We start from the raw sequence: 910,214 nt of genomic DNA, 5'->3' as shown, positions 1-910,214 counted from the left end.
AGCACGAGGTCTTCGGCCCGGACGGCTTCCAGGTCACCACCGACGCGAACGAGGACCTCGCGCGCACGACGGTGATCGCCAGGGTCAAGCCCGGCGAGACGCTGCGGATCGTGAAGTACCTGGCCTACGGCTGGTCCTCGCGGCGCAGCCTGCCCGCGGTCTACGACCAGGTCCGGGCGGCCATCGCGGCGGCCCGCTACACCGGGTGGGACGGCCTCGTCGCCGAGCAGCGCGAGTACCTCGACGACTTCTGGGCGACCGCGGACGTGGAGATCGACGGGGACGCCGAGCTGCAGCAGGCCGTGCGGCTGGCGACCTTCCACATCCTGCAGGCCGGTGCCCGCGCCGAGCGGCGCTGCATCCCGGCGAAGGGGCTCACCGCCGACGGCTACGACGGCCACACCTTCTGGGACACCGAGACGTTCTGCCTGCAGGTGCTGTCGTTCGTGGCGCCGGACGCCGCGGCCGACGCGCTGCGGTGGCGCAAGTCGATCCTGCCGCTGGCCTACGAGCGTGCGGAGACCCTCGGGCTGCAGGGCGCGGCGTTCCCGTGGCGCACGATCCGCGGGCAGGAGTGCTCGGGCTACTGGCCGGCCGGGACCGCGGCGTTCCACATCAACGCCGACATCGCCGACGCCGCGCGCCGCCACGTGCACGCCACCGGTGACACCGACTTCGAGCTCGAGGTGCTGGAGCTCCTGGTCGCCACCGCGCGCCTGTGGCGGTCGCTGGGCCACCACGACTCGTCGGGCAACTTCCGGATCGACGGGGTGACCGGCCCGGACGAGTACTCCTCGATCGCCGACAACAACGTCTACACCAACCTCATGGCCCAGCAGAACCTGCGCTACGCCGGTGAGGTGGCGGCCAAGCACCCGCGGTCGGCGGCCCGGCTGGGGGTGGACTCCGAGGAGATCGCGTCCTGGCGGGACGCGGCGTCGGCGATGCTGATCCCGTTCGACGAGCGCCTCGGCGTGCACCCCCAGTCCGAGGGGTTCACCGACCACCAGCGGTGGAACTTCGACGAGACCCCGGCCGAGCGGTACCCGCTGCTGCTGAACTACCCGTACTTCGACCTGTACCGCAAGCAGGTGATCAAGCAGGCCGACCTGGTACTGGCCATGCAGATCTTCCCGGACGCGTTCACCGAGGAGCAGAAGCGCCGCAACTTCGCCTACTACGAGGCGATCACGGTGCGGGACTCGTCGCTGTCGGCGTGCACCCAGTCGGTGCTGGCCTCCCGGACCGGGCACGTCGACCTGGCCTACCGCTACCTCGCCGAGGCCGCGCTGGTCGACCTGCACGACCTGGCCGGGAACACCGACCACGGCATGCACATCGCCTCGATGGCCGGTACCTGGTCGGCCGTGGTGCTCGGCTTCGGCGGGATGCGCTGCGAGGCCGACGGACTGTCGTTCGCTCCGGTGCTCCCGCCGTCGCTGTCGCGGATCTCGTTCGGGTTGAAGTGGCAGGGTCGCAGGCTGCGGGTCGCGATCACCTCCGACGAGGTCGAGTACCAGCTCCTCGACGGTGCCCCGATGCGGCTGCGCCACCACGACGAGCCGCTCGCGCTCGACGGGGACGCCCCGGTCGTCGCGCCGACACCGGCCCCGGCCTGGGTGGAACCGGTCGAGCAGCCGCACGGACGGGCGCCGCGCCAGCGCGGCTGACGTCCGGTCCACGACGGTCCGGCCGCGCCCACGGGCGCGGCCGGACCTCGGTGGTCCACCGGCGCGGCCGGGCTTCGGCGGCGCGGAGAAGATCGTGCACGACTGGTAGGTTGGTTCGTCGCGCCGCTCGACGACGGACAGGCCGCCGCCGGGTCGACGTGACAGTGTTCGTCCCCCGGTGGAGGATCCCCGCGCCGTGCCCGAGCCCACTCCCGATCCCACCCCCGACGCCTCGGTGGACACCGAGCCGGACCCCGAACTGGTCCGCGAGCGGGCCTACGTCGGCATGCTCTACGAGCAGCTGGAGGACCGTCGCCGGGACACGGCGAAGCGGCTCCACGACGCGTTGCACGACGAGACCGTCGGCACCCCGCAGGCGCTGACCCAGCGCGACGCCGAGGTGGCGCTGCTCGCCGACCGGCTGGCCGGTCTGCGTGCCGCCGAGCACGGCCTGGCGTTCGGCCGGCTCGACGCCGACGACGGCGAGGTCCGCTACGTCGGCCGGATCGGGCTGCTCGACGAGCAGAACGAGTACGAGCCGCTGCTGATGGACTGGCGGGCACCGGCGGCGCGGCCGTTCTACACCGCGACCGCGGCCAGCCCCGAGCAGATGCGCCGCCGCCGGCACCTGCGTACCCGGCTGCGCACGGTCGTCGCGATCGACGACGAGCCGCTCAACCTCGCCGAGCTGAGCGACGAGGAGCGGGCCCGGGCGGGTTCCGGGCTGACCAGCGAGGCGGCGCTGCTCGCCGCGGTCTCCGAGGCACGGACCGGCCGGATGGGCGACATCGTCGCCACCATCCAGGGCGAGCAGGACCGGATCATCCGCTCCAAGCCGTCCGGCGTGCTCGTCGTGCAGGGTGGCCCGGGCACCGGGAAGACGGCCGTCGCCCTGCACCGGGCGGCCTACCTGCTCTACACCCACCGCGACCGGCTGGCCCGGCGCGGCGTGCTCGTCGTCGGGCCGACCCCGACGTTCCTGCGCTACATCGGGCAGGTGCTGCCGTCGCTGGGGGAGACCTCGGTGGTGCTCGGCACCGTCGCCCAGCTGTATCCCGGGCTGGACGCCCGCCGCGACGAGGACCGGGCCACCGCCGCGCTGAAGGGCCGGGCCGACATGGCCCCGGTCGTCGCCGCCGCGGTCCGGGACCGGCAGCAGGTGCCGCGGGCGCCGATCGAGCTCGTCGTCGAGCAGCAGCAGGTGGTGCTCGACCGCGACACCGTCGCCCAGGCCCGCACCCGGGCGCGGCGGTCGCGCAAGCCGCACAACGAGGCTCGCCGGATCTTCCGCAAGGAGCTGCTGCGCCTGCTCGCCCAGCAGGTCGCCCGCCGGGTCGGCGGTGACCTGCTGGACCGGCGCGACGTCGAGGACATCCGCGACGAGCTGTCCGAGTCCCCCGACGTGCGGCGCGAGCTGGAACTGCTGTGGCCGACGCTGTCGCCGGAGCAGCTGCTCACGGACCTGTTCGCCGACCGCAGGCGGCTCAACTCGGTGGCCCGCCGGATCCCGGCCGCCGAGCGGGTGCTGCTGGAACGGGCCGCCCCCGGCGAGGACGTGCCCTACGACCGGCGCTGGTCGGCGGCCGACGTGGCGTTGCTCGACGAGGCCGCGGAGCTGCTCGGTGACGACGGCGCCGCCCAGGCCGCGGCCGAGGCGGCCGCGCTGCGGGAGGAGGTCGAGTACGCCCAGGGGGTGCTCGACGTGCTGGACCTGGAGGAGGACCTCGACCCGGAGCTGCTGCGCGCCACCGACATCATCGACGCCGACCGGCTCGCGGAGCGGATGCAGGTGCAGCGCTACGACTCGACCGCGGAGCGGGCCGCCGCGGACCGTGAGTGGACCTACGGGCACGTGATCGTCGACGAGGCGCAGGAGCTGTCCGCCATGGCCTGGCGGATGATCATGCGCCGGGCACCCACACGCTCGATGACCCTGGTCGGTGACATCGCCCAGACCGGCGACCGCGGTGGCGCCGGGTCCTGGCACGAGGTCCTGTCGCCGTTCGTGGAACGCCGCTGGCGGCTCGAGCAGCTGACGGTGAACTACCGGACCCCGTCGGAGATCGCCGACGTCGCCGACGACGTGCTCGCCGAGATCGACGCCTCGCTGCAGCCGCCGTCCTCGGTCCGGTCCACCGGCGAGCCGCCGTGGGCGACCCCGCTGCCGGGCACCGGTGCCGACGAGCTGGTCGTCGACCGGGTCCGGGCCGAGCGCGACGCGGTGGGCACCGGCCGGACCGCGGTGCTGGTGCCGTCCGCGCGGGTGGAGCCCGTACGGGAGCTGCTGGCGGGAGCCGGGGTGCTGGACCCGGAGGTCGACGCGGAGGAGCTGGACACCCCGGTGGTGGTCCTGCCGGTGACGGCGGCGAAGGGACTGGAGTTCGACGCCGTCGTGCTGCTGGAACCCCAGGAGATGCTCGACGAGTCCCCGCGCGGGATCAACGACCTCTACGTGGCGCTGACCCGCGCGACGCAGCGGCTCGGCGTCCTGTACACCGAGCCGCTGCCGCCGGTGCTCAAGCGGATCGGTCGCCGCTGAGGGCTCCCGCGCGGTGCAGGTCGCGCAGCAGTGCGACCTCCGCACCGTGGTGGATCAGCTCCCGGTGGATGTGCAGCACCAGCGTGGCCAGCGGGGCGTCCGCGTACGGGCCCTCGGCCGGGCCGCACGGCCGGGCGAGACCCTCGCTGCCGAGCGCGGCCACCCCGGAGGTCCAGCTGGCGTACTTCTCGTCGAGCTGGCGCAGCGCCTCGTCGGCGGTCGCCGCGTAGGTGTGCGTGGCGTAGTCGACCGGGGGTCCGCCGAAGTGGGAGTGGTTGCGCATCCCGAACACCCCGACGATGACGTGGGCCAGCCGCCAGGCGATCGTGGTGACCGGCGGCGGGTCCGGCTCGGGGAAGGCGAAGTCGACGACCAGCTCACCCGCCCCGGCGGCGTGCGACGAGACGGCCTCGCCGCGGGGGCGCACGCTCCACGAACCCGGAGCGGGCTCGTGGAGGTATTCGGCGTCGGTCAGGCCGGTCAGCCGGGGGCGCAGGATCGTCTCCCACTCGAACGTCAGCTGGGCCAGCAGCTCGGCGTTCCAGTCGACCGGTGTCGTGGTGGTGGTCATGCCCGCACCGTAGGCCCGAACCCGGACGACGGCGGTCCTCGACGCCCGGGACGGCCGGTCAGCCCGCCACGCGGATCCCCGGGCGCCCGATCGCCCGGTGGTGCTCCGCCGCCTCGACCAGCCCCCTCGCGAGCCGCAGATCGTCCGGACTGCGCTCGGGATGGGACTGCACCCCGACGACCCACGGTGCCCCGTCCGTCGCACCGTCGAGCTCCACGGCCTCCACCACCTCTCCGGCGCGCGCCGTCACCCGCAGCCCGGGCGCGACCCGGTCGATCGCCTGGTGGTGGTGGCAGCGGACGCTCAGCGGACCGGTGCCGAGGATCTCGGCGAGCCGCGACCCGGGCGCGACACCGATCCCGACCGGGCCGTAGACCCCCGGCGCCGACGAGTGGACGGCGGCCTCATCCGGGCCGACGGCGTCCGGCAGGTGCTGGTGCAGCGTGCCCCCGAGGGCGACGTTGAGCAGCTGGTGCCCGCGGCACACACCGAGCACCGGGATGCCGCGTTCCAGCGCCCGGCGCACGGTGGCGAGATCGGCGGCGTCCCGCTCGGTGCGCGGATCGTCGTCGTGCTCGCCGCGGGTGGCGCCGTAGCACCCCGCTCCGATGTCCGGGCCCCCGGCGACGAGCAGCCCGTCGCAGGACTCGACGGCGTCCGGCCCGTCGGCGGTCGGGGGCAGCAGCACCGGGATCCCGCCCGCGGTGGACACCATGTCGAGGTAGCCGCGCGGGATCAGCACGGTCTCCTCGTCGGTCACCACCCAGTACGTCGCGCGCTCGGTGTAGGTGGTGAGCCCGATCAGCGGCCTCACGCCCCGCTCCCGTGCAGTACGTCGATCACCTGGTCGCCGTAGCGGGCCAGCTTGCCCTCACCGATGCCGGAGATCGTCCCGAGCGCCGCGCGGTCGGCCGGTGCGCGGGAGGCGATCTCGCGCAGGGTGGCGTCGTGGAAGATCACGTACGCCGGGACCCCCTGCTCCTTCGCGGTGGTCGAGCGCCAGGCCCGCAGCCGCTCGAACAGCGGCGCCGCCTCCTCCGACAGCTCCACGGCGGGCTTGGACCCGCTCCCGCGCGAGCGGCTCGCCCTGGCCGTCCGCTCGGGTTCGGTGCGCAGGGTCAGCGGCTGCTCGCCGCGCATGGCGGCGGGGGAGTCGTCGGTGAACTGCAGCGTCGAGTGCGGGCCGCCGACGGCGAGCAACCGGCGTGCGACCAGCTGGCGGATCACGCTGCGCCACTGCGGTTCGGAGAGGTCCGACCCGACGCCGAACACCGACAGCTCGTCGTGCGAGAACTGCTCGATCTTCGTGGTGCGCCGGCCCAGCAGGATGTCGATGAGGTGCACGGCACCGAAGCTCTGCCGGCGCTCGTTCTTCAGCCGCCAGACCGCGGAGAGCACCTTCTGCGCGGCGACGGTCCCGTCCCAGGACGACACCGGCGTCAGGCAGGTGTCGCAGTTGCCGCAGTTCTCGGTGTCCGGCTTCTGCCCGAAGTAGCGCAGCAGCTGGGCCCGCCGGCACTCCGTGGTCTCGCAGAGCGCCAGCATCGCGTCGAGGTGCAGGCCGAGCCGCCGCCGGTGCGCGGCGTCGCCCTCGGAGTCGTCGATCATCTTGCGCTGCTGGACGACGTCGGCCAGCCCGTAGGCCAGCCACGCCGTCGACGGCTCGCCGTCCCGGCCGGCGCGCCCGGTCTCCTGGTAGTAGCCCTCGACCGACTTCGGCAGGTCCAGGTGCGCGACGAACCGCACGTCGGGCTTGTCGATACCCATCCCGAACGCGATGGTCGCGACCATGACCAGGCCGTCCTCCCGGAGGAACCGGGCCTGGTTGTCCCGGCGGACCGCCGCGTCCAGCCCGGCGTGGTACGGGCGGGCCGGGATGCCGTTCGCGGAGAGGAACTCCGCGGTCTGCTCGACGGACTTGCGGGACAGGCAGTAGACGATGCCCGCGTCGCCGGCGTGCTCGGTGCGCAGCAGCTCCAGCAGCTGCTTGCGCGGCTCGTTCTTCGGTGCGATCCGGTACTGGATGTTGGGGCGGTCGAAGCTCGCGACGAAGTGCCGGGCCCCGGTCAGTTCCAGCCGTTCGGCGATCTCGGTGCGCGTCGCGTCGGTCGCCGTGGCCGTCAGGGCGATCCGCGGCACGTCCGGCCAGCGCTTCGGCAGCTCGGAGAGCAGCAGGTAGTCCGGCCGGAAGTCGTGTCCCCACTGCGCGACACAGTGCGCCTCGTCGATGGCGAACAGCGCGATCCGCCCGCGTTCCAGCAGCCGGACGGTGGACTCCACCCGCAGCCGCTCCGGCGCGAGGTAGAGCAGGTCCAGCTCACCGGCCAGGAACTCCTGCTCGGTGAGGCGGCGCTCGTCGGCGTCCTGGGTCGAGTTGAGGAACCCGGCCCGCACGCCGAGCGCCCGCAGCGCGTCCACCTGGTCCTGCATCAGCGCGATCAGCGGCGAGACGACGACCCCCGTGCCGGAACGCGCCAGCGCCGGGACCTGGTAGCAGAGCGACTTGCCGCCGCCGGTCGGCATGAGGACGAGCGCGTCCCCGCCGCCGGTCACGTGCTCGACGATCGCCTGCTGGTCGCCGCGGAACGCGTCGTAGCCGAAGACCCGGCGCAGCACCTCGTGCGGGTCCGAGGAACGGACCGGCACCGGCGCCGGCTCCTCGGCAGCACCGCCCGGGTGGTACCCGTCCTCCTCCGGGGGCGGCTCCTCGCCGTACTCGTCGCCGGGCTCGGGCGGGAGCGGGATCTCGTCCGGATCTGCGGCGTCGAACACGCCGACGATCGTACGAGCCGCGCCCGCCGCCCCCCACCCGGCTCCGGAACCCGGCACCGTCCACCGCGCCGCGCCCGCCCCGCCGTCCACTCATGGAGCTTCGGCCTCGTCAGGCCGGGCTGAAGCTCCATGAGTGCACCGGGGGCCGGGCGGGGCGGGTGGGGTGGCGGAGCTGCGCCGGAGCGCGTGAGGGTGTAGCAAGATCTGCAGCAGGGGCACAGCGGCACGGGCGATGGGACTCATCGGGTGGATCTGAAGATCGGGTACAAGGCGTCGGCCGAGCAGTTCGGCCCGCGCGACCTCGTCGAGTACGCGGTGCTCGCCGAGGAGGTGGGTCTGGACAGCGTCTGGGCCTCGGACCACTTCCTGCCGTGGCGGCACACCGGTGGGCACGCCCCGGCCGCCCTGCCGTGGATCGCGGCCGTGGGGGAGCGGACGAACCGGGTGCAGATCGGCACCTCGGTGCTCACCCCGACCTTCCGCTACAACGTCGCGGTGCTCGCCCAGGAGTTCGCGACGATGGCGCTGCTCACCGGGGGGCGGGTCGCACTGGGCGTGGGCACCGGTGAGGCCCTCAACGAGATCGCCGTGTCCGGCCGCGAGTGGCCGGAGTTCAAGGAGCGCTTCGCCCGGCTGCGGGAGGCGGTGCGCCTGATGAAGGCGCTCTGGACCGAGGACACGGTCAGCGTCGAGGGCGACTACTACACCCTCGTCGACGCGACCATCTACGACCGCCCGGAACAGCCGGTCCCGGTCTACGTCGCGGCCGGCGGCCCGATGGTCGCCCGCTACGCCGGGCGCCACGGCGACGGGTTCATCTGCACCTCGGGCAAGGGGATGGACCTCTACACGGAGAAGCTGCTGCCGGGCGTGGCCGAGGGCGCGGCGAAGCAGGAGCGCGACGCCGACCGGATCGACAAGATGATCGAGATCAAGATCTCCTACGACCGCGACCCGGAGGCGGCCCGGGAGAACTGCCGGTTCTGGGCCCCGCTCTCGCTCACCGCGGACCAGAAGAACTCGGTCGACTCCTCGCGCGAGATGGAGCGGCTCGCCGACGAGCTGCCGATCGAGCAGATCACCCAGCGCTGGATCGTGGCCTCGGACCCGGACGAGGCCGTCGAGCAGATCCGGCCCTACCTCGACGCCGGCCTGAACCACCTCGTCGTGCACGGCCCGGGCGCCGACCAGCGCCGCTTCCTCTCGCAGTTCTCGACCGACGTGCTGCCGAAGCTGCGGGCGCTGGCGTGAGCGAGCCGGGCCCGGTGCAGCGCGACGGCCGGGTGCTGCGCTGCCGCATCTCGGCCGGCCGGCACGGCACCCTGGACGGCCCGGCGATGCAGGAGGTCACCGCCGCGCTGGAGCAGCTCGCCGGGCAGGACCCGGCCGGGCTGGACGCCGTCGGCGCCGTCCTGCTGCACGGCGACGGCGAGAACTTCTGCACCGGCGGGGACGTGCGCGCCTTCGCCGGCGCCACGGACCGGCACGACTACGTACACCGGCTCGCGGACACCTTCCACGCGATGCAGCGCCCGCTGGCCGCGTCCCCGGTCCCGACCGTGGCCGCGGTGCGCGGCTGGGCCGCCGGAGCGGGCATGAGCATCGCGCTGGTGTGCGACCTCGCCGTCGGCGGCCGGTCGACGCGGATGCGCCCGGCCTACCCGGGCATCGGGTTCTCCACCGACGGCGGCCTCACCTGGACCCTGCCCCGGCTCGTCGGCGCGGCCCGGGCGCGGCGGATCCTGCTCACCGACGAGGTCCTCGACGCCGCCACCCTGTCCGACCTCGGCCTGCTCACCTCCGTGGTCGACGACGACGGGGTGACCGACGAGGCCGTGGCGCTCGCCCACCGGCTGGCCCAGGGCCCGACGGCCGCGCTCGGCCGGATCCGGGACCTGCTGACGGGGACCTGGGAACGGACCCTCACCGACCAGCTCGACGCCGAGGCCGACGCGATCGCGGCCTGCGCGGCCGATCCGGAGGGCGCCGAAGGGCTCGCCGCGTTCGGCGAGAAGCGCCGGCCCCGGTTCCACCCGGAGGACTGACGGGCGACCGGCCGGCTCAGCGACCGCTGGCGGGGGTGCCGGCCGCGAGCCTGCGCCCCCGCTGCGGCGGCCGGGCGGCGCCCGGCATGCCCACGCCCCAGCGCTGTGCGGGCCGGTGCAGCCCCGGTCCGAGCGGCCAGCCCGGGTCGAGAGGGGCGAGCAGCCGGTCGAGCTCGGAGTCGGGGGTGGCGCCCACGCTGTTGCGCAGCAGCCGCTGGAACTCGTCGTACTCGGCGAGGGCCTCGGCGACCTGCCCGCCGGCGAGCAGCGCCTCGACCAGGGCCCGGCGCGAGCGTTCCCGGCTCGGGGCGGTGGCGACCGCGCGCCGGGCGACGGTCACCGCGTCGGCGTGCCGGTCGGCCGCGGTCAGCAGCCCGGACAGGCCCTCCAGGGCCGAGAGCCGCAGCTGCCGGAACCGCTCGCGCTCCACGGCGATCCACGGTGCCGTCCAGGAGGGCAGCACCTCGGCCTCGAGCAGTTCGGTCCCCGGTGAGCCGATCTCGCGCACCGTGCGCATCGTCTCGGCCGAGGTCAGGCCCCGCACGAGCAGCATCGCCTCGGCCAGGTCGACCACGACCTCGTCGGCGAGGTGCAGCCGGCCCCGGTCGTCGGCGGCCAGCAGGCCGGGCACGTCGACACCCGCGACGGCCTCGTCGAGCAGCCGCGCGGCCGGCGCCGGTGCGACACCGGGCCAGAGGTCCGCGGCGAGCGCGGCGGTCGGCTGCGGCCGGGGGTGCACGGCGAGGTAGGCGACCAGCCGGCGGGAGTCGACCGGCAGCGGGATCGCGTGGCCGTCGACCCGGAGTCCGAAGGCGCCGAGCACCCGTACCGCGATCGGTACCGGAGCGGTCTCGGCTGCGGCGTGCTGGATGATCTCACTGGATCGACAGTGATCGTCCGACATGACTCTTCCCCGGATCGGTCGTGGCGTGCGGCCCGCAGGCGGCCCTGCGCCGGGCCGGGGTGCGCCGCCCGGGCGGGAGACCGCGGGGCGCGAGAGGGGCACGGCGAGACCGAACCGGCGCGGACGGCGGGCGGCGTGTCCGCGCGGTGTCGACGACGGCCAGAGTAGCCGAGCCGCGTCCGCTGTGTGAGATCCGGGTGAGCGAATCGGCACTGGTCCGTTCGTCAGGCGCGGCTCAACAGCCGGACGTGGGTGCCGTCACCGGCCTGCCAGACGTGCAGGCTGTCGCAGAGCTGGCGGGCGATCCAGGTGCCCCGGCCGCGGGGCTGCGAGGGGTGCGGCGGGGCGAGACCGATCAGCGGGAGCGCGATCTGACCGGGATCGTGCACCTCGCACACCAGCTCGTCGGCCCCGACCCACACCGACAGCCCGGCCTCCGGGGCCCCGTGCTCGACGGCGTTCGTGGCGACCTCGTTGACGGCCTGCACCATGTCCTCGCCGCGCACCGGGTCGAAGCGGCACGAGCGGGTGGCCCCCTCGACGGCGTCGCGCACCCTGGCGAGTTCGAAGGTGTTGTACTGCAGCCTGACGTCCGGCGGGCCGAGCAGGTGCGGCGGCGCGAGCGCCCACTCGGTCAGGACCTCGCCGGGGGAACGGTGTGCCGGGTTGTGCACGAGCTCACCGCCGCGCAGCCGCACGGGGTGGGTGGCGAAGGCGCCGTCGCCGACCGCGCCGTGCAGCGGCAGCCGGGGGTAGACGCACAGCTGGGTGACCGGCAGCCCGCCGAGCGAGATGTTGAGCGCGGCCTCGAGCTCGATCCAGAAGCTGCCGTCCACCCCGTCGAGCTCGGCGTCGTGCTCGGCGACGACGAACACCGGGCGGTCCGCCGACGACAGCGCCCGCAGCTCCCTGGCCCGCCAGGCGGCGACGGTCTGCCCGGACTCCCGGGCAGGGCGGGTCAGCGAGGTCAGCCTGCCGATCGCGGCCCGGGTGCCGGACAGCTCCGCGCGCAGGGCCTGCTCGGCGGCCTCGGAGACGGCCAGTGCGAGCTGTGAACCGGTGTCGCGGACCGCCGCGACGGCCAGCGGTGCGACCCGCTCGACCAGCTCGTGGTGGTCGTCGGCATGGACCAGCCCGTGCACGAATCCCGGGGGCCGGGGTGCTGCGTTGACCTTCACGGGCTGCCTCCGCTCACCGGGGTGACGGGTCGGGCCCGGGTGCGCCGTCGGCGAAACCGAGCTGGGGGGAGAACGCGGCACCGCAGCGTTCCAGGATCCGCTCCACCCGGGGCCGGACCCGGTGCAGGACGAGGCGGTGGGTGACCGGGAACGACTCCGCGGCGTGCACGAAGGCGACGGCGGAGGCGACGTCGATGAACCGGACCGACGCCATGTCGAGTGCGATGTCGGCGGGAGCGTCGGGGGAGCGCAGGACCGAGTCCAGCTGCTGGTGCAGCAGCGACGTGATCTTGGGCCGGTTGCTGTGGTCGATCTGCCCGGCCAGCCGCGCCTTGCCGACCCCGATCCGGACGATCCGGAGCAGCCCGTCGTCGTAGGCGCCGGGGACCGCGAGATGGTCGCGGTGCAGCGCCCGCATGATGTCGATCTGGTCGTCCGGGAAGTGGTCGTGGTCGAACAGGCACAGCGCGGTGAGGGCCCGCTCGTTCTCCCGGATCAACCGGGCCAGCAGGCCGTCGTACTCCGGCAGCGTGCCGGACGCGCCGGGTACCAGCGCGGCGTGCATCTGACCGGTGAGCCGGGTGCCCCGCCAGCCGTCGTCGAGGGAGCGGATGACCTGACCGGTGATCCCGGCGTGGATGTCGGAGAGCGGGCTGCGGAAGGTCTGCCGGGTCTGCTCCTCGGGGACGATCTCGAACTGGCCGAGCCGCAACGGCTCCGCGACGTCCACGCCGTCCTCGTTCAGCCTGCGCAGCAACGCGTCCGCCGCGCCGTCGTCGTCGAGGTAGACGACCCGCTCGCCGCGGGCCAGGCCGTGCGCGACGTAGCCGGCCGAGATCTCGCCGAGGTGTTCCGCGCTGTCCGGGATCGCACACACGTGATCGCCGGACGACAGCTCGTCCGCCAGTCTGATCACGTGTCCCCTGCCGTGGCGTGCGCGCGGTCGCGCGGGCACGCCGAGTCACCTCGTCCCGGTACCGGCCCACCGTACGGATCTCCGAAGGGGGTGTCGCAGAGCGGTGGTCACCCCGCGCGCCGAACCGACCACATCGCGCGACGAACGGGAGACCACCGGTACCGGGCGCGTCCGGCCGTGCACGGTCCGCGTCCGTTCGGCGCACGCAGCCGTCCTCCGGCCGGGCCAGGAGATCAGGACGCGGTGATCACGTCCACCGACGTCGTCGCGCTGCCCTTGATCGTCTGGAGGACGACGCAGTAGCGCTCGGTCAGCTTCGTCAGCGTCGCGATCCGCTCCTCGTCGGCCCCCGGGGCGTCCAGCCGGAAGGTCAGCCGGATGTCGCGGAAGCCGACCGGCGCGTCCCGGTCGACGCCCAGCGTGCCGCGGAAGTCGAGGTCGCCCTCGGCCCGCACGGTGCCCGTCACCTCCATCTCCAGGGCGGTGGCGACCGCGCGCAGGGTGACCCCGGCGCAGGCGACGAGCGCCTCCAGCAGCATGTCCCCCGAGCACAGCTGGGTGCCGTCGCCACCGGTGGCCGGGTGCAGACCGGCCTCGGCCAGTGCCCGGCCGGTCGTCACCCGGCAGGCCACGCCGGCGCCCAGCTCGCCGTCGGCGGCCAGGGTGACGACGGCCGCCTCCGGGTCGTCGCGGTAGCGCTGCTTGAGCGGTGCCTGGATGGACTTCAGGGACGCGGAGGATGCGGGGTCGGTGTCCGTCACGACACCATCCTCACCCCACCGTGCGGGCCGGTGCAGCACGACGCTCCGTCTAGGCTGGCCACGTGGGCGGGGAGTCGGACACCAGCAGGGCGGCCGCCGTGCGCCGGGGGGCCCGGGACACGGTGCTGCAGGCCCGGGACACGGTGCGCGACACGGTCCGGGACTCGGTGCACGACGTCGCCGGGCCGCCGACCCCGGGGGACCGGCTCTGGACGGTGCCGAACGCGCTGAGCATGCTGCGGCTGCTCGGCGTGCCGCTGTTCCTGTGGCTCATGCTGGGTCCCGAGGCCGACGCGTGGGCGGTCGCGGTGCTCGCGATCGGCGGGTTCACCGACTGGCTGGACGGCAAGCTGGCCCGGGTCCTCGACCAGTACAGCCGGTTCGGCGCGATGCTCGACCCCGCGGTCGACCGCCTCTACATCCTGGCCGCGCTCGTCGGGCTGGCGTTCCGCGATCTCGTCCCGTGGTGGGCGGTCGGTGCACTGATCGCGCGGGACGTCCTGCTCGCGGCGTGCGTGTTCGTGATGCGCCGGCGGGGCTACGGCCCGTTCGAGGTCGTCTACGTCGGCAAGGCCGCGACCTTCGTGCTGCTGTACGCGTTCCCGCTGCTCCTGCTCGGCGACGGGACGGCACCGGCGGAGACCGTGGTGGCCGTGGTCGCGCACGCGTTCGTGATCTGGGGGGTGGCGCTCTACCTCTGGTCCGGCGCCCTGTACCTCGCCCAGTTCGTGCTCGCCCTGCGCCGCCCGTCGCCGGCCGCTCCCGGCGCGCGCACCCGGTTCGATCACGGTGGGGCCGGGGGCTAGGCTCGTCGCGTGAGCTCGGAGATTCCGTCGGACCTGACCTACACCGAGGCCCACGAGTGGGTGCGCGAGACGGGGGATGGGGTGGTCCGGATCGGCATCACCGACCATGCGCAGTCGCAGCTCGGTGACGTCGTGTTCGTGCAGCTCCCGACGGTCGGCGACACCCTGGCCGCCGGTGACGCGATGGGCGAGGTCGAGTCGACCAAGTCGGTCTCGGACATCTACGCCCCGGTCGCCGGTGAGGTGGTCGCCGTCAACGAGTCCCTCGACGGCAGCCCGGAGCTGGTCAACTCGGCCCCCTACGCCGACGGCTGGATCGTCGACGTCCGGCTGACCGACGGCACCCTGCCGGACGGCCTGCTCGACGCCGCGGCCTACCGGCAGCTCGCGGACGGGTCCTGACCGGCGGCGCCGAGACCGCCCGACGACCGGTGCCGCGCGGCGCGTGTTCTCCGTTCCGCCGCGACCGCCGGACCGGTAGGTTCGGTGCCCCGTCAGCACCGCCGCTGATCCACACCCGGACGACGTCCGGGATCCGTGTCCTACAGGAGGAGACCCCGAGGTGACCACGAACGACCCGCGCGACGTGCCACCGGAGCGCGCACCGGAGACCACGTCGGTCTTCCGGGCGGACTTCCTCGCCGACGTGGAGCAGCCGACTGCCGAGCCGGCCGTCTCCGGAGTCGACGGGCTGCCCGCCGGGTCGGCGTTGCTGGTCGTCCGGCGTGGTCCGAACGCCGGCTCCCGGTTCCTGCTCGACGTGCCGACGACGAGTGCCGGCCGGCACCCGGACAGCGACATCTTCCTCGACGACGTGACGGTCTCGCGCCGGCACGCGGAGTTCCGCCGGGACGCCGGGGAGTTCGTCGTCGTCGACGTCGGCAGCCTCAACGGCACCTACGTCAACCGCGAGCCGGTCGACACGGCCGTCCTCGCGAACGGCGACGAGGTGCAGATCGGCAAGTTCCGGCTGGTCTTCCTGACCGGCCCGCGCGAACCCGGCCAGGGCTGACACCGCCACCGGGCGGCGGATGTCGAGCCGACACGCCGCAGGGATCGGGCGTGTGACGATCGTCGAAACGACACCGTCACGCCCCGTCCGGCGGCGGGCGTCGACAGCCGCGTCCGTGTAGCGTCGGAACGTGTCGGTACCGGTGGTGCGAGCGACCGTGCCGACCAGGGCGAGCAAGGCGATCCGGGCGGCTGGGGTGGCAGGTCCACCCGGGTCGGCCGACAGGCCCGTGAGGGCCGGGGAGGCGGGCTGATGAGCGAGATGCGCGTCGTGGGCGTCCGGGTCGAACTCCCGGCGAACCAGCCGATCCTGTTGCTGCGGGAGACCAACGGGGATCGCTACCTCCCGATCTGGATCGGGTCCGTGGAGGCGACGGCCATCGCCCTGGAGCAGCAGGGGGTGAAGCCGGCCCGGCCACTGACCCACGACCTGTTGAAGGACGTGATCGGGGCGCTGGGGCGGCGGCTCGAGCAGGTACGGGTGACCGACCTGCAGGAGGGCACGTTCTACGCGGAGCTGATCTTCGACGGCGGCGTGACGGTGTCCGCGCGGCCCAGCGACTCGATCGCGCTGGCGCTGCGGACCGGGGTGCCGGTGCACGCGGACGAGAGCGTCCTCGCCGAGGCCGGGCTGGTGATCCCGGACGAGCAGGAGGACGAGGTCGAGAAGTTCAAGGAGTTCCTCGACTCCGTCTCCCCGGAGGACTTCCGGGGCGCGCAGCCCGGCTGACGGAACCGACCGCTCACCGGCAGCGGGTGGCCGCCGGTCGCGGACGGGCTACCGCGGGTGGCCCGTCACGCGCCGTCCGGTACGTCCGTGTCGGCGAGCCGCGTTGACCACCCTGCCCGCCGGGCCTACCGTTTGCGTGACTAGATGACATCCCGACCTAGGGAGACCACGCGGTGCAGATGCCACCACCCGAGGGGCCGGGCCAGGCTGAGCTGTTTCCGGACCCGCTGGTCGGTGAGGGTTTCGACGGGGTGGTCGACAGCCTCGTCGGTTTCCGTGGTCCCACGGCGTGCCAGGTCGTCGGCATCACCTACCGGCAGCTCGACTACTGGGCCCGCACGGGACTGGTGGTCCCCTCCATCCGCGGCGCCGCCGGTTCGGGCAGCCAGCGTCTGTACTCGTTCAAGGACGTGCTGGTCCTCAAGGTCGTGAAGCGGCTGCTGGACGCGGGCGTCTCGCTGCAGAACATCCGGATCGCCGTCGAGCACCTGCGCCGGCGCGGCATCCGCGACCTCGCCGGCGTGACCCTGTTCTCCGACGGCACGACGGTCTACGAGTGCACCTCCCCTGAGGAGGTCGTCGACCTGCTGCAGGGCGGTCAGGGCGTGTTCGGGATCGCGGTCTCCGGTGCGATGCGCGAGATCAGCGGCGTGATCAAGGACTTCCCGGCGGAGCGGGCCGACGGCGGCACCGTGGACGACACCCCGGAGGACGAGCTGGCCCGTCGCCGGGCCCGGCGCGCGATCTCCTGAGCCGGTCACGGCACTACGCCGCGGCCCGGAAGGGGTCGTGCTCGGCGAGCAGCTTGTCCATCCGCGCCTGGTCGACCCGGTTGACGACGGTCAGGCTCTCCTGACGGTCCCGGATGCACTTGGCGAGGGTGAACGCCGAGGTGATCGAGTACAGGACGGCGATCGCGAGGAAGGCCTTCACCCAGCCGTCGACCGGCAGGTAGAAGACCCCGATGACGACGGCGGCGAGCGAGACCCCGAAGGACAGGACCGCCTGCAGGTGGAACGCGGCGGTCGTGGCGGGCGTGGTGCTCGGGCTGGTGGTGTTCGACATGTCCGGAAGTGTGACCTGTACCGCGGCCGGACCGGCGCCGTGAAAGTACGGAGAAGACCGGTATCCTCGCAGCCGTAGTCGTTGACCCCGTGCGGGAGAGTCCCGGTGCAGGAAGCCGGGCGCCGAAGGAGCAAATCCCTTCCCGGAATCTCTCAGGCACACGGACCGTGCGGTCGAGACGCCTCTGGAAAGCGACGGGCCGCCTCGGGAGGCCCGTCCGCCGACGGGGAAAGCCCGAAGCCTCGGGTGAATCTCTCAGGCGCCCACCGGGCACGGACAGAGGGGGAGGGGCGAGACCGAGCCCTGTCCCGACCCGTGCCGATCCCGGAGGCGCCGTGAGCCACCCCCAGCAGGACCGTCCGACCCTCGCCGAGCTGGAGCGCGGGCTGCCGTTCGCCGAGCGCCACATCGGGCCCCGCCCGGACGAGCTGACCCGCATGCTGGAGGTGCTCGGCATCGACTCGCTCGACGCGCTGGCCGACCGCGCGCTGCCGGCGACGATCCGCGACGCGCAGCCGGTCGGCGGGTCCCTGCCGGACCCGGTGGGTGAGGCCGAGATGCTCGCCGAGCTGCGGGAGCTGGCCGACCGGAACACGGTGGCCGTCCCGATGATCGGGCTGGGCTACCACGGCACCCGCACGCCGTCGGTGATCCGGCGCAACGTCCTGGAGAACCCGGCCTGGTACACCGCGTACACGCCGTACCAGCCGGAGATCAGCCAGGGCCGGCTGGAGGCGCTGCTCGCGTTCCAGACGATGGTGGCCGATCTGACCGGGCTGCCGGTCGCGGGCGCGTCCCTGCTGGACGAGGCCACGGCGGCGGCCGAGGCGATGACCCTGCTCCGCCGGGCCGGCCGGTCGCGCAGCGCGCGGTTCGTCGTCGACGCCGACACCCTGCCGCAGACCCTCGACGTGCTGCGCACCCGGGCCGAGCCGCTCGGCATCGAACTGGACGTGGCCGACCTGTCCGGCGGTGAGCTGCCCGAGGGCGAGTTCTTCGGTCTGCTGCTGTCCTACCCGGGTGCGTCCGGGCGCGTCGCCGACCCGTCCGCCATGGTCGAGGCCGCGCACGAGCGCGGCGCGCTGGTCGCGGTGGCCGCGGACCTGCTGTCGCTCACCCTGCTCACCCCGCCCGGCGAGCTGGGTGCGGACGCCGCGGTCGGGTCGACCCAGCGCTTCGGTGTCCCGCTCGGGTTCGGTGGCCCGCACGCCGGCTTCCTGTCGGTGGGCCAGCGGCACGCCCGCCAGCTGCCCGGGCGGCTGGTCGGGGTGTCCCGCGACGCCGACGGCAACTACGCGCTCCGGCTGGCCCTGCAGACCCGCGAGCAGCACATCCGCCGGGAGAAGGCGACGTCGAACATCTGCACCGCGCAGGTGTTGCTCGCCGTGATGGCGGCCTGCTACGGGGTGTACCACGGCCCGGAGGGACTGCGGTCGATCGCCCTGCGGACCCACCGGATGGCCGCGGTGCTGGCCGCGGGTCTGCGGGCCGGTGGGATCGAGGTCGCGCACGACGCGTTCTTCGACACCGTCGCCGTCCGGGTGCCCGGCCGCGCCGACGCCGTCGTGTCGGCCGCGCACGACGCCGGGATCGCGCTGCGCCGGGTGTCCGGTGACGAGATCGGGATCTCGACCTCGGAGATCACCACCGCGGCGCACCTGCGCACCGTGTGGGCGGCCTTCGGGATCTCGGGCGACGCCGCGGAGCTCGACGCCGCGACCGTCGACGCGCTCCCGGCCGGGCTGGCCCGGACCAGCGAGTACCTGACCCACCCGACGTTCCACGACTACCGGTCGGAGACCGCGCTGATGCGCTGGCTGCGCCGGCTCGCCGACGCCGATCTCGCGCTCGACCGCACGATGATCCCGCTCGGGTCGTGCACGATGAAGCTGAACGCGGCCGCCGAGATGGAGCCGGTGACCTGGCCGGCGTTCGCCGACCTGCACCCCTTCGCGCCGGAGGCGGACAGCGCCGGGACCCGCGAGATGATCGGCCAGCTGGAGACCTGGCTGGCCGATCTCACCGGGTACGCCGCCGTCTCGCTGCAGCCGAACGCGGGGAGCCAGGGCGAGTTCGCCGGGCTGCTGGCGATCGCGGCCTACCACCGCTCGCGGGGCGAGTCCGAGCGGGACGTCTGCCTGATCCCGGCGTCCGCGCACGGCACCAACGCCGCGTCCGCGATCATGGCCGGGCTGCGGGTGGTCGTCGTCGGCACCTCGGGCCACGGGGACGTCGACCTCGACGACCTGCGGGCCAAGATCACCGAGCACGGTGACCGGCTGGCCGCCCTGATGATCACCTACCCGTCGACGCACGGGGTCTACGAGGCCGACGTCCGTGAGGTCTGCGCCGCGGTGCACGACGCGGGCGGCCAGGTCTACGTCGACGGAGCCAACCTCAACGCGCTGGTCGGCCTGGCCCGGCCCGGTGCGTTCGGCGGCGACGTCAGCCACCTGAACCTGCACAAGACGTTCTGCATCCCGCACGGTGGCGGCGGCCCCGGCGTCGGTCCGGTGGCGGTCGCCGAGCACCTCGCCCCGTTCCTGCCCGGCCGCGGCGAGGTGGGTGCGGTCTCCGCCGCGCCGCACGGGAGCCCCGGTGTGCTGCCGATCTCGTGGGCGTACCTGCGCATGATGGGACTCGACGGCCTGCGCCGCGCCACGCTGACGGCGGTCGCGGCGGCGAACTACGTCGCGACCCGGCTCGGGGAGCACTACCCGGTGCTGTACTCCGGTACCGACGGCGCCGTCGCCCACGAGTGCATCCTCGACCTGCGGACGATCACCCGGGACTCCGGCGTCACCGTCGACGACGTCGCGAAGCGGTTGATCGACCACGGCATCCACGCGCCGACGATGTCGTTCCCGGTGGCCGGCACGCTCATGGTCGAGCCGACCGAGTCCGAGGACCTCGCCGAGATCGAGCGCTTCGTCCGGGCGATGATCGCGATCCGGGCGGAGATCGACCGGGTCGCCGCGGGGGAGTGGCCGGTGGAGGACAACCCGCTGCGCGGGGCCCCGCACACCGCCGCCAGCCTGGCCGACGACAAGTGGGACCACCCCTACCCGCGTGAGCTGGCCGCCTACCCGACCGCGGTGGCACCCGGCGTGCACGACCGCAAGGTCTGGCCGCCGGTGCGCCGGATCGACGGTGCGCACGGCGACCGCAACCTCGTGTGCTCCTGCCCGCCGCCGGAGGCGTTCGCCTGAGCCCTGCCGGACGGCGGTGACGGTGGGGCCGGGTGCCCGGCCGTCACCGCCGCGGTCTCATCGCCCGGCCGGGCCGATCCGCGGTAGCGGCCGGGTCGGCTCGTCGTCCGGTGCGAGGACGGGCTCGGCGGCCCGGTCCCCGCTCCGGTGCTCCAGCACGATCATCCCGCCCACGAGCGCGGCGCCGAGCAGCACCGGGATGCCCATCATGTACCAGCCCGGGTCGGGCGCCAGCGCGGTCCGCACGTCGTCCTGCCAGGGCCACAGTGCCCGCAGCGCCCCGAGCAGCACCCCGGTCATGATCACCATGAGGGTGCGCCGGTGGTGTTCGAGCAGCCACTGCAGCAGCGAGACGAACGTCGCGAGGCCGGCGACGGCGCCGAGCCCGAACACGGCGATGTAGACCAGGTCCAGGTCCCGCACGGCGCGCAGGGTCGGCTCGTAGAGCCCGAGCACCAGCAGCAGGAACGAGCCGGAGAACCCGGGCAGCACCAGCGCGCAGATCGCCACCGCCGCGGCGATCGCCACGACCGGGTAGGCGGGACGCCCGTCCCCGGCGGCCGGGGGCAGACCGCTCACGAGATAGGTACCGGCGCACGCGACGGCGACGAGCGCCCACTCCCGGACGCCGCGGGGCAGGCCCACCGCCCGCAGCGGGACGGCGACCGAGGCCGCGACCATGCCGAGGAAGACTGCACGGGATCCGACCGGATGGGCCTCGATCAGGCCGGGCAGCACCTGCGAGGCCAGCGCGACCGCGAGCACCATGCCCGCGGCGACCGGGAGCAGCAGCCCCCAGTCGAGGCGGCGCAGCTCACCGGCGGCCCGGGTGGCCCGGCCGGGTCCTCCCGGCCGCAACAGGGTCCGCGCGGCACCGACGAGATGACCGGCCTGCGTGATGAGCCGTTCGTAGATCCCGACGACCAGCGCCATCGTCCCCCCGCTGACGCCCGGGATCGTCTCGACCACGCCGATCGCGGATCCACGCAACAGGTGCTTTACGGACATACGCGACAACACGTGCGAGAACGGTACGTGCACCCCCGGTTCGGGTGGCGTTCGGGTCGCGGGGCCGCGGAACGGGCAACCGGTCTCGGTGGCAGGACGTCCACACACGTGGACGCACCATGACGATCGGGGGAACGAAATGGATGGCGGACAGCGGATCCTGGGCCGCGGAGCGCGGTGGGCCGCGACGGTGCTGGCCTGCGGGGCGGTCCTCGCCGGTTGCGGCTCGGGCGGATCGTGGCCGGACGCCTCGGGCAGCGCGCCGGAGCCGGCCCCGGCCGCGGGCGCCGTGGCGCAGATGCCGGAGGAGCCCGCCGCGGCGGCACCGGCCGCGCCCGCTCCGGCGCAGGACGCCGACCGGTGCCACACCAGCGAGCTGGCCGGGACCGCGGTCGGCGACCCGGCCGGCGGTGCGGCGGGATCGAGCTACGCGACCCTGGAGCTGCGCAACCAGAGCGGCCGGACGTGCGTGATCCGGGGCTTCCCCGGGGTCTCCTACGTGGGCGGGGACGACGGGCACCAGATCGGCCCGGCCGCGGCGATGAAGGGCGACCACGGCGAGCCCGTCTCGCTCGCCCCCGGCGCCGTCGCCGGTGCCACCCTGCGCATGGTCAACGTGCAGAACTACGACCCGGCGGCCTGTGCCCCGGAGCCGGTCCGCGGGCTGCGGGTGTACCCGCCGGGCGAGACCGACTCGCTGTTCGTGGCGATGAACGGCACCGGCTGCTCCGGTACGCCGGCCGGTGACCAGCTCGTCATCGAGGCGTTCCGGACCCGCTGAGCCGGCCCGGCCCCGGTTCGGTGGCGGGGCGGCGGGTACCTACCGTGGACCGCCCCGCCCCCGGACCGCAGAGGATCTCCATGCCCCGCCCGCAGCACTCCCGCACCGGCTCCCGCAGCGGCGCGTCACCGGCGACCGTGCAGGGCGACGGCGACGCGCTCGCCGCCCGCCTGCACGATCTCGACGGTGCGAGCTACGGCGCCTACAAGGGGCTGGCCGGGCGGTGGACCTTCGACGGTGTCGAGCTGCAGATCCGTGCGGTGCAGTCGGACCCGTTCGCCCCGCCGTCGCGGCTGCGGGTGACGGTGCCGGCCGCGACGGCTGCGCTGCCCGCCGAGCTGTACGGCTCCGCGACGCGGGCCCGCGCCCTCGGCGGTTTCCTGGTGCGCGCGCTGCGGACCGCGCTGCGCGACACCCCGGTGACGGTCGACGCGGGCGGCCAGGAGGTGCTCGACCGCAGCGCCGTCCTGGTCTCCCGGGACGGGGACGACGCGGGCGCGGTGACGGTCGCGCTCGGGATGCCGATGCCCGGGCGCGGCCGCCGGATCGCCGGCCGCGACGCCGCCCGCACGCTGACCCGCGACCTCCCCGGCGCCGTGCTCCGGGCGCTGGCCTGGTCCGCGGTCGACCAGGCCGGGGCGCGCGGTTTCGTCGAGACCGTCGAGGACTCCTGCGCGCTGCGCGACGCGCTGCCCGGCCGGGGCCTGGTCGCGTTCGTCGCCGACGGTGCGGTCCTGCCCCGCGCCTCCGGTGTCGACGACCGCCCGATGCGCGACCCGATCCCGTTCGCGAGCCCGGAGTCGCTGCGCGTGACGCTGCCGGTGCCGAACCGTGGCGAGGTGACCGGGATGGGGATACCCGAGGGCGTCACGCTGATCGTCGGTGGTGGCTACCACGGCAAGTCGACCCTGCTGCGGGCGCTGGAGACCGGCGTCCACGACCACGTGCCGGGGGACGGCCGCGAACTCGTCGTCGCCCGGCCGGACGCGGTGTCGGTCCGGGCCGAGGACGAGCGCTCGGTGCAGCGGGTGGACGTGCGGGCGTTCGTCGGCGACCTGCCCTCCGGGCGGCCCACCGACGACTTCTCGACCGAGTCCGCGTCCGGGTCGACGTCGCAGGCCGCGTCGACGATCGAGGCACTGGAGTCCGGCGCGGACGTGCTGCTGATCGACGAGGACACCTCGGCCACCAACGTCATGATCCGGGACGCCCGGATGCGGGAGCTCATCGAGGCCGAGCCGCTGGTGCCGTTCGTCGACCGGGTCCGGCCGCTGCACCGTGACCGGGGGGTGTCGACGGTGCTGGTCATGGGCGGTTCGGGGGACTACCTGGACCGCGCCGACACGGTCGTGCTGCTGCAGGACTACGCCGTCTCCGAGGTGACCGCGCGGGCCCGCGGGATCGCCGGTGTCGCGCCGGAGGACGCCGACCTGCCGTTCCCGGAGTTCCGGCACCGCCGGTTCGCCCCGCGCAGCGTCGACCCGGAGACCCGCGGACGGCGCCGGATCACCGCCCGCGGGCGGGGCCGGCTGACCTTCGGTGGCGAGGACATCGACCTGTCCGCGGTCTCCCAGCTCGCCGACCCGTCGCAGACCACCGGCGTCGGGCTCGCGCTCGCCCACCTGGACCTCGACGGCCGGACCCTCGCCGAGGCGCTCGACGAGCTGGTCACCGACCTGCAGCGCGACGGCGCCGCCGCCGTCGCGCACGGGTCGCTCGCCGACTTCGCGGTGCCCCGCCGGCACGAGGTCGCCGCCGCGCTGAACCGGCTGCGGACGGCACGCGTCTCGGGGCACGGATGATCGGGTGAGCCGGCTACGTTCGGGCTTCCACCGGCCACTCCCGGTCACGTAGCCTCGTGTGCATGAGTGACGAGACGAACCCGACCCCCGTCCGGTCCCCGGGTTGTGGCTGCGGTTGTGCGAACTGCACCGGCCCGGGCTGCGGCTGCTGCGGCAGCTGCAGCTAGCCGGTCAGGCGCTCGGTCAGCCCGATCAGGCGCTCGCGCAGCGGGGCGGCCCGCTCGGCGAACGCGCTCTGGGCCCTGACGTACTCCGCGCGGCCCTCGGCCGTCTCGATCCGGACCGGCGGGAAACCGTGGCCGGCCAGGTCGTAGGGGCTGGCCCGCATGTCCAGCTCGCGCACGTCCGCGGCGAGTGCGAAGCAGTCCGCGACCAGCTCCGACGGCGTCGCGGGTGCCAGCTTGTAGGCCCACTTGTAGAGGTCCATCGTGGCGTGCAGGCAGCCGGGCTGCTCCAGGTCCACCTGGGTCTCCCGGGTGGGGCCCAGGGTGTTGCGGGGTGCGGCGGCCGGGGTGAAGAACCGGTAGGCGTCGAAGTGCGAGCAGCCGATCCGCAGTGACTCCACGACCGCGTCGGTGCCGGCGGCGCCGAGCCGCAGGCCGACGTCGTGCCGCGGGTCGTCGGTGCGGTAGACCATCGCCCACTCGTGCAGGCCGAAGCAGCCCAGCCGCGGCGCGCGGGACCGGGTGGCGGTGAGCAGCCGGTGCACGAACGCGGCGGTGCTCCGCAGCCGCTCCGGTGCGGCGGCCGGGTCGAAGCGGGCCCCGGGGCCGTCGGTGACGTAGCCCGGGCGGTCCAGGAACTCCGGCCCGTCCTCGACGAGCACGTCCGGGCCCGGATCCCACCGCTCCAGGGCGGCCGGCCGGTGCGAGTAGTAGGTGAACAGGAAGTCCCACACGGGATGCGGCTCGCCGCGGCGCCGGCGGTCGCGGTGCGGCCCGGTCCAGGCGCGCACCCGGTCCCGGTGCGCCGCGGCGCGGTCGCGCCACTGCCGCCCGGTCAGGACGACGGGGCTGCGCAGGGTCTCGCCGGTCACGTTCCCGACGGTACGTCCCCGCCGGCCGGGCGTGCCGCCACCCCCGGCGCGTGCGTCGCGTCCCGGACGGTGCCGACGAACGCCTCGGTCAGGTCCTCCATCGTGACCACCCCGACGGTCGTCCCTCCGTCGTCTACGGCCCGGGCGAGGTGCGCCCGCGCCGACCGCAGCACGCCGAGCGCCTCGTCGAGCCGGGCGCTCACCGGCACCGGGGGCAGGCTGCGGACGCGTTGCGGCGGGACGGCGACCGATCCGGCGTCCACGAGGTCGAGGACGTCCTTGACGTGCAGGTAGCCGGTCAACCGGCCCTGGGCGCTGCGGATCGGGAACCGGGAGAACCCGGTCCGGTCGACCGCGGCGGTGAGCGCGTCGACGGTGGGGTGCCGTCCAGGCAGACCAGGTCGTCCACCGCGACGACGACGTCGGCGACGGTCGCCTCGGCCGAGGACAGCGTGCGGGCGATCCGGGACGACTCGTCGTCGTCGAGCAGGCCCTCGCGCCGCGAGTCGTCGATCATCTCCGACAGCTCGCCGGGCGTGAACGCCGTCTCCAGCTCGTCCTTCGGCGTGACGCCGAGCAGCCGCAGGGTGCCGTTGGCCATGTGGTTGAACAGGTCGATGAACGGCCGCGCCGCGGCGGTCCACACCAGGAACGGCGGCACCAGCAGGATGGCGGCCCGCTCCGGCCCGGCGATCGAGATGTTCTTCGGCACCATCTCGCCGAGCAGCATGTGCGCCACGACGACGATCATCAGCGAGAGCGCGAACGCGATCGGGAAGGCCAGCGCATCCGGGACGCCGACCGCGGCGAGCGGCCCGTCGATCAGGTGCGCCACCGCGGGCTCGCCGAGCCGGCCGAGCAGCAGCGAGGCGATCGTGATGCCGAGCTGGGACGCGGCCAGCATCCGGGACAGGTCGTGCGAGGCCGCGAGCACCCGCCTGGCCCCGGCCGAGCCCTCCTCGGCCATCGCCTCGAGCCGGTCCTTGCGGGCCGAGATCAGGGCGAACTCCGCGCCCACGAAGAACGCGTTCGCCCCCAGCAGGGCGATCGCGGCGACGAGCGCGAACACGTCTCCCGACGTCATGCCGGCACCTCCTGGTCCGAGCCGAGCTGCGAGCCGGGCTGTGCGGTCCGTGCGACCCGGATCTCCGCGACCCGGTTCCGGTCCCGGCGCAGGACGGTCAGCCCCCAGCCGTCCACGACCAGGTCGTCCCCGACCTCGGGTATCCGGCCCAGCCGGGCGACGACGAGCCCGGCGAGGGTCTCGTACTCGCCCCGGGGCATGGTGAACCCGGTGGCCTCGTCGACCTCGTCGGCGCGCATCAGGCCGGACAGCGCCCAGACCCCGTCACCGATCCGGCGGACCCGGTTCTGCTCGGCCCGGTCGTGCTCGTCGCGGACGTCGCCGACGATCTCCTCGATCAGGTCCTCCATGGTGACCAGCCCTGCGGTGCCGCCGTACTCGTCGACGACGACGGCGGTCTGCAGGCCCGCGGCCCGCAGCCGGGTCATCAGCTCGTCGCCGTCCAGCGACGACGGCACGGTCTCCACCGGCCGGGCGAGCTCGCGGACCGTGGTGTCCGCCCGCCGGTCCGCCGGGACGCCGAACGCCTGCTTGACGTGCACCAGCCCGAGCGGGGTGTCCGGATCGCCGTCGATCACCGGGAACCGGGAGAACCCGGACCTGCGGGCCAGCGCGACGAGATCGGTGACGGTGTCGGCGGCGTCGATCGTCTCGACCCGGACCCGCGGTGTCATGACGTCCTCGGCGATCCGGTCGGTGAAGCGCAGCGACCGGTCGAGCAGGGCCGCCGTGCCGGCGTCGATGCTGCCGCTCTCCGCGCTCGCCCGGACCAGCGAGCTGAGCTCGCCGGGGGAGCGTGCCGAGCGCAGCTCCTCGGCCGGTTCGATCCCCAGCCGCCGCACGATCGCGTTCGCCGCGCCGTTCAGGCCGGTGATCAGCCAGCGGAACGCCGAGGCGAAGCCGGCCTGCAGCCAGACCACCGACCGCGCGACCTCCAGCGGGTGGGCGATCGCGAGGTTCTTCGGCACGAGCTCCCCGAACACCATCGACAGCGCCGTCGCGACGACCAGGGAGAGCACGGTCGCCGTGCCCGACGCCCAGCCGGCGGGCAGCCCGACCAGCTCCAGCAGCGGGCGGATCAGCTCGGCGATCGCCGGTTCGGCGATGTAACCGGTGGCCAGCGTGGTGACGGTGATGCCGAGCTGGCAGCCGGACAGCTGGAACGACAGCGTGCCGTGTGCCCGCTGCACGGACCGGGTGCGCCGGTCGTCGTTGCGGGCGGCCGCGGCGTCGATCCGGCTGCGTTCGAGCGCCGTGAGCGAGAACTCGGAGGCGACCGAGACGGCCGTCCCCAGGGTGAGGGCCGCCACGGCGACGAGGCCCAGCAGGGAGAACAGCACGGTCACCGGCGGGCGCTCCTGGATCGGTACGACGGGGCGAAACGCTGCACGACGATACGGCGGCCGGACCCGGCCCGCGCGGCGGGAGCTGCGAGTGACGTCACGGTCTGCACCGGCGTCATGACGTCTAGGTTGGTGTGCCATGACCACGGCGACGTCGCCCCGGGCCGACCAGTCACTGTCCGCGCGCCGCATCCTGGTGACCGGAGCGTCCGCCGGGATCGGCGCGGCGACGGCGCGGGCGCTGACCGCCCGGGGTGCCCGGGTGGCCCTGCTGGCACGGCGGGCGGACCGGATCACCGCACTGGCGGCGGAGCTGCCCGGAGCGGTCGCCGTCCCGGCCGACCTGACCGACGACGACGGTGCGACCGCCGCCGTGCACACCGCCGCCGACCGGCTCGGCGGCCTGGACGCGGTGGTGAACGCCGCCGGGGTGTTCCACGGCGGGCCGGTCGTCGGGGACGAGCCGACCACGCCGGACCAGTGGCGGCAGATGTTCGCCCTCAACGTGGTCGCCCTGCTGGTCGTGACCCGGGCCGCGGCCGGGTACCTGGAGGCCGGCACGGCACCGGCGGTGGTGAACGTCTCGTCGATGTCCGGGCGCCGGGTCCCGAACCCGGCGGGCGCGGTCTACGCCGCGTCCAAGCACGCGGTGCACGCCGTGTCCGAGGGGCTGCGGGCCGAGCTGGCGCCGCGCGGGGTCCGGGTGGCGACGCTCTCGCCCGGTTTCGTGCGTACCGGGATCGTCGACGGCTGGGAGCCCGGCCCGCTGCGGGACCGCTACACCGAGCGCCTGGCGTCGGTCGGGCTCGAGCCCGGCGTGGTGGCGGACGCGATCGTGCACGTGCTCACCAGCCCGGCGCAGGTCGTCGAGTACGCACTGACCTCGGTGGACCAGTGACGGCGCCGGCGCACCACGGCGGGCGGCGGCACTCGGGCCTGGCCCGGGGCACCGCGTCCCCGTTCGTCGACTTCGACCGCCGGTCCTGGTCGCAGCTGGCCTCGTCCACGAGGGTCCCGCTCACGGCCGAGGAGCTGGACCAGCTGCGCAGCTTCGGCGACTTCGTCGACCTCGACGAGGTGCGCGAGGTCTACCTGCCGCTGTCGCGGCTGCTGAACCTGCACGTCGAGGAGGGCGGGCGGCTCTACCGCGCGTACCGCCGGTTCCTCGGTGCCGGGGGTGCCCGCACCCCGTTCGTCATCGGGGTGGCCGGGTCGGTCGCCGTCGGGAAGTCGACGACGGCGCGGTTGCTCCGGCTGCTGCTGGCCCGGTCCCCGGAACACCGTGACGTGCAGCTCGTGACGACCGACGGGTTCCTCTACCCGACGGCCGAGCTGCAGCGGCGCGGGCTGATGGAGCGCAAGGGGTTCCCGGAGTCCTACGACCGGCGCAAGCTGCTCCGTTTCGTCTCCGAGATCAAGGGTGGGCGCCCCGAGGTGACGGCCCCGGTCTACTCGCACCTGACCTACGACATCGTGCCGGACTCCGAGCTGGTGGTGCGCAGCCCGGACATCCTCATCATCGAGGGGCTGAACGTCCTGCAGCCCGCGGCGGCGGGGGCGCTGACGGTGTCGGACTTCATCGACTTCTCGGTCTACGTCGACGCCGCCACCGCGGACGTGCGCCGCTGGTACGTGGAACGCTTCCTGCGCCTGCGGGAGACCGCGTTCCGCGATCCGCAGTCCTACTTCCGGCGCTACGCCGAGCTGGACCACGACGCGGCCGTCACCCGGGCCGAGACGATCTGGGCCTCGATCAACGCACCGAACCTGGAGCAGAACATCCTGCCCACCCGGTCCCGGGCCAGCCTGGTGCTCACCAAGGGTGCCGGCCACGACGTGACCCGGGTGCGGCTGCGTAAGCTCTGACCGGTACCTCCCGGATCCGGCGGGTCGATGCCATTGCTCAGGGAATATTTGGCATCATGGGCGGATGGGTGACTCCGGCGCACACGAATCCGCCAGGACGGCCGTGGCGGGCCGTCCCGACGTGCCGGACGACGAGATCGCGTCCCGGCTCCGCCTGGCCGTGGGCCGGCTGAACCGGCGGATCCGGATCGACGGCACCGACTCGCTGCCGCCGCTGCAGCTCTCCGCGCTGGTCACGGTGGAGCAGGCGGGTCCGTTGCGGCTGTCCGAGCTGGCCCGGCGCGAGGGCGTCACCGCCCCGACGATGTCGCGGGTGCTCTCCGCGCTCGACGAGCAGGGCATGGTCCAGCGGGCCCCGGATCCCGGCGACGCGCGCGGCGTGCTCGTCTCGGTGTCCGAGGCCGGCCGGGTCAAGCTGCGCGAGGTCCGCAACGAACGCACGGCCCTCATCGCGCGGCGGCTGGACCGGCTCGACGCCGGCCAGCGGGCCGCGCTGGAGGCCGCGCTGCCCGCGCTGGAGTCGCTGATCATCTGCGAGGACGAGGAGTAGCGGCGCGACTCAGGCGGGGTCGCCGTCCACGGTGACGGTGACCTCCGAGCCGTCGTCGCGCCGGCCGCCCGCGGTGCACAGCAGCCCGGCGATCCGGGCCGACTCCGGCAGCGGGTCGGGGTAGAGCCAGAATGCGTCGGTCAGCCGGGTCCCGCCCGGGAGGTCCGCGTGCCGGTAGTGCGCCTCGCCCTTGTAGGGGCACCGGGTCCTGGTCCGTCCGGCCGACAAGGCGACCGTCACGTCCTCCGGCGGCAGGTACCAGCGGTTCGGCAGTCCCGTCTCGGACAGCACGGACGGGCGGTGGGACTCGGCCAGCACCGTCGTCGAACCGTCCGGTGCGACGTGCGTGACGACGACGTGGCGGTGGGTGGGGCGCACGTCGACCCGGGTGCAGGGGTCGGTGAGGTGGGCGAACACCTGCTCGTCCTCGTCGTACCAGGCGTCGGCCGCGCCCCAGTACAGCGCGGCGAGGCCGTGCAGCCAGGACGCCGCCGGGACCGGTTCCGGGTAGTTCCACACCGTGTCGGCCCGGATCGTGTCGCCGACCTGGATCGACCGGTAGGCGGCGTCGCCCTTGAACGGGCAGTGCGTCGTGTGCCCGGACGGGACCAGCAGCCCGGTGTCGAGGTCGGCCTCGGGCACGTAGAGCACCGGGAGCAGGTTCGACTCGTGCAGCAGCGCGCCGCGCCGGGTGTCCAGCACGGTCCGCCCGGCGACCTCGGCCCGGACCCGGCGGGGGAACGGGTGCAGCAGCAGCTTGTGCGGCGGGCCGTCGATCGCGTAGTTGACGGTCGCCGGCGCGTACGACGACAGCGGGCCGTCGGTCCGGGTGAGTCCCACGGTGTCCCTCCTGGTGTCCGTGCCGCACGGCTGGTCCGGGGCGGCACGGACACCACGCAACCAGAGATCACCGGGACCGGCCAGTACGGCCGTCCGAAGCGCGTACCTTTCGATCCGCTTACGTGATTGCGATCCCGAATGTTGCGGTCCGCAACGTGTGTACCATGCGAAACATGACCGAAAGTCCGATTAGCCCGATTGGCGGCAGCGCAGGCGTCGCCACCGTCGAGCGCGCGCCCGTGCAGGAGCCGCGGCACACCGGAACCGACGGAGCCGCCGAGAAGTCCCTGCAGTCCCTGGAGAAGCAGGTCACCCTCCTGGTGCGCCGCACCATGGAGTCGGTGTGGGCACACGGCTACGGCCCGAACGACGCCGTCGACCGCTACACCTACCCGGTGCTGATGCTGCTCGACGACGAGGGCGCCCTCTCGCTGACCACGCTCACCGGCAAGCTCGGCGTGAGCAAGCCGACCGCCAGTCGTCAGGTGTCCCGGCTGTCCCGGGCGGGCCTGGTCGACGTGTCCCCGCACGAGCGCGACCCGCGTTCGGTGAGCGTCACGCTGACCCCGGCCGGGATGGCCGCCCGCGAGCAGGTGCGCGCCGCCCGGCTGGCCCCGCTGCGCGACGTCATCGCCCACTGGCCGCAGTCCGACCGGGAGGCGCTGGCCGGGCTGCTGGACCGGTTCAACACCGATCTCGACCTGTTCCAGCACTGATCTCACCCCCGTGCCGGCCCGCCACTCCCGGTAGGCGGAACCGTCCGCCGAACCGGTGATGCGATAGTGGGGGGCCCGGCCGTACCGGCCGGGTGATCGGGGTGCGAGGGGGAGTGCGCCGTGGACGCGCTGGTGGCGCTCGTCGCCGGGCTGCTGGACGGGATCCGGGGGCTCGGCGTACCGGACGCCTGTCCCGGTGACTGGGCGTGGTCGGTCACGGCACTCGGCGTGCTCACCGGTCTGCTGCCGACGGCCGGTGCCGTCGTGGTGTCGCTGCTGCGCCGCCGGATCGGATCCGGGTCGGGCAGCGGCTACGGGATGGCCGAGGGCGTGCTCCTGGGCGGCATCGGGGTGCTCGCCGGCGGGCTGCTGCCGCTGGCCGTGTTCGTCGGCGCCGGGGCGGTGTTCGCCCAGGCGACCCAGGGGGTGCCGGCCGTCCCGGGGCTGGACGCGCCGACCACCGAGTCGATCCGGGTCGCCACCTGCGACCTCGTCGGCACCCAGAGCAGCTACCTCGGCCGCGGCAGCGTGGCGGACTCCATCGGCGGCGACATCGTCACCTCGGTGACCGCGGTCGTGCTGCTGGGCGTCGTCCCGCTGCTCGCCGTGATGCTGGTGGCGGTGCAGGCCCGCACGGCGCTGCGCCGCGGTCCCCGCTGGCCCGCCAAGTTCTTCTGGCTGCCGTTCTTCGCGCTGATCCTGCTGACCGCCACCGTCCCGGCGGGGACCGCCGAGCACCTGTGGGTGGGGGTGCTCGTCGGCAGCCTCGCCGGTGTGCTCGTGGTGCCGATGGTCCCGCCGCCCTCGCGCGCCCGGATCGAGCAGCTCCGTGCCGGGCGCAGCGTGCCGCCACCCCCGCCGTCCCGGCCGGTCCCGGTCGCGACCGGCGGGTCGTCCCGGTCCGGGCGCGGTCCCGGTACCGGTACCCGCGGCGGAGTGAGTGCCACCCCGAGCGTCGCCGAGCGGCTCGCCGACCGCTTCGCCCAGCGCGAACCGGAACGCCCGGTCGACCTGTCGGGCCGGTCCGCGCACGCCGGCCCCCCGTCGGTGCAGCGCGGGGCGCCCTACGCCGGGTTCGGCTCGCTCCCCGCCCCGCCCGCCGCCCGCCCGCCGGGCCCGCCCCCGGGCGCCGTGGGGCGGCCACCGGCCGGGCCACCGGCGCACCCGGCCGCCGGTCCGTTGCGGGGTGCCGCCCCGTCGGGCGCCGGCCGGGTCCCGCCGCCGGGGCCGCCGCGCCGTCCCACGCTCGCCGCGCCGGCTCCCGGCGGGCCACCGCGGGCTCCCCGCTTCCGGTTGATGAAGCGGCTCGGCGCCGGTGGTTTCGGCGGGGTGTGGCTCGCGCACGACGCGAAGCTCGGGCACACCGTGGCCGTCAAGTCCGCGCACGCCGCCGACCCGGAGACCGAGGAGCGGATCCGGCGGGAGGCGGCCGCGCTGGGGTCCATGCGCCACCCGTGCTGCGTGGAGATCTACGACCTGCTGCACGCCTCCTCCGACCCGGGCCTGCAGGGCATGGACGGCCTGGTCATCGTCATGCAGTACGTCGACGGCCGGTCGCTGGGCGAGCTGGTGGCCGAGCGCGGCACGGTCGACGACATCTCCGCGGCGCGGATCTGGACCGGAGTCGCCGGCGCACTGGACACGGCACACCGGTCGGGTGTGCTGCACCGCGACATCAAGCCCGGCAACATCGTCGTCGACCCGCAGGGCCATCCGCACCTGATCGACTTCGGGATCGCCCGCAAGCAGGGCGACTCCACGCTGACCCAGACCGGCTACGTCCTCGGCACGCCCGACTACCTGGCCCCGGAGGCGGCGGCCGGCAAACCGGCGTCCCCGGCGTCGGACGGCTGGCAGCTCGCCGCCGCCGTGTCCTTCGCGCTCAGCGGATCGCCGCCGCGCGGTGAGTCGAGCGACGCGGTCGCCGGTCTCCGGGCGGCCGCCGCGGGGGCGAAGCTCACCCACCTGCCCGGCCGTACCGCGCACCTGTCGCTGCTCAAGCAGGCCATGCGGACCGAGCCGCACAAGCGCCCGGACCTGCGGACCGTCCAGTCGAAGCTGGACACCTGGCTGCACCGCCAGGGCTACCGGGCCGACGGACCGGTCACCGCGGTGTTCGACCGCCGCTGAGCTCCGCGGGGCCGGTCAGAGCCAGGCCTGGACGAACAGCCGCACCGCCAGGGCCAGCCCGGCGACGGCGATGCCGATCCGCAGTGCCCGGACCGGCAGCCGCCGGGCGACCGCGGGGCCGAGGTACGCGCCGGCCACCAGCCCGAGTGCGAGCGGCGGCACCGCGCTCCAGGCCACGTCGCCGAACAGCGCGAAGCCCACGGCCGCGATCCCGTTGGCCGACCAGGTCAGCACGTTCTTCAGGGCGTTGGCCCGGAGCAGGTCCGCCCCGGGCGCGGAGGCCAGCAACGCGAGCATGAGCACACCGGCGGCGGCGCCGAAGTAGCCGCCGTACACACCGACCGCGAAGACGCCGATACCGACACCCGGCCCCGGCGGGCGTGCGCTGCCGGCACGGGGCGGGACGAGCAGCAGCATCGCGGCCCCGCCCACGAGGAACGGCACGATCCGCTCGAACCCGCCCTCGGGTGTCAGCAGCAGCAGCCCGGCGCCGGCCGCACCACCGCCCAGCGCGGGGAGCAGCCAGCGCCGTACCCGGGGCCCGGCGCCGCGCAGCTCCGGACGGGAGCCCGCTGCGGCGCCGGCGCCCTGGAAGAACAGGCAGACCGTGTTGGTGACGTTCGCCGTGGTCGCCGGGAGCCCGGTCGCGAGCAGGGCGGGATAGGAGAACAGCGACGCCAGGCCCGCCACGGATCCGCTGAGACCGGCGGCGACCCCGGCGACCAGCAGCAGTCCGAACTCGACGATGAGTGGATCTTATCGGTGCCGGGGCCGCCCGCCCGCCACCGCTCGCACGCCCGCCCTCACGCGGCCGGCGCGCCGACCCGCAGTGCCGGGCCGAGCACGACGGCGGTCCCGGCCAGCGCGAGGACCAGCAGCACGGCCACCCCGAGCCGCCAGCCGGCCGTCCCCCCGCCGGTGAGCGTCCAGCCGAGCGCGGCGATCGCCGGCCCGACGGCGCTGCCGACCGTCCGCACGGTCATCGCGATCCCGCCGGTGGCGCCCTCGGACCCGGCCGGCGCGGCGGCCAGCACGGCCGCGTTCACCGCGGGGTTGAACACCCCGCCCGCGACGCCGACGAGCGCCATCCCCACGGCCAGCGCCGTCCAGCCGGATCCGGCCCCGAGCGGCACCAGCGCGCCGAGCGCCAGCACGCTCAGCACGCCACCGGCCAGGGTGACCCGCAGTGGCCCGATCCGGTCGACGAGCCATCCCGCGACCGGCGAGGTCACCGCCACCGCGGCGACGAACACCAGCAGCGCGGTACCGCCGGCCGTCGCGGTCCGGCCGAGCACGTCCACCACGAACCACGGGACCAGGAACGACACCAGCCCGCTCGTGGTGGACACGGCGAACAGGGCGGTCAGCGTCGGGCCGAACGAGGGCCGCCGCACCAGCTCCCGCACCGACCGCGCCGTCGGCAACCGGGTCCACACCAGGAACAGCACGATCGCGAGCACACCCGCGGCGGGTGCCGGCCAGCCCGCCGACCCGGCCCGGTCCAGCGCGAGCAGCAGGGCGGTCACCGCCCCGCCGAGCACGAGCGCCTCGACCAGCAGCGACCGCGCCGGGCGCGGCACGCCCCGGACCCGGCGCCGGTCCAGGAGCAGCGCCCCGGCGACGACCGCGGCCAGCACGGCGGGCACCTTGACCAGGAAGACCGCCCGCCACCCGAAGGCGTCCGCGACCAGCCCGCCCACCGGGGCTCCGGCCATCGTCCCGACGGTCATGACCGTGATGATCAGGCCGATGGCCCGGCCCCGGCGGTCGGGCGGGACCGACGCCGTCACGATCAGCATGTACACGGCGACGACCAGCGCGGCGGCGACTCCCTGCAGCACCCGTACCGCGACGAGCACGGGCAGCGTGGGCGCCAGCACGGTGGCCGCGGTCGCGGCCAGGATCCCGAACTGGGCGAGGAGGAACACCGGCCGCGGGTCCGCACGGTCGCCCCACCGGCCGGCCGGGATGCCGAGTGCGGCCATCGGGACGGTGTAGGCCAGCAGCACCCACGCCGTCGCGCCGGGCCCGACACCGAGATCGGCGCCGATCCCCGGCAGCGCCACCGACGCGACGGTGATCTCCGAGGTCACGGCGAGCATCGCCAGGCCGAGGGCCAGTACGGCGCCCCAGCGGGCCGGGGCGCTCACGCGACGAGCCCGTGGCTCGCGCGGCCGTCGCGCAGCGTGCGGCCCCACCAGACGAGCTGGTCGGTGAGGACGTGCGCGGCGGTCGCACCCGCGCCGCCGTCGGTGAGCCCGCCGTCGTCGTCGAACAGGTTCCAGAACTCGTGCAGGCTGACGGCGTCGCGCACCGGGGCGGCGTGCAGCTCGACGAACACCGGGCGCAGGTGCTCGACCGCGCGGATCCCGCCGGAGAGCCCGCCGTAGCTGACGAAGCCGACCGGCTTCGCCGCCCACTCCGCGTGGAACGAGTCGATCGCGGTCTTCAGCCCGGCCGGGTAGGAGTGGTTGTACTCCGGGGTGACGACGACGAACGCGTCCGCGGCCGCCAGCCGCCGTCGCAGCGGTTCGACGGGGTCGTGCGGGTCGTCGCGGTTCCCGTCGAGGGCGGGGGAGAGGTTCGCCTCGTGCAGGTCGACGAGATCGATCTCGACATCGTCGCGCCGGCCGGTCTCGCCGGCGAACCAGCGGGCCACGGTCGGGCCGAAGCGGCCGGCGCGGACGCTGCCGATGAGGACGGCGATGCGGACGGGTGCGTTGTTCATGGTCGCGCTCCTGGTGCCGGGCAGGTGATCGGTCCACCTGCACTGCGGCAAAGCTAAGAGCTGAAGTCAGCTTCATATCAAGCGTCCGCCGGGTGGATCGCCCATCGCCGGTACCCTCCGAACACCCGCGGTCGCTTCCGGTGACGAGTCCGACCCCGAACGGGGGTGGCCGACAACGGACATGTGGTCCACACTCGACGCTCTGTCACGTAGTGGTCACGGGAGGCGGCGGACACCGATGAGCGGCAGGCACCGGAGGACAGCGCGCGCGGGACTGCTGAGGCGGATCCTGACCGTCGTCGTGCCGTCGGTCGGGGCGCTGGCCCTCGCGGCGGCCGTCGTGGTCGGGAGCGGTCTCGGCGCCGACCGGTCGCTCTCCCGGCCACCGGCGCCCGGGGTGCCCGGCCCGGAGCCGTCCGGCGACCCGGCGCACGGTGGCGCGGCGGACGGTGGCGCGACCGAGGATCCGTCCGCGCTCGCCGCCCCGTCCACGGGCCGGCCCGGCACCGAACCCGGCGCGCCCGGGCCCCGCGAACCCGTCCGGACCCCGCAGGGCAAGGGGATCGGCATCGCACCGACCGCGGGGTCGACCGACCTCGGCCCGTGGCCCCGCAGTCCCCTCTCCGCCCCGTCCGGGCCGCGGCACGCCGATCCCGGGCGTACGGAGAGCTGGTCGGCACCCGCAAGTGTGCCCGCACCGCGGGACGCCGCAGCCATCCCACCCGCCGCGCCGGCACGGCCCGCCGCGCCGGCACCGTTGCCCGCGGTCCCGGTCCCGCAGCCGCGGGACCCCGCGGCCGCTGCGGTCCCGCAGCCGCGGTCGCCGGCTCCGGAGCCGGCTCCGGTGATCCCGCAGCCCCGCGACACCACCCCGGATCCCGCCACGACGGAGCCGGGCCCCCGCACCCAGCCGCGGTCGGCGGCTCCGCAGGCCCCCGAGCCGCAGCCGGCGGCGCCGTACGAGCGCCGGGTCGTGGACGAGCCGGATGACGAGCTCCGATCCCGCGACCGCGGTGAGCCGGGTGACGACACCCCCCGGGACAGCGGCACCGACGATCGCGACCACGGCGACGACCGCGTGGACGACGACTACGTGGACGACGACTACGTGGACGACCGTGCGGAGGACGGGGACGCCCTGCTGCGACTGCGGCTGCGGCTGCAGGAGGAGCCCGTCGTCGACGTCGGCGTCCCGGCGCTGTCCCTGCTCGGCCGTTGATCCGCGGCCCGCACCGCGGGCGTCCGCTCGCCGACGTCACCCGCTGACACCGCCGCCGACGGGTGCCGCACCCGATCGGCCCATGACGCGTCGTCGCCGGACGGTCACGATCAGGCCATGACTGCGCTGAACGGCCCACCGGGGTGGTGCTGATGGCGGCCCGTCATCGGCTCCCCGACGAGCCGGGCGCGGCCGGTGAGCCCGACCGGCCCGCACCCGCACGACCCGCGGAGTCCGCCGGTGCGGGACGGCTGCGCGCCGTCCTGGTCGGCACGGTGCCGGTCCTGTTCGCCGCGGCGGTGACGGTGGCCGCGGTGCTGGGCACCGGGCCGCTCGGCGCCGTCGCCCCGGCGGACCAGCGCACCGACGGGTCGGTGCCCATCCCCACGTTCGTCGGCGGCCCGGTCGCCGACCGCGCGGACGGTCCGCCGGACCGGATCCCCGTGACCGGCACGGCCGGGGTCCCGCCCGGGGCACGTGAGACCGCCGCCGCGGCCGCGGCGGACGACGCCGCCAGGGCGGTCGCCGTCCGGGACGCCACCGAGCGGGCCGCGGCCCGCGAGCGCGCCGAGGAGGCCCGGCGGGCCGAGGAACGGGCGGCCCGGGAGCGTGCGGCCGAGGACGACCGGCGGGCCCGGCAGCAGGTCGAGGAACGCCGGCAGGCCGAGGACCGGGCGCGCCGCGCCGCCGTCCCGACGACCGCGGTCCCGCCGCCGCCCGCACCGACGGCCCCGCCCCCGCCGGTCTCGCCGCTGTCGGCCGCGGACCGGCCCGGGGAGGTGACCGGTGACGCCCCGGTGTCGACCGAGGGTGTCCCGTGCGGTCCCGGTTGCGGGCGGCAGTGAGACCCGTGGGGGCAGGCCCGCACGGGTGAGCGGCCGCCCGCCGGATCGCGCCGGCGGCCACCGGCCCCCATCATCGCGAGTACGACCCGCCGCACGACCCGGGAGGACGCTCATGGGTGGACGCCATCGCACGCGCCGGCGTCGTCGTCGCGAGTCGTCGTGGACGGTCACCGCCGTCCTGCTGCCGGTGCTGGCCGCCATCGCCGGGGCCGCCACGGTCGTCGCGGTCGTGGCCGCGGGCGGCGTGCTCGGCGGATCGGTGGCACCCGCCGCGCCGGGAGCGGCGGCGTTCGTGCTGCCCCGGTCGGCACCGGTGGTCGCGCTGCCGGAGCCGGTCGACGCGCTACGGGCGGTGCGGGAGGCCGCCGGAGCCGCCGGGAGCGCCGACGGCGACGGCGGCACCGACGGTGCGAACGGCACGGCCGGGTGCGACCTCGACGGGCCGCCCCGCTTCGACGATCCGGCCGATCCGGACCGGATCACCGGCCGGGACTGCGGTTACCGCGACGAGCAGGGCCGGGACCGGTCCCGCGACCCGTGGATCGACGGGCAGCTCCGCGACGCGGCGGGCGACTGACCTCGGGACCGTTTCGTGCCGACCCCCGCTGGATACGGAGATCGGGACGGGAGGCGATCAGATGAGTGGACGACACCGACGGACCCCCATGACGCCCGGCCGCCGAGCGCTGCTGGGGACCGTTCCGCTGGTCGGCGGAGCAGGCCTGGTCACGGGGGTGCTGACCGGGGTGGCGCCGGAGCCGGAGACGACGGAGACCGTCCTGCCGGTCGCCGCGCCCACCGCCGCGGACGCTGTGGAGGCCGTCGCGGCCACCGGGATCCCGGGCAGGGGTGAACAGGCGATGGAGGTCGTCGCCGGTGCCCGCGATGCCGCACGGGCCCGCGAGGACACCGGTGAGCGGTCGGCCGACCGGGTCAGCACCGTGGCCCGCGAGCTGCGCGCCACCGCCGAGGAGCGTGCGGCCGAGGCCCGGGCGGAGGGCGATGCCGCGCTGGCCGCGCACCTGAGCCAGGAGGCGGACCGGCAGGACCTCGTCGAGCCCGGGTCCCGGCCGGTGCTCGCCGACGCCACGGCCGATCCGGGCGTCGAGTGCACCTCGGGGGACCTGTTGCAGCTCGGACCGCTCACGGTCGCCGGACCGGACGACCCGGAGTGCGACGTGGACCCGTGGGTCGCCGACCAGGTCGAGCAGGCCGCCGCCCGCGGCTGAACCTCACTCCAGGACGGTCAGGCCCAGCGCCTCGCAGATCGCCGCGGCCTGGACCGGGGACACGACGGCGCCGCGCAGCGCGCCGGGCGTCTCGGGTGTGACCTCGCCGAGGTCGCAGCCGCGCAGGTCGGCGGACTCCATCCGGGCCGCCCGCAGCACCGTGCCCCGCAGCCGGCACCGCTCGAAGTCCACGGTCCGCAGGTCGGCCCCGGACAGATCGGCCTCGGACAGGTCGCACTCGGTGACCCGCAGCCCGCGCAGCCCCGCGTTGCCCAGGTCGGCGAGCTGCAGGTTGCACCCGGTCAGCACGAACGAGGCCGCCAGCCCCCGCACCCCGCGCAGCGAGGTCCCGATCATCCGGCACCCCTCGAACCGGGTGTCGCCGAGCGTGGCCCCGGCGAACCGGGCGCCCGACAGGTCGACGCCGGTGAGGGTCGCGTCGGTGAGGTCGGCCTCCCGCAGGTCAGCCCCGGCCAGCGAGCACCGGCTGAGCACCGCGCGATCCAGCCGGGTGCCGCGCAGGTCGGCCCCGGCCAGCGAGCCGCCCTCGACGACCAGCCCGGCGAGGTCGGTCTCCCGCAGGTCTCCGTCGTCGAGCCGGACGTCGTGCAGCGGCTGCCCGGCCCGGGCCGCCGCGACCAGGTCCTCGGGCGTGATCACGTCGGAAGTCACCCGCGCACGGTCGCACGGGGCACCGACAGCGTGGCCGCGGGCTCAGGACGCGGTGGGGGCCTCCGGCCCGACCGGCAGGCAGCGGACCGGTCGTGCGTGCTCCGGGTCGAGCGCGTTGACGATGTGCTGCAGGGTCACCGGGTCGAACGCCACGGCGACGTGCTCGGCCAGGTCCGTCGGGCAGCCGTCCTGCAGGACGATGTTGTCCGCGCCGTCCATCAGGCCCGAGGTGTACGGCACGACCAGCTCGTCGTAGCGGGTGAGGATCATCGTGTAGTCCACGCCCGGGGCCCGGGGCCCGCCGTCGGAGTTCATCCGCTCCAGGAAGTCCGACCCGCGCAGGAACTGCCGGCAGGACGCGCAGAGCGGGTCCAGCGCGAGCCCGATCGCCGGCCCGAGGCCGAGCTGCTGGCCGGTCCGGTTCAGCAGGGCCAGGCCCGCGGTCTCCGTGCCGTCCCACAGCGGGGTCATACCGACGTAGCGGCCGACGTGCTCGGCGCCGCCGAGGAACCGGACGTAGTGGTTGGGCATCAGGGAGCCCTCGGAGTGCCCGACGATGTCGACCTTCCCGGCGCCGGTCGCCGCCAGCACCCGGTCGACGAAGTCCCCGAGCTCGGCCGCGCTGGTCTCCATCGGTGCGAGCCCGCCGACCTGGGTCAGCGGCGGCGGCGCGAGCGGGTTGCGGCCGTAGGTCAGGGCGAACACGCAGAACCCGCGCTCGGCCAGCCGGGGTGCGACGTAGGACCAGTTCAGTGCCTGGTTGGCGCCGAGCCCGTGCACGAGGACGACGGGGTCGGGGTGCTCGGGCGACGGCCGGCAGCCCCAGTCGTTGGCCCCGGGTGGCGAGGGATCGAGCAGGTCCTGCGCCGGCGCGGCCGGAGCCGCGGCCTGGGCCACCGGGGTCAGCAGCGCCATCCCGATCACGAGGAGCGCCATCGCGATCGACACGACCGTGCCCCATCGCCGTCGGTCCATCCCTGCCGCCTCCTCGGTCACAGCGCCGGGACGACCGGTGCCCCGCGGTACAACGACGCGCCGGCCGAAAGGTTGCGCGGCGGTCCGGTCAGGCGGCGGCGTCGACGAACACGCCGCCGGTCAGGACCGGCAACACCGGGCTGGAGTCGAGCTCGGCGGCGACGTCGACGTCCTCCTCCCAGCCGCGCCCGACGAGCTCGCGCCCGCTCACGCAGTCGTGCAGCGCCGCCGCCGGGTCCCCGAGCAGCGCCCCGGCCGCGGCGGCCACCGCCAGCGCCTCCGGGGAGAGCAGCCGTGACGGCAGCCCGGCCAGTACCGCACCCGCGCCCACGAGGTCCTCGACGGCCGGGCGCAGCGCGCCGTCCGGCCACCGCTCACCGGCCGCGACGACACCGATGCGCGCACCCCGGTCGCACCGCTCGCGCAGCAGGCGGACGGCACCCGCCCGGTTGCGCAGCGAGACGCCGAGCACCGGCGCGGAGGCTCCTGCCGCGATCGTGGCCCCGTTGGGCGAGGGGAGCACCAGCCGTCGCAGGCCGGGGGCGGAGCGGACCGAGACCGGCGACAGCGACACCGGGCCGGCGCCGCGCGGGGCGGCCAGCGTCGCGTCGTGCCGGCGGGCCAGCTCGCGGGCGTGGTCGTCCCGGCGGGCGCACGGCACGACCGGGACACCCCGGTCGAGCGCCACGGTCAGGGTGGTGGTGAAGCTGAGGACGTCGGCGACGACGAGCAGGTCGGCGCCGGTCATCGCGGCCGCGCCGGCGGGTCCCCACCCGATCCGGACGGGTTCGGCCCACGGCCTGGTGTCGGTCACCGGCCCATCCTGCCCGTCCGGTCCGTCCGTTGTGGCTCGCTCCCGGGCAGTGCACCCTGTGCATCCAGCCGGGAGTCGAGGAGGACGCGTGGCCGGAGCGGACGAGCAGACCTTCGTACGGGCACTGGGCCGGGCCGACGTGCTCGCCGTCGGGTTCGGCGCCATGATCGGCTTCGGCTGGGTGGTGCTGGCCGGGGAGTGGGTGTCCGGCGCGGGGACCGGTGGCGCCGCGCTCGCGTTCGTCATCGGTGGCGCGGTGATGGCGATCGTCGGGCTGACCTACGCCGAGCTGGTCTCGGCACTGCCCAAGGCGGGCGGGGAGCACCACTACGTGCTGCGGGCGCTCGGCTCGCGGTGGGCGTTCGTCGCGTCCTGGGCGATGGTCCTCGGTTACCTGTCGGTCGTGGCGTTCGAGGCCGTCGCCCTGCCGGAGACGGCGCTCTATCTCCTCCCCGACCTGCAGGCCGGGCTGCTGTGGACGATCGCCGGCTACGACGTGTACGCCACCTGGGTGCTCGTCGGGGTCGGCGGCGCCGTCGCGGTCACCTGGCTGAACTACGTCGGGATCCGGCCCGCCGCCGTCGCCCAGACGGTCGCGGTCGCGTTCCTGGTGGCCGTCGGCCTGGTGATGCTCACCGGCACCGTCGCCGGAGGGAGCGCCGCCACCGCGGAGCCGTGGTTCACCGGCGGCGCCGCCGGGATGCTCGGCGTGCTCGTCGCGGTGCCGTTCCTGTTCGTGGGCTTCGACGTGATCCCGCAGTCGGCCGAGGAGATCGACCTCCCGCAGCGGCACATCGGACGGCTGCTGGTCGTCTCGGTCCTGATGGCCATCGCGTTCTACGTGGTCATCGTGCTCGGGACCGGCGCAGCGCTCGACGACGAGGCGCTGACCGGCTCCCGGCTCGCCGCTGCCGACGGGATGGCCGTGCTCTGGGGGCACCCGGCGTTCGGCACGCTGCTCGTCCTCGGCGGCATCGCCGGCATCCTCACCAGCTGGAACGCGTTCCTGATCGGGGCCAGCAGACTGGTGTACGCGATGGCCGCGTCCGGGATGCTGCCGCGCTGGTTCGCCGCGGTGCACCCGCGGTACCGGACGCCGTCGCACGCGGTGCTGTTCATCGGCGGCCTGTCCGTGCTGGCCCCGCTGTTCGGCGACAACATGCTGACCTGGCTGGTCGACGCGGGCGGCATCACCATCACCATGGGGTTCACCCTGGTCGCCGTGACGTTCCTGGTGCTCCGCCGTCGCGAACCCGGTCTCGAGCGACCGTTCCGGGTCGCCGGGGGAGCGGTGGTCGGCGGGACCGCCGTCGTCGCCGGGCTGATCCTCTTCTCCTTCTACCTGCCCGGGATGCCGGCGGCACTCGGCACGGCCGAGTGGGTCATCGTCGGGGCCTGGTGGCTGGCCGGCGCCTGGTTCCTCACCCGGTTCCCGGAGGTCGGGCACGGCGCCGACGCCGAGGAGCGGCTGGTCCGGGCCACCGGCCGCTGACCGGGACCGGCCCTCACACCAGCGGCAGCTTGTAGCCCTCGTGGGAGGCGACGAAGCCGAGCCGCTCGTAGAACCGGTGGGCGCCGGTACGGGACCGGTCCGACGTCAGCTGCACCAGGACCGCGCCGCGCCGCCGGGCCTCGTCGGCGGCGTACCGGACCATGGTCTCGCCGAGACCGGCGCCGCGGCGGTCGGCGGCGACCCGCACGGCCTCGATCTGGGCCCGCAGCGCACCCCGCCGGGCGAGCCCGGGGAGCAGCGACAGCTGCAGGGTGCCGACCACGGTGCCGGCCGAGTCCGCGACGAGCAGCAGCTCCGAGGGATCGGCGTCGATCCGCTCGAACGCGGCGCGGTAGGGCGCCGGATCGGCCGGGTCCTCCCGGCCCGCCCCGAGCGGGTCGTCGGCCAGCATCGCGACGATCGCCGTGACGTCGTCGATCGTGGCCCGTCGTACCGTCACCGGGGTGTCGTCGGTCCGCACCGGGCCAGCATCGCACGCCGGTCGCGGACAGCTGATCATCACGGGGCCTGGCCGGGGCCGTCCGGAACGCGGCCGCTACCGTCGTTCGGTGCTCACCGAGGAACCGAGGATCGCGGAACGGGGGCAGGTCGACACCGCACGTGACCGGCGCCGCCTGCGCTGGGCGGGCAGGCTCGGCCTGCTGGCGTTCGTGCTGGCCGTGGCCGTTCCCTTCCTCCCCGTGGTGCAGCACGAGAACACCATCGTCTGGCCGTCGGCCGGCACCGGGACGCAGGACGTCAACGCGCCGCTGGTCGCCCTCCGACCGCAGTCGATGTCGGTCACCGTCCCCGCCGACGCGGTCCGCAGCCTCGACGGGCGCAGCCCGGGCCCGGCGACGGTGTTCTCGACGGTGCCGCCGGAGTCCCCGGAGGGCGCCCTGTCCGGGCTCGCCCTCACCGTCGCCGACGGACAGCTCGTGCTCGTCAACCGGGGCCAGCAGCTCGCGGCCGCGCCGCTGCGCGACCGGCCGTCGGAGATCCGGATCACCTCCGACGCGACCGCCACCACCGTCGACCTCGGCTCCGGCGCCCAGACCTTCCCCGGCGACGTGCGTCCGCAGTCGGTCGGGATCTACTCCGACCTGGACTCCGCCCTCGACCCGCTCGGCGGGACCGCCGTCCGGATCAGTCCGGACACCCGCTTCGACTCCAGCCCGTCGGTCTGGAAGTCCCTCGCCACGGCCGTCGCCACGCTGGCACTGATCGGCTCGCTGCTCGCGCTGGCCGGTGTGGACCGGCACCTCGGGCGGCGCCCGCACCGGGCCGGCCGCGAGGCGGGCGGGATGGCCGAGCGCTGGCACCCCCGCCTCCGCCGGTGGTGGACCCGGGCCCGGCCCCGCCCGGTCGACGTGACGGTCGTCGGCGTGCTGGGGCTGTGGGCCGCGATCGGTGGCCAGACCTCCGACGACGGGTTCACCCTCGGTATCGCCCGGGACGTCCCCACGTCGGGCTACGTCGGCAACTACTACCGCTGGTACAACGCCGCCGAGGCCCCGTTCGGCTGGTTCTACGACCTCTACGCGCTGTGGGTCCAGGTCTCGGACTCGCTGCTGTGGCTGCGGCTGCCGTCGGTCCTGATGGGGGTGACGGCGTGGTGGCTGGTCTCCCGCGGCCTGCTCCCGCGGCTCGGCCGCCAGGCCCGGCGCTCCCGGGCCGCGACCTTCGCCGCGGCGAAGGTCTTCCTCGCGTTCTGGATGGCCTACAACTCCGGCCTGCGGCCGGAACCGGTGGTCGTCGTCTGCTCGCTGCTGGCCCTGGTGTGCGTCGAGCGCGCGATCGCGCTGCAGCGGACGCTGCCGGTCGCGCTCGGGCTGTTCGCCGCCTCGCTGGCGGTCGGGGCGAACCCGGCGGGCCTCATCGCGATCGCCCCGTTCCTCGCCGGCATCCGCCCGCTGTGGCAGCTGCTGGCCGCCCGGGTCCGGGCGTTCGGTGCGATCCCGGTGCTCGCCCCGCTGCTGGCCTCCGGCACCGCGATCCTGATGATCGCCTGGGTCGACCAGAGCTGGGCCGCAGTCATCGACTCGACCCGGATCCGGTCCGACATCGGCCCGGACTGGCCCTGGTACTCCGAGATCGCGCAGCGCTACGCACCGCTGTTCGGCAGCCTCGCCGACGGATCGATCGCCCGGCGCTTCCCGATCCTGCTGGTCATCCTCTGCACGCTCGCCTGCGTCGTCGTGCTGATCCGGCGCAACCGGATCCCCGGCGCCGCGCTCGGCCCGGCCCAGCGGCTCATCGGCAGCACGGTGATCGCGCTGCTGATCTTCGCGATGACCCCGACGAAGTGGACCCACCACTTCGGTGACCTCGTCGGGCTCGGTGCCGGCATGGTCGCGCTCGCCGCGATCGCGACCGGATCGGACGCACTGCGCTCGCTGCGCAACCGGCTGGCGTTCCTCTCGGCCGCCTTCCTGGTCGCCGCACTGTCCGCGGCCGGCCCGAACACCTGGTGGTACACGAACAACTGGGGCGTGCCCTGGGCCGACGAGCAGGTCACGATCGGCGGGTTCGAGGCCTCCAGCGTGCTGCTCCTCGTCGCGCTGCTGCTGGCCGCCGGGGCCGGGGTCGAGCACCTGCGGGGGATCCGCGAGGAACGCCACCCCGACCAGCTGGCCGGGCTGGAGCGGGCCGTCGGCAGGCTCCCGCTCGTCGGCCGCTGGTGGCGGGCCAGAGACTGGCGCCGGGACGCCTCGGCCGCGCTGGACGCCACCCGGCGGCTGCGGCTCACCTCCGCACCGCTCGCGCTGCTGTGTGCCCTGCTGGTCGGCTTCAACCTGATCTCGATGACCGCCGCCATGCAGGCCCGGTCCGGTACCTGGTCGATGGGTGCCGACGCGCTGTCGCACCCGCTCGGCGGCTCCTGCGGCCTGGCCAGCCAGGTGCTCGCCGAGCGCAGGCCGGTCGACGGCGTGCTGCCCCCGGCACCGGAACCGGCCGGGATGGCCTCACCGGCCCGGCCGGACCTGCTGCCGACCGTCGCGCCCCCGCCCCCGCCGGGCGAGGCGACCGCGACGCCCGCGCCGCTCCCGCCCGGTGTGGTCCCGGCGAACAGCCCGGACGCCCAGCTGCGCGACCCGACCAGCGGGGGATCGGGGTTCCGTCGCGACGGCGTCCCGCCGACCGGTGGCGGTACCGGGGTGTCCGGCTTCGAGTACGTGCTCTCCGGCGGCATGGGCGGGGACTCCGCACCCGCCTTCGGCAGCTTCGACTCCTCCGGCCGCACCACCGGGATCCTGCGCACCCCGTGGACGCTGCTCACCGAGGACCAGCGGACGGGGACGACCCCACTGGTGGTGACGGCCGCGGGCCGGCTGGGCGGCGGCAACAAGCTGACCGTGCAGTACGCGACCCGGCTCGACGACGGCCGGGTGCGCGTCGTCGAGCAGACCACCCTCGACGACGGCCGCGGCGAGGAGATGCCGTGGCGGGAGCTGCGCTTCGACCTGCCCGACGCGGCCCGGGCCGCCACCGAGGTGCGCCTCGTGGCGCAGGACAACTCGCTCGGCGCCGACGGCTGGCTGGCCGTCGCGCCGCTGCGTGCCCCGCAGCTCGCGCCGCTGTCCACGGTGACCGGGGACCAGCCGCTGTTCCTGGAGTACCCCGTGTCGCTGGCGAGCCCCTGCCTGCGGCCGTTCACCACCGCCGGGGGGATCGCCCAGATCCCGGCCTACCGGCTGCAGGCCGACGGGAGCCGGATGCGGGTCGACGGGGAGGGCTGGTCCACCCCGCAGGCGGGCGGACCGCTGGGCTGGATCACGATCGTCGGCAAGCAGACCGAGCTGCCCACCTACCTGGAGGGCGACCCCGGCCGGGACTGGGGCAAGGTGCAGGCGATCCAGCCGTACCGCCCGAACGCGGTGGCGCCCACGCTGGAGCGGTCCGACGTCCTGCGCTCGGGCCTGTACAGCCCGGGGCCGCTGCCGGCCCCGCCACCGGGCATCCCGTCGCCGAGCCGCTGAGGTCGCGACCGGGATCCGGGGCACCGTCACCCGTCGCACTCATGGAGCTTCGGCCCGGCCGGGCGAGGCCGGTGCTCCATGAGTGCGACGGCGGCCGGCCCGGTCGACAGTCCGGCGGGCGGCGGGGCACCATCGGCGGCGTGACGATCCCGGCCTGCCGGCTCTGCGGCGCCCCGCGACCCGACGCGCCCGGTGCCGCGGCGGTCGCGGGCTGGGTGTCCGACCGCGACGAGCGCGGACGCGAGGGATGGTTCTGCCCGGATTGCGCGCGCCGCCACGTCCGCGACATCGAGTCCAAGCTCGACGTCGAGTGGTGGTGACCCGACGGGCCCCGGCGGTCTGACCGGCGGTCTTGCCCTCGGCCCAGCAAAGCTGTACCAATGGTCCAGCTTTCGAGGAGGGTCGATGAAGTACCTGCGGCTGCACGACGAGCTGCGCGAGCGGGTCGACGCCATGGCGGCGGGCGAACCGCTGCCGCCGGAGCGCGAGCTCGCCCGCGAGGTCGGGGTCTCCCGGACCACGCTGCGGCGGGCCGTCGACGAGCTGGTCGCGGCCGGCCGGCTGCACCGGCGGCAGGGGGCCGGCGTCTTCGCGGTCGGGCCGCGGATCGCGCACGGGCTGACCGCGACGTCGTTCTCCGCCGACATGCGGGCCCGCGGGCTGGAGCCCGGCACCCGGATCGTCGAGTTCGAGAGCGGCCCGGCCGGTCCGCGGCTGGGCCGGCGGCTGGAGCTCTCGCCGGACGCGCCGGTGGTCCGGGCAGTGCGCCTGCGCTCGGCCGGCGGCGAGCCGATGGCCCTGGAGACCCTGCACGTGCCGGGCGACCTGGTGCCGGGCCTGCGCGAGCCGGACCTGGCGGAGTCCTCGTACTACGAGCTGCTCGCCCGGCACGGCCACGCCGTGGCCGGTGGGCGCCAGTCGATCGAGCCGACCGTCACCGACGGGGCGGAGTCCGCCCTGCTCGGGGTGCCCGTGCACAGTCCGGCACTGCTGTTCGAGCGCACCACCCGCGACGGGGGCGGTCGCGTCCTCGAGTTCGTCCGCGCGGTCTACCGCGGCGACCGCTACCGGATCGAGACGGAGATCGCCCCGGTCGGAGTCCCGGCGGCGACCCGGTGAGCGCCCTGCTGGCGTTCGACGTCGGGCGGACGGTCTGCCGGGCCGCGCTCGTCAGCGACGGCGCGCGGGTGCGCACCGGGGACGTGCCGTGCACCGGAGGCGTCGCGGACCGGGACGGTGTCGCACGGGTGCTCGCCGCGATGTCCGCGGTCACCGCCGGATGGCCGGCCCCCGCCGCGGCCGCCGCCGGGGTGGCGGGCCTGGCCGCGGTGCCGCAGGCGGCCGGGCCGCTGGCCCGGGGCCTGCGCGAGCGGCTCGGCTCCGGGACCAGGGTGCTGCTGGCCTCGGACATGGTCACCTGGCACGCCGGGGCGCTGGGCGGTGTGCCGGGCGTCGTGCTCGCCGCCGGGACCGGTGCCGTCGCGCTGGGGATCGGCGCCACCGGGCACTCCGCCCGGGTCGACGGCTGGGGCCACCTGCTCGGCGACGACGGCAGCGGGCACGCGATCGGCCGGGCCGGGCTCGCCGCGGCGCTGCGGGCGCACGACGGCCGTCCGGACGGGTCGGTGGCGCTGCTCGCCCGGCTGCGCGAGCGCCACGGCGAGCCGGAGGCACTGCCCGGCCGGGTGTACGACGCCGCGGACCCGGCCCGCGAGGTGGCCGCGTTCGCCAGGGACGTGCTCGCCGTGGCCGCGATCGGGGACCCGGTCGCCGGGCGGATCGCCGACCGGGCGGCGACCGATCTCGCCGAGTCCGCGTCGGCGGCCATGGACCGGGTCGGTGATGCGGAGCGCGGCGGCCCGCGGACCGTGGCGTGCGCCGGTGGCCTGCTCGACGCCGGCCCGGTGCTGACCGACCGGCTCGACGCCGCGCTCGCCGCCCGCTCGCTCACCCGCACCCACCCGCTCGGTGACGCCCTGGACGGTGCCCGCCTGCTGCTGGAGGACCCCACCGTGCCGCACCACGCACTGCTCGCCCCGGCCACCGGGGTGCTCCGGTGAGCCGCGAGGACATCGGCGCGCTCGGCACCGAGCGGGTGCGCCCGGAACTCGCCGATCTGGACCAGTGGTCCACTCGGGCGCTGGTCGATCTCGTCACCGCCGAGGACGCGGGCGTCGTCGCGGCGGTGCGGGCCGAGGCCGGGCGGATCGCCGCCGTGGCCGATCTCGCCGTCGAGCGGCTGGAGCGCGGCGGCCGGATGATCTACGGCGGTGCCGGGACGGCCGGACGGCTCGCGGTGCTCGACGCCACCGAGCTGGCGCCCACCTACGGGGTCGGGCCGGACCAGGTCGTCGCCCTGCTGGCCGGCGGGCGCGCCGCGATGACCGCCGCGGTCGAGGGCGCCGAGGACGACACCGAGGCGGCCGTCGCCGATCTCGCCGCCCTCGGCCCCGGGCCCGGCGACCTGGTCGTCGCCGTGACCGCCTCCGGCCGGACGCCGTACGCCCGCGCGCTGCTCGTCGCGGCCCGCGCGGCCGGCGCCGCCACCGCGGCCGTCGCGAACAACCCGGACAGCCCGGTCGCCGCGCTCGCCGACGTCGCGATCACGCTCGACACCGGCCCCGAGATCGTCGCCGGCTCGACCAGGATGAAGGCGGGGACCAGCCAGAAGATGCTGCTCACCGCGCTGTCGACGGCGGTGATGGTCCGGCTCGGCAAGGTCCACGGCAACCTCATGGTCGACGTCGCCGCCACCAACGTGAAGCTGCGGATCCGCGCGGAGGCGATCGTCGCCGACGCCACCGGTGCCGGTCCGCGCGAGGTCCGGACCGCCCTCGACGACGCGGGCGGCCACGCGAAGACCGCGATCGTCGCCCTGCTCGCCGGGGTGGACGCCCGCGCCGCGACCGCGCTGCTCTCCGGTGCCGGCGGCCGGGTCTCGGCCGCGGTCGCCGCCGCCGCGGGAGGACGGTCGTGATCGTCGTCGGGCTGTCCTCGGGCACCTCGGTGGACGCCATCGACGTCGCCGCCGCCGAGCTGCGCCTCGACGACGACGGGGCGGTCGCGATGAGCCCGCTCGGCGGTCTGGAGGTGCCGTTCGACCCGGAGCTGCGCGCCGCCGTGCTCGCGGCGCTGCCGCCCGCGGCGACGACGCTGGCCGACGTCGCCCGGATCGACACCGGGCTCGGACGGGCGTTCGCCGCGGCGGCGGTCCGGGGCGTCGACGAGCTGACCGGTGGCCGCGCCGAGCTCGTCGCCAGCCACGGTCAGACGCTGTTCCACTGGGTCGAGGACGGGCACGTGCGCGGCACCCTGCAGCTCGGCCAGCCCGCCTGGATCGCCGAGGCCACCGGCCTGCCCGTGCTGTCGGACCTGCGGGCCCGCGACGTCGCCGCGGGTGGTCACGGGGCCCCGCTGGCGTCGGTGCTCGACGTCTTGCTGCTCGGCGAGCGGGCCGCGACCACGGGCGGGCCGGTCGCCGCGCTGAACCTCGGCGGGATCGCCAACGTCACCGTCGTGGGCGGGGCGGAGCCCGTCGCCCTCGACACCGGCCCGGCCAACGCCCTGCTCGACGCGGCCGTGCGGGCGGCCGGAGCGGGGGACCGCGACACCGGGGGCCGGCGCGCGCTGCGCGGCACGGTCGACGCGGCGGCACTGGATCGGCTGCTCGCCGAGCCGTACTACCGGCTGCCCGCGCCGAAGAGCACCGGCAAGGAGCTGTTCGACGGCGGCTACACGGCCCGCGTGCTCGCCGGGCACGCCGTGCTCGACCGGCTCGACGACCTGCTCGCCACCCTCACCGAGCTGACCGCGGCCACCGTGGCCGGCGCGCTCGCCCCGCACCGGGTGCGGGAGGTGCTCGTGTCCGGTGGTGGCGCGGCCAACCCGGCCGTCGTCGCCGCGCTGGAACGCCGGCTCGCCCCGGCGGTGCTGCGTCCCGTGTCGGACGCCGGACTGCCCGGCGACGCCAAGGAGGCGTTGCTGTTCGCCCTGCTCGGGTTCCTCACCTGGCACGGCGTGCCCGCCACCGTCCCGTCCTGCACCGGGGCGGCGAGGCCGACGCTCGCCGGCCGGATCAGCCCCGGAGCGGGCCCGCTGCGGCTGCCCCGGCCGGTGCGGCCGCCGTCCCGGCTCCGGATCACGCCCCCGGCCGCGCCGGGCACCTGACCACCCGTCCACCACCACCCCGGGAGCTGCAGTGCTGCGCACCCTCGACCTGATCGTCATCGTCGCCTACCTGGTGGTCTCACTGGGTATCGGGCTCTGGATGTCCGGGCGGCAGAAGTCCAACGAGGACTACTTCCTGGGTGGCCGGGAGCTGCCGTGGTGGGCCGTGTCGCTCTCGGTGGTCGCCACCGAGACCTCGGCGCTGACCGTGATCAGCGTGCCGACGGTCGCCTACCTCGGGTCGCTGACCTACCTGCAGCTGGCGCTGGGGTACCTGCTCGGCCGGATCGTCGTCGCGTTCGTGCTGCTGCCGCGCTACGCCGCGGGGAAGCTGACCACGGCCTACGGGTACCTCGGGCAGCGGTTCGGGCGCGGCATGCAGGGGACGGCGTCGGTCGCGTTCCTCGTCACCCGGCTGCTCGCCGACGGCGTGCGGATGTTCGCCGCGGCGATCCCGGTCAAGGTCATCCTCGCCGGGCTGGGGCTCGACGTGTCGTTCTTCTGGATCATCGTCGTGCTGTCGCTGGTCACCGTGGCCTACACCTACGTGGGCGGGATCAAGGCCGTCGTGTGGACCGACGTCCTGCAGATGGTCCTCTACGTCGTCGGCGGCATCGTGGCGGTGGCCGTGATCGGCCCGCAGCTGCCGGCGGGGTTCTGGGGCGACGCGGTCGCCGCCGGGAAGACCCAGCTGCTCGACTTCACCTCGAACCCGGTCTCCGCGCCGTACGCCTTCGTGACCGCCGTGGTCGGCGGGGCGCTGCTGTCGACGGCGAGCCACGGCGTCGACCAGATCATCGTGCAGCGGCTGCTCGCCTGCCGCAGTGTCCGGGACGGGCAGAAGGCGCTGATCGCCTCCGCGGTCGTCGTCGGGCTGCAGTTCGCGCTGTTCCTGGTCGTCGGGCTGTTCCTGTGGGGCTACTACGGCGGCGCCACCCCCGCCGCGCTCGGCCTGCAGACCGGCGACGAGCTGTTCCCGAGGTTCATCGTCGAGGGCCTGCCCCCCGGGGTCTCCGGCCTGCTGCTCGCCGGGATCCTCGCCGCGGCGATGTCGACGCTCAGCTCCTCGCTGTCCGCGCTGTCCTCGTCCACCGTGATCGACCTGGTGCAGACGGTGTTCCGGCGCGAGCTGTCGACCGGCCAGGGGATCCGGCTGGCCCGGATCACGACGCTGGTGTGGGGGCTGGTGTTCATCGTCTTCGCGAACCTGTTCACCTCCACTGAGAACCCGGTCGTCGAGCTGGGGCTCTCGGTAGCGGGCATCACCTACGGCGGCCTGCTCGGCGCGTTCGCGCTCGGCCTGTTCGTCCCGCGGGCCCGGCAGTCCGACGCGATCGTCGGCTTCTCGGTCGCGGTCGTCGTGATGGCCGCCCTGTTCCTACTCGCACCGACACTGGTCGGGTTCACCTGGTACACCGCGATCGGCCTGGTCATCACCGTGCTGCTCGGCTTCCTGCTGTCGCTGCGCCGGCCGGCCGGGCGCGGCACGGAATCCGCGGCGGGTGCCGTGCGTTCGGACGCATGAACAACGCCGACACGCAGGTAGGTTTACCGTATGGACACCTGGGCCCCGACCGACGTTCCCGCACTGGCGGGCAGCGGGCCACCGCTGCGACTGCACGACACCGCCACCGGATCGGTCCGCCCGACGGCTCCGGGCGCGGTCGCGACGATGTACGTCTGCGGGATCACCCCCTACGACGCGACGCACCTCGGCCACGCGGCCACCTACCTGGCCTTCGACCTGGTGAACCGGGTGTGGCGGGACCACGGGCACGAGGTCCACTACGTGCAGAACGTGACCGACATCGACGAGCCGCTGCTGGAGCGTGCCGCCCGCGACCAGGACGACTGGGTCGTGCTGGGCCTGCGCGAGACGGCCCTGTTCCGGGAGGACATGGAGGCGCTGCGGGTGCTCCCGCCGCGCGAGTTCGTCGGTGCGGTCGAGGCGATCCCGGAGATCGCCGAGCTGGTCGAGAAGCTCGTCGCCTCCGGCGCCGCGTACCGGATCGACGACGACGAGCACCCGGACGTCTACCACGACGTCTCGGCCACCGGCCGGTTCGGCTACGAGTCGAACTACGACCTGGAGACCATGCTGCGGTTCTCCCGCGAGCGCGGCGGTGACCCGGACCGGCCCGGCAAGCGCAACCCGCTCGACCCGCTGCTGTGGCGCACCGCGCGCCCCGGCGAACCCGCCTGGGACTCCGGGCTGGGCCGGGGCCGGCCGGGCTGGCACGTCGAGTGCGCCGCGATCGGGCTGAACCGGCTGGGCACGCAGATCGACGTCAACGGCGGCGGCTCCGACCTGATCTTCCCGCACCACGAGTGCGGTGCGCTGCACGCCGAGTCGCTGACCGGGCAGCACCCGTTCGCCCGGCACTACGTGCACACCGGCATGATCGGGCTCGACGGCGAGAAGATGTCGAAGTCCCAGGGCAACCTGGTGTTCGTCTCGAAGCTGCGCAACTCCGGCGTGGACCCGAACGTCATCCGGGTCGCCCTGCTCGACGGGCACTACCGCACCGACCGCTCCTGGACCGACGAGGTGCACGCGACGGGGGAGAAGCGGGTCGCGCGGTGGCGCGAGGCCGTGCGGCTCGACGCCGCCCCGGGTGCCGACGGCCTGGTGGCGGCACTGCGCACGTACCTGGCCGACGATCTCGACACCCCGGGTGCGCTGGCGGCTGTCGACGCGTGGGCGGACGAGGCGCTGACCCGCCGGGGCACCGACACCGCGGCCCCGGGGCTGGCCAGGACCGTCCTGGACGCGCTGCTCGGCGTCCGCCTCTGACCCCGGTTCAGGGCCGGAGCAGGATCGTGCCGGTCGCGCGGCGGCCCTCCAGGTCGTCGTGCGCCCGTGCGGCCTCGGCCAGCGGGTACTGCGCCCCGACCAGCGGGCGCAGCTCCCCGGCCGCGGCCAGGGCCAGCACCTCACGGACCCGGCGGGGGGCGTCCGGCCCGAACCCGGCGAGCTGGTCGATCGAGGAGACGGTGAGCCGCCGGGCCCGCTCCTCGCAGGGACCGAGTTCCGGCGGCGGGCCAGCCGCGGTGCCGTAGGAGCTGTACCGCCCGCCCTCGGCCACCAGCCACGCGGTCGAGCGGCCCGCCGGGCCACCGACGCCGTCGAACACCACGGCCGGTCCCCGGGGCAGCAGGTCGTGCAGCTCGGCGACCCAGCCCGGCCGGCTGTGGTCGACGACGTACTCGGCGCCGAGCGCGCGGACCCGCTGCTGCCGGGACTCGCCGCGGGCCGCACCGATCACCCGGCCGCCGGCCGCCGTCACCAGCTGGACCAGCAGGCTCCCCAGCCCACCGGCGGCCGGGAGCACCAGCACGTGCTCACCCGGGTGGACCGGGGTGCGTTCGAGCAGGCCCAGGGCGGTGCCGCCGTCGTCGAGCAGGGCGGCCGCGGGTCCGCTGCCGAGCCCGTCCGGGATCGGGACCAGCGACGGCACCGGCGCCGCCACCCGCTCCGCGTGGCCGCCGCCGGGGGCCCGGAGCAGCACCCTGGCGCCGTGCAGGCCCGGGTCGGCCCCGGCGCCGAGCCCGGTCACCACACCGGCGACGGCCCCGCCCGGCACGTACGGCGGGACCGGGGCGCACCGCGGTGGACCCTCGCCGCGGCGCAGTGCGGCGTCCAGCGACAGCACCCCGGCGTACTCGACGTCGACGACGACCTCCCCGGTGCCGGGCACCGGATCCGCCGTCTCCCGCAGCACCAGCACGTCCGGTCCGCCGAACCGCTCCACCACGATCGCCCGCATGACCCGCTCCTCCCCACGGCCAGGAGGCCAGCGTGCACCCTCGACCGGGCTTCAGGTCCAGACCGGACGCACCGGTCCGGGACGTGATCAGCGCCGCGTCCCGGCCGCCAGCACGGCCGGTGCCGCCACCGCGAGCAGCCCGGCCGGCGCGAGGAACGCCACGAGCGGATCGGCGTGGTAGACCGGGGTCAGCGCGACGGGGGAGGCCGCCGTCCCGGCGAAGCGGACCGCCTGCACCACCGAGACCGCACCACCGCCGTTGCGCCCGCCGGTGCCCAGGACCAGCGCGTTCACCCCGACCAGGACGAGCTGGCTGCAGACCCCGGCCAGCGCCCACAGCGTGACCACGGCCCACAGCGTGGGCAGCACCCCGATCAGTGCCACGAGGACACCGCCGGCGACGGCGCCGGTGAGCACGCACCGGCGCGGGCCGATCCGGTCGACCGCCCCGCCGATCAGCCGGGCGGTGAGGACGCCGGTGACGCCCAGCGCCGTCAGGACCAGGCCGCGCGGCCCGGACCCGAGGCCGAACACCTCCTCCAGCCGCAGTGCGAGCAGGAAGTTCAGCCCGGCCAGGCAGCCCCACCCGATCCCGGCGACCACACCGAGGCGCAGCACCGGTCCGGTCCACGCCGACCGCAGCGCCGGGCGCCCGTCGCTGCGGGCCGGACCGGCACCGCCCGGGATCCCGACGACGGCCAGCAGCAGCGCGACCACCGCGGCGCCGCCGAACGCCAGCCGCCAGTCGACCTCCGCGGCGAGCCCGCCGACCAGCGGCGCGGACGTCTGCCCGGCGGCCTGCAGCGAGCCCGACCAGCCGAGTGCGCGCCCCAGCCGCTCCGGTTCCACCGCGGCGGCGAGCGCGGCCAGCAGCAGGGGGGTGGTGAAGGCGTTGGCGACCCCCTGCAGCGCCCGGGCCGCGAGGAAGACCGTCCAGGACGTCGCGAGGATGCAGGCCAGCGAGGCCGCGACGTACAGCGCGTACCCGGCGACGACCGTGCGCGACCGGCCCCACCGCTCGCCCAGCGTCCCGGACACCAGCATCACCGCCGCGAACGGCAGCAGGTAGGCGGTGATCGACAGCGATGCGGTCGCGGTCGGGACGCGGAGGTCCGCGCCCAGCTCGGGCAGGATCGCGGCGGTCATGCCACCGCCGAACGGCCCGAGGAACGCACCGGCGAACAGCGCCCCGCGCCGCAGCCCGGCGATCACGGTGTGGCGGGCCGGGGCACCGGCCCGATCAGGAGTTCGGCCCGCGCCGGCGCAGGTACCGCTCGAAGTCGGCGGCGATCGAGTCGCCGGAGGTCTCCCGCAGCTCGGTGCGGGCCTCCTCCTCGTCGGTCTCGTTCGCCTGCTCCTCGAGCTGGCGGACGTACTCGCGGACCTCGTCGTCGGCGTCGGCCATCTCGGAGACGGTGCGCTCCCACTCCTCGGCCTTCTCCGGCAGCGCGCCCAGCGGGACCTCGATGTCGAGCGCCTCCTCGATCCGGTGCAGCAGCGCGACCGCGGCCTTCGGTACCTGGGCCTGGGAGACGTAGTGCGGGACCTCGGCCCAGTACGACACCGCCGGGATCCCGGCCTGGACGCACGCCTGCTGGAACACCGCGACGATCCCGGTCGGGCCCTCGTAGTTCGACGGCTCGGTGCCCATGTCCCGCTGTGAGTCCTCGTCCCAGGATGTGCCGTTCACCGGCGTCGGACGGGTGTGCGGGACCTCGGTCAGCAGCGCGCCCAGCGTGATGACCTTCGTCACGCCCAGGCGCTCCGCGTGGCCGACGAGCTCGGCGCAGAACGAGCGCCAGCGCAGGTTCGGCTCGATCCCGTTGACGAGCACGACGTGCCGGTCCGTGCCGGGCAGCGTCGCCCAGGACAGCCGGGTGGTCTGCCACTCGATCTTGCGGGTCACGCCACCGGCGAGCTTCACGTGCGGCCGCGTGACCTGGAAGTCGTAGTACTCCTCGGGATCGATCGAGGTCAGCGGCTCGGCGTCCCAGCTGAGCTCCAGGTGCTCCAGCGCGGTGCTCGCGGCCTCCCCGGCGTCGTTCCAGCCCTCGAACGCCGCGATGAGGACCGGCTCGACGAGGGTGGGCTCCTCACCGCTGCCCGTGGTGCTCGGCTCTCGGTCGGTCATCCGCCCAGCCTACGACCCCGGTACGACGTCCCGGTGCGCGCGCCGCGGGACCGCGAACCCGGCCGGGCATGATCCCGTCAGCGGGTAGCCTGGTCGACCGTGTCATCTACGACGGGAGCGGGTCACTCGGTGAGCACCTCTTCGGACGGCGACATCTCCACGCGCACGGTCGACCCCGAGCGGGTCCGGCAGGCGGAACGCAAGACCGAGCAGCTCAGGGAACTGCTCGGAACGCGGATCGGCGTCATCGACGGCGCATGGGGCACGGTCATCCAGGGGATGGGCCTGACCCCGGAGGACTACCGGGCGGACTGGCTGACGGACCACCCGAAGGACACCACCGGTGATCCGGACCTGCTGAACCTCACCCGTCCGGACCTGATCCTGGACAGCCACCGGCGCTACTTCACCGCGGGTGCGGACCTCACGACCACGAACACCTTCACCGCGACGACGATCGGGCAGGCCGACTACGCCCTCGAGGACCACGTCGTGGCCATGAACGTCGAGGCCGCGAAGCTGGCCCGCCGGGCCGCCGACGAGGCGGAGGCTGAGACCGGCGAGCCCAAGTGGGTCGCCGGGTCGATCGGCCCGCTCAACGTCACGCTGTCGCTGTCGCCGAAGGTCGAGGACCCGGCCTACCGTGCCGTGACCTACCAGCAGGTCTACGACTCCTACGCCGAGCAGGTCGCCGCGCTCGACGAGGGCGGGGTCGACGTCCTGCTGATCGAGACGATCTTCGACACGCTGAACTCGAAGGCCGCGCTGCACGCCGCGCACGACGTCGCGCCGCACCTGCCGGTGTGGATCTCGGTCACCATCGTCGACCGGTCCGGCCGCACCCTGTCCGGGCAGACCGTGGACGCGTTCTGGACCTCGATCCGGCACGCCGAGCCGCTGGTCGTCGGGCTGAACTGCGCACTCGGGGCGGACGAGATGCGCCCGCACGCCGCGGCGCTCGCCGAGATCAGCGACACGTTCGTCGCGACCTACCCGAACGCCGGGCTGCCGAACGCGTTCGGCGGCTACGACGAGACCCCGGAGCAGACCGCGGCCCTGCTGCAGGAGTTCGCCGAGTCCGGCCTGGTCAACATCGTCGGCGGCTGCTGCGGGACCGGGCACGACCACATCGCGCGGATCTCCGAGGCGGTGAGGGGCCTCCCGCCGCGGACACCGGCCGAGCCCAGTCACCGGACCCGTTTCTCCGGGCTGGAGCGGTTCGAGATCGGCCCGGACACCGGCTTCGTGATGATCGGGGAGCGGACCAACGTCACGGGGTCCAAGCGCTTCCGCCGGCTGATCGAGTCGAAGGACTACACCGGCGCGCTGGACGTCGCGCTCGACATGGTCCGCGGCGGCGCGAACATGCTCGACGTCAACATGGACGCCGACCTGCTCGAGTCCGCCGACGAGATGACGACGTTCCTCAACCTGTTGGCCACCGAGCCGGAGATCGCCCGGCTGCCGATCATGATCGACAGCTCGCGGTGGCCGGTGATCGAGGCCGGGCTGCGCTGCGTGCAGGGCAAGGGCGTCGTGAACTCGATCAGCCTCAAGGAGGGTGAGGAGCCCTTCCTGGCCCAGGCCGCCGTCGTCCGGTCCTACGGTGCGGGCGTCGTCGTGATGGCGTTCGACGAGACCGGCCAGGCCGACACCGCCGACCGCAAGGTCGAGATCTGCGGACGGGCCTACGACCTGCTCGTGCAGCGCGCCGGGCTGGCACCCGAGGACATCATCTTCGACCCGAACATCCTCGCCGTCGCGACCGGCATGGAGGAGCACAACAACTACGCGAAGGACTTCATCGACGCCTGCCCCCGGATCAAGGAGCGGTGCCCGGGCGCGCACATCTCCGGCGGCGTCTCGAACCTGTCGTTCGCGTTCCGCGGCAACAACGTCGTCCGTGAGGCGATGGACTCGGCGTTCCTGTTCCACGCCATCAGGGCCGGCCTGGACATGGGCATCGTCAACGCCGGCCAGCTCGCCGTCTACCAGGACATCCCGGCGGACCTGCTGGAGATGTGCGAGGACATCCTGTTCAACCGGCGCCCGGACGCCACCGACCGTCTGGTCGACGCCGCGGAGCGGTTCAAGGGCGAGGGCACCCAGCGCAAGGTGGACCTCTCCTGGCGGGAGAACGACGTCCGCCAGCGGATCTCGCACGCGCTGGTGCACGGGATCGTCGACTTCGTCGAGGCCGACACCGAGGAGGCCCGCGCCGAGGCCGCGCGGCCGCTCGACGTGATCGAGGGCCCGCTGATGGACGGCATGAAGATCGTCGGCGACCTGTTCGGCGACGGGAAGATGTTCCTGCCCCAGGTCGTCAAGTCGGCGCGGGTGATGAAGCGGGCCGTCGCCTACCTCGAGCCCTTCATGGAGAAGGAGAAGGAGGAGGCCAAGGCCCGCGGCGAGATCCAGTCCGAGCGGGGCAACGGCAAGGTCGTCATGGCGACGGTCAAGGGCGACGTGCACGACATCGGCAAGAACATCGTCGGCGTCGTGCTCGGCTGCAACAGCTACGAGGTCGTCGACCTCGGCGTGATGGTGCCCGCGCAGACCATCCTCGACACCGCGGTCGCGGAGAACGCCGACGTCATCGGCCTGTCCGGGCTGATCACGCCGTCGCTGGACGAGATGGTCGGCGTCGCCGCGGAGATGGAGCGCCGGGGGCTCAAGCTCCCGCTGCTCATCGGCGGCGCCACGACCTCGCGCCAGCACACCGCCGTGAAGGTCGCCCCCGCCTACGACGGCACCGTGCTGCACGTCCTGGACGCGTCACGCGTCGTGGGCGTGGTGTCCGACCTGCTCGACGACGACCGTGCCGAGGCGCTGGCCAAGCGCAACGCCGAGGACCAGGACCGGCTGCGCGAGCAGCACGCCAACCGCGAGGCCAAGCCGCTGCTGCCGATCGCCGACGCGGTGGCCAACCACGAGCGGATCACCTTCGGTGAGCTGCCGGTCCCGGAGTTCACCGGGATCCGGGAGTGTGCCCCGAGCATCGCCGAGCTGCGGGAGCTCATCGACTGGCAGTTCCTGTTCCTGGCCTGGGAGCTGAAGGGCAAGTTCCCCGGGATCCTGAACTCGCCGGTGGCCAAGGAGCTCTACGACGACGCCAACGCGATGCTCGACGAGATCATCGCGAACGACCGGTTCACCGCACGGGGGGTGTACGGGTTCTGGCCGGCGCACGCCGAGGGCGAGGACATCGTCATCTCCCCGGACTCGGGCGACGTCCGGCTGCCGATGTTGCGCCAGCAGACGGCCAAGCCGGAGGGCCGGGCCAACCGGAGCCTGGCCGACTACGTGGCGCCCGACGGCGACCACCTCGGGGCCTTCGCCGTCTCGATCCACGGTGCCGAGGAGATGGCGAAGGAGTTCGAGGAGGCCCTCGACGACTACAAGGCCATCATGGTGAAGGCGGTCGCGGACCGGCTGGCCGAGGCCTTCGCCGAGTACGCGCACCGCAAGGCCCGCCGCGAGTGGTTCGAGCCCGACGCCGACCAGCCGCTCGAGGAGCTGCTGGCCGAGCGGTTCCGTGGGATCCGCCCGGCGTTCGGCTACCCGGCCTGCCCCGACCACACCCTCAAGCGCCCGCTGTTCGACCTGCTCGGCGCCGAGGAGACCGGGGTGCGGCTCACCGAGTCGTTCGCGATGATGCCGGCCGCGGCGGTCAGCGGGATGATGTTCGCCCATCCCGACGCGCGCTACTTCACCGTCGGCCGGATCGGCCCGGACCAGGTCTCCGACTACGCCCGGCGGCTCGGCGTCGACGTCGCCGAGGTCGAGCGGTGGCTGCGGCCGAACCTGGGGTACACCCCCGATGCCTGAGCGCGGGCGCCCGGCGGCGGTGCTGCTGGACATGGACGGCACGCTGATCGACTCGGAGAAGGTGTGGGAGGTCGCGCTCGCCGACCTCATGAAGCACCTCGGCGCGCCGCCGCTGTCGCAGCAGGCCCGCCTGGAGTCGGTCGGTGGCTCGCTCGACTCGTCGCTGCGGATCTGCTTCCGCGAGGCGGGCCGGGATCCGGCCACGGTGCCCGCCGAGGAGTTCCGCGAGGCGGGGGAGTGGCTCTACGAGCGCACCGGTGAGCTGTTCGGGGACGGCGTCCCGTGGCGTCCCGGGGCCGAGGAGCTGCTCGTCGCGCTGCGCGACGAGGAGGTCCCGGCGGCGCTGGTCACGAACACGACCCGGGTCCTGGTCGAACGCGCGCTGGAGACACTGGGCCGGGACCGGTTCGCGGCCGTCGTCCCCGGCGACGAGGTGGCCGAACCGAAGCCGGCGCCGGAGCCCTACCGTCGTGGCGCGGAGCTGCTCGGTGCGGACCCCGCGGAGTGCGTCGCGGTGGAGGACTCGCCGACGGGCGCGCTGTCCGCGGAGCGGGCCGGCTGCGCCGTCCTCGTGGTGCCGTGCGAGCTGGCCGTGCCCCCGGGCCCCCGGCGGGTGCAGCGCAGCACCCTCGCCGGGATCGGCCCGGCCGAGCTGGGTGCCGTCCTCGACGAGGTGCGGGCCCGCGCCTGAACGGCCCCGGACCGGCCGATCACGGCGCGAGCGGTTGACGCCGGACGACGAACGGCACGTCGGCGAGGCGATGGTCACACCGGGTGAACCACCCGGCGCGGTGCGTTGCCCGCACGGCTCCCACCACCGGGTCCCCGGTGGTGTCGGCCGGGTCACCGTTCACACTGATGTCCGGAAGGGGCGATGTACGTGAAGACTTTCGACGGGTTGTTCGCCGAGCTGCAGGGCAAGGCCGTGGATCGGCCGGCCGGTTCGGGAACCGTCGCCGCGCTCGACGCCGGTGTGCACGCCCAGGGCAAGAAGGTGCTGGAGGAGGCCGGCGAGGTCTGGCTGGCCGCGGAGTACCAGGGCGACGACGAGCTGGCCGAGGAGATCTCACAATTGCTCTACCGCCTGCAGGTGATCATGATTCAGCGGGGCCTCGCCCTCGAGGACGTCTACAAGCACCTGTAGCCGGGGCCCTCGACGACCACCGACCGGACAGACATTTCAGGAGAGCGTGATGCTCCGCGTGGCACTGCCCAACAAGGGCACCCTGGCCGAGCCAGCGGCCACCATGATGCGTGAGGCCGGGTACCGCCAGCGGACCGACTCGCGCGACCTCAGCGTGGTCGACGAGGAGAACGAGATCGAGTTCTTCTACCTGCGGCCGAAGGACATCGCGACCTACGTCGGGCGGGGCGACCTGCACCTCGGCGTCACCGGCTTCGACCTCATGGAGGAGTCGGGCAGCCAGACCCAGCAGATCCTGCCGCTGGGCTTCGGCCGGTCCCGCTTCCACTTCGCCGCACCCGCCGACGCCGGCTGGAAGCTGGAGGACCTCGACGGGCACAAGATCGCCACGTCCTACCCCCGGCTGGTGCGCTCGTACCTGTCCGGCAAGCGGATCGGCGCCGAGATCGTGAAGCTCGACGGCGCGGTGGAGATCTCGATCCAGCTCGGTCTCGCCGACGCGATCGCCGACGTCGTCTCCTCCGGGCGGACCCTGCGCCAGCACGGCCTGGAGATCATCGGCGACGCCATCGCCACCTCGCAGGCGACGCTGATCGAGCGGGAGAAGCGTGCGGACCGTCCCGAGAACGGTGACGTGACCGCGATCAAGAAGGTCTTCGCCGACCGGCTGCAGGGCGTCGTGCTGGCCCGCGAGTACCTGATGATGGACTTCGACTGCCCGGAGGAGCTCCTCCCGGCGGCGGAGAAGGTGGCGCCCGGCCTGCAGGCGCCGACGGTGTCCCCGCTGTCGAAGAAGGGCTGGGTCGCGGTCCGCACCATGGTCCCGGCCAAGCAGACCAACCGGGTCATGGACCAGCTGGCCGAGATCGGCGCCACGGCCATCCTGACCACCGAGATCCGGTCCTGCCGCGCGATGTCGGCGAACGGCCACGCCGCCGGCTGAGACGTCCGCTCCCACGACGAGAGCCCGTTCCCGGACCTCCGGGGGCGGGCTCTCGCCGTGGCGGGGGCGTCAGCGGGGCCGGATGGTGAGCGCCTGCGCGCCCCGGCCGGCCTGGCCGTGCTCGTCGAAGAGCGCGGAGGTGCAGGTACCCAGTCCCTCGGGCCCGATGACGCTCGCGGCGTCGACACCGATCCACTCACCGGCCGGGACGCGGTGCAGGTGCACGGTGAGCTCGGTGTTGACGAACAGCCAGTGCCGCGCGTCGAGCGCCCCGGCGACCCCGTTGGCGCAGTCCGCGGCCACCATCAACCGCTGCAACGGCGTGGTCTCCTCGCCCTCGACGAGCGGGACCCGCAGCCGCACCCAGGCCCGCGCCGGGCCCTGCGAGCCGAGGCCGCGGCCGTCGAGCCAGGACCACTCGGTGGCGTCGAGGAAGCCGGGCAGCCAGCCGGGGGGCCGCTCGGTGATGATCGTGCCGGTCTCCGGGCCGGGGAGGGGCTCGGCCGAGCCGTGCGCCACCTCCGCGGTGTCCCCCGCGGTGAGCCGCCAGGCCCGTGCCCGCAGCACGTCCCGGCCGCCCGCCTGCATGGTGGCCGACAGCAGCTCGATCGTGCGCCCGGGCCGCTCCACCCGGGCGGTGACCGTGACCGGGCCGGCCGGGACCATCCCGAGCACCTCGACGGTCGCCCTGGCCAGCCGCCAGTGCTCCGGTGCCGCCTCGGGCCGCGAGGGGGCGAGCCGTTCCATGGCCCGCACCAGCAGGGCCGACGGGGGCCCCATGTGCTGGGCCTCGGCGTACCAGGGTCCGGTGGTCGAGGGGGTCGCCTCGAAGTCGGCGACGGTGCCGCCGTCGGGACCGGGGCGCTCGTCGCCGGGGAGGTAGAACGGGCCGGGCGGGATCGAGGTCGTCACGCCCGCGATCATGCCTGCCGGAGCGGACCGCCCCCGGAGCCGGGCCAGCCCGGGTACGGCGGGGGAGTGCCGTCCCACGCGGGGCACCGGGCCCGGTGGTCGCACGAGCGGCAGGCCGGGCCGCGGTTGGGGCGGAAGTCCCCGTCCGGCGCGGCGCGGCCGATCGCGGCCCACACGGCGTCCAGCAGCCGGGCGAAGCGGTACAGCTCGTCGGTGTCGGGACGGTAGCTCAGTGCGGTCCCGCCGGACAGGTAGAGCAGGCGCAGCTCCTCGGGCATCCGGCCACGGGCCAGCAGCACGGCCAGCGCGTAGAACTTGAGCTGGAACAGCGCCGGGCCCTCGAAGCCCTCGCCGGGGACGGCCCCCGTCTTGTAGTCGACCACCCGCAGGGCGCCGCCCGGCCCCTGGTCGAGCGGGTCCAGGATGCCGCGCAGCGGCACCGGCCCGGACGCGCCGTGGAGGACGGTCTCGATCCGCTCCTCGACCGCCGCCGCCGGTACCCGCGCCGGATCCTCCAGGGCGAAGTAGGTGTCGAGCAGGGCGGTCGCCGAGTCCAGCCAGGTGGCGAACGCCGGGTCGGCCGCACCGTCGAACAGGTCGCCGGCGGCACCGGCGGCGTCCAGCTCGTCCCAGGCGGGGCCGAGCAGCGCCCGCGCGGCCTCCGGGGTGCGGTCCGGGGCCGGCAGGGCGAACAGCCGCTCCAGCACCGCGTGCACCAGCGTCCCGCGGACCTGTGCCTTCGACGGCGGCTCCGGCAGGCGGTCGACCGCACGGAACCGGTAGAGCAGCGGGCAGCGCCGGAAGTCCGCCGCCCGCGACGGCGACAGCGCCGGCGGCCGCGGTGCCACGGCCGGATCGGCGGCGGGCGGTTGCTGCACGGTCACGGCTCGCAGGCTAACCGGAGGCACCGACGGTTCCGCGGTCCCGCCGCCGCGCCGTCCTCTGGTGCCCGGCCCCGGCCGCGGCGCACGGCGCGGGCGCGGATAGCGTCGTCGCCCGTGCACGACCCCCTGCTGCCGGTATCCGGCACCGACGAGACCGGCCCGGCCACCGATCCGGCGACCGCCCAGGACACCGGCTGGGAGCCGCCGCGGCGGGGCGGCCCGTTCCGCGAGGGCGACCGGGTCCAGCTGACCGACCCGAAGGGCCGGCACTACACGGTGGTGCTGGCCCCCGGTGCCGCCTACCACACCCATCGCGGCCAGATCGCGCACGACGACCTCATCGGGGCCCCCGAGGGCAGCCTCGTGCACTCCGCCGCGAACACGCCGTACCTCGCGCTGCGGCCGCGGCTCGCCGACTACGTGCTGTCCATGCCGCGCGGAGCGCAGGTGATCTACCCGAAGGACGCGGCCCAGATCCTGATGTGGGGAGACGTGTTCCCCGGCGCGCGGGTGCTGGAGGCCGGTGCCGGGTCCGGCGCGCTGACCTGCTCGCTGCTGCAGGCCGTCGGCCCTGCCGGACGGGTGGTCTCCTACGAGGTCCGCGAGGACCACGCCCCGCACGCGGTGAGCAACGTCGAGACCTTCTTCGGGCACCGGCCCCCGCACTGGGACCTCACCGTCGGCGACGTCCGGGAGCACCGCGGCGAGGTCGACCGGGTCGTGCTGGACATGCTCTCGCCGTGGGACGTGCTCGACACCGTCCGGGACAGCCTCGTCCCCGGCGGCATCCTGGTCGGCTACGTGGCCACCACGACCCAGCTCTCGGTGCTCACCGAGAAGCTGCGCGAGATGCAGTGCTGGACCGAACCGGAGGCGTGGGAGGCCATGGTCCGGCCGTGGCACGTGGTGGGTCTGGCGGTCCGCCCGGAACACCGGATGATCGCCCACACCGCGTTCCTGGTGACCAGCCGCCGGCTCGCCGACGGGGTGACCCCGCCGCGCCAGCAGCGCAGGCCGACCGGCCGCTGAGCCCGTCGTACCCCCGGCCCGGCGGGCCGCGACGCGCCCGGCGTGGAACGAGAACGTTACGAAGTCCCCTCCGTGTGGACGTGGCGGTGACGGGCGCGAAGCCGCAGAGTGACCGTCAGGTGCCGACCGGCTGAGGTCCGGATCACCGGTTCGCCGCACCGCCACGGTTCCCCCGCCCGGGTACCGTGGTGAGACGGAACACGGAGGGAGGCTGCCGTGAACCACCCCTACGACGACGGTCCCGGCAGGCGGGACGTCCATTCTGGTCACGACTCTGGTCACGACCTCGGCGGTGCCGAGGACAGCGAGCACATCCGGCACCTCGAGAGCGAGATCGCCACACTCCGTCAACGGCTGAGCGAGACGCCCCGGCACGCGCGCGTGCTGGAGCAGCGGCTGGCGGAGACCACGAGCCGGCTCTCCGCGCTCAACGCGCGGAACGAGAAGCTCACCGAGACCCTCAAGGAGGCCAGGGGGCAGCTGGTCGCACTCCGCGAGGAGGTCGACCGGCTCGCGCAGCCGCCGTCGGGCTACGGGGTCTTCCTCGGGCGCTACGACGACGACACCGTCGACGTGTTCACCTCCGGGCGCCGGATGCGGGTCCCGGTCTCCCCCGCGGTGGAGGGCGAGGAGCTGCGCAGCGGCCAGTCGGTGCGGCTCAACGAGGGACTCACCGTCGTCGAGGCGATGGGCTTCGAGCAGGTCGGTGACCTGTACTCGTTGCGGGAGATCGTCTCCCGGCCGGGCGAGGACGGCGCGGCCGGCCGCGGCCTGGTCGTCGGCCACTCCGACGAGGAGCGCGTCGTCTGGCTGGCGGCGCCGCTGTTCGACCTGGGGCAGGAGGAGGGCACCAGCCCGCTGAAGTCCGGTGACTCGCTCATGGTCGACTCGCGCGCCGGGTACGCCTACGAGCGGGTCGCGAAGGCCGAGGTCGAGGACCTCGTGCTGGAGGAGGTCCCGGACATCGCCTACGCCGACATCGGTGGGCTCTCCCGGCAGATCGAGCAGATCCAGGACGCGGTGGAGCTGCCGTTCCTGCACACCGAACTGTTCACCCAGTACGAGCTGCGCCCGCCCAAGGGCGTGCTGCTCTACGGCCCGCCCGGGTGCGGGAAGACGCTGATCGCCAAGGCGGTCGCGAACTCGCTGGCGAAGAAGATCGCGAGCCAGCGGGGCGACGACCCGGACGAGGGCCGGGCGTTCTTCCTCAACATCAAGGGCCCCGAGCTGCTCAACAAGTTCGTCGGCGAGACCGAGCGGCACATCCGGCTCATCTTCCAGCGGGCCAGGGAGAAGGCCTCGGCCGGTACCCCGGTGATCGTGTTCTTCGACGAGATGGACTCGATCTTCCGGACCCGTGGCTCCGGGGTGTCCTCCGACGTCGAGACGACGATCGTCCCCCAGCTCCTCGCCGAGATCGACGGCGTCGAGGGCCTGGAGAACGTCATCGTCATCGGCGCGTCGAACCGCGAGGACATGATCGACCCGGCGATCCTGCGGCCCGGCCGGCTGGACGTGAAGATCAAGATAGAACGTCCGGACGCCGAGGGTGCGCAGGACATCTTCTCCAAGTACATCACCGAGACCCTGCCCATCCACGACGACGACGTCGCCGAGTTCGGCGGCAGCCGCAAGGCGTGTGTCGACGGGATGATCCAGCGCATCGTCGAGCGGATGTACGACGAGTCGGAGGAGAACCGGTTCCTGGAGGTCACCTACGCCAACGGGGACAAGGAGACCCTCTACTTCAAGGACTTCAACTCCGGCGCGATGATCCAGAACATCGTCGACCGGGCGAAGAAGTCCGCGATCAAGTCGGTGCTCGAGTCCGGCCAGACCGGCCTGCGGGTCCAGCACCTGCTGGACGCGATCGTCGACGAGTTCGCGGAGAACGAGGACCTGCCGAACACCACCAACCCGGACGACTGGGCCCGGATCTCGGGCAAGAAGGGCGAGCGGATCGTCTACATCCGCACCCTGGTCACCGGCAAGAACGACGCCACCGGCCGCGCGATCGACACCGCGTCGAACACCGGCCAGTACCTGTAGACGCCCACCACGTCCGGCCCCGTCGCCCCTCCGGCGGCGGGGCCGTCGTGTGTCCGGTGCCGCGTCACGGGGCCGGTACGGGCAGTCTGCCGAGGGCGGCGTAACCGTTCGCGTCGGCATCGGCGACGTCGGCCGGGCCGGAGTCGTCCCGGCGCCAGGCCGGGAGCAGCACGACCCCGGGTTCGACGATCTCGTACCCCGCCAGCATCCCGGCCAGCTGCTCGCGGCTGCGCAGCGTCACCGGGGTGGGGGTCCGGTCGAGGACGTCGCGCACGACGTCGGTCTGCTGCTCGGAGAAGGTCGTCGCGGCCAGGTGCGACACGGCGAGGTGGCTGCCGGGTACGCACGCGTCGCGGTACGCCGCGAGGATCCCGGCGGGGTCGTCGGCGTCCGGCAGCGCGTGCAGCACGGCGACGGCCAGCACGGCCACCGGCCGGTCGAGGTCGAGCAGTCCGGCCACACCGGGGGCGGCGAGCACGGCGGTGGGGTCGCGGATGTCCGCGAGGGTGATCGAGGCGTACGGGTCGTCGGCCAGCAGCTCGGTCGCGACGCCGACGGCGACCGGCTCGATGTCGACGTAGGCGACCCGTGCGGTGGGACGGACCGCCCGGGCGATCTCGTGGACGTTGCCGACGGTCGGCACCCCCGACCCGAGGTCCAGGAACTGGTCGATCCCGGCCGCCACGAGGTGCCGCACCACCCGCCCGAGGAACGCCCGGTTGGCGAGCGCGAACGTCTTCGCGTGCGGTACCGAGCGCAGGGCCCGGTCCGCGGCCTCGCGGTCGACCGCGAAGTTGTGCGAGCCCCCCAGGTAGTAGTCGTACATGCGGGCGAGGTTCGGCACCGCGTGGTTCCCGTGCGTGTCCGCGACATCCACCGGCCCAGGATCACCCACCACCGGTGCACGGCGGAACCCGGCGTGTCCGATCCGTTCACGACGCCCGCCCCGCCCGGTCCCTAGCCTCGGCGCCCATGGACGACACGACGATCGGCGCCGAGCTCGACATGATCGGCATCCTGGTCACCGACATGACCCGCTCGGTGCGCTTCTACCGGTTGCTGGGGCTGGAGTTCCCGGCCGGATCGGAGTCCGGGGCGCACGTGGAGACGACCCTGCGCGGTGGGCTGCGGCTGGCGCTCGACCTGCAGTCGATGGTCGAGGGCTTCCATCCCGGTGCGGCGCCCGCCCGGGAGGGACGGATGTCGATCGCCTTCCGGCTCCCGGACCCCGCTGCGGTCGACGCGGCGTGGCGCACGGTCGTGGCGGCCGGTCACGAGAGCGTGCTCGACCCGTTCGACGCGCCGTGGGGCCAGCGCTACGCCACCGTCCGCGACCCCGACGGCGCCCCGCTGGACCTGTTCGCCTGGGCCTGAGCCGCGCGTCGGCGCACGACGGGGGCCGGGGCGCCCGGCCCGGCGCCGTCAGCGCGGCGGCGGTGCGGCGTAGAGGGTGGCGGGGGAGGCGCCGGTGAGGGCCCGCACCTCGCGGGACAGGTGCGGCTGGTCGGCGTACCCGGCACGGGCGGCGACCTCGGCGGGGGCGATCCCGTCGAATAGCAGCGCGCTCGCCGTGCGGAACCGCAGGATCCGGCGCGCCGTCGACGGCCCGTACCCGAGCGTCGCCAGGCAGTGCCGGTGCAGGGTGCGCGACGTGACGCCGAGGTCCTCGGCCAGGTCCGCGGCGGAGGCGCCGCGCGCCAGCGCACGCAGTGCGGGACGGGGGAGCGGCGCCGGCAGCGGGTGGCGGGCGCCCGAGCGCCACAGGGCGGCGGCGACCGCGAGCAGCAGTCGCGGGGCCCCGGGGCCCGGCGCGCCCGCGTCGCCGACCGTGCAGGCCGTGGCCTCGAGCGCCCCCACCAGGTCACCGGGCAGCGCCCCCGGGAGCACGTCGGACAGCGGGACCCGCAGGTCGCGCAGCGCCGCCGCCGGTGTCCCGAGCAGGGCGGGCAACGCGCCGGGACGGAAGCGCAGTCCGGTGGTGAGCGCCCCGGCCGGTCCGCTCGCCAGGTGGGCGGCGGTGTCCGGGCCCGCGACGGTCAACCGGCCGTCGTGCAGCAGCAGGTCCATGCAGCCGTCGGGCAGCACGCGCCGGCTGCCGGGATGGTCGCTCCACCCCTGCCAGGCGCACTCGACGAGCCCGGCGGCCGCCCCGGTGGGCGGGAGCTCGCGGTAGCCCGACATCCGGCGAGCCTACGACGCGCCGGAGCCCCGGCCGCAGGACGCGGACCGGGGCTCCCGGGGAGGTGCGGAGGTCAGGAGGCGCGCAGGACGGCCTGGATCTCCAGCTCGATACCGACCTTCTCGCTGACGACGGCGCCGCCGCCGTCCATCGGCAGGGCGATGTCGACACCGAAGTCGGACCGCTTGATGGTGGTGGTCGCCGTGAAGCCGGCGCGGGTGCCGCCCCAGGCGTCCGGGCCGAAGCCGTTCAGCTCGAGGGCGAACTCGACGGGCTTGGTCGCACCCTTGATGGTCAGGTCACCGGTGAGCACGAAGTCGTCGCCCTTGGCGGCGAGCCCGGTGGACCGGAAGCTCCACTCCGGGTACTTCTCGACCTCGAAGAAGTCTGCGGAGCGGATGTGGCCGTCCCGCTGCTCGTTGCCGGTGGTGATGGAGGAGGCGTCGACGGTGGCGGTGACGGTCGAGTCCTCCAGGGCGTCGGCGGTGACGAGCTCGCCGGTGACCTGCTCGAAGCGGCCCCGCACCTTGCTGACCATCATGTGGCGGACGACGAACGAGACGTCGGAGTGCACCGGGTCGATGTCCCAGGTGCCCGCGACGTAGCCGGGGATCTTCGTGGCGGCGGTCATGATGTTTCCTCCGAGAAATAGTTGAACTCTCATTGATTGAGAGCGACACTAGGGCCAACAAGGTGAGCACTCAATCATTCCGGAGGGTGACGTGGCCCACACTCGGTGGCTCGACGACGACGAGCAGGCGACCTGGCGGGCCTTCCTCGCGGCCCAGCGACTGGTCTCCGACAAGGTCGAGCGCCGGCTGCAGAGCAGTGCCGGGATGCCGCAGGCGTACTACGAGATCCTGGTCCGACTCTCCGAGGCCCCGGACCGGACGCTGCGGATGAGCGTGCTCGCCGACTCGGCGCTGGCCTCGCGCAGTCGCGTGTCGCACGCGGTGGCCCGGATGGAGGAGTCCGGCTGGATCGATCGCCGCTCGTGCCCCACCGACCGCCGCGGGCAGCTGGCCCACCTGACCGACGCCGGGTTCGCGGTGCTGGCGGCGGCCGCGCCGGACCACGTCGAGAGCGTCCGGGAGGCCGTGTTCGACGGCCTGACTCCGGCCCAGCAGCAGGGCCTGCGGGCGGCGTGCGAGGCGATGGTCACACACCTGTCCGGTGCGGCGGAGTGGCCGGTGACCGGGGACGCAGGACCGGACGGCCCGGGTCCGGCACGGGCGTCCTAGGCTGGGCGCATGCCTCATTTCGACGTCGTCGTGCTCGGTGCCGGACCCGGTGGATACGTGGCGGCCATTCGTGCCGCCCAGCTCGGCCGCAGTGTGGCGGTGATCGAGGAGAAGTACTGGGGCGGCGTCTGCCTCAACGTGGGCTGCATCCCGTCCAAGGCGCTGCTGCGCAACGCGGAGATCGCCCACATCGTGACCAAGGAGCAGAAGACCTTCGGCCTCTCCGGCGAGGTCTCGCTGGACTTCGGTGCCGCCTTCGACCGGAGCCGGACCGTCGCGGACGGCCGGGTCAAGGGCGTCCACTTCCTGATGAAGAAGAACAAGATCACCGAGCTCGACGGGTTCGGCCGGTTCACCAAGCCGGGCGAGATCGAGGTCGAGCTGTCGAAGGGCGGCAGCGAGACCGTCACCTACGACGACGTGATCATCGCGGCGGGCTCCACGGTGAAGCTGCTGCCGGGCACCGAGCTGTCCGAGCGCGTGGTGACCTACGAGGAGCAGATCCTCACCCGTGAGCTGCCGGAGAGCGTGATCATCGCCGGCGCCGGGGCGATCGGCGTCGAGTTCGCGTTCGTGCTGGCCAACTACGGCGTCGACGTCACCATCGTCGAGTACCTGGACCGGCTGCTCCCGCTGGAGGACGCGGACGTGTCCAAGGAGCTGCTGAAGGCCTACAAGAAGCTCGGCGTCACGGTGCGGACCTCGACCAAGGTGGAGTCCATCACCGACGACGGCAAGGGCGTCACCGTCTCGGTCTCCTCCTCGAAGGGGAACGAGGACCTGCGGGCCGACAAGGTCGTCCAGGCGATCGGCTTCGCCCCGCGGGTCGACGGCTACGGCCTCGACAAGCTCGACGTCAAGCTGACCGAGCGCGGCGCGATCGAGATCGACGAGCGGATGCGCACCAGCGTCGACCACGTCTACGCGATCGGTGACGTCACCGCGAAGCTGATGCTGGCCCACGTCGCCGAGGCGCAGGGCATCGTCGCCGCCGAGACGATGGCCGGCGCCGAGACCCAGGAACTCGACTACAAGATGATGCCGCGGGCGACCTTCTGCAACCCGCAGGTCGCGTCGTTCGGCTACACCGAGGCCGAGGCCCGTGACCTGGCCGACGAGAAGGGGTGGAAGGTCAACGTCGCCACCTTCCCGTTCACCGCGAACGGCAAGGCGCACGGCATGGCCGAGCCCGCCGGCTTCGTCAAGCTGATCGCCGACGACACCTACGGCGAGTTGCTGGGCGGGCACATCATCGGCGCCGAGGCGACCGAGCTGCTGCCGGAGCTGACGCTGGCGCAGAAGTGGGACCTGACCGTGCACGAGATGGCGCGCAACGTGCACGCCCACCCGACCCTGTCGGAGTGCCTGCAGGAGGCGATCCACGGCCTGGCCGGCCACATGATCAACTTCTGACGGTCCGCGGGGGCCCCGGCCCGGGGTCCCCGCTCCGGCCCGGCCGGAACGGGGTGCTGGCCGCGGGCCGCGCTCAGTCCGAGCGGGCGTCCGGCTCGCGGCGGGCGGTGTGCTCGCGCCGCCCGGCCGGTCGCTCGGTGCTCCGCTGCTCCTGACGCTCCGCGGCCAGTGCCGCCTCCACCGCGGCCTGCACGGCCGCGGTGTTCACGTCCGGATCGATCAGCCGGGCGGCGGCGAGCGAGCGGGCCGAGACCGAGATGCTGACCATGGGTACTCCTGAGCCTGTCTGGGGCGTGGTGGGGGGCGTTCGGACGGGTCACGACACCGTGCGCCCGATCGGGCGGGGCGGCACGCGACCCGCCGACGGTGTACCGATCCAGACACCGCTGTGGGTGATCTGGGTTACTTCAGGGTAAATGCGTCGGGACGGGACTCTAGTGTCCTGAGTCAGTGATTCGTTTGCAGTAGTGAGCGACGCTGTCGAGGATCTCGTCGGCGGTTTTGGTCCAGACGTAGGGCTTGGGATCGTCGTTCCAGGTCTTGATCCAGGCTCGGACGTCGGCGTTGAGCGCGCGGACCGAGCGGTGGGTGGAACGCCGCAGCTTCTTCGTGGTCAGCTCGGCGAACCAGCGCTCGACGAGATTGAGCCATGACGAACTGGTCGGGGTGAAGTGCAGGACGAACCGCGGGTGAGCGGCCAGCCAGCGGCGGATCGCCGGGGTCTTGTGGGTGGAGGCGTTGTCCAGCACCAGGTGCACGTCGAGCTCGGCGGGGACTTCGCGGTCGAGGGTGCGCAGGAACTTGCCGAACTCGACCGCCCGATGGCGGGCGTGCAGGGAGCCGATGACCTTGCCGGTGGTGATGTCGAGGGCGGCGTAGAGGCTCGAGGTGCCGTTGCGGACGTAGTCGTGGCTGGCCCGCGCCGGGCTGCCGGGCAGCATCGGAAAGACGGGCTGGGTGCGATCGAGAGCCTGGATCTGGGTCTTCTCGTCCACACACAGCACCAGCGCGCGTTCGGGCGGGTCGAGGTAGAGACCGACGACGTCGCGGACCTTGTCCACGAACAACGGATCTTTCGACAGCTTCCAGGAGTCGGTCTTGTGGGGCGCCAGTCCGAACGCCCGCCACACCCGCGACACCGTCGTCTGCGACATGCCTAGGTGGGCTGCCATCGAGCGGGTCGACCAGTGAGTCGCATCCGCCGGTGTCGTCTCCAAGGTCAGCACGACCAGGCGCTCGACCTGCTCGTCGGTGACCGTGCGCGGACGCCCCGGCCGCGGCTCGTCGACCAACCCGTCGAGGCGGTGCTCGGCAAAACGGGACCGCCACGTCGTCACCGTCGGTCGCGACACCCCCAACCAGGCCGCGACCTCGGTGTTCGACCTACCCTCGGCGGCAGCTAGGGCATGTCTCCCAATAGGCGTGACCAGGTGATGCAGGCGCTGAGGACGGTGGCGGCGCGATAGGTGATGGCGAGTTTGTCGTAGCGGGTGGCCAGCCCGCGCCACTGCTTGGTCAGGGCGAAGTGGCGTTCCACGACGTTGCGGCCCTTGTAGGTCTCAACGTCGAGTCCGGGTGGTCTGCCGCCGAGGGAGCCGCGGCGTTTGCGGGCGGCGATCTCGTCGCGTTTCTGCGGGATGACGGTGGTGATCGAGCGGCGGGCCAGTGCGCGCCGGTTGACCCCGGATGAGTAGGCCCGGTCGGCCACCACGGCGTCGGGTCGGGTGCGGGACCGTCCCGCGCCGAGGCGGGGGACGCGGATGTCGGCCAGGACCTGCTCGAGCATGGCGCCGTCGTTGCGCTGCCCGCCGGTCACCACCACCGCCAGCGGCCGGCCCCGCCGGTCGACCGCGGCATGGATCTTCGTCGTCAGCCCGCCACGGGAACGGCCGATGCCGTGACCTGCGGGTTCTCGCGGTCCGCCGAGCGGGCTGGGCATGAACCCGTCAGGGGATTTCGTGTAGTTCGACCGTGCCCCCTGTGTCCTGCTCGGGGCGGGTGGTGTTCGTGGCGTGCTGGTGCGCCCGGTTGATCGTGGCGTCCACCGACACCTGTCAACACCGTCCAGTCGATCTCGCCCTTGGCGTCGGCCTGGGCCAACAGTGCGGCCAGCACGGTGTCCCAGGTGCCGTCAGCGGCGTAGCGGCGGTGTCGCTTCCACACCGTTTGCCAGGGCCCGAACTGCTCCCGCGGCAGATCTCGCCAGGGGATCCCGGTTCGGTATCGGAAGATGATCCCCTCCACCACGCGGCGATCCTCGCCGAACGGGTGCCCACGCCGCCCGGCGTTGGAGGGCAGCAGCGGCCCGATCAACTGCCACTGAGCATCCGAGAGCAGCGCGAACCTCGACGAACTCACCGGCTCATCCTGCCGGCAGTCCGGACACCCATATGGGAGACACGCCCTAGCCGACACGGAGTTGGCGACGCTGCGCGCGCTGCCCTGCCCATCCGGATGGGGCGTTCGCGGGCCGGACTCCGATGGTCGGATCGCGATCGGCACCGCCGGAGAGCTGCTCTACGACGGCGACGTCGGTCCGGCAGTCCTATCCGGCTGGGGCGCGGCCGTACGTTCCCAGCGCAACCACCTGATCGTCTGCGTGACCGCCTCCGCGGCCCACCTCTCCGACGCGGTGGGCCGCGGGCACGTCGTGGCGGTCCGACTCCCCGTCACCTCACCAGGACTCCCCTAGGGCGTGTCTCCCAGATAGGCGGAGCGGGGTGCGCGATGCTTGATCGGTGCCGCGTACCGCTGTCCTGACTGATGTCCAGTGGGCCCGTCTGGCGCCGCTGTTGCCCTCCTCCGAGGGTCGTCGCGGGTGCCCGTTCCGCGATGACCGCCGGGTGCTCGAGGGGATCATCTACCGGTATCGGTGCGGGCTTCCCTGGCGCGACGTCCCAGCCGAGTTCGGGCCGTGGCAGACGTTGTGGAAGCGGCACCGCCGCTACAGCGGCGACGGCACCTGGGACCACATCCTGGCTGCTCTTCTGGTCGAGGCCGACGCCGCCGAGGTGCTCGGGTGGGCGGTCAGCGTGGACTCCACGATCATCCGTGCCCACCAGCACGCCGCGACCCTCAAGCGCGACACAGGGGGCCGGATCGAACTACACGAATCTGCTCGCCGAACCAGCAGATCACGCGCTGGGACGGTCCCGCGGAGGGCTGTCGACGAAGATCCACCAGCTCGTTGACGGGCACGGCCGCCCGCTGGTGGTCCTCCTCGGCCCCGGCCAGGGCGGCGACTCGCCAATGTTTCCGCACCTGATGGCGCGCCTGAGCATCGCCCGACCGGGCCCGGGACGACCCCGGACCCGGCCCGAACGCGTGCGCGCGGACAAGGCCTACTCCTCACGCGCGATCCGCCGGCACCTGCGCGAGCGCCGGATCATCGCTGTCATTCCGGAGCCCTCTGACCAGCAGGGACACCGCAAACGACGGGGCTCACGCGGTGGCCGACCGCCCGCATTCGATCCGGTCGACTACCGAAACCGCAACGTCGTCGAGCGCGGGTTCTGCCACGTCAAGCAGTGGCGCGGGCTGGCCACCCGTTACGACAAGCTCGCCCTGACCTTCCGCGGCGGCGCCGTCCTGAAGGCGATCGTCACCTGGCTCCGCGCATTGGGAGACACACCCTAGCACGATCTTGCTCCGGGTGGCCAACCCGGCCGCGCTGGTTCGTCGCCGCGCCCACGACTCAAGCTGGGACCGCTCGTCGTCGGTCAGGATGATCCGCGCCGGCTTCGGTCCCCGAGTCGCCATGCCGCAGCCTAACAACCGACAGCGATTTAACAACTCAGGACACTAGACCACGCCTGTCGCGAGCCAGCGACGGGTGATCCAGAGCCCGTCGGGCACCCACGGGTACTCCGGTGTGCCGAGCCGGGCGCGCAGCTCGTCGAGCGTCCACCAGGCGCCCTCGGCGACCTCGGAGGCCTGGTGGCGGACCGGGCCGTCGTGGAACGCCTGGTAGGCGTGCACGTGCGACCGCAGCCCGTGCGGGCCGGTCCCCGGTCCGGTGTCCACGCCGACCGCGGACGCGTCGAACGGCAGCACGAACAGCTTCGTCAGCCCGGCCCCGGTGACGCCCAGCTCCTCGCCGAGCTCGCGCACCGCGCCGTCGTCGGGATCCTCGCCCTCGCCCACGACGCCGCCGGCCCAGCAGTCCCAGAGTCCGGCCATGACCAGCTTCGTGTCGGTCCGGCGGTGCACGTAGATGCGCTCGGAGTCGGTACTGCGCAGCGCGACGGCGGTGGAGGCGTGCCACAGCGAGCGGGCGTACACCTCGCCGCGCTCGGCGGCGCCGGTCGCCCGCCCCGCCGCGTCGAAGACGGTGAGGCGCTCGCGTGCGGGATCGGTCATGCCCGTCGATGATCGATCACCGCCCGTGGCACCGCGCGGCGGGGGTGCGGCACCGGCACCGGCGGCTAGGCTCGGGGGATGCAGTCTCGCGCAGGGGGCCGGTCGTGACGGCCCGCCGGATCATGGGCACCGAGGTCGAGTACGGCATCGCGGTCCCCGGGGACCCGACCGCGAACCCGGTCGTCACCTCCACCCAGGTCGTGCTCGCCTACGCCGCGGCCGCGGACGTACCGCGCAACCGGCGGGCCCGCTGGGACTACGAGGTCGAGTCCCCGCTGCGCGACGCCCGCGGCTTCGACCTGTCCGCCCCGTCGCTGGCCCCGCAGATGGACACCGACCTCGACGACCTCGGCGCCGCCAACGTCATCCTCACCAACGGCGCGCGCTTCTACGTCGACCACGCGCACCCCGAGTTCGCCACCCCCGAGGTGCTGACCCCGCGCGACGTCGTGGTCTGGGACAAGGCCGGCGAGCGGGTCATGCTGGAGGCCGCCGACCGGGCCGCGACGGTGCCCGGCGCCCCGCGGATGCAGCTCTACAAGAACAACGTCGACGGCAAGGGTGCGAGCTACGGCTCGCACGAGAACTACCTGATGGCCCGGTCGACCACGTTCCCGTCGATCGTCACCGGTCTCACCCCGTTCTTCGTCTCCCGCCAGGTGGTGTGTGGTGCCGGCCGGGTCGGGATCGGCCAGCAGGGCGACGAGCCGGGCTACCAGATCGCCCAGCGCTCGGACTACATCGAGGTCGAGGTCGGGCTGGAGACCACCCTCAAGCGCGGCATCATCAACACCCGCGACGAGCCGCACGCCGACGCCGACAAGTACCGGCGCCTGCACGTCATCATCGGCGACGCGAACCTGTCCGAGATCGCCACGCTGCTCAAGGTCGGCACCACCGCGCTGGTGCTGGACATGATCGAGCACGGGCGGTTGTTCGACGACCTGCGCCTGGCCGAGCCGGTGAAGTCGGTCGCGCGGATCAGCCACGACCCGACGCTGCGGGCCACGGTCCCGCTGGCCGACGGCCGGCGGCTGACCGCGTTGCAGCTGCAGCAGGAGTACCTGGCCCGGGCCGTCGCCCACCTCGAGCAGACCGCGGGCGTCCAGCGGGCGGACTGGGACCCCGACACCCGGGAGGTCGTCGAGGAGTGGGAGTCGGTGCTCGCCGACCTCGACCGGGACCCGATGCTCACCGCGGACCGGCTGGACTGGACGGCCAAGCTCAAGCTCCTGGAGGCCTACCGTGAGCGCGACGGGCTGAGCTGGGCGTCCGGCCGGCTCGGCATGGTGGACCTGCAGTACTCCGACGTCCGGCTCGCCAAGGGCCTCTACAACCGGCTGGTGACCCGCGGCTCGATGCGGCGCCTGGTGACCGAGGAGCAGGTCGTGGCGGCGATGACCGAGCCGCCCGAGGACACCAGGGCCTACTTCCGCGGCACCTGCATGGGCCGGTTCCCGGTGGAGGTCGCGGCGGCGTCCTGGGACTCGGTGATCTTCGACCTGGGCCGCGAGTCGCTGGTCCGGATCCCGACCCTGGAGCCGTTGCGGGGCACCCGATCGCACGTCGGCGAGCTGTTCGACGCCGTCGCCACGGCCGAGGAGCTGGTGGACAAGCTCACCGCGTCGTGAACCCCTGCCCGTACGGACGGGGACGCACCGGCTCGTTGCGGGCGAATTTGTCGGGGCCGGTCGGTAGGGTGAGGACGCACCGTGGCCCGGTGCGCGCAGGTGGCGGGGCAGAGGAGGAGACGTCATGTCGCAGGAGCAGACGAAGCGCCAGGGCGGTGGCGACGGCGACGACGAGTCCGGTGACGAGGCGTCCGGCTCGGGTCAGGAACGCCGGGAGAAGCTCGGCGAGGACGTCGACACCATCCTCGACGAGATCGACGACGTGCTGGAGGAGAACGCGGAGGACTTCGTCCGGTCCTACGTGCAGAAGGGCGGCGAGTGACCGCAGTGCGGTCACCGCGGCCGAGCTGACACCGCTCCGGCACTGACACCGGCACTGACACCGATCCGGCACCGTCCGGTACCGCCGCGGCCGGGTTCGCACCGGCGGACCCGGCCGTACCGGGGAGACCGTCGCAGACGGTGGCCCCGGTGCACGCAGCTCGAACGAAAGGCACGTCGAAGCAGATGGAGTTCCGGCCGTCGGTCAGCCCCGGGCTGGTGCCCGGTCACCACACGGGTCAGCTGGGTGCGTTCCTCACCGGCTCGCAGTCGTTCTCGGAGTTCGTCGGGGCCACGGCGCCGCACCTGATGCCCGGTGCGGGCGTGGGCCAGGTCCCGGCGCACGGGACCGCGGGGTCCGCCGCCGACCGGCTCGGGGTGCCGCACGGCACCACGATCATCGCCCTCACCTTCGCCGGTGGTGTCGTCATCGCCGGTGACCGGCGGGCGACCGCGGGCAACGCGATCGCCCAGCGCGACATCGAGAAGGTGTTCGTCACCGACACGCACTCGGCGGTCGGCATCGCCGGCTCCGCGGGCATCGCCCTGGAGATGGTCCGCCTGTTCGGCGTGGACCTGGAGAACTACGAGAAGCTCGAGGGCGTCCAGCTCTCGCTCGACGGCAAGGCCAACCGGCTGGCGGGCATGGTCCGGCAGAACCTGGGTGCGGCGATGCAGGGCTTCGTCGTCGTCCCGCTGTTCGCCGGCTACGACACGGCGGTCGCCGACCCGGCGAAGGCCGGCCGGATCGTCACGTTCGACCCCACCGGCGGGCGCTACGACGAGAACCTCGGCTTCCACGCCGTCGGATCGGGTTCGGTCTTCGCCAAGTCGTCGCTGAAGAAGCTGCACGATCCGGCCGCGGACCTCGACGGCGCGGTGCGGACCGCGGTCGAGGCGCTGTACGACGCGGCCGACGACGACACCGCCACCGGGGGGCCGGACACGGTGCGGCGGATCTACCCGGTCGTCGTGGGGATCACCGCGGACGGCGCGGTCCGCCGCGGCGAGGACGAGCTGGCCGCCGTCGTCGAGCAGGTGATCGCCGGGCGCACCGAGCGCCCCGGTGGCCCCACCCGCTGATCCTCCTCCCGCACGAGCACGAGCCCTGGAGCACCAGACCATGACGATGCCGTTCTACTCCTCCGTCGACCAGCTGCTGCGCGACCGGTCGGAGCTGGCCCGCAAGGGCATCTCCCGCGGCCGCAGCGTCGTGGTGCTGACCTACGCCGACGGGGTGCTGTTCGTCGCCGAGAACCGCTCGACGGCGCTGCACAAGGTCTCCGAGATCTACGACAAGATCGGCTTCGCCGCGGTCGGCCGGTACAACGAGTTCGAGAACCTGCGCACCGGCGGCATCCGGATGGCGGACTTCCGTGGCTTCACCTACGACCGCCGGGACGTGACCGGCCGGATGCTGGCCAACGCCTACGCGCAGGCGCTGGGCACGGCGTTCGTCGAGCAGCAGAAGCCCTTCGAGGTCGAGCTGTGCGTGGCCGAGGTCGGCACCGACTCCGACGGCGACCAGCTCTACCGGATCACCTACGACGGCTCGATCACCGACGAGCCGCGGTTCGTCGTGATGGGCGGGCAGACCGAGCCGATCTCGACGAAGCTCGGCGAGACCTACACCCGCGGGCTGGACCTCGACGCCGCGATCGGGGTGGCGCTCGGCGGTCTGCAGGTGCCCGGTGCGGACCCGGCGACCCCGGGCAACGGGGCCGGGGCGCAGCCCCGGGTGCTCGGCCCGGAGGCCCTGGAGGTCGCGGTGCTGGACCGGGCCCGGCCGCGGCGCACGTTCCGCCGGATCGAGGGGGCGGCGCTGGCGGAGCTGCTCCCGGCGGCGAACCGCGGCACCTCCGAGCCCGAGCCGGAGGTCGCCGGTGGGGACGACGCGCCCGCCGCCGGTGGCGCGCTCGGCGAGGGTGGCGGGTCCTGACCCGCTTCTCCGCCACCACCGCCTCGGAGGCGGTCGTGACCGCCGACCGGGCGGCGGTGTGGCGGGTCCTGACCGATCCGGACATGCTGCCCCAGCTGACGCCGCTGCTGCACCGGATCGACGCCGACGGCGAGCACTGGCGCTGGCACATGGTGCGGCTCGCCGTCATGGGGGTGGGGATCCGCCCGGTGTTCACCGAGCGGATGACCTTCACCGAGGGCACCCGCATCGACTTCACGCACGCCCCGCCGTCGGGCGTCACCGAGTGGGCGGGCGCCGAGGGGTACTACGCGCTGGCCGACGCCGAGCCGGACACCGACGGCGTCCCGGGCACGCACCTCGAGATCTCCCTGACGCTCGACGTCGATCTCCCGCTGTCCCGGCTGGCGGCCCCGGTCGTCACCCGCACGATGCGGGCGACGATGGACGCCACCGGGGACCGGTTCGCCGCCAACCTGCTCCGGCACCTCGACGCCCGTCCCCGCTGAAACCTCCGTTGCTGGAATATTGAACGCTCAACGGAGTTGCACGCGGTATGACTGACATCGTGTTCGGCCTGGACACCTTCGGCGACGTCCCGACCGGTGACGACGGCCGGCTGCTGACCCACCCGGAGGCCATCCGGCAGGTCGTCGACGAGGTCGTGCTGGCCGACGGCGCCGGCGTCGACGTCGTCGCGCTGGGGGAGCACCACCGGCCGGAGTACTCGATCTCGACCCCGGAGACGGTGCTGGCCGGGATCGCCACCCGGACCTCGCGGATCCGGCTCTCCTCCGGGGTCACCGTGCTCAGCTCGGACGACCCGGTGCGGGTGCACCAGCGGTTCGCGACGCTCGACGCGCTCTCCGGCGGTCGGGCCGAGGTGATCGTCGGGCGGGGTTCGTTCACCGAGTCGTTCCCGCTGTTCGGCTACTCGATGGACGACTACGAGAAGCTGTTCGACGAGAAGCTCGACCTGTTCGTCAAGCTGCTCGACGAGCAGCCGGTCACCTGGCACGGGACCACCCGCGCGGGGCTCGACGGCGCCGAGGTGTACCCGCGGACGGGGCACCGGCTCCCGGTCTGGGTGGGTGTCGGCGGCTCGCCGGAGTCGGTGGTGCGCACCGCCCACCACGATCTCGGCCTGATGCTCGCGATCATCGGCGGGCAGCCGGCCCGCTTCGCCCCCTACGTGGACCTCTACCACCGGGCCGTCGAGCAGTTCGGGAACGCACCGAAGCCGGTCGGCATGCACGCACCCGGCTTCGTCGCCGACACCGACGCCGAGGCGCGGGAGATCTTCTTCGCCCCCTACAAGGCGCAGATGGACCGGATCGGTGCGCTGCGCGGCTGGCCGCCGATGACCCGGGAGCGGGCCGAGGCGGAGATGGAGCACGGCGCGCTGCACGTCGGCTCCCCGGAGACGGTGGCCCGCAAGATCGCCGACTCGGTGCGGGCGGTCGGTGCGGGGCGGTTCGACCTGATCTACACGGTCGGTCCGCAGCCGGTGTCCGCGCGGCTGCGCGCGGTCGAGCTGTACGGCACGAAGGTCGTCCCGCTGGTGCGGGAGCTGCTCGCCTGACCGGTGGTCACGGCGGGACCGGAGCGCCCGGTTCCGCCGTGACCCGGGCCGCGACGGTGCGCAGGGCGTCGGCGAGCGCGACCAGCGCGGGGAGCTCGGCGTCGCCCTCGCGGGTCGCCAGCACCAGGGAACGCTCGACCGCGGGCCGGCAGGGCACGAACCGCACGCCGTCGGGCTCGGCGTCGCCACCGGGGACCACTGCCATGGCCGGGACCAGCGCCACGGCCAGGCCGCCCCGGACGAGCGCGATCTGGGTGGCGAAGTCGGCGAACAGGTAGCGCACCTCCGGCTCGATCCCGGCCGCCCGCATCAGCTGCAGCAGTGCCCCGTGGGACTCCGTCCCGACCGGGCAGGAGGCCCACACCTGGCCCCCGAGGTCACGCAGCGACACCGACGCCCGCCCGGCCACCGGGTGCGCTGCGGGGACGGCGAGCATCACCGGCTCGGTGACCAGCGTCGTCACCCGGATCCCGGCCGGCAGCGCGGCGGGATGCTGGGTCCAACTCTCCAGCAGGACCGCGTCCAGGTCCCGGCTCCGCAGCTCCGGGAGCAGGCCGACGCCCTCGCCGTCGGCGACCATCGGGACCAGCCGGGGATGGGTCGAGACCAGGGTCCGCAGCGCGTCGGGCAGCAGCGCCCGCAGCGCGCTGGCGACCGAGCCGATCCGCACCGGCCCGGCGACGTCGTCGTGCAGGGAGGTGAGATCCCGCTCGGCGTCGGCGACCGCGGTGGCGACCACCCGGGTGTGTCCGGCCAGCACGTGACCGGCCGCGGTCAGCCGGATGCCGCGTCCGTCCGGTTCGACCACCCGGATCCCGGCCTCCCGCTCCAGCTTGCGCAGCTGCTGGGTCACGGCCGGGCCGGTGATGTGCAGCGCGGCCGCGGCGGCCCCCACCGACCCGTACTCGGCGACGGCCGCGAACACCCGCAGTCTCTCCCATCCGATCACGCAGCACAGCTTATCGGTATGGCGTAACAACAATCATTAGATCTTCGTGGTTGAATGCGGAACCGTAGTGCTCGTGACCGCGCACCCGACGACCACGACCACCGACCCGCGCTCCGCCGGGATCCTCCTCACCGGGGCGGCGATCCTCGCCTGGACCGGCATCCTCGTCGCACTGGCCGACACCGATCCGGCGACGGCGTCGTTCTGGCGATGTGTGCTGGCCCTGGTCGTGCTGGGGCCGTGGGCCCTGGCCGAGCAGCGCCGCTTCGGCGGGGTGCCGCTCCCGGTCGCCGGGTGGGCGCTGCTGTCCGGTGTGCTGCTCGGCGCGGACTTCCTGCTCTGGACCCGCGCCGTGCTCGACGCCGGGTCCGGCATCGCGAACGTCGTGCTGAACGTGCAGGTCGTGGCGCTGCCGTTGATCGCGTGGATGGTCGCGGGGGACCGGGTGCCGCGGCGGCTGGTCCTGGCCGCACCCGTCCTGCCCGGCGGGATCGCGCTGGCCGGCGGGGTGCTCGGCGCCGGAGCGGGCGGGCCCGAGCCCGTGCGCGGCGCGCTGCTCGGCACGCTCGCCGGGATCGCCTACGCCGGGTTCCTGCACCTGAACCGGACCGCGTCCCGCCGGCGCCCGCGGCACCTGGTCACGCCGGTCGCACTGGCCACCGTGGGTGCCGCGGTGACCTGCGGCACGGTCGGCACGCTGGGCGGGGGCATCGCGGTCGACCTGCCCGCGCACACCTGGGCCTGGCTGATCGTCCTCGCGCTGTCCGGGCAGGTGCTCGCCTGGGTCCTGATCGGCCGGGGCTCGGCCGGGCTCGCCCCCGGGACGACGGCGGCGCTGCTGCTCCTGCACCCGGTGCTGTCGGTCCTGCTCGGGATGCTGGTGCTCGGGGAGACGCTGACCGTCTGGCAGGCCGTCGGCTGCGTGCTCGTCGTCGGGGCGGTCGGCTGGGTGGCCCGGCCGGGGCGCCGCTCCCGGCGCCGGGCCGCTCAGAGCTCGACGCGCTCGGCGCCGGTGTAGACGTTCCCGGTCTCCCCGCGCAGGAACCCGACCAGGGTCATGCCCGACTCGTCGGCCAGCTCGACCGCCAGCGACGACGGCGCCGACACCGCGGCCAGCATCGGCACCCCGGCCATCACCGCCTTCTGGACCAGCTCGAAGGACGCCCGCCCGGACACCATCAGCACGGTGCCCGCGGCGGGGATCCGGCCGTCCATCAGGGTGCGCCCGAGGACCTTGTCGACGGCGTTGTGCCGGCCGACGTCCTCGCGGGCGGCGATCAGCCCGCCGTCGGCGTCGAACAGGCCCGCGGCGTGCAGCCCGCCGGTGGAGCCGAACACCTTCTGGTGCTCCCGCAGCCTCTCCGGCAGCGCCAGCAGGGTGCGGCGCGGGATCCGCAGCGGGTCGGCGGCGGGGGAGTGCCGGGTGCGCAGCCGGACCGCGTCCAGCGATGCCTTGCCGCACACCCCGCACGAGGACGTGGTGTAGAAGTTCCGCTCGATCGAGGTGTCCGGCGGGTCGACGCCGGGGGCGAGGTCGACGTCGAGCACGTTGTAGGTGTTGCGGCCCTGCTCGTCGACCGAGTCGCAGTACCGCGCCGAGGACAGGTCCGCCCCGGACCCGATCACCCCCTCGGTGAGCAGGAAGCCGTGCGCCAGTTCGACGTCGTGCCCCGGGGTGCGCATGGTGACCGTCAACGCCCGGCCCCCGACCCGCAGCTCCAGCGGTTCCTCGGCGACGAGGCTGTCCGGGCGGGCCCGGGTGCTCCCGTCCGGGTTCATCCTCAGCACCGGCCGCCGGACCGTGAGCCGTCCCATCGCACTGCCTCCCTCGCGGCCGCCACGCGTGCGGTGACCGTCCCCCCAGCCTAGGTCGGGTCTCCGTAGGCTCGCCGCCGTGCGTGGGTACGGGGAGCGACGGCCCGCCGCGGCGGTCGTGCTGGCGGGCGGCCGGTCGTCGCGGATGGGCCGGCCGAAGGCGGAGCTGGACTGGCACGGCAGCGCGCTGCTGACCCGGATCGTGGCCCTGCTGGCCCGGGCGGTGGACGGGCCGCTGGTCGTCGTGCGGGCCGCCGGGCAGGCGCTGCCCGCACTGCCCCCGGGCACCCTGGTCCGGGAGGACCCGGTCCCCGGTCTCGGCCCGCTGCCGGCCGTGGGGGTCGGCCTCGCCGCCGTGCCGGGGCACCCGGCGGCGTTCGTCGCGTCCACCGACCTCCCGCTGCTGCACCCGGCCTTCGCGGCCCGGATGCTCGACCGTCTCGACGCGGACACCGACGTCGTGCTCCCGGTCGCGCACGGCCACCACCAGCCGCTGGCCGCGGCGTACCGCACCGCCCTCGCCGGGCCGATCGCGGACCTGACCGCGGCCGGGCGGGGGCGGCCGCCGTCGTTGTTCGCCGGGGTCCGGACGCGCCGGGTCACCGAGGACGAGCTGCGCGCGGACCCGGTGCTGGCCCGGCTGGACCCGCGGCTGGACTCGCTCACCAACGTCAACACGCCGGCGGAGTACGCCGCGGCACTGGCCCGGCCGCTGCCCGCGGTGACCCTGCACGACACCACCGGGACCCGCGTCGTGCGGGCCGCGACGGCGGGGCGGCTACCCGGCCCGGTCCGCCCGGTGGGCCCGGCGCCCGGCGGGGAGCTGCCGGGCTGGTTCCCGCTGGTGCCCGGCGACGAGGTGGTCGCCACCGGCTGAGGTCACTGGTCGCGTCCCTTCCAGCCGGCCCGGCCACGCAGGACCACCCGGGCCCCGTCGGCGAGCACGGCACCGAACACTGCCCCGGCGAGCGGGGCCAGTACCGCCAGTGCCGCCGGGGCCCGGTGGACGCGCATCAGCCGGCCCGTCCGGTCGTGCGCCACCGCGGCGGCCACCCAGCCGAGACCCCCGGTGAGGACCGGCCACGGCCGCCGCCGGCACATCCCGAGCACGACGGCGGCCGGGGGCGCCAGCGACAGGAGCATCTGCCCGAGCCCGCCCCCGGCCAGCACCGGGACGGAACGGCCGGTGGCGGCGACGAGCGTCTTGCGGAACGAGCCCCAGCCCGCGCGGAACGGGTCCAGGCCGGTCGTGGTCACCAGCCCGCCCGCGTCGACCAGGCGGGTCCGTCCACCGGAGTCCCGCACTCTGGTCGCGAGCAGCACGTCTTCGGTGCGGCGGTCCCGCAGGGCGGCCCAGCCGCCGGCCCGCTCCAGCGCGGTGCGCCGGACCAGCAGGCACTGGCCGATCGCGAACGCCCGGCGGCCCCGGCCGTCCGGGTCGGCGTGCTCGCCGATGAACACGATGCCGGTCGGCATCAGCAGCGGCCAGGCGATCGAGCCGCCCGGCGGTGCGGTCCCGGCGGCGGAGACGAGATCCGCACCGGTGCGCCGGGCGGTGGCGACCAGCCGGACCAGGACGTCGGGGGCCAGCAGGGTGTCGGCGTCGACGAAGAGCAGCCACTCCGGCGCCGGGCCGCCGGCGTCGGCGTCGAGGCCCGCCTGCAGGGCGGCGACCTTGCCGTTCCAGCCGGGGGGCGGTCCCGTGCCCCGGACCACCCGGACCCGCGGGTCCGCACCGGCCGCCCGGCGGGCGACGCCCTCGGTGCCGTCGGTGGAGTCGTCGTCGACGACGAGAAGGCGCAGCGTGGCACCGGTCTGTCCGCGCAGCGCCGCCACGCAGGGGCCGATCCGGGAGGCCTCGTTGCGGGCCGGGACGACGACCGTCACGCTCGCCGCCGTACCGGTTTCGTCGGCGGGGGCCAGCGGCGTGATCCTGCGCACCCGCTCCACGGTGGCGGCGGCCCGCCACGCGGTCACCAGTGACGCCGCTGCCAGCACCGATCCGGCCGTTCTCCAGAGCACGACGCCGATCGTGCCGTATCGCGGGACGGTCACCGCACGGGGAACGGGACATCACGGTCCGCCACGACGCCCGGCGGATGATCGACCGAAGGGGTAGAAAACGGACGTGGCCGACTGTCCGGAGGAGTGTCGATGAAGGTTCTCGTTCTGGGTGGCGACGGCTACCTCGGCTGGCCGACGGCGTTGCACCTGTCGGACCGCGGGCACGAGGTGGCGGTGCTCGACAGCGGTGTGCGGCGGGGCTACGACGTGGAGCTCGGGGTGGAGAGCCTGGTCCCCATCCGCAGCCTGGAGGAGCGGGTGGCGGCCTGGGCGGAGGTCTCGGGCACCCGGATCCCGGTCCACCACACCGACCTGCTCGACGCGGACGCCGTCCAGCAGGTGCTCGCGGACCTCCGCCCGGACGCGGTGGTCCACTACGCCGAGCAGCGCTCGGCCCCGTACTCGATGCTCGACCGCGCGCACGCGGTGCACACCCAGCACAACAACGTCATCGGCACGCTGAACCTGCTCTACGCCATCGGTGCGGTCGATCCGGACATCCACCTGGTCAAGCTCGGCACCCTCGGTGAGTACGGGACGCCGGACATCGACATCGAGGAGGGCTGGCTCACCGTCGAGCACAACGGGCGCAGCGACCGGATGCTGTTCCCGAAGCGGCCGGGCAGCTTCTACCACCTGTCCAAGGTGCACGACAGCCACAACATCGAGTTCGCCTGCCGCGCCTGGGATCTGCGCGCGACCGACCTGAACCAGGGCGTCGTGTACGGCCACCACACCGAGCAGACCGCCCGCGACGAACGGCTGGCGACCCGGTTCGACTACGACGCCGTGTTCGGCACGGTGCTCAACCGGTTCACCGTGCAGGCGGTGCTCGGCGAGCCGCTGACCGTCTACGGCTCCGGCCGCCAGACCCGCGGCGTGATCGACATCCGGGACACCGTGGAGTGCATCCGGCTCGCCGTGGAGAATCCGGCGGACCGCGGCGAGTTCCGGGTGTTCAACCAGCTCACCGAGTCCTTCTCGGTCGCGGAGCTGGCCCGGCTGGTGGCCGGCACCCATCCCGGCGGCGCCGAGGTCGTCCATCTCGACAACCCGCGGGTGGAGGCGGACGAGCACCACTACCGCGTGGTGTCGACCGGGCTGCCGGCGCTCGGGCTGCAGCCGCACCTGCTGGCCGACACCCTGCTCGACTCGCTGTTCGACCTCGTCCGGCGGCACACCGGCCGGGTGGACCGTTCCGCGCTGCTGCCGACCGTGCAGTGGCGGCTCCCGGCGCACGCCACGGCGCCGGCCGCGGAGCCTCCGGGACTGTGACGACGGTCTCGTCGTTGCTACGGTGAGGGCGACGCGAGGACCCACCACGTCCCACGGAGGTCGACGATGACCGCCATCCGCCCCCACACGCGCCGCGGCTCCCGCCCGCGCCACGTCCGGCTCACCGAGCCGCTGGTCCGCGAGCACGGCGTGCTGCGCCCCGCCTCCTGGCCGGAGGCCCTGGACCGGGCCGCCGCCGGGTTCCGGGACGTGCCCGGCGAGCGCTTCGGCATGTTCAGCTGCTCGAAGGCGACCAACGAGATGAACTACACCGCCCAGAAGTTCGCCAGGGCGGTGATGGGCAGCAACAACGTCGACAGCTGCAACCGCACTTGACACGCTCCCAGCGTCGTCGGTCTGACGGCGGTGTTCGGTGCCGGCGGCGGCACCTCCTCCTACGTCGAGGCGGAGAACGCCGACCTCCTCGTCCTGTGGGGCAGTAACGCCCGCGAGACGCACCCGATCTTCTTCCACCACGTGCTGCAGGGGCTGCGGCGCGGGGCCCGGATGTTCTCGGTGGACCCGCGGCACACCTCGACCGCGCACTGGGCGGACTCCTGGCTCGGCCTCGACGTCGGCACCGACATCGCGCTCGCCAACGCCGTCGGCCGGGAGATCATCCGGGCCGGGCTGGTGAACCGGACCTTCGTGGAGCGTTCCACCACCGGCTACGACGACTACGCCGCGGCCGTCGAGCCGTACACCCTGGAGCGGGCCGAGGAGATCACCGGCGTACCGGCGTCGTCGATCCGGGAGCTGGCGCACGCCTACGGCCGGGCCGACCGCGCCCAGATCTGCTGGACGCTCGGGATCACCGAGCACCACAACGCCGCCGACTACGTGTTCGCGCTGATCAACCTGGCCCTGCTGACCGGCCACGTCGGCCGCTACGGCTCCGGGCTGGTCCCGTTGCGCGGGCAGAACAACGTGCAGGGCGGCGGGGACATGGGCGCCATCCCGGCGAAGCTGCCCGGCGGCTACGACGTGTCCGACGACGACGCCAGGGCCCGGTTCGAGGCGGTCTACCGCGGCCGGCCGATCCCGCCGGCCAAGGGCATGCACCTGTCGGAGATGTTCGAGGCCATGGAGCGCCGCGAGCTGACCGCGCTGTACTGCATCGGGGAGAACCCGGCCGAGTCCGAGGCGAACGCCACCCACGCCCGGAACCTGCTGCGCGGCCTGGACAACCTCGTCGTGCAGGACATCTTCCGGACCGCGACCGCCGAGCTCGCCGACGTCGTGCTGCCCGCGGCCGCGGACTGGTGCGAGTACGAGGGCACCGTCACCAACTCCGAGCGGCGGGTGCAGCGGGTCCGCAAGGCGCTCGACCCACCCGGCCTGGCCCGCCCGGACACCCACGTCATCGGCGACATCGCCCGGCGGCTCGGGCAGGACTGGGGCACCCCGACCGCCGAGCAGGTCTGGGACGAGCTGCGCTCGGTGTCACTGAACTGGCACCACGGGATGAGCTACGCCCGGCTCGACGAGCTCGGCGGCATCCAGTGGCCGTGCCCGGACGAGGAGCACCCGGGTACCCCGCTGATGCACGCCCGGCTCTGGGAGACCGATCCGGACCTGCGCGGCGCGCCGGCACCGTTCACCCCGGTCGCGCACGTCCCACCGGTTGACGAGCTGTCCGCGGAGTTCCCGGTCCGGCTCACCACGGTGCGGCTGCTCGACGCCTACAACTCCGGGGTCCAGACCGGTGGCTACTCCTCCCCGCTGCGCCGCAGGGAGTCGCTGCGGATGGACGCCGCCGACGCCGCGCACCTCGGCATCGCCGACGGCGACCGGGTCCGGGTGACCAGCCGGCGCGGCTCGGTCGAGGCTCCGGTGTGGCTGGACCCGTCGCTGCGGCCCGGGCTGGCCTCGTTCACCCCGCACTTCACCGAGGAGGTCGACGTGAACGTCCTGACCAACGACGCGTGGGACCCGAAGTCGGGCACCTCGGAGTTCAAGGCGACCGCGGTGCGGATCGAGCGGGTGGCCGGCGGCACGCCGGTCGCCGGGGAGTAGCCGATGGACCTGCACCTGTCCACGGCCGAGCCCGCCGCGGCCGAGCGGGAGGCGATCGACGCCGCCTTCGCGTTCCACGCCCCGGCCGCGGCCGGGCTCACCGCCGACGACCGGCCGACCCGGTCCCGGCACGCCGGGCACGCCGCGCGGTCCCGGCGGCACCTGCTGCTCCCGGTGCTGCACGCCGTGCACGACGCCGTCGGGTGGCTCTCGGAGGGAGCGCTCAACCACGTCGCGCGGACCCTGCAGGTCCCGCCGGCCGAGGTCTACGGCGTCGCGACCTTCTACGCCATGTTCGCGGTGGAGCCGCGGGCCCCGCGGGTCGTGCACGTGTGCGACGACGTCGTCTGCGGGCCGAACGGCGGCGAACGGATCGCCGCGGAACTCGGCGCGGCGCTCGGGCCGGAGGCCGGCGCCGGGGCCACCGACCGGCCGGACGCCTGCTGGGTGCGCAGCCCCTGCCTGGGGCTGTGCGAGCGGGCACCGGCGGTCCTGCACCAGCGGGCCGGCGAGCCGGACCTGTCGCAGGCGCCGGCGTCGCCGTCCGTGGTGCTCGCGGCGGCGACCGCACCGGCCGACCCGGCCGGTGCGCAGGCGGCGGCGGCCGACCGGGCGTTCGCCGACGCCGCGGTCTCGGCCCCGCAGACCACCACCGGCGAGCCGCTGCGGCTGCTGCGCCGGGTCGGGACCGTCGACCCGGGATCGCTCGACGACTACCGGTCCCGCGGCGGCTACGCGGCCCTGCGCCGGGCGGTCGACCTGGGGCCGAGCCGGGTGATCGCGGAGCTGAAGGACTCGTCGCTGACCGGACGGGGCGGCGCGGCGTTCCCGACCGGCGTCAAGTGGGAGAGGGTCGCGCAGTCCCCGGAGCGCCCGCACCACCTGGTCTGCAACGCCGACGAGTCCGAGCCGGGCACGTTCAAGGACCGGGTGCTGATGGAGGGTGACCCGTTCGGCCTCGTCGAGGCGATGACGATCGCCGGCTTCGTCACCGGCGCGACCGTCGGGCACCTGTACGTGCGCGGCGAGTACCCGCTCGCCACCCGCCGGCTGCAGGACGCGATCTCGGCCGCCCGTGCCCGCGGCTACCTCGGGCCGGACGTGCTGGGGGAGGGTTTCGCCTTCGACATCGACCTGCGGCGCGGCGCGGGCGCCTACATCTGCGGCGAGGAGACGGCACTGCTGGAGTCGATCGAGGGCCGCCGCGGGGAGCCCCGGAACAAGCCGCCGTTCCCGGCCTCGGTCGGGCTGTTCGGCAGGCCCACGGCGATCAACAACGTCGAGACGCTCTACAACGTCCTCGAGGTCCTGAACATCGGCGGGGAGGCGTTCGCCGCGGTCGGCGGCGGCCGTTCCACCGGGTCGAAGCTCTTCTGCGTCTCCGGCGCGGTGGCGGCGCCCGGCGTCTACGAGGTGGACTTCGGCACGACGCTGCGCCGGCTCCTGGACCTCGCGGGCGGCGTCCGGGGGTCGCTGCGCACCGTGCTGCTCGGCGGCGCCGCCGGTGGTTTCGTGCTCCCGGCCGATCTCGACGTCCCGCTCACCCTGGAGGGCGCCCGCGACATCGGCGCGACCCTCGGTTCCGGGGTCGTCCTCGTGTTCGACGACCGCGCCGACCTCACCGCGACGCTGCGCCGGATCGCCGCGTTCTTCCGCGACGAGTCCTGCGGGCAGTGCGTGCCCTGCCGGGTGGGCACCGTCCGGCAGGAGGAGGCGCTGGCCCGGCTGGAGCGCGACGCGCCGATCGGGTCCCGGGAGACCGAGCTGGCCCTGCTCGACGACCTGGCCAGGGTCATGCGGGACGCCTCGATCTGCGGGCTCGGCCAGACCGCCCCGTCGGCCGTCGCGTCGGCGATCGACCTGGGCCTGATCGCGGTGCCCACCCGACACCAGGAGGACGGGCGATGACGACCACCAGCGTCCCCGGGGCCGACGGCGCTCCGGAGGCCGACGCGGCGACCGGACGTCCGGGGACCGAGACGCCGGGCCCCGGGCCCGCGGCCGGTGAGCGGACGGCCGAGCTGCGCCCGCCCGCCGGGCGGGGACCGGTCGGGGTCACCGTCGCCGATCCGGCGGGATCCGCCCCCGGCCCGGCCGAACGGCTGGCCGGCGGGCCGGTGCTGCTCGGCCCGATCCGGCGCACGGTCACCCTGACCCTGGACGGCACCGAGGCCCGGGTCCCGGAGGGCACCACGATCCTGGAGGCGCTGCACCGCGAGGGGACACCGGAGCAGGCCGACACCCCGACCCTGTGCTGGGCACCCAACATGGACCCGGTCAACGCCTGCCGGGTCTGCGTGGTGGAGGTGGAGGGCTCCCGGGCGCTGGTCCCGTCGTGCGCCCGCCGCTGCGAGGACGGCATGGAGGTGCGGACCGGCACCGAGAAGGTGCGGCACAGCCGAAGGATGGTGCTGGAGCTGCTGGCCTCGTCGGTGGACATGGACCGGGCGTCCGCCGACGTGCAGCGCTGGATGGGGGACTACGGCGTCGATCCGCAGCGGTACGGGCCACCGGCACCGCCCGCCGCGGCGGGGGAGCGGGACCGCCGCCACGCCGGGCACCACCGGGCGCCCGACGGCAGCACCCGGGCCACCGTCGCCCAGCCCGTGAAGATCGACAACGACCTCTACGTGCGCGACTACTCGCGGTGCATCATGTGCTACAAGTGCGTCAACGCCTGCGGGACCGACGCCCAGTTCACCTTCGCCATCGCCGCGGCCGGCCGCGGGTTCGACGCCCGGATCGCCACCGAGCACGACGTCGAGCTGCCCGGGTCGGCCTGCGTGTACTGCGGGAACTGCATCGGCGTCTGCCCGACCGGCGCGCTGGTCTCGGTCGCCGAGTACGACCGGCGCGAGGCGGGGCGGTGGCGTCCGGACGAGGAGACCGTGACGACCACGATCTGCGCGTTCTGCGGGGTCGGCTGCAACCTGGAGCTGCACGTCCAGCAGGGCGAGATCGTGAACGTGACCAGCCCGGCCGACCACTCGGTGGCCCACGGCCACCTGTGCATCAAGGGCCGGTTCGGCTTCCGGCACGTGCAGAACCTGCCGGAGGGCTGAGCACCCGGTCCAGGAAGCCGGTCAGCTCCCGCTCGACGTGGGCGGTCACCGGCTCCCGGGGGTCGAAGCCCCACCAGGTGAGCGTCCCCTGCCAGTAGGTGGCGACGACGTCGCCGAGCCCCGGCGGCCCGCCCAGGCAGGCGTCGAGCACCTCGGCCAGCGCGCCGCGCCACGCGGTACCCCGGCGGCGGGACTCCGGGTCGATCAGGTCCTCGCGCAGGACCAGCAACGCGTCGGCGTAGTCGTCGATCCGGTCGCCGTACTGCGCGGAGAGCCCGACCAGGAACGTCACGGCGCCGGCCGGGGTGCGGTCCACCTCGGCCGCCAGGCTGGCGGTCCGGTGTTCCAGCCGGTCCCAGGCGTGCAGCAGCACCCGGCGCAGCAGTGCGGGCTTGCTCCCGAAGCGCTGCACGAGCGTCGCCGGGGCCAGCGCGCTCGCCTCGGCCAGCGCGGCGAACGTCAGTGCCTGCGGGCCGCGGGTGTGCAGCACGTCGAGGGCGACGTCGAGGACGTCGGAGTCGGGGACCTGCTTGCGGCGGGGCACCCCGGCATCGTATATAAACGAATGCACGTTCACAAACGAGGGAGGACCTCATGGGACTGTCCGGACGGGTGGCGCTGGTCGCCGGGGCGACCCGGGGAGCCGGTCGCGGGATCGCTGTCGAGCTGGGTGCGGCCGGTGCGACCGTCTACTGCACCGGTCGCAGCACCCGCGCGCAGCGCTCCGAGTACGACCGCGCCGAGACGATCGAGGACACCGCGGACCTGGTGACGGCCGCCGGTGGCACCGGTATCGCGGTGCCCACCGACCATCTCGACCACGGGGCGGTCGCGGCGCTCGTCGAGCGGATCGAAGGCGACCACGGCCGGCTCGACGTGCTGGTGAACGACATCTGGGGCGGCGAGCTCATGGTCGAGTGGGACACCCCGGTGTGGGAGCACGATCTCGCCAACGGCCTGCGCACCCTGCGCCTGGCGATCGACACCCATCTCGTCACCGCGCACCACGCACTGCGGCTGCTGTCCCGCACGCCGGGCGGCCTGGTCGTCGAGGTCACCGACGGCACCGCCGAGTACAACGCGGAGAACTACCGGCTCAACGTCTACTACGACCTCGCCAAGGCCGCCCCGATCCGGCTCGCCCGGTCCTGGGCGCACGAGCTGCGCGAGCACGGGGGCACCGCCGTCGCGGTCTCGCCGGGCTGGCTGCGCTCGGAGATGATGCTGGAGCTGTTCGGGGTGACCGAGGAGACCTGGCGCGAGGCCTGCGCGCGGGAGCCGCACTTCGCGATCTCCGAGACGCCACGGTTCGTCGGGCGCGGGATCGCCGCGCTCGCCGCGGACGGGGACCGGCACCGCTGGAACGGCCGGTCGACGTCGTCGGGCGAGCTGGCGCGCGAGTACGGCGTCGACGACCTCGACGGGTCGCGGCCGGACGCCTGGCGCTACATCGTGGAGGTGCAGGACGCGGGGAAGCCGGCGGACGTCACCGGGTATCGCTGAGCAGGGCCTGCTCAGCGGGTCCGGCGCCACCAGTACCGCTAGGGTGTGTCTCCCAATGCGCGGAGCCAGGTGACGATCGCCTTCAGGACGGCGCCGCCGCGGAAGGTCAGGGCGAGCTTGTCGTAACGGGTGGCCAGCCCGCGCCACTGCTTGACGTGGCAGAACCCGCGCTCGACGACGTTGCGGTTTCGGTAGTCGACCGGATCGAATGCGGGCGGTCGGCCGCCGCGTGAGCCGCGTCGTTTGCGGTGTCCCTGCTGGTCAGAGGGCTCCGGAATGACAGCGATGATCCGGCGCTCGCGCAGGTGCCGGCGGATCGCGCGTGAGGAGTAGGCCTTGTCCGCGCGCACGCGTTCGGGCCGGGTCCGGGGTCGTCCCGGGCCCGGTCGGGCGATGCTCAGGCGCGCCATCAGGTGCGGAAACATTGGCGAGTCGCCGCCCTGGCCGGGGCCGAGGAGGACCACCAGCGGGCGGCCGTGCCCGTCAACGAGCTGGTGGATCTTCGTCGACAGCCCTCCGCGGGACCGTCCCAGCGCGTGATCTGCTGGTTCGGCGAGCAGATTCGTGTAGTTCGATCCGGCCCCCTGTGTCGCGCTTGAGGGTCGCGGCGTGCTGGTGGGCACGGATGATCGTGGAGTCCACGCTGACCGCCCACCCGAGCACCTCGGCGGCGTCGGCCTCGATCAGAAGAGCAGCCAGGATGTGGTCCCAGGTGCCGTCGCCGCTGTAGCGGCGGTGCCGCTTCCACAACGTCTGCCACGGCCCGAACTCGGCTGGGACGTCGCGCCAGGGAAGCCCGCACCGATACCGGTAGATGATCCCCTCGAGCACCCGGCGGTCATCGCGGAACGGGCGCCCGCGACGACCCTCGGAGGAGGGCAACAGCGGCGCCAGACGGGCCCACTGGGCATCAGTCAGGACAGCGGTACGCGGCACCGATCAAGCATCGCGCACCCCGCTCCGCCCATTTGGGAGACACGCCCTAGGTGACGAGCTCGTCCAGCGCGTGCAACCGCTCCGCGGCCATCCGGGTGTGCTCAGCGGGCTGCCGGAACGCGACGCACAGGTCGGAGACGAGGTGGGCGGCCTCCCGGACCTCGCACCCGGCGCGCACCGCGTCCGGCTGGACCGCCGCCGCCCCGGCGACGACGTCGAGCACCGTCCCGGCGTGCCGTCCGCTGAACCGGACGAGGAAGAACCAGTCGTCCACGGGTTCGCCGAGACGGGCCCACTCGAAGTCCAGCAGGGCGGTCACGGTCCGATCGTCGGCGAGCCAGTTGTCCCAGTGGCAGTCCGCGTGGACCGGGACGGCCGTTCCCGCGACGGGCGGCGCGTGCTCGGCGATCGACCTCAGGCCGTCGAGCGTCTGCCGGGGGACGATGCCGTCCCGGTCCAGCGTCGCGAGTCGATCGATCCCGGCGATCAGGTCCGCCCGTCCGGTGAACCCGCCGTGATCGAGAGGCTCACCCAGCAGCCGTCCGACGGCGTCCGCAGGCCTCCAGTCGTGCAGGCGACGGAGCCGATCGACCGCCGCCCGCGCCCACGCGCGGGCCTGTGCGGCGTCGGCACCGGGCAGGCCCATACCGGGAGCGGTCCCCGGTACCCGGGCGCAGCACGCGTAGCGGACCGCCCGCGCACCCAGCGGGTGCACCCCGCTGGCGAGCAACGGGGCGGTGAGCCCGGCGGGGAGGTGCGGCGCGAGCGCGATCTCCCGGTGCAGGCGAGGGTGCTCACCGGCGACCGGCGCCGTCGGGCCACACGGCCTCGACCGGGACGCCCCGCTCCCGTGCGACGGCCACGGTGTCCCCGGTCCCGCCGCGGCCGTCGGGCTCCGCCCCGTCCCACACCGCGACCAGCAGATCGACGCCGGACAGGACGGCGTCCCCGGCCGCGGCGTAGGCGTCCCGCCCGGCGTCGGGGAACGGCAAAGTCCGGACGGCGGCGGCCCGCCCGGCGAGCGCGTCGAACACCTGCCGGTTCTCCTGCTCCACCTTCTCCGACCGGTAGTTCTCCGACGGCAGCACCACCTCGATCGTGCCCCCGGTGTCGAGGACGGCCTGGGCGAACAGCTGGTCGGCGCCCCGGGCCAGGCAGGTCACGCCGACCACCGGTCCGGGCTGGGCGGCGAGCAGCGTCCGCAGGGCGTGCAGGACGAGCCCCTCGGATCCGGGAGTCAGCTTCGAGTGCCCGGTGACACCGATGCGCGGCACGGTCGGAGGTCCACCTTCCTCGATGATCGACTTCCTGGTGGCGTCGAGTGCCACCAGCGGCACGGTACGCAGCCAGGGATCCGATCATCGTGACCACCGGACGACCCTGTCCACGCGCCCGCGCCCGCGCCCGACCGGGGTGCCGCGCTCAGATCCCGTCGCGGTGGGTCCACCGGCCGCCGACCAGGGTCCCCGCGACCGGCATCGTCCGCAGGATCACCGGATCGCAGGTCGTCGGGTCGGCGTCGGTCAGCACCAGGTCGGCCCGTTCACCGGCGCCGATCCGCCCGGTGGACCCCGGGACGACACCCCAGGACGCGCCCAGCGCCACCGACCGGTCGATCTCCTGCTCCGGGTGCCAGCGTTCCCGGCCGTCGGCGGAGCGGTGCACCGCGGCGGCGAGCGCGACCCACGGGTCCAGCGGCGCGACCGGGGCGTCCGAGCCCAGTGCCAGCCGGGCCCCGGCGGCGTGCAGCGACGCGAACGCGAACGCCCGCCCGGTGCGGCCGGCCCAGAGCCGGTCGGCGACGTCGCGGTCGTCCAGCGCGTGCTCGGGCTGCACGCTGGCCACCAGGCCGAGCGCGGCGAAGCGGGGCACGTCGTCACCGGTGAGCAGCTGGGCGTGCTCGATCCGGCCGCGCGCCCCGGTGGCCGCGAACGCGTCCAGCACCAGGGTGTTCGCGTGGTCACCGATCGCGTGCAACGCCGCCTCCAGACCCGCACCGTGCGCCGTCGCCAGCAGCGGGCGCAGCTCGTCGGGGGCGACGAGCAGCAGCCCGCACGGGGAGTCGAGCGCCGCACCCGGCGGGGCCGGGTACGGGTCGTAGCAGTAGGCGGTGCGGGTGTTCAGCGAGCCGTCGGTGATCACCTTGAGCGGACCGGCGGTGAGCAGCCCCGCGCAGTCCTCGACCGGGTCACCGGCCCGCAGCCCGGTCGCCACCATGTCGTCGAGCCGGTCCGGCCACACCGACGCCTCGACCCGCAGCCCGGTGGCACCGGCGGCGATCCGGCGCCGCCAGTCCGGCAGCGACCACGGTGCCTCGAAGTCGACGACGCCGACCACGCCGCGGGCCGACGCCGCCCGTGCCGCGTCGGCGACGAACCCGTCCAGGGTCGCGTCCGGGACGTCCTGCAGCGCCACCGTGACCGCGAAGAACTCCGACTCCCGGATCCGGCCGGTCGGATGCCCGCGGTGCCCGAAGCGCTCCAGCGCCGGGCCGTTCAGCCAGCCCTGGTGCAGGTCCCCGGACACCAGGACGACCGGCACGTCGCCCGAGACCGGGTCGAGCAGCTCGCGGTGGGCCTCGTCCGGCCACAGCGAGTCGCGGAAGCCGAAGCCGACCAGCGTCTCCCCGGGGGCCGGTGGCGCCGTCGCCAGCCGGTCCGCGACCAGCCGGGCGCAGTCCGCGGCGGACCGGGTCCCGGCCAGGTCCAGCCGGCGCCGGGCGAGCGCCCACTGGGCCATGTGCACGTGGTGGTCCCACAGCCCGGGCAGCAGCGCCCGGCCGTCGCCCTGCACGATCTCGGCCCCGCCCGGGTCGAGGTCCCGGCCCACCGCGGCGATCCGGTCACCGGACACCAGCACGTCCACCGGCTCGCCGAGCGCCGTCCGGTCGCCACGCAGCGGCCGGACCGCGCGCAGCAGCATCGCGCTCATCCCTGGTACGGGCGGTCGCGACCGGTCCAGCGGTCCTCGTCGCGGCGGTAGACCGGGATCGGGCGCTCGGCCACCCGGAAGGTGTAGCGCCCCGCCTCCTCGACGACCTCGCCGTCGGTGGCGAGCATGCTCGGGGCGAGCAGTTCGACGTCGACCCGGGCGACCTCGCGCTGGTGGTAGACCCGGCTGTGACCGAGCGCGCCGAGGATGAGCGCGGCCACGACCCGCAGCCGGGAGAACCGCACGTCGGCCCGCAGCCAGCGGACGTCGAGCAGCCCGGAGTCGAGCGTCGGGCGCCAGGCCGGCACCGCGCCGCGCGGGTAGTAGGGGCCGTTGCCGACGAACAGGAACCAGACCTTGTACCACTTGTCGTCGATCTTCACCGAGATCCGCTCGGACCGGCGCAGCACGGTGACCAGCGCCGCGGCGAACGCCGGCCACTTGCCGTAGCGGGGCTGCCACTGCTCGCGCAGCCGCACCAGCTCCGGGTAGGACCCGATCGAGGCGGTGTTGATGAAGTAGCGGGTGCGGGTGACCGAGATGTCCTGCGGGTCGTCCAGCCGGCCCGGGTGCGCCTCGACCAGCGCGAGGTCCACGGCGACGGCCTCACCGGCCTGCGCCGCGTCCACCGCCTCCTGGGTGTCGTAGACGCCGACGTCGCGGGCGAAGTGGTTCAGCGTCCCGCCCGGGACGACGACGAGCGGCAGCCCGTGCCGGTCGGCCACCGACGCCGCGGTCGCGACCGTCCCGTCCCCACCGGCGACGCCGACCGCGCGGACCCAGCGGCCGTGCTGGGCGATCGCGTCCTCCAGCATGTCCTCGACCTTGATCCCGTCGCCGACGACGAGATGGTGCGCGGCCGGGAGCCGTTCGCGGACCTCGTCGGAGACGTCGTGGTCCGGGGGACCGGAGAACGGGTTGGACACGATGACCAGGCCGTCGCCCTGCGGCAGCACCGGCACCGTGTCCATCGGGCGGGCCCTGGCCTCGTCGCTCGGGCGGACCGGCCACCAGCGGCGGGTCACCTGGGCGACCCCGGCGCCGATCGCCGCACCGGCCAGCACGTCGGAGGTCCAGTGCACGCCGACGTGCACGCGCGACCATCCGACGATCGCGGCGAGCGGGACGACCACCGACGCCGCCTTCCGGTGCTCCAGCACGACCGCGGTCGCGAACGCCGCGGCCGACGCGGCGTGCCCGGACGGGAACGACGAGGACGACGGCGGGTCCGCGACCGTGCGGTAGGCCGGGAGCTCGGCCGCGGCCGGACGGCGCCGCGGCAGCAGCGGCTTCAGCAGCGCGTTGGCGGTGAAGCTGGTCAGCGCGATCGAGGCGACCCCCCGCAACGCGGCCTGCCGGCCCGCGCCCCGCCGGACGGCCAGGACCCCGGCGATGGCGAACCACAGCAGGCTGTGGTCGGCCGTTCGGGTGAGTCTGCGCAGCGTCCGGTCGACCCGGCTGGGTGGCCGGCTCGCGACGAACTCGGTGATGACCCTGTCCACCTGCGAGACGGTGGCGATCCCTCCGTCCACTCGTCGGGACCGTCGTGCGACGCGCTCGAACCATCCGCTCACAACCGTGACAGTAGAGGGGGTCCGGCGCCTACCCTGAACGGCATGCAGCGTCGGATCTTCGGGGTCGAGACGGAGTTCGGTGTCACGTGCACCTTCCACGGGCAGCGCAGGCTGTCCCCGGACGAGGTGGCGCGCTACCTGTTCCGGCGAGTGGTGTCCTGGGGCCGCTCCTCCAACGTCTTCCTCCGCAACGGTGCCCGTCTCTACCTCGACGTCGGATCCCACCCCGAGTACGCCACCGCCGAGTGCGACTCGCTGACCCAGCTCATCGCCCACGACAAGGCCGGCGAGCGCATCCTCGAGGACCTCCTGGTCGACGCGGAGCGCCGGCTGGTCGACGAGGGCATCGGCGGCGACATCTACCTGTTCAAGAACAACACCGACTCGGCGGGCAACTCCTACGGCTGCCACGAGAACTACCTGGTGGCCCGGCAGGGCGAGTTCTCCCGGATCGCCGACGTGCTGCTGCCGTTCCTGGTCACCCGCCAGCTGGTCTGCGGTGTGGGCAAGGTGCTGCAGACCCCGCGCGGCGCGGTGTACTGCCTGTCCCAGCGGGCCGAGCACATCTGGGAGGGCGTCTCGTCGGCGACCACCCGGTCCCGGCCGATCATCAACACCCGCGACGAGCCGCACGCCGACGCCGAGCGCTACCGGCGGCTGCACGTCATCGTCGGGGACTCGAACATGTCCGAGGTGACGACCCTGCTCAAGGTGGGCACGGCCACCCTGGTGCTGGAGATGATCGAGGCGGGCGTCCAGTTCCGGGACTTCACCCTGGACAACCCGATCCGCGCGATCCGCGAGATCAGCCACGACCTGACCGGGCGCAAGCCGGTGCGGATGGCCGGCGGCCGCGAGGCGAGCGCGCTGGACATCCAGCGCGAGTACCACGCCCGCGCGGTGGAGTACCTGCAGGCGAACGGGCACATCGACAAGACGATGGACCGGGTCGTCGAGCTCTGGGGGCGCACGCTGGACGCCGTCGAGTCCCAGGACCTGTCGCTGATCGACCGCGAGATCGACTGGGCGATCAAGCACCGGCTCGTCGAGCGGTACCGGGCCAAGCACGACCTGGAGCTGTCCAGCGCCCGGATCGCCCAGCTCGACCTCGCCTACCACGACGTCCGGCGCGGCCGCGGGCTGTTCGACATGTTGCAGCGCAAGGACCTCGTGGACCGGGTGACCGACGACGGCGAGATCGAGGCCGCCAAGGACACCCCGCCGCAGTCGACCCGGGCCAAGCTGCGGGGCGACTTCATCGCCGCGGCCCAGGCCGCGGGCCGGGACTTCACCGTGGACTGGGTGCACCTGAAGCTGAACGACCAGGCGCAGCGCACCGTCCTGTGCAAGGACCCGTTCCGGGCGGTCGACGAGCGCGTCGACCGGCTGATCGCCTCGCTCTGACCCGTTCGCGCGTCGCCGCACCCCTCCCGCCGTCGCACTCATGGAGCTTCGGCCCCGTCACACCGGGCCGAAGCTCCATGAGTGCAGCGGGGGCGGGCGAGGGGGAGGGGCCGGCGGCGGGTCAGGGGGTGTCGGGCTGGGCCACGCGGCCGAAGCGGGACTCGGCGGGGTCGGCGAACACGTGCAGGCCGAAGCGCTGCGACAGCTCCCGGCACACGGCGACGCCGCGGACCGAGTTGCCGTGCCGGTCCAGGCCCGGTGAGTAGACCCCCAGCCCGAACCACCGGGGGAGCACGCCCATGATCCCGCCGGACACCCCGCTCTTGGCCGGGATCCCGACGTCGTGCGCCCACTCCCCGGCGGCGTCGTACATCCCGCACATGCTCATCACGCTCACCACCGTGCGGATGTGCTCGCGCCGTACCGCCTGCTCCCCGGTGACCGGGTTCCGGCCACCGTTGGCGAGGGTCGCCGCCATCAGCGACAGCTCCGGCGCGGTCACCGCGATCGAGCAGGCGGCCAGGTACACGTAGAGGTTGTCGTCGATGTCGCCGTCCAGCATCCCGAGGCTGCGCATCAGGTAGCTCAGCCCGAGGTTGCGGTCGTTGGAGACCAGCTGCTCGTCGAGGATCCGAGGGTCGACGACGAGATCCGGGTTGCCGGTGTAGGCGCGGTTGCGCTCCAGCAGCCGCTCGACCTTCTCCTCCTTGGTCGCGCCGTGCACCAGGTTCGCCGCGACCAGCGCGCCGGCGTTGATCATCGGGTTGAACGGCCGGTTGTTCACCTGGTCGAAGGTGATCGAGTTGAACGGGTCGCCGGACGGCTCCACACCGATCCGGCGCAGGGTCTCCTCCAGCCCGTTGTCCTCCAGCGCCAGCCCGTAGGTGAACACCTTGGACACCGAGTGCAGCGGGAACCGCACCTCGCAGTCGCCCACCTGCCACCGGGTGCCGTCGATGTTGGTCCCGGCCAGCCCGAACTCGTCGGCCCGGGCCTCCATCTCCGGCGGGTAGTAGCTGACGACCTCCTCGCCGGGCAGCAGGCTCCCGTCACCCGTCGTGCACGTGCTGCGCAGGTGCTCCAGCTGCTCCTGGACCAGTTCCCGTTCGGCCTCGGCGACCATTCCCGTCCCCTCCCGTCGACGACGTGCAGGGGCGAACCTACGGCGCGGGCGGGCGTCAGAGCCCGTCGGGCAGCCAGCCGTCGCCCGAGGGGTACATCTCGGTGGCGTCGTCGCGCCGGGCCGGGCGGACGATCCGGCCGAGCCGGGACTCCGACGGGTCGGCGAACACGTGCAGGCCGAACCGGTCCGACAGGGCCCGGCACACCGCGACCCCGCGGGCGGAGTTGCCGTGCCGGTCCAGGCCGGGGGAGTAGACGCCGACGCCGATCGCGTCCGGGATGGAGGCCAGGATCGCGCCGGACACGCTCGACTTCGCCGGGATCCCGACCTCGTAGGCCCACTGCCCGGCGGCGTCGTACATCCCGCACATGCTCATCACGCTGAGCACGTCGCGGGTGTAGGTCCGCGGCAGCGCCGGGACACCGGTGAACGGGTTCGCCCCGCCCCTGGCGACCGTCGCGGCCATCGTCGACAGCTCGAGCGCGGTGACCGTCACCGAGCAGGCGGCCAGGTAGACGTAGAGGTTGTCCTCGATGTTGCCGTGCAGCATCCCGAGGCTGCGCATCAGGTAGGACAGCGACACGTTGCGGTCGTTCGACACGAGCTGGTCGGCCAGCACGTCCTCGTCGACGGCGAGATCGGGGTTGCCCGCGTAGATCCGCAGCCGGGTGAGCAGCCGCTCGACCTTCTCCTCCTTGGTCGCGCCGTGCACCAGGTTCGCCGCGACCAGCGCGCCGGCGTTGATCATCGGGTTGAACGGCCGGTTGTTCACCTCGTCGAACGAGATCGAGTTGAACGGATCGCCGGACGGCTCCACCCCGACCCTCGCCACGACGTCGTCGCGGCCGTTGTCCTCCAGCGCGAGCCCGTAGGTGAACACCTTCGAGATCGAGTGCAGCGGGAAGCGCACCTCCGCGTCACCGACCTGCCACTGGGTGCCGTCGACGTCGGTGGCCGCGAGCCCGAACAGCCGCGCCTGTGCGGCCATGGACGGCGGGTAGTACGCCACCACCCGCCCGTCCGGGATCGCGCCGGGGGCACCGAGGGTCCGGTGCAGCTCCTCCAGCTGTTGCTGGACGATCTCCCGCTCGGTCTGCTGTTCCATCCCCCCGCCCTCCGCCACGGCCATCCGGCGCAGCGGAAACTAGGGCGTGTCTCCCAGATAGGCGGAGCGGGGTGCGCGATGCTTGATCGGTGCCGCGTACCGCTGTCCTGACTGATGTCCAGTGGGCCCGTCTGGCGCCGCTGTTGCCCTCCTCCGAGGGTCGTCGCGGGCGCCCGTTCCGCGATGACCGCCGGGTGCTCGAGGGGATCATCTACCGGTATCGGTGCGGGCTTCCCTGGCGCGACGTCCCAGCCGAGTTCGGGCCGTGGCAGACGTTGTGGAAGCGGCACCGCCGCTACAGCGGCGACGGCACCTGGGACCACATCCTGGCTGCTCTTCTGGTCGAGGCCGACGCCGCCGAGGTGCTCGGGTGGGCGGTCAGCGTGGACTCCACGATCATCCGTGCCCACCAGCACGCCGCGACCCTCAAGCGCGACACAGGGGGCCGGATCGAACTACACGAATCTGCTCGCCGAACCAGCAGATCACGCGCTGGGACGGTCCCGCGGAGGGCTGTCGACGAAGATCCACCAGCTCGTTGACGGGCACGGCCGCCCGCTGGTGGTCCTCCTCGGCCCCGGCCAGGGCGGCGACTCGCCAATGTTTCCGCACCTGATGGCGCGCCTGAGCATCGCCCGACCGGGCCCGGGACGACCCCGGACCCGGCCTGAACGCGTGCGCGCGGACAAGGCCTACTCCTCACGCGCGATCCGCCGGCACCTGCGCGAGCGCCGGATCATCGCTGTCATTCCGGAGCCCTCTGACCAGCAGGGACACCGCAAACGACGCGGCTCACGCGGTGGCCGACCGCCCGCATTCGATCCGGTCGACTACCGAAACCGCAACGTCGTCGAGCGCGGGTTCTGCCACGTCAAGCAGTGGCGCGGGCTGGCCACCCGTTACGACAAGCTCGCCCTGACCTTCCGCGGCGGCGCCGTCCTGAAGGCGATCGTCACCTGGCTCCGCGCATTGGGAGACACACCCTAGTTCATGGCGAGACGGTCACTCGATCCCGGGCATCATCCGGCGGCGCAGCTCGGCCAGTTCCTCCTGCACCTCCGGATCGGCCGGGCCGGCCTTCTCCGGGGCCGGGGCGATCCCCAGCGTGCGCAGCAGCTCGGTCGCCGCCACGGCCGGATCGCCGGTCTCGCCGAGCACCGGGTGCAGGCCGGCTTCGGCCAGCTGGTGGAACACCAGGTTGACGACGGTCCACGGGTTGAAGGTCTCCTGCTGCCCGACGGTCATGGCGCACCTCCGCACACGCGGGCGCGGCCGCGGTACCGCGCCGGATGCGTCCGAGCCTTTCCCCGGCGGGCCCGGACGTCAACGGTGCGGTCCGGGGATGTCGCAGGATGAGACGCCCCGGCGCGGCGCGCGGTGCCCGACGGTGCGGGTCGCCCGTCCGGTGCGGGAGTGCCTGGATACGATGCCCGGCGTGTCCTCAGCCCGCGCCGAGCGACTGGTCAACCTGGTCCTCTGCCTGATGTCGACGCGGCAGTACCTGCCCGCCGACCGGATCAGGGCGACCGTGCCCGGGTACGCCGAGGCGGCCACCGACGAGGCGTTCTTCCGGATGTTCGAGCGCGACAAGTCCGAGCTGCGCGAGCTGGGCGTCCCGCTGGAGACCGGCTTCACCTCGGCCTTCGACACCGTCGAGGGCTACCGGATCGCCCGCGCGGACTACGAGCTGCCCGCCGTCGAGCTGGCGCCGGACGAGGCGACCGCGGTCGCGCTCGCCGGCAACCTGTGGAACTCCCCGGACCTGGCCGGGGCCGCGCACGGCGCCCTGGTGAAGCTGCGCGCCGCCGGGGTGGAGGTGGCCGAGACCCCGGCCGCCACGGTCCGGCCCGGCCCGCACGCCGGGGAACCGGCACTGGCGCCGTTGCTGGCCGCCACCCGGGCCGGCCGGGCGGTCACGTTCGACCACCGGCGCGGCGGACCGGCCGACCCCTCGTCGGCCCGCACCGTCGAGCCCTGGGGCGTGGTGTCCTACCGGGGCCGCTGGTACCTGGTCGGGCACGACCGCGACCGCGACGACGTCCGCTGCTTCCGGCTGTCCCGGATCACCGGCGCGGTCCGCGCGACCGGCCCGGAGGGCGCCGTCCGGATCCCCGACGGCGTCGACCTGCGCGGCGTGGTCCGGGACTCGGCGGGCCCGCGCCCGGTGTCCGGCACGGCGCGGGTGTGGGTCGCGCAGGGCCGTGCGGCCGGCCTGCGCCGGACCGGCCGGGAACGCGCCCCCCACTCCCACGACGGGCACCCGGGGACGCTGGTCGAGATCGACGTCCGGGATCCCTCGATCGTCGCCCGGTGGCTGGCCGGGCACGGGCCGGACGTGGCCGTGCTGGACCCGCCCGAGCTGGCGGACGCGGTCCGCGCACTCTGGGCGGGCGCCGCGGAGCTCGCCACCGACCGGACCGCGCCGTGAGCCGCCAGGGCGTCGCCCAGCGCCTGCCCCGGCTGCTGTCGCTGGTGCCGTACCTGCGGGCGCACCCCGGCGTCCAGGTGGCCGTGGCGGCGGCGGACTTCGGCGTCGAGGAGAAGCAGCTCCGCAAGGACCTGGAGCTGCTGTGGATGTGCGGGCTGCCCGGTTACGGCCCGGGCGACCTGGTCGACCTCTCGTTCGCCGGGGACACCGTCGACGTCGTGTTCGACGCCGGTCTCACCCGGCCGCTGCGGCTCACGACGAGCGAGGCGACGGCGTTGCTGGTCGCGCTGCGGATGCTGCACCAGACGCCGGGCGTCGTCGACTCGGCCGCGGTCGCCAGGGCCATCGGCAAGATCGAGACCGCGGTGGGTGTCGCCGGCGAGACGGCGGGCCCGGCAGCGCTGGACGGCGTCGTCACGGTGGAGCCGGGATCCGCGGAGCGGGCCACCACGGCCGTCGTCCGCCGTGCCCTGGACCGGGGACGCGCCCTGCGGATCGTCTACTTCACCGCGGGCCGGGACGCCGTCTCCCGCCGCGACGTGGACCCGATGCGGCTCGTCGTGGCGGAGGGCCGCGGGTACCTGGAGGCGTGGTGCCGGCGCGCGGAGGGCGTGCGGATGTTCCGGCTGGACCGGGTGGAGCAGGCCGAGGAGCTCGACGAGCCCGCCCTGCCACACCCGGACGCCCGCCCGACCGACGTCTCGCAGGGGCTGTTCGGGCCGCGGGAGGGCCAGCGGCACGCCGTGCTGGAGCTGGAGCCCGGGGCGCACTGGGTCGCCGAGTACTACCCGGTCGACGACGTCGCCGTCCCGGACACCCGGGACGACCCGGCGCCGGGGCGGATCCGGGTCCTCCTGCGCTTCGCCGACCCGGACTGGCTGGTCCGGCTCGTGCTCGGTCTGGGCGGTGCCGCGCGGATCCTCGAACCGGCCGATCTCGCCGGTGCCGTCCGGGCCAGGGCCCGGGAGGCGCTGGACCGGTCGGCGCGGGGCGGCGGTGGCGGACCGGTGAACGGCGGATGACGACGAACCGGGTGCCCGACCGGGCGCGCGGAGTTCCCCGGAGGGCGTGCGTAGACTCGGTCACGTCCGCTGAGAGCGACGGAGGAGGCCCCCATGCCCGGTGGCTACGAGTGGCTGATCATCATTGCGGTGGTCCTGCTGCTGTTCGGTGCGAAGAAGCTTCCCGAGATGGCCCGGTCCATCGGCCAGTCCGCCCGGGTGTTCAAGGGTGAGATGAAGGGCCTGAAGGACGACGAGTCCCGCTCGGCGAAGGACCCGGCTCCGGAGGCGCAGGCCCCGCAGGAGCTGCCGTCCGCGACGCCGGCCCCGCAGGCCCAGGCCGAGCGCACGCCGTCGCAGCAGCCGCAGGACCGCGGCACCCTCAACTGAGGTAGCAGGCACGTGAAGTCACCGTTCCGTCGGAGGCGCAGGCCCAACCCCGACGGGACCATGACCCTGATCGAGCACCTCTACGAGTTCCGCAACCGGCTCGGCATCGCCCTGGCCGCGATCGCGATCACGACGGTGTTCGGCTACATCTGGTTCGAGGTCCCGTTCTTCGGGCTCCCGAGCCTGGGTGAGCTCCTGAAGGAGCCGTACTGCTCGCTCCCGAGATCGTCCCGGGCACAGTTCAGTGCGGATCCGACCGCCTGCACCCTGCTCGGCACCACGCCGTTCGACCAGTTCATGCTGCGGCTCAAGGTCGGTGCCACCGCCGGTGTCCTGCTGGCCTGCCCGATCTGGCTCTACCAGCTCTGGGGCTTCATCACGCCGGGCCTGCACAAAACGGAGCGCCGCTACGCGCTGAGCTTCGTCTCGGTCGCGGCCGTGCTGTTCGTCGCCGGGGCGGTGCTCGCCTACCTGATCATCCCGCAGGCCCTCGGCTTCCTGCTGACGATCGGTGACGAGATCCAGACGACGGCGCTGACCGGCGCGTCGTACTTCTCGCTGGTCGTCAACCTGATCGTCATCTTCGGCGTCAGCTTCCTGATCCCGCTGCTGGTCGTCGCGCTCAACGCGGCCGGGGTGCTCACCTACGAGGTGCTGCGCAAGTCCCGCCGCGGGCTGATCTTCGGACTGTTCGTGTTCGCGGCGATCGCGACGCCCGGCCAGGACCCGATCTCGATGCTGGCCCTCGCCGCGGCGCTGACCCTGCTGTTCGAGGCCGCCATCCAGATCTGCCGGTTCAACGACCGCCGCCGGGCACGCAAGCGTGCGGCCGAGGGCTGGGACAGCTGGGACCCGGACAGCCCCTCGCCGATCGACACCACGCCGTCGACGATCGACGGGCCGTCCGAGGTCCCCCTGCCGGTCTCGGTGGCCACGGAGCCGTCCCGCCCCGCGGCGACCGCCACGGCCCCGGCCCCGGCCGCCCCGGCTCCGGCGTCGACCGAGGTCACGCCCGCCCGCCCGGCCGACTCCGGCCCCGCCGTCCGCTGGGACGACATCACCTGACCCTCCCGACCTGCGCCGGGCCCGGAGGCGACCCGCGGCGAGGGCGGCGCCGGGCACGCCCGTACCCTCTCTCGCGTGAAGTACAACCGGGTGGTCATCAAGCTCAGCGGCCAGGCGATGGCCGGTGACGACGGCTTCGGCTTCGACACGACGGCGCTGACCCATCTCGCGGAACAGATCCGGCAGGTCCGGGCGCTGGGCGTGCAGATCGCCGTGGTCGTCGGGGGCGGGAACGTCTTCCGCGGGAACCGCTCGGACTCCTGGGGCATCGACCGCGTCGAGGCCGACAACATCGGCATGCTCGGCACCGTGATCAACAGCCTGCTGTTGCGCGGCAAGCTCGCCGCCGGCGGCGAGGAGAACGTCCGGGTGATGACGGCGCTCCCGATCAACGCGGTGGCCGAGCCGTTCCTGCGGCTGCGGGCCAAGCGCCACCTCGACAAGGACGCCATCCTCATCTTCTCCGGCGGCAACGGCCAGCCGTTCATCACCACCGACTACCCGAGCGTCCAGCGGGCGCTGGAGATCGGTGCCGACGCCCTGCTCGTCGCCAAGCACGGCGTCGACGGCGTCTACGACACCGACCCCCGCAAGGACTCCTCGGCCCGCCGCTACGAGCGCCTCCCGTACGACGAGGTCCTGTCCCGCCGGCTGGCGGTGATGGACCAGACGGCGTTCATCCTGGCCCGCGACCACGGGCTGCCGCTGCACGTGTTCGACATCGAGAAGGACGGCCTGATGGCCGACATCTGCCGGGGCGAGCACCACGGCACGGAGATCAACGCCGAGATCACCGAGGCCGAGTACGCGAGCTGAGCGGCCGGGTCACAGCAGGCCCACCCGTTCCAGGCGCTCCTCGAACAGGTCCCTGGTCTCCTCCTCGTCGCTGCCGAGCCGCTCGGCCTCGGCGTAGAGCGCGACGGTGTCGACGCCGGACTCCGCCTGGCGGCGGCGCCACGCCTCGGCGTCGACCCGCCAGTAGCCGATCACCCCGTAGCTCCCCGTGGACAGGCCCAGCCCGTGCCGCAGGTGCTTGCGGGTGAGCCGGGTCGCCGACACCTCACCGGCCACGTAGACGTAGCCGGGTCCCTCGGGCAGCGTCGTCGCGGCCAGCACCTCGTGCAGCGTGCTGCCCGCGCCGAGTTCGGGATTGTCGATCCACCGCGTCGGGACGCCCAGCTCCCGGCGGTCCTGCGGGTGCGGGATCTCCACGACCGCCGTCGTGGGGACCCGCCCGGCCGACTCCTCGGCGATCCGGGCGATGGCGGGCAGGGCCGTCACGTCACCGGCCAGCAGCTGCCAGGCGGCCTCCTCGGGCCGGCGGAACCAGCTGTTGTGGTGGGTCAGCCGCAGCCGGTCACCGACCCGGGCGGCGCGTGCCCACTCGCCGCCGATGCCACCGGGGTGCAGCACGATCTCGACGTCCATCTCCGCGGCCACCGGATCGAACCGGCGGACGGTGTACCAGCGGCCCGCGTCCGGCACCGGCTCACCGCCGGATCCCGGCTCCGGGAAGTTGAACACGCAGCCCTCGTCGGGCACCCCGTGCGGCTCGAAACCGGCCAGTTCCGGGCCCGCGACGGTGACGCGGACCAGGCTCGGCGACACGCGGGTGACCGCCGTGACCTCGGCGAGGCGGTGGGTGATCTCCTTGGTCATCGGATGACCCTTCCGTTTCCGGGTGGTGGGCCGGGGCGCGGTGGCGGAGCCGCCGGTTCGGGGATCGGCGGGATCGGGACCAGTCTCTCCCGCCCCGGGGCGCGCGTCGAGCGTCCGTGCACCCGGCGGAGACGCGTCACACACGTCGGCGGGGCGGGGGGTCGGTGCGGTGTGACAGCCTGGAGCAGTGAGTACCCGGTCCGGCGTGAGCGATCAGGCCCCCGATCCGGCCGCCGCCTACGCGGCGGCGAAGGCCCGCGCCGCGCATCCCCGGCTGGCCGAGTTCGCCGGCCTGCTGCCGTTCGAGCTCGACGGCTTCCAGCGCGAGGCGTGCGAGGCGCTGGAGGAGGGGTACGCGGTCCTGCTGTGCGCGCCGACCGGCGCCGGGAAGACCGTGGCCGGGGAGTTCGCCGTGCACCTGGCGCTCGCCGAGGGCCGCAAGTGCTTCTACACCACGCCGATCAAGGCGCTGTCCAACCAGAAGTACGCCGATCTCGTCGCCCGCTACGGCCCGGACGCGGTGGGCCTGCTCACCGGCGACACCGCGGTGAACGGGGACGCGCAGGTGGTCGTCATGACCACCGAGGTGCTGCGGAACATGATCTACGCGGACTCGGACAAGGCCGCGAACCGGCGCCTGGACCTGCTCGGCTACGTTGTGATGGACGAGATCCACTACCTGGCCGACCGGTTCCGCGGCGCGGTCTGGGAGGAGGTCATCCTCCAGCTTCCCGACCACGTCACCGTGGTGGGGTTGTCCGCGACGGTGAGCAACGCCGAGGAGTTCGGGGACTGGCTCGTCGAGGTCCGCGGGGACACCCGGGTCGTCGTCGACGAGCACCGGCCGGTCCCGCTCTGGCAGCACATGATCGTCGGCAACCGGCTGTTCGACCTGTTCGGTGAGCTGCGCACACCGGGCGGCGGCGCGTCGACCGAGCTCGTGGTGGATCCGGAGCTGGTCCGCCACACCCGCGAGATGCAACGCCGGGACGCGGTGGGCGCCCGCTCCGCCGACCGGGCCGGGGACCGGGGGCCCCGCGGCCGGGGCCGGGGCAGGCCCCGCTCCGGCGGCCGCGCCGGGGGACCGGACCCGACGGCCGTCGTCGGGCGCGGGCCGCGGCCCGGCGGTCCCGGGCGCAGCGGCTTCCGGCCGCCGTCGCGGGTGCAGGTGATCGACCGGCTCGACCGCGAGGGCCTGCTGCCCGCGATCACCTTCGTCTTCTCCCGGGCCGGGTGCGACGCGGCCGTCGGGCAGTGCGTGCGGGCCGGCATCCGGCTCACCGGTCCCGACGACGTCGCGGAGATCCGCCGGATCGTCGCGAAGCACACCGGGGACCTCCCGCAGGCCGATCTCGGCGTGCTGGGGTACTGGGAGTGGCGCGAGGCCCTGGAGCGCGGCGTCGCCGCCCACCACGCCGGGATGCTGCCCGCCTTCAAGGAGACCGTCGAGGAGCTGTTCGTCGCCGGGCTCGTGCGGTGCGTGTTCGCCACCGAGACCCTGGCCCTGGGCATCAACATGCCGGCCCGGACGGTCGTGCTGGAACGGCTGGTGAAGTACAACGGCGAGGCGCACGTCGACCTCACGCCGGGGGAGTACACGCAGCTCACCGGGCGGGCCGGGCGGCGCGGGATCGACGTGGAGGGGCACGCCGTCGTGCTCTGGACGCCGGGCATGGACCCGGCACAGGTCGCCGGGCTCGCCTCCACCCGGACCTACCCGCTGCGCAGCTCCTTCCGGCCGGTCTACAACATGTCGGTCAACCTCGTCGGGCGGCTCGGCACCGACGCCGCCCGGGACCTGCTGGAGCGCTCGTTCGGCCAGTTCCAGGCCGACCGCTCGGTGGTCGGCCTGGCCCGGCGCATCGACCGCAACGCCGAGGCGCTGGCGGGCTATCGCGAGTCGATGGCCTGCCACCTCGGTGACTTCACCGAGTACGCCGACCTGCGCCGCAGGCTCTCCGAGCGGGAGAAGTCGCTGCGCCGGCAGAACACCGCGGAGTCCAGGGACTCCGCCGCCGAGTCGTTGCGCGAGTTGCGGGCCGGCGACGTCATCGCCGTCCCGTCGGGCCGGCGCGCCGGGATCGCCGTCGTGCTCGACCCCGGGATCGGTGCGGTCTCGGCCCAGGGCCGCGACGCCGACCCGCGCCCGCTGGTGTGCACGGAGGACCGCTGGGCCGGCCGGCTCTCGGCGGCGGACTTCGTCGACGCGGTCGAGGTGCTCGGCCGGATCAAGCTGCCCCGCCACGTCGAGCACCGCTCACCCCAGGTCCGCCGGGACCTGGCGTCGTCGCTGCGTAACTCCCGGCTCGGCGAGGGCCGGGCACCGCACCAGCGGCGCCGGCACGGCGTGCAGGACGATCCGGAGCTGGCCACCCTGCGCCGCGCGCTGCGGTCGCACCCCTGCCACGGCTGCGACGACCGCGAGGCGCACGCCCGGTGGGGCGAGCGGCACGCCCGGTTGGAACGCGAGACCGAGACGTTGCGCCAGAAGGTGCGCGCGACCACGAACTCGCTCGCCCGGGCGTTCGACCGGATCCGGGCCCTGCTGACCGAGCGTGGCTACCTGGTGCCCGCCGGCGAGGTCGCCCGCGGTGGCGACGAGGTGACCGCGCACGGCCGGGTGCTGGCCCGGTTGTGGGGCGAGTCGGACCTGCTGGCCGCGGAGTGCCTGCGCGCCGGGTCCTGGGAGGGGCTGGAACCCGACGAGCTGGCGGCGGTCGTCTCGGCACTGGTGTACGAGTCCCGCCGGGACGACGCGCCGATGCCGCGGCTGCCGCAGGGGCCGGTCGCCGACGCGCTGGAACGCACCGTCCGGATCTGGGAGGAACTGGACGCCGACCAGCGCCGGCACAAGGCCGAGCGCACCCGGGCCCCGGACCTCGCCTTCGCGTGGCCGATGCACCGCTGGGCGCGCGGGGAGTCGCTCGCCGAGGTGCTGGCGGCCGCTGAGCGCAACGGGCACGAACTCTCCGCGGGGGACTTCGTACGCTGGGCCCGGCAGGTGCTCGACCTGCTCGACCAGATCGCCGGCGTGGCCGGCCGGTCGAGCGGCGTCGGGCGGGCCGCGCACCGGGCATCCGGTGCCGTGCGCCGCGGCGTGGTCGCGGCGGGGATGGAATGACGTGAGCACGATGGCGAGAGGTCGGCGATGAGCAACCCGCAGGGTCCCGGTCGGTACCCGGACGACGACGCGGATGCCACCGAGCGGACGGGGGAACTGCCCGCATGGGGTACTCCGCCGCCCGGCGGGTGGGGCGCGGCCGACAGCCGGGACGGACTGGAGCACACCGGAGCGTGGGCCCCGGAGCGCGACGCGCGGGACGGCTGGGCCGACCGCAGCGGGCCCGACGCCGGGTGGGACCCGGCCGGTCCCCGCGACACCGGGGCGGCCACCACCGGCGGCTGGGCGGCGCAGGAGACCCGGCGTCCGGACGACACCGGCGCCTGGCGGCCGGAGGACACCGGCGGATGGCGCCGGGAGGACACCGGGGCGTGGGGCCCGCAGGACACCGGCGGGTGGGGTGCACAGGGCGGTGACCGGACCGCACCCCGCGACGGCGGCCGCCGCGGCGACGACGACGCGACCCGGGCCGCTCCGCTCTGGGGTGACGACGCCCCGCAGGACCAGGGCGACACCTGGGCGGTGCCGACCGGACGCCGGGCCGCCCGCCGGCGGGCCCGGGAGGAACAGACCGACGCGGTCCCCGCCGGTGCCGGGGACTGGGGCGCCCCGGCGCCCGCCGCCACCCACGGCCGCGGCGACGGCGGCGGCTGGGGAGCGGTCGAGGAGGGTGACGAGCCCTGGGCGCCCCGGCAGGCCGTGCGCCGCCCGCCGAGCGCGGGCAAGAAGTGGGGCGTGATCGGCGGGGTCGTCGCGCTGCTCGTCGCGCTCGGGCTGGTCGCGGCGCTGGTGTGGCCGGGCTGGCTGCTCCCCAGCTACTTCGACCAGACGGCGCTGCAGACCGGCGTCGGGCAGGTGCTGTCCGAGGACTACGGTCTCGAGGTCGGCGCCGTCCAGTGCCCGGACGACGTGGTCGTGTCCACCGGGACGACGTTCTCCTGCCAGGCCGTGGTGGACGGCGAGCAGGTGGAGGTACCCGGCGTGGTGACCTCCGACGACGGCGACTACCAGGTCAACCGGGTCTGACCGGTGAATCCGGTGGCGCCGCGGGCGCTGCGGCGGCAGGCTGCCCGGGCGTGAGCATTGATCACGATGTCCGGGACCTGACCGATCCGGCCGACCGCCGAGCCGCCTACGCCGTCTTCGAGGGCTCGCTGCTGCGCGGGTCGTCCAGTGACGAGGACTGGGCGGCCCACGGCCAGGCCGCGGACGAGCACTGGCTGGGCGTCTACACCGCGGACGGTGAGGTCGCCGGGTGCGCGAACTCGTTCCCGACCCGGCTCACCCTGCCCGGCGGCGACCGGGTCCCCGCCGCGGCGGTGAGCGCGGTCGGTGTGCGGGCCGACGCCACCCGGGCCGGGCGGCTGTCCGCACTGATGCGCGCGCAGCTGACCGCCGCCCGGGACCGCGGCGACGTCGCGACGGTGCTGCACGCCAGCGAGTCGGCGATCTACGGCCGGTTCGGCTACGGCGTGGCGTCCCGGGCCGAGCGCGTCCGGCTCACCTCCCGCCCGGACTGGCGGCCGGAGGCCCCGGCCGGTGGCCGGGTGCGGATGCTCGACCGGTCCGCGGCCCGGCAGGTCCTGCCCGCGCTGCAGGAACGTCTCGCCGGGGCCCGCCCGGCGGGGATGACCGCCACCGCCCGCTGGTGGGACCGCCTGTTCTCGACCGGCCCGACGGCGACGGGGTTCCTGGGTACGGCCGTGCACCGCGGCCCGGACGGCGACGACGGCTTCGCCGTGTGGTCGGTGGCCGCCGGTGACCCGGTCCGCGACGAGCCCGAGGAGATCGCCGTCGCGCAGCTCTGGGCGGCCACCCCCGCGGCGACCGCCGGGCTCTGGCGGTTCCTCGCCGGCATCGACCTCGCCGGGGCCGTGCGTGCCTGGGGCCGCCCGCTCGACGAGGACCTCGACCTGCTGCTCGCCGATCCGCGCCGGCACAAGGTGCTCGCCCGGACCGACGACCTGTGGTTGCGCGTCGTCGACGTGGCGGCCGCCCTCGGGGCGCGGACCTGGGGCGACGCCCGGCCGGTCGTGCTGCGCCTGCACGACCCGGTCCTCGGTGGTTCCGGGACCTGGAGCGTCGGGTCCGGCGGGGCCCGCCCCGCCGCGGACGCCGCCCCCGACATCGAGTGCTCCGTGGCCTCGCTCGCACCGGCGTTCCTGGGGGACCGGGCGCCGTCGTCGCTGGTGGCGGCCGGTCAGTGGAGCGAGCACACGCCGGGTGCCGCGGCCCGGGCGGACGCGGTGTTCGCCGTGCCCGGGCCGGTCCCGTGGTGCGGTACGCCGTTCTAGCCCGGGGATCAGGGCACGAGACCGTGCACCCGGTCACCGGCGACCGCGTCGGCGCACGCCCGCTCCGCCCCGGCGGAGAAGCCGTCGCGGGCCGCGGCCACCGCCGCGTCGAGATCGGCGAGGAGCAGGTCGCGGGTGATCGCGGCGGCCGCCTGTGCCCCGGCGGCGACGGCGGCCGGGACGGTCGCCATCGGGTCGGTGACGTTCCCGGCCGCGTAGACCCCGGGTACCGCCGTCGCCGCACCCGGATCGGCCGGCAGGTGGTCGCCCAGCCCCGACGGGTGGGCGGCCACGGCGAGCCCGAGGCCGTCGAGGAACCCGGCCCGCGCCCGGGCCACCGGTGACACGGTGAGGGCGTCAACCGGCACGACGACGCCCGACCCCAGCCGCATCCCGGTCAGTGCGCCGTCCGCACCGGTGGTGACGCCGGTGACCGTCCCGTCGACGACGGAGATCCCGCGCGCCGCGTAGCCGGCCCACTGGTCGGCGTCCGGTTCCGGCCCGGTGTGCAGGAACAACGTCACCTCGGTGCTCCACCGGGTCGCGATGTGCGCCTTCATCAGGTCGTGCGGGCCGGTGGACAGCACCCCGATCCGGGTGTCGCGGAACTCCCAGGCGTGCCAGAACGGGCAGGCGAACACCGCCCCTCCCCAGTGCGCCGCCAGCCCGTCGACCGGCGGGAGCTCGTCGGTCAGTCCGGTCGTGACGAGGACCCGGCGGGTGGTGACCTCGTCGCCGTCGGCGGTCGTGACGGCGAACCCGCCGCCGGGCAGCGCTCGGGCGCCGACCGCACGGGTGTCGCGCACCCGGCCGCCGTACCCGGTCACCTCGGCCCGGCCGATCCGCCCGATCTCGGCCGGCGGGAGCCCGTCGCGGGTGAGCCAGTTGTGCACCCCGTCGGCGGGGGCGTTGCGCGGGGTGCCGTCGTCGAGGACCAGGACCCGCCAGCGGGACCGGGACAGGACCAGCGCACCGGACAGGCCGGCCGCACCACCGCCGATGACGATCACGTCGTACTCAGTCATGACACCACCGTGCGCCGCACGGAGCGAAACTGGCAAACATCGTTGCTGGAATGGCAAACTGCTCGGCATGGACGACGCGATCGCCGACACCCTCGCCGGGGTCGGCACCCGGTTGGCGGGCCTGCGCAGTGAACGCGGCATGACATTGGGCGAGGTGGCGGCCGGCACCGGGATCTCGGTCAGCACCCTGTCCCGTCTGGAGTCCGGTGGCCGTCGGCCGACACTGGAACTGCTGCTGCCGCTGGCGGCCGCCTACCAGGTCCCGCTGGACGAGCTGGTCGCCGCGCCGCCGGTCGGCGATCCCCGGGTGCGGCTGCGGGCCAGGACGGTGCACGGCACCACCGTCGTCCCGCTCACCGAGCGCCCCGGTGGTCTGCAGGCGTTCAAGATGGTCGTCCCGTGGCGCGGCGATGACCCGTCGCCCCAGGTGCACGAGGGCTACGAGTGGCTCTACGTCCTCGACGGCAGGCTCCGCCTGGTCCTGGGCGAGCACGACATCGTGCTCGGCGCCGGGGAGGCGGCCGAGTTCGACACGCACGTCCCGCACTGGTTCGGCGCGGCCGACCGGAACCGGCCGGTGGAGGTGCTCAGCCTGTTCGGGCCGCAGGGCGAGAAGATCCACACCCGGGCCGCGCCCCGGTCGCGGCGCTCCGGCGCCCCTGACTGAGCGATCCGGGCCGGGCGCCGCGGCCCGGCTCAGCCCGCGGCGGCCGCCAGCGCCGTCCGCAGCCGGCCCACCGACGACTCCAGGCCCCAGCGGGCGGCCAGCTCGTCGAGCCGCCCGGGGTCCACCGGCTCCGCAGGCAGCACCGTGTCGGCCCGGCTGAACTCGACCGGTGCGTCGGTCACCACCCGCACCACGGGCTCGACGACGTCGAGATAGTCCCGCGCCGCGGTGAGCTTCGCCCGGGGCCCGGCCGCCAGGCGCGGGTCCCCGTCCCGGACCGCCGCCAGCAGCTCCGCCCACGAGCCGAACCGGCCGACCAGCGTCGCCGCCGTCTTCGCCCCGACCCCGGGCACACCGGGCAGGCCGTCCGACGGGTCACCGCGCAGCATCGCCATCTCGGCGTACGCCGCACCGGCCCGGTCCCGCGGCAGGTCGTACTTGGCCGCGAGCTCGTCCGGCCCGAGGTTCTCGGCCTTGTTCAGGCCGCGGCCGATGTAGAGCAGGCGGACCGGGGCCCGCCCGGCGGCACCGTCGCGCACGATCTGCATGAGGTCCCGGTCCCCGGACACGGCGAGGACCGGGTCGGTCGCCTCGCCGTCGGCCAGGGTGCCGATGACGTCGTCGGCCTCGTGCCCGACCGCTCCGCCGGTGCAGATCCCGGCCGCGGCCAGCACCTCGGTGATGATCGGCACCTGCGGCGCGAGGGTGTCCGGCACCTCCTCGGGCACCCCGGCCGGTACCTCGTCCGCGGCCCGGGCCGTCTCCACCCGGTGCGCCTTGTACGACGGCAGCGCCGCCACCCGGAACGCCGGCCGCCAGTCCAGGTCCAGGCACGCCACCAGCCGGGCCGGCCGGTGCTCGGTCACCAGGCGGGCGATCATGTCGGTGAACCCGCGTACCGCGTTGACGGGTGTGCCGTCGGGCGCGGTGATGCTCTCCGGGACCCCGAAGTAGGCGCGGAAGTACATGCTGGCGGAGTCCAGCAGCAGCAGCGGGCGGTCGCTCATGGCCGCAGAGTCTTGCAGCTCCGGCCCGGGTCCGCGGCGCGGTCCCGGCGGTTCCGTGCATCATGTTCGGTGTGGAGCACAGCGGTACGGCGCCGGTCGGCGAGAGCGAGCAGGAATGGGCCGAGGACCGCGCGCGGTTCGTCGCCGCCGAGGACCGGGGCGGGCTCGCCGAGACCGGGCTCACCGACTTCGGGCCGCTGGCCCGCGAGTTCGCCGGCCTGACCGGCTCGCTCCTGGCCGCCGGCAGCATCGCCGACGTCCTGGCCAGGGTGGTGGGCGCGGCCCGCCGGGTGATCCCGGCCGCGGACCTCGTCAGCGTCACCCTCCGGCAGGACGACGGGAGCTTCCACACCCCGATCGAGACCGGACCGGCGGCGTCGGACATCGACCAGGCCCAGTACCGCAGCGGCCTCGGCCCGTGCGTCGCCGCCGCGAGGGCCGACGGCCCGGCCCTGGCGGTCGCCGACGACCTGCGGATCGACCCGCGCTGGCCGGAGTTCGCCGGCTCCGCCGTCCGGCACGGGTACCTGTCGGTCCTGGCGTGCTCGCTGGTCCCGGACTGCGAACCGCCGCACCTCCCGGGCGCGCTGAACGTCTACGCCGGGACCGCCGGCGCCTTCACCCCGGCCGACCGGGACCGGTTGCTGCTGCTGTCCACGCACGCGTCGTTGGCGCTGGCGACCTGTGCCGCCGTCTCCGCCGCCGAGCTGCAGGAGACCCAGCTGCGGCAGGCCGTCGCCTCGCGCGACGTGATCGGCCAGGCCAAGGGGATCCTGATGGCCCGCCGCGGGATGGGGGCGGACGAGGCGTTCGACGTGCTCCGCCGGACCTCGCAGGACCTCAACGTCAAGCTCGTCGAGCTGGCCGGCACCGTGACCGCCCATCCGGACGCCTTCGACGGGGAGTGATCCCGCCGTTCGCTCGCCCGGGTGGCGGTCGTACACCCTCCGTGCGCGCATACGCTGCGGACCATGACCCACGCCGTCCCCACCGAGCTGCTCGCCGACCGGCTGCGCCGGGCGGGTGAACACGCCGCCGACCAGGGCACCGACGTCCTCCTGCTGACCCCCGGTACCGACCTGCGCTACCTGACCGGGTTCGACGGCTCCTCGCACGAGCGCCTCACCTGCCTCGTCGTGCCGGCCGCCGGGCACCGGGCCCCGCCCGCCCTGGTCGTCCCGGCCCTGGAGGCGCCCGGGTTCGCCGGCATCCCGCTGGAGGCGCTCGGCGTCGAGCTGGTGACCTGGACCGACGGGGAGGACCCGTACCGGCTGGTCACCGACCTCGCCGGCGGCCCCACCCACACCTCGGTGGACGACGACATGGCCGCCCGGCACGTGCTCGGGCTGCGCGCCGCGTTCCCGGACGTCCCGCAGGCGCTCGCCGGCTCCGTCCTGCGCGAGCTGCGGATGCGCAAGGACGCCGGCGAGATCGCCGCCCTGCGCGACGCCGGTGCGGCCATCGACCGGGTGCACGCCCGGATGGGGGAGTGGCTGCGTCCGGGCCGCACCGAGGCCGAGATCGGTGCCGACGTGTCCGCCGCCATCCTCGCCGAGGGACACACGGCCGCCGCGTTCGTCATCGTCGGCTCCGGGCCGAACGGCGCCAGCCCGCACCACGACGTCTCGGAGCGGGTCGTCGAGGCCGGCGACGTGGTCGTCATCGACATCGGCGGCCCGCTGCCCGGCGGGTACAACTCCGACTGCACCCGCACCTACGTGGTCGGGGGCGCACCCGCGCCCGAGGTCGCCGAGACCTACGCCGTGCTGCAGGAGGCCCAGGAACGCGCCGTCGCGGCCGTGCGGCCCGGCGCCACCGCGGCCGACATCGACCGGGCGGCCCGTGCGCACATCGCCGCCGCGGGACACGGCGAGCACTTCATCCACCGGACCGGGCACGGCATCGGGCTCGACGTGCACGAGGAGCCCTACATCGTCGACGGCAACGACCTCGTCCTGGAGGCCGGTATGGCCTTCTCCGTCGAGCCGGGCATCTACCAGGCCGGCCGGTGGGGCGCCCGGATCGAGGACATCGTCGTCGTCACCGACGACGGCGTCGAGCGGCTCAACCGCAACCCGCGCGAGCTCGTCGTCCTCTGAGCGTCCGGGCCCTCGGGGTCCGAACCCGGGGCGGTCTCGGGGTGTCCCCGAGCGGAACCACCCCGGGACCTGACAGGCTGGAGCCGTACCACCCGAAGTGATCGAAGGAGAAGCCCGGTGAACATGCCGCAGTCCCGCCGACTCGTCCGACCGCGCAACGGGACGGTGATCGCGGGCGTGTGCGCCGGTCTGGCCGAGCGGTTCGGCATGGGCCGCGGCACCGTCCGGTTCCTGTTCGTGCTGTCCTGCCTGCTGCCCGGCCCGCAGTTCGTGATCTACCTGGTGCTCTGGATCATCATGCCGAAGGCCGACTACTGAGCCGACTACTGAGCCGACTACTGAGCCGACTACTGAGCCGACTACTGAGCCGACTACTGAGCCGACTACTGAGCCGACTACTGAGCCGGCCACCGATCCGTCCCCGCGCCGCCCCACAGCGGCCGGGGATCTGTGAGCGGTCTCGCACCCCCCGCCGTGGCATCCGGCGGGGGGTGCTGTCATGATGCTCCGCGTGATCGACCCGACGACCCCCGCCGCGCGCGCCGTCCTGCGCGCCGCCGCGTGGTGCTGTCGTCCGGGTCCGTGCCCTCGACGCTGAGCCCCCGCGCGTCCGCCGGCACGTGACCCGTACCCGGTCCCGTCCGATCGGCCGCCCCGGCCCCGCACGCGAAGCGATCACCCCGTGCCCCTGCACCACCCTTCCGGGTCCCGTACCCGTGACCTCTCCGGCGAGACCGTCCTCGCCCTGCACGCCCACCCCGACGACGAGTCCATCTTCACCGGCCTGACCCTGCGCCGGCTCGCCGACGCCGGGGCCCGCATCGTCCTGGTGATGGCGACCGGCGGCGACCTCGGTGGCTCCCGGCTCCCGCTCGCGACGGGGGAGTCCGTCACCCACCGCAGGCTGCGGGAGCTGGAGGACGCCGCCGCCCTGCTGGGGGTCTCCCGGCTGGTGCTGCTCGGCCACCGCGACTCCGGGCTGCCCGGCGGCCCCGGCACCACCCACCCGCACGCACTGGCCGGTGCCGACCCGGTCGTGCTGGGCCGCCGGGTCGCCGAGCTCGTCGACGCCGAGGCCGCCGGGACCGTCCTGCACGACGACGACCACGGCATCTACGGCCATCCCGACCACCGGGCCGCGCACGCCGCCGGTGCGGTGGCCGTCGCCCTCACCGGGACCACCGGCTACCGGATGACGGTGGACCGCGAGCACCTCGCGCTCTCCGCCCGCGACCGGCACCTCGTGCACGGTGCGGCCCGCGCCGCGGGTGGCCCCTTCGGCCGGGTCACCGCGGAGATCGCGGTCGCCGTCGGCGGCACCGGCGCGGATCTCGCCGTCAAGCGCGAGGCGATGCTGGCCCACGCCAGCCAGATCGATCCGGCGAGCGTCCCGGACGACGCCTTCGCGGCCGCCTACGGCTACGAGTGGTTCCTGCGCGGCGAGCGCGACGGCGTCCCGGCCGCTCCCGGCGTCCTCGACGCGCTCGGCAACGCGCACCTGCTCGCCGGGGCGCGCTGAGCCCGCGTCCCGGGCACGCCGCGGCCCGGTCTTCCCAGGCCGACTAGGCTGTCCGGACGACCGTGCACCGGCGGACGGGCGGGTGCCCGGCCGGGCCGAGCCGCCCCGGCTTCCCGTACCGGGCCCCGGGGAGCGCGGCGAGGCAGTAGGGTCGGTCGCCGTCGCCGGAACGGCGTTCGGGGTCGTGGAAGGACGATAATGGCGGAACCACCGGGTGCGGTGCTGGTCGTCGTGCCGACCTACGAGGAACGCGAGAACCTCGGTCCTGCGGTGGCCCGGGTGCATGCGGCGGTCCCGCACGCCGACGTCCTCGTGGTCGACGACGCGAGCCCGGACGGTACCGGTGAACTCGCCGACGAACTGGCCGCCGCCGACCCCCGGGTACGGGTGCTGCACCGGGGGGCCAAGGCCGGTCTCGGTGCCGCCTACCTCGACGGATTCCGGTACGCGCTGTCCGGCGAGCACCAGGTCGTGGTGGAGATGGACGCCGACGGCTCGCACGCCCCCGAGGACCTCCCGGCCCTGCTCGCCGCGCTCGACAGCGCCGACGTCGTCCTGGGGTCGCGGTACGTGCCCGGCGGCGAGGTCCTCAACTGGCCGTGGCACCGCGAGGTGCTCTCCCGCGGGGGCAACCTCTACTCGCGGCTGGCGCTCGGCGTCCCGATCCGGGACATCACCGGGGGCTTCCGCGTCTACCGGCGCGCCGTGCTCGAGGCGCTGCACCTCGAGACGATCGCCTCGCAGGGCTACTGCTTCCAGGTGGACATGGCCTGGCGCGCCGTCCGGGCCGGCTTCACCGTCCGCGAGGTCCCGATCACCTTCGCCGAGCGCGAGCGGGGCGCCTCGAAGATGAGCAGCTCGATCGTGGCCGAGGCGCTCTGGCGGGTGACCTGCTGGGGCCTGTCCTACCGGTTCGGGCGTGGTGACATCCCGCAGGAGCCGGCCGGGCCGGTCACCGAGGGCGCCCGCTCCTGACCGTCCGGCCCCGCACACACCGGAGCCCGGACCCCCGTGCGGGGGATCCGGGCTCCGATCGTGCCGTGTCCGAACTCAGGCGATCTCGGCGCGCCGCTCGCGCAGCAGCTCCAGTCGCTCGTTGAGCAGTTCCTCGAGCTCGGCGATGGAACGCCGCTCGAGCAGCATGTCCCAGTGCGTACGCGGGGGCTTCTGCTTCTTCTGCTCCGGCTCGATGCCGTCGACCCGGCGGCCGACGCCCCCCTGCGGCGACTCCCAGGTCGCCGGGGCCTCGGCGTCGTTCGCGAACGGCACCTCGAACTCGTGACCGGACTCGGACACATAACGGACCATCTGTCGCGGCGCCAGGTCATGGTTGCGGTCGGTCTCGTAGCTGACAGCCCCGAGCCGGCTGCCACGCAGAACGCGGTCGGCCATGCGTCGTCACCCTCCTTGCGGTCTGTCGAGGCGGCGGCACCTCGACCGGTTACGTCGCCGCCACCGGGTGTAACGTTCGCGGCGCTACACTATTCCGGCGGCGGGGCAGGCTGGTTCCCCCTGATTCTACCCAGGGGTAACCCTCGTTGCGCCCGATGAGCCAGTGTTCCCTATTGCGCGCCGTTACACACGCTGATGTGACGTGTCAGCCATGTGTGTCGCTAATCACACAGCCGTCGACCACTGTTCACCTGGCGGAATGCGAACGGGCGAGTGCGGGGGACCGAACGCCGGACAGCGCCACGACCCCGGCCAGCAGCACGAGCACGATCCCGGCCATCCCGGCCCGGTCGGAGCCGAACAGGTACGTGAACAGGCCGATCAGCGCAGGCGCGAGGAACGAGACGGCCCGCCCGGTGGTGGCGTAGAGCCCGAACATCTGACCCTCCTGGCCGGCCGGGCACATCCGCAGCAGGTAGGACCGCGAGGACGCCTGCGCCGGGCCGACGAACACCCCCAGTACCAGCCCGAACACCCAGAACGCCGTCGGCCCGCTCACGAACAGCAGGACGGTCCCGACCGCGACGAGGCCCACCAGCGAGCCGAGCACCACCGCCTTCGGGCCGATGCGGTCGTCGAGCCGGCCGCCGACGAACGCGCCGAGGGCGGAGACCACGTTGATCGCCACGCCGAACACGAGCACCTGGCCCGGGGCGAGGCCGTACACCGTCACCGCGAGCACCCCGCCGAAGGCGAAGATGGCGTTCAGCCCGTCCCGGTAGAGCGCGCTCGCCCCGAGGAACCAGACCGTGTGCGGGCTCGACCGGTAGAGCGCGCGCAGGTCCCGCACCAGCGCCCGGTACGCACCGGCGACGCCGAGCCGGGGCGCCCCGGGGGCGACCGGCGGCGTCTCGGGCAGCAGCACGAACATCGGGACGGCGAACACCGCGAACCACCCGGCCGCGACCAGGACCGAGATCCGGACGTCGAGCCCGTCGCCGGTGGGGACGCCGAGCAGACCGCCGTCGCCGGAGAGGAACGCGAGGTAGACCCCCAGCAGCAGGACGATCCCGCCGACGTAGCCCATCGCCCAGCCGAATCCGGACACCCGCCCGACCGTCGACGGCGTCGAGACCTGGGCCATCAGCGCGTAGTACGAGACGTAGGAGAGCTCGGCGAAGATCGACGCGGCGCCGAGCAGGAGCAGGCCGAGCCAGAGGTAGGACCAGTCGTCGCGGACGAAGAACATCGCGGCCATCGACAGCACGACCAGCGCCGTCCACCCCCCGGTGGCCCGCAGCCGCCGCCCGGCGCGGTCCGCGCTGCGCCCGATCACCGGCGCCAGCACCGCGATGAGGACCCCGGCGGCGGCGGTGGACCAGGCCAGCCAGCTGTTCGCCGGGACGTCGCCCGGCAGGTCCGCGCCGACCGAGTCGGTCAGGTACACCGAGAAGACGAAGGTCAGGGCGATGTGCTGGAAGCCCGAGGAGCCCCAGTCCCAGAGCCCCCAGGCCCAGACCCGAGATCGCCGGGACGGGACGTCGGACAGTGGCGGTGCGGTCACGCCGGGAGCGTATCGGCGGGACACCGGGCCGGCCTCCGTGTGATCACGCAGATCCGGACCGCTCGCCGAGGACCCCCAGCAGCAGGTCGGGCCGGTCGGACAGGATCCCGTCGACGCCGAGGTCGAGCAGCCGGTTCATGCCGGCCGGCTCGTCCACCGTCCACACGTGCACCTCCCGGCCCGATGCGTGCGCCGCCGCGACGAACCGCCGGTCGGACGCGACGGGCACCACCCCGAACGCCGGTGGGACCTGGGCGAGCACGCCGGCCGGTGCCGGGAGCAACCGGCCCGGCACACCCCACGCCCTGGCCCGGAGCACGGTCACCGCGGCGCGGCCCATCGAGGTGCACAGGCGCGGCCCGGCGGCCGAGCGGGCCGCGGTCAGCCGCCGGTCCTCGAACGACCCCAGGCAGACCCGGTCCCAGGCGTCCGCCGCGTCGAGCACGGCGAGGGCCGGGGCGACGACCGCGTCCGACTTCAGCTCGATCGTCATCCGGACCCCCGGCACGGCGGCCAGCACGGCGGACAGCCGCGGCAGCGGTTCGCGCCCGCCGACCCGCACGGTGTCGAGTTCGGCGGCGGGGAGCCGGTCGATCCGCCCCGTCCGGTCGGTCGTGCGGTCCAGTACCGGGTCGTGGTGCACGAACGGCACGCCGTCGGCGCTGGCGTGCACGTCCAGCTCCACGTAGCCCAGCCCGTGGTCCGCGGCCGCGACGAACGCGGCGAGGGTGTTCTCGCAGTCGGCCAGCTCGCCGACGTGCCAGCCCCGGTGGGCGTAGGCACGGGGATGGGGACCGGCGAGGTACGGGTGGGGCACCCGCTCAGCCTCCCAGCCTCGTGACCGCCCCACCACGGGGCAACCGGAAACCCGTGGTGTCGAGCAGCGGTCGCATGAGATCCCCGTGGGTGTCCAGCCGCGCGGGCAGGTCGGCGCAGGTGAACACCAGATCCTCCGGGTCCCGGCAGGCCTCCACCTCGTCCCAGGTGATCGGGGTGGCCACGGTGGGGCGCTCCCGCCCGCGCAGCGAGTAGGACGCGATGGTCGTCTTGGCGGTGTTGTTCTGGCTCCAGTCGACGAACACCTTGCCCCGGCGCCGGGCCCGGGCCATGACCGCGGTCGTGTCCTTCGGATCCTCGGCCGCGAGCCGCTCGGCGACCTCCCGAGCGAACTCCGCGGTCCGCTCGGCCTCGGTGACCCGGACCGGGACGTAGAGCTGCATCCCCTTGCCCCCCGACGTCGAGGGCCACGCCTGCAACCCGAACTCGTCCAGCACCGCACGCAACCGCAACGCGATCCGGCAGCAGTCGAGGACCGTCGTGCCCTCACCGGGGTCGAGATCGAACACGACGCGGTCCGGCGGGTGCCGGCCGTCGCGGGGACCGAGCCGCCACTGCGGGACATGCAGCTCCAGCGCGGCCAGGTTCGCCGCCCAGGCCAGTCCCTCGGCGTCGGCGAGCACGGCGAAGTCGGCGGTCTCCGAGCGGCCGCCGGGCGTCCCGACCCGGGCCGTACGCAGCCACGACGGGGCGTGCCGGGACACGTTCTTCTCGAAGAACGACGATCCCTCCACCCCGTCCGGCCAGCGCTTGAGCGTCGTGGGACGGCCGTCCAGGTGCGGCAGCATCGCCTCCGCGACGGTGAGGTAGTGGCCCAGGACGTCGGCCTTGGTCGTCCCGGTGGCGGGGTAGAGGACCTTGTCCGGGTTGCTCAGTGCGGCCCGGCCGTGGCCGTCTCGGTTCGCTGCCGTTCGCTGGCGCCGGTCCACCAGCACCTCCTGCCAGTCGCCGGTGGCCCCCGCCGGGTACGCCGACCCCTCCCGCAGCGCCACGGCGCCGGGCAGTCCCTGGCGCCGGACGGCGTCGAGCAGGGACGCCCCCGCACCCGGGTAGAGCGGCGCCCGGCGACGCTGCGGTCCGTCCACCGGCAGGGCGTCGAGCAGGGCCCGGCGCTCGTCGAGGGGGAGCGCGCGGACGTCGCGGCCTCCGGTGTGCAGGACGTCGATGATCCACAGCTCGCCCCGGGCGGTCAGCTCCGCATCGAGCAGGTGCCCGCCGGAGCCGAGGTCGTACCCCAGCGTCCGCAGCCCCTCCGGCGCCGCGACCGGGTCGCCCGGGATCCCGTCGGGTCCGGCCGGGAGCAACGAGACCCGTCCACCGTCGCTGCGGACGAGCACCCGGCGGCCGCCGAAGACCGGACGCACCCGCCAGCCCTCGCCCTCGGGCAATCGGTCCGCCGGTGTGGCGACGGCGAGCACGAGATCGTGGGGGAGCGGTACCCCGGCCGGGGCCGAGCCCTCGGGCTGCTCGCGCGTCCGCCGCAGCAGCCACCGGTCGGCGCGCTCCGCGGGCCGGTGCAGCAGGACGTAGCGGCCGCGGGCCCGCTCGCCGTGCAGGACGACGGCGACCTCCCGGTCGTTCCACTTCTCGGTGTCGTAGCGCCCGGAGTCCCAGACGGTCATCCGGCCGCCGCCGTACTCGCCGCGCGGGATCTCGCCGTGGAAGTCCAGGTACTCGATCGGGTGATCCTCGGTACGCACCGCCATCCGCACCGTCTCGGGGTCCTCGGGCAGCCCCTTGGGCACCGCCCAGGACGCGAGGACGCCGTCGCGCTCCAGGCGCAGGTCCCAGTGCAGGGCGGTGGCGCGGTGCTCCTGGACGACGAATCGGCCGCCGGGTCCGCCGGGATCGGGTTCGGACTCCGGAACGGGCTCCGGGGTGCGCCGCGCATCGCGTCTGCGGCGGTACTCGTCCAGCGGCACTCCTGGAGCCTAGCGATCCGGTCCGCACGGGACCCGGCCGTCGTTATGACAGTTTGCGCGACCGGGCGGCGCCCACCGAGCGGGGAGACCGGATCGAAGATACGTTCGACCCATGACGAATGACCACACGAGCGACACCGTGGACCCGACGGCGGCCGAGAAGGACCCCGCCGACTGGACGACCGGCGACGAGCCGATGACCGGTCCGCAGCGGTCGTACCTGGAGACGCTGCTGCAGCAGGCGGGCAAGGACGCGCCGGACGACCTCGACGGCCTCAGCAAGGCCGAGGCCTCCCGGCGGATCGACGAGCTGCAGGAGGCCACCGGCCGCGGCGGCGGGAGCTGAGCGACGACGGGGTCGGTCCGGCCGCCGGGCCGACCCCGTCTCGCTGCCATCTCCGGCGATCAGTGTTGAGCCGATAATGAACGTTATGACAGTTTGAGTCCGGTGCCACCGCGTCGGGCTGGGCGAACGGCACCCCCATCCCCAGCCTCGAGACGTGCTCGGTGTGCCGCGTCGGCGCTCCCGGGAAGCGCGCACTGCCGGGCGGCGTGTGCTCGACGGCGAACAGGACCTACGAGGGTCCGGTCGCCGGGCCGATCGGATCGAGGGCGTTCGCTCCGCCCGGGCGGGATTCCTCGAGACATCCGGGCAGCGGTGCGGAGGGCGATCCCGCTCCCCCGGCTCCATGATCGGCTGTGCGACCACGAGTCGAACACGTCGGTCGCGCACGCCCTTCCGCGATCAGTCTCTGCCGATTTCGCCGATTTCTCCAACGGAACGGCGTCAGTCGAATCCAGGGCGCATTCCTGGCGACACAGTAGCAGAACTGCGGATTCCCGCCCCTGCGACGACGCGCGGTGTCACACACCCGCGAGACGCGACGTCTGTTTCCCGCCAGACGCTGATCGGTACGACGATCGATGATGAACGCGACCATTCGAGGCCTCGCAGGAGCCGGACAGAAGCGCTCCTCCGAGGGAGACGAATGACCTGGATTCCGACGCGGCTCCCCGTCTGGACCGATCGCGTCGTGGAATCGATCGCAACCGAGAGAGGACACCCTCCCGTGACCGACACGGATTCGCGCGTGGCGCACGTCTGCGCGGCGCTCTTCGACCTGGACGGCACCCTCGTCGCCACCGAACACCGCAGCAGAGCCGCCTGGACCCGGATGTTCGGTGCCCACGGGGTGGAGGTGAACGACGACGTGCTGGCCACCTTCGTCGGCCGGCGTGCCCAGGAGTCGCTGGCGGACCACGTGCACAAGTTCCCGGGCAGCACCGTCCAGGGCCTCCTCGACGAAGCCGTCGGCCATCTCGACGGCCCCGACATCCCTCCCCCGTATCCGGTGCCGGGCGCGCGTGCCCTCGTCGAGGAGCTGCACTCCCGGGGCACGCCGATCGGCGTGGTGACCTCCGGTCTCCGAGCGCACGCCTCGGCGCTCCTCGACCACGTCGGTGGAGCGGACCTCTTCTCCGTGATGATCACCGCGGAGGACGTGCGGCGGGGCAAGCCCGATCCCGAGGGGTTCCTGGCCGGTTGCGCGGCGCTGGGTGTCGTCCCCTCGCAGACGGTGGCGTTCGAGGACGCGCCTGCGGGGGTCGCCGCGGCGAAGGCGGCGGGGCTCCTGTGCGTCGGCCTGACGACCACCCACGACGCCTCCGCACTCGGCGGCGCGGACGTGGTGACCACCGACTACACGGAACTCGCCTGACCACCGCGGCGCACGAGCATCGCCTGACCCGCCTGCAGGACGGACACGACGATGCACCGCGAGCAACCAAAGTCGAGGCGTACCCGGTCCGGCACCGGCACGGGAGTCACGGGAAGCCGGGGTACCTCCCCACCGGCCGTCCACCGGTGGAGGCTGCTCGCGGTGCTGCTGGCAGCGCAGTTCGTGGCCAACATCGACACCGCGATCGCGAACATCGCCGCGCCCGCGCTGCAGAGCGAGCTGGGTGCCTCCGGAGGGCAGGCCGGCCTGGTGGTCTCCGGCTACGTGGTGGCCTACGCGGTGCTCATCATCACCGGCGCACGACTGGGAGCGAGCCACGGCCACCGGCGGATCTTCGTGCTCGGCACCGGACTGTTCACCGCTGCGTCGCTGGCCTGCGCGCTCGCTCCGGATCCGGTCTTCCTGATCGTGTCGCGCATCCTGCAGGGAGCGGGCGCCGCGCTGATGGTGCCCCAGGTCCTGAGTGACATCCAGCAGCACTTCACCGGCCGCGAGCGGGTCCGGGCCCTGGGGTACTACGCACTGGCGCTGTCCACCGGCGCGATAGCCGGCCAGGCACTGGGCGGGGTCCTGGTCGCGGCCGATCTGTTCGGAACGAGTTGGCGGCCCATCTTCCTCGTGAACGTGCCCGTCGGGCTGGTGCTCGTGTGGGCTGCCACGAGGACCATGCCTCGCGACGGGCCCACCGGGGACGCAGCGGACGTCGACCTCCGCGGGATGGCGCTGCTGGCCGTCACCGTCCTCCTGGTCGTCGTCCCGTTGCTCCTCGGCCCCGAGACGGGATGGTCGGCCTGGACGTGGGCGAGCCTCGTGGCCGGGATCCCGGCTGCGGCCGCATTCCGACGGAGCCAACGCCGCCGGACGACGCGGGGGGAACGGCCGCTCATCGCGATCGACGTGGTCCGCTCCCCGGTGATCCGCTGGTCCCTCGTGGCCCACGGCGCGACCACCATGACCTACGTCGCGCTGCTGTTCGTCCTGGCGCTCTACCTGCAGGAGGGCCTGGCGCGCGGGCCCGCCTACGCCGGCTCGGCCATGGTCGCCTGGGTCGGGGCCTTCGGGATCGCGGGGCCACTGCTCACCCGGATACCGGCGCGCACGCTCCCGAGCATGTCGGCACTCGGTTGCGTCGTCCTGGCGGTGGGCTACGCATCCGTATTGCTGTACCTGATCGCAGGGAATCGTACCGGCCCCGCTCTCTTCCTCCTCCTGGGAATCGGCGGACTGGGTCTGGGTATCAGTTCGAACGCACTGATCGGCCAGATGACGTCGGTTCTGCCGGGCCGCCACGCAGCCGATCTCTCCGGTGTCATCAGTACCAATGCACAGCTGTGCGGAGCACTCGGCGTAGCGGTTTTCGGCGGAGGCTATCTGTTCCTGAACGGGCCGGGGTCGGCCGAATCCGCAGCCCGCGCGTTGCAGGCCGTACTGGCCGCATTCGTCGTGACCTCGCTCCTCTCGGCGTTCGCGGCGTATCGGGGCCGCGCTCCCGGACACGGGGCGCACGGCGCCGGGCCGCGAACGTCCGGATGACGCCGACGACCGTCCCCCGGCCCCTGAGATGATCGGCCGATGGCCTCCGACGGAACCACCGCGACCGACGACCTCCTGGCGCGGACCCGTGACGGCGTCCTGCTCTACGGACTGACCCCGCCGCGGGCCAGCAGCACACCGGAACAGGCGGACGCCGTCGCCGCGGCGGCCCTGGCCCGGCTCCGTGACGTGCGGGTCGACGGGCTCGTCCTGTACGACGTGGACGCCGAGGCGGACCGGTCGGCGACTCCGCGGCCGTTCCCGTTCCTGCCGATGATGGACCCGGCCGTCTTCCTCGACCGGCACCTCACCGGCTGGGCCGGGCCCGTCGTCGTCTATCGGGCGGTCGGCAAGTACGCCCCGGACGAGCTGGACCGCTGGTTCACCCGGACGGACGACGGTCGGGTGCTGACCGTGCTCGTCGGCGCGGCGTCGCGGCACCAGGCGGTCCGGACGAGCCTGCCCGAGGCCCACCGCAGGCACGCCGCCGCCGTGCGGGCGCCGCGGATGGGCGGCGTCGTCATCGCCGAGCGGCACGCCGGTGCGGGGACCGAGCACGAGCGCATGCGGCGCAAGCAGGATGCGGGCTGCGAGTTCTTCGTCTCCCAGGTCTGCTACGACCTCGACCACACCCGCAACCTGCTGTCCGACTACGTCTACGGCTGCCGGGACCAGGGCGTGGACCCGCGACCGGTGGTGCTGACCGTGGCGCCGTGCGGGTCGGTGAAGACCCTGGAGTTCATGTCCTGGCTCGGTATCGACGTGCCGGGCTGGCTGCGGGCCGAGATCACCCGCTCCCCCGACCCGCTGGCGGCGTCCTACGAGCAGTGCCTCGTCAACGCCAGGGTGCTCATCGCGTTCTGCCGCCGGCTCGGCCTGCCGTTCGGCATCAACGTGGAGAGCCTCACCAACCGGAAGGTCGAGATCGACGCGTCCGTCGATCTCGCCGGGGAGATCCGCGCCCTGCTCGGGTGACGCCGCTCCCGCACGGGCCCCGGCGCGGCATACTCGGGGGAATGCGCGTACGGCAGGACATGATCGATCCCGAGCTGCGTCGCCGCGGGCAGGTGCTCCGGCGCGTCATCGGCTCCGCCCGCTCCGAGGACGACCTGCGCCGGGCACGGTCCCTGCCCGGCATCGTCGACCGGATGCTGCGCGCCAGGGTGCCGCGCGGCCTGGTCCGGCATGAGGAGCGGATCCCGCGGCCCGACGGGTCGCAGCTGCGGGTGCTGGTCTACCGCGCCGCGGCGTCCCGGCCGGACGCACCGGGCCTGCTGTGGATCCACGGCGGCGGTTACGTCTCCGGGGCGGCCGAGATGGAGGCCGCGGCGCTGGCGCCGCTGATCCTCGGCAGCGACGCCGTCGTCGTCACGCCGGACTACCGGCTCAGCACCGAGGCGCCCTACCCCGCCGCGCTGGACGACTGCTACAGCACGTTGCTGTGGCTGCGCGACAACGCCGGGCGCCTCGGCGTCCGCCCCGACCAGATCGCGGTCGGCGGGGGCAGCGCCGGTGGCGGCCTCACGGCCGCGACCACCCTGTACGCCCGGGACCGGGCCGAGGTCCGGGTCGCGTTCCAGATGCCGATCTACCCGATGATCGACGACCGCGGCCGGACCCCGTCCGCGCTGGACAACGACGCACCGGTGTGGGACTCGGTCACCAACCGGTCGGCGTGGAAGCTGTATCTCGGCGACCTGTCCGGCTCCGCGGACGTGCCCGCCTACGCCGCTCCGGCCCGGGCCACCGACCTCACGGGTCTCCCTCCGACGATGACCTACGTCGGGAGCATCGAGGCGTTCCGGGACGAGACGGTCGACTACGTCGAGGGTCTGCGTGCCGCCGGGGTGCCCGTCGAGTTCCGCGAGTACCCCGGTGCCTTCCACGGCTTCGACGCCGTGGCGCCCCGGGCGACCGTCAGCCGGGCGGCGACGGCCTTCCGCAACCAGTGGTTCGGCCACGCGGTACGGACCTTCTTCGCGCCGCAGGCGTAGGGCGGTACCCCGTCCACGACGGTGGAATGCGTCGCCCTCCTGCCCCGTTCCCCCGGCCCCGGGCATAGGTTGGACGGCGTGAAGGTCCTGTTGCTGGAAAACATCCACCCCGGCGCCGCCGAGGCGTTCGAACGCGCCGGCTTCGAGGTCGAGACCCGCGCCGGATCCCTGAGCGGGGACGAGCTGCTCGAGGCGGTGTCCGGTGTGCAGGTACTCGGCATCCGGTCGAACACCACGGTCACCGCCGAGGTCCTCGACGCGGCGAAGGACCTCCTGGCCGTGGGCTGCTTCTGCATCGGCACGAACCAGGTCGACCTCGGCGCGGCCGCCGACCGCGGCATCGCCGTGTTCAACGCGCCCTACTCGAACACCCGCAGCGTCGTCGAGCTCGTGATCGGGGAGATCGTCGTCCTCGCCCGGCGGCTGACCGAGAAGACCCAGCGCATGCACGAGGGCGTCTGGGACAAGTCGGCCCGTGGCAGCCACGAGTTCCGTGGCCGCACGCTGGGCATCGTCGGGTACGGCAACATCGGCACCCAGCTGTCGACGATGGCCGAGGCCATCGGCCTCAAGGTCGTCTTCTACGACACCGCCGACCGGCTCGCCCACGGCAACGCCCGCCGGGTCGCCTCGCTCGAGGCACTGCTGGCCGAGTCCGACGTCGTCTCCATCCACGTCGACGGGCGGCCCGGCAACGCCGGCCTGTTCGGGGCCGAGCAGTTCGCCGCGATGAAGCCCCGGTCGATGTTCATCAACGCCTCGCGCGGCATGGTGATCGACGAGCAGGCGCTGCGGGAGAACATCCTGTCCGGGCACATCGCCGGGGCCGCGGTCGACGTCTTCCCGGTGGAGCCCAAGGCCCAGGGCGACGAGTTCGAGTCGCCGCTGCGCGGGCTGGACAACGTGATCCTCACGCCGCACATCGGCGGCTCCACCCAGGAGGCGCAGGAGGGCATCGGTCACTTCGTCTCGACGAAGCTGCTCGACTTCGTCGCCGGGGGTGCCACTCCCCTGTCGGTCAGTCTCCCGAACGTCGGCGCGCCGAGCCCGCAGGGCGTCTTCCGGATGGCCTACCTGCACACCAGCACGCCGGGCGTACTCGCCGACATCAACCGGCTGCTCGCCGATGCCGGGGTCAACGTGGTCGGGCAGTCCCTGTCCACCACGGGCGACCTGGGCTACGTCCTGACCGACACCGACCGGGTGCTGCCCGACGACGTGCTGTCCGCCCTCCGCCGTGCGGCGCAGACGGTGTGGCTGCGGTCCTTCGAGCTCTGAGTCAGGCGCACGCGCCGTAGGTCGCCACGTCGCTCGGGTGCATCGGCCCGTGCTCGCCGTGGTGGACCACGAACTCCACCCGCGACGGGCGGCGGAACAGTCCGCCGCCCGTCGGCCTGCGGTAGACCAGCGGGGCACAGCGGTAGCCGAACAGCGCCCGGGCCCAGCCCTCGGCCTCGCCCCGGGCCAGCACGGCGCCGTCCCGGCTCGCGATCAGCAGCTCCCAGATCCCGACCCCGGCCGCCGGCGCCGCGGACTCCGGTGCCGTCGAGGCCACCATCATCAGCTGCCCCGGCCCGCGCACCGCGGCGACGGTGATCTCGCTGCGCAGCCAGTCCGGCACCGGACGCGGGTACGGGAACGCCAGGAGGGCGGTCCGCAGCCGGGTCACGTCGTCGCCGTGGCGTTGCTGGATCTCCTGCGCGAGATCCACCGACCGCTTGCGCCGCAGGTCGGCGTTGACCAGGCCGGTCTCGACCCTCATTCCGGTGGCCCCATTTCCGCCCCCGCTCGCCGTGGCGGTGGCGGGCCCGCGCGAGGTGGTGCCGCCGCGCCGGGACGGGCGGGCGACCCACCGCAGGGACCGGCCGGCGCCCCGGTGGGAGGACCGTCGAACGGTCTGGCGTCGGCACCGTGTTCTACGGCTCGTAGAGTATTCTAGATCACAGACCGTGTGCAGGCGAGAGCGGGATCACAGCGGGCTCATCCGGCCGGTGTCGCGGCCCGTTCTCCCAGGTCGAGACGCATGAAGACGCTGTTGGGGTCCTCGGTGTAGTCACCGAAGGGCGGGCACGGCACGAAGCCGTGACGGGCGTAGAGCCTGCGGGCGGGAGCGAAGAACTCCATCGATCCGGTCTCCAGCGACAGGGTGCGGTAGCCGCGTTCCCGGCCGGTCGCGACGAGGTGCTCGAGCACGCCGGCCGCGATCCCGCGGCCGCGGACGTGCGGTGCGGTCCGCATGGACTTGATCTCGCCACCGGCCGGGTCCAGCTCCTTGAGCGCTCCGCACCCGACCAGGACGCCGCTGCCGTCGCGGACCGTCCACACGGTGACCTCCGGTGCCCGCAGCGCGGCGAGATCGAGTGCGTGCACGCTGTCCGGGGGCGACTGCGCGTGCATGTCGGTCAGGTGGCCCGCGAGGAACTCCGCGATCTCGGGGCCGGCGAGGTCGTCGATCACCATCTGCACGGATCCGATCCTTCCCTACCCGAACCGGGGCCCGGCCCGCCGGATCACCCGTCGTTATGCTCGCCCGCGAGGGCGGAGTGATCTCCGTCCCGGCAACGCGGGAGGAACTGCAGTGGCGAAGGTCGAGAGCGTCCGACTCGTCGACGACATCACCGGTGACGAGGCCGACGAGACCGTCGCCTTCGGTCTGGACGGGCGACGGTTCGAGATCGACCTGACCGCCGCCAACGCGGGACGGCTGCGGGAGGACCTCGCCCGGTTCGTGGCCGCCGCCCGGTCCGCCGCGGGTCCCGGTCGCTCCGCGGGGCCGTCCGACCGCACGGGTGCCGCGGCGTCCGGCTCCGCGGACCGGGAGCACAACCGTGCCGTGCGGGAGTGGGCCCGCGAGCACGGCTACAGCCTGTCCGAGCGGGGCCGCATCCCGGCCGAGGTCCTCGCGGCCTACGACCGGGGCGAACCGGCCGCGTCCGGTACGGCGCAGGCGGGCCCCGCGGCGCCCGCCGAGCAGCCCGCCGCGGCGGACCGGTCCGGGCCCCCGGAGGCGGCCGGTGCCCCCGCTGAGCCGGATCGGACGGCGCCGGCCAAGGCTCCCGCGGTGCACTTCAGCGGCTGAGCCGCTCCGGCCCCGGGCCGGTTCAGTCCCAGTACGCCGCGGGATCCAGCTCGTCGATCGGGATCCGGCTGCGGTCGGTCACCGGGCGGGGCGGTCGGCCGCCCCGCAGCAGGACCGCGAGCTCCGGTGCCTCGTCGGCCCGGCGCGCGGTCTCGATCAGCACGGCGAGCACGTGCCGGCACCGCCCGTCGCGGCGCCGGCAGTCGCACGCGGTGTCCAGCTCCGCCGCGGTGGGGGCGACCGGGGTGCCGGCCGTCGCCAGCCGGTCGACGAGCTCGTCCGCGAGGTCCGGCCCGTCGAGCCGGGGCGGGTCCGGCCACACCGGGAAACCGATCCGCACGGTCCGGGGGCCGCCGTCGTCCACGGTGGCGGTGATCGTGCCCGGACCGGTGCCCAGGTCACGGACGCGGTCGGCGCGGGCCAGCGACCGCGCCGGTGGCAGCTGCGGGTCCGGCCGGGTCACCGACAGCGGTTCGGCCAGCCGCAGCCAGGCCCGGCCCCAGGCCGTCGTCCCGAAGGCGTTCACCGGGCACCGCCCAGGGCGGCGCGCAGCTCGTCGTCGCCCAGCCGGGCCAGCGACCCGACCGACGCGCCCTCGGACTCGCCGAGCGCGGCTCCGGCGAGCCCGCGCTTGCCGCGGTGCAGGTCGGCGATGAGCTCCTCGACCGTGCCGCGGGTGGTGAACGTGTGCACGGTGACCGTGCGGGTCTGCCCGATCCGGTGCGCCCGGTCCGAGGCCTGCGCCTCCACCGCCGGATTCCACCAGCGGTCGAGGTGCAGTACGTGCGAGGCCCGGGTGAGGGTCAGTCCGCTACCCGCGGCACGCAGGCTCAGCAACAGCACGGGTGGGCCGTTCGCGTCGCCGAACTCCTCGACCAGCCGGTCGCGGGCGGCCCGGGTCAGGCCGCCGTGCAGGAAGGGAACCGGCCGCCCGAGCACCTCGGCGAGACGGTCGGCGAGCAGGGTCCCGGCGGCCCGGTACTGGGTGAACACCAGCGCCGCCGCGCCGTTGTCGACGATCTCGGTGACCAGCTCGACGACCCGGTCGAAGGACGCCGACCGGCCGTCCGCACCGGCCAGCGACGGATGCACGCAGACCTGTTTCAGCCGGGTGATCAGGGCCAGCACCCGGCCGCGGCGGTCGGCGCCGGCACCGAGTCCGCGACCGAGCGCGCCGTCCAGCGCCGCGGTGTAGGCCCGGCGCTGCTCGTCGGTCGGGTCGACCTCGTGGTGCACGTCGATCCTGGGCGGCAGCTCGGTGGCGACCTCGGACTTGCGCCGCCGCAGCAGGTGCGGCCCGACCAGCGCGTGCAGCCGGGCCGCCGCGGCGCCGGGGTCCCCCGCCGTCGCGAACCGGCGGCGGAACCGGGCCCGCGGCCCGAGGACGTCCGGGCTGGTGAACGCGAGCAGCGACCACAGGTCGTCGAGCCGGTTCTCGACCGGGGTGCCGGTCAGCGCGATGCGGCCGCGGGCGGGCAACGCCCTGGCCCGGCGCGCGGTCGCGGTGGCCGGGTTGCGGACGTACTGCGCCTCGTCGAGGACGACCACGTCCCAGCCGGTCGCGGTCAGCGCGTCGTCCCGGGCGAGCATCCCGTACGTCGCGACGACGACCCCGGCGGCCGGTGGCGGGGTCCCGCGGACGTGGTCGGCGACGGCGAGACCGGGCGCGAACCGGGCCAGCTCCCGGTGCCAGGTCCCGACCACCGAGGCCGGGCAGACGACCAGGTGCGGGCCGGGACGCCCGGTGAGCACCGCGATCGCCTGCACGGTCTTCCCGAGCCCCATCTCGTCGGCGAGCAGCGCCCCGCCGTCGGTGTCGATCCGGTCGGTCAGCCACCGGACGCCGGCCCGCTGGTAGGGCCGTAGCAGGGCCACGAGCTCGTCGTCGTCCGGATGTTCCGCGGCCAGGGCCGCCCGCACCGCGACCTCGGCGGACCAGATCGTCCTCCCGTCACCGGCGACGGCCGCGTGCGCCGCGACCGGCAGCCGCGGCGCCGGTTCCGTGACGGCGGCCGTGGCCGCCGCCCGCCAGGCCCGGACCGATCCGGACCAGTCCCCGGCCGGGGAGCCGGTTCGCAGCGCGTGCAGGGTGTCGCCGGTGCCGGTGAGTGCGGCGGGCACCGGGTCGGTGACGAAGCCGGAGCCGGCGGGGCGGGCGATCCGGACCTGTTCGGCGGTCGTCCCGAGCCCGAGCCCGGCCGCGGCGGCCGCCGGGTCGGGACCGCCCCACCACGCGAACACCTCCCGCTCGACGAGGTAGGTCAGCTGGGTGCGCCGGGGGTCGTTCACGCGGTAGTGGATAACACCAGGGGCCCTCTGACACATAATTTCCGGCTCCGGTACCGCCGTCCGGCCGGGTAGTGTCACGCCGTGCGACGACGCCACGGGATCCTGTGCTCCGCCCTGCTCGGTGCGGCCCTGCTCGCCGGGTGCGGCGCGCCCGAGGGCTCGCCCACGCTGGCCCGGATCGCCGACTCCGGCGAGCTGCGGGTCTGCTCGACCGGGGACTACCGGCCGCTGACCCATCTCGCGCCGGACGGCCGCTGGTCCGGGATCGACGTCGACATGGCCGGTGACCTCGCCGGTGAGCTCGGCGCCCGGGTCACGATGGTCGAGACCACCTGGGCGACGCTGCTCGACGACGTGGTCGCCGACCGGTGCGACATCGCCGTCGGCGGCGTGTCGATCACCCCGGACCGGGCCGAACGGGCCGCCTTCACCATCCCCTACCTGCAGGACGGCAAGACCCCCATCACCCGCTGCGCCGACGCCGGCCGGTTCGGGACCCTGGCCGAGATCGACCGGCCGGGCGTCCGCGCCGTGGTGAACCCGGGCGGCACGAACGAGCGGTTCGCCCGCGAACACTTCACGAAGGCGACCATCGTGCCGCACCCGGACAACAACACGATCTTCGACGTGATCGCCGACGGCGGTGCGGACCTGATGGTCACCGACGCGATCGAGACCCGCTGGCAGGCCGCCCAGCGCCCCGGGGAGCTGTGCGCCGTGCACCCCGAGGCGCCGTTCACCGAGTCGGAGAAGGCGTACCTGACCCGGGCCGGGGACCCGGACTTCACCGCGCGGGTCGACGACTGGCTGCGCACGGCCCGCACCGACGGCACCTGGGACGGTTTCGCGCGGCCCTGGCTCGGCTGACGCGCACCCGGCGGTCGCTGTCGGGGGTCCGTGCCACCGTGCGCGCATGCGGATCGTGACGACGACCCCCACCGGCAACGTCGGCTCCCGGGTGGTGCGGCTGCTGGCCCAGGCCGGGGTCCGGCCGGTGGTGCTGACCCGGGACCCGGCCCGGCTGCCCGCGGACCTGTCCGGGCTCGTCGAACCGGTGGCGGTGGACCAGACCGACCGGAGCGGGGTGGTCCGGGCGACCGTCGGCGCGGACCGGGTGTTCTGGGTGAACCCGCCGGCGCCACCCGGCGGGGACCCGCTCGCCGGGCACGCCGCCTGCGCGGCCGCGGTGGCGGCCGCCGTCCGGGAGAACGGCATCGGCGGGGTCGTGTTCCAGAGCAGCGGGGGCGCGGAGCTGCGCCACGGTGCCGGCGAGATCGACGGGCTCGGCGCGACCGAGGAGGCGCTCGACGCCACCGGCGCCCCCGTGGTTCACCTGCGGTGCGGCTACTTCATGACGAACCTGCTCCCGGCGGCCGAGGAGATCGCCGACGGTGTCCTGTCGACCCCGTGGGCGCTCGACCACCCGCTGCCCTGGGTGGCCCCGCGCGACATCGGCGAGGTCGCCGTCGCCCGGCTGCTCGGGCCGCTCGGGCCGGGCCGGTCCGTGCAGGCCGTGCACGGACCGGAGGACCTGACGTTCGACCGCGTCGCCCGGATCCTCGGCGAGGTGCTCGGGCGGGCGGTGACCGCCCGGCACGTGCCCGGGCCCGCCTTCCGCGCCGCGCTGGGCGCGCTCGGGATGAACGCGGCCGAGGTCGACGCGGTCGCCGGGATGTCGGCGGGGCTCGGCGCCGGGTTCCGGCCGGAGCAGGTACGGGACGCCGTGTCGACCACCCCGACCACGCTGCGGTCCTGGGCGGTCGAGCACCTGCGGCGCTGAGTCCCCGGTGCCCCCGGCGGTGTCGTGGCCGCCCGGGGGCACCGGGCCGCTGCTCAGCCCCGGCGCCGCCGCAGGTAGTCGGCCACCACCTCGGCGCCGAGGCCGTCGAGGTCGGGATGGACCACCCGTCCGCCGGCCCGGCGGGCGAGCCGGTCGGTGAACGCCGCCAGTCCGGGGTCGTCGCCGAGCACGAAGAACGTGAACCGGGCGTCCATCCCGATCAGGCGGTCCAGGCCGTCCACGGTCGCGCGCAGCGTGTGTGGGCTCGGCGGGTAGTCGAAGTAGGCCTCCCCGTCGCGTTCGAGGTGCGCGGTCGGCTCCCCGTCGGTCACCACCAGCACGACCGGCGTGGCGTCGGGCTGGCGGGCCAGCCGTTCCCGGGCCAGGAGCAGCGCGTGGTGCAGGTTGGTGCCCTGCATGTACGTGCCCTCCAGGCCGATCAGCTCGCCCAGCTCGACGGTCTGCGCGTGCCGGCCGAACGTGATCAGGGAGAGATCGTCGCCCCGGAACCGGGTGGAGATCAGCTGGTGCAGGGCCAGCGCGGTGCGCTTCATCGGCACCCACCGGCCCTCGGCCACCATCGACCAGGAGGTGTCGACGAGCAACGTCACCGCCGCGCGGGTCCGCTGCTCGGTCTCGACGATCTCGACGTCGGCCACGTCCAGCCGCCGGTCGTCACCGCCGGCCCGGCGCAGCTGGGCGTTGAGCAGGGTGCGCGGCACGGACCAGGACTCGGTGTCGCCGAACGCCCACGGCCGGGTGGCGCCGGTCGCCTCGCCCGCCGCACCGGCCCGCCGCGTCTCCCGCTGGCCCTGGCGGCCGGCGATCCGGTCGGCGACGTCGCGGAGCACGGACTGACCCAGGGTCCGCAGCGCCTTCGGCGAGAGCAACAGCGTGCCGTCCGGGGCCCGCCGGAACAGGTCCTGGCGTTGCAGCTCCCGTTCCAGCTCGGCCAGGGTCCGGGCGTCGGCCGCGGCCTCCGGGCCGAGCATCTCGGTGAGGGTGTCGAGATCGACGTCCTCCATCCGCGCGCCCGGATAGGACTGCGAGAGCTGCTCGGCCAGCGCGTCGAGCCGGCCCAGCTCCTCCAGGGCCCGGGTCGCCTCGCCCATGCCCATCGGGTTGTCCCCGCGGAAGTCGCCCTCCCCCGACCAGTCCTCGCCCGGGCGCAGCCCCTGCAGCTGGGCGTCGAGCCGGGACAGCGACTCCGCGAGCCGCGGGTCACCGAAGGCCTGCTGGGCCAGCTCGGCCAGCTCGGCCCGCTGCTCGGCGGACATCGAGTTCATCATCCGCTGGGCCGCGGCGGACCGGGCGGCGAGCGCGTCGACGAGCTCCTCGGTGTTCTGCGGGTTCTCCGGGAAGTGGTCGCCGTGGCGACGCATGAACTCGGCGAACCGGTCGGTCGTGTCCTCGCCGCGGGCGTGCTGCTCCAACAGGTCGTTGAGGTCGTCCAGCATCTCCCGGATGGCCTCGACGTCGGATGGGCCGGCGTTCTCCATCGCCTGCTTCATGCCCTGGAACCGCTGGTCGAGCAGTTCGCGGCCGAGCAGGTCGCGGATCTCCTGGTAGGCCTCCCGGGCGTCGGCGGAGCGCCAGTCGTAGGAACCGAGCTCGCGCACGGCACCCCCGGTGTCGGTCGGCAGCGCGTCGAGCTGCATCTCCCGGAACCGGGCGTCGTCGGAGTCCTCGTGGCCGAGGGAGTCCCGCTCGGCCTCCAGCGCCCGGGCCAGCAGCTCCCGCACCTCGCGCAGGGTGCCGTCGATCCGGTTGTCCCGCTGCAGGTCGCGACGGCGTTCCCACACCCGGCGGGTCAGGTCGTCGAGTCCGCGTCGATCGTCGAGCCCGCGCCGCATCAGCTCCTGCAGGGCCTGCCGGGGCGACGAGCCCTCCATCACCTCGCGGCCGATCTCGTCCATCGCGGACCGGATGTCGAACGGCGGGGCCAGCGGATCGGGCCCGCCGACGAAGGGTCCGTACGCCCAGCGCCGGGTCCGGCGCCGCCGATCAGCCATAGGACACCGTGTCACCGTCGTCGGAGGAGTCCTTGGCGAGCTTGCGGGTGAGGAACAGGTACTCCAGCGCCAGCTCGGCGGCCGACGCCATCGGCCCCGGATCCTCCGTCCCGGACGCCCCCAGCTTCGCCGCGATCTCGGTCAGGGCCCCGACCCGGGGCAACGCGGCCACGACGTCGCGGGCGGGGATCCGCTCCCCGGTACGGACGGGCCGGGTGGACACCTCGACGGCCAGCTCGTCCAGGTCGATGCCGCGCAGTGCGAAGCGGGCGGTGTCGGCCGTGGCCCGCCGGAGCAGGTGTTCGAGGACCTCGTCCTCGCGGCCCTCCTCTCCGGAGGCGAACTCCAGCTTGCCGCGCAGCACCGCCGGCACGGACTCCAGGTCCACCGGGCGGGCACAGGGATTGTCCTCGCCGGTCAGGGCGGCCCGGCGCAGTGCGGCCGCCGCGACCGTCTCGGCGGCGGCGACCGAGAACCGGGCGGAGACGCCCGAGCTCTGGTCGATGGCCGAGGACTCCCGCAGGTGCCGGGTGAACCGGGCGACGACCTCGATGAGGTGCCGCGGCACCTCGGCGGTCAGTCGGGCCTCCTGCTGGACGAGGTCGATCTCCGGAGCGAGCTCCAGCGGGTAGTGGGTCCGGATCTCGGCACCGAACCGGTCCTTGAGCGGGGTGATGATCCGTCCGCGGTTGGTGTAGTCCTCGGGGTTCGCGCTCGCGACGAGCAGCACGTCCAGCGGCAGCCGCAGCGTGTAGCCGCGGACCTGGATGTCGCGCTCCTCCATCACGTTGAGCAGCGCGACCTGGATGCGCTCGGCGAGGTCGGGGAGTTCGTTGATCGCGACGATCCCGCGGTGTGCCCGCGGGACCAGACCGAAGTGGATGGTCTCCGGGTCGCCCAGTGAACGGCCCTCGGCGACCTTCACCGGATCGACGTCGCCGATCAGGTCGGCGACGGCGGTGTCCGGGGTGGCCAGCTTCTCGGTGTAGCGCGCCGAGCGGTGCACCCACTCCACCGGCAGCTCGTCGCCCAGCTCCGCGGCCCGGCGGACCGAGGCGGGGGCGATCGGCTCGTAGGGATGTTCGCCGAGCTCGGAGCCGGCGATGACCGGGGTCCACTCGTCGAGCAGGCCGGCCAGCGAGCGCAGCAGCCGGGTCTTGCCCTGGCCCCGCTCGCCCAGCAGGACGAGGTCGTGGCCGGCGATCAGGGCCCGCTCCAGGTACGGGAGCACGGTGTCGTCGAACCCGACGATGCCGGGCCAAGGGTCGCGGCCCGCGCGCAGGGCCGCCAGGAGGTTGTCTCGGATCTCTTGCTTCACACCCTGCAGTTCGTGGCCCGACGCGCGCAGCGCGCCGAGGGTGCGGGGAAAGTCAGGTGTGACGGGCACGATTTCCACGCTACGCCCGGACGGCGGACCCGGCGCGCGCTCGCGACGGCCGGGCACCGGTCAGGGTGCGAGGAGCAGCCAGAGCGGCCCGGCCACCAGCAGCACCGCGACCAGCCGCACCAGCCCGCGCACGAGCAGCGGCAGCGGCGGCGGCGGGTTGCCGATCCGGTCGATCCGCGCCTCCAGCGCGGCGGTGAACGACGACAGCACCGCCGCCGGGGCGGACCCGCCGACGGCCTTGAGCGCGGTCACGAGCTCGGTCGGGTCGCAGAGCCTGCGGGCCACGTCGTCGGCCCGCATCTCGATCAGCCGGGCGACGGCCAGCTGCGCGCACACCATGCCGCGCACGAACGGCGCGGTGGCGCCCCACGCGACGAACGGGAGGACCACGAGGTCGTGGCGTTCCCGCAGGTGGGCCCGCTCGTGGGCGAGGACGGCGACGACCCCGGGCGTGTCCAGCGCGTCGAGCACGCCGGCCGAGACGACCAGTCGCGAGCTGCGTCCGGGCAGGCAGTAGGCGACCGGGACGGGATGGTCCAGGACCCGGGTACCGGCGGCGTGCGGCCACGGCGTGGCCAGGATGTCGAGCAGGTCACGGTGGCGGCGCCGGGCCCGCAGCGTCCGCGCAGTGGTGACGAGCAGTACCGCCAGCAGCCGGGCCAGCACCCCGACCGCGATCAGCAGGGCGCCGACGTGCAACGGGTCCATGGTGTCCGGCCAGCCGCCGGTGGCGAGCTCCGCCCGGAACGCTGCCACCGCGGACGGGAGGCTCCCGCCCATCGGGGAGAGACCGAACGCGACCCCGGCACCGAACAGCGAGATGCCACCACCGAGCCCGACGGCCTGCCACAGCAGCAGCGCGCCGACCGGGTCGCGGCCCGGCCAGCGGGCCGTGGCCAGCGCACGGCTGGCCGGCTCGGCGAGCACGACGCCGAGCAGGACCAGCCCCAGTGCGGTCAGCTCCATCGCATCACATCGTCGCCGACGCGGCGCGGTCGTGCCGCCCGACCCCTCCACCGGGGTGACGGGCGACGCCGCCGCCGGTCAGTCGAGCAGGTCGCGCAGCCGGGAGCGTTCCTCGTCGGACATCGTCCCCAGGAACCGGGCGAGGGCGGCGCCCCGGTCCGACGCGTCGTCCAGCGCGTCGCTCATCAGCTCGGCGACGTGGTCCTCCCGGCTCGCGAGCGGCCGGTAGTGGTGTGCCCGCCCGTCCCGGATGCGGTGCACCAGCTGCTTGCGCTCCAGCCGCCCCAGCACGGTCAGTACCGTGGTGGTCGCCAGGTCGCGGTCGGCGAGCTGGTCCTGCACCTCGCGGGCCGTCATGTCCCGCTCGGTCTCCCAGAGGACGTTCATGACCGCCCGCTCCAGCTCCCCCATACTCGTCACGCCAAGTATCTTACGCGAACGCTTCTACTCCACGTAGAAAGCGGTAGGGAGACACGTCACAACCCGGTGACGACGGCCGGCCGGTGCTACTCAGTGCACCTGGACCTGGTCCCCGACCTGGAGCGCCTCGAACCAGACCGGGGCGTCGGACGGCCGGAGCTTGACGCACCCGGCGGACGGTGTGTCCATCCGTCCCTGGTGGAACGCGACGCCGCCGTCGGCGAAGAACACCGAGTACGGCATCGGGGTGTAGGACTCCCGGCTCGTCCACTGCTCGGCCTTCCACTGGACGCCGAACACGCCGCGCGGGGTGGGATCCTCGGCGTCCCCCGGGCGGACCGGGACCGGGCCGGCGACCACGGCGCCGTCGCGGATCATCCACGCCGTGCGGGCCTGCAGGTCCACACACGCCCGGGCCGACGCCGTGCACGGCGTACCGGCGACGATCGCGCCGGAGGCGACCTGCGGGGCCGGCTCGGCCGCCGGCGGATCGTCCGGTGCGGCGACCGCGATCCCGGCGGTGGCCGTGGCCACGAGGGCGAGGGCACCGACCGACCTGCCGTGCCACGTTCGTCGCCGCATCCCGTCCGCCCTTCCGCCGAACGCCACCGGGCCGCGGCACGACCGCCGCCCGGAGACGACCACCGTTGCCGTTTGCGCTCGTCCGAACCCGGACGGTAGCGGAAGCCGATCTTGCTCTCGTCGGCAGGGCCGGGTCCCGCGCGTGCGTACCCGGCGCCACGCGCCCCTGGTCGGCGTGCTGCGCCCCGCCCGACCGCTCGCCGGATCCACCCCGCGGCTCGTCGTGCCGAGATGCATCGCAATGGGCTCGACGCGCTCCCGGAGCCCGCTCACACACACCTCGGCGCCGACGGCCCGGTCCGGACGGATCCCGTGGGGCGAACGCCCCGCACGCGCGGTCCGGCGCGCCCCGGTCCGGCGGGCCACGCCCGGCGCGCGGCACGCCGGGCGAGGGTGCGGCTGCCGTCAGGGGTCAGGACCGCCGGAGCGCGGGGGCCCTGACGCGGTCACGTCCGGACGTCGTCGCTCGGGCCCCCGGTGGCCGTCCGAGGGGACTGGTCGGCGGATCCCGCCGTCCCGGAGCGAGACGTCCGCTCCGGCGGGTCACCGCACAGTTCCCGCGCCAGCCCGACGGCGAGCTGGTCGACCCGCCGCAGCAGCCGGGCCGCGGCGAGCCTGCGGAGCCGGTCCCCCGGCGGGGCACCGGCGGCGGCGTCGCGGATCCGGGGATCGGCGGGGGCGATCCAGCCCGCCGTGTCGGTCGGCCCGGTGATCCCGGCGGCGGAGGTGGCCGCGGACGCCTCGGCCTCCGCTGCGTCGACGAGGTCCTCCGCCGAGACGACCCCGTAGTCGGCCGGGCAGGCGCCCGCGGGGTGTTCGCGACGGGCGGCGGGACCCCAGCCGTCGGCGAGGATCCGGCGCAGGCCGTCGACGTTGGCCCGGACCCGCTCGGTCGCCGGATCCAGGGTCGGGGCCCACTCCGGTACGTGCGCGACGGCGGCCTGCGCGGCGAGCAGCCGGGTGTAGTGGTCGAGCGCGCCGATCACGCGCACCGTGTGGTGCACCCCGCGCCGCAGCGGCCGCCGCGCGACGGGGTGTTCGAGCGGCCGGGCGCGATCGCGCACGGTCGCGACGGCCTCGTCGACCTCACGGGCCTTGAGCAGGGGATCCTCGGCCGGCCTCCCGAGTGCCCGGTCCACCGAGGTGTGCAACGAGGCGTCCACCGCGCGCAGGGCGTCGGAGAGCGCCTCGGCGAACGCCGTGCGGGACCGGGTGGGGAGGATCAGGTAGGCGGCCAGCATGCCGAGTGCCCCGCCGGCGACGGTCTCCTCGACCCGCAGCAGCATCGTCTCGACGCTGAACTGCCCGATCAGGCCGTAGAGCAGGGCGAGCACCGCGGTGAGCCAGAAGGCCATCATCGTCTGGGAGATCTGCACCAGGTACAGCGCGAGGAACACGCAGACGAACAGCAGCACCAGGCTGGCGACGACGTCGCCCCCGACGAGCAGCGCCAGCAGCATGCCCGCGACGACGCCGCCGGTCGTGCCGACCGCACGGGACCAGCCCCGGCTGAGCACGTCCCCGCGGCTCGCCGTCCCGGCGAAGACGATGAACGCCGCGATCACCGCCCAGTACCAGCGGGCCGGGGAGATCAGCTCGCCGACGACGACCGCGCACGCCGTCGCGACCCCCACCTGCACGGCCTGCCGGGTGTGCAGGGCGAGGCCGCCGGGCCCGTCGTCGGGCACGGACGGGGCGTCCTCGGGCCGGATGGTGCCGGGCTCGTCGCGGCGCCGCGCGATCCCCCGCCTGGCCTGCTCGATCGTGGACTGGACCGCGTCGGCGAGCCGCAGCACCGCGAACCCGATCCGCTGCTCCCGGGCGTCCGGGCCGGACCCGCCGGGGCGCTCGACGATCGGGCCGACGGCGTCGCGCGCGTCCTGGTAGAGCCGCCGCGCGATCGGCTGCGGGGTCCCGACGGCGGTGGCCGCGGCCAGGGCCCGCACCCCCTCCGCGAGCGCCTCCCGTTCCGGTCCGGGGATCGTGTCCCCGTGCTCCACGGAGCGGCGGATCCCCATCGCCACCCGCTCCGCGGCGAGCTCGGAGTCCACCACCCACTGCCGCAGCCCGGCGATCTCGGTCTCCGCGTCGTCCGGCCCGCCGGGACGGGCACCACCGGGCAGGTAGGCCGGGCGGCGGGCGGCGGGATCGTCGTCGGCCTCGTCGAGCCGGTCGGCGACGGCCAGCGCGGTGGTGTTCAACCGGGACTGGGCCCGGACGAGGTCGTCCAGGTCCGCCGAGCGGCGGGGCCCGTCACGGTCCTCCAGCACGTCGGAGGCGGCGAGCAGCACGGCGTGCAGCCTGGCCTCGAACGCCCGGACCAGCGCGTCCAGCACGGCCTCGGTGCGCCGGGTGAACACCAGGCACCGCAGTACGAAGGTGCTGCCGATCCCGATCGCCGCCCCGGCCAGGAGGTAGGGCAGGTCGGCGATGCCCGCGTGCAGGAACTGGACGAAGAAGAACGGCATGAACGCGGCCATCCCGAGCGCCACGCCCCGCGGGCCGTACCGCCGGACGGCCACCGCGACCATCATGACCAGGACGAACACGATGTCCGCCGCGAACCGCTGGCCGGACAGGAGGGCCGACAGGCTCGCCGACGCCGTGGCGGGGACCAGCATCAGGGCGGTCGTCACCCGTCGCCGGGCCAGCGTCGGCTCGTTCACCGCCAGGTTGCTGACCATCGCCAGCACGACCGAGAACAGCACCGTCGTCACCGGCTGGCCGGTGAGCGCCCGCAGCCCGCTCGCGAGCAGCGCCGCGGTGATCATCGCCGCGGTCGCGACCGACGCGAGGTGCAGCCGGGTGTGCCCGGGGTCGGTCGCGGCGAGCCGGGACCGCAGTCCGCTCCACCGTGCGGGCCGGAGCCCGCCGTCCCGTCCGGTCACGGGACGAGTCTGTCACGCAGGCGCGACGGCCCGGGCAGGATACGCGCTCAGCGGTCCGATCGGGCAGCGTCCGCGCCCAGTGGCTGCGAGGACGGCGGGGCCACCCCGATCCCGAGGACCGCGCCGGTGGCGGCCGCCATGGCCCGCATGCCCTGGGCGTTCGGGTGGACCGGTGCGGCCGGGGAGGTCGGCACCAGGCCCTCGACCCACTTCACGCCGGGGAGCTGGCAGATGTCGTGCCCCACGGTGGGCCCGTAGGTGTCGACGTAGTCCATCCCGGCCTCGGCGGCCTGCTCGGCGAGCATGCCGTTGAGCCGCTTCTCGGTCTCCCGCAGGTAGGCGGTGTCCCCGGCGCTGAACGGCGCGACCGGGTAGCAGCCGGGGCCGGTGTCGGGGAGGATCGAGGGGTAGCCGACCACGGCGACCCGCGCCGCCGGCGCGCGGTCCCGGATCTCGGAGAGCACGTCGGCGACCTTGTCCCCGGCCTCGTCGATCCGCTCGACGAGCTCGTCGGACCCGCCGGCGGTGAAGAAGTCCCGGCAGGCGGCGCCGAGCAGGTTGGTCGAGGACCGGGCGGTGCACTCGGTGATGATCGAGGCGAACCCGATGTCGTTGCCGCCGACCGTGATCGTCACCAGCGACTCGGACCCGTCGAGGGTGTCGAGCTGCGGTGGGTTCGGGCCGAGCTTGACCTCCTGCGGCGCGGTCATGTCCTCGGTGACCGCCCCGCTGCAGGTGACGTCCGTGACGTCGGTGAACCCGGCCGAGCGGGCCAGCACCGACGGGTAGTTCTGGTCCGAGCGCAGGCAGCCGACCGGCGTACCGGTCTGGACCGGGATGAGCGGGCCCGCGGCGTAGGAGTCGCCCAGCGCGACGTAGCGCCCGATCGGGCCGCGGTCGAGGTTGCGGGCCGACAGGGTCGTCTCGCGCAGCGTCGTCGGCGCGTCGGCCTGGGCGGGGGCGAGCGCACTCGTCCCCGCCGAGGTCAGCAGCGTCATGGTGGCCACGGCGAGCCACCGGGCGGGGCGGGGACGGCGCACGGGTTCTCGGACCTCCGGTCGGGACGGCACCGGCGGACACCCACCGGTCTGCCCACCCAACGAGCCCCGTCACGACGGGTTACGCCCCGATCGGCGGACCGTGACCGCGGACCGTGGACGGTGGACTCAGCCCCCGTCCCGGCGCAGTGCGAACGGCGCGACCAGCCGGTGCCGCAGCGACTCCTCGTCCCACAGAGTGGGAAGCGAGCGGACCCGCGCGAGGTGGGCGACGGCCGTCGCACCCGGGTCGTCCAGCGGCTCGCGCACCCCGGCGAGGAACGCCCACTCGTGCTCCTCGCAGCCGACGTAGACCCCGCGGCCGCCGGAGGGCTCGAACACCGACCGGAACCGCTGCCACGCCGAGCGCAGGGTCGCGTCCCGCCAGACCGCCGGGCTCCCGGCCTGGAACACCAGTACGCCACCGGGCGTGAGCCGCTGCGCACAGGCCCGGACGAAGTCCTCGGCGTAGAGCTGGTTGATCTGCGCCGCCGGCTCGTCGGGCCGCTCGTCCGGCAGGTCGACGACGACGAGGTCCCACTGCTCGGTGGCGTCCAGGACGTACTGCCGCCCGTCGCCGTAGGTCAGCCGGACCGGGCCGTCGCCGCGCTCGGCGGCGGCCAGGGTCCCGGGGGTGTAGCCGTAGGGCAGGTGCTCGGCGCAGATCCGCACGGCCTCGGCGTCGATGTCGACGTGGTCGACGTGCTCGGCACCGGCGTCGAGGGCCATCTCGCAGGCGACACCCTCGGACGACCCGATGATCAGCACCCGGCGCAGCTCACGGGCCAGCAGCGCGCCCGGCCAGACGAGCGCCTCGTGGTAGGCGAGCTGGGTGTGCTCGGCGGACTGCCGTTCGTCGCCGCAGAACAGGGTCACGCCGTGCGCGGTGTCGGCCACGACCACCCGCTGGAACCCGGTGTCCGCGACGTGGTGCACGGCGCCGAGCCGCCAGTGCCGGGTCAGCCCGTCGGAGATCGGCTCGGTGACGCTGCGCGGTGCACCGCCCCGGTCGACGACCTGCAACGCGGTGTCGGTCGCCGCGACCCGCTCGGCGAGCGACCGGACGGCGGCGACCGGGTCCGCGGCCTGCCCGCAGGTGAACACGTCGACGTGCATCCCGCCGTGCTCCGGCCAGGTGTGGATCGACGCGTGCGACTCGGCGAGGACCGCGACGACGGTCGCGCCCTGCGGCTCGAACCGTTCGGTCACGACCTGCCGGACCTGAGCACCGGCCCCGGTCAGCGCCGCCGTGAGCTCGGCACCGAGTCGTTCGGCGTCGTCGAGCAGCGCGGGGTCGATACCGCCGAGCTCGGCGAGGACGTGTCTGCCGACCGGCGATGCGGTGCTCGGCAGGGCGGGTGCCCCGTCGAGCACCCCCGTGGCGGACGGCAGGGGCAGGGGCGGCATCGGACGTGACACGTCCGGACACGTTAACCGTCCAGCCCGGTCCGCGGGACGTTCGTGGCGTGGCTCATGCCCCGTCCGCCACGACCACCTCCAGCGGCCCGAACCCGTTGAACCCGACCGAGGCGTAGCTGGAGGTGTAGGCGCCGGTGTGCAGCAGGTCGACGACGTCGCCGGCGGCCAGGTCGAGCGGCAGCGCGACCGGCGTGCGCCGGTAGATCACGTCGTCGCCGTCGCACGTCGGGCCGGCGAGCACGCACGGGCCCGCGGCGCCCGTCCGGCCGGGCACCCGGACCGGGTAGCCGATGGCCTCGCCCTCGGTCTCGGCGAGTCCCTGGTAGCGCCCGACGTCGAGGTAGACCCAGCGCCGGTGGTCGATCCCGGGGCGCCGGGAGACCCGCAGCACCGTTGCCCGCAGGACGCCGGCGGGCGCCACCACCGCGCGCCCCGGCTCCAGCAGCAGGGTCACCGCCTCCACCGCCCCGCCGGCGATCGCGGCGTCCACCGCGCCGCGCACGGCCGTGGCGAACTCCCCCGGCCCCGCCACCTCCGACCGGTACCCGACCGGCCACCCGCCGCCCAGGTCCAGTTCGGGACGGCGCAGCCCGGCCCGCCCGGCCACCGCGAGCGCCAGCGCGACGGCCGTCGCGTAGGTCTGCGGCCGGGTCTGCTGCGACCCGGCGTGGAAGGTGACCCCGGCCGGCTCCAGGCCGCGCTCCGCTGCCCGCCGCAGCAGGGCGACCGCCGTGCCGGGCAGCGCACCGAACTTGCCGTGGAACGGCGTCGCGGAGCCGGTGTCGTCGACCGAGAGCCGCACCTGGACCCGGGCGCCGGGCACCTCCGCGGCCAGCGCGTCGACGTCCTCGGCGCTGTCGGTGACGAACCGGCGCACCCCCGACGCCGCGGCCAGCCCCGCCGCTCCGGGCCCGCGCACCGGGTTGCCGTGCTGCAGGTCGGCCGGGTCCGCGCCGGCGGCGAGACACAGCGCGATCTCCCCCTGCGACGCGACGTCGAACCCGGCGCCCTCCCCGGCGAGTGCCCGCAGCACGGCGGGCTCCGGGCAGGCCTTGACCGCGTACAGGATCCGGGCCGCGTCCCCGAACGCGGCGCGCAGCGCCCGGTAGCGCTCGCGCGCCACCCCGGGGTCCAGCGCGAGGAACGGCGTCGGGCGCGGGCGGGCGAGGATCGACTCCAGACCGGGGCTCAGCACGGGCCGATGCTCCCCCGGGCCGCCGTGCGGTGTCCGGCGGGTCCCGTCCGGTGATCTAGCGTCGGGTCATGACCGCACCGAGACCGCAGCGCCGCGCCCGGAGGATCGCGATGACCCCGGAGGAGGTCACCGCGTTCCTGCACGAGGAGCGGACCTGCCGGGTCGCCACCAACGGCACGCACGGCCCGCACGCCACCCCGCTCTGGTATCTCTGGGAGGGCGGCGACGATGGGGCGTTGTGGCTCACCTCGCTGGCCCGGTCCCAGCGCTGGACCGACCTGGAGCGCGACCCGCGGATCGCCGTCGTCGTCGACGCCGGGCACGACTACGGCGAGCTGCGCGGTGTGGAACTGCGCGGCTCGGTCGAGGTGGTCGGCGAGGTGCCGCGGACCGGGGAGCCGCACCCGGACCTGGACCGGGTGGAGCAGGGGTTCGCCGACCGCTACACCGGCGGGCACGTCGTCGTCGACGGGCGGCACGCGTGGCTGCGGCTGCGTCCGGAGAAGATCAGCAGCTGGGACTTCCGCAAGCTCTGAGGATCCGGCTCAGCCGGTGACCAGCGGCCAGAGCCCGTCCGGACCGGCGGCGAGGGCCGCAGTGCCGACCCGGTCGTTCCAGTACGACTCGTTGCCGTCCTCGTCCCGCCAGGCCCAGAGCCGGGTGGTGAGCAGCCGCAGGTCGTGCTCGCGGGTGAACCCGATGGCCCCGTGCACCTGGTGAGTGATCCGGGCGACCGCGGTCGCCGCCTCCCCGCAGCGAGCCTTCGCCGCGGCGACCGCGAGCGTGGTCCCGGCGGCGGCGAACCCGGCGGTCCGGGCCGTGTGCGCGGCGGCCGCCGACGCCGCGGCCGCGGCGGCGACCTCGGTGCCGGCCTCGGCGAGCATGTGCTGCACCGCCTGGAACCGGGCGATGGGACGTCCGAACTGCCGGCGCTCGCCGGCGTAGCCGACCGCGCGGGCCAGCGCCCCGCGGGCGGCCCCGGCGAGCAGCAGCGAACGGCCCAGTGCGGCGCGCAACGCCAGCTCGTCGGCGGCACCGTCCGGCGCCGGCCCGGTGGCGAGCGGGACGACGCCGGTGGCGTCGAGGGTGTCGCGCGGCTCCTCGGCCAGGTTCGTGCCCTCGGTGACGGTGAGGGCCGCGGCGTCGAGCACGAGCACCCGGTCGCCGTCCAGGACGACGACCCCGGCCAGCGCCCGCCCCCACGGCACCCGGGGCAGCACCCCGGCCACGGTGTCGCCGGTGGTGTCGCCGGTGGTGTCCCCCGCCGGTCCCAGCGAGCCCCGGACGGCGGCGAGCGGCCCGTCCGGCACCGGCAGCCCGGCCGAACGGGCCAGCCACCCGGCGAGCAGGTCGGTCTCGGCCAGCGGCACCCGGGCCGCCCACGCACCGGCCGTCTCCAGCAGCACCGCCGCGTCGTCCAGGGTGCCGCCGGTGTCCGGTGCGGTGAGCGTGGTCAGTCCGGACTCGGCACACGCCCGCCAGGCCGTGGTGTCGAGCCCGGTCGCGCCCGGGTCCCAGGAGTCGGAGAAGATCGACTCCGCGAGGTCGGCCAGGTCGGTGTTGCGCGCCATCAGCGCAGTCCCATCCCCCGCGCGACGATGCCGCGCAGGACCTCGTTCGTGCCACCGCGCAGCGTGAAGCCGGGGGCGTGGAGCACGGCGTCGGCGAGCAGCCGGGCGAACCCGTCCGGGGCCCCGGGGTCGGGCGGGACATCCACCAGCAGCCGGGCCGCGTCGACGATCTCGTTCTCGAAGCGGGTGCCGAGGTCCTTCACCAGCGCCGCGGCCAGCTCCGGCGCCTCGCCGGACTCCAGCGCCCCGGCGACCGCGAGCGACATGCTCCGCAGCGTCCACAACCGCGAGACCAGCGAGCCGATCCGGCGGCGGGTCCCGGCGTCGGTACCGGTGCCCGCCGTCAGCTCGCCGACCAGCGCCGCCAGCAGCGGGTAGGTCGACAGGAACCGCTCCGGGCCGGAGCGTTCGAACGCCAGCTCACCGGTCACCTGGGCCCAGCCGTCGCCGATCTCGCCGAACACCCGCTCGTCGGGGATGAACACCCGGTCGAACCGGACCTCGTTGAAGTGGTGCGCCCCGGTGAGCAGCGGGATCGGCCGGATCTCGACCCCGGGCCGGTCGAGCTCGACGAGCAGCTGGGACAGCCCGGCGTGCCGGTTCCCCTCGTCGACCGGCGCGGTCCGGACGAGCGCGAAGAACGCGTGCGCCAGATGCGCGCCCGAGGTCCACACCTTCGTCCCGGACAGTTCCCAGCCGCCGTCGACCCGCTCGGCCCTGGTCCGCACGGACGCCAGGTCGGATCCGGAGTCCGGCTCGGACATGCCGATGCCGAAGAACACCTCGCCCCGGGCGATGCCCGGCAGGAACGCCTGGCGCTGCTCCTCGGTGCCGTGGCGCAGCAGCGACGGCCCGATCTGCCGGTCGGCGATCCAGTGGGCCGCGACCGGCGCGCCCGCGGCGAGCAGCTCCTCGGTCACGACGTAACGCTCCAGCGCGCTGCGGCCGTGCCCGCCGTAGCGGGTGGGGATCGTCATGCCGAGCCAGCCGCGCTCCCCGAGCCGGCGGGAGAACCCGGCGTCCCAGCCGGAGAGCCAGACGTCGGCACGCGGGGTCCAGGCACCGGCCGCGCGCTCGGCGTCGAGGAAGGCCCGGACCTCGGCCCGCAGCTCCGCGAGGTGCGCGGGGAGCTCCACCGGCTCGGGGACGAGCGCGGGCAGCCGGGTGGTCCTGGCCGGCCCGGCCGACCTGGTCGCCGTCGCCGGTGCTGAAGGGGTTCCTGCCACGCCGCCATCATGACCGTTCCGGGGCCGTCTCGCCCATGTCTGCGCGCCGCCGCCCCGGGGTAGGTTGCGACCATGACCACGAATGCTGACGAACGCAGGGTCACCGATGCCGTACCGACCGGCCTGTTCATCGGCGGGACGTGGCGCTCGGCCGAGAACGGGGCCACCGCGAAGGTCGAGGATCCCGCGACGGGTGAGGTGCTGACCGAGGTCGCCGACGCCTCCCCGGCCGACGGCATGGACGCGCTGGCCGCCGCGCACGCCGCCCAGCCGACGATCGCCGCGCTGGCGCCCCGCAAGCGCAGCGAGATCCTCTACCGGGCCTACGAGCTGCTCCACGAGCGGGCCGACGACCTCGCCCTGCTCATGACGCTGGAGATGGGCAAGCCGGTCGCCGAGGCACGCGGCGAGGTCGTCTACGCCAGCGAGTTCCTGCGCTGGTTCGCCGAGGAGGCCGTCCGGATCAACGGTGGCTACCAGGTCGCGCCGAACGGCCAGACCCGGTTCCTGACGATCCGCCAGCCGGTCGGCGTGTGCGTGTTCGTGACGCCGTGGAACTTCCCGCTCGCCATGGGAACCCGCAAGATCGCCCCGGCGATCGCCGCCGGATGCGCCTCGATCATCAAGCCCGCCCCGCAGACCCCGCTGACGATGCTCGCGTTCGCGCAGGTGCTCGCGGACGCCGGCCTGCCCGACGGCGGTCTGAACGTGATCAACGCGACCGACGCGGGCGCGGTCATGGAGCCGATCATCCGCGACGGCCGGGCCCGCAAGATCTCCTTCACCGGCTCCACCCCGGTCGGCAAGAAGCTGCTGGAGCAGGCCGCGGACAAGGTGCTGCGCAGCTCCCTGGAGCTGGGCGGGAACGCCTCGTTCATCGTGCTGGACGACGCCGACGTCGACGCCGCCGTCGAGGGCGCGATGATCGCGAAGATGCGCAACATGGGCGAGGCCTGCACCGCGGCGAACCGCTTCTACGTGCAGCGCGGCGTCGCCGAGGAGTTCACCCGCAAGCTGGCCGAGCGCATGGGCGCGCTCAAGGTCGGCCGCGGCACCGAGGACGGGGTGAACGTCGGCCCGCTGATCGACGCCAAGGGCCGGGACAAGGTGACCGACCTGGTCGCCGACGCCGTCGCCAACGGTGCCGGTGTCGCACTCGGCGGGACGGCGCAGGACGGCCCCGGCTACTTCTACCCGCCGACGGTGCTCACCGACGTGCCCGCCGACTCCCGGCTCAACCACGAGGAGATCTTCGGCCCGGTCGCGCCGATCACCGTCGTCGACTCCGAGTCCGAGGCGCTCGACGCGGCCAACGCCACCGAGTTCGGCCTGGTCAACTACGTCTACACCCGCGACATCGACCGGGCACTGCGGATCTCGGAGAACCTGGACAGCGGCATGATCGGGCTGAACACCGGTCTGGTGTCGAACCCGGCCGCGCCGTTCGGCGGGGTCAAGGAGTCCGGGCTCGGCCGCGAGGGCGGCAACGTCGGGATCGAGGAGTTCCTGGAGACGAAGTACGTGGCGATCGGCTTCTCCGGCTGACCGGTCGCTCCCCCGGGACGCACACGACGGCCCCGGTACCCCCTCCTCCGAAGGGGTGCCGGGGCCGTCGGCCGTCTCCGCTCAGTTCGCCGGTGGCGCGGGCGCCGCGGGCGGTGGTGCGGCCGGATCACCGGCCGGTGCGGGCACCTGGTCGCCCGCCGGCGGGACCGGCACGGCCGGGTCGGTGCCCGGCAGCGGCTCGGCGGGCGCGGTGATGTCGGTCTGCCGGTTGATCACCAGCTCCGCCAGCGTGGCGCCGCCGTTGAGGACGAGCAGGACGAGCAGCGCCGCGATCGCCCCGACGACGGCCACGGTCAGGCCGCGCTGGGCGGACCCTCCCGTGCTGAGCCGCCCGCGGTTCGTCTCGACCACCCAGGCCCTGGCGCCGAAGAGCGCCAGGACCAGTGCGAACACCAGCCAGGTCAACGCGAATCCGGTCACGGTGCCGGCACCTCCTCACCCGCTGCCGGAGCGGGCGGCGGGACCGCAGCTCCGGGCGGCGGCGCCGGTGCGCCGGGGGGAGGCGGGGCGCCCGGGGGCAGCGGAGCGCCGGGGACGCCCGGTGCCGCGACCCGCACGAGGATGGCGTTGAAGCCGTTCTCGTAGGTGGCCCGGTACTGGCCCGAGGCCAGGAGCTGCTGGCGGATCGCCAGCGTCCAGCCCGGCTCCCGGTCGTTGAGCACCACGCCCTGACGCTCCATCGAGCCGTAGAACAGGATCGTCTGCGGTTGGACGACGTCGATGCACCGGAACTCGTCCGCGGCGAGGATGGCGCACCCGTCGCCGCCGGAGGCCATGTTGTTGTTCTCGCCGACCCCCTCCAGCGCGTACGGCCCGATCGTCGACAGCGGCTGCACCGTCGCACCCGGCGGGGCCTCGTCGTAGGCCTTCCGGGTCATCTGGACGTCCTCGGTGGTGACGTCGGTGTAGGCCTCGTTGCCGCCGCGGATGAAGATGAGCAGGCCGAACACGACGATCATCGCCGCGGCCAGTATCCGTTCCCGCTTGCGGTTGACCCGGACGAACGCCCGCAGGGCGTCGACCGCGAGGATCGTGAGGATCGGCAGGCCGTAGAGCAGCACGCGCAGCAGCAGCTCGCCGCCGTAGCTCTGCACGACGGCCATACCCATCGGGATCACGGCCAGCAGGATCGGCACGAGGTCACGCCGGCGCTTCCAGTAGACCCACGCCCCGGCGAAGCCGATCACGTAGATCAGGCCGGTCATGACGATGCGCAGGGCCTTGCCGACGATCTGGCCGGTGTCGCCCTGCAACCGGTCGGCGACCCCGGCCTGGAGCGCGCTGCCGTCGTCGGAACTGCCGATGATCATGCTGATCTGGGTCATCCAGAAGTCGCGGGCCGAGATCAGGATGAACACCGCGACGGTGAGGACCGCGATGAAGATCAGCCCGCGGCCGCGGAACCGGCCCACGATGGCGAGCACGGCGAGCTGGCCGATGATCGCGAACGGGGTCAGCTGGTGCTCCGGCGCGATGGCCATCACGCACAGGGCGGCACAGAAGTAGATCAGCAGCAGCTGCCGGGGTGGCAGCGTCGGCTGGTTCGGTGGCGTCATCGCGCTGACCAGCCAGCGCCGCCAGCGCGGCAACGGCGGTGCACCGCGGTGCGACCGGGGCCATCCCGGCACACCGGCGTTGTCGACCCGGCGGGTCGCCAGCGGGCCGAGCGCGAAGGTCAGGACCGTCAGCTGCAGCACGATCGCGGTCGCCTGCGGGGAGAAGTAGTCCTGCTCGATCCAGTTCAGGCCGATGAACAGCCACGCCGCCACCCAGGGCGCGCGGGTGCCCCCCAGCATCGAGCGGGCGAGCGCGTAGACGCCGATCGCCCACACCGCGGTCACCGCGGGCGGGTACCAGCGCAGGATGACGTCGAGCTGGTCGGCACCGGCGGCGTCGCGGAACCAGGCCCACTGCGCGAAGAACGCGGGCCAGTAGAACCGGGCGTCGACACCGGTCGGCGGCACGCCGTTGTTCGACGACACCGCGTCGACGAACCCGGAGATGAGCCACGCCGTGGTGAACCGCGCCTGCGGCTGGACGACCGAGGGCAGGCCGGTCGAGCAGAGCACCAGCACCGTGGTGGCGGCGCCCAGCATCGGGATCCGCGGACGCGGGGACCAGAGTTCGGTGACGCAGCAGGCGATCGCCAGCAGCACCGCCACCCAGGCGAGCGGGCTCAGCGCCGGGGCCAGGCCCCAGCCGCCGAGCTGGGTGAGGTCGGTCGTCGCCGCGGCGAGCGGCAGCAGCACGACCGCGCCCACGGCGAGCGCCGGTGCGCCCCACACCCACAGCGGGGAGAGCGGGCCGGTCGGCGCGGGCGGTGGGGGTGGCGGTGGCGGCGGTCCCTGACCGGCCGGTCGCGGAACGGGCCCGCGCACCGCCATGGTGGGCGAGTCCGGGCCGGGCGGACGCACGTACTGCGTCTGCTCGCTCGGGCTCGCCTCGGGCGGCTGGGTCCGCCCGCCCCGGCCCGCGTCGGTGCGCGACCGGGCGGACGGGTCGGGGCCGCCCGACCGGCGGGTCTCCGACGTCACGACTTCACCTCCGAGGGTTTCCGGCGACTCCACGCCGGCACGAATCTGAGGGCCAGGGCGCACACGAACTGTGCGCCGACGTAGCCCAGGACGACCGGCAGCATGGTCATGCTGACGGATGCCGTACCGGGCTCCGGCAGCGGGACCAGGCCGGCGAACGCGAGCACCAGCGCCGTGTTCATCAACTGGATCTTGGCGTAGCCCATGCCGTCGCCGTCGGCCTGCCTCCTGGCCAGCTCGAAGACGACCAGCAGACGGAAGAGCAGGCCGACCATCAGCACGGCGAGCGCCGGTGCTCCGGCCGAGTACCCCTCGCCGAGCAGCGAGAGGACCGGGTAGCCCAGCGCGGCACCGACCCCGAGCGTCGGCAGGAACAGCAGCAGCATCCGCCGCCGCGCCGTCCGGGCGAACTCCTCGGCCCGGTGCGGCTCGCGCGCGGTCTGCACCGCCAGCGAGTTCGTGAAGAACGTGGCCGCGAGGTCGATCACCGTCACGGCCTGCCAGCAGATGAAGAAGACGGCGCCGATCTCGTTGCCCATCCGCAGGTTGGCGAACAGCGGCACCTGGTTGTAGAGCAGCGCGTTGCCGCACTGGGCCAGTGCGGTCGGGGCGAGGAAGGCGATGGCCTCCGCGCGGCTCGGCACGATGCCGGGCCCGCCGGAGGCGGCGTAGCGGCGCGTCAGGTACCAGAGCACGGCGGTGCCCGCGGAGATCCACAGCACCACCGGGATCGCCCAGGACAGCACCATCGCCTGCGAGTACAGCGACGATCCGAGCGCCAGCAGCAGGACGATCCGGAAGATCGCGAACGTGCCGTTGCGCCAGACCGCGATCCACGGCTTGCCGATCGCCACCATGACGAAGTCGTGGACGACGAACACGACCCAGCCCGCGCACGTCAGCACGAGCACCAGCAGGCCGAGCCCGAAGTCACCGCCGCCGGCGGTCTCGGCGATCTGCGGCACGATCACGCCGTAGACCAGCCCGATCAGACCGGACAGCGGCATGATCAGCAGCATCGAGCCGAAGACCATGCGGACCGACTTGCGGCCGGCCCCGGGGAGCCAGCGCAGGAGCCCGAGCCCCAGGTTCAGCTGGGCCATCCCGCCGATCAGCTGGAACGCGGAGACGAACTCCGAGGCCCGGCCGACCTCCTCCTGCGGCATGATCCGGGCGGCGATGAGCACCCCGAGGAGCCCGGCGATGGAACCGAAGCCGGAGCACAGCGTGAGCGCGATGCCGTCGCCGATCCCGCTGTTGCGCGACCGCGTGCCGTCCGGGTCGTCGCCGCCGGTGGCGTCCGCGGCGGGCGGCTCGTCGGCCGGTGGCGGGGGTGGGTTCTCCCCGGGGCCCCGCAGGCCGACGGTCGGGAGGTACTCGGTGCGCTGCTCGGCGTTCTCCCGGGACCGGACCCGCTCCCGGGCGGCCTCCAGGCGCACCGTCGGTGCGTCCGGGCCGGCGTCCGGGGCCGGGGATGCCTCGCGCGCCGGCATACGGCGGGTCGCCGGGTCGGCGTAGGGGTCGTGCGGGCCGACGTTGCCGGCCGGCCGGGCGGGCATCGCCCGGGTCCCCGAGTCCGAGGCGTGCCGGCCGGGTTCCGGCGGACCGGCGGACGGCGGACCGGCCGGTGACGGACCGGCGGGCGGCCGACCGGCGGGTGGTGGACCGGCAGGTGGTGGACCGGCGGGGCCGACGGGCGGCGGGCCGGGTGCGGGACGTCCGGGCGGGGGCCCGGCCGGACGGGGGGGCTGCGCGGAGGCCTGGCCGGGACCGGGGACACCCGCACCGCGGCGGGTGTTCGCCGGCCCGACCGGCCTCACTGCGCGACCACCGCGTGCCGGAGCAGGAACGGGACGCTGAGCAGGGTGACGATGAACAGGGCGACGCTCGGGTACCACAGGCCGAGGCTCACCATCAGCTGGCCGCCGATGAGGGTGACGGCGGTGCCGACACCGACGGTCAGCAGCCACACGTGTGCCGCGGGGGCCCGGCGGAGGAAGCCCGCCGCCGCCCAGCCGGGGCCGAGCAGCAGGAAGCCGATCGTCACCAGCAGGCGGACCTCACCGAGGGCACCACCGCTGATGTTCGCCAGGTTGAGGGCACAGGCGGCCACGCCGGCCACCACGAGCACGATCGCCACGTAGCGGCGTGCGGTCCTCGCCCGGGTCAGCTCCGCTGCGGACGGCACGCTCACTGCGCCACTCCCCTTCTTCCGATCAACGGCGCCTGCCCGATGATCGGGGCAGGCGCCGGTGGCAAGCTGACCCGCTCGTCACGGGTCGTCGGTCTGTGGGCCGGAACGGCCCGGGACGTCAGGACGCCTCTTCCCCCCATGCGTACCGCACGCGGGCCTGCTCGGTGCGGGCGGACCCCTCACGGTCACCGGCGGCCGGTGCGGCACCGGCACGGGCGGCACCTGCGGTCGCGGCGCCGTCCTGACCACGGCGGTCACCCGCGACGGCGTGCGGCGCGGGCTGCTGCCGGTAGCCCGGCAGCGTCGGCGAGTCGACCGGCGCGGGACGCGCGGCGGGACGCTGCCACTCCTGCGTTGCGGGGGACGGGGCCCCCGCAGCGACGGGCGGCGCCACGACCGGGCGGCCCGGACGGGGTGCGATCGGGTGGTCCGCCGGCGGGGTCACCGCGGACGGCGCGGCCGCAGCCGCGGCCTCGGCACCCTCACGACCGGCGCGCCGGCGCTCCGCGGCCAGGGTGCGCAGCACCCGGGTCCCGTCGGCGAAGGTCCGCAGGTTCGTCTCGCCGAACATGCGCTCCTTCTCCACCGAGGGCACCTCGGTGATGGCGAACCCGGCTGCGGCGACCCGGCAGTTCAGCACGGTCTCGATCTCGAAGCCGTCGCCCCAGTACATCCCGTCGTCCGGGTGCGGGGGCAGGTCCACCGGCGGCAGGTCGAGCTGCGGCAGGATGTCGGCCCAGAACGCGTTGTAGCCGTAGCACAGGTCGGTGTAGCGGGTGCCGAACAGCGTGTTCGCGACCAGGTTCAGCCCGGCGTTGCCGCTCTTGCGCAGCAGAGTGATGTCCTCGCTGCCGCCGCCCCGGGTGAACCGGCTGCCCTTGGCGAAGTCGGCGCCGTCGACGAGTGCCTGCACGAACCGCGGGATCTCCTGCGGGTCGGCCGAGCCGTCGGCGTCGAACATGACCAGTGCGTCGCCGGTGGCCGCGGCGAAACCGCAGGCCATGGCGTTGCCCTTGCCCTTGCGGGTCTGCCGGACGATCCGGACCTCGGGCAGTACCCGCAGGGCGGTCTCGACCGTGCCGTCCTTGGAGTTGCCGTCGACGACGATGACCTCGTGGACGGCCGGCCGCACCGCCGCGATGGCAGGCAGGACGACCTCGAGGTTGCGTGCCTCGTTGCGGGTGGGCACGATCACCGAGACCCGCGGTCGTTGTGGACGACTGGTTCCATGGTCAGGGCGCTGGTTCACCGGTCTCTCCCCCGAATCGATCGGTCTGGGCGCGCGCAGTTCGGCGTGCAGTTCGTGGTGTCCGACGGTGCCGGACCCACCGGATGTGTCTCCCCCACAGCGGGGGGCATACGGCATATCTCTGCGGCCACCGCTCGCGTTACGTGACCCGTACCGCAGCGGGTGTCCCCCGGACGGCGCAACGCCGTGCCGACGGCGGCCGTCCGTCGGCTCGTCGACCCCACGGACACGCCCGCCGATAGTACGGACGGTGCGCCGTTCGGTGGGCCGCGGGACCGCTCCGACGCCACTCCGTAGCGGATCGGACCGGCACACTCCGACGAACGGCTGGTCGATCACGACGAACGGAGGGTCCGCCGGTCGTCGCACGACGGAGGTCCCCGCACCGGTGGGCGGAGCTGGTCGCCGCCGCCGTCCTGGCGCGGACGGGGTGGGGGTAGCGTTGCTCGCCGCCCTACCCGTCACCCGTTCCCGATCCCGCGAGGTACCCGATGAGGCCCGGCGGCTTCCTGCCCAGCGTGTCCGTATGCATCCCGGTCTACGACGGAGCGGCCTACCTGGCCGAGACCATGCGCAGCGTCCTGGAGCAGACCTGGCGGGACTTCGAGCTCGTCGTCCTGGACAACAACAGCTCCGACCGCACCTGGGAGATCGCGACGTCGTTCCGCGACCCGCGGATCCGGGTCGAGCGCAACCGGGAGACGCTGCCGCAGGGCGAGAACTGGAACCGCGCGGTGCAGCTGTGCCGCGCGCCGCTGATCAAGCTGGTGTGTGCCGACGACCTGCTGCACCCGCGCTGCCTGGAGCTGCAGGTGCCGCCGATGCGCGACGACCCGGCGCTGGCGCTGGTCGCCTCCCGGCGGCACATGATCGACGAACAGAGCCGGGTGCTGGTGCCCCGGCGCGGGCTCGGCGGGGGCCTGGTCGGGCTGCACTCGGGCAGCGAGGTGGCCCGGCGGGTGATCCGCAACGGCGCCAACCCGATCGGCGAGCCGGGCAACGTGCTGTTCCGCAAGGAGCAGTTCGTCACCGCGGGCGGCTGGCGCTCCGAGCGCCGCTTCATCATGGATCTCGACCTGTGGATGCGCCTGCTGCAGTACGGCGACTTCCTGGGTGTCCCGGAGACCCTCGCCGCGTTCCGGATCGCGCGGGGCTCGGTGTCCTCGGAGTTCGAGCAGCAGATCTCCGAGGAGCAGCAGATGCTGTTCACCGAGGTCGGGCAGTCGGGGGCGTTCGACGTCCGGCCGGTGGACCTGCGCATCGGCCGGCTCGCGCTGCCGCTGGGCCGGGCCCGCCGCAAGGCCCTGTTCCGGGTCTCCCGGATCGCGGCACGCAAGGACGCGAAGCTGATCGCCGAGCAGGAGGAGACGGCGGCCCGCTGAGCCGCCACTCCCCCGGACCACGCACGACGGCCCTCCGCCCTCCCACGGGAGGGACGGAGGGCCGTCGTCGTCGGTCCGGGTGGGTCAGCCCCGGGGCTCCTCGGCGCCGTTCGGGTGCGCCTCCGGCGTGACCAGGCCGGGTGCCGCACGCGGCGCCTCGATCTGGGAGGCCGCGGCCCCGCCGTTGCCGGCCGCCGGACGCTGCTCGCCCACCGGCGGCACCTCCTTCTGCGCGGCCGCGGTGGCCTCGGCGACCTGGCGGGCGATCTCCGGGTCGGTGGAGGTGTCGAACCACTCCTTGATGGACTCGTCGTCCTCGGCGGGCTTGGAGACGGCGCCGTCGTCCGGGCTCGGGGTGTAGCGGAAGACCCCGTCCTCGCCCGGCGCACCGAGCATCCGGGTGAAGCCCTCCAGCGCCTTCCCGAAGTCGGAGGGGACCACCCACATCTTGCTGGCCTCGCCCTCGGCCATCAGCGGCAGCGTCTGCAGGTACTCGTAGGCGAGCAGCTCCGGGGTGGGCTTGCCGGCCTTGATCGCGGCGAACTTCTTCTCGATCGCCTTCGCCTCACCCTGGGCCTCCAGGTACTGCGCGGCCCGGCGACCCTGCGCCCGCAGGATCTCGGCCTGCCGCTCGGCCTCCGCGGAGAGGATGGACGCCTGCTTGGCACCCTCCGCCGTGAGGATCTGCGACTGCTTCTGGCCCTCGGCGCTGCGGATGGCCGACTCGCGCTGGCCCTCCGCGTTGAGGATCATCGCCCGCTTCTCGCGGTCGGCCTTCATCTGCCGCTCCATCGACTCCTGGATCGAGGGCGGCGGGTCGATCGCCTTGATCTCCACCCGGCCGACGCGGATGCCCCAGCGCTCGGTGGCCTCGTCCAGCTCGCCGCGCAGCACCGTGTTGATCCGGTCCCGCGAGGTCAGCGTCTGCTCCAGGGTCATGCCGCCGACCACGTTGCGCAGCGTCGTGGTGGTGATCTGCTCGACACCGGCGATGTAGTTCGCGATCTCGTAGACCGCGGACTTGGCGTCGTTGACCTTGAAGTAGACGACCGTGTCGATGTTGACGGTCAGGTTGTCCTGCGTGATGACCGGCTGCGGCGGGAACGACACGACCTGCTCACGCAGGTCGACCCGCTCGCGGGTGCGGTCCACGAACGGCACCAGGATGGCCGGGCCACCCTCGCGGGTGCTGTGGTAGCGGCCGAGCCGCTCGATGATGTACGCCCACTCCTGCGGGACGATGACGATCGACTTCACGACGATCGTCACCACCAGCACGAGCAGGACGATCGCGATGATCACACCGGCGTCCATCCGGTCTCCCCTCGATGTGCGCCGGAAACCCCCGGCGCTCACGTCCGCCCCGGCGTACCCGGGGCTGATCGCCGCTCCGCGCTCAGGCGGGCGGCAGTTCCCCCCGGCCGGTGACGAGCACGGCCGCGCCGGTGACCTGCAGGACGGTGACGGTGGAGCCCTCGGCGATGACCTCGGTCCCGTCCATGGACCGGGCCGTCCACAGCTCCCGGCCGATCCGGACCTGCCCGCCCTCGCCGTCGACCTGGCGGACGACCTCGGCGGACGCGCCGACGAACCGGTCCTGGTGCCGCTCGAGCGACCCCATCCTCTCCTGCAGCTTCCGTTTCGCGGCCGGCCGCACGGCCAGCAGCAACAGCACGGACACGATCGCGAACAACCCGGCGCTCGGGAGCGCGCCCAGTCCGAGCGCGGCGCCGCCGGCCGCGGCGAGTGCGCCTCCACCGAGCATCACGAGAAAGAGCTCGCCGGACACGAACTCGACCCCGATCAGCACGGCTCCCACGAGCAGCCAGATCAGTGCCGGTGTCATACCGACAGGGTGCCAGAATCGGACATTCGGCGGAGCCGATTCGCCGGGAACGCCCCACCGGGTGGCCTGATCGTTACGGGATCATCCCTCCGGCGGTACCGTCACGAAATCGATCAAGCGCTCGACGGCGCCGATCATCGGGGTCTCCAGGTCCCGGTAGCTGCGCACCGCACCGAGCACCCGGCGGGCTCCGTCGGCCGGTTCGCCCCAGCCCAGCCGGTCGCAGATCCCGGTCTTCCAGTCCGTCCCGCGCGGGACGACCGGCCACTCCCGGATCCCGACGACGGACGGCTTCACCGCCTGCCACACGTCGACGTAGGGATGGCCGGTGACGAGCACGTGGTGCTGCGCCTCGCGGGTGGCCCGGTACGCCTCGCGGGCCTGGCGGGTCTCCTTCGTACCGTCGACGAGGTGGTCGACCAGGATCCCCAGCCGGCGCTGCGGCCCGGGACCGAACTCGCGGACGGCCGCGGCGAGGTCGTCGACGCCGTGCAACGGCTCGACGACGACACCCTCCACCCGCAGGTCGTGACCCCACACCCGTTCGATCAGCTCGGCGTCGTGCAGGCCCTCGACCCAGATCCGGGCGGCCCGCGCGGTGCGCGCCGTGACGTTCGCGACGTGCACCGACCCGGATGCCGACAGCCCGCGCCCGGCCGCGGCGGGCGGTGGCCGGACGAGCGTGGCCGGTGCACCCTCGAACAGGAACCCGGCGGGGCGCAGCGGGAACACCCGGCGTGCGCCGAACCGGTCCTCCAGGGTGACCTCGGCCCCGGTGATCCCGACGACGGCACCGCAGAACCCGCTCGCCGGGTCCTCCACCACGAGGCCGGGTTCGGCCGGTACCTCGGCGATGCGGCTGGGGCGGGCGGCCCGGGTGCCTGCGGAGTCGAAGGCGCCGCGGTAGTCGTGGGTCCGGCTCATGGTGGTCGAGTATCCGGCCGGCGCACCCCGGCCCCGGGGCACGACACGCCCGCCCGGTGACCGTCACCGTCCGCTGAACCACCGGTACGCGGCGTCACCCACGTGCCGGGTGCGCGCGGCAAGATCGGCCGCTTACCCTGGCCGCCGTGTCCAGTGCGTCCGCGACCCTCGCCGTGTGGTCCTCGGCCTGGCTGGCCGGGACCGCCGCGCCCGACGACGTCCTCGACGCGCTCGCGCCGTGGTCGGAGGCCCACGACGTGCTGGCGGCCGACGACGCCAGCGCCGTGGCCACCGAGCTGCCGGGACCGGGTGCCGCCCCGACGTCGACGGCGATGCTGCTCGCCGCCGTCCGCCGGGGTGCGCCCCGGGGACAGGCCCGGGTGGTGCTGCCGGCCGCCGGCGACGTCCGCGGCCTGCCCGGCCCGGGACCGTTCTCCGAGGAGGCGATGGTCGCCGGTGAGGGCGTCCTGTTCCCCGACGCCGGGTTCGGCGTGGTCCCGGCGCCGATCGCGGACGGTGTCGTGCGGTGGAGCGTGCACGCCGTGCCCGATCCGGGCCCGGTGCCGGAGTACGTCCCGCTCAACGACGCCGAGCGCGAGCTGCGGGCCCAGGTCCGCAACGCCGCGGCGGCGCTGACCGATCTCGGGGTGGCCCGGCACCGTCCGGGTGTGCGGGAGGAGATCGCGGCCGCGCTGCGCGGCCGGCCGCAGGCACTCTGGCCGGCCGGCATGCCGCCGCAGGCCCTGCGGGTGCTGCAACAGGCCGACGAGGTCGACGCGATCCTGTCCGCGGCCGCCGGTGACGAGCCCGGTGGTGCGCTGTCCGCCACCGCGGCGATCGCCCGGTCCGACGCGCTGCGGCCGATCGCCGCCGCGGTCCGGGTGGCCCGGCGGGCGGCCGTCGCGGAGGCGGTGCGGGTGCTGGTGTCGGTTCCCCGGCACTGAGCCGGTCCCCGTCACCGCTCCAGGAGCTGCTCCAGCAACGCCCGCGCGGCCGGTCCGCCCGGCCCGCCGGCGCGCCACACCAGGTGCAGCCGGGTCCGTACCGCCGGTCGCAACGGCAGTGCCACCGGCGGCCGGTCGAGGGCGCGCACCGCGGCCGCCTGCAGCGCCGGGGCCGGGACGACCGCGATCCCCGCACCGCGGGCGGCGAGGCGCAGGAGCAGGCTCATGGAGCCGGACTCGAACCTCACCCGGGCCGTGAGCCCCTGCGCCGCGACGGCCGTGTCCAGCGCGGTACGCAGGCCGTGCCCGCGGGGCAGGCAGATCACCGGCCGTCGTACCAGCTCCGGCAGCGTCAGCTCGGAGCGCCCGGCCAGCTCGTCGTCGGCGGCGACGGCCGCGACCAGCTCGGCCTCGATCAGCCGGTGCCCGGTGAGCCCGTCCGGGAGCGCTCCGGGCAATCCGATCACGGCGAGATCCACCCGGCCGGCCCGCAGCTCGTCGACCAGCTCGTCGGTCGTCCCCTCGCGCAGGGTCACCTCCACCGCCGGGTGGGCGGCGGCGAAGTCCCCGACCGGATCGGCCAGGACGGTGTCCGGCAGCGAGCTCGCCATGCCCACCGACACCCGGCCGCGCAGGAGGCCGCGCAACCCGGCGACGGCGTCGCGGGCGGCCTCCACCGCGGCCAGCGCGGCCCGCGCGTGCGGGAGCACGGCCCGGCCCGCCTCGGTCGGCACGACGGCCCGGGGCCCGCGCTCCAGCAGCGTCTCCCCCAGCTCGCGCTCCAGCTGCCGCAGCTGGGCGCTGACCCCGGGCTGGGCGACGTGCAGCTGTTCCGCGGCGGCGGTGACGGTGCCCGCGTCGACGGTGGCGACCAGGTAGCGCAGGTGCCGCAGTTCCATAACGCTGAATGCTACCCATCAGACGATCCAGCTCTTCGACTTCTGTCTCCGTGAGCTCGATGCTCGACGTATGACCACCACGACACAGCCGCTGCACACCGCGCTCACCGCCGCCGTGGACGGCCGGGTGACCACCGGCGCGGCACCGGGTGCGAGCTTCCAGACCGGTATCGAGCACCGGCCGGAGGTGACCGTCGCCGCCACCGGCCCGGCCGACGTCGCCGCGGTCCTGGCCGTCGCCGACCGGCACCGGGCACCGGTGACGGTGCACGCCACGGGGCACGGGCTCCGCTCCCCCGCCCCGGGCGGCGTGCTGCTCGACACCTCGGCGATGAGCCGGGTCCGCGTCGACCCGGCGACCGCGACCGCCCGGATCGACGCCGGCGCGACCTGGGCCGACGTGCTGGCCGTCGCCGCGCCGCACGGGCTGCGGCCGCCGAACGGGAGCGCACCCTCGGTCGGGGTCGTCGGCTACCTGTTCGGTGGCGGGCTGGGCCTCACCGTCCGGTCCGACGGCTGGGCCGCCGACCACGTGCGGTCGGTCCAGGTCGTCGACGCCGGCGGGCTCCGCGAGCTGACCGACGGTGCCGACTTCGCCCGGCTGCGCGGCACCGGGCCGGTACCGGGTGAGGTCGTCACCGCCGTCACCCTCGGTCTGCTGCCCGCGGGCCCGCTCACCGGCGGCGGCCTGCAGAAGGTGCTGGGACCGGCCGACGAGCCGGGAGACCCGGCCGCCCTGCGCGCCTGGGTGCGCTGGACCGAGGGCCTGCCGGACTCCGTGAGCTCCGGCGTCGCGGTCGTGCCCTACCCGGACCTGCCGTTCCTGCCGCCGCACCTGCGCGGCCGCCGGGTGCTGCGGGTCGCGGTGGCCGCCACGACGGACCCCGCCGCGACCGACCGGGTGCTGGCGCCGCTGCGGGCGGCCCTCGCGTGGGACGAGGACACGGTCGCCCCGCTGGAGCCGGTCGACTCCGCCCGGGTGTACGCCGAGCCCGAGACCCCGCACGCCTACCTGGGCGACGGACTGCTGGTCGACGGGCTCGCCGCGGCGGGCCTGGAGCACGTCGCCACCCGGACCGGGCCGATGGTGGTGACCGGGATCCGGCACCTGGGGGGTGCAGCGGAACGGTCCCCGCGGGTTCCGGACACGGTCCCGGGCCGGGACGCGGCGTACGTCGTCGGTGCGCTCGCGCCGTTCGGGCCGGACGTCCTGGCCGCAGGGGACGCCCACCGGGAGGTGGCCCGCACCCTGGACGGTTTCACCGCGCGGTCGACCGGGCCGATGCCGGCGTTCCGGTTCGGGCCGCACCCGGTCTGACCGGGCCCGCCCGCGGCGGTTCCGCACCGTCGGCGGGCGGGGCTCAGGCCCGGCCCAGCAGTTCCGCCAGCGCCGCGAGGTCGTCCGGGTGCAGACGGGGCGGCTCCTGACCGGGTGCACGGCCGTCGCCGCGCAGCTCGTCGAGCTGCCCGCGCAGGTCGGCGGTCTCGGCGCGCGCGGCATCGGCGGCCGCTCGCTGCTCGTCGCGTTCCTGCCGGGCCCGCGCCAGCTCCACCCGGGTCTCCTCGAGCGCGGCCCGCCCCTCCTCCAGCGCACCGCGGGCGGTGCCGGTCTCCGCCCGGGCGGTCACCAGCTCGGCCCGGGCCGTCTCGGTGAGTCCGCGGGCTCCGGCGAGCTCACGGTCCAGCCGCTCGGTCTCGGCGCGCGCGGCGTCCCGGGCCCGGTCCGCCGACTCGCGCTCCCGGTCCGCCGACTCGCGCTCCCGGTCCGCCGCGGACGCCCGCTCCCGTGCGGCGTCCCGGTCGTGCTCGGCGCCGCGGGCGGCCAGGACCGCCGACTCGCGCTCCGTGCCCGCCGCGGCCGCGGCGTCACGGGCGGTGCGGGTCTCGTCGAGTGCCCGGTCGCGGGCGGCCACGGCCTCGACGGCCTCCTGGCGCGCGGCACCGAGAGCCTCGGTCGCCTGCAACGCCGCCACCGACGCCTCCTCGGCCCGGGTGACCGCCTCGGTGCGTTCCCGGCGGGCGTCGGCCGCCGTGGCCTCGGCGTCCCGCGCCCTGCGGACGGCCTCGTCCCGGGCGGTCTCCGCCTCCTGCCGGGCCCGGTCGGCCTCGGCCGCTCCGGCCCGGGCCCGTTCGGTGGCGACGAGCGCGTCGTGCTCGACCTCGTCGAGCCGGTGCTGCACGGCGTCCAGCGCCGCGACGAGATCAGCGACCGGCCCGGCGAGTGCGCCGACGTGCTCGCGCAGCCGGTCCGCGTCGAGCGTGAACCCGCCGGCGCCCGTGTCGAGTCCCAGCGCGCCCAGCGCGTCCCGTTCGGTGCGGGCCATCTGGGCGCAGGTGCGCCCGCCCTCCCACCGGGTCTCACGACAGAACGACCGGGGCCGCCCGCCCTGGGGCCCGGGCGGCGGGAGTTCGGCACGGCAACGGCTGTATCCGAAGCGTACGGCGCTGTCCAGCATGTCGATCAGGCTATCAGTGCCTATGTTCTCAACCAACAAACCGGTTTTGGGTGTTTAGAACGTTTTCCACGTACCAACGGAACCATCGTTTCGTTGGTACGTTGAGACCGGTGCTGCGCCGGAACCGGGAGCCCAGCGGTGCGCCGGGCCAGTAGCCGTGTGACACGATGACGCTTTCCCGGGTCGGACCCGTACGGCCCCCGAACGGCCGGACGCCGATGGAGGAGGTCGCTGTGGAGGCGTCGGTCGCCGCTCGCGCCGTCGAGGCTGCGAGGGTCACCGCCGTCGCACAGGGTCTCCGGGTCGACGATGCCGCGGTCCTCGCCGACTCCAACCGGATCGTGCTGCGGCTGCTCCCGGCCGACGTCGTCGCTCGCGTCTCACCGGCGGCAGAACGCAGTGAGGCCCGGTTCGAGCTGGAGGTCGGTCGCCGGCTCGCCGGGCTCGGCGCTCCGGCCGAGGCGCCCGACCCCCGGGTCTCGCCGCGGGTCCACGAACGGGACGGCTTCGTCGTCACCCTGTGGACCCACTACGAGCAGAGGGCTCGGCCGGACGTCACGGCAACCGGCTACGTGCAGGCCCTGCTCCGGCTGCACGACGGACTGCGGCGCATCGACGTCGCCGCTCCGCACGCCACGGACCGCGTCGTCCTGGCGCGGGCCTGCCTCACCGACGAGGAGCGGACCCCGGAGCTCTGCCGTGACGACCGCGGACTCCTCATCGACGTGCTCGATGGCGTCGGCGCAGCGGTGTTCCGCGACGGGTCCGGCGATCGGCTGCTGCACGGCGAGCCGCACCTCGGGAACGTGCTGAGTACGCCGGCCGGGGTGCGCTTCGTCGATCTCGGCACCTGTTGCCGCGGCCCGGTCGAGTTCGATGTCGCGCACAGCCTGGGCCCGGACCCCGGCCGACGCATGCTCCGGTGGATCGACGAGATCCGCGAGCACTGTCCGGGTCTGGATCCGGAGCTGGTCGAGCAGTCCCGGATCCTCGTCCTGGCGATCGTCACGACCTGGCGCTGGTGCCGGGGTGACCAGCTACCCGACGGGCGTCGCCGGGCCGCGGAGGGCCTGCACGGGATCCGGACGGCACTGGGTGCCTGAGTCGCCGCCGGTCGCACTGCACGCCGGCGGCGACCTGAACCGGTGGCCGCGCCGCTGGCCGTCCGGGCCGGCGGTCAGGACTGCCGGTGCGCCGCGATGAACTCCCGGCCCGGGGTCGGGTCGACGCCGAAGCGCTCGGCGTACCGCTCGTGGTCGGCCTCCCACGACTCGTGGACCTGCGCCTCGGTCACCGGGTGGCCGTCCAGCAGCGGCTGCAGGCGGGCCAGGTAGGCGTCCCATCCGGCCGCCGTCTGGGCCGCGCCGGAACGGTCGTCGAACACGTGCACGAACACGAGCAGGCAGCCCTCGGCGTGTGCGCTCAGGTCGATGCTGTACTCGTCCCCGGCGAACGTCCACCTCAGGCGGTGCGGCGGCGTCGCCTCGACGACGCGGCCGGTCATGCCGAAGGCCTCGAACGTCTCCCCCGTCGCCGGGGTCCACTGCGCGCCCGCCGGGAACCACTGCGCCAGCTCCGCGGGCTCGCTCACCGCGCGCCACACCCGTTCCACCGGGTGCGTCAGGACGCGTTCGAACCGCAGCGCGGGCCGGCCGTCGATCGTTTCCAGGGTTCCGTCGGTCACGGGTTCTCCTCCAGGTGTCGTTCGAGCGAGTCGAGGCGTGCCGACCAGAGCGCACGGTAGGGCTCCAGCCAGCGGTCGACCTCGCGCAGCGGTCCGGGCGCGAGCGCGTAGATCCGCTGCTTGCCGTCGGCCCGCACCCGCACCAGGCCGCTCTCGCGCAGGACGCGCAGGTGCTTGGAGACCCCGGGCTGGCTGAGGCCGACCGCGCGCACGATGTCACCGGCCGGTCGCTCCCCGCCCCGCAGGAGGTCGAGGATCTCCCGCCGGTGTGGTTCGGCCAGGGCCGCGTACGCGCTCATGGAAGTCATATTTCCATACAGTGATATGAGACGTCCACCCGGCGCACGACGCACGGGGGCGCCGTCGACCGAGTCGACGGCGCCCCCGTCCCGTTCTCCCGGAGCCGGCCAGGGGTCAGATCACGTGACGAGCCCGGGAGCCTCCGCGATGAAGGTGTCGAGCACCCCGTCGGCCACCTTCACCGGGGTCACGCCCAGCTGGACGTCGACCACGGTCGCCTCGGGGATGGTCGTGATCTTCCCGGCCTCGACCGCCAGCCGGTTCGCCTCGGCGAACCGCTCCTGCGCGACGGCCGGGTCCTGCGCCGCGAGCCCGTCCGCGGTGGCCTGCAGCGCCTGGCCCCACAGACCCGTCGCGTCCAGCCACGGCTTCGCCTGCTCCGAGAACGCCTTGTCCGCCACGCCGCTCCGGATCCGCTCCGGTGCCGCGGCGAGCACACCGGCGTAGCGGGTCAGCTCCTCCAGCGCCTCCCCGCTCGGGTTCGCACGCACGGCGTCGAGCTTGGCCGCCAGGGCCGGGGCCTGCGGCTGCCACGGCTTGGTCCCGTCACCGTCGTGGCCGGGGGCCAGGTGCTGGGTGTCGAGGAACGCCAGCAGCGACATGGTGGTCAGCGGCTCCCAGTCGGCCAGGTAGGCCGCGGTGGCACGCCAGGTGCGCCCGGCGTCGTAGGCCGCGTCGTTCCAGGCGAACGACGCACCGGTCGCGATGGCGAGCTTGCTCGGCGACGCCTGGTTCATCGGGTTCAGCACGATCCCGTTCAGCGCCTCGCTGAGGCCGGCCTCACGCTTGTCGTAGGGCGCCAGCAGCAGCCGCCCCGCGGTGTTCTGGAAGTCGTTGACCGGGTAGTTGTCCCAGAGGAAGAGCTTGCGGCCGTAGTCCTGCGCGGCCTTCTGCGCGTCGGCCACCTTGATCGACGTCGCCACGGTCTGGATCCCGGTCCACTGGACGACGATGCGTTCGTCGAGCGTCTCCCGCAGGGTCTTCTTGTACGGCGAGTCGTTGATGCCGATGTACTCGGTCGGCACCATCTGCAGGGGCTTCGCATCGATCGTGTCGATGTAGTCGCGCTGGATCGTGTTGAGGAACTCGGCCTGTGCGCGGGCGGCGATCTCCTTGCCGGGCTTCCCGTACTTCTCCTCGTCGGCCGTGCAGTTCCACTTGTCGTAGGAGATGTCGTCGAGAGCGACGTAGAAGCTGTCGGCGCCCTTCTCGTGGACGGCGGCCAGCTTGTTCCGCAGCGCCTCGGTGTCCTTCGGGTCGCTGTAGCAGATCGACGCACCGGGCGAGATCGCGTACGTGAACTGGACGTGGTTCCGGTTCGCGGTGGTGATCAGCTCCCCGATCCGGTCCAGGTCCTCGGCCGGGTGCGGCTCCCGCCACTTGGCGCGGAGGTACTCGTCGTCCTTCGGGGTCTAGATGTAGGTGTTGGCCTTGATGTCGCCGTAGAAGGCGAGCTGGTCGAGCCGGTCCTCGTGCGACCACGGCTTGCCGTAGAAGCCCTCGATGGTGCCCCGCAGCGCCATCGACGGGAAGTCGGTGACCTTCGTGGCCGCGATCTTGCCCGGCAGCCCGAGCTGGCGCAGGGTCTGGGCGGCGTAGGGCGTGTCTCCCAGATAGGCGGACCGGGGTGCGCGATGCTTGATCGGTGCCGCGTACCGCTGTCCTGACTGATGCCCAGTGGGCCCGTCTGGCGCCGCTGTTGCCCTCCTCCGAGGGTCGTCGCGGGCGCCCGTTCCGCGATGACCGCCGGGTGCTCGAGGGGATCATCTACCGGTATCGGTGCGGGCTTCCCTGGCGCGACGTCCCAGCCGAGTTCGGGCCGTGGCAGACGTTGTGGAAGCGGCACCGCCGCTACAGCGGCGACGGCACCTGGGACCACATCCTGGCTGCTCTTCTGATCGAGGCCGACGCCGCCGAGGTGCTCGGGTGGGCGGTCAGCGTGGACTCCACGATCATCCGTGCCCACCAGCACGCCGCGACCCTCAAGCGCGACACAGGGGGCCGGATCGAACTACACGAATCTGCTCGCCGAACCAGCAGATCACGCGCTGGGACGGTCCCGCGGAGGGCTGTCGACGAAGATCCACCAGCTCGTTGACGGGCACGGCCGCCCGCTGGTGGTCCTCCTCGGCCCCGGCCAGGGCGGCGACTCGCCAATGTTTCCGCACCTGATGGCGCGCCTGAGCATCGCCCGACCGGGCCCGGGACGACCCCGGACCCGGCCCGAACGCGTGCGCGCGGACAAGGCCTACTCCTCACGCGCGATCCGCCGGCACCTGCGCGAGCGCCGGATCATCGCTGTCATTCCGGAGCCCTCTGACCAGCAGGGACACCGCAAACGACGCGGCTCACGCGGCGGCCGACCGCCCGCATTCGATCCGGTCGACTACCGAAACCGCAACGTCGTCGAGCGCGGGTTCTGCCACGTCAAGCAGTGGCGCGGGCTGGCCACCCGTTACGACAAGCTCGCCCTGACCTTCCGCGGCGGCGCCGTCCTGAAGGCAATCGTCACCTGGCTCCGCGCATTGGGAGACACACCCTAGAAGACACCGGTGTCGTCGTTACCGGCCAGTGCCACCGTGCCGCCGGCACCGGCGGCACGGGAGGCGAGCGAGTAGCCCTCCGGGCGCGGGTCGCCGGTGGGCGGTTCGCCGCCCGCCTCGGTGAGCGCCGCGGCGACCTCGGGGTCGGAGTGCAGCCCGACCACCACGGTCAGGTCTGCCCGCTGCCCCTCGACGACCTCCTTCGCCCCGGCCTTCTCCAGGGTGCTGCGGACGACGGCCTTCGTGGCCTCGTCGGCGCCGTCGCCCAGCATCAGGCCGACCCGCGCCGGAACCCCGATCGCCGCACCGTTGGCCTGCATCGACTGCGGGGTCGGTATGACGACCGGCAGCTCGGGCTCGGGTGGTGGCGGGGGCTGGGCCGCCGCGGCCCAGCCCGGCGTCAGCCCCATGGTGAGGCCGAGAGCGACGGCCACGGCCGCCGCACGAAGTGTTCGAGCTGTCATCGGAACTCCTTGTGGACATCTCCGTCGGGGGGCGCGCAAGAACCACGCCCCCACTGGTGTGGAAGTGACGGGAGCAGGCATGGAAGCCGAGATCGACCACGCCCGTACGGCAATGGTCACGAATGGGCCGAGCCTGTCGCCGGAACTCGAAGCTCCCGTGGCGGGCGGCTCGACTCTCCGTTCCGAGACGGCTGATCTGAGGCTTTTTGCAGCCCAGGAGTACTGGTACGAACCAGACGGTACCCAACGGGTGATTGCTGCCGCAAGGGTTGACCGCGTCCGTCGGGTAAACAACAGGAGTGGAGCCGGATCGAGGACCGGCGTGCGGATCGTGCACGACCACCGATGGTGATCGGCCGCGGACGCGGTGTTTCGGGCGATTGCGGTCGCCGGAACGGAGCACGATCCGAATACGCGGAATCCACGCTGGTGGAACCGGACCGTCGGTGCGGTGCCCGCACCGGGCGCCGATCGGGACGGATGACCACGTCCGATCGGCGCCCTCACGGGGCCGTCCGGAGGCCCGCCGTCCGGGAGACGCCGGTGGGGCTCCCGGGCGGCGGGGCCGCTCAGCTCGTGCGGGAGAAGCGCAGGGTGCGGATGTCGAACGCCCGCACGTCGACCACGACGGCACCGTCCGTGCCCTGGCCGACCGGCGTCGCCGCAGCGTCGTCCTCGGTCAGCGGGACCTCCCGCGCACCACCGAAGGGCCCGTTCACCCGCACCGACGCCCGGCGACGACGCCCGGAGGGCTCGTAGACCCGGACGACGAGGTCCCCGGACCGGTCGTCGGCCTGCTTGACCGAGGACACGACGACGCCGCCGCCCACCGTCACCAGCGGCTCGAACCCGTGGTCTCCCCGCACGGTGCGCAGCGGCAGGTTCGTCCCGATGCCGGCCCGGGTCGCCTCGTCGAGGTCGGTACCGACCACCATGCCGTAGCGGTGCGTCTGCGGACCCTGGTCGGTGCGCGGGTCCGGGAACCGGGGCGCGCGCAGCAGCGAGAGTCGCAGCGTCGTGGTGATCTCGCCGTCCTCGGCGTCGCGGGTCACGTCGAAGCCGTAGCTCGAGTCGTTGACCAGCGCGACCCCGAAGCCGGGCTCCTGCACGAGCACATAGCGGTGCATGGACGTCTCGAACTTCGCCGCCTCCCACGACGTGTTCGTGTGGGTCACCCGCTTCGTGGCGCCGAACTGGGTCTCGGCGACGGTCTCCTCGGCCCGGACGTCGAGCGGGAAGGCCACCTTGAGGAACTTCTCCGTCTCGTGCCAGTCGGCGGTCTGCTCCACCTCGACCGTGCGGGAGCCGGGCGCGAGCGACAGGACCTGCACGACCGTCGAGGCCGAGAACGACCGGGCGACGCGCACCCGGGCGACACCGGCGTCTTCGACCGTCACGGTGAGCTCGTCGAGATCGACCAGGTCGTCGACCCGGTTGCGGTAGAAGCGGTCGACGTCCCAGGCGTCCCACATGTTCGGGAAGTCCGGGTGGAGCTGGAGCAGGTTCGCGGGGCGGCCGGCGCGGACCGCCTCCCGGCCGGTGGTGTGGTCGACGATCGAGGTGAGCAGCCCGCGGTCGTCCACGACGACCCGCAGCACCCCGTTGTCCAGGACGTGCGTCCCGTCCACCGCCTCCACCGCGACGGCGGGGCCGGTCCACGGCTGCTCGGCGGTACCGCCCAGCGGGTCGATCCCGTCCCGCGGGTGCGACACGGGATTGATCCGGACCGGCCGGTCCCCCTCGCCGGTGAGCGCGGCCAGTGAGCCTTTTTCAACCTGCCGTTCCGGCAGCTCAGGGGCCTGGTTGTGTGGGTGCAGACGCCGAGCTGGCGAGCCGGTGACCTGTGCAGCTGTGGTCAGAGCAGTTGCGCTGCAACCTTCGCGATCTCCTGACGCAGAAGCTCGCTGGTCAGGTTGAAAAAGGCTCAGTGCCGACCCGATGATGCCGTCCAGGCGGTCCAGCACGCGGGCGTACTCCGCGACGGCCTCGCGGTGTACCCAGGCGATCGACGTACCGGGGAGGATGTCGTGGAACTGGTGCAGCAGCACGGTCTTCCACAGCGCGTCGAGCTCGTCGTGCGGGTAGGTGAACCCGGTGCGGGCGGCGGCGGTGGCGCACCACAGCTCCGCCTCGACGAGCCGGTGCTCGGTGCGCCGGTTGCCCTGCTTGGTCGTGTGCTGGGAGGTCAGCGTCGCCCGGTGCAGCTCCAGGTAGAGCTCGCCGACCCACACCCCCGGCGACGCGAACTCCTCGCGGGTGCGGGCGAAGAAGTCGTCCGGGTGCTCCCACTCGACCCGGGCGCTGCCCTCCAGGTCCGCCAGCCGGGCGGCGGTGGCGACCATCTCCCGGGTGGTGCCCCCACCGCCGTCGCCCCAGCCGACCGGTGCGATCGACCCGCCCGCACCGCGGTTGTCCCGGAACTGCCGGGACGCCTTCGCGACCTCCTCCCCGGAGAGCCGCGAGTTGTAGGTGTCCATCGGCGGGAAGTGCGACAGGATGCGCGACCCGTCGATGCCCTCCCAGAGGAACGTGTGGTGCGGGAACTTGTTGACCTGGTTCCAGGAGATCTTCGTCGTGAAGAACCACTCGAACCCGGCCCGGCGCATGATCTGCGGCAGCGCCGGCGAGTAGCCGAAGCTGTCGGGCAGCCAGACGCCGCGCGGCCGGACGCCGAACTCCTCGGCGAAGAACCGCAGCCCGTGGGTGAACTGGCGGACGAGCGACTCACCGGTCGGCATCACGGTGTCGCTCTCGACCCACATGCCACCGAGCGGGACGAACCGCCCGCTCGCCACGGCCGCGACGACCTTCTCGTACACCTCCGGCCGGTGCTCCTTGATCCAGGCGTACTGCTGGGCGCTGGACATGCCGTACCGGAAGTCGTCGGTGGAGCCGATCAGCTCGGTCATCGACGCCGAGGTCCTGGCGACCTTGCGGATCGTCTCGCGCACCGGCCACAGCCAGGCCGAGTCGATGTGGGCGTGCCCGATGGCGGAGATGCGGTGCGCCGACGGCTCCGCCGGGGCGGCGAGGACCGGGCGCAGCCGCTCCCGGGCGGCCGCCGCCGTCGCGCCGATGCGCTGCAGGTCGAGCTCGTCCAGCGCCTCGTCGAGCGCCTGCAGGATGCGCATCCGGCGGGGCCGGCCGGCAGCTCGTCCTGCAGCTGGATCAGCACGTCGAGATCGGCGGCCAGCTCGAACACCGTCTCGTCGAACACCGCCAGGTCGGCGTGGCGCAGCGTGTAGAGCGGGTGCGGCGAGGAGGTGCGGATGTCCCCCTGCTCGGTGGGGAGGAACGGGTGCCGATCCAGCACGACCGGGTTCGACGCGGCCTCGACGAGGAACTCGACGTGCTCCGCGCCGGTGGCCCGCTCCGCGGCGAGCACCCACTGGTTGCGTGGGTTGAGCGACTTCAGCGGCGTGCCGTCCGGGTCGTGGACGAGGCCCTCGCACTGGAAGCCGGTCATGTCGACGTCGAACCCGAGATCGACCAGGAGCTCGACCCGCCGGCCCTGCCAGGCCTCGGGGATCCGGCCGTCGATCCGGAACCAGGTGGTGCCCCAGGCCGGACCCCAGGTCGTCCCGGTCTCGAAGGGCGCGTACTCCAGGGCCGCGGCCTCCGCGAACGGCACCGGCTCGCCGGGCAGCTCGCAGAACCGCACCCGGGCCGGTTCGCGCTCCGGATGTATCGCCGGGACGACCCGTTCGGTGAGGACCCGGCGGGCCCGTCCGACGGTCAGCGGGATGTCGTCGTGCATGTATTCCTCTCCGGTGGGCCCCGGCCCTCAGGCCGGGAGGTCCACCGTCTCGGTGATGCCGCGTAGGTGCAGGTGCTCGGCCGTGTACCGCGAGCGCAGGACGACCTGTGGCCCCCGGCCGGTCTCCTCGGCCACCCGCAGCCAGGTCCCGGCGAACGAGCCCCCGGGGGCGCACGACGCGCGGTGGCCGGGCACCGGGGATCCGGTGGCGTCGATGTCGTCGAGCACGACCGCGGTGGACGCGGGCCGGGGCGCCGGGCGCCGGGCGCGCAGGTCGGCGACGACCTCGGCGAAGCGCCGGCCGGACGGCTTGAGCCGCCCGGTCTCGTCGAGCAGGCCCAGGCTGTGCTCGAAGACCGGGAAGTCGGCGAGCGTGCGCGGGACGTCGTGCGAGCACCACCAGGTGACCCCGAGCAGCTCGCCGACGTCCATCGCGTGCCGCAGCGTCCGCTCGACGAACTCCGGCTCCTGCTCGACGGCCAGCACGTTGTTCGGCGCACCCACCTCCTGCAGCCAGCTGGGCCGCGCCGGGTCCGGGCTCCAGGCCGCGGCCAGGGTGAGCAGGTACTCCGCGTGCCGGACCGAGCCGGCGCCGAGCGGGCCGTGCACGGCGGCGGCGCCGTTGAAGACCCAGGAGTGGACGACCGTCGCGTCGCCGTGCTCGGCGGCCTGGCGCGGGCCGAAGGGCTGCGCGTCGTCGTACCAGGCCGCGTCGTACTGGGCGAGGGTGGCGAGCACCGAGGGCGCGGCCCCGCCGTCGCGCAGGCCGGCCCGGATCGCGGCGATCATCCGCCGCAGCCAGGTGTCCCCCTCGGTCTCGTGGATCCGGTACGGGTCCGGGTGCGGGTCGTGCGCGAACTGGTTGACCTCGTTGCCGACGGTCACGCCCATGAGGTTGTCCCGGCCCGCGACGGCGGTGGTGAGCGCGTGCACGTAGCGCTCGGTCGAGGTGACCACCTGCTCGTCGGTGAAGAGGTTGCGCCGGTGCCAGGTCTGCAGCCACGACGGGACGAAGTCGAAGCTGGACAGGTGCCCCTGCAGCGCGTCGACGTTGACGTCCAGCCCGGCCGAGCGGGCCAGGTCCACCACCGTGACGACGTCGTCGATCCCGGCGGAGCGGATCAGCGACCGGTTCGGCTGGATGACCGGCCAGAGCGGGAAGATCCGGACGTGGTCCACGCCCAGCTCCGCGATCCGGTCCAGGTCGCGGGCCACCCGCTCCGGGGAGAAGTCGAGCCAGGAGAAGAACCAGTCCCCGGACGGCGTGTAGTTGACCCCGAACCGCATCAGCCCTTGACCCCGCCCTCTTCGACGCCCTTGAAGAAGTACCGCTGCATCGCCACGAAGAGCACCGCGATCGGGACGAACGCGATCAACGTCCCGGCGGCCACGGCCCGCTGGTCGGCCCCGAACGTCCCCTGCAGGTACTGCAGGCCGACGGTGAGGGTGAGGTTGTCCGGCGACTGCAGGACGATCAGCGGCCACAGGAAGTCGTCCCAGGCGGCGATGAACGCGAAGATGGTGATCACCGCGAGGGTCCCGCGGACCGCGGGGAGCCCGATGAAGCGCAGCCGCTGCCACGCGTTCGCGCCGTCGACGATCGCCGCCTGGTCGATCTCCAGCGGGATCTGCCGGAACGCGTTGTACATCAGCAGCACGTTCAGCGTGGCGACCATGCCGGGCAGCGCGACGCCGACCAGCGAGTCGGCCAGACCGAGGTCCCGCACGACCAGGAACTGCGAGATGATCGTCGCCTCCGGCGGCAGCACGAGCGTCGCGATGAACAGGGCCAGCACCGCACCCCGCCACGCCCAGGACAACCTGGCGAGCGCGAACCCGGCCAGCGTGGCGAACACGATGTTCCCGCCGACGGTCAGCGCCGCGACCGTCAGCGAGTTGCCGACGTACTGCCACACCGGGATCGCGTCGGCGACCGCGGCGTAGTTGCCGAGCGTGGGCTGCTCCGGGACGAACGAGGGATCCGGGGTGTAGATGTCCTCCCCCGGGCCCTTCAACGATGTGGAGAGCTGCCAGAGGAACGGCCCGATCGCGACGAACAGCACGACCAGCAGCAGCCCGTAGCGGACGACCGTCTGCGCCGGTGACGGGGCGTCCCAGGCGCACGGCCGGCGCGGGCGGCGCTGTCGCCGGTGCCGGGGCGGGGCGCCGGGCCGGGCGCGGCCGGCGGCGGGGCGCGACGGTGTGGAGAGGTCGGTCATCGGTCCGCCTTGTTGTTGACGCGGGCGAGGACGAGCAGCGGCACCAGGGTGACCACGAACAGCAGCAGGCTGATCGTCGCCGCGTAGCCGAGGTTGCCGGTGAAACCGCGGGCGTACTGCTGGATGAGCATCACCAGCGAGTTGTCCTGGCCGCCGGGACCACCCGTCCCGCTGGTCAGCACGAACAGCTCGGTGAAGACCCGCAGTGCGGAGACGCTGACCAGGATGGCGACGATCATCATCGTCCCGCGCACGCCGGGCACGGTCACCGACCAGAACCGGCGGGCGGTACCGGCGCCGTCGATGGCGGCCGCCTCGTGCAGGTCCCGGCCGACGTTACCCAGCGCCGCCAGGTAGATGATCATGTAGAAGCCGAGCCCCTTCCACACGGTGAGGCTGATCGCGCTGAACAGCAGCAGCCACCGGTCGGTGAGGAAGGGGATCGGGCCGTCGATGAGCCCGGTGGCCGCGGCGAGCCGGTTGATGATCCCGCGGTCGTCGAGCAGCCAGGTCCAGATCAGGCCGACGACCACCGCGGAGGCGATCACCGGGGTGTAGAACGCGGTGCGGAAGAACCCGATGCCGGGCAGCCTCTGCTCCACGAGCACCGCGATGAGCAGCGGCACGATCGTGAGCAGCGGCAGGCAGACCAGCAGGTAGACGACGCTGTTGAGCAGTGCCTCCCACACCTGCGTGTCGGCCAGCATCCGTTCCAGGTTCCTCGTGCCGACCCACTTCGACGTGCCCCCCAGCGGGCTCGTGTTGGTGAACGTCAGCCGCACGGTGTTGATCGCCGGCCAGACCTGGAACAGCAGGACCCAGGCCAGTGCCGGGGCCACGAACAGCCACGGCGTGATCCTCTTGGTGGCGCGCATCCCGATCCCCTCCGGCTCAGCTGTCGGCGAGCATCGCGTTCATCCGGTCCTGCGCCTCCCGCAGCGCGTCGCCGGCCGGCTTGTCCCCCCGCATCGCCTGCGCGACCTGCTGGTCGAGGAACGTCCGCATCGCGAGGTTGGCCTCCGGCGGGTCGAGGACGCGGGCCGACCCCAGCGCCGTGTTGGCGAGCACCCTGGCCTTCGACCCGACCGAGCCGTCCTCGGTGGAGAAGTACGGGTTGCCCGACGAGGACAGGGTCGACGGGAAGATGTTCACCTCGCGGGCGAACGCCTCCTGGTTCTGCGCGTCGGTCATGAACCGGGCGAACTCCTGCGCCGTCGCCGGGTTGGCGCTGTTCGCGGACACGGCGAGGCCCTGCACGTACAGCGGCGGTGTGTCCAGGGCGGGTGAGACGGCGATCCTGCCCTTCAGCGACGGGTTGTCCCGCTCGATGTCGGCGAGTGCGGAGGCGCCCCCCGTCGTCCAGGCGACCTTGGACTGGGTGAACAGCTCGGAGTTGCCGAGGTAGTCGCTGTTGAGCACCGACGGCGGCATCAGCCCGTCCCGGTACGCCGCGGCGTACCGCTCGACGAGCGCGACAGCCTCCGGGGCGTCGGCGAAGACGTACTGCTCCCCCGCCGGATCGAGGATCTCGACACCGGCCCGGCTGAAGTCGGTGATCGTGGGCTTGCGGCTCATCAGGTAGGTGTCCGGGCAGGCCTCCGCCATCCTGGCCGCCTGGGTGAACAGCTCGTCGGTGGTCGACGGTGGTGCGTCCGCGTTCAGCCCGCACCGCTGGAACATGTCCCGGTTCCAGTAGTTGATGTCGGTGTTGAGGTACCAGGGGTAGGCGAACACGCCGTCGGTACCGCGGAAGCGGAACGCGTCCACCGCCCCGCCGACGTAGGTGCCGGTGAGCGCCTCCTCGTCGAGCGGCTGCAGCAGGTCCCGCTTCGCGAGCGGCAGCGCCAGCTCCGGGTCGAGGTTCACGACGTCGGGCAACGATCCGGAACTGGCCTGGCTGAGCAGCTTGACCGGGTAGCCCTCGCCGGGCTGGTCGAGCAGGGTCACGTCGGTACCGGGGTGGGCGGCCTCGAACTCGGCGATCACCCCGTTCAGGTACTCCGTGTAGGTCGGCGTCAGCGCCCACGTCTGGAGCGTGATGGGCCCGGTGACTGGCCCGTCGGCCGCGCCGCCCGACCCGCCGGTCGAGCAGCTCGTCACCACCAGCGCGATCGCCATCACCGCCGCACTGCAGATCGTGCGGACAGCACGTACTCGAACCCGTTCGTTCATCGGTGCGGGACTCCTCCGGGACACGGTCTCAACGCTGAAGCGCGTGACCAATCGAGGCGAGCAATCAGGAAAGACCCTCGTGCGAAGGGATGCTGTGCCACTAAAGCGTTATAGTCAAGGCGTTCGCGGGAAGGTGGCACATGGAAGCTGAGGCCGGGGCTGCGTCGTCGCAGCACGACCCGGGCGGAGGTCGCGTGACCATCGCCGACATCGCGGCCCGCGCCGGGGTGTCACCGAGCGCGGTCTCGTTCGCGCTGAACGGGCGCCCCGGGGTCTCGGCGGAGACCCGGGCCCGGATCGTGGCGCTCGCCCGCGAGCTGGACTGGCGGCCGCACCCGGCGGCCCGCGCCCTCAGCGGCGGTCGGGCCGGTGCGATCGGGTTCGTGCTGAACCGCCCGGCCCGCACGCTCGGCACCGACCCGTTCATCGGGGACCTCCTGTCCGGGATCCACGTCGTCCTCACCGACTCCCGCATCGGGATGACGCTGCTGGTCGCCCGGGACGTCGAGGAGGAGGTGCGGACCTACCGCGACTGGGCCCGCGACCGCCGGGTCGACGGGGTGGTCGTCATCGACCCGCTGGCCGACGATCCGCGGACGGCGCTGCTGGCGGACTCGGCCCTGCCGACCGTCGTGATCGGCTCCCACCCGTCCCCCGCCGGGGCGTGGCCGACCGTCTGGGTCGACGACGACCGGGCCGCCGAGACCCTGCTGCGCTACCTGCGCGCCCTCGGGCACCGGCGGATCGGGCACGTCGCCGGCCGCCCGGACCACGAGCACACGGCGATGCGCACCGCGGCGGTGCGGCGGTTCGCCGAGAGCGGTGCGCTCACCTGGGCCCGGTCGGTGCCCACCGACTACTCGACCGGGGCCGCGGCCGCGGCGACCCGCGACATGCTCTCCGAACCGGACCCGCCGACGGCGCTGATGTTCGAGAACGACGTGCTCGCACTCGCCGGCTACAAGGTCGCCGCGGAGATGGGGCTGGCCGTGCCCGCGGACCTGTCGGTGGTCTCCTTCGACGACTCCGTGCTGGCCCGGACCGTCGGCCCGGCGATGACCTGCCTGACCAAGGACACCGTCGAGCTGGGGGCTCGGGCCGCGCGACTGCTCGTCGAGCAGATCGACTCGGGTGCGCGGCTGACGTCGCAGCCGGGGCCGGAGCCGGGCCTCAGCGTGCGGGACTCGACCGCGCCGCCCCGCTCGCGGTAGCCGGAGGGCCCCGTGCGCCCGCCGGGCCCCGGTAGCGTCGTGCCGTGCCCTCCCGCCGTGCCCTGGTGATCGGCCACGACCACGTCGCCGGCCTCGGCCTGCTCGGGCCGGTGCTCCGGGCCCGGGGTGTCGGGATCGACTGGTTCCGGGTGGTCCCGGCCGAGCGCTTCGGCACGCCGGACGTCGACGTCCGCTTCCCCGATCCGGCGCGCTGGGACCTCGTGGTCACGCTCGGGGCACCGTGGCCGCGGGAGCGCATCCGGGGCTGGGCGGGCGCCGAGGCCGCGTTCCTGCGCCGCGCCCATGACGGCGGCGTCGGGGTACTGGCGATCTGCTTCGGCGCCCAGCTGCTCGCCGAGACCCTCGGCGGCGGCACCCGCCCCCTGGACGAGCCGCGGATCGGCTGGTTCGACGTGGCTCCGTCGCCCGGGAGCGGGATCGGGGCCGGGCCGTGGTTCTGCTGGAACTCCGAGCAGCTCGTGCCACCGCCGGGCGCGACCGTCCTCGCCACCGGGCGGGACGGGTGCGCCGCGTTCGCCGTCGGCCGCAGCACCGGGCTGCAGTTCCATCCGGAGATGGACGGCGCCCTGCTGACCCGCTGGCTCGGCCTCGGCGCACCGGACGGGGTCGATCCGGACGGGCTGCGCGCCGCGACCGCGGAGAACGAACACCGTGCCGCGCCGGCCGCGGCGGCGTTGCTGGCCGCCCTGCTCGACGACGCCTGAGCCCGCCCGGGCTCGCACCGGCTCCCTGCGCACCCGACGGACCCGTGCGGGCCCCGGTCCGGTGGTGCGGGACCGGACCGGGGTGCGGTGTGGATCAGTCCAGGAGCGTGCGCGGGGTCAGGTCCGGGACCGTGCGGCCGGCACCGGCCGCGGTCAGCGTGGCCGCCGCGGCGGTGTTGGTGACCCCGACGATCGTCCCGACCCCGGCGGCGGCCAGCGCCCGCACCCCCGACGGCGAGTCCTCGAACCCGACGCACCGGGAGGCGTCGACGCCGAGGCGCCGGCACGCGGTCAGGTAGCACTCCGGATCGGGTTTGCCGGTGCGGACGTCCTCCGCCGTCACCGTCAGCTCGACCATGGCGCCGACGCCGAGGGCGTCGACGATCCGGCCCGCCCACGACCGCCCGGCGCTGGTGACGATCGCGATCCGGTGCCCGCGCGCGTGCAGCTCCGCGATCATCTCCCTGGCCCCGGCGACGATCTCCACCTCCGCGGCGAGCTCGTCGGAGTAGGCCACCAGCCGGGCGTTGAGCTCGGCCGGATCCGTCTCCCGCCACGGGCCGTCGACCTCGGCGAACACGTCCAGGGCGCGGCGTCCCATGTACGTGCGCTCGTACGTCGCGTCGTCGACCGCGAGATCCCAGCTGTCGAAGAACCGGGCCCACGACCGGCGGTGCACGTGCTCGCTCAGCACGAGCGTGCCGTCCATGTCGAGCAGCACCGTGTCCCCGGACGCGACCGCGGGCCCGGCCGCGCTCATCCGGGGAGCGTGAACAGGGTCTCCCCCGTCCGGATCGTCGACCCCGCGGACGGCGTGACCGACCCGGCCTCGGAGTCCAGGAGGATCACCGGGCACACGGTCGACAGGCCGGCCGCACGCACCGCGGCAAGATCCACGTCGAGCACGGGCTGGCCCTGTTCCACGGTGTCGCCCTCGGCCACGTGCAGCTCGAACCCGGCGCCGCGCAGACCGACGGTGTCGATCCCGACGTGCACCAGGATCCCGGCCCCGTCGGCACCGAGGACGACGAACGCGTGCGGGTGCAGCTTGGCGACGGTGCCGGAGACCGGCGCCACCACCGTGGCCCGCTCGTCACCGTCGCCCGGTGCCACGGCCGCGCCCGACCCGACGAGCTCGCCGGCGAAGACCGGGTCCGGCACCGCCTCGAGCGCGAGGACCGATCCGCCGAGCGGGGCCGCGACGGCCGCGGTCACAGGATGTCCTGGATGTCGTCGAGGAGCCCGTCCGCCTCCGGCCCGACGACGACCTGGACCACCTGCCCGGCGATCAGCACGCCGTGCGCGCCGGCCCGCTTCAGCGCCGGCTCGTCGACCAGCCCGGAGTCCTCGACCTCGGTGCGGAGCCGGGTGATGCAGGACTCGATCTCGGTGATGTTCGCAGCCCCGCCGAGACCGGCGACGATGTCTTCCGCCTTGCTCATCTTCCACTCCCTGCATTGTTCGACAGGCCGGCACGGTAGCGGATCGGACGAGTCCGCCGCGCGCACCACCCGATATGAAACTGGTGGTTGACATGACCTACGTGCCTGCTCAGACTAACTGGTCATAACCAGAAGCTACCGGCATCGACAGGCTCGCCACAAGAGCGTCACGGTTGGCAGAACATCGGCCCCGGTGCGGCTTCGCCGTCTCATTTCCCCAGGCAGGAGAATTACGTCATGAGTGCTGTCACCTCGGCACCGGAGTCCCGGAAGCGGGTGGGTCTCGGCGGGCTGCAACGCCTCGGCCGGAGCCTGATGCTCCCGATCGCCACCCTCCCCGCGGCCGGTCTGCTGCTGCGTCTCGGCCAGGACGACCTGCTCGGCCGCTTCGAGTCGCTGACCCAGGTCGCCGCGGTGCTCGCCGCGGCCGGCGGGGCTCTGTTCGACAACCTGCCGATGATCTTCGCGCTCGGTATCGCGATCGGCTGGGCCCGCAAGGCCGACGGCTCCACGGCGCTCGCCGCCCTGGTCGGATACCTCGTCCTGGACGGCGTGTTCACCGCGATGAGCCCGGTCGTGCTTCCCGGGGTGCTGGACTCCGACGGCGAGCCGGCCGTCATCAACTTCGGCGTCCTGGGCGGCATCGTCACCGGCATCATCGCCGCGGTGCTGTGGCAGCGGTTCTACCGCACCAAGCTGCCGTCGTTCCTGGGCTTCTTCAACGGACGGCGCCTGGTCCCGATCCTGACGGCAGGCACGATGATGATCGTCGCCGTCGTCCTCGCCTTCGTCTACCCGCTGTTCAACACCGGCCTCACCGCCCTGGGCGACGCCGTCAGTGCGAACTCGGTCCTCGGCGCCGGTGTCTTCGGTGTCGCCAACCGGCTGCTCGTCCCGCTCGGCCTGCACCACATCCTGAACTCCGTCGTCTGGTTCATCCTCGGCGACTACAACGGTGTGCGGGGCGACCTGAGCCGGTTCTTCGAGGGCGACCCGACCGCCGGTGTGTTCATGACCGGCTTCTTCCCGATCATGATGTTCGCGCTGCCCGCCGCGGCGCTGGCGATCTGGCACGAGGCCCGCCCCTCGCAGCGCAAGATCGTCGGCGGGATCATGGTCTCGGTCGGCCTGACCTCGTTCGTCACCGGCATCACCGAGCCGCTCGAGTACTCCTTCGTCTACGTCGCCTGGCCGCTCTACGTCATCCACGCGTTCCTGACCGGCACCTCGATGGCGCTGACGAACGCGCTGGGCATCCACGACGGCTTCATCTTCTCCGCCGGCGCGATCGACTACGTGCTCAACTTCGGGCAGGCGACCCGGCCGCTGTGGCTGATCCCGATCGGCCTCGTCTACGCCCTGATCTACTACGTGGTGTTCCGGTTCGCGATCCGCCGCTGGAACCTGCGCACCCCCGGCCGGGAGGACGAGACCACGACGGCCGAGGTCGCACCGGCCGCCGAGGAGACGACCGCACCGGCCGTCACCGACGTCCCCGGTGACACCACCGGTGGCACCGGTTCTCCGGCGCCCGCACCGGAGAAGCCGTGAGCACCGCAGCCCGACCCGACGAGGAGACCGTCGTGCACAGCCGTACCGCAGTCGTCGCATCGAGCGTGGGGCTGCACGCCCGCCCCGCCGCCGTCTTCGCTAAGGCCGCCGCGGCGGCCGGGGTGCCGGTGACCCTCGCGGTCGCCGGCCGGGACCCGATCGACGCCCGCAGTGTCCTGCAGGTCATGACGCTCGGCGTCGAGCACGGCCAGGAGGTCACGTTGTCGGCCGAGGGCGACGACGCCCCCGCCGTGCTCGCCGACCTGGCCGGGCTGCTCGAGTCCGACCTCGACGCGTGATGGCCGCGGCACCGGCCCCGACCGTCCTGCACGGTCGGGGCGTCAGCCCCGGAACGGCGTGCGCCCCGGTCGTGCGGCTCGGTGCCGCGATCGGCACCTCGCCGTCCGACCCGGTCGGCGCCGAGCCCGAGCAGGAGTGCGCCCGGATCGATCGCGCGCTCGCCGCGGTGGCCGCCGAGCTGGAGCGGCGCGCCGCCGCGGCGGGCGGCACCGCGGCCGAGGTCCTCGAGGCCGCGTCCGGGATGGCACTCGACCCGACGCTGGCCGACCGGGCGAAGGAGCTGGTCCGGGGCGGTTCACCGACCGGGCACGCGGTGACGCTGGCCGCCGGGAGCTTCGCGGCGCAGCTGGAGGAGCTGGGCGGCTACTTCGCCGAGCGCGCCGGCGACGTCCGCGACATCGGCGTCCGCGCCGTCGCGCAGCTCGCCGGTGTCGAGCCGCCGGGGATCCCGGCGCCGGGGCACCCGGTCGTGCTCACCGCGCCGGACCTGTCCCCGGCCGACACCGCGACCCTGGCCGGGAGCGACGTCGTCGCCCTGCTCACCGAGCAGGGCGGCCCGACCAGCCACACCGCGATCCTGGCCCGCTCGCTGGGGCTGCCCGCGGTCGTCGGCTGCCCGGACGCGGCCACGATCGCGGCCGGGACGGTCGTCCTGCTCGACGGCACCACCGGCGAGGTGGAGCTGGAGCCGGGCGACGAGTCGATCGCCCGGGCCCGCAGCCGGACCCCCGCCGACGGCGCGGCGGACGATCCCGGGGCCACTGCCGACGGGACCGCGGTCGCGCTGCTCACCAACATCGGCACCGAGCCCGACGCGCTGGCCGCCGCCGCGGGCCCGACCGAGGGTGTGGGGCTGTTCCGGACCGAGTTCCTGTTCCTGAACCGCACCGACCGGCCGACGCTCGCCGAGCAGCGCGACATCTACACGAGGATCCTGACGGCGTTCGGCGACCGCCGGGTGGTCGTGCGGACGCTCGACGCCGGCTCGGACAAGCCGCTGCCGTTCCTGCAGCTCGACGAGGAGGAGAACCCGGCACTCGGCGTCCGCGGCCTGCGGACGGCCACCCGCGACCCGGAGCTGCTCGACGAGCAGCTGCGCGCGCTCGCCGAGGCCTCCCGGGCCGCCGGCCGCCCGGTCGACGTCATGGCCCCGATGGTCGCGACGGTGCAGGAGGCGCAGCGGTTCGCCGACACCGCCAGGGCCGCCGGCCTGGACCGGGTCGGGATCATGATCGAGGTCCCGGCGGCGGCCCTGCGGGCGGCCGAGCTGATGGCGGCGGTCGACTTCGTCAGCATCGGGACGAACGACCTCGGGCAGTACACGATGGCGGCCGACCGGCAGTCCGGACCGCTGGGCGACCTCCTCGATCCCTGGCAGCCCGCGCTGCTGGACCTGATCGACGTCGTCGGGCGGGCCGGCCGGGAGACCGGACGCCCGGTCGGGGTGTGCGGCGAGGCCGCGGCCGACCCGTCGCTGGCCGCGGTGCTGGTCGGGCTCGGGGTGCGCAGCCTGTCGACGGCGGGCGTCGCCCGGCCCGCGGTGCACGCCGCGCTCGCCGGGGTCACCCTCGACGACTGCGTGCACGTGGCCGGGCTCGCCCGGTCCGCACCGTCGCCGGAGCAGGGGCGGGCCGCCGTGGCAGAGTTCCTCGGGACGATCCGGTGAGTACCAGGGCCGGTGCGACGATGCCCCGGCCTGTGGAGAGGAGCGGCCGGTGAGTACCGGCGGAATGATCAACAACGGCGCGCAGCCCAAGCACGAGCAGCTGCGGCACCTGCTCGCCGGGCAGATCGCAGACCGGTACTCCCCCGGCGACCCGTTCCCCAGCGAACGCCAGCTCTGCCAGGACCACGGGCTGAGCCGGGTCACCGTCCGGGCCGCGATCGGCCAGCTGGAGCGGGACGGCCTGCTGAGCCGGGTCCGCGGCAAGGGCACCTACGTCGCGGCCCGGACCGCCCGCTCCCGCCTGCACCTGGCGTCGTTCCACGACGACATGCGCCGGCTCGGGCTGGCCCCGACCACCGTCGTCCTGGAGCTGGAGAGTGCCGTGCCGCCCGCGGGCACGCTGGCCGCGCTGTCGGTGCGCTCGGACCAGGTGTGCACCCGGGTGCGCCGGCTGCGGCTCGCCGACGGCGCACCGATGTCGGTCGACGACGCCTGGTACAACGGCGCGCTCGCACCCGACCTGGCCGAGCGCGACCTCAGCGGGTCGCTCTACGAGCTCCTGCGCGCCGAGTACGACCTGCCGATCGACTCCGCGGAGCAGACGGTCGCCGCCCGCGAGGTCGACGCCGTCTACGGGGTGCTGCTGGGGATCCCGGTCCGGCACCCGATACTGGAGTTCGACCGCATCTCCTTCAGCCGCGGCCGGCCGGTCGAGCACAGCATCTCGCGCTACCGCGGAGACCGCTACGAGCTGTTCGTCGAGCTGGACGACACCCAGACCTGATCCGTCGACGACGAGGTGGCAGCCATGGTCCGCAGAACGGTGACGACGGCGGCCGCCGTGCTGGCTCTCGTCACGGGGCTCGGCGCGTGCAGCGGCGCCCCGGCGGCGCCCGCGCCGGCGCCGCCGGCCCCGACGGCGGTCACCACCCACGACCGGGTCACCGGCCTGATCGCGGAGGCGAAGACCGCGTTCGACGCCCCCGAGCGGGACTCCACGTCCGCGCAGACCGCACAGACCGAGGACAACCTGCAGACCGTCGCGGACCGGCTGACCGCCGCGCACGCGCTCGCCCCGTACCGGTCGGACCTGCTGTTCAGCGCGGCGTCCGCGCAGATCGGCCGGGGCGACGTCCCCGCGGCCGTCGCGCTCTACCGCCGGATCCTGGAGCGGGCCCCGCGCGACGTCGACGCGCTCAGCTACCTCGCCGGATGGACCCGCCACCTCTGCGACACGGCGGGCGCGACCGCGCACCTCGCCCGGCTGCGGGAGCTGGACCCGGACCGGGCAGCCGACCTGGATCTCATGTTCCGCAGCATCGACCGGGCCGCCGCACCCACCGACCGGCTCCCGGACGTCCCCGCCGACGGCCTGGTGATCCTCACGCTCGGCTACAAGCTCAACGACGACGGCACGATGGCCGAGGCACTCGTCGGGCGGCTGCAGAAGACCCTCGAGGCCGCCCGCCGGTGGCCGGACGCCCCGGTGGTCGTCACCGGCGGGGTGGAACGGGCCGGGCGGACCGAGGGCGAGTCGATGAAGGAGTGGCTGGTCGCGAACGGGGTGGCGGCCGAACGGGTGCACGCCGAGGACTTCGCCCGGACCACCCTGGAGAACGCCGCCTACGGCGTCGACCTGCTGGCCGAGCTCGACGCCGCGCGGGCCGTCGTCGTCAGCTCGGCCGGTCACGTGCGCCGCGCCCAGGTCATCTTCGAGCTGACCGCACCGGGGTCGCTCGGCTCCGGCTTCGGATTCGTCACCCTCGCCCACCCCGACGAGCCGCTGCCGGCGCTGCGCGCCCCGGACGCCGACGAGCTGCGCTCGATCTACCGGGACGCCTTCAGCGCGCTGGGTCTGTGGGCCTACCGCAGCGCCCCGCTCGTGCAGCAGTGACCGCGCACCGGGTCACTCCCGCTCCTGGTTGTTGGCGTCGCACCAGGCCGATCCGGCCTGGTCGACCGGGTGCTCGGACCGCAGCTCGTCGTTGACGAAGATGCGGCAGACGGTGCCGGGCGCCGCGTCCTCGACGGCCAGGTCGTTGAACCCGAAGCCCACGTTGCGGCTCTCCGAGAACGGCAGTGTGGCGCTCTGCCTACCCTGCCCGTCGGCGGACAGGTCGGGTTCGCCGGCGAACTTCGTGCCGACCTGCGCGGTGCCCGGCCCGGTCACCTCCATCCGGACGTCCCAGCTCTCGCCGAGCAGGCCGCACCCACCGACCAGGCCGAGGGCGGCGACGGCGGCCGCCAGCGCGCCGGTGCGGGTGATGGTGCGGACGGTGGTGCGGTGCACGGGTACTCCCTGTCGGATCTCGGTCGGACCGGACCAGCATGGCGGGACGATCACCGCCCGCGGATCGGTCGTCCGGACGAATCCGGCGGCCACCGTACGTCCGGACGACCGATACCCGGCGCCGGGCGCCGCTCTACGGTGAGCACCGTGACTGCCGCTCCCCCGTCCCGGCCCCGGGTGCTCGACGTCGCGGTCACCGGCCTGGTGATCGGCGGCGCCGCGCTCGCCGACCTGTCGGTGTTCACCCCGCACACGCCGACCGGGCGGATGCTGATCGGGGAGGCGGTGCTCGTGACCGTCCTCGCCTGGGCGGTCCGGCGCCACACGCCCGCCCACCCCGCCCGCGGTGCCGCGCTGGGCCTGGCGGCGGCACTCGTCTCGGTCGCGGTCTCCGCCGTCGTCGCCGTGACGGTGCTGCAGCGCTCCCCCGGCCTGCTGGCCGGGCTCGGGCTCGCCGCGGTGGTCGTGACCCTGTGCCGCCACCTGCCCGGGCGGTGGCTGGTCGCGGTGCCGGTGGTCGCGGGGGCACTGCTGGCGCTGCCCGTCCGGCTCCCTTCGGACTACCTGGACGACCTGCCCGCGGGGGCGACCGGCCCGGCCGGGGCCGTGGCCTGCGCGGCCGTCGCGGTCGGGCTGCTGCTGCGGTCCGGGGACGTCGCCCGGCGGGCCGCCCAGGACGCGGTGCTGCGCGGGGAACGGCTCCGGCTCGCGCACGACCTGCACGACGACGTCGCGCACCACGTGACCGGCGTGGTGGTCGCCGCGCAGGCCGGGGCCCAGGTCGCGTTCCGGGACCCGGAGCAGGCGCGCGTCCTGTTCGAACGGATCGAGTCGACCGGGCAGGACGGGCTCGTCGCGATCGGCCGCGCCGTCCGGCTGCTCCGCACCGGCCCGGACGGCGCACCGGCCACGCCCCCCACCCTGGACGCCGTGCGCGATCTCGTGCACCGGTTCTCCCGGGCCGACGTCCCGACCACGCTCGACGTGGCCGACGGGTTCGACGACCGGGTGTGCACCGGCGCCCGATGGGCGCTGGGGGTGCGGGTCGTGCAGGAGGCGCTCACCAACGTGCGCAAGCACGCCGCGGCGGCGACCGGCGTCCGGGTGGCGATCGACGGGACCGCCGGTGACCTGACCGTCGCCGTCCACAACGACGGGGCCGGGACCCCCCGCCGCCGGGGCCGGCCGCTCCCGTCCGGCGGCGCCGGGCTGCCCGGCCTGGCCGAGCAGGTCGGCGCGTTCGGCGGCGAGTTCGTGCACGGCCCGGACGGCGCCGGCGGCTGGACCGTCACGGCGCGGATCCCGGGTGAGCACCGGTGACCACCGTCGTCCTGGCCGACGACCAGGACCTCGTCCGCGACGGTATGGAGCTGATCCTCACCGCCCAGCCCGGGGTCGAGGTCGTCGGCACCGCGCGGGACGGGGCCGAAGCGGTGGAGCTGGTCCGCAGGCTCCGGCCGGACGTCTGCCTGCTCGACATCCGGATGCCCCGCGTCGACGGGCTGGTCGCCACCCGCACGCTCAAGGCCGACCCGGCGACCGCGGCGACGGCCGTCGTCGTGGTGACCACGTTCGACCTCGACGAGTACGTCTACGGCGCGCTCCGCGCCGGGGCCAGCGGCTTCCTGCTGAAGAACTCCGGGCCGGCGCTGCTGGTCGAGGCGGTCCGGGCGGCGGTGCGCGGGGACTCGCTGATCTCCCCGTCGGTGACGGTCCGGCTGCTGCAGCGGCTCGCGGAACCGGCCGCCGACCGGGCCGGGGACGTGCTCACGCCACCGGAGCACCGGGTCGTCTCGCGGGTCGCCCGCGGCCGCACCAACGACGAGATCGCCGCCGACCTGCACCTGGCGGTGAGCACGGTGAAGACCCACCTCGCGCGCGTCCAGCAACGGCTGGGTCTGCGGAACCGGGTCGAGATCGCCGCCTGGGCGTGGGAGCACGGGATCGTCCGCCTCCGGTGACACGCGCCCGCCTCCCGCGGCGGAGTCCCGACGTGCGGCACGATCGACCCCGATGACCGGTCCCGTCCCGCCCGCGCACGCCGCACTCTCCGTCCTGTCCGGGCTGCCCGGCCGGCCGGACGTGGGGCCGCCCGGCCCGCACGACGACACCGACTGGCCCGGCGTCGAGGATCCCGCGGCGCTGCGCGCGCTCGTCGCCCGCTGGCTCGCCGGGTACGGGACGGCACAGACCCGCCGCACCTACGCCTACGCGCTCGGGCTGCCGCCCGAGTGGGCCGACGCCGTCACCGGCACGGCACCGCCGCAGCGCCCCGCGCCGGTCCGGACACCGCCGCCGGCCCGGCGCGGCCGGCTGCACCACCTCGCCTACTTCCGCTGGTGCGCCCGGGTCCCGGTGGACCCGCGGGCCGCGACCGGCACGCTGGTCACGACGTGGCTGCACGCCCTGGACTCTGCGGGCGCCGGCACCCGCACCCGGGCCCGGATGCTGTCCACGGTGTCGGCGTTCTACGCGTTCCTCGCCGAGGAGGGGATCGTCGACGGCAACCCGGCCGCGCTGCACCGCGGACGGCTGGGGCTCGCCGGGACCTCCCGCGACCCGTCGCCGACGATCCGGCTCACCGCCGCCCAGGTCCGTGAGCTGTGGACGGCCGCGGCCGCCCTGCCCAACCGCACCCGGCACCGCGAGCTGTACGCGGCCCGCGCGGTCGCCTTCGTCGCGTTGCTCTGCCTCGGCCTGCGGATCTCCGAGATCACCGGGCTCGACCGCGACGACCTGATCGTGACCGGCGGGGAGCGGGCGCTGCGGGTGCTCGGCAAGGGCGGCGCCGTGCGCGAGGTCTTCCCCGGTGCCGCCACGATGGACGCCCTCACCGGCTACCTGCTGCTGCGCGACCGCGAGTACGGCGACCCGCTGCCCGCCCGCGGCACCGGGGCCCGGCGGTCCCCGCTGCTGGCGACCCGTGACGGCGGCCGCTGCTCCCGCCACGACCTGCACCACCTGCTGCGCCGGATCGCGCGGCAGGCCGGTCCGGCGCTCGCCGACGTCGCCGAGCGGGTGCACCCGCACACCCTGCGCCACGCCTACGTCACCCTGGCCCTGGAGGCCGGTGCCCCGATCCAGCACGTGCAGGCCGACGTCGGGCACGCCAGCATCGCCACCACCCGGCACTACGACCGCTCGCTGCGCAGCCGGGCCGGGAGCGCGGCCGACCTGGTCACCGGTCTGGTGACCGACGGCGATCCGGCCGGTGCGCACGACTGAGTGCTGTGTGTCACATCACGGCCGGATCTCTCTTGACCTCGAGTCAACTCCAGCCCGGACGCTGGTCGGGTCGGTCCGCGACGGAGGAGGACGAGCATGGACATCAGCATCCCGGTCTCCCGGTTCGACCAGGCCTACCGCGACGGTGAACCGCCCTGGGTGATCGGTGAGCCGCAGCCCGCGGTGATCGCCCTCGCCGACGCGGGGGCGTTCACCGGTACCGTGCTCGACGTCGGCTGCGGCACCGGCGAGCACACGGTGCTGCTCGCCGCCCGCGGCGTCGACGTGCTCGGGGTGGACGGCTCCCCGGCCGCGGTGCAGCGGGCCGGGGCGGTGGCCGCCGCGTCCGGGGTCGACGCCCGGTTCACCGTCGCCGACCTGCTGGACCCGGCCGGCCTGGGACCGGCCGACACCGTGCTGGACAGCGCCCTGTTCCACGTGTTCGACCCCGCCGGCCAGGCCCGGTACGCCCGGGCGCTGGCCGGTGTCGTCCGCCGCGGCGGGACCGTGCACCTGCTGGACCTGGCCACCACCGGCTCGGACACCGAGTTCGGCCCGGTGATCGACGAGTCCGCCATCGGGGTCGCGTTCGCCGAGCCCGATTGGACGGTCGAGTCGGTGCGGCCCACGACCTACCGCGGGATCGTCACCGCCGCGCAGAGCGAGTCGTACCACGAGCCCGTGGGCACCCGGGTCGACGTACCCGCGCACCTGGCCCGGATCGTGCGCGGCTGAGGCTCAGCTCGGCCGGGCCGGACGGCGCTGCGGCAGGCAGCAGTCGACGGCGCACGGGGCGCCGTCCCGCGTGCACCCGGCGGCCGGGACCGTCCCGAGCCGCCGGGCGATCGCGCCGCCGGTGTGCTCGCGCACGAGTTCGAGCACCATGTCGGCGAACCGCGGGTCCGGTCCGGCCGTGGCGGCCCTGGCGAACCCCATGCCGTGCTCGACGGCCCGCTCCGCCGCCTCGTTGTCGAGGTCCCAGATCACCTCGACGTGGTCGGACACGAACCCCACCGGCACGACGACGACCGCCGGCACACCCTTCGCGTGCAGGTCGTCGATGTGGTCGACGATGTCCGGCTCCAGCCACGGGACCTGCGGCGGGCCGGACCGGGACTGCCAGACCACGTCGAAGTCGTCGACGCCGAGATCGGCCGCGACCAGCGCGGCGGCCTCACCGACCTGCCGGGAGTACCGGTGCCCGCCCTCGGCCGGGACCCCGGCGGCGGCGTCGGCCGCGTCCGGGATCGAGTGCGCGGTGAACACCAGCCGGGCGTGCTCGGCCTGCCCGGCCGGGAGCCGGTCCAGCGCGGCGCGCACGGCGTCCGCGTTCGCCCGCACGAACTCCGGGTGGTCGTGGAAGTGCCGCAGCTTGACCAGCTCCGGGGCGGAGTCCCCGACCGCGTCCCGGGCCCTGGCGATGTCCTCGTGGTACTGCCGGCAGGCGGAGTACCCGCCGTAGGCGCTGGTGGCGAACACCAGCGCGCTCCGGACGCCGGCCCCGGCCATCTCCCGCACGGTGTCCTCGGCGTACGGGTGCCAGTTCCGGTTGCCGAAGTACACCGGCAGCGTGGTGCGGGCCGCGATCGCCGCGACCAGCTCACGGTTGCGGGCGTTGATCGGCGACACCCCGCCGAAGTGCTGGTAGTGCTCCTCCACGGCGTCCAGCCGCTCCGGCGGCACCCCGCGGCCCCGGGTCACGTTCTCCAGGAAGGGACGGACCTCGTCGGGGGCCTCGGGGCCGCCGAAGCTGAGCAGCAGGATGGCGTCGGGTTCGGTGCGGGACTGTTCGGGCACGCGTCCGATTATCGACCCCGGCTCCTGCGTGCGCGCGGGCGGCGTCAGACGCCGACCGCATGCACCCCGCCGTCGGCCATCACCATCGAGCCGGTCGTCGTCGGCATCCAGTCCGACAGCACCGCGCAGACGGTCTTCGCGACCGGCACCGGGTCGTTCATGTCCCAGCCGAGCGGCGCCCGGTTGTCCCACACGTCCTCGAAGCGGGCGAAGCCCGGGATCGACTTCGCGGCCATCGTCTTCACCGGGCCGGCCGCGACCAGGTTGACCCGGATGCCGTCGGCACCCAGGTCGCGGGCCAGGTAGCGGGTGACCGACTCCAGCGCCGACTTCGCGACGCCCATCCAGTCGTAGGCCGGCCAGGCCTGCCGGTTGTCGAAGTCCATGCCGACGACCGACGCGCCCGGTCCCAGCAGCGGCTTGCACGCCACCGCGAGGGACTTGAACGAGTACGCACTGACCTGCAGCGTGGTGGCGACGTCCTCCCAGGACGCGCCCAGGAAGGCGCCCTCACCGAGCGCGCCGGCCGGGGCGAACCCGATGGAGTGCAGCACGCCGTCGAGCCGCGGGTCCTCGCCGAGGTGCGGGGTGATCCGCTCCACCAGGGTGTCGAGCTGCCCCTGGTCGGAGACGTCCAGCTCCACGACGGGCGCGGGCTTCGGCAGCCGCTGCGCGATCCGCTCGACGAGGCGCATCCGGCCGTACCCGGTCAGTACCACCTCGGCGCCCTGCTCCTGGGCGATCTTGGCGGCGTGGAAGGCCAGTGACGCGTCCGTGATCACCCCGGTGATCAGCAGGCGTTTGCCGTCGAGCAGTCCCATGGTGTCCTTTCGAGCGTTCTGCGAACTAGTGGCCCATGCCGAGACCGCCGTCGACCGGGACGACCGCCCCGGTGACGTACGCGGCGCCCGGCGAGGCGAGGAAGGTGACGACCGAGGCGACCTCGGCCGGATCGGCGTAGCGCGACAGGGGGATGGTGCCGAGGATCTCCGCGCGGCGCTTGTCGCCCAGTGCGCGGGTCATGTCGGTGTCCACGAAGCCCGGGGCGACCACGTTGGCGGTGATGCCGCGGCTGCCCAGCTCCCGGGCCACCGAGCGGGCCAGACCGACCAGCCCGGACTTCGACGCCGCGTAGTTGACCTGGCCCGCGGACCCGGACAGGCCGACCACCGAGGAGACGAACACCATCCGCCCGGCCTTGGCCTTCAGCATCCCGCGCGACGCCCGCTTGGCGACCCGGTAGGCGGCGGTGAGGTTCGCGTCGACGACCTTGGTGAAGGAGTCCTCGGACATGCGCATGAGCAGCCCGTCGTCGGTGATCCCGGCGTTGGAGACCAGCACCTCGACCGGGCCGTGCGCGGCCTCGACCTCGGAGAACGCGGCGTCCACGGAGTCGCCGTCGGTGACGTCGCAGTGCACCGGTAGCAGCCCGTCGGGCACGTCGTCCTTGCCGGAGCGGTAGGTCACCGCCACCTTGTCCCCCTGGGCCGCGAACGCCGTCGCGATCGCCAGGCCGATGCCGCGGTTTCCTCCGGTCACGAGCACGCTGCGTCCCACGGGAGCAGAACCTAACGCACTACCGCCGGGTACCCGCGGCCCCCGCCGCGGGACGTCGGTCACGGCAGGCGCCGCCCCAGCAGGATCCCGGCGCCGAGCCCGCCGATCAGCAGCAGGAACCCGCCGATCATCCAGGGCCGGCTGGCGTCGACCTCGCGCTCCTCGTAGCCGAGTTCCTCGGACAGGTCGGAGTACACGGCCCGTAGCTCGGACTCGGTCGCCGCGGTGAAGAACCGCCCGCCCGAGAGCGCCGCGATCCGTTCCATCGACGCGTCGTCGACCGCCACCGGGGTCCGCCCGCCGTCGAGCTCGATCGTGCCGTAGCTCGTGCCGAACGAGATCGTGGAGACCGGCACGCCCCGTCGCTGGGCGTCGGCGGCCGCGGTGAAGGAGCCCCGGGGCTCGTTCTCCCCGTCCGGACCGGGCACGGTCTGGGTGCCGTCGGACAGCAGCACGACCCGCGCCGGTGGGGGCACCCCCTCCTGGTCCGGGCCGCCCTGCAGGGTGCGGGAGAACGTGTCGATCGACTGCATCGCGGTGAAGATCGCCTCGCCGGTCGCGGTGGACTCGGCGAGCTGCAGGTTGTCCACGCCGGCCTTCACCGCGTTGCGGTCGGTGGTCGGGGAGACCAGCACCGCCGCCGTCCCGGCGAAGGAGACCAGCCCCAGGTTGACGCCCGGCGTCAGCTGGTCGGCGAACTGCTTGGCGGCCGCCTGGGCCGCGGCCAGCCGGGTCGGCGCGACGTCGGTCGCCTTCATCGACAGCGACACGTCGATCACCAGCATCACCGTGGCCCGGTTGCGCGGTACCTTCGCCATCGCCTGCGGCCCGGCGAGCGCCACGGTCAGCACCGCGAGCGCGGTGATCAGCCCGATGGCCGGAAGGTGCCGCCAGCGCCCCTGCCGGCGCGGCACCACCGTCTCCAGCAGTTCGAGGTTGGTGAACCGCACGACGTCGCGACGGCGCCGGCGCAGCAGCCACACGTACCCGCCGACGAGCCCGGCCACGGCGAGCAGGCCCAGCAGCCACCAGGGGCTCGCGAACGTCATGCCGTCCTCCCGCCACCGGACCAGGCCTGCTTGCGGGCGACGGCGAACCGGACGATGTCGGCGACCCAGTCCCGGTCGGTGCGCAGCGTGAGGTGCGCCGCACCGCAGCGGCGCAGCGCGTCGGCGACCCGGTCCCGGTGCGCGGACGCGGCGGCGGCGAACTCCCGGCGCAGCAACGGCGTCGTGTCGACCTCGCGCTGGCGTCCGGTCTCGGGATCGGCGAGCACGACGGTGCCGACGTCGGGCAGCTCCAGCTCCCGCGGGTCGAGGACCTCGATCGCGAGCAGGTCGTGCCGCCCGGACAGCGCTCGCAGCGAACGCTCCCAGGCCGGCTCGCCGAGGAAGTCCGAGATCACCGCGACCAGTCCGCGCCGCCGCGGCGGGCGGCGCAGCTGGTCCAGCGCGGCCGTGAGGTCACCGCGCACCCCCTCCGGTGCGGGCCGGAGGGTGGCGACCCGGCGCACCATGCCGCGGGCGTGCGCCAGCCCGCCGCGGGCGGGCAGCCGCAGCGTCTCGGCGCCGTTGGTGACGACGGCACCGATCCGGTTCCCGCCACCACCGGTCAGCTGGGCCACGGCGGTGAGACCGGCGAGCGCCAGGTGCCGCTTGTCGGTGTGCGCGGTGCCGAAGTCGAGGCTGCGCGACAGGTCGACGACGGCCCAGGTCTCCAGCTCGCGGTCGGCGACCGTCTCGCGGACGTGCGGGCTCGTGGTGCGGGCGGTGACCGACCAGTCCATCCGGCGGACGTCGTCCCCTGGCTGGTAGGCCCGGGCCTCCCCCGGCTCGCTGCCGGGGCCGGGCAGCAGGCCGATGTGGTTGCCCTGCAGCAGCCCGTCCAGCCGGCGCCGGACGGTCAGTTCCAGCGACCGCAGCGACGCCTCCAGCCGTCCCGTGTCGCCGTCGGGGTCCGGGGAGCCGCCGGGGCCGGTCGTCGGGTCCCCCGTGGTCACGCCGGGCCGCTCGGCGGCGCCGAGCCGGTCGCGTCCGGGCCGGGCCAGGCCGGTCCGGCCGGCGCGGGTACCCCGCCGGGCCGGGCACTGACCTGCGGCAACGGCACCGTCTGCAGGACCCGGGACACGATGTGGTCCACCGGGACCTGGTCGGCGACGGCGTCGTAGGACAGCACCAGCCGGTGCCGCAGCACGTCCGGGGCGACCTCCAGGACGTCCTGTGGCAGCACGTAGTCCCGGCCGCGGACGAGCGCCAGCGCCCGCGCGGCCGCGACGATCCCCAGCGACGCCCGCGGCGAGGCGCCGTAGGCGATCCAGGACGCCACGTCGGACAGGCCGTGCTCGGCGGGCAGCCGGGTCGCGACGACGAGGCGGACCACGTAGTCGACCAGGGCGTGGTGGACGAACACGTTCGCCGCGACCCCCTGCAGCCGGACCAGCTCGGCGGGTGAGAGCACCTGGGCCGCCTGCGGCACCACGGCGCCCATCCGGTAGATGATCTCCCGCTCCTCCTCGACCCCCGGGTACTCGATCAGGAGCTTGAACAGGAACCGGTCGCGCTGCGCCTCCGGGAGCGGGTAGACGCCCTCGTTCTCGATCGGGTTCTGCGTCGCGAGCACCAGGAACGGGTCCGGCATCGGGTGGTCGCGACCGCCGAGGGACAGCTTGCGCTCGGCCATCACCTCGAGCATGGCCGACTGGACCTTGGCCGGGGCCCGGTTGATCTCGTCGGCGAGCACGAAGTTGGCGACGACCGGGCCGAGCTCGATGTCGAACTCCTCGCGGCCCTGGCGGTAGATCCGGGTACCCAGGATGTCCGCGGGGACGAGGTCGGGGGTGAACTGCAGCCGGGAGAAGCTCCCGCCGACCACCCGGGCGAACGTCTCGACCGCGAGGGTCTTCGCGACGCCGGGGACGCCCTCGAGCAGCAGGTGCCCCCGGGCCAGCAGACCGACGAGCATCCGCTCGACGAGCCGGTCCTGGCCGACGATCACCCGTTTCACCTCGAGCACCGCGCGTTCGAGCCGCTCCGCCTCCGCGGCGGGGGTGCTGGGGGTGGCGGGATCGGCGGGGGTCTCGGGTGACGCGGGCGAGCTCACCCGCCCATCCCACCGTGCGGGCCGTGTGACGCCGGTGAAACGACCGCGCCCCGTCTCACGCCAGCCGGTGCAGCAGCGCCGCGGTCAGCGCCGTCTGCCGGACCATGCCGCTGACCAGCGCGTGCTCGTGCCGGGCGTGCGCGCCGTCGCCGAGGGCACCGAGCCCGTCGAGCACCGGGACGCCGTGCGGGGCGAGGAGGTTCGCGTCGCTGGCCCCGCCCACGGCGGTCTCGGCGAGGTCCACCCCGAGCGTCGCGGCCGCCGCCGCGGCCTGCTCGTACAACCCGGCGATCGCCGGGCTGCGGGTCATCACCGGGCGGTTCCACTCGCCGGTGACCCGCACCGACGCGCGCGGCGAGGCCGGCTCCAGCGAACGGAGCACACCGTCGATCCGGCCGGCCTCGGCGGCACTGGACACCCGCACGTCGACCTCGGCCCAGGCCCGTCCGGCGGTGACGTTCGACCGGGTCCCGCCGCCGACGACGCCGACGTTGACGCTCGTCCCCGCCGCGAGGTCACGCGCGCCGTGCAGGGCGAGCACGACCCGGGCCAGCTCGTCGACCGCGCTCGCCCCGGCGGCCGGATCGAGCCCGGCGTGGGCCTCGACGCCGGCCACGTCCACCCGGAAGATCCCGACGCCCTTGCGTGCGGTCTTCACCGCACCACCCGGGGCCGCGGCCTCGAAGACGAGTGCCGCGCCGACGCCCTCGGCTGCCGCCTCGATGACCGGGCGCGATGCGGTGGACCCGATCTCCTCGTCGCCGGTGAGCAGCAGCCGCAGCGGCGGCAAGTCCAGCCCGGCCTCCCGGGCGATCCGTACCGCCCACACCGCCTGCACCAGGCCGGCCTTCATGTCGAACACCCCGGGCCCGGTGATCCGGTCGTCCTCGACGGTGAACGGCATGTCGGCCAGCGTCCCCAGCGGCCACACGGTGTCGTAGTGCGCCAGCAGGAGCACCGGGGCCGCCCCGGAGCCGTCGAACTCCAGTAGCCGGGCGTCGCCGTAGGGGCCGCCGTCGGTCGTGGACACCGTCGCCGCGGGGCCGAGCCGGTCGGCGATCAGGCCGTCCAGCCAGGTCAGCCCCTTCTCCAGGGCGACACGGTCGTCGCTCGGGGTCTCGATCTCGACGTAGCCGCGCAGGTCGTCGAGCATCGAGGGCAGCGCCGCCTCGGCGGCGTCGAGCAGGGCGTGCGGCACGGGCTTCTCCTCGCCGGCGTGGATCTCGGGAGGGCATCGTGACCCCGGCGGGGCGGACGGCGCGCGGCGGGAGGGCCCGCGTCACCCCGCCGGTGGGTCCCGCTCGACGAACCGCAGGGTCATCGCCAGGTAGTCGCGCAGCGAGACCGTGTCCGGGGCGTGCCGGTGCCGGACCCAGATGGCGTTGGCGAGCGCCGGGGTCAGCGCGTGCGCCCGCGCGACGACCACCCGGGCCTCGACCGCCCCGATCTCGCGGCCTGCCAGTGCCGCGAACGCGACCGCCAGCTCGGCCGCCCGGTCGTCGTCCACGCCGCGGTGTCCCTTCGTCCGGTGGTGCTCGCGCTCAGCAGAGCACGGACCACCGACAGTGACCGCAGCCGGCGATCGCCGGCACCGCCGCGCGCGGGTCGCTACTCGACGAGCAGGAAGACGATGGCGGCCAGCCCGATGACGACGATGACGCCGCGGAGCACCGTCGGCGGCAGCCGGCGGCCGATCCGGGCGCCGAGCAGACCCCCGACGATCGAGCTCACCGCGATGATCCCGACCACGGCCCAGTCCACCGGCGCCACGACCGCGTAGATCGCCCCCGCGACGATGTTGACCACCGAGGCGAGGGTGTTCTTGAAGGCGTTGAGCCGCTGCAGCGGGTCGGCCACCAGCAGGCCCAGCACGCCCACCAGCATGATGCCCTGCGCGGCGGTGAAGTAGCCGCCGTAGACGCCGACGAGGAAGACCAGCAGGTAGACCACCGGTGAGGACGACCGGTCCGGTCGCTCGCGGTTCTTCAACCGCCGGGCGAGCAGTGGTTGCACCGCGACCAGCAGGACCGACGTCCCGACCAGCACCGGGACGATCGTCTCGAACGCGTCCTGCGGGAGCGACAGCAGCAGCGCGGCGCCGACGATCGCGCCGAGGAACGACGCGACCCCGTAGCGGGCCAGCCGGCGGCCGTGGCCGGCCCATTCCTTCCGGTAGCCGATCGCGCCGGTGATCGAGCCGGTGATCAGCCCGATCGCGTTCGAGGTCGTCGCGGTGACCGGCGGGAAGCCGAGCGCGACGAGCACCGGGAACGTCACGAGCGTGCCGGACCCGACGACGGTGTTGATCAGCCCGGCCCACAGCCCGGCCAGCGCGATGACCGCGACCTCCCACCATTGCATGCCGAGCACCCTACGTACCTGCGGTAACGCCGTCCGCAGCGTGTGACGGGTAAGCCTTACGCCCCGGGCGTAACCCGGCCCACGCTCCGCGTGTCATGATCATCTCGTGATCGCCGACGTCCGGTGGGCCGCGCCCGCCGTCCCCGCCCGCCGGCTCGACCGGGCGTCGATCGTCGCGACGGCACTCGCGATCACCGACGACGCCGGCCTGGCCGCGCTCTCGATGCCCCGCCTGGCGCGGGCACTGGGCACCGCACCGATGTCGCTGTACCGCCACGTGCCCGGCAAGGACGCCCTGGTCGACCTGGTGCTCGACGCCGCGCTCGGCGCCCCGCCCGCGCTCGGCGGGTACGACCTGCGACCGGGTTGCGAGCGGTGGGCGACCGCGCTGCGCGCCGTCCTCGACGAGCACCCGTGGGCGGTGCCGCTGATGGCCGGGGACCGGACGGCCGGCCCGGCCGAGTGCGCGTGGGCCGAGGCGTTGCTCGCCCACGTGCTGGACCGCGGGCACCCGCTGCACGCCGCGGTGGAGGTCCTGCACCTGGTGCACGGCTACGTCCGGGGTGCCGCGGCGCTGGCCGGGGACCGGCTCCCCACCGCCGCGGACCTCGAACGCTCCGGCCGGGCCGGGGACCTCCCGGTACTCGCGCGGCTGCTCGGCGGTGCCGTGGCAGGTGGCCCCGGCACCGCCGAGCCGCTGTTCGTCACCGGACTGCGCCGCACCCTCGACGCCGTCGAGGCCGCGCTGTAGCCCCCGTCAGCCGCCCACCCGGAGCACCGGCCAGTCGGCCAGATCGGCGAGGAGCTGCCGGTCGTGCGTCGCGACGACGACGGCGGCCCCCGTCGCGCGGACGGCGGCCGTCAGGTCGTCGACCAGTACCGCCGAGAGATGGTTCGTCGGCTCGTCCAGCAGCAGGGTGCCGGGCCGGCCGGCCAGCACGAGCGCGAGATCGAGCCGGCGCCGCTGCCCCTGTGACAACCGGCCGACCGGGGTGCCGGCGGCCGTGGCGTCGAGCAGGCCGAGCGCACCGAGCCCGACGGCCGGGCCCGGCCGTCGGGCGTCACCGGCCACCAGACGGCCGAGATGCCGCTCGTAGACCTCGTGAGCCGTGCGCTCCCGGTCGTCCTCGGGGGTGTCGGTCTCCTGGGCGAGCCGGGCCACCCGGGCCCCCGGGGCCCGCCACACGGTGCCGGTGGTCGGCTCCAGCTCGCCGGCCAGCACCGCCAGCAACGTCGACTTCCCGGCACCGTTCGGGCCGGTCACCACCAGCCGGTCGGCACCGGCGAGCGCGATATCCACCGGCCCGGGCAGCCGACCGGCCACCGTCACCGCCGACGCCCGCACCTGCGCGGCTCCCGGCCGGACCGGGAGGTCCGGCCAGCGCAGCGCCGGTGGCGGGACCGGCACGTCGAGCCGGTGCGCCGCGAGCTCCTCCTCCTGGCGGTGCAGGGCCCGGACCACCCCGGGTGCCCGGGACTGGCGCTGGTGTTTGCCGGTGCCCTTGTCCGGGCGCCACCCGGTCCGCAGCCGGTCCCGGGCCGCCGAGACCGCGTCGTGCAGCCGCCGGTGCTCGGCCTGCTGCTCGGCGGCGTCGTGCTCCCACCGCTCCCGGTCCCGGCGGCGCGCCTGCTGCCAGGCGTCGTAGCCACCGGCGTGCAGCCGGGCGGTCCCGTCCCGCGACGGGTCGAGGTCGAGGAAGCGGCCGGCGACCGCGCGCAGCAGGGCCCGGTCGTGGCTGACGACCGCAACCCCGCCCGGACGGTCGCGCACGGCCCGGGTCAGGAAGTCGAGCCCGCCCGCGTCGAGATGGTTGGTGGGCTCGTCGAGCAGCAGGATGTCCTGCCGGGCACCGAGCACGCAGGCCAGCCGCACCCGGTGCCGCTGGCCGACCGACAGGGTCGCCAGCTCGCGCGCCCGGTCGGTGCACGCGCCGAGCGCCTCCAGCGCGACGTCGACCCGGCGCTCGGCGTCCCAGGCGTCGAGCCGGGTGGCGGTCTCCAGGGCGGCGACGTACCGGTCGGCCGCTGCCGCGTCGTCGTCCGCCATCGCCGTGGCTGCCTCGTCGAGCGCGTCCAGTGCGGCGCGGGCCGGCGCAAGCACCCCGCCGGTCAGCGTCCCGACGGTCGTGCCGCCGGTCGAGGGCAGGTCCTGACGCAGGAGGGCGATCGATCCGGCGCGGGAGACGGTGCCCGCGTCCGGCCGGACCAGACCGGCCAGGACGTGCAGCACCGTCGTCTTGCCGCGGCCGTTCTCGCCGACGACGGCGAGCCGGGACCGGGCCGAGACGGTGACCGTGAGATCGGTGAGGACCGCACGACCGCCACGGGTCAGGGAGACGCGGTCGGCGCGGACGTGCGCACCGCCCTCGGCGGACGGTGCGGACATCAGGGTGTCGGGGTTGGGGTGGATCAAAGAGGGCTCCGCGGCTCGCAGTGGAGCCGGGCAGCACGGGACGGCCGCCCGGCAGGACCGGGACGGCGGACGCGCGTTCAGCAGGAAGGGGCGCCGCCGTCAGCCGGCGGTGCGCACCCGCTGCGACCAGATACCTCGTGCCATACCTGTCACCCTACCCAGGGCTGCGGCGGCGGTTCGACCGGTGTGCGGAGGATCGGGTGGGCTCAGCGCTCGGCGGCGCCGGCGGGCCCGTCCGGCTCGGGGACCTGCGGGGCCGGATCACCGGCGGCGGACGCCGGGATCGCGACGGTCTCCTCCGCCCCGTCGATCACGTCCGGTTCGTCCGGCGGCTCGCTGTCCGCCGCGACCTCCTCGGCGAACCGCTGGTCCCGCACGTCGATCTGCTCACCGAGGTAGCGCAGCACGACCGCGAGGACCGCCGCGACCGGCACCGCGAGGAACGCGCCCGCGATGTTGAACAGCGAGCCGCCCGCGGTGACGGCGAGCAGGACGACGGCACCGTGCAGCTGCAGGCTCTGGCCCTGCAGGAACGGCTGCAGCACGTTCCCCTCGATCTGCTGGACCGCCACGATCAGCACCAGGACGAGCACCGCGGTGGTGAAGCCCTGGGTCACCAGCGCGATGAGCACGGCCAGCGCCCCGGCGACGAACGCGCCAACGATGGGGATGAACCCGCCGATGAAGGTGAGGACCGCCAGCGGCAGGGCGAGCGGAACGCTCAGCAGGACCAGCCCGATGCCGATGAACACGGCGTCGATCAGGCTGACCAGCGCCTGGACCCGGATGAAGCCACCCAGCACCGCCCAGATCCGGGACAGCACCTCGGCGATGTGCCGCCCCGCCGAGCGCCCGGTGATCGCGGTCAGCCATGGCAGGAAACGCGGGCCGTCCTTGACGAAGAAGAACGTGAGCACCAGGGCCAGCACCAGCGAGACCAGCCCGGACGCCACCGTCGACACACCGGTCAGCACCCCGCCCGCGATGGACGTCGCACTCGCCTGGAGCTGCTGGGTGACCTGGTTGATGATGTCGCCGACCTGCCCGGCCCCCAGGTTCAGCGGCGGGCCGATGATCCACTGCTGGATCTGGCCGAGTGCGGCGACCACCCCGTTGGTGATCTGCTGGGTCTGACCGGCCACCGACGGCGCGATCGCCACGAACAGCCCGCTGATCGCCCCGAGCGCCACCAGCAGCACGAGCATCGATGCCAGCGCCGGCGGGAACCGGTAGCGGATCAGCCACGCGGCCGGCGGACGCAGCACCGTCGCGACGAGCACGGCCAGCACGACCGGCCACACGACGACCCAGAACGTGCCGATCAGCCAGCCGATGAGGAGCAGACCGACGGCGATCAGCGCGATCCGCAGGCTCCAGGCGGCCATCCAGGTCAGGCCGTTGCCGATGACCGTCCCGCGGCTCGCGACCGTCGCCACCGGCACCGGGCTCAGCACCGACCCGCCGGCCGGGTCCCGGCGCACGGATACCCGGCCGCCCTCTCGGACCGCCGGTTGCTGGGACCGCGACTCCATGATCATCCCCGTTTCGTGCCGATGCTGCTGCCGCGCACACTAACGCCGCCCGGACGCCCCCGCCCGCAGGTGACGACGTCGGGTCCGCCACGTGTGAGTGACGCCGCCCGGCCACGTTGGCAGGAAGTTGTCGCACCGCGTCCTTCCCGCCCCTGTCCGGGGGGCCCGGACCGGCGGATCCTCGACGTCATCGGTGGTCACCGGCCCGGATGCCCGGGACCGCCGCACACCGTCGCATCCCGCGTGCCGCCCGGAGGAGATCCGCATGCTGACCCAGATCCTGCTCGCCGCCGTCGTCATCCTCGGTTCGGGTGCGACCTTCCGCGAGGTGCTGCGCGGCCGGCCGCGCCCGGTCCGCACCCGCCGGGCCTACAACACGCGGACGCCCTCGCTGCGGTGAGACGCCGGGCCGTGCTCAGTCCGCCGGGAGCGCCCGTCGCAGCACCTCGACGGCGGTGTCCGACCGCGAGCCCCCGTCGGCGGCCGCGTCGAGCCGGCTGACGAGATCGGCCGGCAGTTCGAGTTCCAGCCGGACCGACGCCGGCGCGGGCTCCGTGCCGGCCGGGCCGCGCAGGACCAGCACGAGCACCGGCAGGGCGATCGTGCCGAGCGCGTCGACGATCGCGGCGACGCCGAACCAGCGCCAGTACCCGTCGTCCGAGGGACCCGGGACGGCCCCGTCGGTCAGCACCGGCAGCGCGAGCATGACCGCGACGACGGCGATCGCGGCCAGCGCCACCGCCAGCCCGGCCCGGATCGCCCGGTGCGGCCGGTCGGCGAGCGGGAGCAGCAGGTTGCCGTGCGCGAGTGCGACCGCCGCGATCGTCAGCAGGCCGAGCGATTTCCACCAGTACTCGCCCGGGTCGGCCCCCATGCTGTCCTGCCAGATGAGCACGAGCGCGCAGACGGCCGCCCCGAGACTGGCCGCGAGGCCGCAGAAGCCGATCGCCCGCACCGCCCGGGTGACGACGGCGAGATCGCACAGCGCGGTCGTCCCGAACGCGGCGACGACCAGTGTGCTCAGCACGATGCGGCCCTGCAGCTCGCCGAACTCGCCGCCGAGCAGAGCGGCGATCCCGAGCAGCGCCGCCACCACCAGCGCGCCGACGACCAGCACGATCATCGCCCGGCGCACCCCCCGGACGGTGCTCCGGGCGTGCCGGGAGGTCCCGGGCCGGGTGGTCTGCGGATCAGCGGTCATGCGGCGACGGTAGGCCCCGGGGACCGGTCACGGCCTGAGTAGCGCTACCGAGATCCGTGTACGTCACCCGACGGGGGCGAGTCAGTCGTCGGTCCACACCGGGCCGTCCCGCTCGGACACCCGGCCGTCCCGGCGGAACAACAGGAACCGGTCGAACGCCCTGGCCAGCCACCGATCGTGGGTCACCGCCAGCACGGTGCCGTCGAACGCGCCGATCGCCGCCTGCAACACGTCGGCCGAGTACGGATCCAGGTTGTCGGTCGGCTCGTCGAGCAACAACAGGGTCGCGCCCTCCAGCTCCAGCAGCAGAACCTGGAAACGGGCCTGCTGCCCGCCGGAGAGCGACCCGAACCCACGGTGTGCCGCCCCCGCGAGATCGTAGCGGGCGAGGGCGCGCATGGACCGTTCGTGATCGACACCCGGTCGGCGCTCGCCGCCGGCGAGGAGCAGCTCCTGCAGCGTGCGGTCCGCGTACTCCGGGTGCCGATGGGTCTGGGCGAACCAGCCCGGCCGCACCCGGGACCCGAGACGCACCGTGCCGCGGTGTGCCACCGGTTCGATCCCGCCGGCACCGCCGTCCCCCAGCCCGGCCAGCAACCGCAGGAAGTGCGACTTGCCGGTGCCGTTGAGTCCGAGGACCGCGACCCGGTCGCCGTAGTGGATCACGGTGTCGAACGGTGCGGTGAGTCCGTCCAGGGCGAGCCGCTCACAGGTCACGACGCGCCGGCCGGTCCGTCCGCCGGTGAGCTGCATCCGCAGCTGTGGCCGCCGCGGCACCGCCTCCGGTGGCCCGGCCGCGTCGAACCGCCCCAGCCGGGTGCGTGCGGCCTGGTAGCGGCTCGCCATGCCGTCGTTGTAGGACGCCTTCTGCCTCAGCTCGTGCACCAGCCGGACCAGCCGGGCGCGGTCCTCGTCCCAGCGCCGGCGCAGCTCCTCCAGGCGCTCCAGGCGGTCGGCGCGGGCCGCATCGTAGGTGTCGAAGCCGCCGCCGTGCGTCCAGACCGTGTTGCCTGCCGGGTGCAGCTCGATCGTGACCACCCGGGTCGCCGTGCGCCGCAGCAGCTCGCGGTCGTGCGAGACGAACAGGACGGTCTTGCCGGTGTCCCGGATCCGGCGCTCCAGCCACTCCTTGCCGGGGACGTCGAGGTAGTTGTCCGGTTCGTCGAGCAGCAGCACCTCGTCGGGGCCACCGAGCAGGACCTCCAGCGCCAGCCGCTTCTGCTCGCCGCCGGAGAGCCGGTCGGTCTCGCGGAACCGCATCCGGTCGTAGGGCAGTCCGAGTACGGCGAGGCAGCACCGGTCCCACGAGGCTTCGGACTCGTACCCTCCGGCGTCGCCGTACTCGGCCAGCGCCTCGGCGTAGTCGAGCTGGCGGGCGACGGTGTCGGACTCGATGAGCGCGTCCTCGGCGGCGTCGAGCCGGCGCCCCGCGGTGCGGAGTCGCTCCGGCGCGAGTTCGAGCAGGAGCCCACGCACCGTCCGGCCGCCGAGGAACTGCGGCATGACCCCGAGCCCGCCGGACCGGTGCACCGAGCCGGCCCAGGGGACCGTCCGCCCAGAGACCAGGCCGAGCAGTGTCGTCTTCCCGGTGCCGTTCGCCCCGACCAGCGCGGTCTTCGTCCCGTCACCGACCCGGAACGAGACCCCGCTCAACAGGACGCGGCCGTCGGGCAGGACGTGGTCCACCTCCTGCAACTCCACGTGCCCCATGACCGGAACCCTCGCAACCGGACAGCTACCCGGCGACCGGATTTCCCCGCCCGGTGATCACGGATCGGGAAACGGGGCGGCCACGGACGGCCGGATCCCTTCCCGATCCGTGATCACCGCACAGGTCTTTGTCTTGACATATTAGGCGCGCGGCACGGAGACTCGTCCGCGCGCTCCGAGCGCTGTTCGACGGGGAGCCGAGCCGAGGAGGGTTCACGTGGGCGTGACGTCCGTGGCCGGAGACAGGGTATCGGCAACCGCGCCGGGCCCGGTCCGGGAGTCCACCGGTCGCCCGCGTTCCCGCTCCACGGTTCCGGCGCCGTCCCGCACCCGCGCGGCCGGGGTCCCACTCCCCCACCCCCCGATCTCGCCACCACGCCGGGTCCGCGCCGTGCGGGTGGAACGGGCGGGTCGGACGGGGGCACGCCCGCCGTCCGGGGAGCACCCACCGAACCCGGCCACGAACCCGACCCGACCGGCCACCACGAACGACACGAGGGAACCAACATGAGGATCGGACTGATCGGCCTGGGCCGGATCGGCGCGTTCCACGCACGGACGCTGGCCGGCCTGGAGGGCGTGGACCAGCTGCTGGTCACCGACGTGCGCCCCGAGATCACGGCGCAGGTCGCCGCCGAGGTGGGTGCCGAGCCACTCGCCTCCCCCCGGGAGGTGTTCGACGCCGCTCCGGACGGCGTCGTCATCGCCGCGGCCACCCCCGCCCACCCGGAGCTGCTGCTGGCCGCCGTCGACGCCGGGCTGCCGGTCTTCTGCGAGAAGCCGATCGCCGGGCTCGTCGACGACGCCGTCGATCTCGCGGGCAAGCTGGCCGGGCGCGACGAGCGGGTGCACGTCGGCTACCCGCGCCGGTTCGACGCCGGGTTCGCCGCAGCCCGGGCGGCGGTCGCCTCCGGCGAGCTGGGCCGGGTGCACACGGTGCGCTCGACCACGCTGGACCCCGCACCGCCACCGGACGACTACGTCCGCGTCTCGGGCGGCATCTTCCGGGACTGCCTGGTGCACGACTTCGACGCGATCCGCTGGGTCACCGGCCGCGAGATCGTCGAGGCCTACGCGACCGGCGACCAGCACGGCGCACCCGTCTTCGCCGAGACCGGTGACGTCTCGACCGCCCAGGTACTGCTCACCCTGGACGACGGCTCGGCCGCCCTGGTGACCGGTTCCCGCTACAACCCGCGCGGTTACGACGTCCGCCTCGAGCTGCACGGTGACCGCGACTCGATCGCCGTCGGGCTCGACGACGGTCTCCCGCTGCGCTCCGTCGAACCGGGGGTGAGCTTCCCCGCCGGAACGCCGCACCGGTTCTTCATGGACCGGCTGGCCCCGGCGTTCCAGGCCGAGCTGACCGCGTTCACCGAGGTCGTCGACGGCACCCGGCCGTCGCCCTGCACGGTGGCCGACGCCATGACGTCGGGCTGGGTCGCCGAGGCCGCGACCCGCTCGATGCAGCAGCGCCGGCCCGTCCGGATCGAGGAGGTAGTCCGATGAGCGACAAGATCGCCGGTGCGCCCATCTCCTGGGGGGTCTGCGAGGTCCCCGGCTGGGGATACCAGATGGCGCCGTCCCGGGTGCTCGCCGAGATGCGTGAGGTCGGCCTGACCGCGACCGAGTTCGGGCCCGACGGGTTCCTGCCCGACGCGCCCGCCGAGAAGGCGGCGACCCTGGAGCAGCACGGCCTGCAGGCCGTCGGCGGCTTCACCCCGACCCTGCTGCACGTGCCGGGCCACGATCCGCTGCCCGGGGTCGAGCGGCTGCTGGCGGGCTACGACGCCGCCCGGGCCGGGACGCTGGTGCTGTCCGCCGACTCCGGCGGGACCGGCTACGACTCCCGCCCCGAGCTCGACGAGACCGGCTGGGCGCTGCTGCTGTCCAATCTCGACCGGATCACCGACTACGCCGCCGGGCGCGGGGTGAGCGCCGTGCTGCACCCGCACGTCGGCACCATGATCGAGAGCGGGGACGAGGTCGACCGGGTCCTGGAGGGCTCCACGATCCGGCTGTGCCTGGACACCGGTCACCTGCTCATCGGCGGTACCGACCCGGCGGCGCTCGCCCGGCAGGCGCCGGAGCGGATCGCGCACACGCACCTGAAGGACGTCGACCTCGGGCTGGCCCGCCAGGTGCAGGACGGCCGGCTGACCTACACCGAGGCCATCCGCAAGGGCATGTACCGGCCGCTCGGTGAGGGCGACGTCGATCTCGACGGCGTCCTGACCCACCTCAACCGGATCGGCTACGACGGCTGGCACGTGCTGGAACAGGACACCATCCTGCAGGGCCCGCCGGCCGGCGACGGGCCGGTCGCCGACGTCCGGACCAGCGTCACGAACCTGCTCAGCGCGCTCGTCGGGTGACCGATCGGGGCCGGTGCACCCGCACCGGCCCCGATCAGACCTCCAGGCCGACCAGGACGCCCACGGTGACCAGAGCCAGCACGACGGCGCCGTTGATGATCGGGTGTTCGGCGAGGATCGCGACGAACTCGCGCAAGGTGGCGCTGGGCCAGTAGTAGCGGGCCGTCGGGGAGCCGACGACCTGGCCGTTCACCCCGGCCCGCCGGGCCATCAGCGCGGCGCGGAAGGCGTGGAAGTTGTTCGTCACCACCACGCAGCGGTACTCCGGCCGCTGCTCGGTCATCAGCGTCCGGCTGAACCGCAGGTTCTCCTCCGTGGTCCGCGACCGGTCCTCGCAGAGCACCTGGTCCGCGGGCACCCCCTGCCCGACGAGGTAGTCGGCCATCGCGCGGGCCTCGGGCAGCGGCTCGTCCGGACCCTGGCCGCCCGAGGTGACCAGCAGCGGCGTCGACCCGCCCCGCAGCTCGCGGTCACGGACCGCGATCGCCCGGTCCAGGCGGCTCGCCAGCAGTGGCGGGACCTTCCCCCGGATCAGCCCCGACCCGAGCACCACCACGAAGTCCACGCCGGTCCGGGGCTGCAGCCTGCCGTAGACGGCGGCGTAGATCAGGAAGCTGCAGAACAGGAAGCCCAGGTAGACCGCGACGAGCAGCAGCGCGTACACGACGGCCACCACGACCTTGCCGCTGGTGTACTGCGCCACCACCGGCGAGGCCAGCACGGCGAGACACCCGAGACCGGCGAGCAACGACAGCAGGTTGGCCGGCCGCCGCCCCTCGCGGCGCAGCATCGTCGCGCCGTTCAGCAGCAGGAACCCCGCCAGCACGAGCACCGCGAGGCAGGCGAGGATCGCACCGGTCACCGTCACCGCGTCCAGCGCTCCGACGTCGAGCCGGTAGATCTCGCCGAACAGGCCCAGCAGCAGGCACACCAGGGCCAGCCCGAGCAGGACGGCGTTGCGGAACCGCCGCGGTTCCCGGTACACGCCGATCCCGACGAACACCGCGAGTACCGCCGCGACACCGTAGAAGATCGCCATCCGGTCAGCCCGTCCCGACGGTGCTCGCGGCCCGCCGCCGCTGCAGCAGTCCGGCCGCGACGGCCACGAACACCAGGATCACGACGAGGAACGCGACCTCCGCCGCGGATGCCCCGTCGTCCGGTGCGCGGTCGCCACCCGCCCCGCCGGACAGGACCGCGGGGACGGCGTTCCAGACCGTGTGGAAGGTGCACGCCGCCCACAGCCCGCCCTCGATCAGGGCGATCAGCGCGAGCAGGGCGCCGAGCGCGGCCGTCGTCGCCACGTAGACGACGTCGGCGTCCGGGTTCAGGGAGTGGCACAGGCCGAAGACCAGCGACGTCAGCAGCACCGCCGGGTACGTGCCGATCCGGGGCCGCACGGCACCCAGCAGGTAACCCCGGAAGAGGATCTCCTCCGCCGACGCCTGGACGGCGACCGTCGCGACGATCAGCAGCAGGACCCAGGCCGCGGGGAACTCCGGCTCCGGGCCGTCCGGTCCGTCGGCACCCGGAGTGCCGACGACGCCCGCGGCGACCTGGGCGACGACGAAGACCACCAGGGCCGCGGCCACCGCGAGGAGCACCCGCCGCGCCGGCCGTTCCGAGCGGAACCCGAGATCGGCCAGGGTGCGGCGTTCCCGCACCCGCATCCACACCAGGAGCAGCAACACCGGCGGGAGGAACGCGATCACGTTCGACAGCGTCAGCGCCTGCCAGCCGTCGGCGGGCAGGTCCGTCGCCCGCTGCAGCCCGATCCAGAGCAGCTGGCCGGCCAGCACCAGTGCGACGACCAGCACGACCGCCCCCGCCACGCGCAGCGCGGCGCCTCCGGCCGTGCGCTCCCGTGCACCGGGGCCCATCGGCGTACCTCCGTCGGTCGTGCTTCCGGCGCCCGGGACCGGGCGCACCACGGCGGGAAGGTAACGGCGGATCCGCGGTGCGGCCGCCCGACACCCTGGCGCCGGGGTGAGCCCCACCCGGTCCGGTGAGCGCCGGACGCCCGGACGTGGCTCAGACGACCAGGGACGTCTGCACGGTGTAGCGGTCCGCACGGTAGAGGTGGCGGCCGAGCTCGACCAGCACACCGGCGCCGTCGTACACGGCGAGCTCGGCGGTCACGCAGGCCAGCGGCGTGACCCCCTCCAGCAACGCCGCCTCGTCCTCGGTGGCCAGCCGGGCGCCGATGGTCTGGTGCGCGATCGCGACCTGGGCACCCTGCTCGCGCAGCAGGGCGTACAGCCCGCGCTGGCCCAGGACCGCGTCGTCCAGCTCGAACCGGGCCGGGAGGTAGTTCGTCATGATCGAGAGCGGCCGGCCGTCGGCGAGCCGCACCCGGCGCAGCATCTGCAACGGCTCGCCGGCGGGGAGCAGCTCGGTGAGGGCCGGTACGCCGGCCGTCGCCGGTGTGCACGGTTCGTGCGCGAGCAGTCGCGTCTCGGGCGTCCGGCCGGCGTCGGTCAGGTCCTCGTAGAGGCTGGTGAGCCGGACGTCGCGGTGGATCGCGGGCTGCACGACCTGGGTACCGAGACCCCGGCGCCGCACCAGCAGCCCCTTGCGCACGAGTTCCTGGATCGCCTGCCGCGCGGTCGGCCGGGCGAGGCCGAGCCGTTCGGTCAGGGTGACCTCGTTCTCCAGCCGGTCCCCCGGCCGCAACGAGCCGCCGTCGATCGCCGCCTCGATCGCCTGCGCGAGCTGGTGGTACAGCGGCACCGGGCTCGCACGGTCCAGCACGACGTCGATCTGGACGGCCTCGGAACGAGTGGCCATGCAGTCACTGTAGCGGGATTTCGGCGGTTGTCCTTATGTCTGTACAAACTATTGACCGGAACGCGGTTGGCGTCCTACCGTCGTCATCGTCATCACCGCAGACAGACGAGAGGTCACCGAGGACCATGACCGATCCCGCAGAGATCCTGACCTTCGGACGAGCCGGCGTGGACATCTACCCGCTGCAGGTCGGGGTCGGCCTGGAGGACGTCACCTCGTTCGGGAAGTTCCTCGGCGGGACGACCGCGAACGTGGCCGTCGCCGCCGCCCGGCTCGGTCGCCGCACGGCGATCGTCACCGGCGTCGGGGACGACCCCTTCGGCCGCTACGTGCGCCGGGAGCTGCACCGCCTGGGCGTCGACGACCGGCACGTCGTCACGAACTCCACCTACCCGACGCCGGTCACGTTCTGCGAGATCTTCCCGCCGGACGACTTCCCGCTGTACTTCTACCGCAAGCCGAGCGCCCCGGACCTGCAGGTCACCCCGGCCGACCTCGATCTCGGCGCGATCGCCGCGGCCGGTCTGTTCTGGCTGTCGGTGTCGGGCCTGTCGGAGGAGCCGTCGCGGTCGGCGCACCACGAGGCGCTGGGCGCCCGGGAGCGCGGCCACACCGTGCTCGACCTCGACTACCGGCCGATGTTCTGGGACACCCCGGCCGCGGCGACCGAGCAGGTGCAGAAGGTCCTCGGGCAGGTCACGGTGGCCGTCGGCAACCGCGAGGAGTGCGAGGTGGCGGTCGGTGAGACCGACCCGGAGCGCGCCGCGGACGCGCTGCTCGACGCCGGTGTGCAGCTGGCCGTGGTGAAGCAGGGCCCCAAGGGGGTCCTCGCGAAGTCCCGCACCGAGCGCGTCGTCTCCCCGCCGCTGCCCATCTCCCCCTACAACGGTCTCGGCGCGGGGGACAGCTTCGGCGGCTCGCTCGCGCACGGGCTGCTCGCCGGCTGGCCCCTCGACCGGGTGCTGAGCCGGGCGAACGCGGCGGGCGCGATCGTCGCATCGCGGCTCGAGTGCTCCACCGCCATGCCCACCTCCGCCGAGATCGACGTCCTGCTCGCAGGCGGCGACCCCAACCAGGACCGGTGACCACGATGAGCCCGACGGAACAGGCATTCGCCACGTCCTACGACGAGGTGCGCGAGATCCGGGCCACCGCGCCCGAGCGCATCCCGGCGCTGCTCGCCGCCCGGCGGCGACGCCCGTTCGTCCCGTCCGACGGCCGGCTGATGATCGTCGCCGCGGACCACCCCGCCCGCGGGGCGCTCGCCGCGCGGGGCCGCACCGACGCGATGGCCAGCCGCACCGACCTGCTCGACCGGCTCACGGCCGCCCTCTCCCGCCCGGGTGTGGACGGCATCCTCGGCACCGCCGACATCCTCGAGGACCTGCTCCTGCTCGGGGCGCTCGAGAACAAGGTCGTCATGTCGTCGATGAACCGGGGCGGCATCCAGGGCGCCTCGTTCGAGCTGGACGACCGGCAGACCGGCTACGACGTGCAGTCCACCGTCGACGCCGGGTTCGACGCGATCAAGACCCTCACCCGGGTCGATCTCGACGACCCCGGTTCGCTGCGCACGCTGGAGCTGTGTGCCCGGGTCATCACCGAGGCGAACCGGGCCCGGATCGTTGCCATGATCGAGCCGTTCATCTCCCGCCGGCTGCAGGGCCGGGTGGTCAACGACCTGTCCCCCGAGGCCGTCATCCGCTCGATCCACATCGGACAGGGGCTCGGCGGTTCCAGCGCCTACACCTGGCTGAAGCTGCCCGTCGTCGAGGAGATGGAGCGGGTGATGGAGGCGACCACGCTGCCGACCCTGCTGCTCGGCGGGGACCCGGCCACCGGGCCGGACGAGACCTACGCGTCCTGGAAGAAGGCGCTGGACCTCCCGTCGGTGCGCGGGCTCATCGTCGGGCGGACGTTGCTGTACCCGGAGGACGGCGACGTCGCCGCCGCCGTCGACACCGCCGTCTCGCTGGTCCGGCCGCAGGTGGTGCACGCGTCGTGAAGGACCTCGTCATCCCCGCCGGCGCCGCCGACACCGACGTCTACGAGCTCGAGATCACCCCCGAGAACGCGGGGTGGGCCCACTCCGGGCTGCGCGTGCTCGCGCTGCGCCCCGGCGGCTCGCACACCCTCGACACCGAGGGGGACGAGTACTTCCTCGTCCCGTTGTCCGGGTCCGCCTCGGTCACCCTCGGCGACACGACCCACGAGCTGACCGGCCGGGCGTCGGTGTTCGAGGGACCGACCGACTTCTCCTACCTGCCGGTGCGTTCCTCGGTCACGATCACGTCCCGCAGCGGCGGCCGGTTCGCCCTGTGCAGCGCCCGTACCGACCGGCCGCTGCCGTTTCGCTACGGGCCCCGTGAGGAGGTCCCGGTGGACCTGCGCGGCGCCGGGGGGTCCAGCCGTCAGGTCCGCAACTTCGGCGCCGCCGGGGTCTTCGAGGCGGCGTCGGCGATCTGCGTCGAGGTGATCACGCCCGGCGGCAACTGGTCCAGCTACCCGGCCCACAAGCACGACGAGGCCGGACCGCACGAGTGCGAGCTGGAGGAGATCTACTACTTCGAGATCGCACCGGGCCCGCAGCGCCAGCCCGGCCTCGGGTTCCACCGCACCAGCTCCTCCCCCGGGCACGAGATCGACGTGACCGTCGAGGTGCACGACCGGGACACCGTCCTCGTCCCGTGGGGCTGGCACGGTCCGTGCGCCGCCGCACCGGGGCACGACATGTACTACCTCAACGTGATGGCGGGGCCCGGCGAGGAACGCGCCTGGAAGATCACCGACCACCCCGACCAGGCCTGGATCCGCGACACGTGGGCCGGCCAGGAGACCGATCCGCGCCTGAGTGGAGGGCAGTGATGGCAGCGACGACAGGGACGGCGGGGGCGTCGGCGCCGGAGGGCACCGTCCGGCTCACCGTGGCGCAGGCGACGATCGCCTTCCTCGGCAACCAGTACTCCGAGCGCGACGGTGTGCGGCAGAAGCTGTTCGAGGGCTGCTTCGGCATCTTCGGCCACGGCAACGTGGCCGGTCTCGGCCAGGCGCTGCTGCAGGCCGAGCTGCAGGAGCCCGGACTGCTCCCCTACGTGCTCGGCCGCAACGAGCAGGCGATGGTGCACACCGCCGTCGCCTACGCCAAGGCCAAGGACCGCCTGCAGACCTGGGCGGTGTCGACGTCGGTCGGTCCCGGCGCGACGAACATGGTCACCGGGGCCGCGCTCGCGACGATCAACCGGCTGCCGGTGCTCCTGCTGCCCGCGGACACCTTCGCCGACCGTGCCGCGTCGCCGCTGCTGCAGGAGCTGGAGCTCCCGCACGCCGGCGACGTCACCGTCAACGACGCCTTCCGCCCCGTCTCGGCCTACTTCGACCGGGTCTGGCGGCCCGAGCAGCTGCCGGCCGCGCTGCTCTCGGCGATGCGGGTGCTCACCGATCCCGCCGCCACCGGCGCGGTGACCGTCTGCTTCCCGCAGGACGTGCAGGCCCAGGCGCACGACTGGCCGGTGGAGCTGTTCGCCGAGCGCACCTGGCACGTGGCCCGGCCCCGGCCGGAGGTCCGGGCGCTCGCCGCGGCCGCCGACCTGATCCGCGCCGCCCGCCGTCCGCTCGTCGTCGCGGGGGGCGGGGTGCACTACAGCGGCGCCGCCGACGCGCTGGCCGCCTTCTGCGCCGCCACCGGCATCCCGGTCGGGCAGACCCAGGCGGGCAAGGGCACGCTCGTGCACGACCACCCGCAGTGCCTCGGGGCGATCGGCTCCACCGGCACGACCGCGGCGAACGCGGTCGCCGCCGAGGCCGACGTCGTCATCGGCATCGGCACCCGCTGGTCGGACTTCACCACGGCCAGCCGCAGCGCGTTCCGCCACCCCGGCGTCCGGTTCGTCAACATCAACGTCGCCCCGATCGACGCGGTCAAGCACTCCGGGGTCTCGGTCGTCGCGGACGCCCGCGAGACGCTGACCGAGCTGACCCCGCTGCTCGACGGCTACCGGGTGCCCGAGGAGTTCCGGACCGGCTACACCGGCCTGGACGCCGAGTGGGCGGCCACCGTGCAGGCGACCTTCCACCCGACCGGTGGCGACACGGCCACCGCACCCGGGGTGCTCACCCAGGGCGAGGTGATCGGGCTGGTCAACGAGCTGACCGACCCGCGCGACGTCGTGGTGTGCGCGGCCGGTTCGATGCCCGGTGACCTGCACAAGCTCTGGCAGACCCGGGACGCCAAGGGCTACCACGTCGAGTACGGCTACTCCTGCATGGGCTACGAGGTCGCCGGCGGTCTCGGGGTCCGGCTCGCCGCCCCGGACCGGGACGTCGTCGTCATGGTCGGCGACGGGTCCTACCTGATGATGGCCACCGAGCTGGCGACCGCGGTGCAGGAGGGCATCAAGATCATCACGGTGCTGGTGCAGAACCACGGCTTCGCCTCCATCGGCGCGTTGTCGGAGAGCCTCGGCTCCCAGCGGTTCGGCACCAGCTACCGCTACCGGTCGGCGGGCTCCGGGCGGCTCGACGGCGACAAGCTGCCGCTCGATCTCGCCGCCAACGCCGAGAGCTTCGGCGTCCGGGTGCTGCGGGTGAGCACGGCCGCCGAGTTCGCCGACGCGCTCAAGACCGCCAAGGCCGCCGACGACAGCACCGTCGTCCACGTGGAGACCGACCCGCTCGTCGGGGCGCCCAGCTCCCGCTCGTGGTGGGACGTCCCGGTCTCCGAGGTGAGCGAGCTCGACTCGACCCGGGCGGCACGCACCACCTACGAGGAACGGAAGACCGACCAGCGCCCGTTCCTGCGTCCCAGCAGCTCCTGAGGAGGAAGCACCCATGACCAGCACGCTCAGCAGCCCGGCCGCCGCGTCCGGCGACACCGTCCGCACCCTGCACCACTGGTCCGGCGGGCAGCGCCTCGACGGCGCCTCCGGCCGGTTCTCCGACGTCACCGACCCCGCCACCGGCGCGGTCACCGCTCGCCTGCCGCTGGCCTCCGCCGAGGAGACGGCCGTCGTGATCGAGACGGCGAAGGCCGCCTTCCCGGCCTGGCGCGACACCTCGCTGGCCAAGCGGACCCAGATCCTGTTCCGCTTCCGCGAGCTGCTCAACGCACACGCCGGTGAGCTGGCCGAGATCATCACCAGCGAGCACGGCAAGGTCGTCTCCGACGCCGCCGGCGAGGTGGCCCGCGGCCAGGAGGTCGTCGAGTTCGCCTGCGGGATCGCCCACCTGATGAAGGGGTCGGCGACCGAGAACGCCTCCACCCGGGTCGACGTCCACTCGATCCGCCAGCCGCTCGGCGTCGTCGGGATCATCAGCCCGTTCAACTTCCCGGTCATGGTCCCGATGTGGTTCTTCCCCGTCGCGATCGCCACCGGCAACACCGTGGTGCTCAAGCCCTCGGAGAAGGTGCCCACCGCGGCGCTGCGGATCGCCGAGCTCTGGGCCGAGGCCGGCCTGCCCGACGGGGTGTTCAACGTCGTGAACGGGGACAAGACCGCGGTCGACACCGTGCTCACCCACCCGGACATCGCCTCGGTGAGCTTCGTGGGGTCGACCCCGATCGCGCAGTACGTCTACGAGACCGGGACCGCGCACGGCAAGCGCGTCCAGGCGCTCGGCGGCGCGAAGAACCACATGGTCGTGCTGCCGGACGCCGACCTCGACCTCGCCGCGGACCAGGCGATCAACGCCGGCTTCGGTTCGGCCGGTGAGCGCTGCATGGCGATCTCGGCGCTGGTCGCGGTCGGCGACATCGCCGACACCCTCGTCGGCAAGATCGCCGACCGGGCCCGCGCCCTGCGCACCGGCGACGGGCGGCGCGGCTGCGACATGGGCCCGCTGGTCACCGACGCCGCCCGCGAGCGGGTCTCCGGCTACATCGACGCCGGTGTCGGCTCCGGGGCGACCCTGGTCGTCGACGGCCGCGAGGGCGAGTTCGACGCCGACGGGTCCGGCTTCTTCGTCGGCCCCACGCTGTTCGACCACGTCTCCACCGAGGCCTCGATCTACACCGACGAGATCTTCGGCCCGGTGCTGTCCGTGGTCCGGGTCGACACCTACGACGAGGCCGTCGACCTGGTCAACAGCAGCCCGTACGGCAACGGCACGGCGCTGTTCACCAACGACGGCGGTGCCGCCCGGCGGTTCCAGAACGAGGTCGAGGTCGGGATGATCGGCATCAACGTGCCGGTCCCGGTCCCCATGGCCTACTACAGCTTCGGCGGCTGGAAGAACTCGCTGTTCGGCGACACCCACGCGCACGGCACCGAAGGGGTGCACTTCTTCACCCGCGGGAAGGTCGTCACGACCCGCTGGCTCGACCCCAGCCACGCCGGCGTCAACCTCGGGTTCCCCACCAACGCCTGATCTCCGGCACCACCCCCCACCGACCCCCCACGGGCGCCGCACGCGGCCGACGCCCGGCGGGCTGACATGTCCAGATAACGGCCGCACCTCGATGAGGAGGAAGTGCATGAGCGCTCACGGCGCTACCAACACACCAGCGGGCTTACCCCCGGACGTGCGCGGACCGCATTCGTCCCGGCTGGGGCTCATCGCCGTCGTCGCCACGTTCGGTGGTCTGCTCTTCGGTTACGACACCGGCGTCATCAACGGCGCGCTGGAAAGCCTGAAGGTCGATCTCGGCCTGACCGCCACGACCGAGGGCATCTCGGTCGGGATCCTACACATCGGCGCCGCGGTCGGGGCCTTCGTCGGCGGGATGATGTCCGACCGGCACGGGCGCCGGCACAACATCCTGTTGCTCGCGATCGTGTTCATGGTGGGCACGATCGCCTGCACCCTCGCTCCGAACTGGCAGGTCCTCACGGTCGCCCGGTTCATCCTCGGCCTCGCGGTCGGCGGCGCCTCGGCGACGGTCCCGGTCTACCTGGCCGAGATCGCCCCGGCGGAACGCCGTGGCCCGCTGGTCACGCGGAACGAGGTCATGATCGTCGGCGGCCAGTTCGCCTCGTTCGTGGTCAACGCGATCCTGTTCCAGATCTGGGGTCACGTCGACTCGATCTGGCGGGTCATGCTGCTGGTCGCGGTCCTGCCGGCGATCGCGTTGTTCGTCGGCATGCTGCGGATGCCGGAGAGCCCGCGCTGGCTGGTGGCCCAGGGCCGCACCGACGAGGCGCTGGAGGTACTGCGCCAGGTGCGGACGCCGGAACGGGCCGAGGCCGAGATGGCCGAGGTGCACCGCCTCGCCGCCGAGGAGGCGGAGAGCAGGACGGCGGGCTCCACCGACCTGGGGGTGCGCTGGATCCGCCGGCTCATCTTCATCGGAGCCGGGCTGGGCATCTTCCAGCAGCTGTCCGGCATCAACGCCGTCATGTACTACGGCACCGGGGTGCTGGCCGACGCCGGCTTCTCGGCGAACGCGTCGATCGCGTTCAACACGCTGAACGGGCTGTTCTCGCTGCTGGGCATCACCGTCGGCATCCTGCTGATCGGCAAGCTCAGCCGCCGGACGATGCTGGTCGGCGGGTTCTGCCTGACGACGTTCTTCCACCTGCTCATCGCCGGATCGGCGTTGCTGCTGCCCGAGGGCGACACGAAGTCGTTCGCCATCCTGATCTTCATGGTCCTGTTCGTGTTCTGCATGCAGGGCACGCTCGGCCCGCTGACCTGGCTGATCCTGTCCGAGATGTTCCCGCTGAAGATCCGCAGCCTGGCCATGGGCGTGTGTGTGCTGGCGCTGTGGCTCGGGACCTGGTTCGTCGCGACGTTCTTCCCGCCCTACACCGAGGCCGTCGGACTGGGCTACGCGTTCCTGACCTTCGCAGTACTCGGCGTGTTCGCGATCGCGTGGTGCTACAAGGTGGTCCCGGAGACCCGCGGCCGCTCGCTCGAGCAGCTGGAGAAGTACTTCCGTGAACGCTACAGCTGAGTCACCGACCCGATCGCAGAGGAGATCGTCATGTCCGTCCTGGTGACCGTCGCCGAGGGGGCGGAGGGGCAGGCCTCCCTCGCCGCCGGCGCGGAGGAGGCGAAGCTGCTCGGCACCGAACTCGTGGTGCTGAACCTGACCCTCGCCCCGCTGGACCGCAGCGGGCCGCTCGCCGACCCGTCGGTCGTCGTGATCGAACGCCGCGGGCCGGGGGACAACGACCCGGTCGACGCGGTGCTCGACGAGATCGCCGACCGCGGCGACGTGCAGCGCATCGTCATCGGGCTCCGCCGGCGGAGCCCCGTGAGCAAGGCGCTGCTCGGCAGCATCTCCCAGCGGTTGCTGCTGGAGAGCCCGGTCCCGGTCGTCGCCGTGAAACCGGGCGCCTGAGGTGGCGGCCGAGGAGATCGGGGTCGGCGTCGTCGGTGCCGGCTGGATGGGCCATCTGCACGCCCGGGCCTACGCCCGGGTACCCCACCACGTGGCCGGGCTCGCCCGCCGGCCGCGCCTGGTGGCGGTGGCCGATCCGGTCGCCGCCGCCGTCGACGACCACCGGCGCCGGTACGGCTTCGCGCGGGGCGTCGACAGCTGGGAACAGCTCGTCGCGGACCCGGAGATCGAGGCGGTGAGCTGCGCCGCGCCGAACAGCCGGCACCGGGAGATCGGTGTCGCCGTCGCCGAGGCGGGCAAGCACCTCTGGATCGAGAAGCCGGTCGGGCTCTCCTCGGCCGACACCGCGGCGGTGGCCGAGGCGGTGCACCGCTCCGGGGTGTGCGCCACGGTCGGGTTCAACTATCGGATGGTCCCGGCCGTCGCCCGGGCGAAGCGGGTGCTCGACGAGGGGTTGCTGGGCACGGTCACGCACGCCCGGTTCCGCCTGCTGACCGACTTCGCTGCCGACCCGTCCGGGGTGCTGAGCTGGCGGTTCACCGCCGAACACGGCGGAACGGGGGTCCTCAACGACCTGGCCGTGCACGGCGTCGACCTCGTCCGGTACCTGGTCGGTGACCTGGCGTCGGTCGTGGCGGACGGCGAGCGGTTCGTCCCGCGCCGGCCGCTCGCGGCGGCCGGATCGAGCCAGTACGTGAAGGGCGGCGACGACTCGCCCACCGGTGAGGTCGAGAACCTGGACTTCGTCTCGGTCCTCGGGCGCACCGGTGCGGGGGCGATCGTCACCCTGGAGGCCAGCCGGGTCGCGGTCGGCGACCAGAACGACTACGGGTTCGAGATCCACGGGACCCGCGGGCTGCTGTCGTTCGACTTCCGGCGGCCCGGCGAGCTGGTCGTGGCGGCCGGGGACCGCTACGTCGACCAGTCCGCCACGACCTGGGCGTCGGCTCCCGGTGACGGCGACTTCGCCCTGTTCCAGCCGGGTGCCGGGAATCCGACCAGCTTCGACGACTCGAAGGTCTCGGAGTGCGCGGCGTTCCTCGACGGGATCGCCCGCGGGCGCAGCGGCGGCGCGACGATCGACGACGCGCTCGCCGCGGCCCGGGTGCTCGACGCCGTCGCGCAGTCGATCGACAAGCGCGGCTGGGTCGATCTCGGGGCCTGAGGCCGGAACGCACGGAGCGCCTCCCCGGACACCCGGCGGGTCCCCCCACCCGCCGGGTGTCCGGGGACGGTTCGGGTGCGGCGCAGGTCGGCTAGAGGACGGTTCCCGGGATGGCCTCATACAGGTCCTGCAGCCGCCCGAGCAGCGGGTGCCCGGGATCGAACCGGTGGGTGTCGATCGACGCGATCGGCCGGACGCCGGTGGCGCTGGTGGCGAACACGGCGTCGACCCCGGTCAGGTCCCCCGCGCCGACGGTGGCGTCACGCTGCTCGATCCCGGCGTCGTCCAGCACGCCGCGCAACAGCGCCCGGGTGGTCCCGGCGAGCACCGGGCCGTCCGGCCAGACGATCCGGTCCCCCGTCACGAGGCCGACGTTCCAGGTGCTGCCCTCCAGCAGCGTTCCGTCGCCGGTGGTGAGCAGCACGTCGTCGACGCCGTCGCGGACGGCGAGGCGGCGCAGGTGCAGCGTCGCGAACAGTCCGGTGCTCTTGACCTCCGGCAGGTAGCGCCGGTGCACGGCCGTGCGCACCCGCAGCGCGGCGGCCGGCCCCGGCGGCGCCGCCCGTGTGGTCACGACCGGCCGCGGCGCCGCCGCGGCCCCGATCGTGCCGATCCCGAGTGCCGGGTCGGCGACGGTGACCCGCACGATCCGGCGGCCCCGGGCCGGCGCGGCGTCGCGGATCCGGGACCGCACCGCCGGCCCGTCGACGCCGGCCCCGAACACGGCGCGGCCGTCCCGGGCCAGCCGGTCCAGGTGCAGCTGCAGGCCGCGGACCCGGCGATCGGTGACGAGCATCGTCGTGAAGTGCCCGTAGCCGGTCGTGGCCAGCGCCTCGAGCACCCGGGCGTCCGCGTCGTCGGTCACCGCGGTGACGCTGCCACACCCGGTCCCGGCCGGGCCGGGCGCGGCGGTCACACTCGACGGGCCCGCAGGTCCGTGCGGACCGCCCGAGGAGGACGACACCCGTGAGCACCGTGCCGGTCCCGCTGTCCCCCACCCGCTGACGGCGATGCGCACCCTGCTGGTCGACAACCACGACTCGTTCACCTTCAACCTGTTCCACCTGCTGGCCGAGGTGAACGGCACCGAACCCGAGGTGGTCCGCAACGACGACCCGCGGTGGCGGCCGTCGATGGTCGGGGCGTTCGACAACGTCGTCCTCTCCCCCGGCCCGGGGACCCCGCACCGGGCCTCCGACGCCGGGATCTGCGCCGAACTGGTGCACGAGCCACGCGTGCCGGTGCTGGGTGTGTGCCTCGGCCACCAGATCATCGGCCTGGCCCACGGAGCCCGGGTCCGGCACGCGCCGGAGCCGTGCCACGGGCGGGTCCGGGACGTGCACCACGACGGCACCGGCCTGTTCGCCGGGCTGCCGCGGCCGATGCCGGTCGTGCGGTACCACTCGCTGCACGTCACCGACCTGCCCGCCGATCTGCTGGCCACCGCGTGGAGCACCGACGGCGTCCTGATGGGCCTGGAGCACCGGGACCTGCCGCTGTGGGGGGTGCAGTTCCACCCGGAGTCGATCGGCACCGGCGCCGGGCGTGCCCTGCTGCGCAACTTCCGGGACCTCACGGCGCCGCGAACCGGTGCCGTCCGGCCCGCCGCCACCACCGGATCGCCCCCGGAGGTCCCACGCCCGCCGCGGCGGCTCCGGGTGCTGGCCGAACCGGTCGGGCCGGGCGTCGACACCGAGGCCGCGTTCGACGCCGTCTTCCGCACCGGGTGGCACCCGTTCTGGCTGGACAGCAGCAGCGGCGGTGCGCTCGGCCGGTTCTCGGTGCTGGGCGACGCGTCCGGGCCGCTGGGCCGGACGGTCACCGCCGACGTCCACGACGGTACCGTCGTCGTCACCGGCCGGGACGGGGCCCAGGTCCTGAGCACACCCTTCCTGCGCTGGCTGGAGCACGATCTGGCCGGCATCGAGACCGAGACGCCCGACCTCCCGTTCGACTTCGCGCCGGGCTGGGTCGGGTACCTCGGGTACGAGCTGAAGGCCGAGTGCGACGGCGGTGCGGCGCACCGCTCACCGGAGCCGGACGCGTCGATGGTCTTCTGCGACCGGGCACTCGTCGTCGACCACCGCGACGGGTCCGGGCACCTGCTGGCACTGACCGAGGACGGCGACGACACCGCCGCCCGGGTGTGGCTGGACCGGACCGCGCGCCTGCTCGCCGGTCCGGCCGGACGGGCCACGGCGCCCGAGCCGCCGCAGGAGCACCGGGCGGCGGCCGTCGGTCTGCGCCACGACCGGGGCGCCTACCTCGATCTGGTGCGGGCCTGCCAGTCCGAGATCGCCGACGGCGAGACCTACGAGGTCTGCCTGACGAACATGGTCGAGGCCCGGACCGACCTGGATCCCTGGCAGGCCTACCGGCGGCTGCGCCGGGACAACCCGGCGCCGTTCGCGGCGTTCCTGCACTTCGGCGACACGGCGGTGCTCAGCACCTCACCGGAGCGGATGCTGCGGATCGCCCCGGACGGTCGGATGGAGGCCCGGCCGATCAAGGGCACCCGGCCGCGCGGCGCCACCCCGGCGCAGGACGAGCTGCTGCGCGCCGACCTGGCCGGCTCGGAGAAGGACCGGGCGGAGAACCTCATGATCGTCGACCTCGTCCGGCACGATCTCGGGCGCTGCGCGGTCGTCGGCAGCGTCGTCGCCGATCCGGTGTTCGACGTCGAGTCCTACGCCACGGTGCACCAGATGGTGAGCACGGTGCGGGCGCGGTTGCGGCCGGGCACCGGCCCGGTCGCGGCGATCCGCGCCGCCTTCCCGGCCGGGTCGATGACCGGTGCGCCTAAGGAGCGCACCATGCGGATCCTCGACCGGCTGGAGGGCGGGCCGCGCGGGGTCTACTCCGGCGCGATCGGGTACGTCTCGCTCACCGGTGCGGTGGACCTGAGCGTGGTCATCCGGACCGCGGTGCTGCGCGGCGGCCGGCTCCGCTACGGGGTGGGCGGCGCCGTGATCGCGCTGTCGGACCCGGCGGCCGAGTTCGAGGAGACCGCGGTCAAGGCCGCCCCGGTGCTGCGGCTGCTCGGTGCGCGGTTCCCCGGGCACGAGCCCGCGGAGCCGGTGCGGTGAGCGCGGCGGCCGGGCCGGGTCACCCGGCGTCCGCGCAGACCAGCGCCGCCTCGACGAAGTGCCGCACGGCCGGCGAGCGGTGCCGGCGCCGCCACGCCACCTGCAGGGCCACCGTCGGCACGGTGCCGGACAGCGGCCGGAACACCACCCCCGGCGGCCGCAGGTTGGCGTAGTAGGACGGCTGCAGCGACACCCCGATCCCCGCGGCGACCAGGCTCAGCTGGGTCTCGATGTCGGCGCCCTCGGCCACGATCCGCGGGCTGAACCCGTGGTCACGGCAGTAGCCGGTGATGATGTCGAAGAACTCCGTGCCGAGCGGCCGCGGCCACAGCACGAACGCCTCGTCCGCGAGAGCCGCGGCGTCCACGGTCGCGCGCTCCGCCAGCGGATGGTCCCCGGGCAGGACCACGAGCAACGGCTCGGCGACCAGCTCGGTGACCGCGACCGCGGCCGTCGGTGCCGCGGCCCGGACCAGGCCGACGTCGAGCCGTTCCTCGGCGAGGGCGGTCATCTGCGCGGCGGTGTCGTGCTGGGACACCTGCAGCTGCAGGTCCGGGAACCGGGCCCGCACGGCGCGCAGGATCCGTGGGGCGATCGAGGCCAGTGCCGTGCCCACCGAGCCCACCACCAGCAGGCCGCTCGCGCCCTCGGCCGCCTGCGCGACCCGGGTCGCGGCCCGGTCCGCCTCGAACAGGACCCGCGGCGCCGCCTCCAGCAGCACCCGGCCGGCCGGGGTGAGGTCGGTCGACCGGCTGCTGCGGTCGAACAGCGGCGTCCCGAGCGCCCGCTCCAGCGTGCGGATCTGCTGGCTCAGCGCCGGCTGGCTGACGTGCAACCGGGCCGCCGCCCGGCTGAAGTGCAGCTCCGAGGCGACGGTGAGGAACACCCGGAGCTGGCGCAGCTCGACGTCCATGCCGGCATCATAAGGTTCTCCTTATCCCAGCATCGCGGGCTGCGATCGCCGATCCGGCCCGCGGCGGGATCCGCCGGGTCAGGGTGGGGTCCGACCTCGTCGACCGCACCGAGAGCGCAGCAGACGTGAACTCCGACCACCACTTCGTCGTCGTCGGGTGCGGCGGGCTCGGCTCGGCCGCCCTCTACTGGCTGTCCCGGGCCGCCGCCCCGTACTCCTCCGTGCTCGGGCTGGAACAGCACGCCCTGGGCCACGAGCACGGCGCGAGCCAGGACCACAGCCGGATCATCCGGCTCGCCCAGCACCAGGACCGGTACGCCGCGCTGGCCCCGGCCGCCTACGAGGCCTGGCGGCAGGTCGAGGCCGTGTCCGGACAGAGACTCGTCACCGAGACCGGCGGCCTGGTCATCGAGGACGTCGAGGCCCGGCGCGGCCTCAGCACCGCGGGCCGGGACATCGACGGCTACCTCGCGGTCGGGGCCCGGCACGGGACCGAGCTGGAGGAGCTCGATGCGGCCGCGCTCACCGCCCGCTGGCCACAGTTCCGGCTGGGCGGCGGCGAGCGCGCGGTGTACCAACGCCGGTCCGGCATCGTCGATGCCCGCCGGGCCACGGCCACGCACGTCGCGCTGGCCCGCGGGCACGGGGCGCAGGTACTCGACCACACCCCGGTCCGTGCGCTGCACGACGCCGGGCGGCACGTCGAGGTCGTCACCGACGACGAGGTCTACCGGGCCGAGCACGTCGTCGTGGCGGCGGACGCCCGCACCAACGAGGTGCTCGACGGGGTCCTCGCACCGCTGCCGCTCACCGTCACCCAGGAGCAGGTGACGTACTACGCGACGCCGAACCTCATCGACTTCTCGCCGGAGCGCTTCCCCGTCTTCATGTGGCACGGCGCGGACAACTTCTACGGCTTCCCGGTCTACGGCGAGGTCGCGACCAAGCTCGGCCAGCACATGGGTGGGCACGAGGTCACCGCCGACACCCGGACCTACGAGCCGGATCCGGTGCGCCGCAAGCGCCAGGAGGCGTTCCTCGCCGAGCACGTGCCCGGGATGGGCGGTCCGGAGCTCTACACCAGGACCTGCCTCTACACGGTGCCGCCGGACCAGGACTTCGTGCTCGGCACGGTGCCGGGGGCCCCGCGGGTGAGCGTCGCGGTCGGGGCCGGGCACGCGTTCAAGTTCGCCTCGCTGCTCGGGCGGATCCTGGCCGAGCTGGCCACCACCGGCACCAGCCGGTACCCGATCGGGGAGTTCGCCGTCGACCGGGCCGCGCTGACCGACCCGGCGTTCCCGAGGTCGTTCCATGTCTGAGCCGGCCTCCCCGCTGCGCAGCCCCGGCCGCTCGCTGCCCCAGGCCGCCTACACCGACCCGGCGGTGTTCGCCGCCGACCTCGAGCACGTCTGGGCCACCGGATGGCTGTTCGCCGGGCACAGCTGCGAGCTGGCCGGCCCCGGCGAGTACCTGACCCGTGAGATCGGCCGGGACCGGGTGATCGTCGTCCGTGGGACGGACGATGCGCTGCACGCCCACCACGACGTGTGCGCCCACCGCGGTTCCCGGCTCACCACGGCCGACCGCGGCTGCGTGCGCGCCTTCGTCTGCCCCTACCACCAGTGGGTCTACGACGTCGACGGCCGGCTGCGCTCGGCCCGGCTGATGGGTCCCGGCTTCGCGACCGGCGACCACGGGCTCGCCCCGGTGGCCGTCCGCGAGATCGCCGGCCTGGTGTTCGTCAGCCTGGCGCCCGACCCGCCGGACGTCGACCGGCTCGCCGCCGCGCTGGCGCCGCAGCTCGCCCCGCACCGGCTCGACGACGCCCGGGTCGAGACCCGGCTGCGCTACCGGGTCGCCGCGAACTGGAAGACGCTCGTGGAGAACAACCGCGAGTGCTACCACTGCCGGGGCAGCCACCCGGAGTTCACCCTGTCCAACTTCGAGGTCGGGGTGAACGGCGACGTGCGGACCGACCCGCGCTTCGACGCGGCGCTGCACCGGGCCAGGGACCGGTGGGCGCACCGCGGCCTGCCCGCCGAGGACGTCAGTTTCCCAGGCGGGGCCTGGTTCCGGGTCGCCCGGCTGCCGCTGCGGGACGGTTTCGTGACCGAGTCGCTCGACGGCCGGCCGGTCGCGCCACTGCTCGGTGAGCTGGGCGAGGCCGACGCCGGGAGCCTGCGCGTCATCGGGCTGCCGGACTTCTGGGCGCACGCGAACTGCGACTACGCGGTCACCACCCGGCTCACCCCGGTCGACACCGGGACCACCGACGTGGAGGTCTGCTTCCTGGTGCGCTCCGACGCCGGCCCGGTGGACGTCGACGCGCTGACCGCGGTCTGGCGGGCGACCTCGGAGCAGGACTGGGAGCTCTGCGAGCAGAACTACGCCGGGATCGCCTCGCGCGGGTACCGGCCGGGCCCGCTCTCCCCCGTCGTCGAGTCCTCGGTCGAGGCGTTCCTGACCTGGTACACCACCGCGCTGGACCGGGCCGCGGCACCGCTGGGCTGAACCCGGCGGCCGCGCTCCGGCGCCGGATCGTGCCTGCCGGGTCACACACGGTCTCCGCGACCCGGCCGGACTGCCTACCATCGCCCGATGACCGAGATGTGCACCGCCGTCGACACCCCCGCCGGGACCACCGGTTGACCGCTGCAGGGCCGGCGGGCACCGACCTCGCCGGGACCCCGGGCAAGGGACTGCGCACCGGAGCGATCGGGCTGTGGGGCAACACGGCGATCGGGCTCGGCGCCACGGCACCGGCCTACAGCCTCGCCGCGACCCTGGGCTACGTCGTGCTCGCCGTGCAGGACAAGGCGCCCGCGATGTTCCTCGTGGCCTTCGTGCCGATGCTGTTCGTCGCGCTCGCCTACCGGGAGCTGAACCGCGATCTCCCCGACTGCGGGACCACGTTCACCTGGGGCACGAAGGCGTTCGGGCCGTGGGTCGGCTGGATGGGCGGCTGGGGCATCGCGGTGTCGGCGGTGATCGTGCTGGCCAACGTCGCCGAGATCTCCGCGATCTACACCCTGCGGGCGCTGGGACAGCCCGGCCTGGCTGAGGACCCGCTGGTCAAGATCGGGATCGGGGTGGCCTTCATCGCGGTGATGACCTGGGTGAGCCACCGGGGGATCGTGTTGTCCGAGCGCTTCCAGAACGTCCTGATCGTGCTGCAGATCGCGGTGCTCGGCCTCCTGGCGATCGGCGCGCTGGTACTGGTGGCGACCGGTGACGCCGGCCCACAGGCGGTGCCGCCGAGCTGGGACTGGTTCAACCCGGTCGGGCTGGACGGCTCGGCGCTGGCCGAGGCCGTCATCCTCTGCATCTTCATCTACTGGGGCTGGGACGCCTGCCTCGCCGTCGGCGAGGAGACCCGGGACGCCGACTCCACCCCCGGCCGGGCCGCGCTGCTCGCGACCGCGATCCTGCTCGCCGTCTACCTGCTGGTGGCCGTCGCCGTGCAGTCCTACGCCGGTCTCGGCACCGCCGGGATCGGCCTGGCCAACCCGGCCAACGCCGAGGACGTCCTGACCGTGCTGGGCGCACCGATCGGCGGACCGGTGCTGACGACGGTGCTGCTGCTCACCATCGCCGTCTCGGCCGCCGCGTCCACCCAGACGACGATCCTGCCGACCGCCCGGGGCGCGCTGGCCATGGCCGTCTACGGTGCCGTGCCACCGCGGTTCGGCCGCACCCACCCGCGCAACCGCACGCCGGACTTCGCGACCCTGGTCATGGGGATCTCCGCGATCGCGTTCTATCTCGTGCTCGGCCTGGTGAGCGACGACGCGCTGCAGGACACGATCGCCTCGCTCGGGCTCGCCGTCGCCTTCTACTACGGCATCACCGCGTTCGCCTGCGTGTGGTGGTTCCGGCGCACCCTGCTCGGCTCGGTCCGGCACCTGCTGCTGCGCGGGGTGCTGCCGTTCCTCGGCGGCGCCGTGATGGTCTGGGCGTTCGTGCAGAGTGCCGTCGACATGATCGACCCGGAGTACGGCGAGACCAGCTTCGGCCCGGTCGGCGGGGTGTTCGTGATCGGCGTCGGGATGATCGTCCTCGGGGTGCCGCTGATGCTGGCCTGCGCGATCCGGTTGCGCGCGTTCTTCCGCGGGGAGCTGCTGAACGCCGACACGCCGGTGCTCGTCCCGGAGTCCGGCGATCGGCCGTTCGGCGGCTCCTGACCGGGCCGGGCGATACGCCCGGCGACCCACTGTGGACACCCGGACCCGGTTCGTCGTCTACTCCGTCCGGGCCGCGGCACCGGCGCCGCGGCCCGTCGACCCGGGAGAGGATCCGATGAGCCTGCCCTTCCATCCGCGCACCGGGGACCCGGTACCACCGGCGCTGCGCGGGTTCGCCCACGCGCACGCCGATCTCGTCGAACCCGTCGAGTCACCGGCCCATCTGCTCGCGCGGCACCGGAGCCCGCAGCGCCGGGTCGGGATCGTCTCCGGCGGCGGCTCCGGGCACGAACCGCTGCACGCCGGTTTCCTGGGGCGCGGGATGCTCGACGCCGCGGCGCCGGGCAAGGTGTTCGCCTCGCCGCACAACGTGCAGGTGCTCGCCGCCTCACGCGCGGTGGCCGGCCCGGAGGGTGTGCTGCACGTCGTCAAGAACTACACCGGTGACCGGATCAACTTCGGGATCGCCGCGGAGCGGCTGCGGATGGAGGGCATCGAGGTCCGACGGGTGCTCGTCGACGACGACCTCGCGACCGACTCGGCCGACACCGCGACCGGACGGCGCGGCACCGGTGCCACGGTCGTCGTGGAGAAGATCCTCGGCGGCGCGGCGGACGCCGGGCTCGGGCTGGAGGAGCTGGCCCGGCTCGGCACCGACGTCGCCGGGGCCTCCCGGAGCCTGGCCGTCGCCTCCCGGGCGCAGACGTCGATGCACACCGGCCGGCCGGCGTTCGAGCTCGGCGACGGCGAGCTGGAGTACGGCGTGGGCATCCACGGCGAGCGGGCGCAGCGGTCGATCGACCGGCCGGGCACCGAGGAGCTCGTCGACCGGATGCTCGACGAGCTCGTCGCCGCGCTCCCCGGCACCGGCGGCGAGGTGATCACCGTCGTCAACGGGCTCGGCGGTACCACCCAGATGGAGCTCTACGGCCTGCACGAGCTGCTCACCGCCGGGCTCGACCGGCACGGCCTCGGTGTCGCCGGGCAGCTCGTCGGGACCCTGGTGCCGGCGCTGGACATGACCGGCTTCTCGCTCACCCTGACCCGTGCCGATCCCGGATGGATCCCCTGGTGGGACGCCCCGGCCCACACACCCGCGTTCTCGACCGTCCCGCAGGAGGCGTTCCGGTGACCTTCGACCAGGAAGCGGTGCTCCGCACCTACGCACGGGCCGTCGAGGACGGCCACGGAGCACTCACCGCGCTCGACCAGCACAGCGGCGACGGCGACTTCGGTGACAACCTGCGGGGTGGCCTGCGGGCCGCGCTCGCCCGGCTGGGCGCGGGTGACGCCCCGTTCGAGGCGCTCGGCACCGTCTTCCTCGACGAGGTGGGCGGCACCAGCGGCCCGCTGCTCGGGCTGCTGTTCACCGAGATCGCCCGGGCGCTCGACGCCGGCGACGACCCGGTCGCCGATCTCGGCGCGGGCGCACGTGCGGGGCTCGCCGCGATCCAGCGGGTCGGCGAGGCGCAGGTCGGCGACCGCACCCTGGTCGACGCGCTGGCCCCGGCCGTGGAGGCCGCGCCGGGCGGTCTCGCCGCGGCGGCCCGGGCCGCGATCGACGGCGCGCAGCACACCGCGACGCTGCGGGCCCGGATGGGCCGGGCCAGCTACGTCGGGGACCGCGCGGTCGGCGAACGCGATCCCGGGGCGGTCGGGGTGGCCATGCTGTTCCACGCCGCGGCGTCGGTGGCCGAGCCGGACACGGAGCTGCCCGCCGTCCTCTGAGCCGGGCGGTCAGTGGGCCCGGCCGGCACCACCGGTCCGCACGGTGTCCCCGGGTGGGGCGTCCGGCGGGTCCGGGGGGCCGGCCGGGTCCTCCGCCGGGGCCCGGTCCACGATGGCGCGCAGGGCCTCGACGTGCGCCTCGAACGCGGCCCTGCCCTCCGGGCTCAGCCGCACGTGCATCCGCTTCCCGCGCCCGACGCCGTTGCGGTGCACCACCACGAAGCCGGCCTGTTCGAGCGTTGTGATCTGCTTGGACAGCGCGGAGTCGGTGAGCTGCAGGCTCTCCCGCAGCCGGCCGAACTCGATCCAGCGGGTGGCCGAGCACAGCGACATCAGCGACAGCCGGGTCGGTGCGTGGATCAGCTCGCTGAAGCCGGGCGGCTGGGCCGGGAGGGTCACCGCTGCCGTTCCGCGCGCCGCAGGTCGGCCCGGCGCACGGCCAGACCGATGACCAGGACGACGGTCATCGCGGCCCCCGTGGACAACGTCTGGTCCCACGGGACGTCGTTGGACCGCAACACCATGCCGATCGTGATGGTCAGCAGCAGGAAGGTGAGCGCGAGTCCGCCGAGCACGGAGTACGCCCGGCCGGCCGCGCCGTTCGGGGCCAGCCCGAGTCTGCGCCGCACCAGCACCAGTACCGCGACGATCGCCAGCAGCGTGAGCCCGGGCACGGCCCACTTCAGCAGCACCCCGTTCCACTGCGGGAACTGGGTCCGGACGTCCTGCGCCACCGACGACGCGGTGTACAGCACGGCCACCGTGCCCATCAGCCAGGCCGGCATCCCCTGCCGCCAGACGAGCACCCCCACCTGCTGCTGCCGGTCGCGTACCTCGGCGAGCGCGTCCCGCGCCTGTCGTGCGTCGGTCATCGATCCCCCTCGATTGTTTCCGAGAGAGAAAGTATCAGGAAGGCTTCCGCGCGGGCAAGTTTCCCGGGCTCACGCCTCGCGGGTCAGCGACTCGTCCAGGATCGCGAGCCCGCGGTCGATCTCGGCGTCGGTGGCGGTGAGCGGCGGGGCGATCCGGAACGTCCCGCCCATGCCCGGCAGCTGGACGATGTTCATGTGCAGCCCCAGCTCGGCGCACCGCCGGGTCACCGCGGCGCCGAGCCGGTCGGCCCCGGTGCCGCCGCGTTCGCCGTCGTCGACCAGTTCCAGCCCGACCAGCAGGCCCCGGCCGCGGACGTCGCCGATCGCGGGGTGCCGCTGCGCCAGCTCGGTGAGCCCACCCTGCAGGCGCTCGCCCAGCTCCCGGGCGCGCAGGTCCAGCCGGTCGCGTTCGAGCACGTCGAGCACGGTGAGCCCGACCGCCGCCGGCAGCGGGTCGTTGACGTGGGTGGTGAGGAACAGGAACCCGCGCTCGTGCGCTGCCTGCTCGATCTCACCGCTGGTCAGCACCGCCGACAGCGGCAGCCCGGCGCCGAGGGTCTTGGACACGGTGAGCAGGTCGGGGACGACGCCGTCGCGCTGGAAGGCGTACCAGTCACCGGTACGGCACAGGCCGGTCTGCGCCTCGTCCAGGATCAGCAGCATGCCGCGCCGGTGGCAGTGCTCCCGCAACGCCGCCAGGTAGCCGGGCGGCAGGTCGATCACCCCGCCGGAGCTGAGGATCGGCTCGACGATGCACGCGGCGAGGCTGCCGTTGGACTGCGCGTCGATCATGCCGAAGCCGAGGTCGAGCTGGCGGCGCCAGTCGAGCTCGCCGTCCGCGTCGACGATGTCGGGCCGGAACCGGTCCGGCACCGGGAGCGCGAAGTTGCCCGGCGCGGCCGGGCCGTACCCGCTGCGGCCCGCGACGTACGTGGCGTTCGCCGCGGCCCCGGTCATCCCGTGCCAGGACCGGGCGAAGGACACGATCTCGTGCCGCCCGGTCACGAGCTTCGCCATCCGGATGGCCGCCTCGTTCGCCTCGGCTCCGGTGCTGAGCAGCTGCACCTTGTCCAGCTCGGGCACGCTGCCGGCCAGTCGCCGGGCCAGCTCGATGACCGGGCGGGACAGCATGCCGCTGAACAGGTGGTCCAGCCGCCCGACCTGGTCGCGGACGGTCGCGACGATGTCCGGGTGCGAGTGCCCGAGGATGGCGCTCATCTGGCCGGAGGTGAAGTCGAGCAGCTCGCGGCCGTCCTCGGTGAACACCGAGCTGCTCTCGGCCCGCTCGATGACGCCGGGGCTGAAGGTGCCGTGCCCGAAGTAGCGGACCAGATGCCGGTCTACGGCGGTGCCGTCGCTCGACACCGCGGCGGGGCCGTCGGTCGGTGCGGGGGCGGCGGGCGCGGGCACGGTGTCCGTCATGGCTCCGACGCTACGAACCGCGCGTGTGCACGTCCACCGCACGATTCTGACACTGCTGTTCGCCGGAGTCGTACAACGGCGGCGCACAATGGCCGGGTGCTGAACCCCTGGCGACTGCGCATGCTCGCCCTACTCGACGGGCTCGGGACCGTGCGTGCGGTCGCGCAGACCCTGCACGTCAGCCCGTCGACGGTGTCCCAGCAGCTCGGTGTGCTGGAGTCCGAGACCCGCAGCAGGCTCCTGGAACGCACCGGCCGCCGGGTCCGGCTGACCCCGACCGGCATCGTCCTCGCCCGGCGCGGCCGCGAGATCCTGGACCGGATGGCCGACGCCGAGGCCGAGCTGCGGGCGCTGCACGACGAGCCGATCGGGACCGTCCGGCTCGGCGTGTTCCAGAGCGCGATCCACACCCTCGCCGTGCCCACCGCGGCCCGGCTGGCGAGCACCCATCCGCACCTGCACGTCGAGCTGGTCGAGTCCGAGCCGCACGAGAGCGGACCGGCGCTGGGGACCGGGGAGCTGGACGTCGTCGTCACCACGACCGACCACGTCACCTTCCCCTGGGACCGGGACCTGGAGATCGTCCCGCTGGGGGCGGACCCGGTGGTGCTGGTGCTGCCGCAGGGGCATCCGCTGGCCCGGCGGCGGGTGGTCGATCTCGCCGCCTGCGCCACCGAGAGCTGGGCGTGCGACCGGCCGGGCACCTACATGGCCGAGCTCACCGCCCGGCTGTGTCACGAGTCCGGGTTCGAACCGAAGGTGGCCTGCCGGTTCGGGAACTACCTGCTCCTGGTCCAGCACGTCGAGTCGGCCCGGTCGGTCGCGCTGCTCCCCGCGCTGGCCGTCCCGCCGGGGCCCGCGGTCGTCACCCGGGACCTGACGACGCCGGTGCACCGCAACGTGGCCGTGGTCCGCCGCCGGACGACCGGGCTCCGCTCCGCGGTCGACGCCGTCGTCGAGGCGCTGCTGGACCACCCGGAGCTGCCGGCCCTGTCACCCCGTTCGGCGCAACCGGCCCCGGGCCGTGCACCGTCGGCCGGTCAGGACGCGTTCCGAGGTGCGGATCATCGGGCCGAGGACGGCGGCGGACCCCGCTGAGCTGCATCTCGGCACGGACCGGGGTGCGGGTGCGTGCGGCGGAGCGGGTGCTGCGACCGGCCGTCGCGGAACGGATCTATCGTGGCGCGCGCGGTACCCGCGCGGATCCGGCGCCGCGCCCGCCGACCCGATGGAGATCTGATGGACTGCTGCTCCGGACCGGCGCAGCGAGGTGGACCGGCCGCGGCCACCGGCGCGCCCGCGCCGCGCTCGACCCGCGGGCAGGTCGCGATCCCGGGCGGCGGGTTCGCGATGGGCGACGCCCTCGGCGAGGGCTACCCGGCCGACGGGGAGACGCCCGTCCACCAGGTCGTCCTCTCGCCGTTCCGGATCGACCCGACGCCGGTGACCAATTCGGCGTTCGCCACGTTCGTCAAGGACACCGGGTACCGGACCGACGCGGAGCGCTACGGCTCGTCGGCGGTCTTCCACCTCGCGTTCGACGGTGACCGTTCCGACGTGCTCGGCGCGGTGCGCGGGGCACAGTGGTGGCTCGACGTGCGGGGCGCCTGCTGGCGGCACCCGGCCGGGCCGGGGACGCACGCGTCGGACCGGGCGAACCATCCGGTCGTGCACGTGTCCTGGAACGACGCGCAGGCCTACTGCGCCTGGGCGGGCCGGCGGCTCCCGACCGAGGCCGAGTGGGAGTTCGCCGCCCGCGGCGGGCTGGACTCCGCCCGCTTCCCGTGGGGGGACGAGGAGCTGCCCGGCGGCAGGCGCTGGCCGATGAACATCTGGCAGGGCCGGTTCCCCGAGCGCAACACCGTCGACGACGGGTTCCTCACCACGGCACCGGTGAAGTCCTTCCGGCCCAACGGGTACGGGCTGTGGCAGATGGTCGGCAACGTCTGGGAGTGGTGCTCGGACCGGTTCTCCCCGGACTACTACCGGCACTCCCCCGGCCAGGACCCGACCGGGCCGACGGAGGGCACGAGCAGGGTGATGCGCGGCGGCTCCTACCTGTGCCACCGCTCCTACTGCTACCGCTACCGCAACGCCGCCCGGTCGTCGAACACCCCGGAGTCGAGCTCGGCGAACCTCGGGTTCCGCTGCGCCAACCCGGACGCCGGCCCCGACCCGGGGGTCACTGCGACGTCATGACCCGGTGCGCCAGGTCGGCGTCCGGGACCGGGGTCTGCTCCCCCAGGTCGATCCGGACGGTCGCGATCGTCCCGGTGAACGCGTTGTCGCCGGCCCGGTAGTCCTCGGAGACCGGTGTGCCCAGGTCGACGCCGACGTCGAGGGTCTCGTCGAAGGAGAAGTAGAACGGGATCGTCCGCTCGACCCGGCCGGTTCCGACCTTCTCCCCGTCCACCAGCAGGCGGACCGTGCCGCCGGCGCCGACCCCGCCGTCGTAGGCGAACTCCATCCGCACCTCGTGCGGGCCGGGGGCGAGCGGCGCCGGGGAGCGCAGCGTGCAGCGCTCGAGGCCGAAGTAGTTGTACTCGTAGCAGGGCCGGCCGTCGACGCAGTACACCGCCCAGCCGCCGAACCGGCCGCCCTGGGCGACCACGACCCCGTCGACGGAGTCGGGCCCGGTCGTGAGGTGCGCGGTGACGGAGTGCGAACGGTTCTTGACGTTCGGGGTCATCTCCTCGATCAGCCGACGGGTGCCGGCCCGGTAGGTCACCGAGGTCCGGCCGTGCATCGGGTCGATCCGGCCGGCCAGCGCGGGGTTCTCCCGCTCGGTGACGCGGTCGTCGAGCGGCAGGACGTGGTAACGGGCCGCCTCGGTGAGGAACAGGTCCTGCAGCATCCGCAGCTTCTCGGGCCGCTGGGCGGCGAGATCACGGACCTGGGACGGGTCGGTGCGGATGTCGTAGAGCTCCCAGACGTCGGCCCGGAAGTCCGGTCGCCCGCTCGGCACCATCTCCCACGGGACGCCGTGCCGGGTGACCGCGGTCCAGCCGTCGTGGTAGATCCCGCGGTTGCCGCACATCTCGAAGTACTGCGTACGACGGCGGTCCGGCGCGCCGGCGTCGTCGAAGGAGTACCGCATCCCGACGCCCTCGACCGGCTGCTGCGCGACGCCGTCGACCGAGACCGGCGCCGGCACGCCGGCGCACTCCAGCACGGTCGGCAGCAGGTCGATGACGTGGTGGAACTGGTCCCGGATCCCGCCGCGGTCGGCGATCCCGCGCGGCCAGTGCACGATCAGGCCGTCCCGGGTGCCGCCGAAGTGCGAGGCGACCTGCTTGGTCCACCGGTACGGCGTGTTCATCGCGAGCGCCCAGCCGGCCGGGGCGATCGGGTAGGTCTCCGGGCCGCCGATCCGGTCGAGATCGGCGATCATCGCCTCCGGGTCGTCGACGACGCCGTGGCCGAGCCGGTGCTCGACGGTCGTCCCCTCCAGGCCGCCCTCGCCGGAGGCGCCGTTGTCCCCGAGCAGGTAGACGACGACCGTGTTCTCCAGCTCGCCCAGCTCGGCGAGGGTGTCGACGAACCGGCCGAGCTCGGTGTCGGCGTGCTCGGTGAACCCGGCGAAGGTCTCCATGAACCGCGCGGACAGCGCCCGCTGGGTGTCGGTCAGCTCGTCCCAGTGCGGGACGCCGTCGGGCCACGTGCCCAGCTCGGTGTCCGGCGGGACCACCCCGAGTGCGCGCTGGCGCTCCAGGGTCCGCTCGCGCTGGCGGTCGAAGCCCTCGTCGAACTCGCCGCGGTAGCGCCGGACCCACTCGGGAGCGACGTGCAACGGCGCGTGCGCGGCGCCGAACGCGAGGTAGGTGAGGAACGGCCGGTCCGGGCTCATCGTGCGCTGCGTGTGCACCCAGTCGATCGCGTGGTCGACCAGGTCGGTGGTCAGGTGGTAGCCGTCCCCGGGCCCGCGCTCCGGCTCCACCGGGACGGTGTCCCGGTAGAGCAGCGGGTACCAGTGGTTCATCTCGCACGCCATGAACCCGTAGAAGTGGTCGAAGCCCTCGCCGGTCGGCCAGCGGTCGAACGGGCCGACCGGGCTGATCTCCGACGGCGGGGTCTGGTGCCACTTCCCGAACGCCGCCGTGCTGTAGCCGTTGCCCTGTAGGATCTGCGCCATCGTGGCCGCGCTGCGCGGCCGGAAGCCGTGGTAACCCGGCGCGGACGTCGCCATCTCGGTCGTGGCGCCCATCCCCACCGAGTGGTGGTTGCGGCCGGTCATCAGGGCCTGCCGGGTGGGCGAGCACAGCGCGGTGACGTGGAAGCGGTTGTACCGCAGGCCGTCCGCGGCCAGCCGGTCCGCGGTGGGCATCCGGCACGGGCCGCCGAACGCGCTGGAACTGCCGAATCCCAGGTCGTCGAGGACCACGACGACCACGTTCGGCGCGCCGTCGGGGGCCGCGGTCGGCCGGACCGGCTCGAACCCCTCGGGCTGCTCGTCGATCCCCAGCGCGGTGACGACCGGGGTGCTGCGCTCCGGCTCGGGCAGCACGTGCCGGCCACCGGCGAACTCGGGCATGGGTCCTCCTCGTCCGGACGGCGACACGGCGGACGTGCCGCCGGTACCCGACACCCCGTCGACCGTCCTAACACGAGGGTCGAGAACCGGTCAACGCGCCACGGACCGCCAGGGTACGGGCGGGCAGGGACACCGTCCGTGACGGCGGTACCCCTCTCGATCGGGGCGGGCGGCGCCGTCTGTACTGGTGCTCACGGCGGTCGGTGGCAGAGGACGGAACCCATGGCCTGGAGCACCCGCGAGATCGCGGAGCTCGCCGGCACCAGCGTGCGCGCGGTCCGGCACTACCACGAGATCGGGCTGCTGCCCGAGCCCGGCCGCCGCCCGAACGGCTACAAGCAGTACGGGGCCGACCACCTGATCCGGCTGCTGCGGATCACCCGGCTGACGGCGCTCGGGTTCCCGCTGTCCCGCATCCCCGCCGAGGACGACAGCGGGGCCCCGGACACCGACGCCGCGCTCCGCACCCTCGACACCGAGCTGGCCGCCACCCTCGACCGGCTGCACCGGACCCGTGCGGAGCTGGCGGCGATACTCCGCCACGAGACGGCCGTGGACCTGCCGCCGGAGTTCCGGCCTGCCACCGGGGTGAGGTTCTCCGACGCGACCCGGGCGACGATCGCGGTGCTGGCCCGGACGCTGCCGCCCCGGGACCGCGCGGCGTACGGCGCCGTACTGCGCGGCTACCGGCCGGATCCGACCGACCGGGAGTTCGAGGACCTCCCCGACGACGCCGGCGTCGACGCCCGCCAGGACCTCGCCGAGCGGATGGCACGGCACGTCCGGGCCCTGTACGCGTCGCACCCCGAGCTCGTCGCGCCGCACCGGGACGCACCCGTCCGGGACCGTGCGGTCGCCCGGACGGCGGCCGTCGCCCTGCGCGGGCTCTGCCGGCCCGTCCAGCGCGACGTGCTGCGCCGGCTCGGGCGGGAGCTGCACCGTGACCCGGTGCCGGGCGGGGAGCCGCACACCCCCGGGGACTACGCCCCGGCAGCGGTCCCCGCGGGCCGCGGCGGGGCACCGGGCGGGACGGCCGGACGGACCCGGGCCGTCGCCGCCGGACGCACCGGGACCGGCGGTCCGCCGGCCGGAGTGGGCCGGGGCCGCGCGGTGAGCTGGGCGACCAGGGTGGCGACGAGCGCGTCGACCGACGGGTAGCGGCCGTCCGGCAACGGCGCGAGCTGGTTGCGCAGCATCCCGCTCACCCCCCAGGCCTCGGCCTCGGCGATCACCTGCCAGCGGTACGCCGGCCAGTGCAGCCCGGCCAGCACCCGGCGCAGGTTCTCCTGCAGGTGCTCGAACTCCGCGGCGAGGGCCGGCCGGGAGCGGGCCGGTACCGCGGCGCCGGGGGACGCCGTACGAGGGTCGGGGTACTGCACCATTCACCGCCAGGGCCGGTCCGGTCGTGCCCCACCCCGGGGGGCGGGGGAACTCCGCAGGTCAGCGGGACACGTTCGGCGATTGTGGCTCAGAACACACCAGGGCGCCAGTCTCCGCGCCCAACCCCGGGGGTTCTCCCCACTGCCCGGGCTGGGGCGAGCCGGAACGATCGACGCCGTGACCGCTTCCCCGGCTGCACCGCGTGACCTGTCCGACCGTCTCCGTCATCCCGTGCCGCACCTGTTCGTGTACGCGTTCGCGATCGTCCCGGCACTCGCGCTGGTGGCCGCGATCCCGCTGGCCTGGGGCTGGGGCCTCAGCCCGCTGGACGCGGGGCTCGCGCTCGGCATGTACGTGATCTCGATGCTCGGCGTGACGGTCGGGTTCCACCGCTACTTCACCCACCGCTCGTTCACCGCCACCCGCCCGCTGCGGATCGCGCTGGCCGTCGCCGGGAGCCTGGCCGTGCAGGGCCCGGTCCGGCACTGGGTGGCCGATCACCGCAGGCACCACGCGCACGCCGACGAGGAGGGCGACCCGCACTCCCCGTGGCGCTACGGCACCTCACCGGCCGCGCTGGTCCGCGGGTTCTGGCACGCGCACATGGGCTGGATCTTCGACCGGTCGCTCACCGACCAGCGACGGTTCACCCCGGACCTGCTGGCCGATCCCGACATCGACCGGGTGCACCGGTGGTTCAGCGCCCTCACCGTGCTGTCGGTGTTCGGGCCGGGCCTGGTCGGTGGCCTGGTGACCGGTACCTGGTGGGGCGCGTTCACCGCGTTCTTCTGGGCCGGGCTCGTCCGGGTCGCCGTCTCGCACCACGTCGCCTGGTCCACGAACTCCATCTGCCACCTCGTCGGGGAGCGGCCGTGGCGGTCCCGGGACCGCTCCACCAACGTGTGGGCGCTGGCGATCCCGAGCATGGGCGAGTCGTGGCACAACCTGCACCACGCCGATCCCACCTCCGCCCGGCACGGCGTGGGCAGGTGGGAGATCGACCTCTCGGCCGAGACGATCCGGCTCTTCGAACGGCTCGGCTGGGCCACCGACGTCAAGTGGCCGACCGAGCAGCGCCTCGCCCGGATCGCCGCCCGCCCGGAGCCCACGGGACCCGCCCGGAGCTGACGCCGGGAACCTGCAGGATGTGCGCAGTAGCACTCTCGGCAAACTTGCGCGGTGTGCAGGTTTGCCGCGTACGATCGTTGCGTGACGTCAAGTACCCGCTCCCCGGAGGAGACCGCCGCCCACCGCCGTTCCGTGCTGCTACCGCTCAGCGGTCTGCTCATGGCCCTGTTCGTCGGCGTGCTGTCCAGCACGATCGTCTCGAACGCCCTCCCCAGGATCCTCGGTGACCTGGGCGGGACGCAGGCCGAGTACACCTGGGTGGTCTCGGCGTCGCTGCTGGCGATGACGGCGTCCACCCCGATCTGGGGCAAGCTCGCCGACCTCTACTCCAAGAAGATCCTGGTCCAGTCGGCGATCGGCATCTTCCTGATCGGCTCGCTGCTGTGCGGGCTGGCCACGGCGACGTCGCAGCTCATCGGCTTCCGGGTGCTGCAGGGGCTGGGGATGGGCGGGCTGCAGGCGCTCACCCAGGTCGTCATCGCCGCGATCATCACCCCGCGCGAGCGCGGCCGGTACATGGGCTACCTGTCGGCGATCATGTCCGTGGCGGTCGTCGGCGGGCCGTTGCTCGGCGGCGTCATCGTCGACTCGCCGCTCGGCTGGCGCTGGTGCTTCTTCGTCGGCGTCCCGCTGGCGGCGATCTCGCTGCTGGTCCTGCAGCGGACGCTGAACGTGCCGACCGAGCGCCGTGACTCGGTCACCATCGACTACCTCGGTGCCTTCCTCATCGCCGCCGGCGTCTCGGCGCTGCTGCTGTGGACCTCGCTCGGGGGCAAGCAGTTCGCCTGGTCCTCGCCGACCTCGCTCGGGCTGATCGGCGGCGGGATCGTGGCCCTGGTGCTGGCGGTCGTCGTCGAGCGGCGGGTCAAGGACCCGGTCGTGCCGCCGTTCCTGTTCCGGGACCGCACGTTCGTGCTCGCCACCGTCGCGAGCCTGTTCGTCGGCGTCGCGATGTTCGGCTCCACGATCTTCCTCTCGCAGTACTTCCAGCTCGCCCGCGGCGCCACGGCGACCGAGGCCGGTGTCCTCACCCTGCCGATGATCATCGGTATGTTCCTGGCCTCGAACGTCGCCGGACAGCTGATCAGCCGCTACGGGCGCTGGAAGCGGTACCTGGTGCTCGGCGCCGCGCTGCTCACCGCCGGTCTCACGGTCGGTGCTCTGGTCATCTCCTCGACCGTGCCCTACTGGCAGGTCGCGGTCGCGATGGGGCTGGTCGGCCTCGGCGTCGGCATGACCCAGCAGAACCTGGTCCTCGCCGTGCAGAACACGGTCGCGATGCGGGACATGGGCGCGGCCAGCTCCACGGTGACCTTCTTCCGGTCGCTCGGCGGCTCGGCCGGTGTCGCCGGGCTGGGTGCGCTGCTGGCCTCGGTGGTGGCGAGCCGCACCGCGTCCGGGCTGGCCGACGCCGGTATCGACGGCGGCGGCGCCACCCAGGGCGGCCAGGTGCCGAACCTGGCACAGATCCCCGAGCCGGTGCGCTCGATCGTGATGGACTCCTACGGGCACGCCATCGCGGAGATCTTCCTGGTCGCCGCCCCGCTGGGGCTGCTCGCGCTGATCGCGATCCTGTTCCTGCGCGAGCGTCCGCTGCGCGACACCCTGGACCTGGAGCCCACCCCGGACGAGGGCGCAGCCGCCCCCGCGGCCACGGCGCCGGTCCCGGCCGCCGCCGCGTCCGCACCGGCCGGTGCCGCGGCGCCGGCGGGGCCGATGCTGCACGGCGTGGTCCGCGCCGACGGCGTCCCCGCCGCGGGCGCCGTGCTCACGGTCCTCGACCGGAACGGCGGCGAGCTCGGCCGGACCCGCGCCGACGACGGCGGCAACTACCGGATCTGCGTCGCCACCGGCACCGTCTCCACGGTGTACCGATGGGCCGGACGGCCCGCCGCGCACCGGCTGACCGTTCCGGACCAGGGCCTGCGTTTCGACGTCGACCTGGCCCCGGCACCCGGTCCCGCGCGTCCGGAGATCGTCTCGGTCATCGACTCGCCAGCCCGGACGAACGTGGGGGCCGACCGTGGGTGAGCCGCAGCCGCCCGGTCGGCGGGAGCGCAAGAAGGCCGCCACCCGGGCCGCACTCGCCGCCGCGGCGCTGCGGCTGTGCAGCGAGCACGGTCTGGACCAGGTCACCGTCGAGCAGATCGCGGACGCCGCCGACGTCGCCCCCCGCACCTTCTTCAACTACTTCACCTCGAAGGAGGAGGCGATCGTCGCGGGGAACGCGGCGGCCGCGAGCACGCTCGTCGCCGCGTTCACCACCCGGCCGTCCGGCGAGCCGGTCGCCGAGTCACTGCGCCACGCGCTGCGCGCCGTCGTCACCGACCCGGGCTACCTCGACCGGGTCCGGCTGCTGCGGGCACTGAGCGGGCACCCCACGGTCGTCGCCCACCAGCTCGCCGCGTTCGCCGCCCAGGAACGGGCCCTGGCCGCCGCGGTCGTCGACCGCACCGGCATCGACCCGGCCCGGGACCTGTTCCCGACGCTCGCCGCGGCGGCCGCCGTCACCGGGCTGCGGGTCGCCGTGCAGCACTGGCTGGGCGACCACGGGACCGATCCGCGGGCACCGGAGCTGGTCGGGCTGGTCGACGAGGTCATGGCCGTGTTCGACCGCGGCCTGCGGACCGTCGACCCGGTTCCGGCCGCCGTCTGACCCCGGCCCGGTGGTTCAGCCGCCCGTCGAGCGGACGAAGTCCAGGACCCGCTCGCGGAGCAGCTCCGCGGCCACCGGGTCGTACTCGGGTGCGGCGGGCTCGGCGAACAGGTGCCCGGCGCCCGGTTAGCGGACGAGTGCGCCGTCCGCCGCCGAGGCGAGCAGAGCGCGGGCGGCGTCGGCGTCCCCGTCGTCGTCGAAGTAGGGGTCGGCGTCGCCCGCGTGCACACGCACCGGGACGCCGGCCGGCCACCCGGCGGGCTCCGGTGGGGGCAGGCAGGCGTGGCACAGCACCGCCCCGAGGACACCGGGCCGGGTCGCGGCGAGCTGCTGGGCGGGGACGACGCCGAGGGAGAACCCGAGCAGTACCTGCTCCGGCGGGAGCGTCGCGAGCACGGACTCCGCGCGCTCGAGCAGCACCCCGGAACCGACCGAGGCGGCGTGCGCCACCCCGTCGGCGACGGACCCGAAGGTCCGGCCGGCGAACAGGTCCGGCACGGTCACCTCGTGACCGGCCCCCGTCAGGGCCTCGGCGAAGCCGAGCACACCGGCCGTCCGGCCCAGTGCGTGGTGCAGGACGACGATCCCGGTCATGCCGCGCGACCCTACCGGTCGGCCCTCAGGTCGTCCGGCGGCCGGACCAGCGGGGTTCGACGGCGGCCCAGTCCAGCTCCCAGGCCCGCGCGTAGCGCAGGGCGGTGCGCCGGAAGCCGGCCCGCCCGAGGACCACCAGAAGCACACCCCACGCCACGCTCGTCAGGAAGCCGGCGCCGACGGCGACGGTCATCGCGTCCGACGCGGTCGCCGGCGCCACGGTGAGGCGGCCGTCGCGGTCCAGCCAGACGGTGACCTGTTCGCCGGCACCGTAGAGACCCGGGAACGACGTGGCCCCGGTCTGCCGGGTGCCGTCGCGTGCGGTCCATTCGACGGCGAGGGTCTGCTGCCCGGTGTACATCTCACCGGCCGGGCCCACCGGGCCGGTCACCACGGCCGGGACCGCCGTGCGCTCGGCCGCCTCGGCGGCGCCCCGGTCCAGTACGGTGCCGTGTGCGGACGCACCGGCGCCCCAGGCGCAGACCAGCCCCAGCACCGCGAGCAGCCCCAGCACGACGGCGAGCACGTCCTCCCGGCGGGAGGCGGAACATCGCAGGGCGGCGGCGCTGACCGGTACCGCCCGCGGGCCGGTCCGGTCCGGGCCGTCGGCAGTGCGCATCGTTCCTCCTGGACCGTGACGGGGGTGGGGCCGCACCGCTGAGCGGACCCACCCCCGACGACTACCCGGGTTCGTTGCGCTCGGAAATACCCCCGGGACCGAGATCACGCGTGACGCGGTCCACGCCACCCGGCCGGCCCAGCGGCCGGCTCAGGCCGTCCCGGCCGTGCGCCGCGGCAGCACCCAGTTCGGGCGCGGGAAGTGGCAGGTGTAGCCGTAGGGGTACTTCTGCAGGTAGTCCTGGTGTTCCGGCTCGGCCTCCCAGAAGTCCCCGGCGGGCTCGACGTCGGTCGTCGCCCGGCCCGGCCACAGGCCGGAGGCGTCGACGTCGGCGATGGTGTCCAGCGCCGTCCGCCGCTGCTCGTCGCCGTCGTGGAAGATCACCGACCGGTAGCTGCGCCCGATGTCGTTGCCCTGCCGGTCCTTGGTGGACGGATCGTGGATCTGGAAGAAGAACTCCAGGATCTCCCGGTAGCCGATCTGCTCGGGGTCGAACACGATCTCCACGGCCTCGGCGTGGTCGCCGTGCCGGCGGTAGGTCGCGTTCGGCGTGTTCGGGTCGCCCGAGTAGCCGACCCGGGTGGAGACGACACCGGGGCGTTGCCGGAGCAGCTCCTGCACCCCCCAGAAACATCCACCGGCCAGGATGGCGGTCTCGGTCATCGGTCCCTCCCTCTCGTCGGTTCCGGTCGCTTCAACGTGCGGTGCCGCGGTGGTGTTCCGCCGGGCGGGGGCCCGAGCCCCGGCCGAGGCCGTCAGCACCCCGGCGACCACCACCACGCCGGCGGCCAGCTCGACCGCCGACGGCCGCTCCCCCAGCACCAGTACGGCGAGGCTCATCCCGACGACCGGGACCAGCAGCGAGTGCGGTGCGACCAGCCCGGCCGGGTAGCGGCGCAGCAGGGCGGTCCAGATCCCGGTCGCGACCACGGTCGCCGCCACCGAGAGGTACACCAGCGCACCGAGCGCGGGCAGCGCCGCCGTGGCCAGTGCACCGCCGAGCGCCACCCAGCCGGTGGCGGGCCCCTCCACCACCGCGGACGCCGCGAGCAGCGGGACCGGCGGGACGACCGTCATCCACATCGTCAGGTGCAGCGGGTTGACCTCGGTGCCGTCGCGCTGGGCGAGCCTGCTGCACAGGTTGCCGGCCGCCCAGCAGAGGGCGCCGAGCAGGGTCAGCAGCACCGGCAGCACCGGGGCCGACTGCGCGCGGGCCAGCGCGATCGTCGCCAGTCCGGCGACGGCGACCAGCACGCCGAGCCACTGCCGCCGCGAGGCCCGCTCGCGCAGCAGCAGCGCGCCGAGCACGAGGGTGAACGGCCCGGACGCCTGCAGCACCAGCGACGCCAGCCCGGCCGGCATCCCGGCGTACATCCCGAGGAACAGGAAGAGGAACTGCAGCGTCCCGAAACCGAGCCCGAAGCCGAGCAGCCAGCGCAGCGGCACCCTGGGGCGCGGTACGAGCAGCAGCGTCGGCACGGCGAGCACGAGCATCCGCACCCCGGCGAGGAACACCGGCGGGAAGTACTCGAGCCCGACGTCGATGGCGATGAAGTTCGCGCCCCACAGCACCGCGACGACGACGGCGAGGGCCCGGTCCCGGACGGTCACCTCCCGAGCCTGCCGCACCACGCCCGGCGATCGCGAACCTGATTCCCTTGATTGCGCAACGACACATCGCCCGTCACATCCGGATTCGCGCAATCGGTTGTCCAGCAGTTCCTACCACAGGGCCGTCGCATGAAATAGACGACGATCCGGCACAGTGAGGTGTTCTCAGTAGCGTGGTGATCATGTTGTGCGGTCGTATTCGGTGTGGAGTAACACGAGCGCGGCTGCGGTGATCGCGCCGGTGCGCCAGGGACAGAGGGTGACTCGCTGTAGCGTTGCGAAGGTGGTCTTGAGCAGGGCGTTTGCTCGTTCGGCGAGTGCTCGGGTGGCTGAGTGCAGGCTGTTGACGGTGCGCTGATCGACTGTTCGGCCGCCGGCGGGGATGGGTTTGATCGGCACGGTGAGTCGGTGGGCCTCACCTTCGTAGCCGAGATCGCCCAGCGCGGCGTGGTCATCATCGATCCAGTGATCGAGGTCTTCGAGCAGACCGGGGTGGGCTCGGGCACAGGTCACGTCGTGTTCGCGCCCGGGTCTTCCCGGGGATGTCCATAGCGGCCATCCATCCGGGGCGGACACGACCTGGACGTTCCCGCCGTGGCGGTGGTGTTTACCCGACCACCACAGGTCGACCCCCGCGGTGGGGCCGAGCGCGCGGCAGCGGTCGGTGGCGATCAGGGTGCCGTCCAGGTGAACGTGGGTGTGTCCGGCGAGGCGGGCGGCGAGCAGGGCACCGTGCAGCCCGGGTGCGGCGCTGGCGAGGACGTCGATGCCTTCGTGCAGGTAGCGATAGGTGGTCGCGGTACTGATCGCGTTGTCGCGGGCCAGGTGCCGGACCCGGGTGGCGTCGCAGAACCAGCGGATCACCAGCACTGCCTGGGCGAACGGGGTCAACGCCCGCCGCCGGGGGCGGGTACCGCGGCGACAGCGTTGAGCGGCCAGAAGCCGAGCCAGGTAGGCCACGGTGTGCTCCCCGATCGGGAGGACAGCGGTGTAGGTGACAGGATCGGACATGCGGGGCCTCGGAGAGTTCGTTGATCTTGGTCGACCAACTGCTCTACCGGGGCCCTGCCCCATGTCCTAGACATCTCCACTCCCTCGGCGTGTCGCAGCGGAACGACCACCACTACTGAGAACACCTCAGTGTCGACTACCCAGCAGACACACACTCCGACGTCCGGAGTGGATTTACATTTCCGGTGGCCCTGCCGACAGTTCTTCGCCAGGCTGGAGGAGATATATCGAAGCTCGTCAGAGGAGCGCTCCGTGCGTACGCACAAGATCGACATCGATCGCGAACCGACCATGGTCCGACTGCTCGACGAGTCGGGTGCACCCGCGCCCGGTGCCGAACTCCCACCTCCCGACGATCTGCTCGACGGGTACCGGCGACTCGTACTGGCCCGCCGGTTCAACGAGCAGGCGAGCGCGCTGGCCCGACAGGGACGGCTCGCGGTGTACCCGTCGTCGCGCGGGCAGGAGGCGTGCCAGGTCGTGGGCGCCCGGGTGCTCGCCGCACGGGACTGGCTGTTCCCCACCTACCGCGACTCCGCCGCGGTCGCGGCACGCGGGGTGGATCCGGTCGAGACGCTGACCCTGATGCACGGTGACCGGCACTGCGGCTACGACCCCGGCCTGCACCGGGTGGCGCCGCAGGCGACCCCGCTGGCCACCCACCTGCTGCACGCGGTCGGCGTCGGCCAGGCCGCCCGGATGCGCGGCGAGGACACCGTCGTGCTCGCGTTGTGCGGGGACGGAGCGACCAGCGAGGGCGACTTCCACGAGGCGTGCAACTTCGCCGCGGTGTTCGCCGCGCCGGTCGTCTTCCTGGTGCAGAACAACAAGTACGCGATCTCGGTACCGATGGACCGCCAGTGCGTCGCACCGTCGCTCGCCGCGAAGGCCGTCGGGTACGGCATGCCGGGCGTCCTGGTCGACGGCAACGACCTCGCCGCGCTGGAGACGGTGCTCGGAGCGGCGGTCCGGCGGGCCCGCGACGGCGGCGGCCCGACCCTCGTCGAGGCCGACACCTACCGCCTCGACCCGCACACCAACGCCGACGACCCCGGCCGCTACCGCAGCGCCGAGGAGGTCGAGACGTGGCTGGCCCGGGACCCGCTGGCCCGGCTGCGCAACCGGCTGCGCGGCACCGGCCGGCTCGCCGACGCCGACGAGGAGCGGGTGCACGCCGAGGCCGAACGAATGGCCACCCGGCTCCGCGCCGGCTTCGCCGAGACCGTCCCGGCGGATCCGGAGGACCTGTTCGCACACGTCTACGCCGTACCCACCACCCAGCTGATCGAGCAGCGGGCGCTCCTGCGGGCCGAGCTGACCGCCGAGGAGGCATCGTGACGACCACGACCACCGGTCCGGTGGACACGGCCACCGGACCGGCCACGATGACGATGGCCCAGGCGATCAACGCCGCCCTGCGCGACGCGATGACCGCCGACGACGCGGTGGTCGTCTTCGGTGAGGACGTCGGCCCGCTGGGCGGGGTCTTCCGGGTGACCGACGGCCTCGCCCGGGATTTCGGCGAGCACCGGTGCTTCGACACCCCGCTCGCCGAATCGGGCATCGTGGGCACCGCGGTCGGAATGGCGATGAACGGCATGAAGCCGATCATCGAGATGCAGTTCGACGCGTTTGCGTTCCCGGCTTTCGAGCAAATCGTCAGCCACGTGGCCAAAATGGGGAACCGTACGCACGGACGCACCCGGCTACCCTTGGTCATCCGCATTCCCTCGGCTGGCGGAATCGGTGGGGTCGAGCACCACTGCGATTCTTCGGAGGCCTACTACGCGCACACGCCCGGCCTGACCGTCGTCGCCCCGGCGACCAACGCGGACGCCTACGGGCTGCTGCGGGCGGCCGTCGACCATCCGGACCCGGTCGTCTTCCTCGAACCGAAGAAGCTGTACTTCGGCCGCTCCGAGGTCGACACCGGCGTGCCCGTGCCACCGATCGGACGCGCCGTCGTCCGTCGGCCGGGGCGGGACGCGACGCTCATCGCCTACGGCGCCTCGGTGCCGGTCGCGCTGGCGGCCGCCGCACAGGCCGCCACCGAGGGACGCGACCTCGGTGTCGTCGATCTGCGGTCGATCGTCCCCTTCGACGACGAGACCGTCTGCGCCGAGGTCGCCCGGACCGGGCGGGCGGTCGTCGTGGCGGAGGCGCCCGGCTTCGCCTCGGTCGCCTCCGAGGTCGCCGCCCGGGTGACCGAACGCTGTTTCCACCGCCTCGAGGCTCCGGTGCGGCGGGTCACCGGCTTCGACGTCCCCTACCCTCCCCCGGCGCTCGAACGGCTCCACCTGCCCGGCGTCGACCGGGTCCTCGACGCGGTGGACACCCTGCAGTGGCCGTCGGGCGCGCGGTGAGCACCCGGATCTTCGCCCTTCCCGACCTGGGCGAGGGACTGACCGAGGCCGATCTCGTCCGCTGGCTGGTCGCACCGGGCGACACGATCGCCGTCGACGCCCCGGTGGCCGAGGTCGAGACGGCCAAGGCGACGGTCGAGGTCCCGTCCCCGTTCGCCGGGGTCGTCGCCGGGCTGCACGCCGACGAGGGCAGCACCGTGGCCGTCGGGGCCGCGCTGGTCTCGGTCGACGACGGCTCCGGGGCGGACGGCGCCGACGGAGCGGAGCAGGAGGGGTCCGGCAGCGTCCTGGTGGGCTACGGCACCTCGGCGCCACCGTCGTCGCGACGCCGGCGCGCACCGGTCGCCACCACGACCGGGCCGGGCCGGCCGGCCGTGCAGTCCCCGTCCGTGCGGAGCCTCGCGCAGGACCTCGGCGTCGATCTCGGCGCCGTCGCCGCGACCGGGCCCGGGGGGCTGATCACCCGGGGCGACGTCGAAGCCGCCGCCGGGACCGGGACGGATCCGGGGACGGACCGCCGCACCGGGCTCGCCGTCCGCCGCCGGGTGCCGTTGCAGGGGCCCGCGGCGCCGCGGCCGAAGCGCTCTCGCGCAGCCGGTCCGAGATCCCCGAGGCCACCGTCTGGGTGGACGTCGACGCGACCGCCCTGCTGGAACTCCGCGAGCGCACCCGCGTCGACGACGGGGCACCGGGCCTGCTGGCACTGCTGGCGCGCATCGTGCTCGCCGCCCTGGCCGAGCACCCGCAACTCAACGCCCGGGTCGACACCGCGGCACGGGAGATCCAGGAGCTCGACGGGGTCAACCTCGGCGTCGCCACCCCAGACCGGCCGCGGCCTGCTCGTCCCCGCCATACGCGGTGCGCACGCCATGGACCTCGCCGGCCTGCACACCGCGATCACCCGGGCCGTCGCCGCGGCCCGGGCCGGCACGGCCACGCCCGGGGACCTGACGTCGGGCTCGTTCACCCTCAACAACTACGGGATGCTCGGCGTCGACGGCAGCGCAGCGATCATCAACCACCCCGAGGCCGCGATCCTGGGCGTCGGCCGGATGTTCCCCCGTCCCTGGGTCGTCGACGGCGCGGTCGTGCCCCGCCGCATCACGCAGCTCTCGCTGGTCTTCGACCACCGCGTCTGCGACGGCGACACCGCCGGCGGCTTCCTGCGGGCCGTCGCCGACGGGATCGAGACGCCCGCCACGGTCCTCACCGAGCCCTGACCGCCGGCCCGGCCCACGCGTCCGGCCGTCCGCCGGGCACCGCCCACACCCCAGGAGCGACACCATGAACGGAGCCACGCCCACCGTCAGCACCACCGTGCGGGACGGGGTCGCCACGATCCGGCTCGACCGGCCGGACCGCAACAACGCCATCGATCCCGCCATGTGCCGGGACCTGCGGGAGGCCACCACCCGACTCGCGGAGGACCCGTCCGTCCGGGTCGTCGTGCTGGGCGGGAACGGACCGCTGTTCACCGCCGGCGGGGACATCACGGTCTTCGCCTCGACGCCGGGCGGGCAGCTGCCCGGCGTGCTGCGCCGGATGGTCGACGACTACCACGCCGCCCTCGACCGCCTGGCCGGCCTGGAGATCCCGCTGGTGGCGGCGGTGCACGGTGCCGCAGCCGGTGGCGGGCTCGGCATGGTCTATGCGGCCGACGTGGCGATCGCCGCCGAGGACGCCGTGTTCACCGTCGGGCACGGCAAGCTCGGGCTGACCCCGGACGGCGGGCTCACCTGGTTCCTCCCGCGGCTCGTCGGGCTCCGCCGGGCCCAGGAGATGCTGCTGCTGCACCGCAAGCTCACCGCGGCCGAGGCGCTCGGCTGGGGGCTGCTCACCCGGGTGGTCCCCGCCGACCGGCTGGAGGACGAGACCGCGACACTCGCCCGCCGGCTCGCCGACGGCCCGTCGGGGGCGATCGGCGGGCAGCGCAGGCTGCTGCGCCACAGTTTCGACACCGGGCTGCGCGAACAGCTCGCCGCCGAGCAGGCGACGATGGTGCACGCGGCGGGCAGCCGGGAGGTCGCGGAGGGGATCCGCGCGTTCACCGAGCGCCGGGCGCCCGACTTCGTCCGGGCGATCCCGGCGCAGGACGCCGGTCAGAGCAACCGGGTGACCTTGTCCAGCCCGGCGTAACGGACCGGGGAGATCTTCACGCTCGCGCCGGAGTACGGGGCCTCGATCATCTTCCCGTCGCCCAGGTACATCGCGATGTGGTAGGTCCGGCCGTTCTCCGCCCAGGAGATCATGTCGCCGCGGCGCATCTCCGAGACCGGCACCTGCTGCCCGGCGTTCGCCTGGTTCCCGCTGTAGCGCGGCAGGTCGATGCCGACCCCGGCGAACGCGTAGAGCATGAGCCCCGAGCAGTCGAAGCCGATCTTGCGGTAGTCGCCGTGGGAGTCGGCGACGCCGCCGTCGCGGATGCCCTTCGTCGGGCCGCGGGAGTTGCCGCCGCCCCAGGCGTAGATGGTGCCGATCTGGGCCATCGCCCGGTCGATCGCAGTCTCGACGGCCCCGGACCCGGTCCGGCGGGGCAGCGGGCCGGCCGACGGCGCCTCCTCCCTGGCGACCCGGGACCGGGCCTCCGCCCGTGCCCGGGCGTCGGCCTCGGCCTGCAACCTGGCCTGCTCGGCCTGCCAGGCGTCGAACCGCTGCCGCTGGGCGCGGAGCCCCGAGTCGGCGTTCTCGGCGGCGTCGAGCCGGGCCTGCACCGCGGCCCGCTCGGCCTGCACCCCGTCGAGGCGGGCCCGCTGCTCGTCGGCGGCCGCCGCTGCGGAGCGCAACGCCTGGTCCGCGGCGGCCGACGCCTGCTCCGCCGACTCCCGCCTGCGGGCCGCCTCCTCCTCGGCCGCACGGGCCAGCGAGTCGGCGTTCGCCTGCGCGATCCGGGCCTGCTCCAGCTGTTCCAGCACGGCCGCCTGGTCCTCGCTGAGCGCGTCGGTCAGCCGGGCGCGGTCCATCAGGTCCTGCGGGTCCGTCGCCCGGGACAGCAGCCCGAGCGCGCCGAGATCCAGGCCGTGGGTGTAGACGTCACCGACGAACGCGTCGAGCCGGGCCCGGGCGGCGTCGACCTCACGACCGGCCTGCTCGGTGGCGCTGCGTGCCTGGAGCGCACGGGCGGCGGCGGCCTCGGCCTCGCGTCCGGCCGCGTCCGCGGTGTCGCGTGCCTCGAGTGCCTCCTCGTTGCGGGCCGCGACCTGAATCTGCAGCTGCTCGGCCTGCGCGTCGAGCTCGGCGAGCCGGGCGGTGAGCCGGCCGACCTCGGCCGAGCGTTCCTGCACGGTCTGCCGGCTGCGGTCCAGCTCGTCGTCACCGGGGTTGGGCGGCGGGGGTGGCGGCTGCGCCGGGAGCACCTCGGCGGCCCGCACCGCGATCCCGGGAGCGGCGGTGGCCGCGGCGCCGACCCCGGGGAGTGCGAGCAGCACCGCCAGCACGGCGACACCCAGGCCCAGCGGGCGACGAACACGCATCGGACGGCCTCCGGACCCGGGTGAAATGGACGGAAATCTGCCGCACTGTGCCACTCGCGTCCCGTTCGCACCGTCCGACACACCGGACACGAGCGGGTGTCGCACGAGCGCGTCAGCCGGCCCACACCCGGGTCGCGCCGCATATAGGACACGCGTACTATTTGCGCCACGAGGGTCCGCACTGCCGCGCCGGACGCGGTGCGCGAGACTCCCGCACGACGCTGGTGAGCACCCGGAGAAGCACCACCCGGCAGGACGCTCACCGCACCGGACTCCGGACACGCCCACCACCACGGGAGGACCACCAAGTGGCCAGCACCGACAGCTTCGGCGCCAGAGGACAGCTCGACGTCGGGGGCACGGGTTACGAGATCTTCCGGCTCTCCGCGGTGGAGGGCTCGGAGCGCCTGCCGTTCAGCCTCAAGGTCCTCCTGGAGAACCTGCTCCGCACCGAGGACGGCGCGAACGTCACCGCCGACCACATCACCGCGCTCGCCGGCTGGGACCCGACCGCCAAGCCCGACACCGAGATCCAGTTCACCCCGGCCCGGGTGATCATGCAGGACTTCACCGGTGTCCCCTGCGTCGTCGACCTAGCGACGATGCGCGAGGCCGTCACCGAGATGGGCGGCGACCCGGCGAAGGTCAACCCGCTCGCCCCCGCCGAGCTGGTGATCGACCACTCGGTGATGATCGACTTCTTCGGGACCGCCGACGCGTTCGAGAAGAACATCGAGTTCGAGTACGGCCGCAACAAGGAGCGCTACCAGTTCCTGCGCTGGGGCCAGGGAGCGTTCGACGAGTTCAAGGTCGTCCCGCCCGGTACCGGCATCGTGCACCAGGTCAACATCGAGAACCTGGCCCGCGTCGTCATGCCCCGGGGCGGGCAGGCGTACCCGGACACCCTGGTGGGCACCGACTCGCACACCACCATGGTCAACGGCATCGGTGTCCTCGGCTGGGGCGTCGGCGGCATCGAGGCCGAGGCCGCGATGCTCGGCCAGCCGGTGTCGATGCTCATCCCCCAGGTGCTGGGCTTCAAGCTCACCGGGGAGATCCCGACCGGTGTGACCGCCACCGACGTGGTGCTCACGATCACCGAGATGCTGCGGCGCCAGGGTGTGGTCGGCAAGTTCGTCGAGTTCTACGGCGAGGGCGTCGGCTCGGTCCCGCTGGCCAACCGCGCCACCATCGGCAACATGAGCCCCGAGTTCGGCTCCACCGCGGCGATCTTCCCGATCGACGCCGAGACCGTGCGCTACCTGAAGCTGACCGGCCGTTCGGCCGAGCAGATCGCGCTGGTCGAGGCCTACGCCAAGGAGCAGGGGCTCTGGCACGACCCGGCCCACGAGCCGGTGTTCTCCGAGACCCTGGAGCTGGACCTGTCGACGGTCGTCCCGTCGATCGCGGGCCCCAAGCGCCCGCAGGACCGGATCGAGCTGTCCGAGGCCAAGCCCGCCTTCCGCAAGTCGGTCCACGACTACACCGACGACGAGGGCGCCCCGCTGACCGGCGTCGACGAGGCGAGCGCGGAGTCCTTCCCGGCGTCCGACGCCCCGGCGCTGTCCTTCGCCGACGACGACGCCGCCCCGGTCGTGCACTCCGCCGCGGACGGCAACGAGGGCCGTCCCTCGAAGGCGGTCACCGTGCGCTCGGAGTCCCGCGGCGAGTTCGTGCTCGACCACGGCGCGGTCGTCATCGCCTCGATCACCTCCTGCACGAACACGTCGAACCCGAGCGTCATGCTCGGCGCCGCCCTGCTCGCCAAGGCCGCGGTCGAGAAGGGCCTGACCACCAAGCCCTGGGTCAAGACGTCGATGGCCCCCGGCTCGCAGGTCGTCACCGACTACTACGAGAAGGCCGGTCTCTGGCCCTACCTCGACAAGCTCGGCTACAACCTGGTCGGCTACGGCTGCACCACCTGCATCGGCAACTCGGGCCCGCTGCCGGAGGAGATCTCGGCCGCGGTGAACGAGAACGACCTCACCGTCGTCTCGGTGCTGTCGGGCAACCGGAACTTCGAGGGCCGGATCAACCCGGACGTCAAGATGAACTACCTGGCGTCCCCGCCGCTGGTCATCGCCTACGCGCTGGCCGGGACCATGGACTTCGACTTCGAGGCCCAGCCGCTGGGCCAGGACCAGAACGGCGACGACGTCTTCCTGCGCGACATCTGGCCCTCGACCGACGACGTCAACGCCGTCGTCGACTCCGCGATCGACTCGGACATGTTCGCCAAGAGCTACTCCGACGTCTTCCGCGGCGACGACCGCTGGCGCGCGCTGCCGACGCCGGAGGGCCGGACGTTCGAGTGGGACCAGAAGTCCACCTACGTGCGCAAGCCCCCGTACTTCGAGGGCATGGCCTCCGAGCCGGCGCCGGTCACCGACATCTCGGGCGCCCGGGTGCTCGCCCTGCTCGGTGACTCGGTCACCACCGACCACATCTCGCCGGCCGGCGCGATCAAGCCGGGCACCCCGGCCGCGCAGTACCTGGACGAGAACGGCGTCGAGAAGAGGGACTACAACTCCTTCGGCTCGCGGCGCGGCAACCACGAGGTGATGATCCGCGGCACCTTCGCGAACATCCGGCTGCGCAACCAGCTGCTCGACGACGTCTCCGGCGGGTACACCCGGGACTTCACCCAGGACGGCGCACCGCAGGCGTTCATCTACGACGCCGCGCAGAACTACGCCGCGGCCGGCACCCCGCTGGTCGTGCTCGGCGGCAAGGAGTACGGCTCGGGCTCGTCCCGGGACTGGGCCGCCAAGGGCACCAGCCTGCTCGGGGTGCGGGCGGTCATCGTCGAGTCGTTCGAGCGGATCCACCGTTCGAACCTGATCGGCATGGGCGTCGTCCCGCTGCAGTTCCCCGAGGGCGAGTCGGCCCGGTCGCTGGGCCTCGACGGTACCGAGACCTTGGACATCACCGGGATCGCCGGGCTGAACGAGGGCACGACGCCGAGCACGGTGCACGTCACCGCGACGAAGGCGTCCGGTGAGACCGTCGAGTTCGACGCGACCGTCCGGATCGACACCCCCGGCGAGGCGGACTACTACCGCAACGGCGGCATCCTGCAGTACGTCCTGCGCGGCATGCTGAAGAGCTGACGCGCACACCACCACGGACGGAGCCCGTCGACCCACCAGGGTCGGCGGGCTCCGTCGTGTCCGGGCGCTCCGCCCGGCGACCCGCGCCGGCGTGCCGCACCCTGCGCGTGGGGCGCGGCACGCCGCGAGCAGGTGCACCGACGAGCGGAGGGTGCGGGGTCAGTCCCGGGCGCCCAGCTCCCGGGAGATGCGCCCGGCCGCCTCGGCGGCGGCCCGGCCGTGCGCGTCGAAGACCTCGTCGGTCATCCGGACGGTCGGGCCGGAGACCGACAGCGCGCCCACCGGACGGCCGTCGGCGCCCCGGATCGCCGCGCCCACCGCGGCGATGCCGTCGGTGAGTCCCTCGGGGTTCACCGACCAGCCACGGTTCCGCACGTCCCGCAGCCGGGCGCGCAACGCGTCCGGCCCGACGACGGTCCGGCGGGTCGACGGCGCGAGCGGGCCGTCGAGGTAGTCCTCGATCTCGGGGTCCGGGCAGGCGGCCAGGAACGCCTGCCCGGTGGCCGAGGCGTGCAGCGGGATCCGCTGGCCGAGCGGGAGGAACGCGCGCAGCCGGTGCGCGGTGTCCAGCCGTTCGACGAGCACCAGCTCCCGGCCGTCCGGCGCGGCGAGATGGACCGTCTCCCCCGTCGTGAGCTGCAGCTCGTGCAGCACCGGCAGGGCCCGCTCACGCAGGCCGCCGGCGTCGCGGGCCTGGTTGCCGACGGCGAACGCCCGGTAGGTCAGCCGCCAGCGCGACCGGTCGTCGGCCCGGCACCAGCCGACCTCGGCGAGCGTCTGCAGGGTCCGCTGCACCGTCGACTTCGGCAGCCCCACCGCACGGGCGAGCTCGGACAGGCCGATCGGCTGCCGGGCGCCGACCGCCTCGAGCACGCGGATCGCCGAGACCACACTGTTCGTCGCCGCCACGAGCTTGACCCCTCCGGAACGGGTGACCTAGCGTCCTGCAGGGTCGGTCCACATGGTGAACCACCGTGCCACCTGGTGGACCGATCGACAAGAGCTCACCGACGGGAGAACGACGTTGTTGCTCACCTCGCTCACGGCCGGGCACGATCTCGACCGCGCGGTCGTCGTCGGCGACGATGCGCTGTCCCGTTCCGAGCTGCTCGACCGGGCCGGCCGGTTCGCCGCCGGGATCCCGGGCGACGGTCCGGTGGCGGTGCACGCCACCGCGTCGCTGGACACCGTCGTGGCGGTGACCGGGTGCCTGCTCGCGGGAGTACCGGTCGTCCCGGTGCCGCCGGACTCCGGCCCGGCCGAGCGCGGGCACGTGCTCCGCGACTCCGGCGCGACGGCGTGGGCCGGGGCGTGCCCGGACGACGTGTCCCTGCCGCCGGTCGTACCCGGCTCGCAGCCGGTCACGGCCCGGGAGACCGATCCGGAGCGGACCGCGATGCTGCTCTACACCTCGGGGACCACCGGTGCACCCAAGGGGGCGCAGCTCTCCGGCGGTGCGATCGCGGCCGGGCTCGACGCCCTGTTCGAGGTGTGGGACTGGACCCCCGACGACACCGTCGCGCACGGCCTGCCGCTGTTCCACGTGCACGGCCTGATCCTCGGCGTGCTCGGGTCGCTGCGGCGCGGGTCGCGGGTCGTGCACACCGTGAAGCCCCAGCCCGCCCGCTACGCCGCGGCGGGGGGCACCGTCTACTTCGGGGTGCCGACGGTGTGGAACCGGATCGTCGAGGAGCCGGAGTCCGCCAGGGCGCTGGCCGGGGCCCGGCTGCTCGTCTCGGGCAGCGCGCCGCTGCCGGCGTCGTTGTTCGAGCGGATCGCCGGCCTCACCGGCCAGGCTCCGGTCGAGCGGTACGGCATGACCGAGACGATGATCACGCTCAGTGCGACGGCCGGTGGCGAACGTCGCGCGGGCTGGGTCGGGCTGCCGGTGCCGGGGGCCACGACCCGGCTGGCCCCGGCCGAGGAGGGCGAGACCGGTGCCGTCCCGGACGACGGCGAGACCGTCGGCCGGCTGGAGGTACGGGGCCCGATGCTGTTCGGCGGCTACCTCAACCGGCCGGACGCGAACGCCGAGTGCTGGTCCGCCGACGGCTGGTTCCGCACCGGCGACCTCGCGGTGCGTGACGCCGGCGGGTTCCACCGGATCGTCGGCCGCGAGTCCACCGACCTGATCAAGTCCGGCGGGTACCGGATCGGTTCCGGCGAGATCGAGGCCGTGCTGCTGGACCACCCGGCGGTGGCCGAGGTCGCCGTCGTGGGCCTGCCCGACCCCGACCTGGGCCAGAAGATCGTGGCGTTCGTCGTCGGCGAGGGCCCCGGCGAGGCGTTGATCGACCACGTGGCCGCCCAGCTGTCGCGGCACAAGCGCCCGCGGGAGGTCGTGTTCGTCGACGCACTGCCGCGGAACCCGATGGGGAAGGTGCAGAAGAAGCTGCTCGGGACCTGAGCACACATTGTGCTCGCCGGCCACCGGGGCTCGCTGCTAGCGTCCCGGATGCGCCCCCGATGGGCCCAGCGGAAGGAGTCATCGCACCGCCGACGCCATGCGTCGGCATCCCGCACGGGCCCGCGGGTGCAGCTCCTTCTCCGGTCGTGTAGTCCGGTCGTGTCGCGCGGTCCCGCAGTTCGTCCTGAGGAGACCCATGACCTGCACGTTCAACCACACCATCGTCGCCGCCCGGGATCGCACGGTGTCGGCGGAGTTCTACCGGCACGTCCTGGAGGCGGCCGACGCCCCGTCCTGGGGGCCGTTCACCAACCTGATGCTCGACGGCGGCGTCCTCATCCAGTTCGCCGACCTGCCGGCGGACGCGTTCCCGGAGATCCAGCCGCAGCACTACGCCTTCCTCGTCGACGACGAGCTGTTCGACCGGGCGTACGCACGGCTGGTGGCCGACGGCGTCGAGCACTGGGCCGATCCGCACGGCCGCCGGCCCGGCGAGATCAACCACGGGCACGGCGGGCGCGGGGTCTACTTCCGCGACCCGGCCGGGCACGGCCTGGAGATCCTGACCCGGCCGTACCTGTAGTCCCGGCGGGGCCCGGCCGGGGAGCATGATCGACGGTGTGACCGACGACGACCCGGCACTCGCCGCGGCCCGCGCCTGGCTGGCCGCCGCCCATGCCGACCCCGGCCGGGCCCCGGCCTGGATGGCTCCGCTGCTGACCGGCCTCGCGTCGGCCGGGGCCGGCGACATCAGCCGCAACGACCATCCGGCCGACCACGTCGACGCCCGCCAGTCGGCGGTGCTCGTCCTGCTCTACCGGGACGACGACGGGCCCGGTGTCGTCCTGCAGCGCCGGGCCCGCCGGTTGCGCCACCACCCGGGCGAGATCTCCTTCCCCGGCGGCCGGCGCGACGACGGCGACTCCGACCCGGCGGGGACCGCGCTGCGGGAGGCCGTGGAGGAGACCGCGCTCGATCCGGCCGGGGTGGACGTCGTCGCGCTGCTGCCCCGGCTCGTCCTGCTCAGCGGCTTCCACGTGACCGGGGTGCTCGCACACTGGCACTCCCCCGGCCCGCTGGCCCCCGCCGATCCGCGGGAGACCGAGGCGGTGCTGCGGGTCCCGCTCGCCGCGCTCGCCGATCCGGCGCACCGGATCCGGTTGCAGGCGGGCGACGGCGCCTGGCGCGGACCCGGTTTCCGGATCGGCCCGGACGTGGTCTGGGGCTTCACCGGTGAGGTCCTCGACGCCGTGCTGCGGCTCGGCGGCTGGCACCGGCCGTGGCCGCCGGGCCCGGAGCTGGACCTGGCCGATCTCCTCCGGCGCTGACCGCCGGGGTGTCCGGCACCCACGTCGACGCCGCCCGATGCCGGTCGGTGCGGATCCGGCACCGGCCGATCAGGAGCCGTCCGCTGCCGATCTGCGCTCGCCGAGTGCCGGGCCGGCGACCGGGACCGCGAGCAGCACCAGCCCGAGCGCGGCCCACAGCGGCCCGGCCGGCCCGGCGACGGCCAGAGCCGCCCCGCCCAGCAGCGGTCCGAGCGTCGCGCCGAGGTTGAGCGCCGCCGTCGCCGTCCCACCGGCCAGGGCCGGGGCGCCGGTCGCCAGGGCCAGCGTTCGCGCGACGAGCGTGGAGCCGACGGCGAACGCGGCGGCCGCGACCGGTCCGAGCAGCAGGATCCGGATCGCGCCGTCCGCCGTCGCGAGCGTGGTCCAGCCGAGCACCAGGACCACGAGCCCGGTCGTGACGAGCCCGCGGGGACGGGCGTCCGCGAACCGTGCGGCCACCGTGACCCCGGCGAACGCCCCGACGCCGAACACGGCGAGTCCCGCCGGGACCGGAACGCCGGCCGCGTCAAGGACCGAGGCCAGGTAGGTGTGGGCGGCGAACGTGCCGCCGTTGACCAGCGCACCGGCGACCAGTGCCGCGACCACCGGTGCGCGCCGCAGGGCGATCAGCTCCCGCCCGACGCCGGGCGTGGTGCCGGTCGTCCCCGTCTCGCGCGGCACCCCGGCCGGGACCGCGAGGAGCGCGACGGTGGCGACCGCGGCGACGGCCCAGAACGTGGCCCGCCACCCGAGGGCGTGGCCGACCGCCGCACCCGCCGGTACCCCCACCACCAGGGCCAAGGTCGTGCCCGCGAGCAGGGTCGCGGTCGCCCGCGCGGTCCGGCCGGCCGGTGCGATCCGCACGGCGACGGCGAGGGCCACGGCGAGGAACCCCGCGTTCGCCAGCGCCGCGACGATCCGGGTCGCGAGCAGCACGCCGAACGAGGGGGTCAACGCCCCCACCACGTGGGCGAGCACGAACAGTGCGAGGAACGCGGTCAGCGTGGGGCGCGCGGGCCACCGGCGGGCGACCAGGGCCATCGAGGGGGCCCCGACGACCATTCCGGCGGCGAAGGCCGAGGTCAGCGACCCGGCCGCGAGCGGAGGGACACCGAGCTCGGTGGCGATCACCGGTACCAGGCCGGCGAGCATGAACTCCGAGGTCGCCTGGGCGAACACGGCGCAGGCGAGGACGAGCAGAGGGAACACGGGACGACTCCGTGGTGGAGCGGGCCGGTACGGCCCGCTGACCGGTGCGGACGGCGGAGCCGGTCACGTCACCGGGAGCGGGCAGCAGAGGGCGCCGCCACCGGGAGGACCGGTGGCTACGCCCTGCTCGCCTCGGGAGTGCCCATCACCGCCGACCGTACCCCGGCCGGCCCCGCGCTCCGAGCCGGGTCAGCGGCGCCGGTGGAAGAGGCGCTCCACGATCTCGCCGTGCTGCGCCGCCGTGATCGCCGGCACGTCGGGCGGTGCCGGGGCGCCGGTGGGCCGCAGCCCGTTCAGGACGAACGTCAGCTGCCGGCGCCACGCCCCCGGCGTCACCGCCTCCATCGCCGGGATCAGGACCGTCAGCGCGGTGATGGCGATGTGCACGTCCCCCGACGTCAGGTCCGGGTGCACCGCGCCCTGCCGGTGGGCGCGGGCCACCACGTCGTCGATCAGCCGGTGGGACCGGTCGTGCCGGCGCCGCTCGGCGCAGTCGTCGCCGGCGTTCTCGATCGCGAACAGCTCGCCGAGGGCGCGGTCGGCGACCGTGAGCTCACACGCCCGCTCGAACGTGGTGACGAGCGCGGTCCACCCGTCCTCGATCGACTCGATCTCCTGGTGGATCCGCTCCAGCGACTCCCGGGAGTCCTCGCGCAGCGCGTCGTGCAGGTCGGCCCTGGTCGGGAACCGGCGGTAGAGCGTGCCGTCCCCGATCCCGGCCCGCCGGGTGATCTCGACCAGGGGTGCGTCCAGCCCCTGCTCGGTGAAGACCTCGCGGGCCACGTCGAGGATGCGGCGCCGGTTGCGCTGCGCGTCCTGTCGCAGCGCCACCGGTGGACGTGATGCGTCGCTGGCCACGCCGCTCACGATAGCAGTAGCGGAGACCCCTCTCCGGTAACGTACAGTGTCGGCAGAAGCGGAGTTGGCTCTCCGGTTCATCCCGGGCGGTCGACGCCGACCCCGCCCCGACGGCCGGAGGCAGTCCCGGCATCTGCGCACCCAGACAGGAGAGACGTATGGAGATCACCGGTTCCGAGCCGGCGGCCAGGACCGGACCCCGCGCGACGGAGTCCGAGTCGACGGCGGTGCCGCTGGTCATCTGGCTGCTGGCCGCCTCGGCGTTCGTGATGATCCTGAACGAGACCATCATGAGCGTCGCGCTCCCGGTCCTGGTCCAGGACCTCTCGATCACCGTGGGCACCGCCCAGTGGCTGACCAGCGGGTTCCTGCTCGTGATGGCGGTGGTCATCCCGATGACCGGCTACCTGCTCGACCGTTTCAGCCCGCGGCACATCTTCCTGGCCGCGATGACGCTGTTCGTGCTCGGGACGCTGGTCTGCGCGCTCGCGCCGGGCTTCGCGGTGCTGATGCTCGGCCGGATCATCCAGGCGTCGGGCACCGCGGTGATGCTCCCGCTGCTGATGACCACGGCCGTCCGGCTCATCCCGCCGCAGCGCCGTGGCGCGACGATGGGCACGGTCTCCCTCGCGATCGGCGTCGCACCCGCCATCGGCCCGACCGTCTCCGGCATCATCCTGACCTCGCTGAGCTGGCGCTGGATGTTCGGGATCGTCCTGCCGATCGCGCTGCTCGCGCTCGTCGCGGGCGCCCGCAGGCTCGAGTCGACCCGGCGGGGCCCGGCCGCTCCCCTGGACCTGCCCTCGGTCGTGCTCTCCGCCCTCGCCTTCGGCGGCCTGTTGTTCGGCATCAGCAGCATCGGCGAGTCGGTCAACGGTGAGGCCCCGATCGCGCCGTGGATCCCGATCGTCGTCGGTGCTCTCTCCCTGGTCCTGTTCGTGCTGCGTCAGGTCCGCCTGCAGCGCGAGGACCGGGCACTGCTCGATCTCCGGGCCTTCACCCACCGCCGGTTCACCGTGTCGCTGGTCCTCATCGTGCTCAGCATGATGGGACTGATCGGCTCGTTCGTCCTGCTCCCGCTCTACCTGCAGAACGTGCTGCACGCGTCGACGTTCGTCACCGGTCTGGCGATCCTGCCGGGCGGGCTCACGATGGCGGTGCTGGGAACGGTCGTCGGGCGGCTCTACGACCGGTTCGGCGCGCGCCCGCTCGTCATCCCGGGGACGGCGCTCGTCGCGATCGCGCAGTGGCTGTTCACCACGCTCGGCGCGACGTCCGCGGTGTGGGTGGTCGTCGCGATCCACCTGGTGCTGATGATGGTCGGGGTGGCCTTCATCCTCACGCCGGTCATGTCCGACGCGCTGGGGAACCTGCCGTCGTCACTCGACTCGCACGGCAGCGCGATCCTCAGCACCCTGCAGCAGTTCGGTGGCGCGGTCGGGACCGCGCTGTTCACCACGGTCACCGTCGCCGCGTCGGCCTCGGTGTCCACCGGGGTGGACGCCGGTGGCACGCAGGCCGCGTTCGTCTGCGCCGCCGTCGTCGCCACCGCCGCCGTCGGGGTGGCCCTGGCGGTCCGGCGCCGGAGCGGGGCCGCCCGGCCCGTGTCGGTCGGCGTGCACTAGTCCCAGCAGATCGCGTCGAACAGCGATCTCAGCACCTCCGCCCGCCTGGGCCGGCCGCCGCCGACCCAGGCGATCCGGCCGGCCAGGTGCTCCCGGAACGCCGGGTGCCCGGCCCGGTTCTGCGCCGCGGGACCGGTCCGGGCCGCGTTGTGCAGCAGGGCCCGCAGGTCGTCGTAGTCCCGCCGGGACGCCGCGGGCGAGCCCGAGTTCACCACCAGACCGGTCACCCGCTGCCGGTGGTGGGCCGGCGCGATCCGGGTCTTGCCGGGCCGGACCCGGAACCCCTCCTCGCGGGCGATCGCCGCGACCCGGGCGGCGAGACCGTGCACCGGGAGGTTCGCGGCACCGCTGAGGACGAGATCGTCGGCGTAGCGGCCGTACCGTGCCCCGACGGCGGCGGCGAGACCACTGAGCCGCCGGTCCAGCCGGTGCGTGAGCAGGTTCGCGACGGCGGGCGAGGTGGGTGCGCCCTGCGGGAGGTGCGGCGCGGCGAGCCGGTCGAGCAGGCGGCGGCGCGGCTGCGGATCGGCCGCGGGCGGGCAGGCCCGGAGCACGGCCGGCGGGGTCGCGGTCACGAGCAGCCCGGCGAGGGTGGTGGCCACGGCCTCCGGATACCCCGCCGTGCGCAGCAGACCGGCGATCCGAGCCCCGGTGACGTGGCTGAAGAAGCCCTCCAGGTCCAGCCGCAGCACCATCGGCCGCGCGGCGTGCAGCAGCGCGAGGGTGCGCGGGCCGCGGCCCGGGACGTACCCGTGGGCGGCCGGGTGCACCGGGATCCGGTCGAGCACCCGCCGGAGCAGCCTGCGCTGCAGCTCGGCGAGTCGCGGGGCCGGAGCCTCGATCAGCCGTGGGGTGCCCGGCCGGGACGCCGTCCAGCGCCGCCGGTAGTGACCCAGCGGCCCGTCCGGAACGTGCCGGAGCCAGCCGCCGGTGTCGGCGAACCAGGCCAGCTCTCCCTCGTCGAGGTGCAGGCCGCGCGCCACCATCGCGACGTCGGTCCACCGCGCCACCGGCCAGCGCCACACCGGCTCCGGTGGCGCACCGACCCGCAGGTGCCTGCGGGGCAGCGCGAGCAGTTCGGCCACCTGCGCGGCGAACAGGTCGTCGGGCACCGTCGGTTCCCGCCGCCAGCGGCCGACGAGGTGCCCGACGACGCCCGCGATCTCCTCCGGCCCGGACCAGCCGGAGGCCACGGCGAGCCGGTCGGTGAGCGACACCGTGTCCCACCGGCCCTGCCGGGCGAGCGCCGCGACGACCTGCGCGCCCGGGGCCACTAGGGCGTGTCTCCCATATGGGTGTCCGGACTGCCGGCAGGATGAGCCGGTGAGTTCGTCGAGGTTCGCGCTGCTCTCGGATGCTCAGTGGCAGTTGATCGGGCCGCTGCTGCCCTCCAACGCCGGGCGGCGTGGGCACCCGTTCGGCGAGGATCGCCGCGTGGTGGAGGGGATCATCTTCCGATACCGAACCGGGATCCCCTGGCGAGATCTGCCGCGGGAGCAGTTCGGGCCCTGGCAAACGGTGTGGAAGCGACACCGCCGCTACGCCGCTGACGGCACCTGGGACACCGTGCTGGCCGCACTGTTGGCCCAGGCCGACGCCAAGGGCGAGATCGACTGGACGGTGTTGACAGGTGTCGGTGGACGCCACGATCAACCGGGCGCACCAGCACGCCACGAACACCACCCGCCCCGAGCAGGACACAGGGGGCACGGTCGAACTACACGAAATCCCCTGACGGGTTCATGCCCAGCCCGCTCGGCGGACCGCGAGAACCCGCAGGTCACGGCATCGGCCGTTCCCGTGGCGGGCTGACGACGAAGATCCATGCCGCGGTCGACCGGCGGGGCCGGCCGCTGGCGGTGGTGGTGACCGGCGGGCAGCGCAACGACGGCGCCATGCTCGAGCAGGTCCTGGCCGACATCCGCGTCCCCCGCCTCGGCGCGGGACGGTCCCGCACCCGACCCGACGCCGTGGTGGCCGACCGGGCCTACTCATCCGGGGTCAACCGGCGCGCACTGGCCCGCCGCTCGATCACCACCGTCATCCCGCAGAAACGCGACGAGATCGCCGCCCGCAAACGCCGCGGCTCCCTCGGCGGCAGACCACCCGGACTCGACGTTGAGACCTACAAGGGCCGCAACGTCGTGGAACGCCACTTCACCCTGACCAAGCAGTGGCGCGGGCTGGCCACCCGCTACGACAAACTCGCCATCACCTATCGCGCCGCCACCGTCCTCAGCGCCTGCATCACCTGGTCACGCCTATTGGGAGACATGCCCTAGCCGCTCCGGGTGATGCGGCGGCGGCCGACGACCCGTGTTCGCTGTCCGCCGCGCGCCGCAGGCAGCGCTGTCCTGCCCGACGCGCGCGGGACGCCGTGCTGCGCAGTACCGGTGCACCCCGGGGTCACCCCGGAGCCGCGGGCCCCGGCCGGAGCCGGGACGACCGCCCACTCGTCCGTCCGCCGCCGCATCGTCGGCGACGCTACAACAGCGCCGGGGCCGTCACCGGCCAGGGTGCGCGCGGCCGTCCGTGGGCCCGGTGCCGGGCTCGGCGACGCCGTCGACGTCCAGGCTCACGACGATCGGGGCCTGCCCGGACCGGGTCAGCACGCACTCCAGCGGCTCGTCGTCGAGCGCGTTGATCTGCTGGCGCGGCACGAACGGCGGGACCGAGATGAACGCACCGGGGCCGGCCTCGGCGGCGAACTCGCGGTTCTCCCCCCAGGTCATCCGGGCCCGGCCACGGACCACGTAGAACACGTCCTCCAGGTCACCGTGCCGGTGCGGCCCGGTACCGGCCGCCGGACGGACGGCGAGCGCCCCGGCCCGGCACCCGCCGGGGACGTCGGTGCCGCTCGGGTCGAGCGCGTCGCGCTGGATCACGCGGACGCCGTCGTGGCGCCGGTCGGTGGACATGGCGCGACGATAACCGTCAGGACGGCCGGGCGGCCCGGAACCGGAAGGATCGCTGTCCCAGCTCGGTGGCCGGTGCCGCCAGCCCGGCGGCCGAGAGGCGGTCCGGCAGCCCGGCCGGGTCGACCACGGTCATGGTGTCGCCGACGTGGATCAGCCGGAACCGCAGCGACAGCCGCGAGTCGATCCCGGCGAACGTCCCGCCGGGCCGCAGCACCCTGGCCGCCTCGGCGAACAGCCGGTCCTGCTCCGCCGGGGTCGGGACGTGGTGCAGCATCGTGAAGCAGACGACGGCGTCGAAGCTCCCGTCCGGGAACGGCAGCGCCGCACCGTCGCCGTGCCGGATGTCGACCCCCAGCTCCCGGCCCAGGCCGTCGCGCAGGTCGGCGGCCAGCACCGGATCGACCTCGAGCGCGGTGAGCGCTCCGGCGCGGGGCGCCAGCCACCGGGTGGTGACGCCGTAGCCCGGGCCGATCTCGAGCACCTCGCCGTCGAGCTCGACGTCGCGGGTGGCCCACGGGAGCGTCGTGCCGTGCATCCGGTCCGCCCACGAGTCGGAGCGGCAGATCCGCTGGTGGAGCACGTTCATCGCCATGGTGGAGGACGCTAGGCCGGATCCGGCGCGGCCGGGAGCCGCTAGGCTGCCGGTTCGTGTCGCGTTCCGGCCTCCCGGTCCACGCGCCGGACCTCCCCGGCGCGGCGGTCGTCGTGTCCCGGATCCCGCTGGACCGCGGGCACGTGTTCGGCGAGCACAGCCATCCCGCGCACCAGCTCGCCTGGGCCGCCCGCGGGGTGCTGCGGATCGGGCTGGGTGCGACCAGCTGGGTGCTCACGCCGGGCCGGGCGCTGTGGATCCCGGCCGGCGTCCCGCACGTGACGACGGCGACCGAGGCGTCCGCGATGCGCGGGGTCTACCTGTGGCCGGACCGGGTACCGGACGGCGGGGACGAGCCCGCCGTGCTCGGCGTCGATCCGCTGCTCGCCGCGCTGATCGACCACCTCGCCGACACCGGCCTGGACCCCGGCGAGCGCCGGCGGGCCGAGGCCGTCCTGTTCGACCGGCTCCGACCGGCCCGCGACGCCGGTGGCCCCGGCACCGCGGTCCGCCTGGTGTGGCCGCGCGATCCGCGGGCCCGCCGGGTGGCCGACGCGCTCGCGGCCGATCCCGCCGACCCGCGCGACCTCGCCGCCTGGGGACGGCTGACCGGGGCCGGCGAACGCACGCTGTCCCGGCTGTTCCGGGCCGAGACCGGGCTCGGCCCGGGCCGCTGGCGGGCCCAGCTCCGGGTCCGGGCCGCACTGGAGCTGCTCGGATCGGGCCTCCCGGTCGCGACGGTCGCCCGCCGGGTCGGCTACGCCACCCCCAGCGCGTTCGTGGCCGCGTTCCGCAGGGCCACCGGGGTCACCCCGCCGGCCGCCCGCGGCAGCACCCGCTGAACACCCGGCTCAGGCGAGCGCCGCCGCCACGACCACCGCCGTCAGCGTGCCCGCGCCGACGAGCACGGCGAGCACGGCGCCCCGCCAGTCGCGGTCCCCGGGTTCGACGTCGTCGCGGCGGGCCACGGCGAGCCCCAGGCCGGCGCCGAGCACCGCGCACCCCAGCACCCAGAACGGCAGCACGGCCCACCCGATCTCGCCCCGGCTCCAGGCGACCGTCAGGAAGAACACCGCCCAGCCGAGGGCTCCGACCAGCTCCGGGAGCCGGAACGGGCCGCGGCGCAACCAGCCCCCGCGCGCGGTGACGAGCACGGCGAGCCCGGCGTACACCGGGAACACCACGGCCAGCGCGAGCTGCAGCCAGCCGGTCAGGTCCGGGCCGTCGGACCCGCCGCCGAACAGGTCCGGCGCCTCCAGCAGCGCGAGCGCGATCCGGTCCACACCACGGTCGGAGTTGCCGAAGACGACGACCGCGCGGTCCCGGCCCGGTTCGGCCAGCACCGACGTCGAGATGCCGCCGGAGCCGCCGTTCTTCCAGAGGAACGTCCGCCCGTCGCCCTCCAGGGTCTCCCAGCCGTACCCCATCCGGCCCTGGTCGGAGTCGAACCGCGGCCGGGCCGCCGCGGCCACCGCGGACCCCGGGTCGTCCAGCGCGCCGACGTAGCGGACGAGATCGTCCACCGTGGACCACACCCCGATCCCGGCCGGCGCGTCGCCGGGGCTGATCCAGGCGTGCAGCGGCCGGTCCTGCCGGCCGTGGCCGAGCGCGGCACCGGCCGGGCGGGCGTCCGGCAGCACCGTCGAAGCCATCCCGAGCGGGCCGGTCACGACCCGCTCGACCAGCTGCGGGTACGGCGTCGACGTCCGCTCGGCCAGCAGCTGGCCGAGCAGGGCGACGCCGAGGTTGGAGTAGACGTCCTGCCCGCGCGGTCCGAGGTCGGCGCCGTCGGCCGCCGCGAACACCTCGTCGGGCGTGCGCCGCTCCGGTGCGGTGCCGAGCAGGCCGTTGCCGTAGCGGGCCAGCAGGTTCGCGAACCCGCCGGAGTCGACCGGCAGGCCGGAGCGGTGTGACGCCAGCTCGGCGAGGGTCACCTCGCCGACCCGGCCCCACGACCGCTGTGGCGCGACGTCGCGGACCCGGTCGGTGCCGCGCACGACGCCCCGCTGCTCCAGGTCGGCCAGCACCGCGCCGGTCACCGTCTTGGTGACCGACCCGATCTCGAACGGCGTCGTGGTGTCCAGCGGAGCGCCGTTCCCGTCGTCCCCGATGCCGGCCGCCCGCACGCTCCCGCCGTCGACCACCGCGGCCACCAGGCCGTGCCGGCCCTCCCCCGCGAGCCCGCGCAGGCGCTCGGCCAGCGCCGGGTCGCCGCTGGTGGCCGGCCCGGGACTCGCGGGGACGGGGGCGAGCAGGGCACCGAGCGCCCCGCACAGGAGAGCACCGGCCAGCATGCCCGCCAGGACACGCCGGCCGGTCGAGGTGTCCGCAGCGGTCATGCCGCTACGTTATTCCGGAATTACGGTTGACTGCAACTCAGCCGGCGGTGAGCAGGCTCAGTGCGAACCGCTCGTCGGGATCGGTCCACCGCCGGGTCGTCGTGAACCCGGCCGCGGTCGCGAACTCGTCGATCGCCTCCGGCCGGAACTTCGCCGACACCTCGGTCACCAGCTCCTCGCCCGCGTCGAACGCGACCTCCAGGTCCAGCTCGGCGACCCGCACCCGCAGGTCGCGGGCCGCGCGCAGGCGCATCTCGATCCACGAGTTGGCGGGGTCCCAGTGCGCGACGTGGTCGAACGCCGCCACGTCGAAGTCCGCCCCCAGCTCCCGGTTGAGCACCCGCAGGACGTTGCGGTTGAAGTCCGCGGTGATGCCGTCGGCGTCGTCGTAGGCGGGCACCATCACCGCGGGATCGGTGACCAGGCCGGTCCCGAGCAGCAACTGCTCCCCCGGCGCGAGGATCTCCCGCACGTGGGTGAGGAACGCGTGCCGCGGACCCGGGAGCAGGTTGCCGATCGTCCCGCCGAGGAAGGCGATCATCCGCCGCCCGCCCGGATCCGCGCCGGGGAGCCGGGCCAGGTCGGTGGTGAAGTCGCCGACGACACCGTGCAGTGTCAGGTCGGGGTACTCCCGGTGCAGCTCCTCGATCGCACCCTGCAGGGCGGACTCGCTGACGTCCTGCGGGACGTAGCGGCGCAGCGTCCCCGCGGCGAGGAAGGCGTCGAGCAGCAGCCGGGTCTTGGTCGAGGACCCCGACCCCAGCTCGACGACCGTGTCCGCCCCGGACGAGCGCGCGATGTCGGCGACCGAGTCGGCCAGCAGCGCCCGCTCGGTCCGGAACGGGTAGTACTCCGGCAGGTCGGTGATCCGTTCGAACAGCTCCGAGCCCCGCGCGTCGTAGAACCACTTCGGCGGGAGCTCCTTGGGTACCGCGGTGAGCCCGCGGGCCACGTCGGCGCGCAGGTCCGCCCTGGCGTCGGAGTTCGTGAAATGGACGTCGAGCCGGGTGGTGCCGGTTCCGCCCGCCGCGGACACCGTGCTTCCGGCCGGGCTGCCTGCTGGACTGGTCACTGCTCTCCTTCGCGTCGCCGGTGGGGTGCCACCGGGTACAGCTCGTGACGGCCCGGTCGGGCGATCACCAGGTGCCGGTCGGGCACCTGAGTCCAGTCGGGGAACGCGTGCGTGGGTTCGGACGCGACGGTCGTCGCCCCGGCGGCCGAACGGACGGCCAGCGCGTGCCGCCACGCGGTCGCCCACACCGTGCCGCCGTCGGTCAGCAGCAGGTTGAGCCGTGATCCGGGTGCGTCCCGCTCGACGTCGGCGCACACCCCGGCGAGCACGTCCGCGGGATCGGCACCGGTGGCGAGCCGGTGGCGCACCAGCGCCCACAGCACCGCGGCGTCGGTCGGGGCGTCCAGGGTCAGCAGGTCGGTGACCGGCAGCCTGCCGGCGAGCGCCGCGAGCGACCCCGGCCACCCCCGGACGACGCCGTTGTGGCTGAACAGCCACCGGTCCCCGGTGAACGGGGCGGCGGCCGTCTCCACCACCGGCATGCCGACCGTCGCCGAGCGGACCGCCGCCAGCACCGCCCCCGACGACGTCGCCCCGGCCAGCGCGGCGAACGACGGATCCGCCCACATCGGCTTCGCCGAGCGGACCCGGACCGGCCCGGCCGGGCCGCCGGCGGTGGCGGGCGGGTACCAGCCCACGCCGAACCCGTCGGCGTTGATCGTGCCGCCGCCCCGCATGTCGGCCGGGGCGTAGGACTGCGCGAGCAGCCCGTGCTCCGGTTCGAGCAGGAGCGCGGCCAGCGTGCGCGGGGGACCGAGATGTGCCAGGTGCCGGCACACCTCAGCGGTCGCGTTCGGCGGGCGAGGCGTCCCGGGCGAGCCGGAAACCCGAGAAGATCTGCCGGCGCACCGGGTGGTCCCAGTTGCGGAACGTCGCGCGGACCGCCGCCGGGTCCGTCCCGAACGAGCCGCCGCGCAGCACCGCGTAGTCCCCGCCGAAGAAGACCTCGGAGTACTCCGGGTACGGGAACATCCGGAACCCCGGGTACGGGTGCCAGCCCGAATCGCACCACTCCCAGACGTCGCCGAGCAGCTGGTGCACCCCGAGCGCCGACGCGCCCGCCGGATAGGCGCCCACCGGGGCGGGCTGCAGGTGCCGCTGGCCGAGGTTGGCGTGCGCGGACGTCGGGTCGTCGTCCCCCCACGGGAACCGCCGGGAGCGGCCGGAGGCCGGATCGAACCGGGCCGCCTTCTCCCACTCGGCCTCGGTGGGCAGCCGGGCACCGGCCCAGCGGGCGAACGCCTGGGCCTCGTGGAACGTCACGTGCACGACCGGCTCGTCGAGCGGCAGCGGCTCCACGACGCCGAACCGGCGCCGCCACCAGCCACCGCCGGAGTCGCGGGACCAGAACCGGGGTGCGACGAGGTCCTCCGCGACCCGGTGCGCCCAGCCGGCCTCGGTCCACGGCCGCGGGTCGTCGTACCCACCGGCGTCGACGAACTCCGCGTACCGGCCGTTGGTGACCGGGTAGGCGCCGATCCGGAACGCGGGCAGGTCGACGACGTGCGCCGGGCGCTCGTTGTCCAGCGCCCACGGCTCGGCCGAGGTCCCCATCTCGAACGGGCCGGCCGGGACGAGGACCTCCGCATCGGCCGCGACCGGGCCCGGTGCCCGCGGCGGGGCGGGTGCGTCCAGGACCGCGGCACCGCTGCGGAGCTGGTGGGTGGCGAGCATGGTCTCGTCGTGCTGCTGTTCGTGCTGCACGATCATCCCGAAGGCGAAACCGTCGTCCTCCAGCGGGCGGCCACGCAGCGGGCTGCGGTGCAGCGCGTCGAGCGCCTTGTCCCGGACCTCCGCGACGTAGCCGCGGGCCTCGGCCGGGGTCAGCAGCGGCAGCCCGACCCGGGACGAGCGGCTGTGCTGGAACGCGTCGTAGAGCCCGTCGATCTCCGGGCGCAGCGGCGTGCGGCCGCCGACGTCGCGGACCAGCCAGAGCTCCTCCTGCGAGCCGATGTGCGCGAGGTCCCAGACCAGCGGGGACATCAGCGGCGAGTGCTGCGCGGTCAGCTCGCCGTCGTCGAGGTCGGTGAGCCGGGTGCTGCGCTCGCGGGAACGCGCGAGCAGCGCGGCGACCCGGTCACGGGTCGTCTCGGGTGACTCGCCGGGCACGGCGGGTCCGGTGGTCGGCTGCACGGTCATCGCACGCCCTCCTCGATGCGGGACGGTTCGGTTCCGGTGCCGGGTCCGGGTCGCGGATCCGCACCGGTGCGGGTCGCCGTCCGGTCCGGACCGGCGTCTCCCAGGTACAACCCCCGCGGGAACCCGACGGCCGGCGGTCCGCCGCTGTCGCGTTCCAGCGGGAACGGCTCGTCGGCCGGGCACCGGCCACGCAGCACGCGGTACTCGGTCACCTCGGCCAGCCGGGACAGCACCGCGCCGGGGGCGGTCACCAGCGGGGTCCCCGCGGCCCGCAGGACGCCGTGGGCCAGCGGGAACAGCGCGGCGGCCGCCGCGCCGAGTGCCGGGTCGGCCAGCGCGTCGCGGGCGGCCGTGACCCACGCGTCGCGGACCGGCTCGCAGATCTCCCTGGCCCGGTCGACGATCGCGGGCGAGGACGTCAGTGCGAGCAGCACCGCCGCGGGCAGCGTCCAGTCGTCACCGGGCTGACCGTCGACGTAGCGGACCTCCAGGTGGCCCTGCGGCCGGACCGGCGGGAACAGCGTCGACACGTGGTAGTCGAGATCGGCCCGGGTCGGGGGCCGGGCGAGCACCCCGTCGCGGACCTGTCCCGAGGCCCACTGCCCGAACGTCACCCCGGGCGGTACGTCCCAGGAGCCGGCGCGGGGCACGCACAGCAGCGGGGTGTCGACGACCCGCCGGGCCCAGGTCGTCGCCGGGTCGGTGTCCCCGACCGGCGGTGGGGCGGTGCGTGCCGGGTCCAGGCTCAGCCAGCACGCCTGCCGGGAGGACTTCCAGCCGGTCCGCCGCCCGTGCTGCACCGGCGAGTTCGCGAACGCGGCGAGCAGCACCGGACCGATCTCGTGCAGCACCGCCCACCGCTCGGCGACCGACGCCGCGGGTCCGGCGTCCAGGCTGAACTGCACGGCGGACGTGGAGCACATCCCGCTGCGGCCGTGCGGGCCCACCCGGTCGAATACGCATTCCATGGCCGCGTAGCGCGGAAGATCGAGTACCCGCCGGGCGGGACGTACCGGGTCGGCGGCACGCGCGTGCGGACGCAGCCCGTGCCGGGCGAGGAGACGATGGAGGTGCGCCGTGTCGGCGGAGACGTCGCCGACCAGCGACGTCAGCCCGGACGCCGGGGCGCTGGAGATCTCGACCTGGCCGCCCGGCTCGACGGTGACCGCGCCCCCGGCGGGAAGTGGCCGCCCGTCGGAGCCGGGATCCAGGGCGGGTGGGGCGTGCGCGCCGAGCGCCGCACGCAGGGTGTCCGGGTCGATCGGCTCGGCCGGCCGGGCGGGCCGGTGGAGCATCCATTCGATCTCGACACCCACCAGGGCAGGGGGACCGTGTTTGAAGCAGACCGAGGCCACGTACGCCTCGGCCGCCGCCCGGCTGCGGAGGACACCGTCACCCCGGCCGGCGCTCGCGTGCGCTGTCACCGCGAAAACGGTACCCCTGTCGGGTGACGACCGCAGGTCGTCCGCGGGCGGTTCCGGTGCCCCGCGGGCGCGGTTCCCGGCATGCCGGACAACCGTACGGAATACTGGCGGGCATGCCCCGCGTCAGCACCGACCAGCTCACCGCCCGGCGTCGGCAGATCCTCACCGGTGCGCGCACCTGTTTCGCCGACCACGGCTACGAGGGCGCCACCGTGCGGCGCCTCGAGCAGTACACGGGGCTGTCCCGCGGGGCGATCTTCCACTACTTCCGGGACAAGGAGGCGTTGTTCCTGGCCCTGGCCGAGGACGACGCGGACCGGATGGCGGCCGTCGTCGCCGAGCAGGGGCTGGTCCAGGTGATGCGGGACCTGCTGGACGACCGCTCGGACCGCAGCTGGCTCGGCACCCGGCTGGAGGTCTCGCGCCGGCTGCGGACCGATCCGGACTTCCGGGCCCGCTGGCAGGAGCACTCCGCGGCCCTGACCGCCGCGACCCGGGCCCGGCTGGAACGACAGGCCGCGGCGGGCGCGCTGCGCGACGACGTCGCGGTACCGGTACTGGCGCAGTACCTGGAGCTGGTGCTGGAGGGCCTGGTCTCGCACCTGGCGATGGGCCTACCGGTGGACGACCTTGACGCCGTCCTCGACGTCGTGGAGAACGGGGTGCGCGCCCGCACCCACAGCCCCTGACCTGCGGACCCGCCAGCGGGCCGACCCGCGGGCGGCGAGCGCCGCCAGCCCGCCGGCGACCAGCACGACCGCGAGCACCCCGGCGGCGGGCACGAGCCAGAACGCGTAGACCCACGCCGTCGTGCTCACGACCCCGCTCGCCGCGGCCACCGCCGGGAGCAGGACCAGCCCGGCGAGCACGGCCAGCACCGGCAGGGACACCGTGCGCCGCCGCCCGGCGAGCCGACGGGCACGCCCCGGGGCGCGCAGAACCGCTGCGAGCAGACCGGCGGCCAGCAGGACCGTCACCCCGAGCAGGGTCAGGTCGATCCGGCGCATCGGGTCCGTCACCGGCGGGCCCGGATCGACGCCGTCCGCCCCGTCGACGAACTGCCCGGCGAGCAGCGCGGGAGCGCCACGCCCGTTGGTCAGCACGAACGCACCGGAGCCGGCCGAGGAGATCGTGATCGCGCTCGACGCGGTCCCGATCGCGCCGCTGTGCGCGGCCAGCACCCGGCCGCCGGCGCGGTCCTCGATCCCCCAGCCGAGGCCGTAGCCGCCGGTCGCGGGCGCCGGGGTCACCGCATCCCGCATCGCCGCGGCCCCGACCAATCGCGCCCCGCCGGGGACGGTCCCGTCGCCGAGCCGGAACCGCAGCCATCGGGTGAGATCGTCAGCGGTGGTCACGATGCCACCGTCACCCGCGCACAGCGACGGGATCTCCGGGGCCGGTACCTGCACCCCGTAGGCGCCGACGTGGCCGCGGGCGAGCCCGGGTACCGCCGCGTCACAGCGGTCGGTGGCCACGGTGCGGTCCATGCCCAGTGGACGGAACACGGCATCCGCCAGATGGTCGCCGAACGGGCGCCCGGTGACGACCTCGACCAGCCGGGCCACGACCACGTAGTTGGCGTTGAGGTACTCGAACCGGGTGCCCGGCTCCGCGGCGAGCGGCAGCCCCCGCAGCCGCTGCACCAGCGCGGCCGCGGACTCCTGCGGGGGCAGCGCGAACTCGTCGACGTCGGCGTCGGACAGCCCGGAGGTGTGCGTCAGCAGGTGCCGCACGGTCATCCGCTGCCCCCGTGGGTCGGCGACCGCGAAACCGGGCAGCGCCGCCGCGACCGGCCCGTCCAGGTCGAGCCGGCCCTGCTCGGCGAGCCGCTGCACGGCGAGCGCGGTGAACGCCTTGCTCATCGAGGCGATCCGGAACGGGGTGTCCCCGGTGACCGGGTCGCCGTCGGAGGTCCGGCCGTACGGGACGGTCGTGGCCCGGCCCTGCGGCCCACCCGTGACGACGACGGCGACCGCACCGGGGACGGCGAACTCGGCGGCGTAGTCGTGCAGCGCGCCGGGGCCGGCCGCGGTCACCGGTGCCGCGACGGCCGTACCGGCCGCGGCCACCGCGACGACGACCGCGAGGACGAGCCCGCGGAGCACGGTCGACGGCCTCCCCCGGCCTGGACCCGGTGCGGGACGGGACGGACGCATGGCTACTCCTCGTGGCGATCGGCGCGACACCGCCGACACTCCTGCGTCCGGTCACGTACCGGCTCCGGGGTTCCCCGGGTCCCGGACCCGGGGTAGCCCTCAGCGCGCCGGGCGCTCCCGTGGTTCGGCGACCAGATCGTCCTGCGTGTGGCGGCGCCCACCGGCCACCACCTCGACCGGGCGGTGCAGCCGATCGAGGTCGTCGCGGGGATCGCCGTCGACCACGACGAGATCGGCGGCGAGACCTGGACGGACGGCGCCGGTACGGTCGCCCAGCCCGAGCCGGGCCGCGGCACCGGACGTCGCGGTCCCGATGATCCAGTCGCGGTCGAAGCCGAGCTCCTCGAACATCTCCAGACCGGCACGGAACCCGTCGAAGACGGCGTTGGGCATGCCCGAATCGGTCCCGATCACGATGGGGACGCCGTGTTCGTGCATCCAGACCCACTGGTCGCCGAACCGGGTCCCCTCGGGGATCGGCGTCCTGGCTGCCATGTCGCGCCACTGCGGAGCCGTGGTGTTACCGGCGACGATCCCGTGGCGGGCCATCGACCGGGCGTGGGAGTCGGAGCGGTCGGTCCGGCCGGCACCGGAGTGCCAGCCGCAGTGCTCGACGGTCGACACCCCGGCGTCGACGCATCGGATGATCGGAACGGTGCCGTGGGCGTGCGCGGCCACCGGGAGCCCGTGCTGCGCCGCGTGCTCGACGACGACCCGCAGCAGCTCGGCCGGGTACTGCGGTTCGTACTGGCTGGGCCCGCCGGGGGTCATCTGCCCGCCGCCGGCCATGATCTTGACCAGGTCGGCGGTCCCGGCGGTGCGGTCGATCGCGGCACGCAACTCGGACTCGGTGTCCGCCACTCCGCCGAGGAACCAGCAGTGCCCTCCGGTGATCGTCAGCGGGGTCCCGGCGGTGAGGATCCGCGGCAGGTCCGCCCCTCGCGGGTCGTCCCGGACCTCGGCGACGACGCCCGCGGCATCGCCCAGGTCGCGCACCGTCGTGCAGCCGGCCCGCAGGCACGCCCGGGCGTTCCGCTCGACCAGCGCCCTGGTCACGGGCCGGTCGCCGGCCCGGACCGTGCCGAACGGGTCCCGGCTGAGGTCGGCCGCGAGATGGACGTGCGAGTTCACCAGCCCGGGGAGGAGGGTCCGGCCGGGGTGCGCGGACCGCGGCACGCCCGGGTGTCGCCGCAGGATCTCCTCGACCGGGCCGACCTCCGCGATCACGGCACCGTCGACGAGCACCCCGGCACCGGGGAGCACCTCGCCCACCGGCCCCACCAGGATCCGGTCGGCATCGACGATGAACACGCGTGTCGGCCCTCCGGCTCGGGTCCGCGACCGGGAGCCGTCAGCGGACGGCCGCCGGCGCGAACTGGGTGCGGTAGAGGGTCGCATACCTGCCCCCGGCGGCCAGCAGCTCCTCGTGGGTACCCGTCTCCACCACCCGTCCCGCCTCCAGCACGGCGATCCGGTCGGCGGAGCGGACCGTCGACAGCCGGTGCGCGATGACGATCGCGGTCCGCCCGACGAGTGCCTCGGTCAGCGCCTCCTGCACCGCAGCCTCGGACTCGGAGTCGAGGTGGGCCGTGGCCTCGTCGAGGATCACCACCCGGGGCCGGGCGAGCAGCAGCCGGGCGATGGTGAGGCGTTGGCGCTCGCCGCCGGAGAGCCGGTAGCCGCGCTCCCCCACGACGGTGCCGAGCCCGTCCGGGAGCGTGTCCAGCAGGTCGCCGAGCCGGGCCCGGCGCAGCGCGTCGACCATCTCGTCGTCGGTCGCCCCGGGGGCCGCGTAGCGCAGGTTCGCGGCGATCGTCTCGTGGAACAGGTGACCGTCCTGGGTCACCATCCCGACGGTGCCCCGCAGCGTCGCGAACGACAGGTCGCGCACGTCGACACCGGACAGCTCGACGGCACCGGAGCCGACGTCGTACAGCCGCGGGACCAGCGAGGCCAGCGTCGACTTGCCGGCGCCGGAGGTCCCGACCAGTGCGAGCAGGCCGCCGCCGCGGATGTACAGGTCGACGCCGTGCAGCACCTCGGCACCGGCCCGCTGGTCGAGGACGGCGACCTCCTCCAGCGAGGCCAGCGAGACCTCCGACGCGGTCGGGTAGGTGAACCGGACCCCGCGCAGCGCGACGTCGACCGGGCCGGCCGGCAGCGGGCGCGGGTCGGCGCGCTCGGTGATCGAAGGCCGCAGGTCCAGCACCTCGAAGACCCGCTCGAACGCGACCAGCGCCGTCATGATGTCGACCCGGGCGTTCGCGAGCGCCGTCATCGGCGTGTAGAGCCGGGTCAGCAGCAACCCGAGCGCGACGACCGTCCCGGCCGGGATCCGCCCGGTCACCGCCAGGTAGCCGCCGAGACCGTAGATCAGCGCCTGGGCCAGCGCGGACACCAGCTGCAGGGCGGTGACGAACAGCCGTGACACCATCGCCGACCGGACCCCGATGTCGCGCACCCGCGAGACCTGCCCACGGAACACCGCGGCCTCGTCCGCAGGGTCACCGAAGAGCTTGACCAGCGTCGCGCCGGGTGCGGAGAACCGCTCGGTCATCTGGTTGCCCATGGTCGCGTTGAGCTCGGCAGCCTCCCGCCGCAGCTCGGCCAGCCAGGTCCCCATCCGCCGGGCCGGCAGCACGAACACCGGCAGCAGCAGCATCGCCAGCACCGTGACCTGCCAGGCGAGCCCGATCATCACCGCGACGGCCAGTACGAGCTGGATCGAGTTCGCCAGCACCGTGGACAGGGTGCTGGTGATCGCCGACTGGGCGCCGATGACGTCGTTGTTGAGCCGGCTGACCAGCGCACCGGTCCGGGTGCGGGCGAAGAACGCCAGCGGCATCGCCTGGACGTGGGTGAAGACCGCGACGCGCAGGTTCTCGACCAGTCCCTCGCCCAGCCGGGAGGAGAACCAGCGCCCGGCGAGACCGACGACCGACTCCAGCACGGCCATCCCGGCGATGGCCGCGGCGATCACGATCACCACCCGCGCCGCGTCGGGCAGTTCGTTCGCGGCGACGATCGTGTTGACGATCCGGCCGGCCAGCAACGGCGTGACGACGCCGATCACCGCTGTCACCGTGGTGAGCCCGAGGTAGGCGAGCAGCCAGCGCCGGTACGGCCGGACGAAGCCCCAGATCCGGGGCCAGGTTCCGGGTGCGATGGAGCCACGACGGACGGACGGCGAGTCCGCCCCCCGGATGACCCCGCGCATCAGGGTGAGCGGGCGATCCAACGGTGTCCCTTCGCCGGTGGTGGACGGCGAGGAACCACGTTACGACGGCACGGCGCGCCCGGCGCGACGGCCGGGCGGCCGTGCCCGGGGCGGACGAGACACGTCGTCGCCCCGGGCACCGGCCGCAGCCCGGCCAGGGACCGGCCTGCGGCCGCCCCCGGCTACTTCTTCTTGGTCCGGGTGGCGCCGCCGCGCCCACGCAGCGTCACGCCGGTCTCCGAGAGAACGCGGTGCACGAAACCGTACGACCGGCCCGTCTGCTCGGCGAGCGACCGGATGCTGGCGCCCTTCTCGTACTTCTTCTTCAGATCCGCGGCCAGTTTTCCGCGCTGCGTCCCGGTGATCCGGGCGCCCTTCTTCAACTCGGCCATCGGCCCCTCCTCATCCCACCGCGGATGCCCCCGCGGACCGTCGCATCCGTCGCGACGATCAGGCCATGATGATCCAGATCCCGATTTCTGGCCAGAACGCGGAAAACGCGATCGGTGAACGGTTACCCCGAACGGCGCACTCGGATCCGTGACCGGGCGAACACAAACTCCCCGCGGAAGCGAAGATCGTCACCCGGTGGAATCGCTGTCACACAATGCGATCAACGGTTCCTCACCACCCGCCGCGCAATGGTCGATCACGGTGGTCCGGTCGGGTGATCATCGACGCGGTGCGACGACCGGCAGTGGCGACACCACGCACGGTGCGCCCGCCGGACGGCGCCGCGCGGTGCAGGGGGCCGGTCAGGCGAGCTGGACGAGTTCCAGGTACTCGGCGGACCAGTGGTCCTCGGTGCCGTCCGGCAGGACGATCACCCGGTCCGGCTCCACGGCCTCCACAGCGCCGGGATCGTGCGTCACCAGCACGACGGCACCCTCGAACCGGCGCAGCGCGTCCAGGACCTGCTCGCGGCTGGCGGGATCCAGGTTGTTCGTCGGCTCGTCGAGCAGCAGGACGTTGGCCGCCGAGGACACCAGCCCGGCGAGCGCGAGCCGGGTCCGCTCACCGCCGGACAGCGTCCCGGCCGGCTGCTCGAGCTGCTCGCCGGAGAACATGAACGACCCCAGCAGCGTCCGTAGCTGCTGCTCGGGGGCGTCCGGTGAGGCGTGCCGGATGTTGTCCCAGACCGAGCTGTTCATGTCGAGCGTGTCGTGCTCCTGGGCGAAGTAGCCGGTCCGCAGGCCGTGCCCGGGGACGACCCCGCCCGCGTCGGGCTCCTCGGTACCGGCCAGCAGCCGCAGCAGGGTCGTCTTGCCCGCGCCGTTGAGCCCCAGCACGACGACCTTGGACCCGCGGTCCACCGCGAGGTCGACGCCGGTGAAGACCTCCAGCGAGCCGTAGGCCTTGGTGAGCCCCTCCGCCGTCATCGGGGTCCGCCCGCACGGTGCCGGGTTCGGGAACCGGATCCGGGCGACCCGGTCGGACTGTCGCTCCTCGTCCAGCCCGGACAGCAGCGCGTCGGCCCGGCGCGCCATGTTCTTCGCGGCGACCGCCTTCGTCGCCTTCGCCCCCATCTTGGCGGCCTGGGCGTGCAGCGCCGACGCCTTCTTCTCCGCGTTGGCCCGCTCCCGCCGACGACGCTTCTCGTCGGTCGCCCTGGCCTCCAGGTAGCGCTTCCAGTCCATGTTGTACTGGTCGGCCTCGCCGCGCGTCGCGTCGAGGAACCACACCTTGTTGACGACCGCGGCGAGCAGGTCGGTGTCGTGGCTGATCACCACGAGGCCGCCCTCGTGGCCCTGCAGGAACCCGCGCAGCCAGGTGATCGAGTCGGCGTCGAGGTGGTTGGTCGGCTCGTCGAGCAGCAGCGTGGTGGCCGACCGCGAGCCGCCGTCGGACGCGGCGAACAGGATCCGGGCCAGCTCCACCCGGCGGCGCTGGCCACCGGACAGGGTGCGCATCGGTTGCGCCAGCACCCGGTCGGGCAGGCCGAGATGGGTGCAGATCCGCGCGGCCTCGGACTCCGCCGCGTACCCGCCGAGCGCGGAGAACCGCTCCTCCAGCCGCCCGTACTCGCGGACCGCGCGCTCGTTCTGCGGGCCGTCGACGATCTCGGCCATCGCGGTCTGTGCCTTCTCCATCTTGGCGATCAGCACGTCCAGCCCGCGGGCGGAGAGCACCCGGTCCTTCGCCGCGACCGACAGGTCGCCCTCGCGCGGGTCCTGGGGCAGGTAGCCGATCGGCGAGTTCGAGACGACCTCGCCGGAGTACGGCTCGCCCTCGCCGGCCAGCACCCGCATCGAGGTCGTCTTGCCGGCGCCGTTGCGCCCGACCAGCCCGATCCGGTCGCCGGGCTGGACGCGCAGGTTCGCCCCGGAGAGCAGGATGCGGGATCCGGCGCGCAGTTCGATGTTGCTCGTGCTGATCACGTGGGAGTGCTCCAGACGGAGTGCGGGGATCGGTGCTGAGAGGCCGGCTCCGGGCACACGAGTGCCCGGGAACGCCGCTACTCGATCAGGACCACGCCGCCAGGCTACCGGCCGGGTCCACGGGATTCCCGATGCGGGTGCACCGTCATGAGCGATCTCACCACGACCCGGGGCCGGGCGAGCCGGCCCGGCTCAGGACGGCCGGGCCCCGGCCGGAGCGCGCCGGATCCAGCGCGGTGAGCTCCGGAACGCCCTCCCCCGTCGCGATGCGGTCGGCCAGCACCCGGCCGGTGACCGGGCCCAGCGTCAGCCCCCACATGCCGTGCCCACCCGCGACGAACACCCCCGGCAGCCGGGCCGGGCCGATCACCGGGAGGCCGTCGGGGGTCAGCGGGCGCGGGCCGACCCACGGGTCGCGCACCGACTCGGGGTCGAGCCCCGCGAGCAGCGGGGTGACCGACCGGACGACGGCGTCGAGGCGGCGCCGCCGGAACGGCGCGTCGCTTCCGGTGATCTCCATCGTGCCGGCGAGCCGGGCGGCGCCGCGGTAGGGCGTCACGGCGACCCGGGCCTCGGGCAGGTAGACCGGCCCGTCGAGCGGCGCGCCCAGGTCCACCGTGCAGGAGTAGCCGCGGCCGGCCCGGACGGGGACCCGCAGCCCCAGTGCGCGGCCCAGCTCCGGCAGCCAGGCCCCGGTCGCGACGACGACGGCGTCCGCCGGGTGCGGCGCGCCGGACCAGGTGTCGACCTGCAGCCCGTCCGGACCGAAGCCGACCGTCCGCACCGCGGCACCGGGCACGATCCGCCCGCCCCGGTCCCGGACCGCGCCGGCGAGCGCGGCCAGGACCTGGCCGGGGTCGACGTAGCGCTGCCCGTGCAGGTCCACGACCCGGCCGATCCGCTCGGAGAACGGCGGGCCGGTGGTGCCGGGACCGTGCTCGACGGCCAGCCCGGACGCGCGGACGGCGGCCAGCTCGTGCGTCAGGCCCGTGGTGTCCGCGCCGGGGCGGAACCCGACCCGGACCGTCGCCGGATGGGTCCGCACCTCGACCCCGGCGTCGGCCAACTCGTCGAACGCGCCCAGCGCCCCGGCGGCGAGCGGGGCCAGCGCGGCCAGCGCCCGCCGCCACCGCGGCGCGGTCGAGTTGCGGGCGAACGCCGCGAGGAAGGCCACGGTGCCCGGATCCGGCCGCGGGTCCAGGGCCAGCGGGGAGTCGGCGTCACCGAGCCCGCGGATCCCCTCGCGGAGCAGCGCCGGCTCCGGCAGCGGCACGGTGAGCGCCGGCGTCAGGTAGCCGGCGTTGCCCCAGGACGCACCGGCCCCGACGGTGGACCGGTCCAGCACCGTGACCTCGGCACCGTGCCGCTGCAGGTGCCAGGCGCAGGACAGGCCGACGACGCCGGCACCGATGACGACGGCACGGCGGGGTGGACGGACGCTCACCGGAACTCCTCACGACGGGTATCCGCATGGTCACCGCTGTGACGACCGGTGGCACTCGTGCGATCCGACGAACGACGCCCGCGTTCCTCGGTCGATCGCACGAACCGCGCCAGGTGGGTCCCGGCGGCACAATCCCCTATCGCCCACAGCACGGGGAGGCGCACGAGTGAGTACGACCAGCACGTCACCCGCGACCGTCCGGCGGACCGGACGACGGACCGTCGGCCTGCTGGTCGGCGTCTACATCATCGACTACATCGACCGCGTCATGATCGCCGTCGCGCTGCCGCTGATCGGCGCCGAGTTCGGCCTCACCCGCACCGAGCAGGGGCTGGTCGTCTCCGCGTTCGCCATCGCCTACATGGTCACCCAGCTGCCCGGCGGGCTGCTGGCCGACCGGGTCGGCGCCAAGCCGCTGCTGCTGGCGTCACTGGTCGGCTGGTCGGTGTTCACCGCGGCCACCGGGTTCGCCCCCGGCCTGGTCACCCTGCTCGTCCTGCGCGCGCTGTTCGGGGTGGCGCAGGCGCTGTTCCCGGCCGCGTCGTTCAAGGCGCTCGCCGAGCGGACCACCCGGGAGGCGCGCACCCGCAGTGCCGGGCTGATGCTGTCGTCGAACTTCGTCGGTGCCGGGCTCGGGCCGCTGATCGTCGCCCCGCTCGTCGTGCTCACCGGCTGGCGGCACACGTTCTGGATCGTCGCCGTCGGCGGGCTCGTCCTCGGCGTTGTCCTGTGGAAGCTGCTGCCGCCGCCGCTGCCCCGGGAGCTGACCGAGCCGGATGCCCGCACCGACGCACCGGCCATGCCGCTGCGCCACGTGCTGACCAACGGTCTGGTCCTGCGCTGCGCGCTCATGTTCGCCTGCTTCAACATGCTCAACTACGGGATGATCACCTGGGTGCCGTCCTACCTGGTGGAGGCCAGGGGGCTGTCCCTGGTGGCCGCCGGGGTGTCGGCGTCGATCCCGCTGCTCGTGACGGCGGCCGGCGTCATCGTCGGCGGCACGCTGATGAGCCGCCGGTTCGACGCCGACCCGCGCCGGCTCGTCGTCCCCGCGCTGGTGGTGTCCGCGGTCCTGCTCGTGCCGATGCTGCTGACCACGTCCACGACGACGTTCACCGTGCTGCAGAGCCTCGCCATGTTCAGCAGCGCGCTCGCCGCGATCGGCATCGTCGGCATGCCGCTGCGGTCACTGCCGCGCGATCTCGTCGGGTCCGGGATGGGCGTGGTGAACACCGGCGGCCAGCTCGCCGGGGTGCTCGCCCCGCTGGCCATGGGCTGGCTGGCCGACCGGGCCGGGTTCGGCGCCGCGTTCGGGCTGCTCGCCGCGACCACGCTGCTGGCCGCACTGATCTCGCTGGTGACCCGCCCCCGCCGGGCGGACGTGCCGGCCACCGCGACGGAGGGAGCATCATGACCGAGCACGACCTGGTGATCACCGGTGGACGGCTCGTCGACCCCGGATCGGGGGTCGACGCCGTCCTCGACGTCGGGATCACGGCGGGCACCGTCACCGAGGTCGGGACCGGGCTGACCGGCCGGCGGGAGATCGACGCCCGCGGGCTCGTCGTCGCGCCGGGCTTCGTCGACCTGCACAGCCACTGCGAGGACATCCCCGGGATGCGCCTGCAGGCCTTCGACGGCGTGACGACCGCGCTGGAGCTGGAGGTCGGCATGTACCCGGCGGCGGCCGCCTACGAACGCGCCGCCCGGGCCGGCCGGCCGATCAACTACGGCTTCGCGACGAGCTGGGGCGCGGCCCGCCTGCAGGTCGTCGGCGGGGTGCCCGCGACCGGCCGGCTGGCCGACGTCTTCACCGCGATGACGGTGCCGCAGTGGCAGCGGGCCGCCGAGCCGGGCCTGATCGACCGGGTGATCGGGCTGGTCGAGGACGACCTCGCCGACGGCGCGCTCGGGGTGGGCATCCCGGTCGGCTACGCGCCGGGCATCGACGCGCAGGAGTACGTGCGGATCGCCGCCGCGGCGGCCGCGGCCGGGCGGCCGACCTACACCCACGCGCGGGACCTGGTCGAGCAGGACCCGGGCGGGGTCGTCGACGGCGCCGAGGAGATCGTCCGGGCGGCCGGGGAGACCGGCGCCCACATGCACTACTGCCACGTCAACAGCACCTCGGGCCGGCACCTCGACCGGGTGCACGCCACCGTGTCCCGGGCGGTCGCGGCCGGGTCGCCGGTCACCACCGAGGCCTACCCCTACGGCAGCGGGATGACCGGGATCGGGGCCGCGTTCCTCGCCCCGGACCTGCTGCACCGCCGGGGTCTCACTCCGTCGTCCATCCAGCACCTGGCCTCCGGCCGGCGGATGGCCGACGCCGGGGAGCTGTCCCGGATGCGCGCCGAGCACGGTTCGGAGTGGGCGTTCGTGCACTTCCTCGACGAGGCCGATCCCGCCGACCGGGAGCTGATCCGCAAGGCGATGGTCTTCGGCGAGACCGCTGTCGCCTCCGACGGCGGCGAGCCGTTCCGGCCCGGCGGGACCGTGGACCCGCTGGCGTGGCCGCTGCCCGCGGACGCCGTCGGCCATCCGCGGACCGCGGGGACCTACAGCCGGACCCTGCGCACGCTCGTCCGCGAGTCGGGTGCGCTCGACCTCGCCGAGGCGGTCCGCCGGTGCAGCACGGTGCCGGCCGGGATCGCGGCCCGCGGGGTGCCCGCGATGGAGCGCAAGGGCCGGCTGTCGGTCGGGGCCGACGCCGACGTCGTCGTGTTCGACCCGGGCACCGTCACCGACAACGCGACGTTCGCCGACCCGGTGCGGCCCAGCTCCGGCTTCTCCCACGTCGTCGTGGCCGGGACCGCCGTCATCCGCGACGGCGCGCTCGTCCCGGACGCGCTGCCAGGACGCGCGGTCCGCGCGGGGTAGCGCTAGCGACCGCGCAGGCGCAGCAGCCGCAGGTCGATCAGGGCACCGAGCCGGACGTCGGGATCGCCCAGGTCGGCGCCGGTGACCTCGGCCAGCCGGGACAGCCGGTAGCGGAACGTGTTCGGGTGCACGTGCAGCCGGGCCGCGGCCCGGCCGACGTCGCCGAACGCGTCGAGGTACGCCGACAGCGTCCCGGTCAGGTCGGCGCCGTGCTCGGCGTCGTAGCGCAGGGCGCCCGCGACCAGCGTGTCCTCCGGCAGGTCCCGCTCCCCCGCCGCGAGCCGCAGCACCAGCAGGTCGGTGCGCACGGTGCGCACCGACGCCGTCGTCGCGCCGGTCCGGGCGAGCAGGTGCAGGACGTCGTCGGCGTCGGCCCGGGAACCCGCCACCGCGGCCGGGTCCTCCACCACCCGGCCGACCGCGGCCCGCAGCGACGTGCGGGAGCCGGACCGCTCGACGAACTCCTCGACCACCCGCAGCGCCGCGGACTCGCCGGTGATCGGGAGCAGGCCGTAGACGGTGGCGTCGAGCGCGACCACCGCGGTGGACCGGTGCACGAGGCGCAGGTGCAGCCCGAGCGCGTCCGCGACCCGGTGGGTCTCCGCCACCTGCCCCGCGCCCCCGGCCGCGTCGACCTCGACGGCGACCACGCACACCGGCGTCCCGGACAGGCCGAGGCGCCGGACCGCGTCCGCCGGGTCCCCCTCGCGGGCCAGGAGCGCGGCGAGGAACTCCGCGCGGATCCGGGACCCGCCGGAGAGGGTGGCCCGCTCGCGCAGCAGGTGCGGGACGACGATCTCCGCCGCCGCCCGGAACGCCGCCGCCCGTTGCCCGGTCGGTGGCCCGCCGACCACCGCCCACACCGAGCCCAGGACGGTGCTCCCCGCGCGCACGGCCACCGCCACCCGGGGCCGTTCGCCGGGGAACACCGCGGGCACGAACACCGGACCCGTGGTGGCGGCCAGCTCGCGGAAGACCCCGGACCGCACGAGCCGGTCCTGGTAGCTGCCGGGCACCCGGCGGCCGAGCACCGTCGCGACCCGGCCGGCGTCGGTGTCCTCCTGGCCGGCGGAGAACGCCAGCACCCGGAACGCCGGGTCCTCGATCGTGACCGGGGCGTCGAGCAGCGCGGCGATCTCGTTGGCCAGCTGGAACAGGTCGCCCGTGCCGTCGTCGCCGACCACGGTCACCGGGTCCAGGGTCCGGCGCAGCAGCAGGAGCAGCTGCTCCCAGGCCACCCCGGGGGCCACCTCGACCACGGTGACCCCGGCCGCCGTCGCCGCGTCGGCGACCGCGGGGTCGGTCGCCGCGGGCGGCTTGAGCAGCAGCGCGGCACAGCCCGCCAGCCGGGTGAGGGCGTCGGCCGCCGTCGCGGGGACGAGCCCGACCCCGAGGACGGCGAGGTCTCCCGCCGGCCCGCCGGGCTCGGCCGGGTCCAGGATCGTCAGCCCCTCCACCGGCCGTTCCGCGGGGCCGGTCACCACCCGCAGGACGGGCCCGAGATCGGCGACGAGGCGGGCCAGCCGGGTCGCGGGCCGGTGGCCGCCGGCCCCTACCGCGGAGTCCACCGGTCCCGCACCGCACGGTCGCAGCCACCGGTGACCGCGCCCGGCGCGGAGGGAGGGAACGGCACGCCGGAACCCTACCGGCCACGACCGGCACCGGCTGCCGCCCAAACCCGCCGGGCGCCCGGCGGCCCGGCTGCCTACGGTGACGGGAGGACGTGCCGACAGGGCGCGAGAGGGGGGTGCGGACGTGCCGGACGTCGACGTGCTCGTGCTGGGCGCGGGCCCCGCGGGGCGGGCACTCGCCGGGGCCTGCGCGACCCGCGGGCTGCGCACCGGGCTCGCCGATCCCGATCCGGACCGGCCGTGGACCGCCACCTACTGCGCGTGGCCGGAGGAGCTGCCGCCCGGGCTGCCGGAGTCGGCCGTCGCGGCCCGCCCCACCGCCCGGGCGGTCCTCCCCGGCCCCGGCGGGCAGCGCACGCTCGGGCCGTACGCCGTGCTCGACACCGCCGGGCTGCGTGCGCACCTCGACCGGGCCCTGTCCACGGTCACCGTGCTGACCGGCCGGGTGGGCCCCGGCGACGTGGCACCGGACGACGACGGGCACCGGGTCCGGCTGCACGGGGCCGGGGCGGAGCGGGCGATCACGGCCGCCGTCGTCGTGGACGCGACCGGGGCCCCGTCGCGACTGCGCCCGGTGGCCGGCGTCGCCGCCGAGCAGACCGCCTACGGCGTCGTCGTCGACCAGGAGCGGGCGGCGCCGGTCCTCGAGCCGGGGGAGGCGGTGTTCATGGACTGGCGCTCCCCCGCCGGGACACCGGGACCGGGCTGGACGGACTGGCCGACGTTCCTCTACGCCGTGCCCTACGGCGACGGCACGGTCCTGCTGGAGGAGACGTCGCTGGCCCGGCGGCCGGGCCTCCCGCTGCCCGAGCTGCGTGACCGGCTCACCGCCCGGCTGTCCGGGCTGGGCGTCGAGGTCCCCGCGACCGCCCGGGTGGAGCGGGTCCGCTTCCCGGTCGACTCACCCCGCGCGGCCCGGCACCCGGTGCCGTTCGGCGCGGCCACCCCGCTGGTGCACCCGGCCACCGGGTTCAGCGTCGCCCCCGCCCTGCAGCTGGCCCCCGAACTGGCCGTGGTGCTCGTCCGGCACCTGCCGGGGGACCCGGCCCGCGCGGTGGACGCCGCGCACCGGCTGCTCTGGTCGCCGTCGGCGCGCGCGGTGCACCGCCTGCGCCGGCACGGCCTGCGGACCGTCCTGGACCTGCCGGCCGCGCTCACCCCGGCCTTCTTCGCCGCGTTCTTCGCCGGGCGCAGCGGCCGGTCGTTCCTCACCGGCCGGGACGATCTCGCCGGGACACTCGCCGGGATGGCCGGTGTCTTCCGGGCCGCACCGTCCCGGGTCAGGCTGCACATGCTCCGGTCGGGTACGACCCCCGCCCGGACCCCGTCCCACCCGAACGGGCGATGACGACCGCGCCTCATGATCGGTCCGCGCCGGACCAGTAGTACCGTCGGCCGACGCGGCTCGCGAGCTGCGCTCACCGTCGAGGACCGTCCGGGCGCGCCGGCGCGCGGGTCGGGGCGGCCCGCTCCCCCACGGAGGCTGCCATGCCCGCTTACCGGACCATCGTCGTCGGCACCGACGGCTCGTCCACCTCGTTCGCCGCCGTCGAGCGTGCGGCCGGTGTCGCCGCCGACAGCGACGCGACGCTGGTGATCGTCTCGGCCTACACCCCGGCCAGCCGGGAGGACACCGCGGCCGCCGAGGACGCGCTGAAGGACGAGGCGTACCTGGTCACCGGCTGGACGCCGGCCGAGGAGGCGCTGCGCGAGGCCGCCGACCGGGCCGCCGCCGCCGGCGCGCGCACGGTCTCGACCCACGCCGAGGACGGAGCCCCCGTCGACGTCCTGCGCAAGGCCGTCCGCGACCACCACGCCGACCTGCTCGTCATCGGCAATCGCGGCCTCAACACCTTCTCCGGCCGGCTGCTCGGATCGGTCCCGGCCGACGCGACCCGCCGGGCCGGCGTCGACGTGCTGGTCGTCCACACCACCTGATCGCCGTGCCGGACGAACCGAGGGCCCGCCCGCCACTGCCCGACCCGGCGTCCGTCGACTGGAGCGAGGTCGACGGCGCGGTCCTGGACGAACTGATCCTGGGGTCACCACGCGAGTTCACCCGCGACGAGCTGGTCGCCAGGATCGGGCTGGACCCCGACGAGTCGGGCCGGCTCTGGCGGGCGCTGGGCTTCCCCGACTCCGGACCGGACGAGCGTCTCTACACCCGGGCCGACCTCGACGCGGCCCGCAAGGTCCAGGCGCTGTCGGGCACCTGGCTCCCGGACCCGGCCGCGCGCGAGGCCGTGGCCCGGGCCATCGCCCAGTCGCTGTCGCGGCTCGCGGAGTGGCAGATCGGCATGCTCGCCCAGGTCGCCGCCGCCTACACCGACGAGCTGAGCGCGCGCGACGCCGCCCGGACGGCCGCCGGTGTGCTCCCCGAGCTGCAGGAGCTGCAGGCCTACGTCTGGCGGCGGCACCTCGCCGCGACCGCGGCCCGCTGGGCGGCGGGCGCACGGGAGTCCGATCCCGAGAACATCGCCGCGGACACCTGGCCGCTGTCGGTCGGGTTCGCCGACATGGTCGGCTTCACCCGCACCACCCGGCGCCGCTCCCTGGACGAGCTGGGCGAGATGATCGAGCGGTTCGGCGCGGTCACCACCGAGGTCATCGCCGACGGGCGCGGCCGGATCGTCAAGACCGTCGGCGACGAGGTGCTCTGGGTGACCGAGCACCCGGCCGACGCGGCGGCGATCGCGCTCGGCCTGCGCGACCGGGTCCGGACCGAGCCGTCGCTGCCCCAGCTGCGGATCGGGCTGGCGCACGGCATGGTGCTGGCCCGCTACGGCGACGTGTACGGCGAGGTCGTCAACGTCGCCGCCCGGCTGACCTCGGAGGCCCGGCCCGACACCGTGCTCGTCGACCGGGAGGTGCACGAGGTGCTGCGCGACGACCCCCGGTTCGACCTGCGCCGTATCCCGCCGCTGCACACCCGGGGCTACACCCACCTGCGGGCGTGGGCACTGCGCGGTGCCCGCGAGCGATAGTGCCTTGACCTCGACCCGTGTGCAGGGACGACAGTGACCGGTATGGAGACCACCCTGGCCGACTACCTCGACCGGATCGGCGTCGCACCGGGCCCGGCCGACGCGGAGCTGCTCGCCCGGATCGTCGGGGCGCACATCGCGGCGATCGCGTTCGAGAACCTGGACCCCTTCACCGGGACCGAGCCCCCGGTGACCGGGGACGCCATCGCCGCGAAGCTGGTGCACGGCGGTCGCGGCGGCTGGTGCTTCGAGCACAATGCGCTGCTGCACGACATGCTGCGCGAACTCGGCTATCCGGTGACCCCGCTGCTCGGCCGGGTCCGCATGGGGATCGCCGAGGACGCCCCGCCGACGCAGCGCACGCACCGGGTCACCCTCGTCGAGACCGGCGACGGCCCGGTGATCGCCGACGTCGGTTTCGGCGGCCCCGTACCGACCGCGCCGCTGCGGCTGGTCGACGGCTCCGTCCAGCCGACCACGTTCGCCGACTACCGCTACCTGCGCCGGGAGCCGGACCGGTGGCGGCTGCAGCGCCGGGGTTCCGGCGACTGGATCACCCAGTACGACATCGAGCTGACCCCGGTACCGGACGTCGACTACGCGATGGGCTCCTGGTACCTGGTGCACCACCCGGACTCGCACTTCCGGGCCGGGCTGAACGCGGCGCGCTCGTTCGCCGACCGGCGGATCACCCTGAGCGGCACCCGCTACACCGTCCGGCACACCGACGGCCGCGCCGAGGAGCGCGACCTCGGGTCGGTCCCGGAGGTCCTGGCGGTGCTGCAGGAGGCGTTCGGCATCGACACCTCCGGCGTCACCGGTCTCGAACAGCGCATCCGGGACGTGCACCTCTCCTGACAGACCACGGGCCGGGCACCCGCGTGCTGCGGGGGCCCGGCCCGGTGCCGGAGGTCCTCAGACCCGGAATCCGAGGGCGCGCAGCTGCTCGCGGCCGTCCTCGGTGATCTTCTCCGGGCCCCACGGCGGCATCCACACCCAGTTGATCCGGATGTCGGACACCAGCCCGCCGTCCGGGCCCGAGGTGAGCGCCGAACGGGTCTGGTCCTCGATGACGTCGGTCAGCGGGCAGGCCGCCGAGGTCAGCGTCATGTCGATGACAGCGGTGTCGCCGTCGCGGTCGATGCCGTAGACGAGCCCGAGGTCGACGACGTTGATCCCCAGTTCGGGATCGACGACGTCCTTCATCGCCTCCTCCAGGTCGTCCACGCTCGCACCCTCGGCCGGTGCCGGCGGCTCGGGCATGCCGGCCGCCCCGCGGACCACGTCCTCGGTGCTCTCGGTCGTCTCGCTCATGCCGGGCTCCCCTCGGGGTTCGCAGTGTTCGCAGTGTCGTGCGCGGCGATCGTCGCGTCCGTGCGGCTCACGGCGTCCTTGAACGCCATCCAGCCCAGGAGAGCACACTTCACCCGGGCCGGGTACTTCGCGACACCGGCGAAGGCGACGCCGTCGCCGATGACGTCCTCGTCCGGTTCGACCTGGCCGCGGCCCTGCGCCATCTCCTGGAACGACGTCATGATCTTCCAGGCCTCGCCGACCGACCGGCCGGCGACGAGATCGTGCAGGACCGAGACCGACGCCTGGCTGATCGAGCAGCCCAGCGACTCGTAGGACACGTCGGTCACGGTGTCCCCGTCGACCTTGACCCGCAGCGTGACCTCGTCCCCGCAGGTCGGGTTCACGTGGTGGGTCTCGGCGTCGTAGGGCTCACGCAGGCCGGACCCGTGCGGGTCGCGGTAGTGGTCCAGGATGATCTCCTGGTACATCTGCTGCAGCTGCACGCCTCACACCGTCCCGAAGAACTTCTGGGCGGCGCGCACGCCGTCGGCCAGCGCCTCGACCTCGTCGAGGGTGTTGTACACCGCGAACGACGCCCGGGCCGACGCCACGATCCCGTAGCGCCGGTGCAGCGGCCACGCACAGTGGTGGCCGACCCGGATCGCGACGCCCCGGTCGTCGAGCACCTGGGACAGGTCGTGCGCGTGGATGTCCGCCACCACGAACGACACCGCTCCCCCGCGCTCGCCGGGCGTCGGCGGGCCGACGATCCGCACCCCGTCGATCGCGGTCAGCTGCTCCAGCGCGGCCGCGGTCAGGGTCGCCTCGTGCGCGGCGACGACGTCCATGCCGATCGCGCCGAGGTAGTCCACGGCCGCGCCCAGGCCGACCGCCTGCGACGTCATCGGCACGCCCGCCTCGAACCGCTGCGGCGGCGGGGCGTAGGTCGAGCCCTCCATCCGCACCAGCTCAATCATCGATCCGCCGGTGAGGAACGGCGGCAGCGCCGCGAGCAGCTCACGCCGCCCGTAGAGCACCCCGACCCCGGACGGCCCGAGCATCTTGTGCCCGGAGAACACCGCGAAGTCGACGCCGAGTGCGTGCAGGTCGACCGGTGCGTGCGGCACCGACTGGCAGGCGTCGAGCACGGTGAGTGCGCCGACCGCCCGGGCCTGCCGCACCAGCTCGGCCACGGGCGCCACCGCCCCGGTCACGTTGGACTGGTGGGTGAACGCGACGACCCTCGTCCGCTCCGACAGCTCCAGGGAGCCGGGATCGATCCGCCCGTCGTCGGTCACCGAGTACCAGCGCAGGGTCGCCCCGGTGCGCCGGCACAGCTCCTGCCACGGGACCAGGTTGGCGTGGTGCTCCAGCTCGGTCACCACGACCTCGTCACCCGGTCCGAGCGCGAACCGCTCGGACTCCGGCCCGAGACCGGTGCGGACCGAGGCGTTGCCGAACCCGTACGCGACCAGGTTGACGCCCTCGGTCGCGTTCTTGACGAAGACGACCTCGTCGTCGTGCGCGCCGACGAACGCCGCGATGCGGGCCCGGGCGGACTCGTAGGCGTCGGTGGCCTCCTCGGCGAGCTGGTGCGCACCCCGGTGGACGGCGGCGTTGTGCCGCTCCAGGAAGGTGCGCTCGGCGTCGAGGACCTGACGCGGCCGCTGCGACGTCGCACCGGAGTCGAGGTAGACCAGCGGCCGGTCCTCGCGCACGGTGCGCCCGAGGATCGGGAAGTCCGCCCGGATCCGGGCCACGGCGTCGGCGTCCAGGCCGGCCGTGGTCCCGGTTCCGTTCGTGAGGGTCATGTCAGACCGCTGCCTTCGCACCCTTGGTGAACCGGACGTAGCCGTTGGTCTCCAGCTCGTCGGCCAGCTCGGGACCGCCGGACTCGACGATGCGGCCGCCGGAGAACACGTGCACCCGGTCCGGCTTGATGTGGTTCAGGATCCGGGTGTAGTGCGTGATCAGCAGGACGCCGGTGTCGCCCTTCGCGCGGTACCGGTTCACGCCCTCGGAGACGACGCGCAGGGCGTCGACGTCGAGGCCGGAGTCGGTCTCGTCGAGCACGGCGAACTTCGGGTTCAGCAGCTCCAGCTGCAGCACCTCGTGCCGCTTCTTCTCACCGCCGGAGAAGCCCTCGTTGACCGAGCGGTCCGCGAACTCCGAGGAGATGTCGAGGCCCGCCATGGCGTCCTTGACCTCCTTCACCCAGGTGCGCAGCTTCGGCGCCTCGCCGCGGGTGGCGGTGGCCGCCGACCGCAGGAAGTTCGCCATCGACACGCCCGGGACCTCGACCGGGTACTGCATGGCCAGGAACAGGCCCGCCCGGGCCCGCTCGTCGACGGCCATCTCCAGCACGTTCTCGCCGTCGAGCAGCACCTCACCGGAGGTGACGGTGTACTTCGGGTGACCGGCGACCGCGTAGGCCAGCGTCGACTTGCCCGAGCCGTTCGGACCCATGATCGCGTGCGTCTCGCCCGCGCGGACGGTGAGGTTCACCCCGCGCAGGATCTCCTTCGGACCGTCCTCGGTCTCGACCGAGGCGTGCAGGTCCTTGATCTCCAGAGTGGACATGTTCTCTTTCCGTGGTGGTGGGGGCGCTCAGGCGCCGGTGATGGCGAGCTCGGCCTCGACGGCGGCCTCGAGCCGCTCCTTGAGCTCCGGCAGCGTGATCTTGTTCAGGATCTCGCCGAAGAACCCGCGGACGACGAGCCGTCGCGCCTGGTCCTCCGGGATGCCCCGGCTGCGCAGGTAGAACAGCTGCTCGTCGTCGAACCGGCCGGTGGCGCTGGCGTGCCCGGCGCTCACGATCTCGCCGGTCTCGATCTCCAGGTTCGGCACCGAGTCGGCGCGCGCGTGCTCGGTGAGCACCAGGTTGCGGTTGAACTCGAACGTCTCGGTGTTCTCCGCGGTGGCCCGGATCAGCACGTCACCGATCCACACCACGTGCGCCTGGTCGCGCGAGTCGCTCTGCAGCGCGTTCTTGTAGAGCACGTTGGAGGTGCAGTTCGGCACCGCGTGGTCCACCAGCAGCCGCTGCTCCAGGTGCTGACCGGCGTCGGTGAACCCGAGGCCGAGCAGCTCGGCGTCGCCGCCGGGGCCGGAGTAGCGCACCGTCGAGCTGACCCGCACCAGGTCACCGCCCAGCTGGACAGCGGTCCCGCGCAGCGTCGCGTCCCGGCCGATGCGGTAGTGCTCGGCGCCGACGTGCACCGCGTCGTCCGCCCACTCCTCGGTGACCACCAGGGTCAGCCGCGAGCCGTCGGCCAGCACGACCTCGGTGTTGTCGGCCAGCGCACCCGAGCCCCGGTGCACGACGACGACCGTCGCCTGCGTGTGCGGGGTGGTGCGGATGTGCAGGTGACCGGCGGCCGTAGCGCCCGCTCCCGGGCCCTCGACGGTGATCGTGACCGGCTCGGGCTCGCCGTCCAGGGTGACCACGGTGGCCTCCCGGAACCCCGACCACGCCGCCGCGGCGACCCGGTCGAACGGCGTGCCGCCCTCGCCGAGCCGCGCGTCGTCACGACCGACGGTCTCGGTCGTCACACCGGCGGTCCCGGTGACCGTGACCTGCGCGGTGCCCTCGAACGTGGCGGAGCCGTCGTGCAGGCCCTTGAGCCGGCGCAGCGGCGTGAACCGCCAGTTCTCCTCGCGCCCGCCGGGAACCTCGAAGGCGTCCACGTCGAACGACTGGAACCGCTCGCCCGCCGAGGCGATCGGCACCTCACCCTGGCCCTCCTTGGCCCCCTTCAGCTCGGGGGCGAGGCCAGCAACATCCGACGTCATCCGACGGAACCCTCCATCTGCAGCTCGATCAGCCGGTTCAGCTCCAGCGCGTACTCCATCGGCAGCTCGCGCGCGATCGGCTCGACGAACCCGCGCACCACCATGGCCATCGCCTCGTCCTCGGACAGACCGCGGCTCATCAGGTAGAAGAGCTGGTCGTCGGAGACCTTGGAGACGGTGGCCTCGTGCCCCATCGACACGTCGTCGTTGCGGATGTCGACGTAGGGGTACGTGTCCGACCGCGAGATCGTGTCGACGAGCAGCGCGTCGCACTTCACCGTCGACCGCGAGTTCCGCGCCCGCGGGTTGACCTGGATCAGGCCGCGGTACGAGGTACGGCCGCCACCACGGGCCACCGACTTCGAGATGATCGTCGACGACGTGTTCGGCGCCAGGTGCACCATCTTCGCCCCGGCGTCCTGGTGCTGGCCCTCGCCCGCGAACGCGACCGACAGGACCTCGCCCTTGGCGTGCTCGCCCATCAGCCACACGGCCGGGTACTTCATGGTCACCTTGGAGCCGAGGTTGCCGTCGACCCATTCCATGGTCGCGCCCTCCTCGGCCTTGGCGCGCTTGGTGACCAGGTTGTAGACGTTGTTCGACCAGTTCTGGATCGTGGTGTAGCGGCAGCGGCCGCCCTTCTTGACCACGATCTCGACGACGGCCGAGTGCAGCGAGTCGGTCTTGTAGATCGGCGCGGTGCACCCCTCGACGTAGTGCACGTAGGCACCCTCGTCGACGATGATCAGCGTCCGCTCGAACTGGCCCATGTTCTCGGTGTTGATCCGGAAGTAGGCCTGCAGCGGGATGTCGACGTGCACGCCCGGCGGCACGTAGATGAACGACCCGCCGGACCAGACCGCGGAGTTCAGCGCCGAGAACTTGTTGTCCCCGGCCGGGATCACCGAGCCGAAGTACTCCTTGAACAGCTCCGGGTGCTCCTTGAGCGCCGTGTCGGTGTCCAGGAAGATGACACCCTGCTGCTCGAGGTCCTCGCGGATCGAGTGGTACACGACCTCGGACTCGTACTGCGCGGCGACACCGGACACCAGGCGGGCCTTCTCGGCCTCCGGGATGCCCAGCTTGTCGTAGGTGTTCTTGATGTCCTCGGGCAGGTCGTCCCAGGTGGCGGCCTGCTTCTCCGAGGAGCGCACGAAGTACTTGATGTTGTCGAAGTCGATCCCGGACAGGTCGGATCCCCACCGCGGCATCGGCTTCTTGCCGAAGAGGTCGAGCGACTTCTGACGGAACTCGAGCATCCACTCGGGCTCGTCCTTCAGGCGGGAGATGTCGGCGACGACCTCCGAGGAGAGGCCGCGCTTCGCGATGGAGCCGGCCTCGTCGGAGTCCGCCCAGCCGAAGTCGTACCGGCCGAGCGCCGCGATCGTCTCCTCCTGCGTGAGCTCGGTGCGCACTTCAGGAGTGGTCGTCATCGGGTACTGCCTCCCTTTCGGGGACCGTGGTGGGAGATGGTCCCGCCTTCGGCGGGGCCGTCTTCTTCTTGCATCTTCCGCAGCTTCGGAGGTGGTTGCTGACCAACGGTGCGGGACGATGGCGTGCCGTTCGTCTCGCTGCTCCGCAGCTTCGGAGGTGGTGCTTCCGGTCGGGGGACGTTCTCCCTCTGCAACCGGTGTCCGGGGTGCTCGATTCCGTTGCGGGAGGCGGGCACCTCGATCCTTCCTCCTCCTTGCCGTACCCGGCCGAGGAGTTCGGGATCCTCCAGCGGGACGTGTGTGGTGCACGCGGCGTCGCCGCGGGCGATCGTCGCCAGGCGCTGCACGTGGGTGCCGAGCAGGTCGGCGAAGGCCCTGGTCTCCGCCTCGCACAGCTCCGGGAACTCGGTCGCCACGTGGGCCACCGGGCAGTGATGCTGGCACAGCTGGACCCCGAACCCGCCGCGGCGGGTCTGTGCGGCGTAGCCACGGGAGCTGAGCACGCTCGCGAGCGCCTCCGCGCGGTCCTGCGGGTCACCGGCGGAGACCACGGCGGCCATCTCGGCACCGAGCAGGTCGTGCACGCGGCGGCGGGCGAACGCGTCCACCGCGGCCTCCCCCGCCGTCTCGGCCAGGAACCGCAGTGCCGAGGTGGCCAGGTCGTCGTACCCGTGGCCGAACCGCACCCGGCCCGCGTCGGTGAGCAGGTACTCGCGCGCCGGACGGCCGCGGCCCCGGGGACGGGTGGACCGGGCCGGGGCCCGGACGGCCGCCTCGCCGTCGGCGATGAGCGCATCGAGGTGCCGGCGGACGGCGGCCTCGGTCAGCCCCAGCTCCCCCGCGACGACGGCGGCCGGGACCGGACCCTGCTCCAGGAGCACCCTGGCCACCGCGGCCCGGGTACCGGATCCGGACGCGGGCACGGCCGGCTCGGACCCGTGCCCGCAGGCGGGGTCCGTGCGCGGCGGCGCGGTCCGGTTCGTTTTCACAACACCAGTGTTGCGGATATGTCCGACGGCAGCAAAACCGCCCCCTCCCGTCGTGACGCGGCTCACCCGTCCGAACGGTCGCGGCCGGTGAGGACCGGTCACCGGGGCCCCGGACCCGCCCCACTAACCTGCGGAGTCATGGTGACGCCCGAGGTCGCCCCACCCGGGCGCGACGAACCTCCGACGAGAGCGGAGCCAGCGGACCCGGCGGGGTCCGCCGGATCCACCGGCCGGCCGCCGACCGCCCGGCGCGGCCTGCGCGAGCAGGCCCGCATCGCGCGCATCCTCGGGCTGACCGGCGCGATCCTGATGGGGATCAGTGCGCTGGGCTCCGGCGCGTTCCCGGCCCCGCACCCGTTCAACGGCCTGCGGGTGCTCGGACTGCCGGCCCGCAACGTCACCCTGGCGATCGCCGTCACCTACGCCGGGCTGCTGATGGTCGTCACGGCGTGGCTCTGGATCGCCCGGATGCTCACCGCCCGCGGTGCCCGGCACCCCGCCCCGGAACGCCGCGAGCTGACCCGCACCGCGTTGCTGTGGGGGCTCCCGCTCGCGCTGGCGCCGCCGATGTTCTCCAAGGACATCTACAGCTACCTCGCCCAGAGCGCGACCCTGGCCAGGGGGATCGACCCGTACACGATCGGACCGGCCCAGGCGCTCGGCGTCGACGACCCGCTGACCCGCGGCATCCCGACGATCTGGCGGGACACCCCGGCCCCCTACGGACCGCTGTTCCTCGGTCTGGGCCGGGTCATCACCGCGTTCAGCGGCGAGAACGTCGTGCTCGGGATCTTCCAGCACCGGCTGCTCATGCTGGTCGGCGTCGCGATGCTGGTGTGGGTGCTGCCGCGGCTGGCCCGCCGGTTCGGGCTCGACGCCGGGCTCGTGCTCTGGCTCGGTGCCGCGAACCCGCTGGTGCTGTTCCACATGATCAGCGGCATCCACAACGAGTCGATCATGATCCCGCTGATGCTGGTCGGCCTGTACGTCATGCTCGGGACCGACGACACCGTCCAGCCGTGGTGGCGGATCACCGGGGGTGCCGCGCTGATCGTCGCCGCGGCCGCGGTGAAGCTGCCCGCGCTGCTCGCGCTCGGCTTCGTCGGGGTGTACCTGATCCGGCGCCGCGGCGGTCGGATCGCCGACTGGGCGGTCATGACCGGCTGGCTCACCGCGGTGGCCGGGGTCGTCCTCACCTTCTTCAGCCTCATCACCGGGCTCGGCTTCAACTGGCTGCGCGGGCTGTCCGCGCCGAGCGAGATCCTCAGCTGGATGTCGGTGAGCACCGACGTCGGCCTGGTCGCCGGCCAGGTCGGTCGGGTGGCCGGGCTCGGTGACCACACCGAGAGCACCCTGACGATCGCCCGCGGGCTGTTCGTGGTGCCGATGGTGATCATCGTCGTCGTCCTGCTGCTGGGCTGCCTGCGCGGCCGCATCGATCCGGTCACCGGGACCGGCGCCGGGCTCGGCGCGGTGCTCCTGCTCGGACCCGTGGTGCACCCCTGGTACCTGTTCTGGGCGCTGCTCCCGCTGGTCGCGACCCGGGCGATGCCCCGCTACCGCCGGGCGATGCTGCTGCTGTCGGCGTTCCTCGCGCTCGTCGTGCCGCCGACCGGGGCCGACTTCATCTTCCGGGGCTTCCAGCTGCCGCTGGCCATCGTCGCCGGCCTCGTCATGTTCGCGCTGGCACTGCTCGTCGTCCGGCGCTGGCTGCGGGCCCCGGCCGAACCGGCCGTCCCGACCGGGGTGACGGCCTCGTGAACGCCGCGCTGCAGCTGCGTGGGCTGGTCGTCCGCTACGGGACGACGACCGCCGTCGACGGCGTCGACCTCGATCTCGCCCGTGGCGAGGTGCTGGCGCTGCTCGGCCCGAACGGCGCCGGGAAGTCGAGCACCGTCGAGGTGTGCACCGGCTTCCGGAGGGCGTCGGCCGGCGAGGTCACCGTGCTCGGCCACGCGCCCGACGACGAGGCCGTCCGGGCCAGGGTCGGCGCCATGCCGCAGGGCGGCGGCGCCTACCCGGCGGTGCGGACCGGCGAGATGCTGCACCTGGTCGCCGACTGCTCGGCGAACCAGATCGACCCGAACTTCCTGATCGACGTCCTCGGTCTCCGGCCGCGCGCGAGCACGCCGTACAAGCAGCTCTCCGGCGGTGAGCAGCAGCGGCTCGCGCTGGCCTGCGCCGTCGTCGGGCGCCCGGAGCTGGTCTTCCTCGACGAGCCGACGGCCGGGCTCGACCCGCAGGCCCGGCACCTGGTGTGGGACCTGATCCGGGCGCTGCGCCGCGACGGCGTCGGGGTCCTGCTGACCACGCACCTGATGGACGAGGCCGAGCAGCTCGCCGACGACGTGGTGATCCTCGACCACGGCCGGGTCGTCGCACACGGGTCACCGGCGCAGCTCACCGCGGGTGACCAGACCGAGCTGCGCTTCCGGGCCCGGCCGCGGATGGACGTCCGCGGTCTCGCATCCCGGCTGCCCCGCGGGTACTGGGCGTCGGAGACCGCCCCGGGCCGCTACCGCGTGCAGGGCCGGATCAACCCGGCCGCGCTGGCCGCGATCACCGCCTGGTGCGCCGACCAGGGCGTCATGGCCGACGACGTCCAGGTCGTGCGGCGCAGCCTCGAGGACGTCTTCCTCGACCTCACCGGACGGGAGCTGCGCTCGTGAGCGAACTCTTCCCCCAGGGGACCTTCACCCCCGACCCCGGGCGCGGCAGCACCCTGGCGATGCTGCGGGCCCAGGGCGGCCTGGAGGCCCGGCTGGCGTTGCGCAACGCCGAGCAGGTGTTGCTGACGCTGCTCATCCCGGCCGCGCTGCTGGCGGCGCTGACGCTGATCCCGGCGCTCCCGTCCCCGGAACCGCGGGTCGACTGGGTCCTCGCCTCGATGCTGGCGCTGGCCGTGATGAGCTCGGCGTTCACCAGCCAGGCGATCGCGCTCGGGTTCGACCGCCGCTACGGCGCGCTGCGCCGGCTCGCCGCGACCGCGATCCCCCGGTGGCTGCTGGTGTGCGGGCGGCTGACCGCGGTGGCCGTCGTCGTCGTGATCCAGGTCGTGGTGCTGCTCGTACTGGCCGCGGTGCTCGGCTGGACACCGTTCGGGGCCCGGCTCGACGGCGCCATCGTCGCGGTGGCGCTCGGGGCGGCCGCGTTCGGGGCGCTCGGCATCCTCGTCGGCGGGACGCTGCGCGCCGAGATCGTGCTCGCCGTGGCGAACGTGGTCTGGTTCCTGCTGCTGCTGGCCGGCGGCATCGTGGTCCCGGTCGCGGACCTGCCGGGGCCGCTGGCGGTCGTGGCGACCTGGCTGCCCTCCGGTGCGCTCGCCGAGGCGTTGCGGGCGGCGCTCGGGACCGGGGAGTTCCCACCGGCCGGGCCGCTGCTCGTGCTCGCCGGATGGGCCGTGGCCGCCGGGCTGCTCGCGGCGCGCACCGTGCGCTGGACCTGACTTCCGGCACATGTGGGCGGACCGGGCGACCGGTCACGATCTGCGGCGGTCCGTCCGCTCCGATCCGACGAGGTTCCCGTGGCCGTCGCCCCTCCCGCACCCCCCGTCCGCAGGCTCGGGCCCGACCTGGCCCGGGGCGTGATGCTGCTGCTCATCGCGATGGCCTACGCCGGGGTGTACGCCGGCACCCCGTTCGGCACCGGTGTCGCGGAGGGCCCGGTCCGCGACCGGGTGGCCGCGGTGCTGACCACCGTCGTGCTGGACAACCGCGCGTTCCCGATGTTCGCGATCCTCTTCGGCGGTGGACTCGCCTGGTCGGTGGCCCGGCTCCGGGCCCGCGGAGCCGGCGACGCCCACGTGCGGACCCTGCTCCGCCGTCGCGGCGGGTATCTCCTGCTGTTCGGCGCGGTGCACGCGTTCCTGGTGTTCCCCGGCGAGATCCTCGCCTCCTACGGGCTGGCCTGCCTGCTCACCGGGTGGCTGCTGCTGCGCCCCACCCGCACGATCGTCCGGGTCGCCGGCTGGTTCGGCGCGGTCTCACTGGTCACCGTCCCGCTCGTGATGACCGTCGCGGCGGGCTCCGCCGGGGACGCGTCGGAGGTGGTCCCCGGCTACCGCTCGGTGGGCGACTGGATCGCCCGCGCCTGGTCGGTTCCGGTCGCACCGGTGTTCGTCGCCGTCGGCTACCCGCTGTTCGTGCTGGTGGTGCTCGGGTACCTGGCGGCGCGGGCCGGGCTGCTGGACGACCCGGGAGCGCACCGTGCGCTGCTGCGCCGGGTCGCCGCCGGCGGGATCGCGGTCTCGGTCGCCGGGGCCGTCCCGATGGTCCTGCTCGTGCTCGGGGTCGTCGCGGCCGGACCCGTGGCCGCGGGGCTGCTGGCGGCCCTGCAGATACTCACCGGGGTCGCGGGCGGGGCGGGGTACGCCGCGGCGTTCGCGCTCTGGGGGCTGCGGGCCGAGCGGGCGCCGGGCCGGGGTGTGCGCGTGGTCGCCGCGGCCGGGCGCCGCTCGCTGACCTGCTACCTGCTGAACTCGGTGCTGGTGGCGGTGCTCCTGCACCGCGACCTGATCGGCCTGGGCCCGCAGGTCGGGGCGGCCGGGGCACTGGCCGTCGCCGCCGCCGTCTGGGTGCTGACCGTACTGCTGGCGGACCGGCTGGACCGGGCGGGCCGCCCCGGTCCCCTGGACGCCGTGATGCACCGTCTGGTGCACCCCACCCCGCACCGGCCCGGCGGGTGATCGGGCGCCGGAGCGGAGACCGGCGACGAGGGGTGGGCGGGCGTTCTTCTACCATCCGTAGTGTGTCCCGCCTGACCGGTCTCCTCGCCCGCGTGCCGTCCGCCCCGCCGGTGCTGGTGCGCCGCCTGGCGATCGCGAACCTGGTGGCGCAGATCGGCATCGGGGTCACCGGGTCGGTGGTGCGGGTGACCGGCTCCGGCCTCGGCTGCTCGACCTGGCCGCAGTGCGAGCCGGGCAGCATGGTGCCGGTCTCGCACGCCGAGATCGCACCGCTGCACATGTGGATCGAGTTCGGCAACCGGCTGCTCGGGATCCTGGTGGTGCTCGCGGCGGGGGCGACCCTGCTCGGCGTCCTGTTCACCCGGCCCCGGCGGCGCCGGCTCACCGCGCTGGCCCTGGCGATGCCGCTGGGCGTCGTCGCCCAGGCGGTGATCGGCGGGATCACCGTGCTCGCCGGTCTGGTCTGGTGGACGGTGATGCTGCACTTCCTGGCCTCGATGGTGCTGGTCTGGTTCTCGGTCCTGCTGGTCGACGCCACCACCGAGGCCGACGGCCCGGTCACCCGCACGGTCCCCGCCGCCGGCCGGTGGCTCGTCGCGGTGTCCACGGTCGTGCTCGCCGCACTCCTGGTCGCCGGCACGCTGGTCACCGCGGCCGGCCCGCACGGCGGCGACCCGGAGACCCCGCGGCTCGACATCGGCATCCCGTTGCTCGCCCAGCTGCACGCCGACCTGCTGTTCGGCTACCTCGGCACGCTGATCGGGCTGGGCTTCCTGCTGCACGCGACCGGCGCTCCGGCCGCGCTCGTCCGGCGCTTCCGGCTGCTCGTGGTGATCGTGCTCGCCCAGGGTCTGCTCGGCGGCGTGCAGTACGCGCTCGGGGTCCCGGAGCTGCTGGTGTCGCTGCACGTGCTCGGCGCGGGTCTGGTCGCCGCCGCCGCGGCGGGAGTCTGGGCGGCCACCGCGACCCGCCCGCCTGCGGCCGCGCCCGTCCCGGACGGGTCCGCCGCCACCGCGGACCGCCCGCTCGCCGGGGCCACCGACCGTTCCTGACCGGCCCCGCGGCGGTTCCGGCCGGACGGCCCTGCACGACGACCCCCGTGTACGGCACTCTGGTGTCATGACCTCCCGATCCCGGTCGCTGCGGCGCGGTGCCGTCGCCGCGCTCGCCGTCACGCTGGCCGTCGCCACCACCGCCGGGATCGCCGGGGCACGGAGTGCCTCGGCGGCGCCGGAGCTCCCGCCGGTCACCCCCGAGGAGCTCGTCGCGTCGGTGCTCGACGCGGAGCCGGTGGCGCTGGCGGGCACGGTGGCCGTGGACAACCGGCTCGGCCTGCCCGCCATCCCCGGTGCCCCCGAGGGTGCGCTCACCGACGGCGCGTCGACCGCACGGGTGTGGTCCGACGGCACCGGCCGCGGGCGCCTCGCACTCCCCCGGCCCGACGGCGAGCGCACCTACGTCCGCGACGGCGCCGTCACCTGGGCCTACGACTCCGGCGACCGCACCGCCACCCGGATCCCGGCGAAGCCCGGCGGGGAGTCCACCGACGCGCAGGGCGCGGACCCGCAGGCGCGGGCCCGGGAGATCGTGGCGTCGCTGCGCGACAGCAGCGTGGTCACGGTCGACGGCACCACCGAGGTCGCGGGCCGGCCGGCGTACACACTGGTGCTGGCCCCGCGGCCGGGCGAGCGCACCGTGCTGCGCGAGGTCCGGGCGGCGGTGGACGCCGAGACCCGCATGCCGCTCGAGCTGAGCGTGCTCGGCGCCGGGCCCGAACCCGTCCTGCGGGCCGGGTTCGACGACGTCACCGTCGGGCCGCAGGACCCGGCGCTGTTCACCTTCACCCCACCGCCCGGCGCCACGGTGCAGGACGCACCGGCCCGCGAACCACGCCCCGACGGCCGCCCCGGCGACCGCGAGCGGCCCCGCACCGTCGGTGACGGCTGGGACGCCGTCGCCGTCGGGAGCGTGCCGTCCGGCGAGGGGACCGAGCGGGTGGACCCGGCGGCGGTCGGCGCCCCGGTATCCGGGCCGTGGGGCAGCGGGCACGCGATCACCACGGCCGCCGGATCGGCGATCCTGACCGACGACGGCCGGTTCGCCGCCGGTGCCGTCGGGACCGACGTGCTGGGCGCGGCACTCGCCCGGTGAGCAGTACCGACCTCGACCCCGCCACGGCCGGGCCCGGCACCGATCCCGTACCCGCCGCACCCGCCGCCCGGGTGCGGGACCTGCGCAAGGTCTTCGGCTCCGTCACCGCGGTCGACGGCGTCGACCTCGACGTCCCCGCCGGCTCGGTGTTCGGGATGCTCGGGCCCAACGGCTCCGGCAAGACCACCCTGATCCGGATGCTGCTCGGCCTGACCCGGCCCACCTCGGGCACCGTGGAGCTGCTCGGCCGTCCGGTCCCCGAGGGGCTGCCCGCGGCGCTGCCCGACGTCGGGGCGCTGGTCGAGGGGCCCGGGTTCCATCCCTTCCTCAGCGGCCGGGAGAACCTGCGCCGGGTCGCCGCCGTGGAGCCACGACTGGCCGCCGGGCAGATCCGCCCGGCGGTGGAGACCGCGCTCGACCGGGTCGGTCTCACCGCCGCCGCCGGTCGCCGCTTCCGCGGCTACTCGCTGGGGATGAAACAGCGCCTCGGGCTGGCCGCCGCCCTGCTGGTGCCGCGCCGCCTGGTCGTGCTCGACGAGCCGACCAACGGCCTCGACCCGGCGGGCACCCGGGAGGTGCGGGCCGTCGTCGCCCAGCTGCGGGACGCCGGTGCGACGGTGCTGCTGTCCTCGCACCTGCTCGCCGAGGTCGAGGCGGTCTGCTCGCACGTGGCCGTGCTCAAGCACGGTTCGCTGCTCGCGTCCGGCCGGCTGGACCGGCTGCTGGACGCCGTGGCCGGCGGCTGGGAGATCGCCACCGCCGACGTGCCCGGGGCGCTGCACACCCTGCAGGCGCTCGGCGCCACCGCCCGCGCCGACGCGGCGGGCGTGCTGGTGTCCGACGGCCCGCCGGCGCCGGAGATGTTCGCCGCACTGGTCCGGGCCGAGGTCCCGGTGCACGGGCTGCGGCGGCACCGTCCGGACCTGGAGACGCTGTTCACCCGGATCACCGAGTCGTGACCGCCGTCGACGCCGCGCCGCGCCCGGCCTCCTGGACCCGCCTGCTCGGCGCCGAACTGCGCTGGGTGCTGCGCCGTCCCCGCACCTGGGTGATGCTCCTGCTGCTCACCGCCGTGCCGGTGCTGATCGGGATCGGGATCGTGCTCTCCGACCGGCCCCGGCGCAGCCTGCTCAGCGAGGTCACCGGCAACGGCCTGACCCTCCCCGTCGCCGCGCTGTCGATCCTGCTGACCCTGCTGCTCCCGCTCGTCGTCGCGGTGGCCGCCGCGGACGCCATCGCCGGGGAGAGCCAGCACGGCACCCTGCGCGGGCTGCTGCTCGCGCCGGTCGGCCGGCTGCGCCTGGTCGCCGCGAAGGCGTTCGGGGTGCTCGTGGTCGCGGCCGTCGCGGTCGGCCTGGTCACCCTGTCCGGGCTGCTCACCGGCGCGACGCTGATCGGTCCGCCGGTCGTGCTCGCCACCGGCGACGGCGGGTCGCTGCTCACCCTGTCCGGCACCGTCCTGTCGCTGCCCGACGCGCTGGGCCGGGTCACGATCGCGGCGGGCTGGACGCTGGTGCAGCTGGCCGCGGTCGGGGCCGTCGCGCTGGCGGTGTCGGCGTGCACCAAGCATCCGCTGGTCGTGGTGTCGTCGGTGCTGGGCGGGCTGATCCTGTTCGGGGTGCTCGCCGCCGTCCCGGCGCTGGAACCGCTGCGGCCGTGGCTGCTCACCACCGGCTGGGGCGCGGCGGCGGACGTGCTGCGCGACCCGTTGCCACCGGGCGAGCTGGTCCGCAGCGCCCTGGTCGCGCTCGGCTACCTGGCCACCGGGGCGGTCGTGCTGGTGCTCCGGATGCTGCGCCGCGACGTGTGAGGGCATGATCACGGGCGTCAGCGGAGCCGATCGAGGAGGACACATGCGTGCGGTGCGGGTCACGAAGGCCGGCGGGCCCGAGGTGCTGGAGGTCGCGGACGTCGACGTCCCGGCCCCGGGCCCGGGAGAGGTGCTCGTCGAGGTCGCTGCGGCCGGCGTGAACTACATCGACACCTACCAGCGCGAGGGCATCTACCCGATGCCGACGCCCTACACCCCCGGCCTGGAGGGTGCGGGCCGGGTGACCGCGCTCGGCGAGGGGGTGAGCGGGGTCGCGGCCGGGGACCGCATCGCCTGGGCCGAGACCCTCGGCAGCTACGCCGAGCAGGTCGCGGTGCCGTGGGACAAGGCCGTCCCGGTTCCGGACGCGGTGCCCGACGACGTCGCGGTCGGGTCCCTGCTCCAGGGGATGACCGCGCACTTCCTGGTCAACGACACGTTCCCGCTCTCCGGCGGCGAGACGGTGCTGGTGCACGCCGCGGCGGGCGGGGTCGGGCTGCTGCTCACCCAGCTGGCCGCCGCGAAGGGCGCCCGGGTGATCGCGACCACGTCGAGCGCGGAGAAGGCCGAGCTGGCGCGCGGCGCCGGTGCCGCCGAGGTGATCGACTACACCCGGGTCGACGACCTCGCCGCCGCCGTCCGCGAGCTGACCGGCGGCGAGGGGGTGCACGCCGCGTTCGACAGCGTCGGGGCCACGACGTTCGACGCGAGTCTCGCCACGCTGCGCAAGCGCGGCATGCTGGTGCTGTTCGGCGCCGCGTCCGGTCCGGTGCCGCCGGTGGACCCGCAGCGGCTCAACTCCGCCGGATCGGTGTTCCTGACCCGCCCGAAGCTGTTCGACTTCGTGGACACCACCGCTGCGCTGCGGGCGAAGGCGGCCGCGGTCTACTCCGAGGTCGCGGCCGGCCGCCTCGACGTCCGGATCGGGCACCGCTACCCGCTGGAGCAGGCCCGCACCGCGCACGAGGACCTGCAGGGCCGCCGCACGACCGGCAAGGTGCTGCTGCTGCCGTCCTGACCGGGGTGGTAGGAACGGGTGTGCCGAGCGCCGCGGACACCCCGCAGACCCCGTTCCACGATCTCGACGCCTACGTGGCGCTCCCCCGGCTCGCCGGCCTGGCCCTGTCCCCGGACGGCACCCGGCTGGTGACCGGGGTCGCCGAGCTGGAGGCCGACGGGGCCCGCTACCGGACCGCGCTGTGGGAGATCGACCCGTCCGGCACGGCACCGGCCCGCCGGTTGACCCGGGGCGCGGCGGGCGAGTCGGGCCCGGTGTTCACCCCGGACGGGGACCTGCTGTTCCGTTCGGCACGACCGGATCCGGACAGCACGTCGGACACCGACCCGCCGGCCGGGCTGTGGTGCCTGCCCGCGGACGGCGGGGAGGCCCACCCGGCGGGCGGGCGGCCGGGCGGGATCGACGACGCCGTCGTCGCCCGGGACTCGGGCACCCTGGTCGTGTCGTCGCCGACCCTGCCCGGAGCCGTCACCGGGGAGGACGACGAGACCCGCCGGTCGGCCCGCAGCGACGCGCGGGTGACCGCGATCCTGCACACCGGCTACCCGGTGCGGTACTGGGACCGCGATCTCGGCCCCGCGCAGAACCGGCTGCTCGTGCGGGACGGGGACGACTGGACCGACCTCACCCCCGAGCCGGGACGGGCGCTGGACCAGGCCCGGTTCGACGTCACGCCGGACGGCACGCAGGTCGTGACCGGCTGGTCCTTCGCGGCCGGGTACGGCCGGACGCGGCCCGGCGTGGTCGTCGTCGACGTGGCGACCGGGCAGCGGCGCGAGCTGCTCCGCGACGACGAGCACGAGTACTCCGGCCCGCGGATCGCCCCCAGCGGCGGCGCCGTCGTCGTGGTCCGCGAGCGGGTCTCCACCCCCTCGGCCGCACCGCGGGTGGACCTGGTCCTGGTCCCCCTCGCCGGTGGTGCCGTCCGCCCGGTCGCGCCGCACTGGGACCGGATGCCGTCGGCCGTGCGCTGGACGGCGGACTCCGCGGCGCTGGTCGTCACCGCCGACGAGGACGGCCGCGGCCCGCTGTTCCGCATCGACCTCGGTGGCACACCCGGTGCGGACCGGGTCACCCGGCTCACCGACGACCACGGCTGCTACACCGACCCGGTCCCGAGCCCGGACGGGCACTGGGTGTACGCCCTGCGCAGCGCCTACGACGCCGCACCCGCACCGGTCCGGGTCGACGCCGCCCGTCCGGGGACGCTGCCGGTCCACCTGCGCGGGCCGATCCCGCCGGTCGAGCTGCCCGGCACGCTGACCGAGACCGAGACGACCACCGCGGACGGCACCCGGGTCCGGGCCTGGCTGGTGCTCCCGCACGGTGCGGGGCCCGACGCCCCGGCACCGCTGCTGCTGTGGATCCACGGCGGCCCGATCAGCAGCTGGAACGCCTGGACCTGGCGGTGGAACCCCTGGTTGATGGCGGCCCGCGGGTACGCCGTGCTGCTGCCCGACCCGGCCCTGTCCACCGGCTATGGCTACGAGTTCGTGCAGCGCGGCTGGGGCCGCTGGGGCGGCCCGCCGTACACCGACCTGATGGCCGTGACCGACGCCGTCGTCGCGCGGCCGGACGTCGACGGCACCCGCACGGCGGCGATGGGCGGCTCGTTCGGCGGCTACATGGCGAACTGGGTGGCCGGGCACACCGACCGCTTCGCCGCGATCGTCACCCACGCGAGCCTCTGGGCCCTGGACCAGTTCGGCCCCACGACCGACCACGCCGGCTACTGGCTGACCGAGATGACCCCGGAGATGGCGCTGGCGAACAGCCCGCACCGGCACGCCGACGCCGTCACCACCCCGATGCTGGTGATCCACGGCGACCGCGACCACCGCGTCCCGATCGGCGAGGGCCTGCGGCTGTGGTGGGACCTGGTGTCCCGCCGGCCCGACCCGGAGGCCAACCCGCACCGGTTCCTGTACTTCCCGGACGAGAACCACTGGGTGCTCGCGCCGAACCACGCGAAACTCTGGTACGAGACCGTCTTCGCGTTCCTGGCGGTGCACCTGCACGGAGCGGAGTGGGAGACGCCGGACCTGCTGCGGTGAGCACCGGTCCGGACGCGGTCGCCGCGGCCCGGGAACGCCGTGACCGGGCCGATCCGTGGCTGCGGGCGTTCGTGTCGGTCGAGGAGCCCCGCCGCACGGCCACCGCCGCGTCCGGTGGTGCGCTCGACGGCCTGCCGATCGCCGTCAAGGGCACCGGCGGGTACGGCACCCCGGCGGTACGCCGGCTGCTCGACGCCGGAGCGGTGCCGGTCGGGGCCACCTCGGTGCCCCGTGGCGCGGGCCACCAGACCTGGGGCTGGACCGACCGGGGGCCGACCCGCAACCCGTGGCGCGGCGACCGCTCCCCCGGTGGGTCCTCGGCGGGGTCCGCTGCGGCGGTCGCGGCCGGTGTGGTGCCGCTCGCCACCGGGTCCGACGGAGCCGGGTCCGTCCGGATCCCGGCCGCCTGGTGCGGGGTCATCGGCTACAAGCCGACGACCGGTCTCGTCCCGGGCACCGACGCGTCCGGTCTGGCGACGCCGGGGGTCCTCGTACGCGATCCCTCGTTGCTGACGGCCTGGCTGGATGCGGTCGGACCTGGTGCGCCGGCACCCGGCCCGGCGCGCGACGAGCCCGGGTGCGGCCGCAGTGCGCACCGCCACCGGCCGCACGACCCCGCGCGACCCGGCCCGACCCGCAGCCGCTGCACCGCCGACCGGGACGCCGGGTGCGATCCGGGACCTGGTGCGACCGGGTTCCGGGTGGCGGCATGGTCGGCGGACCTGGGGTTCGCCGCGACCGACACGGACCCGGCGACGTGCGCCGTCGCACGCGCGGCGGCGGTCCGGCTCATCCGGGCGGCCACACTCGCCGAGCCGCCGGACCCGGCCGCCGGTGACGCGGACGGCGGCAGACCGGGACCACCGGCTCCGCAGGAGATCCCCGGGTCCGCATCGGGCCCGGCCCCGTGCGCGGACCCGGATCCCGTGCAGCGGGCGGGGGCGGGATCGCGGTCGGGGGGTCCGACCCTGCGTGACCCGGCGGCCGCGTGGTTCGCGCTGCGCGAGCCCGGGAACCCGGATCTCCGCGCCGCCCGCGCACTGCGCGCGGCGAACGACCGGGCGCTCGACGAGCTGTTCACCCGTGTCGATCTGCTGCTCACGCCGACGACACCGGCCGGTCCGCACGGCCACGACGGCCCGGGCGGGCGGATGAACGTCGCCCTCACCTGGGCGTTCAACCTCTCCGGGCACCCGGCCGTGAGCATCCCCGCCGGTCTCGGCCCGGACGGCTGCCCGGTCGGCCTGCAGCTGGTGGCCCGCCGGGGCGCCGACCGGGCGCTGCTCGACCTCGTCGTGCGGCACGTCCCGATCGCGGCACCGGCCCCGGACTGAACGCCCGGATCAGAACAGCAGCGGCAGGCCCAGCGCGGCGTCCACGGCGATCGCCGCGAACAGCACGCACAGGTAGATGTTCGACAGGTGGAACAGCGGCATCGGGGACACCTCGCCACCCGCCTTCACCGCCGAGTGCAGCCGGTGCGCGCGGAAGACGAAGTACGCCCCGCCGAGCAGCGCGGCCGCCAGGTACACCCAGGACGTCACCGGCAGCAGGAGCAGGCTCCAGGCCACCATGACCCAGCTGTAGACCACGATCCGGACCGACACCGCCTGCGCGGGGGCGACGACCGGCAGCATCGGTACCCCGGCGGCCGCGTAGTCCTCGCGGTAGCGCATGGCCAGCGCCCAGAAGTGCGGCGGCGTCCAGAAGAAGATCACACCGAACATGACCAGGGCCGGCCACTCGATCCCGCCGGTCACCGCGGCCCAGCCGATCACCACCGGCATGCAGCCCGCGGCCCCGCCCCAGACGATGTTCTGCGACGTCCGCCGCTTGAGCAGCAGCGTGTAGACGAGCACGTAGAACGCGATCGCGGCCAGCGACAGCGCCGCGGCCAGCCAGTTCGTGGTGAGACCCAGCCACACCGAGCTGAGCGCCGACAGCACCAGTCCGAAGATCAGCGCGTTCCGCGGCGGGACCTGGCCCTTGGCCAGCGGCCGTCGTGCGGTGCGCTTCATCTTCTGGTCGATGTCGGCGTCGGCGACGCAGTTCAGCGCGTGCGCGGCGGCCGCGGCCATGGCGCCGCCGACCAGGGTCGCGACGATCAGCCACAGCGACGGCACGCCGCGCTGGGCGAGGAACATCGCCGGGACGGTGACCACGAGCAGCTGCTCGATGATCCGCGTCTTGGTGAGGCCCAGGTAGGCCTGCACGGTCGCCCGCACCCGGGCCCAGCGGCCCACCGGCGGAGCGGCCGGCGGGGTGGCCGGCCGGGCCTCGGCCGCCGGGGGCCCGTCGGGCCCCTCGGTCGGCGGGACCTCGGCGGGCGCGAACCCGGCCGTCGCGGTGTCGACGGCTCGGTTCCGCCGGGAGGCGGGTGCGCTCACCTGTTCGTACCTCGCTCGGCTCGACGGTGCGGGAACCTGCGCCGGTGCGGTGGTCGACCCTCCGGCCCAGTACCGAGAACCGAGGTCGGCGACCGGGCCGGCGACGCTCTAGTTCTACAGCGCGTCGATGCTAACCGGTCGCATGCACCGGTGGCCTGCGGGGTACGCCCCGGAGAACACCCGGTGCGGTGATCGTGACCGGCGCCAAAGCCGCCGGTCCCGGTACCCGACGCAGTAAGGTGTTGCCAGCCGGGGGCGGCGACGGTGCCGCCGGGCGATGGTCCGGCTCACGTGGTGGGCTGATCCACCCGCGGGGTGTTCCGGTGGCGCGGTGCCGGTGTGGCACCGTCCTCCTGCCGCGGCACCCACCCGTCACCCGCGGCACGACCGTCACATGCCGACGCGAGCAACAGGAGTCATCGTCTTGTCCGAGACCAGCACGTCTCCCCACGCCGGGGACGACGCCGTCGCCGCGCTGACCCGTGCGCACGTGCCCGATGACTGGACCGACCTGGACCGCAGGGCGGTGGACACGGTCCGCGTGCTCGCCGCGGACGCGGTACAGAAGTGCGGCAGCGGCCACCCGGGCACCGCGATGAGCCTCGCCCCGCTGGCCTACACGCTGTTCCAGCGGGTCATGCGGCACGACCCGGCCGACCCGGACTGGATGGGCCGCGACCGGTTCGTCCTCTCGGCCGGGCACTCCAGCCTCACCCTGTACATCCAGCTCTACCTCGCCGGCTACGGCCTGGAGCGCGAGGACCTGGAGCAGCTCCGCACCTGGGGCTCGCTCACCCCGGGGCACCCGGAGTACGGCCACACCCGTGGTGTCGAGATGACGACCGGCCCGCTGGGCCAGGGGCTGTCCTCCGCCGTGGGCATGGCCGTCGCCGCCCGCCGGGAGCGGGGCCTGTTCGACCCGGAGGCCCCCGAGGGCGCCTCGCCGTTCGACCACCAGATCTACGTCATCGCCTCCGACGGCGACATCGAGGAGGGCGTCACCTCCGAGGCGTCCTCGTTCGCCGGTCGCCAGGAGCTCGGGAACCTCACGGTCGTCTACGACGCGAACGAGATCTCCATCGAGGACGACACGAACATCGCCCTCAACGAGGACACCGCCAAGCGCTACGAGGCGTACGGCTGGCACGTCCAGGTGGTCGACGGCGGCGAGAACGTCACCGGCATCCTCGCCGCGCTCGAGGCCGCGAAGGCCGAGACCGGCCGGCCGTCGCTGGTCGTGCTGCGCACCGTGATCGGTTACCCCTCGCCCAAGAAGATGAACACCGGTGCCGCGCACGGCTCCGCGCTGGGCGACGAGGAGGTCCGCGGGGTCAAGGAGGCGCTGGGCTTCGACCCGGACCAGGACTTCGAGGTCGCCGACGACGTCATCGCCCACACCCGCTCGGTCGGCGAGCGCTCCCGCGCCGTGCACGACACCTGGCAGGGCACCTTCGACGACTGGTCCGCCCGGGAGCCGGAGCGCAGGAAGCTGCTGGACCGGCTCGTCGCGGGCCGCCTGCCCGAGGGCTGGGCGGACGCGCTGCCGGCCTTCGACGTCGACGAGAAGGGCCTCGCCACCCGCAAGGCCTCCGGCGCGGTGCTCGCCGCCGTCGCCGACGTGCTGCCCGAGCTGTGGGGCGGTTCGGCCGACCTGGCCGAGTCGAACAACACCACGATGAAGGGCGTCGACTCGTTCGGCCCGAAGTCGGCGGCCACCAGCACCTGGACCACCAGCCCGTACGGCCGCACGCTGCACTTCGGTGTCCGCGAGCACGCCATGGGTGCGGTCCTCAACGGCATCGCGCTGCACGGCCCGACCCGGGCCTACGGCGGCACGTTCCTGGTCTTCTCCGACTACATGCGCCCGGCCGTGCGGCTGGCCGCCCTGATGAAGACCAACCCGATCTACGTGTGGACGCACGACTCGATCGGCCTCGGCGAGGACGGCCCGACCCACCAGCCGATCGAGCACCTGGCCTCGCTGCGCGCGATCCCGGGCCTCTCGGTCGTCCGTCCGGGCGACGCGAACGAGACCAGCTACGCGTGGCGCGCCACGATCGAGGCGGTCGACGGCGGGCCGGTCGGGTTCGCGCTGACCCGCCAGAACGTGCCGACGCTGGAGGGCACCTCGGCCGAGGGCGTCGCCCGCGGTGGGTACGTGCTGGCCGACGCCTCCTCCGGCACCCTGCAGGTGGTGCTCATCGCCACCGGCTCCGAGCTGCACCTGGCGGTGCGGGCCCGGGAGGCCCTGGAGGCCGAGGGCATCGGTACCCGGGTGGTCTCGATGCCGTGCGTCGAGTGGTTCGAGGCGCAGGACGCCGACTACCGCGAGTCGGTCATCCCGTCCGGCGTGCGGGCCCGCGTCTCGGTCGAGGCCGGCATCGCCATGCCGTGGCGGTCCTACGTCGGCGACGCCGGCCGGTCGGTCTCGATCGAGCACTTCGGCGCCAGCGCCGATGCGGCCACCCTGTTCGAGAAGTTCGGATTCACCGGCGACACCGTCGCCGCCGCCGCGCGCGAGTCCCTCGCCGCGGCCGAGAAGTCCGCCTGAACCCGGCATCGATCGCAAAGGAGACGTCCATGAGCAACGATCGACTCGCAGCGCTCGCCGCGGCGGGGGTGTCCATCTGGCTCGACGACCTGTCGCGCGAGCGCCTCAGCAGCGGCAACCTGGCCGGGCTGATCGACGACAAGCACGTCGTCGGCGTCACGACCAACCCGACGATCTTCGCCGGGGCGCTGGCCGACGGCGCCGCCTACGACGAGCAGGTACGTGAGCTCGCCGCGCGCGACGCCGACGTCGACGACGCGATCCGCGAGATCACCGTCGCCGACGTGCAGCAGGCGTGCGACGTGTTCTCCGGTACCTGGGAGCGCACCGGCGGCGTCGACGGCCGGGTGTCGCTGGAGGTGGACCCGCGCCTGGCGCACGACACCGAGCGGACCACCGCCCAGGCCCAGGACATCTGGAAGGCCGTCGACCGGCCCAACCTGCTGGTGAAGATCCCGGCCACCGAGGCGGGCCTGCCCGCCATCACCCGCGCGACCGCGGAGGGCATCAGCGTCAACGTCACGCTGATCTTCTCGGTGGAGCGGTACAAGGCCGTGATGGACGCCTACCTGACCGGTCTGGAGCGGGGCCTGGCGAACGGCCAGGAGCTGGCCCGGATCCACTCCGTCGGCTCGTTCTTCGTGTCCCGTGTGGACTCCGAGATCGACAAGCGGCTGGAGGGCATCGGCGGGGACGAGGCGCTCGGCCTGCGCGGGAAGGCCGCGGTCGCGAACTCGCGGCTGGCCTTCGCCGCGTACCGGGACGCGTTCTCCGGTGCCCGGTGGGAGGCGCTCGCGGCCGAGGGTGCGAACGCCCAGCGGCCGCTCTGGGCCTCCACCGGCGTCAAGAACCCGGACTACCCGGACACCCTCTACGTCTCCGAACTCGTGGTGGACAACACCGTCAACACCATGCCGGAGAAGACGCTGGAGGCCTTCGCCGACCACGGCGAGGTCGAGGGTGACCGGGTGACCGACACCGCCGGTGCCTCCCAGCAGGTCTTCACCGACCTGGAGGGCGTCGGCATCGACCTCGACGACGTCTTCCTGGCCCTGGAGAACGAGGGCGTCGAGAAGTTCGAGAAGTCCTGGACCGAGCTCCAGGACACCGTCCGCCAGCAGCTCGACGCCGCGAAGTAGTTGGCCGACATCACTCCCGGCGGCGACGGGGCCGAACTCGGCTCCGCCGCCGCCGGTGGTTCCGCCGCCGTCCCGGCCACTCCGCTGCGGGTGCTCCTGGACGGTGAGCCGTTCGCCGGTGCGGCGCGCCGGATCGCCGGCGAACTCGCCGGCGGCACGGTCGCCTCCCGGCTGGCCGACGGCGACCCCAGCGTCTGGGGACCGGCCGCGACCGGCCGGACCGGCTGGGTGGATCTCGCCCGCACGTCCCGGCCGGTGCTCGGCCAGATCGCCGCCCTGCGCGAGCGGTTCGCCGTCGCGGGCGCGCACCGGGTGCTGCTCGTCGGCACCCCGGACGCCGTCGCGGCGGCCCGGCTGTGCGCGGAGCTCGGGTCGGGCACCCCCCGGCTCACCGCACTCGACTCCGCGGACCCGGTCCAGATCGCCGAGGCCCTGTCCGGCGAGCTGACCGAGACGGTCCTCGTCGTCGCGGACCCCGCGGGTGACGACCCCGTGGTCGACGCCGTCCGGCGCGCCGTCACCGGCGTCCTCGCCGACGAGATCGGGCCGGACGAACTGGCCGCCCGCACCGTCCACCTGACCGAGCCCGGGTCACCGCTGGACCGGCCGACCCCCGGCGGTCCACTCGACGTCACGGTCGTCACCGTCGACGCCGACGTCCCCGGGCGGTTCGGCGCCCTCGGCCCGCTCGGCCTCGTGCCGGCCGGGCTGGCCGGGGCCGACGTCACCGATGTCCTGGCGGGGGCGGTCGCCACCGCCGACACGCTCGCCGCCGACGACCCGGACAACCCGGCCCTGCTCCTGGCCGGCGCGCTCGCCGCGGCCCGCGGCTCGGTGCTGGTGCTGCGCGACGAGGAGCGGGCCCCGGCCCGCACCGCCTGGCTGGCCCCGCTGCTGACGGCGGCCGGGCTGGTCGTGCTGCCCGCCGGTGTGGACACCGCCGACGGGGTGCCGGTCGACGCCGTCGACGTCCACGCCGCGGGGACCGGTGCGGTGCCCGTGGCGGGCGCCGGGGCCGTGCGGGCCGACGCCGGGCCCGGTGCGTCGGTCGTGCTGTGGCAGGCCGCGGCGGCGCTCGCCGCCCGGGTCCTGGGCACCGACCCGTTCGCCGCCGTACCCGCCCGGCCCGACGGGGGCCCGGACCCGGAGCCGCTGTTCGTCGACGACGGTGTCGCGGTGCACGCCGGCGACTGGCTCCCCCGCGACGTCGACACGGTCGCCGGTGCCCTCGACGCGCTCTGCGCCACCGCCGGGGCCGACGGGCATCTCGCGGTCTCCGCCTGGCTCGACCCCGAGTCCGACGCCTCGGTCGCGGTGCTGCGCGGGCCGCTGGCCACCCGCAGCGGGCTGCCGGTCGCGTTCGGCTGGGCGCCCGGGTGCCGCAGCGGTGACACCGGGGCGCCCGACCGGGCCGTGCACTGCCACCTCACCGGGGGCGGTCTCGACGGCGCCGGTGACCCCGGCGACGACACAGGTGATCCGTTCGGTGTGGATACCGCGCCGGAGCCGTCCGGACTGACTAGCCTGCACACGGCGCAGGCCCGTGCGGTCGCCTCCGACCAGCGGCGCCGGGGCCGGCCGGTGTTGCGGCTGCATCTCACCGACCGGCTCACCGGGCTGGTCACGCTGGCCCGCGCCGTCCAGGACTGACACCCAGGCGCACCCCTCACAGGAAGGCACGGAGCAGCGATGCCCACCGCGAACGGAAGCCAGGTCAACCCGCTGCGCGACCCCCGGGACAAGCGGCTCCCCCGGATCGCCGGCCCGTGCGGCCTGGTGATCTTCGGCGTGACCGGGGACCTGTCCCGCAAGAAGCTGATGCCGGCGATCTACGACCTGGCGAACAGAGGTCTGCTCCCACCGGGTTTCGCCCTCACCGGGTTCGCCCGCCGGGACTGGAAGGCCGAGGACTTCGGGCAGGTCGTGCACGATGCCGTCCGCCAGCACGCGCGGACCCCGTTCCGGCAGGAGGTCTGGGACCGCCTCGCCGAGGGGTTCCGCTTCGTGCAGGGCTCCTTCGACGACGACGCCGCGTTCGACGAGCTGGAGCGCACCGTCCGCGAGCTGGACGAGAAGCGCGGCACCGGCGGCAACCACGCGTTCTACCTGTCCGTCCCGCCGTCGGCGTTCCCCGTGGTCTGCAAGCAGCTCGCCCGCTCCGGGCTGTCCGCGCAGGAGGACCCGGACGTCTGGCGCCGGGTGGTGATCGAGAAGCCGTTCGGCCACGACCTGGCCTCGGCCCGTGAGCTCAACGCGATCGTCAACGACGTCTTCCCCGAGGACTCGGTGTTCCGCATCGACCACTACCTCGGCAAGGAGACGGTGCAGAACGTCCTGGCCCTGCGGTTCGCCAACCAGCTGTTCGAGCCGATCTGGAACGCGAACTACGTCGACCACGTGCAGATCACGATGGCCGAGGACATCGGGCTCGGCGGCCGGGCCGGCTACTACGACGGCATCGGCGCCGCCCGCGACGTCATCCAGAACCACCTGCTGCAGCTGCTCGCCTTCACCGCGATGGAGGAGCCGACGTCGTTCTCCTCCGACGAGCTGCGCGCCGAGAAGGTCAAGGTCCTCAAGGCCGTCCGGCTGGCCCAGCCGCTGGACGAGACGACCGCGCGCGGCCAGCACGAGGGCGGCTGGCAGGGCGGCGAGGAGGTCCCCGGGCTCAAGGAGGAGGAGGGCTTCAACCCCGAGTCCACCACCGAGACCTTCGCCGCCATCACCTGCGAGGTCGAGACCCGGCGGTGGGCCGGCGTGCCGTTCTACCTGCGCACCGGCAAGCGGCTCGGCCGGCGGGTCACCGAGATCGCGGTGGTGTTCAAGCGGGCCCCGCACCTGCCCTTCGACGAGACGATGACCGAGGAGCTGGGGCAGAACGCCCTGGTCATCCGGGTCCAGCCGGACGAGGGGGTGACGATGCGGTTCGGCTCCAAGGTGCCCGGCAACCAGATGGAGGTCCGCGACGTCACGATGGACTTCGGCTACGGCAACGCCTTCACCGAGTCCTCGCCCGAGGCCTACGAGCGCCTGATCCTCGACGTGCTGCTCGGCGAGCCCTCGCTGTTCCCCGTGAACGAGGAGGTCGAGCGGTCCTGGGAGATCCTCGACCCGGTGCTGGAGCACTGGTCGTCGCTCCCGCAGGGGCCGGACGGGTACCCCGCCGGTTCCTGGGGCCCGGACTCGTCCGCCGAGATGCTCGCCCGTACCGGCCGCCACTGGCGCCGGCCCTGACTCCGAGGAGCCGATCGAAATGATCATCGATCTTCCGTCGAGCAACACCTCGGCGGTCAACCGCAAGCTGGTCGAGCTGCGCGAGTCCGGCGGGGTGTTCGCGCTCGGCCGGGTGCTGACCCTCGTCGTCGTCACCGAGGACGGGCCCGACCTGGAACGCTCGATAGACGCCGCCAACGCGGCCAGCCGCGAGCACCCCTGCCGGGTGATCGTGCTGGCCAGGGGGCAGCGCAAGGCGTCCCCGCGGCTCGACGCCCAGATCCGGGTCGGCGGTGACGCCGGTGCGGCCGAGGTGATCGTCCTCCGCGGCTACGGCGCGCTCACCGCCGACGAGGCGGGGGCCGGCATGGTGATGCCGCTGTTGCTCCCGGACACCCCGGTCGTGGCCTGGTGGCCCGGCGAGGCGCCGTCGACGCCGTCGCAGGACGCCGTGGGCAAGCTCGCCCAGCGCCGGATCACCGACGCGCTCGCCTCCCGCAACCCGGGCAAGGCCCTGGACGCCCGCCGCCGGGACTACGCACCCGGCGACACCGACCTCACCTGGACCCGGCTCACGCACTGGCGGGCCCAGCTGGCCGCCGCGCTCGACGTGCCGCCGCACGAGGCGGTCACCGCGGCCCAGGTCGCCGGGGAGACGGTCTCGCCGTCCACCGAGCTGATCGCGGGCTGGCTCGCCGCGGCGCTCGGGGTCAAGGTGAAGCGTTCGCCCACGGACAAGGAGGCCGGGTTGTCGCTGGTCCGGCTCACCCGCGCCTCCGGCACGGTGGAACTGTCCCGCCCGGACGGGAAGACGGCCCGGCTGACCCAGCCCGGCCAGCCCGAGCGGCTGATCGCGCTGGCCCGCCGCGAGGTCTCCGACTGCCTGGCCGAGGAGCTCCGCCGGCTCGACCCGGACGAGGTCTACGCCGAGGCGCTGGCGGGCGTCTCCCAGGTCAGCCGCGGCCGTACCCCGGTCCGGGTGCAGGCATGACCGGGGACGTGCAGGTCGCCGTCCATCCCGGCCCGGACGCGCTCGCCGCGGCGGTGGCGGCGCGGTTGATCACGGCGCTGGTCGACGTCCAGGCGCGGGGCCGGGTCCCGCGGGTCGTCCTGACCGGTGGTGGCGTCGGGATCCAGCTGCTCCGCGACGTCGCCGCGTCCCCGGCCCGGGACGCCGTCGACTGGGGCTCGGTGGACGTCTTCTGGGGCGACGAGCGGTTCGTCGGCGCCGACGACGGCGACCGCAACGAGAAGCAGGCCCACGAGGCCCTGCTGGACCACGTGCCGCTCGACCCGGCCCGGGTGCACCCGATGCCGGCCGCCTCGGCCGACGGCGGCACCCGCGAGGAGGCCGAGGAGGCGGCGCGGGACCACGCCGCGGTCCTGGCCGGCCTGGCCGGCCCCGGAGAGGACGGCATCCCCGCCTTCGACGTGACCCTGGTCGGGATGGGCGAGGAGGGCCACACCCTCTCGGTGTTCCCGGACTCCCCCGCCGTGCACGAGCAGGCCGCGACCGTGGTCCCGGTGTTCGACTGCCCGAAGCCGCCGCCGACCCGCATCTCACTGACCCTCGCCGCCGCGCGGCGGTCCCGCGAGGTGTGGGTGGTCGCCGCCGGAACGGCGAAGGCACCGGCGGTGGCCGGCGCGCTGACCGGGACACCGGAGACCGAGCTGCCGGTCGCCGGGGCCCGCGGGACCGAGCGGACCCGGTGGCTCCTCGACGCCGACGCCGCCGCCCGGCTCCCGGAGGGTGTGCGGCCCGCCCGCTCCTGACCGCCGCACCCGCCCCGGCTCGCCGCACCCGCCGAGCCGGGGCCGGTACGCGCCGGCGGGGCGGGGCGGGTCCGGTCTAGGGAACCAGTGCGGCCAGTGCGGTGGCGCTGGGGCTGCCGGGTTCGGCGGTGTAGAGGTGCAGGCGGAGTCCGGTGCCCGGTACCTGGAGTATCTGCAGCTCCAGGTCGAGCGGGCCGAGCTCGGGATGGTCGAGCTGCTTGCGGACCGCCGGCGGGGGCCGGACGTCGTGGTCCCGCCAGGCGGCGGCGAACTCCGGCTCGTGCGCGGCGTAGGCGTTGACCAGCTCGCCCAGCCTGCGGTCGGCGCGGCGCCGGGCGCTCGACGCCCGTAGCTCCGCGGCGAGTGCACGGGCGAACCCGCCCGGTGCCGGCTCGGCGCAGAGCGTGCCGCCGAACCGGATCGACAGCGCGGTCACGTTGCGCTCCTCCGGCGCGAGCAGGGCGAAGTCGGTGATCAGCGCGACCGCGGCCCGGTTCCACGCCACGATGTCCTGGCGCTCGTCGACCAGGTACGCCGGCAGCGGGCCCAGGCGGTCGAGCAGCCGGCGCGCGTCGGCGGGCACCGGCGCCGGACCGCTGTCGGGCGCGAGCCCGGCGAGGCGCGCCAGATGTTCGATCTCCGGCGGGGTGAGCCGGAGCGCCTGGCCGAGTGCGGTCACGACCTGCGCGGACGGCCGGGGCGCACGGGCCTGCTCCAGCCGTTCGTAGTAGCTCACCGACACCCCGGAGCGCTCGGCGACCTCCTCCCGGCGCAGCCCAGGGGTGCGCCGACGGGGCCGCGCCGGCCCGCCGTCGGGGCGCAGAGCCTCCCGCCTCCGGCGCAGGAAGTCCGCCAGTTCCACCCTGCTCACGCTCCCAGGGTGGCACGGCGTCGCGGCCGGAGCCACGGACCGGTGGTCCGGGGCTCGCCGGTCCGTTCCGCCGCCCGGACGTCGCGCACAGGCTGGTACCCATGACACGAACCCCCGAGGAGACGCTCCGCCACCTGCTGGACCGCCTGCTCGCCAAGGACATGGACGCGGTCGCCGACCTGTGGGCACCCGACGGGACCGCGGAGTTCCCCTTCGCCGTCGGTGCCTCGCCGCGACGGCTGGACGGGCGTGAGGCCGTCCGCGGCTACCTGGCCGGCTACCCGGACCACTACGACGTGCGGTCCGTCCCGGCCGTCACCGTGCACACCACCGGCGATCCCGCCACGATCGTGGTGGAGCTCACCGCCGAGGGCAGGACGGTCGCCACCGGCGCGGCCTACCGCATCGACTACGTCACGGTGCTGACCGTCGAGGACGGTCTGATCACCCGCTTCCGCGACCACTGGAGCCCGGTCGCGGCGGCCGCGGCGGCCGGCACGCTGCCCGAGCCGGTCGGCCGGTGGGCGGCCGCCCGATGACCGGCGTCCTCGTCACCGGCGGCACCGGGAAGACCGGGCGGGTGCTCGCCGCGACGCTGCGCGCCGGGGGCGTCCCGGTCCGGGTGGCCAGCCGGCACCCGGACCCCGGCGCCGGTGGCGGTGCAGACGCCGATGCCGTCGTGTTCGACTGGGACGATCCGGCCACCCACCGCGCCGCGCTCGCCGGGACGGACCGGGTGTATCTCGTCGCGCCCCCGCTCGAGGTCGATCCGCTGGTCCGGGTGGCGCCGTTCCTCGACGAGGCCGACCGGCAGGGCGTCCGGAAGGTGGTGTTCCTGGGCTCGGCGATCGAGTTCCCCGGTGCGCCCGGCATGCTGGAGCTCGCCGACCGGGTACGGAACCGGCCGGGTGGGGTGGTGCTGCTGCCGTCCGCGTTCATGCAGAACTTCCTGCGCCCGCACCCGATGGCCGTGCGGATCAGGGCCGACGGCGAGATCCGGACCGCCGCCGGTACCGGTGGCGTCGGGTGGATCGACGCGGCGGACATCGCCGCGTCGGCGGCCGCGCTGCTGTCCGACCCGGCACCCGATCCGCACGACGAGTACCTGCTCACCGGTCCGCGGGCGCTGAGCTACCACGATGCGGCCGCGATCGTCACCGCCGGGACCGGCCGCCCGGTCCGGGTGGTCGACGTCGAGGTCGCCGAGGTGGCCGCGGCCAACCGGGCCGCCGGGCTGCCGCCCGCGTTCGCCGAGAGCCTCGCCGCCGTCGAGATCGGTATCCGGGCCCACGGCGACGAGCGGATCAGCACGTCGGTCCTGGAGCTGACCGGGCGTGCGCCGCGCAGTTTCGAGGACTTCGTCCGCCGGCACGCGGACGAGTGGGCGCCGTGACCGGTACGCCCGGTTCGACGGATCGGCCTCGCGACCATCGGCCGGTGTCGTTCTTGCGTGATCAACCGGTTCGCGAGTGGAACTCCTCCTCATTCGTGTCCCGGTGCCCGTGCACCCGTTGCGCGGCAACGCCAGGCGTTTGATTCGTCGTGCACGACCCAGTCGATCGGTCTGGTGGTCGGACCGATCGGACGACAAGGGGACGTGTGCTCCGCTCCCCCGGATGCCGCGTGCGCTCGTGATCGCACGACGACCGGCGTGGAGCCGAGGGCCGGTGTCGAGCAGACGTCCGCGAGCAGGCCGCCGCGGCTGCATGGGGAGAGCGCGTGAACGGCAACGTCGGAGTCGACCACTCCCGGGGTACGGCGGCCACCCGTGCCCGGCCACCGGAGGTCGACCCGGTCGTTCCCGCTCTCCCGCCGGGTGCGGCACCCGTGCCCGCCGGGCGCCCCGTCCGGCTGCGACGGGTCCGGGCGGCCCTCAAGCACCCCGGGCTGAGCCCCTACGTCCGGCTCGGCGCGGCCGTCGCCACCGTGAACGTGGTGCTCGCCGTCGTGCTCGGCCCGTCGTGGGCCGGTGCCGGGGCGGTCCGGGTGGCGGCCGCGACCTCCGACCTCGCCCTCGTCAACCTGGCGCTCGCCGTCCTGATGCGCCAGCGGCTGGTGGTGAACGCGCTGTTCCGCACCATGCTGCGGATCCCGCGGAGCTGGCCGTACACGGTGCGCTGGTCGGCGGGCAAGGTGTCGCACTTCGGCGGCGTTCACGTCGGGGCCGCGAGCTCGGGCGTCGGCTGGCACGTCGTCTCCACGGTCGCCCTGTTCGTCGCGGTGGCGCACGGTACGGCGCCGGCCCCCGCCGCCGTCCTGCCGGGGATGATCGCCGTGGCCCTGGTCGCGGTGGTCGCCTGCGCCGTGCGTCCGGTCCGGGAGCGGTGGCACGACCTGTTCGAGCGCACCCACCGCTGGCTCGGGTGGGGACTGCTGATCCTGATGGTCGGCAACACCGCGGTCGTCACCTGGGCCGTGGCGGGCGGGTCGCTGCTCGCCGTGCTGGGTGCCTGGCAGGTGTGGGTCGTCGCCGTGGTCGTGCTGAGTGCGGCGTGGCCGTGGACGACGCTGCGGCGCGTCCCGATCACCACGGAGCGGCTGTCGTCGCACGCGATCTCGGTCCGGTTCCCGCAGGACCGCTGGACGCCGCTGGGCTCGTTCGTCTCGTTCAGCCGGTCCCCGCTCACCGAGTGGCACTCCTTCGCCATCATCGGGCCCGGCGACTCCGGTGAGGGCCGGGTCGTGGTCTCCCGCGCCGGGGACTGGACCGGGGCGTTCATCGAGTCCCCGCCGACGCACCTCTGGCTCAAGGGACGCCCGACCGCCGGGATGGGATCGGCGTCGTCGCTGTTCGACCGGGTCCTGTTCGTCGCCACCGGCAGCGGGATCGGGCCGCTGTTCAGCGTCATGGAGCTGCGCGAGCTGCCGTTCCGGCTGCTGTGGGTGACCCGCGACCCGGTCGCGACCTACGGCGCGGAGTTCGTCGAGCACGTGCGCCGGATCGATCCCGGCGCGGTGGTGTGGGACACCACCCGCGACGGCAAGCCCGACACACTGGCCCTGACCCGCCGGCTGCAGCTCGACTTCGACGCCCACGCCGTGGTCTGCGTGTCCAACAAGAAGCTGACCTGGGCGGTCGTCGGCGGGATGGAACGGCAGGGCGTCGCCGCCTACGGGGCGATCTTCGACTCGTGAGTCACGGCTGCACCCCGGACGCCGCGAGCCCCAGCAGCGCCGTCGTCAGTGACAGCCGGACCGCCGGGTCCCGCACGTCGCGGCCCAGCGCCGCGGACAGCCGGTCCACCCGCGCGTAGGCCGCGGCCCGGCTGACCCCGGCCCGCTCGGCGAACGCGGTCACCACGCCGTCCGCGCCGGTGTAGGCGCGGGCATCGGCCAGCAGTCCGGCCCGGCGCCGGGTCGGCAGCCGCAGCAGCGGCCCCAGCTCGCCGTCTACGTAGGACAGCAGCCGGTCGTCGTCCCGCAGGTCCCACAGCAGACCCCGGACACCGAGGTCACCGGCCCGCCACGGCCGGTGCGCCGCCGGGTCGGGCCCGGCGGCCGCGGCACGGGCGACCCGGGTCACCTCGGTGACAACCTCCGGCAGCTCGTGCGCCGTGGCGGCGGACCCGGCGGCGACCGTCGCGGCGTCCGGTGCCACGGCGCCGAGCACGGCGTCGACGGCGGTGGCACCGGCGAGGACGACCAGCACGCCGTCGGCACCCCGCCCGGCGAGCACCGGCGACCGGACCGCATCGACCGCCGTCCGCAGGGCCGCGGTCGCGGCCGGTCCGGCCACGAGGACCAGCACGGCCAGCGGGCCGTCGGGGATCCCGCAGGCGCGCAGCCGGGCGGCGAGATCCGCGCGCCGGGCCGGCGGGCAGTCGAGCAGGTCGGCGAGCACCCGGTCCTGCGAGGCCCGCTCCGGTCCGGCGTGCAGCAGAGCGGCGACCGTGACGGCGTCACCCGCGTGGTCGAGGACCATCCGGACCGCGGCGTCGTCCTGGGCCCGCAGCGGGACGACCAGGCGCCCCCACCGGCGGTCCGGCCGCCCCACCGGCACCGACGCCCAGCCCTCGGCACCCGCCCCCTGCGGCGGGGCGCCGGTCGGGGTCCGCCGGGACCGCGCCGTCCAGTCGCGCAGCACGTCGGCCGCCCCGCCCCCGGCGAGCTCCAGGACCCGGTGCGCGGCGTCCTCCAGCACCACCGGCAGCCCCAGCAGGGTCGCCGCCTCCCCCACGATCCGGCCGGGCCCGGCGCCCTGCACCGACAGCCCGCGGAACACCCCGGCCACCCGGTCGGCGAACTTCAGGCGGCCGTACTGCTCGGTCACGACCCGGGCGTGCACCGCCTCGGTGACCTCCAGGAACCGCACCGTGCGGCGCAGCTCCACCAGCGGGAGGTCCAGCGCGCGGGCGGCCTGCACCCAGTCCGCGGGCAGCGACCGCAGGTGCTGGCCCAGCTCGATGACCAGCGCCACCGCCCCGGCCGCGCGCAACGCGCCGAGGTAGGCCGACGGCGCCACCGACGGGTCACCGGCCGGCACCCCGATCGACAGCACGAGGACCCCGCTCGCGAGCGTGCCCGCCGGATCGCGCTGCTCGCTGACGTGCACCCAGCGCACGGGCTCCCCCAGCCCGGACCGCCCCGCCCGCACGGCCGGACGCCCGGCCCGGACCGCGGGCAGGTCGAGGATCTCGGCGACCGTCGGATACACGGACGCAGGATGGCAGAGAACCCGGACGGATCGTCGGATCCGCAACGGATTCCGGACGGATCGGAGGGTGTCGGGCGGGCCTGTCGGTCGTGACACTGCTCGCATGACCGGTGGCACGCTGCAGCAGACCGACGTCGAGACGCTCACCCACTGGGTCGGCGGGTCCGGGCTCGCCGGGACCTCGGGGCGGTTCGCCGAGGTCACCGACCCCGCGACCGGCGCGGTGACGGCCACGGTGCCGATGGCCTCGGCCGAGGACGCCGACCGGGCCGTCGCCGCCGCCCGGTCGGCGTTCCCCGCCTGGCGGGACACCTCGCTGGCCCGGCGCACCCGGGTGCTCTTCCGGTTCCGGGAGCTGCTCGACGCCCGCGCCGGCGAGCTGGCCGCGATCATCACCGCCGAGCACGGCAAGGTGCTCGCCGACGCCGCCGGCGAGGTCGCCCGCGGCCAGGAGGTCGTCGAGTTCGCCTGCGGCGCGCCGCACCTGCTCAAGGGCTCGGCCACCGAGAACGCCTCGACCGGCGTCGACGTCACGTCGCTGCGACAGCCGCTGGGCGTCGTCGGGGTCATCAGCCCGTTCAACTTCCCGGCCATGGTGCCGATGTGGTTCTTCCCCATCGCCATCGCCGCCGGCAACTGCGTCGTGCTCAAGCCGTCGGAGAAGGTGCCGTCGGCGGCGCTGTGGATCGCCCGGCTGTGGGCCGAGGCCGGGCTGCCGGACGGCGTGTTCACCGTGCTGCACGGCGACCGGACCGCCGTCGACGCCCTGCTGACCCACCCGGACGTCGCCGCGGTCTCCTTCGTCGGGTCGACCGCGGTCGCCCGGCACGTCTACGAGACCGGGACCGCGCACGGCAAGCGGGTGCAGGCGCTCGGTGGCGCGAAGAACCACATGGTCGTGCTGCCGGACGCCGACCTCGACGTGGTCGCCGACCAGGCGGTCAACGCCGGGTTCGGGTCCGCGGGTGAGCGGTGCATGGCCGTCTCGGCACTCGTGGCCGTGGGCGGCGTCGCCGACGCGCTGGTCGAGCGGATCGCCGCGCGGGCCACGGCGCTGCGGACCGGCGACGGCCGCCGCTCCTGCGACATGGGCCCGCTGGTCAGTGCGGCCGCCCGGGACCGGGTCACCGGCTACGTCGAGGCCGGTGTCGCCGACGGCGCGACGCTCGTGGTCGACGGGCGCAGCACCCCCGTCGACGCCGACGGTGCCGGGTTCTTCGTGGGCCCGACCCTGTTCGACCACGTCACCACCGACATGTCGATCTACACCGACGAGATCTTCGGCCCGGTCCTGTCGGTGCTGCGCGTGGACACCTACGACGAGGCCCTCGCGCTGGTGAACGCGAACCCCTACGGCAACGGCACGGCGATCTTCACCAACGACGGCGGCGCCGCGCGCCGGTTCCGCACCGAGGTCGAGGTGGGGATGGTCGGCATCAACGTGCCCGTCCCGGTGCCGGCCGCGTACTACTCCTTCGGCGGGTGGAAGGGCTCGCTGTTCGGCGACACCCACGCCCACGGGGCGGAGGGGTTCCACTTCTTCACCCGCGGCAAGGTCGTGACCAGCCGCTGGGCCGATCCGGCCGCCCGGGGCGGCACCGGGGGCACCGGCGTCGATCTCGGCTTCCCGCGCAACGTCTGACACCCGAGGACAGGAGCGACCATGACCACGCTGGACGACGACCGGACCGCACCGACGGCGCACACGACCTCGGCCTCCGACGCCGCGGCGCGCCACCTCTGGATGCACTTCGCCCGGATGGGCGGCCGGGGCCCGGACAACCCCGTCCCGGTGATCACCCGCGGCGAGGGCGTCCACGTCTGGGACGACCGGGGCCGCCGGATCATCGACGGCCTCTCCGGACTGTTCGTGGTCCAGGCCGGGCACGGCCGGCGCGAGCTGGCCGAGGTCGCGGCCCGCCAGGCGTCGGAACTCGCCTACTTCCCGGTCTGGGGGTACGCGACCCGCCCGGCCGCCGAGCTGGCCGAGCGGCTCGCGCACCTCGCACCGGGCGACCTGAACCGGGTCTTCTTCACCTCCGGCGGCGGCGAGGCCGTGGAGAGCGCCTGGAAGGTCGCCAAGCAGTACTTCCGCCTGCGCGGCAAGCCGGGCAAGCACAAGGTGATCAGCCGGGCCACCGCCTACCACGGCACCACCCACGGTGCGCTGGCCATCACCGGCCTGCCCGCGATGAAGAAGGACTTCGAGCCGCTGGCCCCCGGCGGGTTCCGGGTCCCGAACACCAACCGCTACCGCAACCCCGCCTTCGACGGCGACGACGAGGCCTTCGGCCGCTGGGCGGCGGACCGGATCGAGGAGGCGATCCTGTTCGAGGGGGCGGACACGGTCGCCGCCGTCGTCCTGGAGCCGGTACAGAACTCCGGCGGCTGCCTCACGCCGCCGCCCGGCTACTTCGCCCGGGTCCGGGAGATCTGCGACGCCCACGACGTGCTGCTCGTCTCCGACGAGGTCATCTGCGCCTTCGGCCGGCACGGGCACGTGTTCGCCTGCGAGAAGTTCGGGTACGTGCCGGACCTGATCACCTGTGCGAAGGGCATGACGTCGGGGTACGGCCCGCTGGGCGCGCTGATCGCCTCCGACCGGGTGATGGAGCCGTTCCTGGCCCCCGGCGTCACCTTCCCGCACGGCTACACCTGGGGCGGGCACCCGGTGTCGGCGGCGGTCGCGCTGGCGAACCTGGACCTGCTCGAACGCGACGGCCTCTACTCCCGGGTGCTCGGCCACCAGGAGGCGTTCGGCGCCACCCTGGACCGGCTGCGCGATCTCCCGATCGTCGGCGACGTCCGCGGGGACGGCTACTTCTGGGCGATCGAGCTGGTCCGCGACGCCGCGACGAAGGAGCGGTTCGACCCGCAGGAGCGGGAACGGCTGGTCCGCGGGTTCCTGCCCGGGGCGCTGCTGGACAACGGCCTCTACTGCCGTCCGGACGACCGCGGCGACGTCGTCATCCAGCTCGCCCCGCCGATGGTGGCCGGGCAGGCCGAGTTCGACGAGATGGAGGCGATCCTGCGCGCGACGCTGACCGAGGCGATGGCCTCGGTGGTGTGAGGCCCGGTCAGGAGGAGCGCAGCTGCTCCCGGGTGGGGATCGGCGTGGCGGTGAAGACGTGCCCCGGGTCGTAGCGCTCCTTCACCGCGACCAGCCGGGACGCGTGCGCGCCGTAGGCCCGCCCGATCTGCTCGTGCCGGTCCGGGCCGAGGAAGTTGGGGTAGCCGCCGGGCAGGGCGTGCGGGGCGACGGCCGCGTCCGTGGCCTCGGCCCACGCGCGGTACGGCGCGGGATCGTCGTCCGGCCCGTGCCCGGCGGAGATCTCCAGCGCGACGTGCGCGGTGCGCGTGCCGAAGGCGGTGTCGTCGGCGCCGACCCGGGTGGCCGCCCCGTGGAACTGCCGCAACCCGATCCCCGCGCCCGGGCCCGGCCGCGCGGCGGCGGACGCGAGCACGGCGTCGATCACCGCGGGGGTGAGCGCCGCGACGGAACGGGTGCGGATCTGCCAGTGCATGCCGTCCGGGACGGCCGCGTCGAACCCGGCCAGCAGCTGCGCCTGGGTGGCGGACGCGACACCGCTGGTCAGCGGGGTGCCGAGCCGCTCGACGCGGGCGAGCGCGGCGTCGGCCCCCGATGCCGGGCCCGACCACACCGGGACGGCGAGCAGGCACGGCCCGACGTCCGGCACCACAGTCATCTCGATGAGCAGGGTCAGCCCGTCGGGCGCGTCCGCGACCAGCTCGGCGTAGCGGGTCAGCACCGAGGCCGCCTCGGACCACGGGAACAGGACCATGCCACCGACGAGCCCGCGGTCCTCGTGCAACCGCACGCGCAGGCCGGTCACGACGCCGAAGTTGCCGCCACCGCCGCGCAGCGCCCACAGCAGCTCGGGATCGTCGTCGGTCGAGACGACCGTGCCGTCGGCGAGGACGACCTCGGCGCCGAGCAGGTTGTCCGCCGCCAGCCCGGCGGTGCCGAGCAGCGGGCCGTATCCCCCGCCCATGGACAGCCCGGCCATGCCGACCACCCCGGCGGTACCGGTCGCCACGACGTACCCACCCGCCGCCGCGGCGGCCACCACGTCGGCCGACCTGCTGCCGCCACCGGCGGTCGCCACGTCCCCCGCGACCTGCACCGCGCGCAGCTCACCGAGGTCGAGCACCAAGCCGCCGTCGTTGAGCGCACGCCCGGCCCAGTCGTGTCCACCGCCGCGTACCGACAGCCCCACCCCGGCCTGCGTGGCCGCGACCACGGCCGCCGACACCTCCGCGGTGCTGCGCGGGCGGACGACCACCGCCGGCCGCGTGCGCACCGCGCCGTTCCAGAGACGGGTCGCGGTGGCGAACCCGTCGTCGCCGGGCCGCAGGACACGGTCGTCGCCCCACTGCGCGGCGAGCCGCTGCGCCACGTCCTGCACCGGTGTCATCGTCCACCCTCCTGCCGATCGGAGGGCAGAGCACACCGCTTGACGTAGCGGCACACTCAAGCCGATGTGACCGCCGCCATGATCGCCACGACGCCCGGTCGCGGGCCGCTCAGCTCGGGGCGGGCTCGCCGTCCGCAGCCGGCGCGTCCCGGAGTGCGGGCGCGGCGACCGGGCGGCCCGGCACGCCGTCGTGCGGACGACGCGGACCGCCGGACCGGGCCGAGCGACGGCCGAGCAGGGTCTGCACGGCGGCCGCCGTCGAGGGGTAGCAGGCCGTCGACGACAGCGCGGTGCGGCCGCGCAGCGGCAGCATGGTGAACCGGGAGCTGCACCCGGCCAGCGCGACCGGGACCGGCAGGAACCGCAGGCCGGCGCAGAGCTGCTCGGTGGCCGCCGGGTCGTAGGCGGACACGTTGGTGACGTCGAGGACGATGTGGTCCAGCTCGCGGCCGGTCTTGCACTGCGAGTCCAGGAACCGCAGCACCAGCGCCGCGGACGCCCCGTCCAGCTCACCGGCCACGTCCACGACGCGGACACGGTCGGCCGGGCGGCGGGCGGACAGTTGGACGCTTCGGGCTGGCATGAGGATCTCCTCGCACACGATCGGCTCTTCCCCCGTTCAGTAGCCGCTGGGGCGGTGATCACCCCCCCGGGGGGAACTTGATCGATACCGGAGGTGCGTGGCGCCGGCCACACCACCGGGTTCAGGACTCGGTGAGATCCCGATCGGGCAGCGGCCCGACCAGCGCGAACGCTTCGAGGTAGGGCTCGACGTCGCCGCGTTCGACCCAGGACCGCAGCTGGTCGGCGGAGCGCCGGGTGACCAGCGCCCTGGCCAGCTCGAAGTCCGTCGTGCGGAGCACGAGGGCGGCGTCGGACTCGGACCCGGCGGACACCCAGCGCCAGCCGTCGCCGACCAGTGCGACCGGGCCCCGGTCACCGAGGCGGCCGGCCAGGCGCCCCGCGAACCGCTCCCGGACCGCGTGCAGCCCCGCGGTGTGCTGCGCACCCGGCTCGCCGAGCGCGCCACGGAGGTCCTGCTCGTGGATGATCACGTCGCCCAGCGGGCGGGTGGTGTGTGCGGCCATCCAGGTCCGCAGCGGGCCGGTCAGCGACTCCCACTCGGCCACCAGCGTCGCGACGTCGTCGTCCGCGCGCCGCTCGATCTGCCGGGCGGTCCACTCCTCGTTGTGGTCGTCCGGCTCGTCACCGCGGACGACGTCCGCCCCCAGGCCGACCATGTGCGAGAGCAGGTCGCGGACCGTCCAGTCCGGGCACGCCGGGACCGCCAGCCCGGAGCGCTCCGGAGGCAGGTCCCGCACCAGGTCGATCACCCGGCGCTGGGCCCGGGTCCACTCCTCGATCTCGTCGATGCCGCTCACGACGGAATCCCACCACGGGTCCGGACCGCGCGCAGGGCGTCACCTCCGGGCGTTTCGCCTGGACCGCGGGCGGACACACCGGGGATCATCGGCGTCGACACCGTCAGCAGCACCGCCCGGCCGCGTCACGGTCCGGGCGGTCGGGGGAAGGACCAGCGTGAGCAGCCCACCGCCGTACCCGGGGCAGTCCGGGAACCCGCAGGACCCGAACCAGCAGAGCCGGCCCGAACAGCCCACCGAGCAGTACGGCCAGCAGTACGGGCAGTACGCCCAGCAGCCGGGCGGCTATCCGGACCGGCCGCAGTACGACCCGCAGGGGTACCCGGGCGGGTACGGCGGGCACCAGCCGCCACCGCCCGCCCCCCGCAACGGGGTCGGCATCGCGGCCCTCGTGCTCGGCATCCTGGCCGTGCTCAGCTTCTGGCTGGTCGTCGGCGGCGTGCTCGGCCTGATCGCGATCGGGCTGGGCATCCTCGGGATCGTCCGGGCGGGCAAGGGCATCGCCTCCAACCGCGGGGTGGCGATCACCGGTCTCATCCTCGGCATCGTCGGCGTGCTCGCCACCGTGGCCTACGTGGTGTTCGTGACCAGTCTGTTCACCAGCCTCGGCGGCGGCGACCTCGTGCAGTGCATCCAGTCCTCGGACGGCAGCCAGTCGGCGATGGAGCAGTGCCAGCGCGACTTCGAGGACCGGCTGATGCAGGAGAGCGACCGCCTCGGCGGCTGAGACCGGGCACGGCGCGGTCCCGGGTCGCCGTGCGGCGGCCCGGGACCGGGGTCAGGCCCGCCCGGCGAACAGGCCGCCGTCGCCGAACGCGAGCCCGGTGAACCGCTCCCCCATCAGGGCGTGCGTGGCGGCGTCGGGGTGCAGGGCGTCGGGCAGCGGCAGCTCCGCGGCGTCCGGCTCGCCGTAGAGCGCCAGACCGTCGAGGTAGCCGAGGTTCGGGTCGTCGGCGGTACGGGCGGCGACCACCGCGGCGAGCTGGTCGCGCACCACCCGCAGGGTGAGCTGCCCCGTGGCGGCCCCGGCCGGGTCACCCGTGGCGCGGAAGCGCAGCGTTCCGTCGGACATGTCGGGCGCCAGCGGGCCCGGGGTGTCCTCGTGGATCGGGCACAGCACCGGGGAGACGACCAGCAGCGGCGTGTCGGGATGGCCGTCGCGGATCGTGTCGAGCATCCCGTGCACGGCGGGGCCGAACGCCCGCACCCGCATGAGATCGGCGCCCACCACGTTGATGCCCAGTTTGAGGCTGATCAGGTCCGCCGGGTTGTCCCGGATCGCCCTGGCGACGAACGGGTCGAGCAGGCACGAGCCGGAGAAGCCCAGGTTCAGCAGCTCCACCCCGGCCGCCCGGGCCGCGAGCGCGGCCCACGTGGTGCTCGCGCCGTCGGCGTTCGAGCCCTGGCTGATCGAGCTGCCGTGGTGCAGCCACACCCGCCGGCCGGTCGCCGGGACCGGGGCCACCGGTGCGTCGGTGCGCAGCGCCACGACCTCGGTCAGCTCGTTGTGCGGCAGCCAGATCTCGACCACCGCGTCCCGGCCCGGCAGCGGGAAGCGGACGCTGCCGGGCGGCCCGTCGGTCGTCTCACCGCGGCCGTTCGCGGGGTCGATCATGTGCAGCCGGCCGCCAGAACTCGCCGCCGACCCCGCGGGACGCCCGTCGATCACCAGGTCGTAGGCGCCGTCGGGGCGCAACGGCGCACCGACCAGCCCGATCCTGGTGCGCACCGTCTCCAGCTCGACGACGGTGGCCGCGGTCCGGAAGACCACCCGGACGCCGGACGGCTGGGCCTCGGCGCCCGCGAGCTGCGGATCGGTGTTGCGGGCCCTGGCGGCGGCGGGCAGCCGGTGCGGGAGCAGGCCGACCGGACCTGGCGTGGTGTCCAGCGCACCGCGCAGCAGTTCGGGCCCGACCGGTGTGGTGATCGACGACGACACACCGCACAGCCTGCCCGGCGGCGCACCGGGCCTCGCGACCACCCCGGTCCGCCCGCACGGCCCGCCGGGCGGTGCCCGATCATGGCCCGGTGACCGACGACGAGCGCACCGCCACCGACGACGGCAGCCACACCCGCATCGAGCGGGCGCTGGTGATCGCCGCACACCCGGACGACATCGACTTCTCCTGCAGCGGCACCGTCGCGGTCTGGACCGACGCGGGCGTCGCCGTCACCTACTGTCTGGTGACCGACGGCGACGCGGGCGGGTTCGACCCCGCGGTGCCGCGCTCGGAGATCGGCGGCATCCGGCAGGCCGAGCAGCGGGCCGCGGCGGCCGTGGCCGGGGTGCACGACCTGGTGTTCCTCGGGTACCCCGACGGCCGGCTGACGGTGACCCTGGAGCTGCGCCGGGACCTGGCCCGGGTGATCCGGCAGGTCCGGCCGGACCGGGTGGTCGTCCCCCCGCCGGTCCGCGACCTCGCCAGCACCTACGGCAGCCACCCCGACCACACGGCGGCCGGCGAGGCAGCGCTGTGCGCCGTGTACCCGGACGCCCGCAACCCGTACGCGTTCCCGGAACTGGCCGCCGACGGGTTCGAGGCCCACACCGTGCCCGAGGTCTGGGTGGTCGGCGGGGCCGGGGCCGACGCGGAGTCCGCCCGGCACGTCGACATCACCGGAGTGCTCGACCGCAAGATCGCCGCGCTGCGGGCGCACGAGAGCCAGACCGCGCACATGACCGGTCTCGACGACATGATCGGCCAGTGGGCCGGTTCCCAGGCGAAGGCCGCCGGGTTCCCGCACGGGCGGCAGGTGGAGTCCTTCCGGGCGCTCGACACCCGCTGACGGGCCGCCGGGGCCGGTTCAGGCCGCGGCCCGGATACGGACGTGGGTGCCCCGGTCGTCGCTCCAGACGTGCAGCAGGTCGCAGAGCTGGCGGGCGATCCAGATCCCGCGCCCGTGCCCGTCCCGCGGATGGGGTGGGACGAGGCCGGGCAACGGATCTGCCAGCCGGCCGCCGTCGTGCACCTCGCAGACGATCTCCTCGCCCGGTGTCCAGATCATCAACCGGGCGGTGCCGCTGCCGTGGTGCACCGCGTTCGTCGCGACCTCGTTGACGGCGACGACGACGTCGTCGATCCGCGCCTCGCCGAAGCCCTGCTCGCGGAGGACGTCGCCCACCGCGTTGCGCACGTCGCGGAGCCGGATCGCGTCGAACGGCAGGTCGGTGACCGGCGGGCCCATCTCCGCCGGTGCGGCCGCACCGCGCCCGTTCAGCATCACCCTCGGTTCCTGGTAGGACGGGCAGGCGACGACGACCCCGCCGCGCAGCTCCTGGGCGTGGGTGACGCCGGCCATCTCGGTGATCCCGGGCGGCGCCGCCTCCGGGAACCAGCAGTACAACCGGAGCGGGAGATCGGCCAGCGCCACCGCGGCGGCGGCCTCCACCTCCGCCCAGTAGCTGCCGTCCGGGTCGTCGTACATGCCGACGTACTCGCACACGACGGTGATCGGGCCCCCGGTCCGCCGGACGTGCTCGCGCAGCACGCGGGCGGCCCGGACGATGTCGGTCTGGCCGGACGGCCCGTCCGGCCCGGGGTCGCGGCGCAGCCGGACCAGCCCGGCCACGGCGTCGGCGCCGAGCTCGGCCGCCACCCGGGCGCGCAGCGCACGCTCGGTGCACGGGCGCAGCTCGATGCCGACCCCGGCGCCCTCGCGCAGCGCCGCCAGCACCGTGTCAGCGAGCCGGTCGCGCAGGTCCGCCTCGTCGGTGTACCAGCAGAGGACGTGCTGCAGGCCGCTCACGCCGCCGGCCCGCCCGGTCCCATCACGTCGGAGATCCGGATCCGGGGCCGGTCCCGGACCTGCACCTCCAGCTGACCGGCGAACGACGCGCCGCACCGGTCGAGCAGCCGTGCCACCCCGGGCCGGACGTTCTCCAGCCGCAGCCACATCGTGGCGGGCAGCTCCTCGGCCGCGTGCACCACGCTCACCGCGGCGGCGACGTCACAGAACCGCAGGGCCGAGAGATCGGCGACGACGGTGTCGGTGTCGATCTCGCCACGGGCCACGCGGTCGAGCACCCGGCCCAGTACCCGGCGGACCTGCGGCCGGTTCCCGTGGTCGACCTCGCCGGCGAGGCGCAGGTGCGCCGGAGCCAGCTCGGTGATCCGCAGCAGCGTGTCGTCGTGCAGCGGGTTCGACGCCAGCTCCACGTCGTGCATCGCCCGCATCTGGGCGATCAGCTCGTCCGGGCAGCGGGCGTGGTCGTAGATGCACAGCGCGTGCACCGGGTGCCCGCGGATCGTGTCGGCGAGCACCCGGTCGTAGTCGGCGGGCTGCGGGGCACCGATCCGGTGCTCCCCGTGCTCCATCTGGCCGGCGACGCGCAGCCCGGCCCAGCCATCCTCGACGGCGGCGGCCATCGCGTGCGTCAGCACCCCGCCGAACTCCTCGGGCGGGGAGAGCATGGCGGCCCGGGTGCCCTCGTTCGGGAGCTGGAACTGGCCGGTGCGCAGCGGGCCGATGATCTCGACCCCGTCGTCCTGCATCCGGGACAGGACGGCGTCGGCGGTGTGGTCGTCGAAGTAGGCGACCCGCTCACCGGCTTCCAGGCCGTCGGCCAGGAAGGAGGAGACGACCTCGCACAGCTGCTCGTCGCTCACCGGGACGGTCAACGAGTGCGACGACGGATCGCCCGTCATCGGTTCCACCGTCACCATCGCCCCCGTCCGGCCGTGTCGTCACACGACCAGGTGTGATGTGGCCGACACAATAGGTGACGCCGATCCTACTGCGCGACCCGGGGGCACGGGGCGCTTTCACACAGGCGCGGCGAGGCGTAGAGTTAGCCGGACCGAACTTCATGGTTCGGCCGCTCTTGGTCCGAGGAGATGGTCCCGTGTTCCGCGCCGCACCCGCCACCCGCCCGGTCACCGCGGTGCGCCCGGTCGTCCTCGCCGCCGTCCTCATGGTCCTGCTCGCCGCCGCGACGATCGCCTCGGTGCCGCTCGCCCCGGCCCCGGTCACGCTCCTGCTGGCCGCCGCCGCACTGGCCGTCCGTCCCCTGGTCGTCCTGCACCACCGCCGCGCCACCGCACGCGTCTGACTCGCCCCTGACCCCACTCCCGGCCGGGCTCCACTCATGGAGCTTCAGCCCGGGCCGGTTTCCACTCATGGAGCTTCGGCCTCGTGTCACCGGGCCGAAGCTCCATGAGTGACGTGTCCGGTGGGGTGCGCGGAGCCGGTGGGGTGTGCGGGGCCGGTGGGGGTCAGAGCGTGGACAGGTCGAGGACGAAGCGGAACCGCACGTCGCCGCGCGCGAGCCGGTCCAGTGCCTCGTCCAGCCGGTCCGCCGGGAGCACCTCGACGTCGGCGGTGATCGCGTGGGCCGCGGAGAAGTCGAGCATCTCCCGGGTGACCGCCACCCCGCCCGAGCCACTCCCGGCGATCCGCTTCTCCCCCACCACGAGGCTCATCGGGTCGATCCGCAGCGGCTCCGTCGGGATGCCGAGGAGCACGTAGGTCCCGTCCACCGCCAGCGTGTTCAGGTAGGGGGCCAGGTCCAGCGCCACGCCGGTGGTGTCGAGCAACAGGTCGACCGAGCGGAACGCGGCGGCCATCGCGGCGGCGTCGCGCGTGAGGACGACGTCGTGCGCCCCGAGTGCGCGCGCCGCGTCGCTCTTGGCCGCGCTCGTCGTGAAGGCGACGACCCGGGCACCCATCGCCCGCGCGTAACGGACGGCGAGGTGACCGAGGCCGCCGATGCCCACGACGCCCACCGTCGTGCCCGGGCCGGCGCCGAAGCGGCGCAGTGGGGCGAACGTGGTCACCCCGGCGCAGAGCAGGGGCGCCGACGCGGCCGGGTCGAGCGCATCGGGAAGGGCGTAGGTGAAGCGCCGGTCGACCACGATCGTCGCCGAGAACCCGCCCCGCGTCGTCCCGCCGAGGTGCGGGTCGGCACCGCCGTAGGTCAGGGTCGGGAACCGCGCGCAGTCGTTCTCCCGGTCCGCGAGACACGCCGGGCACTCGCCGCACGAGCCGACGATGTTGCCGACCGCGACCCGGTCACCGGGACGCAGGTCCCCGACGGCGGAACCGACGTCGGACACCACGCCGGTCATCTCGTGCCCGGCCACCACCGGGAACGCCGCCGGGTCGGTACCGCGGAGCACGTGCAGGTCGGTCGCGCAGACCCCGCAGTGCGTCACCCGCACGACGACGTCGTCCGGCAGCGGGTCCCTCCGGGGGAACGCCCAGCGCTCCGGGCTGCCGCCCGGGCGGGTCACCGCGAGTCCGGTGGTCTCGATCATCCGTGCCTCTTTCGGAAACAAACCAGTTGGTTACTACGACCGTAGCCGCGTTCCTCCCCCGTCGGCAACTGAACGGTTGGTTACAGTGGCGGCGTGCCCAAGGACGGATCAGCGACCAGGCGCCGTCTCCTCGACGCGGCGGCGGCCGAGTTCTCCCGGCACGGCATCGCCGGCGCCCGCGTCGACCGGATCGCCGACGCCGCCGCGGCCAACAAGGCGCAGATCTACGCCTGGTTCTCCTCCAAGGACGGGCTGTTCGACGCGGTGTTCACCGAGCACCTCGCGCTGATCATCGGCACCGTCCCGTTCGACGCGTTCGACCTGCCCGGCTACGTCACCGGCCTCTACGACGCCTACCTGGACCGGCCCGAGATCGTCCGGCTGGCGGTGTGGGCCCGGCTCGAACGGATGCCGACCGGTGACCTGCTGGGCGCGGCGGCCGACCAGGTCGCCGCGAAGACCGCCTCGGTGCGGGCGGCCCAGGAGGCCGGGGTGGTGGATCCCGAACTGGCCACGGAGGACGTCTACCCCCTGGTCATCGGCCTGTCACTGGCCTGGTCACCGGCCTCGCCGACGATCGCCGCGGATCCCGCCGACACCGCGGCGGAGCACGACCGCCGCCGGGCCGCGCTCGCCGCGGCCGCCCGCCGCGCGTTCCGGCCCGGGACCTGACCGCACGCTTCCGCAGAGCGGGAGCGCCGTGGCGGAGCGGGGTGCGCCGTGCCTAGCGTGTGGCGTCCGACGACGCGAGGGGGCGGCAGCGATGGCGACGATCGGCGACGCCGGCTGGGCGGTACTGCGGGCACACGGGATCGACACCGTGTTCGGCAACCCCGGATCGAACGAGCTGCCGTTCCTCGCCGCGATGCCGGCCGGCACGCGCTACGTGCTCGGCCTGCACGAGGGCGTCGTGGTCGGCATGGCCGACGGGTACGCCCAGGCCACCGGCGGTCCGGCGCTGGTGAACCTGCACGCCGCGTCCGGGACGGGGAACGCGATGGGTGCCCTCGCCAACGCCGTCCACGCACACTCGCCGCTCGTGCTCACCGCGGGTCAGCAGGTCCGCTCCACCGTCGGCCAGGACGTCATGCTCGCCAACACCGATGCAGCGCTGCTGCCACGCCCGCTCGTGACGTGGTCGTCGGAACCGGCGGACGCCCAGGACGTGCCCCGCTCGCTCGCCGAGGCCGTGCACACCGCGCTGCTCGAACCACGCGGTCCGGTGTACCTCTCGATCCCCTACGACGACTGGGCCGCGCCCGCCGGTCCGCACACCGACCACCTGCCGGCCCGGCGGACCCGGTCGGCCGCGGCACTGGCGCCGGAGCAGCTCACGGAGCTCGCCACCGCACTCGGCACGGCCGCCGCCCCGGTACTGGTGCTCGGCCCGCAGGTGGACGCCGCCGGGGCGAACGCCGACGCCGTCGTCCTCGCCGAGAAGCTGGCCTGCCCGGTCTGGATCGCGCCGTCGGCGTCGCGGTGCCCGTTCCCGACCCGGCACCCGGCGTTCCGCGGCGTGCTGCCCGCCTCGGTCCGGGACGTGAACCGATCGCTGGCCGGGCACGACGTCGTCCTCGTCGCCGGGGCCCCGGTGTTCCGCTACCACCAGCACCTGCCCGATGACCTGCTGCCCGGAGGCACCCGGCTGCTGCACCTGACCGCCGATCCGGCCGAGGCCGCGCGCGCCCCCGTCGGCGAGGCGTGGGTGGCCCCGGTCGGTCCGGCGCTGGCCGGGCTGGCCGCGGCGGTGACCCCGGCCGCCCGCCCGGCGCCGCCCCCGCCGCCGCCGTTCCCGGCCCCCGGCGGAGCCGATGGCCACGTCCCGCCGGAGCAGCTGTTCGCGCTGGTGCGGGCGGCGGCCCCGGCCGGGACGGTGCACGTGTGCGAGTCGACCTCGACCGTCGACGCGTTCTTCGCCCAGGCCGACCTCACCGAACCGGGCAGCTACCTGTTCCCCGCCGCCGGCGGCCTCGGCTTCGGCCTGCCCGCCGCCGTGGGGGCGCAGCTGGCCCACGGCTCCCGGCGGCGGGTGGTCGCGCTCGTCGGGGACGGGTCGGCGAACTACGGGATCACCGCGCTGTGGAGTGCGGCCCGGTACCGGATCCCGGTCGTCTTCGTGATCCTGCGCAACGGGACCTACGGCGCGCTGCGCGGGTTCGCCGAGCTGCTGGGCACCGGGGAGACCCCGGGCCTGGACCTGCCGGGCCTGGACTTCGTCCGGATCGCCGAGGGGTACGGGGTGCCTGCGGAGTCCGTCCGCGACGCGGACACGCTCGCCGCGGCGCTGGCCACGGCGTTCGGTGCCGACGGCCCTCGGCTGATCGAGGTGTTGACGGCGCCAGACGCGGCCGGATAAAGGTCGCCGAACGCCGAATTCTCCCCGCTCCCGACGACACATCGATCTTGCCCGGTAGCGCGGCATCGACCACCCTGGATGATCGAGGCCGAACACGGCGATCGGTTGTACAAGACGGATCCGCCTATGGACGACCTCGGTGACGGAGCAACGATCGGGAGCCCGGTGATCGATCCCCACAACGAGGCCGTACTCGTCCACAACCCGTCGAAGAACGTGTTCGAGGACAAGACCGCGGACATATCCAGCTATACGATCGACCCTCCACACGCAAGAATCCACATCACCTACCGGAGCGGTCGCACCTATGCCTTCAGGCAGAACCGTGTGCGCATTCTCGGCTGTGCCGGGGTCCGTCCGCTGACCGAGGACACCGTCGTCGAGGTGTCCGGGACCGTCTGGTCGAGCGCCGTGCGCGTCGCCGACTTCGGGCCTCCGGGATTCCCCTGGACACGGGTGTTCTACCGCAAAGGAGGGCGGGAGGGCCACGCTCTGTTCCCGACCGATCGGGTACGTACCGTCCGATGTGCGACGAGTGACCAGGGCGCCCTGGACGTACTGCGCCACTGGCGGTCGGTGGCCTCCGCCCTGCCTGCCGACGACCCGCTGAAAAAACAGTTCGCCAGGATGACGTTCGTCCACCCGGAGAGCGCACTCGGCGCCTACCTCACCGGCGCACCGATCGCGTCGCGTGCCGCCGAGCGCGCTCCGATCTTCCCGTTCCGCTGCAATCTGAGAGCGTGTTTGAGAAGGGTCGGCGTGTCTGCGCTGGATGCGTCCGGGTGTGGTCCATCGTGGAGGAGTGGCTCGGCGTAGGCGGCGGTACCCCTCGGACACCAGCGATGAGCAGTGGGCGTTGATCGAGCCGCTGCTGCCAGCGGCGGGGGCGGGAGGCCGGCCGGAGAAGCACGCGCGCCGTGATGTGGTGGATGCGATCCTCTACGTCGTGCGCGCCGGGTGCGCGTGGCGGGCTCTACCAGTGGATTTCCCGCCGTGGCAGACGGTGTACTGGTACTTCAACCGGTGGGAGCAGCAGAGGGTCACCGAGCAGATCCTCCCGATCGTGCGCCGTCAGCTACGCGCTGATGAGGGCCGCGACCCCGAACCCAGCGCGGGGATCATCGACTCGCAGTCGGTGAGGGGCGCTGACACGGTCGGGCGGGACACCCGCGGCTATGACGCCGGGAAGAAGGTCAACGGTCGGAAGCGGTTCATCGTGACCGACACCCTCGGCCTGCTGCTGACCACGATGGTGTGCTCGGCGTCGGTGCAGGACCGCGATGGCGCCAAGTCGATCCTGCTCGACCTCTACCTGCGCACGAGGGTGCGGTTCGTCTACGCCGACGCCGGGTTCGCCGGGCGCCTGCTGGACTCTTGGGCGACCACGATCCTGCACACCAGCGTCGAGATCGTGCGCAAACCGCCTGAACAGCGCGGATTCGCCGTCCTCCCGCGGCGGTGGGTGGTCGAGCGGACCCTGGCCTGGGTCACCGCACACCGCCGCCTGGCCCGCGACTACGAACGCCACCCCGCAGTGTCCGAGGCCATGATCCGCTGGGCGGCGATCAACACCATCACCCGCCGCATCGCCCGTGGCGAACCCGCCCGACGCCAGCAGAAGTACGTAGTCACACCCTCAACATGATCTTCTCAAACACTCTCTGAGTCAGCGTGCGGCGGTCGACAACGCCCTGCGCCGGTCGCTCTCCGTCATCGAGGGGCCGCCCGGGACCGGGAAGACCGAGACCATCCTCAATCTGATCGCCTCCGTCATCGCCGACGGCGGTAAGACCGTTGCGGTGGTCTCGTTCAGCAACGCGGCGGTCGACAACGTTCGTGACAAGCTCGACGAGCTGGGCTTCGGACACGTCATCGCCAGCCTGGGCCGGAAGGACAAGCGGGAACAGTTCCTCGCCAACCAGGGCGTCCGCAACGGCACGGTGGACACGTTCACGGCCGGGGCACCACCCCGGCCGTCGGACGGCGAGTTGGCCGGTATCGACCGCCGGTTGCGCGGACTCCAGGACGCCGAACGGATCCGAGCGGTGCTGCGTCAGGAGATCGACGCCCATCGCCTGGAGATGCGGCACTTCGACGGCCACCTGGAGCGCGACGAGCTACCCGAACTGACCGAGTTCCCCCTTCTCCACCGATCGGCCGACCGGATCCTCGACTTCCTCGCGGAGACCGCGTGGGACGGCGACAGACCGAGGCCAGGCGTGATCCGCCGCATCCGTCGATACTTCCGGTACGGATCCTTGCGCGGACTCGACCCCGGCGACACGTCGGTGGTCCTCCGTCTCCAGCAGGCGTACTACCAGAGGCACATCGCCGATCTGGACGAGCAGATCAGCCGGCTGGACGAGCAGTTGCGTGCCGGTGACTTCGATCGCCTGGCCCGGGAGCACCAGCGGCTGTCCACCGAGATCCTGCACGCCGAACTCGCCTCCCGGTACCGGGGCGTCTCGCGAGACGTCCCGTTCCACGAGGACACCTACCGGCTCGGGACGAACTTCACGAAATTCGTGGCCGACTACCCGGTCGTCCTGAGCACCTGCCATTCGATCCGGAACTCCATTCCGCCCGGGTATCTGTTCGATTATCTCGTCATCGACGAGGCCTCACAGGTCGATCTCATGACAGCGAGCCTGGCACTCTCCTGCTGCCGCAACCTCGTGGTCGTCGGCGACCGGCGCCAATTGGCACCCGTGACCCAGGAGGTGGCCACCGATCTCGTCGCTCCGGACCCGGCGTACGACCACCGGCAGAGCCTGCTGACCTCGTTGACCGCCGTTCACAGGGACTCCCTGCCACAGGTCCTGCTACGCGAGCACTACCGCTGTGCCCCGGCCATCATCGGGTTCTGCAACAAGAAGTTCTACGACGGAGATCTCGTTCCGTACACCAGCCACGGCGGTGACCGGCCCATGATCGTCGTACGGACCGTCCCCGGGCAGCACATGCGCCGGCACCGGCAGGGCGGGAACTCCAACCAGCGCGAACTGGACGTGATCCTCGAGGACGTCATCCCGCAGTACTGCTCGGGGGTGGCACACGAGGACATCGGCGTCGCGACCCCGTACCGGCTGCAGGCCGACAAGGCCGCCGACCTGCTCGACCAGTCGATCGAGGCCAACACCGTGCACAAGTTCCAGGGCCGCCAGAAGGACACGGTGATCATGACGACCGTCCTGGACCAGACCAGGTGGGGGAGGATGGGACTGAGGTTCGCCGACGACCCGCTCCTGGTCAACGTGGCGGTCTCGCGGGCGGTCCGCCGGTTCGTGCTGGTGATCGAGCACGGCCTGTTGCCCGCCAGCCGCAATCTCCGCGACCTGATCGGCTACATCCGTTACCACGACCCGGATCACGAGGTCGAGGACAGCACCGTGGTCTCGATCTTCGACCTGCTCTACGACGCCTACTCCGCCCGGCTTCGGAGACTGGCTGCACGGGTCGGGACCGCATCGACCTATCCGTCCGAGAACATCGCCTCGACCGTCCTGGACGACATTCTCGCCGAGGACCGTTACGCACACCTGCGGATGCGCGCACAGATCCTGCTGCGGAACCTGCTGCCCGACACGAGCAGGCTCGACGAGCGTCAGCGCGCCTTCGTCCGACGTCGAGCGTCGGTCGACTTCGTGGTCTACAACCGGATCTCCAACGCGCCACTCCTGGCCATCGAGGTGGACGGGTTCGCCTATCACGAGAACGACCCCGTCCAGCTCGCCCGGGATGCGATCAAGGACGCCATCCTGGAAGCCCACCGACTGCCGCTGCTGCGGCTGCCGACGACGGGCAGCGGCGAGATCGACCGCATCCGGCGGGCGCTGGATCGGGCCGAGGCGGTGTGAACGCGGCGGCCGGACTCACGACGTCGCACCCGCCGCCAACCGCCACACCCGGTCCCGGGAGAACGGCTGGTGGTACGGCCGCACCCCCAGCGCCCGGCGGATCGCGTTGCCGACGGCCGGGGCGACCGGGTTGTACGGCGCCTCGCTCATCGACTTCGCGCCGAACGCGCCCAGCTCGTCCGACGTCGTCGCGAACAGCACCTCGACCGGCCCGACGTCGGCCATCTGCGGCACCCGGTAGGTCCGGAACACGGGGTTGAGCAGCTCGCCGGACGGCCCGACGTAGACCTCCTCGTAGAGCGCGCTGCCCAGGCCCATCGCGGCGCCGCCCTCGACCTGCCCGCGCAGCTGCTCCGGGTTCAGGACGGTGCCGGCGTCGACGGCCTGCACCGAGCGCAGCACCCGGACCTCACCGGTCTCGACGTTCACCGCGAGCCGAACACCGTGCACCGTGGCGGTGATCGCCCGCTCGGTGCCCGGTTCGCCCCCCTCGCAGGTCAGACCGTCGGGGTGGGCGGCGAGCAGGGCCGGGAAACCGATCTCGCCGTCCGGGGTACGGACGCCGCCGGCGAACGGCTCGGAGCCGGGACCGGCCAGCGCGACGATGCGTTCGCGCAGCGCGAGCGCGGCCCGGTAGAGCGCCTTGCCGGCCACCGAGGTCCCGGCGGAGGCGAACGCACCGGTGTCGTACCCGCAGGCGTCGGTGTCACCGTGGTGCAGCCCGATCCGGTCCGGGGTCGTGTTCAGGACGGTCGCGACGACCTGGCGGTGCGTCGTCGTCGTGCCGTTGCCGAACTCGACGGTGCCCACGCCGAGCCGGTACCGGCCGTCGGGGAGCAGGGTCACGGTGGCCCGCGCGGCGTGCCCGAACGGGGCCATCGTCGTCATCATGCCCAGTGCGGTGCCGGTACCGGTCCGCCACTGCGGACCGTGCGGCGCCGGCTCACCCGGGTCCCTGGCCAGCGCGTCCTGTACGAGGTCCAGGCACTGGTCCATGCCGTAGCTCGTCCAGTGCAGGTCGTGCTCGGGCTCCGGGTCGTGCGCGACGTGCAGCGGGTCGCCGGCCCGCACCATGTTGACCCGGCGCAGGTCGAACGGGTCCATGCCCAGCTCGAGGGCGAGCTCGTCCATCGCGGACTCGACGCCGAGCATCACCTGCCCCAGGCCGTAGCCGCGGAACGCGCCGCTGGGCACGTTGTTGGTGTAGACGACCTCGGCGTCGAGGTGCTTGACCGGGCAGTTGTAGACGCTGACGGACTCGGCGACCGCGTGGAACAGCACCCCGCGGGAGTGGTTGCCGTAGGCGCCGGCGTCGGACAGGACGTCGAGCTTCATCGCCGTGAGCCGGCCGTCGCGGTCCGCGCCGAGGGTCACCCCGACCCGCATGGGGTGCCGCAGCGAGGTCCGGGAGAACTCGTCGGTACGGCTGAACTCGTGGACGACGGTCCGCCCGGTCCGCAGCACGGCGAGCCCGACCAGGTCCTCGGCGAACATCTCCTGCTTGCCGCCGAAGCCGCCACCGACCCGGGGCGCGCGCACCCGGACCCGGTCGGGATCCAGCCCGAGCACCCTGGCCAGCTCGCCGCGGGTGAGGAACGGGACCTGGGTGCCGGCGCGGATCTCCAGCCGGCCGTCCTCGTCGAGCGAGCCGATCGCGCCGTGGCACTCCAGCTGGGCGTGGCTGACCCGCGAGGTCCGCCAGGTCCCCGAGACGGTGACCGGCGACGCGCCGAGGACCGCGTCGACGTCCCCGCCGTGACCGCCGTGCACCGCCAGGACGACGTTGCGCCCGGCGTCGTCGACCCGGTCGGCCGGGGTCAGGTCCGGGTGGACGAGCGGGGCCCCCGGCTCGCGGGCCCGTTCCGGGTCGAACACCGCGGGCAGTACCTCGTACTCGACGTCGATCAGCCGGCAGGCGGCCGCCGCCCGCCCGGGCGTGTCGGCGACGACGGCGGCGACCCGCTGCCCGACGTGCCGCACGACGTCGTCGAGCATCCGGGTGTCGTCGGGATCGTCGGTGCGGTGCTCGTGCCGGGCCGTCGAGTACCGCAGGTCCGGCACGTCGCGGTGGGTCAGCACCAGCACCACGCCCGGTGCGGCCTCGGCCCGGGTCACGTCGATCCGGGTGATCCGGGCGTGCGCGTGCGGCGAGCCGAGCACCCGCAGGTGCAGCGCCCCGGTCAGGTCGGTGTCGAAGACGAACGGCTCGCTGCCGGTGACGACCCGCTCCGCGGCGGCCGGGCGCACCGAGCAGCCCACGGACGGCGCGTCCGGGCCGGTGGGAGCGGTGCGGCGGGCCGGGCACGGCGCGACGTTCGCCCGTACCCCGGCCTCGATCGACTCCCGGACCGAGCGGTAGCCGGTGCACCGGCAGAGGTTGCCCTTCATCCGGCGCGGGAGGTCGTCGAGATCGTCCTCGGTCAGCGCCGAGGCGGTGACGATCTGCCCGGCGGTGCAGAAGCCGCACTGGAAGCCGAAGTGTTCGACGAACGCCTGCTGCACCGGGTGCAGGACGCCGTCGGGCCCCTTCAGCCCGGCGACGGTGGTGATCTCGGCACCGTCGAGGCGCTGGGCCGGGATGAGGCAGGAGTGCACCGGACGGCCGTCGAGCAGCACGGTGCAGGCGCCGCAGTCACCGGCGTCGCACCCCTTCTTGACCTCCAGGCTGCCGTGCTCGCGCAGGAAGGTGCGGGTGCACTGGCCGGGCCGCGGCTCGGAGTCGTGCTCGACCTCGTTGACCCGGAACTTCATGCCGCCAGCTCCTCGTGGATCTCGGCCAGCAGCACCGCACTGACCTGACGGCGCCAGTCGGCGCTGCCCAGCGGGTCGGTGTAGTAGCCCGGCAGCGCCCCGGCGTCGGCACGCAACCGCCCGGTCCCCGGGAGTGCGGGGTACCGCAGGACCGACGGTGCGGCGGTGGCCGCGGTGATCCCGAAGACGCACCCGCCGCCGGCGTCGACCCGCCCGGTCAGGACCGCCCCGGAGCGACCCAGCTCGGCGAGCGCGATCTTGCGGAACCCGGTGCGGCCGGCGAGCGCGTGCGCGGGCAGCTCCAGCGCGCGCAGCACCTCGCCCGGGGCCAGCGCGTTGGTCCCGTTCCCGGTCACCAGGCCGGCGACCGGGACCCTGCGGTCGGTGCCGTCCGGCGTCCAGACGTGCGCGACGCCGTCGAGGGCCACGCAGAGTGCGACCATCCCGGCCGCGGCGAAGGACCGGCAGACGTTGCCGCCGACCGTCGCGGTGTGCCAGATCTTCCAGGACGCCAGCAGCGCGTGCGCGCACTGCGCGAACAGTGGCCGCCCGGTGCTCTCCCCGAACGCGGCGAGCTCGGCGATCGTGCAGGTCGCGGCGATCTCCAGCCCGCCGTCGGGACGGACGACGATCGGCTCCCAGTCCATCGTGGTGAGATCCACCAGCCCGGTCACCTCCGGCTGCGGCTCGGAGAACAGCCAGGTCCCGCCGCCGAGGATCCGCTCCCCCGGCGCGAGCAGCAGGTCCGCGCGGTCGCGGGCCCGCCGGAACCCGGTGACGGTGTCGATGTCCATCCGCTCACCCCGCCTTCGCCACGAGCGTCCGGTGCACGTCGGCGCACGCCGCGGCGACCGCCGCGCCGTCCACCGTGCGCACCTCGCCCGCCTCCACCACCGGCCGGCCGTTGACCAGCAGCAGTTCCAGCGGCGGCGGCGCACCGAGCACGAGCGCCGCCACCGGGTCGGCGACGTCGGCGTGCAAGGGTCCGTCGAGCCGCCACACCGCGAGGTCGGCGAGCTTGCCCGGCTCGATGGAGCCGATCTCCGCCGCCCGGCCCAGCACCTGCGCCCCGCCCAGGGTGCCCAGCTCCAGCGCGCGGCGCACGCCGAGCGCCGTCGGCCCGCCGACCGCCCTGGCGAACAGGACCGCGTGCTTGACCTCCTCCAGCAGGCTGGTGCCCTCGTTCGAGGCGGCACCGTCGACGCCCAGCCCGACCCGGGCTCCCGCGTCGAGCAGGTCACGGACCCGGGCGATGCCGGCGCCGAGCCGGCCGTTGGAGGTCGGGCAGTGCGCGACCCCGGTGCCGCTGGTGCCGATCGTCTTCACCGCGGCGTCGTCGAGGTGCACGGTGTGGGCGAACCACACGTCCGAACCGGTCCAGCCGAGGTCGGCGACGTACTCGGTGGGGGTGCAGCCGAACCGCTCCCGGCAGAAGTCCTCCTCGTCCGCTGTCTCGGCGAGGTGGGTGTGCAGCCGCACGCCCAGCTCCCTGGCCAGCGCGGCGGACTCGCGCATCAGGTCACCGGTCACCGAGAACGGCGAGCACGGGGCCAGCGCGATCCGCAGCATCGAGTCCGGGGACGGGTCGTGCCAGCGGGCGACGGCGTCGGCCGACGCGGCGAGGATCGTCGCGGTGTCCTCGACGACGTGGTCCGGCGGCAGCCCACCGGCGCTGCGACCGAGGTCCATCGAGCCGCGCGTCGGGTGGAACCGCAGCCCCACCTCGGCGGCCGCCCGGATCTCGGCGCCGAGCACGTCACCGCCCTCGCGGGGGAAGACGTAGTGGTGGTCGGTGGTGGTCGTGCAGCCCGAGCGGGCGAGCGCGGCGAGCGCACCGGTCGCACCGGTGTGCACGGCGTGCTCGTCGATGCCCGCCCACACCGGGTAGAGCGTCGTCAGCCACTCGAACAGCGTGGCGTCGACGGCGAGCCCCCGGGTGACCCACTGGTAGAGGTGATGGTGGGTGTTGACCAGACCCGGGGTGAGAAGGCAGCCGCGGGCGTCCACGACGCGCGCGCCGGCCCGGTCCGGTGCCGGGCCCGGCCCGACGGCCGTGATCCGGTTCCCCTCGACGACGACGTGCCCTCCCGCGAACTCCTGCCCGGTGACGGTGACGACGTGCGCCCCCTCGATCACGATCCGGTCGACGGCCCGGTCCACGCTCCGCTCCATGTCGCAAGACAACCGCGTCGCGGTCACCGGGAGAAGGCGCCGCCGTGACGAATCGCGGTCCCGACGGGTGGGAACAGGTTGTAGGTTCCTCCAATGTTGCTGTCCGACCTGGTGGCCCGGCCCGAGCTGCGACTGCGGGTGCTGCACGGCGGCCCGGCGGACCTCGACCGGCCGGTGCGCTGGGTCTACACGACCGACCTGCCCGACCCGTCGCGCTACCTCGGGGGCGGCGAGCTGGTCGTCTCGGGGCTGCTCTGGCGGGACGGGCCGGCCGACAGCGAGCGGTTCGTCGCCGCGGTCGCGGCGTCCGGTGCGACCGCGCTGGTCGCCGGGGAGGCGGTGTTCGGCGAGGTGCCCCCGGACGTCGTCGACGCCTGCCGGCGGCACGACCTGGTGCTCATCGCGGTGCCGACCGACGTCTCCTTCGGGGCGGTCACCGAGACCGTCGTCGGGACGCTGTCCGCGGCCCGCGGCGACCGGCTCGCGCACACCCTCGGCCGGCACCGGCGGCTGCTCGCGGCGTTCGCCGACGGCGCCGACCTGACCGAGCTGGCCGGGTCGGTCTCCTCGGGCACCGGTCTGACCTGCCGGATCCTGACCGCGAGCGGGGCCCCGCTGGCCGGTCCGCCGCTGTCGCCCCCCGACCGGGACGCCGTGGTCGCCGCCTTCCTCAGCGCCGAGCGACTGCCGGCGACGGCCGGCCGGCACCTCGTCGTCCCGGCGGCGCCCGGCACCATCCGGCCCACGGGATGGCTGGTCGCCGCCGAGGTGCCGGCCGGGCGCGAGCCGGACACCGACGCCGTCGACGCGGTCGGTGAGCTGGCCGCGATCGCCGCGCTCGACCGTTCGCGGCGGCGCGAACGCGCCGCGGTCGCCCGGCCGATCGCCGACGACGCGCTGGCCCGCATCGTCGCCGGCGACGGGGACCGGCCGGAGACCCGGGTCCGGCTCCGCCAGGCGGGTACCCCGACCGACGACGACCTGGTGGTGCTGGTGCTCCGCGCGGACGGCAGCCCCGATCCCGGCGGGACCGCGCACACGGTGCTCACCGACGCGCTGGCCGGATCCGGCCCGGCGGCGATCGGAGTGCACGACGGCGCGGCGGTCGCGGTCCTGTCCGCCCCCGCCGCCGCTCCGGACCCGGCCACCGGCGTGCTGGCGACGCTGCACCGGCTGGGCCCGGGACTGAGCGGGTGGCGGCTGTGCGCCGGCGTGTCCCGTCCCGCTCCGGCGGAGGCGCTGTCCGGGGCGCTCTCCGAGGCCGCGCACGCCGCCGGGCTGGCCGCCGGCCGGCCGGGCCCGGTGGTCTCGGCCCGCGCCGGGGAGATCACCTCGCACGTCGCCCTGCTGGCCGGGGTGCCCGACGACGTCCGGCGCGGGTACGCCGCGCAGGTGCTCGGGCCGGTGCTCGACCACGACGCGCGGTCGGGCACCGGCCTGCTCGCGACCCTGGACGCGTTCCTCGACGAGTCCGGATCGTGGAGCCGCACCGCGGCGCGACTGCACCTGCACGTCAACACGGTCCGCTACCGGATCGGCCGGATCGAGGAGCTGACCGGGCGGGACCTGGCGTCGTTCGCCGACCGGGTCGACCTCTACCTGGCGCTGCGGTCGCGCTGAGCCCGCAGCGGCTTGGCACCCGGCTCGGGCTTGGCACCCGGCTCGGGCTTGGCGCCGGGCCGGGGCTTGGCGCCGGGCCGGGGCGCGGCGGCGGGAGCGGGTGCCGGGGCGACGATCGCCTCGGGCCGCCGCCGGTCCAGCAGCCGGGTCAGCACCAGCTGCTGGACCAGCGTGGCCAGGCTGCCCGTCATCCAGTAGAGCAGCAGCGCGACCGGTGCCGGGAACAGCAGGCCCCCGGCCAGCACGCCGGCCGGGGCGATCCACGGCATCGCCGCCAGCACCCGTCCGATCCCGGCCGGTCCACCGGCCGGGATCGCAGCCGGGTCCATGCGGGCGAAGCGCAGGCTCAGGTGCGTGCACACGGCCGCGAGCACCGCCAGCGGCACGACGACCATCGCGACCGCCGCGCCCGAGACCGGCGTCCCGCCGAACGCCGCCAGCTGGTCCGCGGGCATCGTCAGCCACGCCGACAGCGGCGCACCGAACAGCCGGGCCCGCAGGAACGAGGCGACCTGGTCCGGGGCGAACGCGTAGTTCGCGACGGCGGCGTTCTGCTCGAACGTCCAGCCCGGCCGGTTGAATGACCGCAGGACGTGCAGCAACGCCACGAACACCGGCAGCTGCAGCACCGCCGCCCCGAGCCCAGCGACCGGGGAGGAGCCGTGTTCGCGGTGCAGGGCCGCGGTCGCCTCGGCGAGCGCGCGGGGGTCGTCGGCGTGCCGGGTGCGCAGGGCGCCGAGCCGGGGCGCCAGCGCCCGGGTGATCCGGGCGGCGCGCATCCGGGTCCAGGCCGGGCGGATCAGCAGGGCCCGCACGGTGAGCACGAGGAACACCACCGACAACGCCCAGGCGAGGCCGGAGCCGGGGCCGAGCAGCGCGCCGAACAGCTCGTGCCACAGGCGCATGACGAGGGAGACGGGGTAGTAGAGGAAGTCGAGCACGGTGTCGCTCCAGGGGACGTCCGGTCGGTGGACACGGAGTCCGGAGCAGGAGGCGCGGGCGCGGGTCCGCACGGCGCGACGGCACCGGGCCGGCGCCGTGCGGTGACGACGCGGCGGTGCCGGGCCAAACGCGACGGACCGCCGCGGGCGGCGCGCCGGTCGCGGGCTGGCGGGACCCACTGCCACCCGGGACCCGGTGCGCGTCCGGCGGTCCGGCCGCACGGCACCGCTCGGGTGCCGCTCGGTCCGGTCAGCCTGCCTGCTCCGGCCGGAGCCGTCCCGGCGCCCGGGGACGCGGGCGGCCCGCCGCGTCGGGGTCGCACTGCCGGATCGCCCCGGCCCGCCGGGCGATCCGCCGGGCCTCCCGGGCGGGCGTGGTCGCCGCCGTGGCGACCCGCACGACGTCGGCGAGATCCCCGCGCCCGGCCCAGGCCAGCAGGGCCAGCGCGACGACGGCGCCGACGAGGCCGGTGTCGCCGTCGGGCAGGACCAGCACCGGGACCAGGACCAGGACGGCGGCCAGCGCCGTCGCCGTCGCGGCGCGCACCGGCGCCCAGGTCCCCTCCCGCACGAGGGCAGGGTACCCCGTGCCGTCAGCCGACGAGGTCGTCGAACCGGTGCCCGGCCACCTTCGCGATCTCCACCAGTGCCGCGGCGTGCTCCTGGGCCGGCGGGTTCGTCAGCCGCCGGCGGACCGTCGTCAGCAGGGCGGACCGGCCACCGGCGTCGCGCAGGCAGACGATCAGCGGGAACCCGAGACGCTCCCGGTAGGCCGAGGCCAGCTCGGCCAGCTCCGTGCGGTCGTCGCCGCCCAGCAGCGCGAGCCCGGCCCGGTCCCGGCAGACGGCGCGGTCGCCGAGCGCGCCGTGCCCGTCTCCGTCACCGGGCGTCACCGAGCCGGTGGGTGCCGTGGCCGGCTCCGGCACCGTGACCAGCCCGCCCAGGTCCGGGTAGTGCGCCATCAGCTCGCGCTGCTCCCCCACCGGCGCCGCGAACAGCTCGTCCTGCAGGGCCGCCCGGACCGCGGCGGCGTCGGCGAACGACCCGCGCGCGTGCACCCGGTCCGGGATCGCCGTGGGTCCCTCGAACAGCCGCCCGAACAGGTCGGTGAACTCGGCCCGGTCCAGGCCCGGCACCCGCCCGGCGGGCACCGGGGTGAGGACCGGCTCGTCGGAACGGCGCCGCCCGGTGTGGAAGAACAGCAGGTTCAGCCCGATCGCGACGACGCTGCCCGCGGTGATGCCCGAGCCCAGGATGATCTGGGCCCAGCCGGGCAGGGCCTGGGCGATGTCGGGCTGCACGGTCACGAACAACGCGACGCCGAGCCCGGACCCGACCACCACGACGTTGCGGTGGTCGGTGAAGTCGACCTTGGACAGGGTCTGGATGCCGACGACCGCGACCGTCGCGAACATCGCCAGCGCCGCGCCGCCGAGCACCGGGTGCGGGACCGCCGCGACCAGCGCACCGGCCTTGGGCACCAGCCCGATCAGGATCATGAAGACGCCCGCGGCGGCGACCACCCAGCGGCTCGACACCCGGGTCAGCCGGACCAGGCCGACGTTCTCGGCGAAGCAGGTGTAGGGGAACGAGTTGAGGACGCCACCCAGCGTGGTCGCCGCCCCGTCGGCGCGCAGGGCCCTGGCCACGTCGTCGCGGCCGACCCGCTTGCCGACGATCTCGCCGGTGGCGAACACGTCACCGGTCGTCTCCACGGCGGTGATCATCATGACCACGATCATCGACAGGATCGCGGCAAGCGAGAACTGCGGCCAGCCGAAGTGGAACGGCGTGGTGACCCCGACCCAGGCCGACTCGTCGACGCCGGAGAGGTCGACCATGCCGAACGGCACCGACGCCAGCGTCCCGACCACCAGCCCGGCGAGCACGGCGACCGTGGCCATGAACCCGCGGAAGACCCGCTGGATCAGCACGATCACGGCGAGCGTGCCGAGCGCCAGGCCCAGGTACAGCGGGTTGCCGGGATCGGGCGCGTTGGCGCCGCCGACGGCGTCGGTCGCGGCGACCGGCAGCAGTGCCAGGCCGATCACCGTGATGACGGTGCCGGTGACGACCGGCGGGAAGAACCGGAGCAGCCGGGCGACGTAGGGCGCCGCGAAGAAGGTGACCAGACCGGCCACGATCACCGCGCCGTAGATCGTCGTGAGGCCCTCCGTGCCGCCACCGGCGGCGAGCCCGATCGCGATCATCGGCGACACCGCGGTGAACGTGACGCCCTGCAGCAGCGGCAGTCGCACGCCGATCCGGCGGCCCAGCCCGACCGACTGGATGATCGAGGCGATCCCGCAGGTGAAGAGGTCGGCGTTGATCAGGTGGATGAGCTGGCGCTCATCCAGCCCGATGGCGTTGGCCAGCAGGATCGGGACGATGACGGCGCCCGCGTAGAACGCCAGCACGTGCTGCACCCCGTAGACCGCCAGCCGCCCGGGTGGCGGTACGGCATCGACCGGATGGACGGGTTCGGTGGACGTGCGGGGACGGCGCAGACGCATCGGGGGACCTCGCTCTGGGACGGACCGTGTTGCGATCTGCATCACCATGCGCGCCCCGTCGGCGGGCCGGGCACGGCCACGGACGACGAACGCCCGCCCGTTCACCGGCCCAGATTCGTGCGATCCCACAGTCGACCGGAGCCGGGACCGCCCGTGGCGCCACCGGTGCCGACCGGCGCGCCGGCCAGCCCCGCGGCGGTACTCCGGCCGGTCCGACCAGCGAGGCATCCTGTCCGCGACGTGACCCTTGACACGCCATCGACCAGAACGAACACTGACCGAAGTTCGGAATCACGATTCCGCAATGCGGAATCACTCGCACGGAAGCAGGGCCCATGCCGGACGTACTCACCCTCGACCGCCTCAACACCGCCCCGCCGGACGAGCTCACCGCCGTCCTGCGTGCCTGCAACACCTCCCCGGCGTGGGCCGGGCGGTTGCTGGCCGGGCGGCCGTACCCCGGTGTCGCCGCCGCCGTCGCAGCGGCGGGCACGGCCGTCCTCGACCTCGACGACGCCGAGACCGCGGCCGCGCTGGACGGGCACCCCCGGATCGGTGAGCGCCCGGGCGGCGCGCACGCCGACGGGGCGGCGTTCTCCCGCGACGAGCAGTCCGCGGTCGGGTCGGACCGCGACACGACCGACCGGCTGGCCGCCGGCAACGCCGCCTACGAGGACCGGTTCGGCCACGTCTTCCTGATCCGGGCCGCGGGCCGCGACGCCACCGAGATCCTGGCCGAGCTCGAACGACGGCTCGGCAACGACCCGGCCACCGAGCGGGCCGAGGCGGCCGGGCAGCTCGCCGAGATCACCGAGCTGCGGATGCGGCAGGTGCTGGCCGGATGAGCAGCTTCTCCACCCACGTCCTCGACGCCGCCCGCGGCCTGCCCGCCACCGGGGTCCCGGTGGTGCTCTCCCGGGGCGACGGCACCGTCCTCGCCTCCGGCACGACCGACGACGACGGCCGCTGGCGCGCACCGGACACCGCCGCGCTCACCGCCGGCGTGCTGCACCGCATCACCTTCGAGGCGCCGAGTCCCTTCTTCCCCGAGGTGTCGATCGCGTTCCGCCCGGAGCGCACCGACCGGCACCACCACGTCCCGCTCCTCCTGTCGCCGTACTCCTACTCCACCTACCTCGGGAGCTGATCCACGATGCCCGTCCTCGGCCACACGCAGTACGGCAAGGCGGAGGTCCGCGTGGTGCGGATCTACCGTGACACCGACCCGCACGAGATCGCCGACCACAACGTCTCGGTGGCCCTGTCCGGGCAGTTCGCCGACACCCACCTGACCGGGGACAACACCCGGGTCCTCACCACCGACGCGATCAAGAACACGGTGAACGCGTTCGCCAAGGAGGCCGGGGACGCCGCCCGCACCCCCGAGGTGTTCGGCCGCGAGCTGGCCCGGCACTTCGCGGACGTGCCGCAGGTCGAGCGGGTGCGGGTCGGTATCGAGACCTACCCGTGGCGACGGCTGGAGCACGCCGGTGCGCCGCACCCGCACGCGTTCGCCCGCGACGGCGGCCACGTCCGCACCACCACCGTCACCCGGACCACCGACGGCGACGAGTGGGTCGTCTCCGGGGTGCAGGGCCTGGTCGTGCTCAAGACGACCGACTCGGAGTTCCACACCTTCTACACCGACCGCTACACGACGCTGGCCGAGACCACCGACCGCGTGATGGCCACCGAGGTGACCGCGCAGTGGTGGCACGCCGACCACCCGGCCGACTGGAACGCCGCCCACGCGAGCGCGATCGCCACGATGACCTCGGCGTTCGCCGGGCACCACAGCCTCGCGCTGCAGCAGACGCTCTACGAGATGGGCACCCAGGTGCTCGGCGCGCAGCCGGGGGTCGGCGAGATCCGGTTCTCGCTGCCCAACAAGCACCACTTCCTGCTCGACCTGTCGCCGTTCGGGCTGAAGAACCCGGGCGAGGTCTTCCACGCCGACGACCGGCCGTACGGCCTGATCGAGGGCACCGTCCGCCGCGACGACACCCCCGATCCCGGGCCGGCCTTCGACCCGGGCCAGGGCTGGTGATCCGGCTGCGGCGCCCGTCCCGCGGACGGCCGGCGGCCGGGGTGCACCCGGTCGACGAGGTACCGCCCACTCCCACCCTGCTGCTCTACGGGCTGCAGCACGTCATGACGATGTACGCGGGACTGGTCGCGGTCCCGCTGATCGTCGGGCAGGCGCTGGGGCTGCCGTTCGCCGACATCAGCTACCTGCTGGCCGCGACCCTGCTCGTCGCCGGGATCGCCACCGTCCTGCAGACGGTCGGCGTCTGGCGGATCGGCGCGCGGCTGCCGCTGGTGCAGGGCGTGTCGTTCGCCTCCGTGGCGTCGATGATCGCCGTCGGGACGGGTGCCGGCGGCGGCCGGGACGGGCTGACCCTGATCTTCGGTGCGACGCTGGTCGCCGGCGTGATCGGCTTCCTGCTCGCGCCGCTGTTCCACCGGCTGATCCGGTTGTTCCCGCCGGTCGTGACGGGCACGGTGATCACCGTCATCGGCGTCTCGCTGCTGCCCGTCGCGGTCCGCTGGGCGTCCGGTGCGAGCGAGGGCCAGCCCGGGGACCCGGCCGCGATCGGCCTGGCCGGGTTCACCCTGCTCGTCATCGTGCTGGTGTACCGGTTCCTGCCCGCGTTCTGGTCGCGGATCGCGATCCTGCTGTCCCTGGTCGCGGGGACCGGCCTGGCCGCCGCGCTCGGGATGGCCGACTTCTCCCGCGTCGGGGAGGCCGCCTGGTTCGCGGTGTCGACCCCGCTGCACTTCGGGACCCCGCAGTTCTCGATCGCGGCGATCGTCTCCATGACCGTCGTGATGCTGGTGATCATGACCGAGACGACCGCGGACCTGCTCGCGGTCGGCGAGATCGTCGACCGCAAGGCCGACGGGCCCCGGGTCGTCGCCGGGCTGCGCGCCGACACCCTCTCGACCGCCGTCTCCGGTGGGCTGCTGAACAGCTTCCCGGCCTCGGCGTTCGCCCAGAACGTCGGGCTGGTCGCGATCACCGGGATCCGCAGCCGGTTCGTCGTCGCCGCCGGTGGCGGGATCCTCATGGTGCTCGGCCTGTTCCCGAAGCTGGGTGCGGTGATCGCGTCGGTGCCGCAGCCGGTGCTCGGCGGTGCGGGTCTCGCGCTGTTCGCGACCGTCGCCGCGTCCGGGATCCGGTCGCTGGGCGGCGTGGACTTCGACGGGCACGCCAACCTCGTGATCGTCGCGGTGGCCCTGGGGCTCGGGGTGCTGCCGATCGCGGCGCCGGAGTTCTACGAGCACTTCCCCGAGTGGTTCCGGACGGTGTTCGACTCCGGGATCAGTGCCGCGGCCGTCGCGGCGGTGTTGCTGAACCTGCTGTTCCACGGGGTCCGGGATCGGAGCACGAGCCCGGTCGCCGATGCACCGGCGCCGGTGGTGGACTCCCACTGACGCCCGTTCGATCGGATCCTCGGCTGCGTCCGGTGCCGTGTGTGGCACCGGACGCAGCCGTTCCGTCGATCAACGCCGCTGGTCGATCGCCCGCCGGATCCGGCGCACGGTGTCGTCCGGGCGGTCGGTGAGATCCGGCCAGGTGAACCGCAGGACCGTCCAGCCGCCGGCGACCAGCGCGTTCTGCTTGCGGCGGTCGGCGCGGAACCGCTCGGCATCGGTGTGCCAGGCCCAGCCGTCGACCTCGACGGCGACCCGGGCGGCGGGGAACGCCACGTCCAACAGCCAGGGACCGACCCGGTAGCCGGGGACGAAGCCGTCGAGCCCGGCGTCGCGCAGCAGCCGGAACAGTCGTCGTTCGGCGGCGGAGTCGGCCCGGTCGGCGGCCGCGACGAGGAGGTCACCGGCCCGGCGCATCCCGTGCGCTCCGGCGTTGCGGTGCAGGGCGGCCAGCAGGTCCTCGAACCGGACGTGCCTCTGCAGCGCCCGGTCGAGGAACTCCGCCCCGGACACGCTCACGGCCGTGGTCTCCAGAACCGTGAGGTGGACACCGGTCACCGCGACGCCGGCCCGCTCGGTCCGATCCGCCGGGTACAGGTCCCTGCGCCGGATCCGGACGCCGGCCCGGCTCCGTACCCGGCACGTGCGGGGCACCGTGACCGCGACCGGTGTCGGTACCCAGTCGAGCATGCCGTGCCAGAACGCCGCCGCCGGGCCGTGGACCGTGGCGCGCGGCCCGGCGGACAGCCAGGCCGCACGGACCCGCCCGGCCTCGGTGGGGCGGTGCCCGGCGACGAGATAGACCCCGCGCGCGAGCACCGTCCACCGTCCGTCGGAGGCGTGGCGCGCGACCGTACGCACCGGGATGCCGCAGGCGATGGCCTGGGCGCGGCTGATCACGCCGTCCTGGGCGGCGAGCAGGTCCTCGAAACGCACCGTGACAGGATCCGTGACCGTCGGCGACGGTACCGGGCATCGCGACGGAACGGTTTGCAGTCGCGAGCGATCCGGCGCGGAGGCAGCCGGCACACGGGCGGACCGAAGTGGGACTCACCGGCCTCCGGGGTGATGGGCCGAGCGCGGCCGGCGAGGCGACAAGCCACCGAACGATCGAATCCTGGGCTGCGTCCGGTGCCGCAGGTGGCACCGGACGCAGCCCAGGATTCGATCAGCACACATCTGGCATCCCGCGGCCGGATCGGCCCGCCGTCGGCCACGCTGCCCGGCTACGCGCCGGCCTTCGGCTGTCGGCGGGCCCTCGGAGTAGACGCCGTCCCCTCCCCGGGCGTTGCTGGGCCGCCACGCGGGATCCGTTCCCCCGCAGAAGCATCGCCGACCACCGGCCGGCCGTGCACGACCAACCCAGCCGCGGTGGGCGCACCGACCCGGTCGCTCAGGCTCCGGCGGCGTCCTGCCGGGCCAGCTCCGCGACCAGGGCGTCGGCGGCCGCCCGGAGCCTCGGCACCGCCGAGTCGAGCAGGACGTCGGTCATCCGGGTGGTCGGGCCCGAGATCGACACGGCGGCCGGCAACGGCCCCTCCAGCGCGACCGCGACGCAGCGCACCCCGAGCTCCTGCTCGCCCTCGTCGACGGCGTACCCGGCCGTGCGGACCTTCTCCAGCTCGGCGTCGAACGCCTCCAGGGACGTGATCGTGTTGTCGGTGTGGGCGACGAAGTCGGTGTGCCGCAGGATCTCCCGCGCCCGGCCGGCCGGCATCCTCGCCAGCAGTGCCTTGCCGACCGCGGTGCAGTGCGGGGAGACCCGGCGCCCCACCTCGGTGAACATCCGCATCGAGTGCCGGCCCGGTTCCTGCGCCACGTACACGACCTGGCTGCCCTCCAGCAGGGCCAGGTTCGCGCTCTCCCCCAGCTCGTCCACCAGCCCGCGCAACCGGGGCTGCGCCCAGACCCCGACCAGCCGCCCCGCGGTGTCACCGAGGCGGACCAGCCGGGGGCCGAGGGCGTACTCCCGGGAGGACTGCTGGCGCACGTAGCCGCGCCCGGCCAGGGTGCGGACGAGCCGGTGGATCGTGGGCAGCGGCAGGCCCGACGTCGCCGCCAGGTGCGACAGGCTCACCGTGCCCCCGGCGTCGGCCATCGCCTCCAGGAGGTCGACCGCCCGCTCGACGGCCTGGACGGTCCCCGAGCGGGCGGGAGCACCGGCGGGCCCGGCCGCGTCGAGGTCGCCACCGATGTCGGAGTCGTTCTTCCGCATGACGGAAGCCTAGCCCTCCTCCGGGACCGGTCCGGGGACCTCGGCACGCACCACCGGGCCGGTGACCCGCTCGACCGAGCCCCGTCGCAGCAGCCGGCCCCGCGGCTCGGCGTCGGCGGCGGTGTCGACGTCCACGCCGGCCAGGATCGTCCGGCGCACCACACCGGCGAGCGACCGGCCGGAGTAGGCGCTGACCTTGTTCTTGTGGTGCAGCCGCTGCGGGTCGACGACGAACGCCTCGTCCGGGGCGAAGACGGCGAGATCGGCGTCGTAGCCCAGCGCCACCCGGCCCTTCGAGGTCAGGCCGACCAGCTCGGCCGGCTTCGCCGCCATCCAGCGCACCACCTGCTCCAGGCCGATCCCGCGCCGCCGGGCCTCGCTCCACACCAGCGAGAGTCCGAGCTGCAGCGACGACACCCCGCCCCAGGCCAGGCCGAAGTCACCGGACTCGAGCAGCTTCAGCTCCGCGGTGCTCGGCGAGTGGTCGGAGACGATGCAGTCGATCGTCCCGTCCAGCAGGCCCTCCCACAGCAGCTCGCGGTTGGACGCCTCGCGGATCGGCGGGCAGCACTTGTGCGTCGTCGCGCCGTCGGCGATCTCCTCGGCGAACAGCGTCAGGTAGTGCGGGCAGGTCTCGGCGGTGATCCGGACGCCGTCGCGGCGCGCCGTCGCCAGCATCGGCAGCGCGTCGGAGGAGGACACGTGCAGCACGTGCGCCCGCGCCCCGGTCCAGCGGGCCCGCTCGATCACCTCGGCGATCGCCAGGTTCTCCGCGCCCCGTGGCCGCGACGCCAGGAACGACGAGTACGCCGACCCGTGCGCGGTGGGTGCCTTGTCGATGGCCCTGGAGTCCTCCGCGTGCACGATCATGACGGCGTCGAACGTGGCCAGCTCGGCCATGTCGCGTTCCATCTCGTCGGCGTCCAGCGGCGGGAACTCGTCCACCCCGGAGTGCAGCAGGAAGCACTTGAAGCCGAAGACGCCCTCGTCGTGCAGGCCGCGCAGGTCGCCACGGTTGCCGGGCACGGCACCACCCCAGAACCCGACGTCGACGAACGCCTGCTCGGCGGCGACCTTGCGCTTGACCTCCAGCGCGCCCACGTCGACCGTCGGCGGGATCGAGTTCAGCGGCATGTCGACGATCGTGGTGACCCCGCCCGCGGCGGCCGCCCGGGTCGCCGAGGCGAAGCCCTCCCACTCGGTGCGGCCCGGCTCGTTGACGTGCACGTGCGTGTCGACCAGGCCGGGGAGCAGCACCTCGTCGTCGGTCAGCTCGATCACCCGGGTGCCGTCGAGGTCGTTGCCCAGCGGTTCGATCGCCACGATCCGGCCGTCGGTGATCCCGACCTCGCGGGGCTGCTCCCCCGCCGTCGTCATGATCCGCCGGCCGCGGACCACCAGGTCGTAGCTCATGAAGCCTCCAGGGGGAATCCGGTGACGCGTTTGGTCCGGGGTGCGGCGTAGGTCCGCACCTTCGAGGTTCGCAGACCGAGCCGCACCAGCGACTCGGCGATGGTGACGGCGGCCGGGACGCCGTCCACGACCGGGACGCCGGTGGCCTCCCGCACCCGGTCCTGCAGGCCGGCCATCCCGCCGCAGCCCAGGCAGATCACCTCGGCGTGGTCCTCGGCGACCGCGCGGCGCGCCTGCTCGACGATCGCCGTGACCGCCCGGTCCGGGTCCTGCTCCAGTTCCAGCACCGCGAGCCCGGAGGCCCGGACCGAGGCGCACCGCCGGTCCAGCCCGGCCAGCAGCAGACGGTCGGCGATCAGCGGCACCGTCCGGTCCAGGGTGGTCACCACGGAGTAGGAGTGCCCCAGGTAGAGCGCGGTGGTCGCCGCGGCCTCGGTGATGTCGACGACCGGGACGTCGAGCATCTCCTGCAGCCCTTCCCTCCCGTGCTCGCCGTAGCCGGCCTGGATCACGGCGTCGAACGGGCCCTCGTAGCGGGCCACCGCGTCGGCGACGCCGACCGCGGCGAGGTAGCTCTCCAGGTTCCCCTCCACCGACTCGGCCCCGAACCGCGGTGTGAGCCCGACGATCTCGGTGCCCGGCCCGGCGACGGCACGGGCCGAGGCGGCGATCGCCTCGGTCACCGAGACGGTGGTGTTGACGTTGACGACGAGGATCCGCACGACGAACCTGCTCCCTAGTGTTCGGAGGACCGCACCGCGATGTGCTCGCCGGAGACCGACCGGTACTCGATCCCCCGGGGTGCGACCGCGACGGTGAGGACGGCGGCGACCGCGGCGCCGAGGAACCAGGAGAACGGGGCGACGGGCTCCCACGCGGGCACGAACCCGGCGGCCACCGCGAGCGCCGCCGAGGGGACGAACACCGCCACCGCCCGCGGGTTGACCCCGCTGCGGTAGTGGTAGGCGTCGCCCGGGTCCTCGGAGTAGAGCGCGGGGACGTCGATCCGGCCGCGCCGCACCAGCCAGTAGTCGGCCATGACGATGCCGAACAGCGGGCCGAGCAGCGCGCCCAGCACCCCGAGGAAGTAGACGATCACGACCGGGTTGTCGTAGAGGTTCCACGGCAGGATGACCAGGCCGATCACCGCACTGACGATGCCGGCCCGGCGGAAGTTCAGCACCGTCGGCAGCAGGTTCGACAACGCGTAGCAGGGCGCCACGAAGTTGGCCATGAGGTTGACCGCGACCGTCAGCACCAGCAGTGCGGCCGAGGCGAGCAGCAGCAGCGCCGTGTTCGGGATGGTGTTGACGACGTCGCTCGGGCTGGAGATCACCTGCCCGTCGATCCGGAACTGGCCGCCGGCCAGCACGACCACGACGAACCCGAAGAACAGGGTGTTCGGCAGGATGCCCCAGAAGCTGCCCCGCCGGATCGCCGCCCGGCTGGTGGAGTTGCGGGTGAAGTCGCAGAAGTTCAGGACGAACGTGCCGTAGATCGCCGTCCACAACGAGGCCCCCGCGAGGATCTGCACCCACATCGATCCGCCGGTCAGCGGTTCGGGCACCGACCACGCGATGTCCCCGCCGGTCTGCCACAGCATCCACCCGGCCAGCACGGCCAGGGTCACGAGCACGACCGGCCCGGCGAACGCCTCGTAGCGCCGGATGCCGTCCATCCCGTAGAGCAGGATGCCGACCTGGACCACCCACAGCACGACGAAGCACACCCAGCCGAGCGCGGACAGGCCCAGGAACGAGACGTCCTCCCACGCCTGCGCGCCCGGCGCGACGGCCAGCACCATCACGGTGAGGACCTGGGTCGCGAGGTAGGTCTGGATGCCGAACCAGGCGATCGCGACGACGCCGCGGACCAGGGCCGGGAGCTGCGCCCCGCGGACCCCGAAGGAGATCCGGCTCATCACCGGGAACGGCAGCCCGGTCCGCCAGCCCATGTATCCGGCCACGGTGAGCAGCACGAACAGCAGCAGTGCCCCGATGCCCAGCGACACGAGGATCTGCCAGTCGCCCAGGCCGAGCGCGAACAGGCCGAGCGCGAAGCCGTAGTTGCCGAGGCTGTGCACGTCCACGGCCCACAGCGTGAAGATGTTGTAGGCCCTCCAGGACCGGCCCTCGACCTGGGTCGGGGCGAGATCGTGGTTGTAGAGCCGGGGACTCAGACCGGCCGGGGCGTCCTGCTCGGCCGGGGTCGTGTCGGGGCGCGTCATCGGGCCACCTCTTCGCTGGTTCCGCGATACGAAACCGTTCTCTTGTCTGGCGGAATAAAGCTAGGACGGCGATCGCGACCGCGTCAAGGGGTCGCGCCGGAGCGCCGACGCTTGACAGCCTCGAACGGCCGTGCTGCGATTCTCGTCGCACTACGGAAACGTTATTCCGTATCGTGAAACTTGCTCGGGAGGTCCCGGTGACCGCACTCTTCTGCTCCGGCGATGCGATGCGCGGCGGGCGGCTGCACCACAACGTGTCCGCCCACCCGTTCCTCGGGTCCGTACGGACCGCACCGCACTACCGCATGTACTCCGTGGGCGACCGGTTCCCGGCGCTGGTGGAGGACGCCTCCGGCGGCACCCCGCTGGCCGGGGAGATCTACGACGTGCCGCTGTCGGCGATCCGCACCGACTTCCTGCCCGACGAGCCGCCGGAGCTCGAGCTCACCGTGATCGAGCTGGACGACGGCCGCGACGTCCTCGCCGTCGGCCTGCGTCCCGGCGTCCTGGAGAACCAGGCCGGCGAGCTGACCGACATCACCGGGCACGGCGGCTGGCGGGCCTACCGCGGCCTGCCCGATCCCGCCTGACCCGCCCGCACCCGAAGGAGGCCGTAGTGCCGATCCCCCAGCCCCTGTCCCTCCCCCTGCCGACGACGGTGAACTGCTCGATCGTCTTCGGTGACCTGCCACTGCTCGACCGGCCCGCCGCGGCGGCCGCCGCCGGGTTCGACGCCGTCGAGTTCTGGTGGCCGTTCGACGGCCCGGTGCCGTCGGACCGAGAGGTCGAGGACTTCGTCTCCGCCGTCGCCGACGCCGGGGTCGTGCTCTCCGGCCTGAACTTCGACGCCGGGGACATGCCGGGCGGTGACCGCGGCATCCTGTCCGACCCCGCACGGGCCGCGGCGTTCGCCGAGAACGTCGAGGTCGCCGTCGAGATCGGCGCCCGGCTCGGCACCACCGGCTTCAACGCCCTCTACGGCAACCGGATGCCCGGCCTCGCCCCCGAGGCCCAGGACGAGCTGGCCGCGACCAACCTCGCGCTCGCCGGTCGGGCGGCCGCCGGGATCGGGGCGGTCGCGCTGCTGGAACCGGTCAGCGGCGTCGACGCCTACCCCATCCGCACCGCCGACGACGCCGTCACGGTGCTGGACCGGGTCGGGTCCGGCGACGTCGCGCTGCTGCTCGACGTCTACCACCTCGCGGTCAACGGCGACGATCCGGCGGCCGCGATCACCCGGCACGCCGCGCGGATCGGGCACGTGCAGATCGCCGACGCCCCGGGTCGCGGCGAGCCGGGTACCGGCGAGCTGCCGATCGGCGCCCTCGTCGAGCAGGTGCACGCCGCCGGCTACCGCGGCCGGATCAGCCTGGAGTACAAGCCCGCCACCGCCGAGCCGTTCGCCTGGCTCGCCCACCCTCAGGGAGCACGCGCATGAGCAGTCCCGTCAGCCGATCGATCGCCTTCGTCGGGCTCGGCATCATGGGTGGGCCGATGGCCCGCCACCTCCTCACCGCCGGACACGACGTCACCGGGTTCAACCGCAGCCCCGAGAAGACCCGACCCCTCGTCGACGCCGGCGGGCGCGCCGCCGGGTCCGTCGCCGAAGCCGCCGAGAACGCCGACGTCATCGCCCTCATGCTGCCCGACTCCCCCGACGTCGAGACCGTCCTCACCGACGGCATCCTGGACGTCGCCAAGCCCGGCACCCTGATCATCGACTTCTCCACCATCCGCCCCGACGTCGCCAAAGACCTCGCCACCCGGGCCGCCGAACACGGCCTGCGGATGATCGACGCCCCCGTCTCCGGCGGACAGACCGGCGCCGAGAACGCCACCCTGTCGATCATGGTCGGCGGCCACCACGACGACGTCACCGAAGCCCGGCCCCTCCTCGACATCGTCGGCAAGACCGTCGTCCACGTCGGACCGTCGGGTGCCGGGCAGACCGTGAAAGCCGCCAACCAGCTCATCGTCGCCGGAAACATCGCCCTGCTCGCCGAAGCACTCGTCTTCCTCGAAGCACACGGCGCCGACCTGCCGGCCGCCGTCGAGGTGCTCGGCGGCGGACTCGCCGGCTCGGCGGTGCTGAACCAGAAGGCCCAGAAGATGCTCGACGCCGACTACACACCGGGCTTCCGGATCGACCTGCACCACAAGGACATGGGCATCGTGTCCGAGTCCTCGCGCAACGCCGGGGTGGTCACGCCGGTCGCCGCGCTGGTCGCCCAGCTCGTCGCCGCGACCCGGGCCGCCGGCGACGGCGACCTGGACCACTCCGCCCTGCACCGCACCATCGCGCGCCTGAACGGGGCGGCGCAGTGACCCGCATGCGGGCCGTGGACGCGGCCGTGCGGATCCTGGAGATCGAGGGCGCGACCCAGGCCTTCGGCGTCCCCGGGGCGGCGATCAATCCGTTCTACTCGGCGATGCGAGCCCGCAGCGCCGACGGCCCGGCGGGCGCGGGCATCCGGCACGTGCTGGCCCGGCACGTCGAGGGCGCCGCGCACATGGCCGAGGGCTACACCCGGTCCGGGCCGGGCAACATCGGCGTCTGCATCGGGACGTCCGGGCCGGCCGGTACCGACATGATCACCGGGTTGTACTCCGCGGCCGCGGACTCGATCCCGATCCTCGCCATCACCGGCCAGGCGCCGGTGGCCCGGCTGCACAAGGAGGACTTCCAGGCCGTCGACATCACCGCGATCGCCGCGCCGGTCACGAAGATGGCGATGACCGTGCTGGAGGCCGCGCAGGTGCCCGGCGCGTTCGCGCAGGCGTTCCACCTCATGCGCTCGGGGCGGCCCGGACCGGTGCTCATCGACCTGCCGGTCGACGTGCAGCAGACCGAGATCGAGTTCGACCCGGACACCTACACCCCGCTGCCGGTGCACCGCCCGGCGGCGACCCCGGCGCAGGCGGCCCGGATCCTCGACCTGCTCGCCACCGGTGAGCGGCCGCTGATCGTCGCGGGCGGCGGGATCGTCAACGCCGACGCGAGCGCCGAGCTGGTCGAGCTGGCGGAGATCCTCGGCGTCCCGGTGGTGCCGACCCTGATGGGCTGGGGCACCATCCCCGACGACCACCCGTTGTCGGCCGGCATGGTCGGTCTGCAGACCGCGCACCGCTACGGCAACGCGAGCTTCCTGGCCTCCGACGTCGTGCTCGGCATCGGCAACCGGTGGGCGAACCGGCACACCGGCGGCCTCGACACCTACCGGCGCGGGCGGCGCTTCGCGCACGTCGACATCGAACCGACCCAGATCGGACGGGTGTTCGCGCCGGACTACGGCGTCGTCTCCGACGCCGGGGCGGCGCTGCGGGTGCTGCTCGACGAGGCCCGGCGCCGGCGCGACGCCGGGACCCTGCCGGACCGGTCGGAGTGGGCCGGACAGTGCCGGGATCGGCGCTCGACCATGCTGCGCCGCACCCACTTCACCGAGATCCCGATCAAGCCGCAGCGGGTGTACGAGGAGATGAACCGGGTGTTCGGCCCGGAGACCCGCTACGTGACGACGATCGGGCTGTCCCAGATCGCCGCCGCCCAGTTCCTGCACGTCTACCGGCCCCGGCACTGGGTGAACTGCGGGCAGGCCGGCCCGCTCGGCTGGACCATCCCGGCCGCCCTGGGTGCGGCCGTCGCCGACCCGTCGACGCCGGTGGTCGCACTCTCCGGCGACTACGACTTCCAGTTCATGCTGGAGGAGCTGGCGGTCGGGGCGCAGTTCGGTGTCCCGTACGTGCACGTCGTGGTCAACAACTCCTACCTCGGGCTGATCCGGCAGGCCCAGCGGGCGTTCGAGATGGACTTCGAGGTGCAGCTGGGCTTCGACAACATGCACGCCGACGAGGAGGTCACCGGGCTGCCGAAGGGCTACGGCGTCGACCACGTCCGGGTCGCAGAGGGGCTGGGCTGCGTCGGGCTGCGGGTCACCGACCCGGAGCTGCTGGAGTCGACGCTGCGCCGGGCGACCGGGCTGGCCCGTGAGCACAAGGTGCCGGTCGTCGTCGAGGTCGTTCTGGAGCGGGTCACGAACATCGCGATGGGCGCGGCCGAGATCGACGCGGTCACCGAGTTCGAGGACCTCGCGACCACCCCGGAGGACGCCCCGACGGCCGTCGCGCACCGGCGATGAGCCCGATCCTGCTGGCCCCGGACTCGTTCAAGGGCTCGCTGGACGCGGCCGGGGTCGCCGCCGCCCTCGCCGCGGGCGTCCGGGACACCGCGCCGGGCGCACCCCTGCGGTGCTGCCCGATCGCCGACGGCGGCGAGGGCACGGTCGACGCCGCGCTCGCGGCCGGCTGGTCGCCGGTCGTCGTGGCCGCGTCCGGGCCCACCGGGGCCGGGCTGCGGGCGACCTACGCGCGCCGCGGCCCGGTGGCGCTCGTGGAACTGGCGGCGACGGCCGGGCTGGGCCTGCTGCCCGGCGGCGTCCCGGCGCCCCTCGACGCCGGGACCGAGGGGCTCGGCACCGTGCTCGCCCACGCCGTGGACGCCGGGGCGGAGGAGATCGTGCTCGGGCTCGGCGGCAGTGCCACCACCGACGGCGGGGCGGGCGTCCTGCGCGGCCTCGGCGCCCGGATCCTCGACGCCGAGGGTCGCGACCTGCCGCCCGGCGGCGGCCACCTGGCCGCGGCCCGGCGACTGGATCTGACCGGCCTGCATCCCCGGCTGCGGCCGGGCTCCCGCTCGCCGGTGCGGATCGTCCTAGCCGCCGACGTCGACAACCCGCTGACCGGCCCGGCCGGCGCGGCCGCGGTCTACGGCCCGCAGAAGGGAGCGGATCCGGAGCAGGTCGCCCTGCTCGACGCGGCGCTGGCCCACTGGGCCGAGGTGCTGGCCGTCGCGGCCGGTACCGCTCCCTCGGCGCTGGCGGCGGGTACCGGCGCCGGGGCGGCCGGCGGGGCGGGCATCGGGCTGACGGCCCTGTTCGGGGCCCGGTTGCGCCCCGGGGTCGGCACCGTGCTGGAACTGACCGGGTTCCACGACGCGCTCGCCGGGGCCGGGCTGGTCGTCACCGGTGAGGGCCGCCTCGACGCCCAGACCCGGCACGGCAAGGCTCCGGCCGGTGTGGCCGCCGCGGCCCGGGCCGCGGGGGTGCCGGTCGTCGCCGTCGCCGGGGAGGTGGCGCTGTCCCCGGCGGAGGTCTCCGAGGCCGGGTTCGCCGCCGCGTACGGTCTCACCGACCTGGTGGCGGACCGGGCGGCGGCGATCGGCGGGGCGGCGGACCTGCTGCGCCGGATCGGGGCCCGGATCGCCCGCGACCACCACCGGCCGGCGGCCGGTTGAGGCGGCGCGTCACCCGTCCGACGCGGACACCAGCTCGTTGACCGCCCCGACGCCGAGGATGCGGTCGAGGATCAGCCGGACACCGCCCACCGCCTCGGCCGACCGGCCGACCCGGGAGACGGTCAGCTCCACCGATCCGGCCACGATCGGCAGGCAGGCGCGGAACATCTCGGCCCGGACGGCGCCCACGTAGACCCCGACCTCGGCGAGGCCCCCGCCCAGCACGACCAGCTCCGGGTTGAAGAAGTTCACGAACTCGGCGAGCCGCTCGCCGACGAGTCCGCCGGCGGTCCGGAGGGCGGCGACCGCGTGCGGGTCCTCCGCACCGGCCGCCGCCGCCAGGTCCGCCACCGAGCCGACGTCGTGGCCGTCGCGTTGCAGGCGGGTCACCAGGGCCCGTCCGCTGGCCACCGACTCCAGGCAGCCCGGGACCGCGCAGGCGCACCCGATCACCGACGGTGCGCCGGTCGCCGAGTGGCCGATCTCCCCGGCCGCCCCGCGCGCGCCGGTGAACAACCGGTCGGCGGCGACGATGCCGGCGCCGATCCGCTCGCCGAGCTTGACCGCGATCAGGTGCCGGACCGGCGCCGGGGTGTGTTCGTGCTCGGCGACCGCCAGCAGGTTGGCGTCGTTCTCCAGGATCGTGGGCGTCGGGGTGCTGTGCCCCATCAGCGCGACGAGATCGGCCCGCTCCCAGCCGGGCAGCTGCGCCGACGCCGACACCGTCCGTCGTTCCGCGTCGACCGGGGCCGGCAGGCCGACGGCCCATCCGGCCAGCTCGCCCGCGGAGTCGGCCACCGTGCCCGCGACCCGGCCGGCGTGCGACCGGAGCTCGGGGAGCACGGCGTCCGGGCCCCGGCCGACGTCGATGTCGATCCGGTCGGTGGCCCGGGTCCGTCCCCGGAGGTCGGCCAGCACCAGCTCCGCCCCGGACGGACCGAGCACCACCGACGCGACCAGCGGGCCGTCCGCCCGGACCTGCAGCGTGCGGGGGGTGCGGCCGGTGCGGCGCCCCGGGGCCCCGGACTCCTGGAGCAGACCGGCCCGGACCAGGCTCTCCACCCGCAACGAGACCGTCGACGGTGCGAGACCGGACCAGCGGGCGATGTCCCGTCTGCTCGCCGCGAGCCCGCTCCGGACGAGGTGGAAGATCGCACCGGGCGAGGTGTCGACGGCACCCCGCAGCGGCGATGCCGTCGTGGTCATGGCACCGAGCGTAACCACTCGACGGTCGTGGAGGTCGAGCGACGCACAGGTGGATTCGAGAATCGCCTGTTAGAGTTTGACATTCAAACACAAGTCGTTCGAGACACCCGGGCAAGGAGTTCCATGGAGATCATCATCGTCCCGTCGGCCGAGGACGTCGGCCCGGCCGCGGCGGCACGGATCGCCGCCGTCGTGCGGGAGGACCCGGGTGCGACGATCGGTCTCGCCACCGGCAGCAGCCCGCAGGGCGTCTACGCGGACCTGGCAGCGCGGGCCGCCGCCGGGGAGATCTCGTTCGCCGCCGCGTCCGGATTCGCGCTCGACGAGTACGTCGGCATCCCCGCCGAGCACCCCGAGTCCTACGTGCAGGTGCTCGCCACCTCGGTGGTCGGGCCGCTCGGCTTCGCCCCCGACCGGGTGCACGTCCCGGACGGGCGGGCCACCGACCTGGCCGCCGCCGCCCGCGCCTACGAGGACGCGATCGTCGCGGCCGGCGGGATCGACCTGCAGATCCTCGGCGTCGGCACGAACGGGCACATCGGCTTCAACGAGCCGACGTCGTCGCTGTCCTCGCGCACCCGGATCAAGACCCTCGCCGAACGCACCCGCGCCGACAACGCCCGGTTCTTCGCCACCCCGGAGGAGGTGCCGACGCACTGCATCACCCAGGGCCTCGGCACCATCCTCGACGCGGGCGAGCTGCTGCTCGTGGCGAACGGAGAGGCCAAGGCCGCCGCCGTCGCCGCGGCGGTGGAGGGTCCGCTCACCTCGTTCGTCCCGGCCTCGGTGCTGCAGCTGCACCGCCGCGCCACCGTCGTCGTCGACGAGGCGGCGGCCTCCCGGCTCGCGCTCGCCGACTACTACCGCTTCACCTACGACAACAAGCCGCAGTGGCAGCGGTGGTGACCGAACCGCCCGACGGAAGCCGGGTGGTGGCCGCCGGGACCCTGGTGACCGGCGACGCACCTCCCGGGCCCGGCTGGGTCGCGGTCGACGGCGACCGGGTCGTGGCGACCGGCTCCGGGGCCCCGCCGCGGGAGCCGGAGCGGACGGCCGCGGTGGTCGTCCCCGGCTTCGTCGACCTGCACTGCCACGGCGGCGGCGGGGCCTCCTTCGGCGCCGACCCCGACGGGTCCGCCCACGTCGCCGCGGTGCACGCCGCGCACGGCACCACGACCATGCTCGCCTCCCTGGTCACCCTGGCCCCGGAGGAGCTGCGCAGGGCGGTGGACGGGCTGGCCGGCCTCGTCGCCGACGGTGTCGTCGCAGGGGTGCACCTCGAGGGTCCGTGGCTGTCGGCGAGCCGGTGCGGGGCGCACGACCCGGCGCTGCTGCGCGACCCCGACCCGGCCGAGCTCGGACCGCTGCTGGACACCGGGCTGATCAGCATGGTCACGCTCGCCCCCGAACGACCGGGCGGAACGGCGGCGATCGGCGCCGTCGCCGGGTCCGGGGCACTGGCCGCGATCGGGCACACCACGGCGACCTACGACCAGACCCGGCGTGCGCTGGACGCCGGGGCGCGGGTCGGCACCCACCTGTTCAACGCGATGGACCCGCTGCACCACCGCGACCCCGGACCGGTCGCCGCGCTCCTGACCGACCCGCGCGCGGTGGTCGAGCTGATCTGCGACGGCGTGCACGTCCATCCCGCCCTGTGGCAGATCGTCGCCGGGGCCGCACCGGGCCGGATGGTCGCGGTCACCGACGCGATGGCCGCCGCGGGCAACGGCGACGGCTCCTACCGTCTCGGCCCGCTGCCGGTCGAGGTGACCGACGGGGTCGCCCGGGTACCCGGCGGCTCGATCGCCGGGTCGACGGCGACGGCGGACGTCCTGTTCCGCAACCTGGTCCGGAACCATCCCGGCTCCCGCGAGGAGGGCCTCACGCACGCCGTCGCCTGCACCTCGGCGACCCCGGCCCGCACCCTGGGCCGCGACGACATCGGCTGCCTACGGCCGGGTGCCCGGGCCGATCTCGTCCTGCTCGACGACGATCTCGCGGTGGTCTCGGTGCTGCGCGGCGGCAGTCCGGTCGGCACCGGCGGCTGAGGCCACGCACCGTCGCGCAGGGTGAGCGTCTGGTGCACTGGGTAATACGATCGCCGGTGCCGACGTGCGCGTCGCGGGCGGGCGAGGAGCAGGAGGCGGGTACGCATGGGTGTGGATTCGGCGACGGGGCCGGATGAGGCGGCGGCGCAGGAACGCCGGGACCCGCCGTCCACCGTGCTGCACCGCGGACTGCTCGTGCTCGAGGCGGTCGCCCGCGCGGGCAACCGGCACGGGGTCGGCGTCACCGCGATCTCGGCCGAGACCGGCCTGGACAAGTCCACCGCGTCCCGGCTGCTGGCCCAGCTGCGCGACACCGGGTACGTGCGCCAGGACGGGTACCGGCGGTACCGGCTCACCGCGAAACTCGGCGAGCTCGGCGCCGGCTACTCCGAGGTCGAGGACCTCCGCGTCGTCGCCCGCCCCCATCTGGAGATGATGCACGAGCGCTTCGACGAGGAGATCCACCTCGCGATGCTCGACGGCGGCATGATGACCTTCATCGACTACATCGGCTCGTCCCAGCTGGTCCGGTCCCACCTCACCAGCCGCCAGCGCCCGGTGCACGAGACGGCCGCGGGACGGGCGATCCTCGCGCACCTCCCGCACGGAACCAGGGTCGAGGTGCTGCGCCTGTCCGCGGAGTGCGCGGGCCACGCCCTGTCCGACGAGGAGGTGCGGGCCACCGTGGCGACGCTCGACGAGGCACGTGACCGGGGCTGGGCCGGATACGACCGGGCCGACGACGTCATCCGCTACGCCAGCGCGGTCTTCGCCCCGAACGGCGACCCGATCGCGGCCGCCTGCATCTCGGGGCCCAGCTTCCGCCTGCTGCCCCGCGGCGAGGAGGTGGCGGCCGCGGTCATCGAGGCGGCGGCCGCGACGTCGAGGGATCTGGCCGGCGAAAATCACTGAATAAAACGCTGTTGCGTTCAATGAGATAGGTTTGTACGGTCGTGGTGGCCGCCGACGAGGGCGGCCGTCCGACGGGTGCAGCACGCTCGCCCGGGTGAGGAGGGCGTGCTGATGCCCCGTGCGGAGGCGATGTCCCCGGCTGCGCTCGACGTCGATCCGGCTCCTCCCGATCCCGTTCCGCGGCGATCGTCGCCGGCGGGGCGCGCACCGGCCCCGCCGTGAGTGGTCCCCCGCCGCCGGCGCGGTGCGCAGTGCGCTGCTGACCGGCGCACGACGACCGGATCCCTGCCCACGCCCCTCCCCGCAACGAAGCGGAGACACCTCGTGAACACACCTGCACGGCGCCGTACCGGCGCCCGCCGGATCGCGGTCGCCCTGGCCGCGATCCTGACCCTCACCGCATGCGGCGGCGGTGGCGGCGGACCGACCGACACCCTGTCCATCGGCTACTCGTTCGCCACCGAGACGTTCGACCCGGTGTACGCCATCGCCGGCGCCCAGGGCAGCGCCCACATCGACGCGCTGTACGGCTCGCTGCTGGAGCGCGACGCCGAGCAGGAACTCACCGGCGGCATGGCGGAGTCCTGGGAGTGGACCGACCCCACCACCCTCGTCCTGCGCATCCGCGAGGGCGTCAGCTTCACCGACGGCGAGGTCTTCGACGCGGCGGCGGTCAAGACGTACTTCGACTACTTCCGCGAGGCGCCGAACGCGCCCTACGGCCGGCTGGACGCGGTCGAGGAGGTCGTCGTCGAGGACCCGTACACCGTCCGGCTCGACCTGAGCAGCCCCGATCCGACGCTGCTGAACTCGCTCGTCGGGCACGCGGGCTCGGTGCCCAGCCCCCGGGCGATCGCCGCCGGGGACCTGGAGATCAACCCGGTCGGCGCCGGCCCGTACACCCTGGACCAGAGCCGGACCACGCCGGACAGCGTCTACACCTACACGAAGAACCCGGGCTACTGGAACGCCGAGGCGTTCGAGTTCGAGACCCTCGAGCTGCGCATCTACACCGACGCCAATGCGATGTACAACGCGCTGGTCTCCGGCCAGGCCGACGTCGGCTACGGCGACGCGTCCAACGTGGCCGCCGCCGAGGGCACCGACCTGGGCATCCACTCCCAGCCGCACAACGCGAACGGGATCCAGATCTTCGACCTCGCCGGCGAGGAGTTCCCGCAGCTGGCCGACGTGCGGGTGCGCCGGGCGATGCAGATGGCCGTCGACCGGCAGGCGATCATCGACACGACCTTCCAGGGCCGCGGGACACCGAGCGTCCTGACCTTCACCCCCGGCACCGGCCCGGGCTACGACGAGTCCCTGCTGGACCGCTGGCCCTACGACCCCGACGAGGCGCGCCGCCTGCTCGCCGAGGCGGGCCAGGCCGGTGGCTTCGCGTTCGAGGCGGTCACGCTGGCCAAGGACCAGCCGATGGCCGAGGCCGTCGCCGGCTACCTGTCCCAGGTCGGGATCACGATGAACCTCGTCGTGCGCCCGCCCGGCGAGACGGCGAACACCGACATCGGTGCCTACGCCGCGGCCGCCGCGGCACGCGGTCTCTCCGACGGCTACTCGACCCCCGAGCTGCTCTACCTCGGCCCGGTCAAGGCCTCCAACCAGCGGGGCTACGAGGTCCCCGAGATCCGTGAGCTCTACGACGCGATGCTCACGGCCCAGGGCGAGCAGCAGGACCAGCTGATGCGCGACATCGCCAGGGCCTCGGTCGAGGGCGCCTACAGCATCCAGGTCGGCTACGTGGACTCGATGACCTACTACGACCCCGAGGTGGTCCGGGGCGTGCACGTGCTGCCCGGCCACGGCGGCCCGTACCTCCTGGACGGTCTGCGCCGCGCGGACGTCACGTGATCCGGTACGCCGGGCGGCGGCTGCTCTACTCCGTCCCGATGCTGTTCGGGATCGCGTCGCTGGTCTTCGTCCTGCTCAACGCCCTCCCGAACGACATCGCCGAACGACGCGCGGGCGAGGAGGCGTCCCCGGAGGCCATCGCGGCGATCCGGGTGGAGCTCGGGCTGGACCGTCCACTGGTGGAGCGCTACGGGGAGTGGGTCGGCGCGGTCCTCAGCGGCGATCTCGGTGTCTCCTGGCACAACGGCCAGTCGGTGCTCACCGGGATCGTCCAGACGGCGCCGATCACCCTGTCCATGATCGTGCTGTCGCTGATCGTCGCGCTGGCGCTCGGCGTGCCGATCGGGGTGCTGGCCGCGACCCGTGGCGGGCTGGTCGACCGGGGACTGGTCGGGGCCACCGTCGTGGCCATGGCGGTGCCGAACTTCTGGCTGGCGCTGCTGCTGGTCCTGCTGTTCGGTCTGTCGCTGGGCTGGTTCCCCGCGACCGGCTACGTCGACCTGGCCGAGTCGCCGGGTCAGTGGCTGAGCCACCTCGTGCTGCCCGTGACGGCGGTCGCCACCGTGTCGATCTCGGTGATCGCCCGCCAGACGCGCTCGGCCATGGCCGAGAACCTGGACCGCGACTACGTCCGGACGCTGCGGGCGGCCGGTGTCGGCGAACGGTCCGTGGTCTACCGGCACGCGCTGAAGAACGCGGCCACCCCGGTGCTGACGACGTTCGGCATCCAGTTCGTGGCCCTGTCCGGCGGCTCGATCATCGTCGAGCAGGTCTTCGCGGTGCCCGGCCTCGGGCAGCACACCCTGACCGCGCTGGCGCGCGGCGACGTGCCGGTCGTGCTCGGGATCCTCGTCCTGACCGCCGCGGCCGTCGTCCTGATCAACCTGGCGGTGGATCTCCTGAACGCCGCGGTGAACCCGAAGGTGAGGCTATGAGCACCGACGCCACCGCGTCCTCCGGCGGGGAGCCGGCCGCGCGCCGCGCCGCGCGTGTCGCCTGGCTGCTGCGCCGCCCGGGGATCCTGGCCTGCCTGGCGTGGATCGGGCTCGTCTTCCTGACGAGCAGCGTGGCCCGGCTCCTGTCCCTCGGGGCACCGCTGGAGCAGGATCTCGCGGACTCCCTGGCCGGCCCGAGCGCGGAGCATCCGCTGGGCACCGACCAGCTCGGCCGTGACGTGCTGGACCGGCTGCTGTTCGGCGGCTGGGAGACCCTGCTCAGCGCCGCCCTCGCCGTCGTCATCGCGGTCGCGCTCGGCACCGCGCTCGGCCTGCTCGCCGGCTACGTCGGCGGGATCGTCGACACCGTCGTGAACTGGCTGCAGGACATCCTGATCACCCTGCCCACGATCCTGGTGCTGCTCGCGGTGGCCACGGTGCTGGGCAACGACATCTGGGCCGCGATGACGGTGCTCGGCGTGCTCATGTCGGCCACCTTCATCCGGTTGGTCCGCTCGCTGACCCGGTCGGTACGGGAGGAGCTCTACGTCGACGCAGCCCGGGTGTCCGGACTGTCGAACGTGCGGATCCTGGGCCGGCACATCCTGCCCAACGCCGTCGGCCCCGTGTTCATCCAGGGCTCGGCGGCACTCGGGACGGCGGTCGTGGTCCAGGCCGGGCTCGGCTTCCTCGGGCTGGGTGCCCCGCCCCCGTACCCGAGCTGGGGCGGGATGATCTCCGAGGCGGCGAGCTCGATCAGCCTGCAGCCGTGGCTGCTCGTCCCCTCCGGCCTGATGATCGTGCTGACGGTGCTCGCGCTCAACCTGCTCGGGGACTACCTGCGCGACGAGATGTACGCGTCCCGGCGCGGCCGCGGTGACGCCGCGCAGCGCACCCGGGCGCACCGTCGGGCGGCCGAGGAGCTGGCCCGGCGCGAGGTCGTGCCGGACCCGACCGACGACACCCGCCACGGCGGCGTGCTGCGGGTTCGTGACCTGCGGGTCTCCTTCCCCCGCGACGGTGGCTTCGTCGACGTCGTCTCGGGACTCGATCTCGACATCGCCCCCGGCGAGGCGGTCGGTCTCGTCGGCGAGTCCGGCTGCGGCAAGACGATGACCGGGCTGAGCCTGCTCGGCCGGGTGCCCTCCCCGGGGGTGATCAGCGGTCACATCGAGATCGACGGGCGCCGGGTCGCCACCCACGACGGCTCGTTCGCCGCCCGGCGCGGGCGCGACGTCGCGCTGATCTCGCAGGAACCGATGGTGGCGCTGGACCCGGTCTTCACCGTGGGCAGCCTCCTGGAGGAGGTCCTGCGCGGGCACGGGCACGATCGCGCGGGTGCCCGCGCCCGGTCCGCCGAGCTGCTGGAGCTGGTCGGCATCCCGCGGGTCGGCGCCGTCCTGCGGTCCTACCCGCACCAGCTCTCCGGTGGCATGGCCCAGCGGGTGTCCATCGCCGTGGCGCTGGCCGGGGAACCCCGGCTGCTGGTCGCGGACGAGCCGACCACCGCCCTGGACGTGACCGTCCAGGCCGAGATCCTCGAGCTGCTGCGCCGGCTGCAGACCGAGCTCGGGATGGCGCTGCTGTTCATCACCCACGACCTCGGCGTCATCGCCGACATCTGCACCCGCACCGTCGTCATGTACGCCGGCGAGATCGTCGAGCAGGGGCCCGTCGAGGACCTGTTCGACGCGCCGCGCCACCCGTACACGGGCGCCCTGCTCGCCGCGACCCCGCAGGTGGACGACGAGCACGACCCGGTCGGCATCCCCGGTGTCGTCCCGCCGCCCGGCCGGTGGCCCGAGCACTGCCGCTTCGCCGGTCGCTGCTCCTTCGCGACCGAGCGGTGCCGGTCCGGGCCCGCGGTCCTGCAGCCGGCCGGTCCGCAGCGCCTGCACCGCTGCCTGCGCTCGGCGGAGCTGGTCGCCGAACGGGGCGATGTGGCGCCGCACCGGTCACCGATCCCGACCGAGCCGGGTCCCGCCCCGGTGGAGGTGAGCTCGTCATGACGCCCGATCCGCTGCTGGACATCCGCGGCCTCGACGTCGACTACCGCATCTCGCGGCGGGAGACGCTGCGCGCCGTACGCGGGGTCGACCTGGACGTGCACGCGGCCGAGACCGTCGGCCTGGTCGGCGAGTCCGGCTCCGGCAAGTCGACGATCGGCCGCGCGGTCCTCGGCCTCACCCCGGTGAGCTCCGGCTCGATCCGGTTCGACGGTCAGGAGATCGCCGGGCTCGGGGGCCGGCGCCGGGCCCGGCTCGCCCGGGACCTGCAGGTGGTGTTCCAGGACCCGCTGAGCTCGCTCAACCCGTCGCTGAAGGTGGGAGATCTCCTCCAGGAGCCGCTCCGGGTGGTGCGGCGCGTCTCGCGCAGCGAGGCGGCGGCCACCGTCGGCGACCTGCTCGAACGGGTGTCGCTGCCCCGCGACGCGGCCGACCGCTACCCGGGGGCGTTCTCCGGCGGGCAGCGTCAGCGGATCGCCATCGCCCGGGCGCTGTCCATCGACGCCCGGCTCATCGTGTGCGACGAGTCCGTCAGCGCCCTCGACGTCTCCACCCAGGCCTCGATCCTGGCGCTGCTGAAGCGCCTGCAGCGCGAGCTGGGCGTGGCCTACCTCTTCGTCTCCCACGACATCGCCGTGGTGCGCCACATCTCCCGGCGGATCGTGGTGCTCTACAAGGGCGCGGTCATGGAGCGCGGCCGCACGGCCGACGTCGTCGACCGGCCCTACCACCCCTACACACGGACCCTGCTCGACGCGATCCCGGTCCCCGATCCACGGGCCCAGCGGGAACGACGGGCCCGGCGGCTGGCGGCACGCGGGGCGGCCCCGGTCGCAGCCACGACGGCTACGGGATGCCCGTTCGCGTCCCGCTGCGCGTTCGTCGACGACGCCTGCCGGACCAGGACACCCCTCCCGATCGCGATCGCCGACCGGACGGTCGCCTGCCACCTCTACGACCCGGCGTCGGGCCACCCCCGAGCCACCGGCAGCACCGGGGATGCGGCCGACCCCCTCGCCCGGCTCGCCGCCCCCCGATGACCCCCGCCCACCCGACCACGGCATCACGCACCACGACGATGAGGACAAGCATGCAGATCCAGCTCGACCGTGACGGCCTGATCGCGCTGACGCCCCAGTGGACCGGTGACCGCGACGACACCGGACGCCCCTACGTCGGCGACGACGTGATCGACCGGCTGCGCGGCATCTCGACCGAGCAGGCGTGGAAGCCGATGAAGCACGCCGGCTACGAGCGGCAGTTCGTCGGGCACTGGTGCCAGACCCGGCCCGGCCAGCCGCTGATCGGACGCGCGGTCACGGCCCAGTACGTGCCGCACCGGCCGGACTTCGACGCCGTCGTCCTGGAGTTCGCCCGGGCCCGCGGCTGGGCGGCCGACGGGATCGTCAAGCAGAACTGGTGGGCCGTCGAGGCCGTCGTCGCCGGTGACGTGATGGTCGTGGACATGTTCGGCAAGATCGAACACGGCACGTTCATCGGCGACAACCTGGCGACCGCGCTGGCCAGCCGCACCGCGGGCGGCGGCGCCGTGATCGACGGCGGCATCCGCGACGAGACCGGCATCGCCGAGCTGGAGTCGACGAACGTGTTCCACCGGGGCGCGCACCCGACCGGGATCGCCGACGTGACGATGGCCGGCCTCAACGTGCCGGTGCGCGTCGGCGGGGTGACGGTGCTGCCCGGCGACATCGTCATCGGCACGCCGACCGGGGTCATCTTCGTGCCGCCGCACCTGGCCGAGCCGGTCGCCCGGCACAGCGAGGACACCCGCCTGCGGGACGCCTTCGGCAAGTCCCGCCTGGCCGAGCGCGTGTACACGAGCGCGCAGATCGACATCGGGACCTGGGACGAGGAGATCCAGGCCGACTTCGACTCGTGGCGGCTGACCCGGCAGTGACCGCTCCCCCGCACCACCCCAGGACCGGCGACACCGCGACCCCACGGAGGACCCCATGACCGAGGTCGGACTCGAGGACCGGATCAACACCCGGACCCGCTCCAGCGACCTGCGCATCACCGACCTGCGCATCGCGAAGCTGGACGGCGTGCCGATGAGGCACACCGTCATCCGGCTCGACACCAACCAGGGCATCACCGGCTGGGGCGAGGTGCGGGACCAGGCGAGTGCGACCTTCGCGCTGATGCTCAAGTCGCGGCTGGTCGGGGAGAACCCCTGCAACGTCGAGAAGGTGTTCCGCACGATCCGGCAGTTCGGCGGGCACGGCCGGCAGGGCGGCGGCGTCTCCGGCGTCGAGATGGCGCTGATGGACCTCGCCGGCAAGGCCTACGACATCCCCGCGTACATGCTGGCCGGCGGGAAGTACCGCGACCGGGTCCTGGTCTACGCCGACACCAAGTCCCAGCCGGACCCGGAGGAGATGGGCCGGGTCCTGCTGGAGCGCATGGAGCGCGGCTTCCGGATGCTCAAGATGGACGTGGGCCTGTCGCTGCTCATGGACGTCCCCGGCGCGGTGATCGCCAGCGACGCCCAGCGCGCCCGCCGGCCGAAGGACCGGCCCTTCACGATGCACCCCTTCACCGGGGTGCACATCACCAGGAAGGGCGTCGAGCACCTGGTGGACTACGTCGCCCGGGTGCGCGAGATCATCGGCGACGAGGTTCCGGTCGCGGTCGACCACTTCGGGTACATGGACGTGGAGTCGGCCATCCGGCTCGGGCGCGGTCTGGAGCCGTTCGGGCTGGAGTGGCTCGAGGACCTGATCCCGTGGCAGTACACCGAGCAGTGGCGCCAGATCACCGACGCGGTCGCGATCCCGACCTGCACCGGGGAGGACATCTACCTCGCCGAGAACTTCAAGCCCCTGCTGGACCGGCAGGCGATCCGGGTCGCCCACCCGGATCCCGCGAGCGCCGGGGGCATCCTGGAGACCAAGCGGATCGCCGACCTCGCCCAGACCTACGGCGTACCGACCGCGCTGCACCTCGCGGCGACCCCGATCGCCACCATGGCCTGCGTCGCGATCGGCGCCGCCTCGGAGACCTTCTACGCCCTGGAGCACCACGCGGCGGACGTCCCCGAGTGGAACGGGCTGGTGACCGGCCTGCCCGACCCGATCATCCAGGACGGGCACATCGCCGTCCCGGAGGCGCCCGGGCTCGGCTTCGGTGACATCGACGAGGACGCCTTCAAGGCCGCGCTCGATCCCCGTGACCCGGTGTTCTTCGCGGAGACGAGCGCCTGGGACGACGAGGCGAGCTACGACCGTCAGTGGGGCTGAGCCGATGCGCGGAACACCCGTGACCGGCGGCCTCCCGCTCCCGGTCACCGTCAACTGCTCGATCGTCCTCGCCGGCCTCCCGCTGCTGCAACGCCCGGCCGCGGCCGCGGCCGCCGGGTTCGACGCGGTCGAGTTCTGGTGGCCGTTCGACCGGCCGGTCCCGTCCGACCGTGAGGTCGACGCGTTCGTGACCGCGGTCGCCGACGCCGGTGTCGTGCTGTCCGGCCTGAACTTCGACGCGGGCGACATGCCCGCCGGTGAGCGCGGCATCGCGTCCGACCCGCGGCGGGCGGGCGCCTTCGCCGACAACGTCGACGTCGCGGTCGGGATCGGTGAGCGACTCGGCACCACGGGGTTCAACGCCCTGTACGGCAACCGGATCGACGGTGTCACCGCACAGGAACAGGACGAGCTGGCCGCCGCGAACCTGGCGCTCGCCGGGCGTGCGGCCGCCCGGATCGGCGCGGTCGCACTGCTCGAGCCGGTCAGCGGGATCGACACCTACCCGCTGCGGACCGCCGCGGACGTCGTCGCCGTACTGGACCGGGTCGGCTCGGACGACGTGCGCTTGCTGCTCGACGTGTTCCACCTGTCCGTGAACGGTGATGATCCCGCCGCCGCGATCGCCGCGTACGGCGACCGGATCGGGCACGTCCAGATCGCCGACGCACCCGGTCGCGGCGAGCCCGGCTCCGGGGACCTGCCGGTCGTCGCACTGCTCGACCAGGTCGCGGCCACCGGCTACCGCGGACGGGTCGGCCTGGAGTACAGGCCCACGACCGAGGACCCGTTCGCCTGGCTCGCCGGCACGACCACCACAGCAGGAGGCACCGCGTGACCACGATCGGCTTCGTCGGGCTCGGCATCATGGGTGGGCCGATGGCCCGCCACCTCCTCACCGCCGGACACGACGTCACCGGGTTCAACCGCAGCCCCGAGAAGACCCGACCCCTCGTCGACGCCGGCGGGCGCGCCGCCGGGTCCGTCGCCGAAGCCGCCGAGAACGCCGACGTCATCGCCCTCATGCTGCCCGACTCCCCCGACGTCGAGACCGTCCTCACCGACGGCATCCTGGACGTCGCCAAGCCCGGCACCCTGATCATCGACTTCTCCACCATCCGCCCCGACGTCGCCAAAGACCTCGCCACCCGGGCCGCCGAACACGGCCTGCGGATGATCGACGCCCCCGTCTCCGGCGGACAGACCGGCGCCGAGAACGCCACCCTGTCGATCATGGTCGGCGGCCACCACGACGACGTCACCGAAGCCCGGCCCCTCCTCGACATCGTCGGCAAGACCGTCGTCCACGTCGGACCGTCGGGTGCCGGGCAGACCGTGAAAGCCGCCAACCAGCTCATCGTCGCCGGAAACATCGCCCTGCTCGCCGAAGCACTCGTCTTCCTCGAAGCACACGGCGCCGACCTGCCGGCCGCCGTCGAGGTGCTCGGCGGCGGACTCGCCGGCTCGGCGGTGCTGAACCAGAAGGCCCAGAAGATGCTCGACGCCGACTACACACCGGGCTTCCGGATCGACCTGCACCACAAGGACATGGGCATCGTCGCCGACGCGGCCCGGGCCGCGGGGGTCGTGACGCCGGTGGGCGCGTTGGTCGCCCAGCTCGTCGCCGCGACCCGGGCGGCGGGCCACGGCGGGCTGGACCACTCGGCCCTTCACCGCACGATCGGCGAGCTGAGCGGGGGGACGCGGAGCACGGACGGCGCGGGGTGACGGACGGCGCCGCCGCCCCTCGCGGCGGCGCCGTACCCGCCCGCGCGGCGCCACCTCTTGTGCGCACCCCTGCGGCAGTGCCAGCATGCCTCCTGCTAATCCGAATTAGCAGAACGAGGGAACCCCATGCCGCACCGCACTGCCCCGTACGAGACCGACGTCGCGATCATCGGCGGCGGACTGGGCGGGATCGCCGCCGCGCTCGCCGTCTGCCGCTCCGGGCGCCGCGCCGTCCTGACCGAGGTGACCGACTGGCTCGGCGGGCAGCTCACCTCGCAGGCCGTCCCCCCGGACGAGCACCCCTGGATCGAGCAGTTCGGTGCGACCGCGAGCTACCGAGAGCTGCGCGAGGGCATCCGCGCCTACTACCGGCGGGCCTACCCGCTGCGCCCGGAGGCCGCCGCCTCCCCCACGCTGAACCCGGGGGCCGGGCGGGTCTCGAAGCTCTGCCACGAGCCGCGGGTGGCGGTCGCGGTGATCGAGGAGATGCTGGCCCCGCTGCGCAGCGCCGGACTGCTGGAGGTGCTGACCGAGCACCGGCCGGTCGCCGTCGCGATGGCCGGGGACCGCTGCGAGTCGGTGACCGTGCGCGGGCCGGACGGGACCGACGTCGTGGTGCGGGCGCCCTACGTGCTCGACGCCACCGAGACCGGTGACCTGCTCGAGCTCGGCGGGATCGAGCACGTCACCGGCGCCGAGGCCCGCTCCGAGCACGACGAGCCGCACGCCCCGCCGGTCGCGGCGCCGGGCAACCAGCAGGGCGTCACGGTGTGCTTCGCCGTCTCCCACCACGAGGGCGAGGACCACCGCATCGAACGGCCGGCGGACTACGACTTCTGGCGCTCCTACCGTCCGGAGTTCTGGCCCGGCCCGCTGCTGGGCTTCCTCGCGCCGGACCCGCGCACGCTGGAGACGACGGACCGCCGGTTCGTCCCGAACCCCGACACCGACCCGCTCGACGTGGCCGCCGACCAGAGCGCCGACGCCGGGGACAAGGAGCTGTGGGGCTTCCGCCGGATCCTGGCCCGGCGGCTGTTCACCGACGGCGCGTTCGACTCCGACATCTGCCTGGTGAACTGGCCGATGAACGACTACTGGCTCACCCCGTACGTCGACGACGACCCCGCGGTGGTGGCCACGGCCGAGGAACAGGCCCGGCAGCTGTCGCTGTCGCTGCTGTACTGGCTGCAGACCGAGGCACCGCGCCCGAACGGCGGCACCGGCTTCCCCGGCCTCCGCCCGCGCGGCGACGTCACCGGCACCGTCGACGGCCTCGCGAAGGCCGCCTACGTCCGGGAGGCCCGCCGGATCCGGGCGGTCACCACGGTGACCGAGCACGACGTGTCCGCCGACCTGCTCGGGTCCGGTCCGCTGGTCCGCAAGGACTCGGTCGGGGTCGGCAGCTACCGGCTCGACCTGCACCCGTCGACCGGCGGGGACAACTACATCGACGTGCCGAGCATGCCGTTCGAGATCCCGCTCGGGGCGTTGCTCCCGGTGCGGGTCACCAACCTGCTCCCGGCCGGGAAGAACCTCGGGACCACGCACGTCTCCAACGGCTGCTTCCGGCTGCACCCGGTGGAGTGGAACGTCGGCGAGGTCGCCGGGGCGCTCGCGGTGCACGCGCTGGCGACCGGCTCCACCCCGCACGAGGTCCACGCCGACCCGGACCGTTTCGAGCAGTTCAACCACCGGCTGGACCGGCTCGGCGTCGAGCGGCACTGGCCGGTCGTCGGCTCGTACTGAGCGGACCGGCACCGACACATCCACCTCTCACGAAGGATCACGACGACGTGACCGACGATCCCGTACCCCACCCCATCCGGATCGGCATCGACGTCGGTGGGACGTTCACCGACGCCGTCGCCGTCGACGCCCGGACGCTCCGGCTCATCGGGCAGAACAAGACGCCGACCAGCCACGACCATCCCGACGGGGTCGCGCACGGGATCATCGAGGGGCTGCACCGGCTGCTCGACGACATCGGCCGCGCCCCGGAGGACGTCGTCTTCCTCGCCCACGGCACCACCCAGGCGACCAACGCGCTGCTGGAGGGCGACGTCGCGCCGGTCGGGCTGATCGGGATCGGTTCCGGCGTCCCGGCGCTGTTCCTGCGCCGGCTGGCGGCGATGCGCCGGATCGAGCTGACCCCGGGCAGCACGCTGCCGCTGGAGTACGGGCACCTGCGCCGGGCGTCGGACACCGCCGGGCTGCACGCGGTGCTCGACCGGTTCGCCGGGGCCGGGATCAGCTCGGTGGTCGTGACCGAGCCGTTCAGCGTGGACGATCCCGCCGGCGAGGAGACGGTCGCCGCCGTGGCCCGCGAGCGCGGCTTCCTGGTCACCGCGACCCACGACATCACCTCGCTGTACGGGCTGAGCAAGCGGACCAGGACGGCGGTGCTCAACGCCGTCATCCTGCCCCGGATGTTCGCCACCGCGGACCTGGTGCAGCGGGCCATCGAGAAGGCCGGGATCACCGCGCCGCTGATGGTGATGCGCTGCGACGGCGGTGTCATGTCCCTCGACGAGATGCGCCGCCGGCCACTGCTCACCGTGCTGTCCGGCCCGGCGGCCGGCGTCGCGGGCGCGCTGATGCAGGAACACCTCGGCGAGGGGATCTTCCTGGAGACCGGCGGCACGTCGACCGACGTGTCGGTGGTACGCCGCGGGAAGGTCGCGGTGCGCTACACCAGCTTCGGCGGCAGCACCACCTACCTGAACGCGCTGGACGTGCGGACGGTCGGCATCGGCGGCGGCTCGATGGTGCGGGCCCGGCTCGACGGGTCCCCCGGCGTCGTCGCGGTCGGGCCGCGGTCGGCGCACATCGCGGGCCTGCCCTACGCCTGCTTCGCCGGGCCGGGGGATCTCGCGGGCGCCGAGCTGGTCACGGTCGCGCCGCGGCCCGGCGACCGACTCGACCACGTCGCGCTGGACGCGGCGGGCGGCCGGTACGCGATCACCCTGACCTGTGCGGCGAACGCGCTGGGCGTGGTCCCGGCCGACGCCTACGCCCGTGCCGACCCGATCTCCGCCCGGCTGGCGCTGGAGCCGCTCGCCCGCGCGCTCGGTGTCGACGTGCCGGCCGCGGCCCGCCGCGTGCTGGAGACGGCGGCGGCGCCGGTCACCGAGGTGGTGGCGGCCCTCGTGCGGGACTACGGCCTCGAACCGGACGCCGTCCGCCTGGTCGGCGGGGGCGGTGGCGCGGCCGCGGTGATGCCGTTCGTCGGCGAGCGCGACGGCCGGGAGTGGTCGATCGCCGGGCACAGCGAGGTGATCAGCCCGATCGGCGTGGCGCTCGCGCTGCTGCGCGAGCAGGTCGAACGGATCATCCCGGGCGCCACCGACGAGCAGATCCTCGGCGTGCGCCGCGAGGCGGAGCAGGCGCTGCTGGCCCAGGGCGCGGCAGCGGGCGCGATCTCGGTGGACGTGACCGTGGACCCGCAGTCGAACACGGTGCGCGCCATCGCCACCGGGGCGACCGAGCTGCGCACCCAGGACCTGACCGACCGGCCCGGGCTGGACCGGCTCGGGCCGATCGCCGCCCGCAGCCTGCGGATCGACCCGGAGCATCTCGAGGTGCTGGCCCAGACCCCGTACCACGTGGTCTACGGCGCGCCGGTGCGCAAGCGCCGCTTCCGGCGGCCGCGGCGCGCGGTCCGCATCGTCGACCGGGACGGCGTGGTCCGGTTCGCCTCGCCCGACGCACACGTCGTGCGGGGCACGGTCGGGTCCGGCGCCGACCTGCTCGCGTCCGCGGTCACCCGGCTCACCAGCTACGGCGACGGGGGCGCCCGCGCACCCGCCGTCCAGCTGATCGCCGGGCCCACCGTCGCGGACCTGTCCGGGGTGCTCGACGAGAGCGCGCTGATCGGCCTCGCCCGCTCCGAGCTGGACGGCAAGGACCGCGACGACGATCTCGTCGCCGTGCTGGAGGTGCGGCGGTGACCCCCGGCGACGTCGACCGGGTCGACGACGTGACGCTCGGCGCCCGGCTGCTGCACGGGATCCCGACCAACGAGTCCCGCGACGCCTGCGCGCTGCAGCTGATCAGCCGGCGGGCGCAGGAGTTCGGCCACCGGCTCGCCGACCGGGACGTCCCCGGGCCCGGCACCGGACCGTCGCACCGGGTGGTCGAACGCACCGGGGGCCTGACCCGCGAGGTCCCGGTGCTGGCCCGGTTCCTGCACCGCAGCGGCACGGTGGAGCTGTTCACCGACAGCGTCGCGTTCTGCGAGGACCTCGTGGACCGGCACGGGTGGCGGGCCTGGTTCCCGGGCGGCAGCGTCCGGGCGGCGGCGCTGCTGCACGAGCACGCGCACCATCTGCTGGCCGGGCCGCACGCCCGGGAGCTGCGCGTCGCGGTGGGGGTCCCGGCGCTGCGGATCGGGCGCCTGGTCCGCTGGGCGCACGTCGCCGGTGCGGCCGAGCTGGCCGCGCACGCCTACGCCGAGCGACGGCTGGGCCTGGGCCGGTCCCCGCTGCTGCTCACCGCGGCGGCCGCCGACGCACTCGATACAGCACTCGACACCACCGTTGCAGGCAAGGGGGCCCGGACATGGGCATCGTGATCCTTCTGATCATGGCGGCGGGCGTCGCCGTGATCCTCAGCGGGAAGGTGCCGACCGCGTTCGTGCTCGTCGGGCTCGCGGTCGGGATCGGGTTCGCCGCGGGCGCCCCGCTCACCGGTGACGACGGCGTCCTGGACGCGGTCATGCAGGAGGGGGCCACGAAGCTGGCCGCGACGATGATCGCCATCCTCCTCGGCTCGTGGCTGGGGTCGCTGATGCGCGACACGGCGATCGCGAAGACCCTGGTCCGCAAGACCGTCGAGTTCGCCGGGGACCGGCCGGTGGTCGTCGCGCTCGGGATGCTCGGTGTGGCCGCGATGGTCGGCACCGTGACCGGCTCGGCACCGGCGGCGCTGCTCGCCGGGGTCGTCGGGATCCCGGCGATGGTCGCGGTCGGGGTGCCGAAGGTGACGGCGGCCGGGACCGTGCTGATGGGGATCGCCGTCGGGGTGCCGTTCGAGCTGCCGATCTGGCAGTTCTTCTCCAGCGCCCTGGACCTCACGATCCCCGAGGTCCGCAGCTTCATGATCATGCTGTTCCCGTTCGCGCTGGTGGCCGCACTGGCCTACGTGCTCGTCGAGACCAGGCGCCGGGGCACCGTGCACTCCTGGTCGCTGACCATGCCCGGCCGGCGGGAGGACCGTCCGCCGTCGCGCCGCGAACGCCTCGGGGACGCGCCCTGGTACGCGCTGCTCACCCCGCTCGTCCCGATCGTGCTGGCGCTGGGGTTCGAGGTGCCGATCATCCCGTCGCTGCTCGGCGGCGTGCTCTACGCCGTCGTCACCACCACCCGTCCGCGGGACATGGGGACGACGATGCTGCGCTCGCTCTACGACGGGTTCACGGTGGCCGCGCCCCCGATCACCCTGTTCGTCGCGATCGGGATGCTGCTGGCCGCCGTCGGGCTCCCGGGCGCGGTCAGTGCGCTCACCCCGATCGTGCAGGTGCTCGCACCGAGCGAGCCGTGGCTCTACGTGCTGGTGTTCTCGGTGCTCGTACCGCTGTGCCTGTTCCGCGGGCCGATGAACATCTACGGGCTCGGCGCCGGGATCGCCGGTGCGCTCACCGCAGTCGGCGCCTACCCGACGATGTGCGGTGCTCGGCCTGATGGCCTCCTACAACCAGGTGCTCGGGGTGTCCGACCCGACGAGCACGCAGACGGTGTGGGCCGCGCAGTACTCGGGTGTGAGCCCGCAGCAGGTGATGCTCCGGACGTTGCCCTACGTGTGGGTGGTCGCGATCGGCGGTGTCGTGACCTCCGCGGTGCTCTACCTCTGAGCCGGTCGCCGGGACGGTGCCGCCAGCGTCGTCCCGGCGACGGTCTCGCAGGTCAGCAGGGTGCGGCGGGCGGCGGCGGGCAGATCGTCGGCGGGGTCGAGGATCCGGCCGAGCAGGCGCAGCGACTCGGCACCGAGCCGGGTCCGCGGCGGCCGCAGCCGGGTGAAGTCCGGCAGCTCCGGTCCCGGGCGGGCCGGCTCGGCCAGCACGACGACCGAGAGGTCGGCGGGGACGGAGATCCCGGCCGCGGCGGCCGCCGTCCACGCCCGGACGGCCTGGTCCGCCGTCTCGGCCACGACGGCGGTCGTCCCGGCGGCCACCAGGTCCGCCACCAGGCCGGGGGTGATCGCGTCCCCGTCGGCCCGCACGGTCTCGAGCCGGGTCCCCGGCACGCCGGCGCACCCGCGCTCGACGCCCCGCATCCGGTCCACGATGGACTCACCGGCCTGCTCGGAGTGCAGGTAGGCGACCGACCGGTGCCCGGCGTCGAGGACCTGCCCCAGCAGGGTGGCGCTCCCGGCCACGTAGTCCAGCCCGACGTAGGGCACGTCGGGGACGTCGCGACGCCCGACGGCGACGAACGGGAAGCCCTCCGCCAGCAGCCGGGTCAGCTCGTCACCGTCCATCCGGACGCCGAGCAGCAGGCACCCGTCGGCGAGCCGCAACCGGCTGTTGCCGTGCAGCAGCCGGCGCCGGCCGCCCTGCATCCGGGCGCTGGTGAACATCAGCAGGTCGCAGCCGAGCTGTTCGGCCTCGGCCTCGATCCCGGCGAGCAGCGGCGTGTAGAAGTCCTGCGCGCCGGTCGGGAACGCCGGCTCATAGGTGAACACGCCGACGATCTTGTTCCCGACGCCGGCGAGCCGCCGGGCCGCGGCGTTCACGGTGTACCCGGTCTCGGCGATGACCCGCTCGACCCGCTCGCGGGTGCGCTCCGGGATCCGGGTGACGTCGTTGGCCTTGCCGTTGAGCACGAGCGAGACGACCGCCTGGCTGACCCCGGCGAGCTCCGCGATCTGCCGCTGGGTCACCTTGCCACCGGAGCCACCGGAGCCACCGGGGCCGCTGCTCCCGTCGTGCTCACGCACGCTGCGCCCGTTCACGACGTCCAGCCTAGGTCCATCCGCGCCCGGCGGGCGGACGCGTTCCGACGCCCGGTGACGACCGTCGCCCTGCTCACCGCGACCCGCCGCCCGTCACGCCCGGCACCGAGGAACCGGGTCCACCGAACCCGGGAGCGTGCATCTCGCCGCGGTGGTGGGGCCCGTGGATCAGGTGGCGGGCAGGTCGTAGTAGAGCTCGTAGCGGTCGCCGAGCATGGTGATCTCGTTGACCTCGACGATGTGCTCCGCGGTGGAGGCGAGGCGGATCAGGCGCAGCAACGGCGCCCCGGTGGTGGTGTCGAGAGCAGCGGCCTCGTCGGGGTCGGCGCGCCCGATGCGGACGGTCTCATGGAACCGGACGAGGTGAACCGTCCCGGCTTCTCTGCCGCTCCGTTGTGAGCAGGCTGAGAGGATGGGTGTCGTGCCCAAGAAGATCGACCCAGCGGTTCGGAGCCAGGCTGTGCGTCTGGTGACCGAGCATCGTTCGGCGTACTCGACCGAGCGTGCCGTGCATGTCCAGGTCGCTGAGTCACTCGGGGTGTCGCGTGAGTCCGTGCGTCGCTGGGTGTCCCAGCACGACGTCGACACCGGCGTCGTAGCGGGCGTGACCAGCGATGACCGCGAGGAGCTGCGGCGGTTGCGGGCGGAGAACAAGCGCCTGCGCGAGGTCAACGAGGTCCTCAAGTCGGCGACGATTTTCTTCGTGGGGGAGCTCGACCCCCGAAACCGCTGATCGTCGCGTTCGTCGATCAGATGCGGGCTGCTGGTCATGCCGTCGAGTCGATCCTTGCTGCCCTCAACACCCTGGGGCTCACGATCGCGGCACGAACCTTGCGGGCCTGGTGCGCTCGGACCGGCACCAGGAACGGCGCCGCCGGCCGGGTCGCGGCCCGGACCGTCACCGACGCCCTGGTCGAAGACGCCGTCCGTGCGGCGGCGTTCACCACCAACCGCGCCGGCGAACCGGTGCTGGCCCCAGAGGGACTTTATGGGCGTCGCAAGATGCTGGCCCTGATCCGTCGAACGGTGCTGCCCGAGGCTGGGTTCGGAGCGGTCGACCGGGCGATGCGCTCGGTGGGGCTGGCCGGAGTGGTCCGCGGGAAACGGCCGCGCACGACCATCCCGGACTCGACCGCCCAGCGGGCCGCTGATGCGGTTCCCCCGAGATCGTGGAGGGTTCTTATGCCGCGTCTCGGGTGAGGGCGGCGTTCTCGTAGTTGATCGGTGAGAGCCCGGCGGCGGCACTGTGTCGCCGCCGGTGGTTGTAGAAGCCGTAACACCAGTCGATGACCGCCGCCCGCGCCCTACTGATGGTGTCGAAGTCGTTGCGGGACAGCACTTCCCACTCCAGGCTGGAGAAGAACGCCTCCGCCGCGGCATTGTCGAAACACGACCCGACCCGGCCCATCGACTGACGGATGTCGAGCCGCCGACACAGAGCGGTGAACGCGCCCGCGGTGTAGGTCGACCCGCGGTCGGTGTGGAAGATCACCCCGGCGATTCGGTCCGCCCCGCCGCGGGCCGCCACCGCCATCCGGATCGCCGCACACGCCAGCTCGGCGTTCGGGTGCAGCCCCGTGGCCGCGCCGAGCAGCCGCCGCGAGTACAGGTCGATCACCGTGGCCAGATACAACTTCCCGGCCGCGGTGGGGATCTCGGTCATGTCCCCGACCCATCTGCGGTTCGGCTCGGCCGCAGTGAAACCCCGACGAAGCAGGTCCGGGAACTTCGGCGCCGTGCGGTCCTGGCGGGTCAGCCCGTTGTGCCGCTTGATCCGGCGGGCGACCAGGCCCTGGCGGCGCATCGAGTCCGCCACGGTCTTCTCCGACACCCGCCATCCGGCCTCACACAGGTCGGCGTGCAGACGGGGTGAGCCGTGTAGCCGCTGGGCGTCGTCGAACGCCACGGCCACGGCGGCGTCCAACGCGCAGCGGCGCTTCTCGGTCGCGGTGGCACCACCGTCGGAACGCGCGGCGCGGTCGAGCCACTTGTACAACCAGGAGATCGACACCCCCAACAGGGCGCAGGCCAGCGTGTGCGGCACCCGGTGGAAGGTCCTCTGGTCGGCGATGAAACGGGCCACGCTCACTTCGTCGCCTCCTTGACCCACAGGACCACGGATCGCTTGAGGACATCACGCTCCATCCGCAGCTCGGCGTTCTCCGCGCGCAGCCGCTTGAGCTCCTCGACGCCGCCGCGAGACAGGCCCTCGGTGTCCTCGCGGGCCTCTCGTGCACGGGCCACCCAGTTGCCCAGCGTGCCCTCGTTGACCCCCAGGTCACGGGCGACCTGGGCGATCGGCTTGCCCGTCTCCTCCACGACCCGGACCGCTCCGTCACGGAACTCCCGGTCGTAGCGCTTCCGTACCTCTGGCATCGCTACCCCTTATAGCTGATGCCTCCCCGATCATGGGGGAACCGCAGCATCACCGGAACCCGCTACATCGTCCCCACCCACCCGTTCGACGTCGTCGGCTGGGACGGCTGCCTCTACCCCTACACCTTCAACATCAACGACTTCGAACCCATCACCGGCCGAGTCCACCAGCCGCCACCGGTGCACCAGGTATTCGAGGGGCAGAACTTCGTCATCTGCAACTTCGTGCCCCGCAAAGTCGACTACCATCCGCTCGCCGTGCCGCTGCCGTACTACCACGCCAACGTCGACTCCGACGAGGTCATGTTCTACTGCGGCGGCGACTACGAGGCCCGCAAGGGCTCCGGGATCGGGCAGGGCTCGATCTCGCTGCACCCCGGCGGACACAGCCACGGGCCGCAGCCGGGCGCCGTCGAACGCGCACTCGGCGCCCAAACCTTCGACGAACTCGCCGTCATGGTCGACACCTTCCGCCCCCTCGAACTCGGCGAAGGCGCCACCGCGTCGGAGGACCCCGGATACGCCTGGACCTGGTCCGGCCGCGGCCCCGCGGGCTGAGCGGGGCTCACCGGTTCCGGTCCGGCAGCGCCGCGAGCATCCGCCACAGTGACGCTGCAGGAACTCCGGCACGCCCTGCACTGCGAAGTCGTAGTCGTGCGCGACGTTGATCCGGGCCAGCCTGCGCAGTGGCGGCATCCGGCCGGCCTCGGCCAGGGCCCGGAACTGCTCCTCCAACGGGCCGGCCGGGGTCTCCGCCATCCGGATCCGCACCGGCCGGTCGGTCGGGTTCGCGAACGCGTGCGTGACCCCGGGCGGCACCGTGACGATCTCGCCGACGGTGAGGAGGCGGTGCTCGCGGCCGACCCGGACCCGGAGCTCGCCGTCCAGCACGGTGAACGTCTCGGACCGGCCACGGTGCCGGTGCGCCGGCGGGCCGGACAGGCCGGGCGGCAGGACCGCCTCGACCTCGAAGGCTGCCCCGCCCGAACCGGCGCCGTCACGCAGCACGGTCACCGACTCGCCGGTGGGCAGCTGGATGCGGTCGAGACTCATGGGTCACCCTCCGGTACGGGTCTCAGTGCCAGGTCGTCGCAGTGCCAGGTCGATGAAGACGCCCACCGCCGCGTCGGCCCCGGCCATGTCGCCGGTGACCAGAGCGTCGTGCAGCAGGCCGCGCGCGACACCGAGCCCGAGCCGGGCCCGCAGCAGCGCCTCCTCCGGCGGGACACCGACGCGCCGGAACAGCGCGGCGAGCGGCTCGAGCCAGGGCTCGACCACTGTCCGGGCCAGCGGCTCGGCGTGCGCACGCCCGTGCATCGCGTGCGCCGACAGCTCGAAGAACAGCGGGCCGTAGCGGGCGGCGTCCGCGGTGATCGTCGTCCAGAACCGGCGCACCACCTCCGCCGGCTCGGCGTCCGGGTCGGCGGTCAGCGCGGCGAGGGTCTCCCGCTGACCGCTCTCGACGGCGGCCACCACCGCGGCGAGCAACCCCTCCCGGGACCCGAAGTGGTAGATCAGCATCCGGTGACTGGTACCGAGCGCGGCCGCGATCGCCCGCAGGCTGCGGTCGGCCACTCCCGCCTCGGCGAAGTGCTCGACGGCCGCGTGCACCAGCCGGTCCCGGGGCGCGTCCACCGGCATCGTCATGTACCGAATGGTACGCGACGGGCCGCGCTCACGCCGGTGGCGACGCCCCGTTGACCGACAGGCGGATCGCGTAGACCGACGAGGTCGCCGTGACGAACAGGTGGTTGCGCCGCGGTCCGCCGAACACGAGGTTCGAGCAGACCTCCGGGACCTTCAGCTTCCCGAGCAACGTCCCGTCGGGATCGACGCAGTGCACCCCGTCGTGGGCGGCGAGCCAGAGCCGGCCCGCGTCGTCCACGCGGACGCCGTCGAAACCGCCGGCACCGCCGGTGTCGGTGCTGACGACGACCTCGCCGCCGCGCAGGGCCCCGTCGCCGGTCACGGTGAAGCGGCGCACGTGGTTCGGCGCGGTCCCGCTGTCGACGACGTACAGCTCGGAGTGATCGACGGAGAACGCCAGCCCGTTCGGACGGTCGAGATCGGTGGCGACGGCGTCGACCGCGCCGGTCACGGGGTCGACCCGGTACACGTGGCAGCCACCGATCTCGCTCGCGGCCCGGTACCCCTCGTAGTCGGAGTCGATGCCGTATCCGGGGTCGGTGAACCAGATCGAGCCGTCCCGCCGCTCGACGACGTCGTTCGGGCTGTTCAACCGCCGGCCGCCGAACCGGTCGGCCAGCACCGTGACCGTGCCGTCGTGCTCGGTGCGGGTCACCCGCCGGTTGCCGTGCTCGCAGGTGACGAGCCGCCCCGCGCGGTCGAGCGTGTTGCCGTTGGCGTACCCGGACGGGGAGCGGAAGACGCCGACGGCGCCGGTGGTCTCGTCCCAGCGCAGCATGCGGTCGTTCGGGATGTCGTCGAAGAGCAGGTAGCGGCCGGCCGGGACGTAGACCGGGCCCTCGGTCCACCGGCACCCGGTGTGCAACCGTTCCAGCCGGGCGTCCCCGCGACAGCGGAACCGCTCGTCGTGGACCTCGAACCGGGCCGGTACGCCAGCGAGCCCGTCCCCTGCCGTCACGTCTCCTGCCGCAGCCGGCGCAGGGCGATGTCGATACCGCGGTGCATCGCGGCCCGCACCGTCTCGGGCGGGTCGCCGCGCCGCAGCGAGACCAGACCGGCCGCATAGAGCGCGTCCATCACGGCCGCGGCGACGACCGCGGCGCCCAGCTCGTCCAGCTCCGCCGGGAACCGCTCGTGCAGGAACGCCGCGTACTGCGCCTCCGCGGCGCTGCGCCGGCGCGACATGCCGGCCTGGAAGACCGGGTCGGCCGCGGCCAGCCGCAACCGCAGCCACGCCAGTCGCGCCTCCCGCTGCGGGTAGTCGTCGACCATCGTGTGTGCCGCCCGGGCCAGCAGCTCGGTCCCCGTCTCACCGGGCCGGGGTGACCCGAGCACGTCGAACACCAGCGCGACACGGGCCGCACCGCCCTCGGTGAGCACGTCGGCCTTCCCGGCGAAGTGCAGGAAGAACGTCCGGGTGCTGACGTCAGCCCGCTCCGCGATGCCGGCCACCGTCGTCGCCTCGAAGCCCTGCTCGGCGAACAGCTCGACCGCCGCGTCGACCAGCGCCTGGCGGGTCGCGAGCTTCCTGCGCTCCCGGCGACCCGGCTCCGCGCCGGCACCGGGCTGCTCATCCACTGCGGCGGGTCCCCAGTATCGCGATGTCGACCGCACGGTGCATCGCCGCGCGCACGGCGTCGAGGCCGGCCCCGGAGCGCAGGGCGGTCGTGGCCGCCGCGTGGGTGGCCGCCATGACGGCGGCGACGGCCGCGCTCGCGTCGACGTCGTCGAGATCGTCCGGGAACGACCGGAGCAGGCCCGCGGTGAGCATCCGCTCGGCCTCGAACCGGCGGCGCATGATGTTGGCCTGGACCGAGGGGGCCGTCCTGGCGATCTGCTGGCGCACCCGTCCGAGACCGAACTCCCCCGGCCGGCGGTCGTCGATCATCAGTCGCATCGCCCTGGCGAGCGCGTCGTCCGGCCGTTCGCCCGGGACCCGCTCGGCCAGTGCCCGCAACCCGATCTCCAGGCGCTCCTCGCTGCTGCCGACGAGGACGTCCTCCTTCGTGGGGAAGTGCAGGAAGAAGGTGCGGGTGCTGACGTCGGCCCGCTCCGCGATCTGGGCCACGGTGGTCTCGTCGAAGCCGTGCTCGGCGAACAGCTCCACCGCCGCGTCCACCAGCGCCTGCCGGGTCGCCAGCTTCTTGCGCTCCCGGCGCCCCATGTCCTCGCTCACGGTAGTGAGTATCGCAACCACTATCCGAGCAGACGCGCCCGCCAGGGTGAGCTCGCGCCGAGCCCGTCGGCGAGCATGCGGTGCCGGATCTGCCGCCACGGTTCGCGGGGCGCGGCGGCCCAGTCCAGCGGACCCTGCGGCGGCTGCGGGTCGTACTCGATGCCGAACTGCACGGCCCGCGCCGTCGCCTCGTCGGCCAGCTCCGCGACGAGATGGAGCGCCATGTCGATCCCGGCCGACACCCCGGCCGCGGTGATGATCCGGGGGTCGTGGCCGCCGTCCACCCAGCGCTCCCCGACCGGGGTGGCGCCGAAGACCGGCAGCGCGTCCAGGAAGGCCCAGTGCGTGGTCGCCGGGCGCCCCTCGAGCAGGCCCGCGGCGCCCAGCAGCAGGGACCCGGTGCACACCGAGGTGAGCGTCGCCCCGTTCCGCCCGGAACCCGCGAGGTAGGCGAGCAGGGTCCGGTCGTCCATCGCGCGGAACGTCGGTGCCCCTCCCCCGGGCACCACCACGACGTCCGGCTCCGGGACGTCGTCGAAGGTCGCGGTGGCCGCGACGTCGAGCCCGGCGTCGGTCTCGACCGGGGAGGTGCCGGCACCGACGGTGTGCACGGTCCACCCGCGCGCCGCACCCGCCGTCCGCAGCACCTGCAGCGGGCCCACCAGATCCAGCAGGGTCATCCCCGGGTACACGATGCACGCGACGATCATCAGGTCTCCTCCCCACGGGCCCGATCGCCCGCACTTCGATGCACTCTTTGCATGTGTACATCTACTGCACGATCGTGGCACTCCGCCGGGGAGCCCCACCGGCGAGCGGGCCGGTGGGGTCGCCACGCTGCGGACGGATCAGCGCTGCAGCTCGTGGGAGAGCTCGGCGAGCTCCTGACCACCGGCCATCTCGGTGGTGAGCTCCTCCAGGGTGACCTCGTCACGGGTACGGTCGAGCACCCGGCGGCCCAGCTTCAGGATGATGAAGTGGTCGCCGACCATGTAGGCGTGGTGCGGGTTGTGGGTGATGAACACGACGCCCAGGCCCGCGTCGCGCGCGGCGGCGGTGTACTTGAGCACCACGCCGGACTGCTTGACGCCCAGTGCGGCGGTCGGCTCGTCGAGGATCAGCACCCGGGCACCGAAGTACACCGCGCGCGCGATCGCGACGCACTGGCGCTGCCCGCCCGAGAGCGTGCCGATTGGCTGGTTGATGTCCTTGACGTGGATGCCCATCTTCTTCAGCTCGGCGTCGGTGATCTCGCGCATGGCGGCGATGTCGAGCGGGGCGAGCGGGTAGTTGCCCTTGCGCAGCTCCGAGCCCAGGAAGAAGTTGCGCCAGACCTCCATCAGCCCGACCACGGCCAGGTCCTGGTAGACGGTGGCGATCCCGCGGTCCAGGGACTGGCGGGGCGAGCCGAACGTCGTCGGCTCGCCGTGCACGGTCAGCGTGCCCTCCGAGTGCGGGTGCAGCCCGGACATGATCTTGATCAGGGTCGACTTGCCGGCGCCGTTGTCGCCCAGCACGCAGGTGACCTCGCCGGCGTTGACGGTCAGGTCGATGCCCTCGAGTGCGCGGATGGCGCCGTAGGTCTTGCCGACCCCGGCCATCTGCACGAGCGGTGCACCCGCGCGTGGATCGGCCATGGTGTCGTCGGCGATGGAGTCGGTCATCGTGGGTCGTCCTTCCTCACTTGCGCCGGGTGGCCGAGTTCTTGATGTAGAGGTTGACCAGGACGGCGATCAGCAGCATCACGCCCAGGAAGGTCTTGAACCAGTTCGGGTCCCAACCGGCGTAGACGATGCCCTGGGTGGTCATGCCGAAGATGAACGCGCCGATGGCCGAACCGAGCGCGGAGCCGAAGCCGCCGGTGAGCAGGGCGCCGCCGACGACGGCGGCCACGATGTAGATGAGCTCGTTACCCACGCCGAGACCGGCCTGCACGGTGGAGAAGTTCAGCAACAGGTGCTGGCCGAGGAACCAGGCGCAGAACGCGACGCCCATGAACAGGCCGATCTTGACGCGGGTGACCGGGACACCGACGGCCCGCGCGGAGTCCTGGTTACCGCCGACGGCGAAGATCCAGTTCCCGGTGCGGGTGCGCAGCAGCAACCACGACGCGATGGCCACGAACACCCCCCACCACAGCACCGAGGCCTTGAGGGTCATGAAGCCCAGCGGGATGTCGCCGGCGAACAGCGCACGGGCGGAGTCGAAACCGTCCAGCTCGTCGATGTTGGTGGTGGCGACGGTCCCGGTGATCAGCTTGGTGACACCGAGGTTGACGCCCTGGAGCACGAAGAAGGTCGACAGCGTGATGAGGAAGCTCGGCAGCCTGGTGCGGACGAGCAGCCACCCGTTGGCGAAGCCGATGGCGAGCGCGAACAGCAGGCTGATCAGGACGCCGGCCCACACGTTGAGCGAGAGCTGGTAGCTGATCATCGCCGAGGTGAGCGCGGCCGAGGTGACCGCGACACCGGAGGACAGGTCGAACTCGCCGCCGATCATGAGCAGCGCGACGCCCAGGGCGACGATGCCGATGGTGGAGGCGGAGTAGAGGACCGTGGACAGAGCCTCCACGGTCCGGAACGGCGGGGCGACGACGCAGAAGAAGACGAAGATGACCAGCGCGGCCAGGGCGGCGCCGATCTCGGGTCGGGACAGGATCCGGGCACCCAGCGAGCGCTGCACGCGAACCGGCTCGTCCGGCTTCTGGGTGGCGGTGGTCGAGGTCGCGACGGTCGGGCTCATCGCATGCACTCCTGAGCAGGGGACGGGCCTCCCCGTCGCCGCGACCCGGGGCCGCGGCGACGGGAGAGGGGTCAGCGGGTGTTCTTCTCCGCGAACGGGGCGATCTGGGCGATGTTGGAGCTGTCGACGAACGACGGCCCGGTCAGGACCGGCTTGCCGCCGCCGAGGTCGTTGCCGTTGGTGATGTTCAGCCAGAGGGTCTGGACGGCCATGTAGCCCTGCACGTAGGGCTGCTGGTCGATCGAGAACTCGATCTGGCCGTCCTGGACGGCCTTGGCGATCTCGGCGTTCAGGTCGAAGGTGATCACCTTGGCCTGGCTGCCCGAGGAGGTCTTGGCCTGCAGCGTCGCCTGGGCGACCGGGGCGCTGAGGGTCACCACGTGGGTGATCGAGGGGTCCTGCTGCAGCTTGGCGCCGATGGTCTGCTGGACCGACGGCAGGTCGGTGCCGTTGACCTGCAGGTTCTCCGTGTCGGGGTCGGCCGACTTCACACCGGCGCAGCGTGCCTCGAGCGCGACCGAGCCCTGCTCGTGCACGACGCAGAGGGTCTTGCCCCCGCCGTCGGCGGCGATGCGCTGCCCGGCGGTCTGACCGGCCAGGTTCTCGTCGGAGCCGAAGTACATCTTGACGTCGTAGTCGGTGTAGACGTCGATGCCCGAGTTGAACGCGACGGTGGGGATGCCCGCCTGCGCGGCCTTCTGCACGGCCGGGCCGACCTGGTCGGCCTGGGACAGGGTCACGGCCACGCCGTCGACCTGGGAGTCGATCGCGCTCTGGACCAGGGTGGCCTGCCGGCCGCCGTCGGGGTCGTTGGAGTAGCGCAGCTCCACGTTCAGGTCCTGGGCCGCCTGCTCGGCACCGGCGCGGACCTTGTCCCAGAAGGAGTCACCCGGGGACTCGTGGGTGACCATCGCGACCACGTAGCGCTGACTGGTGGCATCGGAGTTCTCTGCCTGTGCCCCGCCCTGGCTGCTGCACGCAGCGAGGGCCAGGACGCTCACCGCGGCGATCGCGGTGGCGAAGATCGTACGACTACTCCTCATCGAGCATCAGTTCTCTCTGTGTCTCACGGCGACCGTGCCGCGAACCGGTGGCGGTCGGGCCCTCCCCACCTCCACTGAACGAAAGTGATGTGAGCCACGCACAGGTGTACGCTGCCGACATCGCTGGGTCAATGCTTTGTTAGTACAAATCTTCGCCGCACGGGGTCTCGAGGAGCCCTGCGGCCGCCGGCGGCGCCCGGCCGATGCCTCCCCCGCTGTCGCCACCCCGGGCGGACGTCCGGGTCGGATTCCCGCCAGTACCGCCGCTCGTGCCTCCTTACGGTCGCTCGGGTGCAGACAGACACCGACGCTCAGCCGCCCCCGCTCCTCAGCGGGCCCGTCATCCTGTTCATGTCGATCGCCGCCGCCCTCGGGACCTCGACGATGTATCCGCTGCAGCCCGCGATCGCGGACGTGGCGGGATCGCTCGGCGTGCACATCACCGGCGTCGGGATCGCACTCGCGTGCGGCCCCGTCGGATACCTGGTCGGTCTCGTCGTCCTCGTGCCGCTGGTCGACAGGTTCGCTCCGTCGCGGATCCTCGCCGCACAGTTCGGGGTCCTCGGGGGTGCGCTCGCTCTCGGCGCGACGGTGGGTGGCGCCGCCGCGCTGGGCCCGGTCGTCGCGGTGGTCGGGATGTGCTCGGCCGTCGGAGCGGGCCTCAGCTCGGTCGCCGGCAGGCTGGCCGCTCCACGGCGGCGGGCGACGGTCCTGGGGATGGTGACCGCGGGGATCCCGGCCGGGATCCTCGTCGGCCGGATCGTGGGTGGGTGGCTCGCCGACCAGCTCGGCTGGCGCGGGATGCTGCTCGTCTTCGCCGCCGCCTGCGGTCTCGCCGCCGCCTGCTGCCTGACGGCCCTTCCGTCGGCCACCGCCGGGAGCAGCGGGCGCGGTTATCTGCCCACGTTGCGGTCGGTGCCCGGCCTGGTCGTCCGCCACCCGGCCCTGCGGAGCGCGGCACTGCGCGGAGCACTGTGGTTCTTCGCGTTCTGCGCGGTGTGGGCCGGCATCGCGGTGGCGCTCTCCGAGGCCCCGTACTCCTACTCGGCCGAGCAGATCGGCCTCTACGCACTGGCCGGTCTCGCCGGGATCCCGGCGACCCGGATCGCGGGCACGTGGACCGACCGTGTCGGCGCCCGCCGGGTGATCCTCGTCGGGCTCGCTGCGGCCGCGGCCGCAGCCGTCGCGGTGGGGTTCGGGCTCGCGAGCACGGTGGTGACGCTCGTGTGCCTGGCGCTGTTCGACGCGGGCCTGTTCGCTGCCCAGGTGGCCAACCAGAGCACCGTGCTGGCGATCGACGCGGCCGCACCGGCCCGGTTCAACAGCGCCTACATGGTCGTCTACTTCGTCGGCGGGAGCCTCGGGACCGCCTTCGGTGCCGCGGCCATCTCCTGGATCGGCTGGACGGGCCTCGCGCTGGTGGCTGCGGCGGCCGTCGCGTCGGCGGCGGCCGCCACCGGTCTCTCGCAGCCGACGGATCCGCCTGCTCCACAGCCGGCCCCGCCCGGATCCGGCGCGCGCGGACCCGGCCGAGCACGACCGTGACCCCCGATCATCCGCCCAGCGGCAGGACGGCGCGCAGGTGCCCGCGCCCGGCCCCGGGCACCACGACGAGGCTGCCACCGTGCCGCTCGGCGATCTCCCTGGCGATCGCCAGCCCCAGCCCGGACCCGCCGGCGTCGCGGCTGCGGGCCTCGTCGAGCCGGGTGAAGCGGTCGAACACGGTCTCCCGGTCCGCGTCGGGCACCCCGGCGCCGTCGTCGAGGACGTCGAGCGTCGCGGCCTCGCCGTTCCCGCTGAGCCGCACCTCGACCTCCCGGGTGGCGTGCCGGACGGCGTTGTCGACCAGGTTGGCCGTCAGGCGGCGCAGCTGCGGCGCCGAGCCGGGCACCACCGGACCGGGCTCCACCCGCAACCGGACCTCGACCCCCGCCCGGCCGCGGGGCCGGGCCGCCTCCTCCGCGACGACCTGACCGAGCTCGACCGGGCCGCGCTCCGGCGGCTCCCCCGCGTCGAGCCGGGCGAGCAGCAGCAGGTCGTCGGCCAGTCGCGAGACGTGCTCGACGTCGGCCAGTGCCGCCCGGGTCGGTGCGATCTCCAGCCGGGCCCGCAGCACGGCCAGCGGGCTGCGGAGCTCGTGCGCCGCGTCGGCGACGAAGCGGCGGTGCCGGTCGACGGCGTGCTCCAGGCGGTCCAGCGTGGCGTTCGTCGTCGACGCCAGTGCCGCGATCTCGTCGCCGCCCGCCGGGACCGGGACCCGGCGGTGCAGGTCGGTCGTGGTGATGGCGGCCAGCTCCCGGCGGATCGCGGCGACCGGGGCGAGCGTGCGCCCGACCGTCAGCCAGGTCAGGCCGCCGACCAGCACCAGCAGCGCCGGGATGCCCGGCAGCAGGATCGACCACAGGGTGTCCAGGGCGACCTGCACCGGTTGCAGCGAGGCCCGCGCCTCGACCACGACCGGGCCGGAGGGCAACGTGACCGGCTCGGACCGCGACACGTACCCGGCAGCGGGCTCCCCCGGTGACTGCGCGGGATCGGTGACGACCCGCACCCCCGGCACGGCGGCACCGGCCGGGGACCGCTGGATCTCCACGGCCGTGGCCCGGGCCCAGCGGGCGGCCTCGTCCTGGACGGTCGCGGTCAGGCTCGCCGACAGGACGCCGACCAGGACGGCGGCCGCGGCACCCAGCGCGACGGCGACGACCGTCGTCGCCAGCAGGGTGGTGCGCACCCGCACCGACCAGCCGCGCACCTCAGGCGTCCAGCCGGTAGCCGGCACCGCGCACCGTGACCAGCGACGATCGCCCGAACGGGGCGTCGATCTTGCGGCGGAGCGCGCTGACGTAGACCTCGACGATGTTCGGGTCGCCGGTGTAGGCGAAGTCCCACGCCCGCTCGATCAACTCCTGCTTCGACACGATCTCCCCCGGCCGCCGGGCCAGGCCGTGCAGGACGGCGAACTCCTTCGGCGTGAGCGGGATCGCCACGTCCCCGCGCCGGCACCGGCGCCCGGCGGGCTCCAGCGTCAGATCACCGACGACGAGCGCCACCGGGCGGGCCGGGGCACCCCTGCGGACCAGGGCGCGCAGCCGGGCCAGCAGGACCACGTAGGAGAAGGGCTTGGCCAGGTAGTCGTCCGCGCCGGTGTCGAGCGCCTCGGCCTCGTCGTGCACGCCGTCCTTGGCCGTGAGCATGAGCACCGGCGTCCAGTTCTCCGCCGCGCGCAGCCGGGCGCACACCGTGTAGCCGTTGAGCCGGGGCAGCATCACGTCCAGCACGATGACGTCGTAGGCGTGCTCCCCGGCCAGCCAGAGGCCGTCCCGGCCGTCGTGGGCGACATCGACGGCGAAGCCCTCACCGGCGAGGCCGCGGTGCAGCAGTTCGGTCAGTCGTCTGTCGTCGTCGACCAGCAGCGCCCGCATCGGCACAGCCTGGCAGGCGCGGCTGTGGTGAACCTGAAGACGCGTTCGGCGATCTTCAGGGTGGGCTCAGGCCGGCCGGACAGGCTCGGTGCACACCACCGGTCCGGTGGTCGTCCACGACACGAGAGCGAGACATCATGCGCAGCAGGATCCGGTCCACACTCGGCGCCGTCGCCGTGACCACGGCGATCACCGGGCTCGCCGTGCTCGGCACGGCCGCCGCGGCGCACGCCGACCCCGCCGGGCCGCAGCCGGTCGACGCCACCGTGTGCGCCGACGGGGTGGCGCTGACCCGCGGCGACCTCGAGGCCGTTCCGGCCGGGCCGGCCCGCCCGGCGGAGCCCGTCCGCCCCGGCGAGCCGTTCCGCCCGGCCGGTCCCGCCGTTCCCGGGGAGCCGGTGCACGCGGCACCCGGCGGGCCCGTGACGAGCGAACCGATCCGGGTCTGCGCACCGGCCGGCGAGCTGCGGCCGACGTCCCCCTGACCCACCGGCCTCCCGCCCGGGTGGCCCCCGCGGGGGTGGGGCCACCCGGGCGGGCACCCTCCGGCGTCAGAGATCGATCCGCAGCAGCGGGCAGCCCGCCTCGGCCCGGGACACGCAGATCATCAGGCAGTCCTGGGCCCCCTGTTCGGAGCCGGTGAGCACGGAGTCCCGGTGCTCGGCCCGGCCGCCCAGCATCGGGACCTCACAGGATCCGCAGGTGCCCTCCCGGCAGGACCAGTCGGCCAGGATCCCGGACTCCTCCGCCACCGTGAGGATGCTGCGGTCCGGCGGCACCGTGACCGTGACACCGCTGGCCACGAACTCGACCTCGAACGCCCCGTCCGGGCCGGTGGCGGCGGGAACGACCGGGCTGAACCGTTCGACCCGCAGGCTCCCGGGCGGCCAGCCGGGCATCCGGGCGTCGACGGCGTCGAGCAGCGCCGCCGGTCCGCAGGCGTACACCAGCGTCCCCGGCACCGGCACGTCGAGCAGCGGGCCCAGGTCCAGCAGTCCGGACTCGTCCTGCGGGGCGATCCGCACCCGGTCGCCGTGCCCGGCCAGCTCGTCGACGAAGGCCATCGACGACCGGCTGCGGCCGCCGTAGAGCAGCGTCCAGTCCGCACCGGTGCGCACGGCGTGGGCGATCATCGGCAGGATCGGGGTGATCCCGATGCCGCCGGCGACGAACACGTAGCGCGGGGCCGGCTCCAGCGCGAAGTGGTTGCGCGGCTCGCCGACCTCGACGATGTCGCCCCCGTGCAGCTTGTCGAAGACGTGCTCGGACCCGCCGCGCCCGCCCGGCTCGCGCAGGATCCCGAGCCGCCACCGGCCGGGATCATCGGGGTCCGAGCACAGCGAGTACTGGCGGACGAGGCCCTGGTCCGGGTCGAGCGTGACGTCGACGTGGGCACCCGGCCGCCACGGCGGCAGCTCGCCGCCGTCGGCCCGTTCCAGCCGCAGTGACACGACGCCGTCGGCCTCGTCCCGGCGCTCGGTGATCATCAGTTCCACGGGGTGCCTCCGTTCGGTGGGTCCGGTCGGGTCGCCGCACGGGCGGTGCTCACGACGTCGGCGCGATCCGGGCGACGACGGTCTTGAGGGTCAGGTAGCTGTCCAGGGCGACCAGGCCCCGTTCGCGCCCGGTCCCGCTCAGGCCGGTGCCGCCGAACGGGACGGCCGTGCCGCCGCCGAAGTACTCGTTGATCATCACGTAGCCGGCGTCGACCCGGTGGGCGATCCGCAGCGCCCGGTCGACGTCGCGGGTGTGGATGCCGGTGCCGAGCCCGTAGTCGGTCGCGTCGGCGAGCGCGACGGCGCCGTCCTCGTCGTCGAACGGGAGCACCGCGAGCACCGGGCCGAAGATCTCCTCCCTGGCGATCCGCATGTCCGGGGTGACGTCGGTGAACGTCGTCGGGGCACAGAAGTACCCGTCCGGCGGCAGCGGGCCGGGTGTCCCCACCACGACGGCGCCCTCCGCGACGCCGGTGTCGACGTAGTCCTGGACGCGCCCGCGGTGCGCGGCCGACACCAGCGGGCCCAGGTCCGGGTCGTCGATCCCCGGGCCGATGCTCAGCGCCGCGGCCCGCGCGACGATCCGTTCCACCAGCTCCGCCTGGACCGGCCGGGCCACCAGCAGCCGGGAGCCGGCGTCGCAGTACTGGCCGGTGTTGGCGGTGAACCCGGTGACCACCTGGGCCGCCACGTCGTCGAGGTCCGCGTCGGCGAACACGATCTGCGGGGACTTGCCCCCGAGCTCGGTGACCACCGGGGTGATGTGCTCGGCCGCGGCCCGCAGCACCGCCCGCCCGGTCGCGACGGATCCGGTGAAGGTCAGCGAGCCGATGCCGGGGTGCGCGGCCAGCGCGTGCCCGGCCTCGGCGCCCAGCCCGGTCACGACGTTCACCGTCCCCGGCGGGTACCCGGCGGCCGTCACCAGCTCGGCGAACCGCAGCGCGGTGAGCGGGGTCTGCTCCGCAGGCTTGACGACGGCGGCGTTCCCGGTCGCCAGCGCCGGGGCGACGCTGCGGCACAGCATCGACAGCGGCGCGTTCCACGGGACGATGTGCCCGGTCACCCCGACCGGCTCGCGGACGGTGTAGGCCAGCGATCCGGGCCCGAGCGGGATCGTCTCGCCCTGCACCTTGTCCGCGGCGCCGGCGTAGTAGTCGAGGTAGGCGACGCACCCGGCGATCTCGGAGCGGCTCAGCGAGAGCGGCTTGCCGGTGTCCCGCGTCTCCAGCAGCGCCAGCTCCTCGCGGGCGCCGTCCACCTCCGCGGCGAGGGCCCGCAGTGCCCGGCCACGGTCGGCCGGAGCCGTGGACCGCAGCCGACGGGCCGCGACCGTCGCGGCGGCGACCGCCCGGCCGACGTCGGTCGCGTCCCCCCGGGCGACGTGCGCGACGGTCGAGCCGGTCGACGGGTCCTCGACGGCGAGGGTGCGGTCGTCGTGCCCGTCCGCCCACTCCCCCGCGATGTGGTGCCCGGCCCCCGCGGGCGCCAGGGCCGGTGCGTTCCCGGTGCTCGGCACGGCGCTCACGGCTCCGGGAACATCGGGGTCATGGTCTCGGCGTCACCGTCCGGGACCCGGTCGACGCCCACCATCCGGTCGATGACCATGTTCTGGAAGCGGTGCAGCGGCTCCTCGAACCGGAAGCACATCCGGCCGCCCCGGTAGGCGGGGTTGGCGACCCCGGCCTGCACCCGTTCGATGATCTCCAGGTCCTGCTGGTTGACCAGGTCCCAGAACCGTTCGAGCTGGTCGAGACCGGCCTCGGCGTCCGGGTCGTCGAGCGACTCCGGGTGGGCCAGCAGTACCGCCGTCTCGACCGTCCGGTCGGCCGCGACCGGCCTGTTGAGCAGGACGAACGCGTGGTTGGGCAGCACCACCAGCGCGGTGCTGGGGAACAGCCACACGAAGCGGCCGCTGTCGGCGTCCTGCGGGCCGAGCGAGCTCAGCGGGCGCAGCCCGTCCCAGCCGCCGGCGTCGGTGTTGCGCGACACCGGCGTGGTGCACATGCCGGTGTACATCCCGGGGCCCTGCCAGCGGTAGTGGTCGGAGATCTTGGAGACCAGGCTGAGCTCCGGGTGCACCCAGGGCAGGTGGTAGTACTCCATGAAGTTCTCGCCGACGAGCTTGTAGTTCGCCGCGACGTCGTAGGACCGGCGGCGCTGGGGCACCCAGTGCTCCAGGCCGTAGTCGGCGAACCGCTGCGGGAGGTCACCGAGCTGGGTGGCCAGCGGCGCCGGATCGGCGGCGAGGTTGACGAACAGCAGGAAGCCCCAGGTCTCGACGGCCACCGGCAGCAGGCCGTAGTCGGCCCGGTCGAAGCCGCGCGCCTCGGAGGTGTCGAAGATGGCCTCCTGTCCCTCCGGCACGTCCGAGCCCTCGAACAGCGGCGTACCCAGGCACGCTCCGTCGGTGTCGTAGGTCCAGTTGTGGTACGGGCACCGGATCCGGCCCCGCCGGCCGACCTCGCGGGTGTCCGGATCCAGCAGCGCGGTGGCCCGGTGCCGGCAGACGTTGTGGAAGCCGCGCAGCGCGCCGTGCCGGTTCCGGGTGACGATCACCGAACGCCCGGCGACGTCGACGACGACGCAGGCCCCCGGCCGGTCCACGTCACCGGCGAACCCGGCCGCCACCCAGCCGTTCGCGAAGATCCGCTCCTGTTCCAGCGCGAAGAACTCCGGGGAGGTGTAGGCGTCGGGGATCAGGGTGGAGGACAGCTCCACCGGGCGCCGGGTGGCGGCGTAGGTGGACTCCTCGGTGAACAGCGCCGGATCGACGGGACGGGCCGGCAGGGCGGTGTACGGGTCGGTCGCGGGAGCGACGGTGCTCTCGGCGGTCATCGCGGGTCTCCTCTCCGGGACGGTGCGGTGCGGTGCGGGGTGGCGCGGCTCAGGTGTGGAAGGTGCGGCCGAACGACGGGTCGGTCAGCGCGGGCCGGTCGAGGGCGAACCCGTCGACGGGATGGGCCGGTGCGCGGTCCAGGGCGAGGTCGGTGAGCAGCCCGCCGATCAGCGCGGCGAACTTGTAGGCGTGCCCCGCCCCGATCGCGACGACGATCTGCGGGTGCCCCGGCACCCGGTCCAGGACGAAGTTCTGGTCCGGCGGCACGGTGTAGAGGCAGGTCTTCGAGTACAGCTCGGGTCCGCCGAACCGGGGCAGGTGCCGGTCGACGAACGCGGCGTAGCGCTCCTGGCGCACCGGGTCGGGTTCGAAGGACCGGTCGTCCGCGGTGGTCTCGTCGCCACCCATGTGCTGCCCGATCTTGGTGGCGACCTCGCCGTAGACCGGGAACCCGTAGAAGTTGTGGCTGCCGTGCCACATGAACACCGGGAACCGCGACGGCGAGAACTCGGCGAGGTGCGGGGTCGCGTAGTAGGTGACCTGCTCGCGCAGCACGGTCAGCGGCAGCCGCAGCCCGGCCCCGGCCAGCACCTGGTTGGTCCAGGCGTCGGTGGCGACGACCGCGCGGTCGGCCAGCACGGTGCCCTCGTCGGTCACGACGGCGACGCCGTCGCCGTCGGGGCGCAGCTCCCGGACCGGCGTGCGGGCGCGGACCTCCGCGCCGTGCGCCCTGGCCAGCGCGACGTGCACGGCGTTCGCCCGCGCGGCGTCGACGATGCCCGACTCGGACTGGTACAGCGCCTGCTCGCTGCCCCCGGCCCGGAACTGCGGCCAGCGGGCGACCAGCTCGTCGGCGTCGAGCAGCTCGTACGCCACGCCGTACCGGTCGAACATCGCGGTGTAGCCCTCGATGTTGCGGCTGCCGGTGGCCGCACCCCGGCGCGCGGCACGGTCCTCGATCACGAGGCCGCCGGTGCGGGTGACGAGCGTCTGACCGGACTCGGACTCGACCTCGTCCCACGCCTTGTAGGCGGGTGCCGCCAGTGCGGCGTAGTCGTCCTGGTGCTGGGCGAGACGGATGATCCGGGAGTGGTCCTGGGAGGCCCCCCGGACGTGGCCGAGGTCGAACTGCTCGATGCCGAGCACCCCGGGGCCCAGCTCGACGGCGAGCCGGTGCAGCGCCGCCGAGCCGAGTCCGCCGAGTCCGACGACGACTGCGCGGTATCGGGACATGGCTTCCTCCTGCGGGATCGGTGGGGTCGGTGGTTCGGTGGGTGACCCGCTCCGTCGGCGCCTGACGGTCGTGGTATATGAAGTGTCGAGCACGGGGAAGCTACGCGTCCATCGCAGATTCGAACTCGCGATCTTGCAAAGCGCGTACACGGTCGGGCGGAGCGGGCGCCGGTCACCCACTGCCCCGACGCCCCCGGGCGACACGCTCACGCATCCGATCTCTCGCTCCGGGTGCACGCTTCGGTCGCACCGTGGTCGAGCCGTACGCCGTGGGATATGGTTCGCACGTGAAGTACTTTCCGCGTCGGGACACCGGTCGTGCCCCGTGCTGCACCGCCCCCTCGCGGGCCGTGTCCGGCACGGGCGGCGACCACCGGCCGGGCACCGTGCGCAGCGTCGGCGCGCCGCGCCCGCCCTGGTCCGGGCCGGGGACCGATCGGCTGCGCTCCTAGCCCGCCAGCAGCACGTCCGGCGCCGATGCACGGCGTCCGGGCGTCCACCCGAGTCGTCGTCCGGCAGGAATGGGAACGCAGCACATGCCGAAGAAGCAGATCGGCCCCGCTCCGTGTGAGCGGTTCTGGCTGCACGGCCCCGACGGCCGGTGCCCGCACTGCGACGCCGCACCGCCGGTGGACGCCACTCAGCCGGAGGACGCCCCGCGGCGGGAGATCGCCGGACCGCCACCGGTGACCGCGGTCGATCTCCCGGCGATCTCCGCGGACGAAGATCCGACCACTGTCGTCGCCGCGCCACTGCTCCCGCCCACGGTCGTCGCGCCGTTGTGGGGCACCGACGCCGAGCTGCCGACGTCGATGGTCCGGACCGTGCCCGCTGGGACCGACGTCGACCTCCCCGCGCTGCTGCGCACCGGCGACGGCCCCGGCCCGCGGCGCCGGCCGGACCGGTCCCGCTCGATCGGCGTCGCCGCCGGTGCCGTCTGTGCCGGGCTCGTCCTGTGGTCGGCGGTGGCGATCGCACCACCCGTGCCCTCGGCCGATCAGCAGGCGCCGGCCGGTTCGCCACCACCGGGCACGTCCACCACCACGGACGCCGCACCGCCGTCCGGATCCGGCGCGGAGGCCGCTCCACCCGCCGGCGACGGGCCCGCCCCGCCGTCCGGGGGCCGCGGCGGGCGGTCGTCGATCGAGCCGGTCGCCGCGACGTCGGCGCTGCCCGACCAACGGGCGAAGATCGCCGTCGACGTCGCGATGAAGCAGATCGGCCTGCCCTACGTGTGGGGCGGCGACGGCCCGGAGAACGGGCACCGGGGCTTCGACTGCTCCGGCCTGACCACGTTCGCCTACGAGAAGGCCGGGGTCACGCTCCCGCGCACGGCGCACACCCAGTACCGGCACGGGCCACGGGTGCCGGCCGGTTCCCCGCTGCAGCCGGGTGACCTGGTGTTCTACGGCACCGTGAAGAAGGTGCACCACGTCGGCATGTACATCGGGTCGGGCCGGATGGTGAACGCGCCGACGTTCGGCAAGCCGGTGCAGACCGCCTGGTACCGCTACCCCGGCGACGACTACCTCGGCGCCAGCAGGCCCGCCGCGACGGGCACCGGGTCGCTGCCGGCGCCCGACCCGGCCGTCCCCGAGCGCCCCGACCCCACGATCCCCGACCAGCCCGAGTTCCGGGCGCCAGCGGCGCCGCGCCCGGCCACGGTGCCGGACCCGCGGGCGCCGCAGCCACCCGAGTCGCGCTCCGCGGCCGACAGCGTCGCGGCCGCCCGGCCGGGCACGCCCCGGTCCTCCACCGCACCGGGGACCTCGGACCGCTCCGTGTCCCGGCCGTCCACCGCCCGGCCGTCCGCGGCCGGTCCGTCCGCGACCCGGCCGTCCGCGAGCAGGCCTTCTGCGGGGGCGCCGTCCGCCGGGGCGCCGTCCGCGACCCGGCCGTCCGAACCCCGGCCGTCCGAGCCCCGGGCGGTCCGGCCGCCCGCACCCCGGCCGGAGGGCGGGCCGGACGCGCCGCCCGCCACCGGCGACCGGACCGCACCGGCTCCGCGGAACCCCGGAGGATCCAGCCGCCCGGTTCCGCCGGGGACCGGCGCCGCCGGTCCGCCCGAGGCCCGGCCGGCGCCGCAGCCGTCCGCCGGTCCGCCCGCCACCCGTCCGGCACCCGCACCGTCCGGCCCGCGTACCGGCGGTGGCCGACCGGCCCCCGACGGACCACCCCGCGCGCATCCCCGGGCCGATCCGTCCACGTCCGCCCCGCCGGGGTCGACGCCGCCGAGTGCACCGGCGGAGGGCACGTCGCGGCCGGGACCTCCGCCGCCCCCCGGATCGGCTCCGCCCGCCCCGGCACCACCGGCGACCGGGGGCCCGCCACCGCCGCCCGGCCCGCAGCCGGCCGATCCGCAGTCGGCCGATCCGCAGTCGGCCGATCCGCAGTCGGCACCGAGCGACCGCGCCACGGAGACGACCGCTGCGCCGGCACCGCCGCCGACCGCCGGCACCGGACCGCCATCCGAACCCACCACGCCCCCGCCCACCACGCCCCCGCCCACGACGTCGGCGGCGCAGCCGCCGACCCCGGCCGCGCAGCACCAGTCCGCGCGGGTCCGGGTGATCGCCCTGGTCGTCGACGGCACGACCCGGCCGGCTCCGCAGGTCCCGGTCGCCGGCGACGGCCTGCCCACCGCGCCGGGCTCGACCCCGAGCGCCGCGGGCTGGACGGTCCGGCTCGACGCCCCGGTCCCCGCGGACCCGGCCACCGACCTGGTCCTGCGGCTCGACGACGGGAGCACCCGGACGTTCACCGTCGAGGCGACCCGGACCGTCCCGGCACCGGAGGCGGCGGGGACGTCCGCGGCGCTGGTCGTCGTGGTGCCGGTCGGCGACGGCCGGTGGCAGGTGACCACGGCACGTCCCTGACCGGGTCTCAGGCGTCGGCGAGCTCCACCGGGCCGAGCCGCTCGACGAGCTCCGGCCGGGAGATCCCGTGCAGCTCCCGGGCCCGCACCCCGCCCGGGCCGACCTCGAAGGTGCCGAGGTCGGTGTAGACCCGGTCGATGCAGGCGAGCGCGGTGAGCGGGTAGTCGCACCGCGGCACGATCTTCGGTGTCCCCCGCTTGTCGAACAGGGTCATCATGACCCACACCCGCTTGGCCCCGATCGCCAGATCCATGGCCCCGCCGACGGCGGGGATCGCCCCGGGTGCACCGGTGTGCCAGTTGGCGAGATCGCCCGCGGCCGAGACCTGGAAGGCGCCCAGCACGCAGACGTCCAGGTGGCCGCCGCGCATCATCGCGAACGAGTCCGCCTGGTGGAAGTACGCCGCCCCCGGCAGCTCGGTGACCGGGACCTTGCCCGCGTTGATCAGGTCGGGGTCGACGTCGTCACCGTGGGCGGCGGGGCCCATGTTGAGCATCCCGTTCTCGGTGTGCAGCACGATGCCCGAACCACCCGGCAGGTGGTCCGCGACGAGCGTGGGCTGGCCGATCCCCAGGTTGACGTAGGCGCCACCGGGGTGCTCGGCCGCGATGTCGCGGGCGATCGCCGCGGCGATCCCGTCCTTGGAACGGGGCTGGGACCGGGGCTGGGGATCCGGGCTCACGAGGCGGCCTCCACGGTGGCGGGGACGATGCGGTCGACATGGATGCCCGGGGTCACCACGGCCTCCGGATCGAGCACCCCGGCCTCGACGACCCGTTCCACCTGCACCGCGACGGTGCGGGCGGCGGTCGCCATGACCGGCCCGAAGTTGCGGGCGGTCCGGCGGTAGACGAGGTTGCCCATCCGGTCCGCGACGTGCGCCCTGATCAGCGCGAGATCCCCGGTGATCGGGTACTCCAGTACCTGCGTGCGACCGCCGAGCTCGCGGGTCTCCTTGCCCTCGGCCAGCAGCGTCCCGGCACCGGTGGGGGTGAAGAAGGCCCCGATCCCGGCACCGCCGGCGCGCAACCGCTCGGCCAGGGTGCCCTGCGGCACCACCTCCAGCTCGATCCGGCCGGACCGGTAGAGCTCGTCGAACACCCAGGAGTCGGCCTGCCGGGGGAACGAGCAGACCACCTTGCGCACCCGGCCGGTGGCGAGCAGCGCCGCCAGACCGGTGTCGCCGTTGCCCGCGTTGTTCGACACGACGGTCAGGTCCCCCGCGCCCTGGCGGATCAGCGCGTCGACCAGGTCGACCGGCATGCCCGCCATCCCGAACCCGCCCACCAGCACGGTCGCGCCGTCGGCGGTCCCCTCGACGGCCTCGTCGCAGCCGTCGCACACCCGCGGCGTCATGACCGGTCCCCGGCGACGTTCTCCAGCACGACGGCCAGCGCCTGGCCCACGCCGATGCAGATCGCGGCGACGCCCCAGCGCTGCCCCGACCGGGCCAGCCGGGCCGCCAGGGTGCCGAGCACGCGGGCTCCCGAGGCGCCGAGCGGGTGCCCGAGCGCGAGCGCCCCGCCGGTGGCGTTGACGATGCCGGGGTCGATCCCCCAGGCGTCGACGCAGGCGAGGGACTGCACCGCGAACGCCTCGTTCAGTTCCACGGCGGAGACGTCGTCCCAGCCGATCCCGGCCCGGGCCAGCGCCCGCGCGGCCGCCTCGACCGGGGCGAACCCGAACTCCTGCGGGTCGAGGGCGGAGACCCCGCGACCGGCGATCCGGGCCAGCGGATCGGCGCCGATCGCCGCGGCGGCGGCCTCCGAGCCCAGCAGCACCGCCGCGGCGCCGTCGCTCAGCGGGCTGGCGTTGCCCGCGGTGATCGTGCCGTCCGGGCGGAAGCTCGGCTTGAGCCCGGCGAGCGTCTCCGGGGTGGAGCCGTCCCGGATGCCCTCGTCCCGGCCCGGGGTGACACCGTCGACCGGGACGACGAGGTCGTCGTAGAAGCCGTCCGCCCAGGCCAGGGCGGCGAGCCGGTGCGAGCGGGCGGCGAACTCGTCCTGGCGCTCGCGCTCGATGCCGAAGCGGTCCGCGAGCTGCTCGTTGCACTCCCCCAGCGACACCGTCCACTCGGCGGGCATGCGCGCGTTCACCAGCCGCCAGCCCAGGGTCGTCGACACCGCGGTGACGTTGCCCGCCGGGTAGGCGCGCGACGGCTTGGGCAGCACCCACGGCGCCCGGGTCATCGACTCCACGCCACCGGCCACGACGACGTCGGCGTCACCGACCTCGACCGCGCGCGAGCCCTGCATCGCGGCGTCGAGCGAGGAGCCGCAGAGCCGGTTGACCGTGGTGGCGGGCACCGTCGTCGGCAGCCCGGCGAGCAGCACCGCCATCCGGCCGACGTTGCGGTTGTCCTCACCGGCCTGGTTCGCACAGCCCCAGGCCACGTCACCGATCCCGCCCGGGTCCAGCCCGGGGACCCGGGCCAGCAGCCCGGACACGGCGGCCGCGGACAGGTCGTCGGGCCGCACGCCGGCCAGGGCACCACCGAACCGCCCGAACATCGTCCGGCTGCTGGTGTAGAGGAAGGAGGAGGGCACGGCGCCACGGTAGGCAGACGCACCGATCACGTCCAATACTCATACGCGACCGATTCATAAGCAGCATGCATATACTCACCGTCGTGGAGCTGCGCCATCTCCGGTCGTTCGTCGTCCTCGCCGAGGAGCGCCACTTCGGCCGGGCGGCGGCCCGCCTGCACATCGCCCAGCCTGCCCTGTCCCAGCAGCTGCGCCAGCTGGAACAGGAGACCGGGGTCCGGCTGCTGGACCGGTCCACCCGGCGGGCCGAGCTGACCGGGGCCGGTCGCCTGCTGCAGGAGCGGGCCACCGAGATCCTGCGCGCCGTGGACCGGACGGCGGCCGATCTCGCCCTGCTCGCCACCGGCCGGGCGGGCCGGGTCCGGGCCGGGTTCGTCGGCACCGCCACCTACGACGTGTTGCCGCGGGTGTCCCAGCGGGTCCGGGCCGAGCTCCCCGATCTCGACCTCGACCTGCGCGGCGAGCTGCTCGGCCCGTTCCTGCTCGACGCCGTCCGCTCCGGGGACCTCGACATCGCCGTCGTCCGGCCGGGTCCGGTGCTCCCGGACGATCTCCACGTGCGGGTGCTGCGGGAGGAACCGCTGATGGCCGTCCTGCCCGCCGGGCACCCGCGGGCCGGGGCCGAGGTGGTCGAGCTGGCCGGCCTCGCCGGGACGCCCCTGGTCACCCACCCGTCCGGGCGCCGCTCGACCATGCAGCCGCTGACCGTCGACGTCTGCCGGCGGGCCGGCCTCGACCCCGAGATCGTGGAGGTGGGCGAGACCGGGACGCTCGTCGTGTCGGTGGCCGCCGGGCTCGGCTTCGGCCTGGTCCCCGCCTCGGTCACGGCGTTGCGCCTGGACGGGGTCGCCTTCGTCCCGCTGGCCGACCCGGTGCACGTGCCCCTGGTGCTCGTGCACCCACCGGACCCGGGCCCGGCCGTCGTCCGGGTCGCGGACCTCATCGGGGCCGTCGTGGGATGACCGGGGTTCAGAAGCCGATCGGCAGGCCGGCGTAGTTCTCGGCGAGCCCGGTCGCGGCCGCGGTGCTCGCCGCGATCCACTCCAGCTGGGAGCGCTGCAGCCGGTCGTCGAACGGGTCGGAGGAGGTGTGCAGCATCGTCGTCATCGACCAGGAGAAGTGGGTGCAGCGCCAGACCCGCCGCAGCGCGGTCTCGGAGTACCCGTCGGCCGGCGTGGTGTCCCCGCGCCGGAGCAGTGCGGCCAGCGCCGGCGCGAGCAGCGCGACGTCGGCCACCGCGAGGTTGAGCCCCTTCGCCCCGGTGGGCGGCACGATGTGTGCCGCGTCCCCGGCCAGGAACAGCCGCCCGTGCCGCATCGGCTGCTGGACGAAGGAGCGCATCGGCAGCACCGACTTCTCGGTGATCGGGCCGGGGGTCAGGCTCCAGCCGTCGTGTCCGTGCCCCAGCCGGGCGGCCAGGGCGTCCCAGATCCGGTCGTCGGACCAGGTCCCCGGATCGGTGCCGTTCGGGACCTGCAGGTAGAGCCGGGACACCGCGGCCGACCGCATGGAGTGCAGCGCGAAGCCGTCCGGGTGCCAGGCGTAGATCAGCTCGTCGGTCGACGGCGCCACGTCGGCGAGGATGCCGAGCCAGGAGTACGGGTAGGTCCGCTCCCACGTCCGCGGCTCCGGGACGGCCGCCCGGCTCGGCCCGAACGACCCGTCGCACCCGACGACGACGGCGGCCTCCAGCCGCTCGGTGCGGCCGTCCTTCGTGTACGTGACCGACGGCCGGTCGGTCCCGATGTCGTGCACCGCGGTGCCGGAGACCTCGTAGACGATGTGCTGACCGGCCGCCTCCCGAGCCCGGCCGAGGTCCTTGGTCACCTCGGTCTGCCCGTACACGGTCACGCTGCGGCCGACCAGGTCCTGGAAGTCGAGGTGGTGGCGCCGGCCCGGCCACTGCAGGTGGATGCCGCGGTGCACGTCACCCTCGGAGTCCAGTCGTTCCCCCAGCCCCACCGACCGCAGCAGGTCCACCGTGGACTGCTCCAGGATCCCGGCCCGGATCCGGGACTCCACGTACTGCCGGGAGCGGGTCTCGACGACGACGGACTCGACACCGGCACGGTCGAGCAGGTGGGAGAGCAGGAGACCGGCCGGGCCGGCGCCGACGATGGCGACCTCGGTACGCATGCCACGAGCGTGGCCGCCGGACGCACCGCGATCCAGCGCGCGCTCTCACTGAGCGGAAAGGGAGCGCCCGATCCCGGCGGCCGCCACCGTCAGGGCCGCCACCGGGCTCGCGTGTCCCCGCCGCAGGTCGGGCAGGACCAGCCCGAGCGCGGCGACGACCTCGCCCCGGCGCCGCACCGGGACGGCGACCGAGCAGGCGCCGACGCTCATCTCGTCGACGGTGCGGGCGAACCCGTCCCGGCGCACCCGCTCCAGCTGTTCGGCCAGCAGCGCCGGCCGGGTCAGGGTGTAGGGGGTGAGCCGGGGCAGGTCGGCGAGCACCGCGCGGCGCACGTCGGCCGGGGCGTGTGCGAGCAGCACCTTCCCGACCCCGGTGGCGTGCAGCGGGAGCCGGCCCCCGACCCGGCTGAGGACCGGGACGTCGGCCCGCCCGGACAGCCGGTCCAGGTAGAGCACCTCGTGCCCGGCCCGCTCGGCGAGGTGCACGGTCGCGTGCGCGGCGGCGAAGAGGTCCTGCAGGAACGGGGCCGCGACGTGGCGTAGCTCGGCCTGCACCGGCGCCAGCAGGCCGAGGTCCCACAGCCGCCGCCCGATGACGTACTCGTCGCCGCGGCGTTCCAGCCCACCGAGCGCGACCAGCTCCGTGACGAGCCGGTGCGCGGTCGCCAGCGGCACCCCCGCCCGCCGGGCCAGCACGCTGACCGGCATCGACCGGTGCTCGGCGTCGAACGCCCCGAGCAGGGCGAACACCCGGGAGGTGACGCTCGCTCCCGGGGTGGACAGGTTGCCGGGCACCGCTCACACCAGCCCGAGCACCCGGACGGCGTTGTCCTTCAGGATCAGCGGGCGCACCTCGTCGCGCAGGTCCAGCTCGGCGAAGTCGGCCAGCCAGCGGTCCGGGGTGATCACCGGGAAGTCCGAGCCGAAGAGCACCTTGTGCCGCAGCACGGTGTCCGCCGCGCGCACGAGCTGCGGCGGGAAGTACTTCGGCCGCCAGCCCGACAGGTCGACGAACACGTTGGCCTTGTGGGTGGCGATCGAGATCGCCTCGTCCTGCCACGGCACGCTCGGGTGGGCCATGACGATCGTGAGGTCGGGGAAGTCCGCGGCGACGTCGTCGAGCAGCATCGGGTTCGAGTACCGCAGCTTGATCCCGTGCCCGCCCGGCAGCCCGGCCCCGATCCCGGTCTGGCCCGTGTGGAACAGCGCGGGCACCCCCGCGTCGGAGATCGCCTGGTAGATCGGGTAGTAGGCCGGGTCGTTCGGCTCGAACGCCTGCAGCGACGGGTGGAACTTGAAGCCCCGGGCGCCGCGGGCGGCGAGCCGGCGCACCGCCGGGACCGGGTCGCCGTGCGGGTCCACCGAGCCGAACGGGACCAGCACGTCCGGGTACCCGGCGGCGGCGTCGAGGATCTCCTCCGACGACAGCGCCGGGTGCCCGGTGCCGGAGGTGGCGTCGACGGTGAACACCACGGCCATCATCTTCCGGGCGCGGTAGTGCTCGGCGATGTCGGCCACCGTCGGCGTCCGGTCCTGACCGGCCCGGAAGTAGGCGGCCGAGGCGTCGAGCAGCTCCTCGTCCAGCGCGAAGCAGCCGTGGCCGTCCTGCTCGACGTGGGTGTGCACGTCGACGGCCACGACGGAGTCCAGGTCCATGGTCACTCCTCGGCGAGCGCGCCGTACCCGAGCTCCAGGCTCTGCCGGAACAGCGCGTGCTGCACCGTGGGCACGGCGTCGAGCATCTCCGCCTCGATCCGTTCGACGAGCGGGTCGCAACGCTCCAGGAGCGTGCGGCCGGCGTCGGTCAGGCTCAGCAGCAGGACGCGGCGGTTGTCGGGATCGCGGTGCCGGGCGATGTGCCCGTGGCGTTCGAGCCAGCGCACCATCTCGTTCATGGTCTGCGGGGTGACGAAGGACCGCCGGGCGAGCTGCGCGGACGACAGCCCGCCCCGGGCGCGCAGCGCGGTGAGCGCGGTGAACTGCAGCGTCGAGAGGCCGTGCGGGCGCAGCGCGTCGTCCATCCGGGCCCGGATCGCCAGCTCCAGGCGTTTGACCAGGTACAGCGTCAGGGGTTCTTCCGCCACACCGGGATCCTGCCGCACCGCCGGAGCACTCACGCGTACCGCTCCCGCACCGCGGCCTTGCGCACCTTCCCCGACCCGGTCCGCGGCAGCGCGTCGGTGAACTCGACGTGCTTGGGCACCTTGTACCCGGCGAGGCGTTCCCGCAGGAAGGAGATCAGCTCCGCGGCGGTGACCGGGGACCGCACGACGACGACCGCCCGCCCGACCTCGCCCCAGCGCTCGTCCGGAGTGCCGACCACGGTGCACTCCGCGACGGCCGGATGCGCCGCCAGCACGGACTCCACCTCGGCCGGGTAGATGTTCTCCCCGCCGGAGATGATCATGTCCTTGATCCGGTCCACCACGGTGACGAACCCGTCCGGGTCCATGACCGCGACGTCACCGGAGTGCAGCCAGCCGCCCGCCAGCGCCTCGTCGGTGGCCTCGGGCCGGTTCCAGTAGCCCGGCGTGACGTTCGGGCCCCGGACCAGGATCTCGCCGCGCTCCCCCGGCGGGACCGGGTCCCCGTCCGGCCCCGCGATCCGCACGTCGGTGAAGAACGACGGCACCCCGGCGCTGCCGGCCTTGGCGTGCGCGGACTCCGGGGCCAGGATCAGCACCCCGGGCGACGCCTCGGTCATCCCGTAGCCCTGCACGAACACGCAGCCCCGGTCCAGGTACCGGCGGATCGTCGGTTCCGGCACCGGCGAGCCGCCGCACAGCAGGGTGCGCAGCGACGACAGGTCCGCCGTCGCGAAACCCGGCTGGGCGGCGATCGCGTCGTACATCGCGGGGACCCCGAACAGCGTGGTGATCCCGTGCCGGGGGATCAGCTCCAGGGTGCGGGCGGGATCGAACGACTCCTCCAGGACGCAGGTCCCGCCCTTGAGCAGGGTGGGCAGGCAGGTCATGCCCAGCGCGGCCGCGTGGAACAGCGGGGCCGCGACCAGCGCGACCTGGTCGCCGGTCACGTCGCTCTCCACCAGCACGTTGACACAGTTCCAGGTGAGGTTGCCGTGGGTCAGCACGGCGCCCTTGGGCCGCCCGGTCGAGCCGGAGGTGTACATGATCAGGCAGGGGTCCTCGAGCGTGACGGGCTCGTCGGCGGCCTCGGCGGGGCCCGCCGGCAGCTCACCGGCCACCAGCTGCTCCCGCAGTCCCCCGACCGCGGTGAGCACGCCGTCCGGGATCTGGGTGCCCGGGGCGTGCACGAGCACCGAGACCCCGGCGTCGCCGAGGACGAACGCCAGCTCGGGCGGCGCGAGGCGGGCGTTGAGCGGCACGAACACCGCCCCCAGCGACGCCGTGGCGAACAGCGTCTCCAGGTACGCCGGGTGGTTCGGGCCCAGGTAGCCGACCCGGTCCCCCCGGCGCACGCCGCGTTCGCGCAGCACCGACGCCAGCCCGGCCGTGCGGGCCGCGAGCCCGGCGTAGGTGATCGAGGTCGAGCCGTGCACCAGCGCGGTCCGGCCCGGCGTCATCCGGGCACGGCGCGCGGGCCACGAGCCCAGTCCGGCGTCGCGCACGTCAGTCGTGGGTGTAGGCGGAGAGGCCGGGGCGGTAGGTCTTGTCGTCGAGGAACTGCGACAGCCCCTTCTGCCGGCCCCGCTCCGCGTCGAGGAACTGGGACTGCTCCAGCTTGGCGTAGAGGTAGTCCTCGGCCTGCTCCCAGGGCATCTCCTGGGCGAGCTTGTAGCCCACCTTCGCCGCGCGCAGCACGACCGGGTTCATCGACGCCAGCTTGAGCGCGAGCTCCCGGGTGCGCTCGCGCAGCCGCTGGGCCGGTACCGCCTCGTTGACCAGGCGCATCTCGGCCGCGCGGCGGCCGTCGAAGGACTCGCCGGTCATGATGAAGTAGAGCGCGTCGCGCTGGCTGACCGTGGCGGCGAGCGCCCGGGACACCACGCCGCCGGGCGGGATCCCCCAGTTGATCTCCGACAGGCCGTACTGCGCCTGCTCGTCGGTGATGGCCAGGTCGCAGGCGACGAGCGGGGTGAAGGCACCGCCGAAGCACCAGCCGTTGACCATCGCGATCGTCGGCTTCGACCAGTTCGCCAGGCGCTTCCACTGCCACTCGGCGCTGGCCCGCCGCACCCGGACCTGCAGGGCCGGGTCGCCGGACTCGTCGACCTCGCGGAAGTACTCCTTGAGGTCCATCCCGGCGGAGAACGCGTCACCCGCGCCGGTCAGCACGAGCACCGAGCAGCGGGGGTCGGCCTCCAGCTCGTCGAGGGTGCGGACCATCTCGTCGTTCAGGGTGGGGTTCATCGCGTTCCGCTTGTCGGGGCGGTTGAGCGTGACCCAGGCGATGCCCTCGTCGAACTCGACGAGAACGGTGTTCTCCGGCATGGCGTGTCCTTTCGGGGAAGTGGTCAGAACGGGTAGCGCGCGGACTCGGCGCGCACGGTGACCCACTGGGTCTCGGTGAAGGCCTCGAGGTTGGCGCGGGCGCCGCCGACCCGGCCGACACCCGACGCCCCGACCCCGCCGAACGGGGCCGACGGGTCGTCGTTGACGGTCTGGTCGTTGATGTGCACGAGACCGGACGGGATGCGGTCAGCCAGTGCGAGCCCGGCCGCGGGGTCGGCGGTGAGCACCCCGAGGGACAGGCCGTACTCGCCCTCGGAGGCCAGGGCCGCGGCCTCGTCGAGGGTGTCGAACGGGCGCACGCAGGCGACCGGGCCGAACACCTCCTCGGCGTACGCCGGGACGGACGGGTCGCAGTCGGCCAGCACGGTCGGCGCGAAGAACGGGCCCCGCGCCGTACCGCCGGCGACCAGCCGGGCGCCGGCGGCGACGCTGCGGTCCACCAGGTCCTGCACCTTCGCGAGCTGGCCGCCGTCGATGATCGGGCCGAGCGCGACCTCGGCGGTGTACGGGTCGCCGACCGGCAGCTGCTCCGCCTTGCCGGCCAGCAGCTCGACGTAGCGGTCGTAGCGCGAGCGGTGCACGAGGTGGCGCCCGGTCGCCATGCAGATCTGGCCCTGGTGCAGGAACGAGCCGAACGCCCCGCAGGAGGCCGCGGCGTCGAGGTCGGCGTCGGCGCACACGATCAGCGCGCTGTTGCCGCCCAGCTCCAGGTGCGCCCGCTTGAGCAGCTCCCCGGCCCTGGCCCCGATCGCGCGCCCGGCCCGGGTCGACCCGGTGAAGGACACGACCGGCACCCCGGGGTCGTCGACCAGCGCGGCACCGGCCTCCGCCCCGCCCGGGAGCACCTGGAGCACCCCGGCCGGGAGCCCGGCCTCCTCGAACACCCGCCCGATGACGACACCGCCGCAGACGGCGGTGCGCGGGTCCGGCTTCACGATCACCGCGTTGCCGAGCGCGAGTGCCGGGGCGACGGAGCGCATCGACAGCAGCAGCGGGAAGTTGAACGGCGAGATCACCCCGACCGTGCCGACCGGCACCCGCCGCTCCAGGCTGATCCGCCCGGCGTCCGGCAGCAGCTCGCCGTAGGGCGCCGACGCCAGCGCCGCGGCCTGCGTGCACTCCCCCGCCGAGCCCTCGATCTCGATCCCGGCCTTGAGCCGTACCGAGCCCGACTCACGGACCAGCCAGTCGCCGATCTCGCCGGCGTGTGCGGTCAGCAGGTCGGCGGCCCGGCGCAGCACCGCGGCGCGCTCGGCGTGCGGACGGGCGGCCCACTCGCGACCGGCCGCGGCGGCCCGGCCGGCCGCCGCGGCGACGTCGGCGGCGTCGGCCAGCCCGACCGAGCCCAGCACCGCACCGGTGGCGGGCTCGTGGACCTCGCGGGTGCCCGCACCGCCCGGTGTCCAGCCACCGGCCAGCACCCGGTCCTGCCAGGTCGTGGGATCGAGGAAAGCCACGTGCACTCCTTCATCAGGTTTCTTGATGAATGTGGCGGCACCGCGCCGTTGCAGCAAGCCGGTTCACTCGATCAGCGTAAGGAATCCTGACGATCAGGAGCGACGGATCTCCGCGGCCCTGCGCGCGGCGAGCGCCCGCTCGAAGGGACTGCCACCACCGGGTCTGCGTTCGCCCAGCCCGGCGTGGAGCTGCTCGATCCGCACGCTGTCGTGGTGCGCGGCCAGCTCCGCGAGATCCGGGTGGGACTCGGCCAGCACCTCCCGGAAGCGCTGCTCGGCGAGCGGGCCGAGGCGGTCGTAGATGTCCTGGAACAACCGCTGCGCCTCGGTGCGGCACCAGTCCACGGGCAGCAGCGCGGCCGGCAGATCGGGGTCGCGCTCCGGGAACCGGCGCCAGTCGATCCGCAGCTCGGTCCGGGTGCGCAGGGCCTCGGCCGGCCCGATCCGCCCGGCCGTCAGCCCGTCCCGCAGCGGTGTGTACCGCGCGACGAAGCCGGCGTACTCCGCGGCCAGCGGTGCGAGGTCGAACGCCGCCGACAGCGGAGCACCACCGGGCAGCTCGTCGGCCCGCAGCACGGTGACCCGGTCGACCCCCAGCTCCCCGGCCAGGACGAGCACCTCGTCGCCCAGCACCCGGGGCGAGACCCACAGGCCGTCGTAGAGCGGGGCGAGGCCGAGCAGCCGCAGCCGGGAGCGGAACGCGGTACGAACCTCCCGGGCGTCCTCCGGCACCGAGAACGCGACGAGCGTCCAGCGGCCGTCCCACTCCGGGGGCTCGGCGGCGAAGGCGAGCATGTGATGGGCCCGCTCGATGATCACGTCACTGCTCCGCGGCGGGATCCCGTAGGCGGTGGTGCGGCCGGACCGCGACGAGGTAAGCAGTCCCTTCGCGGCGAGCCGGCGCATCGCGGCCCGGGCGTTCTCCTGGCCGATCCCGAACTCGGCCAGCAGCCGGACGAGTGCGGCGGAGGGGATGTGCTCGTCGCGCCAGTACCAGAAGTCGCCCAGCAGCGAGGTCAGCAGCAGCTGCGGTTCGGCGCGTGCTCGCCCGTCGTCGGACACGGTCCCACCTCCGGGGCGCAGCCTACGGGCGACGCCGGTGTTGCTTTAGGCGACATCTTCTGCGACGCTCGTCGCCATCGTCGTCGGCAATGATCGTTCTGATCCCGACGCCTCACGCCTGGCACGACCCAACGCAGGGAGCCACCCGCCATGCGCCACCATCCCGTCACCGGCGCGCGCCGCCTCGCGGTCGCCGTCATCGGCCTCACGGCCCTCCTGCTGAGCGGCTGCGGCGCCAACGTGGGCGACCCCGACTCGGCCACCTCCGCGGACACCCCCGCCCCGGCCGGGGCGTCCGCCCTCCACGACACCCTCCCGGACGCGATCGGGCAGGCCGGGGTGATCCGGTTCGCGGGCGACTCGCACCCGCCCTACCGGACCGTCGCCCCCGACGGCTCCATCACCGGCATCGACGCCGACTTCCAGGCCGCGCTGGGCGAGGTGCTGGGGGTCCGGACCGAGACGGTGGTCGTCGACAGCCTGCCCGCCGCGCTGCAGGGCATGCTCGCGAACCGCTACGACGCCTTCAACGGCCCGGTCAAGGTCACCGCCGAACGCGAGAAGCAGTTCGACACGATCACCTGGATGACCACCCGCACGTCCTACGTGATCCCGGCGGGTGCGCCGGTCACCGCGACCGACCAGCTCTGCGGCGAGCGGGTCGCGATCGTCACGGCCAGCGTCGTCGAGCAGCAGCTGGCGAACCTGTCGGCCTACTGCGAGCGGACCGGCAAGGGAACCATCGAGTCGATCGGGCTCGCCGACACCAACGCGACGCTGCTGGCCGTGCAGTCCGGGCGCGCCGAGGCCGCCGGGATGACCCAGGCCGCCGCGATCGACGTCACCAGCCAGCAGGCCGACACCTACACCTCGGTGACGCAGACCGAGGAACAGGGCGCGACCGCCGACAAGCTCGCGCTCTACGTGCCGAAGTCCAGCGGCCTCGGCCCGGCACTGCAGGCCGCGTTCGAGGAGCTGTTCGCCAGCGGGAGGTACGCCGAGATCATGCAGAAGTGGGGCCTGAGCGACGTCACGGTGCCCGCGCCCGAGTACAACGCGGGGACGCCGGCATGACCGTGACCGCACCCGGCACCGACACCGGCACGACGCACGACGTCGCGACCGCCCACGCCCGGTTCCGGCCGGGGCGCTGGGTCGTGGGCGTGCTGCTCCTGCTCGTCGGCGCGCAGCTCGTGGCGTTCCTGATCACCAACGAGCGCTTCCAGTGGGACGTCGTCGCCGCCAACCTCGTCCATCCCTCGGTCCTGCAGGGACTGGGCACGACGGTGCTGCTGGCGGTGTGCGCCATGGCGATCGGCTCCGTCGTCGGCGGGCTGCTCGCCGCCGCGCAGCTGTCCGACCTCGGGCCGCTGCGCTGGGCCGCCACCGCCTACGTCGGCGTGTTCCGCGGGATCCCGCCGCTGGTCCAGCTGATCTTCTGGTTCAACCTGGCCTACCTGCTGCCGCGGCTGTCGATCGGCATCCCGTTCGGTCCGACGCTGCTGTGGTGGGACACGAACTCCGTGATCACACCATTGTCCGCGGCGGTCATCGGGTTGTCGCTGGTCGAGTCCGCGTACCTGGCGGAGATCATCCGGGCCGGTGTCCTCGGCGTCAACCAGGGCCAGCGCGAGGCCGCATCGGCGATGGGCTTCACGCCCGTCCAGACGTTCTTCCGGATCGTGCTCCCGCAGGCGATGCGGACGATCATCCCGCCGGCCGGGAGCCAGTTCATCAGCGTCCTGAAGGGCACCGCGCTCGTCTCGGTGATCGCGATGAACGACCTGCTGCACTCCGTGCAGGTCATCTACAACCAGACCTACGAGATCGTCCCGATGCTGATCGTGGCCTGCTTCTGGTACCTGACCGTCGTCACCCTGCTGACGCTCGGGCAGCGCCGCCTGGAACGCCACTTCGCGCGCGGGCACCTGCGGAGCGACTCATGAGCGTTCTCGAACTCCGGGCGCTGACCAAGCGCTTCGGCCCGCACACCGCGCTCGACGCGGTCGACCTCGACGTCGCCGAGGGCGAGGTCGTCGTGGTGATCGGGCCGTCCGGGTCCGGCAAGTCCACCCTCGCCCGCTGCGTGCACCAGCTGGAGGCGATCGACGGCGGGGCGATGTACCTCGACGGCGAGCTGCTCGGCCACGAGGAGCACCGGGGCGGCCTGCGCCCGCTGTCCCCGCGCGGGACGGCCGCCCAGCGCAGGCGGATCGGCATGGTGTTCCAGCAGTTCAACCTCTTCCCGCACTTCACCGCCCTGCGCAACGTCACCGAGGCGCCGCGCCGGGTGCACGGCCGCTCGCGGGGGCAGGCGGAGGAGACGGCACGGTCGCTGCTGGAGCGCGTCGGGCTCGGGGACCGGGTGGACCACTACCCGCGACAGCTCTCCGGCGGCCAGCAGCAACGGGTCGCGATCGCCCGCGCGCTGGCGACCCGGCCGCGGATCATGCTGTTCGACAAGCCCACCTCGGCACTCGATCCCGAGCTCGTCGAGGAGGTGCTCAGCGTCCTGCGCGGGCTGGCGGCCGAGGGTCTGACCATGATCGTCGTGACCCACGAGATGGCCTTCGCCCGCGAGGTCGCCGACCGCGTCGTGTTCATGGAGTCCGGGCGGATCGTGGAGACCGGCACCCCCGCGGAGATCTTCGGGAACCCAGCGAGCCCACGGCTGCACGCGTTCCTGTCCCGCCACGCCCGTGAGGTGACCGCATGATCACGATCGCGTCCGTCGGGGACCTGATCCTCGACGAGCCGGACCCGGCGTCCTTCCTCGTCCCGTCGGCGCCGGTGCTGCGGGCGGCCGACGTGACGATCGGCCACGTCGAGGTCCCGCACTCGACGACCACCGTGCAGGTCAGCACGGACGTCCCCGCCCCGCCGGCGGACCCGGCCGCCCTGACCGCGCTCACCGGAGCCGGCTTCGACGTGGTGACCCTGGCCGGCAACCACATCGCCGACGCCGGCGAGACCGGCGTGACCGACACGGTCACCCACGCCCGGGCGGCCGGGCTGGTCCCGGCCGGAGCCGGCGCCGACCTCACCGAGGCCCGCACACCGGCGGTCGTCGAGCGCGACGGGCTGCGGATCGGGGTGCTGTCCTACAACTGCGTCGGTCCCCGGGAGTCCTGGGCGACCTCGCGCAAGGCCGGCTGCGCCTACGTGCACGTGCTCACCCACTACGAGCTGGACCACGCGAGCCCGGGCGGCCCGCCAACGATCTACACGTTCGCCGATCCGGACTCGCTCGCCGCCATGGCCGCCGACGTCGCCGCGCTGCGCGCCGAGGCCGACGTCGTGCTCGTCGGGCTGCACAAGGGCGTCGGGCACACCCCCGCCGCGGTGGCGATGTACGAGTCGCCGGTCGCCCGCGCCGCGATCGACGCCGGGGCGGACGCCGTCTTCGGTCACCACGCGCACATCATGCGCGGGATCGAGGTGTGGCGCGGCCGGCCGATCTTCCACGGCCTCGGGAACTTCGTGACCGTGACCCGGGCGCTCACCGTGGCCACGGACAGTCCCGAGCGGGCGGCCTGGGCCGCGCGGCGCCAGGAGCTCTACGGCTTCGCCCCCGACCCGGACATGCCCTACTACCCGTTCCACCCCGAGAGCCGGGACACCGTCGTCGCCACCTGCACGTTCGACCGGGACGGGCTGGTCGACGCGGGGATCGTGCCGTGCCGGATCGACGACGCCGGACGCCCGGTACCGCAGGGACCGGACTCACCCGTCGTCGGCTACGTCCAGGACATCACCGCCCGCGCCGGGCTGAACGCCACCCTCGTCCGCCGCGGCGACCGGGTGCTCATCGAGGAGATCTCGTGACCGACCAGCCGCTCGCCGGCCGCACCGTCATCGACCTGACCACCGCGCTGGCCGGTCCGTACGCCACCCTGCTGCTGGCCGGGCTGGGCGCGACCGTGATCAAGGTGGAGAACCCCGGCACCGGCGGGGACACCTCCCGCAACAACGCGCCCTACCTCGGGCGGGACGGTCTCGCGCTGGCCCGCCGGCACGACGACGACATGTCGGTCTCCATGCTGGTCCGCGGCCGGGGCAAGCAGTCGGTCACGCTGAACCTGAAGGACCCGCGGGCGCGCGAGGTCTTCGCCGATCTCGTCCGGGACGCGGACGTGGTGGTGGAGAACTACTCCCCCGGCGTCACGCAGCGGCTCGGGATCGACTACGCGTCGGTCCGCGAGATCAACCCGCGGCTGGTCTACACCTCGATCAGCGGGTTCGGCGCGCAGGGCGGGCCCGGCTCGGGCAAGGCCATGGACTCGATCATCCAGGCGCTGTCCGGCGTGATGATGACGGCCGGCGAGCCGGACGGCGACCCGGTCCGGTTCGGGCTGCCGGTCGGTGACCTGCTCGCGCCGCTGTTCGCGGTCGTCGGGACGGTGTCGGCACTGCTGCAGGCCGAGACCACCGGCGAGGGCCAGCACGTCGACGTCTCGATGCTGGGGGCGCTCACATCGCTGGTCGCCTGCGAGCCGTTCGACGCGTTCGACGCCGTCGGGCTGCCGCAGCGGACCGGCTCGATGGTGCCGCGCCTGGCGCCGTTCGGGATCCTGGCCGCCGCCGACGGGCACATCGCGCTGTGCGCGCCCACCGACGCGTTCGCCGCCGGGGTGCTGCGGGCGATGGACCGCGACGACCTCGTCGACGACGCCCGCTTCGCCACCCGCGACGAGCGCGTACGACGCGCGGACGAGCTGCACGCGCTGATCGGCGACTGGTGCGCGACCCGATCGGCCACCGAGATCGTCGACCGGCTGGCCGAGTTCGGGGTGCCCGCGGCGCAGGTTCGCGACCCGCGCCAGGCGGTGCGGGACCCGCTGGTGCGCGACCGCCGCGAGGTCGTCCCGATCGCGCACCCGGTGCACGGCGCCGTCGCGGACCTGTCCGCGACCGGGGTGCCGATCGTCTTCTCCGGCTCGTCGGTCGGGCTCGACGCGCCGCCGCCCGCGCTGGGCGAGCACAACGACCACGTGTACCGCGAGCTGCTCGGCTAAAGCCCGGAACGGCTGGCCGAACTGGCCGACGGGTCGGTGATCTGATGCTGCCCGGACCCGTGCACCCGGTGCCGGGGCCGGTGGCCGGCTACGTGGGCGCCGACGTGCCCGTCGAACTGCTGACGGCGGCCGGGTACACCCCGGTCCGCCTGGCCGGATCCCCGTCCGAGGACGCCTCCCCCGGGCGTGCGTACCTCGGTGGCGGGCTCGACCCGGTCGCCTGCTCGATCCTGACCCGGCTGCTCGCCGGGACCTACGGCCCGCTGGACGTGCTGGTCGTGTCGCGCGACTGCGAGGCGTCGCTACGGCTGTTCTACGTGCTCCGGGAGCTGCACCGGGTCACCGACGTCGCGCTGCCCCCGGTGCACCTGGTCGACGTCCTGCACCTGCCGCACCGCACGACGACGCGGTACGTCCTGGCGAAGGTGCGGGAGTTCCGGTCCTGGCTCGGCGGGGTGGACGACGCCGCGCTCGCCGACGCCGTCGTCGCGCACGACCGGCTGCGGGCGCGGGTCCGCGAGATCGGTGCGTTGCGCGCGCAGCGGCGGCTGACCGGGACCGAGATGCTCGACGTGGTCCGCACCGCGTGCACCCGCCCCGTGGCCGAGGTGCTCCCGCTGCTCGACACGCTGCTGACCGAGCTGGCGGAGCGCCCGGCCCGGCCCGGCCACCCGATCCACCTGACCGGCAGCAGCCACGACGATCCCGCGGTCTACGCGGCGCTGGAGGACGCCGGACTGCTGGTCGTCGGGGAGGACCACGACCGCGGGGACCTGTGGGCGCTCGGTGACGTCGGGCTCCCGGACCCGGGGCGGCTGGAGCTCGCACTGGCCGAGCGCTACCAGTCGGCCGGCCCGGCGGCGCCCCGCGCGTCCATCCGGGACCGCGCCGCGCACACCGCGGCGGCCGTGCGGGACCGCGGAGCCGAGGGCCTGCTGTCCTACGTGCGCCGGTTCGACGACGGCCCGCCGTGGGACTTCCCCGCCCAGCGCGCCGCGGCGGGCGTCCCGGCCGTGCTGGTGGACCGGCAGGACTACGGCGGCGTCGACGCCGCCCGGGTGGTCCGGGAGCTGCACCTGGCGGTGGCGGCGTGACGCGGCTGCCCAGCGCGACGGCCGCCACCGCCCACCAGCGCCGGTGGTTCGCCGAGCTGCAGGCGCAGGTCGCGGCGGGGGCCCCGCTGGCCCTGGTCAACGCGGACGCGCCACAGGAGATCTTCCGGGCGATGGGGATCCCCTACGTCGTCAACCAGTGGTGGGCCTCGATCGTCGCGGCCAAGCGCCGGACCCAGGACCACCTGGCCCGGCTGCGGGAGCGCGGCTACCCCGACTACACCGAGCAGTACAGCTCGACCGCGCTCGGCAGCGCGTTCGACACCGACCCCGGCACCGCCCCGTGGGGCGGGCTGCCACAGCCCTCGATCGTCCTCGCCGAGACCACCGGCGACGCCTCGCGGAAGATCTTCGACGTCTGGGGCGAGCAGCCCGGGGTGGAGTTCTACCCGCTGGAGAGCGCCGCCGCCGCCACCGTGCCCGAGCGCTGGTGGGAGCTGATGCCGCACCGCTGGGAGGAGGCCGTCGGCACCGACCGGCTCGACCTCATGACCGGCGAGCTGGAGGGGCTGATCCGGTTCCTCGAACAGCGCACCGGGCGGCGGTTCTCCGAGCAGCGTTTCGCCGAGGTGATGGCGCTGGTCAACGAGCAGGAGGAGCGGAACCGCCGCACCCGGGACCTGATCGCCGCGGCCCGGCCGTGCCCGGTCGCCGTCACCGACTCGATCCCGGCGGTCATGGTCCCGCAGTGGCACCGCGGCACCGGCTGGGGCCGCGACGCCGCCCGGAACCTGCACGACGAGGTGGCCGAGCGGATCGCCGCGGGCTCCGCGGTCTGCCCCGGCGAGCGCGCCCGGCTCATGTGGGTGGGCCGCGGACTGTGGTTCGACCTGGACTTCTACCAGCGGTTCCAGGACCGCTACGGCGCGGTGTTCGTGTGGTCGATGTACCTCGCGATCGCCGCCGACGGCTACGTCCGTCACGGCGACGACCCGCTCCGGGCACTCGCCGCGCGGTTCGCCGCGTTCTCCGACCAGCTCTACACCCCGCCGTGGTCGGCCGAGTGGTACGTGAAGGAGGCCCGCTCGCACGGCGTCGACGGCGTCGTCCATCTCGTCTCCGACGACGCCCGGGGCAGCTGGGCCACCACCCGCGCGTTGCGCGCCGCCGGGATCCCGGTGCTCGAGCTGCACGCCGACAACGTCGACGCCCGCCGCTCCGATCCCGCCTACCTGGACGGCACCGTCGGCGGCTGGCTCGAGGCCGAGGTGCTGCCGGCCCGCGCCGATGCGTGAGTACTCGACGCCCGCCGTGCTCGGCGGCGCGCTGGTCGCCCTGTTCACCGGCTCGCTGACGAACACGATCATCGGCATCGCCCTGCCGACGATCGCCGGCGAGCTCGGCGGGCAGGACCAGGTGGCCTGGGTGGCGGCCGCGGCGCTGCTCACGATGACCGCCGCCACTCCGGTGTTCGGCAAGCTCGCCGACCGTCGCGGGGCCCGGCCGATGCTGATGGTGTCGATCGGGCTGTTCGTCGTGGCGTCGCTCGTCGCGGGCCTCGCGCCGTCGACGGGCTGGCTGATCGCCGGGCGGGCGCTGCAGGGTGCGGCCTCCGGCGGCATCCTGGCCTGCACGAACGCGCTCGTCGCGGGGCTCGTCCCGGCCCGCGAGCGCGGCCGCTACACGGGCTGGTTCGGGTTGTCGTTCGGCACCGCGTCGGTCGCGGGACCCCTGGTGGGCGGGCTGCTGGTGAGCCCGGGCGGGCCGGGCTGGCGGTGGTGTTTCCTCGGCGTCGTCCCGGTCACGCTGGTCGCCGCCGCGCTGGTCCGGCTGGCCCCGGACGTCCGGCCCGGCCGCCGGGCGGCACCGCTCGACGTCGCCGGGGCCGCCCTGATCGCCGGTGCGGCGGGCGGGCTGGTGCTGGCACTGTCCGCCGGCGGCACGGCCTGGCCGTGGGCCGGCCTCGAGACCGCGGTGCTCGCCGCGCTCGTGGTCGCCCTGACCGGCGCGGCGGTGCTGCGCGAGCGCCGCGCGGCGGACCCGATCCTGCCACCGCACCTGTTCCGCAGCCGCACGGTCACCATCGCCTGCGCCACCAGCCTGCTGGTCGGCACCGTCATGTTCGGCGGGATCATCTATCTCCCGCAGTTCCTGCAGGTCGTGCACGGCCACGACGCGATGACCGCCGGTCTGCTCATGCTCCCCCAGATCGGGACCATGATCCTCACCTCGGCCGTGGTGGGCCGCCGGATCGTGCGGACCGGGCGCTGGAAACGGTTCCCGGCGACCGGGTGCGCCCTGCTGGTCGCCGGCCTCGCGGTCCTCGCCCCGCTCACCCCGCAGACCCCGGCCTGGCAGGTCGCGCTCGGCATGGCGGTGCTCGGGGCCGGCACCGGCATGACCCAGCAGGTGCTCGTGCTGGCCGCGCAGAACGCCGCCGGACCCCGCGACGTCGGCGTCGCCGGTTCGTCGGTCACGTTCACCAGGACGCTGGGCGGCGCGGTCGGGGTCGCCGTGTTCGGCGCGCTGATCACCGCCCGGCTGCGGGCCGAGCTGCCCGCTGCGCTGACCGCGGCCGGGCTGCCCGCCTCCGACGACGGCGTCCGCCGGCTGCTCGGCACGCCGGCCCAGGTCGCCGCCCTGCCCGGGCCGCTCGCCGACGCCGTCCGGAACGCCTACACCGGCGGCCTGCAGCTGGTCTTCCTCCTCACACTGCCGATCGCCGCGCTCGCGCTGGTCGCGGTGCTCGCGATCCGCGAGAACACGCTCGCCGGGGCGCCCGCCGCGCGCTGACCCCGCTCTCGACCCGACTCCCGCCCGACCGCTGCACCACCGACCGACTGCTGCACGGAGGTTCCCGCATGCCCGGAAGATCCCCCCGACGACGGTTCACCGGCCTCGTCGCGCTCGCGACCCTGCTCGTCCTGACCGCGTGTACCGGCCCCGCCGCGGCGCCGGCGGCGCCCGACGGCGCCGGGTTCGGCACCTACCGGCCGGAGAAGCAGTTCACCGAGCGCGTCACCGAGTCCTTCTACCTGCCGATGCGCGACGGCACCCGGCTCGCTGTGAAGCTCGACCGCCCGGCGGTGGACGGCCGGGCCGCCGAGGGCAGCTTCCCGGTGCTCTGGCAGCACAGCCTCTCGATCGACCGCAAGCCGGAGGACGGCGCCGGACCGAAGACCGGCGGCATCCAGACCATCCCGACCCTGACCGACGACGGCTACGTCGTCGCCCAGGTGGCACGCCGCGGCAACGGCCAGTCCTTCGGCGTCCGCCGCGGGTACAACGACCGGCTCGAGGCCGGCGACGCCTACGAGGTGACCGAGTGGCTCGGCACGCAGCCCTGGTCGGACGGCAACGTCGGCATGTACGGCTGCTCCAACACCGGTGACGCCGCGATGCACTCGCTGACCGTGCGGCCGCCGCGCCTGAAGGCGGTCCTCGCCGGCTGCTTCTCCTGGGACAAGTACGACGCCTGGCGGGTCGGCGGGATCTCCGCGCAGTGGGGGTTCGGCCCGTCGCGCACCGTCGAGCAGGACCTCGCGAACAACCCGGTCGACGGCGACGCCGACAAGACCCTGCTGCGCGAGGCCGCCGTCGAGCACCAGAAGGCGGCGCCGCTGGCCGACATGTGGCGCGGCATGCCGTTCCGGGACAGCTTCTCCCCGCTGGTGGCGTCGAAGTTCTGGTCCGAGGGCAGCGTCGGCAGCTACGCCGACCAGATCCGGGCCGCCGACGTCCCGGTGTACGTGATCGGCGGCTGGCGCGACGAGCTGCGTGGCCAGGGCATCGCCACCCTGCTGAACGTCCCGGGCTCCCGGCTGCTCGTCGGGCCGTGGAAGCACTGCGAGAACGCCGGGTTCGGGCTGGTCGAGGAGGCGCACCGGTTCTTCGACACCCACCTCAAGGGGATCGACACCGGGATCGACGACGAGCCGCCGATCCGCTACGCCACCCCGGCCTCCGACCTGCCCGACGCCACCGGGCTCCAGTGGAAGTCCGCGGACACCTGGCCGCCCGCCGGCACCACCGCGACGCCGAGGGCGCTCGGCGGGGACGGCGTGCTCGGCTCCACGGCGCCGGGCGCCCGCCCGTTCACCGTCGACACCGCGGCCGGCTGCCCGCAGGACCCGGGCTCCGGCTCCACGATCCAGCCCTGCCACATCCCGGGCGCCGGGACCAGCTTCACCGGGGCGGCCGCGGAGCGCGACACCGAGATCACCGGTACGCCCGTCCTCGACCTGACCGTGTCGGTCGACCGCACCGACGCGCACGTGTTCGCCTACCTGGAGGACGTCGCGCCGGACGGCAGCACCACGGTGATCACCGAGGGCCGCCAGCAGGTGTCGCTGCGGGCCACCGCCCCGGCCCCGTACGCGCTGCCCGACGGGGTGCCGTGGCACCGCGCTTTCGCCGCCGACGCCGCGCCCGTCGCACCGGGGGAACCGGCCCGGCTGCAGTTCGCGATGCTCCCGACGTCCTACCTGGTCCCGGCCGGGCACCGGATCCAGGTCACCGTCACCGGCCACGACCCGCGCGAGACCGGCGAGCTGCCGGACGCCGACGGTTCCCGGATCGAGGTCGCCGGCGGCACCTCGACGATCACCCTGCCCGAGCGTTCCTGACCCGTGGGCCGGGCGCACCGCGCCGGGCGCCCGGCCCCGTCCCTCGTGAAAGGTCTCCCGATGCCCGTCCGGACACTGCTGTCCGTCATCGCGCTCGCCGCGCTCCTGCTCACCGGGTGCGCCGCTCCGGCCGCCCCGGCCGCCGCTCCCGCCGACGGCCCGGTCCTCGCCACCGTGCGCGAGGCCGCGGCCGGGCTGCCCGGCCACACCGTCTACCGCCCGGCCGACCTCGACGCGCTGCCCGAGCGTGGTGTCCCCGTGATCGCGTGGGCCAACGGCGCGTGCAGCGACAGCAACCTGTCAATCAGCGGGTTCCTCACCGGGCTCGCCGCGCACGGCTACATCGTCGTCGCCAACGGGGCACCGGAGGCCCTGCCCGTCGAGACCCGGCCGGAGACCACCGTCGCCCGGCCGGAGCTGCTGACCGGTGCGCTCGACTGGGTGCTCGGCGGCGACGCGCTGCAGGGCCGGGCCGATCCCGAGCGGCTCGCCGTCGCCGGCACCTCGTGCGGGGGGATCGAGGCGCTGCTCGCCGCACCGGACCCGCGGGTCGGCTCGGTGGTGGCCCTAAACACGGGCTTCTCCGAGCGGCCCCGCTTCGGCGGGCACACCCGCGACGCGATCGCCGCGCTGCACTCGCCCACGCTGATCGTCAACGGCGGGCCGTCCGACCAGGCCCACGCCAACAGCCGCGGCGACTTCGCGGCGATGACGGTCCCGTCCGCGCTGGTCGAGGTGGCCACGGCGGGCCACAGCGGCCTGTCCCGCGGGATCAGCGACGGCGACGGCGACCAGCAGATGATCGTGGCCGGGATCCGGCTGACCGTCGGCTGGCTCCGGTTCACCCTCGACGGCGACGACCGCGCCGGGGCCCGCTTCGTCGGCCCCGGCTGCGGCCTGTGCACCGAGCCGGGGCGCACGGTCACGACGAAGGGACTGTGACCTCACGGTCGTGGCGGCCGGCGTGGGTACGGACCAGCTCCGCGACCCGCGCCGGCGCCTCGGCCGGCGCGAGGTGGGCGACGCCGGGCAGCACCTCCAGGTCGCCGTGCCGCACCCCGGAGGCGATGCCGGCCAGCGAGTCCGGCGGGGTCGCGACGTCGTGCGCACCGGCCACGGCGAGCACCGGCGTGGTGATCTCGCCGAGCCGGTGCCGCACGTCGAACGTCGCGAGTGCGCCGCACACCGCGGCGTAGCCGATGTCGTCCGCGGCGGCCAGCGCGTCGAGCAGGGCCGCACCCACCGCGGGCTCCCGGTCCAGGAACCCGGGCCCGAACCACCGTTGCGCCGAGGCCTCGACCAGGGCGGAGGTGCCGCCGTGGCGGACGGTGTCGATGCGCTCGTGCCAGGAGCCGGGCGTCCCGATCGAGGCACCGGTGCAGAGCAGCGTCGCGGTGCGCACCCGCTCGGGTGCGTCGAGCAGCAGCTGCAGCCCGACGGCGCCGCCGACCGAGTCACCCGCGTAGTGGAACGTCCGCGCGCCGCCGTCCGTCCGGTCGAGGGCGGTGCGGACGCCGGCGGCGAGCGTCGGCATCGTGACGGCGGCGCCCGGCTCCGGGGCCGGGCTGCGGCCGTGCCCGGGCAGGTCCCAGGCCAGCACCTCGAAGTGCGCGGCGAGCCGTTCGGCCGCCGGGCCCCAGAGCGTCTCGGCCGAGGTGCCCAGGGACGGCCCGAGCACCAGCAGCGGGCGGCCGGGCGCGCCGCCGAGGTGGACGAGTTCGATCATGGGCTCTCCTTCGGTGGGCGTCGCGTGCACGCTAGGCCGGTGTCCGCGGGCCGTCAGGGGTGCGCTGCCACTGAGTGGAACACGACGGGGCACACCTGACCCGCACCCGGCCGGTCGGAGGCGCCGTCACGGCAGCCGCAGCACGTCGTGCTCCGGGTCGAAGACGACCGCGCCGGACGCGGCGAGCTCGCGCAGCCACGGCTCCATCGGCCACCGTCCCCACCGGCCGTGGAACCGCCGGGCGTTCGCGACGATCCCGCCGGCCTGGCCCGGATCGGTCCGGCTGGGCGGGTGGTACTGGTGCAGCGCGTGCGCGCCGCCGACCCAGTACAGGGGCAGCTCGCAGGCCAGCGCGAAGTCGGTGTCCTCGGCGCCGTAGCCGCGGTAGCCCTCGTCGAAACCGCCGGTGCCGGTCCACGACCCGGCGGCCAGGGCGAACGACAGCGACCAGAACAGCTCCCGCCGCGGCTCGGGCCGCAGCGCGCCGTCCGGTGGGTCGGGGCGGCCCGGGTGCGGGTCGACCCACCGGGCCAGGTCGCGCTCGGGTACGCCGGCCGGGCCGGGTGGCGGGAGGAAGGTGACCGGCCCGGCGAGCAGCGCGGGACCGGTGCGGGCGGCGGCCGCCCGGTACCGGTCGACCAGCACCGGGCCCGGCAGGCAGTCGACGTCGAGGAACACCAGCAGCCCGGCACCGGCGGTGAGCGCGGCGCGCGCACCGGCGTTGCGGGCGGCCGCCAGCGGGAGCGGTCCCGGGGCCGGGACGGTGACCGACCGGGTCGACGGGGCGGGACCGCTCAGGTCCGGCTCCTCCCCCATCCCGACCACGACGTGCAGGACCGGCGGCCCGGCCGCCAGGAGCCGCCGCTGCCGGGCGAGATGGTCCGCCCGGCCGCGGACGATCGTGACGACGGCGACCGCCGTCATCGCCCGGCCCCGCCGGCCACCGGCATGGCGGCGAGTGCGTCGAGCACCCCGGCCGCGCGGTCCGCGGCCCCGCCGTCGGACCACTCCCGCCACCGCTCGCCGCCGCGGGCGACGGCGCCCGCCAGCACCGCCGGCCACTCCCGCGGTGCGGGCCACCGCGCCGGGACCGTCGCGAGCCCGGCCCGGTCGAGGGCCGCGGCCGTCGCCAGCTGCTCGTCGTGCGGGCGCGGCTGCGGGATGATCACCGCGGGCCGGCGGGCCGCGGCGATCTCGGCGACGACGTTCTGCCCCGCGTGCCCGACGACCACGTCGGCGTCGCGCAGCAGGCTCCACACGTCCGCGCTCCAGCCGGCCCGGCGCAGGCCCGGCGGGTCGGCGAGCCCCGGGCCGGTGGACGGGCCGGCCACCGTCCAGGTCCAGTCCGGGGTGCCCGCCGCGGCCGCCCGGACCGCGGCGGCGTCGATCCCGTCCCCGCCGCTGCCGGACAGCACCAGCACCCGGCGCGCACCCGGCACGGCCGGGCCGGCGGGCCGGTCGTCGTAGCGGGACAGGCCGCCCAGGTACCGGGTCTTGGCCGGCCACTCCGCCGGCCAGCCGTGTTCCGGCCGCCGGGGCCACGGCGCCAGCAGCACGTCGGCGAGGTCGTAGGCGGTGCGGTGCGGCCGGTCGAGCCGGTCCCCCGGCTGCGCCATCACCGCGACCGGGACGCCGTGCAGCCGGGCGAGCAGGGTCATCTCCACCGAGACGTCGGCGACCAGCAGCCGGGCCGGGCCGGACCGGAGCAGCTCGGAGACGATCCCGGTCCGCTCCCGCAGCCCCTCGTGGTGGCGGGGCACCCAGTGCAGCGTGCCCCCCGCGGTGACGTCCGCGGTGCCCGGGCCGGTGTCCCCGCCGGTGTCGGGCGGCAGCCGGTGCCAGGCGCCCGGCCAGCCGGACGGTGCGGGCCCGCTGCCGACCCCGACGACCGGCGTGCGGCACCGCGCGGCGACGGCGACGGCCCGGTGCGCGTGCCCGCTGCCGTGGTGGTGCACGTAGTAGACGATCACGCGGCCACCGTCCGGTACAGGTCCTCGTAGCCGGTGACCATCGACGCGACCGAGCAGCAGGTCTCGGCCCGCCACCGGGCGTCGTCGCGGGACAGCTCGGCGGCGGAGCGGATCGCGGCGGCGAGCCCGTCGACGTCACCGGCCGCGGCCAGCACCCCGCAGCCCGCGTCGACGATCTCGGGCAGGGCCCCGCGGGCGAACCCGGCGACCGGTGTGCCGCAGGCCAGTGCCTCGGCGACGACCAGCCCGTAGGGCTCGTCCCAGCACGGGGACACCACCGCGACGGCCGCGCCGCCGACCAGCTCCGCGAGCGCGCGGTGGTCGAGGTGCCCGACGTAGTCGACCCCGTCGCCGAGCGGCGGGGCCACCTCGGTCTCGAAGAACGTCCGGTCCGGGCACGGCCCGGCCAGCCGGAGCCCGGTGCCCGCGATCCGCGCCGCGCGGATCGCCTCGACCGGGCCCTTCTCCGCCACGATCCGGCCGGACCAGACCGGCGTCCCGCCGCCCGGGCCGGGCCGCCAGACGGCGGTGTCCACCCCGTTGCGGACGACCGTGGCCCGGGCACCGGTCTCCGACCAGCGCCGGGCGGTGTGCTCGCTGACCGCGGCGAAGCGCAGCCGGTCCGGGTCGCCGAGCCGCACCGCGGACTCCATCCACGGGGTCGGCGGGGTGTGCAGGGTGGTCAGCACCGGGGCGTCGAGGATGTCCGCGAGCGCGAGCGGCAGGTAGTGCAGCGAGTTGTTGTGCACCACGTCGTAGCGCCCGCGGTCGTGGGAGAGCCCGACGAGCAGGGCGAGGTAGGCGTGGTGCTCGGCCAGGAACCAGCCCGGCGGCATGCCGACGTCGCTGCGGGCGGCGGCCGAGATGACCGGGAGCGGGGCCATCTCCCGGACCCGCAGCTCGGGGTCCGAGCCCGGTGCGCCGAAGACCGTCACGTCGTGACCACGGTGGCGCAGCTGCTGCGCCAGGCTCGCGGTGTGTGCCTCCAGCCCGCCGGGAAACGGTTCGCGGATCGGGTAGCGGGACGAGGCGATGAGGGCGATCCTGCTGCTCACCGGCTTGCGGTGGGGTGGTTCACGGGCACACTCCGGCGCTCGGGGACAGGACACCGCGCGAGCTGTGGCTGAACCCGGACGTCCCACGATCATGCGGCTGGTCCGGCGATGCCACAACCGGACGGCCGCGGACCGTCACAGGCCGAGGATCTCCAGGGTCGTGGCGTGTCGGCGGAGACCGGCCTCGACCCAGCCCGGACGGTCCCGGTACCAGTGACGTTGCTCGTCGTGTACCCGCGCCTCGGGGATCTGCACCTCCCCGGCGAGCCAGTGCGGCCGGGGCACCGCGGACAGCCCCAGCGCGCCGACGACGTCGGGACGCAGCGGTGCCCGCAGGCCGCCCAGCAGCTCCCGGCCCGGGTCGCCCGACGCTGCGGGCACCCCGGCGGCACCGAGGACCCGGTCGGCGAGCAGCCGCAGCACACCGTTGCCGGGGTGGTTGAGCGTGTGCGCGGCGTCGGCCCCGAAGGAGGCGATGGCGTCGGCGACACCGACGTCGCACGAGCGTGCCTCCCGCCGGGCCAGCTCCGCGACGCCGCGCTCCCCCACCTCCCGCAGCGCGCGGGCCGGTGGCGCTCCCCCGGGGCGGCGTCCCGCGGCCGCCGCCAGCGCCCGCAGGTCGTGGTAGGGCACCGGCGGCGGGACGAGCGACGGGTCGTCGGGATGGCGCACGATCGCCGACCAGGGGTGCAGCGCCGGATGGCGGACGACCGGCCACCGGACGACGCGGGCGCCGCCGGGCAGCGCCGCGCCGACCTCGGCGGTGCCCAGCGGCAGCCCGCGGTAGCCGTCGCGGACCGGCTGGGACGCCAGCAGGGCGGTCCGGGCGAGCACCCGGCGCAGGTGGGGCAGGTCGGCGTCGACGATCTCGTGCACCGGCGGGATCCGGACCGGGGCGAACGGCAGGTCCGGCACCGTCGCGAGCAGCACCCGCAGCGACTCGGCCTGGCAGTTGCCCCAGACCAGGGCGAGCGGGCCGGGCGGCGGCGCGGAGAGGCCGTAGAAGACGCCGTAGTGCCGGCGGCGGGGGTCGTTCACGTCGCCATCCTCACCACGACGGCACCGGCGCGCGCGGTTGGACGGCGCGGTGGCGGGCATCCCGGGGCGACGAGAGGAGTCCCGCGTGCGCGTCGCGTCCGTCCCGGCCGGCCATCCCTACGTGCTGTCGCTGGCCGATCCGGGCACCCACCGGCTGCCGGACCCGCCGGTGCCCGGCGCCCCGGCCGGGCAGTGGTGGCCCGCACGGTGGCTGGACCCGCGCCACGTCCGTGCACACGCCGCGGAGTTCGACGTGCTGCACGTGCACTTCGGGTTCGACGACCGCACACCGGCCGGGCTCGCCGCCCTGGTCGCGACGCTGCGCGAGCTGCGCCGCCCGCTCGTGCTGACCGTGCACGACCTGCGCAACCCGCACCACCCGGACCCGGCCCGGCACGACGCGATGCTGGACGTGCTGGTGCCCGCCGCCGACGCCCTGGTCACGCTGACCCCGGGCGCGGCCGCCGAGATCCACCGCCGGTGGGGACGGCGGGCGCGGGTGCTGCCGCACCCGGGGGTCGTGGGGCCGCGGTGGGCGCGACGGCCCCGTCCGGAGCGGTCGGGGTTCACCGTCGGCGTGCACGCCAAGAGCCACCGCACCAACGCCGACCCGGCCGGCGTCGCCCGTGCACTGGCCGAGACCGTGCGCGGGCTCGCGGCGACGACCGTGCGGGTCGACGCGCACGACGACGAGCGGGGCCGTGCCGTCGCCCGTTCCCTGGACGGGGTCGACGGGCTGGACGTGCGCGTGCACCCGCCGTTCGACGACGACGCGTTCCACCAGTACCTGCAGGAACTCGACGTGTCGGTGCTGCCCTACCGGTGGGGCACCCATTCCGGCTGGCTGGAGGCCTGTCACGACCTGGGGACGACCGCGCTGGTCCCGGACGTGGGTCACGTCGCGGAACAGGGGCCGTGCCTGGTGTACCGGCTCGGCCCGGACGGCCCGGACCGGGACTCGCTGGCCGCGGCGGTCCGGCTGGCCCACCGCGACCGTCCGGTGTGGCGGGCCGACCCGGACGCGCGGGACGCGCAGCGCCGCCGGGTCGCGGCCGCCCACACCGCGCTGTACCGGGAGCTGGTGGCCCGGTGCTGACCGCACCGACGGCACCGACGGCGCTGACGGTGCGGACGCTCGCTCCCGGACCGGCCGGGCACGGCGTCTTGCGGCACGCGGACGCGGTCGCCTCCGCGGTCGCCGGGCACGGGGTGCGGACCGTCCCCGGCGGGCCGGCCGACCTGACCCACGCCCAGTTCACCGACTCGCTGTGGGGCCCGGACATCGCCTCGGCCGCGGCCGCGTTCGTCGCCGCGGCCGGGGCGGTGCCGCGGCCGCTGGTCGTCACGCTGCACGACCTGCCGGGCGCGGATCCCGATCCGGCGCGCGACGCCCGCCGGGCCGCGGGCTACCGCCGGGTGATCGCCGCCGCCGACGCGGTGCTGGTCTCCGCCGGGCACGAACGGGTCAAGGCGCGGGCGCTGGGCGCGGCCGCGCCGCATCTCGTCCCGCTCCCGCTGCCGCCGGTCGCGGTGGCCGGGACCGCACCGGACTGGGCCGCCCACCCCACGCTCGGGGTCCTCGGTTTCGTCTACCCGGGCAAGGGCCACGACGACGTGATCGCCGCGGCGGCGGCGCACCCGGTGCGACCGGCGGTCGTCGCCGCGGGCGCCGTCGCCGACGGGCACGCCGGGCTCGCCGCGGCGCTCGCCCGGTCAGCGCGGGGCGCCGGCGTGCGGTGGATCGTCACCGGTGCCCTGGACCCGGCCGGGCTCGCCGCCGCCGCAGCCGCGGTGACCGTCCCGGTCGCGCCGGGGCGGACGGTCAGCGCGAGCGGGTCGCTGCTCGCCTGGCTCGGGCACGGCCGGGTCCCGCTGGCCGCCGCCGGCGCCTACGCGTGCGAGGTCGCCGCGGCGGTCCCGGACGCGCTGCGCTGCTACGACGGCCACGCCGGGCGCGACACCCTCGTCGCCGCGGCCCTGGCCGACCCGTCGCTCACCCGGGGACCGGTCCCGGCGTGGCCGCAGGCCGGTCCGGCGCACGCCGCGCTGTACCGGGCGCTGGCCTGCGGGGTGCCCGCGTGACGGCGGTACCGGGCAACCGCTGGGACCTGCTGCCGGAGCCGTCCGGACCGGTGCCCACGGTCGGGGTGGTCGTCTGCCACTACGAGCAGCCGGAGCAGCTGGCCCGCACCGTCGCGGCGGTGCACCGGCAGACCCGCCCACCGGTGGCCGTCGTCGTCGCCGACGACGGGTCCGCCCGGCCGCCCGACCCGGCGACGCTCGCCGGGCCGGTCCCGCTGCAGGTCCTCGGTCAGGACGACCGCGGGTTCCGCGCCGCCGCGGCCCGCAACCTGGGCGCCGCCCGGTGCGACGGCGACGTCCTGGTCTTCCTCGACGCCGACACGGTCCCCGAGCCCGGCTTCATCGACGCGCTGACCCGGCGCATCCGGGCCTGCCCCGACGTCCTCGCGGTCGGCAGGCGCCGACACGCCGACCTCTCGGGCACGGAGCCGGGCACCGACCCGGCCCGGGCCCCGCGGCTGCCGGAACCACGCTGGCTGGCCGACGGCTACCGCGGCTCCCGGGACCTGCTCGACGCCGACGGCCGCAGCTTCCGGTTCGTCATCAGTGCCGTGCTCGCACTGCACCGGACGCTGTTCGACGACATCGGCGGGTTCGACGAGCGGTTCGTCGGCTACGGCGGGGAGGACTGGGACCTCGCGTACCGGGCCTGGAACAACGGCGCCCTGCTCGTGCACGAACCCGGTGCGGTGGCCTGGCACGACGGGCCGGACTGGGCCGGGCGTCCCGGTCCGGGCAAGGACGGCGAGGCGATGCGGCTCGCGGCGCTGGTCCCGGAGCCGGGCACCCGCGGCGCTCCGTTGCCGGGGGCGGTGCCCGACGTGCTCGCCGACCCCGGCCCGGGACTCACCGGTACCGCCCTGGTCCGGACCGTCGACTCGGTGCTGCGCCAGACCCACCGCGACGTGCGGGTCCGGCTGCCCGGTGGCGACGACCGGATCACCGAGCTGTACCGGGGCGTCGCGGACACCGCGCCGTGGAGCGCCGACCGGGTCCGCCGGGCCCGGGCCCGGCTGGAGGTGCACGCGCCGCTGCCGCCGGACGCGCTGGCCACGGCGATGGACCTGATGGTCCGGCACGACCTCGGCCGCGTCGAGATCGTCGGCGCCGGCCACGACCGGCTCGCGGTGCTCGGTGCCGCGCGGGCCGCCGGGCGGGCACGCCGCCACGGAGTCGGTGGGGCCGAGGCCCAGTGGCGGGAGGGGACGGCGACCCTGCGGGTCGACGACCGCACCGGCGGTTGAGCCGGCGGCTCAGCCGAGCGCCACCGCCAGCCTCTGCGCGGCCCCGATCACCAGCCGCCCGAGCGCCTCCTCGTCCTCGACCTCGAACACCGACAGGCCCAGGCTCAGCCCGGACCGGCCGCCGGCACGCACCAGGGCCGAGATACCGCTGATCCCCGCCGCGATCTCGCCGTGCGACACCGCGAACCCCCGCTGCCGGGCCCGGCCGACCGCCGCGCGCTCGCCCTCGGCCGGCGGCTCCCCGGCCAGGATGGCCAGACCGGCCGAGCCCCGGTCGATCGGATCGACCTGGCCGCTGCGGAACGCCACGTGCATCCGGGCCCGCCGGGGCTCGACGATCATCAGCATCCGCACCCGCTCCTCGTCCTCGCGGACGACGAGGTGCGCCGTCGCCTCGGTCGCGGCGGCCAGGTCCTCGAGCACGGGCCGGGCGAGGATGCGCAGGTCCTGCTCGACCGGTTCGGCGAGCCGCACGAGACCGGCCCCCAGCACGACCCGCCGGTCGTCGAGCCGGCGGCACAGATGGTGCTCCTCCAGCGTCCGTACGAGCCGGTGGGCCACCGTGCGGTGCACGCCGACGCTCTCGGCGATCTGCGTGACCGACAGCCCCCGCGGCGCACCGACCAGGGCTTCGAGCACCTGCAGACCGTGGTGCAGCGTCTTGGAGGTACCGGGCCGATCGGCCGCGCCCCCGCTCCCGGACGCACCGGCCGCTTGACGCGGACCCATTCGCTACCTACCTTCGCACTCATTAATCGCACACTGCGTGCGATAATCGCACACTCAATGGCGGGAGGCAAGAAGCGATGGACGTCCCAGCAGCCGACGTACTGGCGGTGCACCAACTGCTCGGTGCCCAGAGTCATGCGATCGACTCCGGCCGGGCCGCCGACTGGGCGGCCACCTTCACCCCCGACGGTGAGTTCCACTCGCCCAGCTATCCGGAACCGGCTCGGGACACCGCCGGGCTGATCGCGTTCGCCGAGCGTTTCCACGCGTCCTGCCGCGAGTCCGGCGAGGTGCTCCGGCACGTCGTCGGCACCGTCTCGGTCACGGCGGACGGCCCGGACCGGCTGCGAGCGCGTTCCTACCTGCAGATCGTCGGTACCCCGAGCGGTGCCTCACCCCGGCTGCACCGCCTGACCACCCTCGTCGACGAGCTGACCCGCACCGCCGACGGCTGGCGCGTGCGTCGCCGGACCGTCCTGCGTGACGCCTGACCGAACGGAGCCTGCTGTGCCCAGTCCTCACCCCACCGGCCCGGGCCGGGTCCTGCACGACCCGGTCCGTACCGAGTACCCGGAGCTGCGCGACACGGTCGCGGTCGTGACCGGGGCCGCCCGCGGCATGGGGGCCCGCTTCACTGCGGCGCTCGCGGCCCGGGGGGTGCACGTGATCGCCGGTGACCTCGCGGCCGAGCAGATGGTCGCCACCGCCGGGACGCTGTCCGCCGAGGCCGAGGGCCGCGCGGGTGCCGGGGGGCCGGGCCGGATCGTCCCGGTCGCGGTCGACGTCACCCGCGTCCCGGACCACCAGCGGCTGGCGTCGCTCGCGATCGAGGAGTTCGGGCGCCTCGACCACTGGGTGAACAACGCGGGGGTGTTCCCGTTCGCCGAGGTGGCCGACATCGGGGCCGAGCAGATCCGGTCCACGCTCGCCGTCAACGTCGAGGGGGTGCTCTTCGGCGCCCAGGCCGCCGCGGAACGGATGGGCCCCGGCGGCGCGATCGTCAACATGTCCTCGGTGTCGGCCGTCCGGGTGCGGCGCGGGCGCGGCGCCTACTGCAGCTCCAAGGCGGCGGTCGCGCACCTCACCGAGTCGCTGGCCGTGGAGCTGGGCGACCGCGGCATCCGGGTCAACGCGATCGCCCCCGGCTTCGTCGACACCGAGATGACCCGCTGGATCCAGGACGACCCGCCGGCGCTGGCCCGCGCGCTGGACGCGGTCCCGCTGCACCGCATCGGTTCGCCGGAGGAGGTCGCCGGTGTCCTGCTGTTCCTGCTGTCCGACGGCGCCCGCTACGTGACCGGGCACAGCATCGCGGTCGACGGTGGCTCCCGCCATGTCTGAGCACGTGGCCGAGCACGCCGAGCAGGTGCGCTACCCGCGGACGGTCCTGGTCACCGGCGCGGCGGGCGGCATGGGTGCGGTGCACGCGCGGGCACTCGGTGCCCGCGGGGTGCACGTCTGCGTCGCGGACGTGGCCGATCCCGGTCCGGTCGTCGACGCCGTCCGCGCGGCGGGCGGTTCGGCATCGGGGCACGAGCTGGACGTGACCGACCCGGCGGCCTGGGCCCGGGTGACCGGCGAGATCGGCTCCGCGCGGGGGGACCTCGGGGGGCTGGTCAACAACGCGGGGATCTCGCGCCGGCGGCTGTTCCTGGACACCGACCGGGAGACCTGGGACCGGGTGCTGCGGGTCAACCTGGACGGGCCGTTCCACGGTATGCAGGCGGTGGCGCCGCTGCTGCGCGACTCGGGCGGCGGCTCGATCGTCAACATCTCCTCGATCTCGGGGCAGGTCGGCTACTTCTCCCCGTCGTACTCGGCGAGCAAGTGGGGGCTGACCGGGCTGTCGAAGTCGGCGGCCGGAGCGCTCGCCGAGTGGGGGATCCGGGTGAACTCGCTGCACCCCGGTCTGGTCGGCACCGGGTTGCTGGACGGTGCCGACGAGTTCGTCCGGGCGTCGCTGCGCAGCGTCCCGCAGGGCCGTACGGCACGCCCGGAGGAGATCACCGACGCGCTGCTCTTCCTCCTGTCGGACCGGTCCGCGTACCTGACCGGCAGCGAGATCACGGTGGACGGCGGCCTGGTGTCCAACGGCCTCTACCACCGCATCGTCGCCGACGCCGGGGACGTCCGGTGAGCGCCCACGACGCCGACGGTGCCGACGGTGCCGAGGCCGACGTCGTGGTCGTCGGTGGTGGCGGGGCCGGTCTCGCCGCCGCGGTCGCCGCGGCCGAGGCCGGGTCCTCGGTGCTGCTGTTCGAGGCCGAGCGCGAGCTGGGCGGGTCCACCGCCCTGTCCGCCGGGATGCTGACGGCGGCGGGGACGGCCGTCCAGCGGGAGCTGGGGATCGACGACAGCGCGGAGAGGTTCTTCCAGCACTACATGGACCTCAACCAGTGGCTGCTCAAGCCCGGGCTCGTGCGCACCTTCTGCGAGCAGGCGGGTCCGGCCGTCGAGTGGCTGATCGGGCTGGGGGTGCGGATCCCCGCCCGGATCTCGCACGACGCGCACACCCCCGGCCTGACCCGGGCCGGGGTGGAGGACGTCTGGCGCGGCCACGTCCCGGCCGACCAGGGCTACGGCGTCGTCCAGGTGCTCGACCGGGCGCGGCGCCGGCTGGGCGTCGAGGTCGTGCTGAACACACGGGTCGAACGCCTGCTGGTCGAGCAGGGCCGGGTGTGCGGGGTCGTGGCCGACGGCGTCGAGGTCCGGGCCGGTGCGGTGGTCGTCACCACCGGTGGCCTGGCCCACGACGCCGACCTGCGCCGACGCCACTATCCGGCCGCCGACCGGTCCGGCGAGGACCTGTTCGTGGTGGCCGCCCCGGGCGCCCGTGGTGACCACCTGCGTCTCGGCGCGCAGGTCCGGGCCGCGGTCGCCGGGGACGGCTGGGGCCTGCTGCTCCCGACCGCGTACTTCCAGCGCATGCACCACTGGCAGTCCGGTTTCCCGCCGGTGTCGCGGGTGGTCGTCAACGGCACCGGCCGGCGGTTCATGGACGAGGACGCGTCCTACGCCGTGTCCTCCGGCCTCATCGACGCCCAGCCGGGTCCGGTGTGGATGGTGTTCGACGAGACGGCCCGCGTGGGGCTCCCGCCCGGTTACGCGCACTGGTCGGCCGAGCATGTCGAGGCGGAGGCCGCGGCCGGCCGGACCGTGCGGGCCGGCTCGGTCGGCGAGCTGGCGACGGCGATCGGCGTCCCGCCGGCCGCGCTGGCGGCCACGCTCGACCGCTGGAACGCCGGCCTGCCGGCCACCGGGTCCGACCCCGACTTCCTGCGGCACCGGTCGCTGGCCGCCAAGAGCGCTGCGCCCCGGCCGGACCCGGTCGCGCGGCCGCCGTTCTACGCCGCCCGGTTCCTCCCGGCGGAGCTCGTCTGCACCCATGCGGGCCTGGAGATCGACGAGCACGCCGCCGTGCTCGACGACAGCGGCGTGGTCGTCCCCGGCCTGTTCGCCGCCGGGGAGGCCGGGGCCGGTGTCCTCGGTGCCCGCTACGTCGGTGGCGGTAACGCCGTCGCCAACGCCGTCACCATGGGCCGCGTCGCCGGCCGGTCCGCAGCTCGTCCCCCCTGCTGATTCTCACCGTCGAGGAGCACCCCATGTCCGTTCCCGGATCCGGCACGGCGTCCGCCGACATCGGCCGGCGCACGATCCGCAAGGTCGCCGTCCGCATCATGCCGCTGGTCGGCCTGCTCTACGTGTTCAACTACATGGACCGGGCCAACATCGGCTACGCCCAGCTCAGCATGGGTGCCGAGCTCGGCATCACGGCAGCGACCTTCGGGTTCGCCTCGGCGGTGTTCTTCCTCGCGTACGTGGTGTTCGAGGTCCCGTCCAACATGATCATGAAGCGGGTGGGCGCCCGGCTGTGGCTCGCCCGCATCGCGATCACGTGGGGCATCGTCACGGTGGCCACCGGGTTCGTGGCGAGCGTGACCCAGCTCGTGATCGCCAGGGTGGTGCTGGGGATCGCCGAGGCCGGGTTGTTCCCGGGTCTGCTGCTCTACATGACCTACTGGTTCCGGGGGCGGGAGCGGGCACGGGCGATCGCCGCACTCGCCCTGGCCCAGCCGATCGCGCTGATCCTCGGGAGCCTCACCGGCGGCTGGATCCTCGACCACGTGCACTGGGCCGGGATGAGCAGCTGGCAGTGGGTCTTCATCCTGCAGGGTGCGCCGGCCGTGCTGCTGGGCGTGCTCACCCTGTTCGTGCTGCCCGACCGCCCGGCCGACGCCCGCTTCCTCACCCGCGAGGAGAGCGGCTGGCTGCAGTCCGAGATCGACGCCGAGTACGCACCGGAGGCGGCGACCTCGCTGCGCCACGAGCTGGCCGTGGTGAAGGACCGCAGGGTCGTCCATCTCGCGGTGGCGAACCTGTTCATCGCGTGCGGGCTCTACGGACTGGCCTTCTTCCTCCCGCTGATCGTGCGCCAGCTCGATCCCACCTACTCGGCGACGAACATCGGGCTGCTGGGGGCGATCCCGTACGTGGTCGGTGCCGTCGGCATGCTGCTGATCGGCCGCAACTCCGACCGCACCGGCGAGCGCAAGTGGCACGTCATCACGCTGGTGCTGGTCGCGGCGCTCGGGTTCCTCGGCGCGATCGTGTTCAAGGACGTCCCGGTGCTGTCCCTGGTGAGCCTGTCGCTGGCGGCCGTCGGCGTGCTCGGGTACCTGGCGCCGTACTGGGCCCTGGCGGCGCGGGTGCTGTCGAAGGAGCAGGCGGCCGTGGGACTCGCCGCGATCAACTCGATCGCCGCGCTCGGCGGCTTCTTCGGGCCGTACGCGATCGGGCTCGCGGCCACCGACACCGACGTGACGGTGGGGCTGTACTTCCCGATCGGCTGCCTGGTCGTCTCCGCGGTGATGCTGGCGTTCCTGCGTGTGCCGCGCGAGACGGTCCCGACCACCACCCACTCCTGAGAGGAGCCGACCGTGGCGTTCTGCGGTTCCCCCATGATCGGGGAGGCATCAGCTATAAGGGGTAGCGATGCCAGAGGTACGGAAGCGCTACGACCGGGAGTTCCGTGACGGAGCGGTCCGGGTCGTGGAGGAGACGGGCAAGCCGATCGCCCAGGTCGCCCGTGACCTGGGGGTCAACGAGGGCACGCTGGGCAACTGGGTGGCCCGTGCACGAGAGGCCCGCGAGGACACCGAGGGCCTGTCTCGCGGCGGCGTCGAGGAGCTCAAGCGGCTGCGCGCGGAGAACGCCGAGCTGCGGATGGAGCGTGATGTCCTCAAGCGATCCGTGGTCCTGTGGGTCAAGGAGGCGACGAAGTGAGCGTGGCCCGTTTCATCGCCGACCAGAGGACCTTCCACCGGGTGCCGCACACGCTGGCCTGCGCCCTGTTGGGGGTGTCGATCTCCTGGTTGTACAAGTGGCTCGACCGCGCCGCGCGTTCCGACGGTGGTGCCACCGCGACCGAGAAGCGCCGCTGCGCGTTGGACGCCGCCGTGGCCGTGGCGTTCGACGACGCCCAGCGGCTACACGGCTCACCCCGTCTGCACGCCGACCTGTGTGAGGCCGGATGGCGGGTGTCGGAGAAGACCGTGGCGGACTCGATGCGCCGCCAGGGCCTGGTCGCCCGCCGGATCAAGCGGCACAACGGGCTGACCCGCCAGGACCGCACGGCGCCGAAGTTCCCGGACCTGCTTCGTCGGGGTTTCACTGCGGCCGAGCCGAACCGCAGATGGGTCGGGGACATGACCGAGATCCCCACCGCGGCCGGGAAGTTGTATCTGGCCACGGTGATCGACCTGTACTCGCGGCGGCTGCTCGGCGCGGCCACGGGGCTGCACCCGAACGCCGAGCTGGCGTGTGCGGCGATCCGGATGGCGGTGGCGGCCCGCGGCGGGGCGGACCGAATCGCCGGGGTGATCTTCCACACCGACCGCGGGTCGACCTACACCGCGGGCGCGTTCACCGCTCTGTGTCGGCGGCTCGACATCCGTCAGTCGATGGGCCGGGTCGGGTCGTGTTTCGACAATGCCGCGGCGGAGGCGTTCTTCTCCAGCCTGGAGTGGGAAGTGCTGTCCCGCAACGACTTCGACACCATCAGTAGGGCGCGGGCGGCGGTCATCGACTGGTGTTACGGCTTCTACAACCACCGGCGGCGACACAGTGCCGCCGCCGGGCTCTCACCGATCAACTACGAGAACGCCGCCCTCACCCGAGACGCGGCATAAGAACCCTCCACGATCTCGGGGGAACCGCATTCTACCGCAGCGTCGGATCGGTGCCGCCGAAGCGGCACACCCAGCACCGTCGTCCCGACGGCACGCTCTACCACGAAGAACTCATGGGCGAGGAAGGCTTCTCCTCCGACTCCTCCCTCCTCTACCACCGCCACATCCCGTCCGCCATCGTCGACGCCACCCCCTGGGAGCTGCCCGACCAGGCCCTGACCCCGAACCACCCACTGCTCCCCCGACACCTGCAACTGCACCACCTCGGCGCACCTGACCCGGCAACGGTCGACCCCGTCACCGGGCGGCGCCTCGTGCTCGGCAACGCCGACGTCCGCATCTCCTACACCGTCGCGGGCGCGCCCTCCCCGCTCTACCGCAACGCCGTCGGCGACGAATGCATCTACATCGAATCCGGCACCGCCACCGTCGAAACCGTGTTCGGGACGCTCGACGCCCGGGAGGGCGACTACGTCCTGCTCCCCCGCGCCACCACCCACCGCTGGATCCCCACCGGCCCCGACCCGCTGCGGCTCTACGCCATCGAGGCGACCTCACACATCGCCCCACCCAAGCGCTACCTGTCCCGCTACGGACAACTCCTCGAACACGCCCCCTACTGCGAGCGCGACCTCCACGGGCCGCACGAGCCGCTGCTCACCGACGGCACCGACCTGGAAGTACTCGTCAAACACCGCGGCGGACCACACGGCATCACCGGAACCCGCTACATCGTCCCCACCCACCCGTTCGACGTCGTCGGCTGGGACGGCGCCTCTACCCCTACACCTTCAACATCAACGACTTCGAACCCATCACCGGCCGAGTCCACCAACCACCACCGGTGCACCAGGTATTCGAGGGGCAGAACTTCGTCATCTGCAACTTCGTGCCCCGCAAAGTCGACTACCACCCACTCGCCGTCCCCCTGCCCTACTACCACGCCAACGTCGACTCCGACGAAGTCATGTTCTACTGCGGCGGCAACTACGAAGCCCGCAAAGGCGGGTCTGTAACAGGAACGGTGGTTCCGGCGTTGTTGGTCAGTAGTGCTCGGCGGACGGCCAGCGGTCACCGAACGTGATCGCGAAGGCGTTGATCACCGGCTTCCATCGGATCGTCCACCGTGCGCGGCCTCGCCCGGTCGGGTCGAGGCTGCGGGTCACAAGGTACAGGCATTTCAACGCGGCCGCCTCGCTGGGGAAATGCCCTCGCGCCCGTACCGCTCGGCGGTAGCGGGCGTTGAGTGATTCGATCGCGTTCGTCGAACACAACACGGCACGGATCTCGGCATCGTAGTCGAGGAACGGAACGAACTCGGTCCAGGCGTTGCGCCACAACCGGATCATCGCCGGATAAGTGCGACCCCATTTTTCGTCGAGGTCATCGAGAGCAGCGAGAGCGGCGTCGGCGGTGGGGGCCGTGTAGATCGCCCGAATCCCTCGCTTGATCGCATCGGTGTCACGCCGCGACGTCAACCGGAACGAGATCCTGATCAAGTGCACGATGCATGTCTGCACGATGGTCTGTGGCCACACGTTCTCCACCACCTCGGGCAGGCCTTTCAACCCGTCGCAGACCAGGAAGAACACGTCCCGCATGCCGCGGTTACGCAGGTCGGTCAGCACCCCCAGCCAGAACTTCGCGCCCTCACCACCGGAGCCGGCCCACAGGCCCAGCACGTCCTTGCGGCCGTCGACGGTGACCCCGATCGCCGCGTAGACGGGCCGGTTGGCGACCTGCCCGTCGCGGACCTTCACCATGATCGCGTCCACGAAGACCGCGACGTACACCGCATCGAGTGGCCGCGACACCCATTCCTGCATCTCGGCGATCACCGAGTCGGTGATCCGTGAGACGGTCTCCTTCGACACCGACGCCCCGTAGATCTCCGAGAAATGCGCCGAGATCTCCCCGGTCGTCAAACCCTTCGCGTACAGCGACAACACGATCTCATCGACATCCCCCAACCGCCGCTGTCGTTTCCGAACGATCTGGGGTTCGAACGTCGAGTCGCGGTCTCTCGGTACCTCGATCTCGACCTCCCCGACAGCATCGGAGATCACCGTCTTCGACCGGTGACCGTTCCGGTTGTTCGTCGATTCCCGGTCCGGGTCGGCCCGGTTCTTTGCATGCCCGAGGTGCTCGGTCATCTCCTCCCCGAGCGCAGTCTCCAGAACGTTCTTGGTGAACAGCTTCAACAGCCCATCCGGGCCGGTCAGCTCCAGGCCGCGTGCTCGCGCGTCGGCCACCATCGCCGCCGCGGCGGCCTGCTCGGGCGAGAGCTGACGCCCTGAACCCGTCTCATCCTTGGCTGAACCCACAAGGTCCGATGTCATCACTCACAGTGCCCATCCCACCGGACCCGAGCCCGGCGTGTCGGACCGGAACCACCGTTCCTTGCACAGGCCCGCAAAGGCTCCGGCATCGGGCAAGGTGAACCGTCCCGGCTTTACTGCCGGTGGTTTGGTGGCCAGTGATCATCTGGCCGATGGTTCTGTGTCAGCGTAGTGGGCTGCCTCGAACTCGGTGGGGCTGATCATGCCCAGACTTGAGTGCAGTCGGCGGTTGTTGTACCACTCGACCCAGCTGGCGGTGGCGTACTCGACGTCGGCGATCGTGCGGTAGGGGCCGTCGTGGAAGACTCGGGTGCGGATGCATTCGGCCTTGTAGAGGCCGTTGATGGTCTCCATCAGGGCGTTGTCGTAGGCGTCGCCGACGCTGCCGACCGAGGGCTGTATGCCCTCGAGGTGCAGGTGCTCGGTGAACCGCAGACTCGTATATTGCGACCCGGCATCGGAATGGCAGATCAGCTGGTCCCGGGCCACGGCTTTGCCCTCGTGGGCACGTCGCCACAGCGCCATCCGTAACGGCACGTCCACCAGCTCGACGTCACGAGTGAGCGCGGCGTGCCAGCCCACGATCTTCTGCGAGAAGCAGTCCACGATGAACGCCACGTAGGTGAACGACTGATACGTGCGCACGTAGGTGAAGTCGGTGACCCACTTGCTGCCGGGTGCTGAGGCGGTGAAGTTGCGGTCGAGCAGATCAGCGGCCCGCTGGGCGGTCGAGTCCGGGATGGTCGTGCGCGGCCGTTTCCCGCGGACCACTCCGGCCAGCCCCACCGAGCGCATCGCCCGGTCGACCGCTCCGAACCCAGCCTCGGGCAGCACCGTTCGACGGATCAGGGCCAGCATCTTGCGACGCCCATAAAGTCCCTCTGGGGCCAGCACCGGTTCGCCGGCGCGGTTGGTGGTGAACGCCGCCGCACGGACGGCGTCTTCGACCAGGGCGTCGGTGACGGTCCGGGCCGCGACCCGGCCGGCGGCGCCGTTCCTGGTGCCGGTCCGAGCGCACCAGGCCCGCAAGGTTCGTGCCGCGATCGTGAGCCCCAGGGTGTTGAGGGCAGCAAGGATCGACTCGACGGCATGACCAGCAGCCCGCATCTGATCGACGAACGCGACGATCAGCGGTTTCGGGGGTCGAGCTCCCCCACGAAGAAAATCGTCGCCGACTTGAGGACCTCGTTGACCTCGCGCAGGCGCTTGTTCTCCGCCCGCAACCGCCGCAGCTCCTCGCGGTCATCGCTGGTCACGCCCGCTACGACGCCGGTGTCGACGTCGTGCTGGGACACCCAGCGACGCACGGACTCACGCGACACCCCGAGTGACTCAGCGACCTGGACATGCACGGCACGCTCGGTCGAGTACGCCGAACGATGCTCGGTCACCAGACGCACAGCCTGGCTCCGAACCGCTGGGTCGATCTTCTTGGGCACGACACCCATCCTCTCAGCCTGCTCACAACGGAGCGGCAGAGAAGCCGGGACGGTTCAAGAGAAGCCGGGACGGTTCAAGGCTCCATCTCGCTGCACCCCGGCGGACACAGCCACGGACCCCAACCCGGCGCCGTCGAACGCGCACTCGGCGCCCAAACCTTCGACGAACTCGCCGTCATGGTCGACACCTTCCGCCCCCTGGAGCTGGGCGAGGGCGCCGTCGCGTCGGAGGACCCCGGCTACGCCTGGACCTGGTCCGGCCGCGGCCCCGGCTCGTGATCCCGGAGCTGGTACGGCGGCTGCTCGACGACGCGGCGGTGTTCCCGCCGGGTTCCGCCCTGCTGTCCGACGCCGTCGCCGCCCACCGCCGCCACCGCGCTGCCGGGTACGCCGACCTCGTGGGCCCGCTGGTCCTGCCGGTCGGCGCGCTCCGTGAGCTCCACCCGCTCCTGGCGGGCGGGGAGCCCCTCCCGATCTCGGTCACCCTGCCCGGTGGCCCCGGTGATCTGGACGAGGCGCTGACCCGCACGGCCGGGCTCCCGGTCGAGCTGCACGCCCTCGAGGTGGCACCGGTGCCCGGGGAGGACGCACCGCCCCGCCTGGCAGCCGTCGCCGCACCGACCCTGGTGTACGTCGAGATCCCCCGCGACGAAGGCGGGCGGCGGGTGGTCGACCTGGTCGCCGGATGCGGCCTGCGGGCCAAGCTGCGGACCGGCGGCGTGCGCGCCGACCTCCACCCCGGCGAGGACGAGCTGGCCGGATCGCTGTCCGCGCTCGTCACCGCGGGGGTCGCGTTCAAGGCCACTGCGGGGCTGCACCACGCGATCCGCAACACCGACCCCGGCACCGGGTTCGAGCAGCACGGCTTCCTCAACCTCCTGCTCGCCACCGCGGTGCTGCTCGACGGGGGCGACCGGACCGACGCGCGGGCCGTCCTCGCCCTGCGCGACGGACCCGCCGTCGCCCGACGGCTGCAGGCGCTGACCGCGCCGCAGGTGGCCGCCGCGCGGGCCGCGTTCGTCTCCTTCGGGACCTGCAGCATCGACGACCCCCGCACCGAACTCGCCGGGCTCGGCATCCTCGCCGAGCGGAACGGAGCCCGACCGTGACCATCCCGACCGTCCCCGACGGGTCCCCGTTCGGGCCCGACACCCTCCCCCTACGGCGTCTACTCGGTCCGCGGCGGCGAGCGCCGGGTCGCGACCCGGCTCGGCGACCACGTCATCGATCTCGCGGTCCTGCTGGACGACGCCGCCTTCGCCACCGCCACCCTGGACACCTTCCTGGCCCAGGGCCACGAACGGTGGGCCGCGGTACGGGCCCGGATCGGCGAGCGCATCCGGGGCGACGTCCCGGACGGGGCCGTCGTCCCGCTCGCGGACGCGACGCTGCACCTGCCGTTCACCGTCGGGGACTACGTCGACTTCTACGCCTCCGAGCACCACGCCACCAACCTGGGGAGGCTCTTCCGGCCCGACGCCGAACCGCTCATGCCGAACTGGAAGCACCTCCCGGTCGGCTACCACGGACGCGCGGGGACCGTGGTCGTGTCCGGCACCGACATCGTGCGGCCCTGCGGCCAGCGCAAGGCACCGGACCAGCCGGCCCCGAGCTACGGGCCGTCGCAACGACTGGACATCGAGGCGGAGCTCGGCTTCGTGATCGGGACCGGATCGGCGCTCGGGGACCGGATCGGCGTGGACGACGTGGACCGGCACGTGTTCGGTGTCGTCATCGTCAACGACTGGTCGGCCCGCGACCTGCAGGCGTGGGAGTACGTGCCGCTCGGCCCGCACCTGGGCAAGAGCTTCGCGACCTCGGTCTCGCCGTGGGTGGTCCCGCTCGCCGCGCTCGATCACGCCCGGATCCCGTTGCCCGGCCAGGATCCCCTCCCGCTGCCCTACCTGCGGGGCGCCGACGACTGGACGCTCGACATCGACCTGACGGTCACCTGGAACGGCGCGGAGGTCGCCCGGCCCTCCTACCGCGACATGTACTGGTCCCCGGCGCAGATGCTCGCGCACCTCACCGTCAACGGTGCCGCCACCCGCACCGGGGACCTGTTCGCCTCCGGGACCGTCTCCGGTCCACTGCCGCACCAGCGGGGCGCCTTCATCGAGCTGACCTGGAACGGCCGGGACCCGGTCACCCCGAACGGCGCCGAGCGCAGCTTCCTGCTCGACGGCGACGAGGTCACCATCGCCGCGACCGCGCCGGGGCCGGGCGGCACCCGGATCGGGCTCGGTGAGGTGACCGGGTCCGTGGTCGCCGCGCGGGAACCGTGAGCACCCGTCAACCCAGCCGGTCCGCGGCGAACCGTGCGTACCAGCGCAGGACCTCGGGATCGTCCACGGACGCGGTGTTCGCGGCCGTCTCGAGGGGACGGCCGGCGAGGAGCCTCTTCACCGGCACCTCCAGGCGCTTGCCGTTCAGCGTGTGCGGCACGGCCGGTGCCTCGACGATCTCGTCCGGCACGTGCCGCGGCGTCAGGCGCGTCCGCAGCGTCGCGGTGATCCGCTGCCGCAGGTCGTCGTCGAGCGCGTGCCCGGGCGCCGGGACGACGAACAGGCCGAGCCAGTAGCCGTCGTCGGGCAGGTCGACACCCACCACCAGGGCCTCGGTGACCTCCTCCATCGTCTCCAGCACGTCGTAGAAGTCGCCGGTGCCGAGCCGCACGCCGTGCCGGTTGAGGGTGGAGTCCGAGCGGCCGTGCACGGAGACGCTGCCGTCGCCGTGCAGGGTGATCCAGTCACCGTGCCGCCACACGCCGGGCCAGGTGTCGAAGTAGGACCCGGTGTAGCGCTCGGCGCCGGGGTCGTCCCACAGGTACACCGGCATCGAGGGCATCGGCTGGGTGACGACGAGATCGCCGACGTCGTCGACGACCGGGTTCCCGTCGTCGTCCCAGGCGGCGCAGTCGACGCCGGCCAGCCGGCCGCCGATCCGGCCGGGCCGGGCCGGGGCGTACTCGTTCGCCCCGACGAACGACCCCGAGATGTCGGTGCCGCCGCTGGTCGAGTCGATCCGCAGGTCGGGGTCGACGTGGTCGTGCAGCCAGCGGTAGCCGTCGGGCGGCAGCGCCGAACCGCTGACCATCACGTGCCGCAACCGGCCCAGGTCGTGTTCGGCACGCGGCGAGACCCCGCTGTTCGCCGTCGCCGTCACGACGGCGGCGCCCAGCAGCACGAGATCGGCCCCGGTCCGCGCCGCGACCTCCCAGACCGCGCCCGGCGGGTGCCCGGGGCTGCCCTCGTAGAGCACGATGCCCGCGCCCTGGGTGAGCGCGCCGAGCTGCATGTTCCACAGCGCCCAGCCGGTGGAGGTGTAGGTGAACATCCGCTCGCCGGCGCGCAGCCCGCAGTACAGGCCGGACCACTTGAGCCCTTCGAGGGTGATCCCGCCGTGGCCGTGCACGAGCCCCTTCGGCAGGCTGGTGGTACCGGAGGTGAACAGCACCCACAGCGGGTGCGAGAACTCGACCGGGTCGAACGACGGCTCCTCGTCGCGGGCGAGCAGCTCGTCCCACGGTGTCGTGCCCTCGGGCGCCGCGCGGTCGAACGCGTAGGGCACGTGCACGACGTGACGCAGGGTCGGCAGGTCCGCCCGCAACCGGTCGACGACGTCGGCGCGATCGACGGTCCGGCCGTTCCAGTGGTACCCGTCGGCCGCGATCAGCACGGTGGGTCCGAGCTGCGCGAGGCGCCCGATGGTGCCCTCCGCGCCGAAGTCCGGCGAGCAGCACGACCAGACGGCGCCGATCGCGGCGCTCGCGAGCAGCCCGATGACGGCGTGCTCGGTGTTCGGCAGGTAGGCGCAGACCCGGTCCCCCGGGGCGACCCCGGCGCGGCGCAGCCAGCCGGCGGCCGCCGCGACCGACCGGCGCAGCTCGCCCCGGGTGATCTCCCGGGCGGGGTCGCCACCCTCGCGGACGCACACCAGCGCGACGTCGTCGTCGGCACCGCGGCGCAGCGCGTGCTCCGTCCAGTTCAGCCGGGCACCGGGGAACCACCGGGTGTACGGCATCGGGTCGGGAGTGCGCACCTGCTCCGCCGGCTCGGCGAAGGCGACCTCGTAGTAGTCGACGACCGAGCACCAGAAACGGTCGAGATCGGCCACCGACCACGCCCACAGGGCGTCGTGGTCGTCGAACGACCGGCCCTCGCGCTCGGACAGCCAGTCCAGGTACGCCCGCAGTGTGGAGCCGGCGATGCGGTCCGGCGTCGGGGTCCAGACGATCTCGGACATCGGGCGCAGCCTCTCCTGACGGGCGTCGGCGGGCCCGCACGGAGCGGACCCGCCGACGGGGGTGGAGCTCAGACCAGCGACGCGGACAGCCCGCCGTCGAGGACGTAGGCACTGCCGGTCACCCACGACGCCCGGTCGGAGGCCAGGAACGCCGCCACCTCCGCGATGTCGCCCGGGGTGCCGAGCCGGCCCTGCTTCTGCGCGACGAGGTCGGTGAACGGGACCTGGGTCGCCGCCTCGAAGTCCGGGACCAGCCGCTCGACCATCGCCGTGTCGGCGAAGCCCGGGCACACGGCGTTGAACCGCACGCCCGTCGGCCGCATCTCGACCGCGGCGACCCGGGTCATCTGGACCAGCGCCGCCTTCGTCGCGCAGTAGGAGCCCAGCAGCGGGCTGCCACCGAGCCCGGCGATCGAGGAGATGTTCACGACGTTGCCGGTCGACTCGATCAGGTGCGGGATCGCCGCCTTCATCGCGACGAACGGCCCGCGCACGTTGACCGCGTAGATCCGGTCGAAGCTGTCGGTCGACTGCTGCAGCAGCGGTGACGACACCTCGATCCCGGCGTTGTTGACCAGCACGTCGAGCCCGCCCAGGATCTCGACCGCCCGGGCCACCGCCGCCTGCACCTGGGCCTCGTCGGTGACGTCGCAGTTCGCGACGCCGACCGCCCCGATCTCCGCCGCGGCCCCCTCGGCCGCGTCGGTGTCGATGTCGCTGACCACGACCCGGGCGCCGCGCTCGGTGAACAGCGCCGCGATCGCCTTCCCGATCCCGGCGCCGGAACCGGTGACCAGGACCCGCTTACCGTCCAGTTCTGCCATCGGTCAGGACGCCTCGACCTTCGGCATGATGTCGTTCTTGATCCGCTTGAGGTCGTCGAGCGTCTTGGCGACCGGGACGTCGGCGAACGGCGGCCAGATCAGCGCCATCGTCATGCCCGCCTCCTTGTAGGCCTTGAGCCGGTCGGTGACCTGCCGCTCCGAGCCCACCAGCAGGTTGGACGCGACCCCGTTGACGGTCTGGTCCGTGTCCTCGTCGGTGATGACCGTCCAGATCATGCTGCAGATCTCGAGGTCCTTCGACCGCTTCTCGCTGCCGATCTCCTCGAACTGCTCGTCGATCGCCGTCCGCCACTTCTCCAGGCCCTCCGGGGAGTCCTGGATGCCGATCCACCCGTCGAGGTCGTACTTGGTGATCCGCCGGGCCGAGCGCAGCGGGTCCTTGAGGCCGCTCATGAAGATCGGCGGCCGCGGCTGCTGCAGCGGCTTCGCCCCGAACCCGCAGCGCTCGAAGTCGGCGAACTCGCCGTGGTACTCGAAGTGCTCGTTCTCCGCGGCCCAGACGCCCTGCATGATCTCGATCGACTCACGCACGTGCTTGTGCCGCTTCGGGAAGATGTGCGCCGCGCTGGCGGCGGCGAACTCCTCCGACATCCAGCCCGAGCCGACGCCGACGTTGAGCCGCCCGTTCGACAGGTGGTCGATGGTGGCCAGCTCCGTCGCGAGGACGCCGGGCGAGCGGAACGGGGTGTCGATGATGCTCATCCCGATCCGGACCTTCGACGTCTTCGCCGCGAGCCACGGGATCAGCGGATAGCCCTGGAACCACTGACCGCGCGAGGACACCGGCAGCGCGTTCGGCAGGCCCTCCATCATCCCGAACGACGACGACAGCTCCTGGCGGTCCGACGACTCCGGGACGACGATCCGGTCCAGCGTCCACACCGAGTCGAAGTCGAGTTCCTCGGCCAGCTCGGTGAGGTCCTCCAGCTCCTTGATGGTCACCTTGTCGCGGAAGTTCGGCAGGTACAGGGCGAGTTTCATGTGCTGCGCCTCCTTGCGGCAGTACGGGCTCTCGGACGGTCAGCGGGTCTCGGACAGTGTGATGCGGATCTCGTTCTTCAGGACCTTACCCACGGTCGAGCGCGGAAGATCGGTCCAGAGTTCGATCTGTTTCGGGGCCTTCACCGAGCCGATGCGCTCCTTGACGAACGCGGTCAGCTCGTCGACGTCGATCTCGGCCCCGGGGTGCGGCTGGACGACCGCGGTGACCCGCTCGCCCCACTTCTCGTCGGCCAGGCCGACCACCGCACAGTCGCGGACCGCCCCGTGCGCCATGAGCGCCTGCTCGACCTCGGCGGAGTAGACGTTGAACCCACCGGTGATCACCATGTCCTTGGCCCGGTCGACGATGAACAGGTAACCGTCGACGTCGAGGTAGCCGATGTCGCCGGTGTGGTGCCAGCCGTGCGCCGACACCTCCGCCGTGGCCGCGGGATCGCGGTGGTAGCCGGCCATCACCAGCGAGCCGCGCACGCAGATCTCACCGCGCCCGCCCGGCGGGACCGGCCTGCCGTCGGAGTCCAGGATCGCCACCGTGACCAGGGGTGAGGGACGCCCGGCCGAGGTCAGCCGCTCGGTGGCGATGGTCCCGTCGGCCCTGCGGTGCTCGGCGGGCGACATCGTCGAGACCATCATCGGCGCCTCGGACTGGCCGAACAGCTGGGCCATCGGCCCGATCCGGTCGAGGGCCTCGGCCAGCCGCACGGCCGACATCGGCGCCGCGCCGTACCAGAAGCACTGCAGCGCGGACAGGTCCGTGGTGTCCAGCGCCTCGTGGCCCAGGACCATGTAGATCAGCGTGGGCGGCAGGAACGTGTGCGTGACCCGGTGCCGCTGCGCCAGCTCCAGGAACCGGCCGACGTCGGGCTTCGCCATGACCACGACCTCGCCGCCGCGGGCCATGACCGGGAAGCAGAGGACGCCCGCGGCGTGGGTCAGCGGAGCCAGTGCCAGGTACACCGGACGCCCGTCGAACGGATAGCTCATGAGCGTGATCGCCGACATCGTCTCGAGGTTGCGGTCGGTCAGCATCACGCCCTTCGGCCGGCCCGTGGTGCCACCGGTACCGACGAGGGCCACCACGTCGTCCGGCGGTGCCGCCTCGGCGGACGGATCGTCGCGGGCGGCGTCGAGCCAGCCGCGGAACTCGTCCCCGCCCAGCCGGACGACCGTCCTGAGCCGCGGGAGGTCCGGGGCGATCGCGGCGACCAGGTCGTCGAAGGACGGCTGGACGATCAGCGCGGCGCAGTCGAACAGGTCGAGCAGCTCCGCCGTCTCGGCCGCGGCGTTGCGCGGGTTGACGGGACACCAGACGGCCCCGGCGCGGGCGATCCCGAACACGCAGGAGAACGCGGTCGGGTCGTTCGCCGAGAGGATGCCGACCTTGTCGCCCGGCCGCACGCCCGAGCGGCGCAACGCCCGCGCGACCGCGTGCGACAGATCGACGACCTCGCCGTAGGTCAGCGACTCCCCGTCGAGCGTCAAACAGGGTGCCTCCGGGTCCAGCGAGGCACCCTTGTCCAGGTAGAAGGTCAGCGACATCGTCGTCCCCCGATCCGGTGTGGTCTCCCGGCCCCGACGACCGTGGCCGGATCCTGGACGGTTGTCAAGATTTTCCTGGACGTGTGGTCAGACGACGCGCCCGCCGCGGACGACCGGTACGGATCGGCCCATGCTGCGCTACGGTCGGGCGGTGCGCTCGCCGTGGCCCGGATCACACATCGGCCTGCGGATCACCGGTCTCGTACTGACCGGGTCGCTGGTGGGGGCGTGCGGGGCGGCGGGACCCGCGACCCCCGCGGACGGCGCGGGGTTCCCGGTCACCGTCGCCCACCGCTACGGCGAGACGACGGTGCCGCGGGCCCCCGAGCGGATCGTGGCGCTGAACCGGGGCGACCGGGACGTGCTGCTCGCGCTCGACATCGTCCCGTACGGGATGCCGGACGCCGGACCGGACCTCCCGGCCCGGATCGCGGACCGGCTCGCCGAGGTGCGCCGCCGGACGGGCTCCCCGACGGTGCCGGTCGAGGCGTACACCCAGCCGAGCGTCGTGGACGTCCTGCCCGTCGCACCGCCGCCGGACCTGCTGCTCGCCACGGCCGGAGCGCTGGGTCGGGAGGACTTCGACGCCGACCGGGCCGTCGCGCCCGTCGTCGGCCCGCCGCCGGGGTACGGCGACTCCCCGCCGCCCCCGGCACGGTTCGGTGACGGCGACGCCCCGTGGCAGGACAGCACCCGGCTCGTCGGCCGGGCGGTGGGCCGCCCGGCCCAGGCCGAACGGCTGGTACTCGACACCGAGGCCCGGTTCGCCGACACCCGGGCCCGGTTCCCCGCGCTCTCCGGCGTCACCGCCGCGTGCGTGCACTTCGGCAGCGGCCGGGCGACGGAGTCCCACGCCGTGCCGGCGGGGCCGCGGACCGCCTGCTCCCGGTTCCTGGCCGGGCTCGGCATGCGCGGGCTCCCGGCCCTGGAGACCGGTCCCGGGGAGCCGGGCCGCACCGTCGCCGACCGTCCCGACGACGTCGGGGAGCTCGACCTCGTCGTCATCGACGACACCCCGGAGGGGCGGGTGGCCGTCATCCGGGACGCGCTGCCGCCCGGCCCCGTCGTCGTCGGCCTCGACGAACGGGAGAACGCCGTCCTGGCCGCACCGACCGTGCTCACCCTGCCGGGCGCGCTCGACATCCTCCCGGAGAGGCTGGCCGGGGCCCTGCGGTGAGCCCCGGCCCCGGGGCGCCACGCCGCCGGACCACGATCTCGAGTTGCCGATACCGGGCCGTCACCCATACTGGAATAGGCGGTTCGAGAACGGGGTGCCTGCAATTGTTCGGGCACCCGAGGATCGGTGCTGCCCCCATTCAGTGCGGGTCGGACCGCGCACTTCTGTGACCTCCTACGAGAGCGAAGGCCCTCCTATGCCCGCCATTCTCTTCGGTTCCATCGGAACGCTCGCCGACACCTCGGAAATCCAGCGCGCCGCGTTCAACAGCGCATTCGAGCGGCACGGCCTCGACTGGCACTGGGACCGGGAGGACTACGTGTCCATGCTCGGGTCCAGCGGCGGTGCCCAGCGCATCGCCGACCACGCCGAGCGGTCCGGCGAGCAGGTCGACGCCGACGCCGTCCACGCCACCAAGTCCGAGATCTTCCGCGAGAACCTGGTCGCCGGCGGGGCGTCGCCGCGGCCGGGGGTCGTGACGGCGGTCCGCAACGCCCGGCGCGACGGGATCCACGTCGCGCTGGTCACGACGACCTCGCCGGACAACGTGCGCGCCGTGCTGGACGCCCTCGCCCCGGACCTGCGCGCCGAGGACTTCGACCTGGTCGTGGACGCCACGACGGTGCAGGCGCCCAAGCCGGACCCGGCCGCCTACCGCCATGCCCTCACCTCGCTGCAGGAGACCCCCGGCGGCTGCGTGGCGGTCGAGGACAACCTCGGCGGGGTCGACGCCGCCGTCGCGGCCGGCCTGCGCGTCATCGCCTTCCCGAACGCCAACACCACCGGCCACGACTTCGCCGCCGCCACCGAACGGGTCGAGTCCCTCGACGACGCCGCGCTCGTCGGCGACGTCGCGCGGCGCTGACGCCCCGTCGCCGTCCGGCCCCGCAGCACCGCCCGATCGGAGACCCAGCACATGACCGACGCCGATCCGGTACGGCCACCGGCCGTCGCGCCGTCGGGACCGGCGCCGCACCGGCCGGGCCCCGCGGGGCGGTGGCGGGCCAGGGCCCGGTCCGCTGCCGCACTGGCCGTGCTCGCCGCGGCGCTGCCGGCGAGCGCGGCGCTGACCGCCGGGGCCGCCGTGCTCGGTGCGCTGCGGCCGCCCTCGGCTCCGGCGGCCGGCCGGGCACTGACCGTGCTGGTCAGCGGCGGGAAGATGACCAAGGCACTGGCGCTGGCCAGGTCGTTCCACCGGGCCGGACACCGCGTGGTGCTGGTCGAGCAGCACCGCTACCGGTTCTCCGGCCATCGCTTCTCCCGCGCCGTCGACGCCTTCCACGTGGTCCCCGCGCCGGACGACCCGCGGTACGCACAGCGGCTCGCCGAGATCGCCGTCGCCGAGGGCGTCGACGTCTACGTCCCGGTCTCCAGCCCGCTGGCCAGCCGGTACGACGCGCTGGCCGGGTCGACGCTGGAGCCGTTCTGCGAGGTCGTGCACCCGGACGCCGACACCGTGGCGATGCTCGACGACAAGCACCGGTTCACCGGCCGGGCCGCGGAACTGGGCCTGCCGGTGCCCGACGCGCACCGGATCAGCGACCCGCAGCAGGTGCTCGACTTCGACTTCGCGGCGGCACCGGGCCGGTCCTACATCCTCAAGAGCATCGCCTACGACCCGGTCCGCCGGATGGACCTGACCCGGCTCCCCCGCCCCACCCGGGCCGAGACCGCCGCCTTCGTGGCCGGCCTGCCGATCTCCCCGGACAATCCGTGGATCCTGCAGGAGTTCGTCGAGGGCACCGAGTACTGCACCCACTCCACGGTGCGCGACGGCCGGGTGCAGCTGCACTGCTGCTGCCCGTCCTCGGGTTTCCAGCTGAACTACGAGATGGTCGAGCATCCGGCGATCGAGGACTGGGTCCGCCGCTTCGCCGGTGCGCTGGGGGTGACCGGCCAACTGTCGTTCGACTTCATCGAGGACGACCGCGGCCGGGTGTTCGCCATCGAGTGCAACCCGCGGACCCACTCCGCCGTCACGATGTTCTACGACCACCCCGGGGTGGCCCGGGCCTACCTGGAGTCCGACGTCGCGACGGTGCTGCCCACGCCGCGCAGCCGCCCCACCTACTGGCTGCACCACGAGCTGTCCGAGCTGCTGCGCGACCCGGCGTCGCTACCGGAGCGGGTGCGGATCGTGCTGCGCGGCAAGGAGGCGTTGCTCGAACCGGCCGATCCGCTGCCGTTCCTGCTCGTCCCGTACCTGCAGATCGCCGGACTGCTGCTGGGGGCGCTGGTGCACGGCCGCGACTGGGTCCGGATCGACGTGAACATCGGCAAGCTCGTCGAGCCGGACGGTGACTGATGCTGCGCGTGCTGCACCTCGCCGGGTCACCGGTCGACGAGTTCTTCTGCGACCTGTCCCGGCTCTACGCCGCCGACTGCCTGGAGGCGACCGCCGATCCCGCCCGGTTCACGTTCCACGTCGCGTACGTGACCCCGGACGGGCGCTGGCGGTTCCCGTCCCGGCTGACACCCGAGGCGATCGGGGCCGCTCCGGCGCTCACGGCCGGGCAGGCGATCCGGACCGTCACCGGTCTCGGTATCGACCTGATGGTGCCGCAGATGTTCTGCCGGCCGGGCATGACGCACTACCGGGCGCTGTTCGACCTGCTGCAGATCCCCTACGTGGGCAACCCGCCCGACGTCATGGCGCTCGGCGCGGACAAGGCACGTACCAGGGCGGTCGTCGCCGACGCCGGGGTCGCCGTGCCGGACGGCGAGGTGCTGCGCGCCGGTGAGCGGCCCGCACTGGCCCCGCCCGCCGTGGTGAAACCCGTCGACGCCGACAACTCCGTCGGGGTGTCCCTGGTGCACGACCGGGCCGGCTACGCCGAGGCGCTGGCGCAGGCACACCGGCACGGCGAGCGCGCGCTGGTCGAGACGTTCGTACCGCTGGGCCGCGAGGTGCGGTGCGCCTTCGTCGACACCGGGGACGGCCCGGTCTGCCTCCCGCTGGAGGAGTACCGGATGGACGCCGCGGACAAGCCGATCCGGCTGGCCGCGGACAAGCTCGCCCGCGACGACCGCGGCGATCTGGGACTGGTCGCGAAGGACTCCCGGTCCTGGATCGTCGACCTCGGCGACCCGGTCACCGCGCCGGTGCACGAGGCGGCGCTGCGGGCGTACCGGGCGCTGGGGTGCCGGCACTACGGGCTGTTCGACTTCCGGGTGGACCCGGGGAACCGGCCGTGGTTCGTCGAGGCCGGCCTGTACTGCTCGTTCGCGCGCACCTCGGTGGTCGTCACCATGGCGGAGGCCGCCGGTATCCCCGTGGACGAGCTCTTCACCTCGCTCGCCACGCGCGCCCTCGACGGGTGATGCTCACGCCGCCAGCGGGACTCCCCCGGCGACCATGCCCCGGTGCAGCACCCGGTCCCCGACGACGTCGGAGTGGTCGGCACGGTGCAGCACGCACGCGTTGTCCCACATCACGACGTCCCCCGGGGACCAGGCGTGGCGCAGCACGTTGCCGGGCCGTGTCGAGTGCGCGAACAGCTCCGCGACGATCCGCCGCGACTCCCCGTCGGTCAGCCCGCTGATCGCCACGCACCGGGCCGGGGCCGACAGGTACAGCGCGACCCGCCCGGACTCGGGGTGGCGGCGGAACACCGGGTGCTCGGCCTCGGTCTCCGGGCCGGCGTCCTGCGGTCCGAGCCCGGTGACGACGTGCCGGATCGTCCGCCCGGCGAGCCGGTCCCGCAGCTCGTCCGGGAGCGTGTCGTAGGCCCGGTACTGGTTGCTGAACTGGGTGGCACCACCGCGGGCCGGCACCTGCACGGCGCGCAACGCGGTGTAGGCGGGCGGCCGGGCGAGGTAGCTGGTGTCGACGTGGAAGGTGCTGCGCGGCGGGGTGGTACGCCCGACGTTGCTCACCACGTTCAGGTCCGGGAAGCCGGGGACCGGCGTCTCCCCCGCGGTGAACGCGAGACCACCGAACCGCCGCAGGTAGGCCACGAAGTCGTCGTCGCCGAGTCCGTGCTGACCGGGCAGGACGACCACCCCGTGCTCGGCCAGTAGCCGTCGCACCGACGCGACGGCGGCCGCGTCGGCATCGGGCACCGCGAACCCCCCGACGACCGCGCCGACCGGCTCCAGAACAGTGTGCTCCATGGACCGAGTCTGCGGGCGCACGGCACCGGGCGCCCGTCGGGCGGCTAGGACCGGGCGACGGTGTGGTGCCGTCCCAGGGGCAGCATCAGCGGCTTGTCCGAGACCGGATCGGTGATGATGCGGCTCTCCATGCCGAACACCGCCCGGACGACGTCCTCGGTGAGGACCGCGGCCGGCGTGCCGGCCGCGTGCACGCCGCCGTCGGCGATCGCCACCAGGTGGTCGGCGTAGCGCGCGGCCAGGTTCAGGTCGTGCAGCACCATCACGACGGTGGTGCCGCGCCGCCGGTTGAGATCGGTCAGCAGGTCCAGGACCTCGATCTGGTGGTTGACGTCGAGGAAGGTCGTCGGCTCGTCCAGCAGCAGCAGGTCGGTCCGCTGGGCCAGCGCCATCGCGATCCACACGCGCTGGCGCTGGCCGCCGGACAGCTCGTCCACCGGCCGTTCGGCGAGCTCGACGGTGCCGGTCACCTCCAGCGCCTCGGCCACCGCGAGGTCGTCGGTCCCGCTCCAGCGCGACAGGATCCCCTGGTGCGGGTGCCGTCCCCGGCCGACGAGATCGCTCACCGTGATCCCCTCGGGCGCGGACGGGGACTGCGGCAGCAGGCCGAGCGTGCGGGCCAGCTGCTTCGCGGGCATCCGGTGCACGGCCCGGCCGTCGAGCAGCACGTGCCCCGAGCGCGGTGCGAGCAGCCGCGACATCGAACGCAGCAGCGTCGACTTCCCGCACGCGTTGGCGCCGACGATCGCGGTCACCGCACCGGGCGGGACGGTGAGGTCGAGCCCGGAGACGACGGTCCGGTCCCCGTAGCCGAGGGTGACGTCCCGGACGGCGAGGGTGTGGTCGGTGGTCACAGAGCGGCTCCGGCGCGGTGGGAACGGACGATCAGGTAGAGCAGGTAGGGCGCACCGAGCACGCCGGTGACCACCCCGACCGGATAGCGCAGCGCGAGCGCGTGCTGGCCGAGCAGATCGGCACCGAGCACCAGCAACGCGCCGACCAGGGCCGCCGGGACCATCAGCGAGCCCCGGTTCCCGACGATCCGGGCCGCGATCGGCCCGGACAGGAACGCCACGAACGCGATCGGCCCGGTCGCGGCGGCGCCGAACGCCACCAGCCCGACGGCTGCGACCACGACCACCAGCCGGGCCCGGCCCACCCGGACGCCCAGGGCCGCGCCGGTGTCGTCACCGAGCTGGGTCGCGGACAGGTCGCGGGTGCGGGACAGCAGCACCGGCCCGAGGCACCCGAGCGCGATCAGCACGGGCAGGACCCGGCCCCAGCTCGCCCCGTTCAGGCTGCCGGTCAGCCAGCGCAGTGCCTCCTGCAGGTCCCACTGGGCCGCTCCGGCCAGGATGTAGTCGGTGAGGCTGGTCAGCATGGCCGCGATGCCGATACCGACCAGGATCAGCCGGGTCCCGGCGACACCGCCGCGGAAGGCCAGCAGGTAGATCAGCAGCGCGACCGCGAGGCCCGCTACGATCGCGAACACCGAGACGGCGGTCGCCCCGAGACCGAGGACGACGATCGCGAACGCGGCCGCGGTGCTCGCCCCGGCCGAGATCCCGATGATGTCCGGGCTGGCCAGCGGGTTGCGCAGCATGGTCTGGAACGCGACGCCGCCGAGGCCGAAGCAGGCCCCGACCAGGATCGCGAGCACGCCGCGCGGCAGACGCAGCCGGCCGACGGTGAAGCTCGTCCCGGGGAGATCGGCTCCGGCGACGACCGCGAGGACGTCGCCGAGGGGGACGAACCGGTCGCCGACCATCAGGCCCACGGTGAAGACGACGATGACCGTCGCGGTCAGCACACCGACGACGACCCGCCGGTGCCGGGACCGGCGACGGCGCGCCCCGGCGACGGCCGCGACCGTCGCCGGGGCCGGTCCGGAACGGGTGACGGTCACAGCTCTCGCACCTTCTGCCGACGGACGATCCAGATGAACACCGGTGCACCGAGGAACGCGGTGACGATGCCGACGGCGACCTCCGACGGCGGGGCGACGACCCGTCCGGCGACGTCGGCGAGGGTCAGCAGGGCCGCCCCGGCCACCGCGGAGAACGGCAGCAGCCAGCGGTGGTCGACACCCACGAGCAGCCGGCAGGCGTGCGGCACGACCAGACCGACGAAGCCGATCGGCCCCGTGACGGCGGTGACCGCTCCGCAGAGCACGACCGCCCCGGCCGCGGCGACGGCCCGGGCCGCCACCACACGCTCCCCCAGGCCGGCGGCCAGCTCGTCGCCCAGGGCCAGCGTGTTCAGCGCCCGCGCGGCGAGCAGGCACACGAGCAGGCCCACCGCGAGGAACGGCCAGATCCGCAGGAGCGCCTCCCAGGTCCCGCCGCCGACCCCGCCGACCTGCCAGGACCGGACGTTCGCCGAGATGTCTCCGCGGGGCAGCGCCACCGCGGTGACCAGCGACGCCAGCGCCGCCGTCGTCGCCGCTCCGGCGAGTGCGAGCGTGAGCGGGGTGGCGCCGCCGCGGCCCATCGACCCGACGACGTAGACGAACACGGCGGTCACCGCCGCGCCGCAGATGGCCACCCAGACGACGCTGCCCGCGGAGGCCAGCCCGAAGAACGCGAGCCCGGTCACCACCGCCAGCGAGGCGCCCATGGTGACCCCGAGGATGCCCGGGTCCGCCAGCGGGTTGCGGGTGACGCCCTGCATCACCGCACCCGCGACGCCGAGCGCCGCCCCCGCGGCCATCGCCAGCACCGTGCGCGGGATGCGTTTCGCCACGGCCGCCTGGTCGAAGCCCTCGGCCGACCCTCCCAGCGCGGCGAGCACCGCGTCGGTGCCGACGACCCGGGCACCGACGGCGACCGAGAGCCAGCCCGCGGCGAGCAGCACGACGAGGACACCGACCAGGCCCGCGACGCGGATCCGCCGCGGTCGCCCGGCCCGTGCGGCGGCCCGGGCCGCGGCCTCCGGGGCCGCGGTCACCGCCCGGCCGACCCGGCCCCGGCGAGAAGCCCGACGTACTCGTCGAGGATGTAGGGGATCGCCAGCGGCGTCGGGTTCGCGGCGGTACCCACCGGCGCCGCGCCGGGCAGGGTGACGATCGCGTCCTGCGCGACGGCCGGCATCTGCGACAGGACCGGGTCGGCGCGCAGCGCCTGGCGCAGCTCGTCCCCGCCGTAGGTGACGATCACGCCGACGTCGGAGAACGCGTCGGCCTGCTCGGTGCTGACGGTCGAGGAGAACGCCTCGGTCTCCGCCGACGCCGCGACCAGGCTCTCCGGCAGCGGGATGCCGAGGTCGGTGAAGAACTGCGTCCGGGTGTCGTGCGTGGTGTAGAAGCTGACCTGGCTCAGGTCGGTGGTGTCGACGTGGGTCAGGAACATCGCCGGCCGGCTCGCCAGCTCCGGCGCCGAGGCGGCCGCCTCGGTGATCCGGCGCTCCAGGTCCGCGACGAGCTGGGCGCCCTCGGCCTCCCGGCCCATCCCGGCCGCGTTGATCCGGATCGTCTCCCGCCACGGGGTGCCCCACGCGGTCTCCGGGTAGGCGACCGTCGGTGCGATCTCGCTGAGCCGGTCGTACTCCTCCTGGGTCAGTCCGGAGTACCCGGCCAGGATGACCTCGGGCCGGGTCTCGGCCACCGCCTCGAAGTCGATGCCGTCGGTCTCGTCGAAGAGCACCGGGGCCGGCGCGTCCAGCTCCCGGAGACGGTCGGCCACCCACGGGAGCAGGCCGTCGCCGTCGTCATCGCCGAAGTTCGCGGCGGCCATCCCGACCGGGACGACGCCGAGCGCCAGCGGGACCTCGTGGTTGGACCAGGCGACCGTGGCGACCCGGGTCGGGTCGGCCGGCACCTCGGTGCTGCCGAGCGCGTGCTCGACGACCCGGGTGCCGCCGTCACCACCCGCGGCCGGGTCCGGGCCGGGCGTGGAACAGGCGGCGAGTAGTCCGACGGACACCACCGAGACGGCGGCGACGGCCAGTCGACGTGCGCAGATCATGAGGTCCTTCCGCCGGGGGGACGGTCGGCACTCGTCGACCATCAGGTGTGCCTAACCTAAATGGCACGCCCGTACAGAAGGAAGATCGATCAGTGTCGTTCCGGACACACCGGACATCGACGCCGCCCGGTCAGCCCGTCCGTTCGGCCAGGCTCCGCGGTCGGAGGTCGGTCCAGTGCTCCTCGACGTGGGCCAGGCAGGCGGCCCGGCCGGCCGGGCCGTGCGCGACGTCCCACCCGTCGGGGACGGGGGCGAACTGCGGCCACAGCGAGTACTGCCCCTCCGCGTTCACCAGGGCGTAGAACGTTCCGTCCTCGTCGTCGAACGGGTTCACGGACACGGGCGACTCCTCAGCTGTACCGGCACCGGCCTCACTGAGGAGAGGCTAACCAACCCCGGACGACCGGGGGTGGTGGCGTGCTCCGGGTCACGGGCAGGGATCCGCAGCGCCCGGCGCCAGCGGGCGGATCGCCGCGGACGGTTCGGGCGGCACGACCCGGCACACACCCGCCACCCAGCGCTCCGGATCGACCGAGAACGTGACCGGCAGGTTCCCGAGCCGCGCGTCGTAGCTCAGCTCCCGGCCGTGCGCGACGACGCCGGCCGGGGGCGCCGGGAGCGCCGCGACCACCGCACGCCGGTCGAGGTCGTGGACCAGCGTGCGGCCCGGCGCCGCTCCCCCCGGCTTCGTCACGAGCCGTCCGTCGGCCAGGAACCCGTCCGGCTGCTGACCGTCGGCCAGCGGCAGGACCGACGGCTCCCCGGGACCGCTCCCGGCGTCGACGGCGGCGAGGTCCCAGACCCGCATCGTGCCCGGCCCGCCGGCGGCGACCACCCGGTCGTCGCCAACGACGACCGGGTCGGTGGGCCGGATCGGGAACCGGGCCAGCTCCCGGCGGCCGGGGACGTCCCAGAGGGTCATCTGGTCACCGGCGGTACCGACCAGCGCCTGGCCCGGATGACCGGGCCGCCCCACCACCCGCGCCGACGTGCGGTAGCGGTCGGCGTCCTCCGGTGTGGCGGCGATCGGAAACGGGGCACCCAGTGCGGTGCCCGCCGCGTCCCACGCGGCGAGGGTGCCGCCGGCGACACCGACGACACCGGTGGTCCGGCCGTCGCCGTCGGCCACCACCGAGGTGAACACCCCCAACCGTTCGGTCGGGACCGGCGGCAGCCGCAGCACCCGCTCCTCCCGGAGCGTCCCCGGGTCGTAGGAGGTGGCCGTCCAGCCCCGGGGATCGCGGTCGAGCAGCCAGAGGTCCTCGCCGACCTGCCACCGGGCCGCGCCGCCGACCAGCCCGGGCCGCCGGGCGAGCTCGCGACCGGACGCATCGCGCGAGACGACGTCCCGGCGCCCGGTCGCGTCCTCCGCGACGACGGTGACGACCGTGTCCGATCCGGTGACCGGGTACCGGGTCCCCCGCTCGACGGGCGCCGGCACGGTGGGGGCCCGCAGCACCGCCGAGCCCGCGGCGACGAACGCGACCGGACTGCCGTCGGCGCCGGGGGCCAGGGTGATGCCGAGTGCCGTGTCCGGGTTGTTCCAGCTCGTCGCCTCGAGCTGCGGGACCGCGAACTGCACGGCACGGCCGGTGCCGAGCTCCACCGCCCGCCACCGCTGCAGGCCCGCGGCCACCGGTTCGGCGGTGAGCAGCCAGCGGCCCTCGGCGCTGACCCGCAGGAAGTCGCAGTCCCGCCGGCTCTCGTCCAGCGCGATCGTCCGGACCGGCGGATCGACACCCACCTCCCGGACCGTCACCCGCGTGACCGAGCCGGGATCCGCCGACGCCGGGGTGCAGTCGAGCCGGTAGGGCCGGCCGTCCGCCGGATGGACCCGGGTGTCCGCGGGCACCGACGCCAGTTCGGCGCCGCTGCCGAGGTCGAGGAGCCGGGCGGGGCCGCCCGCGGCACGGACGATCACCTGCTCGGGGCGGGCGAGCGGGTAGACCGTGACCGGTTCCGGGCCGAGCGGTGCGGGCACGGTCCGGACCGTCCGCGTGCCGACGTCGTAGCGGTGTACCCGCGGGCCGTCGGGGGCACGGTCGGCCCAGGCGAGGGTCCGGCCGTCCGGGCCGAAGCGGGCCACACCGGCGTTCCCCGGCCCGGCCAGCACGACCGGGGCGGCGTCCGGTGGCGCGGTCAGGTCGAGCAGCTCGATACCGCCGTCGGTGCGGTGCAGTGCGAGGTGACGGCCGTCGGCCGAGAGGTGCCAGCCGTCGTACCGGTCGGCGGGCAGGGGCCTGCGCTGCGGGTGCGGGCCCAGCACGCCGCTCACCACCGCGTCCACACCGGACGCCGCCGGATCGGCCCCGACGACCAGCAACGCGGCTCCCGCGCCGGACCCCGCGGCGGAGACCGACGCGGCGCCACGCCCGGAGCCGGCGGGGGCGACGTACCCGTCGACGCCGGTGGTCTCGACGTAACGGTCGACCAGTGCCGCCCGGGCGCCGGGCTCGTCCGGATCGGTGGCCCACGCCGTCGCGGCCAGCTCCGCGGCCAGTGCCGGGTCCGCCGCGGCACGTGCGCCGGACTCGGCGGCGAGCGCCGCCGCCGTCGCCCTGGCCCGTTCGGCGACCGAACCCTGCACGGCGACGACCGTCAGCGTCACGGCCACGGCGACCGCGACGGCGAGCGCACCGGCCCCGATCCGGCGGCGCCGGACCTCCCGGCGGCGCCGGTCCCGGCTGCGGTCCAGGTAGTCCGACTCCTCGCCGGTGAGGTCGGCGCGCCGGTCGTGCCACCGCTGTGCGGCGCCCAGCGCCGAGCCACGGAGCAGCGCGTCGTCGTCGCGCTCCGCGGCCAGCCAGCGCTGGCGGGCCGCGTCCAGCTCGGTGCGCCAGGTCAGGAAGTCGCGGTCGTGCTCGACCAGCCGGCGCAGCCGCGGCCAGTGGGTGGCCAGCGACTGGTGCGCGGTCTCCACGACGGCGGCATCGCCCTGCCCGGACAGTGTCACCAGCCGGTGCGCCGCCAGCGGGGCCACCAGCGCACGCTGCCCGCCGGGCAGGTCGCGGTAACGGACCGCACGCCGGATCGGCACCCCGTCCCGGCCGACCGCCACCAGACGCACCAGCAGCGCGTCGAGCTCCCGGTCCGCCGCCGGCCCGACGGCGACGGCGCCCGCGGCCCGGTCCGCGTGCCGGGCGAGCGCCCCGGCGACGCCGCCGGCGGTCTCGTAGGCCGCCCAGGTGAGCGTCCCTCCGTCGCGCCGGTGCCACAGCTGCACGAGCAGCGACTGCACCAGCGGCAGCTGACCGGGCCCCGGATCGGCGTCGGCCAGGATCCGGTCGACCAGGCCGTCGGCGAACCGCAGCCCGGGGGCGACGGCCGCCGGGCGTTCCACCGTCTCGCGCAGCCGGGGCGGGTCGAGCGGCCCGACCAGCACCGTGCCCGAACCGAGCAACGCCGCGGTGTCCGGCGTCAGCACCTCCTCCAACGCGCTGGCGCGGACGGTGAGCAGCACCCGCAGCCGGTCCGCGCCGGGCGCGCCGACCAGCGCGGCGAGCACGTCGAGCACGTCCCGGGCGCGCTCCGGGGCGATCTCGATCAGCTCCTCGAACTGGTCGAGCAGCAGCACGACCCGGTCGCTGCCGGACAGCGCCGCGGCGAGCTCGGTGACGCCGCCGGCCCGGGTGGCGGCACCGGCCAGTGCCCCGCCGATCCGGGTCGCGTCCAGCTCCAGCCGGGCCGGGGCGGTGCCCGGCGTGGCCAGGAGCTGCACCGCGGCGGCGAGCGCCACCAGCACGTCCTCCGGCGGGTCCGGGGCGACCGCCGCCACCGGCACCCCGGCGCGCCGCAGCCCTGGCACCAGCCCGGCCCGGACCAGCGACGACTTGCCCGCCCCCGACGGGCCCGCGACGGCCACGACCGGGCCGTCGTCGAGGGCCCGGCGCAGCCGCTCCAGCTCGCGGTCACGGCCGAAGAACACCTCGGCGTGCTCCTCGTCGAACGGCTCGGCCCCCCGGTACGGGCAGGGCAACAGCTCCGGGTCGAGCCCGAGCACGTCGGCGGCGGGGACGACGTAGGCAGTGGTGACCCCGGTGACCCGGTCGACCGCGACCGTCATGCCGATCACGGCACCGGTCTCGTCGTCCCACACCGGGGAACCGGAGAACCCGCCCTCGACCGGGTGGTCGCCCGGCGTGCCCTGCAGCTGCAGCCAGCCGGTCCCCTGCACGGCGCGGATCCGGCCGGTGGTCCAGACCCCGTCGTCCTGCCCCTCGGGGAACCCGAAGATGCGGAACCGGTGGTCCCAGCGCGACCCGTCGCCACCGCGCAGCGGCGGCATCAGCGCACCGGGCGGCGCCGGCTCGTCGAGGCGCAGCAGGGCGACGTCGCCCCGGCCGTCGGGAGCGATCGGCGACCAGCGGGTGATGCGCGCGGTGCGCGAGCCGGGCTCCTCCCCCAGGATCGCGAAGTCCAGTGCGACCATCCCGGGCGGTGGCTCCGCGGCGTCGGCGCGGCCACCGAGGGCCTCGGCGACGACGTGCGCGCAGGTCGCGACGAGATCCGGCCCGACGAGGAATCCGGTCCCGACCACGGGGCCGCCCGGGCCGCCGTCGCAGATCCGCACGCACGCGCTCGCGAAGAGCCCGGCCCGCCCCCCGGCGGCGACGGCGCCGTCGACCGTGCTCACCGCTGGGTCACCGGTCCTCCTCCTGGCGTGCGCTGCACGTATCCAACCAACAGCGCCCCGTCCGCGGTAGCGGGATCGCACCCCGGCGGTGACGACGATCACCCGGCGCAGGCTTGAGGCCGACCCGACGTCGGAGTCTTCACTCGGGATCGTCCACGACGCCCAGCAGGAAGGCCCGATCACGATGGCACCGGCACCGCTCGTCACCGCCGAGGAGTTCTTCGACCTGCCCACCCGCTCCCGCGCCCGGCTCTCCCCGGACGGCACCCGGGTCGCCTACCTGGCGCCCTGGCGGGACCGGCTCAACGTCTACGTCCGCGACGTGGACTCGGACTGGGACGCCGGCACCCCGGACGCCGACGCCCCGGACGCCCGGCGGGTCACCTCCGACGCCCACCGCAACATCGACACCTTCTTCTGGACCGCGGACTCGCGCTACGTGCTGTTCACCCAGGACACCGACGGCGACGAGAACCACCACCTGCACCGGGCCGACATCGACCGGCCCGACGAGCCGACGGTCGACCTGACGCCGTTCCCCGGGGTCCGCCTGCTCGCCATGCAGCTGCCGTCCGACCGCCCGGGCACGGTGCTCGCCGGGCTGAACGCGCGCCGCCCGGACCTCATCGACCTGCACGAGATCGACCTGGCGACCGGCCGCGTCACGCTGCTCGCGGAGAACCCCGGCGACGTGCTGAACTGGATCGTCGCGTCGCAGGGCCGGATGTTCGTCTTCACCATGGAGGACGACGGCGACCACGTGCTCTCCGCCTGGGACGGTGGCATCGGCGCCCCGATCGCCCGCTTCTCCGGCCGGGACCACCTGTTCGGGATCGCCCCCGGCGTCCTCACCACGGACGGGAACGGGCTGCTGATCGGCTCGGCCCGGGGCTCGGACCGGACCCGGCTGGTCCGGGTGGACCTGACCACCGGCGAGCAGACCGGGGTCGACAGCCACCCGGTGTACGACCTGGACACCCCGCGCCCGGAGGCGGACACGCGGTTCCCGACCTCGCTGATCCTGCACCCGGTCTCCGGGGCGCTGCTCGGTGCGCGCTATCTGGGCGCGCGACAGGTGATCCACGCCCTGGACCCGCAGTTCGCCGAGATCCTGCCGCGGCTCGAGGAGCTGTCCGACGGCGACCTGGCCCACGTCTCCTGCGACTCGACCGGGACGCGCTGGGTCGCGGACTTCAACCACGACCGCGACCCCGGCGTGACCTGGTTCTACGACCACGACAGCGGCCGGGCGCGGCGGTTGTTCCGGCCGTACCCGCACCTGGACCCGGCGCACCTCGCCCCGGTCACCCCGGTCACCGTGCCCGCCCGCGACGGGCTGGGTCTGCCCTGTCACCTGACGCTCCCGGTCGGTGTCGAGCCCCGCGGGCTGCCGACGGTGCTGCTCGTGCACGGCGGCCCCTGGTACCGCGACAGCTGGTGCTACGACCCGGAGGTGCAGCTGCTGGCGAACCGCGGGTACGCCGTGCTGCAGGTGAACTTCCGGGGCTCCACCGGGTACGGCAAGGCGTTCACCCAGGCCGCGATCGGGGAGTTCGCCGGGCGCATGCACGACGACCTGATCGACGCCGTCGACTGGGCCGTCGAGCAGGGCTACAGCGACCCGGCGCGGGTCGCGATCTACGGCTGCTCCTACGGCGGGTACGCAGCCATGGTCGGGGCCGCGTTCACCCCGGACCGGTTCGCCGCCGCGGTCAGCTACACCGGGATGTCCGACCTGACCGACCTGGTGCGCTCGGTGATCCCGGCGGCCCGGCGCAGCGTGCAGAACTCCTACATCCGCTACATGGGCGACCCGGACGACCCGGCGCAGAAGGCCGACATGCTGGCGCGGTCCCCGATCAGCCGGGTCGACGACATCACCGCACCGATGCTGTTCATCCACGGGGCCAACGACGTCCGCGTCACGCCCCGCAACTCCGAACGGGTCGTCGAGTCGCTGCGGGCCCGCGGCTCCGAGGTGGAGTACCTGCTCAACGAGCGGGAGGGACACTGGTTCATCAACGCGGACAGCAACATCGAGCTGTACCAGACCCTGGAGCGCTTCCTCGCCAAGCACCTGGGCGGACGCAGCGGCAGCGTGGCCGGCAGCGCGGGCTGACCCGGCTCAGCCCTCGCCGGGCTCGCTCAGGCGCTCCTCGATCCGGCGGACCACCCGGTGCTGCACCGGCTTCAGCGAGCGGGCGTCGAGCTCGTTCAACAGGCTCGACGCCCGCCGGTCCAGCTCGGGGAGGTCCGACAGGCGGGCGAGGATCGGGCGCAGGTGCGCGACCCACTCCTCGATCAGCCGGTCCACCTCGGCGTCCGGGGCGTCGTGGTCGAGTGCGTAGAACCGGGCGGTCAGCGGGCCGGCCACCGCCGACTCCTCCGCGGCCGCCCCGAGCAGGGCCCGGAGCCGCGCCCGGCCGGCGTCGTCACCGAGCAGGTGCTCCACCAGGACCAGCTGCTCGCGCTCGTAGCGGGCCATCTCGGCCGGCAGCCCCGGGCCCGACGCCGAGCGGAACGCCGCGAGATCCGGGTCCATGTCCGGCGGGGACCCGGTGCGCCGCAGCGCCGCGATGCTGTCCCGGCGGGCCGTCAGCAGCTCGATCCCGGCGGCCGCCTGCCGGTCGAGGTCGTCGAGCAGCTCCTCCGCCGCGGCCGGGTCGTCGAGCACCGACGACAGCGCCGACAGCGGCACACCGAGCGCGGTCAACCGGGTGATGCGCAGCAGACGGACGAGATGGCCCACGTCGTAGCGCCGGTATCCGCCGGCCGAGCGCGGCGGCTCGGCCAGCAGCCCGATCTGGTGGTAGTGCCGGAGCGTGCGGACGGTGACCCCGGCCAGCTCGGCGAGTTCGCTGCTCAGCACCCGAGGGTTCCTTCCGGTCCGGCGGTGGAGGGCCACCGTACGGGGCCCGGGATGCGGCGGGATCTGCTCCCCTCGTGACCGTTCACGGCGTGGCCGGGTCCGCGACGGTCCCGCCAGGCTGGGTGCATGACCACCACGCTGCTCGTCGTCGACGCCCAGGAGTCCTTCCGCGCCCGCCCGGACGACTGGGCGACCGTGTCCGACCCGGACGTCGCCGACCGCATCGGCGAGCTGGCCGGGCGGGCCCGGGCCGGCGGTCACGACGTGGTGTGGGTGTTCCACACCGAGCCGGGCACCGGCACCGTCTTCGATCCCGCGCACGGGTACGTCCGCCCGCTGGCCGGGCTGGTGCCGGAGCCCGGGGAGCCGTCGCTGACGAAGACCGTGCACAACGCGTTCACCGGGACCGATCTCGACGACCGGCTGCGCGCCCGGGGCACCGACGAGGTCGTGGTCTGCGGGCTGCGCACCGAGCAGTGCTGCGAGACGACCGCACGGGTGGCCTCCGACCTCGGCTACCGCGTGACCTTCGTCCTGGACGCGACGGCGACCATGGCGCTGCCCCGATGGCACGGCTCGGGATCGCTGGACCCGGGCGAGGTCCAGGAACGCACCGCCGCGGCGCTGCACGGCCGGTTCGGCCGGGTCACCACGACCGCCGGGCTCTCCGGGTTCTGACGCGGCACCCTCACCGCTCGCCGATCGCGCCGGACGGCAGCCCCAGACGCCCCCTCGTCAGCACCACGACCAGCAGCGCCAGGACCACGTAGAACGCGTTCCACGTGTGGACGAAGAACAGGAAGTCCGGCGAGCCCGGATCGAAGAGCAGCGCGAACGGGCTGCCCATCCAGGTGTTCTCCCCCGCGTGCAGCAGCGCGACCAGCAGGACGCTGCCCCCGGTCCGGTTGAACAGCCAGGCGTAGACGACGGCCGCGGAGGTGATCCCGGCGACCGTCCACCCGAGGTTCGCGGCGGACCAGCCGTTCTCGGCGATCCGCAGCGGGACGTGCCAGACCGCCCACATCAGGCCGGTGAGCACGGCCGCCGCGAGCGGGCCGTGCCGGTGCTGCAACCGGTCCTGCACGAACCCGCGCCAGCCGAACTCCTCCCCGAGTCCCACGAGCACGAACAGGACCGGGAGGTTGAGCAGCGCCGTGAGGACCAGTTCCGTGACCGGCCGGGGCACGAGCTGCTGCGGGAACAGCAGCGCGGTGAACGCGCAGACCGTCCCGAGCAGGTAGGCGCCCAGCCCGGCCACCGCGAACGCGTAGTAGCGGCCGGGAACCCGCCACCGCAGCACCCGGCCCCACAGCTCCCGCACGCCCGCACGGCCTCCGGCGACGGCGACCACGACGAACGCACAGACGCTGGGTCCGACGAGGGCGACCGCGAGCGGCAGGACGAGCTGCGCGGGCCAGCTCAGCGCGACGAGCAGGACGGAGTAGGCCGTCAGCGGGTAGCGCCGGACGACGGCCGCCGGTCCCCGGCGCGTCCGGTGCTCGTGCCCGGCCGGCTCCGCCATCCGGCGCCCCCTCGGTCCGTCCCCCGCGCCCACCCTGGCAGCGGACGTCGCGGCGGGCAACGGACCCGGGGCCCGGCCGTCACACCCGGGCCGCTCCCCCCGACCCGGCCGCGTAGCGGGACACGTTCTCCCCCACCGCGTGCAGCGGCAGTGCGCCGGGACCGAGGACGACCTCGTGGAACTCCCGGACGTCGAACGACGCGCCCCGCTCCCGCTCCGCCCCGGCCCGCAGCTCCTGCAGCCGGAGACACCCGAGCCGGTAGCCCAGCGCCTGGCCGGGGATGTCGGTCGCGTACCGCAGCGTCTCGGTGCGGATCTGCTCCTCGGACTCCATGGTCGTCGCACGCATGTAGTCCGCGGCCCGCTCCAGCGACCAGCCCAGCGCGTTCACCCCGGTGTCGACGACCAGCCGCTGGGCGGTGAACCGCTGGTGCACGTAGTGGCCGTAGCGGTCCCACGGGTCGTCGTAGAGACCCATCTCGGCGCCGAGCGCGGCGGCGTACTCCGCCCAGCCCTCGGTGAACGCGCCCAGCAGCAACGGCGCGTACCGGCCGCGCAGCGGGTGCGCGGCACGGTCCTCGGCCTGGCGGGCCAGGTGGAAGTGGTGCCCCGGGACGAGCTCGTGGAAGATCAGCGTGGCCGCGTTGACCTGGGACCGGCTCGACAGGCCGGAGCCGTTGAACCGGTAGCGTCCGACCGGGTCCTGCGCACGGGGCGGCTCGTAGTAGCCGTAGGACATGCCGGCCTCGAGGGCCGGATCGAGCCGCCGGGTCTCGTACGGCGCCTGCGGGAGCACGGAGAACCAGCGCCCCAGCAGCGGTTCGATCCGGCGCAGGTGCCGCGCGTAGGTGTCCGCCACCTCGGCGGGCGAGCGCGCGTGGAAGCGCGGGTCGGCCTCGACGGCCCGGCGGTGGGCCGGCTCGTCGGCGGCGGCGCCGGCATCGGCCCGCAGCTGCGCCATCCGCTCGGTCAGCTCGGCGACCTCGTCGAGGCCGATCCGGTGCACCTGTTCCGGGGTGACGTCGTAGGACGCGTAGGAGCGGACCAGCCGGGCGTAGATCTCGGCACCACCCGGGTGGTGCGCCATCCCGGCCCCGTCGACCGCCGAGTCCGCGCCGGGCCCGTCCAGGTACCGCAACAGCCGGTCGAACGCGGGGAGCACCTCGTCGCGGTGCAGGCGTCCGGCGCCGTCGACCAGTGCACCGCGGTGCGCCGCGGCCAGCGATGCGGACCGCTCCTCGTGCGCCCGGGCCCAGGTGGACGTCAGGTCGCGGATCCGCGTGACGGTGCCGGTGAACCCGGGCAGCGCGGCCCGCGGGACGCCCAGGCCGCGCTCGACCTGGCCGGCGAGCGTGCCCCGCGCCTCGTCCGCCCACCGCGCGACGTCCCGCAGCAGCGACAGGTAGCGGTCCACATCGGACGCGGGATCGTCGAAACCGACCGAGCCCAGCGCCTGCGGGGCGGACGTCAGCATCCCGTAGGACCGGTACGGGGCGATCGGGAAGCACGACCAGCGCAGGTCCTCGGCCGCGCACCAGTCCTGCGCGACGTGCTCCAGCAGGGCGGCCGTGTCCCGCCGGTCCGGGGTGAGCGCGGCCCGGTCGATCCGGGCGAGGCCGTCGCGGACCGCCCGCCCGACCGCCGCGTCGGCGACCGCCTCGGCCGCGGAACCGTGCGGCAGCCGTTCGACCGGCACACCGCTGCCCAGCGCGAGCTGGGGTTCGGTCGCCACGACGTGCTCCCACACCCGGTCCGCGAGACCGTCGACGGTCCCGTCGGGTCCTGTCGTCCGCACCGTCATGATCGACTCCCGTCCCCCGCTGCCCGGACGCAGCGTAGGCAGGCGCCGCACCGGACCGGACCCGCCGGACGTCGCGTCCCCGGCGGCCGGGCCCCGACATCGGTCGCGCACCGGCCGGGGCGCTCAGCCGGGGCACTCCCCGGGCCCGCGGGGCCGCTCCGCCCCGGTGTCCGCCACCAGGTCGGCGAGCACGCCCCCCACCGTCCGCCGTTCCAGCTCGGCGACGACGACCGCGGCCAGCGAGTCGTCGAGGTCCCGCAGCGTGTCCCGGACCGTCCGGCCCACCGGACATGCCGGGTCCGGCCCGTGCAGGCCCAGCACCGGCTGGTCGTCGGCCACCAACCGCCAGACCGTGGCGAGGGTCAGGTCGCAGGGCCCGGCCGCCAGCTCCCATCCCCCGCCCGGACCGGAGCGGGACCGCACGATCCCCGCGTCCCGCAGCGGGCCCAGCACCCGGCGCACGTGCACGGCGTTCACGTTCGTGCTGGCCGACAGCTCGTCGGAGCTGACCGGCCGGTCGCGCACCCCGGCCAGATAGGTCAGGACGTGCACGGCCACCGCGAACCGTGTGCTCGTCGACCCCGCCATGCCGGACATCTTGCCATATCGCCACTGTGATGGTTACGGTTTATTCGTAACCATCACAGCAACAGATTGGATCGCCGTGAGCATCGCCGTCTCCGGAGCCTCCGGCGCACTCGGCCGGGCGACCGCCGAACTGCTCCTCGACCGGGTCGACCCGGGCGAACTCGTCCTCACCACCCGCCGGCCCGAGGCACTCGCCGACCTCGCCGGGCGCGGCGCGCGGGTCCGTGCGGCCGACTTCGACGACCCCGCCTCGCTCGTCGAGGCACTGCACGGGGTGGAGAAGCTGCTCCTGGTCTCCACCGACGCGGTCGGCCGCCGGGTGCCCCAGCACCGGGCCGCGATCGAGGCGGCGGAGCGGGCCGGGGTCGGGCACGTGGTCTACACCTCGGTGCCCTCCCCCGGGCCGGACAACCCCGCGCTCGTCGTCCCCGACCACCTGGGCACCGAGGCCGCGCTCCGCGAGTCGTCGGTGGCCTGGACCTTCCTGCGCAACAACCTCTACAGCCACCTGCAGGAACCGACGGTCGCCGCCGCGGCCCGCACCGGGCGGCTCACGACCAACGGCGGGACCGGCGGGGCGGCCTACGTCGACCGCCGGGACTGCGCCGCCGTCGCCGCCGCCGTGCTGACCCAGGACGGCCACGAGGGCCGGGCGTACGACGTGACCGGGCCGGACGCCGTCACCGCCGCGGACCTGGCCCGGATCGCCGGGGAGATCGCCGGCTCCGAGGTGTCCGTGGCCGACCTCGACGACGCCGCGTTCGAACGGCACCTGCTGGCCGCCGGCCTGCCCGAGGTGCTCGCACAGCTGACGGTGTCCTTCGGTGCGGCCACCCGGCTCGGGTACCTGGGCACCGTCACCGACACGGTGCAGCGGCTGACCGGGGTCGCGCCCCGGGCCGCCGGGGACCTGCTGCGGGCGGCCACCGTGAGCTGACCCGCGGGCCGGCTGCCGGTGCCGTCCGGCGGTCTGCGACGGATCTGCGACAGCACCGGGACCCGGCGACCGCACCGGAGCGCCACCGTGGTCGCCGTGCCCGCAACCACGCATTCCGCCGCCGCGCCGCCGGTGACCTCCACGAACCGGTCCGCGGCGCTGGACGGGCTCCGCGGTGTCGCGGTGCTGGGTGTGCTGGCGTTCCACACCGGCCTGCTGCCCGGTGGGTTCCTGGGCGTCGACCTGTTCTTCGCGCTCTCCGGCTACCTCATCACCGACCTGCTGCTGCGGGAGGTCGCCGCGACCGGGACCGTGTCGTTGCGGGCGTTCTGGGGCCGCCGGACCCGCAGGCTGCTGCCGGCCACGGCGGTGCTGCTGCTCGTCACCGGGGCGGGCACCGTCCTGTTCGGCCCGCCGGACCTGGCGCGCTCGACCCTGTCCGACGGCCCGTGGGTCCAGCTGAACCTGCAGAACTGGCACCTGCTCGCCGAGTCGGCGAGCTACTGGGACCGGTTCGGGCAGCAGCGGGTGTTCGAGCACCTGTGGAGCGTCGCCGTCGAGGAGCAGTTCTACCTCGCGTGGCCGCTGCTGGTGGTGTTGCTCGCACGCGGGGCGGACCGGGCAGGGAGCCGCGTGCTCCTGGCCGCAGCGCTGCTGTCGCTCGGCTCGGTGGTGCTGATGGCGGTGCTGGCCGACCCGGTCGATCCGACCCGGGTCCACACCGGCACCGACACCCGGGCGTTCTCGCTGCTCGTCGGCGCGGCCGCGGCCACCGGCCCGGTGCGGGCGTTCCTCGCCCGTCTCCCCGGACGGTGGCCCGGCGGGTCGGCGGCGGCCGCGGCCGCCGGGATCGCGGCGGCGCTGCTGCTCGTCGACGGGGAACGGGCACCGCTGCTGTTCACCGGCGGTCTCGCCCTGTTCTCGGTCGCGGCGGCCCTGCTGATCGCGCTCTGCGTGCAGGCACCGCGGTCGTGGGTGGCCCGCCTGCTCGCCGTGCGGCCGCTGACCGGGGCGGGCCGGATCTCCTACGCCCTCTACCTGTGGCACTGGCCGGTGATCGTGCTGCTCCCGGGCGGCCCGGGGGACCCACTGTGGACGGTCACGGTGTGCGCGGTCTCGGTCGGGGCGGCCATCCTGTCGACCGTGCTGGTCGAGGACCCGGTCCGGTTCCGCGCGGGCTGGGCCCGCGGGCGGAGCGGTCTCGCCGCCGTGGTCACGGTGACGATCGGGCTGGCCGTGCTGTGGGCGGTGTTGTGGGTGGTGCTGCCCGCCCCGCCGCCGGTGGTGGTGGACGTCTCCCGGCTGGGCTGAGCGGCCGGGCCGAGCGGACGGGCTCAGCGGATCACCGGGCAGCGACGCCGCACGTCCGACTCGGGCGTCGGCTGGACGAAGTCCACCCGGACGGTCGTGTCCCGGGCCCCGCCCCCGACCACGTGGACGGCGAGCGCGGTGCAGACGATCTGGTCGACGCCGGCCGGCGTCACGTCCCCGATCGTCAGCGGCACGCGGACGTCGATGCCGGCCGGGGTCAGCACGACACCGGCCCGTTGCACACCGGCCGGAGCGATCCCGGTGCCCAGACCCGAGCCGCCCGGACCGGCGAGCAGCAGCGCGAGCGCGTCGGAGATCGTGCCCAGGTGCCCGATCGGGCGCACCTGTCCGCGCAGCTCCCCCGCCGGCCCCAGGAAGAACACCGTCGGCCCCGGTGCCACCCCGGTCGGGGCCGGGCCCGCATCGGTGACGCCGGCGGGCGTCACGCCGCACCCGGCGAGCACCAGGAGCAGCAGCCCGCAGGCCGCCCGCCGGGCGCCGCTCACCGGTCCCCCGCCTCGCGCGGCAGCCACAGCACGAAGCGCGTCCCGCGGGCCCCGGCCGTCCCCACCGTCAGGTCGCCACCGTGCAGGCGGGCGTTCTCCCGGGCGATCCCGAGGCCGAGGCCGCTGCCCGGGGTGCGGCCACGGGCCGGGTCGGCCTTGAAGAACCGGTCGAACACCTGCGGGAGCACGTCGTCGGCAAGACCGGGCCCGTGATCGACGACCTCGACCAGCAGCCGGTCCGCATCCCCGCCCACCCGTACGACGACCGGCGGGGCCCCGTGCCGCAGCGCGTTGCCGACGAGGTTGGCCACGATCACGTCCAGCCGGCGACGGTCGAGCAGCAGCGGCGGCCCCGGCGGGGCGACGAGCTCGACCTCCGCGGCCCAGCCCCGGGCGCGCAGGCTCTCGCCCACCGCCTCGGCCACGTCCACCGGTTCCCGGCGCAGGGTGGCGGTCCCGGCGTCGAGGCGCGAGATCTCCATGAGGTCCTCCACCAGCCGGACCAGCCGCTGGATCTCGGTCACGGCGAGCTGCACGGACTCGCGGCCGTCGGGCGGCAGGTCGGCGGCCGCGGCGTCCAGCACGTCGGCGACCGCCGTCAGCGTCGAGAGCGGGGTGCGCAGCTCGTGCGAGACGTCGGCGGCGAAGCGGCGCGCGTCGTCCTGCATCCGTTCCATCGTGGCCATCGACGCCTGCAGCGAGCTTGCCATCTCGTCCACGGTCCGGGCGAGGTCGGCCAGCTCGTCGGCACCGGTCGGGGCGGCCCGCGCGGTGAGGTCACCGGCCGTGAGCCGCCGGGCGGTGTCCCGCAGGTCGCGGACCGGCCGCAGCACGCTCCCGGCGGCGAGCACCGCGAGGACCACGGCGAACGGCACGGTCAGCGCCGCGGCACCGGCCGCGGCACCGGCGACGCCGCCGACCTCGGTGTCGACGGCGGTGAGATCGCGCGCGGCGTAGACCTCGACGCCGGAGGCCGTCCGGGCACCGTCCAGGCCGGTCCGCACGACCGGGACGCCGATCACCAGCCACGGCCGTCCGCCGTCGACGACCCGCTCGGTGAGCGTGCGGTCGCCGCCCCGGACCCCGGCGCGCAGGGCGTCGGTGACGACCCGGCCGGCGGCCCCACCCGCGGACTCCCGGTCCCCGGCGACGACGAGCGCGTCCGGGCCCACCGCCGTCCGGAGCCGGTCCAGCGCGTCCCGGTCGGGCGGGAAGGTCAGGGTCGGGGCGAGGGCGGCGACCGAGGAGCCGACGTCGGTGACCAGCCCGCTCTGCAACGACCCGGTCAGCGCCGCACCGGCCGCACCGGCCGCCGCCCACGCCGCCGCACCGGCACCGGCCACCGTCACCAGCACGAACGCGACGACGAACCGGACGCGCAGCCCACGCGTCCGCGGCCGGGTCCGCGTCCCGGCGTCACACCGGCCCGAAGCGATAGCCGAACCCCCGCACGGTCTGGACGTACTCCGGCTCCGCCGGGACGGTCTCGATCTTGGCCCGCAGCCGTTGCACGCTGTTGTCGACCAGGCGCGAGTCGCCGAGGTAGTCGTGCTCCCACACCTCCTGCAGCAACTGGCGCCGGCTGAACACCCGGCCCGGTGCCCGCAGCAGGGTCAGCAGCAGCCGCAGCTCGGTGGGGGTCAGCGCCACCGGCTCGTCGCGCACCGACACCGCCAGCGAGGCGGTGTCGACCCGCAGGTCCCGGTGGACGTGCACGGCGCCGTCGGCGGGGGTGGTACCGGCCCGCCGCAGCACGGCGCGGATGCGCGCGTCGAGCACGGCGGGCCGGGCCGGCTTGACCACGAAGTCGTCCGCCCCGGCGGCCAGGCCCCCGACGACGTCGGTGTCCTCGCCGCGGGCCGTCAGCATGATCACCGGGGTCTCCCCGGCCGCCCTGATCCGCCGGCAGACCTCGAACCCGTCCATCCCGGGCAGCATCAGGTCGAGCACCACCAGGTCGGGGCGGCGCGCGCCGAACTCCCGCAGCCCGTCCTCGCCGGTCCCCGCCAGCTGGACGCCGTGGCCCAGGCGGCTCAGCGCGAGTTCGAGACCACGCCGCACCAGCGGGTCGTCCTCGATCAGCAGTACCGCGGCCACGACGCCAGTATCGGGTCCCGGACGCGGCCCCGTCGCGGTGACGCGCAGGCTGCGACACGACCGCGACACGACGGTGGAGCCGCCGCGACGCACGGGCGGGACGGTCGGCACCGTGACCACGACCGCGAGACTCATCGCCCTGCTGACCTGTGCACTCCTGACGACCGCGGCCTGCGCCGACCGGACCGCCGGACCGGCGGAGGGGGCGGCCGGCGCCGGCGGACCGGAGACGGTGCTGCTGCTCGGCGACTCGGTGGCCGAGGGACTGGCCCTCCCGCTGGGCGCCGCGCTGGACGCCGCCGGGGCGGGGTTCGAGTCCCTCGCCGCCGACGGGGGCGGCAACGTCGTCGGACCGTTCGCCGACCGGCACTGGCCGGAGCTGCCCGGCCGGATCGCCGCCGCCGCACCGACGGTCGTCGTCTACCAGGTCACGACCTACGACTGGGGCACCCCGCAGGAACAGCGGGACGCCTACCAGCGGCTGGCCGACACGGTGTCGGGGACCGGGGCCGTGCTCGCGCTGGTCACGGCGCCGCCGATCCGGCCCGACGACTTCTACGCCCCGCACATGGGCGAGCTGGCCGCGACCCGCGACGCCGTCCTGTCCGTCGCCGACGGATCCGGTGGCCGGGTCGTCGCCCTCGACGCCGAGACGGTCTGGGGCCCGGCCTACCAGCAGACCCGGGACGGGCTGCCCGATCGCAGCGCCGACGGCATCCACGCCTGCCAGCAGGGCGCGGCCCGGTTCGCCACCTGGCTCGTCGAGAAGCTCGCCGTGGTCCGGCCGGGGATCGTCCCGGCCGCCCCCGAGCAGTGGGCGAACGCGGGCTGGTCCGCCGACCCGCGGTTCACCGGCTGCTGAACCGGGCGCCCGCGCCCGCCGCGGGCCCGAGCGGCACCCACCCGTGCGCCACCCGCCACGTCCGCCCCGCCCGGCGGTGCCCGACGATCGCACGCTGCAGCGCGGTGTCCTGCGGCGGGTGCGCCGGGAACGCCCGGCCGGGTGGGATGTCGAGGACGAACTCCAGGATGTCGGCGTCCCCCGCGGCGGACCGGCCGACCGGGGTGAACCGGCGCTGGAAGTCGACGATGTTGCTGTCCGGGCGCAGGTACTCCGCGAGCTGGTCGTCGAGCAGCCACGAGCTGCAGGTGGCGAACCGGGGGCGGGCGGCGGGCGGCTCGGCGGCCACGGCGGCGTGCGCGGCCCGGAACGAGTCGTCGCAGTCCCCGGGACGCATCGGCCCGTCGCCGGGTATGTGCACCGCCAGTACCGGGTCGCCGTCGGCGGGCCCGGCGGGCCCGGCCGGGCCGCCGACCGCCGCCGCGGCGAAGCGGGCGCGCTCGAACTGCAGGCGCCCGAAGCGGTGCAGCGTGCCCCGCAGGTGCCGGACGACCCAGCGCTGCCGGTCGAACCCGCCGGTCCCGTGCGCCCGCCGGTACATGGTCATCTTCGCGCCGACGTCGGCGAACGTGGCGTCCGCGACGTCGTCGGTGACGCCGGCCCCGTGCTGCCGGTCCCGCGCGGCCGGAAGGGCCAGCAGGCAGAGGTGGACGTAGAAGTAGCGGCCGGCGGCGCCGAGCCCGGCCGGGGCGTCGGGCCAGTCCGGCTCGCGTCCCGGCGGCCCGGAGAACAGCGTCCGCAGGCACCCGCACAGGGCCCGCCACCGGTCGGGGTCGTGCCGCGGGTCCGGCAGGGTCGCCAGTACCGCGGCCCGGTCCTCCTCCGGTACCCCGAGCGGTCCGAGCCGGTCGCGGGCCTGCGCCGCCGGGAGCGGGCCGGGGTCCCAGGCGAGTGCGGACCGCGGGTCGTCCCCGGTCAGCGTCGCGAGCCAGTCCCGCACCGGCGCGGTCGCGGCGGCGGTCATCGGGCGGCCGCCCGCAGCAGCTCGTGGCGGAGCCCGTCGATCCGCCGGATGCTGTCGTCGAGCCCGCCGGGGCGGGCGCGCAGCAGCCAGCAGGCGCGCTGCTCGGCGAGCAGCGGATCGAGCCGGTTCAGCAACCGGCGGGCCGTGTCCGCGCCGGGACCGTCCGGGCCCGCCGCGGCGCGGGCGGCGAGGACGTCGACGGCGAACTCGGCCAGCGCGACCGCGTGCTCCAGCTCGCGGCGCACCACCGGCCCGTCCGCGGACGCCGGGTCGGCGGCGGCCAGGTCGCGGCGGCACCCCGCCAGGACCGCGGACACCCGGTCCAGCGCGTCCGCCGCCGGCAGCTCGGGCAACGGCAGGCCCGGCTCGCCGAACAGCACCCGGGCCACCGGCGAGCCGTTGAGCAGCGGCACGCCGAAGTGGCGGTACACCCCGCCGAGCCGGACCAGCACGCCGCCGAGCAGACCGGCCGGATCGCCCAGCACCCGCTCGTCGAGGACGGCGGCGACGTCGAGGTCCCGGTTCGCCTCCAGGCACCAGCTCACCGCCCCGCCGAGCACCGCGGGCCCGAACGCCACCGGCGGCGGGTCCCACATGCCGTGGTCGCCCCAGGAGGTGAGCAGGAATCCGGCGGCGCCGTGCTCGATCCCGGCTGCGGCGGCGTCCAGGATGTTCTCCACCGCGTTGTCGAACCGGCCGAGCACGCTGTTCCAGTTCGCCGCGCCCGGCGCCACCCAGTACGGGACGCCCGCGGCCCGCAGCCGGCGGGCGGCGGCGCCGAAGCCGTCGCGCAGGCGGTGCAGGTCCGCCCCGCGCCCGGACCAGGCACCGGCCTCCGCGCCGTCCGCGGCGAGCACCTCCGCGGTGTGCCGGGGGCCGTCGTACTGCCACACCACCGGCACCGCGCCGGGCGGGACCCGGTCCAGCAGCTCGGGATGGTCGAGGAACACGTCGGCCCAGAACTCGACCGTGTAGCCCTCGGCCAGCCAGGGCGCCATCACCGCGGTGATGTGGTCCATGTAGACCGGGCCGCGGCCGTCGCGGCGTACCCGCTCGGCGGAGTGGCCGGTGCCCAGCTCGAACGGCTCGTCGGCGCCGATGTTCACCCGCCGGCTGCGCACCTGCGCGGTGACCTCGGCGAGCAGGCCGTGCGCGAACGCGGCGTTGTCCGGGGTCGGGGCCAGCGTGCTCGGGGGATGGTGGCCGCCGCCGCGCTCGAACCCGTCGGGGTTCTCCGCGCGCGGCGCGTACTCCGGGTGGGCCAGGAAGCGCTCCATGTGGCCGAACGTGTTCTGGTTGGCCACCAGCTCGATCCCGGCGGCGGCGCAGACCCCGTCGAGCCAGTGCAGGTCGGCCGCGGTGAGCGGGGACGCGTCCTGCCACACCGCACGGTGCTCGGCGAAGGCGTAGGTGTGCTCGGTGTAGAGCTCCAGCTGGGTGAAGCGGGCGAGCGCGAGGATCTCGACCCACCGGGCCAGGGTGGCCCGGGTGGGGACGCGGTCCCGGCTGACGTCGAGCAGGAACCCCCGGCACCCGATGTTGGGATGGTCGGCGATGTCGTAGCCGACGTCGGTGTAGTCCGGCGACGCCCGTAGCTGGTCCAGGGTCTGCAGCGCGTAGCGCAGCCCGGCGGCGTCGGAGTACCGGACCGCCACCCCGTCCGGCCCGGTGCGCAGCCGGTACCCCTGGGCGGGGATCGCGGTGTCGGTCTCCGCGGTCACGGCCGCGTCGAGCGCGGCACCGCCGGGTGAGGTGACCAGCGAGCGCGGTACGGGGAACGGGGTGGCGGGCACGGGGCCCTCCTTCCGAGGTTCGTCGGATCGGGCGGACGACTCAGAGGTCGGCGGGCCGGGTGGTCGACACCCGCAGGTCGTCGTACCAGATGTAGCTGTCGTGGGCGGGTGCGAAGGTCTCCTCGGCACCGCCGGCGAAGCTGGAGAGGTAGGCGCGGTCCACCTGGTCGGCGTTGGTCACGAAGCGCAGGTCGGTGACCAGCGCGGCGGAGACGCCGTTGAAGAAGATCTCGATCTCGCCGTCGGGGTTGGCGGCGCCGTTCGTGACGGTGTTGACCTTCAGCCGCTGGGTGATGGTGACCCACTCCCCCCGCGGCCAGTGGATGTCGGCGCCGTCGCGCTTGAGCACCGTGTAGTCGCCGTACTCGCCCTCGTGGCCCATCGAGTAGTAGTAGATCGCGGCCTGGCCGTTGTTCTGCCGCCAGATCGGCCGCGAGCTGAAGCCGTTGGTCCCGTCGCAGACCTGGCCGCCGGAGCACGACTTGCCCCCGGCGAGGCCGAGCCCGACCTTGCCCGCGTACTCACTGGTGCCCCAGCTGAAGTTCTCGTCGAACCGCACCGCGTAGGAGAGGTAGTACTCGGGCGCCTTCGGCAGCGTGAAGGGCGCGGAGGCACCGGAGTTCTCCGGGCCGATCTTCCCCTCCGGGTACAGCACCCGCAGTGACTTGTCGCCCTCGTACGCGGGCGCCTCGGCGTCGACGACGACCCGGTCCTCCATGCCGAGCGCCCACGGCGCGTTCCAGCCGTCCGCGATCCACTCCGACAGCGGGTAGGCACCACCGGCGGCGGGCCGCTCGAAACCGTTGTCCGGCAGCGTCGCGGCCTGGGCACCGACCGCCTGCGGGGCCAGGACGACGGCGGCGAGCAGCGCCGCCGTCGTCGCGCCGGTCACCAGGGACAGGGTCCTTCTGCGATGTCTCACTGTGTTTCCTCCGTGGTTCGCTCGGATGGGTCGGCAGAGCACGTGCGGGCCGTACGACCGGAGCCGGGCTCCGGCAGCCACCGCGCCAGACCGTCGGCGACGAACCGGGCCTCGGCGGACAACCAGGGGTAGGACGCGTGCACCCGCGCGATCTCGGCGGCCTGGCCGGGCGAGAGGTCCTCGGCGGGGTCGAGGCACCAGGTGCCACGCAGCAGACCGTGGGTGCGCAGCACCTCGTGCACCCCGGCGATGCACCCGGCGAAACCGCCCCGCACGTCGTAGACGGCGGCGTTGGCGTCGGTGTCACCGGCGAGCCGGGCCAGTGCGCGCGCCCGCGCGCCGGCGTCGCCGTCGCGGGCGGCGTGCGCGTCACGGAGCAGGTCGACGGCCGAGCGGGTCCACACCGCCCAGTGCCCCAGCAGGCCCCCGACGAAGTGCCGCACGACCGGCCCGTCCGGGCCCGTCACGTGGTAGGGCGTGAGCAGGTCGGCGACGATCGCGTCGTCGTTGCCGGTGTAGAGGGCGACGTCGGCGCCCCGGCCGGACGCGGCGACGCCCGCCACCAGCTCCAGCGTGCGGTAGCGGTCGAACGGGGCCGCCTTGACCGCGACCGTCGACGGCTGGTCGGCGAGCCGCCGCCAGAATCCCGCGGGCAGGTACCGCCCGCCGACGGCCTCCTGCAGGTAGAACCCGACGACCGGGAGCACCTCACCGACCGCCGCGCTGCGGTCGAGCAGGCCGTCGAGGTCCACGTCGTCCAGCCCGGCGGGTGAGACGAGCACGGCGTCGTACCCGAGTTCGCGGGCCGTGGCCGCCTCCGCGACCGCCTGGACGGTGGGTCCGCAGACGCCGGCGACCAGCACGAACGGCCGCTCCCGTGCGGCGGCGCGGGCCTCCTGCGCGGCGAGCCCGAGCACCGTGGGCAGCAGCCCGTGCTCGCGCAGCGCGAACTGGGTGGTGTGCACGCCGACGGCGAGCCCGCCCGCCCCGGCCGCCAGGTAGTACCGGGTCAGCGCGCGCTGGCGATCCTCGTCGAGCACCCGGTCCGCGGTCAGCGCCAGCGGGTGCGCCGGGATCACCGTCCCGTGGTGCAGCAGCCGCGCGACGGCGGGATCCAGGACGGCCGGCATCAGAACCGGCCGTCGCGGCGCTCGAACTTGGTCGGGAGATCCCAGACCTCGCCGCCGGCCAGCAGCCAGCGGGCCTGCAGGTCCACGAGCTGGCCGAGCGTGCGGTCCGGGTAGCCGAACAGCTCGTGGCAGCGCGTCGCGTCGCTGAGCAGGCTGGTCTGCGGCGGCGTCCCGGTGAGGTGCGCGGCGACGCCGAGCCGGTCGGCCAGGCGCCGGGCGAGCGTCCCCACCCCGGCCGTCTCCGGGCCGGTCAGGTTGAGCACGAACGGTTCGCCGCCACGGGCGTGCCCGATGCTGCGCAGCACCACCTCGTTCGCATAGCGCTGCCAGACCACGTTGACCGCCCCGGTACCGACCTCGATCGGGGCCCCGGCGACCAGGGCGCGGGCCAGGTCGGCGAGCACCCCGTAGCGGGGCTCGACCGCGTAGTTGAGCCGGATCAGCGCGACCGGCGTGTCCCGGGTGCGGGCGGCGTGGGTGAAGACCTGCTCCCGCCCGAGGCAGGTGACGGCGTAGTCGCCCTGCGGGGCGGGCGCGTCGTCCTCGGTCGCCCCGCCGGTGACCGGCGCCGTCATCGGGTAGACGTTGCCCGTCGACAGGGCCACGGTGGCCGCGCCGGGCCACCGCCGGGCCACGTACGCGGGCAGCACGGTGTTGGTCATCCACGCCCGTTCCGGGGCGCTGCCGGTGCCGAACTTGGCCCCGACGAGGTGCACGACCACGCCGGCGTCGGGCAGGGCGGCCACCGCCTCCGGGTCGGCCAGGTCGGCGGTCACGGTCTCGACGCCGTGCGCGGCGAGCCGGTCGCGGGCCGCGGTGTCGGTCCAGCGCGACACCGCCAGCACCCGGGTACCGGTACGCCCGGCCGCCGTCAGCGCGCGGGCGGCCGAGTTCACGCTCGAGCTCGGCCGAGTTCGCCGACGCTCCGTTCATGGCACCTCCTCGTGCGCATTCATTCCTACAGAACGGAATGAATTGCCATATCCGTTCGCTGGAATCAGCAGAACATCACCCATCGGGTTGACACAAGAGGATGTTTTCCCCGATTCTCTGCCCATGAATTCGGCAGCGACGCGCGATTCATTCCCTCTGCGACGCAAATACCTGCATGTCGCCGAGCAGCTGCGGTCCCACATCGAGGACGGCACCTGGCCGGCCGGCAGCCGGCTGCCGGTCGAGCGCGAGCTCGCCGACTCGCACGCGGTCAGCATCAACACCCTGCGCCGGGCCGTCCGTGACCTCGTCGCCGAGGGGCTCGTCCAGCGCCGGCAGGGGTCCGGCACCTAGGGCGTGTCTCCCAGATAGGCGGAGCGGGGTGCGCGATGCTTGATCGGTGCCGCGTACCGCTGTCCTGACTGATGCCCAGTGGGCCCGTCTGGCGCCGCTGTTGCCCTCCTCCGAGGGTCGTCGCGGGCGCCCGTTCCGCGATGACCGCCGGGTGCTCGAGGGGATCATCTACCGGTATCGGTGCGGGCTTCCCTGGCGCGACGTCCCAGCCGAGTTCGGGCCGTGGCAGACGTTGTGGAAGCGGCACCGCCGCTACAGCGGCGACGGCACCTGGGACCACATCCTGGCTGCTCTTCTGGTCGAGGCCGACGCCGCCGAGGTGCTCGGGTGGGCGGTCAGCGTGGACTCCACGATCATCCGTGCCCACCAGCACGCCGCGACCCTCAAGCGCGACACAGGGGGCCGGATCGAACTACACGAATCTGCTCGCCGAACCAGCAGATCACGCGCTGGGACGGTCCCGCGGAGGGCTGTCGACGAAGATCCACCAGCTCGTTGACGGGCACGGCCGCCCGCTGGTGGTCCTCCTCGGCCCCGGCCAGGGCGGCGACTCGCCAATGTTTCCGCACCTGATGGCGCGCCTGAGCATCGCCCGACCGGGCCCGGGACGACCCCGGACCCGGCCTGAACGCGTGCGCGCGGACAAGGCCTACTCCTCACGCGCGATCCGCCGGCACCTGCGCGAGCGCCGGATCATCGCTGTCATTCCGGAGCCCTCTGACCAGCAGGGACACCGCAAACGACGGGGCTCACGCGGTGGCCGACCGCCCGCATTCGATCCGGTCGACTACCGAAACCGCAACGTCGTCGAGTGCGGGTTCTGCCACGTCAAGCAGTGGCGCGGGCTGGCCACCCGTTACGACAAGCTCGCCCTGACCTTCCGCGGCGGCGCCGTCCTGAAGGCGATCGTCACCTGGCTCCGCGCATTGGGAGACACACCCTACGTGACGCCCGGGACCCCCGAGCCGCCGGCCGCGGGCACCGGCGCGGTCCGGCGCCTGGTCGGCGTGCTCGTCCCGTCGACGACGTACTACTACCCGCGGGTGGTCGACGGGATCGAGCGCGTGCTGCGCGACGCGGGCCACGGCGTCGTCCTCGCCTGCTCCCAGTACGACCTGGGCGTCGAACGCGACGAGCTGCGGGCGATGCTGGCCAGCGGGGTGTCCGGGCTGCTGCTGGTGCCCAACCTGCACCTGCTCGAGGACCCGCAGGCCCACCTGGACCGGCTCCGCGAGCTGCCGGTGCCCTACGTGCTGGCCGAACGGGTGCCCCCGGCGCCGGACCCCGACGACCCGACGTCCTACGTCGCCACCGACCACGTCGGGGGCGTGCACCTGGCCCTGCGTCACCTGCACCGGCTCGGGCACCGCCGGATCGGGCTGCTCGGCCGGGAACGCACCGGGACCTCCGAGATCATCGCCGCGGGGTTCGACCGCGCGGCGGCCCGGCTCGGCATCGACGTCGTCGAGGGCGCCGTGGCCCGCCGCGAGGTGTGGGACACCGCCGGTATCGCCGCCTACGCCGCACACTGCGCCGACGCCGGGGTGTCGGCCGTGTTCTGCCACGGCGACCGGGACGCCGCCGCCCTCGTCGTCGAGGCCCGGCGCCAGGGGGTGTCGGTGCCCGGCGACCTCGCGGTCGTCGCCTACGACGACGAGGTCGCCGAGGTCGGGGACCTGCCCCTGACGGCCGTCTCACCGCCGAAGACCGAGGTGGGCGCCCTCGCCGCACAGCTGCTGCTGAGCCAGCTCGGCGGCACCGGGGCGGCCCCGCTCACCCACCGGACGCAGATCCTGCCGCGGCTGGTGGTCCGCGCCTCGTGCGGCGCGGCCGGACGGCCCGCGGCCCCTCGTGCCTCCGAACACGTGACCATCGACCGACAGGGAGTGCTGTGAACGACCGAGCCCCGGACGACCGGGCCCGTATCGGCGTCGTCGGAGCGGGTGGTTTCGGCGCCGCGCACGTCCGGGCCGCCGCCGGCGCCCCGGGCCACCGGATCGCCGCCGTCTGCGACGTGCGCCGGGCGGCGGCCGCGGAGCTGGCGGGGGACGGCGCAGCGGTGTTCACCGACCACCGCGCCATGTTCGCCACCGCGGCGCTGGACGCCGTGGTCGTCGCCGCACCGCACGCCCTGCACACACCGATCGTCCTCGACGCCGCCGACGCCGGGCTGCCGGTGCTGGTCGAGAAGCCGATGGCCACCACCGTCGAGGACTGCACCGCGATGATCGCGGCCTGCGCCCGCGCCGGCACGCTGCTCGCCGTCGCGCACATCCTGCACTTCGATCCGGTGGCCCGGCACGCCCGCGACATCGTCGCGTCCGGGCGCTACGGCGAGCCGGTGCTCGTGACCCACCGCCGGTCCGCGCACTACGACCCGGGTTCCCGGCCGGGCTGGTTCTTCGACCCGCAGCAGGCCGGTGGCGGGATCGTGCTGAACGTCGGCACGCACGGGCTGGACCGCATCCAGTGGCTCACCGGTTCCCGGATCGGCCGGGTGACCGGGGTCGTCCGCGGCCGGCCCGGGGTCGCCGTCGAGACCGACGCCATCGCCCTGCTGGAGCTGGCCGACGGCACCGCCGCCGGTCTCACGCTCACCAGCCGGGGCGCGCCGTACTTCGACGAGACCGAGATCGCGCTGGAGGGCGCCACCCTGCGGGTGTCCGGGACCGAGGGCCTGTTCCTGTTGCAGGGCGGGCGGTCCGAGCTGCTGCGCCCGGCCGCGCCGGACCGGATGCACCAGGCGCTGCGCGCCCAGCTCGACGGCTTCGTCGCCGCCGTCCGCGGTGAGCCGGGGGCCCGCCACGTCGACGGCGACTACGGCAGGTCGGTGGTCGCGGCGGCGCTCGCGCTGTACCGCTCGGCCGCCGACGGCGTCGCCGTCGACCTGCGCACCGACCCGGTCGTCGCGTGACGCCGCACCACCCCGTCCGCGCCGCCCGGCCCCGCCCGATCCGCAGGAGGTCGTCGTGCCACCGACAGCCACGACTAGGGCGTGTCTCCCAGATAGGCGGAGCGGGGTGCGCGATGCTTGATCGGTGCCGCGTACCGCTGTCCTGACTGATGCCCAGTGGGCCCGTCTGGCGCCGCTGTTGCCCTCCTCCGAGGGTCGTCGCGGGCGCCCGTTCCGCGATGACCGCCGGGTGCTCGAGGGGATCATCTACCGGTATCGGTGCGGGCTTCCCTGGCGCGACGTCCCAGCCGAGTTCGGGCCGTGGCAGACGTTGTGGAAGCGGCACCGCCGCTACAGCGGCGACGGCACCTGGGACCACATCCTGGCTGCTCTTCTGGTCGAGGCCGACGCCGCCGAGGTGCTCGGGTGGGCGGTCAGCGTGGACTCCACGATCATCCGTGCCCACCAGCACGCCGCGACCCTCAAGCGCGACACAGGGGGCCGGATCGAACTACACGAATCTGCTCGCCGAACCAGCAGATCACGCGCTGGGACGGTCCCGCGGAGGGCTGTCGACGAAGATCCACCAGCTCGTTGACGGGCACGGCCGCCCGCTGGTGGTCCTCCTCGGCCCCGGCCAGGGCGGCGACTCGCCAATGTTTCCGCACCTGATGGCGCGCCTGAGCATCGCCCGACCGGGCCCGGGACGACCCCGGACCCGGCCTGAACGCGTGCGCGCGGACAAGGCCTACTCCTCACGCGCGATCCGCCGGCACCTGCGCGAGCGCCGGATCATCGCTGTCATTCCGGAGCCCTCTGACCAGCAGGGACACCGCAAACGACGGGGCTCACGCGGCGGCCGACCGCCCGCATTCGATCCGGTCGACTACCGAAACCGCAACGTCGTCGAGCGCGGGTTCTGCCACGTCAAGCAGTGGCGCGGGCTGGCCACCCGTTACGACAAGCTCGCCCTGACCTTCCGCGGCGGCGCCGTCCTGAAGGCAATCGTCACCTGGCTCCGCGCATTGGGAGACACACCCTAGTTCGTTCGCGTTCCTGGATTTCCCGCAAGCACCGCATGGCGGTGAGGTCCTCGAACCGCCGCTCGTCTACGCCGAGACCCTGACCGGGGCGATGTACCTCAACAAGCCCGAGGAGGTCGCCGCCTACCACCTCGTGTGGAACGACCTGCAGAGCCGCGCGCTCGACGAGGACCGGACCCGCGACAGACTGACCGTAGCCCGGGAGGAACTGGGAAATGAATGAGATCGACGGCGCCATCTGGCGCAAGAGCACTCGTAGCAACAACGGCGGCAATTGCGTCGAGATCGCCGACAACCTGATCGACGCGAACGGGCTCGTCTACGTCCGCGACAGCAAGGACCGCACCGGCCCGGTCCTGAGCTTCGCCCCGGCCGAGTGGCGGGCCTTCGTCGGCGGCGTCTCGAACGGCGAGCTCACCGGATAGTGCCCGTCACCCGTCCTCCGGCTGCACCTCGAAGGTGAACGACAGCTCCCGCCACTCGCCCCCGGGATCCGTCCCGTCGGGCATCGGGCCGGTGCGCGGCACGAAGTCGACGATCAGGTCGTCCTTCACCCCGAAGACGGCGTCGGAGTCCAGGTGCCGCCCGCCGCGCACGAACAGCTGCGTCACCAGCCTGCGGTGGCCCGGGGCGTCGATCAGGACGTGCAGGTGCGGCGCCCGGTACGGGTGCCGCCCGGTCGCCGCCAGCAGTCCGCCGACCGGGCCGTCGGTCGGGATCGGGTACTCCGAGGGCAGGATCGACCGGAAGCGGAGCCGGCCGTCGCCGTCGGTGCGCAGCCGTCCGCGCAGGACGGGTCCCTCCAGGTCGGGCTGCTGCACGTCGTAGAAGCCGTCGTCGTCGGACTGCCAGACGTCGACGACCGCGCCCGCCAGCGGTGTCCCCCGGGTGTCGGTCACGGTGAGGTCGGCGTGCAGCGGCACCCCGGGCAGCCCCGCCGAGATGTCGGTGCCCTGCGCGAGCTCCGGCGGGTCCGCCACGTAGAACGGGCCGAGCACCGCCGACGACGTGCTGTCCGGCGTCCGGGAGTTCGTGAGCAGGTCGATGACGCTGGACAGGCCCAGCGTGTCCGACAGCAGGATGAACTCCTGGCGGGTGTCGGTGGTGATGTGACCGGCCCGGGTGAGGAAGTCGATGCCGGTCTGCCACTCCTGCTGGGTCAGGTCGTTGTCGACGGCGAAGCCGTGCAACCGGCGGACGAGGTCCCGCAGCAGGACCGTCGCGCGGGGGGCGCGGTCCGCGTCGAACGATCGCGTGACCTGCTCGGTGAGGCCGGCGACCGCGCCGCGGAGACCGGGGACCGCCGCCGGGCGGTCACCGCGCTGGGCCCGGTCGAGCAGCGCGCGGATCCCGTCCCGGGTGACCGGGGCCGGGTTCGGGTACGGCGCGGCCGTGGCCAGCTCGGCCGCCCGGTCCAGCCCGTCGGCGGGCATCCCGATCGCGGCCAGCGACGTCGGGCCGCCCGCCGCCCGGACGAGGTCGTGGACCGCGCCGGGGGCGTCGGCGACGCCCATGCGCGCCGCGATCCGGTCCATGACCTCCGGCACCGCGGCGGCGTTGTAGGCCATCGCGTGCGGCAGCACGACGGTGTGCACCGGCGCGTGCGGCAGGTCGAAGGAGCCGCCCAGGGTGTGGCAGAGCTTGTGGTGCAGCCCCATGCCGACCGTCCCGAGACAGGTCCCGGCGAGCCACGCGCCGCGCAGCAGCCCGGACCGGACGCCGAGATCGTCGGTGCCGTCGGCGAGCGCCCGCAGACCGCCGGTGAGCAGCTCGACCGCGTCGAGCGCCATCCCGTCGGTGACCGGGTTGGCCTGCGCGGAGTACAGCGCCTCGACGGCGTGCGCCAGCGCGTTGACCGCGCTGGTCACCGCGATCGCCCGCGGGAGACCGGCCGACAGCTCCACGTCGTAGACGACCGTCTCCGGCAGGACGGCGGGATCCGACCGGGTCGTCTTCACCCCGTCCTCGGTCTCCCCGAGGACCGGGGTCACCTCCGAACCGGCGTAGGTGGTGGGCAGCACGACCTGGTCGACGCCGGTGCGGACGGCCAGCGCCTTCGCCAGCCCGGTCGTCGAGCCGCCGCCGACCGCGACGACGCAGTCCGCGCCGGTCCGCTGCAGCTCCAGCAGTGCCTGCTCGGTGACCGCGACCGGGGTGTGCACGACGGCGCCGTCGAAACGCCCGGCGAGCAGCCCGCCCAGGACCGCAGCCACCCGGTCGCCGGTCGCGGCCAGCTCCGGGGTGGCGAGCAGCAGCACCCGGGACCGCCCCAGCCTGCGCACCTCCTCCGCGGTCCGGTCGAGCGTCCCGCGGCCGAACACGATGCGCGACGGGAGGGTCGTGAGGTCGAACTGGTCCATCGGAGATCCTTTCCGTACGCGGCCGGGCGGGTCCGGGCCGGTCAGGGCCGGGCGAGGACGGCGGCGAGTGCCGCGCCCAGCTCGGCCGCCGGGTCGTCGGGGAGCCGGTGCGAGCGCCAGGCGACGTGGGCGTCCGGGCGCACGAGCACGCAGCCCGACTCGGTGACCTCGCGCAGCCGGGACCAGTCGTCGTAGAGGTCGGTCAGGTCCCGGCCGGGGCCGATCACGTGGGCGTCGATTTCGATGCCGAACCGGGCCGACACCTGCGCCGCCGCCGGGATCCAGTCCTCCCCCGAGATGCCGGTGAGCAGCGCGAAACGGCCCTTGCCGGTGACGTCGTGGGTGCTCACCCGGTCCTGGCCGCGGCCCAGCCAGCAGTGCGGCAGCCGGGCCCCCGGCCAGGTGGTGGCGTGGTAGAAGAGTTCCGGGTCCCGGTCGTGGGCCGGCTCCTCCGTGCCGTCCGGGACCACCGCGCCCGACCGGTAGCGCTGGCCGAGTTCCACGCCGTGCGCGTTGAACTCGTAGTCCTTCGTCTCCAGCGCCGTGCGCAGGGCGACCCGCTGCGCGGCCGCCTCCGGGGTGTTCTCGCCGCGCGCCGCCATGGCGGCCAGCTGCTCCCCGGGGTCCGAGGTACCGGTGACGCCGAGCGCGTCGAAGATCGGCCCGAACTCCTCGATGGACCGGTTGGCCCGCAGCACGATCTGCCTGCCGACCGGGGCCCGCTCGGCGTCGTAGCTGTCGAGCAGCGCCTCCCCCGCCTGGCCCTTCAGGACCAGCGCGAGCTTCCAGGCCAGGTTGTAGGAGTCCTGGATCGAGGTGTTCGAGCCGAGCCCGTTCGACGGCGGGTGCCGGTGCACCGCGTCCCCGGCGCAGAACACCCGGCCCGCGCGGTAGCGGGTCGCGTACATCTTGTTGTTCCCCCACAGCGAGGTCGACCGGATGGTGACCGGCACGGTGTCGTCGCCGATGAGGTCGTGCACCACCTTGGTCGCCATGGCGTCGTCGACCTGCGGGGGCGGCCCGTCGATGTCGTAGCCCCACACGATCAGCCACTCGTCCCAGGGCCGGACCATGCGGACCAGGCCCATCCCGATCCCGCCGATGTCCGAGCCCGGCTGCACGACCCAGTAGAGGACGCTCGGGCGCTTCTCCACGAACCGGCTCAGGTCGGCGTGGAACACGATGTTCATCGACCCGGCCACGTCCATCCGGCCCTCGAACGGCAGCCCGACGTCCCGGGCGATCACGCTGCGCCCGCCGTCGGCGCCGATCACGTACCTCGCCCGGATCGCGTAGGTGTGCCCGGACAGCCGGTCCCGGACGGTGACCACGACCCCGGTGTCGTCCTGCTCCAGCCCGACGTACTCGGTGTCGAAGCGGATCCGGCTGCCCCGCTCCGCGGCGTGCCCGATGACGATCGGCTCCAGCAGCGTCTGCGGCAGGTCGCAGTTCTCCACCGGGCTGGCGAGCGTGTAGTCCGCCCGGCGCGCCGGATGGTTGCCCCAGGAGCGGACCCGGCCGATCTCGTCGCCGGTCAGGCTGGTGCAGAACACCGTCTCGCCCATCATGTGCGACGGCACGCCCTGGGAGCGGACGTCGTCCTCGACGCCCATGTCGCGGAAGATCTCCACGGTGCGCTGGTTGGTGATGTGCGCGCGCGGCGTGTTCGCCGTCCACCGGTACTTGGTGACGACGATGTGGTCGATCCCGTAGGTCGCCAGGAACAGCGCCATCGACGCTCCGGCCGGGCCGCTGCCGATGATCAGGACGTCGGTGGTCAGCATGTCGTCCGCGGTGGTTCGGCTCTCGTTCATGCTGCCTCGTCTCTCCAGCTGCGGTGCTGTGGGTCGAGTGTCGGGCCCCGCCGACGTATTCGTCCAATACCGATCGCCGCGGGCGGCCATAGGCTGTGCGAATGGATGTCCGCGCGCTGGAGTGCTTCTTGGCCGTCGCCGACGAGGGGTCCGTCAGCCGCGCCGCGGTGGCCCTGCACATGACGCAGCCGCCGCTCACCGTGCGGTTGCAGAACCTGGAGCGGGAGCTGGGCGTCGCGCTGCTGGTCCGGCACGGCCGCGGGATCGAGCTGACCGCCGCCGGTCGCGAGCTGGCGCTGCGGGCCCGCCGGGTGCTGGCCGAGATCGGCGACGCCGCGGAGACCGTCCGCACCGTCGGCCGGGGGACCCGGGGGCGTCTGGCCGTCGTCGCGGGCCACTCGACGTCGCCGCACCTGCTCGCCCGCCTGACCACCGGCGGTGAGCTGGGCCCCGGCGTCGACGTCCGGCTCGACTGCGGCCCGGACCGCTACGCCGTCGAACAGGTCCACCAGCACCTCGCCCACGCCGGGCTGGTGCACCTGCCGCCGTCCGCGCCGGGAGCGGTACGGCACCCGCCGGCCAGGGCCCGCGGGCTGGAGATCGCCGTCGTCGCACGTGAACCCCTGGTCGCAGTGGTGCCCGCCGGCGGGGACGCCGCCCCGCGGGAGCCGCTGGACCTCGCGGCCGCGCCGTCGCTGCGGGTCGAGCTGGGCGAGCAGGCGGGCGAGGCCCTCGCCGCGCACGTGGGCGCCGCGGGCGGCACCGCCGCCCGGTCGGTCCCGGTCGGATCGGTGGTCCAGGCACTCGCGATGGTGCAGGCCGCAGGCGACGCCTACTGCCTGCTCCCCGCCCAGCACGCCGCGCACCTGCCCACCGGGCTCGTCGCACGCCCGCTGCGCCAGCACACCGGCGTCGTCGAGACCGGGGTCTGCTGGCGCCCGGACGATGACAACCCGGTCCTGCAGCGGTTCCTGCGCGCGGCGCTGTCCACCCCCGAACCGAACGTCCTCGGCGGGTAGGGCCCCTGCTCGTCAGGCGCGGGCCGGGTCCGTCCGCCCGGCCAGCACCCGCCGGGTCAGCGCCCCGGCCGACGCCGACACCTCCGGGGTCACGAACCGCAGCAGGTCCTGCGACGGCACGCCGTCCGGGCCGAGCACCAGGCCCGCCCGGCCGTCGAACGCCGGGTCGACCGCCGCCGCGACGATCGGATCGACGACCTCCGACGCGGGCCGCAGGCCGTCCTGGATCTGCTCCCACAGGTGCCGCAGGGCCGGCGGCAGGATCTCCGGGGTCATCTCCGCCGCGTTCGGTGTCGCCGCCGCGGCAGGACCGAGCGGGTCGGCGGCGAGCACCGTGACGCCGTCGGCCGCCAGCTCCCGGGCCAGGTCCTGGTTGTGCGCCAGGTGCGCGAGCTTGGCCCGGCCGGCGACGGCCATGCCGTGGTGCTCCCCGTCCTGCTCCACCGCGTCGTAGGACGGCAGCCCGTCGAGCACCGCCGTCGTGATCGACGACGACGTGACGTCGACGATCCGGCTGGGCGCGCCCGCCCGGAGCGCGTCGAGCAGCGTCGCGGTGAGGACGACCGGTGACAGGTGGTTCAGCGCGAAGCTCGCCTCGAACCCGTCGACCGTCTCCCGCCGAGCCGGCCACATCCCGCCCGCGTTGTTGACCAGTACGTGCAGCGGGCCCTCCGCCGCGATGCGCTCCCCGACCCGCTCGGCCTCGCGCAGCGAGGACAGGTCGGCCTGCAGGAACCGGGTGTCCCCGCCGATCTCGCGCACCGCGTCCGCGCCGTGGGCCGCGTCCCGGCCGATGACGGTCACGGCCAGACCGTGCTCCCGCAGCCGGCTCGCGACGTGCACGCCGATACCCCTGGTCCCGCCCGTGACGACCGCCCTGCGCATCGTTCTCGTCTCCCTCGTGGATCGCTGGAGACCCCAGGGGACCGCGCCGGGGCCGGTGCGTCCAAGGCCCGCCGGGTCCGGACCCATGCCCTGCGGGCATCGGTGCACGGCACGCATGATGGAGGGCATGGAGACCGGCATCGAGCTGCGCCACTTCCGGTACGTCCTGGCCGTGGCCGAGGAGGGGACCTTCACCGCCGCCGCCCGGCGCCTCGGCATGACCCAGCCCGCCCTGTCCCGGGCGGTCCGTGCCGTCGAGGCGACGGTGGGCTCGCCGCTGTTCGAGCGCGGCCGGCGCGGCGCGGTGCTCACCGAGGCGGGCGTGGTGTTCCGCGACGACGCCCTCGCCCTCGACCGGCTGGCCCGCACCGCGATCACGCGGCCGGGCCGGCACAGCGGGGCCACGAAGCACCTGCGCGTCACCACGCGCGGCTGTGACATCGAGGCGCTCGACACCCTCGTCACCTCCTACAACGCCGCCCGCGGCACCCGGCTGCCCGCCCGCGGGGCCGTCGTCGACGGATCGGTGCAGGTCGAGGAGGTCCGGACCGGCGACGCCGACGTCACCCTGGTCCGGTCCCCGCTCGACCGCACCGGGCTCGACACCGAGCTGCTCCGCTCCGACGCCCGCGTCGCCCTGCTCCCGGCCGCGCACCCGCTGGCGCACCGGGACACGGTCGACCGCGCCGAGCTGGCCGGGGCGGCCGTCGTCGTCCTGGCCGGGAACACCGCGTCGGAGACCGCGTTCTGGACCGCGACGGACCTGGCGCCGCACGAGTGGACGCCGGGACCGGCGGTGTCGGACACGGCCCAGTACACCGCGTCCATCCGGCTCGGTCACGGGATCGGGTTCGTGGCGGAGTCGCTGCTGGCCGAGATGACGACGACGGGGATCGCGGTCGTCGGGGTCACCGGGGTCTCCGCCAGCGAGCTGCACCTCGGCTGGTCGGAGAGCGCGACCTCACCCGACGTCGCGCACTTCGTCCGGCACGTGGCGGACGTCGCCGGGGACCGGGTGCCGTGACCGGACTCCCCGGGGGCGGCTACTGCGCGCGGCCGCCCCGCCGCCCGCCCAGGTGTTCGGCCAGGTGCCGGTCGACCGCGTGGTAGAGGCGGAGCCGGTTGCCCTCGTTCTCGAAGCCGTGGCCCTCGTCCTCGGCTAGGGCATGTCTCCCAATAGGCGTGACCAGGTGATGCAGGCGCTGAGGACGGTGGCGGCGCGATAGGTGATGGCGAGTTTGTCGTAGCGGGTGGCCAGCCCGCGCCACTGCTTGGTCAGGGTGAAGTGGCGTTCCACGACGTTGCGGCCCTTGTAGGTCTCAACGTCGAGTCCGGGTGGTCTGCCGCCGAGGGAGCCGCGGCGTTTGCGGGCGGCGATCTCGTCGCGTTTCTGCGGGATGACGGTGGTGATCGAGCGGCGGGCCAGTGCGCGCCGGTTGACCCCGGATGAGTAGGCCCGGTCGGCCACCACGGCGTCGGGTCGGGTGCGGGACCGTCCCGCGCCGAGGCGGGGGACGCGGATGTCGGCCAGGACCTGCTCGAGCATGGCGCCGTCGTTGCGCTGCCCGCCGGTCACCACCACCGCCAGCGGCCGGCCCCGCCGGTCGACCGCGGCATGGATCTTCGTCGTCAGCCCGCCACGGGAACGGCCGATGCCGTGACCTGCGGGTTCTCGCGGTCCGCCGAGCGGGCTGGGCATGAACCCGTCAGGGGATTTCGTGTAGTTCGACCGTGCCCCCTGTGTCCTGCTCGGGGCGGGTGGTGTTCGTGGCGTGCTGGTGCGCCCGGTTGATCGTGGCGTCCACCGACACCTGTCAACACCGTCCAGTCGATCTCGCCCTTGGCGTCGGCCTGGGCCAACAGTGCGGCCAGCACGGTGTCCCAGGTGCCGTCAGCGGCGTAGCGGCGGTGTCGCTTCCACACCGTTTGCCAGGGCCCGAACTGCTCCCGCGGCAGATCTCGCCAGGGGATTGCGGTTCCCCCATGATCGGGGAGGCATCAGCTATAAGGGGTAGCGATGCCAGAGGTACGGAAGCGCTACGACCGGGAGTTCCGTGACGGAGCGGTCCGGGTCGTGGAGGAGACGGGCAAGCCGATCGCCCAGGTCGCCCGTGACCTGGGGGTCAACGAGGGCACGCTGGGCAACTGGGTGGCCCGTGCACGAGAGGCCCGCGAGGACACCGAGGGCCTGTCTCGCGGCGGCGTCGAGGAGCTCAAGCGGCTGCGCGCGGAGAACGCCGAGCTGCGGATGGAGCGTGATGTCCTCAAGCGATCCGTGGTCCTGTGGGTCAAGGAGGCGACGAAGTGAGCGTGGCCCGTTTCATCGCCGACCAGAGGACCTTCCACCGGGTGCCGCACACGCTGGCCTGCGCCCTGTTGGGGGTGTCGATCTCCTGGCTGTACAAGTGGCTCGACCGCGCCGCGCGTTCCGACGGTGGTGCCACCGCGACCGAGAAGCGCCGCTGCGCGTTGGACGCCGCCGTGGCCGTGGCGTTCGACGACGCCCAGCGGCTACACGGCTCACCCCGTCTGCACGCCGACCTGTGTGAGGCCGGATGGCGGGTGTCGGAGAAGACCGTGGCGGACTCGATGCGCCGCCAGGGCCTGGTCGCCCGCCGGATCAAGCGGCACAACGGGCTGACCCGCCAGGACCGCACGGCGCCGAAGTTCCCGGACCTGCTTCGTCGGGGTTTCACTGCGGCCGAGCCGAACCGCAGATGGGTCGGGGACATGACCGAGATCCCCACCGCGGCCGGGAAATTGTATCTGGCCACGGTGATCGACCTGTACTCGCGGCGGCTGCTCGGCGCGGCCACGGGGCTGCACCCGAACGCCGAGCTGGCGTGTGCGGCGATCCGGATGGCGGTGGCGGCCCGCGGCGGGGCGGACCGAATCGCCGGGGTGATCTTCCACACCGACCGCGGGTCGACCTACACCGCGGGCGCGTTCACCGCTCTGTGTCGGCGGCTCGACATCCGTCAGTCGATGGGCCGGGTCGGGTCGTGTTTCGACAATGCCGCGGCGGAGGCGTTCTTCTCCAGCCTGGAGTGGGAAGTGCTGTCCCGCAACGACTTCGACACCATCAGTAGGGCGCGGGCGGCGGTCATCGACTGGTGTTACGGCTTCTACAACCACCGGCGGCGACACAGTGCCGCCGCCGGGCTCTCACCGATCAACTACGAGAACGCCGCCCTCACCCGAGACGCGGCATAAGAACCCTCCACGATCTCGGGGGAACCGCAGGGTTCCTCGCCGGCGTCGACGTCGTGGACGACCGGGCCTACTCCGGATCGGGCCCGGCGCAGCTGCGCAGCCTGCTCCCCGAGGACTACGAGGAGGACTTCCTCTTCGTCGCCGACCGGACCGCGCTCGCGTCGGACGGGTACCCGATCCTGGTCGTCCCGGTCCCCGACGAGGACGAGGACGAGGACGCGCGGCCGCGCACCGAGTTCCGGGTGGTCGCGACCGAGCTGTGGTCGGTGGAGAACAACCTGTCGATCGCGAACATGGACTGGGGGGACTTCAGCGACAACGTCGGCGACGACGGCGTCTTCCGCGGGTTCTGACCGTCCGGCCGGCCTGCCGGGTGGCGGTTCACGGGCGGCCCGCCCGGCCCGTCCCCCGGTAGGCTGCGCCGGTGCACCGCTTCGACGAGGCCGATCGCACCCCGCCCGCCTATCCCGTCGCGGCCGTGGACCGCACGCTGCAGCTGCTGCAGCTGCTGGGTGAGATCCCCGAGCTGCGCCTCGCCGACGTGCGGGAGCGCCTCGGGGTCGGCCAGTCCACCGCCCACCGGCTGGTCGCGATGCTCGTCTACCGGGGTTTCGCCGTGCAGGACCCGGTGTCGCGGGCCTACCGGGCCGGGCCGGAGCTGCTCGCGGCGGGTTCGGCGGCCGGGCGCGGCGCGACCCTGCGCGACGCCGCGGCCCCGGCGCTGCTCACCCTCGCCCGTACCTGCGCCGAGACCGTCCACCTCGGGGTGCTGGAGCCGGCCGGCGTCCGGTACCTGGTGGGGATCGAGAGCGAGCGGGCGCTGCGCGTCGCCGACCGGACCGGCGGCACCCGTCCGGCGCACGCGACGAGCATGGGCAAGTCGATGCTCGCGACGCTCACCGACGACGAGGTGCGCGCACTCTGCGGCCGCCACCGGCTGTCCTCGCCGACCGACCGGACCATCACCGACGTCGACGCGCTGCTCGCCGAGCTCGACGCCACCCGCCGGCGGGGGTACGCCCGCAACTCGGCGGAGATGGAGCCGGGCGTCTCCTCGGTGGCGATCGCGCTCCCCCGCACGGTGCCCGGACCGCCCGCGGCACTGAGCGTCGCGGCTCCCGAGGTCCGGTGGACCGGGCACGCCGAGCAGCAGGCCGTCCGGGCACTGCGGGCGGCGGCCGCGACCATCGTCGAGCGTTCTTCTGTGCAGAACAACTAGTCTTCAAGACAGACATCACGGCTCCTACGCTGCGGGTATTCCCCACAGCAGAGGAGACCGCCCGATGACAGCGGACCCCCGACAGCTGGTCGCCCTCGCCTCCCGGGTGCTCGCCGACCAGGGCCAGGACGACTTCATCTGGGGCCACGCCTCGGTCCGCGACGAGCGCGGGTGCTGGATCAAGTCCGCCGAGTGGAGCCTGGCCGAGGTCACCGCGGACCGGGTGCAGCTGGTCGGTGGTGACGGTGCCGTCCTCGACGGCGACGGCCCCCGGCACAGCGAGTACCCGATCCACACCGAGGTCCTCGCCGCACGCCCCGACGTGGGGGCCGTGGTGCACACCCATCCCCCGCACGCGGTGGCACTCGCCGCCGCCGGGCAGGAGCTGCTGCCGGTCAGCCACGCGGCGACGATGTTCGTCCCGCCGGCCGTGCCGCGGTTCACCGACACCGCCGACCTCATCCTCACCCCGGAGCTGGGCGCGCGGGTCGCGGCCGCGCTCGGCGACGCGCCCGCACTGTTCCTGGTCAACCACGGCATCGTCGCGGTCGGCCCGGACCTGCAGACCGCGACGGTCCGCGCGGTCGTGCTGGAACAGGCGTGCCGCCAGCAGTTGCTCACCCGGTCCTTCGGCGGCCGGCCGTCCTGGTCGCCCGACGAGGAGGCCCGCGCGAAGCGCGAGCACGTCTACAACGACCGGGCCGTGCACGCCGTGTGGGACCTCCTCGTCCGCCGGTTGCCGGCCTGACCGCCCACCCAGGGAGACTCCGATGACGCCCCCCATCCCCGTCGCGGCCCGTCGCATGCTGATCGGCGGCGAGCTGCGCGACGCCCTCGACGGCAGCACGCTCGACGCGCTCGCCCCCGCGACCGGCGCCCTGCTCGGCACCGTCCCGGCCGGCGGCCCCGCCGACGTCGACGCGGCCGTCGGCGCCGCGGCCGCGGCGTACCCCGCGTGGCGGGCCGCCGGTCCGCTGCCCCGGGCCGCCGCCGTCGAGGCACTCGCCGCGGCCGTCGCCGGGCACGCCGAGGAGCTGGCCCGGCTCGACGCGGCGGACAACGGCAGGCTGCTCACCGAGATGCGCCGGGACGTGACCAGCGCGGTCGCGGCACTGCGCTACTTCGCGGGCCTGGCCCTGCAGCTGCGCGGTGAGACGGTGCCCTCCCCCGGCGGGGAGCTGACCTGGACCACCCGCATCCCGTTCGGCGTGGTAGGACGGATCGTCCCGTTCAACCACCCGCTGATGTTCGCGGCCGCCAAGATCGCCGCGCCGCTGGTCGCGGGCAACTGCGTGGTGCTCAAGCCGAGCGAGCACACCAGCCTGTCGGCCCTGCGGCTGGGCGAGCTGGCCCGCGACGTCCTCCCGGCCGGCGTGCTGAACGTCGTCACCGGTCTCGGGACCACCGTCGGCGACGCCCTCGCTGCGCACCCCGCGGTGCGCCGGCTCGCCTTCACCGGATCGGTCGCGACCGGCCGGGCCGTGCAGCGCCGGGCCGCCGAGACCGGCGTGAAGACCGTGACCGTCGAGCTCGGCGGGAAGAACCCGCTGCTGGTGTTCCCGGACGCCGACCTGGACGAGGCCGTCGCCGCGGCCGTGCGCGGCATGAACTTCACCTGGCAGGGCCAGTCCTGCGGCTCCCTGTCGCGGGTCGTCGTGCACGAGTCGGTGCACGACGAGTTCGTCGAGCGGCTCGTCGCCCGGGTCGCGGCCCTGCGCCCCGGGCTGCCCGAGGACACCGGCGCCGACACCGGGGCCATCGTCAACCGGTCCCAGCTGGAGAAGGTGCTCGGCCACGTCCGGATCGGCGTCGAGGACGGCGCCCGGCTGCGGACCGGCGGGGAGCGGGTGGGCGACGAGGGGCTGGCCGACGGCCTGTTCGTACGGCCCGCCGTGTTCACCGACGTCGAGGCGGGTTCGCGGCTGGCCCAGGAGGAGATCTTCGGACCGGTGCTCGCGGTGCTGCGGTTCGGCACCGAGGCGGAGGCGATCGAGATCGCGAACGGCGTCTCCTACGGGCTCACCGCGAGCGTGTTCACCCGCGACCTCGGCACCGCCCACCGGGTCGCCGAGCAGGTCGACGCCGGCTACGTGTGGATCAACGAGGTCTCCCGGCACCTGCCCGGGGCACCGTACGGCGGTGTCAAGGACAGCGGCGTCGGGCGCGAGGAGGACTTCGAGGAGCTCCTGTCCTACACCCAGACCAAGACCGTCCACGTGAGGTTCGGATCATGAGCACAACGGTGTGGGGCAGCGACCGCATCGCCGAGGCCGTCGCCGCCACCGGCACGCCCTACGTCGCGCTGACACCGGGGGCGAGCTTCCGGGGACTGCACGACAGCCTGGTCAACCACCTGGGCCCCGGCGGCCCGCAGCTGCTCCTGTGCACCCACGAGGAGCACTCGGTCGCGATCGCCCACGGCTACGCCAAGGTGACCGGTGAGCCGCTGGCCGTCGGGCTGCACGCCAACGTCGGCCTGATGCACGCGACCATGGCCGTCTACAACGCCTGGTGCGACCGGGTCCCGGTGCTGCTGATCGGGGCCACCGGCCCGGTGGACGCGCACCGCCGGCGGCCGTGGATCGACTGGATCCACACCTCGGCCGACCAGGGCGCGCTGATCCGCCCGTTCGTCAAGTGGGACGACCAGCCGGCGTCGGCGGGGGCGAGCGTGGACTCGGTGCTGCACGCCGCGCGGGTGGCCAGGACCCTGCCCGCCGGGCCGGCCTACGTCTGCCTCGACGTCACGGTGCAGGAGGAGCCCGCCGAGGGGGTGCCGCAGCCGGATCCCCGGGCCGCCGAGCCCGTCGGCGAGGCCGCGCCGCGCCGCCACCACCTCGACCGGGTCGCCGCGCTGCTCGCCGGCGCGGCCCGCCCGGTGCTGCTGGTCGGCCGGGTGGGCCGGTCCCGGCGGGCCTGGGACCGGCGCGTCGCGCTGGCGGAGCGGCTCGGTGCCCGGGTGGTCACCGACGCCAAGCTGCCGGCCGCCTTCCCCACCCACCATCCATTGCACGGGCACGCCCCGGCGTTCTTCCTCGCCGAGGAGAACAAGGCACTGCTCCGCGACGCCGACGTCGTCCTCGCACTCGACTGGACCGACCTGGGCGGCACCCTGCGGGCCGCCGGTGCGACCGGGGCGACCGTCGTGTCCGCGACGGTCGACCACCAGGTGCACAACGGCTGGAGCAAGGACGGGTACGGCCCCGCACCGGCGGCGCTCACGCTGGCCGCGACCCCCGACGTCGTCGTCGAGGAGCTGCTCGCCGGGGACGGCGACGCGCCCGCCGTCGCGGAGCCGGGCCCCCGGCGCCCGGCCGCGCGCGCCGACGCACCACACGGAGCCGGCCACATCGCGGTCCCGGTACTGCAGACGGCCCTGTGGGACGCCACCCGCGGCTGCGCGCCGTGCCTGATCCGCACCCCGCTGTCCTGGGACGCGGAGCTCTGGCCGCTCGAGGACCCGCTCGACGCGCTCGGGTACGACGGCGGCGGCGGGATCGGCTCCGGCCCCGGCATGGCCGTCGGCGCGGCACTGGCGCTGCGCGGGACCGGCCGGTTGCCGGTCGCCGTACTCGGCGACGGCGACACCCTGATGGGCAACGGTGCCGTGTGGACCGCGGTCCGCCACGAGATCCCGCTGCTCGTGGTGGTCGCCAACAACGCCTCGTTCTACAACGACGAGGTCCACCAGCGCGCCGTCGCCACCCGCCGCGGGCGCCCGCCGGAGAACGCCACCGTCGGCGTCGCGCTGGACGGCCCGGTCACCGACTTCGCCGGGCTCGCACGGAGCATGGGCGCCCAGGGGATCGGGCCGGTCACCGACCCCGGTGCGCTGCCGGAGGTGCTCGCCGACGCGGTAGCCCGCGTCGTCGCCGGCGCGCAGGTGGTCGTCGACGTCCGGGTCGACCGCGGCTACTCCCCCGCCTTCGCCTCGACCGTCGGCACGAGCTGACCGATCACCGGCGGCGCGCGCGGACCACCCGGTCCCGTCGTCACGCGCTGTCCTCACGCCCGGAGGGCCGATGTCGTCCCACATCCTCGCGGTAGCCGTCCTGTTCCTCATCTTCGTCGTGGGGACCGTCCGTCAGGTCAACCTCGGAGCGCTGGCGCTCGTCGCCGCGTTCCTGGTCGGTCCCCTGGTGTTCGGCGTCCCGGTCGACACCGTCTTCGCCGCCTTCCCCGCCAATCTGTTCCTGCTGGTCCTCGGCGTGACGCTGCTGTTCGCCGTCGCCACGGTCAACGGGACGATCGGCTGGCTGGTGGACCGCTGCACCGGCCTGATCGGCGACCGCCGGGCGCTGCTGCCGGGCGTGCTGTTCGTCGTCACCGCCGTGCCGGTCAGCCTCGGTGCCCTCGCACCCGCCGGCGTGGCGATGCTCGCGCCGATCGCTCTGCGCCTGGGCGAGCGCTACGCCGTGCCCGCCCGGCTGGTCGCGCTGATGGTCGTGTTCGGCGCGACGGCGGGCAACTTCTCCCCGCTCAATCCGCTCGGCGCGATCGTCGAGGGGACGATGCAGCGGGCCGGGCTGGCCACCTCACCGCTGTTCCTCTACCTCGCCGGGTTCGCCGTCAACGTCGGCGTCGGGGTGGCCGCGTACCTGCTCAACGGCGGGCCGGCCCTGATCCGGGAGCAGCGCGCCGTCGCCTCCCGGGCACCGGTGCCGGCCGGACCGCCCACCCCGGACACCGCCGGCACCGCGGACGCCGGGGACGCCCCGGCCGATCCGGCACCCGCGCGCCCGGACGACGCCCCGGCGCCGGGGAGCGTCGCCGACCGGACCCTGACACTGGTGCTGCTGGTCGCCGTCGCGGTCGCGGCGCTCGGCTTCGGCGTCGACATCGGCATCTGTGCACTGATCGCCGCGGTACTGCTCACCCTCGTGACGCCGCGGTCCAGCGCCGGGGCGATGAAGCTCGTCGGCTGGAACATCATCCTGCTGATCTGCGGCATCGTCACCTACCTCGACGTGCTGCAGGAAGCCGGCACGCTCGACGTGTTCGGGCAGCTGATCACCGGCATCGGCAGCGTGGGGCTCGCCGCCGTGCTGATCTGCGCGGTGGGCGGCCTGACCAGCGCCTTCGCCTCCAGCGCCGCCGTCATCGGGGCGACCGTCCCACTCCTGGTGCCGCTGCTCGCCCAGTCCGGCGCCGACCCGGTCCCGGTCGTCGCGGCACTGGCGATCTGCGTGACGGTCGTCGACGCCGCCCCGTTCTCCTCCATCGGCGCGCTGGTACTGAGCAACGCCGCGGACGCCGACCGGCCGAGGGTGAACCTGACGCTGCTGCGCTGGAGCGCGGCCATGGTCGTCGTCGGGCCGGTCCTGACCGGGCTCGTCCTCGTCCTGCCGGCCACCGGCATCTGACCCCCCGCAGCCACGACCCCCGGACCTCTGGAGCACCCGTGCAGTTCTACCTCGACGGTTACCGGCCGGGTGACCCGTTCGTCCACCCGCCGCACCCCTCCGTCGCCGACCGGCCCGACGGCCTGCCCGCGACCACGGACGTCGTCGTCGTCGGCAGCGGCCCCGCCGGCCTCGTGCTCGCCGCGCAGCTGGCGGCGTACCCGGAACTGCGCACGGTCGTCGTCGACCGCCGCGACGAGCCGCTGGCCGTGGGGCAGGCCGACGGCGTCGCGTGCCGCACGATGGAGATGTTCGAGGCGTTCGGGCTCGCCGACCGCGTCCTCGCCGAGGGCTACCAGGTCAACGAGGTGACGTTCTGGCGCCCCGATCCCGGCGACACCGGCCGGATCGTCCGGACCGGACGGGTCCCCGACGTCGAGGACGGCCTGTCCGAGATGCCGCACATGATCGTCAACCAGGCACGCATGCAGGCGTTCCTGCGCGAGTACCTGGACCGCTCCGCCGCGCGGATCGCGCCGTACCACGGTCTGCAGCTGAGCGGGATCGACCGCGCCGACGACCCGGACGAGCCGTACCCGGTGACGGTCACGCTGCAGCACGTGCACGGCTCCCGGCCGACCGGGGAGACCAGCCGGATCCGCGCCCGCTACGTCGTGGGGTGCGACGGGTCCCGCAGCGCCACCCGCGCCGCGATGGGCCTGCGGCTGGAGGGCGACGCGACCGACCGCTCCTGGGGCGTGCTCGACGTCCTCGCCGTCACCGACTTCCCCGACATCCGGTTCAAGTCCGCGGTCACCTCCGAGAACGGCAGCCTGCTGATCATCCCGCGCGAGGGCGGGCACCTCGTGCGGCTCTACATCGAGCTGGACCCCGAGCGCGACGCGCAGATGCTGCGCGAGCGCTCCGCCGACCCGGAGAAGCTGACCGCGGTCGCCAACCGGATCCTGCACCCGTACACGATCGACGTGCGCGACGTCGGGTGGTGGGCGGTGTACGAGATCGGGCAGCGGTTGTGCGACCGGTTCGACGACTCCGCGGGTGGCGACGCCCGCGGGCCCCGGGTGTTCATCGCGGGCGACGCCTGCCACACCCACAGCGCCAAGGCCGGGCAGGGTATGAACGTCTCCATGGCCGACACCTGGAACCTGGGCTGGAAGCTCGGCGCCGTGGCCGGCGGGGTGGCCCGGCCCGAGGTGCTGGGCACGTACTCGCGCGAACGCCAGGCCGTGGCGCGCGAGCTCATCGACTTCGACCGGGAGTTCACCGGCCGGTTCAGCGCGCACGGCGGTGATCCGGCGGAGTTCCAGCGCTTCTTCCGGCAGCAGGGCCGGTTCACCGCGGGCGTCGCGGTGCGGTACGCGACGTCGGTGCTCACCGCCGGCACGGCGCAGCAGGAACTGGCGACGGGCTTCCCGGCCGGGATGCGGCTGCACTCCGCACCGGTGGTCCGGGTGGCCGACGGCAGGCGGGTCCAGCTCGGGCACGTCGCCCGCGCCGACGGGGCGTGGCGGCTCTACCTGTTCGCCGACCGCGCCGCCGGGGCCGCTCCGGCGGCGTCGGTGTCACGGCTGCGGACCGCGTGCGACCTGCTGGACTCCGCGGACTCGCCGCTGGCCCCCTACCGCGGCGCCGGTTCCGAGCCCGACGCGGTCGTCGACGTCCGGGCGGTGCTGCAGGCGGGCCACCGCAGCGTGTCGGTGGCCGACCTGCCACCGGTGCTGCTGCCCCGCAAGGGCCGCTTCGGCCTCGTCGACCACGAGAAGGTCTTCTGCGCGGACCCGGCGGCCGACGTGTTCGACCTGCGCGGCGTGGACCGCGACCGCGGAGCCGCCGTACTGGTCCGGCCGGACCAGTACGTCGCCCACGTCGTCGCGCTGGACGCGCTGTCCGAGCTCGGTCCGTTCCTGTCCGAGGTGCTGGTGGCACGGGCCGGGGCCGGGCCGGTGTGAAGAACCGTCCCGCCTACGGTCTCGACTCGGTCGACCACGCCCTGCACCTCGCCACCATCCTGGCGCAGGAGGGGTCGCTGGGGGTCAGCGAGGCGGCCCAGCGGCTCGGCGTGGCCCGGTCCACGGCGCACCGGTTGCTGTCGATGCTGGTCTACCGCGACTTCGCCGCCCGCGACGACCGTCGCCGCTACGTGGCCGGCCCGGTGCTGCGCACCCCCGGCGTACCCGAGCCGGTGGCCGCGCTGCGCCGGCTCGCCCTGCCCCACCTGGAGGAGCTGACCGCACGCACCGGCGAGACGAGTCACCTGGGGGTCCTGGTCGGCTCGCAGGTCCGGATGATCGCCACCGTGGAGTGCCGGCACACGCTGCGCGTCGGGGAACGCGAGGGCCGCGTGCTGCCCGCGCACCTCGCGTCGCTCGGCCGGGCGATGCTCGCCGACCTGTCCCCCGGCGAGGTCCGCACGGCGCTGGCCGAGGTCGAGGGGCTCGACGTCGACCGGTTGCTCGGCGAGCTCGCCCGGGTCCGTCGCGAGGGCGTCGCCACCAACCACGGCAGGACCGAGACCGGTCTGGTCGCGATCGGGAGCCGGCTGGAGACGGGGACGGCCGAGCTGCGGGCGGCCGTCTCCGTCGCGATGCCGGTCGCCCGCTACGACCCCGCCCGCCGGTCCGCGTGGATCACCGAGCTGCGCCGCACCGCCGACGCGATCGATCTCAGCCTGCGCGTGCTCGACCTCGCGTGACCACCTGCCCCGGACCGGCCCGTCGTGCGACGGCGTGCCCGGCGGCCGCCACCCCGAGCGTCGCGACGGCGGCGAGCATGATCCCCCAGCCACCGTCGAGCCGCAGCGACAGCGCGCCCACGCCGGCACCGGCGACGAGCAGCAGGACGGCCAGCAGCCGCCGGACCCACGGCTGCCCGTGACCCCGGGCGGCGTCGGCGGCCAGCCCGGTCAGCGTCGAGGTCACGACGACCGTGGTCACGTCCTTCACCGCGAGGTGCCGGGCGGTCCCGGCCTGCAGGCCCATCGCAGCGGCCAGTCCGCCGGCGGCGACGGCGCCGGTGACCGCGTCGCCGTCCGCGGTGACGAGCAGCAGCACCGAGACCGCTCCGAGCAGCCCGCCCACGAGCGTGAACAGCACCGTGTGCCGCAACGCCCAGGTCGATCCGGTGCTGCCCCGCAGCACCCGCCCGGCGCCGAAGGCACCGGCGACGAACGCGGCGAGCGCGACACCGGGGCCGAGCACGCGCACCTCCGCGCTCCCGGCGAGGGCCATCCCGAGGATGACCACGTTGCCGGTCATGTTGCCGGCGAACACCTGGTCCAGCCCGAGGAACCCGACGGCGTCGACGACGCCGGTGGTGAACGTCAGCACCAGCATCGCCACGAGCACCGGTTCCGCCCGGCCGCGCACCGTCCGCACCGCTCAGGTGGCCGCGTCGCCGAGGCGGCGGGCGCCCACGGCCCGGCGGCGCATGGCCGCCTCGGCCAGCTCCGCACTGATGCCGACGTAGACCGTCCCGTCCTCCTCGCGGACCGGGAAGACGGTGATCGGACGCGTCGCGGGCGGGCAGAGCGGTTCCCCCGAGACGTAGTCGAAGACGCTGCCGTGGCACGAGCACAGCAGTCCCTCGTCGGTCACCTTCCCGCTGGAGAGCAGGCAGTCGAGATGGCTGCAGTAGTTGGAGGTCGCGTGCACCTCGCCGTCGGAGCGGGACACCGCCACCTCGACCTCGCCGGCGAAGAAGCGCCGGACGACGCCCTCCGGGATCTGACCGGACCTGGCGATCCTGTGGTACTCCACGTCGTCTCTCCTCACGCGGTGATGCTGTCGAGCAGGTCGAACAGGTCGTGGTCGTCGTCGGCCAGCCGGTCGGCAGGCACCGGGGCGCCGAGTGCGAGCAGCTGCCGGGCCGCGGCGACGTCACCGCCGCGCTCGACGGCGAACGCGGCGCGGACGCACCCGTCGGTCAGGTAGAACGCGGTGAAGTCCCGGTCCTCGACGCTGCCCCGGACCACGATCTCCGCTCCGGCCGGGGCGTGCCCGACGAACTGCAGGTTGAGATCGAACTGGTCCGACCAGAACCAGGGGGCGTCCGGTGCGGGCGCCGGCTTCCCGAGCAGGACGCGCGCCACGACGCCGCCCTGGGTCGTCGCGTTGTCGACGTGCTCGGTACGGGCGAACCCGGCGCCGGTCGCCCTGGTCGCGACGTCACCGGCGGCGAACACGCCGGCGGCCGAGGTCCGGCAGGCGTCGTCGACGACGATGCCGCCGCGGACCGGGTCGGTGGCGATACCCGCCGCGCGGGCCAGCTCGTCGTTGGGCATCGAGCCCACGGCGACGACCAGCAGATCGGCCTCGACGGGCCCGGACGAGGTCGGCACGACCACCCCGGACGGGCCCTCCTGCACCGCGCCCACCTCCTGGCCGCACCGCAGGTCCACCCCGGCGGAACGCTGCAGATCGGCGCAGAACCCGGCCATCCGCTCGCCGAGCTGGGCCAGCATCGGCTGCTGCCCCGCCTCCAGGACGACGACCTCCACCCCGCGTTCGCGGGCCGCCGAGGCGACCTCGGCCCCGATCAGCCCGCCGCCGACGACGGCCAGCCGGCGGACTCCCGCCAGCGCGTCGCGGAGCCGGACCGCGTCGGCGACGGTGCGCAGGTGGACCACCCGGTCACCGGTCAGGCCCGGCAGGGTCCGCGCCCGGACACCCGTCGCCAGCAGGACGGCGTCGGCGACCACCGACGAGCCGTCGCCGAGGGTGACCGCACCGGGCGCGACGGCGGTGACCGCGGTCCCGGTGCGCAGTACGACGTCGTTGGCCGCCGCCCACGACTCGTCGAGCAGGACGAGATCGGACGAACCGGTCTCGCCCCGCAGGAACTCCTTGGACAGCGGGGGCCGCTGGTAGGGCAGGTGGGGTTCGTCGGACAGCACGGTGACCGCGCCGTCGAACCCGCGACGGCGCAGCGTCCGCACCGCGGCGACGGCCGCCTGGCCGGCCCCCACCGTGACGATGCTGCGGGGCAGCTCGGGCATCAGATCTCCTCGGTGCGACGGGGGTGCGGGTCGACGTGCACGACACCGTCGATCACGGCGACGTCGTGGACCGGCTGGCACTCGTCGCGTCCCTCGGCCCGGCCGGTCCCGGGGTCGAAGGCCCACTGGTGCGCCGGGCAGACCACCCGGCCCTGCCAGACGACCCCGCGGGACAGGGAACGTCCCTTGTGGATGCAGACGTCGTCGAAGGCGAACACCCGCTCCCCCACGAGGAACAGGGCGACCGCCCGGTCGCCGATCTCGACCCGGGCCCGGCGGCGGCGGGCGAGTGCGGTCAACGGGACGGTGGCGACCCAGCCGGTGGTCCCGGCGCCGGCCGCCGTCGTGTCGGTGTCGGTGTCGCTCACGCGGGCTCCCGGGCGTCGGGGCCGCGGCGGGTGCGGAGCGCACCCGCCGCGGCCGTTCGGTCCGAACGCGATCGGATCGCGGTCAGGTGGTGGGCGCGACGTAGGTGTCGAACAGGGCACGGGTGTAGGAGAACCGCATCTCCGCCCCCCACCGGACGAACCGGAGGCAGCGCTGCTGCAGCTCCACGGTGTCGGCGTGGTCCAGCACGATCTGGAATCCGCGCTCGCCGTGCACCTCGTCGGAGGTGATGTGCAGGTCGAAGAACTCGATCTCGTCCTCGGTGAATCCGTAGGTCTCCCGCAGCGGCACGATCTGCTTGCGGTAGATCCCCGGTACCTGCGACTCCAGTCCCACGACCAGGGCGGCGGTGGCCACCACGAAGTGCTCCCGCATCGCGACGGCGTAGCACCAGGACTGCAGACCGCGGGTGACCGCGTTCATGTTGTCCGGGTCCTCGATCCGCTCCTTGCTGGTTCCGCACGCCTCGCCGAACCGGATGAGGAGATCGGTGTGCCGGATGTCGGCCAGTTCCTCCTCGTACATGTTCTGGAGGGTGAAGTCCTTGGCGTCGGTGAAGTGGTCCGGGGTGTTGCCGTAGATGTAGCCCAGGTAGTCGGCGAACGGTCCGACGTAGTGGTAGTGGTTCTCGGCCCAGCGGGCGAAGTGCTCGCGGGTCAGCGAACCGTCCGCCCACGCCTTGGAGAACGACGCGTTCTTGGCCTCGCGGCCCTTGATGGCGTCCTCCAGCGCGGCCCGGAAGTCGTCTCGGTCGAGCAGTTCCGGAACGGTGGCGCCGGTGGCGCCGGTGGTGCCGTCGACGGTCAGGGTCATGACGAACCCTCCAGATGAATGGTCGGGCGGGTGAACGGGCCGGAAGAACCGGAGCCCGTAGGAAGAAACGTATGCGGGCGGAGCGGAAATCTTGTCGGTCATGCAGCACAAGAACCGGCGGTTCCTTGCACTGATCTGCACTGATCTGCACTCCTCCGTACCGCGGCACGGACGACGACGGCCCCGGTGTCCGCAGGCGGGTGTCACCTGGGATACCGGGGCCGGTCCGGGCCGCCGTCGGGATCAGAAGAAGAACGCGGCCACCAGCGTCGACACCGCGAGCCCGGCCATCACCGGCAGGAAGCACCGCCGGGCCAGCTCAATCACCGGGACCCGGGTCACCCCCGCCACCACGAGCAACGACGACCAGGCGACGAGCACACCGCCACCGGCCCACACCGAGCCCATCTGGCCCACCGCCGCGAGGGTCGCCGGGTCCATCCCGACACTCGGGCCGAGCGCACCGGCCAGCGACCCGGTCAGCGGCAGGCCGGAGAACCCGGACCCCTCCAGCCCGCACAGCAGCCCGATGAACAGCACCCCGAAGCACATGACGACGGGATTGCCGGGGATGTGGTGCTCCGCCGCGACGACCAGGTCGACCAGCAGCGCGGGCGCCTGCGGCCCCCCGTCCTCGAGCCCGAGGATCTCCCCCGCGAAACTCTCGTTGCCGATGAAGAAGAAGCCGGCGATGGGCAGCACGATCCCCATCGCCCTGAAGGCGAACACCAGGCCGTCGGTGACATGGTTGCCGACCGACGTCAGCGCCTCCTTCGGGCCGTCCAGCGCGACGCAGGCGATCACGACGAGCACGGTGGCGAGCCCGCCGACCAGCGCCGCGGCCGAACCCTCCTTGACCGACGGGACGTAGCCGAGCCCGCCGAGGACGAGGTAGACCATCATCAGGCCGAACGCCACCGGCACGGCGACGGCGAAGAACCGCGCCAGCCGCTCGGTCCGCGGGGCGGCGGTCCGCTCGTCGCCCGCTCCGCCGGCGCCGGCGTCACCACCGCCACCGTCACCACCGCCACCGCCGGTCGGGGGCGGGGTCGCGCCGGGCCCGCCCGCGCCGTGGTGCGGCGGGCCGCCGGTGGTGGCGCCGACCACGACGCGCTCGTCGACGTCGCCGGGCACCGGGACCGGGGCGGGCCCGGTCAGGCGGGCCCGCAGCCGGCGCAGCAGGCCGACCGCGGGGCGGGGGCCGGAGACGACCCCGTTCTCCCACGCCTCGAGCAGGGCGGCGGACGGTATGCGCATCTCCCGCCGCAGCATCACACCCATGATCGCCAGCGCGACGGCCCCGGTGACGAGCGCGAGGACGAGCGCGACGTCGGCGACCCGGCCGGCGTCGGCCCCGGCCGCGGTGGCCGACAGCCCGGGAGCCACCTGCATGACGTAGTCGCTCGACAACGCCATCCCCTGCCCGGCCACGGCGATCGCCATCGCGGCGCCCATCGCCGGCAGTCCGGCCCGGATCGCGGCCGGGACCAGGATCGCGCCGATCAACGGCACCGCGGGCGTCGGCCAGAAGAACAGGCTGATCCCGTAGGTGGCGACGATCAGCACCAGCCAGGCCGACCATCCGCCCCGCATGACCTTCTGGAAGGGGGTGACCATCCGCTGGTCGGCGTTCATCGCCCGCAGCGTGCCGAGCAGCGCGGTGACCATCGCGATGATCAGGAAGATGTTGAACAGCTCGGACGCGGCCGTCAGCGTGGCGTTGAAGACCGCCTGGACCGCGACGATGGGGTCGCCGGTCAGCGTGGCGGCGGTCGCGATCGTCGCCAGCAGCGCGGGGACGACGACGTTCCGCCGGACGATCGTCGTGCCCAGGATCAGCACGATCCCGGCGAGATAGACCCAGTGCGCGGCAGTCAGGCCCACTACGGCCTCCTTCCCGCCGGTCAGGGCGGTGTGGTGGGTGGAGGTGTCGTTCGCAGAGCTTCGGGGGTGTGGCGGAACACACTCACACTCCGCCGTGGGCACCGGCCAGGCCAACAGTGCACAGCACGCGGGTTTCGGATTGTGCATCGTGCCGTTACGTCAGATCGCCCATCGCGCGGCCCGTCCCCTGTGCACGATCGACATGGCGGTGCGGTCGCCGGGCGCGGGACCGTCGCGCGCATGACCGTCTCCGCGCGCACGTTCCCGCAGTCCGGCCGCGTCTCCGCACTCGGAGCGGACGGGATGGTGTCCGCCAGCCATCCCGCGATCAGCCGGGCCGGCGCCGACGTCCTCGCCTCCGGCGGGAACGCCGTCGACGCGGCCCTGGCGATGGCGGCCGTCGCCTGGCTCGCCCTGCCCGGTCAGTGCGGCATCGGCGGTGACGCCTTCGCACTGGTGCGGGAACCCGGCGGAGCGGTGCGGTCGTTCGGCGGGAGCGGGTTCGGTCCCGACGGCGGTACACCGGGGTTCTACCGCGCCGCCGGTGGACTGCCCCGGTACGGGGCGCTGTCGGTCGCCGGTCCGGGCGCGGTCGCCGCGCTGTCCGCGCTGCACGCGGCGGGTGCGACCCGGTCGCTGGAGCAGCTGTGGGAACCCGCGGCACGGCTCGCCACGACCGGGCTGCCGTGCACGGCACGCACCCGCGGTGACATCGACGAGCACCGGGAACGGCTGGCGACCGACCCGTCGACGGCATCGCTGCTGCGCGACGGCCGCGCGCCGGCGGTGGGGACCCGGCTGATCCGGCCGGAACTGGCGGCGACGATCGCCGCGCTGTCCCGTGACCCGGGCGACCTCTACACGGGCTCCCTGGCCGAGCGGACGGTCACGGCACTCGTCGCGGGCGGCGCCCCGTTCTCCGGCGACGAGTGGGTCGCGGGCGGCGACGTCCACGCCGAGGAGCCGCTGAGCTGCAGCTACGCCGGGCACGTGGTCCACCAGACGCCGCTGCCGACGCCCGGCTGGATGGTCCTCGACCAGCTGGCGATCTGCGACGGCGAGCTCGGCGGGCACGAGCCGCTCGGTGCGCCGGCCGTCCACTGGCTGGCCGGCGCGGCCCGGATCGCGTTCGACGAGCGCTACCGCTCGGCCGGCAGCGACCGGCCGGCCCCCGACCTGCGCGGAGCCGCCGACGCGCTCGCCGCGGCCCGCGAGCGGATCCGGGCCGGGGACCTGCCGGCCCCGGCGGGCGCCCGGCCGGACGGGGACACCACGTCGATGGTCGCCGTCGACGCGGACGGGCGCGCGGTCGGCCTGATCGAGTCGCTGGCGTTCACCTTCGGGGCCGGTCTGGCGGTGCCGGGCACCGGGATCGTGCTCAACAACCGGCTCGCCCGCGGCGCCTACCTCGTCCCCGGGCACCCGAACGAGGTCGCCCCGCGGCGGCGGCCGCTGCACACCCTCAACAGCTGGATCGTCACCGACGCCGAGGGCCACCTGCGCCACGTCGGCAACACCCCCGGCGGCGACGGCCAGGTGCAGTGGAACGCCCAGCTGATCTCGCACCTGCTCGACCACGGTGCCGGTCCGCAGGACGCGGTCGACGCGCCCCGCTTCTCGGTGTTCCCCGGCAGCGACGCCGGTGACCTCGGCTCGCCGGCCGAGCTGCGCTGCGAGGACCGGCTCGGCGCGGGCGTGCTCGCCGATCTCGCCGCTCGCGGGCACGACGTCGTCCGAGCCGGTGACCTCGGCGGGGGCGGCAGCGCCCAGGTGGTCTCGGTCGACCGGGACACCGGCGCGCTGGCCGGCGGCGCCGACTCCCGTCAGGAGGGGGTGGCGCTCGGTGTCTGAGCCGTCGTCGGGCGGGGCCGTCCACCCGGCGGGGCCCGCACCGGTACCGCAGGGCAGCTAGGGCGTGTCTCCCATATGGGTGTCCGGACTGCCGGCAGGATGAGCCGGTGAGTTCGTCGAGGTTCGCGCTGCTCTCGGATGCTCAGTGGCAGTTGATCGGGCCGCTGCTGCCCTCCAACGCCGGGCGGCGTGGGCACCCGTTCGGCGAGGATCGCCGCGTGGTGGAGGGGATCATCTTCCGATACCGAACCGGGATCCCCTGGCGAGATCTGCCGCGGGAGCAGTTCGGGCCCTGGCAAACGGTGTGGAAGCGACACCGCCGCTACGCCGCTGACGGCACCTGGGACACCGTGCTGGCCGCACTGTTGGCCCAGGCCGACGCCAAGGGCGAGATCGACTGGACGGTGTTGACAGGTGTCGGTGGACGCCACGATCAACCGGGCGCACCAGCACGCCACGAACACCACCCGCCCCGAGCAGGACACAGGGGGCACGGTCGAACTACACGAAATCCCCTGACGGGTTCATGCCCAGCCCGCTCGGCGGACCGCGAGAACCCGCAGGTCACGGCATCGGCCGTTCCCGTGGCGGGCTGACGACGAAGATCCATGCCGCGGTCGACCGGCGGGGCCGGCCGCTGGCGGTGGTGGTGACCGGCGGGCAGCGCAACGACGGCGCCATGCTCGAGCAGGTCCTGGCCGACATCCGCGTCCCCCGCCTCGGCGCGGGACGGTCCCGCACCCGACCCGACGCCGTGGTGGCCGACCGGGCCTACTCATCCGGGGTCAACCGGCGCGCACTGGCCCGCCGCTCGATCACCACCGTCATCCCGCAGAAACGCGACGAGATCGCCGCCCGCAAACGCCGCGGCTCCCTCGGCGGCAGACCACCCGGACTCGACGTTGAGACCTACAAGGGCCGCAACGTCGTGGAACGCCACTTCACCCTGACCAAGCAGTGGCGCGGGCTGGCCACCCGCTACGACAAACTCGCCATCACCTATCGCGCCGCCACCGTCCTCAGCGCCTGCATCACCTGGTCACGCCTATTGGGAGACATGCCCTAGTAGATCTCGGCCCAGACAACCTTGCCGTCCCGGCCGAAGCGCACGTTGATCCGGTCGGAACGCAGGTCGTCGAGTGCGGTTCCCCCGAGATCGTGGAGGGTTCTTATGCCGCGTCTCGGGTGAGGGCGGCGTTCTCGTAGTTGATCGGTGAGAGCCCGGCGGCGGCACTGTGTCGCCGCCGGTGGTTGTAGAAGCCGTAACACCAGTCGATGACCGCCGCCCGCGCCCTACTGATGGTGTCGAAGTCGTTGCGGGACAGCACTTCCCACTCCAGGCTGGAGAAGAACGCCTCCGCCGCGGCATTGTCGAAACACGACCCGACCCGGCCCATCGACTGACGGATGTCGAGCCGCCGACACAGAGCGGTGAACGCGCCCGCGGTGTAGGTCGACCCGCGGTCGGTGTGGAAGATCACCCCGGCGATTCGGTCCGCCCCGCCGCGGGCCGCCACCGCCATCCGGATCGCCGCACACGCCAGCTCGGCGTTCGGGTGCAGCCCCGTGGCCGCGCCGAGCAGCCGCCGCGAGTACAGGTCGATCACCGTGGCCAGATACAACTTCCCGGCCGCGGTGGGGATCTCGGTCATGTCCCCGACCCATCTGCGGTTCGGCTCGGCCGCAGTGAAACCCCGACGAAGCAGGTCCGGGAACTTCGGCGCCGTGCGGTCCTGGCGGGTCAGCCCGTTGTGCCGCTTGATCCGGCGGGCGACCAGGCCCTGGCGGCGCATCGAGTCCGCCACGGTCTTCTCCGACACCCGCCATCCGGCCTCACACAGGTCGGCGTGCAGACGGGGTGAGCCGTGTAGCCGCTGGGCGTCGTCGAACGCCACGGCCACGGCGGCGTCCAACGCGCAGCGGCGCTTCTCGGTCGCGGTGGCACCACCGTCGGAACGCGCGGCGCGGTCGAGCCACTTGTACAACCAGGAGATCGACACCCCCAACAGGGCGCAGGCCAGCGTGTGCGGCACCCGGTGGAAGGTCCTCTGGTCGGCGATGAAACGGGCCACGCTCACTTCGTCGCCTCCTTGACCCACAGGACCACGGATCGCTTGAGGACATCACGCTCCATCCGCAGCTCGGCGTTCTCCGCGCGCAGCCGCTTGAGCTCCTCGACGCCGCCGCGAGACAGGCCCTCGGTGTCCTCGCGGGCCTCTCGTGCACGGGCCACCCAGTTGCCCAGCGTGCCCTCGTTGACCCCCAGGTCACGGGCGACCTGGGCGATCGGCTTGCCCGTCTCCTCCACGACCCGGACCGCTCCGTCACGGAACTCCCGGTCGTAGCGCTTCCGTACCTCTGGCATCGCTACCCCTTATAGCTGATGCCTCCCCGATCATGGGGGAACGGGTCTGTAACAGGAACGGTGGTTCCGGCGTTGTTGGTCAGTAGTGCTCGGCGGACGGCCAGCGGTCACCGAAAGTGATCGCGAAGGCGTTGATCACCGGCTTCCATCGGATCGTCCACCGTGCGCGGCCTCGCCCGGTCGGGTCGAGGCTGCGGGTCACAAGGTACAGGCATTTCAACGCGGCCGCCTCGCTGGGGAAATGCCCTCGCGCCCGTACCGCTCGGCGGTAGCGGGCGTTGAGTGATTCGAAGCTCTCTTGTCAAGCAGCAGCTGCGGAGCTGGTCGGTGTGGTCGCCGTGGAGCGTCTTGCGTCGGTCCACATGTGTCTGATGATGATGTTCGCGAGCTGCCGCTTGTGGCTTCGCCGAGCCTCACGTTTTGTCTTGTTGTCGGTGACCCGTTTCGCCATGTACTCTTTCGCCGGCGGGTGGCATCGGACTTGCGTGACGTGCACGATGTGCAGAACAGAGTTGACAGCTCGATTGCCGCCGAGGTCGAGTCGGTGCCGACGGGCCGGCCCGTGACCTTCACCCGACGAGAGGGCGACGGGCGCGATTCCGCACCAGCGTGCAAACTGGGCCTCGGTCGTGAACCGGCACGGATCGCCGATCTCGACCAGAAGATCCATGGCTGTGACCACGCCGACACCGCGGACCTCTGTGAGGGTGCAGCCAAGGTCGCTGAGGAGGGCGGGAATCTGTCGGTCGAGTTCCTTGATCCGCGCCGTCAGGGTGATGATGTCGTTCAGGCTGGCCGCGAGCCGGTCGAGCTTGAGCCGCTCGGCTGGGCTGAGCAGATCGGGGTTCGCGACGCCGTCGACCAGGGACTGGAGCTGCGGGAGAACGCGGCTGGTCGAGGGCAACGTGGCGCGGATGGCGACGGGGAGCGTGACGAGTACTGCTTCGGACTCGGTGAGCAGCCGAACACGCTGCAGGACAAGAGATTCACGCCAGTCGCGGATCACCGTGAGCGTCTGCCATGTCGGGCTGGGCGCGGTGTGCTTCCCGGCCGGAGGCAGCTCGGGGTCGCTGAGGGCCTCTCGGGCGATGGCCTCCGCGTCCTCGGCGTCGGTCTTGGCCCGACGACGACGCTTACGCCGCTCCGCGGTGCGGTTGGCTTGGACTTCGCGCACGTCGTAACCCGCGGCCGCGAGCGCGAGGACCAGCGGCTGGCCGAGAAATCCCGATCCTTCGATGCCGATCCGGTCGATCGTCAGCTCGACACCGAGCAGGAACGTCAGCAGCTCATCGATACCGCCCTTGGTGATGGAGAAGGACTTGTTGTCGACCACGCCGCCTCGATGATCGAGGACTGCGATGGTAGCCGTATTCTTGTGAGGATCGATCCCCGCGACACCGTGTTCGTGCGTCAACACTTGTTCCCGTCTGCGTGGCCTATCGTGGACAGCGCAGGCCCGCGGTGTCGGCAGATCTGGGTTGAGTCAGGCAGGCTCTCTTCAAGCCAGGCACCGCGGGCCTGCGCTCACGCGGCCAGCCCGACACTTCGAATCGAAGACAGCCTCACGGCGTCAATAGCGTTCAGACTCGAATCCGCGAGTAGGCTATGAGCTGATCTTGGTCGGCCAAAGTTGATGTTGCTTGGGTCGGGAGTTGGGTGGTGGGCAAGCGGGCGGCCCGAGTGTCGCCTCGGGTGGCGGGTTCCTGTGCTGGTCGGGGCCGGTGCGGCCGGGTCAGGACGGAGCGGGCAGGGCGCGGACGCGGGCGAGGACCTCGGCGAGTAGGTGCTCGCCGGGTGGTAGGCGCAGGGTGAGGCCGCGGGCGTGGCGCACGAGGCGGGCGGGGATGGTGATCAGCCGCCGGCGCAGGGTGGCGATCATGGCCTGGCCGCCGCGGACGCCGTGCCCGACCAGGCGCCCGTCGCGGGTGCGGGCGGTGAGGTGGTGCAGCCACCCGCTGGTGGTGGCGGCCAGGAGTGCGCCCCACATCCAGGCTCGGTTCACCGCGAGGTGTCCGGAGGGGAGGTGGCGCAGCGCGGCGCCGTGCTTGGTGTCGCGGAACAGGTTCTCCACCTTCGTGCGGTGGCGGTACCAGTACTCGGCCTGCGCGGCTGCGGCAGGTGTGGAGACGTCGAGGTTGGTCACGATGAACGAGTAGGCGAACACCCCGTCGACCTTGGCCACCGTAGCGAGGTCGTCGAGCGGGAGCGCCCGCTGGGCGGGGTGCAGGGTGCGTCGGCGCCGCGCTCGCGGGTCACCGGAGACCTGGCCGTGGTCCAGGTCGAGCCGGACCCGACGGATCAGCAGCTGGGTCGCTGCGGGCCACCAGTTCGGGCAATAGTCGGCCACCGCGACCTGCGCGCCGGTCATGTCGATCGCGTCGGTCCACCCGTCGGCCGCGACGCCGTCGAGGATGCGCCACAGCGGCGCGATGCGTCGGGCGCCGATGGCGAACTCCACGCCGACGAACAGGGCTGCGCGGGCGAGCTGCCCGGCGAAGTAGCCCGCGTCCGCACGCACGCGGACTCGCCCCGCCCGCGCCTGCGCGGGGAGCGCGGCCAGCGCCCGGTGGAACAGCTCGGCGCTGGTGGCGCGGGGGTCATCCCGGCCCGAACCGAGGTCAGCGGCCAGCACCACCGCGGTGTCGGCCCAGGTCGCGACGTGCGGGCGGGCGACCCGCTGGCCTTGGTGGTTGAACGCCACGCCCTGCTTGAGCCGGCCGTAAACCTCGACATCGGTGGTGTCCAGATCGATCGTCACGTCCGCCGTCAGCTGCTCGGCCCGGTCCGGGTCGACCTGGGCGAGCAGGTCCAGCGCGGTGGTGTGCACGTCACCGAGCCCGGTCTCCACCGCCGCCCACTGCCCCTCGATGAACTTGCGCGCGAGCCCGGCGGCGGTCGTGGACGCCAACCCCGGCACCGGCGTGAGTGCCTGCCCGGCGGTGTCGGCGCGGTGCCGGTCCAGCCCGACCAGGAAGTCCTCCCCGCACAGCTGCGCCGCCGACATGCCGACCAGCATCTGCCCGGCGCTGCACCCGCGGTCGCGGTCCTTGATGGGCCCGACCGCGGCGTCGAGCTTGTCGATGATCCCGAGCCGGTCGATCAGCTCGGTCACCGCGGCCAGCCCGGAGAACCTGGTCAGCGCCGCGTCCGGCGCGCCGAGACGCACCCGCGCACACCGCGGGCGTCGCTTGCGTACTGTTCGCACCTGATAGGTGTCCTCTCAACCCGCAATGTCGTGTCGTCGCAAACACGATCATCGCAGGTCAGCGGGCACCTATCGCCATCTCCCCAGTCCGGCCACCAGCGCAACTCGCGGATTCGGGTCAGAGTCAGGGCTGGCCGCCTCGAGCATCGGCCGGGGAAGCAACGCCCTGACCGACTCCTTGATCTAAACACCCAGATCGCGTTCGTCGAACACAACACGGCACGGATCTCAGTGTGGTAGTCGAGGAACGGAACGAACTCGGTCCAGGCGTTGCGCCACAACCGGATCATCGCCGGATAAGTGCGACCCCATTTTTCGTCGAGGTCATCGAGAGCAGCGAGAGCGGCGTCGGCGGTGGGGGCCGTGTAGATCGCCCGAATCCCTCGCTTGATCGCATCGGTGTCACGCCGCGACGTCAACCGGAACGAGTTCCTGATCAAGTGCACGATGCATGTCTGCACGATGGTCTGTGGCCACACGTTCTCCACCACCTCGGGCAGGCCTTTCAACCCGTCGCAGACCAGGAAGAACACGTCCCGCATGCCGCGGTTACGCAGGTCGGTCAGCACCCCCAGCCAGAACTTCGCGCCCTCACCACCGGAGCCGGCCCACAGGCCCAGCACGTCCTTGCGGCCGTCGACGGTGACCCCGATCGCCGCGTAGACGGGCCGGTTGGCGACCTGCCCGTCGCGGACCTTCACCATGATCGCGTCCACGAAGACCGCGACGTACACCGCATCGAGTGGCCGCGACACCCATTCCTGCATCTCGGCGATCACCGAGTCGGTGATCCGTGAGACGGTCTCCTTCGACACCGACGCCCCGTAGATCTCCGAGAAATGCGCCGAGATCTCCCCGGTCGTCAAACCCTTCGCGTACAGCGACAACACGATCTCATCGACATCCCCCAACCGCCGTTGCCGTTTCCGAACGATCTGGGGTTCGAACGTCGAGTCGCGGTCTCTCGGTACCTCGATCTCGACCTCCCCGACAGCATCGGAGATCACCGTCTTCGACCGGTGACCGTTCCGGTTGTTCGTCGATTCCCGGTCCGGGTCGGCCCGGTTCTTTGCATGCCCGAGGTGCTCGGTCATCTCCTCCCCGAGCGCAGTCTCCAGAACGTTCTTGGTGAACAGCTTCAACAGCCCATCCGGGCCGGTCAGCTCCAGGCCGCGTGCTCGCGCGTCGGCCACCATCGCCGCCGCGGCGGCCTGCTCGGGCGAGAGCTGACGCCCTGAACCCGTCTCATCCTTGGCTGAACCCACAAGGTCCGATGTCATCACTCACAGTGCCCATCCCACCGGACCCGAGCCCGGCGTGTCGGACCGGAACCACCGTTCCTTGCACAGGCCCGGCAGCTTGGCGTCGCCGCCTGTGGCGGGGGCTACGGTGGGTGTTACCAGCGGTATGGTGTACAGTGTGTGAGCGTAGGAAGGCTCTACGAGTGCCGAGATCACTGTACGTGCTGGCGGGTGTAGAACGTTGGGGCGTTTTCCCAGGTGCCGGGACGGCGAGGAGGGGCGCCATGTCGGCGGCGACGGGTTCTGGTTCGGCGAAACAGCATCAACGGTCAGTAGACTTCGACGGCGGTGCTCCAGGAGGGCCTGCAGCTCGAGCGCGGGGGTGCGTGTGCTCGGTTCTGGCTAACGCGGCTTACCGGGCCGGAGCCGAGGATTTGCCGTGTGTCAATCCTCTTTGCGAGCTTCACACCGGTGACATTCCGGCCGCCGAACGGCCCTCGTCGAGTAATCAGCGATAGCGCAGCAATGCAGTATCCATGGCCGGTGCTTTGATTCCGGGGTGCGCGTGGAAGTCTCACGGTACTGTTCGCTGGACGATCGCTATGAGATTGCCGGGCGCGTTATCTAGTTTTTTTACTGCTAACGAGAAGGCGTAGGCGTGGTCGATCCCGTGCAGGTGACTAGCGAGTTACATCAGATGCTGTCTGACGTGCAGGACGACCGTCCGTCGATTGCGCGAGCGATTGTAGCGACAATGGTTCGCGTAAACGGCGATGTCCGCTTCGTGGATGGTGACACGGTAATCCGTGTGGAGTGTCCGGTACTGGAAGCGACGTGGCTGTTACGTCGTCTGGTCGACGGCATCTACGATCGCCCGCTCGATATGAGCGTGGTGCCGGCCGACGATCGTGCGTTACGTTACGTCCTTCGAGTGCGGGCCCGGGGCGGCGACTTGGCTCGGATGGTGGGCGCGCTTGATCGGCGGGGACGACGGGTGCAAGGGCTGGTGCCGGCAGTGGTGGCTGGGGGGCCGCTCGTGGCTGGCGGGGTGTGGCGGGCGGCGTTGTTAGCCGCTGGTCGAGTCGTGCTAGCGCATGGAGTAGCCCGGCTACAGGTGGATTGCCCGACGATGCCTGTGGCGATGGCCCTAGTGGGGGCTGCGCGTTCACTCGGGGTACGCGCTATGGCACGCGAATTGGCGACCAGCCACATGGTGGTCGTCAGCGATGCCGCGTCGGTGGATACGCTGCTCAGCGTGTTGGGGGCGCGCTCGGCGTCTGAGGCGCTGCGCCAATGGCGGCACAGAACCGCGCATCCCGCAGCGATTACAATTTCGCTCCAGGCTGTCAACGCTGAGCGGGCTACGGTTGCCGGTCATGCCAGCGCGGCGCAGATCCGCTGGGCATTGCAGGTCCTCGGCGACCGGACGCCAGAGCACCTGCAGACGATCGGGAGGCTTCGAGTGGACTATCCGTCCCTATCGCTGTCCGAGCTCGGTCGGCTCGTCGAACCGCCCCTTAATAAAGACACCGTCGCAGGGCGGCTACGCCGACTTCGCGAACACGCCACCCAGTTGCTCGACCCCGAGTCTCAGCTATGACAAGCAGTCGCTGAGCCGAACCGTCGTTTGGCGACCCGGAAGACCTGGGGTAAGCCCTAAGCCGGGGCTCCGGTCCATAGGGCGGTGATCAACAACATCGCTACTACCAGAGCGCAACCGAGGATCAGTAGCACCACCCAGCCTCCATAGCTGACCGGGTTAACGGCTAAGACTTCCGCCTCGGTCACATCCCCCGCGCAGTTCTCACGTAGGCGATGTCGGCCGGATCTTAGCTCGGACTTCCTAGATACGAGGGAGATAGGACCGGTCACGTCGCTAGCGTTCGTCTCCACACCTGGATCAACGACCGGTCGACACCGCTGGCGTGCATCATACTTCGATCGGGGAGAACCCCTAGTTCGGCAATCACCGAACGTTACCAACGCCGACTCGTGCTGGACACTGAGCCTTTCCCAGTAGTGGGGAGCGGCTGGCGGCGACACGCCGGGGGCGTGGAGGTGCTCAACGAGGGTGCGGGACCCCGGTAGAAGAGGTCGGTCCGCTCAAAGATCGACTCACCACCGAGGTCCCGCGTGCCCGATCCTGTCACCTACACCGCCGTGCTCCCGATCGGGGAGCCCACCGCGTCCATGTTGTCGCGGCTGTTGGCCGAGGAACGCCTCCGGCGCGGGACTCGCAGCGGGCGTCGGGCGCTGGACTGTGACCGCCACGCGGTGCTGGTGCTGCGCTGGTTCCTCGACGCGACCCGGGTCGCCCAGCTCGCCGCCGACAACCAGCTGAGCCTGTCGAGTACCTACCGCTACCTGCACGAAGGCATCGACGTTCTGGCCGCCGCCGCGCCTGGACTGCCCGGCGCGCTGCTCGCGGCCCGCACCGCCGGGCACACCCACGTTCACCTCGACGGCACCGTGATCCACACTGACCGCTCCCGCACTCCCGGACCGACCCCGGGAGTGGATCTGTGGTGGTCGGGCAAGCACCACGTCCACGGCGGGAACGTTCAGGTCCTCACCGCGCCTGACGGGTGGCCGTTGTGGACATCCCCGGTGCGCCCGGGCCGCGAGCACGACACCACCTGCGCCCGCGGCCACCCCGGCCTGCTCGACGCGATCGAGGACTGGACCGACGACACCCACGTCGTGCTCGCCGACCTCGGCTACGACGGTGAGAACACCCGCCTGACCTGCCCGTTCAAGACCCCCACCGGCGGTGGGCTGTCGGTGGACAAGCGCACCGTCAACACGCTGCACTCCGCCGTCAGGGCTGTGGCCGAACGCGGGAACTCCCTGCTCAAGACCACCTTCAAGGCGCTGCGTCGGGTCAGCTTCTGCCCCTGGCGGATCGGCGCGATCACCGCCGCCGCGCTCGTTCTCCTCCACGTCGAGCACGACCGAACCACATGATCAACCAGCACCTACTGGGAAAGGCTCACTGTTGAACCGCCCGTGACCTGCTTTAACGTAAATGCCGATCTGCGGTTCCCCCGGGCCTGTGCAAGGAACGGTGGTTCCGGTCCGACACGCCGGGCTCGGGTCCGGTGGGATGGGCACTGTGAGTGATGACATCGGACCTTGTGGGTTCAGCCAAGGATGAGACGGGTTCAGGGCGTCAGCTCTCGCCCGAGCAGGCCGCCGCGGCGGCGATGGTGGCCGACGCGCGAGCACGCGGCCTGGAGCTGACCGGCCCGGATGGGCTGTTGAAGCTGTTCACCAAGAACGTTCTGGAGACTGCGCTCGGGGAGGAGATGACCGAGCACCTCGGGCATGCAAAGAACCGGGCCGACCCGGACCGGGAATCGACGAACAACCGGAACGGTCACCGGTCGAAGACGGTGATCTCCGATGCTGTCGGGGAGGTCGAGATCGAGGTACCGAGAGACCGCGACTCGACGTTCGAACCCCAGATCGTTCGGAAACGACAGCGGCGGTTGGGGGATGTCGATGAGATCGTGTTGTCGCTGTACGCGAAGGGTTTGACGACCGGGGAGATCTCGGCGCATTTCTCGGAGATCTACGGGGCGTCGGTGTCGAAGGAGACCGTCTCACGGATCACCGACTCGGTGATCGCCGAGATGCAGGAATGGGTGTCGCGGCCACTCGATGCGGTGTACGTCGCGGTCTTCGTGGACGCGATCATGGTGAAGGTCCGCGACGGGCAGGTCGCCAACCGGCCCGTCTACGCGGCGATCGGGGTCACCGTCGACGGCCGCAAGGACGTGCTGGGCCTGTGGGCCGGCTCCGGTGGTGAGGGCGCGAAGTTCTGGCTGGGGGTGCTGACCGACCTGCGTAACCGCGGCATGCGGGACGTGTTCTTCCTGGTCTGCGACGGGTTGAAAGGCCTGCCCGAGGTGGTGGAGAACGTGTGGCCACAGACCATCGTGCAGACATGCATCGTGCACTTGATCAGGATCTCGTTCCGGTTGACGTCGCGGCGTGACACCGATGCGATCAAGCGAGGGATTCGGGCGATCTACACGGCCCCCACCGCCGACGCCGCTCTCGCTGCTCTCGATGACCTCGACGAAAAATGGGGTCGCACTTATCCGGCGATGATCCGGTTGTGGCGCAACGCCTGGACCGAGTTCGTTCCGTTCCTCGACTACGATGCCGAGATCCGTGCCGTGTTGTGTTCGACGAACGCGATCGAATCACTCAACGCCCGCTACCGCCGAGCGGTACGGGCGCGAGGGCATTTCCCCAGCGAGGCGGCCGCGTTGAAATGCCTGTACCTTGTGACCCGCAGCCTCGACCCGACCGGGCGAGGCCGCGCACGGTGGACGATCCGATGGAAGCCGGTGATCAACGCCTTCGCGATCACGTTCGGTGACCGCTGGCCGTCCGCCGAGCACTACTGACCAACAACGCCGGAACCACCGTTCCTGTTACAGACCCCCCGCCAGGGCCGACTCATCCTTCTCCGCGCCAGCGGTCTAAGAGCGTGTTTGAGAAGGGTCGGCGTGTCTGCGCTGGATGCGTCCGGGTGTGGTCCATCGTGGAGGAGTGGCTCGGCGTAGGCGGCGGTACCCCTCGGACACCAGCGATGAGCAGTGGGCGTTGATCGAGCCGCTGCTGCCAGCGGCGGGGGCGGGAGGCCGGCCGGAGAAGCACGCGCGCCGTGATGTGGTGGATGCGATCCTCTACGTCGTGCGCGCCGGGTGCGCGTGGCGGGCTCTACCAGTGGATTTCCCGCCGTGGCAGACGGTGTACTGGTACTTCAACCGGTGGGAGCAGCAGAGGGTCACCGAGCAGATCCTCCCGATCGTGCGCCGTCAGCTACGCGCTGATGAGGGCCGCGACCCCGAACCCAGCGCGGGGATCATCGACTCGCAGTCGGTGAGGGGCGCTGACACGGTCGGGCGGGACACCCGCGGCTATGACGCCGGGAAGAAGGTCAACGGTCGGAAGCGGTTCATCGTGACCGACACCCTCGGCCTGCTGCTGACCACGATGGTGTGCTCGGCCTCGGTGCAGGACCGCGATGGCGCCAAGTCGATCCTGCTCGACCTCTACCTGCGCACGAGGGTGCGGTTCGTCTACGCCGACGCCGGGTTCGCCGGGCGCCTGCTGGACTCTTGGGCGACCACGATCCTGCACACCAGCGTCGAGATCGTGCGCAAACCGCCTGAACAGCGCGGATTCGCCGTCCTCCCGCGGCGGTGGGTCGTCGAGCGGACCCTGGCCTGGGTCACCGCACACCGCCGCCTGGCCCGCGACTACGAACGCCACCCCGCAGTGTCCGAGGCCATGATCCGCTGGGCGGCGATCAACACCATCACCCGCCGCATCGCCCGTGGCGAACCCGCCCGACGCCAGCAGAAGTACGTAGTCACACCCTCAACATGATCTTCTCAAACACTCTCTAACACCAGCCGGAGGTGATCTATTGAGGTCAGCCCCGCACGGCTGATCGGCTCCACGCCCCCGCCAGGCAGAGGACGACCGACCCAGGTCGGTGAAGGCGGTGAGCAGACGCGGTCGGAATCAGCTACTCGGGCAGGCATACTCCCGCTATGCGCGAACGTAACGACATCAGTGATCCCGAAGCGATCGACCTGAATCAGCCGAACGCCGCCCGGGCCTATGACTTCCTGCTCGGCGGCTCGCACAACTTCGAATCCGACCGCCAGCTCGCCCGCACCGTGCGCGACGCCTACCCCGGCGCCGTATCCTTGGCTCAGGCCAACCGGGTGTTCCTGCGCCACGCCGTGCGCCACTGCGTCCGCGACCTCGCCATCACCCAGCTCCTCGACCTCGGCTCCGGGCTGCCCACCGTCGGCAACGTCCACGAGACCGCCTGGACCCACAACCCGGCCGCGCGCGTCGCCTACGTCGACATCGAACCGGTCGCGGTCACCTACAGCCGTCACCTGCTCGGCGACACCGACCAGGTCACCGTCACCCAGGCCGACCTGCGCCACCCCCGAGCAGTCCTGACCAGCCCCGGCGTGGCCGACCTGCTCGACCTCACCCAGCCGGTCGCGGTCCTGCTCATCGGGGTACTGCACTTCGTCTCCGACACCGATCAGCCCGCCCAGATCCTGCGCGCCTACCGCGACGCCCTGGCCCCGGGCAGCGTCCTGGTCCTCGCCCAGTCCAGCACCGACTACCCCGACCACCCCCAGCTCGCCGCCGAGATCGCCGCCGCCAACAGCCACTACGCCTCCACCCGCACCCCAGGCACCATGCGCAACCGCGCCGAGATCCACGCACTACTCACCGGCTGGGACCTCGAACCCCCCGGTCTGATCGACGTCGCCCAGTGGGCCCCCGGACAACACCACGCCGACCCCCTCGGCGGCTACGGCGCCATCACCCGCCCACTGACCCGCCCGGCCACAGCGCCGCAGACCAGGCCCAGAGCAGCCGGGCTGACCGAGTAGCGTCACCGCGTCGGCCCCTCCCGGACCACGCGGATCCCGGGCAGGGGCCGACCTGCCTCCCCCGGCTACGGGATCCACACCTCGAGTCTCCGTGGCCGTCCACGCCGCCGACACACTGCTCCGCTCAGTGCGTTCCAGGGCTCCCGCCCCGGCCGTCGGCGGCGAGCAGCGCGTCGGCGTAACGGTGTGCGGACGCGGTGTAGCGGGGAAGGTGATCGGCGAGCGCGTGCACCAAGGACGCGGTGGCCTCGGGGTGGCGGCCCAGGTCGGCGAGTGCGAGCGCCCGGAACACGACGACGGCGTCGTCGAGCCCGTCGCCGACGGTCGTGGACTCGGGATCGAGCAGAGCGAGGCTGTCCTGCGGCCGGCCGAGGTTGCGCAACGAGCTGGCGAGCTGGATGGTCGCGCGCCGCGCCTCATAGCCGCCGAGCCCGTCATCGAGCGCCGCGCAGTTTCCCGCGGACCACTCCGGCCAGCCCCACCGAGCGCATCGCCCGGTCGACCGCTCCGAACCCAGCCTCGGGCAGCACCGTTCGACGGATCAGGGCCAGCATCTTGCGACGCCCATAAAGTCCCTCTGGGGCCAGCACCGGTTCGCCGGCGCGGTTGGTGGTGAACGCCGCCGCACGGACGGCGTCTTCGACCAGGGCGTCGGTGACGGTCCGGGCCGCGACCCGGCCGGCGGCGCCGTTCCTGGTGCCGGTCCGAGCGCACCAGGCCCGCAAGGTTCGTGCCGCGATCGTGAGCCCCAGGGTGTTGAGGGCAGCAAGGATCGACTCGACGGCATGACCAGCAGCCCGCATCTGATCGACGAACGCGACGATCAGCGGTTTCGGGGGTCGAGCTCCCCCACGAAGAAAATCGTCGCCGACTTGAGGACCTCGTTGACCTCGCGCAGGCGCTTGTTCTCCGCCCGCAACCGCCGCAGCTCCTCGCGGTCATCGCTGGTCACGCCCGCTACGACGCCGGTGTCGACGTCGTGCTGGGACACCCAGCGACGCACGGACTCACGCGACACCCCGAGTGACTCAGCGACCTGGACATGCACGGCACGCTCGGTCGAGTACGCCGAACGATGCTCGGTCACCAGACGCACAGCCTGGCTCCGAACCGCTGGGTCGATCTTCTTGGGCACGACACCCATCCTCTCAGCCTGCTCACAACGGAGCGGCAGAGAAGCCGGGACGGTTCAGGCCTGACCCCATTTCCCACCGTGGCGCAACGTGCGCCACGATTGCTCCACGATAAGACCACAGTGGACGCCAGCATGATCATTTAAGACGATCGTCAGAGGATCATGGTTGTTCGCGCGCTCGCAGGTCAGACACGAAAAAGGCGGCGCCACCCGGAGGTGACACCGCCTACTTCCGACCGTCGGGACGACAGGATTTGAACCTGCGACCCCTTGACCCCCAGTCAAGTGCGCTACCAAGCTGCGCCACGTCCCGGCCGCCCCTCACGGGGACGAGCAGAACCCTACCGCACGACTACCGCACGGCCCCCGGGGGCCCGCTCACGCACCGCCGTCCGCGAGGTCGAGGACGATCTTCCCGACGGCCCCACCGGACCGGAGCAGATCGGGCACCCTCGCCGCGTCGGCGGCCGGCACGACCCGGTCGACGGTCGCCCGGACCCGGCCGTCCGCGACGAGGTCCAGCACCGGGACGACGGCCGCCGCCACCGCGGCACGCTCGTCCGCACTGCGGACGCTGAAGGTCGTCCCGATCAGCCGCAGCCGCCGGAACGACAGGGTGTCCAGGTCCAGGGTCGCCGCCGGACCGGCGAGCCTGCCGATCTGGACGGCGGTCCCACCGATCCGCAGACCGCCCAACGCCGCGGCGAGGTGGTCCCCGCCGACCAGGTCGAGGACGACGTCGACGCCCGCTCCCCCGGTGGCGTCGCGCATCGCAGCGGCGAGCCCGCCGGTCCCGACGACGGCCTGCGCCCCGGCGGCACGCAGCGCGTCCCGCTTCACCTCCGACGTCGTCGTCGCCAGCACCGGGGACGCCCCGAGCGCGGCCGCGAGCCGGATCGCCACCTGGCCCACACCGGTGGTGCCGCCGAGCACGAGGACCGAGCCGCCGCCGAACCCGGCCTGGGTGACCAGCGCGTCGTGCACCGTCTCGAGCGCCACCGGCAGCGCGGCGGCGTCGGTCCAGCACAGGCCGGCCGGTACCGGCAGCGCGCGCCGGGCGTCGACCACGGCGTAGTCGGCGAACGCCGCCGACGCGGTGGCCAGGATCCGGTCGCCGAGGTGCCGTCCGGGGGCTCCGCCGGTGCCGGGGCCGGCGGCGACGACCTCGCCCGCCAGTTCCATCCCGGCGGTGTAGGTCCCGTCGGGACCGGCGTGCGGGACCGGGTAGCCACCGGCGAGCGCCAGCAGGTCGGCCCGGTTGACCCCGGCCGCCCGGACCCGGACGAGCAGTTCACCGGGGCCGGGCTCCGGGGCCGGGATCTCGGTGAGGTCCCAGGTCCGGGCGCCCGGACGGCCGCCTCGCAGGGCACGCATGCGCTACTTCCTCCTCGGGCGCTTCTCCCGCACCCGGACCGAGACACGGATCGGCGACCCGCCGAACCCGAACTCCTCACGCAGCTTCCGCTCGACGAACCGGCGGTAGCCCGCCTCCAGGAAGCCCGAGGTGAACAGCACGAAGGTCGGCGGCCGGGTCTGCGCCTGGGTGGCGAACATGATCTTCGGCTGCTTACCGCCGCGCACCGGCGGCGGGGTCGCCGCGACCAGGTCGTTGAGCCACTGGTTGAGCCGGCCGGTCGGGATCCGGGTGTCCCAGGACTCCAGTGCCCGCCGCAGGGCCGGCGCCACCCGCTGGGTCGCGCGTCCGGTCAGCGCGGACACGTTGACCCGCTCCGCCCAGCGGACACTGATCAGGTCGCGCTCCAGCTCCCGGGTGAGCTGGTCGCGGCGCTCGTCGTCGACGAGGTCCCACTTGTTGAACAGGATGACCAGGGCCCGGCCCGCCTCGGCGACCATCGTCAGCACCCGCTGGTCCTGCTCGGCGATCGGCTGCGAGGCGTCGATCAGCACCAGCGCCACCTCGGCGGCCTCCACGGCCGAGCTGGTCCGCAGGCTCGCGTAGTACTCCATGCCCGACGCCATCTTGACCCGCTTGCGCAGGCCCGCGGTGTCGACGAACCGGAAGACCTCGCCGTCCAGCTCGACCAGGGAGTCGACCGGGTCGACGGTGGTGCCGGCGACGTCGTGCACGACCGAGCGCACCTCGCCGGCGAGCTTGTTCAGCAGGCTGGACTTGCCCACGTTCGGCTTCCCGACCAGCGCGATCCGGCGCGGACCACCGGCCGAGCCGAGCGCGTCGTCGCGCGGGGTCTCCGGCAGCACCTCCAGGATCGCGTCGAGGAGGTCGCCCGATCCGCGGCCGTGCAGGCCGGACACCGGGCGCGGCTCGCCGAGACCGAGCCGCCACAGCTCGGTGGTGTCCGAGGTCAGCCGGTCGTCGTCGACCTTGGTCGCGGCCAGCAGCACCGGGACGTCGGCCCGGCGCAGCACCCGGGCCGCGGCCTGGTCGGTCGCGGTCGCGCCGACCGTGGCGTCGACGACGAGCAGGACCGCGTCCGCCGTGCGCATCGCCGTCTCGGCCTGCTGGGCGACGAAGCCCTGCAGACCCTCGGCGTCGGGTTCCCAGCCGCCGGTGTCCATCAGCTTGAACCGGCGGCCGTTCCACAGGGCGTCGTAGACGACCCGGTCCCGGGTCACCCCCGGCACGTCCTGCACGACCGCCTCGCGCCGGCCCAGCAGCCGGTTCACCAGCGTCGACTTGCCCACGTTCGGCCGCCCGACGACGGCGAGGGTCGGCGTGGCCAGCACCTCGTCCGGGTCGATGCCCGCCGCCACTCGGCCCTCGTCGTCGACGGCGACGAACTCGGCCGGGTCCAGGCCCAGCCGGTCCATCTCCAGCCGGTCGGCCGCGCCGACCACATCGGCGGCGGTGCCGCCGCCGTTCTCGTTCTCGCTCACCTGTCACTCACGTCCCCGGCCGGATCGATCCGGCCGCTCTGCTGTCCCTCTCGGGACGTCTCCAGTTCGCGGACCAGTGCCCGCAGTGCTCTCGTGACGTCGGCGGTCGCCGTGGCCAGCCCGTCCCGTCCCGGTGCCGACGGCGCCGGCAGCGGCGGACCGACCAGCACGTCGACCCGGGGGCGAAACCGGCGCCGGGCGCCGTCCGCACGGCGGGTGCCGCGCACCGCCACCGGCAGGAGCACCGCCCCGGCCGACCGGGCCAGCCAGGCCGCGCCCTGCCGGGCCGCCGCCACCTCGCCCGTGCCGCGCGTCCCCTCCGGGAACACCGCGACCATCCCACCACCGCGCAGTACGCCCAGCGCGGCGGTCAGCGGCCGCCGGTCGACGACGTCCCGCCGGACCGGGATCTGTCCCAGTGCCGGCAGGAGCACCCGCAGCGGGCCGACGAACATCTCGGCCTTCACCAGGAACACCGTCCGCCGGCCGAACATGCCGAACAGCAGCGGCCCGTCGACGAACGCGCTGTGGTTCGCGACGAGCACCACCGGACCGGACGACGGTACCCGCTCACCGTGCCGGAGCCGGACCCGGTAGAACGGCACCCACAGCCAGGTCCCGATCCAGCGGGCCAGGTCGTGCAGCCACCCGAGGCCGTCCTCGGGCAGCGCACGCGCACGGCTCACCCGATCAGCCCCCGTTCCGCGACCAGCTCGTGCAGCCGTTCCAGCACCGCGTCGGCGGAGAGCCGGTCGGTGTCGAGCACCACGGCGTCGGCCGCGGCGTAGAGCGGCGAGATCCGGCGGGAGGAGTCCAGGCGGTCGCGCCGCTCGACGTCGGCCAGGGTGGTGTGCAGGTCGGTCTCGCGCCCGGCCCGCGCGTCCTGCCGGTCCCGCCGGGCCGCACGGACCTCGGGCGACGCGGTCAGGTACACCTTCAGCGGCGCGTCCGGCACCACCACCGTGCCGATGTCGCGGCCCTCGACGACGATCCCGCCGTCGGCGGTCGCCGCGCGGATCAGGCCGTGCTGGCGGGCCACCATCTCGGTGCGGACCTCCGGGACCGCCGACACCGCCGACACGAAGCCGGTGACCTCCGGGCCGCGGATCTCCGCGGAGACGTCGACCCCGTCCAGGGTGATGGTCGGCGCCGCCGGGTCGGTGCCCGACTCCAGCCGGGCGCCCGTCGCGGCCCGCGCGATCTCCTCGGCCGGGGTCCGGTCGGTCAGACCGGCCCGCAGCGCGGCCAGCGTCGCGGCCCGGTACATCGCCCCGGTGTCCAGATAGGCCGCCGAGCAGGCCCGAGCCAGCCGCCGGGAGACGGTCGACTTGCCCGTCCCGGACGGACCGTCCATCGCGACGACGCCCCGCAAGGCCACCTGTCCCCCTGTGTGGTCGAGCCGAATGGTTCCCGGGCATTCTCGCCGGTCCGGACCCCGGAGCCCGGGGCGGGGTGTCCTACTGGGGCAGATCGGTCCGCAGGGCGCGGGCCCCGTGCAGGTAGACGTGCCGCATCTCGGCACGCGGCCGCGGCGTCTCGACGTGGGCGAGCAGCCGGAGCACCCGGGGCAGCGCACCCGGCACCGACATCTCGGTGGCGCACATCAGCGGGACGTCGGTCAGGCCCAGCAGCCGGGCCGCGTAGGCCGGGAACTCGGCGGTGAGGTCCGGGGTCGCGGTGAACCAGATCGAGATGATGTCGTCGGAGACCAGCTCGTTGCGTTCCAGCACCGCACCGACCAGCTCGGCCGAGCGGTCGAGGATCTGGGTCCGGTCGTCGGCGTCGACCTGGGTGGCACCCCGCAGCGCACGTACCGCCACTACAGTCCCACCGCCCGGTACAGCGAGCCGACCTCGACCCGATCGAGCGGACGGAGCTTGCCGGGCCGCTGGTTGCCCAGCCGGACCTCGCCGACGGCGGTGCGCACCAGCCGCTGCACCGGGTGCCCGACCTCGGCCAGCATCCGGCGCACGATGTGCTTGCGCCCCTCGTGCAGGATCAGCTGCACGGTCGAACGGCCGGGCACCGAGTCGACGAGCTTGAACGAGTCGACGGTCGCGATGCCGTCCTCCAGCTCGATGCCGTCGCGCAGCCGGCGCCCGAGGTCGCGGGCGATCTTGCCCTCCACCTCGGCCAGGTAGGTCTTGGGCACCTCGTAGGACGGGTGCATCAACCGGTTGCCCAGCTCGCCGTCGTTGGTGAGGAGCAGCAGTCCCTCGGTGTCGGCGTCGAGCCGCCCGACGTGGAACAGGCGCTGCGCCTCCTTCATCAGCTCGACCCGGTCGGCGAGCAGGTCACCGACGCACGGCCGGCCGAGGTCGTCGGACATCGTCGAGTGCAGGCCGACGGGCTTGTTCAGGGCCAGGTAGACCTGGTCGTCACGCAGGGTCACCCGGGCGCCGTCGACGTGCACGACGGCGGTGTCGGGGTCGATCCGGCGGCCCATCTCGCGGACGGTCTCGCCGTCGACGCTGACCCGGCCCTGGGCGATCAGGTTCTCCGCGGCGCGCCGGGACGCGACACCCGCACGGGCCAGCACCTTCTGCAGGCGTACGCCGTCGGGGTCGTGTGCGGTACTCATGTCTATCCGTCCAGGTCGTCGATGGCGTCGATGTCGGGCAGCAGCGGCGCCAGCGGCGGCAGCTCCTGCACCGAGGAGAGCCCGAGCCGCTCGAGGAACAGCTCGGTCGTCCGGAACAGTGTCCCTCCCGTCTGTTCCTCGGTCCCCGCCTCCTCCACCAGACCGCGGGTGAGCAGGGTACGCAGCACGCCGTCGCAGTTCACGCCGCGGACCGCGGAGACCCGTGCGCGGGTCACCGGCTGGCGGTAGGCGACGACGGCGAGGGTCTCCAGCGCGGCCCGGGTCAACCGGGCACGCTGGCCGTCGAGCAGCAGTTTCTCGACGTACGGCGCGTACCGGTCCCGGGTGTAGAGGCGCCAGCCCTCACCGGCCCGGCGCAGGTCGATGCCGCGCCGGTCGGCGGTGAACGCCAGCGACATCCGGTTCAGGGTCTGCCGGACCCGCGACGGCGTCTGGTTCAGGGTGCCGGCGAGCGAGCCCTCGTCGATCGGTGCGTCCACGACGAGCAGCAGCGCCTCCAGCGCCCGCTCCAGCTCGGCGTCCTCGGCGAGGTCGTCGGGATCCGGCTCCTCGGGACCGGCCTCGCCCGGCTCCGGCTCGCTCCCCGCGTCTCCCCCGCCGTCGGCGTGCACGGAACGACCCCCGCCGGGCTCGTACCGTGCCGCTCGATCATCGTCCGGGGCCTCCGGGGCCTCCGGGGCCTCCGGGGCCTCCGGGGCGTCGGCGTCCGGGGCGGGCGGTGGCGTGGGGCGGACGGTGTCCGGGAAGGTCGCGTGCGGGCTGCGGGGCACCGTGCGGCCGATCAGGCGCCGCAGCTCGGACGGGCTCTCCGGGTCGTCGGAACCCGGGCGGTCGTCCGGATCAGTCACCGATGGTCCCGGGCGCCTCGTCGGCCTCGTCCGGGTCCTCGGGGTCCGGATCGTCCTCCGGCGGTCCGGTCTCCGGGTCGCCGGGGCCGGTGCCCTCGTCGGTGCGGTTCCGACGACGCCGGCGCCGGTTCCGCGCCCGCACGGCCTCCTCGGCGGCCGCGGCCTCGTCCTCCAGCGCCGCGGCGTAGGCGACCGGGTCGTCGGCCCGGTCCGCGGTCCAGGTGACCGTCAGGTCCCCGAACGGCTCCGGCTGGTCCAGTGCGACGGACCGCTCCCGGTACAGCTCCAGCAGCGCCATGAACCGGGCGATGACCTCGATCGTCGCGACGCAGTCCGCGGTCAGCTCGGCGAAGCTCGCGACCCCGCGCTGCGCCAGCCACTCCCGCAGCAGCTGGGCGTGCTCGGGGACCGAGACCTGCGCCGCGTGCAGGTGGTCGACCCCCACCTCCTCCGGCGGCCGGGGCCGGAACACCGCGGCCGCGAGCTCGGCGAACGCCTGGGCGTCCACCCCGAGCAGCACCTCGGGCAGCAGGTCGGCGTAGCGGTCCTCGACCGACACCGACCGCGGGAACCGGCGCATCGCGCCGTTCTCGAGCTCGACGAACAGCTCCGCTGCCTGCTTGTACGCCCGGTACTGCAGCAGCCGCGCGAACAGCAGGTCGCGCGCCTCCAGCAGGGCCAGGTCCTCCTCGTCGTCGACCTCGGCGCCGGGCACCAGCCGGGCCGCCTTCAGGTCGAGCAGGGTCGCGGCCACGACCAGGAACTCCGTGGTCTCGTCGAGATCGAAGTCGTCGCCGAGGTCGGCGAGGTGCGCGATGAAGTCGTCGGTGACCTTGTGCAGCGCCATCTCGGTGACGTCGAGCTCGTGCTTGCCGATCAACTGCAGCAGCAGGTCGAACGGGCCCTCGAAGTTCGCCAGCCGGACGGTGAAACGCCGGCTCCGCGGCGAGGCGACGTCACCCGTGCCGAGGGTGTCGGTCGGGCCCGTCGGATCGTCGGCGAGCAGAGTCACCGGGCGATGACCTCGCGGGCGAGCATCCGGTACGCCGCGGCCGCGTGCGAGGCCGGGGCCCACGTGGTGATCGGCTCGCCGGCCACGGTCGTCTCGGGGAACTTGATCGTGCGGTTGATGACGGCGTCGAACACCTTGTCACCGAACGCCTCGACCACCCGGTCGTGCACCTCCTTGGTGTGCAGCGTCCGGGTGTCGAACATGGTGGCGAGCACGCCGAGCAGCCGCAGGTCCGGGTTCAGGCGCTCGGTCACCTTGCCGATCGTGTCCATCAGCAGGGCGACCCCGCGCAGCGAGAAGAACTCGCAGGCCAGCGGGATGAGCACCTCGTCGGCGCAGGCCAGCGCGTTGATCGTCAGCAGCCCGAGCGACGGCTGGCAGTCGATGAGGACGATGTCGTAGTCCGGGAGGAACCGCTTGAGCGCCCGGCCCAGCGCCTGCTCCCGCCCGACCTCGGTGACCAGCTGGACCTCGGCCGCCGACAGGTCGATGTTCGACGGCAGCAGGTCCATGTTCTCGACGCCGGTGTCCTGCAGGACGTCCGACGGGTCGGCGTCCCGCTCCAGCAGCAGGTTGTGCACCGTCGACTCGAGCTGGTGCGGCTGCACACCGAGGCCCACCGACAGCGCGCCCTGCGGGTCGAAGTCGACGAGCAGGACCCGGCGGCCGTACTCGGCCAGCGCGGCACCGAGGTTGATGGTCGACGTCGTCTTGCCGACGCCGCCCTTCTGGTTCGCGACGGCGATCACCCGGGCCGGGCCGTGCACGGCCAGCGGCGCGGGCTCGGGCGCACGGTTGCTGCTGGTACCGGGAGAGCCGGCCGGGGGTTCGGTCGCCGGATCGTCGTGCCGGGCCTGGGATTCCGGTGTCGGGTTCATGCGCTCTCCGGTCTCCTCGTGAGGTCCGTACCAGGTCCGGACCAGCGGCGGCGATCCGGCACCCGCGTCCTAGGAACCGCCCCCACGTGCGGCAACGCGCCCCGCCGTGCACGGCGCGAACTGATGTGCGATCACCCTACCCGCGGCGGGCGGAGGCTCCGCGGCGCCCGGCGCGGCGTGTCGCGGGGCTCAGCCCGCCGGGACGACCGAGACGCTGCCCGCCGAGCTCTTCGCGGTGATGCGGTGGTCGGCGCCCGGCTGGTCCGGGACCTCGACCTGCACCGATCCCGCCGAGGTCTCGGTGGTGACCTCGTAGACCGGACCGACCGGGACCCGGACGTCCACCCCGCCCGCCGACGACTCGGCGGTCACGTCCGGAGCGGCGGCGGCGAACGTCAGGTCCACCCCGCCCGCGGAGGAGTTCGCCGCGACCGGGCCGGGCCCGAGACCCGTCCCCCTGACCGAGCCCGCCGCCGAGCGCAGGTCCTGCTCCCCGGTCAGGCCGCTGACCTCGATCCCGCCCGCGGCCAGCTCGACCCGGGACGACGACGCCGCCGGGACGGTGACGTCCAGGCTCGCCTGGCACTGCTCACCGCCGTCGTCCGGGCAGCGGACGGTGATGCGCAGGACCCCGCCCTCGACCCGGTGCTCGACCTCGGGCCGCGCGTCGCCGGTCCAGCCCAGCTCCTGGGTCACCGAGGCCTGCTCCCCCGCGGTGAGCCGCAGGCCACCGGCGTCGGAGTCGACCTCGACCCGGGTGATCGCGCCGTCGACCCGGTCGGTGACGGTCTCCCGCTGCTCGGTCCCGGAACCGGCGCAACCGGCCATCAGCATCCCCGCCGCCAGCGCGGCCATACACGTTCCGTATCGCATGAGGACCGCAACGTAGCGGTCCGGCGACCCCGGCCCGCGCCGGGGTCCGCCGCTCAGCCCAGGGCGCGCGGGTGCGACGTCGCGTAGACCTCACGCAGGGTGTCGACGGTGACGTGGGTGTACACCTGCGTGGTCGCGACCGAGGCGTGCCCGAGCAGCTCCTGCACCACCCGGACGTCGGCACCGCCGGAGAGCAGGTGGGTCGCGAAGCAGTGCCGCAGGGTGTGCGGGGAGACCGACGCGACCACCGACCGTTCCAGGCCGGAGGCGTCCGCCGCGGCACGCAGCACGTGCCAGGCGCTCTGCCGGGACAGCCGGGCCCCCCGGGCGTTGAGCAGCAGCGCCGGAGATCCGGGCCCGCGACCGGCGAGTGCGGGGCGGGCGCGCACCCGGTAGGCGTCGACCGCGGCCAGCGCGGGGCGCCCGACCGGCACGATCCGCTGCTTGGCGCCCTTGCCGTGCAGCAGGATCGTCCGCGCGTCGACGTCCAGGTCGTCGAGATCGGCGCCGACGACCTCGGAGATCCGGGCGCCGGTCGAGTAGAGCAGTTCCAGCAGGGCCCGGTCGCGCAACCCGGTCGGGCCGTCCGCCACGCACCCCGCGAGCAGCTGGTCGACCTGGTCGACCGACAACGTCGACGGCAGCCGCGAGGGCGCCGACGGCGGGGCCACCGCCGCGGCGACGTCCACCCCGACGATCCCCTCCCGCACCGCGAACCGGTGCAAGCCGCGGACCGCGGCGAGCGCCCGCGCCGCCGACGACGCGGCGAGCGGGCGCTCCCCGGTCCGCAGTGCGGTGACGAACCCGGCGACGTCGGACTCCCGCACCCCGGCCAGGTCGGTGACACCGGTACCGGCCAGGTGTGCGGTGTAGCGGTCGAGATCGAGGCGGTACGAGCGCAGGGTGTTCTGCGCCCGCCCGCGCTCGACGGCGAGGTGGCCGAGGTAGTCGGCGACCACGCGCTCCGCGCCGGGCACCGTCCTCAGCCCCGCAGCGCCGGCACGACCTCGCGCTCGAACAGCTCGATGCCGGACCGGTCGTAGGCCGCCTCGGGGAAGTAGAAGATCCCGTAGCTCATCCCGACGTCCTGCAGCGCGCCGAGCTTCTCGACGATCTGCTCCGGCGTCCCGACCGCGGGCAGCCCGCGGTAGGCGCCCAGCGCACCCTCCGCCTTCTCGGCACCCACCACGGGCTCCAGCCGGGCCTTGAGCTGCTGCAACCGGTCCTCGACCTCGGCCTCGGTGCTGCCGATCGCGACGTTGTAGTTGGCGGACCGGACGATCGCGTCGTAGTCGGTACCGACCTCGGAGCAGTGCCCGGCGAGCACCGAGGACTTGTGCCGGAACCCGTCGAGGCTGCCGTCGAAGTTCGTGTACTGCGCGTACTTCGCGGCGATCTTCAGGGTGACCTTCTCTCCGCCGCCGGCGATCCACAGCGGGATGCCGCCGTCCTGCAGCGGCCGGGGCGCCACGATCGCGTCGTCGACCCGGTAGTGCTTCCCGTCCAGGGTTGCCCGGCCCTCCCGCCACGCCTGCGCGAAGATCTGCACCCCCTCGTCGAGCATCGCCAGGCGCTCGCCCGGGCGCGGGAAGCCGTACCCGTAGGCCCGCCACTCGTGCTCGTACCAGCCGGCGCCGATGCCCATCTCGACCCGCCCCTTGGAGACGATGTCCGTGGTCGCGGCGACCTTCGCGAGGTAGGCGGGGTTGCGGTAGGCCATGCAGGTGCACATCTGGCCGAGCCGCACCCGCTCCGTCGTCGCGGCGAACGCGGCCATCAGGGTCCACGCCTCGTGGCAGGCCTCGTCCGTGGGCTCGGGCACCGTGTGGAAGTGGTCGTAGACCCACACCGACTCCCACACGTCGCCGCGGTCGGCGTGCTCGGCGACGCCGCGCATCACGTCCCACTGCGCCGCCGGGTCGATGCCGACCAGATCGAGCCGCCAGCCCTGGGGAACGAACAGTCCGAATCGCATGGACCGACCCTAGGACGACGACCGCCGGACGGCCCGTCGGCCGCGCCGCGCCCCGGAGCGATAGCGTCGCGGTATGGGAGCGATCGACCACGACGAGCAGGAGGAGGCGGTCCGGGCACTGACCCGCCACCGCACCGACGGACGCCTCTCCGCCGACGCCCTCGCCGACCGGGTGCGCCGGGCGCGGTCCGCCACGAGCCACGCCGAGCTGGCCGAGCTCTTCTCCGACCTGCCGGAACCGCATCCCGGCGGGGCGGTCGCCGGGGCCGGCACCGATCCCGAGGCGACGACCCGGCTCCCGACACCCGCCACCCCGGACCCGACCCTGGCCACACCGGCGGAGACCGACCCGTCCGGGCATCCCGCCGCGGGCCCCTACGGCGACGACACCACGCCGACGGACCACCTCACCCGGCCGGCGCCGGGCCACGAGCCGACGTCCACGGGCGGAGCCGCCCACGGTCCCGGCACGACCGGCGGGGACCGGGATGTCCCCTGGTACGGGGCACCGGGCGCAGCCGGGTACGGCGCGTACGCGGCGGGGCCCGGCTATGGCGGCCCCGGCGGGTACCCGCACTCCGGGTCCGCCGAGGGCGGATACCCCGGCCCCGGGTTCGCCCCGGGAACCGGGCACCAGGGGGCCGGCCACGGTCCCGCCTACCCGCCGCACCCCAGCCCGCCCGTCTACGGGCCGTACGGCGGCGTCGACCCGTACGCGCCGTTCGGCCGGGAGATGTACTCCGGCCGGCCCTACTCCGAGCGGCAGAAGGTCGTCGCCGGGCTGCTGCAGCTGTTCCTGCCGATCGGGATCGGCCGCTTCTACACCGGGCACACCGACCTGGCGATCGCGCAGCTGCTCGTCACGATCGTCACCTTCGGGTTCGGCTTCCTCTGGTCGTTCATCGACGGGATCGTCATCCTCGCCGGGAACCCGACCGATCCCGAGGGCCGTCCGCTCCGACCGTGACCCGGGGGGACGCGGGCGGTGCCGGGGCGGCGGTCAGTCGTCGCCGTCGCGGCGGCGGGCGAAACGCTCCGGCCGGTCCGTCCACTCGACACCGGTCGGCCGGGGCTCGAACTCCCCCGCCAGCACCGAGCGGGCCGTGAGCAGCCCGGCGCAGGTCACGGCGTTGACGATCTCGCCGGTGAACACCATCCCGACGGCCTCGGCCAGCGGGATCCAGCGCAGCTCCAGATCGGCTTCCTCGTCGTCGCCCAGGTCCGGACGCTGCTTCTCGGTGAGGTCGCGGGCCAGGAAGATCCGCACCGACTCGTCGGAGAACCCTGGCGAGGGCACGACGTCGAGCAGGACCGACCAGTCGGCCGCGGACAACCCGGCCTCCTCCGTGAGCTCGCGGTCCGCCGTCACCGCCGGGTCCTCACCGGCCACGTCGAGCAGTCCGGCCGGCAGCTCCCACAGCCGCCGCCGGACGGCGTGCCGGTACTGGTGCAGCATCCGCACCCGGTCCCGCTCGTCGACGGCGACGACCGCGACCGCCCCGGGATGCTCCAGGATCTCGCGGGTGGCGACCCGGCCGCCCGGCATGACCACCCGGTCCGACCGCAGGGCCATCACCCGGCCCGAGTAGATGTCGGTGGCCGACCGGACCGGGAAGTCGTGCTCCCCGGGCCGGATCACCGGGCCACCAGCGGGCGGACGACGGGCTGCGGTACACGGCGGGCGGAGGTCACCGTCGTACCGTAGCGGCCCGTCCGGCGCCGGCCGCCGCACCGCGGCGGTGGCATCCGGGCGACACCGTACGGCGCTCCGGCGGTGCCGCCGCCCGCACCGCTCCGCCGGGCGCGGCCGGGCTGCGGTCAGGCCCCGGCCGGTGTCCCGGTCGGCTCCGCACCGTTCGCGCTGGCGACCTCCTCGGCCACCGGCCCGTCGGCCCCGTCGGTGCTCTGCGTCCCGTCCCGGCCCGGGAGCTGCACGGGCAGCCGCTCCTCGGCCCGGTAGCGCAGCGCCGCCTTCACGAACGCGGCGAACAACGGGTGCGGCCGGGTCGGGCGGCTCTTGAGCTCCGGGTGCGCCTGGGTCCCGACGAAGAACGGGTGCTCGGAGGCCGGCAGCTCCACGAACTCGACGAGCGAGCCGTCCGGCGAGGTCCCGAACACCAGGCCGGCGTCGGCCAGCTGCTGCCGGTAGTCGTTGCTGACCTCGAACCGGTGCCGGTGCCGCTCGGAGATCTCCCTGGTCCCGTACGCGGCCGCCGCGACCGATCCGGCCGCGAGGACGGCCGGGTAGGCCCCCAGGCGCATGGTGCCGCCCATGTCGCGCTCCCCGGCGACGACGTCGCGCTGGGTCGCCATCGTCGAGACGACCGGGTGCGCGGTGTCGGGGTCGAACTCCGAGGAGCTGGCCCCCTCCAGCCCGGCCACGGAGCGCGCCGTCTCGATCACCATGCACTGCAGCCCGAGGCAGAGCCCGAGCGTCGGGATCTTCCGGGTCCGGGCGTGGGTGATCGCGCCGAGCTTGCCCTCGATGCCGCGGATCCCGAACCCGCCGGGGATCAGGACGGCGTCGACCCCGTCGAGTGCCTCGGCCGCTCCGGCGGGCGTCTCGCAGCTGTCGGACGGGACCCAGCGGATCGCCACCTTCGCGTGGTGGGCGAACCCGCCGGCACGCAGCGCCTCGGTCACCGAGAGGTAGGCGTCGGGCAGGTCGACGTACTTCCCGACCAGCGCGATCGTCGCGGTCTCCTGGGGGTGGTGGACCCGGTCGAGCAGGTCGCCCCAGACCGTCCAGTCGACGTCGCGGAACGGCAGCCCGAGCCGGCGGACCACGTAGGCGTCGAGTCCCTCGCCGTGCAGCACCTTCGGGATGTCGTAGATCGACGGGGCGTCGGCACAGGCACCGACGCCGTCGAGCTCGATGTCGCACATCAGCGAGATCTTGCGCTTCATCGCGTCCGGGATCGCCCGGTCGGCACGCAGGACGAGCGCGTCGGGCTGGATGCCGATGTTGCGCAGCGCCGCGACGGAGTGCTGGGTCGGCTTGGTCTTCAGCTCACCGGACGGCGCGAGGTAGGGCACCAGCGAGACGTGCAGGAAGAAGCAGTTGTCCCGCCCGACCTCGTGCCGGACCTGCCGAGCGGCCTCCACGAACGGCAGCGACTCGATGTCGCCGATCGTGCCGCCGACCTCGGTGATGACGACGTCGGGGGCGATGCCCTCGGCGTCGGGCTCGGCCATCGCGAGGACGCGGTCCTTGATCTCGTTCGTGATGTGCGGGATGACCTGCACGGTGTCGCCGAGGTACTCGCCGCGGCGCTCCTTGGCGATGACCTCGGAGTACACCTGCCCGGTGGTCACGTTGGCCCGGCCCTGCAGGTCACGGTCGAGGAAGCGCTCGTAGTGACCGATGTCGAGATCGGTCTCCGCCCCGTCCTCGGTGACGAACACCTCGCCGTGCTGGAACGGGTTCATCGTCCCGGGATCGACGTTCAGGTACGGGTCGAGCTTCTGCATCGTGACGCGGAGGCCGCGGGCCGTGAGCAACTGGCCCAGGCTCGACGCGGTGAGTCCCTTGCCCAGTGAGGAGGCAACCCCACCGGTGACGAACAGATGACGGGTGGCGCGAGTCTGCACGGAGCTTCAGCCTACCGACCGGATTCAGAGGGTGGGAACCGGGCCGGTCGCACCGTCACCCGATCCGTACTGGCCGGTCCGCCCGTCGCGGCGTTCGGCCAGCGCGAGCACGGTGGCGACCCGCCCCGCTGCGGTGCCGACGCCGTCGACCGTGGACAGGGTGACCGGTGCTCCGGTGCCGGACGGAGCGACGCCGGAGCGGGTGACGCCGACCGCGGACGCCGGTGACGCGTCCCGTCCCGCGAGCACGGACGGGGCCCGGCGGTCGAGCTCCGCCGCCAGCCCGGCCGCGGTCCCGGCCGAGCCCGTCGCGTCGACCCCGCCGTACCCGCCGCCGGTGACGACGACGGCCAGCCGGCCGGCGGTCACGGACCCCGTGGAGGGCTCCGCGAACCCGCCACCGGCGAGGCCGGCCAGCACCCCGGCCGCCTGCTGCGGGTCCGGCGCGGGCCGCTCGGCCGGGGCGAGCAACGCCGCCCCGAGGAGTCCACCGGCGAGCGTGCCCGGATCCGACGACGGCGGCAGCTGGGCCCCCGCCGGGAGGAGCCGGGCCGACAGGTCGCGCAGCTGGTCGGCCCGGGCCGGGTCGGTCACGGCGGGGGTCAGTACGACCTCACCGGCGACGGTGCCGCCGGCGGTGGTCACGAGCTCCGCGACCGCACGGGTGTCGGCCGGGTCGGCGCCGAGCGCGACGACGGTGACCGGAACGCCGTCGAGACGGCCCCGGACCACGCCGGGGGCGATCCGGGCCGCGAACTCGTCACCGGCGCGCTGCCGCGCGGCGAGCTCGTCACGCTCGGCGGCCGTCCGGTCGAGCTCCCCGGTGTCGCCCGGAGCCGACATGACCGCGGCGACCCGCTGCGGGACCCCCACCGTCGCGACGGCGACGCCTGCGGCCAGCGCCAGCACGAAGACGGCGACCAGCGCGATCCGGTGGTAGCGCCGGGAGATCACGCCGGGAACCAGGACCGTACGGTCTCGACCAGCCCGCGCAGCCACTCCAGCGCCGCCGGTCCCGCGCCCGACACGAGCACCGCGACCACCACGGCGACGACGGCCGCCGCCACCAGCAGCAGCAGCGGGGCGAACGCGGTCCGGCCCCGGTACATCTGGGCGATCATCGTGCCGTCGACGACGGTGCCCCCGGCCTGCAACCGGGTCAGGAAGGTCGACGCGTTGCTGCCCGAGCGGCCGCGGTCGAGGAACTCCCCCATCGACGCGGACAGCCCCACCGTGACGATCATGCTCGCGCCGTGGTGGTGCGCCAGGAGCAGCGCGAGATCCTCCGGGTTGGCCATCGACGGGAACGTCACCGCGCTGGCGCCCAGGTCCTGCACGCGGTGCAGGCCGGGTGCGTGCCCGTCCGGGAAGGCCGGCACCACCACGTCGGCGCCGCTGGTCAGCGCCTGGTTCGAGACCTCCGACGGGTCGGCCACGATGAGGTCGGGCCGGTACTTCGCCGCGACGAGCGCGTCCGCGCCGGCACCGACCCCGACGAGCACCGGGCGGTACTCCTTGACGTAGGCCCGGAGCCGCTTGAGCACGTCCGCGTGGTCGAACCCGGCGGCGACGACGAGCACCGGCCGCCCGTCGAGCACGACGTCGACGTCCGGCACGCCGTGCCCGTCGAGGAGCAGCGAGCGCTCGCGACGCATGAACTCGATGGTGTTCGCGGCGAACGCCTCGAGCTGGTGGGTGAGACCTTGCTTGGCCTCGTCGAGCGCGTCCGCGACCGTGTCCTCGGTCTGCGTCCGCCCCTCGCCGAGCGGCTGTTCGCCGGAGTACAGGACGCCGTCGTGCAGCCGGACCCGGTTCCCCTCCTTGACCGCGCGCATGATCTCGGCGCCGCAGTCGTCGACCAGCGGGATACCCGCCTCGACCAGCACCTGCGGGCCGAGGTTGGGGAACCGGCCGGAGATCGACGGTGCCGCGTTGACGACCGCCGCCACCCGCGCGGTCACGAGGGCGTCGGCGGTGGCGCGGTCGAGATCGACCTCGTCGAGGACGACGACGTCCCCCGGCCGCAGGCGGCGCAGCAGGGACTCGGTGCGGCGGTCGGTGCGGACCGGGCCGGCCAGGCCGGGCAGCTCCGGTCGCGAACGGTGCAGCAGGCCGGACAGCTTCATGGGGCGCACTGTCGCACCCCGGAGCACCGGTCCGCCGCAGGCACGCCGCAGTCGGTCGCGGTGTCACCACGCAGAGTGGCCGTTCAGCCCGCCTTGGCGACCTTGCCCCGGCGGGCAGGGCCGCGCCCGCTCCCGGACCGGGCGGCCCCCGCGCGCCGCGACCGCGCCTGGGCCAGGTCGGCCGGACGCAGGGCCGCCCGATCGGCCTCGCGATGGGTCGTGGCGGCGTCCCGCAGCTCCTCCGCGTGCGCCCGCCCGGTGTCGGTGTCGTCCATCCCGGCGAGCATCCGCGCCAGCTCCTGGGTGCGCTCCTCCTCCGACAACCGGCGGACGCTGGAGCGCGTCACGCCCTCCCCGGACGCCTTCTGCACCACCAGGTGGCGGTCGGCGTACGCCGCGACCTGCGGCAGGTGGGTCACGACGATGACCTGGTGCCGGGCGGCGAGCCGGGCCAGCCGGCGGCCGATCTCGACCGCGGCCCGACCGCCGACCCCGGCGTCGACCTCGTCGAACACCATCGTCGGCACCGGGTCGGCGCCGGCGAGCGCCACCTCCAGGGCCAGCATCACCCGGGACAGCTCGCCGCCCGAGGCGCCCTTGTGCAACGGCCGCGATGGCGCGCCGTGGTGCGGCACCAGCCGGATCTCGACCTCGTCGACACCACTGGTACCCGCGTGGCAGCCGCGGCCGCCGACCGTCAGCGCGGGGCCGCCGTCGCCCGCGGGCCGGAGTGCCACGCCGACCTGCAGCCGGGCGTCGGCCATGGCGAGCCCGGCGAGCTCGGCGGTGGTGGCCTCGGCCAGCCGGCCGGCCGCCTCGGTCCGGGCCGCGGTGATCTCGGCGGCGTGTCCGGCGAGCTCGGCGGCGAGCTCGTCGCGCCGGGCGGCGAGCGCGGCCAGCGCCTCGTCGGAGGTGTCGAGCCCGGCGAGCCGGTCCCGGGCCGAGGCCGCCCAGTCGAGCACACCGTCGGTGTCCGCGGCGTACTTGCGGGTGAGCGACTTCAGCTCGGCCTGCCGGGCGAGGACCTGGGACAGGCGTTCCGGGTCGTCGTCGAGCCGGTCCAGGTAGACGGACAGCTCGGCCGCGGCGTCGGCGAGGACGGCGACGGCGTCGGCCAGCCGCGGCCCGAGGTCGGCGAGCTCGGGATCGCCGCTGCCCTCGGCGAGCCCCTTCGCCCGGCCGGCCAGGCCGACCGCTCCGGGCAGCTCCCCGTCGTCCGAGCCGGACAGCGCGGCGTGCGCTCCCTCGGCGGCGGCGCGCAGGTCGTCCGCCTCGACCATCCGGCGGGCCTGCTCGACGAGCTCGCGGTCCTCCCCCGGCTGCGGGTCGACCGCCTCGATCTCGGCCAGCCCGTGCCGCAGCAGATCGGCCTCCTGGGCGAGCCGGCGCGCGTTGTCCCGGCGCTCGGCCAGCTCGGCGACGACATCGAGCCACGCCGACCGCACCGACCGGTAGGCGGCCAGGGGCGTGGCCACCGGGTCGCCGGCGAACCGGTCGAGCAGGGCCCGCTGGTCGGCGCCCCGCAGCAGCCGGAGCTGGTCGTTCTGCCCGTGCACCGCGAGCTGTGCCTCGGCCAGCCGGCCCAGCACGCCGTTCGGGACGGACCGGCCACCCAGGTGTGCCCGGGACCTGCCGTCGGCCGACACGGTGCGGGCGGCGATGAGGGTCCCGTCGTCGTCCGCATCGGCGCTCACCTCGTCGGCCAGCTCCAGGGCCGCCGGTGAGGCCGCGAACCGCCCTTCGACGACGGCCCGCTTCGCCCCCGCCGACACCCGGGACGCCTCGGCCCGGCCACCGCCCAACAGGTTCAGCCCGGTCACGACCATGGTCTTCCCGGCCCCCGTCTCGCCGGTCAGCACGGTCAGGCCCGGGTCGAGTTCCAGGGTCGCGTCGTCGATCACACCGAGGCCCTGGATCCGCATCTCGGACAACATGGGGCGACCATACGTTCGAACCCCGACGGGGAACACCGTCGACACGCGCCGGATCCGAACGGGTGTTCGTGCGGTCGTCCCGTTGCGCCGAACGGTCGATCAGGCGTTCGAACTCCGGCCGCGCCAGCTGCGCACCGGGAGATCGAACTTGCGCACCAACCGGTCGGCGAACGGTTGTGCGGCGAGCCGGATCATCCGGACCGGCTCCGTCGCACGTCGCAGCTCCACCCGGGCGCCGGGCGGCACCGAGACGGTGCGCCGGCCGTCGCAGTCGAGCACCGCGGAGGGGCCGTCGGCCGAGACCTCGATCGCCACCGCGCTGTCCGGCGCGATCACCATCGGCCGGGCGAACAACGCGTGTGCGTTGCTCGGGACGACCAGCAGTGCCTGCACCTGCGGCCAGATCAGCGGTCCACCCGCGGAGAAGGCGTACGCGGTGGAACCGGTCGGCGTGGAGCAGAGCACCCCGTCGCAGCCGAACGAGGACACCGGCCGGCCGTCGACCTCCAGCACGACCTCGAGGATCCGGCCGCGGGTGGTCTTCTCGACGACGGCCTCGTTGAGTGCCCAGGTCCGGCCCAGCACCGTGCCATTCGACCGGACGAGCGCCTCCAGTGTGGTGCGTTCCTCCACCTCGTAGGCGCCCGCCGCGAGCTTCTGCAACGCCTCGTCGAGGGTGTCCTCCTCGGCCTCGGCGAGGAACCCGACGTGCCCGAGGTTGACCCCGAGCAGCGGCACACCCGCCGGCCGGGCCAGATCGGCGGCGCGCAGCAGGGTGCCGTCGCCACCGAGCACGAGCACCGCCTCCGCACCGCGGGCGCACTCCGGGGTCCCGGGGACGAGCCGCGGCGCGAACTCGGCGGGCAGGTCCGGCCCGAGCTCGGCCCACTCGTCGGCGAGCACCCGGGTGTGCAGGCCCAGCCGCCCGAGCTCGCTCATGACGTACAACGCCGTCCGGCGGGTGGCCGGGCGACCGGTGTGCAGGACGAGCAGGATCTCCCTCATGCCGGGCCGTTCGCGACCGCGGCGGCCAGCAGGGCCTCCGGATCGGGTCCGGCGGGCTCGTCGGCCCCGGCCGGTCGACGCAGGTGCAGGAAGTACTCGACGTTGCCGGACGGCCCGGGCAGCGGGCTCGCCGTGGCGTCGAGCAGGTGCAGCCCCAGTGCGGCGGCGGCGTCGGCGACCTCGCGCAGCGCCTCGGTGCGCAGCGCGGCGCTCCGCACCACCCCGCCCGATCCGAGGCGCTGCTTGCCCACCTCGAACTGCGGCTTCACCATCGGCAGCAGGTCACCACCGGGCGCGGTGCAGGCGAGCAGCGCCGGGAGGACCGTGCGCAGCGAGATGAACGACAGGTCGGCGACGGTGAGGTCGACCGGCCCGCCGATCGCGTCCGGCTCCAGCGAGCGCACGTTGGTGCGGTCGTGGACGGCGACCCGCTCGTCGGACTGCAGCCGCCAGACCAGCTGGCCGTACCCGACGTCGACCGCGACCACCCGCCGGGCGCCCCGGCCGAGCAGGACGTCGGTGAACCCCCCGGTGGAGGCTCCGGCATCGAGACAGCGGCGGCCGGCCGGGTCGACGCCGGTGAAGGCCTCCAGCGCGCCGACCAGCTTCCGGGCGCCGCGCGACGCCCATTCGGGCTCGCCGTCGTCGCCGGGGCGGACGACGACCGGTGCGTCCCGGTCGACGACCGTCGCGGCCTTCGCCGCCGGCATGCCGTTGACCGAGACCCGGCCCGCGGCGATGAGCTCCGCGGCCTGGCCCCGGGAGCGGGCGAGCTTGCGCCGGACGAGTTCGGAGTCCAGCCGGGAGCGGACGGGAGCCACCTCAGTCCCGCTCCGACCCGGCGGTGAGCGCCCGGCCCAGCGCGGCGTGCACCCGCTCGAACGCGACCGGGTGCTCGGCGACCGGGCGGTCGGCGAGCTCGTCGAGACCTGCCAGGGCGTCCTCGACGTCGGTACGCAGGTCGGCGACCGGCCGGGGTCCGGGCGGTCGCGGGTCACCCGGGCGCGGGCCGGGCGTGGGGACGGTCATCGATGATCTCCGGGGACGGGGTTCTCGCCGCCACGGTAGCCGAACCCGCCGACGGCGGTGGGCGTTCCCACCCGGCCGGCCACGGACGTCCGCACGCTGCCGGACACGGGCGTTCCCGCGCCGCCGCCCATGGACTCCCGCGTCCGGCCGGCGGCCGGTGTACACACCCCGTCGGCCACGGGCGTCCGCATCCCACCGGCGACCGGTGTCCGCGCAGCACGGCTGCGGGCCGGAGCCGCCCCGCGGGCGGACCGGCGCGGCGGAGCGGCGCCACGCGTCACCGGACCAGACCCAGCTCCCGCAGTGCTGCGGCGGCGGGATCGCCCTCGGCGGTGACCCGGTCCGTGCCGTGCTGCCAGGCCGCCGCACACAGCGTGCGCAGCGCGTCCAGCGACGGCTCGGCGCCGGCTCCCGACCCGGACAGCACCAGACCGTCGGCACCGGGCGTCGCCCGCCAGCCCGGCCGGGGCTCCGGTGTGAGTTCCGCGGGATCCCGGGCGAGCGCGGCCAGATCGGCCCCGATGTAGGTCGGGCGCAGGTCCGGTGGGGCGGCGAGCAGGTCCGGAGCCTGGCTGACCCCGGTCAGGACCAGCAACGACGGCTCACCGAGCGCGTGCGCGCCGGCGATGTCGGTGTCCAGACGGTCGCCGAGCACCAGCGGGCGGCGGGCGGACCCCTGCCCCTCGCGGAGCAGTCGCGCACCGGGTTTCCCGGCGACGGCCGGCTCCACCCCGGTCGCGTTCCGCACGACCTGGACCATCGACCCGTTCCCGGGCAGCGCCCCGCGATCTGTCGGCAGGGTCAGGTCCACGTTGGTCGCCACCCAGACGGCACCGGCCCGCACGGCGACGACGGCCTCGGTCAGCTGCCGCCAGCCCGTGTCGGGCGAGTGCCCCTGGATCACCGCGTCGGCGCCCGCGGCCGTGCCGACGACGACCAGGCCCTGCGCCCGGACCTCCTCGGCCAGCGCCTCGGTCCCGAGGACGAGCACGGACGCCCCGGCGGGCACCCGCTCGGCGAGCAGGGCCGCTCCGGCCTGGGCGCTGGTGCGGACGTCCGCGGTGCGGACCGGGAAGCCGAGCTCCGCGAGATGCTCCGCGACGTCGGCCGGGCTGCGGGAGGCGTTGTTGGTGACGTACGCGGTCGGCACCCCCCGCTGCGCGGCGTCACGAACGGCGGCGACCGCACCGGGGACCACCACGGGTCCCCGGTACAGCGTGCCGTCGAGATCGGCCAGCAGGATGTCGTGCCGGGCCAGGAGGTCCTCGGTCACGCCCGGTCCGCTCCGCCGGAGCCGTCCGGGGAGTCCCCGGGGTCCGTGCCCGAGGGTCCGGCGTCCGGGTCCGTCGTCCGGGCGGTCCCCGGGGTGTCGGGCCCCTGGCCGGTGTGGAGCTGTTCGGCGTCCGGCCGGTCGGCCGGGGCCGGGGGCTCACCTGCCGCGTCGCCACCCGCGTCCGCCGGGGCGTCGTCGACCGTCGGCACCGTGGGGGCGTCGTCGGTCGTGTCCTCGGTCGCGTCCTCGGGATCGAGGGTGCCGAGCGGCCCGCCGGTACCGCTCACCGGCTCCTCGTCGGGCGCGGGGCGTGCCGCACCGTCGGCGGTCCGGTCCCGGTCGGGGTACGCGACCTGGTCGGCCGGGACGTCCTCGTACCCGATCGACAGGTCGTCGTCGGCCGTGCCGGGGAGCTCGTCACCGGTCAGCTCGGCGATCCGGGCGCCCGCGTCGGTCAGCCCGTCGGTGTCGGCGTCGTGTGCGTGGACGAACCACTGGACGGCTTCGGACTCGCGACCGGCGGCCAGCAGGTTGTCGGCGTAGGCGTAGAACAGCCGGGCGCTCCACGGGTCACGCCGGGCCGCGTCCAGCTCGGACACCTGCAGTCCCACGACGGCCGCGCCGAACTCACCGAGGTCGCGCCGGGCGCCTGCGGCCACGATCAGCAGCTCGATGCGCTCCTCGGCACCCAGGTCACGTGCCTCGGGACTCCGCGCGAGGTCGATGGCCCGCTCCGGACGACCGAGGGCACGCTCGATGTCGGCCATCACGTGGACATGGCCGGGGCCGCCACCCATCCGCCGCGCGGCCCGGAACTCACCGAGCGCCTCGTTCCACTCCCCCGCGTGGTAGGCGACGATCCCCGCCGCCTCCCGGACCACGGCGATCCGCGACGCCCGCCGGCGCGCGTAGCGCGCGTGCTCCAGGGCGAGCTCCGGGTCGTCGTCGACCAGTACCCCGGCCGCGACCAGGTGCCGGGCGACGGTCTCCGCGGTCTCCTTCTGCAGCCCGCGCAGGTCGCGCCGGACGTCACCGTCGAGGTCCGACGCCGAGATGGAGTCCGGCAGCTCCGGCCCGTCGATGTGCGGGCGGTCGACGGTGTCCGCACCCCGGTCCGGACGGCCGGCACGGTCCCGGCGGTCGTCACGTCCGCCCCGTCGCTCGTCGCGGCCGCCACGGCGGTCCTCACGTCCCCCGCGGTGCCCGTCGCGCGCGCCCCCGCGGTCGTCACGTCCGCCGCGGTAGGCGTCGCGCCCATCCTGGCGATCGTCACGGCGCCCGCCCCCGTGATCGTCGCCCCCCGGACGGCGGCGGTCGTCGCGCTCGGACGCCCCGCGGCGGTCCTGCAGCTCGGAGACCGTGCGGTCGTCGCCGGACGGCTCCTCCCGCTGCTGTGCCGCCGGCACGTCGCCGGGGGCAGGGTCGTGCGTGTCGTCGCTGCCCGCACCGGGCCGATCGATGACCGGTGTGGACACGGAATCCGTGACGAGGTCCGCCCCGGAGCCCGCCGGGGACGCCTCCGTTCCGCGCCCGTCCGGCAGGAACGGGGTGTCCGCCCCGGTCCCGGCCTCGGACGGGCGGTCCGTGATGGCCCCGTCCGGGACCTCCCGCCCACTGTCGGGCTGCTGCACCCCGGCCGCGGTGCGTTCGTCACGCTCACGCGGGGAACGCCGGTCGCGGTCGTCCCGTCCGCGGGACTGGTACCCGGAACGGTCGTCGCGTTCCCGGGACGTGCGCGCCGGCCGGTCGTCGCGCCCGCGGGCCGGACGGCCGGCGCGATCGTCACGTCCTGCGGACGAACGGCCGCCACGGTCGTCCCCGCCCCGGAAGCCACCTCCCCGATGGTCGTCGCGATCGCCGGAAGGGCGTCCCGGGCGGTCGTCACGGTCTCGGTAGGGACGAGCCCCACGGTCGCCGTCCCGATCGCGGAACGAGCGCCCGCCACGGTCGTCACGGTCGCGGGCCGGACGGCCGCCACGGTCGTCGCGATCACGGAAGGGACGGCCGCCACGGTCCTCGCCGTCACGGAACGGACGGTCGCGACGATCATCCCGATCACGGAACGGACGGCTCCCGCGATCCGCGGGAGCCCGGTCCCGGCGGTCGCCGCCGTCCGCGCGCCCGGGGCGGCCCCGGAACGAGCGGTCGCCACGGTCCTCGCCTCGCTGGGCCGGCCGACCGCCGCGATCATCACGGCCCCGCGCGGAGTACCCGCCACGGTCGTCGCGATCGCGGCGGGGCCGGGACGGGCGGTCGTCGGTGGACCGGGTCCCGCGGCGCTCCTCGTCACGACCGCTCCGGTCGTCGCGGCCCCGGAAGGTCCGCTCGCCCCGTCCCGCTGCCTCCCGGTCCCGGTACGGCCGCCCGTCCCGGTCCCCGTATCCGGAGCCGCGGCCGTCGTCGTCCCGACGGGGGCTCCGCCCACGATCGTCGAACGAGCGTTGCCCGGAGGGACGCCCGCGATCCTCGTCGCGCCCACGGCCACCGCGGTACCGATCGCCATCGGGTGCGCCACGCCGGTCCCGGGACGGGCGGTCGTCCCGACCACGACCGGCGCCCTCACGCCGGTCGGAGAAGGACCCGCGACCCGAACCGTGGTCCCGGTCCTCGCGACCATGATCGCCGTGCCGGTTGTCGCGAGCGCCCCGATCGCTTCCGTCGGGACGGCCGCGGTCGCGCCGGTCGCGATCCCCGCGCTCGGGCCGGCCGCCTGCCGGACGCCGGTCGTCCCGGGATCCACGGTCGTCGCCGGACCGCCACGAGCCGCCCGACCTCCGGTCATCGCCTCCGCGACCACCCCGGTCCCGGCCCGGCCCGTCGTCCCGCTGCCGGCCGTCCCCGCTCCGGGACCAGCCCGCACCGGTTCGCGGGCCACCGCGTCCCCGGTCGGACCTCCGGTTGTCCTCGCCTCCCCGGCCGTTGCCGGGACGATCCCCGTCCGTCACGTGGTCAGGGTACAAAGGAACACCGTCGCTTCCGCGGTCGACGACCGCACCGGGCGAGCCGAGCCGGACCACCGGTACGACCGCACACACGAAAGAAAGGGGAGCCCGCCCGGTCTCTTACACCGCAACGGACTCCCCTTCCTGAAATTGAATGTCGGCGGCGACCTACTCTCCCACACCCTGACGAGTGCAGTACCATCGGCGCAGGAAGGCTTAGCTACCGGGTTCGGAATGGGACCGGGCGTTCCCCTACCGCCATAACCACCGACAACACTATCAACTTATCCCCCACCACCCCCGACACGCGCACAGCGCGAACAAGGGTGTGGGAGCCGTGAACACACAAACAATGGTTGTGGACTCAGGGTCACACAGTGGATGCGAACAACATGTTGTGGCAAGCCCTCGGCCTATTAGTACCGGTCAACTCCACCCCTCACAAGGCTTCCATCTCCGGCCTATCAACCCAGTCATCTACTGGGAGCCTTACCCACTCAAGGTGGTGGGAGACCTCATCTTGGAACAGGCTTCCCGCTTAGATGCCTTCAGCGGTTATCCCTCCCGAACATAGCCAACCAGCCGTGCCCCTGGCGGGACAACTGGCACACCAGAGGTTCGTCCGTCCCGGTCCTCTCGTACTAGGGACAGCCTTCCTCAAGTCTCCAACGCGCGCGGCGGATAGGGACCGAACTGTCTCACGACGTTCTAAACCCAGCTCGCGTACCGCTTTAATGGGCGAACAGCCCAACCCTTGGGACCTACTCCAGCCCCAGGATGCGACGAGCCGACATCGAGGTGCCAAACCATGCCGTCGATATGGACTCTTGGGCAAGATCAGCCTGTTATCCCCGGGGTACCTTTTATCCGTTGAGCGACACCCCTTCCACCAGGAGGTGCCGGATCACTAGTCCCGACTTTCGTCCCTGCTCGACCCGTCAGTCTCACAGTCAAGCTCCCTTGTGCACTTACACTCAACACCTGATTGCCAACCAGGCTGAGGGAACCTTTGGGCGCCTCCGTTACTCTTTAGGAGGCAACCGCCCCAGTTAAACTACCCACCAGGCACTGTCCCTGAACCAGATCATGGCCCGAGGTTAAGACACCCAATTCGACCAGAGTGGTATTTCAACAACGACTCCACACCCACTAGCGTGAACGCTTCACAGTCTCCCACCTATCCTACACAAGCCGAACCGAGCACCAATACCAAGCTATAGTAAAGGTCCCGGGGTCTTTCCGTCCTGCCGCGCGTAACGAGCATCTTTACTCGTAATGCAATTTCGCCGAGTCTGTGGTCGAGACAGCGCCCAAGTCGTTACGCCATTCGTGCAGGTCGGAACTTACCCGACAAGGAATTTCGCTACCTTAGGATGGTTATAGTTACCACCGCCGTTTACTGGCGCTTAAATTCTCCGCTTCGCCCCCGAAGGGACTAACAGGTCCTCTTAACGTTCCAGCACCGGGCAGGCGTCAGTCCGTATACATCGTCTTGCGACTTCGCACGGACCTGTGTTTTTAGTAAACAGTCGCTTGGGCCTGGTCTCTGCGACCACCCACCGCTCCACCAGCACATGGCTTCACGACAGATGGCCCCCCTTCTCCCGAAGTTACGGGGGCATTTTGCCGAATTCCTTAACCACAGTTCGCTCGATCGCCTCGGTATTCTCTACCTGACCACCTGTGTCGGTTTGGGGTACGGGCCGCAACAGCACTCGCTAGAGGCTTTTCTCGACAGCATGGGATCACTCACTTCGCCTCAATCGGCTACGCGTCACCTCTCACCCTTCACGATCCTCCGGATTTACCTAGAAGACCAGGCTACAGGCTTACACCACGACAACCACCGCGTGGCGGAGCTACCCTCCTGCGTCACCCCATCACTTGCCTACTACCGGATCGGATCCCACGCTCCCCCACAAACACAGCTCCCGAAGGAACCGAGGTAGGTTCGGATGGTTAGCATCACCGGCCTCAGCATGGACGCACTATCACGAGCACGGGAATATCAACCCGTTGTCCATCGACTACGCCTGACGGCCTCGCCTTAGGTCCCGGCTCACCCTGGGCGGAACAACCTGGCCCAGGAACCCTTGGTCATCCGGCGGAAGAGATTCTCACTCTTCATTCGCTACTCATGCCTGCATTCTCACTCCCACACCCTCCACCCGTAAATCACTCCCGGGCTTCACCAGATGCAGGACGCTCCCCTACCCAACAACACACTCAAGTGTCATTGCCACGGCTTCGGCGGTGCGCTTGAGCCCCGCTACATTGTCGGCGCAGGACCACTTGACCAGTGAGCTATTACGCACTCTTTCAAGGGTGGCTGCTTCTAAGCCAACCTCCTGGTTGTCTCTGCGATCCCACATCCTTTCCCACTTAGCGCACACTTAGGGGCCTTAGCCGGTGATCTGGGCTGTTTCCCTCTCGACCACGAAGCTTATCCCCCGCAGTCTCACTGCCGCGCTCTCACTCACCGGCATTCGGAGTTTGGCTAACTTCAGTAAGCTTGTAGGCCCCCTAGGCCATCCAGTGCTCTACCTCCGGCGAGAAACACACGACGCTGCACCTAAATGCATTTCGGGGAGAACCAGCTATCACGAAGTTTGATTGGCCTTTCACCCCTACCCACAGCTCATCCCCCAGGTTTTCAACCCTGGTGGGTTCGGGCCTCCACGACGTCTTACCGACGCTTCACCCTGGCCATGGGTAGATCACTCCGCTTCGGGTCTACACCCCGCGACTCCACCGCCCTATTCGGACTCGCTTTCGCTACGGCTACCCCACAACGGGTTAACCTCGCCACGAAGCATAACTCGCAGGCTCATTCTTCAAAAGGCACGCCATCACCCTGCAGTACAAGACCACTTCAGGCTCTGACGGCTTGTAAGCACACGGTTTCAAGTACTATTTCACTCCCCTCCCGGGGTACTTTTCACCTTTCCCTCACGGTACTAGTCCGCTATCGGTCATCAGGTAGTATTTAGGCTTGACGGGTGGTCCCGCCAGATTCACAGCAAATTCCACGAGCTCGCTGCTACTCGAGAACAATGCCCACAACCACAACTGCATTTTCGCGTACGGGGCTCTCACCCACTACGGCCGACCATCCCAGAATCGTTCCGCTAACACAGTCATCAATTGTCCCACCCTCGGCAGAAGATGAACGACACGCCTCACAACCCCGCACCCGCAACACCTGCCGGCTTGACACGGACACGGTTTAGCCTCTTCCGCTTTCGCTCGCCACTACTCACGGAATCACTATTGTTTTCTCTTCCTGTGGGTACTGAGATGTTTCACTTCCCCACGTTCCCTCCACGCACCCTATGAATTCAGGTACGGGTAACACCCCATGACGGGTGCTGGGTTTCCCCATTCGGACACCCTCGGATCACAGTTCGGTTGACAACTCCCCGAGGACTATCGCGGTCTCCCACGTCCTTCATCGGCTCCTGATGCCTAGGTATCCACCATGTGCTCTTAACAACTTGACCACAACAAGATGCTCGCATCCACTATGCAACACTCAACCCACAACCACACAAGACCAGAAGCAACCACCACCCCCACCAAGGAAGGCGTTAGGACAACCCCCGACCAACGCGGCCAGAGAACACCCGCCAACAGCGGTGTCTTCTCAGGACCCAACAGTGTGTCGAACCACAAGCCTGACGCCCATTGCGTTCCACCCAGTCACACCCGACCCACATCCGGGGCCGACAGCATGATTTCAGTTAAGGAACCAACACATCTCAGAAGAAACAGTTGGCGCCCCACCACATGGTGGGACTCCTTAGAAAGGAGGTGATCCAGCCGCACCTTCCGGTACGGCTACCTTGTTACGACTTCGTCCCAATCGCCAGTCCCACCTTAGACGACTCCCTCCACAAGGGTTGGGCCGCCGGCTTCGGGTGTTACCAACTTTCGTGACGTGACGGGCGGTGTGTACAAGGCCCGGGAACGTATTCACCGCAGCATTGCTGATCTGCGATTACTAGCGACTCCAACTTCACGGGGTCGAGTTGCAGACCCCGATCCGAACTGAGACTCACTTTAAGGGATTCGCTCCACCTCACGGTCTCGCAGCCCTCTGTATGAGCCATTGTAGCATGTGTGAAGCCCTGGACATAAGGGGCATGATGACTTGACGTCATCCCCACCTTCCTCCGAGTTGACCCCGGCAGTCTCCCATGAGTCCCCACCATTACGTGCTGGCAACATGGAACAAGGGTTGCGCTCGTTGCGGGACTTAACCCAACATCTCACGACACGAGCTGACGACAGCCATGCACCACCTGCACACAGGCCACAAGGGAAACGACATCTCTGCCGCGGTCCTGTGCATGTCAAACCCAGGTAAGGTTCTTCGCGTTGCATCGAATTAATCCACATGCTCCGCCGCTTGTGCGGGCCCCCGTCAATTCCTTTGAGTTTTAGCCTTGCGGCCGTACTCCCCAGGCGGGGCGCTTAATGCGTTAGCTGCGGCACAGAAACCGTGGAATGGTCCCCACACCTAGCGCCCAACGTTTACGGCGTGGACTACCAGGGTATCTAATCCTGTTCGCTCCCCACGCTTTCGCTCCTCAGCGTCAGTATCGGCCCAGAGACCCGCCTTCGCCACCGGTGTTCCTCCTGATATCTGCGCATTTCACCGCTACACCAGGAATTCCAGTCTCCCCTGCCGAACTCAAGTGATGCCCGTATCGACCGCACGCTCAGAGTTAAGCCCCAAGTTTTCACGGCCGACGCGACACACCGCCTACGAGCTCTTTACGCCCAATAATTCCGGACAACGCTCGCACCCTACGTGTTACCGCGGCTGCTGGCACGTAGTTGGCCGGTGCTTCTTCTCCAGGTACCGTCACCGAAGCTTCGTCCCTGGCGAAAGAGGTTTACAACCCGAAGGCCGTCATCCCCCACGCGGCGTCGCTGCGTCAGGCTTCCGCCCATTGCGCAATATTCCCCACTGCTGCCTCCCGTAGGAGTCTGGGCCGTGTCTCAGTCCCAGTGTGGCCGGTCGCCCTCTCAGGCCGGCTACCCGTCACCGCCTTGGTAGGCCATCACCCCACCAACAAGCTGATAGGCCGCGGGCCCATCCCCCACCGAAAAAACTTTCCACCACCCAACATGCGTTGAGAGGTCCTATCCGGTATTAGACCCAGTTTCCCGGGCTTATCCCAGAGTGGAGGGCAGGTCACCCACGTGTTACTCACCCGTTCGCCGCTCGTGTACCCCGAAGGGCCTTACCGCTCGACTTGCATGTGTTAAGCACGCCGCCAGCGTTCGTCCTGAGCCAGGATCAAACTCTCCAACAAAAACCCTGACTTGCAAACAACCGGCAAACCCGGCACGACGGGGTCGCACCGAGTTCAACCAAACAAACAATCTGGCACAAAAACGCCAAACCATAATATAGCTCGACACACTGTTGAGTTCTCAAAAGACACCTGCACTCGGGGGTCGAACCTTTCGGCCGTCGCCCCGGGGCGTCTGAGTTGCTCCTGCTCGGAGGCAACTTTCTTATGCTACTTGGTCCGAAGCTCAGGGTCAACCCTAGCTTCGGGCGTCACGATCATCATCGAAATGCTGATCAGAGACTGTCGCCCGCGGTGGCTCGAACCCCGTGCCTTTCGGCCGGTCTTGTCCGTCCGTCCCGTGTTGGCGACGAGGAGAAAGTTACAGGACGCCCCCGTGGGCCCCTGCACGGGGGTCCTGTTCCGGCGTTGGTGCAGGTCAGGAGCAGATCATTCGGTCACGCGGACACCGGCGAGATTCCGCTTGCCCCGACGGACGACGAGCCAGCCACCGGCCAGCGCCTCCCCCGGGCCCGGGATCCACTCCTCGTCGGTCACCTTCACGTTGTTCACGTAGGCGCCGCCCTCGTTGACCGCTCGGCGTGCTGCGCCACGGCTGTCGGTCAGTCCCGTCGCCACGAGCAGGTCGACGATCGTGTCGGTTCCACGACTGTCGGCGGTCGGTACCTCGGCCAGCGCGGCGCCGAGCGTCGGGGCGTCGAGGTCGGCCAGCTCCGCCCGCCCGAACAGGGCCTGGCTGGCGGTGGTCACCTGCCGGGTCTGCTCGGCACCGTGGACGAGTGTGGTCAGCTCCGCGGCCAGTCGCCGTTGGGCGCTGCGCAGGTGCGGCTTCTCGGCGAGTTCGGTCGCGAGCTCGGTGATCTCGTCGCGGTCGAGGAACGTGAAGAGCTTGAGGTAACCGACGACGTCGGCGTCCGCGACGTTGACGAAGTACTGGTACCAGGCGTACGGCGACGTCCGCTCCGGATCCAGCCAGATGTTGCCGCCCCCGGTGGACTTCCCGAACTTGCGGCCCTCGGAGTCGGTCACCAGCGGCAGCGTCATCCCGTGCACCGACCGCCCCTCGATCCGGCGGATCAGGTCGACACCTCCGACGATGTTGCCCCACTGGTCGGACCCGCCGATCTGTAGCCGGCACCCCAGATCCCGGTGCAGCTGCAGGTAGTCCTGGGACTGCAGGAGCAGGTAGCTGAACTCGGTGTAGGACATGCCGTCCGCGGCCAGCCGTCGCTTGACCGTGTCCCGGGCCAGCATCGTGTTCACCGGGAAGTGCTTGCCGAGGTCGCGGAGGAACTCCAGCACCGTCTGCTGCCGGGTCCAGTCCAGGTTGTTGACGGTCAACGCCCCCGTGGGCGACCCGTCGAACGAGACGAACCGCTCGAGCTGTCCCCGGATCAGACCGGTCCACTCCGCGACCGTCGCCTCGTCGTTCAGCGTCCGCTCCCCCACGTCGCGGGGATCACCGATCATCCCCGTCGCGCCCCCGGCGAGGACCACGGGCCGGTGTCCGGCCTCCTGGAACCGGCGGAGGGTCAGCATCGGGATCAGGTGCCCCGCGTGCAGGCTGGGGGCGGTCGGGTCGAACCCGGCGTACAACGTGATCGGTTCGCCACCCGAGAGTTCCGTCGCGAGCGCGTCACGGTCGGTGCTCTGCGCGATCAGGCCGCGCCATTCCAGGTCGTCGAGGATGTCCGTACCCACGGCCACCATCATCGTCGGCCGCGGCGGCCGGTCGCATCCGGGTTCGGCTCCCCGGCCCCGGACGCCGGTCCCCGGCGACGCCGCGCACGCGTACCCGGCCGGTAGGTGCTCACCGCGTCCGAGTCCGCGATCCAGTACCGCCACGGCGTCTCGACGGCGGCCGCCACGCCGACCCGCGGTCCCGTCCGAACGTGCGCCCCGGGGACGGGTTCGCCCGCGAGGAGCCTGACCCGGCAGCCCGGATCGGTGACGTCGAGCCCGTTGTCGTCCCGGCCCAGACCGAGCAACGACGCCAGCCGCGCCGGACCGCGCGCGAGGTCGGGGTCCCGCCGAGCGGTCGGCCGTCGCGCCCGGGCGACCCCGGGATCGGTCAGGACCTCGCCCGCCCGGAGGAGGACCGCACCGGCCTCCCCGTCGGACAGGCAGGTGACGTTCGCGCAGAAGTGCATGCCGTAGACGAAGTACACGTAGAGATGGCCGGGCGGGCCGAACATGACGGCGTTGCGCGGGGTTCGGCCCCGGTAGGAGTGCGAGGCCGGATCGTCGCGTCCGCGGTAGGCCTCGACCTCGACGATCCGCACGGCGACCACGCCGTCGGGGGTGTCCGCCGCGAGCACACAACCGAGCAACCGTTCGGCGGCGGGGAGGACGTCGGTCGCCAGTTCGGACCGGTCCAGCATCGTGGCGGGGTACGGCAGCTCCTGGCCGCCGTACCCCGCCACGGGGTGCTCATCGGTCACTCAGCGAGGCGAGAGTGCGAGCTGCACGCAGGTCACGACGCCGGCCATCGCCTTCTCCACCTCGTCCTGCGGCGGCAGGGTCGGGGCGAGGCGGATGACGGCGTCCTGCGGGTCCTTGCCGTAGGGGTGCGTGGCACCGGCGGGGGTCAGCACGATGCCGGCCTCCTTGGCCAGGCGTACCACCTCGGAGGCGAGACCGTCGGGGACGGTGAGGCTGACGAAGTAGCCACCCTTCGGCGTCGTCCACGACACACCGTCGACGCCCGAGAACGCCTCGGTCAGCAGCCGCTCCACCGCCGCGAACTTGGGGGCGATCAGCTCACGGTGGGCGGCCATGTGCGCCAGCAGCCCGGAAGTGTCCTTCAGGAACCGCGCGTGCCGCAGGTGGTTGATCTTGTCCGGTCCGATGGTCTTCTTCGAGACCAGCTTCAGCCACCACTGGAGGTTCGTCTCCGAGCAGCCCAGGAACGAGACACCCGAGCCGGCCACGGTGATCTTGGACGTCGACCCGAACACGAACGGCCGGTCGGGGTTACCCGCTTCGGCCGCCAGCGTCAGAACGTCGGCGATCTCGACCTCCTCCGCGGTCAGGTGGTGCACCGCGTAGGCGTTGTCCCACATGATCCGGAAGTCCGGCGCCGCGGTCGGCATCGCCGCGAGACGGCGCACGACCTCGTCGGAGTAGACGACGCCGTCAGGGTTGGAGTACTTCGGCACGCACCAGATGCCCTTGATCGACGCGTCGTCCGCCACCAGGCGCTCGACCTCGTCCATGTCCGGGCCGTCGGCCGTCATCGGCACGGTGACCAGGTCGATCCCGAGCCGCTCGCACACGCCGTAGTGCCGGTCGTAACCGGGCACCGGCGCGATGAAGGCGACCCGCCCGGCGTTGACCCACCGGGTCGGGGCCCCCGGGAGCGGGCTGAGCAGGGCGTGCACGAGCGTGTCGTGCATCAGCTCCAGGCTCGAGTTGTTCCACGCGACGAGCTGGTCCACCGGCACCTGCAGCGCCGGGGCGAAGATCTCCCGTAGCTCCGGCAGTCCCTGGAGCCCGCCGTAGTTGCGGGTGTCGGTACCTGCGGCGGCGCGGAACTCTCCGGCGCCCGGCAGCCCGAGCAGGGCGTGCGACAGGTCCAGCTGCTCGGACGACGGCTTGCCCCGCGTCAGGTCCAGCGCCAGGCCGGCGCCCTTGAGCTCTTCGTACGCTGCGGCTGGGTCGGTCATGCGGTTCCTCCGGTGAACTCTCTCGCTGCTGCGGCGGCGGACCGCAGTTCGGTGAGCTGCTCTGCGACCCGCTCACCGGCCGTGCCACCCCGTGCGTTACGCGACGCGATGGAGCCTTCCACGCTCAACACCTCGCGCACGTTCGGGGTCAGGGCCGGGTGGACGGCACGCAGCTCGTCGTCGGTCAGGTCCTCGAGTCCGGCCCCCCGCGCCTCGGCGGCGCGGACGCAGCCGCCCGCCGCCTCGTGGGCGACCCGGAACGGCACCCCCTGGCGGACGAGCCACTCCGCGACGTCGGTCGCGAGGGTGAACCCGGCGGGGGCCAGCTCGGCCAGCCGGTCGGTGTGGAAGGTCAGCGTGGCCACCATGCCCGCGACCGCCGGCAGCAGGAGCTCCAGCTGCGCGACCGAGTCGAACAGCGGCTCCTTGTCCTCCTGCAGGTCCCGGTTGTACGCCAGGGGCAGCCCCTTCAGCGTCGCCAGCAGCCCGGTGAGGTTGCCGATCAACCGGCCGGACTTGCCGCGGGCCAGCTCGGCGACGTCCGGGTTCTTCTTCTGCGGCATGATCGAGCTGCCGGTCGAGAACGCGTCGTCGAGCGTCACGTAGCCGAACTCGGCCGTGGCCCAGAGGATGACCTCCTCCGAGAGCCGGGACAGGTCGACCCCGACCATCGCCAGGACGAACGCGGCCTCGGCCGCGAAGTCCCGGGAGGCCGTGCCGTCGATGGAGTTCGCCGCCGATCCGGTGAACCCGAGCTCCGCGGCCACGGCCTCGGGGTCCAGACCGAGCGACGACCCGGCCAGCGCACCCGAGCCGTAGGGCGAGTAGGCGGTTCGCGCGTCCCAGTCCCGGAGCCGGTCCACGTCGCGCAGCAGCGCGTGCGCGTGCGCACCCAGCTGGTGGCCCAGCAGCACCGGCTGGGCGTGCTGCAGGTGCGTCCGCCCCGGCATGGCGGCCCCCGGGTGCGCGGCGGCCTGCGCGACCAGGGCGTCGACGACGTCGAGCACCCCGTCGGCGACCCTGCGGGTCGCGTCCCGCAGCCACATGCGGAACTGGGTCGCGACCTGGTCGTTGCGCGACCGGCCGGCCCGCAGCTTGCCACCGACATCGGGCCCCGCACGCTCGATCAGACCGCGCTCGAGAGCGGTGTGCACGTCCTCGTCGCCGGGGTCGGGGCCGAAGGCGCCGGAGGCGACGTCGGCGGCGAGCTCGTCGAGTGCCTTGTGCATGCCCGACAGTTCCTCGTCCGACAGCAGACCGGCCGCGTGCAGCACGCGGGCGTGCGCCTTCGAGCCACGGATGTCGTACGGGGCGAGCGCCCAGTCGAAGTGCGTCGACTTGCTCAATGCGGCCAGTGCGTCGGCGGGCCCGGACGCGAACCGGCCGCCCCACAGCGCGGCGCTCACGACGGCACCCCGACCCCGGTCGGGGCGTCGTCCGCCGGTGGGTTCCCGTGAACCGGTACGACCCGGTCCGCCATGTCAGCTCCCCTTCGTCACGCCCACCGCGGGCAGAGCCGCGGCGTTCGGCAGTTCCTGCAGTCGCTGCGCGAGTTCCGCCCCGCTGCGGGGCTCTCGGGCGACCACGATGATCGTGTCGTCGCCGGCGATCGTGCCGACCACGTCGTGCAGTGCGGCCCGGTCCAGGGCGCTCGCCAGGTAGTGCGCCGCGCCCGGCGGTGTCCGCAGCACCGCAAGGTTCCCACTCGCGTCCGCGGACACGAGAAGCTCCCCCAGCAACCGCCCGAGCCGGGTGGTGCCGCCCTCGATGTTGCGCACCGGGCTGCCGTCCTCCGGCACGCGGTACACGGGTGCACCGCCGTCCGGGCCCCGCAGCTTCACGGCACCGAGCTCGTCGAGATCGCGGGACAGGGTCGCCTGCGTGGTATCGATGCCGTGCAGCTGGTCGAGCAGCACCAGGAGCTCGGTCTGGCTCCGCACGGCCCGGTTCCAGAGCACGTCGACGATCTTCGCCTGCCGGGTCACCCGGCTGGCGTTGCCCTGGCGTCGGTCGCGCTCGGCGTCGCTCATGCCCGCAGGAGCCAGGTCAGCAGGGCCTTCTGAGCGTGCAGCCGGTTCTCGGCCTCGTCCCAGACCGCGCTGGCCGGGCCGTCGATCACCTCGTCGGTGATCTCCTCCCCGCGGTGAGCCGGCAGGCAGTGCAGGACGATCGCGTCCGGCGCGGCCCGGTCCATCAGCTCGGCGTTCACCTGGTACGGGCGGAACGGCGCCACCCGGTCCAGGCCGTCGTCCTCCTGCCCCATCGACGTCCAGGTGTCGGTCACCACCACGTCCGACCCGGCGACGGCGGCCACCGGGTCGGCCACCACGGTCGCCGAGCCCCCGGTCTGCTCCGCCCGGCTCTTCGCGTCACGGACCACGTCCGCATCGGGGGTGAAGCCGGCGGGCGCCGCGATCCGCACGTGCATCCCGGCGGTCGCTCCGCCGAGCAGCAACGAGTGCGCGACGTTGTTGGCGCCGTCACCGAGGTAGGTGAGGGTCACGCCGGCGAGACGCCCGAGCCGCTCCCGGACCGTCTGCAGGTCGGCGAGGATCTGGCACGGGTGGAACGCGTCGGTGAGCGCGTTGACCACCGGCACGGACGCCACCGCGGCCATCTCCTCGATCCGGGCCTGACCGGTGGTCCGCCAGACGATCGCGTCGACGTAGCGCGACAGCACCCGTGCCGTGTCCGAGATGCTCTCGCCCCGCCCGAGCTGGCTGGTCGTGCCGTCGAGCACGATCGCGGTGCCACCGAGCTGGGTGACGCCGGACTCGAAGGAGACGCGGGTGCGGGTGGAGGACTTGTCGAACACGACGGCGACCGCCCTGGGCCCGGCGAGCGGACGCTCGGCGAACCGGTCGGCCTTGAGCCGGTCCGCGAGATCGAGGATCTCCGTCTGCTCGGCCTGGGTCAGGTCGTCGTCGCGCAGCAGGTGGCGGACCATCAGTTCCCCTGCCCCTCGTGCTCCGCGGCCGCGGCGTCGAGGATCCCGGGCACCGCGGCGACGAACCCGTCCGCCTCCTCCTCGGTCAGGGTCAGCGCCGGGACCAGCCGGAGCCGGTCCGGTGTGGCGTTGTTGACGAGGAAACCCGACTCGCGCGCCGCGGAGGCGGCCTGGGCGGCGACCGGCAGGGTGAGCCCGATCCCGATGTGCAGTCCGGCACCGGAGACGTCGCCGATCAGCGGGTGCCCCAGCCCGGCGAGCCGGTTGCGGATCTCCTTGCCCAACCGGTCCACGTGCTGCAGCAGCCCCTCGCCGGCGATGGTGTCCAGCACCGCCAGCGCCGCGGCGCAGGCGATCGGGTTGCCGCCGAAGGTCGTGCCGTGCTGTCCCGGTTCGAGCAGTGCCCCGGCGGCACCGATGCCGACACAGGCCCCGATGGGCAGGCCGCCCCCGAGCCCCTTCGCCAGGGTGACGACGTCCGGGACGACACCGTGCGCCTGGTGGGCGAACCAGTGGCCGGTCCGCCCGATCCCGGTCTGCACCTCGTCGAGCACGAGCAGCGCCCCGCGCTCGGAGGTGATCCGGCGGGCCTCCGCGAGGTATCTCTCCGGCGGCACGATGACCCCCGCCTCGCCCAGGATCGGTTCCAGGAACACCGCGGCGGTGTCCGTGGTCACGGCGGCGTCGAGTGCGGCGACGTCGCCGAACGGGATGTGCCGCACCCCGGCGGGCATCGGCTCGAACGGTGTCCGCTTCGCCGGCTGCCCGGTCAGTGCCAGCGCGCCCATGGTCCGGCCGTGGAACGCGCCCTCGCAGGCGATGATCTCCGGACGGCCGGTCCGCCGCGCGATCTTGAACGCGGCCTCGTTCGCCTCGGTGCCCGAGTTGCAGAGCAGGGTCCGCGCGTCGTCGCGCCCCAGCAGCCCCTGCAACCGCTCGGCGAGCTGCAGTGCCGGTTCGGTCACGAAGAAGTTCGAGGTGTGACCGAGGGTGCGTACCTGCTCGGACACCGCCTCGACCACGGCCGGATGGGCGTGGCCCAGCGCGTTCACCGCGATACCCGCGTACAGGTCGAGGTACCGGCGGCCCTCCGCGTCCCACACGTGGGTGCCCTCGCCGCGGACCAGGGCCAGCGGCGGTGTGCCGTAGTTGTTCATCAGAGCGGCCTGCCACCGCTGCGCGTACGTGCTCATCCCACCGTCACTCCGTCCACCGGCGCGTCGGGCAGGACCATCGTCCCGACGCCCTCGTGCGTGAAGACCTCGAGCAGCACCGAGTGCGGCACCCGCCCGTCGATCACGTGTGCCTGCCCGACGCCCGAACGCACGGCACGCAGGCAGGCCTCCATCTTCGGCGCCATCCCGCTCTCCAGCCGCGGCAGCATGGGTTCCAGCTGGGCCGCGGTGAGCGAGGTGATGATCGAGTCCGGGTCGGGGTAGTTCGCGTAGAGCCCCTCGACGTCGGTCAGCACCACGAGCTTCGCCGCGTCCAATGCGCCGGCCAGCGCGGCCGCCGCGCTGTCGGCGTTGATGTTGTGCACCTGACCGTCGGCGTCCGGCGCGATCCCGGCGACCACCGGGATCCGGCCCGCGGCGATGATGTCCAGCACCGCGTCCGGATTGACCTCGGTGACGTCGCCGACGAGACCGATGTCGACCGGCTCGCCGCCGACCAGGGCGGTCCGCTTCTCCGCCGTGAACAGGCCCGCGTCCTCGCCGGAGAGGCCCACCGCCAACGGCCCGTGCTGGTTGATCAGCCCCACGAGCTCGCGGCCCACCTGACCGAACAGCACCATCCGGACGATCTCGACCGTCTCCGGGGTGGTGACCCGCAGGCCGCCCCGGAACTCGCCCGGCATCCCGAGCCGCTTCAGCATGGCGCTGATCTGCGGCCCGCCCCCGTGCACCACGACCGGATGGATGCCGGCCAGCCGCAGGAACACCATGTCCCGGGCGAACGCCTGCTTCAGCTCCTCGTCGATCATGGCGTTCCCGCCGTACTTCACGACGACGATCCGCCCGTGGAAGCGCTGGAGCCACGGCAGCGCCTCGGCCAGCACACCCGCCTTCTCCCCCGCCCGCTTCAACCGGGCCGGGGTCTCCGGTGACGGCGCCACCTGCGGTTGCGGGCGGCTCTCCGCCGACGCCGTGTCCTCAGGAGGAGTAGGCACTGTTCTCCTCCACGTAGGCGTGCGACAGGTCGGTGGTCCGGATCTCGGCCGTGTGGCCGGCCGCACCGCCGGAGAGCCCCAGCTCGACCTCGATCAGGACGTCGGGGCCGGAGAGATCGCAGTCGGCCCGGTCGCCGGCGACGACGGCACCCTTGCAGAGCAGCACGCCGTTGATCGTGACGTCGAGTGACTCCGCGACGACCTGGGCCTCGGCGTAACCGGCCGCGGCCGCCACCCGGCCCCAGTTCGGGTCGGAGCCGAACATCGCCGTCTTTACCAGCGCGTCCCGCGCCACGGTGCGGGCGACGGTCACCGCGTCGTCCTCCGAGGCCGCCCCGGTGACCCGCACGGTGATCCGCTTGGTGACGCCCTCCGCGTCCGCCTGCATCTGCGCCGCGAGGTCCCGGCACACCTGGATCAGGGCGGCGGTGAACACCGCCGGGTCGGCCGCGACCCCGGAGGCTCCCGACGCCAGGACGAGCACCGTGTCGTTGGTCGACATCGACCCGTCCACGTCGAGCCGGTCGAAGCTGTAGCGCACCGCCTCACGCAGTGCGGCGTCGAGCACCGGCTGTTCGACGACCGCGTCGGTGGTGAGCACCGAGAGCATCGTCGCCATCGACGGTGCGATCATCCCCGCGCCCTTGGTCGTGCCGCCGACCGTCCAGCCCGAAGGGTCGGTGACCTGTGACTCCTTCGACGTGGTGTCGGTCGTCATGATCGCCTCGGCGGCGGCCCGGCCGGCCTGCGCGGTGGCGGCGAGCCCCGCGTGTGCCGCCACGACCCCGCCCAGCACGGACTCACGCGGGAGCTGCTCACCGATCAGACCGGTCGAGCAGACGGCCACCTCCACCGCGCCGCAGGCCAGGACCTCGGCCGCCTTCTCGGCGGTGGCGTGCGCGACCTGGAAGCCCTCCGGCCCGGTACACGCGTTCGCACCGCCGGAGTTCAGGACGACGGCCCGCAACGAGCCCGACGCCAGCACCTGCTCCGACCAGAGGACGGGTGCGGCCTTCACCTTGTTCCGGGTGAAGACCCCGGCCGCCTCCGAACGCGGCCCGTCGTTCACGACCAGTGCCAGGTCGGCCCGGCCGGACTTCTTGATCCCGGCAACGACCCCGGCGGCCCGGAATCCCTGTGCGGCCGTCACGCTCACGGTGCCACTCCCGTCGTCGGCAGCCCGGTCGTCTCGGGGATCCCCAGGGCCAGGTTCATGCACTGCACGGCACCGCCCGCGGTGCCCTTGGTCAGGTTGTCGATGGCGGAGACCACCACGAGGCGGCCGGCATCCGGGTCGACCGTCACCTGCAGGGCGACGAGATTGGACCCGAGGGTCTGCCCCGTCGTCGGCCACTGGCCCTCCGGCAGCAACCGGACGAACGGTTCGCCGGCGTAGGCCTTCTCGTAGGCCTGCCGGACCGTCGCGGCATCGGTCGTGGGGTCGGCCAGGCGCGCCGAGCAGGAGGCGAGGATGCCCCGGGGAAGCGGTGCCAGCACCGGCGTGAAGCTCACGCCGACCGGGGCCCCGAGCGCGGCCGACAGGTTCTGTGCGATCTCGGGCGTGTGCCGGTGGACGCCACCCACCCCGTAGGCGGACAGCGATCCCATCACCTCCGCGCCGAGCAGGTGCGGCTTCAGCGACCGGCCCGCCCCGGAAGTACCGGTGACGGCGGTGATGACGACCTCGGGCTCCACCAGCCCGGCGACCAGGGCCGGGAACAGCGCGAGGCTCGTGCCGGTCGGGTAACAGCCGGGCACCGCGATCCGGTTCGCCCCCACCAGCGCCTCCCGGCCACCGGGCAGCTCCGGCAGCCCATAGGGCCAGTGCCCGGCGTGCTCCCCGCCGTACCAGCGGTCCCAGGCCGCGGGATCGGTCAGCCGGTGGTCCGCCCCGCAGTCGACGACCAGCGTGTCCGCCCCGAGCCGGGCGGCCAGCTCGGCCGACTTGCCGTGCGGCAGGGCGAGGAACACCGCATCGTGCCCGGCCAGCACCTCGACGGTGCTCTCCTGCAGCACACGGTCCGCCAGTGGCGTGAGGTGCGGCTGGTGCTCGCCCAGACGGGTTCCGGCGTTACCGCCGGCCGTCAGCGCGCCGATCTCGACCTCGGGATGTGCGAGGAGCAGGCGGAGGAGCTCGCCCCCGGCATACCCACTGGCTCCCGCCACTGCGATGCGTACCACCTGGATGATTATGCAGATCCGCGGAACGTCATGCAACGCGATTCGCGATCGCGATCGAGGGAACCCGATCGGCGGTTCCCGCGCGCTGCCGGACCCTAGCCTTCCGCGGGTGTGGATGCAGTGGACGGCCGGGCGCCGCCGGGGCCGGATCGTCGCCGCAGGTGTGACCGGGCTGACCGCACTCGCGGTGGCCGGGTGCGGCGGGAACACCGTCGACGGCACCGCGTGGCCGGCCGGCGAGGGCCCGGCCCTGCCGTCGGAGACCGTCGCGTCCGCGCCGCCGGGAACGGCGCCGCCCCGGACGACGGGCGGGCCGCCGACCTCGTTCCGGGTACCGGGGACCCTGCCGGTCGATCCGCCCGCCACCGGCCGGACGACCACCGCGCCGTCCTCGGTGTCCCGGCCGCCCGGTAGGGACGCCCCCGGTACCGAGGAGACCAGGGTCGTCCCGCCGGACCCGGTCGAGGGCGGTACCTCCGCCCCGTCCGGTCGTGACCGGCCGGCCCCGCGCGACGGGGGCGGGGCCCCGCCCGCGCGCCCGCAGGCACCGGCCGCACCGCCCGCCCAGCCGGATCCGCTGACCTCGGACGTCCTCGCCGACGAGTGCCTGCTCGACGAGCCGGCCCTGACCGGGCTGCTCGGGACCGCGCCGGTCGTCCCGGCCGAGGACGCCGACATCCGCCGGCCCGACGGGAGCACCGCCCGGTCCTGCTTCGCCGTCGGCGGGTCCGCCTCGGTCTCGGTGAACGTGTACACGACCAACCGGGTCACGCCGACCCGCTACGTGAGCGACGTCCCGGGCGGCCGGGCGCTGACCGGTACCGGGGACGGCACCGCCGCGGTCCTGGTCGACACGGTCGCCGGTCCGACGCTGCAGGTGGGCACCGCCCGGCACCTGGTGACGGTCGCGGTCGCCGGCCGGACACCGTCCGACGAGCAGTGGCGGACCGCCGCCCGCCGGGCCGTCGGCGCGCTACCCCGCTGACGGCACCGGCCGGGCGCCGCTCAGCGCAGGGCCACCCCGTGCCTGACCCCGGCCTCGGCCACCGCGGCGTCCCGCGCCGCGTTCGCCTCCTCGCTGGTCAGGGTGCGGTCGGCGGCACGCAGCCGCAGCGAGAACGCGAGCGACCGCTTGCCGGCCTCCACCTGGTCACCGGTGTAGACGTCGAACAACCGGACCGACTCCAGCAGCTCCCCTGCCCCCGCGGTCAGCGCCTCGGCGAGGTCAGCAGCGGGCACCCCGTCGTCGGCCACCAGCGCGACGTCGACGGAGACCGGCGGGAACGCCGACACCGTCGGCACCGGCAGGTTCTCCCGCAGCGGGATCGCGTCCAGGTCGATCTCGACGGCGGCGGTCCGGGCCGGCAGCCCGAACGCCTCGGTCACCTTCGGGTGCAGCTCGCCCGCGTACCCGACGACGACCCCGGTACCGGAAACGACCAGTTCGGCACACCGGCCGGGATGCCACGGGGCCCGTTCGGCCCGGCGCGGGCGCAGCTCCACGCCGGCCGCGGAACCGATGAGCCGGGCGGTCTCGACGGCGTCCTCCCAGGCGGCCGGACGCCCGCGGCCCCACCAGCCACGCGGCTCACGGTTGCCGGCCAGCACCACTCCGACGTGCACCGGCTGGTCGGGCAGAGCGGCCCGGATCGCGGCGTACTCCTCGTCGGACGGGCGGCCGGTGACCACCGGGTCCGGCATCGCCGGAGTGTCCTCCGAGGGCTGGACGATCTGCGCGATCGCGTACAGCGCGAGATCGTCCGCGCCGCGGGACCGGTTGCGCACCAGGATGTCCAGCAGCTCGGGGAGCAGCGTGGTCGTGAGCCGGGACCGCTCCGCGTCCAGCGGGTTGGTCACCGCGACGGTGCGCCTGCGCTCGTCGTCGGCCGCCAGCCCGAGCGCGTCCCACGCACCGGCGGAGACGAACGGGAACGGCAGCACCTCGACGTGGCCGGCCTCGGCCAGCGCCAGCGAGACCGCCCGGCGCCGGCGCTGGGCCGCCGTCAGCCCGCGGCCGGCGGGTGCAGCGGGGAGGACGGACGGGATCACGTCGTAGCCCTCGAGCCGCAGCACCTCCTCCACCAGGTCCGCCGGCATCCGCAGGTCCGGGCGCCAGGTCGGCGGGGTCGCGACGACCGACACCACCGAGCCCTGCCCGGTCGAGGAGTCCGCCCCGGCGTCGAGCTCGACCGTGCAGCCCACCTGGGTCAGCCGCCGGACGGTGGCCCCCCGGGCGTAGGCGATGCCCGCGACCCGGTCCGGCAGGTCGAGCGGCATCCGCACCGGCGCCGTCGGGGGGACGCCCCCGGCGTCCGTGCGGCCGTCGGCCGGGGTGCCGCCACCGAGCTCGACGAGCAGCTGGGCCGCTCGCTCGGCCGCCGCCGGCGGCAGCGCCGGGTCCACGACCCGCTCGAAGCGCCGGGACGCCTCACTCGGCAACTTGTGCCGGCGTGCACCGCGGGCGATCACGGTCGGGGCGAAGTGCGCCGCCTCGATCAGGACGTCGACCCGCGTGCCCTCCGCCAGGTCGTCGAGGGCGGGGATCTCGGTGGAGGCCCCGCCCATCACACCGGCCAGGCCGATCGGCCCGGACCCGTCGGTGATCAACAGGTCGTCCGGGTCGAGGGTGCGGGTCTGGCCGTCCAGGGTCTCCAGCCGCTCGCCCGCCGCGGCCCGGCGCACCTCGATCTCGCCCGTCACCCGTGAGGCGTCGTAGGCGTGCAGCGGCTGGCCGAGGTCCAGCATGACGAAGTTGGTCACGTCGACGATCAGCGAGATGGGCCGCATCCCGGCCGACAGCAGCGCGCGCTGCATCCACCACGGGCTGGGCGCGGCCGGGTCGACCCCGTCCACCCGGCGCACGACGAACCGGGGACACCCCTCGGTGTCGGCGATCCGGACCGGCCACGCGTCACCCTCGGCCGGGGGGACGGCGATCCGGGCGGCCGGGTCGGTGTAGTCGGCGTCCAGCGCGGTGGCGAGCTCCCGGGCCAGGCCCCGGACCGCGAAGCAGTAGCCGCGGTCCGGCGTGACGGCCAGCTCGACGACGGGCTCGGAGAGGCCGAGCACGTCGAGGGCGTCGTCCCCCGGCTCGGCGGTACCCGGCGGGAGCACGAGGATGCCGGAGTGGTCGGCGCCCAGGCCGAGCTCCTTCGCCGAGGCGATCATCCCGTCGGAGACCTTGCCGTAGGTCGAGCGGGAGGCGATGGCGAACCCGCCGGGCAGCACCGCACCCGGCTCGGTCACGACCACCAGATCGCCGACCGCGAAGTTCCGGGCCCCGCAGACGACGTGGCGGTACCGGTCACCCTCGAACCCCACCCGGCAGTACCGGATCGGCTTCTTGAACTCGGTGAGCTCCTCGATCTCCTGCACCCGGGCGACGGTCACCGGGCCGGTGATCTCCGGCGCGGGATGGATCTCCTCGACCTCCAGCCCGACCCGGACGAAGGCCTCCCCGATCTCCTCGGGCGAGGCGGGCAGGGTCGCCGCGTCGATGTGACGGGCGAGCCAGGAGGCGGACACTCGCACTGCTCAGAACTCCTCAGATGGTGGGTCGGGGTGGCTCAGACGCCGAACGCGCCGGAGAACCGGACGTCGCCCTCGACCATGTCGCGCATGTCGGGGATGCCGTTGCGGAACATCAGCGTGCGTTCGACACCCATGCCGAACGCGAAACCGGAGTACTCGTCGGGGTCCACTCCACAGGCCCGCAGGACGTTCGGGTTGACCATGCCGCAGCCACCCCACTCGACCCAGCCGGCGCCGCCCTTCTTCTGCGGGAACCACACGTCGGGCTCCGCCGACGGCTCGGTGAAGGGGAAGTAGGCCGGGCGCATGCGGATGACGGCGTCGGCACCGAACATCGCGCGGGCGAACGCGTCGAGCGTGCCCTTCAGGTGCGCCATCGTCAGGCCGCGGTCGACGGCGAGCCCCTCGATCTGGTGGAAGACGGGGGTGTGGGTGGCGTCGAGCTCGTCGGTGCGGAACGTCCGCCCGGGGCAGACGACGTAGACGGGGAGGTCACGCTCCAGCAGCGACCGCACCTGCACCGGAGAGGTGTGCGTCCGCAGCACCGTTCCGGAGTCCTGCCCGCGGGCCGGGTCACCGAGGTAGAAGGTGTCCTGCATGGTGCGGGCCGGGTGGTCCTTGCCGAAGTTGAGCGCGTCGAAGTTCAGCCAGGAGGCCTCCACCTCCGGCCCCTCGGCGACCTCCCAGCCCATCCCGACGAAGATGTCGGCGATCCGCTCGGACAGCTGGGTCACGGGGTGCCGGGCACCGCGGGGCCGACGGTCCCAGGGCAGGGTGACGTCGACGGCCTCCTCGCGCAGTGCCCGCTCGTCGCGCTCGGCGACCAGGGCGGCACGGCGCTCGTCGAACGCCGCCTGCGCCTCCTGACGCGCGGCGTTGACACGCTTGCCCGCCTCGGCCCGCTCCGGCCCGGGCAGCTGCCCGAGCGAGCGGCGGGCGAGCGGGATCGGCGCCCGGTCGCCGAGGTGCGCCGGCTTGACCGCGGCCAGCGCGTCGAGGTCGGTCGCGTCGTCGAACGCCGACCGCGCGGCCTCCACCGCGGCCTTCAGCGCGTCCGGGTCCAGCGGGTTGCCCGCGTCGTTCTCACTCATGGTGCCCCGATCGTAGAGGGGGTGCCCGAACGGATTCCCGGCCAGGTCAACCCGTCGCGGGCGACCGGCCGGGCGCGATCCCGGCCCGCGCGGCGACCGTCGCGTACAGGCAGATCGCCGCGGCCGTGGCGAGGTTCAGCGACTCGGCGCCGCCGTGGATCGGGACCCGGACCCGGTGGTCGGCGGCGGCGTACACCTCGGGCCCCGGCCCGTGCGCCTCGCTGCCGAGGATCCAGGCGACGGGGCCGGCGAGCAGCGGCGCCGCGGCCGGGTCGTGCAGGTCGAGCTCGCCGCGGCCGTCCGCGACCAGCGTGGTCAGCCCGGCCGCCCGGCAGGTCCCGACGACTCGGGCGGCGTCCCGCCCGCGGGCGATCGGGAGGTGGAACACGCTCCCGGTGGACGCCCGGACGGCCTTGCCGTTGTGCGGGTCCACCGTGTCCCCGGCCAGCAGGACGGCATCGCAGCCGGCGGCGTCGGCGACCCGGACCACCGTGCCCAGGTTGCCCGGGTCGGCGATGCCCGCGCAGACCGTGACGAACCCGGGTGCGCCGGCGAGCGCCCGGTCGACCGGGACGTCGACGAGGTCGCAGACCGCGACGAGACCCTGCGGGGTGACCGTCTCCGACAGCGTCGCGGCCGCCCGGTCGGTGACCGTGAGCGTGCGGACGCCCCGTTCCCGGGCCCGTGCCACGAGTTCCGCGTTCCGCTCCGCGGCGGCGTCGGTCACGAACAGCTCGTGCACCCGGGCCGCGGCGAGCGCCTCGCGCACGGCCTGGGCACCCTCGACGAGAAAACGCCCGGCCCGATCACGCCCGGCGCGTCGCAGCAGCTTGCGGGCGGCTGCGACGCGCGGGGAGCGTTCGGTGCCGGGCGTCTCGGTGGTGCCTGGGGTCACCTCAGGCCGCGGAGCCCTGCTCGGACTGCGCCGGCAGGTTCTCCTTGGCGACGGCGACCAGCGCGGCGAAGGCCGTCGGGTCGCTGACCGCGAGCTCGGCCAGGATCTTGCGGTCGACCTCGACACCGGCGGCCTTGAGGCCCTGGATGAACCGGTTGTAGGTCATGTCGTTCGCGCGGGCCGCGGCGTTGATCCGGGTGATCCACAGCTGCCGGAAGTCGCCCTTGCGCTGGCGACGGTCCCGGTAGGCGTAGGTCATGGAGTGGAGCATCTGCTCCTTGGCCTTGCGGTACAGCCGCGAACGCTGTCCGCGGTAGCCGGCGGCCGACTCCAGCGTGGTGCGGCGCTTCTTCTGGGCGTTCACCGCGCGCTTCACGCGTGCCATGGGGTATCTCCTGGGGTGGTGCGGCGCAGCCCGATGGGGGCGGGCACGCCGGGTTCAGACAGGGCGGAAGGTCAGCGACCGAGCAGCTTCTTGACGCGCTTCACGTCCGGCTTGGCCACGTCGACCACGCCCGACAGGTCACGCTTCTCCTTGCGGGACTTGACCTCCAGCCGGTGGCGGAGGCCGGCCTGCTGACGCATCAGCTTGCCGCTGCCGGTGGTGCGGATCCGCTTCGCGGTCCCCTTGTGCGTCTTGTTCTTGGGCATGACGTATCCGTTCGGTGTCGGCCTCCGGGCGGACCGGAGGTCGTTTCGGGCACTGCGTGTCCATCCCGTACCCGCGGCCTGGCCGTGGGTACGGGACCGACGCTCACGCCTCGGCTTCCGCCGGGGCGTCGGAGCTGGTGGCGGCCGCGGACTTGCGCGGCGCCGGCTTCTTGGTCGGTGCGAGGACCATCGTCATGTTCCGGCCGTCCTGCTTGGGAGCGGCCTCGACGACGGCGATGTCACCGATGTCCTCGGCGAGACGCTGGAGGAGGCGGTAGCCCAGCTCGGGACGCGACTGCTCACGGCCACGGAACATGATCGTGACCTTGACCTTGTTGCCGCCTTCGAGGAAGCGGCGGACGTGGCCGCGCTTCGTCTCGTAGTCGTGCTTGTCGATCTTCGGCCGGAGCTTCTGCTCCTTGATCACCGTGAGCTGCTGGTTACGCCGGGACTCCCGGGCCTTCTGCGCGCTCTCGTACTTGAACTTTCCGTAGTCCATGAGCTTGCAGACCGGCGGGCGGGCCTGGCCGGCGACCTCGACGAGGTCGAGATCGGCGTCCTGGGCCAGCCGCAAGGCGTCCTCGATGCGCACGATCCCGACCTGCTCCCCGTTCGGGCCGACGAGGCGGACCTCGGGCACGCGGATGCGGTCGTTGATGCGGGGCTCTGTGCTGATGGGGTCTCCTGTGTGACTCGCTGTGTCGCTTCTACCTGCTACCGGCGACGACAAGCGAAGACCCGTTGATCGACCCCACGGCACGTGATCGCCGCGAAGCCGGACCATGGACCCGGCATCGCCACGTACACGGTGCGGGTGGGAGCGGGGCTCCACTTGACGCCCGGAACACACGTGTCAACGCGAGCCCGGGAGGTCGCATTCCCCAGAGTAACAGGCCGCTCTCCGGGGGCCGATCCGGCCCGTCGCCCGGGCCGGATCGCCGTCAGTTCGCCGCCGCGACCTTCCTGCGGCGCCGCACCGGGGCCGGTGGCGCGGCCGCGGTGACCAGCGAGCTCAGGAACCGGCCGGTGTGGCTCTCGGGGACCGCGGCGATGTGTTCGGGTGTGCCCTGGGCGACCACCGAGCCGCCACCGGACCCGCCCTCCGGGCCCATGTCGATGACCCAGTCCGAGGTCTTGATGACGTCGAGGTTGTGCTCGATGACGATCACCGTGTTGCCCTTGTCGACCAGGCCCTGGATCACCGCGAGCAGCTTGCGGATGTCCTCGAAGTGCAGACCGGTCGTCGGCTCGTCGAGGACGTAGATCGTCCGGCCGTTGCTGCGCTTCTGCAGCTCGGAGGCGAGCTTGACGCGCTGCGCCTCGCCACCGGACAGCGTGGGCGCCGGCTGGCCCAGCCGCACGTACCCGAGGCCGACGTCGACCAGCGTGCGCAGGTACCGGGCGATCGAGGTGATCGGCTCGAAGAACTCGGCGGCCTCCTCGATCGGCATGTCGAGGACGTCGGCCACGGTCTTGCCCTTGTAGTGGACCTCCAGGGTCTCCCGGTTGTACCGGGCCCCCTTGCAGACCTCGCACGGGACGTAGACGTCCGGCAGGAAGTTCATCTCGATCTTGATCGTGCCGTCGCCGGTGCACGCCTCGCAGCGGCCGCCCTTGACGTTGAAGGAGAAACGGCCCTCGGCGTAGCCCCGGACCTTCGCCTCGGTGGTCGCCGCGAACAGCTTGCGCACCTTGTCCCAGACCCCGGTGTAGGTCGCCGGGTTCGAACGCGGGGTGCGCCCGATCGGCGACTGGTCGACCCGCACCAGCTTGTCGAGCTGGTCGACCCCGGTGATCCGGGTGTGCCGGCCCGGCACCTGGCGGGCGCCGTTGAGCCGGTTCGCCAGCACCGTGGCGAGGATGTCGTTGATCAGCGTCGACTTGCCGGAGCCGGACACGCCGGTGATCGACACGAGCCCGCCGAGCGGGACGTCGACGTCGATCCCCCGCAGGTTGTGCTCGCGGGCGCCGACGATCGTCAGCTTCCGGGCCGGGTCCAGCTCGCGGCGCTGCGGGAGCGGGATCGACTTCCGCCCGGACAGGTAGGCGCCGGTCAGCGAGGTGTCGTGGGACTCCAGGTCGGCGACGCTCCCGGAGTGCACGATGTACCCGCCGTGCTCGCCGGCCCCCGGACCGATGTCGACCGCCCAGTCCGAGGCGCGGATCGTGTCCTCGTCGTGCTCGACGACGATCAGCGTGTTCCCGAGCTCCTTGAGCCGGGTCAGCGTGTCGATCAGCCGCCGGTTGTCGCGCTGGTGCAGGCCGATGGACGGCTCGTCGAGCACGTAGAGCACGCCGACCAGGCCCGACCCGATCTGGGTGGCCAGCCGGATGCGCTGCGCCTCCCCACCGGAGAGGGTCCCGGCCGCGCGGTCCAGGGACAGGTAGTCGAGGCCGACGTCGAGCAGGAAGCCCAGCCGGGCCTGGATCTCCTTGAGCACGGCGCCGGCGATCATCGCCTGCCGGTCGTCGAGCACCATGCCGTTCAAGAAGCCGGAGCACTCGGCCACCGACATCGCCGAGACCTGGGCGATCGAGCGCTCCCCCAGGTCCCGGTGCGGCAGCGTGACCGACAGGACCTCGGGACGCAGCCGGGCACCACCGCAGGCCGGGCACGGGATGTCCCGCATGTAGCCCTCGTAGCGCTCCCGCTGCGAGTCGGACTCGGTCTGCTCCAGCCGCCGCTCCAGGAACGGCATGACGCCCTCGAAGTTCGCGTAGTACGACCGCTCCCGGCCGTACCGGTTCCGGTACCGCACGTGGACCTGGTCGTCGCTGCCCTGCAGCACCGCCTTCTGCGCGGCGGCCGGCAGCTTGCGCCACGGGGTGTCCATCCGGAAGCCGATCGCCGTCGACAGACCGCTGAGCAGCCGGCCGAAGTACTCGGCGTTGTGCCCGGCCGACCACGGCGCGATCGCGCCGTCGCCGAGCGAGCGGTCCGGGTCGGGGACGACGAGCTCCGGATCGACCTCCTTCTTGATGCCGATACCGGTGCACGCCGGGCACGCGCCGTAGGGCGAGTTGAAGGAGAACGTGCGCGGCTCCAGGTCGTCGACGGCCAGCGTGTGCCCGTTCGGGCAGGCCATCCGCTCGGAGAACCGGCGCTCACGGGAGGGGTCGTCGTCGGGCAGGTCCACGAAGTCGAGGACGACGAGCCCGTCGGCCAGCCGCAGCGCCGTCTCCACCGAGTCCGTGAGCCGCTGCTTGGCGGTCGCCTTGACCGAGAGCCGGTCGACGACGACGGAGATGTCGTGCTTCTCCTGCTTCTTCAGCTTCGGCGGGTCCGACAGCTGGTGCACCGTGCCGTCGACCAGGACCCGGGAGTAGCCCTGCGACTGCAGGGTCGAGAACAGGTCGACGAACTCACCCTTGCGGGTGCGGACGACCGGAGCGAGCACCTGGAACCGGCTGCCCTGCTCCATCTCCAGCACCTGGTCGACGATCTGCTGCGGGGTCTGCTTCTCGATCCGCTCGCCGCAGGCCGGGCAGTGCGGGATACCGGCGCGGGCGTAGAGCAGGCGCAGGTAGTCGTGGATCTCGGTGATGGTGCCGACCGTCGACCGCGGGTTCCGGTTGGTCGACTTCTGGTCGATCGAGACCGCGGGCGAGAGCCCCTCGATGAAGTCGACGTCGGGCTTGTCCATCTGCCCGAGGAACTGCCGGGCGTACGCCGAGAGGGACTCGACGTAGCGGCGCTGCCCCTCGGCGAAGATCGTGTCGAACGCGAGGCTCGACTTGCCCGAGCCGGACAGCCCGGTGAAGACGATCATGCTGTCGCGCGGGAGGTCGACGTCGATGCCCTGCAGGTTGTGCTCGCGCGCACCGCGCACGACCAGCTTCGGACCGCTCGGGACCGGCGACGCCCCCGGGGACAGGGTGGTCCCGGCGTCACGCGGGTCGGTCGTCTGGTCGCTCACGATGCGCGCCTCCTGGAACGGCGGGTGGCCGAGGATCGGACCTCGGATGGACGCCCACGACGGTCGGGACATCCGGGACCGGGCCACCGGCGCGGACCGTCTCCACGTCCGGTGACCGATGCTAGGTCGACCCACCGACAGGAACCCGTCGAGCGGGGGTCCGTGCGGGCCCGCCTCGGTGGATGCACCCCGGCACGCGCCGGTCGGTACGCCGCCACCGTACTCGTACGCATGTTCGACCTGTGAGCGGGCCCGCCGGTGCGACCGGCGGGTTCTCCCCAGGGTCGATGTCGGTCCCGGCCGATACCCTCACGCCGTGGACGTCCTGGAGAACTACACCGGTCACACCGAGCCGGGTGGCGCAGCCACCCGCCGGGACCTGGCGAAGCTCAGCATCAGCAAGATCTCGGTCGGCGAGATGGACAACAACGCCTACCTGCTCGTGTGCAAGACCTCGGGCGAGGCGCTGCTGGTCGACGCCGCCGCCGAGCCCGGCCGGATCGCCGACCTGATCGGCGCCACCGACGAGCGCCCGGACCTGCGGCACCTCGTGACCACGCACCGGCACCCCGACCACTGGCAGGGTCTGGGCGCGATCGCGGGGATGTTCGAGCCGCGGCTGATCGCGCACCCGCTCGACGCGCCGGAGCTGCCGGCCCCGATGGACGAGTTCGTCGAGGGCGGCGACACCGTCGAGTTCGGGGAGATCCAGCTCGAGGTGATCCACCTGCGCGGGCACACCCCGGGCTCGATCGCCCTGCTCTACCGTGGGGAGGACCGGCCGCACCTGTTCACCGGGGACAGCCTGTTCCCCGGTGGTCCGGGGAAGACCTGGTCGCCGGAGGACAACGTGCAGCTGCTGTCGGACCTGGAGCGCCGGGTGTTCGACGTGCTGCCGGACGAGACCTGGTTCTACCCGGGCCACGGCGACGACTCGACACTCGGCGAGCAGCGACCGAGCTTCCCGGAGTGGAAGTCGCGCGGCTGGTGACCGTTGCCGACATGTCCGCGGCCGGGACCGTCTACGCCAGGTAGGCGGTCCCGGCGGGCCGGCCGCTTTACTCGGTGTCAATTACGGCGCAACGGTCACCCATAGCGTTCGTCTGGTGCCTGTCGATGCGTGCGCAGCGTTGTTCGTCGCCCGTGAGCCCGGTCTGCTCGATGCGCTGCTCTCCGAACACGTGGACGACGGCCGGGGCCGGTGCTCCGGGTGCTTCACCCAGGCCCGCGGCTTGCCTGCGTGGCCGTGTGGGATCCGCAGGCTCGCCGACGCGGCATCGTCGCTCCGGGCGACGTGGGAGGACCGAGGCGTGCTGGAGCGCGTCACGCCGGAGCGCTACGACGATGATCCGGATCAGGCCGGAACGAGCCCCGCCCGGTAGGCGAACCCACGCAGCTCCCGATCGTCGGCCGAGTCCCGGCGAACTCCACGCAGCAGCTCGCCCGCGACCGAGCGGGCCCACACGTTCGCGCGGGTCCGCACCGGTGCCAGACGCTCGGCGGTCAGCAGCTCACGCACGGCCTCGGGACGTCGGCGGCGGTCACCGGCCAGCGCCCGCGCCAGATCGGCATGCAGCGCACCGCGGCGAGACCGGGACGGGTGGGTGGCGGCGACCGGGTCCCGGCCGAGTTCGAGTGCGCGGCCGTGATCCCCTTCCTCGACGGCGAGCGCGGCCGACCAGATGGCCACGTTGGCACGGCTGAAGGCGAGACCCGCGAACCCGGTCCCGGACGCGTCGTCGTCACCGGAGAGCCGGGCCGCCTCGGCCAGGTGGTCGCGCGACCGATCGGTGTCGCCGAGAGTGCTGGTGGACAACGCCGAGGACAGGTGCAGCGCCCCGGCCACCTGGCGGTGCGCGTCCCCCGCCGCCGGGTCCAGGGCGTCCAGCGCCGCACCGGTTACCTGGAGGGCGCGGGAGCGGGAGCCACCGGCACCCAGGCCGAGCGCCCGGCCGTAGGCCGCGACGCCGGACCACAGCGGGTCGTCCAGCCCGGCGGCGGCCTCGCGCATGTGCGACACGGCGAGCGCAGCCACGCTGTTGGCACCGATCGCTCCGGCGGAGTTCGAGATGTCCAGCGCCAGCCACACGATGTCGGCGAGCAGCCCGGACGTGGGCGCCTCCGCGGCGTGGGCGTTGACCTCCCGCCACAGACCCGGGTAGACCGCCATCTGACCGGGCAGGTCGGCGTTCGGCTTCAGGTCGGTGCGCAGCCGGTGCAGGTCCGCGGCGACCGCGGTCCACGGCCGGGGCGTGACCGTCCGTTCCCCCACGGCTGCCTCGGTGAGCGCGGTCTCGACGTCGTTCAGCGACGTCCGGGCGCGGGCCACGTCGGGGTCTTCGGCGCCGCTCACGGGCACGGCGGCCAGCTCGGCAGGGTGCACCCGAAGGGCCCGCGCGATGGCCTCCAACGTCTCACGCCGGTTGACGCTGCGCTTCCCGTTCTCGATCAGGCTCAGGTAGGAGGCCGAGATGCCGGCCAGGTCGGCGACCACGCGGGCGTCCATGCCCCGCCACGTGCGCAGCTCGACGATCCGCGTGCCCACGTCACCGGTGCCTGCCATACGACCAGGGTAACCAGGACGACAGCGGTTCCCGAGGAGACGACAGGACGGCGAGCCACCGCAGCCGCCGCTCGGGTGCACAGGTCCGACGTCGAGGGTGCCGCTGCGGATCGAGTGCGACGGTGCTGTCCAGCGGGGCGGCTAGCGTTCTCCCGTGGCACCGCCGGCACCGGACCCACGGGTCCAGCAGGACCAGGACCGGTGGCGCTCCGTCCGGCGGGCGATGGGCAGCCGGCGGCGCGCACTCGCCGTCGCCGCGGAGTCCCTGTATCCGGAGTACCGGCTCCCCGGTTGCACCGGCACCGGCGTGATCGCTGATCGTCGTGGATCCCTGCGTCACCGATCCCGCTGGGACACATCGTCCTGGACCTGCTGGCCGACTCACCCCGGCCGGTCAGCGGTATCGAGCCCGAGAGTGCACCAGCCCGGCCGTTGCGCAACGGCGAGCACCGGTACAGGCGCTACAGCCACGCCGTCCGCGACCTCGCTCGTCCGGCCCTGTTCGAGAACCGGTTGACCTTCCGCCTGCTCGACGTCGACTGGTCATTACCGGATCGGCAGCTCTCGTTCGGCACGATGGGGTTCTTCGACGGGCTCGACGTGAACGAGGCCCTCGCCCACGAGACCGCGCACGAGTTCCTGACCCGTGGCCCGGCCGGGGAGGTGCGGATCGCGCGGCCGTCGTGGCGACGACTCGCGTTCCGCTCGCTCGTCGGCGACCCGTTCGATCTCACCCGTCACCCCGTGATGGGCGCGATCGGTACCTTGACCATCCGCGGCGGGGAGAGTCCCAGCGTCGTCCTGCACGCCCGTGACGGTCTCCGGGTCGCCGCGGGCGGGAGCATGATCCACCTGCTACCGGCCGGGATCTTCCAGCCGAGCAGTGTGCACCCCGAGTCCGTGGCCAACGACTTCTCCGTGTGGCGCAACACCCAACGCGAGTACGCGGAGGAGGTCCTCGGCCACGACGAGTACGACGGCACCGGCGAACCCGTCGACTACGACCGCCCGCCCTTCGCCGGGATGGACGCCGCCCTGACCGACGGCCGGCTCCGTGCCCACTGCCTCGGGGTCACGCTGGACGCGCTCACGCTGGCCGGGGACATCCTCACGGTCGTCGTGCTGGCGCCCGAACTGCACGACGAGCTGTTCGCCGACGCCGTCGACCAGAACACCGAGGGGACCGTCCCCGCCCACCGCATCCCGTTCGAGCAGAACACCATCGACCGCCTCACCGCGTCCGGGCGGCTCTCCCCCGGAGCCGCTGCCGCGCTCCGGCTGGCCTGGCAGCACCGGGACGCGCTACTCGGCTGAACGGCCGAGGTGGCGGCCCCGGCGGACCGGTCAGCGGGTGCGCGTCCCGGACCGGGCGTACCGGCCGGGCGTCACCCCGAGCAGGCGCACGAACCGGCGGTGCAGGTGCGCCTGGTCGTGGAATCCCGCCGTCGCCGCGGCGGCGGCGGGCGGCAGCCCGTCGAGCAGCAGCGCCCGTGCGTGCTCGACCCGGCGGGCGTCGAGATACCGGTGCGGCGGCAGCCCGAACCGGCGGGAGAAGCTGCGGACGAGATGGCCGGGATGGGCGTGCAGCAGGCGCCCGGCCTCGTCCAGGGTGACGCCGTCGACGGTGCGGGCGTCGAGCAGCTCCCGCAGCCGCCCGGCGAGACCGTCGCCGGGCCCGGTACCGCCGGATCCGCGGGCCGGGGCGAGGTGCCGGGTGAGCCGCTCGACCACGAGCGCGAGCCTGCTCTCGGCGTGCAGGCCGGCGTCCGGATCGGTGAGGATCCGGTGCAGCTCGTCGAGCCTGCGGTGCAGCACCGGGTCGGCGATCGCGGGCCGGTCGACGGCCGGGCCCACCCCGTCCTGGCCCAGGCGGGCGGCATCGAGCTGCCCCGGGTCGAGGTAGAGGACCCGCTTGCGGAAGCCCGATCCGCTCGCCGCGCGCCCGTCGTGCGCGATACCGGGCGGCAGCAGCGTGACCGGCGCCTCCTCGGTGCCGTGCGGGCGCCGATCGAGGTCGTAGCGCACGGCGCCGTCGTCGACGATCAGCAGGGTCCACGTGGAGTGGGTGTGGACCGGGTAGCCGTGGGTGCCGAACGAGGCGTGCAGGACCTCGGAGATCCCGGGGACCCGGGGCGGGCGCCAGGCGACGACCTCGTCGGTGGCACCGGGGCCGCCCGCGGCGCTGGTCCGGGCCATGTGAGGAACGTACAAGAACCGTGGGCCCGGCCGGAGCAGGATCTCCCGCGTGACCGCAGTACAGACCATCCCGACCGAACGCCCCGCGACCAAGATCGTCGTGGTGCTGCGTGACGATCTCGCCCCGTGGCAGGTGGCGAACGTGACCGCCTACCTCGCCGCCGGGGTGGCGGCCGACGTCCCGGAGCTGGTCGGCGAGCCGTACGCCGACGCCGACGGCAACTCCTACCTGCCCACGCTCGGGCTGCCCGTGATCGTCCGGGCGGCGGACGCGGCGACGCTCGCCGGATGCCGTTCCCGGGCGAGCGCCCGCGGGCTGCCGACCGCGATCTACACCGCGGCGATGTTCGGCACCGGCAACGACCGGGACAACCGCGCCGTCGTCGCGGCGGAACGGGCCGACGCACTGGACCTCGTGGGCCTCGCCGTGCACGGGCCGCGCAACGCGGTGGACAAGGTCGTGAAGGGGACCGGCGCGCACCCGTGACCGGTCAGGCCGGATCCGGCCCGCCGGTCTGCGGCGGGACGCCGAGTCCCGCGGCGGCGAACAGCTCGCGCCACCGTCCGGCGTCCAGCCGGACGAGCGGACGGTCCGCACCCTCCCAGGCCGTGCGGACGGCGGTGGGCAGCAGCTCCGGGGTGAGCAGACCGGCGTCGTCGAGCTCGGCGAGCAGCAGCGGGGCCCGGTCCCGCCCCACCCGGGCGACCGCCGCGTCCCACTCCCGGGGTGCGAGCGGGCGGCCGCGATCGAGCAGCGCGTTCACGGTGATCTCGTAGAGGGCCTGGCTCACGCCGCCAGCATGCCGGGCGCACTCCGCGCGGCGGCGGGTACCGCCCAATGGCGGGCCGGGTGGGAGCACCGTCCTGGTCGGCGACAGGCGAGGCCCACGCGGCGTGCGGTGCCCCGGCGACGCCGGTGGGTCCGCTCGGCGCGGTCACGAACGGTCACCGTGAGGAGGTGACCGGCGGGCGTGACTGCTCCGAACGGCCGCTGCGCGGGTCCGGTTCCGCGAGCTAGGGTGTGTCTCCCAATGCGCGGAGCCAGGTGACGATCGCCTTCAGGACGGCGCCGCCGCGGAAGGTCAGGGCGAGCTTGTCGTAACGGGTGGCCAGCCCGCGCCACTGCTTGACGTGGCAGAACCCGCACTCGACGACGTTGCGGTTTCGGTAGTCGACCGGATCGAATGCGGGCGGTCGGCCACCGCGTGAGCCCCGTCGTTTGCGGTGTCCCTGCTGGTCAGAGGGCTCCGGAATGACAGCGATGATCCGGCGCTCGCGCAGGTGCCGGCGGATCGCGCGTGAGGAGTAGGCCTTGTCCGCGCGCACGCGTTCAGGCCGGGTCCGGGGTCGTCCCGGGCCCGGTCGGGCGATGCTCAGGCGCGCCATCAGGTGCGGAAACATTGGCGAGTCGCCGCCCTGGCCGGGGCCGAGGAGGACCACCAGCGGGCGGCCGTGCCCGTCAACGAGCTGGTGGATCTTCGTCGACAGCCCTCCGCGGGACCGTCCCAGCGCGTGATCTGCTGGTTCGGCGAGCAGATTCGTGTAGTTCGATCCGGCCCCCTGTGTCGCGCTTGAGGGTCGCGGCGTGCTGGTGGGCACGGATGATCGTGGAGTCCACGCTGACCGCCCACCCGAGCACCTCGGCGGCGTCGGCCTCGACCAGAAGAGCAGCCAGGATGTGGTCCCAGGTGCCGTCGCCGCTGTAGCGGCGGTGCCGCTTCCACAACGTCTGCCACGGCCCGAACTCGGCTGGGACGTCGCGCCAGGGAAGCCCGCACCGATACCGGTAGATGATCCCCTCGAGCACCCGGCGGTCATCGCGGAACGGGCACCCGCGACGACCCTCGGAAGAGGGCAACAGCGGCGCCAGACGGGCCCACTGGGCATCAGTCAGGACAGCGGTACGCGGCACCGATCAAGCATCGCGCACCCCGCTCCGCCTATCTGGGAGACACGCCCTAGCGTGCTCGACCGATGAGCGCTCCCCACGCTGACGACCGTCCCCCCGCCCGCCCCCGCAACGGCCACCGCGCCGCCGACGTCCTCGACGGGCCGGCACTGCCACACCCCAGGCCGGCCCCGTCCCCGCGGGGCGGGGAGGGCACCGCCCCGGACGCTCCCGGCCCCGGGACGACCGGGAACGACCCGGGACACGGCACCGCTGCGACGGCCCCGGCGGGCAGCCACCGCGCACCGGAACCCGACGCGGGCGAGCCGAGCCCGGCCGCCGCCGCTCCGGACCGAGGGACGGGCCCGGCGACGGCAGCGCCCGCGAGGGAGGCCGGGAGCTCCACGCCGGAGGCGCACCCGGACACACCGGCGCCCGGCGCCCCGCCCGCGCGGGCCGACCGGTCCGCGGACACCTCGGCGCCGGATGCGCCGCCCCTCCCCCGTCCGGTGAACGTGCCCGGCCCCCGGCGGTCGGGCGGCCAGGAGCAGCACCCCGCCGGGGGTGGGCGTCCCGACCGGGTCGAGCACCCGCCGGGTGCCCGCCAGCCGCGCGCCGCGACGCCGGACGGTCTGCGGCCCGCACCGACCGCGTCACCGGCCCAGCCCGTCCCCGGCCGTGGACAGGCCCCGCCCGGCCCGGTGCCGGGCCCGGGATCGGGCGTGGGCGCCACCGTCCCGGTACCCCGGGCAGCGGTCGGTGCCCCTCCTCCACACCCGGGTGGCGGGCTGCAGGGGCCGGCGCCCACCCGCACCCCGTCGATGCCGTGGCCGCAGGTACCCGCCCCGTCGCCGTCCCCGGGGACCGGGGTGCCACCCGCTCCGGGCGTAGCGGGCACGGCCCGGCTGCGGCTGCCGGGGATCGACGTCGCCACACGGCTCGGCGGACGGGTCCGCGCGGTCGTCACGCACCGGACCGCGGCGGTCGCCGTCGGGGCCACGCTGGCGCTGGCCGTCGGCGCGGTCGCCGCCACCGCGGGTGGCTCCGAGCCGGAGCCGGGACCCGCTGCGGCCGAGGCCCCGCTGCCGGTGCCGCCCGATCTCGTCGCCGGCAGCGTGCCCGCCGACCCGGCCGTGTTCGGCGTGCCGGCGGGCGGCGGGACGGCGTTCGTCTCGCCCAGCGGCAACATCGCCTGCCGGATCGACGCGTCCGGGGCACGGTGCGACGTCGGGAACCGGCAGTGGACGGCCGACGCCCCGCAGGGCTGCGACGAGCCCGGCCTGGCGGTGGGCGGCGCACCGGGATCCCGGGCGACCTGCGACGGCGACGCCGCACCCGCCGACGGCTCCGAGCTGGGCTACGACACCCACCTGACCCGGGGCGCGGTGACCTGTGTCAGCCGCCGTACCGGCGTCGAGTGCCGGGACGCCGGGAGCGGTCACGGCTTCACCGCCGCCCGGGCCTCACACCGGCTCTACTGACTCCACAGGTCGATGCCCGCGACCGTCCGGGCGGGCACTACCGTCCGTCCGATGACGGAGGCACCCCAGGTCGTGGAGATCTTCACCGACGGCTCCTGTGCCCCGAACCCGGGCCCGGGCGGATGGGGTGCCGTGCTGCGCTACGGGGAGCACGAGCGCGAGCTGCACGGCGGGGACCCGGGGACCACGACGAACAACCGGATGGAGCTGACCGCCCCGATCCGGGCGCTGGACGCGCTGACCCGGCACAGCGTCGTCCGCCTGCACACCGACAGCACCTACGTCCGGAACGGGATCACCCAGTGGCTGCCGCGCTGGAAGACCCGCGGCTGGCGGACCGCCGCCGGGGAACCGGTGAAGAACGACGACCTGTGGCGCGAGCTGGACGCCGCGGTCCGGCGCCACGACGTGACCTGGTTCTGGGTCAAGGGGCACGCGGGGCACCCGGAGAACGAGCGCGCCGACCGCCTCGCGGCACAGGGCTGCGCGGAGGCCGGCGGGGGCGGCGGAGCGGCCGGACCGCGGTCCCGGGCGAAACGCACGCGGCGGAGCACCCCGGCCTGACCCGCCGCGGCCGGCCGGGTGCCGGAGCGCGGGCGGACCGCGGCGCACACGGAGGGCACGGGATCGTCGGATAGCGTCCGGGACGTTCCCCGACCTGCGGAGTACCCGTGACCGACTCGTTCCCCCGCCTGCACGCCCGCACCCGGCGCTTCACCCTCGGTGTGCCGCGTGGCTTCACCGTCGCGCCGGACGGCTCCCGTGCGGTGTTCCTGCGCAGCCGCTCCGGCACCGACCCGGTCACCTGCCTCTGGTCGATCGACGCCGCCTCCGGCGCGGAACGGCTGCTGGTGGACCCCGCGACGGTGCCCGGCCTGCCCGGCGAGGAGGACCTCCCCGCGGCCGAGCGCGCCCGCCGGGAGCGGGTCCGGGAACAGGCCGGCGGCGTCGTCGGCTACACGGTGGACGCCGCCGTCGAGCACGCCGCCTTCGCGCTGTCCGGGCGGCCGTTCACGGTCACGCTGACCGGGGAACCGGTCGTCCGCGCGCTCGACGTCGGCGCGGCCGAGGCCGTCGTCGACCCGCGGATCGACCCCGGCGGCACCCGGGTCGCGTTCGTCGCCGACCGGGCGCTGCACCTGCACGACCTCGGCACCGGTGACACCACCCGGCTGCTCGTGCCGGAGACCCCCGAGGTGTCCTACGGGCTGGCGGACTTCGCCGCGGCCGAGGAGATGGGCCGGACCCGCGGGTTCTGGTGGTCCCCCACCGGGGACGCCTTGCTCGTCGCCCGGGTCGACGAGTCGCCGGTCGCCCGCTGGTACATCGCGGACCCCGCGCACCCGGACCGCACCCCGGCCGAGGTGCGCTACCCGGCGGCAGGCACCCCGAACGCGGTCGTCGGGCTGGAGATCGTCACCCTCGACGGCGGGCGCACCCCGGTGAGCTGGGACGCGGGCACCCACGAGTACCTGGCCACCGCCGGTTGGGACGCGCACGGGCCGCTGCTGTCGGTGCAGCCGCGCGACCAGCGCGAGGTGCGCACCCTGGCCGTCGACCCGGAGTCCGGGCGGACCCGGGTCCTGCACTCCGAGACCGACCCGGTCTGGGTCGAGAACGTCCCGGGGGTTCCGGCCCGGACCGCGTCCGGGTCGCTGGTCCGGGCCACCGACGCCGGGGGCGCCCGCCGCCTCGTGGCCGGGGACACCGTGCTGACCGGGACCGACCTGCAGGTCCGCGAGGTCCTCGGCATCGACGGCGAGACCGTCCTGTTCCGGGCGTCGGCCGAGCCCACCTCCGTCGCGCTCTACTCCGTGACCCCCGGTGCGGAGCCGGTCCGGCTCTCCCCGGCCGCGGGGCTGCACTCCGGGACGTCGGCCGGGGGCACCCTGGTCCGGGCGTCGCAGGACCTCGGGGCCGCGCCGCACGCGGTGCTCGTCACGGCGGACGGGACCGAGCACCCGGTCGCCGGGCACGCCGCCGATCCCGGCCACTCCCCCGCCCCGGCCCTGCACGTGTTCGGCGAGCGTGCCCTGCACACCGCCGTGTTCCTGCCGTCGGGTCACGTGCCGGGCACCCCGTTGCCGGTGCTGCTCGACCCCTACGGCGGGCCGCACGCCCAGCGGGTGCTGCAGGCCCGCAACACCCACCTCACCAGCCGGTGGTTCGCCGAGCAGGGCTTCGCGGTGCTGGTGACCGACGGCCGGGGCTCCCCCGGCCGCGGCCCGGAGTTCGAGCGCGCGGTGCACGGCGACCTCGCCGGACCGGTCCTGGAGGACCAGGTCGCGGCCCTGCAGGCGGCGGCCGCGGAGTACCCCGACCTGGACCTGACCCGGGTCGGCATCCGGGGCTGGTCCTTCGGCGGGTACCTCGCCGCGCTCGCCGTACTGCGCCGGCCCGACGTGTTCCACGCCGGCATCGCGGGTGCCCCGGTCACCGACTGGTCGCTGTACGACACCCACTACACCGAGCGCTACCTCGGGCAGCCGGGCGAGGAGTCCTACCGGCGCTCCTCCATCCTGGCCGACGCCGCGACGCCGCCGACCGCCGACGCCCCGCACCGGCCGTTGATGGTCGTGCACGGCCTCGCCGACGACAACGTCGTCGCCGCCCACACCCTGCGCCTGTCGTCGGCTCTGCTGGCCGCGGGCCGTCCACACCAGGTGCTCCCGCTGTCCGGCGTCACCCACATGACACCGCAGGAGGTCGTCGCGGAGAACCTGTTGCTGCTGCAGGTCCGGTTCCTGCACGAGGCGCTCGGGACCTGACCGGTCGGCAACACCTGTTTCCACCCGCCCCTTGCGGCCCGGGGCCCGGTGTGGCTCCCTGGTCGGACGGGGCGGCCCGGTTCCGGCCGGTCGCCCGGCACGTGTGACGACTCCAGCGCGGGGGCCTCATGACCACGCACGCACGGCGCCCGCCGGGGAGCGGGGCGTGAGCCCGGCCGCCGCGACGGCCCGGCTGTGGATCTGCGAGCCGTGCGGTTTCGTCTACGACCCCGCCGAGGGCGACCCGGACGGCGGCATCGAGCCGGGGACGGCCTTCGAGGACATCCCCGAGGACTGGATGTGCCCGATCTGCGGCGCCACGAAGGCGGACTTCCGGGAACTCGAGCCGGGCGACGCGATCCCCGGCGGGTGAGGACGGTGCGGGCATGGCCATGATCGGCAACTTCGAGCACTTCGTGACGCTCGCCGCGTCACTGCAGTGGGACGAGACCGCGATCGACCTCTCGGCCGACCGGGCGGCCTGGCCGCGGCTCGGCGAGGCCGAACGCGATCGGGTGCGCGGGCTGCTCGCGGGCTTCTGCATCGCCGAGACGGCGGTGGCCGGGCAGCTCGGCACCTACCGGGAGGCGGCGAGCGACGAGTCGATGGCCGAGGCCTTCCGGGCCCAGGCCCGCGACGAGGCCCGCCACGCCCGGTTCTTCGACCTCGTCGCGGCCGAGGTCGCCGGGGTCCCCGGGGCGAACCCGGCGGAGCGCCGGGACGCGCTGCGCCCGCAGGTCGGGTCCGAGCTGGTCGACCTGTTCGAGCAGCGGCTGCCGGACACCGCGCGACGGCTGGCCACCGACCACAGCGGCCTGACCTCGGCGGTCGGGCTCTACCACATGGTGATCGAGGGCGTGGTCCTGCTGGCCGGTCAGCACGCGATGCTGTCCGCCCTGGACGAGCTCGGGGTCCCGCTGCCGGGCGTGCACCGGGGCATGGAACTCGTCCTGCGCGACGAGCGCTGGCACATCGGGTTCGGCTCCCGCATCGTGCAGAGCTCCGACATCGGCCGGGACCAGGCCGACCAGCTCCTCGAGCAGGGCGAGCACGCCGCGAAGGTCTGGGGCGACCTCATCACGACCGAGGCCATCGAGACCGCGGTCCGCCAGCACCGGCGCCGGCTCAAGGCGGCCGGCATCAAGTTCTGGTGAGCCGGCCGCACCGTTCTGGAGAAACACATGTTTCATCCGGCCGGAACGCCAGAACCACCCTGCGGAATCACCTGCTCACCGAACGCGCCGGGCCGTCCACAGCGGAACTCCCGGGCCGGGAGTGATCGCCCGCCGGCGCCGCCGTCGCACGTCACGCGCCCGGCCGGCACCGGCCACCCGGACCGCCCACCTCTCGGGCGAACGGGCACCAGCACCGTCGACCCAGCATCGGCGACGCATTCCATCCATTTAACGATCCGGCCCGACATCACCACGAAAGAGCCCGGAAGAAGTGTCCGATAAATGTCCGCTCAAGCACCGTCGACATTCGCACGGTGACATCGGATCGCCGACCTCACCCTCCGGTCAGGGTGCGTGACATGCACAGGGAGGGTGCCGGTCGACGCCGCAGCGGTCACGGTCCGACCCGATCAATTCGGTTCCGATCATCGGTGATCATCCGCAGGGAATCGACGACAACGCGGGGTTGACGACGCCCGGCATCCGGTGTGAAAGTGATCACGTCTCCGCCGACAATTTCGCGCTCGGGAGGAATGTCCATGACGACCACCGAAGGAGACCGCGCGGCCGAACTCGCCGCCGCGGGCCTCGACGGGCAGAACCGGACGGCGCTGGGCCGCCTGATCAACACCGGGAGCATCGGGTACGCCGAGGAGGACGCCGACGGTGTCCTGCGGGCCACCGTCCGGATCCCGGAGGACGAGCTGCGCTACGACCCGGCGATCCTCATCCTCCCGCACGGCGGCGACATCGTGCTGACCCTGATCAACGACGACAAGAACACCCACTGCGCGGTGCTGCCCAGCAACGGGGACCCCAAGTTCATCTGGCTGGTCAACCACGCGAAGGGCACCGCGACCCTCAACCTGGACGGTCCCGGCACCTACTACTACGGCTCGGCCAGCGGCAACGACGAGGGCCGCGGCCTGACCGGCGCCATCGTCATCGGCGGCGAGGTGCCCGACCACGCCAAGCTCGACCGTCCCCCGCAGCCGCGTCCGTGAGGAGCAACCGATGACCGACTACGTCGACGCGGGCGAGGCGATCCCGCACGCCCAGCTGAGCAACGTCACCGGGGAGGCTCCGGCCACCGGGAACGTGGACCACGAGCGCATCCGCGGGGCCCGGTCGGAGCCGGAGAACTGGCTCACCTACTACGGCACCTACGACGGCAAGCGGCACAGCGACCTCGACCAGATCAACACCGGAAACGTCCGCCGGCTCACCCCGGCGTGGGTGTTCCAGGCCGGGGCGGTCGGCATGCAGTCCGGGGCCTCGACCTACTCGTTCGAGGCGGCGCCGATCGTCGTCGAGGGCGTCATGTACGTCTCCGGCCCGGACGGCAAGGCCTGGGCGATCGACGCGCGCACCGGTCAGGAGCTGTGGCGCTACAAGCACGCCTCGCCCTACGACGTCTCGCTGTGCTGCGGCAACGTCAACCGCGGTCTCGCCGTGGCCCACGGCAAGGTCTACATGTACACGCTCAACGCCCACCTCATCGCGCTCGACGCGCGGACCGGGAAGCTGGTCTGGGACACCGTGAACGGCGACGTCCGGGCCGGGGAGAGCGGTTCGGTCGCCCCGCTGGTCGTCAAGGACATGGTCATCTGCGGCAGCGCGGGCGGCGAGTTCGGCGTCCGCGGCCACCTCGACGCCTTCGACGCGGAGACCGGCGAGCGCCGCTGGCGCTGCTACACGGTGCCCAAGCCCGGCGAGCCGGGGTCCGAGACCTGGCCGGACGACGGCGAGGCCTGGCAGCGCGGCGGCGCGAACTGCTGGGTCACGCCCACCTACGACCCGGAGCTGGAGCTGCTGTTCCAGGGCACCGGCAACCCGGCACCGGACTTCGACGGCGCGGTGCGGCCCGGCGACAACCTCTACACCGACTCGACGGTCGCGGTGGACGTGAACACCGGCGAGATCCGGTGGCACTACCAGTTCACCCCGCACGACCTGTGGGACTACGACTCCACGATGGAGAACGTGCTGTTCGACGCCCCGGACGGGCGCAAGCTGCTCGCGCACGCGGACAAGAACGGCTACTTCTTCGTGCTCGACCGGACCAACGGCGAGCTGGTGCGGGTCTTCCCGTTCGTCGACCGGATCACCTGGGGCGAGATCACGCCGGAGGGCAAGGTCACGCCCAAGATCTATCCGGACGAGGAGGGCGTCCCCGTGCACTTCTGGCCGGGCCCGGCCGGCGGGAAGGAGTGGACGCACATGTCCTACAACCCGCAGACCGGTCTGATCTACATCCCGGTGCAGGAGGTGGGGGCGACGGCCACCCGCCGCCGTCGCGAGTTCAAGGAGTCGATCCCCTACTGGGGGGCCGGCGTCGCGGTGGACATCGAGGACTTCTACGGCTTCGTCTCCGCCGTCGACCCGCTGACCGGCGAGGAGAAGTGGCGCTGGAACAACGAGTACCCGATGTGCGCGTCGAACCTGTCGACGGCCGGCGGACTGGTGTTCCAGGGCACGCCGACCGGGGAGTTCGTGGCGCTGGACGCCGCCACCGGGGAGAAGCTGTGGTCGTTCCAGTGCGGCAGCGGCCACCACTCCAGCCCGACCACGTTCAGCGTCGACGGCCGGCAGTACATCGCCGTCCCGACCGGCTGGGGCGGCTGGATCGAGGGGTTCCTGCCCGGCCTGCTCGGCGCCGCCGCCGGGGACGCGTTGTTCTGCTTCGCGCTGCCGGAGAGCTGACCGCGCACCACACTGGAGGGACGCGGCCACCGCAGAGAGGAGGTGAACGCAGTGGAGTCGACCACCGAGTGGGAGGCACCCGAGTTCGAGGAGATCGGGTGTGCACCCGAGGTGACGATGTACATCGCCCGCACCGAGGCGTGACAGGGTGACGTCCGGGGGCGCCGGGAGCCGAACGGCTCCGGCGCCCCCGCGGCGTGCCGGGAGAGGAGGGACACCGCGTGCGGATCCGGATTCTGGGCTCGGCGGCGGGTGGTGGGTTCCCGCAGTGGAACTGCGGCTGCCCGGGGTGCCGCGCGGTGCGCGACGGCAGCCGCCCCGCGACGCCGCGCACCCAGTCGTCGATCGCGATCAGCCCGGACGGGCGGCGGTGGTGGCTGGTGAACGCCTCACCGGACGTCCGGACCCAGCTCGCCGACACCCCGGCGCTGCACCCCGTCTCCGACCGTGGCACCCCGCTGCAGGGCGTGCTGCTCACCGACGCCGAGATCGACCACACCCTCGGCCTCGTCCTGCTCCGCGAGGGCGGCGGGGTGACGCTGCACGCCACCGCGTCCACCGAGCGGACGCTGCGTGCCGGCACCGGGCTGCTGGACACCCTCGAACGGTTCTGCCCGGTGCGGTGGACCCCCGTCGACCCCGGGGTCCCGCACGACCTCGGCGGGCTGCGCTACCGCGCCTTCGACGTCCCGACCGGCAAGCACGACCGGTTCGGGACCGGGACCGGCAGCGGGCGCGTCGTCGGCTACCGGTTCACCGACACCGGATCCGGACGGTCCGCGGTGTACCTGCCCGGGGTGCAGGAGCTGACCGGCGCCGTGCTCGACGAGCTCGACGGCGCCGACCTGCTCCTCGTCGACGGCACAACCTGGCACGACGACGAGCTGGTCCGGCTCGGGCTCGCCGCGAAGACCGCGCACGACATGGGCCACCTGCACGTCGGCGGTCCCGGCGGCAGCCTGGACGTGCTCACCCGGCCCGAGCGCCGGCTCGGCCGGGTGGTGTACGTGCACGTCAACAACACGAACCCGATGCTGCTGGAGGACTCGGCCGAACGCGCCGAGGTGACCGCGGCCGGCCTCACGGTCGGCACCGACGGACTGGAACTGGAGGTCTGACCCATGACGGCCACCGACCACCGCACCGGCACCTCCCCCGAGGAACTGGTGGCCCGGCTCCGGGCGCACGCCCGCAGCTACCACAGCCTGCACCCGTTCCACCTGCGGATGAACCAGGGCACGCTGACCCCGGACCAGATCCGCGGCTGGGTCGCGAACCGGTTCGCCTACCAGGAGGCCATCCCGCTCAAGGACGCGGCGATCCTCGCCAACTGCCCGGACGTCGCGGTCCGCCGCCGCTGGATCCGGCGGATCACCGACCACGACGGCACCGCCGCGGACGGCCCGCAGAGCGGCGGCATCGAGGCCTGGCTGCGGCTCGGGCAGGCGTGCGGGCTGTCCCGCGAGGAGATCCTCGACCGGCGGCACGTGCAGCCGGGCGTCCGGTTCGCCGTCGACGCCTACGTCACCTTCGCCCGCACCCGGCCGTGGGTCGAGGCGGTGGCCTCGTCGCTGACCGAGCTGTTCGCGCCCGATCTCATGGCCGAGCGGCTGGCCGCGTTCGAGCGCTACTACACCTGGATCGACGGCGACGGCCTGCAGTACTTCCGCAACCGGCTCGTGCAGGCGCCGCGGGACTCCGAGCACGCACTCGAGGTCGTGACCGCGCACTGCCACACGATCGCGGAACAGGACGCCGCCGAGGCCGCCCTGTCCTTCAAGTGTGACGTGCTCTGGGCCATGATGGACGCGATCGACCATGCCTACACGTGACGTGACCAGGCACGGGACCACCGCGGTCCCCGCGTCCCGGCACGTCGAGGGAGGCGCGATGCCCCCGATCACCGGTGCGTCCCGGCCGCGGCTGGGTCGCTACGTGCGGATGCGCCCGGACCGGCCCACCGGCGGATGGGTGCTGCTCGGGCCGGAGACGGTCGTCGTCCTCAACGTGACCGGGCACGCGGTGCTGCAGCTGTGCGACGGCGAGCACACCGTCGACGAGATCGTCGGGACACTGGCGGCCGGTTACGACGGCGCGGACACCACGACCGTCGACGACCAGGTGCGGGACTACCTCACCCGGCTCGCCGAGCGTGGTCTGGTCGCGCTCTCGTGACCGCCCCCGCGCCCCGTCCGTTCGGGCTGCTCGCCGAGCTCACCTACCGCTGCCCGCTGGCCTGCGCCTACTGCTCGAACCCGATCGAGCTGGCCCGCTACGACGACGAGCTGGGCACCCGGGACTGGCAACGGGTGTTCACCGAGGCCGCCGAGCTCGGCGTGCTGCAGTGCCACCTCTCCGGCGGGGAACCGCTGCTCCGCCGCGACCTGCTTGAGCTGGTCCGCACCGCGGCCGGGCTCGGGCTCTACACCAACCTCGTGACCAGCGCGATCGGGCTGTCCCGGCCCCGGGCCGAGGCCCTGCACGCGGCCGGGCTCGACCACGTGCAGGTCAGCGTGCAGGCCGACGAGCCGGGGACCTCCGACCGGATCGCCGGCGTGCGGTCCTTCGACCGGAAGATCGAGGCCTGCCGGCTGGTCCGGGAGCTGGGCTGGCCGCTGACGGTCAACGTGGTCCTGCACCGGCAGAACATCGACCGGGTCGGCGAGATCGTCGCCCTGGTCGAGGAGCTGCAGGCCGACCGGGTCGAACTGGCGAACACCCAGTACTACGGCTGGGCCTGGCGGAACCGGACCGCGCTGCTGCCCGGCCGCGACCAGCTGGACCGGGCCGAGGAGATCGTGGCCGCCGCGCGGGAGCGCCTCGCCGGACGGATGGAGGTCGTCCACGTGCTGCCGGACTACCACAGCCGCTACCCCAAACCCTGCATGGGCGGCTGGGCCCAGCGCCAGCTGACCGTCGCCCCGGACGGCAACGCGCTGCCCTGCCCCGCCGCGCAGACCCTGCCGCTGCCGCCGGCCTCGGTGCGTGAGTCCTCGCTCGCCGACATCTGGACCTCGGCCCCGCTGTTCACCGCCTACCGCGGCGAGAGCTGGATGCAGGACCCGTGCCGCAGCTGCGAGCGTCGCGAGCTCGACCACGGCGGCTGCCGCTGCCAGGCGTTCCAGCTCACCGGCGACCCGGCCGCGACCGACCCGGTCTGCCACCTGTCCCCGGAGCACCACCTCGTCGAGTCCGCGGTCGAGGTCGCGAACGGGCCTGGACCGGTGGACGTCGAGCTGGTGCCGCGGCCGCACCGGTGAGGCTCAGTCGTCGTCGGCCGGGACGACGCCGAACACCACGAAGCTGACGATCCAGTAGACGACGTAGGCGGCCAGCAGCACGACACCGTGCCAGCGGCGCAGGCGCCCGGTCCACAGCGCGTAGGTCGAGAACGCGACCAGCAGCACGAGCGCGGGCAGGTGCCAGACGAAGACGTCGGGGGTCACCTCGATCCCGCCCCCCGCGAGCACGATGATGCCGAGCTTCGCGGTCACCGAGAACACGACCGACCCGATGACGTTGCCGATGCCGATCAGCGGCGTGCCCCGGCGGGCCGGCTCGACGGTGAGGAAGACGTCCTCCAGCGTCAGCACCAGCGTGGCGATGGTGGCGCCGAAGACCGTGCCGGCGATCCCGAACTCGTCGAGGATGCCCTCGGTGCCCTCGGTCATCACCCAGGCGCCGACGACCAGCCCGGCCAGCGCGAGCACCGCCAGGCCGAGCAGCGCCCAGCCGGGCAGGTGCCGTTTCGAGGTGATCTCCATGTCCCCGGTACCCGGCGAGCCACCGATCTCGGTGTCCCGGAAGACCGGCACCGCCCGGCTCCGCTCCCGCACCGCGACGTAGGCCACGAACGCGACGAACAGCGCGACGAGCAGGATCGCGATCCCGGTGCCGATCTCCCCGACCAGCGCGAGCCCGACCAGCACCACCGGCGACACCGCGAACAGCACGAGATAGTCGCGCGGGACGTCGACCCGGCACGGCACCAGCAGCGCGGCCAGCGCCAGCACCACGCCGACCATCGAGATCACGGTGCCGAAGACGACGCCGAGCGCGACGTCCTCCAGTCCCTCGACGTTCAGCGCGACGCCGAAGACGAGATCGTCGAACTCGATCCCGGTGAAGATCACCGCGAGCAGGAACACCGAGACGGCGAGCCCGCGCGCGGCGCCGACCAGGTAGGTGATCAGCTTCTCCGCGCTGTAGATCAGCAGCGCGGCACCCGCCGCGAAGACGAGAACGGATGTCAGCGCGCTCATCGCCGGGTCGACCTCCCTGTCGTCCACGGGTCGCCGGTGCCAGAGTGGACGGCACGACGACGGGCCGTCACCCGTCCGTGGACGGCGACCGTCCGATGCTCGCAAGAATGTGATCTGGACAACAGGGTTGATTTCCCGCCGGGGCGGGCGCACCATGCCCGGCTCAGCGCAGCTGCGGGAGGTCCCAGAACAGGTACACCGGCCGGTCGTCGCCGTCGTGCACCTCGGGGACCGGAAGGACCGACGCCGTCAGCCGCCCGAGGTAGTCGACGAGACCGCGACCGACCCGGCGGCGCTCGTCCTCGTCCGGCCCGGCGACGACGATCTGCCCGGGGTCCCCGCCCGGCTCCGGCACCGTGTCCACCACCAGCGCGTTGCCGCCGCCGTCGACGGCGAGCGGCCACCAGCCGGGGTCCCAGTAGTGCGCGCGCACCGGATCGCCCGCACGGACGGTCACGTGCTCGTGCCCGACCATCTCGACCACCTGCAGCCAGTCCCGGTACTGGGCGGCGGCCTCGGCCAGCGGGAGCATCCGGTAGGTCGCGGGGAACAGGCTGGTCATCCGCTCCGGCTTGTACCCGGGTGACCTCGGGTGGTCGTTCCACTGCCCGTCGTGCAGCAGGTAGGTGGCCCGCAGCTCGTCCGGGAACGGCCGGCCGAACACCTGCTCGGCCGCCGCGACCTCGGACGGTCCCGCCGGCGGACGGGTGTTCGCCGCACCGGGGAGCCCGGCGTCGTCGAGGGCGGCGAGCCAGGCGGCCCAGGCTGCGCGGGTGGCGGGCTCGGTCACGACGACGAGCCTGGCACGTCGAGCGGGCGTCCCGCTCCCCCACGGGGTCCGCCGTGGGGAGCACCGGCCGTTCTGGCAGGGTCGACGGCGACAGCCGACCGAGATCGGACACCCGTCCGCTGGGAGCAGCACCGTGACCGCACCGCAGAAGCCCGCCGTCGAGATCGTCGACGGCCCGCTGCCCACCGAACTGGTCGCCGAGGACCTGAACCCCGGCGAGGGCCCCGAGGCCAAGCCCGGTGACACCGTCGCCGTGCACTACGTCGGGGTCTCCCAGTCCACCGGCCGCGAGTTCGACAACTCCTACGACCGGGGCCAGCCGCTGCGCTTCGGCCTCGGCGCCGGCCAGGTCATCTCCGGCTGGGACACCGGCGTCGTCGGCATGAAGGTCGGCGGGCGCCGCCGGCTGGTCATCCCGCCGCACCTGGGCTACGGGGCGCAGGGCGCCGGTGGCGTGATCGCCCCGAACGAGACCCTGGTCTTCGTCTGCGACCTGGTGGGCGTGAACTGACCTCGCTGGTCCTGATCTCCGACACCCACTTCCCGGCCCGGGGCGGCGCGCACGACGGCGGCCTCCCCGGGCCGGTGTGGGACGCGGTCGACGCCGCCGACGTCGTCGTGCACGCCGGGGACTGGTGCACGACCGAGCTGCTCGACCGGGTCGAGGCCCGCGCCGCCCGGCTCGTCGCCTGCTGGGGCAACAACGACGGCGACGACCTGCGCTCCCGGCTGCCCGGGACGGCGCGGGTGGTGATCGACGGCGTCCGGATGGCCGTCACCCACGAGACCGGGGCGAAGCAGGGCCGGGAGAACCGGGCGCTGCGTGCCCACCCGGACACCGACCTGCTGGTGTTCGGGCACTCGCACATCCCGTGGGACACCGCGGCCGGCGGGCTCCGCCTGCTCAACCCGGGCTCGCCCACCGACCGCAGGCGGATGCCCACCCACACCTGGATGACCCTGGTGCTGGACGGCGGCCGGATCGGCGACGTCGTCCTGCACCACCTGGAGGGCTAGGGTGTGTCTCCCAATGCGCGGAGCCAGGTGACGATCGCCTTCAGGACGGCGCCGCCGCGGAAGGTCAGGGCGAGCTTGTCGTAACGGGTGGCCAGCCCGCGCCACTGCTTGACGTGGCAGAACCCGCGCTCGACGACGTTGCGGTTTCGGTAGTCGACCGGATCGAATGCGGGCGGTCGGCCACCGCGTGAGCCCCGTCGTTTGCGGTGTCCCTGCTGGTCAGAGGGCTCCGGAATGACAGCGATGATCCGGCGCTCGCGCAGGTGCCGGCGGATCGCGCGTGAGGAGTAGGCCTTGTCCGCGCGCACGCGTTCAGGCCGGGTCCGGGGTCGTCCCGGGCCCGGTCGGGCGATGCTCAGGCGCGCCATCAGGTGCGGAAACATTGGCGAGTCGCCGCCCTGGCCGGGGCCGAGGAGGACCACCAGCGGGCGGCCGTGCCCGTCAACGAGCTGGTGGATCTTCGTCGACAGCCCTCCGCGGGACCGTCCCAGCGCGTGATCTGCTGGTTCGGCGAGCAGATTCGTGTAGTTCGATCCGGCCCCCTGTGTCGCGCTTGAGGGTCGCGGCGTGCTGGTGGGCACGGATGATCGTGGAGTCCACGCTGACCGCCCACCCGAGCACCTCGGCGGCGTCGGCCTCGACCAGAAGAGCAGCCAGGATGTGGTCCCAGGTGCCGTCGCCGCTGTAGCGGCGGTGCCGCTTCCACAACGTCTGCCACGGCCCGAACTCGGCTGGGACGTCGCGCCAGGGAAGCCCGCACCGATACCGGTAGATGATCCCCTCGAGCACCCGGCGGTCATCGCGGAACGGGCACCCGCGACGACCCTCGGAGGAGGGCAACAGCGGCGCCAGACGGGCCCACTGGGCATCAGTCAGGACAGCGGTACGCGGCACCGATCAAGCATCGCGCACCCCGCTCCGCCTATCTGGGAGACACGCCCTAGGCGCTACTCGCCGGACCGGCCCGTCGCGTGCTCCTCGTCGGGCTTCGCCACGTGGTGGTCGGCCTTCTCGTCCTCGGCCACGATCCGCGCGGCCTCCTCCTTGGTCCTGGCCAGCGGCGGCGCGGTGATGGCGCTGCTCTGCTCGGCCAGCTCCGGCTTGATCCGCACCGCGACCAGGCTGGCGATCGTCGTGATCGCGAGCACGCCGATGATGACGCTCAGCGACAGCCCGATCCCGATCTCGGGCACCGGGAGCGGCTGCCCGCCGTTGAGGAACGGCAGGTCGTTCTCGTGCATGGCGTGCAGGGCGAGCTTGACGCCGATGAACGCCAGCAGCACGGCGAGGCCGTAGGACAGGAAGACCAGCTTGTTCAGCAGGCCACCGAGCAGGAAGTACAGCTGGCGCAGCCCCATCAGCGCGAACGCGTTCGCGGTGAAGACGAGGTAGGCCTCCTGGGTCAGGCCGAAGATCGCCGGGATCGAGTCGAGCGCGAACATGATGTCGGTGACGCCGATCGCGATCATGACGATCAGCATCGGGGTCAGCCAGCGCTTGCCGTCGATCTTCACCGTGGTCTTGGCGCCGTGGTAGTCGTCGGTGACCGGGAAGGCCTTGCGCACCCAGCGCAGCAGCCTGCCCTCCTCCCACTCCTCGTCGTCGCCCCCGGCGGCCTGCTTCACCAGCGAGACCGCGGTGTAGACCAGGAACGCGGCGAACAGGTAGAAGACCCAGCTGAACTCGTTGATCACCGCGGCGCCGGCCGCGATGAAGATGCTGCGCATGAGCAGCGCGATGACGATCCCGACCAGCAGCACCCGGTGCTGGTGGATGACCGGCACCTTGAACGCCGACATGATGATGAGGAAGACGAACAGGTTGTCGACCGACAACGAGTACTCGGTGAGGTAGCCGGCGAAGAACTCACCCGCGAAGGTGCCGCCGACGACGAACCAGAGACCGATCCCGAACGCGACGGCGAGCGCCACGTAGAACGCCACCCAGCGGGTGACCTCGCCGAGGGTGACGGCGTGCGGCTTGTGGTCGTTCAACCAGAGGTCGGCACCGATCACCACGACGAACGCCGCGATCGTGACCAGCCAGACCCACAGGGGGACGTTCACGTATTCCTCCAGACCAGGGCAGCATCGATGGCCCCGAGGTCTCTCCCGCCACGACGCCGGAACGTCTGGCGTGGCCGATGGTGCCGGGTCCGGCACGGGACGATGCTCCCGGCGGGACCGTGCTGACGACACCACCGCGATCGGGATACTCCCCTGCGGTTCGCGTGAAGTGTCCTCCCTGCACCGTTGTGTGGCGAGACGAGGTGACTCACAGCACCCGGTATCACCCGAACGAGTAACCGTTACGTCCGGTTTGCCGCTTCGCTCGCATCCTGACGGACGTCGCAGAGCCTCCTCCGACCTCGCAGATCCTGCGACCGCTGCGGGGTCCGACCGCGTGCTGCGACGTCCGGGCCCGAGGTGGGCGGGGTGGCGGCCGGGGCGAGGGGAGGGTGGGGTGGCGGCGACGGTGCGGGGATCTGCGTAGTTTCGGTGGTGTGCACGTCCTACCCGGGTCCCGTGGCCGCACCGGACCGCTGGTCGCCCTCCTGTCCGCCGGTCTCCTGCTCGGCACCGCCCCCGTCGCGGTCGCCGCGACCGGTGACGACGGCGGGTCCGTCGCGGTCACCGAGGAACGGGTCGCGGTACCCGCCGGCGGCGGTGCCCCGGGGACCGTCGATCTCGACACGTCGCTCTACGTCCCGGCCTCGGCCGCCGCCGACCCCGCGCCCGCGGTGCTCGTCGCGCACGGCTTCGGCGGGTCCAAGCGCTCCGTCGACCGGGACGCCCGCGAGCTCGCCGCCCGCGGCTACGTCGTGCAGACCTGGACCGCCCGCGGGTTAGGCGGCTCCGGCGGCACCATCGGGCTCAACGACCCGGACCGCGAGGTCGCCGACGCGTCCCGGCTGGTCGACCGGCTCGCCGCCCGGCCGGACGTCCAGCGCGACGCCGACGGCGACCCCAGGGTCGGGGTGACCGGTGGCTCCTACGGCGGCGGCCTGACGCTGTCACTGGCCGGCCGGGACGACCGCATCGACGCCATCGCACCGGTGATCACCTGGAACGACCTCGGGCAGTCGCTGTTCCCCAACAACGCCGTCCCTGCCGGCACGGAGCTGCCCGGCACCCCGGCGGCCGGTGCGGGCGCCCCGGACGGGGTGTTCAAGAGCGGTTGGGCCGGGGTCTTCTTCGGCTCCGGCGGCGAGGTCGCCGGCGGGGGCGACGCGGGCGCCGCCGCGGGCCAGGGATCGGGCGCCCCGGGCTCCGGGACGGCCGACGACGGGACCGGCGGCAGCGACGACGGGTCCGCGGGCGGTACGGACACCTCGGGCGGTGGCCCGGACGGCGCTGCGGGGGCCTCCGGCAGCGGTCACCCGGGTGGGACCGGGGCGGCCGCGGCGGGCCCGGGCGGAGCCTCCGGGCCGGGCACCACGGGCCCGGACACCCCCGGTGCCACCGGACCGGGCGCCGCCGACGGTGCGCCCGCTCCCGGCGGGGGGCAGGTGACCTGCGGGCGCTTCGCCCCGGACGTCTGCGCCGCCTACACCGAGGCCGCGCGCAGCGGCCGCGCATCACCCGAGCTGGACGCCCTGCTGCGCCGCTCCTCCCCCGCCACGGTGACCGACCGCATCACCGCCCCGACGCTGCTGGTCCAGGGCGAGCAGGACACCCTGTTCGGGCTCGACCAGGCCGACGCGAACGCCCGGCAGATCGCCGCGCACGGCACCCCGGTCTCGGTCCTGTGGTTCGCCGGCGGCCACGACGGATCCGCACCGGACTCCGGTGTGCGGGACCGGATCGGCGACTGGTTCGACCGGCACCTGCGCGGGCTGCCGGCCGCCGACGGCGTCAGCGGCGCCCTGGCCGAGGCACCGTTCGCCTACCAGGTCCGCAGCACCGTCCGCACCCGCGGCGACACCCCCACCGGCCGGACCGTGCTCGCCGACGGCTATCCCGGGCTCACCGGTGCGCCGGTGCCGTCGGTCGCGGTCCCGCTCGCCGGGGACGAGCAGATCGTCGCGCACCCGCCGGGCGGCAACCCGGCCACGGTGACCTCGCTGCCGGGTCTCGGATCCGCGCTCGGCTCGCTCGGTTCGCTGTCCGCACTCGCGGCGCCCGGCCAGTCCGCCCGGTTCGTCTCCGAGCCGGTCGCCGAGGCGTTGCAGCCGTCCGGGGCACCGCAGGTCACCGCGCAGATCTCGCGGGTGCCCGGGCAGCAGGCGCCCGAGACGGCGGTGCTGTTCGCCTCGGCCACCGCCCGGTCCCCGGAGGGCCGCAGCACCCTGCTCGGCAACGCGGTGGCCCCGTTGCGGGTCGCCGTCCCCGCCGACGGCAGCCCGGCCACGGTCCGGGTGACGCTGCCCGGCGTCGTCGCCCCGGTGACGGCGGGCAGCCGGCTGGAGGTGCAGCTCGCGACGACCGACCAGGCGTACGCGTCCGGCACCGATCCGGCCGTCTGGCGGGTGGGCCTCGGCGACGGCGGCACGCTGTCGGTCCCGCAGGTGCCCGGGCGCACCGAGTCCGCGGGGACCGTCCCGCTGTGGCCGGTGCTCGGCATCGGCGGGGTGCTGGTCGCGGCGCTGGCCGCATGGCTGGTACTGCGGGCCAGGGCCCGCCGGGCCGACCCCGGGAATCCCGCCGAGACCACCGGCCCCGGGCCGGACGATACGCCGCCGCTGCAGGTCACCGGCCTGGCCAAGACCTACCGCAACGGCTTCCGTGCCGTGTCCGACGTGTCGCTCACCGTGCCGCGAGGCGCCGTGCTGGGGCTGCTCGGCCCGAACGGGGCCGGCAAGACGACGGTGCTGCGGATGCTGCTCGGCATGATCGCGCCGACGTCGGGCGAGATGCGCGCGTTCGGGCGGCCGATCCGGCCCGGGGCGGCCGTACTCTCCCGGATCGGCGCCTTCGTCGAGGGCCCCGGGTTCCTGCCGCACCTGTCGGGCGCGGAGAACCTGCGGCTGTACTGGGAGGCGACCGGCCGCCCGATCGGGCAGGCCCGTATGGACGAGACCCTGGAGATCGCCGGCCTCGGTGACTCGGTGCACCGCCGGGTCGGCACCTACTCCCAGGGCATGCGGCAGCGGCTGGCGATCGCCCAGGCGATGCTGGGCCTGCCGGAGCTGCTGATCCTCGACGAGCCCACCAACGGGCTCGACCCGCCCCAGATCCACGCCATGCGCGAGCTGCTGCGGCGCTACGCCTCGGGCGGACGGACCGTGCTGGTCTCCAGCCACCTGCTGTCGGAGGTGGAGCAGACCTGCACCGACGTCGTCGTGATGCACCGCGGGACGGTCGTCGCCGCCGGCACCGTCGCGGAGCTCACCGCGTCCGGTGGCGGCTCGTCGTTCACGGTGGACGCCACCGCGGCGGCCGCGACGGTGCTCGCCGGGATCGAGGGCGTCAGCGAGATCGTCGTCGGTGACGAGCCCGGGGTGGTGCACGCGCACCTGGAGGACGTCGCCCGGGCCGACGCCGTCGCCGCGCTCGTCGGCGCCGGCATCGCGGTCAGCGCGGCCGGGCCGCGCGGGCGGCTGGAGGACGCGTTCCTGGAACTGGTCGGCCCCGAGGGCCGTGATGTGGGGAGTGGCTCGTGAGCAGCGGCGACGAACGGCAGCTGTCGACCCGCCGCGGGCACGTCGGCGATCTCGTCGACGGCGGCGCGGCGCCACCCGCCGTCCCCGGCCGCACGCTGCCGCTGCGCACCGAGCTGGCCCGCCAGCTGCGACGGCGTCGCACCCAGGTGGTGTTCGCGCTGGTCGTGGCCATGCCGATCATCCTGTGGGCCGCGTTCTCCCTGGGTGGCGGAGACGACGACGGCGCGGCCAGCGGGCCGAGTCTGGTGGACCTGGCGTCGGTCTCGGCGACGAACTTCGCGGTGTTCACCCTGTTCGCCTCGGCGAGCTTCCTGCTCGTCGTGCTCGTGGCGTTGTTCTTCGGCGACACCGTCGCGTCCGAGGCGTCCTGGTCGTCGCTGCGCTACCTGCTCGCCGTACCGGTGCCGCGGGCCCGCCTCCTGCGGCAGAAGGCGATCATCGCCGCGGCGCTGTCGGCCGCGGCGCTGCTCCTGCTCCCGGTGGCCGCGCTCGTGGTCGGCTCGGTCGCCTACGGGACCGGTGACCTGGTCTCGCCGGTGGGTGAGTCGCTGCCGTTCTGGTCGGCGGTGGGCCGGGTACTCCTCGGCGCCTGCTACGTGACCGTGCAGCTGAGCTGGGTCGCCGGGCTGGCCCTGCTGCTGTCGGTGAGCACCGACGCACCGCTCGGTGCGGTCGGCGGGACGGTCATGGCGTCGATCGTCTCCCAGATCATCGACCAGATCGACGACCTGGGGGCGATCCGGAACGTGCTCCCGACCCACTACGGCGACGCCTGGTCGTCCCTGCTGTCGCGGGACGTCGACTGGGCCGAGATGACCTACGGCGCCTTCTCCGCGGTCTGCTACGCGACGGTCTTCCTCGCGCTGGCGGCCTGGCGGTTCACCCGCAAGGACATCACGAGCTGAGCCGTCCGGGCCCGCCCGGACGGGCCCGGACCACGGCAGGCCCGGGGTCAGCGCCCGACGCGGAGCAGGTCCGGTTCCGGGGCCTGCGGCCCGCCGGGCCGCCCCGGACCACGGGTCACGTACCAGCAGCCGAGCCCCAGCGCGAGGGCGGCCGGGAGCACGTAGCTCGCGCCGAGCACCTGCTCCCACAGGCTCCACTTCACCTCGACGCCCCACACGTTCGGCATCCAGCGGAACGGCGCGACGTAGAAGATCGCCGCGAACACGGCGGCGACCAGCAGCCACACCGCGGACCGGTGGCGCAGCGCGTGGGCGCAGAACCCGATGAGCGCCGGCACCACCCACACCCAGTGGTGCGACCAGGCCGTCGGCGTCGCCATCAGCACGACCGCGGCCGTCGCCGACATCGCGATCACCGGCTCGGTCCGCCGGATCACCGGGACGGCCAGAGCGAGCAGCCCGGCGACGATGCCCAGCCACAGCACCGTGAACCAGGGTTCCGGCACCTCCTGCCGGGCCAGCACCGCCTGCACGGTCTCGTTCGAGAAGAACGTCGAGCCGCTCACCCCGGCCGCGGGCCCACCGACGAACCAGTACCGGACCGAGGAGTCGACGTCGACGAGGAAGCCGATCCCGGTGGCGACGATCCCGGTGGCGACGGCCACCCCGGCCGCCTTCCAGTCCCGGCGCACCAGGAAGAAGAGGATCATGCCGCCCGGCGTCAGCTTGATCGCCGCCGCGAGCCCGAGCAGCAGGCCCCGGGGCCAGCGGGTCCGCGGGGCCAGGCAGTCGACGGCCACCAGCATCATCAGGACCAGGTTGATCTGGCCGAACGCGTAGGTCTGCGCGACCGGCTCGATCAACAGCGTCGCGGCCAGCACCGGGACCCCCAGGACCAGCGGGGCCCGCCGGCCGCCGGCCGGCCAGGCGATCCGGATCGCCAGCGCGATGCAGATCGCGAGCGACACCAGCGACGCGACGAACTGGACGGTGAACGCCACCGGATAGGGCACAGCGGCGAGCGGCACCATGGTGATCGCGGCGAACGGCGGGTAGATGAACGGCAGCAGCGGCCCGTTCATCGGGGCGGGCAGCACGCCGTACATGTCCCCGCCGGCCAGCCACACCTCGACGCCGATCCGGTAGATGTCGAGGTCCAGCGCGTAGTTGCCGAGCCGGGTCCAGGACCAGAACAGCGACACCACGAGCAGCGGCACCGTGACGCACAGCGAGATCCACGACAGGGCCGCCGCGCGCAGCCGGGACACCGGTGCGGCCCACCCCGCAGCGGGCACGGCGGGCACATCCGGGTCGGGCGTGGTGCGGGCGACGGTCACGCGGGCTCCTCCGCTGCGCGCAGGGCCGGTCCCGCAGAACTTGGGACGGCCGGGTGGTGGAAACGGAGGACCACGGTAGCGGTCCCGGCCCCGGCTACTTCACCCCGGCCGCGTCCATCCCCCGCAGCTCCTTCTTCAGGTCGGAGATCTCGTCGCGCAGCCGCGCGGCCAGCTCGAACTGCAGGTCGCGGGCCGCGGTCAGCATCTGGTCGCTCATCTGCTGGATGAGGTCGGCGAGCTCGGCACGCGGCATGCCCGCCGTGTCCCGGGCGGGCACGCCGGAGCTGCCCGCGGCAGCGGCCCGGCCCGGCTCCCCCGCAGCACGCTTGCCGCGCGAGGCGTTGCGCCCGGAGCCGCCGACCGGGACGGTCTCGGTGTCCTCGGCCTCGCGGTAGACCTGGTCGAGGATGTCGGCGATCTTCTTGCGCAGTGGCTGCGGGTCGATGCCGTGCTCGGTGTTGTAGGCGACCTGCTTGGCCCGGCGCCGATCGGTCTCGTCGATGGCGTACCGCATGGAGTCGGTGATCCGGTCGGCGTACATGTGGACCTGGCCGGACACGTTGCGGGCGGCCCGGCCGATCGTCTGGATCAGCGACGTGCCGGAGCGCAGGAAGCCCTCCTTGTCCGCGTCGAGGATCGCGACCAGCGACACCTCGGGCAGGTCGAGTCCCTCACGGAGCAGGTTGATCCCGACCAGCACGTCGTACTCCCCGGAGCGCAGCTGCCGCAGCAGCTCGACCCGGCGCAGGGTGTCGACCTCGGAGTGCAGGTACCGGACCTTGATGCCCAGCTCGAGCAGGTAGTCGGTGAGGTCCTCGGCCATCTTCTTGGTCAGCGTGGTGACCAGGACCCGCTCGTCGCGCTCGGTGCGGTCGCGGATCTCGGCGACCAGGTCGTCGATCTGGCCCTTCGTCGGCTTCACGACGACCTCGGGGTCGACCAGGCCGGTCGGCCGGATGACCTGCTCGACGAACTCGCCGCCGGTGCGGTTCAGCTCGTAGGGCCCCGGGGTCGCCGACAGGTACACCGTCTGCCCGATGCGGTCGGCGAACTCCTCCCAGGTCAACGGCCGGTTGTCCACGGCGGACGGCAACCGGAAGCCGAACTCCACCAGGTTGCGCTTGCGCGACATGTCGCCCTCGTACATGCCGCCGATCTGCGGGACCGTCACGTGCGACTCGTCGATGACCAGCAGGAAGTCGTCCGGGAAGTAGTCGATGAGGGTGGCCGGGGCGGTGCCGGCGCCGCGGCCGTCGATGTGCCGGGAGTAGTTCTCGATCCCGGAGCAGAACCCGACCTGGCGGATCATCTCGATGTCGTACTGGGTCCGCATGCGCAGCCGCTGGGCCTCCAGCAGCTTGCCCTGGTTCTCCAGCTGCTCCAGCCGGGTCTCCAGCTCGGACTCGATGTCGCGCACGGCGCGTTCCATCCGGTCCGGCCCCGCCACGTAGTGGGTGGCAGGGAAGATCCGGATCTCGTCGACCTGCTCGACCGTGTCACCGGTCAGCGGGTTGAGGTGGTAGAGCGCCTCGATCTCGTCGCCGAAGAACTCGATCCGCAGCGCGAGCTCCTGGTACGCCGGGATGATCTCCACCGTGTCCCCGCGGACCCGGAAGGTGCCACGGGTGAAGGACACGTCGTTGCGCGTGTACTGCACGTCGACCAGCAGCCGGAGCAGGCGGTCGCGCTCGACCTCCTCCCCGACCTGCAGCGACACCGACCGGTCGAGGTAGGACTGCGGCGTGCCCAGGCCGTAGATGCACGACACCGAGGCGACCACCACGACGTCACGCCGGGACAGCAGGTTCATCGTCGCCGAGTGGCGCAGCCGCTCGACGTCGTCGTTGACCGAGCTGTCCTTCTCGATGTAGGTGTCGGTCTGCGCGATGTACGCCTCGGGCTGGTAGTAGTCGTAGTACGACACGAAGTACTCGACGGCGTTGTGCGGCAGCATCTCCCGCAGCTCGTTCGCCAGCTGCGCGGCCAGCGTCTTGTTCGGGGCCATCACCAGCGTCGGCCGCTGCTGCTGCTCGATCAGCCACGCCGTGGTGGCCGACTTTCCGGTACCGGTGGCGCCCATGAGGACGATGTCCTCCTCGCCGCCGCGCAGCCGCCGGTCCAGATCGGCGATGGCGGTCGGCTGGTCACCGGCCGGGCGGTGCTCGCTGACGACCTCGAACCGCCCGCTGCGGCGCTCGACCTCGCCGACCGGACGGTGCTCGGAGTGGGCCAGCGGGGTGCCGGTGGGGGTGGTGCCCGCGTCCGGGTGCGCGTGCGCGTCGTCCTCGGGGTTCGCCGTGGGTCTCGCCGCGGAGCCCGGGACCTCGGTCGCGAATGCCATGACCCCAGGGTACGAGCGACCCCCGACAGTCTCACCTCGGCGGCGCCCCGGCGGCCTCGCGCCGCGCCGCCGGGCACCGGCAGGATGCTCGTCGTGCACCCACCGAAGATCCAGACCTTCGATCCCGAGTCCCGCGCCCAGTTCGACACCAAGGGTGTCCGCCGCGAGATCGAGACCCTCCGGGAGGAGGAGTGGGGGCTCTACCTGTCCCGGCCGATCGTCGCCCGGCCCGGCGCGTGGTGGGTGGAGTCCTGGGTGGTCCCGGACCTCGGGGTCTGCCTGTCCGACTGGCGGTGGCACCCCGGCCACGAGCGGGACCAGGACATGTACCTCGACATCGCCTCGTTCACCCGGGACGGCAGGCTGATCCGGATGACCGACCTCTACCTCGATCTCGTCGTCCGCCGCGGGCGGGAGACCGAGGTGCTCGACGTCGACGAGTTCGTCGCCGCCGTCGCCGAGGGCCTGCTGGCCCCCGGCCTCGCCGAGTACGCCCTGGAGCGGTCGCACGCCGTGCTCGACGGCCTCGCCCGGCACGGCCACGACCACGAGGCCTGGCTCGCCGCGCACGGGATCGAGCTGGGCCCGCGCAGCCGCCCGGTCGCGCCCGCGGCGCCCTGACCCCGGCCGGTCACGGCCGGGGCGGGAGCGGTCAGACCGCGGGGTGCCCGGCCGGGCCGAGCCCGACCGCGCTGGTGGACGACGACGAGGAGGTCTCGCTGGTCTCCGACGTCGGGCTCGTGGTACCCGGGTCCGTGGTGTCGGAGGTCCGGGTCGTCGTCGGGGCCGCCGAGTTCGAGGTCGAGGTCTCGGTCGGGTCCGGCGTGCCCTCGCCGTGCGACGTCGACGGCGGCGGGGTCGTCGGGTCCTCGGTCGGGGTGGGGTCCTCGGTCGGCGTCGGGTCCTCGGTGGGCTGCGGCGGCCGCGTCGTCGTCGGGTCCGGGTCGCCCTCCGGCGGCCGGGGCCGGGTCGGCTCGTCGTCGCCGCCGTCGTCCGGCGGGGTCGTCGGCCGCGTCGGGTCGGCGGCCGGCGGCGGTGGCGGGACCTGCCCACCACCGGCCGGCGGGGGCGGCGGCGCGGGCGGGAGGACCGGGGCCGGGCCGGGGGCCGGCGCGCCGCCCACCCGGCTGCCCTCGGAGGCCGCCGTCGTCGGGTCGAACGCGGGCGGCAGGGTCGGGTCCGCGGACTCGGCCGAGCCCGGGGCGGCCGCGGGGACCGGCTCCGGCGTCGGCGCCGAGGTCTGCGGCGACGCGATGGCGAACGGCGCCCCGACGAACGAACCGTCCGGCGCCGCCGCGGTCGCCACGGCGGTCAGACCGCCCAGCGACCCGACCGTGAGCACCGCGGCGGCCGCGGCGGAGGTCGCCCGCCGGGCACCCGCGGCACGGGCGATCACCTCGTCGATCGGCGGCAGCGGCACCGCGGCCGCCAGCACGTCGTCGAGCCGGTGGAACTCCCGGTCGATGTCCCCGAAGCCGCTCATGCCCGTCCCCCCTCGACGGCGTGCGGGTACCCGCCGTCCCTGCCACGGGGCTCAGGGGCCCCGATGATCTCCTCCAGCACCTCGGCCATGCCCTCGGTGACGATCTCGCGCCCCCGGGCCAGCCTGCGCCGGACGTCGTGCTCGCTCGCGCTCTCCAGGTCGGCGACGGCCCGGACCGGCAGCCCCGCCATGTGGTGCAACACGACCGCCCTGCGGTCCGCCGCGACCAGCCGGCCCAGCGCCTCCAGCAGGGCACCGGTGCGCGGGTCCGTCTCCTCCGCGGCCGGACGACGGCGGCGCCGGAAGAAGCGGTGCCGCATCGACGTGCGGAGGGCGACCCGGCGGACCCAGCCGACGGCCGGGTCCTCCGCATCCGGCCCCGGGTCGGCGGCGCGCAGCGTGGACCAGCGGCGCCAGGCCCTGGAGTAGGCGTCCTGCACGACGTCGTGGGCTTCCTGCGGGTTCAGCGTGATCGCGTAGAGCTGGGCGACGAGCCGCGGGTAGTACGCCTCGAGGTGCGCGCCGAAGTCCGCGCGGAGCTCGCCGTGCGGCAGCGTCCGGTGCTGTTGCACCATCGCGCCGCTGATCGGGGGCGCCTCCTGGCCACCGGTCCACGGTCCGTCGCCCGCCCCGGCGTCCCACCCGTCGGCGCCGGTCCACGAGCCGTGGCCCGATCCGTACGGGTCCGGCCCGTACTCGTCCGGACGAGTGAGGCCGGACGCGCGCACGGGCCCGGCGTGGTCGCCGTCCGCCCCGTATCGCTGCGCCACCGTGCTCAACCCCGTGTCCTCTCGTCGCCGTACCCGGGTACCCCCCGGCCGGGTGCCGTGTCCGGTCCGACCGGCGGACGACCGCCGCTGCTCGGCGGAGCCCGCGCGTCGACGCTCTCCCCCGCCTGATCGACCAACGAGCCGACACCGTTACAGGAAACGGGCGGATCACGACCTGTTCGTGACGGACTGCGTCACACAACGGTCACATCGTCACTCCTTCGGGTCGCCCCGCCACGCTGCGAGATGCGCGGTGTAGCGCAGGGTGTCCGGGTCGGCGGCGTACAGGGCGGCACCGGCGTGCTTCCGCTCGACGTAGCCGTCACGGGCCCGGACGTCGGCCTGCATCCGGTCCCGGAAGTCGAGTGCGTACCGCCAGGCGGCGGAGTCGAGGACGCGGAGCAGGACGGTCGCGGCACGTCCCGGGTCGGCCGACCGGTGCACGCCCACCGTGCCCGCGCCGTCCGCCACCGCAGCCGGGTCCGGCGGGAGCCCGACGTCGGCGAGCGCACCGGCGACGGCTTCGGCATCGGCCCGCGATCCGACGGCCAGCTGGAGGTCGATCTCGTCCCGGGCGGGCAGGCCGGGGACCGCGGTCGAGCCGACGTGCTCCACCCCGTGACCGAGCCAGCCGGCGGCCGTCGCCACCCGGTCCGCCAACCGCCGGGCCTGGCCCGGCCAGGCCGGGTCCCACGGCACCAGGACCGGTGCGACGGGGGCGGCCGGCCGGCGGGCCCGGAGGTTCTCCTCGAACGGCACCAGCCGGGACTCCCACAACCCGTCCGCCCGCCGCAGGGCGGTGCTCTCGTCACCGGAGTTGTCGAGCCAGACGTCGGCGGCGGCCCGGCGCTGCGCGTCGGTCGCCTGGGCGGCGATCCGGGCCCTGGCGTCGGCCTCGCTCATCCCGCGGGTGGCCACCAGGCGCCGGACCCGTTCCGGCTCGTCCACCCCGACCACGACGACGATCGGGAACGCCGGCGCCATCCCGCCCTCCACGAGCAGCGGCACGTCCTGCACGACGATCGCGTCCGGCGGAGCGGCCGCGACGAGCTCGTCCGACCGGGCGCGGACCAGCGGGTGCACGATCCCGTCCAGCCGCCGCCGGGCCGCCGGGTCCCCGAACACGACCGCGGCCAGTGCCGGACGGTCCAGCTCGCCGTCCGGGCCGACGACCTCGTCGCCGAACTCCGCCACGACCGCGGCCAGTCCCCCGGTGCCGCGCGCCACCACCTCGCGGGCGATCCGGTCGGAGTCGACCAGCACCGCCCCGCGTTCGACGAGACGGCGGGCGATGGTCGACTTGCCCGCCCCTATTCCTCCGGTCAACCCTGTCCGCAGCACCCGGCCACGGTAACCGGGCGTTCTCGCCCCGGCCCGGCGCCCGACCGGACGCTAGGGCGCGGGTACCGCCGGCGGCCGCGCCGACGGGGGCTGGGTCGGGGTGAGCGCCGGGATGATCCGCTGGGCCAGGTCGGGCAGCGTCTCGGCCGCCGACCGGTTCTGGCCGGGCGCCGAGACCGGGAGCACGAACGTCAGCGTGTCCACCCCGTAGACCATCGCGAGCGTGGTCTCGTCCGGCCGTTCGATCAGCACGCCGGGCGCGGTGCCCACGGTGATGTCGCGGGACGCCGTCGCGTCCCCGCGCTCCGCGTTGGCGTTGAGCTGCCACTGGCGGGTCGCCGACGCGGTGTCGCCGTAGCGCCCGATGTTGAGCTGGTAGAGGACCGGCCCGTTGTTCCGCGCGCCGAACGCCTGCTCCTGGCCGCCCGCCCGGTAGGTGCACGCGGTCCGCTCCGTGCGGTTGACCGCCGGCTCGGGGACCCCGCGCACCGACTGCACCGACACCGTGCCGACGATCTGCCCGAACAACGCCCCGGCCTGCTCGGGGTCCATCAGCCGCCCGCAGTCGGTCGGCAGCGCGATCGGGACGGGCTCCGCGCCCGCGCCCGCGGCACCGGACTGCTCCGCGGAGAACGTCGGCACCGCGATCCCGGGGTCTCCGGAGGCGGTCCCGCACCCGGCCAGGACGACGGTCGCCAGCAGGGCGCCCGCAAGGAGCGCCACCCGCCCACGGCGGGTGCGACGGGTGGACTGCGCGGACGTACCGGATCGCGTCCGGCGGACGGATCGGCCGGTCATGTGCATCATGCTAAGCCGCCGCGGAGATCGACTTCCGCTACGCCACCGGTACGGGTGTCGACCGGTGCCGAACCGTGATCTCGACCCGGTGTGTCCACTCCGACACGCCGGGCGACGTCCCGAAGGGACGAAGAACGACCCGGAACGCACCGGACCCCGGTGACCGTGAGGGTCACCGGGGTCCGGTGTGGTATCTACCGGTCCACGAGGACCGGGTGCGGATCAGGCTCCGCCGGAGAGCTTCTCCCGCAGCGCGGCGAGCTGCTCGTCGCTCGCGAGCGAGCCGCCCGACTCGGCCTGGCCACCACCGGTGCTGGTGCCGGCGCTGGAGGAGCGCTCCTCACCGCCACCCGAGGAGTAGTTGGCCGGCGCGATGTCGTCGCCACCCTCCGCCTCGGCCTCGGCGGCCTTGCGGATCTGCCCGATGTGCTGCTCGAAGCGGGCGTGCGCCTCGGCGTACTGCTTCTCCCAGGCGGCGCGGGCCTCGTCGTAGCCTTCCTTCCAGTCGCCGGAGTCGACGTCGAAGCCCTCGGGGTAGATGTAGTTCCCCTGGTCGTCGTACTCAGCGGCCATGCCGTAGCGCGTCGGGTCGAACTCGGTGTCGACCGTCATGCCCTCGTTGGCCTGCTTCAGCGATAGCGAGATCCGCCGGCGGTCGAGGTCGATGTCGATGACCTTGACCATGGCGTCGTCGCCGACCTGGACGACCTGCTCCGGCACCTCGACGTGGCGCTCGGCCAGCTCGGAGATGTGGACCAGGCCCTCGATGCCCTCCTCGACGCGGACGAACGCACCGAACGGGACGAGCTTGGTGACCTTGCCCGGCACGATCTGGCCGATCGCGTGGGTCCGGGCGTAGAGCCGCCACGGGTCCTCCTGGGTCGCCTTCAGCGACAGGGAGACGCGCTCGCGGTCCAGGTCCACGTCGAGGACCTCGACGGTGACCTCCTGGCCGACCTCGACGACCTCGGAGGGGTGGTCGATGTGCTTCCAGGACAGCTCGGAGACGTGCACCAGGCCGTCGACCCCGCCCAGGTCGACGAACGCGCCGAAGTTGACCACCGAGGAGACGACGCCCTTGCGGACCTGACCGCGCTGCAGCTGGTTGAGGAACTCGCTGCGGACCTCGGACTGGGTCTGCTCCAGCCAGGCGCGGCGGGACAGGACCACGTTGTTGCGGTTCTTGTCCAGCTCGATGATCTTGGCCTCGATCTTGCGGCCGACGTACGGCTGCAGATCGCGGACGCGGCGCATCTCGACCAGCGAGGCCGGCAGGAAGCCCCGGAGCCCGATGTCCAGGATGAGGCCGCCCTTGACGACCTCGATGACGGTGCCCTCGACCGGCTCGTCGGCCTCCTTGAGGGCCTCGATCGTGCCCCAGGCGCGCTCGTACTGCGCGCGCTTCTTGGACAGGATCAGGCGGCCTTCCTTGTCCTCCTTCTGGAGGACGAGGGCCTCGACGAACTCGCCGACCTCGACGACCTCGGCGGGGTCGACGTCGTGCTTGATCGACAGCTCCCGCGAGGGGATGACGCCCTCGGTCTTGTAGCCGATGTCGAGCAGGACCTCGTCACGGTCGACCTTGACGATGGTGCCCTCGACGATGTCGCCATCGTTGAAGTACTTGATCGTCAGGTCGATGGCTGCGAGGAAGTCCTCCTCCGACCCGATGTCGTTGATAGCGACCTGCGGCGTGGTCGGGGCGGCGGTGGTGTCGGTGGACATGTAGTGGGGTGCTCCGATGGATGGCTCTGGCGTGGTCGGTCCGGGTCCCGCTGCTGCAGCAACGCTCGCCGGTTCTGGTGCGTGTAGCTGTGACTGTGTGATGTTCCGAGTAACAGTCACCCTCTGGCGTCGATTCCCGTGGTCGGGATGTCGGTGCAACGGACGCCCGCGAACCGGCGCTGGAGTGGCGCCGCGCGGTCGGCCGACACGTTGACCACGGTGCGAAAAGGATGGTACGCGGCTGCGAAACACCCGGGCAATGCGGGTCCGTCGATCCGGCAGCCGCCCGCGCTGCGACGATCGGGTGATGAGGATCGGACGGCCATGAGCAGCCGCGACGAGTACTTCTCGGCCGAGGCGGCCGTCGGCACGTCCGGGGTCGCCCGGCGCCGGGTCTCCAGCGCCGAGTCCGAGTCCGCCGGGCGCCGGTGGTGGGACGCCGACGCCGACGACTACCTGGCCGAGCACGGCGCCGACATCGGCGACGAGGCGTTCGTCTGGTGCCCGGAGAACCTGCACGAGGACGAGGCGGAGCTGCTGGGCCCCGCGTCCGGCCTGGCCGGGCTGCGGGTGCTCGAGATCGGTGCCGGGTCGGCCCCGTGCAGCCGCTGGCTGGCCCGCCGCGGGGCCCGCCCGGTCGCGCTCGACGTCTCCGGCGGGATGCTGCGGCACGCCGCCCGGCTGAACCGGTCGCTCGGGATCGACGTGCCGCTGGTCCAGGCCGGGGCCGAGCACCTGCCGTTCGGGGACGCGACGTTCGACCTCGCCTGCTCGGCGTTCGGCGCCATCCCGTTCGTCGCCGACCCGGGACGCGTGATGCGCGAGGTCCACCGGGTGCTCCGCCCCGGCGGCCGGTGGGTGTTCGCGGTGAACCACCCGATGCGCTGGATGTTCCCGGACGACCCCGGGCCGGACGGGCTCACCGTCGTCCAGTCCTACTTCGACCGGACGCCGTACCTGGAGGTCGACGCCGGCGGCCGGGCGACCTACGTGGAGCACCACCGCACGGTCGGTGACCGGGTCCGCGACGTGGTCGCGGCCGGCCTGGTGCTGACCGACGTCGTCGAGCCGGAGTGGCCGGAGGGCCACGAGCGGGTGTGGGGCCAGTGGTCCCCGCTGCGGGGGGAGCTGTTCCCCGGCACCGCGATCTTCGTGACCCACCGGCCCCGCTGACCCGCGGGGGCCCCGGTCAGAGTTCGACGACGGCGCCGGTCTCCAGGTCGTAGCGGGCACCACGGACCGTCAGCCGGCCGTCCCCGACGAGACTGGCCAGGGCCGGTTCGGTGCTCAGCTGCTCGACCTCGCGCCGGACGTTCGCGTCCACCGCGGCGGCCACCGTCTCCTGGTCCGTCCCGTCCCCGCCGGTCCCGCACACCGCGGTGATGGCGCCGACCAGGCCGCCCAGCGGGGCGGGCTCCGGGCTGGGTCCGCCGGCCGCCACCGACAGCGCGGCCTTCACCGCACCGCAGTGCGAGTGGCCGAGCACCACCAGCAGCTCGATCCCGAGCGCACCCGCCCCGTAGGCGAGGGTGCCGCGCACCGCGTCGTCGACGACCTGACCCGCCGTCCGGACGACGAACAGGTCACCGAGACCGACGTCGAACAGCAGCTCGGTCGGGACCCGCGAGTCCGCGCAGGACAGGACCATCGCGACGGGCGCCTGCCCGGCCACCGCGGACGCGCGGTCGGCGGAGGTGCGGTGCGGGCCCCGGCAGTCGTCGCGCTGCCAGCGCTCGTTGCCCTCGAGCAACCCCGCCCAGACCTGCGCCGCGGTCGGCCTGCTGTCGTTCGCCATGAACCACTCTCTCCACTCGGGTGCGGTGTCCGCTTTCAAGATCCCGAAAGTCGGGCGGAACCGGCAAGTGCGCACCCCGCGATGTGTCGAGCGCCGCGCCCCGGGCCCCGCCGGGCGTGGCTCAGACGATCCGGTCGACACCGCCGGTGGTCAGGTCGTAGCGGGCGCCGACGACCGTCGGCACCTGGGCCGGGCCACCACCGGTCAGGTCGGGCTCGGCGCGCAGGTCGGCCACGATCCGCCGGACGTTCTCGTCCACCCCGGCGGCGAGCCGCTCCTCCCGCGTCCCGGAGGCCTGCAGCGCCGGTGCGATCGCGTCGACGAGGTAGCCGAGGTGTGCCCCTCCGGCCGCGACGCCTCCCCCGCCGCCGTCGCGTCCACCGCGGCCGCGACCGCGCCGCAGGAGGTGTGGCCGAGGACCACGATCAGCGGGATCCCCAGCTCGGCCCGGCCGAACTGGAGGCTGCCGTACACCGCGTCGTCGAGGACCTGCCCGGCCGTCCGGACGATGAGCAGGTCGCCGAGCCCCTGGTCGTAGACGAGCTCCGGCGGCACCCGGGAGTCGACGCAGCAGAGCACCGTGGCGAACGGGTGCTGGCCGCTCACCAGGCGGGCCCGCACCTCGTCCCCCTCGTGCGGGTGCTCCGGGTGCAGCTCCCGCCAGCGCCGGTTGCCGTCCTCGAGCCGGCGCAGCGCCTCCGCGGCGTCCGGCATGCCCTCCGGCGGGGGCGGTGGCGCGGCGGGCGGTGGCGCGGCCGGGGCGGCCCCGGTCGAGCAGGCCGTGCCCGCGACGCCCGCCCCCACCAGCGCCAGCCCGCCACCCATCGCCGAGCGCAACATCTGGCGTCGTCCCATCGCACGCATCCGCAGCTCCCTCGCCGTCACCTGCCGGCAGTGTTTTGTGCGGCGCAACGCTAGACCCGCGGCCGGGCGGGCACAGCGTTGCGATCGTCACCACCGCCGCGCCGCGGGCGTGCACTCCGTGGCCGTAGGGTCGCGGCGTGCCGATCGATCTCGACCAGCTCCCCGCGATGTCGCCGGAGCACTCCGCCGAGCAGCTCACCGACCGGCTGGGCATCGAGCTGCTGAGCGCGACCGCCGACGAGGTCGTGGGCCGGATGCCGGTCGCCGGGAACCGGCAGCCGTACGGCCTGCTGCACGGCGGGGCCAGCGCGGTGCTCGCCGAGACCCTCGGGTCGGTGCTGGCGGCGCTCGGGGCGCTGCCCGAGCGGTTCCGGTCGGGCTGGAGCTGGCCTGCACCCACCACCGGTCGGCGACCTCGGGACACGTCACCGGGACCGCGCGGCCGATCCACCGGGGACGGACGACGTCGACCTCGGAGATCGTCCTGCTCGACGACGACGGGCGCCGCGTCTGCACCGCGAAACTGACCTGTCTGCACCGCGACACACAACCGCTCGTGCACTGATCGTCGCGCTCCGGTACTGCCGCGTTACGTCTCGGCTACGGCCTGGTTCGGGACGTTCGTACCAGTCCGTTCCTCGGCTACGTTCGCCCCGATCACCCACCCGGGTGGTCGTCCGACGCCCCACGAGGACGGTCGAACGTTGTCACCACCCCGCACACCGCTCCATGGTGGCGCCGGATACGCGGGTACCGTCCGCGCCGGCGTCCCACGGCGGTCTCCGACCCCGGCAGCGCTCCGCTGGCTGATCGGGCTGATGATCGCGCTGATCGGCACGATCACGCTCTCCGGCACCGCGATCGCCGCGACCCTTCCGGCGCCCGCCGGCGCCCCGGCCGCACCGGCCGTCGTGGCACCGGCACAGCAGCCGGACGGCATCGACGTCAGCGGCACGCTCCGTGACCAGAACGGCCAGCCGCTCGCGAACGTGAAGATCGTCGCCGAGCGCGACGGCGCACCGGCCGCCGAGGCCACGTCGCAGGCGAACGGCCGCTGGCAGCTCACCGTCCCCGCGGCCGGCAGCTACACGTTCCGGCTCGACGAGACCTCGCTCCCGCCCGGCACCGAGGTGCTGCAGGGCGAGACCACCCGCGAGGTCACCGACGGCTCGCTGAACACGGTCGTCTTCCGGTTCGGCGAGGAGGTCTCCGGCTCCGCCACCGGCGGGTTCGCGACCTTCCTGCGGCTGCTCGTGGACGGCATCCGGTTCGGGCTCGTGATCGGCATCTCCGCGGTCGGCCTGTCCCTGATCTTCGGGACGACCGGGCTCACGAACTTCGCGCACGGCGAGATGGTCACCATCGGCGCGGTCATCGCCTGGTACGTCAACGTGATGGGCGGGGTCCACCTGATCCCCGCGACGATCATCGCGATGCTGATCGGAGCGCTGCTCGGGGCGGCCAACGAGCTCGGGATCTGGCGCCGCCTGCGGCGCCGGGGAGCCGGGCTGATCGCCCAGCTCGTGGTCTCGATCGGCCTCTCGATCGCGCTGCGCTACCTGGTGCTGATCTTCTTCGGCGGCCGGTCGGAGTCCTTCGCCGACTACACCGCGCAGACCGTGCGCAACTACGGCCCGATCGCGCTCACCGACAAGGACCTGTCGGCGATCGTCATCGCGGTCGCCGTGCTGCTCGGGGTCGCGCTGCTGCTGCAGCGGACCCGGATCGGCAAGGCCATGCGCGCGGTCTCGGACAACCGGGACCTCGCCGCGTCGTCCGGGATCAACGTCGACCGCGTGGTGCTGTTCGTCTGGATGCTCGGCGGTGCGCTGGCCACCCTCGGCGGTGTGCTGTTCGCGCTGTCGGAGCTCTCCAGCACGGTGCAGTACGAGATGGGCTTCCGGCTGCTGCTGCTGATGTTCGCCGGAGTCATCCTGGGCGGGCTCGGCACCGCCTACGGCGCGCTCCTCGGCTGCCTGATCGTCGGCATCCTGGTGCAGCTGTCCACCCTCGTGCTCCCGCTCGACCTCAAGTACCTCGGCGGCCTGGCGGTGCTGATCGTGATCCTGGTGTTCCGTCCGCAGGGCCTGCTCGGGTCCAAGGCCCGGATCGGTTGAGGGGGCGCACGTGATCGACATCGGGCAACTCCTGACCGTCGGGTTCTCGCAGCTGATCGGCCCGTCGGCCATCTTCTTCGCGCTGCTGGCACTCGGCCTGAACATCCACTTCGGCTACACCGGCCTGCTCAACTTCGGCCAGATCGGCTTCGCGCTGGTCGGCGCCTACGGCATGGGCATCTCGGTGGCGAACTTCGGCGCCCCGCTCTGGCTGGGCGTGATCATCGGCATGGCGTGCGGCGTCGCGCTGGCACTGGTGCTGGGCATCCCGACGCTGCGGCTGCGCGCGGACTACCTGGCCATCGTGACCATCGCGGCGTCGGAGATCCTGCGCCTGATCACCCGGTCGACGTCGCAGACCGGGTTCACCGGCGGCACCCAGGGCCTCACCGGCTTCGCCGACACGTTCGCCGCGGCGAACCCGTTCACCCAGCCCACCTACTCGCTGCTCGGGCTGGAGGTCCGCGGGCCGGACCTCTGGGCGATCGTCATGGGCTGGACCGTGGTCGCGCTCTGCGTGCTGCTCACCTGGCTGCTCGTGCGCAGCCCGTGGGGCCGGGTGCTCAAGGCGATCCGCGAGGACGAGGACGCGGCGCGGGCGCTGGGCAAGAACGTCTTCGCCTACAAGATGCAGGCGCTGTCGCTGGGCGGTGTGTTCGGCGCACTCGGCGGCATCGTCTTCGCGCTGGCGACGCAGTCCCTCACGCCGGACTTCTACTCCCCGCCGCAGACCTTCTTCGCCTACGCCGCGCTCATCCTGGGCGGCGCCGGGCGGGTCTTCGGGCCGGTGGTCGGCGCGATGGTGTTCTGGTTCCTGCTCTCGACGGCCGACGCGTTCCTGCGCCAGGCCACCGCGGGGGACAACCCCCTGCTGCCGTTCATCTCCTCCCAGGACGTCGGGGCGATCCGCTTCGTGCTCGTCGGCCTGTTCCTGGGACTCATGATGGTGTTCCGACCACAGGGCATCTTCGGACGCCGGAGGGAGGTGCTCAACGATGGCCGATGACCGTGGCCACGACCCGGACGACATCGACGGCACCCGGGAGATCGAGGTCGTCCGTGACGACCAGGAGACCCGGGAGATCCCGGTGGTACCCGCGGGCGGTGCGCGCACCGCGGGCACCGACCCGGCCCGGGCCCTCGCCGGGGTCGCACCGGAGCCGGGCGTCGCGAAGCCGGACGCGGTGCTGACCGTGGACGGGGTGACCCGCACGTTCGGCGGGCTCACCGCCGTCGACGTCGGGCACCTGGAGTTCCAGCGCGGCGCCATCACCGGGCTGATCGGCCCGAGCGGTGCCGGGAAGACGACCCTGTTCAACCTGCTCACCGGCTTCGACCGGGCCGACACCGGGTCCTGGGTGTACGACGGCACCCCGCTGCAGAAGCTGCCCCCGCACCGGGTGGCACGCCGCGGGGTCGTACGCACCTTCCAGCTGACCAAGGCGCTGGCCGGCATGACGGTCATGGAGAACATGCGTCTGGGCGCCACCGGCCAGCGCGGCGAGAGCTTCCTCGGCGCGCTGTTCACCGGGTGGGGCTCGCAGGAGCGGCAGATCACCGAGCGGGCCCGGGAGCTGCTGTCCCGGTTCCGGCTCGACGCGAAGTCCGAGGACCTGGCCGGTTCGCTGTCCGGCGGGCAGCGCAAGCTGCTCGAGATGGCCAGGGCGCTCATGATGGACCCGAAGGTCGTCATGCTCGACGAGCCGATGGCCGGGGTGAACCCGGCGCTCACCCAGAGCCTGCTGGGCCACGTGAAGTCGCTACGCGACGAGGGCATGAGCGTGGTGTTCGTCGAGCACGACATGGACGTCATCCGCGACATCTCCGACTGGGTCGTGGTGATGGCCCAGGGCCAGGTGATCGCCGAGGGGCCGCCGGAGGAGCTGTCGTCGAACCAGGCGGTGGTCGACGCCTACCTCGGCGCGCACCACGACCAGGTGCTGGAGTTCGACGCCGACGGCAACCCGGTCGGCGAGACCGCCGAGCTGGTCGCCGAGATGGAGGCCGAGGAGATCGACGCCGCCGAGCACGGCCGCGCACCGGGGGAACCGGTGGCCCGGCCGTCCGACGAGGGGAAGCGCACATGACGGACAACCCGCGGGTGCACGATGCGGAGGCCGCGGCGACCCCCGAGGTCCACCGCAGCCTGGCCGAGGGCGCGCTGCTGCGCGTCGACGAGCTCGTCGCGGGCTACGTGCCGGGCGTCGACATCCTCAACAGCAGCGACTTCTTCCTCCGCGACGGCGAGATCGTCGGCATCATCGGCCCGAACGGTGCCGGGAAGTCGACACTGCTCAAGGCGATGTTCGGGCTGATCCCGGTGCGCAGCGGCCGGATCTCGCTGCGCGACGGCGACATCACCGGCGCCAAGGCGCACGTCCTGGTCACCAAGGGGCTCGGCTACGTGCCCCAGCGGGACAACGTGTTCCCCTCGCTCTCGATCGAGGAGAACATGGAGATGGGGGTGTTCCTTCGGCCCCGGACGTTCGCCAAGCGCTTCGACGTGGTCGCCGACCTGTTCCCGATGCTGGGGCAGCGCCGGAAGACCAAGGCCGGTTCGCTGTCCGGCGGCGAGCGGCAGATGGTCGCCATGGGCCGGGCGCTGATGATGGAACCGTCGGTCCTGCTCCTTGACGAGCCGTCGGCGGGCCTCTCGCCGATGCTGCAGGACGAGGTGTTCGTCCGCTGCAAGCGGATCAACGCCGCAGGGGTCTCGGTCATCATGGTCGAGCAGAACGCTCGCCGGTGCCTGCAGATCTGCGACCGCGGCTACGTCCTGGACCAGGGCCGGTCCGCCTACACCGCGGGCGGCCGGGACCTGCTGAACGACCCGAAGGTGATCGAGCTGTACCTCGGCACGCTGGCCGGGAGCAGCGAGAAGAAGGGCTGACCCCGCGCCGGCGACGGCCCCGTTCCCGCACACCGCGGGGGCGGGGCCGTCGCCGTTCCCGGCCCGGCCGGACACCTCGGTCGTCCGGCCCGGTGCCGGGGCGGCTCGTCGCGCGGTGGCGGGACGGCCCGGCTCCGCGGGCCACGGTGGCGTCGCCCGGCGGGCACGGCCGGGCCCGGGAACGCCGGAGGGGCGGGCCGCCGTGGCGACCCGCCCCTCCGAACGTCGTGCCGGGTGGCTCAGCCCTGAGCGCCCACCTTGATGTAGGTGGTGTCGTCGCCGAGGGTGTTCTCCGGCGTGAAGGTCAGCACGCCGTAGGAACCGGAGCCGGGCTCACCGGCGTCGGTGAAGTCCAGGGTGCCGGTGACGCCGTCGTAGTCGACGTCACCCCCGCGGTCCAGGATCTCCTTGCAGGCGGCGAACGTGGTGCACTTCTCGCCGTCCTTGGTGATCCCGTTCATCTGGGTGCCGATGTCCGCCCCGTTGGTGGACTTGCCGGCCTCGGCGGCCAGCGCGGAGATCATGACCGCGTCGTAGGACTCACCGGCGTAGTTCACGTCGGTCAGCGCCGGGTCCTGGGTCCGCAGGCGCTGCTCGAAGTCCCCGGAGAGCTCGGTGAGCGGCGTGGTGCCCTTCATGCCGTTCAGCAGGCCCGCCGGCAGGCCCTCGCCCAGCGCGTTGCCCATGTTGCCGTCGGTGCCGTAGACGCCCTTCTGGGCCGGCCCGATCTGGACCTCGCTCATCCGGGTGATGATCCGCTTCGACTCGTCGAACCCGATCACCGCGACGGAGTCCGGGTTGAACTGCGCGACCTGGTCGATCTCCGGGTTGAACGACGCCGCGTTCGGGTCGTAGATCAGCTTCTGGATCTGGTCCTGCGGGATGCCGGCCGAGACCAGGTTCTGCACGGCGTTCTCGGCGAGACCGGCACCGTACGGGTCGTTGCGGGCGAGGATGCTGACCCGCTGGCCGCCGTCGGAGGTGATCAGCTGGGCGAGCGCCTGCGCCTGCAGGACGTCCGGCGGCGCCGTCCGGAAGTACAGCCCGCCGTCCTGCCAGCAGGTGAACTCGTCGGAGGTGTTCGCCGGGGAGAACTGGACCACCCCGGCGCCGGTCACCTTGTCGATGACGAGCTTGGAGACGCCGGACGCGGCCGCGCCGACGATCACCTGGGTGCCGGCGGCGAGGTGCCGGTCGACGGTCTGGTTCGCGATGTCGGTGGTGTCGTCACCGGAGTCACCGCGCAGGTGCTCGATCGGGTTGCCGAGCACACCACCGGCCTCGTTGATCTCCTTCACCGCCACCTCGATGCCGGCGAACTCCGGCGGGCCGAGGAAGGCCAGGCTGCCGGTCTCCGGCAGCAACGAGCCGATCTTCAGCGGCGAGGTGCTGGGCGAGCCGGTCGCCTGCGCCTGCGGCGGGGTGCACTCGGCACCGGCCGCGGGAGTCTCGCCACCCCCGGCCTCCCCGCCCGCTCCGGCGTCCCCACCTCCGCCGCCGCAGCCGGCCAGGACCAGCGACGCCGCTCCGGCCAGAGCGACGAGTCGCCACGTTGATCGCGTCATACGAGTTCCCCTTCGACCGCCCCCCACCGTCGACGTAGCGCGGGAGGATGGCCGAAAAACTAGTGCCGCGTCCGGGAACGTTGGGGACGTAATCGTGTCGGCTTGATCCGTCCCGGTCTGGCGCAGGAGGCTGTGCGCCGGAGGTGATGGCCGTGGCGCGACAGCCGGAGGTGTTCGTCCGGGGACTGACCCCGGACGAGGCCCAGCGATTGGTCAGGATCACGCGCACGGCGCGGGACCGGGTCCGGTTGCGGCGGGCGGGGATCGTGCTGGCCTCGGTGCAGGGCCGGACCGCGACCGAGGCCGCGATGATGTTCGCGGCGAAGCCGCAGTACGCGCGGGAGGTGATCCACGCGTTCAACCAGCAGGGCTTCGCCGCTTTGGACCCAAAATGGAGCGGGGGCCGACCCCGTAGGTTCGGTCCCCACGTCCGTGAGCTGATCTGCCGGGTCGCTCGCACCCCGCCCCAGCAGGTCGGGTTGCCGTTCACCACCTGGAGCCTGGCCAAGCTGGTCGAACACCTCGCCGCCGCACACCGGGTCGTGATCAGCGTCGAGACCGTCCGCCAGGTCCTGCGTGACGCCGGGGTCCGCTGGCAGGCCACGAAGACCTGGAAGGCCAGCCGGGACCCGCGGTTCGTGGAGAAGATGAACCGGATCCTCGACCTCTACGACCGCGCCGCCGACGGTCGCCTCGAACCGGGTGCGCGGGTGATCTGTGTCGATGAGTTCGGGCCGCTGAACCTGCTGCCCCGCCCCGGTCGGGGCTGGTTCCCGATCCGGCGCCCGGCCCGGCTACGGGCCACCTATAGCCGTCACAGCGGGGTCCGGCACATGTTCGCCGGTCTGGACCTGGCCTCCGGGCAGCTGTTCTACCGGCTCCGTGACCGCAAACGCGGCCGCGAGTTCCTCGACTTCCTCCGCCAGCTGCGCCGCCGTTTCCCCACCGGCGGTCTGCACGTGGTCTGCGACAACTTCTCCCCGCACCTGCGCACCGATGTCGCGCACTGGTGCCACGACCACGACGTCGAGCTGGTGCTCACCCCCACGAACGCGTCCTGGCTGAACTGGATCGAGTCGGAGTTCACCGCGCTGCGCTACTTCACCCTCGACGGCAGCGACTACCCCTCCCACACCGCCCAGGAAGCCGCGATCGCCGGCTACATCCGCTGGGCCAACCGCCACGCCCGACCCAAGAAACACTTCGCGCCCGAGTCCAAGATCCGCAGGCCGGATTACCTACCCAACGTTGCCTGACGAGGCACTAGTACGCGCGAACCAGGAATTGTGGGCCGGTCACCGCTCGTGACATGAATGTGATGATTCGACCCATCGATGACACGAACCATGCTTTTGGGGAATCAGCAGGCCACCGTGGGTGATGATTCTGTTGCACGACGAACCGCAACGAACCGGGATCGACACCCATTCGACACAACGGAAACCGTAACGTTTCCACCCGTTCGAGCGATGGGGCGCACACACGTGGGCCCCGCCGCGCAGGACGCGGCGGGGCCCACGGGGATCGGTGATCAGGAGGACTTGGCGGTGGCCAGCCCGTCGACGACGGCGTCGGCGACCGCCTTCATCGTCGTCCTGCGGTCCATGGCGGTCCGCTGGATCCAGCGGAACGCCTCCGGCTCGGACATCTTCTGGTGCGTCATCAGCAGGCCCTTGGCCCGGTCGACGACCTTGCGGGTCTCGAAGCGCTCGTTGAGCGAGGCGACCTCGTCCTCCAGGGCGCGCTTCTCCGCGAAGCGGGACACCGCGAGCTCGATCGCCGGGACCAGCTCGTGGCGCGCGAACGGCTTGACGAGGTAGGCCATCGCGCCGGCGTCACGGGCGCGCTCGATGAGGTCGCGCTGGCTGAACGCGGTCAGCATGACGACGGGAGCGATCTTCTCCTCGACGATCACGGCCGCCGCCTCGATGCCGTCCTTCTTGGGCATCTTGACGTCCATGATCACCAGGTCCGGCTTCAGGTCGCGGGCCTGGGTGATGGCCGCCTCGCCGTCGCCGGCCTCACCGGCGATCTGGTAGCCCTCCTCGGAGAGCATCTCGGCGAGGTCCATGCGGATCAGTGCCTCGTCCTCGACGACCAGCACCCGCCACCCGGGCTGCGGGCCGTCGTCGGCCGGCGTCTCTGCGGGAACGTTGTCGGTCACCGGGGTCTCCTTACGAACGTACGGGCTGTGCGACCGGGAACCCCCAGGCTACCGGCGCGGCCGTGCACGACCGAACTCCTTCGGCCTTTCGTGTGCGGAAACACGCTCGTGGGCGAGCACTTCCACGGGCGCGCCGCTCCGGCCGACCGGCGGGCCGGGCCCGGTCGGCGCGCCGCACCGGATCCCCGGCCCCTCCCCCGGCGGCGACGGTGGCCGGTCGGCGGCGGAGCGACACGGGGCGGACCAGCCGTCGCCCGTCCTACCCGGCCACGACACGGCGTCCACTGCCCGGCCGCCGGATCCCTCCGGTCGCGCGCCACCTTCCGAAGCGATTGACCACGCAGATCCGATGCACGTCCCGGAATCGCGAGAAAGCGTTCGGTCGGCTCGTCGGGCACGATCCTCCACTCCCCGACCGGCCGTCCCGGGGAGCTGCTGCGCTTCTCCTCCCGCCCCACGAACATCGAGGAGGTCCGGACACCGGAGAGAGCTCGCGGCCCCGCCGTGGGGACGGGCCCGGTGGCGGCGGCCGATCCCGCGGTCAGCCGCGCTGCTGGGTGCAGTGGGCCTTCTCGTGGACGTAGGTCGGCGTGGAGTCCCAGATCCGCTTGTTGCCCTTGGTGTTGCCGTTCACCTTGATGCACTTGGGCCAGTACTGGTGGTTGCGGCCGACCTCGAGCCAGCGCGCGGACGCGCAGTGGTTGTTGAAGTAGATCGTGGTGCTGACGTTCCCGTCGGCCCACGACCAGTTGATGCACGAGCCGCCGCCCCGGTGGGTGTCGGCGGGCGCCAGCTGCGCGACCGCCCGGACCGGCGTGTCGACCGGCTCCGCGGCCGGTACCGCGACGACGGCGAGGACGGCCGCTGCCGCGGCTGTGACGACGGCACCGATTCTGCTGCGCGACAAGGCGGATCTCCTTCCGCCGCGCACCGGAGCACGCGGACGATCATGGGCGGAGCAGAATCCTACATCGACTATAATTAGACATCCACTGTAATAAGCCAGCAGCTGTATGGAGATCGCGACGGCCCTGCATGCCCGGTCGTTGCCCGGCACGGCGGCGGCGGGTTCCGGCGAGCTCGACGGGGCCACGGCTCTCCACTCCTGCCGCAGCCCCTTGCTCCTGGTACGACGACGGCGCGTCGACACGCCCCGGCCCGGCTGTCGCGCACCCGCTCGGCGTGCCGGACCCATCCCGGCGGGTCCAGCACGCCGGTCCCATCGCGCGGTTCCTCGCGCCGAGATGCGTCACAGCGGGCTGGGCCCGGTGCCGGGACCCCGCCCACGTGCATCTCGGCACCGGGGATCCGGACCCCGCCGGGCATCGCCGGTACGGACGCGCGCCGGGTTCCGCCGCCCACCCCGGTCCCTCGACGCCGGCCGCGCCCGCATGCCGATCGTGCGCCCCGCTCCGGTGTGCCGCATCCGCCCGACGGGCGCGGCACACCGCTGCGAGGTGCGCGGGCCGCTCCGGGGTGCTCGGGGCGACCGCGGGTGGGCGGGGGGCCGCTCGTGGAGTGGATCGCGGTCGTCCGGGAGTGTTCCGGTGCCTCGTGGATGGCATGCAGGGAATGGCGGCTGCGGGCGCCGTCGTGATGAGGTGGCTGGGTGCTCGGCACCGACGCCGCCTGCTCCGCCGACGAGGTGATCGCCGTACTGGCTCAGCGCTACGGCACGATCGCCCGCGCCGTGGACCGGGTGCTGCTCGGGCAGAGCACGACGAACTACCGGGTCAGCACCACCGACCGGCGCCGGATCTTCGTCACGTGCTATCCCGGCCACGCCGACCTCGCCCGCGAGGAACGCGCGATCGCGTCGTCCGAGCTCGCCGCCCGGCACGGGGTCCCGGTGGCGCCGGTGATCCGCAACGTCGACGGCGCCCTGCTCGACACCGCGGCCGGTCTGTCGGTGTGGCGGTGGATCCCGGGATCGGTCGCCCCGTTGCTCGGCTCCCGCCGGCTCACCGAAGCCGGCAGCGCCCTGGGCCGCATCCACGCCGCCTTCGCCGCGCTACCCGGGAGCAGCGAGCCCTCCCCGCACACCGATGCCTGGTTCCGGATCGATCCCGGTGCACTGCGGGCACGGATCGACACGCTGCTCGCGAGGATCTCGGCCCGGACCGGGTCCGGCGAACGCGACGGGTTCGACGACGCCGCGGAGCGGACGCTCGTCGAGCGGCGCGCGATGCTCGATCACCTCCCCGCGCTGCTCGACGGGCTGCCGGCCGGGTTGAGCACGCAGGTCGTGCACGGCGACTTCAGCCCGGTCAACCTGCTCTTCGACGGCGATCGGCTCACCGCGGTACTCGACTTCGGCCCGCCCGAACCGTTCCTGCCCGCCTACGACCTCGGACGCATGGCGTTCTACCCGCATCAGGTCGGTCCCGGCCGTGACTGGCCGGGCAGCGCGCGGACCTTCGTCACGGCGTACCTGCGGACCAACCCCGCGGTGCGCGACGCCGACGTGGCCGCCTGTGCCAGGGTCGCGCTCGTCCAGCTGCTGACCAGCCTCTACGGCGTCACGCAGCACTACCTGGGACCGGCGGCGTTCCAGCCCGATCTCGACCGGTTCTGGCTCGCCCGCCACGTCGCAGCCGGGACGCTGCTCGACCACCTCGACGACACCGAGCGGCTCCTGGGCGACGTGCTCGCCGATCGGCCCCGCGTGTCGATGTAGTTGTGCCCCCGGTGGGATTCGAACCCACACTGTATGGATTTTGAGTCCATCGCCTCTGCCGATTGGGCTACAGGGGCCTGCTGCGATCGGCCCGCCGACGCGCTCGTCACTCTAGCCATCCGCCGGTCCTGTCCGGGAGCCGGGCCGGTGCTCACGGCCAGGTGAGGAACCGGGTGCGTGGCGGGCCGTCCCCCAGCACGTGCACCGCGCCACCGGGCACCGAGTCCGGGAGCGCGAACCCCTCGCCCGGCTCCCCGGGGAACCGGACCGCGGGCGCCACCGACGGGGCGACGACGAGCGGGTGCCCGGCGACCGTCGTCGTCAGCGCGCGGTGCACGTGGCCGCAGACGACCATGGCCGGCCCGGTCCGGGTGGCGAGCACCGCGGTGAACGGCCCGGCGTCGAGCAGCCGGATCCCGTCCATGAACGGGTGCCCGAGCGGTACCGGCGGGTGGTGCAGGGCGACCAGCAGCGGCGCCGGATCCCCTGCCGCCCCGGCGAGCAGCTCGATCCCGTCGTCGGACAGCGCGCCCTCCGCGGCCCCGGCGACCAGCGAGTCGAGGAGCACGACGTTCGCCCCGCCCCGGCGCAGCCGCCGGTGCCCCACCGGGCCGAACGCCGCGACCATCGCCGTGCGGTCGTCGTGGTTGCCGGGCACCAGGTGCACGTCGGCCACGTCGAGCAGCTCGGCGGCCTGCTCGTACTCCTCCGGTGCGCCGTGCTCCGCGACGTCCCCGGTGACGAGCAGCAGATCGGCGCCGAGCGCCCGGGCGCCCGCGACGGCCCGTGCCGCCCGCTCGCCGTTGCCCGGCGCCCCGAGGTGCAGATCGGAGAGCTGGGCGACGGTGATCACCGGTCGTCCCGCTCCAGCAGCACCGCGGCCTCCATGTGGTGGGTCATCGGGAACGCGTCGAACGCGCGCAGCGCGCCGACCCGGTACCCGGCACCGGCGAACAGGGCGAGGTCACGGCCGAGCGCCGCCGGGTCGCAGGCGACGTGCACGATCCGGCTCGGACCGCGGTCGGCGAGCGCGCGGACCGTCGCCCGGCCCAGCCCGGAACGCGGCGGATCGGTGACCACGACGTCCGGTGCGGGCCGCAACCGGCCGATCTCCCGTTCGGCCCGGCCCTGCACGAACCCCACCTGGCCCAGGTCGGCCAGCGCGGCCGCACCGTCGGCGACCGCGGTCGGCGAGGACTCCACCACCAGTACCGTCCCGTCCGGGCCGACCTGGTCGGCGAGCACGGATCCGAGCAGCCCGACACCGCCGTAGAGGTCCCACGCCACTCCCCCGCGCGGTGCGTCCGCCCAGTCGGCGACGACCCCGGCGAGCGTGTCGGCCAGCGCCGGGTGCACCTGCCAGAACGTGCCGGCCGACAGCTCCCAGGTCCGGCCCGCGGCGGTCACGACGGCACCGGCCCCGACCCGGGCCGCGCCGTCCTCACCGACGGTCACGTCGACCTCGGACTCCGGCCGGAACCGCCGTTCGAGCACGGGCTCGAGCGCACCGTGCGGCACCAGCGGGCAGTCCGCGATCTCGCAGACGTCGTGGCTGCGGTGCGCGCGCAGGCCGGGGACACCGGCGTCGTCCACGGCGAGCCGGACCCGGGTCCGCCAGCCGAGCGGTCCGCCGGGCAGCTCCTCGACGAACGCCACCCGGGAGCCGGGCGCGGCCGCACCTGCCAGCCGGGCGAGCTGCTCGCGCAGCACGGACGTCTTGAGCGCGCGCTGCGCCGCGGGGGTCGCGTGCTGGAAGTCGCAGCCGCCGCACCCGCCGGGACCGGACCAGACACAGCCGGGCTCGACCCGGTCCGGTGACGGCGCGAGGACGTCGACCGTGTCGGCCCGGCAGAACGCGCCGCCGGGGTCGTCGGTGACGACGGCCCGGACCCGCTCGCCGGGCAGCGCGTGCCGGACGAACACGACCCGGCCGTCGTCGGCCGCCAGGCCGTCCTCACCGGCCCGGGCGACGCAGTGCCCGCCGTGCGCGACCGGCCCGACGGTCAGCTCCAGCATCCGGTCGGTCCAGTCCGCGGCGGGGACGGTGCTCATCGGCCGTCCTCCGGGGCACGGCGGGCTCCGGCGGTGGTCGCTGTGCCACCGTCGCGCTGCTCGCCGGGCAGCTGCTCGAGGCCGGGGTAGCCGCGCCGGGACGCGCCGGGCGCGTTCAGCGGGGACAGCGCCCTGGTGCGCGACGACGACGGCAGCTGCCACGGCACGCTGGTCACCATCACCCCGGGCTGGAACAGCAACCGCGACTTGAGCCGCAGTGCGCTCTGGTTGTGCAAGACCTGCTCCCACCAGTGTCCGACGACGTACTCCGGGATGTAGACGGTCACCACGTTGCGCGGCGAGTCCGACCGGATCCGCTTGACGTAGTCCAGCACCGGGCGGGTGATCTCCCGGTACGGCGACTCCACGACCTTGAGCGGGACCGGCAGTTTACGCAGGTGCCACTGCTCGACCAGCTTCTTGGTCTCGGTGTCGTCGACGTTGACCGTCACCGCCTCGAGGATGTCCGGCCGGGTGGCCCTGGCGTAGGCCAGTGCCCGCAGCGTCGGCTTGTGCAGGGTGGACACCAGCACGACCGCGTGGTTGCGCGAGGGCAGGACGTCGTCGGTCGCGTCGGCGACCAGCGCGGCCGCGACCCGGTCGTAGTGCAGCTGGATGCCGCGCATGAGGACGAAGAAGCCGGCCATCGCCACGATCGCGATCCACGCGCCCAGGGTGAACTTCGTGATCAGCACCGTGACCAGCACGACACCGGTCATGCCGGCGCCGAACGCGTTGATCGCCTGCGACCGCCGGATCCGGCGGCGCTGCGGGGTCTCCGGCCCGAGGGCCAGCTCCCGGTTCCAGTGCCGCACCATGCCCATCTGGGACAGCGTGAAGGAGACGAACACCCCGACGGTGTAGAGCGGGATCAGCCGGGTGACCTCGGCCTGGAACCCGACGACCAGACCGATCGCGAACAGCGCCAGCAGCAGGATGCCGTTGGAGAACGCCAGCCGGTCGCCCCGGGTGTGCAGCTGGCGGGGCAGGTAGCGGTCCTGGGAGAGGATCGAGCCGAGCACCGGGAACCCGTTGAACGCGGTGTTCGCGGCCAGCACCAGGATCAGTGCCGTCATCACGATCACGAAGAAGTAGCCGGGCCGGAAGTCCTCGAACACCGCGGACGCGAGCTGGGCGACCATCGTCTGCTGCTGGTAGCCGGGCGGCGCGTCCGGGAACTGGCGGACCGGATCCTCGGCGATCTGCACCCCGGTCAGCTGGGCCAGCGCGACCAGCCCCATGAACAGCGTCACCGACATGCCGCCGAGCAGCAGCAACGTGGTCGCCGCGTTGCGCGACTTCGGCTTGCGGAACGCCGGGACCCCGTTCGAGATCGCCTCGACCCCGGTCAGCGCGGCCGCGCCCTGGGTGAACGACCGCAGGACGAGCAGGACGAGCGCGAGCCCGGTGTAGGCGTCGCCCTCGGCGACGAGGTCGAGGTCGGCGCTGGCCGCGCGGACGTCGTCGCCCAGGATCAGGATCCGGGTCAGCCCCCAGATGATCATCGTGCCGACCCCGAGCACGAACGCGTAGACGGGGATCGCGAACGCGGTGCCGGACTCGCGGATGCCGCGCAGGTTGATCGCGGTGAGCACGGCGATCGCCGACACCGCGAACAGCACCTTGTGCTCGGCGACGAACGGCAGGAGCGCGCCGATGTTGGCCGCCGCGGCGGAGATGGAGACCGCCACCGTGAGGGTGTAGTCGACCAGCAGGGCGGACGCCACGGTCAGCCCGGCGTTCTTGCCGAGGTTGACCGTCACCACCTCGTAGTCCCCGCCGCCGGACGGGTAGGCCCGCACGTTCTGCCGGTAGCTCGCAACCACCGTGAGCAGCACGACGACGACCGCCAGCCCGATCCACGGCGACATCACGTAGGACGCGACACCGGCCACCGACAGGGTCAGGAAGATCTCCTCGGGCGCGTAGGCGACCGAGGACATGGCGTCCGAGGCGAAGATGGGGAGCGCGATCCGCTTCGGCAGGAGGGTGCTGGTCAGGCGGTCGCTGCGCCGCGGCCGGCCGACCACGAGTCGCTTGAGTGCGACAGCGAGCTTGGGCACGGTGCGCAGCCTAGGCCCCGCCCCCGACGGGGACGCGATAGCGTTGCGCTCCGTACGCGCCACGCCGCCCGGGGGCAGACACCGGAGACACGCGGCGCGTCGAGGACGAATCGTACATCCCGGGCCCGCGCCCGCGGGAAGGACCACTCCACGATGAACGTCGTGATCATGGGATGCGGCCGGGTGGGCGCCTCCCTGGCCTCCGGCCTGGAGCGACTCGGCCACGAGGTCGCGGTGATCGACCAGGACCCGCAGGCGTTCCGCAGGCTCGGTCCGGACTTCCGGGGGCGGCAGGTCGTCGGCTTCGGCTTCCACCGCAGCGTTCTCGACGAGGCGGGGCTGACCGGCGCGGACGCGTTCGCCGCCGTCTCCTCGGGGGACAACTCCAACATCATCGCCGCCCGGGTGGCCCGGGAGAGCTACGGCGTCGAGAAGGTCGTCGCCCGTATCTACGACGCCAAGCGGGCCGCGGTCTACGAGCGCCTCGGCATCCCGACCGTCGCGACGGTGCCGTGGACCACCGACCGCCTGCTGCGGATGCTGCTGCCGGACGGCGTCGCGACCGCGTGGCGCGAGCCCACCGGGACGGTCGCGGTGCTGCCGCTGCCGCTGCACGAGGAGTGGGTCGGGCGCCCGGTCGCCGAGCTGGAGCGGGCCACCGGGTCCCGGGTCGCCTTCGTCGTCCGCTTCGGCACCGGGGTGCTGCCGACCAGGGAGACGACCGTGCAGGCCGAGGACACCGTCTACGTGTCGGCGATCTCCGGCACGGTCAGCGACGTGACCGCGGCCGCCGCGGCACCCCCCGAGGAGGACTGAGATGCGGGTCGCGATCGCGGGAGCGGGCGCCGTCGGGCGGTCCATCGCACTGGAACTGGCCGAGTCCCGGCACCGGGTGATGCTGATCGAGCGGGACCTGGGGCACATCGACCCGAACGCCGTCCCGGAGGCCGAGTGGGTGCACGCCGACGCGTGCGAGCTCGCGTCGCTGGAGGACGCCGGGATCGAGGGGTGCGACGTCGTCATCGCCGCCACCGGTGACGACAAGGTCAACCTGGTGGTGTCGCTGCTGGCCAAGACCGAGTTCGGGGTACGCCGCGTCGTCGCCCGGGTGAACGACCCGCGCAACGAGTGGCTGTTCGGCGAGAACTGGGGTGTCGACGTCGCGGTGTCCACCCCGCGGCTGCTCGCCGCGCTGGTGGAGGAGGCCGTCGCCGTCGGGGACCTGGTGCGGCTGCTGACCCTGCGGCAGGGACAGGCGAACCTGGTCGAGGTGACGCTCCCCGAGGACACCCCGCTCGCGGGGCGCCCGGTGCGCGCGGTGACGCTGCCGCCGGACTCCGCGCTGGTGACGATCCTGCGCGGGGGCCGGGTCATCGTCCCGCAGCCGGACGACGCGCTGGAGCCCGGCGACGAGCTGCTGTTCGTCGCGACCGCCGCGGTCGAGGAGGAGATCCGGGACGCGCTGGCCCGGCCGTGAACGCCGCTCAGGCGGGACGGCCTGCCGGAGCACTGCGGGCGGGCACCCGCCGGACGATCAGGACCGTCGCCAGGATGGCCACGGCCGTCAGCGGGTAGCCCATCACCAGCCGGGCCACGCCCAGCCAGGTCTCGGAGTTCGCCAGGTAGAGCCCGCCCTGCACGACGACCTTGGCGAGGAACGTCGCCGCCCACACGCCGGTCGCCCAGCCGTAGGCGCGGACCAGCCGCGGGTCGGCGCGCCACTCGGTGCCGTGCCCGTTGATGCCGTGCCAGATCGCTCCGGCCAGCGGCCAGCGGACCACGATCGACACCAGCGCGACGAGGCCGAGGAAACCGCTGTAGAGCAGGCCGGGCAGGTAGAACCCGCGGGCCTCGCCGGTCTGGTTCGCCACCAGCGCGCACACACCGACCCCGAACAGGCCGGAGATCGCCGGCATCACCGGGTCCCGGCGCACCAGCCGCACCAGCAGGACGACGATCCCGGCCCCGACGGCGGCGTACACCGCGGTCCGGAGCTCGGTGAGCAGGTTCGCGACGACGAACACGACGACCGGGACCGACGAGGCGATGATGCCGGTCACCCCGCCCATCTGCTCCAGCATGGTCGGCGCGGCGGGCGGCCCGTCCTCCGCGGCGGGAACGGGGCGGCCGATCGGGCCGGTGCTCTCCTCCGGGGTCGCCTCGATCCGCGGGAACCGGGTGGTGGGTGCGTCCTGGTCGTCGCTCAAGCGGAGTCCGACCGGTTACTGGGTGCGGCAGATCTCGTAGTACGGGTTGTAGAGCACCTTGCGCCCGTCGCGGACGGACAGCCGCCCGCGGACGCGCATGGTGCGACCGGCCTCGATACCGGGGATGCGACGCCGGCCCATCCAGACCAGGGTGACGCCGTCGGTCCCGTCGAACAGCTCGGCCTTCAGCGTGGCCTCGGCGCTCTGCGGGCAGAGCTCGACGGTGCGGATCCGGCCGAGCATCGTGACCTCCTCCCCGCAGGCGCAGTCGCGGGCCGGCCGGGCGCCGGTCTCCTCGACGTCCTCGGCGAGATCACGTGCGTCGAGTTCGTCGACGTCGCTGGTGAGTTTGCGGAGCATCCGGCGGAACGCCCCGCCATCCGTGCTGCCCATGTCTCTCCTCGGCCCGCGCGGCCCCGGTCCGTCCGGTGTCCCGCACTCGTGTGGCGACCCGACGGGTGTCGTGTGACGCGCTGCCCAGGGTAACGCGCGACGGGCCCGGATCGGTTCCCGCGCGGGACCGGCCGTGGTGCCGCGCAGCACAGCGGTTGCGGGCACCGGTCCGGCGGCGGCGACGGACGGTCGGCCCCCCGCCGACCGGCGGGCGTTCCGGGCCCCGATGCCCGGAACGCCGGGATCGCGACCGTCCGGTCAGTCCCGCCGGTGCCGGCCGAGATCGCGGGGATCGGCGGCCGCGGCGCGCCGGCCGGACGACCACTGCCCGGTCAGGCCGGAGCCCCCGGCCGCCCGCCCCGGGTCGGCACCCGCGTAGGAGTCGTCGACGCCGTCCGCGCCGAAAGCGCCCGGGCCGCCGAACGCGTCCCGGCCCCCCGCTGCGGCGCGGCCGCCCGGATCGTCGTCCGCGGCCCGCCCGGTGCGTCGCCCGGCGGCGGCCCGGCTGGCCCGGTAGTCGGCGAGACCGGTGACCTCGTTGCCGTTGCCGTTGCCGCTGCCGTGCGGATCGGCCGGGCCGGGGTCCGCCGCCGGACCGGCCGACGCACTGCGCAGCAGGTCCTGCAGCGCACTGCGGGCCTCGTCGGCGGAGGTGGGCCCACCCGCCAGGTAGTCGGGCTGCACCGTGCTCGCCGACGTGTCGAAGGCGCTGTCGCCGTCCCAGCCGCGGGCCGGGCCGAACAGGTCCTCGTCCGGGCGTGGGGCCGCGGCGCCGAACGGTTCGTCGTGCGCGCGGGACGTCCGTGTCCCGGACGCGCCGGCCTGCCGCACCGGCAGCGACGCGGCGCCCAGGACGTCCGCGTCGTCGTGGCGGTGGCCGGTGGCGGGGGTACCGAGCCCGGCGGAGGCGAGCAGATCGGCGACCGAGGTGCCGCTGCCGTGCCGGCCGGCCCGGCGGCTGGCGGCGATCTCCGAGGACAGCCAGTCGTCCTCGGGCTCGGTCCGCCGACGCCGTTGCCGCTGCGGCTCGGGCTCGGGCTCGGGCTCGGGCTCGGGCTCGCGGTCGAGGGTCGCCTCCATGAGCGGCACGTCCGACAGCGGGATGTCCTCGATCGCGAGCGCCCCGGACCGGCCGGTGCGCCGGGCGGGCCGCTCCGGCTCGTCGTCCTGCCCGGCGAGCAGCGCCGCGGCGTCGAGCCGGCGGGCCGGCTCGTCGTCGGCCCGGCGGCGGGAACGCCGGCCACCGGGTGCCGCCGCCGCGGCCGGCTCACCGGCACCGAACGCCGGCTCGCTCTCCGCGCCGCCGGTACGGCCGCGGCCGGTGCCGGTGGTCGCGGCGGACCGCTCGGCCGGTTCGGCCCGGTCGTCGCTCCCGGCGCCGGCGAGCAGGTCCGCCATCGACAGCGTGGTGACCGCCGGGTCGCGGCGGACGGGGGGCTCGGCGACCTCGGCCGCCTGCTCCGGGATGCGCCCGGTGAACGGGTCCGGGTCGACCGGCTCCACCGCCGCGGCGGGCACGGCCCGGCGCGGCCGGGAGGTCGATCCCGGTGCCCGGCGCTGCGCCGGGGCGGGGCCGGTGCGGGGCTCCTCCGGACCGGGCGCCGGGACGGGGCGCTCCCCGGTCGTTCCGGGCCCGCGCCCGGCGGGTGCACCGGCCCGGGCGGCCGGGGCGGCGCCGGGCCGCTCGCCGGTCTCCGCGAGACGGCGGCGGGACGCCGCAGGACGGTCCGCAGCACCGGTACGGCCGGCACCGGTCCGGCGATCGGCGGGCTCGGCACGCCCGGCCCGGGCGGGGCGCGCGCCCCGGGCGGCACGATCCGGCCGCTCGGCGGCGGCACCGGCCGCACGGTCCGGCCGCGCGGTCCGGCCGCGGTCCGGGCGGACGGCGTCGACCGCGGGCAGGGGCGCGATCGTCGTGCGCTCGGCGGCGTCCTCCGGCGGGACCGGGCGGGCCAGTGCGGTGCGCTCGGCGGCCGCCTCGGCCGGAACCGGTCCGGCCGCCGGTCGGCGCGGGACCGAGGGCAGCGCGCGGGTGTCGGGATCGGCGCCGGCGTCGACCGGGGCCCGCGACGGCGCCGGGGCACGGCGCTCGGGCACGGGCACCGGACGCGAGCCGGTGTCCGGTCCCGGGGCCGCCGGCACGGCACCGGAGTCCGGGCCGCCCGGGCGGGAGCGGGCCGCGGGCCCGGAGCCGGCCGGCTCGTCGGCCGGGCGCGGCACCGAGACGGTGATGCTCGGCTTCTGCGGCGCCACCTCCGGCTGCTGTTCCCGCAGGTGCTCGGGGAGCTCCAGCGGCAGCACCGTCCGCGGCGGGTACGGCGACTTGCCGCGGACGACGATGATCCCGCGCAGCACCCGGCGCAGCTCCACGTCGAGCGCCTCGACGGTGTCCAGCGACGCCGTCGCCACGCCGTAGACCATCCAGCGGGGCCCGTCGCACCCGACGAACACCGAGGCGGCGTTCTCCGTGCGGGCGTGCAGTTCGAGGCCCCAGTCGCCGCGGGCCGAACGCACCCGGGCCCCGCCCTTGCGCAGCGACTGCTCGATCTCGGCCGCGAGATCGGACCACAGCGCGGAGGACCGCGGCGCGGCGAGCGCGCTGACCGCGATCCGGCCCTCCGGGAGCAGCAGGTGGACGGCCTGCGGGCGCTCGGCGTCCGCGGGCTCCAGCTTCAGCTCGGCGCCGTAGGGCACCGGGACGTGCACCGCGCCCAGGTCGACGCGGGCGAGCGCGTCGGTCATCGAGGGGTCCAGCTCCTCGACGTCGGCCGGGCCGAGCGGGCGGCCGCCGCTACCGGGCGGGGGCACCGACAGCGGGGCGTCGCCGACGCCGTACTCGTCCTCGTCGTAGGACTCGTCGTCCTCGTCCAGGTCGTCCAGGTCGTCCGGGTCGCCGTGGCCGGCGCGGCCGGTGCCCCAGCGCGGGTCGTCGGGGTCGCCCCCGTCGAAGCCCTGCGGGGTGCGGTCCCGGGCGTAGACCGGCTCGTCGCCCTCCGGGCGGTGGCTCAGCAGCGGCGGCTCGTCGTCGTCCCAGCGGCCGTCGGCGGCGACCCGCTCGTCGTGCTCGCCGGTGCGCATCCGGCCGGAGGCGCCGGGCACGGGCTGCCGCCCGGACACCGGTCCCCGGGCGGCCCGCGGGTCCGGGCGGACCGCCCGGACCGCGGCCGTCGGCGCGGGGTCGGCGGCCGGGACCGGACCGGACGGACCGGGGCGGCCGTTCGGCGGCGCGGCGGGACGCCGGCCCCGGGCGGCGGGCGGCCCGCCGTCGCGCGGGGCGGGTGCGCCGTTGCGGGCCGAGCCGTTCGGCGCACGCCGGTCACCGGCGGGCCCGCCGGGACGGGCGGCGCCCCGGGCGTCGGCGGCCGCGTAGTGCTCCGCGTACTCCTCGTAGGACTCGACGTCGGAGTCCCCGTAACCGGGGTAGCCAGGGTAGGTCCCGGTCCCGGTGTCCTCCACCCCGTGCTCGGGCTGGATGTCGAACATCTTCCCGCGTGCGCGACCCGGCATCAGCGGTCCCCTCCCCCGGTCGTCAGGGCGGCGTTGCCGCCGGTGGAACCGTGTCCCGCGGTGCCGCGGACGGACTCGGGGAGCATCTCGACCTCCACGAACCGGGCCGCCTCCACCCGCTGGACGACGAGCTGGGCGATCCGGTCACCGCGGCGCAGCCGGACCGGCTCGCGCGGATCCAGGTTGACCAGGCAGACCTTGATCTCCCCGCGGTACCCGGAGTCGACGGTGCCGGGCGCGTTCACGATCGACAGCCCGCTGCGGGCGGCCAGCCCCGAGCGCGGGTGCACGAACCCGGCGTGGCCCTCGGGGAGGGCGATCGCGACGCCGGTGCCGACGAGGACACGCTCACCGGGAGCGATCTCGACGTCGGTGGTGGTCACGAGGTCGGCACCGGCGTCCCCGGGGCGCGCGTAGGCGGGCAGCGGGACGCCGGGGTCGAGCCGGGTCAGCAGCACGTCGACGGACGGTGCGACCAGCGGATCGTCCGGGGGAGCGGGGGCGGAACCGGGCACGGCGGGCGACGCTACCCTGAGAAGGGTGAACGATCGGCTTCCGGAGCCGGACTCTGCGACGTCCGGCCCCACTACGTTCGACGAGCGGTTGTCCGTCCCGGTGTGGTGGTACCTGCTCGCCCTCGGCCTGGGCACCCTGCTCGGCGCCCAGATCCACATGGGCTATCCGGGGCTGCGGTCCTGGATCGGCTACGTCGTGATGATCCCGCTGTGCCTGGGCGTCCTGTGGTGGGCGGGGCGCAGCCGGACCACCGTCCGCAACGGGGAGCTGGTGTCCAACGGCCGGGTCCTCCCGCTGTCGGCGGCCGGGGTGACCGACACCGTGGCCCGCCGGGACAAGCAGCAGGCGATGGGCCCCGACCTGGACCCGCAGGCCTACGTCCTGCACCGGGCCTGGGTGGGCCCGCTGGTGCGGGTCGAGGTCCCCGGCGCGGACCGGGACGAGCCCTACTGGGTGCTGAGCACCCGTCGTCCGGAGGAACTGCGCTCGGCGATCGCGGACCGGGCCGCGCGCCCGGCCGCGTCCTGAACGCACACCGGCCACACGGCACGAGGGCCCCGGCGGGATCCGCCGGGGCCCTCGTGCAGGTCGTGCTCGCGGCCGGTCAGGCCGCGCAGTCGCGGCAGAGGAACTGCCCGCCCGAGGAACTGGCCAGCCGGCTCCGGTGGTGCACCAGGAAGCAGCTGGCACAGGTGAACTCGTCCGCCTGTTTCGGCAGGACGTTCACCGTGAGCTCCTCGCCGGAGAGGTCCGCCCCCGGCAGCTCGTAGCTCTCCGCGGTGTCGGTCTCCTCGACGTCGACCACCGCGGCCTGCGCCTCGTTCCGCCGCTGCTTGAGCTCGTCGAGCGAGTCCTCGGCCATCTCGTCGGCCTCGTTGCGACGCGGAGCGTCGTAGTCGGTCGCCATCGGTCCCACCCTTGCCATTCACGTCTGTGCTGCTCACCCTGGCCGGAGAGCAGCAGGTCATTCTCGTCCGTCGGTCGTCGCGTGCCGCAGAGGAACGACGCGGCGACCGGGTTTGTGCCCGTACCGCCAGTGACGCCGGTCTCACTCCACCGGTGGTCGGTCGATCATCCGCCCGTCCACGACCGCAGGGGTCCGGTCCGCCACCGGCCGCGGGAGGGTAGCCCAGGGTCCGGCAGGTCGCGCAGCGAGTCCCCCGCACGGCGCACCCGGCCGTGCACCGGGTGTCACGCCGGGACCCGGACGGGCGTGCGGGCTAGGGTCGGTCGGTGTGACGACGAGTGCCCGAACGCCCACGCCCGGCGCCGATCCCGAGGCCGTCGGGCGCTGGCTCGCGACGGTCCTGGACGACGAGCGGTGGACGGGCGCCGAGCTGGCCCCCATCGGCGCCGGCCGCTCCAACCTGACCTACCGGGTCTCGTCGCCGGCCGGTGCGGTGGTGCTGCGGCGCCCGCCGGTCGGCACCGTCGCCGCGACCGCCCACGACATGGGCCGCGAGCAGCGGGTCATCGCCGCGCTGGGCCCCACCGCGGTCCCGGTGCCCGCGGTACTGGCCACCTTCGACGGCGAGGGCGCCGGACCGACGGACGCCCCCTGCTTCGTGATGGAGCTCGTCGACGGCGTCGTCCCGCTCAGCGACTGGTCCGCCACGCCGGAGCAGCGCCGGGCCGCCGGCGATGCACTGGTCGAGGTGCTGGCCACGCTGCACGCCGTCGAGCCCGGCGCGGTCGGGCTCGGGGACTTCGGCCGGCCGGAAGGCTTCATGGAGCGCCAGATCCGGCGCTGGAGCCGGCAGTGGGCCGACGCCCGCGACGGTGCCGCGAACGCCTCGGACGAGCGGACCGGCGCCGAGGTGACCCGGCTGGCCGAACGGCTCGCCGAGGACGTCCCGGTGGCACAGCGGCACACCGTCGTGCACGGCGACTACCGCCTGGACAACTGCGTGCTCGACGCGCAGGACCCGGGCCGGATCCGGGCGGTGCTGGACTGGGAGATGTCGACCCTCGGCGATCCGCTCGCCGACCTGGGCCTGCTGCTCGTCTACTGGCGCCAGGCCGGTGACGACGAGGTGTGGTCGGCGGCGCAGCCGCTGCCCTCGGCCACCGGTGAGCCCGGCTTCCCCACCCGCCGCGAACTGGTGGACGCCTACGCGGCCCGGTCCGGTCTCGACGTCACCCCCCTGCCCTGGTACGTCGCGTTCGGCGCGTTCAAGCTGGCGGTGGTGATCGACGGGATCCTGGCCAGGGTCCGCGCCGGATCGGTCCCGGAGAGCATGGCCGACGGCCTGCACGAGGCCGTGGCACCGGTCGTCGCGCTCGGGCACCACGTGCTGGACGGGGGCTCGCTCTGATGCCGTCGCCGCGCGCCCGCGCCGAACGGCCCTACGAGCGGCGCCGGACCCGGCCGATCCTGATCACCTCGGCCGTGCTGGCCGTCGTCGTCGCCGCCACCTGGACCGTGGTCCTGAGCAGCGCGTCGGAGGGGCCGTCCACCACGGCGTGCCCGGCGCCCGCGGCGGGTGCGCTCCCGGGGGCCGAGCTGGACCGGGCCGAGTTCGCCTCGATCGCCCCGGCCACCCCGCGCGACGTCCGGTTCCAGGTGCTCAACGCCGGTGGCCAGCGCGGACAGGCGAACCTGGTGAGCGCCCAGCTCCGGGACCTCGCGTTCGGCGAGGCGAACACGCCGGGCAACGATCCCGCCTTCCCCGACGGGGACCTCGGGTGCATCGGCCAGCTGCGGTTCGGGCCGGACGGCGGCCCGGGCGCGGCGACCCTCTCGCTCGCCCTGCCCTGCATGGAACTCGTCCGCGACGACCGGCCGGGCGGGACGGTCGACGTGGTGGTCGGGACCGCGTTCACCGACGTCGCCCCCGGGCGCGCCGCCCGGGACGCACTCGACCAGCTCGCCTCCCCCGGCAACGAGGGCGGTGCGCAGGCCGATCCCGGGCTGCTGGAGCAGGCCCGCGCGGACACCTGCGGCGCCTGAGCGACCCGCTCAGACGTCCGCGGCGCCGCTGCGGCGGGCCAGGCCGGCCAGTGCGTCGGCGATCCCCGGAGCGGCGGCGAGCGACACGTCGGCGCCCAGCCCGTCGCCGTCGATGCCGGGATCGACGACCCCCGGCGCGACGGCGATGTGCACCCGGGCACCGGCCTCCTGCGCGACGAGCGCCCCGGCCGCCCAGTCCCACCAGTTGCAGCCGTGCTCGACGTAGCCGTCCAGCCAGCCGGCGGCCACCGCGCACAGGTCCAGCGCAGCGGCGCCGGCCCGGCGCACGTCGCGCACCTCCGGCAGCATCGCCGCCACCATCCCGGCCTGCCGGGCGCGGCGCTCGGCCCGATAGGCGAACCCGGTCCCCACCAGCGACTGCCCCAGCTCGGTCGTCGCCGCGGCCGACAGCGGCCGCCCGTCACAGGTGGCGCCCAGCCCCCGCCCGGCCGACCAGAGCCGCCCGGACGCCGGCTCCGCGACCGCACCGGCGACGGTCCCGCCCGCGGCGACGGCGGCGATCGAGATGGCGTACCAGGGCAGGCCGTAGAGGTAGTTCACGGTGCCGTCGATCGGGTCGACCACCCACCGCGCGGTCGCGGCGTCGCCGGAGCCCTCCTCGCCGTAGACGGGCTCGCCCGGCCGCAGCTCCGCGAGCCGGGCGCGGACGAACCGCTCCACCGAGGCGTCGGACTCGGTGACGACGTCGGTCGGCGAGGACTTCGTCGACACCCCGCCGTCGCGCGGCGCGGGCAGGCTGTGCAGGTGTTCGGCCGCCTCGGCGGCGACCTGCTCGGCGACGGCGCGCAGGGTGGCGGGATCGCTGCTCTCGTGCGGGCTCACGGGTCCATCCGACCACGTCGGGGGCCACCCGGACGCGCGGGGCGGCGTGAGGTGCGTCCCCTCCCGCGATGCGCAGTTACAATGGAACGCATGCCCGCCTCCGGGCTGCACGGCGACCTCCGACCGACGCCGGCGACCGAGGCGGCGCCGCACAGAATTCCGGGCCGATCCGTGGCCTCGTCACTCCCGACGAGCGCGCCGCGGTCCGGTCCGAGCAACGACTCCAGCGCACGTAGCGAGAGGGCCCAGGTGGCAGCCGCAGACTCCGCAGCACGCAGCGACTCGACGGTCGAGGCGACGTCGAGCACCGCATCCCGCAGCCGCCGTACGTCCGCGTCCGGTACGTCCGGGTCAGCGGCGACCGGCACCCCGACGAAGCCGGCCGGCCGCCCCCGCAAGACCGCGGCCGCGCCCCGGACCGGCCCGAAGAAGGCGGCCCCGAAGAAGGCCTCCACCAAGAAGGCCGACGGCGAGGACGCCGAGCTCGAGGACGGCGAGGTCGAGCTCGAGGACGGCGAGATCGACGGTTCCGACATCGAGGCCGACCTCGCCGAGGCGGCCAAGGAGGAGGACCCCAACGCCGCCGTCGAGGACGATGACGACGACGATGACGACACGAACACCGGCAAGAACCGGGTCGCCCCGACGACCAGGGCGTCCCAGCAGAAGTCGGCCGACTTCGTCTGGGACGAGGAGGAGTCCGAGGCGCTGCGGCAGGCCCGCAAGGACGCCGAGCTCACCGCCTCGGCCGACTCGGTCCGCGCCTACCTGAAGCAGATCGGCAAGGTGGCGCTGCTCAACGCCGAGGAGGAGGTCGAGCTCGCCAAGCGGATCGAGGCCGGTCTCTACGGCGCGGAGCGCATCCGCAAGGTCTTCGAGTCCAACGAGAAGGTCTCCCCGCAGCTGCGCCGGGACCTGCGGTGGATCGTGCGGGACGGCGAGCGCGCCAAGAACCACCTGCTGGAGGCCAACCTCCGGCTGGTCGTGTCGCTCGCGAAGCGCTACACCGGCCGCGGCATGGCGTTCCTGGACCTGATCCAGGAGGGCAACCTCGGTCTGATCCGTGCGGTCGAGAAGTTCGACTACACCAAGGGCTACAAGTTCTCGACCTACGCGACCTGGTGGATCCGGCAGGCCATCACGCGCGCCATGGCCGACCAGGCCCGCACCATCCGCATCCCGGTGCACATGGTGGAGGTCATCAACAAGCTCGGCCGCATACAGCGTGAGCTGCTCCAGGACCTCGGGCGCGAGCCCACTCCCGAGGAGCTCGCCAAGGAGATGGACATCACCCCGGAGAAGGTGCTGGAGATCCAGCAGTACGCCCGGGAACCCATCTCGCTGGACCAGACCATCGGCGACGAGGGCGACTCGCAGCTCGGTGACTTCATCGAGGACTCCGAGGCCGTCGTCGCGGTGGACGCGGTGTCGTTCACCCTGCTGCAGGACCAGCTGCAGTCGGTGCTGGCCACGCTGTCCGAGCGGGAGGCCGGTGTCGTGCGGCTGCGGTTCGGCCTGACCGACGGCCAGCCCCGCACGCTCGACGAGATCGGCCAGGTCTACGGCGTGACCCGCGAGCGGATCCGGCAGATCGAGTCCAAGACGATGTCGAAGCTGCGGCACCCGTCGCGGTCGCAGGTCCTGCGCGACTACCTGGACTGAGTCCCGGCCCGTCGCCACGGTGCCCCCGGTCGTTCGCGGCCGGGGGCACCGTCGTGTTCTCATCCGGCGCCGTGGCCACCCTCGTCCGGAACCCCCTCGCCGCGTGCGACCCGGGCGAGGTCCACGGGGCGCAGGATCCGGATCCGGTGCCGGGCGGTCTCGACCAGACCCGCGGCTCGTAACCGGGTGACGGCCCGGACCGTCGCCTCCCGCGAGGCGCCGGTCGCGGCGCCGAGCTCGGCCTGGGTCAACCGGATCCACGAGCCCGCGCCGTGCTGCTCCCCGAGGGTGCAGAGCAGGCTCGCCAGGCGGGCGACGGTGTCGAGCGAACCGAACTCCAGACGCCGCAGGTCGGCCTCCCGCAACCGGGACACCAGCATCCGCAGGACGGCCAGCGCCGCCGCCGGGGTGGCCCCGAGATGAGCGTGCAGCCGGTCGGAGCCCACCACCCAGCCGGACACGGCACCGAGCGCGACGACGCTGGCCGACCGCGGCCGGCCGTCGAACACGGCGAACTCGCCGATCAGGTCACCCGGGCCGCGCAGTGCGAGCATCGCCTGCCGGCCGCTCTCCGCTCCGGAGACGATCTTGACCGTTCCCGATCCGAGCAGGATCAGCTCGTCGCTCCGCGCGCCCTGCAGCAGCACCGTCGTTCCGCGGGCCCAGCGACGCGGACGGCCGGCGCTGCGGATCCACGACAGCAACGCGACCAGGTCCGGGTCGGTCCCGGTGTCGGTCCCCGTGTCGATCCCGATGACGACGATCCCCGTCCTGTGCGTCGATGGACGCAGAACTCTGCGTCACCCTGTCGTGTCATTGGAGCATGAACGGAGCAGCTGATCCCGCGCTCGATCGCGATCGCGAATTCGCCGCGGCGACGACCGCCGAGACCAACCGGATCATCGCCGCGGTCGACGCGAAGGCCGGATTCCTGCTCGCGGCGCAGGGCATCGTCCTGGCCGGCCTGGCCGTCACACGCCACGGATCGGGCGGGCCGTCCCGGCTCGCCGGGGGTGTTCTTCTCGTCCTCGTCGCGGCCACCGTCGCCCTGCTGCTGGCCACGCTGTGGCCACGCTCCGGACCGACGCCGCTCCCCTGGTTCACCTACCCCGGGCTACGGCCCGCGGCCCACGACACGGCGGGGCGTACGGAGCTTCGCGCCGCCGTCGAGGCGGCGTGGGCACGGAGCCGCACGGTGGCGCACATCGTCCGGCGGAAGATCCGTTTCCTGCGGGCCGCACTGGTCAGCGCCGCACTCGAGATCGCCGTCTATCTGATGTGGATCGCCGCAACCGTCGGTGGGGCGCCGCCGTTCTGACCATCCTGTTCCGCGGCACGACGTGGAGCACCGATGCCGTGTCCCCGGCGGCACGGCGACGCCTTCGAGAGGGAGATCATGAACGACGACGGAACGACCGCCACCGAACTTCCGCCGTACCTTGCGCTGATCGCGGTCGATGTGGAGGGATTCAGCAACAGGCGCGGCCGGTTCCACGGACCGCTGTCCCAGGCCGTGACCGAGGTGCTCGCCGCCGCGTTCCACCGTGCCGGTCTCGGGATCGCCTGGAGCAGCGGCCAGGAGTTCCCGCGCAGGACGGGCGACGGCTACGTCGTCGGGTTCCGCTCGGGGATCCTGCCGAAACTGGTCAACCCCCTGTTGCACGCCCTGCAGGACGAGCTGGCCGAGCGCGACCGGGAGCACCGCATCCCGGGCGGCACGCCCATGCGCCTGCGGGTCAGCATCGGGGTCGGCCCGGTGAGCAGCGACGATCGCACCGACCTGTCGGATCCCGGTCAGGCCGACGACGGCAGTGGTCACGACCGCGTCGAGCTGCACCGGCTGCTGGACTGTGCCGCGCTGCGCGAGCTGCTGGCGAACAACGGGCCTCGCACCTACGTCGTCGCCGCACTCACCGAACGCGCGTACCTCGACGCCGTGCGGTCCGGCTACTCCGGCGACGGGGAGGACTACTACGCCGGCGTGGACGTCGCGATCAAGGGCGGGACGACCCGGGCCTACCTTCGGGTACCGCACCAGACCGGCCCGGCGCTCCGGTCGGGGATCGGCCCCGGTGGCACCGGGCCCGCTCCGGCGGGCGACCGGCCGGACGCCGGGCCGCCGTCCGGGAGCGGCGGCCCGCAGGTGGAGTTCCGGGGCGAGGTCCACCGGTCACCCCAGCACTTCGGCCACGGCGACATCACCGGGACCCGCTACGGGGACCGGTGACCGGCGTGCTCCCGCAGACCCGGATCACGAACGACTCGGTCCGGGACAGCCCGCAGCACTACGGCCACGGCGACATCATCACCGCCTACATCTCCAGTATTCAGCAGGATCGGCGCCGTCCCGGGCGCGCTCACTCCGCCGACCACGAGGCCGCCGTCCGGCGGGTGTTCGTCGAGCCCGACGGCTATACCCGCGCCCGGGAGATCCTGCGCGAACAGCGGGTCGTGGTCCTCTGGGGGCGGCGGGCGACGGCCGGAACGCGGCAGCGACCCGGCTGCTCGACGAGCTGGCCACCGACCCGCGGGAGCCCGTCACCCGGGTCGACCTGCACGACGACGACCGGGACGCGCCGTACGACCCGGCCGACGTCACACCCGCCACCCGGTTCCTGGTCGATCTCTCCGACCTCGCCGGTCCCGAACAGTGGGGGCCGCTGGTCGCACGCTTCGCCGGCGTGGTCGCCCGCACCCAGCGGCACGGTGCGCTCGGCGTGATCGTGCTGCGCGAGGCACCCGTGGACCAGCTCCCGTCCGAGTTGGTCGGCTGCCGAGCCCGCCTCGGACGTCCCGATCCCGAGCGCGTGTTCGACCGGCACCTCCGCGCCGTCCTCCCGGGCCACGCCGTCCCGGGACCGCTCTATCCCGCCCTGACCGAGCACCTCGACACCGCACCCATGCGCGACGTCGAACAGCTCGCCCGGTTCGTCGCGGAGGAGTCGGCCGGGGCCGGCGGTTTCCCGCAGTGGTGCGAGCGGGCACTGTCCGCGCTGGACGGCGACAGCACGGGCGCGGTGGTGCGGGAACTGCGGGACCAGCTCTGCGGGCAGCAACGTCCGCTCGCACTGGCCGTCGCCATGTTCGAGCACAGTCCGTCGGCCGTGGTGTACGAGGCGGAGCGGACCCTGGTCTCGACGGTCGAACTCACCGTCGACGGCGAACACGCGCTGGTCTCCCCCGACTTCGGCGCACGACTGGACGGAATCGGGGCACAGGAGCTCGACGGAGCGGTCACGTTCCAGGACCGGACCCGCGGCCGCAAGATCCGGGCCTACTTCTGGACCCACTTCCCCGGGCTGCGCGCCGGGTTCCAGCGATGGATCGTCGAGCATCCCGATCTGCTCGACCGGCCCGGGCTCGATCCAGGCGTGTTCGCGGAGCGGTTCGCCACCGAGGTGCTCCGGACCCGCGGCCCCGACGCGCTGGCCGAGGTCGTGGAACGGTGGGCGGCGACAGCCCGTGGGCCGCTGGAGCTGGCGGTACTGACCCTCACACACGGTCTGAACCACCCCGAGCACAGCCCGGTCCTGCGTCGGCGCTGCTGGACCTGGGCCCGTGACCCGGGCTGCCCCGCAGCACTCGCGACGATGCTCGTCGCGATCTGCACCGAGGTCATCGCTCCGGACCGGCTCGATCAGGCCGTGGTGCGGTTGCACCACCTCGCGCGGCATCCCCTCGAAGCGGTCTCTGCCGCGGCGCAGCGCGGGCTGCGCAGACTGCTCACCGAGCGGAGCAGCGCACCGCGGATGCTCCTCGGCCGGCTGGTGGGATCCCCCCGGCCGGGACACCGACCCCGCATCGAGAGGGACCAGGACCGGCTCCTCTTCCTCACGTGTGTCCGGCCGGAGATCATCCGCCCCCACCTCGCCCGGGCGGCGACCTCCGATCTCCTCACCACCTGCTGGACCGCCGTACTGCGCGACGCCGACCGCGCCGTGCTGGACGAGCCGCTCCGGTACTGGCTCGACGACCAGGCTCGCAGCGACGCCGACGACACCACCGCGACCGAACTGCTCGTCACCGCCGCTGTCCGCAGCGGCCGGCCCGAGGTGCTGCTGGGCATCACCTACGACTGGGTCGCCGGGCCGGCCGAGCGGGAAGCCGCCGTCCGGCGGCGAAGCGTCGCCCGAGAGCTGACCGACCTGCTGAGCGCGGCCCGCCGCAGGACCACACTCCACCGAGGAGCGCACCCATGACCGACGACCGTCTCAAACCCCTCGCGCTCCTGGCCGGCGCCGCCGTGCTCGGTCCGGTGCTGATCGGACTGGCCGCGGGCCTGTCCGCGCTCGGCTACCTCACCGTGGCCGCGCTGCTGCTCGTCGGCGTGGCCGTCGGCGGGTGGTTCTGGATGCGCACCCCGGCCCGGCCACATCTGTACCCGGATCTGCCGGACCCGCGGCCGCAGGTCCCGGTACGGCAGGACCGGCGCGTCGTCGGGCCGGTGGAGATCCCCAGCGACACGGCGGACTACACGTTCCGGTTCTCCGCGACCGTGAACTGGACCGGCGGTGAGGCCGTCGCCCACGGGGATCCGGCCGCCCTGGCCGGGGAGGTGGTCGTGGAGCGGGCCGCCGAGCTCTCCGCCGGGTACTCGATCGCGGACCGGGACCGTGCGGGCACACGCCTCGCCGCCACGCTCGGTGGGCACCAGACCGGCGGACGCGGACGCATGACGGTGTGGGCGACGGACGTCGTGCTCGACGTCGACGAGGACGACGGCAAGCGCATCCGGGAGCTGTCCCGCCTGCGTAAGGACGTCCAGTTGTGGGAGCACAACCGCGACCACGAGATCGCCCACCGGCGTTACCTGCACGACGAGGTGCTCCGGACGCCCGGGAGCACGCTCGTCTGGTGGCTGGCGCGGCACGAGGAGAAGGTGGGTGAGGCCGTGGCCCAGATCGACACGTTCGGCCGGCTCAGCGATGCGGCCCAGGACCGGGCCCCGATAGCCGACCCCGATCCGGACGGAACTCCGTGGCTCGGCGATCCCGGTGAGCTCCGGACCGGCCCGGACGTGGACAGCGCGTTCCTGCAGGCCCGGGGGCTCGTCCTCCGGCACGCACCCGAGTACGGCTCGGACCGTCAGCGGATGACAGCGGACGACATCGCCCGGTACCTCGATCCCGAGGACGCGCGGAAACTGCGTGCGGAGTTCGGGGTCCCCCCGCTGGACGAGCCCGAGCCGGATCCGCCGCGGCAGCCGGACGACGAGGCCGTCGAGGACCGGTGGGAACCCGACGAGGAACCACCGGCCGCCCCGATGCCGGGGATGCCGCCGTGGCAACGACCGGACCCGTCGGAGGAGGACCGGCCTCCGTACTGACCGGCCCGTCGGAAAACCGGCGGAGATCGTCGGGGGTCGCGGCTACCGTCCCCTGCGGACCGGCCACGGAGGACCCCGTGTGCCGTCCGATCCCGGGGGGTGTGAGGCGTGCGCACGCTGTCGTGGCGGCGGCTGGCCGGACGGGCGTCGACCGTCGCGATGATCGCCGCGGTGGTCGCCGCGATCGCCGAGGCGGTGGCGGCCACCGTCGTGGGGCGGGTCGCCGCCGGCCCGACGGCGACGCTGGTCACCGCGCTCGGTGTGCTGCTCCTGGGCGCGGCGGTGCTCGACACCGCGGGCCGGGTGCTGTTCGCCACGGTGGTCAGCCGGGCCGAGGGCCGGTTGCGGGCCGACCTGCTCGACGCCGCGCTCGGCCAGCCGCTGCCCCGTCTCGACGACCAGGCGGTCGGAGAGCTGCTGGACCGGGTCGACGACGACTCCCGCCAGATCGCCCAGCTGTTCCGCCGGATCGGCTGGGAGACCGGCCGGGCGCTGCTGCGCACGGTGGTCGCCTGGATCGTCGCGGGGCTCGTGTTCTGGCCGGCGTGGATTGCCTTCCCGGTGCTCGCGGCGTCGGTCGTGCTGGTGGCACGGCCGCTGACCGCGGTCGTCGCGCGGGCCAAGGTCGCCGAGGAGGTCGCCTGGTCGGATCACTCGGCCCAGCTCGAGGAGGCCGTCGCCGGGCAGGACGACGTGCGGACCAGCCTCGGGCAGGCCCACGTCGTCGCCGGCTTCGCGGCCCGCGGCGCCGAGGTGCTGCGCCGGGTCCGTGAGGTCTGCCGGCCCGCGACGACCCTCGGGCTGCGCGCCGGGTTCCTCGCCCACGCCCTGCTCGGTGCCGTCGCCGTCGGCGGGGTCTGGCTGGTCGCCGGGGACCCGGGCGGGATCGCGGCCCTGGTGACCCTGTGGATCCTGGTCACCGGGTTCGTCGCACAGGTCGACTCCATCGTCGACCGGATGCCCGACATCCAGGCCGGGGTCGGTGCGCTGAGCAGGGTCCGATCCCTGCTGAACGCCGAGCAGGAGCCGGCCGGGGGCGCACCGGTGCCCGGCGGGCCGGTCGGTGTCGAGCTGCGCGGGCTCACGGCGGGCTACCCCGGTGGCTTCCGGCTCGCCGGGATCGACCTGACGGTGCCGCCGGGCGCCACGTGCGCGTTGCTCGGCCGGACCGGTTCCGGCAAGTCCACGATCGCGAAGGTGCTGTCGCGGGCCGTCGAGCCGTCCCGCGGGCAGGTGTTCGTCGGCGGGCTCGACGTCCGCGACATCGGGATCGAGGACCTGCGCCGCGGGATCGGTGTCGTCACCCAGCGCACCGAGGTCCTCGCGGCGTCGCTGGCGGAGAACATCGCGTTGCACGACCCCGCCGTGCACCGGAGCACGATCGAGCGGGCGGTGACCGCGCTCGGGCTCGACGGCTGGGTCGAGGCCCTGCCCGACGGGCTCGAGACCCGGCTGGGCCACGGCGGGGTGACGCTCTCGGCCGGCGAGGAACAGCTGGTCGCGTTCGCACGGTTGCTGGTCCGCGACGTCTCGGTCGTCGTGCTCGACGAGGCGACGGCCCGGATGGACCCGCGGACCGAGGCCCGGGTGACCCGGGCGGCCAGGGCGTTGCTCGCCGACCGGACCGGGATCGTCGTCGCGCACCGGCTGTCGACGATCCGGCGGGCCGACATGGTCGCCGTCCTGGAGGACGGCCGGCTGGTTCAGCACGGCGCCCGGGAGCGGCTGGCCGTCGAGCCCGGCCGCTACGCCGACCTGCTCGCCGCGGACCGGACCGACACCGGGCCGGACGGGTCCGCCGCAGGCGCTCCGGTGGCGGCCCCGCTCGCCGGGGCGGACGACGTCACGTTCGCCCGGCGGGTCCGCCGCGCGGTGCCCGCGGCCGACCCGGCCCCGGCGCCGGCGCTCTGGCGGACCGTGCTGCGGCTGATCCTGTCGTACCCGCGATGGGGGCTGCTCGGTGGGCTGATGTTCACCATCGCCACGCTCGCCGGCGCCTCCGGCGTCCTGACGGGCTGGCTGTGGGGCCGGGTGGCCGCCGAGCTGCAGGACGGCGGGGCGCCGTGGGAACCGGCGCTCCTGCTGACCGGGGTGCTGCTGCTGTTCCCGGTGTGGATCGCCGTGGCGTTCCGCACCTACCCGCGCTGGTGGGCCGCGATCACCCTGCAGATGCGGCTGGCGGTGCTGCGCGGCCAGACGATGCAGCACCGCTCCGGCCGCGCGCCGGCCGGCGAGATCGTCGCCCGCGCGCTCGACTCGGACCGGATGGTGCTCTACGCCGACCGCTGGGTCGACGTCGCCAACGCGGCCCTCGTGGTCCTCGCGACCTGGCTGCTGTCCGGCAACGTGCAGACCGCCGCGGTCGTCGGCGGCTTCCTCGTGCTCTGCGCCAGGGCCGCGGCGCTCGGTGCTCCGGCCGCCGGGCGGGCCGGGCGGGCCGCCGCCGACGCCAGGGCCAGGTTCGGCACCGCGCTGGGGTCGGCGCTGGAGTCGGTCCGCACGGTGAAGCTGGCCGCCGCGACCGGCGCGGTCCGCGCGCACCTCGTCGGGGTGGACGCCGACCGCGTGCGGGCGACCGTGCGCGAGTACCGGGTCCGCACCCTGCTGGACGGGGTCCCCGGCCTGGTGCTGCAGGCCGCCGTCATCCTGACCTGGTCGGTGTACCTGGGCGGGGCCTGGGACCTGGCCACCGCGCTGCTGGTGTCGACGACCCTGGGCGGTGTCGGGTTCTTCGGCCAGGTCTGCGCCGCTGCGGTCACCGAGGCCCCGATCGCCCGCCGGTGGCTGCGCACGGTCGCGCTGTTCGCCGGTACCGCCGACCTCACCCGGCCGCCGGCCGGCGTCGATCTCGTCGCGGGCACCGCGCCGGGGCCGGAGGCCGCGGCCCGGGAACCGCTGCACCGGCTGAGCCTGGAGAAGGTCACCGCGGTCCACCACGACGGGACGGTCGGGGTGGAGGGCGTCGATCTCGACGTCGACGCCGGATCACTGGTGCTGGTCACCGGCCAGGTCGGATCGGGGAAGTCCAGCCTGCTGGCGGGGCTGGCCGGACTGGTGGACCACGAGGGCGTCATCCGCTGGAACGGGCGCGCCGTCGCCGATCCGCAGCACTTCCTGCGGCCCGGGCAGGTCGCCTACGTCGGCCAGGTGCCGCGGGTGCTGTCCGGGACGTTCGGCGACAACGTGAGCCTCGGCCACCGGCGCGGCATCGAGGACGCCGTCGACGACGCCCGGCTCGGTCGTGACGTCGCGGCCGCGGGCGGGACGGACGCCGTCGTCGGGCACCGGGGCATCCGCCTGTCCGGGGGCCAGGTTCAGCGGCTGGCGATGGCCAGGGCGCTGGCGACCGGTGCGGAGCTGATCGTCGCCGACGACGTGTCCTCGGCCCTGGACGTCCGGACCGAGATCGAGCTGTGGGCCGCGCTGCGCCGCCGCGGCGGCACGGTCGTCGGCGCCAGCACCAAGCGGGCGGCGCTGGCCCGGGCGGACCGGGTCGTGGTGCTGGACCGGGGCCGGGTCGTCGACGAGGGGCCGTGGACCGATCTCGCCCCGCGCTGGTCGCACCTCGCCGGGTAGGGCCCTCCGGATCAGGCCGCGGCGAGCGGGTGTGCCGCGAGGAACCGGAGCACCTCGTCGGTCGCCCGGTCCTCCAGGAAGTACGCGTGCCGGGCGCCCTCGAACGCCACGAACCGGGCACCCGGGATGCGGCCGGCCAGCAACCGGCCGTTGCCGGGTGGCGTGAGCTCGTCCGCGGTGCCGTGCAGCACCAGGGTCGGGGCGGTGATCGCGGGGAGCGCCGCCCAGGCGTCGTGCCGGGCACTGGCCCTGCGGTGCCCGGCCCTGGCGCGTGGACCCGCCCCGGGGTCGCCGAGCACGGGCAGCGGGCCGGTCCACTCCGGCCCGGCCATCAGCCTGCGCAGCTCGGCCGGGCCACCACCGGGGTCGGCGAGGCGCTGGAGCACGGCGGGATCCGCCGGGACGGCACCGCTGCCACCGCCGGTCGTGCAGCCCAGGACGAGTCCCCCGACCCGGTCCGGGTGGTCGATCGCGAGCCACTGCGCGATCCGGCCGCCCATCGACGTGCCGTAGACGTGCGCCCGGTCGATCCCGGCGGCGTCGAGGACCGCCACCACGTCCCGGGCGAAGCGGCGGGTGCTCCAGTCGCCGTCGGCGGCGTCGTCGCTGGTGCCGGTACCGGCGTGGTCGGGAGCGACGGTGCGGTACCCGTCGAACGACGACCGGACCGTGCTCCACCAGACCCGGGCATTGATCTGACCGGCGAGCAGCAGCAACGGCTCACCCGGGCCGGTCCCCCGCGGCGGGTGTACGTCGAACCCGAGGCCGGTGCCGTCCGGCGCCACGGCACGCTGCTCGCTGCTCATCGCCGGTCACGGTAGCCGCGGCGCCGGCGGGCGGGTCAGCCGCAGTGGTTCTCGTGCCCCACGTGGGCGGCGTGCTCCACCTGCAACGTCGAGTGGTCGAGGCCGAACCGCTCGCGCAGCACCTGGGTCGCCGCGTCGAGGACCGACTCGTCGCCGCAGTGCGCGGTGAGCTCCTCGGTCACGACGAGGTGTGCCGACATCGCAGGGGTGCGGTCGTTGATCGCCCACAGGTGCAGGTCGTGCACCGCGGTCACGCCGGGGACCGCGAGCAGGGCGTCCCGCACGTCGTCGCCGTCGATGCCCTTCGGCGCACCCTCCAGCAGCACGTGCGCGGCCTCGCGCAGCAACGCCACCGCCCGCGGCAGCACGATCGCGACGATGACCAGCGAGGCGATCGTGTCGGCGTAGGGCCATCCGGTCGTCATGAGCACGACCGCGGCCACCAGCACGCCGACCGAGCCCAGGGCGTCCCCGAGCACGTGCAGCAGCGCACCGCGCAGGTTCATGTTGCCGCGGTCCCCGCCGGACAGGACGGCGAGCGAGATCAGGTTGCCGACCAGCCCCAGCACACCGATGACCAGCATCGGCAACCCCGGCACCGGCTGCGGCTCGAACAGCCGCTGCACGGCCTCGACCACCACCCAGCCGACGACCGCCACCAGCGTGAGGGCGTTCAGCGCCGCGACCAGCACCTCGGCCCGCCCCATGCCGTAGGTCCGCCGGGCCGTGGCCGGGCGGGCCGCCAGCGCCGCCGCGATGAGCGCCGCGACGAGCGCCCCGGCGTCGGTCAGCAGGTGGCTGAGGTCGGCCAGAAGCGCCAGCGAACCGGTGATCGCCGCACCGACGGCGCCGAGGACGGTCGTCGCCAGCGTGACCACGAGCGCGATCGCCAGCCGCCGCCGGTCCGTGCCGGCACCCGCGTGCCCGTGGCCGCCCGCCGCGCCGCCGTGTCCGTGTCCCTGACCCATGCACGACAGCCTATACATGCACGTATTCGCATGTCTAAACGGACGATCCTCCGCCTGGCCGGCCGCAGGTCACAGGCCTCCCGCATCGGCCCGGTCGGCGGCCAGTACCTCGACCGCGACGTCACGGCACACGTCCCACCCGTACTCCACCCCGCGCTCGCCCGGGAACGTCGTGAGCACGGCGAGCGCGCGGTCGGTCCAGCTCAGCACGCAGTTCACGTTCCAGTGGCCGCCGTGCAGGGTCCAGCCGTTCTTCTCCACCGCCGGGTGCGGCAGCGTCGCGGCGATCCCGGACCGGCCGTCCGGCGTGATCGAGGCGAGGTCCACGAGCAGGTCGGCCCCACCGGGCCAGCGGGCCGCCCGCTCGTGCACGCAGGCCAGGATCCGCGCCGCGTCGATCGCCGTGACCTGGGTGTAGGACCACCAGCCGCGCCGCGACGACGAGACGTCGACCCCGCACTCCGGCTGCAGGCGGTCGATCACCGCGTCCCGCCCGCCGGCCCGGTAGAGGCGCTCGGCCGCGTCGTCGTCGCTGCGCCGGACGGCGGCGGTGATGTCGGACCGCTCGGCTGCGGTCACCGCGCGCCCCCGCTCGGCGGCCGCCCGCAGGGTGTCCGCGGCGAGCCACGCCTTGATCGCCGACTCGGCCTCGGTGGCGTCGGCGTCCGCACCGGGCGATCCGGTCCAGTCCCCGGTCCCGGTGTCGAGCAGCGCCCAGGACAGCTCCAGCCCGTCCTCACCGGCCCGGGCCACCGGCACGCTCCCGGGCGGGCGCGAGGTGATCCCCCCGCTCGCCTCCGGCACCGGGGGCGCGACGGGATCGGCGACGGCGGGGGGCGGGTCGCCGACCGGTCCGGCGGCGCCGGGGGCGGAGGGCACGACGAGCACCGGCAGCACGGCGACGAGTGCCACGACCAGCGCGACGGCGCCCGTGCGGAGACGTTCGGTCGCCACGGCTCCCCCGTCCGGAGCCGGTCGGCGACCGGTGGCCGCCGGGAGCACCGGCATCACCCGATCGTGACCCGGCCCCGGGCGTCCCGGCCAGGTCCGGACCGGCCTTCACACCGGATTATCAGCAACGAACACCACATGCGGTCGTCGAAGCACACCGCGTGACGATCCGGACACGGCCGCGCGGTGCGCCCGGCGGCGCGGGGCCGCCCGTCGTACCGTCACGCAACCATCGATCGACGAGGGGTGACGGGCGTGGCGGCCAGACGGACGATGCCGGTCGAGCGGATCCTGGCGCGCAGCGAGGGTGACGGTTCCGGCCTGACCCGGACGCTGCGGGCCCGGGACCTGGTCGGCTTCGGCGTCGGCATCATCATCGGCACCGGGATCTTCACCCTCGCCGGGGTGGAGGCCCAGCAGCACGCGGGACCGGCCGTCACGCTGTCGTTCCTGATCGGCGCGGTCGTCGCCGGCCTGGCCGCGGTCTGCTACGCCGAGCTGGCGTCGTCGGTACCGACCGCCGGTTCGGCCTACACCTACGCGTTCGCGACGCTCGGCGAGGTCTTCGCCTGGATCATCGGCTGGGACCTGCTGCTCGAGTTCGGGCTCGGGCTGGCCGTGGTGTCCCGCAGCTGGTCGGGCTATCTCGCCGAGCTGTTCGGGCTGCCCTCGACCTGGTTCGGCGAGGACGCCGTCGTCAACGTCGGGGCCGTGGTCATCATCGGGATCCTCACCGTCGTCGCGGTCGCCGGGATCCAGCAGTCCGCCCGGCTCACCAACGTGCTGGTGCTGGTGAAGCTGGCCGTGTGCGTGCTGATCCTGGTGCTCGGGGCGTTCTACGTGAACCCGGACAACCTGACCCCGTTCGTCCCGCCGGCGCAGCCCGCCGAGGAGGGCGGCACCGTGTTCACCCAGCCCGTCGTGTCCGGGGTGTTCGGGCTGGAGCCGACGGTCTACGGGATCGGCGGCATGCTCACCGCCGCCGCGGTGGTGTTCTTCGCCTACACCGGCTTCGAGGCGCTGGCGAACCTCGGCGAGGAGTCCCGGCGACCGGACCGCGATCTCAAGATCGGCCTGCTCGGGGCGCTGGCCGTCTGCGCGGTGCTCTACGTCGGGGTGTCGCTCGTCCTGACCGGGATGGTGCCCTACACCGAGATCGACACCGGCGCCCCGCTCGCCGTCGCGTTCTCCTCCGTGGGGCTGCCCTGGGTCGGGGCGATGATCTCGCTCGGCGCGGTCACCGGCCTGACCTCGGTGATGATGGTCGAGCTCGTCACGATCGGCCGGATCGGGTACGCGATGGGCCGCGACGGGCTGCTCCCGCCGGCCATCGGCACGGCGCACCCGCGCTGGGGCACGCCGCACCGCATGACGATCATCGGCGGGTCGTGTGCGCGGTGATCGCGGCCTTCACCCCGATCACCGCGCTGGCCGACATGGTCTCGATCGGGGCGCTCGCCGCGATGATCATCGTGGCCGTCGCGGTGCCGGTGCTGCGGCGGACCCGGCCGGACCTGAAGCGCCCGTTCCGCGTCCCGTTCTCACCGGTCGTCCCGGCGATCACCGCGATCGCCTGCCTCTACCTGATGCTCAACCTCAACCTGGACACCTGGATCCGCTTCGCCGGATGGCTGGTGCTCGGGCTGGTCGTCTACGCCCTGTACGGGCGCAGGCACTCGTTCCTGGCCCGCGCGGAGCGGGAGGACGGCGAGGCCTGAGCCCGGCCGGGGTCAGCCCTGCAGCAGCTCGCCGGGTGCCTGGGCCGGGGCGATCTCGCCCCGGCCGACGGCCCGGCGCACGCGCCGGGCGGTCGTCAGCCGGCGACGGACCTCACGGACCGGGTCGACCTGGGTCACGTCGTGCAGCCGCCGGTGCAGCCGGCCCTGGTCGCCGCGACGGTCCAGCAACGACCACGCGAAGTCGACCGGGTCGGCGGCGTCCAGCCGGCGCGGCACGGTCTCGAACCACTCCATGCTGCGCCGGGCCATGTCCTGGATCGGCAGCATCCGGGCCCGGCGGCGCGCGTCGTAGGCGGCCAGTGCGGGCAGGACACCGGGCTCGTGCCCGTCGCCGGGGAAGAGCTCCTCGGCGAGCGCGATGGAGTCGGCGACGGCGAGCACCGTGCCCGAGCCGATCGCGAAGTGCGTGGTGTGCGCGGCGTCCCCGGCTAGCACGACGTTGCCGTCCCGCCAGGACATGGTGCGGACCTCGCGGAACTGCAGCCACGGCGACGAGCCCATCCCCGGCGGGGCGATCAGCGAGTGCCCGCCCAGCGTGCGGGCGAAGATCTTCTCCAGCATCCGCATCGCGTCGTCGGGGGCCATCGTGTCCAGGCCGAGGCCCGTCCAGGTCTCCGGCGTGCACTCCACGATGCAGGTGCTCAGGCAGTCCGCGGCCGGGTAGGCGTGGAACCAGATCCAGCCGGCGTCGGTCCGTTCGAACGCGAACGTGAACGGCCGGAACGGCTTGCTGGTGCCGAACCACACGTAGCGGTTCTCGCCGTGGCTGACCCGGGCACCGAACGCCTCGGCCCGGTGCGCACGGATGGCGCTGTTCACCCCGTCCGCGCCGACGACGACGTCGGCGTCGGCGGTCAGCGGATCGGCGGTGAGGTCCCCGTCCGGCGCGACCGCCGTCTCGAACCGCAGGTCCACCCCGACCTGCTGGGCCCGCCGGGCGAGCACCTCGAGCAGCCGCGCGCGGCCGATCGAGTACCCGTAACGGCCGCCCAGGTGCACCGTGCGCCCGGCGACCTCGACGACCTGGCTGTCCCAGACGTGCGCGGCGGCCCGGATCGCCGGGGCGCCCTCGGGGTCGGTCCGGTACAGCTCGTCGAGGATGTCCTCGCCCAGCGTGACCGCGAACCCGGACGCCGTGCCCGGCGCGTTCCGCTCCGCCACGACGACCTCGGCCCGGCCCCGGGACCGCAACCGGGCCAGGATGCCCAGGTACAGCCCGGCGGGTCCGCCACCGACACAGACGATCTTCACGTCAGCTCCCTCGTGCTCCAACGCCGGACCCTCACGGTACGAGGGGCCCTCCGGCCGGTTGCGTGCCGGTGCCGGATGACCGCGGCGACCGGCGCGGACGACGCCGGTCGCCCGGCCGGATCAACCGGTCGGCCCACCGGGGCGGCCCAGGTCCCCGCGCCTCGCCGCGCGCCGCACCCGGCGGGCGGTCGTCATCCCGCGCCGGACCTGGCGCAGCGGACCGAACTGGGTGGCGCGGTGCAGCTGGTAGTGCAACCGGCCCATGTCCCCGCGCCGGCCGAGCAGCGCCCAGGCGAACTCGACCGGGTCCTCGCCCCGCTCCAGCCGCCGGTTGGCCTGCTCGAACCAGTGCATGTTGCGCCGGGCCATGTCCTGGATCGGGCCGAGCACCGCACGGCGGCGGGCGTCGTAGGCAGCGAGTGCGGCCCCCCGGCCGTCCGCGCAGCCGAGGTCGACGACGTCGCGCGGGGCCCCGGTCGCACCGTAGAGCGCGTCGGCCAGGCCGATCGCGTCCTCGATCGCGAGCTGGGTCCCGGACCCGATGCCGAAGTGCGTCGTGTGCGCGGCGTCCCCGGCGAGGACCAGGTTCCCGTCCCGCCAGGTCAGGTTGCGGACCTCACGGAAACGCAGCCACGGCGCGTCGGGCAGCCCGGTGGGCGGCGGGAGCATCCGGTGCCCGTCGAGCGCCCGGTCGAAGATCTCCTGCAGGGTCTTCAGCGCCTCCGGCCCGGCCATCGTGTCGAACCCGAGGCCGAGCCAGGTCGGCTGCTCGCAGTCCACGATGCAGGTGCTCAGCCCGTTCGACGACGGGTAGACGTGGATCGAGATCCACCCGGCGTCGGTCCGCTCGTAGGCGAACAGGAACGTCGCCGAGTCGCGCTCGGTACCGAGCCACAGGTACGGGCTCTCCCCCGTCTCGATCGTCGTCCCGAAGTGCTCGCGGCGGGCCTCCCGCAGACGCGAGCCCGCACCGTCGGTCGCGACGACCACGTCGGCGTCGATCTCCGCCCGCGGCGGCGCCGGAGTGTCGAACCGCAGGTCGACGCCGAGCTGCTCGGCCCGGCGGATGAGCAGGTCGACCATCGTGACCCGGGCGATGCTGTACCCGTACTTGCCGCCCAGGTGCACCGGGCGGGCGTCGCCGACCAGGACCGACTGGGCGTTCCACAATCGCGCCGAGGACCGCAGCCAGCGTGCGCTGACCGGGTCGCAGCGGTGCGCCTCGTCGAGCAGATCCTCCCCGAACGTGACGGCGAATCCGTGGGTCCGGCCCCGTGGATTCCGCTCGTAGACCGTCACGTCGTCTCGTCCACCCGACCGCAGCTTGGCGAGAATCGCCAGGTAGAGGCCGGTCGGACCGCCACCAACGCACGCAATACGCACGAGGACCCCCCTCGGTTCGACCGTTGAACGATTGCTGAGCACGGTAGCGTTTCGCCGCACCGCGCCCCCCGGGCGACCCCGGCACGACTGCCCGTGCGGTGCACCCGGGCAGCCCGCGGGGTCTCCCGGGCTCCCCCGCCGGGTCACCCGGCAGGGGTTCTCGTTAGCGTGGACGCCGTGCCCCCCTCGAACGTTGCGTGGCAGCACCACGCCGGTCCGGGAGACGGCGTACCGCTTCCCCGCCCCGCGGGTCCGGTGGCCGGCCGGTGAGCGTCGGCTCGATGGTCGCCGGACGCGTGCGTTCGGCCCGTCAGGAGATGGCGAACCCGCTCTACCGCAACGCCTACGCGTTGATGTTGAACACGGTGGTCAACTCCGGGTTCGGGCTCCTCTACTGGGTGTTCGCGGCGCGGGTGTTCAGCACCGAGGAGGTCGGCCGGGGCAACGCCCTGGTCAACCTGATGCTGCTGATCTCGGTCCTGACCTCGCTGAACTTCGGCCAGGCCATCATCCGCTTCCTCCCGACGGCCGGGCGGGACTCGCGCTCGCTGGTCCGGCTCGCCTACGGGACGTCCGCGGCCGCCGCGGTGGTCGGGGCGACGGCCGTCATGGCGTACTGCCACTTCTTCTACGCGCCGGGTGACCCGCTGCACGTCTCGTTCGGGTTCGGTGCGTGGTTCGTCGTCTCCACCGCGGCCTGGTCCATCTTCAACCTGCAGGACCAGGTGCTCACCGGGGTCCGCTCGGCCATGTGGGTGGTGCTGGAGAACGGCGTCTACGGGCTGGTGAAGCTCGTCCTGCTGGTCGTGGTCGCCGCGTTCTCGGTCACCGACGGCGTGTTCACGTCGTGGAGCGCGCCGGTGATCGCGCTGCTGGTGCCGTTCACCCTGCTGATCTCGCGCCGGCTGCTGCCGCGGCACTCGGCCGAGTCCGCCGCCGAGCCCGGCTCCGGTGCCCCGGACCGGCCGACCCTGGTCCGGTACATGGCGGGCGACTACCTGGGCCAGGTGTTCAACCAGGCCATGTCGTCGTTCCTGCCGGTCCTCGTCGTCATGGTGATCAGTCAGGCCGCCAGCGCCTACCTGCTGCCCGCGCAGACCGTCTTCCAGGCCATGAGCATGCTGTCGGTGGCGATCACCTCGGCGCTGGTCGTCGAGGGGGCGCGGCGGCCCGAGCGGGCGCACCTGTTCGCCAGGGCCGTGCTGCGCCGGATCCTGCTGATCGTCGTCCCGTCGTCACTGCTGATCGCGCTCGCGGCGCCGCTGCTGCTGTGGTTCTACGGGCCGGAGTACGTCGAGAACTCCACCACCGTGCTGCAGCTGCTGATGCTGTCGATGGTGCCGCGGGTGGTGGTGACGCTGTGGATGACCAAGTCCCGGCTCGCGAACCGCACCTTCGGGCTCGCGGTGCAGCAGGCGGTGCACGCGCTCATCGTGCTCGGCGGGATCCCGCTGCTGGCACCGGTGCTCGGCGTCGACGTCGTGGGATGGGCCTGGCTGGCCGGCGAGCTGGTCCTGGCGATCGCGTTCGCGCCGTCGGTGATCCGGTGGCTGCGCCAGCCGGCCCCGCCGGAGCGTCCGGACGACGTCGGCACCGGCCCGATCGGGGGGCCGGTGGGCGGTCCGGACGACCCGACGCACGAGATCCCGCGGGTCCGCGAGCCCTGAGCCCACCGGGGCCCGGGCACCGCAGTGCCTCGGAGTTTCAGGTGAGCCGACCCGAGCATGGCTCATCAAGGCAGTACGCAAATCAGTGCGGTTCACTTCGTGTGAAGTGTGGCGAGATGGTCACCCATAGCGTTCTTCCCGTGACAGTGGATGCCTGCGGAGCTGTGTACCTCGCCAAGGTGCCGGGGCTCGCCGACGACCTGATCGAGGAGCACACCGACGACGGCAAGGGGCGCTGCCGTGGCTGCCCCTCGCAGACCCACGGGATGCCGCAGCACCCCTGCAACATCCGGCTGCTCGCCGACGCGGCGGCGTCGATCCGTCGGACGTGGATCCGGCGCGGCCAGCTCGACACCGTGGTGCCGGCGCGGATCGTCCAGCATCTCGCCGCGATGGACCGCGACGAGGACGAGGCCGGTCAGGACGGAGCGATGCCCATCCGGTAGCCGAGGCCGCGCAGTTCCCGGCCCTCCGGGCTGTCCCGCTTCACGGTGCGCAGCAGATCTCCGGTCACCGACCGCGCCCACACACTCGTCCTCGTCGACACGGGGTGCAGCATCTCGGCGCGTACCAGCGACCACACCGCGGGCTTCCGGTACTTCTTCTCGCTGGACTGAGCACGCGCCCGGTCCAGGTGGAACGCGGACTGTCTGCTCCAGCTCGGGTGCCGCTCCGGGATCGCGCGGTCTGCGATCGACATCGCCCGACCGGGCTCGCCCAGCTCGATCTCTACGGCCATCGCCCAGAAGTCGACGTTGTCCGGCCCGAATCCGATCGCCAGCGCACCGAACTCGTCGCCGGGCCGGGCCAGGTTCCGGGCCTCCCCGACATGCTCCCGGGCGCCCTCACCGTCAGCCAGCGTCGCCGCCGCGAGACCGCTCTGGAGGTGGAGCATCCCGGCGACCTGTCGTTGCCGATCCTCGCTCTTGTCCAAGCCGTCAAGGGTCTTGGTCGCGCGGGCCAGGACCCGCTCCCGGCCACCGGCCGACAGCGCGCTGTTCCGCGCGAAGGCGACGGCACCGGCCCACTCCGGCCCCAGCTCCGCCGTGACGTCGCGCATCGCCGAGGCTGCCAGGCTCGCCACCGACCGGGCACCGAGGGCGAGGGAGGACACGTTGGCGAGCTTGTAGGTCCGCCCGATCGCCTCCAGCACCTCACCTCGGCGCCCCGGCTCGGCGTCGTAGAGGGAGTTGGCCTCGCGGACCAGTCTCGGTGCGATCTGCATCTGTTCGACGATCTTGCTCCGGGGCCGCAGCTCGGCGTCCGCGTAATCCAGCTCGGCCACGACGGCGTCCAGCGGGCGGGGCGTGACGGTCGCCTCGCGCGGCTCGACGTCGGTCAGGGCCGCTTCCAGATCGGGCAGCGTGCCCAGCGCCTCCGCCACCTCCGGGTTCAGCACCGTGTCAGTCGGCAGCGCACCCAGCTCGGACGGTGCGACCCGCAGCGCGTTCGCGATGGCCTCCAGCGTGGAGCGCTTGTTCAGCGCTCGCTCGCCGGCCTCCAGCATGCTCAGGTAGCCCGGGCTGATCCCGGCCAAGTCGGCGACAACCCGTGCCTGCATGCCACGCCAGAGCCGCAGTTCGACGAGGCGCTTCCCTACATGACCGGTGGCTGCCATGCGACCAGGGTAACCAGGGCTCCCCTAGTTCCGGAGGAGACGAGGGGGCGGGCGAGGTCGCACCGACGCTCGGCCGATCAGGTGAGCCAGCCAGAGGGCGGTTGAGGAGAACCGGTCGGTCAGCGCGATCTCTAACGACCGCGGCAGGCCAAGCAGCGAGCCGCCACACTCCGGAGCCCACGCGTCCTCAGCGGGCGATGAAGCGCTCCGGGATCGGGGTGCCGTTGCGCCAGAGGTTGCCCAGCGCGCGGTCGAAGGCGCGCGGCTGCAACCGGACCAGCCCGCCACCGGGGTTGTGCGTGATCTCGCCGAAGTAGACGTGGCCGTCGACGTCGTAGAGGTCGATCCGGGCGAAGGTGAAGTCCTTGCCCAGGGTCCGGGCGATCTCCAGCATCCGCTCGTAGCAGGCCGGCTTCTCCGGGAGCCGGTCCGCCTGGGCGAACCGCCCGGAGATCCGGAACGGCACCCAGTCCGGGTGCAGCAGCGTCGAGGTGTGCGCGACGAACCGGTCCTGGTCCACGACGACCATCGCGGGCTCGCCGTGGAACACGAAGAACTTGTAGTCGGCCGGCGGCTTGGTGCCGTCGCCGATGTACTCCTCCACCACGGCGCGCGGGGTCAGCCCCTGGTAGGGCCGTTCCCGCCAGCCGTGCACGAAGAAGTCGGTGCGCAGCCAGCGCGCGACGGTCGACCGGATGCGGGCGTGGTCGGCGGCCGCCGGGTGCGGGACCAGGATGGTCATGTCGCAGCCGTGCGTGCCCTTCACGACGTAGGGCCGCTGCGGCGACTCCAGGTCCAGGTCCTGGGCGCGCTCCACGACCTGGACCAGCGGGATGAGGTGCTCGGCCCCGATCCGGTCGGCCACGTGCTCGCGCACCCGGTACTTGTCCGCCGTGATGTGCACGAGCTCGGACTGCTCACCGAGGTTCTTCTTCGCGAGCAGCTGCGCGTAGGTCCGCGGCTTCCGCAGCGTCGTGATCTCACCCTGGAACAGGGCGTGGTGCAGGATCGCGAAGGCCCGGTGCGGCAGGAAACGGAACCGTCGGGAGAGCATCACCCGGATGTCGAACGACATTCTTCGCACGATAGCCGCCGCCCCGGCCCCGGTACCGGCGAGGCCCGTCGCCGGCCGGCCGGCGACGGTCCGGCTGCATCTCGGCGACGATCGGGCGGCGTCCCGGCGACGATCGGCGTGTCGGGAGTAACCGCCCGGATCGACGGGCGTTGTCCGTTTCGAGAAACGCTCGACCCGCCCGCGGCGAACCTGCCGGTATGCCCTGACGGCACACCGCCGGTCACCGACCGCCGGGACGTCCGGCCGGGCCCACATCGGAGGGAGCCTTGATAACGTGCCGAGCGTGCGGAACCGCAACGTCCTGGTGACGGTGATCACCCCTGCCTACAACGTGGGTCAGTGGATCGGGGAGGCGATCGACTCCGTCCTCGCACAGACCGAGACCCGCTTCGAGTACCTCGTCGTGGACGACGGCTCCACCGACGACACGGCCGACGTGGTCCGGGCGAAGGCCGAGCAGGACCACCGGATCCGGCTGATCCAGGTCGAGAACGGCGGCTCCGGCGCCGCCCGCAACCGGGCGCTGGCCGACAGCGAGGCGCCCTTCGTCGCCTTCCTCGACGGCGACGACCGCTGGCACCCGCAGTTCCTCCGGCACATGCTGGAGACGCTGCACACCGCACCGCCCGGGGTCGGCATGGCCTACTGCCACACCCGCGTGATGCTGGAGAGCGGCCAGGTCGTGGCGCTGCGCTGGCAGCCGACCGGCGCCGTGGACCTCGACAAGCAGCTCATCGAGAACAACCCGCCGCACAACGGCAGCTCGCTGATGATCCGGCGGGCCTGCTTCGACCAGGTCGGCGGTTTCGACTCGTCGCTGCCCTCGGCGGTCGACTTCGAGATGTGGCTGCGGATCGCGGCCGGATCGCACTACCCGCTGATGTGGGGCACCCGGCGCTACCTGCTGGACATGCGGCTGATGCGGGCCGGCTCGATCAGCTCGAACCGGCAGCGGCGCTTCGAGTGCCTGGACAAGGTGATCGCCGAGTACGCGCCGTCGATGCGCCGCCGGCCGCCGGGGATGGCCTACATCCGCCCGGCGGTGTTCGCCTACCGCGACGGCCTCGACGACTTCGGCGACCGCTGGGCCCTGCTGGCCCGCGAGGCCGGCACCAAGGAGCTGGCCCGCGACTCGTGGGGCCGTTCGCTGCTGGCCTGGAGCGGTGCGGGCCGGGAGCGCCGGGCCCAGCTCCGCGGGCTGCGCGACGGTGCCCGCAGCAGCGCCTACAAGGGCGTCTCCGGAGCACTCCGCACCGCCGGGAAGTTCAGCGCGCTGCGCGGATGACCGGCGGCGGGGCGGGGTACCCCGTCCCGTGCGACTCACCCGCGCCGTCCCGTACCGCGGCGGCTGGACCCGGCGCCGCCGCGGCCGCGGCTTCAGCTACCACGCCGCCGACGGCTCGGCCCTCGGCGCGGACGCCCGGGCCCGGGTCGACGGGCTGGTGATCCCGCCGGCCTGGCGCGACGTCTGGATCTCCGACCGGGAGCGCGACCACATCCAGGCCGTGGGCTACGACGTCGCGGGCCGCCGCCAGTACGTCTACCACCCGCGCTGGCACGCCGACCGGGACTCGGTGAAGCACGACCGGGTGCTGGCGCTCGCCCGCCGGCTGCCCCGGTTCCGCTCCCGGGTCGACGCCGCGCTCGCCGTCCGGGGAACCGGGCGGGACCGGGTGCTCGGCGCCGCGATGCGGATCCTCGATCTCGGGGTGTTCCGGACCGGCGGCGAGCAGTACGCCACGGAGAACGGCACCTACGGCCTGTCCACGCTGCGCCGCGAGCACGTGCGGCTGCGCGGTGGCGGTCTGGAGTTCGCCTACACCGCCAAGGGCGGCATCCACCGGCAGATCCGGATCCGCGACGACGGCCTGCTCCGCGTCGTGCGGTCGCTGCGCCGGGCCCGCCCGGACGGTGACCGGTTCCTCGTGCACCGCGACGGCCGCACCTGGCGGGCGGTGCACTCCGACGACCTGAACGACCACTTCCGCACGCTGACCGCCGACGAGCACACCGCCAAGGACCTGCGGACGTGGAACGCGACCGTGGTCGCCGCGGTCGCGCTCGCCGGGCACGGGACGCCCACGTCGGCGACCGCCCTGCGCCGGGCGGAGGCCGCCGCGATGCGGGCGGTGGCCGAGGCACTCGGCAACACCCCGGCGGTGGCCCGCAGCTCCTACGTCGACCCGCGGATCGTGCACGCCTTCGAGAACGGGCGCACCGTCGCCGCGGGGCTGCGCCGCATCCCGGCGGGGACCGACGTCGGCACCGACCCACGGGCCCGCGCGCGGGTCGAGCGGGCGGTGCTGAGGCTGCTGGAGTCCGCGTAACCGGTTCGCGGACGGGCGGGGGACGTCCTGCATCATCGACGTCGTGGCGGACGGATCGACGGCAGTGCTCCCCGGACGGACCGAGCGGCGGGCCCGTAGCGGTGTCGGTCTGGTCTTCCTCACCAACGGTCTGGTCTACGCGAACGTCCTGCCGCGCTTCCCGGAGATCAAGGAGTCGCTCGGGCTGAGCAACGCCCAGCTCGGGGTCGCGGTGGCCGCCATGCCGTTCGGTGCGCTGCTGGCCGGCCTCACCGCGGGCGCGCTGATCGCCCGGTTCCGCTCGTCACGGGTCGCCTCGTTCGGGATGGCGGCGATCGGGATCGGCGTCGTGCTGGTGGCGTTCGCCCCGTCCTGGGGTCTGTTCGCCGCCGCGATGTTCCTGGTCGGGGCGTCCGACGCGATCGTCGACGTGGCGCAGAACGCGCACGGCATGCGGGTGCAGCGCCGCTACGGCCGGTCGATCCTCAACTCCTTCCACGCGCTGTGGTCGGTGGGCGCGGTCGCCGGCGGCCTGATGGGCTCGGCGGCGGCCGGGATCGCGCTGCCGCTGGTGCTGCACCTGTGCCTGTCCTCGCTGCTGTCGGTGCTCATCGCGGTCGCCGTCTACCCGCTGCTGCTGCCCGGCGGCGAGGACAGCGAGCGGGCCGCCCCGCAGCCGGGCGAGCGGCCGGTCCGCCCGTGGGCGGGGCTGGGCCTGCGCACGGTGCTGATGCTGGCCGTGTTCGGGGTCATCGCCAACTCCGGCACGATCGTCGAGGACTCCGGCGCCACCTGGGCCGCGGTCCACCTGCAGGGGCTGGGTGCCGGTGCCGCCGTGGCCGGGTTCGGGTTCGTGGCCCTGCAGGGCTGCCAGTTCGTGGGCCGGCTGATCGGCGACCGGATGGTGGACCGCTTCGGGCAGCGTCTGGTCGCCCGCACCGGCGGCGCTCTGGTGCTCGTCGGCATGGGCCTGGCCCTCGCCTTCCCCTCGGTGCCGGGGACGATCGCCGGGTTCGGCATCGCCGGGTTCGGCGTCGCGACGCTCGTCCCGGCCGCGATGACCGCCGCCGACAACCTGCCGGGGCTCGCCCCGGGGACCGGGCTGACCGTCGTCACCTGGCTGATGCGGGTCGGGTTCCTGGCCTCTCCCCCGGTCGTCGGGGTCGTCGCCGACGCGACCGAGCTGCGGGTCGGGCTGCTCGTGGTGCCGCTCGCGGGTCTGGCGGTGCTGCTCGCGGCGGGGGCGCTCGCCGGGCGGCGGGCCCGCACCCCGGAGTGACCGTCCGGCGACCGGTGGACACTCCGGTCAGTCGTGCATCTCGACACGATCCGGGCACACGCCCTACCTTCCGTGCATGTCAGCCACCGTCCCGCCGGCGTCGCCGGGACCATCGCCCACGCTCCGGTCGTCCCGCAAGGTCGCCGCGGCCAGCCTCGTCGGGACCACGATCGAGTGGTACGACTTCTTCATCTTCGGCACGGCCGCCGCGCTCGTCTTCGGCCAGGTCTTCTTCCCCTCCGTCGATCCGCTGACCGGCACGCTGTCCGCGTTCGGCGCGTTCGCCGTCGGGTTCATCGCGCGGCCGGTCGGCGGTGCGGTGTTCGCGCACTTCGGGGACCGGATCGGCCGCAAACCGATGCTCGTCTACTCGCTGCTGCTCATGGGCGCCGCGACCGTCGGCATGGGGCTGCTGCCGGGCTACGACACGCTCGGCATCTGGGCCCCGATCCTGCTGGTGACGCTGCGGTTCCTGCAGGGCTTCGGCGTCGGCGGCGAGTGGGGCGGGGCGGCGCTGATGGCCGTCGAGCACGCACCGGCGCACCGGCGCGGCTTCTACGGCAGCTGGCCGCAGGTCGGCGTGCCGCTGGGGCTGGTGCTGGGGACGGCGACGTTCGCCGTCCTCTCCGCCGTGCTGACCGACGAGCAGTTCCTGGCCTGGGGCTGGCGGGTGCCGTTCCTCGCCAGCATCGCGCTGATCGGCGTCGGCATGTGGATCCGGCTCGGGGTGCACGAGTCCCCGGTGTTCCAGGACACGATGGACGCCAAGGCGGCGAACCGGATGCCGGTCGTCGAGGCGCTGCGGACCTACCCGAAGGAGATCCTGCTCGCGGCGGGATCGTTCCTGTCCACGAACTCGACGTTCTACGTGGGCTCGGTGTGGCTGGTCACCTACGCGACGACCGAGCTCGCCTACGAGCGCACGACGATCCTCACCGCGAACGCGTTCCTGTCGCTGTCCGACATCCCGATGATCGTGCTGTTCGGCCTGCTGTCGGACCGGTTCGGCCGCCGTCCGCTGTTCCTCGCCGGGATGGGGATGCTGGCACTGTTCGCGGTGCCGTACTTCTGGCTGGTCTCGACGTCGAACGTGTGGCTGTTCGTCCTCGGCGGGCTGGTCGTGCAGGCCTGCCGGTCCGCGGTGTACGGGCCGCAGTCGGCGTTCTTCGCGGAACAGTTCTCGACCCGGATGCGGTATTCCGGCGCCTCGCTGTCCTACCAGATCGCCTCGATCCTGGGCGGGGTCGCGCCGCTGCTGTGCACGGCGCTGGTCGCCTGGACCGGGTCGCTCTACGCCGTCGCGGGCTACGTGGCCGTCATCTCCCTGGTGTCGATGGGCTGCTCGTACCTGATGACGGAGACCCTGCGGACGGGTCTGCGGGACTCGGAGGCGGTTGCGTCCGGCGGCTCCGCAGCAGGTCGATGAGCCCGACGACGAGCGCGACCGCGACCAGCCCGACGGTGATCAGCAGACCCCGCGAGATCGCCGACGCCCAGTCGCCGGTCGCGGACAGCCGGCCGAAGAACACCGCGCCGACCGCGGACAGGCCGACCGCCGTCCCGATCCGCTGACCGGTCTGCAGCACCCCGGCGGCCGTCCCGCCGGAGGTGCTCGGCACCTCGGAGAGCGCGAGGGTCTGGTTCGGCGCGACGACCAGGCCGCCGCCCGCCCCGGCGACCAGCAGCGTCCCGGCGAGCGCCCAGCCGGTGGCCACCGGATCGCCCGCGGCCAGGCTGAGCGCGACGTCGGTGGCGACCAGGCCGGCGAGGACGACCGCGAGCCCGATCACGACCATCGGCCGGCCGAACCGCTCGACCAGCCGCCCGCCCAGCGCGGAGGTCACGGCGGAGCCGAGCGCGAAGGGCGTCAGCGCGAGGCCGGTCTGCAACGGCGTGTAGCCGAGCCCGTTCTGCAGGTAGAGGGTGAGCACGAAGAAGATCGAGGTGAACCCGGCGAAGTAGGTCATGCCCAGGACGACGCCGGTGGCGTAGCTCCGGGTGCGCAGCAGCGCGCCGTCGATCAGCGGGTGGCCGTGCACCCGTTTCGCCCGGCGCTCCCACCCGGCGAACGCGACCGTCGTCACCGCCGAGACCGCGAGCAGCCACCACGGTGCACCGGCCGGGTCCTGCTCGGAGAGCACCAGCGGCAGCATCAGGGTCACCACGGCCACGCCGAGCAGCACCACGCCCACCAGGTCGAGCGGCCGCCGGGCCGCCCGGGCCGCACCGTCGGACGGCAGCACCCGGGCGGCGTAGACGAGCGCGGCCACCCCGATCGGGATGTTCACGAAGAACACCCAGCGCCAGCCGTCGGCGGTGCCGGTCCAGGCCAGCAGCAGCCCGCCGAGCAGCGGGCCGACCGCCGTCGAGATGCCGACGACGGCGCCGAACATCCCGAACGCCGTCCCCCGCTCCGGACCGCGGAACAGGTCCTGGATGAACCCGACGACCTGCGGCGACAGCAGCCCGGCCGCGGCCCCCTGGGCCAGCCGGACCACGACGAGCACCTCCGGCGTCGGAGCGAACCCGGCGACCGCGCTGGTCAGCGTGAACAACGCCAGCCCGAGCAGGAACATCCGGCGGCGGCCGCGGTCGTCGCCGAGGCGGCCGGCCGCGACGAGGACCAGTCCGAACGTCAGGGCGTAGCCCGACACCACCCAGGACACCTGCGCGGCCGACGCGTCCAGCCCGGCCTGCATCGACGGCAGCGCCACGTTCACGATGCTGACGTCGAGCAGGCTCATGAAGCCCGCCACGAGGCAGACGGACAGGGCCCGCCACCGGCGGGGATCGGGCTCGGTGCTCATCCGGGGGCTCGTTCGGTGCTCACGAGGGTCCATTCCCCGTCGTCGCGGCCCGCGGCGCAACTCGAACCGGGGTTGGCGCAACCGGGGTCACACGGTGTCCACTGACCCCATGACGACGGCGACGGCGGCACACCGGTGAAGGGCGCCCAGGCTCTGGTCGGATCGCTGGTCGGGGCCGGCGTCGACGTGTGCTTCATGAACCCGGGCACCTCGGAGATGCACGTCGTGCGGGCGCTGGACGACGTGCCCGCGATGCGCGGCGTGCTCACCCTGTTCGAGGGCGTCGCCACCGGGGCGGCCGACGCCTACGCCCGGCTCACCGGCCGGCCCGCCGCGGTGCTGCTGCACCTCGGGCCCGGTCTCGGCAACGGGCTGGCGAACCTGCACAACGCGCGCCGGGCCGGATCACCGCTGCTGTGCGTCGTCGGCGCGCACGCGACCGACCACGTGCGCCACGACGCCCCGCTGGAGTCCGACATCACCGCCGTCGCCCGGACCGTGTCGGGCTGGGTGCACACCAGCGGGACCGCCCGCGACGTCGCCGACGACGCGATGCGGGCGGTCGCCGCCACCGCGGCGGACGGCGGGCGGATCGCCACCCTGGTGCTGCCTGCGGACGTGTCCTGGTCCGAGGGCGGCGACACCGCACCACCTCGGACGACGGCGACGCCCGAGCCGCCGTCGCCGCTGCGGGTGGACCGCGCGGCGGAGGCGGTGCGCGCCCCCGGCGCGGTGCTCCTGCTGGGCGGCCCCGCGCTGAGCGCCCGCGCGATGGACGCCGCCGGCCGGATCGCCGCGGCCACCGGCACCCGGTTGCTGGTGGAGACGTTCCCGCGGTGCTGGGACACCGGCGCGGGGCGGCCCGCCGCGGAGAAGCTCGGGTACGCCGCCGAGCGTGCACTCGACCAGCTGACCGGGGCGTCGTCGCTGGTACTGGCCGGGGCCCGGTCGCCGGTGGCGTTCTTCGGGTACCCGGACCGGCCGGGCGACCTGGTCCCGCAGGGCTGCCCGGTCGTGGGGCTCGCCGACGCGGCGTCGGACGCCGAGGCCGCCCTGACCGAGCTCGCCGACCGGGTCGCCGGCGGCGTCGCGGCGGAGCCTGCACCGCACCACGCGCCGGAGCCGGGGCCCGGCCCGCTCGACGTGCGGTCGCTGTGCGCCGCGGTCGCCGCGACGCTGCCGCAGGACGCGATCGTGATCGACGAGTCGGTGACCGCGTCGGCCGTCCTGGCCCCGGCGCTGCGGACGGCCGCCCCGCACACCCAGCTCGCGCTGACCGGGGGCGCGATCGGTCAGGGCCCACCGGCCGCGGTGGGGGCGGCGATCGCCGCGCCGGACCGCCCGGTGGTCGCGGTGCAGGCCGAGGGCAGCGCCCTCTACACGCTGCAGGCGCTGTGGACCCAGGCCCGCGAGCAGCTCGACGTGACCACCGTGATCGTGCACAACGCGTCCTACGCGATCCTGCGGGTGGAGCTGGGCCGCACCGGCGCCGGAGAGGTGGCCCGGTCCGGCCGTGCGGCCCGGATGCTGGACCTGACCGACCCGGTCCCGGACTTCACCGCGCTCGCGACCGGGTTCGGCGTCCCCGCCCGGCGGGTGACGACGACCGAGGACCTGCTGGACGCGCTGCGGTGGGCGCAGGCCGAACCGGGCCCGCACCTGATCGAGGCGATGGTCCCGCCCCCGGCCTGACCGCGCCCTGCGTCGTCGCGACCGCCCCTCCGATCGCCCGCTTGCTCGGCTCCTCCTGCAGTGAGTGATCACAATGGGACTAATTTCCTATTTCGTCCCACCCGAACGGGCGCACACGGCACAATCCCTCCGGCGAACGAGCGCGATCGTCGCAGAAGGTGGTGGGATCCGATCGACATCGACCAGCCGAACGCGGCCCGGGCCCACGACTTCCTGCTGGGCGGATCGCACAACGGCGACGCCGACCGCCGGCTCGCCCGCACCGTCAGCGACGCCTATCCCGGTGCGGTCTCGCTCGCCCGGGCCAACCGGGCGTTCCTGCGCCACGCCGTGCGGCACTGCGTCGGCAACGGCATCACCCAGCTGCTCGAGCTCGGGGCGGGCCTGCCGACCGCGGGCAGCGTGCACGAGGTCGCCTGGACGGAGGACCCGTCGGCCCGCGTCGCCTACGTCGACGTCGAACCCGTCGCCGTCGCCTACAGCCGTGACCTGCTCGGCCACACCGACCAGGTCACCGTCACCCAGGCCGACCTGCGCCACCCGCGCGCGATGCTGTCCAGCCCCGGGGTGGCGGACCTGCTCGACTTCACCCGGCCGGTCGCGGTGCTGCTGGTCGGCGTGCTGCACTTCGTGTCCGACTCCGACCAGCCGGCGCAGATCCTGCGGACCTACCGCGACGCGCTGGCCCCGGGCAGCGTCCTCGTCGTGGCGCAGTCCAGTGCCGACTACCCGGAGCACCCACGGCTCGCCGAGGCGATCCGGGCCGCGAACAGCCACTACGCGTCCACCCGCACTCCGGGAACCCTGCGCAGCCGTGCCGAGCTCATCGAGTTGCTCGACGGGTGGGAGCTCGAACCGCCCGGGATCCTCGACGTCGCCCGCTGGGAGCGCGGCCGGATGCACGCCGACCCCCTCGGGGGCTACGGCGCGATCACTCGTCCGCTCCCCGCCCCCGTGTGGGCTCGGTAGCGATCCCGGGACCCGGCCGGGCACGACGGCGATCCCGGTCCGCGCCGCGGCCGCCGGTGCGACCGCGGCGCGGACCCGGTGATCAGAGCGACAGCAGGCGGTCGAAGAACTCCCGGTACCGGCCGAGCGCCTGGCGCAGGTCCTCGGTCGAGGCGTCCTGCCGGGAGAACTGCTGCTCCAGGTCGTCGCGCTGACGGCGGAACAGGTTCTCCAGCTCGTCGAGCACCTCCCCCACCAGCTCGTTCGCCCCCTGCACCGCGCGCCGCGGCTCGTCGACGAACTCGCCCTTCAGGACCGTCCAGCGCTCCTGGTACTCCCGGGAGCGCTCCGGGGTGAGCAGCGCCGATCCACCACCGGCCGCCGCCGAACCCGGGTGCGCGGCATCGGCGGCCGCGGCGGGCTCGTTCCCACCGGGAGGCGTACGGACGTCCGCGGGCGCGCCCCCGCCCGGAACGCCGCCACCACGCGGGTCACCGCCGACCGGAGCCGTCCCGTCCGGTGCAGCGCCACCGGGCGGAGCCGTTCCGCCGGGTGCGGCGCCACCGGCCGGAGCCGGACCACCGGGTGCGGTGCCACCGGCCGGAGGGGCGCCACCGGGTGCGACGCCGCCCGTCGGGGCTGCGCCACCGGGAGGGGGGCCGCCGGCCGCGGTCCCGCCGCGCCCGGGCGGGACACCGCCGCCGGGCCCCGCACCGGCGGGTGGCGCCGCAGCCGGGTCGACGGCCGGGGCGCCGCCACCCGGGGCGGCAGCACCGGACCGCGCGTCCGGCGGCGCCGATGCCGGGTCGGTCGCACCGGGGTGGCGGGGATCGCCGCCAGCAGGGGGTGGCGCGCCCGCACCCGGGTCGGCCGCCGGGGGCATCTCCCCCGGCCCCCCAGGTCCGGAACCCGCCGGGGCTCCGTCCTGCGGCGACCGGACACCGGCGTCACGCTCCGCGGTCGACCGGGCGTCGGCCGGGTCCCACGCGGCGTCGCGCTCGTCGTCGGTCCGGCCGACGATGCGGTCCTTCAGCTCCCCGGCGAGCCGCGCGGCGCGGCTGTCCTGGCGCCCGCCGGAACGGTCGTGCGTGTCGCTCATGTCGTGGTCTCCCGTCGGACGTCCTGCTGCTGGGGCTGGTCCGTGCGCCGGTGGGCGCCGGGCTGGGCGGTGCCGTCGTCGCCATCGTGACCCGGGTCCCGGTGGCCGGGGCCGTCGTCGCCGTCGAGCAGGGCGTCGACGAGGGCCCGGTAGCTGGTGACGGCGTGCCGGAGGTCCTCGGTCCCGGCGCGGCCCGCGGCGTGCTCGGTGGAGATCGCCCGGGCCTCGCGGTAGCGCTGGGTGACGACGGGATAGGCGACGGACAGGTCCTCGGCCTGCTGGTCGAAGTTCTCGACGGGATAGCCGCGGGCCGACATGACCTCGGCGACCAGGCGGTCGGCGTGGGTCACGGCACTGCCCGGATCGTCGACGAAGCCCTGCTGGACCTGCGTCCAGCGCTGCCGGTAGCCCTCCCGCTCCTGCGGGTCGAGATCCCGGAGCTTCAGCGACCGGTGGCGACGGCGCCGGTCCTGCAGCTCCTTCTCGGCGTCGCGCGGGTCGTCGGCACGGCCGACGGTGCGGTCGTACTCGGGTCCGAACTGGTCCTTGAGGTTCGCCGAATGACGTTTGCGCAGCATCGAGGCGACGCCGAGGGCGATCGCCGCCACGACGATCACCACCACCGCCACCACGATGATCGTTGTGAGACTGCTCATAGACACTGGTACCCGTTCGAGCGACGAGCAAACACGGAGCGTGTGCGGATGATCGACTCACCCGGTTGACCTGAACCCGGGTGCAGGGCGCAGGGTGGCCGGTGTGGTCGAGACGGTCGGTGGGCGCGCGGCAGAGGACGGATACGGGGTCTGGGCCGCGGGCCGGGCACCGACCACGGTCGGGATCATCCTGCTGATCAGCCTCATCGCGTTCGAGTCGATGGGCGTCGGGACCGCGATGCCGCAGATCGTCGCGGATCTCGGCGGGGTCGCGTACTACGCGTGGCCGTTCGTGGTGTTCCTGGCCGCGGCCGTCTTCGGGACGGCGTTCGGCGGCCGCTGGTGCGACGCCCGCGGCCCGCGGGTCCCGCTCGTCGCGGCGCCCGCGCTGTTCGGGATCGGGCTGCTGGTCGCCGGGAGCGCGGAGTCCATGACCGCACTGCTCGTCGGCCGGGTGCTGCAGGGGCTCGGGGCCGGGGTGCAGGGGGTCGCGGTGTACGTGCTGGTCGCGGGGGTGTACCCGACGCGGCTGCGGCCCGCGGTGTTCGGGCTGATGTCCTCGGCCTGGGTGATGCCGTCGCTGGTCGGCCCGCCGCTCGCCGGGGTGGTGACGGAGCGGTTCTCCTGGCACTGGGTGTTCCTCGGGCTGCTGCCGGTCGTCGGGCTCGCGGTGCTGCTGGTCCTCCCGGCGGTGCGCCGCCTGGGCCCGCCCACCCGGCGGGGGGACGGAGCCGGCGGGGCGCGGACGGTGCTCGCCGCCGCCGGGGCCGGGGCCGGCGTCGCCGGGCTGAGCTGGGCGCTGGAGAACCTCGACGTCCGGGGCGCCGTCGTGGGTGCGACCGCGGTCGTCGTGCTCGTCCCCTCCCTGCGACGGCTGCTGCCCGGCGGCACGGTCACCGCGCGGCGGGGCATCGCCGCGGTGGTCGCCGCCCGCGGCCTCGTCGCGGGCGCGTTCCTGACGATGGTGTCGTTCCTGCCGCTGATCCTCACCGCCACCCACGGCTGGTCGCTGTCGGCGGCCGGGGTGCCGTTGATCGTCGCCTCGCTGGGCTGGTCGGCGGCCGCCGCCTGGCAGGCCCGCCATCCCGACCGGGACCGGTCGGCGCTGCTGCGCGGCGGGTTCGCGACGATCGCGGCCGGTCAGCTCGGCCTGCTCCCGGTCGCCGCGGGCTGGCTACCGGGCTGGGTCGCGATCGCCGCCTGGGGGCTCGCCGGGCTCGGCATGGGTGTGGCGTTCTCCGCCGTCGCCTACCTGACGCTGGCGCACTCGGCTCCCGCCGACGTCGGGGCGCACTCCTCGGCGGCCCAGCTGCTCGACCAGCTGGCGACCGCGTCGTTCGTCGGGCTCGGCGGGGCGCTGATCGTGCTGCTCGTCTCCCCCGCACTGGCGATGCCGGTGCTGCTGGTGGTCCTGCTCGTGCTCGCACTGACCGGGGTCGTGACGGCGGGGCGGACGCGGGTGCCGGCCTGACGCCCGGCTCGTGTGCGCGTCACCCGTCGACGACGTGCACCTGCGCTGCGGAACGACGACGGAGTCGGCCGAGCATCAGCGCCTGCAGCAGCGGATGCGGCGAGAAGTGCCCGAAATCGGGGACGAGGACATGCCGCACCCCGGAGGAGTCGAGCGTGTCCAGCAGGTCGCCGAACGCGATCCGGGTTCCGCGGTCGTGCTCGGCGAAGATCGTGCCGAGCGCCAGACCGCGATCGGCCGCGGCATCCCGGAGCCGTCGTTCCTGCACCGCGACCACGTCCTCCGGTACACCGTGAACGTGCAGGTAGCCGTGGGCGGGCCGGCCAGGTCTGGTCACCACGTGTCGCTCACCCGTCCCCCGGCGGAGCCGGCCGCCGTCGATGACCGGGTGGTACCCCGTCGCCTGCTGCCATGAGACCCTGTGGCGCATACAGCCGGGAGATGACAACCGATGACGTTCGGGAGAGCCGGATGACCGGAGCGCTGACCGTCACCGGGACCCGCGCCGTGGGGTCGGAGCCGGACGAGTGGATCGCGACGTCGTTCGAACGGTTCCTGGCACCGTTCGCCGGACCCGGCACGACGGTCTACGTCGGCGGCGCGGCCGGGATCGACAGTTCGGCCCTCGCCTGGCTCGCCCGGCACAGCGTGGCAGCGCTGGTCGTCGTCGTACCGGGCACGGTGGCCGACCAGCCGGACGTCGCCGCGTCGGCGATCCGGCTCCGGGAGGCGGAAGGGCGTATCGCACGGGTGGTCGAACTGGGTGCACGACGGGTCGGGACAGCCGCCTACCACGCCCGCAACCGATGGATGGTGGACCGCAGCGATGTGGTGATCGGCTTCCCGCGGGGGAACGATCGGGCGAGCGGGACCTGGTACACGCTCGACTACGCCGCCGGTCTGGGTCTACCGCGGATGGTGGTGCCCGTGTGACAGCCGAACCGCGCACACCGGCCGACCGGGCCGCGGCAGCCGAGACACTGCGCCGGGTACGCGAGCGTCGCGGCTGGTCGTGGGCGGACCTCGCCCGCGCGCTGCGTGCCACCGCGCAGGAGATCGGTCTTCCCGCCCCGGCTGGTGGCTCGGTGGCCGGGATCCAGCGGACCATCGCGCGCTGGGAGAGCCGGAGCCGGCCGAACGGCCCCGCGGAACGCTATCGACGTCTGCTCGTGCACACCTACCTGCGGACCCCGGGCGGCCGACCCGACATCGGTGCGGGCTCGGACTGCGCACAGGTGCTCGATGCACTGCGCGGCTTCGGTGCCTCCGAGGCACAGTTGGCCGAGCTGCTCGGCTCGACGGCTCGTGACGGTGTCATCGCCGGAGCCCCTGCACGAGGGGAGCGATCGGGACGTGCGGATCCCGCGATGGTCGAGGCACTCCACCACGACGTCGCCCTGCTGGACGAGCAGGTCGGTGTCGTCCCGTTCGTCCGCCTGCAGGTCGAGCTGGCACCGCTCCTGCGAGACTGCCGGTCGTCGACGGCGACGGACGGCTCGACCGGCGCGATCAACCTCGTCGTGACCGCTGAGGCACTCGCCGCACGTCTCGCCTTCGAGAACGGCGACGACCGATCGGCGACGTCGCACTACGCCGGGGCGGCTGCGGCTGCAGCCCGGCTCGACGATCGCTGGCGCCGGGCCAGGGTGCTGACCAGCCGGGCGATGACCGTTCTGCACGCTCACGACGATCCCGACGTCGCTCTGCCCATCGCCCGGGCCGCCGTCGTGGATGCACACGCCGGGAGCCGTGGCACCGTCCGGGCACGGGCACACGCCGTTCACGCCGAGGTCCAGAGCCGTTGCGGCAGCGTCCGTGATGCCGAGGCCGCGCTCGATCGTGCGTAGCGGTGCATCGATCAGTTGCCGGACGGCGATGCCCGGAGCGGCTTCCCCGGACCACGCCTCGACGGCTTCACCGGGTTGTGCGCTCTGAACATCGGCCGGTTGACGCAGGCGGAACGGGGGCTCGGTGCTGCGTTCGCGGCGCTCGCATCGAACCGGGACCGGGTACAGCGGGCCATCGTCGGGAGCGATCTCGCGCTGACCCGCATCCGGGGAGGACATCCGGTCGCCGGTGCCGCTCTCCTGCACGAGGTCGTCGGTCTCGTGGCGGCCGCAGGCGGCCGCGTGCCGATGCGTCGTATCCGGAAGGTCCGTCAGGAACTCCGACCGTGGCGCGGTGAACGGTTCGTCGCCGATCTCGACGATCACCTGCACGATGCGTTCCTGGGTCGCTGACCGAGGACCCCGGGGCTGAACAGGGTCACGACCCGCCCACGAGGAGCGAGCCGTGACCCCGTCCGCTCAGGACCCGTCGTCCTCCAGGTCCCCCTCGGACTCCAGGTACGCCTGCCGCAACGCGTCCAGCGTGCCCGCCTCCGGCGACTCCCACAGCCCCCGGTCCACGGCTTCGAGCAACCGCTCGGCCATCCCGTGCAACGCCCACGGGTTGGACTCGGTGAGGAACTTGCGGTTCTCCGGGTCGAGCACGTACTCCGCGGTCAGCGTCTCGTACTGCCAGTCCGCGATCACGCCCGTCGTCGCGTCCCACCCGAACAGGTAGTCCACGGTCGCGGCCATCTCGAACGCGCCCTTGTAGCCGTGCCGGCGCATCGCGGCGATCCACCGCGGGTTGACCACCCGGGCCCGGAACACCCGGGCCGTCTCCTCGTGCAGGCTGCGGGTGCGCACCGACTCGGGGCGGGTCGAGTCGCCCACGTAGGCCGCGGGGGCCGAGCCGGTCAGCGCGCGCACCGTGGCGACCATGCCGCCGTGGTACTGGTAGTAGTCGTCGGAGTCGGCGATGTCGTGCTCGCGGGTGTCGATGTTCTTCGCCGCGACCGCGATCCGCCGGTAGGCGTTCTCCATGTCGTCCCGCGCGGGGACACCGTCGAGCCCGCGGCCGTAGGCGTAGCCGCCCCAGGTGGAGTACACCTCGGCGAGGTCGGCGTCGCCCCGCCAGTCCCGGGAGTCGACCAGCTGCAGCAGCCCGGCGCCGTAGGTGCCCGGCTTGGACCCGAAGATCCGGGTGCGTGCCCGGCGGTCGTCGCCGTGCCGCTCCCGGTCCACGGCGACGTGGGACCGGACGAAGTTCTGCTCCGGGCCCTCGTCGAGATCGGCGACCAGCGCCACCGCGTCGTCGAGCAGGGCGAGCACGTGCGGGAACGCGTCCCGGAAGAACCCGGAGATCCGCACCGTGACGTCGACCCGCGGCCGGCCCAGCTCCGCGAGGTCGATCACCTCCAGGTCGCGCACCCGGCGCGACGCGTCGTCCCAGACCGGGCGGACGCCGAGCAGTGCGAACACCTCGGCGACGTCGTCGCCGGAGGTGCGCATGGCGCTCGTCCCCCACACCGACAGCCCGACGCTGCGCGGGTACTCGCCGTGGTCGGCCCGGTACCGCTCGACCAGCGACTCGGCCATCGCCTGACCGGTCTCCCAGGCGAGCTTGGACGGCACCGCCTTCGGGTCGACGGAGTAGAAGTTCCGCCCGGTCGGGAGCACGTTGATCAGCCCGCGCAGCGGCGAGCCGGACGGCCCGGCCGGGACGAACCCGCCGTCCAGGGCGTGCAGCACCTGGTCCAGCTCGTGCGCGGTGGCGTCCAGCCGGGGCACGACCTCCTCGGCGGCGAACCGCAGGATCGTCTCGACGGCGGCGGGATCGCTGCCCGGGGGCAGCTGCCCCGCCCGGGCGAGCACGGACGGGGCCGCGTCGGCGGACCAGCCGGCCGCCTCCATCCCGGCGACCAGTGCCCGCGCGACCTGCTCGACGGCGTCGGTGCGCGCGTTCGACTCCGACCCGTCCTCGACGAGGCCGAGCGCCTGGCGCAGGCCCGGCACGGACTGCTCGCCACCCCACATCTGCCGGGCCCGCAGCATGGCCAGGACCAGGTCGACCCGCTGCTCGCCGGACGGGGCCAGCGCGAGTACGTGCAGGCCGTCCCGGATCTGGACGTCCTTGATCTCGCACAGCCAGCCGTCGACGTTCATGAGCATGTCGTCGAAGACCTCCTCGTCCGGACGCTGCTCCAGGCCGAGGTCGTGGTGCATCTGGGCCGCGGTCATCAGCGTCCAGATCTGCTGGCGGATCGCGGGCAGCTTCGCCGGGTCGAGGGCGGAGATGTTGGCGTGCTCGTCGAGCAGCTGCTCCAGTCGCGCGATGTCGCCGTAGCTCTCGGCACGGGCCATCGGCGGGATGAGGTGGTCGACCAGCGTCGCGTGCGCGCGGCGCTTGGCCTGGGTCCCCTCCCCCGGGTCGTTGACCAGGAACGGGTAGATCAGCGGCAGGTCGCCGAGCACGGCGTCGGTCCCGCAGGACGCCGACATCCCCAGCGTCTTGCCGGGCAGCCACTCCAGGTTGCCGTGCTTGCCGACGTGCACGATCGCGTGCGCACCGAAGCCCCCCTCCGACGCGGGAGCGGCGAGCCAGCGGTAGGCGGCGAGGTAGTGGTGCGACGGCGGCAGGTCCGGATCGTGGTAGATCGCCACCGGGTTCTCCCCGAACCCGCGCGGCGGCTGCACGATCACGGTCACGTTCCCCGACCGCAGCGCCGCGACGACGATGTCGCCGTTCGAGACGTAGTGCTCGCCGGGCGCGGCGCCCCAGTGCTCCTCGACGCCGGAGCGGAAGTCCTCCGGCAGCGTGTCGAACCAGCGCCGGTACACCGGCGACGAGATGCGGATCGGGTTGCCGGCCAGCTTCTCCTCGGTCAGCCAGTTCGGGTCCTGACCGCCGGCGGAGATCAGCGCGTGCATGAGGGCGTCGCCGTCCCCGGCCTCGACGCCGGGGAACTCCCCGGTGTCGTAGCCCGCCGCGGCCATGGTGCGCAGCAGCGCGACGACCGACGCGGGGGTGTCCAGGCCGACGGCGTTGCCGATCCGCGCGTGCTTGGTCGGGTACGCCGAGAGCATCACGACGATCTTCTTGTCCGCGTTCGGGACCCGGCCCAGGTTCGCGTGGTTCACCGCGATCCCGGCGACCCGGGCGGCCCGCTCGGTGTCCGGGACGTAGACCGACAGCCCGTCGTCGTCGATCTCCTTGAACGAGAACGGGACGGTGATCAGCCGGCCGTCGAACTCGGGGACGGCGACCTGGGTGGCGACGTCGAGCGGGGACATCCCGTCGTCGTTGTCCTCCCAGGTGCTGCGCGAGCTGGTCAGGCACAGTCCCTGCAGGATCGGGACGTCGAGCGCGGCGAGCGCGGTGACGTCCCACTCCTCGTCCTCGCCGCCGGCCTGCGCGGACGCCGGCTTGGTCCCGCCCGCGGCCAGCACCGTCACGATCATGGCGTCGGCGTCGCGCAGGCGTTCCAGCAGCGCGGCCGGGGCCTGGCGCAGCGAGGCGCACCAGATCGGCAGCGCCCGGCCGCCCTTCGCCGTGATCGCATCGCAGAGCGCCTCGATGTAGCGGGTGTTCCCGGCGAGGAACTGGGCTCGGTAGAAGAGCACCGCGACCGTCGGCCCGTCGGCCGGCGTGTCGGCCGGCGTCCCGTCGCGGTCGAGGACGCCCCACTCGGGCAGCTCGACCGGGGGCTCGAAGCCCTCGCCGGTGAGCAGCACGGTGTCGGACAGGAACGCGTGCAGCTGGGCGAGGTTCCCGGTCCCGCCCTGGGCGAGGTAGGTGTGCGCCTGGGCGGCGACCCCGGCCGGGACCGACGACAGCTCCATCATCTCCGCGTCCGGCGCCATCTCGCCGCCGAGGCAGACCAGCGGCGTCGCGCCGCCGCGGAGCAGGTCCAGGCCCTCCTCGAAGTACCGGTAGCCACCGAGCACCCGCACGACGACGACGTCGGCCGCCTCCGCCATCGCGGCCAGCTCGTCGTGGGTGACCCGGTTCGGGTTCGCGAGCCGGTAGTCCGCACCCGAGGCGCGGGCGGAGAGCAGGTCGGTGTCCGAGGTCGACAGGAGGAGGATCACCGGGACCCCACCGGCCGGTGCGTGGTCGGGGCGGGGGCCGGGCCAGTGCGGGCGCGCGTCATCGGCGGACCTTCCTCGGGATCCTCGTCCCGGACGGAGGCTGTCCGACGGGTGGGGCCGGTGTCTGGCTCACCGGCCCCGTGCACGACGGCGCCGGCTCACAGTGGCGGGACCGCGCCGGACTCGCACCGGCTTCCCGGGTCCCCACCCGCCGTCGGTTGTCCGATCACCTTCCGGAATCGGCCGGTCTCCCGTCAAGGCGGTCCTCGACCAGGGTGGTGATGCGCACGTGCGACGGCGTGCCGGGCGCCGAGCCGAACCCGAACCGCACCGGTGGCGCGACCGGGGCCAGGCCGCCGAGATCCGCGCCGTCCCAGCGGGCGACGGCGGCGGTGACCCGGTGCAGGTCCCGGGCCCCGTAGTACTCCCGCCGCCCGCCCCCGGCACTGCCCACGGTCCGCACCCCGGGCTGGACCCGGCGGGCCAGCGGGTCGATGCCGCGCAGCCAGTACCGGTTCACCGCCAGCGGTGCCGGGACCAGCCGCAGCAGGGCGCCGAGCACCGTGCGCCCACCGACCCGCCAGGCGATCTCCAGCGGCCCGGCGACGACCTGCCTGCGGTCCCCGCGCGCGGTGTGGGTCACCGGCACGACCCGCACCTCGTCGAAGGTGTACGTGGCGGCGACGAACGCCGCGACCTCGCCGGACGGGGCGAGCAGCGTCCGGTGGCCGTCGGCGTCCTCGGTCATCACGTCGGTGAACGGGCCCAGCGGCGAGCGCGGCCAGTGGCCGACGACCACCCGCCGTCCCGCGCGGGTGCCCAGGCCGGAGATCCAGCCGTCGAACCGGTCGGTCATGGCTCCGGTGTACCCGCTACACCGGCAGCCGCTCCCGCCCGGTCTCGCGCAGCGTCAGGACGGTGACGATCCCGACGAGCGCGACGCCGAACACCCAGAACGCCGGCGACATCGGGTCCCCCGTGCTCTGCACCAGCTGCGCGGCGACGTAGGGCGCCGTGCCACCGGCGAGGATCGTGCCGATGTTGAACCCGAGCGCGACCCCGGTGTAGCGGACCCGGCGCGGGAACAGCTCGGTGAACTGCGGGAACGCCGGGACCTGCGCCAGCCCGTTCACCGCCATGTAGACGACGTAGACCAGGGTCACCACCACGATGCTCGACGTCGCGCCGAGCAGCGCGAACGCCGGCCAGGCGATCAGCAGGTAGAGCACGTACGCCGACAGGAGCACCGGACGCCGGCCGAACCGGTCGGTGAGCATCCCGGCGAGCGGGTAGGTCGCGCAGGCCAGCGCGATGCCGATGGCCGACGCCCAGTACACCGAGCCGGGGTCGAAGCCCTCGGTTCCGATCAGGTAGGTGCTGAAGTAGGTCAGGCCGACGTAGCCGGTCCCGTTCATCGCGATCGCGATCCCGACCACCCGCAGCACCGCACCCGGCCGCTCCCGGACGACGCTGAGCAGCGGGCTGCGCACCACCTCGTTGCGCCGGGCCATGGACTCGAACTCGGCGGTGTCCTCCAGCTTGACCCGGACCCACAGGCAGACCAGGGCGAGCGGGACCGCGATCAGGAACGGAATCCGCCAGCCCCACGCCGTCATCTGCTCGGGCGTGGTGAACGCGGTGACCAGGCCGACGACCGCCGCCGCGACCGAGAAGCCGAGGGTCGAGCCGACCGGGGTGAGCGAGCCGTAGAGGCCGCGCCTGCCGGGCGGCGCCGACTCCGCGACGTAGGTCGCCGCACCCCCGATCTCGCCACCGGCGGAGAAGCCCTGGGCGAGCCGGACGAGCACGAGCAGGACCGGGGCGAGCACGCCCGCGGTCGCGAAGTCCGGCAACAGGCCCAGCACGCCGGAGAAGGCACCCATCGTGACGACGGTGACGACCAGCGCGTGCTTGCGGCCGCGCCGGTCACCGAGGCGGCCGAAGAACCAGCCGCCGATCGGGCGCATGACGTAGGCCGACCCGAACACGGCGAGCGTCAGCAGGATCGAGACCCCGGGCTCGTCGCTGGGGAAGAACAGCGGCCCGAGGGTGACGGCGAGGAAGGCGTAGACGCTGAAGTCGTAGTACTCGATCAGCGTGCCCACGCCACCGGCGACGGCGGCCCGGCGGGCGGAGACGGTGGACGGTGGCGCGTCGGCCCCGGGGCCGGGCGGCGAGGTCGTCTCGGACACGGTGTGCTCCCAGATCGGCATTGATCAGCAGAGTTCGGCAGGTTTCGGCAGGTCGGCGACGGTTCGGTGGACGGGCACCTCAGAGGTCGTTGCAGAAGTCCGGGAGCGGGTGCTGGGGGTGCGAGGAGCGGTGGGAGCATCGCAGCATGGCGAGGCCTCGGGTGACGACGAAGACGAAGATCTTCCGGATCGAGATCGTGTTGGTCGATGTCGAGCCGACCGTGCGACGGGTGGTCGAGGTTCCGGGTGAGGCCAGCCTCGCGGTCCTGCACGAGGTCGTGCAGGACGCGATGGGCTGGACCAACTCCCACCTGCACGAATTCGAGATCGACGGTGTCCGCTACGGGCTGCCTGATCCGGATTGGGACACCGGCACGCTCGACGAGGCCAAGACGAAGTTGTTCCGGGTGCTGGCTGCCGGTGATGACGCCGGCTACGTCTACGACTTCGGCGACAACTGGCACCACGTTTTGGTCGTCGACGCGGTCACCATCCCAGAGCCTGGGGTGCGGTACCCACGCTGTGTCGAGGGTCAGGGTGCGTGTCCGCCCGAGGATGTGGGCGGGGTGTTCGGCTACTCGGAGTTCGTCGACGCGCTCGCCGATCCCGATCATGCTGAGCACGCCGAGCGGGTCGAGTGGTGGGGCTCGGACCGGTTCGACCCACACCACTTCGACCTCGTCGCCACCGACCGAGCGCTGGAGCGTTTGGCCGGGGCGAGCGCGACGGCGCGGTCCTGATCCACCGCGAGGGGTCGTTCAGGGCAGACGGCGCAAACAGATCAACGCGCACGCCAGTTTCAGCAAGGCCTCGATGCTGGTGCGGGAGCGTTCGTAGCGCAGCCCGAGCCGCCGGAACGACAGCAGCCAGGCCATCGTGCGCTCCACGACCCACCGGACCCGGCCGAGCCGGGAGGAGTCTTCGACTCCGCGGCGAGCGATCCGCACCCCGATCCCGCGCCCGGTCAGGTAGCGGCGACACCGTGGATAGTCGTAGCCCTTGTCGGCGTGCAGCTTGCCGGGACGCCGCCGCGGGCGTCCGGCCTGGCCGCGCCGTTCGCGGACGCCGGGGTTGGTGTCGAGCAGCTCGGCCAGTATCCGGCTGTCGTGGGTGTTCGCGCCGGTCACGACCGCGTGCAGCGGCAGGCCGTTGCGGTCGCATAACACGTGGTACTTCGACCCGGCCTTCCCACGATCGGTCGGCGAGGGCCCCGTCTGTTCGCCGCGGCGCTTGGCGCGCACGCTGACCGAGTCCACCGCAGCTCGCGACCAGTCCAGAACCCCGGCCTGGCCGAGCCGATCGAGCACTACTCGGTGCAGCTCATCCCAGACCCCCGCCCGCTGCCAGTCGCGTAGCCGTCGCCAGCAGGTGGTCCCTGATCCACAGCCCAACTCGGGCGGCAGGTCGTTCCAGCCGATCCCCGTGGTCAGCACGAACACGATCCCCGCCAGCGCGGCCCGGTCCGGTACTGGTGGCCGGCCGGTCCGCGCGCCTCGCCGACGTGGCCGAGGACGGGGAAGCAGCGGCTCAATCAGCTCCCACAGCTCGTCGGTGACCAGTCGTTCGACCGTCGATGCCCTTGCCATCAACTCTGAGCATCACCCGACCAGGTCCATCTACATAGGACCAACACGCCCCGACTTCTGCAACGACCTCTCAGGTGCGCGTGTGCTCGGCGAGCAGCAGCTTCAGCGAGCCGCCCGCCTCGATCACCCGCACGACGCGCTCGCTGGGCGGGGTGCCCCGCAGCGTCCGGCCGCCGGCCAGGGTCACGACGGCGGTGCGCCAGTCCAGGCGCAGCCCGTCACCGGTGGTCACGGCCGCGGCGATGCCGGGCACCGTGATCAGCGGCATCCCGTTGTAGGTCTCGCCGCGCCAGAATCCCGGCGAGAACGACTCGGCGAGCACCGCGGCGATCCCGAGGTCGCGCAGCGCGACCATCGGCGGGTAGTGCGGGTGACCGTAGCCGAAGTTCCGGCCCCCGACGATCACGTCGCCCGGCCGGACCCGGTCGGCGAACGACGGGTCGTAGGCGCGCATGACCTTGCTGCGCAGGAACTCCGCGTCGTAGGACTTGATGTTCTCGACGCCGATCACCAGGTCGATGTCGAAGTCGTCGCCGAACACCCAGGCCACCCGGCCGTCGACGACGTCCGGTGGCGGCGGGTAGTCGCGGGTGGCGCTCACCGCCCGGTCACCTCCCCGGCCGCGGCGATGGTCCCGGTCACCGCGCTCGCGGCGACGGTCGACGCGGAGCCCATGTAGATGTTGGCGTCGGTGCTGCCCATCCGGCCGGAGATGTTGAGGACGCCGGTGGAGATGCAGTTCTCGCCGGGCTGCAGCGGCTTCTGGTAGCCGAAGCAGAAGTCGCAGCTCGACCGGGCGATCTGCGCCCCGGCCGCGCGGAGCACGTCGAGCAGTCCCTCGTCCTCGGCCTGGCGGTGCACGGCGTCCGAGGTCGGGACGACGTTCAGCTCGACGCCGGGGGCCACCCGCCGCCCGTCGAGGACGAGGGCGGCGGCCCGGATGTCCTCGATCCGGCCGGACGCGCAGGACCCGATGAACGCCTTGGTCACCGCGGTGCCGGCCAGCTCGGCGACCTCGCGGGTGTGCGCCGACCGGGCGGATCCGGGCAGCACCACCTGCGGCGTGATCGTCGAGAGGTCGTAGTGGTGCACGGCCCGGTAGCCGGCATCGGGGTCCGGGTACTGCGGCTCGGAGCCGGGCCCGCCGGTGGCACGGGCGTGGGCGAGCGCCGTCGCGTCCGGTTCGAACACCGCCGAGACCGCGCCGGTGAACATCGCCATCCCGCACAGACCCTGGCGCTGGTCGATCGGCATCGACCGCGCACCCGGCCCGCCGAACTCCATGACCTGGTGCGCGCACCCGTCGGCACCGTGGTCGCCGATGATGCGGTGCACCAGGTCCCGGCTGTCCACGCCGGGCCGGAACTCCCCGGTCAGCTCGAACCGGGTGCTGGCCGGGACGTCGAGGTGGATCCGCCCGGAGACCCACGCCTCCAGCAGGTCCCGGCGCACGCCCCAGCCGAGCGCGCCGAACGCGCCGGCGCCGGAGACGTGCCCGTCGAAGTGGATGACGAAGGTGCCGGGCCGGGCGTAGCCGAGCTCGGCCATCACCTGGTGCCCGATCCCGCGCGCCTCGTGCAGCGCGATCCCGTAGAACGCGCACCAGTCCCTGGTGACCTGGTGGACCTCGTCCTCGCGGGCGTCGCCGCGGGTCAGCATGTGGTCGATGAACACCACGTAGCGCTCCGGCTCGGCGAGCTCGCGGATGCCGAAGTCGTCGTGCATCTGCCGGAACATGACGTCGGTGTAGCCGGGGAAGTCGTAGGCGATCATGTGGTCCGGCCGGAACGCCAGGTTCTCCCCCGCCCGGACCTCGTCGACGCCCGCGGCCCGGGCGAGGATCTTCTCGGCGACCGTCGAGCCCATGCTCAGCTCACCGCCGCGGGCAGGTAGGCGCGCTGCTGGCGTTCGATCTCGTCCATCCCGATCAGCCCGACGAACACGTGGTGGTCCAGGCCGTCTGCGCTGACCTCGGCCGGCGGCTCGCCGGCGGCGAGGCGCTGCAGGCAGCGCTGCGCCGACCCGGTGACGGCCATCAGCACCTGGGTGGGGAGCAGCGCGAGCCGGACGCCGATCTGCTCCATGACCTCCGGGGTGAACTCGCGCTCGGTCCACGCCGAGGCGGTCAGCGTCGCGGTCAGCGGGACGCCGGCGACCTCCCGGCAGCGGGCCCACTCCTCGACCGTCGCGAACGTCTTCGTCACCGGCATGATCATGTCGGCGCCGGCCCGCACGTAGGCCTCGGCCCGGCGCAGCGCGCCGTCCCCCGTCGCGTCGGTGCGGGCGATCACGATCATGTCGCCGGCCGCGTCCTTCACCGCCCGGACCTTGCCCTCCGCCTCGGTGACGTCGACGAGGTCCACCGCGGCGCCGGGGATCAGCGGGCAGCGCTTCGGGGAGCGCTGGTCCTCCATGAAGACCGCGGCCACCCCGGCGTCGGCGAACCGGCGGGCGGTCCGGGCGGCGTTGACGGCGTTGCCGTAGCCGGTGTCGATGTCGGCGATCACCGGCAGCGTGCTGGCCTCGCGGACGGTCCGGACCGCCTGCAGGTTCTCCGACATCGTGTACAGCTCGGCGTCCGGGTAGCCCAGCGCCGCCGAGATCGCGAACCCGGACGCGCACAGCGCTCCGAACCCGGCCTGCTCGGCCAGCCGCGCGGTCAGCCCGTCCCACACACCGGGCGCCCGGACCAGCTCCGTCGAGATCATCTCGCGCAGTTCCACTGATCACCTCTCTGTGTATCGTGATGCGATACGCGTTCCGAAAATGTGGCGGGTCGGGACACCGTGTGTCAACCCGTCGACGGCGGACCGGTCGTTAACCTGGCGCCGGGCGGCACGAGGAGTGGGGTGGGGCGTGGTCGGTGAGAGCCGGGAGACCGTCGGCTCGGTGCTGCGGGCGTGCCGGCTGCTCGAGCACTTCGGCGCCGACCGGCCGGTGATCACCCTCGCCGAGCTGACCGCGGCGAGCGGGCTGAACAAGCCGACCGTGCACCGGCTGATGACCTCGTTCGTCGAGGCCGGCTGGGTGCACCGGGACGCGGCGGGCGCCTACCGGATCCGGATGCCGGTGTTCGCCGTCGGTGCCGCGGCGCTGGCCGAGTTCGACCTGCGTACCGAGGCCCGGCCCGCGCTGGAGGAGCTCGCCGCGCGCTTCGGGGACACCGCGTTCCTGATGGTGCCCGCCGACGCGGGAGCCGTCTGCATCGACCGCGTCGAGGGCGGGAAACCGCTGGTCGTGGCCGGGATCGGGATCGGGACGGTGCTGCCGTTCCACGCCGCGGCGGCGCCGGTGGTGATGGCCGCGTTCGATCCGGCGGTCCGTGAGCGGGCCCTGGGCGGGGAGCTGCGGGCCTTCACCCCCGGCACGCAGGTCGACCCGGCCGGGCTCGCCGCGCACCTCGACGAGGTCCGGGCGAGCGGGGTCGCCCTCAGCCGCGACGACTACCTCGGCGGGGTGTCCGCGGTCGCCGCGCCGATCCTCGGGGCCGACGGCGCGCTGGTCGCGACGGTCAGCCTGGGCGGGCGCAGCGAGGACTTCACCGGGCCCGACGGCGACGCGCGGGCCGCGGCGGTGGCCGATGCCGCACGGGCCCTCAGCGCGACGGTCGGCGCCCGGCCGGCCTGACGGCCCACGGACCCGTGGCCGCCCGCCCCTTCTGCCGGAGGGGGCCGATGCAGCACCGTGTGCGGACCCGAGGACACCCGAGGAGGTCCGATGCCCGTCGGTCCCGTGGACGCGAGCGCCGTCCCCCGTTTCGCCGGCCCCACCACCTTCGCCCGGCTCCCGCGGCTCGACGAGGTGGAGCGCGCCGACGTCACCGTGCTGGGCCTGCCGTTCGACACCGGCGTCTCCTACCGGCCGGGCGCCCGGTTCGGCCCCGCGCACGTACGGGCGTCGTCGAAGCTGCTGCGGCCCTACCACCCGCCGCTGCGGGTCTCCCCGTTCGCGGCGCAGCAGGTTGCCGACGCCGGTGACCTGGGGATCAACCCGTTCGACATCGCCGAGGCGATCGCCACGATCGAACGCGCCGCGGACCGGCTCCGCGCGGACGGCTCCACGCTGCTCGCCCTCGGCGGGGACCACACGGTGGCGCTCCCGCTGCTGCGCTCGGTGGCCCGCACCCACGGTCCGGTCGCCGTCGTGCACTTCGACGCGCACCTCGACACCTGGGACACCTACTTCGGCGCGGACATCACCCACGGGACGCCGTTCCGCAACGCCGCCGAGGAGGGGCTGCTCGACCCGCGGCGGTGCCTGCACGTCGGCATCCGCGGGCCGCTCTACGGCGAGCACGACCTCACCGACGACGAGGTCCTCGGCTTCCAGGTGATCGGCACCGACGCCTTCCAGACCGACGGGGTCCCGGCCGTCGTCGAGCGGATGCGACGGCGGCTGGGCACCGGCCCGGTCTACGTCTCGGTCGACGTCGACGTGCTCGACCCGGCGCACGCGCCCGGCACCGGCACCCCGGAGGCGGGCGGCCTGACCAGCCGGGAGCTGCTGCACGTGCTGCGGTCGCTGGTCGGGGTGGACGTGGTGGGGGCCGACGTCGTCGAGGTCGCCCCGGCCTACGACCACGCCGAGATCACCGGGATCGCCGCGGCGCACGTCGCCTACGAGCTGCTGTCCGTGCTGGCCGCGAACCGGAAGGGCTGATCCGGGGATGGACATCGCCGTCGTCGTCCTCTACCTCGCCGCGATGATCGCCTTCGGGTTCTGGGGGCGGCGCCGCACCACCGACCGCAGCGACTTCCTCGTCGCCGGCCGCAGGCTCGGTCCCTGGCTGTACTCCGGGACGATGGCCGCGGTCGTCCTGGGCGGCGCGTCCACCATCGGCGGGGTCGGGCTCGGTTACGAGTACGGGATCTCCGGCATGTGGCTGGTGATCGCCATCGGCAGCGGGATCCTGGCGCTGTCGCTGCTGTTCTCCGCGCGGATCCAGCGGCTCGGTGTGTTCACCGTCGGCCAGATGCTGGAGCTCCGCTACGGCTCCGGGCTGGGTGCGCCGGCCGGGATCGTGATGTGGGCCTACACCCTGATGCTCGCGGTGACCTCGACCATCGCCTACGCGACGATCTTCGGAGTGCTGCTGGACCTCCCGCGGGTGCCGTCCATCCTGATCGGCGGGGCCGTCGTCGTCGCCTACTCCACGCTCGGCGGGATGTGGTCGGTGACGCTCACCGACTTCGTCCAGTTCCTGATCAAGACGGTCGGGATCTTCCTGGTGCTGCTGCCGGTGGTGCTGTGGCGGGCCGGCGGGTGGGACGGCCTGGCCGCCGCGGTCCCGGCGGACGCGCTGTCACCGACCTCGATCGGTGGCGGCACGATCGTCACCTACTTCGTGACCTACGGGTTCGGGCTGCTGATCGGCCAGGACATCTGGCAACGGGTGTTCACCGCCCGCTCCCCCGCGGTCGCCCGCTGGGCCGGGACCGGGGCCGGCCTCTACTGCCTGGCCTACGGCGTCGCCGGGGCACTGATCGGGACGGCGGCGCAGGTGATCGTGCCCGGGCTCGCCGAGCGGGACGACGCGTTCGCCGCGATCGTCGAGGCCGCGATGCCGCCGGTCGCGGCCGGCCTGGTGCTCGCGGCGGCGCTGTCCGCGGTCATGTCGACCTCCAGCGGGGCGCTGCTGGCGACGGCGACGGTCTTCAACCAGGACCTGATCGGCCGGTTCCGCCGTACCTCCGGCGACGACGACGAGCTCGCCGGGAACCGGTGGGCGGTCGCCGGGTTCGGGGCGGTGATGATCGCGGTGTCCTGCCTGCTCCAGGAGGTCGTCGCCGCGCTCACCCTGGCCTACGGGATCCTCGTCGGCGGGCTGCTGGTGCCGGTCCTCGGCGGGCTGGTGTGGCGGCGCGCCACCCGCGCCGGGGCGCTGGCCGCGATGGCGGCCGGGACCGTCGCGACGCTCGGGACGATGCTCGCCGTCGGCGACCTCTACGCGAACGAGCCGGTGTTCGCCGGGATCGGGTCGGGACTGGTCGTGTTCGTCGTGGTGTCGCTGCTGACCCGCCCGGCGACCGACGAGGTCCGGGCCGAGTGGGAGCGCCGCAGCGGGCGGATGGAGCCGGGCCGCAGGTAGGCGTCCGCACCCCGGGCGGCCCCGGATCGCCGCCCCGGGATCACACCGGCCGGGCCGGTGCCCCGTCCGGTGCGGGGACGGGGTCGCGGTACAGCTCGGGCCTGCGGTCGCGCAGGACGTGGTTGTTGTCGTTGAGACGCTTGTCGCGGGCCTGTGCCGGATCGAGGGTGGCCAGCAGCACGCCGGGCTCCCCCGGTGGCGGGCCGCCGGGCCCGGCCAGCAGGTCACCGTCGGCGTCGGCCACGCAGGCCGCGCCGAACCAGGTCACCCCGCGCTCGGTGCCGCAGCGGTCGGCCGCCACGACGTGCACCCGGTAGGCCCCGGCGACGGCCCGGACCTTGGCGACCTCGAGGGGGTCCTGGCCGTCCGGGGTGCGGCGCCACGGCCAGTTCACCGGCGCCGCGACGATCTCGGCGCCGTCCTCGGCGGCCCGGCGCACCCACTCCGGGAACTCCAGGTCGTAGCAGACCATCGGGGCGATCCGGCCGGCCGCGGTCGCCACCACCGGCGGTGCGGCGTCGCCCGGGGTGAACAGCTCCCGTTCCCGGTCCCACAGGTGGACCTTGCGGTAGGCGGCACGCAACCGGCCACCCTCGACGACGACGGCGGTGTTGTACACCCGGCCGTCCGCACCGAGTTCGGCGAGACCGGCGACGAGGACGCAGCCGGGGTCCGCGCTCAGCGCCGCGAACCGCGCGACGGTGGGTCCGTCGAGCGGTTCGGCGGCGGCCCTGGCCTCGGCGGCGTCGGCGAAGACGTAGCCGCAGACGGTGAGCTCCGGCAGCACGACCAGCCGGGCACCCCCGGCGACCGCCTCGCGCACCGCGCGCTCCGCGATCGACGGGTCCGGCGCGTCGATGCGGGCCGGGATCCGGCACGCCGCGACCGTGACGGGGCCGTGCACCGTGTCCATCGTCCTGTGCCTCCGTCGGGTCGGCCCGGCCGTCCGGGCCGGCGGGTCCTCGCCCCACCGGCCCGGGCGTCCCGGCTCAGTCGTCCTCGGTCGCGGAGACCAGCACCGCGACGGGTGCCAGGTAACCGTTCGCGTCGAGCATCCTCCCGCGCTCCCGGGCACCGGCGACGACCTCGTCGGCCCACTCCGGCCGGACCCGCCCGTCGCCACCGGTGACGACGACCAGCTCACCCGTCCCCGGGGTCGCGGAGCGGCCGGCGTCGGCCGACAGCAGCTCCACCGAGCGCCAGGCACCGGGCGGCACCGAGACGGTGTCCCGGGGCCCGATCTCGACGGTCCGCTCCTCGTCCCCGGTGTTGAGCCGGACCGCCCAGCGCCCGGCCTTCGCGGTGAGGACCTGGGTCGCGTCGTGCCGGTGGGTCAGCACGCCCTCGCCGGGCAGCGCCCGCAGCCACGCCAGGCTGAACCCGTGCGGCTCGACGAGCCGGGGCGCAGCGGTGCGGCTCTCCACCGTGCCGAACCCGATCACCGGGCTCAGCTCGGCCCCGCCACCGGGCAGCCGGGAGCAGAGGTACGGCTCGTCGACCCAGGTGCGGTCGGCCGCGTGCACGACCCGGCCGCGGAACTGCTCGGGGGTGTAGACGTCGAGCCGGTCGATCTCTGCCTGGTCCATCGGCCGGATCAGGGCGACGTCGCCGGGCACCTCGTCGCCCGCGACCGTGTCGATCAGCCGGTTGTCCGCGGTCAGGTAGAGGCCGTGGCCGGCCGCGTCCTGCAGGACGGTCGGGCCCCAGATGATCCCGCCGGTGTCGTCGTGGCCGAGCACGGTGAGCAGGATGCCCTCGTCCCCGCCCACGTTGGTGAACCCGCGGAAGATCCACGGCGGGACCGAGACGATGTCCCCGTCGACGCTGCGGTACTCGCCCTGGGTCCCGTCGGGTCCCCAGCGCAGCTGGTAGTCACCGTCGAAGTTGATGAACACCTCGGCGGTGAAGTGCAGGTGCAGGCTGTTGGTCGTGCCGTGCGGCATGCCCGCCGCACCGAGGTTGAACCCGTGCGGCTCACGCAGGTTGACGTGCTGGGAGGCGTTCTGGGTGACGCCGGGCCCGATGAAGGAGTAGTTGTCCTTGCGGTCCGAGCCGGGCGTGCGGCAGTCGATGAAGGCGGCCTTGCACGGGACCCAGTCCGCGTGCTTGACGGTGCGCCGGACGATCTCGTCCGGAGTGACCACCGTGTCGTGCATGTGAGTGCTCCAGATCCGGGAGGTGGCGTCAGTAGATGTTCGTGTCGGTGAACTCGTCGGTCCGGCCGGCGTCGATCTGGGCGCGCAGCGCGATCTCGTCGTACACCCGGACCTCCTTCACGATCCGGCCGTCCTGCACCAGGAACTGGGAGACGCCGAGCAGTTCGACGGTGCCGCCGGTCAGCGACCCGTAGGCGGGCGCGCCGCGGTAGGTCCCGCGCATCACCCAGGTCACCGCGACCCGCAGGCCGGCGTAGCGCTCCGCGTGGTTGGTCTGGACGTCGCGGATCTCGAACGTCGCGTCCGGGAACGGCGCGACGAGCGTGAGCAGGTCACGCTGGTAACCGTCCGGGCGGACCACGGTCTGGTCGCCCACCGTGTGCAGGAAGAGGTCACGGTGCATGTAGTCGGTGACCTTCTGGTACCGACGGGAGTTCCACACCTCGTCGATGAACTCGAGCACCATCTCGCACTCGGGCCGGAAGTCGTCGGGCCGCGGGCCGCTGTCGCCGACGGCGAGCACGTCCTTCGGGGCCTGCTCGAGCATCGAGCCCTGGTACCCGCGGAACCGCTGCGCGCGGGCCGCCTCGGCCGGGTCGATGCCCTGCTGCAGGCAGGCGGCGAGCTCGTCGCGCACCACCCACTCCTCGACCATCCGGCCGCGGCGGTACAGGCAGTTCGCGATGGTGCGCTTGCGGATCCGCTTCACCACGCCGTCGACCAGGATCTCGTCGGCGGAGAAGACCAGGTGCGAGCTGAGGAACGCGTCGTCACCGCGCGCCTCCCAGATCACGTCCTCGGCCTGCCCGACGTGCTGCGGGGTGTCCGCGATGCGCATCAGGCTGCCCTCGATGACGCCGTCGCGGCCGATCACCGTGCCGAGACCGCCGTGGACGATCGAGTCCGGCTCGTAGTTGTCGACGATGTAGGACACGTCCCGCTGAACCCAGATCCGGTCGGTCACCTCGCGGATGAAGTCGTCCGGGTCGTTGTAGGGCAGGTACGCGACCGGGTCGAGCGCCATGATCGTCCTACCTCGCTGGAGTCCGTGCACCGTTGACTGTATGCGTATGCACAAGTCGCGGGCAAGGGCTCCCCGGGGATTTCCGCGAGGGACGGCGCTCAGCTCCGGGGGGCCGCCAGCGTCGACCGGGCGACGTAGTGCGTCGGGTAGACCACCCGCGCCGGCTCGGCGTCCGGGTCGCGCAACCGGGCCACGACCAGCCGCGCCGACTCCCTGGCGACCTCGTCGAGGTCGTAGGCGATGGTGCTCAGCCGGACCATCGCCCACCGGGAGGTCGGCAGGTCGTCGAACCCGACCACCGACACGTGCCCGGGCACGTCGACACCGGCCTCGGCCGCCGCGTCGAGCACACCGAGGGCGACGACGTCGTTGCCGCACAGCAGCAGGGTGGGCCCGCCGGCGCGCTCGTGCAGCGTCCGGAACCCGTCGCGGCCGGTGCCGAAGTCGAACGGGCCGTGCAGGATGTCGCGCTGGGCCAGCGCCAGCCCGTGCTCGTCGAGCACCGTACGGACGACCTGTTCACGTAGCTCACCGGTACTGGTGTTGCGCGGCCCGAAGATCGCCCCGATCCGGGTGTGTCCCAGCTGGACCGCCTCGGCGACGACCTCGCGCACGCCCACCTCGGGCGCCACCGTGACCGCGTCGGCCGGGACGCCCGGGGCGATCCGGTTGAGGTACACGAACGGGATGCCGCGGTCGCGCAGCCGGGCCGGCTGGATGGAGTCCACCGTGGTCGTCGACAGGATGACGCCGGCCAGCCCGTGCGTGGCCACCCGCTCGGCCAGCGGCACGCTCCCGGCCGACTCGGTGATCAGCACGAGCTCGTGGCCGAGCCGTTCCAGCTCCTCGTGCAGGGGGCCGATCATGTTGGCGTAGAACTGGTTCTCCAGATCCGCGACGACCAGGCCGATCCGGTTCGACCGCCCCACCGACAGCGCCCTGCCGATGGCGTTCGTGGAGTACCCGAGCGCGAGCGCCGCCTCCCGGACCTTGCGCTTCGTGGCCGCCGAGACCCGCGGGTGGTCGGTCAGCGCCCGGGACACCGTCGGTTGCGAGACCCCAGCGAGCCTCGCCACATCGCGACTGGTGACCATCTCCGCCCTTCCCCCGATCGACCGTCGAGCCTACGACCCGACACGTCGCCCCCTTGACAGCGGCGCGGTGTCACCGTTCACTGCGAAGCGCAGCGCATACGTATGCTACCAAGAGAGGGCGGTATGGCGCAGGAACTCAAGAGTGCCTCGGGGACGGCTCCGCGGCGCAGCGACAGCGGGGTCGCGGAGCGGGTGCGGGCGATCATCGAGGACGTACGGACCCGTGGTGACGCGGCGGTGGCCGAGTACGCCGACCGGTTCGACTCGCGTCCGCCGGAGAAGCTCTCCCGGGAGCGGATCGACGAGCTGGTCGCCTCGCTGCCGCAGCAGGTGGTCGACGACATCCGGTTCGTGCAGGACCAGGTGCGGAACTTCGCCCGCGTCCAGCGCGAGTCCCTGCACGACGTCGAGGTCGAGACGCTGCCGGGGGTGTTCCTCGGGCACCGGCACGTCCCGGTCGGCTCCGCGGGCGCGTACGTGCCGGGCGGCCGGTACCCGCTGACCGCGTCGGCGCACATGACGATCGTGACGGCGAAGGCGGCCGGGGTGCCGCACGTCGTCGCCTGCACGCCGCCGATCCGCGGCGAGGTCCCGGCCGCGACCGTCGCGGCGATGCACCTGGCCGGCGCGGACGAGATCCACATCCTGGGCGGGGTGCAGGCGGTCGCCGCGATGACGGTCGGCACCGAGTCGGTCACGGCGGTGGACATGCTGGCCGGGCCGGGCAACGCCTACGTGGCGGAGGCGAAGCGGCAGCTGTTCGGCGAGGTCGGCATCGACCTGTTCGCCGGGCCCACCGAGATCCTGGTGATCGCCGACGGGACCGCCGACCCGCTCACCGTGGCCGTCGACCTGCTCTCCCAGGCCGAGCACGGCCCGGACTCCCCCGCCGTGCTGGTCACGACGTCCGAGCAACTCGGGCGCGAGGTGCTGGAGCTCGTCGACCGGTTGCTGCCCGGCCTGCCCACGAACGACATGGCCGGGCCGGCGTGGCGCGACCACGGGCGGATCGTCGTGTGCGAGGACGCCGACGAGATGTGGCGGGTCTCCGACGAGCTGGCGTCCGAGCACGTCCAGGTGTTCACGGCGCAGCCGCGCGAGGCACTGGACCGGATGCGCAACTACGGCGCGCTGTTCCTCGGCGAGCACACCTGCGTGTCTTACGGGGACAAGGTGATCGGCACCAACCACGTGCTGCCCACCCTCGGTGCCGCCCGCTACACCGGCGGCCTGTGGGTCGGGAAGTACCTCAAGACCTGCACCTTCCAGGAGGTGCGCGACCCGGCGGCGATCGCGTCGCACCTGGCCCGGGCCGGTGCCCGGGTCGTCCTGGCCGGGCGCCGGGCCGACGTGCTGGAGGCCACCGCGGACCGGATCGGCCCGGCCGCCCGTACCGAGGTGTGCGACGTCGCCGACCCGGCGGCGGTCGACGGTCTCGCCGCCCGGCTGGCCGGCGAGGAGATCTCGATCGTGGTCAACAACGCCGGGATCGCCGGTCCGGTCGCCCCGCTCGTCGAGGTCACGCCGGAGCAGTGGGACGAGGTCTTCGCGGTGAACGTCCGCGGCACCTTCCTGGTCTGCCGGGCGTTCCTGCCGGCGATGCTCGAGCGCGGTAGCGGCGACGTGATCAACGTGGCGTCGGTGTCCGGGAAGCGGCCGCTGACCCGGCGCACGCCGTACTGCGCGTCGAAGACCGCGGTCCTCGGCCTCACCTCGACGCTGGCCTTCGAGGCCGGACCGGCCGGGGTGCGGGTGAACGCGCTGTCCCCCGGCCCGGTGGAGGGTGACCGGATGAGCCGCAACTTCACGCTGGAGGCCGCGCGCACCGGCACCGACGTCGACACGGCCCGCGACGCGTTCGTCGGCCGGGCCGCACTCGGCCGGATGATCACCGAGGACGAGGTCGGAGCGGCCGTGGTCGCGATGCTCGCGATGCCGGGCCTGTCGGGCTCCGACATCGACCTGTCCGCGGGGATGGTCGCGTGAGGGCCCGGCTCGCCGCCGGCGAGCGGCTCGCCGGGGCGTTGGTGCGGATGCCGTGCGAGGAGATCGTCGAGATGCTCGGCGTCGCCGGGCTCGACTTCGTGCTGATCGACTGCGAGCACGGGCCGGCCGACGTCGCGATGCTGCGCACCCACATCGCCTTCGCCGACGCCCACGGGCTCCCGGTGCTGGTCCGGCCGGGCGAGGACGAGCACCATCTCGCCCAGCGGGCGCTGGACCAGGGCGCCCGCGGGATCGTCGCGCCGCACGTGGAGGACGCCGGGCAGGCCGCCGCGCTGGCCGGCGCCCTGCGCTACCCGCCGCACGGCACCCGCGGGTTCGCGACGTACCCCCGGGCCGGCCGGTTCGGCAGCGTGACCGCCGAGGAGCACCGGGCCGCCGCCGACGACATCCTGGTGCTCGCCATGCTCGAGTCGCCGGGTGCGATCGAGCGGGCCGGGGAGATCGTCGGCACCGACGGCATCGACGGCTACCTCGTCGGCGTCGCCGATCTCGGCGCGTCCCGCACCCCGCAGGACCCGATGGTCCCCGAGCTGCTGGAGACGGTGCGCACCGATCCGGCCGTCCGCGACGCGGCCCGGGCCGACCTGGCCGGCTCGGCCGAGGCGGCCGCGACCTCGTTCGCCGGCGGCGCGCAGCTCGTGGTGTACAACCTGAGCGCCGTGCTGATGGCGTCGTTCCGGGACCTGGCCGCAGCGGCGGACTGAGCACACCCCCGGCGGCGCGGCCCGTCCCGGCCGGTCGATCCGTCCACCGGCCGGGACGGCCCGCGCTTCCGACGACGTCCGGTCGCAGCCCGCCGCCCCGGGCACCGGTCCCGGCGCCGGCTCCGCCCCGGCCCGGCCCGGCTCGGCTCGGCTCGGCTCGGGAGCGGCTGCCCGCGACCGTGGCCGCACCTCACCTCGGCGGTGTTCACTTACCGGGTAAGCGAATCGGCGAGCCTGCCCGCGCCCGGCCGCGCCGGACCACATGCACCGCGATTCACCGCGGTGCGGGCCGGGGCCGAGCGAGCGAGCGAGCAGACAGCACCTGCGTCCGAATCGCTCACCCGGTCAGCGAGTTCGTCCGGGCAGGAGATGTCCTGCCCGGCCCCGCAACCGCGAACCGCAGCTCCCCGGCCGGCGGGGAGCCACGGGACCCGGGCCTCAGTGCTGGGGGGCCGGGCGGGGTTCGTGGGCGCGGATCTCGTCCCGCCACTCCCCCAGCAACGCCGCGACCGTGTCCGGCGCCTCCACCGGAAGCAGATGGCCCACGCCGGGGAGCACGTGCAGCCGGGCGCCCGGTACGAGCTCGGCGATCTCGGTGTGCCGTTCGACCGGGCACAGCCGGTCCCGGTCCCCCGCCAGCACCCGGGCCGGTACCGCCACCCCGGCGAGTGCGGGGCGCTCGTCGACCCGGGTCCCCTGCAACCGCAGCTGCGCCGCGAGGTGTCGCTCCCCGGTGTCGTCGGCCATCCGGAGGGCGGCGTCGTCGTGGCTCCGGTCGTGCAGCAGCAGTTCCAGCGGCTGCAGGTCACGGGCGGTGGCGCCGGCGTCGAGCCGGGCCAGGGCGGCGTTCCAGCCGGCGTGCTGTGCGGCGGTCGGCGGGCCCGCGTTGGTCGCCATCAGGCACAGCCCGGCCACCCGCCCGGGGGCGCGCCGGGCCAGTGCCATCGCCACGATGCCGCCGAGGCTGAGCCCGGCGAGTGCGAACCGGTCGGGCAGGACCTCCAGCAGGGCGTCCACCTGCTCCTCGAGGTCCGGCCGGTCGAGCGTGCCGTGCACGGCGCCGGCACCCGCCGGGCCCCGGCGCCGGCACCCGCCGGGCCCCACATCCGGGGTGAGCAGTTCATCCCCGGGAGCAGGACCAGCGGCGGGTCCGGGCACGTGTCGGGCACCGGTCAGCCCTTGACCGAACCGGCGCCCAGGCCGGCCACCAGGTAACGCTGGGCGATGAACGCGAACGCGATCACCGGCAGCGTCAGCAGGACCGCGGCGGCACCGGCCTGTTGCAGCATCGGCAGGGTCTGGCCGAGCTGGGTGGCGATGAAGACCGGCACCGTCCGGGCCACCACGTCGGTCAGCACCGTCGCCGTCAGGTACTCCTGGAAGGCGAACAGGAACATGAAGATCCCCGCGGTGAGGATCCCCGGCCCCATCAGCGGCACCATCACCCGGCGCAGGATCTGGAAGCGGCTGCAGCCGTCCAGCATCGCGGCCTCGTCGAGCTCCTTCGGGATCTCGGCGAAGAAGTTGCGCAGCAACCAGATCGAGAACGGTTGGTTGATCGCGACCAGCGCGGCGGCGACGGCGAACGTGGTGTCGTAGATGCCCAGCGCCCGGGAGATGTCGTACATCGGCAGCACCACGGCGAACCGCGGCAGCGCCCGGAAGATCAGGGCGGCGATCAGCAGCGCGACCGACACCCAGCCCGGGAACCGGGACAGCGCGTAGGCGGCCGGGATCCCGATGGCCAGCGCGACCACCGTGCTGATCAGCGCGACGATCACGGTGTTGATCAGGTACCGGTAGAACTGGGTGGTCTGCCACAGGTCGACGAACGCGGTGAACGTCGGTGTCCAGGAGAACACCGGCGGGTCCAGGAAGGCGACGTCGGTCGGCTTGGTCACCGACATCACCGTCCAGATCACCGGGCTCAGCATCACCCAGCAGACCAGCAGCAGCAGGCCGCCGATCAGCACGGCACGCCCGCGCGGGCGGCGGTCCGGGGCGGGGGCGTCCGGCTCGCCGGGGGCGGCGGCCGCCGGTGGAGCGGTCTGCACGGTGCTCACTGGCGCGCCTCCTTGGCCATGTCCCGGATGAACGGCGAGAGCAGCAGCACGATCAGGATGATCAGCAGCACGTTCACCGCGCTGCCGAGCCCGAGCTGCTGGCCGCCGTCCTGGAACGCGATGTTGTAGATGTAGAGCATGATCGACTCGTTGCCGATCTGAGGTGCCTGCGGCGACAGCGGTATGAGCTGGTCGAACATCCGCAGCACGTCCATGATCGAGATGATCGCGGTGAAGGTCAGGACACCGCGGATGCTCGGGACGATCACGTGCCAGTGCACCCGCCAGCCGGCCGCGCCGTCGATCCGGGCCGCTTCGACGACCTCGGCGGGCACCCCCTGCAGGCCGGCCAGGATCACCAGCATCGCGAACGGCAACATGGACCAGACCGTGTTGAGACCGACGAGCAGCCGGTTCGCCCACGGTTCGGTGAACCAGAGGATCTCCTGGCCGGTGAGCTGGGTGATCAGATAGTTCACCACGCCGCCGAAGTTCGAGTCGAACAGCCAGGAGAACATCGTCGCCCCGACGACGTTCGGCACGACGTAGGACACGAGCAGCACGCCCAGTACCCACGCCCGTGATCGGCCGAGGCCGTTGACCAGCACGGCCAGCACGTAGCCGCCGACCAGCAGGACGCCGACGACGACGGCGCTGATGCCGACGGTGAACAGCACCGCCTGGCCGAACCGGGGGTCGGTCAACGCGTCGGCGTAGTTGTCCAGGCCGACGAACGTGCCTGCTTCGCCGTAGTTCACCTGCTGCAGGCTCCACTCCACGGTCTTGTAGAGCGGGAACACAAGCAGGCCGAACATCACCAGCAGGCTCGGAGAGACCAGGCCGAGGAACTCCCTCCTCCGCATGATCGCCTCACCTCGCTCTCGTGAGTGGGTGGGATCGGGTTCGGGAGGGGATCAGGGCCGGTACTCGGCGAGGATCGCGGTGGCGGTCTCCTGCATCTGGCGCTGGCCGTCGGGGATCGACGTCCGGCCGGAGATCACGTCGGCCACGATCGACGTCGTCTCGGTGCTGATCCGCGACGTCCACGGGAACGGCTCGGTCGGCGGCGCCTTGCCGATCGACTCGAGCTGCGCCTCGGCGAACGGGCTGCTGTCCGGGGTGACCATGCCCTCGCGGGCCGGGAACGCACCGGGGACCGCCGCCTTCGACGACTCCGGCCCGACCGCTGCGGCGATCATCTGGAACAGCAGGTCCTTGTCGTTCTCGGAGTTCGCCGGGATCGCCCAGCCGTCGACCGACAGCGTGTTGTAGAGCGTCTCCCCGCCGTCGAGCGACGGCGGCGGCGCGAACGCCATGTCCGCCGCGAACTGGTTGTTCTCCGGCAGCGTCAGGTCCTGCATCCGGCCGCTGAACATGATCGACATCGCCGCGGAGCCGTTGTACATCTGCTGCTGCACGGCCGGCTGGGCGAACGTCGTCACCTGCGGATCCATGTAGGGCAGCAGCGAGCGGAGCTGTTCGAACGCCTCCGCGGCCTGCGGGGTGTCGAAGTTCGGGCGCCCGGTCTCGCGGTCGACGTAGTCGGTGCCCAGCGACCCGAGCGCCGCGTCGTAGGCGGTCGCGATGTCCGAGCTCGCCAGCAGCGGCAGCGCCAGCGGGTAGCGGATGCCGCCCTCGTCCTGGATCCGGGCCGCGACGTCGCGCAGCTCGGCGAACGTCCGCGGCGGCGTCAGGCCGAGCCGGTCGAAGACGTCCTGGCGGTAGGCCATGACGTACATCTGGGCCTGCATCGGGATCCCGTAGAGGGTGCCGTCGTAGGACAGCGCCGCACGCATCTGCGGGTTCAGCTGGTCCAGCGCCGTCTGGGCACCGAAGCGCTCGACCTGCTCGTCGAGCGGGGCGAGCTTGCCCTCCGAGGCGTACTCCGGCAGGACGAACCCGTAGGTCGCGAGGATGTCGTAGGTCCCGTACCGGCCGGCCAGTGTGGCGATCGTCTTCTGGCTCTGGCCCGCGAAGTCGATCGGCTCGTGGTGCAGCGTCACCTCGTCGTTCGAGCAGCTGCGCACCATCGAGTTGGTGAACGGGTCGATCGCCGAGGAGTTGTAGGCCAGGACGTTCACGTCGACGGCCGAACTCTGCGGCGGGAGGTCGCAGGGCACCAGCGTCGCCGTGGCGGCCGGGGTCCGCGACCCCGCACCACAGCCGGCGAGCAGCAGGGCCGTGACCACGGCGAGAGCGGCCACGGCCGGGCGTCGTGCGCGCATCCTGCCTCCTTCTCCATTGAAGTACATACGCATGCGCGATGCGGGAACGGGACGGTCGATCAGTCGCGGATCGCGTCCAGCCGGAGCTGGGCGCTGTCCCGGTGACCGACCAGCTGCTCGAAGTCGGCGACGGTGACCGTGGGCTCGGCCTGGGCGCGGGTCGCCTCCCGGGTGGCCCGCTGGTAGGTGAGCTGCTTGAGGAAGCCGGCCACCGACAGGCCGCCCGAGTAACGGGCGCCGCGGGTCGTCGGCAGCACGTGGTTGGTCCCCGACATCCCCTTGTCCGCGTAGACGACGGTGGACCAGTTCCCGAGGAACAGCGACCCGTAGTTGTGCAGCCGGTCGAGCCACCAGTCGAGGTCCTCGGCGATGACCTCGAGGTGCTCCGGGGCCAGGGTGTCCATCACCGTGGCGACGGTCTCGCGGTCCTCGGCGAGGTAGATCGTGCCGTGGTCGCGCCAGGCGGCACCGGCGATCTCGGCCGTGGCGAGCCCGGCGAGCTGCTTCTCGATCTCGCGCGGGACCTGCTCGGCGAGCCGCTCGGACGTGGTGGCCAGCGACGACGGCGAGGTCGGCCCGTGCTCGGCCTGGGCCAGCAGGTCGGCGGCGACGACGGCGGCGTCCGCGGTGTCGTCGGCGATCACCGCGACCTCCGACGGCCCGGCCAGCACGTCGATGCCGACCCGCCCGTACAGCTGCCGCTTGGCCTCGGCGACGTAGGCGTTGCCGGCCCCGACGATCATGTCCGACGGGACCCCGTCGAGCAGGCCGAAGGCCATCGCGGCGAGCGCCTGGACACCGCCGACGGCGTAGACCGACTCGGCACCGCTGATCGACGCCGCGTAGAGCACGGCGGGGTGCGGCCGCCCGTCACGCGAGGGCGGGGTGGCCGCGACGACGTTCGGCACCCCGGCGACCCCGGCCACGCCGACGGTCATGAACGCACTGGCCAGCAGCGGGAACCGGCCGGCGGGGAGGTAGGCACCGACGTTCTCGACCGGGACGAAGCGCTGGCCGCAGACCACACCGGGCAGCACCTCGGACTCGAAGTCCTGCAGCCGCTCGCGCTGCATCGCCGCGAACCGGCGGGTGCGCTCGGACCCGGCGTCGAGCGCCTCGCGCAGGACCGTCGGCAGCTCGTCGCCCGAGCGCGCCAGCTCCTCCCGCCCGACCAGCAGGTCGGTGCCGGTGAAACCGTCCAGCTCCCGGGCGTAGCGCAGCACGGCGTCCATTCCACCGGACTCGATCGCCGCCAGCATCTCGGAGACCGTGGCGACGACGGCCGGATCGCGCAGGTCGGCGGTGTCGGCCACGGCCGGCGCCTTGACCACACGGACCGGGGACCCGATGCGCCGGAAGTCGGCTTCACTCAAGTGCATACGCATACACTAGGGCCGCGGCCACCGTCTGACAAGACCGGATACCCGTCACCGGGCCGGGGGAACCCGGCGTCGTCCCCGGCGCGCCGTGCGCGGCGGAGGGCCGGCCCGGACGGACACTGCCGGGCACAGCGGCCGATCCGAGGAGAGCCCCGTGCCCGAGACCCCGCACCGGCCCCGGGCGCGCCGCGTCCGGACCGCCCTCGGCCCCGCGTGCCTCGTGCTGGCCGCGATGCTCGCCGGGACGGCCGCCACGTCGGCACCACGGGACGTCCCCGGGCCCACGGGCGCCGACGACGCCGTCGTCGGGGTGTCGGTCGCGACCGTCTGGACCTCCCCGGCCAGCCCACGGCCCCGGGACGGCGCCGCGGTCTCCGCCCCGGCCGATCCGGCCGGGTGGCTCGGGTCGATGACCGTGGCCGACCGCCTCGAGCTGACGACGGCGTCCCGCACCCAGACCCAGGTCCTGTACGGGACGCGGGTCCGGGTCCTGGAGCGCCGCGGCGACTGGTCGCTGGTCGCCGTGCCGGACCAGCCCAGCGCCAAGGACGGGCGCGGCTACCCGGGCTGGATCCCCGCCGCGCAGCTCGTCGGCGACGGGGCGTTCGGCGGGCTCGCCGCGACCCTGCCGAGCGGGACCGTCGACGGCGTCGCCACCACGTGGCTCTACGCCGACGCGGACCGCACCGAGCGGATCCGTGAGCTCAGCATCGGGACCCGGCTGCCGGTCCGGGCGGGCACCCCGGACTCCGTCCAGGTGTCGCTGCCCGAGGGCGGCCGCGCCTGGCTCGACGCCCGTTACGTCCGGATCGGCGGCCCCGGCGCCGACACCGACGGCACGGACGACGCCGACGCCACGACGGGTGCCGACCTGGTCCGCACCGCCCGGCTGTTTCTCGACCGGCCCTACCTGTGGGGCGGCCGATCCGGGTTCGGTCCGGACTGCTCGGGGCTGACCGGCCTGGTCCACGCGCTGCACGGGATCACGATCGGCCGGGACGCCTCCGACCAGGCCCGCGCCGGACGGCCGGTGCAGCGCGACGACCTGCAGCCCGGTGACCTGCTGTTCTGGGGCTCCCCCGCGACGCACGTGGCGATCTACGCCGGCGACGGCACGATGATCGAGGCCCGGGACGCCGCGACCCCGGTCCGGGTCGCCCCGGTGCGTTTCGACGAGGGCTACTCCGGCGCCCGGCGCCACCTGCCCGGCTCCTGACCCCGCGGACCGCTGCCGGCGACCGGCCCGTGTGACCGATCCCGCCGCCCCGCTCGCAGGCCCCGCACGGCCCGGTGTGCCTACAGTGACCGGCGTGCCGACGACCGCCCGTTCCCGCACCGACGCCTGCCCCGGCGTCGTCTCGCCGCACCCGGCGGCGGACGGGGCGCTGGCCAGGGTCCGGCTGCCCGGCGGGGAGATCGGGGCGGGCGCCCTGCGCGCGGTCGCCCGGCTCGCCGTCGACGCCGGGGACGGCGCGGTGCACCTCACCTCCCGCGGCAACCTGCAGCTGCGCGGGCTCGACCCGGCCGACCCGCGCCCGGTCCGCAGGCTCACCGCGGCCGGGCTGCTGCCGTCGGTCCCCCACGAACGCGTCCGGAACGTGCTCGCGTCGCCGCTGTCCGGGATCACCGGCGGGACCGCCGACGTCCGGGGTCTCGCCGCCGAGCTGGACCGCGGGCTCTGCGCGCGCGCCGAGCTCGCCGCGTTGCCCGGGCGGTTCCTCGTCGCGTTCGACGACGGCCGCGGCGACGTCGCCGCCGAACGGCCGGACCTGTGCTGGATCGCCCGCACCCCGGACGAGGGCGAGCTGCTCGTGGCCGGGGCGGCCACCGGCCTGCACGGCCCCCCGGCCGATGCGCCCGGCCTGCTCCTCGACGCCGCGACCGCGTTCCTCGACCTGCGTACCGGGACCACCGCCGGACCGGCCGCCACGGCCTGGCGCGCGGCGGAGATCCCGGACGCCGCCCACCGCATCGCCGTCGCGCTGCGGCCGGGCGCGGGGCGGGTCGCGCCCGGTGCGGGCACGGGCGGCCCCCGCCCGGACGGCGACGGTGCTGCGGGCGAGCCTCCGGTCGGGTGGCTCGGCGGCGGTGCGCTCGGGGTGGCGCCGGTCCTCGGTGAGCTGTCCGCCGACCAGGTCGAGGCACTCGCCGGGGCCGCCGACCGGCTGCTGGTCACCCCCTGGCGGAGTCTCGTGCTGCCCGGTGCCGGGCCCGGTGCCACCGCGACCCTGCGTGCGGCCGGGCTGGTCGTCGACCCGGGCCATCCGGCGCTGCGGGTCGGCGCGTGTGCGGGGTCCCCGGGGTGCGTGAAGTCCCTGGCCGACGTCCGTGCGCACGCCAGGGACCTGATCGCGCTCGGGCCCGTGCGCCCGGTGCACGTCGCCGGCTGCGTGCGCCGGTGCGGCGCCCCGCACACCCCGCACGCCGCCGCCGTCGCCACCGGCGAGCGGACCTACACCATCGACGGCACGGCCCGGCCCCTGTCGGCCCTGTCCGCCCCGTCAGACCGACCGAGGAGCCACCGCTGAGCGGCGACGAGCACAGCCCGACCACCGACTACCTCACCGACGGCGCGGAGATCTACCGGCGCTCGTTCGCGACGATCCGCGCCGAGGCCGACCTGACCGGGCTCCCGCCCGGGATGGCCGACGTGGCCGTCCGGATGATCCACGCCTGCGGGCAGGTCGACCTCACCGCCGACATCGCCGCGTCCGCGGGCGTCGTGCCCGCCGCGCGGGCCGCACTGCGGGCCGGCGGGCCGATCCTCTGTGACGCCATGATGGTCGCCGCCGGCGTGACCGCGGCCCGGCTGCCGGCCGGGAACGAGGTGCTCTGCCTGCTGCGCGACGCCCGGGTCCCGGAGCACGCGCAGCGGATCGGCAACACCCGCTCGGCCGCCGCGCTGGAACTGCTGGCGGACCGCTTCGAGGGCGCGGTCGTCGCCGTCGGGAACGCCCCGACCGCGCTGTTCCACCTGCTCGACCTCGTCGACCGGGGCGCGCCGCGGCCGGCCGCGGTCATCGGGATCCCGGTCGGGTTCGTCGGCGCCGTCGAGTCCAAGCAGGCGCTGGCCGCCCGCACCGACCTGGAGCACCTCGTGGTGCACGGCCGCCGTGGCGGGTCGGCGATCACCGCGGCCGCGCTCAACGCGCTGGCGCACGAGCAGGAGATCATCGCGTGACCGGCACCCTCTACGGCGTGGGGCTGGGTCCCGGGGACCCCGAGCTGACCACGATCAAGGCGGCCCGGTTGATCCGCGACGCCGACGTCGTCGCCTACCACTCGGCGCGGCACGGGCGCTCGATCGCCCGCCGGATCGCCGAGCCGCACCTGTCCGGCACGGCCGTCGAGGAGGCGCTGGTCTACCCGGTCACCACCGAGACCACCGACCACCCGGGCGGCTACCAGGGCGCCATCGACGAGTTCTACGCCGAGGCCGCCGCCCGGCTCGCGGTGCACCTGGCCGCCGGGCGCGACGTCGTCCTGCTCGCGGAGGGCGACCCGCTCTTCTACGGCTCCTACATGCACATGCACAAGCGCCTCGCCGGCCGGTTCCGCACCGAGGTCGTCCCCGGTGTGACCTCGATCAGCGCGGCCGCGGCGGCGCTCGGCCAGCCGCTGGTGGAGCGGGACGAGGTGCTCACCGTGCTGCCCGGGACGCTCCCCCGCGCCGAGCTGGCCCGCCGGCTCGCCGGGACGGACTCGGCCGCGGTGATGAAGCTGGGCCGTACCTTCGGCACGGTCCGCGACGCACTCGCCGACGCCGGCACCCTCGACCGGGCCCGCTACGTGGAGCGGGCCACCATGGACGGTCAGCGCACCGGCGACGTCGGCGACGTGGACCCGGCCGACGTGCCGTACTTCGCGATCGCCCTGGTCCCCGGCGAGGTCGCGGCCTCGGTGCCGGAGGACGCCCCGGGCCCGGCGCCGGCCGGCACGCCGGTCACGCAGGCGCCACCCGGACCGGGCGAGGTCGTCGTCGTCGGGACCGGGCCGGCCGGGCGGGACTGGCTCACCCCGCAGGTCGCCACCGCGCTGGCCGGGGCCGACGACCTCGTCGGCTACGGCCCCTACCTGGACCGGGTCCCGCCGAACCCGCGCCAGACCCGGCACGCCTCGGACAACCGGGTGGAGTCCCAGCGGGCCGCGCACGCCCTGGACCTGGCCGTGTCCGGGCGACGGGTCGCCGTCGTCTCGGCCGGCGACCCCGGGGTGTTCGCGATGGCCACCGCGGTGCTGGAGGTGGCGTCCGAGCCGGCCTACCGCGACGTCCCGGTCCGGGTGCTGCCCGGGCTCTCGGCGGCCCAGGCGGTCTCGGCGGCGGCCGGCGCCCCGCTCGGGCACGACCACGTCATGCTGTCGCTGTCGGACCGGCTCAAGCCGTGGGACGTGGTCGCGGACCGGCTCCGCGCCGCCGCGGCGGCCGACCTGGCGATCGCGATCTACAACCCGCGGTCCTCGGCCCGGCCCTGGCAGGTCGGCGCGGCCCGCGACGTGCTGCTGGAGCGGCGCGACCCGGGGACCCCGGTGGTGCTCGGGCGCGACGTCGGCGGCGCCGGCGAGCGGGTCGTCGTCACCACGCTGGGCGGGCTGGACCCCGAGCAGGTCGACATGCGCACGCTGGTGATCGTGGGTTCCTCCACGACCCGGGTGGTGGAGCGGCACGGCGGCCCCGTCGTGTTCACCCCGCGCCGGTACGGCCCCGGCGGTACCACGACCGGCTGAGCCGCTACTGTCCGCGTCCGTGACGACGGTGCGGCGGCTCGGGCCGGACGACTGGGAGTCGGCGCGTGCGGTCCGCCTCGCGTCCGTACGGGACGCCTTCGGCGAGCGCAGCGAGTTCTACCGCGAGCAGTGCGCACTGGCGGAACCGGCCTGGCGCCGGGTGCTCGCCGAACACGCCCGGTTCGGCGCGTTCGACGACGACACGCCGGTCGGGACCGCCTGCTGGCGCCCGCAGGGCGACGGCGAGGGCCTGCTCTACGGGATGTGGGTCGATCCCGGCGCGCGGGGCACCGGGCTGGCCGCCGAGCTGGTCGACGCCGTCGTCCGGGTCGCACGGGAGCACGGGCACCGGCGGCTGGCGCTCAAGGTCGAGCCCGGCAACGCGCGGGCCCGGGCGCTCTACCGGCGCACCGGGTTCCGGGACGACCCGGCCGGCTCCGAGGGGCTCGTCGTGATGGTGCGGGAGCTGCCCGGCTGAGCGGCGCCGAGCCCCAGCAGCCCGGCGAGCTCGTGCAGGTCGGCGGGACGCAGGTCGCCGTCCAGGCCGCGCAAGGCCGCGGTACGCGCCCCCGCCGCCCGGCCCGCGGCGAGTCCCGCCTCCGCGTCCTCGACGACGAGACAGCGCCGCGGGTCCACACCCAGCGCCGCGGCGCCGGCGAGGTAGCCCTCGGGATCGGGCTTGCCGCGCACGATGTCGTCACGGGCGACGAGGACCGGTGCCGCGATCCCGGCCGCGGTGAGCCGGGCGACGGCCAGCCGGCGCTCGGCACTGGTCACCACGGCCCACGGGACGCCGGCCGCGTCGAGCGCCGCGAGCAGCTCGTGCGCGCCGGGCAGCGCGTGCACGTCGTCGAGGTCGGCGCACTCCAGGTCGAGCATCCGCGCGACCGCGGCGGCGTGCGCCGGGCCGTCCAGGTCGGGCCGGAGCAACCGCACCGTGACGTCGCTCGGGACGCCGTGCTCCACAGCGTCGAGCGCGGCCGGTGACACCCCGTACTCACGCCCCCAGGCCGCCCAGGTCCGCGCCACCGCCGCGTCCGACCCGACCAGCGTGCCGTCCATGTCGAAGAGCACCGCGTCCACCCACACCCCTTTCCTCGTCGGGCGAGCTTACCGGGGAGCAGGGCTCGCGAACACCCGGGCCAGTGCCGCGGGCAGGTCCGGCACGACGTCGGCACGATCCACGCCCGCGGGCAGCGGCGGCCGGTCGACCACCACAACGGGCACGCCGCGCTCCCGGGCCGCCACCAGCTTCGGCGCGGTCGCCTCCCCACCGGAGTCCTTGGTGACCAGCACGTCCGGCCGGACCCCGGCGAACAGCGCACGCTCGGCGTCGAGATCGAACGGGCCCCGGCCGAGCAGCACCGTGTGCCGGGCGGGCAGCGGCGGTGCCGGCGGGTCGACCGCGCGGATCCAGAATCCGGCGTCGACGCCGGCGAAGTGGGCGAGCCCGCCGCGGCCGGTCGTGAGCAGCACCCGCCCCGCGGTGCCGGGCAGCAGTGCGGGCAGCAGGGCCGCTGCCGTCGCGACCGACCCGGTGCGGTGCCAGCGGTCCCCCGGACCCTCGGCCCAGCCCGGGCGGCGCAGCACGACCAGCCCCACCCCGGCCGCCCGGCAGGCGGTGACGGCGTTCGCGGTGATCCCGGCCGCGAACGGGTGCGTCGCGTCCAGCACCGCTCCGACCCGCTCGGCGCGCAGGTAACCGGCGAGCCCCTCCGCACCGCCGAAACCGCCGATCCGGATCTCCCCGTCCGGCAGCCGCGGGCTGCGCACCGCCCCGGCCAGCGACGACACCACCCGGATCCCGGGACGCCCGGCCAGCGCGGCTGCGGCGGCGCGGCCCTCGGTGGTACCGCCGAGGACGAGCACCGTGCGGGGAGCGCTCACACCGTCCAGGGTAGTGCGATGGCCATCTCGACCGTGGTGTTCGACGTCAACGAGACACTCTCCGACCTCCGGCCGCTGGCCCGGCGGTTCGCCGCACTCGGCGCACCGGAGTGGCTCGGCGACCTGTGGTTCGCGAGCACGCTGCGCGAGGGTGTCGCGCTCGCGGCCGGCGGTGAGCTGCGCACCTTCGCCGAGATCGGGACGGCCACGGCGGCGGACCTGCTGCACCGGCACGGCGTGCCCGACCCGGACGACGGCGCGCGGCAGGTGCTGGAGGCGTTCACCGCGCTGCCGCTGCACCCCGACGTCGGGCCGGGCGTCGCGACGCTGCAGGCCGCCTGGCTGCGCCTGGTCACCCTGTCCAACGGGGCCACCACGGTGGCCGGACGGCTCCTCGGCGACCACGGCCTGCGCGACGCGTTCGACCTGGTCCTGTCGGTCGAGGACGCCGGGGTCTGGAAACCCGCGCCCGCGGCCTACGGGTACGCGCTGCGCCGGTGCGGGATCGACCCGTCCGAGGCGGTCATGGTGGCCGTGCACCCGTGGGACCTGCACGGCGCGGCCCGGGCGGGCATGGCGACGGCGTGGGTCGACCGCTCCGGCGGCACCTACCCCGCGCACCTGACGGCGCCGACGTTCACCGTCGCGGCGCTGCCGGACCTGGCCGCCCGCCTGGCCTGATCAGACGGCCTCCAGGACGGGTTCGAAGGCCAGCTCGGCCGCTCCTACGAGCGCGCCGTCCCGGCCGAGCGGGGACACCGCGATCCGGGTCCCGCCCGCCGCCCGGCTCACCATGCTGCGCCGCTCCACCTCGCAGCGGACCCGGTCGACCACCGGCGCGGGCAGCGCGCCGAACAGGTTGCCGAGCACGAGCAGCTCCGGGGCCAGCACGTTGACCACCGTCACCAGCCCGGCCGCCATCCACCCGGCGAACCCGCCGAGCAGCTCCTCGGCCCGGCCGGGCACCCCGGCGAGCGAACGCAGCTCGGCGATCAGCACCCCGCGGGCGGTGTCCTCGGGCAGGCCGAGCGCCCGGCACAGCGCCGGCTCCCCGACCTCGGTCTCCCAGCAGCCGCGGGACCCGCAGAAGCAGTCCCGCCCGTCCGGACGGACGAGCAGGTGCCCCAGCTCCCCGACGTAGCCGCCGGTACCGCGCAACGGCCGTCCGCCGGAGACGACGCCGCCGCCCACCCCGACGTCGGCCGACAGGTAGACCATGTCGGGCACGTCGCGCCCCACCCCGCGCAGGTGCTCAGCCAGCGCACCGGACTCGGCGTCGTTCGCGACCTGCACCGGGCGGCCCAGCACGGACGCGAGCCGGGTCCCGAGCCCGACGTCGCGCCAGCCCAGGTTCGGGGCCTCGTGCACGAAGCCGTCGGAGCGGCGCACCACCCCGGGCACCGACACCCCGACGCCGTGCTCGGAGACCCCGAGCTCGTCGCGCAGCAGCTCGGCGGACTCGACGAGATGGGTGATCACCTCGCCGGGCAGCCGGGTGGTCCGGTGCAGGTTCCAGCTGTGCCGCCCGAGCACCTGCCCGCCGATCCCGACCATCGCCAGCGCGACCTGGTCCACCCGCACGTCGACGGCGAGCACCACCGCGGCCTGCGGCTCCGGGAGCACGAGCAGCGACGGCCGGCCCGCCCCGGACCGCTGCGCCGGCACCGCCTCGGTGACCAGGCCGGTGTCGGCGAGCCCGTCCACCACCGCCTTGATCGTGCTGCGGTTGAGCCCGAGCTCGCCGGCCAGGGTGGCCCGGGTACTGGGTCCGTCGACGTGCAGCCGGCGCAGCAGCGCGGTCCGGTTGTGCCGGCGCGCGTCGTCCGGGCGGGTTCCGGTCGGGGTCGTCACCTGGTCTTCGTCACCTGATCATCGCCACTATCGCCCGGTGGCCGCCGAGCGTCGCCGGGACAGCACGTCGACGGCCGCGGCCAGCAGCAGCACCAGACCGGTCACGACGAACACGACGGCGGCCGGCTGCTTGAGCAGGCCCAGTCCGTTCTGCACGGTCGCCAGCACGGTGCCACCGATGACCGCGTTCGAGATCCGGCCGCGCCCGCCGAACAGCGAGGTCCCGCCGATCACCGCGGCACCGACGGCGAACAGCAGCGTGTTGCCGCCACCGGCCGCCGGGTTCACCGACCCGATCTTCGAGGAGTAGACGATGGCGCCGACCGCCGCGAACGCCGTCGCGATGACGAACACCGACGCCCGGATGCGGACGACGTCGATCCCGGCCCGCCGGGCCGCCTCCCGGTTCCCGCCGACCGCGTACACGTGCCGGCCGAACCGGGTCCGGTCCAGCACCCAGGTGCCCAGCACCAGCAGGACGAGCACCAGCGGCACCACGTAGGGCACCCCGGCGATCGCGATCACCCCCGGCGAGCGGTCCTGGGTCAGCGCGAAGGTGGCCAGCCCGCCCAGCACGACCACCGCCCCGATCTTGATCAGCACCAGGCCGGTCGGCCTGGCCACCAGGCCACCGCGCAGCCGGGACCGCTGACGGACCAGCTGGATCACCGCGTAAGCGCTTGCGCCCACGACGAACAGTACCCAGGAGGCCGGGACCGACAGGTTGCCGTTGGCCACCGCGTTGATCAGCGGGTCGCGCAGGGCCAGCGTGCCGCCGTCCCCGATCAGCTGCAGGATCACGCCCTGCCAGGTGATGAACAGGGCCAGGGTGACCACGAAGGACGGCATCCCGACCCGGGCGACCAGGAAACCGGTGAGGCAGCCGATCACGACGCCGACACCGACCGCGATCCCCATCACCGTCCACGGCGTCGCCGGGACGCCGATCACCAGCACCGCGGCCGTCAGCAGGCTGACGACGGTGCCGGCCCACACCCGGACCAGCGCCGCGAGCCCGGCCGCCACGACCATCACGATCACCAGCAGCACGAACACGACGGTGCCGGTCGCGCCGAGGACGTTGCCGTCGTTGACCAGGTGCAGCGCCATCAGCGCCGCGGCGAGCCCGGACGCGGTGCCCGCCGCCAGGTCGATCTCGCCGGTGAGCAGGACGAAGACCAGGCCCATCGCGATGATCGTCGGGCCGGCGCCCTGCTGGAGCAGGTTGGCCAGGTTGAGCAGGCTGGCGAAGGTGCCGCCGGAGTCCAGCACGGTGAACAGCACGAACAGCGCCGCCAGGCCGAGCAGCGCGGGCAGCGAGCCCAGCTCCCCGGCGCGCAGCCCCTTCAGGTAGGCGACGACCGCCTCACCGGTGCTGCGGGCGGTGGTGTCGATGCCGAAGTCCGCGGCCCGGTTCGCGGGGTTCGCCCGCTGCGCCGCGCTGCGCGGTTCCTCGGTGGCGTCGGTGGGCTCGGTGGCGGGCGCGGCGGGGTGCTGCTCGCGCTCCGGTGCGGGTGACCGGTCGGTCACGGTGTCTCCTCCCGGTTGCGCGTCGTCGGTCGGGGTGGCGGGGTTCTGCTCGGGACGGTCGGCCACTAGACGGCCGCCGACTCGGGCCGGGCCAGGCCCAGCTCGCCGGAGCGCCCGGCGGTGATCAGCTGCACGACCTGGGAGTGGTCGACCTCCGACGTCGGCACCTCGGCGACCATCCGGCCGAGGTACAGGCAGGCGACGCGGTCCGAGACCTCGAAGACGTCGGCCATGTTGTGGCTGATCAGGACGACCGCGAGCCCCTGCTCGGCGAGCCGGCGCACCAGGTCGAGCACCTGGCGGGTCTGGGCGACGCCGAGAGCCGCGGTCGGCTCGTCGAGCAGCACGACGCGCGAGTCCCACAGCACCGACTTCGCGATCGCGACGGTCTGCCGCTGCCCGCCGGACAGCGACGCGACCGGGGTGCGGACCGAGGTCACGGTGCGCACCGACAGCGACGCGAGGGTGTCCCGCGCCGCCTGCTCCATGGACGCCTCGTCGAGCATCCACGGGCGGCCGCGTTCGCGGCCGAGGAACATGTTCTGGACGATGTCGAGGTTGTCGGCGAGCGCGAGATCCTGGTAGACGACCTCGATGCCGAGCCGTGCCGCGTCGGTCGGGGCGTTCAGCGTGACCGGGGCGCCGTCGAAGACGATCTCGCCGTCGTCGATCGGGTGGATGCCGGCGACGCACTTGACCAGGGTGGACTTGCCCGCCCCGTTGTCGCCGACGAGTGCGGTGACCTCTCCGGCGCGGACCGACAGGTCGACTCCGTGCAGGACCCGCACGGCGCCGAAGCTCTTGTTCACCCCGCGCAGGGACAGGATCGGTTCGGCCATGGCCGTACCTCCGGGTGGGATACCGGGCCGCGGCGGGAGGTCGTCCCGCCGCGGCCCGGTGGTCGGGTGCGGGTTACTGGATGCCGAGCTGGCCGCAGGCCTGCGCGTTCGCGCCGGTGCAGATGTCGGCGGCCTTGATGTAACCGGCGTCGGTGACCGTCTTGACGTTGTCCTTGGTGATCAGCTGCGGCTCGAGCAGCACGGACTTCACGTCCCGGTTGCCGTCCGGGTCGTTCACCGTCTGGGTGGCGACGGCGTCGGCACCCGCGGTGTCACCCTTCGCCAGCGCTCCGGCCAGCTTCGCCGCCGCGTCGGCCTCCTCCTGGATCGGCTTGAACACCGTCATGTACTGGTCGCCGCGCAGGATCGCGGCGAGACCGTCGGCGGTGGCGTCCTGGCCGGTGACCGGGACCTTGCCGTTGAGGCCGTACTTCGCGAGCACCGTGACGACCGATCCGGCCATGCCGTCGTTGGCGACGGCCACGCCGTCGACCTTGCCGCCGTTGCCGGTCAGGATCTGCTCGAACGTGGTCCCGGCGACCTGGTTGTCCCACTTGTCGATCGGCTGGTTCTGGACCAGCTTGTACTCGCCGGAGTCGTACTTCGGCTGCAGCGCCTTGAGCTGGCCCTGGGTGTAGAGGGTGGCGTTGTTGTCGGTCGGTGCGCCCTCGATCTGGATGATCTGCGCGCCCGGCTTGGCGCCGACGCCCTGGATCAGGCCCTGGCCCTGCAGCTCGCCGACCTTCTCGTTGTCGAACGAGACGTAGTAGTCGCTGACCCCGCCCAGGTTGAGCCGGTCGTAGTCGATGACCGGGATCCCCTGCGCCTTGGCCTTCTCCGCGACGGCGTTGCCGCCGTCGCCGCTGATCGAGGCGATGATCATGACCTTGACCCCGCTGGAGATCATCCCGTCGGCCAGCGTGGAGAACTTCTGCTCGTCCCCCTGGGCGTTCTGGATGTCCGGATCGAGCCCCTGGGCCCGCAGCGCCTTGTCCAGCATGGGCTTGTCGAAGCCCTCCCAGCGGGCCGACGTGTCGGTCTCGGGGAGGATCACCCCGACCTTGAGCCCGCCCGCGCCGCCGGCGTCACCCGCCGGGGCCTCCTGGTCGCCGCCGGCGCTGTTCTGGCCGCATCCCGCGACCGCGAGCAGCAGACCGAGGCCCGCCGCCGCGAACGCCCGCCGCAGCCGGGGACGACGCCCCGCTTCCCGCATCTTCATCGACGCCTTCTCCTCCACCGCGTTGTGGATCACCCGCCGTGTCGCACGACCGAGTGAATGTTGCGACCGCCAACGTATTCGCCGTATGCCATGTCCGACAGTCGCCTGAATCGAAACAGTTCCCCAGAGTGATGACGATTCGGTAACGGCATCGGAGGTTTGTTGTGGAGGTGGGTCGACCGGACTTGCCGGAACAGCAACGAAAATTGCCGTCCGACGCCCGGGCTCGGCAGGATCGCGGGAACCGACGAGAGGGGAACCCCATGAGCACACCACCCGACCACGACGATCCCGCCGCCTTCTGGGAGGCGGTCTACACCGGCCGCGACCCCGGCGCGGTGCCGCGGGTCAATCCCCGGCTGGCGGAGCTGGCCGCCGGCCTGGCCCCCGGCGACGCCCTCGACCTCGGCTGCGGACCGGGCGGGGACACGCTGTGGCTGGCCGAGCGCGGCTGGCGGGTCACCGCCGTCGACATCGCCGGGGCCGCGACCGACGCGCTCGCGGCCCGGGCGGTCACGGCCGGGCTCACCGACCGGGTGCGGGCCGAACGGCACGACCTGGCGGCGACGTTCCCGGCCGGTCGCTTCGACCTGGTGTCGGCGATGTACTTCCAGACCCCGTTCGAGCTGCCCCGGGACCGGGTACTGCGGACGGCGGTCGAGGCGCTGCGCCCCGGCGGCCTGCTCCTGCTGGTCGACCACGGGTCGACGGCGCCCTGGTCCTGGAACCAGGACCCGGACACCCACTTCCCCACCCCGGAGGAGGTGTTCGCCGGGATCGGGCCGGCGCCGGTGACCGTGGTGCGCGCCGACCGGCCGACCCGGACGGCGACCGGTCCCGGCGGGCAGACCGCCGAGGTCGTCGACCACGTGCTGGTGCTGCGCCGGGACGGCTGACCCCGCAGCCCCGGGCCGTCCTCAACCGCCGACGGCGGTGCCGTCCTCAGCCGCGCAGCGTCGCCAGCAGCTCCGCCTCGACCGCGGCCAGCCGCGGGTCCGTGAGCATCTCGCGGGTCCGCGGCCGCGGCAGGTCCACCGCGATCTCACGCAGCACCGTCGCCGGCCGCGCGGACAGCACGAGCACCCGGTCGGACAGGAACGCGGCCTCCCGGACGTCGTGCGTGATCAGCAGCGTCGTCCAGCCGTAGCGGGCCCGGACCGTCTCCAGCCACTCCTGCATCCCGGTGCGGGTCAGCGCGTCCAGCGCACCGAACGGCTCGTCGAGCAGCAGCACCTCCCGCCCGCCGACGACCGTGCGGAGCAGCGCGGCCCGCTGCCGCATCCCGCCGGACAGCTCGGCCGGGCGCGCCCCCTCGAAGCCGTCCAGCCCGAACGGGGCGAACAGCGCCCTGGCCCGCTCCCGGGCCTCCCGCCGGCCCACCCCGGCGACCTCCAGGCCGAGGGTGGTGTTGTCCAGCACCGTCCGCCACGGGAACAGCAGGTCCTGCTGCGGCATCAGCCCGAACGGCGCGCCGCGCACCGGGCCGCCGTCCACCTGGACGGACCCGGCGGCCGATGCGCCGTCCAGGATCCCGGCCAGCGCCCCGAACAGCGTCGACTTGCCGCACCCGGACGGGCCGAGCACCGAGACGAACTCCCCCGCCGCGACGTCGAGCGACAGCCCCGACAGCACGGGCAGATCACCGTAGGACACCGACAGGTCCCGCACCGACACCTTCACCGGTGATCACCCCGGTACCAGGGGGTGACCAGGCGCTGCACCAGGAACGTCAGGCCGAACAGGGCGACCGACAGCACCGCCGTCACCGCGACCGCGGCCAGCACCAGGTCGGTCCGGAACTGGTTCTTCTGCAGCTGCATGAAGATGCCCAGACCGGCCCGGGCACCGACGTACTCGGCGAAGATCGCCCCGGTGACCGCGTAGGTGATCGCGATCCGCAGCGCCGTGAAGAACGACGGCATCGCCCCGGGCAGCCGCACGTAGCGGAACCGCTGCCAGCGGCTCGCGCCCATCGACCGCAGCAGCGCCGTGGCCGACCGGTCGGTCGCGGCGAAGCCCTCGATCAGCCCGACGGCGATCGGGAAGAACGTGACCAGCGCGATCACCAGCACCTTCGGCAGCAACCCGAACCCGAACCAGATGATCAGCAGCGGGGCGATCGCGACCACCGGCAGCGTCTGCGAGGCCACCAGCAGCGGGGTCAGCGCCCGGCGCAGCCACGAGGAGAAGTCGACGGCGACGGCGAGGGCCCACGCGACGACGAGGGACACCGTGAACCCGACGACGGTCACCGCGACGGTCGGCAGCGTGTTCTCCCACAGCACCCCGCGGAACGCCCAGCCCTGCTCGACGACCCGCAGCGGCGAGGGCAGCACCTGCGGGCGGACGCCGGAGACCGTCACCGCGGCCTGCCAGAGCACCAGCAGCGCGACCACGACCAGGGCCGCGGGGGCGAGCCGCCGGGTCACGGCGCCAGGTACTCGTTGGTGAACCAGGTGCCGAAGTCCGGCTTCTCCCGGACCGGCGCACCGTCCGGCCCGGCGACGGTCCCGGTGTCGTAGAGGAAGCCGGAGAACCCGGCCCAGCGCTCGGGCGTCTGGAACCCGACCCGGCCCCGGTCGTCGCGCAGGTGGTCGCGGGCGAGCATCGCGGCCCCCTCGTCGAGGAGCCGGGTGTCGGTGAACGCACCCGGGTTCGCCTCGGACAGCATCCGCGCCGCGCCCGCCGGGTCCTGCGCCGCGAGCGCGTAGCCGCGCTGGACGGCCTGCACGAACGCCCGCGCCCGGTCCGGGTTCTGGCCCAGCCAGGTCGAGTTGCCGGTCAGCAGCACGTTGTAGGAGTCGGGGAAGCCGTAGTCGGTGTAGCGGAAGGTCTTCAGCGGCTCGCCGCGCAGCCGGGCCTCGATGCCCTCGACGTTGACGAACGGCTCGGTGAAGTCGGCCTGACCGGCGTAGAGCGCCTCGTAGGCCGCGCTGTTGAGCACCTCGGTCCGGATGTCGCCGCGGCCGCCGTCGTTGCGGATCACGGCCTGCATCTTCTGCACCTCGCCCGGCTCGCCGAACCCGGCGTAGACCTTCCCGTCGAGGTCGCGCGGTGACCGGATGTCGTCCCGGTCGGCGCGCACCGCGATCTCGGTGGCCCAGTGCTGCAGCACCGCCATCACCGACGTGATGTCGGCCCCGGCCGCCCTGGAGAAGGTGAACGAGCTCTGGAAGCTGATCCCGAAGTCCGCGGCCCCGCTGCCGACCAGGGTGTCCGGCGAGGTCTGGTTGTACGGCAGGAACTCGACGTCGATCCCGGCGTCGCGGAAGTAGCCGGCCTGCTGGGCGGCGAACAGCCCGATGTGGTTGGTGTTGGGGGTCCAGTCCAGCGCGACGCGGATCGGCTGGTCCCCGCCGGATCCTCCGGCGCTGCAGCCGGACAGCGCGAGCACGAGTGCGAGCAGCAGGACGACGGGCCGGGCACGTGCCGACACGGGAGGCCTCCCTACGCCGGTCTCAACCGGATCAGGTTCGAACGGTCGGCGGCCGGTCCTGCCGCCCTCTCAGCCTCGGTGCGCGGGCTCCCGCGGTACGCCGACCACCGTACGCGGCGGCGCCGGACGGGTGCCGGTCACCCGTCCGTGGTCGTCGGTGCGCCGCCGGGGTGCCGGTTCGCGACCTGATCGTTATCCTCGTGCGGCGAACGGGCGACGCTGCGCAGGCGCGGCAGGGAGGGGACGAGGAGATGACGCCCGATCCCACCGCCGCGCTCGTGCGGGTGGCCCTGCAGGCCGGTGCGACGTCGGTGGCGAACGTCGACGTGGCCGCGATGCTGTCCGGGATCTGCGTCGCGCTCGTGCCCGCCGCCCGCGTCGGTGGAGCGGTGCTGTCGCTGCGCGAACCGGCCGATCCGCGCGACCCCGAGGAACGACGGGTGTTCGGCTCCGACACCGCCGCCGTCCATCTGGGCACGCTGCAGCGCCGGGCGGGATCCGGCCCCGGTCCGGACGCCGAGCGCGACGACCGCGTGGTCCGCACCCCCGATCTCGCCCGCTGCGCACCCCCGGCACTCGCCGCCACGGCGACGGCCTGCGGGCTGCGGCGGTCGCTGACCGTCCCGGTCCCGGTCGCCGGGCGGGTCGCCGGGACGCTGCAGGTGTTCGGCCGGGGCGCCCCGGCCGGCCCGCTGCCGCCGGAGCTGGCCGACGCGCTGCGCCCGGTGGTGACGGCGCTGGCCGCCCGGATCGCCGACGTCCGGGAGATGGCCCGGCTGGCCGACGCCGCGGAACGGACCGACCGGGCGGCGGAGGGATCCGGCCCGCCGCGGGGCGGTGCCGCTGCCCCACGGGGCGACGGTGCCGCTGCGCCGCAGGGCGGGGACCCGTGCCCGGCCGATCCCACGATGCCCCTGCCGCGACGCCCGTTCGGGTCGGCCCGGATCCCGCCGCTGCCCGCGCCGCGGGTCCCCGCCCCCCGCGACGAGCGCCCCGCCGGACCCCGGGTGCCCGCCCAGCGCCGCCCCCGGCACCGCCGCCCCGGCTGAGCCCCGGCGGCCGCCTGCGACGCACACCACCTGTGCGAGCCCTCACATCCGCCGGACGGGCTAGCGGGCGTCCGCCTCCAGCTGCTGGTGTTCCTGCAGGTATGCGGACACGCGTTGCCTGCTCACGCCGAACAGCCTGCCGATGCCGGAGATCGTCTCGCCCTCGGCGTGCAGTGCCACCGCCTCCTCCCGGCGGAAGCGGCCGCCGACGGCGCCGAGACCGTCCAGCGCACGGGTGATCGTCTCCACGATCAGGGGACGCTTCTCCCGCGGCACGATCTCCTGCCAGGTCAGACCGTCCTCGCGCATCTGCTGGAGCTCGCGGACCCGCTCCCGGGCGGACTCCAGATCGGTGATCGAGGCCTCGATCTGGGCACCGAGCGCAGCCAGGGCGGCGTCCACGTCCACCGTGCGGGGCACGCGGGTCCCGCGTACCCCGGCGTTATGATCGACCGGCCTCCTCGTCACGGGACCGAGCCTACGGGTCCCGCGTCACCCGTCGGTGGTCAGCGCGTACCGTGGGTCGACGCAAGGGGGGTTGCTCCCTCGAACGGGTCAATACCGGCGTCCGGCCGGAAACTGGAGGAAAGGGATGGCGCGGTACGACGTCGTCATCGTCGGCGGAGGCTCCGCCGGTGCGGTGCTGGCCAACCGGCTCAGCGCGGACCCGGCCCGCTCGGTGCTGGTCCTGGAGGCCGGGCAGCCCGACCACCGCTGGGACCCGGTGATCCGGATGCCGGCCGCCCTGTCGCACGCCTGGGGCAACCCCCGCTACGACTGGTGCTACTCGACCGAGCCCGAGCAGGGCCTCGACGGCCGGCGCATCGCCGTGCCGCGCGGGAAGGTCCTGGGCGGCAGCAGCAGCATCAACGGGATGGTCTACCAGCGCGGCAACCCCGGCGACTACGACCGGTGGGCCGAGGGCCCCGGTCTGTCGGAGTGGAGCTCGGCGCACACCCTGCCCTACTTCCGGCGGCTCGAGCGGCGGCTGTCCGAGCACCGCATCGCGCTCGACGCCGACGGGGCCGGCCCGCAGCTGCTGGAGCGGGCACCCGCCGTCGGCACGCTGAACGACGCGTTCCTGATCGCCGCGGGCCAGGCCGGCCACGCGGTGCTCGACAGCACCAACGGCCGGCGCCAGGAGGGTTTCTCCCGGACCGAGCGGACCATCTTCCGCGGCCGCCGCTACTCGGCGACCGACGCCTACCTGCACCCGGTCTCGGCGTCGCGGCCGAACCTGCGCGTGCGCACCGGGGTGGCGGTCCGCGAGCTGCGCTACGACGCCCGCGGCACCCGGGTGACCGGCGTCCGGTACCGGTCGGCGGACGGCCTCACCCACGACGTCGACGCCGGCGAGACCATCCTGTGCGCCGGCGCGATCGCCACGCCGCAGCTGCTGCAGGTCTCCGGGATCGGTGACCCCGCGCACCTCGCGTCGCTGGGCGTCGAGGTCCGGGCCGAGCTGCCGGGTGTGGGTGCGAACCTGCAGGACCACCTGGCGATCCACCTGCAGCACTCCTGCCTGCGCCCGGTCTCGCTGTCCACCCACCGGCGGGTGCACCGGCTGCCCGGTGCCGCCGCGCGCTGGCTGGTCTCGGGGACCGGGATCGGCGCCAGCAACCACTTCGAGATCGGCGGCTTCGGCTCGACCTCGCAGGCCGCGGGCATCCCGGACGTCATGATGCTGTTCGCCCCGGTCGCCATGCGGTTCGCACCGGACGTGCGACCGGCCGGGCACGGGTTCGAGATGCACGTCAGCGTGATGCGGTCGGAGGCCCGGGGCACCGTGCAGGCCGTGTCCCGCGACATCGCCGTGCCGCCCCGGCTGCGGATGAACTACCTGGCCTCCGGGAGCGACCGCAGGCGCTGGACCGAGGCGATCGGGCTCGCCAGGGAGATCCTGACCCAGCCCGCGTTCGCCGGGCTCGACGGCGGGGAGACCTTCCCCGGTCCCGGGGTGCGCACCGACGAGCAGGTCCTCGAGTGGGTGTCGCGGCGGGCACAGAACGGCCTGCACCCGACGAGCACCGCGCGCATGGGCACCGACCAGGGCGCCGTCGTCGATCCCGCCACGATGCGGGTGCACGGGATGGCCGGGCTGCGGGTCGTGGACGCCTCGGTGTTCCCCGACGTCCCGAACTCCAACACCTACGCACCGGTCATCATGGTCGCGGAGCGCGCCGCCGATCTCGTGCTCGGCGCCACCCCGCTGGCACCGGAGCCGCCGCGGCCCGCCTACCGGCTCCCCCGGCCGGGAACGCGCGCGACCGACGGGCTGGTCCGGGCCGTCGACGCCTGAGCCCGCACCGCACGACGCGAGAGGGGCGGGGATCCGGTCCGGATCCCCGCCCCTCTCGTTCGGCGCCTGGTCAGTTCGGGCCGGGCCTCACTCGCCTCCCTGCACCTCCACGCCGGACGCGCGCAGCTTCTCGGCGTGGGCACGCCCGTGGTGGTTGCAGAAGAGGAGCTCCCCACCGGAGGGCAGGATCGCGCGCACCTTCGCCGCCGCACCGCAACGGTCGCAGCGGTCGGCGAGGGTCAGTTCGGGCCGGGTCAGCGTTTCGGGCTGCATAGCGGTCTCCCTCCGTCGCGGCGAGGGGGCCTCTGGCGGCCCCTCCGCCGTATCACCGTGACGACCCCGCATGGCGGGTCGCCCACACCTAAACAGACGCTCGAAGCCCCTGCACGTGTTCCCGGGGTGCGTCGCGACGATCGTCACGTCCGGATCTCTCCGGCCGGGCCGATGACGCCGCGATGTACCCGCGGTGACAGATTGCGTATGAAGTTGACTGCGTGTGAATCATGCGGGCCACGCTCCGGTCATGCAAGCACGCTACGGTAAACACGGAGTGTCGCCGCGCCGGGCGCCGGTCACGGTGTCCCCTACCGTGTGGGTGTGGCTGCTCGCTCGATCGGTGCCCGTCTCCCCGCTCCGCTGCTCTTCCTCGCCGGCGGCATCTCCATGTACGTCGGCGCAGCACTCGCCGTCGGCCTGTTCGACCGTGTGGCACCGGCCGCGGTCGCCGAGCTGCGGCTGATCGGCGCGGTCCTGGTGCTGCTCGCGTGGCACCGCCCCGGTCGGGCCGCGTGGCGCGGCGTCCGGCTGGCCCGGGCAGCGCTGTTCGGACTGGCCACGGCCCTGATGAACGTCGCGTACTACGAGGCGATCGCCCGCCTGCCGCTGGGCACCACCGTGGCCATCGAGTTCGTCGGCCCGGTGCTCGTCGCCGCCGTGGCGTCCCGCCGGTTCCGGGACTTCGGGGCCGTCGGGCTGGCCGCGCTCGGTGTCCTGCTGATCGCCGACGTCCGCTGGGCCGGCAGCCCGGAGGGCGTCCTGTGGGCGCTGGGGGCGGCCGCGATGTGGGCCGCCTACGTCCTGCTGGGCAAGCGGGTCGCCAGCGCGGGCAGCGGGATCGACGACCTGGCCACCGGGTTCACCGTCGCCGCCGTCGTGCTGCTCCCGCTGCTGCTGCTCGGCGGGCCGGACGCGCCGGCGGCGTTCGCGCTCGCGAACCTCGCACCGCTCGCCGATCCGGGGGTGATCGCCCTGTCCGTCGGGCTGGGTGTGCTCTCCTCGGTCGTGCCCTACGTGCTCGACCAGGTCGTGCTGCGCCGGGTCGGCCAGGCCCGGTTCGCCGTGCTGCTGGCCCTGCTCCCCGCGACGGCGACCATCGTCGGCCTGGTGCTGCTCGCGCAGCTGCCCGGGGCGCTGGAGGCCGTCGGCATCCTGCTCGTGGTCGCCGCCGTCGCCCTGCGGTCCAAGGACGGCGACGAGCCCGTACCCGACGCGCTGCCGGTCGCCGGCCCCGCCGGGGAGCCACCACGCCGCTGACCGCCCGCGCGGCCCGCACGGAGCCGCTCAGCGCCAGGAACGCAGGGTCGCGATCCGTTCCTCGAGCTGCTCGATCGTCGCCATCGCCACCGGCGGGCCCCCGCACGACTTGCGCAGGTCGTTGTGGATTGCGCCGTGCGGCTTGCGGGTCTTGTGGTTGTGCAGCGCCACCAGGGTGTTCAGCTCCTTGCGCAGCGTCTGCAACCGCTCCCGGACGCTGACCGGCCCCCGCTCGGACGGCGGGGGCGGGGTCGGCTCGGTCGCCGGCGTCGCCCTGGCCTGGGCGCCGGTGCGCGGGGACCCCTTCGCGATCCAGTCCGCCTGCCGCTTGGACAGCAGCGTCCGCACCTGGTCCGGCTCGAGCAGCCCGGGCAGCCCCAGGTAGTCCTCCTCGTCGGCGGAGTACGTGGTGCCCTCGTAGATCAGCTGGTCCAGCTCGGCGTCGGCGCCCAGCGAGGTGAACGCCTTCTCCTGCTCCCCCGGCTCGTCCTCGGTCCGGTTCGCGGCGTTGAGCTCCGCGTCGTTCCAGACCTCCTCCGGGCGCTGCGGCTTGCCGAGGACGTGGTCGCGCTGCGCCTCCAGCTCGCTGGCCAGGCCGAGCAGCACCGGCACGCTGGGGACGAACACCGACGCCGTCTCCCCCGGCCGCCGCGACCGGACGAACCGGCCGATGGCCTGGGCGAAGAACAGCGGGGTCGACGCCGACGTCGCGTACACCCCGACCGCCAGCCGCGGCACGTCGACGCCCTCGGACACCATCCGCACCGCGACCATCCACCGCTCCGTCGAGCGGGCGAACTCGCCGATCCGCTCGGAGGCGCCCGCCTCGTCGGAGAGCACCACCGCGGGCTGGTCACCGGTGATCCGGCGCAGGATCGCGGCGTAGGAGCGCGCCGTGGTCTGGTCCGAGGCGATGACCAGCCCGCCGGCGTCGGGCATCCCGCCGTCACGGTGGCTCTGCAGCCGCCGGTCGGCCGCCGCCAGCACCGCCGGTACCCAGTCGCCGCCCGGGTCGAGCGCGGTCCGCCAGGCCATCGCGGTCTGCTCGCGGGTCAGCGGCTCGCCGAGCCGGGCCGAGATCTCCTCACCGGCGCTGGTCCGCCAGTTCGAGACGCCGGAGTAGGCCAGGAACACGACCGGCCGCACGACGTTGTCGGCGAGCGCCTCGCCGTAGCCGTACAGGTGGTCGGCCCGCGAACGCGGAGCGCCCTCACCGTCCGGGACGTACTCCACGAACGGGATCGGGCTGTCGTCGGACCGGAACGGGGTACCGGTGAGCGCCAGCCGCCGGACGGCGGGCTCGAACGCCTCGTAGACGCCGTCGCCCCAGCTCTTCGCGTCACCGGCGTGATGGATCTCGTCCAGGATCACCAGCATCCGCCGGTTCTCGGTGCGGTTGCGGTGCAGCATCGGGTGCGCCGCGACACCGGCGTAGGTGATCGCGATGCCGTGGTAGTCCCGGGACGTCCCGCCCGCGGAGTTCCGGAACTCCGGGTCGATCGAGATCCCGGCGGCCACCCCGGCCTCGGCCCACTGGTACTTCAGGTGCTCGGTGGGCGTGACCACCGTCACCGCGTCGATCACCCGGTCGCGCAGCAGCTCCGCGGCGACCCGCAGCGCGAACGTCGTCTTGCCCGCGCCGGGCGTCGCGACCGCGAGGAAGTCCCGCGGTGCGGTGGCCAGGTAGCGGGCGAGGGCGCTGCGCTGCCAGGCGCGCAGCGGGCGGGTCTCCGGCGACACGAGCTGGGCTTGCGACACACGTCTCCCCTGGTCCGTGGGTCGTTCCCGGGCGGGAACCTGCAGGACCCCGCGGCGTCTCGCGGTCGTCGACGACCCGGCTGCGGGGCGTCGGCCAGGATATCTCTGCGCCCACCGCGCCGGCTCGGGTGGGCGCACCGGCCCGGCCGAGCACAGGTCAGGGCACCTGCCGGGGCCGGCGGGCGGTCAGGACGAACGCCGGCGGCAGGTTCGCCAGCACCGAGCGGCCGACGACCACCTCCTCGAACGCCTCCGCCAGCCGGTTCCGCAGCCGCCGCGCCGGCGGCAGGGCCCTCGTGCAGGTGTACCCGAACTGGGTGAGCGCGCCGGCCGGGTGCAGCGAACCGGCGATCACGTCGGTCAGCCGGGGCCCGCGGGCCGGGTAGGCGGCCCAGGGCAGGCCGGACACGACGACGTCCGCGGCGCCGATGTTCCGTTCGGCCAGCAGGTCCGGCAGTCGCGCCGCATCGGCCACCACGACGTCGACGTCCGGGTGGGCGCGCTGCAGCAGCCCGGCCAGCCGCGGGTTCAGCTCGACGGCCATGTGGTGCCCGCGCCCGCCCAGCCGGTCGGCGATCACCCCGGTGAGCGCCCCGGTCCCGGCGCCCAGCTCCACCACCACCGGGTCCCCGGTGTGCGGCACCGGGGCGGTGGCGGCCCGGGCCAGCGCCGGGGAGCTGGGCAGGAAGGACGCGGTGCGCAACGGGTCGCGCAGGAACTCGTGCAGGAAGGCGCCCGCGCCGGACGCTGCCGCGGGCGGGACGGTGACGGTGCTCATCGGGCTCCCGGTTCGGGCGGAGGGGTCGGTCGACCGGCCGGCAGCCGGTCACCCGGCCAGGTTGCCCCGCCCGGGTGACGGCGGGCCGACGGCGGGGTGAACGCGTCCGGGCGCGCGGGCGCGGGGATGATGGGCGGTGATGAGCGAACCCACGGACGGCACGTCGGGCGGCACCGCGGGGAGCGGGTCGCCGGCCCTGCCCGCGGCCGGGCTGCGGCTCGCGGTGGCACTGTCCGCGCGCCCGCTGCTCGTGGTCCGCAGGGGCGGCGCGTGGCTCTCCGGGCTGGGCCGGGTCGGGTTCGGCCGGGACGCACCGGGACGGGCGCTCGCCGTCACCGCCGGGGCGCTGTCCGGTCTCCTCGACGACGCCGCGTCCGGACCGGACCATCCGCTGCCGGCGGCCGACGCCGCGGTCCTGCGGCACACCCTCGCGGGCCTGGCCGGGCTGCTCTGCGGCCCGGCCGGTGCCCCCACCCCGCCCACCGACGGTCCCGGGCACCGGCGGGTCCCCGCCGGGGAGGCGTCCGCACGGGTGTTCACCGCTCCGGGCGCCGACGGCCCCGGGGTCCCGTTCGACACCGGGGCCCGCGACGCCGGCGCCGGCCCGGTCCGCGGCCGCGACGTCGCCGCGGCGCCGGGCGCGGTCGTCCTGCGCACGCCGTCGTTCGAGCTGCTGCAGTACCTGCCGGTCACCGAGCGGGTGCACGCGGCGCCGGTGCTGATCGTCCCGCCGCTGCGGCACCGGTACTGGCTCGCCGACCTCGCCCCCGGGTACTCGCTGGTCGAGCACCTGCTCGCCAGGGGCCTGCAGGTCTTCGCGGTCTCCCGGCACCCGGACGGCCCGGCGGACCCGGCCGGCCAGGTCACCGTCGCCGCCGAGGCGGTGCGGGCCTGCACCCGGATCGCGCGCGAACCACGGGTGTCGCTGCTCGGCGTGCACACCGGCGGCCGGGTCGCGGCGGCCCTGCGCGACGACCTCGTGGCGGCGGGGGACGGCGACCGGGTCGTCGCGGTCGCCCACCTCCCCGCGGTTCCGGACGGGCCGGCAGCGGACGACGGGCCGGACGCGCTGCCCCGCCCGGTGGACGGCGCACCGCGGCACCGGGCCGAGCGGGCGCTCCGCGCCTGGGCCGCGGACCGCCTCCCCGGACCATCGCGTCCCGCGGCGCCGGAGCCGGACCGGGCACCCGGCGCCGGCAGCGGCCACGACGAGTACCGGGTCGTCCCGGCCGGTACCGCGGACCCGCTGCCCGACCGGTGCGGACGGCTGGTGGTCGCCCCGGGCGTCCGGGCCGGGGCGCTGGTCGCCGCTCCGGAGCTCGCCTCGGCGTTCCGGGCCGGCATCCCCGGCCCGCCGGAGGACCGGCTCGCCGGCGCCGAACGGATCGAGGGGTCCTGGTGGGACGATCTCGCCGGCTGGCTGACCGTCCGGTCCGGGGAGCTGCGGGACGCGCCACCGGAGCTCGGCGGCCGTCGGCTGCCCCCGCTGTTCCCGGCGCCCGGCACCTACCTGAACACCGTCGCCCCGGGCGCCGGTGCGGAGCCGTCCGCCCCGGTGTGACGCCGCCGGTCCGCACCGCGCGCGGGCCGGTGACGACCTACGCTGCGGCGGTGACGCCCACCCCTCCGCCGCAGCCCGCCGGGTCCGCACTCGAGGAGCACGACGTGCTCGTCGGGGGCCGCACCCTGCGGGTCGTGCGCCGCCCCGCGAGCGGTCCCGGCGCCCGGCGCACCCCGCTGCTGCTGTGCAACGGCATCGGGGCCGCCACCGACGTCCTCGATCCGCTGGTCGCCGCGCTGCCGGCGGATCTCGACGTGATCCGGTTCGATCCGCCCGGCATCGGGGCCTCCCCGTCGCCGAGGGTGCCCTACCACCTGACCTGGCTGGCCCACCGGCTCGGCCAGGTGCTGACCAAGCTCGACGTGTACGAGGCCGACGTCCTGGGTTTCTCCTGGGGCGGGATGCTCGCCCAGCAGCTCGCGATCAGCCGCCGGCGGCGGGTCCGCAGGCTCGTCCTCGCCGCGACCGGGCCCGGGGCCCTGATGATCCCGGCGTCGCCACGGGTGCTGGCGGTGATGACCTCGCCACGCCGGCACCAGGACCCGGCCTACGTCGACGCGGTGGCCTCCCGGATCTACGGCGGCACCCTGCGCGACCACCCCGAGCGGGCGGCGGAGGCGCTCGGCGCCGGCCACCGCCGCGGTCCGATGCGCGGCTACTACTACCAGCTCATGGCCCTGTCCGGGTGGACGAGCCTGCCGCTGCTCCCGATGATCACCGCCGACACGCTGGTGATCGCCGGTGACGACGACCCGATCGTCCCGCGGGGCAACGCGACCCTGCTGCACCGCGGCATCCGCCGCTCGCGGGTGCACCGCTACCCGGGAGGGCACCTGGAGCTGCTCCTGAACCCACAGCCCTTCGCCGACACGGTGGACGCGTTCCTGCGCTCCTGACCGGTACCCGGTGCTCAGGTGGAGAAGCAGGGCAGCCCGTCGAGCCACACGGCACGCAGCGACCGCAGGGGTGAGCGCAGCCGCCGCCCGCTGAGCCGGCAGTTCCCCCGGTCGGCCCCGGCCAGCTCGGCCGTGAGCAGCCGGACGTCGTCGCGGCACGGGCACCCCGGGGAGGCGCGGCCGTACCGGGCGCTCCGCCCGGCCCGGCCCGGTACGACACGCTCGTCCGCCCATCGACGATTCATCCTGGTGGCTCCCGTCCGTCGTCGTGCACCGGCCGGGCAGGCGGGGCCCGCCCGGTGGACACCACGCGACCGGCGCACGTCACCGGGCCCCGCGGGACGGGGCACCGGTGCGCGGACCGGGCCACCGCGCCCGGGGACGGGCACGGCGGCCGCCCGTCCCGGCTCCGGGTACGTCCCGGGTCACCGCCCCGGGCTCGACGCCGCGAAGTACGGCGACGCCTGAGCACGGGACTCCGAGTGCGCGCGGCGGGGATCGGAACCGACACCCGCCGACCCTGCACAGGACCGGCACGCCGGGCCGCCGGCCGCGCCACATCGGAGGGGCGACCGCGTCGGCGGGGTCGCCCTGGTGACCGACGGGGCCCCGGATCACGGGGTGGGCACGCACCGGACGAGCGGGCGCCGCTCGGACGCCGTGGCGCTCGACGCTGCGGCCCCGGGGATCGGGCGTCGGCGAAGTATCCGTTTATGTACGGACAAACTTATGTCGCCCGATCGGGGGAGGTCAAGCGGTACCCGGTCACATTCCGTGGATCACCGCGCGACGACGGCGGAGGGGATCGCCACGGGCGGCTCAGGCGTCGTCGTCGCCGCCCTTGGGAAGACCCTCGAAGATCTCCTTGCACTGCGGGCAGACCGGGGATCCGGGCTTGGGGGACTTGGTGACCGGGAAGGTCTCACCGCACAGTGCCACCACCATGTTGCCCAGCACCGCGCTCTCGGCGATCTTGGACTTCTGGACGTAGTGGAACATGTCCGGCGTGTCGTCGCCGGTGCTCTCGGTGCCCTCCGGCCGCGTGTCGACCTCGGGGAGTGTCGTCGTGGACATGTCCCCATGATGCACCACACGGTGGGCCGGCGTACCGCCGCGCCGTGCCGGGCGGGCTCAGCCCGGCCGGTCACCCGGGCCGGCGGTTCCGGTCCCGTCGTGGGCGTCGTCCGCGGTCCGCTGCTCGTCCCCGTCGCCCGGGTCGATGACCTGGTGCGGGCGCGACTCGATCTCCCGGTGGGCGTGCCGGTAGCGGTTCGGGGTCTCCGCCTTGCGCGGGAGCCGGTCGTTGGCGATGAGTACCGCGATCCAGGGCAGCGGGACCGAGATGGCCAGCAGGGTCACCGCGAGCCACGGGATCTGGTAGCAGAGCCCGGCCAGCAGCATGCAGGGGATCCGGAGGCCCATCGTGACCTTGTAGCGGCGCTTGCGGATCGCCAGCTCCTCCTCGTAGGACATCTGTGCGTCCGTGATGAGGACGGATTCCTCGCGGCGCTGCTCCGACACGCGACCACCTCCTGTTCCATGGTGACACCTGCGGGCACCCGGCGCGCGGGCGCCCGGCCCGCGGAGGTGGTTCGGGCCCGGCCGTGCGGGCGGTTCAGCTGCCGTCGGGCCCGTTGCCGAGCAACGGCTCGTCGGCCGAGCGGACCTCGGAACCGGGCAGCCCCTCGGGGTGCTCGGCCCGCACCCGCCCGACGGCGTCCAGCGCGATCCCGAGGTGCTTGCGCTTGCTCGCCTCGTAGAACGCCCGCGCTCCCCCGGCCAGCTTCGGCTCGGCGTGCAACGGCTTGTCCGACACGCAGAGCAGCGTCGCGTTCGGGATCCGGTAGCGGAACCCGTTGGCGGCGATGGTCGCGGACTCCATGTCCACCGCGACCGCACGGGCGAGCCGCATCCGGTGCAGCGTGGCCGCCTGGTTGAACTCCCAGTTCCGGTTGTCGGTGGTGTGCACGACACCCGGCCGGTAGGTGGTCCCCGCCCGGTCCAGCGCGTCCATCAGGTAGCCGTTGAGCCGCAGGCTCGGGATCACCGGTACGTCGGCCGGCAGCACCTCGTCGAGCACGTGGTCGGCCCGCTGGTAGGCCGTGGCCAGCACGAAGTCACCCAGCTCCTGCCGGTTCCGCAGGCCGCCGCAGTGCCCGATCATGATCATGGTGTCCGGGCGGAGCACCGCGAGGTGGTCGGTGACCGTCTTCGCGTTCGCCGGGCCGACCCCGATGTTGACCAGGGACACGCCGTCGCCGTCGGACCGGGCGTGGTGGTAGGCGGGCATCTGCACGCCGTCGCGGTCCGGGCGCTCGGCGTCGGGGAACCGTTCCAGGAACGACTCGACGTGCATCGCGTAGTTCGTGAACAGCACGTGCCGCTGGAACGACTCGGCCGGCGTGCCGGTGTAGTGCGAGAGCCGGTCCAGCGAGAGCGCCATCCGCTCGGGGCCGAACAGGAACAGCTTCTTCACCCGCAGGTCGAAGCGGTCCTCGTCGAGCGCGGCGAAGAACTCCGGGTCGGTGAACGCGCGCGCCGGGCGGGCGGCGCGGGCGGTCACCGTCGCCCCGGCCGCCACCACGGCCCGCAGCTCGCGGTGCAGGTAGCGGCGGATCGCGTTCGGCCGGGCGAACTCACCGGAGATGCGCGGGTTGTGGGCCGACCACGGCCGGACGACCTCGAGCTCGGGGTACCAGCCGTCCCGGTAGACGGTGTCGAGCGCGTCGAGCAGCCGGTCGATCTCGTGGTCGAGCTTCTCGGCCGGGACCGGCGCCCGGACCTGCTCGATCATCGCCGGGGTCACGACGCGTCCTCGGCGCCGTGCGCGTGCAGCGTGCCGACCGACACCGCGGCCGCGGAGACGACCTCCAGCACCCGGCGCGCCAGCCCGTCGGTGAGCCGGTAGCGGACCAGTCTGCCCTGGCGGTGCGCGGTGACCATGCCGTGCGCACGCAGCAGCCGCAGGGCGTGCGAGACCGCCGAGTCGCTCATCCCGACCGCGACGGCCAGGTCGGAGACGCAGAGGTCCCCGGCGTGCTGCAGCGCGAGCAGGATCGACAACCGGTTGGCCTCGCCCAGCACGTCGAGGACCGTGGCGGCCTCCGCCACCTTCTCCCCGTCGGCGAGCACGGCCACGGCGTCGCAGACCTGGTCCGGGTCGATCACGCGGGCGCCGCTGAGTGCCTCCGGAACCTTGTGCACGACACCGATGCTAGCCCGACGGCCGCCCCCGGCGCGGCACCTCCCACCGCGGGCGGGGTCAGCCGGACGCGGCGGCCTTGCGTTCCCGTGCCGCGGCCTTGAGCGCCTTCTTCGTGTCCCGCACCTCGGTGAGGGTCCGCGCGTCGACGACGTCGGCGGCGGACAGCCGGGTGTCGGGCTCCCCGTAGTTCCCGGCCGCCTCCCGCCAGCCCTGCGGCGTGACCCCGTACTGCTTGCCGAGCAGCGCGACGAAGATCTTCGCCTTCTGCTCGCCGTAGCCGGGCAGTGCCCACAGCCTGCGGAGCACCTCACGGCCGTCCGGCTCGCCCCGGGTCCAGATCGCCGCCGGGTCGCCGTCCCAGTCGTCGACGATCGCCCGGCACATCTCCTGCACCCGCCTGGCCATCGAGCCGCCGTAGCGGTGGATCGCCGGCGGCGTCGTCGCGAGGGTGGCGAACCCGTCCGGGTCGTGGTCGGCGATCACCCGCACGTCGAGCCCGCCGAGACGCTCGTGCAGCTTCAGCGGGCCGCGGAACGCGACCTCCATCTGGATCTGCTGGTCGAGCAGCATCCCGATGAGCAGCGCGAGCGGCTCCCGCTCCAGCAGCGCGTCGGCCTCGGGGTCCTGGGCGATGCAGATGCCGGTCATGGCCCAGAGCATGGCACGCGGCGGCGGTACGGAGAATGGCAGCGTGAACGGCCCCGCGAACGGCACCCCGCTCCCGTACCTCGACGACCGGCAGACCGCGCGCGTCCGCGGCTGCCTGCTCGACGCCGGGTACACCCCGGACGGGGTCCGCGCCCTGCTGGGCCGCTCCGCGCACGACGCGCTGACCCGTGGCGAGCCGGAGCCGGCCGCCCGGGCCAGCCGGGACGGCGGTGAGCTCGGCACCCTGGTCCGGCTGTTCCTGCTCGACGGCGTCGAACCGGAGCCCGCGGTCACCGCGGCGCTCGGCGACCTGGGCCCGCTGCTCGACGGGCGGATCCTGCGCCGCACGCCGGACGGCATCCGGGCCGCCCTGGACGTGCGCCCCTACGGCGAGGGCCCCGGCGACGACGGCGAGCCCGGCGCGGACTGGTGGGTGGTGTCCGACCTCGACACCCCGGCCTCTCGGCAGGACCGCGAGCACGTCACCGGGGTCGGCGGCGCGTCGCTGTCGCTGGCGGCCGCGTCCGTCCGCCGCCCGGTCGGGTCGCTGCTCGACCTGGGCACCGGGTGCGGGGTGCAGGCGCTGCACGGTTCCCGGCACGCGCTGCGGGTGACCGCCACCGACGTGCTCCCCCGCGCGCTCGCGCTGGCCCGGCTGTCCTGCGGGCTCTCCGGGGTCGACGTCGACCTCCGGGAGGGCCCGTGGTTCGCCCCGGTCGCCGGGGAGCGCTTCGACCAGATCGTGTCGAACCCGCCGTTCGTCCCCGGGCCGGCCCGGATCGACCACGTCTACCGCGACTCCGGCCTGGCCGGCGACGCCGCACTGGCCGCGCTGCTCGGCAAGCTGCCCGGGCTGCTCAACCCGGGTGGCGTCGCGCAGCTGCTCGGTTCGTGGCTGCACGTCCGCGGCGAGGACTGGCCGGAGCGGGTGCGGTCCTGGCTGCCCGCCGGCGTCGACGCCTGGGTCCTGCAGCGGGAGGTGGTCGACCCGGCGATGCACGTCGGCACCTGGCAGCGCGACGCCGGACTGGCCCCCGCCTCGCGGGAGGCCCGCACGCAGGCGTCGGCCTGGCTGGACTGGATGGCGGCCGAGCGGGTCGAGGGCGTCGGCTTCGGGTTCCTGATGCTGCGCCGCACCGAGCCCGGCACGGAACCGACCGTCGTGATCGAGGACCTGCCCGGTGAGCTCGGGGAGGGACTCGGCCGGGAGATGACCGGCTGGCTGGACCGGATCGACTGGCTGCGCGCGCACACCCGCGACGCGGACCTGCTCGACGCCCGGCTGCTGATCGCCCCGGAGACGGTGCTGGAGACGGCGTCCTCGGTGGACCCGGACGGCGGCTGGGCCGAGCTGTCCTCGACCGTGCGGCGCTGGCGCGGGCCGGCCTGGGAACACGAGGTCGACGGTCCGGCGACGGCGCTGCTGGCCGGGTGCCGCGGGGAGCTGCCGCTCTCCGAACTGGTCGCGCTGCTGTCGTTCGCCCACGACCGGCCCTACGACGCGTTGGTGGAGGCCACCCTGCCCGCGGTGCGCGAGCTCGTCCGGCACGGGCTGCTGCTCCCGGTCGACGGCTGGCCGAACCCGGTCGGGGTGACCACCGCCGCGTCCGCCCCCACCGGACCCGTCGGATGAGGGCCGTCGCCGCGCGGGTCCGCCGGGCCGCGGTCACGGTCTGCGACTCCGACGACGAGCCGCTGCGGGTCACCGGCCGGATCGGCCCCGGCCTGCTCGTCCTGCTCGGCGTGCACCGCGACGACGCCGGTGCCGGCCCGGACGGCCCGGCCACCATGGCCCGGAAGCTGCACGAGCTGCGATTGCTGCGCGACGAGCGCTCCTGCGCCGAGACCGGCGCGCCGTTGCTGGTCGTCAGCCAGTTCACCCTCTACGGCGAGACCCGCAGGGGGCGACGGCCGTCGTGGTCGGCGGCGGCCCGTCCGGAGGACGCCGAGCCGGTGGTCGACGCGGTCGTCGCGGCCCTGCGCGGGCGCGGCGCGACCGTGGCGACCGGGGAGTTCGGGGCCCGGATGGCCGTGGAGTCGGTGAACGACGGCCCCTTCACCGTGCTGGTCGAGGTCTGAACGGCCGGATCTCAGCGCCCTCTCACCGGATTCTCAGCTCCGAACGGGACGATCGGTACGAACGGAAGGGAGCTTGACCGTGATCGCTTGGTTGCTCGGCCTCCTGCTGGGGCTGTTCCAGTTCGTGCTGATCGCCCGGGTCGTCGTCGACTGGATCGAGGTTCTCGGGTCCGGCCGCGGCGGTGCCGCGCTGGACACCGCCCGCCGGATCACGCACGCGGTCACCGAACCGGTGGTCGCGCCGGTCCGGCGCGTCGTGACGCCGGTGCGGATGGGAGCCGTCGGCCTGGACCTCTCGGTCCTGATCGTGTTCGTGATCGTCCTGGTCGCCCGGCTGGTGATCGTCCCGCTGATCCCGTTCTGACCGGGCGCGGGCCGCACGCACACGTGGGCCCCGGTCCGGGACGTCCGGACCGGGGCCCACGGGAGTTCAGCCCGCGTGCGGGATCACTTCGCGGAGGTGCGGGGAGCACGCTTCGGGGCCTGCTCCGACGCGGAGTCCGACACGGTCTCCGACACCGAGCCGGCGACCGCCTCGGTGGCCCGGGACGCCTGCTCGGTGACCTGGTCGACGAGGGACGAGCCGGCACCGACGACGGTCTTCGCCAGCTCCCGCTGGTGACCCAGCACCTGCTCGTAGAAGTCGAAGACCCGGTCGACGGCGACGCCCGCGTCCGGCAGCGAGGGACGGTCACCGTCGGTGAACTGGCGGCCGAAGCCCTGCACGGTCTCGGTCCAGCTGCGGACGGACTCGGTGACCAGGTCCTGGCCACGCTTGGCGATGTCGACGAACTGCTCGGTGGCGGCGGTCATCGGTTCCCTCCCGGGGGATCTCGGCGGCGCCGGGCGATCGGACCCGGCCATGCCAAGGAAACTACGCATCACCGTTAAGTATGTCAAGCAGTCGCTCAGTCGCGCTCGACGAAGCTCCGGTAGACGCCCAGCAACGCCGCGCGCTGCTCCTCGGAGAGCCGCGGGTCGACCGCGATCGCCGCCTCGACGTCCGGCACCCCGGCGTCGGGCGCACCTCCCGCCGACGACCCGGGCGCCTCGTCGCGGAAGGACCAGCCGGCCCGGCTGAGCATCTGGTCGGTGTCGAGGTGCAGCGCGTCCGCGATCGAGCGCAGCACCTTCAGCGACGGCTGGTGCAGCCCCCGCTCGACCTGGCTCAGGTAGGCGTTGGACACCTTGGTCAGGGCCGCCATCTCCCGCAGGGACAGCTTCGCCATCTGCCGCTGGGCCCGGATGAACCCGCCCAGCGCGTTGACCTGCGCGGCCCACGCGTCGCTCGCGGCGGACGCCCCCGCCGCACGCAGCCCGTCGGCGGCTCCGGGGCCGTCCGTGCCGGGCCGCGTGCCCGGTTCCCGCTGGGCCCGGCTCATCGTGCCGGGCCGGCGGAGCGGCCGGTCTGCGCCGGGAACGGCCCGCGCGGCGGACGCCGGTGCGCGGGCGGGATGCGTACGCGGTCCATGGCGACACATTGTCCCGGTTGCACGCCCGGCGCGCACGCACCCCGCCGGAGCGACCGGCGCCGTCAGCCGCTGAGCACGTACCGGCCGGGGGCGGGCTCCAGCGGCGGGTACTCCTCGGACCCGACCCGCGCCGGTGCGGGCACCTCGTCGCCGGCGCGCTCGGCGATCCACGGGGTCCAGTCCTCCCACCACGACGCCTTGCGCTCACCGGCGTCGTCGCGCCAGTCGTCGGCCGAGGCGGGGAGCTCGTCGGACTCGCCGAACCAGTGCCGGGACTTCGGCGACGGCGGGTTGACCACCCCGGCGATGTGCCCGGAGTTGGAGAGCACGAAGCGCACGGTGCCGCCGATCCGGGCCGCTCCCTTGTAGACCGACCGCCACGGGGCGATGTGGTCGGACTCCGCCGTGACGACGTAGCTGTCCGGCCGGACCCCGGCCAGGTCGAGCCGCTCCCCCGCGAGCTCCAGCTTGCCCTCGGCGAACTGGTTCTCCAGGTAGAGCGTGCGCAGGTACTCGGTCTGCATCGCCGCGGGCATGCGGGTCGAGTCGGCGTTCCAGCTCAGCATGTCGAACGGCTTCGGGTCCTCCCCGAGCAGCCAGTCGTTCACCGCGTAGTTCCAGACCAGGTCGGTGGCCCGGAGCAGGTCGAAGGTCGTCTTCATGCTCGAGGCCGGGAGGTAGCCGTCCTTGCGCATGGTGCGCTCCAGCCGGTCCACCGTCTGCTCGTCGGTGAACACGCCGAGCTGACCGGGGCCGGTGTAGTCGAGCAGCGTGTTCATCAGGGTCAGCGAGTTGACGCACTGCTCACCGGTGGCCTCCAGCCAGGCGACCGTCGCCGCGGACAGCGCCCCGCCGAGGCAGAGCCCGGCCACGTTCACCCGGTCCCGGCCGGTGATCGCCCGGACCGCCTCCAGCGCGGCGACCGGCCCCTCGCGCAGGTAGTCGCTCATGGTCACGTCGGCCAGCGCGGAGTCCGGGTTCCGGTAGCTGATCATGAAGACCGTGTGGCCGTGCTGCACCGCCCACTCGACCAGCGACTTCCCGGGCGCGAGATCCATGATGTAGTACTTGTTGATCCACGGCGGGCTCATCAGCAGCGGGATCTCGTGCACCGTCTCGGTCTGCGGCTCGTACTGGATGAGCTCGATCAGCCGGTTGCGGTAGACGACGTGGCCCGGCGTCACCGCGAGGTCCTTGCCCACGACGAACCGGCCCGGCGTGACCTGGCGCGGCATCCCCCGGTTCTGGACGACGTCACGGAGCATGTTCCGGGCCCCGCGCACGACGTTCAGCCCGCCGGTCTCCACGATCTTCTTCGGCCACGCCGGGTTGGTGACGGCCGAGTTCGGCGGGGCCAGCGCCTCGATCGTCTGCCCGACCAGCCAGTCCAGCTTGCGCCGCGCCGCGGGCGAGACCTCCGCCGCCGCGGCCAGCTCGGTGAACCGGTCCGCGAGCAGCGCGTGCTGCTGGCGGGCCAGGTAGTACCAGGCGTTGTTCTCCCACGCCGGATCGCCGTAGCGCTTGTCCTGGGCGGGCAGCGCGGCCGGCCCAGTGGTCGTGCCCCCCACGGCGCGCGTCGCGGCCGCGGCCACCGCCCGTGCCGAGTCCACGCCGAGGCCGAAGCCCGCGCGCAGCACCGCGCCGGGACGCCCGGCGAGCGAGCGGGCGGCCTCCCCGAGCGCCCCGCCGAAGCCGACCGGGTCGACCTTCGCCTTCAGCCCCTCGGGATCGGCCAGCTCGCGCAGGTCGCGGACCAGACCGGCGGCCTGGCGGCGGAGCACCTCGGCCGGATCGTTCGCGCCCGGACCGGCGCTCGCACCGGTCGCCGGTCCGGCGGGGCCGGAACCGGATCGGGCCTGTTGCTGGGACGTCGGCTGCGTGGTCACGTCTCGTCTCACTCCAGATCGGCCGGGTGCGTGCCCGCGGGCCGCGATGCGCCACCCGCCGGACACGGCGCGGGACCGCGCCGGGCGGCACGGAACGATGTCGCCCATCGTGACGGCGTACTCACCGGTAGGCAGCCCCCGGCCGGGCATCTCACGTTCCGGGAGCCTCCCGGCTGCTGGTTGATGACGCAAGCACTACCGGCAGGTAGGGTCCCACTTGCTCGGGATACCGAACAGCACCTACCGTTCGGTAACCGGACAGGCCCCGGCATCACAGTTCGATGGGAGCAGCCGATGACCACGGCGACCACCTCGCGAGCAGCCTCCGAGAACCCCCGCGGCCCCCGCGCACTACCGGCCGGACCGGCCACGGCGGACGCCCGGCAGCCGGGACCCGACCCGCTGCGCTTCCTCCTCTCGTACAACGCACGCAACCTCAGCAAGGTCGTGACCGAGGTCGGCCGCGCGACCGGCGCGTACTGGGTCGACGCGGTCCAGCGGATGGCCAACCCCGGTGACGCGGCCCGGCGCTCCCTGCTCTGGCTCTCGGCGATGGCCGACCGCCAGGAGCCCACCTGGCACCTGCCCAACGAGGTCGTCCTGTCCACGCCGTTCGCGGTCCTGCGCGACTTCACCCGGCCCGCGGACCGCGACGACGACGTCGTCCCGACGCTCGTGCTGCCCCCGCAGGCCGGGCACTCCTCCACCGTCGTGGACTGCTCGCCGCAGCAGAGCCAGCTCGCGATGATCCGGGCGGCCGGGCTCACCCGGCTCTACGCCCTGGACTGGCGCCCGGCCACCACGGCGACCCGGAACGTGTCCATCACCGACTACCTCGAGGTGATCGACCGCTCCATCCGGCGCGCAGGCGGGCGGGCGAACCTCGTCGGCGACTGTCAGGGCGGCTGGCTCGCCACGATCTACGCGGCGCTGCACCCGGACCGGGTCAACACGCTCACCCTCGCCGGGGCACCGATCGACTTCCACGCCGGCGAGTCGGTCATCGCCGCCTCGACCCGGCTGATGGCCGGGACGATGGGCATGGCCCCGTACCGGGCGCTGGTCGCCGCGGGCGGCGGCAACATGCCCGGGTCGGCCGTGCTGTCGAACTTCATCTCGATCCAGCCGCAGTCGGAGATCTCCCGGCAGCTGCAGCTGTTGGAGAACATCGACGACGCGACGCACGTCGAGCGTTACCGGGTGTTCGAGGACTGGTTCAAGTACACCCAGGACATCCCGGGCGCGTTCTACCTGTGGCTGGTGGAGAACCTGTTCTGGCAGAACCGCCTGATCGACGGATCGCTCACCGTCGACGGGCGCGCGGTCGACATGTCGGCCATCGAGTGCCCGCTGCTGCTGCTCGCCGGGTCGAGCGACCACATCACCCCGGCTCCGCAGCTGTTCGCGGCCGCGGACGCGGTCGGCACGCCGGCGGCGGACATCACCCGCCGGACGGCGTCGGCGGGCCATCTCGGCCTGTTCATGGGCCGCGACGCGCTGCGGCACGACTGGCCGGTGCTGATGGAGAGCGTCTACGGCCACTCCGTCCCGGGCACCCCGGAGCCGGAGCGCGGATCCCGGCGGCGGCGCAGCGTCCGGGCGACCGCCGACCCGCGTGACACCCCGCGGGTTCCCGCTCCCTAAGAGGAACCTGAGAGATCCGCAACACCATGTGAACGAGATCACGGCCCCCGAGCGCATTTTCCCCGGCTCGGGGGCCGTGGCGCGGGAACGATCGCGTCCCGGGCCGCGTTGACCCGGTGTAGGGCGATGCGACGAGCCCCATCCGTTGCCCGTCGCGCCCGAGCAGGGGAGGACATACACATGACGGTGACCACGACCGCCCCGGCCGTGACCACGGCCGGCACACCGGCCGTACCCGGGCCCCGCCGCACCACGGAGGCCCCCGCTCCCGCCGCAGCAAGGAAGACCGCCCCCAAGGTCGCGCCGAGCAGCCGCTCGGCCCGGTCCGCAGGGGACACCGCCCTGGTGACCACCGTACCCGGTGCCGCGACCGCGGTGGCCGAGGATCTCGACGCGCAGAGCCCGGCCGCGGACCTCGTCCGGGTCTACCTCAACGGCATCGGGAAGACCGCGCTGCTCACCGCGGCCGACGAGGTCGACCTCGCCAAGCGGATCGAGGCGGGCATCTTCGCCCAGCACCGGCTCGACACCGCCACCGCGGACGGCACGGTGGAGGATCTCGACCCGCAGTACCGCCGCGACCTGCGCGCGATCGTCCGGGACGGGGTCGGCGCGAAGAACCACCTGCTGGAGGCGAACCTGCGCCTGGTCGTGTCGCTCGCCAAGCGGTACACCGGCCGGGGGATGCCGCTGCTGGACCTGATCCAGGAGGGCAACCTGGGCCTGATCCGTGCGGTCGAGAAGTTCGACTACACCAAGGGCTTCAAGTTCTCCACCTACGCGACCTGGTGGATCCGGCAGGCGATCACCCGCGGCATGGCCGACCAGGCCCGCACCATCCGGCTGCCGGTGCACCTGGTGGAGCAGGTCAACAAGCTCGCCCGGATCAAGCGGGACATGCACCAGCGGCAGGGCCGGGAGCCCAGCGAGGCCGAGCTGGCCGAGGAGTCCGGCATCCCGGAGCACAAGATCGCCGACCTGCTGGACCACGCGCGGGACCCGGTGAGCCTGGACATGCCGGTCGGTTCCGAGGAGGAGGCGCCGCTCGGCGACTTCATCGAGGACGCCGAGGCGACCGACGCCGAGAACACGGTGATCTCCAGCCTGCTGCACGACGACCTCCGCCGGGTGCTCGCCACCCTGGAGGAGCGGGAGCAGAAGGTCATCCGGATGCGGTTCGGCCTGGACGACGGCCAGCCGCACACGCTCGACCAGATCGGCCGTTCCTTCAGCCTCTCCCGGGAGCGGGTGCGGCAGATCGAGCGCGAGGTCATGGCCAAGCTGCGGGTCGGCGAGCGCGCCGACAAGTTGCGGGCCTACGCGAGCTGACCCGGGTCCTCCCCGACCCCGACGGCCGCACCGGGCGATGCCCGGTGCGGCCGTCGTCGTCTCCCACGGGCGGCGGTGATCGTCGACGACCGTCCGGACAGCCCGGCCGGGCCCGTCGCACGACGTGGGACGGTGACGGTGATCGCTGGCCGGACCACGCGGACCGCGCCTAGGGTCGGGTCATGTCCGGCTGCCCGACCCGCACCCCCTCCGTACCCGGTCCGGTCACACCCGAGGCCCTGCGCGCCACGCTCGGCGCGTTCGCGTCCGGGGTCGTGATCGTCACCGCGCAGGGCCCGGACGGGCCGATCGGCTTCACCTGTCAGTCGTTCTCGTCGCTGTCGCTGGACCCGCCGCTGGTCAGCTTCTCCCCGTCGCGCAGCTCGTCGAGCTGGCCGCGGATCCGCGCGGTGGGCCGGTTCTGCGTCAACGTGCTGGCCGCCGACCAGGAGCAGCACAGCGCCGGGTTCGCCCGGTCCGGTGCGGACAAGTTCGCCGGGGTGAGCTGGGCGCCCGCGCCGTCCGGCGCACCGGTGCTCGACGGCGTCGGCGCCTGGATCGACTGCACGCTGTGGAACGAGTACGACGGCGGCGACCACACCATCGTCGCCGCCCGGGTCGAGGCGCTCGGTGCCGACCCGCAGCGGCTGCCGCTGCTGTTCTTCCGCGGCGGCTACCACCTCACCCCCCGGGAGGACGCGTGAGCGACCGGATCAGGGTGCTCGGCGTCGTCGCCGGGCCGGAACCGGGCGGGCGGACCGCCACGGCGGTGGCCGGGCTGCTCGACGGCGCGGCCGGCGCCGGGGCGGACACCCGGTCGATGGAGCTGTCGCAGGTCCCCACCGCGGAGGTGCTGGCTGCGTTCGCCGACGCGGACGCGGTCGTGTTCGGCAGCCCGGTCTACCGGGCCGGGCACACGGCCGCGCTGCGCGCGCTGCTGGAGGCCACCGAGCGGGGGAGGTGGGGCGAGCCGACCGCCCCGCTGCAGGGGAAGGCGGCGGCGGTGGTCCTGACCGGGGCGAGCGGTCACCACTTCCTCGCCGTCGACGGCCTGCGGTCGGTGCTGGCCGGATTCTTCGCCGTACAGGTCCTCTCCCCCGGGCTCTACCTCGACCACTCCGGCTACGCCGACCGCTCGACGCTCACCCCGGAGTCGGCCGGGCTGGCCGCCGCCCACGGCCGCGCGCTGGCCGACCTGACGAGGGCCGTGCGCGCGTCGGAGGCGCTGCGGGCGATCACCCCGGTGGTGTGACCCCGGGCGCCGGGATCCGGCGCCGCACCGCGTCGGCACAGTCCGACGGGGTCGTGTTGAAGGCGATCTGGGCGGCCGGAGCGTGCTCGCGGGCGAGGTTCACGACCTCCTCGAACAACCCGAGGAGCTCCGGTGCACCCCGGATGCCGCCGCCGACGACCACGCAGTCGTACCGGCGGGCCCTCAGCGCCGCGGCGATCGCGGGCAGGGCGGCGGGGCCCGGGGCCACCAGGCACTCGTGGGCCTCGATCCCCAGCTCGCGGAACCGGGCCCGGCTGCGCTCCAGGCCGGCGAGCACCGGCGCCGGGTCGTAGCCGGGGATCGCCACGGGATCGAGGCCGATCACGAGGACGGTCGTCATGGCCGACACCCTCCTCCGCCCGCGCCGGCGGCGCCACGGGTTCAGCCGGGCAGGCCGAGCAGGGACGGGAGGTCGGCGACCGAGTCGATGACGGCGTCCGCCCCCGCCGCGCGCAACCGCTGCTCCCCGTGCGCTCCCCCGCGCACGCCGACCGCGAGCCCGGCACCCGCCCGGACCGCGGCGTCGATGCCGGCCGTGGCGTCCCCGGCCACGGCGACCTGCTCCGGCCCGGTGCCGGCGCGGCGTGCCGCCGCCTGCAGCAGGTCGGGGTCCGGCAGGCCACGCCCGTCGACGTCGGCCGGGGAGAGCACCGCGTCCGCCCGCGCCGTGAAGTCCAGGGCGGCGATCAGCCGGTCCCGCAGCTCCGGGTCGAATCCGCAGGTCAGCGCGACCTGCAGGCCGGCGTCCCGCAGCGCGTCGAGTGCCTGGGGCGCACCCTCGACCGGGCGGACCCGGCCCTCGTCCGCGGCCGCGGCCAGGTACTCGGAGAAGGCGGCGTGTGCCCGGCGGGCCCGGTACATGTCACCGTCGAGCAGCTCACCGAGCACGGTGAGCGCGGGACGGTCCATCGTGGCGCGGGCCTGGCGGTCCAGCGCCGGGTAGCACGGGCCGTCGACCCGGACGCGGACCGCCCGCAGGCCGGCGCGGAAGGCCGCCAGGACGAGTCCGTCGTCGGCCATCGTGGTGCCTGCGAGATCGAGGACCGCAAGTTGCACAAGGGAACTCCAGCCTCCGCGGGTGGCCGGGACCCGTCCCCGACATGACGTGCGCGTGAACCGGCCGGGTCACTCGGGCGTCGTCACCCGCCGGTGATCACCGGTCACCACACGTCGCCGTCCCGCCAGTCGCACACCAGCGGCCGTCCCGGGTCGAGCGCGACGTCGACCGGGAGGACGTACACCGAGCCCCGGTCCTGCGGGGTGTCCCGGACGCCGTCCGGGGTGAGGGCCGCGAGCGGTCCCGGCCACGCCGTCCAGCCGTGCCGCCGGTAGAGCCGGGCCGCCGGCTCGCCCGCCCCGAGCGCACCCAGCCGGTGACCGCCGCGCACGAGCCGTCCGACGGCGGTCATGAGGTACCCGCCGAGCCCGCGGCCCTGCATCCCGGGATCCACCGCGACCGCCTCGACGTAGCCGGTGCGCAGCGGGATCCCGTCGTGCAGGATCCGCCGCCCGACGACGGACGCGTGCCCGGCCGGGCGGTCCGGCGGCCCGGCGACGACGTGCACGCCACCCAGCGCGTGGTCCCAGGAGTCGTCGTCGAACCCGCCGGCGGCGGCGAAGCTGCGGTCGAGCAGCGCCCGCACCCCGCGCAGGCCGTCCGGGCCGAGATCGGCGGTGGTCAGAACACGGATGTCGGCGGGCACGGTCGCCGATCCTTCCGCACCGGGGCGGGTGGTGCGCGACGTCACGGGAAGGTCGGCACCATCCAGGACAGCACCGGCGTCGACTGCAGGAACACGAGCGCGCAGAGGGCGAGCAGCAGCACGATGCTCCAGCCGATCGTCCGCCGGAACAGCTCGGACTCCCGGCCGCCGACCCCCACCGCCGTCGCGGCGATCGTCAGGTTCTGCGGGCTGATCATCTTCCCGACGACGCCGCCGGAGGTGTTGGCCGCGACCATGAGGTGCGGGTCGAGCCCGGCCTGCTGGGCCGCGGTCTGCTGCAGGGTCGCGAACAGGGCGTTCGCCGAGGTGTCCGAGCCCGTGACGGCGGTGCCCAGCCAGCCGAGGATCGGCGAGAGGAAGGCGAACAGGGCACCGGTCCCGGCGATCCAGGTACCGACGGTGATCGTCTGCCCGGACAGGTTCATCACGTAGGCCAGTGCGAGCACGGTGGCCACGGTGAGGAAGGCCCAGCGCAGCTTGTGCGCGGTGCCGGTGAACTCCCGCCAGGCCGCGCCGGCCGGGACCCGGTAGACCGCGGCGACCACGATGCCCGAGAGCAGCAGCAGCGATCCCGGCGAGGACAGCCACTGGAAGTTGTACGCCGTCGTCGAGACGGCCTCGCCCGCCGAGTCGAGCACCCGGCCGTCGAGCCCCGGCCAGCCGATCGAGACGTCCGATGCGGTCAGCAGCTCCTTGAGCGGCGTCCAGAGCTTGGCCAGCGAGAAGACCACGATGATCAGCAGGTACGGCAGGAACGCCATCAGGGTCCGGCCCGCGGTGAGCGCGGCGGCCCGCTCGGTGAGGGTGCGCTGCTCGGTGGCCAGCGCCGGGCCGCCACCGCCCGGGGCGTCGTCGGCCGGCGCCTCGTCGGAACGCTCGGTGCGCAGCCGCTCCATCGCCTCGGCGCCGCCGGCCGGCTGCCAGAAGCGCAGCATCGCGACCGCGGCCACCAGACCCGCCAGGGCGGCGACGATGTCGGTCAGCTCGACCGAGAGGAAGGTCGCGGCGAACCACTGGGCGACCGCGAACGCCAGGCCGATCACCAGCGCCACCGGCCAGGTCTGGCGCATGCCGCGCACGCCGTCGACCAGGAACACCAGCAGCAGCAGCGGCACGATGAAGGCCAGCACCGGTGTCTGGTGCCCGACGACGGCGCCGATCTCCGCGTACGGGATCCCGGTCAGGGTGCCCGCGGTGATGATCGGCGTGCCGACCGCGCCGAACGCCACCGGCGCGGTGTTCGCCACCAGCACGACGACGGCCGCCCGGATCGGCGAGAACCCCAGCGCCATCATCATCACGCCGGTGATCGCGACCGGGGCACCGAACCCGGCCAGTGCCTCCAGCAGGCCGCCGAAGCAGAACGCGATGATGACCGCCTGCACCCGGGGGTCGTCGGAGATCAGGTGGAACGCCGCCCGCAGGTCCTCGAACCGGCCGCTGACCACGGTGACCTGGTAGAGCCAGATGGCCGTGAAGACGATCCACATGATCGGGAAGAGACCGAACACCGCGCCCTCGGTCGCCGACAGCAACGCCAGGTCCACCGGCATCCCGAACGCGGCCACCGCCACGACGACCGCCACCGCCAACGAGGCGAGTGCCGCCCAGTGCGCCTTCCAGCGCAGCCCACCGAGCAGGACGAAGATCGTGAGCAGGGGCAGGAGGGCCACCAGCGCGGAGAGCGTGAGGCCCCCAGCGGCGCCAGTTGCTGCTGGAACATGTACACACTCCGCGGCGGGATCGACGGTGATCGGTGCTCGTGGAGCCGGACGGCCACCGGAAGTGTGCCGGATCGGACGTGCGGCGGCAGATCGGGCAACGGTGAGTCACCGCACGATTCACCCGGATCCAGTGAAGAGAGAGTCGACTATCGCTTAGGCGCGTACGATCGGTGACGACGCAACGAACCTCGTCGAAGGGCCCCACCACCGTGAGCGACACCGTGAGCGACACAGCGACCGATCCCGCCGCCCAGCCGCTTCCGCTGCACATGCGCCGGGACCGTTTCGTCCCCGACCCCGAGCTCGGCCGGCACCGCGACGCCGGTGACGTCCCCGTCGTCCGCAACGCGTTCGGGCTCGACGCCTACCTGATCACCCGCTGGGAGGACGTCCGGGAGGTGCTGAGCGACACCACGACGTTCTCCAACGCCTCGCGGAAGGGGTCCGGTGCCCGCCCCGGGAGCGGGCCCGAGCCCACCGAGGAGGAGATCGCCGAGTTCCGGGCCGGGAACCTGCTCGCCCAGGACCCGCCGGAGCACTCCCGGCTGCGCAAGATGCTCACCCGTGAGTTCACCCAGCGCCGGATGGCCCGGCTGGAGCCGCGGATCACCGAGATCGTCGAGGAGCACCTCGACGCGCTGGAGAAGGCGGGCCCCGGGGCGGACCTGGTGCGGGAGTTCGCGCTGCCGATCCCGTCGCTGGTGATCTGCGAGCTGCTCGGTGTGCCCTACTCCGACCGGGACGAGTTCTCCGAGCGGTCCTCGAAGCTGTTGGACCTGTCGCTGCCCCGCGAGGAGCAGCTCGAGCTCAGCCGGGAGAACCAGGCATACATGTCGGGGCTGGTCGACCGGGCGATCGCCGACCCGGGCGAGGACATCCTCGGCATGCTGGTGCGCGAGCACCGCGACGACCTGACCCACGCCGAGCTGACCGGGATCGCGTCGCTGCTGCTGATCGCCGGCCACGAGACCACCTCGAACATGCTCGCCCTCGGCACCCTGGCCCTGCTCGAGCACCCGGAGCAGGCCGACGCCGTGCGGGCCGACCCCGACCTCGCCCGCCCGGCCGTCGAGGAGCTGCTGCGCTGGCTGAGCATCGTGCACACCGGCGTCCCCCGGGTGACCACCCGGGACACCGAGGTACGCGGGGTACCGATCCCGGCCGACTCGCTGGTGCTGTGCTCGCTGCCCGCGGCCAACCGCGACACGGCCGTCGGCGCCGAGGACCCGGAACGCCTGGACGTGCGGCGCGGCAGCGCCGGCCACGTGGCGTTCGGCCACGGCGTGCACCACTGCCTGGGCGCGCCACTGGCCCGGATGGAGATGGCCGCCGCGTTCCCCGCGCTGCTGCGCCGGTTCCCGACGCTCGCCGTGCACGGCGAGGCCTCGTCCTCGGACTTCCGGGCCTACCACTTCGTCTACGGCATGCACTCCCTGCGCGTGACCTGGTAGCGGATACCGTCCACGGATGGGCAGCACCACGGGCCCGGCCCGGCCGTTGCGGGCCGACGCCGCACGCAACCACCGCCGCATCGTCGAGGCGGCGGTGGTGGCGTTCTCGTCCGACGGGCCGGACGTCGCGATGGAGGACATCGCCCGCCGGGCCGGGGTCGGCGTCGCGACCCTGTACCGCCGGTTCCGGACCCGGGAGCTGCTGGTCCGCGCGGTGCTCGAGGAAGTCGTCGCGACCGAGGTCGAGCCCACCGCCGCCGTCGGGGACGGCGACCCGTGGACCGATCTCGCCGGGTCGCTGTCGCGGGCGGTCGAGGCGATCGTCGCGCGGCGCACGATCCTGGCCGTCGCCCGCGAGGCCGGGGCGTTCGACGTCGAGTCCGTACAGCGCTACACCCGGACGCTGGCCCGGCTGCTGGACCGGGCCCGCGCGGCCGGTGCGGTCCGGCCCGAGCTCGTGCCGCGGGACCTGTCGGCCGTGGTGGTGATGGCGCTGCTCGTCGTCGACGGGTCCGAGCCCGCCGACACCTCGGACGGCCTCGTCCGGCGGCGCTACGTCGCCCTGCTGCTCGACGGGCTCCGGCCCGGGCACCCACCGCTGCCCGAAACGCCGGATATCGAACTGTGAACGACCGGGACGCGAGACTCCCTCCCCTCGCCTCGAGCGGCTACGGTCTGCCGCGTCCGCCCGGCAACGGCGCCGGGCGGATGCATGTTTCCCGAGCCCGGCCGGGGCCCGCCCCCGGGCCGGGCGAACGGGCGCTCAGCGGACCCCGAACCGCTCGGGATGCAGCTGCCGGGCCAGTGCCGCCACCGCGTCGGCGTTCCGGACCCCCGGACTGACCTCGGCGAACGTCGTCGGGATGATCCGCCCGTCGCGGACGGCCGGCACCGTCGCGAGCGCCGGATCGGCCCGGAGCCGCTCGATCAGCGGACCGGCGTCCTCCGGTCCGACGTCGGCGCCGCAGCACGCCGGCACGACGATGACGTCCGGCCGGGCGGTGATGATCCCCTCGGCGGTGACGGTGCGCTGCCGCCCGGCGATGCCGTCGAACGCCTGCACCCCGCCGGCCGCCTCGATGATCGTGGTCGCGATGTCACCGGTGCCGAACACCCGCAGCTCCCCGGTCAGCCCCGGCGAGTTCAGCATCGCGACCCGCGGCCGGCCGGACGGGCGGGCAGGTCGTCGAGCCGGCGGGCGACGTCGTCGAGGGTGGACCGCATCCGCGCGGTGAGCGCCGCGGCCCGGTCCTGCGCGCCGAGCAGCCGTCCCAGGTCGCTGAGGTCGCGCTGCACCCCGGCGAACGACACGTCGACGGCGCCGAGGTCGCTCTGGCCCCCGCCGTCGGCGGCCGGGCAGTACGAGCTGAACAGGAAGGTGTCCATCCCGGTGCCGCCCAGGTCCGCACGGGTGCCGAGGCCCTCGCGGGTGAAGGCGCCGGTGAACCCGGAGACGACGAGATCGGGTGCCAGCCGCAGCACCTCCTCGCGCGAGGGGTACTCCTCCGGCCAGTAGACGGGCCGGTCCCGGTCGGGGTGGAAGTCGCCGGCGAGCTCCGGCAGCAGGGCGTTGTCCAGGTAGGCGGCACCGGTCAGCCGGTCCCCCGCACCGAGCGCGAGCACCGCTTCGACCGCGTTGTGGAACATCGCGACGACCCGCTCCGGCCGCTCGACGGGGACCGGGACGCCGCAGTTGCGCAGGGTCTCCGGGGCGGGGGAACCGGGCGCGGCGCGCGGCTCCGGGGCGGCACCGCAACCGCCGAGCAGCGCGAGGATCAGCAGGAGACCCGCCGCGGGCACGGTCCGGCGGCGCGGGGAGCGGGGCACCCGCCCACCGTAGCCGCCGGACCGTACATCTGCTCAGCCGTTCAGATGTTCCTCACAGGGTGCGCTCCAGCCGTCCGGCGAGCAGCCCGACGAAGCGCGCCGGGTCGGTGAGCTCCCCGCCCTCGGCCAGGAGCGCCATGCCGTGCAGCAGCTCGACGGTCTCGCTCTCGTCACGCCCGGCGGCCTGGGCGTCCCGCAGGCCGACGACCAGCGGGTGCCCCGGGTTCAGCTCCAGGATCCGCTCGACGGCCGGCGGCTCCTGCCCCATCGCCCGGTACATCTTCTCCAGGGTCGGGGTCATGTCGTGCTCGTCGCCGACCAGCACCGCCGGGGAGGTCGTCAGCCGGGAGGAGAGCCGGACCTCCTTGACCCCGTCCAGCACGCCGGCCATCCACTCGCAGAGCCCGGCGAACTCGGTCTGCTGCTCCTGGGCCTTCTCCTTCTCCTCGTCGGACTGCAGGTCGACCTGCCCCTTGGCGATGGAGCGGAACGGTGTGCCCTCGAAGCCGTCGACGGCGTCGACCCACACCTCGTCGACCGGGTCGGTGAGGAGCACGACCTCGTAGCCCTTGTCGCGGAACGCCTCCATGTGCGGCGACGCCTCGATCGCGGTGCGCGAGTCACCGGTCATGTAGTAGATCGCGTCCTGGCCGTCCTTCATCCGCTCGCGGTAGCCGGCCAGGGTGGTCGTCGTCCCGGCGTCGTGGGTCGAGGCGAAGGAGGAGACACCCAGGATCGCTTCCCGGTTGTCCGGGTCCGAGAGCAGCCCCTCCTTCAGAGCACGGCCGAACTGCTCCCAGAACGTGGCGTACGCCTCCGGCTTCTCGTCGCGCAGCGTGCCGATCGTCGAGAGCACCTTGCGCACCAGCCGGCGGCGGATCGCCGAGATCTGCCGGTCCTGCTGCAGGATCTCCCGCGAGACGTTCAGCGAGAGGTCCGCCGCGTCCACCACACCCTTGACGAACCGCAGGTACTCGGGGACGAGCGCCTCGCAGTCGTCCATGATGAACACGCGCCGGACGTAGAGCTGGACGCCGCGGCGGGCGTCGCGCATGTAGAGGTCCATCGGCGCGATCCGCGGCAGGAACAGCAGCGCCTGGTACTCGAAGGTGCCCTCGGCGGCCAGCCGGATCGTCTCCAGCGGCTCCTGCCAGTCGTGGCTGACGTGCCGGTAGAACTCGGCGTACTCCTCCTCGGACACGTCCTTCTGCGGGCGCGCCCAGAGCGCCTTCATCGAGTTCAGCGTCTCGGGCCCGGGGGCCTCCGGCCGCTCCTCGGGCTCGGCGTCCCCGGTGCCCTCGCTGTCCCCGGCGTCCTCGACCGGCTCCGGCGCCGGCTCGGCCGGGAGCCGCACCGGCCAGGTGATGAAGTCCGAGTAGGTCTTCACGATCCGGCGCAGCACCGTGCGGTCGGCGTAGTCGTGCATCTGGTCCTCGGCGTCGGACGCCTTGAGGTGCAGCGTGACCGCCGTCCCCTGCGGTGCGTCCGGGGCCTCGGAGATCGTGTACGACCCCTCCCCCTCCGACGTCCAGTGCACGCCGGCGTCGGCCCCCGCCTTGCGCGTGGTCAGCTCGACCCGGTCGGCGACCATGAACGACGAGTAGAACCCGACACCGAACTGCCCGATGAGGTCGCGGGCCTGCTCGCCGTCGCCGGCCTCGCGCAGCGACGCGAGCAGCTCGGCGGTCCCGGACTTCGCGATCGTGCCGATCAGCTCGACGACCTCGTCGCGGGTCATCCCGATCCCGTTGTCCCGGACGGTGAGCGTCCGCGCCTGCGGGTCCGGGACGAGCTCGACGTGCAGGTCGTCGGTGTCGGCGCCGAGCTCCTTGTCCTGGTATGCCGCCAGGCGCACCTTGTCCAGCGCGTCCGAGGCGTTCGAGATCAGCTCGCGCAGGAACACGTCCTTGTTCGAGTAGATCGAGTGGATCATGAGCCGCAGCAGCTGGCGGGCCTCGGCCTGGAACTCGATCGTCTCCGTGCTCACGACTCTCCCCTTCTGGCGTCCGTATCGTGCGAACGCCGATTCTGCCCGTTCGCCGTGCCGGCCGGGCGCGGTGGGGCACACGGGCGCCGCACGCCGCCGGGTACCGTTTCCGGACAGACCCCTCGCTTTCCCCTCGAACCGGACGGAACCGGACGTGAGCCCGACCCGCACCCCCGCCCGGCGGCTGGCCGCCGTGCTGCTGCTGGTGCTGGTCGCGGTCCTCGCCCCGGTCGTGGGGAACGCGGTGGCCGCGGCGGCACCGGCACCGGCCCGGGCCGGTGACGACCCGGCGCCGGCCGCCGCCCCGCAGGTGGCGCTGCCGGTGCGCCCGGCCGCCGGATCCGCGGCCGCCACCCCCACCGGCGACGACGGCCCGCCCGGTCACCCCGGCCCGGAGCTGACGACCGTGCTCGCCGCACCGGTCCCGGGCCCGGCCCCGGCGCGGCGGGTGGGCGCGACCGGCGCGCATCCCGGGCACGGCGGGACCGCCGATCCGCGCGGCCCGCCGGTCGCCTGATCACCCGACGACCCGCCGCCGGAGATCACCCGACGGCCCGCCGCCGGAGATCACCCGACGGCCCGCCGTCCGAGCACCCCCGACCGCCCGTCCCCCGCCGGACGCTGCCCCGAGGATCACCCGTGCAACAACGCCCCGTGCTGTGGCGCGCCATGGTCGCGCTCGCCGTGCTCGCCGTGTCCGCCGTCGTCGCCCTCACCACCGCCCCCACGCTGGGCCTGGACCTGCGCGGTGGCACCCAGATCGTCCTGGAGACCCGGGACACCGAGGAGGTGCCCGCCGACGCCGCCGCCACCGACCGGGTGCTGGAGGTCCTGCGCGGCCGGGTCGACGGCCTCGGCGTCGCCGAGCCGTCCCTCACCCGTTCCGGGGAGAACCGGATCATCGTCGAGCTGCCGGGGCTGACCGACCCGGCCGAGGCCGCCGACACGCTCGGCCGCACCGCGCAGCTGCGGATGCACCCGGTGGGTGTGCCCGGGGCCCCGGGCGGCACGCCGACGGTCGACGAGACCGGGCAGCCGCTGCAGATCGGCCCGGCCGCCCTGCAGGGCGACATGATCGCCTCGGCGCAGGCCGTGCCGTCGCAGCAGTCGGTCGGGTTCGAGGTGCAGATCGGTTTCGACGGCGAGGGGCCGGCCCGCTGGCAGGCACTCACCGGCGAGGCCGCCTGCGCCCCGTCCGGCGCGCCGCAGCGCCGGGTCGCGATCGTGCTCGACGACCAGGTGATCTCCTCGCCGCAGGTGGTCGAGGACATCCCGTGCGGGGTCGGCATGGTCGGCGGGCAGACGACCATCACCGGCAACTTCTCCCAGGAACAGGCCTCCGAGCTGGCCGTACTCGTCGAGGGCGGCGCGCTGCCGGTCCCGGTCGAGATCATCGAGCAGCGGACCGTCGGCCCGACGCTGGGCGCCGACGCGATCTCCGCGAGCGCCTGGGCCGCGATCATCGGCTCCGCACTCACCGCGGTGTTCCTGGTCGTCGTCTACCGGCTCGTGGGGCTGGTCGCCGTCGTGGCGCTGGGCGGGTACGCGCTGATCGCCTACGCGGTGCAGACCGGGCTCGGGGCCACGCTGACCCTGCCGGGGCTGGCCGCGTTCGTGCTCGCCGTCGGTATGGCCGTCGACGCCAACGTGCTCATCGCCGAACGCTCCCGGGAGGAGTACGCGCTGCGACCACGGCTGGACCGGGCGTCGGAGGCCGGTTACCGGCACTCGCTGTCCGCGGTCGGTGACGTCGCCGTCACCTCGTTGCTCGCCGCGGTGCTGCTGTTCGGGCTGGCGTCCGGGCCGGTCCGCGGCTTCGGGGTCACGCTGGTCATCGGCGTCGTGGTGTCGCTGTTCTCGGCGCTGGTGCTCTCCCGGCTCCTCACCCTCGCCGTGCTCCGGATCCCGGCCGTGCGACGGCGGCCGCGGCTGTCCGGGATCGCGGCGATCGGCCCGGTCCGCACCCGGCTGGAGTCCCGGGACCCCGGCTTCCTGCGCAACGCGGGCAAGGTGCTGGCGGTCGCCGGCGTCGTGCTGGTGGTGGCGACCAGCGGGCTGTTCGTCCGCGGCCTGGAGCTCGGGGTGGAGTTCACCGGCGGCCGGCTCGTCGAGTTCACGACGGCGAACGAGATCACCGCCGAGCAGGCCAGGGCCGCCGTCACCGCGGCCGGCTACCCCGACCTGCAGGTCACCACGACCGGCGACGGCGCGGTCGGGCTGCGCTCCGGGCAGCTGGACGACGCCGCGGTCGCCGCGCTGCGCGAGTCCGTCGGCGCGGCCGGCGGCGGCGCGGAGGTGCTGCGCGACGAGATGATCGGCCCGAGCCTCGGCGCCGAGCTCGCCCGCGGCGGCATCATCGCGCTCGCCGTGGCCCTGGCGGCGCAGTTCGTCTACCTGGCGTTCCGGTTCCGCTGGACGTTCGGCGCCGGGGCGGTCGCGGCGCTGCTCGCGAACGTCCTCGTCGTGGTCGGGGTGTTCGCCTGGACCGGGCGACCGGTCGACGGCGTGTTCCTCGCCGCGCTGCTCACCGTCATCGGGTACTCGGTGAACGACACCGTGGTGGTGTTCGACCGGGTCCGGGAGCACTGGGCGGCGCGGGCGGGCGAACCGTTCCACCGGGTGGTCGGCTCCGCCGTGCTGTCCACGCTGCCGCGCACGGTGAACACCGGCATCTCGACGCTGGTGATCCTGGCGATGCTGCTGTTCCTGGGCGGCGCGACGCTGGCCGACTTCGCGCTGGCGCTGATCGTGGGCATCGTGGTCGGGACGGTGTCGACGATCGTCGTCGCCGGGCCGGTCGCGATCCTGCTGCAGCGGCGGTGGGGACAGGCGCCGCCGCGGACCGGGCGGGACCGGCAGCCGGTCGGCAAGTCCGGGCGCCGCTCGGGGCGGGCCGGGCGGGATCGGGCCCGGGGCGACGGCGCCGTGGTCTGACGGCCGGGCGCGGATCAGCCCGCGAGGTCCTCCCGCCAGCGCAGCTCCGTGGCCCGCCACTCCCGGTCGAGGCGGTCCGACGCCCGGAGCAGCGCCGCCCGCCGGGCCACGCGGTCCACCAGCAGGACCAGCAGCCCACCGACGCCGAGCACCCACGCGCCGCGTGTGACCCCCGCGGCGAGCACCGCGGCCCGGTCGCGCGGGACGGTCGGCGCACCGTCCGGGCCGAGCCACAGGGTCACCGTGCGCCCGGCCGTGGCGGCCTGTCCGAGCCGGACGTCCGCGACCCGGACGCCCCGCCCGGGATCGCGCCAGGTGACCGGTACGGGCCCGGGATCGGCCCGGGTCTGCAGGACCGTCGCGGTCACCCGGGTCGCGCCGCTGCGGGCGGCCACCCCGGACTCGGCGGCGTCGGCCGCGAGCACCGCCACCAGGACGACCAGACCGGCGACGACCGGCACCACGACCCGCCGCACGGTCGCGAGGGTCCGTTCCACCACGTCGGCGTCCGGGCCGGGGCTCGTGTCCATGACCCGAGGATCACCCCGGCGCGGTGCGCCCACAATGCGCATTCACCGGCGTCAGCCTTCGGCTGCGACGGAGGCAGCTCGGAGATGGTCGGCGAGCGCCGCGGCCACCGGCCAGCTCGGCGAGCCCCGTTCCAGCGCGGCGCCCCAGCACAGCGACAACCCGCGCCGGGCCCACGGCTCCGCCAGCTCGCAGGCGGCGAGCGCGCCGGACCGGACCGGGCCGGCGGCGGCCCGGCGCGGGACGATCGCGATCCCGGCTCCGGCCCCGGCCAGCGCGACCACCGTCGCGAAGTCCGCGACCCGGGTCCGGTACCGGGGCACCGGCGCCGACGGACCGGCGTGCCCGGTGAGCGCGACCTGGAACGGGGAGGCGGGTGTGAGCCCCACCATCGGGTGTTCCGCGGCCTCGGCGTAGGCCAGCTGGTCGCGGCCGTCCAGCACACCGCCGGGCGGCCCGATGACGACCAGCGAGTCGTCGCACAGCGACTCGGCGGCCAGGCCCGACGCCGCGGCCACGTCGTCGAGCACGACGCCCAGGTCGGCCGCGCCGTCGACGAGCAGCCGGGCGGTCTCGACGCTGCGGTGGACGGCGACGTCGACATCGGCGTCCGGGTGGGCGAGCAGGAACGACGTCACCGCGCGCGGGACCAGCCCGTGCATCGCCGAGGTGCCGGCCGCCAGCGCCAGCGGCGTGGTCGCCGGCCGGGCGTAGGAGGCGATCGCGCCGTCCAGCCGGGCGGCGCGGTCCAGCACGTCGCGGGCGTGCCGGGCCAGTGCCATGCCGGCCGGCGTCGTGCGGACCCCGCGCCGGCCGCGGACCAGCAGGTCGACCCCGGCGTGGCGTTCCAGTGCCCGGATCCGGGCACTGGCCGACGGCAGGCTGAGGTTGGCCCGCCCGGCACCGCCGGTGATCGATCCCTCGGCCACCACGTGCAGGAACAGCCGGAGATCGACGAAGTCGTACTGCACGCGATCAGCCTATGCCCCTTCCACACTCTGGGCGTGAGGTGAATCAGGTCACCGGCTGTCCGCGACGAGCGGCAGAATCGGTCCATGACTCCGACCCTGCAGATCGTCCTCGACGCCACCGACCCGCACGCACTCGTCCGGTTCTGGGCGGCCGCGCTGGGCTACGAGGTGGAGGACCACACCGACGTCGTGACCGGACTGCTCGCGGCCGGCCACCTCTCCGACGACGAGGTGCTGCGCGACGGTGACCGCGCGTCGTTCCGCGACGTCGCGGCCTGCCGGGGCGACGGGCCGCGGGTCTTCGTGCAGCGGGTCCCCGAGCCGAAGACGGCCAAGAACCGGGTGCACCTCGATCTGCAGGTCGGGGCCGAGGACGCGCCCGCCGAGGTGCAGCGGCTGGTCGGCCTCGGGGCCGAGGTGGCCTGGGTGACGTCGGACCGCGGCCCCGTCACCACCACGCTGCACGACCCGGAGGGCAACGAGTTCTGCGTCAGCTGATCAGCCGGGTTCCAGGTCGTAGGTGCGGTTCCCGACCTGGATCAGGTCGACGGCCGACACCAGACCGGCGTTCCCGGCCCCCTGGTTGACCCCCGCCGCGTAGGCGGTCACGCCGGGGTGCGCGGCGGCGACCTCGTCGAGGGAGTACCGCGGGGCGCCGTCGGCGCACTCGCGGTAGGCGTCCACCGAACCGGTCTGCCGGGTGAGGCAGAACGTCCCGGACCCGACGTCGTAGCGGGTCCACCGGCCGGGCGGCGCCGGCTCGGGCAGGTAGGTCAGCAGGTGCAGCTCCTGCGGGCCGAGTTCGCCGCCGTCGATGTCGACGGCGATCTGGAACGACGGGGCGGCCTCCCCCGGCGCCGCCGGATCGCGCACGGCCCGGTAGCTGCTCGACGCGAACCGGGACAGCGGCCCGGCGACCTCGTGCGTGACGAACTGGACCTTGTCGCCGTCGCCGGGCGTGCGCAGCTCCAGCGCACCGGCCCCGCCGTCCGGCGGGGCACCGAGCCGGGAGGTGAACGCGCGGTCACCGGCCCCGCGGTCGAAGGTCCCGGCGAACTGGTTCTGCGCGGCCGGGGTGACCGTGACCGTCCCGGAGGGACCGAACGGGTCCAGCGCGAACGCCGGGTTCGCCGCGAGCAGCGCCGCGGCCACCGCCGTGGCCCCGGCGACGAGAATGTGCCGCCGTCGCATGTGTCCTCCTCGACCCGCGATGCCCGGACCAACGAGCCGGCGCGCGCCGCGATACGGCTCAGCGGCGGGGACGGATCAGCATCCGCACCGTCACGACGTCACCGGCGTCGACGGCCTCGGCCCGGCGCACGGCGTCCTTCACCGGGAGCAGGTAGCCGCCGTCCTTGGGCCACAGGGAGGTCGACCAGCGGGTCGCGCCCAGCTCGGCGTCGACCGGGACCATGCCCCAGCCGTAGCTGACGTCGCGGCTCAGGTCGGCCACCTCCGCCGCCGGGGCCGCGGGCAGACGCACTAAGTGGAACGGCGCGGGGCCGCGCCAGACGATGATCTCCCCGGTGACGTCCATGCTCTCCCGCCGCTCGCCGACCGCCGGGACGCTACCCGCGCCGGCCGGGTTCCGGGGACACGGCTCGGCGGGTCCGGCTGCCCCCGAGGACGACCGGACCGCCGTGCGGACTCACGGTTCGAGGACCTCGTACAGCCCGGAGAAGCCCTGGTCACCGTGCCCCTGGGCGATCCGCCGCCGCATCAGGCGCCGCACCTCACGCATCCGCACGGCGTCGATCCCGAGCGACTCGCGGTGCTCGACCAGATCGTCCATCAGCGCCTCCTGCAGGTCGAGGGTCCCCAGGTCCGGCTCGTACCGGCCGTCGGCCACCGCCGCGGCGAACCCCGTCAGCAACGCGGGGTAGGCCGCCAGCGTGGCTCCGAGCCGTTCGGCGAAGCCGACGCCGTCGGCCCCCTCGGCGCGGACCAGCCGCAGCGCGTGCAGGAACCCGACGAGGATCTCGTAGCTCGCGCCGACCTGGGCGTGGAACTCGACGGCCGCCGCGCCGGGGTCCGCGCCGTGGTGGGTCACCGAGCCCAGCGCGCGCAGCACCGCCTCGTGCGCGGCGAACACCGGTGCCGCCCCGCCGACGCCGATCGTGACGGCCGGGGACCCCACGTCCGACGGGTCCCCGAGCACCGTCCCGTCGAGGTACGCGACGCCGTGCGCGTCCGCCCACCGGGCTCGGGTCCTGGCCTGCGCCGGTGCGCCGCTGGTGAGGTCGGCCAGGGTCCGCCCGGCCAGTGCGGCACCGGCCCGGGCGAGCACACCGTCCGCGGCGGCTCCGTCGAGCAGCGAGACGAGCACCAGCGGGCTCGCCGAGACCGCGGCCTCGACCGAGGATGCCGCCCTCGCGCCCTTCCCGGTCAGCGCGGCGGCCCGGCTCGCCGTCCGGTTCCACACCGTGACCCGGTGACCGCGCTCCAGCAGTACCCCGGCGATCGCCGAGCCCATCGCTCCGGTGCCCAGCACCGTGACCGCGTCGTCCTGGGGTGTCGCCATCGTGTCCTCCCGTGGTCCGCGGGCACCGTGCCCGCACACCGGGGATCCTCTGATCTACAGCTGACTTCAGGTCAAGTGATTCGGTGTCACGACCTGTTCGCGCAGGATGTCGGCGTGCCCGGCGTGCTGGGCGAACTCCCGCAGGCAGTGCAGGTGGATCCAGCGCAGCGTCATCGCGCCGAACCGGTGGCCGGTGAGGACGTCGTCCAGCGCGCGGCCGGCGACGGCGGCGCGGGACGCCGCGCAGGCGTCGCGGTGCGCGGCGAGCACCGAGGCGACGGTGTCGCCGTCGTCGAGCAGGAACGAGTCCTCCGAGGCCGCCGGGAGCCCGAACGCGGTCCGCGGTGTCCCGGTGACGACCTCGCCGAACCACACCCGTTCCACGAACGTGAGGTGCTTGACCAGGCCGAGCAGCGTGGTCCGGGAGGGCACCAGGCTCCGCCGGGCCTGTTCCTCGGTCAGCCCGTCCAGCGCGTCGTCGGCCCGCTGCCGGTACTCGTCGAGGAACGCCTCGAGCTGCGTGCGTTCGTCGGTGGCGAGGACGGCGAGAGCCCGGTTGCCCGAAGAGGTCACGGACCGAACGTAGCGACGCCCGCGAGCGGATTACCCAGGTGGCGCGGTGGGGTGCGGACGAGCCGGTCTGTAAGCCGGATCCTGTTCCCGGGCACCTCACGGTGCACCGTTCGGCGACCATCCATCTCGGCCTGCCGTCGCCGGCAGGCTCCAGCGGTCCACCCGCAGGCTCGGGCGGGCAGCCCTCGAACGCCTGCGCAGCCACGCTCGCGCGTGACCTTTCGACCTTGCTCCGGGTGGGGTTTACCGAGCCACCCCGGTCACCCGGGGTACTGGTGGTCTCTTACACCACCGTTTCACCCTTACCCCCGGTCCGGAGACCGGAGGCGGTCTGTTCTCTGTGGCACTGTCCCGCGGGTCTCCCCGGGTTGCCGTTGACAACCACCCTGCCCTGTGGAGTCCGGACTTTCCTCGGCGGGACCCGGAGGCCCCGACGCGGTCGCCCGACCGACTCGTCCGCACCGCGGAGCATAGTCGGCCGCGGGCCCGGGCCCTGCCCGGCCCCGCCGGGAGTCACGTCCCGCAGAACGTCACGAAGCGCGGAGCGTCCGGACCGGCCGGCTGGGCGAACCGCTCGTAGCCCGCGCGCTCGTCGTAGGGGTGGGCGAGCACCTGCAGCAGCCACTGCAGCGGTTCGAGATCGTCGTCGCGCACCGCGGCCTCCAGCGCCGCCTCGACGAGGTGGTTGCGCGGGACGTAGACCGGGTTGACCCGGTCCATGGCGTCCGGGTCCGGACCGGCCGCGCGCCAGGACCCCAGCCACTCCGCCGGGGCGTCCGGGTCGGCGAACAGCTCGCGGACCGGGCCGTCGTCGCCCCGGGCCGCGGCCGAGAGCCTGCGGAAGAACAGCGTGTGGTCGGGCCGGTGCTCGGCCAGCAGCGCGGCGAGGCCGGTGAGCAGCGGTCCCGGCGCGTCCAGCCCGATCTTCGCCGCGTAGCCGCGGTCGCGGGCGTCCTGGTAGCCCTCGGCGAAGCCCTGCAGCACCTCGGTGGCGAGCCCGACCGCGACGTCGGTGTCCTCGGACAACAGCGGGAGCAGCGCCTCGCCGAAGCGGGCCAGGTTCCACTGGGCGATGCCGGGCTGGTTGCCGTAGGCGTAGCGACCGCCCTCGTCGATCGAGCTGTAGACGGCGGCCGGGTCGTGCGCGTCGAGGAAGGCGCACGGGCCGTAGTCGATCGTCTCGCCGGAGATCGTCATGTTGTCGGTGTTCATGACCCCGTGCACGAACCCGAGGTGCATCCACTGCGCGATGAGCCGGGCCTGCGCCCCGACGACCCGGCGGTAGAGTTCCAGGTAGGGCTCGTCGGCCCCGGCCGCGGACGGGTGGTGCCGGGCGATCGCGTGGTCGGCGAGCCGGCGCAGGACGTCGGGATCACCGGTCGCGGCCGCATACTGGAAGGTCCCGACCCGCAGGTGGCTCGACGCCGTGCGGGCGAGTACGGCGCCCGGCTCCGGCCCACGCTCGCGCCACACCTCGGCGCCGGTCGCGACCACGGCGAGCGACCGGGTCGACGGCACCCCGAGCGCGTGCATCGCCTCGGAGATCAGGTACTCGCGCAGCATCGGGCCGAGCGGGGCGAGCCCGTCGCCGCCACGGGCGAACGGGGTGCGCCCGGATCCCTTGAGGTGCAGGTCCCGGCGCTGCCCGTCCGGCGTGACGAGCTCGCCGAGGAGCATCGCCCGGCCGTCGCCGAGCCGCGGCGAGTAGTTGCCGAACTGGTGCCCGGCGTAGGCCTGGGCGACCGTCGTCGCGGACCCGGGGACGGCCGTCCCGGTGAGCAGGCCGAGCCCGGCCGGCGAGCGCAGGACGCCCGGGTCGAGGCCCAGGTCGCGGGCCAGCGCGTCGTTGACCAGCATCGCCCTCGGATCCGGGGCCGGCGCCGCGGTCCACGGCAGGTACAGGCCCTCCAGGTCGCGGACGAAGGTGTTCTCGAACGCGATGTCGGTGGCTGCGGTCATGCACCCAGGCTACGAGCCGTCCGGCGGGTCCGGCATCCGCGCGGGCGCCGGGCCTGCCGGATGTGCCGGGGCGCCCGGGGATACCGTCACCCGGTGACGACCGAGCCGCCGTCGTGAGCCTGCTGCTCGCGGTCGTCCTGCTGGCGGGCGTGCTCGCCGCGGCGACGCTGCGGCCCGCCGGGCTCCCGGAGGCGGTGGTCGCCGTCCCGGCCGCGGTGCTCGCGGTCGCCGCAGGGCTGGTGTCGCCGGAGGGCGCCCTGGCCGAGATCACCGGGCTCGCGCCGACCGTGGGGTTCCTCGCCGCGATCCTGCTGCTGGGCCACCTCGCCGACGCCGACGGCGTCTTCCGGTGGCTGGGCGCCCGCCTGGGGCGGGCGTCCGCCGGGTCGCCGCGCCGCCTGCTCGCGCTCGTCTTCGCGGCCGCCGCCGTGACGACGGCGGTGCTCAGCCTGGACGCCACGGTCGTCCTGCTGACGCCGGTGGTGCTCGCGACCGCGACCCGGATCGGGGCGTCCGCGCGCCCGCACTCCTACGCCTGCGTGCACCTGTCGAACGCCGGGTCCGGCCTGCTGCCGGTGTCGAACCTGACCAACCTGCTGGCGTTCTCGGCGTCCGGGCTGAGCTTCCTCGGGTTCGCCGGGCTGATGGTGGGGCCGTGGGTGGCGGTGCTCGCGGTGGAGTACCTGGCGCTGCGCTGGTACTTCCGCGGCGACCTGCGGCGCGGGACGCCCGGTGGGGCCGCGCCGGTCGCCCCGGAGCGGGCGCCGGTGTTCGCACTGGTGGTGCTCGCCCTGACCCTGGCCGGGTTCGGCGCGTCGTCCGCGGTGGGCGTCGGTCCCGCCTGGGTCGCCGCCGCCGGGGCCGCGGTGCTCGCCGTGCGTGCGCTGCTGCGTCGCGAGACGGGCCCGGTACGGCTCGTCACCGCGGCGTCCCCGGGGTTCTGCGTGTTCGTGCTCGCCCTCGGCGTGGTCGTCGCCGGGGTGAGCGGACAGGGCCTCGCCGGGTGGCTCGGCCGGTACCTCCCGCACACCCCCGACCTGGCCGGGCTGCTGCTCACCGCCGTCGTCGCCGCGGTGCTGGCGAACCTGGTCAACAACCTGCCCGCCACGCTGGTCCTGCTGACCGCGCTCGGCCCGGCGCCGCACGCCGGGCTGGTGCTGGCGGTCCTGCTCGGCGTGAACATCGGCCCGAACCTGACCTACCCCGGTTCGCTGGCGACCCTGCTGTGGCGCCGGATCGCCACCGGCCACGGGGACCCGCCGCGGCCGGCGACGTTCACCGCCCTCGGCGCGCTCACGGTCCCGGCGGCCCTGCTCGCCGCCACCGTCGCCCTGTGGCTGGCCCTCTCCCTCTGAGCCCGTCCGCCGCGCCGGCCCGCCGGCGCGGGTGCGGGTTCAGCTCTCGTGGGCCATGTCGTGGCCGAGGTCGGTGTCCGGGTCCGGGTCGCGGGCCGGGAGGCCGGCCGGGCGGGCCGTGCCGCGGCGCTGCTGCGGCAGGCGGGCGATGGTCTTCATCTCGTGGGCGAGGTCGTAGCCGTAGTCGTGCTCGTGTGACAGCGCACCTGCGGACATCGTTGCTCCGTTCTCCCTGTCACCAGGGCCGATCCTCACGCTCCGTGCGCCGACCGACGCGTACGGTGCCGCAGATCATCACTCGTGCGGGGCGCGCGGACAACGGTGCGCAGTGGACCGAACCCGTTCGGGGCACGCCGGTATCGATCAAGCCGCGCGCCGCCCCGTCCGGGAGTGTCGGGGTCAGTCGAGATAGGACGTGTCGTTGACCAGCCGGACCGAGGCGCCGCCGTCGGGGTAGAAGTCCGCCACGCTGGTGCACGCGAGGTCCAGGTGCAGCCGGTACAGCACCGAGTCCCCCGCCCCGAGCGCGTCCCGGAGCAGCATCTTGATCGGGGTCACGTGGCTGACGACGATCACCGTCTCCCCCGCGAACTCCTCGACGATCCGGGTGAGCTCGGCACCCACCCGCTCCCCCACGGCCCGGAAGCTCTCGCCGCCGGGCGGCGCGGCGTCGGCCGATCCCAGCCAGCGGCCGTGCAGCTCCGGGTCGCGTTCCCGGGCCTCGGCGAAGGTCAGGCCCTCCCAGCCGCCGAAGTCGGTCTCGATCAGGGCCTCGCGCACGTCCAGCTCGGCGCCGGTCGTGTCGGCGACCGCCGCCGCGGTCTGCCGGGCCCGGCGCAGCGGCGAGGACAGCACCACCGCCGGCCGCACGCCGTGGGCGTCCAGCCGGTCCGCGAGGGCCCTGGCCGCGGCCGCCGCCTGCTGCTGGCCGAGCCCGGTCAGCTCGGGGTCGCCGTGCCCGGAGTACCGGCGCTCGACCGACAGCTCGGTCTGGCCGTGCCGGAGCAGGATCAGCCGCACCGGGGTCCCGACCTGACCGGTCCAGGTGGTGGCCGGCGTCGCCGCGGGGGCCGGGGCCGGCTTGGGAGCCGGGCCGGCCGCCAGCGACGGGTCCAGCTCCGGGCTCGACCCGCCGTCCATCGCCCGGTTCGCGAGCGCGTCGGCCCGGGAGTTCTGCGCCCGCGGGATCCAGGTGAACGACACGACCTCGAACCCGGCGGCGAGCTCACGGGCGGTGTCCGCGAGCTCCTGCAGCGCCGGATTCTTGATCTTCCAGCGGCCGCTCATCTGCTCGACGACGAGCTTGGAGTCCAGTCGGGCGTCGACCTCGGTCGCGCCCAGCTCCCCGGCGGCGGTGAGGCCGGCGATCAACCCGCGGTACTCCGCCACGTTGTTCGTGGTGGTGCCCAGGCCGTCGTACACCTCGGCGAGCACCTGGTGGCCCGCGGCGTCGAGCACGACCGCGCCGTAGCCGGCCGGGCCGGGGTTGCCGCGGGACCCGCCGTCCGCCTCGACGACGAGCCTCACGCGCCACGCACCAGGATCGCGCCGCACTCCTCGCAGTGTGCGACCTCCTCGGCCGGCGTCGACCGCAGCTGGCTCAGGAAGGTCCGGTCGAGCTCGAGCCGGCAGGCGCCGCACCGCGACTCGCGCAGCGCCCCCGCGCCGACCCGTCCCGACGTGCGGATCCGCTCGTAGTCGGCCAGCAGGTCCTGCGGCAGCGACTCGACGAACCCGGCCCTGGCCCGGTCGCGCCCGGCGCGGGAGGCCTCGATGTCGGCCTCGGCGGTGTCCCGGCGCCCGGTCACCTCGGTGACCTGCTCCTCGGCGGAGCCGAGCTCCGCCGTGGCGTGGCCGAGCTCGGCGCCGACCGCCTCGCGCTCCTCCATGACCCCGAGCTGCTCGTCCTCCAGCACGCCCTGGCGCCGGGCCAGGGTGTCGAGCTCGTGCTGCAGCTCGGTGGCCTGCCGGGCCCCGATCCCGGAGCCGGAGAGCAGCGACCGGTCCCGCTCGGTGCGGGACCGCACGCCCTCCACGTCACGCTCGATCCGGGTGATGTCCCGGTCCAGGTCGCCGGCCCTCGTCTCGGCCCGGACGACGGCGTCCCGGGCGTCCCGGACCCGCTGCTCGGCCTCGGCGAGCTGCTGGTGCTCGGCCAGGTTCGTGCGCTGGTGCACCAACCGGCCGATCTCGGCGTCCACCTCGGCCAGTCGCAGGAGCGTCGCCTGCGCGGCGGGAGCGGCCTTCATGGGTGTGCCTCCGAACTCGCTGCTGTCGTCCACGGATCCGTACGTCGCCGGGACACCGACACCGCGACGCTACCGCCGAGCGCGGACCCGATCGCGTCCGCCGCCTGCGCGCACCACGGCCACTCCGAGGCCCAGTGCGCGACGTCGACCAGCGCGGGGGCCGCGGCACCCGTGAGCGCGTGCTCCGACGCCGGGTGGTGCCGGAGGTCGCCGGTCACGTAGGCATCGGCCCCGGCCCGGGTGGCGGCGCCCAGTGCGGAGTCGCCCGATCCCCCGCAGACCGCGACCCGGTGGATCGGCCGGTCCGGCTCGCCGGCGCCGCGCACGCCCCACACGGTGGCGGGCAGCCCCGCGGCGACCCGCTCGGTGAACACCGAGAACGGCTCCGGCGACGGCAGCGTCCCGACCCGGCCGAGCCCGCGCGCCGACGGCAGCGGCGCCATCTCCAGCAGGTCGAACGCCGGCTCCTCGTACGGGTGGGCGGCCCGCAGCGCCGCGACGACCGCGCGCCGCCGGTCCCGCGGCAGCACCATCTCCAGCCGGGTCTCCGCGACCCGCTCCAGCCGCCCGACCGCGCCGACCGCCGGTGTCGCACCGTCGAGCGGGAGGAACTGGCCGGTGCCCGCGGTGGCGAACGAGCAGTGCGAGTAGTTGCCGACGTGCCCGGCACCCGCCTCGGACAGCGCCTCGTGCACCCGGGCGATCGCCGGGCCGACCGGGACGAACGTCACGATCTTGTCCAGCGCCGGCGCCGGTTCGGGTTCCAGCGGGCCCTCGACGGCCACTCCGAGCGCCGCGGCCAGCGCGTCGGACACGCCGGGATCGGCGACGTCGGCGTTGGTGTGCGCGGTGAACAGCCCGACCCCGGCACGGATCAGCCGGTGCAGCAGCGCACCCTTCGGGGTGTCGGCACCCACCCCGTGCACCCCGCGGAGCAGCAGCGGGTGGTGGGTGACGAGCAGCTGCGCCCCGGTCCCGATCGCCTCGTCGACGGTCTCCGGGGTCGGGTCGACCGCGACGAGCACCGAGGAGACCGTCTCGGCGGGGTCACCGCAGACCAGCCCGACGGCGTCCCAGTCCATCGCCCCGGCCGGCGGGTAGGCCGCCTCCAGCGCGTCGATCACGTCCTGCATCCGGGCGCTCATGCCGGCACCGTCACGGCGCGCAGGGCGGTCTCGAGCTCGTCCACCAGCCGGCGGGCCGGCTCCGGCGGGCGGACCGCGACCCGCAGGTGGTCCGGCCCCAGCCCGGGGAAGGTGTCACCGCGCCGCACGGCGATCCCGGCCGAGCGCAGCCGCTGCCGGACCGCGGCGCCGGTGCCGTCGGGCAGGTGCAGCAACAGGTAGGGCGCGACCCCGGGGGCGACGGCGACGCCCTCCAGCCCGGCGAGCGCGGCCGCCATCGACACCCGGTGCCCGGCCAGCTCACGGGCCCGCTGGTCGGCGGCCGACAGTGCGTCCGGCTCGCAGCAGGCGACGATGGCCTCCAGGGCCGGGGTGGAGACGGGCCAGGGCGGGCGCGGCGCGGCGAGCCGGGCCAGCAGCTCCGGGGCGCCGAGCGCGTACCCGGCGCGCAGACCGGCCAGCGCCCAGGTCTTGGTCAGCGAGCGGAACACCAGCAGCCCGGGCAGCCCGCGGTCACCGGCGAGCGTCGCGGGCTCGCCCGGGACCGCGTCGGCGAACGCCTCGTCGACCAGCAGCACCCGGTCCGGCCGGGCCAGCGCGCGGACGTCGTCGGCCGGGTGCAGCACGCCGGTCGGGTTCGTCGGGTTCCCGACGACGACGAGGTCCGCCCCGTCCGGGACCGCGGCCGGGTCGAGCGCGTGCTCGCGGCCCGGATCGGTCTGGACCCGCACCACCGCCACCCCGGCCGCCCGCAGCGCCGCCTCCGGCTCGGTGAACCCGGGGTGCAGGACGGCGGCCAGCCGCGGCCGCAGGGCCGGCAGCAGGGCGAACCCCTCCGCGCTACCGGCCAGCGGCAGCACCTCTGCGGGGTCCCTGCCGTGCCGGGCCGCTGCGGTGGCCCTGGCGAGTGCGTCGTGCTCGGCCCGCGGGTAGCGCCCGAGCGTGTCCAGGGTGGACGCGAGACGCTCGCGCAGCCACGGCGGCGGCCCGTCGGCGGCGACGTTGACCGCGAAGTCGAGGAGTCCGTCGGTGGCCTCGGCGTCACCGTGGTGGCGCAGGTCGTACCCACCCTGCTCACCGGGGCCGTGATCGGCCGGATGGTGGTCGAACGGCATCCGGACACCCTACGGCGCAGGTCTGCGGCGTCTGCTCCGGCACCGCGCGTGGATCCCCGCTGGGCCGGATGGGCGACGATGACCCGCGGCCGCTACCGTCCGTCGTCAGCGCGTCGACGTCGACGTCCGTCCCCGTGCTCCCCGGGAGGATCCACCCGTGAACGTCGTGTTCGTCTGTACCGGCAACATCTGCCGCTCCCCGATCGCCGAGAAGATGCTGGCCGCCGAGGTCGAGTCCCGCGGCCTGGCCGACCGGGTCCGGGTGACGAGCGCCGGTACCGGGCACTGGCACGTCGGGCAGCCGATGGACGACCGTGCGGCCGGGATCCTCGCCGAGCACGGCTACCCCACGGCGCACTCGGCACGCCAGGTCGACTCCGAGATCCTGGCCGCGGACCTGCTGGTCGCGCTCGACGCCGGTCACCTGCGCTCGCTGCAGCGGTCCGTCCCGGACCCGAAGCGGGTCCGGCTGCTCCGCTCGTTCGATCCCGCCTCCCCGGACGGCGCCGAGGTCCCCGACCCCTACTACAGCGGCCCGGACGGGTTCGCCGAGGTGCACCGGATGCTCGCCGCCGCGCTGCCCGGCCTGGTCGAGCACGTGACCCGGAACGCATGACGGCGGCCGCCGTCGAGCGGCTCACCGGGTGCACGGTCCTGGCCGGGCCCCGCGGGCACCCGCCCCGGTTCGAGCTGGCCGGCGTCGGTGAGGTCGTGCTGAAGGACGGCGGCGACGCCCCCGGGTCCGTCGCGGCCGAGACCGCCGGGCTGCGGTGGCTCGCGGTGCCCGGTGGGCCACCGGTCCCCCCGGTGCACGGCGCGGACCCCACGCTGCTCGTCACCGGCCACGTCCGGCCGGGCAGGCCGTCGCCCGCCGCGGCCGAGGATCTCGGCGGGCGGCTCGCGGTGCTGCACGCGGCGGGGGCGACGGCGTTCGGTGCTCCCCCGCCCGGCGGCCCCGCCGACGCCTGGATCGGGCGTGCCCGCATGCGCAACGTCGCGCACGAAGGACCGTGGGGCGACTGGTTCGCCGGGCACCGGGTGCTGCCCTACCTGCGGACCGCGCGCGACCGCGGCGCGGTCGACGCGGCCGGCACCGCGGCCGTCGAGATCGTCCGCGACCGGATCGCCGCACTCGCCGGACCGGACGAGCCGCCCGCCCGGCTGCACGGCGACCTGTGGTCGGGAAACGTGCTGTGGTCCGCCGACGGTGCCGTGCACCTGATCGATCCCGCCGCGCACGGCGGGCACCGCGAGTCCGACCTGGCGATGCTGGACCTGTTCGGGCTGCCGCACCTCGACCGGGTGCTCGCCGCCTACGACGAGCGCGCCCCGCTCGCCGACGGGTGGCGCGAGCGTGTCGGGCTGCACCAGCTGTTCCCGCTGCTGGTGCACACCGTCCTGTTCGGTGGTGGCTACGCGGAACGGGCCGTCGGCGCGGCCCGGCGGGTGCGAGCACTCCTGGGTTAGGCAAGCCTGGGTTAAGCTCGGCGCCCGTCACCCGCGAGGAGGACCCATGACCGGTGCCACCGGAACCCGGACGCCCGCGGCGGCGTCGCCCGCGCGCGTCGCCGTCGCGATCGTGCTGGCCGCCGTCGTCGCGTCGGCCGGCAACGTCGTCGTCGCCCTGCTGGTCGGGGTGATCCAGGGGCGGCACCTGAACCCGTCCGGCTACCTGCTCTACACCGTGCTCGGGGTCCTCGCCGGCGTCGTCGGGTGGACGGTCGTGCGGGCGTTCGTCCCGCGGCCCGCAGCGGTCCTCCGGGTGCTCGTACCGGCGGTGGTGCTGATCAGCTTCGTTCCCGACCTGCAGCTGTTCGCCACCGACATGAGCCCGGTGATGATCGTCGGCCTGATGGTGATGCACGTGGTCGTCGCCGTCCCGACGGTGCTCGCGCTGCGCCGGGTGCTCCCGGTCAGCTGAGGCGGGATCACCACGTCGATCCACCCGGGACCGGGTGTCGCTAAGATCGGGTCCGTGATCACCGTTCCGTGATCGACAGGAGGACTCCATGACCGCTGGAACCGGTGCCCGACCGTTGCCCGCTGCCGCCGCCCCGGCCCGCATCGCCGTCGCGATCCTGCTGGCGGCCGTCGTCGCCGCGATCGGCAACACCGTCGTCGCACTGCTGGTCGGGGTGATCCAGGGGCGGCATCTCGCCCCCGGCTATCTCGTCGCCACCGTGGTGGGGGTGCTGATCGGCGTCGTCGGCTGGACGCTGGTCCGCGCGCTGGTGCCGCGGCCCTCGGCGGTGCTGCGGATCCTCGTCCCCGTCGTGGTCGTGCTGAGCGTCGTCCCGCTCCCCATGCAGGCCGCGGCCGGGATGAGCACACCCATGATCGTCGGCCTGATGGTGATGCACGTGGTCGTCGCCGTCCCGACGGTGCTCGCGCTGCGCCGGGTGCTCCCGGTCTGACCCCGGTGGCCCGCCCCCGATCCGGGGCGGGCCACCGGAGGTCTCAGTACGCTCCGTGCTCGCCGCGCAGCGGGAACCCGGCGCTGCGGTCCTCGTTGAGCTTGACGCCCAGCACCTGGTGCAACTGGATGTTGTTCAGCTCGAACCCGAGCCGGCACGCGGCCATGTACAGCCGCCACACCCTGGCCCGCCCGACGCCGACCTCGGCGACGGCGTCGGTCCAGTTGCGCTCCAGGTTGGCGCCCCAGTCCCGCAGCGTCATCGCGTAGTGCTCGCGCAGGTTCTCCGAGTGCCGGATCTCGAAGCCCGCCTCGTTCATCGCCGTCACCAGGGTGCCCACCGGCTCCAGCTCGCCGTCCGGGAACACGTAGCGGTGGATGAACGGGTCGGTGTTGCGGTGGTCGGGCTTGTAGGGCTGGGTGATGCAGTGGTTCAGCATCCGCCCACCCGGCCGCAGCTTGGCCTGCATGGCGCGGAAGTAGGCGTCCACGTTGGCCTTGCCGATGTGCTCGGTCAGGCCGATCGAGGACACCGCGTCGTAGACGCCGTCCGGCACGTCGCGGTAGTCGAGGTGGCGGACCTCGGCGAGATCGGCCAGCCCCTGGCGCTCGATCTCGGCCTGTGCCCACTCGGCTTGTTCCTTCGACAGCGTGACGCCGAGCGCCCGGACGCCGTGCTCCCGGGCCGCGTGCCGGACCATCCCGCCCCAGCCGCACCCGACGTCGAGCAGCCGCATCCCCGGCTTCAGGCCCAGCTTCGCCGCGACCAGCTCGTACTTGGTCGCCTGCGCGGTCTCCAGCGACGCGTCCGCGTCCGGGTAGGCGGCACAGGTGTAGGTCATCGACTCGCCGAGGACGAACTCGTAGAACCGGTTCGAGACGTCGTAGTGGTGCGAGATCGCCTGGGAGTCCCGCCGCTTGGAGTGCAGCAGCCCCTTCGGCCGGGCCTCCAGCTCCGGCGGTGGCATCCGGTGCTCGCGCCAGTACGGCAGCAGCCGCCGGGCCAGCCACAGCTGCTCCCGGCGCGGGATCGAGTGCAGCGTCACCTCCGACATCGCCCGCAGACCGGTGTAGAGGTCACCGTCGACGTCGATCTCCTCGGTGACGTAGGCCCGCGCCAGCCCGAGCGAGCCCGGCGCGCTCACCAGCCGGGCCAGTGCCCGCGGCGACCGGACCCGCAGGGTCACCGGTGCTCCCTCCGGGCCGGTGCGTGACCCGTCGAAGGCCTCGATCCGCAGTTCGCTGGTCGATCCGAGCACTCTGGCGAGTAGGCCGGCAACCGGCTCGCTCGTCGTCTGTCCCCGTTCCAGCACTCCCGTCATCGCCGAACCCCCATCCTCGTTCGCTCACTCAGCGGCCGGTGACCTTGCGGTACAGGTCGGGCGCGCGACCGTCCGGGTCGTACCGCTGCTTCACCGCCCGGTAGGCATCGCCGTTGTAGTGCGCCCAGAACTCGTCCTCGCCGTAGTGCACGGTCGAGTACAGCGACTTGTGCCCGCCGAGGTCGGCCACGGCCTGTTCGATCAGCCGGTTGTGTGCCCACCGGTCGCCGGGCTTCTCCGGCACCGACGACCAGAACCCGACGTTGACGTAGAGCCGGCCCGGCTCCATCGGGTAGAGCGGCCAGGACCGCTGCCCGCGCAGCTTCAGCGGGCACAGCCACACCGGCGCGATCGGGATCTCGCGGTCGAAGAAGTCGAGGAAGTCCGCGAGCCGCTCGGCCGGGATCTCGACGTCCTGCACGACCATCTCCTCGGCCGTCCCGCCGAGGGCCTCGCGGACCCGGTTCGACGCCCCGTACCGCTGGTCCAGCGCGACCAGCCGGCGGTAGACGTCCGACCGCCGGTGCCGGCGCGGCCAGAACCGGCGGACCAGCGGGTTCTGCACGCCGAACGCCCGCGAGCACCAGAACCAGTCCGGGTCCCAGCGCCAGATGTAGTCGTGCACGGTGAGATGGTCGACCGGACGGCGCTGCAACGACCGGTAGAACACCTCCTGGCCGGTGTAGTCCGAGATCCGGGCCCCCGGCATCGGGGCGTCGACGAACTCGCCGGTCGTCAGGTACTGCTCGGAGCTGTCGAACACCACGCCGTCGAGGAAGTCTGCGCCGCCTGCACCGGCCAGTTCGGTGATCCCGGCTGCCGTCGCCGCCGCCGACGGGTAGCGATGGTGGGTCAGCTTCACGAACGGGCGCACCGGGGCCAGCTCCACCACCAGGCGCAGCGCGTAGCCGAGCGTGCCGTAGGAGTTGGGGAACGCGGCGAACAGGTCCGCGTGCTCCCCGTCCGGCGTGGCCCGCAGCAGCTCGCCGCCGGGGGTGAGCACGTCCATCTCCAGCACCGACTCGTGCGGCAGCCCGTTGCGGAACGACGTCGACTCGACGCCCAGACCGGTGACCGCGCCGCCGAGGGTGATCGTCTTCAGCTGCGGGACGACCAGTGGCATCAGGCCGTGCACCAGCGTCGCGTCGACGATCGTCTCGTAGGTGGCCATGCCCTGGACCTCGGCGGTGCGGGCCTCCGGATCGACCGCGAGCACGCCGTTCAGGGCGGAGGTGTCGAGCCGGTGGGCGCCGCGGCCGGTGTCGCGGTCGCCGAACCGGAACAGGTTCGACGACGGCTTGCCCAGCTGGACCCGGGCCGCGCCGGCCCGGGCCCGGCGCAGCTCCGCCACCGCGGTGTCGTGCGCATCCCGGGTCGCGGTTCGTGCGGGGGCAACCATGGGGAAGACGATAGACCTCGATCGTTTGCGACGCTCACGAATTCCCCGGGTCGTGCGTCACACGACGCAACGATCCGCGTGGCCCCGTCACCGAGCACGGACGACGCAGCCGTGATGTCATCGCGCCGTGACGCACAGCGACGAGAATCCCGCACAGAACGTGACCTTCCCGTCGGGCGGGTCGATCGCTCACGGCTACCTGGCGCTGCCGGACTCCGGATCGGGCCCCGGCGTGGTCGTCGTCCAGGAGTGGTGGGGGCTGACCGACCACATCGTCGACGTGACCGACCGTCTGGCGGCCGAGGGGTTCGTCGCGCTCGCCCCGGACCTCTACGGCGGCCGGACCACCCACGACTCCGACGAGGCCGGGCGGCTGATGAGCGAGCTGCCGGTGCAGCAGGCCGCGACCGACCTGGGCGGGGCGGTGCAGTACCTGCTCGACCACGACGCAGTCACCTCGGCGACGGTCGGCGCCGTCGGCTTCTGCATGGGCGGCGGTTTCGTGCTCGTACTGGCCGCGCAGCAGCCGCACAAGGTCGGCGCGGCCGTGCCGTTCTACGGCGTGCTGGGCGAGGACTACCCGAGCTTCGGGCAGCTCACCGCAGCCGTCCAGGGCCACTTCGGACGCGACGACGAGATGGCCGACCCGGAGTCGGTGCGCGGGCTGGCGGAGCGGATCGAGCGGGAGTCCGGGCGCGCACCGGAGTTCCACGAGTACCCGGCCGGGCACGCCTTCTTCAACGACGAGAACCGGCTCGGCACCTACGCACCCGAGCAGGCCGCGCTCGCCTGGACCCGCACGCTCGCGTTCCTGCGCGAACAGCTGCGCTGACCGCCGCCGTCGTCAGACCCGGGACCCGAGCAGGTCCCGGGCCAGGGCCGGGAACCGGCGGGGGCCGATCGTCCGGTGCACCGCCGCGGCCGCCGCGGTGAGCCCGGCGTGCTCGGCGGGGCCGAGCACGATGTCGGCCGCGGCGACGTTCGACTCCAGCTGCGCGACGCTCGACGCCCCCGGGATCGCGACGGTGTTGGGGTGGTGCACCACCCAGGCCAGCGCGACCTGGGCCGGCGTCGCGTCGTGCGCGGACGCGACGTCGCGCAGCACGTCGAGCAGCGGCCGCAGCGCGCGCAGGTTCTCCGGCAGCCAGGCGGTGTTGCGCCGGATCGTGTTCGACGGCCGGTGCGTCTCGTCGTAGCGGCCGGTGAGCAGGCCCTGGGCCAGCGGGCTGTAGGCCAGCACGATCCGCCCGTGCTCCGCGGCGTACGGGACGAGATCGGTGGCCGGCTCGCGGCGCAGCAGGCTGAACTCGACCTGATTCGACAGCACCGGGGCGCCGAGGTCCCGCTCCGCGCGCCGCCAGCGGGCGAGCGAGTACGCCGACACCCCGGCCTCGCGCACCAGCCCGATCCGCTGCAACGCGGCCATCCCGCGCATCGCGGAGGCGTCGCCGAGCACCGGGTGCGGCTTGTGGATCTGGTAGAGGTCGACCGTCGGCACGCCGAGCCGGTCGGCCGAGGCGACGGCGCGCTGCTGGAGCACCGGGCCGAGTGGCAGGACCGGCAGGAACTTCGTCGCGACGACCGCGCCGTCCGGTCCGCCGGAGGCGCGCAGCGCGTCGCCGAGGATGCGCTCGCTGCGACCGGGGCCGTACATCTCGGCGGTGTCGAACACAGTCACGCCCAGCTCGCGGGCCCGGGCGACGATCCGCGTCGCCGCACCGGCGAAGCCGGGGCCGTAGCCCCACTCCGAGGAGCCGAACTGCCAGGTCCCGAGGCCGATCACCGACCACCGGGCCGGGGTCGCGAAGTCGTCGAGGTAGCGCACCCCGTCGATTGTCCCGCACTCCGGAACCACCGTCGCCCGTCGACTCCGCTCCGCGCACGGGGCACCGGCGGCTCGCGGCCGTCCCCGCACGGCGGTGCCCCTCTCCCGGAAGACGCACCCGGCTCCGGCGCGGAGCACCCGTCGAGGAGGGTGCGGCACACCGGGACATCCGTGCCGGTCTCGTGCGCCCCGGCCCGGCGCGTCGCACTCCACGCGGAAGGTGCGGCACGCCGGAGCAGGGCGCGCGATCGGCGTGCAGGTGCGCGGCCCAGGCCGAGGTCGGGGGACGGGAGTGACACGGCGGAACCCGGCTCGCGTGCGCACGGGACGACGCCCCACCGGCCGGCCGGGATCGCCGGTGCCGAGATGCGCGTGAGCGGGGTCGGGGAGCACGCCCGGGCCCGCTCCGCTGCACCTCGGCGCGGAGGGCCGCGGGGTGGACCCGGCGAGCGGGCACCGGCGGCCGGGGCCCGCGCGGCCACCGGCCTATCCTCCGGGCCATGGACGACCTCGACGACCTCGGCGGACGGATCGAGCGCTTCGCCGCGGCCCGCGACTGGGAACGCTTCCACACCCCGCGGAACCTGGCCCTCGCGCTGACCGGCGAGGTCGGCGAGCTGGTCACCGAACTGCAGTGGACCGGCGACGCCGAGATCGCCGCGGGCATCGGTGACGAGCTGCGGGCCCGGCTCGCCGACGAGGTGGCGGACGTACTGATCTACCTCGTCTGGTTCGGCCAGGTGTGCGGCATCGACCCGGTCGCCGAGGCCCACGCCAAGGTCACCCGCAACGAGTCCCGCCATCCCGTCGAGCTGTCCCGGAGCAGCAGCGCGAAGTACACCGAGCTGGGCCGGCCCTGACCGTCGGTCCGGACGGGCCGGCCGGCCCGGCACCCGTGGGCGCCGGGCCGGCCGTGGTCACACCGGTCGGGTTCAGCCGCCGGCGGGCACACCCGGGGTCGGCAGCGAGTCCGGGGTGCAGTCCGGGACCCCGGGGTACTCCGGCAGGGCCGGGATCGTCGGGGTGCCGGGGTCGACCGGGCCGGGCTCGGCGGGCACACCAGGCTCACCGGCCGGGATGCAGGTGGGGGGCGGGACGCTGCTCCCCGCGTCGGCCAGTGCGGTCCCGCCGAGCGCGAGCAGGCCGAACGCCGCCATGACCACGGCGCCGCCGATGGACTTCGAGATCGACATGGGTGGACTCCGTTCGTCGTCGGTGCCCGGGACGGCCGTCCCGGGCACCCCGGAGTCGATCTCACCGGGCCTCTCGGCAGCGTCTGCCGATCTCGATACACTCGCCATAACCGATCACCGCGATGCTGGGCGCCCGGGCGCGACCGCAGACGGTAAGGACGACGTGCGAGTACTGGTGGTGGAGGACGAGGCCCTCCTCGCGGAGTCCCTGGTCCTGGGCCTGCGGCGCGAGGGCATGGCGGTCGACCTCGCCACGGACGGGCACGACGCGCTGGAACTCGTGGACGTGCACGACTACGACGTCGTCGTGCTCGACCGCGACATCCCCGGGGTGCACGGTGACCAGGTCTGCCGCACCGTCGTCACCGACCGGCCGGACTGCCGGGTGCTGATGGTGACCGCGGCGGGCCGGCTCGCCGACCGGGTCGAGGGCCTGCGCATCGGCTCCGACGACTACCTGGTCAAGCCGTTCGACTTCCCCGAGCTGGTGGCCCGGCTGCACGCCCTGTTCCGGCGCTCGGTGCGCGCCCATCCCCCGGTCCTCACCCACGGCGACCTGCGGCTCGATCCCCGTTTCCGGGACGTGCGGCGCGGCGAGGTCCCGATCCGGCTGACCCGCAAGGAGTTCGCCGTGCTCGAGCTGCTCATGCGGGCCGGCGGCGGCGTGGTCAGCGCCGAGGAGCTACTGGAGAAGGCCTGGGACGCCCACGTCGACCCGTTCACCAACGCCGTGCGCATCACGGTGTCGACCCTGCGCCGCAAGCTGGGTGAGCCGATGGTCCTGGAGACCGTCACCGGTGTCGGCTACCGGCTGACCGGCCCGTGAGCGGCCGCGGGGCGCTGCTCGGCCGGCTCTCGGTGCGGCTGCGTCTCACCCTCCTCATCGCCACCGGGGCCCTCGCCTGCGGCCTGGTCATGCTGGCCGCGCTCTACGTCCTGATGCGCTACGTCCCGACCTACGAGCTCGCCGGCGAGCCGGGTCTCCCGGCGATCGGGGAACCGGTGGGCGGCGTCCCCGCGGTACCGCCCGGTCCGGGACCGGCGGACCCGGCCGGGACGGTCGTCCCGGGGGCCGAGGTGATCCCCGCCCTGCCCGAGATCGACGTCGACCCCGCGCTCGTCCGGAGTCCGGACGGCGCCATCCGCAGCGCCGCCGACGTCCTGCACGCCCTCGTCCACTACTCGGGTGTGGCGCTGCTGGCCCTCGTCCTGCTCGGCGCACTGCTGGGCTGGGTGGTCGCGGGGCGGGTGCTGGCCCCGGTGCACCGCATCACGGCGACCGCGCGCGACATCGCCGACGGGAACCCGCACGAACGGATCCGGATCGGACCGCGCGACGGGCGCGACGACGAGTTCACCCGGCTGTCGGCGTCCATCGACGCCATGCTCGACCGGCTCCAGGACGGCCTCGACGCCCAGCGCCAGTTCACCGCGAACGCCTCGCACGAGCTGCGCACCCCGCTGGCGGCGACGCGCACCGCTCTGCAGGTCGCGCTGGCCCACCCCGGCGCCCACGACCCGGCCGACCTGCTGCGGAAACTGCTGGCCTCCAACGAGCACAGCATCGCGACGGTGGAGGCGCTGCTCACCCTCGCCAGGGCCGAACACGCGCTCGACCCCGCCGAGCCGGTCGACCTGGCCGACACCGCGGCGCAGGCGCTCGACGAGGTCGCGTCCGAGGCGGCCGGGCGGACGGTCACGACGCACCGGGATCTCGGGTCCGCCGTCGTCCTCGCCGATGCCGAGCTGCTCCGCCGGCTGGTGGTGAACCTGCTGCACAACGCGATCCGCCACAACCACCGCGGCGGATCGGTGGCCCTGACGGTCCGCGGGCGGGACGGCGCCGCCGAACTGGTCGTCGAGAACACCGGGGACGTGCTGGCCGCCGACGAGGTGGAGCGGCTGTTCGAGCGGTTCCGGCGCAACGGGACGCGCTCGGGTCCGCGCGGGCACGGACTCGGCCTGTCGATCGTGCGCGCGATCGCGGACGGGCACGGTGGTGCCGCACGCGCCGTGCCGCGCGAGCGGGGCGGGCTCGCGGTGACGGTCACCCTGCCCTCCGCCGATCGCGGGCCCCTCGGCCGGCTCCTGCCGGGCTGACCCGGAGGCGCGGTGCCGGGGCATCGGGACCCGCACGACGGCGAGCGCATCCGAGACCACCGGCACCGCGGCCGCGCGACCCCCCGGACGCGCGGCCCGCCACCGCGGCGGCACCGCTCCCGCAGTGCTTAGGTGACTAAATCACTTGATGACCTATGCGGTCAAGCCGGAGGACGGGTCGACCGGGTTCCCGCGGGCGGTGGCGGGCTCAGTCCCCGGCGCGGCCGGGTGCCGGGTCGTCGGCCTCGGCGAGCGCGCGGTCGAGCTCGGGCCAGGTCGTACCGCGGGCCCGGCGGCCGGTGAGGACGCCGAGATGCCCGCCGGGGGCGGTCGCGAACCGCACCCGCGGGCTCCCCGTCAGCAGGGCCACCGCCCCGCGGACCGCCGGCAGCGGCGCGATGACGTCGTCGCGGCCGGCGACGACGAGCACCGGCACGTCCACGTCGGCCAGCTCCACGTCCCGCCCGGCCAGCCGCAGGCCACCGGAGGCGAGGTCGTTGCTCCGCAGCAGCAGGTGGAAGATCTGCCCGAACACCCGGCCCGGGTACCCGTGCATGTTGTTCATCAGGTGGTCCACGGCCTCGATCTGGGCCAGGCAGTCCCGGTCGTCGATCCGGGACAGCACCGCGAGCGGACGGGTGACCAGCCGGTCGACGGCCGTGAGGTGGAACGCCCAGCTCACCATCGGCGCCGGGATGCTGCCGACGGCCTTGTAGACCGACGAGACGAGACGGCCGCCGGTGACCTGCGCGAGCGGGCGCAGCGGCGCGACCAGCGGCACCCGGGAGATGTCCACCGGCGTCCCGACCGTGGCCACCCCGCAGACCGGCAGCCGGTTCCGGTCGCGGACCGCGGCGGCCACCGCCAGCAGGGCGAAGATGCCGCCCAGCGACCAGGCGATGAGGTGCACGTCCCGGCCCTCGGTGGCGGCCACCTCGCGGATCGTGGACGGCAGCAGGTCGTCCACCCAGTGCTCGATGCCCAGGCTCCGGTCGGAGAACGACTTGGGTCCGTAGTCGACCAGGTACACGGTCCGGCCCTGCAGCAGCAGGTGCTCCACCAGCGAGCAGCCGCGACGCAGGTCGTAGGCGAAGTCCGGAGCGCCCAGCGGCGGCACCAGCAGCACCGGCGAGCCACCGGAGGGGTCCACCCCGGACAGCGGGCGGTACCGGTAGAGGATCCCGGCCGGCGAGCCGACGACGGCCTCACGCGGCATCCGCTCGAGATCGGCGAGATGCCCGACGACCGCCCGGTCCCAGACGTTGGCGACGGCGTCGAGGATGTGCACGGGCGCACCCTACGGCACGCACGGGACACCGGAGGCCCGCGAGAACAGCCGGAAGTTACCGGCTGGTATGTGAGACTCGCGACCATGCAGCGCGACATCTTCGACGACGAGCACGACGCGTTCCGCGACCTCTGCCGCACCTTCATCGCCAAGGAGATCGCCCCGCACCACGACGAGTGGGAGAAGCAGGGGCAGGTCGACCACGAGATCTGGCGCACCGCGGGAGCGGCCGGACTGCTCGGGATGGGCGTGCCCGAGTCCTACGGCGGTGGCGGGGTCGACGACTTCCGGTACAACGCCGTGCTCGACGAGGAGATCGTCGCCGCCGGGACCAGCGGGATCGGCTTCCCGCTGCACAACGACGTCGTCCAGCCCTACCTGCTGCGGCTGGCCACCGAGGAGCAGAAGCAGCGGTGGCTGCCCGGTTTCTGCAGCGGCGACCTGATCACCGCGATCGCGATGACCGAGCCCGGCACCGGATCGGACCTGCAGGGCATCGCGACCAACGCCCGCCAGGACGCCGACGGCGACTGGATCCTCAACGGGTCGAAGACCTTCATCACCAACGGCATCCTCGCCGACCTGGTGATCGTCGTCGCCAAGACCGACGCGGAGGCGAAGCACCTCGGTTTCACGCTGTTCGTCGTCGAGCGCGGGATGGCGGGCTTCGAGCGCGGCCGGCGGCTGGAGAAGGTCGGGATGAAGGCGCAGGACACCGCGGAGCTGTCGTTCACCGACGTCCGGGTCCCCGACGCCAACCGGCTCGGCGAGGTCGGGCAGGGCTTCGTCTACCTCATGCAGAACCTCGCCCAGGAGCGGCTCTCGATCGCCGTGGCGTCCGCGGCGGGCGCGGAGGCCGCGGTCCGGATGACGCTGGAGTACACGAAGGACCGCAAGGCGTTCGGACGCCCGGTGGCGAACTTCCAGAACACCCGCTTCGAGCTGGCCGAGATGGACACCGAGGCGTCGATCGCGCGGGTGTTCGTGGACCGGTGCCTCCGCCAGCACGTCGAGTCCGAGCTGTCCGTGCCGGACGCGGCCAAGGCCAAATGGTGGACCTCGGACCTGCAGAACCGGATCGTCGACCGGTGCGTGCAGCTGCACGGCGGCTACGGCTACATGCTGGAGTACCCGATCGCCAGGGCCTTCGTCGACTCCCGGGTGCAGGCCATCTACGGCGGCACCAACGAGATCATGAAGGAGATCATCGGGCGGTCGCTGATCGGCTGACCCGTCGTCAGCGGCCGTCGGGGGGCGAGCCGGGGCCGGCCCCCCGGTCGGCCCTGGCCCGCCGCACCGACCCGGCCGTCACGAGCACGACCAGGCCGAGGGTGACGTAGAGGGCGTACTCGTCGACCGTCAGCACCACGTCGACGGCACCCTGCCCCAGGCCGTGGCCCAGTCCCGCCACCAGACCGGTCATCAGGGCCGCGCCGATCGCGTCGAACACCAGGAACGTGACGAGCCGCATCCGGCCGAGCCCGGCCAGCGCGAAGATCGCCGGCGCCGGGACCCCCGGCAGCGTCGAGAGCAGGACGGCCAGCCCGAGCGCCCACCGCGGCCGGCTGCGGACCTTCGCCACGATCCGCCCGGCCGTCTCGCCCGGGGCGAACAGGGCGACGGTCTTCGACCCCCACCGGCGGCCGGCCAGCCAGAACAGCCAGTCGAACTTGATCATGCCGAGGACACCGGCGGCGACCACCAGCCAGAGCGGGACCTCGCCGATCCGCGCGAACGCCGCCCCCGCGCCGATCGCGGACAGGCTCCCGGTGACCAGGCTCAGTCCGACCGGGTGCGAGGCGAGCAGGAACGGGCGCAGCGGCATCGTCAGCGCCATGAACGCGAGGATCCCGAGCGTGGAGAAGACCAGCGCCTTGTCCCCACGGGTCATCGGGTGACCCCACGGCACGGCGTCCCGCCAGGCCTTCCGGGCCTCGGCGAGATCCTCCGGGCCGTGGTCGCGCTTCCGCAGCCGCCACCGCGGGGCCGGGGTGCTCCCTGCCGGACCGTCGTCGTGCAGCCGTGCCTGCGACATCGTGTCCCCTCACCGCGGCGGGCCACCGGGGCACCGCTCGCCGACGACGCTAGAGCCGGTACCCGGGCCGGGGCGTCGTCGGCGCGGAGGAGATCCGGCGGGCGGCGGGCTCGTCCGTGCGGAGGACACGCAGCGCACGGCGGGCCCCGGGCCGGCGCCGAATCCCGGTGCCCCGGCCCCGCCACCCCGCTACGGTCACGCGCGTGCCACCGCCCGACGTCACCGGCGACGAACTCGGCTTCCGGCCGCTCACCCCGGCCGACCTGCCGATGCTGCGCGCCTGGCTGGCCGAGCCGCACGTGCACCGCTGGTGGTTCCACGACACCGGTCCCGGGGCCGTCGAGCGCGACTTCGGCCCGGCGATGCGCGGCGAGGAGCCCGCCGAGGACCTCGTCGTCGAGCTCGGCGGGGAACCCGTGGGGCTGCTCCAGCGCTGCCGCTGGCAGGACTACCCCGAGTACGTCGCCGAGGTCGAGCCGTACGTCGTGCTGCCGCCGGGTGCGGTCACGATCGACTACCTCATCGGGTCGCCCGGGCTCGTCGGGCGCGGGCTGGGCCCGCGGATGATCGCCGGGGCCGTGGCCGGGGTGTGGGAGCGCTACCCGGACGCGCCCGCGGTCGTCGTCCCCGTCGTCGCGGTGAACCGCGCGTCGTGGCGCGCGCTGGAGAAGGCGGGCTTCCGTAGGGTCGCGACCGGGGACCTCGCGCCGGACAATCCCGCCGACCCGCCCCTGCACGTCATCCTGCGCATCGACCGCCCCGAGGAGCCGTAGTGCCCGCCACCCCGTCCGCGACCAGTGCCGGAATCCTGCTGTACCGGCCGGGCCCCGGCGGGCCGGAGGTCCTGCTCGGTCACATGGGCGGCCCGTTCTGGGCCCGGAAGGACGCCGGGGCCTGGTCGGTACCGAAGGGCGAGCACGGGCCCGGCGAGACCCCGCTCGACGCCGCGCGCCGCGAGTTCACCGAGGAGATCGGCGCACCACCGCCGCCCGGCGAGCCGGTCGACCTCGGCACGGTGCGCCAGTCGCGCAAGACGGTCGCCGCGTTCGCGCTCGACGGCTCCGGTTTCACCGGCGCCGGGGCCGTCGCCGGCCGCACCGACGACGGGACCTGGGTCGAGATCGAGTGGCCGCCGAGGTCCGGGCGGACCCTGCGTTTCCCCGAGATCGACCGGGCCGAGTGGTTCGACCTCGACACCGCCCGGGAGAAGATCGTCGCCGGGCAGCGGCCGCTGCTCGACCGCGTCGCCGGGCTGCTCCCCTGAGCCCGCCCGGACGGACCGCGCTCGTCATCGCGGTACCCGGGCTCGACCCGGTGCTCCGGGCGGTCGCGGCGCACCGGCCCGGCGCCGTCCGGGACGGGATCCCGGCCCATCTGACGCTGCTGTACCCGTTCGTGCCCGCGGACGTTCTGACGCCGGACACCGTGCGGCGCCTCCGGGACGCGTGTGCCGCGACCGGCCCGGTCACGGTCGGGTTCACCCGGGCCACGAGCACGCCGACGATGGTGTCGGTCGCCCCGGAACCGATCGCGCCGGTCGCCGCGCTGGCCCGCAGGCTGCGCGACGGGTGGCCCGGGTACCCGCCGTACGGCGGCCGCTTCGGGCCCGACCCGGCGCCGCACGTCACCCTCGCCCTCGACCCGGGCCCGGACGCGGCGGGGATCGTCGCGACGGCTGGTGACCTGCTGCCCGTCCGGGCCCGGCTGGACGTCGCCGCGCTGGTCGAGACGACGGCGTCCGGCTGGCGCGAGCACGTCCGGTTCGACCTCGGCCCGGGTTGAGCACCCGCCCGGCGGGTACCCCGGCGCCATGGCCGGCAGCATCAAGGACGAAGAGATGTACGAGCGCCTCCGCGAGGAGGGCAACTCGAAGGAGAAGTCCGCGCGCATCGCGAACGCCGCGGCGGCCGAGGGCCGGGAGACGGTGGGCCGGCGCGGCGGAGACTCCGGCGACTACGAGGACATGACCGTCGAGGAGCTCTACGAGCGTGCGCAGAAGGTCGGCGTCGAGGGCCGCTCGGACATGACCAAGGACGAGCTGATCCGGGCACTGCGCGAGCACTGACCGGCGGGCGCCGACCGGTTCGTGGCAGGGTCGCGGTCCATGAGCCGCCGCCACGACCACGACGCCGGGGGCGACCCGGAGACCCTGGCCCGCAAGGCCGCACTGCGCGACGAGGTGTGGACCGCGCTGACCGAGCGCAAGGTGGCCCGGTTCCCCGGTGCGCGCAACCGCATCTCGAACTTCGTCGGGGCCGAGGCCGCCGGACGCCGGCTGCGCGAGTTGGACGCCTGGCGCTCCGCCCGTACGGTCAAGTCGAATCCGGACTCCGCGCAGCTGCCGGTCCGGCAGTACGCGCTGGAGGACGGCAAGACCGTGTACATGGCCGTGCCGAAGCTGGCCGAACGGGACCCGTTCTTCCTGCTCGACCCGGACCACCTGGCCGATCCCCCGCGGCGCGCGGTGTCGATCAGCAACGCCACCCGCTCCGCCCGCCGGGTCGCGGTCGGGGACCTGGAGCCGGTGGACCTCGTCGTCACCGGGTGCGTGGCGGTCGGGTCCGACGGGGCCCGGCTCGGCAAGGGCGGCGGATTCGCCGACCTGGAGTTCGCCGTGGCCCGCGAGGCGGGTCTGATCAGCGACGACACCCTGGTTGTCACCACCGTTCACGAGCTGCAGCTGCGCGACGCCGGGGTGGTCCCGTGGGCGTCGCACGACGCGCCGGTGGATCTCGTCGTCACCCCGGAGCGGGTGATCGACTGCCGGGAGCACCGGCGCACCCGTCCGGACGGTGGGATCGTCTGGGACTCCCTGACCGAGGAGAAGATCGCGGCCATCCCGCTGCTGGGACGGCTGCGCGAGCAGGCCGGAGAGGGTGCGAACCGATGACCGTCGAGATCGTCACCGAACGCGGGGACATCACCGAGGCCGCCGTGGACGCCGTGGTCAACGCGGCGAACTCGTCGCTGCTGGGCGGCGGCGGGGTGGACGGCGCGATCCACCGCCGCGGCGGACCGTCGATCCTGGCGCAGTGCCGCGACCTGCGCGCGGACCGGTACCCGGACGGCCTGCCCACCGGCCGCGCCGTGGCGACCACCGCCGGCGACCTGCCGGCCCGCTGGGTCATCCACACCGTCGGGCCGGTGTACACGCGGTCCGCCGACCGCTCCGAGCTGCTCGCGAGCGCCTACCGCGAGTCCCTGCGGGTCGCCGACGAGCTCGGTGCCCGCACGGTCGCGTTCCCCGCGATCTCCGCGGGGATCTACGGCTGGCCGGTCCCGGACGCGGCCCGGATCGCCGTGGCCACGGTCCGGGAGACCCCGGCCGACGTCGAGCAGGTGCGGTTCGTGCTGTTCTCCGACGACGTGCTCGCGGCGTTCCGGAACGAGGCGGAGGGCTGATCGCCGGTCGCCGACGTCGTACGGTGCACCCGGCCCCACCGTCCACCCGGGAAAGGATCCCTGTGATCGAGATCGACGGCCACTCCCCCGACGTGCACCCCGAGGCCTGGGTGGCCCCCGGCGCCGTCCTCGCCGGTGACGTGACGATCGGGCCCGAGTCCGGCGTCTGGTACACCACCGTGGTCCGCGCGGACTTCGCCCCGATCCGCGTCGGGGCCCGCTCCAACCTGCAGGACGGCACCGTCGTGCACGCCGATCCCGGCTTCCCGGCGACGATCGGCGACGGCGTCACCGTCGGCCACCGCGCGGTCGTCCACGGCTGCACGATCGGCGACGACGTACTGGTCGGGATGGGCGCCGTCGTCATGAACGGGGTCGAGATCGGCGCCGGTTCGCTCATCGCCGCCGGTGCCGTACTCACCCAGGGCACCGTCGTGCCGCCCGGGTCGCTGGTCGCCGGGGTGCCGGGGAAGGTGCGGCGCGAGCTGACCGAGGCCGAACGGGACTCCATCCGGGTCTCCGCCGCCGGGTACGTCCACCTGCTCGGGACGCACCGCGCCGCGACCTCCTGAGCCGGGGCGGCTACCTCACGAGGACCCGCCGCCGCTGTTCCACCGGTGGTCCTTGCGGTCCTCGGCCTCGGTCCGCTCGCGGGCGATCTCCAGGGCGCGGGCCGCGGTCTCCCGGTCCGGGTAGGGGCCGAGCCGGTCGGCGGACCGGCAGCCGTCCTTCGTCTCGACGGTGCCGTGCTTGAGGCAGTAGAACCATTCCTCGTCGCTCATGGGTCCAGCCTGGCACCGACGGCCGGGCCACGCCGCCCGCCGCGCCGGGCCCGGCGATGGCAGGCTGTGGGCATGGCACTGGTGCTCGGGGTGGACTCCTCCACCCAGTCCTGCAAGGTGGTCGTCCGTGACGCCGGCACCGGCGAGCTCGTCCGCAGCGGCCGGGCGGCGCATCCGGACGGGACGGAGATCGACCCGCGGGCCTGGTGGGACGCGTTGCAGCAGGCCCTGGCCGACGCCGGTGGCCTGGACGGTGTCGAGGCGTTGTCGGTGGCGGGCCAGCAGCACGGGATGGTGTGTCTCGACGACGGCGGCGAGGTCGTCCGGGACGCGCTGCTGTGGAACGACACCCGCTCCGCGGCGGCCGCGGCGGAGCTGACCGAGGAGCTGGGCGCACAGGGCTGGGCCGAGGCGATCGGCGTCGTCCCGGTCGCCTCGATCACGCTGACCAAGCTGCGCTGGCTGGCCGCGCACGAACCGGACAACGCCGCGCGCACCGCCGCGGTCTGCCTGCCGCACGACTGGCTGACCTGGCGGCTGCGCGGTGCGACGGCTCTCGACGAACTGGTCACCGACCGGTCCGACGCCTCGGGCACCGGCTACTTCGACGGCCGGGATTACCGCACCGACCTGCTCGAACGCGGCTTCGGCCGGAACCCGGCGCTGCCCAGGGTGCTCGGGCCGGCGGAGTCCGTGGCCGGTCCGGGCGGGATCCGGGTCGGCGCCGGTGCCGGGGACAACGCCGCCGCCGGGCTGGGTGTCGACGCCGGGGACGACGTCGTCGTCTCGCTCGGGACCTCGGGCACCGTGTTCGCCCGGGCCGCCCGCCGCGCGCAGGACCCGACCGGGATCGTCGCCGGGTTCGCCGACGCGACCGGGGCCTACCTGCCGCTGGCCTGCACGCTGAACGCCTCGCGGGTGCTGGATGCGACCCGGCGGTTGCTCGGCGTCGACCACGCCGAGCTGGGCGAGCTGGCGCTGGCCGCCGCGCCGGGAGCCGGCGGGCTCACCGTCGTCCCCTACCTGGAGGGTGAGCGGACGCCGAACCTGCCGGACGCGACCGGCGCGCTGCACGGCTGGACCCTGTCCAACGGCACCCGGGAGAACCTCGCGCGAGCCGCGGTCGAGGGCATGCTGCATGCGCAGCGGGTCGGGCTGGAGGCGCTGCGCGAGCAGGGGGTGTCCGTCTCCGGCGTCACGCTGGTCGGTGGCGCGACCCGGTCCGAGGCGGTCTGCCGGATCGCCGCCCAGGTGTTCGAGGTGCCGGTCCGGGTGCCCGAGCCCGGCGAGTACGTCGCCGACGGCGCCGCCCGCCAGGCGGCCTGGGCGCTGCGCGGCGGGTCGGAGCCGCCGCGCTGGGCCCCGGCCACCGAGCCCGCCCGCTACGAGGCCGACCCCGCACCCGAGGCCTGGGAGCGCTACCGGGAGGCCGCACAGCTGTTCCTGGACCGTGCGTGAGCACCGAGCCGCACGGGCCGAAACCGCTGCTCGTCCTCGGCAAGATCACCGACATCCTGGACGCCTTCACCCTGGCCCGGCCGGTGCTCAGCCTCGGTGAGATCCAGCAGGTCACCGGGATCCCGACGTCCACGGTGCAGCGGCTGGTGTCCAACATGGTCGCCGAGGGCCTGCTGGACCGGGTCGGCGACCGGGTCCGGATCGGGGTGCGGATGGCCTACTGGGCGGGTGCGGCGGCGCGCGGGGTGGACCTGCTGGAGCTGGCCGGGCCGGTGCTGCGCGAGCTGCGCGACACCACCGGGGAGACGGCTGCGCTGTTCCGGCCCGAGACCGGCTTCCGGGTCTGCGTCGCGGTCGCCGAGACCCGGCACGCGCTGCGCCGGGAGATGCACGTCGGCAAGATCATCCCGCTGCACACCGGGTCGGCCGGGCGGGTGCTGCTCGCCTGGGACCGGGCGCTGGCCGACGAGGTGCTCGCCGGTCCGCTGCCGACGATCACCGACCACACCGTCACCGACCCGGCGCTGCTGCGGACCCTGCTGACCGCCACCCACCGGGACGGCTTCGCGATCACCACGGCCGAGCGCGACGACGGCGGCTCCGGTCTGTCCGCGCCGGTCTTCGACCACTCCGGGTCGGTGGCCGCGGCGCTGACGATCAGCGGCCCGACGATCCGGCTCACCAGGGCCCGGTGCGAGCAGCACGTGGACCTGCTGGTCGGGGCGGCCGACCGGCTGACCAGGACGCTCGGCGGCCGGCCGCCCGGCTGACCACCCCGGCGCGCCGGTCAGCTCGTCAGTTCCGGGACCACCAGGACCAGATCCACCTCGGCGAGCAGGTCGGCGTCGGCCGGGAAGTAGCCGACCTCCCGGGACCCCGCGTCGCGCACCCCCGCACCGGCGGCGATCTCCCTGGCCCGGGCCGCGGTCAGCACCCCGCCCCCGGGCCGGGCCCCGATCAGGGCCTGCTCGATCGTCCCCTGCTCCGGTGGGCCGATCCGCCGCAGCGGTGCGCTCCCCAGCACCGTAGCGACGACGCTCAGCTCCGGTCCCAGCCGTGGGCCGAGCAGACTCCCGGCGCCGTTCCACCGGGTCTCGCCCCAGCTCGCCGTGCCGCGGCGCAGGTGCTGCTGGTGGGCGAAGACCAGGGTGGGTCCGCGGCCCCGCTCCCGCTCGACGAGTGCCGCGAGGTTCGCCGCGATCATCGCGTCGCGCTGGTTGCTGAGCAGCATCCAGCGGTCGGGTCCGTCGGTCGCGACGAGCCGGTGGCAGGCCAGCAGCCCGGTGGCCGAACGGGCCGCCGTGCCCGCGTCCCACCAGGCGTCGTCGTCGGCGGGCCCGTCGCCGCCGGGTGCCGTCGTCGCGTGCCGCCAGGCCAGGTCCCCGGCGAGCACGGCGAGTTCGGCCACGGCGTCCCCGCCGCCGATCGAGTGGGCGGGGTCCCACATCGCCGCCGGCGCCGTCCAGGCGTCCTCGGCCCCGAGCAGGGCGTCGATCCGGTCCCAGGAGGGCAGGTCCGGCGCCCCGCGGGAGACCAGGAACCCGTGCAACCGCTCCAGCGCCGCCCGCGGCGAGTCCATCCCGGCCATCTCCATCGGCGCGTCCACCCCGGCGAACCGCACCCGGTCCCCGGCCGCCGCGCCACGGTTGTGCTCCGCGATCCAGGACGCCAGTTCCCGGCCGGACGCGGTGTCGCCGAACCCGTGGCTGAACCCGGCCGCGACCTGCGCCGCGTCCGGCGGGACGCCGCGGGCCAGCCGGGCGTCGAGGTCCAGGCCACGCAGGCAGCAGCTCTCCACGGCGACCGAGCGGTACCCGGCGCGCTCGACCAACGCGCGGAGCAGGGTGTTGCGCAGCAGCGGCAGGTGCTCCTGGCCGTGCAGCGGCTCGGTGAGCCCGAGCAGGCGGGTGCGGTCGTCCAGCAGGGGCAGGATCTCGTCGACGGTCACCAGGTGAACCGTATCGTTGAACAATCGGTTGGCAGTTCTCCCGGGAGATCTCCGGTCAGAACCGCCATAACCCTCAACCCGGAGGTAGCCCGGTGCGGACGTCGGAACTCGCCAGCGAGCACGGGCTCTCCACCCAGGCCGTCCGCAACTACACCGACGAGGGGATCCTGCCCGCCGCCCCGCGGTCCGACGCCGGCTACCGGATCTACGACGAGCGGCACGCGATCGCCCTGCGGGCGTTCCTCGCGCTGGCGGCCGGGCTGGGCCGGCCCTCCGCCCGGGAGATCCTGCGGTGCACCCACGCCGGGGACACCGCCGGGGCGCTCACCCGGCTCGACCGCGCGCACGCCGGACTCGCCGCCGAGCGCGACACCGTCGACGCCGTGGAGGACGCGCTGCGCCGGATCACCGGGGCCCTGCCCGCCCCACCCGCGCCGGGCCGGACGGGCGACGGGGACACCCCGATCTCGGCGCTCGCGCACCGGCTCCGGCTGCGTCCGGCGACGCTGCGCCGCTGGGAGCGCGCCGGGCTGCTCGCGCCGGTCCGCGATCCCCGCACCGGGCACCGCCGGTACGGGCCCGACGACGTCCGCGACGCCCATCTCGTGCACCAGCTGCGGCGGGGCGGCCTGGGGCTGGCGGCGATCGCACCGGTGCTCGCCGACCTGCGCGATGCGGGCGACCCGGCCGCCGCGGTGGCCGCGCTCGGGGCCCGGCGGGACCTGCTCGTCCGGCGGTCGCGCTCGGCGCTGACCGGGGCGGCCGGCCTGGATGCGCTGCTGCCCCCGGCGGCGGCCCGGGCCTGAGACCCCACCGGTCCCGGCCGTCCCGGTCCGGCGGCCACGCCTGCCACCGTGCGACGGCCGGTCCGCCGTGCGAACGGCCGGGGCGGGACGGCGGCGCCGCGCGCGTCCCGTGGGACACGCCGGGGATGCGGGCCGCCGTCCGGCCGCACGGGGAGCGGACTGGCCGCTCGACCTCACCGAGGACCGGGGCCGGCCCGGAGGTTCACACCTCCGGACGGCCGTCCGGGTGGCCGGGTCGGTGGCGGGGGACCACGCGACCCCCCTCGGCGAGGACGTCGTGCTGTCGGGATGAACGAGCGAGCACCGGCCCCGGTTACGGTTCGGCAACGAACTCCTCCGATCGGCTGCGCGGACGGTCGGTGCCGCCGTTTCTGTCGGACCCCCCTCCTAGCGTGCGCGGTGATCACACGAAGAGTTCCGAGGGAGGACCGATGATCGTCGACTGCGACCGCTGCGAGGCCCGTGACACCGCCTGCGGTGACTGCGTGATCGGTGTGCTCATGGACGTGCCGGAGATCGACCGCCCGATCCCCTACCTGCCGGTGGAGGTGGCGGGCGAGTTCCCCGCCCCCTCCACCGTCGAGTTCGCCGAGCCGGAGCGCCGCGCCCTGCAGGTGCTGGCCGACCACGGCCTGATCCCGCACCTGCAGCTGGTCGAGCCGGCCCGTGCCGCCGCACCGCGCAGCCGGGGCACCATGCTGCCGATGCCGCTGGTGCCACCCGCCGCACGGCACCGTGACGTGGGGTGACGACGGCCGGGCCGACCCGGGCCGTCGATCAGCCGCCCAGCCGCCGGAGCAGCACCGTCGAGGGCACGGTGTGCGCCCCGCTGCGCCGTACCGACCGGACGACCTCCTGGTCGGAGGTAGCGACCAGCAGCGGGCGCCCGCGTGGTTCGGCGGCCACGAGGTCACGGATCACGTCGTCGGCGATCACACCGGCCTCGCTGAACAGGACACGGACACCGCGGCTGCCCCGCACCGGCGCCGCGACGACCGCGGCGCCGTCGAACACGACCGTGACCTCCACGCCGGTGCGGGCGCCGAGGGCTCCCAGCTGCCCGACGAGCCGCGAGCGCTGATCGGCCAGCGGCAGGTCCGGGTAACCGGTCTTGCTCACGTTGTAGCCGTCCACGATCAGGTGCACCGACGGCATCGCCAGCAGCGTGTCCAGGGCGGCGAGCCCGTCGACCGGAACCCCCGCGCCGTGCCGGGTGCCGTTCCCCTCCCCCGCACCGGCCACGAGATCGGCCGGGCGCGGTCCGCCCGCACCCACGTCCAGCTCGCGACGGAGGCCGGCCACGGCACCGCTCACGGTGTCCAGGAGCAGCTCCAGGCGGACCTCGTCACCCCGGCGGGCCTCACGCGCAGCGGCCCGCGCAGCGGCGACCTCACGGGTCGCCGCCTCGGCCCGGCGGCGTTCCTGGTCGGCCCGCTCGCGTTCCCGCCCGCACTCCGCCCTGGCCGTCGCGAGCCGGTCGTCGGCCCCGGCCCGCAACCGGGCCAGCTCCTCCTCCAGCTCGGTGCGGGCGTCCAGGGCCGTGCGCAGCCGGGCGCCCTGTTCGCTGACCCGGCGCCGCATCTGCTGGTACTCCGACTCGCGGTCGGTGACCAGCGCCTGCGCCCGGTCGCGCTCCTCGGTCAGCTCCGCGCGCACCCGTTCGAGCTCGGCGGTGAGCTTGTCCACCCTGGCCTGGGCCTCGTCCCGCTCCGAGCGCATCGCGGACAGGTCCCCGGACTGCTCGGCCTCGGCGACCCGCCGTTGCGCGAGCGGATCCCCGATGAGCAGCGCCGCTGCCGCGGCGTCGAGCTTGTCCACCGGCGCGGGCAGGGCTCCGGCCGCCGCGATCGTGCCGGGCACGGCCGCGCCCCGCGGGCCGGGGCCGGCCGGGCCCACGGCGCCGGGCCCACCAGCGGCCCGGTCCCCCGGCCCGCTGGGCGCGACCGCCCCGGGACCGGCCGTGGTGTGGCCGGGTGTCGACGGGCCCGGTCCGGGTGACTCCGGGACACGCGGACCGGCTGCGGTCCGGCCGCCGTCGGTGTCCGGTCCGTCGCCGTGCGGGGCGTCGCCGTGCGGGGCACCGTCCGGGGTGGCGTCCGGAGTGCCGGGCCGGTTCGGCAGCTCGAGCTCGCCGGGCCGGTGCTCGTCCCACCAGGCCACGACGGCGGCGCGGAACGCGCTGTCCTGTTCCAGCCGGCTGACCAGGGCCAGCCCACCGAGCCGGGCCCGCTTCGCGGGGGTGAACCGGGCGAACCGGCGCAACGGGGCGGGGACCTCGGACAGCGGCATGCCACCCAGTGCGGTCCCGGCGATCTCCGCCAGCCGGGCCCGCAGCGGCGGGGACAGCGCGGGCCAGCCCACGCCCGGCCCGTCGGTCTCCGGCACCACCGATCGGGTGTCGGCGCACGACGGGTCGCCGGGACCGAACGGTCCCGGAGCGTCCTCGTCATCGTGTGCCATTACCCGAGGGTATCCCCGACCGTGGGGCCGCGCCGCCACCCGCGCGGCACCGGCGGGGCGTCGCACCCGGTCGAGGGGCGGGCCCGGCGGCACCCGATTCGAACATACTGTCGGACCCGGCGGTTACCGTACGTCCGTGACCTCCTGCTCCCCGCAGCTCACCCTGGACGAGCTGGGTACTCCCCTGCGTGATGTGACGTTCTGCGTCGTCGACCTGGAGACCACCGGTGGGAGCCACCGGGCCGACGTGATCACCGAGGTCGGTCTCGTCTCGGTACGGGGCGGTGTGCCGGTCGGCGAGCTGTCCACCCTGGTCGATGCGGGAGTCCGCATCCCCGCCGACGTGACCCGGCTGACCGGCATCTCCACCGCCATGCTGGCCGGTGCCCCGCCACTCGGTGCGGTGCTGCCGACCGTCCTCGACCGGCTCCGGGGTGCCGTGCTGGTCGCACACAACGCCCCGTTCGACACCGGGTTCCTGCGGGCCGCCTGCGGGCGCCACGAGCGTCCGTGGCCGGCGCCACCGGTGCTCTGCACCGCACGGCTCGCCCGCGCCGTGCTGTCCCGGTCCGAGTGCCCGAGCGTCCGGCTCGGCGCGCTGGCGGCCCACTTCGGGTGCCGCACGACACCCGACCACCGCGCGCTGACCGACGCCCGCGCCACCGTCGAGGTGCTGCACCACCTGCTGGAGCGGATCGGCAACCTCGGCGTGCAGAGTCTGGAGGAACTGCTCCAGCTCGTGAAGGACCGCTCGCCGCACCGCCCCACCACGGCGCAGCGCCGCCGCAGGCACCTCGCCGACGCGGTGCCGTCGGTGCCCGGCGTCTACCTGTTCCGCGGCGGGAACGACGAGGTGCTCTACGTGGGCACCAGCGGTGACCTGCGCCGCCGGGTCCGTTCCTACTTCACCGCCGGGGAGCGGCGCCGCCGGGTCCGGGACATGGTGGCGCTGGCCGAGCGGGTCGACACCGTCGAGTGCGCGCACGCCCTGGAGGCCTCGGTGCGGGAGCTGCGCCTGATCGCGGCGCACCGGCCGCGCTACAACCGGCGCTCCCGCAACCCCGGGCGCGCCTGGTGGGTGGTGCCGACCGCCGAGGCGTTCCCCCGGCTGTCGGTCGTGTCCACCCCGCGCGAGGGCGCACTCGGCCCGTTCGGATCCCGGCGCGCCGCCACCGACGTGCTCGACGCCGCGCTGGACGCGGTGCCGCTGCGGCGGTGCACGATCCGGATCCCGGCCCGGAACCCGTCCGGCACCCCGTGCGCACTGCACGAGCTGGGGCGGTGCGCCGCACCGTGCGCCGGTCTGCAGCCCGCCGAGGAGTACGCGCCTGCGGTGGAGACCTGGCACGCGCTCGTCCGGGGCCACAGCGACGCGCCGCTGCAGGAACTGGCCGCCGGTGTCGAGGAGCGGTCCGCCGACGGGCGGTACGAGGCGGCCGCCCGGGCCCGGGACCGGCTCGCCGCCCTCGCCTCGGGGGTGGACCGGGCCGGGACACTCGCCGGGCTCGCCGCGCTGGAGGAGGTCGTCGGCGCCCGGCCGGACGGCCGCGGCGGCTGGGAGCTCGCGGTGCTGCGGCACGGGCGGCTGGCCGCGGCCGGGTGCGCGCCGCGCGGGACCCGCCCCATGCCCGTCGTCGAGTCCCTGCGGGCCGGGGCCCAGACCGTCCTGCCCGAGCCCGGCCCGCTGCGCGGCGCCCCGGCCGAGGAGGTCCGGCTGCTGTACCGCTGGCTGACCGAGGGCGGCACCCGGCTGGTGTACAGCACGCCGTCCTGGGCCGAGCCGGCCCACGGGGCCGGGCCCTGGCGGGCCTGGTCGGAGCGGGCCCACGAGGCGGGTCACCGGACCGGCGAGCACGCACCGGACGAGGCCCGGCCGGCCTGACTACCGGAGCCGGACGGCGAGAGGCCCCGGGAACGGCGTTCCCGGGGCCTCTCGATGTCCGTCCGAGCTAGGGCATGTCTCCCAATAGGCGTGACCAGGTGATGCAGGCGCTGAGGACGGTGGCGGCGCGATAGGTGATGGCGAGTTTGTCGTAGCGGGTGGCCAGCCCGCGCCACTGCTTGGTCAGGGCGAAGTGGCGTTCCACGACGTTGCGGCCCTTGTAGGTCTCAACGTCGAGTCCGGGTGGTCTGCCGCCGAGGGAGCCGCGGCGTTTGCGGGCGGCGATCTCGTCGCGTTTCTGCGGGATGACGGTGGTGATCGAGCGGCGGGCCAGTGCGCGCCGGTTGACCCCGGATGAGTAGGCCCGGTCGGCCACCACGGCGTCGGGTCGGGTGCGGGACCGTCCCGCGCCGAGGCGGGGGACGCGGATGTCGGCCAGGACCTGCTCGAGCATGGCGCCGTCGTTGCGCTGCCCGCCGGTCACCACCACCGCCAGCGGCCGGCCCCGCCGGTCGACCGCGGCATGGATCTTCGTCGTCAGCCCGCCACGGGAACGGCCGATGCCGTGACCTGCGGGTTCTCGCGGTCCGCCGAGCGGGCTGGGCATGAACCCGTCAGGGGATTTCGTGTAGTTCGACCGTGCCCCCTGTGTCCTGCTCGGGGCGGGTGGTGTTCGTGGCGTGCTGGTGCGCCCGGTTGATCGTGGCGTCCACCGACACCTGTCAACACCGTCCAGTCGATCTCGCCCTTGGCGTCGGCCTGGGCCAACAGTGCGGCCAGCACGGTGTCCCAGGTGCCGTCAGCGGCGTAGCGGCGGTGTCGCTTCCACACCGTTTGCCAGGGCCCGAACTGCTCCCGCGGCAGATCTCGCCAGGGGATCCCGGTTCGGTATCGGAAGATGATCCCCTCCACCACGCGGCGATCCTCGCCGAACGGGTGCCCACGCCGCCCGGCGTTGGAGGGCAGCAGCGGCCCGATCAACTGCCACTGAGCATCCGAGAGCAGCGCGAACCTCGACGAACTCACCGGCTCATCCTGCCGGCAGTCCGGACACCCATATGGGAGACACGCCCTAGCGGATCACTCGCTCGGCTGCTGCGGGCGACCACCGTCGTCCGGGCGCCCGGCCAGCTCCTCGGTACGGGACTCCAGCTCGCGGCGGGCGGACGCACGCTCGTCGCGCGCCGTCAGCTCCCGCTCGTGGGCCTCGTGCCGGGCGTGGGCCAGCGCCCGCGACTCGTCGGCGGGGTCCGGCTTCATCATCGACCCGGCGACCGGCTCACCGGCCGAGCCGAGCTGGTTCATCCGCTTCGGTACCGACGAGCCCTGGTACTCGAGCTCGATCGCGTGGCCGTGTGCGTCGACACCGGCCAGGGGCTGGTGCACCTCGATGAACTCACCGTGCGGCAGCCGCTTGATGATGCCCGTCTCGATGCCGTGCTCCAGCACCATGCGGTCGGACTTCTGCAGGCCCAGGCACCACCGGTAGGTGACCCAGTAGACGATCGGCGGGACGATCATCAGCCCGAGCCGGCCGGCCCACGTCGTCGCGTTCAGCGAGATGTGGAAGAAGTACGAGATCCAGTCGTTGAACCCGCACATCACGAGCCACAGGTAGAACGAGATCGCCATGGCCCCGAGCGCCGTCCGGACCGGCACGTCGCGCGGCCGCTGCAGCAGGTTGTGCAGTGCGTCGTCGCCGGTGAAGCGCCGTTCGATCGACGGGTACATCCCCGCCACCACGAACAGCACCGGCAGGAAGCCCGCCGTCGGGATGAACGCCGCCGGGATCGTGTACGTGTCGAACAGGTAGAACTCCCACGGCGGGAAGATCCGGCCCATGCCCTCGGACCACAGCATGTAGAAGTCCGGCTGCGACCCGGCGGAGATGTGCGACGCGTCGTACGGGCCCAGGTGCCAGATCGGGTTCATCTGGAACAGCCCGGAGATCAGCGCGAGCACGCCCGCGACGACGGCGAAGAAGGCGCCGCCCTTGGCCGCGAACTGCGGCATGATCCGCACGCCGACGACGTTGTTCTCGGTCCGGCCCGGGCCGGGGAACTGGGTGTGCTTCTGGTACCAGACCAGGCCCAGGTGCACCGCGATCAGCGCGAGGATGATCCCCGGCAGCACGAGCACGTGGATGATGTAGAGCCGCGGGATGATCTCCGTGCCCGGGAACTCACCGCCGAACAGCGCCCAGTGCACCCAGGTACCCATGATCGGGACGGTCAGCGTGATCCCCGAGGCGATCCGCAGCCCGACGCCGGAGAGCAGGTCGTCCGGCAGCGAGTAGCCGGTGAAGCCGGCGAAGGTGCCGAGCAGAATCAGCACGATCCCGATCGTCCAGTTCGCCTCGCGCGGCTTGCGGAACGCACCGGTGAAGAACACCCGGAACATGTGGATGATCATCGAGGCCACGAACAGCAGCGCCGCCCAGTGGTGCAGCTGGCGCATGAACAGGCCGCCGCGCACCTCCAGGGAGATCTCCAGCGCGGACTCGTACGCCCGCGACATGTGCACCCCGCGCAGCGGGTCGTACGGGCCGTTGTAGACGACCTCCTCCATGGAGGGGTCGAAGAACAACGCCAGGTAGATGCCCGACAGGATGACGATGATGAAGCTGTAGAGCGCGACCTCGCCCAGCATGAACGACCAGTGGGTCGGGAAGACCTTGTTGAACTGCTTGCGCAGCCCGGCCGCCGGGTGGAAACGCTGGTCGAGCTGGTCGAGCGCCTCGGCGCCCTTCTCGCTCAGCCCTCCCGAGGAGGACGTCGGCGTGGTGATCGAACTCATGTCGTCTTCGGCCTCTCCCAGAACGCGGGCCCGACGGGCTCGACGAAGTCGCTCTCCGCCACGAAGTAGCCCTCCTCGTTCACCCTGATCGGCAGCTGCGGCAGCGGGCGCGCCGCCGGGCCGAAGACCGGCTCGGCGTCGAGCGTCGCCAGGAACTGCGACTGGTGGCACGGACACAGGATGCGGTTGTCCTGCGCCTGGTACAGCGAGGTCGGGCACCCGAGGTGGGTGCAGACCTTCGACCAGGCGTAGAAGTCACCATAGTTGAAGTTCTCCTGTCCCGGGCGGGACGTGACCGGAGTTCCCGGGCGCAACCGGATGAGCATGACCGGCCCGTCGGAGGCCCGCTGGGCGTGCAGCAGCTCCTCGTCGTTGCCGCGCTCGCTCTCCCGGTAGGGGAAGACGGTCATCATCGAACCGGGCTCCATGTCCTCGGGCCGCACTCGTGCGATCTCACCGAGGATACCGGTGTCGGTGCGCAGGTACACGGTCTCGCCGTTCTCGGGGCGCCAGCCGGTGTGCCACAGCGGCGCCTCCTCCCCCTCCGCCCACGGGTTCCGGACGATGCCACCCAGCGCGATCACGCCGGTCCCGACGCCGATGACCGCGGCGGACAGGCCCGCGGAGCGCAGGATCAGCTTCCGGCGGCCGAGGGTGGTCTGGGTGCCGGCGTCGGCCAGCTGCGCCATCACCGTGCGCCGGTCCAGGTCGTCGGACCGGCCGTCGTGCCGCTGCTGGACCGCGACCTCGTGCGGCAGCAGCTTCTTGACCGCCTGGATGACCGCGATGCCCAGGGCGAGGATCGAGAGCCCGAAGGTGAGGCCGATGACCGGCGTGTAGAGCGAGTACATGCCCACACCGGGCTCACCGGCGTTGACGTACTCCCACGGCCACCAGATGAACGCGACCACGAAGGCCAGTCCGGAGATCGCCGAGATGATGAACCACAGCGCGACCGCGCGCTCGGCCCGCTTCTCCGCCCGGGTGCCCGGGATCGGGAAGTTGGGCGTGTTGTGCACGACCTCGACCTCGTCGAGCTCACCGGCCAGGCGGGCCAGCTGCTCCGGCGACATCGCGTCGAGTTCCTCCTGGGTCGGGCGGTTGCCCGGCCCGGTGCCGACGTCGCTGCTCACGACTTCGCCCCCAACCAGATCGCGAAGCCCACGAGCCCGGACATGACCACGGCGAAGATGAAGATGCCCTCCGCCGTCGGGCCGAGGCCCAGCAGCGCGTAGCCGCCCGGGTCGTTGGCGTGATTGACCGACTTGACGTACGCGATGATGTCCTGCTTCTCCTGCGGCGTGAGCTGCTGGTCGGAGAAGCGCGGCATGTTCTGCGGACCGGTCTGCATCGCGGTGTAGATCTGCTCCTCGCTCGCCGGCTCGAGCGCCGGGGCGAACTTCCCGGAGGACAGCGCGCCGCCCACACCGGTGAAGTTGTGGCAGGACGCGCAGTTGAGCCGGTAGAGCACGCCACCACGGCCCGGGTCCTCGCCGCGGAGCGCCTCGCCACGCTCGACCGGGGTGACCGGGCCGCCGCCGTTCGCCTGGATGTAGGCGCCGAGCGCCTCCAGGTTCGCGCGACCCTCCGAGGTCTCCGGGTCGAAGATCGGCAGCGGGTGCTTGCGCATGGCCTGCGCCTCCTGGCGGGCCATCGGCATGCGCCCCGAGGAGACCTGGAAGTAGACCGCCGCGTCACCGACACCGATCAGGCTCGGCCCGCGGTCCTGCACACCCTGCAGGTTGGAGCCGTGACACGTGATGCAGGTGTTGTTGTAGAGCTCCTCGCCCTTGGCGATCAGCTCGGCGTTCGGCTGCGCCTGCGCGAGCTGCGGCTGCGGCGCCAGCGCGGCGTAGAGGAAACCGACGGACAGCAGGCCCAGGCCGATGGCGAGTGCGCCCGCGATCCGGCGGCGCATCTTGCCGTGCGGACGCTTCCGGCCGGTGGCCTTCCGGTCCGGCCGGTTGCCCGGTGGTGGGTTCTGGGCCGCGTTCACAGCGCCCTCGGGGTTCTCGGTCATCGCTGGGGGTCTTCCAACCTCGACGTCGTGGCGGGTGGGCAGTCTGGTGGGACGGGTGTCGGGCTCGGCCCGCTACCGGATGAAGTAGATGACGACGAACAGCCCGATCCACACCACGTCGACGAAGTGCCAGTAGTAGGACACGACGATCGCCGCGGTGGCCTGCGCCGGGGTGAACTTGCTGAGCTTCGTGCGGATGATCAGGTAGACGAAGGCGACCAGCCCACCGATGACGTGCAGGCCGTGGAAGCCCGTCGCCATGTAGAAGACCGTCCCGTAGGCGCTGGACGGGATGGTCGTGCCGGAGTGGACCAGCTCGTAGTACTCGTAGGCCTGCCCGATGACGAAGAACGTGCCCATCGCCAGCGTCAGCAGGTACCAGCGCCGCAGGCCGAACACGTCGCCGCGCTCGGCCGCGAACACGCCGAACTGGCAGGTGAACGACGACGCGACCAGGACGACCGTGATCGCCAGTGCGTACGGGACGTTCAGATGGGTGGGCGGCGGCGGCCATGGGCCGTCGTTCTGCGCCCGCGCGGTGAAGTACATCGCGAACAACCCGGCGAAGAACATCAGCTCACTGGAGAGCCAGACGATGGTGCCGATGCTGACCAGGTTCGGGCGGTTCAGCGAGTGGATCCGCGCGCTGATGGTGGGTGCCGCTGTCGTCACGTCGGGCATTATGACCCGAGCCCAACTTCTACGGCTTGTCGGGATACCCGTTGGCGCATCACGATCGGCGAACGGCACCCATGATCAGGAGGTATGCGGCCCGCACGGGCCGCTCGCCGGGCAGAGGTTCGGTGGTGTCGGCGGGTTCCCCTAGTATCGCGCACGTGGCGAGCGGAGCAGCGGCAGAGATCGGCGGCGCGGCCGGTGGCACGGCAGGGGCGACGGGCACCAGCACCGTCCTCGTCTACAGCCACCGTCCCGAGGTCCGCGAGAGCATCATCCAGGCGGTCGGGCGGCGTCCGGCGCCGGACGTGGGCCGGGTGCGGTACGTGGAGGCCGCCGGTATCGCCGAGGTCCTCGCGGCCTGCGACGCCGGGGAGGCCGACCTGCTCGTCCTCGACGGGGAGGCCCAGCCGACCGGCGGCATGGGGGTGGCGAAGCAGCTCCGGCACGAGATCGAGGACTGCCCGCCGATCGTCCTGACGGTCCGCCGCCGCGACGACCGCTGGCTCGCGACCTGGTCGCAGGCCGACGCGGTGCTCGTCCACCCGCTGGACCCGATCGAGTCCGCCGAGGTGGTCGCGCAGGTGCTGCGCGACCACCGGGCCGGGTCCCTGACCAGCACCGAGTGACGTCCCGGGCCGTACCGGGACCTGTATCGAGACCGCACCGAGCACGGAGGGCAGCACGCCCGTGACCGCACCGACCTGGCCGTGGCTGATCGGCCGTCTGATGCGTGGCGACGACGTGAGCACCGAGGAGTCGGCCTGGGCGATGGACCGGGTCTTCGCCGGGGAGGCGACGCCCGCGCAGCTGGCCGGGTTCCTGGTCGCCCTGCGTGCGAAGGGCGAGACGCCGGCCGAGGTCTCCGGGATGGCGGACGCGATGCTGTCGCACGCGTTGCGGGTGGAGGTGCCCGGGCGCGCGCTCGACGTCGTCGGCACCGGTGGCGACCAGGCGCAGACCGTCAACATCTCGACGATGGCGGCGATCGTCGCGGCGGCCGCCGGGGCCCCGGTGGTCAAGCACGGCGGGCGGGCCGCGTCGTCGGCGTCCGGCACCGCGGACGTGCTCGAGGAGCTCGGCGTCGCGATCGAGCTGGGCCCGGCCGCGGTGGAGCGGTGCGTCGCCGAGCTCGGCATCGGGTTCTGCTTCGCGCAGGCGTTCCACCCCGCGATGCGCTACGCAGGTGGGGTGCGCCGCGAGCTCGGCGTCCCCACCGCGATGAACCTGCTGGGGCCGCTGTCCAACCCGGCCCAGCCGCAGTCCGGGCTGATCGGCTGCGCCGACCCGCGGCACGCCGCGACGATGGCCGAGGTCTTCGCCCGGCGCGGCAAGACCGTGCTCGTGGTGTGCGGCGACGACGGCCTGGACGAGCTGACCACCACGACGACGAGCTCGGTCTGGATCACCTCCCCCGACGGGTCGGTCCGGCGGGAGACGCTGGACCCGGTGGCCATCGGGGTGCGGCCGGTCACCGCCGAGCAGCTGCGCGGCGGTTCGCCCGCGGTCAACGCGGCCGTGGTGCGTGACCTCGTGGCCGGCAAGCCCGGCCCGGTGCGGGAGACGGTGCTGCTCAACGCGGCCGGCGCGCTCGCCGCCTACGAGGGCGTCGGCGCCGACCTGTCCGGAGCCGTGGCCGGGGCGATGGAGACGGCGGCCCGGGCGATCGACTCCGGCGCCGCGGCGGACCTGCTCACCCGCTGGGCCGCCCTGTCCACCGAGCTGGCACACACCGCCTGATCCCTGCCGCACCGTGCCCCGCCGGGGTGTACTCATGGAGCTTCAGCCTCGCCATACCGGGCCGAAGCTCCATGAGTGCACCCTGGCCGGGGCCCGCGGGGTCAGTCCAGGCCGATGGAGTAGGCCGCGTCGGTGTCGGCCTTGGAGTACGAGCGGAACGCGATGTGGGTGTCGGTGCCCACGACGCCGTCGACCTTGCTCAGCTTCCCGGCGATGATGTCGGCGAGCTGCTCGTGCTCGCGCACCTTGACGATGGCGACGAGATCGACGTCCCCGGCGCAGGAGTACACCTCCGCCACCCCGTCCAGTTCCGCGATCGCCTGCGCGGTCTCGGGGATCCGGTCGGCTGCGGTGTGCACCAGGACGATCGCGGTGATCACGTCGGGTCTCCCCTCGGACGGCGGCGGGTCGCGGCCCAGGCTAGTGCCTCACCGACCGCCGGCGCCGACGGCGCCACCGGGACCGGTCCCCGGATGTGGTGTGGCGCAGGCCGCATCCGGTTGCTACCGTGATGGCCATGCGTTCCGTCGAGCACACCCTCGCTCCGGCCGCACCGCTGCTCGCACTCGGTGCGGTAGTAGCACAGCGCGTCGGCTGATCCAGGACCGCCGACGCGCCGCGCCGGATCCCGGGCGCACCCTCAGTACTTCGAGACCTGGCTCGCGTTCACGCCCCCGTTTCTCCTCGTGACGCACGGAGCCTTCCCATCATGAGCATCACCACCGACCGTCCGGTCTCCTTCACTTTCCCCGTCCCGTCCGGCCGTCTGGAGGACATCGCCTCCCGGATGCCCCGCCGGCACACCGTCGTCACCGGCGACGGGATCGACGGCGTCATGCAGGTCGCCACGGCGTTGCAGACCTGCGGTCGCACCCTGCGCGAGTTCTCCGTCGACGTCCGCGAGGGCGTCGCCGAGAGCGCGGTCACCTGCACGATGTCGATGACCCCGGCCGAGGCCGACGAGTTCGGCACCCGCCTGCTGGCGATGCCGTGCGTCCTCGCGGTCGACCCGTACTGATCCTGCCGGCGCTGCGTCAGCGGCTCGTGGTCGATCGCCCGCGGGCCGCGTCCAGCATCGCCGCCCGTTCGGCGATCTTGACCCGCTCGGTGCCTCCGCGGCGCTCACCCAGTGCGCGCTCGGCGGCGTCGAGGCGGAGCCAGTCGTCCCACAGCACCGGCTCCAGCCCGAGGTCCCGCATCCGGTCGAGGACGGCGTCCCCGCCGGGCCGCGGCGGGGTGCCGAGCCGGGGCAGGTCGGCCAGCACCGAGGCCGCGGTCTCGGCACCGTCGGCCTTGTTCGTGCCGATGACCCCGGTCGGGCCGCGTTTGATCCAGCCGGTCACGTAGCTGCCGCGCACCGGTTCCCCGCCGAGCACGACCCGTCCGTGCTCGTGCGGGACCGTGCCGCTCGCCGCGTCGAACGGCAGGCCCGGTACCGGTTCCCCGGTATAGCCGATCGCCCGGACCACCAGCCCGGCCGCCAGCTCCGCCGTCTCCCCCGTCGGCCGGACGCCGCCGTCCGGGGTGATCTCGTTGCGGACCACCCGTACCGCCCGGACCCGGCCGTCGCCGTCGGGGAGCAGGCGCTGGGGGCTGCGCAGGAAGCGCAGGTGGATCCGCCGGCGGGCACCCGCACCGGGCGGGTCCGCCGCCCACGCCGTCAGGGTCTGCAGCACCTGGCGCATCCGGCGCTCCGGCGGCTCGGGGACCCCGGCGGCGAGCAGGCCGTCGTCGTGCACCCGGACCTCGACGTCGTCGAGCGCGGCGAGCGCACGCAGCTCGGGCGGGGTGAACCGGACGTGCTGCGGGCCGCGTCGCACGAGCACGTGCACGTCGGTCACCCCGCTGGCGTGCAACCGGTCGAGGACGGTGTCGTGCAGGTCGGTGGCGGCGAGGTCGGCGGCCGGGCGGGACAGCACGCGGGCGACGTCGATCGCCACGTTCCCCGCGCCGACGACCACCGCACCGGCGCCGTCGAGCGCGGGATCGGCGGCCGCGGCGTCCGGGTGACCGCAGTACCAGGACACGAACGCGCCCGACCCGACGGACCCGGCCAGGTCCTCCCCCTCGATGCCGAGGTCCCGGTCCACCGCGCTGCCGGTGGCGTGCACCACGGCGTGGTAGTGCTCGCGGAGCACCTCCGGCGGCAGCGCCACCGTGCCCGGTGCCGCCGTCCCGACGTGCACGTTCCCCAGGAACCGGACCCGGGCGGTGTCGTCGAAGGTCGAGACCAGCGCCCGGATGACCGACTTCATCTTGAGGTGGTCCGGCGCGACGCCGTAGCGGACCAGGCCGTACGGCGCGGGGAGCCGGTCGAACACGTCGACGTGCACCCCGGCGTCACCGGCCAGCAGCGCCTCCGCCGTGTACAGCCCGGACGGCCCGGACCCGATCACCGCCACCCGGTACGGCCGCGGGCTGGGTCCCTGCTCCGACGTCACGATCGCACCTCCGGCTCGGCCGACGGTGACGACGCTAACAGTCCCGGCCGGGCCCCGTGGTCACCTCGCGCGCCGGATCCCCGCGCCGGTCACCCGCACCGCGGCCCGGCCGTCGGGGAGCAGGAGCTCGGTGCGCAGCGCCCAGAACCGGCGGCCCTCGCGGACCGGCGTGGTCCGTACCCGCAGCTCGGTGTCCACCTGGACCGGGCGCAGGAAGTCCGCGGTCAGCGACAGCGGCCGGGCGTCCGGGTCGGCGAGGAACCGGGTCTGGGCGGCCGCACCGATGCCGGTGAGGACGGCGCCGTGCGTGGTGCCGTTGAGGTTCACCGTCGACGGGCCGGGGGTGAACAGCACGTCGCCGGTGCTGCCGCCGTCGGCCTCCAGGTTCTCCGGCACCAGCCGGGACGGGTCGAACGGCGGCAGCTCGGCGCGGAAGTCGGTGTCGTCGCCCGTGCCGGAGGCGTCCGGGCCCGAGGCCGCCGGGACGGGATCGGCGGTCGCGAGCCTGCCCGGCCGGTCCGGCACCCCGGTCAGGGCCATCGTGACGACCGCGTGGGCGACCGGCGCACCGGTGTCGTCGTGCATCTCCGCGCGGCCGACGCCGATCTCGCCGTCGAGCTGCAGCAGCGTCAGGTCGGCGACCAGCCACCGGGAGTCCGGCGCCGGGACACCGGTGAGGTCGAGCCGCAGGTCCACCGTGGGGGCGCCGGCGGTCAGCCGGGCGGTGGAGAACACCAGGTAGCCGATCCCGGAGTCGGCGAGCAGCGCGGGCAGCACCGGGAGGACCCGGCCCGCGGCGTCACGCACGCCCTCGCCCAGCGGGACGCGGAGCCGGACCCGCTCCCGGGTCGACGCCGGGTCGGGCGTCATCCCCAGTCCGGTCTCGACCGGGGCACGTCGCATCCGCTCGCGGGTGGATGGTCCGGGCGTGGTGGTGGACATACCCGACATCGTGCGACACCACCGCACGCCGCGGTGCGACGGGCCGCTGTGCACTCCCTCACGCCGGGAAGCGGGCACCTCTCTCACGCCGGGAAGCGGGCACCTCCCTCACGCCGGGCGGCGGTCGTCCCGGTCGCAGCGGAAGGTGCTGCGGTAGTCGGCCGGGGTCACACCGAGTGCCCGCCGGAAGTGGTGCCGCAGCAGCGCGGCCGTGCCGAACCCGGCGCGGGCGGCGACGGCGTCCATGCCCAGGTCCGTCTCCTCCAGCAGGGTCCGCGCGTAGAGCACGCGCTGCGCCGACAGCCAGCGGTGCGGCGTGGTGCCGGTCTCCTCGACGAAGCGCCGGGCGAAGGTCCGCTCCGACATGGCCGCGCGGCGGGCGAGCGCGGCGACGGAGTGCTCGGTGTGCAGGTTCTCCAGCAGCCAGGCCAGCACCGGCGCCAGCGAGTCGGCCGTGCAGGCCGGGACCGGCAGCTCGACGAACTGGCGCTGACCGCCCTCGCGCTGCGGCGGCACGACCATCCGGCGGGCGATCCCGTTCGCGACCGCACCGCCCAGCTCGCGGCGCACGAGGTGCAGGCAGGCGTCGATCCCGGCCGCGGTGCCGGCCCCGGTGACCAGGTCGCCGTCGTCGACGAACAGCGCGTCGGCCTCGACGACGGCCTCCGGGTGCGTCGCGCGCAGCTCCGCGGCGTGCTTCCAGTGCACGGTGCAGCGCCGGCCGTCGAGCAGGCCCGCCGCGCCGAGCAGGAACACCCCGAGCAGACCGACATGACGACCGCGCCCGCGGCGTGTGCGGAGCGCACGGCCGCCAGCGCGGCCGGCGGGTAGTCCCGCAGGCCGGTCGCCGCGACGCACACCAGGTCGGCGCCCGCGAGCGCGTCCAGACCCGACGGCGGGGTGATCGTGATGCCGGCACCGGCCGTCGTCACCGGGCGGCCGGGTTCCATGCCGCACACGGCCCAGTCGAGGACGGGGAGCCCGTCGTCGGAGCGGTCGATGCCGAAGACCTCGCACAGCACGCCGAACTCGAAGACCGCGAGCTCGTCGAGGACCAGCACGGACACGCTGCGCAGCATGGACCGGAGAGTAGGACGGCAGGAACGCACCGTCGACGGCCGTTCCTGCCATCCGCCGTCGTCATCCTGCCGCGTAGCGGTTCTCCGGGCGGGTGAGACCGAACCGCCCGCGCAGCGTCCGGTCGTACGGGGCCCGGACCCAGACGTCGCCGAGCGCGGGCAGCAGGTCGTCCACGATCTCCTCGACGCCCGACGGCAGGACCAGCGGGGCGAGAACGAAACCGTCGGCGGCGCCCTCCTCGGCGGCGTCGCGCAACAACTCGGCCAGCTCACCGGCGTCGCCGACGTGGCGCAGCGTCGCCGGGCCGGACGCCGTACCGGCCGGGACCAGGGTGTCGAGCACCCGCAACCGCTCCCCGGCGCCGGTCCCCAGCAGGGTCTCGACGTCGAGCAGCACCGCGACCCGCTCCGGGTCCCGCCCGGCCGCGGCCACCGCCGCCCGCACCCGCTCCCGGCTCTCCGCCGCCGCGGCGACCGAGTCCGCGGCGACCCGGACGACGTCGGCGAACCGCGCCGCGACCGGCAGCGCGTCCGGATCGTCGCCACGCAGCACGGTGAGCGGATGGCCCTGCGGGGGCCGCGGTGTGATCGACGGACCGGTCACCGAGAACGTCTCGCCGGTGAAGCCGACGTGGTGCAGCTTCGTCCGGTCGACGAACCGGCCGGTCGCGGATCTCGGCGTCGTCCTCCCAGGAGTCCCAGAGCCGGGCAACGACGTCGACGACCTCCCCCGCCTCCCGCCACAGTGCGGCCGGCGCCGCGGCGCCGGTCCGGCCGAACAGGGCGGCCTCGGCCTCCGTGCGGGACACCTCGGGGGCCCAGCCGGCCCGGCCGGTGGACACGAAGTCCAGCGTCGCGACCGCCTTCGAGAGGTGGAACGGCTCGGTGTGGGTGACGGTCACCGTCGGGACCACCCCGATACCGGGGACCGCGGGCGCGACCCGAGCGGCGACCGCGACGGCGTCGAGGGTGCCGGGCAGGGCGTCCGGGTCGTCGGACGGCGGCCGCAGCGAGTCCGGCACCGTGACCAGGTCGAGCCCGCCACGGGCGGCGGTACGCACCAGGTCCAGGTGGTGGGCGGCGTCCAGCGACCGCCCGGGGTCGGTGCCCGGCGCGCGCCACGCGCCGGGATGCCGCCCGGCCCCGCCGAGCTCGACCGCCAGGTGCAGACGTCCGTTCACCGTGCCTCCCTCGGGTGGGACTGCGGGACCAGCCGTTCCGGGCAACCGGATCCGGGGACCCGATGTTCCGTCCGCGGGGTGCCGGGCGGCGGCGTCACCCGCTCCGGGCGGCCAGCAGCCGGTCGACCAGCTCGCCGGCGTGACCGCTCCCGGTCCCCTGCACCCCGGCGGCCAGCGCCAGGTTGCGGGCCATCGCCGCCGGGTCGACCTGCAGTCCCTCCAGGCAGGTCCGCAGCCGGGCGGCGGCCCCGGCGGTGACCCGGAGCAGGTCGGTCAGCGTCTCCCACTCCGCGTGCCAGGCACCCGCGGCACGCTGGTGCTCCTGTTCCATCGCCGCGAGCAGCGTCGCGACCAGGCCGGGCGCCCGCTTCGCCGACCCGCGGGCGGTCACCGCGGCGGCCGGGTTGCGCTTGTGCGGCATCGACGACGAGTCCCCCGGTGCGCTCTCGGCGACCTCCGCCACCTCGGTCGCGGAGAGCGCGACGACGTCGCAGGCCGGTTTCGCGCACGCCCCGGCGGCCACGCCGAGCGCTCCGGCCAGTTCGCCGAGCCGGGTCCGCTCGGTGTGCCACGGCAGGTTCGCCGCGGCGAGCCCGAGCCGGGCGGCGAGCGCGTCGGCGACCGCCGGGCCGTGCGGGTGGGTCGCGGCCAGCGTCCCGGCGGCACCGCCGTACTGCACGGGCAGCTCGGCGAGCACCCGGGAGAGCCCGTGCCCGGCCCGGTCCAGCCCGGCGCACCACCCCGCCGCGACCAGGCCGAACGTCGTCGGCAGGGCCTGCTGGCCGAGCGTGCGCGCGGCACACGGGGTATCCCGGTGCGCGGCGGCGAGCCCGGCGGCCGCCCCGGCCGCCGCGGCCAGGTCCTCGACGATCCGCCGCCCGGCCCGCCTGGTCAGCAGGACGAGTGCGGTGTCCAGCACGTCCTGGCTGGTCGCGCCGGGGTGCACCGCGCGGGCGGCCCCGGGCCGGAGCCCCTCTGCCGCCGCCTTCAACCGCTTGACCAGCGGGATCACCGGGTTGCCGCCCTCGACGGACTCGACGGCCAGCACCGCGGGGTCGGTGGCCGCCACGATGCCCACCGCCCGCTCCACGACGTCGGCGTCCGCCTCGGGGACGGCTCCCTGCTCGGCGGCGACCGCCGACAGGGCCAGCTCGACCTCCAGCAACGCGGCGAGCCACGCGCCGTCGTCGAGCAGGCCGTCGACCCGCGCCGCGCCGGAGAGCGGACCGAACAGTGCGTTCGCCATGGGCCCGACAGTAGAACGGCGCTCCGGCACGATCCCGCACAATGGGGTCGTGCTCACCCACATCCTCCTCGATCTCGACGGCACCCTCGTCGACTCGGCCCCCGGGATCCTCGGCTCGCTGCGCCGGGCGATCGACGAGGTCGGGCTCGACGTGCCGGAGTCCGCGCTGGGTACCCACCTGCTCGGCCCGCCGATGTACCGCTCGCTGCCGCCGATCCTCGGCGAGCAGGGGGCCGCCGACGTCGTCCCGGTGTACCGCCGGATCTACGGCGACGAGGACGGCTGGCTCGCCTCGACCCCCTATCCCGGGGTCGAGGAGCTGCTGCGCGAGCTGGACGAGGCGGGGGTGACGATCGCGCTGGCCACCAGCAAGGCCGAGTCCTCGGCCCGCAAGATCGTGGCCCACCACGGCTGGGCCGACCTGTTCACCGAGACCGTCGGCGACACCCCGGCCGGCGACCGGCCGACCAAGGGGGCCGTGGTCGGTGAGGCACTGCGCCGGCTCGGGCACCCCGACGGGGACGCGGCACCGCTGATGGTGGGCGACCGCCGCTACGACGTCGCCGGTGCCGCCGAGCACGGGCTGCGGTGTGCCGGCGCGGGCTGGGGTTACGCCGAGCCGGGCGAGCTGGAGGCCGCGGGGGCCGCGGTCGTGCACGCATCCGCGGACGAACTCCGGGCCGCGATCCTCGGCTGAGGGCTTCCTTCCCGCACCGTCCGGGGCGCGGTAGACAGCGGTGTATGACGGTCGTCTCACTGCACCGGTACCCGGTGAAATCCATGCTCGGGGAGACCGTGTCGCGGTCGACGGTGACCGGGCGGGGGCTGCTCGGTGACCGGGCCTTCGCGGTGCACGACGTCGAGTCCGGCACCGTCGCCAGCGCCAAGGTCCCGCGGCTGTGGGCGCGGCTGCTGGAGTTCTCCGCCCGGTTCGCCGGCGAGCCCGAACCCGGACGCCCGCTGCCCGAGGTCGAGATCAGGTTCCCGGACGGCTCGATGCTGCGGTCGGACGATCCCGGCGTCGACACGGCGCTGTCCGCGGTGCTCGGCCGGGAGGTCAGGCTGATCGCCGAGCCACCGGAGGGCAGTCAGTTCGAGGAGGTCTGGCCGCAGTTCGACGACCTGCCGGTCGACCGGCTCGCGCCCGAGCAGCTGATCGCCGGGACCACCGCACGGCACGAGGACTCCGGCGAACGGGTCAGCCGGTTCGACGTCTCGCAGTTCGGTGCTCCCGGCACGTTCTTCGACCTGGCCACCCTGCACGTGCTCACCGAGTCGACCCTGGACCGGCTGCGCGAGCTGGCGCCGCACGCGACCTTCGACGCGCGTCGCTACCGGCCGAACATCGTGCTGCGCGGCCCCGACGCCGGGTTCGTCGAGAACGACTGGCCCGGCGCCGAGGCCACGATCGGCGGCGTCGGGGTGCGGTACTCCTTCGCCACGATGCGCTGCGTCATGACCACGCTGGCGCAGGGCGACCTGGAGTCCGACCCGGACACGCTGCGCACCGTCGCCCGGCACAACCGGATCGAGATCCCGCAGATCGGCGGGGTCTGGGCCTGCGCCGGGGTGTACGCCGACGTCCGCACCGACGGCGAGGTGGCCGTCGGCGACGAGCACACCGAGCCCGGCTGAGGCCGGGCACCGCGGTCAGGCCGGGGCGCCCAGGGTCACCGGCATCGCGGTCAGCCCCCGCACCAGGGTCGACTCCCGGTAGGTCAGCCCGGCCGGATCGACGGCCAGTGCCAGGTCCGGGCGCTGCGCGATCAGCCGGCCGATCGCGACCCGGCCCTCGGTCCGTGCGAGCTGCGCGCCGAGACAGAAGTGGATGCCGTGGCCGAAGTACACACCGCCGGAGGTGTCCCGGGTGATGTCGAGCTCGTCGGCACGGTCGGTCCACTCCGGGTCGCGGTTCGCCGCGGCCAGACCGAGCATCACCGTCGACCCGGCCGGGATCGTCACGCCGGAGTAGACGACGTCCTCGCTGGTGAAGCGCAGCGGGGTGTTCGTCACCGGAGAGTCGAACCGCAGGAACTCCTCGACCGCGGTGCCGACGAGCGACGGGTCGGCACGCAGCAGCTCGCGCTGGCCGGGGTGGGTCAGCAGGGCGAGCACGCCGTTGCCGATCAGGTTGACGGTCGTCTCGTGCCCGGCGATGAGCAGCAGCATCGACATGGCGACGAGCTCCTCGTGGGACAGCCGGTCGCCGTCGGCCTCGCTGACCGCGAGCAGCGAGGAGATCAGGGCCTCGTCCGGCTCGGTGCGCTTGCGCTCGATGAGCTCGCCCAGGTAGCCGTGCAGGCTGCCCATCGCCGCGTACTTCTGCTCCTGCGGCGAGTCGTCGACCATCACCGACGACCACGCGGAGAACTGGTCCCGGTCCTCGGCCGGGACGCCGAGCAGCTCGCAGATGACCAGCACCGGGACCAGGAACGCGTACTCCCGCATCAGGTCGACCGGCCGGTCGGCGGGCAACCCGTCGAGCAGCTCCTGGGTGATCTCCTCCACCCGCGGCTGCAGCTCGTTCATCCGCCGGACGGTGAAGGACCGGCTGACCAGCTTGCGCAGCCGGGTGTGGTCGGGCGGGTCCATCAGGATCATCATCGGCGTCATCTCGGTCGCCGCGTGCTCGGCCCGCTGCTCGGCCGGCAGCGTCCAGCGCCAGTCCTTGGACAGCCGCGGGTCGACGAACGCCTCGCGCACGTCGGCGTAGCGGGTGAGCAGCCACGCCGGCCCGTCCGGCAGCGCCAGCCGCCGCACCGGCTCCTCGGTGCGCAGCGCGGCGTAGGCGGGGTGCGGGTCGTCCCAGAAGTCGCCGGAGAACAGTGCGTGCGGCTCGGTGCCGGTGGTGGTCAGCGCCATGGGCCCCATCGTGCCAGCCGATGTAAGCGAGCGCTTACATCGCTTCGGACTCTGTGACCGACCGCACAGTGGGGAAACTCGGTGGCGCACCCGCCCCCGGGTCCCTACGGTCCCTCCCATGCTGATCCGGTTCCTCTGAGCGGTCCGCCGGGACTCCGTCGCGAGTCCCCGCACCGCCGGCCCGTGGCGTCCCGTCGTCGGGTCCGGAACCGATGCCGCCCTCCTGCGGCGCATCCAGCCCTCCGGCGTTCCGGCACGTCACCGGCCCTCCCTGGTCCTCGTTCGACCCGACTCCTCCAGGAGGCCCGTATGCGCACCACCCCGTCCACCACGGCGGCCACCACGACCGCCGCCACCACCGGCGCACCCACCGCACCGGCGCCCGGGCGCCCGGCCAACCGCGCGGAACGGCGGGCGGCCCAGCGCGGACGCACCGCCGCCGGGGAGTCCGGTCCGGCCGCCCCGCGCACCGCCGGTCCCACACCGCACGTCAAGCCGGCGCACGTCCGCACGGACTTCGCCGCGCGCCGCAGCGGCTGATCCACACCGCCCGGGGCCGGGCCCGATCGACGGGCCCGGCCCCGGGCGTCTCCCCCTCCCCCGGGGCGTCTCCGGGCCGTCTCAGGCCGTGACGACGGCCGCCGCCAGCAGGACGGCACCGAACACCAGGGTCACCACGTCGCCCGCGGTCCGCAGGCCACCCGATCCGCCCGGCAGGGCCGGCCAGCGCCGCGCACCCAGGCCCGCACACGCCAGCCAGGCCGCGGCCGCACCCGTCCACACCGCACCGGGGACGACGGCCCACGGCCCCGAGACCAGGAGCACGGTCAGGGCGAACAGGCCGAGCGCCACGGCGCCGAGCAGGTACAGCCGGCTGCGCGGGCGCAGCAGCATCGCCACCGAACCGGCCAGCACGACCACCATGGCGGCGGCCGTCGTCCAGCCGACCGTCCCGACCTCCGGGCCGCCGGTCGCGGTGCCGCCGCGGAGCAGGGCGATCGCCTGCTCGTCGATCCAGCGGTCGGTGTCGTTCAGGACGACGACGGCCTCTCCGGCCTCCCGGTCCAGCGCGAGCATCGTCCGGTGCCCGCCGGTCCCGCCGTTGTGCCAGGTCACGACCCGGTCACCGATCTCGGTCACGCTCCAGGCCAGGCCGATCCGGCCGGCGTCCGCGTCGGCGACCGGGTCGAGGGCCGCGGCACCCGGGGCGGTGCCGGCGAGGACCGCGGCGGCGAACCGACCGAGGTCGGCCGCCGTGCTGACCGCCGACGTGCCGGACGGGGCGAACCCCTCCCCCACCAGGACGGCGCCCGCCAGCCGTTCGAGAACATCGGCGCGAGCGCGTCGTCCGGCCCTGCGGTGGTGAGGCGGGTCGATTGCATGCCGAGCGGGTCGAGCAGCCGCTCCCGGACCAGCGCGGACCAGTCCGCCGCCCCGGCCGCCCTGGCCTCGGCGTGCCCGAGCAGCGAGATGCCGAGGTTGGAGTAGGCGTAGCTGCCGCGGGTCGCCGTCGGAGTGGTCCGGGTGGCGTCGATCAGGGCCGCGGTGGAGACGTCGTAGGGGTTCTCGTTCATCAGCGCGGGGAGGACCGAGGCGGTGGCGACGGCGGGCGGGACCGGCGGCAGGCCGCTGGTGTGGGTGGCCAGCTCCTGCAGGGTCACCGCACCGGCCGGGGTGCCGGCCAGCTCCGGCAACCGGGCGTCGAGCCGGTCGCTCAGAGCGTGTTTGAGAAGGGTCGGCGTGTCTGCGCTGGATGCGTCCGGGTGTGGTCCATCGTGGAGGAGTGGCTCGGCGTAGGCGGCGGTACCCCTCGGACACCAGCGATGAGCAGTGGGCGTTGATCGAGCCGCTGCTGCCAGCGGCGGGGGCGGGAGGCCGGCCGGAGAAGCACGCGCGCCGTGATGTGGTGGATGCGATCCTCTACGTCGTGCGCGCCGGGTGCGCGTGGCGGGCTCTACCAGTGGATTTCCCGCCGTGGCAGACGGTGTACTGGTACTTCAACCGGTGGGAGCAGCAGAGGGTCACCGAGCAGATCCTCCCGATCGTGCGCCGTCAGCTACGCGCTGATGAGGGCCGCGACCCCGAACCCAGCGCGGGGATCATCGACTCGCAGTCGGTGAGGGGCGCTGACACGGTCGGGCGGGACACCCGCGGCTACGACGCCGGGAAGAAGATCAACGGTCGGAAGCGGTTCATCGTGACCGACACCCTCGGCCTGCTGCTGACCACGATGGTGTGCTCGGCGTCGGTGCAGGACCGCGATGGCGCCAAGTCGATCCTGCTCGACCTCTACCTGCGCACGAGGGTGCGGTTCGTCTACGCCGACGCCGGGTTCGCCGGGCGCCTGCTGGACTGGGCGACCACGATCCTGCACACCAGCGTCGAGATCGTGCGCAAACCGCCTGAGCAGCGCGGATTCGCCGTCCTCCCGCGGCGGTGGGTGGTCGAGCGGACCCTGGCCTGGGTCACCGCACACCGCCGCCTGGCCCGCGACTACGAACGCCACCCCGCAGTGTCCGAGGCCATGATCCGCTGGGCGGCGATCAACACCATCACCCGCCGCATCGCCCGTGGCGAACCCGCCCGACGCCAGCAGAAGTACGTAGTCACACCCTCAACATGATCTTCTCAAACACTCTCTCAGGGCCAGCTCCCCCCGTTCGACGCCGTCGGCCAGCAGCATCCCGGTGAACACCTTGACGATCGATCCGGGCTCGTAGGCGGCGTCCGGCCCGGGGACGGGACCCTCGTCGCCGAGGGTGGCGACGCTGACGTTCCCGTCCCGCACCCGGGCCGCGGTGACCGCACCGAACCCGCGCGGATCGCCGACGGCCCGTTCGAGGTCCGCGGCCAGCTCCGGGTCACCCCCGGTCCCGGTGGCCCGGGGCCCGTGCGGGCCGGCGACGAGCCCCACGAGCAGCCCGACGACCAGCGCACCGAGCACCACCAGTGCCCCGGAGCGGCGGGCTCGGGGCACGGACGTCGGGGGCGGTGCGGTCTCGACCATGCGGCAACGATACGAAATTCCGGAATAACAAACAAGTGCTACCGACCGGCCCACCGGCCCGGCGTGCGAGGCTGGACGCCGTGACCGTCACCGTGTGGTGGGCCGCTCCGGTGGAGCCGGCGTCCCGACCCGATCTCGTCGCCCTCCTCGACGCCCACGAGCGCGAGCGGATGTCCGCCCTGCGCCGGGCCGAGGACCGGGCCCGGTACCTCGCCGCGCACGCCCTGACCCGGCTGGTCCTCGCCGCCGGTCTCGACGCCGACCCCGCCGCGCTGGAGCTGGACCGCACCTGCCGCTGCGGGCAGCAGCACGGCAAGCCCCGGCTCGCCGGGCGGCCGGACGCACCCGGGTTCTCCCTGACCCACTCCGGCGCGCTGGTCGGGGTCGCGGTCGGGCCGGGACCGGTCGGGATCGACGTCGAGCAGCAGCGCTCGCTGGGTGACCTCGCCGGCCTGGCCCGGCACGCGCTGTCGCCGGTCGAACGGGCGGCGGGGCCGGTCGAGGCGAACGGTTTCCTCGTCACCTGGACGCGCAAGGAGGCGCTGGTCAAGGCCACCGGGGAGGGCCTGTCCAGCCCGATGGACGCGATCACGCTGACCGCTCCGGACGGCCCGGCCGGGATCCTCGACTGGCCGGACTCCGGCGGGCCGTGGTGGGTCGCCGACGTCGCCACGCCGTGGCCCGACCATCCCGGCGCCGTCGCGGGTGCCGGTCCGGCGGCGCCCCCGATCGTCGTCGCGGACGGCGACGCGGTCCTGTCGGTGGTCCGGGGCACCATGGGGGCATGACGTCCGACCGCCCGGCCCGCTGGGTGCTGCACCTCGACATGGATGCGTTCTTCGCCGCCGTCGAGCAGCTCACCCGGCCGACGCTGGCGCGGCGTCCGGTGCTGGTCGGCGGGGCGGGGCCGCGCGGGGTCGTCGCCGGGGCCAGCTACCAGGCACGGGTGTTCGGGGCACGGTCGGCGATGCCGATGGGGCAGGCCCGGCGGCGGTGCCCGCACGCGACGGTGCTCCCGCCCCGGTTCCCGCTCTACAAGGCGATCTCCGACGAGGTCATGGGCGTCCTCGGGGAGTTCTCGCCGGTGCTGGAACCGGTGTCGGTCGACGAGGCGTTCCTGGAGCCGCCGGTACTGGCCGGTGCCCCGCCGGCGCGGGTGGAGGAGTTCGGCACGGCGCTGCGGGCCGCCGTGCGGGAGCGGACCGGGCTCCCGGCGTCGGTCGGGGCCGGGTCCGGCAAGCAGATCGCGAAGATCGCCTCGGAGCTGGCGAAGCCGGACGGGCTGCGGGTGGTGGCGCACGCCGAGCAGTCCGCGGTGCTCGGGCCGCTGCCGGTGCGGTCGTTGTGGGGCATCGGGCCGGTCTCCGGCGAGTCGCTGCGCAAGATCGGGATCGAGACCGTCGGCCAGCTCGCGGCGATGGACTCCCGCGAGGTGGCCGGGGTCCTCGGGTCCGCGATGGGGACCGAGCTGCACCGGCTGGCCCGCGGGATCGACGACCGGCCGGTCGCTCCCCGCGGCGCCGCCAAGCAGATCTCCGCCGAGACCACCTTCGACACCGACCTGACGGCGATGACCGCGGTGCACGACGCCGTCGAGGCGATCTGCGTCGCGGTGCACCGGCGGCTGGTCGCGGACGGGCGGGCCGCCCGGACGGTGACGGTGAAGGCCCGGACCGGCGACTTCACGACCCACACCCGGTCGGAGACGACCCCGTTCCCGAGCCGCGAGCTGTCCACGCTGACCGCGGTCGCGCGCCGGCTGGCCGACGGGGCCGTCGGCGAGGGCGGGATCCGGCTGCTCGGGGTGTCGGTGTCCGGCTTCGGCGACGAGCCGCCGCTGGCGTTGTTCGACGCGGTGCCGTCCGCGCAGGGCTGGCGGGCGGCACCGGCCGGTGCGCAGCGGGACGGACCGCCCGGCGGCGCGGAGCACGAGGTACCGGGTGGCAGCACGACGGTCACCGAGCGCGCCGCCGGGCCCGCACCGGCCGGCGCCTCCGCGGGGGAGGAGACCAGCGCGCCGGGAGCGGTGGCGGTGGTGGCGGAATCCCCGGCCGGCGCCCCGGCGGAGGATGCACCGGCCACCGGCCGGCCCCTGCGTCCGGACCGCGCACCGGACCCGGACCGGCCCTGGGCCGCGGGGGACGACGTCCGGCACCCCGAGCACGGCCACGGCTGGGTGCAGGGCGCCGGGCACGGGCGGGTCACGGTCCGGTTCGAGACCGCGCTGACCGGGCCGGGGCGCACCCGCACGCTCCCGGCCGGGGACCCGTCGCTCGTCCGCGCCGACCCGGTGCACAGCTGGCGTCCGCCCGCCTGATCCGCGGGTCCGCGGCGTCAGGTGATCAGCGGGCTCCGGTACGGCGGGGCGACCCGGGTCCCCGCCGGGATCCGGACGTCGAGGTCCGGGTGGCAGCGGGCGAGGCCGTCCAGCACCGCGACCAGGGCGACGTCGGCCCCGGGGTCCCCGGCCACCAGCAGCACCGCGGCACCCGCCGGGCCCTGCTCCGCCCACGCCGTGACCCGGGCGACGGCGTCGCGCGGGGTCACCCGCTCGACCCGCCACGCCTCGGCGTAGAACAGGGCGACCGACTCGGGCCCGGACGGGAACGTGAAGACGGTGTCCGCCTCGGCGATCAGGGCCTCGACCGGGCCGTCGGTGCCGGGACCGCCGGCCGGACCGGTACCGAGCACGACCAGGGCCGGGCGCACGTCCTCGCTCATCGCATGTCCTCCTCGAGAGGGTCCTCGCCCTCACACGGTGGGATCTCCTGCGACGACGGCCAGTCTCCTGGCTCCCGGATCGACGCGCGTCCCGGCCTTCCCGCCCCGGGTGGGGCCGTGACCGTGGGTGGGGACGCACTCCCCGATGACAGTGGCGGGACCGCGCCGGACTCGCACCGGCTTCCTGCACCGTCGTCGGGTGCGAGCCCATCACGCGCCTCGGGGGACGGTCAACCGTGACCGTTCTGCGTCACTCCGCCCCCGACCGGTGCCTCGAGGCCCGCGACCGGCCCGACGACGACGATGGCCGGCGGGCTGACCTCCGCCTCCGCCGCGACCTTCTCGACGGTCTCCAGGGTGGCGCGCACGGTCCGCTGGATCCGGGTGGTGCCGTCCTGCACGATCAGCACCGGGGTGTCCGGTGCCCGGCCGTGGGTCACGAGCGCGTCGGCGAAACGGCCGATCCGCTCCACGGCCATCATCAGCACGATCGTGCCGGTCATCCGGCCGAGCGCGGTCCAGTCGGTGAGGCTGCGCGGGTCGTCCGGCGCGACGTGCCCGGAGACGACGACGATCTCGTGCGCCACCCCACGGTGGGTGACCGGCGTCCCGGCGACCGCTGGCGCGGCGAACGCACTGGTCACCCCGGGTACGACGGTCACCGGCACGCCGGCCGCCGCGCACGCCTGGACCTCCTCGAACCCGCGCCCGTAGACGAACGGGTCCCCGCCCTTGAGCCGGACGACGAACCGCCCGGCCCTGGCGTGCTCCACCAGCAGCTCGTTGATCTTCTCCTGGGCCATGGCCCGGCCGTAGGGGATCTTCGAGGCGTCGATCACCTCGACCTCGGGCGACAGCTCGTCCATCAGCTCGCGCGGGCCGAGCCGGTCGGCGACGACGACGTGGGCGCGGGACAGCAGCCGCCGGCCGCGGACCGTGATCAGCTCCGGGTCGCCGGGCCCGCCACCGACCAGCGCGACGCCGGCCGGGAGGATCTCCGCGTCGGCGTCGACCACGCCGGACTGCAACGCCTCGACCAGCGCCGTGCGCACGGCCGCCGACCGGCGGTGCGCGCCCCGGGCCAGCACACCCACGGTGAGCCCGTCGTGCACGCCGGTCGCCGGGGTCACGGCGGTGCCGCGGTCGCCGTCGTCGGCCCGGACGCAGAACACCCGGCGGCGCTCGGCGTCGGCGACGACGGCGGCGTTCACCGCCGGGTCGTCGGTCGCCGCGATGGCGTACCAGGCGCCGTCGAGGTCGCCGTCGGCGTAGGCGCGGGCGGTCCAGGCGATCTCGCGCGCCGTCGCCATCCCCTCGACGGCCGGGGTGACCTGCGGGGACACGACCTCGACCAGGGCGCCGGCGGCCAGCAGGCGGGCGGTCCGCCGCTGGGCGACCTGTCCCCCGCCGACGACGACGACCCGCCGCCCGGACAGGTCGAGTCCGACCAGGTACTGCTCGTGCTGCGCGCTCAACGGCGTTCCTCTCCCGGGTGTCCGCGCCCGGCCGTGGGTTCCGCGCCGGCGCCCGGTTCCGGCCCGGAGGCGGGGTGCCCCGGCGGCGACGATCGAGGATAACGACCTCGCCGCGGGTGTCCGCCGCAGCGAGTCCGATCCCACACGGTCAGGGAACGCCGTCGCGGCGGGCGACCGCGGCCGTCACCCCGGCCCCCGCCGTCTTGGGCACGACGAGCCGCGCACCGGGCCCCGCCGCGAGCAGGGCGGCGGCCTCGGCGACCCCGGCCGTCCCGACGGCGGCCGCGACCCGCCCGCTCGGGTGCGGCACCGCGACCGCGGCGAGCTCGGCGACGGTGAACCCGTACGGCACCCGCGGCGCGACGGCCGCCAGCAGGCCGGGCTCGGCCGAGCGCCGGTCCAGCGTCGCGACCTGCGCGAGCGCCAGGTCCAGCCCGTGCTCGGCCGCCACCCGGTCGAGCAGCGCCCGGACCGCGGCCGCCGGGCACCCGGGCCGGGCCCCGATCCCGAGGACGAGCCCCTCCGGCGCTCCCGTGATCACGATCGACGGAGCGGAGCCGACGTCGTACGGCGGTCGCGCTCCATCGATCGTGATCACCGCCTCTCCGCTCCGGCGGCGCACGCCGCGACGAACCGGGCCACCGCGCCGGGGACCCCCGCCGGATGGGTGTGCAGGAACGAGGCGTGCACGCCGCCCGTGATGTGCCCCTCCGGCGGATCGCCCCGCCAGCCCCAGGCCGGGGCCGCCCCGGCCCGCGGGGTGACCGCGCAGCGGTGGAACTCGTGCGCCCCGGCCCGGGCCCCGGCGGGCAGCAGCGTGGACGCGGACACGGCAACGGCGTCGCGGTAGCCCAGTGTCAGCCGCGGCGTCATCGCGGCGGAGGCGTCGAGGACCCCGCACATCGGCGTCCCGTCGAGGTCGCGGCACAGGTAGAGCAGGCCGCCGCACTCGGCGTGCACCGGCGCGCCGGAGGCCGCGAGCCGGGCCACCTCCGCCCGGAGCACGGCGTTGGCGCCGAGGTCGCCGACGTGCTCCTCGGGGAACCCGCCGGGCAGGACCAGCCCCGCGGTCCGCTGCGGCAGGTGCGGGTCGCGCAGCGGATCGACGGCGACGACCTCCGCCCCGGCCGCGGTGAGCAGCTCGGCGTGCTCGGCGTACCCGAACCCGAACGCCGGCCCCCCGGCGAGCGCGACGACCGGCCGCGCTCCCCCGGCGGACACCGGCCCGGCGGCAGGCCCGGCGGCACAGTGCCCGTCGGCGGCGAGCCCGGCGGCACCGGGCCCGTGAGCGCCGGGCCCGTCAGCACGGTGCCCGTCAGCACCGTGCACAGCGGCACCGTGCCCGGCCGGCTCGTACGTGGCGGCGATCTCCGCCGCCGGGTCCCACACGGGGCCGTCCGGCAGCGGGCGGGCCAGTGCCGTCACCGCGTCGAGATCGACGTGCTCGGCTACGAGTCCGGCCATCGCGTCCACCGCGGCGGTCGCGGCGGCCCCGTGCTCGGCCGCGGTGACCAGGCCGAGGTGCCGCGACGGCACGGCCAGCTCGGCCCGTCGCGGGACCGCTCCCAGCACCGGCAGCCCGACCTCCTCCGCCGCGGCGCGGCACACCTCGGTGTGCCGGTCGGAGCCGACCCGGTTCAGGATCACGCCCGCGACCTGCACCGACGGGTCGAACGAGCGGAACCCGTGCAGCAGGGCGGCGAGCGAGCGGGACTGCCCGCGCACGTCCACCACCAGCACGACCGGGGCACCCAGCTCGGCCGCGACCTGGGCGGTGGAGCCGGCGCCGTCGGCGATCCGGCCGTCGAACAGACCCATCACGCCCTCGACGACGGCGATGTCGGTACCGCGGGCCCCGTGCCGGGCCAGCGGCGCGATCCGGGCGCCGCCCTGCAGCACGACGTCGAGGTTGCGCCCCGGCCGGCCGGCGGCGAGCGTGTGGTAGCCGGGGTCGATGTAGTCCGGGCCGATCTTGAACGGCGCGACCCGGGTGCCGCGGCGGTGCAGCGCCGCCATCATCCCGGTGGCGACGGTGGTCTTCCCGCTGCCCGACGACGGCGCGGCGACCACCACCGCCCGGGTCACCACTCGATCCCCCGCTGCCCCTTCTGTCCGGCGTCCATCGGGTGCTTGACCTTCGTCGTCTCCATCACCAGGTCCGCGGCGTCGACGAGCTCCGGCGGCGCGTCCCGGCCGGTGATGATCACGTGCTGGTGCCCCGGCCGGTCCGCGAGCACCTCGACGACCTCGGCGACGTCGATCCAGCCCCACTTCAGCGGGTAGGTGAACTCGTCGAGCACGTAGAGGTCGTGCGCGGCGCCGGCGATCCGGCGGCGGATCTCGGCCCAGCCCTCGGCGGCGTCGGCGGCGTGGTCGGTCTCGGTGCCGGCACGGCGCGACCAGGACCAGCCGGAGCCCATCTTGTGCCACTCGACCGGACCGCCCTGCCCGGTCTCCTCGTGCACCCGGCCGAGCGCGCGGAACGCCTCCTCCTCGCCGACCTTCCACTTCGCCGACTTCACGAACTGGAAGACCCCGATCGACCAGCCCTGGTTCCAGCCGCGCAGTGCGGTGCCGAACGCGGCGGTGGACTTGCCCTTCATGACGCCGGTGTGCACCACCAGCAGCGGGCGGTTGCGGCGCTGGCGGGTGGTGAGCCCGTCGTCGGGTGTGCTGGTGACCTGTCCCTGCGGCACGGTGCCCCTCCTCTCAGGCGGCCCGGTCGGCGCGGGCCGTACGGGCGCTGCGGACGATGTCGCGCACGCCCTCGGCGGTCAGCTCGTCGAGCCGGACGACCTCGCCGCCGGCCGCGGCGGCGAGCGGGGTCGCCAGCCCGAGCCGGACGTGACCGCTCTCGCAGTCGACGACGACGCAGTGCACCCCGTCGGCGGCGAGCAGCCCGGCGGCGCGGCGCGCGTCGGCGACCGGGTCGCCGCCGGGCCGGGCGGGCACCGTGGCCCGGCCGTCGGTCAGCAGGACGAGCAGCGGGCGGCGGCGCGGGTCCCGGCGGCGCTCCGCGGCGAGCACGGCACGGGCCTTCAGCAGGCCGCCGGCCAGCGGGGTCCGGCCGCCGGTCCGCAGCGTCGCCAGGCGCTGCTGCGCGGCCGGCACCGACGACGTCGGGGGCAACGCCAGCTCGGCGGTCCCGGCTCGGAACGTGACCAGCCCGACCTTGTCCCGGCGCTGGTAGGCGTCCCGCAGCAGGCCGAGGACCGCGCCGGACACCGCCGTCATCCGCTTGCGGGCGGCCATCGACCCGGACGCGTCGACGACGAACAGCACGAGGTTCCCCTCGCGGCCCTCCCGCTGCGCGCGGCGCAGGTCGTCGCGGTGCACGAGCAGGCCGGGGCCGCTGCGGCCGCGGGCGGCCTGGTGCGGGGCGGCGGCGAGCACCGTCGCGGGCAGGTGCAGGTCCGCGGCACGGGCCGGGCCGGAGCCGGTCGCGCGGACGACACGGCCGGCGTCGGTGCGGGCCCGGGAGCGCCGCCCCGGCGCCCCGGCGCCCAGGCCGGGGACGGTGAACTTCCGCGCCATGGCCCGGTGCAGGCGGGCCGTGTCGCCGAGCACGACGGCACGTCCCTCCCCGTCGCCACCGGCCTGCGGACCGTCCGGACGGTCGGCGGGCGCGTCCTGCCCGCCGGTGTCGGCGGAACCGGCGCCGCCGTCCGGGCCGCCCGGGCGATCCTCCGGAACGGGTGGCGCGGAGCCGGGGGCGCCGTCCGCGGGGCCGGGACCGGGTCCGTCGGGGCCCGCATCGTCCGGCCCCTGGTCCTCGGGGCCCGGCTCGCCGGGGCCGGGCTCGTCCGGGCCCGGGTCCTCGGGGGGCGGATCGTCGTCGGGATCGAGGTGGTCCTCGGCGTCGCGCAGCGCCTGGTCGAGCTCCGCCTCGTCGAGGCCCGGCTCGTCGAACGGGTCGCGGCGGCGCCGGTGCGGCAGCGCCAGCCGGGCCGCGACCCGGACGTCCTCGGCGACCACCGCGTCCCGGCCCTCCCAGGCCGCGTGCGCCGCCGCGGCCCGGGTGATGACCAGGTCGGCACGCATGCCGTCGACGTCGAACCGGGCGCAGACGAACGCGATCCGCTGCAGTTCGGCGTCCGGGACCCGCACCGCGCCGACCCGCTCGCGGGCCGCGCGCAGCCGCGCCGCCGTCCCGGTCTCCGCGTCGGCGAAGCGGGCGGTGAACCCGACCGGGTCGTCCTCGAACGCGATCCGCCGCCGGGTCACCTCGACCCGGGTGCCCACGTCGCGGCTGGCCCGGACCTCGACGGTCAGCCCGAACCGGTCGAGCAGCTGCGGGCGCAGCTCGCCCTCCTCCGGGTTCATGGTGCCGACCAGCAGGAACCGTGCGGCGTGCGACACCGAGACGCCGTCGCGCTCGACGTGCGCGCGGCCCATCGCCGCCGCGTCGAGCAGCAGGTCCACGAGATGGTCGTGGAGCAGGTTGACCTCGTCGACGTAGAGCACACCGCGGTGGGCGTCGGCGAGCAGTCCCGGCTGGTAGGCGCGGCGGCCCTCGGACAGTGCCCGCTCCAGGTCCAGCGAGCCGACGAGCCGGTCCTCGGTCGCGCCGACCGGCAGTTCCACCAGCCGGGCCGGCCGGGTGGCCCGGGCCGGGGCGGCGGGGTGCGGGCCGTCCGGGCACGCCGGGTCGGGGGCGGCGGGATCGCAGCCGAACCGGCAGCCGTCGACGGTGTCCAGCTCGGGGAGCAGCGCCGCCAGCGCGCGCACCGCGGTGGACTTCGCGGTGCCCTTCTCGCCGCGGACGAGCACGCCGCCGACGCCGGGGTGCACGGCGTTGAGCAGCAACGCCAGTCGCAGGTCGTCGTGCCCGACGACGGCGGAGAACGGGAAACGTGCGGGTGCCGGGGCGGTGCTCACCCCCGGGAGGCTGCCAGACCGGACGCCAGCACCGGGAGGTCCCGATCCGGTCCGTGTCCGATCACCTGTTCAAGTGTCGAGATATCGAGATGCTGTTCGACCAGGTCGGCGAGCAGATCGACCTGCCGGGTCCGCTCCGCGTGGAACGACGTGTCGTGCGCCACCTCGAACCCGGTGCGGCCCGCCGCGGCCGCCAGCCGGGTGAGCAGCAGCCTGCGGAACCCGTCGTTCTCGGCGAGGCCGTGCCAGTGCGTGCCGAGCACGCCGCCCCGGTCGGAGCCCTCGTCGCCGACCAGGCCGGGATCACCGGAGCGCAGGACCCGGCCGTGGTGGATCTCGTAGCCGGTGACCCGCTCCCCCCAGGCCGTCGTGGTCGGGGTGGCGAGATGTTTGACCGGGTCGAACCCGATCTCCAGGTCGAGCAGGCCCAGCCCGTCGACGACGGTGCCCGCGGCGGCCTCGACCCCGTCCGGGTCGGCGATCGTGCGGGCCAGCATCTGGTAGCCACCGCAGATGCCGAGCACCGGCCGCCCGGCCGCGACGTGCGCGCGCACCGCGTCGGCCAGCCCCGACGACCGCAGCCAGGCCAGGTCCGACACCGTGGACTTCGACCCCGGCAGGACGACGACGTCGGTGTCGGCGATCCGCGACGGTTCGGTCACGTACCGCACCGCGACGCCCGGTTCGCAGGCCATCGCCTCGACGTCGGTGGCGTTGGAGATCCGCGGGAACCGGACCACCGACACCCGCAGCCACTGGTCGCCGCGCGGCGGGGCCGGGCGTCCGAGCACCCCGTCGGCCGGGGCGGACAGCGAGTCCTCGGCGTCGAGCCACAGCCCGTCGACGAACGGGAGCACCCCGAGCGTGGGGCGCCCGGTGAGCGCGCGCAGCTGCTCCAGCCCCGGCGCGAGCAGGCGCGGGTCCCCCCGGAACTTGTTCACCACGAACCCCGCCACGAGCGCCTGGTCGGCCGGTTCGAGGACGGCGAGCGTCCCGAACAGGTGCGCGAGCACCCCGCCGCGGTCGATGTCGCCGACCACCAGGACCGGCAGTCCCGCCCGCCGGGCCAGGCCCATGTTGGCCAGGTCGGTGGCCCGCAGGTTGATCTCGGCCGGGGACCCGGCACCCTCGCAGACGACAACGTCGTAGCGGTCCCGCAACGCGGCCAGGGAGTCCGCGACCACGTCGGCCAGCGCCGCGGTGCGGTGCCGGTAGGACAGCGCCGAGACCTGCCCGTCGGCCCGCCCCCGGACGACGACCTGCGACGTCCGGTCGCTGCCCGGCTTGAGCAGGACCGGGTTGAGGTCGACACCGGGTGCGATGCCGCTGGCGAAGGCCTGCATCGCCTGGGCGCGGCCGATCTCGCCGCCGTCCGGTGTGACGACGGAGTTGTTGCTCATGTTCTGCGCCTTGAACGGCGCCACCGACACCCCGCGCCGGTGCAGCATCCGGCAGACGCCGGCGACGACGGCGCTCTTGCCGGCGTCGGAGGTCGTTCCGGCGACGAGGACGGCACCGCGCAGCGCGCGATCGGGTTCGGCGGCCACGGCCCGAGTATCCCCCGCGCGTCCCCGGCTACCCTGGCCCGGTGCGTTTCCTGCTGCGTCCCGGATGGCTCGCCTTCATCGGCGTCGTCTGCGCGTTCGTGGTCGTCTGCTACACGCTGCTGGCGCCGTGGCAGTTCGGCCGCGAGGCCGAGCGGGACGCGCAGAACCGGGCGATCGCCGCGGCCGACGCGGCACCCGCGGAGCCCTACGCGCGGTTCGTCCCGGCCGGTTCGGGTGTCACGGCCGCGGACGTGTGGCACCGGGCCGAGCTGACCGGGACCTACGAGCCCGCCGCCGAGACCCTGGTCCGGCTGCGCGTGGTCGACGGGGCGCCCGCCTACGAGGTGCTGACGCCGCTGCGGCTGGCCGACGGCAGGCTGGTCGTCGTGAACCGGGGGTCGGTGGCGGCCGGTGAGGGCGCCTCCGTCCCGGACTTCGCCCCGGCACCGCCCGGCGAGGTGACGGTCGAGGGCAGGCTCCGGCTCGACGAGAACGACCCGCAGGGCCGGGCCCCGCTGTTCGAGGGCGGCACCCGGCAGATCTACGCCGCCGACTCGCGCGCACTCGCCGCGGCGACCGGGACGACCCCCGTCCCCGGCGTCGTGTCGCTGGAGTCCGGGCAGGCCGGCGTGCTGACCCCGATCCCGGTCGAGCCGCCCGGCGGCGGGGCGCCGTTCAGCAACTTCTCCTACGCGCTGCAGTGGCTGACGTTCGGCGTGGTCGCCCTGGTCGCGCTGGTCATCTTCGTCCGGCTGGAGCTGCTGCAGCGCCGGGGGAAGCGGGAGCGGACGGGCTCGCTGCGCGACCAGCTCTCCGGCCGTGACGGCTACGGCGCCACGCAGGCCGACGCCGACGCCGGGTCGCCGGGCGCGGACGGGACCGGCGCCGGGGCCCCCGCGGTGCCGGAGAAGGGGCACACGCCCCGGTCGTGACCGGCCTCCGGCGCTTCCCGCGCGGTCTCGGCCCGGGGTCGCCCTGCGGAACCCGGGCTGTGGACCGCCCGAGGCGACGCCCCGTGTCCGGAGCGGGCTCACGTGTCCGGCCGGATTCGGTGCCGGCGAAGCGGCCGGCACCACGCACCGGACCCGCACGACGCACGGGATCCGTTGTCTCGCAACGAGTTTGTTCGCCCGCACCAGGCCCGGCCCCGTGCGGCAACGGGATCCGGTGCGAGGAACGGAACCGGGTACGACCGAGCCACGGCAACCGTGCGCCGGCGACGGCGAGGGGCGCGCGGCGCGCCCGTGCACGGCGACGCCGAGAGCGGCCGGTGCCGGACCGGCGGTGGCCGGACCGGCGGTGCCAGACCGGCGGTGTGGGACCGCTACACGCGCGGCCCGGGCCCCGGTCCGGACGAGCGCGTCCCGTCGTCGGATCACCCGTCCGGAGTGACCGTCGCCCCGCCGTTGGCCGCCGACCAACACACCGTGTTAGTGTCGCCACCAGCGACCAACACAGCGTGTTGGTCGACCGCGACCCACGGGGGAGACATGCTGAAGGACTGGCGGCGACGGCGAGCCGTGCAGCGGGTGAAGGGCGGCGACGGGCGACCGCTGAAGCCGTTCCGCTGGTGGCAGGTGATCACCGGGCGGGCCCTGCTGCACCTGCAGCTGACCGGTCACGACGGGCGCCCCGTCGTGTACTCGGTGGACGTCCGCTACCACGGCGACGGGGAGGACGGCCGGGTGCGCGCCCGGCTCTACCGCGACGGCCGCCACCACGCCGAGTCCACGGTGCCCGCGGTGCTCCCGGTCGAGGGCGGCGCGATCGAGGTGGCGACGAGCGGCGTCGGGGTCAAGCGCTGCCACTACGTGACCCACGACGGCGTCGCGCACCAGCTCACCCCGGACCCGAGGTCCGGCGAGGGGCGCCGGGCCGGCCTGGAGCGCAACCACCCGGGCGCCAGCCGGATGATCGGCGCCGTCTCGGTCGTCCTGCTCCTCGTGGGTGTCGGGCTCAACCTGGTACAGCTGCTCGAACCGCTGTCCCGGATCCCCCCGATCGCCGAGAACATCGGCGTCTTCGTGTCCCCGATCCACCTGCCGCTCTGGCTCAACATCGCGCTCGGCGCCGCGGCCGCGTTCGCCAGCTGGGAACGGGCGCTGCGGCTGCGCTACCACTGGCTGCTCAACGCCGCCGGGACCTGACCCGCCGCTGCGCCGGCCCGGCGACCTCAGTGCGCGGCGGCGCGGACGATCTCCCGGCAGGTGGCGAGCACCTCGTCCGGATGGGACAGGTGCACGGCGTGGGTCGCGCCGGGCCAGCTGCGCAGCTCGCAGCCGAGCGCGTCGGCGAGCCGCCGGTGGGCGCGCCGGATCCCCGAGGTGGGCTTGCGGTCGGCCGTCACGACGGCGGCCGGGACCCGGGGCAGCCGCGACTCGTCGAACGTCGCGGCCAGCTCGGCGAGCCCCACGGCCGCGTCGCGCAGCCGTGCCTGGTCGGTGTCGACGATCCGGCTCAGCGCCGCCCGGTGCGCCGGGCCCATCCGCGCCCGGTCCGCCTCGCGTCCGGTGCTCCACCGCATCAGCGCCCGCAGCACGGAGCGGCCACCGGGGACCCCGTCCAGCCGGGCCATCACCGCGACCGAGCGCTCGGTCGTCCGCGCCAGCGCCGGGTCGTTGACCAGGGAGCTGTCGAGCAGGACGAGCCCGGCGACGTCCTCGGGATGGTCGTGGGCCAGCAGCGCCGCGACCGCACCCCCGAGGCTCTGCCCGATCACGACGACCGGTCCCAGCCCGAGCCCGGCCAGCGTCGCGTGCACCGCCGCGGACGCGCCGGCCAGGGTGCCGTCGATCTCGCTGGTCCCGGTGCCGGGCCGGTCGTGCAGGACGACCCGGCAGCCGGGATCGGCCACCAGTCCCTCGGCCAGGCCGGGGAAGAATCCCTCGACGGGCTCCGCACCGCCGGGCAGCAGCAGGACGGCGGGGCCGTGGGTTCCGAGTACGCGTGCCACGGCGTCAGCCAACCACGTCACCGGTCCGGGCCGCCGCCACCGCGACCGCCAGCACCCCGGCGGCCGCTGCGACCGCCCGGGACAACCGAGCGGCCCGGTGCAGGTCGGCGACCGAGGGCGCGGCGCCGTCGCCCAGCACCGGCCGGTGCTCGGTGCCGTGTGCGTAGGAGGTCGCCCCGCCGAGCCGCAGGCCGAGCGCGCCGGCCGCCGTCGCCTCGACCGGGCCGGCGTTCGGGCTGGGGTGCCCGGCCGCGTCCCGGCGCCAGGCCCGCACCGCGGCCCGCGGGTCCCCGCCGACCAGCGGCGCGAGCGCGACGGTGAGCAGCGCGGTGATCCGCGACGGCACGAGGTTGGCGAGGTCGTCGAGCCGGGCCGACGCCCACCCGAAGCGCAGGTACCGCTCGGACCGGTAGCCGACCATCGCGTCCAGCGTGTTGACCGCGCGGTAGCCGAGCAGCCCGGGGATCCCGGCGACGGCCCCCCACACCAGTGGCCCGACGACGGCGTCCGAGGTGTTCTCGGCCAGCGACTCCACACCGGCCCTGGCCATCCCACCGGCGTCCAGCGACAGCGGGTCGCGCGAGCACAGGCTGGGGATCCGAGCGCGGGCCGCGGTCGTGTCGCCCGCGTCCAGTGCGCCGGCGAGCGCGGAGCCCTCCCGGATGAGCGAGGTGCCACCGAGCACCGCCCAGGTCGCCGCGGCGGTGGCGGCCGCGCCGTACCCGGGACCGCCGCGCCGCAGCACCCGTTCCACCAGCACACCGGCGGTCACCGTCGCGCCGGTCAGCACCGCGGTGTACCCGGCCCCGGCGATCCGGGAGTCGCGGTACACCCGCCGTTCCAGGGCGGTCGCGACCGTGCCGAGACCCGCCACCGGGTGCCCGCGGCGCGGGTCGCCGAACACCAGGTCGGCGAGGACGCCGATCGCCAGCCCGGCCGCCCGGGCGCGTGCACGCACCCGACCACGGTAGATCGGCGGCGCCCGCCACGGCCGGGCAGGATCGTGGCCATGCGCACGGACCTGACACCCGACGGGATGGGCGCCCGCCCGTTCTACAAGCTCCTCACCAGCGTGGTCGTCCCCCGCCCGATCGCCTGGGTGTCCACCCGCTCCGCCGACGGCGTCGACAACCTCGCTCCGCACTCGTTCTTCACGGTGTCCTGCGTGGACCCGCCCATGGTCCAGTTCACCTCGGTCGGGAAGAAGGACTCGCTGCGCAACGTCTCCGCGACCGGCGAGTTCGTCGTGTGCCTGGCCGGCGAGCCGATGTTCGAGCGGATCAACGCCACCGCGACCGACTTCCCCGCCGAGATCAGCGAGTTCGCCTCGGCCGGGCTGACCCCGGAACCCAGCACGACGGTCGCACCGCCGCGGGTCGCCGAGTCCCCGGTCGCGCTGGAGTGCGTCCGGCACGCGATCGTCGAGCTCGGCGACTCGACGGTGGTGATCGGCCGGGTCACCCACGCCGCGATCGACTCCGACGTCTTCACCACCGACGAGCGCGGCACCAGCCTCCCGGACGTGCGCCGGCTCGCCCCGCTCGCCCGGCTCGGCCGCAACGAGTGGTCCCGGCTCGGGGAGGTCGTGGAGATCAGCCGCATCCCCTACCAGGACTGGCCGGGGCACTTCGAGGGCTGAACCGTCAGAGGGTGTACTCCGAGGACGGCCGGGCGTCCGGGTCGGAGTGGATCTCCTCCTCGCGCCCGCGCAGCTCGACCCGGCGGATCTTGCCGGAGATCGTCTTCGGCAGCTCGAAGAACTCCAGGCGCCGGACCCGCTTGTAGGGGGCCAGGTTGTCGTAGGCGAACTGCAGGATCTCCCGCGCCGTCGCCTCGTCCGGCTCGTGGCCCGCGGCGAGCACGACGTAGGCCTTCGGCACCGCGAGGCGCACCGGGTCGGGCGAGGGCACGACGGCGGCCTCGGCGACCGCCGGGTGCTCGATCAGCACGCTCTCCAGCTCGAACGGGCTGATCCGGTAGTCGCTGGCCTTGAACACGTCGTCGGCCCGGCCGACGTAGGTGATGTAGCCCCGCTCGTCGCGGGACCCGACGTCGCCGGTGTGGTAGTGCCCACCGGCCATCGCCTCGGCGTTGCGCTCCGGGTCGTCGGCGTAGCCGACCATCAGGGCGACCGGGCGGTGGTCGAGGTCGAGGCAGATCTCGCCCTCGTCGCCGACCGTCCCGGAGGACGGGTCGACCAGCGCGACGACGTAGCCCGGCATCGGCCGCCCCATCGAGCCCGGCTTGAGCTCCTGGCCGGGCGGGTTCCCGATCTGCAGGGTGGTCTCGGTCTGCCCGAACCCGTCGCGGATCGTCCGGCCCCAGGCGCGCTCGACCTGCTCGATGATCTCCGGGTTGAGCGGCTCACCGGCGCCCATGACCTTGTCCGGCGGCGTGGCCAGCGTCGTGAGGTCGGTCTGGATGAGCATCCGCCACACCGTCGGGGGCGCGCAGAAGCTCGTCACCCCGCACGAGTCGAGCACGCCGAGCACGGACTCGGCGTCGAACTTCGCGTAGTTCATCACCAGCACCGTCGACTCGGCGATCCACGGTGCGAACACGTTGGACCAGGCGTGCTTGGCCCAGCCGGGCGAGGAGATGTTGAGGTGCACGTCGCCGGGCTGCAGCCCGATCCAGTACATCGTGGACAGGTGCCCGACCGGGTAGGAGACGTGCGTGTGCTCCACCAGCTTCGGCTTCGAGGTGGTGCCGGAGGTGAAGTACAGCAACAGCGTGTCCGACGCCGAGGTGGGCCCGTCCGGGGTGAACGCCGGGTCGGCGTCGTAGGCCTCGCCCGAGAAGTCCCGCCAGCCCTCGACCGCACCGCCGACGGCGATCGGCGTGTAGTCGCCGTCGACGTCGTCGAACTTGGCGGTGTCCCCGGCCCCGACGACGACGTGCCGGGCGCCCCCGCGGTCCACCCGGTCCTGCAGGTCCGACGAGGTGAGCAGGGTGGTCGCCGGGATGACGACGGCACCCAGCTTCATCGCCGCGAGCAACGTCTCCCACAGCTCCAGCTGGTTGCCGAGCATCAGGATGATCCGGTCGCCGCGGGCCACGCCCTGGGCCCGCAGCCAGTTCGCCACCCGGTTCGACCGCTCCGCCAGCTCGACGTAGGTCCAGTGCGCCTGCGACCCGTCCTGCTCGACGATCCACAGTGCCCGGCGGGCGCCCCGCTCGGGATCGGCGGCGACGACGTCGAAGTGGTCCAGCGCGAAGTTGAACTCGGCGAGCTCCGGCCACCGGAAGTCGCGGTAGGCGGTGTCGTAGTCCTCGCGGTGGGCGATCAGGAAGTCGCGGGCGGCGAGGAACTCCTCCGTCGCCGTGCTACCGGTGGCAGACGCCATGGCTGTGCACCTCGTCGGGCTCGTGCGTCGCGCCGGGGCGTTCCCCGGCCGTGTCGCGGGCGACCCTAATCACTCCGGCCCCACGGGGCAGTCCCTGCGCCCGTGGTCCTCGCCGCGGGACGGGGCACCGATCACCGGATCGTGCGGGCGCTGTGACGCGCGACAGCACGGTCGCCGACCGTATGGTTCCCGCGTGTCCGTGCCGAACCTGCCGAAGGCGACCCCGGGTTCCGGGAGCGTCGACGGCCCCGGGCTGCGTCCCGGCCCGCGGCTGCTGCTGCGCGGGACGTCCGTCGGCCTGGCCCTGCTGGTGCTGGTCCTGCTGCTCGCCGCGTGCGGTGGCGGACCGCTGCCCGCCGCCCCGCCACCGAGCCCGGCCCCGCCGCCCACGACCTCGTCCGCGGCACCGTCGCCGACGTCGGCGAGCCCGGAACCCGAGGCCGCGCCGAGCACGACCCGCACCGCCCCGGAGGCCGCACCGCCGGCACCGCCCGCCGGCCGTCCCCCAGGGAACGACGGCGGGGGCGGCGCCGCCCGCGACGGTGCGCCGGCCCCGGCGGCGGGTCCCCTGTGGCCGGCCGGGGACGCGGCGGCCGCCCGGCGGATGCAGGAGCAGGCCGACCGTGGCGGCGACCCGTGGCTGCTCGACCCGGAGGAGGTCGCGATCTCCTACGTCGGCTCCGAGCTCGGCTACCGCAACCCGAAGCTGACCTGGATCGACACCGGCCGGTTCGACATCGCCGAAGGGCGCTCGCCCGCGCGGGCCACCGTGGTGCTGGAACAGACCGTCCGGCCCGGCGACGGCGGCGTCTGGCTGGTCACCCGGGTCGACCGGCACTGATCGACCCCGCCTCCACCACGGCCGGTCGCCGCCCGAGCACGCTCCGGGCACATCGACACGCCTGCCGAACCGGACGGCTACGCTCAGGTGAACATCGAATGGCTCGAACGGGTGAATCCACCCGGAAAGTGCAGCGCCGGGGCGGGCGCGGACGATGGTCATCGTGAGGCGGTCGCACACCGACGGCGACCGGGCGGGGCTCTGGAAGGGGCGGCACGATGACCAGCGACTCGATCCAGCAGGACGTCTTCACCGTGCTGCACGGCCAGCCGTCCCCGATCGTCAGCCGCTGGCTGTACCGCGCGTCGGACCCGTTCGCGATCTCGTTCTCGGTGCGCCGCTCCGGCGACCGGTGGGTCGAGTGGCTCGTCGCCCGCGACCTGGTGATCGAGGGGCTGACCACGCCGACCGGCATCGGTGACATCCGGCTGGCGCCGCGCCGGATCGACGGTTACGACGTGGTGGAGATCGAGATCCGCTCCGACGGCGGCTCCGCCGTCCTGGAGGTCGACCGCGACCTGCTGGCCCAGTTCGTCGACGGCTCCCTGGAGATCGTCGATCTCGGCGAGGAGAACGACCACCTCGACATGGATGCCGCCATCGCCCGCGTGACCGGCAGCGCCGCCTGACCGACGGCGCCGCCGGGTGCCTCAGCTGCGGGCGTCGCGCTCGGCGTCCGCCGCCGCCTCGTCCGCGTGGTCGGCGTCCTCCGCCAGCTGCGCGCTGACCTCGGGGTCCCCGGTGGGGGTCTCGTCGAGGACCGGCTCGACGGCCACGTCGGCGTCGTGCACCGCGGCCTCCTCGGCGCTCGCCGCGCCGCCGTCGATCCCGACCTCGACGGCCTCGACGTCGGTCGCCGGGTCACCGGCCGGCGAGTCGGTCGCGCTCACCAGCCGCCCGGACCGGCCCGGATCGGTCGCGAGCGGCTCGTCCGGCAGCTCCTTCGCGAGCCGCTCGTCCAGGCTCTCGCCCTCGCGTTCACCGGCCGGGGTGACGGCGTTGTCCTCGACCCCGTACGGCCGGTCCGGCGGGACGTAGCCGGAGTCCAGCGGGTCGCTGTCGGAAGGACCGGTGAGGGCCTCGTCGGTGTCCAGCTGCAGTGCCGACGCCATGTCCGGCGCCTCCGGCTGGAACTCGTTCTCCTCGCCTGCGGCCATCAGGTCCTGTCTCCCTCGGTGTTCGTCCACGGTTCACCGCGAGGTACCCGCCGCCCTCGCCGATCATGCGCCGGTCGTCGGGCGCTACCGTCCGTCCGTCGGATCCGCCGCCACGAGCCGGGACGCCTCGGCCGAGGCCGACCGAGAGGAGCACCTGCCCCGTGACCGCCGCACCTCCCGCCCGTTCCGGCGAGGCGACCCGGCAGGCGCTGCTCGCCGCGGCCGCCGACCTGTTCACCGAGCACGGCTACGACCGGACGTCCGTGCGGGCGATCGCCGAGCGGGCCGGGGTGAACCAGGCGCTGCTGTTCCGCCACTTCGGCAGCAAGGACGCGCTGTTCACCCGGGTCGCGGCGGAGCGGGCCCTGCTCATCCTGAACGGCGGCCCACCCGAGCAGCTGCTGGAGCGGACGCTGCGCTCGATCCTCGAGGACGACGACGCGCCCGCGCACGACCTGTTCGGCTCGCTCGTCCGGTCGGCGGGGACCTCCGAGGCGGCCGCGGCGGTCCGGGCCGAGCTCGCCGGGGCCTACACGGCGGCGTTCGCCGCGCTCGCCACCGGCGCGATCGACCGGCGCGACGCCGAACTGCGCGCGGAACTGCTGCTCACCTGGCTGCTGGGGCTCAGCCTGGCCCGGCCGCTGCTCCCCGACGGCGCGATCGGCACCACCGACCCGGAGGCCGTGATCGCGCACCTGACCCGGGCCGCGTCGGCGATGCTGGAGGGACCGGTCAGCCGGTGAGCCGGTCCACCTCGGCCAGGAACCGATCCCGCTGCGCCGCGGTCTCCTTCGTGCGCGACAGGTAGTGCGCCGGACGGACGGCCCGGTCGTGCCAGAACCGGCCGGTCCCGATCGCCGCGGCGGGGGCCGCGGCCAGCCAGACGGCGGTGTCCGCACCCTGGGCCGGGGTCCGCAGCACCGGGCCGACGACCCGGTCGAACAGCGGCAGTGACCCGGTGACCCCGGGCGTGCGGGCCCAGCCGGGGTGCATCGCGTGCACGGTGATGTTCCGCGGCGCCAGCTCCTCGGCGAGGCTGCCGGTGAGCACGACCTGCATCCGCTTGGTGCGGGCGTAGGCCGCGGTGCCGCCGTAGTCGCCGCGGGCGAACTGCAGGTCGTCGTCGCGCAGGGGCTGGGCGTACATACCGCCGGAGGACACGAAGATCACCCGGGAGTCGGTGCCGGTGCGCGTCGCCCCGGCGGCCAGCGTGTCGGCCAGCAGGCGGGTCAGCAGCAGCGGCCCCAGCACGTGCACGGCGAGCGTCAGCTCGTTGCCCTCGGACGTCTCGGACCGCTCGGCGGGGAGCAGCCCGGCGTTGTGCACGAGCACGTCGAGCGTCGGCACCTCGTCGGCGAAACGGGCCGCGAACTCCCGGACGCCGGCCAGTTCCCCGAGGTCGCAGACCTGCACCGGGACCCGGTCCCGGGACAGCCCCGGGACGGCCTCGATGATCCGGTCCTGGGCGGCCCGGCCCTTGTCCGGCGAGCGGACGAGCAGGTGCACGGTCGCACCGAGCCGCACCAACCCGGTCGCGGCGGCCTCCCCCAGCCCGCCCCCGGCGCCGGTCACCAGCGCGGTCCGCCCGGCGAGGGAGGAGCGGCGCGGGTCGGCGCGGTCGCCGGTCCAGCTCCGGCGCCGGATCAGGTGGCCGATCCGGGAGTAGCCGGGGATCAGGGTGCGGTCGAGGACGGTGTCGAGCAGGCTGGGCACGTCGACGATCCGACCACAGGGCGGGCGTGGGCGCGCGGTGATCTCCGGACGGCGCCGGTCCGTCAGCCTCCCAGCCCGGGCCCGGAGACATACGGAATGCCCGGCACGTTCGCCGTCGGCAGCTTCGGCACCGCGTTCGTCACCGGGTCCGCGGTGGAGATCCGCTCCATCTCCCCGCAGCTGGACAGCGAGTAGCTGAGCGGGTTGACCGGCAGCGCGGTCGCGGAGTCGACGCCGTGCTCGACCTTGCGGATCGACATGGTGCCGCCGGTGAGCTTGTACATGTTCCCGGACGGGTTCGGCGCCTCCAGGGTGCCGTTGCCGTTCTCGTCGACCTCCCACTCGCCGACGGTCTGGCCGCCGGGCACCGGGTTCGTGCCGTCGAGGATGCACGGGTTGTTGTTGGTGGCGCTGGACGTCGCACCGTAGAAGAAGCTGACGTAGCGGGCGTCCGGGTCCATCCCGGTGGCGGTCGCGGTGACGGTGTCGTCGTCGACGCTCGCCCGCCCGTTGACGCCGTCGGTGTTCTTCGAGTCCAGGCTCACCTCGGTCGGGCCGTTCCCGGGCCCGCCGACGACGCCGGCGATGTCCGGCAGCCCGCCCAGCCCGGAGTAGTCCGGGAGCCCGGCGACCTCGGCCACCCCGGACAGATCGGGCAGCGGGCCGTCGGCGCCGGTCAGCGGGGAGGTGTCGGGCAGGCCGGCGATCTCGTTCAGCCCGGCCAGCGCACCGCTGGTGGTGACGCCGGGGACGTCCGGCAGCTCGTCGGTGCTGCCGTCGGTGACGCCCGGGACGGACGGCAGCTCGGGCAGCGACGGCAGGTTCGCGAGGCCCGCGATGCCGGCGCCGTCCGCGGTGCCGGGGAGACCGCCGACGTCGGTACCCGTGTCGGTCCCGATCGCGCTGCCCGCGAGCCCCGCGACGCCGTTCACCAGCGAGTCGGCCGGTCCCGCCCCGGGGACGCCGGTACTCGCGTCGGCCAGGGTCTGCGCCGGGTCGGGCAGGGTGGTCAGGGGCTGGGTGGCCGCGTTCAGGTCCGGTGCGTCGCCGAGCCCGGAGGTCAGCTCGTTCAGGCCGGGGACCGCGTCGAGCGGGCCGGTGGCGTCGTCCTTCGACCCGGCGGACGTCGTGCCGTCCGCCCCGGAGCCGTCGGACGCCGGGACGCCGTCCTTCCCGGGGGCGTCGCCTCCCCCGGTGCCGCTGTCCTGCGAGTCGTCCGCCGCGTCGCTCTCCGGTCCACCGGAGCCGGACACACCCGAGATCGCGTCCAGCGGGGAGCCGTCCTGGCCGAGCACACCGGTGACACCACCCAGGACGTCGGTCGGTGCTGCGCCGCCACCGGGCAGTCCGGACAGGCCGGCCGTGTCCGTGGCTTCGGTGTTCGAGCCCCGATCGGCCGCACCGTCCGAACGTTCGGATCCCGAGCCCGTGGAGCCGGAGTCCTCGGTACTCGATCCGCCGGAGTCGGACCCGCCGGAGTCGGCGCCCTCGGAGTCGGCGCCCTCGGAGTCGGCGCCCTCGGAGTCGGCGTCCTCGGTCTCGGTTCCGTCGCCGCCGGATCCCGTGCCGTCGGGGCCGTCGCCGGTCGATCCCTCGTCGTCGGAGTCCCCGCCACGCGACTCCGTCCCCGTCGAGCCCTCGTCCTCGGAGTCCTCGCCGGTCGAGGCCGCCGTCACCGCGCCATCACCCGTGCGGTCCGGCTCGGTGGCGTCGTCCCGGTCCTTGCCCTCGGAGCGCTCGGTGGCGTCCGATCCGGAACCGTCGTCGTCGCCGGACTCCGAGCCGGGCCCGTCCTGGGCACCGTCGGCCTGCTTCTCCTCGCCCGGCCCGGAACCGGTCGCCGAGCGGACCACGTCGTCGCCGGTCACGGTTCCACCGGACGACCCGGTGTCGCACCCGCCGTCGACCGGGGTGCTGCCGTCCGGGCAGTCGTCGACCGCCGAGCGCCCGGACTCACCGGAGGTGTCCTCACCGGCGAACGCGGTGCCCATCGTCCCGCCGGAGGCGAGCAGGACCGCGGTCAGCGCGGCCGGGGCCGCGATCCGGCGGGCCGTGCCGGGTGCGGGGGCCGCGTGCCTGCGGCGGACCTGCGGGCGCGGGACGACACGTGTGCGCCGACCGGCGCGGGTGTGCTTACCCATCTCGAGCAGTCCTTCCCCCTCGCCACGACGAGGAGCTGGGGAGCGTCTCGGACGGCCTGCGGCACCGGCGCGGCCGGGTGCGGGGGCACCCGAGGGAGCGGCCGGAGCGATGCCGGATGCGCGGCTCGTCCGGTTGCCGACGGTAGGAAACCCGTGACCGAGAAGTTGCGTTCCTGAGGAGGAATGCGCCTCCGGTGCGACGGCCCGGCCTCCCGGCACGACGAACGACCGCCCCGCTGCACCGAACAGCGCAACGCGATACGACGAACACGCACCGCACTCTCAGGTTCACCGCCGCCCGGCATCCGGCGCCCCCCGGCGACCGGTCGACGCACCCCGCCGCCCCCGCCCCGGCGAGCAGCACGTCGCAGCACGGAGCGGGACGTCGCAGCCACCGCAGGACCTGCGACGACAGAACAGGGCCTGCGACGACCGGAGGTCAGCGGTCCCCGGCGCCCCGGCGCAGCAGGTAGGTGTCCATGATCCAGCCCTTGCGCTCACGGGCTTGCGTGCGGACGGCGACGATCTCGTCGGCGACCTCGTCCAGCGGGCCGGCGACCAGCAGCTCGTCCGGGGTGCCCAGGTAGGCGCCCCAGTAGACGTGCAGCTCGGCGCGCTGCTCGGCGGGCAGCGCGGCGAAGGCGGTCCGGCCGTCGAGCATGACGACGACGTCGTCCACGTCGGCGGGCATGCCCTCGGCGATCCGCCGCCCGGTCGTGATCAGGACGGGGCGCCCGACCCGGTTCAGGATCAGCCGGTGCGCGGCGGCGAGCGCGGACACGCTGGAGATCCCGGGCACCGACACGATCGTCCAGCCGTCGTCCGGCTGGTCCGCCACCACCCGGTCGAGCAGCCGCAGCGTGCCGTCGTAGAGCGCGGGATCGCCCCACACCAGGAACGCGGCGGTCTCGCCGTCGGCGAGCTCCGCGGTGAGCATCTCGCGGTACAGCTCGGCGCGCCGGTCCTGCCAGTCGACGACGACGTCGCGGTACCGCCCGTCGTCGCGCTCGACCTCGGTCCCGCGGTCGCGGTCGACCTCGGGTGCGACGACCAGCCGGTACCGCCCGTCCGGCCGGTGCTGCTCCAGGATCGCGGTGCGCAGGGCCGTGAGGTCGTCCTTCGCGTCGCCCTTGTCGATGATGACGACGACGTCCGCCCGCCCGAGCGCCGACACCGCCTGCAGGGTCAGGTGCTCCGGGTCGCCCGCACCGATCCCGATCACCAGCACCGTACGCACGTCCGTGACCGTAATGGACGCATCCCGCCCCGGGGTACTCCCCCGTCCGGCGGCACCGCCCGCCGATCGTCGCCCGATGCGCGCAGCGGTATCGGCCGTCACCGGGGCCGCACCCTCGGTACTGTCCTTGTCCCGTCGACCCACCCTCCCGGAGGCCCACACACCGTGAAGATCGGACACCTCGTCGAGTCCCTCGACCCCCGTGGCGTGGCCGCCGCCCTCGCCGACCTGGCCGAGGCCTGCCCCGCCGCCGGGTACGACGTCGTCGTGGTCGCGCTGGCGCCGTCCGGGGAGACGGCGGCGCTGTCCCGGCTCGAACGGGCCGGCGCGACGCCGGTCGAGCTGACCGTGGCGCCCTGGGACCCGCGTGCGGCCCTGCGGGTGGTCGCCGCGCTGCGGGAGCACGACGTCGACCTGGTGCACACCCACGGTGCCCGGCCCGACGTCGTCGGCTCCGCCGCGGCGGCCCGGCTGCGGGTGCCTGCGGTGTCGACGCTGCATCACATCCACTCCCAGCCCGCGGACCGCGCCGACCGGCTCCGGCGCACCGCGAAGACGCTGGCCCGGCGCCGGTTCATGACCCGCACGATCGCGACGTCGCTGCTGCAGCGCGACTGGTACCACCGGGTGGCCGGGTCCACGGCCGGGCTGTCGGTCGTCCCCGACGGGGCGGCCGATCCCGGCCAGGGCACCGCGGAGGAGCGGGCCCGGTTCCGCCGTGGCCTGGCGGTCGAGGAGAACGAGGTCGTCGCCGTCTCGGTCGCCCCGATGCGGCGCGGCCAGGGGCAGGACATGCTGCTCGACGCGATCGCGGAGATCCCCGCGGACGAGCCGCTCACCGTGGTGCTGGGCGGGGACGGGCCGCTGCGCCCGTGGCTGGAGTCCCGGGTCGCCTCCGACGACGCGTTGTCCGGGCGGGTCGCGTTCCGCCGCAGCGCCGACCCGGTCGAGCTGCTGCGGGCCGCCGACGTGCAGCTGCACACCACCCGGCACGACACGATGCCGCGGATGCTGGTGCTGGGGCACGGCACCGGGACCCCGGCCGTCGCGACCCGGGTGGGCGGGATCCCGGAGATCGTCACCCGCGACACCGGGGCGCTGACCGCGGTGGACCCGTCCCGGATCGCCGAGGAGCTGGTCCGGACGGCCCGCGACCCGGAGCTGCGGGCCCGCCGGGGCGCCGCCGCGCGGGCCCGGTTCCTGGAACACTTCGAGGTGTCGGGCTGGGCCCGGCAGCTGGGCGAGGTCTATCGCAGCGCGCTCGGGTTCGCCGACGCCCCGAGTCCCGCGGAACTCGACACCCCGGAGCCGGCCGTCCGTCCCTGAGCGGACGGGGTCGGGGCACGTGGCCCGGGCCGGATCGAGCCGATCGGTCCGGGCCGACCGGACCGGGCTCGGGCGATGCGGTCCCGGCCGACCGGGTCGGGCCGAGCGAGTCGGGCCGAGCGAGTCGGTACGGGCGGGTCGGCCGGACCGGTCACCCGCCCCCGGGTGACCGCGCGGCGACCGGGTTGCCCAGCGCCCCGAGCCCCTCGATCTCGACGGTGACCCGGTCCCCCGGCTCCATCGGCCCCACCCCGGCCGGGCTGCCGGTGAGCACGACGTCGCCGGGACGCAACGTGATCCACCGGGTCACCCAGGCCAGGATCTCCGGCACCCCGAAGATCATCTGCCCGGTGTCGGACTCCTGCACGACCCGGTCCCCCAATCGCGTCCGCAGCGTGCGGGCGCCAGGATCCTGCTCGGTCTCGATCCACGGGCCGAGCGGCAGGAACGTGTCGGCGCTCTTCGCCCTGGTCCACTGGCCGTCGGCCCGCCAGTCGTGTGCGGTGACGTCGTTGGCGCAGGTCAGGCCGTACACGTGGGCCCACGCGTCGCGCGCGTCGAGTTCCCGGGCGGTCCGGCCGATCACCACCGCGAGCTCACCCTCGTACTCCAGCCGGGTGACCTCGGCCGGGCGCAGCACCGGCTCCCCCGGCCCCGCGACGGCGTTCGGCGCCTTCAGGAACAACGCCGGGTGCTCGGGCCACGGCCGGCCCTTCTCCCGCACCTGGCACGCGTAGTTGCTGCCGACGCACACGATGGTCCGCGGGTCGCAGGGCGCGAGCAGCCCGACCTCGTCGAGCCGCCCGGCCACCGCACCGGGCCCGGAGGGTCCCAGCTCCCGCACGAGGTCACCGTCCGCGGAGGACTCCACCGTTCCCGGGCGGCCGTCGCCGTACCGCACGACCCGCACCCCTCAGCCCTCCAGGGCGGTGCGCACGAGCTCCAGCGGGTGCCAGGCCGTGCGCCCGACGCCGTGGAAGATCTGCTGGCGGCAGGACACCCCGGTCGCGGCGACGAGCGTGTCCGCCGGCTCGGCCTCGATCGCCGGGAACAGCCGGTCCCGGCCGACGGCCATCGAGGTCTCGTAGTGCTCGGCCTCGAACCCGAACGACCCGGCCATCCCGCAGCACCCGGAGTCGATCTCGGACACCTCCAGGCCGGGGATCCGGCGCAGCAGGGCCAGCGTCGCGGCGGTGCCGACCTCGGCCTTCTGGTGGCAGTGCCCGTGGAAGACGACCCGCCGCCCGCTCAGCGCGGAGCGGGCCGGCAGCACCAGGCGCCCGTCGTCGATCGCGGCGACCAGCAGTTCCTCGACCTGCTGCACCCGGGCGGCGACCTGCTCGGCCTCCGCCGTGCGCCCGAGCAGCGACAGCGTCTCGTCGCGCAGGGTGAACACGCACGACGGCTCGCACCCGACGATCGGCGATCCCGGCTCGGTGTCCCTGGCCAGCGACCCGACCAGCCCGGACGCCTTGCGCCGGGCGTCGTCCAGCATGCCCTTGGACAGGCTCGACCGGCCGCAGCAGCCGCCACCGGCCAGCTCGACGGTCCACCCGGCACGCTCCAGGAGCTCGATCGCGGCCCGCCCGATGTGCGGCTCGGTGTAGGTGGTGAAGGAGTCGGCGAGCCAGTTCACGGTGCCGGAGCTGCCGGGCGCGGGGCGGTCCCGGCGCCGGTTCCAGCGCACCAGGTTGTCCCGGACGAAGCGGGGCATCGGCCGGGCCGCGGTGATCCTGACGGTGCGCTCCATCAGTGCCCGCAGCGGGCGGACCCGGTCGGGCAGGTTCGACAGCGGCGCCGTCGCCGACCCGAGCCGGTTGAGCGCCCGGATCCCGCCGAAGATCCGCGAGCGCAGCGGCGTGCCGTGCTGTTCGTGGTGGTGGTGCAGCGCCTCGGACTTCAGCGACGCCATGTCGACGCTCATCGGGCACTCGCTCTTGCACGCCTTGCAGCCCAGGCAGAGGTCGAGGATCTCGTGCAGCCGCTCGTCGCCCAGGGCGGCCGCCGGGTCCGGCTCGGAGAGCGCCTTGACCAGCGCGTTCGCCCGGCCCCGCGTGGAGTGCTCCTCCTGCAGGGTGACCTGGTAGGACGGGCACATCACCCCGGCCGTCGTCTTGCGGCACAGGCCGATGTTCATGCACCGGTCCGCCACGTCGCGCATCCCCGCGCCCGGCCCGCCGATCACCTCGAACGACAGCGCCGTGGTCAGCGGCCGGGGCGGGCGCCAGGGCGTCGCGGTCGCGCAGGTTGTCGGTCATCGGCGGCGCGTCGACGATCTTGCCGGGGTTCATGACGCCGTGCGGGTCGAAGATCCGCTTGACCCGGCGCATGGCCTCGTACAGCTCGTCGCCGAAGATCTCCCGGTTGAACTCCGAGCGGGCCAGGCCGTCGCCGTGCTCGCTGGAGTTCACGCCGCCGTACTCGGCGACCAGGTCCTTGATCTTCTCCGCGACCACCCGCATCGTCGCGACCTGTTCCGGGTCGGTGAGGTCGACGAAGGGCCGGATGTGCAGGCAGCCGACCGAGCAGTGGCCGTAGAACCCGGCCTCCAGGCCGTGCTCGTCGAGGATCGCGGCGAACCGCTGCGTGTACTCCGCGAGGTGCTCCGGCGCGACCGCGGTGTCCTCGATGAAGGCCAGCGGGCGCTTCGTCCCCTCACCGGCGGCCATCAGCAGCCCGAGGCTGGACTTGCGGACCTTCAGCAGGGCGGCCTGCTCGGCCGGGGTGACCAGCTTGAGGGTGTGGTAGCCGTGCCCGTGCTCGGCCCACAGCGCGGCGACGGCGTCGACCTTGGCGGCCAGCTCGGTCTCGTCCTCGCCGGAGAAGGACACGAACAGCAGCGCCGCCGGGTCCCCGACGAGGTGGTTGCCCAGGTCGGCGTACTCGATCTTCTTGCGGGACAGGTCGAGGATCGTCTTGTCCATCATCTCGACCTGGTTCGGCGCGCAGCTCAGCGCGTCCAGGGTCGCCGAGATCGCGCCGTGCGTGGTGTCGAAGTGCCCGACCGCGTAGACGGTGCGCTTCGGCTTCGGCACCAGGTCGACGACGGCGCGGGTGGCCAGCACCAGCGTCCCCTCCGCCCCGACGACGAACTTCGCCAGGTCGAACGGGTTCGCCTCGCCGTACCCGGCGAGCCGGTCCAGCCGGTACCCGCAGGCCCGCCGCCAGAACATCGGCATGCCCTCGGCGATGGCCTTCTCGTGCGCGGTGACCAGCTCGGGCAGCTCGGCGTAGATCCGCCCCTCCAGGGTGTCGGCCTCCGCCCGGCGCCGCCGCTCGGCCTCGTCCACCGGCTCCAGGCGGGCCGTCGACCCGTCGGACAGCACGACGTCGAGCGCCCGGATGTGGTCGATCGTCATCCCGAAGGTGAGCGACCCGCTGCCGGCGGAGTTGTTGCCGAGCATCCCGCCGATCGTGGCCCGGTTGCTGGTGGAGGTGTCCGGCCCGAACATCAGGCCGTGCGCGGCGGCGCGCGCGTTGAGCTGGTCCTGCACCACCCCCACCTCGACGACGGCGGTGCGCGCCACCGGGTCGATCTCGACGATCCGGTTGAGGTGCCGGGACAGGTCCAGGACCAGCCCCGGGCCGACGGTCTGGCCGGCGAGACTCGTGCCCGCGCCGCGGGGCACGACCGGGACGCCGTACTCCCCCGCGGTGCGGACGGCCGCGGCGACGTCGTCGTGGGTCCGGGGGAAGACCACGCCCAGCGGCATGATCGAGTACATGCTGGCGTCCCGGGAGAACAGGTGCCGGGTGTAGTCGTCGAAGGCGACCTCGCCGGTCACCCGGGAACGCAGGGTGTCCTCCAGGCCGGTGGGCGCGGGGACCGGGCGGGCGGGACGGGTCAGCTCGGCGGTCATCGTGGTGGGGTCCTCTCGCGACGGTGCGACGGGTCCGGGGCTCGTGCCGCTCCTCAGCCGGACTGCAGGCGCTCCAGCGCGGCGTCGAGCCCACCCGGGTCGATCCGCACGCCGGACAGGGTCAGGCCCATCTGCACACCGGCCAGCGTCCCGGCCAGGGTCAGGTCGTTGAACGCGCCGAGATGGCCGATCCGGAAGATCTTCCCGGCGAGCTTGCCCAGCCCGGCGCCGAGCGACATGTCGTAGCGGTCGAGAATCAGCGCGCGGACCTTGTCGGCGTCGACCCCGTCGGGCACCAGCACCGCGGTGAGCGCGCCGGAGTGCTCCCGCTCGTCGAGGCACAGGACCTCCAGGCCCCAGCCGCGGACGGCGGCGCGGGTGGCCTCGGCGTGTCGGGTGTGGCGGGCGAAGACGTTCTCCAGTCCCTCGGCGTAGAGCAGGCGCAGGGCCTCACGCAGGCCGTAGAGCAGGTTGGTGTTGGGCGTGTAGGGGAAGAAGCCACGCTCGTTCGCGGCGAGCATCGGGCCCCAGTCCCAGAACGTCCGCGGCAGGGACGCGGTGCGCGAGGCCTCCAGTGCCTTGTCGCTGATCGCGTTGAAGCTCATCCCCGGCGGCAGCATGAGCCCCTTCTGGGACCCGGAGACCGTCACGTCGACCCGCCACTCGTCGTGCCGGTAGTCGATCGACCCGAGCGAGGAGATCGTGTCGACCAGGAGCAGCGCCGGGTGGCCCGCCGCGTCGATCGCCGCCCGGATCTCCGGGACCCGGCTGGTGACCCCGGTCGAGGTCTCGTTGTGCACCACGCAGACGGCCTTGATCCGGTGCCCGGTGTCGGCGGCCAGCCGCTCGGCGACGGCCTCCGGCTCGGCCCCGTGGCGCCAGTCCCCCGGCACGAAGTCGACCTCCAGGCCGAGGCTGCGGGCCATCTCCTGCCACAGCGTGGCGAAGTGGCCGGTCTCGAAGGTGAGCACGGCGTCACCGGGGCTCAGCGTGTTGACCAGCGCGGCCTCCCAGGCGCCGGTACCGGTCGCCGGGTAGATCACGACCGGGTTCGTGGTGCCGAAGACCGGCCGGATGTCGCGCAGGATCTCGGCACCGAGGGCCTGGAACTCCGGCCCGCGGTGATCGATCGTGGGCGCCGACATCGCCCGCAGCACGCTGTCCGGGACGTTGGTCGGGCCGGGGATCTGCAGGAAGTGGCGGCCTGCTGCGTAGGTCATCGTGCTCCTCCACGGTCATGCCGGGCTTCCGCATGACGAAATCCCGGTCTCGCCAGTAGACGGTATACCGTCTACAGTCTGCCGTCGAGACCGGTTCCACCGCCCGGTGCGGCCCTGCCGAGGAGGGGCCGCTCGCACGTCCCTTGCTGAGTCAGTGCCGACCACAGAGGATCGCGATGTCCATACAACTCATCACCGTCGTGGCCTTGGCCCTGGTGTTCCTGATAGCCACCGTCCTGCCGGTGCACATGGGGGCACTGGCCTTCGTCGCCGCCTTCATCGTCGGGACCGCGTTCGTCGGGGAGGACACCGACGACATCGTCGCGGGCTTCCCCGGTGACCTGTTCGTCATCCTGGTCGGGGTGACGCTGCTCTTCGCCATCGCGAAGGGGAACGGGACCGTCGACAAACTCGTCCAGCTCGCCGTCCGCGCCGTCGGCGGCCGGATCGCGCTCATCCCCTGGGTGATGTTCGGGGTCACCGCCGTGCTGACGGCGGTCGGTGCGGTCGTCCCGGCCGCCGTCGCCATCATCGCGCCGATCGGGATGGGCTTCGCCCTGCGCTACAAGATCAACCCGATGCTGATGGGCCTGCTCATCATCAACGGCGCCAGCGCCGGCGGGTTCTCGCCGATGAGCATCTTCGGCAGCATCACCAACGGCGTGGTCGAGCGGAACAACCTGCCCGGCAGCCCGTTCCTGCTCTTCGCGTCCTCGTTCGCGTTCAACCTGCTGCTCAGCGTCGTGGTGTTCCTGCTGTTCGGGGGCCGCGAGCTGATCCGCCGGTCCAGCGCCGCCGTGACGACGGGCGACCGGATCGCGCTGGCCGCCGAGCCGGCCACCTCGGTCGCGCTCGGTGGCGGCGGCTCGGGCACCCACCGGCACCACCACACCGGTGGCACCGGTACCGGGTCCGACGCCACGACACCCGGGCAGCCCACCGGCCCCCGGGAGGACGGACCGACCGACGACGCGGACTCCGGGCCGCTGACCCGCGACCACATCTTCACCATCGTCGGGCTGGTCGCGCTCGCGGTCGGCGCGCTGGCCTTCGGGCTGGACGTCGGGTTCACCGCGCTGACCGTCGCGGCCGCCCTGTCGCTGATCTCGCCCACCTCGGCCAAGGCCGCGGTCGGGCAGGTCGCCTGGCCGACGGTGCTGCTCATCTGCGGCATCGTCACGTTCGTCTCGCTGATGGAACGGGTCGGGACGATCGACTGGCTCGGCAACCTGGTGACCCAGATCGGGTGGCCGCTGCTCGCCGCGATCATCATCTGCCTGATCGGCGCCGTCGTCTCCGCGTTCGCCTCCACCACCGGCATCCTGGGCGCGCTGATCCCGCTGGCGGTGCCGTTCCTGCTGGCCGGCGAGGTCGGCGCGGTGGGGCTGATCATCGCGCTGGCGATCTCGTCGTCGGTCGTCGACTCCTCGCCGTTCTCCACCAGCGGCGCGCTGGTCGTCGCGAACGCACCGGCCGACCAGACCGACCGGGTGTTCCGCGGGCTGATGATCTGGGGCTTCAGCATGTGTGCGGTCGCCCCGCTCGCCAGCTGGCTGATCTTCGTCGTCCCGGGCTGGGGCTGAGGACCCGGTGTCGGGCGCGTCCCCGGCCGGTGGTGTCCAGTCGATCGCCAGGGCGTTCCAGGTGCTCGGGGTCATGGCCGACGCCGGGACCGAGCTGACGGTCAGCGAGCTGGCCGACGCCTCGGGCCTCCCGCTCCCGACCATCCACCGGATCGTCCGGACGATGCGCGACCTCGGCTACGCCCACCAGCTGGCCAACCGGCGGTACACGCTCGGCCCGCGCCTGATCGGGCTCGGCGACCGGGCGTCGCGGGTGCTGGGGGTGCGGGCCGGGGAGGACCTGCGGGCGCTCGCCGGGCAGGTCGGCGAGACGGCGAACCTGGCGGTGCTGGACGGCGAGCGCGCCGTCTACACCGCCCAGGTCCCGTCCCCGCACTCGATGCGGATGTTCACCGAGGTGGGGCGCCGCGTGCACCTGCACAGCACCGGGGTCGGCAAGGCGTTGCTGGCCCAGCTGGACGACGACGCCGCGGCCCGGATCCTGCGCAGCGCCGGGACGCCCGCGATGACCGGGCGGACCGTCGTCGATCCGGCGGCGCTGCTGGCCGAGCTCGCCGGGATCCGGCGGGCCGGCCGGGCGATCGACGACGAGGAGCAGGAGCTCGGCGTCTTCTGCGTGGCCGCACCGGTCCCGGGCGCGCCGGTGCCGACGGCGGTGTCGGTCTCCGGGCCGGTGCAGCGGTCCTCCCACGACCGGGTCGCCGAGACCGCCGCGCTGCTGGGCGCGGCCGCCGAACGGATGGCCGGGTTCTTCCGGTGACCACCCCGGGCCCGGTGTCCCTAGCGCAGCCGCCGGCGGGCGGCCAGCCACTCCTCGGACTCGGGGGTGCCGCCGTCGAGCTGGTCGACGACGTCGAGCAGGAACGACCCGTGACCGTGCTCGGCCAGCGCGCGCCGCGCGTCCTCCGGGTCGCCGGCCTCGATCACGTCGAGCAGCTCGCGGTGGCGCTCGACGTTCTCCAGGAGGGTCTCCACGTCCCGGCGCGCGGCCCGGTTCAGCGCGAAGCACAGCAGCATCTGGAACGACAGCGAGCGGTAGGTCTCGGTGATCCGCGAGTGCCCGGCGAGGGCCACGATCGCCAGGTGGAAGTCGAACTTGCAGCGCATGAACCGGGTCTCGTCGCCCGCGCGGCCGGCCGTCTCGAACTCCCGCAGGGCCTCCCGGCAGCGCTCCAGCCGGGCGGCGGAGCGCACCGGCAGCGCCAGGCCGACGGCGAAGGACTCCAGCTCCTCGCGCAGCGTCACGATCTCGAACACGTCGTGCCGGGTCAGCGTGCGGACGGTGGCTCCGCGCCGCGGGTGGGTCACGACCAGTCCCTCGTGCACGAGGGTCTGCAACGCCTCGCGCAGCGGCGGGCGGGACACCCCGAGCCGCTCGGTCAACCGGGCCTCGACCAGGCGTTCGCCGAGCGCGAGCTCGCCGGAGAAGATCATCCCGCGCAGGGCGTCCACGGCCAGCGCGGCCATGCTCGGCGGCGCGACGATCCGCCGCTGGTCCGCTGGCTCCACCACCGTCATGGGTACCGATCCCTCCCGTTCGTTCCTGTATACCGTATATCGAGCCGGACCGTCGGCTCGGAGGAGGTCATGGATGTCCACCGCACCGCCCCTGCAGGGTGTGCTCGTGCTCGAGGTCGGCGCCTTCATGGCGGCGCCGTTCGCCACCATGCAGCTCGCCGACCTGGGCGCCCGGGTCGTCAAGGTCGAGCCGCCGGGGATCGGTGACCCGACCCGCTCGGCCGGCCCGTTCACCGGCGGCGAGAGCTCGCCGTTCCTGCGGATGAACCGGAACAAGGAGTCCGTCGTCCTCGACCTGAAGGACGACGCGGGCAGGGCCGCGTTCCTCGCGCTGGTGGACCGGGCCGACGTCGTCGTCGAGAACCTGCGGCCCGGCGCGATGGACCGCCTCGGGCTCGGCTGGTCCGCGCTCGCCGCACGGCGGCCGGAGCTCGTCTACGCCTCGGCGTCGGGCTGGGGCCAGGACGGCGCCGCGTCGTCCCGGCCGGGGCTGGACATCATGGCCCAGGCCGCGAGCGGCCTGATGAGCGTGACCGGGACCGCGGACGGCGACCCGGTCAAGGTCGGCGTCCCGGTCTGCGACCTGGTCACCGCGCTGTACGTGGCGCTCGCGGTCACCGCCGCGCTGCGCGAGCGGGACCGCTCGGGCACCGGGCAGCACATCGACGTGTCGCTGCTGGAGTCCGGCGTCTCGCTCGCGGTGTGGGAGGCCGGGATGTACTTCGGGGACGGCGAGGTGCCGGTCCGGCAGGGCTCGGCACACCAGCGGTACGCGCCCTACCAGGCGGTCCGTACCGGTGACGGGTACGTGACCGTCGGCGCGAACACCGAACGCCTGTGGTCGGCGCTGTGCCGGGCACTGGACCTCACCGAGCTGGAGTCCGACCCGCGGTTCGCCGACCCGTCCGGCCGGCTCGCCGAGCGGACGGCGCTGATCGCCCGGATCGAGGAGGTCACGACGACCATGACCACCGCGGCCGTCCGCAGCACCCTGGACGCGGCGGGCGTGCCCTGCGCCGCCCTCGCCGGCTACGACGAGGTCTTCACCGACCCGGTGCTCACCGACCGGGACTACTTCTGGGACGGCGAGCACCCGGCGCTCGGCCCGGTGCGCCAGCTCGGGTCGCCGATGCGGTTCTCCCGCACCCCGGCCCGGCGGGCGAACGCCGGGCCGTCGCTCGGCGCGGACACCGACAGCGTGCTCGCCGAGCTCGCGGTCGAGGAGGGACGGCGATGAGCGACACCACGACGGAGCTGGACGGCGGGGTGCTCACCCTGACGTTCCGCCGGGCCGCCCAGCACAACGCGCTCACCTGGGAGATGTACGACGCCCTGGTCGCGGCCTGCGAGCGGGCCGACGCCGACGACGCGGTGCGGGCGCTGGTGGTGCGCGGCGAGGGCGGGAAGGCCTTCGTCGCCGGGACCGACATCGGCCAGTTCGCGGCGTTCACCTCGGGCGCCGACGGGGTCGCCTACGAGCACCGGGTCACCGCCATCCTGGACCGGGTCCGCGCGGTCCGGGTGCCCACGGTGTCCGCGGTCGGCGGCTTCTGCGTCGGCGGTGGGCTCGGCATCGCCTGCGCCACCGACCTGCGGATCGCGACCCCCGGCTCCCGGTTCGGCGTCCCGATCGCCCGCACGCTGGGCAACTGCCTGTCCGCCCGCACCCTGGACCTGCTCGTCGAGACGCTCGGCCGCGGGCTCACCGCGGACCTGCTGCTCACCGGCCGGCTCCTGGGCACCGAGGAGGCGGGCCGGGTGCCCGGCTTCCTGCACGCGGTGGTCGACGACCTCGACGCCGGGGTCGCCGAGCTCGGCGGGCGGCTCGTCTCCGGGGCTCCGCTGACGATCCTCGCGACCAAGGAGCTGCTGGCCAACCGGCACGAGGGACCGGACCGCGACGACTCCGCCGTCGTCGAGCGGGTCTACGGCTCGGCCGACTTCCGGGCCGCCGTCGCGGCGTTCGGCGAGCGGCGCACGCCGACCTGGACCGGCCGCTGACCGAGGGCCGGCTCCGGCGCCCGCATCAGGGGGTGCCGGAGCCGGTGGTCCCCGGGGTCTCCCTGGCGTGGTGACGACGAGCCTTCATCCGGTTGCCGCAGCTGCGCATGGAGCACCAGCGGGCGGTGTTCGCGCGGCTGCGGTCGAGCAGGAACAGATGGCACTCGCCGTTCGCGCAGGGGCGGAGCCTGCCGGGCATCCGCTCGGCCAGCGCGCCCCAGGCGAGCACCGCCGCCACGGCCAGCAGCCGGTCGGCGTCCCCGGCCGCCCCGGTGTGCCGGTACAGCCGGAGCCCGGCGGCGCCGATCTCCGGGCGCCACGTCACGCCGTCGACGAACGGCTGCAGGTCCGCCGCCGGGCGCCGGTCGCGCACGACCTCCTGCAGGACGCCGCGGGCCGCCCGCAGGTGCGCGGCCTCCACCGGGGTCCCCGCGCCGCCACGGGACCGTGCCCACTCCCGGGCCCTGGCGTCGGTGTCCAGCAGGTCGTCGACGCCGGCACCGGCCCCGGCACCCACGACGGGCGCGCTGTTCAGCAGGTCCAGCAGCAGGTCGGCACGGTCGAGGTCGGGCAGGTCCACCACGGCCGTGAACCTAGTCGCCGCCGGACGCGAGGGTGCGCCCGAGGAACGATCCGACGAGGTCGGCGACGGTGTCCGGAGCGCTCTCCAGCAGGAAGTGCCCGCCGGGGACGAGATGGATCTCCGCGTCCGGCAGGTCGGTCGCGAACGCGCGGGCGCCGGCCGGCCCGAAGATCTCGTCACCGTCGCCCCAGACCGCCAGCAGCGGCACCTGCGAGGTCCGGAAGTACTCGTGCAGCGCCGGGTACCGCAGCCGGTTCACCGGGTAGTCCCGGACCAGCGCCAGCTGGACCAGGTCGTTGCCCGGGCGCGAGACGTCGGCGTGGTCGAGCGCCCACGCGTCGGGGTCGAGGAGGTCCGGTTCCGCGACCCCGGTGACGTACTGCCAGCGGATCGCGTCCCGGGTGAGCATCTGCCGCACGGCCGCCTCGCGCTCCGGGGACGGATCGGCGCCGTAGTCCCACACCGGCTGCCAGAACCCCGGGACGAAGCCCTCCTCGTAGGCGTTACCGTTCTGGCTGACGATCGCCGACACCGCCCCCGGGCGGCGCAGCGCGAGCCGCCAGCCGACCGGGGCGCCGTAGTCCTGCACGTACATCGCGAACCGGTCGACGCCCAGCTGGTCGAGCAGTCCCTCGGTGACGTCGGTCAGCCGGTCGAAGGTGTAGTCGAACTCCTCGACGGTGGGTGTGGCCGAGCGGCCGAAGCCGATGTGGTCCGGCGCGATCACCCGGTACCGCTCGGCCAGGCGCGGGATGAGCCGGCGGAACATGCGCGAGCCGGTCGGGTAGCCGTGCAGCAGGAGCACGGTCTCGCCGTCGGCCGGTCCGGCCGCGCGGTAGAAGACGCGCAGACCGTCGACCGTGGTCTCGAGGTGCCGGATCTCGGACATTCTAACTCCTCTGATCGCTTGAACTGGTTACCAGCGACGGTAGCCGCACTGTCCTAACCCTTCAATGGGCTTGTGATGGTTAGACGGTGACGTGGCCGACATCGACGACCCGTCACCCGTTCGACACGCGGCGCGACCTCGATCGGTGACCGTTCGTCGCAGCAGAGGGCCTGCTCGGCACCGAACGGCCGCACGGGCACCGCTCAGCGGCCGACGGGCACGCGGATCGCGCAGGACCCACCGTTCGTCGCACACCCCCCGGAGCTGACAGGCATGTGAGTCACGGGGCGGTTACGGTCCTTCGTGCTGGCCGACGAGATGTCGACCGGCGCGCCCGGTCGGCCGCCTGCTCCCCCGCCTGCCGACACTCCCCCTGGCGCCCACCCAGCATGCGGCGGGGACGGACACGCCGTCCGGCTCGACCCCCGAAGAGCCGGAGTGCCCGTGGCGGCGAGGACCCACGGATGACCACAGCGATCCCAGCACTGCGCCCGAGCGACGCCCCCGACGTCGCCGGAACCGAGATCCCCCGGCGCCGTCGCCACCGCGACGACGACTCCTCCGGAATCTCCGCGGCCGAGCTGCTCGCCCGCTACTCCGAGGCCGGCTTCGACACCCCTGCCTCCGGCGGCCGCCGCGCCGCCCGTGAGGCCGGCACCGGGGCCTTCGGCCCCGCCACCGAGCGCATCGCGCTGCCGGACACCACCCCGGAGGCCCCCGGGACCGGCGCCGACACGGTCGTCACCCGCGACGTCCCGGCCGGTGTCACGGCCCGCTCGGCGATCGGCCTGATCCAGGGCGACTCCGGCACCGGTCCGCTCGGCAGCCGCCCGCGCGCCGTCGCGGCGACGATGTCGGCCACGCTCGTCGGGGCCACCGCCGTGATGGGCGTGGTGACCTCGCTCAACACGCCGGACGCCGCACCCCTCGACCAGGCCGCGGACATGGACCTCACGACGGGCACCACCGAGCAGGCCACCATGCGCCTGTCCGTGCCGGCCGCCGGGGCCGACCAGGGCGGGCCCGGGGACAGCGAGGCCGCCAGCTCGATCGGCAGCGGCCTGGAGCACGTCACCTCCGCCGTCCCGCAGGCGTTCGAGCAGGCCGACGTGGCCCGGATCGCCGCGGTCGCGAAGCGGGACGCCGAGGCGAAGGCCGACGAGGCCCGCGAGAAGGCCCGGTCCGCCGTGCGCGACGGCGCGGGCACCGGCTCCGTCGCCGGTGACCCGGTCACCGACTTCAGCGGGTCCAGCGGCGGCCTGCAGGCGCTCGCCGCCGCCAAGACCAAGCTCGGCACCCCCTACAAGTGGGGCGCCACCGGCCCGAGCGCGTTCGACTGCTCCGGCCTCATGGTGTGGGCCTTCGAGCAGGTCGGCATCGACCTGCCGCGCACGTCCAGCTCCCAGGCCCAGGACTCCGGCGAGTCCGTCTCGAAGAGCGACCTCAAGCCCGGGGACATGGTGTTCTTCTACTCCCCGGTCAGCCACGTCGGCATCTACGCCGGCAACGGCAAGATCCTGCACGCGTCCACCAGCGGCGAGCCGGTGAAGTACTCCGACATCGACGCGATGCCGTTCAACAGCGCGACGCGCGTCTGACCCGCACCCCCGCACTCATCGAGGCCGGTCCCCTGGGGAGGGGACCGGCCTCGATTCGCGTCCGGGACCGGTTCAGAGCGAGCGGAGCCGCTGCGCCACCGCCTCGGGCAGCACGTCGGAGATGAACGCCCCGGCACCGGACTCCGAGCCGGCCAGATACTTGATCTTCCCGGGAGCCCGGCGGATCGAGTGCACCCGCAGGTGCAGCCGGGCGTCGGAGCGGCCGTCGGACTCCAGGACCGGCGCCTGGTTCCAGCCGGCGACGTAGGGCAGCTCGTCGTCGTAGAGCGCGTCGAGCCGGCGCAGCAGGTCCAGGTAGACGTGTGGGAACTCCGCGCGCTGTGCTTCGTCCAGCGCCGGGAGGTCCGGGGTGGGCCGGTTCGGGAACAGGTGCACCTCGACCGGCCAGCGCGCCGCCTCCGGGACGAACGCCGTCCAGTGCTCGCCGGCCACGACGACCCGCTCCCCCGCACGCTCCGCGGCGAGCCGGGCGTCGATCAGGTTCTCCCCGGTCGCCTCGCGGTGCGCGGCCACGTGCGCGAGCATCCGCGCCGGGAACGGCGGCAGGTACGGGTAGGCGTAGATCTGGCCGTGCGGGTGGGCCAGGGTCACCCCGATCTCGGCGCCCCGGTTCTCGAACGGGAACACGTACCGCACGCCCGGCCGGGCGCCCAGCTCCGCGGTCCGGTCCGCCCACGCCTCCAGCACCAGGCGCACCCGCTCCGGGGGCAGCCGGGAGAACGGCGTCGCGTGGTCGTCGGTGAAGCACACGACCTCGCACCGCCCGGACGCCGCCTGCGGCACCGGGCCCGGCTCCGGCAGCGGGGCGCCGGGCGCCGAGCCGAACGACGGGAAGCGGTTCTCGAACGCCACCACGCCGTACTCCGGCGCGGGAACCTCGGTCAGCCGGCCCTCGATGGTCGGGCACAGCGGGCACTGGTCGGCCGGTGGCTGGTAGGTCCGGTCCTGGCGGTGCGCCGCGATCGTCACCCACTCCCCGGCCAGCTCGTCGTAGCGCAGCTGCGATGCCGGGACGACCCGCGGCAGGTCCCGGTGGTCCACCAGCGCCGCCGGGTCCCGGGGCGGATGCTCCGGGCCGTCGAACCAGATGACCTCCCGGCCGTCCGACATCCGGGTCGAGAGTCTCTGCACCTTCTGCACGTCCTGTCCTACTTCCCGGGGTGGGTGATGAGCACGCGGTCGACCTCGCCCTCGAGGACCGCGCGGTCGGCGTCGGCGAGGCCGGCGTCGGTCACCAGCACGTCGGCCTCGTTCAGCTCGGCGATGGTGGAGATCCCGACCGTGCCCCACTTGGTGTGGTCCGCGACGACCACGAGCTGCTGCCCGGCGTCGACGAGCGCGCGGTTGGTGTCGCGCTCGGTGAGGTTCGGGGTGGAGAAGCCGGCGGCGGCGGTCATGCCGTGCACGCCGAGGAAGACCGTCTCCAGGTTCAGCGCGCGCAGCGAGGCGATCGCGACCGGCCCGACGAGTGCCTCCGACGGCGTCCGGACGCCACCGGTGAGGATCACCGTCGAACCGCGCGCCTCGGCACCACCGACGTGCAGGGCCTCGGCCACCGCGAGCGAGTTGGTGACGACGGTCAGCCGGGGGACCTTCGCCAGCAGGTGCGCGAGCCGCCAGGTCGTCGTCCCCGCGGAGAGGCCGACGGCCGAGCCGGGCGTGACGAGGTCCGCGGCGGCCGCTGCGATGGCCTCCTTCTCCGCGAGCTCGCGCACCGACTTGGCGGAGAACCCGGGCTCCTCGGTGGTGTGCTCGCCGATCGCCGTCGCGCCGCCGTGCACCTTGTCGACCAGCCGTCGCCGGGCCAGGACGTCGAGGTCCCGGCGCACCGTCATCTCCGACACGCCGAGCCGCTCGGCGAGCTCGGACACCCGTACCGCCCCGCGGCTCCGCACCGCCTCGACGATCACCTCGCGCCGTTGCTCGGCCAGCAGGCTCATCGCGGTACGTCCTGGTCACCACACGGAGTCACCCGCACACAATGCAACAAATTCGAACGCTAAGCAAGGAGCCACTCGTCGACCGTTCGGCGCATCGTGGCCGCTCGTAGGTTACTGAAGAGTCACAAAGTCGCTCGAACGTGTTCACTTCTGTCCGAGTGGGGTCTACCTTGTGCGTCGGTTCGCGCTGCGCCCACCGGCGCCCGAGTCGCGGACCCCTGACGACTCACCGACGAGGAGTTCCCGAGATGGATCACAACAGCGCGGCCCCCGATCGGGCCGTCAGGGACACGGGGGAGGCCGGGGCATGACCGCCCAGGAGATCCTCCGCCTGGATCCGAACATCATCGACTACCTGCTGGTCGCCTTCTACTTCGTGCTGGTCCTGGGCATCGGCGTCGCGGCCCGGCGCTCGGTCTCCTCGAGCCTGGACTTCCTGCTGTCCGGCCGCTCGCTGCCGGCCTGGATCACCGGCCTGGCGTTCATCTCGGCCAACCTCGGCGCGATCGAGCTGATCGGCATGGTCGCGAACGGTGCCCAGTTCGGCATCCCGACCGTGCACTACTACTGGCTCGGCGCCATCCCGGCGATGGTCTTCCTCGGCATCGTGATGATGCCCTTCTACTACGGCTCGAAGGCCCGCAGCGTCCCGGAGTTCCTGCTCAAGCGGTTCAACCGGACCACCCAGCGGGTCCAGGCCGTCGTGTTCGCGGTGGCGTCGATCCTCATCGCCGGCGTCAACCTGTTCTCCCTCGGCCTGGTGCTGGAGGCCCTGCTCGGCTGGTCGCTCTACGTGGCCATCCCGGTCGCGGCGGTCGTCGTCCTCGGGTACATCTCCCTCGGCGGTCTGTCCGCGGCGATCTACACCGAGGTCCTGCAGTTCTTCGTCATCCTCGCCCTGCTGATCCCGCTCACGGTCGCCGGCCTCAACCGGATCGGCGGCTGGGACGGCCTGACCAGGGCGGTCACCGAGGGCCCCAGCGGCGGTGCGGACCTCAACGCCTGGCCCGGCACGCCGCTGACCGAGATCGCGAACCCGTTCCTCTCGGTGCTGGGCATCGTGTTCGGTCTCGGCTTCGTGCTCTCCTTCGGGTACTGGACGACGAACTTCGCCGAGGTGTAGCGCGCCCTGTCGGCGAAGAGCATGTCCGCCGCGCGGCGCACGCCGATCATCGGCGCGTTCCCGAAGGCGCTGGTCGTGCTGGTCATCGTGACCCCGGGCATGATCGCCGGGATCCTCGTCCCGCAGATCAGCGCGGTGAAGGCCGGCGGCGAGGGCGTCGAGGGGATCACCTACAACAACGCGCTGTCGCTGCTGATGAAGGAGGTCCTGCCGAACGGCATCCTCGGCGTGGCGATCGCCGGCCTGCTGGCCGCGTTCATGGCCGGCATGGCGGCGAACATCAGCTCGTTCAACACGGTGTTCACCTACGACATCTGGCAGGACTGGCTGCGCCCGGACCGGGCCGACGGCTACTACCTCCGGGTCGGCCGGCTGGTCACGATCGTCGGCTGTGTGCTGGCGATCGGGACGGCGTTCATCGCCTCGGGCTCGGAGAACCTGATGGACTACATCCAGTCCCTGTTCAGCTTCTTCAACGCCCCGCTGTTCGCGATCTTCATCCTGGGTCTGTTCTGGAAGCGCATGACCGGGCCGTCGGCCTGGATCGGGCTGCTGTCGGGCAACGTGGCCGCCGTCGCGGTCGACGTGCTGGTGCGCGTCGGGGTCTGGGAGATGTCCAGCCAGGCCGGTAGCTTCGTGGGCGCGATCGCCGCGTTCGTCGTCGGTGTCGGGGTCGCGGGTGCGGTCTCCGTGGTGACCACGCCGAAGCCGGACACCGAGCTGGTCGGGCTCGTCTGGGGCCTCACGCCGAAGGAGGCCCGGACCCACTCGAGCGAGGGTGAGGACGCCGGGTGGTACCGCTCGCCTGCGGTGCTCGCCGCCGTGGTGCTCGCCATGACCGTGGTTCTCTACATCGTGATCGGCTGAGGGAGGACATCATGACCGAGAACGAATCCGCGGGCATCGACCCCACGACCGGGGCCAAGGCCGGCGTCGACGCACCGGTCTCGACGACCGCGACCAACCTGTTCGACCTGCGCTCGGTGATCGCCCTGCTGTTCGGCGTCTACGGGCTGGTGCTGCTGATCATGGGCATCGTCTCCGGGAACGACCCGGAGAACCTGGCCAAGACCGGGGGCACGAACCTCAACCTCGACACCGGCATCGCGATGCTGGTGGTCGGCGCGCTGTTCGTGCTGTGGGTGTACCTGCGCCCGCTGAAGGTCCCCGGCCGGGACGAGAGCTGACCATCGGGAACCGACACCGCGCGGGCGGGCCGCCGGGGACGCTCGTCGTTCCGGACGGCCCGCCCGTCGCCGGCCCGGGGCCGGTCGGGGGCACCGCGTGCGGGTGATCGCCACGGGTGTCCGGCACGAGATCGAGATCGCCCGGTCCCGGTTCGTGTGCACCGTCGCCAGGACCGGCACCGTCGACGCCGCGAGCGCGGTGATCGAGCGGGTCCGCCGGGCCGGCCCGGACGCCTCGCACCACTGCACCGCGCTGCGGATCGGTGGTCCCACCGCGCTCACCGCCCGATCCGCCGACGACGGCGAACCGGCCGGCACCGCGGGCGTCCCGATGCTGGAGGTGCTGGCCCGCCGGGAGCTGACCGACGTCGTCGCGGTCGTCTCCCGCTGGTTCGGCGGGACCCGCCTGGGTGCCGGTGGCCTGGTCCGGGCCTACTCGGGCGTGCTGAGCGAGGCGCTCGACGTCGCCGGGACGCTGCGCCGGGTCCGGCACCGGGAGCTGCTGCTCGCCGTCCCGCACGACCGGGCGGGGAGGCTGGAGCACGACCTGCGCCACTCCCCCTACCGGCTGCGCGACGTGGCCCACGGCGCCGACGTCACGCTGACGGTCGCGGTCGCCGAGGCCGACCTGGCCGGTTTCGGGGCCTGGCTCGCTACCCGCACCGGCGGCGCGGTGGACGCCCTCGACGCCGGGCCGTGCGAGCTCTATCTACCCTGATCCGTCATGGAGCTGCGGGACGCGACCGACGAGGACTGGCCGGCGATCTGGGCGGTGCTCCGCCCGATCTTCGCCGAGGGGCGGACCTACACGATCCCGGCCGACATCGACGCCGACCGGGCCCGCGGCATCTGGATGCTCCCGCCGCCCGGCCGGGTCGTGGTCGCCCTCCGCGACGGCGTCGTGGTCGGCACCGCCAAGACCGGGCCGAACCAGCTCGGTCCCGGGTCGCACGTCGCGACCGCCAGCTTCGCCGTCGACGCGGCGAGCGCCGGGCGGGGCACCGGCCGGGCGCTCGGCCGGCACGTCCTGGACCTGGCCAGGGCGGAGGGGTACGCGGCGATGCAGTTCAACGCGGTCGTCGCGACCAACGTGCGGGCCGTGGGCCTGTGGCACTCGCTCGGGTTCAGCACGGTCGGGATCGTGCCGGACGCGTTCCGGCTGCCGGACGGCTCGACGACCGGCCTGCACGTCATGCACCAGCGGTTGTAGATCACCCTTCCCCCTTGAGTTAGTCACACCTACGCTCGTTGTTCGGCATACCTTCAGCGCAGTGTCGGGGGCGGCATGACAACGGTGGGCACCGACGGGCCGGACACGGTCGAGCAGTTGCGGGGACGGGGCTGGCGCGGCCGGCTCGTCGTGCTCGGGCCGGCCTTCGTCGCCGCCGTGGCCTACGTCGATCCGGGCAACTTCGCGACCAACTTCTCGGCCGGCGCCGGGTACGGCTACCTGCTGGTGTGGGTGATCGTCGTCGCGAACCTGATGGCGATGCTCATCCAGTCGCTGTCGGCCAAGCTCGGCCTGGCGACGGGCGCGAGCCTGCCCGAGCTGTGCCGCGAGCACCTGTCCCGGTGGGGGAACCGGTTCATGTGGGCGCAGGCCGAGCTGGTCGCGGTGGCGACCGACCTGGCCGAGGTGATCGGCGGGGCGGTCGCGCTGCACCTGCTCTTCGGTATCCCGCTGTTCACCGGCGGGGTGATCACCGGGGTGATCGCGTTCGCGCTGCTGGGGCTGCAGTCGCGCGGGCACCGGCCGTTCGAGCGCGCGATCGTGTTCCTGCTGCTGATCATCCTGGTCGGGCTGGCGTCGACGGCGTTCCGCGCCGGCGTCGATCCGGCCGGGCTCGCCGCCGGGCTGGTCCCGCAGTTCGCCGGGCTCGACTCGCTGGTGCTGGCCACCGGCATCCTCGGCGCGACCGTCATGCCGCACGTGATCTACCTGCACTCGGCCCTCACCCAGCGGCGCCTGGTCGCCCGCAGCGCCGCCGACACCCGGTTCCTGCTGCGCACCGGGCGGACCGACATCGCGCTCGGGATGGGCGTGGCGGGCCTGGTGAACCTGTCCATGCTCGTCGTCGCGGCCGCACTGTTCGCCGGGAGCACGGTGCCCGGCACCGACACCCTGGAGGGGATCTTCGCCGGGCTCGGGACCGAGCTGGACGCGGTCGCCGCCTACGGCTTCGCGATCGCGCTGCTGGCGTCGGGGTTCGCGTCGTCGGGGGTGGGGACCTACGCCGGGCAGGTGATCATGGCCGGGTTCCTGCGCCGCCGGATCCCGCTGCTGCTGCGCCGCCTGCTCACGCTGGCGCCCGCACTCGTCGTCCTCGGGTTCGGGGTGGACCCGACCGAGGCACTGGTGCTGTCGCAGGTGATCCTCTCGTTCGGCATCCCGTTCGCGCTGGCACCGCTGGTGTGGCTGACGGCCCGGCGGTCGATCATGGGCGAACTGGTGAACCACCGCGCCACGACGGTCGCCGCCGTCGTGGTGACCGCGGTCGTCGTGGCCCTGAACGGCGTCCTCCTGTGGCAGACCTTCACCGGCTCCTGACCCGCCTCCGGTGCCCCTCCCCCCTCCCCCCGTCGCACTCATGGAGCTTCAGCCTCGCGACACCGTCCTGAAGCTCCATGAGTGGCTCGAGGCCACCCCCGCCCCCGTTCCACTCATGGAGCTCGGGCCTCGTGAGACCGGGCTGAAGCTCCATGAGTGCGAAGAAGGGAGGGTGGACGACTGTTGACGGGTTTTCTATGATGACGGCGTGTCTCACAGTGCGGTGACGAGTGCCGACGGACTGCGGCTGGCCGTCGAGGAACGCGGTGCCCGGGGGCGGCCGGTCGTGGTCGCGGTACACGGGTATCCCGACGACCGGCACGTCTGGGACGGCGTCGCGGACCTGCTGGCAGACGACCACCACGTCGTCACCTACGACGTCCGCGGGCACGGCGACTCCGACGCCCCGGGCGGGCGCGCCGGATACGACCTCGACCTGCTCGCCGCGGATCTCCGTGCCGTGTGCGACGCGGTGTCCCCGGACGCCCCGGTGCACCTGCTCGCCCACGACTGGGGCGCCATCCAGACCTGGCACGCGGTCACCGGCGACACGCTGACCGGCCGGGTCGCCTCGTTCACCTCGATCTCCGGGCCGTGCCTCGATCACGTCGCGCTGTTCCTGGGCCGCCGGTCCCCGCGGGACCTGCGGGCGGTGCTGCGTCAGGCCGCGCACTCCTGGTACACGCTCGCGTTCCGGCTGCCGGTGCTCCCGGAGCTGGCGATCCGCAGCGGCGCGCTCGGCGGGCTCGTCGCCCGCCGGGAACGGGTGCCGCGCCCGTCGGTCCGCGACGCCGTCAACGGGCTGGAGCTGTACCGGCGGAACCTGCCGCGGCGGCTCGGGCGTCCGGAGCGGCGCCGGACCGACGTCCCGGTGCAGGTGCTGGCGCCGCGCTCCGATGCCTACGTGACCCCGGCCCTCGCGACCAGCGCCGCGGAGTTCGCCCCCGACCTGCGGGTGCGGTACCTGCCCGGCGGGCACTGGGTGGTGCGCCACCGGCCCGGGGTGATCGCGCGCTGCGTGAGCGAGCTGGTCTCGGCGACGACCGGTGGCGACTCCCCCGCACCGCACGCCCTCACCAGGGCCCGGGCCCGCGGCACCGCACTGGTCGCCTCGCGCGGTCGCCGGAACCGGGGCGTGCGCTGGGACTCGGGGCTGGCCGTCGTCACCGGGGCCGGCAGCGGGATCGGCCGGGCCACCGCACGGAGGGTGGCCGCCCTCGGGACCCGGGTCGTGGTCGCGGACGTGTCCTCGGACGCGGCGGCGGAGACGGTCGAGCTCGTCGAACGGGCCGGCGGGCGGGCGTTCGCGCACGTCGTCGACGTCGCCGACGACGCGGCGGTCGCCGAGCTCGCCGCGCGGACGGCCGCCGAGCACGGGGTGCCGGACCTCGTCGTCAACAACGCCGGGATCGGGGTCGCCGGCCCGTTCGCCGCGACGACCCCGCAGGAGTGGCGCCGGATCGTCGACGTGAACCTGTGGGGCGTCGTGCACGGCTGCCGGCACTTCGGCGCGCTGCTCACCGCGCAGGGCGAGGGCGGGCACATCGTGAACACCGCGTCGGCCGCCGCGTACGTCCCGTCGCGGGTGCTGCCCGCCTACGCGACGACGAAGGCCGCGGTGCTCATGCTCTCGCAGTGCCTGCGGGCGGAGCTGGCCGACGCCGGGATCGGGGTGACCGCGTTGTGCCCCGGCATCGTCGACACCCCGATCACCGCGCACACCCGCTTCGCCGGGACCTCCGACGCCGAACAGGACGCCCGGCGCGGCGCCGCGGCGGCCGCCTACGCCCGGCGCGGCTACACCGCCGAGCAGGTCGCCGCGCGGCTGGTCCGGGCGGTCGAGCGGGACCTGCCGCTCGCCCCGGTCACCGCGGAGGCGCACGCCGGACTGCTGGCGTCCCGGCTGGCCCCGGGACTGCTGCGCGCACTGGCCAGGACCGACCCGGGCACGAGCGAGGAGCACCGATGACCGACGACGACCGGATCGCGCTGCACGCCCGCGACGTCAGCTTCGACTTCTCCACCCTGCGCACCGACTGGATCCCGGGCGAGCCGTTCGCCTCGCACCTGATCGACGTGCTGCACCTGCTGCTGCCCGAGGGGGAGCGCTGGTTCGTCGAGGTGTTCTCCCGGGCGCTGCCGCTGGTGCACGACGACGCGCTCGCCGAGGACGTCCGCGGCTTCATCGGGCAGGAGGCGATGCACGCGTCGTCCCACCAGGGTGCGCTGGACCACCTGATCGACGCCGGCGTCGACGTCTCGCGCTACGTCGAGCAGGTCGAGTGGATCTTCAACGACCTGCTCGGCGACCGCGGACTGACCGGGGACGAGGCCCGCGAGTGGCTGGTCGAGCGGGTCGGCCTGATCGCGGCGATCGAGCACTTCACCGCGGTGCTCGGCGAGTGGATCCTGCACTCCCCCGAGCTCGACGCCGCGGGCGCGGACCCGCAGATGCTGGACATGCTGCGCTGGCACGGTGCCGAGGAGGTCGAGCACCGCAGCGTCGCGCACGACCTCTACGTGCACCTCGACGGCCGCTACCTGCGCCGGGTCCGCGCGATGGCGATCAGCGGCCCGGCACTGGCGAAGCTCTGGGGCAACGGCACCCGGCAGCTGTGCGCCCGCGACCCGCGGCTGCGCGGGACCCCGCAGCGCCGGGTGCGGCTGCGCGACTACCTGCGGGCGTCGCGACGGGGGCTGGTGCCGGGGCCGTGGCTGTTCGCCAGGGCGGTGCTGGCCTACCTGCACCCGCGCTTCCACCCGGCCCACCACGGTGACACCGACGCCGCCGTCGCCTACCTCGCCCGCTCCCCGGCCGCCCGGCGGGCCGAGGACGGGGGCACCCCGGATGTGGCGGGTGCCGGATGAGCGTCGCCCCGCCGCCGTACCCGAACCGCGGGGCGACGACGCTGTCCGCGGTGACGGCGCTGGCCCAGCGGCTCTCCGCCCGCAGCGGCCGGCGTCGGCGCCCGGCCAGGGCGGTGGACCGCACCGTGACCGTCGAGGTGCGGACGGTGCGCCACCCGTGCGACGACGTGGTGGCCGTCGAGCTGGTACCGGCCGGCCCGGCACCGCTGCCCGCCTGGCGGGCGGGTGCGCAAGTCGACGTCGAGCTGCCCTCGGGACTGCTGCGGCAGTACTCGCTGTGCGGCGACCCGGCCGACCGCACGGTCTACCGGATCGCGGTGCGCGCGGTGCCCGGCGGCGAGGGGTCGGCGCAGATGCACCGGCTGACGCCCGGCACCCGGCTGCGCCTGCGCGGCCCGCGCAACGCGTTCCCGCTGGCCGCCGCCCCGGACCACCTGTTCCTCGCCGGTGGCATCGGGATCACCCCGATCGCGCCGATGGTCCGGACGGTGCACGCGGCCGGGCTGCCGTGGCGCCTGGTGCACACCGGTCGCGATCTCGCCTCGATGCCGCTGTCCGCCGAGCTGGCCACGCTCGCTCCGGACCGGGTGCTGCGCCGTCCGGACGACGACGGGCGCGGCCTGCCCACCGCCGCGGAGCTGCTCGCCGGTGCCGGGGCCGGCACGGCCGTCTACTGCTGCGGGCCGCCACCGATGATCGAGACGGTGCGCCGGGCGCTGCCGGCCGGGCGGCGGTTCCACTCCGAGCGGTTCTCCCCGCCCCCGATCCGCGACGGCCGCCCGTTCACCGTGCGCATCGCCGGCGGCCCCGACGTGGCCGTGCCCGCGGACCGGACGGCGCTCGACGCCGTCCGCGCGGTCCGGCCGGACATGCCGTACTCGTGCCGGCAGGGGTTCTGCGGGACCTGCCACGTGCCGCTGCTCGCCGGGACGACCCGGGACGACCCGGCCGGTCCGGGCCGTACCGCGCTGTGCGTCGCCCGTGCCGACGGCGACGGCGTCGTGGTCGACCTCGACCGCTGAGCCGGTCGGGTCCGTACCCTCGGCGACGATGACGACGACACCGGCCCGCTCCCCGCGGCGGATGACCCCCGAGGCCCGGCGTGCCCAGCTGGTGTCCGCCGCGCTGGACCTCTACGGCCGCAGCGCCCCGGAGGACGTGGCGGTCGAGGACGTGACCCGCGCCGCCGACGTCTCGCGGGCGCTGTTCTACCGGTACTTCTCCGGCATGGAGGAGCTGCACGTCGCGGCGCTCGGCAGCGTGGCCGACGAGCTGATCGCCCGGGTCGCGCTCCCCGCGGACCTGCCGCTCGCCGGCCAGCTCGGCGACGCGCTGGACGTGTTCCTCGACGTCGTCGGGCGGCACCACCGCGCCTACGTGGCGCTGCTGCGCAGCGGATCGGTGATCTCCACCGACGCGACCGACGCCCTGGTCGACGGGGTGCGCGACCACATCGTCGCGCTGCTGTGCGAGCGGGGTGGCGTGCCGGCACCGTCGCCGCTGCAGCTGATGACCCTGCGCGGCTGGGTGTCGCTGGTGGAGGGATCGACGCTGACCTGGTTGCAGGCGGCCCCGGGGGCCGGGCCGGGCCGGGCCGCGGTGCGGGACTGGCTGGTCGCCCAGCTGTTCGCGATGCTGGAGGTGACGGCGGCGCGGGAGTGAGCCGATCGGGCTGCCCGCCGTTCGCTGCCGGTCGTCGTCCAGGAACCCGGTGCGTGCCCCGGTCTTGCGACGGGAGCGCTTTCCTCGCTCGTCGTCGACCACGGCCTCAGCGAACGGCCACGACAGCCACGTCGATCCCGAGCGCGGTCCACGCGGTGTCGGCAGTCAGTGCAGGCCGGCCGAGACGCGCGGCCAGGGCCAGGCAGCAACGGTCCCCCAGCGACAGTCCCGCCGCTCGGGTGGCCGGCCACAACCTCGCCGCGGCGATCGCGTCCATGGCGTCGAGCGGCTCGGTCCGGATCCCCAGGGTGCGCAGCTGGCGTACCGTCCGGTCGGCGTCGACACCGCGCTGGGCCAGCTCCTGGTGGACCTCCGACAGGTTCACCGCCGAGATCACCGCCCCGGCCAGGCGCGCGTCGACGACCTCGGAGCCGGGCTCGGCCCGCAACCAGGCCAGCACCGCGGACGCATCGAGCACCACCGGCGGATCCCCGGTACCCGCAGCAGGGATGGCGGGCCCGGTCACGATCGGGAGTTCTCAGCCGCGGCCTCGGCTCGGCGATCGGCGATCAGCTCGTCGGCCGCGGAGTCCTGCGGGTCGCCCTGCCAGGCCTGCGCGACGTCGCGACGCATCCGCGCGACCAGCTGCTCGCGCGACTCCATCACCACGCGACCGTCCTCGACCGACAACAGCAGTGACGACCCGGCCGTCAGCCCCAGGTCGCGGCGCACCTGCGCCGGGATCAGGATGCGGCCGTCCCGATTGACGACCACCTCGGACCGTTCACGATCTTCTGCCTGATCAGACATGCACAGACACTATCAGTCAGAGTATCGCGTGATCTGACGTCAGGACACAGAATCTGTCAGACGTGGCCGGATTCTGCAGCGGTCCGTTCGGCCGTTGCCTCCGGGGACCCCTGGGTGCTCACGGCCCCGGCGCCACGACCCCCAACGCGTTCGGCACCAACCGGTAGGCGTCCTCCGACGGCCGGTTCACCACCTGCCCGCCGACGACCATCGTCGACGACCCCCCGCCGTCGAGGTTCACCCCGTCCACGGCACCCGCCCGGCGCAGCTGCTCGGCCATCTCGGCCAGGGTCGCCCCGGCGCTGGTCGCCTCCCGCCCGTCCGCGGTGACCAGGACGAGGCGGCCGTCGTCGGTGATCCCGGCGGCCGTCCGCGGGTCCCGGACCCCGGCGTCGAGACCCGGTACCGCGGCACCGCCGCGCAGGATCGGGCTGCCGCCGACGGCGGTCCGCGGCTCGGCCCCGGACGCGGCCGCCAGCTCGCTGCGCACGGTCACCCGGTCCCCGACCTCGAGCCCGCGCAGGGCGGCCGCACCGTCGTCGCGCCCGGTGAGGATCTGCTCCGCCGCCGGGATCGGTCCGCCACCGGGCGGGCGCACCGCGGTCACCACCCCGTCGCGGACCACCACCTCGACCCGGTCCGGCGCGCACGGCGCGTCCCGGTCGGTGTCGCTGCCGCACAGCGCGGCGTTGCGGTCCCCGGCCCAGTCGGAGGTGAACAGGCCGATCCCGCCGACCGGGACGGCGTAGGCGTTGAGCGTGCGGATCGGCAGCGGCCCGTCCGGGGCGGACGCCGAGGCGTCGAGCGTGAGCCGGTCGATCCGCGGGGTCCCGCCGGAGTCCACGGTCAGTGCGTCGCCCGGTTCGCTGCCCGGCACGGCCGGTGCGAGCCGGCGGCCCGGCGGGACCGCCGAGGTGAGCGGGCGCCCGTCGCGCACCGACGGACCGGCCGGGGCGTTGCTGCGGGCGAGATCGAAGAAGTCCCCGTTGACGGCGGCGAACGCACCACCGCGGGCCGCGTGCCCGACGACGTCGGCGCGCTCGGCGACCGTCGCGCCGGTGAGCAGGACGGCCCGGACCCCGTCCCGGCGCAGGTCGGCGACGACGACGTCGGTGGTCACCGGCCCGGCCGGGGTGTCGATGCGCTCCTCGCGGTGGGTCACCGCGGGCGCGGCGGGAGCGGCGGCCGGATCCCCGCCCACGGTTCCGCCGCCGCTGCGCACGCTGCCGCGGAGCAGCCCGGTCCGCACCGCGTCCGCGGGTCCCGCCGCCGACGGCGTCGTGACCATGGCGCCCGCGGCGGAGTCCGGGCCCGCCGCCACCACAGCGGCGGCCGGGGTGGCCGGAGCCGGGACGCCGAGGGGTGCGACCGGCGCCGCGAGGACCGGGACCAGCGTCACGACGGCGGCCACCGTCAGCGTCGTCGACACCGCGGATCCCCGGCTGCGCACGCGATCCCACATGCCGACCTCCTCGATCACCGTCCGTCAGGGTCGACGTGATCACGGGGAGGGTGGTGCCTGCGCGCGGCGGCCGGGGAGTTCATCCGGCCGTGGGTACCCCGGTGGTGGACCCGGGCGACCCCGCTCACCGCCGCAGCCGGTCGTAGAGGTCCGCCCACTGGTCCGCGCCCAGGTCGCGGGGCAGCGCCGCGGGCCCGACCCGGGACGACGCCGACCACTCCCGCGCGACCCGGCGGCCGTACCGGCGCCCGGCGACGTCGACCGCTCCGCGGCCACGCCCGGTGAACACCGCGTCCACCATGCGCTGGTAGTCCCGGGCCGGGCCGTCGACCAGCGGCCGGGGGCGGCGGACGATCTCCAGCAGGCCGCCGTCGACGGCCGGGACGGGACGGAACGCGACGGCCGGCACCCGCCGGTGCAGCCGGAACGCGAACCAGGGCCACCACCGCGCGGTCAGCGCCGTCGTGCCGCCGACCGCGGCGCGCTTGCGGGCGACCTCCCACTGCAGCAGGAGCAGCGCGTGCCCCCACCGGCCGGCCGCGAGCAGCCGGCGCAGCAGCGGGGTGGTCAGCGCGTAGGGGACGTTGGAGACGACGTCGAGCGACCGGCCCAGGTCGGTCCGCAGCAGGTCACCGTGGTGCACCTCGACGGCGTCGCCGAACCGTGACCGCAACCGGGCCACCCGGTGCGGGTCCAGTTCCACGGCGGTGATCGGCCGGCCGAGCGGGACCAGGGCCGCGGTGAGCGCGCCGTCGCCGGCACCGAGTTCCAGTACCGGGGACGGTCGCCAGCCGGCGACGAGATCCGCGACGGCGGCGGTGACGCCTGCGTCGACGAGGAGGTTCTGGCCGTGCTCGTGACGGCCGATGCGAGAGGGGTGGGACACACGGGCTCCCTGGTCGGGAGCCGGACGCGCGCAGGGCGATGCGCCGCCCGGCAGGGGTACGGGGACCGGCTGCAGGGACGGCGGGGCCGCGGAGGGTGGGCGCCGCCGTCAGGCGACGCGCAGGCGTATGGCTGCCACGGACCGCACGCTAACGAGCGCCCGTGCGGGCCGCACCCCGTTTCGTGGCGTCCGGGCGGGCCGGGTCACCCCTCCCGGCGCGCCGACCGGAACCGGCGGGTCCGGACGGTGATCCCGCCGTCCGGACGGCCACCGGCGATCGCGGCCGCCCGGATGCAGGCGTGCGTCCACATGTTGAGCTGGACCTCCTTGGCCACCCGCAGCCGGTTGTAGAGCAGGTGCGACAACCGGTCCCCCGGACGGGCCCAGGACTCGATGGCGAACACGAGCCGGTCGCCGTCGCTGCGGGCGCCGAAGGTGATCCGCCCCGCCTCGAGGTGCCCGCGCAGGGTGACGAAGGTGAAGCTCGCCGGGTCGGCGGCGCACACCCGGACCGGCCCGTCCCACGGGCCCGGCATCCGGATGAGGAACTCGTCACCGAGCCGCATCCGGCCCGGCTCGCCCCGCAGCCTGCGGAACACGGCGAACTCCGGTGACCACCGGTCCGGATCGGCCGCGAGCCGGGCTATCAGCTCCTCCGGACCGATCGACGTGCCGCGGATCCGTACCGAGTACCGGCGGTGCAGCAGGGTGCCGTGCCCGTCCTCCGGCCCCTGGACGTGGTCGCCGCCGGCCTCCCGCGGTGCGGGCGGCGGCAGGTCCGACAGGTCTCCGGCGACGTCGCTGCGGTGGATCGGCGTGGTCCGCCAGAAGTACCGCCACGACACCAGCGCCAGTGCGACCGGCCAGCGGGCGAGCGCTGCCACCCGGCGGGACCGCCGGTCACCGGTCACCGGGTCGGCACTGTGATTGCTCATCGTCGATGGGTGTACCCGGCACGGCGCCGGGGAACCTTCGGCCATGACCGTCGGCTCCCTCCTGCACCGCACCGGGTTGCGTGGCACGCACCTGCAGTGGATCTCGCTCGGCTCGGTCGGGTTCTCGATCGGCCTCTGGCTGCGGGCAAAGACCGTCGACCAGGACGAGCGCGGCAACGCCGAGCGTCGGGCGATCTTCGTCGGCCTGTGGCCGTCGATGCTGTGGCAGATCGGCGACGCGATGCGGCGCGAGGAGCGGGCCGGGCTCCCGGGACGGCGGCGGTGAGCCGGACGTTGCACGCCCGGCCCGGTCCGGCGCTGCGGCGGGCCGACCTCGACTCGCTCGCCGGCCGCGCCTCCAACATCGCCGGCCTCGGCACGGACGAGGTCCCCCGCACCGACGGCGAGGACGGCTGGCACGTCGACCACGGCAGCGCGCTGGTCGGCACCGAGCCACCGGGTGAACCGGTGCCCGGCGGCGACTGGGAGCGGGCGTGCTCGGTCCTGCTCGGCTACCAGTTCACCGATCACCGCCGGCTGCGTGGCGCCTTCCGGCCCGGCGATCCCCTGCTCGGGCGGGACATGCTGCTGGAGGGCCGGTTCGGCCCGCTGCGCTTCCACCTCGGGGTGCGGGTGACCGCGGTCGTCGACGAGATCCGCGACGGCGCCCGGGTGTGGGGCTGGACCTACGAGACGCTGCACGGCCACCTGGAACGGGGCCGGCTGACCTACGAGATCGTGAAGGACCTCGACACCGGCGAGGTCCGCTTCGTCATCCGCGCGTTCTCCCGGCCCGCGCCCATCCCGAACCCGCTGTACCGCCTGGGGTTCGCCGTGTTCGGCCGGGCCGTGCAGATCGAGTTCTACCACCGGGCCGGGCAGCGGGTCCGGGACCTGGTCGGTGCCGCCCGGGGCGGGCGCCCGCTCCCGGAACCGGTACCGGGCCCGGACGGCATCACCGTCGCCCCCGAGGGCAGCCCGCGGCGCTGGACCGACGCCGTCGCGCTGCTCGTCCGGCACCCGGGGGCGTGAGACGTCACGTCGCCGTGCCGGTGAGGGCCGCCTAACATGGAGGTCGTCATGCGACGCCCGAACCCGTTCCGCTGGATCGCCTACGCCTACGGCGCGGGTCTCCCGGAACGCCACGGTCGCTGGGTCCTGCACGACGTCACCTGCCGGACCTGGTGGCTGCGGCACCTGGCGCGGACGGTGACCCAGCTGCTCCCGCTGCTCGCCCTGCTGTTCCTGATCGTCCCCGGCCCGTCCTGGGTACGCCTGGGGGCGGTCGCCTCGGGCGCCGTCATCGGGCTGTTCTACGGCATGGTCTACGTGGTCGAGGCCTGCGAGACGCGGGTGATGAAGGCCGGTTACCCGGTGGGGGCGGCCGCGGCCACCCGGGAGGCGCGGCGCGCCGAACAGCACGTCGACGCCCGGCTGCGCCACGACGCCGAGCACGCCGACGAACGCCGCCGCGGTGACCGGCCGGGCTGATCCCGGCCGGTCACCGCGACCGGGTGCGCGTCGGGGCCCGGGTCAGGGGATGACGACCGGCCCGGTGACCGGTGCCGGGTCGTCGGCCCAGCGGTGGCCGGTGTCCCGGGGCGTGGTGCCGTGCTCGGACCAGGCAGCGAGCAGCATGCCGACCTTGGTGTGCATCACCGTGCGGAGCCGGTCGAACGAGTTCTGCGGATCGTCGTCGACCTCGCCCAGCAGCAGCCACCAGGCCCAGGCGACCGCGCCGGCGTTCGCCACGAAGTCGGGCAGCACCGGGATGCCGCGGGCGGCGAGCATCGCCTCCGCCTCCGGCGTGGTCGCGGCGTTCGCGGCCTCGACCACGACCCGGGCCCGGACGTCGTAGGAGTTGTCCGGGGTGATCGCGTAGGAGATCGCCGCCGGGACCAGGATGTCCGCCTCGACCGACAGGATCGCGTTGCGCGGGAGCTGCTCGACGCCGGCCGGCAGCCGCGAGCGGTCGATCTCGCCGTAGCCGTCGCGCAGGTCCAGCAGCGCCGGGACGTCGAGGCCGTCCGGGCAGTGCAGGGTGCCGGCCGCGTCGGCCACCGTGGTGACCCGCATCCCGGCCTCGTGCAGGTAGTAGGCGGCGGCGCCGCCCATCGTCCCGAGGCCCTGGATGGCCACGGTCGTCGCGGCCGGGGCGCGGCCCCAGGAGACCGCGGCGGCCAGGCAGGCGTGCGCGACGCCGTAGCCGCCGATCACGTCACCCAGCTCGAACCCGCCGTCGACCTCGGCGCGCAGTCCGGTGCGCACCCGCTCCAGGGTGGCCTCCGGGTCGGCGGCCCGGCTGATCGCGGCGTGGTAGCTCTGGCCGAGACCCAGCCGGTCGAAGACCTCGTCGATCAGGTGCTGCGGGACGCCCAGGTCCTCCGCGGTGACCCAGTGCGCGTCGATCCACGGCCGCATGGCCTCGCAGAAGCGCTCCAGCACCTCGACGGCGCGCGGGTCCTTCGGGTCGAAGTCGATGCCGCCCTTGGCCCCGCCGATCGGCAGGTCGAAGGTCGCGGTCTTGTTGGCCATGCCGCGGGCCAGGTCCTCGACCTCGCTCAGCGTGCAGCCGGCGCGCATCCGGGTCCCGCCGGTGGCGAGACCGGCCCGCAGGGTGTGCACGACGAGGTAGCCGACGGCGCCGGTCGCCGAGTCGTTCCACTGCAGCCGCATGTACGGGTCCGGGCGGCGGACCGCGGGTGCGACGGCCGGGATCGCGTGGCCCGTCGCCGGAACGGTCTGCGCGGCAGCCTGCTGGGTGCCTCCGGCCGGGTTCTGCATGGTCGTCATGGCGACCCACCTCCTCGTCGTGCTCCGCCGGTCGCCGCGTGGGGAGAGCCGGTCCCGTCGTTGCCTGTCGGACCTCGTCGTCCCCCGGTCCGTGGCGTCTCGACCGGTGCCGTCACTGTGCGTCCGCATCCGGCCCGGCGTCCATTTACGGATCATTCACGGCCGTGTGCAGAGTTCCTGAACAACGGATCCGGCCCCGGGCACACGCCCGCGGGCACTAGGGTTCCCGGCATGGATCTGTCGCTGCCCCGGCTGCGGATGCTGCGTGAGCTGCACCGGCGTGGCACGGTCACCGCGGCGGCGACGGCGCTGCACTACACCGCGTCCGCGGTGTCCCAGCAGCTCGCCCAGCTGGAGCGCGACGTCGGGACCCGGCTGTTCGAGCGGCGCGGCCGCCGGGTCCTGCTCACCGACCTCGGGATGCTGCTCGCCGAGCACGCCGAGGACATCCTCGCCTCGGTCGAGCGCGCCACCCAGGCGCTGGAGGAGGCCGGCGAGTCGGTCTCGGCGCGGCTCACCGCGGGCGTGTGGGCGTCGGTGGCGTCCGGGCTGCTGCCCGGTGCGCTGACCGCGCTCGCCAGGACCCATCCCGGCATCCGGCTCCGGACCCGCGAGCTGGCCCCCGAGGAGACGGCGGCCGCGGTCCGCGACGGGCAGCTCGACCTGTCGTTCGTCATCGACTACTCGAACTACCCGATGACCTGGGACCGGGGGCTGGAGCGCTCGGTGATCGCCGTCGAGCGGCTCTACGCCGCGGTCCCCGCCGGTGCGGTGCCGACCGCGAGCGTGTCCCTGGCCGAGCTGGCCGAGCACCCGTGGATCGCCGCCCCGACGCGCTCGCACTTCGGGCACGCGGTCCGGCTGGCCTGCCAGTCCGCGGGCTACGAGCCGCGGATCAACCACGAGGTCGAGGAGCAGGCCACCGCGATGGCGATGGTCGCGGCCGGCCTGGGCGTCACCCTGGTGAGCGACCTGGGCCTGGCGTTGCGCCCGCCGGGGGTGGACGTCGTCGCCCTCGGTGACGCGCTGACCCGCACCGTGTCGCTGGCCTACCGGACCGGATCGGCCCGCCGGGCCGCGCTGCTGCTCGTCGTCGACGCGGTGCGCACCGCGGCCGCGGAGAAGGGCGTCGGTGCCGACGCGGCGCTGCCGCCGCCCGGCGGGGTGCCGGCGCAGGCCGCACCGCCGGACGGGGTCGGCGCCGCCGACGCCCCGGTCGGCCTCGGCTGAACCGGTCCGCCCACCGTGTCGTCACGCATCGGATGACGCCGCGGAATTCGACCGAACCGCACACCGGGGCCACCGCGAACCACCGGTGTGCTCACCGAGATGCAGGACCCGGGGAACAGGATGGTTCCCGTTCTCCCACGCCTGTCCGCGATGGTCGTGGAACTGCTCGCCATCGTGTCCGCGGTGGCGTTCGGACATCTCGTCGCGGGAATTCTCTCGCCGGCGTCGTCCCCGTTCGTCGCCGTCGGTGACGCCGCCGTCCGGCTCTCCCCGCAACCGGTCGTCGAATTCGCGAAATCCGCATTCGGAACCGCCGACAAGCCGGTGCTGCTCGCCGGGATCGCCGTCGTGCTGCTCGTCGCCGGGGCCGCCGCCGGGCTGACGGCGCGCCGGCGGCCCGCACCGGGCACCGCGGTCGTCGCCGCGCTGGGGCTGCTCGCGCTCGCCGCGGTCCTCACCGGTCCGGTCGTGCAGCCGGTGGACCCGGTCGCCCCGCTGGCGTCGCTGGTCGTGGGTGTCCTGGTGCAACGGCTCCTGCACCGGCTGGCCCGCCGCGCGGCGGCACCGGCACCGGCCGGCCACGGCGCGCCCCGGGTCGAGCGGCGCACCGTGCTCGCCGGGGCCTCGGCCGCGGTCGTCGCCGGGTCGCTGGCCGCCGGTGGCGTGGGCGCCGCACTCGCCTCGGGCGCCGGGGCCGTCACCGCCTCGCGGGACGCGCTGACCCGCAGGCTGGCCGCCGCACCGCTGGTGGAGCGGGCGCCCGCGGTACCGGCGTCGGCGGGTTTCCCGGAGCTGGGCACGGTCCCGTTCGTGACGCCGAACGCCGACTTCTACCGGATCGACGTCGCGCTGCAGCTCCCGACCGTGCGCGCCGAGGACTGGTCGCTGCGCATCCACGGCCGGGTCGGGCGCGAGGTGACCCTGACCATGGACGATCTGCTGGCCCGCCCGCTGGTCGAGCGGCTCATCACGATGACCTGCGTGTCCAACACCGTCGGCGGGAACCTGGTGTCCACCGCACGCTTCGTGGGCGTCGAACTGGCCCCGCTGCTGAGCGAGCTCGGCGTCGATCCCGGCGCCGACCAGATCGTCTCGACCAGCCGGGACGGCTGGACCGCGGGGACACCGACCGCCACCGTGCTGGAGCCCGGCCGCGGCGCACTGCTCGCGATCGGCATGAACGGCGAGGCACTGCCCGCCGAGCACGGCTTCCCGGTACGGATGGTGGTCCCCGGGCTCTACGGCTTCGTCTCGGCCACCAAGTGGCTCTCCGAGATCGAGCTCACCACGTTCGCCGACCGGTCGGTCTACTGGCGCGACCGTGGCTGGGCCGAGCGGGCCCCGATCAAGACCCAGTGCCGGATCGACGCCCCGGCCGGGTTCGCCCAGATGCCGTCCGGACGGGTGCAGGTGGCCGGCGTCGCGTGGGCCCAGCCGGTCGGGGTCACCGGGGTCGAGGTCCGCGCCGACGACGGGCCGTGGGTCCGGGCCGAACTGGCGACCGAGGTGAATGCGAACACCTGGCGGATGTGGCGGGCCGAGCTCGACCTGGGCCCTGGCAACCACATGGTCGTGGCACGGGCCACCGACCGGCGCGGCCTCACCCAGACCGACGTCCGCGTCGAACCGATCCCGGACGGTGCCACCGGCTGGCCGTCGGTGCTCTTCACCGTCGCCTGATCGGGGCATCGGCGACGACGGAGAGTCGTCGCACGCCGTTTCACCGGCGAAGGAGAACCCACCGAAAAAAAACTTCCCGACGACCCGAACCGCTCCCACCACCTCCACCGAACAACTCCACGACAGCCGGCGACGGAAATACCCTCGCCACCATCCGAGAGGAATTCCCACAATGCGCGCCACCCGTACCCTCGCCACCGTCGGACTGTTCGCCACCCTGACCCTGGGACTCGCCGCCTGCGGCGGCTCGATGGACTCCGGCTCCGAGCAGCCGCCCCCGCCGGCGTCGTCGGCCCCGATGTCCTCGCCGATGGAGCAGCCCGCCGCGGGCGGCGTCACCACCAACGACGACGTCTTCGGCCCGGCCTGCGGCATGCTCCCGCAGGGCGACGAGCCGGGCTCGCTCGACTCGATGGGCCCGCAGCCGGTCGCCACCGCCGCCAGCACCAACCCGCTGCTGACCACGCTGGTCACCGCCGTCGGCAAGGTCCCCGGCCTGGCCGACACCCTGAACCAGCAGGAGGGCATCACCGTCTTCGCCCCGGCGAACGACGCCTTCTCCGCGGTCCAGCAGCAGCTCGGTGACGAGAAGTTCAACGCCCTGCTCGCCGACACCACGCAGCTGCAGGGCCTGCTGAGCTACCACGTCACCCCGGAGCGGCTCGACGCCGACGGCATCGTCGGGAAGAAGACCCTGACCGAGCTGGCCGGCGGGGACCTCACCATCGGCGGCACCGCGGACGCGCCGACCGTGACCGACGGCATGGGCAACACCGCCAACGTGCTGTGCGGCAACATCCCGACCGCCAACGCGACCGTCTTCGTCATCGACAAGGTCCTGATGCCGAAGGCGGGCTGATCACCCACCGCACGTCCGACGGGCCCGGGGCACTCGCCCCGGGCCCGTCCGCATGGAGGGTCCGCGGACGCCCGGCCGCTGCTAGACAGGGGCCGGTACCTGCACGAGACGGAGCAAGGGAGCTTCACCGTGGCCTTCCCCGGACTGCAGCACGTCGCACTCACCGTCAGCGATCTGGAGCGCAGCACCGCCTGGTACGCGGCGTTGTTCGGCACCGGCCCCGTCCTCGACGAGGACGAGGAGGGCGGCCGGTTCCACCACACCGTCTTCGCCCTCGACGGCGGGATGCTGTTCGGCCTGCACACCCACCAGGGCCGGGAGAGCGGCGACGCCTTCGACGAGGAGCGCACCGGGCTCGACCACGTCGGGTTCGCCGTCGGCTCGCACGCGGAGCTGGAGGAGTGGGCCGGGCGGTTGACCGGGCTCGGCATCGCGCACGAGGGCATCAAGCGGGCGCACTACGGCAGCGGGATCTCCTTCCGCGACCCGGACGGCATCGCGCTGGAGCTGTTCACCTTCCCGGAGTCCTGAACCGCGCGCGGTGTCCGGACACCGGGCACGCCGTACCAGGGTCCGGGCGGCCGGTTGCCCCGGCGGCGGCGTCCGCGGTCGAATCATGCGGTGATGCGCACCCGGCTCGAGCCCTTCTGGCCCAGCCGTCGGATCACGCAGTTCGACGAGCACTGTCGGTGGTCCGCGTAGCGATCCGCCGGGTCGCCGCGCGGCCGTCGGGACCACCTCCGCCCGCACCCGACCCACGGGAGACACACCGTGTCCGTCACCGACGAACTGCTCCGCAACAACGCCCGCTACGCCGAGAGCTTCACGGGCCCGCTGCCGCTGCCGCCCTCCCGCAAGCTCGCCGTGGTGGCCTGCATGGACGCCCGGCTCGACGTGTACCGCATCCTCGGCCTGGCCGAGGGTGAGGCGCACGTGATCCGCAACGCGGGCGGCGTCGTCACCGACGACGAGATCCGCTCGCTCGCGATCAGCCAGCGGCTGCTGGGCACCGAGGAGATCATCCTCATCCACCACACCGACTGCGGCATGCTGACCTTCACCGACGACGGGTTCAAGGCCGCGGTGCAGGACGACACCGGTATCAAGCCGGAGTGGGCCGCCGAAGCGTTCGACGACCTGGACGGCGACGTCCGGCAGTCGATCGCCCGGATCCGGGCGAACCCGTTCGTGCCGCACACGGACGCGGTGCGCGGCTTCGTCTTCGACGTGGCGACGGGGAAGCTCGACGAGGTCGCCTGACCCCGCCGCCCCGCCCTGCCCCGCCCTGCACTGCCCGCACTCATGGAGCTTCGGCCCGGCCACACGAGGCCGAAGCTCCATGAGTGCCCCGATGTGGCGGGGGCGGGGCGAGGGCGGGGGCGGGTCAGCCCTTGATGCAGAGCAGCGTGGTCAGACGGTGGTCCACGCTGATCAGGTCGTCCTGCTCGGCGATGACGGTCTCCAGGTCCTTGTAGGCGCCGGGGATCTCGTCGACCACGCCGGCGTCCTTGCGGCACTCCACACCCTCGGTCTGCGCCTGCAGGTCGGCGACGGAGAACTGCCGCCGTGCCGCGCCCCGGGACATCCGCCGCCCCGCGCCGTGCGACGCCGAGCGGTAGGAGTCCGGGTTGCCGCGCCCGGAGACGATGAACGATCCGGTGCCCATCGAGCCGGGGATGATCCCGGCCCGCCCGTCGGCCGTGGAGATCGCGCCCTTGCGGGTGACGATCAGGTCGATGCCGTCGTAGGTCTCCTCGGACACGTAGTTGTGGTGGCAGGACACCTCGTCGTCGAAGCGCACCGGCCGGCCCATGGCCGAGACCAGCGCGGACTTCGCCTGGGCCATCATCACCAGCCGGTTCAGGCGGGCGTACTCCTGCGCCCAGTAGAGGTCCCGGCGGTAGGCGGCCATCTCCGGTGTGCCGGAGACGAACACCGCCAGGTCCCGGTCCGGGAGGTCCTGGTTGTGCGGCAGCTCCTTCGCCACACCGAGGTGGACGTCGGCGAGCCGCTTGCCGATGTTGCGCGATCCGGAGTGCAGCATCAGCCAGACCCGGCCGGTCTCGTCGGTGCACAGCTCCTGGAAGTGGTTGCCGCCGCCGAGCGTGCCGACCTGCTGCCCGGCCCGGCCGCGCAACCGGTCGGCGTCGGACGGGGTGAACCGCTCCCGGACCGCGTGCAGCGCGTCGAACGCCGTCCACAGCCGGTCCCACTCCGGCATGGTGTCGAGGCCGAGCCGGGCCAGCCTCGGGCCGTTGCGGTGCAGCTCACGCCCGACGGGCAGGTCGCGCTCCATCTGCGCGCGGATCCCGGCGAGGGAGTCGGGCAGGTCCTCGGCGGTCAGCTCGGTGCGCACGGCGGACATGCCGCAGCCGATGTCGACGCCGACCGCTCCGGGGGACACGGCGTCGCGCATCGCGATCACCGATCCGACGGTGGCCCCGTAGCCCTGGTGGACGTCCGGCATGACCGCGACACCGTGGGTCCACGGGAGGTTCGCGCAGTTGCGCAGTTGCGCAGCTGCTCCAGTGCGCCCGCCTCGATGCCGGCGGGATCGGTCCACACCCGGATCGGTGCGGCGGCGTCGGTGACGACGGAGTGCATGACGGGGCCTCGCAGACCTCGGGGACCTCCCGACGCCCGGGCTCACCACGCGCCGGGCGGCGGCTGTGCGGCGCGTGCCCGGCCCCCGCGCGGCGCCGCCGGTGGACCCGGCGGGCCGGCGCGGACGGGCCCGCTGTGCCGATCCGATCGGATCGGGCACGCCGCACCACCATCGCCGAGGCCCGCCCCCGCTTCAACGGGATCACCCGGCGCCGGGTGACCGCGGGTCCCGGGCCGGCCCGCGGTCACCCGGGTACTCACACCGCCCGCGGGCGGCGCCGCAACGCGGTGCGCGCCACCGCGAGGTGCTGTGCGACCTCCGCGGTGATCAGCTCCGTGTGCAGCGTGTCCGGGGACTCCGTGCGCAGCGCGCGGTGCCGCCGGACGAGCGCCTCGAGCCCGTCGAGCAGGGTGCTCGCCGGATCGGCGGAGCGCAGCGTGCTCGCCGGGCCGGGCGGCGGGCTCCCGCGGTCGGGCGCGGACGGCGGGCTGCCGGAGCCGGACGTGGGCAGGGTCGGAACGCTCATGGTGTCTCCAGGTCACAGGGGCCGGACGGCCGTCGGGATCGGTCGGGTCGATCTCCCCTGCCGACAGAGCGTGGTTCCGACGAGGACGTAGTCGATGACTCGCCGCCGGGACAGGACGGTGCGGGTCACGTCACCACCCCCGCCCGTGGGACCGGCGGTCGAAGCGGGAAGTCCACGGATGCCTCCATCGCGTCCCGGCAGGAGCACCCGCACCCGCGTGTGGCGGGGGGTTGCTGCGGCGTCGTGGAGCCGGGTCTCTCGGCCGCTCGGAGATGGTCTGCCGACGACGGTACGGAACCGGGGCCGGGCGGTGTCAACCCGAGTCCACCCCCGGCGGCGATCGGGCCGACGTGTCCGGACGTGCTCCCACCAGGCGAAACGCGTGACCTCAATCCCAACGTTCGGGGTTGGGCTTGAGGCGCCGGGCGGTTACCGTCGGCCTCGTGACCGTCACCCTGCTGCTCACGACGCGCGAGCACATCGACCTCGCCCGCGTCGCGTCGGCGCTCTGTCGACCCTGACGTCGCCCCCGGCGCCGAGCCCGGCGCCGGTCCGGGAGCCGACCCCTACCGAGGGTCCCTGACGCTCTCCCGCAGTGCCACGTGCACCGCACCCCGGCGCCGCGCGCCGGGCCGTCGCCGCACGTCCCTCCTCCCACGGCCGCACCGCCGTACGCCCGGGTGCCGCCGTGCTCCCGCGTACCCAGGAGCCGCCATGACGACCACGTCCGAACGGGCCAGGGCCCAGGCCCCGCCCGACGTCGAGACCCTGCGGGGCCACCGGGCCCGCGGGCCCGCCCGGGTGCCGCGGTGGGCGGTCAAGACCGCGTCGCCGGTCGTGCTCGTCGCGCTGTGGCAGGTGCTGTCGAGCACCGGTGTGCTGCCGCGCGACGTGCTCGCCTCCCCCGCCACGGTGGCCACGACCGCCGCCGGGATGTGGGCCGAGGGCGCGGTGCAGAGCGCCGTCGCCGTCTCCACCGTGCGGGTGCTGTCCGGGATCGCGATCGGCCTGGTCGCGGCCGTCGTCCTGGCCACGGTGTCCGGGCTGTTCCGGCGCGGTGAGGACGTCATCGACGCCCCGGTCCAGATGCTGCGCACGGTCCCGGTGATCGGGCTCATCCCGCTGCTGATCATCTGGTTCGGGATCGGCGAGGAACCGAAGATCGCGCTGATCGCGCTGGCCGTCACGTTCCCGCTCTACATGAACCTGTTCGGCGGCATCCGCAACGTCGACGCCACGCTGGTCGAGGCGGCCCGGACCCTGGGTCTGGGCTGGTTCGGGCAGGTCCGGCACGTGATCCTGCCCTCGGCGATGCCGCAGTTCCTGGTCGGCCTGCGCTACGCGCTCGGCACCGCGTGGCTGGCCCTGGTCTTCGGCGAGACGATCAACGCAACCTCCGGGATCGGCTACGAGATGAACACCGCCCGCGAGTTCTTCCAGACCGACGTCATCGTCGTCTGCCTCGCGCTCTACGCACTGCTGGGACTGCTCGGCGACGCCGTCGTGCGGCTGTTGGAGAGGGGGTTGCTGGCATGGCGACCGGCGTTCAGCGGACGGTGAGGCCGGTCGAGGTCCGCGGCCTGACCCGGCGGTTCGACGACCGCGCGGTGATCGAGGGTCTCGACCTCGACATCGCGCCCGGCGAGTTCGTGGCGTTGCTCGGGGCCTCCGGCTGCGGCAAGTCCACCCTGCTGCGGATACTCGCCGACCTCGACTCCGACGTCTCCGGCGAGGTCACCGTCGCCCGGCGGCGTGCCGTCGGGTTCCAGAACCCGCGGCTGCTGCCGTGGAAGAAGGTGTGGCGCAACGTCGTGCTCGGGCTGCCCGGACGCCCGGACCGGGCCCGCGCGGAGGCCGCGCTGGCCGAGGTCGGGCTCTCGCACCGCAGCGACGTCTGGCCGAAGGTGCTCTCCGGCGGCGAGGCCCAGCGCGCCGCACTGGCCAGGGCGCTGGTCCGGGAGCCGGACCTGCTGCTGCTCGACGAGCCGTTCTCCGCGCTCGACGCGCTCACCCGGATCACCGCCCGCGGCCTGGTCGACGAGCTGTGGCAGCGGCACCGCTGCGCGGTGCTGCTGGTGACCCACGACGTCGAGGAGGCGCTGGTGCTGGCCGACCGGGTGCTCGTCATGGACGGCGGCCGGATCGCCCACGACGCCCCCGTCGACCTCGACCGGCCCCGCGACGTCACCCGTCCCGACTTCCAGCGCCTGCGTGCCGAGCTGCTCGGCCGCCTCGGCGTGCACTGAGGAGGACCCATGTCCGTCGAGTTCATCGGCATGATCGGGACCCAGGAGGTCTCGGAGATCCGGCCCGCCACGGGCCCGGTCGTCGACCGCGACACCGTGCGGCGGTTCGTCGCCGCGCACGAGGAGGGCGGCTTCGACCGGGTGCTGGTCGGCCACTCGTCGTCCACACCGGACGGTCTGCAGGTCGCCGCGTACGGGGCCGCGCACTCCGAGCGTCTCGGGTTCCTGGTCGCGCACCGGCCCGGGTTCACCGCGCCCACCCTGGCCGCCCGCCAGTACGCCACCCTCGACCACTTCTCCGGCGGCGGCAGGGTCGCGATGCACGTCATCTCCGGCGGCAGCGACACCGACCAGCGCCGCGACGGCGACTGGCTGGACAAGGAGCAGCGCTACGCGCGCACCGACGAGTACCTCACGGTGCTGCGCCGGGCGTGGTCGGACCCGGACGCGTTCGACCACGCCGGGGAGCACTACCGGGTCGCCGGCGTGCGCCAGGAGATCCGGCCGCTCGCCCCGATCCCGGTGTACTTCGGCGGGTCCTCCGACGCCGCCTACCGGGTCGGTGGCCGGCACGCCGACGTGTTCGCGCTCTGGGGCGAGCCGCTGGCCGGCACCGCCGAGCAGATCGCTCACGTGCACGACGCCGCCCGCGCCGCCGGGCGCACCGAGCCGCCCCGGATCAGCGTGTCGTTCCGGCCGATCCTCGGTGACACCGAGGACGAGGCGTGGGAGCGCGCGCACGCGATCCGGGACGGGATCGTCGCCGCGAAGGGCGGGCAAGGCTCGTTCACCGGGAACCGGATGCGCGACGCCGGTCCCCCGCCCAACGTCGGCTCGCAGCGGCTGCTCGCCGCCGCCGCGTCCGGCGAGCTGCACGACCGCTGCCTGTGGACGGCGACCGCTGCGGCGTCCGGGGCGGCCGGCAACTCCACGGCGCTCGTCGGCACACCGGACACGGTCGCCGCCGCGCTCGCCGACTACGTCGGGATCGGCGTGTCGACGCTGCTGATCCGCGGCTACGACCCGATCGCCGACGCCCGCCGCTACGGCCGTGAGCTGCTGCCCGCGGTCCGCACGGAGCTGGCCCGGCGGGGGCTCGACCGCGACGCCACGGCACAGGGGGTCCCGGCGTGAGCGCTCCCGCGACCGGCGCGGTCGTCCGGGCACCGGAGGGGGTCTCCCGGGGCACCGTCGCCGTCCTCTCCGGGCGCGGCGAGCACCCGGGGATCTACGCCCGGCTCGGCCGCAGGCTCGCCGCCGACGGCTGGACCGTCGCCGCGGTGTCCCCGGCCGCCGCCGACGAGGAGATCGCGGCCGTGCTCGACGGTGTCACCGGGGCCCGGGTGCTGCTCGGCTCGGACACCGGTGCGCTGCGGGCCTGGGCACTCGCCGCCGGCGGCACCGTCGGGGCGGACGGGCTCGTGCTCGCCGGGCTACCGGCGGGCAGTCCGGGGTCCGCACCCGGCCCCGGCGACCACGCGGGCGAGCTCGACGCCCGCACGGCCTGCCCGGTGCACCGCGGCGTGCTGGAGGCCGATCCCGAGTTCGGCTGGGGCGCGCTCAGCGGTCCGCCGCCGCCGGTGCCCGCCGACCCGCTGCCCGCCCTGCCGGTGCTCTGGCTGCACGGCGACGCCGACCCGATAGCACCGGTCGCGGCCGTCCGCGGGCTCGCGCGGGCCGGCGACGAGGTCGCCGTCGTCGCCGACGGGGTGCACGACGTGCTGAACGACCAGTTCCACCGGATCGTCGCCGCCCGGCTCGTGCTGTTCCTGGAACGCCTGGCGAAGGGCGCCCGGTTCACCGACCCGGCCGGGCCCACCGCTCCGGCCGCGCCGGTGCCCGCGGCGGCCCGGGCCCGCCGGGCCGCGCCGCTGAACGTGTCCGCCCGGCTCGACCACGCCCTGCACGCGCTCGCCGAGCTGGTCGACGCCGACGGCGGCACCGTCACCTGCGACGCGATCTCCCGCGCCCGCGGCGTCCCGCTGAACTCGCTGGTCAACGTCATGCTGCAGCTCCGCCGGGCGGGGCTGGTCGCCAGCCGGCGCGGTTGCGAGGGCGGCTACCGGCTGGCCCGCCCGGCGGGGGAGATCACCGTCGCCGACGTCGTCCGCGCGACCGAGGGCGCGCTCGCCACGCTGCGCGACACCGGACCGGCCGCCGCGCTGTGGGCCGACCTGGAGCGCACCGTGGCCGAGTTCCTCACCGCACACACCCTGACCGTTCTGGAGCGATCCCCACGATGAGTACCGACGACTTCCACCCCGACCTGCACGCAGGCGTCCCGGCGCACGCGAGGGTGCACCTCGTCCGCGGCGCCGACCTCACCGGTGACACCGCCCAGACCAGCGGGATGCGCCGCCGCGAGGCGGTCAGCGGCCGCACCGTCGGCTCGTCGAAGCTGTGGACCGGCGAGACGCACGTGGCCCCGGCGACGAACTCCGGCGACCACCACCACGGCGAGGCCGAGACCTCGATCTACGTCGTCAGCGGGCGGCCCCGGTTCGTCTTCCACGACGGCTCCGGCGAGGTCGTGCTGCAGACCGAACCGGGTGACTACGTGTTCGTACCGCCCTACGTCCCGCACCGCGAGGAGAACCCGGACCCGGAGCACCCGGCCGTCGTCGTCATCTCGCGCAGCACCCAGGAGGGGATCGTCGTGAACCTCCCCTCGCTCACCCCGCTCACCGATCCGGAGCCCACACCGTGACCCGCCGTCTCCTCGCCCCCGCGCTGCTCACCACGCTCGCGCTGGTGCTCGCCGGCTGCTCCGGCGGGGCCGGGGCCGACGACGGGCCGGTGACGCTGCGGGTCGGCGACCAGGCCGGGATCCAGCAGGCACTGGTCGAGGCGTCCGGGGCGCTCGACGGCAGCCCGTACCGGGTCGAGTGGAGCCAGTTCCCGGCCGCCGCCCCGCTGCTGGAGGCGTTGCGCGGGGAGGCGATCGACCTCGGCATCGCCGGTGACGCGCCGACGCTCACCGCGCTGTCGTCGACCGACCGGATCCGGATCGTCGAGGCGACCCGGTCGCCGAGCCAGGGCGGGCTCGCCCTGCTCGTCGGGAAGGACTCGCCGATCCGCTCGGTCGCCGACCTGCGCGGGAGGACCGTCTCGCCGACCACCCAGGGCAGCATCGGGCACTACCTGCTGCTGCGTGCCCTGGAGGAGGCCGGGGTGCGGCCGGACGAGGTGACCATCTCGTTCCTGCAGCCGGTCGACGCGGCCGCCGCCATGAACTCCGGCGCGATCGACGCCTGGTCCACATGGGACCCGTACACCGCCGTCGCCCAGCAGGAGTCCGGCGCCCGGGTGCTGCGCGACGCGAAGGGGCTCGGCACCGGCCTGACCTTCCTCGACGCGAACACCGCGGCGCTCGACGACCCGGACACCCGGGCCGCGCTGGCCGACTTCACCGAGCGCTACGGCCGGGCCCTGCAGTGGGCCCGGGACAACCCGCAGGAGAACGCCCGGATCTACGGCGAGCTGACCGACCGGCCGGCCGCGGTCGCGGACCTCATGGCGGAGCGGGCGTTGCGCGCGTCCGAGCCGCTCACCCCCGAGCTGACGGCCGAGCTGCAGGGCGTCGCCGACCGGTACGCCGACTACGGCGTGCTCCGCGAGCGGGTCGACGTCGGCGCGGTGATCGAGGACGTCGGGGCACCGGTCGGGCCCTGAGGCCCGGCGGGGCCCGGCCCGTGCCCGGTTCGTGAGCTTCGTCGCGGCGACCCGGTGTCCCCGATCCGCCCGCTGTAGTTTCGATCTCCGTGCCGACCGCCCCGCCGGATCGGTCCGCCCCGCACCCGGGAGCGGCCCGGTCCGGCGGCCCGGTCCCGGTCGTGCCCCCGGGACACCCGTTCCCGCCCGGCGCCCCGGACCACGTCGCGCACCCGCCCCGGCGGGTGCCGGCGCGACCCCGGCACGCTCCCCCGCACCACCGTTCCGTCCCCGCCGGCGCGATCCGCCCGCCGGGACGGGACCGAGAGGAACCCCGATGCGCCTGTTGCGTGCGCTGACCGTGTTGATCCCCGCCGTCGTCCTCGCCGTGGGCTGCGCCGCACCCGGTGAGTCGGGCTCCGGGGGTGACGGGGACACCCGGACCGTCCGGATCGGCGTGGCCGACGCCGCGGAGCCCTACTGGAACACCTTCACCGGGAAGGCCGCCGCCGAGGGCATCACGGTCGAGCTGGTCAACTTCACCGACTACAACCAGCCGAACCCGGCGCTGTCGCAGGGTCAGCTCGACCTGAACCAGTTCCAGCACCTGCAGTACCTGGCCAACTACAACGTCCAGAACGACGACACGCTGGTCCCGATCGGGGCGACCGCGGTCTACCCGCTGCCGCTGTACTCGACGAAGCACACCGATCTCGCGCAGGTCCCCCAGGGCGGCCAGATCGTGATCCCGAACGACGCCGTCAACCAGGCCAGGGCGCTGAACGTGCTGCAGTCCGCCGGGCTGCTGAAGCTCACCGACGGCGGCACCACGACCTCGACGCCCGCCGACGTCGACCGGGCGGCCTCGAAGGTCACGGTGACGCCGGTCGACGCCGCCCAGACCGCGGCGAACCTGCCGAGCGCCGACGGGGCGATCGTCAACAACAACTTCGCGACCGCGGCGAACCTGACCGCGGACCAGGTGCTCTACGGCGAGGACCCGGACTCCGACGCCGCGAAGCCCTACATCAACCTGTTCGTCGCCCGGGCCGATCAGGCCCAGGACCCGGCCTACGCGACGCTGGTCCGGATCTACCACGACCAGCAGGTGCTCGACGCGGCGCGCAAGGACCTCGGCGCGGACGGGGTCTTCCGGGACAACACCCCGGAGGACCTGCAGCAGACCCTGGCCGGCATCGAGCAGCAGCTGCGGGCCGGCTGATGAGCACGGCGGCCGCTCCGCCGGTGGTCATCTCGTTCTCCGGCGCGACCCGCACCTTCGCCGCCCGCCGGGGCTCCGGGGCGGCCGCCGTGACCGCGGTCGACTCGGTGGACCTCGACGTCACCGAGGGCGGGATCACCGGCGTGATCGGCTGGTCGGGGGCGGGGAAGTCGACCCTGGTCCGGATGATCAACGCCCTGGAGCTGCCGACGTCGGGCACCGTCACGGTGCGGGACCGGGTCACCTCGGAGCTGACCGAGCGGGGCCTGCGCGAGCTGCGCGCCGACGTCGGGATGATCTTCCAGCAGTTCGCGCTGCTGAACTCCCGCACGGTGGCCGGCAACGTCGGCTACCCGCTGCGGGTCGCGGGCTGGTCCCGGGAGTCACGCCGGGCGCGGGTCGCGGAGCTGCTGGAGTTCGTCGGGCTGTCCGAGCTCGCCGGGCGCTACCCGGCCCGGCTCTCCGGCGGGCAGAAGCAGCGGGTCGGCATCGCGCGGGCGCTCGCGACGTCGCCGTCGATCCTGCTGGCCGACGAGGCCACCAGCGCGCTCGACCCGGAGACCACCCGCGAGGTCCTCGCGCTGCTGCGCCGGGTCAACCGCGAGCTGGGGACCACGGTCGTGGTGATCACCCACGAGATGGAGGTGGTCGCGGCGATCTGCGACCGGGTCGTGGTGATGGAACGCGGCGCGGTCATCGAGCAGGGCGACGTGTACGACGTGTTCGCCGCGCCGTCGCACCCGGCGACCGCCCGGTTCGTGCACGGCGTCCGGCACGACGAGCCGTCCGCGGAGACGGTGGCCCGGCTGCGCGCACGCCACCCCGGACGGCTGGTGACCGTCGCGGTCGGCGGGGCCGGTGCCCCGGCCGCCGAGACCCTGGACGCGATCTCCCGGGTCCCGGCCGGGCACGGGGTGCGCGGCACCGTCGTGCACGGCGGCGTCCGGGAGCTGGCCGGGCGCCCGGTCGGGAGCCTCACCCTGCAGCTGACCGGCGACGACCCGGCCGTGCAGTCCTGTATCGACGAGCTGTCCCGGACCGCCCGGGTGACGGAGCCCGCATGAACACCGACTGGACCACACTGCAGCCGGTGCTCTGGCTGGCCCTCGCCCAGACCGTCTACATGGTGTTCTGGACGATGCTGCTCGCGGGCGTGCTGGGCCTGCTGCTCGGCGTCGCGCTGCACACCACCCGGGCCGGTGGCCTGTTCGCCAACCGCGCGGTGTTCGGCGTGCTCAACGTGCTGGTGAACCTGGTGCGGCCGATCCCGTTCATCATCTTCATCACCGCCGTCGGCCCGCTGACGCTGCTGGTGATGGGCACGACGATCGGCACCCGCTCGGTGCTGTTCCCGATGGTCGCGATGGCGACGTTCTTCATCGGTCGGATCGTCGAGCAGAACCTGGTGTCGGTCGACCCGGCCGTCGTGGAGGCCGCGCGGGCGATGGGGGCGAGCCGGTTCCGGATCGTCTGGAGCGTGCTGGTGCCCGAGGCGCTGGCGCCCCTGGTGCTCGGCTACACGTTCACCTTCATCGCCGTGGTCGACATGTCGGCGATGGCCGGGTACGTGGGCGGCGGCGGGCTGGGCGACTTCGCGATCGCCTACGGCTACCAGCAGTTCAACTGGCCGGTCACGCTGCTGACCGTCGCCGTCATCGTGGTCATCGTGCAGCTGGCGCAGCTGGCCGGGAACACGGTCGCGCGGCGGGTGTTGCACCGGTAGGACCCCGTACCGCGAACCGGAGGCACCGACATGGCGCGCAAGCAGATCCATCTGGCCGCGCACTTCCCGGGCGTCAACAACACGACGGTGTGGAGCGATCCGGCGTCCGGGAGCCACATCGCGTTCGAGTCGTTCGCACACTTCGCCCGCACCGCGGAGCGGGCGAGGTTCGACTTCCTGTTCCTCGCCGAGGGGCTGCGGCTGCGCGAGCACCGCGGGGAGATCTACGACCTCGACGTGATGGGCCGCCCGGACACCTTCACGGTGCTGAACGCGCTGGCCGCGGTCACCGAGCGGCTGGGGCTGGCCGGGACGATCAACTCGACGTTCACCGAGCCGTACGACGTGGCCCGCCAGTTCGCCTCGCTGGACCACCTGTCCGGCGGGCGGGCCGCCTGGAACGTCGTGACCTCGTGGGACGCCTTCACCGGCGAGAACTTCCGGCGGGGCGGCTTCCTGCCGAAGGAGAAGCGGTACTCGCGGGCGAAGGAGCAGCTCGCCGCCGCGGCCGCGATCTGGGACTCGCGCTCCGGGCCGCAGGACCGCGGCACCTTCGACGTCGTCTCCGACCAGTTCGACGTCCGCGGGCGGTTCGCGCTGCCCCGCAGCCCGCAGGGCCGGCCGGTGATCCTGCAGGCCGGCGACTCCGAGGAGGGCCGGGAGTTCGCGGCCGCGTCCGCCGACGCGATCTTCTCCCGGCACGCCGAGCCGGCGGCCGGCCGCGCGTTCCTCGCCGACGTGAAGGGCCGCCTCGCCCGCTACGGCCGTGCGTGGGACGACCTGAAGATCCTCCCGGCGGCCACGTTCGTGCTCGGCGACACCGACGCCGAGGCGGCCGAACGCGCCGAGGTCGTGCGGCACCAGCAGGTGAGCCCGCAGACCGCGATCGTGTTCGCGGAGCAGCTCTGGAACACCGACCTGTCCGGCCGCGACCCGGACGGCCCGCTGCCCGAGTTCGACCCGGTCGAGGGCGAGCTGGTCTCGAAGGGGCGGGCGAGCGTGCGGCAGTACCGCGACCCGAAGGCCGTGGCCGACCAGTGGCGGGCGCTCGCGGCGGAGAAGAACCTGTCGCTGCGCGAGACCGTCATCGAGACCACCGCCCGGCACACCTTCGTCGGCACCCCGGCGACGGTCGCGGCGGCGATCGACGACGCCGTCCAGTCCGACGCCGCCGACGGCTACGTCCTCGTCCCGCACGTGACACCGGGCGGGCTCGACGAGTTCGCCGACCGGGTGGTGCCGCTGCTGCAGGAGCGTGGCTCGTTCCGCACCGAGTACACCGGGACGACGCTGCGCGAGCACCTCGGCCTGCCCACCGTCGCCACGACGACGGACCCGACCGCGGCCGCCGTCGCGGCGCCGGACGCCTGACCCCGGGCCGGCGTCCGGTCCGACGCGGCGGAGGGCCGTTGCCCGCCGGGTCGGCCCGGCCGTACCCGCGGCGTCGTCAGCGCCGGTGCGTCACCGGTCGCGGGGCTCCTCGCCGGTGGCACCGTCCCGCCGGGCGATGCCCTCGCGCCGGGCCCGGGCCGCGATGAGGGCCATCGCGGCGGGCACCCCGAGCAGCAGCCCGAACGACAGGAACCCGGCGAGCCAGTCCGTCGGCACGAGGACGAGGACGATCACCGCGACCGCGACGGCCTGCAGCACCCGGTCGGCCGAGCCGCCGGGAGCCGCGGACCGCGCGGAGTCCTCGAGGACGGCCATCTCGGAGTCGAGCCCCGGGTCCGACCGGCGCAGCTCACCCTCCAGACCGGACAGCGCCCGCTCCTCGGCCCGGTCGAGCGGGCGGGCCCCGGACCGCGGGTCGGGATCCGGTACCCCGTCGGCAGGCTGCGACGACGGCGGGGGCGGCAGTGTGGCGGACATGGTTCCTCCTCCCCGGCCCCGGCTCGCGACCAGGGATTCCGAGACTCCGGCGGACCCCGCCCATCGTAGCTAAACGGACAAAACTCCGCGTGCCGGAGCGATGAGCGGCTCACCACGTCCCACCGGCACGCCTCCCCCGGCCCGCACCCCCGCCCCCGCAGCCGGACACGCCGGGGAGAGCTGCACCGTCCGGTCAGCGGTGCGGGGCCGGGGAAAGGGCGGGGCCGGGTCGGTTACCGGCGGGTGCCGGCCGGGCGGGCCGGATCGGCGCCGGAGCCGTCGGTCGTCGCCGGGGCGGAGCCGTCCGGTGTCCCGGACGCGGGCCGTCCGGTCGTGTCGTCGTCGGAGCCCACCGCGGGCGACGGCGCGTCCGCACCGGTGCCCGCCGCGGCGCGGCGCCTCGACACGACCAGGCTGGCGACCGCGGCGACCGCGATGGTCCCGGTGATGACCAGCAGCGACAGCCAGATCGGCACCTCCGGGACCGGCACCGGCTGTCCCCCGTTGATGAACGGCACGTTGTTCTCGTGCAGCGCGTGCAGGGTCAGCTTCACGCCGATGAAGGCGAGGATGACCGAGAGCCCGTGCGCCAGGTAGATCAGCCGCTCCAGCAGCCCGCCGATGAGGAAGTACAGCTGGCGCAGGCCGAGCAGGGCGAAGGCGTTCGCGGTGAACACCAGGAACGGCTCCTGGGTCAGGCCGAAGATCGCCGGGATCGAGTCGAACGCGAACAGCAGGTCGGTCAGGCCGATCGCCACGATGACCAGGGCCATCGGCGTCAGCAGGCGCTTGCCGTCGATCCGGGTGGTGAGGTTGGCGCCGTCGTACTCGGTGGAGGTCGGCAGCACCCGGCGGACCATCCGGATCAGCCGGGAGTCACCGGCGTCGGACTCCTTGTCCTCCGACGACAGCGCCTCGCGGATCTGCGACCAGGCCAGCCAGAACAGGATGATCGCGAACAGGTAGAAGACGGCGACGAACTGCTCGATGATCACCGCGCCGACCGCGATGAACGCACCGCGCATGACGATCGCGATCGCGATACCGATCAGCAGCACCTTCTGCTGGTGCACCTTCGGCACCGCGAAGCTGGTCATGATCAGCAGGAAGACGAACAGGTTGTCGACCGACAGCGCCTTCTCGGTCAGCCAGCCGGCCATGTACTCGCCGCCGTACTGCCAGCCGGAGAACACACCGACACCGACGCCGAACAGCAGGGCGATCGCGATGTAGCCGACCGACCAGATCGCGGACTCTCGCAGGGTGGGCTCGTGCGGGTCGCGGGCGTGGCCGACGAAGTCGAAGACGAGCATGCCGACGACCACGGCGACCGTGGCGAGCCACACCCAGAGGGGGACGTTCATGCGGATTTCCTCCAGCGCGGTTGGGGGGGCGCTGAAGGTCTCCTCCGCCCACGTGACACGTGGACCGGTGGCACCGGGATCCGCTCGCGGTTCCGTACTGACGATGCCGCCGTGTTCGGGAGTACTCCCCTTCGTCCTGCCGAACGCTAGGGCATCCCGTCCCGTTCCCGACACCCGCGATGATCGCGACGCTCGTCACATCTGTCCGGAATGCCGCTTTCCTCGACGCTCCGCGCGGGCCGCGGGATCACCCCGCGGCGACCGGGACCGTGACCGGGTCCGGCCGGCCGGGCTGCACCGGGCGCTGCAGGACCGGCAGCTCCGGCAGTCCCGGCAGCGGCGCGGACCACCGGACGGCCCGGCGCGCACCGGCCGGGCGGCCGGACCGGAGACCGTGCCCGGCCGGGGCGAGCGCCGGGCGGATCGGCAGCGCCGGGAGCAGACCGGCGTCGTCGGCGGGCCGGACCGGCGACGGCGCACCCCGGAACGGGCCGGGCACCGGCGACGGCCGGGTGGTCCCGGCGTCGCCGCCACGGCCGTGACCGGACCCCGCACAGCCCTCCCGGCCGCGGCCGGCGAGCCGGGCCGCGAGGCGCACCGCGGTCCGCGGCGATCCGAGGTGCCCCGCGAGCGCCCGGTGGACCCGGCCGGGCACCGACACCGGCCGCCGCCGGGCGAGATCGTCCAGTGACCGGCACGCCACCACCGCCGGGTCCAGCCGCGGTCCGGCCGGGTCGTGCTCGGCCCGGACCCGACCGGCGACGACGGCCGTCACGGCGACCCCGGTCCCCGGCAGGGAGGCCGTCACCGACTCGG

The 910,214-nt window shown here is 74.1% G+C and carries 830 protein-coding genes, 2 tRNA genes, 3 rRNA genes, 1 other RNA gene, 33 pseudogenes and 3 riboswitches (2 of these 872 running past the window's edge); of the genes and pseudogenes, 418 read left to right on the top strand and 451 right to left on the bottom strand.

Annotation, left to right across the window (positions count from 1 at the left end):
• Both AFB00_RS26405 and AFB00_RS26400 read left to right on the top strand, forming a co-directional pair.
• Positions 1–1,670, top strand: the 3' portion of a protein-coding gene (locus tag AFB00_RS26405; protein WP_068799421.1) for a glycoside hydrolase family 65 protein. It extends 703 nt beyond the left edge of the window; 1,670 of the gene's 2,373 nt are visible here — the last part of the coding sequence; its start codon lies beyond the left edge, outside the window; it ends in the stop codon at positions 1,668–1,670.
• Positions 1,671–1,956: 286 nt separating this feature from the next.
• Positions 1,957–4,209 (top strand): HelD family protein, encoded by a 2,253-nt coding sequence (locus AFB00_RS26400; protein WP_083276161.1) that lies wholly within the window; start codon positions 1,957–1,959, stop codon positions 4,207–4,209.
• Here AFB00_RS26400 and AFB00_RS26395 read toward each other — a convergent pair.
• Genes AFB00_RS26395 through recQ form a run of 3 tightly spaced genes read right to left on the bottom strand, consistent with a single transcriptional unit; the run spans position 4,187 to position 7,426 of the window.
• Positions 4,187–4,780: a DinB family protein gene (locus tag AFB00_RS26395; protein ID WP_068799419.1), complete on the bottom strand. Its 594-nt coding sequence runs from the start codon at positions 4,778–4,780 to the stop codon at positions 4,187–4,189. The two genes, AFB00_RS26400 and AFB00_RS26395, sit on opposite strands and share 23 nt — an antisense overlap.
• 58 nt (positions 4,781–4,838) lie before the next feature.
• Positions 4,839–5,594 carry a gamma-glutamyl-gamma-aminobutyrate hydrolase family protein gene (locus AFB00_RS26390; RefSeq protein ID WP_197519665.1) on the bottom strand — a complete coding sequence of 252 codons (756 nt, stop codon included), beginning with the start codon at positions 5,592–5,594 and terminating at the stop codon, positions 4,839–4,841.
• Entirely contained in the window at positions 5,591–7,426 is a 1,836-nt protein-coding gene (gene recQ, locus AFB00_RS26385) for a DNA helicase RecQ (protein WP_068800695.1), read from the bottom strand. Before recQ ends, AFB00_RS26390 begins: the two co-directional genes overlap by 4 nt.
• Positions 7,427–7,798: 372 nt before the next feature.
• Here recQ and fgd point away from each other — a divergent pair, with 372 nt between their 5' ends.
• Positions 7,799–8,803 carry a glucose-6-phosphate dehydrogenase (coenzyme-F420) gene (fgd, locus tag AFB00_RS26380; protein WP_068799418.1) on the top strand — a complete coding sequence of 335 codons (1,005 nt, stop codon included), beginning with the start codon at positions 7,799–7,801 and terminating at the stop codon, positions 8,801–8,803.
• Complete coding sequence (locus AFB00_RS26375) at positions 8,800–9,597, top strand: enoyl-CoA hydratase/isomerase family protein (RefSeq protein WP_068799417.1); 798 nt, start codon at positions 8,800–8,802, stop codon at positions 9,595–9,597. The genes fgd and AFB00_RS26375 overlap by 4 nt, the downstream gene beginning before the upstream one ends.
• A 16-nt stretch (positions 9,598–9,613) precedes the next feature.
• Here AFB00_RS26375 and AFB00_RS26370 read toward each other — a convergent pair whose 3' ends face one another.
• From AFB00_RS26370 to AFB00_RS26355, 4 genes are all read right to left on the bottom strand, one after another.
• On the bottom strand, positions 9,614–10,501 hold the full coding sequence (locus AFB00_RS26370) for an AfsR/SARP family transcriptional regulator (protein WP_068799416.1): 888 nt from the start codon (positions 10,499–10,501) through the stop codon (positions 9,614–9,616).
• A 224-nt stretch (positions 10,502–10,725) separates the two neighbouring features.
• Positions 10,726–11,679 carry an ATP-binding protein gene (locus AFB00_RS26365; protein WP_068799415.1) on the bottom strand — a complete coding sequence of 318 codons (954 nt, stop codon included), beginning with the start codon at positions 11,677–11,679 and terminating at the stop codon, positions 10,726–10,728.
• A gap of 13 nt (positions 11,680–11,692) precedes the next feature.
• Positions 11,693–12,595, bottom strand: coding sequence for an MEDS domain-containing protein (locus AFB00_RS26360; RefSeq protein ID WP_068799414.1), 903 nt, complete (start codon positions 12,593–12,595; stop codon positions 11,693–11,695).
• Between the two features lie 233 nt (positions 12,596–12,828).
• A complete protein-coding gene (locus AFB00_RS26355; RefSeq protein WP_197519664.1) occupies positions 12,829–13,356 on the bottom strand; it encodes an OsmC family protein in 528 nt (175 codons plus the stop codon).
• Positions 13,357–13,418: 62 nt separating this feature from the next.
• Between AFB00_RS26355 and AFB00_RS26350 the strand changes: the two genes are divergently transcribed.
• From AFB00_RS26350 to AFB00_RS26330, 5 genes are all read left to right on the top strand, one after another.
• Positions 13,419–14,162, top strand: coding sequence for a CDP-alcohol phosphatidyltransferase family protein (locus AFB00_RS26350; RefSeq protein WP_083275845.1), 744 nt, complete (start codon positions 13,419–13,421; stop codon positions 14,160–14,162).
• A gap of 9 nt (positions 14,163–14,171) precedes the next feature.
• Positions 14,172–14,564 (top strand): glycine cleavage system protein GcvH, encoded by a 393-nt coding sequence (gcvH, locus tag AFB00_RS26345; protein ID WP_068799413.1) that lies wholly within the window; start codon positions 14,172–14,174, stop codon positions 14,562–14,564.
• A 160-nt stretch (positions 14,565–14,724) separates the two neighbouring features.
• Positions 14,725–15,174, top strand: a complete 450-nt coding sequence (gene garA / locus AFB00_RS26340) for a glycogen accumulation regulator GarA (protein ID WP_068799412.1) — start codon at positions 14,725–14,727, stop codon at positions 15,172–15,174.
• A 252-nt stretch (positions 15,175–15,426) separates the two neighbouring features.
• Entirely contained in the window at positions 15,427–15,903 is a 477-nt protein-coding gene (locus AFB00_RS26335) for a bifunctional nuclease family protein (protein WP_068799411.1), read from the top strand.
• Between the two features lie 179 nt (positions 15,904–16,082).
• Positions 16,083–16,655, top strand: coding sequence for a MerR family transcriptional regulator (locus tag AFB00_RS26330; protein ID WP_068800692.1), 573 nt, complete (start codon positions 16,083–16,085; stop codon positions 16,653–16,655).
• A gap of 13 nt (positions 16,656–16,668) precedes the next feature.
• On the opposite strand, the gene AFB00_RS26325 is transcribed toward AFB00_RS26330, so the two are convergent.
• Positions 16,669–16,968: a YiaA/YiaB family inner membrane protein gene (locus tag AFB00_RS26325; protein WP_068799410.1), complete on the bottom strand. Its 300-nt coding sequence runs from the start codon at positions 16,966–16,968 to the stop codon at positions 16,669–16,671.
• Between the two features lie 82 nt (positions 16,969–17,050).
• Positions 17,051–17,146, top strand: a riboswitch (glycine riboswitch).
• 157 nt (positions 17,147–17,303) lie between these two features.
• Between AFB00_RS26325 and gcvP the strand changes: the two genes are divergently transcribed.
• A complete protein-coding gene (gcvP, locus tag AFB00_RS26320; protein WP_068799409.1) occupies positions 17,304–20,177 on the top strand; it encodes an aminomethyl-transferring glycine dehydrogenase in 2,874 nt (957 codons plus the stop codon).
• 57 nt (positions 20,178–20,234) lie between these two features.
• On the opposite strand, the gene AFB00_RS26315 is transcribed toward gcvP, so the two are convergent.
• Positions 20,235–21,146, bottom strand: a complete 912-nt coding sequence (locus tag AFB00_RS26315; protein WP_231974085.1) for a DUF368 domain-containing protein — start codon at positions 21,144–21,146, stop codon at positions 20,235–20,237.
• 178 nt (positions 21,147–21,324) lie between these two features.
• Here AFB00_RS26315 and AFB00_RS26310 point away from each other — a divergent pair, with 178 nt between their 5' ends.
• Positions 21,325–21,966: a DUF4232 domain-containing protein gene (locus tag AFB00_RS26310; RefSeq protein WP_068799408.1), complete on the top strand. Its 642-nt coding sequence runs from the start codon at positions 21,325–21,327 to the stop codon at positions 21,964–21,966.
• 80 nt (positions 21,967–22,046) lie between these two features.
• Complete coding sequence (locus AFB00_RS26305) at positions 22,047–23,768, top strand: ABC-ATPase domain-containing protein (RefSeq protein WP_068799407.1); 1,722 nt, start codon at positions 22,047–22,049, stop codon at positions 23,766–23,768.
• A gap of 163 nt (positions 23,769–23,931) precedes the next feature.
• Here AFB00_RS26305 and AFB00_RS26300 read toward each other — a convergent pair whose 3' ends face one another.
• The 3 genes and pseudogenes from AFB00_RS26300 to AFB00_RS26290 all read right to left on the bottom strand — a co-directional run bounded on the left by AFB00_RS26300 (position 23,932) and on the right by AFB00_RS26290 (position 27,234).
• Positions 23,932–24,804, bottom strand: a complete 873-nt coding sequence (locus AFB00_RS26300) for a 3-methyladenine DNA glycosylase (protein WP_156819730.1) — start codon at positions 24,802–24,804, stop codon at positions 23,932–23,934.
• Positions 24,801–25,888 (bottom strand): annotated as a pseudogene (locus AFB00_RS26295) (hemolysin family protein). Before AFB00_RS26295 ends, AFB00_RS26300 begins: the two are co-directional and overlap by 4 nt.
• Positions 25,885–27,234 (bottom strand): hemolysin family protein, encoded by a 1,350-nt coding sequence (locus AFB00_RS26290; protein ID WP_068799406.1) that lies wholly within the window; start codon positions 27,232–27,234, stop codon positions 25,885–25,887. The pseudogene AFB00_RS26295 and the gene AFB00_RS26290 overlap by 4 nt, the downstream one beginning before the upstream one ends.
• Positions 27,235–27,370: 136 nt before the next feature.
• Here AFB00_RS26290 and AFB00_RS26285 point away from each other — a divergent pair, with 136 nt between their 5' ends.
• The 3 genes from AFB00_RS26285 to AFB00_RS26275 all read left to right on the top strand — a co-directional run bounded on the left by AFB00_RS26285 (position 27,371) and on the right by AFB00_RS26275 (position 29,647).
• Positions 27,371–28,129 (top strand): SDR family oxidoreductase, encoded by a 759-nt coding sequence (locus tag AFB00_RS26285; protein ID WP_068799405.1) that lies wholly within the window; start codon positions 27,371–27,373, stop codon positions 28,127–28,129.
• Entirely contained in the window at positions 28,126–29,097 is a 972-nt protein-coding gene (coaA, locus tag AFB00_RS26280; protein WP_068799404.1) for a type I pantothenate kinase, read from the top strand. Before AFB00_RS26285 ends, coaA begins: the two co-directional genes overlap by 4 nt.
• Positions 29,098–29,161: 64 nt before the next feature.
• A complete protein-coding gene (locus tag AFB00_RS26275) occupies positions 29,162–29,647 on the top strand; it encodes a MarR family winged helix-turn-helix transcriptional regulator (RefSeq protein ID WP_068799403.1) in 486 nt (161 codons plus the stop codon).
• 9 nt (positions 29,648–29,656) lie between these two features.
• Here the strand turns inward: AFB00_RS26275 and AFB00_RS26270 are convergent, their stop codons facing one another.
• Positions 29,657–30,487 carry a DUF427 domain-containing protein gene (locus tag AFB00_RS26270; RefSeq protein WP_068799402.1) on the bottom strand — a complete coding sequence of 277 codons (831 nt, stop codon included), beginning with the start codon at positions 30,485–30,487 and terminating at the stop codon, positions 29,657–29,659.
• A gap of 173 nt (positions 30,488–30,660) precedes the next feature.
• Between AFB00_RS26270 and AFB00_RS26265 the strand changes: the two genes are divergently transcribed.
• Together AFB00_RS26265 and AFB00_RS26260 are read left to right on the top strand one after the other, a co-directional pair.
• A complete protein-coding gene (locus AFB00_RS26265; RefSeq protein WP_197519663.1) occupies positions 30,661–31,203 on the top strand; it encodes a MarR family winged helix-turn-helix transcriptional regulator in 543 nt (180 codons plus the stop codon).
• A gap of 120 nt (positions 31,204–31,323) precedes the next feature.
• Positions 31,324–33,333 (top strand): serine/threonine-protein kinase, encoded by a 2,010-nt coding sequence (locus AFB00_RS26260; RefSeq protein WP_068799400.1) that lies wholly within the window; start codon positions 31,324–31,326, stop codon positions 33,331–33,333.
• A 15-nt stretch (positions 33,334–33,348) separates the two neighbouring features.
• On the opposite strand, the gene AFB00_RS26255 is transcribed toward AFB00_RS26260, so the two are convergent.
• The 3 genes from AFB00_RS26255 to AFB00_RS26245 form a co-directional block, all read right to left on the bottom strand.
• The gene (locus tag AFB00_RS26255; RefSeq protein WP_231974084.1) at positions 33,349–34,023 is read right to left on the bottom strand and encodes a sulfite exporter TauE/SafE family protein; all 675 of its coding nucleotides are present in this window, start codon (positions 34,021–34,023) and stop codon (positions 33,349–33,351) included.
• Positions 34,024–34,136: 113 nt separating this feature from the next.
• On the bottom strand, positions 34,137–35,483 hold the full coding sequence (locus tag AFB00_RS26250) for an MFS transporter (protein WP_068799398.1): 1,347 nt from the start codon (positions 35,481–35,483) through the stop codon (positions 34,137–34,139).
• A complete protein-coding gene (locus AFB00_RS26245) occupies positions 35,480–36,061 on the bottom strand; it encodes an NADPH-dependent FMN reductase (protein ID WP_068799397.1) in 582 nt (193 codons plus the stop codon). The genes AFB00_RS26250 and AFB00_RS26245 overlap by 4 nt, the downstream gene beginning before the upstream one ends.
• A 238-nt stretch (positions 36,062–36,299) precedes the next feature.
• Between AFB00_RS26245 and AFB00_RS26240 the strand changes: the two genes are divergently transcribed.
• From AFB00_RS26240 to AFB00_RS26225, 4 genes are all read left to right on the top strand, one after another.
• Complete coding sequence (locus AFB00_RS26240) at positions 36,300–37,280, top strand: hypothetical protein (RefSeq protein ID WP_156819729.1); 981 nt, start codon at positions 36,300–36,302, stop codon at positions 37,278–37,280.
• A gap of 152 nt (positions 37,281–37,432) precedes the next feature.
• Positions 37,433–38,125 carry a hypothetical protein gene (locus AFB00_RS26235; RefSeq protein ID WP_156819728.1) on the top strand — a complete coding sequence of 231 codons (693 nt, stop codon included), beginning with the start codon at positions 37,433–37,435 and terminating at the stop codon, positions 38,123–38,125.
• Positions 38,126–38,237: 112 nt separating this feature from the next.
• Positions 38,238–38,702 (top strand): hypothetical protein, encoded by a 465-nt coding sequence (locus AFB00_RS26230; protein WP_068799394.1) that lies wholly within the window; start codon positions 38,238–38,240, stop codon positions 38,700–38,702.
• 88 nt (positions 38,703–38,790) lie between these two features.
• Complete coding sequence (locus AFB00_RS26225; protein ID WP_068799393.1) at positions 38,791–39,354, top strand: hypothetical protein; 564 nt, start codon at positions 38,791–38,793, stop codon at positions 39,352–39,354.
• A 3-nt stretch (positions 39,355–39,357) separates the two neighbouring features.
• Here the strand turns inward: AFB00_RS26225 and AFB00_RS26220 are convergent, their stop codons facing one another.
• The 3 genes from AFB00_RS26220 to AFB00_RS26210 all read right to left on the bottom strand — a co-directional run bounded on the left by AFB00_RS26220 (position 39,358) and on the right by AFB00_RS26210 (position 41,815).
• A complete protein-coding gene (locus AFB00_RS26220; RefSeq protein ID WP_068799392.1) occupies positions 39,358–40,026 on the bottom strand; it encodes a pentapeptide repeat-containing protein in 669 nt (222 codons plus the stop codon).
• Positions 40,027–40,068: 42 nt separating this feature from the next.
• A complete protein-coding gene (locus AFB00_RS26215) occupies positions 40,069–41,001 on the bottom strand; it encodes an alpha/beta fold hydrolase (protein WP_068799391.1) in 933 nt (310 codons plus the stop codon).
• Positions 41,002–41,089: 88 nt separating this feature from the next.
• The gene (locus AFB00_RS26210; RefSeq protein ID WP_068799390.1) at positions 41,090–41,815 is read right to left on the bottom strand and encodes a 2-phosphosulfolactate phosphatase; all 726 of its coding nucleotides are present in this window, start codon (positions 41,813–41,815) and stop codon (positions 41,090–41,092) included.
• 88 nt (positions 41,816–41,903) lie between these two features.
• On the opposite strand from AFB00_RS26210, the gene AFB00_RS26205 reads away from it, so the two are divergent.
• Positions 41,904–43,307 (top strand): APC family permease, encoded by a 1,404-nt coding sequence (locus AFB00_RS26205; RefSeq protein ID WP_156819727.1) that lies wholly within the window; start codon positions 41,904–41,906, stop codon positions 43,305–43,307.
• A 13-nt stretch (positions 43,308–43,320) separates the two neighbouring features.
• On the opposite strand, the gene AFB00_RS26200 is transcribed toward AFB00_RS26205, so the two are convergent.
• Positions 43,321–43,719, bottom strand: coding sequence for a GNAT family N-acetyltransferase (locus tag AFB00_RS26200; protein WP_068800688.1), 399 nt, complete (start codon positions 43,717–43,719; stop codon positions 43,321–43,323).
• Positions 43,720–43,876: 157 nt separating this feature from the next.
• Between AFB00_RS26200 and AFB00_RS26195 the strand changes: the two genes are divergently transcribed.
• The 8 genes from AFB00_RS26195 to mshC all read left to right on the top strand — a co-directional run bounded on the left by AFB00_RS26195 (position 43,877) and on the right by mshC (position 54,248).
• Positions 43,877–47,287, top strand: a complete 3,411-nt coding sequence (locus AFB00_RS26195; protein WP_156819726.1) for an arabinosyltransferase domain-containing protein — start codon at positions 43,877–43,879, stop codon at positions 47,285–47,287.
• A 140-nt stretch (positions 47,288–47,427) separates the two neighbouring features.
• Positions 47,428–47,607, top strand: coding sequence for a hypothetical protein (locus AFB00_RS26190; RefSeq protein ID WP_068799389.1), 180 nt, complete (start codon positions 47,428–47,430; stop codon positions 47,605–47,607).
• 85 nt (positions 47,608–47,692) lie between these two features.
• The gene (locus AFB00_RS26185; RefSeq protein WP_068799388.1) at positions 47,693–48,406 is read left to right on the top strand and encodes a GntR family transcriptional regulator; all 714 of its coding nucleotides are present in this window, start codon (positions 47,693–47,695) and stop codon (positions 48,404–48,406) included.
• Positions 48,403–49,347, top strand: a complete 945-nt coding sequence (locus AFB00_RS26180) for an N-acetylglucosamine kinase (protein WP_068799387.1) — start codon at positions 48,403–48,405, stop codon at positions 49,345–49,347. The genes AFB00_RS26185 and AFB00_RS26180 overlap by 4 nt, the downstream gene beginning before the upstream one ends.
• Positions 49,344–50,264: an N-acetylmuramic acid 6-phosphate etherase gene (locus AFB00_RS26175; protein ID WP_068799386.1), complete on the top strand. Its 921-nt coding sequence runs from the start codon at positions 49,344–49,346 to the stop codon at positions 50,262–50,264. The genes AFB00_RS26180 and AFB00_RS26175 overlap by 4 nt, the downstream gene beginning before the upstream one ends.
• On the top strand, positions 50,261–51,454 hold the full coding sequence (locus tag AFB00_RS26170; RefSeq protein ID WP_068799385.1) for an anhydro-N-acetylmuramic acid kinase: 1,194 nt from the start codon (positions 50,261–50,263) through the stop codon (positions 51,452–51,454). The genes AFB00_RS26175 and AFB00_RS26170 overlap by 4 nt, the downstream gene beginning before the upstream one ends.
• Before the next feature lie 34 nt (positions 51,455–51,488).
• Entirely contained in the window at positions 51,489–52,979 is a 1,491-nt protein-coding gene (locus tag AFB00_RS26165; protein WP_068800686.1) for a sodium:solute symporter, read from the top strand.
• Between the two features lie 30 nt (positions 52,980–53,009).
• On the top strand, positions 53,010–54,248 hold the full coding sequence (gene mshC / locus AFB00_RS26160) for a cysteine--1-D-myo-inosityl 2-amino-2-deoxy-alpha-D-glucopyranoside ligase (RefSeq protein WP_083275839.1): 1,239 nt from the start codon (positions 53,010–53,012) through the stop codon (positions 54,246–54,248).
• A gap of 7 nt (positions 54,249–54,255) precedes the next feature.
• On the opposite strand, the gene AFB00_RS26155 is transcribed toward mshC, so the two are convergent.
• The 3 genes from AFB00_RS26155 to AFB00_RS26145 form a co-directional block, all read right to left on the bottom strand.
• Entirely contained in the window at positions 54,256–55,221 is a 966-nt protein-coding gene (locus tag AFB00_RS26155) for a zinc-binding dehydrogenase (protein ID WP_068799384.1), read from the bottom strand.
• An 87-nt stretch (positions 55,222–55,308) separates the two neighbouring features.
• Positions 55,309–56,433, bottom strand: coding sequence for an MFS transporter (locus AFB00_RS26150; RefSeq protein ID WP_068799383.1), 1,125 nt, complete (start codon positions 56,431–56,433; stop codon positions 55,309–55,311).
• A 28-nt stretch (positions 56,434–56,461) separates the two neighbouring features.
• Positions 56,462–57,352, bottom strand: coding sequence for a PAC2 family protein (locus tag AFB00_RS26145; RefSeq protein ID WP_068799382.1), 891 nt, complete (start codon positions 57,350–57,352; stop codon positions 56,462–56,464).
• 153 nt (positions 57,353–57,505) lie between these two features.
• Here AFB00_RS26145 and metH point away from each other — a divergent pair, with 153 nt between their 5' ends.
• The 4 genes from metH to hisG all read left to right on the top strand — a co-directional run bounded on the left by metH (position 57,506) and on the right by hisG (position 63,267).
• On the top strand, positions 57,506–61,180 hold the full coding sequence (metH, locus tag AFB00_RS26140; RefSeq protein WP_068800684.1) for a methionine synthase: 3,675 nt from the start codon (positions 57,506–57,508) through the stop codon (positions 61,178–61,180).
• Complete coding sequence (locus tag AFB00_RS26135) at positions 61,173–61,871, top strand: HAD family hydrolase (RefSeq protein WP_068799381.1); 699 nt, start codon at positions 61,173–61,175, stop codon at positions 61,869–61,871. Before metH ends, AFB00_RS26135 begins: the two co-directional genes overlap by 8 nt.
• A 189-nt stretch (positions 61,872–62,060) precedes the next feature.
• A complete protein-coding gene (locus AFB00_RS26130) occupies positions 62,061–62,324 on the top strand; it encodes a phosphoribosyl-ATP diphosphatase (RefSeq protein ID WP_068800683.1) in 264 nt (87 codons plus the stop codon).
• Between the two features lie 49 nt (positions 62,325–62,373).
• Positions 62,374–63,267, top strand: coding sequence for an ATP phosphoribosyltransferase (gene hisG, locus AFB00_RS26125; protein ID WP_068800682.1), 894 nt, complete (start codon positions 62,374–62,376; stop codon positions 63,265–63,267).
• 69 nt (positions 63,268–63,336) lie between these two features.
• On the opposite strand, the gene AFB00_RS26120 is transcribed toward hisG, so the two are convergent.
• Both AFB00_RS26120 and AFB00_RS26115 read right to left on the bottom strand, forming a co-directional pair.
• Positions 63,337–64,191, bottom strand: a complete 855-nt coding sequence (locus tag AFB00_RS26120; RefSeq protein ID WP_068800681.1) for a thioesterase family protein — start codon at positions 64,189–64,191, stop codon at positions 63,337–63,339.
• Positions 64,188–65,063, bottom strand: a complete 876-nt coding sequence (locus tag AFB00_RS26115; protein WP_068799380.1) for a RecB family exonuclease — start codon at positions 65,061–65,063, stop codon at positions 64,188–64,190. Before AFB00_RS26115 ends, AFB00_RS26120 begins: the two co-directional genes overlap by 4 nt.
• A 246-nt stretch (positions 65,064–65,309) precedes the next feature.
• Between AFB00_RS26115 and AFB00_RS26110 the strand changes: the two genes are divergently transcribed.
• Together AFB00_RS26110 and arc are read left to right on the top strand one after the other, a co-directional pair.
• Positions 65,310–66,092 (top strand): tRNA (adenine-N1)-methyltransferase, encoded by a 783-nt coding sequence (locus AFB00_RS26110; RefSeq protein WP_068800680.1) that lies wholly within the window; start codon positions 65,310–65,312, stop codon positions 66,090–66,092.
• Between the two features lie 216 nt (positions 66,093–66,308).
• On the top strand, positions 66,309–68,141 hold the full coding sequence (arc, locus tag AFB00_RS26105; protein WP_068799379.1) for a proteasome ATPase: 1,833 nt from the start codon (positions 66,309–66,311) through the stop codon (positions 68,139–68,141).
• Positions 68,142–68,205: 64 nt separating this feature from the next.
• On the opposite strand, the gene AFB00_RS26100 is transcribed toward arc, so the two are convergent.
• Positions 68,206–69,018: an SAM-dependent methyltransferase gene (locus AFB00_RS26100; protein ID WP_231974082.1), complete on the bottom strand. Its 813-nt coding sequence runs from the start codon at positions 69,016–69,018 to the stop codon at positions 68,206–68,208.
• 95 nt (positions 69,019–69,113) lie between these two features.
• On the opposite strand from AFB00_RS26100, the gene AFB00_RS26095 reads away from it, so the two are divergent.
• The gene (locus AFB00_RS26095) at positions 69,114–69,515 is read left to right on the top strand and encodes a VOC family protein (protein WP_083275837.1); all 402 of its coding nucleotides are present in this window, start codon (positions 69,114–69,116) and stop codon (positions 69,513–69,515) included.
• Positions 69,516–69,563: 48 nt separating this feature from the next.
• On the opposite strand, the gene AFB00_RS26090 is transcribed toward AFB00_RS26095, so the two are convergent.
• Both AFB00_RS26090 and AFB00_RS26085 read right to left on the bottom strand, forming a co-directional pair.
• Entirely contained in the window at positions 69,564–70,322 is a 759-nt protein-coding gene (locus tag AFB00_RS26090; RefSeq protein WP_068799378.1) for a helix-turn-helix domain-containing protein, read from the bottom strand.
• A 71-nt stretch (positions 70,323–70,393) separates the two neighbouring features.
• Complete coding sequence (locus tag AFB00_RS26085; RefSeq protein WP_068799377.1) at positions 70,394–70,951, bottom strand: YceI family protein; 558 nt, start codon at positions 70,949–70,951, stop codon at positions 70,394–70,396.
• A 91-nt stretch (positions 70,952–71,042) separates the two neighbouring features.
• On the opposite strand from AFB00_RS26085, the gene AFB00_RS26080 reads away from it, so the two are divergent.
• Together AFB00_RS26080 and lpdA are read left to right on the top strand one after the other, a co-directional pair.
• Entirely contained in the window at positions 71,043–71,561 is a 519-nt protein-coding gene (locus AFB00_RS26080) for a MarR family winged helix-turn-helix transcriptional regulator (RefSeq protein WP_068799376.1), read from the top strand.
• 9 nt (positions 71,562–71,570) lie between these two features.
• Positions 71,571–72,974, top strand: a complete 1,404-nt coding sequence (lpdA, locus tag AFB00_RS26075) for a dihydrolipoyl dehydrogenase (RefSeq protein WP_068799375.1) — start codon at positions 71,571–71,573, stop codon at positions 72,972–72,974.
• Between the two features lie 73 nt (positions 72,975–73,047).
• Here the strand turns inward: lpdA and AFB00_RS26070 are convergent, their stop codons facing one another.
• From AFB00_RS26070 to AFB00_RS36465, 3 genes and pseudogenes are all read right to left on the bottom strand, one after another.
• Positions 73,048–73,242 (bottom strand): hypothetical protein, encoded by a 195-nt coding sequence (locus tag AFB00_RS26070; RefSeq protein WP_068799374.1) that lies wholly within the window; start codon positions 73,240–73,242, stop codon positions 73,048–73,050.
• Positions 73,243–73,408: 166 nt separating this feature from the next.
• Positions 73,409–74,482, bottom strand: a complete 1,074-nt coding sequence (locus AFB00_RS26065; protein WP_156819725.1) for an IS630 family transposase — start codon at positions 74,480–74,482, stop codon at positions 73,409–73,411.
• A pseudogene (locus AFB00_RS36465) lies at positions 74,374–75,311 on the bottom strand (IS5 family transposase). The gene AFB00_RS26065 and the pseudogene AFB00_RS36465 overlap by 109 nt, the downstream one beginning before the upstream one ends.
• A gap of 401 nt (positions 75,312–75,712) precedes the next feature.
• Between AFB00_RS36465 and AFB00_RS36460 the strand changes: the two are divergent.
• Both AFB00_RS36460 and AFB00_RS36455 read left to right on the top strand, forming a co-directional pair.
• The gene (locus AFB00_RS36460) at positions 75,713–76,165 is read left to right on the top strand and encodes an IS5 family transposase (RefSeq protein ID WP_083276061.1); all 453 of its coding nucleotides are present in this window, start codon (positions 75,713–75,715) and stop codon (positions 76,163–76,165) included.
• A complete protein-coding gene (locus tag AFB00_RS36455) occupies positions 76,089–76,610 on the top strand; it encodes an IS5 family transposase (RefSeq protein WP_442965875.1) in 522 nt (173 codons plus the stop codon). The genes AFB00_RS36460 and AFB00_RS36455 overlap by 77 nt, the downstream gene beginning before the upstream one ends.
• A 165-nt stretch (positions 76,611–76,775) precedes the next feature.
• Here the strand turns inward: AFB00_RS36455 and AFB00_RS26050 are convergent, their stop codons facing one another.
• The gene (locus tag AFB00_RS26050; protein WP_068799373.1) at positions 76,776–77,333 is read right to left on the bottom strand and encodes an NUDIX hydrolase; all 558 of its coding nucleotides are present in this window, start codon (positions 77,331–77,333) and stop codon (positions 76,776–76,778) included.
• Positions 77,334–77,455: 122 nt separating this feature from the next.
• Here AFB00_RS26050 and dop point away from each other — a divergent pair, with 122 nt between their 5' ends.
• The 6 genes from dop (at position 77,456) to AFB00_RS26020 (ending at position 82,785) form a co-directional block, all read left to right on the top strand.
• The gene (gene dop, locus AFB00_RS26045) at positions 77,456–78,964 is read left to right on the top strand and encodes a depupylase/deamidase Dop (RefSeq protein WP_068800676.1); all 1,509 of its coding nucleotides are present in this window, start codon (positions 77,456–77,458) and stop codon (positions 78,962–78,964) included.
• Between the two features lie 124 nt (positions 78,965–79,088).
• Positions 79,089–79,286 (top strand): ubiquitin-like protein Pup, encoded by a 198-nt coding sequence (locus tag AFB00_RS26040; protein ID WP_068799372.1) that lies wholly within the window; start codon positions 79,089–79,091, stop codon positions 79,284–79,286.
• Positions 79,287–79,471: 185 nt separating this feature from the next.
• On the top strand, positions 79,472–80,368 hold the full coding sequence (prcB, locus tag AFB00_RS26035; protein WP_083275836.1) for a proteasome subunit beta: 897 nt from the start codon (positions 79,472–79,474) through the stop codon (positions 80,366–80,368).
• Between the two features lie 40 nt (positions 80,369–80,408).
• Positions 80,409–81,224 carry a proteasome subunit alpha gene (prcA, locus tag AFB00_RS26030; RefSeq protein ID WP_068799371.1) on the top strand — a complete coding sequence of 272 codons (816 nt, stop codon included), beginning with the start codon at positions 80,409–80,411 and terminating at the stop codon, positions 81,222–81,224.
• 35 nt (positions 81,225–81,259) lie between these two features.
• Complete coding sequence (locus AFB00_RS26025; RefSeq protein ID WP_068799370.1) at positions 81,260–81,712, top strand: SRPBCC family protein; 453 nt, start codon at positions 81,260–81,262, stop codon at positions 81,710–81,712.
• 47 nt (positions 81,713–81,759) lie between these two features.
• A complete protein-coding gene (locus AFB00_RS26020) occupies positions 81,760–82,785 on the top strand; it encodes an LLM class flavin-dependent oxidoreductase (protein ID WP_068799369.1) in 1,026 nt (341 codons plus the stop codon).
• A gap of 7 nt (positions 82,786–82,792) precedes the next feature.
• Here the strand turns inward: AFB00_RS26020 and AFB00_RS26015 are convergent, their stop codons facing one another.
• Complete coding sequence (locus AFB00_RS26015; RefSeq protein ID WP_068799368.1) at positions 82,793–83,734, bottom strand: LysR family transcriptional regulator; 942 nt, start codon at positions 83,732–83,734, stop codon at positions 82,793–82,795.
• Between the two features lie 73 nt (positions 83,735–83,807).
• On the opposite strand from AFB00_RS26015, the gene AFB00_RS26010 reads away from it, so the two are divergent.
• A complete protein-coding gene (locus AFB00_RS26010; protein WP_156819724.1) occupies positions 83,808–84,752 on the top strand; it encodes a DMT family transporter in 945 nt (314 codons plus the stop codon).
• On the opposite strand, the gene fdhD is transcribed toward AFB00_RS26010, so the two are convergent.
• Positions 84,722–85,549, bottom strand: coding sequence for a formate dehydrogenase accessory sulfurtransferase FdhD (fdhD, locus tag AFB00_RS26005; RefSeq protein WP_068799366.1), 828 nt, complete (start codon positions 85,547–85,549; stop codon positions 84,722–84,724). The genes AFB00_RS26010 and fdhD overlap by 31 nt on opposite strands.
• Positions 85,550–85,628: 79 nt before the next feature.
• Between fdhD and AFB00_RS26000 the strand changes: the two genes are divergently transcribed.
• The gene (locus AFB00_RS26000) at positions 85,629–86,426 is read left to right on the top strand and encodes a molybdenum cofactor guanylyltransferase (RefSeq protein ID WP_068799365.1); all 798 of its coding nucleotides are present in this window, start codon (positions 85,629–85,631) and stop codon (positions 86,424–86,426) included.
• A gap of 2 nt (positions 86,427–86,428) precedes the next feature.
• Here the strand turns inward: AFB00_RS26000 and AFB00_RS25995 are convergent, their stop codons facing one another.
• On the bottom strand, positions 86,429–87,571 hold the full coding sequence (locus tag AFB00_RS25995; protein WP_231974081.1) for a glycosyltransferase family 2 protein: 1,143 nt from the start codon (positions 87,569–87,571) through the stop codon (positions 86,429–86,431).
• A gap of 132 nt (positions 87,572–87,703) precedes the next feature.
• Between AFB00_RS25995 and AFB00_RS25990 the strand changes: the two genes are divergently transcribed.
• The 4 genes from AFB00_RS25990 (at position 87,704) to AFB00_RS25975 (ending at position 93,966) form a co-directional block, all read left to right on the top strand.
• Complete coding sequence (locus AFB00_RS25990; protein WP_068800673.1) at positions 87,704–88,888, top strand: NAD-dependent epimerase/dehydratase family protein; 1,185 nt, start codon at positions 87,704–87,706, stop codon at positions 88,886–88,888.
• A gap of 66 nt (positions 88,889–88,954) precedes the next feature.
• Positions 88,955–90,904, top strand: a complete 1,950-nt coding sequence (locus AFB00_RS25985) for a molybdopterin oxidoreductase family protein (protein ID WP_083275834.1) — start codon at positions 88,955–88,957, stop codon at positions 90,902–90,904.
• A gap of 3 nt (positions 90,905–90,907) precedes the next feature.
• Positions 90,908–92,812 (top strand): NAD(P)H-dependent oxidoreductase subunit E, encoded by a 1,905-nt coding sequence (locus AFB00_RS25980; RefSeq protein WP_068799364.1) that lies wholly within the window; start codon positions 90,908–90,910, stop codon positions 92,810–92,812.
• Entirely contained in the window at positions 92,809–93,966 is a 1,158-nt protein-coding gene (locus AFB00_RS25975; protein WP_231974080.1) for a 2Fe-2S iron-sulfur cluster-binding protein, read from the top strand. Before AFB00_RS25980 ends, AFB00_RS25975 begins: the two co-directional genes overlap by 4 nt.
• Here AFB00_RS25975 and AFB00_RS25970 read toward each other — a convergent pair.
• Positions 93,917–94,510 carry a TetR family transcriptional regulator gene (locus AFB00_RS25970; RefSeq protein WP_068799363.1) on the bottom strand — a complete coding sequence of 198 codons (594 nt, stop codon included), beginning with the start codon at positions 94,508–94,510 and terminating at the stop codon, positions 93,917–93,919. The genes AFB00_RS25975 and AFB00_RS25970 overlap by 50 nt on opposite strands.
• 50 nt (positions 94,511–94,560) lie before the next feature.
• On the opposite strand from AFB00_RS25970, the gene AFB00_RS25965 reads away from it, so the two are divergent.
• Positions 94,561–95,469, top strand: coding sequence for an SDR family oxidoreductase (locus AFB00_RS25965; protein ID WP_068799362.1), 909 nt, complete (start codon positions 94,561–94,563; stop codon positions 95,467–95,469).
• Between the two features lie 38 nt (positions 95,470–95,507).
• Here AFB00_RS25965 and AFB00_RS32405 read toward each other — a convergent pair.
• The 5 genes and pseudogenes from AFB00_RS32405 to AFB00_RS25935 all read right to left on the bottom strand — a co-directional run bounded on the left by AFB00_RS32405 (position 95,508) and on the right by AFB00_RS25935 (position 100,838).
• Positions 95,508–96,405: pseudogene (locus tag AFB00_RS32405) on the bottom strand (IS5 family transposase).
• A gap of 46 nt (positions 96,406–96,451) precedes the next feature.
• Positions 96,452–97,177, bottom strand: a complete 726-nt coding sequence (locus AFB00_RS25950) for a phosphotransferase (protein ID WP_231974497.1) — start codon at positions 97,175–97,177, stop codon at positions 96,452–96,454.
• Positions 97,178–97,199: 22 nt separating this feature from the next.
• Positions 97,200–97,733, bottom strand: a complete 534-nt coding sequence (locus AFB00_RS25945; RefSeq protein ID WP_231974079.1) for a hypothetical protein — start codon at positions 97,731–97,733, stop codon at positions 97,200–97,202.
• Between the two features lie 94 nt (positions 97,734–97,827).
• Complete coding sequence (locus tag AFB00_RS25940) at positions 97,828–99,336, bottom strand: amidohydrolase (RefSeq protein ID WP_083275832.1); 1,509 nt, start codon at positions 99,334–99,336, stop codon at positions 97,828–97,830.
• Positions 99,333–100,838 (bottom strand): phosphatase PAP2 family protein, encoded by a 1,506-nt coding sequence (locus AFB00_RS25935; protein WP_231974078.1) that lies wholly within the window; start codon positions 100,836–100,838, stop codon positions 99,333–99,335. Before AFB00_RS25935 ends, AFB00_RS25940 begins: the two co-directional genes overlap by 4 nt.
• A gap of 114 nt (positions 100,839–100,952) precedes the next feature.
• On the opposite strand from AFB00_RS25935, the gene pafA reads away from it, so the two are divergent.
• Positions 100,953–102,314: a Pup--protein ligase gene (gene pafA, locus AFB00_RS25930; protein ID WP_068799359.1), complete on the top strand. Its 1,362-nt coding sequence runs from the start codon at positions 100,953–100,955 to the stop codon at positions 102,312–102,314.
• Between the two features lie 121 nt (positions 102,315–102,435).
• Here the strand turns inward: pafA and glsA (AFB00_RS25925) are convergent, their stop codons facing one another.
• A complete protein-coding gene (gene glsA, locus AFB00_RS25925) occupies positions 102,436–103,437 on the bottom strand; it encodes a glutaminase A (RefSeq protein ID WP_068799358.1) in 1,002 nt (333 codons plus the stop codon).
• A 55-nt stretch (positions 103,438–103,492) separates the two neighbouring features.
• Complete coding sequence (gene glsA, locus AFB00_RS25920) at positions 103,493–104,542, bottom strand: glutaminase A (RefSeq protein WP_068799357.1); 1,050 nt, start codon at positions 104,540–104,542, stop codon at positions 103,493–103,495.
• Between the two features lie 107 nt (positions 104,543–104,649).
• Here glsA (AFB00_RS25920) and AFB00_RS32400 point away from each other — a divergent pair.
• Positions 104,650–105,529 (top strand): IS5 family transposase gene (locus tag AFB00_RS32400; RefSeq protein WP_442965882.1). Its coding sequence is split into 2 segments (ribosomal slippage): positions 104,650–105,017 and positions 105,016–105,529, totalling 882 coding nucleotides; the frame shifts between segments, so codons are not numbered across the junction.
• A gap of 15 nt (positions 105,530–105,544) precedes the next feature.
• Here AFB00_RS32400 and AFB00_RS25910 read toward each other — a convergent pair.
• Positions 105,545–105,787, bottom strand: a complete 243-nt coding sequence (locus tag AFB00_RS25910; RefSeq protein WP_068799356.1) for a hypothetical protein — start codon at positions 105,785–105,787, stop codon at positions 105,545–105,547.
• A 190-nt stretch (positions 105,788–105,977) separates the two neighbouring features.
• On the opposite strand from AFB00_RS25910, the gene AFB00_RS25905 reads away from it, so the two are divergent.
• The 5 genes from AFB00_RS25905 to pyrH all read left to right on the top strand — a co-directional run bounded on the left by AFB00_RS25905 (position 105,978) and on the right by pyrH (position 110,242).
• Positions 105,978–106,970 (top strand): helix-turn-helix transcriptional regulator, encoded by a 993-nt coding sequence (locus tag AFB00_RS25905; protein WP_068800669.1) that lies wholly within the window; start codon positions 105,978–105,980, stop codon positions 106,968–106,970.
• Positions 106,967–107,992 carry a helix-turn-helix transcriptional regulator gene (locus AFB00_RS25900; protein ID WP_068799355.1) on the top strand — a complete coding sequence of 342 codons (1,026 nt, stop codon included), beginning with the start codon at positions 106,967–106,969 and terminating at the stop codon, positions 107,990–107,992. The genes AFB00_RS25905 and AFB00_RS25900 overlap by 4 nt, the downstream gene beginning before the upstream one ends.
• Before the next feature lie 93 nt (positions 107,993–108,085).
• The gene (tatA, locus tag AFB00_RS25895; RefSeq protein WP_068799354.1) at positions 108,086–108,361 is read left to right on the top strand and encodes a Sec-independent protein translocase subunit TatA; all 276 of its coding nucleotides are present in this window, start codon (positions 108,086–108,088) and stop codon (positions 108,359–108,361) included.
• A gap of 60 nt (positions 108,362–108,421) precedes the next feature.
• Complete coding sequence (tatC, locus tag AFB00_RS25890; protein ID WP_197519661.1) at positions 108,422–109,426, top strand: twin-arginine translocase subunit TatC; 1,005 nt, start codon at positions 108,422–108,424, stop codon at positions 109,424–109,426.
• A gap of 75 nt (positions 109,427–109,501) precedes the next feature.
• The gene (gene pyrH / locus AFB00_RS25885; protein WP_068799353.1) at positions 109,502–110,242 is read left to right on the top strand and encodes a UMP kinase; all 741 of its coding nucleotides are present in this window, start codon (positions 109,502–109,504) and stop codon (positions 110,240–110,242) included.
• Positions 110,243–110,251: 9 nt separating this feature from the next.
• Here the strand turns inward: pyrH and AFB00_RS25880 are convergent, their stop codons facing one another.
• Complete coding sequence (locus AFB00_RS25880) at positions 110,252–111,085, bottom strand: siderophore-interacting protein (RefSeq protein ID WP_083275830.1); 834 nt, start codon at positions 111,083–111,085, stop codon at positions 110,252–110,254.
• Positions 111,086–111,290: 205 nt separating this feature from the next.
• Here AFB00_RS25880 and AFB00_RS25875 point away from each other — a divergent pair, with 205 nt between their 5' ends.
• From AFB00_RS25875 to AFB00_RS25865, 3 genes are read left to right on the top strand one after another with little or no spacing between them, the layout of a single operon-like run.
• Entirely contained in the window at positions 111,291–114,206 is a 2,916-nt protein-coding gene (locus AFB00_RS25875) for a DEAD/DEAH box helicase (protein WP_068799352.1), read from the top strand.
• Between the two features lie 27 nt (positions 114,207–114,233).
• The gene (locus AFB00_RS25870; protein WP_068799351.1) at positions 114,234–115,232 is read left to right on the top strand and encodes a DUF4333 domain-containing protein; all 999 of its coding nucleotides are present in this window, start codon (positions 114,234–114,236) and stop codon (positions 115,230–115,232) included.
• 50 nt (positions 115,233–115,282) lie between these two features.
• Entirely contained in the window at positions 115,283–116,500 is a 1,218-nt protein-coding gene (locus tag AFB00_RS25865) for a GNAT family N-acetyltransferase (protein ID WP_197519660.1), read from the top strand.
• 8 nt (positions 116,501–116,508) lie between these two features.
• On the opposite strand, the gene AFB00_RS25860 is transcribed toward AFB00_RS25865, so the two are convergent.
• Positions 116,509–117,525 carry an NAD(P)/FAD-dependent oxidoreductase gene (locus tag AFB00_RS25860; protein WP_068799350.1) on the bottom strand — a complete coding sequence of 339 codons (1,017 nt, stop codon included), beginning with the start codon at positions 117,523–117,525 and terminating at the stop codon, positions 116,509–116,511.
• A 67-nt stretch (positions 117,526–117,592) separates the two neighbouring features.
• Between AFB00_RS25860 and AFB00_RS25855 the strand changes: the two genes are divergently transcribed.
• Complete coding sequence (locus AFB00_RS25855) at positions 117,593–118,192, top strand: helix-turn-helix domain-containing protein (protein WP_068799349.1); 600 nt, start codon at positions 117,593–117,595, stop codon at positions 118,190–118,192.
• Positions 118,193–118,221: 29 nt separating this feature from the next.
• Here the strand turns inward: AFB00_RS25855 and AFB00_RS25850 are convergent, their stop codons facing one another.
• Complete coding sequence (locus tag AFB00_RS25850; RefSeq protein WP_068799348.1) at positions 118,222–119,199, bottom strand: 5'-3' exonuclease; 978 nt, start codon at positions 119,197–119,199, stop codon at positions 118,222–118,224.
• Between the two features lie 71 nt (positions 119,200–119,270).
• On the opposite strand from AFB00_RS25850, the gene AFB00_RS25845 reads away from it, so the two are divergent.
• The 3 genes from AFB00_RS25845 (at position 119,271) to AFB00_RS25835 (ending at position 121,616) form a co-directional block, all read left to right on the top strand.
• Positions 119,271–120,107 carry a GAF and ANTAR domain-containing protein gene (locus AFB00_RS25845; RefSeq protein WP_231974077.1) on the top strand — a complete coding sequence of 279 codons (837 nt, stop codon included), beginning with the start codon at positions 119,271–119,273 and terminating at the stop codon, positions 120,105–120,107.
• 63 nt (positions 120,108–120,170) lie between these two features.
• The gene (locus tag AFB00_RS25840) at positions 120,171–121,298 is read left to right on the top strand and encodes a M24 family metallopeptidase (protein WP_068799346.1); all 1,128 of its coding nucleotides are present in this window, start codon (positions 120,171–120,173) and stop codon (positions 121,296–121,298) included.
• 123 nt (positions 121,299–121,421) lie between these two features.
• Entirely contained in the window at positions 121,422–121,616 is a 195-nt protein-coding gene (locus AFB00_RS25835) for a PspC domain-containing protein (protein WP_068800666.1), read from the top strand.
• A 39-nt stretch (positions 121,617–121,655) separates the two neighbouring features.
• Here AFB00_RS25835 and AFB00_RS36450 read toward each other — a convergent pair.
• A pseudogene (locus tag AFB00_RS36450) lies at positions 121,656–121,799 on the bottom strand (hypothetical protein); the annotation flags it as partial.
• A 181-nt stretch (positions 121,800–121,980) separates the two neighbouring features.
• Here AFB00_RS36450 and AFB00_RS25830 point away from each other — a divergent pair.
• Together AFB00_RS25830 and AFB00_RS25825 are read left to right on the top strand one after the other, a co-directional pair.
• Positions 121,981–122,817 carry a PIG-L deacetylase family protein gene (locus AFB00_RS25830; protein WP_083275828.1) on the top strand — a complete coding sequence of 279 codons (837 nt, stop codon included), beginning with the start codon at positions 121,981–121,983 and terminating at the stop codon, positions 122,815–122,817.
• Between the two features lie 198 nt (positions 122,818–123,015).
• Positions 123,016–123,792, top strand: a complete 777-nt coding sequence (locus AFB00_RS25825; RefSeq protein ID WP_068799345.1) for a polyprenol monophosphomannose synthase — start codon at positions 123,016–123,018, stop codon at positions 123,790–123,792.
• A gap of 75 nt (positions 123,793–123,867) precedes the next feature.
• On the opposite strand, the gene AFB00_RS25820 is transcribed toward AFB00_RS25825, so the two are convergent.
• The 4 genes from AFB00_RS25820 to ligD all read right to left on the bottom strand — a co-directional run bounded on the left by AFB00_RS25820 (position 123,868) and on the right by ligD (position 128,532).
• Positions 123,868–124,209, bottom strand: a complete 342-nt coding sequence (locus AFB00_RS25820) for an RNA polymerase-binding protein RbpA (RefSeq protein WP_068799344.1) — start codon at positions 124,207–124,209, stop codon at positions 123,868–123,870.
• Between the two features lie 247 nt (positions 124,210–124,456).
• Complete coding sequence (locus AFB00_RS25815; protein ID WP_068799343.1) at positions 124,457–125,773, bottom strand: MFS transporter; 1,317 nt, start codon at positions 125,771–125,773, stop codon at positions 124,457–124,459.
• A 43-nt stretch (positions 125,774–125,816) separates the two neighbouring features.
• A complete protein-coding gene (locus AFB00_RS25810; protein WP_068799342.1) occupies positions 125,817–126,590 on the bottom strand; it encodes a glycerophosphodiester phosphodiesterase family protein in 774 nt (257 codons plus the stop codon).
• Between the two features lie 4 nt (positions 126,591–126,594).
• Complete coding sequence (gene ligD, locus AFB00_RS35870) at positions 126,595–128,532, bottom strand: non-homologous end-joining DNA ligase (protein ID WP_197519659.1); 1,938 nt, start codon at positions 128,530–128,532, stop codon at positions 126,595–126,597.
• A gap of 112 nt (positions 128,533–128,644) precedes the next feature.
• Between ligD and AFB00_RS25800 the strand changes: the two genes are divergently transcribed.
• From AFB00_RS25800 to serA, 6 genes are all read left to right on the top strand, one after another.
• Positions 128,645–128,878 (top strand): DUF3072 domain-containing protein, encoded by a 234-nt coding sequence (locus AFB00_RS25800; protein WP_068799341.1) that lies wholly within the window; start codon positions 128,645–128,647, stop codon positions 128,876–128,878.
• A gap of 724 nt (positions 128,879–129,602) precedes the next feature.
• The gene (locus AFB00_RS25795; RefSeq protein ID WP_231974076.1) at positions 129,603–130,250 is read left to right on the top strand and encodes an HAD family hydrolase; all 648 of its coding nucleotides are present in this window, start codon (positions 129,603–129,605) and stop codon (positions 130,248–130,250) included.
• 162 nt (positions 130,251–130,412) lie between these two features.
• Positions 130,413–131,804 (top strand): MFS transporter, encoded by a 1,392-nt coding sequence (locus AFB00_RS25790; RefSeq protein ID WP_231974075.1) that lies wholly within the window; start codon positions 130,413–130,415, stop codon positions 131,802–131,804.
• A 39-nt stretch (positions 131,805–131,843) separates the two neighbouring features.
• On the top strand, positions 131,844–132,779 hold the full coding sequence (locus AFB00_RS25785) for a methylenetetrahydrofolate reductase (RefSeq protein ID WP_068799339.1): 936 nt from the start codon (positions 131,844–131,846) through the stop codon (positions 132,777–132,779).
• Positions 132,780–132,820: 41 nt separating this feature from the next.
• Positions 132,821–133,798 carry an alpha/beta hydrolase gene (locus AFB00_RS25780; RefSeq protein ID WP_068800662.1) on the top strand — a complete coding sequence of 326 codons (978 nt, stop codon included), beginning with the start codon at positions 132,821–132,823 and terminating at the stop codon, positions 133,796–133,798.
• 78 nt (positions 133,799–133,876) lie between these two features.
• The gene (gene serA / locus AFB00_RS25775) at positions 133,877–135,076 is read left to right on the top strand and encodes a phosphoglycerate dehydrogenase (protein WP_068799338.1); all 1,200 of its coding nucleotides are present in this window, start codon (positions 133,877–133,879) and stop codon (positions 135,074–135,076) included.
• A 1-nt stretch (position 135,077) separates the two neighbouring features.
• Here the strand turns inward: serA and AFB00_RS25770 are convergent, their stop codons facing one another.
• Together AFB00_RS25770 and AFB00_RS25765 are read right to left on the bottom strand one after the other, a co-directional pair.
• A complete protein-coding gene (locus AFB00_RS25770) occupies positions 135,078–135,560 on the bottom strand; it encodes a hypothetical protein (RefSeq protein WP_068799337.1) in 483 nt (160 codons plus the stop codon).
• 218 nt (positions 135,561–135,778) lie between these two features.
• On the bottom strand, positions 135,779–136,258 hold the full coding sequence (locus tag AFB00_RS25765; protein WP_068799336.1) for a GNAT family N-acetyltransferase: 480 nt from the start codon (positions 136,256–136,258) through the stop codon (positions 135,779–135,781).
• Between the two features lie 118 nt (positions 136,259–136,376).
• On the opposite strand from AFB00_RS25765, the gene AFB00_RS25760 reads away from it, so the two are divergent.
• Positions 136,377–136,877 (top strand): histone-like nucleoid-structuring protein Lsr2, encoded by a 501-nt coding sequence (locus AFB00_RS25760; RefSeq protein WP_068799335.1) that lies wholly within the window; start codon positions 136,377–136,379, stop codon positions 136,875–136,877.
• 22 nt (positions 136,878–136,899) lie between these two features.
• Here the strand turns inward: AFB00_RS25760 and AFB00_RS25755 are convergent, their stop codons facing one another.
• Both AFB00_RS25755 and AFB00_RS25750 read right to left on the bottom strand, forming a co-directional pair.
• A complete protein-coding gene (locus AFB00_RS25755) occupies positions 136,900–137,403 on the bottom strand; it encodes an SWIM zinc finger family protein (protein ID WP_068799334.1) in 504 nt (167 codons plus the stop codon).
• Positions 137,400–139,166 carry a DEAD/DEAH box helicase gene (locus AFB00_RS25750; protein ID WP_197519658.1) on the bottom strand — a complete coding sequence of 589 codons (1,767 nt, stop codon included), beginning with the start codon at positions 139,164–139,166 and terminating at the stop codon, positions 137,400–137,402. Before AFB00_RS25750 ends, AFB00_RS25755 begins: the two co-directional genes overlap by 4 nt.
• Before the next feature lie 81 nt (positions 139,167–139,247).
• On the opposite strand from AFB00_RS25750, the gene AFB00_RS25745 reads away from it, so the two are divergent.
• Positions 139,248–140,033 (top strand): transporter substrate-binding domain-containing protein, encoded by a 786-nt coding sequence (locus tag AFB00_RS25745; protein WP_068799333.1) that lies wholly within the window; start codon positions 139,248–139,250, stop codon positions 140,031–140,033.
• A 46-nt stretch (positions 140,034–140,079) separates the two neighbouring features.
• Positions 140,080–140,946: an NmrA family NAD(P)-binding protein gene (locus tag AFB00_RS25740; RefSeq protein ID WP_068799332.1), complete on the top strand. Its 867-nt coding sequence runs from the start codon at positions 140,080–140,082 to the stop codon at positions 140,944–140,946.
• A 53-nt stretch (positions 140,947–140,999) separates the two neighbouring features.
• Here AFB00_RS25740 and AFB00_RS25735 read toward each other — a convergent pair whose 3' ends face one another.
• The 9 genes from AFB00_RS25735 to AFB00_RS25695 form a co-directional block, all read right to left on the bottom strand.
• On the bottom strand, positions 141,000–142,958 hold the full coding sequence (locus tag AFB00_RS25735) for a vWA domain-containing protein (protein ID WP_068799331.1): 1,959 nt from the start codon (positions 142,956–142,958) through the stop codon (positions 141,000–141,002).
• A complete protein-coding gene (locus AFB00_RS25730; protein WP_068799330.1) occupies positions 142,951–144,345 on the bottom strand; it encodes an ATP-binding protein in 1,395 nt (464 codons plus the stop codon). Before AFB00_RS25730 ends, AFB00_RS25735 begins: the two co-directional genes overlap by 8 nt.
• A gap of 60 nt (positions 144,346–144,405) precedes the next feature.
• The gene (locus AFB00_RS25725; RefSeq protein ID WP_068799329.1) at positions 144,406–145,311 is read right to left on the bottom strand and encodes a M56 family metallopeptidase; all 906 of its coding nucleotides are present in this window, start codon (positions 145,309–145,311) and stop codon (positions 144,406–144,408) included.
• A gap of 78 nt (positions 145,312–145,389) precedes the next feature.
• Positions 145,390–145,731, bottom strand: coding sequence for a BlaI/MecI/CopY family transcriptional regulator (locus AFB00_RS25720; protein WP_156819723.1), 342 nt, complete (start codon positions 145,729–145,731; stop codon positions 145,390–145,392).
• A 90-nt stretch (positions 145,732–145,821) separates the two neighbouring features.
• Positions 145,822–146,265 (bottom strand): L,D-transpeptidase, encoded by a 444-nt coding sequence (locus AFB00_RS25715; RefSeq protein ID WP_231974074.1) that lies wholly within the window; start codon positions 146,263–146,265, stop codon positions 145,822–145,824.
• 494 nt (positions 146,266–146,759) lie between these two features.
• The gene (locus tag AFB00_RS25710; protein WP_068799327.1) at positions 146,760–149,201 is read right to left on the bottom strand and encodes an FUSC family protein; all 2,442 of its coding nucleotides are present in this window, start codon (positions 149,199–149,201) and stop codon (positions 146,760–146,762) included.
• Positions 149,202–149,248: 47 nt separating this feature from the next.
• Positions 149,249–150,241 carry an SGNH/GDSL hydrolase family protein gene (locus AFB00_RS25705; protein ID WP_068799326.1) on the bottom strand — a complete coding sequence of 331 codons (993 nt, stop codon included), beginning with the start codon at positions 150,239–150,241 and terminating at the stop codon, positions 149,249–149,251.
• A 126-nt stretch (positions 150,242–150,367) separates the two neighbouring features.
• Positions 150,368–151,645 (bottom strand): adenosylmethionine decarboxylase, encoded by a 1,278-nt coding sequence (speD, locus tag AFB00_RS25700; protein WP_083275824.1) that lies wholly within the window; start codon positions 151,643–151,645, stop codon positions 150,368–150,370.
• A 64-nt stretch (positions 151,646–151,709) separates the two neighbouring features.
• Positions 151,710–152,852 carry a type III PLP-dependent enzyme gene (locus AFB00_RS25695; protein WP_231974073.1) on the bottom strand — a complete coding sequence of 381 codons (1,143 nt, stop codon included), beginning with the start codon at positions 152,850–152,852 and terminating at the stop codon, positions 151,710–151,712.
• A 68-nt stretch (positions 152,853–152,920) separates the two neighbouring features.
• Between AFB00_RS25695 and AFB00_RS25690 the strand changes: the two genes are divergently transcribed.
• Complete coding sequence (locus tag AFB00_RS25690; protein WP_068799325.1) at positions 152,921–153,388, top strand: pyridoxamine 5'-phosphate oxidase family protein; 468 nt, start codon at positions 152,921–152,923, stop codon at positions 153,386–153,388.
• Between the two features lie 9 nt (positions 153,389–153,397).
• Here the strand turns inward: AFB00_RS25690 and AFB00_RS25685 are convergent, their stop codons facing one another.
• Together AFB00_RS25685 and AFB00_RS25680 are read right to left on the bottom strand one after the other, a co-directional pair.
• Positions 153,398–154,423 carry an acyl-CoA dehydrogenase family protein gene (locus tag AFB00_RS25685; RefSeq protein WP_068799324.1) on the bottom strand — a complete coding sequence of 342 codons (1,026 nt, stop codon included), beginning with the start codon at positions 154,421–154,423 and terminating at the stop codon, positions 153,398–153,400.
• Complete coding sequence (locus tag AFB00_RS25680) at positions 154,423–155,649, bottom strand: acyl-CoA dehydrogenase family protein (protein ID WP_231974072.1); 1,227 nt, start codon at positions 155,647–155,649, stop codon at positions 154,423–154,425. The genes AFB00_RS25685 and AFB00_RS25680 overlap by 1 nt, the downstream gene beginning before the upstream one ends.
• Before the next feature lie 72 nt (positions 155,650–155,721).
• On the opposite strand from AFB00_RS25680, the gene AFB00_RS25675 reads away from it, so the two are divergent.
• Entirely contained in the window at positions 155,722–157,194 is a 1,473-nt protein-coding gene (locus tag AFB00_RS25675; protein WP_068799323.1) for an NAD-dependent succinate-semialdehyde dehydrogenase, read from the top strand.
• An 81-nt stretch (positions 157,195–157,275) separates the two neighbouring features.
• On the opposite strand, the gene AFB00_RS25670 is transcribed toward AFB00_RS25675, so the two are convergent.
• From AFB00_RS25670 to AFB00_RS25650, 5 genes are all read right to left on the bottom strand, one after another.
• The gene (locus AFB00_RS25670; RefSeq protein WP_068799322.1) at positions 157,276–157,635 is read right to left on the bottom strand and encodes a hypothetical protein; all 360 of its coding nucleotides are present in this window, start codon (positions 157,633–157,635) and stop codon (positions 157,276–157,278) included.
• Complete coding sequence (locus AFB00_RS25665; RefSeq protein ID WP_068799321.1) at positions 157,632–159,749, bottom strand: hypothetical protein; 2,118 nt, start codon at positions 159,747–159,749, stop codon at positions 157,632–157,634. Before AFB00_RS25665 ends, AFB00_RS25670 begins: the two co-directional genes overlap by 4 nt.
• Positions 159,746–161,308: a lipopolysaccharide biosynthesis protein gene (locus AFB00_RS25660; RefSeq protein ID WP_068799320.1), complete on the bottom strand. Its 1,563-nt coding sequence runs from the start codon at positions 161,306–161,308 to the stop codon at positions 159,746–159,748. The genes AFB00_RS25665 and AFB00_RS25660 overlap by 4 nt, the downstream gene beginning before the upstream one ends.
• A gap of 257 nt (positions 161,309–161,565) precedes the next feature.
• Positions 161,566–161,943 carry a hypothetical protein gene (locus AFB00_RS25655; protein ID WP_068799319.1) on the bottom strand — a complete coding sequence of 126 codons (378 nt, stop codon included), beginning with the start codon at positions 161,941–161,943 and terminating at the stop codon, positions 161,566–161,568.
• A 118-nt stretch (positions 161,944–162,061) separates the two neighbouring features.
• Positions 162,062–163,138: a glycosyltransferase family 2 protein gene (locus tag AFB00_RS25650; protein WP_231974071.1), complete on the bottom strand. Its 1,077-nt coding sequence runs from the start codon at positions 163,136–163,138 to the stop codon at positions 162,062–162,064.
• A gap of 545 nt (positions 163,139–163,683) precedes the next feature.
• Between AFB00_RS25650 and AFB00_RS25645 the strand changes: the two genes are divergently transcribed.
• On the top strand, positions 163,684–164,574 hold the full coding sequence (locus tag AFB00_RS25645; protein ID WP_068799318.1) for a glycosyltransferase family 2 protein: 891 nt from the start codon (positions 163,684–163,686) through the stop codon (positions 164,572–164,574).
• Positions 164,575–164,658: 84 nt separating this feature from the next.
• Here AFB00_RS25645 and AFB00_RS25640 read toward each other — a convergent pair whose 3' ends face one another.
• From AFB00_RS25640 to AFB00_RS25630, 3 genes are all read right to left on the bottom strand, one after another.
• Positions 164,659–165,888 (bottom strand): SPFH domain-containing protein, encoded by a 1,230-nt coding sequence (locus AFB00_RS25640; protein ID WP_068799317.1) that lies wholly within the window; start codon positions 165,886–165,888, stop codon positions 164,659–164,661.
• 82 nt (positions 165,889–165,970) lie between these two features.
• On the bottom strand, positions 165,971–166,420 hold the full coding sequence (locus tag AFB00_RS25635) for an NfeD family protein (RefSeq protein ID WP_068799316.1): 450 nt from the start codon (positions 166,418–166,420) through the stop codon (positions 165,971–165,973).
• 81 nt (positions 166,421–166,501) lie between these two features.
• Positions 166,502–167,344 carry a DUF3097 domain-containing protein gene (locus AFB00_RS25630; protein ID WP_068799315.1) on the bottom strand — a complete coding sequence of 281 codons (843 nt, stop codon included), beginning with the start codon at positions 167,342–167,344 and terminating at the stop codon, positions 166,502–166,504.
• A gap of 146 nt (positions 167,345–167,490) precedes the next feature.
• Between AFB00_RS25630 and AFB00_RS25625 the strand changes: the two genes are divergently transcribed.
• A complete protein-coding gene (locus AFB00_RS25625; protein ID WP_156819722.1) occupies positions 167,491–168,288 on the top strand; it encodes a hypothetical protein in 798 nt (265 codons plus the stop codon).
• Positions 168,289–168,299: 11 nt separating this feature from the next.
• On the opposite strand, the gene AFB00_RS25620 is transcribed toward AFB00_RS25625, so the two are convergent.
• The gene (locus tag AFB00_RS25620; RefSeq protein WP_068799314.1) at positions 168,300–169,187 is read right to left on the bottom strand and encodes a LysR family transcriptional regulator; all 888 of its coding nucleotides are present in this window, start codon (positions 169,185–169,187) and stop codon (positions 168,300–168,302) included.
• 70 nt (positions 169,188–169,257) lie between these two features.
• Between AFB00_RS25620 and AFB00_RS25615 the strand changes: the two genes are divergently transcribed.
• Complete coding sequence (locus AFB00_RS25615) at positions 169,258–170,505, top strand: FAD-binding oxidoreductase (RefSeq protein WP_068799313.1); 1,248 nt, start codon at positions 169,258–169,260, stop codon at positions 170,503–170,505.
• A 43-nt stretch (positions 170,506–170,548) separates the two neighbouring features.
• Here AFB00_RS25615 and AFB00_RS25610 read toward each other — a convergent pair whose 3' ends face one another.
• Entirely contained in the window at positions 170,549–171,511 is a 963-nt protein-coding gene (locus AFB00_RS25610) for a hypothetical protein (protein WP_068799312.1), read from the bottom strand.
• Between the two features lie 350 nt (positions 171,512–171,861).
• Here AFB00_RS25610 and AFB00_RS25605 point away from each other — a divergent pair, with 350 nt between their 5' ends.
• The gene (locus AFB00_RS25605) at positions 171,862–172,746 is read left to right on the top strand and encodes a phosphotransferase (protein ID WP_068799311.1); all 885 of its coding nucleotides are present in this window, start codon (positions 171,862–171,864) and stop codon (positions 172,744–172,746) included.
• 74 nt (positions 172,747–172,820) lie between these two features.
• Here AFB00_RS25605 and AFB00_RS25600 read toward each other — a convergent pair whose 3' ends face one another.
• The 3 genes and pseudogenes from AFB00_RS25600 to AFB00_RS32390 form a co-directional block, all read right to left on the bottom strand.
• Positions 172,821–173,327: an SRPBCC domain-containing protein gene (locus AFB00_RS25600; RefSeq protein WP_068799310.1), complete on the bottom strand. Its 507-nt coding sequence runs from the start codon at positions 173,325–173,327 to the stop codon at positions 172,821–172,823.
• Positions 173,324–173,626 (bottom strand): ArsR/SmtB family transcription factor, encoded by a 303-nt coding sequence (locus AFB00_RS25595; protein WP_068799309.1) that lies wholly within the window; start codon positions 173,624–173,626, stop codon positions 173,324–173,326. Before AFB00_RS25595 ends, AFB00_RS25600 begins: the two co-directional genes overlap by 4 nt.
• Before the next feature lie 120 nt (positions 173,627–173,746).
• A pseudogene (locus tag AFB00_RS32390) lies at positions 173,747–175,150 on the bottom strand (protein O-GlcNAcase).
• Between the two features lie 140 nt (positions 175,151–175,290).
• On the opposite strand from AFB00_RS32390, the gene AFB00_RS32385 reads away from it, so the two are divergent.
• Positions 175,291–176,170, top strand: a protein-coding gene (locus AFB00_RS32385) for an IS5 family transposase (protein WP_442965881.1) whose coding sequence is annotated in 2 segments (ribosomal slippage) — positions 175,291–175,658 and positions 175,657–176,170 — 882 coding nt in all. Because the reading frame shifts where the segments join, the coding sequence is not laid out codon by codon here.
• Here the strand turns inward: AFB00_RS32385 and AFB00_RS25575 are convergent.
• The 7 genes and pseudogenes from AFB00_RS25575 to AFB00_RS25550 all read right to left on the bottom strand — a co-directional run bounded on the left by AFB00_RS25575 (position 176,167) and on the right by AFB00_RS25550 (position 184,782).
• Positions 176,167–176,634: a glycoside hydrolase family 20 zincin-like fold domain-containing protein gene (locus AFB00_RS25575; protein WP_197519656.1), complete on the bottom strand. Its 468-nt coding sequence runs from the start codon at positions 176,632–176,634 to the stop codon at positions 176,167–176,169. The genes AFB00_RS32385 and AFB00_RS25575 overlap by 4 nt on opposite strands.
• Before the next feature lie 569 nt (positions 176,635–177,203).
• Positions 177,204–179,765: an alpha-mannosidase gene (locus tag AFB00_RS34280; RefSeq protein ID WP_197519655.1), complete on the bottom strand. Its 2,562-nt coding sequence runs from the start codon at positions 179,763–179,765 to the stop codon at positions 177,204–177,206.
• 419 nt (positions 179,766–180,184) lie between these two features.
• Positions 180,185–180,391: pseudogene (locus tag AFB00_RS36445) on the bottom strand (hypothetical protein); the annotation flags it as partial.
• A 27-nt stretch (positions 180,392–180,418) separates the two neighbouring features.
• A complete protein-coding gene (locus tag AFB00_RS25565) occupies positions 180,419–181,678 on the bottom strand; it encodes a glycoside hydrolase 5 family protein (protein ID WP_068799306.1) in 1,260 nt (419 codons plus the stop codon).
• The gene (locus tag AFB00_RS25560) at positions 181,678–182,610 is read right to left on the bottom strand and encodes a carbohydrate ABC transporter permease (protein WP_068799305.1); all 933 of its coding nucleotides are present in this window, start codon (positions 182,608–182,610) and stop codon (positions 181,678–181,680) included. The genes AFB00_RS25565 and AFB00_RS25560 overlap by 1 nt, the downstream gene beginning before the upstream one ends.
• Complete coding sequence (locus tag AFB00_RS25555) at positions 182,607–183,485, bottom strand: carbohydrate ABC transporter permease (RefSeq protein WP_068799304.1); 879 nt, start codon at positions 183,483–183,485, stop codon at positions 182,607–182,609. Before AFB00_RS25555 ends, AFB00_RS25560 begins: the two co-directional genes overlap by 4 nt.
• A gap of 16 nt (positions 183,486–183,501) precedes the next feature.
• Positions 183,502–184,782 (bottom strand): ABC transporter substrate-binding protein, encoded by a 1,281-nt coding sequence (locus AFB00_RS25550; RefSeq protein ID WP_068799303.1) that lies wholly within the window; start codon positions 184,780–184,782, stop codon positions 183,502–183,504.
• A gap of 194 nt (positions 184,783–184,976) precedes the next feature.
• Between AFB00_RS25550 and AFB00_RS25545 the strand changes: the two genes are divergently transcribed.
• Positions 184,977–185,993 carry a LacI family DNA-binding transcriptional regulator gene (locus AFB00_RS25545; RefSeq protein ID WP_197519654.1) on the top strand — a complete coding sequence of 339 codons (1,017 nt, stop codon included), beginning with the start codon at positions 184,977–184,979 and terminating at the stop codon, positions 185,991–185,993.
• A 44-nt stretch (positions 185,994–186,037) separates the two neighbouring features.
• Positions 186,038–186,718, top strand: a complete 681-nt coding sequence (locus AFB00_RS25540) for a type 1 glutamine amidotransferase (RefSeq protein WP_156819720.1) — start codon at positions 186,038–186,040, stop codon at positions 186,716–186,718.
• 94 nt (positions 186,719–186,812) lie between these two features.
• Here AFB00_RS25540 and AFB00_RS25535 read toward each other — a convergent pair whose 3' ends face one another.
• Genes AFB00_RS25535 through AFB00_RS25525 form a run of 3 tightly spaced genes read right to left on the bottom strand, consistent with a single transcriptional unit; the run spans position 186,813 to position 188,160 of the window.
• Positions 186,813–187,478 (bottom strand): HAD family hydrolase, encoded by a 666-nt coding sequence (locus AFB00_RS25535; protein WP_068799300.1) that lies wholly within the window; start codon positions 187,476–187,478, stop codon positions 186,813–186,815.
• Positions 187,475–187,933 carry a PTS sugar transporter subunit IIA gene (locus AFB00_RS25530; RefSeq protein WP_068799299.1) on the bottom strand — a complete coding sequence of 153 codons (459 nt, stop codon included), beginning with the start codon at positions 187,931–187,933 and terminating at the stop codon, positions 187,475–187,477. Before AFB00_RS25530 ends, AFB00_RS25535 begins: the two co-directional genes overlap by 4 nt.
• On the bottom strand, positions 187,930–188,160 hold the full coding sequence (locus tag AFB00_RS25525; RefSeq protein ID WP_068799298.1) for a glucose PTS transporter subunit EIIB: 231 nt from the start codon (positions 188,158–188,160) through the stop codon (positions 187,930–187,932). Before AFB00_RS25525 ends, AFB00_RS25530 begins: the two co-directional genes overlap by 4 nt.
• Before the next feature lie 237 nt (positions 188,161–188,397).
• On the opposite strand from AFB00_RS25525, the gene AFB00_RS25520 reads away from it, so the two are divergent.
• The 5 genes from AFB00_RS25520 to AFB00_RS25500 are packed head-to-tail and all read left to right on the top strand — an operon-like array spanning position 188,398 to position 193,571.
• On the top strand, positions 188,398–189,711 hold the full coding sequence (locus AFB00_RS25520) for a PTS transporter subunit EIIC (RefSeq protein WP_068799297.1): 1,314 nt from the start codon (positions 188,398–188,400) through the stop codon (positions 189,709–189,711).
• Entirely contained in the window at positions 189,708–190,010 is a 303-nt protein-coding gene (locus tag AFB00_RS25515) for an HPr family phosphocarrier protein (protein ID WP_231974069.1), read from the top strand. The genes AFB00_RS25520 and AFB00_RS25515 overlap by 4 nt, the downstream gene beginning before the upstream one ends.
• Positions 190,010–191,677: a phosphoenolpyruvate--protein phosphotransferase gene (gene ptsP / locus AFB00_RS25510; RefSeq protein WP_068799296.1), complete on the top strand. Its 1,668-nt coding sequence runs from the start codon at positions 190,010–190,012 to the stop codon at positions 191,675–191,677. The genes AFB00_RS25515 and ptsP overlap by 1 nt, the downstream gene beginning before the upstream one ends.
• Before the next feature lie 49 nt (positions 191,678–191,726).
• The gene (locus AFB00_RS25505; protein ID WP_231974068.1) at positions 191,727–192,461 is read left to right on the top strand and encodes a GntR family transcriptional regulator; all 735 of its coding nucleotides are present in this window, start codon (positions 191,727–191,729) and stop codon (positions 192,459–192,461) included.
• A 24-nt stretch (positions 192,462–192,485) separates the two neighbouring features.
• Positions 192,486–193,571 (top strand): YdcF family protein, encoded by a 1,086-nt coding sequence (locus tag AFB00_RS25500; RefSeq protein ID WP_083275822.1) that lies wholly within the window; start codon positions 192,486–192,488, stop codon positions 193,569–193,571.
• Positions 193,572–193,583: 12 nt separating this feature from the next.
• On the opposite strand, the gene AFB00_RS25495 is transcribed toward AFB00_RS25500, so the two are convergent.
• Positions 193,584–193,967, bottom strand: coding sequence for a hypothetical protein (locus AFB00_RS25495; RefSeq protein WP_156819719.1), 384 nt, complete (start codon positions 193,965–193,967; stop codon positions 193,584–193,586).
• Positions 193,968–194,114: 147 nt separating this feature from the next.
• Between AFB00_RS25495 and AFB00_RS25490 the strand changes: the two genes are divergently transcribed.
• From AFB00_RS25490 to AFB00_RS25475, 4 genes are all read left to right on the top strand, one after another.
• Positions 194,115–195,287 carry a sensor histidine kinase gene (locus tag AFB00_RS25490; protein WP_156819718.1) on the top strand — a complete coding sequence of 391 codons (1,173 nt, stop codon included), beginning with the start codon at positions 194,115–194,117 and terminating at the stop codon, positions 195,285–195,287.
• The gene (locus tag AFB00_RS25485) at positions 195,284–195,928 is read left to right on the top strand and encodes a response regulator (protein WP_083275821.1); all 645 of its coding nucleotides are present in this window, start codon (positions 195,284–195,286) and stop codon (positions 195,926–195,928) included. Before AFB00_RS25490 ends, AFB00_RS25485 begins: the two co-directional genes overlap by 4 nt.
• Before the next feature lie 52 nt (positions 195,929–195,980).
• A complete protein-coding gene (locus AFB00_RS25480) occupies positions 195,981–197,192 on the top strand; it encodes a tyrosine-type recombinase/integrase (RefSeq protein WP_083275820.1) in 1,212 nt (403 codons plus the stop codon).
• Between the two features lie 96 nt (positions 197,193–197,288).
• On the top strand, positions 197,289–197,927 hold the full coding sequence (locus tag AFB00_RS25475; protein WP_068799291.1) for a class I SAM-dependent methyltransferase: 639 nt from the start codon (positions 197,289–197,291) through the stop codon (positions 197,925–197,927).
• 3 nt (positions 197,928–197,930) lie between these two features.
• On the opposite strand, the gene AFB00_RS25470 is transcribed toward AFB00_RS25475, so the two are convergent.
• The 9 genes from AFB00_RS25470 to AFB00_RS25430 all read right to left on the bottom strand — a co-directional run bounded on the left by AFB00_RS25470 (position 197,931) and on the right by AFB00_RS25430 (position 206,006).
• Positions 197,931–198,989, bottom strand: coding sequence for a ferrochelatase (locus AFB00_RS25470; protein WP_068799290.1), 1,059 nt, complete (start codon positions 198,987–198,989; stop codon positions 197,931–197,933).
• Positions 198,990–199,033: 44 nt separating this feature from the next.
• Positions 199,034–199,810 (bottom strand): enoyl-ACP reductase FabI, encoded by a 777-nt coding sequence (gene fabI, locus AFB00_RS25465; RefSeq protein ID WP_068799289.1) that lies wholly within the window; start codon positions 199,808–199,810, stop codon positions 199,034–199,036.
• 25 nt (positions 199,811–199,835) lie between these two features.
• Complete coding sequence (fabG, locus tag AFB00_RS25460; RefSeq protein WP_068799288.1) at positions 199,836–200,546, bottom strand: 3-oxoacyl-ACP reductase FabG; 711 nt, start codon at positions 200,544–200,546, stop codon at positions 199,836–199,838.
• A 59-nt stretch (positions 200,547–200,605) separates the two neighbouring features.
• On the bottom strand, positions 200,606–201,595 hold the full coding sequence (locus AFB00_RS25455) for a VWA domain-containing protein (protein ID WP_068799287.1): 990 nt from the start codon (positions 201,593–201,595) through the stop codon (positions 200,606–200,608).
• Positions 201,592–202,479 carry a DUF58 domain-containing protein gene (locus AFB00_RS25450; RefSeq protein ID WP_231974493.1) on the bottom strand — a complete coding sequence of 296 codons (888 nt, stop codon included), beginning with the start codon at positions 202,477–202,479 and terminating at the stop codon, positions 201,592–201,594. The genes AFB00_RS25455 and AFB00_RS25450 overlap by 4 nt, the downstream gene beginning before the upstream one ends.
• Before the next feature lie 62 nt (positions 202,480–202,541).
• Positions 202,542–203,645: an AAA family ATPase gene (locus tag AFB00_RS25445; protein ID WP_068799285.1), complete on the bottom strand. Its 1,104-nt coding sequence runs from the start codon at positions 203,643–203,645 to the stop codon at positions 202,542–202,544.
• 55 nt (positions 203,646–203,700) lie between these two features.
• Complete coding sequence (locus tag AFB00_RS25440) at positions 203,701–204,843, bottom strand: M20/M25/M40 family metallo-hydrolase (protein WP_231974067.1); 1,143 nt, start codon at positions 204,841–204,843, stop codon at positions 203,701–203,703.
• Between the two features lie 81 nt (positions 204,844–204,924).
• Positions 204,925–205,152 (bottom strand): hypothetical protein, encoded by a 228-nt coding sequence (locus AFB00_RS25435; RefSeq protein WP_068799284.1) that lies wholly within the window; start codon positions 205,150–205,152, stop codon positions 204,925–204,927.
• 101 nt (positions 205,153–205,253) lie between these two features.
• The gene (locus AFB00_RS25430; protein ID WP_068800651.1) at positions 205,254–206,006 is read right to left on the bottom strand and encodes a sulfite exporter TauE/SafE family protein; all 753 of its coding nucleotides are present in this window, start codon (positions 206,004–206,006) and stop codon (positions 205,254–205,256) included.
• A gap of 106 nt (positions 206,007–206,112) precedes the next feature.
• Here AFB00_RS25430 and AFB00_RS25425 point away from each other — a divergent pair, with 106 nt between their 5' ends.
• Positions 206,113–206,757, top strand: a complete 645-nt coding sequence (locus AFB00_RS25425; RefSeq protein ID WP_068799283.1) for a TetR/AcrR family transcriptional regulator — start codon at positions 206,113–206,115, stop codon at positions 206,755–206,757.
• A 6-nt stretch (positions 206,758–206,763) separates the two neighbouring features.
• Here the strand turns inward: AFB00_RS25425 and AFB00_RS25420 are convergent, their stop codons facing one another.
• Together AFB00_RS25420 and AFB00_RS25415 are read right to left on the bottom strand one after the other, a co-directional pair.
• Positions 206,764–208,392: an ATP-binding cassette domain-containing protein gene (locus AFB00_RS25420; RefSeq protein ID WP_068799282.1), complete on the bottom strand. Its 1,629-nt coding sequence runs from the start codon at positions 208,390–208,392 to the stop codon at positions 206,764–206,766.
• Between the two features lie 233 nt (positions 208,393–208,625).
• Positions 208,626–209,951, bottom strand: a complete 1,326-nt coding sequence (locus AFB00_RS25415) for an AI-2E family transporter (RefSeq protein WP_083276149.1) — start codon at positions 209,949–209,951, stop codon at positions 208,626–208,628.
• A 265-nt stretch (positions 209,952–210,216) separates the two neighbouring features.
• On the opposite strand from AFB00_RS25415, the gene AFB00_RS35530 reads away from it, so the two are divergent.
• On the top strand, positions 210,217–210,351 hold the full coding sequence (locus AFB00_RS35530; RefSeq protein WP_257785242.1) for a hypothetical protein: 135 nt from the start codon (positions 210,217–210,219) through the stop codon (positions 210,349–210,351).
• Between the two features lie 15 nt (positions 210,352–210,366).
• Here the strand turns inward: AFB00_RS35530 and AFB00_RS25405 are convergent, their stop codons facing one another.
• Together AFB00_RS25405 and AFB00_RS25400 are read right to left on the bottom strand one after the other, a co-directional pair.
• A complete protein-coding gene (locus AFB00_RS25405) occupies positions 210,367–211,152 on the bottom strand; it encodes a hypothetical protein (protein ID WP_068799279.1) in 786 nt (261 codons plus the stop codon).
• 81 nt (positions 211,153–211,233) lie between these two features.
• A complete protein-coding gene (locus AFB00_RS25400; protein WP_068799278.1) occupies positions 211,234–212,862 on the bottom strand; it encodes an ATP-binding cassette domain-containing protein in 1,629 nt (542 codons plus the stop codon).
• Positions 212,863–213,369: 507 nt separating this feature from the next.
• Between AFB00_RS25400 and AFB00_RS25390 the strand changes: the two genes are divergently transcribed.
• Positions 213,370–214,371: a Gfo/Idh/MocA family protein gene (locus tag AFB00_RS25390; protein WP_068799276.1), complete on the top strand. Its 1,002-nt coding sequence runs from the start codon at positions 213,370–213,372 to the stop codon at positions 214,369–214,371.
• Entirely contained in the window at positions 214,368–215,237 is an 870-nt protein-coding gene (locus AFB00_RS25385; RefSeq protein ID WP_068799275.1) for a sugar phosphate isomerase/epimerase family protein, read from the top strand. Before AFB00_RS25390 ends, AFB00_RS25385 begins: the two co-directional genes overlap by 4 nt.
• A gap of 34 nt (positions 215,238–215,271) precedes the next feature.
• Here the strand turns inward: AFB00_RS25385 and AFB00_RS25380 are convergent, their stop codons facing one another.
• The 3 genes from AFB00_RS25380 to AFB00_RS25370 all read right to left on the bottom strand — a co-directional run bounded on the left by AFB00_RS25380 (position 215,272) and on the right by AFB00_RS25370 (position 218,024).
• Entirely contained in the window at positions 215,272–216,276 is a 1,005-nt protein-coding gene (locus AFB00_RS25380; RefSeq protein WP_068799274.1) for a YdcF family protein, read from the bottom strand.
• A 4-nt stretch (positions 216,277–216,280) separates the two neighbouring features.
• A complete protein-coding gene (locus AFB00_RS25375) occupies positions 216,281–217,117 on the bottom strand; it encodes a CPBP family intramembrane glutamic endopeptidase (protein ID WP_068799273.1) in 837 nt (278 codons plus the stop codon).
• A gap of 151 nt (positions 217,118–217,268) precedes the next feature.
• A complete protein-coding gene (locus tag AFB00_RS25370; RefSeq protein WP_068799272.1) occupies positions 217,269–218,024 on the bottom strand; it encodes a GntR family transcriptional regulator in 756 nt (251 codons plus the stop codon).
• Between the two features lie 125 nt (positions 218,025–218,149).
• Here AFB00_RS25370 and iolC point away from each other — a divergent pair, with 125 nt between their 5' ends.
• The 8 genes from iolC to AFB00_RS25330 all read left to right on the top strand — a co-directional run bounded on the left by iolC (position 218,150) and on the right by AFB00_RS25330 (position 227,467).
• On the top strand, positions 218,150–219,109 hold the full coding sequence (gene iolC / locus AFB00_RS25365) for a 5-dehydro-2-deoxygluconokinase (protein WP_068799271.1): 960 nt from the start codon (positions 218,150–218,152) through the stop codon (positions 219,107–219,109).
• Between the two features lie 5 nt (positions 219,110–219,114).
• The gene (locus tag AFB00_RS25360; RefSeq protein ID WP_068800650.1) at positions 219,115–220,029 is read left to right on the top strand and encodes a class I fructose-bisphosphate aldolase; all 915 of its coding nucleotides are present in this window, start codon (positions 219,115–219,117) and stop codon (positions 220,027–220,029) included.
• A complete protein-coding gene (iolB, locus tag AFB00_RS25355; RefSeq protein ID WP_068799270.1) occupies positions 220,026–220,889 on the top strand; it encodes a 5-deoxy-glucuronate isomerase in 864 nt (287 codons plus the stop codon). Before AFB00_RS25360 ends, iolB begins: the two co-directional genes overlap by 4 nt.
• Positions 220,889–222,838 carry a 3D-(3,5/4)-trihydroxycyclohexane-1,2-dione acylhydrolase (decyclizing) gene (gene iolD, locus AFB00_RS25350; protein WP_068799269.1) on the top strand — a complete coding sequence of 650 codons (1,950 nt, stop codon included), beginning with the start codon at positions 220,889–220,891 and terminating at the stop codon, positions 222,836–222,838. Before iolB ends, iolD begins: the two co-directional genes overlap by 1 nt.
• A gap of 13 nt (positions 222,839–222,851) precedes the next feature.
• Complete coding sequence (locus AFB00_RS25345; protein WP_068799268.1) at positions 222,852–224,387, top strand: CoA-acylating methylmalonate-semialdehyde dehydrogenase; 1,536 nt, start codon at positions 222,852–222,854, stop codon at positions 224,385–224,387.
• 91 nt (positions 224,388–224,478) lie between these two features.
• Positions 224,479–225,912 (top strand): sugar porter family MFS transporter, encoded by a 1,434-nt coding sequence (locus AFB00_RS25340; protein ID WP_335726543.1) that lies wholly within the window; start codon positions 224,479–224,481, stop codon positions 225,910–225,912.
• A gap of 30 nt (positions 225,913–225,942) precedes the next feature.
• A complete protein-coding gene (locus AFB00_RS25335; RefSeq protein WP_068799266.1) occupies positions 225,943–226,302 on the top strand; it encodes a universal stress protein in 360 nt (119 codons plus the stop codon).
• Between the two features lies 1 nt (position 226,303).
• Positions 226,304–227,467: a Gfo/Idh/MocA family protein gene (locus AFB00_RS25330; protein WP_231974066.1), complete on the top strand. Its 1,164-nt coding sequence runs from the start codon at positions 226,304–226,306 to the stop codon at positions 227,465–227,467.
• Between the two features lie 91 nt (positions 227,468–227,558).
• Here AFB00_RS25330 and AFB00_RS25325 read toward each other — a convergent pair whose 3' ends face one another.
• A complete protein-coding gene (locus tag AFB00_RS25325; protein WP_068800648.1) occupies positions 227,559–228,332 on the bottom strand; it encodes an aminotransferase class IV in 774 nt (257 codons plus the stop codon).
• Between the two features lie 4 nt (positions 228,333–228,336).
• Between AFB00_RS25325 and pabB the strand changes: the two genes are divergently transcribed.
• On the top strand, positions 228,337–230,553 hold the full coding sequence (gene pabB, locus AFB00_RS25320; RefSeq protein ID WP_335726542.1) for an aminodeoxychorismate synthase component I: 2,217 nt from the start codon (positions 228,337–228,339) through the stop codon (positions 230,551–230,553).
• Between the two features lie 19 nt (positions 230,554–230,572).
• On the opposite strand, the gene AFB00_RS25315 is transcribed toward pabB, so the two are convergent.
• Complete coding sequence (locus AFB00_RS25315) at positions 230,573–231,466, bottom strand: LysR substrate-binding domain-containing protein (protein ID WP_068799264.1); 894 nt, start codon at positions 231,464–231,466, stop codon at positions 230,573–230,575.
• 83 nt (positions 231,467–231,549) lie between these two features.
• Between AFB00_RS25315 and solA (AFB00_RS25310) the strand changes: the two genes are divergently transcribed.
• The 5 genes from solA (AFB00_RS25310) (at position 231,550) to AFB00_RS25290 (ending at position 237,375) form a co-directional block, all read left to right on the top strand.
• Positions 231,550–232,785, top strand: coding sequence for an N-methyl-L-tryptophan oxidase (gene solA, locus AFB00_RS25310; protein ID WP_083275819.1), 1,236 nt, complete (start codon positions 231,550–231,552; stop codon positions 232,783–232,785).
• Positions 232,778–233,977, top strand: a complete 1,200-nt coding sequence (locus tag AFB00_RS25305) for an aromatic ring-hydroxylating oxygenase subunit alpha (RefSeq protein WP_068799263.1) — start codon at positions 232,778–232,780, stop codon at positions 233,975–233,977. Before solA (AFB00_RS25310) ends, AFB00_RS25305 begins: the two co-directional genes overlap by 8 nt.
• A 134-nt stretch (positions 233,978–234,111) precedes the next feature.
• The gene (locus AFB00_RS25300; protein WP_068799262.1) at positions 234,112–235,647 is read left to right on the top strand and encodes an APC family permease; all 1,536 of its coding nucleotides are present in this window, start codon (positions 234,112–234,114) and stop codon (positions 235,645–235,647) included.
• Positions 235,648–235,762: 115 nt separating this feature from the next.
• The gene (locus AFB00_RS25295) at positions 235,763–236,779 is read left to right on the top strand and encodes a dihydroxyacetone kinase subunit DhaK (RefSeq protein WP_068800646.1); all 1,017 of its coding nucleotides are present in this window, start codon (positions 235,763–235,765) and stop codon (positions 236,777–236,779) included.
• The gene (locus AFB00_RS25290; RefSeq protein ID WP_068799261.1) at positions 236,776–237,375 is read left to right on the top strand and encodes a DAK2 domain-containing protein; all 600 of its coding nucleotides are present in this window, start codon (positions 236,776–236,778) and stop codon (positions 237,373–237,375) included. Before AFB00_RS25295 ends, AFB00_RS25290 begins: the two co-directional genes overlap by 4 nt.
• A gap of 9 nt (positions 237,376–237,384) precedes the next feature.
• On the opposite strand, the gene AFB00_RS25285 is transcribed toward AFB00_RS25290, so the two are convergent.
• From AFB00_RS25285 to AFB00_RS25275, 3 genes are all read right to left on the bottom strand, one after another.
• The gene (locus tag AFB00_RS25285) at positions 237,385–237,774 is read right to left on the bottom strand and encodes a winged helix-turn-helix domain-containing protein (protein ID WP_068799260.1); all 390 of its coding nucleotides are present in this window, start codon (positions 237,772–237,774) and stop codon (positions 237,385–237,387) included.
• Complete coding sequence (locus tag AFB00_RS25280) at positions 237,771–238,247, bottom strand: hypothetical protein (RefSeq protein WP_068799259.1); 477 nt, start codon at positions 238,245–238,247, stop codon at positions 237,771–237,773. The genes AFB00_RS25285 and AFB00_RS25280 overlap by 4 nt, the downstream gene beginning before the upstream one ends.
• A 69-nt stretch (positions 238,248–238,316) precedes the next feature.
• A complete protein-coding gene (locus AFB00_RS25275) occupies positions 238,317–239,669 on the bottom strand; it encodes an aspartate aminotransferase family protein (RefSeq protein WP_083275817.1) in 1,353 nt (450 codons plus the stop codon).
• A gap of 96 nt (positions 239,670–239,765) precedes the next feature.
• Here AFB00_RS25275 and AFB00_RS25270 point away from each other — a divergent pair, with 96 nt between their 5' ends.
• Positions 239,766–240,767 carry a LysR substrate-binding domain-containing protein gene (locus AFB00_RS25270; RefSeq protein WP_083275816.1) on the top strand — a complete coding sequence of 334 codons (1,002 nt, stop codon included), beginning with the start codon at positions 239,766–239,768 and terminating at the stop codon, positions 240,765–240,767.
• A 141-nt stretch (positions 240,768–240,908) separates the two neighbouring features.
• The gene (locus AFB00_RS25265) at positions 240,909–241,868 is read left to right on the top strand and encodes a formylglycine-generating enzyme family protein (protein WP_068799257.1); all 960 of its coding nucleotides are present in this window, start codon (positions 240,909–240,911) and stop codon (positions 241,866–241,868) included.
• Here AFB00_RS25265 and AFB00_RS25260 read toward each other — a convergent pair.
• Positions 241,852–244,200 (bottom strand): arylsulfatase, encoded by a 2,349-nt coding sequence (locus AFB00_RS25260; RefSeq protein ID WP_068799256.1) that lies wholly within the window; start codon positions 244,198–244,200, stop codon positions 241,852–241,854. The genes AFB00_RS25265 and AFB00_RS25260 overlap by 17 nt on opposite strands.
• 222 nt (positions 244,201–244,422) lie before the next feature.
• On the opposite strand from AFB00_RS25260, the gene AFB00_RS25255 reads away from it, so the two are divergent.
• Positions 244,423–245,358 (top strand): MerR family DNA-binding transcriptional regulator, encoded by a 936-nt coding sequence (locus AFB00_RS25255; RefSeq protein ID WP_068799255.1) that lies wholly within the window; start codon positions 244,423–244,425, stop codon positions 245,356–245,358.
• Positions 245,359–245,396: 38 nt separating this feature from the next.
• Here the strand turns inward: AFB00_RS25255 and AFB00_RS36440 are convergent.
• Positions 245,397–245,582: pseudogene (locus AFB00_RS36440) on the bottom strand (hypothetical protein); the annotation flags it as partial.
• 229 nt (positions 245,583–245,811) lie between these two features.
• Between AFB00_RS36440 and AFB00_RS25250 the strand changes: the two are divergent.
• The 3 genes from AFB00_RS25250 (at position 245,812) to AFB00_RS25240 (ending at position 249,364) form a co-directional block, all read left to right on the top strand.
• Positions 245,812–246,708 carry an acyl-CoA desaturase gene (locus tag AFB00_RS25250; RefSeq protein WP_231974065.1) on the top strand — a complete coding sequence of 299 codons (897 nt, stop codon included), beginning with the start codon at positions 245,812–245,814 and terminating at the stop codon, positions 246,706–246,708.
• Between the two features lie 81 nt (positions 246,709–246,789).
• Positions 246,790–248,739, top strand: coding sequence for an MDR family MFS transporter (locus AFB00_RS25245; RefSeq protein ID WP_231974064.1), 1,950 nt, complete (start codon positions 246,790–246,792; stop codon positions 248,737–248,739).
• Entirely contained in the window at positions 248,732–249,364 is a 633-nt protein-coding gene (locus AFB00_RS25240; protein WP_068799253.1) for a TetR/AcrR family transcriptional regulator, read from the top strand. Before AFB00_RS25245 ends, AFB00_RS25240 begins: the two co-directional genes overlap by 8 nt.
• A 126-nt stretch (positions 249,365–249,490) precedes the next feature.
• On the opposite strand, the gene AFB00_RS25235 is transcribed toward AFB00_RS25240, so the two are convergent.
• The 5 genes and pseudogenes from AFB00_RS25235 to AFB00_RS25220 form a co-directional block, all read right to left on the bottom strand.
• Entirely contained in the window at positions 249,491–249,958 is a 468-nt protein-coding gene (locus AFB00_RS25235) for a dienelactone hydrolase family protein (protein ID WP_197519653.1), read from the bottom strand.
• A gap of 25 nt (positions 249,959–249,983) precedes the next feature.
• Positions 249,984–250,577 carry an Rv1733c family protein gene (locus tag AFB00_RS25230; RefSeq protein WP_068799252.1) on the bottom strand — a complete coding sequence of 198 codons (594 nt, stop codon included), beginning with the start codon at positions 250,575–250,577 and terminating at the stop codon, positions 249,984–249,986.
• A gap of 150 nt (positions 250,578–250,727) precedes the next feature.
• Positions 250,728–251,240 (bottom strand): peptide-methionine (S)-S-oxide reductase MsrA, encoded by a 513-nt coding sequence (msrA, locus tag AFB00_RS32380; RefSeq protein ID WP_083276147.1) that lies wholly within the window; start codon positions 251,238–251,240, stop codon positions 250,728–250,730.
• Positions 251,241–251,276: 36 nt separating this feature from the next.
• Positions 251,277–252,188 (bottom strand): annotated as a pseudogene (locus AFB00_RS32375) (EamA family transporter); the annotation flags it as partial.
• Between the two features lie 180 nt (positions 252,189–252,368).
• The gene (locus tag AFB00_RS25220; protein WP_068796054.1) at positions 252,369–253,199 is read right to left on the bottom strand and encodes an HARBI1 family protein; all 831 of its coding nucleotides are present in this window, start codon (positions 253,197–253,199) and stop codon (positions 252,369–252,371) included.
• Between the two features lie 291 nt (positions 253,200–253,490).
• Here AFB00_RS25220 and AFB00_RS25215 point away from each other — a divergent pair, with 291 nt between their 5' ends.
• The 6 genes and pseudogenes from AFB00_RS25215 (at position 253,491) to AFB00_RS25200 (ending at position 257,698) form a co-directional block, all read left to right on the top strand.
• Positions 253,491–254,537 carry a thiamine pyrophosphate-dependent enzyme gene (locus AFB00_RS25215; RefSeq protein WP_068800643.1) on the top strand — a complete coding sequence of 349 codons (1,047 nt, stop codon included), beginning with the start codon at positions 253,491–253,493 and terminating at the stop codon, positions 254,535–254,537.
• Between the two features lie 53 nt (positions 254,538–254,590).
• Complete coding sequence (locus AFB00_RS25210; protein ID WP_197519995.1) at positions 254,591–255,562, top strand: alpha-ketoacid dehydrogenase subunit beta; 972 nt, start codon at positions 254,591–254,593, stop codon at positions 255,560–255,562.
• Positions 255,541–256,029, top strand: a pseudogene (locus AFB00_RS35865) (biotin/lipoyl-containing protein); the annotation flags it as partial. The gene AFB00_RS25210 and the pseudogene AFB00_RS35865, both read left to right, overlap by 22 nt.
• A 137-nt stretch (positions 256,030–256,166) precedes the next feature.
• A pseudogene (locus tag AFB00_RS35860) lies at positions 256,167–256,322 on the top strand (2-oxo acid dehydrogenase subunit E2); the annotation flags it as partial.
• Between the two features lie 76 nt (positions 256,323–256,398).
• Entirely contained in the window at positions 256,399–256,782 is a 384-nt protein-coding gene (locus tag AFB00_RS35855) for a 2-oxo acid dehydrogenase subunit E2 (RefSeq protein WP_335726583.1), read from the top strand.
• 64 nt (positions 256,783–256,846) lie between these two features.
• Entirely contained in the window at positions 256,847–257,698 is an 852-nt protein-coding gene (locus AFB00_RS25200) for an enoyl-CoA hydratase/isomerase family protein (RefSeq protein ID WP_068799250.1), read from the top strand.
• On the opposite strand, the gene AFB00_RS25195 is transcribed toward AFB00_RS25200, so the two are convergent.
• On the bottom strand, positions 257,662–259,032 hold the full coding sequence (locus AFB00_RS25195) for an NlpC/P60 family protein (RefSeq protein WP_068799249.1): 1,371 nt from the start codon (positions 259,030–259,032) through the stop codon (positions 257,662–257,664). The two genes, AFB00_RS25200 and AFB00_RS25195, sit on opposite strands and share 37 nt — an antisense overlap.
• A 308-nt stretch (positions 259,033–259,340) precedes the next feature.
• Here AFB00_RS25195 and AFB00_RS25190 point away from each other — a divergent pair, with 308 nt between their 5' ends.
• Positions 259,341–262,142 (top strand): aconitate hydratase, encoded by a 2,802-nt coding sequence (locus AFB00_RS25190; RefSeq protein WP_068799248.1) that lies wholly within the window; start codon positions 259,341–259,343, stop codon positions 262,140–262,142.
• A gap of 159 nt (positions 262,143–262,301) precedes the next feature.
• On the opposite strand, the gene AFB00_RS25185 is transcribed toward AFB00_RS25190, so the two are convergent.
• The gene (locus AFB00_RS25185; protein WP_068799247.1) at positions 262,302–263,051 is read right to left on the bottom strand and encodes an IclR family transcriptional regulator; all 750 of its coding nucleotides are present in this window, start codon (positions 263,049–263,051) and stop codon (positions 262,302–262,304) included.
• A gap of 52 nt (positions 263,052–263,103) precedes the next feature.
• Here AFB00_RS25185 and AFB00_RS25180 point away from each other — a divergent pair, with 52 nt between their 5' ends.
• The 3 genes from AFB00_RS25180 to AFB00_RS25170 all read left to right on the top strand — a co-directional run bounded on the left by AFB00_RS25180 (position 263,104) and on the right by AFB00_RS25170 (position 265,877).
• Entirely contained in the window at positions 263,104–264,549 is a 1,446-nt protein-coding gene (locus AFB00_RS25180) for an acyl-CoA synthetase (protein WP_083275814.1), read from the top strand.
• Between the two features lie 196 nt (positions 264,550–264,745).
• Positions 264,746–265,132 (top strand): VOC family protein, encoded by a 387-nt coding sequence (locus AFB00_RS25175; RefSeq protein WP_068799245.1) that lies wholly within the window; start codon positions 264,746–264,748, stop codon positions 265,130–265,132.
• Positions 265,133–265,169: 37 nt separating this feature from the next.
• Positions 265,170–265,877: an NUDIX hydrolase gene (locus AFB00_RS25170; RefSeq protein WP_156819717.1), complete on the top strand. Its 708-nt coding sequence runs from the start codon at positions 265,170–265,172 to the stop codon at positions 265,875–265,877.
• Positions 265,878–265,946: 69 nt separating this feature from the next.
• On the opposite strand, the gene AFB00_RS25165 is transcribed toward AFB00_RS25170, so the two are convergent.
• Positions 265,947–267,029: an MFS transporter gene (locus AFB00_RS25165; RefSeq protein ID WP_068800641.1), complete on the bottom strand. Its 1,083-nt coding sequence runs from the start codon at positions 267,027–267,029 to the stop codon at positions 265,947–265,949.
• 246 nt (positions 267,030–267,275) lie between these two features.
• A complete protein-coding gene (locus AFB00_RS25160; protein ID WP_068800640.1) occupies positions 267,276–267,944 on the bottom strand; it encodes a TetR/AcrR family transcriptional regulator in 669 nt (222 codons plus the stop codon).
• 158 nt (positions 267,945–268,102) lie between these two features.
• Here AFB00_RS25160 and AFB00_RS25155 point away from each other — a divergent pair, with 158 nt between their 5' ends.
• Positions 268,103–269,569 carry an MDR family MFS transporter gene (locus AFB00_RS25155; RefSeq protein WP_083275812.1) on the top strand — a complete coding sequence of 489 codons (1,467 nt, stop codon included), beginning with the start codon at positions 268,103–268,105 and terminating at the stop codon, positions 269,567–269,569.
• Here AFB00_RS25155 and AFB00_RS25150 read toward each other — a convergent pair.
• Positions 269,566–270,843 (bottom strand): reverse transcriptase family protein, encoded by a 1,278-nt coding sequence (locus AFB00_RS25150; protein WP_231974062.1) that lies wholly within the window; start codon positions 270,841–270,843, stop codon positions 269,566–269,568. The genes AFB00_RS25155 and AFB00_RS25150 overlap by 4 nt on opposite strands.
• A gap of 70 nt (positions 270,844–270,913) precedes the next feature.
• On the opposite strand from AFB00_RS25150, the pseudogene AFB00_RS36435 reads away from it, so the two are divergent.
• Positions 270,914–271,851: pseudogene (locus AFB00_RS36435) on the top strand (IS5 family transposase).
• Positions 271,852–272,073: 222 nt separating this feature from the next.
• Here the strand turns inward: AFB00_RS36435 and AFB00_RS25140 are convergent.
• Both AFB00_RS25140 and AFB00_RS35675 read right to left on the bottom strand, forming a co-directional pair.
• Positions 272,074–272,487, bottom strand: a complete 414-nt coding sequence (locus AFB00_RS25140; RefSeq protein WP_068799243.1) for a cupin domain-containing protein — start codon at positions 272,485–272,487, stop codon at positions 272,074–272,076.
• Between the two features lie 16 nt (positions 272,488–272,503).
• Positions 272,504–273,079 (bottom strand): class I SAM-dependent methyltransferase, encoded by a 576-nt coding sequence (locus AFB00_RS35675; protein WP_068799242.1) that lies wholly within the window; start codon positions 273,077–273,079, stop codon positions 272,504–272,506.
• Between the two features lie 56 nt (positions 273,080–273,135).
• Here AFB00_RS35675 and AFB00_RS25130 point away from each other — a divergent pair, with 56 nt between their 5' ends.
• Positions 273,136–273,921, top strand: a complete 786-nt coding sequence (locus tag AFB00_RS25130; protein ID WP_068799241.1) for an AraC family transcriptional regulator — start codon at positions 273,136–273,138, stop codon at positions 273,919–273,921.
• Between the two features lie 9 nt (positions 273,922–273,930).
• On the opposite strand, the gene AFB00_RS25125 is transcribed toward AFB00_RS25130, so the two are convergent.
• Genes AFB00_RS25125 through egtA form a run of 5 tightly spaced genes read right to left on the bottom strand, consistent with a single transcriptional unit; the run spans position 273,931 to position 280,053 of the window.
• On the bottom strand, positions 273,931–275,418 hold the full coding sequence (locus AFB00_RS25125; protein ID WP_068799240.1) for a serine hydrolase domain-containing protein: 1,488 nt from the start codon (positions 275,416–275,418) through the stop codon (positions 273,931–273,933).
• Positions 275,419–275,455: 37 nt separating this feature from the next.
• A complete protein-coding gene (gene egtD, locus AFB00_RS25120; protein ID WP_197519994.1) occupies positions 275,456–276,454 on the bottom strand; it encodes an L-histidine N(alpha)-methyltransferase in 999 nt (332 codons plus the stop codon).
• A 32-nt stretch (positions 276,455–276,486) separates the two neighbouring features.
• A complete protein-coding gene (gene egtC, locus AFB00_RS25115; protein WP_068799239.1) occupies positions 276,487–277,269 on the bottom strand; it encodes an ergothioneine biosynthesis protein EgtC in 783 nt (260 codons plus the stop codon).
• A 1-nt stretch (position 277,270) separates the two neighbouring features.
• The gene (egtB, locus tag AFB00_RS25110; RefSeq protein ID WP_068799238.1) at positions 277,271–278,629 is read right to left on the bottom strand and encodes an ergothioneine biosynthesis protein EgtB; all 1,359 of its coding nucleotides are present in this window, start codon (positions 278,627–278,629) and stop codon (positions 277,271–277,273) included.
• Positions 278,626–280,053 (bottom strand): ergothioneine biosynthesis glutamate--cysteine ligase EgtA, encoded by a 1,428-nt coding sequence (gene egtA / locus AFB00_RS25105; RefSeq protein ID WP_068799237.1) that lies wholly within the window; start codon positions 280,051–280,053, stop codon positions 278,626–278,628. The genes egtB and egtA overlap by 4 nt, the downstream gene beginning before the upstream one ends.
• Before the next feature lie 113 nt (positions 280,054–280,166).
• Here egtA and AFB00_RS25100 point away from each other — a divergent pair, with 113 nt between their 5' ends.
• Positions 280,167–280,742 carry a TetR/AcrR family transcriptional regulator gene (locus AFB00_RS25100; RefSeq protein ID WP_068799236.1) on the top strand — a complete coding sequence of 192 codons (576 nt, stop codon included), beginning with the start codon at positions 280,167–280,169 and terminating at the stop codon, positions 280,740–280,742.
• Here the strand turns inward: AFB00_RS25100 and AFB00_RS25095 are convergent.
• From AFB00_RS25095 to AFB00_RS25070, 6 genes are all read right to left on the bottom strand, one after another.
• Positions 280,668–282,158: a serine hydrolase domain-containing protein gene (locus tag AFB00_RS25095; protein WP_068799235.1), complete on the bottom strand. Its 1,491-nt coding sequence runs from the start codon at positions 282,156–282,158 to the stop codon at positions 280,668–280,670. The genes AFB00_RS25100 and AFB00_RS25095 overlap by 75 nt on opposite strands.
• A gap of 150 nt (positions 282,159–282,308) precedes the next feature.
• Positions 282,309–283,520 (bottom strand): amidohydrolase family protein, encoded by a 1,212-nt coding sequence (locus tag AFB00_RS25090; protein WP_068799234.1) that lies wholly within the window; start codon positions 283,518–283,520, stop codon positions 282,309–282,311.
• Between the two features lie 40 nt (positions 283,521–283,560).
• Positions 283,561–285,447, bottom strand: a complete 1,887-nt coding sequence (locus AFB00_RS25085; protein WP_068799233.1) for an ABC transporter ATP-binding protein — start codon at positions 285,445–285,447, stop codon at positions 283,561–283,563.
• 161 nt (positions 285,448–285,608) lie between these two features.
• Positions 285,609–285,818, bottom strand: coding sequence for a helix-turn-helix domain-containing protein (locus tag AFB00_RS25080; RefSeq protein WP_010240451.1), 210 nt, complete (start codon positions 285,816–285,818; stop codon positions 285,609–285,611).
• 363 nt (positions 285,819–286,181) lie between these two features.
• The gene (locus AFB00_RS25075; RefSeq protein ID WP_068799232.1) at positions 286,182–287,804 is read right to left on the bottom strand and encodes an ABC-F family ATP-binding cassette domain-containing protein; all 1,623 of its coding nucleotides are present in this window, start codon (positions 287,802–287,804) and stop codon (positions 286,182–286,184) included.
• Between the two features lie 157 nt (positions 287,805–287,961).
• Entirely contained in the window at positions 287,962–289,248 is a 1,287-nt protein-coding gene (locus tag AFB00_RS25070; RefSeq protein WP_068799231.1) for an NAD(P)/FAD-dependent oxidoreductase, read from the bottom strand.
• Between the two features lie 166 nt (positions 289,249–289,414).
• On the opposite strand from AFB00_RS25070, the gene AFB00_RS25065 reads away from it, so the two are divergent.
• Entirely contained in the window at positions 289,415–290,662 is a 1,248-nt protein-coding gene (locus AFB00_RS25065) for an MFS transporter (protein ID WP_068799230.1), read from the top strand.
• Positions 290,659–292,128, top strand: coding sequence for an amidohydrolase family protein (locus tag AFB00_RS25060; protein WP_068799229.1), 1,470 nt, complete (start codon positions 290,659–290,661; stop codon positions 292,126–292,128). The genes AFB00_RS25065 and AFB00_RS25060 overlap by 4 nt, the downstream gene beginning before the upstream one ends.
• Positions 292,129–292,130: 2 nt before the next feature.
• Here the strand turns inward: AFB00_RS25060 and AFB00_RS25055 are convergent, their stop codons facing one another.
• Complete coding sequence (locus tag AFB00_RS25055) at positions 292,131–293,696, bottom strand: PucR family transcriptional regulator (protein ID WP_068799228.1); 1,566 nt, start codon at positions 293,694–293,696, stop codon at positions 292,131–292,133.
• A gap of 187 nt (positions 293,697–293,883) precedes the next feature.
• Between AFB00_RS25055 and AFB00_RS25050 the strand changes: the two genes are divergently transcribed.
• The 4 genes from AFB00_RS25050 (at position 293,884) to AFB00_RS25035 (ending at position 297,601) form a co-directional block, all read left to right on the top strand.
• Complete coding sequence (locus tag AFB00_RS25050; protein ID WP_083275809.1) at positions 293,884–295,107, top strand: lycopene cyclase family protein; 1,224 nt, start codon at positions 293,884–293,886, stop codon at positions 295,105–295,107.
• Between the two features lie 140 nt (positions 295,108–295,247).
• The gene (locus tag AFB00_RS25045) at positions 295,248–295,697 is read left to right on the top strand and encodes a universal stress protein (RefSeq protein WP_068799227.1); all 450 of its coding nucleotides are present in this window, start codon (positions 295,248–295,250) and stop codon (positions 295,695–295,697) included.
• A 5-nt stretch (positions 295,698–295,702) separates the two neighbouring features.
• Complete coding sequence (locus AFB00_RS25040) at positions 295,703–296,743, top strand: adenylate/guanylate cyclase domain-containing protein (protein WP_231974061.1); 1,041 nt, start codon at positions 295,703–295,705, stop codon at positions 296,741–296,743.
• A gap of 42 nt (positions 296,744–296,785) precedes the next feature.
• Entirely contained in the window at positions 296,786–297,601 is an 816-nt protein-coding gene (locus AFB00_RS25035) for an arylamine N-acetyltransferase family protein (protein ID WP_068799226.1), read from the top strand.
• A 57-nt stretch (positions 297,602–297,658) separates the two neighbouring features.
• Here the strand turns inward: AFB00_RS25035 and AFB00_RS25030 are convergent, their stop codons facing one another.
• The 7 genes from AFB00_RS25030 to AFB00_RS25000 are packed head-to-tail and all read right to left on the bottom strand — an operon-like array spanning position 297,659 to position 304,154.
• A complete protein-coding gene (locus AFB00_RS25030; RefSeq protein WP_068799225.1) occupies positions 297,659–298,057 on the bottom strand; it encodes a metal-sulfur cluster assembly factor in 399 nt (132 codons plus the stop codon).
• The gene (gene sufU / locus AFB00_RS25025; RefSeq protein WP_068799224.1) at positions 298,054–298,542 is read right to left on the bottom strand and encodes a Fe-S cluster assembly sulfur transfer protein SufU; all 489 of its coding nucleotides are present in this window, start codon (positions 298,540–298,542) and stop codon (positions 298,054–298,056) included. Before sufU ends, AFB00_RS25030 begins: the two co-directional genes overlap by 4 nt.
• Positions 298,543–298,545: 3 nt before the next feature.
• Entirely contained in the window at positions 298,546–299,850 is a 1,305-nt protein-coding gene (locus tag AFB00_RS25020; protein ID WP_068799223.1) for a cysteine desulfurase, read from the bottom strand.
• Position 299,851: 1 nt separating this feature from the next.
• Positions 299,852–300,619 (bottom strand): Fe-S cluster assembly ATPase SufC, encoded by a 768-nt coding sequence (gene sufC / locus AFB00_RS25015; RefSeq protein WP_068799222.1) that lies wholly within the window; start codon positions 300,617–300,619, stop codon positions 299,852–299,854.
• 27 nt (positions 300,620–300,646) lie between these two features.
• Positions 300,647–301,831: a Fe-S cluster assembly protein SufD gene (sufD, locus tag AFB00_RS25010; protein ID WP_068799221.1), complete on the bottom strand. Its 1,185-nt coding sequence runs from the start codon at positions 301,829–301,831 to the stop codon at positions 300,647–300,649.
• Complete coding sequence (gene sufB / locus AFB00_RS25005; RefSeq protein ID WP_068799220.1) at positions 301,828–303,264, bottom strand: Fe-S cluster assembly protein SufB; 1,437 nt, start codon at positions 303,262–303,264, stop codon at positions 301,828–301,830. The genes sufD and sufB overlap by 4 nt, the downstream gene beginning before the upstream one ends.
• On the bottom strand, positions 303,261–304,154 hold the full coding sequence (locus AFB00_RS25000; RefSeq protein WP_442965828.1) for a helix-turn-helix transcriptional regulator: 894 nt from the start codon (positions 304,152–304,154) through the stop codon (positions 303,261–303,263). The genes sufB and AFB00_RS25000 overlap by 4 nt, the downstream gene beginning before the upstream one ends.
• Positions 304,155–304,391: 237 nt before the next feature.
• Here AFB00_RS25000 and mptB point away from each other — a divergent pair, with 237 nt between their 5' ends.
• The 11 genes from mptB (at position 304,392) to AFB00_RS35670 (ending at position 317,304) form a co-directional block, all read left to right on the top strand.
• Positions 304,392–306,014 carry a polyprenol phosphomannose-dependent alpha 1,6 mannosyltransferase MptB gene (gene mptB / locus AFB00_RS24995; RefSeq protein ID WP_068799219.1) on the top strand — a complete coding sequence of 541 codons (1,623 nt, stop codon included), beginning with the start codon at positions 304,392–304,394 and terminating at the stop codon, positions 306,012–306,014.
• Positions 306,011–306,922, top strand: coding sequence for an ABC transporter ATP-binding protein (locus tag AFB00_RS24990; protein WP_068799218.1), 912 nt, complete (start codon positions 306,011–306,013; stop codon positions 306,920–306,922). The genes mptB and AFB00_RS24990 overlap by 4 nt, the downstream gene beginning before the upstream one ends.
• A complete protein-coding gene (locus AFB00_RS24985; protein ID WP_068799217.1) occupies positions 306,919–307,698 on the top strand; it encodes an ABC transporter permease in 780 nt (259 codons plus the stop codon). The genes AFB00_RS24990 and AFB00_RS24985 overlap by 4 nt, the downstream gene beginning before the upstream one ends.
• A gap of 78 nt (positions 307,699–307,776) precedes the next feature.
• The gene (locus AFB00_RS24980; RefSeq protein ID WP_068799216.1) at positions 307,777–308,937 is read left to right on the top strand and encodes a DUF418 domain-containing protein; all 1,161 of its coding nucleotides are present in this window, start codon (positions 307,777–307,779) and stop codon (positions 308,935–308,937) included.
• A gap of 62 nt (positions 308,938–308,999) precedes the next feature.
• The gene (locus AFB00_RS24975; protein WP_068799215.1) at positions 309,000–309,989 is read left to right on the top strand and encodes a COX15/CtaA family protein; all 990 of its coding nucleotides are present in this window, start codon (positions 309,000–309,002) and stop codon (positions 309,987–309,989) included.
• A gap of 67 nt (positions 309,990–310,056) precedes the next feature.
• Positions 310,057–311,088: a LolA family protein gene (locus tag AFB00_RS24970; RefSeq protein ID WP_156819716.1), complete on the top strand. Its 1,032-nt coding sequence runs from the start codon at positions 310,057–310,059 to the stop codon at positions 311,086–311,088.
• Positions 311,085–312,047, top strand: a complete 963-nt coding sequence (locus AFB00_RS24965) for an ABC transporter ATP-binding protein (protein WP_068799214.1) — start codon at positions 311,085–311,087, stop codon at positions 312,045–312,047. The genes AFB00_RS24970 and AFB00_RS24965 overlap by 4 nt, the downstream gene beginning before the upstream one ends.
• Positions 312,044–312,898 (top strand): ABC transporter permease, encoded by an 855-nt coding sequence (locus AFB00_RS24960; protein WP_068799213.1) that lies wholly within the window; start codon positions 312,044–312,046, stop codon positions 312,896–312,898. Before AFB00_RS24965 ends, AFB00_RS24960 begins: the two co-directional genes overlap by 4 nt.
• 43 nt (positions 312,899–312,941) lie before the next feature.
• Positions 312,942–313,916: a quinone oxidoreductase family protein gene (locus tag AFB00_RS24955; protein ID WP_068799212.1), complete on the top strand. Its 975-nt coding sequence runs from the start codon at positions 312,942–312,944 to the stop codon at positions 313,914–313,916.
• 20 nt (positions 313,917–313,936) lie between these two features.
• Complete coding sequence (locus AFB00_RS24950) at positions 313,937–315,970, top strand: S9 family peptidase (protein WP_068799211.1); 2,034 nt, start codon at positions 313,937–313,939, stop codon at positions 315,968–315,970.
• The gene (locus AFB00_RS35670; protein ID WP_068799210.1) at positions 315,967–317,304 is read left to right on the top strand and encodes an amidase family protein; all 1,338 of its coding nucleotides are present in this window, start codon (positions 315,967–315,969) and stop codon (positions 317,302–317,304) included. The genes AFB00_RS24950 and AFB00_RS35670 overlap by 4 nt, the downstream gene beginning before the upstream one ends.
• A 9-nt stretch (positions 317,305–317,313) precedes the next feature.
• On the opposite strand, the gene AFB00_RS24940 is transcribed toward AFB00_RS35670, so the two are convergent.
• Positions 317,314–318,213 carry a heme o synthase gene (locus tag AFB00_RS24940; protein ID WP_068800633.1) on the bottom strand — a complete coding sequence of 300 codons (900 nt, stop codon included), beginning with the start codon at positions 318,211–318,213 and terminating at the stop codon, positions 317,314–317,316.
• Positions 318,214–318,781: 568 nt separating this feature from the next.
• On the opposite strand from AFB00_RS24940, the gene tkt reads away from it, so the two are divergent.
• Genes tkt through pgl form a run of 6 tightly spaced genes read left to right on the top strand, consistent with a single transcriptional unit; the run spans position 318,782 to position 327,033 of the window.
• Positions 318,782–320,908, top strand: coding sequence for a transketolase (gene tkt, locus AFB00_RS24935; RefSeq protein ID WP_442965827.1), 2,127 nt, complete (start codon positions 318,782–318,784; stop codon positions 320,906–320,908).
• Positions 320,909–320,937: 29 nt separating this feature from the next.
• The gene (tal, locus tag AFB00_RS24930) at positions 320,938–322,047 is read left to right on the top strand and encodes a transaldolase (RefSeq protein WP_068799209.1); all 1,110 of its coding nucleotides are present in this window, start codon (positions 320,938–320,940) and stop codon (positions 322,045–322,047) included.
• On the top strand, positions 322,048–323,697 hold the full coding sequence (locus AFB00_RS24925; RefSeq protein ID WP_068799208.1) for a hypothetical protein: 1,650 nt from the start codon (positions 322,048–322,050) through the stop codon (positions 323,695–323,697).
• Between the two features lie 39 nt (positions 323,698–323,736).
• On the top strand, positions 323,737–325,281 hold the full coding sequence (gene zwf, locus AFB00_RS24920; RefSeq protein WP_068799207.1) for a glucose-6-phosphate dehydrogenase: 1,545 nt from the start codon (positions 323,737–323,739) through the stop codon (positions 325,279–325,281).
• Positions 325,282–325,300: 19 nt separating this feature from the next.
• Positions 325,301–326,251, top strand: a complete 951-nt coding sequence (opcA, locus tag AFB00_RS24915; RefSeq protein WP_068799206.1) for a glucose-6-phosphate dehydrogenase assembly protein OpcA — start codon at positions 325,301–325,303, stop codon at positions 326,249–326,251.
• Positions 326,248–327,033 carry a 6-phosphogluconolactonase gene (pgl, locus tag AFB00_RS24910; protein ID WP_068799205.1) on the top strand — a complete coding sequence of 262 codons (786 nt, stop codon included), beginning with the start codon at positions 326,248–326,250 and terminating at the stop codon, positions 327,031–327,033. Before opcA ends, pgl begins: the two co-directional genes overlap by 4 nt.
• A 76-nt stretch (positions 327,034–327,109) precedes the next feature.
• On the opposite strand, the gene AFB00_RS24905 is transcribed toward pgl, so the two are convergent.
• The gene (locus AFB00_RS24905; RefSeq protein ID WP_068799204.1) at positions 327,110–327,904 is read right to left on the bottom strand and encodes a helix-turn-helix transcriptional regulator; all 795 of its coding nucleotides are present in this window, start codon (positions 327,902–327,904) and stop codon (positions 327,110–327,112) included.
• Between the two features lie 101 nt (positions 327,905–328,005).
• Here AFB00_RS24905 and AFB00_RS24900 point away from each other — a divergent pair, with 101 nt between their 5' ends.
• The 3 genes from AFB00_RS24900 (at position 328,006) to AFB00_RS24890 (ending at position 331,039) form a co-directional block, all read left to right on the top strand.
• Positions 328,006–328,443 carry a nuclear transport factor 2 family protein gene (locus AFB00_RS24900; RefSeq protein WP_068799203.1) on the top strand — a complete coding sequence of 146 codons (438 nt, stop codon included), beginning with the start codon at positions 328,006–328,008 and terminating at the stop codon, positions 328,441–328,443.
• Positions 328,440–329,297: an NAD(P)H-binding protein gene (locus tag AFB00_RS24895; protein ID WP_068800631.1), complete on the top strand. Its 858-nt coding sequence runs from the start codon at positions 328,440–328,442 to the stop codon at positions 329,295–329,297. The genes AFB00_RS24900 and AFB00_RS24895 overlap by 4 nt, the downstream gene beginning before the upstream one ends.
• 326 nt (positions 329,298–329,623) lie before the next feature.
• Entirely contained in the window at positions 329,624–331,039 is a 1,416-nt protein-coding gene (locus tag AFB00_RS24890; RefSeq protein WP_083275806.1) for a hypothetical protein, read from the top strand.
• Position 331,040: 1 nt separating this feature from the next.
• Here AFB00_RS24890 and AFB00_RS24885 read toward each other — a convergent pair whose 3' ends face one another.
• Entirely contained in the window at positions 331,041–332,558 is a 1,518-nt protein-coding gene (locus AFB00_RS24885; protein ID WP_068799202.1) for a PucR family transcriptional regulator, read from the bottom strand.
• 103 nt (positions 332,559–332,661) lie between these two features.
• Between AFB00_RS24885 and AFB00_RS24880 the strand changes: the two genes are divergently transcribed.
• Together AFB00_RS24880 and AFB00_RS24875 are read left to right on the top strand one after the other, a co-directional pair.
• A complete protein-coding gene (locus AFB00_RS24880) occupies positions 332,662–334,200 on the top strand; it encodes a CoA-acylating methylmalonate-semialdehyde dehydrogenase (protein ID WP_083275805.1) in 1,539 nt (512 codons plus the stop codon).
• 21 nt (positions 334,201–334,221) lie between these two features.
• The gene (locus AFB00_RS24875) at positions 334,222–335,628 is read left to right on the top strand and encodes an aspartate aminotransferase family protein (protein WP_068799201.1); all 1,407 of its coding nucleotides are present in this window, start codon (positions 334,222–334,224) and stop codon (positions 335,626–335,628) included.
• 7 nt (positions 335,629–335,635) lie between these two features.
• Here AFB00_RS24875 and AFB00_RS24870 read toward each other — a convergent pair whose 3' ends face one another.
• From AFB00_RS24870 to AFB00_RS24860, 3 genes are all read right to left on the bottom strand, one after another.
• On the bottom strand, positions 335,636–336,994 hold the full coding sequence (locus AFB00_RS24870; RefSeq protein WP_068799200.1) for an FAD-binding oxidoreductase: 1,359 nt from the start codon (positions 336,992–336,994) through the stop codon (positions 335,636–335,638).
• 109 nt (positions 336,995–337,103) lie between these two features.
• Positions 337,104–337,577 (bottom strand): STAS domain-containing protein, encoded by a 474-nt coding sequence (locus AFB00_RS24865; protein WP_156819715.1) that lies wholly within the window; start codon positions 337,575–337,577, stop codon positions 337,104–337,106.
• A 121-nt stretch (positions 337,578–337,698) separates the two neighbouring features.
• On the bottom strand, positions 337,699–338,376 hold the full coding sequence (locus AFB00_RS24860; protein ID WP_068799198.1) for a maleylpyruvate isomerase family mycothiol-dependent enzyme: 678 nt from the start codon (positions 338,374–338,376) through the stop codon (positions 337,699–337,701).
• A gap of 157 nt (positions 338,377–338,533) precedes the next feature.
• On the opposite strand from AFB00_RS24860, the gene AFB00_RS24855 reads away from it, so the two are divergent.
• Positions 338,534–339,103 carry a DUF4190 domain-containing protein gene (locus AFB00_RS24855; protein ID WP_068799197.1) on the top strand — a complete coding sequence of 190 codons (570 nt, stop codon included), beginning with the start codon at positions 338,534–338,536 and terminating at the stop codon, positions 339,101–339,103.
• Positions 339,104–339,154: 51 nt separating this feature from the next.
• Here AFB00_RS24855 and AFB00_RS24850 read toward each other — a convergent pair whose 3' ends face one another.
• Positions 339,155–340,315: a GDSL-type esterase/lipase family protein gene (locus AFB00_RS24850; protein WP_156819714.1), complete on the bottom strand. Its 1,161-nt coding sequence runs from the start codon at positions 340,313–340,315 to the stop codon at positions 339,155–339,157.
• An 89-nt stretch (positions 340,316–340,404) separates the two neighbouring features.
• Between AFB00_RS24850 and AFB00_RS24845 the strand changes: the two genes are divergently transcribed.
• Positions 340,405–341,163 carry a PIG-L deacetylase family protein gene (locus AFB00_RS24845; RefSeq protein ID WP_231974060.1) on the top strand — a complete coding sequence of 253 codons (759 nt, stop codon included), beginning with the start codon at positions 340,405–340,407 and terminating at the stop codon, positions 341,161–341,163.
• 18 nt (positions 341,164–341,181) lie between these two features.
• Here the strand turns inward: AFB00_RS24845 and AFB00_RS24840 are convergent, their stop codons facing one another.
• Entirely contained in the window at positions 341,182–342,123 is a 942-nt protein-coding gene (locus tag AFB00_RS24840) for an ATP-binding protein (protein ID WP_068799196.1), read from the bottom strand.
• Positions 342,120–343,022, bottom strand: a complete 903-nt coding sequence (locus AFB00_RS24835; RefSeq protein WP_068800626.1) for an MEDS domain-containing protein — start codon at positions 343,020–343,022, stop codon at positions 342,120–342,122. Before AFB00_RS24835 ends, AFB00_RS24840 begins: the two co-directional genes overlap by 4 nt.
• A 197-nt stretch (positions 343,023–343,219) precedes the next feature.
• Here AFB00_RS24835 and AFB00_RS24830 point away from each other — a divergent pair, with 197 nt between their 5' ends.
• Positions 343,220–343,426 (top strand): hypothetical protein, encoded by a 207-nt coding sequence (locus AFB00_RS24830; RefSeq protein ID WP_068799195.1) that lies wholly within the window; start codon positions 343,220–343,222, stop codon positions 343,424–343,426.
• 163 nt (positions 343,427–343,589) lie between these two features.
• On the opposite strand, the gene AFB00_RS24825 is transcribed toward AFB00_RS24830, so the two are convergent.
• Positions 343,590–344,630: an NAD(P)-dependent alcohol dehydrogenase gene (locus tag AFB00_RS24825; RefSeq protein ID WP_068799194.1), complete on the bottom strand. Its 1,041-nt coding sequence runs from the start codon at positions 344,628–344,630 to the stop codon at positions 343,590–343,592.
• A gap of 93 nt (positions 344,631–344,723) precedes the next feature.
• Here AFB00_RS24825 and AFB00_RS24820 point away from each other — a divergent pair, with 93 nt between their 5' ends.
• From AFB00_RS24820 to AFB00_RS24800, 5 genes and pseudogenes are all read left to right on the top strand, one after another.
• Positions 344,724–345,302: a TetR family transcriptional regulator gene (locus AFB00_RS24820; protein WP_068799193.1), complete on the top strand. Its 579-nt coding sequence runs from the start codon at positions 344,724–344,726 to the stop codon at positions 345,300–345,302.
• A 91-nt stretch (positions 345,303–345,393) separates the two neighbouring features.
• A complete protein-coding gene (gene mdlC / locus AFB00_RS24815) occupies positions 345,394–346,986 on the top strand; it encodes a benzoylformate decarboxylase (protein ID WP_068799192.1) in 1,593 nt (530 codons plus the stop codon).
• Positions 346,987–347,064: 78 nt separating this feature from the next.
• A complete protein-coding gene (locus AFB00_RS24810; protein ID WP_068799191.1) occupies positions 347,065–347,802 on the top strand; it encodes a hypothetical protein in 738 nt (245 codons plus the stop codon).
• Positions 347,759–348,614 (top strand): annotated as a pseudogene (locus AFB00_RS24805) (IS5 family transposase). The gene AFB00_RS24810 and the pseudogene AFB00_RS24805 overlap by 44 nt, the downstream one beginning before the upstream one ends.
• Before the next feature lie 33 nt (positions 348,615–348,647).
• On the top strand, positions 348,648–350,843 hold the full coding sequence (locus AFB00_RS24800; RefSeq protein ID WP_335726582.1) for an AAA domain-containing protein: 2,196 nt from the start codon (positions 348,648–348,650) through the stop codon (positions 350,841–350,843).
• Between the two features lie 15 nt (positions 350,844–350,858).
• Here the strand turns inward: AFB00_RS24800 and AFB00_RS24795 are convergent, their stop codons facing one another.
• Genes AFB00_RS24795 through AFB00_RS24785 form a run of 3 tightly spaced genes read right to left on the bottom strand, consistent with a single transcriptional unit; the run spans position 350,859 to position 355,754 of the window.
• Positions 350,859–353,594 carry a molybdopterin-dependent oxidoreductase gene (locus AFB00_RS24795; protein ID WP_068799189.1) on the bottom strand — a complete coding sequence of 912 codons (2,736 nt, stop codon included), beginning with the start codon at positions 353,592–353,594 and terminating at the stop codon, positions 350,859–350,861.
• Positions 353,591–354,388, bottom strand: coding sequence for an FAD binding domain-containing protein (locus tag AFB00_RS24790; RefSeq protein ID WP_068799188.1), 798 nt, complete (start codon positions 354,386–354,388; stop codon positions 353,591–353,593). Before AFB00_RS24790 ends, AFB00_RS24795 begins: the two co-directional genes overlap by 4 nt.
• Positions 354,389–354,392: 4 nt before the next feature.
• Positions 354,393–355,754, bottom strand: coding sequence for an 8-oxoguanine deaminase (locus AFB00_RS24785; protein WP_231974059.1), 1,362 nt, complete (start codon positions 355,752–355,754; stop codon positions 354,393–354,395).
• A 105-nt stretch (positions 355,755–355,859) separates the two neighbouring features.
• Between AFB00_RS24785 and AFB00_RS24780 the strand changes: the two genes are divergently transcribed.
• A complete protein-coding gene (locus AFB00_RS24780; RefSeq protein WP_068799186.1) occupies positions 355,860–357,386 on the top strand; it encodes a PucR family transcriptional regulator in 1,527 nt (508 codons plus the stop codon).
• Here AFB00_RS24780 and yidC read toward each other — a convergent pair.
• The 3 genes from yidC to AFB00_RS24765 form a co-directional block, all read right to left on the bottom strand.
• A complete protein-coding gene (yidC, locus tag AFB00_RS24775) occupies positions 357,362–358,327 on the bottom strand; it encodes a membrane protein insertase YidC (protein WP_083276140.1) in 966 nt (321 codons plus the stop codon). The genes AFB00_RS24780 and yidC overlap by 25 nt on opposite strands.
• Before the next feature lie 250 nt (positions 358,328–358,577).
• A complete protein-coding gene (locus AFB00_RS24770; protein WP_197519651.1) occupies positions 358,578–358,898 on the bottom strand; it encodes a DUF6412 domain-containing protein in 321 nt (106 codons plus the stop codon).
• A gap of 22 nt (positions 358,899–358,920) precedes the next feature.
• Positions 358,921–360,840, bottom strand: a complete 1,920-nt coding sequence (locus AFB00_RS24765) for a solute carrier family 23 protein (protein WP_068799185.1) — start codon at positions 360,838–360,840, stop codon at positions 358,921–358,923.
• Between the two features lie 335 nt (positions 360,841–361,175).
• Between AFB00_RS24765 and uraD the strand changes: the two genes are divergently transcribed.
• From uraD to AFB00_RS24745, 4 genes are read left to right on the top strand one after another with little or no spacing between them, the layout of a single operon-like run.
• Complete coding sequence (gene uraD, locus AFB00_RS24760) at positions 361,176–361,685, top strand: 2-oxo-4-hydroxy-4-carboxy-5-ureidoimidazoline decarboxylase (protein ID WP_068799184.1); 510 nt, start codon at positions 361,176–361,178, stop codon at positions 361,683–361,685.
• Positions 361,682–361,987, top strand: a complete 306-nt coding sequence (locus AFB00_RS24755; RefSeq protein ID WP_068799183.1) for a hydroxyisourate hydrolase — start codon at positions 361,682–361,684, stop codon at positions 361,985–361,987. The genes uraD and AFB00_RS24755 overlap by 4 nt, the downstream gene beginning before the upstream one ends.
• 6 nt (positions 361,988–361,993) lie before the next feature.
• On the top strand, positions 361,994–362,887 hold the full coding sequence (pucL, locus tag AFB00_RS24750; RefSeq protein WP_068799182.1) for a factor-independent urate hydroxylase: 894 nt from the start codon (positions 361,994–361,996) through the stop codon (positions 362,885–362,887).
• The gene (locus AFB00_RS24745; RefSeq protein WP_068799181.1) at positions 362,884–364,275 is read left to right on the top strand and encodes a nucleobase:cation symporter-2 family protein; all 1,392 of its coding nucleotides are present in this window, start codon (positions 362,884–362,886) and stop codon (positions 364,273–364,275) included. Before pucL ends, AFB00_RS24745 begins: the two co-directional genes overlap by 4 nt.
• Before the next feature lie 69 nt (positions 364,276–364,344).
• Here AFB00_RS24745 and AFB00_RS24740 read toward each other — a convergent pair whose 3' ends face one another.
• From AFB00_RS24740 to AFB00_RS24720, 5 genes are all read right to left on the bottom strand, one after another.
• A complete protein-coding gene (locus AFB00_RS24740; RefSeq protein ID WP_068799180.1) occupies positions 364,345–365,211 on the bottom strand; it encodes a DUF559 domain-containing protein in 867 nt (288 codons plus the stop codon).
• Positions 365,212–365,668: 457 nt separating this feature from the next.
• Positions 365,669–366,490 carry an IclR family transcriptional regulator gene (locus tag AFB00_RS24735; protein WP_068799179.1) on the bottom strand — a complete coding sequence of 274 codons (822 nt, stop codon included), beginning with the start codon at positions 366,488–366,490 and terminating at the stop codon, positions 365,669–365,671.
• A gap of 9 nt (positions 366,491–366,499) precedes the next feature.
• Positions 366,500–367,903 carry an allantoinase AllB gene (gene allB, locus AFB00_RS24730; protein ID WP_068799178.1) on the bottom strand — a complete coding sequence of 468 codons (1,404 nt, stop codon included), beginning with the start codon at positions 367,901–367,903 and terminating at the stop codon, positions 366,500–366,502.
• Positions 367,900–368,625 carry an aspartate/glutamate racemase family protein gene (locus AFB00_RS24725; RefSeq protein WP_068799177.1) on the bottom strand — a complete coding sequence of 242 codons (726 nt, stop codon included), beginning with the start codon at positions 368,623–368,625 and terminating at the stop codon, positions 367,900–367,902. Before AFB00_RS24725 ends, allB begins: the two co-directional genes overlap by 4 nt.
• Before the next feature lie 14 nt (positions 368,626–368,639).
• Positions 368,640–370,130, bottom strand: a complete 1,491-nt coding sequence (locus AFB00_RS24720; RefSeq protein WP_068799176.1) for an NCS1 family nucleobase:cation symporter-1 — start codon at positions 370,128–370,130, stop codon at positions 368,640–368,642.
• 197 nt (positions 370,131–370,327) lie between these two features.
• Between AFB00_RS24720 and AFB00_RS24715 the strand changes: the two genes are divergently transcribed.
• The 5 genes from AFB00_RS24715 to AFB00_RS24695 are packed head-to-tail and all read left to right on the top strand — an operon-like array spanning position 370,328 to position 375,420.
• Positions 370,328–370,720, top strand: a complete 393-nt coding sequence (locus tag AFB00_RS24715; protein WP_068799175.1) for an allophanate hydrolase-related protein — start codon at positions 370,328–370,330, stop codon at positions 370,718–370,720.
• 26 nt (positions 370,721–370,746) lie between these two features.
• On the top strand, positions 370,747–371,568 hold the full coding sequence (locus AFB00_RS24710) for a hydroxypyruvate isomerase family protein (protein ID WP_231974058.1): 822 nt from the start codon (positions 370,747–370,749) through the stop codon (positions 371,566–371,568).
• Positions 371,565–372,455, top strand: a complete 891-nt coding sequence (locus tag AFB00_RS24705; RefSeq protein WP_068799174.1) for a 2-hydroxy-3-oxopropionate reductase — start codon at positions 371,565–371,567, stop codon at positions 372,453–372,455. Before AFB00_RS24710 ends, AFB00_RS24705 begins: the two co-directional genes overlap by 4 nt.
• Positions 372,452–374,266, top strand: coding sequence for a glyoxylate carboligase (gene gcl, locus AFB00_RS24700; RefSeq protein ID WP_068799173.1), 1,815 nt, complete (start codon positions 372,452–372,454; stop codon positions 374,264–374,266). The genes AFB00_RS24705 and gcl overlap by 4 nt, the downstream gene beginning before the upstream one ends.
• A complete protein-coding gene (locus AFB00_RS24695; protein ID WP_068799172.1) occupies positions 374,263–375,420 on the top strand; it encodes a glycerate kinase in 1,158 nt (385 codons plus the stop codon). The genes gcl and AFB00_RS24695 overlap by 4 nt, the downstream gene beginning before the upstream one ends.
• Positions 375,421–375,429: 9 nt before the next feature.
• On the opposite strand, the gene AFB00_RS24690 is transcribed toward AFB00_RS24695, so the two are convergent.
• On the bottom strand, positions 375,430–376,626 hold the full coding sequence (locus AFB00_RS24690; RefSeq protein ID WP_068799171.1) for an ROK family transcriptional regulator: 1,197 nt from the start codon (positions 376,624–376,626) through the stop codon (positions 375,430–375,432).
• Between the two features lie 123 nt (positions 376,627–376,749).
• Between AFB00_RS24690 and nagB the strand changes: the two genes are divergently transcribed.
• The 14 genes from nagB (at position 376,750) to AFB00_RS24620 (ending at position 393,954) form a co-directional block, all read left to right on the top strand.
• Positions 376,750–377,532: a glucosamine-6-phosphate deaminase gene (gene nagB, locus AFB00_RS24685; protein ID WP_068799170.1), complete on the top strand. Its 783-nt coding sequence runs from the start codon at positions 376,750–376,752 to the stop codon at positions 377,530–377,532.
• Positions 377,529–378,677 (top strand): N-acetylglucosamine-6-phosphate deacetylase, encoded by a 1,149-nt coding sequence (locus AFB00_RS24680; protein WP_231974057.1) that lies wholly within the window; start codon positions 377,529–377,531, stop codon positions 378,675–378,677. The genes nagB and AFB00_RS24680 overlap by 4 nt, the downstream gene beginning before the upstream one ends.
• Positions 378,678–378,782: 105 nt before the next feature.
• Entirely contained in the window at positions 378,783–379,589 is an 807-nt protein-coding gene (locus tag AFB00_RS24675) for an IclR family transcriptional regulator (RefSeq protein ID WP_068799169.1), read from the top strand.
• A 324-nt stretch (positions 379,590–379,913) separates the two neighbouring features.
• Positions 379,914–381,455, top strand: a complete 1,542-nt coding sequence (locus tag AFB00_RS24670; protein WP_068799168.1) for an ABC transporter substrate-binding protein — start codon at positions 379,914–379,916, stop codon at positions 381,453–381,455.
• Positions 381,452–382,390, top strand: coding sequence for an ABC transporter permease (locus AFB00_RS24665; protein ID WP_068799167.1), 939 nt, complete (start codon positions 381,452–381,454; stop codon positions 382,388–382,390). Before AFB00_RS24670 ends, AFB00_RS24665 begins: the two co-directional genes overlap by 4 nt.
• A complete protein-coding gene (locus AFB00_RS24660; RefSeq protein ID WP_068799166.1) occupies positions 382,387–384,399 on the top strand; it encodes a dipeptide/oligopeptide/nickel ABC transporter permease/ATP-binding protein in 2,013 nt (670 codons plus the stop codon). Before AFB00_RS24665 ends, AFB00_RS24660 begins: the two co-directional genes overlap by 4 nt.
• Positions 384,396–385,436: an oligopeptide/dipeptide ABC transporter ATP-binding protein gene (locus AFB00_RS24655; RefSeq protein ID WP_068799165.1), complete on the top strand. Its 1,041-nt coding sequence runs from the start codon at positions 384,396–384,398 to the stop codon at positions 385,434–385,436. The genes AFB00_RS24660 and AFB00_RS24655 overlap by 4 nt, the downstream gene beginning before the upstream one ends.
• Positions 385,437–385,486: 50 nt before the next feature.
• Positions 385,487–386,314: an RraA family protein gene (locus AFB00_RS24650; RefSeq protein WP_068799164.1), complete on the top strand. Its 828-nt coding sequence runs from the start codon at positions 385,487–385,489 to the stop codon at positions 386,312–386,314.
• Between the two features lie 55 nt (positions 386,315–386,369).
• A complete protein-coding gene (locus AFB00_RS24645) occupies positions 386,370–387,656 on the top strand; it encodes a mandelate racemase/muconate lactonizing enzyme family protein (protein WP_068799163.1) in 1,287 nt (428 codons plus the stop codon).
• Between the two features lie 4 nt (positions 387,657–387,660).
• Positions 387,661–388,494 carry a hydroxypyruvate isomerase family protein gene (locus tag AFB00_RS24640; protein WP_068799162.1) on the top strand — a complete coding sequence of 278 codons (834 nt, stop codon included), beginning with the start codon at positions 387,661–387,663 and terminating at the stop codon, positions 388,492–388,494.
• Positions 388,491–389,384 (top strand): 2-hydroxy-3-oxopropionate reductase, encoded by an 894-nt coding sequence (locus AFB00_RS24635; protein WP_068799161.1) that lies wholly within the window; start codon positions 388,491–388,493, stop codon positions 389,382–389,384. The genes AFB00_RS24640 and AFB00_RS24635 overlap by 4 nt, the downstream gene beginning before the upstream one ends.
• Positions 389,385–389,510: 126 nt before the next feature.
• Entirely contained in the window at positions 389,511–391,130 is a 1,620-nt protein-coding gene (locus tag AFB00_RS24630) for an FAD-dependent oxidoreductase (RefSeq protein ID WP_068799160.1), read from the top strand.
• A 47-nt stretch (positions 391,131–391,177) separates the two neighbouring features.
• On the top strand, positions 391,178–393,331 hold the full coding sequence (locus AFB00_RS24625; protein WP_068799159.1) for a hydantoinase/oxoprolinase family protein: 2,154 nt from the start codon (positions 391,178–391,180) through the stop codon (positions 393,329–393,331).
• On the top strand, positions 393,328–393,954 hold the full coding sequence (locus tag AFB00_RS24620) for a hypothetical protein (RefSeq protein WP_068799158.1): 627 nt from the start codon (positions 393,328–393,330) through the stop codon (positions 393,952–393,954). The genes AFB00_RS24625 and AFB00_RS24620 overlap by 4 nt, the downstream gene beginning before the upstream one ends.
• Here the strand turns inward: AFB00_RS24620 and AFB00_RS35125 are convergent.
• Entirely contained in the window at positions 393,872–394,480 is a 609-nt protein-coding gene (locus AFB00_RS35125) for a hypothetical protein (protein WP_231974056.1), read from the bottom strand. The two genes, AFB00_RS24620 and AFB00_RS35125, sit on opposite strands and share 83 nt — an antisense overlap.
• Positions 394,481–395,049: 569 nt before the next feature.
• Here AFB00_RS35125 and AFB00_RS35120 point away from each other — a divergent pair.
• Positions 395,050–395,232 (top strand): hypothetical protein, encoded by a 183-nt coding sequence (locus AFB00_RS35120; protein WP_231974055.1) that lies wholly within the window; start codon positions 395,050–395,052, stop codon positions 395,230–395,232.
• Here AFB00_RS35120 and AFB00_RS24610 read toward each other — a convergent pair.
• Entirely contained in the window at positions 395,223–396,332 is a 1,110-nt protein-coding gene (locus tag AFB00_RS24610) for a LacI family DNA-binding transcriptional regulator (protein ID WP_197519650.1), read from the bottom strand. The genes AFB00_RS35120 and AFB00_RS24610 overlap by 10 nt on opposite strands.
• A 168-nt stretch (positions 396,333–396,500) precedes the next feature.
• Positions 396,501–396,761 carry a UTRA domain-containing protein gene (locus AFB00_RS34275; protein ID WP_197519649.1) on the bottom strand — a complete coding sequence of 87 codons (261 nt, stop codon included), beginning with the start codon at positions 396,759–396,761 and terminating at the stop codon, positions 396,501–396,503.
• A gap of 40 nt (positions 396,762–396,801) precedes the next feature.
• On the opposite strand from AFB00_RS34275, the gene AFB00_RS33565 reads away from it, so the two are divergent.
• Positions 396,802–397,065, top strand: coding sequence for a transposase (locus AFB00_RS33565; protein WP_197519595.1), 264 nt, complete (start codon positions 396,802–396,804; stop codon positions 397,063–397,065).
• A gap of 20 nt (positions 397,066–397,085) precedes the next feature.
• A complete protein-coding gene (locus tag AFB00_RS24600) occupies positions 397,086–397,532 on the top strand; it encodes a hypothetical protein (RefSeq protein WP_068799157.1) in 447 nt (148 codons plus the stop codon).
• Here AFB00_RS24600 and AFB00_RS24595 read toward each other — a convergent pair.
• Positions 397,513–398,421, bottom strand: coding sequence for an IS3 family transposase (locus AFB00_RS24595; protein ID WP_060710839.1), 909 nt, complete (start codon positions 398,419–398,421; stop codon positions 397,513–397,515). The genes AFB00_RS24600 and AFB00_RS24595 overlap by 20 nt on opposite strands.
• Positions 398,418–398,708 (bottom strand): transposase, encoded by a 291-nt coding sequence (locus AFB00_RS24590; protein ID WP_060710840.1) that lies wholly within the window; start codon positions 398,706–398,708, stop codon positions 398,418–398,420. The genes AFB00_RS24595 and AFB00_RS24590 overlap by 4 nt, the downstream gene beginning before the upstream one ends.
• 36 nt (positions 398,709–398,744) lie before the next feature.
• Here AFB00_RS24590 and AFB00_RS24585 point away from each other — a divergent pair.
• Positions 398,745–399,266 (top strand): annotated as a pseudogene (locus AFB00_RS24585) (homogentisate 1,2-dioxygenase domain-containing protein); the annotation flags it as partial.
• A gap of 264 nt (positions 399,267–399,530) precedes the next feature.
• Here the strand turns inward: AFB00_RS24585 and AFB00_RS36430 are convergent.
• From AFB00_RS36430 to AFB00_RS24545, 9 genes and pseudogenes are all read right to left on the bottom strand, one after another.
• Positions 399,531–399,761, bottom strand: a pseudogene (locus tag AFB00_RS36430) (cupin domain-containing protein); the annotation flags it as partial.
• Positions 399,762–399,764: 3 nt separating this feature from the next.
• Complete coding sequence (locus tag AFB00_RS24580; RefSeq protein WP_231974054.1) at positions 399,765–400,355, bottom strand: TetR/AcrR family transcriptional regulator; 591 nt, start codon at positions 400,353–400,355, stop codon at positions 399,765–399,767.
• Between the two features lie 28 nt (positions 400,356–400,383).
• Entirely contained in the window at positions 400,384–401,313 is a 930-nt protein-coding gene (locus tag AFB00_RS24575; protein ID WP_068799156.1) for an SMP-30/gluconolactonase/LRE family protein, read from the bottom strand.
• Entirely contained in the window at positions 401,310–401,933 is a 624-nt protein-coding gene (locus tag AFB00_RS24570; RefSeq protein WP_068799155.1) for a TetR/AcrR family transcriptional regulator, read from the bottom strand. The genes AFB00_RS24575 and AFB00_RS24570 overlap by 4 nt, the downstream gene beginning before the upstream one ends.
• On the bottom strand, positions 401,926–402,531 hold the full coding sequence (locus tag AFB00_RS24565; protein ID WP_068799154.1) for a TetR/AcrR family transcriptional regulator: 606 nt from the start codon (positions 402,529–402,531) through the stop codon (positions 401,926–401,928). Before AFB00_RS24565 ends, AFB00_RS24570 begins: the two co-directional genes overlap by 8 nt.
• A gap of 20 nt (positions 402,532–402,551) precedes the next feature.
• The gene (locus AFB00_RS24560; RefSeq protein WP_068799153.1) at positions 402,552–403,241 is read right to left on the bottom strand and encodes a DJ-1/PfpI family protein; all 690 of its coding nucleotides are present in this window, start codon (positions 403,239–403,241) and stop codon (positions 402,552–402,554) included.
• A 138-nt stretch (positions 403,242–403,379) separates the two neighbouring features.
• The gene (locus tag AFB00_RS24555; RefSeq protein WP_068799152.1) at positions 403,380–404,195 is read right to left on the bottom strand and encodes an ATP-binding cassette domain-containing protein; all 816 of its coding nucleotides are present in this window, start codon (positions 404,193–404,195) and stop codon (positions 403,380–403,382) included.
• Positions 404,196–404,211: 16 nt separating this feature from the next.
• Positions 404,212–405,273, bottom strand: a complete 1,062-nt coding sequence (locus AFB00_RS24550) for an ABC transporter permease (RefSeq protein WP_068799151.1) — start codon at positions 405,271–405,273, stop codon at positions 404,212–404,214.
• A gap of 71 nt (positions 405,274–405,344) precedes the next feature.
• Complete coding sequence (locus tag AFB00_RS24545; protein WP_068799150.1) at positions 405,345–406,316, bottom strand: substrate-binding domain-containing protein; 972 nt, start codon at positions 406,314–406,316, stop codon at positions 405,345–405,347.
• 291 nt (positions 406,317–406,607) lie between these two features.
• Between AFB00_RS24545 and AFB00_RS24540 the strand changes: the two genes are divergently transcribed.
• Positions 406,608–407,861, top strand: coding sequence for an MFS transporter (locus AFB00_RS24540; protein WP_068799149.1), 1,254 nt, complete (start codon positions 406,608–406,610; stop codon positions 407,859–407,861).
• 7 nt (positions 407,862–407,868) lie between these two features.
• Here AFB00_RS24540 and AFB00_RS24535 read toward each other — a convergent pair whose 3' ends face one another.
• On the bottom strand, positions 407,869–409,047 hold the full coding sequence (locus AFB00_RS24535) for a sensor histidine kinase (protein ID WP_197519648.1): 1,179 nt from the start codon (positions 409,045–409,047) through the stop codon (positions 407,869–407,871).
• Positions 409,048–409,069: 22 nt separating this feature from the next.
• The gene (locus AFB00_RS24530; RefSeq protein ID WP_068800620.1) at positions 409,070–409,738 is read right to left on the bottom strand and encodes a response regulator transcription factor; all 669 of its coding nucleotides are present in this window, start codon (positions 409,736–409,738) and stop codon (positions 409,070–409,072) included.
• A 137-nt stretch (positions 409,739–409,875) separates the two neighbouring features.
• Here AFB00_RS24530 and AFB00_RS24525 point away from each other — a divergent pair, with 137 nt between their 5' ends.
• Entirely contained in the window at positions 409,876–410,223 is a 348-nt protein-coding gene (locus tag AFB00_RS24525) for a hypothetical protein (protein WP_068799147.1), read from the top strand.
• A gap of 66 nt (positions 410,224–410,289) precedes the next feature.
• Here AFB00_RS24525 and AFB00_RS24520 read toward each other — a convergent pair whose 3' ends face one another.
• Genes AFB00_RS24520 through solA (AFB00_RS24505) form a run of 4 tightly spaced genes read right to left on the bottom strand, consistent with a single transcriptional unit; the run spans position 410,290 to position 415,303 of the window.
• Positions 410,290–411,225, bottom strand: a complete 936-nt coding sequence (locus tag AFB00_RS24520; RefSeq protein ID WP_068800619.1) for a PDR/VanB family oxidoreductase — start codon at positions 411,223–411,225, stop codon at positions 410,290–410,292.
• Positions 411,226–411,283: 58 nt separating this feature from the next.
• Positions 411,284–412,759 (bottom strand): aldehyde dehydrogenase family protein, encoded by a 1,476-nt coding sequence (locus AFB00_RS24515; protein ID WP_231974053.1) that lies wholly within the window; start codon positions 412,757–412,759, stop codon positions 411,284–411,286.
• Positions 412,756–414,069, bottom strand: coding sequence for an aromatic ring-hydroxylating oxygenase subunit alpha (locus AFB00_RS24510; RefSeq protein ID WP_068799146.1), 1,314 nt, complete (start codon positions 414,067–414,069; stop codon positions 412,756–412,758). The genes AFB00_RS24515 and AFB00_RS24510 overlap by 4 nt, the downstream gene beginning before the upstream one ends.
• 49 nt (positions 414,070–414,118) lie before the next feature.
• Complete coding sequence (gene solA, locus AFB00_RS24505) at positions 414,119–415,303, bottom strand: N-methyl-L-tryptophan oxidase (RefSeq protein ID WP_068799145.1); 1,185 nt, start codon at positions 415,301–415,303, stop codon at positions 414,119–414,121.
• Between the two features lie 536 nt (positions 415,304–415,839).
• On the opposite strand from solA (AFB00_RS24505), the gene AFB00_RS35845 reads away from it, so the two are divergent.
• Positions 415,840–418,179 (top strand): C40 family peptidase, encoded by a 2,340-nt coding sequence (locus tag AFB00_RS35845; protein ID WP_068799144.1) that lies wholly within the window; start codon positions 415,840–415,842, stop codon positions 418,177–418,179.
• 7 nt (positions 418,180–418,186) lie between these two features.
• On the opposite strand, the gene AFB00_RS24495 is transcribed toward AFB00_RS35845, so the two are convergent.
• From AFB00_RS24495 to AFB00_RS24485, 3 genes are read right to left on the bottom strand one after another with little or no spacing between them, the layout of a single operon-like run.
• The gene (locus tag AFB00_RS24495) at positions 418,187–418,861 is read right to left on the bottom strand and encodes a 3-oxoacid CoA-transferase subunit B (RefSeq protein WP_068799143.1); all 675 of its coding nucleotides are present in this window, start codon (positions 418,859–418,861) and stop codon (positions 418,187–418,189) included.
• Positions 418,858–419,535 (bottom strand): 3-oxoacid CoA-transferase subunit A, encoded by a 678-nt coding sequence (locus AFB00_RS24490; RefSeq protein WP_068799142.1) that lies wholly within the window; start codon positions 419,533–419,535, stop codon positions 418,858–418,860. The genes AFB00_RS24495 and AFB00_RS24490 overlap by 4 nt, the downstream gene beginning before the upstream one ends.
• Positions 419,532–420,689, bottom strand: coding sequence for a thiolase family protein (locus AFB00_RS24485; protein WP_083276135.1), 1,158 nt, complete (start codon positions 420,687–420,689; stop codon positions 419,532–419,534). Before AFB00_RS24485 ends, AFB00_RS24490 begins: the two co-directional genes overlap by 4 nt.
• Positions 420,690–420,808: 119 nt before the next feature.
• On the opposite strand from AFB00_RS24485, the gene AFB00_RS24480 reads away from it, so the two are divergent.
• The gene (locus tag AFB00_RS24480; RefSeq protein WP_068799141.1) at positions 420,809–421,687 is read left to right on the top strand and encodes a LysR family transcriptional regulator; all 879 of its coding nucleotides are present in this window, start codon (positions 420,809–420,811) and stop codon (positions 421,685–421,687) included.
• A gap of 7 nt (positions 421,688–421,694) precedes the next feature.
• Here the strand turns inward: AFB00_RS24480 and AFB00_RS24475 are convergent, their stop codons facing one another.
• The 8 genes from AFB00_RS24475 to AFB00_RS24440 all read right to left on the bottom strand — a co-directional run bounded on the left by AFB00_RS24475 (position 421,695) and on the right by AFB00_RS24440 (position 429,813).
• The gene (locus AFB00_RS24475; protein ID WP_068799140.1) at positions 421,695–422,861 is read right to left on the bottom strand and encodes a 4-hydroxybenzoate 3-monooxygenase; all 1,167 of its coding nucleotides are present in this window, start codon (positions 422,859–422,861) and stop codon (positions 421,695–421,697) included.
• Between the two features lie 45 nt (positions 422,862–422,906).
• Positions 422,907–423,656 (bottom strand): IclR family transcriptional regulator, encoded by a 750-nt coding sequence (locus AFB00_RS24470; RefSeq protein WP_068799139.1) that lies wholly within the window; start codon positions 423,654–423,656, stop codon positions 422,907–422,909.
• A 3-nt stretch (positions 423,657–423,659) separates the two neighbouring features.
• Positions 423,660–424,517, bottom strand: coding sequence for an amidohydrolase family protein (locus AFB00_RS24465; RefSeq protein WP_068799138.1), 858 nt, complete (start codon positions 424,515–424,517; stop codon positions 423,660–423,662).
• Between the two features lie 2 nt (positions 424,518–424,519).
• The gene (locus tag AFB00_RS24460; RefSeq protein WP_083275796.1) at positions 424,520–424,945 is read right to left on the bottom strand and encodes a MarR family winged helix-turn-helix transcriptional regulator; all 426 of its coding nucleotides are present in this window, start codon (positions 424,943–424,945) and stop codon (positions 424,520–424,522) included.
• Positions 424,946–424,974: 29 nt separating this feature from the next.
• Positions 424,975–426,450, bottom strand: a complete 1,476-nt coding sequence (locus AFB00_RS24455; protein ID WP_068799136.1) for an acyl-CoA synthetase — start codon at positions 426,448–426,450, stop codon at positions 424,975–424,977.
• A 1-nt stretch (position 426,451) separates the two neighbouring features.
• Positions 426,452–427,273, bottom strand: a complete 822-nt coding sequence (locus tag AFB00_RS24450; protein WP_068799135.1) for a p-hydroxycinnamoyl CoA hydratase/lyase — start codon at positions 427,271–427,273, stop codon at positions 426,452–426,454.
• 23 nt (positions 427,274–427,296) lie between these two features.
• On the bottom strand, positions 427,297–428,751 hold the full coding sequence (locus tag AFB00_RS24445; RefSeq protein ID WP_068800616.1) for an aldehyde dehydrogenase family protein: 1,455 nt from the start codon (positions 428,749–428,751) through the stop codon (positions 427,297–427,299).
• A gap of 93 nt (positions 428,752–428,844) precedes the next feature.
• Positions 428,845–429,813: a PaaX family transcriptional regulator gene (locus AFB00_RS24440; RefSeq protein WP_068799134.1), complete on the bottom strand. Its 969-nt coding sequence runs from the start codon at positions 429,811–429,813 to the stop codon at positions 428,845–428,847.
• A 150-nt stretch (positions 429,814–429,963) separates the two neighbouring features.
• Between AFB00_RS24440 and AFB00_RS24435 the strand changes: the two genes are divergently transcribed.
• From AFB00_RS24435 to AFB00_RS24390, 10 genes are all read left to right on the top strand, one after another.
• Complete coding sequence (locus AFB00_RS24435) at positions 429,964–430,887, top strand: transporter substrate-binding domain-containing protein (protein ID WP_068799133.1); 924 nt, start codon at positions 429,964–429,966, stop codon at positions 430,885–430,887.
• Positions 430,884–431,759, top strand: a complete 876-nt coding sequence (locus AFB00_RS24430) for an amino acid ABC transporter permease (RefSeq protein ID WP_068799132.1) — start codon at positions 430,884–430,886, stop codon at positions 431,757–431,759. The genes AFB00_RS24435 and AFB00_RS24430 overlap by 4 nt, the downstream gene beginning before the upstream one ends.
• Positions 431,756–432,529 (top strand): amino acid ABC transporter ATP-binding protein, encoded by a 774-nt coding sequence (locus AFB00_RS24425; protein WP_068799131.1) that lies wholly within the window; start codon positions 431,756–431,758, stop codon positions 432,527–432,529. The genes AFB00_RS24430 and AFB00_RS24425 overlap by 4 nt, the downstream gene beginning before the upstream one ends.
• Positions 432,526–433,638, top strand: a complete 1,113-nt coding sequence (locus AFB00_RS24420; RefSeq protein WP_068799130.1) for a CapA family protein — start codon at positions 432,526–432,528, stop codon at positions 433,636–433,638. Before AFB00_RS24425 ends, AFB00_RS24420 begins: the two co-directional genes overlap by 4 nt.
• The gene (locus AFB00_RS24415) at positions 433,635–434,828 is read left to right on the top strand and encodes a CaiB/BaiF CoA transferase family protein (protein WP_068799129.1); all 1,194 of its coding nucleotides are present in this window, start codon (positions 433,635–433,637) and stop codon (positions 434,826–434,828) included. Before AFB00_RS24420 ends, AFB00_RS24415 begins: the two co-directional genes overlap by 4 nt.
• 44 nt (positions 434,829–434,872) lie before the next feature.
• Positions 434,873–435,922 carry a 2-hydroxyacyl-CoA dehydratase family protein gene (locus AFB00_RS24410; RefSeq protein ID WP_068799128.1) on the top strand — a complete coding sequence of 350 codons (1,050 nt, stop codon included), beginning with the start codon at positions 434,873–434,875 and terminating at the stop codon, positions 435,920–435,922.
• Positions 435,919–437,175, top strand: coding sequence for a 2-hydroxyacyl-CoA dehydratase family protein (locus tag AFB00_RS24405; protein ID WP_068799127.1), 1,257 nt, complete (start codon positions 435,919–435,921; stop codon positions 437,173–437,175). Before AFB00_RS24410 ends, AFB00_RS24405 begins: the two co-directional genes overlap by 4 nt.
• Positions 437,168–438,673, top strand: coding sequence for an MFS transporter (locus tag AFB00_RS24400; RefSeq protein WP_068799126.1), 1,506 nt, complete (start codon positions 437,168–437,170; stop codon positions 438,671–438,673). The genes AFB00_RS24405 and AFB00_RS24400 overlap by 8 nt, the downstream gene beginning before the upstream one ends.
• Positions 438,674–438,741: 68 nt before the next feature.
• Positions 438,742–440,505 carry a CocE/NonD family hydrolase gene (locus AFB00_RS24395; RefSeq protein ID WP_068799125.1) on the top strand — a complete coding sequence of 588 codons (1,764 nt, stop codon included), beginning with the start codon at positions 438,742–438,744 and terminating at the stop codon, positions 440,503–440,505.
• Positions 440,506–440,565: 60 nt separating this feature from the next.
• Entirely contained in the window at positions 440,566–441,447 is an 882-nt protein-coding gene (locus AFB00_RS24390; RefSeq protein ID WP_156819712.1) for a poly(ethylene terephthalate) hydrolase family protein, read from the top strand.
• Here AFB00_RS24390 and AFB00_RS24385 read toward each other — a convergent pair.
• From AFB00_RS24385 to AFB00_RS24365, 5 genes are all read right to left on the bottom strand, one after another.
• Entirely contained in the window at positions 441,428–442,231 is an 804-nt protein-coding gene (locus AFB00_RS24385) for an alpha/beta fold hydrolase (protein ID WP_068799123.1), read from the bottom strand. The genes AFB00_RS24390 and AFB00_RS24385 overlap by 20 nt on opposite strands.
• Positions 442,232–442,357: 126 nt before the next feature.
• The gene (locus AFB00_RS24380) at positions 442,358–443,155 is read right to left on the bottom strand and encodes a glycosyltransferase family 2 protein (RefSeq protein WP_068799122.1); all 798 of its coding nucleotides are present in this window, start codon (positions 443,153–443,155) and stop codon (positions 442,358–442,360) included.
• Positions 443,152–444,201, bottom strand: a complete 1,050-nt coding sequence (locus AFB00_RS24375) for a glycosyltransferase (RefSeq protein ID WP_068799121.1) — start codon at positions 444,199–444,201, stop codon at positions 443,152–443,154. The genes AFB00_RS24380 and AFB00_RS24375 overlap by 4 nt, the downstream gene beginning before the upstream one ends.
• Positions 444,198–445,256 carry a glycosyltransferase gene (locus AFB00_RS24370; RefSeq protein ID WP_068799120.1) on the bottom strand — a complete coding sequence of 353 codons (1,059 nt, stop codon included), beginning with the start codon at positions 445,254–445,256 and terminating at the stop codon, positions 444,198–444,200. Before AFB00_RS24370 ends, AFB00_RS24375 begins: the two co-directional genes overlap by 4 nt.
• Positions 445,257–445,391: 135 nt before the next feature.
• Positions 445,392–446,294, bottom strand: a complete 903-nt coding sequence (locus tag AFB00_RS24365; protein ID WP_068799119.1) for a WcbI family polysaccharide biosynthesis putative acetyltransferase — start codon at positions 446,292–446,294, stop codon at positions 445,392–445,394.
• Positions 446,295–446,379: 85 nt separating this feature from the next.
• Between AFB00_RS24365 and AFB00_RS35625 the strand changes: the two genes are divergently transcribed.
• The 3 genes from AFB00_RS35625 to AFB00_RS32350 are packed head-to-tail and all read left to right on the top strand — an operon-like array spanning position 446,380 to position 449,620.
• Positions 446,380–447,390, top strand: a complete 1,011-nt coding sequence (locus AFB00_RS35625) for a glycosyltransferase (protein WP_261340660.1) — start codon at positions 446,380–446,382, stop codon at positions 447,388–447,390.
• Positions 447,384–448,376, top strand: coding sequence for a hypothetical protein (locus AFB00_RS34265; protein ID WP_068799118.1), 993 nt, complete (start codon positions 447,384–447,386; stop codon positions 448,374–448,376). Before AFB00_RS35625 ends, AFB00_RS34265 begins: the two co-directional genes overlap by 7 nt.
• Entirely contained in the window at positions 448,373–449,620 is a 1,248-nt protein-coding gene (locus tag AFB00_RS32350) for a glycosyltransferase (RefSeq protein WP_197519646.1), read from the top strand. Before AFB00_RS34265 ends, AFB00_RS32350 begins: the two co-directional genes overlap by 4 nt.
• A gap of 9 nt (positions 449,621–449,629) precedes the next feature.
• On the opposite strand, the gene AFB00_RS24345 is transcribed toward AFB00_RS32350, so the two are convergent.
• Positions 449,630–450,259 carry an IclR family transcriptional regulator gene (locus AFB00_RS24345; protein WP_231974052.1) on the bottom strand — a complete coding sequence of 210 codons (630 nt, stop codon included), beginning with the start codon at positions 450,257–450,259 and terminating at the stop codon, positions 449,630–449,632.
• A gap of 167 nt (positions 450,260–450,426) precedes the next feature.
• Between AFB00_RS24345 and AFB00_RS24340 the strand changes: the two genes are divergently transcribed.
• From AFB00_RS24340 to AFB00_RS24305, 8 genes and pseudogenes are all read left to right on the top strand, one after another.
• Entirely contained in the window at positions 450,427–450,840 is a 414-nt protein-coding gene (locus AFB00_RS24340) for a nuclear transport factor 2 family protein (RefSeq protein ID WP_068799115.1), read from the top strand.
• 16 nt (positions 450,841–450,856) lie between these two features.
• Complete coding sequence (locus tag AFB00_RS24335; protein WP_068799114.1) at positions 450,857–451,690, top strand: SDR family NAD(P)-dependent oxidoreductase; 834 nt, start codon at positions 450,857–450,859, stop codon at positions 451,688–451,690.
• Positions 451,683–452,486, top strand: coding sequence for an SDR family NAD(P)-dependent oxidoreductase (locus tag AFB00_RS24330; RefSeq protein ID WP_068799113.1), 804 nt, complete (start codon positions 451,683–451,685; stop codon positions 452,484–452,486). The genes AFB00_RS24335 and AFB00_RS24330 overlap by 8 nt, the downstream gene beginning before the upstream one ends.
• The gene (locus AFB00_RS24325) at positions 452,483–453,928 is read left to right on the top strand and encodes an FAD-dependent oxidoreductase (protein WP_068799112.1); all 1,446 of its coding nucleotides are present in this window, start codon (positions 452,483–452,485) and stop codon (positions 453,926–453,928) included. The genes AFB00_RS24330 and AFB00_RS24325 overlap by 4 nt, the downstream gene beginning before the upstream one ends.
• Before the next feature lie 23 nt (positions 453,929–453,951).
• Positions 453,952–455,274, top strand: a complete 1,323-nt coding sequence (locus tag AFB00_RS24320; protein WP_068799111.1) for an MFS transporter — start codon at positions 453,952–453,954, stop codon at positions 455,272–455,274.
• Between the two features lie 67 nt (positions 455,275–455,341).
• Entirely contained in the window at positions 455,342–455,632 is a 291-nt protein-coding gene (locus AFB00_RS24315; RefSeq protein ID WP_060710840.1) for a transposase, read from the top strand.
• Positions 455,629–456,537, top strand: a complete 909-nt coding sequence (locus AFB00_RS24310) for an IS3 family transposase (RefSeq protein WP_060710839.1) — start codon at positions 455,629–455,631, stop codon at positions 456,535–456,537. Before AFB00_RS24315 ends, AFB00_RS24310 begins: the two co-directional genes overlap by 4 nt.
• A pseudogene (locus AFB00_RS24305) lies at positions 456,534–457,552 on the top strand (homogentisate 1,2-dioxygenase); the annotation flags it as partial. The gene AFB00_RS24310 and the pseudogene AFB00_RS24305, both read left to right, overlap by 4 nt.
• A gap of 28 nt (positions 457,553–457,580) precedes the next feature.
• On the opposite strand, the gene AFB00_RS24300 reads toward AFB00_RS24305, so the two are convergent.
• Both AFB00_RS24300 and AFB00_RS24295 read right to left on the bottom strand, forming a co-directional pair.
• Entirely contained in the window at positions 457,581–458,792 is a 1,212-nt protein-coding gene (locus AFB00_RS24300) for an IS256 family transposase (RefSeq protein WP_231974483.1), read from the bottom strand.
• 225 nt (positions 458,793–459,017) lie between these two features.
• A protein-coding gene (locus AFB00_RS24295; RefSeq protein WP_156819710.1) for an IS3 family transposase occupies positions 459,018–460,315 on the bottom strand; the annotation gives its coding sequence in 2 pieces (ribosomal slippage) (positions 459,018–460,042 and positions 460,042–460,315; 1,299 coding nt in all).
• Positions 460,316–460,381: 66 nt separating this feature from the next.
• On the opposite strand from AFB00_RS24295, the pseudogene AFB00_RS32345 reads away from it, so the two are divergent.
• The 3 genes and pseudogenes from AFB00_RS32345 to fahA all read left to right on the top strand — a co-directional run.
• Positions 460,382–460,594, top strand: a pseudogene (locus AFB00_RS32345) (homogentisate 1,2-dioxygenase); the annotation flags it as partial.
• A complete protein-coding gene (locus AFB00_RS24285; protein ID WP_068799108.1) occupies positions 460,591–461,424 on the top strand; it encodes a hypothetical protein in 834 nt (277 codons plus the stop codon). The pseudogene AFB00_RS32345 and the gene AFB00_RS24285, both read left to right, overlap by 4 nt.
• Positions 461,421–462,600: pseudogene (fahA, locus tag AFB00_RS24280) on the top strand (fumarylacetoacetase). The gene AFB00_RS24285 and the pseudogene fahA overlap by 4 nt, the downstream one beginning before the upstream one ends.
• 7 nt (positions 462,601–462,607) lie before the next feature.
• On the opposite strand, the gene AFB00_RS24275 reads toward fahA, so the two are convergent.
• From AFB00_RS24275 to AFB00_RS24260, 4 genes are all read right to left on the bottom strand, one after another.
• Positions 462,608–464,560, bottom strand: a complete 1,953-nt coding sequence (locus tag AFB00_RS24275; RefSeq protein WP_068799107.1) for an acetoacetate--CoA ligase — start codon at positions 464,558–464,560, stop codon at positions 462,608–462,610.
• 68 nt (positions 464,561–464,628) lie between these two features.
• Positions 464,629–465,384 (bottom strand): SDR family NAD(P)-dependent oxidoreductase, encoded by a 756-nt coding sequence (locus tag AFB00_RS24270; RefSeq protein ID WP_068799106.1) that lies wholly within the window; start codon positions 465,382–465,384, stop codon positions 464,629–464,631.
• Between the two features lie 3 nt (positions 465,385–465,387).
• Positions 465,388–466,386 carry an LLM class flavin-dependent oxidoreductase gene (locus tag AFB00_RS24265; protein WP_068799105.1) on the bottom strand — a complete coding sequence of 333 codons (999 nt, stop codon included), beginning with the start codon at positions 466,384–466,386 and terminating at the stop codon, positions 465,388–465,390.
• A 39-nt stretch (positions 466,387–466,425) separates the two neighbouring features.
• Complete coding sequence (locus AFB00_RS24260) at positions 466,426–467,946, bottom strand: acyl-CoA synthetase (RefSeq protein WP_068799104.1); 1,521 nt, start codon at positions 467,944–467,946, stop codon at positions 466,426–466,428.
• A gap of 130 nt (positions 467,947–468,076) precedes the next feature.
• Here AFB00_RS24260 and AFB00_RS24255 point away from each other — a divergent pair, with 130 nt between their 5' ends.
• The 4 genes from AFB00_RS24255 (at position 468,077) to AFB00_RS24240 (ending at position 472,444) form a co-directional block, all read left to right on the top strand.
• The gene (locus AFB00_RS24255; RefSeq protein WP_068799103.1) at positions 468,077–469,123 is read left to right on the top strand and encodes an ABC transporter substrate-binding protein; all 1,047 of its coding nucleotides are present in this window, start codon (positions 468,077–468,079) and stop codon (positions 469,121–469,123) included.
• Positions 469,124–469,319: 196 nt separating this feature from the next.
• Positions 469,320–469,988, top strand: a complete 669-nt coding sequence (locus AFB00_RS24250; protein ID WP_068799102.1) for an HAD family hydrolase — start codon at positions 469,320–469,322, stop codon at positions 469,986–469,988.
• A gap of 51 nt (positions 469,989–470,039) precedes the next feature.
• Entirely contained in the window at positions 470,040–471,428 is a 1,389-nt protein-coding gene (locus AFB00_RS24245; protein ID WP_083275794.1) for an ATP-grasp enzyme, read from the top strand.
• Positions 471,428–472,444 carry a D-alanine--D-alanine ligase family protein gene (locus tag AFB00_RS24240; RefSeq protein WP_068799101.1) on the top strand — a complete coding sequence of 339 codons (1,017 nt, stop codon included), beginning with the start codon at positions 471,428–471,430 and terminating at the stop codon, positions 472,442–472,444. Before AFB00_RS24245 ends, AFB00_RS24240 begins: the two co-directional genes overlap by 1 nt.
• Before the next feature lie 3 nt (positions 472,445–472,447).
• On the opposite strand, the gene AFB00_RS24235 is transcribed toward AFB00_RS24240, so the two are convergent.
• The 7 genes from AFB00_RS24235 to AFB00_RS24205 form a co-directional block, all read right to left on the bottom strand.
• Complete coding sequence (locus AFB00_RS24235; RefSeq protein ID WP_068799100.1) at positions 472,448–473,236, bottom strand: TauD/TfdA dioxygenase family protein; 789 nt, start codon at positions 473,234–473,236, stop codon at positions 472,448–472,450.
• Between the two features lie 44 nt (positions 473,237–473,280).
• Positions 473,281–474,090 carry an ABC transporter ATP-binding protein gene (locus AFB00_RS24230; RefSeq protein WP_068799099.1) on the bottom strand — a complete coding sequence of 270 codons (810 nt, stop codon included), beginning with the start codon at positions 474,088–474,090 and terminating at the stop codon, positions 473,281–473,283.
• A complete protein-coding gene (locus AFB00_RS24225) occupies positions 474,087–475,142 on the bottom strand; it encodes a FecCD family ABC transporter permease (protein ID WP_068799098.1) in 1,056 nt (351 codons plus the stop codon). Before AFB00_RS24225 ends, AFB00_RS24230 begins: the two co-directional genes overlap by 4 nt.
• A complete protein-coding gene (locus AFB00_RS24220) occupies positions 475,139–476,182 on the bottom strand; it encodes a FecCD family ABC transporter permease (RefSeq protein ID WP_068799097.1) in 1,044 nt (347 codons plus the stop codon). Before AFB00_RS24220 ends, AFB00_RS24225 begins: the two co-directional genes overlap by 4 nt.
• Entirely contained in the window at positions 476,179–477,198 is a 1,020-nt protein-coding gene (locus tag AFB00_RS24215; protein WP_068800613.1) for an iron-siderophore ABC transporter substrate-binding protein, read from the bottom strand. Before AFB00_RS24215 ends, AFB00_RS24220 begins: the two co-directional genes overlap by 4 nt.
• Positions 477,199–477,328: 130 nt before the next feature.
• The gene (locus tag AFB00_RS24210) at positions 477,329–477,538 is read right to left on the bottom strand and encodes an MbtH family protein (RefSeq protein ID WP_068799096.1); all 210 of its coding nucleotides are present in this window, start codon (positions 477,536–477,538) and stop codon (positions 477,329–477,331) included.
• 87 nt (positions 477,539–477,625) lie between these two features.
• Positions 477,626–481,831, bottom strand: a complete 4,206-nt coding sequence (locus AFB00_RS24205) for a S1 family peptidase (RefSeq protein WP_068799095.1) — start codon at positions 481,829–481,831, stop codon at positions 477,626–477,628.
• An 88-nt stretch (positions 481,832–481,919) separates the two neighbouring features.
• Between AFB00_RS24205 and AFB00_RS24200 the strand changes: the two genes are divergently transcribed.
• The gene (locus AFB00_RS24200; RefSeq protein WP_231974051.1) at positions 481,920–483,950 is read left to right on the top strand and encodes a S9 family peptidase; all 2,031 of its coding nucleotides are present in this window, start codon (positions 481,920–481,922) and stop codon (positions 483,948–483,950) included.
• 6 nt (positions 483,951–483,956) lie between these two features.
• Here the strand turns inward: AFB00_RS24200 and AFB00_RS24195 are convergent, their stop codons facing one another.
• Positions 483,957–484,700: a MerR family transcriptional regulator gene (locus tag AFB00_RS24195; RefSeq protein WP_068799094.1), complete on the bottom strand. Its 744-nt coding sequence runs from the start codon at positions 484,698–484,700 to the stop codon at positions 483,957–483,959.
• Between the two features lie 126 nt (positions 484,701–484,826).
• On the opposite strand from AFB00_RS24195, the gene AFB00_RS24190 reads away from it, so the two are divergent.
• On the top strand, positions 484,827–485,378 hold the full coding sequence (locus AFB00_RS24190) for a cysteine hydrolase family protein (RefSeq protein WP_068799093.1): 552 nt from the start codon (positions 484,827–484,829) through the stop codon (positions 485,376–485,378).
• 10 nt (positions 485,379–485,388) lie between these two features.
• Here the strand turns inward: AFB00_RS24190 and AFB00_RS24185 are convergent, their stop codons facing one another.
• The 3 genes from AFB00_RS24185 to AFB00_RS24175 form a co-directional block, all read right to left on the bottom strand.
• Positions 485,389–486,222, bottom strand: coding sequence for a CPBP family intramembrane glutamic endopeptidase (locus AFB00_RS24185; RefSeq protein ID WP_068799092.1), 834 nt, complete (start codon positions 486,220–486,222; stop codon positions 485,389–485,391).
• A 79-nt stretch (positions 486,223–486,301) separates the two neighbouring features.
• Positions 486,302–488,023 carry a DUF885 domain-containing protein gene (locus tag AFB00_RS24180; protein WP_068799091.1) on the bottom strand — a complete coding sequence of 574 codons (1,722 nt, stop codon included), beginning with the start codon at positions 488,021–488,023 and terminating at the stop codon, positions 486,302–486,304.
• A gap of 123 nt (positions 488,024–488,146) precedes the next feature.
• Positions 488,147–488,611 (bottom strand): RrF2 family transcriptional regulator, encoded by a 465-nt coding sequence (locus tag AFB00_RS24175; RefSeq protein ID WP_068799090.1) that lies wholly within the window; start codon positions 488,609–488,611, stop codon positions 488,147–488,149.
• 76 nt (positions 488,612–488,687) lie between these two features.
• Between AFB00_RS24175 and AFB00_RS24170 the strand changes: the two genes are divergently transcribed.
• Both AFB00_RS24170 and AFB00_RS24165 read left to right on the top strand, forming a co-directional pair.
• The gene (locus AFB00_RS24170) at positions 488,688–489,548 is read left to right on the top strand and encodes an SDR family oxidoreductase (RefSeq protein ID WP_068799089.1); all 861 of its coding nucleotides are present in this window, start codon (positions 488,688–488,690) and stop codon (positions 489,546–489,548) included.
• 96 nt (positions 489,549–489,644) lie between these two features.
• Entirely contained in the window at positions 489,645–490,859 is a 1,215-nt protein-coding gene (locus AFB00_RS24165) for an acyltransferase family protein (protein ID WP_068800611.1), read from the top strand.
• A 23-nt stretch (positions 490,860–490,882) separates the two neighbouring features.
• Here AFB00_RS24165 and AFB00_RS24160 read toward each other — a convergent pair whose 3' ends face one another.
• The 3 genes from AFB00_RS24160 to AFB00_RS24150 all read right to left on the bottom strand — a co-directional run bounded on the left by AFB00_RS24160 (position 490,883) and on the right by AFB00_RS24150 (position 493,462).
• Entirely contained in the window at positions 490,883–491,365 is a 483-nt protein-coding gene (locus AFB00_RS24160; RefSeq protein WP_068799088.1) for a hypothetical protein, read from the bottom strand.
• A complete protein-coding gene (locus tag AFB00_RS24155; protein WP_231974050.1) occupies positions 491,362–492,720 on the bottom strand; it encodes a sensor histidine kinase in 1,359 nt (452 codons plus the stop codon). The genes AFB00_RS24160 and AFB00_RS24155 overlap by 4 nt, the downstream gene beginning before the upstream one ends.
• A gap of 61 nt (positions 492,721–492,781) precedes the next feature.
• Positions 492,782–493,462, bottom strand: coding sequence for a response regulator transcription factor (locus AFB00_RS24150; protein ID WP_068799086.1), 681 nt, complete (start codon positions 493,460–493,462; stop codon positions 492,782–492,784).
• Between the two features lie 112 nt (positions 493,463–493,574).
• Between AFB00_RS24150 and AFB00_RS24145 the strand changes: the two genes are divergently transcribed.
• A complete protein-coding gene (locus tag AFB00_RS24145; protein ID WP_156819709.1) occupies positions 493,575–494,324 on the top strand; it encodes an SGNH/GDSL hydrolase family protein in 750 nt (249 codons plus the stop codon).
• On the opposite strand, the gene AFB00_RS24140 is transcribed toward AFB00_RS24145, so the two are convergent.
• Genes AFB00_RS24140 through AFB00_RS24120 form a run of 5 tightly spaced genes read right to left on the bottom strand, consistent with a single transcriptional unit; the run spans position 494,311 to position 500,068 of the window.
• A complete protein-coding gene (locus AFB00_RS24140; protein WP_068799084.1) occupies positions 494,311–495,327 on the bottom strand; it encodes an acyltransferase domain-containing protein in 1,017 nt (338 codons plus the stop codon). The two genes, AFB00_RS24145 and AFB00_RS24140, sit on opposite strands and share 14 nt — an antisense overlap.
• Entirely contained in the window at positions 495,324–497,120 is a 1,797-nt protein-coding gene (locus tag AFB00_RS24135; RefSeq protein ID WP_068799083.1) for a glycoside hydrolase family 20 zincin-like fold domain-containing protein, read from the bottom strand. The genes AFB00_RS24140 and AFB00_RS24135 overlap by 4 nt, the downstream gene beginning before the upstream one ends.
• Before the next feature lie 40 nt (positions 497,121–497,160).
• The gene (locus AFB00_RS24130) at positions 497,161–498,012 is read right to left on the bottom strand and encodes a polysaccharide lyase (protein ID WP_197519645.1); all 852 of its coding nucleotides are present in this window, start codon (positions 498,010–498,012) and stop codon (positions 497,161–497,163) included.
• A gap of 26 nt (positions 498,013–498,038) precedes the next feature.
• Positions 498,039–499,172: a dihydrodipicolinate synthase family protein gene (locus tag AFB00_RS24125; protein ID WP_197519644.1), complete on the bottom strand. Its 1,134-nt coding sequence runs from the start codon at positions 499,170–499,172 to the stop codon at positions 498,039–498,041.
• Positions 499,172–500,068, bottom strand: a complete 897-nt coding sequence (locus tag AFB00_RS24120) for an NAD-dependent epimerase/dehydratase family protein (RefSeq protein ID WP_197519643.1) — start codon at positions 500,066–500,068, stop codon at positions 499,172–499,174. Before AFB00_RS24120 ends, AFB00_RS24125 begins: the two co-directional genes overlap by 1 nt.
• Positions 500,069–500,228: 160 nt before the next feature.
• Between AFB00_RS24120 and AFB00_RS24115 the strand changes: the two genes are divergently transcribed.
• The 7 genes from AFB00_RS24115 to AFB00_RS24085 all read left to right on the top strand — a co-directional run bounded on the left by AFB00_RS24115 (position 500,229) and on the right by AFB00_RS24085 (position 504,820).
• On the top strand, positions 500,229–500,459 hold the full coding sequence (locus tag AFB00_RS24115; RefSeq protein ID WP_068799081.1) for a winged helix-turn-helix domain-containing protein: 231 nt from the start codon (positions 500,229–500,231) through the stop codon (positions 500,457–500,459).
• 46 nt (positions 500,460–500,505) lie between these two features.
• A complete protein-coding gene (locus AFB00_RS36425) occupies positions 500,506–500,958 on the top strand; it encodes an IS5 family transposase (RefSeq protein ID WP_060710991.1) in 453 nt (150 codons plus the stop codon).
• Positions 500,882–502,354, top strand: a complete 1,473-nt coding sequence (locus tag AFB00_RS36420) for an IS5 family transposase (protein ID WP_442965880.1) — start codon at positions 500,882–500,884, stop codon at positions 502,352–502,354. Before AFB00_RS36425 ends, AFB00_RS36420 begins: the two co-directional genes overlap by 77 nt.
• Positions 502,351–503,373, top strand: coding sequence for a Gfo/Idh/MocA family protein (locus tag AFB00_RS24100; protein WP_068799080.1), 1,023 nt, complete (start codon positions 502,351–502,353; stop codon positions 503,371–503,373). The genes AFB00_RS36420 and AFB00_RS24100 overlap by 4 nt, the downstream gene beginning before the upstream one ends.
• Positions 503,374–503,515: 142 nt before the next feature.
• Positions 503,516–504,395, top strand: a protein-coding gene (locus AFB00_RS32335) for an IS5 family transposase (RefSeq protein ID WP_442965879.1) whose coding sequence is annotated in 2 segments (ribosomal slippage) — positions 503,516–503,883 and positions 503,882–504,395 — 882 coding nt in all. Because the reading frame shifts where the segments join, the coding sequence is not laid out codon by codon here.
• Between the two features lie 13 nt (positions 504,396–504,408).
• Entirely contained in the window at positions 504,409–504,618 is a 210-nt protein-coding gene (locus AFB00_RS35105) for a Scr1 family TA system antitoxin-like transcriptional regulator (protein WP_231974485.1), read from the top strand.
• The gene (locus AFB00_RS24085) at positions 504,611–504,820 is read left to right on the top strand and encodes a DUF397 domain-containing protein (RefSeq protein WP_068799079.1); all 210 of its coding nucleotides are present in this window, start codon (positions 504,611–504,613) and stop codon (positions 504,818–504,820) included. The genes AFB00_RS35105 and AFB00_RS24085 overlap by 8 nt, the downstream gene beginning before the upstream one ends.
• 6 nt (positions 504,821–504,826) lie before the next feature.
• Here AFB00_RS24085 and AFB00_RS24080 read toward each other — a convergent pair whose 3' ends face one another.
• Together AFB00_RS24080 and AFB00_RS24075 are read right to left on the bottom strand one after the other, a co-directional pair.
• Positions 504,827–506,755 carry a maleylacetate reductase and hydroxyquinol 1,2-dioxygenase domain-containing protein gene (locus AFB00_RS24080; RefSeq protein WP_068799078.1) on the bottom strand — a complete coding sequence of 643 codons (1,929 nt, stop codon included), beginning with the start codon at positions 506,753–506,755 and terminating at the stop codon, positions 504,827–504,829.
• A gap of 41 nt (positions 506,756–506,796) precedes the next feature.
• A complete protein-coding gene (locus AFB00_RS24075) occupies positions 506,797–508,569 on the bottom strand; it encodes an FAD-dependent oxidoreductase (RefSeq protein WP_068799077.1) in 1,773 nt (590 codons plus the stop codon).
• A 101-nt stretch (positions 508,570–508,670) separates the two neighbouring features.
• On the opposite strand from AFB00_RS24075, the gene AFB00_RS24070 reads away from it, so the two are divergent.
• Complete coding sequence (locus tag AFB00_RS24070) at positions 508,671–509,588, top strand: LysR family transcriptional regulator (protein ID WP_068799076.1); 918 nt, start codon at positions 508,671–508,673, stop codon at positions 509,586–509,588.
• Positions 509,589–509,600: 12 nt separating this feature from the next.
• Here the strand turns inward: AFB00_RS24070 and AFB00_RS24065 are convergent, their stop codons facing one another.
• Positions 509,601–510,473: an SDR family NAD(P)-dependent oxidoreductase gene (locus AFB00_RS24065; RefSeq protein WP_068799075.1), complete on the bottom strand. Its 873-nt coding sequence runs from the start codon at positions 510,471–510,473 to the stop codon at positions 509,601–509,603.
• 127 nt (positions 510,474–510,600) lie between these two features.
• Between AFB00_RS24065 and AFB00_RS24060 the strand changes: the two genes are divergently transcribed.
• Complete coding sequence (locus tag AFB00_RS24060; protein ID WP_083276131.1) at positions 510,601–511,497, top strand: LysR family transcriptional regulator; 897 nt, start codon at positions 510,601–510,603, stop codon at positions 511,495–511,497.
• A 135-nt stretch (positions 511,498–511,632) separates the two neighbouring features.
• Here the strand turns inward: AFB00_RS24060 and AFB00_RS24055 are convergent, their stop codons facing one another.
• Positions 511,633–512,172, bottom strand: a complete 540-nt coding sequence (locus AFB00_RS24055) for an IS5 family transposase (protein WP_083275484.1) — start codon at positions 512,170–512,172, stop codon at positions 511,633–511,635.
• Positions 512,173–512,490: 318 nt separating this feature from the next.
• Between AFB00_RS24055 and AFB00_RS24050 the strand changes: the two genes are divergently transcribed.
• From AFB00_RS24050 to AFB00_RS24005, 10 genes are all read left to right on the top strand, one after another.
• Positions 512,491–512,781, top strand: a complete 291-nt coding sequence (locus tag AFB00_RS24050; RefSeq protein WP_060710840.1) for a transposase — start codon at positions 512,491–512,493, stop codon at positions 512,779–512,781.
• Positions 512,778–513,686 carry an IS3 family transposase gene (locus tag AFB00_RS24045; protein ID WP_060710839.1) on the top strand — a complete coding sequence of 303 codons (909 nt, stop codon included), beginning with the start codon at positions 512,778–512,780 and terminating at the stop codon, positions 513,684–513,686. The genes AFB00_RS24050 and AFB00_RS24045 overlap by 4 nt, the downstream gene beginning before the upstream one ends.
• Positions 513,687–513,739: 53 nt before the next feature.
• The gene (locus AFB00_RS24040) at positions 513,740–514,039 is read left to right on the top strand and encodes a DUF6924 domain-containing protein (RefSeq protein ID WP_068799074.1); all 300 of its coding nucleotides are present in this window, start codon (positions 513,740–513,742) and stop codon (positions 514,037–514,039) included.
• 71 nt (positions 514,040–514,110) lie between these two features.
• Entirely contained in the window at positions 514,111–514,905 is a 795-nt protein-coding gene (locus AFB00_RS24035; RefSeq protein WP_068799073.1) for an IclR family transcriptional regulator, read from the top strand.
• Positions 514,906–514,969: 64 nt separating this feature from the next.
• Positions 514,970–515,653 (top strand): class II aldolase/adducin family protein, encoded by a 684-nt coding sequence (locus tag AFB00_RS24030; protein WP_068799072.1) that lies wholly within the window; start codon positions 514,970–514,972, stop codon positions 515,651–515,653.
• Positions 515,654–515,675: 22 nt separating this feature from the next.
• Positions 515,676–517,139: an aldehyde dehydrogenase family protein gene (locus tag AFB00_RS24025; RefSeq protein WP_068799071.1), complete on the top strand. Its 1,464-nt coding sequence runs from the start codon at positions 515,676–515,678 to the stop codon at positions 517,137–517,139.
• Positions 517,136–518,857 (top strand): thiamine pyrophosphate-binding protein, encoded by a 1,722-nt coding sequence (locus AFB00_RS24020; protein WP_068799070.1) that lies wholly within the window; start codon positions 517,136–517,138, stop codon positions 518,855–518,857. Before AFB00_RS24025 ends, AFB00_RS24020 begins: the two co-directional genes overlap by 4 nt.
• A gap of 70 nt (positions 518,858–518,927) precedes the next feature.
• A complete protein-coding gene (locus tag AFB00_RS24015; RefSeq protein ID WP_068799069.1) occupies positions 518,928–520,268 on the top strand; it encodes an SLC13 family permease in 1,341 nt (446 codons plus the stop codon).
• Between the two features lie 38 nt (positions 520,269–520,306).
• Positions 520,307–522,217 (top strand): FAD-dependent monooxygenase, encoded by a 1,911-nt coding sequence (locus AFB00_RS24010; protein ID WP_068799068.1) that lies wholly within the window; start codon positions 520,307–520,309, stop codon positions 522,215–522,217.
• Positions 522,214–522,960, top strand: coding sequence for an IclR family transcriptional regulator (locus AFB00_RS24005; protein WP_068799067.1), 747 nt, complete (start codon positions 522,214–522,216; stop codon positions 522,958–522,960). Before AFB00_RS24010 ends, AFB00_RS24005 begins: the two co-directional genes overlap by 4 nt.
• Here AFB00_RS24005 and AFB00_RS24000 read toward each other — a convergent pair.
• From AFB00_RS24000 to AFB00_RS23975, 6 genes are all read right to left on the bottom strand, one after another.
• Positions 522,932–523,633: a DUF1275 family protein gene (locus tag AFB00_RS24000; RefSeq protein ID WP_197519642.1), complete on the bottom strand. Its 702-nt coding sequence runs from the start codon at positions 523,631–523,633 to the stop codon at positions 522,932–522,934. The two genes, AFB00_RS24005 and AFB00_RS24000, sit on opposite strands and share 29 nt — an antisense overlap.
• A 12-nt stretch (positions 523,634–523,645) precedes the next feature.
• A complete protein-coding gene (locus tag AFB00_RS23995) occupies positions 523,646–524,023 on the bottom strand; it encodes a Rieske (2Fe-2S) protein (protein WP_068799066.1) in 378 nt (125 codons plus the stop codon).
• A gap of 11 nt (positions 524,024–524,034) precedes the next feature.
• The gene (locus tag AFB00_RS23990; protein ID WP_068799065.1) at positions 524,035–525,261 is read right to left on the bottom strand and encodes an NAD(P)/FAD-dependent oxidoreductase; all 1,227 of its coding nucleotides are present in this window, start codon (positions 525,259–525,261) and stop codon (positions 524,035–524,037) included.
• Positions 525,261–525,629, bottom strand: coding sequence for a Rieske (2Fe-2S) protein (locus tag AFB00_RS23985; protein ID WP_083275792.1), 369 nt, complete (start codon positions 525,627–525,629; stop codon positions 525,261–525,263). Before AFB00_RS23985 ends, AFB00_RS23990 begins: the two co-directional genes overlap by 1 nt.
• Positions 525,630–525,711: 82 nt before the next feature.
• Positions 525,712–526,461, bottom strand: coding sequence for a TenA family transcriptional regulator (locus AFB00_RS23980; RefSeq protein ID WP_068799064.1), 750 nt, complete (start codon positions 526,459–526,461; stop codon positions 525,712–525,714).
• 243 nt (positions 526,462–526,704) lie between these two features.
• Positions 526,705–528,345, bottom strand: a complete 1,641-nt coding sequence (locus tag AFB00_RS23975; RefSeq protein ID WP_068799063.1) for a hypothetical protein — start codon at positions 528,343–528,345, stop codon at positions 526,705–526,707.
• A 240-nt stretch (positions 528,346–528,585) separates the two neighbouring features.
• On the opposite strand from AFB00_RS23975, the gene AFB00_RS23970 reads away from it, so the two are divergent.
• A complete protein-coding gene (locus AFB00_RS23970; protein ID WP_068799062.1) occupies positions 528,586–530,196 on the top strand; it encodes a gamma-glutamyltransferase family protein in 1,611 nt (536 codons plus the stop codon).
• A gap of 128 nt (positions 530,197–530,324) precedes the next feature.
• Positions 530,325–531,262 (top strand): annotated as a pseudogene (locus AFB00_RS36415) (IS5 family transposase).
• A 103-nt stretch (positions 531,263–531,365) separates the two neighbouring features.
• Here the strand turns inward: AFB00_RS36415 and AFB00_RS23960 are convergent.
• The 6 genes and pseudogenes from AFB00_RS23960 to AFB00_RS23940 all read right to left on the bottom strand — a co-directional run.
• Entirely contained in the window at positions 531,366–532,274 is a 909-nt protein-coding gene (locus tag AFB00_RS23960; protein ID WP_060710839.1) for an IS3 family transposase, read from the bottom strand.
• The gene (locus tag AFB00_RS23955) at positions 532,271–532,561 is read right to left on the bottom strand and encodes a transposase (RefSeq protein ID WP_060710840.1); all 291 of its coding nucleotides are present in this window, start codon (positions 532,559–532,561) and stop codon (positions 532,271–532,273) included. Before AFB00_RS23955 ends, AFB00_RS23960 begins: the two co-directional genes overlap by 4 nt.
• Positions 532,562–532,640: 79 nt before the next feature.
• Positions 532,641–532,856, bottom strand: a pseudogene (locus AFB00_RS33555) (transposase); the annotation flags it as partial.
• 6 nt (positions 532,857–532,862) lie between these two features.
• On the bottom strand, positions 532,863–533,978 hold the full coding sequence (locus tag AFB00_RS23950) for an IS110 family transposase (RefSeq protein ID WP_083275376.1): 1,116 nt from the start codon (positions 533,976–533,978) through the stop codon (positions 532,863–532,865).
• A 315-nt stretch (positions 533,979–534,293) separates the two neighbouring features.
• Positions 534,294–535,727 carry an IS1380 family transposase gene (locus AFB00_RS23945; protein WP_068796312.1) on the bottom strand — a complete coding sequence of 478 codons (1,434 nt, stop codon included), beginning with the start codon at positions 535,725–535,727 and terminating at the stop codon, positions 534,294–534,296.
• Between the two features lie 209 nt (positions 535,728–535,936).
• Positions 535,937–537,046, bottom strand: a pseudogene (locus AFB00_RS23940) (IS256 family transposase); the annotation flags it as partial.
• Between the two features lie 619 nt (positions 537,047–537,665).
• Here AFB00_RS23940 and whiA point away from each other — a divergent pair.
• The 5 genes and pseudogenes from whiA to AFB00_RS23915 all read left to right on the top strand — a co-directional run bounded on the left by whiA (position 537,666) and on the right by AFB00_RS23915 (position 543,447).
• Entirely contained in the window at positions 537,666–538,607 is a 942-nt protein-coding gene (gene whiA / locus AFB00_RS32320; protein ID WP_156819708.1) for a DNA-binding protein WhiA, read from the top strand.
• 590 nt (positions 538,608–539,197) lie between these two features.
• Positions 539,198–539,971 (top strand): HARBI1 family protein, encoded by a 774-nt coding sequence (locus AFB00_RS23930; protein ID WP_068799934.1) that lies wholly within the window; start codon positions 539,198–539,200, stop codon positions 539,969–539,971.
• 239 nt (positions 539,972–540,210) lie between these two features.
• Positions 540,211–541,422, top strand: a complete 1,212-nt coding sequence (locus tag AFB00_RS23925) for an IS256 family transposase (protein ID WP_231974483.1) — start codon at positions 540,211–540,213, stop codon at positions 541,420–541,422.
• Between the two features lie 115 nt (positions 541,423–541,537).
• Positions 541,538–542,393: pseudogene (locus tag AFB00_RS23920) on the top strand (IS5 family transposase).
• 184 nt (positions 542,394–542,577) lie between these two features.
• Positions 542,578–543,447 (top strand): SAM-dependent methyltransferase, encoded by an 870-nt coding sequence (locus tag AFB00_RS23915; protein WP_068799059.1) that lies wholly within the window; start codon positions 542,578–542,580, stop codon positions 543,445–543,447.
• A gap of 124 nt (positions 543,448–543,571) precedes the next feature.
• Here AFB00_RS23915 and AFB00_RS23910 read toward each other — a convergent pair whose 3' ends face one another.
• The 16 genes and pseudogenes from AFB00_RS23910 to AFB00_RS23835 form a co-directional block, all read right to left on the bottom strand.
• Positions 543,572–543,847 (bottom strand): tetratricopeptide repeat protein, encoded by a 276-nt coding sequence (locus AFB00_RS23910; protein ID WP_231974481.1) that lies wholly within the window; start codon positions 543,845–543,847, stop codon positions 543,572–543,574.
• A gap of 34 nt (positions 543,848–543,881) precedes the next feature.
• Positions 543,882–544,250: a hypothetical protein gene (locus AFB00_RS23905; RefSeq protein WP_068799057.1), complete on the bottom strand. Its 369-nt coding sequence runs from the start codon at positions 544,248–544,250 to the stop codon at positions 543,882–543,884.
• Positions 544,251–544,270: 20 nt separating this feature from the next.
• Complete coding sequence (locus AFB00_RS23900) at positions 544,271–544,534, bottom strand: transposase (RefSeq protein ID WP_197519595.1); 264 nt, start codon at positions 544,532–544,534, stop codon at positions 544,271–544,273.
• Positions 544,535–544,821: 287 nt separating this feature from the next.
• Positions 544,822–544,895: transfer RNA gene (locus tag AFB00_RS23895), tRNA-Pro, on the bottom strand.
• A gap of 65 nt (positions 544,896–544,960) precedes the next feature.
• Positions 544,961–545,956 carry a zinc-binding dehydrogenase gene (locus AFB00_RS23890; RefSeq protein WP_068799056.1) on the bottom strand — a complete coding sequence of 332 codons (996 nt, stop codon included), beginning with the start codon at positions 545,954–545,956 and terminating at the stop codon, positions 544,961–544,963.
• Positions 545,957–545,959: 3 nt separating this feature from the next.
• Positions 545,960–547,372 (bottom strand): ribosome biogenesis GTPase Der, encoded by a 1,413-nt coding sequence (gene der / locus AFB00_RS23885; RefSeq protein WP_068800607.1) that lies wholly within the window; start codon positions 547,370–547,372, stop codon positions 545,960–545,962.
• Between the two features lie 62 nt (positions 547,373–547,434).
• Positions 547,435–548,124: a lysophospholipid acyltransferase family protein gene (locus AFB00_RS23880; protein WP_068799055.1), complete on the bottom strand. Its 690-nt coding sequence runs from the start codon at positions 548,122–548,124 to the stop codon at positions 547,435–547,437.
• Positions 548,121–548,792, bottom strand: coding sequence for a (d)CMP kinase (gene cmk, locus AFB00_RS23875; protein ID WP_068800606.1), 672 nt, complete (start codon positions 548,790–548,792; stop codon positions 548,121–548,123). Before cmk ends, AFB00_RS23880 begins: the two co-directional genes overlap by 4 nt.
• Before the next feature lie 103 nt (positions 548,793–548,895).
• Complete coding sequence (gene aroH / locus AFB00_RS23870) at positions 548,896–549,258, bottom strand: chorismate mutase (RefSeq protein WP_068799054.1); 363 nt, start codon at positions 549,256–549,258, stop codon at positions 548,896–548,898.
• Positions 549,258–550,019 carry a pseudouridine synthase gene (locus tag AFB00_RS23865; protein ID WP_068799053.1) on the bottom strand — a complete coding sequence of 254 codons (762 nt, stop codon included), beginning with the start codon at positions 550,017–550,019 and terminating at the stop codon, positions 549,258–549,260. The genes aroH and AFB00_RS23865 overlap by 1 nt, the downstream gene beginning before the upstream one ends.
• Before the next feature lie 2 nt (positions 550,020–550,021).
• Positions 550,022–550,888 (bottom strand): SMC-Scp complex subunit ScpB, encoded by an 867-nt coding sequence (gene scpB / locus AFB00_RS23860; protein WP_231974049.1) that lies wholly within the window; start codon positions 550,886–550,888, stop codon positions 550,022–550,024.
• A 145-nt stretch (positions 550,889–551,033) separates the two neighbouring features.
• Positions 551,034–551,900 (bottom strand): annotated as a pseudogene (locus tag AFB00_RS23855) (segregation and condensation protein A); the annotation flags it as partial.
• The gene (locus AFB00_RS23850) at positions 551,897–552,778 is read right to left on the bottom strand and encodes a ParA family protein (RefSeq protein ID WP_068799052.1); all 882 of its coding nucleotides are present in this window, start codon (positions 552,776–552,778) and stop codon (positions 551,897–551,899) included. The gene AFB00_RS23850 and the pseudogene AFB00_RS23855, both read right to left, overlap by 4 nt.
• 189 nt (positions 552,779–552,967) lie before the next feature.
• Positions 552,968–553,633, bottom strand: coding sequence for a DUF4097 family beta strand repeat-containing protein (locus AFB00_RS23845; RefSeq protein ID WP_068799051.1), 666 nt, complete (start codon positions 553,631–553,633; stop codon positions 552,968–552,970).
• A 71-nt stretch (positions 553,634–553,704) separates the two neighbouring features.
• Positions 553,705–554,610 carry a tyrosine recombinase gene (locus AFB00_RS23840; protein ID WP_197519640.1) on the bottom strand — a complete coding sequence of 302 codons (906 nt, stop codon included), beginning with the start codon at positions 554,608–554,610 and terminating at the stop codon, positions 553,705–553,707.
• A 23-nt stretch (positions 554,611–554,633) separates the two neighbouring features.
• On the bottom strand, positions 554,634–555,626 hold the full coding sequence (locus AFB00_RS23835) for an LLM class F420-dependent oxidoreductase (protein WP_068799050.1): 993 nt from the start codon (positions 555,624–555,626) through the stop codon (positions 554,634–554,636).
• Between the two features lie 73 nt (positions 555,627–555,699).
• On the opposite strand from AFB00_RS23835, the gene AFB00_RS32315 reads away from it, so the two are divergent.
• Positions 555,700–556,593, top strand: coding sequence for an NINE protein (locus tag AFB00_RS32315; RefSeq protein ID WP_083275786.1), 894 nt, complete (start codon positions 555,700–555,702; stop codon positions 556,591–556,593).
• Positions 556,594–556,626: 33 nt separating this feature from the next.
• Here AFB00_RS32315 and AFB00_RS23825 read toward each other — a convergent pair whose 3' ends face one another.
• From AFB00_RS23825 to argC, 23 genes are all read right to left on the bottom strand, one after another.
• Positions 556,627–557,265: an NUDIX domain-containing protein gene (locus AFB00_RS23825; RefSeq protein ID WP_068799049.1), complete on the bottom strand. Its 639-nt coding sequence runs from the start codon at positions 557,263–557,265 to the stop codon at positions 556,627–556,629.
• A gap of 179 nt (positions 557,266–557,444) precedes the next feature.
• Positions 557,445–559,217 carry a CTP synthase gene (locus tag AFB00_RS23820; RefSeq protein WP_068799048.1) on the bottom strand — a complete coding sequence of 591 codons (1,773 nt, stop codon included), beginning with the start codon at positions 559,215–559,217 and terminating at the stop codon, positions 557,445–557,447.
• A gap of 24 nt (positions 559,218–559,241) precedes the next feature.
• Positions 559,242–560,171, bottom strand: coding sequence for a copper transporter (locus AFB00_RS23815; protein WP_068799047.1), 930 nt, complete (start codon positions 560,169–560,171; stop codon positions 559,242–559,244).
• On the bottom strand, positions 560,168–561,343 hold the full coding sequence (steA, locus tag AFB00_RS23810) for a putative cytokinetic ring protein SteA (RefSeq protein ID WP_068799046.1): 1,176 nt from the start codon (positions 561,341–561,343) through the stop codon (positions 560,168–560,170). Before steA ends, AFB00_RS23815 begins: the two co-directional genes overlap by 4 nt.
• An 83-nt stretch (positions 561,344–561,426) precedes the next feature.
• Entirely contained in the window at positions 561,427–563,277 is a 1,851-nt protein-coding gene (recN, locus tag AFB00_RS23805) for a DNA repair protein RecN (RefSeq protein WP_068799045.1), read from the bottom strand.
• Between the two features lie 99 nt (positions 563,278–563,376).
• On the bottom strand, positions 563,377–564,282 hold the full coding sequence (locus tag AFB00_RS23800; protein ID WP_068799044.1) for an NAD kinase: 906 nt from the start codon (positions 564,280–564,282) through the stop codon (positions 563,377–563,379).
• Positions 564,279–565,103 (bottom strand): TlyA family RNA methyltransferase, encoded by an 825-nt coding sequence (locus AFB00_RS23795; RefSeq protein WP_068799043.1) that lies wholly within the window; start codon positions 565,101–565,103, stop codon positions 564,279–564,281. Before AFB00_RS23795 ends, AFB00_RS23800 begins: the two co-directional genes overlap by 4 nt.
• Before the next feature lies 1 nt (position 565,104).
• The gene (locus tag AFB00_RS23790; protein ID WP_068799042.1) at positions 565,105–565,311 is read right to left on the bottom strand and encodes a hypothetical protein; all 207 of its coding nucleotides are present in this window, start codon (positions 565,309–565,311) and stop codon (positions 565,105–565,107) included.
• Positions 565,312–565,588: 277 nt separating this feature from the next.
• Complete coding sequence (locus AFB00_RS23785; RefSeq protein ID WP_068799041.1) at positions 565,589–566,584, bottom strand: HAD hydrolase-like protein; 996 nt, start codon at positions 566,582–566,584, stop codon at positions 565,589–565,591.
• Positions 566,581–568,215: a tetratricopeptide repeat protein gene (locus tag AFB00_RS33550; protein ID WP_156819706.1), complete on the bottom strand. Its 1,635-nt coding sequence runs from the start codon at positions 568,213–568,215 to the stop codon at positions 566,581–566,583. The genes AFB00_RS23785 and AFB00_RS33550 overlap by 4 nt, the downstream gene beginning before the upstream one ends.
• A 1,466-nt stretch (positions 568,216–569,681) precedes the next feature.
• Positions 569,682–569,798, bottom strand: a 5S ribosomal RNA gene (rrf, locus tag AFB00_RS23775).
• A 124-nt stretch (positions 569,799–569,922) separates the two neighbouring features.
• Positions 569,923–573,026 (bottom strand): 23S ribosomal RNA (locus tag AFB00_RS23770).
• A gap of 303 nt (positions 573,027–573,329) precedes the next feature.
• Positions 573,330–574,847, bottom strand: a 16S ribosomal RNA gene (locus AFB00_RS23765).
• The 16S, 23S and 5S rRNA genes sit together here, the layout of an rRNA operon.
• A gap of 429 nt (positions 574,848–575,276) precedes the next feature.
• Positions 575,277–576,557: a tyrosine--tRNA ligase gene (gene tyrS, locus AFB00_RS23760; RefSeq protein WP_068799039.1), complete on the bottom strand. Its 1,281-nt coding sequence runs from the start codon at positions 576,555–576,557 to the stop codon at positions 575,277–575,279.
• The gene (locus AFB00_RS23755) at positions 576,557–577,228 is read right to left on the bottom strand and encodes a DNA-3-methyladenine glycosylase (RefSeq protein WP_068800604.1); all 672 of its coding nucleotides are present in this window, start codon (positions 577,226–577,228) and stop codon (positions 576,557–576,559) included. Before AFB00_RS23755 ends, tyrS begins: the two co-directional genes overlap by 1 nt.
• 60 nt (positions 577,229–577,288) lie before the next feature.
• Positions 577,289–578,512: an aminotransferase class I/II-fold pyridoxal phosphate-dependent enzyme gene (locus tag AFB00_RS23750; RefSeq protein ID WP_068799038.1), complete on the bottom strand. Its 1,224-nt coding sequence runs from the start codon at positions 578,510–578,512 to the stop codon at positions 577,289–577,291.
• Positions 578,509–579,918, bottom strand: coding sequence for an argininosuccinate lyase (gene argH, locus AFB00_RS23745; RefSeq protein ID WP_068799037.1), 1,410 nt, complete (start codon positions 579,916–579,918; stop codon positions 578,509–578,511). Before argH ends, AFB00_RS23750 begins: the two co-directional genes overlap by 4 nt.
• A 75-nt stretch (positions 579,919–579,993) precedes the next feature.
• On the bottom strand, positions 579,994–580,542 hold the full coding sequence (locus AFB00_RS23740; RefSeq protein WP_068799036.1) for an arginine repressor: 549 nt from the start codon (positions 580,540–580,542) through the stop codon (positions 579,994–579,996).
• Positions 580,539–581,459 carry an ornithine carbamoyltransferase gene (gene argF / locus AFB00_RS23735; RefSeq protein WP_156819705.1) on the bottom strand — a complete coding sequence of 307 codons (921 nt, stop codon included), beginning with the start codon at positions 581,457–581,459 and terminating at the stop codon, positions 580,539–580,541. The genes AFB00_RS23740 and argF overlap by 4 nt, the downstream gene beginning before the upstream one ends.
• Positions 581,459–582,652, bottom strand: coding sequence for an acetylornithine transaminase (locus AFB00_RS23730; RefSeq protein ID WP_068799035.1), 1,194 nt, complete (start codon positions 582,650–582,652; stop codon positions 581,459–581,461). The genes argF and AFB00_RS23730 overlap by 1 nt, the downstream gene beginning before the upstream one ends.
• Complete coding sequence (argB, locus tag AFB00_RS23725; RefSeq protein ID WP_068799034.1) at positions 582,649–583,575, bottom strand: acetylglutamate kinase; 927 nt, start codon at positions 583,573–583,575, stop codon at positions 582,649–582,651. The genes AFB00_RS23730 and argB overlap by 4 nt, the downstream gene beginning before the upstream one ends.
• A gap of 37 nt (positions 583,576–583,612) precedes the next feature.
• Positions 583,613–584,785: a bifunctional glutamate N-acetyltransferase/amino-acid acetyltransferase ArgJ gene (argJ, locus tag AFB00_RS23720; RefSeq protein ID WP_068799033.1), complete on the bottom strand. Its 1,173-nt coding sequence runs from the start codon at positions 584,783–584,785 to the stop codon at positions 583,613–583,615.
• A complete protein-coding gene (argC, locus tag AFB00_RS23715) occupies positions 584,782–585,810 on the bottom strand; it encodes an N-acetyl-gamma-glutamyl-phosphate reductase (RefSeq protein WP_068799032.1) in 1,029 nt (342 codons plus the stop codon). The genes argJ and argC overlap by 4 nt, the downstream gene beginning before the upstream one ends.
• 109 nt (positions 585,811–585,919) lie before the next feature.
• Here argC and AFB00_RS23710 point away from each other — a divergent pair, with 109 nt between their 5' ends.
• Positions 585,920–586,795, top strand: a complete 876-nt coding sequence (locus AFB00_RS23710; RefSeq protein WP_068799031.1) for a hypothetical protein — start codon at positions 585,920–585,922, stop codon at positions 586,793–586,795.
• A 20-nt stretch (positions 586,796–586,815) separates the two neighbouring features.
• On the opposite strand, the gene pheT is transcribed toward AFB00_RS23710, so the two are convergent.
• The 7 genes from pheT to uvrA all read right to left on the bottom strand — a co-directional run bounded on the left by pheT (position 586,816) and on the right by uvrA (position 595,853).
• Complete coding sequence (gene pheT, locus AFB00_RS23705; protein WP_068799030.1) at positions 586,816–589,341, bottom strand: phenylalanine--tRNA ligase subunit beta; 2,526 nt, start codon at positions 589,339–589,341, stop codon at positions 586,816–586,818.
• A 35-nt stretch (positions 589,342–589,376) separates the two neighbouring features.
• The gene (gene pheS, locus AFB00_RS23700) at positions 589,377–590,432 is read right to left on the bottom strand and encodes a phenylalanine--tRNA ligase subunit alpha (protein WP_068799029.1); all 1,056 of its coding nucleotides are present in this window, start codon (positions 590,430–590,432) and stop codon (positions 589,377–589,379) included.
• Between the two features lie 46 nt (positions 590,433–590,478).
• Positions 590,479–591,327, bottom strand: coding sequence for a TrmH family RNA methyltransferase (locus AFB00_RS23695; protein ID WP_068799028.1), 849 nt, complete (start codon positions 591,325–591,327; stop codon positions 590,479–590,481).
• A gap of 1 nt (position 591,328) precedes the next feature.
• The gene (gene rplT / locus AFB00_RS23690) at positions 591,329–591,712 is read right to left on the bottom strand and encodes a 50S ribosomal protein L20 (protein WP_068799027.1); all 384 of its coding nucleotides are present in this window, start codon (positions 591,710–591,712) and stop codon (positions 591,329–591,331) included.
• A gap of 71 nt (positions 591,713–591,783) precedes the next feature.
• A complete protein-coding gene (gene rpmI / locus AFB00_RS23685) occupies positions 591,784–591,978 on the bottom strand; it encodes a 50S ribosomal protein L35 (RefSeq protein ID WP_068799026.1) in 195 nt (64 codons plus the stop codon).
• 103 nt (positions 591,979–592,081) lie between these two features.
• A complete protein-coding gene (gene infC / locus AFB00_RS23680; RefSeq protein WP_068799025.1) occupies positions 592,082–592,708 on the bottom strand; it encodes a translation initiation factor IF-3 in 627 nt (208 codons plus the stop codon).
• Between the two features lie 211 nt (positions 592,709–592,919).
• On the bottom strand, positions 592,920–595,853 hold the full coding sequence (gene uvrA / locus AFB00_RS23675) for an excinuclease ABC subunit UvrA (RefSeq protein ID WP_068800602.1): 2,934 nt from the start codon (positions 595,851–595,853) through the stop codon (positions 592,920–592,922).
• A 358-nt stretch (positions 595,854–596,211) separates the two neighbouring features.
• On the opposite strand from uvrA, the gene AFB00_RS23670 reads away from it, so the two are divergent.
• Positions 596,212–596,886: an MBL fold metallo-hydrolase gene (locus AFB00_RS23670; RefSeq protein WP_068799024.1), complete on the top strand. Its 675-nt coding sequence runs from the start codon at positions 596,212–596,214 to the stop codon at positions 596,884–596,886.
• A gap of 363 nt (positions 596,887–597,249) precedes the next feature.
• Here AFB00_RS23670 and AFB00_RS23660 read toward each other — a convergent pair whose 3' ends face one another.
• On the bottom strand, positions 597,250–598,458 hold the full coding sequence (locus AFB00_RS23660) for a helix-turn-helix domain-containing protein (RefSeq protein ID WP_068799022.1): 1,209 nt from the start codon (positions 598,456–598,458) through the stop codon (positions 597,250–597,252).
• A 432-nt stretch (positions 598,459–598,890) separates the two neighbouring features.
• Between AFB00_RS23660 and AFB00_RS23655 the strand changes: the two genes are divergently transcribed.
• Positions 598,891–599,772: a hypothetical protein gene (locus AFB00_RS23655; RefSeq protein WP_068799021.1), complete on the top strand. Its 882-nt coding sequence runs from the start codon at positions 598,891–598,893 to the stop codon at positions 599,770–599,772.
• Between the two features lie 30 nt (positions 599,773–599,802).
• On the opposite strand, the gene AFB00_RS23650 is transcribed toward AFB00_RS23655, so the two are convergent.
• Positions 599,803–600,654, bottom strand: coding sequence for an AraC family transcriptional regulator (locus tag AFB00_RS23650; protein ID WP_068799020.1), 852 nt, complete (start codon positions 600,652–600,654; stop codon positions 599,803–599,805).
• A gap of 49 nt (positions 600,655–600,703) precedes the next feature.
• Here AFB00_RS23650 and AFB00_RS23645 point away from each other — a divergent pair, with 49 nt between their 5' ends.
• Positions 600,704–601,141, top strand: coding sequence for a DUF2000 domain-containing protein (locus AFB00_RS23645; protein ID WP_231974048.1), 438 nt, complete (start codon positions 600,704–600,706; stop codon positions 601,139–601,141).
• 4 nt (positions 601,142–601,145) lie between these two features.
• Here AFB00_RS23645 and AFB00_RS23640 read toward each other — a convergent pair whose 3' ends face one another.
• Both AFB00_RS23640 and AFB00_RS32310 read right to left on the bottom strand, forming a co-directional pair.
• The gene (locus AFB00_RS23640; protein WP_068799018.1) at positions 601,146–601,445 is read right to left on the bottom strand and encodes a hypothetical protein; all 300 of its coding nucleotides are present in this window, start codon (positions 601,443–601,445) and stop codon (positions 601,146–601,148) included.
• 223 nt (positions 601,446–601,668) lie between these two features.
• A pseudogene (locus AFB00_RS32310) lies at positions 601,669–602,566 on the bottom strand (IS5 family transposase).
• An 845-nt stretch (positions 602,567–603,411) separates the two neighbouring features.
• Between AFB00_RS32310 and AFB00_RS33545 the strand changes: the two are divergent.
• The 5 genes from AFB00_RS33545 to AFB00_RS23605 all read left to right on the top strand — a co-directional run bounded on the left by AFB00_RS33545 (position 603,412) and on the right by AFB00_RS23605 (position 607,945).
• Entirely contained in the window at positions 603,412–604,023 is a 612-nt protein-coding gene (locus AFB00_RS33545) for a hypothetical protein (RefSeq protein ID WP_156819704.1), read from the top strand.
• A gap of 51 nt (positions 604,024–604,074) precedes the next feature.
• A complete protein-coding gene (rnhA, locus tag AFB00_RS23620; RefSeq protein ID WP_068799016.1) occupies positions 604,075–604,587 on the top strand; it encodes a ribonuclease HI in 513 nt (170 codons plus the stop codon).
• A 107-nt stretch (positions 604,588–604,694) separates the two neighbouring features.
• Positions 604,695–606,791 carry a prolyl oligopeptidase family serine peptidase gene (locus tag AFB00_RS23615; protein WP_068799015.1) on the top strand — a complete coding sequence of 699 codons (2,097 nt, stop codon included), beginning with the start codon at positions 604,695–604,697 and terminating at the stop codon, positions 606,789–606,791.
• A 166-nt stretch (positions 606,792–606,957) separates the two neighbouring features.
• Complete coding sequence (rd, locus tag AFB00_RS23610; RefSeq protein ID WP_068799014.1) at positions 606,958–607,164, top strand: rubredoxin; 207 nt, start codon at positions 606,958–606,960, stop codon at positions 607,162–607,164.
• A 13-nt stretch (positions 607,165–607,177) separates the two neighbouring features.
• The gene (locus AFB00_RS23605) at positions 607,178–607,945 is read left to right on the top strand and encodes a ribonucleotide-diphosphate reductase subunit beta (protein ID WP_068799013.1); all 768 of its coding nucleotides are present in this window, start codon (positions 607,178–607,180) and stop codon (positions 607,943–607,945) included.
• Between the two features lie 415 nt (positions 607,946–608,360).
• Here AFB00_RS23605 and AFB00_RS33540 read toward each other — a convergent pair whose 3' ends face one another.
• Positions 608,361–608,507, bottom strand: coding sequence for a hypothetical protein (locus AFB00_RS33540; protein ID WP_156819703.1), 147 nt, complete (start codon positions 608,505–608,507; stop codon positions 608,361–608,363).
• Between AFB00_RS33540 and AFB00_RS23600 the strand changes: the two genes are divergently transcribed.
• From AFB00_RS23600 to pqqE, 7 genes are all read left to right on the top strand, one after another.
• A complete protein-coding gene (locus AFB00_RS23600) occupies positions 608,506–608,970 on the top strand; it encodes an MSMEG_3727 family PQQ-associated protein (RefSeq protein WP_156819702.1) in 465 nt (154 codons plus the stop codon). The two genes, AFB00_RS33540 and AFB00_RS23600, sit on opposite strands and share 2 nt — an antisense overlap.
• Before the next feature lie 10 nt (positions 608,971–608,980).
• On the top strand, positions 608,981–610,669 hold the full coding sequence (locus AFB00_RS23595; protein WP_068799011.1) for a PQQ-dependent dehydrogenase, methanol/ethanol family: 1,689 nt from the start codon (positions 608,981–608,983) through the stop codon (positions 610,667–610,669).
• A 51-nt stretch (positions 610,670–610,720) separates the two neighbouring features.
• Entirely contained in the window at positions 610,721–610,813 is a 93-nt protein-coding gene (gene pqqA / locus AFB00_RS23590) for a pyrroloquinoline quinone precursor peptide PqqA (RefSeq protein WP_060712366.1), read from the top strand.
• Between the two features lie 77 nt (positions 610,814–610,890).
• A complete protein-coding gene (gene pqqB, locus AFB00_RS23585) occupies positions 610,891–611,787 on the top strand; it encodes a pyrroloquinoline quinone biosynthesis protein PqqB (protein ID WP_068799010.1) in 897 nt (298 codons plus the stop codon).
• A 3-nt stretch (positions 611,788–611,790) separates the two neighbouring features.
• Positions 611,791–612,501, top strand: coding sequence for a pyrroloquinoline-quinone synthase PqqC (pqqC, locus tag AFB00_RS23580; protein WP_068799009.1), 711 nt, complete (start codon positions 611,791–611,793; stop codon positions 612,499–612,501).
• A 1-nt stretch (position 612,502) separates the two neighbouring features.
• Positions 612,503–612,844 (top strand): pyrroloquinoline quinone biosynthesis peptide chaperone PqqD, encoded by a 342-nt coding sequence (gene pqqD / locus AFB00_RS23575; RefSeq protein WP_231974047.1) that lies wholly within the window; start codon positions 612,503–612,505, stop codon positions 612,842–612,844.
• Complete coding sequence (pqqE, locus tag AFB00_RS23570) at positions 612,841–613,929, top strand: pyrroloquinoline quinone biosynthesis protein PqqE (protein WP_068799008.1); 1,089 nt, start codon at positions 612,841–612,843, stop codon at positions 613,927–613,929. The genes pqqD and pqqE overlap by 4 nt, the downstream gene beginning before the upstream one ends.
• A gap of 3 nt (positions 613,930–613,932) precedes the next feature.
• On the opposite strand, the gene AFB00_RS23565 is transcribed toward pqqE, so the two are convergent.
• Both AFB00_RS23565 and AFB00_RS23560 read right to left on the bottom strand, forming a co-directional pair.
• Positions 613,933–614,958, bottom strand: coding sequence for a sodium:calcium antiporter (locus AFB00_RS23565; protein WP_231974046.1), 1,026 nt, complete (start codon positions 614,956–614,958; stop codon positions 613,933–613,935).
• 136 nt (positions 614,959–615,094) lie between these two features.
• Positions 615,095–615,721: an SMI1/KNR4 family protein gene (locus AFB00_RS23560; protein ID WP_068799007.1), complete on the bottom strand. Its 627-nt coding sequence runs from the start codon at positions 615,719–615,721 to the stop codon at positions 615,095–615,097.
• Between the two features lie 133 nt (positions 615,722–615,854).
• Between AFB00_RS23560 and AFB00_RS23555 the strand changes: the two genes are divergently transcribed.
• Positions 615,855–616,232, top strand: coding sequence for an FKBP-type peptidyl-prolyl cis-trans isomerase (locus tag AFB00_RS23555; protein ID WP_068799006.1), 378 nt, complete (start codon positions 615,855–615,857; stop codon positions 616,230–616,232).
• A 5-nt stretch (positions 616,233–616,237) separates the two neighbouring features.
• Entirely contained in the window at positions 616,238–616,738 is a 501-nt protein-coding gene (locus AFB00_RS23550) for a metallophosphoesterase family protein (RefSeq protein ID WP_068799005.1), read from the top strand.
• On the opposite strand, the pseudogene AFB00_RS32305 reads toward AFB00_RS23550, so the two are convergent.
• Positions 616,735–617,632, bottom strand: a pseudogene (locus tag AFB00_RS32305) (IS5 family transposase). The gene AFB00_RS23550 and the pseudogene AFB00_RS32305 overlap by 4 nt on opposite strands.
• Before the next feature lie 53 nt (positions 617,633–617,685).
• Entirely contained in the window at positions 617,686–618,804 is a 1,119-nt protein-coding gene (locus tag AFB00_RS23540) for a TerC family protein (RefSeq protein ID WP_068799004.1), read from the bottom strand.
• Positions 618,805–619,241: 437 nt separating this feature from the next.
• Between AFB00_RS23540 and AFB00_RS23535 the strand changes: the two genes are divergently transcribed.
• Both AFB00_RS23535 and AFB00_RS23530 read left to right on the top strand, forming a co-directional pair.
• Positions 619,242–622,340, top strand: coding sequence for an ABC transporter ATP-binding protein (locus AFB00_RS23535; RefSeq protein WP_068799003.1), 3,099 nt, complete (start codon positions 619,242–619,244; stop codon positions 622,338–622,340).
• On the top strand, positions 622,337–623,245 hold the full coding sequence (locus AFB00_RS23530; RefSeq protein WP_068799002.1) for an ABC transporter permease: 909 nt from the start codon (positions 622,337–622,339) through the stop codon (positions 623,243–623,245). The genes AFB00_RS23535 and AFB00_RS23530 overlap by 4 nt, the downstream gene beginning before the upstream one ends.
• 47 nt (positions 623,246–623,292) lie before the next feature.
• Here AFB00_RS23530 and AFB00_RS23525 read toward each other — a convergent pair whose 3' ends face one another.
• Together AFB00_RS23525 and uvrB are read right to left on the bottom strand one after the other, a co-directional pair.
• Positions 623,293–624,582, bottom strand: a complete 1,290-nt coding sequence (locus AFB00_RS23525; protein ID WP_068799001.1) for a glycosyltransferase 87 family protein — start codon at positions 624,580–624,582, stop codon at positions 623,293–623,295.
• 94 nt (positions 624,583–624,676) lie between these two features.
• Positions 624,677–626,923, bottom strand: a complete 2,247-nt coding sequence (gene uvrB, locus AFB00_RS23520) for an excinuclease ABC subunit UvrB (protein WP_197519638.1) — start codon at positions 626,921–626,923, stop codon at positions 624,677–624,679.
• A 93-nt stretch (positions 626,924–627,016) separates the two neighbouring features.
• Between uvrB and AFB00_RS23515 the strand changes: the two genes are divergently transcribed.
• A complete protein-coding gene (locus AFB00_RS23515; RefSeq protein WP_442965826.1) occupies positions 627,017–627,544 on the top strand; it encodes a DUF402 domain-containing protein in 528 nt (175 codons plus the stop codon).
• A gap of 31 nt (positions 627,545–627,575) precedes the next feature.
• On the opposite strand, the gene AFB00_RS23510 is transcribed toward AFB00_RS23515, so the two are convergent.
• The 5 genes from AFB00_RS23510 to rpsA all read right to left on the bottom strand — a co-directional run bounded on the left by AFB00_RS23510 (position 627,576) and on the right by rpsA (position 633,040).
• Entirely contained in the window at positions 627,576–628,406 is an 831-nt protein-coding gene (locus tag AFB00_RS23510; protein WP_068798999.1) for a hypothetical protein, read from the bottom strand.
• Positions 628,403–629,176, bottom strand: a complete 774-nt coding sequence (locus tag AFB00_RS23505) for an RNA polymerase sigma factor (RefSeq protein ID WP_068798998.1) — start codon at positions 629,174–629,176, stop codon at positions 628,403–628,405. The genes AFB00_RS23510 and AFB00_RS23505 overlap by 4 nt, the downstream gene beginning before the upstream one ends.
• A 213-nt stretch (positions 629,177–629,389) precedes the next feature.
• Positions 629,390–630,517, bottom strand: coding sequence for a dephospho-CoA kinase (coaE, locus tag AFB00_RS23500; RefSeq protein ID WP_083275783.1), 1,128 nt, complete (start codon positions 630,515–630,517; stop codon positions 629,390–629,392).
• Positions 630,518–630,568: 51 nt separating this feature from the next.
• Positions 630,569–631,315 (bottom strand): hypothetical protein, encoded by a 747-nt coding sequence (locus AFB00_RS23495; RefSeq protein WP_156819697.1) that lies wholly within the window; start codon positions 631,313–631,315, stop codon positions 630,569–630,571.
• Between the two features lie 222 nt (positions 631,316–631,537).
• Complete coding sequence (gene rpsA / locus AFB00_RS23490; protein ID WP_068798996.1) at positions 631,538–633,040, bottom strand: 30S ribosomal protein S1; 1,503 nt, start codon at positions 633,038–633,040, stop codon at positions 631,538–631,540.
• A 324-nt stretch (positions 633,041–633,364) separates the two neighbouring features.
• Between rpsA and AFB00_RS23485 the strand changes: the two genes are divergently transcribed.
• Positions 633,365–634,213 carry a class I SAM-dependent methyltransferase gene (locus AFB00_RS23485; RefSeq protein WP_068798995.1) on the top strand — a complete coding sequence of 283 codons (849 nt, stop codon included), beginning with the start codon at positions 633,365–633,367 and terminating at the stop codon, positions 634,211–634,213.
• Between the two features lie 16 nt (positions 634,214–634,229).
• Here the strand turns inward: AFB00_RS23485 and AFB00_RS23480 are convergent, their stop codons facing one another.
• Complete coding sequence (locus AFB00_RS23480) at positions 634,230–634,835, bottom strand: carbonic anhydrase (protein ID WP_068798994.1); 606 nt, start codon at positions 634,833–634,835, stop codon at positions 634,230–634,232.
• A gap of 204 nt (positions 634,836–635,039) precedes the next feature.
• The gene (locus AFB00_RS23475; protein WP_197519637.1) at positions 635,040–635,690 is read right to left on the bottom strand and encodes a carbonic anhydrase; all 651 of its coding nucleotides are present in this window, start codon (positions 635,688–635,690) and stop codon (positions 635,040–635,042) included.
• A 176-nt stretch (positions 635,691–635,866) separates the two neighbouring features.
• Here AFB00_RS23475 and AFB00_RS23470 point away from each other — a divergent pair.
• From AFB00_RS23470 to AFB00_RS23450, 5 genes and pseudogenes are all read left to right on the top strand, one after another.
• Positions 635,867–636,264, top strand: a pseudogene (locus tag AFB00_RS23470) (PaaI family thioesterase).
• Positions 636,265–636,517: 253 nt separating this feature from the next.
• Positions 636,518–637,816, top strand: a complete 1,299-nt coding sequence (locus tag AFB00_RS23465) for a branched-chain amino acid ABC transporter permease (protein WP_068798993.1) — start codon at positions 636,518–636,520, stop codon at positions 637,814–637,816.
• Between the two features lie 10 nt (positions 637,817–637,826).
• A complete protein-coding gene (locus AFB00_RS23460; protein WP_197519636.1) occupies positions 637,827–638,822 on the top strand; it encodes a branched-chain amino acid ABC transporter permease in 996 nt (331 codons plus the stop codon).
• On the top strand, positions 638,812–639,903 hold the full coding sequence (locus tag AFB00_RS23455; RefSeq protein WP_083275782.1) for an ABC transporter ATP-binding protein: 1,092 nt from the start codon (positions 638,812–638,814) through the stop codon (positions 639,901–639,903). The genes AFB00_RS23460 and AFB00_RS23455 overlap by 11 nt, the downstream gene beginning before the upstream one ends.
• Entirely contained in the window at positions 639,900–640,706 is an 807-nt protein-coding gene (locus AFB00_RS23450) for an ABC transporter ATP-binding protein (RefSeq protein WP_068798992.1), read from the top strand. Before AFB00_RS23455 ends, AFB00_RS23450 begins: the two co-directional genes overlap by 4 nt.
• A gap of 239 nt (positions 640,707–640,945) precedes the next feature.
• On the opposite strand, the gene AFB00_RS23445 is transcribed toward AFB00_RS23450, so the two are convergent.
• A complete protein-coding gene (locus AFB00_RS23445; protein ID WP_068798991.1) occupies positions 640,946–642,271 on the bottom strand; it encodes an ABC transporter substrate-binding protein in 1,326 nt (441 codons plus the stop codon).
• A 152-nt stretch (positions 642,272–642,423) separates the two neighbouring features.
• Here AFB00_RS23445 and AFB00_RS23440 point away from each other — a divergent pair, with 152 nt between their 5' ends.
• Positions 642,424–643,527 carry an IS630 family transposase gene (locus tag AFB00_RS23440; protein ID WP_083275996.1) on the top strand — a complete coding sequence of 368 codons (1,104 nt, stop codon included), beginning with the start codon at positions 642,424–642,426 and terminating at the stop codon, positions 643,525–643,527.
• Positions 643,528–643,802: 275 nt separating this feature from the next.
• On the opposite strand, the gene AFB00_RS23435 is transcribed toward AFB00_RS23440, so the two are convergent.
• Both AFB00_RS23435 and AFB00_RS23430 read right to left on the bottom strand, forming a co-directional pair.
• Entirely contained in the window at positions 643,803–644,435 is a 633-nt protein-coding gene (locus tag AFB00_RS23435) for an ANTAR domain-containing response regulator (protein ID WP_068798990.1), read from the bottom strand.
• A gap of 541 nt (positions 644,436–644,976) precedes the next feature.
• On the bottom strand, positions 644,977–645,342 hold the full coding sequence (locus AFB00_RS23430; protein ID WP_068798989.1) for a hypothetical protein: 366 nt from the start codon (positions 645,340–645,342) through the stop codon (positions 644,977–644,979).
• Between the two features lie 702 nt (positions 645,343–646,044).
• On the opposite strand from AFB00_RS23430, the gene AFB00_RS23425 reads away from it, so the two are divergent.
• The gene (locus AFB00_RS23425; protein WP_068798988.1) at positions 646,045–647,112 is read left to right on the top strand and encodes a phosphotransferase enzyme family protein; all 1,068 of its coding nucleotides are present in this window, start codon (positions 646,045–646,047) and stop codon (positions 647,110–647,112) included.
• A gap of 3 nt (positions 647,113–647,115) precedes the next feature.
• Here the strand turns inward: AFB00_RS23425 and AFB00_RS23420 are convergent.
• The 4 genes from AFB00_RS23420 to AFB00_RS23405 form a co-directional block, all read right to left on the bottom strand.
• Positions 647,116–647,189, bottom strand: a tRNA-Leu gene (locus tag AFB00_RS23420).
• Positions 647,190–647,263: 74 nt separating this feature from the next.
• A complete protein-coding gene (locus AFB00_RS23415; protein ID WP_068798987.1) occupies positions 647,264–647,965 on the bottom strand; it encodes a metallophosphoesterase in 702 nt (233 codons plus the stop codon).
• Positions 647,962–649,164: a class I SAM-dependent RNA methyltransferase gene (locus AFB00_RS23410; protein ID WP_068798986.1), complete on the bottom strand. Its 1,203-nt coding sequence runs from the start codon at positions 649,162–649,164 to the stop codon at positions 647,962–647,964. Before AFB00_RS23410 ends, AFB00_RS23415 begins: the two co-directional genes overlap by 4 nt.
• Positions 649,161–651,227: an APC family permease gene (locus tag AFB00_RS23405; RefSeq protein WP_068798985.1), complete on the bottom strand. Its 2,067-nt coding sequence runs from the start codon at positions 651,225–651,227 to the stop codon at positions 649,161–649,163. Before AFB00_RS23405 ends, AFB00_RS23410 begins: the two co-directional genes overlap by 4 nt.
• A 153-nt stretch (positions 651,228–651,380) precedes the next feature.
• Here AFB00_RS23405 and AFB00_RS23400 point away from each other — a divergent pair, with 153 nt between their 5' ends.
• Together AFB00_RS23400 and AFB00_RS23395 are read left to right on the top strand one after the other, a co-directional pair.
• Positions 651,381–652,043 (top strand): potassium channel family protein, encoded by a 663-nt coding sequence (locus AFB00_RS23400; protein WP_068798984.1) that lies wholly within the window; start codon positions 651,381–651,383, stop codon positions 652,041–652,043.
• Position 652,044: 1 nt separating this feature from the next.
• Positions 652,045–652,704: a potassium channel family protein gene (locus AFB00_RS23395; RefSeq protein ID WP_068798983.1), complete on the top strand. Its 660-nt coding sequence runs from the start codon at positions 652,045–652,047 to the stop codon at positions 652,702–652,704.
• A 7-nt stretch (positions 652,705–652,711) separates the two neighbouring features.
• Here the strand turns inward: AFB00_RS23395 and AFB00_RS23390 are convergent, their stop codons facing one another.
• From AFB00_RS23390 to dut, 4 genes are all read right to left on the bottom strand, one after another.
• Complete coding sequence (locus tag AFB00_RS23390) at positions 652,712–653,434, bottom strand: DUF3159 domain-containing protein (RefSeq protein ID WP_068798982.1); 723 nt, start codon at positions 653,432–653,434, stop codon at positions 652,712–652,714.
• 15 nt (positions 653,435–653,449) lie between these two features.
• On the bottom strand, positions 653,450–653,827 hold the full coding sequence (locus tag AFB00_RS23385; protein ID WP_068798981.1) for an OB-fold nucleic acid binding domain-containing protein: 378 nt from the start codon (positions 653,825–653,827) through the stop codon (positions 653,450–653,452).
• 258 nt (positions 653,828–654,085) lie between these two features.
• On the bottom strand, positions 654,086–657,334 hold the full coding sequence (locus AFB00_RS23380) for a DUF3710 domain-containing protein (protein WP_068798980.1): 3,249 nt from the start codon (positions 657,332–657,334) through the stop codon (positions 654,086–654,088).
• Entirely contained in the window at positions 657,334–657,849 is a 516-nt protein-coding gene (gene dut / locus AFB00_RS23375) for a dUTP diphosphatase (RefSeq protein WP_197519635.1), read from the bottom strand. Before dut ends, AFB00_RS23380 begins: the two co-directional genes overlap by 1 nt.
• Before the next feature lie 25 nt (positions 657,850–657,874).
• Here dut and AFB00_RS23370 point away from each other — a divergent pair, with 25 nt between their 5' ends.
• Positions 657,875–658,378: a DUF3093 domain-containing protein gene (locus AFB00_RS23370; protein ID WP_083275781.1), complete on the top strand. Its 504-nt coding sequence runs from the start codon at positions 657,875–657,877 to the stop codon at positions 658,376–658,378.
• Positions 658,379–658,454: 76 nt separating this feature from the next.
• Here AFB00_RS23370 and AFB00_RS23365 read toward each other — a convergent pair whose 3' ends face one another.
• Entirely contained in the window at positions 658,455–658,757 is a 303-nt protein-coding gene (locus tag AFB00_RS23365; RefSeq protein WP_068798978.1) for a DUF4193 domain-containing protein, read from the bottom strand.
• Between the two features lie 328 nt (positions 658,758–659,085).
• Here AFB00_RS23365 and AFB00_RS23360 point away from each other — a divergent pair, with 328 nt between their 5' ends.
• Together AFB00_RS23360 and cei are read left to right on the top strand one after the other, a co-directional pair.
• Entirely contained in the window at positions 659,086–660,165 is a 1,080-nt protein-coding gene (locus AFB00_RS23360; protein WP_068798977.1) for a phosphotransferase family protein, read from the top strand.
• The gene (gene cei, locus AFB00_RS23355; protein ID WP_068798976.1) at positions 660,165–660,800 is read left to right on the top strand and encodes an envelope integrity protein Cei; all 636 of its coding nucleotides are present in this window, start codon (positions 660,165–660,167) and stop codon (positions 660,798–660,800) included. The genes AFB00_RS23360 and cei overlap by 1 nt, the downstream gene beginning before the upstream one ends.
• 9 nt (positions 660,801–660,809) lie before the next feature.
• Here cei and AFB00_RS23350 read toward each other — a convergent pair whose 3' ends face one another.
• Entirely contained in the window at positions 660,810–661,643 is an 834-nt protein-coding gene (locus tag AFB00_RS23350; RefSeq protein ID WP_068798975.1) for an inositol monophosphatase family protein, read from the bottom strand.
• A 249-nt stretch (positions 661,644–661,892) separates the two neighbouring features.
• Between AFB00_RS23350 and AFB00_RS23345 the strand changes: the two genes are divergently transcribed.
• Positions 661,893–663,305 (top strand): RNA polymerase sigma factor, encoded by a 1,413-nt coding sequence (locus AFB00_RS23345; protein ID WP_068798974.1) that lies wholly within the window; start codon positions 661,893–661,895, stop codon positions 663,303–663,305.
• Between the two features lie 59 nt (positions 663,306–663,364).
• Here AFB00_RS23345 and AFB00_RS23340 read toward each other — a convergent pair whose 3' ends face one another.
• Positions 663,365–664,009 carry a Crp/Fnr family transcriptional regulator gene (locus AFB00_RS23340; RefSeq protein WP_083275779.1) on the bottom strand — a complete coding sequence of 215 codons (645 nt, stop codon included), beginning with the start codon at positions 664,007–664,009 and terminating at the stop codon, positions 663,365–663,367.
• Positions 664,010–664,128: 119 nt separating this feature from the next.
• Here AFB00_RS23340 and AFB00_RS23335 point away from each other — a divergent pair, with 119 nt between their 5' ends.
• The 5 genes from AFB00_RS23335 (at position 664,129) to AFB00_RS23310 (ending at position 672,207) form a co-directional block, all read left to right on the top strand.
• The gene (locus tag AFB00_RS23335) at positions 664,129–664,623 is read left to right on the top strand and encodes a hypothetical protein (protein ID WP_068798972.1); all 495 of its coding nucleotides are present in this window, start codon (positions 664,129–664,131) and stop codon (positions 664,621–664,623) included.
• A 78-nt stretch (positions 664,624–664,701) separates the two neighbouring features.
• Positions 664,702–665,532 carry a hypothetical protein gene (locus tag AFB00_RS23330; protein WP_156819696.1) on the top strand — a complete coding sequence of 277 codons (831 nt, stop codon included), beginning with the start codon at positions 664,702–664,704 and terminating at the stop codon, positions 665,530–665,532.
• A gap of 454 nt (positions 665,533–665,986) precedes the next feature.
• A complete protein-coding gene (locus tag AFB00_RS23320) occupies positions 665,987–667,504 on the top strand; it encodes a hypothetical protein (protein WP_156819695.1) in 1,518 nt (505 codons plus the stop codon).
• Positions 667,501–668,631, top strand: coding sequence for a hypothetical protein (locus AFB00_RS23315; RefSeq protein ID WP_068798968.1), 1,131 nt, complete (start codon positions 667,501–667,503; stop codon positions 668,629–668,631). Before AFB00_RS23320 ends, AFB00_RS23315 begins: the two co-directional genes overlap by 4 nt.
• A 108-nt stretch (positions 668,632–668,739) precedes the next feature.
• On the top strand, positions 668,740–672,207 hold the full coding sequence (locus tag AFB00_RS23310; RefSeq protein WP_068798967.1) for an ABC transporter ATP-binding protein: 3,468 nt from the start codon (positions 668,740–668,742) through the stop codon (positions 672,205–672,207).
• A gap of 11 nt (positions 672,208–672,218) precedes the next feature.
• Here AFB00_RS23310 and AFB00_RS23305 read toward each other — a convergent pair whose 3' ends face one another.
• The 3 genes from AFB00_RS23305 to AFB00_RS23295 all read right to left on the bottom strand — a co-directional run bounded on the left by AFB00_RS23305 (position 672,219) and on the right by AFB00_RS23295 (position 674,935).
• Positions 672,219–673,013, bottom strand: a complete 795-nt coding sequence (locus AFB00_RS23305) for an alpha/beta fold hydrolase (RefSeq protein WP_068798966.1) — start codon at positions 673,011–673,013, stop codon at positions 672,219–672,221.
• A 35-nt stretch (positions 673,014–673,048) separates the two neighbouring features.
• A complete protein-coding gene (locus AFB00_RS23300; RefSeq protein ID WP_068798965.1) occupies positions 673,049–673,981 on the bottom strand; it encodes a cation diffusion facilitator family transporter in 933 nt (310 codons plus the stop codon).
• Between the two features lie 69 nt (positions 673,982–674,050).
• Positions 674,051–674,935 carry a hypothetical protein gene (locus AFB00_RS23295; protein WP_156819694.1) on the bottom strand — a complete coding sequence of 295 codons (885 nt, stop codon included), beginning with the start codon at positions 674,933–674,935 and terminating at the stop codon, positions 674,051–674,053.
• A 270-nt stretch (positions 674,936–675,205) separates the two neighbouring features.
• Here AFB00_RS23295 and AFB00_RS23290 point away from each other — a divergent pair.
• Positions 675,206–676,650, top strand: a pseudogene (locus tag AFB00_RS23290) (APC family permease).
• A 12-nt stretch (positions 676,651–676,662) separates the two neighbouring features.
• Here AFB00_RS23290 and AFB00_RS23285 read toward each other — a convergent pair.
• Together AFB00_RS23285 and AFB00_RS23280 are read right to left on the bottom strand one after the other, a co-directional pair.
• Positions 676,663–677,922, bottom strand: coding sequence for an FAD-dependent monooxygenase (locus AFB00_RS23285; RefSeq protein WP_068798963.1), 1,260 nt, complete (start codon positions 677,920–677,922; stop codon positions 676,663–676,665).
• A gap of 120 nt (positions 677,923–678,042) precedes the next feature.
• Positions 678,043–679,221, bottom strand: a complete 1,179-nt coding sequence (locus AFB00_RS23280) for an FAD-dependent monooxygenase (RefSeq protein ID WP_231974045.1) — start codon at positions 679,219–679,221, stop codon at positions 678,043–678,045.
• 380 nt (positions 679,222–679,601) lie between these two features.
• Here AFB00_RS23280 and AFB00_RS23275 point away from each other — a divergent pair, with 380 nt between their 5' ends.
• Together AFB00_RS23275 and AFB00_RS23270 are read left to right on the top strand one after the other, a co-directional pair.
• Positions 679,602–680,972 carry a lipopolysaccharide biosynthesis protein gene (locus tag AFB00_RS23275; RefSeq protein ID WP_197519634.1) on the top strand — a complete coding sequence of 457 codons (1,371 nt, stop codon included), beginning with the start codon at positions 679,602–679,604 and terminating at the stop codon, positions 680,970–680,972.
• Positions 680,973–681,112: 140 nt separating this feature from the next.
• Positions 681,113–681,418 carry a hypothetical protein gene (locus AFB00_RS23270; protein WP_156819692.1) on the top strand — a complete coding sequence of 102 codons (306 nt, stop codon included), beginning with the start codon at positions 681,113–681,115 and terminating at the stop codon, positions 681,416–681,418.
• Here AFB00_RS23270 and AFB00_RS23265 read toward each other — a convergent pair.
• Positions 681,391–682,590 (bottom strand): helix-turn-helix domain-containing protein, encoded by a 1,200-nt coding sequence (locus AFB00_RS23265; RefSeq protein ID WP_083275778.1) that lies wholly within the window; start codon positions 682,588–682,590, stop codon positions 681,391–681,393. The genes AFB00_RS23270 and AFB00_RS23265 overlap by 28 nt on opposite strands.
• 187 nt (positions 682,591–682,777) lie before the next feature.
• A complete protein-coding gene (locus AFB00_RS23260; protein ID WP_068798958.1) occupies positions 682,778–683,665 on the bottom strand; it encodes an ATP-grasp fold amidoligase family protein in 888 nt (295 codons plus the stop codon).
• Between the two features lie 274 nt (positions 683,666–683,939).
• Between AFB00_RS23260 and AFB00_RS23255 the strand changes: the two genes are divergently transcribed.
• From AFB00_RS23255 to AFB00_RS23240, 4 genes are all read left to right on the top strand, one after another.
• Positions 683,940–684,950, top strand: coding sequence for a glycosyltransferase family 2 protein (locus tag AFB00_RS23255; protein ID WP_068798957.1), 1,011 nt, complete (start codon positions 683,940–683,942; stop codon positions 684,948–684,950).
• A gap of 28 nt (positions 684,951–684,978) precedes the next feature.
• Positions 684,979–685,992 (top strand): DNA topoisomerase IB, encoded by a 1,014-nt coding sequence (locus tag AFB00_RS23250; RefSeq protein ID WP_068798956.1) that lies wholly within the window; start codon positions 684,979–684,981, stop codon positions 685,990–685,992.
• A gap of 43 nt (positions 685,993–686,035) precedes the next feature.
• Positions 686,036–687,250, top strand: coding sequence for an MFS transporter (locus AFB00_RS23245; RefSeq protein WP_068798955.1), 1,215 nt, complete (start codon positions 686,036–686,038; stop codon positions 687,248–687,250).
• Between the two features lie 76 nt (positions 687,251–687,326).
• Positions 687,327–688,676, top strand: a complete 1,350-nt coding sequence (locus AFB00_RS23240) for an MFS transporter (protein WP_068798954.1) — start codon at positions 687,327–687,329, stop codon at positions 688,674–688,676.
• Here AFB00_RS23240 and AFB00_RS23235 read toward each other — a convergent pair.
• The gene (locus tag AFB00_RS23235; RefSeq protein ID WP_068798953.1) at positions 688,567–690,057 is read right to left on the bottom strand and encodes an MFS transporter; all 1,491 of its coding nucleotides are present in this window, start codon (positions 690,055–690,057) and stop codon (positions 688,567–688,569) included. The genes AFB00_RS23240 and AFB00_RS23235 overlap by 110 nt on opposite strands.
• A 135-nt stretch (positions 690,058–690,192) precedes the next feature.
• Between AFB00_RS23235 and AFB00_RS23230 the strand changes: the two genes are divergently transcribed.
• Positions 690,193–691,749, top strand: coding sequence for an acetolactate synthase large subunit (locus tag AFB00_RS23230; protein ID WP_068798952.1), 1,557 nt, complete (start codon positions 690,193–690,195; stop codon positions 691,747–691,749).
• A gap of 60 nt (positions 691,750–691,809) precedes the next feature.
• The gene (locus AFB00_RS23225; protein ID WP_083275774.1) at positions 691,810–692,718 is read left to right on the top strand and encodes an SAM-dependent methyltransferase; all 909 of its coding nucleotides are present in this window, start codon (positions 691,810–691,812) and stop codon (positions 692,716–692,718) included.
• An 82-nt stretch (positions 692,719–692,800) separates the two neighbouring features.
• Here AFB00_RS23225 and AFB00_RS23220 read toward each other — a convergent pair whose 3' ends face one another.
• Positions 692,801–693,796, bottom strand: coding sequence for a hypothetical protein (locus AFB00_RS23220; protein ID WP_068798951.1), 996 nt, complete (start codon positions 693,794–693,796; stop codon positions 692,801–692,803).
• Complete coding sequence (locus AFB00_RS23215) at positions 693,793–694,452, bottom strand: hypothetical protein (RefSeq protein WP_197519633.1); 660 nt, start codon at positions 694,450–694,452, stop codon at positions 693,793–693,795. The genes AFB00_RS23220 and AFB00_RS23215 overlap by 4 nt, the downstream gene beginning before the upstream one ends.
• A gap of 103 nt (positions 694,453–694,555) precedes the next feature.
• Between AFB00_RS23215 and AFB00_RS23210 the strand changes: the two genes are divergently transcribed.
• Complete coding sequence (locus tag AFB00_RS23210; RefSeq protein WP_068800594.1) at positions 694,556–695,923, top strand: MFS transporter; 1,368 nt, start codon at positions 694,556–694,558, stop codon at positions 695,921–695,923.
• A 19-nt stretch (positions 695,924–695,942) separates the two neighbouring features.
• On the opposite strand, the gene AFB00_RS23205 is transcribed toward AFB00_RS23210, so the two are convergent.
• A complete protein-coding gene (locus AFB00_RS23205) occupies positions 695,943–696,263 on the bottom strand; it encodes a hypothetical protein (RefSeq protein WP_156819691.1) in 321 nt (106 codons plus the stop codon).
• 131 nt (positions 696,264–696,394) lie between these two features.
• Here AFB00_RS23205 and AFB00_RS23200 point away from each other — a divergent pair, with 131 nt between their 5' ends.
• The 3 genes from AFB00_RS23200 (at position 696,395) to AFB00_RS32295 (ending at position 698,163) form a co-directional block, all read left to right on the top strand.
• A complete protein-coding gene (locus AFB00_RS23200) occupies positions 696,395–696,856 on the top strand; it encodes a DNA-processing protein DprA (RefSeq protein WP_068798948.1) in 462 nt (153 codons plus the stop codon).
• On the top strand, positions 696,853–697,770 hold the full coding sequence (locus AFB00_RS32300; protein WP_083275772.1) for a hypothetical protein: 918 nt from the start codon (positions 696,853–696,855) through the stop codon (positions 697,768–697,770). Before AFB00_RS23200 ends, AFB00_RS32300 begins: the two co-directional genes overlap by 4 nt.
• Positions 697,771–697,869: 99 nt before the next feature.
• Positions 697,870–698,163 (top strand): hypothetical protein, encoded by a 294-nt coding sequence (locus tag AFB00_RS32295; protein ID WP_156819690.1) that lies wholly within the window; start codon positions 697,870–697,872, stop codon positions 698,161–698,163.
• Positions 698,164–698,229: 66 nt separating this feature from the next.
• Here AFB00_RS32295 and cobN read toward each other — a convergent pair whose 3' ends face one another.
• From cobN to AFB00_RS23180, 3 genes are all read right to left on the bottom strand, one after another.
• On the bottom strand, positions 698,230–701,841 hold the full coding sequence (gene cobN / locus AFB00_RS23190; protein ID WP_068798947.1) for a cobaltochelatase subunit CobN: 3,612 nt from the start codon (positions 701,839–701,841) through the stop codon (positions 698,230–698,232).
• 118 nt (positions 701,842–701,959) lie between these two features.
• Positions 701,960–702,040: riboswitch (cobalamin riboswitch) on the bottom strand.
• 27 nt (positions 702,041–702,067) lie between these two features.
• The gene (locus AFB00_RS23185; protein WP_068798946.1) at positions 702,068–702,697 is read right to left on the bottom strand and encodes a hypothetical protein; all 630 of its coding nucleotides are present in this window, start codon (positions 702,695–702,697) and stop codon (positions 702,068–702,070) included.
• Between the two features lie 16 nt (positions 702,698–702,713).
• The gene (locus tag AFB00_RS23180) at positions 702,714–704,054 is read right to left on the bottom strand and encodes an MFS transporter (protein ID WP_442965825.1); all 1,341 of its coding nucleotides are present in this window, start codon (positions 704,052–704,054) and stop codon (positions 702,714–702,716) included.
• A 125-nt stretch (positions 704,055–704,179) separates the two neighbouring features.
• Here AFB00_RS23180 and AFB00_RS23175 point away from each other — a divergent pair, with 125 nt between their 5' ends.
• Positions 704,180–704,773, top strand: coding sequence for a plasmid pRiA4b ORF-3 family protein (locus AFB00_RS23175; RefSeq protein WP_060713948.1), 594 nt, complete (start codon positions 704,180–704,182; stop codon positions 704,771–704,773).
• 18 nt (positions 704,774–704,791) lie between these two features.
• Here the strand turns inward: AFB00_RS23175 and AFB00_RS23170 are convergent, their stop codons facing one another.
• From AFB00_RS23170 to AFB00_RS23155, 4 genes are all read right to left on the bottom strand, one after another.
• Complete coding sequence (locus tag AFB00_RS23170; protein ID WP_060713947.1) at positions 704,792–705,619, bottom strand: IS5 family transposase; 828 nt, start codon at positions 705,617–705,619, stop codon at positions 704,792–704,794.
• Positions 705,620–705,689: 70 nt separating this feature from the next.
• Positions 705,690–706,220: a 3-isopropylmalate dehydratase gene (locus AFB00_RS23165; RefSeq protein WP_068798945.1), complete on the bottom strand. Its 531-nt coding sequence runs from the start codon at positions 706,218–706,220 to the stop codon at positions 705,690–705,692.
• Complete coding sequence (locus tag AFB00_RS23160; protein WP_068798944.1) at positions 706,217–707,485, bottom strand: 3-isopropylmalate dehydratase large subunit; 1,269 nt, start codon at positions 707,483–707,485, stop codon at positions 706,217–706,219. Before AFB00_RS23160 ends, AFB00_RS23165 begins: the two co-directional genes overlap by 4 nt.
• A 2-nt stretch (positions 707,486–707,487) precedes the next feature.
• Positions 707,488–708,342, bottom strand: coding sequence for an isocitrate lyase/PEP mutase family protein (locus AFB00_RS23155; RefSeq protein WP_197519632.1), 855 nt, complete (start codon positions 708,340–708,342; stop codon positions 707,488–707,490).
• Positions 708,343–708,475: 133 nt separating this feature from the next.
• Between AFB00_RS23155 and AFB00_RS23150 the strand changes: the two genes are divergently transcribed.
• From AFB00_RS23150 to AFB00_RS23140, 3 genes are all read left to right on the top strand, one after another.
• Positions 708,476–709,246, top strand: a complete 771-nt coding sequence (locus AFB00_RS23150; RefSeq protein WP_156819689.1) for an IclR family transcriptional regulator — start codon at positions 708,476–708,478, stop codon at positions 709,244–709,246.
• A gap of 90 nt (positions 709,247–709,336) precedes the next feature.
• Positions 709,337–710,278, top strand: coding sequence for an agmatinase (gene speB / locus AFB00_RS23145; protein WP_068798942.1), 942 nt, complete (start codon positions 709,337–709,339; stop codon positions 710,276–710,278).
• A gap of 7 nt (positions 710,279–710,285) precedes the next feature.
• Entirely contained in the window at positions 710,286–711,707 is a 1,422-nt protein-coding gene (locus tag AFB00_RS23140) for a sodium:solute symporter (RefSeq protein ID WP_068798941.1), read from the top strand.
• Positions 711,708–711,747: 40 nt separating this feature from the next.
• Here AFB00_RS23140 and AFB00_RS23135 read toward each other — a convergent pair whose 3' ends face one another.
• From AFB00_RS23135 to AFB00_RS23120, 4 genes are all read right to left on the bottom strand, one after another.
• Positions 711,748–712,611 carry a nitrilase-related carbon-nitrogen hydrolase gene (locus AFB00_RS23135; protein WP_197519631.1) on the bottom strand — a complete coding sequence of 288 codons (864 nt, stop codon included), beginning with the start codon at positions 712,609–712,611 and terminating at the stop codon, positions 711,748–711,750.
• A gap of 85 nt (positions 712,612–712,696) precedes the next feature.
• Positions 712,697–713,863: a hypothetical protein gene (locus AFB00_RS23130; RefSeq protein ID WP_068798939.1), complete on the bottom strand. Its 1,167-nt coding sequence runs from the start codon at positions 713,861–713,863 to the stop codon at positions 712,697–712,699.
• A gap of 28 nt (positions 713,864–713,891) precedes the next feature.
• Positions 713,892–714,887, bottom strand: coding sequence for a nuclear transport factor 2 family protein (locus AFB00_RS23125; protein ID WP_068798938.1), 996 nt, complete (start codon positions 714,885–714,887; stop codon positions 713,892–713,894).
• A 98-nt stretch (positions 714,888–714,985) separates the two neighbouring features.
• A complete protein-coding gene (locus tag AFB00_RS23120) occupies positions 714,986–715,963 on the bottom strand; it encodes a LacI family DNA-binding transcriptional regulator (RefSeq protein WP_197519630.1) in 978 nt (325 codons plus the stop codon).
• Between the two features lie 141 nt (positions 715,964–716,104).
• Here AFB00_RS23120 and hisD (AFB00_RS35090) point away from each other — a divergent pair, with 141 nt between their 5' ends.
• Together hisD (AFB00_RS35090) and AFB00_RS23110 are read left to right on the top strand one after the other, a co-directional pair.
• The gene (hisD, locus tag AFB00_RS35090; protein WP_083275770.1) at positions 716,105–717,967 is read left to right on the top strand and encodes a histidinol dehydrogenase; all 1,863 of its coding nucleotides are present in this window, start codon (positions 716,105–716,107) and stop codon (positions 717,965–717,967) included.
• On the top strand, positions 717,964–718,692 hold the full coding sequence (locus AFB00_RS23110) for an HpcH/HpaI aldolase family protein (RefSeq protein WP_068798936.1): 729 nt from the start codon (positions 717,964–717,966) through the stop codon (positions 718,690–718,692). The genes hisD (AFB00_RS35090) and AFB00_RS23110 overlap by 4 nt, the downstream gene beginning before the upstream one ends.
• A 438-nt stretch (positions 718,693–719,130) precedes the next feature.
• Here the strand turns inward: AFB00_RS23110 and AFB00_RS34245 are convergent.
• From AFB00_RS34245 to hisD (AFB00_RS23085), 5 genes and pseudogenes are all read right to left on the bottom strand, one after another.
• A pseudogene (locus AFB00_RS34245) lies at positions 719,131–719,883 on the bottom strand (alpha/beta fold hydrolase); the annotation flags it as partial.
• Positions 719,865–720,599 (bottom strand): carbohydrate ABC transporter permease, encoded by a 735-nt coding sequence (locus AFB00_RS34240; protein WP_231974479.1) that lies wholly within the window; start codon positions 720,597–720,599, stop codon positions 719,865–719,867. The pseudogene AFB00_RS34245 and the gene AFB00_RS34240, both read right to left, overlap by 19 nt.
• A gap of 152 nt (positions 720,600–720,751) precedes the next feature.
• Positions 720,752–721,618, bottom strand: coding sequence for a carbohydrate ABC transporter permease (locus AFB00_RS23095; RefSeq protein ID WP_068798934.1), 867 nt, complete (start codon positions 721,616–721,618; stop codon positions 720,752–720,754).
• A gap of 51 nt (positions 721,619–721,669) precedes the next feature.
• Entirely contained in the window at positions 721,670–722,980 is a 1,311-nt protein-coding gene (locus AFB00_RS23090) for an ABC transporter substrate-binding protein (protein ID WP_197519628.1), read from the bottom strand.
• Between the two features lie 59 nt (positions 722,981–723,039).
• On the bottom strand, positions 723,040–724,359 hold the full coding sequence (gene hisD / locus AFB00_RS23085) for a histidinol dehydrogenase (protein WP_068798932.1): 1,320 nt from the start codon (positions 724,357–724,359) through the stop codon (positions 723,040–723,042).
• Positions 724,360–724,513: 154 nt separating this feature from the next.
• Between hisD (AFB00_RS23085) and AFB00_RS23080 the strand changes: the two genes are divergently transcribed.
• From AFB00_RS23080 to AFB00_RS23060, 5 genes are all read left to right on the top strand, one after another.
• Positions 724,514–725,575 carry a C40 family peptidase gene (locus AFB00_RS23080; protein WP_068798931.1) on the top strand — a complete coding sequence of 354 codons (1,062 nt, stop codon included), beginning with the start codon at positions 724,514–724,516 and terminating at the stop codon, positions 725,573–725,575.
• A 94-nt stretch (positions 725,576–725,669) separates the two neighbouring features.
• A complete protein-coding gene (locus AFB00_RS23075; protein WP_068800591.1) occupies positions 725,670–726,887 on the top strand; it encodes a hypothetical protein in 1,218 nt (405 codons plus the stop codon).
• Positions 726,884–727,540, top strand: a complete 657-nt coding sequence (locus tag AFB00_RS23070; protein WP_068800590.1) for a precorrin-8X methylmutase — start codon at positions 726,884–726,886, stop codon at positions 727,538–727,540. The genes AFB00_RS23075 and AFB00_RS23070 overlap by 4 nt, the downstream gene beginning before the upstream one ends.
• A complete protein-coding gene (locus AFB00_RS23065; protein WP_068798930.1) occupies positions 727,537–729,084 on the top strand; it encodes a precorrin-2 C(20)-methyltransferase in 1,548 nt (515 codons plus the stop codon). Before AFB00_RS23070 ends, AFB00_RS23065 begins: the two co-directional genes overlap by 4 nt.
• 19 nt (positions 729,085–729,103) lie before the next feature.
• Entirely contained in the window at positions 729,104–729,562 is a 459-nt protein-coding gene (locus AFB00_RS23060) for a GNAT family N-acetyltransferase (protein WP_068798929.1), read from the top strand.
• Here the strand turns inward: AFB00_RS23060 and AFB00_RS23055 are convergent.
• Positions 729,484–730,167, bottom strand: coding sequence for an HAD-IA family hydrolase (locus tag AFB00_RS23055; RefSeq protein ID WP_231974043.1), 684 nt, complete (start codon positions 730,165–730,167; stop codon positions 729,484–729,486). The two genes, AFB00_RS23060 and AFB00_RS23055, sit on opposite strands and share 79 nt — an antisense overlap.
• A 27-nt stretch (positions 730,168–730,194) precedes the next feature.
• The gene (locus tag AFB00_RS23050; protein ID WP_231974042.1) at positions 730,195–730,971 is read right to left on the bottom strand and encodes a cobalt-precorrin-6A reductase; all 777 of its coding nucleotides are present in this window, start codon (positions 730,969–730,971) and stop codon (positions 730,195–730,197) included.
• 18 nt (positions 730,972–730,989) lie between these two features.
• Between AFB00_RS23050 and AFB00_RS23045 the strand changes: the two genes are divergently transcribed.
• Entirely contained in the window at positions 730,990–731,652 is a 663-nt protein-coding gene (locus AFB00_RS23045; RefSeq protein ID WP_068798926.1) for a haloacid dehalogenase type II, read from the top strand.
• Here AFB00_RS23045 and AFB00_RS23040 read toward each other — a convergent pair whose 3' ends face one another.
• From AFB00_RS23040 to AFB00_RS23025, 4 genes are all read right to left on the bottom strand, one after another.
• Positions 731,653–732,822, bottom strand: coding sequence for an ROK family protein (locus tag AFB00_RS23040; protein WP_068798925.1), 1,170 nt, complete (start codon positions 732,820–732,822; stop codon positions 731,653–731,655). It abuts the gene before it with no gap.
• 27 nt (positions 732,823–732,849) lie between these two features.
• Entirely contained in the window at positions 732,850–734,352 is a 1,503-nt protein-coding gene (locus AFB00_RS23035; RefSeq protein ID WP_442965824.1) for a sugar ABC transporter permease, read from the bottom strand.
• Positions 734,353–734,417: 65 nt separating this feature from the next.
• Positions 734,418–735,191, bottom strand: coding sequence for an ATP-binding cassette domain-containing protein (locus tag AFB00_RS23030; RefSeq protein WP_068798924.1), 774 nt, complete (start codon positions 735,189–735,191; stop codon positions 734,418–734,420).
• Positions 735,192–735,264: 73 nt separating this feature from the next.
• Positions 735,265–736,410, bottom strand: coding sequence for a sugar ABC transporter substrate-binding protein (locus tag AFB00_RS23025; protein ID WP_197519980.1), 1,146 nt, complete (start codon positions 736,408–736,410; stop codon positions 735,265–735,267).
• 263 nt (positions 736,411–736,673) lie between these two features.
• Here AFB00_RS23025 and AFB00_RS23020 point away from each other — a divergent pair, with 263 nt between their 5' ends.
• Positions 736,674–737,306: an SAM-dependent methyltransferase gene (locus AFB00_RS23020; RefSeq protein WP_068798923.1), complete on the top strand. Its 633-nt coding sequence runs from the start codon at positions 736,674–736,676 to the stop codon at positions 737,304–737,306.
• A 46-nt stretch (positions 737,307–737,352) separates the two neighbouring features.
• Here AFB00_RS23020 and AFB00_RS23015 read toward each other — a convergent pair whose 3' ends face one another.
• Genes AFB00_RS23015 through AFB00_RS23005 form a run of 3 tightly spaced genes read right to left on the bottom strand, consistent with a single transcriptional unit; the run spans position 737,353 to position 739,846 of the window.
• A complete protein-coding gene (locus AFB00_RS23015; protein WP_068798922.1) occupies positions 737,353–738,090 on the bottom strand; it encodes an ABC transporter ATP-binding protein in 738 nt (245 codons plus the stop codon).
• A complete protein-coding gene (locus AFB00_RS23010; RefSeq protein ID WP_068798921.1) occupies positions 738,087–738,839 on the bottom strand; it encodes an ABC transporter permease in 753 nt (250 codons plus the stop codon). The genes AFB00_RS23015 and AFB00_RS23010 overlap by 4 nt, the downstream gene beginning before the upstream one ends.
• Positions 738,836–739,846 (bottom strand): ABC transporter substrate-binding protein, encoded by a 1,011-nt coding sequence (locus tag AFB00_RS23005; RefSeq protein ID WP_068798920.1) that lies wholly within the window; start codon positions 739,844–739,846, stop codon positions 738,836–738,838. Before AFB00_RS23005 ends, AFB00_RS23010 begins: the two co-directional genes overlap by 4 nt.
• 251 nt (positions 739,847–740,097) lie before the next feature.
• On the opposite strand from AFB00_RS23005, the gene AFB00_RS23000 reads away from it, so the two are divergent.
• Positions 740,098–740,895, top strand: a complete 798-nt coding sequence (locus AFB00_RS23000; RefSeq protein ID WP_068798919.1) for a hypothetical protein — start codon at positions 740,098–740,100, stop codon at positions 740,893–740,895.
• Positions 740,896–740,955: 60 nt separating this feature from the next.
• Here AFB00_RS23000 and AFB00_RS22995 read toward each other — a convergent pair whose 3' ends face one another.
• Positions 740,956–741,363, bottom strand: coding sequence for a helix-turn-helix domain-containing protein (locus tag AFB00_RS22995; RefSeq protein ID WP_156819687.1), 408 nt, complete (start codon positions 741,361–741,363; stop codon positions 740,956–740,958).
• A 124-nt stretch (positions 741,364–741,487) separates the two neighbouring features.
• On the opposite strand from AFB00_RS22995, the gene AFB00_RS22990 reads away from it, so the two are divergent.
• Entirely contained in the window at positions 741,488–743,194 is a 1,707-nt protein-coding gene (locus AFB00_RS22990) for a choline dehydrogenase (RefSeq protein ID WP_068798917.1), read from the top strand.
• Between the two features lie 87 nt (positions 743,195–743,281).
• Here AFB00_RS22990 and AFB00_RS22985 read toward each other — a convergent pair whose 3' ends face one another.
• Entirely contained in the window at positions 743,282–743,467 is a 186-nt protein-coding gene (locus AFB00_RS22985) for a DUF7455 domain-containing protein (protein ID WP_068798916.1), read from the bottom strand.
• A 390-nt stretch (positions 743,468–743,857) separates the two neighbouring features.
• Between AFB00_RS22985 and AFB00_RS22980 the strand changes: the two genes are divergently transcribed.
• Complete coding sequence (locus AFB00_RS22980; protein ID WP_197519979.1) at positions 743,858–744,727, top strand: EamA family transporter; 870 nt, start codon at positions 743,858–743,860, stop codon at positions 744,725–744,727.
• 27 nt (positions 744,728–744,754) lie between these two features.
• Here AFB00_RS22980 and AFB00_RS22975 read toward each other — a convergent pair whose 3' ends face one another.
• The gene (locus AFB00_RS22975; RefSeq protein WP_068798914.1) at positions 744,755–746,485 is read right to left on the bottom strand and encodes a DEAD/DEAH box helicase; all 1,731 of its coding nucleotides are present in this window, start codon (positions 746,483–746,485) and stop codon (positions 744,755–744,757) included.
• Between the two features lie 157 nt (positions 746,486–746,642).
• Positions 746,643–747,263: a class I SAM-dependent methyltransferase gene (locus AFB00_RS22970; RefSeq protein WP_068798913.1), complete on the bottom strand. Its 621-nt coding sequence runs from the start codon at positions 747,261–747,263 to the stop codon at positions 746,643–746,645.
• 139 nt (positions 747,264–747,402) lie between these two features.
• On the opposite strand from AFB00_RS22970, the gene AFB00_RS34235 reads away from it, so the two are divergent.
• Together AFB00_RS34235 and AFB00_RS22960 are read left to right on the top strand one after the other, a co-directional pair.
• Positions 747,403–748,824: an alpha/beta hydrolase gene (locus AFB00_RS34235; protein WP_068798912.1), complete on the top strand. Its 1,422-nt coding sequence runs from the start codon at positions 747,403–747,405 to the stop codon at positions 748,822–748,824.
• A 50-nt stretch (positions 748,825–748,874) separates the two neighbouring features.
• Positions 748,875–749,720, top strand: coding sequence for an alpha/beta fold hydrolase (locus AFB00_RS22960; RefSeq protein WP_231974041.1), 846 nt, complete (start codon positions 748,875–748,877; stop codon positions 749,718–749,720).
• A 14-nt stretch (positions 749,721–749,734) separates the two neighbouring features.
• Here AFB00_RS22960 and AFB00_RS22955 read toward each other — a convergent pair whose 3' ends face one another.
• The 6 genes from AFB00_RS22955 to AFB00_RS22930 all read right to left on the bottom strand — a co-directional run bounded on the left by AFB00_RS22955 (position 749,735) and on the right by AFB00_RS22930 (position 753,573).
• Positions 749,735–749,965, bottom strand: coding sequence for a hypothetical protein (locus AFB00_RS22955; protein WP_068798911.1), 231 nt, complete (start codon positions 749,963–749,965; stop codon positions 749,735–749,737).
• 574 nt (positions 749,966–750,539) lie between these two features.
• A complete protein-coding gene (locus tag AFB00_RS22950; protein WP_068798910.1) occupies positions 750,540–750,794 on the bottom strand; it encodes a DUF3039 domain-containing protein in 255 nt (84 codons plus the stop codon).
• A gap of 57 nt (positions 750,795–750,851) precedes the next feature.
• A complete protein-coding gene (locus tag AFB00_RS22945) occupies positions 750,852–751,241 on the bottom strand; it encodes a DUF3099 domain-containing protein (RefSeq protein ID WP_068798909.1) in 390 nt (129 codons plus the stop codon).
• 94 nt (positions 751,242–751,335) lie between these two features.
• On the bottom strand, positions 751,336–752,526 hold the full coding sequence (locus AFB00_RS22940) for an AMP nucleosidase (RefSeq protein WP_083275765.1): 1,191 nt from the start codon (positions 752,524–752,526) through the stop codon (positions 751,336–751,338).
• Complete coding sequence (locus tag AFB00_RS22935; protein ID WP_068798908.1) at positions 752,523–752,924, bottom strand: ArsR/SmtB family transcription factor; 402 nt, start codon at positions 752,922–752,924, stop codon at positions 752,523–752,525. The genes AFB00_RS22940 and AFB00_RS22935 overlap by 4 nt, the downstream gene beginning before the upstream one ends.
• Before the next feature lie 58 nt (positions 752,925–752,982).
• Positions 752,983–753,573 carry an HhH-GPD-type base excision DNA repair protein gene (locus AFB00_RS22930; protein WP_068800585.1) on the bottom strand — a complete coding sequence of 197 codons (591 nt, stop codon included), beginning with the start codon at positions 753,571–753,573 and terminating at the stop codon, positions 752,983–752,985.
• Between the two features lie 43 nt (positions 753,574–753,616).
• Between AFB00_RS22930 and AFB00_RS22925 the strand changes: the two genes are divergently transcribed.
• From AFB00_RS22925 to AFB00_RS22915, 3 genes are all read left to right on the top strand, one after another.
• Positions 753,617–755,206, top strand: a complete 1,590-nt coding sequence (locus AFB00_RS22925) for a DUF7782 domain-containing protein (RefSeq protein WP_231974040.1) — start codon at positions 753,617–753,619, stop codon at positions 755,204–755,206.
• A complete protein-coding gene (dtd, locus tag AFB00_RS22920) occupies positions 755,203–755,652 on the top strand; it encodes a D-aminoacyl-tRNA deacylase (protein WP_068798906.1) in 450 nt (149 codons plus the stop codon). Before AFB00_RS22925 ends, dtd begins: the two co-directional genes overlap by 4 nt.
• A 79-nt stretch (positions 755,653–755,731) precedes the next feature.
• The gene (locus AFB00_RS22915) at positions 755,732–756,016 is read left to right on the top strand and encodes a YggT family protein (protein WP_231974039.1); all 285 of its coding nucleotides are present in this window, start codon (positions 755,732–755,734) and stop codon (positions 756,014–756,016) included.
• Positions 756,017–756,099: 83 nt separating this feature from the next.
• Here AFB00_RS22915 and AFB00_RS22910 read toward each other — a convergent pair whose 3' ends face one another.
• The 3 genes from AFB00_RS22910 to AFB00_RS22900 all read right to left on the bottom strand — a co-directional run bounded on the left by AFB00_RS22910 (position 756,100) and on the right by AFB00_RS22900 (position 759,010).
• Positions 756,100–756,465, bottom strand: a complete 366-nt coding sequence (locus tag AFB00_RS22910) for a hypothetical protein (RefSeq protein ID WP_068798904.1) — start codon at positions 756,463–756,465, stop codon at positions 756,100–756,102.
• 95 nt (positions 756,466–756,560) lie between these two features.
• Positions 756,561–757,034, bottom strand: a complete 474-nt coding sequence (locus AFB00_RS22905) for a helix-turn-helix domain-containing protein (RefSeq protein WP_083275764.1) — start codon at positions 757,032–757,034, stop codon at positions 756,561–756,563.
• A 152-nt stretch (positions 757,035–757,186) separates the two neighbouring features.
• Complete coding sequence (locus AFB00_RS22900) at positions 757,187–759,010, bottom strand: PHA/PHB synthase family protein (RefSeq protein ID WP_083275763.1); 1,824 nt, start codon at positions 759,008–759,010, stop codon at positions 757,187–757,189.
• Between the two features lie 294 nt (positions 759,011–759,304).
• On the opposite strand from AFB00_RS22900, the gene AFB00_RS22895 reads away from it, so the two are divergent.
• The 4 genes from AFB00_RS22895 (at position 759,305) to AFB00_RS22880 (ending at position 763,235) form a co-directional block, all read left to right on the top strand.
• Positions 759,305–760,654: an alpha/beta fold hydrolase gene (locus AFB00_RS22895; protein WP_068798903.1), complete on the top strand. Its 1,350-nt coding sequence runs from the start codon at positions 759,305–759,307 to the stop codon at positions 760,652–760,654.
• Positions 760,655–760,828: 174 nt separating this feature from the next.
• Positions 760,829–761,983, top strand: coding sequence for a sigma-70 family RNA polymerase sigma factor (locus AFB00_RS22890; RefSeq protein WP_231974478.1), 1,155 nt, complete (start codon positions 760,829–760,831; stop codon positions 761,981–761,983).
• A 182-nt stretch (positions 761,984–762,165) separates the two neighbouring features.
• The gene (locus AFB00_RS22885) at positions 762,166–762,687 is read left to right on the top strand and encodes a flavin reductase family protein (RefSeq protein WP_068798902.1); all 522 of its coding nucleotides are present in this window, start codon (positions 762,166–762,168) and stop codon (positions 762,685–762,687) included.
• Positions 762,684–763,235: an NAD(P)H-dependent oxidoreductase gene (locus tag AFB00_RS22880; RefSeq protein ID WP_231974038.1), complete on the top strand. Its 552-nt coding sequence runs from the start codon at positions 762,684–762,686 to the stop codon at positions 763,233–763,235. Before AFB00_RS22885 ends, AFB00_RS22880 begins: the two co-directional genes overlap by 4 nt.
• Here AFB00_RS22880 and AFB00_RS22875 read toward each other — a convergent pair.
• From AFB00_RS22875 to AFB00_RS22860, 4 genes are all read right to left on the bottom strand, one after another.
• Positions 763,219–763,596 (bottom strand): hypothetical protein, encoded by a 378-nt coding sequence (locus AFB00_RS22875; RefSeq protein WP_068798901.1) that lies wholly within the window; start codon positions 763,594–763,596, stop codon positions 763,219–763,221. The two genes, AFB00_RS22880 and AFB00_RS22875, sit on opposite strands and share 17 nt — an antisense overlap.
• Before the next feature lie 41 nt (positions 763,597–763,637).
• Entirely contained in the window at positions 763,638–764,276 is a 639-nt protein-coding gene (locus tag AFB00_RS22870) for an HAD family hydrolase (protein WP_083275761.1), read from the bottom strand.
• Positions 764,277–764,416: 140 nt separating this feature from the next.
• On the bottom strand, positions 764,417–764,959 hold the full coding sequence (locus AFB00_RS22865) for a GNAT family N-acetyltransferase (protein WP_068800581.1): 543 nt from the start codon (positions 764,957–764,959) through the stop codon (positions 764,417–764,419).
• A gap of 41 nt (positions 764,960–765,000) precedes the next feature.
• Positions 765,001–766,653 (bottom strand): L-lactate permease, encoded by a 1,653-nt coding sequence (locus AFB00_RS22860; protein WP_231974037.1) that lies wholly within the window; start codon positions 766,651–766,653, stop codon positions 765,001–765,003.
• A gap of 320 nt (positions 766,654–766,973) precedes the next feature.
• Between AFB00_RS22860 and AFB00_RS22855 the strand changes: the two genes are divergently transcribed.
• Positions 766,974–768,155 (top strand): cytochrome P450, encoded by a 1,182-nt coding sequence (locus tag AFB00_RS22855; RefSeq protein ID WP_068800580.1) that lies wholly within the window; start codon positions 766,974–766,976, stop codon positions 768,153–768,155.
• Positions 768,156–768,171: 16 nt separating this feature from the next.
• Complete coding sequence (locus AFB00_RS22850; RefSeq protein ID WP_068798898.1) at positions 768,172–768,783, top strand: TetR/AcrR family transcriptional regulator; 612 nt, start codon at positions 768,172–768,174, stop codon at positions 768,781–768,783.
• A gap of 135 nt (positions 768,784–768,918) precedes the next feature.
• Here AFB00_RS22850 and AFB00_RS34230 read toward each other — a convergent pair whose 3' ends face one another.
• The 3 genes from AFB00_RS34230 to htpG are packed head-to-tail and all read right to left on the bottom strand — an operon-like array spanning position 768,919 to position 771,915.
• Entirely contained in the window at positions 768,919–769,305 is a 387-nt protein-coding gene (locus AFB00_RS34230) for an ABC transporter substrate-binding protein (protein WP_197519627.1), read from the bottom strand.
• The gene (locus tag AFB00_RS34225; protein WP_197519626.1) at positions 769,299–769,982 is read right to left on the bottom strand and encodes a hypothetical protein; all 684 of its coding nucleotides are present in this window, start codon (positions 769,980–769,982) and stop codon (positions 769,299–769,301) included. Before AFB00_RS34225 ends, AFB00_RS34230 begins: the two co-directional genes overlap by 7 nt.
• Before the next feature lie 52 nt (positions 769,983–770,034).
• A complete protein-coding gene (htpG, locus tag AFB00_RS22840) occupies positions 770,035–771,915 on the bottom strand; it encodes a molecular chaperone HtpG (protein WP_068800579.1) in 1,881 nt (626 codons plus the stop codon).
• 208 nt (positions 771,916–772,123) lie between these two features.
• Here htpG and AFB00_RS22835 point away from each other — a divergent pair, with 208 nt between their 5' ends.
• Positions 772,124–772,486 carry a hypothetical protein gene (locus AFB00_RS22835; protein WP_068798897.1) on the top strand — a complete coding sequence of 121 codons (363 nt, stop codon included), beginning with the start codon at positions 772,124–772,126 and terminating at the stop codon, positions 772,484–772,486.
• Positions 772,487–772,608: 122 nt separating this feature from the next.
• Complete coding sequence (gene secD / locus AFB00_RS22830; protein WP_156819686.1) at positions 772,609–774,903, top strand: protein translocase subunit SecD; 2,295 nt, start codon at positions 772,609–772,611, stop codon at positions 774,901–774,903.
• A 14-nt stretch (positions 774,904–774,917) separates the two neighbouring features.
• Here the strand turns inward: secD and AFB00_RS22825 are convergent, their stop codons facing one another.
• On the bottom strand, positions 774,918–775,433 hold the full coding sequence (locus AFB00_RS22825; RefSeq protein WP_068798896.1) for a hypothetical protein: 516 nt from the start codon (positions 775,431–775,433) through the stop codon (positions 774,918–774,920).
• A 51-nt stretch (positions 775,434–775,484) separates the two neighbouring features.
• Positions 775,485–776,402 carry a LysR family transcriptional regulator gene (locus tag AFB00_RS22820; RefSeq protein ID WP_068798895.1) on the bottom strand — a complete coding sequence of 306 codons (918 nt, stop codon included), beginning with the start codon at positions 776,400–776,402 and terminating at the stop codon, positions 775,485–775,487.
• 84 nt (positions 776,403–776,486) lie between these two features.
• Here AFB00_RS22820 and AFB00_RS22815 point away from each other — a divergent pair, with 84 nt between their 5' ends.
• Complete coding sequence (locus AFB00_RS22815; protein ID WP_068798894.1) at positions 776,487–776,900, top strand: VOC family protein; 414 nt, start codon at positions 776,487–776,489, stop codon at positions 776,898–776,900.
• Here the strand turns inward: AFB00_RS22815 and AFB00_RS22810 are convergent, their stop codons facing one another.
• The 6 genes from AFB00_RS22810 to AFB00_RS22785 form a co-directional block, all read right to left on the bottom strand.
• Positions 776,901–777,593, bottom strand: coding sequence for a hypothetical protein (locus AFB00_RS22810; RefSeq protein WP_068798893.1), 693 nt, complete (start codon positions 777,591–777,593; stop codon positions 776,901–776,903).
• Between the two features lie 58 nt (positions 777,594–777,651).
• Complete coding sequence (locus AFB00_RS22805) at positions 777,652–777,939, bottom strand: DUF1905 domain-containing protein (protein WP_068798892.1); 288 nt, start codon at positions 777,937–777,939, stop codon at positions 777,652–777,654.
• Between the two features lie 111 nt (positions 777,940–778,050).
• The gene (locus AFB00_RS22800) at positions 778,051–778,923 is read right to left on the bottom strand and encodes an NAD(P)-dependent oxidoreductase (protein ID WP_068800577.1); all 873 of its coding nucleotides are present in this window, start codon (positions 778,921–778,923) and stop codon (positions 778,051–778,053) included.
• Between the two features lie 66 nt (positions 778,924–778,989).
• Entirely contained in the window at positions 778,990–779,496 is a 507-nt protein-coding gene (locus AFB00_RS22795) for a DinB family protein (RefSeq protein ID WP_068798891.1), read from the bottom strand.
• A 54-nt stretch (positions 779,497–779,550) separates the two neighbouring features.
• Positions 779,551–779,951, bottom strand: an RNA gene (rnpB, locus tag AFB00_RS22790) — RNase P RNA component class A.
• A 58-nt stretch (positions 779,952–780,009) separates the two neighbouring features.
• Positions 780,010–781,455: a protein adenylyltransferase SelO gene (locus AFB00_RS22785; protein ID WP_068798890.1), complete on the bottom strand. Its 1,446-nt coding sequence runs from the start codon at positions 781,453–781,455 to the stop codon at positions 780,010–780,012.
• A 113-nt stretch (positions 781,456–781,568) separates the two neighbouring features.
• Here AFB00_RS22785 and AFB00_RS22780 point away from each other — a divergent pair, with 113 nt between their 5' ends.
• Positions 781,569–782,810: an SLC13 family permease gene (locus AFB00_RS22780; RefSeq protein WP_068798889.1), complete on the top strand. Its 1,242-nt coding sequence runs from the start codon at positions 781,569–781,571 to the stop codon at positions 782,808–782,810.
• Positions 782,811–782,849: 39 nt separating this feature from the next.
• Here AFB00_RS22780 and AFB00_RS33525 read toward each other — a convergent pair whose 3' ends face one another.
• The 5 genes from AFB00_RS33525 to cobC form a co-directional block, all read right to left on the bottom strand.
• Positions 782,850–783,026, bottom strand: a complete 177-nt coding sequence (locus tag AFB00_RS33525; RefSeq protein WP_156819685.1) for a hypothetical protein — start codon at positions 783,024–783,026, stop codon at positions 782,850–782,852.
• Between the two features lie 183 nt (positions 783,027–783,209).
• Positions 783,210–784,337 (bottom strand): bifunctional RNase H/acid phosphatase, encoded by a 1,128-nt coding sequence (locus AFB00_RS22775; RefSeq protein ID WP_068798888.1) that lies wholly within the window; start codon positions 784,335–784,337, stop codon positions 783,210–783,212.
• On the bottom strand, positions 784,334–785,059 hold the full coding sequence (locus AFB00_RS22770) for a zinc ribbon domain-containing protein (RefSeq protein WP_068798887.1): 726 nt from the start codon (positions 785,057–785,059) through the stop codon (positions 784,334–784,336). The genes AFB00_RS22775 and AFB00_RS22770 overlap by 4 nt, the downstream gene beginning before the upstream one ends.
• Positions 785,056–786,204: a Nif3-like dinuclear metal center hexameric protein gene (locus AFB00_RS22765; RefSeq protein WP_068798886.1), complete on the bottom strand. Its 1,149-nt coding sequence runs from the start codon at positions 786,202–786,204 to the stop codon at positions 785,056–785,058. Before AFB00_RS22765 ends, AFB00_RS22770 begins: the two co-directional genes overlap by 4 nt.
• Positions 786,201–787,298: an Rv2231c family pyridoxal phosphate-dependent protein CobC gene (gene cobC, locus AFB00_RS22760; protein WP_068798885.1), complete on the bottom strand. Its 1,098-nt coding sequence runs from the start codon at positions 787,296–787,298 to the stop codon at positions 786,201–786,203. Before cobC ends, AFB00_RS22765 begins: the two co-directional genes overlap by 4 nt.
• 157 nt (positions 787,299–787,455) lie before the next feature.
• Between cobC and AFB00_RS22755 the strand changes: the two genes are divergently transcribed.
• The 4 genes from AFB00_RS22755 (at position 787,456) to AFB00_RS22740 (ending at position 789,712) form a co-directional block, all read left to right on the top strand.
• Entirely contained in the window at positions 787,456–787,914 is a 459-nt protein-coding gene (locus AFB00_RS22755; RefSeq protein WP_068798884.1) for a low molecular weight protein-tyrosine-phosphatase, read from the top strand.
• Positions 787,911–788,765: a fructosamine kinase family protein gene (locus AFB00_RS22750; RefSeq protein WP_068798883.1), complete on the top strand. Its 855-nt coding sequence runs from the start codon at positions 787,911–787,913 to the stop codon at positions 788,763–788,765. The genes AFB00_RS22755 and AFB00_RS22750 overlap by 4 nt, the downstream gene beginning before the upstream one ends.
• A 46-nt stretch (positions 788,766–788,811) precedes the next feature.
• On the top strand, positions 788,812–789,219 hold the full coding sequence (locus tag AFB00_RS22745) for a DUF6069 family protein (protein ID WP_068798882.1): 408 nt from the start codon (positions 788,812–788,814) through the stop codon (positions 789,217–789,219).
• Positions 789,220–789,307: 88 nt separating this feature from the next.
• Positions 789,308–789,712 carry a hypothetical protein gene (locus AFB00_RS22740; RefSeq protein ID WP_068798881.1) on the top strand — a complete coding sequence of 135 codons (405 nt, stop codon included), beginning with the start codon at positions 789,308–789,310 and terminating at the stop codon, positions 789,710–789,712.
• A gap of 43 nt (positions 789,713–789,755) precedes the next feature.
• Here AFB00_RS22740 and AFB00_RS22735 read toward each other — a convergent pair whose 3' ends face one another.
• Both AFB00_RS22735 and AFB00_RS22730 read right to left on the bottom strand, forming a co-directional pair.
• On the bottom strand, positions 789,756–791,033 hold the full coding sequence (locus AFB00_RS22735; protein WP_068798880.1) for an SAM-dependent methyltransferase: 1,278 nt from the start codon (positions 791,031–791,033) through the stop codon (positions 789,756–789,758).
• Between the two features lie 28 nt (positions 791,034–791,061).
• Positions 791,062–792,432, bottom strand: coding sequence for an FAD-binding oxidoreductase (locus AFB00_RS22730; protein ID WP_068798879.1), 1,371 nt, complete (start codon positions 792,430–792,432; stop codon positions 791,062–791,064).
• A 127-nt stretch (positions 792,433–792,559) separates the two neighbouring features.
• Between AFB00_RS22730 and AFB00_RS22725 the strand changes: the two genes are divergently transcribed.
• Positions 792,560–793,264 (top strand): dienelactone hydrolase family protein, encoded by a 705-nt coding sequence (locus tag AFB00_RS22725; protein ID WP_068798878.1) that lies wholly within the window; start codon positions 792,560–792,562, stop codon positions 793,262–793,264.
• A 12-nt stretch (positions 793,265–793,276) separates the two neighbouring features.
• Here the strand turns inward: AFB00_RS22725 and AFB00_RS22720 are convergent, their stop codons facing one another.
• Positions 793,277–794,257 carry an aldo/keto reductase gene (locus AFB00_RS22720; protein WP_068798877.1) on the bottom strand — a complete coding sequence of 327 codons (981 nt, stop codon included), beginning with the start codon at positions 794,255–794,257 and terminating at the stop codon, positions 793,277–793,279.
• 500 nt (positions 794,258–794,757) lie between these two features.
• Here AFB00_RS22720 and AFB00_RS22715 point away from each other — a divergent pair, with 500 nt between their 5' ends.
• Positions 794,758–795,117 carry a nucleotide pyrophosphohydrolase gene (locus AFB00_RS22715; RefSeq protein WP_068798876.1) on the top strand — a complete coding sequence of 120 codons (360 nt, stop codon included), beginning with the start codon at positions 794,758–794,760 and terminating at the stop codon, positions 795,115–795,117.
• A 72-nt stretch (positions 795,118–795,189) separates the two neighbouring features.
• On the opposite strand, the gene AFB00_RS22710 is transcribed toward AFB00_RS22715, so the two are convergent.
• Complete coding sequence (locus tag AFB00_RS22710; RefSeq protein ID WP_068798875.1) at positions 795,190–795,450, bottom strand: hypothetical protein; 261 nt, start codon at positions 795,448–795,450, stop codon at positions 795,190–795,192.
• Positions 795,451–795,613: 163 nt separating this feature from the next.
• Between AFB00_RS22710 and AFB00_RS22705 the strand changes: the two genes are divergently transcribed.
• Complete coding sequence (locus AFB00_RS22705) at positions 795,614–796,276, top strand: response regulator transcription factor (RefSeq protein ID WP_068798874.1); 663 nt, start codon at positions 795,614–795,616, stop codon at positions 796,274–796,276.
• Positions 796,273–797,550 carry a HAMP domain-containing sensor histidine kinase gene (locus tag AFB00_RS22700; protein ID WP_068798873.1) on the top strand — a complete coding sequence of 426 codons (1,278 nt, stop codon included), beginning with the start codon at positions 796,273–796,275 and terminating at the stop codon, positions 797,548–797,550. Before AFB00_RS22705 ends, AFB00_RS22700 begins: the two co-directional genes overlap by 4 nt.
• 208 nt (positions 797,551–797,758) lie before the next feature.
• On the opposite strand, the gene AFB00_RS22695 is transcribed toward AFB00_RS22700, so the two are convergent.
• Positions 797,759–798,838: an alpha/beta fold hydrolase gene (locus AFB00_RS22695; RefSeq protein WP_068798872.1), complete on the bottom strand. Its 1,080-nt coding sequence runs from the start codon at positions 798,836–798,838 to the stop codon at positions 797,759–797,761.
• Positions 798,839–798,922: 84 nt separating this feature from the next.
• Between AFB00_RS22695 and AFB00_RS22690 the strand changes: the two genes are divergently transcribed.
• Complete coding sequence (locus tag AFB00_RS22690; protein WP_068798871.1) at positions 798,923–800,068, top strand: acyl-CoA dehydrogenase family protein; 1,146 nt, start codon at positions 798,923–798,925, stop codon at positions 800,066–800,068.
• A gap of 7 nt (positions 800,069–800,075) precedes the next feature.
• Here the strand turns inward: AFB00_RS22690 and AFB00_RS22685 are convergent, their stop codons facing one another.
• Entirely contained in the window at positions 800,076–800,873 is a 798-nt protein-coding gene (locus AFB00_RS22685; protein WP_083275756.1) for a DedA family protein, read from the bottom strand.
• A 203-nt stretch (positions 800,874–801,076) separates the two neighbouring features.
• Here AFB00_RS22685 and AFB00_RS22680 point away from each other — a divergent pair, with 203 nt between their 5' ends.
• From AFB00_RS22680 to AFB00_RS22650, 7 genes are all read left to right on the top strand, one after another.
• Positions 801,077–801,646 carry a GNAT family N-acetyltransferase gene (locus AFB00_RS22680; protein WP_231974035.1) on the top strand — a complete coding sequence of 190 codons (570 nt, stop codon included), beginning with the start codon at positions 801,077–801,079 and terminating at the stop codon, positions 801,644–801,646.
• A complete protein-coding gene (locus tag AFB00_RS22675; RefSeq protein WP_068798870.1) occupies positions 801,646–802,137 on the top strand; it encodes an NUDIX domain-containing protein in 492 nt (163 codons plus the stop codon). The genes AFB00_RS22680 and AFB00_RS22675 overlap by 1 nt, the downstream gene beginning before the upstream one ends.
• Positions 802,138–802,187: 50 nt before the next feature.
• Positions 802,188–802,655 (top strand): 2'-5' RNA ligase family protein, encoded by a 468-nt coding sequence (locus tag AFB00_RS22670; RefSeq protein WP_068798869.1) that lies wholly within the window; start codon positions 802,188–802,190, stop codon positions 802,653–802,655.
• A gap of 28 nt (positions 802,656–802,683) precedes the next feature.
• Complete coding sequence (locus AFB00_RS22665; protein ID WP_068798868.1) at positions 802,684–802,938, top strand: DUF7218 family protein; 255 nt, start codon at positions 802,684–802,686, stop codon at positions 802,936–802,938.
• Between the two features lie 39 nt (positions 802,939–802,977).
• On the top strand, positions 802,978–803,763 hold the full coding sequence (locus AFB00_RS22660; protein ID WP_068798867.1) for a 5-formyltetrahydrofolate cyclo-ligase: 786 nt from the start codon (positions 802,978–802,980) through the stop codon (positions 803,761–803,763).
• On the top strand, positions 803,760–804,275 hold the full coding sequence (locus tag AFB00_RS22655; RefSeq protein ID WP_068798866.1) for an O-acetyl-ADP-ribose deacetylase: 516 nt from the start codon (positions 803,760–803,762) through the stop codon (positions 804,273–804,275). The genes AFB00_RS22660 and AFB00_RS22655 overlap by 4 nt, the downstream gene beginning before the upstream one ends.
• Positions 804,276–804,337: 62 nt before the next feature.
• On the top strand, positions 804,338–804,847 hold the full coding sequence (locus AFB00_RS22650; RefSeq protein WP_083275754.1) for a gamma carbonic anhydrase family protein: 510 nt from the start codon (positions 804,338–804,340) through the stop codon (positions 804,845–804,847).
• A gap of 15 nt (positions 804,848–804,862) precedes the next feature.
• Here the strand turns inward: AFB00_RS22650 and AFB00_RS22645 are convergent, their stop codons facing one another.
• On the bottom strand, positions 804,863–805,057 hold the full coding sequence (locus tag AFB00_RS22645) for a hypothetical protein (RefSeq protein ID WP_068798864.1): 195 nt from the start codon (positions 805,055–805,057) through the stop codon (positions 804,863–804,865).
• Positions 805,058–805,129: 72 nt separating this feature from the next.
• Here AFB00_RS22645 and xylB point away from each other — a divergent pair, with 72 nt between their 5' ends.
• On the top strand, positions 805,130–806,515 hold the full coding sequence (gene xylB, locus AFB00_RS22640; RefSeq protein ID WP_068798863.1) for a xylulokinase: 1,386 nt from the start codon (positions 805,130–805,132) through the stop codon (positions 806,513–806,515).
• Entirely contained in the window at positions 806,512–807,285 is a 774-nt protein-coding gene (locus AFB00_RS22635) for an IclR family transcriptional regulator (protein WP_068798862.1), read from the top strand. Before xylB ends, AFB00_RS22635 begins: the two co-directional genes overlap by 4 nt.
• A 17-nt stretch (positions 807,286–807,302) precedes the next feature.
• On the opposite strand, the gene AFB00_RS22630 is transcribed toward AFB00_RS22635, so the two are convergent.
• Positions 807,303–808,463: an erythromycin esterase family protein gene (locus tag AFB00_RS22630; RefSeq protein WP_197519625.1), complete on the bottom strand. Its 1,161-nt coding sequence runs from the start codon at positions 808,461–808,463 to the stop codon at positions 807,303–807,305.
• Positions 808,464–808,555: 92 nt separating this feature from the next.
• Between AFB00_RS22630 and AFB00_RS22625 the strand changes: the two genes are divergently transcribed.
• Together AFB00_RS22625 and AFB00_RS22615 are read left to right on the top strand one after the other, a co-directional pair.
• Entirely contained in the window at positions 808,556–809,269 is a 714-nt protein-coding gene (locus tag AFB00_RS22625; protein WP_068798860.1) for a MerR family transcriptional regulator, read from the top strand.
• Positions 809,270–809,700: 431 nt separating this feature from the next.
• Positions 809,701–810,018 carry a hypothetical protein gene (locus AFB00_RS22615; protein WP_068798858.1) on the top strand — a complete coding sequence of 106 codons (318 nt, stop codon included), beginning with the start codon at positions 809,701–809,703 and terminating at the stop codon, positions 810,016–810,018.
• A gap of 28 nt (positions 810,019–810,046) precedes the next feature.
• On the opposite strand, the gene AFB00_RS22610 is transcribed toward AFB00_RS22615, so the two are convergent.
• Positions 810,047–811,729 carry an NYN domain-containing protein gene (locus AFB00_RS22610; protein WP_068798857.1) on the bottom strand — a complete coding sequence of 561 codons (1,683 nt, stop codon included), beginning with the start codon at positions 811,727–811,729 and terminating at the stop codon, positions 810,047–810,049.
• A gap of 136 nt (positions 811,730–811,865) precedes the next feature.
• Here AFB00_RS22610 and AFB00_RS22605 point away from each other — a divergent pair, with 136 nt between their 5' ends.
• Positions 811,866–813,611 (top strand): DEDD exonuclease domain-containing protein, encoded by a 1,746-nt coding sequence (locus AFB00_RS22605; RefSeq protein ID WP_068798856.1) that lies wholly within the window; start codon positions 811,866–811,868, stop codon positions 813,609–813,611.
• A gap of 67 nt (positions 813,612–813,678) precedes the next feature.
• Here AFB00_RS22605 and AFB00_RS36410 read toward each other — a convergent pair.
• The 5 genes and pseudogenes from AFB00_RS36410 to ctaE form a co-directional block, all read right to left on the bottom strand.
• Positions 813,679–814,616: pseudogene (locus AFB00_RS36410) on the bottom strand (IS5 family transposase).
• Positions 814,617–814,691: 75 nt separating this feature from the next.
• On the bottom strand, positions 814,692–816,407 hold the full coding sequence (gene qcrB, locus AFB00_RS22595) for a cytochrome bc1 complex cytochrome b subunit (protein WP_068798855.1): 1,716 nt from the start codon (positions 816,405–816,407) through the stop codon (positions 814,692–814,694).
• The gene (gene qcrA, locus AFB00_RS22590; protein WP_197519624.1) at positions 816,404–817,540 is read right to left on the bottom strand and encodes a cytochrome bc1 complex Rieske iron-sulfur subunit; all 1,137 of its coding nucleotides are present in this window, start codon (positions 817,538–817,540) and stop codon (positions 816,404–816,406) included. The genes qcrB and qcrA overlap by 4 nt, the downstream gene beginning before the upstream one ends.
• Positions 817,537–818,325 (bottom strand): cytochrome bc1 complex diheme cytochrome c subunit, encoded by a 789-nt coding sequence (gene qcrC / locus AFB00_RS22585; protein ID WP_068800574.1) that lies wholly within the window; start codon positions 818,323–818,325, stop codon positions 817,537–817,539. The genes qcrA and qcrC overlap by 4 nt, the downstream gene beginning before the upstream one ends.
• A 174-nt stretch (positions 818,326–818,499) precedes the next feature.
• Positions 818,500–819,108: an aa3-type cytochrome oxidase subunit III gene (gene ctaE / locus AFB00_RS22580; RefSeq protein ID WP_068798854.1), complete on the bottom strand. Its 609-nt coding sequence runs from the start codon at positions 819,106–819,108 to the stop codon at positions 818,500–818,502.
• A 179-nt stretch (positions 819,109–819,287) separates the two neighbouring features.
• Here ctaE and AFB00_RS22575 point away from each other — a divergent pair, with 179 nt between their 5' ends.
• Entirely contained in the window at positions 819,288–819,731 is a 444-nt protein-coding gene (locus AFB00_RS22575; RefSeq protein WP_068800573.1) for a response regulator, read from the top strand.
• 61 nt (positions 819,732–819,792) lie between these two features.
• Complete coding sequence (gene trpD, locus AFB00_RS22570; RefSeq protein WP_156819683.1) at positions 819,793–820,842, top strand: anthranilate phosphoribosyltransferase; 1,050 nt, start codon at positions 819,793–819,795, stop codon at positions 820,840–820,842.
• Positions 820,843–820,943: 101 nt separating this feature from the next.
• On the opposite strand, the gene AFB00_RS22565 is transcribed toward trpD, so the two are convergent.
• Positions 820,944–821,222, bottom strand: a complete 279-nt coding sequence (locus AFB00_RS22565; protein WP_068798853.1) for an Lrp/AsnC family transcriptional regulator — start codon at positions 821,220–821,222, stop codon at positions 820,944–820,946.
• A gap of 329 nt (positions 821,223–821,551) precedes the next feature.
• On the opposite strand from AFB00_RS22565, the gene AFB00_RS22560 reads away from it, so the two are divergent.
• A complete protein-coding gene (locus tag AFB00_RS22560; protein ID WP_068798852.1) occupies positions 821,552–821,860 on the top strand; it encodes a hypothetical protein in 309 nt (102 codons plus the stop codon).
• A 16-nt stretch (positions 821,861–821,876) separates the two neighbouring features.
• On the opposite strand, the gene AFB00_RS35620 is transcribed toward AFB00_RS22560, so the two are convergent.
• The 5 genes and pseudogenes from AFB00_RS35620 to AFB00_RS22535 form a co-directional block, all read right to left on the bottom strand.
• A complete protein-coding gene (locus tag AFB00_RS35620) occupies positions 821,877–823,283 on the bottom strand; it encodes an FAD-dependent oxidoreductase (protein WP_068798851.1) in 1,407 nt (468 codons plus the stop codon).
• A gap of 60 nt (positions 823,284–823,343) precedes the next feature.
• Positions 823,344–824,225, bottom strand: coding sequence for a PaaI family thioesterase (locus AFB00_RS22550; RefSeq protein ID WP_068798850.1), 882 nt, complete (start codon positions 824,223–824,225; stop codon positions 823,344–823,346).
• 108 nt (positions 824,226–824,333) lie between these two features.
• A pseudogene (locus AFB00_RS22545) lies at positions 824,334–825,304 on the bottom strand (helix-turn-helix domain-containing protein).
• 61 nt (positions 825,305–825,365) lie between these two features.
• Positions 825,366–826,016 carry an LLM class flavin-dependent oxidoreductase gene (locus tag AFB00_RS22540; protein WP_250637528.1) on the bottom strand — a complete coding sequence of 217 codons (651 nt, stop codon included), beginning with the start codon at positions 826,014–826,016 and terminating at the stop codon, positions 825,366–825,368.
• 563 nt (positions 826,017–826,579) lie between these two features.
• Entirely contained in the window at positions 826,580–827,731 is a 1,152-nt protein-coding gene (locus AFB00_RS22535; protein WP_068798849.1) for a lyase family protein, read from the bottom strand.
• 49 nt (positions 827,732–827,780) lie between these two features.
• Between AFB00_RS22535 and AFB00_RS22530 the strand changes: the two genes are divergently transcribed.
• On the top strand, positions 827,781–828,428 hold the full coding sequence (locus AFB00_RS22530) for an HAD hydrolase-like protein (RefSeq protein ID WP_068798848.1): 648 nt from the start codon (positions 827,781–827,783) through the stop codon (positions 828,426–828,428).
• A gap of 44 nt (positions 828,429–828,472) precedes the next feature.
• Positions 828,473–829,366: an MOSC domain-containing protein gene (locus tag AFB00_RS22525; RefSeq protein WP_068798847.1), complete on the top strand. Its 894-nt coding sequence runs from the start codon at positions 828,473–828,475 to the stop codon at positions 829,364–829,366.
• Between the two features lie 15 nt (positions 829,367–829,381).
• Here AFB00_RS22525 and AFB00_RS22520 read toward each other — a convergent pair whose 3' ends face one another.
• Complete coding sequence (locus tag AFB00_RS22520; protein ID WP_068798846.1) at positions 829,382–830,593, bottom strand: cytochrome P450 family protein; 1,212 nt, start codon at positions 830,591–830,593, stop codon at positions 829,382–829,384.
• A gap of 309 nt (positions 830,594–830,902) precedes the next feature.
• Here AFB00_RS22520 and AFB00_RS22515 point away from each other — a divergent pair, with 309 nt between their 5' ends.
• Positions 830,903–831,133, top strand: coding sequence for a hypothetical protein (locus AFB00_RS22515; RefSeq protein ID WP_068798845.1), 231 nt, complete (start codon positions 830,903–830,905; stop codon positions 831,131–831,133).
• 81 nt (positions 831,134–831,214) lie between these two features.
• Here the strand turns inward: AFB00_RS22515 and AFB00_RS33515 are convergent, their stop codons facing one another.
• Both AFB00_RS33515 and AFB00_RS32275 read right to left on the bottom strand, forming a co-directional pair.
• Complete coding sequence (locus AFB00_RS33515; protein WP_156819682.1) at positions 831,215–831,733, bottom strand: hypothetical protein; 519 nt, start codon at positions 831,731–831,733, stop codon at positions 831,215–831,217.
• Positions 831,730–832,287, bottom strand: a complete 558-nt coding sequence (locus AFB00_RS32275) for a serine hydrolase domain-containing protein (RefSeq protein WP_197519623.1) — start codon at positions 832,285–832,287, stop codon at positions 831,730–831,732. The genes AFB00_RS33515 and AFB00_RS32275 overlap by 4 nt, the downstream gene beginning before the upstream one ends.
• A gap of 59 nt (positions 832,288–832,346) precedes the next feature.
• On the opposite strand from AFB00_RS32275, the gene AFB00_RS22505 reads away from it, so the two are divergent.
• Positions 832,347–833,216, top strand: coding sequence for an IS5 family transposase (locus AFB00_RS22505; RefSeq protein WP_068796711.1), 870 nt, complete (start codon positions 832,347–832,349; stop codon positions 833,214–833,216).
• Here AFB00_RS22505 and AFB00_RS22500 read toward each other — a convergent pair.
• A complete protein-coding gene (locus AFB00_RS22500; RefSeq protein ID WP_068798843.1) occupies positions 833,208–833,600 on the bottom strand; it encodes a hypothetical protein in 393 nt (130 codons plus the stop codon). The two genes, AFB00_RS22505 and AFB00_RS22500, sit on opposite strands and share 9 nt — an antisense overlap.
• Before the next feature lie 80 nt (positions 833,601–833,680).
• Here AFB00_RS22500 and AFB00_RS22495 point away from each other — a divergent pair, with 80 nt between their 5' ends.
• Positions 833,681–834,388, top strand: coding sequence for a 4'-phosphopantetheinyl transferase family protein (locus tag AFB00_RS22495; protein WP_231974034.1), 708 nt, complete (start codon positions 833,681–833,683; stop codon positions 834,386–834,388).
• Entirely contained in the window at positions 834,385–835,917 is a 1,533-nt protein-coding gene (locus tag AFB00_RS22490; RefSeq protein ID WP_068798841.1) for a DNA polymerase IV, read from the top strand. Before AFB00_RS22495 ends, AFB00_RS22490 begins: the two co-directional genes overlap by 4 nt.
• Before the next feature lie 17 nt (positions 835,918–835,934).
• Here AFB00_RS22490 and AFB00_RS22485 read toward each other — a convergent pair whose 3' ends face one another.
• From AFB00_RS22485 to AFB00_RS22455, 7 genes are all read right to left on the bottom strand, one after another.
• The gene (locus AFB00_RS22485; protein WP_068798840.1) at positions 835,935–836,321 is read right to left on the bottom strand and encodes a hypothetical protein; all 387 of its coding nucleotides are present in this window, start codon (positions 836,319–836,321) and stop codon (positions 835,935–835,937) included.
• A 40-nt stretch (positions 836,322–836,361) separates the two neighbouring features.
• A riboswitch (cobalamin riboswitch) is annotated at positions 836,362–836,530 on the bottom strand.
• A gap of 21 nt (positions 836,531–836,551) precedes the next feature.
• On the bottom strand, positions 836,552–837,796 hold the full coding sequence (gene cobA / locus AFB00_RS22480) for a uroporphyrinogen-III C-methyltransferase (RefSeq protein WP_068798839.1): 1,245 nt from the start codon (positions 837,794–837,796) through the stop codon (positions 836,552–836,554).
• Positions 837,797–837,944: 148 nt separating this feature from the next.
• Positions 837,945–838,394 carry a cobalamin biosynthesis protein gene (locus tag AFB00_RS22475; RefSeq protein ID WP_197519622.1) on the bottom strand — a complete coding sequence of 150 codons (450 nt, stop codon included), beginning with the start codon at positions 838,392–838,394 and terminating at the stop codon, positions 837,945–837,947.
• Complete coding sequence (locus AFB00_RS22470; RefSeq protein ID WP_442965823.1) at positions 838,391–839,881, bottom strand: cobyrinate a,c-diamide synthase; 1,491 nt, start codon at positions 839,879–839,881, stop codon at positions 838,391–838,393. Before AFB00_RS22470 ends, AFB00_RS22475 begins: the two co-directional genes overlap by 4 nt.
• Positions 839,878–840,492, bottom strand: coding sequence for a cob(I)yrinic acid a,c-diamide adenosyltransferase (gene cobO / locus AFB00_RS22465; protein WP_068798837.1), 615 nt, complete (start codon positions 840,490–840,492; stop codon positions 839,878–839,880). The genes AFB00_RS22470 and cobO overlap by 4 nt, the downstream gene beginning before the upstream one ends.
• A 13-nt stretch (positions 840,493–840,505) precedes the next feature.
• Positions 840,506–842,674, bottom strand: a complete 2,169-nt coding sequence (locus AFB00_RS22460; RefSeq protein WP_068798836.1) for a putative cobaltochelatase — start codon at positions 842,672–842,674, stop codon at positions 840,506–840,508.
• Entirely contained in the window at positions 842,671–844,197 is a 1,527-nt protein-coding gene (locus tag AFB00_RS22455; protein WP_068800570.1) for a cobyric acid synthase, read from the bottom strand. The genes AFB00_RS22460 and AFB00_RS22455 overlap by 4 nt, the downstream gene beginning before the upstream one ends.
• Before the next feature lie 65 nt (positions 844,198–844,262).
• Here AFB00_RS22455 and AFB00_RS22450 point away from each other — a divergent pair, with 65 nt between their 5' ends.
• On the top strand, positions 844,263–845,153 hold the full coding sequence (locus AFB00_RS22450; protein ID WP_068798835.1) for an SURF1 family cytochrome oxidase biogenesis protein: 891 nt from the start codon (positions 844,263–844,265) through the stop codon (positions 845,151–845,153).
• 558 nt (positions 845,154–845,711) lie between these two features.
• Entirely contained in the window at positions 845,712–846,368 is a 657-nt protein-coding gene (locus AFB00_RS22445; protein WP_068798834.1) for a hypothetical protein, read from the top strand.
• Positions 846,369–846,394: 26 nt separating this feature from the next.
• Here the strand turns inward: AFB00_RS22445 and AFB00_RS22440 are convergent, their stop codons facing one another.
• Both AFB00_RS22440 and AFB00_RS22435 read right to left on the bottom strand, forming a co-directional pair.
• The gene (locus tag AFB00_RS22440) at positions 846,395–847,174 is read right to left on the bottom strand and encodes an alpha/beta fold hydrolase (RefSeq protein WP_231974033.1); all 780 of its coding nucleotides are present in this window, start codon (positions 847,172–847,174) and stop codon (positions 846,395–846,397) included.
• Between the two features lie 4 nt (positions 847,175–847,178).
• Complete coding sequence (locus AFB00_RS22435) at positions 847,179–848,132, bottom strand: cobalamin biosynthesis protein (RefSeq protein WP_197519621.1); 954 nt, start codon at positions 848,130–848,132, stop codon at positions 847,179–847,181.
• Between the two features lie 51 nt (positions 848,133–848,183).
• Here AFB00_RS22435 and AFB00_RS22430 point away from each other — a divergent pair, with 51 nt between their 5' ends.
• Positions 848,184–848,813 (top strand): flavin reductase family protein, encoded by a 630-nt coding sequence (locus AFB00_RS22430; RefSeq protein ID WP_068800567.1) that lies wholly within the window; start codon positions 848,184–848,186, stop codon positions 848,811–848,813.
• Positions 848,814–848,817: 4 nt separating this feature from the next.
• Here the strand turns inward: AFB00_RS22430 and AFB00_RS22425 are convergent, their stop codons facing one another.
• Complete coding sequence (locus AFB00_RS22425) at positions 848,818–850,521, bottom strand: AMP-binding protein (RefSeq protein WP_068798833.1); 1,704 nt, start codon at positions 850,519–850,521, stop codon at positions 848,818–848,820.
• Between the two features lie 193 nt (positions 850,522–850,714).
• Here AFB00_RS22425 and AFB00_RS22420 point away from each other — a divergent pair, with 193 nt between their 5' ends.
• Together AFB00_RS22420 and AFB00_RS22415 are read left to right on the top strand one after the other, a co-directional pair.
• Entirely contained in the window at positions 850,715–851,362 is a 648-nt protein-coding gene (locus AFB00_RS22420) for a hypothetical protein (protein ID WP_068798832.1), read from the top strand.
• Between the two features lie 218 nt (positions 851,363–851,580).
• Positions 851,581–851,991 carry an SsgA family sporulation/cell division regulator gene (locus tag AFB00_RS22415; RefSeq protein WP_068798831.1) on the top strand — a complete coding sequence of 137 codons (411 nt, stop codon included), beginning with the start codon at positions 851,581–851,583 and terminating at the stop codon, positions 851,989–851,991.
• 21 nt (positions 851,992–852,012) lie between these two features.
• Here AFB00_RS22415 and AFB00_RS22410 read toward each other — a convergent pair whose 3' ends face one another.
• Complete coding sequence (locus AFB00_RS22410) at positions 852,013–852,519, bottom strand: DUF5709 domain-containing protein (protein ID WP_068798830.1); 507 nt, start codon at positions 852,517–852,519, stop codon at positions 852,013–852,015.
• Between the two features lie 161 nt (positions 852,520–852,680).
• Here AFB00_RS22410 and AFB00_RS22405 point away from each other — a divergent pair, with 161 nt between their 5' ends.
• Positions 852,681–853,262, top strand: coding sequence for a TetR/AcrR family transcriptional regulator (locus AFB00_RS22405; protein WP_068798829.1), 582 nt, complete (start codon positions 852,681–852,683; stop codon positions 853,260–853,262).
• Here the strand turns inward: AFB00_RS22405 and AFB00_RS22400 are convergent.
• From AFB00_RS22400 to cobF, 3 genes are all read right to left on the bottom strand, one after another.
• Positions 853,252–854,232 (bottom strand): SDR family NAD(P)-dependent oxidoreductase, encoded by a 981-nt coding sequence (locus tag AFB00_RS22400; protein WP_068798828.1) that lies wholly within the window; start codon positions 854,230–854,232, stop codon positions 853,252–853,254. The genes AFB00_RS22405 and AFB00_RS22400 overlap by 11 nt on opposite strands.
• A 62-nt stretch (positions 854,233–854,294) precedes the next feature.
• Positions 854,295–856,373, bottom strand: a complete 2,079-nt coding sequence (locus tag AFB00_RS22395; protein WP_068798827.1) for a hypothetical protein — start codon at positions 856,371–856,373, stop codon at positions 854,295–854,297.
• A gap of 439 nt (positions 856,374–856,812) precedes the next feature.
• Positions 856,813–857,610: a precorrin-6A synthase (deacetylating) gene (cobF, locus tag AFB00_RS22390; protein ID WP_068798826.1), complete on the bottom strand. Its 798-nt coding sequence runs from the start codon at positions 857,608–857,610 to the stop codon at positions 856,813–856,815.
• Between the two features lie 165 nt (positions 857,611–857,775).
• On the opposite strand from cobF, the gene AFB00_RS22385 reads away from it, so the two are divergent.
• On the top strand, positions 857,776–858,936 hold the full coding sequence (locus AFB00_RS22385) for a glycosyltransferase family 4 protein (protein ID WP_068798825.1): 1,161 nt from the start codon (positions 857,776–857,778) through the stop codon (positions 858,934–858,936).
• A 151-nt stretch (positions 858,937–859,087) separates the two neighbouring features.
• Here AFB00_RS22385 and AFB00_RS22380 read toward each other — a convergent pair whose 3' ends face one another.
• From AFB00_RS22380 to AFB00_RS35065, 3 genes and pseudogenes are all read right to left on the bottom strand, one after another.
• Positions 859,088–859,846: a fumarylacetoacetate hydrolase family protein gene (locus tag AFB00_RS22380; RefSeq protein ID WP_068798824.1), complete on the bottom strand. Its 759-nt coding sequence runs from the start codon at positions 859,844–859,846 to the stop codon at positions 859,088–859,090.
• Positions 859,847–859,849: 3 nt separating this feature from the next.
• Complete coding sequence (locus tag AFB00_RS35070) at positions 859,850–861,073, bottom strand: (Fe-S)-binding protein (RefSeq protein WP_231974032.1); 1,224 nt, start codon at positions 861,071–861,073, stop codon at positions 859,850–859,852.
• Positions 861,074–861,269: 196 nt separating this feature from the next.
• Positions 861,270–861,905, bottom strand: a pseudogene (locus AFB00_RS35065) (FAD-binding oxidoreductase); the annotation flags it as partial.
• Positions 861,906–861,990: 85 nt separating this feature from the next.
• Between AFB00_RS35065 and AFB00_RS35060 the strand changes: the two are divergent.
• Complete coding sequence (locus AFB00_RS35060) at positions 861,991–862,170, top strand: hypothetical protein (RefSeq protein WP_231974031.1); 180 nt, start codon at positions 861,991–861,993, stop codon at positions 862,168–862,170.
• 122 nt (positions 862,171–862,292) lie between these two features.
• Here the strand turns inward: AFB00_RS35060 and AFB00_RS35055 are convergent.
• Together AFB00_RS35055 and AFB00_RS22370 are read right to left on the bottom strand one after the other, a co-directional pair.
• Positions 862,293–862,649 (bottom strand): annotated as a pseudogene (locus AFB00_RS35055) (FAD-binding oxidoreductase); the annotation flags it as partial.
• 200 nt (positions 862,650–862,849) lie between these two features.
• Positions 862,850–864,016 (bottom strand): pyridoxal-phosphate-dependent aminotransferase family protein, encoded by a 1,167-nt coding sequence (locus tag AFB00_RS22370; protein WP_068798823.1) that lies wholly within the window; start codon positions 864,014–864,016, stop codon positions 862,850–862,852.
• A 176-nt stretch (positions 864,017–864,192) separates the two neighbouring features.
• On the opposite strand from AFB00_RS22370, the gene AFB00_RS22365 reads away from it, so the two are divergent.
• Entirely contained in the window at positions 864,193–865,599 is a 1,407-nt protein-coding gene (locus AFB00_RS22365) for an SLC13 family permease (RefSeq protein WP_068798822.1), read from the top strand.
• Positions 865,600–865,606: 7 nt separating this feature from the next.
• Positions 865,607–866,359: an IclR family transcriptional regulator gene (locus AFB00_RS22360; protein ID WP_068798821.1), complete on the top strand. Its 753-nt coding sequence runs from the start codon at positions 865,607–865,609 to the stop codon at positions 866,357–866,359.
• Positions 866,360–866,379: 20 nt separating this feature from the next.
• On the opposite strand, the gene AFB00_RS22355 is transcribed toward AFB00_RS22360, so the two are convergent.
• Complete coding sequence (locus tag AFB00_RS22355; RefSeq protein ID WP_068798820.1) at positions 866,380–867,117, bottom strand: GntR family transcriptional regulator; 738 nt, start codon at positions 867,115–867,117, stop codon at positions 866,380–866,382.
• 73 nt (positions 867,118–867,190) lie between these two features.
• Between AFB00_RS22355 and AFB00_RS22350 the strand changes: the two genes are divergently transcribed.
• Together AFB00_RS22350 and AFB00_RS22345 are read left to right on the top strand one after the other, a co-directional pair.
• Positions 867,191–868,354, top strand: a complete 1,164-nt coding sequence (locus tag AFB00_RS22350) for a CaiB/BaiF CoA transferase family protein (protein WP_068798819.1) — start codon at positions 867,191–867,193, stop codon at positions 868,352–868,354.
• Positions 868,351–869,118, top strand: coding sequence for an enoyl-CoA hydratase (locus tag AFB00_RS22345; protein WP_068798818.1), 768 nt, complete (start codon positions 868,351–868,353; stop codon positions 869,116–869,118). Before AFB00_RS22350 ends, AFB00_RS22345 begins: the two co-directional genes overlap by 4 nt.
• Before the next feature lie 25 nt (positions 869,119–869,143).
• On the opposite strand, the gene AFB00_RS22340 is transcribed toward AFB00_RS22345, so the two are convergent.
• Together AFB00_RS22340 and AFB00_RS22335 are read right to left on the bottom strand one after the other, a co-directional pair.
• Complete coding sequence (locus AFB00_RS22340) at positions 869,144–869,701, bottom strand: CGNR zinc finger domain-containing protein (RefSeq protein ID WP_231974030.1); 558 nt, start codon at positions 869,699–869,701, stop codon at positions 869,144–869,146.
• Between the two features lie 10 nt (positions 869,702–869,711).
• The gene (locus tag AFB00_RS22335; RefSeq protein ID WP_068798817.1) at positions 869,712–870,590 is read right to left on the bottom strand and encodes an alpha/beta fold hydrolase; all 879 of its coding nucleotides are present in this window, start codon (positions 870,588–870,590) and stop codon (positions 869,712–869,714) included.
• 464 nt (positions 870,591–871,054) lie between these two features.
• Between AFB00_RS22335 and AFB00_RS32270 the strand changes: the two genes are divergently transcribed.
• The gene (locus AFB00_RS32270; RefSeq protein WP_068798816.1) at positions 871,055–872,188 is read left to right on the top strand and encodes a C40 family peptidase; all 1,134 of its coding nucleotides are present in this window, start codon (positions 871,055–871,057) and stop codon (positions 872,186–872,188) included.
• A 72-nt stretch (positions 872,189–872,260) separates the two neighbouring features.
• Here AFB00_RS32270 and galT read toward each other — a convergent pair whose 3' ends face one another.
• Positions 872,261–873,340, bottom strand: coding sequence for a galactose-1-phosphate uridylyltransferase (gene galT, locus AFB00_RS22325; RefSeq protein ID WP_068800565.1), 1,080 nt, complete (start codon positions 873,338–873,340; stop codon positions 872,261–872,263).
• A 17-nt stretch (positions 873,341–873,357) separates the two neighbouring features.
• Positions 873,358–874,149 (bottom strand): DeoR/GlpR family DNA-binding transcription regulator, encoded by a 792-nt coding sequence (locus AFB00_RS22320; protein ID WP_068798815.1) that lies wholly within the window; start codon positions 874,147–874,149, stop codon positions 873,358–873,360.
• Positions 874,150–874,456: 307 nt separating this feature from the next.
• Here AFB00_RS22320 and AFB00_RS22315 point away from each other — a divergent pair.
• The 9 genes and pseudogenes from AFB00_RS22315 to AFB00_RS22275 all read left to right on the top strand — a co-directional run bounded on the left by AFB00_RS22315 (position 874,457) and on the right by AFB00_RS22275 (position 883,537).
• Positions 874,457–876,139: pseudogene (locus AFB00_RS22315) on the top strand (sodium:solute symporter family protein).
• Between the two features lie 11 nt (positions 876,140–876,150).
• The gene (locus AFB00_RS22310) at positions 876,151–876,459 is read left to right on the top strand and encodes a hypothetical protein (RefSeq protein WP_231974029.1); all 309 of its coding nucleotides are present in this window, start codon (positions 876,151–876,153) and stop codon (positions 876,457–876,459) included.
• Between the two features lie 97 nt (positions 876,460–876,556).
• Positions 876,557–877,177 carry an IMPACT family protein gene (locus tag AFB00_RS22305; protein ID WP_068798814.1) on the top strand — a complete coding sequence of 207 codons (621 nt, stop codon included), beginning with the start codon at positions 876,557–876,559 and terminating at the stop codon, positions 877,175–877,177.
• Positions 877,178–877,183: 6 nt separating this feature from the next.
• Positions 877,184–877,669 carry a GNAT family N-acetyltransferase gene (locus tag AFB00_RS22300; RefSeq protein WP_068798813.1) on the top strand — a complete coding sequence of 162 codons (486 nt, stop codon included), beginning with the start codon at positions 877,184–877,186 and terminating at the stop codon, positions 877,667–877,669.
• Between the two features lie 75 nt (positions 877,670–877,744).
• On the top strand, positions 877,745–879,007 hold the full coding sequence (locus AFB00_RS22295; protein ID WP_068798812.1) for an Nramp family divalent metal transporter: 1,263 nt from the start codon (positions 877,745–877,747) through the stop codon (positions 879,005–879,007).
• A gap of 208 nt (positions 879,008–879,215) precedes the next feature.
• Positions 879,216–880,976, top strand: coding sequence for an SDR family oxidoreductase (locus AFB00_RS22290; RefSeq protein ID WP_231974028.1), 1,761 nt, complete (start codon positions 879,216–879,218; stop codon positions 880,974–880,976).
• Complete coding sequence (locus tag AFB00_RS22285; protein ID WP_068798810.1) at positions 880,973–881,875, top strand: metal-dependent hydrolase; 903 nt, start codon at positions 880,973–880,975, stop codon at positions 881,873–881,875. The genes AFB00_RS22290 and AFB00_RS22285 overlap by 4 nt, the downstream gene beginning before the upstream one ends.
• Positions 881,872–882,897: a PDR/VanB family oxidoreductase gene (locus tag AFB00_RS22280; protein ID WP_068798809.1), complete on the top strand. Its 1,026-nt coding sequence runs from the start codon at positions 881,872–881,874 to the stop codon at positions 882,895–882,897. Before AFB00_RS22285 ends, AFB00_RS22280 begins: the two co-directional genes overlap by 4 nt.
• Positions 882,898–882,925: 28 nt before the next feature.
• Positions 882,926–883,537, top strand: coding sequence for a TetR/AcrR family transcriptional regulator (locus AFB00_RS22275; RefSeq protein ID WP_083276113.1), 612 nt, complete (start codon positions 882,926–882,928; stop codon positions 883,535–883,537).
• A gap of 106 nt (positions 883,538–883,643) precedes the next feature.
• Here AFB00_RS22275 and AFB00_RS22270 read toward each other — a convergent pair whose 3' ends face one another.
• From AFB00_RS22270 to AFB00_RS22250, 5 genes are all read right to left on the bottom strand, one after another.
• Entirely contained in the window at positions 883,644–884,018 is a 375-nt protein-coding gene (locus tag AFB00_RS22270) for a type II toxin-antitoxin system VapC family toxin (RefSeq protein ID WP_068798808.1), read from the bottom strand.
• A gap of 41 nt (positions 884,019–884,059) precedes the next feature.
• A complete protein-coding gene (locus AFB00_RS22265) occupies positions 884,060–884,347 on the bottom strand; it encodes an AbrB/MazE/SpoVT family DNA-binding domain-containing protein (protein WP_068798807.1) in 288 nt (95 codons plus the stop codon).
• A gap of 118 nt (positions 884,348–884,465) precedes the next feature.
• Positions 884,466–885,809: a phosphodiester glycosidase family protein gene (locus AFB00_RS22260; RefSeq protein WP_156819681.1), complete on the bottom strand. Its 1,344-nt coding sequence runs from the start codon at positions 885,807–885,809 to the stop codon at positions 884,466–884,468.
• A 124-nt stretch (positions 885,810–885,933) separates the two neighbouring features.
• The gene (gene erm, locus AFB00_RS22255) at positions 885,934–886,677 is read right to left on the bottom strand and encodes a 23S ribosomal RNA methyltransferase Erm (protein WP_068800561.1); all 744 of its coding nucleotides are present in this window, start codon (positions 886,675–886,677) and stop codon (positions 885,934–885,936) included.
• A 221-nt stretch (positions 886,678–886,898) separates the two neighbouring features.
• Entirely contained in the window at positions 886,899–887,630 is a 732-nt protein-coding gene (locus AFB00_RS22250) for a DUF1990 family protein (RefSeq protein ID WP_068798806.1), read from the bottom strand.
• Positions 887,631–887,673: 43 nt separating this feature from the next.
• On the opposite strand from AFB00_RS22250, the gene AFB00_RS22245 reads away from it, so the two are divergent.
• The 3 genes from AFB00_RS22245 to AFB00_RS22235 are packed head-to-tail and all read left to right on the top strand — an operon-like array spanning position 887,674 to position 889,121.
• Positions 887,674–887,916, top strand: coding sequence for a hypothetical protein (locus AFB00_RS22245; RefSeq protein WP_068798805.1), 243 nt, complete (start codon positions 887,674–887,676; stop codon positions 887,914–887,916).
• On the top strand, positions 887,913–888,662 hold the full coding sequence (locus tag AFB00_RS22240) for a DUF1990 domain-containing protein (protein WP_231974027.1): 750 nt from the start codon (positions 887,913–887,915) through the stop codon (positions 888,660–888,662). Before AFB00_RS22245 ends, AFB00_RS22240 begins: the two co-directional genes overlap by 4 nt.
• Before the next feature lie 48 nt (positions 888,663–888,710).
• Complete coding sequence (locus AFB00_RS22235; protein ID WP_231974026.1) at positions 888,711–889,121, top strand: DUF5313 family protein; 411 nt, start codon at positions 888,711–888,713, stop codon at positions 889,119–889,121.
• A gap of 42 nt (positions 889,122–889,163) precedes the next feature.
• On the opposite strand, the gene AFB00_RS22230 is transcribed toward AFB00_RS22235, so the two are convergent.
• Entirely contained in the window at positions 889,164–890,423 is a 1,260-nt protein-coding gene (locus AFB00_RS22230; protein ID WP_083275746.1) for a Glu/Leu/Phe/Val dehydrogenase dimerization domain-containing protein, read from the bottom strand.
• Between the two features lie 231 nt (positions 890,424–890,654).
• Here AFB00_RS22230 and AFB00_RS22225 point away from each other — a divergent pair, with 231 nt between their 5' ends.
• The 5 genes from AFB00_RS22225 (at position 890,655) to AFB00_RS22205 (ending at position 895,452) form a co-directional block, all read left to right on the top strand.
• On the top strand, positions 890,655–891,653 hold the full coding sequence (locus AFB00_RS22225) for a LysR family transcriptional regulator (RefSeq protein WP_068798803.1): 999 nt from the start codon (positions 890,655–890,657) through the stop codon (positions 891,651–891,653).
• A 120-nt stretch (positions 891,654–891,773) separates the two neighbouring features.
• Complete coding sequence (locus AFB00_RS22220; protein WP_231974025.1) at positions 891,774–893,333, top strand: molybdopterin-dependent oxidoreductase; 1,560 nt, start codon at positions 891,774–891,776, stop codon at positions 893,331–893,333.
• A gap of 172 nt (positions 893,334–893,505) precedes the next feature.
• A complete protein-coding gene (locus AFB00_RS22215) occupies positions 893,506–894,192 on the top strand; it encodes a fasciclin domain-containing protein (protein ID WP_068798802.1) in 687 nt (228 codons plus the stop codon).
• A 129-nt stretch (positions 894,193–894,321) separates the two neighbouring features.
• Positions 894,322–894,723, top strand: a complete 402-nt coding sequence (locus AFB00_RS22210) for a VOC family protein (protein ID WP_068798801.1) — start codon at positions 894,322–894,324, stop codon at positions 894,721–894,723.
• Between the two features lie 240 nt (positions 894,724–894,963).
• Positions 894,964–895,452, top strand: coding sequence for a beta-class carbonic anhydrase (locus tag AFB00_RS22205; protein WP_068798800.1), 489 nt, complete (start codon positions 894,964–894,966; stop codon positions 895,450–895,452).
• 124 nt (positions 895,453–895,576) lie between these two features.
• Here AFB00_RS22205 and AFB00_RS22200 read toward each other — a convergent pair.
• Together AFB00_RS22200 and AFB00_RS22195 are read right to left on the bottom strand one after the other, a co-directional pair.
• A pseudogene (locus AFB00_RS22200) lies at positions 895,577–896,796 on the bottom strand (RtcB family protein).
• A gap of 257 nt (positions 896,797–897,053) precedes the next feature.
• Positions 897,054–897,323 carry a hypothetical protein gene (locus AFB00_RS22195; RefSeq protein ID WP_068798799.1) on the bottom strand — a complete coding sequence of 90 codons (270 nt, stop codon included), beginning with the start codon at positions 897,321–897,323 and terminating at the stop codon, positions 897,054–897,056.
• Positions 897,324–897,766: 443 nt separating this feature from the next.
• Between AFB00_RS22195 and AFB00_RS36405 the strand changes: the two genes are divergently transcribed.
• From AFB00_RS36405 to AFB00_RS22145, 11 genes are all read left to right on the top strand, one after another.
• Positions 897,767–897,844 (top strand): putative leader peptide, encoded by a 78-nt coding sequence (locus AFB00_RS36405; RefSeq protein WP_442965878.1) that lies wholly within the window; start codon positions 897,767–897,769, stop codon positions 897,842–897,844.
• Between the two features lie 193 nt (positions 897,845–898,037).
• Positions 898,038–898,883, top strand: a complete 846-nt coding sequence (locus AFB00_RS22190) for an ABC transporter permease (protein WP_068798798.1) — start codon at positions 898,038–898,040, stop codon at positions 898,881–898,883.
• Positions 898,856–899,569 carry an ABC transporter ATP-binding protein gene (locus AFB00_RS22185; protein WP_068798797.1) on the top strand — a complete coding sequence of 238 codons (714 nt, stop codon included), beginning with the start codon at positions 898,856–898,858 and terminating at the stop codon, positions 899,567–899,569. Before AFB00_RS22190 ends, AFB00_RS22185 begins: the two co-directional genes overlap by 28 nt.
• A 9-nt stretch (positions 899,570–899,578) precedes the next feature.
• Positions 899,579–900,703, top strand: a complete 1,125-nt coding sequence (locus AFB00_RS22180; RefSeq protein ID WP_068798796.1) for an LLM class flavin-dependent oxidoreductase — start codon at positions 899,579–899,581, stop codon at positions 900,701–900,703.
• Positions 900,700–901,812 (top strand): Rrf2 family transcriptional regulator, encoded by a 1,113-nt coding sequence (locus AFB00_RS35615; RefSeq protein ID WP_068798795.1) that lies wholly within the window; start codon positions 900,700–900,702, stop codon positions 901,810–901,812. Before AFB00_RS22180 ends, AFB00_RS35615 begins: the two co-directional genes overlap by 4 nt.
• The gene (locus AFB00_RS22170) at positions 901,809–902,276 is read left to right on the top strand and encodes a cupin domain-containing protein (RefSeq protein WP_068798794.1); all 468 of its coding nucleotides are present in this window, start codon (positions 901,809–901,811) and stop codon (positions 902,274–902,276) included. The genes AFB00_RS35615 and AFB00_RS22170 overlap by 4 nt, the downstream gene beginning before the upstream one ends.
• A complete protein-coding gene (locus AFB00_RS22165) occupies positions 902,273–903,241 on the top strand; it encodes an ABC transporter substrate-binding protein (protein ID WP_068798793.1) in 969 nt (322 codons plus the stop codon). The genes AFB00_RS22170 and AFB00_RS22165 overlap by 4 nt, the downstream gene beginning before the upstream one ends.
• A gap of 316 nt (positions 903,242–903,557) precedes the next feature.
• Positions 903,558–904,442 (top strand): MetQ/NlpA family ABC transporter substrate-binding protein, encoded by an 885-nt coding sequence (locus tag AFB00_RS22160; RefSeq protein ID WP_068798792.1) that lies wholly within the window; start codon positions 903,558–903,560, stop codon positions 904,440–904,442.
• Positions 904,442–905,506, top strand: a complete 1,065-nt coding sequence (locus tag AFB00_RS22155) for a methionine ABC transporter ATP-binding protein (protein ID WP_068798791.1) — start codon at positions 904,442–904,444, stop codon at positions 905,504–905,506. Before AFB00_RS22160 ends, AFB00_RS22155 begins: the two co-directional genes overlap by 1 nt.
• Positions 905,503–906,165, top strand: coding sequence for a methionine ABC transporter permease (locus tag AFB00_RS22150; RefSeq protein WP_068798790.1), 663 nt, complete (start codon positions 905,503–905,505; stop codon positions 906,163–906,165). Before AFB00_RS22155 ends, AFB00_RS22150 begins: the two co-directional genes overlap by 4 nt.
• A gap of 30 nt (positions 906,166–906,195) precedes the next feature.
• Positions 906,196–907,536, top strand: a complete 1,341-nt coding sequence (locus tag AFB00_RS22145) for an NtaA/DmoA family FMN-dependent monooxygenase (protein ID WP_068798789.1) — start codon at positions 906,196–906,198, stop codon at positions 907,534–907,536.
• A gap of 90 nt (positions 907,537–907,626) precedes the next feature.
• On the opposite strand, the gene AFB00_RS22140 is transcribed toward AFB00_RS22145, so the two are convergent.
• From AFB00_RS22140 to AFB00_RS22130, 3 genes are all read right to left on the bottom strand, one after another.
• Complete coding sequence (locus AFB00_RS22140; protein WP_068798788.1) at positions 907,627–908,034, bottom strand: DUF3040 domain-containing protein; 408 nt, start codon at positions 908,032–908,034, stop codon at positions 907,627–907,629.
• Positions 908,035–908,267: 233 nt separating this feature from the next.
• Positions 908,268–909,398 (bottom strand): TerC family protein, encoded by a 1,131-nt coding sequence (locus AFB00_RS22135; RefSeq protein WP_068798787.1) that lies wholly within the window; start codon positions 909,396–909,398, stop codon positions 908,268–908,270.
• Positions 909,399–909,645: 247 nt separating this feature from the next.
• Positions 909,646–910,214, bottom strand: the 3' portion of a protein-coding gene (locus AFB00_RS22130; protein ID WP_068798786.1) for an SDR family NAD(P)-dependent oxidoreductase. Its footprint extends 481 nt past the window's final position; only the last 569 of its 1,050 coding nucleotides appear in the window; the start codon falls outside the window, past its right edge; it ends in the stop codon at positions 909,646–909,648.

Source organism: Pseudonocardia sp. HH130630-07 (assembly GCF_001698125.1).
Lineage (GTDB): Bacteria > Actinomycetota > Actinomycetes > Mycobacteriales > Pseudonocardiaceae > Pseudonocardia.
This window is presented reverse-complemented; position numbering and strand designations above follow the sequence as displayed.

What these genes read in the sequence shown, in the direction of transcription:
- AFB00_RS26400 (WP_083276161.1), top strand. Translation starts at nt 1,957, where the DNA reads ATGCTCTACGAGCAGCTGGAGGACCGTCGCCGGGACACGGCGAAGCGG.
- AFB00_RS26395 (WP_068799419.1), bottom strand. Translation starts at nt 4,780, where the DNA reads ATGACCACCACCACGACACCGGTCGACTGGAACGCCGAGCTGCTGGCC.
- AFB00_RS26370 (WP_068799416.1), bottom strand. Translation starts at nt 10,501, where the DNA reads ATGTCGGACGATCACTGTCGATCCAGTGAGATCATCCAGCACGCCGCA.
- AFB00_RS26335 (WP_068799411.1), top strand. Translation starts at nt 15,427, where the DNA reads ATGAGCGAGATGCGCGTCGTGGGCGTCCGGGTCGAACTCCCGGCGAAC.
- AFB00_RS26330 (WP_068800692.1), top strand. Translation starts at nt 16,083, where the DNA reads ATGCCACCACCCGAGGGGCCGGGCCAGGCTGAGCTGTTTCCGGACCCG.
- AFB00_RS26325 (WP_068799410.1), bottom strand. Translation starts at nt 16,968, where the DNA reads ATGTCGAACACCACCAGCCCGAGCACCACGCCCGCCACGACCGCCGCG.
- AFB00_RS26310 (WP_068799408.1), top strand. Translation starts at nt 21,325, where the DNA reads ATGGATGGCGGACAGCGGATCCTGGGCCGCGGAGCGCGGTGGGCCGCG.
- AFB00_RS26305 (WP_068799407.1), top strand. Translation starts at nt 22,047, where the DNA reads ATGCCCCGCCCGCAGCACTCCCGCACCGGCTCCCGCAGCGGCGCGTCA.
- AFB00_RS26285 (WP_068799405.1), top strand. Translation starts at nt 27,371, where the DNA reads ATGACCACGGCGACGTCGCCCCGGGCCGACCAGTCACTGTCCGCGCGC.
- AFB00_RS26275 (WP_068799403.1), top strand. Translation starts at nt 29,162, where the DNA reads ATGGGTGACTCCGGCGCACACGAATCCGCCAGGACGGCCGTGGCGGGC.
- AFB00_RS26265 (WP_197519663.1), top strand. Translation starts at nt 30,661, where the DNA reads ATGACCGAAAGTCCGATTAGCCCGATTGGCGGCAGCGCAGGCGTCGCC.
- AFB00_RS26245 (WP_068799397.1), bottom strand. Translation starts at nt 36,061, where the DNA reads ATGAACAACGCACCCGTCCGCATCGCCGTCCTCATCGGCAGCGTCCGC.
- AFB00_RS26240 (WP_156819729.1), top strand. Translation starts at nt 36,300, where the DNA reads ATGAGCGGCAGGCACCGGAGGACAGCGCGCGCGGGACTGCTGAGGCGG.
- AFB00_RS26235 (WP_156819728.1), top strand. Translation starts at nt 37,433, where the DNA reads ATGGCGGCCCGTCATCGGCTCCCCGACGAGCCGGGCGCGGCCGGTGAG.
- AFB00_RS26230 (WP_068799394.1), top strand. Translation starts at nt 38,238, where the DNA reads ATGGGTGGACGCCATCGCACGCGCCGGCGTCGTCGTCGCGAGTCGTCG.
- AFB00_RS26225 (WP_068799393.1), top strand. Translation starts at nt 38,791, where the DNA reads ATGACGCCCGGCCGCCGAGCGCTGCTGGGGACCGTTCCGCTGGTCGGC.
- AFB00_RS26215 (WP_068799391.1), bottom strand. Translation starts at nt 41,001, where the DNA reads ATGGACCGACGGCGATGGGGCACGGTCGTGTCGATCGCGATGGCGCTC.
- AFB00_RS26200 (WP_068800688.1), bottom strand. Translation starts at nt 43,719, where the DNA reads ATGCTGGCCGACGACCCGCTCGGGGCGGGCCGGGAGGACCCGGCCGAT.
- AFB00_RS26185 (WP_068799388.1), top strand. Translation starts at nt 47,693, where the DNA reads ATGAAGTACCTGCGGCTGCACGACGAGCTGCGCGAGCGGGTCGACGCC.
- mshC (WP_083275839.1), top strand. Translation starts at nt 53,010, where the DNA reads ATGGACACCTGGGCCCCGACCGACGTTCCCGCACTGGCGGGCAGCGGG.
- AFB00_RS26155 (WP_068799384.1), bottom strand. Translation starts at nt 55,221, where the DNA reads ATGCGGGCGATCGTGGTGGAGCGGTTCGGCGGACCGGACGTGCTGGTG.
- AFB00_RS26145 (WP_068799382.1), bottom strand. Translation starts at nt 57,352, where the DNA reads ATGACCGACCGAGAGCCGAGCACCACGGGCAGCGGTGAGGAGCCCACC.
- AFB00_RS26135 (WP_068799381.1), top strand. Translation starts at nt 61,173, where the DNA reads ATGCCTGAGCGCGGGCGCCCGGCGGCGGTGCTGCTGGACATGGACGGC.
- hisG (WP_068800682.1), top strand. Translation starts at nt 62,374, where the DNA reads ATGCTCCGCGTGGCACTGCCCAACAAGGGCACCCTGGCCGAGCCAGCG.
- AFB00_RS26120 (WP_068800681.1), bottom strand. Translation starts at nt 64,191, where the DNA reads ATGATCGCGGGCGTGACGACCTCGATCCCGCCCGGCCCGTTCTACCTC.
- AFB00_RS26095 (WP_083275837.1), top strand. Translation starts at nt 69,114, where the DNA reads ATGGACGACACGACGATCGGCGCCGAGCTCGACATGATCGGCATCCTG.
- AFB00_RS26090 (WP_068799378.1), bottom strand. Translation starts at nt 70,322, where the DNA reads ATGTCGGGCTACCGCGAGCTCCCGCCCACCGGGGCGGCCGCCGGGCTC.
- AFB00_RS26085 (WP_068799377.1), bottom strand. Translation starts at nt 70,951, where the DNA reads ATGACCGCCGCCACGAAGATCCCCGGCTACGTCGCGGGCACCTGGGAC.
- lpdA (WP_068799375.1), top strand. Translation starts at nt 71,571, where the DNA reads ATGCCTCATTTCGACGTCGTCGTGCTCGGTGCCGGACCCGGTGGATAC.
- AFB00_RS26070 (WP_068799374.1), bottom strand. Translation starts at nt 73,242, where the DNA reads ATGGTCAGCATCTCGGTCTCGGCCCGCTCGCTCGCCGCCGCCCGGCTG.
- AFB00_RS26050 (WP_068799373.1), bottom strand. Translation starts at nt 77,333, where the DNA reads ATGACCGATCCCGCACGCGAGCGCCTCACCGTCTTCGACGCGGCGGGG.
- dop (WP_068800676.1), top strand. Translation starts at nt 77,456, where the DNA reads ATGGGCACCGAGGTCGAGTACGGCATCGCGGTCCCCGGGGACCCGACC.
- AFB00_RS26040 (WP_068799372.1), top strand. Translation starts at nt 79,089, where the DNA reads ATGTCGCAGGAGCAGACGAAGCGCCAGGGCGGTGGCGACGGCGACGAC.
- prcB (WP_083275836.1), top strand. Translation starts at nt 79,472, where the DNA reads ATGGAGTTCCGGCCGTCGGTCAGCCCCGGGCTGGTGCCCGGTCACCAC.
- prcA (WP_068799371.1), top strand. Translation starts at nt 80,409, where the DNA reads ATGACGATGCCGTTCTACTCCTCCGTCGACCAGCTGCTGCGCGACCGG.
- AFB00_RS26020 (WP_068799369.1), top strand. Translation starts at nt 81,760, where the DNA reads ATGACTGACATCGTGTTCGGCCTGGACACCTTCGGCGACGTCCCGACC.
- fdhD (WP_068799366.1), bottom strand. Translation starts at nt 85,549, where the DNA reads ATGGGACGGCTCACGGTCCGGCGGCCGGTGCTGAGGATGAACCCGGAC.
- AFB00_RS25990 (WP_068800673.1), top strand. Translation starts at nt 87,704, where the DNA reads ATGAAGGTTCTCGTTCTGGGTGGCGACGGCTACCTCGGCTGGCCGACG.
- AFB00_RS25980 (WP_068799364.1), top strand. Translation starts at nt 90,908, where the DNA reads ATGGACCTGCACCTGTCCACGGCCGAGCCCGCCGCGGCCGAGCGGGAG.
- AFB00_RS25975 (WP_231974080.1), top strand. Translation starts at nt 92,809, where the DNA reads ATGACGACCACCAGCGTCCCCGGGGCCGACGGCGCTCCGGAGGCCGAC.
- AFB00_RS25965 (WP_068799362.1), top strand. Translation starts at nt 94,561, where the DNA reads ATGGGACTGTCCGGACGGGTGGCGCTGGTCGCCGGGGCGACCCGGGGA.
- AFB00_RS25940 (WP_083275832.1), bottom strand. Translation starts at nt 99,336, where the DNA reads ATGAGCGCGATGCTGCTGCGCGCGGTCCGGCCGCTGCGTGGCGACCGG.
- pafA (WP_068799359.1), top strand. Translation starts at nt 100,953, where the DNA reads ATGCAGCGTCGGATCTTCGGGGTCGAGACGGAGTTCGGTGTCACGTGC.
- glsA (WP_068799358.1), bottom strand. Translation starts at nt 103,437, where the DNA reads ATGGTCGCCGAGGCCGAACGGGAACTGGTCCAGGAGCAGCTGGAGCAC.
- glsA (WP_068799357.1), bottom strand. Translation starts at nt 104,542, where the DNA reads ATGGAACAGCAGACCGAGCGGGAGATCGTCCAGCAACAGCTGGAGGAG.
- AFB00_RS25910 (WP_068799356.1), bottom strand. Translation starts at nt 105,787, where the DNA reads ATGACCGTCGGGCAGCAGGAGACCTTCAACCCGTGGACCGTCGTCAAC.
- tatA (WP_068799354.1), top strand. Translation starts at nt 108,086, where the DNA reads ATGCCCGGTGGCTACGAGTGGCTGATCATCATTGCGGTGGTCCTGCTG.
- tatC (WP_197519661.1), top strand. Translation starts at nt 108,422, where the DNA reads ATGACCCTGATCGAGCACCTCTACGAGTTCCGCAACCGGCTCGGCATC.
- AFB00_RS25880 (WP_083275830.1), bottom strand. Translation starts at nt 111,085, where the DNA reads ATGACCAAGGAGATCACCCACCGCCTCGCCGAGGTCACGGCGGTCACC.
- AFB00_RS25870 (WP_068799351.1), top strand. Translation starts at nt 114,234, where the DNA reads ATGAGCAACCCGCAGGGTCCCGGTCGGTACCCGGACGACGACGCGGAT.
- AFB00_RS25860 (WP_068799350.1), bottom strand. Translation starts at nt 117,525, where the DNA reads ATGACTGAGTACGACGTGATCGTCATCGGCGGTGGTGCGGCCGGCCTG.
- AFB00_RS25855 (WP_068799349.1), top strand. Translation starts at nt 117,593, where the DNA reads ATGGACGACGCGATCGCCGACACCCTCGCCGGGGTCGGCACCCGGTTG.
- AFB00_RS25850 (WP_068799348.1), bottom strand. Translation starts at nt 119,199, where the DNA reads ATGAGCGACCGCCCGCTGCTGCTGCTGGACTCCGCCAGCATGTACTTC.
- AFB00_RS25840 (WP_068799346.1), top strand. Translation starts at nt 120,171, where the DNA reads ATGACCCACGCCGTCCCCACCGAGCTGCTCGCCGACCGGCTGCGCCGG.
- AFB00_RS25835 (WP_068800666.1), top strand. Translation starts at nt 121,422, where the DNA reads ATGCCGCAGTCCCGCCGACTCGTCCGACCGCGCAACGGGACGGTGATC.
- AFB00_RS25825 (WP_068799345.1), top strand. Translation starts at nt 123,016, where the DNA reads ATGGCGGAACCACCGGGTGCGGTGCTGGTCGTCGTGCCGACCTACGAG.
- AFB00_RS25820 (WP_068799344.1), bottom strand. Translation starts at nt 124,209, where the DNA reads ATGGCCGACCGCGTTCTGCGTGGCAGCCGGCTCGGGGCTGTCAGCTAC.
- AFB00_RS25800 (WP_068799341.1), top strand. Translation starts at nt 128,645, where the DNA reads ATGACGAATGACCACACGAGCGACACCGTGGACCCGACGGCGGCCGAG.
- AFB00_RS25785 (WP_068799339.1), top strand. Translation starts at nt 131,844, where the DNA reads ATGGCCTCCGACGGAACCACCGCGACCGACGACCTCCTGGCGCGGACC.
- AFB00_RS25780 (WP_068800662.1), top strand. Translation starts at nt 132,821, where the DNA reads ATGCGCGTACGGCAGGACATGATCGATCCCGAGCTGCGTCGCCGCGGG.
- AFB00_RS25770 (WP_068799337.1), bottom strand. Translation starts at nt 135,560, where the DNA reads ATGAGGGTCGAGACCGGCCTGGTCAACGCCGACCTGCGGCGCAAGCGG.
- AFB00_RS25765 (WP_068799336.1), bottom strand. Translation starts at nt 136,258, where the DNA reads ATGGTGATCGACGACCTCGCCGGCCCCGAGATCGCGGAGTTCCTCGCG.
- AFB00_RS25740 (WP_068799332.1), top strand. Translation starts at nt 140,080, where the DNA reads ATGCGGATCGTGACGACGACCCCCACCGGCAACGTCGGCTCCCGGGTG.
- AFB00_RS25735 (WP_068799331.1), bottom strand. Translation starts at nt 142,958, where the DNA reads ATGGCTGATCGGCGGCGCCGGACCCGGCGCTGGGCGTACGGACCCTTC.
- AFB00_RS25725 (WP_068799329.1), bottom strand. Translation starts at nt 145,311, where the DNA reads ATGGAGCTGACCGCACTGGGGCTGGTCCTGCTCGGCGTCGTGCTCGCC.
- speD (WP_083275824.1), bottom strand. Translation starts at nt 151,645, where the DNA reads ATGCCGCCCCTGCCCCTGCCGTCCGCCACGGGGGTGCTCGACGGGGCA.
- AFB00_RS25690 (WP_068799325.1), top strand. Translation starts at nt 152,921, where the DNA reads ATGACCGCACCGAGACCGCAGCGCCGCGCCCGGAGGATCGCGATGACC.
- AFB00_RS25685 (WP_068799324.1), bottom strand. Translation starts at nt 154,423, where the DNA reads ATGGCGCGCAACACCGACCTGGCCGACCTCGCGGAGTCGATCTTCTCC.
- AFB00_RS25675 (WP_068799323.1), top strand. Translation starts at nt 155,722, where the DNA reads ATGACCACGAATGCTGACGAACGCAGGGTCACCGATGCCGTACCGACC.
- AFB00_RS25660 (WP_068799320.1), bottom strand. Translation starts at nt 161,308, where the DNA reads ATGCCCGCCCGGCCGGCCGGCAACGTCGGCCCGCACGACCCCTACGCC.
- AFB00_RS25645 (WP_068799318.1), top strand. Translation starts at nt 163,684, where the DNA reads ATGAGGCCCGGCGGCTTCCTGCCCAGCGTGTCCGTATGCATCCCGGTC.
- AFB00_RS25640 (WP_068799317.1), bottom strand. Translation starts at nt 165,888, where the DNA reads ATGGACGCCGGTGTGATCATCGCGATCGTCCTGCTCGTGCTGGTGGTG.
- AFB00_RS25635 (WP_068799316.1), bottom strand. Translation starts at nt 166,420, where the DNA reads ATGACACCGGCACTGATCTGGCTGCTCGTGGGAGCCGTGCTGATCGGG.
- AFB00_RS25630 (WP_068799315.1), bottom strand. Translation starts at nt 167,344, where the DNA reads ATGAGCCGGACCCACGACTACCGCGGCGCCTTCGACTCCGCAGGCACC.
- AFB00_RS25620 (WP_068799314.1), bottom strand. Translation starts at nt 169,187, where the DNA reads ATGGAACTGCGGCACCTGCGCTACCTGGTCGCCACCGTCGACGCGGGC.
- AFB00_RS25615 (WP_068799313.1), top strand. Translation starts at nt 169,258, where the DNA reads ATGACCACCACGACACAGCCGCTGCACACCGCGCTCACCGCCGCCGTG.
- AFB00_RS25610 (WP_068799312.1), bottom strand. Translation starts at nt 171,511, where the DNA reads ATGGCCCGCACCGAACGGGACGCGCTGGGCGCGCTGGGACTCGACACG.
- AFB00_RS25605 (WP_068799311.1), top strand. Translation starts at nt 171,862, where the DNA reads ATGGAGGAGGTCGCTGTGGAGGCGTCGGTCGCCGCTCGCGCCGTCGAG.
- AFB00_RS25595 (WP_068799309.1), bottom strand. Translation starts at nt 173,626, where the DNA reads ATGAGCGCGTACGCGGCCCTGGCCGAACCACACCGGCGGGAGATCCTC.
- AFB00_RS25575 (WP_197519656.1), bottom strand. Translation starts at nt 176,634, where the DNA reads ATGACAGCTCGAACACTTCGTGCGGCGGCCGTGGCCGTCGCTCTCGGC.
- AFB00_RS34280 (WP_197519655.1), bottom strand. Translation starts at nt 179,765, where the DNA reads ATGCGCATCCTGCAGGCGCTCGACGAGGCGCTGGACGAGCTCGACCTG.
- AFB00_RS25565 (WP_068799306.1), bottom strand. Translation starts at nt 181,678, where the DNA reads ATGCGGTTCGGGGTCAACTACACGCCGTCCGGGGACTGGTTCTTCTCC.
- AFB00_RS25560 (WP_068799305.1), bottom strand. Translation starts at nt 182,610, where the DNA reads ATGACCGACCTCTCCACACCGTCGCGCCCCGCCGCCGGCCGCGCCCGG.
- AFB00_RS25555 (WP_068799304.1), bottom strand. Translation starts at nt 183,485, where the DNA reads ATGCGCGCCACCAAGAGGATCACGCCGTGGCTGTTCGTGGCCCCGGCA.
- AFB00_RS25550 (WP_068799303.1), bottom strand. Translation starts at nt 184,782, where the DNA reads ATGAACGAACGGGTTCGAGTACGTGCTGTCCGCACGATCTGCAGTGCG.
- AFB00_RS25535 (WP_068799300.1), bottom strand. Translation starts at nt 187,478, where the DNA reads ATGAGCGCGGCCGGGCCCGCGGTCGCGTCCGGGGACACGGTGCTGCTC.
- AFB00_RS25525 (WP_068799298.1), bottom strand. Translation starts at nt 188,160, where the DNA reads ATGAGCAAGGCGGAAGACATCGTCGCCGGTCTCGGCGGGGCTGCGAAC.
- AFB00_RS25520 (WP_068799297.1), top strand. Translation starts at nt 188,398, where the DNA reads ATGAGTGCTGTCACCTCGGCACCGGAGTCCCGGAAGCGGGTGGGTCTC.
- ptsP (WP_068799296.1), top strand. Translation starts at nt 190,010, where the DNA reads ATGGCCGCGGCACCGGCCCCGACCGTCCTGCACGGTCGGGGCGTCAGC.
- AFB00_RS25500 (WP_083275822.1), top strand. Translation starts at nt 192,486, where the DNA reads ATGGTCCGCAGAACGGTGACGACGGCGGCCGCCGTGCTGGCTCTCGTC.
- AFB00_RS25480 (WP_083275820.1), top strand. Translation starts at nt 195,981, where the DNA reads ATGACCGGTCCCGTCCCGCCCGCGCACGCCGCACTCTCCGTCCTGTCC.
- AFB00_RS25475 (WP_068799291.1), top strand. Translation starts at nt 197,289, where the DNA reads ATGGACATCAGCATCCCGGTCTCCCGGTTCGACCAGGCCTACCGCGAC.
- fabI (WP_068799289.1), bottom strand. Translation starts at nt 199,810, where the DNA reads ATGGGACTGCTCGACGGCAAACGCCTGCTGATCACCGGGGTGATCACG.
- AFB00_RS25455 (WP_068799287.1), bottom strand. Translation starts at nt 201,595, where the DNA reads ATGACGTTCGCGAGCCCCTGGTGGCTGCTGGGCCTGCTCGCCGTGGCC.
- AFB00_RS25430 (WP_068800651.1), bottom strand. Translation starts at nt 206,006, where the DNA reads ATGCAATGGTGGGAGGTCGCGGTCATCGCGCTGGCCGGGCTGTGGGCC.
- AFB00_RS25420 (WP_068799282.1), bottom strand. Translation starts at nt 208,392, where the DNA reads ATGTCCGCACCGTCCGCCGAGGGCGGTGCGCACGTCCGCGCCGACCGC.
- AFB00_RS25415 (WP_083276149.1), bottom strand. Translation starts at nt 209,951, where the DNA reads ATGGAGTCGCGGTCCCAGCAACCGGCGGTCCGAGAGGGCGGCCGGGTA.
- AFB00_RS35530 (WP_257785242.1), top strand. Translation starts at nt 210,217, where the DNA reads ATGCTGACCCAGATCCTGCTCGCCGCCGTCGTCATCCTCGGTTCGGGT.
- AFB00_RS25405 (WP_068799279.1), bottom strand. Translation starts at nt 211,152, where the DNA reads ATGACCGCTGATCCGCAGACCACCCGGCCCGGGACCTCCCGGCACGCC.
- AFB00_RS25400 (WP_068799278.1), bottom strand. Translation starts at nt 212,862, where the DNA reads ATGGGGCACGTGGAGTTGCAGGAGGTGGACCACGTCCTGCCCGACGGC.
- AFB00_RS25390 (WP_068799276.1), top strand. Translation starts at nt 213,370, where the DNA reads ATGAGGATCGGACTGATCGGCCTGGGCCGGATCGGCGCGTTCCACGCA.
- AFB00_RS25385 (WP_068799275.1), top strand. Translation starts at nt 214,368, where the DNA reads ATGAGCGACAAGATCGCCGGTGCGCCCATCTCCTGGGGGGTCTGCGAG.
- AFB00_RS25380 (WP_068799274.1), bottom strand. Translation starts at nt 216,276, where the DNA reads ATGGCGATCTTCTACGGTGTCGCGGCGGTACTCGCGGTGTTCGTCGGG.
- AFB00_RS25375 (WP_068799273.1), bottom strand. Translation starts at nt 217,117, where the DNA reads ATGGGCCCCGGTGCACGGGAGCGCACGGCCGGAGGCGCCGCGCTGCGC.
- AFB00_RS25370 (WP_068799272.1), bottom strand. Translation starts at nt 218,024, where the DNA reads ATGGCCACTCGTTCCGAGGCCGTCCAGATCGACGTCGTGCTGGACCGT.
- iolC (WP_068799271.1), top strand. Translation starts at nt 218,150, where the DNA reads ATGACCGATCCCGCAGAGATCCTGACCTTCGGACGAGCCGGCGTGGAC.
- AFB00_RS25360 (WP_068800650.1), top strand. Translation starts at nt 219,115, where the DNA reads ATGAGCCCGACGGAACAGGCATTCGCCACGTCCTACGACGAGGTGCGC.
- iolD (WP_068799269.1), top strand. Translation starts at nt 220,889, where the DNA reads ATGGCAGCGACGACAGGGACGGCGGGGGCGTCGGCGCCGGAGGGCACC.
- AFB00_RS25345 (WP_068799268.1), top strand. Translation starts at nt 222,852, where the DNA reads ATGACCAGCACGCTCAGCAGCCCGGCCGCCGCGTCCGGCGACACCGTC.
- AFB00_RS25340 (WP_335726543.1), top strand. Translation starts at nt 224,479, where the DNA reads ATGAGGAGGAAGTGCATGAGCGCTCACGGCGCTACCAACACACCAGCG.
- AFB00_RS25335 (WP_068799266.1), top strand. Translation starts at nt 225,943, where the DNA reads ATGTCCGTCCTGGTGACCGTCGCCGAGGGGGCGGAGGGGCAGGCCTCC.
- AFB00_RS25315 (WP_068799264.1), bottom strand. Translation starts at nt 231,466, where the DNA reads ATGGACGTCGAGCTGCGCCAGCTCCGGGTGTTCCTCACCGTCGCCTCG.
- AFB00_RS25305 (WP_068799263.1), top strand. Translation starts at nt 232,778, where the DNA reads ATGTCTGAGCCGGCCTCCCCGCTGCGCAGCCCCGGCCGCTCGCTGCCC.
- AFB00_RS25295 (WP_068800646.1), top strand. Translation starts at nt 235,763, where the DNA reads ATGAGCCTGCCCTTCCATCCGCGCACCGGGGACCCGGTACCACCGGCG.
- AFB00_RS25280 (WP_068799259.1), bottom strand. Translation starts at nt 238,247, where the DNA reads ATGACCGACGCACGACAGGCGCGGGACGCGCTCGCCGAGGTACGCGAC.
- AFB00_RS25275 (WP_083275817.1), bottom strand. Translation starts at nt 239,669, where the DNA reads ATGACGGACACCGTGCCCGCGCCCGCCGCCCCCGCACCGACCGACGGC.
- AFB00_RS25265 (WP_068799257.1), top strand. Translation starts at nt 240,909, where the DNA reads ATGGACTGCTGCTCCGGACCGGCGCAGCGAGGTGGACCGGCCGCGGCC.
- AFB00_RS25260 (WP_068799256.1), bottom strand. Translation starts at nt 244,200, where the DNA reads ATGCCCGAGTTCGCCGGTGGCCGGCACGTGCTGCCCGAGCCGGAGCGC.
- AFB00_RS25255 (WP_068799255.1), top strand. Translation starts at nt 244,423, where the DNA reads ATGGCCTGGAGCACCCGCGAGATCGCGGAGCTCGCCGGCACCAGCGTG.
- AFB00_RS25235 (WP_197519653.1), bottom strand. Translation starts at nt 249,958, where the DNA reads ATGACCGGGATCGTCGTCCTGCACCACGCACTGGGCCGGACGGCCGGT.
- AFB00_RS25230 (WP_068799252.1), bottom strand. Translation starts at nt 250,577, where the DNA reads ATGCGCACTGCCGACGGCCCGGACCGGACCGGCCCGCGGGCGGTACCG.
- msrA (WP_083276147.1), bottom strand. Translation starts at nt 251,240, where the DNA reads ATGACCGAGACCGCCATCCTGGCCGGTGGATGTTTCTGGGGGGTGCAG.
- AFB00_RS25220 (WP_068796054.1), bottom strand. Translation starts at nt 253,199, where the DNA reads ATGTCCGATCCTGTCACCTACACCGCTGTCCTCCCGATCGGGGAGCAC.
- AFB00_RS25215 (WP_068800643.1), top strand. Translation starts at nt 253,491, where the DNA reads ATGGTCCGACTGCTCGACGAGTCGGGTGCACCCGCGCCCGGTGCCGAA.
- AFB00_RS25210 (WP_197519995.1), top strand. Translation starts at nt 254,591, where the DNA reads ATGGCCCAGGCGATCAACGCCGCCCTGCGCGACGCGATGACCGCCGAC.
- AFB00_RS25200 (WP_068799250.1), top strand. Translation starts at nt 256,847, where the DNA reads ATGAACGGAGCCACGCCCACCGTCAGCACCACCGTGCGGGACGGGGTC.
- AFB00_RS25195 (WP_068799249.1), bottom strand. Translation starts at nt 259,032, where the DNA reads ATGCGTGTTCGTCGCCCGCTGGGCCTGGGTGTCGCCGTGCTGGCGGTG.
- AFB00_RS25180 (WP_083275814.1), top strand. Translation starts at nt 263,104, where the DNA reads ATGGTGAACCACCGTGCCACCTGGTGGACCGATCGACAAGAGCTCACC.
- AFB00_RS25175 (WP_068799245.1), top strand. Translation starts at nt 264,746, where the DNA reads ATGACCTGCACGTTCAACCACACCATCGTCGCCGCCCGGGATCGCACG.
- AFB00_RS25165 (WP_068800641.1), bottom strand. Translation starts at nt 267,029, where the DNA reads ATGCTCGCCGGCCTGGTACCGGTGATCGCCACCGAGCTCGGTGTCCCT.
- AFB00_RS25155 (WP_083275812.1), top strand. Translation starts at nt 268,103, where the DNA reads ATGGAGATCACCGGTTCCGAGCCGGCGGCCAGGACCGGACCCCGCGCG.
- AFB00_RS25140 (WP_068799243.1), bottom strand. Translation starts at nt 272,487, where the DNA reads ATGTCCACCGACCGGCGCCACGACGGCGTCCGCGTGATCCAGCGCGAC.
- AFB00_RS35675 (WP_068799242.1), bottom strand. Translation starts at nt 273,079, where the DNA reads ATGGCGATGAACGTGCTCCACCAGCGGATCTGCCGCTCCGACTCGTGG.
- AFB00_RS25125 (WP_068799240.1), bottom strand. Translation starts at nt 275,418, where the DNA reads ATGACCGCTGCGGACACCTCGACCGGCCGGCGTGTCCTGGCGGGCATG.
- egtB (WP_068799238.1), bottom strand. Translation starts at nt 278,629, where the DNA reads ATGACCGTGCAGCCGACCACCGGACCCGCCGTGCCCGGCGAGTCACCC.
- AFB00_RS25100 (WP_068799236.1), top strand. Translation starts at nt 280,167, where the DNA reads ATGCCCCGCGTCAGCACCGACCAGCTCACCGCCCGGCGTCGGCAGATC.
- AFB00_RS25080 (WP_010240451.1), bottom strand. Translation starts at nt 285,818, where the DNA reads ATGGCCGAGTTGAAGAAGGGCGCCCGGATCACCGGGACGCAGCGCGGA.
- AFB00_RS25060 (WP_068799229.1), top strand. Translation starts at nt 290,659, where the DNA reads ATGACCGAGCACGACCTGGTGATCACCGGTGGACGGCTCGTCGACCCC.
- AFB00_RS25045 (WP_068799227.1), top strand. Translation starts at nt 295,248, where the DNA reads ATGCCCGCTTACCGGACCATCGTCGTCGGCACCGACGGCTCGTCCACC.
- AFB00_RS25035 (WP_068799226.1), top strand. Translation starts at nt 296,786, where the DNA reads ATGGAGACCACCCTGGCCGACTACCTCGACCGGATCGGCGTCGCACCG.
- AFB00_RS25030 (WP_068799225.1), bottom strand. Translation starts at nt 298,057, where the DNA reads ATGAGCGAGACGACCGAGAGCACCGAGGACGTGGTCCGCGGGGCGGCC.
- AFB00_RS25020 (WP_068799223.1), bottom strand. Translation starts at nt 299,850, where the DNA reads ATGACCCTCACGAACGGAACCGGGACCACGGCCGGCCTGGACGCCGAC.
- sufC (WP_068799222.1), bottom strand. Translation starts at nt 300,619, where the DNA reads ATGTCCACTCTGGAGATCAAGGACCTGCACGCCTCGGTCGAGACCGAG.
- sufD (WP_068799221.1), bottom strand. Translation starts at nt 301,831, where the DNA reads ATGACGTCGGATGTTGCTGGCCTCGCCCCCGAGCTGAAGGGGGCCAAG.
- sufB (WP_068799220.1), bottom strand. Translation starts at nt 303,264, where the DNA reads ATGACGACCACTCCTGAAGTGCGCACCGAGCTCACGCAGGAGGAGACG.
- mptB (WP_068799219.1), top strand. Translation starts at nt 304,392, where the DNA reads ATGGTGACGCCCGAGGTCGCCCCACCCGGGCGCGACGAACCTCCGACG.
- AFB00_RS24970 (WP_156819716.1), top strand. Translation starts at nt 310,057, where the DNA reads ATGACCTCCCGATCCCGGTCGCTGCGGCGCGGTGCCGTCGCCGCGCTC.
- AFB00_RS24955 (WP_068799212.1), top strand. Translation starts at nt 312,942, where the DNA reads ATGCGTGCGGTGCGGGTCACGAAGGCCGGCGGGCCCGAGGTGCTGGAG.
- tal (WP_068799209.1), top strand. Translation starts at nt 320,938, where the DNA reads ATGAGCAACGATCGACTCGCAGCGCTCGCCGCGGCGGGGGTGTCCATC.
- zwf (WP_068799207.1), top strand. Translation starts at nt 323,737, where the DNA reads ATGCCCACCGCGAACGGAAGCCAGGTCAACCCGCTGCGCGACCCCCGG.
- opcA (WP_068799206.1), top strand. Translation starts at nt 325,301, where the DNA reads ATGATCATCGATCTTCCGTCGAGCAACACCTCGGCGGTCAACCGCAAG.
- pgl (WP_068799205.1), top strand. Translation starts at nt 326,248, where the DNA reads ATGACCGGGGACGTGCAGGTCGCCGTCCATCCCGGCCCGGACGCGCTC.
- AFB00_RS24900 (WP_068799203.1), top strand. Translation starts at nt 328,006, where the DNA reads ATGACACGAACCCCCGAGGAGACGCTCCGCCACCTGCTGGACCGCCTG.
- AFB00_RS24895 (WP_068800631.1), top strand. Translation starts at nt 328,440, where the DNA reads ATGACCGGCGTCCTCGTCACCGGCGGCACCGGGAAGACCGGGCGGGTG.
- AFB00_RS24880 (WP_083275805.1), top strand. Translation starts at nt 332,662, where the DNA reads ATGACCGGTGGCACGCTGCAGCAGACCGACGTCGAGACGCTCACCCAC.
- AFB00_RS24875 (WP_068799201.1), top strand. Translation starts at nt 334,222, where the DNA reads ATGACCACGCTGGACGACGACCGGACCGCACCGACGGCGCACACGACC.
- AFB00_RS24870 (WP_068799200.1), bottom strand. Translation starts at nt 336,994, where the DNA reads ATGACACCGGTGCAGGACGTGGCGCAGCGGCTCGCCGCGCAGTGGGGC.
- AFB00_RS24865 (WP_156819715.1), bottom strand. Translation starts at nt 337,577, where the DNA reads ATGCCAGCCCGAAGCGTCCAACTGTCCGCCCGCCGCCCGGCCGACCGT.
- AFB00_RS24835 (WP_068800626.1), bottom strand. Translation starts at nt 343,022, where the DNA reads ATGACGGGCGATCCGTCGTCGCACTCGTTGACCGTCCCGGTGAGCGAC.
- AFB00_RS24825 (WP_068799194.1), bottom strand. Translation starts at nt 344,630, where the DNA reads ATGATCGAGACCACCGGACTCGCGGTGACCCGCCCGGGCGGCAGCCCG.
- mdlC (WP_068799192.1), top strand. Translation starts at nt 345,394, where the DNA reads ATGGCGACGATCGGCGACGCCGGCTGGGCGGTACTGCGGGCACACGGG.
- AFB00_RS24810 (WP_068799191.1), top strand. Translation starts at nt 347,065, where the DNA reads ATGATCGAGGCCGAACACGGCGATCGGTTGTACAAGACGGATCCGCCT.
- AFB00_RS24795 (WP_068799189.1), bottom strand. Translation starts at nt 353,594, where the DNA reads ATGAAGTTCCGGGTCAACGAGGTCGAGCACGACTCCGAGCCGCGGCCC.
- AFB00_RS24790 (WP_068799188.1), bottom strand. Translation starts at nt 354,388, where the DNA reads ATGGACATCGACACCGTCACCGGGTTCCGGCGGGCCCGCGACCGCGCG.
- AFB00_RS24780 (WP_068799186.1), top strand. Translation starts at nt 355,860, where the DNA reads ATGTTGCTGTCCGACCTGGTGGCCCGGCCCGAGCTGCGACTGCGGGTG.
- AFB00_RS24765 (WP_068799185.1), bottom strand. Translation starts at nt 360,840, where the DNA reads ATGCGTCTGCGCCGTCCCCGCACGTCCACCGAACCCGTCCATCCGGTC.
- uraD (WP_068799184.1), top strand. Translation starts at nt 361,176, where the DNA reads ATGCCGGACGTACTCACCCTCGACCGCCTCAACACCGCCCCGCCGGAC.
- AFB00_RS24755 (WP_068799183.1), top strand. Translation starts at nt 361,682, where the DNA reads ATGAGCAGCTTCTCCACCCACGTCCTCGACGCCGCCCGCGGCCTGCCC.
- pucL (WP_068799182.1), top strand. Translation starts at nt 361,994, where the DNA reads ATGCCCGTCCTCGGCCACACGCAGTACGGCAAGGCGGAGGTCCGCGTG.
- AFB00_RS24735 (WP_068799179.1), bottom strand. Translation starts at nt 366,490, where the DNA reads ATGCGGAAGAACGACTCCGACATCGGTGGCGACCTCGACGCGGCCGGG.
- allB (WP_068799178.1), bottom strand. Translation starts at nt 367,903, where the DNA reads ATGAGCTACGACCTGGTGGTCCGCGGCCGGCGGATCATGACGACGGCG.
- AFB00_RS24720 (WP_068799176.1), bottom strand. Translation starts at nt 370,130, where the DNA reads ATGACGCGCCCCGACACGACCCCGGCCGAGCAGGACGCCCCGGCCGGT.
- AFB00_RS24705 (WP_068799174.1), top strand. Translation starts at nt 371,565, where the DNA reads ATGAGCAGTCCCGTCAGCCGATCGATCGCCTTCGTCGGGCTCGGCATC.
- AFB00_RS24695 (WP_068799172.1), top strand. Translation starts at nt 374,263, where the DNA reads ATGAGCCCGATCCTGCTGGCCCCGGACTCGTTCAAGGGCTCGCTGGAC.
- AFB00_RS24690 (WP_068799171.1), bottom strand. Translation starts at nt 376,626, where the DNA reads ATGACCACGACGGCATCGCCGCTGCGGGGTGCCGTCGACACCTCGCCC.
- nagB (WP_068799170.1), top strand. Translation starts at nt 376,750, where the DNA reads ATGGAGATCATCATCGTCCCGTCGGCCGAGGACGTCGGCCCGGCCGCG.
- AFB00_RS24675 (WP_068799169.1), top strand. Translation starts at nt 378,783, where the DNA reads ATGGGTGTGGATTCGGCGACGGGGCCGGATGAGGCGGCGGCGCAGGAA.
- AFB00_RS24660 (WP_068799166.1), top strand. Translation starts at nt 382,387, where the DNA reads ATGAGCACCGACGCCACCGCGTCCTCCGGCGGGGAGCCGGCCGCGCGC.
- AFB00_RS24655 (WP_068799165.1), top strand. Translation starts at nt 384,396, where the DNA reads ATGACGCCCGATCCGCTGCTGGACATCCGCGGCCTCGACGTCGACTAC.
- AFB00_RS24650 (WP_068799164.1), top strand. Translation starts at nt 385,487, where the DNA reads ATGCAGATCCAGCTCGACCGTGACGGCCTGATCGCGCTGACGCCCCAG.
- AFB00_RS24645 (WP_068799163.1), top strand. Translation starts at nt 386,370, where the DNA reads ATGACCGAGGTCGGACTCGAGGACCGGATCAACACCCGGACCCGCTCC.
- AFB00_RS24640 (WP_068799162.1), top strand. Translation starts at nt 387,661, where the DNA reads ATGCGCGGAACACCCGTGACCGGCGGCCTCCCGCTCCCGGTCACCGTC.
- AFB00_RS24630 (WP_068799160.1), top strand. Translation starts at nt 389,511, where the DNA reads ATGCCGCACCGCACTGCCCCGTACGAGACCGACGTCGCGATCATCGGC.
- AFB00_RS35125 (WP_231974056.1), bottom strand. Translation starts at nt 394,480, where the DNA reads ATGAAGCTGCGGACCTCGGGGATCGTGAGGTCCAGGGCGCTGGAGAAG.
- AFB00_RS24600 (WP_068799157.1), top strand. Translation starts at nt 397,086, where the DNA reads ATGCGGGCTGCTGGTCATGCCGTCGAGTCGATCCTTGCTGCCCTCAAC.
- AFB00_RS24590 (WP_060710840.1), bottom strand. Translation starts at nt 398,708, where the DNA reads ATGCCAGAGGTACGGAAGCGCTACGACCGGGAGTTCCGTGACGGAGCG.
- AFB00_RS24580 (WP_231974054.1), bottom strand. Translation starts at nt 400,355, where the DNA reads ATGACGATGCCGGTGGACGCGCCCCGGGACCGGCTGGTGCACGCGGCC.
- AFB00_RS24560 (WP_068799153.1), bottom strand. Translation starts at nt 403,241, where the DNA reads ATGATCGTCGCGTGCATCGTGTACCCGGGGATGACCCTGCTGGATCTG.
- AFB00_RS24555 (WP_068799152.1), bottom strand. Translation starts at nt 404,195, where the DNA reads ATGACCGACTCCATCGCCGACGACACCATGGCCGATCCACGCGCGGGT.
- AFB00_RS24550 (WP_068799151.1), bottom strand. Translation starts at nt 405,273, where the DNA reads ATGAGCCCGACCGTCGCGACCTCGACCACCGCCACCCAGAAGCCGGAC.
- AFB00_RS24545 (WP_068799150.1), bottom strand. Translation starts at nt 406,316, where the DNA reads ATGAGGAGTAGTCGTACGATCTTCGCCACCGCGATCGCCGCGGTGAGC.
- AFB00_RS24530 (WP_068800620.1), bottom strand. Translation starts at nt 409,738, where the DNA reads ATGCGGGCGCTGCTGGTCGACGACGACAGACGACTGACCGAACTGCTG.
- AFB00_RS24525 (WP_068799147.1), top strand. Translation starts at nt 409,876, where the DNA reads ATGCGCAGCAGGATCCGGTCCACACTCGGCGCCGTCGCCGTGACCACG.
- AFB00_RS24520 (WP_068800619.1), bottom strand. Translation starts at nt 411,225, where the DNA reads ATGATCACCGAGCGCCGGGACGAGGCCGACGGCGTCGTGTCACTGCGG.
- AFB00_RS24510 (WP_068799146.1), bottom strand. Translation starts at nt 414,069, where the DNA reads ATGACCGCCGAGAGCACCGTCGCTCCCGCGACCGACCCGTACACCGCC.
- solA (WP_068799145.1), bottom strand. Translation starts at nt 415,303, where the DNA reads ATGTCCCGATACCGCGCAGTCGTCGTCGGACTCGGCGGACTCGGCTCG.
- AFB00_RS35845 (WP_068799144.1), top strand. Translation starts at nt 415,840, where the DNA reads ATGCCGAAGAAGCAGATCGGCCCCGCTCCGTGTGAGCGGTTCTGGCTG.
- AFB00_RS24490 (WP_068799142.1), bottom strand. Translation starts at nt 419,535, where the DNA reads ATGACGCCGCGGGTGTGCGACGGCTGCGACGAGGCCGTCGAGGGGACC.
- AFB00_RS24485 (WP_083276135.1), bottom strand. Translation starts at nt 420,689, where the DNA reads ATGTTCGGGCGGTTCGGTGGTGCCCTGGCCGGCGTGCGGCCCGACGAC.
- AFB00_RS24475 (WP_068799140.1), bottom strand. Translation starts at nt 422,861, where the DNA reads ATGCGTACCGAGGTCGCCATCGTCGGCGCCGGCCCGGCCGGTCTCCTG.
- AFB00_RS24465 (WP_068799138.1), bottom strand. Translation starts at nt 424,517, where the DNA reads ATGGACCTGGACTCCGTCGTGGCCGTCGACGTGCACACCCACGTCGAG.
- AFB00_RS24450 (WP_068799135.1), bottom strand. Translation starts at nt 427,273, where the DNA reads ATGCCGGAGAACACCGTTCTCGTCGAGTTCGACGAGGGCATCGCCTGG.
- AFB00_RS24435 (WP_068799133.1), top strand. Translation starts at nt 429,964, where the DNA reads ATGCGCCACCATCCCGTCACCGGCGCGCGCCGCCTCGCGGTCGCCGTC.
- AFB00_RS24430 (WP_068799132.1), top strand. Translation starts at nt 430,884, where the DNA reads ATGACCGTGACCGCACCCGGCACCGACACCGGCACGACGCACGACGTC.
- AFB00_RS24425 (WP_068799131.1), top strand. Translation starts at nt 431,756, where the DNA reads ATGAGCGTTCTCGAACTCCGGGCGCTGACCAAGCGCTTCGGCCCGCAC.
- AFB00_RS24420 (WP_068799130.1), top strand. Translation starts at nt 432,526, where the DNA reads ATGATCACGATCGCGTCCGTCGGGGACCTGATCCTCGACGAGCCGGAC.
- AFB00_RS24410 (WP_068799128.1), top strand. Translation starts at nt 434,873, where the DNA reads ATGCTGCCCGGACCCGTGCACCCGGTGCCGGGGCCGGTGGCCGGCTAC.
- AFB00_RS24400 (WP_068799126.1), top strand. Translation starts at nt 437,168, where the DNA reads ATGCGTGAGTACTCGACGCCCGCCGTGCTCGGCGGCGCGCTGGTCGCC.
- AFB00_RS24395 (WP_068799125.1), top strand. Translation starts at nt 438,742, where the DNA reads ATGCCCGGAAGATCCCCCCGACGACGGTTCACCGGCCTCGTCGCGCTC.
- AFB00_RS24390 (WP_156819712.1), top strand. Translation starts at nt 440,566, where the DNA reads ATGCCCGTCCGGACACTGCTGTCCGTCATCGCGCTCGCCGCGCTCCTG.
- AFB00_RS24385 (WP_068799123.1), bottom strand. Translation starts at nt 442,231, where the DNA reads ATGATCGAACTCGTCCACCTCGGCGGCGCGCCCGGCCGCCCGCTGCTG.
- AFB00_RS24380 (WP_068799122.1), bottom strand. Translation starts at nt 443,155, where the DNA reads ATGACGGCGGTCGCCGTCGTCACGATCGTCCGCGGCCGGGCGGACCAT.
- AFB00_RS24340 (WP_068799115.1), top strand. Translation starts at nt 450,427, where the DNA reads ATGGACGTCCCAGCAGCCGACGTACTGGCGGTGCACCAACTGCTCGGT.
- AFB00_RS24330 (WP_068799113.1), top strand. Translation starts at nt 451,683, where the DNA reads ATGTCTGAGCACGTGGCCGAGCACGCCGAGCAGGTGCGCTACCCGCGG.
- AFB00_RS24320 (WP_068799111.1), top strand. Translation starts at nt 453,952, where the DNA reads ATGTCCGTTCCCGGATCCGGCACGGCGTCCGCCGACATCGGCCGGCGC.
- AFB00_RS24315 (WP_060710840.1), top strand. Translation starts at nt 455,342, where the DNA reads ATGCCAGAGGTACGGAAGCGCTACGACCGGGAGTTCCGTGACGGAGCG.
- AFB00_RS24300 (WP_231974483.1), bottom strand. Translation starts at nt 458,792, where the DNA reads ATGGTGGCCGACGCGCGAGCACGCGGCCTGGAGCTGACCGGCCCGGAT.
- AFB00_RS24275 (WP_068799107.1), bottom strand. Translation starts at nt 464,560, where the DNA reads ATGTCCGAGATCGTCTGGACCCCGACGCCGGACCGCATCGCCGGCTCC.
- AFB00_RS24270 (WP_068799106.1), bottom strand. Translation starts at nt 465,384, where the DNA reads ATGGCAGAACTGGACGGTAAGCGGGTCCTGGTCACCGGTTCCGGCGCC.
- AFB00_RS24265 (WP_068799105.1), bottom strand. Translation starts at nt 466,386, where the DNA reads ATGAAACTCGCCCTGTACCTGCCGAACTTCCGCGACAAGGTGACCATC.
- AFB00_RS24260 (WP_068799104.1), bottom strand. Translation starts at nt 467,946, where the DNA reads ATGTCGCTGACCTTCTACCTGGACAAGGGTGCCTCGCTGGACCCGGAG.
- AFB00_RS24255 (WP_068799103.1), top strand. Translation starts at nt 468,077, where the DNA reads ATGCTGCGCTACGGTCGGGCGGTGCGCTCGCCGTGGCCCGGATCACAC.
- AFB00_RS24250 (WP_068799102.1), top strand. Translation starts at nt 469,320, where the DNA reads ATGCCCGCCATTCTCTTCGGTTCCATCGGAACGCTCGCCGACACCTCG.
- AFB00_RS24245 (WP_083275794.1), top strand. Translation starts at nt 470,040, where the DNA reads ATGACCGACGCCGATCCGGTACGGCCACCGGCCGTCGCGCCGTCGGGA.
- AFB00_RS24240 (WP_068799101.1), top strand. Translation starts at nt 471,428, where the DNA reads ATGCTGCGCGTGCTGCACCTCGCCGGGTCACCGGTCGACGAGTTCTTC.
- AFB00_RS24235 (WP_068799100.1), bottom strand. Translation starts at nt 473,236, where the DNA reads ATGGAGCACACTGTTCTGGAGCCGGTCGGCGCGGTCGTCGGGGGGTTC.
- AFB00_RS24215 (WP_068800613.1), bottom strand. Translation starts at nt 477,198, where the DNA reads ATGATCTGCGCACGTCGACTGGCCGTCGCCGCCGTCTCGGTGGTGTCC.
- AFB00_RS24190 (WP_068799093.1), top strand. Translation starts at nt 484,827, where the DNA reads ATGACCACCACGCTGCTCGTCGTCGACGCCCAGGAGTCCTTCCGCGCC.
- AFB00_RS24185 (WP_068799092.1), bottom strand. Translation starts at nt 486,222, where the DNA reads ATGGCGGAGCCGGCCGGGCACGAGCACCGGACGCGCCGGGGACCGGCG.
- AFB00_RS24180 (WP_068799091.1), bottom strand. Translation starts at nt 488,023, where the DNA reads ATGACGGTGCGGACGACAGGACCCGACGGGACCGTCGACGGTCTCGCG.
- AFB00_RS24175 (WP_068799090.1), bottom strand. Translation starts at nt 488,611, where the DNA reads ATGGCGGGGTCGACGAGCACACGGTTCGCGGTGGCCGTGCACGTCCTG.
- AFB00_RS24140 (WP_068799084.1), bottom strand. Translation starts at nt 495,327, where the DNA reads ATGACCGCCGCCGCGACCGCGCCGGTGCGGGACTGGCTCGCGACGCTG.
- AFB00_RS24125 (WP_197519644.1), bottom strand. Translation starts at nt 499,172, where the DNA reads ATGCCGGCCGTCCTGGATCCCGCCGTCGCGCGGCTGCTGCACCACGGG.
- AFB00_RS24115 (WP_068799081.1), top strand. Translation starts at nt 500,229, where the DNA reads ATGAATTCGGCAGCGACGCGCGATTCATTCCCTCTGCGACGCAAATAC.
- AFB00_RS24085 (WP_068799079.1), top strand. Translation starts at nt 504,611, where the DNA reads ATGAATGAGATCGACGGCGCCATCTGGCGCAAGAGCACTCGTAGCAAC.
- AFB00_RS24080 (WP_068799078.1), bottom strand. Translation starts at nt 506,755, where the DNA reads ATGGACCAGTTCGACCTCACGACCCTCCCGTCGCGCATCGTGTTCGGC.
- AFB00_RS24075 (WP_068799077.1), bottom strand. Translation starts at nt 508,569, where the DNA reads ATGAACGAGAGCCGAACCACCGCGGACGACATGCTGACCACCGACGTC.
- AFB00_RS24070 (WP_068799076.1), top strand. Translation starts at nt 508,671, where the DNA reads ATGGATGTCCGCGCGCTGGAGTGCTTCTTGGCCGTCGCCGACGAGGGG.
- AFB00_RS24065 (WP_068799075.1), bottom strand. Translation starts at nt 510,473, where the DNA reads ATGCGCAGGGCGGTCGTCACGGGCGGGACCAGGGGTATCGGCGTGCAC.
- AFB00_RS24060 (WP_083276131.1), top strand. Translation starts at nt 510,601, where the DNA reads ATGGAGACCGGCATCGAGCTGCGCCACTTCCGGTACGTCCTGGCCGTG.
- AFB00_RS24055 (WP_083275484.1), bottom strand. Translation starts at nt 512,172, where the DNA reads ATGCCCAGCCCGCTCGGCGGACCGCGAGAACCCGCAGGTCACGGCATC.
- AFB00_RS24050 (WP_060710840.1), top strand. Translation starts at nt 512,491, where the DNA reads ATGCCAGAGGTACGGAAGCGCTACGACCGGGAGTTCCGTGACGGAGCG.
- AFB00_RS24030 (WP_068799072.1), top strand. Translation starts at nt 514,970, where the DNA reads ATGACAGCGGACCCCCGACAGCTGGTCGCCCTCGCCTCCCGGGTGCTC.
- AFB00_RS24025 (WP_068799071.1), top strand. Translation starts at nt 515,676, where the DNA reads ATGACGCCCCCCATCCCCGTCGCGGCCCGTCGCATGCTGATCGGCGGC.
- AFB00_RS24020 (WP_068799070.1), top strand. Translation starts at nt 517,136, where the DNA reads ATGAGCACAACGGTGTGGGGCAGCGACCGCATCGCCGAGGCCGTCGCC.
- AFB00_RS24015 (WP_068799069.1), top strand. Translation starts at nt 518,928, where the DNA reads ATGTCGTCCCACATCCTCGCGGTAGCCGTCCTGTTCCTCATCTTCGTC.
- AFB00_RS23990 (WP_068799065.1), bottom strand. Translation starts at nt 525,261, where the DNA reads ATGCCCGAGCTGCCCCGCAGCATCGTCACGGTGGGGGCCGGCCAGGCG.
- AFB00_RS23980 (WP_068799064.1), bottom strand. Translation starts at nt 526,461, where the DNA reads ATGACCCTGACCGTCGACGGCACCACCGGCGCCACCGGCGCCACCGTT.
- AFB00_RS23970 (WP_068799062.1), top strand. Translation starts at nt 528,586, where the DNA reads ATGACCGTCTCCGCGCGCACGTTCCCGCAGTCCGGCCGCGTCTCCGCA.
- AFB00_RS23955 (WP_060710840.1), bottom strand. Translation starts at nt 532,561, where the DNA reads ATGCCAGAGGTACGGAAGCGCTACGACCGGGAGTTCCGTGACGGAGCG.
- AFB00_RS23930 (WP_068799934.1), top strand. Translation starts at nt 539,198, where the DNA reads ATGTTGTCGCGGCTGTTGGCCGAGGAACGCCTCCGGCGCGGGACTCGC.
- AFB00_RS23925 (WP_231974483.1), top strand. Translation starts at nt 540,211, where the DNA reads ATGGTGGCCGACGCGCGAGCACGCGGCCTGGAGCTGACCGGCCCGGAT.
- AFB00_RS23915 (WP_068799059.1), top strand. Translation starts at nt 542,578, where the DNA reads ATGCGCGAACGTAACGACATCAGTGATCCCGAAGCGATCGACCTGAAT.
- AFB00_RS23905 (WP_068799057.1), bottom strand. Translation starts at nt 544,250, where the DNA reads ATGCGGGCTGCTGGTCATGCCGTCGAGTCGATCCTTGCTGCCCTCAAC.
- AFB00_RS23890 (WP_068799056.1), bottom strand. Translation starts at nt 545,956, where the DNA reads ATGCGTGCCCTGCGAGGCGGCCGTCCGGGCGCCCGGACCTGGGACCTC.
- der (WP_068800607.1), bottom strand. Translation starts at nt 547,372, where the DNA reads ATGGACCGGCTGGGCCTGGACCCGGCCGAGTTCGTCGCCGTCGACGAC.
- cmk (WP_068800606.1), bottom strand. Translation starts at nt 548,792, where the DNA reads ATGGACGGTCCGTCCGGGACGGGCAAGTCGACCGTCTCCCGGCGGCTG.
- AFB00_RS23865 (WP_068799053.1), bottom strand. Translation starts at nt 550,019, where the DNA reads ATGAGTACCGCACACGACCCCGACGGCGTACGCCTGCAGAAGGTGCTG.
- AFB00_RS23850 (WP_068799052.1), bottom strand. Translation starts at nt 552,778, where the DNA reads ATGAACCCGACACCGGAATCCCAGGCCCGGCACGACGATCCGGCGACC.
- AFB00_RS23845 (WP_068799051.1), bottom strand. Translation starts at nt 553,633, where the DNA reads ATGGCCGCGCTGGCGGCGGGGATGCTGATGGCCGGTTGCGCCGGTTCC.
- AFB00_RS23835 (WP_068799050.1), bottom strand. Translation starts at nt 555,626, where the DNA reads ATGCGATTCGGACTGTTCGTTCCCCAGGGCTGGCGGCTCGATCTGGTC.
- AFB00_RS32315 (WP_083275786.1), top strand. Translation starts at nt 555,700, where the DNA reads ATGGGAGCGATCGACCACGACGAGCAGGAGGAGGCGGTCCGGGCACTG.
- steA (WP_068799046.1), bottom strand. Translation starts at nt 561,343, where the DNA reads ATGAAGCTGTCCGGCCTGCTGCACCGTTCGCGACCGGAGCTGCCCGGC.
- recN (WP_068799045.1), bottom strand. Translation starts at nt 563,277, where the DNA reads ATGTTGTCCGAGATGCGGATCCAGGGCCTCGGTGTGATCGACGACGCG.
- AFB00_RS23800 (WP_068799044.1), bottom strand. Translation starts at nt 564,282, where the DNA reads ATGAGGGAGATCCTGCTCGTCCTGCACACCGGTCGCCCGGCCACCCGC.
- AFB00_RS23790 (WP_068799042.1), bottom strand. Translation starts at nt 565,311, where the DNA reads ATGACCGTCCCCACGCCCGGCCCGCGCCCGGGTGACCCGCGACCGCCC.
- tyrS (WP_068799039.1), bottom strand. Translation starts at nt 576,557, where the DNA reads ATGGTGGCCGTGGGTACGGACATCCTCGACGACCTGGAATGGCGCGGC.
- AFB00_RS23755 (WP_068800604.1), bottom strand. Translation starts at nt 577,228, where the DNA reads ATGCTGGACCGGTCCGAACTGGCGACCGACGTCCTCCCCGCCGCCGAA.
- AFB00_RS23750 (WP_068799038.1), bottom strand. Translation starts at nt 578,512, where the DNA reads ATGACCGACCCAGCCGCAGCGTACGAAGAGCTCAAGGGCGCCGGCCTG.
- AFB00_RS23740 (WP_068799036.1), bottom strand. Translation starts at nt 580,542, where the DNA reads ATGAGCGACGCCGAGCGCGACCGACGCCAGGGCAACGCCAGCCGGGTG.
- argF (WP_156819705.1), bottom strand. Translation starts at nt 581,459, where the DNA reads ATGGTCCGCCACCTGCTGCGCGACGACGACCTGACCCAGGCCGAGCAG.
- AFB00_RS23730 (WP_068799035.1), bottom strand. Translation starts at nt 582,652, where the DNA reads ATGAGCACGTACGCGCAGCGGTGGCAGGCCGCTCTGATGAACAACTAC.
- pheS (WP_068799029.1), bottom strand. Translation starts at nt 590,432, where the DNA reads ATGAGTGAGAACGACGCGGGCAACCCGCTGGACCCGGACGCGCTGAAG.
- rplT (WP_068799027.1), bottom strand. Translation starts at nt 591,712, where the DNA reads ATGGCACGCGTGAAGCGCGCGGTGAACGCCCAGAAGAAGCGCCGCACC.
- rpmI (WP_068799026.1), bottom strand. Translation starts at nt 591,978, where the DNA reads ATGCCCAAGAACAAGACGCACAAGGGGACCGCGAAGCGGATCCGCACC.
- AFB00_RS23660 (WP_068799022.1), bottom strand. Translation starts at nt 598,458, where the DNA reads ATGGCAGGCACCGGTGACGTGGGCACGCGGATCGTCGAGCTGCGCACG.
- AFB00_RS23650 (WP_068799020.1), bottom strand. Translation starts at nt 600,654, where the DNA reads ATGGCCCGGACCAGCGCCGCGGGCGGCCCCGGTGCCACCGACGAGGTC.
- rnhA (WP_068799016.1), top strand. Translation starts at nt 604,075, where the DNA reads ATGACGGAGGCACCCCAGGTCGTGGAGATCTTCACCGACGGCTCCTGT.
- AFB00_RS23605 (WP_068799013.1), top strand. Translation starts at nt 607,178, where the DNA reads ATGGCCATGATCGGCAACTTCGAGCACTTCGTGACGCTCGCCGCGTCA.
- AFB00_RS23600 (WP_156819702.1), top strand. Translation starts at nt 608,506, where the DNA reads ATGACGACCACCGAAGGAGACCGCGCGGCCGAACTCGCCGCCGCGGGC.
- AFB00_RS33540 (WP_156819703.1), bottom strand. Translation starts at nt 608,507, where the DNA reads ATGGACATTCCTCCCGAGCGCGAAATTGTCGGCGGAGACGTGATCACT.
- AFB00_RS23595 (WP_068799011.1), top strand. Translation starts at nt 608,981, where the DNA reads ATGACCGACTACGTCGACGCGGGCGAGGCGATCCCGCACGCCCAGCTG.
- pqqC (WP_068799009.1), top strand. Translation starts at nt 611,791, where the DNA reads ATGACGGCCACCGACCACCGCACCGGCACCTCCCCCGAGGAACTGGTG.
- uvrB (WP_197519638.1), bottom strand. Translation starts at nt 626,923, where the DNA reads ATGGCATTCGCGACCGAGGTCCCGGGCTCCGCGGCGAGACCCACGGCG.
- AFB00_RS23510 (WP_068798999.1), bottom strand. Translation starts at nt 628,406, where the DNA reads ATGAGCGGCTTCGGGGACATCGACCGGGAGTTCCACCGGCTCGACGAC.
- AFB00_RS23495 (WP_156819697.1), bottom strand. Translation starts at nt 631,315, where the DNA reads ATGACCGGCCGATCCGTCCGCCGGACGCGATCCGGTACGTCCGCGCAG.
- rpsA (WP_068798996.1), bottom strand. Translation starts at nt 633,040, where the DNA reads ATGTCCACCGACACCACCGCCGCCCCGACCACGCCGCAGGTCGCTATC.
- AFB00_RS23485 (WP_068798995.1), top strand. Translation starts at nt 633,365, where the DNA reads ATGAGCAGCCGCGACGAGTACTTCTCGGCCGAGGCGGCCGTCGGCACG.
- AFB00_RS23480 (WP_068798994.1), bottom strand. Translation starts at nt 634,835, where the DNA reads ATGGCGAACGACAGCAGGCCGACCGCGGCGCAGGTCTGGGCGGGGTTG.
- AFB00_RS23475 (WP_197519637.1), bottom strand. Translation starts at nt 635,690, where the DNA reads ATGGGACGACGCCAGATGTTGCGCTCGGCGATGGGTGGCGGGCTGGCG.
- AFB00_RS23465 (WP_068798993.1), top strand. Translation starts at nt 636,518, where the DNA reads ATGATCGCGCTGATCGGCACGATCACGCTCTCCGGCACCGCGATCGCC.
- AFB00_RS23455 (WP_083275782.1), top strand. Translation starts at nt 638,812, where the DNA reads ATGGCCGATGACCGTGGCCACGACCCGGACGACATCGACGGCACCCGG.
- AFB00_RS23450 (WP_068798992.1), top strand. Translation starts at nt 639,900, where the DNA reads ATGACGGACAACCCGCGGGTGCACGATGCGGAGGCCGCGGCGACCCCC.
- AFB00_RS23445 (WP_068798991.1), bottom strand. Translation starts at nt 642,271, where the DNA reads ATGACGCGATCAACGTGGCGACTCGTCGCTCTGGCCGGAGCGGCGTCG.
- AFB00_RS23410 (WP_068798986.1), bottom strand. Translation starts at nt 649,164, where the DNA reads ATGAGCACCGTCCCCGCCGCGGACTGGACCGACCGGATGCTGGAGCTG.
- AFB00_RS23400 (WP_068798984.1), top strand. Translation starts at nt 651,381, where the DNA reads ATGAACGTCGTGATCATGGGATGCGGCCGGGTGGGCGCCTCCCTGGCC.
- AFB00_RS23395 (WP_068798983.1), top strand. Translation starts at nt 652,045, where the DNA reads ATGCGGGTCGCGATCGCGGGAGCGGGCGCCGTCGGGCGGTCCATCGCA.
- AFB00_RS23385 (WP_068798981.1), bottom strand. Translation starts at nt 653,827, where the DNA reads ATGGGCAGCACGGATGGCGGGGCGTTCCGCCGGATGCTCCGCAAACTC.
- AFB00_RS23380 (WP_068798980.1), bottom strand. Translation starts at nt 657,334, where the DNA reads ATGCCGGGTCGCGCACGCGGGAAGATGTTCGACATCCAGCCCGAGCAC.
- AFB00_RS23365 (WP_068798978.1), bottom strand. Translation starts at nt 658,757, where the DNA reads ATGGCGACCGACTACGACGCTCCGCGTCGCAACGAGGCCGACGAGATG.
- cei (WP_068798976.1), top strand. Translation starts at nt 660,165, where the DNA reads ATGCCGTCGCCGCGCGCCCGCGCCGAACGGCCCTACGAGCGGCGCCGG.
- AFB00_RS23335 (WP_068798972.1), top strand. Translation starts at nt 664,129, where the DNA reads ATGAACGGAGCAGCTGATCCCGCGCTCGATCGCGATCGCGAATTCGCC.
- AFB00_RS23330 (WP_156819696.1), top strand. Translation starts at nt 664,702, where the DNA reads ATGAACGACGACGGAACGACCGCCACCGAACTTCCGCCGTACCTTGCG.
- AFB00_RS23315 (WP_068798968.1), top strand. Translation starts at nt 667,501, where the DNA reads ATGACCGACGACCGTCTCAAACCCCTCGCGCTCCTGGCCGGCGCCGCC.
- AFB00_RS23305 (WP_068798966.1), bottom strand. Translation starts at nt 673,013, where the DNA reads ATGAGCAGCGAGCAGCGTGCCGTGGCGCCGGACGGCACCGGCCTCGGG.
- AFB00_RS23300 (WP_068798965.1), bottom strand. Translation starts at nt 673,981, where the DNA reads ATGGGTCAGGGACACGGACACGGCGGCGCGGCGGGCGGCCACGGGCAC.
- AFB00_RS23265 (WP_083275778.1), bottom strand. Translation starts at nt 682,590, where the DNA reads ATGGCAGCCACCGGTCATGTAGGGAAGCGCCTCGTCGAACTGCGGCTC.
- AFB00_RS23260 (WP_068798958.1), bottom strand. Translation starts at nt 683,665, where the DNA reads ATGTCGTTCGACATCCGGGTGATGCTCTCCCGACGGTTCCGTTTCCTG.
- AFB00_RS23240 (WP_068798954.1), top strand. Translation starts at nt 687,327, where the DNA reads ATGTCAGCCACCGTCCCGCCGGCGTCGCCGGGACCATCGCCCACGCTC.
- AFB00_RS23235 (WP_068798953.1), bottom strand. Translation starts at nt 690,057, where the DNA reads ATGAGCACCGAGCCCGATCCCCGCCGGTGGCGGGCCCTGTCCGTCTGC.
- AFB00_RS23220 (WP_068798951.1), bottom strand. Translation starts at nt 693,796, where the DNA reads ATGAGCGACACGCACGACCGTTCCGGCGGGCGCCAGGACAGCCGCGCC.
- AFB00_RS23215 (WP_197519633.1), bottom strand. Translation starts at nt 694,452, where the DNA reads ATGAGCAGTCTCACAACGATCATCGTGGTGGCGGTGGTGGTGATCGTC.
- AFB00_RS23200 (WP_068798948.1), top strand. Translation starts at nt 696,395, where the DNA reads ATGACCGGAGCGCTGACCGTCACCGGGACCCGCGCCGTGGGGTCGGAG.
- AFB00_RS23185 (WP_068798946.1), bottom strand. Translation starts at nt 702,697, where the DNA reads ATGACCGACCGGTTCGACGGCTGGATCTCCGGCCTGGGCACCCGCGCG.
- AFB00_RS23180 (WP_442965825.1), bottom strand. Translation starts at nt 704,054, where the DNA reads ATGCCGATCTGGGAGCACACCGTGTCCGAGACGACCTCGCCGCCCGGC.
- AFB00_RS23175 (WP_060713948.1), top strand. Translation starts at nt 704,180, where the DNA reads ATGGCGAGGCCTCGGGTGACGACGAAGACGAAGATCTTCCGGATCGAG.
- AFB00_RS23170 (WP_060713947.1), bottom strand. Translation starts at nt 705,619, where the DNA reads ATGGCAAGGGCATCGACGGTCGAACGACTGGTCACCGACGAGCTGTGG.
- AFB00_RS23160 (WP_068798944.1), bottom strand. Translation starts at nt 707,485, where the DNA reads ATGGGCTCGACGGTCGCCGAGAAGATCCTCGCCCGGGCCGCGGGCGTC.
- speB (WP_068798942.1), top strand. Translation starts at nt 709,337, where the DNA reads ATGCCCGTCGGTCCCGTGGACGCGAGCGCCGTCCCCCGTTTCGCCGGC.
- AFB00_RS23140 (WP_068798941.1), top strand. Translation starts at nt 710,286, where the DNA reads ATGGACATCGCCGTCGTCGTCCTCTACCTCGCCGCGATGATCGCCTTC.
- AFB00_RS23130 (WP_068798939.1), bottom strand. Translation starts at nt 713,863, where the DNA reads ATGCACGACACGGTGGTCACTCCGGACGAGATCGTCCGGCGCACCGTC.
- AFB00_RS23125 (WP_068798938.1), bottom strand. Translation starts at nt 714,887, where the DNA reads ATGGCGCTCGACCCGGTCGCGTACCTGCCCTACAACGACCCGGACGAC.
- hisD (WP_083275770.1), top strand. Translation starts at nt 716,105, where the DNA reads ATGGCGCAGGAACTCAAGAGTGCCTCGGGGACGGCTCCGCGGCGCAGC.
- AFB00_RS34240 (WP_231974479.1), bottom strand. Translation starts at nt 720,599, where the DNA reads ATGTCGGTGACCAAGCCGACCGACGTCGCCTTCCTGGACCCGCCGGTG.
- AFB00_RS23095 (WP_068798934.1), bottom strand. Translation starts at nt 721,618, where the DNA reads ATGCGGAGGAGGGAGTTCCTCGGCCTGGTCTCTCCGAGCCTGCTGGTG.
- AFB00_RS23090 (WP_197519628.1), bottom strand. Translation starts at nt 722,980, where the DNA reads ATGCGCGCACGACGCCCGGCCGTGGCCGCTCTCGCCGTGGTCACGGCC.
- hisD (WP_068798932.1), bottom strand. Translation starts at nt 724,359, where the DNA reads ATGCACTTGAGTGAAGCCGACTTCCGGCGCATCGGGTCCCCGGTCCGT.
- AFB00_RS23045 (WP_068798926.1), top strand. Translation starts at nt 730,990, where the DNA reads ATGGCCATCTCGACCGTGGTGTTCGACGTCAACGAGACACTCTCCGAC.
- AFB00_RS23030 (WP_068798924.1), bottom strand. Translation starts at nt 735,191, where the DNA reads ATGGCCGAACCGATCCTGTCCCTGCGCGGGGTGAACAAGAGCTTCGGC.
- AFB00_RS23025 (WP_197519980.1), bottom strand. Translation starts at nt 736,410, where the DNA reads ATGAAGATGCGGGAAGCGGGGCGTCGTCCCCGGCTGCGGCGGGCGTTC.
- AFB00_RS23020 (WP_068798923.1), top strand. Translation starts at nt 736,674, where the DNA reads ATGAGCACACCACCCGACCACGACGATCCCGCCGCCTTCTGGGAGGCG.
- AFB00_RS23000 (WP_068798919.1), top strand. Translation starts at nt 740,098, where the DNA reads ATGACGCCCGATCCCACCGCCGCGCTCGTGCGGGTGGCCCTGCAGGCC.
- AFB00_RS22990 (WP_068798917.1), top strand. Translation starts at nt 741,488, where the DNA reads ATGGCGCGGTACGACGTCGTCATCGTCGGCGGAGGCTCCGCCGGTGCG.
- AFB00_RS22985 (WP_068798916.1), bottom strand. Translation starts at nt 743,467, where the DNA reads ATGCAGCCCGAAACGCTGACCCGGCCCGAACTGACCCTCGCCGACCGC.
- AFB00_RS22980 (WP_197519979.1), top strand. Translation starts at nt 743,858, where the DNA reads ATGTACGTCGGCGCAGCACTCGCCGTCGGCCTGTTCGACCGTGTGGCA.
- AFB00_RS22970 (WP_068798913.1), bottom strand. Translation starts at nt 747,263, where the DNA reads ATGAGCACCGTCACCGTCCCGCCCGCGGCAGCGTCCGGCGCGGGCGCC.
- AFB00_RS34235 (WP_068798912.1), top strand. Translation starts at nt 747,403, where the DNA reads ATGAGCGAACCCACGGACGGCACGTCGGGCGGCACCGCGGGGAGCGGG.
- AFB00_RS22955 (WP_068798911.1), bottom strand. Translation starts at nt 749,965, where the DNA reads ATGAATCGTCGATGGGCGGACGAGCGTGTCGTACCGGGCCGGGCCGGG.
- AFB00_RS22950 (WP_068798910.1), bottom strand. Translation starts at nt 750,794, where the DNA reads ATGTCCACGACGACACTCCCCGAGGTCGACACGCGGCCGGAGGGCACC.
- AFB00_RS22930 (WP_068800585.1), bottom strand. Translation starts at nt 753,573, where the DNA reads ATGACCGGCATCTGCATCGCCCAGGACCCCGAGGCCGACGCGCTGCTG.
- dtd (WP_068798906.1), top strand. Translation starts at nt 755,203, where the DNA reads ATGAGGGCCGTCGCCGCGCGGGTCCGCCGGGCCGCGGTCACGGTCTGC.
- AFB00_RS22910 (WP_068798904.1), bottom strand. Translation starts at nt 756,465, where the DNA reads ATGACCGCCGCCACCGAGCAGTTCGTCGACATCGCCAAGCGTGGCCAG.
- AFB00_RS22905 (WP_083275764.1), bottom strand. Translation starts at nt 757,034, where the DNA reads ATGAGCCGGGCCCAGCGGGAACCGGGCACGCGGCCCGGCACGGACGGC.
- AFB00_RS22895 (WP_068798903.1), top strand. Translation starts at nt 759,305, where the DNA reads ATGACCACGGCGACCACCTCGCGAGCAGCCTCCGAGAACCCCCGCGGC.
- AFB00_RS22885 (WP_068798902.1), top strand. Translation starts at nt 762,166, where the DNA reads ATGTCCGGCTGCCCGACCCGCACCCCCTCCGTACCCGGTCCGGTCACA.
- AFB00_RS22875 (WP_068798901.1), bottom strand. Translation starts at nt 763,596, where the DNA reads ATGACGACCGTCCTCGTGATCGGCCTCGATCCCGTGGCGATCCCCGGC.
- AFB00_RS22870 (WP_083275761.1), bottom strand. Translation starts at nt 764,276, where the DNA reads ATGGCCGACGACGGACTCGTCCTGGCGGCCTTCCGCGCCGGCCTGCGG.
- AFB00_RS22855 (WP_068800580.1), top strand. Translation starts at nt 766,974, where the DNA reads ATGCGCCGGGACCGTTTCGTCCCCGACCCCGAGCTCGGCCGGCACCGC.
- AFB00_RS22850 (WP_068798898.1), top strand. Translation starts at nt 768,172, where the DNA reads ATGGGCAGCACCACGGGCCCGGCCCGGCCGTTGCGGGCCGACGCCGCA.
- AFB00_RS34230 (WP_197519627.1), bottom strand. Translation starts at nt 769,305, where the DNA reads ATGCTGAACTCGCCGGGGCTGACCGGGGAGCTGCGGGTGTTCGGCACC.
- htpG (WP_068800579.1), bottom strand. Translation starts at nt 771,915, where the DNA reads ATGATCCACTCGATCTACTCGAACAAGGACGTGTTCCTGCGCGAGCTG.
- AFB00_RS22825 (WP_068798896.1), bottom strand. Translation starts at nt 775,433, where the DNA reads ATGGACACGAGCCCCGGCCCGGACGCCGACGTGGTGGAACGGACCCTC.
- AFB00_RS22815 (WP_068798894.1), top strand. Translation starts at nt 776,487, where the DNA reads ATGACTCCGACCCTGCAGATCGTCCTCGACGCCACCGACCCGCACGCA.
- AFB00_RS22810 (WP_068798893.1), bottom strand. Translation starts at nt 777,593, where the DNA reads ATGCGACGGCGGCACATTCTCGTCGCCGGGGCCACGGCGGTGGCCGCG.
- AFB00_RS22805 (WP_068798892.1), bottom strand. Translation starts at nt 777,939, where the DNA reads ATGGACGTCACCGGGGAGATCATCGTCTGGCGCGGCCCCGCGCCGTTC.
- AFB00_RS22800 (WP_068800577.1), bottom strand. Translation starts at nt 778,923, where the DNA reads ATGGCGACACCCCAGGACGACGCGGTCACGGTGCTGGGCACCGGAGCG.
- AFB00_RS22785 (WP_068798890.1), bottom strand. Translation starts at nt 781,455, where the DNA reads ATGACCGCAGCCACCGACATCGCGTTCGAGAACACCTTCGTCCGCGAC.
- AFB00_RS33525 (WP_156819685.1), bottom strand. Translation starts at nt 783,026, where the DNA reads ATGTCCGCAGGTGCGCTGTCACACGAGCACGACTACGGCTACGACCTC.
- AFB00_RS22770 (WP_068798887.1), bottom strand. Translation starts at nt 785,059, where the DNA reads ATGAAGGCCGCTCCCGCCGCGCAGGCGACGCTCCTGCGACTGGCCGAG.
- AFB00_RS22765 (WP_068798886.1), bottom strand. Translation starts at nt 786,204, where the DNA reads ATGAGCGCCCGGATGCAGGACGTGATCGACGCGCTGGAGGCGGCCTAC.
- cobC (WP_068798885.1), bottom strand. Translation starts at nt 787,298, where the DNA reads ATGCCGTTCGACCACCATCCGGCCGATCACGGCCCCGGTGAGCAGGGT.
- AFB00_RS22750 (WP_068798883.1), top strand. Translation starts at nt 787,911, where the DNA reads ATGACGGCGGCCGCCGTCGAGCGGCTCACCGGGTGCACGGTCCTGGCC.
- AFB00_RS22745 (WP_068798882.1), top strand. Translation starts at nt 788,812, where the DNA reads ATGACCGGTGCCACCGGAACCCGGACGCCCGCGGCGGCGTCGCCCGCG.
- AFB00_RS22740 (WP_068798881.1), top strand. Translation starts at nt 789,308, where the DNA reads ATGACCGCTGGAACCGGTGCCCGACCGTTGCCCGCTGCCGCCGCCCCG.
- AFB00_RS22735 (WP_068798880.1), bottom strand. Translation starts at nt 791,033, where the DNA reads ATGACGGGAGTGCTGGAACGGGGACAGACGACGAGCGAGCCGGTTGCC.
- AFB00_RS22730 (WP_068798879.1), bottom strand. Translation starts at nt 792,432, where the DNA reads ATGGTTGCCCCCGCACGAACCGCGACCCGGGATGCGCACGACACCGCG.
- AFB00_RS22715 (WP_068798876.1), top strand. Translation starts at nt 794,758, where the DNA reads ATGGACGACCTCGACGACCTCGGCGGACGGATCGAGCGCTTCGCCGCG.
- AFB00_RS22710 (WP_068798875.1), bottom strand. Translation starts at nt 795,450, where the DNA reads ATGTCGATCTCGAAGTCCATCGGCGGCGCCGTGGTCATGGCGGCGTTC.
- AFB00_RS22690 (WP_068798871.1), top strand. Translation starts at nt 798,923, where the DNA reads ATGCAGCGCGACATCTTCGACGACGAGCACGACGCGTTCCGCGACCTC.
- AFB00_RS22685 (WP_083275756.1), bottom strand. Translation starts at nt 800,873, where the DNA reads ATGTCGCAGGCACGGCTGCACGACGACGGTCCGGCAGGGAGCACCCCG.
- AFB00_RS22665 (WP_068798868.1), top strand. Translation starts at nt 802,684, where the DNA reads ATGGCCGGCAGCATCAAGGACGAAGAGATGTACGAGCGCCTCCGCGAG.
- AFB00_RS22660 (WP_068798867.1), top strand. Translation starts at nt 802,978, where the DNA reads ATGAGCCGCCGCCACGACCACGACGCCGGGGGCGACCCGGAGACCCTG.
- AFB00_RS22655 (WP_068798866.1), top strand. Translation starts at nt 803,760, where the DNA reads ATGACCGTCGAGATCGTCACCGAACGCGGGGACATCACCGAGGCCGCC.
- AFB00_RS22645 (WP_068798864.1), bottom strand. Translation starts at nt 805,057, where the DNA reads ATGAGCGACGAGGAATGGTTCTACTGCCTCAAGCACGGCACCGTCGAG.
- xylB (WP_068798863.1), top strand. Translation starts at nt 805,130, where the DNA reads ATGGCACTGGTGCTCGGGGTGGACTCCTCCACCCAGTCCTGCAAGGTG.
- AFB00_RS22615 (WP_068798858.1), top strand. Translation starts at nt 809,701, where the DNA reads ATGATCGTCGACTGCGACCGCTGCGAGGCCCGTGACACCGCCTGCGGT.
- AFB00_RS22610 (WP_068798857.1), bottom strand. Translation starts at nt 811,729, where the DNA reads ATGGCACACGATGACGAGGACGCTCCGGGACCGTTCGGTCCCGGCGAC.
- qcrB (WP_068798855.1), bottom strand. Translation starts at nt 816,407, where the DNA reads ATGAGTTCGATCACCACGCCGACGTCCTCCTCGGGAGGGCTGAGCGAG.
- qcrC (WP_068800574.1), bottom strand. Translation starts at nt 818,325, where the DNA reads ATGCGCCGCCGGATCGCGGGCGCACTCGCCATCGGCCTGGGCCTGCTG.
- ctaE (WP_068798854.1), bottom strand. Translation starts at nt 819,108, where the DNA reads ATGCCCGACGTGACGACAGCGGCACCCACCATCAGCGCGCGGATCCAC.
- AFB00_RS22560 (WP_068798852.1), top strand. Translation starts at nt 821,552, where the DNA reads ATGAGCATCACCACCGACCGTCCGGTCTCCTTCACTTTCCCCGTCCCG.
- AFB00_RS22550 (WP_068798850.1), bottom strand. Translation starts at nt 824,225, where the DNA reads ATGTCCACCACCACGCCCGGACCATCCACCCGCGAGCGGATGCGACGT.
- AFB00_RS22535 (WP_068798849.1), bottom strand. Translation starts at nt 827,731, where the DNA reads ATGGCGAACGCACTGTTCGGTCCGCTCTCCGGCGCGGCGCGGGTCGAC.
- AFB00_RS22525 (WP_068798847.1), top strand. Translation starts at nt 828,473, where the DNA reads ATGACGGTCGTCTCACTGCACCGGTACCCGGTGAAATCCATGCTCGGG.
- AFB00_RS22520 (WP_068798846.1), bottom strand. Translation starts at nt 830,593, where the DNA reads ATGGCGCTGACCACCACCGGCACCGAGCCGCACGCACTGTTCTCCGGC.
- AFB00_RS22515 (WP_068798845.1), top strand. Translation starts at nt 830,903, where the DNA reads ATGCGCACCACCCCGTCCACCACGGCGGCCACCACGACCGCCGCCACC.
- AFB00_RS22505 (WP_068796711.1), top strand. Translation starts at nt 832,347, where the DNA reads ATGCGTCCGGGTGTGGTCCATCGTGGAGGAGTGGCTCGGCGTAGGCGG.
- AFB00_RS22500 (WP_068798843.1), bottom strand. Translation starts at nt 833,600, where the DNA reads ATGGTCGAGACCGCACCGCCCCCGACGTCCGTGCCCCGAGCCCGCCGC.
- AFB00_RS22490 (WP_068798841.1), top strand. Translation starts at nt 834,385, where the DNA reads ATGACGTCCGACCGCCCGGCCCGCTGGGTGCTGCACCTCGACATGGAT.
- AFB00_RS22485 (WP_068798840.1), bottom strand. Translation starts at nt 836,321, where the DNA reads ATGAGCGAGGACGTGCGCCCGGCCCTGGTCGTGCTCGGTACCGGTCCG.
- AFB00_RS22445 (WP_068798834.1), top strand. Translation starts at nt 845,712, where the DNA reads ATGCTGAAGGACTGGCGGCGACGGCGAGCCGTGCAGCGGGTGAAGGGC.
- AFB00_RS22430 (WP_068800567.1), top strand. Translation starts at nt 848,184, where the DNA reads ATGCGCACGGACCTGACACCCGACGGGATGGGCGCCCGCCCGTTCTAC.
- AFB00_RS22425 (WP_068798833.1), bottom strand. Translation starts at nt 850,521, where the DNA reads ATGGCGTCTGCCACCGGTAGCACGGCGACGGAGGAGTTCCTCGCCGCC.
- AFB00_RS22415 (WP_068798831.1), top strand. Translation starts at nt 851,581, where the DNA reads ATGACCAGCGACTCGATCCAGCAGGACGTCTTCACCGTGCTGCACGGC.
- AFB00_RS22410 (WP_068798830.1), bottom strand. Translation starts at nt 852,519, where the DNA reads ATGGCCGCAGGCGAGGAGAACGAGTTCCAGCCGGAGGCGCCGGACATG.
- AFB00_RS22395 (WP_068798827.1), bottom strand. Translation starts at nt 856,373, where the DNA reads ATGGGTAAGCACACCCGCGCCGGTCGGCGCACACGTGTCGTCCCGCGC.
- AFB00_RS35070 (WP_231974032.1), bottom strand. Translation starts at nt 861,073, where the DNA reads ATGAACATCGGCCTGTGCCGCAAGACGACGGCCGGGGTGATGTGCCCG.
- AFB00_RS22370 (WP_068798823.1), bottom strand. Translation starts at nt 864,016, where the DNA reads ATGACCTACGCAGCAGGCCGCCACTTCCTGCAGATCCCCGGCCCGACC.
- AFB00_RS22365 (WP_068798822.1), top strand. Translation starts at nt 864,193, where the DNA reads ATGTCCATACAACTCATCACCGTCGTGGCCTTGGCCCTGGTGTTCCTG.
- AFB00_RS22355 (WP_068798820.1), bottom strand. Translation starts at nt 867,117, where the DNA reads ATGACGGTGGTGGAGCCAGCGGACCAGCGGCGGATCGTCGCGCCGCCG.
- AFB00_RS22350 (WP_068798819.1), top strand. Translation starts at nt 867,191, where the DNA reads ATGTCCACCGCACCGCCCCTGCAGGGTGTGCTCGTGCTCGAGGTCGGC.
- AFB00_RS22345 (WP_068798818.1), top strand. Translation starts at nt 868,351, where the DNA reads ATGAGCGACACCACGACGGAGCTGGACGGCGGGGTGCTCACCCTGACG.
- AFB00_RS22335 (WP_068798817.1), bottom strand. Translation starts at nt 870,590, where the DNA reads ATGTCCGAGATCCGGCACCTCGAGACCACGGTCGACGGTCTGCGCGTC.
- AFB00_RS32270 (WP_068798816.1), top strand. Translation starts at nt 871,055, where the DNA reads ATGACCACAGCGATCCCAGCACTGCGCCCGAGCGACGCCCCCGACGTC.
- AFB00_RS22320 (WP_068798815.1), bottom strand. Translation starts at nt 874,149, where the DNA reads ATGAGCCTGCTGGCCGAGCAACGGCGCGAGGTGATCGTCGAGGCGGTG.
- AFB00_RS22310 (WP_231974029.1), top strand. Translation starts at nt 876,151, where the DNA reads ATGACCGAGAACGAATCCGCGGGCATCGACCCCACGACCGGGGCCAAG.
- AFB00_RS22300 (WP_068798813.1), top strand. Translation starts at nt 877,184, where the DNA reads ATGGAGCTGCGGGACGCGACCGACGAGGACTGGCCGGCGATCTGGGCG.
- AFB00_RS22295 (WP_068798812.1), top strand. Translation starts at nt 877,745, where the DNA reads ATGACAACGGTGGGCACCGACGGGCCGGACACGGTCGAGCAGTTGCGG.
- AFB00_RS22285 (WP_068798810.1), top strand. Translation starts at nt 880,973, where the DNA reads ATGACCGACGACGACCGGATCGCGCTGCACGCCCGCGACGTCAGCTTC.
- AFB00_RS22280 (WP_068798809.1), top strand. Translation starts at nt 881,872, where the DNA reads ATGAGCGTCGCCCCGCCGCCGTACCCGAACCGCGGGGCGACGACGCTG.
- AFB00_RS22275 (WP_083276113.1), top strand. Translation starts at nt 882,926, where the DNA reads ATGACGACGACACCGGCCCGCTCCCCGCGGCGGATGACCCCCGAGGCC.
- AFB00_RS22265 (WP_068798807.1), bottom strand. Translation starts at nt 884,347, where the DNA reads ATGTCTGATCAGGCAGAAGATCGTGAACGGTCCGAGGTGGTCGTCAAT.
- AFB00_RS22260 (WP_156819681.1), bottom strand. Translation starts at nt 885,809, where the DNA reads ATGTGGGATCGCGTGCGCAGCCGGGGATCCGCGGTGTCGACGACGCTG.
- AFB00_RS22250 (WP_068798806.1), bottom strand. Translation starts at nt 887,630, where the DNA reads ATGAGCAATCACAGTGCCGACCCGGTGACCGGTGACCGGCGGTCCCGC.
- AFB00_RS22245 (WP_068798805.1), top strand. Translation starts at nt 887,674, where the DNA reads ATGACCGTCGGCTCCCTCCTGCACCGCACCGGGTTGCGTGGCACGCAC.
- AFB00_RS22235 (WP_231974026.1), top strand. Translation starts at nt 888,711, where the DNA reads ATGCGACGCCCGAACCCGTTCCGCTGGATCGCCTACGCCTACGGCGCG.
- AFB00_RS22230 (WP_083275746.1), bottom strand. Translation starts at nt 890,423, where the DNA reads ATGACGACCATGCAGAACCCGGCCGGAGGCACCCAGCAGGCTGCCGCG.
- AFB00_RS22225 (WP_068798803.1), top strand. Translation starts at nt 890,655, where the DNA reads ATGGATCTGTCGCTGCCCCGGCTGCGGATGCTGCGTGAGCTGCACCGG.
- AFB00_RS22220 (WP_231974025.1), top strand. Translation starts at nt 891,774, where the DNA reads ATGGTTCCCGTTCTCCCACGCCTGTCCGCGATGGTCGTGGAACTGCTC.
- AFB00_RS22215 (WP_068798802.1), top strand. Translation starts at nt 893,506, where the DNA reads ATGCGCGCCACCCGTACCCTCGCCACCGTCGGACTGTTCGCCACCCTG.
- AFB00_RS22195 (WP_068798799.1), bottom strand. Translation starts at nt 897,323, where the DNA reads ATGAGCGTTCCGACCCTGCCCACGTCCGGCTCCGGCAGCCCGCCGTCC.
- AFB00_RS22190 (WP_068798798.1), top strand. Translation starts at nt 898,038, where the DNA reads ATGACGACCACGTCCGAACGGGCCAGGGCCCAGGCCCCGCCCGACGTC.
- AFB00_RS22185 (WP_068798797.1), top strand. Translation starts at nt 898,856, where the DNA reads ATGGCGACCGGCGTTCAGCGGACGGTGAGGCCGGTCGAGGTCCGCGGC.
- AFB00_RS22180 (WP_068798796.1), top strand. Translation starts at nt 899,579, where the DNA reads ATGTCCGTCGAGTTCATCGGCATGATCGGGACCCAGGAGGTCTCGGAG.
- AFB00_RS22170 (WP_068798794.1), top strand. Translation starts at nt 901,809, where the DNA reads ATGAGTACCGACGACTTCCACCCCGACCTGCACGCAGGCGTCCCGGCG.
- AFB00_RS22160 (WP_068798792.1), top strand. Translation starts at nt 903,558, where the DNA reads ATGCGCCTGTTGCGTGCGCTGACCGTGTTGATCCCCGCCGTCGTCCTC.
- AFB00_RS22155 (WP_068798791.1), top strand. Translation starts at nt 904,442, where the DNA reads ATGAGCACGGCGGCCGCTCCGCCGGTGGTCATCTCGTTCTCCGGCGCG.
- AFB00_RS22150 (WP_068798790.1), top strand. Translation starts at nt 905,503, where the DNA reads ATGAACACCGACTGGACCACACTGCAGCCGGTGCTCTGGCTGGCCCTC.
- AFB00_RS22145 (WP_068798789.1), top strand. Translation starts at nt 906,196, where the DNA reads ATGGCGCGCAAGCAGATCCATCTGGCCGCGCACTTCCCGGGCGTCAAC.
- AFB00_RS22140 (WP_068798788.1), bottom strand. Translation starts at nt 908,034, where the DNA reads ATGTCCGCCACACTGCCGCCCCCGCCGTCGTCGCAGCCTGCCGACGGG.
- AFB00_RS22135 (WP_068798787.1), bottom strand. Translation starts at nt 909,398, where the DNA reads ATGAACGTCCCCCTCTGGGTGTGGCTCGCCACGGTCGCCGTGGTCGTC.